The sequence below is a fragment of the Dyella sp. Tek66A03 genome, from assembly GCF_052567735.1.
The window spans coordinates 1823135-2745880 of the sequence record NZ_CP199584.1; the positions used below are offsets into that span (position 1 = coordinate 1823135).

General features: G+C 61.0%; 767 protein-coding genes, 14 tRNA genes, 18 pseudogenes and 1 riboswitch (2 of these 800 only partly in view). Of the genes and pseudogenes, 464 read left to right on the top strand and 335 right to left on the bottom strand.

Annotated features, from left to right (window positions below):
• The 3 genes from ispD to truD form a co-directional block, all read left to right on the top strand.
• Positions 1–65: the 3' portion of a 2-C-methyl-D-erythritol 4-phosphate cytidylyltransferase gene (gene ispD / locus ACT01B_RS08120; RefSeq protein ID WP_445146856.1), read on the top strand. The gene continues 628 nt to the left of window position 1, outside the view; only the last 65 of its 693 coding nucleotides appear in the window; its start codon lies off the left edge, out of view; the stop codon is at positions 63–65.
• Between the two features lie 14 nt (positions 66–79).
• Positions 80–553 (top strand): 2-C-methyl-D-erythritol 2,4-cyclodiphosphate synthase, encoded by a 474-nt coding sequence (ispF, locus tag ACT01B_RS08125; RefSeq protein ID WP_445147453.1) that lies wholly within the window; start codon positions 80–82, stop codon positions 551–553.
• Between the two features lie 146 nt (positions 554–699).
• The gene (truD, locus tag ACT01B_RS08130; protein WP_445146857.1) at positions 700–1716 is read left to right on the top strand and encodes a tRNA pseudouridine(13) synthase TruD; all 1017 of its coding nucleotides are present in this window, start codon (positions 700–702) and stop codon (positions 1714–1716) included.
• 48 nt (positions 1717–1764) lie between these two features.
• Here truD and ACT01B_RS08135 read toward each other — a convergent pair whose 3' ends face one another.
• Positions 1765–2310, bottom strand: coding sequence for a Smr/MutS family protein (locus tag ACT01B_RS08135; RefSeq protein WP_445146858.1), 546 nt, complete (start codon positions 2308–2310; stop codon positions 1765–1767).
• Between the two features lie 213 nt (positions 2311–2523).
• Here ACT01B_RS08135 and surE point away from each other — a divergent pair, with 213 nt between their 5' ends.
• From surE to ACT01B_RS08155, 4 genes are all read left to right on the top strand, one after another.
• Positions 2524–3321 (top strand): 5'/3'-nucleotidase SurE, encoded by a 798-nt coding sequence (gene surE / locus ACT01B_RS08140; protein ID WP_445146859.1) that lies wholly within the window; start codon positions 2524–2526, stop codon positions 3319–3321.
• Positions 3322–3367: 46 nt separating this feature from the next.
• Positions 3368–4003, top strand: coding sequence for a protein-L-isoaspartate(D-aspartate) O-methyltransferase (locus ACT01B_RS08145; protein WP_445146860.1), 636 nt, complete (start codon positions 3368–3370; stop codon positions 4001–4003).
• Positions 4004–4023: 20 nt separating this feature from the next.
• Positions 4024–4632: a YqaA family protein gene (locus tag ACT01B_RS08150; protein WP_445146861.1), complete on the top strand. Its 609-nt coding sequence runs from the start codon at positions 4024–4026 to the stop codon at positions 4630–4632.
• A gap of 65 nt (positions 4633–4697) precedes the next feature.
• Entirely contained in the window at positions 4698–5669 is a 972-nt protein-coding gene (locus ACT01B_RS08155) for a peptidoglycan DD-metalloendopeptidase family protein (RefSeq protein ID WP_445147454.1), read from the top strand.
• A gap of 81 nt (positions 5670–5750) precedes the next feature.
• Here ACT01B_RS08155 and ACT01B_RS08160 read toward each other — a convergent pair whose 3' ends face one another.
• Both ACT01B_RS08160 and yhbY read right to left on the bottom strand, forming a co-directional pair.
• Positions 5751–6128, bottom strand: a complete 378-nt coding sequence (locus ACT01B_RS08160; protein ID WP_445146862.1) for an Mth938-like domain-containing protein — start codon at positions 6126–6128, stop codon at positions 5751–5753.
• 43 nt (positions 6129–6171) lie between these two features.
• Positions 6172–6468 carry a ribosome assembly RNA-binding protein YhbY gene (gene yhbY, locus ACT01B_RS08165; protein WP_445146863.1) on the bottom strand — a complete coding sequence of 99 codons (297 nt, stop codon included), beginning with the start codon at positions 6466–6468 and terminating at the stop codon, positions 6172–6174.
• A gap of 84 nt (positions 6469–6552) precedes the next feature.
• On the opposite strand from yhbY, the pseudogene rlmE reads away from it, so the two are divergent.
• The 7 genes and pseudogenes from rlmE to ACT01B_RS08200 all read left to right on the top strand — a co-directional run bounded on the left by rlmE (position 6553) and on the right by ACT01B_RS08200 (position 10075).
• A pseudogene (gene rlmE, locus ACT01B_RS08170) lies at positions 6553–7202 on the top strand (23S rRNA (uridine(2552)-2'-O)-methyltransferase RlmE).
• Positions 7199–9148: an ATP-dependent zinc metalloprotease FtsH gene (gene ftsH, locus ACT01B_RS08175; RefSeq protein WP_445146864.1), complete on the top strand. Its 1950-nt coding sequence runs from the start codon at positions 7199–7201 to the stop codon at positions 9146–9148. The pseudogene rlmE and the gene ftsH overlap by 4 nt, the downstream one beginning before the upstream one ends.
• A gap of 314 nt (positions 9149–9462) precedes the next feature.
• Positions 9463–9539 (top strand) — tRNA-Arg (locus tag ACT01B_RS08180).
• Between the two features lie 174 nt (positions 9540–9713).
• Positions 9714–9790, top strand: a tRNA-Pro gene (locus ACT01B_RS08185).
• Between the two features lie 26 nt (positions 9791–9816).
• A tRNA-Arg gene (locus ACT01B_RS08190) sits at positions 9817–9893 on the top strand.
• A gap of 13 nt (positions 9894–9906) precedes the next feature.
• Positions 9907–9983: transfer RNA gene (locus ACT01B_RS08195), tRNA-His, on the top strand.
• Between the two features lie 16 nt (positions 9984–9999).
• Positions 10000–10075 (top strand) — tRNA-Lys (locus tag ACT01B_RS08200).
• Between the two features lie 87 nt (positions 10076–10162).
• Here ACT01B_RS08200 and ACT01B_RS08205 read toward each other — a convergent pair.
• The 5 genes from ACT01B_RS08205 to ACT01B_RS08225 are packed head-to-tail and all read right to left on the bottom strand — an operon-like array spanning position 10163 to position 16598.
• On the bottom strand, positions 10163–11023 hold the full coding sequence (locus ACT01B_RS08205) for a 3-keto-5-aminohexanoate cleavage protein (protein WP_445146865.1): 861 nt from the start codon (positions 11021–11023) through the stop codon (positions 10163–10165).
• Between the two features lie 15 nt (positions 11024–11038).
• Complete coding sequence (locus ACT01B_RS08210) at positions 11039–13009, bottom strand: acetyl/propionyl/methylcrotonyl-CoA carboxylase subunit alpha (RefSeq protein ID WP_445146866.1); 1971 nt, start codon at positions 13007–13009, stop codon at positions 11039–11041.
• Between the two features lie 9 nt (positions 13010–13018).
• Positions 13019–13807 carry an enoyl-CoA hydratase/isomerase family protein gene (locus tag ACT01B_RS08215; RefSeq protein ID WP_445146867.1) on the bottom strand — a complete coding sequence of 263 codons (789 nt, stop codon included), beginning with the start codon at positions 13805–13807 and terminating at the stop codon, positions 13019–13021.
• Entirely contained in the window at positions 13807–14961 is a 1155-nt protein-coding gene (locus ACT01B_RS08220) for an acyl-CoA dehydrogenase family protein (RefSeq protein WP_445146868.1), read from the bottom strand. The genes ACT01B_RS08215 and ACT01B_RS08220 overlap by 1 nt, the downstream gene beginning before the upstream one ends.
• 26 nt (positions 14962–14987) lie before the next feature.
• Complete coding sequence (locus tag ACT01B_RS08225; protein WP_445146869.1) at positions 14988–16598, bottom strand: acyl-CoA carboxylase subunit beta; 1611 nt, start codon at positions 16596–16598, stop codon at positions 14988–14990.
• A gap of 216 nt (positions 16599–16814) precedes the next feature.
• On the opposite strand from ACT01B_RS08225, the gene ACT01B_RS08230 reads away from it, so the two are divergent.
• Both ACT01B_RS08230 and ACT01B_RS08235 read left to right on the top strand, forming a co-directional pair.
• Complete coding sequence (locus ACT01B_RS08230; protein WP_445146870.1) at positions 16815–17123, top strand: SCP2 sterol-binding domain-containing protein; 309 nt, start codon at positions 16815–16817, stop codon at positions 17121–17123.
• Positions 17124–17452: 329 nt separating this feature from the next.
• A complete protein-coding gene (locus ACT01B_RS08235) occupies positions 17453–17920 on the top strand; it encodes a MerR family transcriptional regulator (protein WP_445146871.1) in 468 nt (155 codons plus the stop codon).
• Between the two features lie 63 nt (positions 17921–17983).
• On the opposite strand, the gene ACT01B_RS08240 is transcribed toward ACT01B_RS08235, so the two are convergent.
• Positions 17984–18784 (bottom strand): SDR family oxidoreductase, encoded by an 801-nt coding sequence (locus tag ACT01B_RS08240; RefSeq protein ID WP_445146872.1) that lies wholly within the window; start codon positions 18782–18784, stop codon positions 17984–17986.
• Positions 18785–19202: 418 nt separating this feature from the next.
• Between ACT01B_RS08240 and ACT01B_RS08245 the strand changes: the two genes are divergently transcribed.
• From ACT01B_RS08245 to ACT01B_RS08285, 9 genes are all read left to right on the top strand, one after another.
• The gene (locus tag ACT01B_RS08245) at positions 19203–19826 is read left to right on the top strand and encodes an XrtA/PEP-CTERM system exopolysaccharide export protein (RefSeq protein WP_445146873.1); all 624 of its coding nucleotides are present in this window, start codon (positions 19203–19205) and stop codon (positions 19824–19826) included.
• A 50-nt stretch (positions 19827–19876) separates the two neighbouring features.
• On the top strand, positions 19877–21409 hold the full coding sequence (locus ACT01B_RS08250; protein ID WP_445146874.1) for an XrtA system polysaccharide chain length determinant: 1533 nt from the start codon (positions 19877–19879) through the stop codon (positions 21407–21409).
• Positions 21406–22191 (top strand): polysaccharide biosynthesis protein, encoded by a 786-nt coding sequence (locus ACT01B_RS08255; protein ID WP_445146875.1) that lies wholly within the window; start codon positions 21406–21408, stop codon positions 22189–22191. Before ACT01B_RS08250 ends, ACT01B_RS08255 begins: the two co-directional genes overlap by 4 nt.
• Positions 22192–22261: 70 nt before the next feature.
• Complete coding sequence (locus tag ACT01B_RS08260) at positions 22262–23608, top strand: hypothetical protein (protein WP_445146876.1); 1347 nt, start codon at positions 22262–22264, stop codon at positions 23606–23608.
• Between the two features lie 95 nt (positions 23609–23703).
• Positions 23704–24390: an alpha/beta fold hydrolase gene (locus ACT01B_RS08265; RefSeq protein ID WP_445146877.1), complete on the top strand. Its 687-nt coding sequence runs from the start codon at positions 23704–23706 to the stop codon at positions 24388–24390.
• Positions 24387–25214, top strand: a complete 828-nt coding sequence (locus tag ACT01B_RS08270; RefSeq protein ID WP_445146878.1) for an alpha/beta hydrolase — start codon at positions 24387–24389, stop codon at positions 25212–25214. Before ACT01B_RS08265 ends, ACT01B_RS08270 begins: the two co-directional genes overlap by 4 nt.
• On the top strand, positions 25211–26206 hold the full coding sequence (galE, locus tag ACT01B_RS08275) for a UDP-glucose 4-epimerase GalE (RefSeq protein ID WP_445146879.1): 996 nt from the start codon (positions 25211–25213) through the stop codon (positions 26204–26206). The genes ACT01B_RS08270 and galE (ACT01B_RS08275) overlap by 4 nt, the downstream gene beginning before the upstream one ends.
• Before the next feature lie 7 nt (positions 26207–26213).
• On the top strand, positions 26214–27947 hold the full coding sequence (locus tag ACT01B_RS08280) for a hypothetical protein (protein ID WP_445146880.1): 1734 nt from the start codon (positions 26214–26216) through the stop codon (positions 27945–27947).
• Between the two features lie 52 nt (positions 27948–27999).
• Entirely contained in the window at positions 28000–29538 is a 1539-nt protein-coding gene (locus ACT01B_RS08285) for an oligosaccharide flippase family protein (RefSeq protein ID WP_445146881.1), read from the top strand.
• Between the two features lie 888 nt (positions 29539–30426).
• Here the strand turns inward: ACT01B_RS08285 and ACT01B_RS08290 are convergent.
• From ACT01B_RS08290 to ACT01B_RS08370, 17 genes are all read right to left on the bottom strand, one after another.
• Entirely contained in the window at positions 30427–31176 is a 750-nt protein-coding gene (locus ACT01B_RS08290) for a glycosyltransferase family 2 protein (protein ID WP_445146882.1), read from the bottom strand.
• Positions 31177–31180: 4 nt separating this feature from the next.
• On the bottom strand, positions 31181–32116 hold the full coding sequence (locus ACT01B_RS08295; RefSeq protein WP_445146883.1) for a class I SAM-dependent methyltransferase: 936 nt from the start codon (positions 32114–32116) through the stop codon (positions 31181–31183).
• A 2-nt stretch (positions 32117–32118) separates the two neighbouring features.
• On the bottom strand, positions 32119–33351 hold the full coding sequence (locus ACT01B_RS08300) for a hypothetical protein (protein WP_445146884.1): 1233 nt from the start codon (positions 33349–33351) through the stop codon (positions 32119–32121).
• On the bottom strand, positions 33348–34526 hold the full coding sequence (locus ACT01B_RS08305; protein WP_445146885.1) for a glycosyltransferase: 1179 nt from the start codon (positions 34524–34526) through the stop codon (positions 33348–33350). The genes ACT01B_RS08300 and ACT01B_RS08305 overlap by 4 nt, the downstream gene beginning before the upstream one ends.
• On the bottom strand, positions 34523–35164 hold the full coding sequence (locus ACT01B_RS08310) for a polysaccharide deacetylase family protein (protein WP_445146886.1): 642 nt from the start codon (positions 35162–35164) through the stop codon (positions 34523–34525). The genes ACT01B_RS08305 and ACT01B_RS08310 overlap by 4 nt, the downstream gene beginning before the upstream one ends.
• Positions 35161–36339, bottom strand: a complete 1179-nt coding sequence (locus tag ACT01B_RS08315; protein WP_445146887.1) for a glycosyltransferase family 4 protein — start codon at positions 36337–36339, stop codon at positions 35161–35163. Before ACT01B_RS08315 ends, ACT01B_RS08310 begins: the two co-directional genes overlap by 4 nt.
• 3 nt (positions 36340–36342) lie before the next feature.
• Positions 36343–37452 carry a glycosyltransferase gene (locus ACT01B_RS08320; RefSeq protein ID WP_445146888.1) on the bottom strand — a complete coding sequence of 370 codons (1110 nt, stop codon included), beginning with the start codon at positions 37450–37452 and terminating at the stop codon, positions 36343–36345.
• The gene (locus ACT01B_RS08325) at positions 37449–38744 is read right to left on the bottom strand and encodes a phenylacetate--CoA ligase family protein (protein ID WP_445146889.1); all 1296 of its coding nucleotides are present in this window, start codon (positions 38742–38744) and stop codon (positions 37449–37451) included. The genes ACT01B_RS08320 and ACT01B_RS08325 overlap by 4 nt, the downstream gene beginning before the upstream one ends.
• A gap of 133 nt (positions 38745–38877) precedes the next feature.
• Positions 38878–40236 carry a phenylacetate--CoA ligase family protein gene (locus ACT01B_RS08330; RefSeq protein WP_445146890.1) on the bottom strand — a complete coding sequence of 453 codons (1359 nt, stop codon included), beginning with the start codon at positions 40234–40236 and terminating at the stop codon, positions 38878–38880.
• A gap of 76 nt (positions 40237–40312) precedes the next feature.
• Positions 40313–41578, bottom strand: coding sequence for an O-antigen ligase family protein (locus tag ACT01B_RS08335; RefSeq protein ID WP_445146891.1), 1266 nt, complete (start codon positions 41576–41578; stop codon positions 40313–40315).
• Complete coding sequence (locus ACT01B_RS08340; RefSeq protein ID WP_445146892.1) at positions 41566–42675, bottom strand: polysaccharide deacetylase family protein; 1110 nt, start codon at positions 42673–42675, stop codon at positions 41566–41568. The genes ACT01B_RS08335 and ACT01B_RS08340 overlap by 13 nt, the downstream gene beginning before the upstream one ends.
• Complete coding sequence (locus ACT01B_RS08345) at positions 42669–43799, bottom strand: glycosyltransferase family 2 protein (RefSeq protein WP_445146893.1); 1131 nt, start codon at positions 43797–43799, stop codon at positions 42669–42671. Before ACT01B_RS08345 ends, ACT01B_RS08340 begins: the two co-directional genes overlap by 7 nt.
• A 30-nt stretch (positions 43800–43829) precedes the next feature.
• The gene (locus tag ACT01B_RS08350; protein ID WP_445146894.1) at positions 43830–50264 is read right to left on the bottom strand and encodes an amino acid adenylation domain-containing protein; all 6435 of its coding nucleotides are present in this window, start codon (positions 50262–50264) and stop codon (positions 43830–43832) included.
• A complete protein-coding gene (locus ACT01B_RS08355) occupies positions 50261–57544 on the bottom strand; it encodes a hybrid non-ribosomal peptide synthetase/type I polyketide synthase (protein ID WP_445146895.1) in 7284 nt (2427 codons plus the stop codon). The genes ACT01B_RS08350 and ACT01B_RS08355 overlap by 4 nt, the downstream gene beginning before the upstream one ends.
• 51 nt (positions 57545–57595) lie before the next feature.
• Positions 57596–58513 carry a cupin-like domain-containing protein gene (locus ACT01B_RS08360; protein WP_445146896.1) on the bottom strand — a complete coding sequence of 306 codons (918 nt, stop codon included), beginning with the start codon at positions 58511–58513 and terminating at the stop codon, positions 57596–57598.
• Between the two features lie 1035 nt (positions 58514–59548).
• Entirely contained in the window at positions 59549–60487 is a 939-nt protein-coding gene (locus ACT01B_RS08365) for a cupin-like domain-containing protein (protein ID WP_445146897.1), read from the bottom strand.
• Positions 60488–60565: 78 nt separating this feature from the next.
• A complete protein-coding gene (locus ACT01B_RS08370) occupies positions 60566–61285 on the bottom strand; it encodes a hypothetical protein (protein WP_445146898.1) in 720 nt (239 codons plus the stop codon).
• A 203-nt stretch (positions 61286–61488) separates the two neighbouring features.
• On the opposite strand from ACT01B_RS08370, the gene ACT01B_RS08375 reads away from it, so the two are divergent.
• Complete coding sequence (locus ACT01B_RS08375) at positions 61489–62163, top strand: hypothetical protein (protein WP_445146899.1); 675 nt, start codon at positions 61489–61491, stop codon at positions 62161–62163.
• Between the two features lie 19 nt (positions 62164–62182).
• Here the strand turns inward: ACT01B_RS08375 and ACT01B_RS08380 are convergent, their stop codons facing one another.
• The 11 genes from ACT01B_RS08380 to rnd form a co-directional block, all read right to left on the bottom strand.
• The gene (locus tag ACT01B_RS08380) at positions 62183–63583 is read right to left on the bottom strand and encodes a TIGR03013 family XrtA/PEP-CTERM system glycosyltransferase (protein WP_445146900.1); all 1401 of its coding nucleotides are present in this window, start codon (positions 63581–63583) and stop codon (positions 62183–62185) included.
• A 183-nt stretch (positions 63584–63766) separates the two neighbouring features.
• Positions 63767–64522, bottom strand: coding sequence for a 4'-phosphopantetheinyl transferase family protein (locus tag ACT01B_RS08385; RefSeq protein WP_445146901.1), 756 nt, complete (start codon positions 64520–64522; stop codon positions 63767–63769).
• A 5-nt stretch (positions 64523–64527) separates the two neighbouring features.
• Positions 64528–66204 (bottom strand): GMC oxidoreductase, encoded by a 1677-nt coding sequence (locus ACT01B_RS08390; RefSeq protein ID WP_445146902.1) that lies wholly within the window; start codon positions 66202–66204, stop codon positions 64528–64530.
• 111 nt (positions 66205–66315) lie between these two features.
• On the bottom strand, positions 66316–67326 hold the full coding sequence (locus ACT01B_RS08395) for an NAD-dependent epimerase (RefSeq protein WP_445146903.1): 1011 nt from the start codon (positions 67324–67326) through the stop codon (positions 66316–66318).
• Between the two features lie 20 nt (positions 67327–67346).
• On the bottom strand, positions 67347–68624 hold the full coding sequence (gene tviB / locus ACT01B_RS08400) for a Vi polysaccharide biosynthesis UDP-N-acetylglucosamine C-6 dehydrogenase TviB (RefSeq protein WP_445146904.1): 1278 nt from the start codon (positions 68622–68624) through the stop codon (positions 67347–67349).
• A gap of 404 nt (positions 68625–69028) precedes the next feature.
• Positions 69029–69679, bottom strand: coding sequence for a DUF2076 domain-containing protein (locus ACT01B_RS08405; RefSeq protein ID WP_445146905.1), 651 nt, complete (start codon positions 69677–69679; stop codon positions 69029–69031).
• Positions 69680–69877: 198 nt separating this feature from the next.
• Positions 69878–70711, bottom strand: a complete 834-nt coding sequence (gene ppk2, locus ACT01B_RS08410) for a polyphosphate kinase 2 (RefSeq protein WP_445146906.1) — start codon at positions 70709–70711, stop codon at positions 69878–69880.
• A gap of 23 nt (positions 70712–70734) precedes the next feature.
• Complete coding sequence (locus ACT01B_RS08415) at positions 70735–72429, bottom strand: Na/Pi cotransporter family protein (RefSeq protein WP_445146907.1); 1695 nt, start codon at positions 72427–72429, stop codon at positions 70735–70737.
• A gap of 69 nt (positions 72430–72498) precedes the next feature.
• On the bottom strand, positions 72499–75231 hold the full coding sequence (locus ACT01B_RS08420) for a cation-translocating P-type ATPase (RefSeq protein ID WP_445146908.1): 2733 nt from the start codon (positions 75229–75231) through the stop codon (positions 72499–72501).
• A gap of 382 nt (positions 75232–75613) precedes the next feature.
• Positions 75614–75689: transfer RNA gene (locus ACT01B_RS08425), tRNA-Ala, on the bottom strand.
• 63 nt (positions 75690–75752) lie between these two features.
• The gene (rnd, locus tag ACT01B_RS08430) at positions 75753–76871 is read right to left on the bottom strand and encodes a ribonuclease D (RefSeq protein ID WP_445146909.1); all 1119 of its coding nucleotides are present in this window, start codon (positions 76869–76871) and stop codon (positions 75753–75755) included.
• Between the two features lie 105 nt (positions 76872–76976).
• Between rnd and ACT01B_RS08435 the strand changes: the two genes are divergently transcribed.
• From ACT01B_RS08435 to ACT01B_RS08480, 10 genes are all read left to right on the top strand, one after another.
• Positions 76977–78923 (top strand): SUMF1/EgtB/PvdO family nonheme iron enzyme, encoded by a 1947-nt coding sequence (locus tag ACT01B_RS08435; protein WP_445146910.1) that lies wholly within the window; start codon positions 76977–76979, stop codon positions 78921–78923.
• A gap of 252 nt (positions 78924–79175) precedes the next feature.
• Positions 79176–79260, top strand: a tRNA-Leu gene (locus ACT01B_RS08440).
• A gap of 78 nt (positions 79261–79338) precedes the next feature.
• Entirely contained in the window at positions 79339–80631 is a 1293-nt protein-coding gene (tig, locus tag ACT01B_RS08445) for a trigger factor (RefSeq protein ID WP_445146911.1), read from the top strand.
• A gap of 37 nt (positions 80632–80668) precedes the next feature.
• A complete protein-coding gene (clpP, locus tag ACT01B_RS08450) occupies positions 80669–81298 on the top strand; it encodes an ATP-dependent Clp endopeptidase proteolytic subunit ClpP (protein WP_445146912.1) in 630 nt (209 codons plus the stop codon).
• 106 nt (positions 81299–81404) lie between these two features.
• Positions 81405–82700, top strand: a complete 1296-nt coding sequence (gene clpX, locus ACT01B_RS08455) for an ATP-dependent Clp protease ATP-binding subunit ClpX (protein WP_445146913.1) — start codon at positions 81405–81407, stop codon at positions 82698–82700.
• Between the two features lie 178 nt (positions 82701–82878).
• A complete protein-coding gene (gene lon / locus ACT01B_RS08460; RefSeq protein WP_445146914.1) occupies positions 82879–85407 on the top strand; it encodes an endopeptidase La in 2529 nt (842 codons plus the stop codon).
• Positions 85408–85741: 334 nt separating this feature from the next.
• Positions 85742–86014, top strand: coding sequence for an HU family DNA-binding protein (locus tag ACT01B_RS08465; protein ID WP_019465590.1), 273 nt, complete (start codon positions 85742–85744; stop codon positions 86012–86014).
• 21 nt (positions 86015–86035) lie between these two features.
• A tRNA-Val gene (locus ACT01B_RS08470) sits at positions 86036–86110 on the top strand.
• A 9-nt stretch (positions 86111–86119) separates the two neighbouring features.
• Positions 86120–86196 (top strand) — tRNA-Asp (locus tag ACT01B_RS08475).
• A gap of 87 nt (positions 86197–86283) precedes the next feature.
• Positions 86284–88188 (top strand): SurA N-terminal domain-containing protein, encoded by a 1905-nt coding sequence (locus ACT01B_RS08480; protein WP_445146915.1) that lies wholly within the window; start codon positions 86284–86286, stop codon positions 88186–88188.
• 78 nt (positions 88189–88266) lie between these two features.
• Here ACT01B_RS08480 and ACT01B_RS08485 read toward each other — a convergent pair whose 3' ends face one another.
• The 3 genes from ACT01B_RS08485 to gloB form a co-directional block, all read right to left on the bottom strand.
• A complete protein-coding gene (locus tag ACT01B_RS08485) occupies positions 88267–89049 on the bottom strand; it encodes an enoyl-ACP reductase FabI (RefSeq protein WP_445146916.1) in 783 nt (260 codons plus the stop codon).
• Positions 89050–89146: 97 nt separating this feature from the next.
• A complete protein-coding gene (locus ACT01B_RS08490; protein WP_445146917.1) occupies positions 89147–90286 on the bottom strand; it encodes a LysM peptidoglycan-binding domain-containing protein in 1140 nt (379 codons plus the stop codon).
• A 116-nt stretch (positions 90287–90402) separates the two neighbouring features.
• Entirely contained in the window at positions 90403–91167 is a 765-nt protein-coding gene (gloB, locus tag ACT01B_RS08495) for a hydroxyacylglutathione hydrolase (RefSeq protein ID WP_445146918.1), read from the bottom strand.
• Positions 91168–91390: 223 nt separating this feature from the next.
• On the opposite strand from gloB, the gene ACT01B_RS08500 reads away from it, so the two are divergent.
• Genes ACT01B_RS08500 through dnaQ form a run of 3 tightly spaced genes read left to right on the top strand, consistent with a single transcriptional unit; the run spans position 91391 to position 93264 of the window.
• Positions 91391–92074: a methyltransferase domain-containing protein gene (locus ACT01B_RS08500; protein ID WP_445146919.1), complete on the top strand. Its 684-nt coding sequence runs from the start codon at positions 91391–91393 to the stop codon at positions 92072–92074.
• A gap of 27 nt (positions 92075–92101) precedes the next feature.
• Entirely contained in the window at positions 92102–92545 is a 444-nt protein-coding gene (rnhA, locus tag ACT01B_RS08505) for a ribonuclease HI (protein ID WP_445146920.1), read from the top strand.
• Positions 92542–93264: a DNA polymerase III subunit epsilon gene (gene dnaQ, locus ACT01B_RS08510; RefSeq protein ID WP_445146921.1), complete on the top strand. Its 723-nt coding sequence runs from the start codon at positions 92542–92544 to the stop codon at positions 93262–93264. The genes rnhA and dnaQ overlap by 4 nt, the downstream gene beginning before the upstream one ends.
• A 57-nt stretch (positions 93265–93321) precedes the next feature.
• On the opposite strand, the gene ACT01B_RS08515 is transcribed toward dnaQ, so the two are convergent.
• The 4 genes from ACT01B_RS08515 to ppsA form a co-directional block, all read right to left on the bottom strand.
• Positions 93322–94023, bottom strand: coding sequence for a PP2C family protein-serine/threonine phosphatase (locus tag ACT01B_RS08515; protein ID WP_445146922.1), 702 nt, complete (start codon positions 94021–94023; stop codon positions 93322–93324).
• Between the two features lie 450 nt (positions 94024–94473).
• Positions 94474–94563, bottom strand: a tRNA-Ser gene (locus ACT01B_RS08520).
• A gap of 91 nt (positions 94564–94654) precedes the next feature.
• Positions 94655–95488 (bottom strand): signal peptidase I, encoded by an 834-nt coding sequence (gene lepB / locus ACT01B_RS08525; protein WP_445146923.1) that lies wholly within the window; start codon positions 95486–95488, stop codon positions 94655–94657.
• 26 nt (positions 95489–95514) lie between these two features.
• Complete coding sequence (gene ppsA, locus ACT01B_RS08530) at positions 95515–97890, bottom strand: phosphoenolpyruvate synthase (protein ID WP_445146924.1); 2376 nt, start codon at positions 97888–97890, stop codon at positions 95515–95517.
• A gap of 234 nt (positions 97891–98124) precedes the next feature.
• On the opposite strand from ppsA, the gene ppsR reads away from it, so the two are divergent.
• Both ppsR and ACT01B_RS08540 read left to right on the top strand, forming a co-directional pair.
• Entirely contained in the window at positions 98125–98940 is an 816-nt protein-coding gene (gene ppsR, locus ACT01B_RS08535) for a posphoenolpyruvate synthetase regulatory kinase/phosphorylase PpsR (protein WP_445146925.1), read from the top strand.
• A 23-nt stretch (positions 98941–98963) separates the two neighbouring features.
• Entirely contained in the window at positions 98964–99455 is a 492-nt protein-coding gene (locus ACT01B_RS08540; protein WP_445146926.1) for a DUF1249 domain-containing protein, read from the top strand.
• A 145-nt stretch (positions 99456–99600) separates the two neighbouring features.
• On the opposite strand, the gene ACT01B_RS08545 is transcribed toward ACT01B_RS08540, so the two are convergent.
• The 3 genes from ACT01B_RS08545 to ACT01B_RS08555 all read right to left on the bottom strand — a co-directional run bounded on the left by ACT01B_RS08545 (position 99601) and on the right by ACT01B_RS08555 (position 99876).
• Positions 99601–99677, bottom strand: a tRNA-Asp gene (locus ACT01B_RS08545).
• A 34-nt stretch (positions 99678–99711) separates the two neighbouring features.
• A tRNA-Glu gene (locus ACT01B_RS08550) sits at positions 99712–99787 on the bottom strand.
• 13 nt (positions 99788–99800) lie between these two features.
• Positions 99801–99876 (bottom strand) — tRNA-Ala (locus tag ACT01B_RS08555).
• 216 nt (positions 99877–100092) lie between these two features.
• Between ACT01B_RS08555 and ACT01B_RS08560 the strand changes: the two genes are divergently transcribed.
• The 5 genes from ACT01B_RS08560 to ACT01B_RS08580 all read left to right on the top strand — a co-directional run bounded on the left by ACT01B_RS08560 (position 100093) and on the right by ACT01B_RS08580 (position 105262).
• Positions 100093–101862, top strand: coding sequence for a cation:proton antiporter (locus ACT01B_RS08560; protein ID WP_445146927.1), 1770 nt, complete (start codon positions 100093–100095; stop codon positions 101860–101862).
• A gap of 221 nt (positions 101863–102083) precedes the next feature.
• Complete coding sequence (locus ACT01B_RS08565; RefSeq protein ID WP_445146928.1) at positions 102084–102866, top strand: FKBP-type peptidyl-prolyl cis-trans isomerase N-terminal domain-containing protein; 783 nt, start codon at positions 102084–102086, stop codon at positions 102864–102866.
• 195 nt (positions 102867–103061) lie between these two features.
• Positions 103062–104399 (top strand): UDP-glucose dehydrogenase family protein, encoded by a 1338-nt coding sequence (locus ACT01B_RS08570; RefSeq protein ID WP_445146929.1) that lies wholly within the window; start codon positions 103062–103064, stop codon positions 104397–104399.
• A gap of 2 nt (positions 104400–104401) precedes the next feature.
• Positions 104402–104620, top strand: coding sequence for a SlyX family protein (locus tag ACT01B_RS08575; RefSeq protein ID WP_445146930.1), 219 nt, complete (start codon positions 104402–104404; stop codon positions 104618–104620).
• A 45-nt stretch (positions 104621–104665) separates the two neighbouring features.
• On the top strand, positions 104666–105262 hold the full coding sequence (locus ACT01B_RS08580) for a DUF2058 domain-containing protein (RefSeq protein WP_445146931.1): 597 nt from the start codon (positions 104666–104668) through the stop codon (positions 105260–105262).
• An 82-nt stretch (positions 105263–105344) separates the two neighbouring features.
• On the opposite strand, the gene ACT01B_RS08585 is transcribed toward ACT01B_RS08580, so the two are convergent.
• Positions 105345–107444, bottom strand: a complete 2100-nt coding sequence (locus ACT01B_RS08585; protein ID WP_445146932.1) for a 3-hydroxyacyl-CoA dehydrogenase NAD-binding domain-containing protein — start codon at positions 107442–107444, stop codon at positions 105345–105347.
• Between the two features lie 204 nt (positions 107445–107648).
• Between ACT01B_RS08585 and ACT01B_RS08590 the strand changes: the two genes are divergently transcribed.
• From ACT01B_RS08590 to recO, 11 genes are all read left to right on the top strand, one after another.
• Positions 107649–108143, top strand: coding sequence for a hypothetical protein (locus ACT01B_RS08590; RefSeq protein WP_445146933.1), 495 nt, complete (start codon positions 107649–107651; stop codon positions 108141–108143).
• Between the two features lies 1 nt (position 108144).
• Positions 108145–110712: a putative bifunctional diguanylate cyclase/phosphodiesterase gene (locus tag ACT01B_RS08595; protein WP_445146934.1), complete on the top strand. Its 2568-nt coding sequence runs from the start codon at positions 108145–108147 to the stop codon at positions 110710–110712.
• Between the two features lie 284 nt (positions 110713–110996).
• Positions 110997–111596, top strand: coding sequence for an RNA polymerase sigma factor RpoE (rpoE, locus tag ACT01B_RS08600; protein WP_445146935.1), 600 nt, complete (start codon positions 110997–110999; stop codon positions 111594–111596).
• Entirely contained in the window at positions 111589–112242 is a 654-nt protein-coding gene (locus ACT01B_RS08605; protein ID WP_445146936.1) for a sigma-E factor negative regulatory protein, read from the top strand. The genes rpoE and ACT01B_RS08605 overlap by 8 nt, the downstream gene beginning before the upstream one ends.
• A gap of 120 nt (positions 112243–112362) precedes the next feature.
• Positions 112363–113847, top strand: coding sequence for a DegQ family serine endoprotease (locus ACT01B_RS08610; protein ID WP_445146937.1), 1485 nt, complete (start codon positions 112363–112365; stop codon positions 113845–113847).
• 173 nt (positions 113848–114020) lie between these two features.
• A complete protein-coding gene (gene lepA / locus ACT01B_RS08615) occupies positions 114021–115811 on the top strand; it encodes a translation elongation factor 4 (RefSeq protein ID WP_445146938.1) in 1791 nt (596 codons plus the stop codon).
• Between the two features lie 50 nt (positions 115812–115861).
• The gene (gene lepB, locus ACT01B_RS08620; protein WP_445146939.1) at positions 115862–116752 is read left to right on the top strand and encodes a signal peptidase I; all 891 of its coding nucleotides are present in this window, start codon (positions 115862–115864) and stop codon (positions 116750–116752) included.
• A gap of 137 nt (positions 116753–116889) precedes the next feature.
• A complete protein-coding gene (locus tag ACT01B_RS08625; RefSeq protein ID WP_445146940.1) occupies positions 116890–117270 on the top strand; it encodes a DUF4845 domain-containing protein in 381 nt (126 codons plus the stop codon).
• 15 nt (positions 117271–117285) lie between these two features.
• Positions 117286–117942 (top strand): ribonuclease III, encoded by a 657-nt coding sequence (gene rnc / locus ACT01B_RS08630; RefSeq protein WP_445146941.1) that lies wholly within the window; start codon positions 117286–117288, stop codon positions 117940–117942.
• Between the two features lie 207 nt (positions 117943–118149).
• Positions 118150–119091, top strand: a complete 942-nt coding sequence (era, locus tag ACT01B_RS08635) for a GTPase Era (RefSeq protein ID WP_445146942.1) — start codon at positions 118150–118152, stop codon at positions 119089–119091.
• Positions 119092–119185: 94 nt separating this feature from the next.
• On the top strand, positions 119186–119896 hold the full coding sequence (recO, locus tag ACT01B_RS08640; protein WP_445146943.1) for a DNA repair protein RecO: 711 nt from the start codon (positions 119186–119188) through the stop codon (positions 119894–119896).
• Here recO and ACT01B_RS08645 read toward each other — a convergent pair.
• Entirely contained in the window at positions 119893–120645 is a 753-nt protein-coding gene (locus tag ACT01B_RS08645) for a response regulator (RefSeq protein WP_445146944.1), read from the bottom strand. The genes recO and ACT01B_RS08645 overlap by 4 nt on opposite strands.
• A gap of 44 nt (positions 120646–120689) precedes the next feature.
• Here ACT01B_RS08645 and ACT01B_RS08650 point away from each other — a divergent pair, with 44 nt between their 5' ends.
• The 11 genes from ACT01B_RS08650 (at position 120690) to ACT01B_RS08700 (ending at position 130529) form a co-directional block, all read left to right on the top strand.
• A complete protein-coding gene (locus ACT01B_RS08650; protein WP_445146945.1) occupies positions 120690–122711 on the top strand; it encodes a hypothetical protein in 2022 nt (673 codons plus the stop codon).
• Between the two features lie 26 nt (positions 122712–122737).
• A complete protein-coding gene (locus ACT01B_RS08655; protein ID WP_445146946.1) occupies positions 122738–123340 on the top strand; it encodes a YdbL family protein in 603 nt (200 codons plus the stop codon).
• 91 nt (positions 123341–123431) lie between these two features.
• A complete protein-coding gene (rlmD, locus tag ACT01B_RS08660) occupies positions 123432–124745 on the top strand; it encodes a 23S rRNA (uracil(1939)-C(5))-methyltransferase RlmD (protein WP_445146947.1) in 1314 nt (437 codons plus the stop codon).
• 80 nt (positions 124746–124825) lie between these two features.
• Complete coding sequence (locus tag ACT01B_RS08665; RefSeq protein WP_445146948.1) at positions 124826–125353, top strand: CYTH domain-containing protein; 528 nt, start codon at positions 124826–124828, stop codon at positions 125351–125353.
• Positions 125347–126378, top strand: a complete 1032-nt coding sequence (nagZ, locus tag ACT01B_RS08670; protein WP_445146949.1) for a beta-N-acetylhexosaminidase — start codon at positions 125347–125349, stop codon at positions 126376–126378. Before ACT01B_RS08665 ends, nagZ begins: the two co-directional genes overlap by 7 nt.
• Positions 126375–126923, top strand: coding sequence for a hypoxanthine-guanine phosphoribosyltransferase (locus ACT01B_RS08675; RefSeq protein WP_445146950.1), 549 nt, complete (start codon positions 126375–126377; stop codon positions 126921–126923). The genes nagZ and ACT01B_RS08675 overlap by 4 nt, the downstream gene beginning before the upstream one ends.
• A 48-nt stretch (positions 126924–126971) precedes the next feature.
• Positions 126972–127526 carry an NADPH-dependent FMN reductase gene (locus ACT01B_RS08680; RefSeq protein WP_445146951.1) on the top strand — a complete coding sequence of 185 codons (555 nt, stop codon included), beginning with the start codon at positions 126972–126974 and terminating at the stop codon, positions 127524–127526.
• Positions 127527–127551: 25 nt separating this feature from the next.
• The gene (locus ACT01B_RS08685; RefSeq protein ID WP_445146952.1) at positions 127552–128295 is read left to right on the top strand and encodes an S-methyl-5'-thioinosine phosphorylase; all 744 of its coding nucleotides are present in this window, start codon (positions 127552–127554) and stop codon (positions 128293–128295) included.
• Positions 128296–128455: 160 nt separating this feature from the next.
• A complete protein-coding gene (locus tag ACT01B_RS08690; protein ID WP_026633225.1) occupies positions 128456–128662 on the top strand; it encodes a cold-shock protein in 207 nt (68 codons plus the stop codon).
• 114 nt (positions 128663–128776) lie between these two features.
• The gene (locus ACT01B_RS08695; protein WP_445146953.1) at positions 128777–129796 is read left to right on the top strand and encodes a N(4)-(beta-N-acetylglucosaminyl)-L-asparaginase; all 1020 of its coding nucleotides are present in this window, start codon (positions 128777–128779) and stop codon (positions 129794–129796) included.
• A gap of 1 nt (position 129797) precedes the next feature.
• Positions 129798–130529 carry a copper homeostasis protein CutC gene (locus ACT01B_RS08700; RefSeq protein ID WP_445146954.1) on the top strand — a complete coding sequence of 244 codons (732 nt, stop codon included), beginning with the start codon at positions 129798–129800 and terminating at the stop codon, positions 130527–130529.
• A gap of 84 nt (positions 130530–130613) precedes the next feature.
• Here ACT01B_RS08700 and ACT01B_RS08705 read toward each other — a convergent pair whose 3' ends face one another.
• The 5 genes from ACT01B_RS08705 to ACT01B_RS08725 form a co-directional block, all read right to left on the bottom strand.
• Entirely contained in the window at positions 130614–132383 is a 1770-nt protein-coding gene (locus tag ACT01B_RS08705) for an ABC transporter transmembrane domain-containing protein (RefSeq protein ID WP_445146955.1), read from the bottom strand.
• A gap of 82 nt (positions 132384–132465) precedes the next feature.
• Positions 132466–133062: an IMPACT family protein gene (locus tag ACT01B_RS08710; protein ID WP_445146956.1), complete on the bottom strand. Its 597-nt coding sequence runs from the start codon at positions 133060–133062 to the stop codon at positions 132466–132468.
• Positions 133055–133891, bottom strand: a complete 837-nt coding sequence (locus tag ACT01B_RS08715) for a hypothetical protein (protein WP_445146957.1) — start codon at positions 133889–133891, stop codon at positions 133055–133057. The genes ACT01B_RS08710 and ACT01B_RS08715 overlap by 8 nt, the downstream gene beginning before the upstream one ends.
• Positions 133888–134442: an RNA polymerase sigma factor gene (locus ACT01B_RS08720; protein ID WP_445147455.1), complete on the bottom strand. Its 555-nt coding sequence runs from the start codon at positions 134440–134442 to the stop codon at positions 133888–133890. Before ACT01B_RS08720 ends, ACT01B_RS08715 begins: the two co-directional genes overlap by 4 nt.
• Before the next feature lie 155 nt (positions 134443–134597).
• Complete coding sequence (locus tag ACT01B_RS08725) at positions 134598–136031, bottom strand: phospholipase (protein ID WP_445146958.1); 1434 nt, start codon at positions 136029–136031, stop codon at positions 134598–134600.
• 143 nt (positions 136032–136174) lie between these two features.
• Between ACT01B_RS08725 and ACT01B_RS08730 the strand changes: the two genes are divergently transcribed.
• Both ACT01B_RS08730 and ACT01B_RS08735 read left to right on the top strand, forming a co-directional pair.
• Positions 136175–136930, top strand: a complete 756-nt coding sequence (locus tag ACT01B_RS08730) for a YdcF family protein (RefSeq protein WP_445146959.1) — start codon at positions 136175–136177, stop codon at positions 136928–136930.
• A gap of 187 nt (positions 136931–137117) precedes the next feature.
• Complete coding sequence (locus ACT01B_RS08735; RefSeq protein ID WP_445147456.1) at positions 137118–138881, top strand: chloride channel protein; 1764 nt, start codon at positions 137118–137120, stop codon at positions 138879–138881.
• 23 nt (positions 138882–138904) lie between these two features.
• Here ACT01B_RS08735 and ACT01B_RS08740 read toward each other — a convergent pair whose 3' ends face one another.
• Entirely contained in the window at positions 138905–139966 is a 1062-nt protein-coding gene (locus tag ACT01B_RS08740) for an NAD(P)-dependent alcohol dehydrogenase (protein WP_445146960.1), read from the bottom strand.
• Between the two features lie 177 nt (positions 139967–140143).
• On the opposite strand from ACT01B_RS08740, the gene ACT01B_RS08745 reads away from it, so the two are divergent.
• Positions 140144–141082 (top strand): AraC family transcriptional regulator N-terminal domain-containing protein, encoded by a 939-nt coding sequence (locus tag ACT01B_RS08745; RefSeq protein ID WP_445146961.1) that lies wholly within the window; start codon positions 140144–140146, stop codon positions 141080–141082.
• A 245-nt stretch (positions 141083–141327) separates the two neighbouring features.
• The gene (locus tag ACT01B_RS08750) at positions 141328–142860 is read left to right on the top strand and encodes a S10 family peptidase (protein WP_445146962.1); all 1533 of its coding nucleotides are present in this window, start codon (positions 141328–141330) and stop codon (positions 142858–142860) included.
• A 92-nt stretch (positions 142861–142952) separates the two neighbouring features.
• Here the strand turns inward: ACT01B_RS08750 and ACT01B_RS08755 are convergent, their stop codons facing one another.
• Entirely contained in the window at positions 142953–143321 is a 369-nt protein-coding gene (locus tag ACT01B_RS08755; RefSeq protein WP_445146963.1) for a hypothetical protein, read from the bottom strand.
• A gap of 91 nt (positions 143322–143412) precedes the next feature.
• Between ACT01B_RS08755 and ACT01B_RS08760 the strand changes: the two genes are divergently transcribed.
• Positions 143413–144576 (top strand): acyltransferase family protein, encoded by a 1164-nt coding sequence (locus tag ACT01B_RS08760; protein ID WP_445147457.1) that lies wholly within the window; start codon positions 143413–143415, stop codon positions 144574–144576.
• 71 nt (positions 144577–144647) lie between these two features.
• Here the strand turns inward: ACT01B_RS08760 and ACT01B_RS08765 are convergent, their stop codons facing one another.
• Positions 144648–145682, bottom strand: a complete 1035-nt coding sequence (locus ACT01B_RS08765; RefSeq protein WP_445146964.1) for a TraB/GumN family protein — start codon at positions 145680–145682, stop codon at positions 144648–144650.
• Between the two features lie 381 nt (positions 145683–146063).
• Here ACT01B_RS08765 and ACT01B_RS08770 point away from each other — a divergent pair, with 381 nt between their 5' ends.
• Complete coding sequence (locus ACT01B_RS08770; protein WP_445146965.1) at positions 146064–147197, top strand: DUF2252 family protein; 1134 nt, start codon at positions 146064–146066, stop codon at positions 147195–147197.
• A gap of 391 nt (positions 147198–147588) precedes the next feature.
• On the opposite strand, the gene ACT01B_RS08775 is transcribed toward ACT01B_RS08770, so the two are convergent.
• Entirely contained in the window at positions 147589–148299 is a 711-nt protein-coding gene (locus tag ACT01B_RS08775; RefSeq protein WP_445146966.1) for an rRNA pseudouridine synthase, read from the bottom strand.
• A gap of 206 nt (positions 148300–148505) precedes the next feature.
• On the opposite strand from ACT01B_RS08775, the gene ACT01B_RS08780 reads away from it, so the two are divergent.
• On the top strand, positions 148506–148937 hold the full coding sequence (locus tag ACT01B_RS08780) for a GFA family protein (RefSeq protein WP_445146967.1): 432 nt from the start codon (positions 148506–148508) through the stop codon (positions 148935–148937).
• Between the two features lie 94 nt (positions 148938–149031).
• Here ACT01B_RS08780 and ACT01B_RS08785 read toward each other — a convergent pair whose 3' ends face one another.
• The 6 genes from ACT01B_RS08785 to ACT01B_RS08810 form a co-directional block, all read right to left on the bottom strand.
• Complete coding sequence (locus ACT01B_RS08785) at positions 149032–150480, bottom strand: alkaline phosphatase family protein (protein WP_445146968.1); 1449 nt, start codon at positions 150478–150480, stop codon at positions 149032–149034.
• A gap of 216 nt (positions 150481–150696) precedes the next feature.
• Complete coding sequence (locus ACT01B_RS08790; protein WP_445146969.1) at positions 150697–151350, bottom strand: ribonuclease H-like domain-containing protein; 654 nt, start codon at positions 151348–151350, stop codon at positions 150697–150699.
• A gap of 191 nt (positions 151351–151541) precedes the next feature.
• Positions 151542–153962 carry a DEAD/DEAH box helicase gene (locus ACT01B_RS08795; RefSeq protein ID WP_445146970.1) on the bottom strand — a complete coding sequence of 807 codons (2421 nt, stop codon included), beginning with the start codon at positions 153960–153962 and terminating at the stop codon, positions 151542–151544.
• Between the two features lie 239 nt (positions 153963–154201).
• A complete protein-coding gene (locus tag ACT01B_RS08800; RefSeq protein ID WP_445146971.1) occupies positions 154202–155632 on the bottom strand; it encodes an aldehyde dehydrogenase family protein in 1431 nt (476 codons plus the stop codon).
• 290 nt (positions 155633–155922) lie between these two features.
• Positions 155923–157317 (bottom strand): exodeoxyribonuclease VII large subunit, encoded by a 1395-nt coding sequence (gene xseA, locus ACT01B_RS08805; RefSeq protein ID WP_445146972.1) that lies wholly within the window; start codon positions 157315–157317, stop codon positions 155923–155925.
• Positions 157318–157444: 127 nt separating this feature from the next.
• Complete coding sequence (locus tag ACT01B_RS08810; protein ID WP_445146973.1) at positions 157445–158923, bottom strand: phospholipase D-like domain-containing protein; 1479 nt, start codon at positions 158921–158923, stop codon at positions 157445–157447.
• 102 nt (positions 158924–159025) lie between these two features.
• Here ACT01B_RS08810 and ACT01B_RS08815 point away from each other — a divergent pair, with 102 nt between their 5' ends.
• On the top strand, positions 159026–160981 hold the full coding sequence (locus ACT01B_RS08815) for an acetyl-CoA hydrolase/transferase C-terminal domain-containing protein (protein ID WP_445146974.1): 1956 nt from the start codon (positions 159026–159028) through the stop codon (positions 160979–160981).
• 82 nt (positions 160982–161063) lie between these two features.
• Here the strand turns inward: ACT01B_RS08815 and ACT01B_RS08820 are convergent, their stop codons facing one another.
• On the bottom strand, positions 161064–161804 hold the full coding sequence (locus ACT01B_RS08820) for a helix-turn-helix domain-containing protein (protein WP_445146975.1): 741 nt from the start codon (positions 161802–161804) through the stop codon (positions 161064–161066).
• 208 nt (positions 161805–162012) lie between these two features.
• Between ACT01B_RS08820 and ispG the strand changes: the two genes are divergently transcribed.
• The 4 genes from ispG to ACT01B_RS08840 all read left to right on the top strand — a co-directional run bounded on the left by ispG (position 162013) and on the right by ACT01B_RS08840 (position 165453).
• Positions 162013–163260, top strand: coding sequence for a flavodoxin-dependent (E)-4-hydroxy-3-methylbut-2-enyl-diphosphate synthase (ispG, locus tag ACT01B_RS08825; protein ID WP_445146976.1), 1248 nt, complete (start codon positions 162013–162015; stop codon positions 163258–163260).
• A complete protein-coding gene (locus tag ACT01B_RS08830) occupies positions 163261–163941 on the top strand; it encodes a class I SAM-dependent methyltransferase (protein WP_445146977.1) in 681 nt (226 codons plus the stop codon).
• A gap of 286 nt (positions 163942–164227) precedes the next feature.
• On the top strand, positions 164228–164521 hold the full coding sequence (locus tag ACT01B_RS08835) for a DUF1905 domain-containing protein (protein ID WP_445146978.1): 294 nt from the start codon (positions 164228–164230) through the stop codon (positions 164519–164521).
• 113 nt (positions 164522–164634) lie between these two features.
• Positions 164635–165453: an HD-GYP domain-containing protein gene (locus ACT01B_RS08840; protein ID WP_445146979.1), complete on the top strand. Its 819-nt coding sequence runs from the start codon at positions 164635–164637 to the stop codon at positions 165451–165453.
• A gap of 9 nt (positions 165454–165462) precedes the next feature.
• Here the strand turns inward: ACT01B_RS08840 and ACT01B_RS08845 are convergent, their stop codons facing one another.
• The 3 genes from ACT01B_RS08845 to ACT01B_RS08855 all read right to left on the bottom strand — a co-directional run bounded on the left by ACT01B_RS08845 (position 165463) and on the right by ACT01B_RS08855 (position 178350).
• Positions 165463–166017 (bottom strand): hypothetical protein, encoded by a 555-nt coding sequence (locus ACT01B_RS08845; protein ID WP_445146980.1) that lies wholly within the window; start codon positions 166015–166017, stop codon positions 165463–165465.
• A 193-nt stretch (positions 166018–166210) separates the two neighbouring features.
• Positions 166211–167869, bottom strand: coding sequence for a ShlB/FhaC/HecB family hemolysin secretion/activation protein (locus ACT01B_RS08850; RefSeq protein WP_445146981.1), 1659 nt, complete (start codon positions 167867–167869; stop codon positions 166211–166213).
• Between the two features lie 92 nt (positions 167870–167961).
• Complete coding sequence (locus ACT01B_RS08855) at positions 167962–178350, bottom strand: YDG domain-containing protein (protein WP_445146982.1); 10389 nt, start codon at positions 178348–178350, stop codon at positions 167962–167964.
• Positions 178351–178615: 265 nt separating this feature from the next.
• Here ACT01B_RS08855 and ACT01B_RS08860 point away from each other — a divergent pair, with 265 nt between their 5' ends.
• Both ACT01B_RS08860 and ACT01B_RS08865 read left to right on the top strand, forming a co-directional pair.
• On the top strand, positions 178616–178789 hold the full coding sequence (locus ACT01B_RS08860) for a hypothetical protein (RefSeq protein ID WP_445146983.1): 174 nt from the start codon (positions 178616–178618) through the stop codon (positions 178787–178789).
• A gap of 251 nt (positions 178790–179040) precedes the next feature.
• Complete coding sequence (locus ACT01B_RS08865; RefSeq protein WP_445146984.1) at positions 179041–179715, top strand: MarC family NAAT transporter; 675 nt, start codon at positions 179041–179043, stop codon at positions 179713–179715.
• A 109-nt stretch (positions 179716–179824) separates the two neighbouring features.
• Here the strand turns inward: ACT01B_RS08865 and aat are convergent, their stop codons facing one another.
• The gene (aat, locus tag ACT01B_RS08870) at positions 179825–180538 is read right to left on the bottom strand and encodes a leucyl/phenylalanyl-tRNA--protein transferase (protein WP_445146985.1); all 714 of its coding nucleotides are present in this window, start codon (positions 180536–180538) and stop codon (positions 179825–179827) included.
• 108 nt (positions 180539–180646) lie between these two features.
• Here aat and ACT01B_RS08875 point away from each other — a divergent pair, with 108 nt between their 5' ends.
• Positions 180647–182053 carry a serine hydrolase domain-containing protein gene (locus ACT01B_RS08875; RefSeq protein WP_445146986.1) on the top strand — a complete coding sequence of 469 codons (1407 nt, stop codon included), beginning with the start codon at positions 180647–180649 and terminating at the stop codon, positions 182051–182053.
• Between the two features lie 23 nt (positions 182054–182076).
• On the opposite strand, the gene ACT01B_RS08880 is transcribed toward ACT01B_RS08875, so the two are convergent.
• Genes ACT01B_RS08880 through trxB form a run of 3 tightly spaced genes read right to left on the bottom strand, consistent with a single transcriptional unit; the run spans position 182077 to position 184874 of the window.
• Positions 182077–183210, bottom strand: a complete 1134-nt coding sequence (locus tag ACT01B_RS08880; RefSeq protein WP_445146987.1) for a GNAT family N-acetyltransferase — start codon at positions 183208–183210, stop codon at positions 182077–182079.
• A 44-nt stretch (positions 183211–183254) separates the two neighbouring features.
• Complete coding sequence (locus ACT01B_RS08885) at positions 183255–183908, bottom strand: DsbA family protein (RefSeq protein WP_445146988.1); 654 nt, start codon at positions 183906–183908, stop codon at positions 183255–183257.
• Positions 183909–184874 carry a thioredoxin-disulfide reductase gene (gene trxB / locus ACT01B_RS08890; RefSeq protein WP_445146989.1) on the bottom strand — a complete coding sequence of 322 codons (966 nt, stop codon included), beginning with the start codon at positions 184872–184874 and terminating at the stop codon, positions 183909–183911.
• A gap of 233 nt (positions 184875–185107) precedes the next feature.
• Between trxB and ACT01B_RS08895 the strand changes: the two genes are divergently transcribed.
• The 4 genes from ACT01B_RS08895 (at position 185108) to ACT01B_RS08910 (ending at position 189364) form a co-directional block, all read left to right on the top strand.
• The gene (locus tag ACT01B_RS08895) at positions 185108–185470 is read left to right on the top strand and encodes a hypothetical protein (RefSeq protein WP_445146990.1); all 363 of its coding nucleotides are present in this window, start codon (positions 185108–185110) and stop codon (positions 185468–185470) included.
• A gap of 91 nt (positions 185471–185561) precedes the next feature.
• A complete protein-coding gene (locus ACT01B_RS08900; RefSeq protein WP_445146991.1) occupies positions 185562–187889 on the top strand; it encodes a DNA translocase FtsK in 2328 nt (775 codons plus the stop codon).
• A gap of 135 nt (positions 187890–188024) precedes the next feature.
• Positions 188025–188687 (top strand): outer membrane lipoprotein chaperone LolA, encoded by a 663-nt coding sequence (gene lolA, locus ACT01B_RS08905; RefSeq protein ID WP_445146992.1) that lies wholly within the window; start codon positions 188025–188027, stop codon positions 188685–188687.
• Positions 188688–188695: 8 nt separating this feature from the next.
• The gene (locus ACT01B_RS08910; RefSeq protein ID WP_445146993.1) at positions 188696–189364 is read left to right on the top strand and encodes a YoaK family protein; all 669 of its coding nucleotides are present in this window, start codon (positions 188696–188698) and stop codon (positions 189362–189364) included.
• Positions 189365–189377: 13 nt separating this feature from the next.
• On the opposite strand, the gene ACT01B_RS08915 is transcribed toward ACT01B_RS08910, so the two are convergent.
• Entirely contained in the window at positions 189378–192503 is a 3126-nt protein-coding gene (locus ACT01B_RS08915) for a ligand-binding sensor domain-containing diguanylate cyclase (protein WP_445146994.1), read from the bottom strand.
• Positions 192504–192729: 226 nt separating this feature from the next.
• Between ACT01B_RS08915 and ACT01B_RS08920 the strand changes: the two genes are divergently transcribed.
• The gene (locus tag ACT01B_RS08920; protein WP_445146995.1) at positions 192730–193287 is read left to right on the top strand and encodes a cytochrome b; all 558 of its coding nucleotides are present in this window, start codon (positions 192730–192732) and stop codon (positions 193285–193287) included.
• A 218-nt stretch (positions 193288–193505) separates the two neighbouring features.
• On the opposite strand, the gene ACT01B_RS08925 is transcribed toward ACT01B_RS08920, so the two are convergent.
• Entirely contained in the window at positions 193506–194204 is a 699-nt protein-coding gene (locus ACT01B_RS08925) for an acid phosphatase (RefSeq protein ID WP_445146996.1), read from the bottom strand.
• An 11-nt stretch (positions 194205–194215) separates the two neighbouring features.
• Positions 194216–196339, bottom strand: a complete 2124-nt coding sequence (locus ACT01B_RS08930; protein WP_445146997.1) for a TonB-dependent receptor — start codon at positions 196337–196339, stop codon at positions 194216–194218.
• Positions 196340–196728: 389 nt separating this feature from the next.
• Here ACT01B_RS08930 and ACT01B_RS08935 point away from each other — a divergent pair, with 389 nt between their 5' ends.
• The 6 genes from ACT01B_RS08935 to ACT01B_RS08960 all read left to right on the top strand — a co-directional run bounded on the left by ACT01B_RS08935 (position 196729) and on the right by ACT01B_RS08960 (position 201703).
• Complete coding sequence (locus tag ACT01B_RS08935) at positions 196729–198066, top strand: replication-associated recombination protein A (protein WP_445146998.1); 1338 nt, start codon at positions 196729–196731, stop codon at positions 198064–198066.
• Between the two features lie 202 nt (positions 198067–198268).
• Positions 198269–198898 (top strand): 2-hydroxychromene-2-carboxylate isomerase, encoded by a 630-nt coding sequence (locus ACT01B_RS08940; RefSeq protein WP_445146999.1) that lies wholly within the window; start codon positions 198269–198271, stop codon positions 198896–198898.
• Between the two features lie 117 nt (positions 198899–199015).
• On the top strand, positions 199016–199588 hold the full coding sequence (locus tag ACT01B_RS08945; protein ID WP_445147000.1) for a hypothetical protein: 573 nt from the start codon (positions 199016–199018) through the stop codon (positions 199586–199588).
• Between the two features lie 261 nt (positions 199589–199849).
• Positions 199850–201130, top strand: coding sequence for a serine--tRNA ligase (serS, locus tag ACT01B_RS08950; protein ID WP_445147001.1), 1281 nt, complete (start codon positions 199850–199852; stop codon positions 201128–201130).
• Positions 201131–201137: 7 nt separating this feature from the next.
• Positions 201138–201500: an LrgA gene (locus tag ACT01B_RS08955; protein WP_445147002.1), complete on the top strand. Its 363-nt coding sequence runs from the start codon at positions 201138–201140 to the stop codon at positions 201498–201500.
• A gap of 113 nt (positions 201501–201613) precedes the next feature.
• A tRNA-Ser gene (locus ACT01B_RS08960) sits at positions 201614–201703 on the top strand.
• Between the two features lie 109 nt (positions 201704–201812).
• Here the strand turns inward: ACT01B_RS08960 and ACT01B_RS08965 are convergent.
• Positions 201813–202742 (bottom strand): hypothetical protein, encoded by a 930-nt coding sequence (locus ACT01B_RS08965; RefSeq protein WP_445147003.1) that lies wholly within the window; start codon positions 202740–202742, stop codon positions 201813–201815.
• A 425-nt stretch (positions 202743–203167) separates the two neighbouring features.
• Here ACT01B_RS08965 and ACT01B_RS08970 point away from each other — a divergent pair, with 425 nt between their 5' ends.
• Positions 203168–203494, top strand: coding sequence for a hypothetical protein (locus tag ACT01B_RS08970; RefSeq protein ID WP_445147004.1), 327 nt, complete (start codon positions 203168–203170; stop codon positions 203492–203494).
• Between the two features lie 150 nt (positions 203495–203644).
• Positions 203645–203947 (top strand): hypothetical protein, encoded by a 303-nt coding sequence (locus ACT01B_RS08975; protein WP_445147005.1) that lies wholly within the window; start codon positions 203645–203647, stop codon positions 203945–203947.
• A gap of 29 nt (positions 203948–203976) precedes the next feature.
• Here the strand turns inward: ACT01B_RS08975 and ACT01B_RS08980 are convergent, their stop codons facing one another.
• The gene (locus tag ACT01B_RS08980; protein ID WP_445147006.1) at positions 203977–204153 is read right to left on the bottom strand and encodes a hypothetical protein; all 177 of its coding nucleotides are present in this window, start codon (positions 204151–204153) and stop codon (positions 203977–203979) included.
• 156 nt (positions 204154–204309) lie between these two features.
• Between ACT01B_RS08980 and ACT01B_RS08985 the strand changes: the two genes are divergently transcribed.
• Positions 204310–205029 carry a transposase gene (locus ACT01B_RS08985; RefSeq protein ID WP_445147007.1) on the top strand — a complete coding sequence of 240 codons (720 nt, stop codon included), beginning with the start codon at positions 204310–204312 and terminating at the stop codon, positions 205027–205029.
• A 66-nt stretch (positions 205030–205095) separates the two neighbouring features.
• Entirely contained in the window at positions 205096–205851 is a 756-nt protein-coding gene (locus tag ACT01B_RS08990; protein WP_445147008.1) for a Bax inhibitor-1/YccA family protein, read from the top strand.
• A 71-nt stretch (positions 205852–205922) separates the two neighbouring features.
• Here ACT01B_RS08990 and ACT01B_RS08995 read toward each other — a convergent pair.
• Positions 205923–206216, bottom strand: a pseudogene (locus tag ACT01B_RS08995) (hypothetical protein); the annotation flags it as partial.
• A gap of 274 nt (positions 206217–206490) precedes the next feature.
• Between ACT01B_RS08995 and ACT01B_RS09000 the strand changes: the two are divergent.
• Entirely contained in the window at positions 206491–207399 is a 909-nt protein-coding gene (locus ACT01B_RS09000; protein WP_445147009.1) for a hypothetical protein, read from the top strand.
• 307 nt (positions 207400–207706) lie between these two features.
• On the top strand, positions 207707–208042 hold the full coding sequence (locus ACT01B_RS09005; protein ID WP_445147010.1) for a hypothetical protein: 336 nt from the start codon (positions 207707–207709) through the stop codon (positions 208040–208042).
• Positions 208043–208344: 302 nt separating this feature from the next.
• Here ACT01B_RS09005 and ACT01B_RS09010 read toward each other — a convergent pair.
• Positions 208345–208829: pseudogene (locus tag ACT01B_RS09010) on the bottom strand (transposase); the annotation flags it as partial.
• Positions 208830–208975: 146 nt separating this feature from the next.
• On the opposite strand from ACT01B_RS09010, the gene ACT01B_RS09015 reads away from it, so the two are divergent.
• Both ACT01B_RS09015 and ACT01B_RS09020 read left to right on the top strand, forming a co-directional pair.
• A complete protein-coding gene (locus ACT01B_RS09015) occupies positions 208976–209500 on the top strand; it encodes a hypothetical protein (protein ID WP_445147011.1) in 525 nt (174 codons plus the stop codon).
• Positions 209501–209568: 68 nt separating this feature from the next.
• A complete protein-coding gene (locus ACT01B_RS09020) occupies positions 209569–209946 on the top strand; it encodes a hypothetical protein (RefSeq protein WP_445147012.1) in 378 nt (125 codons plus the stop codon).
• Between the two features lie 143 nt (positions 209947–210089).
• Here ACT01B_RS09020 and ACT01B_RS09025 read toward each other — a convergent pair whose 3' ends face one another.
• The 6 genes from ACT01B_RS09025 to ACT01B_RS09050 form a co-directional block, all read right to left on the bottom strand.
• Positions 210090–211526 (bottom strand): IS1182 family transposase, encoded by a 1437-nt coding sequence (locus ACT01B_RS09025; protein ID WP_445145085.1) that lies wholly within the window; start codon positions 211524–211526, stop codon positions 210090–210092.
• 141 nt (positions 211527–211667) lie between these two features.
• Positions 211668–212156: a hypothetical protein gene (locus ACT01B_RS09030; protein WP_445147013.1), complete on the bottom strand. Its 489-nt coding sequence runs from the start codon at positions 212154–212156 to the stop codon at positions 211668–211670.
• Positions 212153–213019, bottom strand: coding sequence for an FAD:protein FMN transferase (locus tag ACT01B_RS09035; protein WP_445147014.1), 867 nt, complete (start codon positions 213017–213019; stop codon positions 212153–212155). The genes ACT01B_RS09030 and ACT01B_RS09035 overlap by 4 nt, the downstream gene beginning before the upstream one ends.
• Positions 213000–213530 carry an FMN-binding protein gene (locus ACT01B_RS09040; RefSeq protein ID WP_445147015.1) on the bottom strand — a complete coding sequence of 177 codons (531 nt, stop codon included), beginning with the start codon at positions 213528–213530 and terminating at the stop codon, positions 213000–213002. Before ACT01B_RS09040 ends, ACT01B_RS09035 begins: the two co-directional genes overlap by 20 nt.
• Positions 213531–213539: 9 nt before the next feature.
• Positions 213540–214472, bottom strand: coding sequence for a DUF6662 family protein (locus ACT01B_RS09045; RefSeq protein WP_445147016.1), 933 nt, complete (start codon positions 214470–214472; stop codon positions 213540–213542).
• Positions 214473–214836: 364 nt separating this feature from the next.
• Positions 214837–215202 (bottom strand): hypothetical protein, encoded by a 366-nt coding sequence (locus ACT01B_RS09050; protein WP_445147017.1) that lies wholly within the window; start codon positions 215200–215202, stop codon positions 214837–214839.
• 218 nt (positions 215203–215420) lie between these two features.
• On the opposite strand from ACT01B_RS09050, the gene ACT01B_RS09055 reads away from it, so the two are divergent.
• From ACT01B_RS09055 to ACT01B_RS09070, 4 genes are all read left to right on the top strand, one after another.
• Positions 215421–216581, top strand: a complete 1161-nt coding sequence (locus ACT01B_RS09055; RefSeq protein ID WP_445147018.1) for an IS30 family transposase — start codon at positions 215421–215423, stop codon at positions 216579–216581.
• Positions 216582–217214: 633 nt separating this feature from the next.
• Entirely contained in the window at positions 217215–217841 is a 627-nt protein-coding gene (locus ACT01B_RS09060; protein ID WP_445147019.1) for a hypothetical protein, read from the top strand.
• Positions 217842–218036: 195 nt separating this feature from the next.
• Positions 218037–219068 carry an IS110 family transposase gene (locus tag ACT01B_RS09065; RefSeq protein WP_445147020.1) on the top strand — a complete coding sequence of 344 codons (1032 nt, stop codon included), beginning with the start codon at positions 218037–218039 and terminating at the stop codon, positions 219066–219068.
• Positions 219069–219396: 328 nt separating this feature from the next.
• The gene (locus ACT01B_RS09070) at positions 219397–220107 is read left to right on the top strand and encodes an alpha/beta fold hydrolase (protein ID WP_445147021.1); all 711 of its coding nucleotides are present in this window, start codon (positions 219397–219399) and stop codon (positions 220105–220107) included.
• A gap of 101 nt (positions 220108–220208) precedes the next feature.
• On the opposite strand, the gene ACT01B_RS09075 is transcribed toward ACT01B_RS09070, so the two are convergent.
• Entirely contained in the window at positions 220209–221369 is a 1161-nt protein-coding gene (locus tag ACT01B_RS09075) for an IS30 family transposase (protein WP_445145236.1), read from the bottom strand.
• 126 nt (positions 221370–221495) lie between these two features.
• On the opposite strand from ACT01B_RS09075, the gene ACT01B_RS09080 reads away from it, so the two are divergent.
• On the top strand, positions 221496–221813 hold the full coding sequence (locus tag ACT01B_RS09080) for an EthD family reductase (protein WP_445147022.1): 318 nt from the start codon (positions 221496–221498) through the stop codon (positions 221811–221813).
• 247 nt (positions 221814–222060) lie between these two features.
• On the opposite strand, the gene ACT01B_RS09085 is transcribed toward ACT01B_RS09080, so the two are convergent.
• Entirely contained in the window at positions 222061–223002 is a 942-nt protein-coding gene (locus ACT01B_RS09085) for an alpha/beta fold hydrolase (protein WP_445147023.1), read from the bottom strand.
• A 209-nt stretch (positions 223003–223211) separates the two neighbouring features.
• On the opposite strand from ACT01B_RS09085, the gene ACT01B_RS09090 reads away from it, so the two are divergent.
• From ACT01B_RS09090 to ACT01B_RS09105, 4 genes are all read left to right on the top strand, one after another.
• Positions 223212–224066 carry a LysR substrate-binding domain-containing protein gene (locus ACT01B_RS09090; protein WP_445147024.1) on the top strand — a complete coding sequence of 285 codons (855 nt, stop codon included), beginning with the start codon at positions 223212–223214 and terminating at the stop codon, positions 224064–224066.
• Between the two features lie 433 nt (positions 224067–224499).
• Positions 224500–224907 carry an MAPEG family protein gene (locus tag ACT01B_RS09095; protein ID WP_445147025.1) on the top strand — a complete coding sequence of 136 codons (408 nt, stop codon included), beginning with the start codon at positions 224500–224502 and terminating at the stop codon, positions 224905–224907.
• A gap of 188 nt (positions 224908–225095) precedes the next feature.
• Positions 225096–225380: a contact-dependent growth inhibition system immunity protein gene (locus tag ACT01B_RS09100; RefSeq protein WP_445147026.1), complete on the top strand. Its 285-nt coding sequence runs from the start codon at positions 225096–225098 to the stop codon at positions 225378–225380.
• Positions 225381–225873: 493 nt separating this feature from the next.
• A complete protein-coding gene (locus tag ACT01B_RS09105; protein ID WP_445147027.1) occupies positions 225874–226350 on the top strand; it encodes a hypothetical protein in 477 nt (158 codons plus the stop codon).
• 80 nt (positions 226351–226430) lie between these two features.
• Here ACT01B_RS09105 and ACT01B_RS09110 read toward each other — a convergent pair whose 3' ends face one another.
• A complete protein-coding gene (locus ACT01B_RS09110; protein WP_445147028.1) occupies positions 226431–226883 on the bottom strand; it encodes a fasciclin domain-containing protein in 453 nt (150 codons plus the stop codon).
• Between the two features lie 933 nt (positions 226884–227816).
• Between ACT01B_RS09110 and ACT01B_RS09115 the strand changes: the two genes are divergently transcribed.
• Positions 227817–228551: a hypothetical protein gene (locus ACT01B_RS09115; protein WP_445147029.1), complete on the top strand. Its 735-nt coding sequence runs from the start codon at positions 227817–227819 to the stop codon at positions 228549–228551.
• An 88-nt stretch (positions 228552–228639) separates the two neighbouring features.
• Entirely contained in the window at positions 228640–229377 is a 738-nt protein-coding gene (locus ACT01B_RS09120; protein WP_445147030.1) for an alpha/beta fold hydrolase, read from the top strand.
• 214 nt (positions 229378–229591) lie between these two features.
• Here the strand turns inward: ACT01B_RS09120 and ACT01B_RS09125 are convergent, their stop codons facing one another.
• A complete protein-coding gene (locus tag ACT01B_RS09125; RefSeq protein ID WP_445147031.1) occupies positions 229592–231103 on the bottom strand; it encodes a M20/M25/M40 family metallo-hydrolase in 1512 nt (503 codons plus the stop codon).
• Between the two features lie 390 nt (positions 231104–231493).
• On the opposite strand from ACT01B_RS09125, the gene ACT01B_RS09130 reads away from it, so the two are divergent.
• The 7 genes from ACT01B_RS09130 (at position 231494) to ACT01B_RS09160 (ending at position 238552) form a co-directional block, all read left to right on the top strand.
• Positions 231494–232951 carry an alpha/beta fold hydrolase gene (locus tag ACT01B_RS09130; protein WP_445147032.1) on the top strand — a complete coding sequence of 486 codons (1458 nt, stop codon included), beginning with the start codon at positions 231494–231496 and terminating at the stop codon, positions 232949–232951.
• 256 nt (positions 232952–233207) lie between these two features.
• Positions 233208–233678 (top strand): RidA family protein, encoded by a 471-nt coding sequence (locus tag ACT01B_RS09135; protein WP_445147033.1) that lies wholly within the window; start codon positions 233208–233210, stop codon positions 233676–233678.
• A gap of 258 nt (positions 233679–233936) precedes the next feature.
• Positions 233937–234398 carry a hypothetical protein gene (locus ACT01B_RS09140; RefSeq protein WP_445147034.1) on the top strand — a complete coding sequence of 154 codons (462 nt, stop codon included), beginning with the start codon at positions 233937–233939 and terminating at the stop codon, positions 234396–234398.
• A gap of 302 nt (positions 234399–234700) precedes the next feature.
• A complete protein-coding gene (locus ACT01B_RS09145; protein WP_445147035.1) occupies positions 234701–235846 on the top strand; it encodes a M24 family metallopeptidase in 1146 nt (381 codons plus the stop codon).
• 56 nt (positions 235847–235902) lie between these two features.
• Complete coding sequence (locus ACT01B_RS09150; protein WP_445147036.1) at positions 235903–236247, top strand: hypothetical protein; 345 nt, start codon at positions 235903–235905, stop codon at positions 236245–236247.
• Between the two features lie 304 nt (positions 236248–236551).
• Positions 236552–237841 (top strand): glycosyl hydrolase family 8, encoded by a 1290-nt coding sequence (locus ACT01B_RS09155; protein WP_445147037.1) that lies wholly within the window; start codon positions 236552–236554, stop codon positions 237839–237841.
• 72 nt (positions 237842–237913) lie between these two features.
• Complete coding sequence (locus ACT01B_RS09160) at positions 237914–238552, top strand: dihydrofolate reductase family protein (protein WP_445147038.1); 639 nt, start codon at positions 237914–237916, stop codon at positions 238550–238552.
• A 153-nt stretch (positions 238553–238705) separates the two neighbouring features.
• Here the strand turns inward: ACT01B_RS09160 and ACT01B_RS09165 are convergent, their stop codons facing one another.
• Positions 238706–238936, bottom strand: coding sequence for a DUF6429 family protein (locus tag ACT01B_RS09165; RefSeq protein WP_445147039.1), 231 nt, complete (start codon positions 238934–238936; stop codon positions 238706–238708).
• A gap of 94 nt (positions 238937–239030) precedes the next feature.
• On the opposite strand from ACT01B_RS09165, the gene ACT01B_RS09170 reads away from it, so the two are divergent.
• The gene (locus ACT01B_RS09170) at positions 239031–239423 is read left to right on the top strand and encodes a VOC family protein (RefSeq protein ID WP_445147040.1); all 393 of its coding nucleotides are present in this window, start codon (positions 239031–239033) and stop codon (positions 239421–239423) included.
• Between the two features lie 113 nt (positions 239424–239536).
• Here the strand turns inward: ACT01B_RS09170 and ACT01B_RS09175 are convergent, their stop codons facing one another.
• A complete protein-coding gene (locus tag ACT01B_RS09175) occupies positions 239537–240433 on the bottom strand; it encodes a LysR family transcriptional regulator (RefSeq protein WP_445147041.1) in 897 nt (298 codons plus the stop codon).
• 109 nt (positions 240434–240542) lie between these two features.
• Here ACT01B_RS09175 and ACT01B_RS09180 point away from each other — a divergent pair, with 109 nt between their 5' ends.
• Complete coding sequence (locus ACT01B_RS09180) at positions 240543–241418, top strand: aldo/keto reductase family oxidoreductase (protein WP_445147042.1); 876 nt, start codon at positions 240543–240545, stop codon at positions 241416–241418.
• Between the two features lie 154 nt (positions 241419–241572).
• Here ACT01B_RS09180 and ACT01B_RS09185 read toward each other — a convergent pair whose 3' ends face one another.
• On the bottom strand, positions 241573–243096 hold the full coding sequence (locus tag ACT01B_RS09185; RefSeq protein WP_445147043.1) for a glycosyltransferase family 39 protein: 1524 nt from the start codon (positions 243094–243096) through the stop codon (positions 241573–241575).
• Between the two features lie 233 nt (positions 243097–243329).
• Between ACT01B_RS09185 and ACT01B_RS09190 the strand changes: the two genes are divergently transcribed.
• Both ACT01B_RS09190 and ACT01B_RS09195 read left to right on the top strand, forming a co-directional pair.
• The gene (locus tag ACT01B_RS09190) at positions 243330–245063 is read left to right on the top strand and encodes a carboxylesterase/lipase family protein (RefSeq protein ID WP_445147044.1); all 1734 of its coding nucleotides are present in this window, start codon (positions 243330–243332) and stop codon (positions 245061–245063) included.
• Positions 245064–245662: 599 nt separating this feature from the next.
• Positions 245663–247300 (top strand): hypothetical protein, encoded by a 1638-nt coding sequence (locus tag ACT01B_RS09195; protein WP_445147045.1) that lies wholly within the window; start codon positions 245663–245665, stop codon positions 247298–247300.
• Positions 247301–247565: 265 nt separating this feature from the next.
• Here ACT01B_RS09195 and ACT01B_RS09200 read toward each other — a convergent pair whose 3' ends face one another.
• Positions 247566–248096 carry a dihydrofolate reductase family protein gene (locus ACT01B_RS09200; protein ID WP_445147046.1) on the bottom strand — a complete coding sequence of 177 codons (531 nt, stop codon included), beginning with the start codon at positions 248094–248096 and terminating at the stop codon, positions 247566–247568.
• A 210-nt stretch (positions 248097–248306) separates the two neighbouring features.
• Between ACT01B_RS09200 and ACT01B_RS09205 the strand changes: the two genes are divergently transcribed.
• The 4 genes from ACT01B_RS09205 to ACT01B_RS09220 all read left to right on the top strand — a co-directional run bounded on the left by ACT01B_RS09205 (position 248307) and on the right by ACT01B_RS09220 (position 251208).
• On the top strand, positions 248307–248897 hold the full coding sequence (locus tag ACT01B_RS09205) for a DUF2975 domain-containing protein (RefSeq protein ID WP_445147047.1): 591 nt from the start codon (positions 248307–248309) through the stop codon (positions 248895–248897).
• A complete protein-coding gene (locus ACT01B_RS09210; protein ID WP_445147048.1) occupies positions 248897–249118 on the top strand; it encodes a helix-turn-helix domain-containing protein in 222 nt (73 codons plus the stop codon). Before ACT01B_RS09205 ends, ACT01B_RS09210 begins: the two co-directional genes overlap by 1 nt.
• Before the next feature lie 43 nt (positions 249119–249161).
• Positions 249162–250094, top strand: a complete 933-nt coding sequence (locus ACT01B_RS09215; protein WP_445147049.1) for a retroviral-like aspartic protease family protein — start codon at positions 249162–249164, stop codon at positions 250092–250094.
• A gap of 118 nt (positions 250095–250212) precedes the next feature.
• Positions 250213–251208, top strand: a complete 996-nt coding sequence (locus ACT01B_RS09220; RefSeq protein WP_445147050.1) for an aldo/keto reductase — start codon at positions 250213–250215, stop codon at positions 251206–251208.
• Positions 251209–251333: 125 nt separating this feature from the next.
• Here ACT01B_RS09220 and ACT01B_RS09225 read toward each other — a convergent pair whose 3' ends face one another.
• Positions 251334–251888: a lipocalin-like domain-containing protein gene (locus ACT01B_RS09225; RefSeq protein ID WP_445147051.1), complete on the bottom strand. Its 555-nt coding sequence runs from the start codon at positions 251886–251888 to the stop codon at positions 251334–251336.
• A gap of 144 nt (positions 251889–252032) precedes the next feature.
• On the opposite strand from ACT01B_RS09225, the gene ACT01B_RS09230 reads away from it, so the two are divergent.
• Complete coding sequence (locus ACT01B_RS09230; RefSeq protein WP_445147052.1) at positions 252033–252956, top strand: LysR family transcriptional regulator; 924 nt, start codon at positions 252033–252035, stop codon at positions 252954–252956.
• A gap of 139 nt (positions 252957–253095) precedes the next feature.
• Here the strand turns inward: ACT01B_RS09230 and ACT01B_RS09235 are convergent, their stop codons facing one another.
• Both ACT01B_RS09235 and ACT01B_RS09240 read right to left on the bottom strand, forming a co-directional pair.
• Positions 253096–253362: a hypothetical protein gene (locus tag ACT01B_RS09235; RefSeq protein ID WP_445147053.1), complete on the bottom strand. Its 267-nt coding sequence runs from the start codon at positions 253360–253362 to the stop codon at positions 253096–253098.
• A gap of 196 nt (positions 253363–253558) precedes the next feature.
• Positions 253559–253912 (bottom strand): YciI family protein, encoded by a 354-nt coding sequence (locus tag ACT01B_RS09240; protein ID WP_445147054.1) that lies wholly within the window; start codon positions 253910–253912, stop codon positions 253559–253561.
• Between the two features lie 145 nt (positions 253913–254057).
• On the opposite strand from ACT01B_RS09240, the gene ACT01B_RS09245 reads away from it, so the two are divergent.
• Positions 254058–254930 carry a bifunctional helix-turn-helix transcriptional regulator/GNAT family N-acetyltransferase gene (locus tag ACT01B_RS09245; protein WP_445147055.1) on the top strand — a complete coding sequence of 291 codons (873 nt, stop codon included), beginning with the start codon at positions 254058–254060 and terminating at the stop codon, positions 254928–254930.
• Positions 254931–255305: 375 nt separating this feature from the next.
• Here ACT01B_RS09245 and ACT01B_RS09250 read toward each other — a convergent pair whose 3' ends face one another.
• Positions 255306–256001: a MarC family NAAT transporter gene (locus ACT01B_RS09250; RefSeq protein WP_445147056.1), complete on the bottom strand. Its 696-nt coding sequence runs from the start codon at positions 255999–256001 to the stop codon at positions 255306–255308.
• Between the two features lie 402 nt (positions 256002–256403).
• Here ACT01B_RS09250 and ACT01B_RS09255 point away from each other — a divergent pair, with 402 nt between their 5' ends.
• From ACT01B_RS09255 to ACT01B_RS09285, 7 genes are all read left to right on the top strand, one after another.
• Entirely contained in the window at positions 256404–256985 is a 582-nt protein-coding gene (locus ACT01B_RS09255) for an OmpA family protein (RefSeq protein WP_445147057.1), read from the top strand.
• A 354-nt stretch (positions 256986–257339) separates the two neighbouring features.
• Positions 257340–258053, top strand: coding sequence for a hypothetical protein (locus tag ACT01B_RS09260; RefSeq protein WP_445147058.1), 714 nt, complete (start codon positions 257340–257342; stop codon positions 258051–258053).
• Positions 258054–258290: 237 nt separating this feature from the next.
• On the top strand, positions 258291–260549 hold the full coding sequence (locus ACT01B_RS09265; protein WP_445147059.1) for a winged helix-turn-helix domain-containing protein: 2259 nt from the start codon (positions 258291–258293) through the stop codon (positions 260547–260549).
• Between the two features lie 186 nt (positions 260550–260735).
• On the top strand, positions 260736–261353 hold the full coding sequence (locus tag ACT01B_RS09270) for a dihydrofolate reductase family protein (RefSeq protein ID WP_445147060.1): 618 nt from the start codon (positions 260736–260738) through the stop codon (positions 261351–261353).
• Positions 261354–261553: 200 nt separating this feature from the next.
• Entirely contained in the window at positions 261554–262843 is a 1290-nt protein-coding gene (locus ACT01B_RS09275) for an alpha/beta hydrolase (RefSeq protein ID WP_445147061.1), read from the top strand.
• A 485-nt stretch (positions 262844–263328) separates the two neighbouring features.
• Complete coding sequence (locus ACT01B_RS09280) at positions 263329–264174, top strand: GAF domain-containing protein (RefSeq protein WP_445147062.1); 846 nt, start codon at positions 263329–263331, stop codon at positions 264172–264174.
• 543 nt (positions 264175–264717) lie between these two features.
• Entirely contained in the window at positions 264718–266139 is a 1422-nt protein-coding gene (locus ACT01B_RS09285; protein ID WP_445147063.1) for a DUF2252 domain-containing protein, read from the top strand.
• Between the two features lie 75 nt (positions 266140–266214).
• Here the strand turns inward: ACT01B_RS09285 and ACT01B_RS09290 are convergent, their stop codons facing one another.
• Positions 266215–266907 carry a CDGSH iron-sulfur domain-containing protein gene (locus ACT01B_RS09290; protein ID WP_445147064.1) on the bottom strand — a complete coding sequence of 231 codons (693 nt, stop codon included), beginning with the start codon at positions 266905–266907 and terminating at the stop codon, positions 266215–266217.
• Between the two features lie 691 nt (positions 266908–267598).
• Between ACT01B_RS09290 and ACT01B_RS09295 the strand changes: the two genes are divergently transcribed.
• The 5 genes from ACT01B_RS09295 to ACT01B_RS09315 all read left to right on the top strand — a co-directional run bounded on the left by ACT01B_RS09295 (position 267599) and on the right by ACT01B_RS09315 (position 277972).
• Complete coding sequence (locus ACT01B_RS09295; protein WP_445147065.1) at positions 267599–269965, top strand: GH92 family glycosyl hydrolase; 2367 nt, start codon at positions 267599–267601, stop codon at positions 269963–269965.
• A gap of 238 nt (positions 269966–270203) precedes the next feature.
• Positions 270204–273167: a TonB-dependent receptor plug domain-containing protein gene (locus ACT01B_RS09300; protein ID WP_445147066.1), complete on the top strand. Its 2964-nt coding sequence runs from the start codon at positions 270204–270206 to the stop codon at positions 273165–273167.
• 165 nt (positions 273168–273332) lie between these two features.
• Complete coding sequence (locus tag ACT01B_RS09305; protein ID WP_445147067.1) at positions 273333–276764, top strand: GH92 family glycosyl hydrolase; 3432 nt, start codon at positions 273333–273335, stop codon at positions 276762–276764.
• Between the two features lie 69 nt (positions 276765–276833).
• Positions 276834–277163, top strand: a complete 330-nt coding sequence (locus ACT01B_RS09310; RefSeq protein ID WP_445147068.1) for a transposase — start codon at positions 276834–276836, stop codon at positions 277161–277163.
• Complete coding sequence (locus tag ACT01B_RS09315) at positions 277160–277972, top strand: IS3 family transposase (protein WP_445147069.1); 813 nt, start codon at positions 277160–277162, stop codon at positions 277970–277972. Before ACT01B_RS09310 ends, ACT01B_RS09315 begins: the two co-directional genes overlap by 4 nt.
• A 114-nt stretch (positions 277973–278086) precedes the next feature.
• Here the strand turns inward: ACT01B_RS09315 and ACT01B_RS09320 are convergent, their stop codons facing one another.
• The gene (locus tag ACT01B_RS09320) at positions 278087–278743 is read right to left on the bottom strand and encodes a TetR/AcrR family transcriptional regulator (protein ID WP_445147070.1); all 657 of its coding nucleotides are present in this window, start codon (positions 278741–278743) and stop codon (positions 278087–278089) included.
• 168 nt (positions 278744–278911) lie between these two features.
• On the opposite strand from ACT01B_RS09320, the gene ACT01B_RS09325 reads away from it, so the two are divergent.
• Complete coding sequence (locus ACT01B_RS09325; RefSeq protein WP_445147071.1) at positions 278912–279469, top strand: hypothetical protein; 558 nt, start codon at positions 278912–278914, stop codon at positions 279467–279469.
• On the opposite strand, the gene ACT01B_RS09330 is transcribed toward ACT01B_RS09325, so the two are convergent.
• The 11 genes from ACT01B_RS09330 to ACT01B_RS09380 form a co-directional block, all read right to left on the bottom strand.
• On the bottom strand, positions 279466–281559 hold the full coding sequence (locus tag ACT01B_RS09330; protein ID WP_445147072.1) for an oxidoreductase: 2094 nt from the start codon (positions 281557–281559) through the stop codon (positions 279466–279468). The two genes, ACT01B_RS09325 and ACT01B_RS09330, sit on opposite strands and share 4 nt — an antisense overlap.
• Positions 281560–281694: 135 nt before the next feature.
• Entirely contained in the window at positions 281695–283008 is a 1314-nt protein-coding gene (locus ACT01B_RS09335) for an amino acid permease (RefSeq protein ID WP_445147073.1), read from the bottom strand.
• Between the two features lie 18 nt (positions 283009–283026).
• The gene (locus tag ACT01B_RS09340) at positions 283027–284325 is read right to left on the bottom strand and encodes a Xaa-Pro dipeptidase (RefSeq protein WP_445147074.1); all 1299 of its coding nucleotides are present in this window, start codon (positions 284323–284325) and stop codon (positions 283027–283029) included.
• Positions 284322–285392, bottom strand: coding sequence for an aromatic ring-hydroxylating oxygenase subunit alpha (locus tag ACT01B_RS09345; RefSeq protein WP_445147075.1), 1071 nt, complete (start codon positions 285390–285392; stop codon positions 284322–284324). The genes ACT01B_RS09340 and ACT01B_RS09345 overlap by 4 nt, the downstream gene beginning before the upstream one ends.
• Before the next feature lie 202 nt (positions 285393–285594).
• Positions 285595–287631 carry a prolyl oligopeptidase family serine peptidase gene (locus ACT01B_RS09350; protein ID WP_445147076.1) on the bottom strand — a complete coding sequence of 679 codons (2037 nt, stop codon included), beginning with the start codon at positions 287629–287631 and terminating at the stop codon, positions 285595–285597.
• Positions 287628–290177, bottom strand: coding sequence for a CehA/McbA family metallohydrolase (locus ACT01B_RS09355; protein WP_445147077.1), 2550 nt, complete (start codon positions 290175–290177; stop codon positions 287628–287630). Before ACT01B_RS09355 ends, ACT01B_RS09350 begins: the two co-directional genes overlap by 4 nt.
• 4 nt (positions 290178–290181) lie before the next feature.
• Entirely contained in the window at positions 290182–291531 is a 1350-nt protein-coding gene (locus ACT01B_RS09360) for an acetyl ornithine aminotransferase family protein (RefSeq protein ID WP_445147078.1), read from the bottom strand.
• Entirely contained in the window at positions 291528–292331 is an 804-nt protein-coding gene (locus ACT01B_RS09365; RefSeq protein ID WP_445147079.1) for a CoA-transferase subunit beta, read from the bottom strand. Before ACT01B_RS09365 ends, ACT01B_RS09360 begins: the two co-directional genes overlap by 4 nt.
• Positions 292328–293173, bottom strand: coding sequence for a CoA transferase subunit A (locus ACT01B_RS09370; RefSeq protein WP_445147080.1), 846 nt, complete (start codon positions 293171–293173; stop codon positions 292328–292330). Before ACT01B_RS09370 ends, ACT01B_RS09365 begins: the two co-directional genes overlap by 4 nt.
• Positions 293174–293275: 102 nt before the next feature.
• Positions 293276–294859, bottom strand: a complete 1584-nt coding sequence (locus tag ACT01B_RS09375) for an aldehyde dehydrogenase family protein (RefSeq protein WP_445147081.1) — start codon at positions 294857–294859, stop codon at positions 293276–293278.
• Positions 294860–294869: 10 nt separating this feature from the next.
• On the bottom strand, positions 294870–296189 hold the full coding sequence (locus ACT01B_RS09380) for an aminotransferase family protein (RefSeq protein WP_445147082.1): 1320 nt from the start codon (positions 296187–296189) through the stop codon (positions 294870–294872).
• Positions 296190–296294: 105 nt separating this feature from the next.
• Here ACT01B_RS09380 and ACT01B_RS09385 point away from each other — a divergent pair, with 105 nt between their 5' ends.
• The 5 genes from ACT01B_RS09385 (at position 296295) to ACT01B_RS09405 (ending at position 304385) form a co-directional block, all read left to right on the top strand.
• The gene (locus ACT01B_RS09385; protein ID WP_445147083.1) at positions 296295–297113 is read left to right on the top strand and encodes an IclR family transcriptional regulator domain-containing protein; all 819 of its coding nucleotides are present in this window, start codon (positions 296295–296297) and stop codon (positions 297111–297113) included.
• Positions 297106–298308, top strand: a complete 1203-nt coding sequence (gene pcaF, locus ACT01B_RS09390) for a 3-oxoadipyl-CoA thiolase (RefSeq protein WP_445147084.1) — start codon at positions 297106–297108, stop codon at positions 298306–298308. Before ACT01B_RS09385 ends, pcaF begins: the two co-directional genes overlap by 8 nt.
• Positions 298305–299702, top strand: a complete 1398-nt coding sequence (locus ACT01B_RS09395; RefSeq protein ID WP_445147085.1) for a M20/M25/M40 family metallo-hydrolase — start codon at positions 298305–298307, stop codon at positions 299700–299702. Before pcaF ends, ACT01B_RS09395 begins: the two co-directional genes overlap by 4 nt.
• Positions 299703–299795: 93 nt before the next feature.
• Entirely contained in the window at positions 299796–301817 is a 2022-nt protein-coding gene (locus tag ACT01B_RS09400; RefSeq protein ID WP_445147086.1) for a tetratricopeptide repeat-containing sulfotransferase family protein, read from the top strand.
• 45 nt (positions 301818–301862) lie between these two features.
• Entirely contained in the window at positions 301863–304385 is a 2523-nt protein-coding gene (locus ACT01B_RS09405; protein ID WP_445147087.1) for a TonB-dependent receptor, read from the top strand.
• Between the two features lie 78 nt (positions 304386–304463).
• Here the strand turns inward: ACT01B_RS09405 and ACT01B_RS09410 are convergent, their stop codons facing one another.
• On the bottom strand, positions 304464–305348 hold the full coding sequence (locus ACT01B_RS09410; RefSeq protein WP_445147088.1) for an alpha/beta hydrolase family protein: 885 nt from the start codon (positions 305346–305348) through the stop codon (positions 304464–304466).
• Between the two features lie 791 nt (positions 305349–306139).
• Here ACT01B_RS09410 and ACT01B_RS09415 point away from each other — a divergent pair.
• Both ACT01B_RS09415 and ACT01B_RS09420 read left to right on the top strand, forming a co-directional pair.
• Positions 306140–306721: an OmpA family protein gene (locus ACT01B_RS09415; RefSeq protein ID WP_445147089.1), complete on the top strand. Its 582-nt coding sequence runs from the start codon at positions 306140–306142 to the stop codon at positions 306719–306721.
• A gap of 299 nt (positions 306722–307020) precedes the next feature.
• Positions 307021–308898: a potassium transporter Kup gene (locus tag ACT01B_RS09420; RefSeq protein ID WP_445147090.1), complete on the top strand. Its 1878-nt coding sequence runs from the start codon at positions 307021–307023 to the stop codon at positions 308896–308898.
• Positions 308899–308989: 91 nt separating this feature from the next.
• Here ACT01B_RS09420 and ACT01B_RS09425 read toward each other — a convergent pair whose 3' ends face one another.
• Positions 308990–309850, bottom strand: coding sequence for a DUF4377 domain-containing protein (locus tag ACT01B_RS09425; RefSeq protein ID WP_445147091.1), 861 nt, complete (start codon positions 309848–309850; stop codon positions 308990–308992).
• A gap of 286 nt (positions 309851–310136) precedes the next feature.
• On the opposite strand from ACT01B_RS09425, the gene ACT01B_RS09430 reads away from it, so the two are divergent.
• Positions 310137–311075 (top strand): hypothetical protein, encoded by a 939-nt coding sequence (locus tag ACT01B_RS09430; protein WP_445147092.1) that lies wholly within the window; start codon positions 310137–310139, stop codon positions 311073–311075.
• Positions 311076–311207: 132 nt separating this feature from the next.
• Here the strand turns inward: ACT01B_RS09430 and ACT01B_RS09435 are convergent, their stop codons facing one another.
• Genes ACT01B_RS09435 through coxB form a run of 4 tightly spaced genes read right to left on the bottom strand, consistent with a single transcriptional unit; the run spans position 311208 to position 316164 of the window.
• Positions 311208–312533, bottom strand: coding sequence for a ferredoxin reductase family protein (locus ACT01B_RS09435; protein WP_445147093.1), 1326 nt, complete (start codon positions 312531–312533; stop codon positions 311208–311210).
• A gap of 33 nt (positions 312534–312566) precedes the next feature.
• Complete coding sequence (locus ACT01B_RS09440; RefSeq protein WP_445147094.1) at positions 312567–312905, bottom strand: hypothetical protein; 339 nt, start codon at positions 312903–312905, stop codon at positions 312567–312569.
• The gene (gene ctaD / locus ACT01B_RS09445) at positions 312902–315439 is read right to left on the bottom strand and encodes a cytochrome c oxidase subunit I (protein ID WP_445147095.1); all 2538 of its coding nucleotides are present in this window, start codon (positions 315437–315439) and stop codon (positions 312902–312904) included. Before ctaD ends, ACT01B_RS09440 begins: the two co-directional genes overlap by 4 nt.
• Positions 315436–316164 carry a cytochrome c oxidase subunit II gene (gene coxB, locus ACT01B_RS09450; RefSeq protein ID WP_445147096.1) on the bottom strand — a complete coding sequence of 243 codons (729 nt, stop codon included), beginning with the start codon at positions 316162–316164 and terminating at the stop codon, positions 315436–315438. Before coxB ends, ctaD begins: the two co-directional genes overlap by 4 nt.
• Before the next feature lie 12 nt (positions 316165–316176).
• On the opposite strand from coxB, the gene ACT01B_RS09455 reads away from it, so the two are divergent.
• Positions 316177–316689 carry a DUF2231 domain-containing protein gene (locus tag ACT01B_RS09455; RefSeq protein WP_445147097.1) on the top strand — a complete coding sequence of 171 codons (513 nt, stop codon included), beginning with the start codon at positions 316177–316179 and terminating at the stop codon, positions 316687–316689.
• Here the strand turns inward: ACT01B_RS09455 and ACT01B_RS09460 are convergent.
• The 4 genes from ACT01B_RS09460 to ACT01B_RS09475 form a co-directional block, all read right to left on the bottom strand.
• The gene (locus tag ACT01B_RS09460; protein ID WP_445147098.1) at positions 316653–317165 is read right to left on the bottom strand and encodes a CopD family protein; all 513 of its coding nucleotides are present in this window, start codon (positions 317163–317165) and stop codon (positions 316653–316655) included. The two genes, ACT01B_RS09455 and ACT01B_RS09460, sit on opposite strands and share 37 nt — an antisense overlap.
• Entirely contained in the window at positions 317162–317887 is a 726-nt protein-coding gene (locus ACT01B_RS09465; protein WP_445147099.1) for a cytochrome c oxidase assembly protein, read from the bottom strand. The genes ACT01B_RS09460 and ACT01B_RS09465 overlap by 4 nt, the downstream gene beginning before the upstream one ends.
• 191 nt (positions 317888–318078) lie before the next feature.
• Entirely contained in the window at positions 318079–319596 is a 1518-nt protein-coding gene (locus ACT01B_RS09470; protein WP_445147100.1) for a Na+/H+ antiporter NhaC family protein, read from the bottom strand.
• A gap of 109 nt (positions 319597–319705) precedes the next feature.
• A complete protein-coding gene (locus ACT01B_RS09475) occupies positions 319706–321097 on the bottom strand; it encodes a tetratricopeptide repeat protein (RefSeq protein ID WP_445147101.1) in 1392 nt (463 codons plus the stop codon).
• 560 nt (positions 321098–321657) lie between these two features.
• Between ACT01B_RS09475 and ACT01B_RS09480 the strand changes: the two genes are divergently transcribed.
• The 16 genes from ACT01B_RS09480 (at position 321658) to asnB (ACT01B_RS09555) (ending at position 338905) form a co-directional block, all read left to right on the top strand.
• Positions 321658–323082 (top strand): basic amino acid/polyamine antiporter, encoded by a 1425-nt coding sequence (locus ACT01B_RS09480; RefSeq protein ID WP_445147102.1) that lies wholly within the window; start codon positions 321658–321660, stop codon positions 323080–323082.
• Positions 323083–323112: 30 nt separating this feature from the next.
• Complete coding sequence (gene arcA, locus ACT01B_RS09485; protein WP_445147103.1) at positions 323113–324366, top strand: arginine deiminase; 1254 nt, start codon at positions 323113–323115, stop codon at positions 324364–324366.
• 200 nt (positions 324367–324566) lie between these two features.
• A complete protein-coding gene (locus tag ACT01B_RS09490; protein ID WP_445147104.1) occupies positions 324567–325679 on the top strand; it encodes an efflux RND transporter periplasmic adaptor subunit in 1113 nt (370 codons plus the stop codon).
• Positions 325676–328750, top strand: a complete 3075-nt coding sequence (locus ACT01B_RS09495) for an efflux RND transporter permease subunit (RefSeq protein WP_445147105.1) — start codon at positions 325676–325678, stop codon at positions 328748–328750. The genes ACT01B_RS09490 and ACT01B_RS09495 overlap by 4 nt, the downstream gene beginning before the upstream one ends.
• Before the next feature lie 17 nt (positions 328751–328767).
• Complete coding sequence (locus ACT01B_RS09500; RefSeq protein ID WP_445147106.1) at positions 328768–329385, top strand: hypothetical protein; 618 nt, start codon at positions 328768–328770, stop codon at positions 329383–329385.
• Positions 329382–329909 (top strand): Na+/H+ antiporter subunit E, encoded by a 528-nt coding sequence (locus ACT01B_RS09505; RefSeq protein ID WP_445147107.1) that lies wholly within the window; start codon positions 329382–329384, stop codon positions 329907–329909. The genes ACT01B_RS09500 and ACT01B_RS09505 overlap by 4 nt, the downstream gene beginning before the upstream one ends.
• Positions 329902–330189 carry a monovalent cation/H+ antiporter complex subunit F gene (locus ACT01B_RS09510; RefSeq protein WP_445147108.1) on the top strand — a complete coding sequence of 96 codons (288 nt, stop codon included), beginning with the start codon at positions 329902–329904 and terminating at the stop codon, positions 330187–330189. Before ACT01B_RS09505 ends, ACT01B_RS09510 begins: the two co-directional genes overlap by 8 nt.
• On the top strand, positions 330186–330479 hold the full coding sequence (locus ACT01B_RS09515; protein ID WP_445147109.1) for a cation:proton antiporter: 294 nt from the start codon (positions 330186–330188) through the stop codon (positions 330477–330479). Before ACT01B_RS09510 ends, ACT01B_RS09515 begins: the two co-directional genes overlap by 4 nt.
• Positions 330476–331420, top strand: coding sequence for a hydrogenase subunit MbhD domain-containing protein (locus tag ACT01B_RS09520; RefSeq protein ID WP_445147110.1), 945 nt, complete (start codon positions 330476–330478; stop codon positions 331418–331420). Before ACT01B_RS09515 ends, ACT01B_RS09520 begins: the two co-directional genes overlap by 4 nt.
• Positions 331417–331764 (top strand): NADH-quinone oxidoreductase subunit K, encoded by a 348-nt coding sequence (locus ACT01B_RS09525; RefSeq protein ID WP_445147111.1) that lies wholly within the window; start codon positions 331417–331419, stop codon positions 331762–331764. The genes ACT01B_RS09520 and ACT01B_RS09525 overlap by 4 nt, the downstream gene beginning before the upstream one ends.
• Complete coding sequence (locus ACT01B_RS09530; RefSeq protein WP_445147112.1) at positions 331765–333294, top strand: complex I subunit 5 family protein; 1530 nt, start codon at positions 331765–331767, stop codon at positions 333292–333294.
• The gene (locus ACT01B_RS09535) at positions 333291–334925 is read left to right on the top strand and encodes a proton-conducting transporter transmembrane domain-containing protein (RefSeq protein ID WP_445147113.1); all 1635 of its coding nucleotides are present in this window, start codon (positions 333291–333293) and stop codon (positions 334923–334925) included. Before ACT01B_RS09530 ends, ACT01B_RS09535 begins: the two co-directional genes overlap by 4 nt.
• Before the next feature lie 89 nt (positions 334926–335014).
• Positions 335015–336463, top strand: a complete 1449-nt coding sequence (locus tag ACT01B_RS09540; RefSeq protein WP_445147114.1) for an efflux transporter outer membrane subunit — start codon at positions 335015–335017, stop codon at positions 336461–336463.
• A 97-nt stretch (positions 336464–336560) separates the two neighbouring features.
• The gene (locus tag ACT01B_RS09545; RefSeq protein ID WP_445147115.1) at positions 336561–336953 is read left to right on the top strand and encodes an STAS/SEC14 domain-containing protein; all 393 of its coding nucleotides are present in this window, start codon (positions 336561–336563) and stop codon (positions 336951–336953) included.
• Positions 336950–337138, top strand: a complete 189-nt coding sequence (locus tag ACT01B_RS09550; RefSeq protein WP_445147116.1) for a hypothetical protein — start codon at positions 336950–336952, stop codon at positions 337136–337138. The genes ACT01B_RS09545 and ACT01B_RS09550 overlap by 4 nt, the downstream gene beginning before the upstream one ends.
• Positions 337139–337231: 93 nt before the next feature.
• A complete protein-coding gene (asnB, locus tag ACT01B_RS09555) occupies positions 337232–338905 on the top strand; it encodes an asparagine synthase B (RefSeq protein WP_445147117.1) in 1674 nt (557 codons plus the stop codon).
• Positions 338906–339104: 199 nt separating this feature from the next.
• Here the strand turns inward: asnB (ACT01B_RS09555) and ACT01B_RS09560 are convergent, their stop codons facing one another.
• Positions 339105–340160: an AI-2E family transporter gene (locus ACT01B_RS09560; RefSeq protein ID WP_445147118.1), complete on the bottom strand. Its 1056-nt coding sequence runs from the start codon at positions 340158–340160 to the stop codon at positions 339105–339107.
• Positions 340161–340376: 216 nt separating this feature from the next.
• On the opposite strand from ACT01B_RS09560, the gene prfB reads away from it, so the two are divergent.
• The 8 genes from prfB (at position 340377) to ACT01B_RS09600 (ending at position 350619) form a co-directional block, all read left to right on the top strand.
• Positions 340377–341502 (top strand): peptide chain release factor 2 gene (gene prfB, locus ACT01B_RS09565; RefSeq protein WP_445147119.1). Its coding sequence is split into 2 segments (ribosomal slippage): positions 340377–340451 and positions 340453–341502, totalling 1125 coding nucleotides; the frame shifts between segments, so codons are not numbered across the junction.
• A gap of 43 nt (positions 341503–341545) precedes the next feature.
• Positions 341546–341839: a hypothetical protein gene (locus ACT01B_RS09570; protein WP_445147120.1), complete on the top strand. Its 294-nt coding sequence runs from the start codon at positions 341546–341548 to the stop codon at positions 341837–341839.
• 105 nt (positions 341840–341944) lie between these two features.
• Positions 341945–343465, top strand: coding sequence for a lysine--tRNA ligase (gene lysS, locus ACT01B_RS09575; RefSeq protein WP_445147121.1), 1521 nt, complete (start codon positions 341945–341947; stop codon positions 343463–343465).
• 3 nt (positions 343466–343468) lie between these two features.
• A complete protein-coding gene (locus ACT01B_RS09580; RefSeq protein ID WP_445147122.1) occupies positions 343469–343774 on the top strand; it encodes a YciI family protein in 306 nt (101 codons plus the stop codon).
• The gene (locus tag ACT01B_RS09585; protein ID WP_445147123.1) at positions 343771–344034 is read left to right on the top strand and encodes a BolA family protein; all 264 of its coding nucleotides are present in this window, start codon (positions 343771–343773) and stop codon (positions 344032–344034) included. The genes ACT01B_RS09580 and ACT01B_RS09585 overlap by 4 nt, the downstream gene beginning before the upstream one ends.
• 267 nt (positions 344035–344301) lie before the next feature.
• Positions 344302–347811, top strand: a complete 3510-nt coding sequence (smc, locus tag ACT01B_RS09590; RefSeq protein WP_445147124.1) for a chromosome segregation protein SMC — start codon at positions 344302–344304, stop codon at positions 347809–347811.
• Positions 347812–347822: 11 nt separating this feature from the next.
• On the top strand, positions 347823–348821 hold the full coding sequence (zipA, locus tag ACT01B_RS09595) for a cell division protein ZipA (RefSeq protein ID WP_445147125.1): 999 nt from the start codon (positions 347823–347825) through the stop codon (positions 348819–348821).
• Between the two features lie 223 nt (positions 348822–349044).
• Entirely contained in the window at positions 349045–350619 is a 1575-nt protein-coding gene (locus ACT01B_RS09600) for a phospholipase D family protein (RefSeq protein ID WP_445147126.1), read from the top strand.
• A gap of 141 nt (positions 350620–350760) precedes the next feature.
• Here the strand turns inward: ACT01B_RS09600 and ACT01B_RS09605 are convergent, their stop codons facing one another.
• Entirely contained in the window at positions 350761–356781 is a 6021-nt protein-coding gene (locus ACT01B_RS09605; protein WP_445147127.1) for an autotransporter outer membrane beta-barrel domain-containing protein, read from the bottom strand.
• Between the two features lie 529 nt (positions 356782–357310).
• Positions 357311–357691 (bottom strand): hypothetical protein, encoded by a 381-nt coding sequence (locus ACT01B_RS09610; RefSeq protein WP_445147128.1) that lies wholly within the window; start codon positions 357689–357691, stop codon positions 357311–357313.
• A gap of 137 nt (positions 357692–357828) precedes the next feature.
• Between ACT01B_RS09610 and ACT01B_RS09615 the strand changes: the two are divergent.
• The 6 genes and pseudogenes from ACT01B_RS09615 to lptG all read left to right on the top strand — a co-directional run.
• Positions 357829–357927 (top strand): annotated as a pseudogene (locus tag ACT01B_RS09615) (IS5/IS1182 family transposase); the annotation flags it as partial.
• Between the two features lie 450 nt (positions 357928–358377).
• Positions 358378–359832 carry an esterase/lipase family protein gene (locus ACT01B_RS09620; RefSeq protein WP_445147129.1) on the top strand — a complete coding sequence of 485 codons (1455 nt, stop codon included), beginning with the start codon at positions 358378–358380 and terminating at the stop codon, positions 359830–359832.
• A gap of 35 nt (positions 359833–359867) precedes the next feature.
• Positions 359868–360401 (top strand): hypothetical protein, encoded by a 534-nt coding sequence (locus ACT01B_RS09625; RefSeq protein ID WP_445147130.1) that lies wholly within the window; start codon positions 359868–359870, stop codon positions 360399–360401.
• 284 nt (positions 360402–360685) lie between these two features.
• A complete protein-coding gene (locus ACT01B_RS09630; protein ID WP_445147131.1) occupies positions 360686–361003 on the top strand; it encodes an antitoxin Xre/MbcA/ParS toxin-binding domain-containing protein in 318 nt (105 codons plus the stop codon).
• Between the two features lie 399 nt (positions 361004–361402).
• Positions 361403–362986 (top strand): ArnT family glycosyltransferase, encoded by a 1584-nt coding sequence (locus ACT01B_RS09635; protein ID WP_445147132.1) that lies wholly within the window; start codon positions 361403–361405, stop codon positions 362984–362986.
• Positions 362899–364095: an LPS export ABC transporter permease LptG gene (gene lptG, locus ACT01B_RS09640; RefSeq protein ID WP_445147133.1), complete on the top strand. Its 1197-nt coding sequence runs from the start codon at positions 362899–362901 to the stop codon at positions 364093–364095. Before ACT01B_RS09635 ends, lptG begins: the two co-directional genes overlap by 88 nt.
• Positions 364096–364132: 37 nt before the next feature.
• Here lptG and ACT01B_RS09645 read toward each other — a convergent pair whose 3' ends face one another.
• Genes ACT01B_RS09645 through ACT01B_RS09655 form a run of 3 tightly spaced genes read right to left on the bottom strand, consistent with a single transcriptional unit; the run spans position 364133 to position 366236 of the window.
• Positions 364133–365692, bottom strand: coding sequence for a PepSY-associated TM helix domain-containing protein (locus ACT01B_RS09645; RefSeq protein ID WP_445147134.1), 1560 nt, complete (start codon positions 365690–365692; stop codon positions 364133–364135).
• A 14-nt stretch (positions 365693–365706) separates the two neighbouring features.
• Positions 365707–365964 carry a hypothetical protein gene (locus ACT01B_RS09650; protein WP_445147135.1) on the bottom strand — a complete coding sequence of 86 codons (258 nt, stop codon included), beginning with the start codon at positions 365962–365964 and terminating at the stop codon, positions 365707–365709.
• The gene (locus ACT01B_RS09655) at positions 365961–366236 is read right to left on the bottom strand and encodes a hypothetical protein (RefSeq protein WP_445147136.1); all 276 of its coding nucleotides are present in this window, start codon (positions 366234–366236) and stop codon (positions 365961–365963) included. Before ACT01B_RS09655 ends, ACT01B_RS09650 begins: the two co-directional genes overlap by 4 nt.
• Positions 366237–366431: 195 nt before the next feature.
• Between ACT01B_RS09655 and ACT01B_RS09660 the strand changes: the two genes are divergently transcribed.
• The 6 genes from ACT01B_RS09660 (at position 366432) to ACT01B_RS09685 (ending at position 375138) form a co-directional block, all read left to right on the top strand.
• Positions 366432–367001: a LexA family protein gene (locus tag ACT01B_RS09660; protein WP_445147137.1), complete on the top strand. Its 570-nt coding sequence runs from the start codon at positions 366432–366434 to the stop codon at positions 366999–367001.
• A 4-nt stretch (positions 367002–367005) separates the two neighbouring features.
• Positions 367006–367629, top strand: a complete 624-nt coding sequence (gene imuA, locus ACT01B_RS09665; RefSeq protein WP_445147138.1) for a translesion DNA synthesis-associated protein ImuA — start codon at positions 367006–367008, stop codon at positions 367627–367629.
• A gap of 12 nt (positions 367630–367641) precedes the next feature.
• Positions 367642–369051: a Y-family DNA polymerase gene (locus tag ACT01B_RS09670; protein WP_445147139.1), complete on the top strand. Its 1410-nt coding sequence runs from the start codon at positions 367642–367644 to the stop codon at positions 369049–369051.
• Positions 369048–372125, top strand: coding sequence for an error-prone DNA polymerase (locus ACT01B_RS09675; protein ID WP_445147140.1), 3078 nt, complete (start codon positions 369048–369050; stop codon positions 372123–372125). The genes ACT01B_RS09670 and ACT01B_RS09675 overlap by 4 nt, the downstream gene beginning before the upstream one ends.
• 196 nt (positions 372126–372321) lie before the next feature.
• Positions 372322–372660 carry a DUF2946 domain-containing protein gene (locus ACT01B_RS09680; protein ID WP_445147141.1) on the top strand — a complete coding sequence of 113 codons (339 nt, stop codon included), beginning with the start codon at positions 372322–372324 and terminating at the stop codon, positions 372658–372660.
• A 180-nt stretch (positions 372661–372840) separates the two neighbouring features.
• Positions 372841–375138: a TonB-dependent receptor gene (locus tag ACT01B_RS09685; RefSeq protein ID WP_445147142.1), complete on the top strand. Its 2298-nt coding sequence runs from the start codon at positions 372841–372843 to the stop codon at positions 375136–375138.
• A gap of 72 nt (positions 375139–375210) precedes the next feature.
• On the opposite strand, the gene ACT01B_RS09690 is transcribed toward ACT01B_RS09685, so the two are convergent.
• Both ACT01B_RS09690 and ACT01B_RS09695 read right to left on the bottom strand, forming a co-directional pair.
• The gene (locus ACT01B_RS09690; protein WP_445147143.1) at positions 375211–375792 is read right to left on the bottom strand and encodes a GNAT family N-acetyltransferase; all 582 of its coding nucleotides are present in this window, start codon (positions 375790–375792) and stop codon (positions 375211–375213) included.
• Between the two features lie 144 nt (positions 375793–375936).
• Positions 375937–376032 (bottom strand): annotated as a pseudogene (locus ACT01B_RS09695) (universal stress protein); the annotation flags it as partial.
• Positions 376033–376289: 257 nt separating this feature from the next.
• On the opposite strand from ACT01B_RS09695, the gene ACT01B_RS09700 reads away from it, so the two are divergent.
• The gene (locus ACT01B_RS09700) at positions 376290–376724 is read left to right on the top strand and encodes a universal stress protein (protein ID WP_445147144.1); all 435 of its coding nucleotides are present in this window, start codon (positions 376290–376292) and stop codon (positions 376722–376724) included.
• Positions 376725–376731: 7 nt separating this feature from the next.
• Here ACT01B_RS09700 and ACT01B_RS09705 read toward each other — a convergent pair whose 3' ends face one another.
• Entirely contained in the window at positions 376732–376959 is a 228-nt protein-coding gene (locus ACT01B_RS09705; RefSeq protein ID WP_445147145.1) for a hypothetical protein, read from the bottom strand.
• Between the two features lie 120 nt (positions 376960–377079).
• Here ACT01B_RS09705 and ACT01B_RS09710 point away from each other — a divergent pair, with 120 nt between their 5' ends.
• The gene (locus ACT01B_RS09710; protein ID WP_445147146.1) at positions 377080–377310 is read left to right on the top strand and encodes a hypothetical protein; all 231 of its coding nucleotides are present in this window, start codon (positions 377080–377082) and stop codon (positions 377308–377310) included.
• 64 nt (positions 377311–377374) lie between these two features.
• On the opposite strand, the gene ACT01B_RS09715 is transcribed toward ACT01B_RS09710, so the two are convergent.
• Complete coding sequence (locus ACT01B_RS09715) at positions 377375–378382, bottom strand: NAD(P)H-quinone oxidoreductase (protein ID WP_445147147.1); 1008 nt, start codon at positions 378380–378382, stop codon at positions 377375–377377.
• A gap of 40 nt (positions 378383–378422) precedes the next feature.
• Positions 378423–379418: an MBL fold metallo-hydrolase gene (locus tag ACT01B_RS09720; RefSeq protein ID WP_445147148.1), complete on the bottom strand. Its 996-nt coding sequence runs from the start codon at positions 379416–379418 to the stop codon at positions 378423–378425.
• A gap of 462 nt (positions 379419–379880) precedes the next feature.
• Here ACT01B_RS09720 and ACT01B_RS09725 point away from each other — a divergent pair, with 462 nt between their 5' ends.
• On the top strand, positions 379881–380345 hold the full coding sequence (locus ACT01B_RS09725; RefSeq protein ID WP_445147149.1) for a hypothetical protein: 465 nt from the start codon (positions 379881–379883) through the stop codon (positions 380343–380345).
• A gap of 20 nt (positions 380346–380365) precedes the next feature.
• On the opposite strand, the gene ACT01B_RS09730 is transcribed toward ACT01B_RS09725, so the two are convergent.
• Together ACT01B_RS09730 and ACT01B_RS09735 are read right to left on the bottom strand one after the other, a co-directional pair.
• Positions 380366–382000, bottom strand: coding sequence for an MASE1 domain-containing protein (locus tag ACT01B_RS09730; RefSeq protein WP_445147150.1), 1635 nt, complete (start codon positions 381998–382000; stop codon positions 380366–380368).
• Between the two features lie 479 nt (positions 382001–382479).
• Positions 382480–382887 carry an OsmC family protein gene (locus ACT01B_RS09735; RefSeq protein WP_445147151.1) on the bottom strand — a complete coding sequence of 136 codons (408 nt, stop codon included), beginning with the start codon at positions 382885–382887 and terminating at the stop codon, positions 382480–382482.
• A 448-nt stretch (positions 382888–383335) separates the two neighbouring features.
• Here ACT01B_RS09735 and ACT01B_RS09740 point away from each other — a divergent pair, with 448 nt between their 5' ends.
• Positions 383336–384832: an efflux transporter outer membrane subunit gene (locus ACT01B_RS09740; protein WP_445147152.1), complete on the top strand. Its 1497-nt coding sequence runs from the start codon at positions 383336–383338 to the stop codon at positions 384830–384832.
• Positions 384833–384893: 61 nt separating this feature from the next.
• Here the strand turns inward: ACT01B_RS09740 and ACT01B_RS09745 are convergent, their stop codons facing one another.
• Positions 384894–386480 (bottom strand): MFS transporter, encoded by a 1587-nt coding sequence (locus ACT01B_RS09745; RefSeq protein WP_445147153.1) that lies wholly within the window; start codon positions 386478–386480, stop codon positions 384894–384896.
• Between the two features lie 12 nt (positions 386481–386492).
• Positions 386493–387122 carry a hydrolase gene (locus tag ACT01B_RS09750; RefSeq protein WP_445147154.1) on the bottom strand — a complete coding sequence of 210 codons (630 nt, stop codon included), beginning with the start codon at positions 387120–387122 and terminating at the stop codon, positions 386493–386495.
• A gap of 249 nt (positions 387123–387371) precedes the next feature.
• Here ACT01B_RS09750 and ACT01B_RS09755 point away from each other — a divergent pair, with 249 nt between their 5' ends.
• From ACT01B_RS09755 to pgm, 3 genes are all read left to right on the top strand, one after another.
• Positions 387372–387794 carry a GNAT family N-acetyltransferase gene (locus ACT01B_RS09755; RefSeq protein ID WP_445147155.1) on the top strand — a complete coding sequence of 141 codons (423 nt, stop codon included), beginning with the start codon at positions 387372–387374 and terminating at the stop codon, positions 387792–387794.
• A gap of 171 nt (positions 387795–387965) precedes the next feature.
• The gene (locus ACT01B_RS09760) at positions 387966–388232 is read left to right on the top strand and encodes a DksA/TraR family C4-type zinc finger protein (protein WP_445147156.1); all 267 of its coding nucleotides are present in this window, start codon (positions 387966–387968) and stop codon (positions 388230–388232) included.
• Between the two features lie 194 nt (positions 388233–388426).
• Positions 388427–390079, top strand: a complete 1653-nt coding sequence (gene pgm, locus ACT01B_RS09765) for a phosphoglucomutase (alpha-D-glucose-1,6-bisphosphate-dependent) (RefSeq protein ID WP_445147157.1) — start codon at positions 388427–388429, stop codon at positions 390077–390079.
• Between the two features lie 20 nt (positions 390080–390099).
• On the opposite strand, the gene ACT01B_RS09770 is transcribed toward pgm, so the two are convergent.
• The 7 genes from ACT01B_RS09770 to phbB all read right to left on the bottom strand — a co-directional run bounded on the left by ACT01B_RS09770 (position 390100) and on the right by phbB (position 398399).
• Positions 390100–391125, bottom strand: a complete 1026-nt coding sequence (locus ACT01B_RS09770) for an aldo/keto reductase (RefSeq protein WP_445147458.1) — start codon at positions 391123–391125, stop codon at positions 390100–390102.
• Positions 391126–391259: 134 nt separating this feature from the next.
• Entirely contained in the window at positions 391260–392930 is a 1671-nt protein-coding gene (locus tag ACT01B_RS09775) for an ArnT family glycosyltransferase (RefSeq protein ID WP_445147158.1), read from the bottom strand.
• A 106-nt stretch (positions 392931–393036) separates the two neighbouring features.
• Positions 393037–394803, bottom strand: coding sequence for an ArnT family glycosyltransferase (locus tag ACT01B_RS09780; protein ID WP_445147159.1), 1767 nt, complete (start codon positions 394801–394803; stop codon positions 393037–393039).
• Between the two features lie 79 nt (positions 394804–394882).
• Entirely contained in the window at positions 394883–395884 is a 1002-nt protein-coding gene (locus tag ACT01B_RS09785; protein ID WP_445147160.1) for a glycosyltransferase family 9 protein, read from the bottom strand.
• A 445-nt stretch (positions 395885–396329) separates the two neighbouring features.
• The gene (locus tag ACT01B_RS09790) at positions 396330–396806 is read right to left on the bottom strand and encodes a host attachment protein (RefSeq protein ID WP_445147161.1); all 477 of its coding nucleotides are present in this window, start codon (positions 396804–396806) and stop codon (positions 396330–396332) included.
• 134 nt (positions 396807–396940) lie between these two features.
• Entirely contained in the window at positions 396941–397492 is a 552-nt protein-coding gene (locus tag ACT01B_RS09795) for a GNAT family N-acetyltransferase (protein ID WP_445147162.1), read from the bottom strand.
• A 184-nt stretch (positions 397493–397676) separates the two neighbouring features.
• Positions 397677–398399: an acetoacetyl-CoA reductase gene (gene phbB / locus ACT01B_RS09800; RefSeq protein ID WP_445147163.1), complete on the bottom strand. Its 723-nt coding sequence runs from the start codon at positions 398397–398399 to the stop codon at positions 397677–397679.
• A gap of 233 nt (positions 398400–398632) precedes the next feature.
• Here phbB and ACT01B_RS09805 point away from each other — a divergent pair, with 233 nt between their 5' ends.
• The 3 genes from ACT01B_RS09805 to ACT01B_RS09815 all read left to right on the top strand — a co-directional run bounded on the left by ACT01B_RS09805 (position 398633) and on the right by ACT01B_RS09815 (position 402080).
• Complete coding sequence (locus ACT01B_RS09805; protein WP_445147164.1) at positions 398633–398755, top strand: hypothetical protein; 123 nt, start codon at positions 398633–398635, stop codon at positions 398753–398755.
• 276 nt (positions 398756–399031) lie between these two features.
• Positions 399032–400753: a ubiquinone-dependent pyruvate dehydrogenase gene (gene poxB, locus ACT01B_RS09810; RefSeq protein WP_445147165.1), complete on the top strand. Its 1722-nt coding sequence runs from the start codon at positions 399032–399034 to the stop codon at positions 400751–400753.
• 67 nt (positions 400754–400820) lie between these two features.
• Positions 400821–402080 carry an MFS transporter gene (locus ACT01B_RS09815; RefSeq protein WP_445147166.1) on the top strand — a complete coding sequence of 420 codons (1260 nt, stop codon included), beginning with the start codon at positions 400821–400823 and terminating at the stop codon, positions 402078–402080.
• An 89-nt stretch (positions 402081–402169) separates the two neighbouring features.
• Here ACT01B_RS09815 and ahpF read toward each other — a convergent pair whose 3' ends face one another.
• The 4 genes from ahpF to ACT01B_RS09835 all read right to left on the bottom strand — a co-directional run bounded on the left by ahpF (position 402170) and on the right by ACT01B_RS09835 (position 408801).
• Complete coding sequence (ahpF, locus tag ACT01B_RS09820; protein WP_445147167.1) at positions 402170–403750, bottom strand: alkyl hydroperoxide reductase subunit F; 1581 nt, start codon at positions 403748–403750, stop codon at positions 402170–402172.
• Between the two features lie 164 nt (positions 403751–403914).
• Entirely contained in the window at positions 403915–404478 is a 564-nt protein-coding gene (gene ahpC, locus ACT01B_RS09825; RefSeq protein WP_445147168.1) for an alkyl hydroperoxide reductase subunit C, read from the bottom strand.
• Between the two features lie 355 nt (positions 404479–404833).
• Positions 404834–407095, bottom strand: a complete 2262-nt coding sequence (gene katG, locus ACT01B_RS09830) for a catalase/peroxidase HPI (protein ID WP_445147169.1) — start codon at positions 407093–407095, stop codon at positions 404834–404836.
• Between the two features lie 1067 nt (positions 407096–408162).
• On the bottom strand, positions 408163–408801 hold the full coding sequence (locus tag ACT01B_RS09835) for an HD domain-containing protein (protein WP_445147170.1): 639 nt from the start codon (positions 408799–408801) through the stop codon (positions 408163–408165).
• A gap of 158 nt (positions 408802–408959) precedes the next feature.
• On the opposite strand from ACT01B_RS09835, the gene ACT01B_RS09840 reads away from it, so the two are divergent.
• The 3 genes from ACT01B_RS09840 to ACT01B_RS09850 all read left to right on the top strand — a co-directional run bounded on the left by ACT01B_RS09840 (position 408960) and on the right by ACT01B_RS09850 (position 411887).
• Positions 408960–409928: a GlxA family transcriptional regulator gene (locus ACT01B_RS09840; RefSeq protein WP_445147171.1), complete on the top strand. Its 969-nt coding sequence runs from the start codon at positions 408960–408962 to the stop codon at positions 409926–409928.
• A 382-nt stretch (positions 409929–410310) separates the two neighbouring features.
• The gene (locus ACT01B_RS09845; RefSeq protein ID WP_445147172.1) at positions 410311–410778 is read left to right on the top strand and encodes a cupin domain-containing protein; all 468 of its coding nucleotides are present in this window, start codon (positions 410311–410313) and stop codon (positions 410776–410778) included.
• 140 nt (positions 410779–410918) lie between these two features.
• Positions 410919–411887, top strand: coding sequence for an SOS response-associated peptidase family protein (locus ACT01B_RS09850; RefSeq protein ID WP_445147173.1), 969 nt, complete (start codon positions 410919–410921; stop codon positions 411885–411887).
• 60 nt (positions 411888–411947) lie between these two features.
• Here the strand turns inward: ACT01B_RS09850 and ACT01B_RS09855 are convergent, their stop codons facing one another.
• The 9 genes from ACT01B_RS09855 to ACT01B_RS09895 all read right to left on the bottom strand — a co-directional run bounded on the left by ACT01B_RS09855 (position 411948) and on the right by ACT01B_RS09895 (position 422978).
• The gene (locus ACT01B_RS09855) at positions 411948–413591 is read right to left on the bottom strand and encodes a 3-(methylthio)propionyl-CoA ligase (protein ID WP_445147174.1); all 1644 of its coding nucleotides are present in this window, start codon (positions 413589–413591) and stop codon (positions 411948–411950) included.
• Positions 413592–413779: 188 nt separating this feature from the next.
• Positions 413780–415582: a DUF1302 domain-containing protein gene (locus tag ACT01B_RS09860; RefSeq protein WP_445147175.1), complete on the bottom strand. Its 1803-nt coding sequence runs from the start codon at positions 415580–415582 to the stop codon at positions 413780–413782.
• 541 nt (positions 415583–416123) lie between these two features.
• Positions 416124–416816 carry a DsbA family oxidoreductase gene (locus ACT01B_RS09865; protein WP_445147176.1) on the bottom strand — a complete coding sequence of 231 codons (693 nt, stop codon included), beginning with the start codon at positions 416814–416816 and terminating at the stop codon, positions 416124–416126.
• Positions 416813–417364 carry an RBBP9/YdeN family alpha/beta hydrolase gene (locus tag ACT01B_RS09870; protein ID WP_445147177.1) on the bottom strand — a complete coding sequence of 184 codons (552 nt, stop codon included), beginning with the start codon at positions 417362–417364 and terminating at the stop codon, positions 416813–416815. Before ACT01B_RS09870 ends, ACT01B_RS09865 begins: the two co-directional genes overlap by 4 nt.
• Before the next feature lie 33 nt (positions 417365–417397).
• Positions 417398–418714, bottom strand: coding sequence for an MFS transporter (locus ACT01B_RS09875; protein ID WP_445147459.1), 1317 nt, complete (start codon positions 418712–418714; stop codon positions 417398–417400).
• Positions 418715–418903: 189 nt separating this feature from the next.
• The gene (locus ACT01B_RS09880; RefSeq protein ID WP_445147178.1) at positions 418904–419992 is read right to left on the bottom strand and encodes a 3-keto-5-aminohexanoate cleavage protein; all 1089 of its coding nucleotides are present in this window, start codon (positions 419990–419992) and stop codon (positions 418904–418906) included.
• Positions 419993–420063: 71 nt separating this feature from the next.
• On the bottom strand, positions 420064–420912 hold the full coding sequence (locus tag ACT01B_RS09885; protein ID WP_445147179.1) for a TauD/TfdA dioxygenase family protein: 849 nt from the start codon (positions 420910–420912) through the stop codon (positions 420064–420066).
• A 9-nt stretch (positions 420913–420921) separates the two neighbouring features.
• The gene (locus ACT01B_RS09890) at positions 420922–421902 is read right to left on the bottom strand and encodes a quinone oxidoreductase family protein (RefSeq protein ID WP_445147180.1); all 981 of its coding nucleotides are present in this window, start codon (positions 421900–421902) and stop codon (positions 420922–420924) included.
• A 68-nt stretch (positions 421903–421970) separates the two neighbouring features.
• Entirely contained in the window at positions 421971–422978 is a 1008-nt protein-coding gene (locus tag ACT01B_RS09895; RefSeq protein WP_445147181.1) for a universal stress protein, read from the bottom strand.
• 472 nt (positions 422979–423450) lie between these two features.
• Between ACT01B_RS09895 and ACT01B_RS09900 the strand changes: the two genes are divergently transcribed.
• From ACT01B_RS09900 to ACT01B_RS09915, 4 genes are all read left to right on the top strand, one after another.
• Entirely contained in the window at positions 423451–426138 is a 2688-nt protein-coding gene (locus tag ACT01B_RS09900) for a LuxR C-terminal-related transcriptional regulator (RefSeq protein ID WP_445147182.1), read from the top strand.
• 501 nt (positions 426139–426639) lie between these two features.
• The gene (locus tag ACT01B_RS09905; protein ID WP_445147183.1) at positions 426640–427989 is read left to right on the top strand and encodes a DUF1329 domain-containing protein; all 1350 of its coding nucleotides are present in this window, start codon (positions 426640–426642) and stop codon (positions 427987–427989) included.
• Between the two features lie 304 nt (positions 427990–428293).
• The gene (locus ACT01B_RS09910; protein WP_445147184.1) at positions 428294–429361 is read left to right on the top strand and encodes a YCF48-related protein; all 1068 of its coding nucleotides are present in this window, start codon (positions 428294–428296) and stop codon (positions 429359–429361) included.
• 19 nt (positions 429362–429380) lie between these two features.
• Positions 429381–431828, top strand: a complete 2448-nt coding sequence (locus ACT01B_RS09915) for an efflux RND transporter permease subunit (protein ID WP_445147185.1) — start codon at positions 429381–429383, stop codon at positions 431826–431828.
• Between the two features lie 4 nt (positions 431829–431832).
• Here ACT01B_RS09915 and arcC read toward each other — a convergent pair whose 3' ends face one another.
• The 4 genes from arcC to ACT01B_RS09935 form a co-directional block, all read right to left on the bottom strand.
• The gene (arcC, locus tag ACT01B_RS09920; RefSeq protein ID WP_445147186.1) at positions 431833–432765 is read right to left on the bottom strand and encodes a carbamate kinase; all 933 of its coding nucleotides are present in this window, start codon (positions 432763–432765) and stop codon (positions 431833–431835) included.
• Between the two features lie 61 nt (positions 432766–432826).
• Positions 432827–433837, bottom strand: a complete 1011-nt coding sequence (locus ACT01B_RS09925; RefSeq protein WP_445147187.1) for an ornithine carbamoyltransferase — start codon at positions 433835–433837, stop codon at positions 432827–432829.
• Positions 433838–433897: 60 nt separating this feature from the next.
• Complete coding sequence (gene arcA, locus ACT01B_RS09930) at positions 433898–435139, bottom strand: arginine deiminase (RefSeq protein ID WP_445147188.1); 1242 nt, start codon at positions 435137–435139, stop codon at positions 433898–433900.
• Positions 435140–435479: 340 nt separating this feature from the next.
• Positions 435480–435689 carry a dodecin gene (locus ACT01B_RS09935; RefSeq protein ID WP_445147189.1) on the bottom strand — a complete coding sequence of 70 codons (210 nt, stop codon included), beginning with the start codon at positions 435687–435689 and terminating at the stop codon, positions 435480–435482.
• Between the two features lie 438 nt (positions 435690–436127).
• On the opposite strand from ACT01B_RS09935, the gene ACT01B_RS09940 reads away from it, so the two are divergent.
• The 12 genes from ACT01B_RS09940 to ACT01B_RS09995 all read left to right on the top strand — a co-directional run bounded on the left by ACT01B_RS09940 (position 436128) and on the right by ACT01B_RS09995 (position 451657).
• Positions 436128–438464 carry a DUF3141 domain-containing protein gene (locus tag ACT01B_RS09940; protein WP_445147190.1) on the top strand — a complete coding sequence of 779 codons (2337 nt, stop codon included), beginning with the start codon at positions 436128–436130 and terminating at the stop codon, positions 438462–438464.
• 37 nt (positions 438465–438501) lie between these two features.
• Positions 438502–439440, top strand: a complete 939-nt coding sequence (locus ACT01B_RS09945; RefSeq protein WP_445147191.1) for a phosphate acetyltransferase — start codon at positions 438502–438504, stop codon at positions 439438–439440.
• A gap of 4 nt (positions 439441–439444) precedes the next feature.
• The gene (locus ACT01B_RS09950) at positions 439445–440629 is read left to right on the top strand and encodes an acetate/propionate family kinase (protein ID WP_445147192.1); all 1185 of its coding nucleotides are present in this window, start codon (positions 439445–439447) and stop codon (positions 440627–440629) included.
• A gap of 81 nt (positions 440630–440710) precedes the next feature.
• Positions 440711–441493, top strand: a complete 783-nt coding sequence (gene fabI / locus ACT01B_RS09955) for an enoyl-ACP reductase FabI (RefSeq protein WP_445147193.1) — start codon at positions 440711–440713, stop codon at positions 441491–441493.
• Between the two features lie 740 nt (positions 441494–442233).
• Positions 442234–442668, top strand: a complete 435-nt coding sequence (locus ACT01B_RS09960; RefSeq protein WP_445147194.1) for a low molecular weight protein-tyrosine-phosphatase — start codon at positions 442234–442236, stop codon at positions 442666–442668.
• Positions 442669–442701: 33 nt separating this feature from the next.
• Positions 442702–444912, top strand: a complete 2211-nt coding sequence (locus ACT01B_RS09965) for a polysaccharide biosynthesis tyrosine autokinase (RefSeq protein WP_445147195.1) — start codon at positions 442702–442704, stop codon at positions 444910–444912.
• Between the two features lie 206 nt (positions 444913–445118).
• On the top strand, positions 445119–446075 hold the full coding sequence (locus tag ACT01B_RS09970; RefSeq protein ID WP_445147196.1) for a Gfo/Idh/MocA family oxidoreductase: 957 nt from the start codon (positions 445119–445121) through the stop codon (positions 446073–446075).
• Positions 446072–446659 (top strand): UDP-2-acetamido-3-amino-2,3-dideoxy-D-glucuronate N-acetyltransferase, encoded by a 588-nt coding sequence (wbpD, locus tag ACT01B_RS09975; RefSeq protein ID WP_445147197.1) that lies wholly within the window; start codon positions 446072–446074, stop codon positions 446657–446659. The genes ACT01B_RS09970 and wbpD overlap by 4 nt, the downstream gene beginning before the upstream one ends.
• Positions 446656–447750, top strand: a complete 1095-nt coding sequence (locus ACT01B_RS09980; RefSeq protein ID WP_445147198.1) for a DegT/DnrJ/EryC1/StrS family aminotransferase — start codon at positions 446656–446658, stop codon at positions 447748–447750. The genes wbpD and ACT01B_RS09980 overlap by 4 nt, the downstream gene beginning before the upstream one ends.
• Positions 447751–447770: 20 nt before the next feature.
• Positions 447771–448877, top strand: a complete 1107-nt coding sequence (locus tag ACT01B_RS09985; protein WP_445147199.1) for a hypothetical protein — start codon at positions 447771–447773, stop codon at positions 448875–448877.
• Positions 448874–450124, top strand: coding sequence for a glycosyltransferase (locus tag ACT01B_RS09990; RefSeq protein WP_445147200.1), 1251 nt, complete (start codon positions 448874–448876; stop codon positions 450122–450124). The genes ACT01B_RS09985 and ACT01B_RS09990 overlap by 4 nt, the downstream gene beginning before the upstream one ends.
• A 93-nt stretch (positions 450125–450217) precedes the next feature.
• A complete protein-coding gene (locus tag ACT01B_RS09995; protein ID WP_445147201.1) occupies positions 450218–451657 on the top strand; it encodes a lipopolysaccharide biosynthesis protein in 1440 nt (479 codons plus the stop codon).
• A 320-nt stretch (positions 451658–451977) separates the two neighbouring features.
• On the opposite strand, the gene ACT01B_RS10000 is transcribed toward ACT01B_RS09995, so the two are convergent.
• Entirely contained in the window at positions 451978–453153 is a 1176-nt protein-coding gene (locus tag ACT01B_RS10000) for an undecaprenyl/decaprenyl-phosphate alpha-N-acetylglucosaminyl 1-phosphate transferase (protein ID WP_445147202.1), read from the bottom strand.
• 774 nt (positions 453154–453927) lie between these two features.
• Positions 453928–454956 (bottom strand): polysaccharide biosynthesis/export family protein, encoded by a 1029-nt coding sequence (locus ACT01B_RS10005; protein WP_445147460.1) that lies wholly within the window; start codon positions 454954–454956, stop codon positions 453928–453930.
• A gap of 670 nt (positions 454957–455626) precedes the next feature.
• Here ACT01B_RS10005 and galE (ACT01B_RS10010) point away from each other — a divergent pair.
• The gene (galE, locus tag ACT01B_RS10010) at positions 455627–456634 is read left to right on the top strand and encodes a UDP-glucose 4-epimerase GalE (protein ID WP_445147203.1); all 1008 of its coding nucleotides are present in this window, start codon (positions 455627–455629) and stop codon (positions 456632–456634) included.
• A 130-nt stretch (positions 456635–456764) separates the two neighbouring features.
• Here the strand turns inward: galE (ACT01B_RS10010) and ACT01B_RS10015 are convergent, their stop codons facing one another.
• The 4 genes from ACT01B_RS10015 to ACT01B_RS10030 all read right to left on the bottom strand — a co-directional run bounded on the left by ACT01B_RS10015 (position 456765) and on the right by ACT01B_RS10030 (position 460295).
• Positions 456765–457985, bottom strand: coding sequence for an alkaline phosphatase family protein (locus ACT01B_RS10015; protein ID WP_445147204.1), 1221 nt, complete (start codon positions 457983–457985; stop codon positions 456765–456767).
• 87 nt (positions 457986–458072) lie between these two features.
• The gene (locus tag ACT01B_RS10020) at positions 458073–458378 is read right to left on the bottom strand and encodes a DUF2252 family protein (protein ID WP_445147461.1); all 306 of its coding nucleotides are present in this window, start codon (positions 458376–458378) and stop codon (positions 458073–458075) included.
• Positions 458379–458484: 106 nt separating this feature from the next.
• Complete coding sequence (locus ACT01B_RS10025) at positions 458485–458892, bottom strand: hypothetical protein (RefSeq protein ID WP_445147205.1); 408 nt, start codon at positions 458890–458892, stop codon at positions 458485–458487.
• A gap of 371 nt (positions 458893–459263) precedes the next feature.
• On the bottom strand, positions 459264–460295 hold the full coding sequence (locus ACT01B_RS10030) for an NAD(P)H-quinone oxidoreductase (RefSeq protein ID WP_445147206.1): 1032 nt from the start codon (positions 460293–460295) through the stop codon (positions 459264–459266).
• Between the two features lie 120 nt (positions 460296–460415).
• Here ACT01B_RS10030 and ACT01B_RS10035 point away from each other — a divergent pair, with 120 nt between their 5' ends.
• The 4 genes from ACT01B_RS10035 to ACT01B_RS10050 all read left to right on the top strand — a co-directional run bounded on the left by ACT01B_RS10035 (position 460416) and on the right by ACT01B_RS10050 (position 463502).
• Positions 460416–460796, top strand: a complete 381-nt coding sequence (locus ACT01B_RS10035; protein WP_445147207.1) for a LysR family transcriptional regulator — start codon at positions 460416–460418, stop codon at positions 460794–460796.
• A 42-nt stretch (positions 460797–460838) separates the two neighbouring features.
• A complete protein-coding gene (locus ACT01B_RS10040) occupies positions 460839–461309 on the top strand; it encodes a LysR substrate-binding domain-containing protein (RefSeq protein ID WP_445147208.1) in 471 nt (156 codons plus the stop codon).
• 323 nt (positions 461310–461632) lie between these two features.
• Entirely contained in the window at positions 461633–462484 is an 852-nt protein-coding gene (locus ACT01B_RS10045) for a fumarylacetoacetate hydrolase family protein (protein ID WP_445147209.1), read from the top strand.
• A gap of 154 nt (positions 462485–462638) precedes the next feature.
• A complete protein-coding gene (locus ACT01B_RS10050) occupies positions 462639–463502 on the top strand; it encodes an enoyl-CoA hydratase/isomerase family protein (protein WP_445147210.1) in 864 nt (287 codons plus the stop codon).
• Positions 463503–463747: 245 nt separating this feature from the next.
• Here ACT01B_RS10050 and ACT01B_RS10055 read toward each other — a convergent pair whose 3' ends face one another.
• Both ACT01B_RS10055 and ACT01B_RS10060 read right to left on the bottom strand, forming a co-directional pair.
• Complete coding sequence (locus ACT01B_RS10055; RefSeq protein WP_445147211.1) at positions 463748–466258, bottom strand: TIM-barrel domain-containing protein; 2511 nt, start codon at positions 466256–466258, stop codon at positions 463748–463750.
• A 562-nt stretch (positions 466259–466820) separates the two neighbouring features.
• A complete protein-coding gene (locus tag ACT01B_RS10060) occupies positions 466821–466967 on the bottom strand; it encodes a hypothetical protein (protein ID WP_445147212.1) in 147 nt (48 codons plus the stop codon).
• 113 nt (positions 466968–467080) lie between these two features.
• Between ACT01B_RS10060 and ACT01B_RS10065 the strand changes: the two genes are divergently transcribed.
• From ACT01B_RS10065 to ACT01B_RS10095, 7 genes are all read left to right on the top strand, one after another.
• Positions 467081–467464 (top strand): VOC family protein, encoded by a 384-nt coding sequence (locus tag ACT01B_RS10065; protein ID WP_445147213.1) that lies wholly within the window; start codon positions 467081–467083, stop codon positions 467462–467464.
• A gap of 200 nt (positions 467465–467664) precedes the next feature.
• The gene (locus tag ACT01B_RS10070; RefSeq protein ID WP_445147462.1) at positions 467665–468276 is read left to right on the top strand and encodes a response regulator transcription factor; all 612 of its coding nucleotides are present in this window, start codon (positions 467665–467667) and stop codon (positions 468274–468276) included.
• A gap of 210 nt (positions 468277–468486) precedes the next feature.
• The gene (locus tag ACT01B_RS10075; protein ID WP_445147463.1) at positions 468487–468822 is read left to right on the top strand and encodes a response regulator transcription factor; all 336 of its coding nucleotides are present in this window, start codon (positions 468487–468489) and stop codon (positions 468820–468822) included.
• Positions 468819–474326, top strand: a complete 5508-nt coding sequence (locus tag ACT01B_RS10080) for a trifunctional serine/threonine-protein kinase/ATP-binding protein/sensor histidine kinase (protein ID WP_445147214.1) — start codon at positions 468819–468821, stop codon at positions 474324–474326. Before ACT01B_RS10075 ends, ACT01B_RS10080 begins: the two co-directional genes overlap by 4 nt.
• A gap of 192 nt (positions 474327–474518) precedes the next feature.
• Entirely contained in the window at positions 474519–475883 is a 1365-nt protein-coding gene (locus ACT01B_RS10085) for an epoxide hydrolase family protein (RefSeq protein ID WP_445147215.1), read from the top strand.
• 71 nt (positions 475884–475954) lie between these two features.
• Positions 475955–477109 (top strand): epoxide hydrolase family protein, encoded by a 1155-nt coding sequence (locus tag ACT01B_RS10090; RefSeq protein ID WP_445147216.1) that lies wholly within the window; start codon positions 475955–475957, stop codon positions 477107–477109.
• A gap of 64 nt (positions 477110–477173) precedes the next feature.
• A complete protein-coding gene (locus ACT01B_RS10095) occupies positions 477174–477554 on the top strand; it encodes a cupin domain-containing protein (protein WP_445147217.1) in 381 nt (126 codons plus the stop codon).
• A gap of 41 nt (positions 477555–477595) precedes the next feature.
• Here ACT01B_RS10095 and ACT01B_RS10100 read toward each other — a convergent pair whose 3' ends face one another.
• A complete protein-coding gene (locus tag ACT01B_RS10100; protein ID WP_445147218.1) occupies positions 477596–478324 on the bottom strand; it encodes a helix-turn-helix transcriptional regulator in 729 nt (242 codons plus the stop codon).
• A 55-nt stretch (positions 478325–478379) separates the two neighbouring features.
• On the opposite strand from ACT01B_RS10100, the gene ACT01B_RS10105 reads away from it, so the two are divergent.
• The 4 genes from ACT01B_RS10105 to ACT01B_RS10120 all read left to right on the top strand — a co-directional run bounded on the left by ACT01B_RS10105 (position 478380) and on the right by ACT01B_RS10120 (position 484896).
• Positions 478380–480278 (top strand): aspartyl protease family protein, encoded by a 1899-nt coding sequence (locus ACT01B_RS10105; RefSeq protein WP_445147219.1) that lies wholly within the window; start codon positions 478380–478382, stop codon positions 480276–480278.
• A gap of 595 nt (positions 480279–480873) precedes the next feature.
• Complete coding sequence (locus tag ACT01B_RS10110; RefSeq protein ID WP_445147220.1) at positions 480874–481329, top strand: hypothetical protein; 456 nt, start codon at positions 480874–480876, stop codon at positions 481327–481329.
• A gap of 93 nt (positions 481330–481422) precedes the next feature.
• Positions 481423–481839, top strand: coding sequence for an organic hydroperoxide resistance protein (locus ACT01B_RS10115; protein WP_445147221.1), 417 nt, complete (start codon positions 481423–481425; stop codon positions 481837–481839).
• Between the two features lie 192 nt (positions 481840–482031).
• Complete coding sequence (locus ACT01B_RS10120; RefSeq protein ID WP_445147222.1) at positions 482032–484896, top strand: ATP-binding protein; 2865 nt, start codon at positions 482032–482034, stop codon at positions 484894–484896.
• Between the two features lie 44 nt (positions 484897–484940).
• On the opposite strand, the gene ACT01B_RS10125 is transcribed toward ACT01B_RS10120, so the two are convergent.
• The 3 genes from ACT01B_RS10125 to ACT01B_RS10135 all read right to left on the bottom strand — a co-directional run bounded on the left by ACT01B_RS10125 (position 484941) and on the right by ACT01B_RS10135 (position 489366).
• Positions 484941–485540, bottom strand: coding sequence for a response regulator transcription factor (locus ACT01B_RS10125; RefSeq protein ID WP_445147223.1), 600 nt, complete (start codon positions 485538–485540; stop codon positions 484941–484943).
• 107 nt (positions 485541–485647) lie between these two features.
• A complete protein-coding gene (locus ACT01B_RS10130) occupies positions 485648–486019 on the bottom strand; it encodes a response regulator (RefSeq protein ID WP_445147224.1) in 372 nt (123 codons plus the stop codon).
• Entirely contained in the window at positions 486019–489366 is a 3348-nt protein-coding gene (locus ACT01B_RS10135) for a PAS domain-containing protein (RefSeq protein ID WP_445147225.1), read from the bottom strand. The genes ACT01B_RS10130 and ACT01B_RS10135 overlap by 1 nt, the downstream gene beginning before the upstream one ends.
• A 343-nt stretch (positions 489367–489709) precedes the next feature.
• Here ACT01B_RS10135 and ACT01B_RS10140 point away from each other — a divergent pair, with 343 nt between their 5' ends.
• From ACT01B_RS10140 to ACT01B_RS10175, 8 genes are all read left to right on the top strand, one after another.
• Positions 489710–490036 (top strand): SDR family NAD(P)-dependent oxidoreductase, encoded by a 327-nt coding sequence (locus ACT01B_RS10140; protein ID WP_445147226.1) that lies wholly within the window; start codon positions 489710–489712, stop codon positions 490034–490036.
• Between the two features lie 17 nt (positions 490037–490053).
• Positions 490054–490578 (top strand): nuclear transport factor 2 family protein, encoded by a 525-nt coding sequence (locus tag ACT01B_RS10145; RefSeq protein WP_445147227.1) that lies wholly within the window; start codon positions 490054–490056, stop codon positions 490576–490578.
• Between the two features lie 20 nt (positions 490579–490598).
• Entirely contained in the window at positions 490599–491828 is a 1230-nt protein-coding gene (locus tag ACT01B_RS10150) for an epoxide hydrolase family protein (RefSeq protein ID WP_445147228.1), read from the top strand.
• A gap of 92 nt (positions 491829–491920) precedes the next feature.
• Positions 491921–492625 carry a cytochrome c biogenesis CcdA family protein gene (locus ACT01B_RS10155; protein ID WP_445147229.1) on the top strand — a complete coding sequence of 235 codons (705 nt, stop codon included), beginning with the start codon at positions 491921–491923 and terminating at the stop codon, positions 492623–492625.
• 3 nt (positions 492626–492628) lie between these two features.
• Entirely contained in the window at positions 492629–493192 is a 564-nt protein-coding gene (locus ACT01B_RS10160) for a thioredoxin family protein (protein ID WP_445147230.1), read from the top strand.
• A gap of 60 nt (positions 493193–493252) precedes the next feature.
• On the top strand, positions 493253–494074 hold the full coding sequence (locus ACT01B_RS10165) for an alpha/beta fold hydrolase (RefSeq protein WP_445147231.1): 822 nt from the start codon (positions 493253–493255) through the stop codon (positions 494072–494074).
• Between the two features lie 228 nt (positions 494075–494302).
• Positions 494303–494680 carry a hypothetical protein gene (locus ACT01B_RS10170; protein ID WP_445147232.1) on the top strand — a complete coding sequence of 126 codons (378 nt, stop codon included), beginning with the start codon at positions 494303–494305 and terminating at the stop codon, positions 494678–494680.
• Between the two features lie 22 nt (positions 494681–494702).
• Positions 494703–495536 carry an alpha/beta fold hydrolase gene (locus tag ACT01B_RS10175; protein WP_445147233.1) on the top strand — a complete coding sequence of 278 codons (834 nt, stop codon included), beginning with the start codon at positions 494703–494705 and terminating at the stop codon, positions 495534–495536.
• Between the two features lie 261 nt (positions 495537–495797).
• On the opposite strand, the pseudogene ACT01B_RS10180 reads toward ACT01B_RS10175, so the two are convergent.
• Positions 495798–496391 (bottom strand): annotated as a pseudogene (locus ACT01B_RS10180) (thiamine pyrophosphate-dependent enzyme); the annotation flags it as partial.
• 126 nt (positions 496392–496517) lie between these two features.
• Between ACT01B_RS10180 and ACT01B_RS10185 the strand changes: the two are divergent.
• The 10 genes from ACT01B_RS10185 (at position 496518) to ACT01B_RS10230 (ending at position 505729) form a co-directional block, all read left to right on the top strand.
• Complete coding sequence (locus ACT01B_RS10185) at positions 496518–497882, top strand: epoxide hydrolase family protein (RefSeq protein ID WP_445147234.1); 1365 nt, start codon at positions 496518–496520, stop codon at positions 497880–497882.
• Positions 497883–497943: 61 nt separating this feature from the next.
• Positions 497944–498549, top strand: a complete 606-nt coding sequence (locus ACT01B_RS10190) for a DUF308 domain-containing protein (RefSeq protein WP_445147235.1) — start codon at positions 497944–497946, stop codon at positions 498547–498549.
• Between the two features lie 82 nt (positions 498550–498631).
• Positions 498632–499693: an alpha/beta fold hydrolase gene (locus ACT01B_RS10195; RefSeq protein ID WP_445147236.1), complete on the top strand. Its 1062-nt coding sequence runs from the start codon at positions 498632–498634 to the stop codon at positions 499691–499693.
• 24 nt (positions 499694–499717) lie between these two features.
• A complete protein-coding gene (locus tag ACT01B_RS10200) occupies positions 499718–500224 on the top strand; it encodes a cytochrome P460 family protein (RefSeq protein ID WP_445147237.1) in 507 nt (168 codons plus the stop codon).
• Positions 500225–500259: 35 nt separating this feature from the next.
• On the top strand, positions 500260–501093 hold the full coding sequence (locus ACT01B_RS10205; RefSeq protein WP_445147238.1) for an oxidoreductase: 834 nt from the start codon (positions 500260–500262) through the stop codon (positions 501091–501093).
• Positions 501094–501280: 187 nt separating this feature from the next.
• On the top strand, positions 501281–502909 hold the full coding sequence (locus ACT01B_RS10210; RefSeq protein ID WP_445147239.1) for an ABC-F family ATP-binding cassette domain-containing protein: 1629 nt from the start codon (positions 501281–501283) through the stop codon (positions 502907–502909).
• 214 nt (positions 502910–503123) lie between these two features.
• A complete protein-coding gene (locus tag ACT01B_RS10215; protein WP_445147240.1) occupies positions 503124–503549 on the top strand; it encodes an organic hydroperoxide resistance protein in 426 nt (141 codons plus the stop codon).
• Positions 503550–503602: 53 nt separating this feature from the next.
• Complete coding sequence (locus tag ACT01B_RS10220) at positions 503603–504415, top strand: alpha/beta fold hydrolase (RefSeq protein ID WP_445147241.1); 813 nt, start codon at positions 503603–503605, stop codon at positions 504413–504415.
• 73 nt (positions 504416–504488) lie between these two features.
• Positions 504489–505151, top strand: a complete 663-nt coding sequence (locus tag ACT01B_RS10225) for a class I SAM-dependent methyltransferase (protein ID WP_445147242.1) — start codon at positions 504489–504491, stop codon at positions 505149–505151.
• Between the two features lie 188 nt (positions 505152–505339).
• Positions 505340–505729, top strand: coding sequence for a hypothetical protein (locus ACT01B_RS10230; RefSeq protein ID WP_445147243.1), 390 nt, complete (start codon positions 505340–505342; stop codon positions 505727–505729).
• A gap of 428 nt (positions 505730–506157) precedes the next feature.
• Here the strand turns inward: ACT01B_RS10230 and ACT01B_RS10235 are convergent, their stop codons facing one another.
• The 3 genes from ACT01B_RS10235 to ACT01B_RS10245 all read right to left on the bottom strand — a co-directional run bounded on the left by ACT01B_RS10235 (position 506158) and on the right by ACT01B_RS10245 (position 507872).
• On the bottom strand, positions 506158–506670 hold the full coding sequence (locus tag ACT01B_RS10235; RefSeq protein WP_445147464.1) for an Hsp20/alpha crystallin family protein: 513 nt from the start codon (positions 506668–506670) through the stop codon (positions 506158–506160).
• Positions 506671–506790: 120 nt separating this feature from the next.
• Complete coding sequence (locus tag ACT01B_RS10240) at positions 506791–507276, bottom strand: Hsp20/alpha crystallin family protein (protein ID WP_445147244.1); 486 nt, start codon at positions 507274–507276, stop codon at positions 506791–506793.
• A gap of 125 nt (positions 507277–507401) precedes the next feature.
• On the bottom strand, positions 507402–507872 hold the full coding sequence (locus tag ACT01B_RS10245) for an Hsp20 family protein (RefSeq protein WP_445147245.1): 471 nt from the start codon (positions 507870–507872) through the stop codon (positions 507402–507404).
• Between the two features lie 245 nt (positions 507873–508117).
• On the opposite strand from ACT01B_RS10245, the pseudogene ACT01B_RS10250 reads away from it, so the two are divergent.
• A pseudogene (locus ACT01B_RS10250) lies at positions 508118–508603 on the top strand (transposase); the annotation flags it as partial.
• Between the two features lie 290 nt (positions 508604–508893).
• Here ACT01B_RS10250 and ACT01B_RS10255 read toward each other — a convergent pair.
• Positions 508894–509352, bottom strand: coding sequence for a dienelactone hydrolase family protein (locus tag ACT01B_RS10255; protein ID WP_445147246.1), 459 nt, complete (start codon positions 509350–509352; stop codon positions 508894–508896).
• Positions 509315–509575 carry a dienelactone hydrolase family protein gene (locus ACT01B_RS10260; protein WP_445147247.1) on the bottom strand — a complete coding sequence of 87 codons (261 nt, stop codon included), beginning with the start codon at positions 509573–509575 and terminating at the stop codon, positions 509315–509317. Before ACT01B_RS10260 ends, ACT01B_RS10255 begins: the two co-directional genes overlap by 38 nt.
• 587 nt (positions 509576–510162) lie before the next feature.
• On the opposite strand from ACT01B_RS10260, the gene ACT01B_RS10265 reads away from it, so the two are divergent.
• The 9 genes from ACT01B_RS10265 to ACT01B_RS10305 all read left to right on the top strand — a co-directional run bounded on the left by ACT01B_RS10265 (position 510163) and on the right by ACT01B_RS10305 (position 524398).
• Positions 510163–514779 (top strand): RHS repeat-associated core domain-containing protein, encoded by a 4617-nt coding sequence (locus tag ACT01B_RS10265; RefSeq protein WP_445147248.1) that lies wholly within the window; start codon positions 510163–510165, stop codon positions 514777–514779.
• Positions 514776–515189 (top strand): hypothetical protein, encoded by a 414-nt coding sequence (locus ACT01B_RS10270; RefSeq protein ID WP_445147249.1) that lies wholly within the window; start codon positions 514776–514778, stop codon positions 515187–515189. Before ACT01B_RS10265 ends, ACT01B_RS10270 begins: the two co-directional genes overlap by 4 nt.
• Positions 515190–515938: 749 nt before the next feature.
• On the top strand, positions 515939–516973 hold the full coding sequence (locus ACT01B_RS10275; RefSeq protein ID WP_445147250.1) for a ligand-binding sensor domain-containing protein: 1035 nt from the start codon (positions 515939–515941) through the stop codon (positions 516971–516973).
• Between the two features lie 88 nt (positions 516974–517061).
• Complete coding sequence (locus ACT01B_RS10280) at positions 517062–518786, top strand: ATP-dependent nuclease (protein WP_445147251.1); 1725 nt, start codon at positions 517062–517064, stop codon at positions 518784–518786.
• 229 nt (positions 518787–519015) lie between these two features.
• On the top strand, positions 519016–519279 hold the full coding sequence (locus ACT01B_RS10285) for a hypothetical protein (protein ID WP_445147252.1): 264 nt from the start codon (positions 519016–519018) through the stop codon (positions 519277–519279).
• 607 nt (positions 519280–519886) lie between these two features.
• Positions 519887–520171, top strand: coding sequence for a hypothetical protein (locus tag ACT01B_RS10290; protein WP_445147253.1), 285 nt, complete (start codon positions 519887–519889; stop codon positions 520169–520171).
• A gap of 393 nt (positions 520172–520564) precedes the next feature.
• The gene (locus ACT01B_RS10295) at positions 520565–522415 is read left to right on the top strand and encodes a Mu transposase C-terminal domain-containing protein (RefSeq protein ID WP_445147254.1); all 1851 of its coding nucleotides are present in this window, start codon (positions 520565–520567) and stop codon (positions 522413–522415) included.
• Positions 522412–523368: a TniB family NTP-binding protein gene (locus ACT01B_RS10300; RefSeq protein ID WP_445147255.1), complete on the top strand. Its 957-nt coding sequence runs from the start codon at positions 522412–522414 to the stop codon at positions 523366–523368. Before ACT01B_RS10295 ends, ACT01B_RS10300 begins: the two co-directional genes overlap by 4 nt.
• Positions 523355–524398 (top strand): TniQ family protein, encoded by a 1044-nt coding sequence (locus ACT01B_RS10305; protein ID WP_445147256.1) that lies wholly within the window; start codon positions 523355–523357, stop codon positions 524396–524398. The genes ACT01B_RS10300 and ACT01B_RS10305 overlap by 14 nt, the downstream gene beginning before the upstream one ends.
• Positions 524399–524949: 551 nt before the next feature.
• Here the strand turns inward: ACT01B_RS10305 and ACT01B_RS10310 are convergent.
• Complete coding sequence (locus ACT01B_RS10310; RefSeq protein ID WP_445147257.1) at positions 524950–525270, bottom strand: hypothetical protein; 321 nt, start codon at positions 525268–525270, stop codon at positions 524950–524952.
• Between the two features lie 105 nt (positions 525271–525375).
• On the opposite strand from ACT01B_RS10310, the gene ACT01B_RS10315 reads away from it, so the two are divergent.
• The 5 genes from ACT01B_RS10315 to ACT01B_RS10335 all read left to right on the top strand — a co-directional run bounded on the left by ACT01B_RS10315 (position 525376) and on the right by ACT01B_RS10335 (position 527699).
• Positions 525376–525657 (top strand): helix-turn-helix domain-containing protein, encoded by a 282-nt coding sequence (locus ACT01B_RS10315; RefSeq protein WP_445147258.1) that lies wholly within the window; start codon positions 525376–525378, stop codon positions 525655–525657.
• Between the two features lie 150 nt (positions 525658–525807).
• Positions 525808–526014 (top strand): hypothetical protein, encoded by a 207-nt coding sequence (locus ACT01B_RS10320; protein ID WP_445147259.1) that lies wholly within the window; start codon positions 525808–525810, stop codon positions 526012–526014.
• Positions 526015–526262: 248 nt separating this feature from the next.
• A complete protein-coding gene (locus tag ACT01B_RS10325; protein WP_445147260.1) occupies positions 526263–526670 on the top strand; it encodes a hypothetical protein in 408 nt (135 codons plus the stop codon).
• Positions 526670–527161, top strand: coding sequence for a hypothetical protein (locus ACT01B_RS10330; RefSeq protein WP_445147261.1), 492 nt, complete (start codon positions 526670–526672; stop codon positions 527159–527161). The genes ACT01B_RS10325 and ACT01B_RS10330 overlap by 1 nt, the downstream gene beginning before the upstream one ends.
• 13 nt (positions 527162–527174) lie before the next feature.
• Positions 527175–527699, top strand: coding sequence for an HAD domain-containing protein (locus ACT01B_RS10335; protein WP_445147262.1), 525 nt, complete (start codon positions 527175–527177; stop codon positions 527697–527699).
• Positions 527700–528026: 327 nt separating this feature from the next.
• On the opposite strand, the gene ACT01B_RS10340 is transcribed toward ACT01B_RS10335, so the two are convergent.
• From ACT01B_RS10340 to ACT01B_RS10350, 3 genes are all read right to left on the bottom strand, one after another.
• Positions 528027–529499: an efflux transporter outer membrane subunit gene (locus tag ACT01B_RS10340; protein WP_445147263.1), complete on the bottom strand. Its 1473-nt coding sequence runs from the start codon at positions 529497–529499 to the stop codon at positions 528027–528029.
• Positions 529496–532597: an efflux RND transporter permease subunit gene (locus ACT01B_RS10345; protein WP_445147465.1), complete on the bottom strand. Its 3102-nt coding sequence runs from the start codon at positions 532595–532597 to the stop codon at positions 529496–529498. The genes ACT01B_RS10340 and ACT01B_RS10345 overlap by 4 nt, the downstream gene beginning before the upstream one ends.
• A gap of 65 nt (positions 532598–532662) precedes the next feature.
• Positions 532663–533790 (bottom strand): efflux RND transporter periplasmic adaptor subunit, encoded by a 1128-nt coding sequence (locus ACT01B_RS10350; protein WP_445147264.1) that lies wholly within the window; start codon positions 533788–533790, stop codon positions 532663–532665.
• 122 nt (positions 533791–533912) lie between these two features.
• Here ACT01B_RS10350 and ACT01B_RS10355 point away from each other — a divergent pair, with 122 nt between their 5' ends.
• Entirely contained in the window at positions 533913–534521 is a 609-nt protein-coding gene (locus ACT01B_RS10355; protein ID WP_445147265.1) for a TetR/AcrR family transcriptional regulator, read from the top strand.
• 141 nt (positions 534522–534662) lie between these two features.
• Here the strand turns inward: ACT01B_RS10355 and ACT01B_RS10360 are convergent, their stop codons facing one another.
• Positions 534663–534959: a YciI family protein gene (locus ACT01B_RS10360; RefSeq protein ID WP_445147266.1), complete on the bottom strand. Its 297-nt coding sequence runs from the start codon at positions 534957–534959 to the stop codon at positions 534663–534665.
• Positions 534960–535017: 58 nt separating this feature from the next.
• Positions 535018–535476: a GFA family protein gene (locus ACT01B_RS10365; RefSeq protein WP_445147267.1), complete on the bottom strand. Its 459-nt coding sequence runs from the start codon at positions 535474–535476 to the stop codon at positions 535018–535020.
• A 75-nt stretch (positions 535477–535551) separates the two neighbouring features.
• On the opposite strand from ACT01B_RS10365, the pseudogene ACT01B_RS10370 reads away from it, so the two are divergent.
• A pseudogene (locus tag ACT01B_RS10370) lies at positions 535552–535908 on the top strand (ATP-binding protein); the annotation flags it as partial.
• A 371-nt stretch (positions 535909–536279) separates the two neighbouring features.
• Here the strand turns inward: ACT01B_RS10370 and ACT01B_RS10375 are convergent.
• The 5 genes from ACT01B_RS10375 to ACT01B_RS10395 are packed head-to-tail and all read right to left on the bottom strand — an operon-like array spanning position 536280 to position 540681.
• Complete coding sequence (locus tag ACT01B_RS10375; RefSeq protein WP_445147268.1) at positions 536280–537137, bottom strand: cyclic nucleotide-binding domain-containing protein; 858 nt, start codon at positions 537135–537137, stop codon at positions 536280–536282.
• Complete coding sequence (locus ACT01B_RS10380) at positions 537134–537763, bottom strand: PqiC family protein (protein WP_445147466.1); 630 nt, start codon at positions 537761–537763, stop codon at positions 537134–537136. The genes ACT01B_RS10375 and ACT01B_RS10380 overlap by 4 nt, the downstream gene beginning before the upstream one ends.
• The gene (locus ACT01B_RS10385) at positions 537763–539439 is read right to left on the bottom strand and encodes a PqiB family protein (RefSeq protein WP_445147269.1); all 1677 of its coding nucleotides are present in this window, start codon (positions 539437–539439) and stop codon (positions 537763–537765) included. Before ACT01B_RS10385 ends, ACT01B_RS10380 begins: the two co-directional genes overlap by 1 nt.
• Positions 539417–540058 (bottom strand): paraquat-inducible protein A, encoded by a 642-nt coding sequence (locus tag ACT01B_RS10390; protein ID WP_445147270.1) that lies wholly within the window; start codon positions 540056–540058, stop codon positions 539417–539419. The genes ACT01B_RS10385 and ACT01B_RS10390 overlap by 23 nt, the downstream gene beginning before the upstream one ends.
• The gene (locus ACT01B_RS10395) at positions 540055–540681 is read right to left on the bottom strand and encodes a paraquat-inducible protein A (RefSeq protein WP_445147271.1); all 627 of its coding nucleotides are present in this window, start codon (positions 540679–540681) and stop codon (positions 540055–540057) included. The genes ACT01B_RS10390 and ACT01B_RS10395 overlap by 4 nt, the downstream gene beginning before the upstream one ends.
• A 163-nt stretch (positions 540682–540844) precedes the next feature.
• Between ACT01B_RS10395 and ACT01B_RS10400 the strand changes: the two genes are divergently transcribed.
• The 5 genes from ACT01B_RS10400 (at position 540845) to ACT01B_RS10420 (ending at position 544675) form a co-directional block, all read left to right on the top strand.
• The gene (locus tag ACT01B_RS10400) at positions 540845–541549 is read left to right on the top strand and encodes a TetR/AcrR family transcriptional regulator (RefSeq protein WP_445147272.1); all 705 of its coding nucleotides are present in this window, start codon (positions 540845–540847) and stop codon (positions 541547–541549) included.
• Between the two features lie 264 nt (positions 541550–541813).
• Positions 541814–542395 carry an HdeD family acid-resistance protein gene (locus ACT01B_RS10405; protein WP_445147273.1) on the top strand — a complete coding sequence of 194 codons (582 nt, stop codon included), beginning with the start codon at positions 541814–541816 and terminating at the stop codon, positions 542393–542395.
• Positions 542396–542481: 86 nt separating this feature from the next.
• Positions 542482–543339 carry an alpha/beta fold hydrolase gene (locus ACT01B_RS10410; protein ID WP_445147274.1) on the top strand — a complete coding sequence of 286 codons (858 nt, stop codon included), beginning with the start codon at positions 542482–542484 and terminating at the stop codon, positions 543337–543339.
• Positions 543336–543620 (top strand): hypothetical protein, encoded by a 285-nt coding sequence (locus tag ACT01B_RS10415; protein WP_445147275.1) that lies wholly within the window; start codon positions 543336–543338, stop codon positions 543618–543620. The genes ACT01B_RS10410 and ACT01B_RS10415 overlap by 4 nt, the downstream gene beginning before the upstream one ends.
• Before the next feature lie 158 nt (positions 543621–543778).
• A complete protein-coding gene (locus tag ACT01B_RS10420) occupies positions 543779–544675 on the top strand; it encodes an alpha/beta hydrolase (RefSeq protein WP_445147276.1) in 897 nt (298 codons plus the stop codon).
• A gap of 308 nt (positions 544676–544983) precedes the next feature.
• Here ACT01B_RS10420 and ACT01B_RS10425 read toward each other — a convergent pair whose 3' ends face one another.
• On the bottom strand, positions 544984–546588 hold the full coding sequence (locus tag ACT01B_RS10425) for a GMC oxidoreductase (protein ID WP_445147277.1): 1605 nt from the start codon (positions 546586–546588) through the stop codon (positions 544984–544986).
• A 182-nt stretch (positions 546589–546770) separates the two neighbouring features.
• Between ACT01B_RS10425 and ACT01B_RS10430 the strand changes: the two genes are divergently transcribed.
• From ACT01B_RS10430 to ACT01B_RS10445, 4 genes are all read left to right on the top strand, one after another.
• Positions 546771–547616 carry an alpha/beta fold hydrolase gene (locus ACT01B_RS10430; RefSeq protein WP_445147278.1) on the top strand — a complete coding sequence of 282 codons (846 nt, stop codon included), beginning with the start codon at positions 546771–546773 and terminating at the stop codon, positions 547614–547616.
• 78 nt (positions 547617–547694) lie between these two features.
• A complete protein-coding gene (locus tag ACT01B_RS10435) occupies positions 547695–548093 on the top strand; it encodes a hypothetical protein (RefSeq protein ID WP_445147279.1) in 399 nt (132 codons plus the stop codon).
• 51 nt (positions 548094–548144) lie between these two features.
• A complete protein-coding gene (locus ACT01B_RS10440; protein WP_445147280.1) occupies positions 548145–548759 on the top strand; it encodes a winged helix-turn-helix transcriptional regulator in 615 nt (204 codons plus the stop codon).
• 103 nt (positions 548760–548862) lie between these two features.
• Complete coding sequence (locus tag ACT01B_RS10445; protein WP_445147281.1) at positions 548863–550128, top strand: NADH:flavin oxidoreductase/NADH oxidase family protein; 1266 nt, start codon at positions 548863–548865, stop codon at positions 550126–550128.
• 145 nt (positions 550129–550273) lie between these two features.
• On the opposite strand, the gene ACT01B_RS10450 is transcribed toward ACT01B_RS10445, so the two are convergent.
• The 5 genes from ACT01B_RS10450 to ACT01B_RS10470 are packed head-to-tail and all read right to left on the bottom strand — an operon-like array spanning position 550274 to position 556219.
• Positions 550274–551929: an FAD-dependent oxidoreductase gene (locus ACT01B_RS10450; protein WP_445147282.1), complete on the bottom strand. Its 1656-nt coding sequence runs from the start codon at positions 551927–551929 to the stop codon at positions 550274–550276.
• Positions 551926–552777, bottom strand: a complete 852-nt coding sequence (locus tag ACT01B_RS10455; RefSeq protein WP_445147283.1) for an SDR family oxidoreductase — start codon at positions 552775–552777, stop codon at positions 551926–551928. The genes ACT01B_RS10450 and ACT01B_RS10455 overlap by 4 nt, the downstream gene beginning before the upstream one ends.
• A 40-nt stretch (positions 552778–552817) precedes the next feature.
• Positions 552818–554278, bottom strand: a complete 1461-nt coding sequence (locus tag ACT01B_RS10460; RefSeq protein ID WP_445147284.1) for a class I adenylate-forming enzyme family protein — start codon at positions 554276–554278, stop codon at positions 552818–552820.
• A 40-nt stretch (positions 554279–554318) separates the two neighbouring features.
• Positions 554319–555245 (bottom strand): alpha/beta hydrolase, encoded by a 927-nt coding sequence (locus ACT01B_RS10465; RefSeq protein ID WP_445147285.1) that lies wholly within the window; start codon positions 555243–555245, stop codon positions 554319–554321.
• Positions 555242–556219 (bottom strand): enoyl-CoA hydratase/isomerase family protein, encoded by a 978-nt coding sequence (locus tag ACT01B_RS10470; protein WP_445147286.1) that lies wholly within the window; start codon positions 556217–556219, stop codon positions 555242–555244. The genes ACT01B_RS10465 and ACT01B_RS10470 overlap by 4 nt, the downstream gene beginning before the upstream one ends.
• Before the next feature lie 130 nt (positions 556220–556349).
• On the opposite strand from ACT01B_RS10470, the gene ACT01B_RS10475 reads away from it, so the two are divergent.
• Positions 556350–557081, top strand: a complete 732-nt coding sequence (locus ACT01B_RS10475) for a TetR/AcrR family transcriptional regulator (protein ID WP_445147287.1) — start codon at positions 556350–556352, stop codon at positions 557079–557081.
• Positions 557082–557098: 17 nt separating this feature from the next.
• Here the strand turns inward: ACT01B_RS10475 and ACT01B_RS10480 are convergent, their stop codons facing one another.
• From ACT01B_RS10480 to ACT01B_RS10515, 8 genes are all read right to left on the bottom strand, one after another.
• Complete coding sequence (locus ACT01B_RS10480) at positions 557099–557527, bottom strand: EamA family transporter (RefSeq protein WP_445147288.1); 429 nt, start codon at positions 557525–557527, stop codon at positions 557099–557101.
• Between the two features lie 91 nt (positions 557528–557618).
• The gene (locus ACT01B_RS10485) at positions 557619–558038 is read right to left on the bottom strand and encodes a PaaI family thioesterase (RefSeq protein WP_445147289.1); all 420 of its coding nucleotides are present in this window, start codon (positions 558036–558038) and stop codon (positions 557619–557621) included.
• Between the two features lie 176 nt (positions 558039–558214).
• Positions 558215–559072, bottom strand: coding sequence for an alpha/beta fold hydrolase (locus ACT01B_RS10490; RefSeq protein WP_445147290.1), 858 nt, complete (start codon positions 559070–559072; stop codon positions 558215–558217).
• A gap of 87 nt (positions 559073–559159) precedes the next feature.
• Positions 559160–560236, bottom strand: a complete 1077-nt coding sequence (locus ACT01B_RS10495; protein WP_445147291.1) for an alkene reductase — start codon at positions 560234–560236, stop codon at positions 559160–559162.
• Between the two features lie 61 nt (positions 560237–560297).
• Entirely contained in the window at positions 560298–561002 is a 705-nt protein-coding gene (locus ACT01B_RS10500) for an SDR family oxidoreductase (protein WP_445147292.1), read from the bottom strand.
• Between the two features lie 27 nt (positions 561003–561029).
• A complete protein-coding gene (locus ACT01B_RS10505; protein WP_445147293.1) occupies positions 561030–562031 on the bottom strand; it encodes an NADP-dependent oxidoreductase in 1002 nt (333 codons plus the stop codon).
• 183 nt (positions 562032–562214) lie between these two features.
• Positions 562215–563045, bottom strand: coding sequence for an oxidoreductase (locus ACT01B_RS10510; RefSeq protein ID WP_445147294.1), 831 nt, complete (start codon positions 563043–563045; stop codon positions 562215–562217).
• Positions 563046–563182: 137 nt separating this feature from the next.
• Entirely contained in the window at positions 563183–563764 is a 582-nt protein-coding gene (locus ACT01B_RS10515; protein ID WP_445147295.1) for a TetR/AcrR family transcriptional regulator, read from the bottom strand.
• Between the two features lie 326 nt (positions 563765–564090).
• Between ACT01B_RS10515 and ACT01B_RS10520 the strand changes: the two genes are divergently transcribed.
• From ACT01B_RS10520 to ACT01B_RS10550, 7 genes are all read left to right on the top strand, one after another.
• Positions 564091–564696 carry a hypothetical protein gene (locus ACT01B_RS10520; protein WP_445147296.1) on the top strand — a complete coding sequence of 202 codons (606 nt, stop codon included), beginning with the start codon at positions 564091–564093 and terminating at the stop codon, positions 564694–564696.
• A gap of 143 nt (positions 564697–564839) precedes the next feature.
• Positions 564840–564914: riboswitch (Fluoride riboswitch) on the bottom strand.
• Positions 564915–565226: 312 nt separating this feature from the next.
• Entirely contained in the window at positions 565227–565673 is a 447-nt protein-coding gene (locus ACT01B_RS10525; protein WP_445147297.1) for a TIR domain-containing protein, read from the top strand.
• A 106-nt stretch (positions 565674–565779) separates the two neighbouring features.
• On the top strand, positions 565780–566343 hold the full coding sequence (locus ACT01B_RS10530; protein WP_445147298.1) for a toll/interleukin-1 receptor domain-containing protein: 564 nt from the start codon (positions 565780–565782) through the stop codon (positions 566341–566343).
• 37 nt (positions 566344–566380) lie between these two features.
• On the top strand, positions 566381–566980 hold the full coding sequence (locus ACT01B_RS10535) for a TIR domain-containing protein (RefSeq protein WP_445147299.1): 600 nt from the start codon (positions 566381–566383) through the stop codon (positions 566978–566980).
• Positions 566981–567075: 95 nt separating this feature from the next.
• On the top strand, positions 567076–568503 hold the full coding sequence (locus tag ACT01B_RS10540; RefSeq protein WP_445147300.1) for an SIR2 family protein: 1428 nt from the start codon (positions 567076–567078) through the stop codon (positions 568501–568503).
• A gap of 63 nt (positions 568504–568566) precedes the next feature.
• Complete coding sequence (locus ACT01B_RS10545) at positions 568567–568920, top strand: hypothetical protein (protein WP_445147301.1); 354 nt, start codon at positions 568567–568569, stop codon at positions 568918–568920.
• A 300-nt stretch (positions 568921–569220) separates the two neighbouring features.
• Entirely contained in the window at positions 569221–572292 is a 3072-nt protein-coding gene (locus tag ACT01B_RS10550) for an HD domain-containing protein (protein WP_445147302.1), read from the top strand.
• Between the two features lie 31 nt (positions 572293–572323).
• On the opposite strand, the gene ACT01B_RS10555 is transcribed toward ACT01B_RS10550, so the two are convergent.
• Complete coding sequence (locus ACT01B_RS10555) at positions 572324–573445, bottom strand: tyrosine-type recombinase/integrase (protein ID WP_445147303.1); 1122 nt, start codon at positions 573443–573445, stop codon at positions 572324–572326.
• A gap of 298 nt (positions 573446–573743) precedes the next feature.
• Between ACT01B_RS10555 and ACT01B_RS10560 the strand changes: the two genes are divergently transcribed.
• Together ACT01B_RS10560 and ACT01B_RS10565 are read left to right on the top strand one after the other, a co-directional pair.
• On the top strand, positions 573744–574082 hold the full coding sequence (locus ACT01B_RS10560) for a hypothetical protein (protein ID WP_445147304.1): 339 nt from the start codon (positions 573744–573746) through the stop codon (positions 574080–574082).
• A gap of 10 nt (positions 574083–574092) precedes the next feature.
• Entirely contained in the window at positions 574093–574323 is a 231-nt protein-coding gene (locus tag ACT01B_RS10565; RefSeq protein WP_445147305.1) for a hypothetical protein, read from the top strand.
• 40 nt (positions 574324–574363) lie between these two features.
• Here the strand turns inward: ACT01B_RS10565 and ACT01B_RS10570 are convergent, their stop codons facing one another.
• Positions 574364–574900, bottom strand: a complete 537-nt coding sequence (locus ACT01B_RS10570) for a hypothetical protein (RefSeq protein WP_445147306.1) — start codon at positions 574898–574900, stop codon at positions 574364–574366.
• Between the two features lie 161 nt (positions 574901–575061).
• On the opposite strand from ACT01B_RS10570, the gene ACT01B_RS10575 reads away from it, so the two are divergent.
• The 17 genes and pseudogenes from ACT01B_RS10575 (at position 575062) to ACT01B_RS10655 (ending at position 593041) form a co-directional block, all read left to right on the top strand.
• Entirely contained in the window at positions 575062–577143 is a 2082-nt protein-coding gene (locus ACT01B_RS10575; protein WP_445147307.1) for a P-loop ATPase, Sll1717 family, read from the top strand.
• 129 nt (positions 577144–577272) lie between these two features.
• Positions 577273–578118: a hypothetical protein gene (locus ACT01B_RS10580; RefSeq protein ID WP_445147308.1), complete on the top strand. Its 846-nt coding sequence runs from the start codon at positions 577273–577275 to the stop codon at positions 578116–578118.
• A 766-nt stretch (positions 578119–578884) separates the two neighbouring features.
• Positions 578885–579211, top strand: coding sequence for an autotransporter domain-containing protein (locus ACT01B_RS10585; RefSeq protein WP_445147309.1), 327 nt, complete (start codon positions 578885–578887; stop codon positions 579209–579211).
• Positions 579212–579852: 641 nt separating this feature from the next.
• A complete protein-coding gene (locus ACT01B_RS10590) occupies positions 579853–580362 on the top strand; it encodes a hypothetical protein (RefSeq protein WP_445147310.1) in 510 nt (169 codons plus the stop codon).
• A gap of 44 nt (positions 580363–580406) precedes the next feature.
• The gene (locus ACT01B_RS10595; RefSeq protein ID WP_445147311.1) at positions 580407–580673 is read left to right on the top strand and encodes a transposase; all 267 of its coding nucleotides are present in this window, start codon (positions 580407–580409) and stop codon (positions 580671–580673) included.
• Between the two features lie 32 nt (positions 580674–580705).
• Complete coding sequence (locus ACT01B_RS10600; protein ID WP_445147312.1) at positions 580706–581125, top strand: IS3 family transposase; 420 nt, start codon at positions 580706–580708, stop codon at positions 581123–581125.
• Between the two features lie 48 nt (positions 581126–581173).
• Positions 581174–581628, top strand: a pseudogene (locus ACT01B_RS10605) (transposase); the annotation flags it as partial.
• Positions 581629–582193: 565 nt separating this feature from the next.
• A complete protein-coding gene (locus tag ACT01B_RS10610; RefSeq protein ID WP_445147313.1) occupies positions 582194–582652 on the top strand; it encodes a hypothetical protein in 459 nt (152 codons plus the stop codon).
• A gap of 602 nt (positions 582653–583254) precedes the next feature.
• Positions 583255–584448, top strand: coding sequence for a PrgH/EprH family type III secretion apparatus protein (locus ACT01B_RS10615; protein WP_445147314.1), 1194 nt, complete (start codon positions 583255–583257; stop codon positions 584446–584448).
• A gap of 34 nt (positions 584449–584482) precedes the next feature.
• A complete protein-coding gene (locus ACT01B_RS10620) occupies positions 584483–584815 on the top strand; it encodes an EscF/YscF/HrpA family type III secretion system needle major subunit (protein ID WP_445147315.1) in 333 nt (110 codons plus the stop codon).
• Between the two features lie 83 nt (positions 584816–584898).
• Positions 584899–585171, top strand: coding sequence for a type III secretion system inner rod subunit SctI (sctI, locus tag ACT01B_RS10625; protein WP_445147316.1), 273 nt, complete (start codon positions 584899–584901; stop codon positions 585169–585171).
• A gap of 129 nt (positions 585172–585300) precedes the next feature.
• Positions 585301–586011: a type III secretion system inner membrane ring lipoprotein SctJ gene (gene sctJ / locus ACT01B_RS10630; RefSeq protein ID WP_445147317.1), complete on the top strand. Its 711-nt coding sequence runs from the start codon at positions 585301–585303 to the stop codon at positions 586009–586011.
• Positions 586001–586567 (top strand): hypothetical protein, encoded by a 567-nt coding sequence (locus ACT01B_RS10635; protein ID WP_445147318.1) that lies wholly within the window; start codon positions 586001–586003, stop codon positions 586565–586567. Before sctJ ends, ACT01B_RS10635 begins: the two co-directional genes overlap by 11 nt.
• Complete coding sequence (locus ACT01B_RS10640) at positions 586482–587210, top strand: hypothetical protein (RefSeq protein WP_445147553.1); 729 nt, start codon at positions 586482–586484, stop codon at positions 587208–587210. Before ACT01B_RS10635 ends, ACT01B_RS10640 begins: the two co-directional genes overlap by 86 nt.
• Positions 587207–587500, top strand: a complete 294-nt coding sequence (locus ACT01B_RS10645) for a hypothetical protein (RefSeq protein ID WP_445147319.1) — start codon at positions 587207–587209, stop codon at positions 587498–587500. Before ACT01B_RS10640 ends, ACT01B_RS10645 begins: the two co-directional genes overlap by 4 nt.
• Positions 587501–587815: 315 nt before the next feature.
• Positions 587816–588924, top strand: a protein-coding gene (locus ACT01B_RS10650) for an IS3 family transposase (RefSeq protein WP_445147320.1) whose coding sequence is annotated in 2 segments (ribosomal slippage) — positions 587816–588077 and positions 588077–588924 — 1110 coding nt in all. Because the reading frame shifts where the segments join, the coding sequence is not laid out codon by codon here.
• A gap of 487 nt (positions 588925–589411) precedes the next feature.
• Positions 589412–593041, top strand: coding sequence for an ATP-binding protein (locus ACT01B_RS10655; protein ID WP_445147321.1), 3630 nt, complete (start codon positions 589412–589414; stop codon positions 593039–593041).
• Between the two features lie 190 nt (positions 593042–593231).
• On the opposite strand, the gene ACT01B_RS10660 is transcribed toward ACT01B_RS10655, so the two are convergent.
• A complete protein-coding gene (locus ACT01B_RS10660) occupies positions 593232–593876 on the bottom strand; it encodes a response regulator (RefSeq protein ID WP_445147322.1) in 645 nt (214 codons plus the stop codon).
• Positions 593877–594436: 560 nt separating this feature from the next.
• Between ACT01B_RS10660 and ACT01B_RS10665 the strand changes: the two genes are divergently transcribed.
• From ACT01B_RS10665 to ACT01B_RS10685, 5 genes and pseudogenes are all read left to right on the top strand, one after another.
• The gene (locus ACT01B_RS10665; RefSeq protein WP_445147323.1) at positions 594437–594703 is read left to right on the top strand and encodes a transposase; all 267 of its coding nucleotides are present in this window, start codon (positions 594437–594439) and stop codon (positions 594701–594703) included.
• A gap of 140 nt (positions 594704–594843) precedes the next feature.
• Positions 594844–595374: a DDE-type integrase/transposase/recombinase gene (locus ACT01B_RS10670; RefSeq protein ID WP_445147324.1), complete on the top strand. Its 531-nt coding sequence runs from the start codon at positions 594844–594846 to the stop codon at positions 595372–595374.
• 17 nt (positions 595375–595391) lie between these two features.
• A protein-coding gene (locus ACT01B_RS10675; protein ID WP_445147325.1) for an IS3 family transposase occupies positions 595392–596500 on the top strand; the annotation gives its coding sequence in 2 pieces (ribosomal slippage) (positions 595392–595653 and positions 595653–596500; 1110 coding nt in all).
• A 17-nt stretch (positions 596501–596517) separates the two neighbouring features.
• Positions 596518–596757: pseudogene (locus tag ACT01B_RS10680) on the top strand (integrase core domain-containing protein); the annotation flags it as partial.
• Positions 596758–596925, top strand: a complete 168-nt coding sequence (locus tag ACT01B_RS10685; protein WP_445147326.1) for an integrase core domain-containing protein — start codon at positions 596758–596760, stop codon at positions 596923–596925.
• A 165-nt stretch (positions 596926–597090) separates the two neighbouring features.
• Here ACT01B_RS10685 and ACT01B_RS10690 read toward each other — a convergent pair whose 3' ends face one another.
• Positions 597091–598086, bottom strand: a complete 996-nt coding sequence (locus ACT01B_RS10690; RefSeq protein WP_445147327.1) for a hypothetical protein — start codon at positions 598084–598086, stop codon at positions 597091–597093.
• Positions 598087–598204: 118 nt separating this feature from the next.
• Positions 598205–599428: pseudogene (locus tag ACT01B_RS10695) on the bottom strand (IS256 family transposase); the annotation flags it as partial.
• A gap of 812 nt (positions 599429–600240) precedes the next feature.
• On the opposite strand from ACT01B_RS10695, the gene ACT01B_RS10700 reads away from it, so the two are divergent.
• The 3 genes and pseudogenes from ACT01B_RS10700 to ACT01B_RS10710 all read left to right on the top strand — a co-directional run bounded on the left by ACT01B_RS10700 (position 600241) and on the right by ACT01B_RS10710 (position 602814).
• Positions 600241–600396, top strand: a complete 156-nt coding sequence (locus ACT01B_RS10700; protein ID WP_445147328.1) for a hypothetical protein — start codon at positions 600241–600243, stop codon at positions 600394–600396.
• Positions 600397–600486: 90 nt separating this feature from the next.
• Positions 600487–600603 (top strand): annotated as a pseudogene (locus tag ACT01B_RS10705) (transposase); the annotation flags it as partial.
• Between the two features lie 426 nt (positions 600604–601029).
• The gene (locus ACT01B_RS10710) at positions 601030–602814 is read left to right on the top strand and encodes a hypothetical protein (RefSeq protein ID WP_445147329.1); all 1785 of its coding nucleotides are present in this window, start codon (positions 601030–601032) and stop codon (positions 602812–602814) included.
• Between the two features lie 110 nt (positions 602815–602924).
• Here ACT01B_RS10710 and ACT01B_RS10715 read toward each other — a convergent pair whose 3' ends face one another.
• A complete protein-coding gene (locus tag ACT01B_RS10715; protein WP_445147330.1) occupies positions 602925–603374 on the bottom strand; it encodes a phage major tail tube protein in 450 nt (149 codons plus the stop codon).
• Between the two features lie 395 nt (positions 603375–603769).
• Between ACT01B_RS10715 and ACT01B_RS10720 the strand changes: the two genes are divergently transcribed.
• The 27 genes and pseudogenes from ACT01B_RS10720 (at position 603770) to blaOXA (ending at position 634586) form a co-directional block, all read left to right on the top strand.
• On the top strand, positions 603770–604465 hold the full coding sequence (locus ACT01B_RS10720) for a helix-turn-helix domain-containing protein (protein ID WP_445147331.1): 696 nt from the start codon (positions 603770–603772) through the stop codon (positions 604463–604465).
• Positions 604462–606207: a type III secretion system outer membrane ring subunit SctC gene (gene sctC, locus ACT01B_RS10725; RefSeq protein ID WP_445147332.1), complete on the top strand. Its 1746-nt coding sequence runs from the start codon at positions 604462–604464 to the stop codon at positions 606205–606207. The genes ACT01B_RS10720 and sctC overlap by 4 nt, the downstream gene beginning before the upstream one ends.
• On the top strand, positions 606200–607324 hold the full coding sequence (sctW, locus tag ACT01B_RS10730; RefSeq protein ID WP_445147333.1) for a type III secretion system gatekeeper subunit SctW: 1125 nt from the start codon (positions 606200–606202) through the stop codon (positions 607322–607324). Before sctC ends, sctW begins: the two co-directional genes overlap by 8 nt.
• Positions 607324–609378 (top strand): EscV/YscV/HrcV family type III secretion system export apparatus protein, encoded by a 2055-nt coding sequence (locus ACT01B_RS10735; protein WP_445147334.1) that lies wholly within the window; start codon positions 607324–607326, stop codon positions 609376–609378. Before sctW ends, ACT01B_RS10735 begins: the two co-directional genes overlap by 1 nt.
• The gene (locus ACT01B_RS10740) at positions 609375–609779 is read left to right on the top strand and encodes an InvB/SpaK family type III secretion system chaperone (RefSeq protein ID WP_445147335.1); all 405 of its coding nucleotides are present in this window, start codon (positions 609375–609377) and stop codon (positions 609777–609779) included. Before ACT01B_RS10735 ends, ACT01B_RS10740 begins: the two co-directional genes overlap by 4 nt.
• Complete coding sequence (locus tag ACT01B_RS10745; RefSeq protein ID WP_445147336.1) at positions 609776–611074, top strand: FliI/YscN family ATPase; 1299 nt, start codon at positions 609776–609778, stop codon at positions 611072–611074. The genes ACT01B_RS10740 and ACT01B_RS10745 overlap by 4 nt, the downstream gene beginning before the upstream one ends.
• 483 nt (positions 611075–611557) lie before the next feature.
• Complete coding sequence (locus tag ACT01B_RS10750) at positions 611558–612526, top strand: SpaN/EivJ family type III secretion system needle length determinant (RefSeq protein ID WP_445147337.1); 969 nt, start codon at positions 611558–611560, stop codon at positions 612524–612526.
• Positions 612523–613461, top strand: a complete 939-nt coding sequence (gene sctQ / locus ACT01B_RS10755) for a type III secretion system cytoplasmic ring protein SctQ (protein WP_445147338.1) — start codon at positions 612523–612525, stop codon at positions 613459–613461. Before ACT01B_RS10750 ends, sctQ begins: the two co-directional genes overlap by 4 nt.
• Positions 613458–614120: an EscR/YscR/HrcR family type III secretion system export apparatus protein gene (locus ACT01B_RS10760; RefSeq protein ID WP_445147339.1), complete on the top strand. Its 663-nt coding sequence runs from the start codon at positions 613458–613460 to the stop codon at positions 614118–614120. Before sctQ ends, ACT01B_RS10760 begins: the two co-directional genes overlap by 4 nt.
• A gap of 4 nt (positions 614121–614124) precedes the next feature.
• Positions 614125–614382 carry a type III secretion system export apparatus subunit SctS gene (sctS, locus tag ACT01B_RS10765; RefSeq protein WP_445147340.1) on the top strand — a complete coding sequence of 86 codons (258 nt, stop codon included), beginning with the start codon at positions 614125–614127 and terminating at the stop codon, positions 614380–614382.
• 25 nt (positions 614383–614407) lie between these two features.
• A complete protein-coding gene (sctT, locus tag ACT01B_RS10770) occupies positions 614408–615193 on the top strand; it encodes a type III secretion system export apparatus subunit SctT (RefSeq protein WP_445147341.1) in 786 nt (261 codons plus the stop codon).
• Positions 615190–616272: an EscU/YscU/HrcU family type III secretion system export apparatus switch protein gene (locus ACT01B_RS10775; RefSeq protein ID WP_445147342.1), complete on the top strand. Its 1083-nt coding sequence runs from the start codon at positions 615190–615192 to the stop codon at positions 616270–616272. Before sctT ends, ACT01B_RS10775 begins: the two co-directional genes overlap by 4 nt.
• A 428-nt stretch (positions 616273–616700) precedes the next feature.
• A complete protein-coding gene (locus ACT01B_RS10780) occupies positions 616701–617366 on the top strand; it encodes a DUF1120 domain-containing protein (RefSeq protein ID WP_445147343.1) in 666 nt (221 codons plus the stop codon).
• 347 nt (positions 617367–617713) lie between these two features.
• Entirely contained in the window at positions 617714–617956 is a 243-nt protein-coding gene (locus tag ACT01B_RS10785) for a transposase (protein ID WP_445147344.1), read from the top strand.
• A gap of 829 nt (positions 617957–618785) precedes the next feature.
• Positions 618786–619289, top strand: coding sequence for a type III secretion system translocator chaperone SicA (sicA, locus tag ACT01B_RS10790; RefSeq protein ID WP_445147345.1), 504 nt, complete (start codon positions 618786–618788; stop codon positions 619287–619289).
• Complete coding sequence (gene sctE / locus ACT01B_RS10795; RefSeq protein WP_445147346.1) at positions 619277–621064, top strand: type III secretion system translocon subunit SctE; 1788 nt, start codon at positions 619277–619279, stop codon at positions 621062–621064. Before sicA ends, sctE begins: the two co-directional genes overlap by 13 nt.
• A 32-nt stretch (positions 621065–621096) precedes the next feature.
• Entirely contained in the window at positions 621097–622272 is a 1176-nt protein-coding gene (locus tag ACT01B_RS10800; RefSeq protein ID WP_445147347.1) for an IpaC/SipC family type III secretion system effector, read from the top strand.
• Positions 622273–622285: 13 nt separating this feature from the next.
• Positions 622286–623290 (top strand): IpaD/SipD/SspD family type III secretion system needle tip protein, encoded by a 1005-nt coding sequence (locus ACT01B_RS10805; RefSeq protein ID WP_445147348.1) that lies wholly within the window; start codon positions 622286–622288, stop codon positions 623288–623290.
• A 189-nt stretch (positions 623291–623479) separates the two neighbouring features.
• Complete coding sequence (locus ACT01B_RS10810; protein WP_445147349.1) at positions 623480–625813, top strand: hypothetical protein; 2334 nt, start codon at positions 623480–623482, stop codon at positions 625811–625813.
• A gap of 128 nt (positions 625814–625941) precedes the next feature.
• Entirely contained in the window at positions 625942–626175 is a 234-nt protein-coding gene (locus tag ACT01B_RS10815; RefSeq protein WP_445147467.1) for a phosphopantetheine-binding protein, read from the top strand.
• Positions 626176–626390: 215 nt separating this feature from the next.
• Positions 626391–626786 (top strand): annotated as a pseudogene (locus ACT01B_RS10820) (lytic transglycosylase domain-containing protein); the annotation flags it as partial.
• A 176-nt stretch (positions 626787–626962) separates the two neighbouring features.
• Entirely contained in the window at positions 626963–627595 is a 633-nt protein-coding gene (locus ACT01B_RS10825) for a DUF1120 domain-containing protein (RefSeq protein ID WP_445147350.1), read from the top strand.
• Positions 627596–628059: 464 nt separating this feature from the next.
• A complete protein-coding gene (locus tag ACT01B_RS10830) occupies positions 628060–628707 on the top strand; it encodes a DUF1120 domain-containing protein (protein WP_445147351.1) in 648 nt (215 codons plus the stop codon).
• Between the two features lie 510 nt (positions 628708–629217).
• Entirely contained in the window at positions 629218–629937 is a 720-nt protein-coding gene (locus ACT01B_RS10835; protein ID WP_445147352.1) for a fimbria/pilus chaperone family protein, read from the top strand.
• A 79-nt stretch (positions 629938–630016) separates the two neighbouring features.
• Complete coding sequence (locus ACT01B_RS10840; protein WP_445147353.1) at positions 630017–632506, top strand: fimbria/pilus outer membrane usher protein; 2490 nt, start codon at positions 630017–630019, stop codon at positions 632504–632506.
• 133 nt (positions 632507–632639) lie between these two features.
• Positions 632640–633701 carry a DUF1120 domain-containing protein gene (locus tag ACT01B_RS10845; RefSeq protein ID WP_445147354.1) on the top strand — a complete coding sequence of 354 codons (1062 nt, stop codon included), beginning with the start codon at positions 632640–632642 and terminating at the stop codon, positions 633699–633701.
• Positions 633702–633767: 66 nt separating this feature from the next.
• A complete protein-coding gene (blaOXA, locus tag ACT01B_RS10850) occupies positions 633768–634586 on the top strand; it encodes a class D beta-lactamase (protein WP_445147355.1) in 819 nt (272 codons plus the stop codon).
• Positions 634587–634639: 53 nt separating this feature from the next.
• Here the strand turns inward: blaOXA and ACT01B_RS10855 are convergent.
• Positions 634640–635757, bottom strand: a protein-coding gene (locus ACT01B_RS10855) for an IS3 family transposase (RefSeq protein ID WP_445147356.1) whose coding sequence is annotated in 2 segments (ribosomal slippage) — positions 634640–635496 and positions 635496–635757 — 1119 coding nt in all. Because the reading frame shifts where the segments join, the coding sequence is not laid out codon by codon here.
• A gap of 136 nt (positions 635758–635893) precedes the next feature.
• Here ACT01B_RS10855 and ACT01B_RS10860 point away from each other — a divergent pair.
• Positions 635894–636263, top strand: a pseudogene (locus ACT01B_RS10860) (integrase core domain-containing protein); the annotation flags it as partial.
• Between the two features lie 150 nt (positions 636264–636413).
• Here the strand turns inward: ACT01B_RS10860 and ACT01B_RS10865 are convergent.
• The 3 genes from ACT01B_RS10865 to ACT01B_RS10875 form a co-directional block, all read right to left on the bottom strand.
• Positions 636414–637829, bottom strand: a complete 1416-nt coding sequence (locus tag ACT01B_RS10865; protein ID WP_445147357.1) for an amidohydrolase family protein — start codon at positions 637827–637829, stop codon at positions 636414–636416.
• 199 nt (positions 637830–638028) lie between these two features.
• The gene (locus tag ACT01B_RS10870; RefSeq protein WP_445147358.1) at positions 638029–638904 is read right to left on the bottom strand and encodes a hypothetical protein; all 876 of its coding nucleotides are present in this window, start codon (positions 638902–638904) and stop codon (positions 638029–638031) included.
• A 253-nt stretch (positions 638905–639157) separates the two neighbouring features.
• A complete protein-coding gene (locus tag ACT01B_RS10875; RefSeq protein ID WP_445147359.1) occupies positions 639158–639445 on the bottom strand; it encodes a hypothetical protein in 288 nt (95 codons plus the stop codon).
• Positions 639446–640389: 944 nt separating this feature from the next.
• Between ACT01B_RS10875 and ACT01B_RS10880 the strand changes: the two genes are divergently transcribed.
• Positions 640390–640557 (top strand): hypothetical protein, encoded by a 168-nt coding sequence (locus ACT01B_RS10880; RefSeq protein ID WP_445147360.1) that lies wholly within the window; start codon positions 640390–640392, stop codon positions 640555–640557.
• Between the two features lie 169 nt (positions 640558–640726).
• On the opposite strand, the gene ACT01B_RS10885 is transcribed toward ACT01B_RS10880, so the two are convergent.
• From ACT01B_RS10885 to ampC, 3 genes are all read right to left on the bottom strand, one after another.
• Positions 640727–641835, bottom strand: a protein-coding gene (locus tag ACT01B_RS10885; protein WP_445147325.1) for an IS3 family transposase whose coding sequence is annotated in 2 segments (ribosomal slippage) — positions 640727–641574 and positions 641574–641835 — 1110 coding nt in all. Because the reading frame shifts where the segments join, the coding sequence is not laid out codon by codon here.
• 95 nt (positions 641836–641930) lie between these two features.
• Positions 641931–642578: a DUF1120 domain-containing protein gene (locus ACT01B_RS10890; RefSeq protein WP_445147361.1), complete on the bottom strand. Its 648-nt coding sequence runs from the start codon at positions 642576–642578 to the stop codon at positions 641931–641933.
• Between the two features lie 554 nt (positions 642579–643132).
• Positions 643133–644278 carry a class C beta-lactamase gene (gene ampC / locus ACT01B_RS10895; RefSeq protein ID WP_445147362.1) on the bottom strand — a complete coding sequence of 382 codons (1146 nt, stop codon included), beginning with the start codon at positions 644276–644278 and terminating at the stop codon, positions 643133–643135.
• A 1106-nt stretch (positions 644279–645384) separates the two neighbouring features.
• On the opposite strand from ampC, the gene ACT01B_RS10900 reads away from it, so the two are divergent.
• From ACT01B_RS10900 to ACT01B_RS10915, 4 genes are all read left to right on the top strand, one after another.
• Positions 645385–645861 (top strand): LysR family transcriptional regulator, encoded by a 477-nt coding sequence (locus tag ACT01B_RS10900; protein ID WP_445147363.1) that lies wholly within the window; start codon positions 645385–645387, stop codon positions 645859–645861.
• Positions 645862–646005: 144 nt separating this feature from the next.
• A complete protein-coding gene (locus tag ACT01B_RS10905) occupies positions 646006–646302 on the top strand; it encodes a hypothetical protein (protein ID WP_445147364.1) in 297 nt (98 codons plus the stop codon).
• A 419-nt stretch (positions 646303–646721) separates the two neighbouring features.
• Complete coding sequence (locus ACT01B_RS10910; protein WP_445147365.1) at positions 646722–650879, top strand: autotransporter outer membrane beta-barrel domain-containing protein; 4158 nt, start codon at positions 646722–646724, stop codon at positions 650877–650879.
• Between the two features lie 440 nt (positions 650880–651319).
• Complete coding sequence (locus ACT01B_RS10915) at positions 651320–652960, top strand: DUF6119 family protein (RefSeq protein ID WP_445147366.1); 1641 nt, start codon at positions 651320–651322, stop codon at positions 652958–652960.
• Between the two features lie 181 nt (positions 652961–653141).
• Here the strand turns inward: ACT01B_RS10915 and ACT01B_RS10920 are convergent, their stop codons facing one another.
• Entirely contained in the window at positions 653142–654992 is a 1851-nt protein-coding gene (locus ACT01B_RS10920) for an ATP-dependent nuclease (protein WP_445147367.1), read from the bottom strand.
• A 318-nt stretch (positions 654993–655310) separates the two neighbouring features.
• On the opposite strand from ACT01B_RS10920, the gene rmuC reads away from it, so the two are divergent.
• Positions 655311–657095 carry a DNA recombination protein RmuC gene (rmuC, locus tag ACT01B_RS10925; RefSeq protein WP_445147368.1) on the top strand — a complete coding sequence of 595 codons (1785 nt, stop codon included), beginning with the start codon at positions 655311–655313 and terminating at the stop codon, positions 657093–657095.
• Positions 657096–657526: 431 nt separating this feature from the next.
• Here rmuC and ACT01B_RS10930 read toward each other — a convergent pair whose 3' ends face one another.
• Positions 657527–657757 carry an antitoxin Xre/MbcA/ParS toxin-binding domain-containing protein gene (locus ACT01B_RS10930; RefSeq protein WP_445147369.1) on the bottom strand — a complete coding sequence of 77 codons (231 nt, stop codon included), beginning with the start codon at positions 657755–657757 and terminating at the stop codon, positions 657527–657529.
• Positions 657758–657938: 181 nt separating this feature from the next.
• Here ACT01B_RS10930 and ACT01B_RS10935 point away from each other — a divergent pair, with 181 nt between their 5' ends.
• From ACT01B_RS10935 to ACT01B_RS10945, 3 genes are read left to right on the top strand one after another with little or no spacing between them, the layout of a single operon-like run.
• Entirely contained in the window at positions 657939–658613 is a 675-nt protein-coding gene (locus tag ACT01B_RS10935; RefSeq protein WP_445147370.1) for a hypothetical protein, read from the top strand.
• Positions 658610–660493, top strand: a complete 1884-nt coding sequence (locus ACT01B_RS10940) for a hypothetical protein (protein ID WP_445147371.1) — start codon at positions 658610–658612, stop codon at positions 660491–660493. The genes ACT01B_RS10935 and ACT01B_RS10940 overlap by 4 nt, the downstream gene beginning before the upstream one ends.
• Positions 660494–660504: 11 nt before the next feature.
• Complete coding sequence (locus ACT01B_RS10945) at positions 660505–661446, top strand: AAA family ATPase (protein WP_445147372.1); 942 nt, start codon at positions 660505–660507, stop codon at positions 661444–661446.
• A 311-nt stretch (positions 661447–661757) separates the two neighbouring features.
• Here the strand turns inward: ACT01B_RS10945 and ACT01B_RS10950 are convergent, their stop codons facing one another.
• Together ACT01B_RS10950 and ACT01B_RS10955 are read right to left on the bottom strand one after the other, a co-directional pair.
• The gene (locus ACT01B_RS10950) at positions 661758–666539 is read right to left on the bottom strand and encodes an AAA domain-containing protein (protein ID WP_445147373.1); all 4782 of its coding nucleotides are present in this window, start codon (positions 666537–666539) and stop codon (positions 661758–661760) included.
• 296 nt (positions 666540–666835) lie between these two features.
• On the bottom strand, positions 666836–667969 hold the full coding sequence (locus ACT01B_RS10955) for a tyrosine-type recombinase/integrase (RefSeq protein WP_445147374.1): 1134 nt from the start codon (positions 667967–667969) through the stop codon (positions 666836–666838).
• 167 nt (positions 667970–668136) lie between these two features.
• Between ACT01B_RS10955 and ACT01B_RS10960 the strand changes: the two genes are divergently transcribed.
• The 10 genes from ACT01B_RS10960 (at position 668137) to ACT01B_RS11005 (ending at position 678889) form a co-directional block, all read left to right on the top strand.
• Entirely contained in the window at positions 668137–669126 is a 990-nt protein-coding gene (locus tag ACT01B_RS10960) for a DNA-binding protein (RefSeq protein ID WP_445147375.1), read from the top strand.
• Positions 669127–669182: 56 nt separating this feature from the next.
• Positions 669183–669707, top strand: a complete 525-nt coding sequence (locus ACT01B_RS10965; RefSeq protein ID WP_445147376.1) for a hypothetical protein — start codon at positions 669183–669185, stop codon at positions 669705–669707.
• A gap of 204 nt (positions 669708–669911) precedes the next feature.
• Positions 669912–670547 (top strand): hypothetical protein, encoded by a 636-nt coding sequence (locus tag ACT01B_RS10970; RefSeq protein ID WP_445147377.1) that lies wholly within the window; start codon positions 669912–669914, stop codon positions 670545–670547.
• A 64-nt stretch (positions 670548–670611) separates the two neighbouring features.
• A complete protein-coding gene (locus ACT01B_RS10975) occupies positions 670612–672117 on the top strand; it encodes a YaaC family protein (RefSeq protein ID WP_445147378.1) in 1506 nt (501 codons plus the stop codon).
• Positions 672118–672183: 66 nt separating this feature from the next.
• On the top strand, positions 672184–672318 hold the full coding sequence (locus ACT01B_RS10980) for a hypothetical protein (protein WP_445147379.1): 135 nt from the start codon (positions 672184–672186) through the stop codon (positions 672316–672318).
• Between the two features lie 705 nt (positions 672319–673023).
• Entirely contained in the window at positions 673024–673530 is a 507-nt protein-coding gene (locus ACT01B_RS10985; protein ID WP_445147380.1) for an IPT/TIG domain-containing protein, read from the top strand.
• A 2-nt stretch (positions 673531–673532) separates the two neighbouring features.
• On the top strand, positions 673533–674255 hold the full coding sequence (locus tag ACT01B_RS10990; RefSeq protein WP_445147381.1) for a hypothetical protein: 723 nt from the start codon (positions 673533–673535) through the stop codon (positions 674253–674255).
• A 3-nt stretch (positions 674256–674258) separates the two neighbouring features.
• Positions 674259–674609: a hypothetical protein gene (locus ACT01B_RS10995; protein WP_445147382.1), complete on the top strand. Its 351-nt coding sequence runs from the start codon at positions 674259–674261 to the stop codon at positions 674607–674609.
• A gap of 1 nt (position 674610) precedes the next feature.
• Positions 674611–677367 (top strand): hypothetical protein, encoded by a 2757-nt coding sequence (locus ACT01B_RS11000; RefSeq protein WP_445147383.1) that lies wholly within the window; start codon positions 674611–674613, stop codon positions 677365–677367.
• 325 nt (positions 677368–677692) lie between these two features.
• Positions 677693–678889, top strand: coding sequence for a hypothetical protein (locus ACT01B_RS11005; RefSeq protein WP_445147384.1), 1197 nt, complete (start codon positions 677693–677695; stop codon positions 678887–678889).
• Between the two features lie 61 nt (positions 678890–678950).
• On the opposite strand, the gene ACT01B_RS11010 is transcribed toward ACT01B_RS11005, so the two are convergent.
• Both ACT01B_RS11010 and ACT01B_RS11015 read right to left on the bottom strand, forming a co-directional pair.
• Positions 678951–679643 (bottom strand): hypothetical protein, encoded by a 693-nt coding sequence (locus ACT01B_RS11010; RefSeq protein WP_445147385.1) that lies wholly within the window; start codon positions 679641–679643, stop codon positions 678951–678953.
• Entirely contained in the window at positions 679630–679815 is a 186-nt protein-coding gene (locus ACT01B_RS11015) for a hypothetical protein (protein ID WP_445147386.1), read from the bottom strand. Before ACT01B_RS11015 ends, ACT01B_RS11010 begins: the two co-directional genes overlap by 14 nt.
• A 354-nt stretch (positions 679816–680169) precedes the next feature.
• On the opposite strand from ACT01B_RS11015, the gene ACT01B_RS11020 reads away from it, so the two are divergent.
• Genes ACT01B_RS11020 through ACT01B_RS11030 form a run of 3 tightly spaced genes read left to right on the top strand, consistent with a single transcriptional unit; the run spans position 680170 to position 684282 of the window.
• Entirely contained in the window at positions 680170–681294 is a 1125-nt protein-coding gene (locus ACT01B_RS11020; RefSeq protein WP_445147387.1) for an AAA family ATPase, read from the top strand.
• Positions 681294–683702, top strand: a complete 2409-nt coding sequence (locus tag ACT01B_RS11025) for a S8 family serine peptidase (RefSeq protein ID WP_445147388.1) — start codon at positions 681294–681296, stop codon at positions 683700–683702. The genes ACT01B_RS11020 and ACT01B_RS11025 overlap by 1 nt, the downstream gene beginning before the upstream one ends.
• 28 nt (positions 683703–683730) lie before the next feature.
• Positions 683731–684282 carry a hypothetical protein gene (locus ACT01B_RS11030; protein WP_445143306.1) on the top strand — a complete coding sequence of 184 codons (552 nt, stop codon included), beginning with the start codon at positions 683731–683733 and terminating at the stop codon, positions 684280–684282.
• A 335-nt stretch (positions 684283–684617) separates the two neighbouring features.
• Here the strand turns inward: ACT01B_RS11030 and ACT01B_RS11035 are convergent, their stop codons facing one another.
• Complete coding sequence (locus ACT01B_RS11035; protein ID WP_445143307.1) at positions 684618–684962, bottom strand: hypothetical protein; 345 nt, start codon at positions 684960–684962, stop codon at positions 684618–684620.
• Between the two features lie 118 nt (positions 684963–685080).
• Between ACT01B_RS11035 and ACT01B_RS11040 the strand changes: the two genes are divergently transcribed.
• Positions 685081–685398 (top strand): helix-turn-helix domain-containing protein, encoded by a 318-nt coding sequence (locus ACT01B_RS11040; RefSeq protein WP_445143308.1) that lies wholly within the window; start codon positions 685081–685083, stop codon positions 685396–685398.
• Between the two features lie 328 nt (positions 685399–685726).
• Entirely contained in the window at positions 685727–687007 is a 1281-nt protein-coding gene (locus tag ACT01B_RS11045) for a hypothetical protein (protein ID WP_445143309.1), read from the top strand.
• A gap of 845 nt (positions 687008–687852) precedes the next feature.
• On the opposite strand, the gene ACT01B_RS11050 is transcribed toward ACT01B_RS11045, so the two are convergent.
• Positions 687853–688305 carry a peptidyl-tRNA hydrolase gene (locus ACT01B_RS11050; RefSeq protein WP_445143310.1) on the bottom strand — a complete coding sequence of 151 codons (453 nt, stop codon included), beginning with the start codon at positions 688303–688305 and terminating at the stop codon, positions 687853–687855.
• Between the two features lie 163 nt (positions 688306–688468).
• Positions 688469–688669 (bottom strand): type II toxin-antitoxin system Phd/YefM family antitoxin, encoded by a 201-nt coding sequence (locus ACT01B_RS11055; protein WP_445143311.1) that lies wholly within the window; start codon positions 688667–688669, stop codon positions 688469–688471.
• Between the two features lie 298 nt (positions 688670–688967).
• Between ACT01B_RS11055 and ACT01B_RS11060 the strand changes: the two genes are divergently transcribed.
• Complete coding sequence (locus tag ACT01B_RS11060; RefSeq protein ID WP_445143312.1) at positions 688968–690260, top strand: type II toxin-antitoxin system HipA family toxin; 1293 nt, start codon at positions 688968–688970, stop codon at positions 690258–690260.
• Between the two features lie 11 nt (positions 690261–690271).
• On the opposite strand, the gene ACT01B_RS11065 is transcribed toward ACT01B_RS11060, so the two are convergent.
• On the bottom strand, positions 690272–691222 hold the full coding sequence (locus ACT01B_RS11065; protein ID WP_445143313.1) for a DNA-binding protein: 951 nt from the start codon (positions 691220–691222) through the stop codon (positions 690272–690274).
• A 104-nt stretch (positions 691223–691326) separates the two neighbouring features.
• Between ACT01B_RS11065 and ACT01B_RS11070 the strand changes: the two genes are divergently transcribed.
• The 6 genes from ACT01B_RS11070 to ACT01B_RS11095 all read left to right on the top strand — a co-directional run bounded on the left by ACT01B_RS11070 (position 691327) and on the right by ACT01B_RS11095 (position 702157).
• A complete protein-coding gene (locus tag ACT01B_RS11070; RefSeq protein ID WP_445143314.1) occupies positions 691327–692415 on the top strand; it encodes a site-specific integrase in 1089 nt (362 codons plus the stop codon).
• A 323-nt stretch (positions 692416–692738) separates the two neighbouring features.
• A complete protein-coding gene (locus ACT01B_RS11075; protein WP_445143315.1) occupies positions 692739–695036 on the top strand; it encodes an AAA family ATPase in 2298 nt (765 codons plus the stop codon).
• Positions 695033–696988 carry a UvrD-helicase domain-containing protein gene (locus ACT01B_RS11080; RefSeq protein WP_445143316.1) on the top strand — a complete coding sequence of 652 codons (1956 nt, stop codon included), beginning with the start codon at positions 695033–695035 and terminating at the stop codon, positions 696986–696988. Before ACT01B_RS11075 ends, ACT01B_RS11080 begins: the two co-directional genes overlap by 4 nt.
• 403 nt (positions 696989–697391) lie before the next feature.
• The gene (locus ACT01B_RS11085) at positions 697392–699056 is read left to right on the top strand and encodes a carbamoyltransferase C-terminal domain-containing protein (protein WP_445143317.1); all 1665 of its coding nucleotides are present in this window, start codon (positions 697392–697394) and stop codon (positions 699054–699056) included.
• A gap of 79 nt (positions 699057–699135) precedes the next feature.
• Positions 699136–699984: a glycosyltransferase family 32 protein gene (locus tag ACT01B_RS11090; RefSeq protein WP_445143318.1), complete on the top strand. Its 849-nt coding sequence runs from the start codon at positions 699136–699138 to the stop codon at positions 699982–699984.
• Between the two features lie 19 nt (positions 699985–700003).
• A complete protein-coding gene (locus ACT01B_RS11095) occupies positions 700004–702157 on the top strand; it encodes a family 16 glycosylhydrolase (protein WP_445143319.1) in 2154 nt (717 codons plus the stop codon).
• Between the two features lie 105 nt (positions 702158–702262).
• On the opposite strand, the gene ACT01B_RS11100 is transcribed toward ACT01B_RS11095, so the two are convergent.
• A complete protein-coding gene (locus ACT01B_RS11100) occupies positions 702263–703375 on the bottom strand; it encodes a toll/interleukin-1 receptor domain-containing protein (RefSeq protein ID WP_445143320.1) in 1113 nt (370 codons plus the stop codon).
• A 229-nt stretch (positions 703376–703604) separates the two neighbouring features.
• Positions 703605–705323: a hypothetical protein gene (locus tag ACT01B_RS11105; RefSeq protein ID WP_445143321.1), complete on the bottom strand. Its 1719-nt coding sequence runs from the start codon at positions 705321–705323 to the stop codon at positions 703605–703607.
• Positions 705324–705714: 391 nt separating this feature from the next.
• Here ACT01B_RS11105 and ACT01B_RS11110 point away from each other — a divergent pair, with 391 nt between their 5' ends.
• The 4 genes from ACT01B_RS11110 to ACT01B_RS11125 all read left to right on the top strand — a co-directional run bounded on the left by ACT01B_RS11110 (position 705715) and on the right by ACT01B_RS11125 (position 711108).
• Entirely contained in the window at positions 705715–706068 is a 354-nt protein-coding gene (locus ACT01B_RS11110; protein ID WP_445143322.1) for a hypothetical protein, read from the top strand.
• A gap of 594 nt (positions 706069–706662) precedes the next feature.
• Complete coding sequence (locus ACT01B_RS11115; RefSeq protein ID WP_445143323.1) at positions 706663–709782, top strand: type II secretion system protein GspG; 3120 nt, start codon at positions 706663–706665, stop codon at positions 709780–709782.
• Between the two features lie 21 nt (positions 709783–709803).
• Positions 709804–710856 (top strand): hypothetical protein, encoded by a 1053-nt coding sequence (locus ACT01B_RS11120; protein WP_445143324.1) that lies wholly within the window; start codon positions 709804–709806, stop codon positions 710854–710856.
• Positions 710857–710883: 27 nt separating this feature from the next.
• Positions 710884–711108, top strand: coding sequence for a hypothetical protein (locus ACT01B_RS11125; RefSeq protein ID WP_445143325.1), 225 nt, complete (start codon positions 710884–710886; stop codon positions 711106–711108).
• A 24-nt stretch (positions 711109–711132) separates the two neighbouring features.
• On the opposite strand, the pseudogene ACT01B_RS11130 reads toward ACT01B_RS11125, so the two are convergent.
• The 4 genes and pseudogenes from ACT01B_RS11130 to ACT01B_RS11145 form a co-directional block, all read right to left on the bottom strand.
• Positions 711133–711252, bottom strand: a pseudogene (locus tag ACT01B_RS11130) (transposase); the annotation flags it as partial.
• A 337-nt stretch (positions 711253–711589) separates the two neighbouring features.
• The gene (locus ACT01B_RS11135) at positions 711590–712564 is read right to left on the bottom strand and encodes an MBL fold metallo-hydrolase (protein ID WP_445143326.1); all 975 of its coding nucleotides are present in this window, start codon (positions 712562–712564) and stop codon (positions 711590–711592) included.
• A 303-nt stretch (positions 712565–712867) separates the two neighbouring features.
• Positions 712868–713347, bottom strand: coding sequence for a hypothetical protein (locus ACT01B_RS11140; protein ID WP_445143327.1), 480 nt, complete (start codon positions 713345–713347; stop codon positions 712868–712870).
• Between the two features lie 134 nt (positions 713348–713481).
• On the bottom strand, positions 713482–713772 hold the full coding sequence (locus ACT01B_RS11145) for a hypothetical protein (RefSeq protein ID WP_445143328.1): 291 nt from the start codon (positions 713770–713772) through the stop codon (positions 713482–713484).
• A gap of 493 nt (positions 713773–714265) precedes the next feature.
• On the opposite strand from ACT01B_RS11145, the gene ACT01B_RS11150 reads away from it, so the two are divergent.
• The 11 genes from ACT01B_RS11150 (at position 714266) to ACT01B_RS11200 (ending at position 724885) form a co-directional block, all read left to right on the top strand.
• Positions 714266–714697: a MarR family winged helix-turn-helix transcriptional regulator gene (locus ACT01B_RS11150; protein ID WP_445143329.1), complete on the top strand. Its 432-nt coding sequence runs from the start codon at positions 714266–714268 to the stop codon at positions 714695–714697.
• Between the two features lie 143 nt (positions 714698–714840).
• Positions 714841–715995 carry an HlyD family secretion protein gene (locus ACT01B_RS11155; protein ID WP_445143330.1) on the top strand — a complete coding sequence of 385 codons (1155 nt, stop codon included), beginning with the start codon at positions 714841–714843 and terminating at the stop codon, positions 715993–715995.
• Positions 715992–717575 carry a DHA2 family efflux MFS transporter permease subunit gene (locus tag ACT01B_RS11160; RefSeq protein WP_445143331.1) on the top strand — a complete coding sequence of 528 codons (1584 nt, stop codon included), beginning with the start codon at positions 715992–715994 and terminating at the stop codon, positions 717573–717575. Before ACT01B_RS11155 ends, ACT01B_RS11160 begins: the two co-directional genes overlap by 4 nt.
• A 55-nt stretch (positions 717576–717630) precedes the next feature.
• The gene (locus tag ACT01B_RS11165) at positions 717631–719169 is read left to right on the top strand and encodes an efflux transporter outer membrane subunit (protein ID WP_445143332.1); all 1539 of its coding nucleotides are present in this window, start codon (positions 717631–717633) and stop codon (positions 719167–719169) included.
• A 163-nt stretch (positions 719170–719332) separates the two neighbouring features.
• Positions 719333–719806 (top strand): MarR family winged helix-turn-helix transcriptional regulator, encoded by a 474-nt coding sequence (locus tag ACT01B_RS11170; RefSeq protein WP_445143333.1) that lies wholly within the window; start codon positions 719333–719335, stop codon positions 719804–719806.
• Between the two features lie 54 nt (positions 719807–719860).
• Positions 719861–720838, top strand: a complete 978-nt coding sequence (locus tag ACT01B_RS11175; RefSeq protein ID WP_445143334.1) for a carbon-nitrogen hydrolase family protein — start codon at positions 719861–719863, stop codon at positions 720836–720838.
• A 30-nt stretch (positions 720839–720868) separates the two neighbouring features.
• The gene (locus tag ACT01B_RS11180; protein WP_445143335.1) at positions 720869–721786 is read left to right on the top strand and encodes an NmrA family NAD(P)-binding protein; all 918 of its coding nucleotides are present in this window, start codon (positions 720869–720871) and stop codon (positions 721784–721786) included.
• A 139-nt stretch (positions 721787–721925) separates the two neighbouring features.
• The gene (locus ACT01B_RS11185) at positions 721926–722951 is read left to right on the top strand and encodes an alpha/beta fold hydrolase (RefSeq protein ID WP_445143336.1); all 1026 of its coding nucleotides are present in this window, start codon (positions 721926–721928) and stop codon (positions 722949–722951) included.
• 106 nt (positions 722952–723057) lie between these two features.
• Positions 723058–723459: a cupin domain-containing protein gene (locus ACT01B_RS11190; RefSeq protein WP_445143337.1), complete on the top strand. Its 402-nt coding sequence runs from the start codon at positions 723058–723060 to the stop codon at positions 723457–723459.
• Positions 723460–723470: 11 nt separating this feature from the next.
• Positions 723471–724190 carry a hypothetical protein gene (locus ACT01B_RS11195; protein ID WP_445143338.1) on the top strand — a complete coding sequence of 240 codons (720 nt, stop codon included), beginning with the start codon at positions 723471–723473 and terminating at the stop codon, positions 724188–724190.
• Between the two features lie 158 nt (positions 724191–724348).
• Positions 724349–724885 carry a carboxymuconolactone decarboxylase family protein gene (locus tag ACT01B_RS11200; protein ID WP_445143339.1) on the top strand — a complete coding sequence of 179 codons (537 nt, stop codon included), beginning with the start codon at positions 724349–724351 and terminating at the stop codon, positions 724883–724885.
• A 345-nt stretch (positions 724886–725230) separates the two neighbouring features.
• Here ACT01B_RS11200 and ACT01B_RS11205 read toward each other — a convergent pair whose 3' ends face one another.
• A complete protein-coding gene (locus ACT01B_RS11205; RefSeq protein ID WP_445143340.1) occupies positions 725231–725656 on the bottom strand; it encodes a phosphate-starvation-inducible protein PsiE in 426 nt (141 codons plus the stop codon).
• A 361-nt stretch (positions 725657–726017) separates the two neighbouring features.
• Between ACT01B_RS11205 and ACT01B_RS11210 the strand changes: the two genes are divergently transcribed.
• Both ACT01B_RS11210 and ACT01B_RS11215 read left to right on the top strand, forming a co-directional pair.
• A complete protein-coding gene (locus ACT01B_RS11210) occupies positions 726018–726431 on the top strand; it encodes a hypothetical protein (protein WP_445143341.1) in 414 nt (137 codons plus the stop codon).
• Positions 726432–727122: 691 nt separating this feature from the next.
• Positions 727123–728091 (top strand): cation diffusion facilitator family transporter, encoded by a 969-nt coding sequence (locus tag ACT01B_RS11215; protein WP_445143342.1) that lies wholly within the window; start codon positions 727123–727125, stop codon positions 728089–728091.
• A gap of 161 nt (positions 728092–728252) precedes the next feature.
• Here ACT01B_RS11215 and ACT01B_RS11220 read toward each other — a convergent pair whose 3' ends face one another.
• A complete protein-coding gene (locus ACT01B_RS11220) occupies positions 728253–728396 on the bottom strand; it encodes a hypothetical protein (RefSeq protein ID WP_445143343.1) in 144 nt (47 codons plus the stop codon).
• A 772-nt stretch (positions 728397–729168) separates the two neighbouring features.
• Here ACT01B_RS11220 and ACT01B_RS11225 point away from each other — a divergent pair.
• Genes ACT01B_RS11225 through ACT01B_RS11240 form a run of 4 tightly spaced genes read left to right on the top strand, consistent with a single transcriptional unit; the run spans position 729169 to position 733973 of the window.
• Entirely contained in the window at positions 729169–731340 is a 2172-nt protein-coding gene (locus tag ACT01B_RS11225) for an FUSC family protein (protein WP_445143344.1), read from the top strand.
• A complete protein-coding gene (locus ACT01B_RS11230; protein ID WP_445143345.1) occupies positions 731325–732779 on the top strand; it encodes an efflux transporter outer membrane subunit in 1455 nt (484 codons plus the stop codon). Before ACT01B_RS11225 ends, ACT01B_RS11230 begins: the two co-directional genes overlap by 16 nt.
• Positions 732760–732993, top strand: a complete 234-nt coding sequence (locus ACT01B_RS11235) for a DUF1656 domain-containing protein (RefSeq protein WP_445143346.1) — start codon at positions 732760–732762, stop codon at positions 732991–732993. Before ACT01B_RS11230 ends, ACT01B_RS11235 begins: the two co-directional genes overlap by 20 nt.
• Entirely contained in the window at positions 732987–733973 is a 987-nt protein-coding gene (locus ACT01B_RS11240) for an HlyD family efflux transporter periplasmic adaptor subunit (protein WP_445143347.1), read from the top strand. The genes ACT01B_RS11235 and ACT01B_RS11240 overlap by 7 nt, the downstream gene beginning before the upstream one ends.
• A 119-nt stretch (positions 733974–734092) precedes the next feature.
• Here ACT01B_RS11240 and ACT01B_RS11245 read toward each other — a convergent pair whose 3' ends face one another.
• From ACT01B_RS11245 to ACT01B_RS11265, 5 genes are all read right to left on the bottom strand, one after another.
• On the bottom strand, positions 734093–735208 hold the full coding sequence (locus ACT01B_RS11245; protein ID WP_445143348.1) for an NADH:flavin oxidoreductase/NADH oxidase: 1116 nt from the start codon (positions 735206–735208) through the stop codon (positions 734093–734095).
• A gap of 332 nt (positions 735209–735540) precedes the next feature.
• Positions 735541–735957, bottom strand: coding sequence for an SRPBCC family protein (locus ACT01B_RS11250; protein WP_445143349.1), 417 nt, complete (start codon positions 735955–735957; stop codon positions 735541–735543).
• A gap of 7 nt (positions 735958–735964) precedes the next feature.
• Positions 735965–736984 carry an aldo/keto reductase gene (locus ACT01B_RS11255; RefSeq protein WP_445143350.1) on the bottom strand — a complete coding sequence of 340 codons (1020 nt, stop codon included), beginning with the start codon at positions 736982–736984 and terminating at the stop codon, positions 735965–735967.
• A gap of 449 nt (positions 736985–737433) precedes the next feature.
• Entirely contained in the window at positions 737434–738450 is a 1017-nt protein-coding gene (gene cydB, locus ACT01B_RS11260) for a cytochrome d ubiquinol oxidase subunit II (RefSeq protein ID WP_445143351.1), read from the bottom strand.
• A 6-nt stretch (positions 738451–738456) separates the two neighbouring features.
• On the bottom strand, positions 738457–739854 hold the full coding sequence (locus ACT01B_RS11265; RefSeq protein ID WP_445143352.1) for a cytochrome ubiquinol oxidase subunit I: 1398 nt from the start codon (positions 739852–739854) through the stop codon (positions 738457–738459).
• A 384-nt stretch (positions 739855–740238) separates the two neighbouring features.
• Here ACT01B_RS11265 and ACT01B_RS11270 point away from each other — a divergent pair, with 384 nt between their 5' ends.
• Positions 740239–740643, top strand: coding sequence for a hypothetical protein (locus ACT01B_RS11270; protein WP_445143353.1), 405 nt, complete (start codon positions 740239–740241; stop codon positions 740641–740643).
• Between the two features lie 133 nt (positions 740644–740776).
• Here the strand turns inward: ACT01B_RS11270 and ACT01B_RS11275 are convergent, their stop codons facing one another.
• Both ACT01B_RS11275 and ACT01B_RS11280 read right to left on the bottom strand, forming a co-directional pair.
• Entirely contained in the window at positions 740777–741694 is a 918-nt protein-coding gene (locus tag ACT01B_RS11275; protein WP_445143354.1) for a helix-turn-helix domain-containing protein, read from the bottom strand.
• A 33-nt stretch (positions 741695–741727) separates the two neighbouring features.
• Positions 741728–742672 (bottom strand): helix-turn-helix domain-containing protein, encoded by a 945-nt coding sequence (locus ACT01B_RS11280; protein ID WP_445143355.1) that lies wholly within the window; start codon positions 742670–742672, stop codon positions 741728–741730.
• A gap of 669 nt (positions 742673–743341) precedes the next feature.
• On the opposite strand from ACT01B_RS11280, the gene ACT01B_RS11285 reads away from it, so the two are divergent.
• From ACT01B_RS11285 to ACT01B_RS11300, 4 genes are all read left to right on the top strand, one after another.
• Positions 743342–744100, top strand: coding sequence for an alpha/beta hydrolase (locus ACT01B_RS11285; RefSeq protein ID WP_445143356.1), 759 nt, complete (start codon positions 743342–743344; stop codon positions 744098–744100).
• A gap of 148 nt (positions 744101–744248) precedes the next feature.
• On the top strand, positions 744249–744926 hold the full coding sequence (locus tag ACT01B_RS11290; RefSeq protein WP_445143357.1) for a type 1 glutamine amidotransferase domain-containing protein: 678 nt from the start codon (positions 744249–744251) through the stop codon (positions 744924–744926).
• 34 nt (positions 744927–744960) lie between these two features.
• Positions 744961–745260 (top strand): putative quinol monooxygenase, encoded by a 300-nt coding sequence (locus ACT01B_RS11295; RefSeq protein WP_445143358.1) that lies wholly within the window; start codon positions 744961–744963, stop codon positions 745258–745260.
• Between the two features lie 588 nt (positions 745261–745848).
• On the top strand, positions 745849–746739 hold the full coding sequence (locus tag ACT01B_RS11300) for a helix-turn-helix domain-containing protein (protein WP_445143359.1): 891 nt from the start codon (positions 745849–745851) through the stop codon (positions 746737–746739).
• Between the two features lie 452 nt (positions 746740–747191).
• Here the strand turns inward: ACT01B_RS11300 and ACT01B_RS11305 are convergent, their stop codons facing one another.
• Together ACT01B_RS11305 and ACT01B_RS11310 are read right to left on the bottom strand one after the other, a co-directional pair.
• Positions 747192–748664: a mechanosensitive ion channel domain-containing protein gene (locus ACT01B_RS11305; protein ID WP_445143360.1), complete on the bottom strand. Its 1473-nt coding sequence runs from the start codon at positions 748662–748664 to the stop codon at positions 747192–747194.
• A gap of 99 nt (positions 748665–748763) precedes the next feature.
• A complete protein-coding gene (locus ACT01B_RS11310; protein WP_445143361.1) occupies positions 748764–748913 on the bottom strand; it encodes a nuclear transport factor 2 family protein in 150 nt (49 codons plus the stop codon).
• Positions 748914–749386: 473 nt separating this feature from the next.
• Between ACT01B_RS11310 and ACT01B_RS11315 the strand changes: the two genes are divergently transcribed.
• Together ACT01B_RS11315 and ACT01B_RS11320 are read left to right on the top strand one after the other, a co-directional pair.
• Entirely contained in the window at positions 749387–749725 is a 339-nt protein-coding gene (locus ACT01B_RS11315) for a hypothetical protein (RefSeq protein ID WP_445143362.1), read from the top strand.
• 515 nt (positions 749726–750240) lie between these two features.
• Positions 750241–750453 carry a hypothetical protein gene (locus ACT01B_RS11320; RefSeq protein WP_445147468.1) on the top strand — a complete coding sequence of 71 codons (213 nt, stop codon included), beginning with the start codon at positions 750241–750243 and terminating at the stop codon, positions 750451–750453.
• Positions 750454–750461: 8 nt separating this feature from the next.
• On the opposite strand, the gene ACT01B_RS11325 is transcribed toward ACT01B_RS11320, so the two are convergent.
• Entirely contained in the window at positions 750462–750779 is a 318-nt protein-coding gene (locus ACT01B_RS11325; RefSeq protein WP_445143363.1) for a helix-turn-helix domain-containing protein, read from the bottom strand.
• A 117-nt stretch (positions 750780–750896) separates the two neighbouring features.
• Here ACT01B_RS11325 and ACT01B_RS11330 point away from each other — a divergent pair, with 117 nt between their 5' ends.
• Entirely contained in the window at positions 750897–751253 is a 357-nt protein-coding gene (locus tag ACT01B_RS11330; protein ID WP_445143364.1) for a hypothetical protein, read from the top strand.
• 165 nt (positions 751254–751418) lie between these two features.
• Here ACT01B_RS11330 and ACT01B_RS11335 read toward each other — a convergent pair whose 3' ends face one another.
• From ACT01B_RS11335 to ACT01B_RS11350, 4 genes are all read right to left on the bottom strand, one after another.
• Positions 751419–753281, bottom strand: a complete 1863-nt coding sequence (locus tag ACT01B_RS11335; RefSeq protein ID WP_445143365.1) for a hypothetical protein — start codon at positions 753279–753281, stop codon at positions 751419–751421.
• Between the two features lie 84 nt (positions 753282–753365).
• Positions 753366–754310 carry an AAA family ATPase gene (locus tag ACT01B_RS11340; RefSeq protein ID WP_445143366.1) on the bottom strand — a complete coding sequence of 315 codons (945 nt, stop codon included), beginning with the start codon at positions 754308–754310 and terminating at the stop codon, positions 753366–753368.
• On the bottom strand, positions 754307–756343 hold the full coding sequence (locus tag ACT01B_RS11345) for a hypothetical protein (RefSeq protein WP_445143367.1): 2037 nt from the start codon (positions 756341–756343) through the stop codon (positions 754307–754309). Before ACT01B_RS11345 ends, ACT01B_RS11340 begins: the two co-directional genes overlap by 4 nt.
• Positions 756340–757014, bottom strand: a complete 675-nt coding sequence (locus ACT01B_RS11350; protein WP_445143368.1) for a hypothetical protein — start codon at positions 757012–757014, stop codon at positions 756340–756342. The genes ACT01B_RS11345 and ACT01B_RS11350 overlap by 4 nt, the downstream gene beginning before the upstream one ends.
• Positions 757015–757361: 347 nt before the next feature.
• Between ACT01B_RS11350 and ACT01B_RS11355 the strand changes: the two genes are divergently transcribed.
• From ACT01B_RS11355 to ACT01B_RS11380, 6 genes are all read left to right on the top strand, one after another.
• Positions 757362–758435, top strand: a complete 1074-nt coding sequence (locus tag ACT01B_RS11355) for a hypothetical protein (protein ID WP_445143369.1) — start codon at positions 757362–757364, stop codon at positions 758433–758435.
• A 158-nt stretch (positions 758436–758593) separates the two neighbouring features.
• Complete coding sequence (locus tag ACT01B_RS11360; RefSeq protein ID WP_445143370.1) at positions 758594–758956, top strand: AbrB/MazE/SpoVT family DNA-binding domain-containing protein; 363 nt, start codon at positions 758594–758596, stop codon at positions 758954–758956.
• Positions 758956–759288, top strand: a complete 333-nt coding sequence (gene mazF / locus ACT01B_RS11365; RefSeq protein ID WP_445143371.1) for an endoribonuclease MazF — start codon at positions 758956–758958, stop codon at positions 759286–759288. Before ACT01B_RS11360 ends, mazF begins: the two co-directional genes overlap by 1 nt.
• Before the next feature lie 671 nt (positions 759289–759959).
• Positions 759960–761060 carry a tyrosine-type recombinase/integrase gene (locus ACT01B_RS11370; RefSeq protein WP_445143372.1) on the top strand — a complete coding sequence of 367 codons (1101 nt, stop codon included), beginning with the start codon at positions 759960–759962 and terminating at the stop codon, positions 761058–761060.
• Between the two features lie 94 nt (positions 761061–761154).
• Complete coding sequence (locus tag ACT01B_RS11375; RefSeq protein WP_445143373.1) at positions 761155–762756, top strand: ATP-dependent nuclease; 1602 nt, start codon at positions 761155–761157, stop codon at positions 762754–762756.
• Entirely contained in the window at positions 762746–763786 is a 1041-nt protein-coding gene (locus tag ACT01B_RS11380; protein WP_445143374.1) for a UvrD-helicase domain-containing protein, read from the top strand. Before ACT01B_RS11375 ends, ACT01B_RS11380 begins: the two co-directional genes overlap by 11 nt.
• Positions 763787–764150: 364 nt before the next feature.
• Here ACT01B_RS11380 and ACT01B_RS11385 read toward each other — a convergent pair whose 3' ends face one another.
• The 4 genes from ACT01B_RS11385 to ACT01B_RS11400 all read right to left on the bottom strand — a co-directional run bounded on the left by ACT01B_RS11385 (position 764151) and on the right by ACT01B_RS11400 (position 770992).
• Positions 764151–767606: a P-loop NTPase fold protein gene (locus ACT01B_RS11385; protein ID WP_445143375.1), complete on the bottom strand. Its 3456-nt coding sequence runs from the start codon at positions 767604–767606 to the stop codon at positions 764151–764153.
• Positions 767607–767824: 218 nt separating this feature from the next.
• On the bottom strand, positions 767825–768448 hold the full coding sequence (locus tag ACT01B_RS11390) for a hypothetical protein (RefSeq protein WP_445143376.1): 624 nt from the start codon (positions 768446–768448) through the stop codon (positions 767825–767827).
• Between the two features lie 241 nt (positions 768449–768689).
• Complete coding sequence (locus ACT01B_RS11395) at positions 768690–769745, bottom strand: ImmA/IrrE family metallo-endopeptidase (protein ID WP_445143377.1); 1056 nt, start codon at positions 769743–769745, stop codon at positions 768690–768692.
• Between the two features lie 365 nt (positions 769746–770110).
• The gene (locus tag ACT01B_RS11400; RefSeq protein ID WP_445143378.1) at positions 770111–770992 is read right to left on the bottom strand and encodes a DNA-binding protein; all 882 of its coding nucleotides are present in this window, start codon (positions 770990–770992) and stop codon (positions 770111–770113) included.
• A gap of 88 nt (positions 770993–771080) precedes the next feature.
• On the opposite strand from ACT01B_RS11400, the gene ACT01B_RS11405 reads away from it, so the two are divergent.
• Positions 771081–772184, top strand: a complete 1104-nt coding sequence (locus tag ACT01B_RS11405; protein ID WP_445143379.1) for a tyrosine-type recombinase/integrase — start codon at positions 771081–771083, stop codon at positions 772182–772184.
• 189 nt (positions 772185–772373) lie between these two features.
• On the opposite strand, the pseudogene ACT01B_RS11410 reads toward ACT01B_RS11405, so the two are convergent.
• From ACT01B_RS11410 to ACT01B_RS11450, 9 genes and pseudogenes are all read right to left on the bottom strand, one after another.
• Positions 772374–772517: pseudogene (locus tag ACT01B_RS11410) on the bottom strand (DNA-binding protein); the annotation flags it as partial.
• A 449-nt stretch (positions 772518–772966) separates the two neighbouring features.
• Entirely contained in the window at positions 772967–773302 is a 336-nt protein-coding gene (locus ACT01B_RS11415; RefSeq protein WP_445143380.1) for a hypothetical protein, read from the bottom strand.
• A gap of 62 nt (positions 773303–773364) precedes the next feature.
• Positions 773365–774801, bottom strand: coding sequence for a catalase (locus ACT01B_RS11420; protein ID WP_445143381.1), 1437 nt, complete (start codon positions 774799–774801; stop codon positions 773365–773367).
• Between the two features lie 223 nt (positions 774802–775024).
• A complete protein-coding gene (locus ACT01B_RS11425; protein WP_445143382.1) occupies positions 775025–775972 on the bottom strand; it encodes an MBL fold metallo-hydrolase in 948 nt (315 codons plus the stop codon).
• Positions 775973–775997: 25 nt separating this feature from the next.
• Positions 775998–776786: an alpha/beta fold hydrolase gene (locus ACT01B_RS11430; protein ID WP_445143383.1), complete on the bottom strand. Its 789-nt coding sequence runs from the start codon at positions 776784–776786 to the stop codon at positions 775998–776000.
• Positions 776787–776990: 204 nt separating this feature from the next.
• On the bottom strand, positions 776991–777905 hold the full coding sequence (locus tag ACT01B_RS11435) for a heterodisulfide reductase-related iron-sulfur binding cluster (RefSeq protein WP_445143384.1): 915 nt from the start codon (positions 777903–777905) through the stop codon (positions 776991–776993).
• A gap of 160 nt (positions 777906–778065) precedes the next feature.
• The gene (locus tag ACT01B_RS11440; protein WP_445143385.1) at positions 778066–778890 is read right to left on the bottom strand and encodes an MBL fold metallo-hydrolase; all 825 of its coding nucleotides are present in this window, start codon (positions 778888–778890) and stop codon (positions 778066–778068) included.
• Positions 778891–779018: 128 nt separating this feature from the next.
• Positions 779019–779882, bottom strand: coding sequence for an alpha/beta fold hydrolase (locus ACT01B_RS11445; RefSeq protein WP_445143386.1), 864 nt, complete (start codon positions 779880–779882; stop codon positions 779019–779021).
• A 467-nt stretch (positions 779883–780349) separates the two neighbouring features.
• Positions 780350–780925 (bottom strand): carboxymuconolactone decarboxylase family protein, encoded by a 576-nt coding sequence (locus ACT01B_RS11450; RefSeq protein WP_445143387.1) that lies wholly within the window; start codon positions 780923–780925, stop codon positions 780350–780352.
• 414 nt (positions 780926–781339) lie between these two features.
• Here ACT01B_RS11450 and ACT01B_RS11455 point away from each other — a divergent pair, with 414 nt between their 5' ends.
• The gene (locus tag ACT01B_RS11455; protein ID WP_445143388.1) at positions 781340–784480 is read left to right on the top strand and encodes a two-component regulator propeller domain-containing protein; all 3141 of its coding nucleotides are present in this window, start codon (positions 781340–781342) and stop codon (positions 784478–784480) included.
• Positions 784481–784839: 359 nt separating this feature from the next.
• Here ACT01B_RS11455 and ACT01B_RS11460 read toward each other — a convergent pair whose 3' ends face one another.
• The 4 genes from ACT01B_RS11460 to ACT01B_RS11475 form a co-directional block, all read right to left on the bottom strand.
• Positions 784840–785460, bottom strand: coding sequence for a response regulator transcription factor (locus ACT01B_RS11460; protein ID WP_445147469.1), 621 nt, complete (start codon positions 785458–785460; stop codon positions 784840–784842).
• A gap of 355 nt (positions 785461–785815) precedes the next feature.
• A complete protein-coding gene (locus ACT01B_RS11465) occupies positions 785816–787498 on the bottom strand; it encodes an FAD-dependent oxidoreductase (protein WP_445143389.1) in 1683 nt (560 codons plus the stop codon).
• Between the two features lie 318 nt (positions 787499–787816).
• The gene (locus ACT01B_RS11470) at positions 787817–788428 is read right to left on the bottom strand and encodes a M17 family peptidase N-terminal domain-containing protein (protein WP_445143390.1); all 612 of its coding nucleotides are present in this window, start codon (positions 788426–788428) and stop codon (positions 787817–787819) included.
• Complete coding sequence (locus ACT01B_RS11475) at positions 788425–789333, bottom strand: SDR family NAD(P)-dependent oxidoreductase (protein WP_445143391.1); 909 nt, start codon at positions 789331–789333, stop codon at positions 788425–788427. Before ACT01B_RS11475 ends, ACT01B_RS11470 begins: the two co-directional genes overlap by 4 nt.
• A gap of 116 nt (positions 789334–789449) precedes the next feature.
• On the opposite strand from ACT01B_RS11475, the gene ACT01B_RS11480 reads away from it, so the two are divergent.
• From ACT01B_RS11480 to ACT01B_RS11490, 3 genes are all read left to right on the top strand, one after another.
• Positions 789450–789911 (top strand): MarR family transcriptional regulator, encoded by a 462-nt coding sequence (locus ACT01B_RS11480; RefSeq protein ID WP_445143392.1) that lies wholly within the window; start codon positions 789450–789452, stop codon positions 789909–789911.
• A 247-nt stretch (positions 789912–790158) separates the two neighbouring features.
• Complete coding sequence (locus ACT01B_RS11485) at positions 790159–791355, top strand: MFS transporter (RefSeq protein WP_445143393.1); 1197 nt, start codon at positions 790159–790161, stop codon at positions 791353–791355.
• A gap of 5 nt (positions 791356–791360) precedes the next feature.
• Complete coding sequence (locus ACT01B_RS11490) at positions 791361–792494, top strand: FAD binding domain-containing protein (protein WP_445143394.1); 1134 nt, start codon at positions 791361–791363, stop codon at positions 792492–792494.
• A 532-nt stretch (positions 792495–793026) separates the two neighbouring features.
• On the opposite strand, the gene ACT01B_RS11495 is transcribed toward ACT01B_RS11490, so the two are convergent.
• On the bottom strand, positions 793027–793380 hold the full coding sequence (locus ACT01B_RS11495; RefSeq protein ID WP_445143395.1) for a UBP-type zinc finger domain-containing protein: 354 nt from the start codon (positions 793378–793380) through the stop codon (positions 793027–793029).
• Positions 793377–793574: a hypothetical protein gene (locus ACT01B_RS11500; RefSeq protein ID WP_445143396.1), complete on the bottom strand. Its 198-nt coding sequence runs from the start codon at positions 793572–793574 to the stop codon at positions 793377–793379. Before ACT01B_RS11500 ends, ACT01B_RS11495 begins: the two co-directional genes overlap by 4 nt.
• Positions 793575–793837: 263 nt before the next feature.
• Here ACT01B_RS11500 and ACT01B_RS11505 point away from each other — a divergent pair, with 263 nt between their 5' ends.
• The 3 genes from ACT01B_RS11505 to ACT01B_RS11515 are packed head-to-tail and all read left to right on the top strand — an operon-like array spanning position 793838 to position 797873.
• Positions 793838–795103 carry a c-type cytochrome gene (locus ACT01B_RS11505; protein WP_445143397.1) on the top strand — a complete coding sequence of 422 codons (1266 nt, stop codon included), beginning with the start codon at positions 793838–793840 and terminating at the stop codon, positions 795101–795103.
• Positions 795100–795591 carry a (2Fe-2S)-binding protein gene (locus ACT01B_RS11510; protein ID WP_445143398.1) on the top strand — a complete coding sequence of 164 codons (492 nt, stop codon included), beginning with the start codon at positions 795100–795102 and terminating at the stop codon, positions 795589–795591. Before ACT01B_RS11505 ends, ACT01B_RS11510 begins: the two co-directional genes overlap by 4 nt.
• Positions 795588–797873 (top strand): molybdopterin cofactor-binding domain-containing protein, encoded by a 2286-nt coding sequence (locus tag ACT01B_RS11515; RefSeq protein WP_445143399.1) that lies wholly within the window; start codon positions 795588–795590, stop codon positions 797871–797873. Before ACT01B_RS11510 ends, ACT01B_RS11515 begins: the two co-directional genes overlap by 4 nt.
• 176 nt (positions 797874–798049) lie before the next feature.
• On the opposite strand, the gene ACT01B_RS11520 is transcribed toward ACT01B_RS11515, so the two are convergent.
• Both ACT01B_RS11520 and ACT01B_RS11525 read right to left on the bottom strand, forming a co-directional pair.
• Entirely contained in the window at positions 798050–799636 is a 1587-nt protein-coding gene (locus ACT01B_RS11520; protein ID WP_445143400.1) for a Na+/H+ antiporter, read from the bottom strand.
• A gap of 134 nt (positions 799637–799770) precedes the next feature.
• On the bottom strand, positions 799771–800157 hold the full coding sequence (locus ACT01B_RS11525) for a TraR/DksA family transcriptional regulator (RefSeq protein ID WP_445143401.1): 387 nt from the start codon (positions 800155–800157) through the stop codon (positions 799771–799773).
• 629 nt (positions 800158–800786) lie between these two features.
• Here ACT01B_RS11525 and ACT01B_RS11530 point away from each other — a divergent pair.
• Positions 800787–801077, top strand: a complete 291-nt coding sequence (locus ACT01B_RS11530) for a hypothetical protein (protein ID WP_445143402.1) — start codon at positions 800787–800789, stop codon at positions 801075–801077.
• Positions 801078–801479: 402 nt separating this feature from the next.
• Here the strand turns inward: ACT01B_RS11530 and ACT01B_RS11535 are convergent, their stop codons facing one another.
• A complete protein-coding gene (locus ACT01B_RS11535; protein WP_445143403.1) occupies positions 801480–802298 on the bottom strand; it encodes a helix-turn-helix domain-containing protein in 819 nt (272 codons plus the stop codon).
• Positions 802299–802593: 295 nt separating this feature from the next.
• Here ACT01B_RS11535 and ACT01B_RS11540 point away from each other — a divergent pair, with 295 nt between their 5' ends.
• Together ACT01B_RS11540 and ACT01B_RS11545 are read left to right on the top strand one after the other, a co-directional pair.
• Complete coding sequence (locus tag ACT01B_RS11540; RefSeq protein WP_445143404.1) at positions 802594–803112, top strand: Dps family protein; 519 nt, start codon at positions 802594–802596, stop codon at positions 803110–803112.
• Between the two features lie 145 nt (positions 803113–803257).
• Positions 803258–804028: an alpha/beta hydrolase gene (locus ACT01B_RS11545; protein WP_445143405.1), complete on the top strand. Its 771-nt coding sequence runs from the start codon at positions 803258–803260 to the stop codon at positions 804026–804028.
• Positions 804029–804709: 681 nt separating this feature from the next.
• Here the strand turns inward: ACT01B_RS11545 and ACT01B_RS11550 are convergent.
• Positions 804710–805693 (bottom strand): MBL fold metallo-hydrolase, encoded by a 984-nt coding sequence (locus tag ACT01B_RS11550; RefSeq protein ID WP_445143406.1) that lies wholly within the window; start codon positions 805691–805693, stop codon positions 804710–804712.
• Between the two features lie 213 nt (positions 805694–805906).
• On the opposite strand from ACT01B_RS11550, the gene ACT01B_RS11555 reads away from it, so the two are divergent.
• Positions 805907–806416: a TetR/AcrR family transcriptional regulator gene (locus tag ACT01B_RS11555; protein WP_445143407.1), complete on the top strand. Its 510-nt coding sequence runs from the start codon at positions 805907–805909 to the stop codon at positions 806414–806416.
• Between the two features lie 175 nt (positions 806417–806591).
• Complete coding sequence (locus tag ACT01B_RS11560; protein ID WP_445143408.1) at positions 806592–807272, top strand: class I SAM-dependent methyltransferase; 681 nt, start codon at positions 806592–806594, stop codon at positions 807270–807272.
• Between the two features lie 255 nt (positions 807273–807527).
• On the opposite strand, the gene ACT01B_RS11565 is transcribed toward ACT01B_RS11560, so the two are convergent.
• Positions 807528–808163, bottom strand: coding sequence for a response regulator (locus ACT01B_RS11565; RefSeq protein ID WP_445147470.1), 636 nt, complete (start codon positions 808161–808163; stop codon positions 807528–807530).
• 7 nt (positions 808164–808170) lie between these two features.
• Positions 808171–811230, bottom strand: a complete 3060-nt coding sequence (locus ACT01B_RS11570; RefSeq protein WP_445143409.1) for a sensor histidine kinase — start codon at positions 811228–811230, stop codon at positions 808171–808173.
• A 252-nt stretch (positions 811231–811482) separates the two neighbouring features.
• Between ACT01B_RS11570 and ACT01B_RS11575 the strand changes: the two genes are divergently transcribed.
• From ACT01B_RS11575 to ACT01B_RS11595, 5 genes are all read left to right on the top strand, one after another.
• Positions 811483–811875: a hypothetical protein gene (locus tag ACT01B_RS11575; RefSeq protein WP_445143410.1), complete on the top strand. Its 393-nt coding sequence runs from the start codon at positions 811483–811485 to the stop codon at positions 811873–811875.
• A gap of 69 nt (positions 811876–811944) precedes the next feature.
• Positions 811945–812445, top strand: a complete 501-nt coding sequence (locus ACT01B_RS11580; RefSeq protein WP_445143411.1) for a cytochrome P460 family protein — start codon at positions 811945–811947, stop codon at positions 812443–812445.
• A gap of 42 nt (positions 812446–812487) precedes the next feature.
• Positions 812488–813315, top strand: a complete 828-nt coding sequence (locus ACT01B_RS11585; protein ID WP_445143412.1) for an alpha/beta fold hydrolase — start codon at positions 812488–812490, stop codon at positions 813313–813315.
• A gap of 85 nt (positions 813316–813400) precedes the next feature.
• Positions 813401–814303: an alpha/beta fold hydrolase gene (locus ACT01B_RS11590; protein WP_445143413.1), complete on the top strand. Its 903-nt coding sequence runs from the start codon at positions 813401–813403 to the stop codon at positions 814301–814303.
• A 157-nt stretch (positions 814304–814460) separates the two neighbouring features.
• Positions 814461–814973 carry a DUF302 domain-containing protein gene (locus ACT01B_RS11595; protein ID WP_445143414.1) on the top strand — a complete coding sequence of 171 codons (513 nt, stop codon included), beginning with the start codon at positions 814461–814463 and terminating at the stop codon, positions 814971–814973.
• Between the two features lie 65 nt (positions 814974–815038).
• On the opposite strand, the pseudogene ACT01B_RS11600 reads toward ACT01B_RS11595, so the two are convergent.
• A pseudogene (locus ACT01B_RS11600) lies at positions 815039–815116 on the bottom strand (hypothetical protein); the annotation flags it as partial.
• A 156-nt stretch (positions 815117–815272) separates the two neighbouring features.
• Here ACT01B_RS11600 and ACT01B_RS11605 point away from each other — a divergent pair.
• The 4 genes from ACT01B_RS11605 to ACT01B_RS11620 all read left to right on the top strand — a co-directional run bounded on the left by ACT01B_RS11605 (position 815273) and on the right by ACT01B_RS11620 (position 817576).
• Complete coding sequence (locus ACT01B_RS11605) at positions 815273–816247, top strand: GlxA family transcriptional regulator (RefSeq protein ID WP_445143415.1); 975 nt, start codon at positions 815273–815275, stop codon at positions 816245–816247.
• Between the two features lie 74 nt (positions 816248–816321).
• Complete coding sequence (locus ACT01B_RS11610; RefSeq protein ID WP_445143416.1) at positions 816322–816546, top strand: helix-turn-helix domain-containing protein; 225 nt, start codon at positions 816322–816324, stop codon at positions 816544–816546.
• Positions 816547–816827: 281 nt separating this feature from the next.
• A complete protein-coding gene (locus ACT01B_RS11615) occupies positions 816828–817052 on the top strand; it encodes a hypothetical protein (RefSeq protein ID WP_445143417.1) in 225 nt (74 codons plus the stop codon).
• Between the two features lie 128 nt (positions 817053–817180).
• Positions 817181–817576, top strand: a complete 396-nt coding sequence (locus ACT01B_RS11620; RefSeq protein WP_445143418.1) for a LysR substrate-binding domain-containing protein — start codon at positions 817181–817183, stop codon at positions 817574–817576.
• A 146-nt stretch (positions 817577–817722) separates the two neighbouring features.
• Here ACT01B_RS11620 and ACT01B_RS11625 read toward each other — a convergent pair whose 3' ends face one another.
• The 4 genes from ACT01B_RS11625 to ACT01B_RS11640 form a co-directional block, all read right to left on the bottom strand.
• Positions 817723–818469, bottom strand: coding sequence for an SDR family NAD(P)-dependent oxidoreductase (locus tag ACT01B_RS11625; protein WP_445143419.1), 747 nt, complete (start codon positions 818467–818469; stop codon positions 817723–817725).
• 39 nt (positions 818470–818508) lie between these two features.
• On the bottom strand, positions 818509–818907 hold the full coding sequence (locus ACT01B_RS11630) for a DUF427 domain-containing protein (RefSeq protein WP_445143420.1): 399 nt from the start codon (positions 818905–818907) through the stop codon (positions 818509–818511).
• A gap of 91 nt (positions 818908–818998) precedes the next feature.
• The gene (locus ACT01B_RS11635; RefSeq protein ID WP_445143421.1) at positions 818999–819739 is read right to left on the bottom strand and encodes an SDR family NAD(P)-dependent oxidoreductase; all 741 of its coding nucleotides are present in this window, start codon (positions 819737–819739) and stop codon (positions 818999–819001) included.
• A 37-nt stretch (positions 819740–819776) separates the two neighbouring features.
• Complete coding sequence (locus ACT01B_RS11640; protein WP_445143422.1) at positions 819777–820676, bottom strand: alpha/beta fold hydrolase; 900 nt, start codon at positions 820674–820676, stop codon at positions 819777–819779.
• Positions 820677–820861: 185 nt separating this feature from the next.
• Here ACT01B_RS11640 and ACT01B_RS11645 point away from each other — a divergent pair, with 185 nt between their 5' ends.
• Positions 820862–821761: a LysR family transcriptional regulator gene (locus ACT01B_RS11645; protein WP_445143423.1), complete on the top strand. Its 900-nt coding sequence runs from the start codon at positions 820862–820864 to the stop codon at positions 821759–821761.
• Positions 821762–821801: 40 nt separating this feature from the next.
• Here the strand turns inward: ACT01B_RS11645 and ACT01B_RS11650 are convergent, their stop codons facing one another.
• Complete coding sequence (locus ACT01B_RS11650; protein WP_445143424.1) at positions 821802–822425, bottom strand: TetR/AcrR family transcriptional regulator; 624 nt, start codon at positions 822423–822425, stop codon at positions 821802–821804.
• 165 nt (positions 822426–822590) lie between these two features.
• Between ACT01B_RS11650 and ACT01B_RS11655 the strand changes: the two genes are divergently transcribed.
• Positions 822591–822992 carry a nuclear transport factor 2 family protein gene (locus ACT01B_RS11655; protein WP_445143425.1) on the top strand — a complete coding sequence of 134 codons (402 nt, stop codon included), beginning with the start codon at positions 822591–822593 and terminating at the stop codon, positions 822990–822992.
• A gap of 57 nt (positions 822993–823049) precedes the next feature.
• Here the strand turns inward: ACT01B_RS11655 and ACT01B_RS11660 are convergent, their stop codons facing one another.
• From ACT01B_RS11660 to ACT01B_RS11715, 12 genes are all read right to left on the bottom strand, one after another.
• Positions 823050–823730 carry a class I SAM-dependent methyltransferase gene (locus ACT01B_RS11660; RefSeq protein WP_445143426.1) on the bottom strand — a complete coding sequence of 227 codons (681 nt, stop codon included), beginning with the start codon at positions 823728–823730 and terminating at the stop codon, positions 823050–823052.
• Between the two features lie 73 nt (positions 823731–823803).
• Entirely contained in the window at positions 823804–825249 is a 1446-nt protein-coding gene (locus tag ACT01B_RS11665; RefSeq protein WP_445143427.1) for a right-handed parallel beta-helix repeat-containing protein, read from the bottom strand.
• A gap of 22 nt (positions 825250–825271) precedes the next feature.
• Positions 825272–826432 (bottom strand): glycosyltransferase family 4 protein, encoded by a 1161-nt coding sequence (locus ACT01B_RS11670; protein ID WP_445143428.1) that lies wholly within the window; start codon positions 826430–826432, stop codon positions 825272–825274.
• Between the two features lie 87 nt (positions 826433–826519).
• Positions 826520–828484 carry an asparagine synthase (glutamine-hydrolyzing) gene (gene asnB, locus ACT01B_RS11675; RefSeq protein WP_445143429.1) on the bottom strand — a complete coding sequence of 655 codons (1965 nt, stop codon included), beginning with the start codon at positions 828482–828484 and terminating at the stop codon, positions 826520–826522.
• The gene (locus ACT01B_RS11680) at positions 828484–829359 is read right to left on the bottom strand and encodes a glycosyltransferase family 4 protein (protein WP_445143430.1); all 876 of its coding nucleotides are present in this window, start codon (positions 829357–829359) and stop codon (positions 828484–828486) included. Before ACT01B_RS11680 ends, asnB (ACT01B_RS11675) begins: the two co-directional genes overlap by 1 nt.
• A gap of 206 nt (positions 829360–829565) precedes the next feature.
• Entirely contained in the window at positions 829566–830882 is a 1317-nt protein-coding gene (locus ACT01B_RS11685; protein WP_445143431.1) for a hypothetical protein, read from the bottom strand.
• On the bottom strand, positions 830879–832144 hold the full coding sequence (locus ACT01B_RS11690; RefSeq protein ID WP_445143432.1) for a glycosyltransferase: 1266 nt from the start codon (positions 832142–832144) through the stop codon (positions 830879–830881). Before ACT01B_RS11690 ends, ACT01B_RS11685 begins: the two co-directional genes overlap by 4 nt.
• 155 nt (positions 832145–832299) lie before the next feature.
• Entirely contained in the window at positions 832300–833052 is a 753-nt protein-coding gene (locus ACT01B_RS11695) for a hypothetical protein (protein WP_445143433.1), read from the bottom strand.
• Positions 833053–833124: 72 nt separating this feature from the next.
• Positions 833125–834363, bottom strand: coding sequence for a glycosyltransferase (locus tag ACT01B_RS11700; RefSeq protein WP_445143434.1), 1239 nt, complete (start codon positions 834361–834363; stop codon positions 833125–833127).
• Positions 834364–834504: 141 nt separating this feature from the next.
• Positions 834505–836715, bottom strand: coding sequence for a polysaccharide biosynthesis tyrosine autokinase (locus ACT01B_RS11705; protein WP_445143435.1), 2211 nt, complete (start codon positions 836713–836715; stop codon positions 834505–834507).
• Positions 836716–837415: 700 nt separating this feature from the next.
• A complete protein-coding gene (locus tag ACT01B_RS11710) occupies positions 837416–838186 on the bottom strand; it encodes a formyl transferase (protein ID WP_445143436.1) in 771 nt (256 codons plus the stop codon).
• Positions 838176–839156: a polysaccharide deacetylase family protein gene (locus ACT01B_RS11715; RefSeq protein ID WP_445143437.1), complete on the bottom strand. Its 981-nt coding sequence runs from the start codon at positions 839154–839156 to the stop codon at positions 838176–838178. The genes ACT01B_RS11710 and ACT01B_RS11715 overlap by 11 nt, the downstream gene beginning before the upstream one ends.
• A 362-nt stretch (positions 839157–839518) precedes the next feature.
• On the opposite strand from ACT01B_RS11715, the gene ACT01B_RS11720 reads away from it, so the two are divergent.
• Complete coding sequence (locus ACT01B_RS11720; RefSeq protein WP_445147471.1) at positions 839519–841624, top strand: catalase; 2106 nt, start codon at positions 839519–839521, stop codon at positions 841622–841624.
• A gap of 59 nt (positions 841625–841683) precedes the next feature.
• Here the strand turns inward: ACT01B_RS11720 and ACT01B_RS11725 are convergent, their stop codons facing one another.
• On the bottom strand, positions 841684–842661 hold the full coding sequence (locus tag ACT01B_RS11725) for an SDR family oxidoreductase (RefSeq protein ID WP_445143438.1): 978 nt from the start codon (positions 842659–842661) through the stop codon (positions 841684–841686).
• A 260-nt stretch (positions 842662–842921) separates the two neighbouring features.
• On the opposite strand from ACT01B_RS11725, the gene ACT01B_RS11730 reads away from it, so the two are divergent.
• The 5 genes from ACT01B_RS11730 (at position 842922) to ACT01B_RS11750 (ending at position 847433) form a co-directional block, all read left to right on the top strand.
• Positions 842922–844103: a glycosyltransferase gene (locus ACT01B_RS11730; RefSeq protein ID WP_445143439.1), complete on the top strand. Its 1182-nt coding sequence runs from the start codon at positions 842922–842924 to the stop codon at positions 844101–844103.
• Positions 844104–844186: 83 nt separating this feature from the next.
• Complete coding sequence (locus ACT01B_RS11735; RefSeq protein WP_445143440.1) at positions 844187–845224, top strand: hypothetical protein; 1038 nt, start codon at positions 844187–844189, stop codon at positions 845222–845224.
• Positions 845221–845922, top strand: coding sequence for a PIG-L deacetylase family protein (locus ACT01B_RS11740; protein ID WP_445143441.1), 702 nt, complete (start codon positions 845221–845223; stop codon positions 845920–845922). Before ACT01B_RS11735 ends, ACT01B_RS11740 begins: the two co-directional genes overlap by 4 nt.
• Positions 845879–846481 carry a class I SAM-dependent methyltransferase gene (locus tag ACT01B_RS11745; protein WP_445143442.1) on the top strand — a complete coding sequence of 201 codons (603 nt, stop codon included), beginning with the start codon at positions 845879–845881 and terminating at the stop codon, positions 846479–846481. The genes ACT01B_RS11740 and ACT01B_RS11745 overlap by 44 nt, the downstream gene beginning before the upstream one ends.
• A 208-nt stretch (positions 846482–846689) precedes the next feature.
• Positions 846690–847433 (top strand): hypothetical protein, encoded by a 744-nt coding sequence (locus tag ACT01B_RS11750; protein WP_445143443.1) that lies wholly within the window; start codon positions 846690–846692, stop codon positions 847431–847433.
• Between the two features lie 106 nt (positions 847434–847539).
• Here the strand turns inward: ACT01B_RS11750 and ACT01B_RS11755 are convergent, their stop codons facing one another.
• On the bottom strand, positions 847540–847833 hold the full coding sequence (locus ACT01B_RS11755) for a hypothetical protein (protein WP_445143444.1): 294 nt from the start codon (positions 847831–847833) through the stop codon (positions 847540–847542).
• A 75-nt stretch (positions 847834–847908) separates the two neighbouring features.
• Here ACT01B_RS11755 and ACT01B_RS11760 point away from each other — a divergent pair, with 75 nt between their 5' ends.
• The 3 genes from ACT01B_RS11760 (at position 847909) to ACT01B_RS11770 (ending at position 850151) form a co-directional block, all read left to right on the top strand.
• The gene (locus ACT01B_RS11760) at positions 847909–848355 is read left to right on the top strand and encodes a PA2169 family four-helix-bundle protein (RefSeq protein ID WP_445143445.1); all 447 of its coding nucleotides are present in this window, start codon (positions 847909–847911) and stop codon (positions 848353–848355) included.
• Positions 848356–848947: 592 nt separating this feature from the next.
• On the top strand, positions 848948–849451 hold the full coding sequence (locus tag ACT01B_RS11765; protein ID WP_445143446.1) for a hypothetical protein: 504 nt from the start codon (positions 848948–848950) through the stop codon (positions 849449–849451).
• A gap of 226 nt (positions 849452–849677) precedes the next feature.
• Entirely contained in the window at positions 849678–850151 is a 474-nt protein-coding gene (locus ACT01B_RS11770) for a DUF421 domain-containing protein (protein WP_445143447.1), read from the top strand.
• A 181-nt stretch (positions 850152–850332) separates the two neighbouring features.
• On the opposite strand, the gene ACT01B_RS11775 is transcribed toward ACT01B_RS11770, so the two are convergent.
• The 4 genes from ACT01B_RS11775 to ku all read right to left on the bottom strand — a co-directional run bounded on the left by ACT01B_RS11775 (position 850333) and on the right by ku (position 855115).
• Positions 850333–850569, bottom strand: coding sequence for a hypothetical protein (locus ACT01B_RS11775; protein ID WP_445143448.1), 237 nt, complete (start codon positions 850567–850569; stop codon positions 850333–850335).
• A 478-nt stretch (positions 850570–851047) separates the two neighbouring features.
• Complete coding sequence (locus ACT01B_RS11780; protein ID WP_445143449.1) at positions 851048–851383, bottom strand: hypothetical protein; 336 nt, start codon at positions 851381–851383, stop codon at positions 851048–851050.
• 288 nt (positions 851384–851671) lie between these two features.
• The gene (ligD, locus tag ACT01B_RS11785; RefSeq protein WP_445143450.1) at positions 851672–854194 is read right to left on the bottom strand and encodes a DNA ligase D; all 2523 of its coding nucleotides are present in this window, start codon (positions 854192–854194) and stop codon (positions 851672–851674) included.
• 9 nt (positions 854195–854203) lie between these two features.
• Positions 854204–855115 carry a non-homologous end joining protein Ku gene (gene ku / locus ACT01B_RS11790; RefSeq protein ID WP_445143451.1) on the bottom strand — a complete coding sequence of 304 codons (912 nt, stop codon included), beginning with the start codon at positions 855113–855115 and terminating at the stop codon, positions 854204–854206.
• 284 nt (positions 855116–855399) lie between these two features.
• Here ku and ACT01B_RS11795 point away from each other — a divergent pair, with 284 nt between their 5' ends.
• Positions 855400–855903 (top strand): PepSY domain-containing protein, encoded by a 504-nt coding sequence (locus ACT01B_RS11795; protein WP_445143452.1) that lies wholly within the window; start codon positions 855400–855402, stop codon positions 855901–855903.
• A gap of 87 nt (positions 855904–855990) precedes the next feature.
• Here ACT01B_RS11795 and ACT01B_RS11800 read toward each other — a convergent pair whose 3' ends face one another.
• The 10 genes from ACT01B_RS11800 to ACT01B_RS11845 all read right to left on the bottom strand — a co-directional run bounded on the left by ACT01B_RS11800 (position 855991) and on the right by ACT01B_RS11845 (position 864699).
• Positions 855991–856482, bottom strand: coding sequence for a DUF6496 domain-containing protein (locus tag ACT01B_RS11800; RefSeq protein WP_445147472.1), 492 nt, complete (start codon positions 856480–856482; stop codon positions 855991–855993).
• Positions 856483–856727: 245 nt separating this feature from the next.
• The gene (locus tag ACT01B_RS11805; protein ID WP_445143453.1) at positions 856728–856880 is read right to left on the bottom strand and encodes a DUF3309 family protein; all 153 of its coding nucleotides are present in this window, start codon (positions 856878–856880) and stop codon (positions 856728–856730) included.
• 276 nt (positions 856881–857156) lie between these two features.
• Positions 857157–857330 carry a CsbD family protein gene (locus tag ACT01B_RS11810; protein ID WP_445143454.1) on the bottom strand — a complete coding sequence of 58 codons (174 nt, stop codon included), beginning with the start codon at positions 857328–857330 and terminating at the stop codon, positions 857157–857159.
• 203 nt (positions 857331–857533) lie between these two features.
• Positions 857534–858319: a YihY/virulence factor BrkB family protein gene (locus ACT01B_RS11815; protein ID WP_445143455.1), complete on the bottom strand. Its 786-nt coding sequence runs from the start codon at positions 858317–858319 to the stop codon at positions 857534–857536.
• A gap of 156 nt (positions 858320–858475) precedes the next feature.
• Positions 858476–860620, bottom strand: coding sequence for a hypothetical protein (locus ACT01B_RS11820; protein ID WP_445143456.1), 2145 nt, complete (start codon positions 860618–860620; stop codon positions 858476–858478).
• A 247-nt stretch (positions 860621–860867) separates the two neighbouring features.
• Positions 860868–861410 carry a DUF4142 domain-containing protein gene (locus ACT01B_RS11825; protein ID WP_445143457.1) on the bottom strand — a complete coding sequence of 181 codons (543 nt, stop codon included), beginning with the start codon at positions 861408–861410 and terminating at the stop codon, positions 860868–860870.
• 169 nt (positions 861411–861579) lie between these two features.
• Entirely contained in the window at positions 861580–862122 is a 543-nt protein-coding gene (locus ACT01B_RS11830; RefSeq protein ID WP_445143458.1) for a type 1 glutamine amidotransferase domain-containing protein, read from the bottom strand.
• 125 nt (positions 862123–862247) lie between these two features.
• Positions 862248–862589, bottom strand: a complete 342-nt coding sequence (locus tag ACT01B_RS11835) for a response regulator (protein WP_445143459.1) — start codon at positions 862587–862589, stop codon at positions 862248–862250.
• 155 nt (positions 862590–862744) lie between these two features.
• Entirely contained in the window at positions 862745–864337 is a 1593-nt protein-coding gene (locus tag ACT01B_RS11840) for a PAS domain S-box protein (RefSeq protein ID WP_445143460.1), read from the bottom strand.
• Positions 864338–864342: 5 nt separating this feature from the next.
• Positions 864343–864699, bottom strand: coding sequence for a response regulator (locus ACT01B_RS11845; RefSeq protein ID WP_445143461.1), 357 nt, complete (start codon positions 864697–864699; stop codon positions 864343–864345).
• Positions 864700–865018: 319 nt separating this feature from the next.
• On the opposite strand from ACT01B_RS11845, the gene ACT01B_RS11850 reads away from it, so the two are divergent.
• Complete coding sequence (locus tag ACT01B_RS11850; protein ID WP_445143462.1) at positions 865019–867061, top strand: PAS domain S-box protein; 2043 nt, start codon at positions 865019–865021, stop codon at positions 867059–867061.
• 69 nt (positions 867062–867130) lie between these two features.
• A complete protein-coding gene (locus tag ACT01B_RS11855; RefSeq protein ID WP_445143463.1) occupies positions 867131–868183 on the top strand; it encodes a DNA topoisomerase IB in 1053 nt (350 codons plus the stop codon).
• A gap of 263 nt (positions 868184–868446) precedes the next feature.
• Here ACT01B_RS11855 and ACT01B_RS11860 read toward each other — a convergent pair whose 3' ends face one another.
• The 3 genes from ACT01B_RS11860 to ACT01B_RS11870 all read right to left on the bottom strand — a co-directional run bounded on the left by ACT01B_RS11860 (position 868447) and on the right by ACT01B_RS11870 (position 869878).
• The gene (locus ACT01B_RS11860; protein WP_445143464.1) at positions 868447–868833 is read right to left on the bottom strand and encodes a hypothetical protein; all 387 of its coding nucleotides are present in this window, start codon (positions 868831–868833) and stop codon (positions 868447–868449) included.
• Positions 868834–868976: 143 nt separating this feature from the next.
• Positions 868977–869324 carry a PRC-barrel domain-containing protein gene (locus ACT01B_RS11865; protein ID WP_445143465.1) on the bottom strand — a complete coding sequence of 116 codons (348 nt, stop codon included), beginning with the start codon at positions 869322–869324 and terminating at the stop codon, positions 868977–868979.
• A 209-nt stretch (positions 869325–869533) separates the two neighbouring features.
• Entirely contained in the window at positions 869534–869878 is a 345-nt protein-coding gene (locus tag ACT01B_RS11870) for a glycine zipper 2TM domain-containing protein (protein ID WP_445143466.1), read from the bottom strand.
• A gap of 229 nt (positions 869879–870107) precedes the next feature.
• On the opposite strand from ACT01B_RS11870, the gene ACT01B_RS11875 reads away from it, so the two are divergent.
• From ACT01B_RS11875 to ACT01B_RS11885, 3 genes are all read left to right on the top strand, one after another.
• A complete protein-coding gene (locus tag ACT01B_RS11875; protein WP_445143467.1) occupies positions 870108–870857 on the top strand; it encodes a response regulator transcription factor in 750 nt (249 codons plus the stop codon).
• Positions 870858–870949: 92 nt separating this feature from the next.
• Positions 870950–871468 carry a hypothetical protein gene (locus ACT01B_RS11880; RefSeq protein ID WP_445143468.1) on the top strand — a complete coding sequence of 173 codons (519 nt, stop codon included), beginning with the start codon at positions 870950–870952 and terminating at the stop codon, positions 871466–871468.
• 142 nt (positions 871469–871610) lie between these two features.
• Complete coding sequence (locus ACT01B_RS11885; RefSeq protein WP_445143469.1) at positions 871611–872222, top strand: GIY-YIG nuclease family protein; 612 nt, start codon at positions 871611–871613, stop codon at positions 872220–872222.
• A 43-nt stretch (positions 872223–872265) separates the two neighbouring features.
• Here ACT01B_RS11885 and ACT01B_RS11890 read toward each other — a convergent pair whose 3' ends face one another.
• The gene (locus ACT01B_RS11890) at positions 872266–873105 is read right to left on the bottom strand and encodes a hypothetical protein (RefSeq protein ID WP_445143470.1); all 840 of its coding nucleotides are present in this window, start codon (positions 873103–873105) and stop codon (positions 872266–872268) included.
• Between the two features lie 535 nt (positions 873106–873640).
• Here ACT01B_RS11890 and ACT01B_RS11895 point away from each other — a divergent pair.
• From ACT01B_RS11895 to ACT01B_RS11905, 3 genes are all read left to right on the top strand, one after another.
• Positions 873641–874336, top strand: coding sequence for a PIG-L deacetylase family protein (locus ACT01B_RS11895; RefSeq protein ID WP_445147473.1), 696 nt, complete (start codon positions 873641–873643; stop codon positions 874334–874336).
• On the top strand, positions 874320–874448 hold the full coding sequence (locus tag ACT01B_RS11900) for a hypothetical protein (protein WP_445143471.1): 129 nt from the start codon (positions 874320–874322) through the stop codon (positions 874446–874448). Before ACT01B_RS11895 ends, ACT01B_RS11900 begins: the two co-directional genes overlap by 17 nt.
• 80 nt (positions 874449–874528) lie before the next feature.
• Positions 874529–875761, top strand: coding sequence for an NRAMP family divalent metal transporter (locus ACT01B_RS11905; protein ID WP_445147474.1), 1233 nt, complete (start codon positions 874529–874531; stop codon positions 875759–875761).
• 193 nt (positions 875762–875954) lie between these two features.
• Here the strand turns inward: ACT01B_RS11905 and ACT01B_RS11910 are convergent, their stop codons facing one another.
• The 6 genes from ACT01B_RS11910 to pgaA all read right to left on the bottom strand — a co-directional run bounded on the left by ACT01B_RS11910 (position 875955) and on the right by pgaA (position 887560).
• Positions 875955–876710, bottom strand: coding sequence for a response regulator transcription factor (locus ACT01B_RS11910; RefSeq protein WP_445143472.1), 756 nt, complete (start codon positions 876708–876710; stop codon positions 875955–875957).
• Between the two features lie 309 nt (positions 876711–877019).
• Positions 877020–881144, bottom strand: coding sequence for an autotransporter domain-containing protein (locus ACT01B_RS11915; RefSeq protein ID WP_445143473.1), 4125 nt, complete (start codon positions 881142–881144; stop codon positions 877020–877022).
• A 1184-nt stretch (positions 881145–882328) separates the two neighbouring features.
• Positions 882329–882805, bottom strand: coding sequence for a poly-beta-1,6-N-acetyl-D-glucosamine biosynthesis protein PgaD (gene pgaD / locus ACT01B_RS11920; RefSeq protein WP_445143474.1), 477 nt, complete (start codon positions 882803–882805; stop codon positions 882329–882331).
• Positions 882802–884073, bottom strand: a complete 1272-nt coding sequence (gene pgaC, locus ACT01B_RS11925; RefSeq protein ID WP_445143475.1) for a poly-beta-1,6-N-acetyl-D-glucosamine synthase — start codon at positions 884071–884073, stop codon at positions 882802–882804. Before pgaC ends, pgaD begins: the two co-directional genes overlap by 4 nt.
• A complete protein-coding gene (gene pgaB / locus ACT01B_RS11930; RefSeq protein ID WP_445143476.1) occupies positions 884070–885629 on the bottom strand; it encodes a poly-beta-1,6-N-acetyl-D-glucosamine N-deacetylase PgaB in 1560 nt (519 codons plus the stop codon). Before pgaB ends, pgaC begins: the two co-directional genes overlap by 4 nt.
• Positions 885617–887560 carry a poly-beta-1,6 N-acetyl-D-glucosamine export porin PgaA gene (gene pgaA / locus ACT01B_RS11935; protein WP_445143477.1) on the bottom strand — a complete coding sequence of 648 codons (1944 nt, stop codon included), beginning with the start codon at positions 887558–887560 and terminating at the stop codon, positions 885617–885619. Before pgaA ends, pgaB begins: the two co-directional genes overlap by 13 nt.
• A gap of 408 nt (positions 887561–887968) precedes the next feature.
• Here pgaA and ACT01B_RS11940 point away from each other — a divergent pair, with 408 nt between their 5' ends.
• Positions 887969–888949, top strand: coding sequence for a cytochrome b/b6 domain-containing protein (locus ACT01B_RS11940; protein ID WP_445143478.1), 981 nt, complete (start codon positions 887969–887971; stop codon positions 888947–888949).
• On the top strand, positions 888942–889697 hold the full coding sequence (locus ACT01B_RS11945) for a molybdopterin-dependent oxidoreductase (protein WP_445143479.1): 756 nt from the start codon (positions 888942–888944) through the stop codon (positions 889695–889697). Before ACT01B_RS11940 ends, ACT01B_RS11945 begins: the two co-directional genes overlap by 8 nt.
• Before the next feature lie 101 nt (positions 889698–889798).
• Here the strand turns inward: ACT01B_RS11945 and ACT01B_RS11950 are convergent, their stop codons facing one another.
• The gene (locus ACT01B_RS11950) at positions 889799–890476 is read right to left on the bottom strand and encodes a hypothetical protein (protein WP_445143480.1); all 678 of its coding nucleotides are present in this window, start codon (positions 890474–890476) and stop codon (positions 889799–889801) included.
• Positions 890477–890572: 96 nt separating this feature from the next.
• Between ACT01B_RS11950 and ACT01B_RS11955 the strand changes: the two genes are divergently transcribed.
• Entirely contained in the window at positions 890573–890977 is a 405-nt protein-coding gene (locus ACT01B_RS11955) for an integrase core domain-containing protein (protein ID WP_445143481.1), read from the top strand.
• A 214-nt stretch (positions 890978–891191) separates the two neighbouring features.
• On the opposite strand, the gene ACT01B_RS11960 is transcribed toward ACT01B_RS11955, so the two are convergent.
• Entirely contained in the window at positions 891192–891881 is a 690-nt protein-coding gene (locus ACT01B_RS11960) for a nuclear transport factor 2 family protein (RefSeq protein WP_445143482.1), read from the bottom strand.
• Between ACT01B_RS11960 and ACT01B_RS11965 the strand changes: the two genes are divergently transcribed.
• The gene (locus ACT01B_RS11965; RefSeq protein WP_445143483.1) at positions 891783–892634 is read left to right on the top strand and encodes an AraC family transcriptional regulator; all 852 of its coding nucleotides are present in this window, start codon (positions 891783–891785) and stop codon (positions 892632–892634) included. The genes ACT01B_RS11960 and ACT01B_RS11965 overlap by 99 nt on opposite strands.
• A 216-nt stretch (positions 892635–892850) precedes the next feature.
• Here ACT01B_RS11965 and ACT01B_RS11970 read toward each other — a convergent pair whose 3' ends face one another.
• From ACT01B_RS11970 to ACT01B_RS11980, 3 genes are all read right to left on the bottom strand, one after another.
• Entirely contained in the window at positions 892851–894803 is a 1953-nt protein-coding gene (locus ACT01B_RS11970; RefSeq protein ID WP_445143484.1) for a M61 family metallopeptidase, read from the bottom strand.
• 288 nt (positions 894804–895091) lie between these two features.
• Positions 895092–895481, bottom strand: coding sequence for a DoxX family protein (locus tag ACT01B_RS11975; protein ID WP_445143485.1), 390 nt, complete (start codon positions 895479–895481; stop codon positions 895092–895094).
• Positions 895482–895571: 90 nt separating this feature from the next.
• Positions 895572–896444 (bottom strand): NmrA family NAD(P)-binding protein, encoded by an 873-nt coding sequence (locus ACT01B_RS11980; RefSeq protein ID WP_445143486.1) that lies wholly within the window; start codon positions 896442–896444, stop codon positions 895572–895574.
• Positions 896445–896574: 130 nt separating this feature from the next.
• Here ACT01B_RS11980 and ACT01B_RS11985 point away from each other — a divergent pair, with 130 nt between their 5' ends.
• Positions 896575–897489: a LysR family transcriptional regulator gene (locus ACT01B_RS11985; RefSeq protein WP_445143487.1), complete on the top strand. Its 915-nt coding sequence runs from the start codon at positions 896575–896577 to the stop codon at positions 897487–897489.
• Positions 897490–897645: 156 nt separating this feature from the next.
• Here the strand turns inward: ACT01B_RS11985 and ACT01B_RS11990 are convergent, their stop codons facing one another.
• Complete coding sequence (locus ACT01B_RS11990; RefSeq protein ID WP_445143488.1) at positions 897646–898578, bottom strand: NAD(P)H-binding protein; 933 nt, start codon at positions 898576–898578, stop codon at positions 897646–897648.
• 174 nt (positions 898579–898752) lie between these two features.
• Here ACT01B_RS11990 and ACT01B_RS11995 point away from each other — a divergent pair, with 174 nt between their 5' ends.
• Positions 898753–899691: a LysR family transcriptional regulator gene (locus ACT01B_RS11995; RefSeq protein ID WP_445143489.1), complete on the top strand. Its 939-nt coding sequence runs from the start codon at positions 898753–898755 to the stop codon at positions 899689–899691.
• Positions 899692–899792: 101 nt separating this feature from the next.
• Here the strand turns inward: ACT01B_RS11995 and ACT01B_RS12000 are convergent, their stop codons facing one another.
• Complete coding sequence (locus ACT01B_RS12000) at positions 899793–900752, bottom strand: GlxA family transcriptional regulator (RefSeq protein WP_445143490.1); 960 nt, start codon at positions 900750–900752, stop codon at positions 899793–899795.
• A gap of 157 nt (positions 900753–900909) precedes the next feature.
• Between ACT01B_RS12000 and ACT01B_RS12005 the strand changes: the two genes are divergently transcribed.
• Entirely contained in the window at positions 900910–901614 is a 705-nt protein-coding gene (locus ACT01B_RS12005; protein ID WP_445143491.1) for a hypothetical protein, read from the top strand.
• Between the two features lie 271 nt (positions 901615–901885).
• Here ACT01B_RS12005 and ACT01B_RS12010 read toward each other — a convergent pair whose 3' ends face one another.
• Complete coding sequence (locus tag ACT01B_RS12010; RefSeq protein WP_445143492.1) at positions 901886–902074, bottom strand: hypothetical protein; 189 nt, start codon at positions 902072–902074, stop codon at positions 901886–901888.
• A 552-nt stretch (positions 902075–902626) separates the two neighbouring features.
• On the opposite strand from ACT01B_RS12010, the gene ltrA reads away from it, so the two are divergent.
• Positions 902627–903868 (top strand): group II intron reverse transcriptase/maturase, encoded by a 1242-nt coding sequence (gene ltrA, locus ACT01B_RS12015; RefSeq protein WP_445143493.1) that lies wholly within the window; start codon positions 902627–902629, stop codon positions 903866–903868.
• 272 nt (positions 903869–904140) lie between these two features.
• Here ltrA and ACT01B_RS12020 read toward each other — a convergent pair whose 3' ends face one another.
• Complete coding sequence (locus ACT01B_RS12020; protein WP_445143494.1) at positions 904141–904476, bottom strand: hypothetical protein; 336 nt, start codon at positions 904474–904476, stop codon at positions 904141–904143.
• Positions 904477–905092: 616 nt separating this feature from the next.
• On the opposite strand from ACT01B_RS12020, the gene ACT01B_RS12025 reads away from it, so the two are divergent.
• The 4 genes from ACT01B_RS12025 (at position 905093) to ACT01B_RS12040 (ending at position 908457) form a co-directional block, all read left to right on the top strand.
• The gene (locus tag ACT01B_RS12025; protein ID WP_445143495.1) at positions 905093–905719 is read left to right on the top strand and encodes a cytochrome b; all 627 of its coding nucleotides are present in this window, start codon (positions 905093–905095) and stop codon (positions 905717–905719) included.
• Between the two features lie 127 nt (positions 905720–905846).
• Positions 905847–907118, top strand: a complete 1272-nt coding sequence (locus tag ACT01B_RS12030) for a cytochrome C (RefSeq protein ID WP_445147475.1) — start codon at positions 905847–905849, stop codon at positions 907116–907118.
• A gap of 58 nt (positions 907119–907176) precedes the next feature.
• Complete coding sequence (locus ACT01B_RS12035) at positions 907177–907542, top strand: c-type cytochrome (protein ID WP_445143496.1); 366 nt, start codon at positions 907177–907179, stop codon at positions 907540–907542.
• Between the two features lie 138 nt (positions 907543–907680).
• The gene (locus ACT01B_RS12040; RefSeq protein ID WP_445143497.1) at positions 907681–908457 is read left to right on the top strand and encodes a hypothetical protein; all 777 of its coding nucleotides are present in this window, start codon (positions 907681–907683) and stop codon (positions 908455–908457) included.
• A gap of 60 nt (positions 908458–908517) precedes the next feature.
• Here the strand turns inward: ACT01B_RS12040 and gfa are convergent, their stop codons facing one another.
• The 6 genes from gfa to ACT01B_RS12070 form a co-directional block, all read right to left on the bottom strand.
• Positions 908518–909096 carry an S-(hydroxymethyl)glutathione synthase gene (gfa, locus tag ACT01B_RS12045; protein ID WP_445143498.1) on the bottom strand — a complete coding sequence of 193 codons (579 nt, stop codon included), beginning with the start codon at positions 909094–909096 and terminating at the stop codon, positions 908518–908520.
• 69 nt (positions 909097–909165) lie between these two features.
• Entirely contained in the window at positions 909166–910275 is a 1110-nt protein-coding gene (locus ACT01B_RS12050; RefSeq protein ID WP_445143499.1) for an S-(hydroxymethyl)glutathione dehydrogenase/class III alcohol dehydrogenase, read from the bottom strand.
• A gap of 333 nt (positions 910276–910608) precedes the next feature.
• Complete coding sequence (locus ACT01B_RS12055; protein WP_445143500.1) at positions 910609–911481, bottom strand: NAD(P)-dependent oxidoreductase; 873 nt, start codon at positions 911479–911481, stop codon at positions 910609–910611.
• A gap of 66 nt (positions 911482–911547) precedes the next feature.
• Positions 911548–912774 (bottom strand): MFS transporter, encoded by a 1227-nt coding sequence (locus tag ACT01B_RS12060; RefSeq protein ID WP_445143501.1) that lies wholly within the window; start codon positions 912772–912774, stop codon positions 911548–911550.
• 120 nt (positions 912775–912894) lie between these two features.
• Positions 912895–913356, bottom strand: a complete 462-nt coding sequence (locus tag ACT01B_RS12065; RefSeq protein WP_445143502.1) for a cupin domain-containing protein — start codon at positions 913354–913356, stop codon at positions 912895–912897.
• Between the two features lie 175 nt (positions 913357–913531).
• Positions 913532–914575 carry an aldo/keto reductase gene (locus ACT01B_RS12070; RefSeq protein WP_445143503.1) on the bottom strand — a complete coding sequence of 348 codons (1044 nt, stop codon included), beginning with the start codon at positions 914573–914575 and terminating at the stop codon, positions 913532–913534.
• Here ACT01B_RS12070 and ACT01B_RS12075 point away from each other — a divergent pair.
• Entirely contained in the window at positions 914574–915611 is a 1038-nt protein-coding gene (locus ACT01B_RS12075; RefSeq protein WP_445143504.1) for a LysR family transcriptional regulator, read from the top strand. The genes ACT01B_RS12070 and ACT01B_RS12075 overlap by 2 nt on opposite strands.
• Positions 915612–915831: 220 nt before the next feature.
• On the opposite strand, the gene asnB (ACT01B_RS12080) is transcribed toward ACT01B_RS12075, so the two are convergent.
• From asnB (ACT01B_RS12080) to ACT01B_RS12095, 4 genes and pseudogenes are all read right to left on the bottom strand, one after another.
• Entirely contained in the window at positions 915832–917739 is a 1908-nt protein-coding gene (gene asnB, locus ACT01B_RS12080; RefSeq protein ID WP_445143505.1) for an asparagine synthase (glutamine-hydrolyzing), read from the bottom strand.
• Between the two features lie 220 nt (positions 917740–917959).
• Positions 917960–918244: a lipid-A-disaccharide synthase N-terminal domain-containing protein gene (locus ACT01B_RS12085; RefSeq protein WP_445143506.1), complete on the bottom strand. Its 285-nt coding sequence runs from the start codon at positions 918242–918244 to the stop codon at positions 917960–917962.
• Positions 918225–918305 (bottom strand): annotated as a pseudogene (locus ACT01B_RS12090) (hypothetical protein); the annotation flags it as partial. The gene ACT01B_RS12085 and the pseudogene ACT01B_RS12090, both read right to left, overlap by 20 nt.
• Entirely contained in the window at positions 918305–918595 is a 291-nt protein-coding gene (locus ACT01B_RS12095) for a lipid-A-disaccharide synthase N-terminal domain-containing protein (RefSeq protein WP_445143507.1), read from the bottom strand. The pseudogene ACT01B_RS12090 and the gene ACT01B_RS12095, both read right to left, overlap by 1 nt.
• A gap of 713 nt (positions 918596–919308) precedes the next feature.
• On the opposite strand from ACT01B_RS12095, the gene ACT01B_RS12100 reads away from it, so the two are divergent.
• The 3 genes from ACT01B_RS12100 to ACT01B_RS12110 all read left to right on the top strand — a co-directional run.
• Entirely contained in the window at positions 919309–921003 is a 1695-nt protein-coding gene (locus ACT01B_RS12100; RefSeq protein ID WP_445143508.1) for a PQQ-dependent sugar dehydrogenase, read from the top strand.
• A gap of 643 nt (positions 921004–921646) precedes the next feature.
• Positions 921647–922198, top strand: a complete 552-nt coding sequence (locus tag ACT01B_RS12105) for an NADPH-dependent FMN reductase (protein ID WP_445143509.1) — start codon at positions 921647–921649, stop codon at positions 922196–922198.
• Between the two features lie 12 nt (positions 922199–922210).
• Positions 922211–922746 carry the 5' portion of a TetR/AcrR family transcriptional regulator gene (locus ACT01B_RS12110; RefSeq protein ID WP_445143510.1) on the top strand. 88 nt of this gene lie beyond the right edge of the window, so 536 of the gene's 624 nt are visible here — the first part of the coding sequence; the start codon lies at positions 922211–922213; its stop codon lies beyond the right edge, outside the window.

A 922746-nucleotide genomic window follows, 5' to 3' on the forward strand; every position in this document is an offset into this window, starting at 1 on the left:
ACATCAAGGTAACCACGGCCGCCGACTTCGCGCTGGCCGAGTTTCTGCTGCCAAGAACTGTGTGAGGACCCGCGTCATGATGCGAATTGGCCAAGGCTTTGACGTGCACATCTTTGGCGAGGGTGACCATGTGATGCTCGGTGGCGTACGCGTGCCGCACGATCGCGGCCTGGTCGCCCATTCCGATGGCGATGTGGTGATACATGCGCTGTGCGATGCGATTTTTGGTGCGCTGGCCGTGGGCGATATCGGCCGGCACTTTCCACCCACGCAGGCGCAGTGGCGCAACGCGAACAGCCGGATCTTCCTGCAGCATGCGGCCAAGCTTATGCGCGAGCACGGCTATGCTCTGGGCAATGCCGATGTCACCGTGATCTGCGAGGCGCCCAAGGTAGGCCCGCACGCGCAGGCCATGCGCGAATGCGTGGCGGAAGAACTCGGTTGCGAGATCGGTCGCATCAGCATCAAGGCAACCACCACCGAAAAGCTGGGATTCACCGGGCGCGGCGAAGGTATTGCTGCACAGGCCTGCGTGTTGCTGGTCCTGGCGTGAGCTAGTTATTGCGTTGGCGTCTGGTGCCGCGAGCTGGCTTTGCCTTCTCGGTCCCGCCACGCCAACCCTGCTGTAATGCCCCTCTGGCGCGCGCCCAGGCGCTGCCGGTCCCCGTTTTCTGCAGCCGGCGTCCCCGGCGGAGTCCCATGTCCCATCTTGAATTGCCCTACGCCTATGGCAACCCGCCGCTTTCCGCCGTGCTGCGCAGCGAGCCCGAGGACTTCCAGGTAGAGGAAATCCTGGGCTACGACGCGGAGGGCGAGGGGGAGCACGCGCTGCTATGGGTCGAGAAGCGCGGCGCCAATACCGATTGGGTCGCGCGCGAGCTGGCACGCTACGCCGAGGTGCCGCCGTTGAACGTGGGCTATGCGGGCTTGAAGGATCGGCACGCGGTGACGCGCCAGACGTTTTCCGTGCAGCTTCCAGGACGCCCAGACCCGGACTGGTCTGCGTTCCCGCACGCGGAAGTGAAGGTGCTGGCCGCTACTCGTCATTCGCGCAAACTCAAGCGCGGCGCGTTGCGCGGCAATCGCTTCGTGCTGGTGCTGCGACAGGCGCAGGGCGAGGCCGCCGTCGCCGAACAGGTGCTGCAGCAGATCGCGCAGCGCGGCGTGCCCAACTACTTCGGTGAGCAGCGTTTTGGTCGCGAAGGTAGCAATGTGGCGCAGGCGCGGGCGATGTTCGCCGGGCGTCGCGTCGATCGCGATAAGCGCTCGTTCCTGTTGTCGGCGGCGCGCTCGCATATCTTCAATGCGGTCTTGGCGGCACGCGTGGAGCAGGGCGCGTGGGATTCGCCGATGGAAGGCGAGATCTGGTCGCTGGCGGGTTCGCGCTCCTGGTTTGGTCCCGAGCCGTTCGATGCCACGTTGTCGGAGCGGCTGGCGCGCGGCGATATCCATCCGTCGGGTCCGCTGTGGGGGCGCGGTGAAACGCCGGCCAAGGCGGACGCGGGTGCCCTGGAAGATGCTATCGCCGCGGCTCATGCAGACCTGGCCGAAGGGCTGGTCGGGGCAAAAATGGATCAGGAACGCCGGCCATTGCGGATGATTCCGCAGAACCTGGCGTGGCGCTGGCTGGATGGCGAAGCGCTGGAGCTGAGTTTCGAGTTGCCGGCGGGTGCTTATGCGACCACGGTGGTGCGCGAGTTGGCGACGACGGGCTAACGCGCGCTTTTCTTCCTCTCCCCTTCGGGGAGAGGGAGCTAAGGGCGGCTACCCCTTCAGCAACACCACCACTGCGCCCGTCCCGCCCTGCATCGGCCGCGCCGACGCAAACGCGATCACGTCATCGCGCCGACGCAACATGCGATCGGTGAGCGCCTTCAGCACCGGGCCGCTGGCGCGTGAGCGCAGTCCCTTGCCGTGCACGATGCGCACACAGCGAAATCCATGGTGTTTTGCCTCAGCCAGGAAGTCCACGATGGTCGCCTGAGCTGCCGCCGCATTCATCTGATGCAGGTCGATTTCGTCCTGGATGCTGTACTGGCCCCGCTTGAGCTGCCTCAGAAGCTTGGGCGGATAGCCATCGCGCAGGTAACTGAGCTCCTCGCCGACCTCCATCAGACCCGGGTCGAACGCCATGTCGAGCAGTTCGCCCGGGACGGCGGCCTCGTCGGCTTCCAGCATGTGTGGATGGGGTTTGGGCTTCGGTGCCGTTGGGGTGGGCGCCACCGGCTCGAAGGGGCGCACATCACCGATGGCGTCGCGGAACAGCTGGGCGTCGTCGTCGGAAACCTGGGCGGGAGGGCGGGGCTTCATCGTTCCCATCCTAATGCAGCCGCCGCAACCGGGTGTCGCGCGATCGCGTGAGCCGTCGGGTCGTCAGGGCCAGGTTGCCGAAGCTTGTGATGGATCGCATGGCGACACGCCTAACGATGTGAATCCGCCGTCTCGCTCCGGTAGACTTCAGGCTTCATTAGGTGTGCGCCGCCCTCAGTGCGGTGCCCTGCGATCGGCTCTGAACGGATCATCATGCGAGTTCTGGTAAGCAACGACGATGGCGTGGATGCACCGGGCATTCGCGTGCTCGCCGAGCGCCTTGGTGCGGTCGGCCAGGTGACGGTGGTAGCGCCAGACCGGGACCGCTCCGGCGCCAGCAATTCCCTCACCCTGGATGCACCGATCCGCGCCTCGCGCATGGACAACGGTTATTACCGTGTCGCCGGCACGCCGACCGACTGCGTGCATCTGGCGCTGGCCGGGATGCTCGACTACGAGCCGGACATCGTGGTGTCGGGTATCAACAACTCCGCCAATCTGGGCGATGACGTGATCTATTCCGGCACGGTGTCCGCCGCGATGGAAGGTCGTTTTCTCGGCCTGCCCGCGATCGCCGTATCGCTGGTGAGCAAGGATCACCATGGCCTTCACTACGACTCCGCTGCCAACGCCGTGTTGCTGTTGATGAAGCGGCTGCTGGTCGATCCGCTGCCGGCCGATACCATTCTCAACGTCAACGTGCCCGACCTGCCGTGGGACGACATCCGTGGTTTCGAGGTCACCCGGCTGGGCAAGCGCCATCGCTCGGAGCCCTGCATCAAGCAGACCGACCCGCGCGGCAAGACGATCTGGTGGATCGGTCCTGCGGGCGACGTGGACGACGCGGGACCGGGCACGGATTTCAACGCGGTACGTCGAGGCTATGTGTCGGTAACGCCGATCCATGTTGATCTCACCCGCTTCCAGGCGCTCGAAAAGGTCAGCAGCTGGGTGAGTTCGTTGACCGAAGGCATGGCCGGTGACAAACCGGTCGGCGACAAGGCAGCGTGAGGTGAACGTGCATCCATTGCCGCCATCAGCATTGAAAGGCGAGGGCATGACCTCGCAGCGTGCGCGCGATCGGCTGGTCGCCAAGTTGAAGGAAGAAGGGATTCGCGACCAGCGCGTGATCGACGTGATCCGCAACGTGCCGCGACATCACTTCATCGACCAGGCGCTGCATTCGCGCGCTTACGAGAACACCGCGCTGCCGATCGGCCACGGCCAGACGATTTCGCAGCCCTGGGTCGTCGCGCGCATGACCGAGGCCCTGCTCGAGTTTGGCGTGCCGCAGAAGGTGCTGGAGATCGGCACCGGCTCGGGTTACCAGGCGGTGGTACTCGCCTCGGTGGTGCCGCAGGTCTTTACCGTCGAGCGCATTGAAGAGCTGCTGCGCCAGGCGCGTCGCCGCTTTCGCCAGCTCGGCCTGGGGAATATCCGCTCACGTCATGACGACGGCAAGCTGGGCTGGGCTGACGAAGCTCCGTTCGACGCCATCATCCTCACGGCAGCGGGTGACGCCATTCCCACTGCCTTGCTCGACCAGCTCAGTCCCACCGGCGTGCTGGTCGCGCCGGTCGGTTCGCCCAGCAACCAGATGCTGATTCGCATGCGCGGAGACGGGCAGGGCGATTTTATCCAGGAGGAACTGGCTGCGGTCAGTTTCGTGCCACTACTCGGCGGCATCGGCTGATGCCACACGGAAGTTATTGAATGCGACTTTTCGGATCGCTGTATGCGCGCGCACTGACGTGGGCGCGCAACCCCAGGGCTGTCTACTACCTTAGCGGGCTGAGCTTCGTCGAGGCGTTCATTTTCCCGATCATGCCGGAAGTGATGCTGGCGCCGATGATGCTCGGCAAGCGTCACAGGGCGTTTTTCTACGCCAATATCAGCCTGCTGTTCTCGTTGCTCGGCTCGTTGGTGGGCTATGCGCTGGGTCACTGGGCGTTCCAGGCGCTGTCGCCGCTGCTCGAAAGCCTGCATCTGCTGGCGCCGATCAACATCGGCGTGGCGAACCTGCGTACACAGATGAACCAGCATTGGCTGGGCCTGCTGTTGGTGCTGGCACTGGCCGCCCTGCAGCCGGTGGTGCCGATGAAGTTTGTCACCTGGGCCTCAGGCATCGTTGGCGTGCCGGTCATCCCGTTCCTGGTCTGCATCGCCGTGGGTCGTGGCAAGCGCGTATGGCTGTTGGCGCTGCTGATTCGCCTGTTTGGCGAGCGCGCCGAGCGCATTCTGCACAAGCACATCGAATGGATTGGCTGGGCTGCGCTGCTGATCTTGGGCGCCCTGCTGGCATGGTGGCTCTGGTCGCACTGAACCGCAGCCGGCGGATCACCAGGCTTGACGTATTTATCCGAATGAAAATACCGCGACGCCTCGTTATGCTGGCGCCCATGAAAGGACATCTGCGGTCATACGCCCTGACATTGACGATCCTGGCCCTGGCCGCTTGCGCCTCGACCCGGCGTACGGTCGTGGTCGAGCCGCCGGCGGGAAGCGCTGGCGCACAGACGGTCACGCCGGAGCGCCCGGCGCCGGGTGGTACCTACAAGGTGAGCAAGGGCGACACGCTGTATTCGATCGCCTTCCGTAACAAGGTCGATTTCCGCGATCTCGCCGGCTGGAACAATATCGCCGCGCCCTACACGATCTGGCCTGGCCAGGAATTGAAGTTGGCGCCGCCCAATGGCAAGGCACCCACCAGCACGCCTGTGCACGCGACCTCCGTAGTGGTGGCGACCACTGCCAAGCCGGTTGCAGCGCATCCGGCGACCGCGGGTGGCCAGGCGCAGCAGCAGGGCTTCGCGCCAGTCACCGATGCGGCCGTCGTCGCTAACACCGCTACTTCGACGGCGTCGTCGCCGCCGGCTGCCGCCACCACGACAATCGTGCCAGTCGCAGGGGCGCCCGCCCAGGCCGCCAACGCGACACCACCTCCCGCACCGGTGGCCCCTGCTGCAGCGGGGGCCACACGCAATAACGGCGGCGTGAGCTGGCGTTGGCCGGCCGATGGCAGCCTGATCAAACGCTTCCAGTCAGGCGATGCGATTCCCGGCATCGAGATCGCCGGCAAGACCGGCGATCCGGTGCGCGCCACGGCCGATGGTGTGGTGGTCTATAGCGGCAATGGCCTGGTGGGCTACGGCGAGCTGGTCATCGTCAAGCACAACGACAGCTTCCTTTCCGCTTACGGCCACAACAGCAAGCGTCTGGTGAAGGAAGGCCAGCGCGTGAGCGCCGGGCAGCAGATTGCCGAGATGGGCGCCACGGGTGCTTCGCGGGATGAGTTGCAGTTCCAGATCCGCAAGGACGGCAATCCGGTCGACCCGATGGGTTATCTGCCGTCGCGCTAGTCGTGGATCGCGCGCAGGGTGCGCTCCTACACACAGCGGGCGCGGCTCCTGCAGGAGCGCACCCTGTGCGCGATAAGCCTTTCAGCTAGCCGGCAGAATAAACGCCGCCACCACGCGACGACTCTCAGCCGCCAGCAGGTCATAGGTACGCGCGGCGGCGCCGTTGTCCATCACTTCCACGCCAATGCCCTTGCGCAGCAGGCCGGCCATGAAGGCGGCCGCAGGAAACACCTGGCGTTCGCCGGTGCCCACGATGACCAGCTCCGGCTTCAACGCCAGGATGGCTTCGATATGACTGGCATCCAGCTCGCTGGACACCGCCACCGGCCAGTTCTCCACCGCACGATCCGGCGCCAGCAGGAAACTGTTGGTGAACTCGCGATCGACCACGGTAACGCTGCGCGCACCGACACGGCGCACGTACAGGTAATTGCCGGGGCGGTCGAGCGAGAGATCCATTAGAGGAGGCAACGCGGGCTACGGGGAGACATGGAGCAGGCTCTTAACGGGGCAGGGCGAGCTTGGGTTCGTCTTCGTTGCGGCGAAACAGCACCACGACGTGGCCGATCTGCTGCACGCTTTCCGCGCGGGTGCCTTCAGTGAGGAAGCTGATCTGGGCGTCGCGCTCTTCCTTGTCGCCACCGGAGAGCTTCACTTTCACCAGCTCGTGATGGGACAGGGCGAGGTCCAGTTCCTTGAGGACAGCCTCGGTCGCACCCTTGTTGCCAAGCAGGATGACGGGGTGAAGATCGTGGGCGAGGCTGCGCAGATAGCGGCGCTGCGAGGGGGAAAGAGCCATGCGTTCAGTCTCGGATTCGCGGCAATGAGACTGCAAAGGGTATCATGCAGGCCACTTCCCCCGTATTAGTGGCCCGCGCCGACCATGCCTCGTAGCAAAAGTAGTTCCCGCTGGTTACGGGAGCACTTCGATGATGTTTATGTGAAGAAGGCCCAGGCCGAAGGCCTGCGCTCCCGTGCGGCCTTCAAGCTGGAGGAGCTGATCGACCGTGATCGCCTGCTCAAGCCCGGCATGCGCATCGTCGACCTGGGTGCCGCCCCGGGCGGCTGGTCGCAGCTGGCGCGCAAGCGCCTGGGCGACAATGGCACCATCATCGCGCTGGATATCCTGCCCATGCAGGGTATTGGCGGGGTGGACTTCCTGCAGGGCGATTTCCGTGAAGAATCCGTGCTGCACCAGCTGGAGGAGCGCCTGGAGGGCAACAAGGTTGATCTTGTGCTGTCCGATATGGCCCCCAATATGAGTGGCGTGGCCTTGGCTGATCAGATCCGTGCCATGGATCTGGCCGACCTGGCGCTGGATTTCAGCCGTCAATGGCTGAAACCGGGCGGGTCGTTCCTGATCAAGCTGTTTCAGGGGACTGGCTTTGACGATTACGTACGCAGCTTGCGCGCAGACTTCACTCGCGTGACGATGCGTAAACCTAAGGCCTCCCGCGCACGTTCGCGGGAGGTGTACGCATTAGCCGTCGGCCGGAAGGTCTCCGGCGGGCAACCGGCGAGAACCGTGCATGAATGAAATGGCTAAAAACCTGCTGCTCTGGCTGATCATCGCGGTGGTCCTGCTCACTGTGTTCCAGAGCTTCAATCCGCGTGGCACGTCCTCCTCGGACCTTGCCTACAGCAGCTTCGTGCAGAGCGTGGACAACGGCAACGTGTCCACGGCCACGATCAGCGCCGATCAGCCAGCCTCCATCAGCGGCAAGCTGAAGGATGGCAGCTCGTTCCGCACGGTCGCGCCGGTGCTCGGCTGGTCCACCAACTCGGTGGTCAAGCAGATGCAGGACAAGGGCGTGGAAGTGCGCCAGGACCCGTCCAACAACGGCTTCTCTTTGCTTGGCCTGCTGCTCAACTGGCTGCCGATCATTCTTATCGTCGGCGTGTTCATCTGGTTTATGCGCCAGATGCAGGCCGGTGCCGGCGGTCGCGGTGCGATGAGCTTCGGTCGTTCACGCGCCAAGCTGCAGGGTGAGGACCAGGTCAAGGTCAACTTCAGCGACGTGGCTGGCTGCGACGAGGCCAAGGAAGAAGTGGGCGAGCTGGTCGAGTTCCTGCGCGACCCGAGCAAGTTCCAGAAGCTGGGCGGCAAGATTCCCCGCGGCGTGCTGATGGTGGGCCCGCCGGGTACCGGTAAGACCCTGCTGGCCAAGGCCATCGCGGGCGAGGCCAAGGTGCCGTTCTTCTCCATTTCCGGTTCCGACTTCGTCGAAATGTTCGTGGGTGTCGGCGCCAGCCGCGTGCGCGACATGTTCGAGCAGGCCAAGAAGCACGCGCCGTGCATCATCTTCATCGACGAAATCGACGCTGTTGGTCGCCATCGTGGCGCGGGCCTCGGTGGCGGTCATGACGAGCGCGAGCAGACCTTGAACCAGCTGCTGGTCGAGATGGACGGTTTCGAAGGCACCGAGGGCGTCATCGTCATCGCCGCCACCAACCGTCCGGACGTGCTCGACCCGGCCCTGCTGCGTCCAGGCCGCTTCGACCGCCAGGTCGTGGTGGGACTGCCGGACGTGCGAGGCCGCGAGCAGATTCTCAAGGTGCATATGCGCCGCGTGCCCACCGCAGCGGACGTCGATGCGATGGTGATCGCGCGTGGCACGCCTGGCTTCTCAGGTGCCGACCTGGCCAACTTGGTCAATGAGGCGGCGCTGTTCGCTGCGCGTGAAAACGCTCGCGACGTGCGCATGATTCATCTCGACAAGGCACGCGACAAGATCCTGATGGGTACCGAGCGTCGCTCGATGGCCATGAGCGAAGACGAGAAGAAACTCACCGCGTATCACGAGGCGGGCCACGCCATCGTCGGTCGCCTGGTGCCGGAGCACGATCCCGTCTACAAGGTCACGATCATTCCGCGCGGCCGCGCGCTGGGCGTCACCATGTACCTGCCGGAAGGCGACAAGTACAGCATCAATCGCGTGGCGATCCAGTCGCAGCTGTGCTCTCTCTACGGTGGTCGTGTGGCGGAAGCCTTGATCTTCGGTGAGGACAAGGTCACCACGGGTGCCTCCAACGACATCGAGCGCGCTACCAAGATGGCACGCAACATGGCGACCAAGTGGGGTCTGTCCGACAAGCTCGGCCCGATGACCTATGGCGAGGAAGAGGACGAGGTGTTCCTGGGGCGTGCCGTCACGCAGCACAAGAACGTCTCCAACGAGACCGCACGCAAGATCGATGAGGAAGTGCGTGCCATCCTGGATCGTGCCTACGAGCGTACCAAGCAGCTGCTGATGGACAACATCGACAAGCTGCATATGATGGCCGATGCGCTCCTGCAGTACGAGACGATCGACGCGCACCAGATCGACGACATCATGAATGGACGCGTGCCGGGCCCGCCGGCAGACTGGTCGAAGACCTCCTCGACGGGATCCACGCCACCGCCGCCGCCGCCGCGTGGTGATGCGGGTGCGAAGGTGGGCGATCCTGCCACGCAGAGTCGTATGGCTGATCTCTGATCGATCCGCTGCAGGCAAGAAAAAGGCGGCCACGTGCCGCCTTTTTTCTTTTGATAGGTGCATGTGATGCGGCTGCGCGCATCGTGCACATCATCGAAAGAAGTTGATGAAAAGGTATGGCCGAAACACGAACGGACGGCTAAAATCAGCGGTTCAGGTGAAGTGCTCTTGCCGTCGAAAGTGAAGGTTTGACGACGGTAATGAGAAAAAAATGAAAAAAAGAGTTGACGCACACGCCCCGAATCTGAATAATTCCGCTTCTGGCTTCGGCGCTTTCACTTCGGTGGTTGGCGACAGAGCTAAAGTTTAAAAACGCGCCCGTAGCTCAGTTGGATAGAGTACCAGGCTACGAACTTGGTGGTCGGGAGTTCGAATCTCTCCGGGCGCGCCATTTTAAACAGGTTGTAGTGCTCTGCATTACGGCTTGTATCGCAAGGCAGTGGATCGCCGGGCGAGCTGGACACGATGTTTGAAGTTCGGTGTGCTTATATACGGATTGACTAGGCTAGGCGTCACCCGTAGCATTTCTAAGCTTCAGCCCGCTTTATGGTTGAGGGTTTGAAATCGGGGTATAGCTCAGCCTGGTAGAGCGCCAGCTTTGGGAGCTGGATGTCGTGGGTTCGAATCCCTCTGCCCCGACCAGCAGATGCTATGTACGATAAGTACGGGCGCCTGTAGCTCAACCGGATAGAGCATCGGCCTTCTAAGCCGACGGTTGCAGGTTCGATTCCTGTCGGGCGCGCCAATTCGGTTTTGCGGTGGATGTAGCTCAGCTGGTTAGAGCATCGGATTGTGATTCCGAGGGTCGTGGGTTCGAGTCCCATCTTCCACCCCACTTACAACATGTTTTAGGGCCGTTAGCTCAGTTGGTAGAGCAGTTGACTCTTAATCAATTGGTCGAAAGTTCGAATCTTTCACGGCCCACCAACTGGAACAGGCGCTTAGGGAAACCTAGGCGCCTTTTCTTTTGCCCCGAGAGAGTGGCTTCGGCGGAGGGGTGTTTCGTGTCGCAGGCTACTCGGCTAGCCCAAGCATCTGACGGGCTTCCGCCGGCGATGCAATGCTTCTTCCTGCATGCTGCGCGCAGCGGGCCAAAGCCTCGATCAGTGGGCCGTTGCCGTTGGCGCGTGAGCCATCAGGGAGATAGAACGTATCTTCCAGGCCGGTGCGCAGCATGCCACCCAGCTCGGCGGTCTTCTGGTGCACTGGCCAGATGTCGGAACGGCCAATCAGGGTGGTCTGCCATGCGTTGCCGGGTTCGATCCAACGTAGCAACAACTGCAACAGGTCGTTGTCGGCGGGCATGCCGGAAGCCACGCCCATGACGAAGTTGTATTCGATGGTCTTGGTCATGCCCGATTTGAGGTACATGCCCACTGAGCGCACGATGCCGACATCGAAGCATTCGAATTCGGGATGGGTACCCGTTTCGTTCATGACATCGATGAAGCGCTGGATTTTTTCGACCGGGTTGTCGAACACCATGGGTGGCCACGCCCAGGTGCCATCCTCTTTGATCTTCAGATAATTCAAGGTGCCGGCATTGCAGGCGGCGATCTCAGGTCTGACGCGCCGGATGCAGGCTGCGGGGCCAGCAATGTCGGCTCCCAGCACGCCGGTGCTGAGATTGATGATGACGCCAGGGCAGGCTGCACGAATGGCATGGACGACGGTTTCAGCGACGTCGGGATCCCAGCAGGGCAGGTGTCCCATGCCGTCCTCCTGCTTGCGCAGGTGCACGTGCATGATGGATGCGCCGGCATTGAACGCATCGCGCGCCTCGCTGGCCATCTGCGCGGGGGTGACCGGCACCGGGTGCATCCTGGGATCGGTCAATACGCCGGTCAGCGCACAGGTCAGTACAGCTTTTTCCATGACGTCGACTCCGGATCAGGCAGCTTCACAAGAAGAGAGTTCCACCAGCAGTACACCGCTTTCGACCGGGTCTCCTGCCTGGACGTGTACGCCTGCCACCGTGCCATCGGTGGAGGCGCCGTACCACATCTCCATCTTCATGGCCTCGACGCAGACCAACGGCTGGTTTGCGGTGACACGATCGCCCTCGCGCACCGCCACTTGAACGACGACACCAGTGAGGCGGGCACGGACCTGGTTTTCATCGATGCCCTGGTCGCGCGAAGCAAGCGGCGAAGGTTCTTCAAAGGCAAAGCAGGCGGCATGCTGTGCCAGTTGCAGGGTGGTGCCGTCGTCCTGCAAGGCGCTGCGCTTGCGGATGCCGTCGATTTCATAGCTGATGTTTTCGCCGCCCAGATCCAGCACCCGAATCGCCTGAGTGGCTCGGCCCTGCATGATGTTGACCATTCCGTTCGCCAACACGCGTACTTGCAGGCTGCGTACCTCGTCGCCACAACGCAGATTCATGCCATAGCTGGATACGCTGTCCGGGCGCCACCCCGGCCCCTGGCGAAGCACTCTCGCGGCAGCGGCCAAGGCCCAGGTCGCATCGTCGGGCTGTGGCCGCGCAAAAAGTGGAGTTTTCTGTTCGCGCCAGGTATCGAGGAGCGTGGTGGTGATTTCAGCCTGTTTGAACGAGGGATGGTTGACGAGGTCGCGCAGGAAACGGCTGTTGGTCCTGATGCCAAGCAGTGGCGCGTCTTCCAGCGCGGCGGTCAGGCGGCGGATGGCCTCGTCGCGGTCGCGGCCGCAGGCGATGACCTTGGCCAGGAGTGGGTCGTAGAAGGTGCTGACGCTGTCGCCTTCGCGCACGCCGTCGTCAATCCTCACGCTGGGCTGGGCGCTGGCAAGGTGAGGCCGCCACCAGGAGATGCGGCCGGCTTGCGGGGCAAAGTCGTCATACGGGTCTTCCGCGTATAGACGTGCTTCGATCGCGTGGCCGCGAAGCACGACGTCTTCCTGCAACCCGGGAATCAATGCGGTCAGAGGCTGTCCTGCGGCGACCCGCAACTGCCATTCGACCAGGTCGAAACCGGTGATGCACTCGGTGACCGGATGCTCCACCTGCAAGCGCGTGTTCATTTCGAGGAAGTAATGCTTGAGCTCATCGTCGACGATGAATTCCACCGTGCCCGCGCCCTGGTAACCGACGGCGAGTGCCGCCGCGACAGCATCCTTGCCCATGGCTGCCCGCATGTCGGGGCTGACCATGGGCGAGGGGGCTTCCTCGATGACTTTCTGGCGCCGACGCTGGGTGCTGCAATCGCGTTCGCCGAGATGGACAGCGTTGCCATAACGGTCGGCAAACACCTGGATTTCGATGTGACGGCCGTTGGGGATCAGTCGCTCCAGCATGAGGCGGCCGTTGCCGAAGGTGCTCAGTGCCTCGCGCCGGGCGCTTGCCAGCGCCAGGGCAAGTTCGCCCCTTTCGTTCACCATGCGCATACCGCGTCCGCCGCCACCCGCCACGGCTTTGACCAAGAGCGGATAGCCGAGGCGATCGGCCTGCTGGGTAAGTTGTTCGTCGCTGGCGTTGTCTTCGAGGTAGCCGGGAGCGCAAGGCACGCCTGCGGCGAGCATGCGGCGCTTGGCGGCGGCCTTGTCGCCCATGGCCTCGATGGCCTCGGGCGGCGGTCCGATGAAGACGATGCCGGCCTCGGCGCATGCCTTGGCGAAGAGCGCATTTTCACTGAGGAAACCGTAGCCCGGATGCACCGCGTTCGCACCGGTGCGGCGGGCGGCATCGAGCAGGGCGTCGATGCGCAGGTAGGACTCGCTGGCGGGAGCCGGTCCGAGTCGCACAGCCTCGTCCGCCATGTCCACATGGGGCGCGTGGGCGTCGGCGTCGCTGTAGACGGCTACGGTGCGATAACCAAGCGCGCGTGCCGTGCGTATCACGCGGCAGGCGATCTCTCCACGATTGGCGATCAAGATCTTGTCAAACATGTCGGACCCTCATCGTGGTGCCCACATCGGCTTGCGCTTTTCAATAAACGCCATGCCGCCCTCACGACCCTCGTCGCCCTGCACGGCCTTGGCGAAAACGGCTGCGGCCTCATCGATCAAGGCCTGGGCAGGCACCAAGCGCGTGCGCCTGAGCAGTGCCTTGCTTGCCGCAATAGCTCCAGGCGCTCCCCGCATGAGTGTGTTGAGCACGCGCTGCAAGGCAGTGTCCAGCAGACCGGGTGGATGGACCTCATGTACGAGTCGCAGGCTCAGCGCCTCCTGCGCGTCGATCCTGGCCGCAGTAAGCGCCAGCCGTTTGGCTTCGGCAAAACCCAGGCGCTCCACCAGAAACGGTGCGATTTGGGCCGGCACGATACCGAGCGTGACCTCGGGCAGGCTGAAGACCGCGCTGTCGCCGGCGAGGGTGACATCGGCGACGCAGGCGAGGCCGAAACCGCCGCCCATTACGGTGCCTTCGACCATGGCCACGACGGCCTTGCTCGATTGTGCGTAGGCGGCACATAGCCGGCCAAATTCCTCGCTGAGGTTTGCAATGGCTTCCTTGCCGGCGCTACGCGCAGCGACCATGTCGTGGATATCCCCACCCGCGCAGAAGTGACCGCCGGCGCCGCGCAGCACGATGACGCGTACCTGAGGGTCGGTCTCCGCAACGTCCAGGGCCTCCTGCAGTTCTCGCACCATGGCACGGGACATGGCGTTGCGTACCTCAGGCCGGTTGAGTGTCAGGTGCAGCACGCCGGCATCGAAGCGTCGTTCGATGGACGCGAATGCGCTCATCAGGCGCTGGCCTTGGGCAGGGTGCCCTCGAGCTTGCAGATGATGCCGAGCATGATCTCGTCGGCGCCACCGCCGATCGACACCAGACGGCTATCGCGCCAGGCCGTGGATACCAGATTGTCCGCGGTATAGCCCATGCCACCCCAATACTGCATGCAGGAGTCGGTGACCTCGCGGGACAGGCGGCCGCACTTGAGCTTGGCCATTGAGGCCAGCCGGGTCACGTCCTTGCCCGCCACGTAGGACTCGACCGCGCTATAGGTCAACGCCCGCAGCGCCTCGATTTCGCAGCGAAGTTCGGCGAGACGGAAGTGCACCGACTGGTTGTCGATGATGGGGCGGCCGAAGGTGCTGCGTTCGCGGGTATAGGCGATCGTGGCATCAATCAGGCGGTCCAGGTTCTTCAACGACGATGCGGCAGCGTAGAGCCGCTCCTCCTGGAACTGCATCATCTGGAAGGTGAAGCCCATGCCTTCCTGGCCGATCAGGTTGCGCTTTGGCACGCGCACGTTGTCGAAGAAAAGCTGGGCCGTATCCGAGGAATGCATGCCCACCTTGTGGATCTTCTGGCGCGTGATGCCGGCTGCATCCATGGGTACGATGATCAGGCTCTTGTTCTTGTGCGCAGGACCATCGCTGGTGTTCGCCAACAGGCAGCACCAGTCGGCCTTGATGCCGTTGGTGATCCACATCTTGCTGCCGTTGATCAGGTAATCGTCACCGTCACTGGTGGCCGTCGTCCTGATGGCCGCCACGTCGGAGCCGCCACCTACTTCGCTCACGCCGATGCAGCCGACCAGGTCGCCGGCAATGGCGGGCGCGAGATAGGCATGCCGCAATTCATCGGAGCCAAAGCGTGCGAGGGCGGGCGTGCACATGTCGGTCTGCACGCCAATGGCCATCGGCACGCCGCCGCAATGGCAAAGCCCCAGTGACTCGGCCATCACCATGGAGTAGCTGAAATCCAGCCCGGAACCACCGAACTGTTCGGGATACTTCAGGCCGAGCAGGCCGAGATTGCCCAGCTTCTTGAACAGCTGGTGGCTGGGGAATTCCTCCGCCTTCTCCCAGGCCGCGACATGGGGATTGATTTCCTTCTCGATGAACTTCTCGACGGTATCTGCAAGTTGCCGGTGCTCGGTGCTGAACTGCATGCGCACATCTCCGAAGAAAAGAGGATTTAGAAGCGAGCAACGCCAAAGGTGTTGGGATGCAGTGAGCGTGCCGAGGCTTCGCGGGTGATATCGAGGCACAGGCCCAGGATGCGTCGGGTATCGCGCGGATCGATGATGCCGTCGTCCCACAGGCGCGCCGTGCCGAACAGCACATCGGCCTCGCGGTCCAGGCGCTGGCGCAACTGGTCGCTCATGGCCTTGAGCGCATCCTCGTCGACGGGTTGGCCGGCACGTTCCAGCTTGGCGCGTCCCACCATGTCCATGACCTTTGCTGCCTGTGCGCCACCCATCACGGCCGTGCGCGCCGTAGGCCAGCAGAAAATGAAGTCCGGATCGAAACCGCGGCCACACATGCCGTAGTTGCCGGCGCCGAAGGAGCCGCCAAGCACGAAGGTGAATTTCGGTACGCGTGAGGTGGCGACGGCCTGGATCATCTTTGCGCCGTGCTTGATGGCGCCGTTGCGTTCGGCCGTCGTGCCGACCATGTAGCCGGTGGTGTTTTGCAGGAATACCAGCGGGGTGTTGCTTTGGTCGCATAACTGGATGAACTGGGCTGCCTTGGTCGCGCCGTTGGGCTCGATGGGGCCGTTGTTGCCAAGGATGCCGACCAGATGTCCATGGACCCGTGCGTGGCCGCATACGGTCGCGGCGTCATAGGCCGCCTTGAATTCCAGAAAATCCGAATCGTCCACGATCCGCGCGATCGCCTCACGCACGTCGTACGGCTCGCGCTCGTCCGCCGGAACCACACCGAGCAATTCTTCGGCAGCGTAGCGAGGCTCGACCCGCTTGGCGGGCGCGTATGCCGACTCCCAGTTCAACTTGTCCATCACCTCGCGCGCCATGGCGATCGCATGCGCATCGTCTTCACACAGGTACTCGCCCAGGCCGGTGACCTGCGCATGCAATAGCGCCCCACCGAGTTCCTCGTCCGTTGCCTCTTCGCCAATGGCGGCCTTGACCAGCGGCGGCCCGGCCAGATAGATGCTCGAACGTCCGCGCACCAGGATCACGTAGTCGGCAAGCCCCGGCATGTACGCGCCGCCGGCGGTGGAGGAGCCATGCACGATCGCGATTTGCGGTATGCCTGCGGCGGATAGGCGAGCCTGGTTGGCGAAGGCGCGCCCGCCCTCGACAAAAAGCTCGCTCTGATACATCAGGTTCGCGCCGCCCGATTCGACCAGATGAAGCATGGGAAGCTTGTTCTGGCGGGCGAGTTCCTGGGCGCGCATGGTTTTCTTCATGCCCATGGGTGCAATGGTGCCGCCCTTGACCGCACTGTCGCTGGCCGAGATCACGCAACGCTTGCCGGCCACCACGCCGATGCCGACGATGCAGCCTCCGCCCAGCACGCTGAGCTTGCCGTCGTCATCATGCATGCCCAGGCCCGCCAGGGTGCTCAACTCAAGGAAGCTTGAACCCCGATCCAGCAGCCGGGCGATGCGCTCACGCGGCAGTAACTGGCCGCGCTGCTCGAAGCGGTCGCGCTTGGACTCCGCTTCCGCGACCACCTTCTGCTCAAGCGCGCGAATGGCTTCGAGCCGTTCGCTCATGCGCGCCGCGTTGGCGAGAAAGGCTGGTGATTTCGGTTTGATCTGCGATAGCAGAATGGGCATCACGGCTTACCTTTAGGGGGCTGCTGATACGAGCGCTCGATGAAATCCGTTGGATGGCGCGCCGATGTTCCAGCTGAAACCTGAATGTGGATTGCCTCATTAGGGACTTGCTTTACGTTAACGTCAAGCATGGCTATGCTCGGTCAAGCGAGGGCACCAAGCGCACCTACCCGGCATGAGCCTAACCTGCCGACCCTTCAACGCCATGGAGCGATCATGGATATCCTGACCTGCACCGAGCAGTTGCGGAAGAAAGCCGAGGCCAGCCCGAACGGTGACAGTGGCCTGAATGCGACGCTGAAATTCGATTGCGGTTCCGACGGCATCATCTTTCTCGACGGCGAGGTGGTGCCTAATACGGTGACCAACGATCCACGTGACGCGGAATGCACCGTGACCATTGCCTTGGTTGATCTCGGCGCGCTGCTGCAGGGACAGCTCAATCCGGCCAGTGCCTTCATGACGGGCAAGCTCAGGGTTACGGGCGATATGAGTGTGGCGATGCGGCTGCAGCGGCTGGTTTGAGTCGCCCGCTTTAAGGCGACGCTGATTAAGTATCGCCATCGTCACCGCCCCTGTCTGCGCGCAACTCGCAGGGGCGTCGGCGAAGGCAGCCCGGCCGGCTGTCGAGCCGGCGCACCGAAGAGATGCGGGCAGACAGGGGCGGCCCCAACGGGTTGAATTGAAGTGACGGGGTGATGCCTGGAAGGCCCGCAGGCCGCACCGCATGGCTTGGCAAGACGGCCAGTCTTCCCGGCGCCATGCACTGCAGCCTGCGGACCTTCCAGGCATCATGACGATGGCGATACTTAATCAGCGTCGCCTTAAGTCGCCCTCCCGAAGGAGGCATGAACTTGGGTACCAAGAAAAACGATGAGCAAGTGCGCGCGGAGGCCTTTGTCGCCTCCGTCCAGCATAGTGGCGATGGCGAGCTGTTTGGCATCGCCGACTTGTGCGAAGAGTTTGGCATTTCGCCGCGCGCCGTCCGCTTCTATGAGGACAAGGGACTGCTGAGTCCACGTCGAGTCAATGGCGCCCGCATCTATACCCGGCGCGACCGGGCCCGCCTTCTGCTGATACTCCGCGGCAAGGCGATCGGCTCCTCCCTGGCCGAGATCAAGCATTACCTGGAGCTGTATGGGCAGCACGGCGAGGGACGCGCGCAACAGCTGAAATATGCCATGGAGCGTACCGGTGAGGCGATCCGCGAACTGGAAGATCGCCGCGCCAATATTGACGTGATACTCGCGGAATTGCGTGTCATTAATGCCAGTGTGCAGCGACAGTTGGAGCAGCGGCAACGGTCCAAGACGGAGGACTAAAGGGCGCCCGTCGCGAGAATCCCGGTGGACCACGTCTCTGAGCCTCGGGTGATTGAGCTCGTTTTAGACGTACTGCATTTTCACCGTCATGCCGCCATCCACGACAAAGTGTTGGCCGGTGACAAAGCCGGATGCGTCGGAAAGCAAATAGATCGCCATGGCGCCGATATCTTCCGGCGTGCCGACGCGTCCGACGGGATGCTGGGCGTGGTCCAGACGGCTCAGTTTCGGTGCCTTGCGTGCTGACGGCTTCCGCCAGGCATCCGTAGCGATCCAACCTGGCAGGATCGCGTTGACCCGCACACGTGGGCCGGCGCTGACGGCCAGCGCATGGGTGAACGCCACGAGTCCGCCTTTGCTGGCCGCATAGGCTTCCGAATCGGGCTCGGACTGCAAGGCGCGTGTCGATGCGATGTTGACGATGGCGCCTTGGTGATCCGACAGGGCGGGCAGGGCGTACTTACTGCACAGGAACGCGCCGGTGAGGTTGGTCGCCAGATAGCTGTTCCAGCGGGCGAGCGACAACTCAGTGAGCGAGGCAACGTGCGGGTTGACGATGCCTGCGTTGTTTACCAGTCCATCGATGCGGCCGAAGCGCTTCAGTGCGGAGGCGATCCAGCGCTTTACGCTGGCTTCGCGCGACACATCCAGGCGACCGAACGCAGCGCGTTCGCTCGCCTGCCATTCCGCCATGCACGCCTGACCAGCCTCAGCGTCGAGGTCGCCGATCATGACGCTGCCGCCGGCCGCAAGGACGGCATGCGCAATACCGCGCCCAATCCCTTGCGCACCACCCGTGACCAGGATCACCTGGTCACGCAAGGGATGGGCGTCGTATTCGGCAATGGTTGGTGGGCGGGTCATGGCAATACCTTGCGGTGGGAATGAATCGGCGCGTGTATAGGCTAATGGCTATAGAGCCTCGGTGCATTTACGCGCTAGCGCCGGAATGATCGGTGACCAATGAGCGGAAACCAGCGGGCCACGCTGTCCGCAACCCAGGTTCGCCGTCGTCGCGGATCGCGTTTGTCGACGTGGCCGCTGATGGCGCCAAGGTACATCCGCTACGCGCTTCGGCCGTCTTGGCTATGACCTATGGCGAGCCTGCTGGGCGGCCGTGCGTGTTTCGCGATGCCGCTCGCCTCGCCCCGTGTTGCCCCGGCTCGAGGCGTCCGGAAAGTGGTCGGTAGCCATAGGCCGAATGGATTTGTCAAGCCAATTTTATTCCTGGATATAATCGAATCGTGACGGGTTTCACAGTTTCGTCGAACAGGGGAACCACATGAACACCGTACTGCGACTTCTCGCTTTGTGCTTCGTGCTCATCTTGACGGCATGCGCCAGCAACGGCGGATCGCACGATGCGCCCAAGATTGATCCCCACGCGCAGGCGGTCACCACGTATCGCATCGGCGTCGATGACCAGTTGCAGATTACGGTGTGGCACAACCCGGACCTCAGCGTAAATGTACCGGTGCGGCCCGACGGCATGATCACCGTGCCCTTGATTGGCGATGTCATCGCGGGCGGCAAGACGCCCGAGGAAGTCGCCGGCGAGATCAAGGACAAATTGCAGTCGTATGTGCGCGACCCGCAGGTGGCGGTGATCCTCACGGAATTGCGCAGCCATGAATACCTGTCGCGTGTCCGCGTTACGGGTGCTGTTCGTTCGCCGGTGTCGATTCCTTATCGCCAGGGCATGACGGTGCTCGACGCCGTTCTGGCCGCGGGAGGCACCACGGAATTTGCGGCACCGGACCGTACCGAGCTCTATCGCGAAGGTAGCGATGGCGTGACCAAGCCTTATGCAGTCCGCCTGGACAAGGTACTGAAGCAGGGCGACCTGGCGACCAATTATCCAGTGCAGCCGGGCGATGTTGTCACGGTGCCGATGCGCGCTTTCTGACGCAGGCCGACGCCTAGGCAAAAGGCGGGGGGAAGGGTATGAGCGGGGAAATGACATCGTTTGCCAGCGTGCTGCCGGCCATCGTGAGTGAGGCGCGGCGACACCGCCTGACCATGGGCACCGCGTTCGCGCTGATCGCCATGGCGGCGTTGGTCACGGGCATGCTGTGGCCGAAGAAGTATGAGGCGTCCACCACCATTCTTGCGCAGGAAAGCAGCATCATCTCGCCGTTGATGGAGGGGGCCGCGACGGCCACGGGCAACAAGAATCGCGCGAGTATCGCGCGTGACGTGATCTTCAGCCGCAAGGTGATGAGCGAGATTCTGGTGGCTGGCGGTTGGATGGCCACGCATCCGTCACCGGTGGAGCAAGACCGCATGATCGACGGGATCAAGGCCCGCACGAGAGTGGTCACCGCGCACGACAACCTGATCACGATCAGTTATTTCGATAGTGATCCCAAGCGCACTTACCTGGTCACTCGCCAGCTTGCCCAACTGTTCATCAGCGAAAGCCTGGCCTCGAAGCAGCGCGAAAGTCGCGATGCCTACGAGTTCATCAACAGTCAGGTCGAGGCTTACCGCAAGAAACTTACCGACGCCGAGGACAAGCTCAAGGCGTATCGCGACAGCAACGACGATGCGCGCCCCGGCAGTGAGGCCGACACCAATGCGCGCATCAGCCAGTTGCGCGGCCAGATCGAAACTGCACGCATGGACTTGATGGAGCGTCGCTCGCAGGAAGGTTCACTGGCGTCACAGCTGACCGGCGAATCGGAAGTGAACACGGTGCAGACCACCGGCGGCGTCTACGAGACCCAGATGGCCGAACTGCAGGGGCAACTGGACAAGTTGCTGCTGACCTATACCGACGAATATCCCGACGTCATCCGCGTTCGGCATCAGATGCAGGACCTGCGGCAGCAGATGGCGAAGGATGACCAGCGCGCGGCCGCGGCCCAGTTGTCCGGTACGCCGATCGCGCTGGACAGCCGCGTGCAGTTCAATCCCGCCTACCAACAGATCAAGACGCAGCTCGCGGCGACGCGGGCCTCCACGGCGGCAGCGGGGGCGCGCCTGGGCGCCAGCGAGTCGATGTTGCAGTCCGAACTGCAGCGCAGCGCGCGTATCGCCAATTCCGAGAATGTCACGTCGGAATTGACGCGTGACTACAACGTCAACCGCGATGTCTATCAGGATCTGCTCAAGCGCCGTGAGAACGCTCGCGTTTCGATGAACCTGGACGCGGAGCAACGCGGGCTCACCTTCCTGGTCCAGAATCCTGCCGTGATGCCGTTGATGCCTTCGGGCCTGCGCTTCATGCATTTCAGTCTGGCTGGCATCGCGCTATCGCTGGCGATACCGCTGGGTTTGCTGTTCTGCGCGGTGCGCTTCGACCCGCGCGTGCGCTCGGTCGAGCGGCTGGAACAGGCCACCGGGCTCGCTGTGCTGGCCTCCATACCTTTTTATCCAACGCCGAATGATCGTCGGCGCGATCGTCTGCACAACGTGATCCTGCTGTTGACGGTGGCCGGCGTGGGTGTGGTGTACCTGGCCATGTTCTGGCTGAGGCTAAAGCAATGAGCATGAAAGACGAGGACGACAAGGACCTGGCCGACAGCATCGAAGAAGTGCTGGAGAGCGCAGCCCGGAATCTGGAGCGGCACCCGACCCACGGCCATTCGATCGCACGCATGAATGATGGCATGGGCGGTCTGGCGCCGTTGCAGCTGGAGGAGCGCCGGCTGATCCACCGCGAGGAGTCCGTACGGCGGCAGTCCGATGCGTTCCGCGAGATCCGCACGCGCCTGCTTGGCATCGCTGGGCAACAGAATTTCGTCACGCTGGTGGTGTCGGTGAGCCCGCGCTCCGGTGCCAGCTTCGTCGCCCGCAACCTGGCGGCGGCGTTTGCATTCGACGAGGCCAAGACCAGCCTGCTGATCGACTGCAATCTGCGATACCCGAGTCAGCACAAGGCGCTCGCGGTCGAGCCGCTGGCGGGTGGCTTGATTGATTTTCTGGAGCAGCCGGCGCTTGGCATTGCGCCGGTGCTTTATCGCACGGGCATTCCGCGGGTGCGATTGATTCCGGCCGGCAAGGCGCGCGAGAACGGCGGCGAGTATTTCTCATCGCATCGCATGGGAACCCTGCTCGATTCGCTCAGCTCACGCTATCCGGATCGCTATTTGTTTCTCGACGGTCCAGCGATCAAGGGCTCGCCGGACGCACGCATCCTGTCCGATCTGGCGGATTTCGTGGTGGTGGTTGCCGGCTATGGCCGCGATACGCCGGCAGCCATCAGCCAGGCCGTGACCAATTTTGATCCGGAAAAGATGGCAGGCGTGGTGTTCAACCACTTGCCGTAAGCCGGCGACGTACTGACTGCGATGATTTTGGGGCGATTCCTGCCGCGACGTATCCACTGGAGGAAGGAACATGGCGGTTCGCACGATACTCGCCCGACTCATAGGGCTCGCACTGGCCGCCGCCTCGGGAAGCGCGTTGGCCGATCAATTTGACTACTCCCTGTATATGTCATTCGAACACAGCGACAACATCACCTTGAGCACGTCGGCACCGATCAGCCAGAACGTGATCATTCCAGGCGTCAATTTCGCCTATACGCAACAGGGATCGACCATACAGGCCACGGCCACCGGCAACCTCGAGTACCGCGATTATCCCGGCAACAATTTCGGCAATCAGACGGTAGGGGCGTTGGCCGCCCAGGCGAATTGGACCGTCGTGCCGCAACGATTGGATGTGTTCGCGCAGGACTATGCGGGCGTGGAGCCCGTCGACGCGCTAGCGCCCAACGCCCCCTCGAATCAGCAGCAGACCAATGTGCTGGCGGTTGGACCGACGCTGCACTTTCGGGTTGGCGAAGCGATGACAGGGCAGGCGGAGTTGCACTACATCAATAGTTACGCCTCGAAGCTGACGGAGTTCAATTCGTCGCGCGGGAACGCTGCCTTCCGTCTCTTCAGGGATCTCAATCCAACCGACCAGCTCTCGTTCAATGCCGAATACCAGCATGTCCACTTTACCGATAGCGCGCTGGCCGGTCCGGACTACGACCGTTACGAGGCCTATGGCAGCTACTCGACCCGACTCACCCACTTCGATGCGAACCTGACGGCGGGTTGGACCCAAATCGACTACAAGGGCAGCGGATCGTCCCTCAGTGACCCACTCGCGCGCGTGACCGTGGGATGGCGCCCAAGCCCACAAAGCACGTTTACGCTGTCCGGCGCCTACCAGTACGTCGATGCGGCTCAGAGCATCCTGCAACCGAACAGCGTCCAGATAGGTACGGACGTGGTGCCGTTGCAACCCGTAGCCCAGGTACTTAGCGACGTGCGTGGGGGCATCAACACGGGCACGGCCATCATCAGTTCGGATATCTACAAGGAGCAGCGGCTGGAGGCGTCGTACAACTATCGTGACGAGCGCCTTTCGCTGACCGCTGCACCAGCCTACGACAAGCTTGACTACGTCAATGCCACCACGCTCAACCAGACCAACCGCGGCGTCAGTTTTACCGCGTCCTACAAGCTGCGCCCGACCGTGACGTTATCGGGCTTCACCACGGTCGACCGGTTTGTCTACAACAACATCGATCGTACCGACAAGGACTATCGCTTCGGTATCGACTTTGGACATCAATGGACGCCGCACTGGAGCTGGCACGCCTCTTATGTGCGCCAGATTCGCAGTAGCAACGCCGCGGCCCAGAGCTATCACGAGAACGAGTATCTGCTGACGGTGGTATTCACGCGATGACGATGCGCACTGAAAGTGAACTTCCGTTTTTCTTCGGAGATCGACACGAGCTGTTTGGAATTTACCATCCGGCCACGCGAACCGCCGGGAAGGCTGTGCTTCTGTGTGCGCCGCTCGGCCAGGATCAGATCCGCTGCCACCGGCTGTATCGGCAACTGGCGCGTGCGCTGGCGGCGGAGGGGATTCCCGCGCTGCGCTTCGACTGCTACGGCTGCGGTGATTCGTTGGGCGCGAGCACGGAGGTGCGCTGGGATCGCTGTATCAGCGATGCGGTCACCGCCGCCAACGAGCTGCGCGCGCGCAGCGGCATCGATCACGTGGTGGCATTCGGCGCACGCCTGGGTGGAAGCCTGGCATTGGCGGCGGCGTCCGCCGCGAGACTGGCCGATGTGGTCGTGTGGGACCCGGTGGTCGATGGCCATGCCTATGTCGCCACGTTGGATGCCATGCAGGATGCGTTGCGCCAGGACACCAGCCGCTTTATCAAGCCTCGCCCGGCCGAACTGGCGGGCGGGCAGTGGCTTGGCTTTGCGGTGAATCCTCGGCTACGCGAGCAGATCGGCGGCCTGGTGGCGGATTGGAAGACGGCGCCGTCGCTACGGCTGGACTCGTTGCCGCCGACCTCCCCGCAGGCATGGCAGGCCCTTGCCGTCGATGATGCCAGCATCAAACTATTGGAGCCGCCGACGCCCTGGGATGACCTGGCAAGGCTGGAAGTGGCGATTCTTTCGCACTCGCTGGTGCAGACCGTGACAGCACACCTGCAAGGCGCGCTGCGATGACCGAGCAGGCATTCCGCTTTGGCCGGGCGCGGCACCTGATCGGGATCGCGGGATTGCCGGAAGTAACGCCGGACACCGTCGGCGTCATCGTGCTCAACTCGGGGATGGTCCATCGGATCGGACCCTTCCGCCTGGCCGTGGACATGACGCGGCGCCTGAATACGCTCGGCTACCCGACCCTGCGTTTCGACTTCTCCACGATTGGCGACAGCGGCGCCAGCGGTGAATCGCAGTCGCGCGTGCAACAGATTCATGCCGATGCGGATGACGCCATGGAGCTGCTGCGTCGACACGCCGGCTGCACGCGTTTCGTGTTGATCGGTCTATGCTCCGGCGCGCAGAACGCGCACGCCGTAGCGTGTCGGGATGAGAAGATCGCCGGCGCGGTCCTCATGGACGGCTACGCCTATCGCACGCTGGGCTTCAGGATTCGCCACTACCTGCCACGCGTTTTCAATCCGTCACGTTGGTGGCGGCGCTTGACCAAGGCGCGCGCAAGAACCGAGGGCGTCGTCAGCGAACCGCTATTCAGGGTGGCGCCCTTGCCGCAGGCGGTCGTGCGCGTCGATTTCGCCGGCATGATCAACCGGGGTATCAAGCTTTGCCTGATTTACAGCGGCGGCATCAACACGTATTTCAATCACGCCCGACAGTTCCGCGAGTGCTTTGGTCGCGTCATGAGCCATCCGGCGGTAAGCACCCGTTACCTGGAGGAGATGGACCACACCTTTGTGCTGGTGGATGACCGCAAGCGCCTCATCGACCACGTCGAAACATGGCTTTGCCGCAACTTTCCCGTCGCTCACGCAGGTGCCACACCATGAACAGAGTCCTCGTCACCGGCGGCGCCGGCTATATCGGCAGTCACGTTGTGCAGCAGCTGGTGGCGCGCGGCGAGCATGTGGTGGTTGTCGACAACCTTTCCACTGGCTTCAGGGACGCCGTGCACGGCGCCGAGCTGGTGGTTGGCGATGTCGGCGACCGGGGCCTGGTCGCGCGGGTGCTGGCCGAACATCGGGTGGACTCGGTGCTGCACTTTGCGGCGCACACGGTGGTGCCCGAATCGGTATGCGACCCCGTCAAGTACTACGGCAACAACACGTGCAACACCTGCAGTCTGCTGGCGTGCTGTTCGGAAGCGGAGGTGTCGAAGTTCATCTTTTCATCGACGGCGGCGGTTTACGGCATGACCGATGGTGGCGTGGCCGACGAGGAGACGCCGACCCGACCGATCAACCCCTATGGCATGTCGAAACTGATGTCGGAAACGATGGTGCGCGATCTCAGTGCGGCTGGCGCACTGCGGCATGTGATTCTTCGCTACTTCAATGTCGCAGGTTGCGATCCGGCGGGGCGTATCGGTCATTCGACGCCGCATGCCACCCTCCTGATCAAGGTGGCATGCCAGCATGCGGTGGGAAAATGCGCGAGTCTCGCGATCTATGGGACCGACTACAACACGCCAGACGGCACCGGCATTCGCGACTATATCCATGTGGAAGATCTGGCCGCGGCCCATTTGCGCGCGCTGGACCATCTTCGCTCAGGCGGCGAATCGCTCACCCTGAATTGTGGCTACGGCCATGGCTATAGCGTGCGCGAGGTGATCGACGCGGTCTCGCGGATCAGTGGCCGTTCCTTGAATGTGGTCGAGCTGCCCCGCCGCGTCGGCGACCTGCCGATGTTGATTGCATGCAGCGACCGCTTGCAGCGCGTGCTCGACTGGCATCCACGCTACGACGACCTCGACTTCATCGTGCGCACGGCCTTCCTGTGGGAGCAGAAACTGGCGCAGAGCGTGGACTATGTCAGCTAACTCGCCCATGTCGCGGCCACGCCTGGTTCGCGCCGTACTGTCGCTGCTGTTGCTGCTGGTGTTGAGCGCGTACCTGCTGGCCGCACACCCACTCAATGCCGCCCCGCGCAGTTCCGCGGCGCAGGCGACTGGTGCTTCCAAGCATGCCGGCGAGGCGCCGTCGACACCGTCGGACATCGTTGCCGAACAGAAGATCGTGCTTCACCGCAATGCCGGCAGCGGCTCGCCCGTGCTGGTTTCGCTGGGCATCCCGTTTCCACCCGGATCGCTCACCGATGCGAACCTGCTGCGCATCCTGGACGAAAAGGGCAGCGAGGTCGCCTCCGTAGCGAAAGTCACGCTGCGCTGGTATTTCAAGGACGGCAGCATTCGGGCCGTGCGCGTGCAGTTCCGTGCGCCTCTGGGCACCGACAAGGCGACGTATTACTTCTCCACTGGCAAGCCGCGGCAGGAGGAGATCGCCGGTTGGCCTTACGACACCGGACTGGTCGAAGGCGAGCAGGGGCTGCGAGTTCCCATGGTGCTAGCTACGCTGACGCCGGAATGGCTGACCGCGTCGTTGATCGCCGGGCCGCAGATACCAGTCGGCCCCAACGAGGCGTATGCCAAGTACGTGGCGCGTCAGTTCCAGTGGGCCCAGAAGTTGCCGGCGGACGATCCGACGGCCTGGTTGTTCGATCGCCCCTCCACGCTGTTCAAGGCCTATATCCGTACGGGCCGCTTCGACTATCTGCAGGCGGCCGATACCAGCTATCGCTTCTACATGAAGTACATCAAGCGCGATGGTCTACCCATGGGGCCATCGTGCGGTGGTGGCTGGACCCTGGGTGGCAAACCCTGTGACGCCAAATACGTCTATATCGAGCCGATCGTGCTGGCGCTCGCCTTGACCGGCAACGACACCACCCATGATGCCGACACCGTCAACAAGATGGTGACGCTGTGGGCGAATGGCGGCTGGAGTGGCGAACCGGGTCCGTATACCCATCCATCGGAATATTTCACCGAACGTCTGGTGGGGCTGGGCCTGCTGGCCACGGTGAGTGCCTACGAGCTCAGCGGAAATCCGCATGAGCTGGCCATGATCAAGCAACGCATCGGCTGGCTCTACGATCATCAGCGCGACAATCCGGACCACCTCGGTAACGACGGCTCCTGGCGTAATAGCTGGCAGCTGCATGAAAACGATACCTATAACCCCGCCACCGACGTGCGGGGCGCTTCGCCATGGATGAGCGAGAACATCATTGATGCGCTATGGCATGCGTGGCTGGTCACCGGCGACAGGCGCATCCCTGAGATGATCACCGGTTTTGGACGCTACCTGGAGAAGTACGGCTGGATCGATCGTAAGCTGATGTCGGGTTCGCACGACTGGCGCAACCCTTGCTCGGGACCGGATGGCCTGATTGCCTGGTATTGGTCTTCGGCACAGGCCAGCACCAAGGTCCTGTCCGACATCGAAGATTCCGATGGCTGGTACAGCGACGCCCACAACGTGGAGTTGGGCTTGCCGCTGGCGGCGGCGTATTACTTCGAAAGCGACCCCGCCCAGAGCGCCGCGCTCAAGCGCAGGCTGGAAGCACTGACCTCGTCCTACAACGTGGATTGCGCGGAGCGCAGCGACACGGCCCGCCGCTTCAACTGGAACAACCGCGGCAGCGGTGTCGTGCAATGGATGATCCATCAACCGGCAGGCAGCGGTGCTGCTGCGGTTGCCTCCAACCACGGCGGCCAGTGAACACGATGACGCCGTATCGCCAGGTCGCCACCGTTGCCGAGATGGAGTATTCATGAATCAGCGTCTAGCCGTCCTGCGCAGCGTCACGATCGTATCGGTATCAGCGTATATCGAGTACGGGCTGGGCCTGATCATCAGCGTGTGGGTGGCACGCGCCTTGGGGCCCGCGGATTTCGGCCGCTACGCGTTCACCGTGTGGCTGTGTCGTTGGTTGATCATCTGCAGCAACCATGCGCTGACCACGTCGTCGATGAAGTTCATCGCCGAGGCGGATGGGGCGGGCAGGGAGGACATCGCCTCGCACATCGCCTCTCGCCTGAATCGCGTGCAGCATCTCAGCCTTGGTTTGGTCTTGGGCGCGTTCGTGCTGATCAGCTTTATCGTCAAACCGGTCGAATGGCGGATGTTTCTCGGGCCGATGATCGTGCTGTCCATTGTGGCGGTAAGCGCCCGCGCGAATTTCGCCATGCGCGTGGCGATTGCCAAAGGGCAGGAGCATTTCGAGCCCGAGGCCATCGCCACCGTATTGAGCGGCGCGCTGACGGTCGCACTGGTGATCGCCGCGACCCTGGTGCACGCGGACCTGATCGGGTTTATCGCGATCTACGCGGTCTCCTCGCTATCGCTCAACCTGATCAATCGCATCGCCTATCGCCGCTATTGCCTCCCGACCGTGCCCGGCCCGATTCCGGCGGAGATGAGCCTGCGGCTGCGACGCCATTTGTGGCTGACGGCGACGCTGGTGTTGCTGACGTCGGTCAAGGGCGGCACGATCGAGATGTTCATGCTCAACACCTTCGCCACCACCACGGCGGTGGGTTTTTTCGCCATCGCCTCAACCTTGACACGGGGAGCGGTGGAGCTGTTCTCGGTCGGACTTACCGCCACGTTGTTGCCGTATATGGCGAAAGCATTCGGCCAGAAAGGCCAGGAACATGCGGCGCGCTTCCTGTCCGAGGCGACCCGCTTCTACTGGGCCGCAGGTATTGCCATTGCCGGCATGGGCCTGCTGACCACGTCGGGCATCGTCACCTTGATGTACGGCCACAAATACACCGAGGCGATTCCGAGCATCATGACGATCCTGGTGTTGGCGGGCCTGCTGCTTTTCGTCAACGGCATCGTGGCGTTCCAGACGGTGGTCGATCGCCAGGACGACCGTATCCGGCTCTCGGGGCGTGCCCTCATCGTCAACATCGTGCTCGGTGTCGCGCTGATACCCCGGTTCGGCCTGGCCGGTGCCGTACTGGCTTACAGCGGCACGCGAATCTCGGAACTGTTCCTGGCGGTCTATTACCTGCGGCGGGTGACCAGCGAAGGCATACCGTGGTCGCCCATGTTGCGCCTGCTCGCCGTGGGTGTGCTCGCCACTGCGGTGGGGTGGTTGGTGTTGGAGTGGGTGCCGGGCCGATATGCTTTTGTTCCCGCCGGCATCGCGTTCGTCTGCGTCTATGCGCCGGCCGGCGTGCTGGTGCGCTACTGGACGAATGAGGACTATGCCTTGCTGGGGGCGATTGCCGGGCGCTTGGGGATGCCAGGGAGGATGTTTATGCGCGGGTTGCAGTTGTTGAGGGTCAGGGTGGCGACCTGAAGGGAGTGGTTTTGTGTTGAAGCGCGTTCGCGCATGTCGCCTTTGGCCGTCAGCTTGATGTGAAGCCTCTCAATGCCCAGCAGGTCATGCAGTGCATTTCGCTATTGATTTAGCGTTTCCGCAACCTGGCTCGCCTGCGGCGGGCTTCCGCCCTCCTGCCGGAGGCCGGGTTACTTCTCTTTGTTTGGCCAAAGAGAAGTAACCAAGAGAAAGGCCACCCCGATGGCGCGCCTTCCGGGCTGCGCCCTCCAGGTGCGCGGGTGGGTTACGGAGGTTTGTCGACAGGGCATCCTGCCCTGACGACAAACTGGCTCGCATCCCTGCGAGCCACCCTATGGGCTTTTCCTCCACCCACCCGCCGCGCCATAGGGGCCCGAAGAGCAGAAGAGCCACCCCCAGAGCAAAGCGAACAGCCAAGAGCGATGAGCAGCGCTAGCGCTGCTCGAGCCTTCGGTCTTGCTTTTGACCTTCGGGGCCCCTGTGCGGCGGTGAGGGTCGGACGATCAGGCCCGCAGGGGGATCGGCAGGACGCCGATCCCTTTTCGTCAGGGCAGGATGCACTGTCGAAAAGCCCGGCCGGCCCTCACGGACTTGCCGAGCTTTGCTCGGCAAGCGCCAAGCGGGGTGCCTTTCTCTTTGGTTACTTTCTCTTGGGCAAGCAAGAGAAAGTGACCCGGCCTCCGGCAGGAGGGCGGAAGCCCGCCGCAGGCGAGCCAGATCGCTATAGCGATTAAGCAGAGCGAAATTCACTGGATCCGAGCGTGACCAGCCATTCGGCTGTTGAGAGCCGCTGGGATGACCGTTGAGAGGAGTTGGATGATCCGCTCCGATGTCGCAATACGCCGCCAAGCCTGCGCCGGTATACCGAGCGACTCTGGTACCCGGCGATTAATGACGCTTGCGCATCGCCTGCCAGGCGTAATGACACATATAGTGCGATGCCGCCGCCCAACCCAAGCGCTCGATATCCCGATAGATGTGCCACTGCCAGCGCGCGGCGCGCAGCTTGTCCGACGATAGCGAGCCGCCATGCACCAGATACCACGCCAACGCGTCGGCGTACGGTACGCAGCTGGCGCCGCCTGCCCGGCGTACGAGGTCGAGCCAGAACACATAGTCCTCATGACCTACGGCGAGAAAGCGCGCTTCACCGAGGCTGCGATGGTAGATGCCGGTGAGGTTGCCGATGTGGTTGCTGCGCAGCATGTCGTCATGGGTCACCATCGCAGGAGGGCGCACGCGTGACAGCACGTGGCCATCCTCGGCGACCCGGTCGTAAGCGGTATAGCTGACCAGCGCGCCGGTGCGGCGCATGTGGGTGATCTGCAGGTCAAGCTTGTGCGGATGCCAGCGATCGTCGCTGTCGAGGAACGCGATGTAACTGCCTTGGGCGGCGTCGATGCCGGCATTGCGTGCGGCGGCTACGCCGTTGTTGGACGGCTGGTAAAGCACGCGCAGACGATGGTCGGCTCGCGCCAGTTCGCAGATCAGGCCGGTGGTGCCGTCGCGCGAGCCATCGTCGACGATGATCAGCTCCAGCGAGGGATAAGTCTGTTCGCGGACGGACAGCACGGATGCACGCAACGTGCGCTGCGCGTTGTACGCGGGCATGATCACGCTGACCAGGTCTGGCGTCATCCGGTCAGCCCGCGTCGTGCTTGCGTGCGATGAAGTCGATCGAGGTGATGCACAGACGCTCCGCTGGGATATGCGCGAACTGTGGATGCACGTGCAGCGCGGCAAGCTCCTTCAAGCGATTCTCGCGCGCGGTCTCCGTGCTCATGGTGATGTCGAAGCCGGCGGCTTTGGCGCGGTCGATGAACTCGAAGGCGCGCAGGCGGTTTTGGTAGAGAAAGGCATTGTCCCAGCGCCGCCACTGGGCGTCGGAATACTGCAGATAATTGAGCTGGTTGATCTCGTGGTCGATGTAGGCGTAGTGATCGCCGCAGTTGACCGAGTGGAACATGATGCCGCCCGGGGCGAGGACGCGCATGGCCTCGCGGAAGATGCCGTCGACGGCAGCGGGAAGCACGTGCTCCAACACGCTGTTGGAAAAGACGCAGTCGACCTGACGCGGTTCCAGGCGAGTCTGTGCGGCGTCGGCGGGCGCGTCGTAGGTGACCACGCCATCGGTCGCCGCGTGGATGTCGGCACCCTCGCTCAGGCGTTGCACCAGGCGCTGCTGGCGCTCGCGCACGTCCCCCTCGGCGATGCCGCAGGCTTCGGCGATCAAGCCGGTGTAGCGGCCGAGATGGACTGCACACGCCCGCGCCAGCTCCGGCTTGAGATGACGGTTGAGGTCGACCGTTATCACGCTGCGCGCGCCACCAAGAAAGCAGGCGAACGGAAACGTGGGATACCACCCGCTGCCGATTTCAAACAGCCGCGCGCCGCCGATGGGCCGCCCGGCCTCGCGCAGATGGCCGGCCATCAGGCGCCAGTCGTTCATTTTTACGTCGAACTCGCGTCCAAAATCGCGCAGGCCACCGAAGCGCCGCTGCAAGACGTAATGCGCCTGTTCGCCGCCCGGCACATGGCCAAGCACTTTCTGCAACATACCTTTGGCACGCCAATGCATGATCATCCCTCCAGGTCGGCCCAGCCGGCCGCGGCCTCGACGTCGTGTCGTTGTTGCGCGTTCCGCCGCCAGGGAGCGTTTGCCAGCCCTGGTGGAGGTGGCAGTTCGTAGTCGCGATAGCGCGATGGATTGCCGGCGTGGCCGGCCTCCGCGGCTTTGACGATGTTGTACAGCTCGCGCGCCGTCACGTAGTGCAAAACGTGCCGGTGGCCGTCGTTGTAATGCTGCTCCAGGTGCGTGTACATGGCGTGCGCCGGCTCGCCCAGCAAGGTGTCCATGTCGCGTTCCTGGGTGCCGTGGGTGTGGATCTTCACGAAGATCCAGTCCGGGCGCCCTTCGACATGGATGGCGGTGCGAATCCAGGCATCGACACGCTCGGTGTCCGGAGGACAGGAGCGCCGCACGTCGGCATTCTCGATCCGTGGCACCAGGCCGAAACGGCGTCGGTGCCAGTTCAGGCCCAAGGGGCCCTGCACGATCATCAGGTCGCCAGAGGCTTGTCCACCGGCTTTTACGGTGACGCCAACGTCATGCGACTTCGGTCGCTGCGGGTCGTCGGTGGCGTAGTAGATCGTATTGATCGTGCGCGTCTGGGTGTCGCTGGGCGCCGAGGGAAAGGTGAAGTCGGCATAGCAACCCAATTCGCGCAGCAGGATCAATTCGTTGTTGAGGCCACACCAGCGGCCGTCCGGGCGCGAATTGTCCAGGCACCAGTTGCCGTGAATGAAGCCGAAGCGCAACGCGCCCGTATGGGGGTCGCGGGGCAAGGCGCCGTGGCGCGCATGCAGCAGCTCGTTGAAGCGCGTGATGGTGGTGCGGAAGTTGTCTTCGTTGTCGTTGTCGTGATGAAGATGGATCTCGATTTCGCCATAGCCGTCCGCGCATAGCGCGGCGATCTTGTCGAGGTGCTCCTCGAGATACTCTTCTTCGGGATAGAAGAAGGAGTGCTGGGGTGGCCGACCGTCCGCGTCCCGGTGAGCGGACGCCAGTACGCGATAGTCGTTGCACCAGCGATCGACGCGGGCGCGCTGCGTCGCCAGGTCGACCTTGCCCCAGGCCGGTTCGAAATGATCGACGAAGCAGAACATCACGTGCACCGGTTCCGGCCCGGGTGCGGGACGGCGACGGAACAGATAGCGGCCCAGCCAGATCTGCATGTGGCGGGCGTGGATGCCCCTGATCAAGACGCCGATCGCCAGTAGCGCGATGACGAGTAGCACTAAGCCCGCGATCATGCGCGTGCGCTCCCAGTCGGGATCAGGGTCAGCAGTTGCTCTGCGTTGTTGCGCCACTGGCGCTCGCGGACGATGTAGTCGCGTGCCGCCGCGCCCACCTGGTGGCATTCGTCGCTACGAGCCGTGAGATCAAGCACGCGTTGGACACAGCGCTCGGTTTCGCCGCGTGGGAACAACCAGCCCGTATGGCCGTCGCGGATGACTTCGGCGACCGGCTCATAGTCCGGTGCCACCACGGCCACGCCCATGGCCATCAGCTCGAACAGTTTCATCGGCGAGCCGTAGTGGTTGGAATCGGGCAGCACGGCGTAGTCCATGCAGGCGATCCAGCTGGCGATGTCTTCATGCGGTACGCGGCCGGGTGTCAGCACCCGGTCGGAGAGTCCGCGCGCTGCGATCATGTCGCGGATGGTCGGGAGCATGAGGCCATCGCCCACCAACACGAGGGCAAGCTCCGGCGCTTCGTTCAGGCGTTCGGCAATGTTCTCGACGAAACGTTCCACGCCATGCCATTGCGCGAACGCGCCCACGTGGCCGCAGACGATGCGATCGCGCAGGCCGCGGTCGGCGCGAAGCCGGATGCGATCGAAGCGGCTGGGATCGAACCGCGCAAGGTCGGCTGCATTGGGTGAAACCACCGACGGGGCCAGCTCGCCGTACGCTTGTTGGGCCTGCTCGCGAAAGAAATTGGAGATGAATACCAGGCCGCTGCAGTTGCGCATGCACCAGCCCTCGATCCGCCGTGCAAGCGCTTTCAGGTAGAGCGGGCGCACGCGTTGCACCAGGGCGGAATCGTTGATCTCGAGCACCAACGGGATGCCACGCTGCCGGGCCATCCACACGGTGGCGAACAGGAACAGCGAATACCTTTCATAGATAAGCTCGGGACGCATCCGGCGGAACGCACGGTGCAGGCGCACCAGGGTCACCAGGTTGTAGCCAAGCTCCAGGCATTCAAACAGCACGCCGGGCATGCGCGTGACCAGGTGCGGCAACCATCCACGCGAGGGCGCGGATGCTGACGTGCTCGCCTCGTGCTCATGCTCGGGATCGGCGCCGGGGAAGGACAGCACGCTGACCTCGTGCCCCAGGCTGCGCAGGGCATGCACGATGCCGCGTATGTGCACGCCTTCGACGTGGCGCCCGCGTGTGCGGTGATGGTAGAGGATCCTCACGCAGCATCCTCCGCCAGGGCGCGGAACGCGTGGCCTTCGCCGAGCCACTCCGGCAGCAGGGTGCGCAGGGCGTCGATGGCAAGGTCACTGTCGTCGTGCATCAGTACGATGTCGCCCGCGCGGGGTGGCTGCTCGCGCAGTCTTGCCACCAAGGCATCGTGGGACGGCTTCTGGTAGTCCAGGCTGTCGTAGGACCAGTAGACGATGCTGTGGCCGTGGCAAGCGCAGTACAGCAACAGGCGCGTATCCAGATAACCCTGCGGCGTGCGCACGCGGTGCCGCGGGCGTGCGTCGAACGATCGCAGCAGTTCATCCGTGCGACGAAATTCCTCGAGCTGCTCGCTCAAGGGCAGCGACTTGAATAATCGGTGGGTATAGGAGTGGTTACCGATCATGTGACCCTCCGCCACCATGCGTTCCACCACGGCGGGGTACTGCTCGATCCTCTCGCCGATCAGGAAGAAACTGGCATGCACGCGGTGCTCGGCCAGCAGGTCGAGCAGGCGCGGGGTGTATTCGGGCTCGGGACCATCATCGAAGGTGAGGTAGCGGGCGCCACCGTCGCTGGCTCCATGCGTTTGGACCAGCGCATCAGGCAACAGGCGTAGCAGCTCGTATTTTTTTGGTTTGAGGTTCATGCGGTAGCCCTCAAGGGTGAGGGGGAGGCACCGGCGACATCGCGCAGGATTCCGGCCAGTCGGCTTACATTGTCGTCCCATCGAAATGCGGCGGCCTGCCTGACGATGGCTTCGTGATCCCAGGTCCTGCCGGTGGCATCGATCAAGGCCGCAGACAAGGCATCGCCCTCGTGTGGCGGCACCAGCAGACCGGCCTGGCTCGGCAGCACTTCGGGGATACCGCCGACGCGCGTAGCGACGACCGGCGTGCCGCAGGACATCGCTTCCAGCACCACGTTCGGTACGCCTTCGTTGTGGCTGGGCAGGCATAGCAGGTCGGCGCTGCGGAACCAGTCCGGCAGCGCGTCGTGCGCGATGGGGCCGGCAAGGAAGACACGGTCGGCGCAGCCCAGCGCGCTTGCTCGCTCAAGCAAGGCGCTCTGGCAGGGGCCCGCGCCTACGTAGACCAGCTGTGCGTCGGGGCGCGCGGCAAGCAAGGCCGGAAACGCCTCAAGCAGGTCGAGGCAGCCCTTCGCCAGCTTGAGGTTGCCAACGTACAGCACCAGTGGCGATGCCAGCGACAGGTTGAGGCGCGTGCGTGCCTGGCTGCGCGAGCCGGGCGAGAACAAGCTCGGGTCGACACCGTTGTAAAGCACGTGCACATGCGCGGGATCGGCATCGAGGGCGACCGCCTTGGTGGCAAGCGCCTGGCTTACCGCGACCACCGCGTTGGCGTTACGCAGGGCGGAGCGTATTTGCGGGCGGCGCAGGGCATGTTCGGCCTGCACATTGAGATCGCTGCCATGCACCTTGACTACATAGGGAATGCCCAAGCGCCGCGCCAGCCAGCCGACGGCGACGGCATCGGGGTAGGCCCAGCTCACCAGCAGGCAATCGTAGTTGGCCGAGCGCAGCTGGCGGCCCCGCTGGAGCAGCAGTGACAGCAGCCAGCAAAGTGCGTGCAAGGTACGCCCGAAGCGAGGTGGATAGAAGAACGTGAAGTGATCAGTGCGCAAGCCGCTTACCTTCACCTCACCCTTCGTACCCGCCAGGCGTTCGCGAAAATCCACCGCCGTCAGTACGTCGACGTCGTGATATTGCCCAAGGCGCTCGAATTGCTGCCGGTTGAACGTGCCGCGCAGCGGGTCCCACGGTGTGGGGAACAGGTTAGTGAGGATAAGTACGCGCAGTCGCATGATTCAGTCCCTTGAGTCCTGGTATAGCCGTGCGTAGCGCCCGGCCATGGCTTCCAGCGAGCCGTTCTGCTCCACCCACTCGCGTGCGGCACGACCGCAGGCAGAGGCTTGCTGCGGTTCCTGCAACAAGGCGAGCATCGCATCGGCCAGCGCACGGGGATTGCCTGCAGGTACCAGTCGCCCGGTGCGGCCGTCATACACGATTTCACCGTTGCCGCCGACATCGGTCGCCACGATGGGCAGCGCCACCGCGCACGCCTCGAGCAAGGCCATCGAATAACCCTCGCTGCGCGAGGAGAGTACGAACAGGTCCAGTCCCTGCAGCAGTTCGTGTACGTCATTGCGGTCGCCGAGGAAATGCACGCTTTGCCGTACGCCTTCCTCCTGGGCGTATTGCTCGAGCCGTGCACGCAGTTCACCGTCGCCAATCAAGACCAGGGCGGTATCGGGGCGTAGTGCATGGATGCGGCGAAAGGCCTGGATCAGGCCAACCTGGTCCTTGGCCCAGTTGAGCCGCCCCACATTGCCGATCAGTTTGTTGTGCGGCGGTAGCTGCAGCGCCTGCAGCAGCCGCTCGCGCATGCCGGCCGAGGCCGGCGCAAACGTATCGACCGCGATGCCGTTGGGCACCACCATGGCCTTGAGCCTGGGCACGATGCCTCGCGCCACCGCATCGCGACGGGCGGCTTCGCATACCGTGACGACCGTGTCCGTGTGCGCGAGCGAACGCCGATAAAGCCACTCGCGGCGTCCCGTTCGCTGATTGATGCTCATGCCGTGCCGCGTGTTCACAACGCGGCGGACACCCAGCCCGCAACTCGCCAGCACGGCCTGGTAATGCGCCACCGCGTTGTGCGTATGCAGGACCTCGGTTTCGTGCCCGCGGATCGTGCGCCGCGCCTGTGCCAGTGCGCGCAAGTCCAGTCCTTGCCGCTTGTGACAGCCGGTGACCGGGATCCCCAAGGCGTCCAACTCATGCGCCTGCGATCCGGGTTCGAACAGGCATACGACCTGGCAGCGGTGGCCCTGCCGCTGTTGGATTTTCACCAGCTCCAACACCATGCGTTCCAGGCCGCCGCGATTGAGGTTCTCGACCACGTGAGTAATGTTCACGGCGGCAGCTCCGAAATGGTGAGCCGCGTCTTGCCGCTGCGCGTGGGCGGTATGTCGTCGACGAAGTGGTAATGCACTTCGATGTTGTCGCCGAGTACCTTATGGATCTCATGGCGGATCGTGGCCAGGGAATCGTCGTTGAACGCCTTGCCGCGTACCAGCGAGAGATCCAGGCGGTCGAGCTGGCGTTGCACGATCTGGTACTGGTTGACGCCGGGCACTTCCTTGAGCAGGTACGGGAAGAACATGCCGGGCAGGATGCGGCCGTCTGGCGTGCGGATCGCATCGAGCATGCGTCCCTCGACCTGGGTGATCAGGGGCAGGCCACGACCGCAGATGCATGGCTCAGCGGACGCCGTGATCAGGTCGCCGGTGGCGTAGCGGATGAAGGGCATGCCGTAGTTGTGGAGGTCGGTGATCACGGCCTCGCCGGTCTGCGCATGAAGATGAGGATGGCTCGGCGGCATGCGCTCGACCAGCAGATGATCGGCGTTGACATGCATGCCTTTGCGCTGCTCGCACTCGGCGGCGATGAGCATGAATTCGCGACAGCCGTAGGTATTGAAGGCGGGGCAGCCGAAGGCAGCCTCGATGATCTGGCGCTGGAACTCGTGCATCGCCTCACCACAGACGATGAATGCCTTTGGCCGGTGCACCTGCCTTCCGTTAGCGAGCATCCATTGCGCTAGCCGCAGCAGCGGACTGAAATAGCCAAGCAGGATCTCCGGGCGATAGCTGTCGATGAGGTCGGCGTAGTCGCCCATATTCGCTTCCGTCATCTGGAAGCTGCTGACGACGCGCCGCCCAAAAGCCGCGTGATAAAGGCGATCCTTCCAGCGCCGCTTCAGGCTGGGCGAGCCCAGCCCCGCGCCCCACAGCATCAGGCTACGCCGACCGGGGAACGCGTTGGCCCAGCCATAGCCGCGCCACATGACCGATTGGCGGCGCTCATTGCTCTCGCGCGTAAAGCCGAACTGCAAGGGTTCGCCGGTCGAGCCGCTGGTGCTTTTGTACAGCATGCGGTCGAGCCAAGAGCGGGATTTCAATTCGTCGGCATGGTCCCGAATGGTGGCCTTGGTCAGCAGGGGCAGGCGCGCATAGTCCTCAAGGCTGCGGATATCGTCGGGCGTAATGCCGAGTTCGCGCCATTGACGCTGATAGAACGGCACGTCGCGGTAGCAATGTTCAAGCAACCGCTTGAGTCGCGTCCATTGCAGTTCGGCGATCTGTTGCGCTGAGAACCACTGGACACGCTCGTACTCGGCCAGCCAGGACAGCGTGCGGCGGCGCATCACTCCCGTCTCGTAGGCCGGGTACAGTACCCGCCGAAAGGTCGTTTCATACCAACCACCCATCACGGAGCCCCCCTGGTTGTGCTGGATGAACCATCCCCAGCCGACTGCTTGGCGATAACGCGGGCGATGTTCACGGCGGCAGCTCCGAAATCGTCACGCGTGTCTTGCCGCTGCGGGTCAAGGGGATATCGTCGACGAAATGGCAGTCGAGCTCGATGCTGTCGCCCAGGACTTTCTTGACCTCCCGGCGGATCGTGATCAGCGAGTCTTCGTTGAAATCCTCGTCGCGCACGATCGACAGGTCGAGTCGTTCGAGCTGGCGTTGCACCAGTTGGAAGCGCGCGACACCGGGAACGTCCTTGAGCATATGCGGGAAGAATTCACCGGGAAGATAGCGGCCGTCCGCCGTGCGAATGGCATCCAGGACGCGACCGTCGATGCGCCGCAGCAGCGGCAAGCCACGCCCGCAGGCACAGCGTTCGGCGGAAGCGGTCGCCATGTCGCCATTGACGTAGCGGATGAATGGCATGCCGTAGTTGAACAGGTCGGTGATGGCTACCTCGCCGCGGCCCAAGCTGGACGGCACGCCGTTCGCATCGAGCAGTTCCAGCAGCAGATGGTCGGCATTGACGTGCAGGCCGCTGTGCTGATCGCACTCCGCGGCGATCAGCATGAATTCGCGACAGCCGTAGGTATTGAACACCGGGCAGCCAAACGCCTGCTCGATGGTCTTGCGCTGAAACTCGTGCAGCGCCTCGGCACCGCCGATCACCGCCTGCGCACGGTGCGGCGTACGTCCCGTGGCAAGCAACCATTGCGCCATGCGCATCAGCGGACCGACATAGCCCACAATGATGTCGGGGCGATAGCGGTCGATGGCGTCGGCGTAGGAGGCCATGTTCGCCTCCGTCATCTGAAAACTATTGAGCATGCGTCGCGCGAATGCCGCGTTGTACAGGCGATCCTTGAGCTGATGGGCGCGACTGGGTGAACCGACCGTGCCGCCCCACAGGAACAGCGTGCGTTTGCCCATGCGCGAGCCCGCCCAGGCGTAGCCGCGCCACATCACCGCCACGCGGCGTTCGTTGCTTTCGCGCGTATAGCCGAAGCGTAGCGGTTCGCCGGTGGAGCCACCGGTTGCCTTGTAGAGCAGACGCCCGCGCCAGCTTTCCGCCACCAGTTCATCGGCGTGTTCGCGGATGTCCGCCTTGGTCAGTGGCGGCAGCCGGGCGACATCATCGAGGTTGCGGATATCGCCCGGATGGATATCGAGTGCGCGCCAGCGCGTACGGTAATAAGGCACTTCCCGATAGCAGTGATCCAGCAGGCGCTTGAGCCGTTCGAACTGCAGCGCGGCCATCCGCTCCGGTGCCAGCCATTGGTCGCGCTCGTAGGCGGTGAGCCAGGCCAGCGTACCGCGGCGGCGCAGCCCGCTTTCATAAGCCGGGTACAACACGTGGCGGAAGGCTCGCTCGTACCAGCCACTCATCGCGCAGTCCCCAGAAGTTCATGAGCGATCCGCTCGCCCGTGCGTGCGCGACGCCGTTGGTTTGCGCCCAAGGCATTCATCCCGACGTCCTCAGCAGGATGGCGACCAGTACGAACAGGCCCACGATGCTGCCCATGGCTGCCGGCACCCAGCGCCACCAGTCCTTGCCCAGGGTGAAGCCGCGCAGGCCGGGAAGGCGTTGGCGAGCCCCCACGTAGTGGCCGGTGACCATGGCGATGATCAGGTACATCACGATCGTATAGCTGCGGCTGAGAAAGAAGGCGGCGGTGAACAAGCCGCACAGCGTGAGCAGCAGGGTGAGCGCGACGGAACGCTCACGCTGGAGCTGGGCGGGCTGTGTCTGATCGTCGGTATCGGCAGGCGTGTAGCGCAGCAGCGACAGCATCATCCAGAAGCTGTAGCAAACAAAGGCCAGCCACAAGGCGTAGCCGACGAAGCCGGTCTCGGCCAGTACCAGTACGAACGAATTGTGCGCGGTGAGATCGTTGTATTCGGTGAAATTGCCCGCGCCGACGCCGAAGATGGGGTGCGAGGTGAACAAGTGCATGCCGGTGTACCAGGCGTCCACGCGGCCGCTGGCAGACTCCTCGCCGGCATCGAGTTCCTGCATGCGCGAGGACAGCAGCTTCATGCCGGCCAGGCCGGCGGCGGCGAGCAGGCTTGCCAGCACCGCACCACGGCGGCGCCAGATATAGACGCCGGCCACCATCAGCACGGCAAGCAGCGCACCGCGCGAATTGGTCAGGTACACGCCGTACAGCAGCAAGGCGCTGCAACCCAGCCAGAACAGGCGCCCGATAAAACCGCCATGGCGGCTGAGCAGGACCGACATCGGCAGCGCCGTGACGAACAGCAGGCCAAGATCGTTGGGATCGTTGAAAATGCCCACGTACTGGATGCGACCATCCTCGCCGATCGGCACGCCGGTCCAGCCCATGCCGGTCCTCGCCTGCTCGATACCATGCAAGGCCAGCACGGCTGCACACAGCACGATGACCGCCATGGAAACCAACAGATGGCGGGGCTGGGTACAGGCCGCGGCGAAGACGAAGAAGGCAATCACGACGGGACCGAATTTCTGCAGCTGGTCCAGGGCGCCGCCGAACCAGCCGTTGACCGCCGTTGAAACCATTAACACGACCAGGAAGATGGGCAGTATCACGAACTGTGGCGCGGCAAAGGTCTTGGCGCTGGACGCAAGCCAGCTGGCGAAAGCCAGCACCAATACCACCGATAACACCGGTACGCCGACCAGCGCCGGCATATAGTCCTGTGGCCTGACGATGGTCAGGACCACGTAGAGCAGGATCAGTGGGAACATGCCGGCACCTCACCTCTCCCGCTCGGATAGTCGGGTGTGGGATAGCTCATCAGGTGGGGCATGGTGAGCATGGCGGCGAACCAACCCTTGCCCATATTGCGTTCGATGGCCAGGCGATTGAGCGCGTAGCGATTGGACAGGGGTTGCGGATTGGTTCCGCTTGTATAGCTGCAGGCTAACTGGAAGCCGGCGTCGCGGGTGATAGCGATCACGCGGTCGTCATACGCCCGCGTGCTGCCCACGGGATAGGACATCAGCAGCGGTACGCTGCCAAGTTCGCGCTCCAGCGCGGCCTTTGAGTCGCGTACTTCACTCTCCAATTCTGCCAGCGGGAGTTTGGACAACATCCAGTGATGGACGCCATGCGAGCCAATCTCGAAACCGGCCGCGTGCATTTCGCGAAGCTGCTCCCAGGACATGGGGCGGCAGTCAGGGGGAGCCGTGTCGGAGGGCATCTGCCACTCTTGCTCAAGACGCTGGATCATCGTCGTCTGTTCGAGCGCGCCAAGTTCCTTCATCCGGCATAGCACGTCGGTGGCGACGAGGCGGCGCGCGTGGCGATCGGACGACAGCGCCACATCCACGCCCAGCTCCGGCAGCACCATCTGTCGTGCATCGCTCACCAGGATCATGTGCACCAGCCAGTCGTAGGCGTAGGGCCGGCCGCTGTCGATATGCCCGGTGGAGACGAAAAACGTGGCCGGCACGCCGAGCTCGCGAAGAATGGGAAACGCGTTGCGGTAGTTGTCGTCGTAGCCATCGTCGAAAGTCACGACGACCGCATCGGCCGGCAGTGATTTGCCGTCGTTCAGGGCGGCGGCGACATCACTCAGGCGGATGGGGTTATAGCGCTGCTTCAGCAACAGCATTTGCTCGCGGAAACGTTCCGGCGGCGTACTGATCAGTTCCAGGTCGAACTCGTAGGTCGAGGGATCGGGCAAGGGCATGATGCGGTGGTAGGCGAGGATGCGCAGGTCCTTTTGCACCCACGAGCGCACGCGTTGCAGCGAATGCAACAGCCCGCTGCGGTAGCAGAGCTCGCCCACTTGCCCGCGCAAACCAACAGTCATGCCGCGGTCTTGCGACTGCATCACCATGGAAGCGATCCCCGATTGCGGGCGAAGGCCACCAGCGCCTGCGCGGAAAAGAGATTCAGATAGAAGAAGGTCACCGCCAGCCGCACCGGCAACCAGCGTGTCAAGGTCGGCTGCCACCGACCCGCCGCCACCAGGCAGGCGCCAGCCAGCAGCAAGGCCAGCGTGACGGCGCAAGCGGCGTGCCGCCGTACCAGCAAGGTGGACATCAAGGCGACCGTCAGCAGCAGCCAGGGTGTCGCCAGGCGCAATAGCTTATGGCTGACAAAACGTAGCCAAACCGGGTTTTCCTGCGGCGAAAGCAACCATGGCGCGAGGCGGATGAGCTGGCAATGGCCAACGAAATTGTGGATGCGGCGCTCACGATCTTCCTCAGGGTGCTGCACCGTGCGGTCCCAAGCCAGCGCCCGAGGTTCGAAAACCACTCGCCGGCCCCGCGCAATCACGCGCATGGGTATCAGCAGGTCATCCAGCATCGTCGCCGGCGGCAACGGTTCGTAGAGGTCGCGCCGGATGGCGTAAAGCGCATTGCTGACGCCGATGGTCGATCCCGACTGGCTTTCAGCCAGCCGTATCATTTTCTCGTAGCGCCAGTAGGCGTCGATGCCCTCGGCGAAGGCGGTTTCGTTGTTGGCCGGCAGCAATTCGCCACCAACGACCCCCACCTTGGGGTCGGCGAGGTTGGCGACAAGTTCGCGCAAGGCGATGGGCGCCAGCTTTTGTCGTACCTCGGTGAGCATCAGCACATCGCCGCGCGCACGCACGACGGCGCTGTTGAGACAGACGGCCTTGCCGCGCCGTGGCACAAAGTCGATCACGCGCACGCGCGGATCGCCATACTGGCGCGCCAAGGCGGCGGTGCCATCACGGCAACCGTCGCATACCACGATGATCTCCAGCAGATCTTGCGGATAGTTGAGCGTGTACAGGTTGGCGAGCTTGGACTGGATGTACGGCGCGCCGTTTTGAACCACCATGATCACGCTGACCGATGGCGTCACCGGCTGTTTGTCCACCCGCCGCGGGCTCAGGCGAGCGAGCAGGCGAATCCCTATCGGATAGCCTACGAAGACGTAGGCCAGCAACCAGCCAGAGGCGAGAAACGCGGCGTAAGCCAGCGAGCTCATATCGGTCTCCCCCGAACCGATGTGTACATATCAGCGTCGTCCAAACAAGTTGCGCAGACGCTGCCCCAGTGGTGCCGACTTTTCCGGATGCGCTGGTGCGTCGCCCAGCTCCGCCGCCAGCGTACCCAAGCTGCCGTTCGCAATATCCAGCAGATTCAGGCGCACGCCGGTCTCGCGTTGCACCCGCGCGGCCATTTCAACCGCCAGCAGCGAATGCCCGCCGATGTCGAAGAAGTTGTCGCTGGTGTGTATCTGGGTGAGATGCAGCAGCTCGCACCACAGGGCGGCGAGCCTCTGTTCGTCGGGCGTCTTCGGCTGGATGGCGAGCGTGGCGAGATCGTCGGAATGATGGTCCGGCAGCGGCAGTGCGGAAGTATCCACGTCACCGCGGGCCGTTAGCGGCAGCGCGTCGAGAATGTGCAGATGGCGCGGCATGGCGTAGCCAGGCAGCGTGTTGCCCAGCGCGATGCGCAGTCGGTCGCGATCGAGCGTGACGTTCGCGGCGGCGACCACGTAGGCGTCGATCTGGGGGCGGCCAGAAGCATCAGACCGCGTCACGGCGATGGCCTGCGCCACACCGGCAAAGGCCAGCAGACGCGCTTCGATCGCAGTCGGCTCCACATCCCATCCGTCGACGAGCAGGCGGCGATCGAGACGACCCATCGCCTGCAGATGTCCGTCGGCCAGCCAGCGCCCGCGGAAGCCTGTCCGCACGAGCGGCGATGGCGCCTGCGGCGTGGATATGAAGCCCGTGTTCGCGGCCTTGCTGCGACATCCGAACGGCTGGCTGAGTACGTCGCCGCCCAACACGATGTCGCCGATGGCGCCAACCGGGCAAGGACGCTGTTGGTGGTCTAGGACCCACACCTGGGCACCGGCCAGCGGACGTCCGCTGTGGACGCTGTCGCTCGCGCACTTGACGGCACCAGCGCTCGCCACCAGTGCGCCGTCGTCGGTACCAAACAGGGTCCAAAGCCCGGCACACCGCGCGACCAGCGTCGTGACGAGTTCTGGACTGGGCACGTCGCCAAAGCACACGGCCTTGAGCTGCGGGTTACCCGGCCAGCCCGTGGCGAGCAGCGACTGCCAGGTGATGGAGGTGGCGAACATCACATCGGCACTGCTGTCCTGCACCAGCTCGCCGAGAGCCGCGCCATCGATCGCGTCGTGCGGACTGCCAAGGACGAAGGTCGCGCCATGGCATAGCGGCAGCAGGCGCTCGATGATCGATAGGCCGGTGACCGAAGGAGCCGTGCCCAGCACGCGATCGCCAGCCATCATGCCCAACGCGTCCTTGAGTCCATTCAAGAGTCGGGCGAGCGCACCGTGGGTGATCGCCGTGCCCTGCGGCTGGCCGGTCGAACCTCGCCCATAGATGGCGAATGCCACGGCGTCCGGGGATAGGCCGGCCGCTTCGTTGCGTTCGCTGGACGCGGTGATGATTTCGCTGGTATCCGCATCGAGCCACAGCGCCTTCATGCGCGGCCAGCCCAGGGTTGCTTCCAGGGCAGCCTCACCCACCAGCAGATCGACCTCGGCGTCGATGATGATGTCGTGCAAGCGGGCGACCGGCTCCGTCGGGTCGAGCAACACGCAGCTACCGCCCGCCTTGAGGATGCCAAGCATGCTCGCCACGCGGTTGAGGCCCGGTTCCACGCAAAGTCCCACGGTAATACCAGCGCCGATACCGCGTTGACGAAGGCAGGCGGCGATGCGATTGGCGCGTTGTTCGAGCTCCGCATAGGGCGTACCCCAGCTACCGGCGTGCACGGCAGTCTGGTCCGGCGTGCGGTCTACTTGGGCCTCAAACAGTGCGACCACGTTGTCTGCCGCGGACGGCGATGCCGGTGCGGTGTTCCACTGCTGCAGCTGCTCCAGCTCGGCGGCGCTGATGGCGTTGAGTGAGTCGATCGACTGCACCGGGTCCTCGCTGACCCGGGCCATCAGCGCGAGATAGCGGTCTCGCAGGAGGCGCGCGGTATCGCCTTGCAGGATGTCGGCGTTGTAGGTGACGCCGCCGAGCATGCCTTGGTTGTTTTCCAGGAACCACAGGCCCAGGTCTTCGGTGGCACCGCTCTGGAACAGCAGGATCTGCTCGTGGCTGAGGCCGCCCCAGTCCACGATGCGCTGGCGCGCGTCCTGGAACGAGAACAGCGCCTGGTACATCACGGCGCCATTGCCATGACCGCTGCGCAATTCGCGCTGCAGATATTCCAGTGGCACATCGGGATAGCCGAAGCTTTCGATGGCCGTGCTACGCACCTTCCGCACGAAGTCGAGGAACGACAGCGACGGATCCACGGTGACGTGGAGCGGCAACAGGTTGTTGAAGTAACCCATGACCGACTCGACTTCCGTCTGGTTGCGGCCGCGCACCGGCGTGCCGATCACCAAATGCTGTTCACCCGTCATGCCGCTGAGCAAGACGTAGTACAGCGCCAGCAAGGTCATGTTGAGCGTGGCGTCGGCCTGGCGGGCGACGCCGTGCATGGCGTCGGTTGCCTCTCGTGGCACGCGTATCCATTCGGTACGGCCGACGCCGGACATGCCTGGGCGCCGGGCGTGGTCGGTGGGCAGCGCGCGGGTTTCCTCCACCCTGGTCAGGCGCTCGCGCCAGTAGGCGAGCTGCGACTGGAAGGGTTCGCTGTCCAGCCATTGTGCATGCCAGGCGGCGAAGTCGCCGTAGCTAACCGGCAGCGGCGCCAACGGCGAGGGGGAACCTTCCGCGAACGCTCGGTACAGCTGGGAAAGTTCTGCATACAGGATGTCGAACGACCAGCCGTCCCAGATGATGTGGTGCGGCATGAAGAAGAACACATGGTCGTCTTCGCCCAGCCGGAACATGCGCGCACTGAACAAGGGCGCGCGAGTGAGTTCGAAGGGAGTGTCGGTGAGCGTCTGCAGGCGCTGCATCAGCACGCGATCGCGCTCGTCGTCCGGCAGCGCGGAGAGATCCTCGGCGGGGAATAGGCGGGTATCGACGTGTGCTTCGACGATCTGCTCGAGGTCGGGGCCGCTGTGGCGAAAGGCCGTGCGCATGATCGGCTGGCGCTGCGTAAGCTCCTGCAGGGCCCGTTCAAACGCGGCCTCATCGAGACGCCCACGCAAGCGGTGTGCCGAAGGCGCGTTATAGGTGACGCGTCCAGGTTGCAGCTCTTCCAGTGCCCACAGGCGTTTTTGCATCAGGGACAGCGGTGCGCGGTCCTGTTCGGGGCGGCGTAGGATGGGCGCAACCGTCGTGGTAGCGCCGCTGGCGAGCTGGCTGTCGATGGCAGCGGCCACGCTCTCGATGGTAGGCGCGTCAAACAAGGTACGGAACGACAGCGCTATGCCGAAGTCGCGATTGAGCCGCGCGGTAAGCTGCGCGGCCAGCAGCGAATGACCGCCGAGTGCGAAGAAGTTGTCGCGCACGTCAAGTTCCGGCAACGCCAGTACGGTTTCCATGGCTATGGCGACGCGCTGCTCGGTGTCGTTGCGCGGGGCGACTCGCTCAGTACCCGCGGCGACCGATTGAACGGGCGGCGCGGGCAAGGCCTTGCGGTCGATCTTGCCGTTCGGCAGCAGCGGTACCGACTCCAGCTGCATGAGGTGCTGCGGCAGCATGTATTCGGGTAGGCGCCGCTTCATCGCGGCGCGCAAGTTGTCCTCGTCCAGCGTGGCACCATCCTGGGCGGCATCTCGGCGCGGCACTACGTAGGCCACCAGGCGCACATCACCCGGGCGGTCTTCGCGTGCCATCACGACGGCACGCGCGACATCGGGAACGTCGGCAAGCACGGCTTCAATTTCACCCAGTTCGATGCGGTAACCGCGCACCTTGACCTGGAAATCCAGTCGGCCCAGGTGTTCGAGCTGACCATGGGCCAGCCAGCGGCCGCGATCGCCGGTGCGGTACATGCGTGCTTCTGGCGCGCCTGCGAAGGGATCGGCAAGGAAGCGTTCCGCCGTGAGCTCCGGTCGGTTCAGATAGCCCAGTGCAACACCCGCGCCGCCGATATAGATCTCGCCCGGTACGCCCAGCGGGCAGGCCGCACCCAGCTCGTCGAGAATATGCACGCTGGTGTTGGCGATCGGCCGCCCGATATAGATCCCGTCACGTGGTTGGTCGACACGCCAATAGGTGGAATACACCGTAGTCTCGGTGGGGCCGTAGCCGTTCCACACTTCACCGCAGCGCGTCAGCAAGGCCTCGGCCAGATCGAGCGGTAATGGTTCGCCACCGGATACGGCGCGAAAATCCGCTCGACCATTCCAGCCCGATTCCACCAGGATGCGCCAACCCGCGGGCGTGGCCTGCATCATGGTCGCGTCGCTGCGTTCGACCAGGGTGCGCAAGGCGGCACCATCGCGTACATCGTCGTGGTCGGCCACGATGATTTCGGCGCCGACGCTCAGCGGCAGCATCAACTCCATAAACGCGATGTCGAACGACAGCGTGGTGACGGCGACGAGATGATCGTTCTCGCCGATGCCCGGCACACGCTGCATGCTGGTGAGGAAATTGGATGTGGTGCGATGGGGCACGCGCACGCCCTTGGGGCGGCCGGTCGAGCCGGAGGTGAAGATCAGGTAGGCGACGGAATCGGGCGTGGCGGCTTGATCATCGGGCTCAGGTCGCAGCGGACTCGCACTCTCGATCTCGGCGGCATCGGCCGTTAGCGACAGCACGCGCGAGGTGGGGAAATCGAAGGCGGCGGGTGCCGTGTTGTTCACCACCAGGGCGGCGAGCGCGGCATCGTCGGCCATAAAAGCCAGCCGGTCGGCGGGGAAACACGGGTCCAACGGCACATAGCCCGCACCCGACTTGAGTACGGCCAGCACGGCGGCGACCATGTCGGTGCCGCGCGTGAGGGAGAGCCCGACCAACGAACCGCGGCCCACGCCGCGTTTACGCAACGCATGCGCGATGCGGTTGGCGCGGGCTTCCAGTTCCGCATAGCTCAGCCGGGTGGTGCCATGCCTGACTGCCGAGCGTCCCGGTGCGCGATCCACCTGCGCCTCGAAATACTGATGCGCGAGCTGCGCCTCGGGGTAGGCTGTCGGTGCCGGCTGCAGCGCCACCAAGTCGAGCTGCGCGTGGGCGGAGATCAGCCCCAGGGAGCCTGCGGCAGCATCAGGTCCGGCGACTGCATGGCGTAACAGGCTTTCGTACGCATCGAGCCAGCCGTGAATGGTTTCGCCACGGAACAGGTCGCTGTTGTACTGGCATTCCAGTCGCACGCCGCCCGCCACCTGCACCGCATTGACGAACAGCTCGAAGTTCTCGAACGCGCGCGGGTTGCCGGAGAAGTCGAACTCGAGACCAGGAAACGACAGCGTCCGTTCGTCCAGCGCCTGATCCAGGTTGAACAGTACGCTGACCAGGGGCAGCCGACTGGGATCACGCGGGAGCGCTAGACGCGCAAGCAGGCTGCCGAGCGTGTATTGCTGGTGCTCGAAGGCATCCAGCAAATCACCGCGCACTTGACGCAGACCACTCGAAAACGGCGCCGCGCGATCCATCGCCACGCGCAGTGGCAGTACGTTGACGCAGTGGCCGACCAGGGCGTCGTGGCCACCCACCGCCTGTCCGGCCGATGGAATGCCGATCACCACGTCGTCCTGGCCGCTCAGCCGCTGCAGCAACAGGCCGAACCCCGCCAGCAGGGTGGCGTAGAGGCTGGCGCCGCGCTGCGCGCCCATGCGCTTGATGTCGGCGACCAGGGAAGCATCCAGCGTATAGTCCTCGCGCTTGGAAGCAAACGTGCGTCGACGTGGACGAGGGCGGTCGGTGGGCAGATCGAGTGACGAACTCGCAGCGCTGAATTGCTTCAGCCAATAGTGTTCGGCGGCCTGGCCTTCGTCGGTATTGGCGCGGCTCGCCTCGGCCAGCGCGAAATCGGTGAAGCCATCGACCGGACCTGCGCCGTCGCCTTGGCCGGTCTGTTGCGCATACAGCGCGGCGAGATCGCGCACGATCACGCCGAACGACCAGCCATCGCAGATGATGTGATGCGCCGTGAACACCAGCAGGTGCTCCTGCGGGCCGAGTCGCAGTAGCTCCGCCCGCACCAGGGGGCCGTTCTCAAGATCGAACGGGGTGGTGACGACGTTGTGCAAGGTGTTGGCAACGTCCGCCTCGCGCTCGGCGGCGGCAAGTCCGGACAGGTCGCGCAAAGGGCATGCGATGGCGAGCTGCGCGGCGATATAGAGCTCTTCGCCCTCGGCGCTCAGGGTGGCCCGCAGCGCCTCGTGGCGATCGACCAGGTGCTGCAGGGCAACCTGCAAGGCCGGCACGTCGAGCGTACCGCGAAGGCGCAGCGAGATGGACTCGTTGTAGGCCAGCGAGGCCTCGGCTTCGAGCTTGCTGGCCAGCCAGATTTCGCGCTGGCTTTCCAGCGTGGGTGTCACGCGCGCAAGCGCGGCGCCGGCAAACGGATCGTAGTCGACGGCGACCGGGGCGGCTGTCGTGTCGTTCGGACTCATGCGTTGACCCTCATGAACTTGCCTGGCGCGTCCGGATTGGGCACGAACCAGGCAGGGTTGCCGTCCGGGTCCTTGCCCAGGCGCGCGCCGCTGACCGGCGGCCGGCTGGCGTCGAAGGCCAACGCCTCGACGTTCTTGCGGCGCGGCAGGAACTCGGCTTCCTGCATCTCCAGCACGGATTCCTTGAAGGCCTTGGCGATGGCCACGAAGTCCTGTTCCGTATGCGCGGTGGTGAAGAAGCAGGGGAAGTTATCCAGCACGTGTACGCCGCGGCTGCGCATCATGGCGAACAGCAGATCCTGCAGCGGGTGGTCTTCGGTAAAGCCGGTCTTCCACACCGAGGCGAAATGCACCAGCTTGATCGGCGCACCCACGCCGGCGCAGAACGCGTTGAGCTCATCCATCAGCAAGCCCGTGCGGGCATTGAGCCGCTCCTGCAGCGCGGGCCCGGCGGTCTTGAGGTGATCGAGCACGGCATGCGCGGCAGCCAGGGCGAGCGGGTGGCGCACGAAGGTGCCGGCAAAATAGGTCACGCCCACGGTGGGAATCGAGGCGTCGCCGTACTGCCAGCCGCCACCGTCCAACGCATCCATGTAGCGACGCTTGCCGGCGATCACGCCGATCGGGAAGCCGCCGCCAACGACCTTGCCGTAGGAGGCCAGGTCCGCATCGATGCCGAGCACGGCCTGGGCGCCGCGCGGGTGTGCGCGAAAGCCGGTGACCACTTCATCGAAGATCAGCAAGGCGCCGGCATCGGCGGTGATGGCGCGCAGCTCCTTGAGGAAATCGCGCGGCTGGAAATCGGGACGGCGGCTCTGTACCGGCTCGACAAGCACGGCGGCGATAGTGGAAGCACGCTCGCGAATGATGGCCAGCGACTCGGGCGTGCCGTAGTCCAGCACCAGCACGTTCTCCGAGGTATTGCGCAGGATGCCCGGCGCGGCCGGCACCGAGCGCAGCTTCTTGGTGCCGCGCACGATCACTTCATCGAAGATGCCGTGGTAGGAGCCGGTAAAGATCACCAGCGTGTCGCGTCCGGTCACCGTACGCGCAATGCGCACCGTACCCATCACGGCTTCGGAGCCGGTGTTGCACAGCGCGGCGCGATCGAATCCGGTGATCTCGCAGATTTGCTCGGCGACTTCGCCGGCGAGCGGATGTTGCGGCCCTATCTCGTAACCGGCATCGAGCTGCCGGCGCACGGCATCGATCACGAACTCCGGCTGCCAGCCGAACAGATTCATGCCGAAGCCGTTGAGTGCATCGACGTACTCGTTGCCGTCGAGATCCCATACCTTGGATCCCTTGGAGCGGTTGACCACGATCTGGTAGATCATTTCCTTCAATAGCGGTCGGAAGCCGTTGACGACGCGCGGATCGGCGAGATGGTCGCGATGGCGCTGGGTGTATTCCTTGGACGCGCGGGTGCGGTCGATATAGCGGCGCATGAAGGCGTCGAGCCGGGCGCGCTGGCGCTCGGTCAGTTCCGTATGGGTGGAATGAATGCGCGCGATCGCGCCAAAGGCTTTCTTGACGTCGTAGGTGGTATGCGCGAGCGCAGCGTCTTCGTCCTGGACGGGTGCCACGGCCGGCCTGGTCTGCGCCGCTGGCGTGCCGGACGGTGCAACCGCCACCACGGTTTGCGCCGGCAGGGACGCGGGCAGGGGCGCGGCGACGGCTGCCGCCGCCATGGGTGCGCCAGAGGCGGCGGCAGCGAGCAGCGCGAGTTGCTGCTGCATGATCAGCATCTGCTGCTGTATCACGTCCTGCATCACGTTGCCGCTTGCCACTGCCTGGATGCCCATGGCGGCCGGTGTGGCGATGACGGTGGCGGCAGCTGCCGCAGGCAAGGGCACGGCCGGTGCGCTGGTATCCGGCGGCAACAATTGATCGATATGCATGGCGAGACGCTCGAAGGTGGAAAACGACTCCATCAATTCGCGGAACGTGATCTTGAGCGCGAAGGTTTTCTGCAATTGCAGAGCAACCTGGGTGAGAGCCAGCGAATCCAGACCGAGCTCGACAAAGCCTGAGGTCGGGTCGGCACCCTGCAGCTCGGTGCCCGACACGTCCTCGAACAACTCGGTGAGCTGGCCGATCAGGCGGGTGTGGCGTGCAGAGCCGGCCATCGCGCCGGTGAGGTTGACATCCATGGAACTCTCCGCGGCAGGTGCAAGTGGCGTGGTGAACAGTGGAATGACGTTCGCTACGGCAGGTTCGACGGCCACAGGTGTCGTCATGGCGGTCGCTGCGGCGGTCCCCACATCAACCCAATGGCGTTTGCGCTCAAACGGATAAGTCGGCAGGCGCACGCGCAGGCGGCGCTGTCGACGGTCGAGCTTTGCTACGTCGACGACGGCACCAGCGCACCACAGCTGGCCTATGGCATCGAGCCACGCGCTGCGCTCGTTGTCGGGCGCGTCGGCGAGCGAGGGCACGACCATATGCGCGCGGCTCTGCGGATGTTGCCGCGCGAGCGTGGTCAGCGCCGTGCGTGGCCCAATTTCGAGCAGCACCTGCTGCGGCTGTGCCAGCTGGGTCAGCAGGGCCGACGAGAAGCGCACCGTGCCGCGAAGATGCCGCGTCCAGTACTCGAACGACCTCGCGTCATCGTCGCCGAGTGCGTCGCCGGTCAGCGTGGAGACGATAGGGATGCGCGGTGCCGACAGCGACACTTTGGCCACTTCCTGCCGAAACGGTTCCAGCGCCTGTTCCATCATCGCCGAGTGGAAGGCGTGCGAGGTCTGCAGCAGGCGGCAGGCAATGCTGTCGGCTTCCAGCGCGGCGCGGAAGCGCTCGATGTCGTCGGAGTTGCCGCTGACCACGCAGGCGTTCGGCGCGTTTTCGGCGGCCATCTGCAAGGCGGCCGGCAGTCGCTGAACCAACTGTGCGGCATCCATGCGCACGGAAAGCATCGATCCAGGCGGCAGTGCCTGCATCAGTCGGCCGCGGCGCGCCACCAGGCGTGCGCCGTCGGCGAGGCTCATCACGTCGGCCAGCACCGCAGCCACGAATTCGCCGACGCTGTGGCCGATCATGGCGACCGGACGAACCTCCATGCTCATCCAGAGTTTCGCCAGCGCGTATTCGATGGCGAACGTCGCCGGCTGGGTCAGCGAGGTTTCGCGGAGCGCATCCGCATCATCGGCGAACAGCCGTTCGCGCAGATCAAACGGAAGCTCGTCACACAGCGCCTGCGCACATTCGTCGATGGCGACACGAAACGCCGGCTCGGTCTCGTACAGCGCGCGGCCCATGCCGGCGTATTGCGAGCCCTGGCCGGGGAACATGAAGATCACGCCAGGAGGCTGGCTGGATGCCGCGCGCGGGGAGGCGGAGGCCGCCTGTTGCAGCCGGGCGACGACGTCCTCGGCGGGGTTGGCGACGACGTGCAGGCGCTGCTGGAAAGCCTTGCGTCCGTGCAGCAAGGTGTGGGCGACATCGGCGAGGTTGGCGCCCGGATGCGTCGCGAGGTGTTCGCCCAGGCGGGTGGCGGCATGCGCGACCGCGGCGCCGGAACGCGCCGAAAGCAGCAGCAATTGCGGGCCATCGGCCTCTTCCGAGGGGGGCACGGGCGGTGCTTCTTCCAGGATCACATGCGCATTGGTGCCGCCCACGCCGAACGAACTGACGCCGGCACGCAGCGGTGCGCCGCTGCTTGGCCAGTTGCGCAGCGTGTCGTTCACCACGAACGGCGAGCCGGCGAAGTCGACCTTGGGATTGGTAGCGCGAAAATGTAGCGAAGGCGGCAAGACGCGCTCGTGCAGTGACAGCGCGGTCTTGATGACGCCGGTCGCGCCCGCGGCCATGACCAAGTGCCCCACGTTGCTCTTTACCGAGCCGATCGCACAGAAGCCGCGTTCGTCGGTGCTTTGGCGGAAGGCTGCGGTAAGCCCTTCGATCTCGATCGGGTCGCCCAGGGGTGTCGCCGTGCCATGGGCTTCCACATACGAGATCGAGCGCGCGTCGACACCGGCATCGGCCAGCGCCATGGTGATCACCGCGGCCTGACCGGCACTGCTGGGCGCGGTGAAGCTGGCCTTGAGGCCGCCATCGTTGTTGATGGCGATACCGCGCACCAGCGCGATGATGTCGTCGCCGTCACGCTCGGCGTCGCTAAGGCGCTTCAGCAGAAGGACCGCGGAGCCGTCGCTGAACACTGTGCCCTTGGCGTCCGCGTCGAACGTGCGGGTGTGCCCATCCGGCGACAACATCGAGCCTTCCTGCGAGAGATAGCCACTGCGCGGCGGACAGGTGATGGACGAGCCGCCGGCCAGCGCCATGTCGCATTGCCCTGCGCGCAGCGCAGCCGTGGCCTGGCAGATTGCCACCAGCGAGGTCGAGCAGGCGGTGTTCATGCTGATCGCCGGGCCGGTCAAGTTGAGCTTGTGCGCGACGCGCGTGGCCAGGTAGTCCTTCTCGTTGCCGAGCATCACCTGGAACGCACCCAGCTTCTCGATCAGGTCGGGCCGGCTGCTCAGATGGCGCTGGAAGTAGGTGGCGTTGTGCATGCCGCCAAACATGCCGACTGGCACCTCGTGCGCGTCGGGCACGTAACCGCCGCGCTCCATGCATTCCCAGCACAGTTCCAGGAAGATGCGCTGCTGCGGATCGGTCAGCTCGGCCTCGCGCGGCGACATGCCGAAGAAGGGCGCGTCGAAGTCCTCGACACCGTCGATCACGCCGCGCGCAGCGACGTAGGCGGGATCATTGCGATCGGCGGCAGGTACGCCGGGATCGAGCTGGTCGGCGCTGAAATAGGTGATCGACTCGCGGCCGTCGCAGAGGTTTTGCCAGAACGTCTCCACGTCGCCCGCACCGGGGAAACGACCGGCCATGGCGATGATGGCGATCGGTTCGCCACTGTCCGGATGACGGCCGCGAGCAATGCGCGAGGCGAGCGCAGAGCGGGTGTCGCGACCTTCGACCAGCGCAGCCAGGGCGGCGGGCGTGGGATCACCGAAGAAGGCGGCAACCGTGGGCCGATCCGAAAGTTCGGCGTGGATGCGCGCCAATGTACGTACGGCCAGCAGCGAATTGCCGCCGAGATCGAAGAAGTTGTCGTGGCGCCCGACCTGGTCCAGGCCAAGCAGGTCGGCAAAAAGCTGGCAAAGCTGTTGTTCCAGCGGACCGACAGCGGGCAGGTAGGCGTCGGCCAATTCGGGGCGGCTACCGTCGGGCGCTGGCAGCGCGCGGCGATCGAGCTTGCCATTCGGGGTTACGGGGAAGCGCTCCAGCCGCAGATAAATGGCCGGCACCATGAACTCGGGCAGGTTGCGCGCGAGTTGTTCGCGCAGGTGGCGCGCGGTAACGGCGGCGTCAGCGGCGACGTAGTACGCCACCAGGCGCTTCTGACCCGGCCGATCCTCGCGCGCCAGCACGGCGCCGGCACGCACACCTGGCGTGCGTTGCAAGGCGGCTTCGATCTCACCGAGCTCGATGCGGAAGCCGCGAATCTTGACCTGGTTGTCGGCACGGCCAAGGAATTCCACCACGCCTTGCGGCAACCAGCGCACCAGGTCGCCGGTGCGGTAGAGGCGATCACCGGGCGCACCAAACGGATCAGGCACGAAACGCTCCGCGGTCAGCTCCGGGCGTTCCAGATAGCCGCGCGCCAGTCCGATGCCGCCGATATACAACTCACCGGCGACGCCGACGGGAACGAGCTCGCCCTGCGCATTGAGCACGTGCAAGCTGGTATCGGCGATGGGGCTGCCGATGGGTACGGAGCGCGCCTGCGCATCGAACGCGCGGGGTATCGGGTAGGTGGCGGAAAACGTGGTGCATTCGGTGGGGCCGTAGCCGTTGATGATGGCCACGTCGGGCAGCGCGGCGTACGCCTTGAGTACATGCGGTACCGACAAGGCCTCGCCGCCAATCAGGAGTTGCCGCAGTCCACGCAGGCGGCTGGCATCGTCATCGACGATGGCGTTGAACAAGGCCGCGGTGAGCCACGCGATGTGCGCGTCATGCCGCTGGATGGTGCGGTTCAGGCCGCAGCCGGTAGGTATGCGCTCGGCGTGCACGATGCAGGTGCCGCCATTGAGCAGCGCACCCCATATTTCCAGCGTCGATGCATCGAAGCCGAGCGGGGCGGCATGCAGCAGCCGGGGCGCATCGCCGAATTGGACATAGCTCACGTCGCGCACCAGGCGGATGATCGAACGGTGCATGATTTGCGCACCCTTCGGGGTGCCGGTGGAGCCCGACGTGTACATCACATAGGCGAGCGATTCCCCATCCTGCGACGGCAGGGTAGTCGTCGATGTGCTTGCTTCAAGCTGCGCGGCCGTGACCGTTGCTGCGTCGATGCCGGGCAAGGCCGGCATGCCGGCCGGGGCGACGACCAGGGCCGCCTTCGCGTCGTTGATGGTGAACGCCAGGCGCTCCGCGGGATGACTTGCATCCAGCGGAAGGTACGCGGCGCCCGCTTTGAGGATGCCGAGAATGACGGCGATCGCTTCTGCCGAGCGATCCAGCAGGAGCGCGACGGTGGCCCCCGCCTTCACGCCGGCAGCGACCAGCCCGGCTGCCGCGCGATTCGCTCGCGCATCGAGATCGATGTAGGAGAGCGTAGCGTCGGCGGCCTCCACGGCGACCCGGTTTGGGTATTGCCTGGCCACGTCGGCGAACAGGCCAGGCACGGTATCTTCAGCGCGGCGCGGCCTGGCCGTTGCATTCCATTCGTGCACCAGACGATCGCGCTCGGCCGGGTCGATCACGTCGATGGATGCCAGGGGCACATCGTCCGCAGCAAGCAGCGCGGTCAGCGCACGCCTTACGCAGCCCGCAAACAGATCGATGGCGTTGCTGTCGAAGGGCGAACGGAACGCGACGTCCAAATGCGCCGAAGGGGTGCTCCGCAGGCGCCAGCGACTGAACGCGTTCGCTTCGGATTTCTCATCGATACCATCATCGTGAAGCACCTGCCAGGCAGCGGGAGCGGCGGGCAGGGAGGCGTCGGCCAGCGTATTGGCTACTTCTTCCATCCACGCATTTCGGCGCATATCGCGCGGAACCCTGATGCTTACCTGGTAAGCGCCATGGGCGGTGGATACGTTGCTGACGATGACGCCTGCACCGGTAAGACGCGACTCCGTCAACGCAAGCGCCGCGCACAACGCGACCACGGGACCGATCGGGGTCGGATAATCGTCACCCAAGGCATAAGTGCGGCGCAGCCAGTCGCTGGCTGCGCTGCCGTGCGGACAAGGAAGCACATCAAATAGCCGCATGGCGGCGATTCCGTCTTCCCCGGTGGCGTCCCTGTTGGTATCCATGGCATTCACTGTGTTGATGTCATCGGCGTGCGCTGGCGGCGGTGGGGCGACTCAATCGGCTACGGCAAAAGCGGTCTTGCGCGCCAACGATGGGCACGCGGGCGGTCGACTGCCCACGCCGCGCATAGCGATCAGGGCAGACGCACTCATGTAGGTGAGCTCGTCGAGGAGCTTGTGTTTACCTACGGCGGGTGGCGACACGCCATGGCGGCGCAGCAGATCGTGCAGCACATGCTCCATCGCGTTGTGGCGCGTGGCGCGGGTGCTGTAGGTGAGACTGATGGTGATGGACGGTTCGGTGCCGGTTTCCACCATGTGCGGGCTGGTGATGGGGATATACGCACCCATGCCGGGAGCGACTTCGAACACATGGGCACGTTCGCGAAATTCCTCTTGCCACTTGACCATGTCCAGGTTGTGACTGGAGTGGAATCTATCGCGGGCGCGCTCGCTGCATACCGCGATATCGTCCTGATCCCACACGTACACCTTCTTGGTGCCACGTATCTGCAGCAGGATGCCGTGGTTGCGGTCGATGTGGAAAGGCGTCGTCGTGTGTGGTGAAGCAACGAAAATCCAGCCGGCGCGGTAATACATGCCCGGGTCCATGCGTTCGATCGTGGGTTGGATCGGGTCCAGTGCGGTGTTGATCAGATCCCGATAGGCCGGGTCGGCCTGCACGTGGCGAAGCAGCATCCAGGCCTTGGCAGAGTTGATCTGCTGCAGCGTCTCGGTCACCGACCGGCGGTTCGGGTACATGCGTGCGACCTCGTCGAAGTTCGCGTCGGCGCCGGCATGGTTGTTGAAGGTGAACAGGTGGGTGGTGCCCTGGAAGCGCTTGCCCAAGGCCACCAGTTGATCGGGCTGCAGCAGGGGATGTTCAGTGAGCCGATGGCGCACCGCTTGCGGTCGCCATGGATCGAATGACGCCCAATCCATATCGATTAACGCAGTAGCGTTGGCGTACATGGATGACACCTCCCCAGCGCGGTGTGGTCGTTACTGGTGTCGGAGCGCGAGCCCCCTTGGCTTGGATACGCAGTGCCTGCGGCCCTGTGACACAGGCACGAAGCGCGGCCGACATCGTGGATTTCCTGTGATTGTCGGCCGAACGCGTGGGCTTTTCCCTAGCCCATCCCGGCTATTCCTGCTCCTATTCCCTACTGCCTATGCCTTGACTCGAAGCGGGAAGCCCCGGTGGCACGAAGCAGGCGTTTCGACCAGCTCGCGCTCCTGCTCCTTCTTCCCTTCGGGGAGAAGGTTGGGATGAGGGGCGGGTGCTCGCGACTAGGCGATGTTTGGGCGACAACCAGGTGTTGGCGCCAGCGTGCCGCCTACGCGGCGGGCGTTTCGATCGCCTGCCGGCGCTCGAGTCACTTTTCTTTGCTGGCCCAAAGAAAAGTAACCCAAAGAAATGGCCTTTGAAGCTCATAGCATTGCGTGGGATGCGAGCCTGACGGGTACGGCAAGCCGAACTAGTGGCGGCCCACGGCCTACACACAGCGGCTACACCGCAACGCGCCTTCGCGCAGAGGGCTTAAGGCCCGATCGGTTTGGTAGTCGTTTAGGTATAGATACGACCAACCTCTCGACCTTTGGCCAAGTCTGCTTTAAGTCCTCACCGCTGAGGCGCGTTGCGGGGTAGCGACTGTGTGTAACCTGAGGGTCGCTACTAATCAGGTCGAGCAGACCTGCAGACGCTTCTATCCCACGCAATGCTGCCAGCTCGTCAGGCGCTTTCTTTGGGTTACTTTTCTTTGAGCCAGCAAAGAAAAGTGACTCGGCCGCCGGCAGGCGGTCGAAACGCCCGCTGCGTAAGCGGCACGCTGGCGATAGCGCCCGATTGTCACGCGAAAGCAAGCACCCACCCGTCACCCCACCTTCTCTGCTGCAGGGACGACCTTCGGGTCGCCCAGACGGGAGTGAGCCCCAGTCTCCAGCAGGCGATCGACACGCCAGCTGCGTAGGCGGCAAGCTGCCCCAGCAATTTGAAAGAGCAGGCTCTCAGGCAGCATCGTGCTGCGTCGTCCCCAGCATGCGATGCAGCCGCTGCCCGGTACGGGCCAAGCCACATTTGGCGCGATCCAGCCAGGCATGGCGCCCCACCGGCGCAGGCCGCAGCCCCAACCCCCGCATGCGCGCGTTGAAGCGGTGCGCGTCGGTCCACATGTCCGATTGCCGCGTGCGGTAGGTCAGCGCCAGCGACACGGAGAGTTCCGCGCCGGTGTGCACGCGATGCGGTGCGATAAACGGATGGTGCACGCCGGTGCCGGGTCGCAGCTCGAAAGCCAGGGCCTTCGACTCGAACGACGGCTGGTAAGTCGGGCGATCACCGATGCGTGAGAGCAGACGATCCTTTTCCTCGGAGCTCATGATCTCATCGTCGTCCTGGTCCCACAGGTACACCGTCTTATGGCCGCGGATCTGCAACAGGAAGTTCATCTCGCGGTCCATGTGATACGGCGTCACCGAATCGCGGGCGGAAATGAAGATGTATGAGGAATACCAGCTCATGATCGGGTCGAGCGGATCGGTCTGTGCGGCGATTTCGCCCAGCAACCCTTCGATCAAGGGCTGGTAGGTGGCGTCGCGCTCGGGGTTGTTGATGCAGATATAGGCCTGTCTCTCCTCGAAATGCTGCAGCACGTCTTCGAGCGTGAGACCCTGCTTGTAATCGTCATACGATGAGTCAAGCGGCGTGTCGCCCGGGATCTTTCCGACGCGATAGAGAATCTGCTCCGCAGGCAGCCGACGGCAAAGCGCAAAGAGCGGGTCGAGGTCGAATAGCGATACCTCGAGCAGGTCATGTCCGACCAGGAATGGCTTGCGGTTGTAATCGGTGCGGAGCGTTTCGGGCGCCAGTGCCAGTAGCGGCATTTCTTTCGCGCGAGCACGGTCCAGGATGTCGGCATAGCCGGCTGGCGAGATGAATTGGCCCACCATGGTCGTCCCCTATGAAATCAACCAGCGTGTCGCTAAGTCACTATCCAGCGTCGACACCATCCACTCGGCGCCGCCGGCCTATTTGGCCTGGAATGCGAATAGCCAAAGTATGGCGCCCTGGATCGGCGAGCCAATCCAACTGACGTTATAGGTACCTGCCGATGCCACCTGCCGGTAGGCGACGGCGACTTGCACGCCGCTGTTGTCCGGCAGGGTCAGGTAGCTGTCGATCAGGGTGAATTCGTGGTCCGGACGCGTCGTCATGCGCTTGACGCCGGCATCCCCCCACCAGACGGCCACCAGGGTTGCCGGTCCCGTGGTGGTGACGTTGCCACTGGTGAGTACGAGACCTGGGGCAGGGTAGTTCTGCGCCATGTCCTGCAGCACGCCGGCATGCATGACCTCGATAAACGGCACCGAGATCTCGCCGGCGGGATTGGCGCGCTTGGCAATGCTGACCGTGTGTCCTGCGCCACCTTTGGCGGAGACTGCGGTGTAGGCAGAGACAGTGAACGCGCCGCTGTAACCGTTGTAGACCACGGTGTCGCCAACACGCTTCCAGCGATTGGCGTAGCTGTCGACGGGCTTGTCGGCGTTTCCCGCATAGCCGCCGTTGAGCACGATCAGCGAGCTGCCGGTGGATTGCGTGTCGATCGGTGAGGTGATGGCAGGTGACACCCCCATGCCCTCGGAATGGGTCAGCAGGGCATGGGCACCGAGCGATGGCACGGCTTGCACGGCGGGAGCAGTGTCTGACGCCTGGGTCGCGCCGGCACCCGCGATCAGCAGGGCTGCCATGGTGGCTTGCCGGCATGAGGCAGCAACGCGGTTTCGACGGCCGTGCATGATGCGCTCCCCTCCGTCTATTGGGAAAGAGATATTGCGAAGCACATCACACTATGTCAAGAATGTTTTGTGCTGAAGGGTCATTCGTCGCGGCTGGTTCTGCGTGAAGAAGCCGACCCTCTCTGGCATGGTGGAAACGCCGACAGGGGACCGGCTTGGCCAACGAGACCGACTTTCTCGATCTGTATCGGACGCTCGGGCTACGCCCGGGTTGTGGCTTGCTTGAGCTCAAGCAAGCCTACCGCCGTCATGTCGGACGACTGCATCCCGATCGCATGGGTGGCGCGCCGCATGATCCGGCGGTCGCGGACCGGCTGCAACGCATCACCGCGCTTTACGGCGCCGCCATGGAATTCCAGCGTCAGCACGGACGATTGCCCGGGGCCACCTTGCGCGTGCGCTTTTCAGTACCGGAGGCGCACGTGCAGACTGCGCGCGTGCCCTCGCCATCGAGGCGCCGTACATCCCGGCGCTTGGGCATCATCGCGTTGGCGGTGGCCCTGATCGTTGCGGTACTGGTATGGAATGGCGTCGCCTGGTCGCCGTCCACGCCGGATGCCTCCGTACGTACCCTGAACAGGCACGGTCTGCCGCTGGGAAATGTAGTGAATACGCCAGCGCTGGAGATCGGCATGTCATCCGACCAGGTGCGTTCGATTGAGGGCGAGCCGACCGGCATCCATGACGATCGCTGGGAATACGGCCCTTCCTGGATTCGCTTTGAGCATGACGAAGTCGTGGACTGGTACAGCTCACCGCTGCGCTCGCTGGCCACCGCCAAGCGCACGCCAGATGCCGCGCCCGTGGTGCCAACCGCATCGGATAACTAACGAGCCCCGCATCCGATAACTAGCGAGCCCCGCGGCCGAACAGCACGACCTCGACGGTCTGGATCAGGATCAGCAGGTCGAGCAGCAGGTTGTGGTTCTTTACATAGAACAGATCGTACTTGAGCTTCTCGGCGGCCTCTTCGACGGTGGCGCCATAGGGATAGCTCAGTTGAGCCCAGCCGGCGAGGCCAGGTTTCAGGCAATGCCGCAGACTGTAGTAGCGAATCTGCAGGGCCAGGTCGGCCACGAACTGGGGACGCTCAGGCCGCGGCCCCACAATGCTCATGTCGCCCTTGAGCACATTCCACAATTGCGGAAGTTCGTCGACACGCAGCTTGCGACTGATGCGTCCCACGCGAGTCACGCGGTCGTCGTTCTTGCTGGCCCAGCGGGCGATGCCGTCGCGTTCGGCGTCGGTACGCATGCTGCGGAACTTGAGCAACAGGAAGGTGCGACCGTGTTCGCCCACGCGCTCCTGACGATAGAGGATGGGTTGGCCCGGGCCCGACTCCAGCCAAATGGCCAAGGCCTCAAGCAGCATCAGTGGCCAAAGCGTCAGCAGCAGCACGGTGGCGGCGCCAAGATCGAAGCAGCGCTTGCTGAGCAGGCGCAAGGGCGTGGCATTGAAGCCACCCGAGAAGACCAGCCAGGAAGGATCGAGAATGGTGAGCTGCAGGCGTCCGGACTCGCGTTCGAAGAACGTGGTCAGGTCGGTGATCGTCACGCCCATCTGGCGACACTCGAGCAAGTCGTCCATCGGCAGGTGACCACGACGGTCGTCCACGCCAACGACAACCTCGTCGATCTGCTCGCGCTGCACGATGAGCTGCAGGGGCACGTTCAGCCGCATCAGTTGCTCGTTCGGCACCGCCACGGGTTCATCCATGCGGGGCACGTAACCCACGACGCAGAAACCGCGCCGATCGGTGCGACGGCGCATCTGATTGTGAATTTGTGCAGCTCTCAGGCCGGCACCAAGAATCAGTACCCGGCGCTTGAGCGCATTGACATCGACCAGGCGAAGAAAGGCGAGACGAAATGCCAGCACCAGGGCAAAGCCCAGCGACAGCGCCATGGCCAGCACGCCGCGGCCAACATAGGCCTGTGGTACCACGTAGTAGCCGATCACCAGCAGGGTGCCACCCAGTGCAAATGCCACGACCTGGCGCGCAAGCAAGCCAAAACGGCTGGTGCGCATATGCGACTGGTACTGGCCGAGCGCGACCATGCCAATGACGATGACGGTGCCGAATACCAGCGCACGTTCCGGCATGTGCACCGAAAACTCGGCGAGCTCATCCGGGCTGCGGAAATAGCGCAAGTACGTGGCCATGTTCAAGGACAGGGCGAGCAACAACAGCTCGCACAAGCCGAGCAGCAAGAGCCAACGTACGGATTGCCGACGCAGGAAACGAAGCATCCGACTTCCCCCCTTCCCCTAAGATGTGCGCTGTTTTCCCTCAGCAGGCGGAAAGAGTAGAGCCGCGCAATGAGCAGTGTCGATGTAACTTAGGTAAGAGTTTTGCCAGCAGTCATGCCTATGTTTCAGGCGTGAAACACCCATGTCGCCTAGGTGTGAGAAGCGCGAACTGGGCGGTTGTCGCTACGGCTGCGGCGGCCCAAGGACGTATAACGAACAGCGTGCCACGTTCACCGGAGCTGCCCATGCGCCGACCAGCCCGGCCGGTAGTTGGAGCGGGTGCACGCGACAGGCGGGTACATGGCCGGCGGACGCGGGCGGGGCAACCGCGCCCGTGCCAGTGAGTGACATGCCCGAAGGAGATTCCTTCAGGCCTACGCCAAATGCCTTGAGCAAGGCTTCTTTGCGCGTCCATAGCGCCAGCAGCCATGGTTCGTGCTCTGCAAGCGGAAGCGATGCCAGGTAGGCGGCTTCATCGGTGGAGCAAAGCACGTCGGCAAGGTCGCGCAAGGCGGCATGCGGCGGCGAGAGTTCAATGTCGACACCGATCGTTGCGGCATCTGCCATGGCGATGGCAACCTGTGTGCCGCTATGGCTCAGACTGGTGGCGTAGGCCGAGTCGGCGAGTATCGGTTGGCCTGACCGGGTATGGGATAGCGGGACCTGAGCGGCGTCTACCTCCAGCAACAGGCCAAGTACGTGGCGCCACATGGCATGCGCCAACACATACGTATGGCCATCTCGTTCGTGTCGGAAGCGGGCAGCCCGTTCGCGCTCGCGCTGATCCAGCGAAGCAAAAGCTGTTTCGCTGAAGCGCCGCCATGGCACGCTGTCGAAGAGCACGACGCATGCCTCGCCCGTGGCGGGGTGCATGAAGTCGCAACGATGCAAAACGTCGCTGGCGCTGTGCGTAAACACCTGCTTCAGTATGGCCGGCATGGCCGCTAGAGCATGCTCGTGCTTTCGCAGCTGGCGAGCACGCTACGCAACTGGTCCGCCAGCCGAAGACTCAGCGCGACGATGGTGAAGGTAGGGAAAGCCCAGCCGCCGGTGGGAAACACCGAGCTTCCGGCGATATGCAGATTCTGCATACCATGCACTCGGCAATGACGATCGACGACGCCCGAGCGCGGATCATCCGACATGCGCGTGGTGCCCAGGTGATGCGCCGTGCCGTGTACGTCGGGAGCGGCTCCATCATCATGTTCCAGCCAGGACTCGAGCTCGAAGCTGCCACCACTCGCACGCGCCAGTTCGTTGCCGAACAACGTGGCGGCCGCACGGTAAGTGTGTCGATCGAGTGGCGTAAGCCGCCACTCCACGCTTACCTTGCGTTGTCCCAGCGCATCGGTTTCGGAGCCGAGGATGACGCGGCTATGTGGATTGGGGGCCTGCTCAAAAAAACCCACCAGGTCGATATGGCTGCTGCTCACCGTGGGTTTGTCGGCGATCTTCTGCACGAACGCGCGGGCAATGTCGCCTACGCCAAGACCCAGCCTGAGCGCCATGGTGCCCAGGCTATCTGTGGGTGCGGCGACCGCCCCGGTAGCGGGGCCATTTCGAAGCGCATCGCACAGCCGCGCCTCCAGCAATGCGCCTTCATCCTGCACGGGGCGCCGCAAGGCGGCGCGCAGTTCGCGCAAGGCGCGAATGCCCTTGGGGAGCGGACCTTCTACGCCAAACGGATGGACGCGACCATTCAACAAGCGATGTTGACGTTGGACCTCAGGGGACAAGCCGATTTCCGAAAACGTGGGTGCCGTGCCCTTGCCGATACGACGATCGTACGGGCGAGTGACACGATGGGGTGCATCGGTGGAGAGCGTGCCCAGTTTTCCGCTGGGATGGTCCATGAAGTAGCGCCCGACCAGGTCGTGCTGGTTGCCCAGGCCATGCGGCACGACCGAGTCGGAAAGCAGCAGCAGGCGCGCGTTTTCGATCCCGCCGCAAGCCAGCACGTATTGCCTGGCGCGAATGATGCCGCGATAGCCGCCAAGCGTGCCGATGCGTGCCTCCTGCACGATGGCCCCATCGGGCGTCGGCAAAAGCTCGAGCAGATTGACGTGCAGTAGCACCTGGATATTGGGCGCCTGTTCCAGCTCGTCGCGGTACGCCTGGCCGAACAGAATGGGGCTTCGTGCAAAGATCTGGTTGACCAGCTTGGACTGTTCGAAATCCAGCGGCGGATGCGTCGTTGGCGTGACAAACGAGCCGTCGACAAAATCGTGGGCGTCGATCTGGCAATAGGCCCTGGCGCGATCGTAATACGGCTCAAGATCGCCAAAGTCTATGGGCCAGCCGCTGTGTGGCACCCAGTCGCGCTGGTCCAGATCATGTTGACTCAGCGGTATGCAGCCGCCACCCCACAAATTGCAGCTGCCGCCAAAAACGCGCATGCGGGAGCTGCCCGGGTCCAGGGCTACGGCACCTACCGAGCTGCCTTCATACAGCGCCTGAGTTTGCTGCTCGCCGGTTTTGCCGCCACTTTCGAGGAGGCATACCTTGACCGACGTGCCGATAAACGATCGCGCGATGGCGATGCCCGCCGCACCGGCGCCGATGATGCACAGATCCGCGTCCATGTCGGCCGCATGCGGCCCGATCCGGTAATCGATGATCACGCCATCCCCCTATCGCCAAGAACCCGCTGAAGCACGCCGTGGTGCCGCTTTGCGGAACTGATCCGTGGCGAATCGGGCAGGTGATCCCGGGCTACCTGGAGACCCTTTCAATCAAACACGGAAATACTCTCGGTACCAGCGTACAAAGTTTTCGACCCCGGTTTCTACCGACACCTGCGGCCTATAGCCAACGGTCTGTATCAGGTCTGTTACATCCGCTTCGGTGTCGGGAACGTCGCCGGGCTGCAGCGGGAGCAACTCCATCGTCGCCTTGCGGCCAAGGCACTGCTCCAGTACTTCGATGTAGTGCAGCAGCTCCACCGGACGTTCGTTGCCGATGTTGAAAAGACGGTAAGGTGCGACGCCGCTGTTCGCCGGATCGGGGGAGTTGCTGTTCCAATGCATATCGATGCCGGGCACTTGGTCGAGCGTGCGGATCACGCCTTCGACGATGTCGTCCACGTAGGTGAAGCTGCGCTTGTGCTTGCCGTGATTGAAGACCCGGATAGGCTCGCCAGCGAGAATGGCGCGGGTAAAAAGGAACAGCGCCATGTCGGGCCGGCCCCATGGGCCGTACACCGTGAAGAAGCGCAGCCCCGTACTCGGAATGCCGTAGAGATGCGCATAACTGTGCGCCATCTGCTCGTTGGCCTTCTTGGTGGCAGCATAGAGCGTGAGCGGATGCTCGGCCGACTTGTGTTCGGAGAACGGCATGGCCGTGTTGGCGCCGTACACCGAACTGGTGGAGGCAAATACGAGATGTTCGACGCCGTGATGACGGCAGCCTTCCAGCACATGCAGGAAACCCACCACGTTGCTGCTCACATACACATGTGGGTTTTCTGCGGCGTAGCGCACGCCAGCCTGCGCCGCGAGGTGGACGACGCGTTGTGGCCGGTGGTTGGCGAAAGCCTGCTCCATGGCGCCGCGGTCGGCCAGGTCCGCATGGATATGCGTGTAGCCGGGTCGGTTCGCGAAGCGCGCGAGGCGCGCCTTCTTCAAGGTGACGTCGTAGTAATCGTTGAGGTTGTCCAGACCAACGACTTCATCGCCCCGATCAAGCAATCGTTCCGCGACGTAAGATCCGATGAATCCGGCGGTGCCGGTGACCAACACTTTCATGAGACGATTCCGTTAGCGATTCAAAGGCGGCCGTCGACGTCGGCGCGCGGGAGTACATACTTCACGTCAAAGATCACCGACGTTGGTTTGCAGAAGGCCCGAATGCCGGTGGCGCCGAGCGCGACGAACTGGTGATGACCGACGGCCACGATCACCGCGTCATAGCTGCCGGTTTGCGGTTCCGCGATCGGCGTCAGTGCGTATTCGTGTTCGGCCTCTGCCGCGTTGATCCACGGATCGTGCACATCGATCTCGGCGTTGTAGCCGCGCAGGGCGTGCACGATGTCCACCACGCGCGTGTTGCGCAGGTCCGGACAGTTTTCCTTGAAGGCGAGGCCAAGTATCAGCACCTTCGCGCGCACCGGGTTGATTCCCTTGCGCACCATCAGGCGTATCACCTCGTTGGCGATATGCGGCCCCATGCCGTCGTTGGTACGGCGTCCCGCCAGGATCACGTCCGGGTGGTGCCCCACTTCCTGCGCCTTGTGGGTGAGGTAGTACGGGTCCACGCTGATGCAATGACCGCCAACGAGGCCTGGCCGGAACGGCAGGAAATTCCACTTGGTGCCGGCCGCCTGCAGCACTTCCAGCGTGTCGATGCCAAGTTTGTTGAACAGGATCGAGAGATCGTTGACGAGCGCGATGTTGAGATCGCGCTGGGTGTTCTCGATGACCTTGGCGGCCTCGGCCACTTTCAGCGAGCTGGCCTTGTGCGTGCCGGCCGTGATGATGGAGCCGTACAGGCGGTCGACGAAATCGGCCGCCTCGGGCGTCGAGCCGGAGGTGACCTTGAGGATGCTGGTGACGCGATGCAGCTTGTCACCCGGGTTGATTCGCTCGGGGCTGTAGCCGGCAAAGAAGTCGCGGTTGTAGACCAGGCCGGAACCTTGCTCGAGTATCGGCACGCACACTTCTTCCGTGCAGCCCGGATACACCGTGGATTCGTACACGACCACGTCACCGCGCTTAAGCACCTTGCCCAGCGTTTCGCTGGCGCGTATCAGCGGAGTCAGGTCCGGCCGCTTGGCCGAGTCGATCGGCGTGGGCACGGTCACGATGTAGACATTGCGGTCGGCCAGATCGGCCAGGTCGGAGCTGAAGCGCAGCTGTTCTACTTCAGCAAGCTCATCGGCGCTGACTTCCAGCGTATTGTCGCGTCCCTCGCGCAACTCGGCGATGCGCGCCCGGTTGATGTCGAAGCCGACGGTGTCATAGCGCTTGCCAAACTCCACCGCCAGGGGCAGCCCAACGTAGCCAAGGCCAATGATGGCGAGTTTGGTGCTTTCCAGATTCTGCATACCAACGTCCCGGTTGCTGGTTTGTATGGGCACGGATTTGGCCAGCAGGTTATCCGATGGATCACCCGAATGGGTTGCAAATTACCCCTGTGCGCCTGGCCGTGCCAAGTTCCGGTTAAGCGCAAACGCCCCTGTGGCATGACTGCCCGACAAGGCTAGCAGGGTACTCCACCGTTTCAGCTAGGCCATTGGTTGCCTGCCGGAAGGGGAGGCCGCTTCGATTCGCGCGCAACCCAAGACTCTGTTCAGAATCCTTCCGCGGCACCTACCGAGGGGCGTCGGGTGTTGTCGCCAGCGTGGCTGCGAAAGGTCTTGAACAGGGCCTTAAGACGAGAGCGAAACAGAGCGAGGCTTTGCGATGGCCCGCGCATACGATGGGAAGCGCACGCGCGGGCCAGCAAGGATCAAGACCAGCTGCTGTCGTCGAAGCCGCCGTCGTTGCTATCGTCAAAATCGGTGGACGCGAAGTCCTGATCGCTGACGTCGCGCGAGTTTTTGTCGCCCGAATTGTTGTCGTAGTAGTTGTTCTCAGTGACGTTCTCGATCACCGAAGGCTGACCGCCACCGCCGAAGAAGCCGCCACCGCCATGATGGCCGCCGAGCAGGTTCTCGATACCGTCGAACAAGAACATGCCGCCGGCAACGCCGGCTGCCGTGGTGGCTGCGCTCGCCAGGAAGCTCGGCGCCGCACTCGGCTGGGCGGGTGCGCCGCTGCCGAACAGACGATCCTTCCAGCTGGGCGCGGCGGGCTGCGGCTGGGCCTGCGGAGGTATCGGCGGTGGCGTGGCGCCCCAGGCGGACGGTTGTCCTCCCAGGAAACTGCCGCCACCTTGCTGCGCGGCCACCTGTGCCTGCAACTGGGTGATCTGCGCCTTGGCGTTGTCGAGCGCGTGCTGCTGCAACAGGCTGCGCTGCACCAGCAGGTAGAGCGCATCGGGTTGTCCGACAAGGCGCTGGTGAATCAACGCGTCCGCCTGAGGGTCCTTGGCGACGCCGCTGGCAGCAGCCAGGCGCAGAAGGAAATCATCGAGTAGCTGTTGTTCCTGCGGTGTCATGACGAGCGAATCTCCAGGGGACGGCGAATGACGCCCACACTGGCTGGCAGCACGCCAGGTGGGCAGTGCCGAAAGTGTGCCCGTTATGCGTGACACCAAGTGCGCAGGGATATCCGTTTGCCTGGCAGTCAGCCAATCGCAGGATCTTTCGAGGGCGACCCTGCCGGCTTGGCGGCCAGCCCGGGGGCGGGATGGCAGTCAGTATTTTGCGGGGACGAAGTGATAGTCGTACGCCGGCGCCCGGTATCCCTTGGCCTTTTGCCTGGGTGGCAGCTCGATCTTGGGGTGCTGGATTTCCTTGTAAGGGACCAGGCTCAAGAAATGCGAGATGCAGTTCAAGCGGGCCCGACGCTTGTCGTCGGCCTCGACCACATACCAAGGCGCAATCTTGGTGTCCGTGGCGGCGAACATGGCGTCGCGCGCCTCCGAGTATTCGTACCAGCGCCGATGCGATTCCAGGTCCATCGGGCTGAGCTTCCAGATTTTTCGGGGATCGCGAATGCGTTCGTTGAACCGCCGTGTCTGCTCTTCCTTGCTGATTTCGAACCAGTATTTGATCAGGGTGATGCCCGAATCGACGATGTCCTTCTCCCAGGCCGGGCACATTCTTAGAAAACGGTGATATTGGTCGTCCGTACAGAAGCCCATGACGCGCTCGACGCCGGCACGGTTGTACCAGCTGCGGTCGTAAATCACGATCTCTCCCCCTGACGGGAAGTGCTTGAAGAAGCGTTGGAAGTAGATCTGTGTGCGCTCCCGCTCGGATGGTGCGGGGAGCGCGATCACGCGGAAAACCCTGGGGCTGACACGCTCGGTCAGTCGCTTGATCACGCCGCCTTTGCCGGCCGCGTCCCGGCCTTCAAAAATGACGACAACTCTGGCGCCGGTATGCTTGGCCCAAAGCTGAAGCTTGACCAGTTCGCCGTGTAGCTCCGCGATTTTCGCTTCGTAATCCTGTCGGCTCAGCTTCGGCGTGGCGGCAGCTTGCGGGCTTTCCGCTGGCGAGGACTTCTTGGCTTTCTGTTTGCTCATGACGTCACCGTTGGCTGGGTGCACTAGTTGAAGTCTTCGGATCGCTTGGCTATCGCTCGGGAGAGCTGGGCGATTTGCCTGAACTGCTCGATCAGGTCGGTGGCCAGCCGGAAATTCTGCACATCGGCCATGTCGGCCAGTTGCAGCCGATTGAGCACGCTTTGCCGAGCAGCGGCAGCCAGCATGTCGATATCCGCTTTCGCGGCGCTGACCTGGGACGCTGCTTCACCGCTGGCGTGGCCTATCGTGGTGATGGCCAGCTCGAGGTTGCTAAGCACGGCATCGGCGAAGCGCCTGGTGGATTCATCGCGCAGTCGCGTCAGATCGATGCTTTGCGAAAGCCTTTGCTGGCCGACCGACACCAGGTTGGTGGCGATGATGCCGCTTACACCTTCCAGATTGGTGGTGACCTGCGCGAGGCCGACCATCTGTTGGCCTTCGTTGCTGGAATGTTCTACTTGGGACAACTGGCCGATGTAGTGGAGTATCGCGGACGCCAGCTGATCGCTGTCCCGGTCCTGGTCCAGCAACAAATTGATGTCCTCCATGCTGCCCTCGATGACGGCGACCGAGCCGTGTCGGACGACGCCAAGCACATGTTCACCCAGCCGTCTCAGCTCAAGGCAAACCCGCTCCAGTCCCAGCGAAGGTACCGTCAACGAGGATTCGTCCAGATAGACCGGTACGCCAGCCGGTTTCGTTTCCACGGGCCGTGATGGAACGATGCGTTGGGCGATCCTGCTGATCGGCCCGGTGAACCAGATCAGGATCAAGGTGCTGACCACGCTGAAAATCGTATGGACGTTCGCCACCTGGCGCGGGGTTTCGGCCGCCAGTCGCGCAACCCCTTCCAGCTCAGGGTGTGACGGCGAAATGTAGCGCGTCAGGTCAGCCATCTGCGGGATGAAGAACACCCAGAACAGGATACCCAGGGCATTGAAGATGACATGTACGATGCCGACCTGAAGCGCCTCGGGTGGTTTGCCGATGGCGGCCAGCAAAGCCGTTCCGCAGGTGCCGATGTTGGCACCGAGTATCAGCGAGATCCCGGCCTCCAACGGCATCAGTCCTTGGCCGCCGAGTGCAATCACGATGGCCATCGTCGCCGCCGAGCTTTGAACCACGGCGGTGAAGACAGCGCCCACGATGATGCCCAGCAAGGGGTTCTCCATGTCCTGCATGGCGTCGATGAACGGCTGAAACGTGCGAAGTGGGCGGGTGGCGTCGCCCATGAACTGGATGCCCAGGAACAACAGGCCCAGGCCCATGATGACGCCACCAAGCTGCCGTAGCAGCGCGCGTTTCGCGAAGGCGTGCAACAGATAACCGATCGCGAGCATGAAGGGTGTCAGGCGCGACACATCGAAAGCGATGATTTGCGCGGTGACCGTCGAGCCGATATTGGCACCCATGATCATGGGCACGGACTGACTCAAGCTCATCAAGCCGGCGGAAACAAAGCCAACCATCAGCACCGTAGTGATGGTCGACGAATTGAGCAGGGCGGTGATGACGGCGCCTCCCAGGACGCCGCGGAAGCGGTTGGCGGTCAGTGCGCTCAGCATCGCCTGCAGCCTCGATCCGGCAATGGCCTTGAGGGCGCCGGTCAAGAACTCCAGGCCGAGCAGGAAGAGGGCGAGACCGCCGACCAGCACGCCGAACATCTTGACCAGATTCAGGCTGCTCGGTTCGATCTCTGCGAGTGCGTTGATCATCATGGGCTGGCTTTCCTGGTGAAAGATATCGCCGTCGAAAACGAGCTCTCGTGCTCTGGAGGCGGCCCGAAGCTAGACGGAAGAGCGTTCCTTCGACGCGCGCGACATGCGAATGATCCACTTCTCGGCCTCGACCACGAGGAAGAACACAAAACCGCCAAGGAACAGCCATGGCCAGATCCGCAGTGGAATGGCCTCGGTGCCGAATAGTTCCTGCAGCGGCAAGGCATAGGTAAACAGAAGCTGGAGGATCACCACCGCGCCAATGCCCATCGGCAGATAGCGATTGCCCAGATGGGCCTTGAACGACAGCGACGAGTCGACCCGGTAACGCGTATTGAGCAGATAGAAGATCTGACCGATGGTGAGCGTGTTGACCGCAACGGTCCGGCCAAGCTCATCGGAGGCGTTTTGCGCCTTCATCCAGAAGAACGCGCACAAGGTCAGCGCAAGCAGGCTCAGGCCGACGAAAATGACCCGCCATATGCCGAACCCGGTAAGGATAGGACGCCCGGCCACAGCCGGTGGACGACGCATGACATCCTGCTCGTGCGGCTCGAACGAGATGACCAGGCCAAGCGCCACCGATGTCACCATATTGACCCAGAGCACCTGGGGCGCCGTGATAGGCATGGTAAAGCCGAGCAGGATCGCCACCATGATGACGGCTGCCTGGGCCACGTTCGTCGGCAGCATGAAGAGGATCGCTTTCTCGATGTTGTTGTAGACCGTTCGTCCCTCGCGGACGGCGGCTGTGATCGACGCAAAATTGTCGTCGGCGAGCACCATGGCCGCGGCTTCCTTGGTGACCTCGGTGCCCTTGATGCCCATCGCCACGCCGATATCCGCTTTCTTGAGCGCAGGCGCGTCGTTCACACCGTCGCCCGTCATCGCCACGATCTGGTTGTTCGCCTGGATCGCCTTGACCAGCCGCAGCTTATGCTCGGGGCTGGCGCGCGCGAACACGTCCACTTTCTCCACTTGCTCCTGCAGCGTCGCGTTATCCATCGCCTCGATCTCGACGCCGGTAAGCGCCGTCTTGCCGTCGCCGATGCCAAGCATCTTCGCGATGGCGGCGGCCGTGATCTTGTGGTCGCCGGTGATCATGGTCACGCGAATGCCGCCGGCGTGGCATTCCTTCACCGCTTCGATGGCTTCCTTGCGTGGCGGATCGAGCAGGCCGACCAGCCCCAGTAGGACGAGCGTCTTGGGCAAATCGGCGGGAGAGAGATTTCGATCGGCTAGACCGGGATGATCGAGCCAGGCGAGCGCCAGCACGCGCTCGCCCTGAGCCGCAAGTTCGTCTGAAGCAGCGAGGAAATGCGGCAGATTGATCGGCTGTGGACCGTCTTTCGCCTGCTGCCGATCGCAATGCTCAAGAATGACTTCGGGCGCGCCTTTGACGAGCAGAAACTGACCGCCATCCGCCGCTTCATTGAGCGTGGCCATGAAGCGATGTTCCGACTCGAAGGGAATCGCATCGACGCGGCGATAAGCCGCTTGCTGCGCCTGCCGTTCCAGGCCGATCTTGTTGGCAAACGGATAGAGCGCGCCCTCGGTCGGATCGCCCTCGACCTTCCATACGTCTTCTTCGAAGCGCAGTTCGGCGTCGTTGCACAGCATGGATACGCGGCCCATCAGATCGAGCACCGGATCCTGGCGCGCCGGCGCGCCGTCCCGCAGCACCGTTCCTTCCGGCGCATAGCCATCGCCTTCGATCTTGTAGGCGTTGTCCGCCGTCACGGCCGACACCACCATCATTTCCATCAAGGTCAGCGTGCCGGTTTTGTCGGAACAGATGCGCGACACCGAGCCCAGGGTCTCCACCGCGGGCAGCCGCCGGATGATGGCGTGGCGTTGGGCCATGCGTTGCACGCCGATCGCCAGCGTGATCGTGATGATCGCCGGCAGGCCTTCCGGAATCAGCGACACCGCGATGCCGACGACAGCCTGGAAGATTTCGACAAACGGCAAGCCTTCGACCCATCGGCCATAGGCAAACACCAGCGCGCCGACCACGAAGATGACGGCGGTAATGGCGTACCCGAATTTCTTGATCTGGCGAAGCAGCGGCGTCTCCAGCGCGTTAACGGCCGCCAGCATTTGATTGATGCGCCCGAGCTCGGTGTCGCTGCCCGTGGCAACCACCAGCCCGGTGCCGCGCCCTGACACGACCAGCGTTCCGGAGTAGGCCATGCTGTGGCGGTCGCCCACCGTCGCATTGCTGGCAACAGGGGCGACGGACTTGTCGCTTGGCACCGACTCGCCCGTAAGCGCCGCTTCCTCCATGCGCAGATTCTTCACCTCGATCAGGCGCAGATCGGCAGGCACTTTGTCGCCCGACTCGAGCAGCACGATGTCGCCAGGCACTAACTGTTCCGATGCGAGCATGCGCGTCTCACTCGCGCGCAAGGTTCTCGCCTCTGCGGAAAGCATGTTGCGGATCGAATCGAGCGCTTTCTCGGCCTTGCCTTCCTGCACAAACCCAAGCAAGGCATTGATGACGACCACGCCAAGAATGATGGATGCATCGATCCACAAGCCAAGCATCAGCTTGACGAAACCGGCGCCGAGCAACACGTAAACGAGAATATTGTTGAACTGGCCCAGAAACTTCATCAGCAGGCTTTGCTTGCCGGCTTCCGGCAGGCGGTTGGGGCCGAACTTCTGAAGCCGCTCAGTCGCCTGCCCAGCATCTAGCCCTGATGCAGGGTTTACTCCCAGCTTGTTCGCCGCGTCGTCCGCGCTCACGGCATGCCAGGCCGGGGCCTCTCGTTGACGTGCTGCGCCTGCCGATTCGTTCATCGCTCACTCCACAAAGGCGTTGCGGGTGCTGACTTCTGGAAACCGGGTGTTCGAGAGATGTTCTATCGCGGGTTCATCTGGCGAAGACGGCCAACGACCAGCGCGGCGGTGCGGGAAATCCCGCTTCGAACCTGAAGGCCGAAGTGCTGCGTTTTTGAATGCCGCCAAACGCATCGGTGCGAGGTACCCCCAGCCATCGGCATGGCCACTTGCCTACCCGTGCCGGCCTTGCTCAGTGTGTTGCGCGACGGCGTGTAGCCGACGTGAGGCAGGCGGCATGGCGTGCCGTCAGGCTTCCGTCCCTGGTGTACGCCATGGCACCCCCACAGCAAAACAGCGCTTCACACCGCGAGGCGTAAAGCGCTGTTCTGGCTGGAATGGATGGTGGAGCGGAGGAGGATCGAACTCCCGACCTCTGCATTGCGAACGCAGCGCTCTCCCAGCTGAGCTACCGCCCCACACGAGCCATCAATCTTACCAGTGGGTTCTGGCCTTCGCCAAGCCCCCGGCCAGGCCTGTTGTCAGGGCAACAGGCGCGTCAATCCGTCATGCAACACGTCGCGGCGCCAGCCGTCGAGAAACTCGGGCCATTGTGCCGTCACCACGTATTCCTCCAGCACCTTGCGCGGGCAGAGCAGGCCGCCGGGCAGGTCCAGTTCGGTGGCGCAACTATCGGTATAGGTCTTCATGGCGGCCAGCGCCTTCTTCGCTTCGCCCTGCGGGGACTCGGGGATAGGTTCGGCAGCGGCGATTTCGTCGGCGTCGAGCGGGCGACCAAGCAAGTCCAGCAGTTCCGCCCGCTGCGGTGAGCGCAAGGCTCGTTGTCCGCGCGTGCGCTGTTCCAGCGCGCTAGTCGATGCCGGTGGTTGCTGGGCCAGGCTCATGGCCAGCGCATCCTCGAGCATCCACGGGCGCGGGCGGTCGAGCGTGCGTGCGGCCTGGTCGCGCCAGCGCAAGACGCGACGAAGCAGTGCTCGCTGCTCCGGTCGCCATTCGGAAGCGCCGCGAAACGACCGCTGTGGCTGCGGGTCGCCTTCGCGGTGACAGGCGCGCTGCTTCAGGCGCTCGCAGTCTTCGGCATGCCAGGCCGTACGATCGCGTTCGGCCAGGCGCGCGGCGAGCTGTTCGTGCACGGGCTTGAGGTAGACCACATCCAGGGTGGCGTACGCACGCTGCGATTCGGTCAGCGGACGCTGCAGCCAGTCCGAGCGCGTTTCGCCCTTATCCAGCTCGGCACCGGTCAACTCGGCCACCAGGGCACGGTAGCTGATGCCCAGCCCCATGCCGACGAAGGCAGCAGCAATCTGTGTATCGAATAGCTGGCGCGGTCCATGCGGCAGCAATGGCGACAGCGCTTCGAGATCTTCGCTGGCGCTGTGCATGACCGTCGTGACGCCACCGTCGCCGATCAGCGGACGCAGTGCGTCGCCGATCTCGAAGGCCACCGGGTCGACCAGCGCGTAGCGTCCATGCCAGCCGAGCTGGATCAGGGCCAGCTGGGGATAGAACGTATTGCGGCGCATGAATTCGGTATCGAAACCGAGCACGGCATCGGCGGGCAACTCGCCCAGCCAGCTTTGCAAGGCGTCGCGGTGATCGATCCATGCTGCGTCGGGGGTTGGGGCGGAGAGTTGATGCATGCGTCTTCCTGGCGATGCAGAACGCGCACTCGCGCATTGTCCTGACATCGGTTTGTGCCTAAGGTTAAGCAATGCACCATAGCAGGCCGACCAGGGACGCCCAACATGCCGAGCAAGGAAACCGTACGTCGCCAGCGTGCCATGGGTGGAGCCTTGGGCGTTGCCGTACTTACCTTGGCCCTGGTTTATCACTTCTTTCCGCGCGTCTTTCATGTGGAGCCGTCGGTCATCGCCGCGAAGCGCGCCATGAATCTTGGTCCGATCCCGAGCATCGCCTCCGGCCCCCCCGCGTCGCCGGCGCGCAATGTCGCGGAGATCGATGCCGGTCCGCCGCTGACCTTGGCACCGACCGAGGTCATCGTGGCGCGGCTTGGGCATAAGGATGCGAATCTGCCCGAGCAGCTGAGTGCCGACACGCCTGAGGTCGAGGGGTTGCTGACGCGCGCTGGCAAGGCCCTGCGAACCGGTCAGCTGGCGGGTGACGAAGGTAGCGCGGTTGCGCTCTACCAGCGGGCGCTAAAGCTTAAGCCGGACAGCCGCCGGGCCGCGCAAGGCTTGTTCGAGGTGCGCGCCCGACTGGTCGCGGAAATCAACCAGGACCTTGCGGTTGGCGACGCAGAGTCGGCCGGCGACCTGCTCGGCACGCTCAAGGACATGCCTGATTCGAAAGACGATGCGGCCCAGCTTCAGGTGAAGTTGAAGACGCTGACGCAGGTACGACCCTTGCTAGCCAAGGCGGCCGCCTTGCTGCAGCAGGGCAGTCCGGACCAGCCCAAGGGCGCCAATGCACTGGAGCTCTATCGACAGGTGCAAGAGATGGACCCGGACAATGCCGTGGCGGAGCAAGGCGTGTTGCAGGTGCAGCGAGCCGTGCTTGACCGAGCGCTGGCTGCGGTGGCGCAAAACGACTTCAAGGGGGCGGATCAAGCGCTGGGCGAGGCGGCGCAAATCCTGCCCGATTCGCCGGCGCTGCGTGATGTGCATACGCGTGTCGATGGCATGCGCCAGGCGCGCGGGACGGGCATTCTCGCGCAGGCTCGTTCGGCCCTCGATGCCGGCAACCTGGGCCTGGCGCAGCAATTGGCCGATCAGGCCAAGGCGATCAGCCCCGACCTGGCTGGTCTGGGCGATTTCAGCGAGCGCCTGACCAACTCACGGCTCTATGCCAACTTCAAGCCGGGCCAAGTCTTCACTGACCGCTTTGCGGATATGCCCGGACAAGCACCTTCGATGGTGGTGATACCCACGGGGACCTTCCAGATGGGCGCCCCGGATGCCGAAGCGGGACGGCAGGATGCCGAGACTCCGCAGCACGAGGTCGTCATCGGCAAGGGCTTTGCGCTGTCACGCACCGCCATCACAGTAGGGCAGTTCCGCGAGTTCGTTCGAGCCAGCGGCTATCAACCGGATTCGGTAAGGCTCGGCGGTGCCAGCGTTTACGACGAAGGCACGGGCGCCATGCGTGATGACGTCAACGCGAGCTGGGAGACCGATTACGTCGGCCGCACGGCCGACGCTCGCCTGCCGGTGGTCAATGTTTCCTGGAACGATGCCAAGGCCTATGCGGAATGGCTCAGCCAGCGCACCGGCAAGACCTATCGCCTGCCCAGCGAGGCTGAATTCGAGTACGCCCTGCGCGGCGGCACCACCACGCGGTACTGGTGGGGCGACGGCGGGCCGACCTCAAAAGTGGAAAATCTCACCGGCGGCAACGATCGCTCGCCCAGCGGGCGTCGCTGGAGCAATGCCTTCCGTGGCTATACCGACGGCTATTGGGGGCCGGCGCCGGTGATGAGCTTTGCGCCCAATCCATTCGGCTTGTACGACATCAACGGCAATGTGTCCGAATGGGTCCAGGACTGCTGGCACGACAGCTACCTGCGCGCTCCCCGTGATGGCGGCGCCTGGGTCAACCCGGGTTGCAACGTGCGGGTGGTGCGCGGCGGTTCCTGGGGCAGTTCACCGGAACAGGTGCGCTCCGCCTACCGTCAGGGCGCCGACGCCGGCGTGCGCAGCGGTCGCGTTGGCTTCCGCGTATTGCGCGAACTCTAGGAAGAAGGCCGCACACCGTCGCAGCTACATCGAGACGGCTCGCACGGATGCGCTACGGAGTCTGGCGAAGCGCGCCACAGCGCTTGTGTTGTCGCCTGCCCGAACCGTAAAATGACCCGCTTTCGTGTAAGGGAATCATCGACTTAGGGCGGAGTGTCCGGAGGCTGACGGGGCGAGGTGCAAGAGTGGATTCGTCCAGCTATTCCCTTTGAAATCCGGTGCTTGTGGTAAGTTCCTCATAGTTGTTCTGATGCGAAAGTGGCGGAATTGGTAGACGCACTGGATTTAGGTTCCAGCGGGCTTGCTCGTGGGGGTTCGAGTCCCCCCTTTCGCACCATCCCTTACTCTTTTTACAGGCGGCCGGGGGCCGCCATGCGCCTGTGACGGGCGCACTACAGGTACTCCAGGAGACGTCATGCAGGTTTCGGTTGAAAACGTCGGCAAGCTCGAGCGCAAGCTCACGGTGAAGTTTCCCGCGGCGCGCTTCGAGTCGCAGGTGAGCGCACGCATTGCCGAGATGGGGCGCACCGTGCGCCTTAAGGGCTTCCGTCCGGGCAAGGTGCCGACTACGGTGATCCAGCAGCGCTTTGGCGACCAGGTGCGCGGCGAAGTCCTCTCCGACCTGATCGGCAGCACGCTGCGCGAAGCGGTCGAGCAGGAAAAGCTGCGCCCGATCGCCAATCCGGCCATCAACACGACGGGTAATCCGGTCGACGGCGAGATCGCCTACACGGCTACCTTCGAAGTGATGCCGGAGTTCCCGGAAGTCGACGTCGCCAAGCTGGAAATCTCCCGCCCGGTGGCGGAAGTGACCGATGCCGACATCGAAAAGATGATCGAGACACTGCGCGTGCAGCGCCGCAGCTTCGACCCGGTCGAGCGCGCCTCGGTCGAGGGCGATTTCGTGATGTTCGAATACTCGGCCCAGGCCGGCGACTACCGCTTCCCGACGGAAGGCCTGGAGCGTGCGGGCAGCGTGCTGGGTTCGGGCACCTTGTTCAAGGCGCTGGACGAGGCGCTGGTCAGCCGCCAGGCGGATGACGAATTCGATGCCGAGATCGCTTTCCCGGCCGATTTCCGCAACGAAAGCCTGGCCGGCAAGACCGCCCAGGTCCATTTCAAGATCATCAAGGTGCAGGAGCCAAAGCTGCCTGAAGTGGATGGCGAGTTCGCCAAGCTGTTCGGCATCGTCGACGGTGACCTGGAGAAGTTCCGCAAGGAAGTCCGCGCCAACCTCGAGCGCGAGCTCAAGGCCACCCTGATGGCCCGCCTCAAGTCCGAAGTGGCCGAGAAGCTGGCCAACGCGCATCCGGACCTGGATGTGCCGAACCTGATGGTGCAGTCCGAGGCGCAGAACCTGGCCCAGGGCAGCGTGCCGCGCGGCCAGCAGGTGCCGCCGCAGCTGCTCGAAGCCGCCTCGCCGATGGCCCGCAAGCGTGTCATTGCCGGTCTGCTGATGGGTGAGATCGCCCGCAAGCAGTCGCTGGTGATCGACCGCAGCCGTATTGCCGAGCAGCTCGCGGCCATCGCCTCGACCTACGAGGAGCCGGAGAAGGTCATTGAACTCTATAATCGTGACCCCCAACTGATGTCAGGGCTGCAGAATCGCGTGATGGAAGACCAGGTGGCAGAGTGGGTGGCAGATCACGCCAGCACCACCGTGCAGAACCTGGGCTTCGACGAGGTGATGCGCCCGGTCAGCGCCTGAGGCATCCTTCAGGCATATCAACCGGAGAGCGACAAGCATGGCCATGGACCCGATCCAGAACCTCAACCTGGTACCGATCGTCGTCGAGCAGACCGCCCGCGGCGAGCGCTCGTACGACATCTATTCGCGCCTCCTGAAGGAGCGCGTGATCTTCCTCGTGGGCGAGGTGAACGATCAGGTAGCGAACCTGCTGGTCGCGCAGATGCTGTTCCTTGAGTCGGAGAACCCGGACAAGGACATCCATCTGTACATCAACAGCCCGGGCGGCGCCGTCACCGCCGGGCTGGCGATTTACGACACCATGCAGTTCGTCAAGCCCGACGTCAGCACCATGTGCATCGGTCAGGCCTGCAGCGCTGCGTCGCTGCTGCTGATGGCTGGCGCCAAGGGTAAGCGTTATTCGCTGCCCAACTCACGCGTGATGATCCACCAGCCTTCCGGTGGCGCCCGCGGTCAGGCGACCGACATCGAAATCCAGGCCCAGGAAATCCTGTACCTGCGTCGCCGCCTGAACGACATCTACGTTCAGCACACCGGTCAGCCGCTGGACAAGATCGAGCGGGACATGGAGCGCGACCGCTTCATGAGCGCCGAGGCGGCCAAGGAATACGGCTTGATCGACTCGGTCCTAGACCGTCGCGCCGTCGATACGGTGAAATCGGCCTGATTTCAGGCGTCCGGCCCCGGTTCTGCCAGTCGTTCCGCGTCTCGCTGCAGACGCGGAACCCTGTGCTATTCTCAAACCGCAACCGATTTACCAGCAGGATCCAAGCATGAGCGACGAGCGGCAGGGCCGTTCCAACGACAGCGGCAAGATTCTCTATTGCTCTTTCTGCGGCAAGAGCCAGCATGAAGTGCGCAAGCTGATCGCGGGTCCATCCGTGTTCATTTGCGATGAGTGCGTAGAGCTTTGCAACGACATCATCCGCGAGGAACTCGAGGAGAAGGCCGCCTCCGGGCGTAGCCAGCTGCCCAAGCCCCGCGAGATCAGGGAGACGCTTGACCAGTATGTGGTCGGCCAGACTCGCGCCAAGAAGGCGCTGGCGGTGGCCGTGTACAACCACTACAAGCGCATGGAATCGCGCCAGAAGGCGGATGACGTCGAGCTGGGCAAGTCCAATATTCTCCTGATCGGCCCCACCGGTTCGGGCAAGACGCTGCTGGCTGAAACGCTGGCGCGCCTGCTCAACGTGCCGTTCACCATCGCCGACGCCACCACGCTCACCGAAGCGGGCTACGTGGGCGAGGATGTGGAAAACATCATCCAGAAGTTGCTGCAGAAGTGCGACTACGACGTCGAGAAGGCGCAGTCGGGCATCGTCTATATCGACGAAATCGACAAGATCTCTCGCAAGAGCGAGAACCCGTCGATTACCCGCGACGTGTCCGGCGAAGGCGTGCAGCAGGCACTGCTGAAGCTGATCGAGGGCACCCTGGCCTCGGTGCCGCCGCAGGGTGGTCGCAAGCATCCGCAGCAGGAATTCCTGCAGGTCGACACCAAGAACATCCTGTTCATTTGTGGCGGCGCGTTCGCGGGTCTGGAAAAAGTCATCCAGCAGCGCTCCGAAAACACCAGCATCGGCTTTTCGGCCGAGGTGCGCAGCAAGGAGCGCAGGGAAAACCTGGGCAAGGTGCTCGCTGATGTCGAGCCAGCCGACCTGGTGCGCTACGGCCTGATTCCGGAGTTCGTCGGTCGTCTGCCCGTGGTTGCCACCCTGGATGAGCTGGACGAGCCGGCCCTGGTGCAGATCCTCACCGAGCCGAGGAACGCCGTCACCAAGCAGTTCAAGAAACTGTTCGAGATGGAAGGCGTCGAGCTGGAGTTCCGTCCGGAAGCGTTGCAGGCGATTGCCCGCAAGGCATTGAAGCGCAAGACGGGCGCTCGCGGCCTGCGCACCATTCTCGAGGCCGTGCTGCTGGACACGATGTACGAGCTCCCATCGCTGGAGCACGTGAGCAAGGTCGTGGTCGATGATGCGGTGATCGATGGACAGGCCGAGCCCTATCTCATCTATCGCGGCAACCTCAAGCAGCCGCGTGCCGCAGGCGAGGGTGGCGACGCCGCCTGACCCGCCGCAATGTCGCTTTAGCTAGCGCGATGGCCTCGGCAAAACTGCCGGGGCCATTTCGTTTGTGTGGTTGGTCATGCACTTGTGTGCGTGGCCGTTTGCCACCACTTGACGTACAGAAGGCCCCGGCGCAGTGTCGGGGCGAACGACATAATTCATCCACGAGAGACTCTCTTCGATGGCAAAGAACGCCCCCAACCCTCAGGCCACCGGAGCCGTGCTGGAAGCCCTGCCAGTGCTGCCCCTGCGTGACGTGGTGGTCTATCCCCACATGGTCATTCCGTTGTTCGTTGGGCGTGACAAATCGATGCGTGCGTTGGAGCGCGCCATGGAGGGCGAGCGCCAGATCCTGCTGGTGGCGCAAAAGAGCCCTGACATCGATGATCCCGCTATCGATGACCTGCACGAGATCGGTACGCTGGCTGGCGTGCTGCAGTTGCTGAAGCTTCCCGATGGCACCGTCAAGGTGCTGGTCGAGGGACAGTCGCGCGTTGCGATCGAGAAATTCAACGAAGACGGCGGCATGCTTACCGCCACGTCGCGCGTCATCGAGCCGGTGTACAGCACCAAGGAGCGCGAGCTCGACGTGGTGTCGCGCACGCTCATCTCGTTGTTCGAGCAACTGGTCAAGCAGAGTCGCAAGCTGCCGCCGGAAGTGCTCGCTACGTTGTCGGGCATCGATGATCCGTCGCGCGTTGCCGATTCCATCGCTGCGCATCTCTCCGTTCGCATGGGCGACAAGCAAAAAGTGCTGGAGACGGCCGACGTCGGCCAGCGCCTTGAGCTGTTGATCGGACTGGTCGATGGTGAGATGGATTTGCAGCAGGTGGAGAAGCGCATCCGCGGCCGCGTCAAGTCGCAGATGGAGAAAAGCCAGCGCGAGTACTACCTCAACGAACAGATGAAGGCCATCCAGAAGGAGCTCGGCGAGAGCGAGGAAAGCCCGAACGAGATCGAGGAGCTGCAGAAGAAGATCGAGGCCGCCGGCATGCCCAAGGCCGTGCTGGCCAAGGCGCGCCAGGAATTCGGCAAGCTGCGCCAGATGTCGCCGATGTCAGCCGAGGCCACCGTGGTACGCAACTACCTGGACTGGCTGGTCGGCGCACCGTGGAAGAAGCGCAGCAAGGTGCGCAAGGATCTCCAGGCGGCGCAGGAAGTCCTCGATGCCGATCACTTCGGCCTGGAGAAGGTCAAGGAGCGCATCCTTGAATACCTCGCCGTGCAGCAGCGCGTGAATACCATGCGCGGCCCCATCCTGTGCCTGGTGGGTCCGCCGGGCGTGGGCAAAACGTCGCTGGGTCAGTCGATCGCCAAGGCGACGAACCGCAAGTTCGTCCGCATGAGCCTCGGCGGCGTGCGCGACGAGGCCGAAATTCGTGGCCATCGTCGTACCTATATCGGTTCGATGCCGGGTCGCATCGTGCAGAACCTCAACAAGGTAGGGACGAAAAACCCGCTGTTCGTGCTGGACGAGATCGACAAGATGTCGATGGATTTCCGCGGTGATCCGTCGTCGGCCCTGCTCGAGGTGCTCGATCCGGAGCAGAACCATGCGTTCAACGATCACTATCTGGAAGTCGACCTGGACCTCTCCGAGGTGATGTGGGTCGCCACGGCGAACTCGCTGAACATTCCAGGCCCCTTGCTGGACCGCATGGAAGTCATTCGTATTCCCGGTTACACCGAAGACGAGAAGTTGGGCATTGCGCTGAAGTACCTGCTGCCCAAGCAACTCAAGGCCAACGGTTTGAAGTCGGAGGAACTGACCGTCGACGCGGAGGCGTTGCGTGACATCGTGCGCTACTACACGCGCGAGTCGGGTGTGCGCAATCTCGAGCGCGAGATCTCCAAGATCTGCCGCAAGGTGGTGAAGGAACTGACGCTAGGTCAGGTCAAGAAGAGTGCAGGGGCGAAGCTTCCGGCGAAGAAGGCAGTTGCAGCCGTGAAGACGGCCAAATCCAAGTCAAAGGCGCCGGGTCACGCGGCAGTGAACTCGGACAATCTTGAGCATTACCTGGGCGTTCGTCGCTTCGATTTTGGGCGAAAAGAGCTCCAGAACGAAGTGGGTCTGGTGACTGGCCTGGCATGGACCCAGGTGGGTGGCGACCTGCTGAGCATCGAGTCGTCGATCGTGCCGGGCAAGGGGCGCCTGGTGAACACCGGGCAGCTTGGTGACGTCATGAAAGAGTCGATCCAGGCGGCACTGACGGTCGTTCGTGCCCGCGCCGACCGGCTCGGCATCGATCCGGAATTCCACCAGAAGCTCGATATCCATATCCACGTGCCCGAGGGCGCCACGCCCAAGGATGGCCCTAGCGCAGGTATCGCCATGTGCACAGCCCTGGTGTCCGCATTGACCAAGGTGCCGGTTCGCTCCGAAGTGGCCATGACCGGTGAGATCACCCTGCGTGGTCGCGTGCTGCCCATTGGTGGGCTCAAGGAGAAGCTGCTGGCGGCGCATCGCGGTGGCATCACCACGATCATCATTCCCGAAGAAAACAAGAAAGACCTTGCGGATATTCCGGATAACATCACCGGCTCGCTGGACATTCATCCCGTGCGCTGGATCGATGAGGTGCTCGATATTGCCCTTGAGCGCCCCCTGCAGCCGCTACAGGCCGTCGAAGGCGGCGGCAAGCCCAAGGTCGAGGCACCGATCGACGATGCCCAGGACGAGTCGCAGGAGTCGTATACGCGGCCTCACTGATTTGTGCCCTGTTTGATAGCGAAAAAAAACGGGCGGACTTCCGCCCGTTTTTTTTTGCCCCGGGCCAGGTGGTACCGATCGTGGTCGCTAGCGTTTCGGGCACCACTTTGCAAGCAATCTCAAATAACGCTGAACTGCGGGAAGCCTTGGTATTGCTTGTCATTGCGGACCCTGTAGGCCACTGGTATAAAGGCGGCACCGCAGCCTGACGCCGAGCACGATGCGCAGTGATGCGGGGTTGCTTGGCGGCGCCTCGATGGCCAGTCATCACGAGGGCGTCGTCTTGTCCCAGACTGACCACGCGGGCTGCATAACCGTTTAAGGGAGTGTCTCAATGAATAAAACCGATCTGATCAATGCCATTGCCGAGAAGGCCGAACTCACCAAGGCTGACGCCGGCCGTGCTCTCGAGGCTTTCTTCGAGACCGTGCAGAAGGCGCTGAAGAAGGGCGACGACGTGTCGGTGGTGGGTTTTGGCACCTTCACCGTGCGCAAGCGCGCTGCCCGCACCGGGCGCAACCCGCGCACCAATGAGACGATCAAGATCAAGGCCTCGAAGGTTCCGGCATTCAAGGCTGGCAAGACCCTCAAGGATGCCCTAAACTAAGCGGCTCTTATGCTTGGTTTCGGGTGCTTAGCTCAGCGGTAGAGCGTCGCCCTTACAAGGCGAGGGTCGTAGGTTCGATCCCTACAGCACCCACCAGAAAAATGCGGAGCGGTAGTTCAGTCGGTTAGAATGCTGGCCTGTCACGCCGGAGGTCGCGGGTTCGAGTCCCGTCCGCTCCGCCACAGTTCGCAAGGGCGCCCGAGTGGCGCCTTTGCCTTTTAAGCACCGCGCACATGGTGCGCCGAACAACGAATAGCCGGGAACAATCCATGCTGCAGGCAATACGTAACAAGCTACACGGATGGCCTTCGGTGGTCATTCTGGGCATTTGCGTTTTCGCTATCTCGTTCTTCGGTATCGAGTCGTATTTCAGCTCGCGGACCGATACCTACGTGGCGATGGTCGGCAAGCACGAGATCAGCCAGCAGCAGTATCAAGAGCGCATGAACCAGCTGCGCCAGCGCGCCATGGCCCAGCAGGGCGATCATTTCGATCCCACCCTCTTCGAGCAACCCGAGGCGAAGCGTCAGGTGCTCGAGCAGTTGATCGACGAGCAACTGCTGCTGCAGGCCAATGAGAAGCTGGGCATGCGGGTATCGGACATTGCCGTGCGTGACCTGATCAGCGGGATCCAGGCCTTCCAGGTCAATGGCCAGTTCGACGCCAATACCTATCGGGCTATTCTGGCCGCACAGAACAAGTCGCCGGGGACGTTCGAGAACGACGTGCGCGGGTCGCTGGAGACGTCGTTGCTTCCGGACGCCATTGCCGCCAGCACGTTCGTGACCGATACGGACATGGATCGTTACCTGGCCCTGCGCGCGCAGCGCCGTAACCTGCGCTGGTTCGCGTTGCCGCGACCGGCGCTGACCGACACGCAGGTGACCGATGCGCAGCTGGAGGCCTTCTACAAGGAGCACCAGGCTGACTTCATGAACCCCGAGCAGGTCTCGTTGAAGTTCATCGAAGTCAACGCTGCCGACCTCAAGATCGACGCACAGCCGAGCGAGGACGACCTCAAGAAGCGTTACGAAGACGAGAAGCAGCGCTTCGTGCAGCCTGAGCAGCGCCTGGTTTCGCACATCCTGATCAACGTGCCGAAGAACGCCACGCCGGATCAGCAGAAGGCCGCCTTGGCCCGGGCCGAAAAGATCGCCAGTGAAGCTACCCCGGATGATTTCGCCAAGCTCGCCGAGCAAAATTCGGACGACTTGGGTTCGAAGCGCTCCGGCGGCGATCTGGGCTGGCTGGAAAAGGGTGTCACCAACGCCGCCTTCGATAGCGCGCTGTTCTCGCTGCAGAAGGGCCAGGTGTCCAAGCCGGTGCTGTCCGACGAGGGTTATCACGTGCTCTGGCTGCGCGACGTGCGCAGCGGTGCGGCGAAGCCCTTTGCGGAAGTGCGCGATCAGATCGCCAAGGATTACCTGACTACCGAGCGCGACCGCAGGTTCAGCGAACTGGCGGGCAAGCTGACCGATCAGACCTATCAGAATCCTTCCTCGCTGGAACCGGCCGCGCAGGCTTTGACCCTGCCCATCCAGGCCACGGGGCTGTTCTCGCGCAAGGGTGGCGAAGGTCTTGCCGCGAATCCGAAGCTGGCCGAGGCAGCCTTCTCGGACGACGTGCTGACCCAGGGCAACAATTCGGGCCTGATCGACCTGGGCACCAATCACGCGGTGGTGATTCGCGTCGACAAGCACGTGCCGGCAGCGGCACGTCCGTTGACCGAAGTGCGTGATCAGGTGCGTCAGAAGATCCTGGATGAACGCATCGTCGCCGAGGCGCAGAAGCGTGCGGATGGCGTGCTCGCGCGTTTGCAGAAGGGCGAGGACATGCAGGCCGTCGCGGCTTCGCTGGGCGCTGCCGTACAGACTGTCCCGGAAGCCGTTCGGGTGCAGCAGGAACTGCCGGCAGAAGTGCTCGACCAGGCCTTCTTGTTGCCGCATCCGGCAGCGGGCAAGCCGCAGTTCGCCCGCGTCGGGATGCGTGATGGCAGCTTCGCCGTGGTGGCCGTCGACAAAGTGCAGGACGGCGATCTGAGCAAGGTGACGCCGGAGCAGCGCACCATGCTGCGCACCCAGATGGCCCAGGCCTACGGTGCCATCGCCACGCATGAGTTCATCGAAGCGCTGAAGGCGAAGACCGAGATCAAGATCGCTACGGAACGCATGTAAGCGAGCGCTGCCGTGGTGGCACAAGGAAAAGGGCGGCTGCATGGCCGCCCTTTTTTATGGGCAACGCCGTCGAAGGAGCTAGACGCCCGTCATGCCCAGGATGTTGTAGCCGGCATCGACATGGGTGATCTCGCCGGTGACGCCGGAGGCAAGGTCGGAACACAGGAAGGCGCCGACGTTGCCTACTTCATCGATGGTGACGCTGCGACGCAGCGGAGCGTGCTCGTCCACATGCTCGAGCATCCTGCGGAAGTTCGCGATACCGGCGGCAGCAAGCGTCTTGATCGGGCCTGCGGAGATCGCGTTGACGCGGGTGCCTTCCGGACCGAGATGGAAGGCGAGATAGCGCACGTTCGCGTCCAGACTGGCCTTGGCCAGGCCCATCACGTTGTAGCTGTCCATGGCACGCTCGGCGCCCAGGTAGCTGAGCGTGAGAATGGCGCCCCCGCGTCCAGCCATCATCGGCCGGGCGGCCTTGGCCAGTGCGGCCAGGCTATAGCTGGAAATATCGTGTGCGATGGCGAAGTTTTCGCGCGTCAGATGGTCCAGAAACTCGCCCTGCAGTGCCTCGCGCGGCGCGAACCCGACGGAGTGCACGAGGATGTCAAAGGACTCCCAGTGCTTGCCCAGCGCGGCGAACAACTGCTCGAGCTGTGCATCGACGGCCACATCGCAGGGCAACACGATATTGGAGCCGAACGTATTGGCGGCTTCGTCGACGCGGTCTTTCAGGCGATCGTTCTGATAGGTGAAGGCGAGTTGGGCGCCTTCACGATGCATCGCGTTGGCAATGCCCCAGGCAATCGAGCGCTGGCTCGCAATGCCGACGATAAGCGCGCGTTTGCCATGCAGGAATCCCATGCGTCCTCCCAGCCTTAAAAACGCGCCCAGGCGGCGTGGCCCGCCGAGTCTAGCAGTCGCTAGCGCGCGCCAGCAGAGGATGATGCTACGCAGCCTGTCAGCCAGGCGAGTTGATCTTCAGCACCTGGCCCGGCTTGACGCCAGGTCCCTGCAGGTGGTTCCACTGCTCCAGCTGGCTGATGTCGACCGAATAAAGGCGCGCGATGCTCCAAAGGCTCTCACCGGACTTGACCGTATGAGTCTTGGCCGCCGACGAGGAACGCCGCCCCTTCGCGGGTGACTCTGAAGCGTCGGAACGGTCATCGGTGGCCCCATTCAGGACTGCGGCCAGCGGCGGTAGCACCGCGGCGCCCGGCACGCTCTGCACGTCGCCACCACCTTCGTTGTCGGCAACCAGCGCGCTGCGGAATTGCTGCACGCGATTGCTCGGCATCAGCAGGTAAGACGCCGCGCGCGTATCGACCATGCCGTTGCGGAAGCCGGCATTGAGCTCCTTCAATTCGCTCGACGACATGCCGGCATGGCTGGCGGCGTGCTCGATCGGCATGGAGTTGCTTACGTTCACTGCGACCAGGCGTTGCTCGGAGGGCAGTAGTGGCAGGCTCACATTGAAACGGCCAGGCTCGCGAATGACGCAGGCGATGGCCAGTAGTTTGACCAGGTGCTCGCGGGTGACGCGTTTAACCGGCAGCTTCGGTACGACCGGCTCGGCGGCCGGCGCGCCATGCTGGTCGACCATTCGGCGCAAGCCGAACTCGCCGGCATTGAAGGCGTAGTCAACCAGGCGCCAGTCGCCGAGGTCGTCGTGATAGCGGCTCAGCAAGGTCATGATGGCATCGGTGGCCGCTGGGACGTCCATACGGCCATCGAAGTTTCGGTCGACCCGGATGCCCATCGCATTCGCAGTCGAGGGCATGATCTGCCACATGCCTGCCGGCATGTTCTTGCCGCCTGCCACGGGTCGATACTGACTTTCGACCCACGGCAACAGGGCAAACTCGCCGGCCACATTATGCTGGGCGGCAATCTGCTGCACGTAGGCGAGTCGAGGTGCGACCGTAGCCATCTGGTTTTCGAATTGTTGCGGGTTCTGCGTATAGCGGCGGGCCCATTCCATGATGCCAGGATCGGCATCGCAGTCCGCCATGGCGAAGCTGCCGCGCAGCTGCTCCCAGATATTGGCATTGCCGTCGCCGGGCGTCGCCGGGCCAGCAATCGTACGAGAGATATCATGCACGGGCTCAGGCTTTGGCGCCTGGACGACGGGTGCGGGCGGCCTCTGGGCCGGTGTCGTAGCGCAGGCGGCCAGCAAGATCGACATGGCCAGGGGAAGAGGGCGTAGGCGTCGGGTCATCATCCGCGAAATACGTCCTTGCTGGCGCGCATGGCGGCGAAACGTGCGACGCGGTCACCGTCCACGCCGTGGTCGCGACTCCATGCGATCACGGCGTCGTTGTCCGTGCGCAGAAATGGATTGGTCGCCCGCTCGGTATCCAGCGTGACAGGCAGGCTGGGGCGATCGTGCGCACGCAATGCCGCCACTTCCTGCTGGCGAGCGGCCAAGGCGACGTTATCGGGATCGATGGTTTGCGCGAAGCGGCCGTTTGCCGCCGTGTATTCGTGTGCGCAACAGACCAGCAAATCGCCAGGCAGGCTGGCGAGTCGATCGAGCGAAGCGAGCATCTGCGTCGGCGTGCCCTCGAATAGACGTCCGCAACCCATGCTGAAAAGCGTGTCGCCACACAACAGCACGCCTGCGCCGGCATAGGCGATATGCGTGGTGGTGTGTCCTGGCACGGCGATGACTTCAAAGTGCGCATAGGGGTGATCCAGCTTCACCTCGTCACCGTCACCGACCCGCAGCGTCGCGCTGGCGATGCGCTCATCGCGCGGCGCGTAAACGGGTACCGGATGCGTGGACAGCAAGGCCTCGGTGCCGCCGATGTGATCGTGGTGATGATGGGTTAGCAGGATCGCGCGCAGTTCGAGTCCGCGTTCCTTCAGGGCGGCCTCGACCGGAGCGGCTTCGCCCGGATCGACGACGATGGCTTGGCCCGCATCATCGTGGAGCAGCCAGATGTAATTGTCGGCGAGCGCCGGTAACGGTACGACTTGCAAGGAGATCGCCTCCGCGGTTTCGTATCGACTGACGCAGGCATCCGTGCTTGCGCGAAGTGGCCGACTATAGAGCGGGCGGGCGGCGCACTCGTTAGTGAGACGTTAATCGAGGCCCGGGTCGTTCAGACTCGTGGACCGGTCGTAGGTCCCTATGCAAACCAGGACACGTTATGGGTGGCTGCCGGTACACTGTGAGCATCGATACATAGCGGGCCGCCCAGGCATGTCGCAGCGCGATCAAGACATCTACACCAGCGCGCCCTTGCGCAGCCTGCTCGCCGAAGAGACGGTGGCCCTGATGCCGGAATTGCAGCGTTGCAGCGGCACGCATGCGCTTTTGCTCAGCGCCGCGCCAGACGACGTGCCGCCCGTCTTGCCTCTGCTCGGCAATTGGACCCGATTGAGCATGGACGCTGAACGCTACGGCGGCGACGTGCACGGGCGCAGTGACGAAGCGTTGCCGTTCCTGGACGACGCCTTCGATCTGGTGCTGTTGCGGCATGCGCTGGAAGTTTCCGATACGCCACAGGCGCTGTTGGAAGAGGCCTCGCGCGTGCTGGCGCCCGGAGGCATCCTCGCGCTCACTGGCTTGCATCCATTCAGTGCGTGGCTGCCGTGGATGCTGTGGCGTTCACGCGGACGTACGCCCGCACTGCGTTCGCCGCTGCTGCTGGAACGGTGGGCTCGGCGGATCGAGCTGGAGATTGAACGCGTGGAGCGGGTGGGCCGCCTGTGGCCCAGCAGCAGCGTTGGCCTCGATGCGGCGCATATGCTCGGCGGCGGGTACTTGCTGATCGCACGCAAGCGACGTCGCATGGCCACGCCCGTCCGCCTGAAGCCAAAGCCGGTGTCCGCGCCTGTGAATGTGGGCCTGGCACCCGGCGCGCGTCGCAACGCGGCGCCTTGATAAACAACGATTGATCGATGGGTAACGATGACTGACGTGCAAGCTTTTACGGATGGCGCTTGCCTGGGTAATCCTGGGCCAGGTGGATGGGCGGCCTTGTTGCGCGCCAAAGGAACCGAGCGGATGGTAGCCGGTGGCGATGCGGCCACCACCAACAATCGCATGGAACTGATGGCTGCCATCGGTGCGCTGGAAGCGTTGACGCGCCCATGCAAGGTCTCGCTGACCACCGACTCTCGCTATGTGATGCAGGGTATCGAGGAATGGGTGCCGAAGTGGCGCACCAACGGTTGGCGCACGGCCGACAAGAAGCCCGTGAAGAACCAGGACCTATGGGAGCGTTTGTCCGCAGCGACGCAGATGCATGAGGTGCGCTGGCAGTGGGTAAAAGGCCATAACGGCCATGCCGAGAACGAGCGTGTGGATCAGGCGGCGCGCGAGCAGGCCGAGCAGTTCAGGAGCCAGGCATGAGGCAGATCGTGCTCGACACCGAGACCACCGGTCTCGAAGTGCGGCTGGGCCATCGACTGATCGAGATCGCCTGCGTGGAAATGATCGGGCGTCGCCCGAGCGGTCGTCACTATCAGACCTATCTCAACCCGGACCGGGCGATCGACGAAGGCGCGCGTCAGGTCACGGGTATCGAAGATGCGTTCCTGCTCGACAAGCCGCATTTCATCGATGTCGTGGACGAGTTCCTCGGCTTCATCGATGGGGCAGAACTGATCATCCATAACGCCAGCTTCGACGTCGGCTTTCTGGATGCGGAACTGGCGCGCGCTGGTGAGCACTTGGGTCGCATCGCCGATCGCTGCAGCGTGCTGGATACACTGGTGATGGCGCGCGAGCGCTATCCGGGCCAGCGCAATAGTCTGGATGCGTTGTGCAAACGCCTGGGCGTGGACAATTCGGCGCGCGACCTCCACGGCGGCCTGATCGATGCGCAGCTGCTGGCCGAGGTGTATCTGGCGATGACCTCGGGTCAGGTCGGATTCGACCTCGGCTTTGAAGGGGCGCAAGAGCAGGGCGGGTCAGTCACGATGACGCCCTTGGTGCTCGATCGTCGCCCACGCGTATTGCGCGCGAGCGACGAGGAAATCGCCGTCCATGAGAGTCGCCTCGATGGGTTGGACAAGAGCGCCGGTGGTGTCAGCGTGTGGCGTCGCGAGGAAGCAGGAACAGGCAACTGAGCCTGCACCGGCGATGGGCACCAGTCCCTATCGCTTACACGAAGCTCGTGAAGATCCTCAGTTGATGCGTGCAAGGATCGCCGTGATGTTGTCGGTGCCGCCGCCGTCCAGGGCGGCGAGCAGCAGATGTTCGACGCACTCCTGAGCCGACAAGTCGTGGCGCGACACGATGCTGGCGATGGTGGTGTCGCCGACTTCTTCGGTCAGTCCGTCGCTGCACAACAAAAAGCAAATGCCTGGCTCCAGTCGGCCGCGCGCCATGCCGATATGTAGCTGATCGGCGGCCGTGATGCCGAGGGCCTGGGTGATCACGTTGCGCTGCGGATGACGTGCGGCCTGCGCCGCATCAAGCGTGCCCGCGGCGACCAGTTCCTGCACCAGCGAATGATCGTGACTGACCTGGCGCAGATGGCTCTGCCACAAATAGACGCGACTATCGCCAACCCAGACGACCTCGTAACTTTCGGCACCGAGTCGAAGCGCGGCAATGGTCGTGCCCATGGGACGAGGGTCGTCGAAGCTGCGACTGAACTGGATAAGCCGCTCGTCGGCGGCGCGTACCGCTTCGACCAGGCTGTGTCCGCGCGCTACCAGGTCGGCCACAGCGTCGCGTACCAGGGCAGACGCCACCTCGCCATGCTGATGTCCGCCCATGCCATCGGCCACGAGAAACAAGCCCAGCGAGGCGTCGGCGTAATAGGTGTCCTCGTTGCGCGTTCGACGCAGTCCAACGTGGGTTCCGTGTCCGAATTCAATCATGGGAGACCTGGATTGGCGGGTCGTTGGGAGCATGACGGATGTGATTGGAATGCGCAAAGAAGTGGGGGGGTGCAAAAGCTGATCAGCGCTCGGACGGTGAGGGTGGGATTGTCGGGTCCATCCATGGACCCGACCCCTCCGCGCTTGCGCGCTACGGGGCCAGCCTGCGGCTGTCCCATTTTGTTCCAGACAAAATGGTCGAACCCGCGTGGCTTCTCACCCACCCTCTCCGCCAGTAACGCAAAACGCCCCAACGAGCGTCTCGTTTCGTGAAGGGTGGGATTGTCGGGTCCATCCATGGACCCGACCCCTTCGCGCTTGCGCGCTGCGGGGCCAGCCTGCGGCTGTCCAAATTTGTTCCGGACAAATTTGTCGAACCGGGTGGGTTCGTCCACACCACCCTCTCCGCCAGTAACGCAAAACGCCCCACTAGGGGGCGTTTTGCGTTACTGGCGGAGAGGGTGGGATTCGAACCCACGGTACGCTTACACGTACGCCTGATTTCGAGTCAGGTACATTCGACCACTCTGCCACCTCTCCAAAAACGGTGCGTGTGGTCCACGCGAGCCGGCAATATTACGCGGTGCGGTGCGCGCTGACAACTGGTTTGGTGATGTCGGCGCTAACGAAGTTATTGCAGGGCCACGCCCCAGCGGTCGCTGCGGGGCAGGTAGTGGTTTGCGGGGTCGAGCGACACCGCGACGCGGGTGGCGCGGCCGGTGATCTCGTGGCGCGGGAAGAAGCCGAAGTAGCGCGAATCGGCGCTGTTGTCGCGGTTGTCGCCAAGCAGCAGGTATTGGCCGGCGGGAACGATGACGGGACCAAAATCCTTGCTATGACCCGTTTGGGCGATCGACCAGCGCACGGGGTGATGCATGGCGCCCACGTTTTCCATGGCGTACCGCGCAGGGTCCTCGCGATCGTCGCGAATGCCTTGAACCGCGATGGGTTCGTAGCTGGCGGGCTGGCCGTTGATGTACAGGTGGTTCTGCTGGAGCGTGATCTCGTCGCCGGGCACGCCAATCACCCGCTTGACTAGCCGTTCGTCGGCGCCGGCGGAGTCCAGCACCACAATGTCGCCACGTTGTGGGTCGGCACGATGGATTAGCGAGATGTGGGTGAGCGGCAGGCGCAGGTCATAGGCGGCTTTGTCGACCATGATGCGGTCGCCGATGCGGATGGTCGGTTGCATCGAGCCGGTGGGAACCACGTTCCAGTCGGCAATGGCGCTGCGGAAGATCACCATGCACAGCATGAAGGTGATGAAGCCCTTGTTGCGCGAGAGCAGACCCACGATGGCGCGCATGCTATTCCCTTTGGCAGTGACGGTACGGACGGGCGGCGGATCGATGGATGAGACTTTAGCGTTGCGCCAAAGTTTCCGCCGGGTGTCGTGATGGGCGTGTAGTCGCTGTGCGCCGTCCTTGTCCAGCGCGCTGGCCATAAAGAAGGGCGGTGTTGCCACCGCCCTCTCGAGTCACGACCTCAGCTTTAGGCTGATTTTTTGCGCTTGGCCAGGCGCAACCAGGTATCGACCACGGTGTCGGGGTTGAGCGACACCGACTCGATGCCCTGGTCCATCAGCCACTCGGCCAGATCCGGATGGTCGGACGGACCCTGGCCGCAGATACCGATGTACTTGCCCTTTTCGCGAGCGGTCTGGATAGCCATCGCCAGCAGCTTCTTCACGGCCGGGTCGCGCTCATCGAACAGGTTCGCCACGATGCTGGAATCGCGGTCCAGCCCCAGGGTGAGCTGGGTGAGATCGTTGGAGCCGATCGAGAAGCCGTCGAAGATCTCCAGGAACTCGGCGGCGAGCAGGGCGTTGGAGGGGACCTCGCACATCATGATGACCTTGAGGTCGTGCTCGCCCTGCTTGAGACCGTTCTTGGCCAGCACCTCGATCACTTTGCGGCCTTCGCCAAGCGTGCGCACGAAGGGGATCATCACCCAGATGTTGTCCAGGCCCATCACTTCGCGCACGCGCTTGACCGCCTTGCACTCCAGCCCGAACGACGCCGCGAAACCTGGATCGACGTAACGGCTGGCGCCGCGGTAGCCGATCATCGGGTTCTCTTCGTGCGGCTCATAGCGCGAGCCGCCGATCAGGCCGGCGTACTCGTTCGACTTGAAGTCGGACAGGCGCACGATCACCGGCTTCGGATACACCGAGGCGGCGATGGTGGCGATGCCCTCGGCCAGGCGGTCGACATAGAACGACACTGGGTCGGCATAGCCGGCCATGCGCTCGTCGATCTTCTTCTTGGTCTCGGCATCCTGCTTGGCGTATTCCAGTAGCGCCTTCGGATGCACGCCGATATGGCTGGCGATGATCATTTCCAGGCGGGCCAAGCCGATGCCGGCATTCGGCAGCATGGCGAAGTCGAAGGCGCGCTCCGGGTTCGCCACGTTCATCATGATCTTCAGCGGCGCTTCGGGCATGTCGCCCAGATCCGCGGTGACGCGATCGAACTTCAGCTTGCCCTGGTAAATCATGCCGGTGTCGCCTTCCGCGCAGGACACGGTGACTTCCGCGCCGTCGGGAATCACGTCCAGGCCATTACCGGTACCGACCACGGCCGGCACGCCCAGCTCGCGGGCGATGATCGCCGCGTGGCAAGTGCGGCCGCCGCGATTGGTGACAATGGCGGCAGCGCGCTTCATCACGGGCTCCCAATCGGGGTCGGTCATGTCAGCGATCAGCACGTCGCCCGGTTCCACCTTGCTCATGTCAGCGAGCGAGCGAATCACGCGGGCCCTGCCGGCGCCGATCTTCTGGCCGATGGCGCGGCCTTCGGCCAGCACCTTGCCCTTTTCGTTGAGGTGGAAGCGCTCGAGCTGGGTGGCCTGCGTACGCGACTTCACCGTTTCCGGGCGCGCCTGCACGATGTAGAGCTTGCCGGTGTTGCCGTCCTTCGCCCACTCGATGTCCATCGGGCGACCGTAGTGCTGCTCGATGATCAGCGACTGGCGAGCAAGCTCCTGCACGTCTTCATCATGGATGCAGAACTTGCTGCGCAGCTCGACCGGAGTATCTTCGATTTTCACGCGCTCGCCCGGTGCACTGGAATAGACCATGCGCAGCTGCTTGGCGCCGAGATTGCGGCGAAGCACGGCGGGTTTGCCCTGCCTGAGCGTGGGCTTGAACACGTAGAACTCATCGGGATTGACCGCGCCCTGCACGACCATCTCGCCCAGGCCGTAGCTGCCGGTGACGAAGACCACGTCACGGAAGCCGGACTCGGTGTCCAGCGTGAACAGCACACCGGAGGCGCCCACATCCGAGCGCACCATCAGCTGCACGCCGGCGGAAAGGAACACGTCCTCGTGCTTGAAGCCCTGATGCACGCGATAGGCGATGGCACGATCGTTGTACAGCGAGGCGAAGACTTCCTTCACCTTGTGCAGCACGTCCTCGATGCCGACCACGTTGAGGAAGGTCTCCTGCTGACCGGCAAACGACGCGTCCGGCAGATCTTCGGCGGTTGCGGAGGAACGCACGGCCACGGCGATATTGTCCGAGCCGGCGTCCTTGCACAGCTTGATGTAAGCATCGCGGACGGCCTGGTCGAGCTCCGTCGGCAGCGGCGTTTCGGTGACCCACTCACGAATTTCCTTGCCCGCTGCTGTCAGTGCTTCGACGTCGTCCACGTCCAGCGTCGCCAGGCGTGCCTGGATGCGCTTGGCCACGCCGCTCTTGTCGAGATACTGCTGGAACGCATCGGCGGTGGTGGCGAAACCACCAGGCACGGACACGCCGAGTTTGGCGAGATTACCGATCATCTCGCCGAGCGACGCATTCTTGCCGCCGACCTTAGCCAGGTCAGTCATGCGCAGCGTATCGAGCCAAAGCACCAGGTCGTTCAAAGGAGTCTCCTTAAAGAGCTCGTAGGTTTTCAAGGTCATCGGTGGCGCGGCTGGCCAGAAACCGGGCTACAAAGAACTGGTATTGTCCGCTGTTGATGGTGCGGAGCACAAGAAGACCATTACGGGCAAAACCCACGCCAACTGCATACCAGTCAGGCACGGCTCAAGCAAAGACAGGCTTTTGGCGTTGCGCTAAGGTGGACGCCAGGAACAGTCAGGGACTTCGGGTTACCTATGCAGCGCACGGTTTTTTACATCTCCGATTCCACTGGTATTACGGCCGAGACGATCGGTAACAGTATTTTGGCCCAGTTCGAAGGGGTTCAGTTCGAAAAGCACCGTTTGCCCTTTATCGATGACGCCCACAAGGCGGAGGCAGCGGCGCTACGAATCAAGACCCGCTACGCGCAGACCGGGCAACGGCCGATCGTGGTGAACACCATGGCGTCGCGCGATCTGTGCGAAATCGTGGGCGGAAGCGGCGCGCTCATGCTGGATGTGTTTGCGCCATTCATCGGGCCCCTCGAAGACGAATTGGGCGCCATGCGCTCCGGCATGGTCAACCGCTCGCATGGTCTGGTCGACTTCGACAAGTACGAGGCGCGCATCAATGCGACCAATTACGCGTTATCTCACGACGACGGCCTCGACGTGGACTATGCCCAGGCCGACCTGATCCTGGTCGGCGTGTCGCGTTCGGGCAAGACGCCCACTTGCCTTTATATGGCCTTGCATTACGGCGTCAGCGCCGCCAACTATCCGTTGACCGATGACGATCTGGACAAGCTTGAGCTTCCGGTGAGGCTGCGCCCCTACAAGGACCGCCTTTTCGGTCTCACCATCGATGCGCAGCGACTGGCGCAGATCCGCGAGCAGCGGCGCGCCAATAGTCGTTATGCCACGCTGGAGCAATGTCGCTGGGAGTTGTCGCAGGCCGACAAGCTGATGCGCCGCGAGGGGATTCCCAACCTCAACACGACGCACGTCTCCATCGAGGAGATTGCGAGCAAGATCTTCGACCGCTTCGGTATCGAGCGGACTATGTTCTAGAGCATGAGGAGTTCCTGTTGCCCATGAGTGCCGTACTGGATAGTCGCAACGCCTTGCTGCCTGGACGCTTCGGCTTCCTGATGGGGCTGTATGCGGAGAACTATCACCGGTTGGCCAAGCTGTTTGCACCGCAGGAGCTGCCGCCGGGTTTCTATGTGTCCAGCGTGGACGATGGACTCGACGTGCGCCTGCAGATCCAGGAGCGGCATCCCTATACCCTGGAACTCGAGCTCACCTACAGCTTTGTCGACGCCCATACGGGCCAGCCGTCGCCTTCGGCACAGCTGCGCATGTACACCGATGCGCACGTGGCTGAGGCGCTGCATTGCCATCCGGGACGGCATCTATGGCAGGTATTGGGACCCTTTCCACCGGCACACACGGTGCTGCAGCATCGCTTGCGCATGAACGGCTTCCTCTCGCGCTGGCTGGAGTACCTGGCGGAGCAGGGACATTCCAAGGGGACACTGGAGCGGCTGCAGGATCACCGCCCAGACGATGCGCCCTTACTGTAGGAGCGCACCCCGTGCGCGATCACGGCGTTACCGCTACGTAGGCTATCGCGCACAGGGTGCGCTCCTACAGGGAGGGAGATGGGCGGTTGCGGAAGGTTTCCTGCAGGCAACAAAAAACCCGCCAAAGGGCGGGCTCTTCGTAAAGTGGCGGAGCGGACGGGACTCGAACCCGCGACCTCCGGCGTGACAGGCCAGCATTCTAACCGACTGAACTACCGCTCCACATTTTTCTTCCAGACGCTTGCCAACTTCAACTTGGCGTCCCCACGGGGATTCGAACCCCGGTCGCCACCGTGAAAGGGTGATGTCCTAGGCCTCTAGACGATGGGGACGTGTCTAAGTTGTTGGTGGAGCCAGGCGGGATCGAACCGCCGACCTCCTGCATGCCATGCAGGCGCTCTCCCAGCTGAGCTATGGCCCCGTGCCTCTGGAAGCCCGAAAGAATAGGTCGGGATCGGGTTTTCGTCAAGCATTCGCTACGAAATATTTCAAAAAAATATCGCGAATGAATCGCAACAAGCAGTTACGCCAGATCATCATCCATGTTGGATGTGGGGAAGCGACGTTAATGACGTAAAAAGCTGCTGATCGTGTGCTCGATTGCTAGTCTTGCCTGACGTCCCCACGGGTTTCGTCGATGCACGATCTGCAATTCATCCAGGATCTTGCCACCGTCATGCTGATCGCTGGCCTGACGACGGTGATCTTCCAGCGTTTGCGTCAACCGGTGGTGCTCGGATACATCCTCGCCGGCGTGCTGGTGGGGCCGTATACGTTTCCCGTGGTCTTTATCCACGACGAGCAATCCATCCGCACGATGTCCGAGCTGGGCGTGATCCTGCTGCTGTTTGCCTTGGGTCTGGAGTTCAGCCTGAAAAAGTTGCGCGAGGTCGGTGGCGCGGCCCTGGTGGCGGCCGTATGCGAAATCGTGTTGATGCTTTGGCTGGGCTACGAAATTGGACGCTTCTTCGGCTGGAGCGCCATGGACGCATTGTTCCTTGGCGCCATGCTGTCGATGTCCTCGACCACGATCATCATGAAGGCGCTCGACGACCTGAAGTTGAAGCGCGAGCGATTCGCCCAGCTGATGTTCGGCATCCTTATCGTCGAGGATGTGCTTGCCATCGTCCTGATGGCCTTGCTTACCGGTATTGCCAGCACGGGTGGCCTGGAGGCAGGCGAGGCGATGAATGCGATCGGGCGGCTCACGTTGTTTATGGCGGTGTCGCTCGTAGTGGGGCTGTTGCTGGTGCCGCGCGTGGTCGACTACATCGCCGACGTGAGCCGTGACGACGTGCTGCTGGTCGCCGTGCTGGGCATCTGCTTCGGCTTCTGCCTGCTGGTGACCGAGATGGGTTACAGCGTTGCGCTAGGCGCTTTCATGATCGGCGCCATCGTGGGCGAATCGGCGAGCGTGGAGCGAGTCGAACGCATCATTGGTCCCGTGCGTGACATGTTCAGCGCGGTGTTTTTCGTGGCGATCGGCATGCTGATCGATCCCGCCATGCTGTCGCAGTACTGGTTGCCCATCCTCGTCGTCACCGTCGTGGTGGTGGTGGGAAAAGTGCTTACCTGCAGCTTCGGTACGTTTGTTGCGGGTAATGACGCCCGCACCTCATTGCGCGTCGGCATGGGCCTGGCGCAGATCGGTGAATTCTCGTTTGTGATCGCCTCGCTGGGGCTTAGCCTCAAGGTGACCAGCGGTTTTCTCTATCCCATCGCGGTGGCAGTGTCGGCGATCACCACGTTCCTGACGCCCTATCTCATACGCGCTGCCGACCCTCTGGCCAGCGTGCTGGGTCGGCGCTTGCCGTATCGTTTTACCAGCGTGTTTGGTGCCTATACCGACTGGATGGGCAGCCTCGGTCTGGGCGAGCAGGGTGCCGTGGTGATGAAGATGATCCGGCGTCTGGTATGGCATGTGATCATCAACATGATGCTGGTGGTGGCGGCGTTCCTGATCATGTCCTATCTGTATCGTCGCGGCGTTTTTCATTGGGATTTCCTCGCCGGCCGCCCGCAGATCAGGCGCAGCCTGGCGTGGTCGATCGCCGCACTGGTGTCATTGCCGATGATCGTCGCCGCCTACCGCAAGGCTTCCGCGCTGGGCATGTTGCTGGCGGAACTTGGCATTCCGGAGCGGGTCGGCGGCGCCTACAACATGCGCCTGCGCGCGCTGTTGGCGCGGGTGATTCCGCTGGCGACGATGTGGGTGTTGGGCCTGTTGGTGGCAGCACTCGCCTCGACCATCCTGCCGCCGCGTGAAGTGGCCGTGGTGCTGGTGCTGATTTTGCTGTTGCTGGTGTGGTTGCTCTGGCGCGGCCTGGTCAAGGTGCATGCGCGTTTGCAGGCGGCCTTGCGCGACACGCTGGACAAGTCGGGACGCTCGGACGACGGTCACGGTTGAGCCCTTATGTGATGACTATGTCGACGTCCAGCACGAAAGTTTCGTGCATGAATCGTAAAAAACCACGTTAGTGAGCCACGTCGTGAACTTTCGATCACAATCGGCGGTCATAGCCCGGCATCGTTGCCAAGACTCAACAAGCGCCGCACAATGCGGGGCCTGCCTCCATCGGGGGGGCTAGTCCGGTAGCGCCGGCATATCCAAATACGAGGGAGTTCCACATGAAGCATTTTCTGCGTCCCACGCTGACGGCGGCCGCGCTGGCTGTTGCTCTGGGCCTGACCGCTGGCGTGCACGCACAGGCTGCCAAGCCGGCTGCCGCTGCCCCCGCCGCTGCTCCGGCAGCCGGCACGGTCGACAAGACCAAGGCCAGCTACGTGGTCGGTTGGGATCTGGCGAGCTCGCTGCCGCCGCTGGTCCGTGAAGAAGTGGATCCGGCCACGGTCGCCCGTGCGCTGCAGTCCGCTCTGTCCGGCCAGAAGCCGACCATGAGCGAGGCGGAAGCCAAGCAGGTTCGCGACGCATTCGTGGCCAACCTGCAGGCCAAGGCCAAGGCTGAGTACACCCAGGTCGCCAGCAAGAACAAGACCGAAGGCGAAGCTTTCCTGGCCAAGAACAAGACCGCTCCCGGCGTGAAGACCACCGCTTCGGGTCTGCAGTACCAGGTGATCAGCCAGGGTACCGGTGCTCGTCCGGGCCCGAGCGACACCGTGCAGGTCACCTATGTCGGCAGCTTCGTCAGTGGCGAAGTGTTTGACGACTCGGCCAAGCACGAAGGTGGCGGTCCGGCTTCGATCCCGCTCGCTGGCGTGATTCCGGGCTTCCGTGAAGGCATCCAGATGATGCAGGTTGGCGGCCATTACAAGTTCTTCATCCCGGCCAACATTGCCTACGGTGCGCAGCCGCAGAACGGTTTCCCGCCGAATGCGACGATCGTCTTCGACGTGAACCTGGTCAAGACCGGTCCGACCCAGGGCGGCGAACAGCCGGCAGGCGCGAAGTAAGCGCTAGCTAGCTAAGCTTCACGATGTAACGACGGGGCGCGAAGCAATTCGCGCCCCGTTGCTTTTGTACGGCCATGACCTGTCATACGCGAATGGCATGCATCGCCGACCAACAGCGCAGACGGATGCGGTAAGTGAGGCTGACTGCGTGGCCTGCTAGAATCTGTGGTCTTGCTTCCTGGAGTTCTCGCGACAATGAAGGTCACCATTTTTGGCACCGGCTATGTGGGCTTGGTCACCGGCGCTTGTCTGGCTGAAATGGGTAATCACGTTGTGTGCGTCGATATCGATGCCGGCAAGGTCGAGCGCCTCAAGCGCGGCGAGATTCCGATCTACGAACCCGGCCTGGAGCCGATCGTCAAGCGCAACCATGCCAGCGGGCAGCTTGCTTTCACCACCGACCCGGAGCCGTCCATCGAGCATGGCCAGGTGGTCTTCATCGCGGTGGGTACGCCGCCCGACGAGGATGGCAGCGCCGACCTCAGGTATGTGCTGGGTGTGGCGCGAACCATTGGCCAACATCTGGAGCGCTACACGGTCGTCGTCAACAAATCGACCGTGCCGGTGGGCACCGCGGATCGCGTGCGCGAGGCGATTGCCGGCGAGTTGGCCGCGCGCGGCGTCTCGGTGGAGTTCGATGTCGTCTCCAATCCGGAGTTCTTGAAGGAAGGCGATGCGGTGGAGGATTGTCTGCGGCCCGATCGCATCATCATCGGCAGCTCCAGCGAGCGTGCCGTGAATGTGTTGCGCAAGCTCTACGCGCCGTTCAACCGCAACCACGAGCGCACCGTCGTCATGGACGAGCGCTCCGCCGAGCTGACCAAGTACGCGGCGAACGCCATGCTGGCTACCAAGATCAGCTTCATGAACGAGATCGCCAATATCGCCGAACGCGTGGGCGCCGATGTCGAGCTGGTGCGCCAAGGTATCGGCTCTGATCCGCGCATTGGCTACCACTTCATCTATCCGGGTGCCGGTTACGGCGGCTCGTGTTTTCCCAAGGACGTGCAGGCGCTGGAGCGCACGGCGCGCGGCGTCGGTTACGAAGCACGCCTGCTCGGTGCCGTCGAAGCGGTCAATCACGATCAGAAGAGCAAGCTGTTCGAGCTCATCTCGCGCCATTTCGATGGCCAGCTGGCTGGCAAGACGGTCGCGGTGTGGGGGCTGGCCTTCAAGCCGAACACCGACGACATGCGCGAGGCCTCCAGTCGCAACCTGATGGAAGCGTTGTGGGCGGCCGGCGCCAAGGTGCGTGCGTTCGACCCCGAAGCAGGCCGGGAAACCCATCGCATCTATGGTGATCGCGACGATCTGACCTTGTGTGACGGTGCCTACCAGGCGCTCGACGGTGCCGATGTGTTGGCCATCGTCACCGAATGGAAGGCGTTCCGCAGTCCGGATTTTCCGCGCATTCGCGCGGTGTTGGGCAGCCCGGCCATTTTTGATGGCCGCAATTTGTATGACCCCGTCGCCGTCGAGGAAGCCGGTCTGGCCTACTATGGCGTCGGCCGCGGCCGTAGCCTGAGGCACTGACTATGTCCGATGATTCGCTGCAACAGCGTTTGACCGAGCTCGAGGTGAGGCTCACCTTCATCGACGACACCGTGAATGCGCTGGCTTCGGCGGATGCGGAACAATCGGTGCGGATCGCCGCGCTGGAGCGGACCATTCGCGACCTGCGCAACGAACTGTCGACGGTGCGCCTGTCGCAAGGCCACGATCCGCACAGCGAGCCCCCGCCGCCGCATTATTGATGGCGCCACACATCTCTTTCAGTACCACGCAAGCGAGTCCCGATCATGGCCGAATCCCTGCGCGATCAGCTGCTCAAGAGCGGTATCGTCAAACAGGTCCGCGAAGAAAAGCGTCCGCTGCCGCCCCAGGGCGGCAAACCGCCTTTCCACAAGCACGCCGGCAAGCCGCCGCAGCACAAGCAGCAAGGCAAGTCGTCCCCATCGCACAAGTCGTCGCCGGGCAAGAGCCAGGAAGAGATCGATCTGGCCAAGGCCTATGCGATCCGCGCGCAGACCGAGGCGAACGAGCGCAAGCGTGCCGAGCAGGTGGCGGCCGAGGAGGCGCGCCTTCGTCGCGAGCGGAAGTTGAAGATCCAGCAGTTGCTGGAAGGCAAGACGCTCAACAAGGCTGACGTGGATCACGTGCGGCATTTCGAGTACGGCGGCAAGATCCGTCGCGTGCACGTGGACGCCGAACAACTGACTGCACTCAATCTGGGCGAGTTGGGCGTGGTGCAACAGCAGGGGCGCTATCTGCTGGTGACGCGCGAGATGGCCGAACAGGTGCGAGCGATTGATGCACATCTGGTGGCACTATTGGTTGAGCCGGGCAGCACGCCTGGGGTGGGCGAAGATGGCGTGCCTGATGACCTGATGTGGTGAGTTGCAGCGCTGACGAGCGCTGCTCCTCAATGAAAACGCCCGGCCATGGCCGGGCGTTTTGTTTTTGCCGAACGTGCTTCGCTCAGGCCTCGGCGGGTTCGGTCTGCGTCGCTGCGGTCGACAGATCGAAGCCTGTTTGACGCAGCGTGGGAAGATCCCAGCCACCCTTCGGGGAGAAGCGTTCGCCGTAGCGCTTGGCCAGTCGCTCCAGCTTGTTCTGCACTACCGGCGCGCCTTCGCTGCGCACGTACTGGATCGGGCCGCCACGGAAGGGTGCGAAGCCGGTGCCGAAGATCACGCCGGCGTCGAGCAAGTCGGCGTCGTCGACGACGCCCTCCGCCAGGCAGGCGACCGCTTCGTTGACCATGGGCAGGATCATGCGGTCCTGCAGGTCCGGTGGCAGCACATAGTCGGGATCGACTTCCGGCTTCTGCGGCTTGCCGTCCTGCCATACATACAGGCCCTGGCCGTCCTTCTTGCCGCGCTTGCCGGCTTCGAGTTTTTCTTCCAGTCCCGGCGGTAATTCGAGGCCGAGGAACGGTGCCAGCTCCCTGCCTACCGAAGCGCACACGTCCAGGCCTACCGTGTCGGCCAGTTCGATGGGCCCCATCGGCATGCCAAACTTCTTCGCTTCCTTGTCCAGCACCGGACCTGGCACGCCTTCGTTGTAGAGGCGCATGGCCTCAAGCAGATAAGGCATCAGGATGCGGTTGACGAGGAACCCGGGCGTACCCTTGACGGCCACCGGCAACTTGCCGATCGCCTTGCAGAAAGCGAGGGCGCGCTTCTCGGCGTCGGCATCGAGCTGGTCGTGGCGCACCACTTCCACCAGTGGCATCTGCGCGACGGGATTGAAGAAGTGCAGGCCAAGGAATCGCTGCGGTGCTTTCAATCCGACGCGGAGTTCATCCAACGGTATGCTCGAAGTGTTGGTGGCCAGCAGTTCGGCGGACTGGAATTGCGGTTCGATGATGGCGTAGAGCGCTCTTTTGGCGTCCGCGCTTTCGTAGATCGCTTCAATGGCAAGGTCGGCCGTGGCGACGCCCTTGCCGTCGACATCGGCGCGCAGTCGACGCGTGGTTGCCTCGATCTTGTCCGCCGTCTTGAGTTTCTTTTCGTAGAGCTGACGCGCGCGATCCAGCGCCGGCTGGATGTATTTCATCTCGCGGTCCTGCAGGGTCACATCGAAACCCTTGAACGCTGCCCACGCCGCGATATCGCCGCCCATCACGCCGGCACCCACGACATGCACGCGCTTGATGCCGTGTTCAGCGCCGCTGCCTTGGGCTTTCAAGCGTTCCTGCAGGAAGAAGATGCGGATCAGGTTTTGCGCGGTCGTCGTTTCCGCCAGCTTCGCCACCGAACGTGCCTCAAGCTTAAGGCGCTGCTGGATGCTCGAGCCGCCGCGCTTCCATACATCGATCAGGGCGAACGGTGCCGGATAATGCTCCTTGCGCACCTTGGCGGCCGTCTGCTTGATGACCATGGGTGCCAGTATCTGGCGGGCCAGCCAGGTATTACTGGCCCAGGCATTGGCGCGCAGCGCGAACGGGCGCGCATGCGGGCGACGGAGCAGGGCGCGGGCTTCGGCGAGCAACTCGGCGGGAGGAGCCACGCGGTCCACGATGCCCAGTGCCAGTGCCCGCCTGGCCGACAATGCCTTGCCGGTAAGCATGACCGGCAAGGCCTCGGTGGCGCCAATCAGGCGCGGCAGCCGGGCCGTACCGCCCCAGCCGGGATGGATACCCAACATCACTTCGGGCAGGCCGATGCGAGTCTTTTCATCATCCGCCGCGATGCGTTGGCCGCAGGCCAGGATCAGCTCGGTGCCGCCACCCATGCAGGCGCCGTGGATGGCGGCGACGGTCGGGCAGGGCAGGCGTGCCAGCGACTCGAATACGCGCTGGCCGTTCTCGATGTTCTCGAGCACGGTGCCATGCTGGGCATAGCTCACGAACTCCTTGATATCCGCGCCGACGGCGAAACCGAACGGCTTGGCCGAATGGATCAGCACGCCGGCCGGTCTTTCGATCGCCAGTCGTTCCACGATCTGGCCCAGCTCGTCCAGCACCTCGCGCGAGATGGCGTTGACGCTGCTACCCGCGCGATCGAGGGACAGGGTGACGATGCCGCTGTCATCCAGGTTCGTCTTCCAGTGATTGAAGCGCAAGCCTTCGAACATGGCGTATGGGGAGGGTGACCGGGAAGCCTTGCACGATACCTTCCCGTAGCGAGGAATGCGAGACGGCCCAAGGGCTGGCCAGGCAATCTGAAGATCCTGTAAACCCGCGACCTGTGCACTGCCGCATGGAATATCGAGCCGAATCCGGCGAGGCTTGCACGCCAGCCTTTGCTAAGGCCCTCAGACCCCGTAAGTTAGGCGCCGATGAGTACAGTCATTCCAAACCCCAGCATCCAGGCCGGCGCCGAGATCCTTGAGCGCATCCTGGCCGCGCGCGGCAACCTGATCGCGCTCGAGGGCGGGCAGGAGGTGGGGCTGATCGAGCAGATGCGTTTGTTGGTGCGCCGCAGCGGACAGGCAATCTATTTGTGGAACCCGGAAAACGGCCTGGGCAATTTGCGCGAAGAGCACAGCGGCCTGCCAGGTTCGCAGCGGTTGAACATCGCCCTGCGCTATGTCCAGCAGAGCAACCACTTCGGTATCTACCTGCTGCAGCGCCCGCCACTGCCCCTGGCCATGGGAGACGCCACCCTGCTGCGCCAGTTGGCGCGTGCCAACACCGGCCATGTGCGGAGAATCGTCTTGCTCGATCCGCCTCAGACCTTGGTTGCCAGCTTCAGCGACGTGATGGTACGCCTGAGCTGCCAGCCCGTGGCGGCCCAGCGCCCGCGTCTGCGTGACGGCCGTTGGTTGCTCTGACATGACCCAGCCTGCCGGCATCCTGGTCATCGCCGCCCAGCGCGAGTTGCGTCGCCTGTTGTTCGACACCTTCGATCGCGACGGGCACTTTGTGGTGCACTCGGCGCGGGACGCCACCCATGCGGGCATCCTGCTGGAGGGGCGGCCGGCGCTGGATCTCATCCTGATCGCGTTCGACGGCGACGGGCGCGATGCCCTGGCCGGCATCGAAGTGCTGCGTGGCCTGCCGGCTTGTGCGCAGGCGCCGTTGATCGCCGTACTCGACGATCAGGCCTTGCTCAAGCCTGCGGTGTTGCCCGCCGGCGTGGCCGACTGGCTGTACGCATCACAGGTTGAGCGCGAGTTGCTGGTGCGCTGGCAGCGGCAGCGGCTGCAACGGGCGTCGGCCGGGCCTGGCGCCACGCAAGGTTCCCGTGCGGACGTGGGCGAGGGTGACTACCGCTTTGCGTTCGACGAGGTCGACAGCGAGTGGTTGATCGTTGACCCGGTGCGCAGCCGGATCGTGGAATTCAGTCCTGCACTGGCCCGCCATAGCGGGCTTGCCGACCACGAACTGCGTGGCCGCCCCCTGCAGGAAGTGCTCACGTTTGCCGATGTCACGGCCGAACAAGTCATCGCCGAAGGGTCTCGACGCTGGTATCCCGGGCGTCGTCGCGGGGCGCGTGGCGTCGATAGTGGCGAGGCGAGTGCGCGTCCGGTGCGACACGCAGGGCACGATGCGGTAGCCCTGGTATTTCGCAGTGACCGCGCGAGCGTGCGCGCCGACGTGGCGCTGGGTCTGCTGACCCGCATGTTCGCTTCCGGTAGCGGTGACGAAGGCATCGTGGAGGCGGCACGCCTGCTCTATGAGGAAATGGGGCTGGACTATGTGGCGGTATGGTCGGGGCGACCGGATGACGGCAGCGCACCGATCCAGCTCGTGCAGTACTGGCGGGGCGAGGAGCAGGTTTGGCCCGGGCCGCACCTGCAGAGCTCGCTGCGCCTGGTCCTTGCGGGGCAGGCCATGCTGCATCAGTCCGATGCGGCGAGATTGGCTGCGGTGGATCCGTTGCTGGAGCAGCTGGGCCTGAGTGGGTTTGCCGGCTGGCCGCTGCAGGACGAGCGTCGCGCGGTGTTGGGCGCGTTGCTGGTGGGCACCCGTCAGCCGTTGCCGGCACTGCCCATCGTCCAGCCTGTATTGGCCTGTGCAGCGGTGCGCTTTGCCCACGCGCTGGAGCTGCGCCAAACCCGCGAACAAGGCCGTGCCGAGGGGCTGCTGGATGCGCTCACCGGGCTACCGAATCGATTGCTGTTCAACGACCGCCTCGACACGGTGATCCGTGAGGCCAATCGCACTGGCGAGTCGTTTGCGCTGCTGTTCGTGGACCTCGACCGTTTCAAGACCATCAACGACACCCTCGGTCATGCGATCGGCGACCAGGTGCTGGTGACCACTACGCAACGCCTGCGCGGCAGTGTGCGCGGCTCCGATACGGTGGCGCGTTATGCCGGTGATGAGTTTGTGGTGATTCTCCGCCACATCGTGAAGAGCGAGGACGTGCTGCGCATCGCCGAAAAGATCGTGCAGGTGATGGGCGCGCCGCTGCGGATCGACGATGGCACCGAGTTGCAGGTCACGGTGTCCATTGGCGTGAGTTTCTTCCCAGATGACGCCCCCGATGCCGAGACCTTGCTCAAGCATGCGGACGAGGCCATGTATGCGGCCAAGAGTCTGGGGCGCAACAACTATCAGATCTTCGAGGGCAGCGCCGAGCAGTCACAACAGCAGAACCTCGCGCTGAAATCCGGACTTCGCCACGCGGAGCACAAGGGCGAGTTGCGTGTGTTCTACCAACCGCAGGTGGATGCGGTGACCGAGGACATCGTCGGCATGGAGGCGCTGGTGCGCTGGGAGCACCCCGAGTTGGGTTTTATCGGACCGGGCTTCTTCATACCCTTGGCCGAGGAAACCGGCCTGATCGTATCGATCGGCGAGTGGGTGCTACGTACCGCTTGTCGTCATGCGCAGGAATGGGAGCGGCGCTTTGGCCTGCGCCTGCGCCTGGGTGTGAACCTGTCGGCGGTGCAATTGATGCAACCGAACCTGCTGGAGATCGTGGCGTCGGCGCTCGACGAGAGCGGGCTGGAGGCCAACCTGCTGGAGATGGAGGTGACCGAGAGCATCAGCATCAAGGCGGCTCCCAATCTGGTGGAGAACCTGCAAGGCCTGCATCGGCTGGGTTGTCGTATTGCCATCGACGACTTCGGTACCGGCGCCGCCTCGCTGGACTATCTGCGCAAGCTGCCGGCCGACCGCATCAAGATCGATCAGAGCTTTGTACGCAACATCGGCGTGGATCCCGATGACGAAGCCATCGTGCGCGCCACCATCGAAATGGCTCACCGTCTCAAGCGGGGCGTGGTGGCGGAAGGCGTGGAGCAGGAACAGCATAGGGAGTTCCTGCGTGCCAACCAGTGTGATGAACTGCAGGGCTTCCTGTTTTGCCGCCCGCTGCCCCAGCCGGCGTTCGAAAAGCTCTTGCTGGAGCGCCAGCACCTGCTTGCCGGTGTAAGCGGCACCGCCGCCTGACTTGCGCGAACGCGCCTCATCCCCATATCGATAGGCAATAGGCGCTAGTGCGCCCCGGTTGCCACGCCGGCGGGGACGGGGACATCCGGTAGCGGTGCGGTGCGCCCATGGCGTGCTCGCGCGTTTCAGGGTGATGCGACGCCTGAGGGCGTCTTTCCCCCGGCAGGGGTTGGTAATCATGTGCGGACATGCTGAACTAGGGCGCGTTGTTCTTGTCTGAGCAATTCACTCCTGTCCTGAGGCACCCCAAGCGCGTGGCAGCAACGACGAAGGAGATGGCCCGGATGGGCGAGAACGAACTGGACAGCGCGCTGGTCGAACGGGTCCAACAAGGGGACAAGCGGGCTTTTGACCTGCTGGTGCGCAAATACCAGCACAAGGTCATCGGGCTGGTTTCGCGTTACGTGAAGAACTATGCCGAGTGCGAGGACATTGCCCAGGAGGCGTTTATTCGCGCGTGGCGGGCTATTGGCTCGTTCCGCGGCGACAGTGCTTTCTATACTTGGCTGTACAAGATTGCCGTCAATACGGCGAAGAACCATCTGGTCGCCATGGGGCGTCGCCCGCCAGCGGACGATATTGCCATCGACGATGCAGCATTCGTGCCGGGTGCGGAGCGCATGCACGAAAGCGCCACGCCCGAGCGCGAGTTGATGCGACAGGAAATTGAACAAACCGTTTTTTCCACTGTCCAATCGCTGCCTGAGGAATTGCGGACCGCCATTACCCTGCGCGAAGTGGATGGTCTGAGCTACGAGGAAATCGCTGAGGCGATGGGTTGTCCAATCGGCACGGTACGTTCACGTATTTTTCGGGCGCGTGAAGCTATTGATGAAAAACTGCGGCCGCTCCTGTCAGACCGCGAGGATCGACACCATGAGTGATACCCAACGCGAAAACCTGTCTGCCGGTATGGACGGCGAGCTGTCGAGGGAGGAGCTGCGCTTTCTGTTGCGGCGGCTCGACCATGACGCCTCGTTGCAGCAGGCGTGGTCGCGCTTTCACGTCGCCCGCGACGGCTTGCGCCGCCAGCTCACGCCGCTGGCCGCGAGCGGCTTCGCGAGCAAGGTGATGCATGCGATCGAGCAGGAGGCCGTGGTGGTCCATGGCAAGCGTCGACACTGGTTGCACTGGTCGGCCGGTGGGGCGATCGCGGCCAGCGTGGCCGTTGCGGCATTGATGCTTGCCCAGCCTGCGGGCTCGGGGGCGGATCGGGCGATGCCCCAAACGGTGGCAGCGGCCCCGCACGACTCCACTTTCGACAGCGATTCGCGTCTGGCTCGTGCCGAAGCGCCAGCCACCGTGCCGCCCTGGGTTAGCGCCTATTCAGCCTCGCAGCTCAGTCAGCAGGCGTCGGCCACCCTGGACAGCGACAGCAATGGCAGTTTGCTGTACTCGCGCAACAACCTGACGCCGTATCAGTTGGATCGGTACCGTATTAACAACGGCGATGGCAGCTACCTGCTGCTGATCCATCCGGATCAGTCGATGCAGAAGTCGTCGACGCAGGCTCCTGCCACAGCTCAGTGACACCTGGCCGTGTGTCCGATGCCACGGCCTATCGCCTCGCCTTCCCAAGACTATCCGTCCCTGCCAGTCCGCCTAACGGGCTGGTAGGGGCACGCGCTTAAATCATCGATGGAGGAACCCATGAACCGTCTCACCCTGCGCACTCTTTCGTGTTGTGTCTTGATGAGCCTGGCACTGGCTGGTGGTGTGCAGGCACAGAGTGCGCCCGTTGCGCCGAGCCTGCCTGACTTCACCGGGATCGTGCAGAAGAATGCGCCGTCGGTCGTGCACGTCGAGGCGAAATACAACGGCAAGAAGACCAGCAAGAGCAAGTCGGCCGGCCGTAGTGGACCGGATGCGCCCGATGATAACGATCCGCAGATGGAGATGTTCCGGCGCTTCTTCGGCATGCCGTCGATGCCGTCTCCTGAAGAACAGCAACACACCTCGCTGGGTTCGGGATTCATCATCTCCAACGACGGTTACATCCTCACCAATAACCATGTGGTGGAAGACGCGGACACCGTCACGGTGCGCCTGCAGGATCGCCGCACGCTTACGGCCAAGGTGGTCGGTAGCGACCCGCAATACGACATCGCCCTGCTCAAGGTGGACGCGAAAGGCGGTTTGCCGGCCGTGAGCATCGGCGATTCGCGCGCGCTCAAGCCCGGTCAGTGGGTGCTTGCGATCGGGTCGCCGTTCGGTTTTGACTACACGGTGACGCAAGGCATTGTCAGTGCGGTGGGCCGCAACCTGGGCAGCCAGGACCAGCCCTACACCTCGTTTATCCAGACCGATGTGCCGATCAATCGTGGCAATTCCGGTGGGCCGTTGTTCGACCTGCAGGGGCGCGTGGTGGGCGTCAACTCGCAAATCTATTCGAATACCGGTGGCTACCAGGGTGTGGCGTTCTCCATCCCTATCGATGTGGCCATGAACGTGGTCAAGCAGATCAAGGAGAAGGGCTATGTCTCCCGCGGCGTCATGGGCGTGACGGTGCAGGCCGTGACCGACGATGTGGCAAAGGCCTTCAACCTGGACGCCGGCTCGGGCGCGGTCGTGACCCAGGTGATGCGGAGCAGCGGCGCGGAGAAGGCCGGTTTGCGTGCAGGAGACGTGATCCTCTCCTATAACGGCCAGAGCATCACGCAGAGTGCGGATCTACCGCCGCTGGTGGGTCAGACGACCCCTGGCAGCAAGGCAACGGTCGAGATTCTGCGTGACGGCAAAAAGCAGAATGTCAGTGTCATGGTGGGCGAAATGCCGCGGGACAAGAGTTCGCCCATGGCTGCCAATGACACCGACAAGCCGGCCGCGGGCCATGCTTCCAGTGCGCTCGGTCTGGCGGTCCAGGACCTGGATGGCGATGCCCGCCAGCAATTGGGGCTTGGCGCAGGTGAGGGCGTGGGCATCAGCGGCATTACCGGATCAGCGGCCGCCCGGGCGGGTTTGCAGCCAGGGGATGTGATCCTGATGGTCAACCAGAAAAAGGTTGGCAGCGCCGCCGCGTTCCGTGACGCCACCAAGGATGCCAAGCCGGGCGATACGGTACTGCTGCTGGTTCGTCACGGGGATCAGAGCGGTTTCATCGGCCTGACGGTCCCCGGGGGCAAACAGGATGAGTAAGACACGCTTCTGCCCCTTCTTCCTTCGGGTCGCCCGAAGGGGAGAAGGGGCCGAGCTGGCCATCACGCCCGGAAGACGCTTGTTCCATGCGATAATGCCGGGTTCGTATTGCCACTCCCGGCGATACGCTGCCTGCGCGCCGCGCAACGCAGTGAACGCAGCTAGCGTGCTCCATGGAACTGATTCGAAACTTCTCCATCATCGCCCATATCGATCACGGCAAATCCACGCTGGCCGATCGCATCATCCAGATCTGTGGCGGCTTGACTGAGCGCGAGATGGAGGCGCAAGTTCTCGACAATAATCCGATCGAGCGCGAGCGCGGCATCACCATCAAGGCGCAGTCCGTATCGCTGCCGTATACGGCACGCAACGGCAAGACCTATCAGCTCAACTTCATCGATACGCCCGGGCATGTGGACTTCAGCTATGAAGTCTCCCGCTCGCTGGCGGCCTGCGAGGGCGCATTGCTGGTGGTCGATGCCGCCCAGGGCGTGGAGGCGCAGTCGGTCGCCAACTGCTACACCGCCGTGGAAATGGGCCTGGAAGTCGTGCCGGTGCTCAACAAGATCGACCTGCCCACCGCCGACCCGGAGAAGGTGAAGGGCGAGATCGAGGCGGTGATCGGCATCGATGCCGACGATGCGGTGGCCGTCAGTGCCAAGACCGGCCAGAACGTGGTCGAGGTGCTGGAAGCCATCGTGGCGCGCATCCCGCCGCCGAAGCCTGGCGATACGGATCGCCTGCAGGCGTTGATCATCGACTCGTGGTTCGATAACTATCTTGGCGTGGTGTCGCTGGTGCGTGTGATCCAGGGCGAAATCCGCCCGGGCGACAAGCTGCTGGTGATGTCCACTGGCCGCACCCACGAAGTGGGTGAGGTGGGTGTATTCACACCCAAGCGCAAGAAGCTCGACAAGCTCTCGTCGGGCGAGGTGGGCTGGGTCAATGCATCGATCAAGGACGTGCATGGCGCCCCGGTAGGCGACACGCTGACCCAGGCCAGCAAGCCGGCGGACAAGCCGTTGCCGGGCTTCCAGACCATGCAGCCGCGCGTGTTCGCCGGCCTGTTTCCGGTCTCGGCGGACGATTACCCGGCCCTTCGCGAAGCGCTGGACAAGCTGCGCCTCAACGATGCGGCGATGTTCTTCGAGCCGGAAAGCTCCGAAGCCATGGGTTTCGGCTTCCGCTGCGGCTTTCTCGGCTTGCTGCACATGGAAATCGTGCAGGAACGCCTGGAGCGCGAATACGACCTGGACCTGGTCACCACGGCACCGACCGTGGTGTACGAGATCCTCAAGAGCGACGGCTCGGTGATGCTGCTGGACAACCCGGCCAAGCTGCCGGCGGCGCATCTGATGGAGGAGATCCGCGAGCCGATCATCGTCGCCAGTATCCTTACGCCGCCCGACTACATCGGCAACGTCATCACGCTATGCGAAGAAAAGCGCGGCGTGCAGCGTTCAATCCAGTACCTCGCCACCCAGGTGCAGATCAGCTACGAGATCCCGCTGGCCGAAGTGGTGCTGGATTTCTTCGATCGTCTGAAGTCCGTTTCGCGCGGTTACGCCTCGATGGACTACCACTTCGAGCGCTTCGAGGCCGGCCCGTTCGTGCGCGTGGACGTGCTGATCAACGGCGACCGCGTGGATGCGCTGAGCCTGATCTTGCATCGCGTGCATGCCGAACGTCGCGGTCGCGACCTGGTCGAGCGCATGAAGGAGCTGATCCCCCGGCAGCAGTTCGACGTGGCCATCCAGGCCGCGATCGGCGCCCAGGTGATTGCCCGTTCCACGGTGAAAGCCTTGCGCAAGAACGTGCTGGCCAAGTGCTACGGTGGTGACGTCAGTCGCAAGAAAAAGCTGCTCGAGAAGCAAAAAGAAGGCAAGAAGCGCATGAAGATGGTTGGCCGCGTGGAAATTCCACAGGAAGCCTTCCTTGCCGTACTGAAGGTGGACAAATAATAAAGCTGCGGATTCGGCGTCCCTCACGCCGAGCAACCTTGGAGTAGGGCATGGATTTCGATTTTTCGGCGATTTTGCTGGGCCTCACCGTCGTGTTTGGCGTGGTGTGGGGTCTGGACCGCCTGTTCTTCCACCAGCAGCGCAAGGCCAAGGCCGAAGCGGCGGGTGGAGAGGTGCGCGAGCCGGTGATAGTGGACTGGTCGCGCTCATTGTTTCCGGTCGTGCTGGTGGTGTTGCTGCTGCGTTCGTTCGTAGCCGAGCCGTTCCGCATTCCGTCCGGTTCGATGATGCCGACGCTCGACGTGGGTGACTTCATCCTGGTGAACAAGTTCGCCTACGGTCTGCGCATGCCGGCCTTCAACAATAAATTTCTGAGCCTCGGCGAGCCCAAGCGCGGCGATGTCGTGGTGTTCCGTTTCCCGGGGTATCTGTGCGAGGACGACGGCAAGCTGGTGCGCAGCGGCGACCAGAGCTGCACCGATCCGCATGCACCCGTACCCAGCCAGAACTGGATCAAGCGCATCATCGGCATGCCAGGCGATCGGGTGGAAATGCGCGGCGATCAGTTGCTGGTCAACGGCGAGCCGGTGGCGGCCGATCTTATTGGCCCCTACGAGGGTGATCCGAAGCGCCAGGAATCGCGCCTGATGCTCGAAATGGGCGCCACGGTGTGGAACGAGCACCTGCCGAACGGACAGGGCGGCGTGGTCAATCACCTGACCGCCCGCATGCCCAACTACGCCACCCCGCCGCCGCTGCCCAATGCCCGCGTGCCGCTGGTGGTGCCGCAGGGCTGCTACCTGGCGATGGGCGACAACCGCTATAACAGCACGGACAGCCGCTGGTGGGGTTGCATGCCAGAGCAGAACCTGGCCGGCAAGGCGTTCCTGATCTGGCTGAACTTCTACGACCTCAAGCGGATCGGTTCGATCATCCACTGAACGGCGTGATGCAGGTACGTGACCTGCGGGCGCGCTTAAGGGCAGAATCAGCGTCAACCGCCGTGGCCGGCGCACGGCGTTGCGCTGGCCGGGGCACGTTAGGGGTATCGCCGCAGCAGCGGCATAGCGAGGGGACTATGAAATCGAGGCAGTCGGGCATCACCCTGATCGGGTTTCTCGTGGTGTTGATCGTTGTGGGCTTCTTTGGCTTTATGGCCATGAAGCTGATACCGGCCTACACCGAGTTTATGGGTGTCAACAAAGCCATGAACGATATCGCCAGTGGCAGCCTGGAAGGCAGGTCGCTGGACGATGTCCGTCGCGATCTGATGAAGAAGATGGACTTCCAGTACGTGGACGATTCCACCATCAAGCCCAAGGACATCACGATCAAACGTGAGGGCAATGCGGCACATCTGAGCGTCGCGTACGACAAGCGCATTCCTTTTATGTACAACATCGACTTCCTGCTGCACTTCGAGAAGAGCGTGGCGTTGCAGGGCAATATCGGTGGTTAAGCACAGGCTAGTGATTTGACCAAACTCGCATACCGCTTTCGTGATCCGGCCCTCGGTCAGCTGGCCCTGACCCATCGGAGCGTGGGTAAGCCGAACAACGAGCGGATGGAATTTCTCGGCGACGCGCTACTTGGCGTGGTGGTGGCCGAGTTGCTTTACGAGGCTCACCCGAATGCCAGTGAAGGTGAGCTGTCGCGCTTGCGCGCCCAATTGGTCAATGGGCAGGCGCTGGCGGTCATTGCACGCGAGCTAGAGCTCGGCGACGAGCTCAAGCTCGGCTCGGGTGAACTCAAGAGTGGCGGTTTTCGGCGGGAATCGATTCTCGCCGATGCCTTCGAGGCACTCGTGGCAGCGGTCTATCTGGATGCCGGCTTCGCCGAATGCCGCGCCGTGGTCCGGGGGCTGTTCGAGCCCCTGGTGGCGGCCATTCCGCGTTCGTCCAAGGATGCCAAGACCCGCCTGCAGGAGCTGCTGCAGGCACGAGGCCGGCCGCTGCCGCATTACGAGCTGATCGACAGCCACGGCGAAGACCACGCCAAGACATTTGACGTATCCTGTGAAATCACCGAACCCGAGCCGATCCGGGCCGAGGGGCGCGGCAGCAGTCGCCGTGCCGCGGAACAGGATGCCGCAGAAGCCGTACTGCGCCGTTTGCAGGATATAACGGCCTGATTTCGGCCTACTCCAGGGCCTGCGCGGCCCTTGAAGGGCCCGCATAAGGCGTCGCCCCCGATAGGCGCGGATGCCGCGTCCCTTCAGCTGCACCGCTCGACGACCTTATCGCCCGGTCGCATAACGACTTACACTCTCTACCTCTCCCGTGTCTTGCGCGTAACCCACTCGCGCGGTCCACGAGGACACCCGAAGCAGGCTCTAACCATGAACGACAACAACGAATTCGACCTCGGCACACCGGCCGAACTTCCCCATGACGATTTCCGCTGTGGCCTGGTGGCCCTGGCGGGTCGACCCAACGTGGGCAAGTCCACCTTGCTCAACGCGTTGATCGGTTTTCGCCTGTCCATCGTCAGTCCGCGGCCACAGACCACCCGTCACCGCATCCTGGGCATCGCCACCAGCGAGGCCGGGCAGATCATGTACGTGGATACGCCGGGTCTCCATCGCGGCGCCAAGCGCGCGATGAACCGCAGCCTCAATCGGGCTGCGCGTTCGGCGATCAGTGAAGTCGACGTGGTCGTGCAGGTGATCGAGGCCGGGCGCTGGACGGACGAGGACGAGGCGCTTTATGACGCCCTTGTGGAACAGAAGGTGCCGCGTCTGCTGGTCATCAACAAGGTCGACCTGGCCAAGGAAAAGGCCACCATGTTGCCGTTCGTGGCTGATCTGATGGCGCGCCACAGCTTCGACGACGTGTATTACGTCAGCGCGCTCAAGGAGAAGGGCCTGACCGAGCTGCAGCAGGGCATTCTCAAGCGCTTGCCGGTGCAGCCACCCGTATACGGCGAGGACGAGGTCACGGATCGCAGTGAGCGATTCCTGGCCGCTGAAATGGTGCGCGAGCAGCTGATGTTGCGGTTGGACCAGGAGCTGCCCTATGCCACGACGGTGGAGATCGAGCAGTTCAGCGACCGTCCGGACGGCATAGCCGAAATCCATGCCGTGATCTGGGTCGAGCGCGATGGCCAGAAGGCGATCGTGATCGGCAACGGCGGCGCCCAGCTGAAGGCCATCGGAACTTCCGCGCGACGTCACATGGAGCGCACCTTTGAACGCAAGGTGTTCCTGCGCCTATGGGTCAAGGTTCGCGAGGGCTGGGTTGACGACGAGACCATGCTCAAGAAGTTCGGCTATACGGACTGAACGCGAGGCATGGTGAGCGCTGATTCGACGATCGGCGACGGCTGCCTGGGCGTTCACGAGACCTCGTCAACCGCATCTGGTCCCTAGACAATCCATGCGCATCGAGCAGCAGCCGGCCTACGTACTGCATTCGCGGCCTTACCGCGAGACGTCGATGCTGCTCGAATGCCTGACCCAGGATCATGGTCGCATCGGCGTCGTAGCGCGTGGTGTGCGGCGCGAACGTGCCCGTTTGCAGCGCGCCCAACTTGAGCCATTCCAGCCGCTGGTGCTCGATTTGTTGTTGCGTGGCGAACTGGCGACCTTGCAAGGCGCGGAAAATATCGGTGTGCCATTGCGCCTGGTCGGCGATGCGGGATTGGCCGGGCTCTATCTCAACGAGCTGGTGGTTCGCCTCACCGGTCGCCAGGATCCACAGCCTGAACTGTTCGATGCCTATGCTCGAACGTTGCCGCGCCTTGCGACGACGGAGCCCCTGGCGTGGGCACTGCGCCGCTTCGAACGCGATCTGCTGGAAGCGGTGGGTTACGGCCTGCAACTGGCGGCGGACGCCGAGTCAGGCGAGCCGCTGGAGCCGGCACAACTCTATCGCTACACCGCCGAAGTGGGACCGTCCCGATGTCGGCCAGGCACCGCCCATGCCCTGCGTGGCAGCGACTTGTTGGCCCTGGCACAGGATCAGATGCCCGACACGGCGGGTTTGTCCGCCTTGCGCGTGATGATGCGCGAGGTGATCCGCTTCCATCTCGGCGGTGGTGAGCTACGCGCCTGGCACGTGCTCGCTGCGGCCATGTCGCGACGCTAGGCGGCGATACCCGCCAAGGCCTCGATCGTGGCCAGCAAGGCCTTGCTGAAGCGCGACAGCGGTGCCAGTGAGCCGGAGTGGCCCAGCTTGAGATGTCGCTGCAACAAGGTGGCCTGCGTGGCGAGCGCCGCCGCACCGCAGAAGCCGCAGGACGAGCGCAGGCGATGCAGTCGCTCGGCAAACGCCTCAGGGTCACCGCGCAGCATGTCGAGATCCTGGTAGAGGCTCACCAGTTCGACACGCAGCAGCGTGCGCATGGCGTTGACGACATCGGCGTCCCCCATGGTGGCGATGGCCTGCGCGTCGTCAAGCAGCGGCAGCGCGGCAGCGCCTGCCTGCACCAGGCCCAGAATCCGCCGCAGATCAGCCAGGTTGCAGGGTTTCAGCAGCACTTCGCTGAACTCGGCCGCCAACAGGCGCTGTCGCTCGGCCAGATCCATTTCCGCGCTGGTCGCTACCGCCGTGCAATCGCTCGAGAGCGCATCTGGATCCTGGCGCAGGGCAGCCAAAACCTGCTCGGCCCCCGCCCCCGGCATGCGGCAGTCCAGCAACAGCAGATCAAAGGTCTCGTCGTGGGCCAGGGCGATGGCGGCCAAGCCGTCGTTGCAGGCGCGGGCCTCAAGACCGAGGCTGCGCAAGGCTTCGACGAGGAACAGCCGGCTGGCTGGATCGTCGTCGGCTACCAGGGCGCGCGCGGTTTCGGGGGCCGCGGAGGCACGTAAAACGTCGCTGGGAAGCGTGTTGAGCATGACTAGTCCGTGTCGTTCAGCTGATTTTGGCAGAATGGCGCCTCATGCGCCGCACATCAAGCCACCTGCTGCTCCGTTTCGGCATCCTTCTCTGGGTCGGTCTCGTGCTGCCTGCGCGGGCGGAAATCGCCCTGGGCGCCAAGACGGTGAGCCTGCCCGGGCTCAAGCTGCAGGAGGTTCAAGCCCTGGTCGGCGAGGACGGCGAGGGCGGTCTGAAGCTCAAACTGCGTGCCGCCAAGGTCGACGTGCCGAGCATGGGCTGGCGGCGCGTCGCGGCGGATCTGCAGGGGACCTTGCAGCGTGATGCGCATATGCGCTGGTTGTTCAACGGCACCATGCAACTGGTGGGAGCGCCGGGTGCTGCCTTGAGCAATGCCAAGGTCGCCATGGTGGTGGACGAGGCGGCGAACACGCTTGAAGTGGATATCAGCCAAGCCGCCGCGCAAGCGAGCATGGCCTTGCCGCTGGATCAGCCCACGCATGCGCAGATCAGCCTCAAGGGATTGCCGGCTGCGTGGCTGCAAGGCTTGTTGAGCACCCTTTGGTCAGGGCGTGCCACGGCCGGCAAGCTTGATGCCGACATGGCGCTGGACCTGGCGAACAAGGGTGTCCAGGCGTCAGGCCAATTTGCGCTCAGCGCGGCAGGCTTCGATACGGCCAGCGGCACGCTGGCAGGGCAAGGCATCAACGGCAATGGTCGTTTGAATATCGATACCACCAGTACGCCATCGCGTATCGATCTCGATGCCAGCATGCGTGGCGGCGAACTGCTGCTCGGACCGATCTTCGCACGACTACCCGATCATCCCGTCCAGGTGAGTCTGACGGCCACGACGCACAACGGAGCGGTGGACTTCACGCGTCTGCGCGTGGCGGATGCCGATGCACTGCAGTTCGATGGCGTGTTGGCGTTCAACGCCAAGGGTGAAGTGCAGAAGCTCAAGCTCGACAAACTGCAGGCGCGTTTCCCCGCGGCTTACCAGCGTTATGGACAGGCGTGGCTCACCACCCTGGGTATGCGCGACGTCCGCATCGATGGCCAGCTTGCCGGCAGCCTCGACCTCGACGCATCGGGACTGCGTAGTTTCGCCTTCGACACGGATGGGCTGGAGCTGGCCGATAGCGAAGGGCGCTTGTCGATCAAGGGCCTGCGTGGCGGTATCGATTGGGCCGCCGACGGCGAACGTCCCGCCACCACCTTGAACTGGCAGGGCCTGCAGGTTTACCGCATGGTCAATGGCCCTGCGCAGTCGCGCTGGCAGAGCCGGGCGGGCGCCTTGAGCCTGCAGCGCGCGCTGGAAGTGCCCGTGCTCAACGGCAAGGTTCGCGTCAGTGACCTCGAATGGCGCCCCGCCGCCGCGAAGGGGCGTCGACTGGAGACATCGCTCACCTTTGCCGGTATCGACATGGCCGCTTTCTCGCGTGCGATGGGTTGGCGCGAGTTCCAGGGCACCCTGGGTGGCGCCATTCCGGGACTGCGTTGGGTCGACGACCGATTTGAGATGGAGGGCGGCCTGACGATCAATGCATTCGACGGCTTCGTCAGTGTTACACGGATGTCGCTGCAAGGGCCGTTCGGCCCCAGCCCCGTGCTGTCGGGCGATATCCAGTTACGGCAGCTGGATATGGCGCTGATGACCAGTGTGTTCGATTTCGGCAGCATCACCGGTCGCATGGACGGCTCGATCGACGAGTTGCGCCTGGTCAACTGGAATCCGGTCGCCTTCAAGGCCAACTTGCTGGCGGGAAGCGGCGGCCGCATCAGCCAGCGTGCCGTGAACAACCTCACCACGTTCGGCGGCGGCGGTGTGGCCTCCGGGCTGCAGGGTGCCGTGTTGAAGCTGTTCAAGACTTTTGGCTATAAGCGGATCGGCCTAAGCTGCGTGTTGCAGGGTTCCGTATGTCGTATGGGCGGTCTCGACAATGATGCGGATGGCTACACTATTCTGGAAGGTAGCGGCTTGCCGCACCTGCGCATCGTCGGCCACCAGACCCAGGTGGACTGGCCCACCCTGGTAAGCCGCCTGAAGGCGGCTACGGAAGGCACCCCGCCGGAGGTTCGTTGAACACCCCATCCCCGAAGGAGTCGATCATGCGCAAGCTTGTCTATGGATTGCTGACCACCTTGCTGGTGGCCCTGGTGGGGTGCGTCACCATCAACGTCTATTTTCCGGAGGCGGCCGCGCAGAAGGCGGCGGATCAGTTCATTGGCACGGTGCTGGACAGCAATGCCCCGGCGCCGGCACCGGCTTCCACGAGCCCACAGCCAGCCAAGAACGACCATCAGCCGGCGGCCATGCTGCTCGACCTGCTGATTCCGGCGGCCTATGCGGCCGATACCCCGAATATCCGTATCGAGACGGCGACCACCGAGGCCATCCACGATCGCATGCAGCAGCGCTTTCGCGAGACCCTCTCACCCTTGTTGAACAGTGGCGCGGTCGGCTTCACCAAGGACGGTCTGGTCGCCGTGCGCGATGCGGCCAAGCTGCCGCTGGACCAGCGCGCTGCGGTGAATGCCACCGTGGCGGACGAGAATCGCGACCGCAACGCGCTCTACCGCGAGGTGGCCAATGCGAACAACCATCCGGAGTGGGAGGCGCAGATTCGCGCCACCTTCGCCAAGCGTTGGATCGAGCGCGCCCGCGCGGGCTGGTATTATCAGGATGCCTCGGGCGCCTGGAAGCAGAAATAGGCTTTCGCCCCCTCAAAACCCCCTTACCCGATGACCGCGCCCGGGTCCTTTCGATCCGGGCGCGTGCGTTTCCGGAAGACGCCAGATAACGATGAAAGAATTCCAAGCCACCATCACTGACCTCAGCCACGACGGCAAGGGCGTTACCCGCATCGACGGCAAGGCCGTCTTTGTCAGCGGTGCCTTGCTCGGCGAAGACGTCCTGCTGCGCATCCGCAAACGTCATCGCCATTACGACGAGGCCGAGGTCGTCGAATTGCTGCAACGGTCCCCGCATCGGGTCGAGCCGCGCTGTCGCCATTTCGGCCAGTGCGGCGGCTGTTCGCTACAGCACCTGGATGCCGCATCGCAGATTGAAGTGAAACAGCGTGTGCTGAAGGACAATTTCGAGCGCATCGGCAAGGTAAGTCCTGCGCTGTGGCTGCCGCCGCTGACCGACGAGGCCTGGGGCTATCGCCGCAAGGGCCGCCTGTCCGTGCGTCAGGTGGCCAAGAAGGGACGCGTGCTGGTGGGTTTCCGTGAGGAGAGCAACCCGCGTTTCGTGGCCGATATCAGTCAATGCGAAGTGGTGCATCCGGCGCTAGGGCCGAAGATCGGCTTGCTGGCCGACCTGGTCGGCGGCATGGATGCGGCCACCGAGATCCCGCAGATTGAGTTCGCGGCGGGCGACGACACCGTGGCGTTGGTGTTCCGCCACATGTCTGCGCTGAGCGAGCGCGATCAGGCTGCCCTGGTTGAGTTTGGCAAGCAGCATGGTTTTGCCATCTACCTGCAGCCGGGCGGCGTCAGCAGCGTGCACCCGCTGTGGCCGGAACACCCGCGACTGGCGTTTCGCATTCCCAGTGACGATGCGGCGTTCGACGATGTAGAGCTGGAATTCCGTCCGCTCGACTTCGTGCAGGTCAATGCCGGCATGAATCGACGCATGATGGCCCGCACCATGGAACTGCTCGATCCGCAACCGAATGACCGCGTGCTCGACCTGTTCTGCGGCCTGGGCAACTTCAGCTTGCCGATCGCGCGCCGCGTCGCCGAAGTCGTAGGCGTCGAAGGCGAACACGGCCTGGTCGAGCGCGCCGCGGAAAATGCCGCGCGCAACGGCATCACGCATGCCCGTTTCGAGGTCGCCAATCTGTTCGAGGATCAGCGCCACACGCCTTGGGCAAAACAATCGTGGGACAAACTGCTGCTCGATCCGCCGCGTGCGGGTGCCGACAAGGTGCTGGAATACTTGCCGCACAAGGACACCCACCGCATCGTCTACGTTTCATGTCACCCGGGCTCGCTGGCGCGTGATGCCGGCATCCTGGTGGAAAAACACGGTTTTCGCTTGAGTGCGGCGGGCGTGATGGATATGTTCCCGCATACCGCCCACGTGGAATCGATTGCACTGTTCGAGCGCTAGTCCGACCTCGAGGACGTGGCCTGCAGCTCGCGCCAGGTTTCGCCTCCATCTCCCTCAAACTCAGACAGGTGACGCACACCATGGGCATCGAGATCGAACGCAAATTCCTCCTCAGCGACGATAGCTGGCGTGTGGCCGCTGAACGCAGCGAACGCATCGCACAGGGTTATCTCGTCGGCGCGCAGGCATTGCGCGATGGCACCGCGAGGGCTTCGGTGCGTGTGCGCCGTTCTGGCGAACAGGCCTGGCTCAATATCAAGTCGGCGCAGCTGGGCATCGAACGTGCGGAATTCGAATACCCCATGCCGCTCGCCGATGCCGAAGAGATGCTGGCGACCTTATGCGATGGTGTACTGGAAAAAATCCGCCACCACGTCACCGTCGATGGCGCACTGTTCGAGATCGACGAGTTTTTCGGTGAAAACGCCGGCCTCGTGGTGGCGGAGATCGAACTCACCTCGCCCGATGCCGCGTTTCCACAGCCGTCATGGTTGGGGCGCGAGGTCAGTCATCTGGTCCGTTACTTCAACGTCAACCTGATTGCGCATCCGTATGCCCACTGGACGCAGGATGAGCGCGACGCAGCAAGGGAGCCGACCGCATGCTGATGATCGGCCTGGCCGGCACCATGCTGGCCGACTCCGAGCACGCCTGGCTGAAGGCATCCGGCGTATCGGGCGTGGTGCTGTTCTCACGCAATTTCAGCTCGCGCGACCAGTTGCTGTCGCTGGTCGATGCGATTCGCGACGTCGGTGGTGACGACATGCTGATCGCTGTCGATCAGGAAGGTGGTCCGGTACAGCGGTTTCGCGAGGGTTTTACGCGGTTGCCACCGCTATCGGCGATAGGCGCCGTGTACGACCGCGATCCACACGATGCCGTGCGACTGGCCGAGGAGCATGCCTGGGTCATGTCCAGCGAGCTGCGCGCCAGCGGCGTGGATTTCAGCTTTGCGCCCGTGGTCGATCTGGCGCGCGGCAACGCAGCCATCGGCCCGCGCGCGTTTCATGCCAACCCGGAAGCCGCCGCCGAGCTGGCGCAGGCTTACGTGCGCGGCATGCACCTGGGCGGCATGGCGGCGGTGCTCAAGCACTTTCCGGGGCATGGTTCGGTGGCTGTCGATACGCACAAGGCCGCTGCGATCGATCCGCGACCGCTCGAGCAGATCCGCCGTGATGATCTGCTGCCCTTCATGGAGGGTATCGATGCACATGCCGAGGCGGTCATGGTGGCTCATGTCATCTATCCCGCCGTCGACGACCGCCCGGCGGGTTTCTCCAGGCGCTGGATCGAGCAGGTCCTGCGCGGCGAGCTGGGCTTCAGTGGTGCCGTGATCAGCGATGACATCAGCATGGCCGCGGCCGGCGCTGCCGGCGGCGTCGCCGCACGCGTCCATGCCCACCTCGACGCCGGTTGCGACCTGGTGCTCGCCTGTTTCCCCGATGTGGTGGAGGAAGCCATCGGCGCCGTGCAGGGTCGCGCCGCTACCGCTCCCGAGCGACTGGCCGCGTTGCGCGGTGCCGTCGCATCGACCTGGGAAGGACTTACCGATAACCCGCAGCGCGACCGTTTCATCGCGCGCATCACGGCGCTCCATCCCGTGGCAGGACAACCCCTGGAAGGGCAGGCATGAACACCCAAACACCCTCGCTCAGCGCCGCACTGGCCGATGCCGATCTACTGTTCGATCGTGACGCGCTGGAATGCGTGATCGCCGATATGGGGCGTCGCATCGACGCGGCCCTCGACGGCGAACGCGCGGTCTTTCTCACGGTCATGAATGGCGCGCTGATCTTCGCCGGTCATCTGGCGTTGGCCATCCGCACCGATCTCGAATTCGATTACGTGCACGCCACCCGCTATCGCGGCGCCACCTCGGGCAGCGAGCTGCATTGGCTGCGCGAGCCGGCCGCGGACATGCAGGGGCGGACCGTGCTGCTGGTGGACGACATCCTGGACGAAGGCCATACGCTGAAGGCCGTGCGCGACGACTGCCTGCGCCGTGGCGCTCGGCGCGTGTTGATTGTCAGCCTGTGCACCAAGGACCACGACCGCCTGGTCGAGGGCGTTAGCGCGGATTTCAATGGCGTGGAACTGCCTGACCGCTACGTCTTCGGCTTCGGCATGGACTACTACGAGCAGGGGCGCAACCTGCCGGGTATCTACGCGCTGAAATGAGCATCATCGCGCCTTAAGTAACAGGCCAACGCACCGCGGAGCGGACGCATGAACATACTCGGCATCTCCGGCAGTCTGCGGCAGGCGTCCTTCAATACGGCCCTGCTGCTTGCGGCACAGGAGCTGGCGCCTGACGGCATGAACATCGCTATCCACCGCCTGCACGACCTGCCGTTGTTCGATCAGGACGTGGAAGAGCAGGGTGACCCCGCTCCCGTAACGGCACTGAAGCAGGCCATCGACGCGGCGGATGGCTTGCTCCTGGCCTGCCCGGAATACAACGGCGGTATCACCGGCGTGCTGAAGAACGCCGTGGACTGGGCCTCGCGTATCGGCAAGGCACGCAAGATCGCTGCACTCAGCGGCAAGACGGTGTGCATCATCGGCGCCAGCCCGGGCGCGACCGGCACGGTGCGCGCCCAGGACCAGCTGCGGCTTATCCTGCGTCGTGCCGGTGCCCGTACCGAGCCCCAGGGCGACGTGCTGGTGTTCCAGGCGCATACCAAGATCATCGATGGACGGCTCGCCGACGCGCGCACGCGCGAGGCCCTGGGCCGCCATCTCCAGGGATTCGCCGTGCGGCTGGCCGCGACGGCACCATGACTCACTACCCATCCAGGAACGACTCGTGACTATCGATCTTGCCGTGATTGGCGGCAGCGGCCTGTACAACTTCCCCGGCCTGGAGAACCCCGCGCGGCATAGCGTGGAGACACCCTTCGGCGTGGCCTCGGGCGATGTGGTGATCGGCGACTTCGCCGGGCGCCGCCTGGCTTTCCTGGCGCGTCACGGCGAGAGCCATACAGTGCCACCCCATCGTGTGAACTACCGCGCGAACCTGTGGGCACTGCATGCGCTGGGCGCGCGACGGATCATTGGCGTGAACGCAGTGGGCGGTATCCGCGCCGATATGGGGCCGCGTGTCATCGTGGTGCCGGATCAGGTGATCGACTACACCCACGGTCGCTACACCAGCTTCTGTGATGTCGAGGGCGCCGAGGTCAAACACATCGACTTCAGCGAGCCCTATACCGAATCGCTGCGACGTCAGCTGCTTGGGGCCGCGGCGACGGCTGGCATCGCGGCCATCGACGGCGGTTGCTACGGCGCCACCCAGGGGCCGCGTCTGGAAACCCGGGCGGAGATCGCTCGCATGAAGCGCGATGGCTGCGATCTGGTCGGCATGACCGGCATGCCCGAAGCCGTACTGGCTCGTGAACTGGAGCTGGAGTACGCCTGCCTGGCCCTGGTGGCTAATTTTGCAGCAGGTTGTGGCGACGAGGCGGAGATCAGCATCGAGGAAATCTTCGCCCATCTGGCCGCGGCGACCGCCGAAGTGCCCCGGATCCTCGCCAATTTGGTCAAAAGCTGAGCAACAGGTTCGATTTTGATCGTGTGAATGCGGTCACCATATTGCGCTTTGCTATGAAACATGTTGATACTTCGGCCGTGCCAGGGGCGGCCGACCAAGGGGTCAAGGTGGTTCAGCGCTAGCCGTGGTGCATCCAGTCCATGATTCAGAGGTTCACGCAATGCGTTTCGGTACGGTCAAGTGGTTCAACGACGCCAAGGGTTTCGGCTTCATCGCACCCGAGGACGGTGGGGAGGACGTGTTCGTCCACTTTTCGGCGATCAACTCCAAGGGCTTTCGTAGCCTGCAGGAAGGTCAGCGCGTGAAGTTCGAAGTCACCACGGGCCCGAAGGGCGCCCAGGCTTCGGGCGTCGAGATCGCTGGTTGATTTCGGCGTTCCGGCGCGCGCGCCGGTCATCGAGGTAAATGGAAGCCCCGCGTCGTAAGACGCGGGGTTTTTTGTTTTTGTGGATAAGCAACGTCAGCGTTGCTGGAGCAAGCCATGGCAGACCGTAGAGATTTCCTCAAAGCCTCCCTGCTGGGTGCCTCGGCACTCGCACTTGCCGGCAAGGCAGGGGCGGGCACCGCTGCGGCGGCCAAGAGCGTCACGGGCGCGCGCGTCGTTTCCACCTGGGACTTCGGCGTGGCGGCCAACCAGGCGGCCTGGTCCGTACTCGCCAAGGGCGGGCAGGCGCTGGATGCGGTAGAGACCGGCGTGATGGTCCCGGAAGCTGATCTGAAGAATCACAGTGTGGGCCGCGCCGGCTATCCGGACCGGGACGGCCACGTCTCGCTCGACGCCAGCATCATGGACGCCGATGGCAGTTGCGGTGCGGTGGCCGCGCTGGAGCATATCGCGCACCCCATCCAGGTGGCGCGCCGCGTCATGGAGCGCACGCCGCACGTGCTGCTGGCGGGCGACGGTGCGCTGCAGTTCGCACTCGAGCAGGGCTTCAAGAAAGAGGACCTGCTGACGCCCGAGTCCGAGCAGGCCTGGCGGGAGTGGCTGAAGACCGCGCATTACCAGCCGTCGGTCAATAGCGAAGTGCGCGACTACGGCAAGACCGGCATGCCAGGCGGTAGCGGCAACCACGACACCATCGGCATGCTGGCCATCGATGCGCAGGGTCGCCTGGCTGGCGCCTGCACCACCAGCGGCATGGCGTGGAAGATGCGCGGTCGCGTGGGCGACAGTCCGATCATCGGTGCGGGCCTGTACGTGGATGGCGACGTTGGCGCCGCGACTTCGACCGGCGTGGGCGAGGAAGTCATCCGCAACGTCGGCAGCTTTCTCGTGGTCGAACTGATGCGGCAGGGGCGTTCGCCGCAGGATGCCTGTCGCGAAGCCGTCATGCGTATCGTGAAGCGTCGGCCGCAAGCGTCGAAGGATTTGCAGGTGGGCTTTCTGGCGATGAACCGCGCGGGTGAAGTCGGTGCCTGGGCGATCCAGCCCGGCTTCTCCTATGCGGTATGCGATGCGCAGCGGCAGGACGGCCTGCTGCCGGCGAAAAGTGTCTACTGACGTGACCGGTGTCCTGCTTGAGGTGGCCGCCAACTCGGTGGCGTCGGCGCTGGCCGCACGGGCGGGCGGCGCTGGACGCATCGAGCTGTGCACGGCGCTGGAGCTGGGTGGGCTGACGCCCTCGCACGCCCAGATCGCCTTGGTGCGGGAGCGCGTGGCGCTGCCGCTGTATGTCTTGATCCGCCCCCGCGCCGGCGACTTCCTCTACGACGATCGCGAGATCGAAACGATGCGCTGCGATATCGAGGCCTGCGCCTCGCTCGGTTGCGACGGCGTGGTGATCGGCGTGCTCGATGCCGATGGAGACGTGGACATGGCGCGTTGCCGCGCGCTCGTGACGGTCGCCGGCGGCATGGGCGTGACCTTCCATCGCGCCTTCGATATGGCACGCGATCCATCGCGCGCGTTGGAGGATGTGATCGCGCTTGGAGCCGAGCGCATCCTGACGTCGGGTAGCGCGCGCTCGGCGATGGAAGGTGCCACTCGCATCCGTGCTCTGGTGGAGCAGGCGCATGATCGCTTGATCGTCATGCCCGGTGCGGGTATCGATCCGGGCAATATCACCGCGTTGAGGCGGTTGACCGGCGCACGGGAGTTTCATGCTTCGGCGAAAAGCGAGCTTCCGTCGGCGATGCGTTTCACGAATGCCGTGCTGCCCGAAATGGCCGGTGGCGAGATCCGCAGTGATGTCGACACGGTGCTGGCGCTGGTGGCGGCCTTGGGCGGAATTTGAAGGTGTGGGGCTAGGACAATCGCGCACAGGGTGCGCTCCCACAGTCGAACGTCCCTGTGTAGGAGTGCACCCTGTGCGCGATGCTTACGCGGTGAACTGCAACCGAGCCAGCTCCGCGTAAAGGCCGCCCTCAGCCAGCAGGCTTTCGTGCGTACCCTGGGCCACGATGCGGCCGCCATCCATCACCACGATGCGATCGGCGCGCTGTACCGTGGCGAGGCGATGGGCGATCACCAGGGTAGTGCGTCCCTTCTCCAGTCGCTCCAGGGCCTGCTGGATAGCCGCCTCCGATTGGGCGTCGAGTGCCGAGGTCGCCTCGTCGAGCAGTAGCAGCGGCGCGTCGCGCAGAATGGCCCGCGCGATGGCGATGCGCTGGCGCTGGCCGCCGGACAGGCGCACGCCGCGCTCGCCGAGCTCCTCGTCGTAGCCCTTGCCCAGCGCACTGATGAACTCGTGCGCTTCGGCCGCGCGCGCCGCCTCGCGCACTTCGTCATCGCCGGCATCCTGGCGGCCGAAGCGGATATTGTCGGCGGCACTGCCACCGAAGATCACGGTCTCCTGCGGCACCAGCGCGATCGCTCCGCGCAGCGCGGGCAGCGATAGCGCGCGCAGGTCGACGCCATCGAGGCTGATGCGCCCCGTCTGCGGATCGTAGAAGCGCAGCAGCAGGGCGAACACGGTGCTCTTGCCGGCGCCCGACGGACCCACCAGGGCGACTGTTTCGCCCGGGCGGATCGTCAGATCGAAGTCATACAGCGCCGGCGCATCGGGCCGTGTCGGATAATGGAAGGCGACACGGTCGAAACGCAGCGCGCCCTGCATCGGCTTGGGCAGCGGTGTCGGCTGCTCCGGGCTGGTGATCTCGGCCTGTTCTTCGAACAGCTCGCCGATGCGTTCCATGGCCCCTGCGGCACGCAGCACGTCGCCCCACACTTCGGAAAGTCCCGCCAGCGAGCCGGCGGCAAAAATGGCATACAGCACGAACTGCCCCAGCACACCTGCGTTCAACGTCCCTGCCAGCACGTCGCGTGCGCCTGCCCACAGCACCAGCGTGATGGCGCCGAAGAACAACACGATCACCGCAGCGGTCAGCGCCGAGCGCATGCCGATGCGTTTGCGCGCCGTGGCTAGTGCGCGGGTGATGGCGCTGCCGTAACGCGTGCTTTCGATGTCTTCGCGTGCGTACGCCTTGACTGCCGGCGCGGCATTGAGCGTTTCGTTGGCCACCGCGGCGGCGTCGGCCAGGCGGTCCTGGCTGGCGCGCGAAAGCTTCTGCACGCGTCGGCCAAACACCAGGATCGGCAGCACCACGGCCGGAATCACCAGCGCGGTAAGGCCGGCCAGATGCGTGCTGGTCCATACCATCATGCCGGTCGCGCCCAGCAGCATCACGACACTGCGCAATGCCACCGAAATGCCGGAGCCGATCAAGGCCTGGATAACTTCCGTATCCGTGCCCAGGCGAGAGATCAGTTCACCCACGCGACTGCGTTCGAAAAAGCTCACATCGAGCCGGATCACGTGCGCGTAGAGTTTGGCGCGCAGCGAAGCCAGCGCGCGCTCGCCGAGCAGGCTGATGCAGTAGTAGCGGGCCGCCGTGGCAAAGGCGAGCACCAGCGCCACGCCGAACAGGCCGAGGAAGGTGGTATTGATGGCAGCGGCATTGGAGTGGCCAAAGCCCTGGTCGATCATGTGGCGTACCGCCATCGGCAGCACCAAGGTGGCCGATGACGAGATGGCCAGAAACACCAGCCAGCCGATGGCGAGTGCGCGATGTGGCCGCAGGAACGGCCACAGCTGCAGCAGGGCGCCCAGGCGGCGGGTAGGGCGTGGCGTGTCGGCGGCGTCGCTCATGGGTGCTCGCAGGTGGAGGCGGGTCGAAGGAGGGGCACCGCAATGGTGCCTGTCTCCAAAGGTGGGGCGACTGGCTGGCGATTCAATCCAGCCGCCGCGCGCTATGGCGGCCCCTGTTGATATCGGTGATGCGCGTCTGGGCCTCGCCGACGCGGCTTTCCGGTAGCTGGATGTCGAGTTCGACGCCATCGGCATCGAAGGTCTCCCGCATCACGTCGGCATCGAGTTCACGCAGGCGCGCCTTCAGCAAGGCAAGTTCGGCAAAGTCGCAACGCAGGCCGAGTCGCGCCATCGCCACGATGAGGCTGCGTTCGGCCAGGCGCAGGCATTCCGCCGCCGTGCCGCCGTAGGCGCGAACCAGGCCACCCGCGCCGAGCTTGATGCCGCCGTACCAGCGCGTCACCACGACCACGGCGCGGTCAATACCCTGGCCTTCGATGGCCTGCAGGATCGGTCGACCTGCGGTGCCGCCAGGCTCGCCATCGTCGTTGAAGCGATAGTCCTGGCCGATGCGGTAGGCCCAGCAGTTGTGTGTGGCCGCCAGGTCACTGACCTGGCGCACGAAAGCCAACGCCTGCTCGGGTGACTGCACCGGGGCGGCTTGCGCGAGAAAGCGGCTCTTCTTGATGTCCTCGCTGTGTTGGCAGGCCGTGGCAAGCGTGTACAGCGTTTCAGTCATGGTCAGGCAATTGAGCGCGCAAGTCGTCAGGCAGGTGCATGTCCGGATGCGCCTGGCGGAAGGCGGCGAGTCGCTGCAATGCTTCGTCGCGGCGATGTTGGACGAACAGCAAGCGGATCTTGTCGAGCTCTTGCGCCGGCGTGTCGTTTGGATTGGCTGCCGCAGCGTCCACGGCCGGTGGTGATGCGGGCGCCGCAGCAGCAGGCATGGGAGACGCCATCGTCTTCATGGCCATCGAACGTGCTGCGGGCTCGGAGCGGTAGCCGGCGGTCGGCGGCGCCGATGCCAGCGGCGGTGGCGCTTGCGCTAGCGCTATCTCCGGGGCAGGTGCCGGTGGCGGCGGCGTGAAGGCCTGGTCGGCCATCGCGGAGGTGGCCGCGGGTGATTTCGCCAGCGGCTTGGCGGAAGAGTGCGTCCGGCGCAGGACCCGGGGGATCTCCGCAGGCGGTGCCTCCGCGACGCTTGGCGCTGCAGACCCGGATGTCTGCGCAAGCGGGGCGTTTGTGGCCGACATGGGCAACGGCGTCTTGACCGGCGGGTTGGCGTTGATGGCGTCCGCTGCCGGTGGGGGCGCCTGCAGGCGCGGGGACTGCTCGCGCATACGCAGCCCAAGCCCGACCGCAAGTACCAGCACGGCCGCGCTGGTGAAGGCTACGGGCCAGCCTGCCAGGCGCTTGCGCGCCTGCGGACGTATCGCCTTGGCAGCGGCTTGCCGCACCGCCTGGTCGAGCGCCGGCGACGGCTCCCTGCGTGGCAGGCTGCGATAGAGCGCCTGCAGCTCGTCTTCGCCGGGCAGCGATGTGTCGTCGTGGTGATCGTGCGTATTCATTCGGCCAACTGTTCGCGCAATCGGTTCATGGCATAGCGTAGGCGCGATTTCGCCGTTTCGCGTCCGACACCGGTCACTTCGGCAATATCCTCCACACTCAGGTCATTCTCCAGGCGTAGCAGCACCACCGTGCGCTGCTCATCGGGCAAGTGTTCAATCGCACGCTGCAGCCGACGTCGACGTTCGAACTCGGACAACACATGGTCCGGTTGTTCGTGCTCGGGCGTGGCCAGGCTGGCCAGTGCGCTTTCGGCCTCCTCGCCGGTGGCTACCGGGCGTCGGCGTCGATGTTGGTCAATCAGCAGGTTGTGGGCGATCTGCAGCAGCCAGGTGGTGAACTTGGCCTGTGGCGTATAGCGCTCGCGCGCGGCAATGACGCGGCTCCAGGTTTCCTGGAACAACTCCTCCGCCAGTCGCGGGTCGCGTGCGGTGCGCAACAGGAATCGGTACAAGGTGCCCCGATGCCGCGCATATAACGCGTCAAACGCAGCCAGCTCGCCCCGTGCATAGGCCAGCATCAGCGTTGCGTCGTCATCCACGGCAGCATCCATGGGCGGCGAGGTTAAGCCAAATCGTCGGCTTGGGTAAGCATGGATCGCGGCGACGATGGGGTCGGTCATGAATAGCAGGGTCTCGCGGCGCTCCGGGCACTATCGATGAAACGTGGCAGTCGTGGTGATGGGGTTATCGACCAGGGAACTTCGGATTAGGGAATGACCGCGCCGATCACCGGGTTGCTGAAATCCTCTGGCGCCCGCTTTTGGGTCAGGCGGAACACGCCCTCATGGACCAGGCGTGGCAATACGACATCCAGCAGGGTGGTCTGGTGAGGGCCGATGGCGTCGAACAGATCCTGGCTCGCCGCGCTGCGGGCCAGTGCATGGTGCACCAGCTCGCTCAAGTCGGCGGGTTGCAGCATGGCGCCATAGGGGCGATGGGCATCGGTGGCGGGGCGTAGCGTTCTTCGACTGCTCGCTGGATCGGCCACGCGCTGGTCGCCCGCGAGCAGGGTGTGATTGAGGAACAGGGAGATCACGTTGGCGCTGCGGCGGTTCGCCTGGCGGTCGAGCATGAAGCCTTGCGGCATCCAGTCCGGATTCGCTGGCGCGCCCGCCGTGAGCAGGAACCGGCTGCCGATCAAGGCCTCGCCGCTCTCGTCGGTGAGGCGGACGATCAGCAGGCTGCGCGGGTCATGGATGTGCACACGCGCAGGGAAGGGGCCGACTTTTTCCCGTTCGATCTTGTCGGCGTCGCGTTCGGCATTCTCCTGCTCGAAGGCATCGCACAGCTGCGCGTAGCGCCCGGCATCCGTCACGCGCAGGCAGCGCAGCAGGGTATCGACGGTGACGTGGGGGGCCGCGGCCATGATCCCTTGTGCCGTGCCCGAATGGGATGCGCCCGCGATCAACTTGAACGCCGTGCGCGGTGCCTTGGTCAAGTGCAGGGACAGCGTATCGTAGGCAGCGCTCGTGCCCCGTGCGAGCACGGCATGATGCGCATTGAGGTTGGCGGCGGCGATGCGCACCACGCCATCCGAGCCGTCCTCGCCGGTATAGCTGTTGGCATGGTCGTACAAGCCGCGATCCGGACGATCACCGGTCAGCACAAACAGAAATTGCTCATACCCGGCCGGGTCCTCGCCATGGATGTGATCGAGATTGAGCGACCATGACTCGGCGCTGCCCAGCTCCAGCCAGTCGAGCACGCGCTGGCCCGGTTCGATACCGTCCCACCACGCTTTCAGTCTGCCAAGGACACCCTTGCCCAGCTGTGCCAGGGCGGAACCGAAGTTCGCGGGCGCCAGCATCATCAGGTGGGTAAGCCGGATGGTGCTGTGGACGCCGGGGCGTTCGCGCTGCGCGCGCAACCATTCGCGCACCACCGGGCCGCCGGCCGAGTGGGTAATGCAGGCAAAGCTGGCACTCACCAGGTGCAGGTCGCGCAACGCGTGGTCGAACGCGCGCACCAGGTCCGGCATGGTGACGGCATCGTCGAAACTCACGTATTCGGAGAGCCAGATGTCGGCGATGTCGAGCGCGATGCCGTGGGCGGCAGCTTGTTGTTGCAGGCGTTGGGGCAGGGCGCCGTAGGTCGAGGTATGGGTGACACTCCAGCCGTGCACGAAGACGAGGGTGGTCATGACCGTAATCCATGGTTTGTTCGTGTCTCGCCATCCGGTTGGCACGGTGTCGGGCGGCCGGCCATGGCCATGGGCGCCTGCTATCACATCGCGTAACGCTCAGGTCCTAAGATGCCACGACCTTCCACGGTCTGGGTGACCTCATGATTTTTGTGCTCTTCCTCATGCTGTTGGTGACCCTGTTGCTGTATCGCCTGCGCTGGCGTCGGCTCGGACACGTACTGAGCTGGCTCACCGTGTTGCTGTTCCTGGGCATTGGGTGCGGGCCCGTGCCGCGCTTTCTGACGCGCAGCCTGCAGGGGGCCTACTACGTCGACCCCGTGATCGAGTGGGCGCCACGCAATGTCATCGTGCTGCTTAGCGGCGGTACGGTACACCCGGGCGACGAGCCGTTGCAGCCGCAGTACGACGCGAACGGGCGCATCCTGCGTGCGGTTCAGCTGTATAACGCCTGCAAACGCGCCGGCCAGGCTTGTCGCCTGCTGGTGACCGGCGGCGATGCGCAGACGCATGGCGAGCCCGAATCGGTGGTGTATGCGCGTGCACTGCGCCGGCTCGGCGTGCCCGAGGCCGACCTCACGCTGGAGACGCGCAGCATGTCGACCTGGCAAAACGCACAGTTCAGCCGACCTTTGCTGGCGTCCTATGCTCCGCAGCATGTGGTGCTGGTGACCTCGGGCATCCATTTGCAGCGCAGCCTGCTGTACTTCGCTCATTTCGGTATCACGCCACAGCCGGTGGCGGGTGACTGGGTACGGGCCAATAGCCTGTTTGTCCCGGTGGCCTGGAACTTCACCCTGGCCGATCTGACCCTGCATGAGTACCTGGGCATCCTGCGTTACCGCGTCTACAACATGCTTGGCTGGAACGCACCGAAGGCGCCCCCGCTGGCGCCGTGACCGGCACGGCAGGCAACCCGCACAGCTGTTCATTTTCCAGCCAGCTATCGAGCCTACTTCCGCGTAACCTTGCGCGGTCTTTCTGCCATTCCGGCTGCCGATGCTCACCGATAAAACGCCCGAACTGCACTCGCGTGCGGCGCTTCCGCTTGCCCCGTCGATGGACGCCACGCTGGCCGCGGCGCATATGCCGCGGCAATTCCGCCCGTTGGGGCGGCGGGTGCTGTGGATAGCCGGTCTGGCGATGATCCTGGGTGCCGTGGTGGCGCTGGTGGCACGCGCGCTTACCGCCTTGATCGGCCTGGTGACCAATCTCGCCTTTCACGGGCGCTGGAGTACCGACTTCAGCAGCCCGGCGGGCAACCATCTCGGCTTGTGGGTCATCGCCGTGCCGGTGCTCGGCGGCCTGGTCGTGGGGGCGATGGCGCGCTGGGGTTCGCGAGCCATCCGCGGGCATGGCATTCCCGAGGCGATGGAGCAGGTGCTGCTCAACGAGAGCCGCATTCCGGCGCGAATGACCTGGCTCAAGCCAGTGTCGTCGGCAATCGCCATTGGTACCGGCGGGCCGTTCGGCGCGGAGGGTCCCATCATCGCCACGGGTGGCGCGCTGGGCTCGCTGCTTGGCCAGTTCCTGCACGTGACGGCGGACGAGCGCAAGACCTTGTTAGCGGCGGGTGCGGCTGCCGGTATGGCGGCAGTGTTTTCCGCGCCGATTTCATCGGTGTTGCTGACCATTGAACTGCTGCTGTTCGAGCGCCGTGCGCGTTCGTTGATCCCGGTGGCCTTGGCTGCGGTCATCGGCACGGGCGTGCGCTATGTGCTGGAAGGCAATGCGCCGATGTTTCCGATGCCGGAAATCGCCACGCCGACGCTTACCGCCGTGTTCGCCTATATGGTGATGGGACTGCTGACGGGTGTCGCCAGTGTAGGCATCACGCGCCTGACTTATGCGATCGAGGACGGCTTCGAAAAGCTGCCGATCCACTGGATGTGGTGGCCGGCCATTGGTGGCGTGGTCGTGGGTGTGGTGGGTTACGTGATGCCGGCCACCCTGGGTGTGGGCTACAGCAATATCGCCGCTGTGGTGGCAGGGCAGATCGGGCTGAGCAGCATGCTCGCCCTGTGTTTGTTGAAGCTGCTGTCGTGGTCGGTTGCGCTGGGCAGCGGCACCTCGGGCGGCACGTTGGCGCCGTTGTTCACCATTGGTGGTGCGCTGGGAGGTGTCTTGGGTATCGCCTGCGTCATGTGGCTGCCGTGGTTGCAGGTGGATCCGCGCGTGGCGGCCCTCGTCTGCATGGCGGCGATCTTCGCCGGTGCGTCACGCGCCTTTCTTACCTCGGTGGTGTTTGCCTTCGAGACGACCCAGCAACCGCACGGCCTGCTGCCCTTGCTGGGTGCATGCGCCATGGCTTATCTGGTCTCCGGCCTGATGATGCGCAACACCATCATGACCGAGAAGATCGCGCGCCGCGGCGTGCGTGTTCCCGCCGAATACAGCGCCGACTATCTGGAGCGAATCAGCGTGGGCGAAGCTTGCAGCCGCAAGGTGATCAGCCTGCGTGCATCGCAGCGTCTGGCCGCCGTGCGTGGATGGCTCGAGGCGGAAAGTGCCGTGGCCCGGCACCAGGGTTTTCCGGTGCTCGGCGATGAGGGGCAACTGCTGGGCGTGGTGACGCGGCGCGACCTGCTCGCTGCTGGTCTCGCGGACGACGTGACGGTGGGTAGCTTGGTTCGGCGGCCGCCGCTGGTGGTGCGGGAAGACCATAGCTTGCGCGATGCCGCCGACCATATGGTCGAGGCGGATGTGGGCCGCCTGGTCGTGGTGGGAGGTGAGGGAGGCAAGCAGGTGGTGGGCATCATTACCCGTGGCGATCTGCTAGCCGCACACGCGCGTCGATTGCGCGAGGCGCATCAGGCCAGTCGATACCGCGGCTACAAGGGCGCGTTGTAGCCGCGCCCTTGTAGCCTGCTGTCTCAGGCGCTCTGCTTGAGCGAGGCGATGTCGATGACGAAGCGGTACTTCACGTCGCTCTTCAAGATGCGCTCATAGGCATGATTGATATCCTTGATATCGATCATCTCGATTTCGCTGACGATGCCGTGTTCGGCGCAGAAATCGAGCATTTCCTGCGTCTCGGCGATGCCGCCGATGGCCGAGCCCGAGATCGAGCGACGGCCCAGCACCACCATGCCAGCCTGCACCGGCGGCTCGATCGCTTCGAGCAGGCCCACCAGGCACAGCACGCCATTGAGCGCGAGCGTGTTGAGGTAGGGATTGAGGTCGTGCTGCGATGGCACCGTGTCCAGGATGAAATCGAACCGGCGCGTCACCGCCGCCATCTGGGCCGGGTCGGTCGACAGCACGACGTGGTCGGCACCGAGCTTGCGGGCTTCGCCTTCCTTGCCGGGTGAGCGGGTAAACAAGGTCACCTCGGCGCCCAACGCCTTGGCGAACTTCAGGCCCATGTGGCCCAGTCCGCCGAGGCCGACCACGGCCACCTTGCTGCCCTTGCCGATCTTCCAGTGGCGCAACGGCGACCAGGTGGTGATGCCGGCACACAGCAAGGGCGCGGCGGCCCGCGGGTCGAGCTTGTCGGAGATACTGACCACGAACTTGTCCGCCACCACGATGCGCTCGGAATAACCACCGTAGGTGGGCAGGCCGTCGTGGCGATCCGTTCCGTTATAGGTCCAGGTGGGGCCTTCCTCGCAATATGGCTCCAGTCCGGCCGCGCACGCCGCGCAGTGCTGGCAGGAATCGACGATGCAGCCGACGCCGACCATGTCGCCGACCTTGAACTTACCGACCTTGTCGCCGACGGCGCTGACACGGCCGACGATCTCGTGGCCGGGCACCATCGGGTAAACGCTGCCATGCCATTCGTTGCGGGCCTGGTGAATATCCGTGTGGCACACGCCGCAATAGAGGATGTCGATCACCACGTCGTCGGGACGCGGGTCGCGGCGCTGGAAGTGGTGGGAGGCCAGTGGCGTGGTCGCCGACTGGGCGGCGTAACCGAGGATGGAGAGGGCCATGCATAACTCCTGGGAGGGCGGGGACGGCTAAGCACGGCAGTATGCGAGCCGCGGCCCGGCCACGGGTAGCCGGATCCTGCGAGATCCTTGCCTGATCCTACGGCGCTGCCTGGCGTACCCTCGCCACGGGACAGAGGAACAGGCAATCTAGCCCGATCCGGATTTCCAGCAAGGTCAATGAATAACAAGCTTTCTTCCAACGCCATGGATTCGCGCCTGGAGCAGGGGCGCGAGGAATTGACAGCAGTCGTTGAACGATTGACGCCGGGCGAGGGCGTGCATGCCACGCGCTGGCCGGCCTTGAGCCTGTTCCGCGCCGACTCGCCCGGCGTGCCGACCTGTGCCATGTACGGGCCGGGCCTGGGCCTGGCCCTGCAGGGTGCCAAGCAGATCCTGCTGGGGCAGCAGGTGTTCGTGCATGAGCCGGCTTCGTACCTGGTCACCTCGGTCGATGTGCCGGTGTCATCGCAGGTGCTGCGTGCGAGCGCGGAGGAGCCATGCCTGTGCCTGACGTTTCAGCTGGACCTGCAACGTATTCGCGGATTGCTGCCTGAGGTGAAGGCACTCCGTGCCGCGCCCGCGTCGTCACGCGGCCTGGCCTTCAGTCCCCTCGATGGGGGCCTGCTCGAGCCGCTGCTGCGACTGGCACGCCTGCTTGATGCACCGGACGACCTGGCCGTGCTGGGACCGCTGATCGAGCATGAGCTGCTTTATCGCCTGCTGGCCGGCGAGCAAGGCGCGCATCTCGCGCAGATCGCCACGTCAGGGAGTCAGGGGGACCAGGTATCGCGCGCCATCGAATGGCTGCGACGGCACTACGACGAGCCGCTGCGCATTGAAGACCTGGCGGGACGCGTGAACATGAGCGCATCGTCGCTGCATCATCACTTTCGCGCGATCACGGCGATGAGTCCGCTGCAATACCAGAAGCAATTGCGCTTGCACGAAGCACGCCGCCTATTGCTGGCCGACCAGTGCGACGTCGCCACGGCGGCGCATCGCGTGGGTTACGAGAGCCCATCGCAATTCAGTCGCGAATACAGCCGTCATTTCGGTGCGCCGCCGCTGCGCGACGTGGCGCGACTGCGCGTGGCCGATGCAGATGCAGTGGCTTGAGCCGATGGCGAACAGGAAAATCGGCGGGCGGTTCCGATCTCTTGCTGCGCACCCCTGCCTTACGGCACTGGTGAGATCCCCCCGGCTTGCCGCATCAATAACGGTTCGCACATGGCGCGTATCCGGCCGCTTTCATCGATAGCGGCAGTCGGGGAGCGTGTACCTGGCGAGATTGCCGCTACCCCTTGAAACGCTTCCGTGTGAGACGCCCAATGATTCGTGATTTGCCTGTCCGTGTAACTCGTATGGGGCGACGCGCCGCCTGGTGTGCCTGTGTGCTGGCAGCCGGCCTGGCGCTGGCGCCGTGGACGGCCGCCGCCGCCGCGGATGCCAAGCCTGATGCCAAGCCGGCCGCTGCCGATGCGGGCGCCGGCGACAAGAAAGCCGATGTCGACCTGCCGCCGTTGCCGGCGGACAAGACCATTCGCCAGAGCATCAAAGTGGGCGGTCGCACTTTGTCCTACGAGGCGACGGTCGGCGTGATCCCGGTGCGCAACGCCAAGGGCAAGAAAATCGCCGAGGTGGTCTACACCGCGTATACCGTTCCGGGCAACGATCCGCATCGACCGGTGACGTTCGCCTTCAACGGTGGTCCAGGCGCTTCGTCGGTCTACCTCAACATGGGCGCGATCGGTCCCAAGCGCATCCAGTTTGGCGTGGATGGCGATGCGCCGTCGGATGCCGCCATCACCAAGGACAACCCCAACACCTGGCTCGACATGAGCGACCTGGTGTTTATCGATCCGGTCGGTACCGGCTTCTCGCGTTCGCTGCAAGACGAAGACGCGACCAAGAAGGACTTCTATTCGACCGAGGCCGACATCAAGTATCTGTCGCGCGTGGTCTACGACTGGCTGGTCAAGCACGGCCGCCTGCGCGCGCCCAAGTACGTGATGGGTGAGAGCTACGGCGGCTACCGCGCGCCGCGCATCGCCTATGCCTTGCAGACGCAGATGGGCGTGGGCGTGAATGGCCTGGTGATGGTGTCGCCTTATCTCGATCCGGCCGCTATCGGTGATGGCGATGCGCTGTCGCCGCTACCGTGGATGATCAACCTGCCGTCGATGACCGCCGCCCATCTGGAAAGCCAGGGCAGGCTGACGCCAGCGGCGATGAGCGATGTCGAAACGTATGTGCGCACGCAGTACGTCACCGATTTCCTGGCCGGCCGTTCGGACCCGGGCGCGATCAGCCGCATGGTGCAAAAGGTCTCGGCCTATACCGGTCTGGATCCGTCGGTGGTGGCCAAGCTTGACGGTCGCGTGGATATCGGCACGTACTTGCGTGAAGTGCATCGCAACGACAAGAAGATCGGCAGCGTATACGACTCCAACGTGACCGCGTTCGATCCGTTCCCCGGTTCCGCCGAACGCCAGTCGGGCGATCCGATCCTGGAAGCGCTGCTCGCGCCGACCACCAGCGCCATGGTGGACTTCGTCACGCGCGAAGTGGGCTGGAAGACGGATGCCCATTACGAGGCGCTCTCCTATGCCGTGAACAAGGCCTGGGATCGCGGCGACGCGAACGACAAGCCGGTGGCTGACCTGCGCAAGGCGATCGGCAACGATCCGAACATGAAGGCGCTGATCGTGCACGGCTACAACGACTTGTCCTGCCCGTTCTATACCTCGCAGCTGATCCTCAACCAGATGCCCGGTTTTGGCCAGACGCAGCGCGTGAAGTTGTCGGTTTATCCGGGTGGCCACATGTTCTATAGCCGTCCCGCCAGCGCAGCGTCGTTCAAGGCGGACGCTGCGGCGATGTACAACGCCAAATAAGACGCCTCAGTCTCTGGCCACCACGTGCTTCAAGTAGGGGTCAAGACCCTGCGGGGAGCGCGCTGGCCAGGGGCTGCAGCGACGCTTGGCAGTCATCGTAAGTTGTCGATGGCGTAGTCGTTTTTGTCGCAGCCGCGACGCCGCGGGCGCAGGCAGAAACCAAGGTAGAGCGACGTCATGGCCAGTCCTCGCCATAGCTCGACACGGTCCTGGATGCCACTCGGCTGACGAGCGCACGCCGTCTTGGCGATATGTCCGCAGGCTTCGTCCGCGGTATCCGCAGCTGTGGCCGATAGCTTGTTCAGTCGCAGAACCGAAATCAGGAAGAGCACGCTTATCGCGACTAAGCCGACGGTTCGAATTCGGAGGGCCTGGGATTTCATGGCGACATGGTCTGCCTTTGCGGCATAAAAATGCGATATCGCCCGCTGGCTTCGCCATATAAATTCCATAAAAATCACAGCCACGCTCCACGGTGCCATTCTAAAGTCCGCTCGGAGTGACTCGAATGGCCGGCACGATCGCCGGCCAGCTGCGCATCAAGGGAACATGATGAATCGCCTGCCAGGCCTGGATCTTCTGCGCGCCATAGCGATTGTTTGGGTAATGATTTTCCACTCCTACTTCGTCGGAGGCTGGGGACATTTCGGTGGCGTGGAAGAGTACGGCTGGATGGGTGTCGACCTGTTCTTCGTGCTTAGCGGCTACCTGATCGGTTCGCAGTGGCTCAGGCCGCTGGCCGACAACGAGGCGCCGTCGCTGGTCGACTTCTATGTGCGAAGGGCTTTTCGCATCCTGCCGGCCTACCTGGTAGTGGTGGCTGTCTACTTCGCGCTGCCAGCCTCTCGCGAAGCGCCTGGTATCCAGCCACTGTGGCAGTTTCTGACCTTCACCGTGAACTTGTTGATCGATGCCCAGCACAACCTTGCGTTCTCGCACGTGTGGTCGCTATGTGTTGAAGAACATTTCTATCTGTTGTTCCCCTTGCTGGCGTGGTGGCTGGCGCGCAGACCTTCCGCGCCGAGGTTCATCGCCGCATGCGTGGCTGTCGTTGCCGTCGGCATGCTGATTCGTGGCTATGTTTGGCTGCACGAGCTGGCGCCTGCCATAGCCACCGGGGATGGAGCGGAAGTGCAGCGGCATTTCCTGGAAGGCATCTACTACCCGTCGTGGTCGCGCCTGGATGGTTTGCTGGCAGGTGTGGTGCTGGCGACGATCAAAACGTATCGCAAGCCGCTATGGGCGCGATTGCAGCATCGTGCGAACACCACGCTGCTTATAGGCTTGGCCGTGGCGGGCGTAGCGATTTGGTTGTTTCGCGATCGCACGGGGCTTATTCCGTCGCTGTTGGGATACCCGCTGCTGTCGTTGGGCCTGGGGTTTATCGTGCTGGCGGGTACTAGTGCGCAGGGCTTGCTGGGGAGGCTGAGGATTCCCGGGGCGAGCTGGCTCGCGCTGACCTCGTACAGCCTTTATCTCACGCACAAAGCAGTGTTTCATCTCACCCGGGCGACGCTGGGCAAGCAGATGGACGGTCATGGCTTTGCCGTCTTCGTCGTTTACGCCGTGGCGGTGCTGCTGGTCGGTTCGCTTCTGCACTACGTGGTGGAACGCCCCTTCCTTCGTTGGCGTGAGCGTTTTTGGAAGCCAACCAGTGACGCCTTGCCTGCATCGACTGCGCCCGCCTCACCGGTCATGGCTACGGACGTAGCGTAGCCGCCGATCAGACGTGCGAAGGCACAGCTGCGTATCGTCCGCCAGCTTGGCGCGGGGTAGGGGCGATCAGGTCAATTCTGCTCGTCCGGGGCCTGCACGATATAGCCCCGGGCCTTGAGCTTAGCGAGGAAGCCGTCGGGCGCGAGTATCTGTTCCATCGACAGCAGCGCCACGGAACGATTGTTTCGCACGAGCGAGGATTCGGCCGCCTCCATCCACGCCTTTTCGATGCGTTGCGGCAGGTCGGGAATGTTCAGCTGCTGCGCAAAATCACCGTTGATCGCGGCTACCACGCATGACTCGTAGGCTGTCCCTTGCGACAGGTTCTGCAGTGTCCGCATGTCACCCGTAGCCCAGGCATTGGCGCGTTTGGTGAGCGTGCCCATATCGTGCTCGACGAGGTGCATGGTCTGGTCCAGGCAGGCAATGCCTTGCTGCTTGCTCTGGTCGATCGTTTGGGTGAGCGGAGGAGCGTGGCGGATCATCAGCTGATACGTCACCGGAATGACGCGGACGCCGTGCTTGAGTGCGAGTTTCCGGACGATGGCAGCGACATCGGTTTCGTTGGTGAGGCCCGCCGATTCCAGCGCCATCGCATAGAGCTGCTGGGCCACGACGATCGGGCGCAAGTATTCCAGGGCATCGTCGTTGCCAAGGTATTGTCGCCTGAGCACCAGCCAGCGATCGTACATCTCCGGTGTCAGCAGCTTTTGTAGCGTGGCGCCGTCGGGGTTCAGGCGGGCGGATGGCTCCAGGGCTAATCGGTTGAAGAGGCTGGTCGGCATCTTCAGCTCGGCGGAGGGCGGCTCAAGCAGTTCCTTGGCGTTCGCCAGCACTTTTTCGATCTGCGTCGTTTGCCACTGCGCGTGCTTGGGCAGGGGCGACAGTGTGCCTAGCACCCATAACACGTGATCCCCTCGGCGCACCCGCCACAGCGCTGGACCGGGCTGTTCGCCGGTCACGGTGACGGCCTGCAGGCTGACGACGCCTTCGGGCGTTGGTGGCTTGATCGCGCTGGCGGCGGCCGCAGGCGGCATGGCTGACTGCGCTCCGACGGGCATCGCCATGATCAGGGCGGCCAAGAAAAATGCGATCTTCCCTTGCATCGTGAGGCTCCTCGCGGTGACACGACGGCCCATAGGCGCCTGAACGACATCGCCAATGGCCATACCTGCACGGTACGCCAGTTGGCCTCCGCTGGCAGGGTGATCCGGCATGGATGATTGAACACCACTCGCGTTCGTGGCGCCATATCTGCAACGACTGCGGCCTCGATTCCGATGACAGGGCGGCGGTGGCCCGTGGAATGCCGGGAGCCGGCGCGCCACGATTACTTGCGTGTGGAGCTGGCGGGCGCGACAAATTCTTCATCGGCGGTGGCTGACGATGCTGGCCTGGACCGAGGGCATCCGATGTCACACGCGAACAAAAACACGATATCGCCCCGCCGCAGGGCGGCTGCGCTAAAGACACGACGCCATCGCAAGATGGCGCGATCCGCCCACGCCTATGTGCGTGGCAATACGGGGCAGTTCTACGCCTGGCTTGCGGACGAGGGCGCAAGCCTCCTGCCCGATGGGCCGGCGATCTGGATTTGCGGTGACTGCCACGTCGGCAACATGGGGCCGGTGGCCGACGATCAAGGCCGCGTACACATACAGCTACGCGATTTCGATCAAAGCGTCATCAGCAACCCCGCCTACGACCTGATCCGGCTCTCGTTGTCGCTGGCGATGTCGGCGCGCGGTTCAGACCTTCCCGGGATTACCACCGCCGAAATGATGGAAGCCATGCTGGATGGTTATGAGGCCGCGTTTCCGGAAGTGGATGAGCCCGAACCCGTCATGCCAAGCACCATCAAACTGGTGATGAAGCGCGCGGCGCAGCGAAACTGGAAGGCCCTGGCGCACGAACGCATCCGGGGTATCGAAACGCAATTCCCCCTGGGTTCGCAGTTTTGGCCGATTACAGGCAAGGAGCGCAAAGCGATTGATAAGCTGTTCCTCGCACCTGAGCTGGCGGAACTGGCGACCCAGTTGCGCCACCGCGATACGCAGGGCGAAGTGGCAGTGCTCGACTCCGCCTATTGGCGCAAGGGCTGCAGTTCGCTGGGTCGCCTGCGCTATGCCAGCTTGCTCGATGTCGATGGCGGTACGGTCGAGGGCGACGACCTCTGTCTTGTCGATATCAAGGAAGCCACCTCATCCGTTGCACCGCGAGCGGCGGGCGTGCGGATGCCCAGAGACCACGCCGAGCGGGTTGTCCTGGCCGCCCGGCATCTATGCCCGGCCTTGGGCGAGCGCATGCGTGCAACCCATCTGCTTGGCAAGCCAGTCTTTGTGCGGGAGTTGCTGCCGCAGGATCTCAAGCTGGATATCGTGCGCATCAAGCGCAAGCAAGCTGTCCGGTCGGCGGCGTTTCTTGCCCACGTGCTTGGTCGTGCCCACTCGACACAGATGGATGCCGACACCCGACGTTCCTGGCGCAACGAGCTTCACCGTAATCACACGCGTACGCTGGCCGCTCCTTCATGGCTTTGGCAAGCCGTTACCGGCTTGCTGGCCTTCCATGAACGCGGGTATTTGAATCATTGCAGGGCGTATATCGGCGGCCGCACCTAGGGATGCTCTGATTAACTCTGCGCAGGCGGCATGATGTCCAGAAGGCCCGCCAGCTGTGTTGTGCGGCGCCGGGAAGACTGGCCGTCTTGCCAAGCCGTGCGGCGCAGCTGGCGGGCCTTCTGGACATCACCCCATCGCTTTGAATTCAATACGTTGGGGCCGGCTCTGTCTGTCCGCATCCCTTCGGTGCGCCGGCTCGACACACGTCAAGTCTGCCGTCGCCGTCACCCCTGTGGTCTGCGAACAGACAGAGCCGGTGACGCCTGCGCAGAGTTAATCAGAGCATCCGTAGCGGCCGGAGCGTGGCGATGAGCGGTGGTGATACCGCGCTTGCGCGCAGGCAAGGTCACGCTGACGGGCAGGGGCATCCCGACGTTCTCGATCGGAGAATTCAGAACCGGTCGGTGCTGGCGAGATAACGCCATTGACCCGGCTGCAGGCGTGACATCGGGATACGGCCCACGCGGATGCGCTTGATCGCCAGCACCTTCAGCCCGACGGCGTTGCACATGCGTTCGACCAGGTTGGGCGAGATGCGCTTCAGCGCAAAACGCAGGTGGCTTTCGTTCTGCCAACTCACCTTGATCGGCGGTAACGCGTAGTTGTTGAAGCTGAGCCCGTGATTGAGCTGGGCCAGACCATTGGGTGCGAGCGTGCCAGCCACTTCAACAATGATTTCATGTTCGATGCGATCGCCGTCTTCTTGCAGGCGACGCTTGACCCGCCAGTCCTGCGTGAACACCAGCAGGCCGCTGGCGTTGTCGGGCAAGGGCAGGGGCGATTCCAATCGGGCGAAGTGGCGCTTGAGCAGGCGTACGCCGGAGGCATCGTCGTCGGCGTGGCTCTCGATGCTGATCAGGGCGCGCGCCTGGTCGGCGCTCACCCCAGCAGGTTTGTGCAAGACCAGGGTGGCCGGTTCGACGGCTACGAGCTGCGCATGGGGATCGATCTCGATGAGCTCGTCCAGCACCTTGAACTGCGGCTCTTCCACCGTCTCGCCATTGACGCTTACCCAGCCGCCTTCGATGTACATCTCGGCCTCGCGGCGAGAGCACCGGGCCATGGCGGCGATGCGTTTGGCGAGGCGAACAGGTTCGGTCATCAGGGGCGGCCAGGAAGCGAGTAGGGCTATTGTATGCGGTGTCACTCCGGCAACCATGAAAAGTTGCCGATAACACTATCTTCAACGCTTCGGGCCAGTAGTAGCTTTGGGCTGACGTAGTCGCTGGCGGCACTGGATGGGTATGCTGCAGCGCAAGCGAGCCTGGAACGGGCTCGGTCGCCAGGTCCACGCACGGAACTCCAAACATGCTCATCCACGGCCAATGCCATTGCGGGAACATCGCCTTTTTCCTGACCTGGGAGCCCGACCCCTCGGAGATCCCCGCACGCGCCTGCGACTGCTCCTTCTGCACCAAGCACGGCGGCGTATGGACTTCCTGTCCGAGTGGCTCGTTGAAGGTCGTGGTAAGGGAACCGTTGTTCGTATCGCCTTACACGTTTGGCACCGAGACGGCCGTCTTCCACACCTGTACCCGCTGCGGCGTCGTGCCGGTCGTTACCAGCCAGATCGATGGCCGCCTGTACGCGGTGGTCAGTGTCAACGCGTTCGAGCATGTCGACCCGTCACTCATTCGTCGTGTAACGGGAAGCTTCGGTGATGAAAACAAGGCCTCACGACTCGCCCGCCGACAGCGCCATTGGATAGCGGATGTCGAGTTTGTTGAGGGTGCCCTCTGAGGAAGGTCTGAATCCTCGTAGGCTGCGAACGTCGTGTCTGCAGGCGGCGCGTGCCCTGAGTCGGCGAGCTATGCCCAGATCGGAGGCTCCTCGGTCACGGCGTCGTTTTGTTACGGGCCACCTTCCAGGCCGCCAGACGGCCCTCGATATAGCGGGAATAATCGTCTTCTGAACGAAGTGTGGGGAGCACGCCGTGGGCTTGCCCTGATGCTTCGGCAACGGGCAGGCGCGATACCAGGTCGGCATACACCTCCTGCAGATGCGAAGGGAGGCCGGCCGCCGGATTGGCGCCACGTGACCTGGGTACGACGACACCAGTCAGAGGATCATCGGTACGCGCCTGAGTGAGCGAAAGCACGCTGCCAACGTCAGGGGCAGCCGCGTCGCGCGCCGTCAAGGACGGCAAACCCCAGCGTCGCTCGACCGTCTTGGGTATCGAGGTGTGATCGAACGGCGTGGAGCCGTCGGCGGCGCGAAAAACCGTGCCCGCCGGAATCCAGGGTGAAACCAGTACGGTCGGGACGCGAGGACCGAAGCGTCGAAAATCGAACCCGTATTCGCCAGCGGTCGAGTCCGGCGGAAGCGCGCCCAGCGGCGGTGGGACATGGTCGTAGCAACCACCGTGCTCATCGTAGGTAATGATCAACAACGTTTCGTTCCAGACGGGGCTGCTACGCAATGCGGTGTAGACGTCATGGATCAACTGTTCGCCCAGCGCGACATCGTAGTTCGGGTGCTGGCTATTGCCGCTCGAACCCCAGCTGGGTTCGAGGAACGTGTACGCGGCCAGTGAGCCCTTGGTCGCGGCTGCCTGAAAATCCGCGAACTTTCCGAAGTTGGCATCGGGCGCGCTGGTGGTATCGGGGAACGTCAAGCGCGTCAGCGGGTCCGCGTTGTAGCCGTAGATCATCCAGCTGATGTTTTGCTTGCTCAGTGCGGCATAGATGGTGGGCGATGTAAACGACTTGGTCTTATCGTCCATATGCCCTTGCGACGTCGCCGCATGTACAAAAGCACGATTGGGTAGCGTCTCGGTTGGCACCGAACAGAACCAGTGATCGCAGACGGCAAAGCCGCGTGCGAGTGCAGAGAGCACCGGCAGCGTCTCTGGCGTGTGCATACCCATGATGTCCGATGCCACGGTCCCCGCGAGAACGCCACCCTTCCGCTTAGACTCCCAACTCAACGTAGCGGAGAAGTTGCTGACAAAGCCCTGGTTCGTTGCTATCGGCGGAGTAGGTGCCGTGCTGCTGCCAAATAGCTGTGCATTGGTGGCCGCATAGCCTTCGCCTGGATCGGCACCTGGCATGTAATAGGTATTGGCAGCCCCTGCCTGGATCTTGAATACAGCGATGGGTTGGGACGTGGTCGCTGCCGGATTGGTTTCGGCGCCCGTCAGTCCTTCGAATGGCTGGCCCGCCGGCGACTTGTTGTTCGAGTCGGCATAGAGAAAGCCCAGCATGTGATCGAAAGACCGGTTCTCAAGCATGAGCACGACAATGTGGTTGATCGTCGTCAGTTGATTCGCGCTTGCCATGGGCATGGACCGTCGCTTTAGCCTCGAGACTTAGGAACCTATCATGCTGACGGTTGATTGCGTTTGATCGGACGGCGATGCGTTTGGATGTTGTTTACCGTTGTGAGGATGGCCTGCATTCAGTAGAAATCCGCTGTACGCGGATCGAGGCTGTCATCTGGCTGCCACACAAGCGGGCAGCCTGTGCGCCTCCATTTCCATAGGGTTGCAGCGAGTCGGCATTCAACCCAAGGCGCACGTTCCAGCGACGTCGGGCGCAAGCGGGTCGATCACCAGATGGTTGAGGACGCCGCCGAGGCTGCGCAGGTCCTGACTGTTGTGTTGCGCGACGCGGTGCAGCGGTGCAGCGGAGCCGCCACGCAGAAAGCCTAGCCAGGCGGCTGGTGCTTCGGCGCCGGGGAGGTCGTCCTCGCGCACGACCTGCAGCAGTTGCCGCTCGACGGTGGCGAGGCGACAGTTCTCCCATACACCGCGCCAGCGGCGCCGTACGGGGTGAAGCAGGTCGATATGCAATAGCCCGGTCAGCGGGCAGGATCGCTGGTGCAATCGAAAACGCGTTTTCAACAACGGGGAATCATAGGACTTGCCGTTGTAGCTAACGAGTACCGTGTCAGGTCGCAGCCAGGACGCGAAACAGTCCAGCATGGCGGTCTCGGCCGCCAAGGTCGTGATAAGCAGCTGGCGTTCACGAAACAGCCCTTGATGCCAGTCGGCCACGCCGATCATGAAGGCGCGCGTACCTGTGCCACCGGCCAGGCCGGTGGTTTCCGTGTCGAACAGCAGCAGCCGTTCCGGTTCGATTTTTTCGCTGATGCGTGCGAAGGATGCGTCGAAGGTGGCCGGCGAAGGTGGCCAGACGCCGCTTATTTCGCTCAATTGCAAACCCGGAGCGATGGTATGGCCGGGCAGGACTTGCGGTTCCGCGGGCCGACCTATCGACACGGGCTTGCGTTGCCGCACGGCTAGCAGTTGGCTCAAGCCGCCAGGAAGCGGGTCGGCGCGACGAGGCGGCGTTGGCGATACGCCGGCCTGCCGACGGAGCCCCCGCAGTTTGTCCGCGAGTGCGCTCATAGGGCGACGACTAGATGAAGCACGCGCATCGCCAGCATTTTCAGCGGCGTGTCGTTTTGCTCATCGGCGGCGAGCACCGGTCCCACGCAGGCCGGGCAGCCGGCGCGACAATCGCATCGCACCACCAACTCGTGCGCCAACCGCACCAGGTCCTCGCGGCGTTCGTACAGCGGCGCGCTCAGGCCGACACCGCCGGGGAAGGCGTCGTAGAGATAAAGCGTCGGAATAAAGGGTCCGTGCGCGCTCGCATCGAGCTCACCCATGCTGGAGCGCACTTGTGCGCGTCCGTTGGCATCAGGTGTGGCGAACCAGGCGCCGTCGCCGCTTCCTACCGCTTTTTGCAGGTCGCGCGCTTCGGCCATCACGGCCACGGTCGCGACAATGTGCAAGGCATGCGCCGCAGCGAGGAATCCATCCAGCGCCTGCTGGCGATGGTCGAAGGCCTGGTCGAGTGCGCGTTGCGACAGCTGCCACCAGACGGCGGTGGTGTGGAGTTCGAGATCCGGCAGGTTGACCGGGCCGTAACCTATATTTTCGTGGGTGTAATAGCGAATCTTCTTGAAGCCGGCCACGCGCCGCGCCACATGCACCTCGCCGTGATGCGCACTGCCCGCACCGGCCGGTGAGTTGTCGAAGGCCTCGAGTACCTTGAGCTTGGTGTAGTCGATGGCATCCGTGTAGTAATCGACATTGGTGCGGGTGACATAGGCCTTGCGCCCGGTCCAATCCAGGCGTTCCACCTGGTACGGCACGGACTGGATCATGTGGATGGCGCCCTCGTACAAGGTCAGCGCGGCCGCGCTGAAGTCGACCTCGGCCACGATGGTCTGCCTTCCATTCGTGCGGTCCACAACGACGAAGTTGCCATCCGCCACCGAGCGCAGGGAAACGGCGTTGGCCGGATAGCTGTCGGCAATCCATTCGAAGCGGGCATCCTCCTGATGCAGGACACCTTCTTCGGCCAGGACTTGCAGCCACGGCGTGGCGTCCTGGGGGCCGAAGCGTTCACCGCCATCGAAGGGGAGCTCGAACGCCGCGCAGCGAATATGGTCAAGCAGGATCAGCGGCTGGTCCGGCGCAATGCGCGCATGTTCCGGCGATGCGCCCTGGAAGAATTCGGGATGACGCACGAGGTATTGGTCCAGCGGGTCGCTGCTCGCTACCAGCACGCCGAGCGAAGCCTGTTGCCGCCGTCCGGCACGCCCGAAGCGCTGCCAGGTGGCGGCCACGCTGCCTGGGTAACCGTTGAGTACCACCACGTCAAGCGCGCCGATGTCCACGCCAAGCTCAAGCGCCGACGTGCTCACGATGCCGTCCACTTGACCGGCGCGCATCTCGCGTTCCGCCGCACGGCGTTCGGTGGGCAGATAGCCGCCTCGATACGCGCGAATGCGCGCCGGCTTGCGTGGGTCGCTATCGAAGACGTCCTTCAGATACTTCGTCAGCACCTCGACCATCAGGCGCGATTGCGCAAAGACCAGCGTTTTCAGTCCAGCGCGGATGGCCGTGCGGGCAATGCGGTTGGACTGCGATCGCGCCGAGGCGCGTAGACCGAGGTCCGCGTTCACCACCGGCGGATTCCACAGCAGGACATGTTTCTCGCCCACCGGCGCGCCGCTTTCGGTAATCGCGGTGACGGGCTGTTCGATCAGTGCGCTGGCGTGCTCGGCCGGATTGCCGATGGTGGCCGAGCACAGGATGAATTGCGGCGAGACGCCGTAGAACGCGCATACGCGCTGCAAACGCCGCAGCACATTGGCCACGTGGGAACCGAATACGCCGCGATAGGTATGCACCTCGTCGATCACCACGAAGCGCAGGTTCTCGAAGAACTGCGCCCATTTCGTGTGATGCGGCAGGATCGCCTGATGCAGCATGTCCGGATTGCTCACCACGATGTCGCCATGCAGGCGGATGGCCTGGCGCGCATCGCCGGGCGTGTCACCGTCGAAAGTGAAAGCCTTGACGCCCAGGGAACCTGCCTGGTTGAGCTCCAGCAGTTCGGCCACCTGATCCTGCGCCAGTGCCTTGGTCGGGAAGAGAAACAGCGCCTTGGATTGTTGCTGGATGGCGGCGCTGATCACCGGCAGCGTGTAGCACAGGGATTTGCCGGAGGCCGTGGGCGTGGCGACGACGACGTGCTCTCCCGCCGCGGTCGCCTGCCAGGCTTGGGCCTGGTGGGCGTAGAGCCGGTCGACGCCACGAGCGCGCAAGGCATCCATCAGCGGTGCCGGCATATCCGCCGGAAGCGGAGCGTAGTCTCCCTCCCTGCCTGGCAAAACGAAGGCGCCGGTGATGCGGTCGCCATATCGCCGCGCGAGCCGCCTGGCCAGTTGATCTCCTCCGCTGACTGGTGCGGCGAGCGCCCCGTCTTGTCGCAGAGCGCGTTGGGCCAGGGGGTTGGGCAAGGCATTCATCAGCAGGCTCCGTCGGAGCCCGCATTGCAACGGCCGGCTGTCTCAATAGTTGAGACAGTCGGCGATATATTCAAACCGTCCCCAATGAGGAGCCGCCAAAAGCCGGTTCTTTGGTGGGGGCGACTTCAGTCGCGACAGCGGCTATCGGTGCAGGTGGTTGTCGCGACTGAAGTCGCTCCCACCATGCGTCCCGTTCGTGCCATCACAACGACCCGGTGCGGAGGTTATTCGAGGCTCTCTCAAAGCTCCCGCATCACCATAAGACGCAGCTCGGTCATATCCTCGATGGCGTAGCGCACCCCTTCGCGACCTATGCCAGAAAGCTTGATGCCACCGTAGGGCATGTTGTCCACGCGAAAACTCGGCACGTCATTGACGATCACGCCACCTTGTTCCAGGTCATTCCAGGCGCGCATGGCGTGGTCCAGGCTGTCGGTAAAGATGCCAGCCTGCAGACCGAAGTCGGAATCGTTGACCATCGCGACCGCATCATCGAATTTGCGATAAGGCGCGAGCAGGGCAAATGGGCCGAACGCCTCCATGCGATTGGCCTTGGAATCGGTTGGCACGTCTTCCATCAAGGTGGCTTCCAGCATGGCGCCATTGCGCTTGCCTCCACACAGTACTTTTCCGCCGCCCTTGCGCGCGTCCTCGATCCAGCCGTGCAGGCGCTCGGCCGCTGCCTCGTCGATCATCGGGCCGAGGAAGGTGTCCTTTTTCTTTGGGTCGCCGGCTTTGAGTTTCTTGACAGCGGCGACCAGGCGCTTCTTCACTTCGTCGTAGATGGATTCGTGCACATAGATGCGCTGCACGCTGATGCAACTCTGGCCGGACTGATAGAGCGCTCCGAAGACCAGTCGCTCGATGACGTAGTCCAGCTTCGGCCCCTGATCCGAGTCGACGATGCACGCGGCGTTGCCGCCCAACTCCAGCGTGACCTTCTTGTGGCCTGCGCGGGTTTTCAGATCCCAGCCTAGCTGGCTGCCGGTAAAGGAAAGCAGTTTGAAACGCGGATCTTCCACCAGCGGGCCGGCATGTTTGCCGTCGAGGTTGAGCACGGAGAAAGCGCCTTTGGGCAGGTCCGTCTCGGCGAGTATTTCCCCAATGATCAGCGCGCCGATCGGTGTGCGCTCGGCGGGCTTGAGTACAAACGGGCAGCCCGCGGCGATCGCGGGAGCCACCTTGTGTGCCACCAGGTTCAGCGGGAAGTTGAATGGCGTGATGAAGGACACCGGCCCCAGCGGCACGCGCTTGGTATAGCCGTGATAGCCGTTCAAGCGTTGGGCGATCTCCATATTGAAGGTCTCGCCATTGACGCGCACCGCCTCTTCGGCGGCGATGCGAAACGTCTCGATCAGGCGCGTCACTTCACCGTCGGAATCGCGGATCGGCTTGCCCGCCTCCACGCACAAGGCATAGGCCAATTCCTCGCGGCGCTCCACAAAGCGATCGGCGCAATGCTGCAACACCTGCTGACGCGCCCACGGTTTGAAGTCACGCATGGGGCCCGTGGCCTTTGCCGCGGCGGCGATGGCTTTCTCCGTGGCCTTGGCATCCGGCACGGCCACGCGCGTGGCGACCTTGCCGGTGTACTTGTCCAACACGTCCATCATTTCCTTGGACGTTTGCGGCTGGTTGGCGAGGTAGTAAGGGTAGCTTTTGGCGAGCATGCTGAACTCCGGGCGATCACGCGGCGACACTAAGCCGGCGGATCTCTTCGTTGAGGATGGAGTGGTTGTCGGAATAGTCGGGCAAGTCCAGGTTTTCCTCGCCAGGCACGCGAACGATGCTGCGCACGCCCTCCGCTTCCAGCGCCTTGACGAACAGTACTGCTGCCTTCGTGCCGCGCTCCGTGGTTCGAGGCGCGCAGGATGCGATATGGATCGTTCAAATCGCGTGAGACGGATCACGGGCTGCCGTAGTACGAGCGCACCCTGTGCGCGACTAGGGCGTCACGGCGTCACGGCTCCGTCGGTTTGTCGCGCACAGGGTGCGCTCCTACAGAGAGTGGTAGTTCACCGTCAGCGAGGCGAGCGCGCAGTGGCGTGCCGGCGAGGACGTTCTTCGCCGAGCGAAGCACACGTCCCTCGGCATCGAACAGAATGGCGTAGCCGCGTTCCAGCGTGGCGAGCGGACTGACCGCATGCATCGCGCGGCCGGCCTGCTGCAGGGTCAGGCGATCGCGTTCCAGCCGGCGTTCCATTGATTGGCGCAGGCGCTGTCCCAGTTCGGCCACGCGACGTTGCAGCAGTTGGAGACGCAGGCGCGGATGCTGGGCCAGCAAGCGCGCATGCACGCGGTCCAGTGTCGCGCGGCGGCTCTGCGCCTGTTCACGCTGGATGCCGAGCAGGCGCCTTTGCAGGTGTTGCAATCGTTCGCGGTCGCGGGTCAGGCGCGCTTGCGGCCGTTGTGCCTGCAAGCGTGCGAACAGGTGATCGACGCGCTGAATGCGTGATTGCAGCCGGCGCTGCTCCAGCGTGATCAGGCGCTGTTGCAATTGCTGCAGATGGCGCTGCAATGCAAGTGCATCGGGTACCAGCAATTCGGCAGCAGCGGACGGCGTGGGGGCGCGCAAGTCGGCGACGAAATCGGCGATGCTGAAGTCGATCTCATGGCCGACCGCCGACACGATCGGAACGGCGCTGGCGTAAATGGCGCGCGCGACCTGCTCATCGTTGAAGGCCCACAAATCTTCCAGCGAACCACCGCCGCGGGTCAGCAGCAGCACATCGTAGCGGCCACTGGCCGAAGCCTTGCGCAGCATGTTGACGATGGCCGGCGGCGCCTCGCGCCCCTGGACCGGAACCGGCAACACATCCACCTCGGCCAACGGCCAGCGTCGCGACATCACGCTCAGCACGTCGCGGACGGCGGCGCCGGTGGCCGAGGTAATGACGCCAATGCGGCGTGCATAACGGGGCAGGGCACGCTTGCGGGCGGCGTCGAACAGGCCTTCGGCATCGAGCCGCGCCTTGAGCTGCTCGAACTCGCGCTGCAAGGCGCCTTCGCCTGCCAGTTCCATATGCTCGGCGACGAGCTGGAATTCCCCGCGCGGCTCATACAGGCCGACCCGTGCACGCACGAGGACGTGCAGGCCATCCACCGGACGAAACTTCAGCCAGCCGCTCTTGGGACGGAACATTGCGCAGCGCACCTGGGCGCCACTGTCCTTGAGCGTGAAATACAAATGCCCCGACGCCGGGCGTGCCACGTTGGACAACTCACCCTCGATCCAGATCAGGGGCAACGCGTCTTCCAGCAGATCGCGCACCAGCCGGTTGAGCGAGCTGGGGGTCAGGATGTGACGCGGCGGAGCGCCACCTTGATCAGCCGTGTAGTCGTCGGACGCGTGCATGGAGGGGCGAGACTAGCACGGACCACCAGGCAGGTATTGCTTGGATTACATCCGCTTGCCCGCTGATGCATAGTCTAGCCATGAGGCAATCATCATAATCCATTGAATATAAAGGATAGTGGTGGACTCAGGCGGTTTCGTCGGCATCGGCTGCGCGCTGCCGACGGCGTCGGCGCAGGCGCCAGGCACGCATGCCGAAATTGAGCGCAAACCAGGCACAGAGCAGACCGAGCGGCCAGCCGAGGATGGCGGGCCAGGCGATCTCGAGCACGGCCAGGAGGGTCAGGATCAGGGCGCCGGTGACGAGCGGGCCGGTCGAGGTGTCGCCCAGCACGCGCCGATCCGTCAGCGCCGCGCTCATCGTATTGGCAATGCGCAGGGCACCCGCGGCGGCGCGTCCGGAACTGCCGCCGGTGCGGCGTGGACGGGGCGGTCGCGCCGAGCTGCTCTGCACGTGATCGGAGCGAGGGTTCCAGCGACGTGGGGCCAGCATGATCTCGGTCGCGTTGCCCAGGTCCTGCTCGTACTGCCGGGCCATGCGCTGGGCGAAGCCGGCATCTTCAATCGCCACGTCGATCTCGCGGTTGCTCAGCCAGCTGGCGATATTGAGATTGGATGAGCCGACGCGCGCCCATTGGCCGTCGGCCACCGCGGTCTTGGCGTGCAGCATCGAGCCGTTCCATTCGAACACCCGGATACCCGCCTTGAGCAGCGGTCGATAACCCGAGCGCGACATGCTGGCCACCACCGGGATGTCGCTGCTGCCCGGCACCAGCAAGCGAACGTCCACGCCATCGCGGGCGGCCGCCGCAAGCGCCTGCACATACGGCGCCACGCCAATGAAATAGGCGTCGGTAAGCCACAGCGTCCTGCGCGCCATGGCGGCGATCAGCTGGTCGAGGTGATACATGCCGGCCGTGGTGGGCTGCGTGGCGATCACGCGCAAGGCCACCGAACCCGCCGGTGTCGCTGGGTCGGGTAGAGTGAGCTCGGGCAAGGGCGTACCGATACTGGACCAGCTTTCCGCGAAAGCATGTTCGAGTTCGGCCACCGCCGGCCCGCGCAGGGCGACGCCGGTATCCCGCCAGGGCGCTACTTTGCGCTGCACATTCCCCAGCCATTTCTGGCTGAGGCATACGCCGGAGAGAAAGCCCAGCGTGCCATCGACGACCAGCAGCTTGCGATGGTCGCGACTGACCCAGCCGAACGGATGGCCGAGTTGTAGCGGATTGAATGAGCGCACATGGCCGCCGGCGTTGCGCAGTGGCGTCCAGAAACTGGCGCGGGATTGTCCCTTGCAACCGAGCCAATCGTAGATCACCGCGACATACACGCCGCGTTGGGCACACTCGACCAGGGCATCACGGAAGGCGCGTCCCACCTCGTCGTCGCGGACGATGTAATTCTCCAGCAGCACCCGCTTCCTGGCGCTGCGGATGGCGGCGAGCCACGCCTCGAAGTGAGCGGCGGCGTCGATAAGCAGGTCCACCGAATTGCCGCCGATCAGGGGTGCGCCGGCGGCGCGGCTCAGCGCCTGTTCGGCGAGTAGACGGGCGGGTGCGGATGCAGGCGGCGTCGTCGAGGTCATGGGGCGAGTGTAGGCCATAGGCGGCGGCTGTCTTCAAATCATGTTCACTCGAACAGTGTCAGGAATAGACGCTACGACGCTGCCGTGTTGTTCCCCTAAACCTTCTGCCATGATCATTCCATGTCGCCAGAGCATCGCTACACCGACACCGAGGCCTGTGCGCACCACCTTGCCGAACGGCTGGGGCCCGATCTGCGCGTTGCCGCGCCGCTGGGCCTGGGCAAGCCACATGGTCTGCTCAATGCGCTTTACCGGCTGACCACGGCCGACACCTCACGTTCGCTAACGCTCTATACCGCGTTGTCGCTTATCCGACCGCACCCGGCGTCAGGCCTGGAGGGGCGCTTTAGCGGGCCTTTCATAGCGCGACATTTTGGTGCCGACGCGGTGGACCCGCAGTACGCCGTCGACCAGGCCCGCAACGCTTTGCCTACCAACGTGGCCGTGCATGAGTTCTACATGCAATCGGGCGCACTGCTTGGCTCGACGACGGCGCAGCGCAACTACATCAGCCAGAACTACACCCATGTCGCGCGTGATCTCGCTGTGCAGGACATCAACCTGCTGGTGCAGTTGGTGGCGCGACGGGAGACGGCAGAAGGCGTGCGTTACAGCCTTTCGTGCAACCCCGACCTGACGCTCGATTTCATCGACCGGGTGGTGCAGGCCGGCAAGCCACGGCCCGTGTGCGTGGCAGTGGTGCACCCGGACCTGCCGTATATGAGCGGGCATGCTGAGGTGACGCAGGACTATTTCGACCTTGAGCTTTGTCCCGAAACATCGCCACCGCTGTTCGCCGTGCCACGCCAGCCGGTCGACCTCACCGAGTACGCCTTGGGCTTGCATGCCAGCGCGTTGGTAAAGGATGGCGGTTGCCTGCAGATCGGCATTGGCGTGCTGTCGGATGCGCTGGTCTACGCGTTGCGCCTGCGGCAGCAGGACAATACGCAATGGCGCCGCGCGCTGGTTGCGCTCGATCCGCGTGGTGGCACCCATGCGCTGGCCGCACGCATGGGTGGACTCGCGCCGTTTCGGGCCGGCTTGTATGGCGCCAGCGAGATGGTGATGGATGGCTTCATGCACCTGCAGCGCGCCGGCATTCTGAAGCGACGCGCCTGGGACAACATCGCGCTTGAGCGTGCCGCTTCCTGTGGCCGGCTGTCGCCTGAAACACCGGGCGGCCACTACCTCCGGGGCGCGTTTTTCCTGGGCTCGCACGAACTCTACGCCTGGTTGGCAACGATTGAATCGGAAGATCCCGATGCCATCGACATGTGCCGCGTCTCCAACGTCAACCAGCTGTATGGCGATCATCAGGCGCTCGCCTCCATGCAACGCCGTGGCGCGCGCTTCTTCAATATTTGCATGATGGCCACCTTGTTGGGCTCCGCGGTTTCCGACGGACTGGAAAATGGCGAGGTCGTAAGTGGCGTCGGCGGTCAATACAACTTCGTGGCCATGGCGCACGAACTATCCGATGGCCGCTCGGTGCTGTTGTTGCGTTCCACGCGACACGGTCGCGGTGGCGTCGAGACGAATATCCGCTGGAATTACGCGCACACCACCATTCCGCGCCACCTGCGCGACATGTATGTCACCGAGTACGGTGTGGCCGATCTGCGCGGCAAGACCGATAGCGAATGCATCGAGGCGATGCTGGCGATCAGCGATGCGCGCTTTCTCGATGCGCTTTGTGCGGAGGCCAAGTCGCACGGCAAGCTGGCAGCGGACTTCCAGATTCCCGAACGCTGGCGCAACAACCGACCTGAATTTCTGCGCGAGGCCTTGGCGCCATGGCAGCGCAAGGGCCTGCTGCCGGCGTTCCCGTTCGGCAGTGACTTTACCGAGGTGGAGCAACGCTTGTTGCCTGCGCTCAAGTGGCTGCAGGCGGCAAGCGGAACCTGGCGCGGCAAGCTCGGCATCGTGGGGGCGCTGATGCGGCCAGGCGCTGCGGTCGATGGCGAGAACGAAGCGCTGGAACGCATGAGCCTGGCCCAGCCCAGTGGCCTGCGTGAACGCCTGCTCCGACGTCTGATGGCGGCCGCGTTGCGGCGTGTCCACCCGGCGTCGGGTTAGCGCTGTTCGGCTGTTTTTTCTCGTCATCCCAGCGTTCGCTGGAATGACGGGCTATTCGGGCCGTTGCTGGGTCAGGCCTCCCTCAATGTAGCAACAGCGACTGACCAAGCTCGCGCAGGCCTGGCAGGTCGAGCAGGTTCAGGCCGTGCCGGTCGAGCTGGATCAGGCCGCGCTGGCGGAATCGGCCCAGCAGGCGACTTACCGTTTCGGTGGTCAGGCGCAGATGATTGCCGATATCGGCGCGTGACATTGGTAGCGGCAAGTGGTCCGTGGATAGACCCAAGGTGGCGCGGCGATCGCGCATGTCGGCCAGGAAGGCGGCGAAGCGCTCTTCCGCCAGGTAGTTGCCGCCGCTCAGCTGCAAATGCGAGATGCGGTGGCTGGCCGCGTGCATCAGGTGCCAGGGCACATCGGTCTGTTCCGCGGCGATCTGGCGTATGGCGTTGAAGGGGAAGCGACAGAATTGGGTCTTGCCGAGCGCTACCACCGCATTGTCGTGCAGCTCGCGGTCCACCGCGTCCAGCCCGATCAATTCGCCAGGCAGATGGAACGCCAGCACCTGTTCACGCCCCGACACATCCACCGCCACCGTCTTGGCCATGCCTGTCTGCACGGCGTAGATGGCGCGGAAGGGCGACAGCGGTCGGTACAGGTACTCGCCCGTACGCAACGGGCCGATGCGCTCGGCAATATGGCGCAGTCCGGATAGCTCCGGCCGGTCGTAGCCGCTGGCTTGGCAGACGGGGGCATGACCACAGCCGGCGCACGAGGGGGAGGGCGTCATACGGGTGACGGGGTTCTGGGGGGAGTATGTATGGAACATGACAGTTCAGGCTTCCTTTTCCGGGCTGGTTTCCAGGCTTCCATCATCCACGTTGACGATGGGAACGGAGCCTTGTGCGCGGTTTTGCCGCACGATTTGACGGGGTTTCGAGGTTTTTCATGAACCCTAGGGTGTGTGTTGCCGTTCGGGTATCCTCTAGCGGTCGCCGCATCATGCTTGCGGCCTTGGTGCCTGATCGACCTATTTCATGAGTGACACATCTTCCTCTCCGCGTACCGCCCAGCGTCGACCCAGCGTGGGCGTCAAGATTGGCAAGATCACCGTTGGCGGCGGCGCACCCATCGTGGTGCAGTCGATGACCAACACCGATACCGAGGACCCGACCAGCACGGCCAAGCAGATTGCCGAGCTGGCGCGCGCCGGTTCGGAGCTGGTGCGCATCACGGTGAACACGCCGGCGGCCGCCGCGGCGGTGCCGCGTATCCGCGAGAAGCTGGAGATGATGGGCGTGGATGTGCCGATCATCGGCGACTTCCACTACAACGGCCATCAGCTGCTGGAAGCGGAGCCGGCCTGCGCCGAGGCGCTGGCGAAGTACCGCATCAATCCCGGCAATGTCGGTTTCGGCAAGAAGAAGGACAGCCAGTTCGCCTCGATCATCGAGATGGCGCTGCGCTACGACAAGCCGGTGCGCATCGGCGCCAACTGGGGTTCGCTCGACCAGAGCATGGTGGCCATGCTGATGGACGAGAATCACCAGCGCGCCGAGCCCTGGGACGCCTCGCACGTGGCCCGTGAAGCCTTGATTCGTTCGGCGCTGGACTCGGCGCACCGCGCGGAAGAGATCGGCCTGCCACGCGAGCGCATCATTCTCTCGTGCAAGGTGTCCGGCGTGCAGGAGTTGATCGCGGTGTATCGCGATATCGCCGGTCGCTGCGACTACGCCTTGCACCTGGGCCTTACCGAGGCTGGCATGGGCTCGAAGGGTATTACCGCATCGTCCGCCGCGCTGGCGGTGCTGTTGCAGGAAGGTATCGGCGACACCATCCGCATCTCGTTGACGCCGGAGCCTGGCGCCTCGCGCACCGGCGAAGTGATCGTGGCGCAGGAGCTGTTGCAGACCATGGGCTTGCGCGCGTTCACGCCACTGGTCACCGCTTGCCCGGGTTGCGGACGCACCACCAGCGAATTCTTCCAGGTGCTGGCGCGTACCGTGCAGACGCATGTGCGTGAGCAGATGCCCTTGTGGCGCGTGCAGTACGACGGCGTGGAGAATCTGACGCTGGCCGTGATGGGCTGCGTGGTCAACGGTCCAGGCGAGTCCAAGCACGCCAACATCGGTATTTCCTTGCCTGGCAATGGCGAGGCACCGTCCGCCCCGGTGTTTATCGATGGCGAAAAGGCCATGACCTTGCGCGGCGACAACATCGCCAGCGAATTCATCGGCATTCTCGACCGCTACGTCGCCAACAAATACACCAGCCGCGCCGGCTGAGTGCCAGCCATCACGACCACGTCGAACGAACTGCAAATCCTCGACGCCTGGGAGATGAATGCGCCGGCGTGGGAACGCGCCGTGCGCGACCGGCGCATCGAGAGCCGTCGGCTCGTCACCGACCAGGCCATCGTGGATGCGGTGCTGTCGCGCTCGCCGCGCAAGGTCATCGACCTGGGCTGCGGCGAGGGCTGGTTGGCGCGTGCCCTGGTAGGCGCGGGTGTGGCGGTGGTCGGTGTGGACGCGGTGCCATCCCTGGTCGAGGCTGCCCGGTCACAAGGTGGCGGCGACTTTCGCCTGCTGTCCTACGCAGAAGTGACTGGCGGCGCGCTGCAAGAACGCGCCGATGTGGTCGTATGCAATTTCTCCCTGCTGGGCGAGGCGTCCGTAGGCGATCTGCTGGCGGCCGTGCCAACCTTGCTCGAAACTGGCGGCGTCTTGCTGGTGCAAACCCTGCATCCTCTGGCGCTCGCAGCCGCGGAGCCCTATAGCGATGGCTGGCGCGATGGCTCCTGGGACGGTTGCGGTGAGGGTTTCGGTAAGCCGGCACCCTGGTACTTCCGCACGCTAGGCGGCTGGCTGACTGCGTTCAGGACGGCCGGCCTGGAACTCATCCGTATCGATGAGCCGCTACACCCTCGCACTGGACGCCCCGCCTCCGTTATCTTCATGGCGGGGTAGCTAAGAGCCTGTCTAAAGTCTCTGCCTGGCCCGCGCCGGGAGCTGTTTGCTCGCCAGTCAAGGAAGAACGAGAGAGTGTATGTCGATACATGATCGAGTGATGACGCAGAATGGTGGGCAAACAGACCCGGCCCGGAGGGTTGAGTGGGTGTGCCCACCAGGAAGCGGTGCGCGGCTGGACCTGACGGCCAGTCAGGCGCTGCGCCACGCCCCACTCCCTGGCGGGCACACCCACTCAACGCGGGCCAGGCAGAGACTTTAGACAGGCTCTAAAGGGAGACAGGGGATGGGCAGGCATCGCGCCGTGGCATTTCGTGCCGCCGTGCACAGTGATCCAAACCAACGGCTTGTGCCTTTGCCGTTCGATCCGGTGAGCCAGTGGTCCACGCCGGCGCGGCCGCTGTGGAAATGCGGCCATGGCCACCGTGTCCGCGGCAGCCTCAATGGACAGAGCTTCCAGGGCGCCGTGGTCGAGCGTGCCGGCGCGTTCTGGCTGTTGCTGGACGAAGCGTTGTTTGCCGCGGCAGGCCTGGGCGCCGGGCAACTGGTCGACGTGCTAATCGAGCCCGAAGAGATTTGATGTGACGTACAACACGCTACCCAAGCTGCCAAAGCGCATGCTCAAGGGTATGCTCGCCCCGGCATCCAGAGTCTGAGGTGATGCGTCAGGACGTTAGTCGGCGCGAGTTAAAGATGACGATCAAGCCACAAATTCGCACCGTACTCATCTACGTGGTGGCCGCATGGTTGTGGATCGTGTTTTCCGATCGCGTGCTCTATGCGCTGGTGCATGACCCGCACATGTTGAGCGTGTTGCACAGCGTCAAGGCCTGCCTTTTTGTACTGGGTACCGGCATGCTCCTGTACTGGTTGATCGGGCGCGATATGCGGCGCCTGGACAGCCTCAATCACATGCTGCTCAACGGCAATGAGCAATCGTTGCGCGCCCTAGTGTCGGCGATGGACATCCGCCACAAGGAAACCAGCGATCATTCCGAGCGCGTGATGCGCATGACGGTGGCGTTGGCGCGTCGCGTAGGCCTCGAGGGCGATGCGTTACGCCACGTGCGGTTCGGTGCCTTGCTGCATGACATCGGCAAGCTGGCCCTGCCTGACGCGATCCTGATCAAGCCTGGCCCGCTGGACGCGGACGAGACGACGCTTATGCGTACGCACACCACGCTGGGGCGGGACTTGCTGATGCGTACGGCATTCCTGCGCCCAGCCGTCGACATTCCCTATTCACACCATGAGCGCTGGGACGGCACCGGCTATCCGCGTGGCCTGAGTGGTGAAGAGATCCCTTTGGCGGCGCGCATCTTCAGCGTGGTCGACGTCTGGGATGCATTGAGCTATCCGCGCGTCTACAAGGCCGCCTGGCCCGAGCACGAAGTACTGGACTACCTGCGCAATGTCGCCGGCAGTCAGCTCGATCCCCAGATCGTGGGCTTGTTTCTGGAGCATTACGACGACATGAAGGCCATCGGCGTTGAAGGCGCAGCACTGAGCTGACAACGGTGGCTACAGGCGCGCAATGGTCACGGTCGTGTGGTCCAGTGCGATGCTGTGCGTGTCGCCGATCCTGAAGTCTTTCGAGCCGGAGACTTCGCCGTCACGGCTGAAGCGAAATCCAACCAGGGCGCCGCCGTCGTCCTCGACTTGCGTCTTGAGCGAGAAATGCATGGCGCCTATGGCGTCCGCGATATCGGTGCTCGTGGCGGCGAGCACGGTCGTGTCAGTGACGGCGCCGGTCACATCATCCTTCACGCTGATCTTGAACGCGGCCACCGCTGCCGGCTTGTTGGGGTCGCGTCGGACGACGTTGGGAGCTGCGCTGGCAAGGCAGCGGCTGAAAGACGCACTGTGGAGATCGCAATGCACGAACCGGGCATCGGCGGTTGATCCCTCCGCCTGAATCTCCCTCGCGCCGCATCCGCCTGCGTGGGCGGACATGCAAAGAGACCCTTGATCAGGCTGCGCGTCGGCTGCTGTCGCTGGGGCGGTATCGGATGCCGCGGCCCTAAGGGGGAGCACGCATAGCGCAATCAGAAGGACGACGGGCAGGCGAATACTCATGCGGCGCTCGATTCAGTGGAGTGCGCGGGAGGGATCCTGGCGACGTCGCCAGGATCTGATCCCACGTGCACTGCATCGGCCGGGGCCGGAAGGCCTTGAGTAGGGGCGTGCGAAGGAGGGGCTTTGGCGGACGGGCTAGCCCTGGGCGGAAAAACTAGCGGGTGCGCGAGCCTTGGCGCTTCGGCGCGAGCGCTCAGTAGAACCCCTTGCGCAGCTCGACCCAGACATGTGCCGACGTGCTTGCGTTCGGACCCAGCAGCTCGGGCTTGTTGCCGATCGGGTCCGCCACGCTTGCGCTGATCAGCCAGCTGTTCGGCCCCGACCAGTGGACGCCGAGGCCGGCGCTGCTCATTCGCGCGCTGTTGGGCCCTGGTAAGAACGTGTCCTTGTAGGGCTGGACGCGACCGCTGTCGACGAAGATGGCAAATTGCCAGGCGCCGGGAATGAGGGCGAACGTCGTGTCGTGGCGGAACTCGATCGTGCCAAGGTTACCTTGCGCGCCGGCAAGCACACCAACGTCGTAGCCGCGCACGCTGTCCGGCCCACCCAGGTAGAGCTGTTCGGACGTGTCGAGGTTCTTGTTCGTACCCTGGGCCGAAAAGCCAAAATAGAACGCATTCGTCGGGTTGATTTGCTGCAGGCGCGATAGCGAAAGAGTGGCCTTGGTAAAGCTTCCTGCGGTGCGAGCACCGATCGCATCGATGAATTCAGTCTGCAGGTTGTCCGTGTATAGGTGACCATAGGTGACGGCCAGGCGTAGATTGCTGACGCCCGTTGAATCCACTTGGTCGCCGGCAAGCGTCGCGGTCCAATTGTTGGTATGGCGACGGTTCTCGATGCCTACGATATCGATGTCGTCGTTAAGCCTGCGATGATCGAATTCGACCTGGACATAGAGGTTGCCCCTGGTGTTTCGAATCAGCGGTTGTGCCAGCACCACGCTGGCGACCTGGGCATTACCATGCCCATCCAGGTCGGAGAGGTCGCCCTTGAGACGATAGTCGAGGCCGGAAACTGCCACGCCGAGCGTGGTGCCCTGGCCGTTTAGCGTATAGCGATAGTCGATACGACCGTAGCGCATCCCGCTGCCCGAGGTCACCGCACTCAGGTTGAGCAGGTCGCCCTGATGAAACAGTCCGTTGACGGAGAAGGCGCCATTGGCTCGCACCGCGTCAGTGTATTTGTTGCCAAAGTTGTCCAGCCCGACCTCGCCCGTGTAGCGAGGTTGCGCAGTGACATCGACCAGCAAGTCGGACGTACCCACCTGCTCTCCCGGCCGAAGGGTGGAGTTCGCAAGCGCGCCCGGAATGTCATTTAGCAACAGCAGGCTTCGTTCGAGCGTGAACTGGGTGACGGGCTGGCCCGACTGCAACGGAGACAGCGTGGCATAGAGAAGACGATTGGACACCGTGCTCTGGTTATTCAGCGTAATCGCGCCGTACCGCGCCTCGGCCACATCGATGCGCACCACGCCATTCTTGATCGTCTGGGCCGGCACATAAGCGGTCGCCAGGGGATAGCCGTGCCTGTGGTAGGCATCGCTAATGCGTTCGGCCAGCGTGTTGAGATCCCTGAGCGTCAAGTTCTTCCCTTCGCCCGATGCGACCAACGCGTGCAGCGTGTCAGTGGGAAGCTCGGTGTTGCCGGTAATCTCGATCGTGCTGACGGTAAATGTCGTCGTGTTGTCGGCGTTGCTCGGCTTCGCTTGCTCGACGGTCAATCCCAGCGTCGACGGAGGCGCCTGGGTCTTGGGCCTGGGTATTTCCTGCAGGATCTGGCCGCTGTTGGGTGGCGGAGTGACTCGAACCTGTGCATGCGCCGCGCCTACGCTTGCGGCGAATGATAAGGCCATGCACAACTGCGTAATGCGTGTAGTCGTAGGGCGCATCGGGGGCATGATCGCGAGCCTGATGATGTCGTTGGACGCACGACGGCGCGTACTTGTTAGCCAGATGAGGGAGAGGCGTTGGGTGGCAGTTTGACGCCGCCGCCAACCACGGTGACCGGCAGCACGGCATGGAAATCCGACCGCGTACGGTTGCGTTCCAGGGGGTGCACTTCTTCTTGCTTCTGGTTGCCGGTGTAACTGCCCACGGCCGAGGATGACGCCGTGCCAAAAGGCGTAGCCACGTCAGTCGTCCCCATCAAGGTCTGCACATTGGCCAGCAGGCCTTGGGGCAGGGAAATCGGCGGGGCGATGGCGCCTGTGATGTCCGCCGTGAGGTCGGCAGGTTGCAGCAGGATGTAGTTGCCCGCATCGATGCCACTGATGGTCATGCTGGTCGTTACCGGCTTGTCGTTGCCGATATTCGGATCGTTGAACAAGCCGGTGGAGTCATTGCCGAGCGTCACGCTGTCGCTACCAAGAACGCCGGAAAGCGATGCGCCCGATAGCGAGGCAAGTGTTGTTCCATCGTAGGGTCGGCTTGCTGCCGTCGTGCCAATGATGTCGAGTGTTGCCGGGGTGATGGTTACCCAGTCAAAGCCTCCGGCTAGCGCATAGTTGCTGGCCAGCACCGCACCATTGCCGCTCAGCGTGAAGCCGTTGAGGCCGCCAGGCGCAAATGCCAGCTCCGTTCCGACATTCTTGGTGGACAGCGTGCCGATACCGCCCAGCGTGAGTGTTTGGCCATCCACGCCATTGATCACGCCGTCGCTGCCAAACAGGGTGGCCGCCGCATTCGTGGTGGCGTCATAGACGCGGATGCCGGTCAGATTGAGGATGACCGGCGTGATGTTGGCATAGGTGGATGCCGTGCGATTGAAAATGTAGTTTCCCGCATCCGCCCCGCTGCCACTGATGCTGTTGACCGCGATGGGGACGGCGGTGCCGGCATTGGGTGTTGTGAAGTTGGCGCTAGTCGGTTGGAACGCCACGACATCACCAGGCAGGACTCCCGCGCTTGCCAGCGTCACCTTGGCGGCCGTCGTACCGTCATAGGTCTTGTCTTGTCCGGTCGCCGTGACGGAAATCGACAGCGGAAGGATGGTCACCCAGTCAACGCCACCGTTGAACGTGTAGTTGCTGGCTAGCGCCGCACCGTTGCCTGCAAGCGTGAATCCGCCCAGTCCGCCCGGCGCAAACGGCTGCTGCAATCCGGCGTTCTTTGTCACCAGCGTGCCTGCGCCACTTAGCGTGAGCGTTTGGCCGTTGTTGCCCGCTAGCACACCGCCGCTACCGAACAAGCTTGCCGCCGCCTGATTGCTGCCGTCGTAGGTACGTATGCCTGTGAGGTTCAGGATGACCGGATCGATATTGCCGTGAGTCGTGGCGACATTGCTGAATGTGTAGTTGCCCAGATCAGCGCCGCTGCCGGTGATGGACGTGATCAGCACCGGAATGTTGTTGCCGGCGTTTGGCGTGACAAAGTTGGCCGCACCGTAGGTGAAGGTGCCAGTCTCGCCAGGCAGGAAGCCGCTGACGGTCAGTCCATTGATCTGTGCCGTGGTAGTAGTGTCATACGTCTTCGTTTGTACCGTCGTGCTGAAGACCAGTGAAAGCGGGGTGATCGTTACCCAGTCGGTACCGCCCGAGAACGTGTAGTTACTGGCCTGGGCCGTTCCGTTGGCGACGAGGGTGAATCCATCAAGCCCCTTCGTCGCAAAGGGAATCTCGGTTCCGACATTCTTGGACACCAGTGTTCCCGTGCCGGTCAACGTAAGCGTTTGGCCATCCACGCCAGTGATGACGCCGTTGTTTCCGAACAGGCCGGCCACCGCGGTCGCCATGCCGTCATAGGGTCGGGTGCCGGTCAGGCTGAGTAAGAATGGCGTGATATTCGCGCTCGTGGTGGCGCTGGTATTGAAGCTGTAGTTCCCCGCGTCGACACCGCTATCGGTAATGCCGGTGACCTGGATCGGTATGCCGAGACCGACGTTGGACGTATGGAAGTTGGCTGCCGCGTAATTGAAGTTGACGCTGTCGCCGGGTAGCAAGCCGCTATCGCTGAGTGTCACCTGTGCGTTCGTCGTGCCGTCATAGATCTTGTTTTGTCCGATGGCGCTGATGGTGATGGCGAGCGGGGTGATGGTGACCCAGTCGATGCCGCCGGCTAATGTGTAATTGCTCGCCAGGGCGGTACCATCGCCTGTCAGCGTGAAGCCGCTGAGTCCATTCGCGGCAAAAGGCTGCTCGATGCCGGCGTTCCTGGTGGACAAGGTACCGGTACCGCTCAGCGTCAGCGTTTCACCATTCACGCCAGTCAGCACGCCGTTGGTGCCGAACAGGCTGGGGGCGGCGTTGGTGGTGCCATCGTAAACGCGTATGCCCGTGAGGTTGAGGATGGCGGGGTTGATGTCGGCGCTGGTCATGGTGGTGCCAGCGAACGTGTAGTTGGCGATATCCGCGCCGCTGCCGCTGATGCCCGTCACGGTGACGGGAATGGCGGTGCCGACATTGGGCGTGCCGAAATTGGCGGCACCGAACGTGAACGATGCGCTGTCACCCGCCACGGCACCACTGACGTCAAGGCTGCTGAGTTGTGCGTTCGTCGTGCCGTCGTAGGTCTTGTCCTGTCCGACGGCGGTGACCGTAAGGGCCTTGCGCGTAATGTCCACCCATGATCTGCCGCCGACAATCGTATAGTTGCTGGCCAGCGCCGTACCGTCGCCCGTCAACGTGAATCCGCTCATACCATTCGGTGCGAACAGCCGAGCCGTGCTCACATCCTTGCTATCCAAAGTGCCGACGCCACTTAGCGTCAGCGTTTGACCAGCGACGCCGGTGAGCACGCCATCTTGGCCAAACAGGCTCGCATCCGCGTTGGTAGTGCCGTCGTAGACGCGCGTTCCGCGCAAGTGAAGAATCGCGGGCAGGATGTTGGCGTCGGCCGTCGCCGTCGTATTGATGGTGTAGTTGCCGGCATCCGCACCGCTATCGCTGATGCCGCTCACGGCGATCGGAATGGCCGTGCCAGCGTTGGGCGTGTTGAAGTTGGCCGACGTGTAAGTAAAGGTGAGCGCGTCTCCGGCGATGATACCGCTGCTGCCCAGCGTCACCGTCGCGGCCGTGGTGGCGTCATACGTCTTGTTCTCACCTGTTGCGTTGACGGTGATGGGCAATGGGGTGATGGTGACCCAGTCGATGCCACCGGTCAGCGTGTAGTTGCTGGCCAATGCCGTTCCCACCCCGGTCAGCGTGAAGCCATTGAGTCCATTCACCGCGAACGGCTGTTGGAGCCCTACGTTCTTGGTCGACAGTATGCCGCTGCCGCCTAGGGTGAGCGTCTGGCCGTCAACGCCGGTGAGCACGCCGTTGTTGCCAATAATGTTCGCGGCGGCGTTGGTGCTGCCGTCATACACGCGTACGCCGGTGAGATTGAGCACGGCCGGCGTGATATTGGCGTTCGTCATAGCAGTGTTGTTAAAGGTGTAGTTGCCCGAGTCAGTGCCGCTACCGCCGATGCCGTTCACTTGAACCCCAATGCCGGTACCCACGTTGGGTGTGTTGAAACTTGCCGACGTGTAGTTGAAGGTCACGGTGTCGCCCGCGAGAATGCCGTTGCTGGCAAGCGTTGCCGTGGCCGACGTCGTGCCGTCATAGACTTTGTTCTGACCGGTGGCATTGACCACGATGGGGCGCGCAGTAATCGTTCCTGTCAGGCCGGTGGGCTGAACCAGGGTGTAGTTGGCCGCGTCGGCGCCGCTGATCGTCATGGTGCCAGGCGCGACCGCCTTGTTCGTACCGACGTTTTTGTTGTTGAACGTACCGCTGGTGTCGTTGCCCAGCGTCACCGAGTCAGCGAGGAGTACACCCGAGAGCGTCGCGCCGCTCAGCGTGGCGGCGGTGGTGGCGTCGTAGACCTTTGTGTTCACCGTCGTTCCGGTGACCAGGAGTTGCGCCGGTGTGATGGTGACCCAGTCGATTCCGCCGGCAAGCGTGTAGTTGGAAGCGAGGGCTGCGCCATTGCCGGTTAGCGTGAAACCGTTGAGGCCGCCGGCCGCGAACGGTTGCTGTGTGCCGACGTTCTTGGTCGAAAGCGTGCCTATGCCGCTCAAGGTGAGCGTTTCACCGTGCACACCGGTGAGGACGCCATTCGTGCCGAAAAGGTTGGCGGCAGCATCGGTCAGTGCGTCGTAGACGCGCGTGCCCTGGAGACTAAGGACGGCTGGCGTGATGTTGGCACTGGTGCTGGCCGTGGTGTTGTTGAGGACATAATTCCCACTATCCGTTCCCATGGACGAAATGCCGCCGACGGCAATGGCTATGTTGTTGCCGGCGTTGGGTGTCGCGAAATTCGCGGATGTGTCGGTAAACGTGACGTTGTCCCCCGCGACGACACCGTTGCTGGAAAGGAGCACGTTTGCTGTCGTCGTGGAGTCATACACCTTGTTGACGCCGGTCGCGCTTACCGTGATGCCCAGCGCCGTGATGCTCGCCACGATGCCCTGCGGCTGGATGATCGTGTAGTTGCCCGCATCCAGTCCCGTCACCGTCAGGCTGGTGGCGACGGGTTTATTGGTGCCAACGTTCTTGTTGTTGAACTGCCCGACGGTGTCGTTGCTCAACGTCACCGAGTCGGAGCCAAGTACGCCGTTCAGCACGGAACCACTGAGCGCTGCATTGGTATTGCCGTCGTAGACCTTGTCCGCGGCCGACGTGCCCGTCACGGTCAAAGTGGCTGGGGTGATGGTGACCCAGTCCGTCCCCCCGGTGAAACTGTAGTTGCTGGCCAGGGCCGAGCCGTTCCCTATCAAGGTGAATCCACTCAGTCCGTTCGTGGCAAACGGCTTTTGTACGCCTACGTTCTTGTCGACGAGTTGCCCCGTACCGGAAAGCGTGAGTGTCTCGCCGTTGGCGCCGGTCAAGACCCCATTCGAACCAAAGAGGGTCGCCGCCGCATTCGTGGTGGTGTCGTAGACGCGTGTTCCCGTGAGGTTGAGGATGAACGGCGTGATATTCGCGCTCGTATTGGCGGTACTGTTGAGGAGCGTGTAGTTACCAGCATCACTGCCTGTCGCGCCGATGCCCAGCACTGAGATGGGAATGCCATTGCCGACATTGGCCTGGGCAAAATTCGCTGACGTGTCGGTAAAGCTCACGTTATCGCCAGCAACCACGCCGGGGCTGCTCAGGGTGACGCGAGCCGTCGTGGTGCCGTCATAGGCCTTGTTGATGCCGACGGCACCTACCGTGATGCCAAGGGCGGTGATGTCAGCCATGACGCCGCTGGGTTGAATGAGAACGTAGTTGCCGGCGTCCGTCCCAGCTACCGTCATCTGCGTGGAAACCGGTTTGTTCGTACCGACATTCTTGTTGTTGAACGTGCCGGTCGTGTCATTACCAAGGATGACGTTGTCGGTGCCAATGACACCGGTCAGCAGGGCGCTGTTCAAGGTGGCGACCGTGGTGCCGTCGTAAACCTTGTTGTCCGCGACCGTGTTGACGACACGCAGCGTTGCCGGCGTGATCGTGACCCAATCGGTGCCGCCAGCCAGGGTGTAATTGCTGGCCAGGCCCGTACCATCGGATAGCGCCAGCGTGCCCAGGCTGCTGAGGGGGATCATGCGGCCAACATTCTTGCTTGGCAGTACGCCGTCGCCGGTCAGCGTGAGTGTCTCGCCATTGACGCCATCGACGAAGGCTCCGTTGGCGAAGACGCTAGCGTCAGCAATGGCGGTAGCGTCGTAAACACGAAAGCCGGTCAGGTTGATGACTTCGGGCGTGATCTGGCCGTGTATGCCGCTGACCATTTCGGGCAGCTGATAGTTGGAGAGATTAGTGCCGGGGCCCGCTACATAGTCTGAAGATTCCAGGGTCGCCTGCAGGCCTATGTTGGTGCCGACATTGGGCGAGAGGTAATTACTTGACGCTGCCTGCGGGATGGTGGCGCTCTGGCTGCCGATAAAGCCGGTGATGGTGTAGTCGGACGAGCCGAGCGTCACCGCGGTGCCGCCGTCGTATTCCTTGATCGGGTTGCCGCTGATGACCACCGACAAAAGTGCCGGCGTGATATTGGCGATGAGGTTACCCGGCTGTTGCACGGTGTAGTTGCCGAGCTGCGCGCCGCCCAGGGTGAATCCACTGGCGATCACTTGCAGGCTGGTGCCGACGTTGGCGGTGATGAATCGTCCGGTGGCGCCGGTGGTCGTCAGGGTGACGTTGTCGGTACCAAGCACACCGGACAGCGTGGCCCCGCTGGCATTGATGGTTGCGGTGGTGGTGCCGTCGTAGGCCTTGTTGTTGGCCACGGCGCCCAGCACCAGGAGCTCGGCGGGCGTGATATTGGCGGCGAGCCCGCCGATCGGTTGCAGGAGGTAGTTGGCGGCCGCGCTGCCGGAAATGCTGAAGCCGCTCGCCGTCACCGGGATGTTGTTGCCCACGTTGGCCTGGGCGAACGTGCCCGTCGTGGACGTGTTCAGCGTGACATTGCCGATGTCGGTATCCACTAGCCCGGCCAGCGAGGCGGTGCTGGGATCGATGGTAGCCGCCGTGGTCGTGTCATAGACCTTGCTGAGCGCATAGGCGTTGATGATGAACAACGGTGCTTGAGTGATGGTGCCGGGGCCGGCGGCCGTGGTTGCCAGGGTGTAGTTGCTGAGCAAAGTGCTGTTATTGGGCACGTAGTTGCTCGGCACCAGTTCGCCGTTGATGATCCAGCTTCCCGCATTGGCGCTGGCATAGTTGAACTGAGTGGTCGGCGTGATCTGTGCACCTTCGCCAGGGACGAAGCCATCGATCTGGAAGTTCGAGCTGTTCAAGCGTGCGCTCGTGACGGCGTTGTAGACCTTGGTGGGATTGTTGATGATCGTGACGATCAACGGTGCCGGAATGATCGTGCCGGTGCCGAAGGCGTTGACCGGGAACGTGTAGTTATTGAGGTCCGTGCCCGGGCCGGGCGTGAAATCGGCCTCGACCATGGTGGCCGAGACGGGCTGCAAGCCGACGTTCTTGGTCGCGTATTGCCCGGTAATCGTATGGGCAACGGTGGCACTGTCGGTTCCCTGGAAGCCGGAGAGCGAGAAGTCGGCGGGTGCGATGGTGGCGACGGTCGTGCCGTCGTAGACCTTGGAGGGGTTGTTGATGATGGATACGCTGAAACCGCCTGTTAGCGGCATCGGCACGATGGTGCCCAGGCCGGTTGCCATCGTTGGCAGCAGATAGTTCGAAAGCAGGGTCCCGGGGCCGGCCGAGAAGTTGCCCGGAGCCAGGGTGGCACTCACTCCCTGAAAGCCCGAGTTCGGCGATGCGTAATTCCCCGTGGTGGGGGCGGGGCTCAGGTTGATCGTTTCGCCGGGGACCACGCCAAGGACGCCGTAGTTATCCGGGGCGAGCGACGCGGTCGTGGTGGCGTCGTAGACCTTGGTCGGGTTGTTGATGATATCGACCTGGATGGGCGCTGGATCGATGATGCCATTGGGGCTAGTCAGGCTGGCCGGGAATGAATAGTTGGACATCGCCGTGCCCGGCCCGGGCGTGAAATCGGAAGGGACCAGGGTCGCGGTGACCGGAATACCCGTCCCTGCATTGGGCGTCGCGTAGGTCGCGGAGGTCTCGGCAATGGTGGCGTTCTGGCCGGCCACGAAACCGCTAATGGTGTAATTCGCCTGGGTGAGCGTGGCAGTGTTGCTGCCGTCGTAGATTTTTTCCGGGTTGCCGAGAAACAGGATGGTCAGCGGGGCAGGGGTGATGTTGGCGGTGACCCCAGCCAGTGCTGCGACGGAATAATTGCCCGCGGCCGATCCGGTCAGGGTGAAACCGCTGCCCGACACGCGCAGATTGTTGCCCACATCAGGCTGGCTGAAGTTTCCTGTGGCGCCCGTCGTCGACAAGGTGACATTGCCGGCATCCGACGCAATGACACCCGAGAGACTGGCGCTGCCGACGTTGAGGGATGCCGCGGTGGTGGCGTCGTACACCTTGTTATTGGCGGTCACGCCGGCAATGGTGAGCAACTTTGGCGTGATATCGGCGGTGAGATACAGCGGCGGCTCGATTTGGTAATTGGCTGCCTTGGTGCCGGTCAAGCTGAAGCCGGTGGTGAGGACGGAAATATTGGTGCCCACATTGGGCGTAACAAAGATCCCGGCCGCCGACGACGAATTCAGCGCGACCTGTCCGACGTCCGCGCTGATCACGCCAAACAACGCTGCCCCACTGGTGATCAGGGTGCCGGCCGTGGTGCCGTCGTACACCTTGTCGTTGGCAAGCAGGCCACTGATCAGGAGTGGCGCCTGCAGGATCGTGCCCGGTCCGGTCGCCGACGTCGGGAGTATGTAATTGGCGAGATTCGTGCCGCTGTTGGGGAGAAAATTGGTGGCGGAGAGAACCGCATTGATCGGGATGTCCGTACCCGCGCTCGCGCTGGTGAAGGCGACGGAGCTGGCCTGGTTGACCGTGGCACCTTGTCCGCCGACAAAGCCGGTGAAGCTGTAGTTGACGGGTCTCAGCGGGGCCGCGGTACTGCCGTCGTAGACCTTGGTCGGGTTGTTGACGATGGTTGCCGCCAGCGGCGCGGGTGTGATCGTGCCAATGGGGGAACTCGTTGGCGTGCCAGTCGCCTGGTAGCCATACACCGGAATGGTGCCCGTCGCATCCATTATGGTGACTTGTGCAATGGAGGTCGGCGAATTCACCACGAGATTGGTGCCGGCATTCGGTGTCGCGAACGAGCCTGTCGCCGCCGTGATCTTGTTGCCGTTGACGAGTCCCGATCCCAGCAAATTGGCACCCGTGAGTACAGCGTCCGTCGTGCCGTCATAGACCTTGCTGACTGTACCGGTCAGTCCGGTGTAGGTCAGGACCGGCGCCAGGCTATAGATGAAACCGTTGCCCGGGGCTACCGGCACGTCAGGGTAGACGGTGTTGTACTGGATGAAGGATGGCGTCAATCCACCGGTCGTATCGAGCGTGGGATTGGTGGAATAGATCAGCCAGGGCGCTGTTGTCCCGGTGCTGACGGCCGTGCTGCCCGAGTTGTTCACGAAATTGACGGCGGTGGCCAGGATGACGCCCGTGCCACCGCTCACCAAGGCGCCTGATGCAATCGTGAGGTTGGCACCACTCGCCTGCATGGTCACCATGCCCGCGCCGGTCACCGATGCGTTGACGTTGATCGCATTGAGCGCAAGCAGCGTCAGGTTGGCGGCAGGATTGGTCCAGCTGATCGGTGCGTTGACGTTGATGTCGCCAGCGCCTGGTGACTGAGTGCCGAAGCCTGAAGCTCCACTTGCCGTGGTCTGCTCCGTTACGTTGGTGCCGCCCTGCAGCGTGGTGGAAATCTCGTTGGCAGCCACCGTATCTATGTTGAGGTCGGTGGGGTCGACCAGCCAGGTACCGGCGCGACCATGGGGCGCGGCCGCGGTGATCCGGGTACCAGGCGCCAGGTTGAAGTGCGCTGCCGACGTCTCGATGGAGCCGCCGTCGCCACCCGCAGGGGCGCTCGCATCCAGCGTGCCGCCCACATTTACCTGCCCGGCCTCCATGCCGCCCACCAAGGTGATCGTGCCGTTATGGTTTTCAACGGTTTGTGCGCGCACCTTGCCGGTGTTGTTCACGACGCTGGCCAACAGCGCATCTTTCGCGCCCGCCGTCATGATGACCTGGCCACCATCGGCTACCAGCAACTGGCGGTTTTCCGCGAGGGTGTTGAGCGTGCTGCGATCCACCTGCAAATGCAGCAATTGGGCGCCATCAAACGTCAATGTAACGGCGCTGCCACCAGCCAGCGCAACCGTGCCGAGCCGGGCACTGATAGCGCCCTGGTTGGATACCTGATTGCCCACCATGGCGACATAGCCACCATCGGCCGCCGTGATCGCGCCCTGGTTGACCACGCTGCCCTTGCCCTGGCCGCTGAACGTTCGAGCGGTGCTATTGAGGCTGTTGTCGTCCAGGTCAAGCGTGGTTGCCACCAGGCCGCCCACATTCACTTGCGCAGTGCGACCGAACAGAATCCCACTGGGGTTGATCAGCCAGACCTGCCCATTCGCGTTGAGGTGGCCGAAGATGTCGCTCGGCGTACTGCTGAATACGCGGTTGACTGCAACGGCGCTTCGGCCGGGCTGCAGAAAATCGACGGTCTGGTTAGGGCTGAGATTGAAGCTTTGCCAGTTCAGCTGAAGTGTCTGGCTGCTTTGTTGAATGGTGGTGGTGGCACCTGACTGCTGGATGTGGCCGACGCCGGCCATGATCTGCCCGCCGCTGGGGCCGGTTGCCGCATGCGCCCATCCAGCCAGGGCGAGTGACGCCGCCAAAAGTGAAAGCGCAAAGACGCGCTTGCCCAAGTGCCGAATGCGCCGGACCGTGCCGATCGACTTGCGGCTGGCCAGCTCGGACGCAGCAACCCACTGGCTGATCGTCCGATTCCAGCACAGGCGGTAGATATGGTTCATGGCGCTGCCCACCTTCTTACCTCGGGTGATTCAGAAACGCATGAGATGTCAGGTAACCATTCCCGGCAGTGCTTCGTTACCGGGCTACAAAAGGATCGATGACGATCCCAACTGGGCGCTTTGCAATCTTGGTTAATGGAATGTGGACGCGCCGCGAATGGGGCTTCTCGTAGGGGGTAAATCAGGCCGGAAAATTCGTTCATCTTCGAACGATCGGCGTCGTTCCCATTCGTCGCGACTTCTCATTTAGTCTCAGGCGATAGTGATGTCAACCGAGATCGTTGGCATCGACAATGCCTCGCTTTGCCGCGGTACCGTGTATCAAGGCAACGCCGAATTCGGCATAACGACATTCACCACGGCGGCGGTCACTTCCATCGCGGCGAAGATGGAGCAGTTGCTAATCCCGCCACGATCAACGTGGATATCGACATGGTGATGCACGCCGACGTCCATGCTGCTGTTGACGTCTGTATTTCGATGGACTTTTCACCGGGAACATCAGCGGCTTCGTGCGCCTGCGGTTCGAAGTGGCCATCGCGGCGGCTTTGGTCTGGCGGCGTTTCTCTGGCCCGGTCGCGTCTTCACGAATTCTTGTCGTGAGCCGTGTGTATTTGGTCTGGTATCTCTGGATCGCCGCCGGTGATACAACGCGCCAGGCGAGCGCCAAGCCCAAGGAAGCAGACCTCTATGCTCACGTTGCTCGACAATGTCGCGCTGGGATTGCTGGGACTATTACCGATCGCCAATCCACTGACGAGTGCCACCGTGCTGCTGGCGCTCACGGGTCGCTATCCGGAAGCCGAGCGAAACCGGCAGATCAACCGGGCTACGATCTATGTCGTGATCATGCTGCTGCTTTGCTTTTACGCGGGGCACGCGATCATCAGCGGCTTCGGCATCTCGATTCCCGGGCTGCGCGTTGCCGGCGGACTGATCGTGTCCTATATCGGCTTCGGCATGTTGTTTCCGCCCGCGCGCGTGGCGGAAGACGATGTGCAGGTGGAGATGGCCTCCAATGCGACCTCGGCCAAATTAAAAGACATCGCCTTCATCCCGCTCACCATGCCGTGCACCACCGGCCCCGGCACCATCGCTTTCATCATCAGTGCCTCGTCGGGCACTCCCGGCGGCCTGATGTCGCCCATGGTGCATGCATCGGCGATTATCACGGCCTTGCTGTTTGCGCTGGTGTTCTGGTTGTGCCTGCGTGGTGCCACCAAAATCATGCGATTCATGGGTGAGACGGGCATTGATGCCATGGCGCGCCTGATGGGCTTTCTATTGGTATGTATTGGCGTGCAATTCATCATCAACGGAATATCTGATCTGTTGCGGGGCTGGGGCATCATCGCGATCTCGTAGAGCGCCAGGCCGAGCGCACGACCTTAGTCCATGGTCCATCGGCGGCGAGCTTCAACCGCAGACGGCTCAGGCAAGGCCCGTAGGGGCGCAGGTGCGCTGGGCGCTCAAGCTACAGCTGTGCCAGTGGCGTGAACTCCGCCCAGCTGCCCGGTTGTCCGGGCAGGTGGGTGATTTGAGCGACCATGCGCAAGAACTGCGCGCGCGGGTATTCCAGGGCACCCAGCTGCAAAAGATGCGCGTTGGTGACCTGCGCATCGATCAGCGGAAAATCCCAGCACTGCAGCAACTTGGCGAGCGCCATCAAGGCCACGCGCGAGCCGCCGCTTTGGGCGCTGAACATGGACTCGCCGCAGAACATGCGGCCCACGGCGATGCCGTAGATGCCGCCGACCAGGCGTTCGCCTTCCCACACCTCGACGCTGTGCGCGTGGCCCAGGTCGTAGAGGTGCGCATAGGCGTCGATCATGGCGGGCACGATCCAGGTGCCGCTCTGGCCCGGCCTTGGCGCGGCGCAAGCCTCCACCACGTCGCGGAAGGCGTGATCGATGGTGATGTGCCAGGACACCTGCGCCAGGCGTCGACGAAGGCTCCGATTGGGCTTGAGCGCGAGGGTGTGGAATACGCAGCGTGGATCGGGCGACCACCACAACAGCGGCTCGTCCTCATTGAACCAGGGGAAGATGCCCTGGGCATAGGCGGCCAGCAGGCGTCGCGGCGACAAATCGCCACCAAAGGCCAGCAGGCCGTTCGGTTCGTTCAGGGCCTTGCGCGGATCGGGAAAGTGCTCCGGCCTGGCTGAATCGAGCAGGGGCAAGCGGATCATCGTGGCCCATCGGGTGAATGCGGGTGGTCGTCGTGTAGCGCCTGACAGATGCTAACCGGATGACGGTGCGATTAGCATGAGCGATTCCCGTCAACCAAAGAAATGCCGATGCAGCGACTTCCCTGGATGTTGTGCCTGTGCTCCGTCTCGCTGGCCGCAGCGGCCGCGCCTGTCGCGACTGAGGTCGACAAGCGCATCGACGCCGATGTCCACGCGGTGCTGCGGCATACGGATACACCAGGCGCGGCCATTGCAGTGTTCAAGGACGGACGCCTGGTCTATCGCCAGGCGTATGGACTGCGTAACCGCGAAAGTCATCTCCCCGCCAGCGTGGACACCTGGTTCGAAATCGGTTCGATCACCAAGCAGTTCACCGCGGCAGCGATCCTGCAGTTGCAGGAAGCCGGCAAGCTCGGTATCGACGCCAAGCTCGCCACCTACCTGCCGGACGCCCCTCACGCCAGCGAAGTCACCTTGCGCCAGCTGCTGTCGCATACCAGCGGCCTGCCGGAGTACCTGGACGGGCCGGATATCGAGCACGTGGCCACCAGGCCGGCCACGTTCGATCAGCTGGTGGCGCGCATCAAGGACAAGCCGCTCGATTTCGCGCCAGGCAGTCGCTGGTCGTACAGCAATACGGGCTATCTCATGTTGGGTCGCGTCATCGAAATGGTGTCGCATGAACCCTATCGGCAGTACGTGCGCACGCACCTGCTCGAGCCAGCCGGGATGACGGATACCTTCACGGTGGCGGACGAAGGCCGTCATCCGACCATGGCGGTGGGTTATCGGCACGCGCAGGGCAAGCTCGAGCGAGCGCCCACCATCCACGACACGTTTGGCGGGGCGGCGGGCAACCTCGTGTCGACGCTGGACGATCTGGAGCGATGGAACCGGGCCTTGATGGGCGGCAAGATCGTCAGCCCCGCAGACTACGCCTTGATGGCCACGTCGGTGATGACGACGGAGAAGGGCAGTGCCGAATACGGCCTTGGCCTGTTCGTCGACTCGGTAGAGGGACAGCCGCGTGTGGGACACACGGGTGGTTCGTTCGGCTTCACCACGGCGAACGAGTATTTCCCGAAACAGGGCGTGCGCGTCATCGCGTTCACCAATAACGGCGATAACCCCGAACCGGGTGAAATGCTCACGACGGCGATCTTCAACGAGCTGTATCCGGAGATCTACGCCGCCACGCGCAAGCCGGCGGCGGGCGAGGACGTGAAGATGACGACGGCCGCCAGGACGACGTTCATGCAACTGCAGAGCGGCAACGAAGACGACTCGCGCTTCGGCAGCAAGCTCGACGCCAAGATGAAAGCCGGCCTCTCGGCACGGCTGGCCAAGCAGTTCTCCGCCTTCGGCGTGCCAACGGCGTTTATCTTCAAAGGCCAGCGCGCGGATGGTTCAGTGAAGTGGTTTGACTACCTGATCCAGTTCGGGCCAGGCAGCATGCTGAAGTTCGGCCTGGGCTTCGACGAAGCCGGCAAGGTGGTCTCGCTTTCCTTCGGGTAAGACGATGGCGCGGTGTGGTGAGCTCAGCGCCTTGCGTAGGGGCTATGCAGATGCAGGTGCTGGGCATACTCGCAGACCGCCGCGTCCTCCTGGACTAGCGCTGCCCGTACGGCGGCGCGGAAATCCTCGTTCACCAGGTAATGGCGCGAATGCGTGCGCACCGGCAGGAAGCCGCGCGCGAGCTTGTGTTCGCCCTGCGCGCCAGGTTCGAAGCGCTGCAGCCCATGGCGTATGGCGTACTCGATGCCCTGGTAGTAGCAGAGCTCGAAGTGCAGTCCCGGCACGTCCACCTCACCACCCCAATAGCGTCCATACAAGGTGTCGCGGCTTTGCAGGAACAGCGCCATGGCGACGATGTCATTGCCGTCATGCGCCATGGCCACCTGCACTGAATCGCCCAGCGTCTCACCGAGCGTCAGGAAAAACGCGCGCGTCAGGGCGGCGTGGTTACCCTTGGCGTCGAAGGTGGACTCGTAGAGTTCGTGTATCCGGCGCCATTCATCCACGCTGAGCCCGCTGCCGCAGCGCATTTCGATGGCGAGGCCGCTGCTGGACACCTGCGTGCGTTCCTGGCGGATGTTTTTGCGCTTCTTGTGGTTGAGCGCGCCGAGGAAGTCCGCAAAGTCAGTGTGGCCGTGATTTTGCCAATGGAACTGTACGTCCGAGCGCGCAAGCCATTCGTTGCCGAACGCGGCGAGTTCGTCGTCGCGCAGAAAATTGGCATGTACGGACGAGATATTCATGCGCTGGGCAAACGTTGACATCGCCGATGCGAGTGCCTGCCGTCTCGCGCCGGCGTGCGGTCCGGTGCCAGCCAGCAGGCGTGGGCCCGGCACAGGCGAGTAGGGCGCCGCGTTGAGCAGCTTGGGGTAGTAGTCGCCACCGGCGCGCTCCCAGGCGCTGGCCCAGCTCCAGTCGAACACAAACTCGCCGTGCGAATTGCCCTTGAGATAGAGCGGCGCGGCGGCGATGAGCTGGCCGTCTTCGTAGAGGCCCAAATGATGTGCCTGCCAGCCCCAATTGGCGCGGATGCAGCCCGTACGCTCCAGGGCGGCGAGAAACGCGTGCGCAACGAACGGATTGTCGTCCGGCCGCAAGGCGTCCCACGCCTGCGCCGGGATATCTTCGATACGGGAATGGAAGCGCGCGTCGATCATGGGGTTAAGCGTGGCAGCCGTGCTCGTCGTCTGCCGCGTTCCATTCAATGTACCGCCGGCAGCAGCGCGGCGACGCGGTTGACGAAGGCCGTCGGTCGGCCGTAATCGTAATGATGCGGCAACATCTGGCGCTTGCCGTGGACTTCCAGTGCAAGCGTGGGAAAGCCTTGCCCGCCCAGTTCACCCAATAGACGGCGGCTGTCCTGGACGTGCTCCAGCGTTGGCGTGCCCTGGAGCTTGGCGAAGGACTGCTGGAAAGCCTCGCCATCCAGGCCCAGCGTCTCGGCCAGTTCGGCCAGCACCGACGGTTCCACCACGCGCAAGCCTTGCTGGTAGTGCGCGTTCTGGATCGCCACCAGCATCGGATACGCCTTGCTGGCATCGAGTGCCTGGGCGGCCAGCACCCCGGCAATCGGCGGCAACGAGAACAGCACCGTGCCCTGTTCGGCCAGCAGGCCTTCCTGGTACGCCTTGCCGAACGGCTGGCCGCTGAGCGAGCCGATGCGTTCGTCCGAATGCACGATGTGCTCGGCCAGTTCCGGCTCCAGCGTCCGTGGCTCGTCAAACAGGCCGCCGCCATGAAGCTTCAGCGCAACGCGGTCGCCGAGCGTGTCGACCACTGCGCTGACCAGCGGCTGTGCGGCATAGCACCAGCCGCACAGCGGGTCATGGATGTAGTGCAGTGTGGCAACCGTCATTCAGGAGGCCGGGCCCTGCTGATCGAGCCAGCGCTCAGCATCCAGTGCAGCCATGCAGCCGAACCCGGCCGAGGTGACGGCCTGGCGATACACATGGTCGGCTACATCGCCGGCGGCGAATACGCCTGCCACCGAGGTCATCGTCGCCATGCCGTTCAGGCCGGTGCGGATCTTGATGTAGCCGTCGTGCATGTCGAGCTGGCCATCAAAGATGCCGGTGTTCGGCGTATGGCCGATGGCGACGAAGAAGCCGGTGGCGGCGATATCACGCGTCTCGCCATTATTGAGGTCCTTGACGCGCACGCCGGTGACGCCGGAGTTGTCCCCCAGTACCTCGTCGACCGTGCTGTTCCAGACCAGATCGATCTTGCCGTGGGCGGCTTTCTCAAACAGCTTGTCCTGCATGATCTTTTCGGCGCGCAGCTTGTCGCGGCGGTGCACCAGGGTGACCTTGCTGGCGATGTTGGACAGGTACAGCGCTTCCTCGACGGCGGTATTGCCGCCACCGATCACCACCACTTCCTGCTCGCGGAAGAAGAAGCCGTCGCAGGTCGCGCAGGCGGATACGCCACGACCCTTGAAATGCTCTTCACTGGCGATGCCCAGGTACTTGGCGGTAGCGCCGGTGGCGATGATCAGCGCGTCACAGGTGTACTCGCCGGAGTCGCCCTTGAGGCGGAACGGACGCTGCTTGAGATCCACCGTGTGGATATGGTCGAACACCATCTCGGTATGGAAGCGCTCGGCATGCTCAGCCATGCGCTGCATCAGCGCCGGACCCTGCAGTCCCTCGACATCACCCGGCCAGTTGTCCACGTCGGTGGTCGTCATCAGCTGGCCACCCTGTTGCAGGCCGGTGATCATCGTCGGCTTGAGGTTGGCGCGGGCAGCGTAGACGGCGGCGGTGTAGCCGGCGGGACCGCTGCCCAGGATCAGCAGGCGGCTGTGCTTGGTGACTGTGTTCATGCTTTCCTTCTATCCGCGTGGTGAGGCGGTAATGATCGGTGGTTTGGGTGGCGAAACCCAGCATGTCGCAACGTGAACATGCCCGGGTGATTGGCTGGCGGGGGAGACGTTTTCCGTGCGGGCTGCTCGGCCAGGCTTACGCCTTGCCATTCCTATCCCTTTGACTTTCCTCGACATCCGCCCGGTGGCTCGGCGGCGCAAGGTGACGAAATGGTGAAAATGGCCTCCGGGCCATGGCTATCATCCTTTGGCTTGGCTGGCGACCTGTTTTGTCATTCGCTCCAGCCGCCGCAGCGGTTTCTTCTGACCGCATCGCCAAGACCGCGCGATGCGTCCGAACCCGCAAGGATGGGGAAGACGGCGAGTCTATTCAAGGCTGCGCAGCCCCGGCTTGGGTCGCGCTGTTTCCCGGCTCGGCGCGAAGCTCGTGCCGGGTTCGTGCGGCAGACCTCGTCGGTAACTCGTTCTCCCGCTATTCTTCCCACGTGCAGCGTCTAGCCGCCGGCAACGAATGGCGTCAGTTCGAACCGCTGCCTTGGGGGATCGACCTGGGCGGTGATGGGCTGGTTCATCCGGCGGTCAAGGGCATGGCGTAAGTTTTGTCAGCCCGTCCGGGGACATGGAAAGACCGGCCATGCCTGACATGGCTGGACACTCGTAGAAACAGGCATCAGGAAAAGGAATACGGTGGCGCGTAGCGCGAACGTCAAGAAGGAAAAGGAGCGCGAGGGTCTCAGCGAGGAGCTGAAGCGCCGTCTGCGCGAGGCTGGGGCACTGTTGTTGCTGCCGTTAGCCTTGTACCTGTTGGTCTGCCTGTTCAGTTACAACGACCAGGACCCCAGCTGGGGACATGTCGGCACGGCCGAGCACGCCAGGAATTTTGGCGGCTCGGTGGGTGCGAACATCGCCAACGTCTTGCGCTACATCTTCGGGCTGGTGGCCTACTGCTTCCCGTTGCTGCTGCTGGTGCTCGGCGTGCAGGTGCTGCGTAATCGCGGCGCAAACAACGTGCAGCCGTGGGAGCCTTCGCTGCGGCTGATCGGTTCCGTGTTCTTCTTCATCACGGCGCCCGCCCTGCTGTATCTCAATTTCCATGATGAGCCCGTGCTGCCTCAGGGCGTGGGCGGCATCATCGGCATGTGGGTGGGCCGTGGCCTGATGCATGCGCTGGGCGAAAAGGGCGCACCGCTGCTGTTGCTGGCCTTGTTCCTCGTCGCCGTGACCCTTGCGACCGGCCTGTCCTGGTTCCGGGTGATGGACGTGACCGGGCAGGGCGTACTCAGGCTCGCCGGCTGGTTTGGCGGCAAGTTGCGTGAAGCGCCGGACATGTTGGCCGCTCGCCAGGCACGCGCCGAGCGCGAGGTGGTCAAGAAGGTCGAGGCCGTCAAACAGGCCAAGCGCGAACCCGTACGCATCGAAGTGGCGCCGGCGCCGGTGACAAAGAGCGAACGCGCCAAACTGGAAACGCAGATTCCGCTGTTCACCGGTGCCGCGGCGCCGGGCGAATTGCCGCCGCTTTCGTTGCTGGACGAAGCGCCGGAGCAGGGACCGGGTTATTCCGAAGAAACCCTGGAAGTGCTGTCGCGCCAGGTCGAGCTGAAGCTCAAGGACTTCCGCATCGAGGCCAAGGTGGTCGGCGTCTACCCAGGCCCGGTGATTACCCGTTTCGAGCTGGAGCCCGCCGCTGGCGTGCGTGGCTCGCAGGTGTCGAGCCTGGACAAGGACATCGCCCGCGGCCTCTCGGTGGTCAGCGTGCGCGTGGTCGACGTGATTCCGGGCAAGAACGTGATCGGCCTGGAAATTCCCAATACCCGCAAACAGATCGTCTATCTCTCCGAGATCCTGCGCTCGGACAAGTACGACGCCATGAAGTCGCCGGTGGCGCTGGCGCTGGGCAAGGACATCGCCGGTCGCCCGGTGGTGGCCGACCTGGCCAAGATGCCGCACTTGCTGGTGGCCGGCACCACCGGTTCGGGCAAGTCCGTGGCGGTCAACGCGATGGTGCTGAGCCTGCTGTACAAGGCCAGCGCCAAAGACGTGCGCATGATCATGATCGACCCGAAGATGCTGGAGCTTTCGGTCTACGAAGGCATCCCACATCTGCTCGCGCCGGTCGTCACCGACATGAAGGAAGCCGCCAACGCGCTGCGCTGGTGCGTGGCCGAGATGGAGCGCCGCTACAAGCTGATGGCCGCGGTAGGCGTGCGCAACCTCGCCGGCTTCAACAAGAAGGTGAAGGACGCCGAGAACGCCGGTCAGCCGCTGCTCGATCCGTTGTTCCGCCCGAACCCCGAGATGCCGAACCTGGCGGCCGAGCCGCTGGAGCCGCTGCCGTACATCGTGATCATCATCGACGAGTTCGCCGACATGATGATGATCGTCGGCAAGAAGGTCGAAGAGCTGATCGCCCGCCTGGCGCAGAAGGCGCGTGCCGCTGGCGTGCATCTGGTGCTCGCCACGCAGCGCCCGTCGGTGGACGTGATCACCGGCCTGATCAAGGCCAATATTCCCACCCGCATCGCGTTCCAGGTGTCGAGCAAGATCGACTCGCGCACGATTCTCGATCAGTCCGGCGCGGAAGCCTTGCTCGGCCATGGCGACATGCTTTACCTGCCGCCAGGCACGGCCACGCCGGAGCGCGTGCATGGTGCCTTCGTGGACGATCACGAAGTGCACAACGTGGTGAAATGGCTCAGGTCGCAAGGCTCGCCACAATACATCGAAGGTGTGCTGGAAGAAGTGCAGGCCACCAGCGACGGCAAGTTCATCAACGACTCCGGCCTGCCACAGGATGGCGATGAAGGTGGCGACGTCGAGGCGCAGCTGTACGACCGCGCCGTGCGCATCGTCACCGAGTCGCGCCGCGCTTCGATTTCTGGCGTCCAGCGCCATCTGCGCATCGGCTACAACCGTGCGGCCCGCCTGATCGAACAGATGGAGCAGGACGGTGTGGTGAGCGCACCCCAGCACAACGGCAATCGCGAAGTGTTGGCACCGCCGCCGCCGAAGAACTGACGGGCGTTCCGCGTTCTTGCCCGTCATCCCAGCGAACGCTGGGATGACGGTGAGGAAAGGGGGGCTCCATAGGCCCAGTCGCCATTAAGCTATAGCCCCGCAGACTTCGCGCATCGCTCCACCCACAGGGTCCCCATGAAACGCTCGTTTGTTCTCGTCGCCTCCGCGCTCCTGTTTTCGATGGCCGGTCTCGCCCAGGCCGCCGCCGGCCCGGCACGCGCGAAGCTCGATGCCTTCGCCACCGGCCTGCATTCGCTCACCGGCAAGTTCACCCAGTCGCTGACCGACGCGAACGGCAGTGCCTCAAAGTCGAGTTCCGGCACCTTGGCGCTTGAGGCGCCGCGCCAGTTCCGCTGGGAGACGCTGACGCCGTACAAACAGACCATCGTTGCCGACGGCAGCCGCGTATGGCTGTACGACCCGGACCTGGAGCAGGTCACCGTGCGCGTGCAGAGTTCCGAGGAATCGCATAGCCCGCTCACCGTGCTGACCGACCTCAAGCAGATGGACAAGGACTTCAAGGTCGCCGAGCAGGGTGAGCACGATGGCCTGAGCTGGCTGCGCCTCACCTCGACCGCGAAGGATCCGCAGTTCGACTATGCCGACCTCGGTTTCGATGCGAACGGCCTGGCCCGCATGGTGTTCCGCGACCAGCTCGGCGCCACCACGGACATTCGTTTCTCCGGCTGGCAGCGCAACGTGCGGATTGCACCGGCGACCTTCAATTTCGTTCCACCGCCGGGCGCCGACGTCATCGGCGACGCGCCGGTGCTCAGCACGCAGCCGATCAGAAACTGATCGCGGCAATGCTGCGTCAACTGCCGCGCTGGGCCTGGATCGGCGGCGGTTTGCTGGCGCTGATAGCCGGCTGCATCAATGCCGTCGGCTATCTCTGTTTTCGGCATCAGCCGATCACCCATCTCACCGGTACCAGCACCGAACTGGGTCTGGCGCTGGCACGCTTCGATACGACCGAGATTGCGCACTGGGCCCTGGCCATCACCTCGTTCCTGGCCGGTGCGGTGCTGAGCGGTTTTATCGTGCAGCAGAGCACGTTGCAGTTGGGGCGACGCTACGGCGTCGTGCTGATGATCGAGTCAGTGCTGCTGTTCGCCGCGATTCCCCTGATTCACGCTCAGCGCGATTTGGGCCTGTATCTGGCATCAGCCGCCTGTGGCTTGCAGAACGCCATGGTCAGCACCTATAGCGGCGCGACGTTTCGCACCACCCATCTTTCCGGCATCTTCACCGACCTCGGCATCTACCTGGGTCAGCGCTTGCGTGGTTTGCCGGTGGACATGCTGCGCGTGCAGGTGTGCTTGCTGGTGGCCAGCCACTTCATCGTCGGCGCCACCCTGGGTGCGCTCGGTTTCCTGGCCTGGCAGGAGCGCGTGTTGCTAGTGCCGGCGGTGCTCACCGGCGTGGTGGGTCTGGGCTATGCGATTTATCGTCATCGCCTGATCGCGACGCGGTGAACGTGGTCCCGCTTCAAGACGCCGCCACGCATCGATTGCGACCGGCGTGCTTGGCCTGATACAGCGCCTCGTCCGCTCTCGATAGCCACTGCGAGAGGGTCTCGCCTGCGCGATAGGCCGCTACGCCAATGCTGGCCGTCACCTCAATCGCGCGGCCCTCGTAGATGGCGTGCTGCTCGGCTATCGCCTGGCGAATACGTTCCGCCACGGCCATGCCATGCTCCAGGCTGATGCCTGGCAGGCATATCACCAGTTCTTCGCCGCCGTAACGACCGACCAGGTCGACCTCGCGGCACTGTTGCAGGATCGCCGCGCAGGCGCCGCGAATCACCGCATCGCCTGCCAGATGCCCGTAACTGTCGTTGATCTGCTTGAAGTGATCCAGGTCGAGCAAGGCGATGCAGGCGCCGCCGTCCGGCGCAGCCGCGCGTACTGCCTCGGCCAGCGCGAAAAAACGTCGGCGATTGCAGGCGCCGGTGAGCTCATCGGTATTGGCCAGTTCGTCCAGGCGCAGGTTGGCCGCGCGCAGCTCGCGGGTATGCGTATCGATCTGCTGTTGCAGCAGGCGGGCTTTTCGCTGCAGGTATAGCGTGCGTAGATGGATCAGTCCGATGACCAGGGCAAGCAACAGCAGGCCCGCCCCGATCCTGGCGATCGTGGTTTCGTACCAGCGTGGTTCGGCCAGCACCTGCAACGTGGTCTCGATCCGGCGCGGCTGCATGCCTCGCGTCGTTGCACGCAGGCGCAAGATGTATTCACCATGAGGCAGGTTGGTGTACATGGCCGATGGCAGGCTGCCACGGGGAACGTCAATCCAGCCCTCGTCGAAGCCCTCCATGCGGTAGCTGTAACTCGTCTCCGTCGGCGCCTGGTAATCCAGCAGGGCGAAATCGACGCGCAGGCTGCGGTTATGCGTGCCGAGCCCTAGTGTTTCGCTCGTGCGCGGGAGTTTGCCGAAAGGCACGGGCACGCCATTGAGCTCGGCCTGGGTGACGATCAGTGGGGGATCGGGCGTATTCGGCGGCCGCCAGTCCGGTCGGATCACCGTGAGTCCTCCAAGCCCGCCAAACAGCAGCTCGCCAGTGGGCGCGCGTGCGGCGGCCGCGTAGATGTAACTGGCGATGCGCAGGCCATCGCGAATGCCAAGATTGCGCACGATATGGGTGGAGCCGTCGATCATGGCCACGCCGTTGGGCAGGCTTACCCACGGGTTGCCGTTGCCGTCGGACAACACGGCATTGACGTTGTCGCTGGCCAGTCCATCCGCGCTGCCGATCGTGCGGAAGTGAAACGCACCGTTACTGTCCTGTTGTTCCAGCAGGCTCAGGCCGCCAGCCGTGCCAATCCATTGCTGCCCTTCGGGATCGGTCGCCATCGAGGTGACCAGGTCGTTAGGCAGGCTGGACGGATCGCCCGGGCGATTCAGTACGTGCGTGAAGTCGTGGGTTTGCAGCGTATTGGGGGCAATCGAAATGCCGTAAGCCGTGAGGTACCAGACGGTGTGATCGACAGCGGCGATGTGCCGCACGGTGTCGCTGGAGAGGCTGCCGGCATCATCCGCAGCGTGTCGGAAGTGCACCAAGGCGTGCGTGTGCGTGTTGTAACGATAGACGCCGTCGTAGGTGGCGATCAGCAGTTGTTCGCCATCGCTGAGCAGGCTCAGCACGGGTTTTTCGTCGAGGTCGGCGAGCAGGGAGTCCTGCAGCACGAGCGTGTCCGGATCAACCCGCGCCAGCCCCTGGGTGCCTACCCAGATGGTGCCGTCCGGCGCTTCGGCGAAAGCCTGCACGTCGCGTCGAGCCTGGTTGCCGCCCAGTTGCAGATGGCGGATCTGGCCTTTGCCGAGATCGATGACGTCGATGCGTCCGGAGTTCATGCCCAGCCAGATGCGCTCGCGCTTGTCGACGTAGACGCCGCGCACATTGGTGCTGGCAATCGCGCGGTCTTCGCGCGTCGATGGCAGCAGGGCAAAGGCGGTGCGCGCATTTGGATCGTGCCGTGCGAGGCCGAGGTCGGTCGCCACCCAGACATTGCCGGAACGGTCCTGCATCAGCGCGCGCACCGCATCGCCGGGCAACGACGACGGCACGGCGGTGTCGTGCGCAATGGTGCGAACACCGGAGGCCCCGGGCGAGTAGGCGAACACGCCGGTACCGTCCGTGCCGATCCAGATGGTGTCCGTCGAGATCTCCAGGAAATCGCGCACGGTGGCGCGTCGGGCGTGATCCTTCTGGTAGCCACTGAAGCCGGCTACGGCTTGCCAGTGACCGTCGGTATCCCGGTAAACAGCGCCTGCCTTGCTGCTGCCGACCCAGAGCCGGCCCTCGCGATCCTCGTGGATGGACCAGATGCCGTCGCCGAGCACGGTATCGATGCTGCCATCAGGGCGGGGCGGGCGTACGAAGGTGTGCGAGCCGGCGCGGCGGAAGAACAGGCCGCTGCTGGTGCCCAGCCACAGATTGCCGGCGCGATCCTCCAGCACGCTGAAGCTGCGCGGCGAGATGGCGGCGCCGGTGGCTACCGGCACAATCCGGTTGGTGTGCAGGTCCAGGTAATCCAGGCCGTGGTCGGTAGCGATCCAGACACCGTTGTTGGCGTCGTGCGCCAGCGCATAGATCTTCCGATCCGAGGTGCCGCCCCGGCCGATGGGATAGTTGCGCAGCGTGTTGGTGACGGGATCGAAGCGGCTCAGTCCGCCCGCATTGGTGCCTATCAGTACACCGCCATCTGGCAGGGCGAGCAGGCTGCGCACATACGCGTCGGGCAGGCCCGATCTGCCTCCGGCCGCCAAGGCGAACACCTGCATGCGATAGCCGTCGTAGCGGACCAGCCCGCCAATGGTGCCGACCCATAGCAGCCCGCGCTGGTCCTGCACGATCGCCGTGGTGATCGAATGCGGTAGCCCATCGTTGATGCCCAAGCGGTCGAACCATGGTGCGTCGAAGGGCGCCCAGGGATCGTCGGCGCGCGCTGTGCCGAAGGGCAGCAGCAGGACAAGGACGAACGTCAGCCAAGCGCGCAGGCGATGAAGGCGACGATTGTCTTCACGCGACGCAGACGCAGGCGAAGCTCGCCACAGCGTGACAACGCCGCCATGCGCCGGTGGGTCAGGGGAGAACCTAACTTGTCGCTGTGACATCTCGCCTCACTGCGGCCTGGATGCCACATGTGAGACCGCATGATAGCCGCAGCGGGTTCCCCGCTGACATGTCCTGTCGCTGGGAGACGACACTCCACCCAATTGGGGGGCTTGATGGAACAGAGTTCACACGTGGACTCTAAGCAAGATCAAAGCAGGCTTCGGCCATATTGAGCGCGAGGCCGGCTTGCATGGTCGCCCCATTCCTGAATCCATCGAGGTTGCCGTGTCCACCATTCGATATGCGCCGTGGTTGCGCCGTCTGCATTGGCTGATCGCTTCGTTTGTGGTCTGCGCACTTGTGCTGATCGAGATCAAGGGCTGGTTTCCGCGTGGCTCCGCATTGCGCGGAGGCGTCAAATGGGCCCATATGCAATTCGGTATGGCGGTGTTGTTGCTGATGGTGCCGCGCCTGCTCGTGCGTGCGCGCACGGCCGTGCCGCCGATTTCGCCGCGGCCACCACGCTGGCAGGGCATGCTCAGCAAGCTCGTCCATCTGGCCGTATACCTGCTCGCCTTTGCCGTGCCTGTGCTGGGCATCAGCATGATGTTTGCCGCAGGTAAACCCTGGAACCTGCTTGGCGTGCCGCTGCCCGTGCTGGGCACCGCCGACTCCGATCTTGCACATCGCATCGGCGACATCCACGAAACAGTCGGCGACGTGCTTATGTGGCTGGCCATCGCCCACGCCGCCGCCGCGTTGTTTCACCACTACGTGCAGCGTGACGATACCTTGCACAGGATGTTGCCCGGCCGCCGCAACGAACCTAGCGAACGCGCCTAGATAGCCACCGGGTCGAATCGTTGTGATGGCGCTCACGCGATTCTTGGTGGGAGCGACTTCAGTCGCGACAAACGCTTGCCTCGGTTGCCATGGTCGCGACTGACTGAAGTCGCTCCCACCGAAAGGGCGGCTATTTCGAGGTCCTAGCCGGCGTCCATCGTTCAAGCAAGCCTTGTTGGCGGCACCGGTGTTCCAGGCCGATGCCGCCGTACGGGCGATCAGCCCGGTCCGTCCTTGGGAGGGGTGGTTGGCAGTTTCAGCGAGGCGCGCAACTCTGTTTGTGCCGCCTCGTAGTCTGCTCGCCAATCCGGGTCATGCAGCAGCTCGGCACCGATCACGGTGCCTGCCAGTCGACCGGCTTCGACATCGCTGGGGTAGTGCACACCCATGACCACGCGGTGCAGGCCATACAGATCGGCGCGGGCAAAAATCTCCGCACGCTTCTCCGGCACCATGTTCGACAGCAACACGGCTTCGCTATAGCCCAGGGTCGCGTGGCCGCTTGGATAGCCCCAGTCGTCCGCCTTTTCTTGTGCCAGTGGCTTTACCTGCGCCGATATGACGGGCGGCCGCGCACGGTGCCAGTAGTTCTTCACCGGCTTGACCCTGGCCTTGTCGTATTTGGCCAGCCGAACGAAGAACGCCGCCATATGAGGCAACTTCGCTGGGTCGAAGCCGCTGCCGAAGACGTCGGCGAAGCGGAACACCGAATGTTCGGTGTCCGCAAGAGCGGCGGCTTCGTCCGTTGGCGTGCGGTTCGCTTGCACGCCAAGCACCGTCTGCAGTTCATGCTGCTCCGCCAGCGAGCCAGACGCAGGCGGCGGTGGCAGTACCGCCACCAGGTCCAGGGTGGAGCCGCCGCTGCCTAAGGCAGCGGCGGGGAGGGCCAGCGACAGTGCCAGCCCGAGCATCGTCATGCGCATCATCGTCAGAACTTCGCCGAGAACGTGACCATGTAGCTGCGTTCCGGGATGGTGAAGTACAGCGGTGTACCGAGCTGCGCGGTGTAGCCGGCCAACGCATTGATGCTTTTGTTGTCGAACAGGTTGGAAACCTGCAGCCCAACGCGGATTTCCTTCAGGTCGGCCATGTCCGTAAACGCATAGTTGGCAGCGAAATTGGTGATGGCGTAACCGCCCAACGGCTGGGTCTGTCCGGTGTCGCCGTAGCGGTAGCCGACGAACTTGTCGATCAACGACAAGTACAGCGGGCCCTGGTTGTAGATCACGCCAAGCGCGGCGGTCTTGCTCGGCGCGTTGGGCAGCCACTGGTTGGTGGTGGAGTCGGTGGCGCGGTTGAGCGAACCGTTGGCATAGACGCTGAAGCCGGCGCCAAGCAGGTAGCTGCCTTCCATCTCGAAGCCCTTGTAGATGGCGCCGCCCTGATTGAAGAAGGTTGTAATGCCACCGACCTTGCGGCTTTCGATCTTGTTGTTGAAGTTGATGTAGTAGACATCGGCCGACAAGGTCAGGCGATCGTCGTTCCAGTTGGTACCGAGCTGGCGGTTGATCGTCTGCTGCGGCTGGAGGCCGCCACTTTCCTGCGGCGCCGTGGTGTAGAAGGTATTGAGGTTGGGTGCCAGGAAGCCCTTGGCCCATTGCACGTAAGCCGTCCAGTTCGAGGTGAACTGCCAGTGCAGCGCCGCTGAGGGCAGGACCTTGCTCCAGTCCTTGGAGTAGTTCAGCGGATCAAGCGTCTTCTGGTTCACCGTGGCATCAATGGTGCGCTTGAAGTCGACATACTTCACGTCGCCGACCAGGTAGCCCGCGTCGGTGATGTTCCACTGGTATTCCAGGTAGGGCTGGAAGGTTTTCAGCGTGTCGGTCATGTTGCGGTCGACCGCGGCCGAAGCCGGCACCGCATTGGGCGCGCCGTTCAGCGTGGCATCCACTTCATTCAGCCAGCGCAGGTTGTCCTGGTCGTCGTACCAGAAGCCGGTGTGAATCTCGCCCGGGCCCAGGTCCTTGGTCAGGCGGAAAATATCGCCCCAGGAGCGGTACCAGTTGCGCATGCGCTGGCCCGGCACGTTGTCCGGCCCGTAGACCGTGCCATTCGGCGTCTCGCCGTTGGGGTCTTCACCGTTGTAGCCGAAGTGGTTGTACGCGAGGGTATAAACCTTGTTGTCGATGGTCCAGCCGCTGAACTCGGAGTGCAGACCCAGATAACCCAGGTAGGTGTTGATATCGTCCTTGTTGTAGCGGTAGTAGTTCTGGCTCGTCGGATCATCGCTGAGTGCGTAGTTCCGGCCGTGCTGCTGAATCTGCGCCGCCGTGGCGCCGAACGGCACGTACTGGGTGAGGTTGTTGTACATGCCGCCGAACGTCAGCGTGGTGTTCTCGCCGAGGGGTTGCTCGACTTTCGCGAACACGGTCTGTCGGCGCTGGCCGGCGAAGGTGAGGTAACCGTCCGAGTCGCTGTTCTGCACATTGATCACGGCGGTGGTGCCGCCGGTCTGGTCGATGCGTCCCGTATTGAACGTCGCGCCTTGCACCTCGGTGCTCCAGCTGCCGAAACTGAGGTAGGGCTCGATGCTGAAATGATCCGACGGCGTCAGCGTGTTGACCCCGACCGTGCCGCCAAAGGTGGCGTTGCCCAGGGTGCTGGCCGTGCCCGGACCGCGATCGATCACGATGCTGCCGGTGGTCTCGTTGGTGATGTACGAGGTGGAGTGATGCGTAAAGTCGTTCGGATCACCCCAGGGAATACCGTCAAAGGTGACGTTGTATTCGCCGTCCTGAAAGCCGCGCATGGAGACAACAGGAGCCTCCATCAGGCCCGGGCCGTTCGGCGCCACGGTGGAGACGCTGGGCGAGATCGAGATGGCATCGGTGTAGTCGCCGGTCGGCGGCACATTCTTGCGCAGAAAGAGACTGCTGATGGTCGTCTGCGGCTGCGTGGCGATGGCCGAGCCCTGGGTCGGCGCGATATTGCCGATGGTGTCGGTGCCAGTGACCTGGACGGCATCAAGGCTCTTGGCCGTTGCCGACGAAGCGCTGTTGTCAGTCGTGGTGGTGTCGCCGGCCCAGACGGGAGATGCGAGAGCCGCGGCCAAGCAAAGAGCAATAGTCGTCCGAGAGCGCAAATGAAGCGCCGAAGTCTGCCGTGTCATGGGGTGCCCGTTGGAGTGTTATTGAGGTGTGAAGCAGAGCGCAACCGTAGAGGGGCTAGATGACAATTTGGCAACGGAATGATTATTGGAAGGTTAGTTGAATAATCGAAATATAATGCGCTAAGACAATACTAAGATTGGTGTAGCTAATTGCCATGAGCTAATTATAAAAAAGCCCTAAGTCTGGTAATAAATGATCATTAGTGGACTAATGATCGAGGCTGTTTTCGTGGGTCAGTTCATGTCGTCATCCACGCCCATCGGGAACAGCGCAGGCGTGGCTCGCGCTGACTTTGCGGCTCCTGGCGCGTCGATGTCCTATCATTCAAGGCATGTCACGCAGCGATATGTACGACGCCCCGGGCCTGTTCGCCGAGTCCGATGATCTGAAGCCCCTGGCCGAACGCATGCGCCCGCGCACGCTCGACGAAATCGTTGGCCAGCAACGTGTTCTTGCCCCCGGCAAGGCGCTGCGGCGCGCGCTGGAAGCCGGCCACGTGCACTCGATGGTGTTGTGGGGGCCGCCTGGTTGCGGCAAGACCACGATCGCGCTGCTGGTGGCGCGCTATGCGGATGCAGACTTCCGCGCGATCTCCGCGGTGCTGTCGGGTCTGCCCGATGTACGCAAGGCGCTCGCCGAAGCGGAGGCCAACTTCGCCCAGGGGCGCCGCACCGTGCTGTTCGTGGACGAGGTGCACCGCTTCAACAAGGCGCAGCAGGATGCGTTCCTGCCACATATCGAGCGCGGCGTCATCATCTTCATCGGCGCCACCACCGAGAACCCGTCGTTCGAGCTGAACTCCGCACTGCTTTCGCGCTGCCGCGTGCATGTGCTGGAATCGGTGACGATCGAGGACATCGTCACCGCACTCAAGCGCGCCTTGAGCGACCGCGAGCGCGGCCTCGGCGAGATGGCGCTGGAAGTGTCCGACGAATCGCTGCGCCTGATCGCCCACGCGGCCGATGGCGATGTGCGCCGTGGCCTGACGCTGTTAGAGATCGCTGCCGAGCTGGCCGAGAACCACCATATCGACGACACCACGCTGACCCAGGTGCTGGCCGATCGCACGCGTCGTTTCGACAAGGGCGGCGAGCAGTTCTACGACCAGATCTCGGCGCTGCATAAATCCATACGCTCATCGGATCCCGACGCGGCCGTGTACTGGCTATGCCGCATGCTGGATGGCGGCGTGGATCCGCTTTATCTCGCCCGCCGCATGACCCGCATGGCCGTGGAAGACGTCGGCCTGGCCGAGCCCCGTGCCTGGCGCATGGCGCTGGATGCCTGGGACACCTACGAACGCCTGGGCAGCCCGGAAGGCGAGCTGGGCCTGGCCCAGCTCGCCATCTGGCTGGCCATCGCACCCAAGAGCAATGCCGCCTACAAGGCCTATAACCAGGCCCGCGCCCTGATCCGCGAAACCGGCACGCTCGACGTGCCCATGCATTTGCGCAATGCGCCGACTAAGCTGATGAAGGGCCTCGGCTATGGCACGGGTTACCAGTACGACCATGATGCCGAAGGTGGTGTGGCACTGGATCAGCAATGCTTGCCTGACAAGCTCGATGGCACTGTGTTCTATGAGCCTGTGGAGCGAGGCTTGGAATTGAAGCTGCGCGAGAAGCTGTTGAGTTTGCGCGAGGCGAGGCGTCAGGCCCGCACAAAATGACGCTCAGCAACGGTTCGAGCTCTTTTTTTGCTCGTCATTCCAGCGAAAGCTGGAATCCAGCGCCTCTGCTTTGCTTGGGCCCGGAAGGCACTGGATCCCAGCATTCGCTGGGATGACGATTCGGTGGGTCCATCCTTTGCCTTAGACGGGCCATGGTTCTGTAATTGATGGACGAACCCCAACGATTCACCCGAGGTATGCGATGTCCATCGTCTGGTATTTCGACTTCATCTCCCCGTTCGCCTGGCTGCAATGGCCCAAGGTAAAGACACTCGCCGCCACACATCCAGTAACCCTGCGCCCCATCCTGTTCGCCGGCGTACTCGATCGCCGCGGCCAGAAAGGCCCGGCGGAAATTCCGTTCAAGCGCGAATTCACCTATCGCCACGCCCTGTGGCGTGCCCGGCAAGCCGGTCAACCGCTGCGCTTTCCGCCCGCCCATCCGTTCAACCCGCTGACCTCACTGCGCCTATGCATTGCCGCCGGCAGCACCGTGGAAGCAACCGACGCGATTTTCGACTGGATCTGGGGGCAAGGCCACGCGGGCGATAGCGTGGAAGCCCTGGCACCGGTGGCGGCGCGCCTGGGCATCGCCGATCCAGCGGCGGCTATCGCCGACCCTGCGGTCAAGGCGCAACTCAAGGCGAATTTCGATGCCGCCATGGAAGACGGCGTATTTGGCGTTCCCACACTCTCGCTGGACGGCCGTCTGTTCTGGGGCGACGACGCCCACGATTTCGCACTGGCCTGCTTGCACGATCCCTCGTTGTGGGACGAGCCCGAGATGCAACGCGTGGCGACCTTGCCGATTGGCGTAGCGCGCTCCACCTGAGCGCACAGCGCCCTCCAAAGCCGGGCAGGTCCGAGCCGCCTTGCTGCGACACAGCTTGCGGCTGTTCGCACTAGGGGCATAGATTCGGCGCACCGAAGGTTTCGTGGGGAGCGGACCATGCGTGTACTCGTAGCAGCACTGATGGGCGGCATCGTGATGTTTCTGTGGGGTGCCATCGCACATATGGCGCTGGGCCTGGGTGAGCCTGGCCTGCATCAGCCGGTGAACGAAGACGTAGTGCTCAGTACCCTGCATCAGGGCCTGGGTAGCGAGCCGGGCGTGTACATCCTGCCCTCGGTCGATCCCTCCAAGATGGGCGACAAGGCCGCCATGGCGGCGTATTCCGCCAAGTCCCAGGCGTCGCCTTATGCATGGGTGGTCTATATGCCGCAGGGCGAAGACCTCTCCAATATGAGCCGGCAACTGCCGCGGCAGTGGGCCTCGGACACCTTGGCCGCGCTCGCGCTGGCTTTTGTGATGGCCCTGGCACCGTTCGGCTTTATCAAACGCCTGTACATCGCGTTGGCCGCAGCCGTCTTCGCCTGGCTCAGCGAACTGGTGCCGTATTGGACCTGGTATCGCTTTCCCTTTCCGTTGGCCAGTGCGGCCCTGGTGGAGCAGGTGATCGGTTGGCTGCTGGCTGGTGCGGTAATGGCTTGGTGGCTGGGGCGTCGGCGGAAGACGTTCTGAAGAGGGGCCTGGCTGTTGCCAGGAAGCCATGAGCTCGTTCTGAAATAGTCTGTCATTCCAGCGAAAGCTGGAATCCAGCGCCTTTGCTCTAGTCAGGGGCTGAAGGCACTGGATCCCAGCTTTCGCTGGGATGACGGTGTCGGGGGGCCAACCGGGGCTCTCGTCACTAAGGGCATCGTTGCCCCCCAAAACCCCCAACATTGCGGCCATCCCAACCTCACAGCGATAATCCCAGGTTCCGAGTCATTACCTGGATCGATCATGCTGGACCCCGCACTGCTGCGTTCGCGCCTGGCCGAAACCGCCGAGCGCCTCAAGGAAACCCGTGGTTTCACGCTCGACGTGGCCGCCATCGAGGCCTTGGAGAGTCAGCGCAAGCAGCTGTCCACCGAGACCCAGGAACTGCAGAACCTGCGTAACACGCGGTCCAAGGCTATCGGCCAGGCCAAGGGCAAGGGCGAGGACGTCGCCCCGCTGATGGCCGAAGTCGCCGGCATCGGCGACAAGCTCAAGGCCAACGAACAGGCGCTGGCCGAGGTACAGGCCAAGCTTGCCGAGATTTCGCTGGGCCTGCCCAATATCCCGCATGCGTCCGTGCCGCTGGGCCAGGACGAGAACCACAACCAGGAAATCCTGCGCTGGGGCACGCCGCGCCAGTTCGATTTCCCGGTCAAGGATCACGTCGACCTCGGCGAACGTCACGGCTGGCTGGACGGCGAGGCCGGCGCCAAGCTTTCCGGCTCGCGCTTCACCGTAATGCGTGGCCAACTGGCCCACCTGCATCGCGCGCTCGCCCAGTTCATGCTCGACCTGCAGACCGGCGAGCACGGCTACCTGGAATGCAACGTGCCGGTGATCGTCAACGCGGACAGCATGTTGGGTACCGGGCAGTTGCCGAAGTTCGAGGAAGACCTGTTCGCCACCCAGGTGGGCGACAGCAAGCGTTACCTGATTCCCACCGCCGAAGTGCCGCTGACCAACCTGGTGCGCGACACCATCCAGGAAGCCGATGCACTGCCGCTGCGCATGACCGCGCACACGCTGTGCTTCCGCGCCGAAGCGGGCAGCTACGGTCGCGACGTGCGCGGCATGATCCGCCAGCACCAGTTCGAGAAGATCGAGATGGTGCAGGTCACGCGCGCTGGCGATTCCTACGCCCAGCTCGAAGAAATGGTTAGCCACGCCGAAAAGGTGCTGCAGCTGCTCGGCCTGCCGTATCGCAAGGTGCTGTTGTGCACCGGCGACATGGGCTTCGGCTCGGCCAAGACCTACGACCTGGAAGTGTGGCTGCCCAGCCAGAACACCTACCGCGAAATCTCCAGCTGCTCCAACTTCGAAGACTTCCAGGCGCGCCGCCTGCAGGCCCGCGTGCGCAACCCGGAAACCGGCAAGCCTGAACTGGTGCACACGCTCAACGGATCCGGCCTCGCCGTCGGCCGCACCCTGGTCGCCGTGATGGAAAACTATCAGAACACCGACGGTTCGATCACCGTGCCCGAGGCGCTGCGCCCGTACATGCGCGGCATGGACAAGGTCGCCTGAGATCGCCATGAGCAGCCAACGCTGGGACAAGGTCGAACTCACCGCCAGCTATACCTTGCTGACGATCCTCGCCACGGAACTGATAACCCGCCTCGGGCTGTTCACCATGTTCCCGCTGCCCCCGGTCGACATGGTGCTGTCCATCATCGCCACCGTGCTGGTGATCGGCGCCTTCTGGTTCGCCCGCACCAGCCGCAAGGCCCGCTTCTGGATCATCGGCTTCGCCAGCGCCACGCAGCTCGTACCCATGGTGGTCCGCCAACCCATCCTGCTACTGCCCCTGGTCGGCGCCGCCATCCCCATCGCCATCATGCTGTGGGCGATGATCGCCTTGTCGAAAAAAGGGCAGGGCACCGCCGGCCATTCCTGATACGATGTCGCCCCTGCAAGACGAGCGGAAAAGCCCCAAAGCACCCGCCCGTCATTCCAGCAAAAGCTGGAATCCAGCGCCTTCGACGGACTAACGAAGCGCCGAAAAAAATAGGAGAGATGGCCGAGCGGTTTAAGGCAGCAGTCTTGAAAACTGCCGTAGGTGTGAGCCTACCGTGGGTTCGAATCCCACTCTCTCCGCCAGTTTTGATGATAAACCCCTGATTTTCAGGGGTTTTTTCGTTTCTGTAGTTATGACCCCGCGGCTGTACTCACGACCTGAATTTCAGGCAGTTCGGCGCGCGTAGACCGGCTAAGCCGTCGCACTCCGTTCCGGTGCCTGCAGAAGTCCGTCGAGGAAGTGCGCTACCTGCTCGCGCTCCTGTTTGCTCGTGGCGTAGGTCAAAAGCTGGCCTATGTTCGCGCGCGTCAGGAGCTTCCTTCCGTACGCGGCTACGTCCTCGGCCTGAGCCAGCGTTGGGTCGATGTCTTCGGCCCATTTGCTCAGCCGGCGAAGCTCTCTATCGTCCAAGGTTTCGACCTCGACCACGGCCAGCTCGTCGAGATGCCCGCGCAATTTGGTCACGAGAAGCTCCCTTAAATTGTTCTCGGCGTAAAGTGCCGCTGCGCCATCCAGTTGCCCGATCACGTTTTCGACATATGCCTCGCCGCTTAGACGTTGCCCGGCCGCCACCATCCGGTCCCGTTCCTCCTGCGTAGCCACCCTCTGCTTGGTTAACGCTGGATTTCGCGATCGGGCGATTTGGGTTGTAACTCTCACGACCGAGTCGGGAAGTCCGCGGCCTCGCTCGGTCAATACTTGGACCTGCTTGTAGATCCAGGTGCCGCCGTTCGGGCCATCCTTGATTTGTGCGAGACGGGCTTCGATGGCCGGAAGACGAAGTTGCGTCGAAGTCAGTATTTCCCGGCGCTCTTGTGCGCGCACATCCCGATCGAAGCGGCGTGCCATGTCCTCGAAGTCGACCGAGAAGTACTTCTTGCCGCAATCATGGCCAATGTTGGTTTCGCGACCGTCCATCGTTACTACTAGGTACCCGCGACCGTGGGGCTGGTGACACGTGGACAAACCGCAGGGGACGAAATCGGCGAACGAGTAGCTGCCGATGATGCTTTGCAGCTTGACCGCGTTGGGGTCGATGTTCGGCGTGAATCCAGGTCGAGAAGTGATTTCTTCCCAGTTCTCGACCCGGACAAATCCCTTATCTGTATTCAGGGTAATCATCGGTGTACCCACCCAATGGAAGAGGTCAGCCTACCAGCAGGATCGCGCTGATCGCTCTCAAAGGACGAGACTCCTAATGCGTAGCCTCGCCGGTATGCGCGAACGGATAGTCATCGAGTGGGAGCAATCGCGGATGGGCGCGACGACGCTTGATGTTTGGTTCGGGTGGCGTCACCGGTGAGGACGGAGGTCTTCGCGTCGATCGGCAAGTCGCTCTAGGGCCAATGGCATGCCACGGTGCCCGTCTGGGTGCCGCCAGAGCACCGCGGCGCCTGGTAGGGGTATTCCAGCGTTGGCGGGCCTCAATGGCCTGCAAGTGTGACCTGCGTCACGCCGTGTAACGTGGTGCCCCGTCCAACCCTAAAGATTTAAGAAGACCTGACGACAACCGTTATAGGGGGCACTTAATCTTAGGAGACTTTTGCATGACTGATTTCTTTCAATCTGTCCAAGATGGCGCCGTTTTGTTCTTCGGTGTTGTGGTGTTCGCGTGGCTCGCCGTGTTTATTCACGGGGTGATTCGCGATGACAGCTCGTTCCTGGAATACGTGATCCTGATTGCGGGAGTGGTTCTGGTCGTGACCGCATATCCGGCGTGGAATCTGATGTTCCCGAGTGATGTCTACGCAGCGCCGCCGTCCGTTGCCTACGGCACTCAGCTGCAGCTCTGTCTTGTCGGAGCTGGCGTAGGTTTCATCGCGGCGATGGTTTGGCCGGACGTGTGGCGGCGCCTCACCGGAGGCGGGTTCTGAGGAACTGCGGCCAGTGCACCTTCGGGTGCATTGGCATTTCTGGGCCGGAGAGCCGCCCGAAGTGTTGGTCGCACGGTGTGTTGGGCACAATAGTAAGTTCAAATACACTCCGTTAAGCCGCGTTTCGTCGGCGCAGGGGGGGGGCAACAGATGACTATTGAACATGGCATCATCAAGGGCGACTTTTCGCTAGATGGCAGACTTGAACTACAAGGCATCGCGACGGGATCTATTGTCGTGCTAGCCGGCGGGCACTTGGTGCTAGGGGGGATTTGCTCGCGCAATGTAACCGTTGAGGAAGGTGGCACGGCGATCATCCGAGGCATTGTTTCCGGGGACGTCGTTAATCATGGCACGCTCGAAATCAGCGGGATCATCAGCGGCAATTTGTCTTCGCAAGCAGGTAAGACTCTTGTTGCATCCGGCGCAGTGATAAACGGAGTCACGGCCTAGTCACCTAGATGCCGTCGAACGGGGTCGTGCTAGGCCCCGCTCGAAATAAAGCACGCGGCCGCAACTTCGTGGGCATCGGCGATTCTCCCCATCTCGGCATGTTCCTGGGCCATATTGGCCAAGGCTTGGCGGCCCGAAATTTCGCTGCCGTCGGCCTGACGGAAGAACAGCTCATCCATCATCGGATTCTTGGCGAGTGCGTCCATTCGCAGCTGCAGCATCCTGTCCATCGGCGCAGCTAACCGGGTCAGAGCCCCTTACGCGTGTGATTTGGGAGGGCTGACGCGGTGATGGGCGGAGCCCGATAGCCGGAGCGGACGCGGCTTGGCAGGTTGGGACGGTGTCTGCAGGGAGACATCCGGATGCCACGCCAACCCAGGCCAGATCTCGCTGGCGTACCGCAGCATGTAGTGCAGCGGGGCAACGATCGACAGCCTTGTTTCTACGTGGCGGATGACTATCGTCGTTATCTTGCCGGGCTGCGCGAGTCCGCCATCCGCTACGGCTGCATGGTGCATGCGTACGTGCTGATGACGAATCACGTGCATATGCTGGTCACGCCTTCATCGGTTGGCGCGGTGTCCCGGATGATGCAGTGGCTGGGACGACAGTACGTGGGTTACATCAACGGGCGGTATCGGCGCACCGGTACGCTGTGGGAAGGACGCTACAAGTCCTGCCTGGTCGATAGCGAGTGCTATCTGCTGACCTGCTATCGCTATATCGAGCTGAACCCTCTGCGGGCAGCCATGGTGGCCGATCCGGCCGACTATGTTTGGTCGAGCTATCGCGCCAATGCGCAGGTGTTGTCAGGCGCGGTAGTGGTGCCGCACGCCGAGTATCTGAGTCTTGGTGTCGATGCGTCTGAACGCTGCGTTGCCTACGGGCAACTGTTCAAGCAGGGATTGGACGATGATCGTCTGACCGAGATTCGCGCGTATGTGCAACAGCAACGCGCGCTTGGCACGCCGCGATTCCAGCGCGAGATCGAAGCGATGATCGGCCGTTGCGCTGGCGTCCTTGCCGCCCACCGCCCGCGACGGGACCAGGGCGCTATCGTAATGGGCTCTGACCCGCTTTGATTGCGCTCGTTTGCGTCGAGAACCGTGGCAGGCATACGATGGGTCCGATACTAGGGGAGTAAATACATGCAAAGCGGCAATCCGGCACTCAACAAGAATGCCTTCCTCGACGCCGCCAGCGGCGCGCTGTTGTCGCACGACAGCGAGGCCATGACGCTCAATGGCACGGTCAACAAGACCGGACTGCTGCTGGTACTAGTCTTGGTCGGCGCGATGTTCAGCTGGAGCCACTACACCGGGCCGGCCAGCCTGCCGGCGCTGCTGCCGTTTGTGCTTGGCGGCGCCATCTTGGGGCTGATACTCGCCTTGGTCACTGCGTTCAAGAAGACCTGGTCGCCGGTCACCGCCCCGATATACGCGCTAGCCGAGGGTGTGTTCATCGGCGCGTTGTCGGCGATGTTCGAGACGCGCTATCCCGGCATCGTGATCCAGGCGGTGGGACTCACGTTCGGCACCATGGCCGCGCTGTTGTTGGCCTACCGCAGCGGGCTGATCCGTGTCACCGAGAAGTTCAAGCTCGGGGTCGTCGCGGCCACCGGCGGTGTGATGCTGCTGTACCTAGCCAGTTTCGTGATGGGCTTCTTCGGTCACTCGATCAGCTTCATCAACGGCCACAATAGCATCGGCATTCTGTTTAGCCTGGCGGTGGTGGCGATCGCCGCGCTGAACTTGGTGCTGGACTTTGACATGATCGAATCCGGCGTCAACGCCGGAGCGCCGAAGTACATGGAGTGGTACGGTGCGTTCGCACTGGTAGTCACCCTGGTGTGGCTGTACTTGGAACTGCTGCGCCTCCTGTCGAAGCTGCAATCGCGCAACTGAGTTAGTTCCGGGCCGGGCGGTGACGCGCGTTCCTGCTCGTAGCCACCCACCTCGGTCAGATCCCGGTAGAACTCCAGGATCTCGGCGGGCTGCACGACTTTGTAGCGAATAGACACCACTGGCAGCGGCGCCTTCGTGTCCGAAAATAGAAACGGTACCCAGAAACGGTACCAGGTTGAGTTACGAACAAGAACGGTACCAGGTTGAGTTTCAAGCCGCTTTTGGTTCTTGCTGCACCAGATTCGTCGCGCTAGACCCGCCCGTTCCCCGCTATCCGCCGCGTTGTTGGTAAGGCAACCTGGTACCGTTTCTCCTCGTTTCCCCCAGGCTTTCCAGCCAGCCGACCCAGGCCGGGGTATGAGCATTCCTCAGAGCTTCCCATCAGGGGAACCCTGAACGAAACATCCTGTCTATCGACATTGGCCGAAACACGCGCGGGCAATATGCGCAAGTTTTTGTGTGGGTAGTGGGCTCGAATAAGGCTGTGTCATCGAACGTTCCGAGCAAGACCGACATCCACAAGAGCAAGATCGTGCGCGCGGTCTTGCATTACTCAACAGCGAAACTCGCGAGGCTCTGGGGCAGCGGCGCTGGCGTCCGCAGCCGCTAACGCGCCAGGCGCAAGCGCTTGCGCTGACCTTGGTCTTGGTACTTCATGCGCTGTTCGTGCTGATGCTGTGGCACGAGATGCAATCCAGGCCGAAGCATCAGACGATCGCGTCAGTCGATAAAGATCAGGCGCTGGTCGTGCGTCTGTTGGGTCATCCCAGCAAGCCACGCCCCACGCAGCCGACCGCGCCACCCACGACCACTCCACCCGAGGTAGTGCCGCCGCGGCAGGCGGTGGCACCACGCGTTCGCCCGGTGATACAAGAAAAGCCAAGTCGTGACGCGATGGTCGTGCAGGATCATCAAGCACCACCTGCACCGGCGGCTTCCGCGGCCACCCCAGCCTCCATCAATTTGCGCCTAGCGCCCTCGACGTCGGGCGTTGCGGCGGCAACAAGCGTCGCGCCCAAACCGGACAAGCCCGCGGACGATCGTCAGATCATGCAGCACGACAGCAACCGCGCGCAGTACAAGGCCACCCGTTTCGAAAAATATTTCCCGCCACCGAACGAGACAGCCGGTGGCGCGGTGGGTCGCCATATAGGCGATACGATGAAGGAGATGGCCAAAAGCATCTGCGATCCCGCCAAGAAAAGTACGGCTTTCAACCCGCTGTGCGCCGCGCCACCCCCACCAGCGTCTTCCAAGGATCGCGACGAGCGCCTCAACTTGCCGCCGGCACAGCTGGCGGCCGATCCGAATCCGCCCAAAGGGCCGCCACTGTCGGACTGCATCGCCGAATACAAGGACGGCGAGCCGCTGTCTTACGGCTGCCCCATAGACACGCCTGATCTGGCTTTCAAGGCCGAGATGCGTGAATGCATCGATCTGTTCCGTGCGGGCAAGCGCCTCAAGACGTGGTGCCCAGCCGACACGCCCAAGCGCGCCGCCGCCGAGTCGTCCGCGCCAGCCGCTTCCTCGAGTGCGGGTCCGCACTGAGCCCTTTATTCAACTTCCTCCGGAAACGGTACCTGATTGAGATACGGGGGCGCGGCGGCACTCGCCGACCATCAGGGAATCCCGAAGTCCAAGGACCACACCAGCCATGTCACGCGATCGGATATGCCGCAACGGCAATCCCTGACAGGCAGCAAAGTTGGCCTTTGCTACTTTCAGACCGTCACTCGCGGCGTTCATTCCATGGGGCAACGCGAGTGACCATGGCAGCAATGTCATGAGGCGCGGGCCGCAGGTGCTGAGAACACCCACGACCCGCTAACCATCACCAACTTGAATGGAGTTGATCATGGCTGTCCACGATCATACGGCACCCGCACGCCTGGCTTTTCTCTCCTTGGGTGATCCGTTCATCGCTCCGCCCGCCGCCAATCCACCGGCGCATGGCCCCCAGGCACACTCGCCACGCCGCACGACCTTCGACGACGTCGCACTGGCGCACTACGCGCTTTCGCGACTGTGGTTTGAGGACGAGCAGTATCGAAAGGCGAAGGCAAAACACCCCGGCGCCGCGCCTTTGACATGGCCACTCCCAACGCTTTTCAAGGACGGAGTAGCCGTGGCGATCTGGTGCCTGGAGCAGTACGCCAAGCAGCTTAGCGACGAGCGAGCGAAGAACGGGTAAGCGCGTCCTTGTGATCGTCCCCGCGGTGCACCGGCCGGTTGGGCGGTGCACCGCACCTTGGTGACGACTTACCCCGAAACAGGGTTTTGACCTACACGGATCGCCGCCAGCGCTTATCCGTCGATCGGCTGTGCCTTACTCAGATGCTCCTGCCTGGTCACGCCTACGGCACGCCAACCATCACCCACGGCAACGGAGTTGATCATGGCTCAGACCGATCACACGCAAAGCGCTCGCGTGGATGACGGTCGCGGCCCCTGCCGCCCGACTTGTCGGCATCCCATTGAATCGTTATTTACGGTGCCCGGGTACGCACGCTTGAGCCAGCCTGTGATCTGCTCCGGCGCCCATCGCCCTCGCAGCTTCTTCGCCACGCGGGTCGCGAGCATCCGGTGCTTGGCCAGCTTGCAGATCTTGGGGCGGCGGGCGCGATCCCAGGCTTGCTGGTCGGCCTGGTTGGCGCGGTAACCGTCCCGACCACCGCTACGGCGGATCTCGCGGCCGATGGTCGACGGTGCTCGGTGCAGTTGCAAGGCGATGGCGCGGATCGAACGGCCCGTCACCAGGGCTCGCGAGATCTCTTCGCGCTCGGCGAGCGTCAACGTGCGCGCGGCACGGCGGCGGGGCATCGGTCGTATGCCGCCGGTCTCGGCAAGTATCCGACGCACCGCCGAGTGGTGCCGATCAAACAGCCTGGCGATCTCATGCAACGACTCGCCACGCTGCCAGCGGTTCCCATCAGGGCCTTCTGGGTGTCTGTGTAATGGATCCGGGGTCGTTGGGCCATTGGCAACACACCTCCTGCTGTCGCAGTCTATGGGTGTTGCAACGACCGGTTGAATCCGCAACCCACAGCGGACCTTTTGGGAGGTGCTCCAAACCGGGATATACATGGACGCTTTTGGACACCTGTGGCGTGTATCGAGGTCATCAATGCGCGTGGGTCTTTTCGCAATCTTCCTGGCATTGCTGATGAATGGCTCGTGGGCTTCATCGCCTTCGCCGAGCGCGACCGATGCTGTGAAAAAGCTGTACCGGGACTACTCATGGGAGGCGACCATGATTGGTGGGCCAGGCCCCTGGATCGGTGACGCGCCAAAGATGGTGCTAGAGCAATATTTAGACAAGGACTTGGCCGCCATCTGGCTTAAATCAAGGACCTGCACAGGCAGTGACTGTGCCGTTGACTGGATTGGCTACGATCCGCTCCGGGACAGCATGGACCCCTCCGGGTTTTACAACGTGACCGTCGAAGCGACGAATGACCAGCATGTCGTGAAGGTCGAGATGAGTGGACCGTACGTGCCCGGGCAGATATGCAAGACTGAGGAAGACCGACGGGTTCGCCTGACCTATTCCTTGCAACTGACAGCGCTGGGCTGGCGCATTTCGGATATTCAGAGCGCAGAGCATGGATCGTTGAAAGCTGCTCTTCTGAAAGCATTGAGCGAGCATTAGCGGGTCCGATTTTGACCCGGAGCAGACCTAATCGTTAAGGGTCATACACGTGATGGCTTGAGGGTGGAATGAGCAGGGAGTGGCCTTTTTACTTGGTGATTGCCCTAGCGGCCTTTCCGGCGCCTTTGGGGATTTTTTTCGTCGTAGCCTTCAACGCGAAAACGTACGTGTTGGTGCGCAATGTCCAGAAAGCCTATGGCCAAATAGGACGGCGGTGGCCCTTTTGGTCCAGCACAGAAAGGCAGATTGCATTCGTCCTATCTCCCGATCAGATCGTGCAAGACGAACCCGAAGTGGCACCGGCCGAGAAGGCTATGCTGTTGCAGCACCGCCGGGGAATGAAAAGGCATTTGCTGAGGATGTTTGCAGGCATGTTCGGCAGCTTTGCGCTGGCAATCCTTCTCCTTTTGACACTTGCGGCGCTCAACCACATTGCGAGCAAGTAGTTACTTGCGTGGTGCTGCCTTTGAATATATTAAGGTCCGCATTCGACCGAGGCTGTGTGAAAACACAAAAACTCGAGTAAAGCGTCACGCTGTTTCACTTCGCGTGATCGTCTCAAAGATCGAGCGCAAGTATCAACGCCTAGTCAGGCCATGATGGCCTGCATCAGCGGCTTCACCCCCATGATCTTCATGACCCGCTTCATGTTGTAGGCCAGCACGTGCAAGCTCATCTCCGTGGCGACTTTCGGCATAGTGCGCGTGAGGAAGTGTGTCGCCCCCATCCACGCTTTTAGTGTGCCGAACACGTGCTCGACGGTTTGTCGTCGCACGCGCATGGCGTCGGGACGTGCATTGAGCTGGTCCTGCATGGTTTCCAGCACCGTCTCGTGCTCCCAGCGTCGGATGCGTCGATAGCGACTGGTGGTGCACTGCGATCGTAGTGGGCATGTCGGGCAGGCCGACGACCAGTAGACGTGCACCGACTTGCCACCTTCATCGCACGTCATGCGCCGAGGTGCATCTTCACCCGCGGGGCATTGATACACGTCGCGGTCAGCCAGGTAGCGAAAATCACGCTTGTCGAAACGCCCCGCCGCCTTGCTGCTGGAGGTCAGCGGCTTGGGCACCAATGGCGTGATACCCGCCTGCTCGCAGGCCAGGATTTCCTCGCCCTTGAAGTAACCGCGGTCGGCCAGGGCAGTGAGCGTATCGCGTTGCATCGCATCGCGAGCACGCGTGGCCATGGCCGTCAGCTGGTGACGGTCATGGCCTTCGTTCGTGACCTCATGGGCCACGATGAGGTGATGGGTGGCCTCCACGGCCGCTTGCACGTTATAGCCGACGATGCCTGAGCCTCGACCGCTGGTCGCCATGGCGCGCGCGTCGGGATCGGTCTGCGAGATTTGCTGATCGGGTACCTCTCGCATCGCGTTACCGAGCGTGGCCAGTTGCTGCATCTGTTCGCGCACCGTGGCGATCTTCTGTCCCAGGTGTTTCACCCGAACTTCCGGCAAGCTTCCAGGCTCGCGATCGGCGCGATCGAGTTCGGCCAGATACCGAGCCACGCTGGATTCGAGCTGTTCTTGTCGAGCTTTGAGCTTGGCTTGGGTGAGGTTCTTGTCCCGGCCGTTGACCGCCTTGAACTTGCTGCCATCGATGGCAACCACCGCATCGGTGAACAGCTTCATTCGCCGGCACAGCATCACGAACTGGCTGCACACGCGCCGGATGGCCAAGCCGTTGTCTTTACGGAAATCGGCGATCGTCTTGAAGTCCGGCATGCAGCGGCCGGTCAGCCAGATCAGTTCGACATTGCGCTGGGCTTCGCGCTCCAGGCGGCGGCTGGACTGCACGCGATTGAGGTAGCCGTAGATGTAGATCTTGAGCAGCGTGCCGGGGTGATAGCTGGGGCGACCGGTGGCGGCAGGCTCGACACCTGAAAAGCCCAGGTCGCCAAGGTTCAGCTCGTCGACGAAGACATCGACAATCCGCACGGGATTGTCGTCATCGATGTAGTCATCCAGTCGCTCGGGAAACAGCACGCTCTGCGACCGATCGGCACCTTCAACGAATCGCTTCATGAGGCACACCCACGCTAGGATGTGCCTAGCGTAGCAAGGCTGAGTGGTTAGGTGTTTTCACACAGCCTCGACCCGGAGCAGACATTGGACGAACCGGAGTTAGGATCCTGCCACTGGTCACGGCGCAGTAATTAGAAGGGGTTATCGCGGATGCCGCGTGGCCCGTTGGCGCCCCAGCATGATATGGATGGCCAGCATTATGGGCAACGCAAGCCCCATGGCCCAATGAGCGATGGCGCCGATACTGCGCCAGCGATCGTCGGTGAGGTAGTACAACAAGTAGCCTGTGACGATGAGCCAGAGCAGCAGCGCTACGGCGAATCCACCTGAGAGACGCTGTCGCCGGGTGTGCCAGCCCGTCACGATATGCACGCCCCATACGAGGCCAAAGCTCCATATCGCCGCAAACGCCATGGCGGCATGCAGGCGCAACCACCACGGCTCCAACGGATGGGGCTCGTCGCCAAAAGGGCCTTTGCGCATCAGCGCATAGTGGAATATCAACCACAGTGCACCGCTGAGCCAAAGCGTCCAGCCGATGCCGTACACCAGATAGCGACGTTGGCGTGACAGACGCAACGGCGTCCGATGGTGACCGACGACATTGGGCATATGCGGATGCACTTTCATACCGACGTTCCCACCTGGGTCCAGTGACCCGTCGCGTCCTGCACATGAGCCACAGCGTTGAACTGTCCGAGGATATCGACGCTTCGCTCCCCCATCGCCATCACCACCTTGGTCAGAGCATCGGCATGCATGCAATGTGCGGCCACGACCGTGACACTCGCAGTCAAGCCCATGCCCGTACGCCGCTTGCCGTTGACGTGCGGTCCGGTCCCCGTCGCCTGAAACGCACGGCCGCTGCTGGTGGCCACCGACGCCTCGCCGATCTCAAGGACAGCGCGATGCGATGGTTCCACTTCGTCGGAAGCGATCGCAACGAAATGCGGCCCATCACCCAAGGTTCGCAGGTCGCCGCCGGCATTGACGCAGGCGTGTTGAACGTCGTGCGATTGCAATGCGTCGATGGCTCGATCCACCGCGTAGCCCTTGGCGATGCCGCCCAGATCGATCCACAGCGGGCGGCGCAGGCGAACCCCGCATCCCTCGTCAAGGGCAATGTCTTTCCAGCATGCCCCAACACTGGGCATCGCCTGGCCCGATGGTGCGGGAAGCAGGCCCCAAGCAACCAATTCGGCAGCCACGGTCACGTCGAATGCGCCGTCCGTCATCTCGGCGAGTGCCAGGGCTTCGCCGAGCACGTAGGCGGTTTGTGCATCGACGATCACGCGTTCGCCTGGCGGCGCCGAATGGAGGCGGGACAAGTCGCTGCCCGCCTCATGGAAGCTCATCAGCGCGTGGACGCGACTAACCGCAGCGAACGCGGCATCGATGGCGCGATGCGCGTCTTCTTCTGTGGCGCAGTCGACGCGAATGCTCACCGTGGTGCCGAGCAGTGGCCGGGCACGCTCAATGGCTCTGGTTGGCAAGCACAAGGGCATAGGTTGCGAGTAGGCGCTTGACGCCGTCGGTGATGTGCCTGCTCGACAGCGTGGCACCAGAGATGTTTTTGATATCGCCGCCAAGTTTCAACGGCGCGTCCTTGGTCTTGCCCGTGAATTGGGCACGCCAGGACTCGTTGCGGACCTGGTCGCCATAGGTCTCCCGGTACTCAAGAATCTCCACCGACTTGACGGCACCTTGAGCATCAATAGCCAGGGCAAACGGAATGAACTCATGCTTGCCCACGACCTGATCGGCGATGAACCAGCCACCCGTCGATACACGCCACGCCTTGAGGCTTGGGGAGAGCACGTTGACGTCGGTGGCCTTCTCGATGGCCTTCATCTGTTCCGGCGTCAGCGTGACGAAATCAGGCGTGAGCGTGGCGCCCGGAAACATCACCGCCTGGGCTTGTTCGACGCTGAGATACACAGTGGCCTGCACCGGTGCACTTATCACCAGTGCGTAGGCGGGGATCAACAAAAATCGTGATTTCATGAGATCACCTTAGAAGTACCAGCCGGCTCTGATGCGTACTCGATATTTCTCGAAATCGTTGTCATAGACGCGGCGACCGACAATGGCGCCCGGCACGGTGTCAGCATGCTCGGTTGCCCAGGGTAATTGCTCGAGGAAGGTTGCGGTCAGGAAGAATTTCTTGCCGCCGTAGTGGATCACCGGGCCGAAGAAATAACCATTATTCGTTTCCTTGCTGAAGGTGTAGCTGTTGTACTCGTGCTCGTTGACTAGCTCGAAACCCGCCGACCAGTTGGGCGCAAAGCGATACGAGGCGGCGACATTCGCATTGACGTCCGTTTCGTAGCCCCATGCCTTTCGCGAGGGATCGCCATCGACGATGTCATAACGCCATTCCGGCGCATAGGTGAGGTTGAAGGCCGTCACCAACCGGTCGTCCATGAAGTTCTTCTGCAAAATCAGTTTGGTCTCGAGCTCGCGAAATTGCGGGCCGACCGTGGGCTCAACGTAAACAGCAACCCCCAAGGGATCCGTGTACGGGCTCAACAACCGATAGATGACCTCGCCGGAGAAGCCGACAAAGCGCCTGGCGTTGTAATGGTCGTCCGGCCCCGGTCGATCATAGGAAAGTGGTTCCGGCGACGTGGTCTCCTCAAAGGGGCCGTTATGAAAGGCCCTGGACCACACATAGTTCGCGTAAAACGCCACCTGGAGCCTGTCAGTCAGACCGTACTCGATGGAGGTTCGCCCATCGATCTGGTCAAAGTAACCGGCGACTTTCTGATGCCGCCACGTCGCCCACTGCTCGATCTCCTTGGCGCCCTGGGGCAACAGATCGGTGGTGTAGACGTAGCCAAACTGGCTCTCCTCAGCTTTGACACTCGGCTGGTAGCCCAGGCTCATTCCAACGAACGCAAATAGAGCGAGCAGGCCGCCCGAGCGGCGAGCAGAAACGTGCGACATAAAACTCCCTGAGATGGCGCAATGATCAGTGAGTTATTATGAGTGATAGTGATTCGCATCTGCAATTCGAACAACAAACGCAATATATTGCGGCGCACGGTCCGTCGCGCTTCACTCTTGGTTCCATCGTGCGCGACGCTCCATTTCGCTTTCCGGGCGGCGGCCAGTTGCGCCCGCGTCCATCTCGCAGGCCTTAGACCTTGATGGCGTGCAGGGCTACTCTTGAAGAGGCAGCTACGCTGAGCAACCAGATCCGTAGCTTATGCTGCGGACGTCCGCTTCCGACCCGGAGCGGGCGTTGAACAAACCGGGTCAGGTCACTTTAAGCCGAACGAAAGTGAAACCGACCCCGTTTCGGAAGCCGTCAGGGAGCCTTTCTAGGGCTCGAGCTGGCTGTGTGAAAGTGGTTTGCCGCGAACGACGTTTGAGGGTGCTTGCGCAGTGCCGCCGAAGCGATGGCACGGCTAAGTTCAGCCTCCGTCAGAGAGACGGCCGGCGACTGGCGGATTGCAACGGCCTTCATCGATTGCGGTTTAAGCATCAGATGACGCTGAAGTTCCCAGGTGTTCGCCAGACGTTGCGCCTGGGCGACTTCGGCAGGTGTGGCTCCGACGAAACCCACGACCGCATAACCATTCAGATTAATGGTGTAGGTTCTCACGGCGGCGTTAGCCTGTCCGACGCAAGCGAAGCCGAGGGCAACTACCATGGGAAACATTAAACGTTTCATGAGATGGCCTCCATGTGCCCGAAAAAGGAGTCAGAACCAATTCGGATGGTGCGCGCATAGATGGGAACTGAAGCTGACCATCATTGCGGTTTTTACGGGCTTTAACGGAAAGCTGTGGATTCAACAGCTCAACCAGTTCGCTAGAGTCCGCTTTCGACTGCGACTTCAGGCGGTGAACGCAACACACTATAAACGCGCAAGCGGAAGGAGTGTTGCCCATGACGACGGTACCCCGGAAGCATTTCACGGACACCCAGAAGGCGCTGATGTTCGATCGCTGGCAGCGAGGCGAGTCGCTGCATCAGATCGCCAAGCTATTTGATACCCGCCATTCCTCGATACGCAACGTACTGGCCCGGACCGGCGGTATTCGACCTGCCCCACGCCATCGTGCCCTGCGTGCCCTCACGCTGGCGGAGCGGGAGGAGGTATCTCGCTCAGTGGCGCTGGGATGCTCGCTCCGGTCTGTCGCCCTGCAGCTTCATCGGGCGCCATCCACGATTAGTCGGGAGATCCGACGTAATGGTGGTCGGGATGACTATCGAGCCAACCAGGCCGATCAGCGTGCCTGGGACCGGGGGCGCCGCCCTAAGGTCTGCAAGCTGAAGAAGCATCGCGTGCTGGCCAAACTCGTGGCCGCCAAGTTGCAGCTAGAGTGGTCGCCGGTGCAGATTGCGGGGTGGCTCAAGCACCGATCAGGTGGCCAGGAGGAGCAGCAGGTGTCGCACGAGACCATCTATTGCAGCCTCTTCATCCAGGCCCGTGGTGCCCTGAAAAAGGAGCTTCTGGTGCATTTACGGCGCACCCGCGCGATGCGCCGATCGCGCCACCACACGCAGAAGACGGACAACCATGGCCAGCTCGCCGGCATGGTCTCCATCTGTGAGCGTCCGGCCGAAGTCGAGGATCGCGCCGTGCCCGGCCACTGGGAGGGCGATCTGATCATGGGGAGCCACAACACCCAGATTGCCACGCTCGTCGAACGTCACACACGTTTAGTCATGCTGGTGAAGGTTGACGGCAGAGATACGCAAACGGTCATCGATGCGCTCATCAAGCACGCGCACAAGCTCCCCCGGGAGCTTTACAAATCACTGACCTGGGATCGTGGCAAGGAGATGGCCGATCACCAGCGCTTTACGCTGGCGACCGATATCCAGGTTTACTTCTGCGACCCGCAACATCCCTGGCAGCGTGGCTCGAACGAGAATACCAACGGGTTACTGCGGCAGTATTTTCCCAAGGGCACTGATCTGTCGATCTACTCTCAGGCTAAACTCGATGCCGTAGCTAGGCGATTGAATGGACGTCCGCGACAAACACTGAACTTCGAAACACCGGCCGAACGATTCCAGCAATGTGTTGCATCGACCGCCTGAAGTCGCAACCCAAAGCCGACATCATCTAAGTAGAAGTACTGAGCAAAAGGGTCAGAGTGCTTTTCCAAGATCGGAAAAGTTCTTTGACCCATTTTTTCGTTTCGTTTTGGCCGATCTTTACGCCGGCGATTAATGCACGTCATCCGAGCTGCTATTGCAGTTCGAATAATTCGTGTTTGCCATGGTTTGAGTATACGAGCCAGCCACATTCATTGGGGGAACCGTTACACAACGTACACGCCGTGTATTGGTCGTATTTGTCTTTGCCTGCACATCCTTATGCGTTGGCTGTGCTGTACAAGCAGCTACCAGGGGCAAGGACAAGGCGAGTAGTACAAACTTGTTCTGCGACATATGATGCACCCCGAATGTCCGTTAGGGATTACATAACTTCACTGTTTCAGGCACCTTGCCGCGCGATGATAGTCGCACCGGCCAAAGTTTGGTAGACACTCATGAGCCGCTTTGCGCTTAGCGCGAGAACGGGGCCTGGTTCACTTCTGGACCACTGGACGAAACGCTAGGGCGCTTAAAGGAGACGGGGTCAGTTAAACCGGTGGAGAGTCGTTGACTTAACTACCTCCGTCCCCTTTTTCTCCCCATATTTACCGGGAATTCAATGGTGATGAACGGATGAATTCACTTGCCTTTCGATGCCTGGCCGGATGCGCGCTGTTGGCGGTCGGCCAAACGTATGCAGCCGTTCCCGGTAGCCAATTCACTTCCTTTGCCGGCTTCGAGTTGGGAACCCTCACGCTGAGTCAAGTAGCGGAGAAACTTGGGGCGGCCAAGCTTGTGGAGGTGGGAGATGGTGGCGAGTACGAGGCATCAATCTGCTATCGCACGCCGTTCGGCCTGATCTACTTCCTAAGTGGCGAAATGGGTCGGTCCGAGCACGATTTGCTTGGGTTTGGCCTCGGTGAATCTGACTCGACAAGGGCAAAATCTTGTGCGAGTTGGCCATCCTCTCGGGCCGTCCCTGACCTGTCCTTAGGAGGTATTAACCTCGGAATGTCAAAAGCCGCCTTCGCCAGTGCAGTACGCGCTAACGTCCGCTGGGAAAACGAGATTGCTTATGTGGCCTTCGAAGGCAAGCGTTTAATGACGCAATCTGAGGTGACCAGTCCGCCCAAGGAAGTGCGGCAAGGAATTCGACGCGGCGAGACGCAAAGCTACTTTGACGTAGACGTCTCGCTCATGGCCACATTCCAGGATGGAAGGCTGACTGAGCTCCACTCCTGGAAGATCGAATCGCAGTAGGCGTTTGAGCAAGTTGCAATAGGAAAAGTGGCGGCCGTTCCAGAATGCAGGCATCCCGTCCGAGAAGCTGACCAGCGGGCTCGGTGTCCGCTCCCGACCCGGAGCAATGAGATGGACTCCTCCTCACCATCGGCATCGTTGAGTGCCAGACTGGAGTTGCGAAACAACCAGTCAACGGCGAGAAGGAGTCCACTCATGAAGCTTATGCGCATTGGGGTCGACTTGGCCAAGAATGTCTTCCAGGTCCACGGTGTCGATCGTCGGGAGAAGGCGGTGTGGCGCAAGAGGCTGCCGCGAGATCGATGGTTGCAGGCAGTGAGTGAAGCCGCCGAACCGGGCTGCGAGGTCGGCATGGAGGCCTGTGCCGGTGCTCACCATTGGGCCAGGCAACTACAGGCGCGAGGTTTTCGAGTGAAGCTGATCGCGCCCCAGTACGTGAAGCCGTACGTGCCGCGCAACAAGAGCGATGCCAAAGATGCGGAGGGCATCTGCGAAGCAATGAGTCGGCCCAGCATGCGCTTCGTTCCGATCAAGACGGTGGAGCAGCAAGACATCCAGGCCGTGCATCGCATTCGCACCAGGTTGGTGGATGATCGGACGGCCAAAGGCAATCAGATCCGTGGCCTGGTGGCCGAGTATGGCCTGGTCGCTCCCAAAGAGTTGTCTTCGTTGCGTCAGGCGATCCCGTGTTGGTTGGAACGCGCCGACAACGGCTTAAGCGCACGCTTTCGCCATCTGCTTCATGACCTGTGGCAAGACCTGCTCACGCTCGATGCACGTGTGATGGAACTGGAGGACGAGATTCGAGCGCTGGCGAAGTCCGATCCCGACGCGGTTCGTCTGCAACAGTTGCGTGGCGTCGGCCCGATCATCGCCACTGCACTGGTAGCGGCGATAGGCGACGCCAAACAGTATGCCAATGGCCGCCAACTGTCGGCCTCGCTAGGCCTGACGCCGGCGCAACACAGCTCGGGCGGCAAGGAGCGGTTGCTGGGCATCAGTAAACGCGGCAACGCCTACGTGCGCTCGCTGTTGGTGCATGGCGCCCGAGCGATGCTGCGTACGGCGGCCACCAAGGACGATGCCTTAAGCCGATGGGTGATCCAGTTGGCGGCACGATCCCATCCCAACGTGGCCTGCGTGGCGCTGGCCAACAAGACGGCGCGCATGGCCTGGGCCATGTTGCGTCATGGCACGGATTACCAGCCGGCGTTGGCGGCTGCCTAAACGAGTGACGTCTGGAACTATCCTATCCACGATTGCGAAGCACCCTGCACGATGACGAACCGGTCGGACCGGCGTCGGCAAAACCCTGAAATGTCCACGTGCCACGAGCACGACGGAGCGATTGGGAGCCGATGCGCGACTAGCTCATCAAGGCCCAGCACCCTCCGGGAGTGAGGTTGGCGGAGGCCGGATATACGTTTGCAGTCGACACGGACGCCAGAGCGCGGGATGCTTGCAACAGGGGAGGAGTCCATATACGGACCTTGCCGAAAGGACAGCCAAACCGGAATGCTCCAACTGACTTTATCGTTTGGCGAATGGGGATCAAATGAATCGACAGACGACGGTCACCCTAGTTCTCCTACCCGGAATGGATGGAACCGGCGAACTGTTCGAACCTATCGTCGCCGCGGTTGGCCAAAGATTCCCTGTAAAGATCATCAGGTATCCGGCATCGGAACCGCTCGGCTATCCAGAGCTGGAATCGGTCGTTAGATCGTCCCTGCCAACGGACGGACCATTCGTAGTTCTTGGGGAGTCGTTCTCTGGGCCAATAGCCGTTGCCGTTGCTGCATCCCATCCGAATGGTTTGATAGGACTGGTCCTGTGCTGCACGTTTGTGCGCAATCCGCGTCCCCGGCTTCGCCCACTGAGTTTTCTAATTGACGCGTTACCGACAGGTTCGCTCTTCGCTCGCGGTGCTGGCGTTGCCTTGCTCGGGAGGTTCTCGACCCCAGAACTGCGCCAGATGTTCCTACGCGCGGTCGCCAAGGTGGCTCCGGCAACATTCCGGGCGCGGCTGCGATCAGTGCTGGAGGTAGACGTTACTAACGAGCTCGCCGCAGTGCAGGTGCCGATCCTGTATGTACGTGCCGTAGCCGATAGCGTAGTGCCAGCCGGGGCGGCCGAACTCGTCAAGAGCATTCAGCCTAAGCTGAAGCTTGTCGACGTCAGGGCTCCGCATTTTTTGCTTCAAGTGGAACCGGGGAAGGCAGCGGACCTGATCGGAGAGTTTGTCGACGCCATTTGTCACCCGTAACCAATGACTCGAAGCCGGAAAAGACTTCTCTAGACGTAACCGGACCTTGCGACTGGCGCGCCGGCTAGGCTAGCTTTGATCGTCCGCTTCCGACTGCGGATTCAGCCGGTCGTTGCAACAGTTTGATGAAATCGCTCGGCCGGCGTTTCGTAGTTTAAGGTTTTCCTGGGTCGCTCGTTCAGGCGCCTTGCCACGGCATCGAGTTGCGCTTGTGAGAACCCGGATAGATCCATCCCCTTGGGGAAATACTGCCTCAGAAGTCCATTGGTATTTTCGTTCGATCCACGTTGCCAAGGGTTGTACGGATCACAGAAGTAGACCTTGATGTCCGTCGCCAACGTAAAGCGCTGATGTTGAGCCATCTCCGATCCTCGATCCCAGGTCAGCGATCGATACAGCTCGCGCGGAAGTTTCCCTGCGTGTTTGATCAACGCATTGACCACCGTCTCACTGTCCTTGCCGTCCAACCTGACCAGCACGACATAGCGTGACCACCTCTCGACCAGCGTGGCGATCTGGCTGTTCCTGCCGCCAAACAAGAGATCGCCCTCCCAATGGCCTGGCACGGCTCGGTCTTCGATATCGGCGGGACGTTCGCGGATCGAGATGGCGCCGGTGATCTGAGCATGATCATCGGTTTTTTGCGTGTGATGTCGCGACCGGCGCATGGCTCGCGTGCGCCGAAGGTGCGCCAAGAGCTCTTTTTTCAGGGCTCCGCGCGCCTGGATGAAGAGGCTGCGATAGATCGTTTCGTGCGACACCTGAAGCGCCTCATTCCCCGGGTACGTCCGTTTGAGCCAGCCGGCAATCTGCTCCGGCGCCCATTGTTGCTGGAGCTTAGCGGCTACCAAGCGCGCCAGGGTCCGGTGCTGGGCAAGCTTGCAGGGCTTGGGGCGACGGGCGCGATCCAACGCGCGTTGGTCGGCGCAGCTGGCCCGGTAGCGGTCCTGTCCGCCATTGCGTCGAATTTCCCGGCTGATCGTCGATGGCGCCCGGCTCAACCGCACCGCCACGGAGCGTATCGATTGTCCTGCCATCAGCGCCCGTGAAATCTCTTCGCGCTCGGCTAGGGTCAGTGCTCGATCAGGCCGGCAGCGCACCGCGGGCCGGATACCGCCGGTCTCGGCCAGAACCCGGCGGACCGAGGAATGATGCCGATCAAAGAGCCTGGCAATCTGGTGAAGAGACTCGCCACGCTGCCAGCGGTCCCACATCAGCCCAATCTGCGTGTGGGTGTAATGAATCGGAGGTCGATGGGACATCTTGCAACACTCCCGCTGCTCGCGCAGTCTTTAGTGTGTTGCAACGACCGGCTGAATCCGCAACCCGAAGCGGACATCGCCGGATGTGGGTATCTTTGCCTGAATGGTCCACTGCTAGGAGTCAGCATGATTCGTGTGATCGGGTTCTATCGATGGAAAGACGGCGCAACTTTTGATCACGACTACTACAACTCGGCTCATATGCGCTTAACGAAGCAGGCCCTCTCGCCTCATGGGTTGCTTCGCTTAGAAAGCGATCGCTATGTATCCGCAAAGTCTCCCGTTGCGGGCGACATAATCGCCGCATCCAACGCCTACTTCCCTTCGATTGAAGTTGCGCAATCGGCACTTGCGGCGGCCGGCGCCGCGCTTACGGCGGATTTGTCGAATTACACAAACCTGACCCCCGAGTTACGGCTAAGCGTCGTCACCGATCATCCGTAAGTCGTTACCCACTTTAGGGGGGGCTCTGACCGTCCGCTTCCGACCGAGGCTGTGTGAAAACGCTGGCACGCTTTTTCAGCTGGTCAATACTTGATCAAATTGGTGCGCGTGGGTTGAGTTCCGGGCACTTCGTGCTCGACAACCCGGCCAGAAATCGCGTACGTGGCACATGTTCGAGAGCGACCCAACGTTTTCACACAGCCTGGACCCGGAGCAGACCCTTCCGGCTCTAACTAACCGCAGAGGCTCACCGCAACGCTTCCATGTGTCTGGCCAGAAAGTCACCGACAAAGGCGACGATAGTGTCGGGCGCGTCGAGCGTGGCGAAATGGGTGGATTCGAGGATGTCGATCTCTGCCTCCGGTGCGTCTCGTCTATAGGCGAAGGCGCCTGGAGTCGTGAAAAACCTGTCCTTGTTTCCCCAGAGGATCAGAACAGGCACGTTCAAGCGATGGAGTAGCGATTGCCATTCCGGGTAATGCTTCACGTTGGTTCCATAGTTGAACCAGAGATCGTTTCGCGCATCGATGATTCCCGGTCGTTGTGCAGCGGCAATCATCTGCATCACGGCGTCCGGGCCTGCATGGTCTTCGTCGTCCCAGTCGGCAGACTTTGGATAGCCAAGGGACCGCAGGTAGGCTGCCCGTCGGTTATCCACCGAGGGGTTTCGGTGGTCCCAGTGTTGCCTTAGTTCCCCATTGGGATCCTTGGCAGAGGGGAATCCATCGAGGTGAATGACGCCGTTTTGCACCACGATGGAGGCGATGGCCTCTGGGTGAAGGGTCATTAGGCGGAAACCGACAGGTACGCCGTAATCCTGCATGTACAGGCTGTACCGGGATATACCGCGCGCCTTCAGAAAGTCATCCACCGTTTGCGCCAGATGGTCGAAAGTGTAGGCATAGGTGAGATGGTCCGGCGCGTCTGAATAGCCGAAAGAGGGATAGTCCATGGCAATGACGTGCAGATGCCTGCCGCTTGCAAGTGACTCCATGACCTTCACGTACATCAGCGACGAGAGTGGATTGCCGTGGAGAAATACGATGGTTGGATCGTTGGGATCGCCGCCCTCGCGGTAGAAGATCTGCAATCCGTCAACGGATTGCCAACCCTCGCGCAGGGACTCGGCGTGTGCCGGTCGCGCAAGTGCACATAGCAACAACAGGGACAGAAAGGCGACAAGTCGCATATATTCTTCACTCAAAATATTGGGGAAGCGTTGACCGCGAACGCCAAGGTTGCCAGGCTGGTTCGCGGCAATGTGGTTTGATCGGCGATCGCATCCCGGGCGCGGCTTTAGTATTCGCCCATCGCGAGTCGGCGTGAATCGATATTTCTTCAAGCGCAGTTGAACGCACTTCAACCCAGGGAATAGCCATGCCTTACGTCTTGCCGCCCATGCACACGCTGAGGACGTTCGAAAGCGTCAGTCGGCTGCGGAGCTTCACCGAGGCGGCGGAGGAACTGCATCTCACGGTCAGTGCGGTCAGTCACCAGATTCGAGCTATAGAAACGTTTTACGGGACCAAGCTGTTCCAGCGCAGCCATCGCGATGTCGCGCTGACCAAGGCGGGCGAGTCGCTGCGAGACGTGGTCGAAGCGTTTCTTGACAGGCTCGCGGCGGTCGGGCGATCGCTGCGCTGCCAACAGGCCAATCGTCTTTCGCTCAGTGCACCGCCATCCTTCGTCAGCCGATGGTTGATGCCTCGACTAGGTGAATTTCTCGGCACCCACCCGGATGTGGACTTCAAGCTACGCGCGACGACGGAGCTGATCGACCTGGAAGCGGACGAGGTCGATTTCGCGATCCGCTACGGCAATGGAAGCTGGCCGGGCCTGCTTTGCGAAAAGCTGTTCGACGAAGACGTGTTTCCGGTGGCGTCCCCCGCATGTCTGGAAAAGTCAAATATTCGCGGCCTAAAAGATCTTGGAAATGGCGTACTACTTCGCGATGACTTCCTCTGCTGGAGTGACTGGCTGGGCCGAATAGCCGAGCCCAACGTGTCCAAAGCCTCAGGCCCGGTCTATGGCGATTCGTCGCTGCTGCTACAGGCCGCCGAAGCGGGTCAAGGCATCGCACTTGGTCGGAGCCTGCTTGTCGAGGATGCATTGGCTACGGGGCGGCTTGTCCGAATCGGATCGCGATCATTGAAGACCGACGGAAGTTACTATTTGGTGTACTCGTCAACGACACCGGGCACGCCCGCGGTGGAATCCTTTCGAGCGTGGTTGATGTCGGTTGCGAAGAGATAGTTGGTTTATGTCCGCCTCCGACCCCAAGCGGACATGTGGCTTTTGGTTGCTCATGGGCCCATGTGACCGACGACAGATTTGACACAGTTTGCTCACGACACGATCAGTGTATGGCCCATGCAGGCGGGCGTTCGCTGGTGCTACACCCTGTGTGCGCTGGACAACTGCTCGCAAACTGGAAAAGTCCGCTTCCGACCCATACCGGACGTTTCACGTGTAGTGAAACTTGGCAACGCTAGGCGCCAGCGTGGTCAGTCGTTTGGCTCGTTGGGTGGTCATGCAGGCTCCGCCTGGGTAACGATTCTGCGTCGTACGCGTGCAGCGACCCGGATTTCCCGAGAACGCTAACCGCTGGGCTTAAGTCGACAAAACACGTCCGATGAGATTGAGTTAGGACATTTTCATTCGCTTCGACACATGGGAGGGCTGATCGATGAGCACATCTGCCTTGATGCTGACGCTTTTCACCGCATGGACACTCTTACTACTCATTCTCATGGAGGTCATCCGCTCTTCCCTGGTTGTCTCGGGACGTGCCAAATCCAGTGAATTCAGGCCGGACAACGCGAACCATTCACCATTTTTGCAACGACTGGCACGCGCGCATGCCAACTGCATCGAGAGCTTTCCCATAGTTGGCGGTCTTCTTCTTGTAGCCATCACCACCGGCCGTATTGGCGTCACTGATGGGCTCGCCCCATGGCTTCTGATGGCTCGATTTGCCCAATCAATCATTCATCTCTGCTCCTTGAGCGTCATCGCGGTCAACGCTCGTTTCTTCTTTTTTGCGGTGCAGATTGCGATCGCGGTCTACTGGACATGGGCCCTGATTGCACGATAATTCGGGAATTCGTTATCTGCGACACAAGCATTCCAGCGAGACGCGATAGATCAGAATCGCTTTTAGCCGATGACGATAGTTGTCGGAAGCACAGTCGGCAGGCGAGCTGGTAATGTCCGATTCCGAACTGGAGCGGACTCTTCTGGTCTGACGTTAGAATCGGTTCTATAGGTTAAGTTGGAGGGCGCATGGAGCTGCTTGACCACTTTTTCGGTGCCTACTTTCATCGAGATTGGGCGTCCGATGCATCGTCCTGGCAGGACGTTGTTCGCCGATTCCGGGCCGACGAAGGCAGCGCCGTCTCCAAACGATTGGCAAAAGAGATTGGTCTGTTGCTTGCCGAACATCCCACGGATGTAGAACTGGCATCTGCAATGAGTCGACTTGGCTGTTACTACTGGCCCGGGTCGTCGGACCAATGTCGCATGTGGTTGGGTGAAGTCGTAGACATGCTGCGAGCGCGGGTGAACTGACCGTTTTCGACCCGAGGCGGACACAAGAACATGGCGTCTGGCGCCAAGATCTTGATTACAGGAGGGGCCATGTTTCGGGATAAGGTCGAGTGCTATCAAGCCATAGGTACGCACTTGCGGCGGCGTCAAAAGGCCCATGGAACTCGATCAGGGTAGAAATAGCCCTTGCAGAATAGCCAAGTGAATGCAGTCGTCTGCTACGTTCACGCCGAATTATCTGCGACGGACTATCTAACGGGTGCTCCCATGCTGGCCCGCTACTCTACGAGCGGGCTCGCTTAGTGAGCACCGAGGATAAAGGGCTATTCAAGGGCTGCGTGTTCACCCTGGAGCGCAACGGGCGTTACGACGCAAGGTTCCTTTACGAGTAGCGGACATCCGCGTTGCATTGTCAGGTATTGCATATGGCTGCCTCCATAAGGAACTCCTAACGGAACGATTCCAAGCGGCGGCTTAATATGTATTGCGGGTCACCATTGAGGGAGCTGGGAGCATGCCCAACCTCATCGTCGCCAAGTTTGATAGCCAGTTCGCAGCTGCCTCTGTCGTGGACAAGCTGCTATCACGAGGTCTGCAGCGCGCACATGTGGTGACTTGTGTGGATGAAAGCGTTGGCAATTCAGCCGCAAGTGCGAGCGCGCCGACGTCTGTGGTCTCCCGCATCAGCCATCAGGGCCATCGAGAGAATCAGAAGCTATTGGAACTGCGTTCGCCAAGCAGCCTTCCCGGACCGGCGCAGATGGGTCGTGCTGTGGTCACCGTGGAACTCGACGATGAAATGACTGCCGATGAAGTGCGTCATCTCATCGAGCACGTTGGTGCGACGTCCATCGAGCTTCTGAATATGCAGGCACCCATAGAGAGTCAGCTCATGTGGCCTGATCACGGTACTAGCTCTTCGGTGGATGTAGAGCGAGCCATTTGCGCTACTCGGGGTAGCGAGCCCTTGGGGCCACATTCTCGGCACTAGCCGCATAGGGGCGGCCAGGATAGCCATTATTCGACCGAGGTGTCGTGGTGGGGGCACCCCCACCACAAGGCCCGTGCCGATTAGTGCTTAGTAGGCACGATAACCGTATCGATCGCATGGATGACGCCGTTGCTCGATGCGATATCACGCTGCGTTATGTTGGCACCGCCGATGCTGAGCTTGTCGCCGTCTTTCCTGACGGACGCGGCTTGGCCCTGCATCATCGTCGGCGCGGTCAATTTCTCGACCTCGACGGCCGATGTCCGCCCAGGTAGCACGTGGTACTTCAGCACCGAGATCAATTCCGCCTTGTTCTCAGGCTTCAGCCAGTTCTCCAGCGTGCCCATAGGGAGTTTCTCGAACGCCGCATTGGTTGGCGCGAAAACTGTGTAGGGGCCTGAGCCTTTCAGCACGTGTGTTAGCTCGGCTGCTTCGAGGGCTTTTCCTAACGTTTGGAAGGAATCGTTACTCGCTACTGTATCGATGAGATTCTTGGGAGAAACGGGTGGGCTATTGGAATCATGATTGGACATGGGGTTGCCTTGAGTGATGATCCGCATGGCGGATTTTGGGCGGACGGATCCGCGACTCCGAAGTAGATCGAAGAAGTACTCAGATGGCGTTAGGGAGAGGACCGCGTGGCTGAGACGCCTGCCGAGGAGGAGACTTTCTTTCCCGGCGCCTCCGCAGCATGCGCTTGCAGTTGTTAGCTAAGGGTAAGTCGGCCAAGTGCAGACAGGGCCGCCGCAGTTCCCGCGAAGGACTATGCTGGGTTGGACCAAGCCAAGAAGGCAGCAGTCATGACTACCATCTCTGGGACGACCATAAATGGCCTTACGTACGAAGGTCACTACGAGCACGCAACCTCGGGTCGCGTCACATGGAGCGCAACGTACAGGCGAAGCGGCATTTTGTTCGGTATGCGGCACGGGGGCATTAGCGAACTTCAAGGCGTTCCCGTTCCAGAGGTCGATACAGCCGTGATGTACGATATTGAGCATACGTGGACTCCATCAAACTAGTTGCAGTCCTGGTGGCACGTCGAACGCTGCCGAAAGCTGATGCGAATCCCCTGTCGGCAATGGGGCATTAGAGCGCAGCAGAGTTTCGCAAACACGGTCAGGCTGCGTTTCTTCCGCCAACGTCACCGTGAAAGACTTCTCAGCGCGCTGCGCACGTGATCATCCATCCGCTGCCGACGCACCACGCATTGCGCCTCGAGGCGCAATGCGTCTTCCGTTCGCGACACCGGGGCTTGGCCATGCGAGGCCGCTGCGGCGGCCTATTGGCATTGCTGCGCGCGGGGCAGACGCAGCTGCGCCCCCGCGCGGACGTCATCGGAAAGTCGTTGAGGTCCGAAGCGAGTTCGGGAAAAAGCACCGCCGTGAGTTCGGCGTGGTGGCGCTCCCAAGTTGGCGTAATGGCCTCGAGTTGAAGCGATACAGCAGCTCACTGCCGCAGGGCGCATGGAGGGCTCTGCCAAGGGAAGTTTGCTGATGGGCGTGGGAGGAGTGAAATCCAGAGACCTCCCGGTGTCGGCTCGCCGGATCGTGGCAATGGTTGTGGCGATCGGCTGCCATCTCGTCCTGCTGATGGCGCTGCTGCGACCGGCGGCCCCTCGCACTGACATGGCCCCGGAAGTGGAAAACGACGAAGCGGCGCTCAAAGTGCGATTCATCTCGCCGCGGGCGTTACCCGCGCCTCGGCTGGTCGCACCCCCTCTGGACGTCTCTCCGGAGGCAGCGGTGAAACAAAGGATGCCGCGGTCGGTTCAACGCGTCGCGCAAGTTGGGGTACGGTTACCCGAGGCAGATTCCTCAGACGCGTCGCCCGCGTCTATCGCTCCCAACACGCCTTCCGCACCCGATCAGTACACGAACAATCAAACCCCCACGGGAGACGGAGGATTTCGGGATCGAGTGCTCAACTCCCAACACTCCCAAGGCATTCCTGGGGTGCCTGGCTCCGATCGGCGTGTCGCGCCAGACCTTGAGTTGACCAACCCCAAGGACCAAGGCGTCGGTTCGGTGGTGCGCAGCACGCAACGTCTGTTTGGCATTACGGATCGCCACTGTATCGACGTTGAAGTCTGGCAACACCTCACCGCGGACGAATTGAAAGTGCGATATCTCTCGGCTGCTGACGTCGAAAAAGAATCGGAAAGATACAACTGCAACCGGCCGCTGGGACTCAGCTTCTAGGGCCGTTTGACCGACATGGTCTGGCCGCTGGATGAGGAGGCACGCAAACGCGACCTGATATTCTCGATGGCATACCTAGCACTTGAGCATGCCACGTATGGGCCAGCGGCCTCCGGTTATCTTCATCCACGGTTTCATCGGCGCGCTGGTTCCCGACTTCCCCTTTCCGCATGCGTCGCCGGACATGTACGGCTATGGCAAGCACCGGAACGCCCCCGTTGATGTCATCACGCTCCCGCATCAGGTCGACTATCTTCGGACCTTCGTGGACGAGCACTTCCATGGCGGTCCTGTGGATCTCGTGGGCCACTCGGTCGGCGGCGCGATTGCCATGCTTTTTGCACACGCTTACCCGGACCATGTGCGCCGTATCGTCAACATCGAGGGCAACTTCACGTTGGCGGACGCTTTTTGGTCCGCGTCGGTGGGCCGAATGAGCCAAAGCGAAGCGGAAGCGCTACTCGACGGCTTTAGGGCTGACCCCGCTGCTTGGATAGGTCGCTCTGTTATCACGCCGAAGCCTGAGTCCGAGGCGGTGGCCGCGCAGTGGCTGGATTTTCAACCCGCATCTACGCTCCGGGCCATGGGGCAGTCCGTGGTCTCCGTCACAGGTGACGGTAGCTATCTCGAAGCACTGGCCAAGGTCTTTGAGGAGCGCCCCGTGTATCTCCTGTCGGGAGAGCGCTCGCATGATGGATGGCATGTGCCGGACTGGGCTCTGCAAAAGTGCGCTGGTCGTTTGACGCTGGCTGGCTGCGGGCATCTGATGATGCTCGACAATCCGCCGGCGTTCTCGGCGGCCCTGGCATCGTTCTTGACCGGGTAAGCGGCCGAAGCTGACGCGGGGCGAGGTTGTCTTTCTACACTGTCGTTCACCGGACTGCGGATTCCGGTCTGGGGCGAACAGGCATTCCTGAAACATCTGTCCACCGCGCTGCCGGCTCCGATACGGCCGAAAGGGTGCCTGGCATTCCGGTATTCGCGGGCGCCCGCTCACCCGGCGTAGGCGACTCGGCAGCAGCGGGCTCCGCGCTCGGGTGCTACCAGTTGAGCTCGCCGAGCATGGCGGCGTATGTCTCTATGCCGTCCCATAGATTCTGCAATCGGGCGTTCTCTTCGGCGGCGTGCTGGTTGTTGTCGTGGTTGGCGATGGGTAAGCCGATCACCGGAACGTCCAGTATCTTGGCGAAGAGATAGATCGGAACACTTCCGCCCATCATGGGCAGCACGGCCACCGGGCCTGGGGCGGTGCGCTCCGCCGTAGCCAGCACGGCGCGCGAAGCGGGACTGCTCATATCTGCGCGGTAGCCGGGATAACCGTGGCCCCAGTCGAGCCTTACCAGTTTGGAGTTCATGCTGCGTGTCGCCTCATCAGGCTCAACACGAAGCACGGTCCAGCCGAGGTCTTGCAGCCTTTTCTCCACCAGTTCGCGCACTCGTTCCGGCGTCTGATCGGGAACGAGGCGGAAATCCAACGCCACCTCGGCGGTCGCGGGGATCGCCCGGGCGGGGCCGCCAGCCTGGAGGCCGACCACATTGAGCGCGGGGCGCATGGTGCTCGCGGTCAGGCCGTCGTCGCCCTCACCATGGGCGATACCGAATTCCCGCTTCAGTGACGCCTCCACCGGCGGCAGCGCCGCGATGGACTCTCGCTCGGCCGCTGTCAGCGGACGCACCTCGCGATCAAAGCCGGGGATGCGGATGCTACCGTCGGGCGCGCGTAGATCCATGACCAGCTCCGCTGCCTGGTAGGCCGGGTTGGGCACCCAGTTGCCGTAGTGGCCACTGTGTAGCGGCCTGAGCGGCCCATAGACGGTAGCCTTCAGGTCAAGCGAGCCCCGTGCGCCGAAGTAGAGCGTGCGCCGCCGTGACTGGTGCATGGGCCCGTCGCCGATCAACCACAGATCGGCAGCGAGCAGTGACTGGTGCTGACGAAGTATGTCGGCCAGATGCGGTGATCCTTGCTCTTCCTCACCTTCCCAGAACACCTTGACATTGACGGACGGCGCTCGCCCTACAGCCTTCAGTGCGTCGAACGCTTCCAGGAAAGCGACGATCGAGGATTTGTCGTCGCTGACAGCGCGACCGAACAATCGCCATTCCGGATTGAACGGTGGGCGCAGATGACCCCAGTCCAGCGATGGCGCCTTCGGGCTCGGTCCGCTGCGCAGTACCGGTGCAAAGGGGTCCACCGCCCACTCGGCGCGGTTGACGGGCTGGCCGTCGTAATGAGCGTAGAACACCACCGTCCGCTTGGCGCCGGGCGTGGTGAGTTCGCCATAGACGACGGCCGGCACACCTGGGCCACCCTGCAATAGCTGAGCCTGAAATCCGCGCTGCGAGAGCTCCGCCTGCAAGCGATGGGCCATGGTTTCCAGGCCGGAGGCTTCCTCGGCGACGCTGGGGATCGCGGTGAATTCAGAGAGCTGCCGCACGACGACCGGCTCATGTCCCTGGCGCCATTGACGGACCTGTCCCACCAGCTCGTCGCCAGCGGTTGCAGTCGTACATGCGATGCCGCAAACGACGGCAAGTACCATTTCTTTCATCATTGCCATGCCTCCTGCCAGGCGGAAACATCTCATGGTTTCGACCAGTCCACGGAGCCGCCGTCACCAAGCGGCGCGTATGAACACGCCAGATTGCAAGTGATCAGTTGCCCCGGACGACTTGATGGAGCCGTCCCCGCAATGCCGGAGGCTCAATGGTATGCATTGAGCCGCCATCGCAGTCCAAGCCTTTGTAGATCATAAACGTCCTGAGCTACTGCGAGAGGTCGCTGGTCGACAAAAAAGGGGAGGGGTCATTTGCGCCAATGACTTCCTTACCAGAGCCTGGGGGGCAGGTCAGATGGGCGCCACTTGCTCGAAACACGCTACGTGGCATCTGATAACGGGCAGGGGCATCATGTGGCGTGTAAATCGAGCCAGAGGTCTCTTGTCATGCGCGAAGACAGCCCCGCTCCAGGACATCGCTTGTCGCTGGACGAATGGAGCCAAGCCGGACGCATGATGGACTATCGAGGGCATGCCATCTTCGTGCGGGATGCCGGAGCGCCGGGGGCTGAGCCACTCTTGTTGCTTCATGGTTTTCCCACGGCCTCCTGGGATTGGGAGGCGCTGTGGCCGAGCCTGGCCCGACAGTTTCGGGTCTACACACTGGACATGATCGGCTTTGGCCTTTCGGCGAAGCCCGCGGACTATTCGTATTCATTGATGGATCAAGCGACGCTCGTTGAGTCGTTCCTGTCCATGGAAGACCTGGGGAAGTACCACTTGCTAGCCCACGACTATGGCGACTCCGTGGCGCAAGAGTTATTGGCGCGCCAGCAAGAGCCAGGTCCTCGTCCCAGGCTGCTCAGTGTTGCATTCTTGAATGGTGGATTGTTTCCGGAGACCCAGCGACCGGTGCTCGTCCAGAAACTGTTGCTTTCTCCGCTTGGCCCCTTGGTGGCCCGGCTGACAACGCGTGCCACCGTGGCCAAAAGCATGCGCAAGATCTTTGGGCCGGCGACGCAACCAGATCAAGCACTCATTGATGCCTTCTGGCGCTTGATCACGCGCAATAACGGTCTCGCCGTTGCGCCCAAGCTGATTCGCTACATCATCGAACGTGGCGAGCATCGCGAGCGTTGGGTTGGCGCCATGCAGCATGCTCGAATTCCACTCAAGCTCATCAACGGCATGGCTGATCCCGTATCCGGTCAACACATGGCGGCTCGCTATGAGGAGTTGATTCCCCAAGCTGACGTCACGCTATTGGAGAACGTCGGCCACTACCCTCAAATCGAAGCGCCAGATGCCGTATTGGCCGCTTATTTGGAGTTCCGACACCGCACCGCCCTAAATGCCATCGCCACTGATCATAAAATTCTGACTTTGCGAGATGGCCGAACCGTCATCGTGCGCACGCTACGGTCCGAGGACAAGGACATGCTTGACGCGGCCTTTGAAAGGCTTTGCAAGGAGGCGCGTTATTCACGCTTCTTTTCCACGGTTCGCGCCGTGCCGGATGACATCCTGCATCCTACTGCGCCCGGTCCCCAGGGGCACGCGGTGGCCCTGGTCGCGCTTAGCGGAGACGGATCCGACCAGGTCCTGACCGGCGGCGCGCGCTACATCACCGATGCAGTAGGCGGGACTTGCGAGTTTGCCGTCACGATAGCCGATGACTGGCGCAGTCTTGGACTGGCGCGGCAGCTCATGGAGACGCTTATTGGCATTGCGCGTACGCGGAGCGTTCGGCGCATGGAAGGCTGCGTCCTGTCGACCAATACGGGCATGCGCAGGCTGGCCACTAGGCTCGGCTTCAAGGACCTGCCGTACCCGGACGATTACTCCCTTCGCTTGGTTCGCCTAGACTTGGATGAGTCAACGCACCGTCCAGTAGGCATCTCCTAGCTTGCCGTGTAATGTCCGCAACTCATGGCTGACACCATGGGCTGACCCGAAAAAGGTTTGTTCCTAGGGGTCTTTATGTGGAACCAGCGCGGCTCTGCGCCCACCACCGGTTACCCGTCTACTCCTAGCGGAACAAGCCCAGTTTTATCCATCGGTACGGGGCACACCTGCCAACGACCGACTGAAGCTGCAACCGAAAGAGACTTCCGTCGACACAACGTTCGATATGACGCCCCTTCACTAAGGAGACCGTTCCATGCCCCGTCCCGTAGTTCGAATGCTAGCTGTTGCAACCGTAGCCCTGGCGAGTGCGTTTGGGGTCCACGCCGCACCTGCACAAGAGGGCGTCATTCACTACACCACCGGAGAGAGCAAATACCCCTTCTCGCCGGCCGTACGTGCCGGCAACACCGTCTATCTTTCTGGGCAAATCGGTCTCGATGCCTCGGGCCTTGGCAAAGACTTCGAAACCCAGGCGCGCCTCGCCATGGACAACATCATGTCTGCAGCCAAGCTCGCGGGGATGGGGCCTGAGAACATTGCCAAATGCACCGTCATGCTGGGTGACATGAAGAATTGGGAGGCCTTTAACACGATCTATCGCACCTATTTCCAGGCCGGGAAGTTCCCTGCGCGTAGCGCCTTTGGTGTGACGGGCTTGGCTCTAGGGGCCGCCCTGGAAGTGGAGTGCATCGGCTACGTCACGACGCCAGCAACCTCGCACTAATCAAGACATCGACTGCCCACGCTTTTCGTGCCACAGGTTCCTAGGCGACCGTGTTAGTCAGCACGGGAGATGTTCGCTTCCCACCCGAGGCTGACGCTTTCAGTCGGGCGTTAGCGTGCGATTTGCCATGGACAGTTAACCTGGCGATGGGCAGATAGTGCTTATAAGGGTGGGTGATTCAGGGCTGCGCTCAGCAAGTGGGCGCAGACCTACCGTTGGACGTACAAGTGCGTCTATTGGCATATAAGGGGAATGTCAGTGATCAAAATGTTGGCGTTTGTATTGATCGGAATATCTTCGATCGCGTCCGCCACCGACGTGGTTTCAATCCCTCGAGTCACACCTTACGAGGGTGGTGTCGGAACGGATGATGTCCGGCAGAAATGTGATTGGAATGCAAAATTAAGTGAAAACATCGCTCACTTTGCAGAGGGTGGAGCGACCGTTACGGACACGGACGTGTCGAGGTTAAGCGGGAAGGTTCTCACCATGAGAATCACCCAGGTACATGCGATTGGCGGCGGCGGCTTGACCGGCCCCAAGTGGGCAGCAGTTCACGGTGAGCTCCATGATGGCAGCAAGCTGGTGGGTTCCTTTGACGCGCATCAGCACACTTCGGTTGGCTTGACTACATGCGGCTCGCTTAATCATCTCGGCAAGGAGCTTGGCGAAGATATCGCGGACTGGTTAAAGACCCCAACATTGGATGCGAAGCTGTAGAGGCGTATCAGAAGAGGGGTGGGTTTACTTTAAGCGCGATCAGACTAAAGAGCAGGGATGAGGCGGGAATTTCGCGACACCCGAACGCGATTCGACACCAAGCCAGACAGTAGTCGCGTCACCGACTCCGGCCTCATACTGCGAAGCATCCTTAGCATCGGTCCGGAGTCTCCATGCGTCGTCGCGATTTTCTCACTGCAGCGGTAGCCACCACCGCCGCCGCGTCCACTGCCCTTATGCTGAGTAGCCGGTCGGCGCAGGCTGCGCCTGCCACGCCTACCGCACTGGCCGGATTGGCCCCCATGACCGCCGGCGCCAAGCCGATTTCGGTGGAGGAGCGCCAGGCGCGGATCGCCAAGCTGCAACGGCTGATGGTCGACCAGAAGATTGGCGCCTTGATCCTGGAGTCGGGTTCGAGCCTGGACTACTTCACCGGCATCCAGTGGCATCGCTCGGAGCGCACGACGGCCGCCGTGATCCCGGCCCGGGGTGACATCGTCGTCGTGACCCCGGCCTTCGAAGAGCCGTCGATCCGCGAGACGCTGGCGGTGGGCGGCGATGTGCAGCCCTGGAATGAGCATGAGAGCCCATTCGCCCGCCTTGTTGGCGCGCTTCGCGACCGCGGCGTTAGCTCCGGCCCGATCGCCTTCGAAGCCACCACGCGCCTGTTCATCGTCGACGGGGTGCGTGACGCAAGCGCCGGGGCCTATCGGGTGGTTTCCGGCGACGCCCTGGTGAAAGCCGTCCGGCTGATCAAGTCCCCGGCCGAACTCGCGCTGATGCAAACCGCCAATGACGTCACCCTGGCGGCGCTACGCTACGTTCATGGCAACGTCCGCGCCGGCATGCGCCCCGACGAGATCGCCGCCATGATGAACGCCGCCACCGTGGCCCTGGGCGGGGCGCCGGAGTTCGCCCTGGTGTTGATCAACGAGGCCAGCGCCTATCCGCACGGCTCGCACCAGCCGCAGACCCTGCACGAGGGTTCGGTCATCCTGATGGACGTGGGTTGCACCGTGCATGGCTATCAATCGGACATCTCGCGCAGCTGGGTGATGGGCCAGCCGACCGCGAAACAGCGAAAGGTCTGGGACACCGTCAAGCGGGGCCAGGAGCTCGCGTTAGCCACTGCCAAGCTGGGCACTCCGGTGGGCGCCATCGACGATGCCGTGCGCGCCTACTACGAGAAGGAGGGCTGGGGCCCCGGCTACCACCTGCCTGGTCTTCCCCACCGCACGGGTCACGGCATCGGTCTGGACGGCCACGAGCCGCCCTATCTCGTACATGGCGACGCCACGCCGCTGGCAGCCGGCATGTGTTTTTCCGACGAGCCGGGGATCTACATTCCCGGCGAATTCGGCATCCGGCTGGAAGACTGCTGGCACATGACCGAGGCCGGCCCGAAACTTTTTACCGCGCTCGCCAAGTCGATCGATGATCCGATCTGATCGGGTCTGAAGGACGGGCATGCGTCCCATATCACTCTCGTTGCGAAGAGCTTCCCATGAAGATTGACGCAGTCCGAAAGTACGCGATGGGGTTGGCGGCCGTCACCGAGGAACCACACCACCAGTCGTCGTCGTTTCGAGTGCGAGGAAAGATTTTCGTCACGATTCCGCCTCCAGCTGACTTCATCCACGTTTTCATAGGTGAAGAAGACCGGGAGACTGCCCTGGCGCTATATCCAGAGTTTCTCGAAAAACTGCTTTGGGGCGGGAAGGTTGTCGGTCTGCGAGTAGCACTAGCGTCGGCCAAACCTAACGCAGTGAAGTCATTGGTTAACAAGGCCTACGAGACGCGATCGTTGAAGGATGGGGGTGCAAAATCCACCAGAGCGGGCCTTAGTTGACGATGGCAATGAGCGTGATACACCGTGGATAAAAGTGGCAAATGTCGGCCTTCGATTAGGAATATCCTTTTGAAGGGACTGACGCGGAGACAGCGATGAGCGATATACCTGAGGCGTTGTGGGATCCGCACGAAGCGACGCTGAACTCTGAATTCGAGTGGAGACAGCGACGCTGCATGCTTCGATTTCATGGAGCCCTATGACGATCAGCAACAATGCCAACCCACGGCCAAAGCGGCCTGACTAAGTCTCCCTAGCTTCCGAGCCACCCGGGGTGGTTCACCATCGCCCGGAATTCGAACCTATGCCCAAATCCGCCTCTATCTTCTGTCTCTTGCTGCTCGCTACGTCGCTGAGTTCTCTGGCACAGGGCAGTCAGGGGCAGGGGGCTGGGCCGGCCGGTGCCGTCGCTAGCGGCCGTTACCCCAATCTGTTCGCCGAAGCTGGCCACACCCGCCCTGACGTGGAAGAAAAGATTCAGGCAGCCTTCCAGCAACTGTTCCACGGCGACCCTGCCACGCAGGCGGTCTACCACGAGGCTGGCAGCAACGCAGACGGGCCACTGGCTTACATCCACGATGTCAACAACGATGATGTGCGCTCGGAGGGTATCTCGTACGGAATGATGATTGCCGTACAACTGAACCGCAAACGTGAATTTGATGCGCTCTGGAACTGGGCGATGACCCACATGTACCAGCGCGATCCGTCGCATCCGGCGTACGGCTATTTCGCTTGGTCCGTCCGTACCGATGGCATGGTCAATGACCCGATGCCCGCGCCCGATGGGGAGGAGTACCTGATCACTGCGCTGTACTTCGCCGCCGCGCGCTGGGGTAACGGCCAGAACCCGTACGACTACCGCGCCCAGGCCGATCGCCTGCTCCGCAACGTGCTGCACCGGGAGGCCATCACCGGCCAGACCATCCACGGTCGAATGACGGCACTCGGCCTGTTCGATCCCAAGACGAAGATGGTCCGTTTTACGCCTGACGTTACGAACGCGGCGCACACCGATGCGTCCTATCATTTGCCGGCCTTCTATGAGGTCTGGGCGCGGGTTGGGCCGCAGGCCGACCGGGCGTTCTGGCACGAGGCTGCGCAGGTCAGTCGCGACTATCTGGCCACCGCCGCGCACCCAACGACTGCTCTTACTCCCGACTACGGCAACTTCGATGGCACGCCGTGGGCGGCACCATGGCGGCCGGATTCAGCGGATTTCCGTTACGACGCCTGGCGCAGCGCGATGAACTGGTCAGTGGATGGGTCGTGGTGGGCACGGGACCACCGCGAAGTCGAGATGAGCAACCGCCTGCAGGCATTCTTCGCTTCGCAAGGCATGGACGCCTATCAGAGCCTGTACAAGCTGGACGGCGCGCCCCTGGGCGGCGGCAGCGTCACCGGCCTGATCGCCACCAACGCCGTCGCGAGCCTGATTGCTACCGATCCGCGCAGGTTGGCCTTCGTGCAGACATTATGGGAGCGTCCGGTGCCTAGTGGACCGCAGCGCTACTACAACGGCATGCTTTATCTGATGGCCTTGCTCCATTGCAGCGGCGATTTCCGCGCATGGCTGCCGCACCCATCGCCCTGAGATGTATATCCGGACGTGCGCGTCCATCTATGAAGTAGTTAGGCCGACATCCAAAATCGTGAGAGAGCCATCATGAGCAAGGTATTCGTAAACATCGGACTAAGTCTTGACGGCTACATGGCGCCGGAAGGGATGAATATCGAGCATTGGGATAGACCTGAGTACAAGAACTGGGGCGCCAAGTGGGGGGCGCTGATGAGTTGGATCCTCAAACAGCAATATTTTCGCGAGAGCCTCCAGTTCGGTCAGGGAGGAGAGACCGGTCCGGTCAACGATATGCTCCGTAACACCATGGAGCGCAGCGGCGCCAACATCATGGGCAAGCGAATGTTTGACGCAGGCGAGCGAAGTTGGCCAGAGGAAGCTCCGTTTCACACCCCTGTATATGTGCTCACCCACGAGAAGCGCGAACCGTGGGTCCGGCCGGGCGGAACGACGTTCTATTTCTTCAACGATGGACCAGCGAGTGCCCTTGAGCAAGCCCGGGAGTCTGCCGGCGATCGTGACATTCGCATCTCCGGCGGAGCGGATGTGATACAGCAGTACTTGAACATGGGCGTCATTGACGAGCTGGAAATTGCCCTGGCTCCCATACTTTTTGGCAGTGGAAGGCGCCTGTTCGAAAACCTGCACGAGCCCGTGCCGCAGTTTCGAATCGATAGGGTGCTCAATACGCCAGATGCTACGCACCTGCGCTATGTGCGTGCGTAAAAGCGTCCTGACAACACGATGCAGGTGACGGATTTCATAGAAAGCGGCGGCCCAAGCCCCTTGGCATCGTCTGAGCGGGGCGTGGCTTACATGGACCACAGAACATGAGGACGTAAGGTCCGCTTACGACCAGGACAATGCGCACCGCTGCGCTCATTTGCGCAGTCCGAACATCCTGTCGCATGCCTCTTCAGCGACCCTTAGCCCGTCCTCGGTGAAATGTACCGACTTGGCTTTGTTCGCTGGGTCGTAAATCAAACCTTTGGCGTGCAAGCGGTCGGAAATTTCCCAGTCGATGCCTTTCCAGGCACGGTCATGGTCATGCAATGTGAGGTAAAGAAGCGCCATGGCCGCTTCATCAATTTTTTCCGGGTCAAGGTCCATGATCGCCTCCGGTCTAGGTAGCTGAGATTACGCCGGCGTCCTAAAGCTGTCCAAACACAGAGCCACTTCGATCTCAAGATCAGGAGGCGACAACATGGCCGATCCCAAAACAGCAAGCGGCACGGTGCCTGAAGGTTGGCACGCCGTAACGCCACGATTGGTAGCTCATAACGCCGAAGAGCTGGTCAGCTTTGTCACCTACGTGTTCGAGGCGGTTGGTGAGTACGCGGTTGCCACGCCTTCCATACTTCGCATCGGTGACTCCAATCTCATGGTTAGCGAAGCCGGTGAGCGCGAGCCCGCACGTGCTTTTCTCTACGTCTATGTACTTGATGTCGATTCCGTTTATCGCCGCGCGCTTGAACGCGGTGCGCGGTCGATTGAGCTTCCCTTTGAGACGCCCTATGGAGATCGTCGCTGTATGGTCGAGGATCCGTGGGGAAATACGTGGCAGGCGGCTGTCGCAAGACAGCCCGATCATCGCTAGATGGCAATGAGGGCTGTGGCGCCGCCTTTCGACTCGATGCAGACACCACGCGTCAGGCGCATGAGAGGGCGGTTCCGTCTCGGATGCAGACGGCCGGCAATCGCGAACCCGCGTCATGGAGATCTGATGAAGTCGATAAAGGCCCTAAGCGGCGAGGGGAGATGCCGACGGCCGGGGTAGTAGAGAAACGGACCGGTAAACGTCTGCCACCAGGGTTCCAGTACAGGCTCGAGCGCACCGTTGTCGAGGTGAGGTCGCAACCAGTCTTCGAAAAGGTGGATGACGCCCAAGCCATCCACGGCGGCTTCAACGGCCAAGTCCACCGCCGAACCCAGGCGCACCAGCAGCGGGCCGGCGGGGTCGACACGAACGATCTCTCCGTTACGTTCAAACTCCCAGGTTGGGATGGCGCCGCTGGCAAACTGCCCGCGCAGGCAGGCATGGGTGAGCAGGTCGCGCGGGTGCTCCGGTCGACCCCTCGCGTCTAGATAAGCCGGTGATGCGGCGGTCGCGAAACGCTGAAAGCGGGGGCCGATGGGCACCGCGATCATGTCTTGCTCAAGCCGGTCGTCGTAGCGGATGCCCGCGTCGCAACCTGCCGCGAGCATGTCAACGAAGCTGTCCTCCACGATGACTTCCAGCTTGATCTCGGGATAGGTCTTGAGGAACGGCGTGATGATCGACGGAAGCACCAGACGGGAAACATTGGCAGGGACGTTTAGTCGGAGCGTTCCGGTCGGCCGGTCTCGAAAACTGTTGACGACGTCCAGCGCGGCCTCCACCTCACCCAGGGCGGGCACGAGCCGTTCGACCAGGCGAGCGCCCGCCTCGGTCGGCACGACGCTGCGGGTCGTGCGGTTAAGCAGCCGAACGCCCAGGCGAGTTTCCAGGCGACGCACGGCCTCACTCAGGCTCGACGCGGATGTCCCGCTTGCGCGAGCCCCTTCGCGGAAGCCTCCCGCCTGCACGACGGCCAGGAATGCAAAGAGGTCCTGAAGATCTGTCGCCATTGTTCGAAATTCCGCACAACCCGTACCGATTTCACAGGATTATCGCGCAAGTGGTCAATGCCTATAGTCGTACTGCAGCGACATTCCAATCGCATTACTTGGAGGCAACATGACTAACCTCACGAAATCTGGGAGCTTTTTACTGGGTGATCGCCGAGTGACCCGCATGGGCTACGGCGCGATGCAACTCGCCGGGCCTGGCGTATTTGGACCGCCTAAAGACCGCGAAACGGCGCTTGCGGTGCTTCGCGAGGCGGTGGCGTCTGGTGTGAATCACATCGACACCAGCGACTTCTACGGGCCCCACATTACCAACCAACTGATCCGTGACGCCTTGCACCCGTATGCACAAGCGCTGGTGATCGTAACCAAGGTCGGTGCGCTGCGCGGCGCCGACGCGTCATGGCAGCCGGCACAGAGCCCGGCTGAGTTGACTCACGCAGTGCACGACAATCTTCGCAATCTTGGTGTCGATGTACTGGACGTCGTGAACCTGCGCGTCATGGGCAATGTGCATGAGCCCAGCGAAGCCTCGATCGAGGAACAGTTCACCGCGCTGGCCGAGCTTCAGCGCCAGGGTCTGATCCGGCACCTTGGCTTGAGCAATGTCACTTCTGCTCAAGTGGCGCAAGCGTTACGCATCGCGGAGGTGGTATGCGTGCAGAACCACTACAACCTCGCGCATCGCGATGACGATCCGCTCATCGATGAGCTCAGCCAGCAGGGCGTCGCTTACGTTCCCTTCTTTCCGCTCGGTGGCTTCACGCCGCTCCAGTCCGAGACGTTGTCGTCCGTTGCCGAGAGGTTGGGAGCGACGCCGATGCAGGTGGCGCTTGCCTGGCTGCTGGCGCGTGCACCCAACATCGTTCTCATCCCGGGTACGTCGTCACTGAAACATCTGCGAGAGAACCTGGCGGCGGTCGAGCTTGTGCTGACGGACGACGTTATTTCCGAACTCGAAGAGATCGGAAAAGGTCGTGGCTAGGCAGCCAGCCCTATTCTCAGCACACCATCAGTCGCTCGCGGTTCCGGAACGTCACGAGTGGTAATAACAGCGATGTCCGCTTGAATCCGCAACCCGATGCGGACATCGCTAACCGCGCGCATCCCTTCAGGCGTCTGCCAGCTTGTACAACAACTCACCCAAATTCAGGCCCGTGCTTCCAAAGCTCGCTCCATGGCTTGCGCGTGTGGCCGCAAACAAAGATATCGGGATGATCCCGGCTTTCGTCATTGACGACGCCCCAGGCGTTTGTTGTGTGGCCAGCAAGGCGGCAATCGGTGAAAAGCTCATCGGCGCGCTCGCGCGAATTTCCCAGCACGATAAGCGTGGTGGGTGGCGTCGGCGGATAGCCGCGTAGCCATCCAGAGTTGATCGTAGTGATCGGTGTGGGTAGGTGATAGTGCTGGCCCAGTAGGGCGATGGCGCCGTACTCGCCATAGTTGCCCACGGCGATGCCAAGATTCGCTTGCTGTTCGGCGGGCAAGGCATCACGAATGGCCGCCACTTGTGCGACGAGTTCGTCCCAGCCGACCTCCTCGCGGAGGTCGTAGTTGTTTTGCAGCGCAAAGTCTCGCAACGGACCGCTTGATGCGATGGGTACGATACGAAGCGTTGCATAGGTGCCGACGGCGAGGACACCGGTAAATACCAGTGTGGTGATGCCAACGCGCCAGGCGGGACGCAGGGTGCGCAACCATCGTTCGCCCACCACGGATCCCATGGCCAGCAGCATGGGGTAAGCGCCGCAGGTGTAATAGAAGCGCCCCCGCGCAAACAGGAACACCAGCAGTGGCACCACATACATCCAGGCAAGGATGCGATAGCGCCGGTCCTTGAAGAAGGCGAACAAACCCGCCAGCCAGACAGGCGCGGCGAACAGGTTCGCATTCAGCAGGAACTGGTCGCGCAGGAAGCCGTCCGCGCGCCCCTGATGTACGTCGCGCGCATGGATGCCTTGCAGAAAATGGTAGGAAACGAAGTTGTGGCGGATGAGCCAGGCGAGGTTGGGGGCAAATATAACTAGCGCGATGGAGCCGCCGGCCCAGAACCAGCCGTTCGTGACATATCGCCGTGCGTCGGTGAACAGCACCCCCGCCAGCACGCCAGTGAGCTCGAACGCGATCGAATACTTGGTCTGCAGGCCGAGGCCGGCGAGTATGCCGATCGCCACCCACCAGCGTGGCTCATCGTCACGCATCAGACGAATCACGCACCAGGCGATAAGCACCCACCACAGCAGGTCAAGTGAGGAATACTGGAATTCCGTTGCCTGGAACATCGGCAATGGCGACAGTGCCACCGCGATGGCCGTAAAGCTCTGCGCCAGCCGCCCACCCCCCAGATCACGAGCCATAAGGCCGCTGGCGAGAATCACCAGGACTTGCGCGAGTACTGAAAACAGTCGCAGGCCCACGAGTGACAGGCCAAACATCTTGAGGCCCAGGTGTTCCAGCGCGGCGGTCAGGGGTGGGTAAGGCACGAAGCCCCAATCCAGATGCTGTGCATCACTCAGGAATTGCCATTCGTCCCGATGAAACCCGTACTGCCCGTTGGTCAACAGGTGGGCTGCGCCGAAGAGCAGGGCAATGACCAGCACCGGCGTGACACCTCCCCGGGTGCCCGATGTTACGCTCTGAACTGAAGTGCCCGTCACGGTCATGGATGCATCCTTGAGGCGGATCGACTGTTCGCCCCATGCCTATGCGGACACCGGGCGGCGATTCATGTTCTTCCCTAAGCTAGCCAATGTCCGCGTTCGCCCCGGAGCAGACATCACGCATCGCTTCATCGTCGGGCAAGGCCAGGATCTGGCATGCAGGGGCGGTCAGGCAACTGAAATATTCCTCAATTCGGTAGATTTAAGAAGTCGCGCGACCGATCGTATGGCATCCGTTGCCATCGGCCGCATTGGGTGATTCAACCATTCCGGGGACAGGAATGATCGCAGTGACGTTCAATGGGCGGGGTTGGACAAGGCGACGCATGACTTGGGGCCTGGTACGAGTCCTTGCTCTTTTCATGCTCGCAACGGGCGCTAGGGCGATACCCGTGCACCTGGATACCGGGCTGATCGAAGGTGTGCAGGAGCACGGTCTGCTCATTTACAAAGGCATTCCCTTTGCTCAACCCCCGGTAGGTGAACTTCGCTGGCGTGCACCGCTGCGCGCGCTCCCCTGGCAAGGCATTCGCGAGGCGGATCAGTTCTCGCCGGTATGCATGCAGAGCGGCACCTATCCCCCTGATGCACCCGCCGAGCCTACCAGCGAAGACTGTCTCTACCTGAATGTATGGCAGCCCGCCGATAGTGGCCACGAGAAGCTGCCCGTCATGGTCTGGATCTACGGTGGCGGCCTGGAAAATGGTAGCGCGTCCACACCGCTTTACGCCGGCGACAAACTGGCGCTAAAGGGCGTGATCGTGGTGACGTTGAACTATCGACTCGGAGTTTTCGGGTTTCTGTCGCATCCCGAACTTACCAGCGAGGCTACCTATCACAGCTCCGGCAATTATGGTTTGCTGGATCAGATCGCTGCGCTGGAGTGGGTCCATCGGAACATCGCCGCATTTGGTGGTGACCCGGATCGAGTGACGGTCTTTGGTCAGTCGTCCGGTGCGATTTCGATAAGCGCACTTGTGACCTCGCCGCTGGCCAAGGGTCTGTTTCAACGAGCGATCGGCCAGAGTGGCGGCCTATTCGAACCGATGGATCTCGCGCCAAACTTCAAGCTGGCCGGCGCCGAGCAGGACGGAAAGGATTTTGTCGCCGAAGCCAAGGCTCCTTCGATATCAGCACTGCGAAAGATGCCGGCTGCTGACCTGATGAAGGTCTCGTTTGATCCACACCTCATCATCGATGGTTACGCGCTGCCGCAATCGCCCTACGAGGCGTATCAGAAGGGGCAGGAGAACCAAGCTTCAGTTCTAATTGGCTCCAATGCGGACGAGGGGGAGGCCTTCATTGCGGGTCGCACCATCAATCGCGCCAACTTCAGGCAGGAACTCGACCGAAGTTTTCCAGATATCCTCGTGCGATTGATTGGCCCCGAGCCGGGTGCCACCGACGAGCAGGCCAGGGCATCCGCCGCGGCGTTTCAGCGTGACATGCGTTTTCGCTGGGACATGTGGACTTGGGCAAGGCTCGGCGCGAATGCCGGAAGAGGCAAGGTCTTTTTGTATCGATTCTCACGAGTTCCTCCGTTCCGCTCAGGGGACAAGTACTTCGGCTGGGGTGCGAGCCACGGCATGGAAATGCCGTATGTCTTCGATCACCTGGAGCAGCAACCGTTGCCGTGGACCGAGCAGGATTTCCGACTCACCGCGGCCATGACCTCCTACTGGACGAATTTTGCCAAGACCGGTGACCCTAACGGTCCGGGGCTACCGCTATGGCCTCGATTCGACCCATCAAGCGCCTCCGTAATGCAACTAAGTGATCGAATGGAATCCGCGCCGCTGGAGGACACCGATGCATTGCAGCGCATCGATCGGGTCTACACCACTGCGCGCTTCGTGCTGAGGCATATCCATGTCATTGGCGCGGCGATCATCGCGTTGATGCTAGCGATTATTGTGGCCATCGCCAGACGCTTCGGGCGGAGGCGGCGTAGGGCGGCCATGAACGCCTGAACCGTGAAGGTGCTTGATGAGCGTAACTTGCCTCCATGGTGGTGAATCGGCCAGCAATGCGTGGAAGATCGGCGTAGTCGCCGGCCTGTCCCATGCGGGCGAGAGCTCTCCGACGATCTAAAACCTCTATTTTCGGGGCTTCTTCGGCGGCTTTCGATTCGATAATTGCGACTCATTTCGATCTGGCAGGTTTAGCTATCACGTCCTTTTTGGGGGAAGACCCCCCGATCCTTTGGTCGATGGCGACCTTTTGCGAATGCGCGTATGGTCGCCGAGCGCATATGTCAATTATGCGTACTTGCGCGAACGCTGATCGGCGCGGCCGATATCGGCGTTCAATAGGGGGCGCGGTCACCTAACGAAAGAAACGGGAGACCAGTTATATGAAGACTCGACTGCTCATCGCAGTGGTTGCCATGGCGTTCGCTACGTGCGCCTTGGGTGCGTCCCCAGTCACCCTCACTCTGCAACGAGGGGGCACCACGGTACCAACGACTACGCCTCTCGGGGGCGCTCCGCTGACAAGCCTGGAACTGGATCCGGCGATGACCGCCGGGAATGCCGATTCTGGCGATGGCGATGTCCTCGCATCACATTCTATGGTGAATCGCAGCATTGCCAGCGGGCACGCTGGCAGCAACAGGATGGGAAATGGCGCGCGCGCCAAGTCGAGCCCCGAACTCCTCGGTGGCTTCGATGGCCTCAATTTCCACGACCAGCGCTACGCCAATGGCGGTAATCAGTTTTCGGTGGAGCCGCCCGATCAAGGGTTGTGCACCGGCAACGGATACGTCATGGAAAGCGTCAACGACGTATTGGCGATCTATGGCAACTCCGGCAACAAACTTGTCGGGCCGGTCGATCTCAACACGTTCTACGGCTACCCTGCGGCGATCAATCGCAGCACCGGCGCGTACGGACCCAGTCTCACCGATCCTTCCTGTTACTACGACGCAGGCACGCAGCGTTGGTTCCAGATCGTATTGACGCTCGATCGCGTTGGCACGACGTCGGCCCTGGCCGGCACCAATCACCTGGATATCGCCGTCAGTCAGACGTCCAACCCCACCGGTGCCTGGAACATCTACCACTTGCCGGTGCAGAACAACGGCACCCAAGGCACCCCGGATCACGGCTGTGCGGGCGGGTTCTGTCTGGGCGACTATCCTCACATCGGCGCTGACGCCAATGCGATTTTCCTGACCACCAACGAGTTCTCGTTGTTCGGCCCCGGCTTTTACGGCTCGCAGATTTACGTCATCTCCAAGCAGGCACTGGCATCGGGCGCCGCGTCACCGAATGTGGTGCTGTTCAACGGCGGCGATCCGAGCATTCCCGCGCCCGCGTTCACGGTCATTCCGGCCATCTCGTCCGGTGGGCAGTACGACGGTGCGCATGGTGGAACCGAATACCTCCTCAGTTCGGACGCCGTGTTCTTCAACTCGGGTACGTCGACCGACCTTTGGCTGTGGTCGGTGTCAAACACGCGGGCCATCGACACGACGCCCGCGGCCGTGACGCTGAACGTCTCGCTATTGAACGTGCAGCAATATGCGGTGCCGAGCAGTCTGGCCCACCAGAAGCCAGGCAGTACGCCTTTGCTTGACTGTTTTGCCACGCCCACCTGTGCAGCGCTCCTCGGCTACCCGAGTATCGTGTACCCCGGGCCGCGCGACTTGGCGGTGAATGACTCGCGCATGGAGCAGGTTAGCTACGCCAATGGCAAGCTCTGGGGTACGCTGGATACCGATGTCTTGCTCGGCGACGGCAGCCATGGCTCGGGCATCAACTACTTCGCCATCAATCCGCACTCCGGCGGCACCTTTGTCAACGGCACACTGGCGCTGCCCGATGCGAATCTGACCTACGGCGCGGCGGCCGTCACGCAAAGCGGGCGCGGCGTCATCGCGTTCACCGTGGTTGGCTCCAACGACTATCCAAGCGCCGGCTACGCCAGCCTGGATGCGAAGATTGGTGCGGGCGATGTCCATATCGCGATGGCGGGTGCAGGTCCGTGGGACGGCTTCACCGGCATCCCCTACCTTGGCGGTGGTCGGCCGCGTTGGGGCGACTATGGCGCGGCCTCGGCCGACGGCAACACGATCTGGATCGCATCTGAGTACATCGCGCAGACGTGTACCCTGGCCCAATACTTGACCGCTCCGCGGTTCCAGTGCGGTGGTACACGCGGTGCCTTAGGCAACTGGGCGACGCGTATCTCGGCTCTCAAACTCTGAGCCCTCGGTAAAGCACCAGGCAACGGGCGCGGTGGGAAGTCTTCCATCGCGCCCGTTTTATTCTTGAAACGGAAGCATGGTGTGAAAGATCTATAAGGAACCATCGAGCACCGCATGGCGGACGAACCGATAGACTCGGACCGCGCTCGAATGTCGATCGCCAAGGCAGAGAGGCGTTCGTGAGGCCGAGTTGTCGCACTGATCAGCGTCCGCAACCCAACCCGGACCTGATGCGTCGGCGTCGTCCGTCGGGCGCGTCGCGCGATCAAGCAGGAACGTACGTCAACCTAATCACATCTTCGCCCATTAATTCGCTGGCCACGAGACGAAGCGGCGGCCGAGGGCCCGCGAAGAATGGCTTGCCGCGACCAAGCACGACGGGGTGCAGGTAAAGTCGATACTCATCGATGAGACCAAGGTCGGTCAGGCTTCGCGCCAGCTCGGGTCCGGCGACTTCGATCTCCCCAGGGAGCTCGACCTTCAGCCGCCGTATCACCGCCTCGATGTCATCGGCGACCAGGGTGGCGTTCGGGCCGACTGACTTCAGCGAGTGCGACACGACCCACTTCGGCTGGCTCCGCCACGCCGCCGCGAAGTCGCGTTCTTCGGCGCTCCACTCAGGAGAGTCTTCGTCCCAATAGCGCATGACGTCGTACATACGGCGACCGTACACGCTGCCCGTCAGGTCGCGCACTTGCTCGATGAAGTGACGAAAGAGCAACGGACCCGGTGCAAATTCCTGATGGTCGATGTAGCCATCCAGGGACTGGTTCAATCCAAAGACAAGCTTCGCCATGGAAAATCTCCGCTCCAGGGTCTTCAGGATAGATTGAGCCACCGCTGTGCAGAAGTCGGGTTGGATACCATCTGCGAATTCAGGGCGCTTGCGATGTCTCGCAGGCTGCGACGGAACGGAGGCGCGTTGCATAAATTATCAATGTATCTACAGTAATTATCGTAAAGCGATAATTTAGTGCTAGGCTCCTCTCACTACAGGAGCCTGTCGATGCCGTCCGAATCCACTCTGTCGCCCAGTCCGCGCTTGATCCGCGATGGCAAAATATTCTCCTGGCTGGCGGGTCTAGGCCTGCTGGCGACCCTGGCGATTGACCTGCTGGGAGTAGGCGCACTGGCCTTTCGGTCGCATCGTGCCGGCCTCATGCATGGCAGCTTTGCCTTCAATGTGGATCTGCCGTGGCTGGGCATGATCGAAGCGCCGGACCCGGCCTTTGTGCCGATCAACCATTTCAGCGTAAGCCAGTCTCTCCTATGCGCGGCTCTACTGGCGCTGCGATTGCTGCCCGGCTTGGCGATCCTGTGGAGTCTGATGCAGCTGTTTGGCATGTATGGCCATGGTGAGGTATTCACGGCGCGCAATACTCGCCACATCCGCAACGTCGCATGGGCCTTGGTGGCCTATGCGGCCGTGCCGCTCATCACGCACGCCAGCTTGTTCGCCGCCGGTTTGAGTGCGGTGGCCATCAGGCTTGAAGTGCGGCAGTTGGATGCGCTCGTGGCGGGGCTGATCGTGTTGGCATTGGCACGAGTCGTGTCGTTCGGTTGCGCTATCGATGAAGACCGCAAGGGCTTTGTCTGATGGCCATCGTCGTTCGGCTGGACGTGATGCTGGCGCTTCGCAAAGTTCGCTCCACCGAGCTGGCGCGCGCCATCGGCATCACTGAAGCCAATCTCTCGTTGCTGAAGTCCGGCAAGGTCAAAGGCGTGCGCTTCGAAACGCTGGAAGCCATCTGCAGACATTTGCATTGCCAACCCGGCGATCTCCTCGAATACGTCCCCGACGGCGAAAGTCAGTCGTAGTACCGAGAAATATCCCCGCACACTCCCTGACAGGAAGATCGTCATGCGTCCTCACCGGACAGCCGTACTCGCCTCCACGCTGCTTGTTGCCTTGAACTATGCCTCTGCCACGATGGCGACCGAAGCCACCGCCGGATCGCAGGTTCCCCTGACGCTTGGCAAGGACGGTCACGACACGGTGCCCGTCTACGTGAACGGTCAGGGGCCGTACCCCTTCATCCTTGATAGCGGTGCCGACGGGTCGGCGGTGTACCAATGGTTCGCTGACCAGGCCAGGCTCCCGAGACTGGAAGGAAAGGACCAGGACCTGTCCGGGCAGACCGGCTCTTCCAAGGTGGCCATGTATCACGTCGATAGCTTGTCCCTGGGTGGCGTGCCCATCGACGGCGTCGAGGTGTTTGGACTTCCAAACCGTCTCGATGCCGGACATCAGGCGGGCGTGCTTGGCAACGACTTCATGGACAAGGCGGTCATCGCCTTTGATTTCCAGTGCCGCCGCGTGGAGGTTTATCCAAAGCCGGTCGACATGACTACGGTGGTCAGGCGAAACGCCCAGCCCATCAAGGCCGGCATCGACGCGGGCACCACGCTGCTTACCTTGCCGGTCACGGTGAATGGCGTGACGGGCGTGGCACTGCTGGACACGGGATCAAGGCGCACGCGCCTCATGCCAAGCTTTGCCAAGGACGCCGGTATCGACACAGCGCTGCCGCCATTCCACGACGACGAGCCTATCTACGGCACCAGCTTGACCAAGCGGGTACCACGTACGGGACCGATTGATGAAGTGCGCGTCGCCAACACGGTATTCGCCCATGCCACCGGCCAGGTGGTCGATCTACCCGTGCTGACACAGGACTTCGGTGGCAAGCCCGCGATGATTCTCGGTGCCGATCTGATCGGCCGCTACCGGCTCGTCTACGACCACGCGGCCCAAACCGTCTGGTTTGAACCGTCGCGTTGTTCGACGAATTGAGCAGCGAGGCACGAAGTTCAACAGGAGGAGGGTGCTCAGGCCGGGCCGGAACACCGTTCGGTCATCACCGGAATTCGCACCAACGATATACTTCGGAAAACAAAGGAAGAACACCTGAATGACGCTTTCGAAGAGAAAATTTGGTCGTACCGGCTGGGATGTGTCGGAAGTCGGCTTTGGGGCATGGGCGATCGGCGGCTCATGGGGCGCTGTCGCCGACGATGACGCCAAAGCCGCGCTAAACGCCGCGCTCGACCGTGGTGTTACGTTCATTGACACGGCAGACGTCTACGGCGACGGCCGCTCGGAACGGATCATCCGGGACGTGTTGCGGCAGCGAGGCGGCGCGCGCCCGATCGTGGCCACCAAGCTCGGGCGTCGGCTCGATCCGCATGTGACGAGCGGATATACGAACAAGCGTGAGCTCGCCGGTTTCATCGACCGGAGCCTCTCGAACCTGGGCGTCGATACGCTCGACCTGGTGCAATTGCACTGCCCGCCGACGGAGGTTTATTACCGTCCCGAGGTGTTCGACGCGATGGACGAGTTTGTCGCTGCCGGCAAGATTCGCTTCTATGGTGTGTCGGTCGAAAAAGTCGAGGAAGCGCTGAAGGCAATCGAGTATCCCCATGTGGTCTCGGTGCAGATTATCTACAACATGTTCCGCCAACGCCCTGCTGACCTGTTCTTCAGACAGGCACAGGAGAAAAACGTTGCGGTGATTGCGCGAGTACCCCTGGCGAGCGGCATGCTGACGGGCAAGATGTCCGCGGATTCAGTTTTTCCGTCCGACGACCATCGCGCCTTCAATCGCCATGGCGAGGCGTTCGACGTCGGCGAAACGTTCTCCGGCGTGCCTTATGACATCGCGCTGACAGCGGTCGACGAACTGCGCGGCCTTGTGCCGGTGGATGCTTCCATGGCGCAACTGGCTCTTCGCTGGATTCTCATGGAGGATGCGGTCTCCGTCATCATCCCGGGCAGTAAAAACGCGGTCCAGGCAGCGTCGAACGTCTCGGCTGCGAGCCTCGCGCCGCTGTCCGATGAGGCAATGCAACACGTCCGTGAAGTCTATGAGCGCCATGTCGCGCCTCACGTTCACCAGCGCTGGTAAGGGGTTCCAAACCATTGGACCATCAAGGCGCACTTGTTGTTTGCTCACGATGAGAAATGAGGCGACGCGAAAACCGCCATGCTCAACGTGAGCAAGGTCGCCCTCGCGGTCTTCCTTGGGTCTTCCTACGAGTGAACGCGCCGCCACACGACCTCACCATGCGCGCCTTCGGCGGCACCGCTCGAGGGCTTGGCCACGCTATAGGTCAGCAGGTCGCCGTTGATGGTGTAACTGGAGTTGCCGCTCTTGCCGTCCCAGTTCGGGAACGACGCGTGCAGGATCTCGCTGTGCATGACCTTGGCGTCGGCACTGACGTGACCGAAATGGGCGTTGCTATCCATGGAGGCGGCACGGTACTCGTCCGGCGTACCCTTGGATTTGTCGCCCGCCGCGAACGGCATACGCGTGGCCCGAACCATCTGCATCATGTAGTCGCCCTGGGCATCGATAAGCCACATGCCTTCCGGGTGGGGGCCGTAAAGTTCCACGCGGTGACCATCGGGATAGACGTTGTCGCAGCTCACAAGCGTCCAGGCGCCGACGAGCTCCTTCGGCACCGACGTGTGATTGCTGGAGGTGTCGCTGTGTTTCATCGCCCCATCCTGGGCGCCAGCCACGATGGGCGACGCGAGCATCAGTGCAAGGCATGCGGCAAGCAAGGCGGGTTTCGTGCGAGACATGGGGGTCACCTTGAGATCAATGGGCCGTGGCTGACATCGTCTCCCCGCTGGTCCGATTTGATAATTGGTCTCCCTCTTGATTGACCTTCAAATAGAATTTGAAGATGATTCGGGGCGCGTCTCCCGCATTCAGGACCGGACCTCATGAACCGCCTTAGCGACATGCAGCTCCTCATCGATGCGGCCGACCTCAGCAGCCTGTCGGCTGCCGGGCGCCGGGCCGGGCTCTCGCCTGCGGCAGCCAGCGCCTGCGTCCAACGTGTCGAGACCATGCTTGGCGCGCGGCTGTTCGAACGCACGACTCGTCAATTGCGCCTCACCGATGAGGGGCGCATCTACATCGCGTCCTGCCGGATTGCCATCGAGACCATGCAGGAGGCCGAGCGTGCCGTTCGCAGCGGCACCGACGGCGTGAGTGGAACGTTGCGTGTCTCAGCACCTTCCGATCTGGGACGAAACCTGCTGGTGTACATCCTGGACGGTTTCATGAAACTTCACCCGCAAGTGCGCATTGTTCTCACGCTATCGGATTCGCTTTCGCGTTTCGTACCCGATGACATCGATATCGCCATTCGCGTCGGGCCACTGGAGAGCAGCGATCTTGTCGCGCGTCACCTTGCCGATAGCTGGCGTGTCGTCTGCGCTTCGCCCACGTGTATCGAAACCTACGGGTTGCCCGAGCGTCGTGAGGACCTTGCCGAATTGCCGGCGCTCGTTCTCACCACCAACGCTGGGCCGCGCAATGAGTGGCGCCTCGGAGACGTCATCGTGCGGATGCGGCGATACCACGAATGCACCGACAGTGAGGTCATACGCAACTGGGCCGTGCTCGGGCGTGGCTTCGCATACCGACAATTCTGGTCCGTGGCATCGGATGTACGCGAAGGTCGGCTGAAGCTCATAAACCCATCCACCTGGTTCGCCCCTGCGCCCATCCATGCGATGTATCACCCGAATACCTACCAGCCTCCGCGCGTACGCCACTTCGTCGACTACCTGTACGCCGAGGTGGCGCGGCGGCTTCCCAAAAATGTTGAAGAAGGGATGTCGCCATCGTCTCCGCGGTGACCAGGGCCGCCAGTTCAATTTCTGCTTTCGACCCGGAGCGCACCTCTCAATACGAACGGATACGTACCAGGAAAGGCGTGTTGGACTTGCGGTCCAGCCAACGGCGCACCGTGGCTGCGGGCTTAGCCAGCGTCGCCGGCTAAGCCTCTTCAGGAGGCGGCTGCAGCGATACCGCCAGTTCTTCAAGCGTGGCGATCTCCTCGTTCAGCGCGTCGTGCAATTCGCTTTGGCGCGTCATCAGCGTCTCGATCGGCCCGGCTCGCTTTAGCTTCTTCAACTCGCCATCGAACAGCAGCCACTGCGCCGTCAGGGTTTCGACGTTGTTCTTCGCGTAGTGACGCATCTCTTTGAGTTGCGCAAGAACGTCGTTGACATGTTCGAACGGAGTCTTCGCATCCACGGACATGGTGGCATCTCCAGTCTCATCCGTTCGTTAGGATAGCCAAGCAAAGCTGGCTGTTCTCGAAACGAGGAAATGGAAGCGTGGATGAATGTTGAGCCGGTTCCCGGCTTCGTTCGTCGGGCCCTGGCGCAGCCGCCTTTAGCCGGTAGTCAGCCGGCATCGCATGTCTGCTTCTGACCGAAGCGGACATCGTTGCTATTTAGCGCCGGTTCGACCGATGAAACGCTCGCACCTCGACCGGTGCACGGCAGGCGACTACGGCCTTGCGCCCCCACGCCAGTGCCTCATCCATATCAGCGGCTTCCAGTATCCAGAAACCGCCAACGTGCTCCTTGGCCTCAATGTAAGGTCCGTCGGTAACGACCACCTGGCCATCCGACTGCTTGCGCAGCGATTTGGCCTTGTTGGCCGACTCCAAGCCGCCGGCGAAGAAGCGAGCGCCTGAGGCCTGCATCTCTTCGTTGAGGGCGTGGATTTCACTGACCATCGCTTCGCCCTCGAGGGAGGGGTCGTAGTCGTCAGGGTGATGAATTGCGACCAGATATTGCTGCATGTCGGCTCCCGTAGATCATCTCAAGACGGCCTGATTGCCCGTCCTCAGTATCACGACGAACGGCCAGGCTCGAATTCGACCATCCGTCCTCAATGAACCAGCTCACTGCTTGACTTTGAAAATACCTATCGTAAGTTAGGTATTTATGGATGATGCCATCAGACGGGTACGACGGTTCAATCGCGCCGTGACAACAGGCGTCGGGGCACTCGATGCGTCCTTTCTGGGGCGTGGCCGCCCCCTGGGGGCCGCCCGGGTCATCAACGCGATCGGACAGGGACGCTCCGACGTGGCGGTTTTGCGGGAATATCTTGGGCTCGAGACAAGTCTGATGAGCCGATTTTTGCGTGGCCTTGAGGCGGAGGGCCTGGTCGAGACTCTCCCTAGTCTTCATGATGCGCGTCGCCGGGTCGTAAGCTTGACCAAGGCCGGCAAGACCGAATATCGGGCATACGAAACTCTCTCCAATGCCCAGGCAAAATCCATGCTTGCCAACCACAGTCGACCGGAAGAGTTATTGGCTGCGATGGATCTTGTTGCTTCCGTACTTGGCCGCGAACGCATTGCGATCGAAGAGGCGGACCCGCGGTCCGAAGCTGCGAGCTATTGTCTTGACGCTTATTACGCCGAGCTCTCGCAGCGCTTCGAACAGGGCTTCGAGGTGTCGCGTTCGCGCAACCCGGCCGCCGAACAGATGATTCGTCCGCATGGAGCATTTCTGGTCGCCATGTCCGATGGGCTAGCCATCGGATGCGTGGGGCTGAAGGGTGTCAGTGCGGGGCTGGCGGAGATCAAGCGGCTGTGGGTCGCTCCACCGGCGCGCGGTCTTGGACTGTCCAAACGCCTTATGGAAAGCGTTGAAGATGTTGCGCGTGATTTGTCTATAAAGACACTGCGCCTGGATACCAATCGCGCGTTGCCGGAAGCAAAGAATCTGTATCTGAAGACCGGTTGGAACGAAATCGGTCGCTTCAACGACGATCCCTACGCAGACTGGTTCTTTGAGAAGCGGCTCTGAGGGCGGCAGGCTGAAGTTCGTCAAGACGCCGAGCTCCGGCAGCGACGGTCACGGTCTTTTCTTTGACACCGACGGCTCTAAGATTTGGGGGCGCTGGTTCAAAGCTATTTGTCCGATGACAACAGACAGGCGGCTTTACCAGCGAGGTAGGTCGCCGTATCAGAACGCCGCATCAATCTTACGGCTCGTCGATCAAGTAGCTCGGGCGGATGGGCATCCGGCGCGTGGTCTGAGTACAACCCATTAGGTCAACTTCCGACCGATAACGGATATTGTGACCCCGCTCCTTAGCCGCCCAGGCTGGCTTCGCGCTTGGACCAGTGGATGCAGGTCTGCCGGTTGGGCTTGGAGTGGGCTCCAGCGCTTTCGTCAGCATTAGGCAGTAAAGCTGCCCCAGAGCTTCAGCAAGTCGTGAATGCCGTTGATGGCAAATTGCACGCCGATGCAGACGAGCAGGAATCCCATCACGCGCGCCAGTGCGTCAACGCCTTTTTCCCCGAGCAACCGCATGATGGGGGTCGCCCCGCGCAGGCATAGCCAGAACACCAGTGCAAAGAGCAACGCAATGGTGACCACGGCGAAATGCACATTGTAAGAATAGTTTCGCTCGGGGATGCTGGAGGCGGCGCTGATGATGAAGGCAATGGTGCCCGGCCCCGTCGTGCAGGGCATGGTCAATGGGATGAAGGAAATATCGGGCAACTGCTCGGTCGGCGCGTTGGCGGCCATTTCGGCCTGCGCTTCGTCTTCGGCAACCCTGGCGGGTGGAAACAGCATGCCGAATCCGATGTAGGAAACGATCAGCCCGCCGGCGAGTCGCAGTCCGGGTAGGGAGATGCCGAAGACTCTCATGACGGCGCTGCCGGCATAGAAACAGATCAGCAGAACGACCGTCACGTAAATGGTGGCCCGGAAGATCTGCCGGTTACGTTCCATTTCGGGATAGCGTCCCGTGAGCGCCAGTAGCACGGTGGCGCTCGTGATCGGATTGGCGATCGTCGTCAGGCCAAGCAGCCCCACGAAGACATCATTGAGAAATCCGTGCATAGGCGTCGATTTCAGGTGGCCCAAGATCCATCGTGCTTTTTATGTACCAAGCTGGATGACCAAACCGTGTTCGCTTCGCTCGGCTCAAGCGCAAACTTTGGGCGGCTGCTGGGCTCGCCGATGGGGTTTTGATTGACTGACCGAGGAACAACATGAGGCCGGTCACGCTCGCCACAGACGTGCCGATACGAATGGTAACTAGGAGTCATTTCGCACATGAGATGGAAACCGGCACTGCAATTGTGGGTGTTTAGATCACGCCCAGAAGAACTACCTAGTGATAACCAGTAATTCTACTTATCGGCAAGGCGATTTCTTTTTTATTTTGTTCACAGTGTGCGGACGAAAATTATCGCGACCAATGGCGATCATTGTTCAGGGGCCAAGATCGAAACCGCACAACTTCTCGGAGAGAGGGGAAGCCCAATGACGAAGTTTTCGACAACATGCGTACTAGGTGCAGCGCTGCTGATGGCGGGCTGCGTGTCGCAGCAGAAATATGATGAGTCGCAGCAAAAGAATGCTGAGCTCGAAGCGCAGTACCAGCAACTCAACCAGACCATGGGCACCGAGATCAATGCTCGCGAGATGCATATCGAGCGGATGCAAAACGCGATCAAGGTTTCGGTCAACAGCCAGTTACTGTTCCCCTCCGGTGGTTGGGAAATGTCGCCTGAAGCCAGGACGAGCATTGCCAAGATAGCCGCGGTGCTGGCGCCTCATCAGAGAAACAAGATCATGGTGAACGGCTACACGGATAGCACGCCGATAGGTGCGCAACTGGCGAGTCAGGGCGTCTCGACCAATCTCATCCTGTCGCAAAAGCGGGCTGACAACGTGATGCAGTTCATGATCTCGCAAGGTGTCAGGCCCGATATGGTCTCGGCTCACGGCTTCGGCGAGGCCGATCCGGTGGCGTCCAACGATACGCCCGAGGGCAAGGCGCAAAATCGCCGCGTGGAACTGACCATAGCGACCCCCGGCGCCACGGCGAGCCCCAGCAAGTAACGTCGCGAAACGGGGAGAGGCAGCGGACACATTGAGCAAGACCGCAAGACGCCACCCCCAATAGGGAATCGCCCGGCAAGTGATTGCCGGGCGGTTTTGTTTGCGGGGCTGCTATGGCAGCTCCCGAGGAACCGATGTAGGTGCTTCCAACTGGGCAGAAATAGGTCAACCGGCTCCGTTTCTTCGCATCTCCCTCATGTGACGTCGGCACGGCGGGAGGAGGGATGTCGATTTGCCAGTCTCAAGTTCGTCGTTCCTATGGAGGGCTCTAGTTGAGCCGGGCGCACCGTCAGGCCCAGCGGCTTGAGCGCGCCTCAAACACCTTGCATGGGAACGGCATAAGGGAGCAAGGAGATGAAGAGAAAAGCCCGTACTTTCAGCGACTTGGTCACGATATATGTGCTCGCCTCGTTGCTTGTCGGGGCAGTCGCCGCGACTGAGCAGGCGCGGCCAAGTTACCCGCGCATGGCTCCGCTTTCCGAATACCTGATGCCCAACCGTGCCGCGGAAGTAGCGTTGGCGCGAAGCGCTGCGCCTGCGGCAATTTCCGACGGTGCCACCGTCCTGGTCCTTGAACCGCACGGCTATGTAACAGCCGTCGAAGGCAAGAACGGCTTTGTGTGTGTCGTTGAGCGGGGATGGATGTCTCCATTCGATGCTCCCCAGTTTTGGAATCCGAAATTACGTGGGCCGATCTGCTTCAATCCCGAGGCGGCCAGATCGATCCTGCCCATGACGTATAAAAGGACCACCTTGGTGCTGGCCGGGCAATCCAGAGAAGACATCAAAAAGGACATCGAGGCTGCGCTCGCCGCCAGGCAACTGCCGCCCCTGGAGCCTGGGGCCATGTCTTACATGATGTCCAAGCAAGGGTATCTGGACGACCAGGCAGGCCACTGGATTCCACACCTGATGTTTTATACGGCGACCCAGGTGGATTGGGGTGCCGATCAGGCAGGCTCTCCCGTCATGTTGAACCCCCAGTTTCGTGGCTCACCTGAGCCGGTAAACGTGTTCATGATGCCTGCCGGCAAATGGTCCGACGGCAGCGCTGCGCCGAGCATGTAAGCGCAGCGGTGCCGAAGGCGCCGGAGGCCAGCAGGCTGGGTTGTCCGCTTTAGCCCATGGCGGACGCCACCGATGTTTGTGCAGCCAGCGTGAAGATGGGCAACGCCGGCGCGTGGTTCAGAGGGCACTGGAATGCTGTTCAGTCAACAACGGAATCCACACCTGGGCCACACCGAGGCTTGCGACACACTTGGTGTAACCTGAACGGGAACCGGAGCGGCGATGGAGGTCCAATCAATGGCTGCAGAGTCCGCCTCTGCTGCGTGGATTGCGTTCGGTGCGGTCGAGATCGACACCTTGGGTCATCGTCTGTTTGTCGATGGCGAGGAAGTCGGGCTCGAGCGCAAGGCCTTCGCCGTACTCGTCCTGTTGGCGCGCGATCCCGGCCGCGTATTGAGCCGCGACGAAATTCTCGACGAGGTGTGGGGGCATACCCACGTCACGCCTGGCGTACTCAGTCGCGTGATCGCGATGTTGCGTCATGCGCTCGGCGAGAGCGGTGAAGAAAACCACTATCTGCATACCGTGCATGGCATCGGCTTTCGCCTCGATGCCGAGGTGCGATCCGCCGCGTCGCGTGAGGAGTTGATGGCGGACAGCGCATCACCGGCCAAGGAACTTGCTTTCGTTGCGGCCCTCACGAGCCATGGCGCCGCGCCACCGACCGAGATGGCCGCGAGTCCGGCAACGCCCTCGCGGCCTGGCAAGACAGGTCGGCTCAAAAAGCGACTCGTCGTCGTGATGACGAGCCTTTTCGTGGTGGCAGCCGTACTACTCGGCTGGCACCAATTCGCACGTCACCCTGCGGGCACGGCGCCGGTGGCCGATTTGAAGTCGGTCGCGGTGTTGCCGTTCGAGAATCTCAGTACCGACCAGGGCAACGCGTATTTTGCCAGCGGCATGCAGGACATGATCCTGACCCAGTTGGTGGGTATTGGCGGACTCAAGGTGATCTCGCGCACTTCGACAGAGAAGTACCCGAGCCATCCGGAAGACGTCAAAACCATAGCGCGACAATTGGACGTGGCGACGCTGCTCGAGGGCACGGTACAGAAGGTCGGCAATCAGGTGCTGATCAACGTGCAGTTGATCGATGCGAACAGCGGCAACCATCTCTGGGCGAAAGCGTACACGCGCACGCTGGAGAACGTTTTCAATGTGGAAGGCGAGGTCGCGCAGAACGTGGCCGAGGCGCTGAAGGTGCGGCTGACGTCCGCCGAGGCGGCGCGTATCGACCGAGTGCCGACCTTGAACGCCGAAGCCTACGATCTGTACTTGCGAGCCGACACGCATGCCAACCGCGCCTACGATGACCCCACGCTTACATCGTCCGAGTTGCCGTTGGCTATCTCACTGTATCAACAGGCACTGGCCAAGGATCCGAACTTCGCGCTTGCCTCGGCCGCGTTGGCGCGCGCCCATATGCAGGTGTATTTTTTTGGGCCCGATCGCACGAACGCGCGACTGGTTGAGGCGAAGACCGCCGCCGATCGCGCCCTGGCGCTGCAGCCGAATCTGGGCCAGGCGCATTACGCGCTGGGCTTGTATGACTATTGGGGGCATCGGGATTACGCCGCTGCCACTACCCAGTTGGAGTTGGCCCGGCAGGCCTTGCCCAACAGTGCCACGGTCGAACTCCTGATCGCCTCGATCGCCCGGCGTCAGGGTCGTTGGGATGAGGCGGTGGCGCTGTTTCACACGGCCACCGAACTTGATCCCCATAGTGAGTTTGCGTTCAACCAACTCGGCGTGACTTATCAGAGCATGCGTCGTTACGCCGATGCCGAGCGAGCCTATTCCACTGCCCTCGCAGTAAGTCAGAATCCCGTTGGCGAACGTATGTCGCTGGCCTTCAATGAGCTGATGTGGAAGGGCGATCCGACACCGCTGCGCACTGAGCTTGCGGCGATCGCGCCGGGTAGCGATGCCTACGCCGGCAATGTCATGGCCATCTATTTCGAGCGCTCGATGATGCGCGACTATGCCGGAGTCATCAAGGTTGTCGAGGCGAACAAGGCGGAGAACTGGGACGACGCGGACAACATTGTCTTGCCTCGACACCTGTATCTGGCGTGGGCCTTGGAGGCGGCGGGAGACACGGCCAAGGCGACCGCGGCGTATACCGAGGTTGCGGCGCGTGCGCGCGCCGCCCTCGTCGAGCGGCCGGACGATGCGGACCTGCATCTCACGCTGGGTTATGCCTATGCCGGACTCGGGCGTAAGCCCGAGGCCGTCGCTGAAGGCGAGCGTGCCGTCGCCCTGATGCCGGTCACTGAGGATGCCCTCACCGGAGCGGATATGCTCGCGCACCAGGCGCAGCTCTATATGCGGGTCGGCCAGCCCGAGCAGGCCATCGCCCTGATCGGGCGCGTGCTGTCCATGCCTGCTGGCGCCATCCTGTCGAGCGCAGTGCTTCGGATCGACCCGGTATGGGATCCGCTGCGCGACGATCCACGCTTCAAGGCGCTGCTGCAGAAGTACCCCAGCGGCGTCTAGAAGGATGCAGGTTGGATTCAATCTCCACCAGCCCCTATACCGCGTACTGATGACCCGTAGAGGCCATGTTTTGGTTGGCGGATCATGCTTGGGTGAATCTCTGCTTTCGTCCGGAAGCGGACACGATGGGGGTAGACCAGGGATAGCGCACAGGGAATGGTGGTGTATGACGTGAGGGGCGACACCATGGCACAGGCTGATTCTCGCGTAACCATCCACATGGCGGCGAGCCTTGACGGCTTCATCGCTCGGACCGACGGCCGCGTCGACTGGCTCGAAACGTCGGACGAATTTGCCAGCGGAGAAACCATGGATCCAGGCTTCGTCGAGGCTTTCCTCAAGACGATCGACTGCTATGTGATGGGGTCGCGGACCTATGAAACAGCGTTGAGTTTTGAAGCCAAGGGCTTCGGGTGGTCGTATGGCGACAAACCCCTTTTCGTGCTCACCAGCCGCAAACTGCCGCGGACGCGCGACACGGTCGAGTTCTACTCAGGTGATCTTGCCCAGTTCGTGAACGGACGTCTGCGGCCGTCCTTCCGTAGCATCTGGTTTGTCGGGGGCGGTTTCGTTTCCGGCGAATGCCTTCGTCTCGGGCTGGCCGATGAAGTTCGTTACTCGGTGCTGCCCATCATGATTGGTAGCGGGATTCCATTCGCCGACAAGCTTGACCGAGATATCCCCCTCCATCTGGCTGAGGTCAAAGCCTTCAAGAGCGGCATCGTGGGGCTTTGCTACGAGGTTCGACGACTTCATGGAAACTCACCGCCTGAGACCGCAACCCAAAGCGGACGCGATCAATGACCGTTGGATCAAGCCTCGACGGCCCAGGGTGGCGTGCGGTAGCTCAACTACCGGGTCTGCTCGTCGTGATGGTCGTGTCGGCCTTCTGCGCCAGCGCCGCCGTAGCGGCGCCATCGCAGGAGGCGCCATCGAGGCGTGTGGATGCCATCGAACTTTCCCCGTGCGAGTTGCCTGATGCAGCGCGACCCGTGCGGTGCGGCGTGCTTCATGTACCCGAGAATCCACATATCCCGGCAGGGCGCCAGCTCCCGATCAGCGTGGCGGTTATCCCGGCCCGCGGCGAGCGGACGCATGCAGACCCGATTGTCGTGTTGATGGGCGGGCCGGGAGAGGCCGCGATCAGCGCGGCTTCGATCTATGTGAGGCAGTTCGCGCCGCTACTGGAGGACCGCGACTTGCTGCTGGTGGATCAGCGGGGAGCCGGGCGATCCGGAGCTTTGCCATGTGATCTCGCTTCGATGGATGACCCCGCGCCGCGCCTTCGTGATCTCTTTCCACCCGCCGCCATCAAGAAGTGCGAAGAGCGGTTGCGCGTTCATGCCGATCTGACCCAATACACCTACACGCATTTTGCGGACGATCTTGAGCACGTTCGCCTAGCCCTCAAGTATGGGCCGCTCAATCTGTTCGGCGGGTCCTACGGAACGCGGGCCGAGCAGGTCTACCTGCGTGCTTACCCTCAGAGCGTGCGCACAGCGTACTTCGGCAGCGTGGTACCCGTGGACGAGGCGACACCACTTGCCATGGCCAGGACAGCGCAAGCAGCTCTCGATCAACTCTTGGACGCGTGCGCCAGCGACGCCGCTTGCAGCACAGCGTTCCCGAACTTGAAGGAAGAGTTCCATGCGGTGTTCGCAAGGCTGGAATCGGGTGCCGTGCGCGTTGCCGTTCCCGGTCACGCGGGGAGCTGGCCGCTGACCAAGGGACGAGTCGCAGAGTGGATACGCACGAAACTCTATAGGCCAAGTAGCGCCTCGATACTGCCCTGGGCAATTCACCGCGCCTACGCGGGAGACTGGAGCCCGATTGCCGAGGACGTGCTGGCAAATGACGACGACTCGGATTTCAGTTTTGGACTGTTCTTTGCCATCACCTGCAACGATGACGTTGCATTTCTACGCAATCAGGACATCATGGCCCAAACGCAAGGCACCTTCCTGGGCAGCGATCGAGTGCGCCAACAACAGGCCGCCTGCAAGTATTGGCCGAAAGTAGCGTTGCCAAGGGGCTATCGTGAGCCAGTGCACTCGTCCGTGCCCGCACTATTCGTCACTGGCGATGCGGATGGTGGTACACCGCTCTGGTACACCCGACATGTCGTTGAAGGCTTTTCCAACGCCGTCGAAATCGTGATTCGTGGCCAGGGACATACGGAGTGGAACGACTGTGTCAGCCAGTTGTACCAAGGGCTGGTGCGCAGCGGCTCGGTGAGTGGGCTCAAGGCATCGAAATGCGAGCCGATAGCTCGCCCGCCTTTCAAGACAGACTGACTTTCACGTATTTTGGCCGCGAGGTTGGCTTCCTGTGAGCCGGAGAACTGCGTCTAGCCCTGGCCGGAGAAGCCCTTTCCTCCACCATCGATGGATCTGCCATCCGCCGATAAGTCAACCTGGTACTGTTTTCCTCCTTGCCAGCTTCAGTGACGTATTGCGGGACCGCCAAGGTAGCGTCGAATTCAGGAGTGTCGAATTGTCAGGGAGGGCGGATATCGACCTTAAGGGGAACCCTTTTATTCGCACCATGGCGGCCCAGTTGACTCACCCAGAGCGTCTGCTTGGCCAATGACAATTCGATGTTCCGACCCCCTCCTTTTGTCGGTATTGCAGAATTGCCCGTGCTTTGGGACAACTATGCAAACCTAGGGGTAGCGCATTTATTCAGAAGAGACGCCGGTGGTGTCGTACGCGCGCATGGTGGCGCGTGCCTAGGCACATCTACCGCATGCAACGTGTGGCTTAGGGGGAGAGCAATCGTCATGTCCTCGCAAAACCCTACGTGTGAGTTCGCCTGGCCCCCTTCTGTTGTGGGCTTCGATATGCCGTCGCCGTCTATGACGGGCTGTGACAGCCCGGGGCCGGCGATGATCGCATTCTTGAGTACGCGTCCCGATCACTACTGGATCGAAGCCTTTGTCTCCCAGGTTGGTGAATTCAAGTCGCAGAACAACCTGATGGACGTGCGAATTGATCCTCGTGGTCTGGTCGTGACGGGTCCCACTTCCCAGTTGCGAGGCCTGGGCCTCTACGTGCGCAGCTTTGTGCATCGGGTGTCGCGTATCAGCTTGGAGAAGCGTGTCATTGAGCGACTGACACCCGCAGACGGCTCCGCACCAGATGCAGCGGAGAATGCCGCGGCGAATCGTGATGTCGGTCTCGTGCTGCACATGCCGGGCGTTGCGTCGATCCTGCAGGAAGTTTCGCGCGTGAGCGGCATGCGATTCGTCACCATCGCGAGAGTGACCGACACGCGGTGGACTGCTTGCGCCGTCTACGACACGATTAATTTCGGACTGCGGCCAGGGCAGGACCTGCTACTGGAAACCACCATCTGCAACGAAATCCGTACGCACGGCAAGACGGTGATGTTCAGCCATGCGAGCACCCATCCTTTGTTTTCAAGACACCCAACGCCGCCGCTGTACGGCTTCGAAAGTTATATCGCCCTACCTATCTACCGAGCGCATGGGCAGTTCTTCGGGACGCTATGTGCCGTGGATCCACAGCCCCGCCACCTTGATGAAGCCACGGTAAAAGTCCTGGAGAAGTTGGCGAGAGGCGTTGGCGAAGAAATTGACAGAGCAGCGTCGTGCGCTGTGTTGTGACGCGGCGGGTCCGGAACACCGGAATGTCCGCAACCCGAATCGGACATTTCAAATGTGAGTGGGTTACGGACGTGGCGGCATACGGGCCGCCATGAAATCCTTGGGGATGAGCCAAAGAATGCACGACTGAATCGCCGCTTGATCGTATGCGATCTGTTCGCCTCGACCCATACGTATGCAAGTGCCCCTGGGAGGCCGCTCACTTCTATTGCAGGTTGGACTGTCATCGGTGCCAAGCTGCCGATCTGCCCCTTCGTTAGGCCGGCCCGAGCCCTACTTCCCGGGGCAGTCCATTTCACCCCCCCTCTACGACCTCAGTCACAAGATCGATGAACCAGAGCAGAGCGTTTTGGCACGCCAACGGCACTGGCTAAAGCGCCGACAAGTCACCGGGCCGGTGATCGGACAAGGGGCTGGAGCGGATTTCCGACCGCTGAAATGCTTGCGTTACCCCAGGGGTTTCGAGGGGTACGGCAATGTCCGTCAAGAAAGCCTCTCGCAATTTTTCCATTGTCGTGCCAGCAATGACAGAAGGGAATGGCCATGGCCAAATCCGATACGCGTCGACACAAGAATGGTGCATCTCAAGCCACGTCCCCTTACCTCACCGCCGACGAACGTATCGCCCTAGGGCGGGAGCTGCGGAACACCGTGCCGCGTATGTCGCAGGCGGGGTGGACGCCGCCCAAGGATCGCCGCGACCCGGTCGAGCTCCTGAGCGATTCCAACGAGGGCCGCATCCTGAGCCTGATCCCGATCCGCTTCGGGCGCATGTCCGAATCGCCGTTTGCGTTCTATCGTGGTTCGGCGGCGCTGATGGCGGCCGACCTGGCGACGGCGCCAACGAGCGGGATCCGGGTGCAGGCGTGCGGCGACGCGCACCTGATGAACTTCGGTGGCTTCGCGACGCCCGAGCGCAACGTGATCTTCGACATCAACGATCTCGACGAGACGCTGCCAGCCCCGTTTGAGTGGGACCTCAAACGGCTTGCTGCGAGTGTGGTGATCGCAGCGCAACACCTGGAGCTCCGCCGCAGCGACATCGCACAGGTGGCCTCCGATCTCGTCCGCGCGTACCGCGAACAGATGGTCGATTACGCAGGGATGCGCGCGCTCGATGTCTGGTACGACAGAATCGACCTGCAGAAGTATGAGGACCGGTCGGGCGACCCGGCTGTCGTGGCCGTGGCGCGCAAACGGATGGCGGAGCGGATCGAAGCGGCAAGGCGCAAGACGGTGCCTGACCATCTTTATCCGAAGCTCGTCTCGCAGGAAGGCGTGGCACCCAGAATCAAGGACGACCCGCCGCTGATCTTCCATCCGACGGAAGAACTGGCTCCCGGCCTCACGTCCGGGTACGCCGAAGCGATAGCGTCGTATCGCGAGAGCATGCCCGAGCATGTCCGCACGCTGTTCGACCGTTTCCACCTGTTCGATATGGCGATCAAGGTCGTCGGCGTCGGAAGCGTCGGTACCATGTGCGCCGTGGGTCTGTTCATGGCGGCGGACAACGACCCGCTATTCCTGCAGGTGAAGGAGGCGCGCGCCTCGGTGCTCGAGCCGTATGCGGGGAAGAGCCTGCATCCCAATCAGGGCCAGCGTGTCATCGCGGGCCAGCGCATCATGCAGGCGGCGAGCGACGTGTTTCTCGGCTGGACTCGGGGCAACAACGGTCGCGATTTCTATATCCGTCAGCTTCGCGACATGAAGATGTCCGTGGTTATCGAAGACTGGGATGTAGGGTTGTTGCGGCAATATGGGCGGATGTGCGCACATGCACTGGCGCGCGCACATGCCCGTTCCGGCGATGCGGCGATGATGGCAGGATATATGGGCGCCGGGCAGACCTTCGACGAGGCAATCATGGAATTCGCGACCGAGTACAGTGCCCAGAATCGCAGGGACTATCGGGCGTTCGTCAGCGCGATCAGAGAAGGGCGGATCCAGAGCACGGTCGGAAATTAGGCAGGGAGGCAGCCAAGCCTCTTCAGGGCGAGGCGCCGCCGTTTCCACATGGGTCGCCAGCTCGCATTCGCTTGCTCAATGATCCTGAAAATGAATCGTGGCGTGTGAGCCATCGCAGAATGGTTTGTTCTTCGATTGGCCGCATCGACACAGCGTGACCCGATTGCGCACTTCGTAGGCGAATCCGTCGGCCGCGATGACGGGGATGTTGCCGCGCAACCATAGCGGGCCGCTGCAATGTTCCGGTGGGTCTTCGATCAAGCCGATGGAAACGGGCAGGGCAGTCTCCACCGGTTGCCCCGTCGCCTTGTCCCACGCGACCAGGCGTCCGGAAGGACAATGGTTTACCTGGCGAGCGAACTGGGCACGCACTTGCGGGTTGTCGGTCTGAGAAACCTGGGCCCAGACTTGCCCGTGGGGATCGCAGAACCGCGCGAACGCGCAGAGTGGTTCCGCGTCGGTGAGAGCGAGCGTGGGTCCGTCAAACATCTTCGCCTGCTTGAGGTAGGGCTCCCGGCTCGCGGTCTCGGTGCCATCAAATCCGTTTTTCAGATGAGAGCCGTCGCAGAACGGCTTCGACTGCGAACCACCACAACGGCAAAGCGCATATTTGGGCCGGTGATCGATGAGCTCACCCTCCTGCCACGTCTCAGAGCCACCCTCGGCATCAGCGACGATGGTCTGTCGCGCGAGCGGAATGTCGCCGACGACCAGGTAGGGGCCATTTTCTGAAACAGTCACTTGGATTTTCGCTTTCACCGGTTCCATTCGATTCACCCTTCTGGCTGATGTTCATCGATGTTTGTCACCGCGTGACACATGGACTTGGAAGCTGTTCGCCGTACGAAGCGCGGGCGTCCGAAGGGAGGTATGGATGTAAAGCGGATACGCCGCGGACCTTTTTTAAGACTAATCCCATGCCCATTGCATGGATACCCGGATGGACCATGGCGCTTATCCGTGGATCTGTTGTGGCTTACGCAGAGGGTGCTTCTTGATGGAGCGTGTGTGGTGCAGGCGACAAAGGAAAGTTAGAGGGCGAGGAGAGAAGGAGATCGGATTGATCGGCCGCGTGGGTAGGTAGCCAGGGGGTGTGTGATCAGGCGATGCGGTCGAGGGCGGCTAATTTTTCATGCATTGCAGCAAGCTTTGTGGGGCGGAGTCGATATAGAGTCCGTGCCCATGCGTAACGCGGCGGTCATGTTGGCGTTGCGTGTTTCTCCAGTCCTTGGCTAATCCCCAAGGGCTCGATAACCACGTGCAACCGCGTCCGCCATTTTTTTTGATGTCAATTTAGATCGATCTAAATCTAATGGGTGGGGCTGGGCTTGTGGCCAGCCAACCGCCGGGCCCAACGAATACCAGTGAAGCCTTTCCTATGAATCTGCCGTCGTCTGCCAAGAATCGTTCGGGATGCAGGGTTAACCGCAGGGGGCGCTCGTGGGCCCGTGGCCTCGCCATGGCGCTGGCTGGGCTCTTCACTTCGGTGGCGGGGCAGGCGATGGCGCAGGAAACAGGGCGGACTGCCGATCTGGTGAATCCGCTGATCGGCAGTCGCCATGGCGGAAACACTTTTCCAGGCGTGTCGATGCCCCTGGGCATGTTGCAGTGGAGCCCGGAGAACACTCGCGGCAAGCATGCGCATACGGCGTCGCCCAGTGGCTACCAGTACGACGCCACCCGCATTCGCGGCTTCAGTCTTACCCACCTTTCCGGCGCTGGCTGCGCCGGTGCCAGTGGCGACATGCCCTTCATGCCGATCACCGTGCCGGTGGTCAGCTCGCCGTCTGCCGACCTCACCGACAGTGTCTATGCCAGCGACTTCGCCCACGCGGACGAAGTGGCGAAGGTCGGCGATTATCGCGTGCGCCTGTCCAATGGCGTCAGCGTGGCGTTGGCCGCAGCGATGCGCAGCGGCATGGCGAGCTTTGCGTTTCCGGCCGGCAAGCCGGCAAACCTGTTGATCCGCGCGTCGGATTCGGAAGTCGGCAGCAGCGATGCCAGCGTAAAGATCGACACGGCGAGGCGCACCGTCAGCGGCTCCGTGACCAGCGGCAACTTCTGCGGCTATCTGGCGCAGGCGGATCAGCGCAGCTACTACACGCTGTATTTCGTGGCGAAGTTCGACCAGCCATTCACCGGCAAGGGCGCCTGGCACGACGGCGCGGTAGAGCCTGGCAAGAACAAGGCGCGGGGTGGCACCGGCTATGGCGACAAGGGCTACCCGGAAGCGCGCAAGGGCTCAGGCGTGTGGCTAGGCTTTGCGCCGAACGGTGGCGACGTGCAGGTGCGCGTCGGTATTTCCTATGTGAGCGTGGCCAATGCGCAGGCCAACCTCGACGCGGAGATCCCCAAGGGCACCACGCTGGCACAGCTGCGTGAGCGCACGCGCGGCGCCTGGAGCGAGACTCTGGATAAAATCGCCATCGAGGGCGGTACCGACGATCAGCGCACCACGTTCTACACCGCGCTGTATCACTCGCTGATCCATCCCAATGTATTCAGCGATAGCAACGGCGAATACCGTGGTTTCGACCAGCAGGTGCATCGCATCTCCGGCACGCAGCGCGCGCAATACGCCAATTTCTCCGGCTGGGATGTGTATCGCTCGCAGCTGCAATTGCTCACCTGGCTCGATCCCGCGGTGGGCAGCGATATGGCCCAGTCGCTGTACAACCAGGCCACGCAGAATGGCGGCGAGTGGGATCGCTGGACGCACAATAGCGGCGGCACCCATGTGATGAGCGGCGATCCCGCCGTGCCTGCGCTCGCGGCGATCGATGCGTTCGGCGGGCGCAACTTCGACCTCAAGAATGCTTATGCCTCCTTGGTCAAGGCGGCCATCGAACCCACCGCGCATGACCTATCTGACGATGGCTGCAATGTGGAATGCGTGGGTCAGCGGCCGTCGCTGGACCAGTGGCTGCACCTGCACTACATCGCCACCACCTCGCATGCCTGGGCCGGTGCCGCGGAAACGCTGGAAGATGCCACGGCCGATTTCGCACTGGCTCAACTGGCCGCGCGCGTGGGTGATAGCGAGGGTGAGCGCCGCTTTCTCACCCGCGCAGGCTACTGGCGCAATCTGTTCAATCCCAAGGCCACGCCGCAAGGCGGCTACATCCAGAATCGCAACGTCAACGGTAGCTGGCCGGCATTTGCCCCGGAGACTGAGGACGGCTTTGTGGAAGGGAGCGCCTCGGTCTATTTATGGATGGTGCCGTTCGACGTGCACGGGCTGTTCGACCAACTGGGCGGCAACGCCAAGGCAGTCGAGCGACTCGATCGCTTCTTCCATGACGACAAGGGCCAGTGGGCGTTGACTCGATCCGGTCCGCTGCACGCGGAACTCGACAACGAACCTTCGATCGGCACGCCCTGGCTTTACGCGTTTGCGGGCCAACCCGCCAAGACGCAGGAGGCCGTGCGCATCGTGCTCAACACGTTGTGGCAGAACACGCCAGAGGGCATTCCGGGCAATGACGATCTGGGTGAGATGTCATCGTGGTACGTGTGGTCGGCGCTTGGCCTCTATCCGGCTATTCCGGGGCGCGCCGAGCTGGTCATCGGCAGTCCGTTGTTCCCGCGCGCCGTGATCCATCGCGCAGGTGGCGACGTGACGATTGAAGCGTCCGGCGCGGCCACCGATGCACCGTTCGTGCATGCGCTCACGCTGAATGGCCAGCCGCATGACAGCCCGTGGCTACCCGCCAGCTTCGCGACCAACGGCGGGCACCTCAACTTTACCTTGCATGCCACGCCTGACCTGCTTTGGGGTAGCGATATCGCCAAGGCACCGCCGTCGTTCTCACCACCGAAGACCTAAGCGGGCGGCACCGAGCGGGCAGGCTTTGTTTCAATTTTAGATCGATACAAATAGGGCGGGGAGGGCGGGGATGAACAACGCAATGTCAGCACGCATGCGCTTGGCGGGCGGATAGCTGCGGGTGCTTTACACGCTGGGTGGCCGATTTCGGAGGGGCTGTCTTCCATCAGGAGTTCTTTACGCAATCGCCCATGCATTTTTTAGAAGTCATTGAACACGTCGAAAAAAAAGGTGCTTCATGAAGATCGGAGAGAACAAACTATGCACGTCGGTGCGTCTTGCTCTGTCGCTGGGTATGCTCGCGGCGAGCACGTACGGTACCGCTGCCTTCGCGCAAGACGCGCAGGCCACGAATAACGCGGCGCCGGAACAGGCCAAGAGCAAGACACTCGACACGGTCACTGTCACCGGTTCGCTGATTCGCCGTGTAGACGTCGAGACGGCCAGCCCGATCGTGACCATCGATCGCGCGAAGATCCAGGCGACCGGCAAGCAGACCCTGGGTGAGCTGGTGCAGCAGCTGCCGGCGATGACCGGAGGTAACGTCAACCCGCAGGTCAACAACGGCGGCGGCACCGGCAGTTCGAGCATCAACCTGCGCGGCCTGGGTTCCAATCGCACGCTGATCCTGGTGGATGGCCAGCGCCTGCTGAGCAAGGATCCGAACGCCATTCCGGCCGATGCGATCGAACGCATCGAAGTGCTGCCGACCGGCGCCTCGGCGACCTACGGTTCGGACGCCATCGGCGGCGTCGTGAACTTCATCCTGCGCAAGAACTACCAGGGTGCCACCTTCACGGCCAACGTCGGCCAGTCCGATCGCAACGATGGCGACCAGAGCGGCTATACCTTCACTTTCGGACAGTCGTCCGACAAGGGAAGCATCATGGCCGGCTTGAACTACAACAAGCAGGATGGCGTGCTGGCAGCCAACCGCGACTTCTCCAAGCATGCGCTGACGCTGTCCGGCAGCAACGTGGTCGTCGGTGGCTCGTCATCCACACCGGTCGGCCGCATCCAGCTCCCCGGCACCGTGGCGGACCCCGTGAAGGGCATTGCCGGCAGCGGCCTTGCCGGCCAGTTCGGTTGCGGATACGTATCGTTGAGTGCTGGCGGCAATAGCCAGGTGGTCAACAACGCGAACTACCATTGCTACGGCAACGGCGACAAGTACAACTACGCTGCGGTCAACCTGATCATGACGCCGCAGGAGCGCACAGGCGGCTTCCTCAATGGCGACTACCATCTCGGCGAGCATGTCACCGCCTACGTGGATGCCATCTACCAGAAGACCTCCTCCAGCGCCCAGTTGGCGCCGACGGTGTACGGCACCGCGTCGACGGGTGCGGTGATTGATCAGAACAACGCGTTCAACCCATTCGGCGTGGGTTTTGGCGCTAGCGGGAATACCTTGTCTTCGCGCCTGACCTCGAATGGCAACCGTACGGCGCTGAACGGCAGCACGGACGCGCAGATCAATACCGGTTTCCGCGGCGACTTCGTCGCCTGGGGCAAGAACTGGAACTGGGACGCGGGCTTTAACTACGGTCACCAGAGCGTGGTCAAAACCGTCGGCGGCCTGGTTGACGGAACCCAGTTGTATACGGGTGCCTCCACCATGGGTGCGGACGGCGTGGCGACGGGCACCGGTTGCCCCAGCGTCGTGGCCTGCCAGTTCAATCCGTTCGATATCAATACGCCAGGTTCCGTGGCAGCGATCAGGGCGGCCAGCGTCACGGCCCCGTCGAATCTCTATACGATCCAAAAGACCTGGCACGCGGGCCTTAGCGGCGAGTTGTTCAGCCTGCCTGCCGGTGGCGTGCAGCTCGCGGTTGGCGCCGAGTACCGCACGGATTACGAGCGCTCCATTCCTGCACCGCAGTTGTTGCTCGATCCCAGTACCGGCAACTGTATCCTGGGCAGCCAGTGTCTCAGCGCCGTGCAGGGTGGCTACAACACCAAGGACATCTACGCCGAAGCGCTCATTCCGCTATTGGCGGGGCTGCCTGGCGTGCAGTCGCTGAACCTCACCATCGGCGACCGCTATTCGCGTATCCAGACCTTCGGCAGCACCAACAACTTCAAGTTCGCCCTGGAATACAAGCCGTTCGACGACCTGCTGTTGCGCGGCACGATGGAAGATGTGTTCCGCGCGCCGAACCTGACCGAGCTCTACAGCTCGGGCTCCGATTCACCGATGATCCATACCGATCCATGTACGGGTTTCACCGGTGCACCGGCGGGCTCGCCGATGGCCCTGGCGTGCCAGTACGTGCCCACCAATGGCACCTTCACGAACAACTCCGTAACCTCGCAGACGCAGGCGGGCACGGTCACGCAAGGCGCGCGAGTTGCCGGCTTCCCGGTCAAGCCGGAGCACGGTACCTCGTATGATTTTGGTGCGGTGTACAGCCCGTCCTATGTGCCCGGTCTCTCCACCACCGTCGATGCGTGGCGCGTGACCTTGAACGACACCATCACCAGCGTGGGTCTGCAGAGCCTGCTCAATCTCTGCGCGGCAGGTTCGACCATCTACTGTCAGTACATTCAGCGCAATCCCAGCGGTCCAAACGTGGGCCAGTTGTTGCAGTCCACGGTGGAACCCACGGGTAACCTGGGTAGCATCAGCACCAGCGGCATCGACTGGTCGGCGAACTACAAGCTGCCGCAGTTCTCCTTCGGCCAGTTCAACGTTGGCATCAATGCCACCTACCTGCGTTACTACACCCAGAACACGGCGCCGGGCGTGGCCGGCAATATCACCTACCAGAATGCCGGTCGCTATCTGCCGGGCGGTTCCGCGCAGGCGGCGGCATGCCCGGACAACATCGGCGGTTGCCTGTTTCCGCGTTGGCGCGCACAGGGCTACGTGGATTGGCAGCAGGGCGGCTGGAGCGCCCAGTGGCGCATGCGCTGGATCAGCGGCTTCACCAACGGTGGCGCCGCGGGTTCGGTCAATGACACCCAGCCGAACTTCGAGGCGGGCACGATCCTGCACTACGGTTCGACGATGTACAGCGATGTATCGCTTGGCTACAACATCGCCCCGATCAATACGCGCGTGGACTTCGGCGTGAACAACCTGTTCGACAAGCAGCCGCCTATGCTGTACGCGAACAACACGATCAATGCCAACACCGACCCAAGTGACTTCGACCTGATGGGCCGCTACTTCTGGGCGCGCGTGACGGTCAAGTTCTAACGCTTTGTAGAGAGCAGCGATGGCCTTGGAGGGCTGCGCGCATGCATGCGCAGCCCTCCTGCAGATCATGAGGACAGTCAGGTTGTGGGCCGGGGCCTGACTTGCAAGAAGGCGGCAGATGTCGTCTCGGACCTAAATCGATCAAAGCAAGACTGGAGTGCAGGGATGAACAACGCATCGTCCGAACGCGGCGGTTTGCCCTATCGATGGGAGCATCTGGCATGCCTGTTGGTGGCCTTGTTCCTGGTGGCTGGCGCATACGCTTCGGCTCGCAACGAGCGCGCCACGTTTACGAGTTCGTTCGAAGCGGGCGATCCGGCACTCCTGACGGCCAGCACGAAGCGTTGGCATCTGAGCGTAGTACCCGGCCCCGGCAAGGAGGAGCCTCCCACCTCCAAGCCGGGCGTCGGCTTTTCGGGTACGCATGCATTGCGCTATGACGCCGATGCGATCAGCGGACGCCAGTCTCGACGTGCGACGCTTTTCCGGGTTCACCAGAACGCGGGGGCGAACACCCGGCTGTCATACATGGTGTTTCCAGTCAGGCAGGGCGAGGGCGCCCAAAGCCCGGCGCAATACGTTGCGGTCGATCTGCTTTTCGCCGATGGATCGCGCCTGTCCGCGCTGAAGGCGCAGGACCAGCATCACGTGCCTGCCAGCGCCAGCGCGCAGGGAGATGCGCGAGTGTTGTACGACAACCAATGGAATGCGCTGGTAGTCGATGTAGGTGCAGTCGCCGCTGGACGCACCGTCGTCGCGATTGAACTGGCCGAGGATGCACCGACGGGTAGCCCGGCCTTCCATGGCTATATCGACGACATACGCCTGGGTGATGCACCGCTGGCGGACGCGATGGCCACGCCCCATACTTACGTCGATACGCGGCGCGGCAGCTATGCCAATGGACACTACTCTCGCGGTAATACGTTTCCCGCCGTAGCCATGCCGCACGGCTTCAACTTCTGGACGCCGAGCACCAACGCCGGTTCGGACTGGATTTACCAGTACCAGGAGCGCAACGACGCGAACAATCATCCGCGTATCGAAGCGTTCGCGCTGAGCCATGAGCCCAGCCCGTGGATGGGTGATCGCCAAACCTTCCAGGTGATGCCAGCGCAGGTATCCAGCGGCGCACCGCCGCTCGATCGCACTGCGCGCGCGTTGAGTTTCACCCACGACCACGAAATCGCTCGCGCCGACCTGTACCAGGTGCGCTTCGATAACGGCATGGTGGCGGCGATGACGCCGACCAGCCATGCGGCGATATTCCGCTTCACCTTTACGGGTGACCGCGCGCAGCTGGTGTTCGACAACCGCAATGATCGCGGCGAGATCGTGCTGGAGCCGTCGCAACAAAGCATCAGCGGCTATTCGGATGTGGCCAGTCGACTGTCCACCGGGGCGACGCGGCTGTTCTTCTACGCCAGCATCGACCGCCCGGTCACGGAAAGCGGCCGACTGAGCGGGGCCGGACGTGACCATGTCGCCGCCTGGTTCGGCGTCGACACGCGCACGGACAAGACGGTGACGATGCGCATCGCCACTTCGCTGATCAGCGTGGACCAGGCCAAGCGCAACCTGGCCCAGGAAATTGCCTCGAACGACACGTTTGACACGGTGCAGGCACGCGCGGCCGCGCGCTGGGACCAGCTGCTCGGCCGCGTCGAGCTGCCTGAGGCCAAGCCAGCGGACAAGGTGCTGCTCTATTCCAACCTGTATCGCCTGTTCCTTTATCCCAACGAAGCGTTCGAGAACGTCGGCACCGCGGCCCAGCCGGATTACCGTTACGCCAGTCCATTCTCGCCGCCAGTCGGCGTTAACACGCCGACGCAGACCGGCGCACGCGTGCTGACCGGCCGGCCGTACGTCAACAACGGCTTGTGGGATACCTATCGCACGGCATGGCCGGCGTACACGCTGCTCACGCCCACGCAGGCCGGCGAGATGATTGACGGCTTCGTGCAGCAGTATCGCGATGGCGGCTGGATAGCGCGCTGGTCCTCTCCGGGCTATGCCGACCTGATGGTGGGCACGAGCGCCGACATTGCTTTTGCCGATGCGTGGAACAAGGGCGTGCACAATTTCGATGTGCGCTCGTTCTACCAGGCGGCATTGAAAGACGCGACCGTGGTCAGCGATATCGCCGGCGCGGGTCGCAAGGGCTTGAGCCGTTCCGTCTTTAACGGCTATGTGGACAATAGTGTCGACGAGGGCCTGTCCTGGTCGATGGCCGGCTATCTCAACGACTTCGGCATTGGTGAACTGGCGCAAAGTCTCGCCGCCGCGCACGACGCGATCGACCCGTATGCCGATCACTACGCCGATGATGCGCGCTACTTCCACAGTCGCGCCAAGAACTACGCGAAGTTGTTCGATCCCAAGGTTGGATTTTTTGTGGGCCGCACGCCGGACGGCGCATGGCGCACCGATGCCGCACATTTCGATCCCCTGTCCTGGGGCGGTGACTACACCGAAACGAATGCCTGGAACATGGCCTTTGAGGGCGTGCAGGACGGCCAGGGGCTGGCCAACCTCTACGGCGGCCGCGAAGGCCTGGCCAGGAAGCTGGACGCATTCTTCGATGCGGGTACCGACTTTCATGTCGGCGCGTACGGCGACGTCATCCACGAGATGCTCGAAGCGCGCGATGTGCGCATGGGCCAGTACGGCCACAGCAACCAGCCATCGCACCACATCCTCTATATGTACGACCTGGTTGGCGAGCCGTGGAAGACGCAGGACAAGGTGCGCGATGCCTTGTCGCGGCTGTACGTGGGTAGCGAGATCGGCCAGGGCTATCCCGGCGACGAGGACAATGGTGAGATGTCGGGCTGGTGGTTGTTCAGTGCAGCCGGCTTCTATCCGCTGCGCATGGGCACGCCGACCTATGCGATTGGCGCGCCGTACTTTCCACACATGATCATCCATCTGGAAAATGGCCGCACCATCGATATCCGCGCACCCGAGGTAAGCGACCGCAATCGCTATGTCCAAAGCGTCTCGCTCAATGGCCAGCCGTACGAAAAGACCTGGCTCAATCACGCCGACCTCGCCAACGGCGCCGAGCTGGTATTCCAAATGGGGCCGCAGCCATCGCGCTGGGGCACGATGGGCGACGATGCCCGGCTGCCGTCGCTGACGCAGGGCGATAAACCGCCTTCGCCGTTGGTCGATCTCGTGGACGCGGTGAAGTCACAGGTAACGGTCGAAGGCGACGACCCTGCCGCCCGGGCGGTCAGCGACAACACATCGGAGACCGAGGCAGTGTTGAAGGGTGCGAAGCCCGCCGTACAGGTGCGCTTCGACACCGTGCAGCGGGTGCTGATGTATACGATCACGTCCGCGGCGAAGGAGAGTCAAGATCCTCGCAGCTGGACGCTGGAAGGCTCGTCCGATGGCGCGTACTGGACCACGCTGGATCAGCGTCGTGACGAATCGTTCGGCTGGCGTCGGCAGACGCGTGTTTTTGGGGTGACCCATCCAGGGGATTTCACCTACTACCGCTGGCGCATCAAGAAAAACGCGGCGACGCATGGCATCGCCGTGTCCGAGATTGAGTGGCTGGGGTATCCACCCGTGAGCCTCCCGCCGCTGTAGGAGCGCACCTGAAGTGGCCGGGTATTTCTGGACCACCGGATAGGAGCAAAATCTCCTACGAGGTGAACCATGGGTCATAGAAAGTTTGCCGCTGCGGTGAAGGCAGAGGCCATTCGGTTGGTCGTTGAGGCGGGCTATTCCCCGCCCCAGGCCGCGCAACTGACGGGGGTGGGGCCGACGGCGCTGCGTCGCTGGGTTCAAGCGTGGCGCGCGCATCAAGCGCAAATTCCCAGCGGCGTCGCCGATCAGCAGCGCCTCATTCGGGAGCTGCAGGAGCAGCAGCTGAAGGCTTCGGAAGAAGCGCGCGAGGCCCTGGCACAAGAGCGCGATACCCTAAAAAAATCGTTGCCCTCTCACCTCGCCGTGCTCTTTCAACGGCGCAGGCGCTCGACAAGGTGAGAGGGGAGGTATCCATCCGGCACATCCATCGGCTGCTGGGTTGGTCGCGCAGTAGCTATTACGCCGCACCGCGCCCGGCACCGGTCCTGGATGAAGCCATCGCCCAGAAAGTTCGCCACCTCCACGCCAGAAGCAAGCGCAGCTGCGGCGCCCGCACCCTGGCGCACGGGTTGCGCCGGGCCGGCATTCCGACCGGGCGGGAACGGGCCGCCACGATCATGCGTCTGATGAACATCACGGCCAAGACGAAGCGTTTTCAGCACTACCGTCGCAACACCAAGCCGGCGCCCGCGGAAAACCTTCTCGCGCGCCAGTTCGATCCGGGCCGCCCTAACCAGTCCTGGGCCAGTGACATCACCTACATCCCGACCCGTCAGGGCTGGCTTTACCTGGCCATCGTGGTCGACCTGTTTTCCCGGCGCATCATCGGTTGGGCGACCGCGCAGGTGGCTGATGCGCGGCTGGCTCTTGCGGCCAGCGAACTGGCGTTCGCCATCCGCCAGCCCGGACCCGGGCTCATCGTGCACTCCGATCAAGGGTGCCAGTACACCGCGGACCTTTATGTCACTCATTTGCAGCAACACGGTGCCGTGCAAAGCATGAGTCGTAAAGGTAATTGTTGGGACAACGCGGTGGTCGAGCGCGTCTTCCGCAGCCTAAAACAGGAATGGATCGACGGAACCTACCCAACGCGCGAACACGCGCGTCATGCCGTGATCGACTACGTCGCACGCTACTACAATCACGAACGTCTACACTCCACGCTCGATTACCGGCCGCCCGCCGAGTTTGAGGCACTGGCGGCTTAACGCTCCTATCTCTTGGTCCAAAAAAAGCCGGCCACTACAACCCTGTGCGCGAAAAACCTACCGGGCCTCGCGAGTCCCCAAGGGTCTGAGGCCTGACAGGCGTGGGCGTGCCATTCACTCTCTTGGCGCGCGCTGATGGGTTCGGCCTTTCGGCTCGGGGTAGAGACGAAGAAAATCTTCGGCGGCCTTTGCGACGCGGCGATCAATCTCAGTCTTGCCTGGTGCCTCTCGTATGCGCAACAGGATGCTCACCATCAGATCACCCCAGAGTAGCGAGAGGTACCGGCTAGCCATTTCGCCCGGGGCATCCGCGCCGATCAGTCCCGCAGACTGCGCCTGTACCAGGATGCTTTGCACGGCGGTTCGTATCGACTGGCGAGCGGTCTCGAGCGTGCCGGCTACCTCCGGCGCACGTTGGGCCTCCATGATCGCGAGCCGAAACACGGCCATCACGGCAGGATGGCTGACCTCGCGCAGTACCATCGCGCCGAGCTTGGAAAGCATGGCCGCCAGCTCTTCACGATGGGACGGCGGCGGCAGCTGGCTCGGCAAGTGCATGCGTCCTGCTCGATCGGCGATGCACGCAGCGAGCATCGCCTGTTTGTTGCCGAACAGGGCGTACAGCTCCCGCTTCGATGCTTGAGCACGCGTTGCGATCTTCAGTGTGCTCGCCTCGGCGTAGCCGAGCTCCATGAACGTCTCCATCGCGGCGTGCAAGATTCGCTCGCGCAACGGCTGCGGGCCCGATTCGACGTTTGCCTGCTTCTTCACAAAAAATCCCTTGCGTTGGTACCGGATGGTACCGTAGCATACGCTCACTGGTACCGCTCGGTACCAGCCCCATCCAGTGCATCTGGGATGAGGCGTTGGACAGCGCGCGGCCGCGATCGCGCTGCGGTGTTCGAGGCAGCGGCAACTAACAGCTGATGGGAGTCCAACATGTCTCCGGCCAACGTCTTTACCGTGCATCTTGTTCTTGGCTACGTCGCCTGGCTGCTCTGCTATCGCGTCTACATCTGGCCGCGACTCAACTCAATGGACCGGGTCGATGCGCAGCGTGCCATCGCGACCTTGCATAGCTTCCGATTTTTCGGTCTCGTCTTCGTGGTTCCCGGCGTCGTCGGATCCCATCTACCGTCTGGCTTTGCTGCATTCGCGGCATACGCCGACTTGGCAACCGGGTTGCTGGCCATGCTCGCGCTACTCACGGTTAGGGTGCGGCCGCTCTTTTGGCTGTTCGTCGTCGCTTTCAATATCGTCGGGATGGTCGATTTAGTCCTCGACTACTACCACGCCATTCAAGCCAATCTTCCCGCGGTGGCCGGGGAGCTGGGCGCGGCCTATGCGATTCCGATCATCTATGTGCCCTTGCTGATGATCACGCATATCGCCGCGTTCTACATGCTGGTGCGTCCTTCGACTCGCCACGCACCGGTGCAGGCCGTGGCTAAGGCAGATGTTGCTGCCCTTGAAGTATTTCGTCGAGTTGAGCCCTAGCTCATCCCGTCGGGGATGCGCCGCAAATCGTCGGCGTCCACAGTGTGGAAATGGCGCCTGAAGGCGACTTCGCCTGACGGCGCCTCCTCCAGTTCGCGTGCATAGCGATGGCCGGCGTAGATCGCGTGGGCGATCAGGCCGGGCGCTTCGGCGTCGCCGATGCCGCGTAGCGAGCGGATGCCGGCATCCGCCCAGTCTGCTTCGCGTTGCAGCAGCTCCTGGTACAACGCGTCGTGGGGCAGGCGCGAGGTGACCAGGACGATGGCGTCGCAGGCGCGTTCATGCCGCTGGCCGTCCCAGCCGTTTTCCAAGGTCAGGGTGGTGTCGTCGAAGGCGGTGATGTTGTGCGACACAATCACCTCGATACCCTGTTTGGCCATGCGCTTGCGGATATGGCGATAATCGAGCGTGTTCACGCTCCAGGGTGCAACGCTGTCTTCCGGCGTCACGTAGGCGACATCACAACCTTGCTGGTGCAGCAGGTCGGCCGCGATGCTCGCGTGGTAGAAGCCGTCGTCGTCGAACACGACGACGCGCCCACTCGGCATGCGGCCATCCAGCAAGTCGTCCGGCGTATACACGCGCGGGTTGTTGGCGAGATTTTCGATGCCCAGGCCGTTGCTGCGCCCGAAGCCGTCGCGGCGCCAATGGCAGCCGGTGGCGAGCACGACATGTTCGGCGCCGAAGTCCAGCACGTCCTGTGCGCTGAGCACTGAGTCGAGATAGAGCGATACGTTGGTGAGCTTGCCGATCTGGCCGACACGCCAGTCGCGCACGCGCGCCCATTCGGCCAGGCCCGGCAGGCGCGCTTCGCGGGTGACGCGACCGCCCAGTTCGCGGCGTGCCTCGGCGAGGCTGACCTCGTAGCCGCGCTGGCCAAGTGCACGTGCCGCCTCGAGGCCAGCGGGGCCGCCACCGACCACCAGCACGCGACTCGCCGTGCGACGGGGTTGGATGCGCTCGGGATGCCAGCCCTTGCGCCACTCTTCGCCCATGGTCGGATTTTGCGTACAGCGGATCGGTGAGATGGTCATGTCGCCGGATACGCAGATGTTGCAGCCGATGCATTCGCGGATGTCGTCGGCGCGTCCTTCCTCGATCTTGCGGGGCAGGAACGGATCGGCGATGGACGGGCGGGCGGCGCCAATCATGTCGATCACGCCACGGCGGATCTGCGACACCATGGTGTCCGGCGAGGTGAAGCGGCCGACGCCGACGACCGGTTTGGTAGTGGTTTTCTTGACGAAATCGATGAAGGGTTCCTGCGCGCCTTCGGCGGCGAAGCGCGAGGGCACCGAGTCGTTGTACCAGGCGGCGAGATTGACGTCCCACAGGTCGGGCAGCTCAGCCAGCAGGCCGACGATGTCTTGTGCCTCGGCCAGTTCGACGCCGCTGGGACCGAGCAGTTCGTCGGTAGCGAAGCGCAGGGCGACGGCACAGGTATCGCCGACGGCGTCGCGCGTGTCGGCAAGCACTTCGCGCAGCAGGCGCACGCGATTCTCCAGCGAGCCGCCGTATTCGTCGCTGCGCTGGTTACGGCGGCGCTGCAGGAAGTGCATCGGCAGCGAGAGGTCGTGCGCGGCATACACGTAGATGATGTCCATGCCCGCACGCTTGCCGCGCAGGGCGGCTTCGCGATGCCAACGCCGGTATTCGCGGATGTCATGTCGAGTCATCGCCCGCGCCTGCGACGGGTAGCCGTATTTCGACACCTGATGCGAGGGGGCCAGCAGCACTTCGCGCGAGTACAGGTTCGACGCGGTGGGGCCGTTGTGCGACAGCTCCACCGCGGCCAGCGCGCCGTGCGCGTGCACCTTGTCGCACATCAGCGCCAGTGCGGGGATGTCGCGGTCATCCCACAGTCGCGCCTCCACGTACGGCGTGAGGTCGCTGCTGGGATGGATCTCGCACTCCTCGGTCGAGACCACGGCCCAGCCGCCCTCGGCCTTGATCTCGCGCATCGCCGCATGGGCCAGCGGCATCGCGTGACCCATGCCATTGCAATGCGGCACCTGGAAGAAGCGGTTCTTGGCGGTTACCGGGCCGATCTTCACCGGGGTGAAGAGGATGTCGTAGCGGGGATCGCGCATGGTGAGAGCCTGTTCAATTGCGGCACGTGGGCCGCGCCGGGGTCTGTTGGCGCGCCAGCCAGGGAAGTACGAAGCAGTGTATGTCGATACGCGCCCGAGTGATGACGCAGGAGGGCGGGCCAACAGGCCCGGCCCTTAGACCTTGATAGGGGCGACGGCGTGACGCCGCAGGCGCATATACGCATACAGCGGCAAACCCGCAGCCATCAGGGCGAGGGCGAGCAGGAACGGTTCCTCGCCGCTGCCGATAAAAGCGAAGACCACATATAGCGCGCCAGTGATGGCGACCAGTAGCGCACGCCTTCCAATCTCAGGTGCCGCGCCGCGACGCCACAGCACGACGAGCGCGAGCGAGCAGCACAGATAGAGCGGCAGGTTGGCGGCGGTCACGACCCGGGTGAGGAAGGTGAAGGCGGCCACCAACGAGCTGCTGTAGCTCATCCAGATCATGATCGAGGCGAGCACGCCGGTGACGATCAAGGCGATGGCCGGTGCCCCCTGGCGATTGTTGCGCGCGAACATGGCGGGCAGCACGCCGTTGATGGCCATGGTGCGCGTGAGTTCGCCTACCAGCAAGGTCCAGCCATTCAGCGCGCCGAGTCCACTGACCACCACGAACAGGGACAGCCAGCGTCCGACGCCGGCGCCGACATAGCGGTCCATCAGCATGGCGAACGGCGCGCCCGAGTCCGCCAGTTCCGCTTGCTTGATCAGCAGGATCGGCACGGTGGAGACGACGATGTAGACCAAGGCGGTCAGCACGGTTCCGGTCATGGTGGCCCGCGGAATCGTGCGTCCCGGGTTGTCGACGCGACCCGCCGGAATGCTGGCCGATTCGATGCCCAGCATCGCGTACAGGGCGATGGTCGATGCCGCCATCACACCGCTGAGGGTGACCGGTGTCACCGGCGGATGCGCGACGAAGGTGGCTGGCGTGGTCAGCAGGATCCAGCCGCCGAGCACGGCAATGGCGACCATCGGCAGCAGCTTCAGCACCGTGGTGACGATTTGCACGCTACCGCCCGCCCGCACGCCCAACAGGTTGACGGCCACGAACGACCACAGCAGGCCCAGTGCGAACAGCGCCGGCTGGATCCTGCCCAGGTCCGGCATCACCACCGTGATGTAGCCGACCACGCCGGTGGCCAGGGCGGCATTGGTAAGCCACAGCGACACCCAGTACGCCCACAGCGCCATGTACGCCGGCAGCTCGCCCAGCGTGCTGCGGATATAGCCGTAGGGGCCGTCGGCGCCTGGCAGCGCGTGCGAGAGATGCGCGAACACGCGCGCCAGGACCAGGCAGCCGGCCAGGGTGACCACCCAGCCGATCAGCGCATTGAAGCCATACGGTGCGAGCGACGCGGGCAGGATGAAAATGCCCATGCCGATGACATTGCCTACGACCAGGGCAGTGCAGGTCCAGAAACCGATTTTCTTGCCGTCGCTCATGTCTGCACTCATCAGGGGTTAGTCGAGGGAAACTGACTTGCCATCCTTGACCACGCCTTGCACCTGGCGCAGACATTCGACGTTTTGCAGCGGATCGCAGGCCACGGCCACCAGGTCGGCGGCCTTGTTCGGTGCGATCGAGCCCAGTTCCTTCTCCTTGCCCAGCAGGCGCGCCGCATCGATGGTGGCTGCGCGGATCGCCTGGAGCGGTGTCATCCCGTAACGAACCATGTACGCGAACTGGCGCGCGTTGTCACCGTGCGGATAGACGCCGGCATCCGTGCCAAACGCGATGTGCACGCCGGCCTTGACGGCCTTGCGGAAGCCGTCGCGCTGGGCCTGGGTGGTTTCGGTATTTTTGCGCAGCTTCTCGGCGGACCAGCCCTCGCTGCGGCCGACACTGTCGATGTAGTCGCCGTTGTAGACGTCCGCAACCAGCCAGGTGCCGTGCTGCTTCATCAGCGCGATGCCTTCGTCGTCGATCAACGAGCCATGCTCGATCGAGCGCACGCCCGCGCGCACCGCCCGCTTGATGCCCTCGGCGCCATGCGCGTGCGCGGCCACGAACTTGCCGCGCTTGGCGGCTTCCTCCACGGCAGCGTGGATCTCCGCTTCGGTGTATTCCGATTGCCCCGGTTCGGTGCCGTCGGTGAGCACGGCGCCGGTGGCGATGACCTTGATGAGGTCGGCGCCATGGTCGAGGATGATGTCCACGTGCCGACGTACGTCGTCGACGCCTTTGGAGACGCCGCGGCGAAACTCCATCGGCACCTCGGTGCCAGGCGGCAATCCGGTGATCTCGCCGCCGCCGCCGGGGATGGTGATGTAGGCGCCGGCGACAAACATCCGTGGCCCCGGCACGTCGCCGGCATTGATGGCATCGCGCAGGGCGATATCGGCGAAGCCGCGATAGACGCCGACGTCGCGCACCGTGGTGAAACCGGCTCGCAGGGTGTCGCGCGCGTTCTTGGCACCGATGAAGGCATCGCGTGCCGGGCTGCTCTTCAGCGCCGCGCCGGGATCGGCGGTCTCGGTTTCATCGGCAATATGGGTATGCATATCCATCAGGCCGGGCACCACGGTGTAGCCGGTCCAGTCGAGGACGATCGCGCCCTTGGCGGCGCTCGCGGACCAGGGCTGTACGCTGACAACGCGGCCGGCCTGCAGCGTCACGGCCTGGTCGGCCAGCATCTTGCCCGAGTCGACGTCGAGCAGGTGGCCGGCGTGCACCACCGTGCGCTCCGCGCCCAGGGCGGCGGCAGGCACGGATGCCATCACCACGATGGCGCAGAACAGGCTGGACAGCTTTATCCTCATGCAGAATCTCCGGCGTCACGGGCGTAGGCCGCGCGCAATAGGTTGTGGAAATGCCAGACGCCGCCTTCGCGCCTGGGGCAGAGCCTTCCTGGCTCGTAGTAACCGGACGCCAAACCCTTTTGTACGGCCTGGCAGATGTCGATGTCTTCTTGCTGCACTTCGTCGCTGAAACTCTGGTCGGCCGCGATGCGCGCCTGGGCGGCATCGTCCTGCGCGTAGTAGTAATCAAACTCCACGCGGCAGCGCCCCGGTCCCAGCGGCAGGATGCGGTTGGTCTGCAGGCGGCCCGGCATGATGTTGAGCATCACGTTCGGATACATGAAGTAATAAAACGCCTGGCCATCGCCATAGATATCCGCGCTATTGCGCAGCGGCGAGGACTGCAGCGAGTACCAGGGGGAAAGCGCGGTGTCGTAGGCGCGGTAATCGAGCACCCGTGACAGGCCCGGATGCACATGGGGCAGGTGATAGCCTTCCAGGAAGTTGTCGATGTAGACCTTCCAGTTGCACTCGATGTCGTAGCTGTCGCGGCGCAGGTAGCGCATGGCGGCGAGGTCGATCGGCGCGATGCGCTCGGTAATGCCCGCATACACCTCTTCGAACGGGGGTACGTCAGGGTCCAGTGCGACGAAGACCAGGCCCTGCCACTCGTGCACGCGCAGCGGCGGCAGGCGAATGTCATCGACCTTGAAATCGGAGGCGCTCTGCATCTCCGGCGCGCTGCGCAGCTGGCCTTCCAGCGTGTAGGTCCAGCCGTGGTACTTGCATTGCAGCGAGCGCGCGCCCTTGCCGTTGCACAATGCCAACGGACCGGCGCGATGCCGGCAGACGTTGGGGAAGGCACGCAACGCGCCGTCGTGGCCGCGCACCAGCAGCACCGGTACGCCGCCCACGTGTTCGACCACGTGATCTCCCGGCTCCGACAGCAGTCCCTGGTGCGCGACCAGCTGCCAGCTGCGCGCGAATACCGCGCGGTTTTCCATCGCCAGCATGTCGTCGCCGAAGTAGTAGCGAGGCGACAGGGCGCGGGCGTGATCGAGGCTCGTGATGGTCGTGTCAGCTGGCATACGTGGTTTCACTCTCGGGATGGGCTGGCGGCACGAAGGACGGCTCGGCGGCGACGCCATGCCCCCGCCTTCGCCCCGCACTTAGGTTGTGTGTGGTGCATCTGGTGTTGACTGCCGCGCCGTGCGCAGGACGACCGGACGAGCCTATTAAAGGCACGCCTTGGCCGCAGCGTCACGCCGCACTGCATTGACACTACATCCTTCATGGCGCGCCGCTTCCGTCCTTGAGGAAGCTGTCGTACCAGGCCAGGTTGCGCTCCATGCGGTCGCGCAGGTAACTCGGCACGGTGAGGCCATGATGCTGGCCCGGATAGACCACCAATTCGGTGGGTATGCGCAATGAGCGCAGGGCCTGGTACATCTGCTCGGCGCCGATGCAGGGCACGTTGAAGTCGCGCTCGCCGCACTGGAACAGCGTGGGCGTCTTGATCTGGTTGGCATGCAGGAATGGGTAGCTGGCGCGGTCCCAGGCGGTGCGGTGGTCCCACGGCGTGCCGAGTTCGAGTTCGTACTCGCGCGCATATTCGTCGTCGCCGTACATGCCATACATGTTGCCGGAGCCCGCGCCGACGATGGCCGCCTTGAAGCGCGTGTCGCGCGCGATCAGCTCATCGGTGAGGATGGCGCCGTAGCTCCAGCCGCCGACGCCCAGGCGCTCCGCGTCGGCAACGCCGAGTTGCACCGCGTGATCGACGCCGGCCAGTACGTCCTGCGCGTCCTTGTTGCCCCAGTCGGCGTAAATGGCCTTGGCAAATTCGAAACCTCGGCCGGAGCTGCCGCGTGGGTTCACCGCGAGCACGGCATACCCATGGGCGGCGTAGACCTGCCAGTCCGGCATGAAGTCGTGGCTGAACTGGTACACCGGACCGCCGTGGACTCTCACGATGGTGGGATAGCGATGGCCAGGCACATAGTCGATCGGCTTGGTCAGCAGGGCATCGAGGGCGGCGCCGTCGGCGCCGGTGAAATGCACTGTCTCGGCCGCAGCGAGCCGCTTGCCGCCCAGCCAGCTGTTGTGATCGCTAAGTGCGCGCAGACCACCGCGCTCCACCGCCGCCAGCTCATTGGGATGTGTGTCGTCCGCGCCAAGCACCACGATGCGGCCGTTGCTGGAGACGTCCAGGTCGGAGTCGAAGCGATCGCCGAGGGTCAGTGCGGTGACCTTGCCCGTGGCAAGGTCGATGCGCGACAGGTGGGTGACTTCGGCCTGCTCGACCAGCGCATACACGCTGCGTCCATCCGGCGACCAGTGCGGCTTGGTGAAGCAGCGGTCGATCGGCGCCGGCAGGGTGGCCTTGCCGCTCGCCACGTCGATCACCGCCAGCTGCCAGGGTGCGTAGTAGATCCAGTGGTCCTCGCCGCTTTGCAGGTAGGCGATATGCGTGCTGTCGGGACTCCACGCCGGGCGCGTTTCCCAATAGGGATCCAGGTCGGAACCGGGGAACGTGGTGAGTTGGCGTTCCGTGGCGCCGGCCTGCGGCGCGATCACGTAGATGTCGTAGTTCAAATGACGATCGGGATCGTCCCCGCGCTTGGAGACATAGGCGACCAGCTTGCCGTCGGGCGACCAGGCCGGCAGTTGTTCATCATGCTTGCCGGGGGTGAGCAGGGTGGCTTTGCCGCTGTCGCTGTCGACGACATACAAGTGCTTATGGCGACCGTCGAGCCAGCCGCTGTCATCGTCTTTGAACTGGAAGCGATCGGTGACGATCGGCGGCGGGTTCTTTGGCTTCTTCACGCCAGCGGGTCGCTCGGGATCGAACGCGATCACCGCGAGCTGTTTGCCGTCGGGTGCGAGCACGAAATCCTCCACGCCGCTGGGCAGGTCAGTGAGCCGGCGCGGCTCGCCGCCATCGGCGGGCATCATCCACACCTGCGCCTTGCTGTCATCGTCCCTGGCGTCGCCGTCCACCTTGCGATCGGACAGGAAGGCGATGAACTTGCCATCTGCCGTCCACTGCGGCCGCGATTCATTGCTGTCGGGCGTGCGGGTGAGTTGGGTGCGCGCGCTGCCGTCATAGCGCACGCGCCACAGGTCCGACTGCGGTTGGTCACGCTCGGGGTTGGCGGTGGTGACCGTATAGACGATGAAGTTGCCGTCACGCGACAGCGCCGGCTCGCCCACGTCGGCGAGGCGGTTGACGTCCGCCGCAGTAAAGTGTGAGTCGTCGGCGTGGACGGATGCGGCGCTGGCCAGCAGCACCAGCAGGCATGGGGCCAGAGTCGAGAATCGCTTCATGGGGTGCCTTGCACGGATCGGGTGGACGCTTCGCTGCCTGCCATGGAGCGATAGGCATCGCGGGCCTGGCTGAGATAGTCGAGCGTCGTGCGCTTCTCCTCGGGCGTGTTGTAGTCGTCGCGTGCGGCGGCGGCCTCGATGGTGCGTGACAGCCAGCTGGCGAACCAGGCCGCGTCGTCGCGTGCGCTCGGCGCCAGCACATGGTCGCCCAGCCAGACGGGATTGGTAGTGGCGTAGGGATAAAGGTCGAGCACCTGCGGATCGGCGTGGTCGTTCCAGGCGCGCAACAGCACCCAGCCGCCATTGAGATCGATGTCGCCGGCAGTGTCGAACTGTCGATGATCGCCGGTCAGCGTGAAGGTCTTCACGACCTGGCCGTTGTGGACCAGCTCCAGGTGTTGGACCTCCACCGGCGAGCGCAAGGCCACGCGGTAGTGGTGGTGGCCGGTCTTTGTCAGCGTGTCGCCGGGCTTCGCCTCGTCGAGCAGCAGCCCAAGCAGCGGGCCGTTGCTGGCGAAACCATGGCCGGCTTTCAGTGCGTCCATGGCCGCTTCAACATCGCGCTTGCCGCCGGTATCCAGGAATACACGGTTCAGTCCCACCGGGCCACGCAGCGAGGCGTAGTTGGCCATGGCGTCGGTGCCCGCGCCGGTGGGCAAGTGGAAGCCGAGATTGAGCAGTCGATACCACACCTGCGCCGTGGCCTGGTGGTCCGAGAAGCCCATCACCTCGATGTAATCGACCTTGTGTTCGATCACGTCGGCAGGCAGCTCGTCGCTGAGCACGGCGTCGTGCGCCGGGTCGGGCAACGCATCGAACGGATGGACGTAGCCGACGAGTCCGCCCTGGGCGTGGGCCAAATCGGCAATCGCGCCATTGGTGGGGTAGGGACTGGCAAACGCAGTGTGCCGGTAGGCCGAAAAATCCGGGGTCAGGAAGTGATCGCCCAGATGAAGCAGGCCCAGATGTCCCCAGAAGCTGGTGTGAAATTCCTGGCCGTGCTGGACCAGGCTGCGCGGCGTGCTGGCCGGATCGGCATCAGTGCGGAACGAGGCGACATCGGGGACGCGTTCTTCCTTGTTGACCACCAGATCATAGGCGAGGTCCAGGTCCTCTGCGCGCGCTTGCCGGGCGAGGTTGACGGGAGTGTTGCGGTAGTGGCCGCCGTAGTTCATATGGATGTGCAGGTCGGCGCTGATCCAGTCGCCAAACGCGGCAGGCAGGGGCTGTGCCTGCAGTGCCGCGCGCAGCGAGGTCGTGCGCCCCGCCGGCGCTTGCAGGGTCTTGCGCCATGGCGCATAGGCGAAGCCGTGCTGCACCCATAGCTGCACCTGCCCCGCGGGCACGTCGAGCGCGCATGGCGAGCTGCAATGGAAGTAATGCGTCTCGGTGGCTTGCAGCTTGCGGTCGAAACCGTCGTCGGCATGCATCCAGGCGTCGCGGGGCGCATAGGCGCGGGCGTCGTTGCCCAGCACGGCGACACGCGCCGGCGTGCGCTCGCCACGCTCATCCACGATGTCGAGCACCAGGTGTGCCATCGCCGTCTTGTACTGCCGCGTGGTGGCAACGATGGCGTGCGTGGCGCCACCGAGCGTGTCCATCACATGCAGCGAGGTATTGCCTGATTCGTTATCGATGTAGGCAATTCGTTGGCCATCGGGCGACCAGCGTGCATTTCGGCGATCGAAGTCGCCGAACGTCAGCGGCAGGGGTGCGGCGCCACCCGGTGTGGTGAGCCAGAGCTGCTGCCACTGCCGGCCGCGATAGCTTGCGTAGAGCAGCCGTTTACCGTCCGGTGCGAGCTCCGGGCGCGCATTCCAGTTGGTCTCCTCGCTGAGGACCTTCCGGCGCTGTGCGGGATCGGCGACCGGCACCGCCCACAGGTCGCCGGTGCCCCAGGCGATTTCCGGGTTGCTGACGACATAAAGCGTCTTGCCGTCGGGTGACCATGAGGGATTGATCGCGTGATCGAACGCCGAATAGTAGTAACGGTCGAGCGTGCTCTTGCGCTCGCCGAGCAGGTTGCGCACATGGTGCAAGCCGGTCGCGTCGATATCGGCGACAAACAGGTTGAAGTGGCCCGTACCTTGCGTCGACACCCAGGCCAGCTGCCGTCCGTCGGGCGACAGGCGCGGCTCGACGTTGACCGCGCCAGCCGTGGTTAGTGGCTTCTCGCGGCCGCTCGCCAGATCGAGTCGCCACAATTCGATCGCCTTGCCGTCGTAGCGGGTGAAAACCACGCTGCGGCCGTCACGCGCCACATCGGGCTGGTCGTCATAGGCGTGCGCGGCACGGGTCAGCTCGGTCGCGGTGTCGCCATCGACAGGTTGCCGCCACAGCGAGCCGGCCATGCTGTAGACCAGCGTGTCGCCGTCGGGCAGGAAGCTCACCGAGCCGGGCCCGGTGGTGAGCTGCGGCAGGTACAGCTCGCGCCAGTAGTAGCTGTGCGGAAGGTCGACCTGCTTTAGCACGGGCTCACGTGCGGCATGCGCCGCACCCATGCATGACAGCAGGGCGAGCAGAAGGGCCGAGTGGCGGCGAAGCATCGCGTCAGAGCCCCGCGAGTGCCTGGTCGAGGCTGGCGCGCACCAGCACCATCGCCTCGTCCACCTCGCCCGAGCTCACGTTCAGCGGCGGCATGAAACGTACCGTACTGGTGCCGCAGGAAAGCAGCAGCAGACCGTTGTGGAAGGCGCGGGTCACCACGTCGTCACACAGCGCGCGCGCGGGGCTGCGTTCGGCGTCGCTCTCGACCAGTTCCATGCCGATCATCAGTCCCTTGCCGCGTACTTCGCCGATGCAGGGATAGTCGCGCGCCAGCTCCCGCAGGCGCGCGATGAAATGCTCGCCGACCGTGGCGGCGTTGTCGGCGAATCCACCGGCGACGAGGTCGAGCGTGGCATTGGCCGCGGCGCAGGCCAACGGGTTGCCGCCGTAGGTGTTGCCATGTGCGCCGCGTTTCCATTGCGACATCAGCGATTTCTTCGCCACCACCGCGCCGATCGGCAGGCCCGAACCGAGACCCTTCGCCAAGGTCATGATGTCGGGGGCGACGTTCCAGTGCTCGCAGGCAAACATCTTGCCGCTGCGACCTACGCCCGACTGCACTTCGTCGAAGATCAGCAGGATGCCGTGCTGGTCGCACAGTGCGCGCAGCCCGGCCAGGAAACCGTCCGGCGGGACCAAATAACCGCCTTCGCCCTGGATCGGTTCGACCAGGATCGCCGCGACCTCGGCGGCGGGCACGCTGCGCTCGAACAGCATGCGGATGTAGTCGAGCACGGCCTGGCCCTGGTCGGCGCCGGCGAACAGCGGCCGGTACGGGTTCGGAAACGGCACGTGGGTGACGCCGGGCATGGTCGGCGCGAAACCGAGCTGCTGTGTGTACTTGCTTGAGGTGAACGACAGCGAGCCCATGGTGCGGCCATGAAAGCCACCCAGGAAGCCGAGATAGCGCGGCCGCCGCGTGACATAGCGTGCCAGCTTCAGCGCACCTTCCACCGCTTCGGTGCCGGACTGGCACAGGAAGCTCATCGCCGGCTCGCCAGCAAGCGTGGTCATGGGATTCACGCGCGCGAGTCGCTCGCCAAGACTGGTCATCTCTTCATGCCAGTAGTCACTGGAGATGTGCAGGAACTGATCGGCTGCCGCCTTGACCGCCGCGACCACCTGCGGATGCGCGTGACCGGTCGAGCACACGGCGATGCCGGCTGCGAAGTCGAGGAAGCGATTGCCGTCGACATCCCAGACCTCGGTGCCACGGCCGTGCGACATCACGAACGGATAGTCGCGTGGATACGAAGGAGAGATCACCTCGGCGTCGCGGGCGAGCATGGCGCGAGCATTCGGGCCAGGCAGGGCGGTCCGGATGTGGTTCGAATGGGGTGCGGTGGTGTTCACGGCAGTCCTTCGGGTTGCAGCGGCAGGTGGACAGGGCGTGCGTGCGTTTCACGGGTGCGGGCGCGCAGTGCGCGCAAGGTGTCGAGCTCGTCCGGTGTGGGCGGGGCGATCGTGTCGATATCGTCGGCCAGCTCGAGTGGCCAGCCCACCGCGGCGCGCGCCTCCTCGACGCTGGCATCGGCGAACAGCGCGACCAGTTGCAGCTCGTCGGTTTCCCGATGCGGCGCCAACATGCCGAAATCGGTGATGACCGCACGCGGTCCGCCGCCAGGCGCACGACTACGTGCGCGCGCGCCGTGCCCATCGAGGTAGCCCGCGCTGGTGCAGAAATCCAGGCGCTCGACAAAGCTGCGCTTGGTTGCCTTGGCCATCACGAACACCTGCCTGGCGTGCATGGCAATCTCAGGCGCGCCGCCGGCGCCCGGCAGACGTGTCGTCGGCTGCTCGTAGGGGCCGATCACGGTGCTGTTGAGGTTGCCGTAGCGATCGATCTGCGCGGCACCGAGAAAACCAATATCGACGCGCCCGGCCTGCAGGTAGTAGCTGAATACCTCCGGCAGCGGCACCACATAGGCTGCCGTCTGGGCCAGTTCGCCGTCGCCGATGGACAATGGCAAGACGTCCGGTCGTGTGCCGATGGTGCCCGATTCATAGATCAGCACGATGCCCGGTGCATGCGTGAGGCGGGCCAGGTTGCAGGCCGCACTCGGCAGGCCGATGCCGACAAAGCACACGCTCTTGTTGGGCAGCAGGCGCGCGGCGGCGACCGTCATCCATTCATGGCGCGAACATGCGCTCATGCATCGGCCTGTTTCAGGCCGGCGAGAAACGCCTGGTGATCATGGCTACGAACCACATGCCGATCCATCCAGGCGAGGAAGTCGTCGCGTTCGCGCGCGACCGAGTCCCAGTGTTGATAGAAGGCGTTGTCGCGGGTGTAATGCCCCTGCGCATAGGACGGATACGCGCCGCCCGGGCAATGCACCACCGCCGTGACGATCCAGTGCGGCAACACGATGGCATTCATGGCCGGCGGAAGCTCGTCAACGATCTCCTCGACGGTCACGATCAGCGTATGTGCCGCCAGCGCCGCTTCACGGGCCGCACCGAGTATGCCTTCGATGGCGACATTGCCCTCGCGGTCGGCGCGCTGCGCGTGCAGGATGGTGACGTCGGGATTGATCGCCGCTACGGCGGCCAGTGACTCGCCGGTGAAGGGGCAGGTGATGCTGCGGATATTCGGGTTGCATGCTGGCAGGTCAGTACCGGCATACCCGCGCAGCGTGCCAAAGGGCAGCCGCGCCGCACCCGCGCAGAACGCGGCGGCCATGCCCGCGTGGCTGTGCTCGTCCAGTTCGAGCCGGTTCGGCCACTGGTGTTCCACCGCATCGCGCAGGCGATGCAGCGAGCCGACGCCGGGATTGCCGCCCCAGGAGAAGGTGAGCTTGCGTGCGCAGCCCATGCCGATCATCTGGTCGTAGACCAGGTCTGGCGTCATGCGTATCAAATGAAGCTGGCGTTTGCGCTGGCGAATGATTTCGTGGCCGGCGGCAAACGGGATCAGATGCGTGAAGCCTTCCAGGGCCACGCTGGCGCCGTTGGGGATGTAGTCGTGAATCGCATCGGCTAGGGAGAAGAACATGCGCGAGCCTCTTGATGGTCTGCACGTGGCCCGCGCCGCCCTCGGCATGCGCGCAGGACGAGGGTGAGCGAGGAAAGGTCGGTCACTACACGCAAGCAGCATTCACTCCACGACCGTGCGCGACTGCTCGCGCAGGTATTGCGCGAGGTAATAGAACGAGGCGATCGCCTTGCCGGTGGAGCCCGAACCCTTCCAGCCGCCGAACGGCTGGTAGCCAGGCCATGCACCCGTGGTGGCGCCCTGCGGGCGATTGGCATAGGTAACGCCGGCCTCGATGTGGTCGTGGAACCAGGCCACTTCATCCTCGCCACCGAAGAAGCCTGCGGTGAGGCCCATCGACGTATCGTTCGCCAGCCGCATCGCCTCGTCGCGATCGTCATAGCGATGCAGCATCAGAATCGGCAGGAACATCTCCTGCTGCCATAGCGGATGCGCAAGCGGAGCCTCCGCCAACAGCGGCTCGACGTAGTAGCCGCGCGCGAACGCCGGGTCGCCACCGCTGGCCACGCCAAGGCGGGCGCCGCCGCTGAGCAGGCGCGCACCCGCAGCGCGCAGGTCAGCGGCGTAGCGCAAGTAGTTGGCGTAGGCGGATGCGTTGACGACCGGCCCCAGCCAATGCTCGCGCCGGCGCGGATCGCCAATGCGGATGGCGGCGATTTGTGCTTGCAGGCGCTCGATCAGCGCATCAGCGATGCTCTCATGCACGTATACGCGCGAGAGCGCCGAACACTTCTGTCCGGTCATGCCGTAGGCGGAGCGTGCAATGCCAGCGGCCGCGCGGTCGAGGTCAGCCTTGGCGGTGACGATGCAGGGGTTCTTGCCGCCCATCTCGGCGATGCACGGGCGTGGAAAGGTACCACCCACCATGTGCTGCATGAGTTGCCGGCCCACCGGCACCGAGCCGGTAAAGGTGATGCCCGCGGTGTGCGGATGCCGCACCAGGGCTTCGCCAATCTCGCGCCCCGAGCCGGACAGATAATTGAACACGCCGGCCGGCAGGCCCGCGTCGCGAATGCAATCGGCCAGCAGGCGACCGGCCCACGGGGTGTCGCTGGCGCCCTTGAGTACCACCGTATTGCCGGTGACCAGGGCGGCGGCGGTCGGGCCGCCGGCCAGTGCGAGCGGGAAGTTGAACGGTGCGATCACCACCCACACGCCGTAGGGCCGCATCACGCTGGCATTATGCGAAGCGATGCCATCGATGGGGTCGTCCGGGAGCGGGTTGGCGTAGCCGGCGTGGCTTTCGAAATCGTTGGCGTAATGGTGGAAGAAATCGACCGTCTCCTGCGCTTCGCCCAGCGCCTCCATGCGGTTCTTGCCGACTTCCAGCGTGAGCGCGGCGGCGATGTCGTAGACCCGCTGTTCCATCAGGTCGCCGACACGTCGCACCAGCCGCGCACGCTCGGCCACTGGCGTCGCGCGCCAGGCCGGAAAAGCCGCTTGCGCCGCGGCCATGGCTTCGTCGGCGTCGGCCGGACACGCCAGGGCGAACTCGCCAAGCCGAAGCTCGCTGTCGAACGGCGCGCGGCGATCGGCGTACTCCGCGGCATAGCAGTCGGCGCCATTGACGAACAAGGGATGGCGGCCGCCCAGGCCAGCCTCGACGCGGGCCATGGCGGCCTCGAAGCGCTCGTGCATCGCCTCCGGCGGGTTGTGCATGGTGGCGTAGGTAAGACGAAAACTCATGGAGGAGTCCTCAGCACGGTGCGGGAAAGAAGCGCGCCAGCAGGCGATCGAGCAGGGCCAGCGCATCGGCCAGCGCATGCTCGTCGACGACCAGTGGCGGCGCCAGCAGGATCAGGTTGCCGCGACATGCGAACGAAACGCCCTCGTCCATTGCCGCTTCGACCAGCGCGTTGAGCGCGGCGGGCATCGTCGGCCACGCTGCCAGCGGCTCGCGGGTGACGCGGTCGGCGACCAGCTCGATGACGGCGAACAGGCCATGGCCTCCACGCACATCGCCGATGACAGGGTGGCGGGACTGCATGGTCTGCAACTCGGCGAACATGCGCGCGCCCAAGGTGCGCGAGCGGGTGATCAGGTCTTCGTTCTCGTAGGCGCGTAGCGCCGCGAGTCCGGCGGCGCAGGACAAGGGGTGTCCGCAATAGGTGAGCCCGGTATAAAGCATGTCGTGCTGCAGCCGCGCCGCGATGTCGGCCGAAAGCACCACCGCACCGAGCGGCAGATGGGCGCCGGTGAGGCCTTTCGCCAAGGTCATCAAATCCGGCTTGCCGATATCGCCGTAGCGTTGCCAGGCAAACCATTCGCCGCAGCGGCCGAAGCCGCTCATCACTTCGTCGGCGATCAGGTAGACCCCGCGCGAGCGGGTGGCCTGGCGCAGGTTCGGCCAATAGTTGTCCGGCGCCACGATGCCATTGGTGCCGGCGTTGGGCTCCATGAGTACGGCGGCGATGCTGTCCGCGCCGAGGCGCTCGATCGTTTCGGCTATCGCCACCACGGCACGCTCGCCGCAGGTCGCTGGGTCATGGCTGCCGAAGGCGCCGCGATAAGCATACGGCGGCGGTACATGGAGCACGCCGAGCGCTTCTGGATCGACCTGGTCGCGCGTACGCACATCGCCCGAGAAGGCCATGCAGGCGTAGCTCGCGCCGTGGTAGGAGCGCTCGCGCGTAATGATGTGGCCATGCGGCTTGCCGCTGGCCTGGCGCGCAAACTTCACCGCGTTCTCGTTCGCGTCTGCCCCGGCCAGGGTGAAGAACACCCGGCCGCCTTCGAAGCCGGCCTTCTGCAGCAGGGCTTCGGCCAGCGCAGTGCGTGGCTCGGCGCCCCAGGCCGAGGTGACGAAGCACAACTGCTCGGCCTGGCGGCGGATTGCCTCGACCACGGCGGGATGCTGGTGGCCGAGGTTACTGCATTCGGCCAGGCTGCTCATGTCCAGGATACGACGGCCGTCGGCCAGCTCGAGGTATGCGCCGCTGCCGCCGACTACCGTCGGCGCTCGCCATTGAGACTGCACGCACCAGCTGTGCAGGACGCTATCGCCTTCGTATGCCAAGCCTCTCCCCCCGGATCGACCTTGTTCGATTACCGAACACTAATTCGTATTGCGAACTCATTGGAATCCTTCTAGGCTCGATCTGTCAATGGACCTTCGTGGCGTATGGCATCGAACTCTTTCGAAGACAGTGCGGACTACGTACAGTCGCTGGCGCGCGGGCTTCAGGTACTGCGTGCCTTTGATCGCGGACTGGCCAATCCCAACCTGACCCAGGTCGCCGAACGCACCGGTCTGTCGCGTGCGGTGACGCGTCGCCTGCTGTTGACGTTTCAGCACCTGGGCTATGTCGGCAGCCAAGGTCGCAGCTTCTATCTCACGCCGCGCGTGCTCGAGCTTGGCTACAGCTACCTCAGTTCGTTGGACCTGACCGAGCTGGCGCAGCAGAGCATGGCCTTGCTCTCTGAGCGTGTCGGCGAGTCCTGTTCGATGGCCGTGCTGGACGGCAGCGACATCGTGTATGTGTTGCGCGTGCCGGTGCGCCGCGTGATGAGCGTGGCGCTTGGCATTGGCGCGCGCCTGCCGGCGTTCGCCACGTCGATGGGGCGCGCGATACTGTCCGGCCTTCCCGAGGCCGAGCTGGCCGGCTGGCTGCGCGGCCAGAAGTTCCGGCCCCTTACGGCATTCACGCTGCGCACGGCGACAGCACTCAAGGCTGAGATCAGGCACGTTCGTGAACAAGGCTATGCGCTGGTGTCACGCGAGCTCGAAATCGGGCTGTTTTCGATTGCCGTGCCGATCCGCGCGGGTGACGGTCGCATCGTCGCGGCACTGAACGTCGGCATGCCCTACAGCGATGACGCCCCGGCGCGCGCGGCGAAACTGATCCTCCCGGCGCTGCAGGATGCGCAACGTTCGATCGAACACACCATCCAACGTGGTGGCTGGCAACCGCACATGGCCATGCAAGGGGTCTATGACTAGCGCCTACCTCGTCGACGCGACCCGCACGCCGTTTGGCCGCCACGCCGGAGCGTTGGCCAGCGTGCGCGCCGACGACCTGGCGGCACTGCCGATCGCCGCGCTGATGAAGCGCCACCCAAGGCTTGACTGGGCGGCGCTGGACGAGGTGATCCTCGGCTGCGCGAACCAGGCGGGCGAGGACAACCGCAACGTGGCACGCATGGCGGGGCTGCTGTCGGGCCTGCCGGACAGCGTGCCCGCGGTCACCGTCAACCGGCTGTGCGCCTCGGGGCTGGAAGCGATTGGCCAGGCGGCGCGCTCGATCGCCTGCGGCGAGGCGGATCTGGTGATCGCCGGTGGTGTCGAGAGCATGTCGCGCGCGCCCTATGTGATGGCCAAGGCGGCGGGCGCTTACACGCGCGAGCAGAAACTCGAAGACACGACCTTGGGCTGGCGCCTGGTGAATTCGCGCATGCAGGACACCTACGGCATCGATTCGATGGCCCAGACGGCGGAGAACCTCGCGCGCGAACATGCGATCGACCGCGCCGACCAGGATGCGTATGCGCTGCGCAGCCAACAGCGGGCCGCGCATGCGCAGCAGCAGGGTTGGCTCGCCGAAGAGATCACTGCCGTTGATGCGCCGCGAGGCAAACAGACGGTGGCCGTCCAGGCGGACGAGCATCTGCGCCCGGACACCACGGCCGCCCAGCTCGCCGCGCTCACGCCCCTGCTTGGCACGAACACCAGCATCACCGCAGGCAATGCCTCCGGTCTCAACGACGGCGCGGGCGCCGTGCTGCTGGCATCGGAAGCGGCGCTACGCAAGTACGGTCTGCAGCCGCTGGCGCGCATCGTTGGCATGGCCTCGGCCGGTGTCGCACCGCGTGTGATGGGTATCGGACCGATTTCAGCGATGCGCAAGTTGTTCGCACGTACCGGCCTGGGTCTGCACGACTTCGATCGCATCGAGATCAACGAAGCGTTTGCCGCGCAGGTACTGGCCTGCTCGCGCACGCTTGGTTTGCCGGACGATGCCGAACATCTCAACGCCAACGGTGGCGCGATCGCGCTCGGCCATCCGCTCGGTGCCAGCGGTGCACGCCTGGCGATGACCGCGGCCTATGCGCTGCGCCGGCACGGGCAGCAGCGCGCGCTGGTCAGTCTTTGTGTCGGCGTCGGGCAGGGCTTGGCCCTGGCCCTGGAGCGAGCATGAAACGCGTGCTGAATCTACGTCTCGTCACCGCCCTGGCGGCGTTGCTACCACTGGCGGCTCACGCAGCGCAGGACGTGGCCACCAGCCAGAACGCGCTCGGTCGCGAGCTGTTGAGCGAATTGATCGCCATCGACTCGACCTCGGAACACGGCAGCACCACCGTGGCGGCGGAAAAGCTGGCGCAGCGGTTTCTCGCCGCGGGCTTCGCCCCGACCGATGTGCAGGTGGTCGGTGACGACCCGAAACGGCGCAACCTGGTAGTGCGGCTGCATGGCCGCGGCGAACGCGAGCCGGTGCTGCTGCTGGCGCATCTGGACGTGGTCGAGGCGCGGCGCGAGGACTGGCACGTCGACCCCTTCACCCTGACCGAACGCGATGGCTACTTCTACGGTCGCGGCACCATGGACATCAAGGGCGGCGGGGCAGGGCTGGTCAGTGCGCTATTGCGTCTACATCGCGAAGGCATCAAGCCCAAGGGCGACTACATACTCGCGCTTACCGCCGGCGAGGAGGATGGTGTTTCCAACGGAGTGGAGTGGCTGCTCGCGCATCGCCCCGAACTGATCCGCTCGGCGTATTCGATCAATGTCGACGGCGGTGGACCGGAGACCCGTGCCGGCAGGCCCGCTGTGCTGTCGGTGGAAACCGCGGAAAAGGTCTTCCTGAGCTACACGCTCACCGTACACAACGCCGGCGGCCACAGCTCCCTGCCGACCGCCGACAACGCCATTTATCGGCTCGCCAAGGCGCTGGATCGGCTGTCGTCGTTGCAGTTCCCGTTGCGCTCCAACGCGGCGACGCGCGGCTATTACGGCGGACTGGCAACGTTTTACAGCGGCCAGACCGCCGGCGACATGCGCGCCGTGGCGCATGAGCCGTCTGATCCTGCTGCGCTTGCACGACTCGCGGCAAGCTCCGCGTACAACAACTCCCAGCTGCGCAGCACGTGCGTGCCGACCCTGCTGCAAGGCGGGCATGCCGAGAACGCGTTGCCGCAGATGGCGCGCGCCACCATCAACTGCCGCCTGTTGCCGGACGAAGACCTCGACCAGGTGAATGTCGCGCTGAAGCGCGCCGTGGCCGACCCGGTGGTCGAGATCGCACGGGTCGCCCCGCCCAAACCGAGTCCGCCAAGCCCGGTGGACAAGGCGCTGTTCGCGCAGGTCGCCAGCACAGCCAAGAGCATGTGGGGGTCGATCCTGGTGGCGCCGTATATGGCCGCCGGCGCATCCGACAGCGTGTTCCTGCGCGCGGCCGGCATGCCGTCGTATGTGTTCAACGGCCTTCCCTATGACGTCGACGACGACCGTTCGCATGGGCAGGACGAACGCATCCTGGTCGATGCCTACTACCAGTCGCTGGAATTCAACTACCGCTTGCTCAAAGACCTGTAAGGAGCTGCATCGTCCTATGCACCGCACCGTGTCCCAAACCAAGCGCCCCGCCTGCTGTTCGGATCAATGTGCCGAGCGGTGTGGGGCATACGAATGATGACCGAACATGCCACCGGTACGCTGGAGCAGGCGCTGGCCCATGCGGAGCGACTGCTTGCGCGAGATCCCGTGCTGGCCGGTGAGCAGGCCGCGGAAATCTTAAAGATCGTTGCGGGCCACCCGGTGGCCGTGCGCGTGATGGCGGTGGCGCGGGCGGCGCAGGACGACCTGCCGGGCGCGCTCGACCTTCTGGTGCCGCTGGCGCGGGCGCAGCCGACGTGGGCGCTGGTCCATCTCGACCTGGGTGTTGCGCTAGGCCGTAGCGGCCAGGGACACGCGGCGATCAACGCGCTGCGCCGGGCCGTGGCATTGAAACCCGACCTGCCGCAAGCGTGGCGCGAGCTTGGCGATCACCTGATGGCCGCGGGCGAGCACGACGCTGCCGATGCCGCGTATGCCGAGCATGTTCGCCATTCCACCCGCGACCCGGGCCTGCTTGCCGCCGCCACCGCGCTGGTCGAGAACCGCATCCCGCAAGCGGAGACACTACTGGGCGAGCACTTGCGCCAGGCGCCGACCGACGTCGCCGCGATGCGCATGTTCGCCGAAGTTGCCGCACGCACGGGGCGCAACGAGGAGGCCCTGAGCCTGCTTGCACGATGCCTGGAGCTGGCGCCCGGCTTCGATGCCGCGCGCCAGAACTACGCGCTGCTATTGCACCGTTGCAACCAGCCTGAGCTGGCCTTGGCCGAACTCGAGCGCTTGCTCGCGGTAGCGCCGGGTCACCCGGGCCACCGCAACCTCAAGGCGGCGGTGCTGTGCCGGATCGGCGACTACGAGCCCGCGATCGGCATCTACGCCGACCTGCTCGAGCAGTATCCAGGCAATCCGAAGGTGTGGATGAGCTACGGCCACGCGCTGAAGACGGCGGGTTCCGGCGACCGTGCGATTGCCGCCTATCGGCGCAGCCTGGCACTGGAACCGTCCTTCGGCGAGGTTTGGTGGAGTCTGGCCAACCTCAAGACCTTCCGCTTCAGCACCGATGATCTGGCGACCATGCGCGCGCAACTGGCGCGCACCGAGCTGGACGAGGCCGATCGCCTGCATCTGGAGTTCGCCATCGGCAAGGCGCTGGAAGATGAGGGCGAGTACGCATCTTCATTCCGGCATTACGCGCAGGGCAATGCGATCCGCCGCGCGCAATTGCACTACAGCGCCGACGAGACCAGCGCGCGCGTGCGCCATATTCGCGAACGCTATACGCGCGAGTTCTTCGCCGAGCGCGCCGAGATGGGTTGCCAGGCCGCCGATCCGATCTTCATCGTCGGCCTGCCGCGCGCAGGTTCCACCCTGATCGAGCAGATCCTGTCCAGCCACAGCCAGGTCGAAGGCACCATGGAGCTGCCGGAGATCACTTCGATCACGCGCACGTTGCGCGCACAGGGGGAAGCCACCAGCGCCATGCCTTATCACGAAGCGCTGGCGACTCTCGATGGAGACGCGCTGTGCGAGCTGGGCAAGCGCTACCTCGCCCACACCAGCATCCAGCGCAAGACCACGGCTCCGTTCTTCATCGACAAGATGCCGAACAACTTCATGCATCTGGGACTGATTCACCTGATCCTGCCGAACGCGAAGATTATCGATGCACGTCGGCATCCCTTGGCGTGCTGCTTTTCCGCTTTCAAGCAGCACTTCGCCAGGGGCCAGAGTTTCAGCTACAGCCAGGAAGACCTGGGGCGCTACTACCGCGACTACGTCGGCCTGATGAGTCATTTTGACGAGGTGATGCCTGGGCGCATCCACCGCGTCATCTACGAGCACATGGTCGAGGACACCGAGGGAGAGGTTCGGCGTCTTCTCGACTATTGCGGTCTGCCGTTCGAGCCATCGTGTCTCCGTTTCTTCGAGAACGCCCGGCCGGTGCGCACGGCGAGTTCCGAACAGGTACGCAGACCGATTTACCGCGAGGGTGTGGATCACTGGCGGCATTACGCGGCGTGGTTGGCGCCGTTGGAACAAGCACTGGGGCCGGTGCTCGGGCGATATCCCGATCCGCCGGAAATGAAGACGTAAGAGGCGCCGAAGGGTCGCCATCATCAACATAAGGGGAGGAAGTCGATGCATAGGGGCAGGCTCAGACGACCAATAAACAGGCAGCCGGTGAGATTGGTACGATTGCCGCTTGCCGCGGCGATCTGTATCGCGGTTGCTTCACCGGTGATCGCGCAGGACGCTGGCCAAAGCCAGGGGCCGGCTGCGGCGCCGACCACGGCGACAGCCGCCAAGACGCTCAACGCCGTGACGGTGACGGCACAGAAGCGTGAGGAAAACCTGCAGAAGGTCCCCATCAGCATGGTTGTGCTGGGGCAGGACCGGCTGGAGGAACTTCACGTCAAGAGTTTCGACGACTACGTAAAGTACCTGCCGAGCGTTTCCTACCAGACCTTTGGCCCGGGCTTCGCGCTGATCTACATGCGAGGCGTGGCCAGTGGCGGCGACGGCAACCACTCCGGTTCACAGCCGAGCGTGGGCGTGTATCTGGACGAGCAGCCGGTCACCACGATCCAGGGGCCGCTCGATATCCATATGTACGATATCTCCCGCGTGGAGGCGCTGGCCGGGCCGCAAGGCACGCTGTATGGCGCCAGCGCGGAAGCGGGTGCGTTGCGCATCATCACCAACAAGCCCGATCCCAGCGGTTTCGCTGCCAGCTACAGTGCTGGCGTCGATTCAGTGGATCACGGCGGCGTCGGCTATACCGCCGAGGGTATGGTCAACATCCCCATGTCCACCAGTTCGGCGATTCGCCTGGTTGGCTGGCACGAGCACGACGCTGGCTACATCGACAATAACGTTGGTCAACGTACGTTCCCGACCTCCGGCATCACGGTCAGCAATGCACATGGTTGCACGCAGACCCCGACCCTGGTGTGCACCGGCGCCGCCAAGAAGAACTACAACGATGTCGATATCAGCGGCGGTCGCATGGCGCTGAAATTCGGCATTACCGATGACTGGACCATCAGTCCCACCATCATGGGCCAGCAGACGGTCGCCAACGGCAACGTCGCTTCCGACCCGCAGGTCGGCAGCCTGGCGATCACGCATTTCTACCCGGAGCACTCCGACGATCGCTGGATCCAGGCGGCGTTGACAGTCGAGGGCAAGATCGGCAACTTCGACCTGACCTATGCGTACGCGCATCTCAAGCGCAATCAGGAAGAGCATAGCGACTACAGCGACTACTCGTTCTGGTACGACACCCTGGCCGGCTACGGCGCGTACATCGTCGACAATGCCGGCAACACGATTAATCCGTCGCAGTACATCATTGGCAAGGACCGCTACACGATGAACAGCCACGAGCTGCGCATCGCCTCGCCGAAGGACGATCGTCTGCGTGTGGTCGGCGGCCTGTTCTGGCAAAAGCAGGTGCACGACATCGAACAGCGTTACATGATCAACGGCTTCGCCGACAGCCTTTCCGTGACCGGGTGGCCCAACACGCTGTGGCTGACCGAGCAGCGGCGTATCGACCAGGACGAAGCGATCTTCGGCGAAGTGTCGTACGACTTCATCCCGGAAACCCTCACCGGCACGGTGGGTGGGCGTTATTTCCACACCAACAACAGCCTGGGCGGCTTCTACGGCTTCAGTGCAGGCTATGCACCCGGCTCCAGTTACGGCGAGGCGGGCTGCCTTTCGCCCACGCCATACCGTGGCGCGCCGTGCCAGGACTTCGCCAAACAGACCAAGGAGAACGGCTCGCTCGGCAAGGCCAACCTGACCTGGCAGATCACGCCCAGCAAGATGATCTATGGCACGTGGTCCGAAGGTTTCCGTCCCGGTGGCATCAATCGCCGTGGCAGCCTGCCGCCTTACCAGTCGGACTGGCTCACCAACTACGAGCTTGGCTGGAAGACCACCTGGTTTGACAACCGGCTGTCGTGGAACGGGGCGGTGTTTCGCGAAAAGTGGAAGGACTTCCAGTTCAGCATTCTTGGCGCCAACGGCCTCACTGAAATCAAGAACGCTGGCCAGGCCCAGATCGACGGCCTGGAATCGGATTTGAATTGGGCTGCGACCTATAACCTGCAACTCGGTGCAGGCTTCGCTCTGTACAACGCCAAGCTCACGGAGAACTACTGCGGATTCACCGATACCAATGGCCACCCGATCACTTATTGTCCGGCAGGTACGGTCAATCCACTGACCGGCAACACGGTCACCGGCCCCCAGGCGCCCTCGGGCACCCAGTTGCCGGTAACGCCAAAGTTCAAGGGCAACCTCACCGCACGCTATACGTGGGACATCGGCGGCAAGGACGCCTATGTGCAGGCGGCCGTGGTGCATGTCGGCGAGCGACAATCCGATCTGCGCGCGTACGAACGGGGGCTGCTGGGTCCCATGCCGGCTTACACCACCGTGGACTTCTCGACGGGCATCAAGAAGCACGGCATGTCGCTGGATTTCTATGTCACCAACGTGTTTGACAAGCGTGGGCAGCTCTACCGCTTTGCCGAATGCGCGGAAGCGGTGTGTGCGGCCCACAACGTGGTGCCGGCGTATCCCAACGGACAGGTCTATACCGTGATGACGCAGCCGCGGACGTTCGGGCTTCGGTTTTCGCAGGAGTTCTAGGCTAGAGCGGTAGTGAGAAGGTACGAGAGCCCCGATGCGAGTCGGGGCTCTTTCTTTAAGGGGCGGGCGGCGCGCTGGCTACGGGTAGCGATTGAACCAGGCGGCGACCTGTCGGCGTACCTCGGCCTGCCCGGGCTGATTGACCCATTGATGGGGTAGGCCTTCCACAACGCTGTCCTTGAAGCGCTCCGACGCCTTGTCCTGCGCGTAGCGAGGCCTCAGCGCATCACCGAGCTTGCGCAGGTCGTCATTTGCGATGACCACGTCCGCGCTCCCCTGAAGCACGAGCAGCGCTGGCGGTGGCGCGCCGGCGGCGATATCCGCAGCGCGACCAGCGACATCGGAACGAGCAGCCAGTGCGCGACTCTCCGGGCTCCACGCGTAACGCTGCCCCGTTGCATGCTCAAACGCTGCAACGGAGGCACTCAGTCCCGCGGATGGATTGAGCACCACCGCGGAACTGACCGGCACGACGCGCTCTGCAAGTGACATCAATGCCGCCGCTCCACCAGCGGAAAATCCAAACAGCCCGATCTTGTCGCCCGCCTTCATGCAGCCACGCTGCTCAAGCTCCCGGACCACGGCAGGCAACTCGTCGACGGCTCCCACCACAATCGGTTTGAAGACAAGCAGACCTACGTCCTCCTTCTGCCGGCGCACCAACTCGGTCTTGCCTGCCGCAGGAGCCCGCCTTCCGAACAGCGGAAGCCCCAGGTAAATCTTGATCGCCGGCACGTCGTCCAACGGAAGCGCCGCCATCAGCGCCTCTTCGCTATCCGGCGGACCAAAGCCGTGCCATAGCACGATCGGGGGCCTGCTTATCCTCACGGGAAAACGGACCATGGCCGGAACGCCCGCCAGTTCCGTTATCGCCGTCCTGGCCTCAGGCGTATCGCCAAAGCATCGCAGTTCCGGGTCGCCGGGCACATGCTGGGACGCGATTGCCGCGCGAATCGAAAGCACGCAGAGCGCCAGTAAGATCAAATGACTCACTAACTTGGAGCGACACATCTGCATTTGCTTCTCGGCATGTCGTGAACGAACCGGTTAACAGCTAATGATTGCTTCGTCGCACCGATGCATCCGCGACGCTTTTCGCGATGTGCAGGCCAATGGTCAAAGCACAGGGCCCGATACTGGCCGTTGAACGAGCACGTCACCGAGGACATGTTTACCGCCTCACCGGTGCTGAGCGAACGTGCCGAAGGGCGTGGTCGATCGTTACCGGATGCGTCGCGCCCCTCGTGATCCAGCAGGGTGGTAAAGGGCGGCGCGGTGCTCATGGGAAAAGCAGTGAGCTTCATGCTCCCTCACGCATGGCTTTGCACGCCGCAGCCCAGAGCCCGCGGAACCACGGTAGGGCACAAGCGGATAGTTCAGAAATGGCGTATTAACGGCGCGCCACTGCCGTCATTCACCCTCCGTCAAACGGCCTACATATTCACGCCAGCTTCCCGTCTCATGGCGCATGTTTTGCCCGACGTATTCCCGACGAGTCACGCTTTGTGAGCGTCGCAAGTTCATGCGGCCAGGGGTTGGTTCAGGTCGCTGCGATTTGCTGCATGTTCCGGCGGGCCGCGCTTCGTGAGCGTCGCAGCGTTGTAGAGGCATAGCGCGTGGGTGGATTTCGTTCCTGAGCCACTTTGCCGCGTTTCTGATACCGGCATGCCTGTGAGCATGCCGCCCAAGAGAGGAGATCGATCATGGTACGCGTGAGCTCTCGAATCGGTTACGGGTTCGTGTGTGTATGCGCTATGGCGCTCGGCGGCTGCTCAGATTTCGTCAAGAAGGCCGAGTTCGATTCCGCCATTACGGAATTGCGAAACAACGATCAAAGGCAGCAACAGGAAATCGACGCGATCAAGCAGGAGATGCAACAGAGATTCGCCAAGTACGATGCGGCGATCGCCGAGATGCAGGGTCGTATTCGCGTTGACACGATTGCGCTTTTCGACACCGACAAAGCGGATTTGCGCGATCAGGACAAGGCTATGCTCGATGACTACGCGAAAGTGTTGAAAGAGCATCACACCAGCGCATTGGTCACCGTCGAGGGTTTCACTGATCCATCCGGTTCGGCTGCCCACAACTACAGGCTGGGCATGCGGCGTGCCCAAGCGGTGCGCAACTATCTCGTCCAGACCGGCGGGCTCCCCGACAGCCAGGTGCGGGCAGTGAGCTATGGCCAGGCGAAGAATCGACAAGTGGTAGCCGGAGCCTATGGCGATAAAGGATTACCCAATCGTCGCGTGGCACTGGTCGTTGATTTCAACGGCGGTGCAGAGGGTGCACCCGCTACACCCACTACAACCGATACCGGCAATAGCAGTGGCTGAGTAGTTCTTCTTGCACCTGCCTATGGTGTCGGTGCTGCGATACTCGTCTTGACGACAAAGGCCGCCATGGAGGCGGCCTTAGTTTGTCCATGAGGCGAATCGATACCTTGCTGCGCCGAATGATGGAGCCAGGGCGCTTCTCCTGAGCGTATCCCAGCAAGCCTTGAAAGCCCGTGCTTCAAGCTCTGGATTTGTTTTGACCAACAATATGTCTTTGGCGCGTCCCGGCCTGACCTTGATTGTCATCGGCCGACGGTAGGCTACATGTCTTTCCGACTCGGCTGTCGAACAGGTGTTCCGTGAGCCAGGAATCCACATCGAGTCCTTGGAAGAAGCCCACGACCCTGGTGGCTGGTGTCGGGGCTTTGGGTGTGGTTTTTGGCGACATCGGCACCAGTCCGCTTTACACCTTCAAGACGGTGCTGGATCTGACCGGCAGTCACGCGCCGCAGACCATCTTCGGCGTGATTTCCCTGCTGATCTGGACGCTGATCATCGTAACGACGGTGAAGTACGCCGGCTTTGCCATGCGCATCGACAACGACGGCGAGGGTGGCATCTTGGCCCTGATGGCCTTGCTGGGCGTCAAGCGAAACAAACGTCCTGCGATCGTGGCAGCTGGCTTGTTCGGTGCTGCGCTGATTTATGGCGACGGGGCGATTACTCCGGCGATCTCGGTATTGTCGGCGTTGGAAGGTTTGAATATCGCGACACCATCGCTGCAGCCGTATGTGCTGCCACTGACGGTGGTGATTCTGCTGGCGCTGTTCGCGCTGCAGCCCATGGGTACGGCGAAGATCGGCCGCGCTTTCGGCCCCATCATGGCGGCCTGGTTTTTGATCATGGCGGTGCTCGGAGTATGGGGTATCGTGCGGCACCCCGGGATACTGTGGGCGCTCAATCCGTACTACGCGCTGAGCTATCTGGTGCATGGCGGTAGTGGTGCGTTTCTAGTGCTGGGCGGCGTATTTCTGTGCGTGACGGGTGCGGAAGCCTTGTACGCGGATATGGGGCACTTCGGCGCGGGACCGATCAAGCTGGCCTGGTCGGCGCTGGTGTTTCCGAGCCTGGTGCTGAATTACGCAGGGCAGGGCGCTATCGTCCTGGAAGGTGCGCCGACGCAGGGGAATATCTTCTATCGCCTGTGCCCACCTTCGCTGACCTTGCCGCTGATTATTCTCTCGACGATCGCCACGATCATCGCGAGCCAGGCGATCATCACCGGCGCGTTTTCGATGACGCGCCAGGCGATTCAGCTTGGCTGGATGCCACGCCTGAGAATTCGGCAGACCTCGAAGGAAGGCTACGGCCAGATCTACGTCGGCGCCGTCAACTGGATCCTGATGCTGGTAACGATCGGTTTGGCGTTGGGATTCCGCAAGTCAGACAACCTTGCCGGCGCCTATGGTATTGCGGTGTCCGCCACGATGTTGATGACCACGGCGTTGTTGTTCATCGCCATGCGCGAAATCTGGAAATGGAACCTGGCCGCGAGCGGCGCTGTCGCCGGTGTGTTCTTCGTAGTCGACGCCGCGTTCTTCTCATCGAACATGATGAAGCTGCTGGAGGGAGGCTACGTACCGTTGCTGCTCGCCGCCCTGGTCTATCTCATCATGTTCGTGTGGCACAAAGGCATCAAGGCCGTGGCCAACCGGCTTGGCGAGAACCCTGTGCCTATCGATGCCTTCATTAGCGACATCACTGAGTCCAAGGTGGCTCGCGTACCCGGCACGGCCGTGTTCCTCACTCGCGCTCGGGCCACCACGCCGCCCGTGATGATCTGGTACGTCAAGCATAGCCACGCCCTGCACGAGCGCGTGCTTGCCGTCACGTTGGATGTCGCGTCGACGCCTTACATCGCAGCGAAGAGCCGCCTCGTGATGGCGGAATTGGCACCCAATTTCTGGTCGATCACGGCGAGCTACGGCTTCATGCAAAAGCCCGACCTGCCTTCCCTGATGTCGCAGATCGCGACCGGAGGCTGCCCCATCGATACGCACGAACTCACCTATTTCACAGGCATGGAAAAAATCGTGCCGCGAGTGGATGGCCGTGGTCTGCCGCACTGGATGGTGTCCTTGTTCGGCGTGCTGCTGCGCAATAGCACGCGCCTTACCGACTACCTGCAAGTGCCGCCCAGCCAGGTGGTGGATATAGGCAGGCAGGTGTCGATCTAGGCGACCATGATGTGGTGGCAAGGAAGGGGCTAGGGGCCCTGCCCTCGCTTCATTCCCGTCTGGGCGTGCCGCGACACGCAGCGCAGCCCACTCACTGCTTAATCTTCTCCGACTCCACTACGAGATCCAGCACGTAAGCGTTCGACGGCGTATCAGCCGGCGGATTCTTGATGGCGTAGCGCTTTACGCGCACTACATTGCGGATGCCCGGTTCGTGGGTATAGCCCTCGATGTCCTGATTCAGCGGGTGCCATGCGCCAGGCGTGCCGCTTGGCAGGCCGTGCTCGTCGAAGAAGCGGTCACGCACTTGCAGGCATTGCTGGTTGCCGAGCACGGGGTGGTTGGCCAGCACAGGGTGGTTACACGGCACGGTTTGCGCGGCTACTTCAAGGAAGGCCGTCTCGCCTGGACCGCCAAAACGCGTCTCTGCCGTGGGCACACCCGTGAAGCTCAAGGTGTCGCCGCCGTCGGTGATCAACTGCAAGCGTGGGGCACTACTGTCGGCTTGCAGGCTCAGTTTCGGGGCGCCTTGGAGGCGCTGGCTGATGGCACTGTCGAGCGCGGACAGGCCGGGATCGGCGCAGGCCATCCTGCTCTGCATCATCGGACCAATCTGCAGTCGCCCATTTTCGACCCTGAAGCCGCCACCCAAGACGTTGCAGCTATTGATGACATTGACCCGGCTGTCGTTGAAATCCAGTTGCACCAGCTTGTCGGCACGGACGAACAGTGCGTCGATGCGCTTGCCCGCGCTGTCAGTGGCGTCGTTGAGTTGCCAGTGATACTGGCCGAGCAGGTTGCTGTCGGATGGCGCTGATGTATTTGCGACGGGTGGCACCGCGGCGGCCGTAGCCGCGCTGGCGGTGGTGGTCGAGGAAGCAGGGGCCGTCGACTGTGGTGATGGCGAACAGGCGGCAAGTGCGAGCGGAAGTAAGAGCAGGCGGTATTTCATGGGGATACCTCCGTTGAAGCGGCCTGAGTTGCCAGGATTGCGTAGGCATGTCGCCGACAGGGACGTCGAATCCAGCGATTCCAGGGTGAAAGATCGAGGTGTCGTCGTCTTCGAATAGTGAAGAGCGAGGGCTGCCAGCTTGTGCGTCTTAATCAAGTGTTTCCATGACCATCGACAGGGTCAGCCTTTCTCCATGAATCCAGCCGGTATGCTTCGCCGTGACCGAGTGGCATGAGCGCTCGCTCGGTGGTGTTGCTTTCCCTCTCCGGTTAGCCAAGGACGCCGTATGCTCTGCAACCTGTTGGTTGGTTTGCTTGTCCTTAGTGGTACCTCGGCCTGGGCCGCCGATCCAGCACCCACCGTATTTGCGCCCGGAGTGATTTCTGGCCCTTTGCACGACAGTGCGCCGGCCTTCACGCCCGATGGCACCACGGTCTACTTCTCGCGCAGCGATGGACCGCACTCAAGCATTCTGGTTAGTCATCTCGAACAGGGGCGCTGGTCGCAACCATTGACGGCAACGTTCTCCGGGCAGTGGAGCGATATGGAGCCGAGCATGTCGCCGGATGGGCGTACTTTGGTGTTTATCTCCAATCGGCCGAAGTTGGCGGGTGGCAAGCCGCTGGATGGTTTCTTCATGGGACGCAGTTTCCCCGGCGCCGGCGGGAATCTTTGGATGGTGACGCGCCAGGCTGATGGCTGGAGCATGCCGGTACGGTTACCCAAGATGGTCAATCGCAGCGACTCCACTTTTGCACCCAGCGTAGCGGCCGACGGCAGCTTGTATTTCATGCGTCCGGCGGACGATCCGAAGCACTTCCGGCTCTATCGTGCCGCGTATGTGCATGGCGCTTACCAGGAGCCGCAGCCGTTGCCTTTCAGTGATGGCAGCACGACCGATGTCGACCCGGCGGTGGCGCCGGATGAGTCGTTTGTGGTGTTTGGTTCCAGTCGCGCGCCGGCACGCCAGATCGACCTGTTCATCGTGTTTCGCGATAAGCGGCAATGGGGCACGCCGATACATCTGGGCGATGTAGTGAACAGCGCCGGCTCTGATGCCGAGGCACGACTGAGTCCCGATCATCGCACGCTGTATTTCGCCAGCGATCGGCTTAGCGATTTACCGCCGGGTGCGACGCGGGCGGATTGGGATAACGGCAAGTACAACATCTGGCAGGTGTCGTTGGCGCCGTGGCTGGAGGCGCACGCTCACGTCACGAAGTGAGAGCAACCGGTTGATCGTGGCCAGCGCCTAGGCGTTTACGCGCACGAAGGCGAACACGAAGGCGAGCAGCACGACGATGACGCCGGTGGCAACGACCAGGCGATCGGCAAACAAGCGGCGCATGGGAACCTCCTAGACGAAGCTGTAGCGCTCCGAGTGGTATTTGGCGAGCGGTACTTTCATCTCGCCCAGGGCCTTTTCGATGGCGTCCATCATCACGTTCGGTCCGCAGATGAAATACTCGTGATCGGCGTAGCCCGGTGGCAAGTGGCGCTTGAACAGATCGGCATTGATGTAGCCGCTTTCGCCGGTCCAGCCTTCGGGTGGCTGCGAAAGCACGTGGACCACGGTCAGCTCGAGGCGGGACTGCATCGTTTCCAGTTCTTCGCGGAAGCTGATCGATTCCCAGTCCTTGCTGCCGTACAGCAGGATCAGCGGGCGTTTGTCGCCGCGATCGGCCAGGGTGCGGATCATGCTCATCATCGGCGTGATGCCGATGCCGCCTGCGATCAGCACATGCATATCTGCCGGGTTGCCGATGGTGAAGGCGCCATACGGGCCGTCAAGATAGACGCGTTGCCCGATGACGGCGGTCGGTACGACGCTGGTGAAGTCGCCTAGTTTGCGGATCGACATCTCGACGCGCCCGTCGGTGGCCTCGGCGCTCGACGAAAATGAGAACGGGTGGCCGGTGATCTTGAACGGACTGCCCCACAGCGTCAGCCAGCCAAACTGGCCGGGGCGGAAACGAAAGCCGGCATGGCCGTCGGGCCGCATGACCAGGGTGGTGGTGTCGCCGCGTTCCTGCCGCACTTCGGCGATGCGGTACGGCCGCCGCAGCATGAACAGGGGTTTGATGATGCGCACGTAGAGCAGCAGTGCGATCCAGAAAATGGCCAGGCCGATCCACAGGCTGCGTTTCCAGGGATCGACCTGGTAGTAGCCCCAGGCCAGCATGTGCGCCATGCCCGCGGCAACGGCGGTCAGCGCGAGCGCGATGTGGGTGGCGTGCCAGGTTTCGTAGCTGATCTTGAGCTGCGTGCGCCACAGCGCCATCACCACCAGCAGGATCAGCGAGCCGATCGACAGTCCCGCAAAGATCGCACCCAAGGGCAGCTGCCCGATGGACTCGGGCAGGACCATCGCCTCTGAGCGCACCGCAAGCAGAATGATGGGATGCGCTACCACCAGGCTGACGGCGATAAGCGAGACGCGACGGTGAAAGTGGTAGATGACGTCTTCGCCCCAGGGCTCGGTCACGTACCGAAAGCGCGCGGTGAGACCGAACTGCAAGCCCATGATCGCCAGGCCCGAGTAGCCGAGCGCAATCGAGAACTCCGTGCCGAAACCCCGGCTGGGCGGTAATGCACGGGTCAGCAAGGCAAACAGCGGGGCGAGGATAAACAACAGGTAGATCGCCGACCAGATGGCCTTGTGCAAGAGATCGCGTAGCTGCATCGATGTCATCCCTCGGCCGCGGTGGCGAATTGATCAGATGCAGGTCTTGAGCACCAGTGAAGGCGCGAACGTAATCACGGTGGCAACCAGGGCCGCGATCAGGGTCCAGACCACGATCGTCTGCAGGAATACCGCGCCCTGGCCGAGTGCGGGGTCGGGCGTGGCCGTTGCCAGATGGCGCCACATCCACGCAATGACGACCAGATGCACGAGTAGCACGATGGCGAGGCTCCAGCGCAGCGGGCCGGCCGACCAGCCGAATGCACATCCGATGGCGTGCAGCGCGTAGAGCACGACCAGCGCGCTGCACCAGACGATAAAGCCTGCCGTAAGCCACCACAGCCGCCGGGGAGGAAGCTGACGCTCGCTCATGGCCGCCCCCCCAGCATGGCCACCAGGGCCGGCAGCGAGAGCAGGAGACCCAGCGCGATCACGCCGGTTATCGTCGTGTAGTCGAGCCACAGGCGCGTCAAACGCAGGTCGGTCAAACGTCTTGGCGCAATAAAGCCGGCATTGATGCGCAGCAGATTGCTGATCAGGAACAGCAGGCCGATGCCGGCGTGCACGAACACATAGGCAATCAACGCGGCGGCGGTGGCCCCGAGTGCATGTTGCTGCGGATGCGGGGTGACGCTGCCGATCAGCCCCGCAGCTGCTGCCATGGCAGCAAGCCCCGCAGTAGCTGCCATGGCGATCCATCCCTGCGCCTTGCCGCCAGCGGCCGCCGAGCGCAGCGAGCCGCGAGCCGCGGCCGCCGCAACGACGAGCGCCACGATGACCGCGAGCGCCAGCATGCGATTGGCCTGGGGTGCCAAGCTTGCCGGCCAGTTCGGCGCGGCGATCCAGAGATAGAAGGTGCCGAACACGAGTGAGGTGAACAGCGTACCGTCGGCGATCAGCGTGCAGATCAACGCTAGCCATGCCGGTGGACTGGCCGCTTCGGTATGCGGCGGCACGCTGACGCCGTGGCCGATGGGTAACGGGCCGTAGTCGCGCGCAAGGCCGGCGCGCTGCCCCGCGAACACGAACAGCCCCATGACCACCAGCGCAATGGCGAGTGTCAGCAGGTAGAACTTGAACAACATGGCCAGCACCGCTGCGCCGGTGGCCAGCGCGGTGATCAGCGGCAGGTAGGTAGGTTGCGGCAGCACGATCACCTGTTCCGGCTCACCGGAGGTGACGTGCACGCCGAGTGCCTCCTGCCAGCCATTGCGTGCGAAGCCGAGATAGCCTTCGCCGCGTGCCAGCGACAGCGCGAGCTTGCCGGGGTCGACGTGCTCGGTGCCGGCGCCGACCCGGGGAATCGATGCGAAAGCGTAAGCTACCGGCGGAATCGGCATGGCCCATTCCAAAGTCGTCGCATTCCACGGGTTGCGTCGAACGCGACGCCCGAAACGCAACTGCACGATCATGTCGATCACCACCATGCCGAAGCCGATGGTCATCACGAAGCTGCCTACGGAGGACAGCAGGTTCAGCCAGTTCCAGCCTTCGTCGCCGCTATAGGTGAATACGCGCCGCGGCATGCCCAGCAGGCCGGTGAGGTGCATCATGAAGAAGGTCAGGTTGAAGCCGATGAAGACCAGCCAGAAGGCGGGCACCGAGAGCCGGTATGCGGCAGTACGTCCGGTCAGCAGCGGCAGCCAGTAATAGAACCCCGCAAGCATCGGGAAGGCCAGCGCGCCGCCGACCACGTAGTGCATATGCGCGACGATGAAATAGGTGTCGTGGACCTGCCAGTCGAACGGCACGATGGCGAGCATCACGCCGGTCAGGCCGCCTGCCGTGAAGACGAAGAAGAAGCCGAAAATATAGAGCATCGGCACGTCCCAGCGGGGCCGCCCATGCGCCAGCGTGGCAAGCCATGCAAAGAACTGGATCGCCGTCGGCACGGCCACGATCGCCGAGCCGGCTGAAAAGAAAGCGAGTGCGAGATGCGGAATGCCCACGGTGAACATGTGGTGCACCCAGATGCCAAAGCTGAGGAACGCGAGCGCGATGATCGCGACCACGATGGCCCGGTAGCCGACCAGTGGCCGGTTGGCGAACACCGGAATCATGGTCGACAGGGCGCCGGCCATGGGCAGGAAGATGATGTAAACGTCCGGATGGCCGAACAGCCAGAACAGGTGTTGCCATAACAGCGAGTCGCCACCCCGCGTCGGATCGAAGAAGGGCAGGCCAAAGGCGCGTTCGGTCTCGAGCAGGATCGATCCCAGGATCAGGGGCGGAAAGGCCACGATCATCATCAGGGCCGTGACCAGGATGTACCAGCCGAAGATCGGCATGCGGTCCAGCGACATGCCCGGCGCGCGCATTTTCAGTACCGATACGATGATCTCCACCGCCAGCGACAGCGCCGAGATTTCCACGAAGGTCACGCCAAGCAGCCACACATCGGCGTTGATGCCCGGCGTGTAGACGTTGGAGCTCAGCGGCGTATACATGAACCAGCCGGTATCCGGCGCCACCCGCGCGATCAGCGATACGGTCAGGATCGTACCGCCCAGCAGGTAGCACCAGTAGCCGTAGGCGGTGAGCCGGGGAAAGGCGAAATCGCGTGTGCCGAGAATCTTCGGGGTCAGGTAGACCGCGAAGCTCTCCACCATCGGGATGGCGAACAAGAACAGCATCATGGAGCCGTGCATGGTGAAGACCTGGTTGTAGGTCTCCGCGTCCATGAAGTCGCCGTTCGGCGTTGCGAGCTGCACGCGGGTCAGCATGCCGAGCACGCCGGCGATGGCGAAGAACAGGAACGACGTGATCATCATGCGCATGCCGATCACGGAATGGTTGACCGCAGCAAGCCGCTGCAGACCCGGTCCCGTGGCCCATATCCTGGCCAGCTGACGATGCAGACGCAGTGCCGTAGCGCCCCTGGGTGGCTGTTCGACGCTTGCGCTCATGGCTCCGCCTTCGTGGTTGCCACCGCGCCGGCAAGAGCGGCGGGGTAGTCTTCGGGACGATCGACGATGACAGTGAAGTGCATCCTGGCGTGGCCGACGCCGCAAAACTCGTTGCATTGGCCTTCGTAGCGGCCGGGCGTATCGGCCTGGATGCGCAGACGGGTCACCTGTCCGGGCACAGCATCGATCTTGCCGGCGAGGCGCGGCACCCAGAAGGCGTGGATGACGTCCTCGCTGCTGACATCGATGTCGACCGGCGTGCCCGCGGGCAGATGCAGGACGTTGGTGGTTTCCACGTTGCCCTGGTCGGGATAACGGAAGGTCCAGACCCATTGGCGGGCTATGGCCTCGATGCGCGGCGGCGAGTGTCCGGGCAGCGGCAGGAGTCGCTCGCCGGCCAGCAGTCCGTAGCAGATGAGGGGCAGCAGGATGACGGCAGGAAGCGCCAGTCCACCCAGCACGATCCAGCGCGAAGACGGCACCCGCGAGCCCCAGCCGGGGCGACGGATCACCAGCAGAAAGAGCGTGATGACCAACGTAAAGAGCACGGCGGCACCGGCCAGCATCACCCACCACAGCGAGGCTATGGATGCGGCGGACGGCCCGGAGGGATCAAGCGTCGACAGCGGACCGCTGCAGCCGCAGAGCGCCGCGATCAGTCCGGCCTGGACCATCACGTGCGGAAGACGACGATGCTGCGAAAACAGGCGACGTACCCGCTGCAAAGGACCACGGCCATGGCAAAGCAAGGCGATTCCGAAGCTCAGCCCACGAGCCGGGTCCTGCTGGAAATGAAGCGGCTCGACGTGGGCTCCGCGGTGGCCCTGGTCGGGCACCCGCTCCACGTGATGATGGTGCATTTTCCGGTCGCCTTCGTGGTGGCGACGTTCGGCATCGACATACTGTACTGGTGGTCGGGTGACGAATTCTGGGTACGAGCCGGCGTGTGGTCGGCTGGCATGGCGTTCTGGAGTGGCGTGGCCGCCAGCATCGTCGGTACTGGCGAGCTGCTGCTGGTGCGCGGCATCCGCATGCTGGAAGCCAGTTGGTCGCATGCCGTGGCCGCAATGACCCTGGTCGGCATCGCCGGTGCGAACTGGGGCATTCGCCTGGCCAATCCGGCCGACGTCCTGCCGCATGGACTGGTCGTCTCGGCCATCGCCACGGTGATGGTCGGCTTTGCCGGCTGGCACGGAGGCAAACTGGTGTTCGATCATGGCGTCGGCATCTTGGTTTCACCGAAGGACTGATGCAGCCAGCGGGCGAGTCCGCCGGGCTCGAACAGATGCGCGGCGATCTGGTTGGCATCGATATGCGGCTTGGCCAGCACGACCCAGAGAATGCCTGCGATCACCAGCATGTAGGCGCCGGACAGGGTGACGTAAGCGAGCCGGCTGAAGCGCCCGTTGGGCAGGAATAGTTGGTGCATCACGAGACCGGCGAGGACATGCAGCATCGCCATGATCCCCACCAGCACCATCTTCAGCGAGAACCATTCCTGAAATGTGCGCTGCAAAAAGATCAGCACGGTGCCGCTGGCGATGGCGATGAAGGCGGCGGGCGAGGTCAGTTCGACGAAGACCAGCCGGGTCACGCGATGCAGCCGCTCGAGCTCGTCGCCCGGTTTGAGCAGGCGACGCTGCCAGAACAGGAACGGCAGGGCGATCAAGCCACCCGACCACAGGGCAATCGCCGCCAGATGGATGAACTTGAGTGCCGTCGTCATAAGGCGGACTCGCTGGGGCGCAAGCTGGACCAGGCGAGCCAGAGGCCCACGCCAAGATAGGGCAGCATCGCCGGCACCCACATCAGTAGTCCTGCAAGTTGCTGGTCGGCGATGGGCGACAGGCCCCAGGCCGCCGTGCTGATCAGATGCACCAGGTAGAGCGGCTGGCGTGCGAACACGATGACCGCGCCGAGCAGGCCCATTTGTCCGATGGTGGTGGCCAGGGCCAGCAGGGCCGGCCCGGTCTGCAGCGATGGCGCCAGAATGGCGCGCCACATCAGCCACGCGCTACCCAGCAGCGACAGCTGCATCAGCCAATACGCCGGTACGCTGGCGAGACCCCAGGTATACGGCCCTGGCGCATGCCACAGCCACAGGATCACGGCATGCGCGGTGACCAGCACCGCAAGCGGCACCGGGTTCGCGCGCCGTTGCGGAAAGGCGCGCGCCAGCAACGGCGCCACGCCAGCGACCAGCAGCATGTGATGCAGTACGCGCGCCGAGAACAACGCCGATGACAGCGCACACAGCGGCGACACGAAGATGAACAGCATCAGCGCGATCGCGCCCCAGCCCGCACGGGCATGCGCCGAGCGGCCAAGCGTAATCACCAGCGCCAGGATGCCAAGCGCGGCGATGACCACGGGGTCGGTATTCCAGCGCGCCCACACATCGCCTGGGACGGCGGCGGGGCCACAGTAAGCGATCAATGAACCTGGCATGACACGATGTCCTTTCAGGGTTTGCGGCCCCGCGGCAATCAGCAGTCAATCCCACGCTTGAGCAACCATACTACCGGATGCGTTTGGCCGAATAGTGACCGTACCTTTTGTCACCGGATGGCTTTGGAATGGCCATCCAAACCGATACGCGTCGGGTGGCTCTGGTGTACTGCCGATTTCGGTGAGCCACGCTATTCCCGCGTTATCGGTGTGTCGTCCGCGTGAACGCCGCCTGTTGCAGTGGTCGGTTCGATCGGAATGTGACGAACCTTGAAGCCGGTGATGCCGAGCAGCAAGGTGCAGATCGGTGCGGCGATATTGAAGATCGCGAATGGCATGTAGGCCAGCGTCGATACGCCTAGCACTGCCGCCATGTACGCGCCGCAGGAATTCCATGGCACCAGGGGGGAGGTCACGATGCCGGCGTCGCCTACCGAGCGCGACAGATTTTCAGGCGCCAGTCCGCGCTTGGCGAACTCGGCCTTGAACAACCGGCTCGGCAGCAACAGCGCGATGTACTGGTCACCGGCGACGATGTTGAGCCCTATAGCCGTGGCGACGACGGTAAGGAATAGTCGACCCACGGTCTTGGCACGTAGCAGCACGGGCGTCACCAGTTTGCCGAGCATGCCGAAATCGTCCACCAGGATGCCGAAGGTCACCGCACCGATGATCAGCCAGATGGTCAGCAGCATGCTGTCCATGCCACCGCGCGAGAGCAGTGCGTCCACCTGGGGAATGCCGGAATTCGCCTTGAAACCATTGGCCATGGCGAGCCAGATGCCTTTAATCGCGACGATCGGTGCAGGCGTGTCCGGCTCGGCAATGAAGCGTGTGATTGCCTGTGGCTGCATGAAGGCGGCCATGACGCCGGCCAGCAAGGCTGCGCCCATGATTGCCAGTGTTGCGGGCACCTTGCGTATCGACAATCCCAGCAGAAACAGCAGCGGGATAAGGTTCCAGGGGGTAATGTTAAACAGCGCGTCGAGCCTGGCCAGTTCCCCATCGGTAACCGCGCTGTCGAAGCTGCCGCCCCGATTGAGGCCGAACACGGCAAAAGCGACCAGGGCAAGCAGGCCGGCGGGTATCGTGGTCCACACTTGCGAGCGGATATGCACATAGAGATCCACGCCAGCCAACTGGGCCGCGAGCACGGTGCTTTCCGATAGCGGTGAGACCTTGTCGCCGACATAGGCGCCGGAAATGATCGCGCCCGCGGTGATGGCCGGTGACAGGCCGATCATATGGGCCAGTCCGACCAGGCCAACCCCCAAGGTGCCGGCTGTGGTCCATGAACTGCCGATGCTCAGCGATGTGCCGGCGCAGATCAGGAAGGCAATCGGGTAGAACCACGCCGGCGTGATCAGCTTGATGCCGTAGTAGACCAGGGTGGGAATCGTGCCTGACATGTTCCAGGTGCCGATCAAGGCACCCACGGCAAGCAGGATAAAGATCGCGCCAACCACGGTGGCGATGCCCTTGCGGCCCGATTCCGCAATTTCTTCCCAGACATGTCCATTCTTGAAGATGATGAGGATCGCGACCATCGTGCTCAGGATGATCGCCACCTGCAGCGGGCCGTCGACCGCCTTGAGACCGAATAGCGCCACGGAAGCGCCCACCAACCCGATCAGCGCCAACAGCGGGATAACAGCATCCAGATAGGAAGGCGGCCTAGGCGTGCGGGGAGTTGGGGGCGCGTCGTTCATGAGTGTCTCGACGGACGGTGTGGAGCAGCGAATGACAGGTTCGCTGTCAGGCTAAGTGGGCGGCATCACGCGACCGCCGGTACCCTTGGCGAAGGAGTTGCCTGATGTATCAGAAACTCTTTCGCACGTTGACGAAGATCTCAGTCGAGCTGTAGTTGAAGCCGATGTCGGCATTGCTCTTGTCGTGGAGCCACAATACCTGGGGCCGCAACGTCCAGCTCGGCGCGAACTCCCAGGTCAGATAGGTGCCCGCCTCGTGCAGGTTGTCGTTACGCTGAGCCAGGATCGTGTTGTCGAGCGCTTCAGGATGAAAATGAAGCGCCTCCATGTCGTAGGCATTGTGCTCCCACCAGTAATAGATACCCCAGTCCACCGTATCGCTGAACGCGAAATCCAGAGTTGCCGACGCGCCGTAAAGATCGGAGTTTCCATCTGGAAGGGTCGTCGAGACGTAGCGGCCGAAGCGTCCGTCGATGGTGAGGCTGGCCCGGCCGTCCATGAATGAATGGATCCAGCCGGCGGTGCCCTGGGCGGTCGTGCGGGTCCAGGTAACGACCGGCTCCCCCGGAAACCAGCGTCGGGAGTAGAGCAGCTCGAAGCTGAGCTGATTGGCGGCATCGAGACGATGAAGGTAGTCGCCATAAATACCGGCATCGTTACGATAATTGCCGTTGCCGCGATAGCTGACGCGGCCTCTGAAGCCTACCGCCAGATTGTTGTCGCCGAACGAACGGCTGCCCGCCATGTTCCAGCGGAGATCGGAGTTGTCCCGGCTGTCGTTGTTATCGAAGTAGCGGAAGCGATAGTCCAGCGTGCCGCTGAGCGCGTAACCATTGTCGAGCTCGTAGTTGAGTCCGCCTCCCACGCGGAGGTTGTAGAACGTGTCGCGACGATCACTGCCGCCAAACGTTTGTGTACCGATGGTGTCATGCACGTTGTACTCGCCAATGCCAGTTTCCAGGTAGCCGAAACTGGTCAGGCGCCTGCCTCCCTCCACGGACTGCATGGCAGCATCGTTGTAGATCTTGACCTGGCTGAGCAAGTCGGGCGGCAGGTTGTCGAAACGCAGCACCGTCTCGAATTCGATCTTGGCCTCGGCGTAGCGCCCGAGGGCGTAGTAAGCGCGGCCAAGCGCCAGATGCCCGGGTGGTGAATCGGGTTGTGCAGCAAGACTTGCCTGCAACAGTTCCTTAGCCTGTTCGGCGTGCCCGGAGCCAAGTGCGGCGCGACCGAATACGTAGTCGAAGGCGGGATCGCCGCGATTGGCATCAGCCATGGGCGAAAGCAGGTCGTACGCCTCGGCGTACTTGCCATCGTGCAGCAACTGTCGTGCCTGCGTGAGTTCAGTGCTGGAGGCGGGGCCTGTCGCCGGTGCGGGGCGGGCGTATGCGGTATCGATGGGCAGCGCTGCCAGGGTGGCGATGAAGAGCATGAGCGCGACTAACCATTTCAGACGCAGGTGACCGCCACAAACGGTACCGATGGAAGTCAACCCATTCATGGTTTTCCTTGATTTTGACGTGGCTTGACGATGCTCAGTCGCGGGTGGATTTATGTGCAAAAAAAGATTTATTTCACTCGTATAGAAACGTGGCTGACTCAATGCCATTCGTCGAATTATTTGCCCATTTTTATCTACGAAATCCCCAGCCATTCAGGCCGCGCTTGCCGCGCATGAATGACAACTCATCTTCTGTGGTTTTAGCCGCTAGGGCCATGAAGAGAGCGTGATGGCGCGTGTTGGCGACGCTTGTGGAGGTGGCGTGATGGTTTCAGCTGCGATGGTTTCAATCGCGCACGAGTCGTGGCATCCACATGCGTGCCGCGAGACCGATACATTTGATTGTTTGGAAAAGGTGACTATTTGATGACTTGAGGCAAGTCGCCCAACCGTCTCAAGACGAGTATTTTTACTGATACTTATTGCTGGCGAATGTACTTACCATCCCAGTGCGTGGCGATGAAAAAGACGCTGGTCGAATGACTGCCCAGTAGTCAATGGGGTCGTAATTTCCGGGGCGTATCTGAAATTTCGATCTACATGAGAGATAGGGAGCAGGCATGGCTACGACCGAAAAGAAAATGTCGCGGACGCAGCTCACGGCGATGGTGGTGGGCGGGATGGTCGGCGCAGGCATTTTTTCGCTGCCACGCACGTTCGCCAATGCCACCGGCCCCCTCGGCGCCGTCATCGCCTGGCTGATCGCCGGCACCGGCATGTACATGCTGGCGCGGGTGTTCCAGTCGCTGGCCGAGCGCAAGCCCGATCTGGACGCAGGCGTATATGCCTATGCGAAAGCAGGCTTTGGCGACTATCCGGGTTTCCTCTCGGCCTTCGGCTACTGGATCGGCAGTTGCATCGGCAACGTTTCGTACTGGGTACTGATCAAATCAACCCTTGGCGCATTCTTTCCCGTCTTCGGCGATGGCAACACGGTCACTGCCATCGTCGTCGCGTCCGTCGGCATCTGGTTGTTCCACTTCATGATACTGCGGGGCATCCAGCAGGCCGCGTTCATCAACAGCGTCGTTACGGTGGCCAAGGTCATTCCGATCCTGACCTTCATCGTGATCCTGATTTTTGCCTTCAGGTTCAACATTTTCAGCGGGAACTTCTACGGTGGCGGCCTGGAGGGCGGCATCTTCGAGCAGGTGCGCGCCACCATGCTGGTGACGGTGTTCGTCTTTCTCGGTATCGAGGGCGCGAGCGTGTATTCACGCTACGCGAAGGAACGTTCCGATGTAGGTACGGCCACGATCACCGGCTTTGTCATGGTGACCACGCTGATGGTGCTGGTGACCTTGCTTCCTTATGCCGTGCTGCAACGGGTCGACGTCGCCGGCATGCGCCAGCCATCCATGGCCGCGGTGCTCGAGGCGGTGGTCGGTCACTGGGGTGCGGTCCTCGTCAGCATCGGCTTGCTGGTCTCGGTGTTGGGCGCCTATCTCGCCTGGTCGCTGATCTGCGCCGAGGTGTTGTTCACCGCCGCAAAGACCAAGGACATGCCCTCGGTGTTCGCCAGGGAGAACAAGAACAAGGTGCCGGTAGCGGCTTTGTGGCTGACCAATATCGTCGTCCAGCTGATCGTCATCACCACTTATTGGTCGCGCGATGCGTTCTCGCTGATGCTGAACCTGACCAGCGCGATGGCCCTGATTCCTTTCCTGCTGGTGGCGGGCTATGGCCTGCAGCTGACGAAGCGTGGCGAGACCTATGAGGTGCGCCCGGGTGAGCGCAACCGTGACCTCGTCATCGCGATCGTCGCCACCATCTACACGGCCTTCCTGCTCTACGCCGGAGGCATCAAGTTCATCGTCCTGTCGGCCGTGCTCTATGCGCCCGGTACGGCGCTGTATTTCTGGAGCCAGCGCGAACAGGGCAAGCCCGTCTTCGCCAAGGCATCGGACTGGGTCATTTTCGTGCTTGCGGTTATTGGCGCGCTGGTCGGCATCTATTGGATCGCCACGGGCTACATCCAGATTTAGACGTTCACTAGTTTGAGATCGGAGAACATCATGGCGAGTGGGAAGGCGGGCGAATTTGGTGTGTATTCGGAAGTCGGGCAGTTGCGCAAGGTGATGGTATGTGCGCCAGGTCTCGCGCATTCGCGCCTGACGCCAAGCAACTGCGATGATCTGCTGTTTGACGACGTGCTGTGGGTGGATAACGCCAAGCGCGATCATTTTGATTTCGTCAACAAGATGCGCGACCGCGGCGTCGACGTGGTCGAGATGCACAACTTGCTGGCGGAGACCGTCGCGGTTCCGGAAGGCAAGAAGTGGATTCTGGACAATCAGGTCATACCTAACCAGGTTGGCCTCGGCTTCATCGACGAGCTCAGGAGTTATCTCGAGGGGCTGGAGCATCGCAAGCTCGCCGAAACCTTGCTGGGCGGTTTGTCGACGCACGATTTTCCGGAGGAGGTGGGTGGCAAAGCGCTTGCCGTTGCCCGCGAGGCCGCTGGCGTCACCGAATACCTGCTGCCGCCGCTGCCGAATACCTTGTACACGCGCGACACGACTTGCTGGATTTACGGTGGTGTGACGTTGAATCCGCTGTATTGGCCCGCACGCCACGAAGAGACCATCCTCACCACCGCGATCTACAAGTTCCACCCGGATTTTGCCGGCAAGGTCAACGTGTGGTGGGGCGACCCGACCGAGGACCATGGGCTGGCCACGCTGGAAGGCGGCGACGTGATGCCGATCGGCAAGGGCATCGTGCTGATCGGCATGAGCGAGCGCACTTCGCGCCAGGCCATCAGCCAGCTCGCGGCGACCCTGTTCAAGAAGGGAGCGGCCGAGCGCGTGATCGTGGCGGCGATGCCGAAGATTCGCGCGGCGATGCACCTCGACACGGTGTTCACCTTCGCCGACCGCGATTGCGTGCTGCTTGCGCCGGACTTCCTCGCCCAGACGCGCACGTTCTCCTATCGCCCGAGCAGCCATCCGAGCGGCGTCGAGCTGCACAAGGAAGAAAAGCCATTCGTTGACGTGGTGGCGGAAGGACTGGGACTGAAGAAGTTGCGTGTCATCGAGGCAGGTGGCAGTGACTATCAGCGCGAGCGCACGCAGTGGGACAGCGGCGCCAATCTTGTCTGCGCCTCTCCCGGTGTCGTCTACGCCTACGATCGCAACACCTATACGAACACCTTGCTACGCAAGGCCGGCATCGAAGTGATCACGATCGTCGGCGCGGAATTGGGCCGCGGACGCGGCGGTGGTCATTGCATGACTTGCCCGATTATCCGTGACTCGGTGGACTACTGATGGCTTAACCGCATGGTGGGAGCGACTTCAGTCGCGATGAGACCGTTGCCTCGACCGCTGCTTTCGCGACTGAAGTCGCTCCCACTAAAGAAAAACCACTGGTTCTTCGAGGTGCCCAAGACTACATAGCTCCAATGCCGCTGCCGGATTGTTCTTGGATACGCCCGGGCGGCCACCAAGCCACTTTCAGGAAGACGCCCGTGTCTGCGAACTCCGCGATCAGTCGAGTTGTTCATATTCCTACGGCCCTGGTGCTATGCGCGCTTGCAGTAACTGTGTTGCTGTCGGGGTGTCAGCGCGCCGGGGAAGAGCAGGCCGCTGAAGTCAGGCCGGTGAGAGTCATCACCATCGAACGGCAGATGGTCGGCGACAGCATCTCCTTGACCGGACGCTTGCAGGCGCAGGCCGAAGTCAACGAATCGTTCCGCATCGACGGCCGGCTGATCGAGCGCAACGTCGACGTCGGCGATCGGGTCAGGCCCGGCCAGGTGCTGGCACGGCTGGACCAGATGAATGAGCAGAGCAACCTGCAGTCCGCCAGGGCCCAACTGGCCGCGGCTCAGGCGCAAGGTCTGGAGGCGCGCACCAGTTATACCCGCATGCGCGATCTGCTGGCCGAGCATGCCGTGTCCCGCGCCTCGTTCGAGCAGGCCGAGGCGATGCAGAAGATTACCCAGTCGCAGATCGATTCGGCGCAATCGCTGGTGGAGATCGCCGGGAACCGGCTGAGCTATACCAACCTGATCTCCGATGCCGCCGGCATCGTCACCGCGCGCGGCCCGGAGGCCGGCGAAGTGGTGGCTGCAGGGCGCATGATCGTCCAGGTGGCGCGCGAGGGCGCGGTCGACGCGGTGTTCGATGTGCCGGCAGCGGTCAAGGATGTCGCTCCCGCCAATCCTGACATCCTTGTTTCGCTCGGTGGCGATCCGAAGGTTACAGCCGTCGGCAAGGTGCGGGAGGTGTCGCCCCGCGCCGACCCGGTCACCGGCACGTTCACGGTGCGCGTGCGCCTGATCAATCCGCCGGCGGCGATGCGCCTGGGTAGCACGGTCACGGGGCGGATGAAACTCGACACCGTCCCCGCCCTCGATATTCCGGCCAGCGCCCTGATGCGGCCTGGCGGCAAGCCGGCCGTGTGGATTGTCGATACCAAGACGGGAACGGTGTCCGAGCGCAACGTCGAGCTTCGGGCCTATGACGCCGAGCGCGTCCAGGTTTCGCAAGGGCTGGCCCCTGGGGATGTCATCGTCACCGCCGGTGTGCAGGCGTTGCGGCCAGGACAGAAGGTCCGCTGGACCGAGGCGACAAAATGATCGGCCCGAACCTGTCGGAGTGGGCGCTCGCCAAGCGTTCGCTAGTGGTGTTCCTGATGATCATCTCGGTGATCGCGGGCACCATGGCCTTCCTGAAGCTGGGGCGCGCCGAGGACCCGGTGTTCACTTTCCGCACCATGGTCGTGGTGGCGGCCTGGCCCGGCGCGACGGTCGACGAGACGACCTCGCAGGTCACTGAGCGACTCGAGCGCACGCTGCAGGAAACCAGCCATCTCGACCGCGTGCGCAGCTACACGACGGCCGGGCAGACGACGATCTTCGTGGATCTGAAGCAATCCACGCCACCGGCCGCGGTCCCGGACATCTGGTACCAGGTGCGCAAGAACATTGGGGATATGCGGCAAACGCTGCCGGCCGGCGTGGTCGGGCCATTCTTCAACGACGATTTCGGTGACACCTTCGGCATTATTTACGCGTTTACCGCGGACGGTTATAGCTTCCGCGAATTGCGCGACCGGGTCGAAGGGATCCGCTCGCGCCTGTTGCTGGTGCCGGACGTCTCGAAGATCGAGGTACTGGGCGCGCAGGACGAGCAGATCTTTATCGAGTTCTCGACCGAACGGCTGGCAGGGCTGCGCCTGGACTACCCGACGATCATCGCAGCCTTGCAGGCGCAGAACGTGATCCGGCCTGCTGGCGTACTCCACACCAACCAGGAACGGGTGTTCATGCGGGTCAGTGGCTCCTTCGATTCGGAGCAGGATATTGCCAACGTCAACCTCGTGCTCAGCGGACGCATCATCCGCCTTGGTGATATTGCGACCGTGCGACGTGGCTACACCGATCCGCCGCAGCCGATGTTCAGAGTCAATGGCAAGCCGGCGATCGGACTGGCCATCGCGATGCGCGACGCTGGCGACATCCTCGCGCTCGGACACAATATCAAGGCGGTCATGGCCGACGTCACGGCCAACCTCCCGCACGGCATCGAGCCGACCCTGGTGGCCGACCAGGCGGTGACGGTCGATGTGGCCATCAACGATTTCATGGCCTCGCTGTGGCAGGCCATCATCATCATCCTGGTGTGCAGCTTCGTGAGCCTGGGCGTGCGTCCGGGCATGGTGGTGGCGCTGTCGATCCCGCTGACCTTGGCGATCGTGTTCGCCATCATGGACATCGTGCATATCGACTTGCACCGGGTGTCGCTCGGCGCCTTGATCATTGCGCTGACCCTGCTGGTCGACGATGCGATGACCACGGTCGACGCCATGATCAACCGGCTCGCCGCCGGCGACAGCAAGGATCAGGCGGCCACCTTTGCATACCGGACGCTCGCGGCGCCCATGCTGATCGGCACCCTGGTGACGATTTCCAGCTTCGTGCCGATCGGCTTCGCCCGGAGCTCGGCGGGCGAGTACACGTTCTCGATCTTCGCGGTGGTGGCGATCGCCCTGATCGTGTCCTGGATCGGCGCCGTGATCTTCGCGCCCTTGGTCGGCAAGGCGATCCTGAAGGCGCCCAAGGCGGATGCCCAGGCCAAGCCGAGCAAGTTGACGAATGCCTATGGTGGCTTCCTGAAGGGCGCGATCCGCGCGCGGTGGCTGACCATCGGGCTCACGCTCGCGGCGTTCGTGGTCTCGATGTTCCTGGTCCGCTTCGTCCCGCAGCAGTTCTTCCCGGCCTCGGATCGACCCGAGCTCACCGTCGACCTGACCCTGCGCCAAAACGCTTCGATCTATGCGACCGAGGCCGAGGCCGAGCGTTTCGAAGCGCTGCTGAAGGATGATCCCGACGTCGATCACTTCAGCACCTACGTCGGCCGTGGTGCGGTGCGCTTCATTCTCACGCTCAACGTCCAGCTGGCCAATCCGTTCTTCGCCCAGGTGGTTGTCGTGGCTAAGAATCTGGAGGCGCGCGATCGGCTGCAGCTGAAGCTGGAGAAGGCGCTGGCCGAGCAGTTCCCCGATATTGTCGCGCGCATCTCTCCGCTCGAACTGGGCCCACCGGTGGGATGGCCTTTGCAGTATCGCGTCTCGGGTCCGGACAAGGACGAGGTGCGCAAGATTGCGCTCGACTTCGCCGGCATCCTGGGCTCGGATCCGCGCTCTCGTCACGTGAACTTCGACTGGATGGAACCCGCTCGCCAGATCCAGATCCGCATCAACCAGGATGAGGCACGTCAGCTCGGCATCAGCAGTGCGGCGCTGGCCAGCATCATGAATGCCACCGTCACCGGCACGACGATCACCCAGGTGCGCGACGACATCTATCTGGTCAATGTGGTCGCCCGTGCCAGCGAAGAGCAACGCTTGTCGATCCGGACCCTGAGCACACTGCAGGTGCCCACGCCAAGCGGCAGGATGGTCCCGCTCAGCCAGTTCGCCACCTTTGCGGAAGAGCAGGAGACACCACTGATCTGGCGGCGTAATCGCGTGCCGACACTTACCGTACGCGCGGATGTGCAGCATGGCGTGTTGCCCGATGACGTGGTCGAAGCGCTGGCGCCGAAGATCAACGAGTTCAACACCAAGCTGCCGAAGGACTACAAGGTCGAGACCGGTGGCTTGTACGAGGAGAGTGCGGAATCGAGCGCCTCGGTGTTCGCCGTGGTGCCGTTGATGATCCTGTTGATGCTTATCGTCATGATGGTGCTGCTGGTCAGCTTCAGGCGGCTGGCGATGGTGGTCAGCGTGATGCCGCTGGGCATGATTGGCGTGGTGCTGGCGTTGCTGATCTTCAACCGGCCGCTCGGCTTCGTGGCGATCCTGGGCATCCTGGCCCTGATCGGCATGATTGCCAAGAACGGCGTGATCCTGATCGTGCAGATCGAAACCTATCGCAACGAAGGCATGAGTGTGCTGGATGCGGTGGTGGCGTCGGGCACGTCGCGCATGCGGCCGATGATGCTGACCTCGATCTCGACCGTGTTCGGCCTGATTCCGATCGCGCCGACGGTGTTCTGGGGTTCGATGGCGATTGCCATCATGGGCGGCCTGCTGGTGGCCACGGTGCTGACCCTGATCTTCCTGCCCGCCTTGTACATGGTGGTATTCGGCAAGGAGGAGCGGACACCTGCGCTATCGGGCACAGCGAACGACTCCTCGACGTGAGGGATGAGGGGGACGCCATGAGCCTCATGCGTACATTTGCAGCAATCACGGGGCTAGGCGGCGGAGCGCGCTCCGAACCAGCGCAAGGCGCCGTACTCGATCTCTACGTGGTGGAGCTGGCACATCTGTTCGACGCCATGGATCTGGCGCCGTTGCGCGAACGCGACCTCGACCCAAAAACCGATGCTTTCATTGTCGAATGGGCCCAGGAGCTACCGACGGAACAGTCATTGCACCTGGTCATCCATCTCGGCCATCCGTCCGCCATGGGGCAAGACGCGGACTTGGTGGCAGAGGCCGTGCACGCTTATTACGGTCAACGTGCGCATGTCACCCGGCGAGGATTGAAGAAGCTGTTCCGCGTGGGGCGCATCAGTCTGCTGATCGGTGTTCTGTTCGTCGGCACGGCCACCGTCATCGGCGAAGCACTCATCGCCCTGATGAGCAGGGAGCGCTCTGCAACGCTGATCCAGGACAGCCTGGTGATTGGCGCCTGGGTAGCGCTATGGCGACCGATGGAGATCTTCCTCTATGACTGGTGGCCGATTCGTGCCGAGGCGCGCCTGTTTGAGCGCCTGAGCAAGCTGGATGTCCGCGTGGTGGCCATGACGAGGGAAGGCGGGGTGGCGCCATGAGGCCCGCTGCGGACCAGCGCAAACGGGTGCCGTCGCCGTCGGTCGCCTTCACCGTGCTCGAGCGCGGCCTATTGTTCTTCCTGGTCTGGCTGGTGTTGATGCCTAGTGCGAAGGTGGCCGACCTGGCGGTTGGGCTACTCGCAACGGCACTGGCGACCTGGACCAGCCTGCGCCTGCTGCCACCGGCGTCAGGTCATCTGCGGCTTGGCGCCTTGCTGGCCTTCGTACCGCATTTCATGTGGCAGTCGGTGCTCGCGGGTGTGGACGTCGCCCGTCGGGCCTTCGACCCGCGCATGCCATTGCGACCGGGATTCGTGGTTTACCGCGTGGGTTTTCCGCCAGGCTTGGCGCGCAATGAGTACACGGTGATCACCAGCCTATTGCCGGGCTCGGTGCCCGCCGGCGACGTCGAAGGAGCGATTATTTATCACGCCCTGGACACCAGCCAGCCCGTCGTCGAACAGTTGGCGGAAGAGGAAAGGCGGCTGAGCACGGCCCTGATCAGCGGTGACCACCATGACTGAATTCCTGCTTGCCATGACGTTCTTCGTGGTGGTGATGGTCGCCGTGGGACTGTTTTGCGTATTGCGCGGCGCGAGCAATGCCGACCGCATGATGGCCGTGCAATTGTTCGGCACCGGCGGTATCGCGGCCCTGCTGTTGGTGGGCGTGGCGAATGGCACGGAGGGCGTGATCGACGTGGTGCTGACGTTGGCGGTGCTGGCGGCATTCGCGGCGGTGGCCTTCGTCAAGGCCGATGAGTCGTCGGCGAAAGACGAAAACCGAACGGAGCAGGGGCCATGAAGATCGCCGCCGACATCTTCACGATCGTCGCCATCCTCACCGGCGGCTTCTTTTTTCTCGCCGGCACGGTCGGCCTGTTGCGTTTTCCGGACACGCTCACGCGACTGCACGCGCTGACCAAGGCCGACAATCTCGGACTAGGCCTGGTGGTGCTGGGGCTGGCGCCACAGACCGGCAGTGTGCTCGCTGGGCTGAAAATGATCCTGGTCTGGCTGCTGGTCCTGCTCGCGTCCGCCACGGTCTCTCAACTCATTGCGCGTTCCGCGCGCCGTCATGGGCCGCATCCATGAACATCGCGCTCAACCTCGCCCTGATCTTGCTGCTGCTGGCGCTCGCCTTCTGGACGGTTGTCGCCCGTGAGACGTTCGCGGCCGTGGCGGGTTTCGTTTCCTATGGCTTGCTGCTGACCCTGGCCTGGGTGGCGCTCTCGGCGGTCGACGTCGCGTTGACCGAAGCGGCCATCGGTGCGGGCCTTACCGGCGCGCTGTTGATCGGCGCGGCATCGCGCTTGCGCAAAACCGAGGCGGCCGCCCGTGCCGAACGGCCTGACCCGGCAACGCGTGTGCTGGCGGCCATCGTCGCCACCGCGGTTGCCGCGGCCATCGCTGCCTGCGTTCTGCTGCTGCCGGATCCCGCGCCGACTTTGGTGCCGGAAGTGGCGCGCAACATTGCCTCGACCGGCGTGGGCAACCCGATCACCGCGGTGCTGATGTCATTCCGTGCCATGGATACCTTGCTCGAAGCGATCGTGCTGTTGTTTGGATTGCTCGGCATCTGGTCACTCGGGTCCGACCGCTACTGGGGCGGCCGGCCGGGACTGGCACCCGTGGCCGAACCCAATGGCATCCTGGCCTATATGGCGCGCGTGCTGCCGCCGATCGGTATCGTGGTTGGCATCTACATTCTTTGGGTGGGCGCGGACTATCCGGGCGGTAAGTTTCAAGGCGGCACCGTGCTTGCCGCGATGTGGTTGCTGCTGATGATGTCCGGGCTGCTCGATGCGCCCGCGGTGAGCCAGCGCTGGGTACGGCTGGCGCTGATTGCGGGGCCGGCCGCTTTCATTCTGGTGGGCTTGCTCGGCGTATTCGTGGCGAACGCTTTTCTGGCCTATCCCGAAGGCCTCGCCAAGCCCCTGATCATTGTCATCGAGGTGGCGCTGCTGCCATCGCTGGCCGTCACCTTGACCCTGCTGCTGATCGGTCCGCCACAACGAGCGGGATCGCCCCCATGAGCGCACCGACGCTGTTTGGACTGTGCGCCGCCGTGCTGGTGGGCTTTGGGCTGTACGGCCTGATGGTTCATCCGCAGCCGCTGCGCAAAGTGCTGTCCTTCAACTTGATTGGCAACGGCGTGTTCCTCGTCTGTGCGGTCATTGCACGGCGCGGCGCGAGCGCTGGTTTCGGCGGCGATCCGGTGCCGCAGGCGTTGCTGATCACGGCCATCGTGGTGGCTTTCGCGGCCTCCGCGCTCGCCGTCGCGCTGATGTTGCGCCAGTTCGACGAGACCGGATCGAGCTCGCTCTCGTCCGAGGTGGCTCCCGCGCCGGCGAAGTCTCCTGCCAAGGGCGAGGCCTGAGTGTCACCCACAGCGCCAGCGAACCTGACGACGCCGGGCGGCCTGCTGCTGGTGCTGGCGGTGCTGCTGCCTTTCGTCGGCGTGCTGCTCGGCTTGCTGTTCGGCGGCCGGCATGCACAACGGGTGGCCTGGCTGACGATACTGGTTGGCATCGGCATCGTGTTTGCGATGGTGCAGGCCTTGCTGAAATCGGGTGCGTCGCTGGTCTATCTGTTGGGTGGTTGGACGCCACCCTTAGGTGTTGCCTTGCGCGCGGATGGCCTCTCGGTGTGCATGATGCTGGTGGTCGCCATCGTCGTTGGCGTCGTGGGCATCTACGCGAATGGTGATTTCGGCACGCCCGATGGTCAGCGCGAAGCGCGCGGCCCGCTCGCGTTCTGGCTGTTATTGCTCGCGGTATGGGGCTCGCTCAACCTGATCTTCGTAAGCGGCGACATATTCACACTGTACGTCGCACTCGAACTGCTGACCTTTGCCGGCGTGCCGCTGGTCGCTCTCGATGGCCGCGCCGAAACCTTGCAGGCGGCACTGCGCTATTTGCTTTACGCCTTGCTCGGCTCGATGTTCTACCTGTTGGGTTGTTTCTTGCTCTACGGCGCGTACGGCACGCTCGATATGGCCTTGCTGGCCGCACGGATCGGGCCGCATCCCATCGCATGGATAGCGGTGGCGTTGATGACCGCTGGCCTGCTGGCCAAGACCGCCCTGTTCCCGCTGCATTTGTGGCTGCCGCCCGCGCATGCGGGCGCGCCGGCGGCGGCCAGCGCGCTGCTTTCCGCGCTGGTGATCAAGGGCGCCTGGTTCCTGGTGGTGCGGCTGTGGGTCGACGTGTTCCCAGGCATCGTGAGCCTGCCTGCGGCGCAGCTGCTTGCAGCGCTTGGCGCCTCGGCGATCATCGTCGGCAATGTGGTGGCGCTGCGGCAAGCGCGGCTAAAGCTACTTATTGCCTATTCGACGGTAGCCCAGATCGGCTATCTGTTCCTGATGTTTCCGCTGGTGGCGGCGCTCAATGCAGCGCGGCTCGACAGTGCATCGGCGGTCACGGGCGGCTTGCTGCAGGCCATCTCGCACGCGACCGCGAAGGCGGCCATGTTCATGGCGGCAGGGCTGATCTACAGCACGCTTGGTCACGACCGCGTGGCCGACCTGCGTGGCGCCGGACGAGCCTTGCCGATGACCATGACCGCGTTCGCGCTGGCGGGCGCATCGCTGATTGGCTTGCCGCCCTCGGGTGGCTTCCTGGCCAAGTGGTTGCTGCTGTCGGCCGCCATCGCCACGGCGCAATGGTGGTGGGTGTTGGTGATGCTGGTAGGTGGTCTGCTCACCAGTGCCTATGTTTTCATGGTGGTGGTTCGCGCCATGGCGCCCGCTGCGCCTGGCTGGTCGCCGAAGAAGCAGGTGCCGGGTTATCAGCAGGCGGCCGTGTTGGGGTTGGCGTTGTGTTCCTTCTTGCTGGGGCTGGCGGCGTTGTTGCCTGTCGATATCGCGCAGATTGGCCGCACGGTCGTGCCGCTGGTGGGTTCGCCATGAACACCACCGAGTTCCTTCTCGCCGCCAGCATGGGCCTGCCGCTGTTACTGCTCTTGGCCTGTGTATGGCCAAGCCTGCGCCGCCGCATGCCGGCCTGGTTCGTGCTTGCTCCGCTGCCGGCCCTTGCCGCTGCCGTGTACGCCGACCATGCATCCATGCTGGTGCTCGGTAATGGGCGCTTCGCCCTGCGTTTTGCGCTCGACCTGCCGGGCGCGATGCTGCTCGGTTGCGCCGCCGTGCTGTGGTCGCTCGCGGGCATGTTTGCCCAACGCTGTCTGCGTGGGCGAACGGACGGCGATGGTCTGGTGGTGTGCTGGCTGATGAGTTTGACCGGTTGCATTGGGGTCTTCCTGGCCGCCGATATGATCGGCTTCTATTTCCTGCTCGCCGTGCTCAGCGTGGGCGCCAGCGGATTGGTGCTGCAGGGCGAAGGTCCGCAAGCGGTCCGCGCCAGTGCGATCTATCTCGGACTCGCCTTGCTGGCCGAGGCGTTTCTGCTGGCGGGACTGATCCTGCTGGCGCAGGTCACGCCGGACGGCAGCCTGTTGATCCGCGACGCGGCAGCGGCCTTGCCGCACTCGCCGTGGCGTGACGCAACCTTGTTGTTGCTGCTGATCGGCCTGGGCATGAAGGCCGGCCTGGTACCGCTGCATTTCTGGATGCCGCTGGCCTACGGCGAAGCGCCGATACCTGCAGCGGCGGTGATGAGTGGCGCCGTGGTCAAGGCCAGCATCCTTGCCTTGATCCGTTTCCTGCCATGGGGCGTGGCACTGCCCGAGGTCGGGCACGCGTTGGCGGTGATCGGCCTGTTCGGCGCTATCTACGGCGTGATCATCGGCCTGACCCAGTCGCACCCCAAAGTCATCCTGGCCTATTCGAGCGTCAGCCAGATGGGCTTCCTGGTGGCGGTGATCGGCATGGGGCTGGCAGCGGGCGATACCGGCACGGCATGGGCGGCGGCCTTCTATGCCGCGCATCACTTGCTGGTGAAGGGCGCACTCTTCCTTGCCGTTGGCGTCGTAATGCTGACCGGCCAGCGACATCGTTGGCCGATGCTGGTGCCCGCGGCCGTCATCGCCCTGGGACTGGGCGGTCTGCCGCTGACCGGCGGTGCGCTCACCAAATACGCGGCCAAGGACTTGCTGGGCAATGACCTTGCCGGCTCGGTGGCGGTGGTGTCGTCGGTGGCCACGACGATGCTGATGATCCATTTCCTGCGCCGCCTCAGCAGCATGACGGCCGCCGAACCCGATGCTCGCGCTCCCGCAGCGATGACGGGATCGTGGCTGGCCATGGCGCTGGCCTCGCTGGTCATTCCATGGGCGCTTTATCTGGCGATTCCCATCGACACGCTGCCGAAAGCCGTTGCGCCAGCTGCCCTGTGGGCCGCGCTATGGCCGGTGCTGGTCGGTGCGCTGCTGGCGTTCGGACTGGATCGGCTTCGGACGCGGATACCCAGGGTGCCCGCGGGCGATGTGGGCGAGGTCTTGTATCCACTGGAAGACGCCAGCGTGGCGACAGGGGGTCTGCTCGAGCGCGTGGATGCGTTCGCGCGCCGCTGGGTCGTGTCATGTATTGCCTTGTTGCTGGTGTCGCTGTTGTTCGGCTGGACGCTGATGGTGGTGGGTTGATGCGTTCGCGCGAATTCATCACACGCCAGCGCGCACATTAGACGCGGTAAAGCCTGTACGGATCCGTTTGTTTGAACGGGGAATACGCCATGAGAAGGTTGACCTTAATGATGCTCGCCGCCGCCTCGGTTGCCGTTACCGGCTGCATCATGGTGGGGCCGAATTACCAGCGACCTGCGGTGCAGGCGCCGGAGCAGTGGCGCATCGACCTGCCCAAGGCCGAGGAAGTCGTCAACACGAAATGGTGGGAGCAGTTCGGCGATCCGGTGCTGAACCAGCTCATCGAAACGGCGCTGCGCGACAACCTGGATGTGCGCGTCGCGGCCGCGCGGGTGGATCAATTCATCGGCTTGCTGCGCTCATCGCGGGCGCAGGCCTTGCCGCAGATCGGTTACGGTGCCGATGTCAGTCGCAGCAGGGCCAGCCAGGTCGGGCAGCCGCCACTCCCATCCGGCGTCAATCCGGAGTTCAATCTTTATCAGGGAACGCTGTCCGCCGCCTGGCAAATCGATTTGTTCGGGCGCGTAAGACGCCTCAACGAGGCGGCGCAGGCGCAGGTGTATGCCAGCGAACAGGCCCAGCGAGGCGTCGTGCTGTCGCTGGTGTCGGGCGTCGCCAATAGCTATATCACCCTGCGTGGACTGGATCGCCAGCGTGAAATCGCGGTGGCGACGGCGGCCAACTTTGGCGAGACCATGCGCATCTTTGAGTTGCGCTACAAGTCGGGACTGGTGTCCGAAACGGAAGTATCGCAAGTGCGCTCGCAGTTCAAACTGGCGCAAACAGCGATACCGGCCATCGAGCAGCAAATCGCCATCCTGGAAAACGGCCTCTCCATCCTGCTGGGGCACGATCCGGGCCCGATCCCACGCGGCAAGTCGATCGACGAGCTGATGCTTCCGGTCATCCCGGCCGATATACCCTCGGTCGTGTTGGAACGGCGTCCGGATATCCTGCAGGCCGAGCAGAATCTGGTCGCCGCCAATGCCAATGTCGGCGCCACGCGTGCGCTTTACTACCCGAACATCTCGCTGACCGGCGTGCTCGGCTCGATAAGCACAGCCTTCGGCGACTTCCTGACCGGTCCGGCCCAGGCGTGGTCGGTGGGCGCGGGGCTGGCCGGGCCGATTTTCACCTCGGGAGCGATCCGTGGGCAGGTGCGGTCCGCCGAAGCACAGAAGCAACAGGCTGAGCTGTTCTACCAGCAAGCCATACTGAACGCGTTTGGCGATACCAACAATGCGCTGATCGGCGCGCAGAAGACGATCGAGCAGGTCGGTTTGCAGCAGCAGCGCGTGGATTCGTTGCGGGAATATGCACGGCTCTCGCGCCTCAAGTTCGAGAACGGGCTGATCGGTTATATCGACGTGCTGGTTTCCGAGAATGACCTGTTCGCCGCCGAGCTGTCGCTGGCTAGCCTGAGTGCGCAACGCTATACGCAGGTGGTGAGCGTGTACCAGGCGATGGGCGGGGGATGGGTGGATATCGCCGATTCCATGACGCCCGTGCCGCTGGGTTCGGTTCAGGGGCGCAAGTAGCCGACCATGCCTGGTCGGTCGCGGGAATAGCCGGCCGATGACGCACTCATAACACTGGTTTTGCGATACAAATGGCAGGTCTACAGGGATACGAGCCATGATCGAACAGATTCAAGGATTGCCGCCGGGCACACTGGGATTTCGCGCCAGTGGGCAGGTGACGGCGGCTGATTACGAGCGGGTACTGGTGCCGGACATCGAGGCGGCGTTTGCGTTGAATCGCAAATTGCGGCTGCTTTATCACGTGGGCCCCGATTTCACCGGCTTCGATCCGGGTGCGATGTGGGACGACGTCATGCTCGGTTTTCGGCATTTCAGCGGCTGGGAGCGCGTGGCCCTGGTCACCGATGTGGGCTGGCTGCGCATAGCGGCGACGGCCATGGGCTTTGCTGTGCCGGCCGAGTTCCGGCTCTTCAGCAATGCCGAACTGGTGCTTGCCATCGACTGGATACGTGAGCCGAAGCCAGCGACGGAAGAAGAGAACAAATGAAACTGTTTGCAGGGTGCTTGTCACCGACCACGGCTTGTGTTGAAGTCGGCCTCATGTCCTGCATTCGCGCCTGTTTCCTTTCCATGATGGCTACCGCCGCTTCTGCGACGGCAAGCGCTCAAGCGTGTGCGCTGAATAACAACGCCAATAATAATACCCGCATCGACGGGTGGGCCGGCGTGTAAGCAGAAACTGCAAACATTCACGCAAAAAGGCCCGCTCCCAGCGGGCCTTTTTGTTTTTCCGCCACACGAAAAAACAATCAAGGGATCTGTGTCATGTGTTCGATCTTCGGCATGTTCGACCTGCAGCCAGGCGATGACCTGGCGGCGCTGCGCCAGCAGGCGCTGGAACTCTCGCAACGCCAGCGTCATCGCGGCCCGGACTGGAGCGGCGTGTTCGTCGACGCTGGCGTGATCCTGGTGCACGAGCGTCTGGCGATCGTCGATCCGGCCAGTGGCGCGCAGCCGCTGCGCTCACGCGATGGTGCGCTGGCCTTGGCGGTGAACGGCGAGATCTACAACCACCGCGATGTGCGCGCCGCCAGCGGCTATGACTTCACCACAGGCTCGGATTGCGAAGTCATCAATGCGTTGTATCGCGAGCAGGCCGATGCGGCTGAATGGGTATCCAGACTCAACGGCATCTTTGCGTTTGCATTGTGGGATAGCGAGGCGGCCCGCTACGTCATCGCCCGCGATCCAATCGGTGTCTGCCCGTTGTACTGGGGGCACGATGGCGAAGGGCGGCTTTGCGTGGCCTCGGAGATGAAGGCGCTATCAAGCCTTTGCGCCGACGTGGCGCCGTTTCCGCCTGGCCATGTCTATGACAGCGCCGATGGCGAACTGCGCCGCTACTACCACAAGCCTTGGCGCGACTATGCCCATACGAAGGGTCAGGATGTTTCATTAGGTGATTTGCGCGAGGCATTCGAGCAGGCCGTGCATCGCCAGCTGATGACGGACGTGCCCTACGGCGTGCTGCTTTCCGGTGGGCTGGATTCCTCGCTGGTCGCTGCCTGCGCTGCGCGTTTCGCGCGTCACCGCGTCGAGGATGACGACCGCGCCGAGGCGTGGTGGCCGCGCCTGCATTCGTTTGCTATCGGCCTGGAAGGCTCGCCCGACCTGGCTGCCGCACAAGTCGCCGCGGATGCGCTGGGCACGGTGCATCACGGCTTCATCTATACGTTCTGGGAAGGGCTGGATGCGCTGCCCGAAGTGATCCGCCATATCGAGACCTACGACGTCACCACCATTCGCGCGTCCACGCCGATGTATCTGCTTGCGCGCAGGATCAAGGCAATGGGCGTGAAGATGGTGCTGTCCGGCGAAGGTTCGGACGAGATCTTTGGCGGCTACCTGTATTTCCACAAGGCGCCATCGGCTGAAGCCTTCCACGAGGAAACCGTGCGCAAGCTCGACGCGTTGCACAGCTACGACTGCCTGCGCGCCAACAAATCGATGATGGCCTGGGGCGTGGAGGCGCGTGTGCCGTTTCTCGACCTGGAGTTTCTCGATGTGGCGATGGGCATGGATGCGTGTCACAAGATGGCGGGCAAGGGGCGCATCGAGAAAGCGGTTTTGCGCGAGGCGTTCCAAGGTGCGCTGCCGGACGAGATTCTGTGGCGCCAGAAGGAACAGTTCAGCGATGGCGTAGGCTACGGCTGGATCGATGGCCTCAAGGCGCATGCGGAGCAGGCAGTGAGCGATCGGGAGTTTGCGGCGGCCGCCACGCGCTTCCCGCACAACACGCCCGCGACCAAGGAGGCCTATTTGTACCGCCGTATCTTCGAGCGTTTCTATCCGGGGCAGGCGTGCGCGGCAACGGTGCCGGGTGGCAAGTCCATCGCCTGTTCGTCGCCAGCGGCGCTGGCATGGGATCCGGCGTTTGCGAATGCGGCGGACCCGTCTGGGCGCGCAGTCCGCGACGTGCATCAGCAGGCGTTGGTGTAGCGCACTAACTTCCTCTCCCCCCCCGGGGCACGCGGGGAGGGGCCATGGATGGCCCCGGCTTTGAGGAGCGAGGAGAGGATTGAGGTGAGGGGCGGGTGCTCGCGATGACGTAGCTACGAAGCAGGCTTCGGATAGGGGTTATCGCAAGATTGGCCCCTCACCCCAGCCCTCTCCCCGGAGGGGAGAGGGAGCCAGGGCATCAGCTCTCGTCCAAGTCCCCACTGCGCGAAAGCAACACGGCAATCGGTCTCGTGCCGGGGAATTCCGAGAACACCATAGCCAGGCAGGCTGTGATCGGCACCGCGAGAAAAGCGCCGGGGATGCCCCATAGTGCGCTCCAAACCGTGAGACTGATCAGGATGGCGAATGGGCTGAGATTCAGCGAATTCCCCATCAGGTACGGGTCGAGGAAATTCCCGATGAAGAACTGCGGCACGGCGAGCGCAAGCGCCAGCATCAGCACCGTGTCCGTATCGCCATACTGGACGACGGCGAAGGCCACCGGCAGGAACACGCTAAGAAACGAGCCGATATACGGTACGTAATTCAGCAGCGTGATCAACACCGCCCAGAACGCGGCCAGCTCCAGTCCGAAGAACGCCATGATCGCCCAGCTGACCAGGCCGATCAGCAGGCTGAGCAGGGTCTTCAGCGCCAGGTAGGTGCCCACGCGCTGGTTGATATGCACGATGATTTTTTCGAGTTGCGCCACGTTGTGCGGTTGATCCGAGAGATGCGCCAGCTTGTTGGGCAGGTTGCCCTTCTCGACCAGCAGGAAGGCGACGTAGAGGAACACCACGATCAGGCTGGCGGCGATCGAGGTGACGGACATCACGGTGGAGCCGATCAGGCGTTGCATATTGACCTGGCCAAGCAGGTCGCGACGCAAGGTGGCCCAGGTGGGCTCGGACTCGAAGCCGAATCTGGCGGCGCCTTTCTGGATCATGTTCAGCAAGGTGGCCTGGTACTGCGGGGCCAGGGTCGCGACTCGGGTGAGGTTGGTCATGATCAGGGACGCCATGGCCATCAAGGCCAGCGCGATCACCACGATCGACAGCGCGTAGTTCACCTGCATGGGGATGCGCGGGCCGACTACCGGGATGCGGTAGAGCAGGCGGGTCAGGCCGACGATCACGTAGACCACCAGGATGCTCAGCACCACGGGCTCGAAGATCTTCTTGCCGACATGCAGCACCCACCCCACGGCCATCGCGAATACAACGCCATAGACCAGGGACTGGAATCGCTCGTTCATGCGGGCATGGGTCCGGGCAAAGGGGGCGCCTGGTGCGGGCCGGGCTGCATCTAGCCTTGCCGTCGGTGACCGACCGTGTCGGAGCCTTACCGGTCCCGCGACTTTTTTATGTGAAATTGCCAGCAGGCCGAGGCCCGCCCGGCCGCGCCGCGCCTTAGCGGCACATCGGGGACCTCTGTTATCCTAAAGGGCTGCTGATACGGAAGCTCAACCCAAATGATCGAAATCAATCCGATCCTTGCGCAGATCGCGGACCTCAAGGGCCGCGTCGAGTCGCTTAGGGGGTATCTTTGACTACGCCACCAAGCGTGAGCGCCTCGAAGAAGTAAGCCGCGAACTGGAAAGCCCCACGGTGTGGGACGATCCGCCGCGCGCGCAGGAGCTGGGCCGCGAACGCGCCCGCCTGGAAACCGTCGTCAGTGGCATCGACACCATGACCGCAGCCCTGATCGACGCCGGCGAGTTGCTGGAAATGGCGGCCGCCGACAACGACGAAGACACCGCCAACTCGGTAGTCGCTGACCTGCGCGGCCTCGATGCCAAGGTGAGCAAGCTGGAATTCCAGCGCATGTTCTCCGGCAAGATGGACGCCAACAACGCCTTCGTGGACATCCAGGCCGGCGCCGGTGGCACCGAAGCGCAGGACTGGGCCGAAATATTGCTGCGCATGTACCTGCGCTGGTGCGAATCGCGCGGCTGGAAGACCGAGTTGATGGAAGTCAGTGGTGGCGAAGTGGCCGGCATCAAGTCCGCCACCTTCCGTGTGGAAGGCGACTACGCCTACGGCTGGCTGAAGACCGAGATCGGCGTGCACCGCCTGGTGCGCAAGAGCCCGTTCGATTCGGACAACCGCCGCCACACCAGCTTTACCTCGGTGTTCGTGTCGCCGGAAGTCGATGACGATATCGACATCGATATCAATCCGGCCGATCTGCGCACCGATGTGTACCGTTCGTCCGGTGCCGGTGGCCAGCACGTGAACAAGACCGAGTCGGCCGTGCGTATCACGCACATACCGACCAATACGGTGGTGGCCTGCCAGACCCAGCGCAGCCAGCACGCCAATCGCGACCACGCCATGAAGATGCTCGCGGCCAAGCTGTACGAGCTTGAACTGCAAAAGCGCAATGCCGAGAAGGACGCGCTGGAAGCGAGCAAGTCAGACATCGGCTGGGGCAGCCAGATCCGTAACTACGTGCTCGACCAGAGCCGTATCAAGGACCTGCGCACCGGCATCGAGCGCTCGGATACGCAGAAAGTGCTCGATGGCGACCTGGATGAATTTATCGAGGCCAGCCTCAAGTCTGGCCTGGATGCGGGTGCCAAGCGAGTGGACGCATAATCGCCAAGTCATTGAACAATCCGATCATCGACGAGGTGGCAGCATGACCAGCGGGAAGCTCTTGCGGATCCTGATCGCATGCGCAGCGCTTGCAGCATTCAGTGGCGTGGCAAGCGCGCAGCAGGACGGCTCCGGCCAGGGCGTCAAGCAGGATGCGAAGGCCGCGGGCCATGACATCGGCAACGGCGCCCGCGACGTTGGGCACGCGACCAAGGGTGCGGCTATCTCGGTGGGGCATGGTGCGAAGGAGGCTGGCCATGGCATCGCGCATGGTGCGCGCGAGGGCTGGGACGCCACCAAGCACGCGGTCAAACAGGTGTTCGGCAAGAGCGATTGACGGACGACGCTGTTGCGGGGAGAACCGTCTCGCGCGTCCCACAATCTGACGACCAACGAATTGCGCCCGCCAACCGACGCGGGCTCCTGCAGCTACGGAAAACCCATGAGTGAACCGACCGATACCCTGCCCATCGACGAGAACAAGCTGATCGCCGAACGTCGCGAGAAACTGAAAGCGTTGCGCGTGCAGGGCGTGGCCTTCCCGAATGACTTCAAGGTCGATGCCTTTACCGGCGATCTGCAGGCCGAGTTCGCGGATGTCGAGCGCTGGACCGCCGAGGCCATCGAGGGCGTTGCCCGCCGCGTGAAGGTCGCCGGTCGCATCATGCTCAAGCGCGACCAGGGCAAGGTCGCCTTCGTGCAGATGCAAGACTTCAGCGGCCGCATCCAGTTGTTCATCCACCAGGGCACGGTGGGCGAGGACACCTTCAAGGCATTCAAGGGCTGGGACCTGGGCGACATCGTGGGCGCCGAGGGCGTACTGATGCGCACCAAGACCGGCGAGCTGTCGGTGAAGGTGGATGTGTTGCGCTTGTTGACCAAGAGCCTGCGTCCCTTGCCCGACAAGCGCCACGGCCTGGCTGACGTGGAGCAGCGCTATCGCCAGCGCTATGTCGACCTGATCGTTACCGAAGAGGCGCGCCGCACCTTTGCGCAGCGCTCCAAGATCATCGGCTTTATCCGCAAGTGGCTCGAGGCCGAGCCGCGCCGCTTCATGGAAGTGGAGACGCCGATGATGCACGTGATTCCGGGCGGCGCCACCGCCCGTCCGTTCGTCACCCACCACAACGCCTTGGACATGGATCTGTACCTGCGCGTGGCACCGGAGCTGTACCTCAAGCGCCTGGTGGTCGGCGGCTTCGATCGCGTGTACGAGATCAACCGCAACTTCCGCAACGAGGGCGTGTCCACGCGGCACAACCCCGAATTCACCATGCTGGAGCTGTACCAGGCCTACGCCACCCATACCGAGATCATGGATATCACCGAAGAGGTGATCCGCGAGTCGGCCAAGGCGGTGATCGGCACCACCAAGCTCACCTGGGACGGCGTTGAGATCGACGTCGGCCCGGCCTTCCGTCGCTGGAGCATGGAAGACGCGGTGCTGGAACTGAATCCGGAAATTCGCCGCGAAGAACTGCGCGACCGTGATGCGCTGACGGCCCACTGCAAGCGCCTCGGCATTTCGCTCAAGGGTGAGTTCGGCTGGGGTCGCTTGTTGCTCGAGATCTTCGAGAAGACGGTGGAGCACACCCTGATCCAGCCGACCTTTATTACCGATCATCCGGTGGAGGTCTCGCCGCTGGCCCGCGAAAGCGATACCAAGCCGGGCATCACCGACCGCTTCGAGCTGTTCGTCAACGCCAAGGAGCTGGCCAACGGCTTCTCCGAGTTGAACGACCCGGAAGATCAGGCCGCGCGCTTCCAGGCTCAGGTGGATGCCAAGGCCTCCGGCGACGACGAGGCCATGCACTTCGATGCGGACTACATCCGTGCGCTGGAAGTGGGCCTGCCGCCGACCGGCGGCCTCGGCATCGGCATCGACCGCCTGGTCATGCTGCTGACCAACGCATCGTCGATCCGCGACGTGTTGCTGTTCCCCTATATGCGTCCTGAGGCCTAATTCATGTGGTTTGCCATCATTGGCACGGATGTGCCTGATTCTCTTGAGAAACGTAAGTCGGCTCGACCGGCTCACGTTGCCCGTCTTCAGCAGCTGCTGGACGAGGGGCGCTTGCTGGTTGCGGGTCCGTTTCCGGCCATTGATGCGCCGGATCCGGGTCCGGCCGGCTTTACCGGCAGCCTGATTCTGGCGGACTTCCCGTCGCAGGCCGAAGCGGAAGCCTGGGCCAAGGTCGATCCCTATGTGGACGCCGGCGTTTACGCCAGCGTCAGCGTCAAGCCGTTTCTCCAGGCGCTGCCGCGGGCATGAACGCGCCGATGGTCGAGCAGATCCGCGAACGCCTGCAGCAGGCGCTCGCTCCCGTGGCCTTGGAAGTGCTGGACGAGGGGTACAAGCACGCGGGTCATGCCAACGCGGGCAAAGGGCACTACCACGTGCGTATCGTCAGCGCGGCCTTTGCCGGACAGCTGTCGATCAAGCGCCATCGGTTGGTCTATGCGGCGCTCGAAGGCCTGATGGACAACGGTATCCATGCCTTGTCGATCGAGGCCAAGGCGCCTGGGGAGTAGCCCCTGCCACTCGCACCTCACCGTCATTCCAGCGAAAGCTGGAATCCAGTGCCTTTGGCGCTCTGACGTATAAGCAAAGTCACTGGATCCCAGCTTTCGCTGGGATGACGGTTGAGGCGTTGCAAGTAAGTCGTTTAATAACATTGATATAGCCATCAATGTTAAAGTGAAACATCCCGCCGAAACGCATTGCGACTACGGCCTGCGTTTGGCACAGTGACCCATCGCCCGAAAGCCTCGGGCATCTCTCCTAGCGTTGATGCCCGAATGCGCCTGACCACGATCAAACTCGCCGGTTTCAAGTCCTTTGTGGACCCGACCACGCTGCACCTGCCGACCAATATGACGGGTGTGGTGGGGCCTAATGGCTGCGGCAAATCCAATATCATCGACGCCATCCGCTGGGTGATGGGCGAAAGCGCGGCCAGTCGCCTGCGCGGCGACTCGCTCACCGACGTGATCTTCTCCGGCTCCAATGCGCGCAAGCCGGTGGGCCAGGCCACGGTCGAGCTGATCTTCGACAACGCCGACGGCACCATCCAGGGCGAATACGGCCAGTACGCCGAGATCTCGGTGAAGCGCCAGGTCACCCGCGACGGCCAGTCGGCCTACTTCCTCAATGGCGCGCGCTGCCGTCGTCGTGACATCACGGATTTGTTCCTGGGCACCGGCCTGGGTCCGCGCAGCTATTCGATCATCGAGCAGGGCATGATCAGCCAGATCGTCGAGGCCGCGCCCGACGAGCTGCGCATGCATCTGGAAGAGGCGGCAGGTATCTCCAAGTACAAGGAGCGCCGCAAGGAAACCGAGAGCCGCATCAAGGCCACCCGCGAGAACCTCGACCGCGTGCGCGACGTGCGCGACGAAGTGGACAAGCAGCTCGAACACCTCAATCGGCAGGCCCGTGCCGCCGAGCGCTGGAAAGCCCTGAAGGACGAGCAGACGCGCAAGGAAGCCGAACTGCGTGCGCTCGAATACCGCGGGCTCAAGGGCCAGCACGACGGCGAAGGCGCCGGCCTGTCCGCCGCCGAAATCGAGATCGAGCGCCAGCTGGCCGGCCAGCGCCATGTCGAGGCGCAGCTGGAAAGCGTGCGCGAGCGCCACAGCGGTGCCTCCGAGCATCTGAATGTAGTGCAGGCCGAGGTTTATAAGGTCGGCGCCGAGATCGCCAGAGTCGAACAGCAGGTGCGCTACAGCCGCGAGACCGCCGATCGCCTGCTGCGGTCGCAGGGCGAGACCGAGCGCGAGCACGCCGAACTGGCCGAGCACATCGCCAACGACCGCACCCAGGTCGAAACGCTGCGCATGGCGCTGGCCGAGGGCGAGCCGCGGCTGGAAGCCCTGCAGCAGATGCAGGACGACACCGCCGATTCGCTGCGCGACACCGAAACCAAGCTGGCCGACTGGCAGCAGCGCTGGGACTCGCATACGCGTACCGCGGGCGAGTCCAGCCGTGCCGCCGAAGTGGAGCGCACCAAGCTCAATTATCTCGACCGCCAGGCGGTCGACCTGTCGCGTCGGCGCGAGGCGCTGGAAACCGAGCAAAAGGCCACCGACGTGGCCGCGCTCGATGCCGCTGCCGAGCAGCTACAGGTCGAGCACGAAACCCAGCACGAGCGGGTGGAGTCGTTGGGCAGCCTGCTCGACCAGTACAAGACCGGCTACGAGAAAGTGCTGGACGAAGAGCGCCAGGTGCAGTCCTCGCTCAACGAAGCTCGCCAGCAGTTGCAATCCGCCCGCGGCCGTCAGTCGTCGCTGGAAGCCTTGCAGCACGCCGCGCTGGGCCAGGAAGAAAGCGCTGCCAGTGGCTGGTTGGCCCGCCTGGGCCTGGACAAGTCGCGGCGCCTGGGCGAATCGCTACAGGTCGAAGCCGGCTGGGAAACCGCCGTCGAAACCGCCTTGGCGGGATTCCTCGACAGTGTGCTGGTGGACGAATCGCATACGCTGGCGTCCGAGTTCGGTTCGCTGGAAAACGCCGACGTCGCGTTGGTCAATGCCACTGAAGGTGGCGCCCATACCGCCGGCACCTTAGCCGCACATGTGCGTGGTCCGGCTGCCGCGGTGTCCATCCTCAGCCATGTGCTGACCGCCGACTCGATCGAGCATGCGCATGAGCGCGTGGCCCAGCTTTCCGCCTTGGCCCCGTACCAGTCGGTGATGACGCGCAACGGCGAATGGCTGGGTCCTGGCTGGGCGCGCGTACGCCGGGCGCAGGGCAATCAGGTCGGCGTGCTGGCACGCGAACGCGAGATGCGTACCCTGGCCGAGCAGATCATGGTGCTGGAAGAGCGTATCGAAGAAGCAACCAGCACGCTCGACGACCTGCGCACGCGCAAGTTCGAGGCCGAGCGCGCCCGCGACGACGCCCAGCGCGAGCTATACAACGCGCACCGCCGCCAGTCCGAGCTGGCCGGCCAGCTGCAAAGCCATCGCGGCAAGATGGAAACGGCGCGTGCGCGCGCCGAGAAGGTGGCCGGCGAACTGTCGGACTTGCTCAGCCAGCTCGACGAGTTGCAGACGCAGACCCGCGATGCCCGTGCGCGCCTGGACGAATCGGTCGGCCACATGGGCGACCTGGAAGACCAGCGCCGCGAGCTGGAAAACGAACGCCGCGCCTTGCTCGAGTCGCGCGAAGAAGCGCGCATGAACGCCCGCGAGGCGGCCGACCAGTCGCATGCGCTGGCGCTGGCGATGGAGTCCAAGCGTTCCTCGCTAGCCTCGCTGGAACAGGCGCTGTCGCGCATGGACACGCAGCTGCGCCAGATCGAGGCGCGCCGCGCCGAGATCGCCCAACAGCTCGCCGCAGGCTCCGACCCCATCGCCGAGCTGGAGGCCGAGCGCCAGACCTATCTCGATCAGCGTCTCTTGGTCGACAAGCAGTTGGTCGAGGCTCGCCGCGCCCTGGAAGACTGCGATGCCGAGTTCCGCCGGCTGGAGCAGGAGCGCCACCGTATCGAACAGGGCCTCAACGGCTTGCGTGAGAACCTTTCGCAGAAGCGCCTTGCCGCGCAAGCCCTGCAGTTGCGAGCCGAGCAGCTGGCCGAAGCGATCACGGCTTCCGGCCTGGAGCTCGAGCCGCTGCTGGCCGAGCTTGCCGAAGATGCCGACGCCAGCCAGTGGCGCACCCAGCTGGTCGAGATCGGCCAGAAGATCGTACGCCTGGAGCCGGTGAACCTCGCCGCGATCCAAGAGCACGCCGAGCAGAGCGAGCGCAAGACGTATCTCGACAACCAGCTCGCCGATCTGGTGAGCGCCATGGAAACGCTGGAGGCGGCGATCAAGAAGATCGATCGCGAAACGCGCCAGCGCTTCAAGGAAACCTTCGACCGCGTGAATGCCGGCGTGCAGGAGCTGTTCCCGCGCCTGTTCGGCGGCGGCCACGCCTATCTCGAACTCACTGGCGACGACTTGCTCGATACTGGCGTGGCGATCATGGCGCGTCCGCCGGGCAAGCGCGTGTCCAATATCACCTTGCTGTCCGGCGGCGAAAAGGCCTTGACCGCGGTATCGCTGGTGTTCGCCATTTTCGGCCTGAACCCCGCGCCGTTCTGCCTGCTCGACGAGGTGGATGCTCCGCTCGACGAGGCCAACGTAGGCCGCTTCTCCAGCTTGGTGAGGGAGATGAGCGAAAAGGTGCAGTTCATCTTTGTCAGCCATAACAAGGCCACTATGGAGGCGGCCACGCAGCTGTGCGGCGTGACCATGCGCGAAGCCGGCGTGTCACGCCTGGTGCAGGTGGATCTTGCCGAAGCGGCTAAACTTGTGGGTGCTGCTTGAGGAGTTCGATCATGACCGTACAACCCGTGCTTGCGTTCGCCTGGAATCCCGCCGTCGGCATTCCGTTGCTGATCGTCGGCCTGATCGTGCTCGCGCTGATCTGGTTGTTCGGTCAGCCGAAGAAGGAGCAGGGCAGGCGGCGTCTCGTGCCCGGCCAGTCCGGCGAGCGACGCGAGCCGACGTTCGGTGCGGAGGGCGAGTCGCTCGACGAGCCGTCGTTCAGCGCACGCGACGACTTCCACCTGGATCCACTGGACGCGCGCCAACCACACCAGGGCGAGCTGGACATGGGACTGCGCGAGGAGCTGGAACGGCTTGGCGCGACCCTGGCCGGGGGCAGGGACCGCATCGAGCCCGCACCGCTGACCAAACCGAGCGGCATTGCCGCATCGATCGTCGACGCGCTGCGCGCGCCGCCGGAACAGTTCGAGCATAGCCTTGCTGCAGCGACATCCGCTGAAGCCGTGTCGCCGCCGCGCGCCGCGGCTGCCGAGCCGGTGCCGGCTCCGGCCGCACCGCGCGTACCACCACGCTCGGATCTTGGCCGCCGCCCGGAGCGTTTGCCGGTGGAGCGCATCGTCACCTTGTTCGTGGTCGCGCGCGAAGGCAGCGTGTTCAACGGCGCCGATTTGATCGTGGCGGCCGAGAAGGCGGGCCTCGAGTTCGGCGACATGGGCATTTATCACCGTCTGGTGGACGGCAAGCGCGAGCTGGGGCCGATCTTCAGCGTGGCGAACATGCTCAAGCCGGGCAATTTCGACCTGACCCGGCTGGATGCCTTGCTCACGCCCGGCCTCAGCTTCTTCATGACCTTGCCGGCACCGATTCCCGCGCTGGATGCCTGGGACACCATGCTGCCGACCGCCCAGCGACTAGCCGAGCTCCTGGATGGCCAAGTGCTGGATGAGGAGCGCAACGCGCTCGGTCGCCAGCGCGTCGCGCATATCCGTGACGAACTACGCGGCTGGGATCGCGACCACGAAGGCAAGGAAATCACCTTCGGTCGCTGAGAATCCCCCAACGGGCTACCTTTGTGTATATGTGTAGGAGCGCACCCTGTGCGCGATCCAGCGTGACGAGGTACTGAGTTCATCGCCTTGTAGGCTTTCACTCGGGCCATCCCTGGCCCTCGCCCTGCGGGCAGCTTACGCTGTGCAAACCGGCAGTCCTGCCGGTTTGTCGCGCACAGGGTGCGCTCCTGCAAGGGGAGGCGGTCACCCAAAGGGGGAAGGCATGGGCTGGAAATCGCTGCGTCAGCTTGCGTGGCTGGGACTGTTCGCGCTCGTCGCATGCACGCGCTCCGACCTGCGTCCCGACTATCCGCGTCTTCCCAGCCAGATGCTGCCGGCGCCGGCCGATGCGCCGCTTGCTGCCTACGCGACGCGCCTCACCGCGAAGCACAACAGCGAATCCGGGGTGCGCCTGATCAGCGATGCCAGCGAAGCGCTGTTGGCGCGCATTGCCCTGGCCGATCGCGCCGAACACTCGATCGATCTGCAGTACTACGCCTTCCACAGCGACGCGACGGGTGAGTTGCTGGCCGACCATCTGCTAGCGGCGGCTGATCGTGGCGTACGCGTGCGAGTATTGCTCGACGACCTGCACGTGGCTGGCAACGACAAAGTGTTGCGGGCACTGGATGGTCACCCGCACATCGAAATTCGCCTGTTTAATCCCTTTCTCGAACGCAAGTCGTCGCTATGGAGCATGGGCAAGCAGTTCGCCGGCGATTTCTCCCGACTCAATCGCCGCATGCACAACAAGGCGTTTATCGCCGACAGCTCGATGGCCATCGTGGGTGGCCGCAATATCGGTGACGAGTATTTCGACGCCAGCGGCAACGTCAACTTCCGCGATCTCGACGTGCTGGTGGTCGGCCCGGTCGTCCCGCAGATCGGCACCGCCTTCGACGCCTATTGGAATAGCCCCCTGTCGTTTCCCGTTGGCGCGTTTCATCACAAGGCGTTGAACCCTGCCGAAGCGGCGAACATCCGGGAAGACATAAAGGCCAACGCACGCCTTTTCAGCCAGAGCAACTATGCGCAGAACCTGGTCACCCGTGCAGGTGACCTCACGCGCGAAGTACCTGCCACCGACTGGGCCTGGGGGCCAACCAGCTATCTGGCGGATGATCCCGAGAAGGCGAACCCCACGACGGGCAACGAAGGCCTGAACATCGTGCCGGCGATCAAGGCCTGGACGGATTCGGCGCAGCACCAGCTCACCCTCATCAATCCTTATTTCCTGCCCGGCAAGCGAGGTATCACGTATCTGCAGACCTTGCGCGATCGCGGCGTGGAGGTCCACGTACTGACCAATTCGCTGGCCTCGACCGACGCGGGCGATGTCTATAACGCGTATGCCTCGTACCGGCCGCCTTTGTTGAAGATGGGCGTGAGCCTTTATGAGCTGAAGCCGGACGCCGGGAGTGGCCATGGCGGCAGTCATTTCTTTGGCTCCAGTGCGGGATCCAACAGCCTGCATGCCAAAGCGATCGTGGTGGATGACTCGCACGCGTTCGTCGGATCGATGAACCTCGACCCACGCTCCTTCGACCTCAACACGGAAGATGGCGTGATCATCGATTCACCTGTGCTGGCCAAGGCCTTGCTCGCCATCTTCGCGGACGCCACCAAGCCGACACGCAGTTATAGCGTTCTGCTGGATTCGTCGACAGGCCGCGTCTACTGGGCGGCGCAGCAACCCGATGGCCAACTGATCCGCTATGACCACGCCCCAGAAACGACTTGGTGGCGACGTTTCAAGGTGGGATTGGGCGACCTGTTGCCGATCGAGCACCTGCTTTAGAACCTGTTCGCCGTTGCCGCGGGATCGGAGGCTCCACCCTTACTCGTCAGCTGACGTCGGTTCGCTTTTCGACACTGGTGAGGAACGGCAGCCATGACCAGAAGTCTCCGGGCAGGCTTGCGCCAAGGGGCGCGAATCGGCCTACCAGCTGTATTTAAGGCCTAACCGTGCGGTCACCGCGTTGTAGTGACGCTCACCGGCCTGGACGCCGATGTCGCCACTCAGCAACCAATACTTGCCCAGGCTCCCGATCGCGCCGACCTTCACCTCGCCAAACGAGCGTGGTGCGCCGCCGGGTACCAGATCGTTATTCAAGCTCAACTGACCGCCACGCTGGTTGTACCAGTAGTTCGCCTCCAGATAGGGCCGGAACATATGCTGCTTGTTCTGCGCATAGTCTCCATACAAGCGCGCGCCTACGCGTGCCACCACGCCGCTGGCCTGGCCGAAGCGCACTTGCGTGCCGCCTGCTTCGGTATGGTTGTCCGCCGAGTAGCCGACGTAGGCCACTTGCAGCTGCGGTTCCAGGTACAGCTTTGTCGCGCTGTTTTGACGCAGCAGGAAGCCGTAGCCCGTCTCGACCGAGGCGGTGAAGCCATCGGCGTCGTAGCGCTCCTGCGGCAAGCCACTGCCGTTCACCTTGTTGGTCGACCACTGGTACTGACCCCAGGTGTCCACGTAGGCGCCCCCCAGACCACGGTCCCTCTGATACCAGGTGCCATAGACGCCCGCGGCGTAACCATCGACGGAGCCAGTGGCACTGCCACCCGGGAGACCGTCGATCGTCGTCTGCCGGCTGATCGCCTCAGTCGACAAATGGCCCCAACTACCCATCACGCCGGCATACACGGTGCCCTGGCCGACGCTGCCGCGCCACAGGTCCGACCCCAGCTGCACGAGCGCGGTGTCGGCCGAGGTCGACAAGGCGTTTTCTGCCGCTCGACCATTCCTGGCACCACCCACGACGCGACCCCAGCTCCCGGACCCGTCCGTGCCGCCGACACTGCCGTCGGGCTGAGCGTAACCCTCGCGATCGCGCAGGGTCATCATGAACATCAGCCGCGCCGACTCGTTGTTGGCCAGGTACACGCCGGCCTCCGGCCGCACCAGCGGCTGTTCCGGAGTGCTGGATTGCGTGGTCAGATACCAGCTGTTGGCGTCGCCGCTATGGCCGCCGCGCGCCAGGCTGTAGTCGTACGCACCTACCGCCAAGGTCTGCGTGCTCGTGCTGTAGCCGCTCGACTGAGGGCTGAGCCTGAAGGCGTCAGTCGTCGTGGTCGCGCCGTTGGTCGCCACGACCAGCGGGATACCGATCGTGGTCTGCGCACCGGTACCGCCGTGGTTGTGCACCAGCAGGCTGGTGGTGCCACTGGCCGAACCGCCGTTGAGGATGAGCTGATCGGTCTTGGAGCTATCGTCACCCAATACGGTGTACAGACCGATGGTGCCGCCTTGGCCGATCAAGTTGGTCAGGGTGAGCGTGCGCCCGACGGCGGCGGCCGAGGCAGGTGCCACAAAGTTCGCCTGGCCGGCCAGGGTCAAGGTGTCGACGGTCGAGTTGCCGGTGAGGTTCCAGGTGCTGGCCGCATCGATGCTCACGTTGGTCGGGTCGATGGTGCCGGTGAGCGTGGCGCCATGCAGCAGCGACAACCGCGTGCCGCTTTGTCCCACGACATCGCTGGTGAGTTGCGCGCCGCCCGCACTGCCATCCAACACCAGGGTACCGCCATTGATTTGCGTCTGCCCGGTGTAGCCAGTCTGGCCGGACAAGGTCAGGGAACCTGCGCCGGCCTTGACCAGGCCACCGTTGCTGGTATCGATAACACCGGCAAAGGTGGTATCTGCGCTATTGGTGACGGTGAGTTGCTTGCCGACCAAGAGCAGCTGACTGCCACTGACGCCGGATAGATTCTGCACGCCCGCGCCCGCGCCACTCACTGCCCCGATCGATAGTGTGGCGCCGCTCTGGGTCAGGCTCGTCGATGCGCTCATGGAGAGATCGGCGACCCCACTCAAGGCCAGTGTGCCGCCCTCAATGTTGGTGCTGCCGGTGTAGGTTGTGCTGCCGCCCAGGGTCAGGGTGCCCGCACCCGTCTTGACGAGCGCGCCACCGGCAGCGGTGCCATCCGTGATCGCGCCGGCGTACACGGTGTCGTCCGCGGTTGTGGCGTTGTTGGCAGTCAGGGTGGCGCCGTTGAGCAAGATCTCGCCGCCGCCGGTGAGATCATGAGCGAGCTGGTTGTTGCCATTGAGGTCGAGCGTGCCGCTATTGACGACGATACTCGAGCTGTTGGCAAAGGTATTGGCGATGTCGGTTTGCAGCGTGCCGCCGTTGACCGTGGTCGAGCCGGTATATGTGTTGGCGGCCGACAGTACAAGCAAACCATCGCCGTTCTTGATCAGACTTTGGCCGTCCCAACCGCTGGCGAACGGACCGTTCTGGTTGCTCAGGGGGACGTCGACGTTGAAGGCTGTATTCGCATTCACGGTAAAGGTGCCGGTGCCTTGCGCCGCGCCGCCCTGGGTCCAGGCCAGCCGGAAGCCCAGGTTGTAGTCCAAACCATTGGCGGAAATAAACCCCTGGTGCAACAGGTAGTCCGGGCTCGAAGGCTGCAGCGGGTTGTTGACGAAGTTGCCCGTAATGCCACCCGTGGTGCGCAGCATCGTATAGATCTGGCCGTTGATGATATTGCTGGCCTTGACCGGTGCCGGATCGTCACTGAAGCCGTTGATGACCAGGCTGCCGCCCAGGACCGCGCTTTGTGCCGCGATGTCCGGCGATGCCCCCAGGGTGGCGTCGAGCGTCGAGCCCGCGACCTGGGTGAACACGCCGCCGATGTGCAAGGTGGAGTCGAGTTGGCCGATATTGGTGGTAGCGCCCGCGAGCGTGGTGTAGTCACCCGTGGTGCTGAAGGCGCCTGTTTGCAGGTATTGCAAGGTGCCTTGCTGCACCGTCACGCTGCCTTGGCTAGAACCGGTGCCGTCCAGGGTCAGCATCCCGCCGCCTTGTTTGCTCAGGCTGCCGGCCCCCGACAACACGCCGCTATAGGTGACATCGTCGCTGCGGTTGAAGATCAATGCACCCTGATTGGCGATGTCGCTGACCACGCTGCCGCTGGTGCCGCCATCGCCGATCTGCAGACTGCCAGCGCTGATCCTGGTGAGCTGGGCAAATATGCTGGAGCCGGTCAGTGTCAGCTGGCCTGTTCCGGTCTTGACCAGGCTTCCGCCGCCGGTGCTACCGTCGCCGATGACGCCGGCAAACGTCGTGTTGTCGGCCATGGTGGCGTTGTCGGCCGTGAGCGTGGCGCCGTTGAGCAGGATCGTGCCGCCGCTGCCGGCGAGACGATTCGCGAGCTGGTTTTGGCCATCCAAATCGAGCGTGCCGCCATTAACCACGACATTCGAGCTGTCGGCAAACGTGTTGGCGATGCCGGTTTGCAATGTGCCGGCATTGATGGTCGTCGTACCCCTATAGGTATTGGCGCCCGAGAGCACAAGCAAGCCATCGCCATTCTTGATCAAGCTTTGGCCGTCCCAGCCACTGGCGAACGGACCCGTCTGGTTACCCAGGGCGATATCCACATTGAACGCGGTCCCAGCTCCCAACGTGAAGGTGCCGGTGCCCTGGGCTGCGCCGCCCTGGGTCCAGGCCAGCCGGAAGCCCAAGTTGTAATCCAGGCCATTGGCCGAGACATAGCCGTCGTGCAGCAGGTAGTCCAGGCCGGTGGGCGCCAGGGGATTGTTGATGAAGCTGCCGCTGATGCCACCGGTAGTGTGGATGACCGTATAGGCATGGCTGGTCGCGGCGCTGGCCGTGACTGGGGTGGGGCCGTCGGCAAAGCCGTTGATGGTGAGCTGGCCATCCAGATGCGCGCTGGCCGCGGTGATGTCCGGCGAGGCGCCTACGGTGACGCTGAGGTTGGCGCCGCTGGCCTGGGTGAACGCGCCGCCGATGTTGAGGGTTGCATTGGCCAGCCCGACATCGGTGGTCGCGCCGGCCTGCGTGGTGACATTGCCGGTGGTCGTGAAAGCGCCGGCCTGCTGGAAGGACAGCGTGCCGCCGCTCACATCCACGCTGCCCAGACTGGAACCCAAACCGGTGAGCGTCAGCGTACCGACGCCGGTCTTGGTGAGCGTGCCGACGCCCTGGATGGGCACGCCGAGCGTGGGACTGAAGCCGGCCGTATCGATGGTGCCCCCGCCCGCGACGACATCGATTGGGTTCGTCACGCTGAGCGTGGTCGCGGCGCCGTATCGCAGGATGCCGGCATCGAGCGTGAAGCTGGTCAGCGCGGAAGGGCCGCTCATGATCCAGGCCGAGCCGCTGGCCAAGTTGAGCTGGGACGTGTTGCCGGTCGTCGTCTGCACCGCTCCGGTGAGCGTGGACCCGTTGCTTGCTGCAAGGCTGACCGTGCTGCTGCTGGTGCCGGTATTGGTCAGAAGCGTGCCGTTGCCGCGAATGATGGTGTTCATTGCGGTGATGTTGGTGGTGCCCATGTTGATGGCGAGCGCGGCCGCCTGCGTGCTGGCAAGCGCGCTGTCGCTAAAGCTTGCCGTAGTGGTACCGCTCGTGGTCAGCAGCGCATTGGACGATGCCCCGCTGACGTTTACGCTGGAGCCGTTCACGGTCAGCGCGCCGCTATTGGCCAGCAAGATGCCGGGCGCCCCCGTGCCACTCGTGACGACGCTGCTGTTGGCGGATACGGTCATGCTGGAGCCGGCGCCGCTGATGAAGAGGCCGGCGCCGTTGTTGCCCGAGGTGCTTATGGCCGACGTCGTCAGTGTCGCCTTGGCCGTCGAGTCAGCCTTGACGCCGTACGTGCCGGTGCCGCCGACCGAGACGGTGGAATTGGTCAGCGATACCGAGCTTCCCGTGCCGGTGGCCCAAGCGCCGGAGGAGATATAGCCAACGCTGCTGCCTGCACTGGGAACGGACACGCTGCTGCCAGCGGTCAAACTGATCACGCCACCGTTCGTGGCGTACGCGCCGGTTTGATTGTCGCGGTTATTGCCGGTGACCAACGACACGCCGTTCCCTGTCGCGATCGAATTGGCGCCACTGACGTACAGGGCATAAACCCCGGTGGTGTTGTTGGGCGATTGGGCATTGGGCAGGCTGACGACGGTACCGGTCATATAGGCCTTCCCTCCGCCGGCCACGTAGACCGCCTGCGCGCCGGCGTTGGCTCCCGTCATCGTGACGCTGCCCCCGGTAAGAGTCAGGGTGGCGGAGTTGGCGACACTCGCTGCGAGGGCACCCGTAGCCTGGATATTGGTGGCGGTCAGCTGCGAGCTGTTGTTGGAGTTATAGATGCTCGATGCCGATTGCAGCGTTCCGCCATTCAAGCTGACCGAGGCCCCCGATAGTGCATAGGCGCCGCCCACAAAGGCACCCGTCCCTGTGATGGCCACGTTCGACAAGTTGATGGTGGCGCCGGTACCGATCGCTTCGAGCGCTGCACTGCCCTGGTTGGAGCTATTGCGCGTGGCGTTGAGGGTGACGCCGTCGCCGGTGACCGAGCCGCCGTTCTGGACCAGCAAGGCATAGACTTGATCGAGGCTGGCGGCGGCAGTAATCGAGTCATTGATCGTGACGTTGGACAGATTCGCATGACTGCCCGTGTCATCGACTTCAAGGCCTGCCACCGCACTACCCGTGCCGATGGTGGTGCGTGTCGAGGTGGTGGTCACGGTCGTATTGGTAAGCGAGAGGCCGCCGCTGGCTCGCACCAGCACGGCAGCGGTTGGGTTTCCCGCGACATTGGCGACGTTGAGATTGACGCTGCCGCCGGTCAGCGAGATCAGGCTGTTGACGCCCGTCGAGTACACGGCGTTCAGGGCGTTGGTGCTCGTCAGGTTGAAGACAGGTGTCGACGTTCCGCCCAGCGTGATGACGCCGCCGGCCTGGGCGACGGCGGCCTGTGAATTAGCGGATTGGACGCTCAGGTTCGGAGTGTCGGCGGTGATCTGCCCGCCGGCATTCTGCGCCCAGAGTCCGTAGCCTGCCGTACCGGTTGCCGAGGTCGTGACCGAATAGGAAACGGGGTCGCTCAGCACCATCGGCACGCCGTTGGCGTTCACGGTGGTCGTTACCGTGGTCTGGGCGTGCGCGGGCGCCAGTCCGGTGACGCAAAGCCCGAAGGTGACGGCGCGCGCCATGGGTCCGAAGCGCCATTTTGCCACTCGTATCGATATGCACTTCACTCCATGGGCCCGGAAGTCATGCTTCTGAGGAGTTTCAGCGGCTGGGCTCGATGCTCTTTGGGACATCATGAACATCACTTCTTGCATAAGACGCGTAGACACGCGGTGACAACCCCTGTTTCTCTTTGACGGAACGACTTTGTGGAAGGGCAGGGCCATGGATACTTTCACGCCTCGTCGGTAGCTGCCATCGAGCGCTCGATGAATCCGTTTTTCATGGAGCGACCCGCGAAAGCACCGCTCATCCCACAAGGCGTCGAACACGTGGTCGACCGAGCCATGGCTATCGACTTGTTCGCCAGCCATCGGCGGCCGGCGTGTGGTTCGCCATCGCCGCCCGGCATACATGTGTGCTTGGGCGAGTTGTGCCTCGCTGCTAGATCACCAAGCCGCTGAGCATCGGCCATCTCTTTATCGCAAATCGAGACACTTGCTCAGGCCATCTCTAAAGGAATCTCCGATCTATTCGGTGTAATCGCGGCGGTCAATTGAGGCAGAGAACCAGGACTAATGCTGTGGCCAAGGCGGCTTCCACCATGATGGCCAGCCAGATCCCGGCGCCTGCAGCTCTCCTACTTCGTTCTAAGAAGCCAAGAATGGCAAGCAGCGTGCAAGACACGGCCATTCCTGCGCAGAGTGCGTGACGCAGCGTTTCGTCATGAGATTTCCCGGCTATGGCGAATGTGGCGCCGATTCCGAGGAACAAGGCCGCACCACGGCGCGCCACGATGATCGCTGAATCCGGATAGGCGATACCGAAGATATTCAAGATCAGCTTTGGCGCCCACATCCATCCCATGGCCAAAATGAGACAGATGCCAGCCGTGATAGGGGCGACGAATTGAAAGATACCTTCGGCAGTCATGGAGGGCTCCTCGCTTACCCTGATTTATCGCGATCGAGTCTACGCTCGGATTTGTGCGGCACAATCAGACGTGTCTGAAAGACGCCATTGGCCTTTCGAAGACATGCTTGACGCCTCCCTTCCGGTGGCGTGACCTCATGAAGCAGCGCTCGTTCGCGTCGTTGAGTTTTGAAGAAAAAAAGAAGCCGACACGCTGCGAGCGGTTCCCGGCTGAGATGGAGCGGGTCGTGAACTGGTCCCGTTGATCGAGCCGCACTACCCCGTGAAGGCCGGAGCGTTCGTCGACCGATAGCGTGCGCAGATCGCGTATCAGGACAGATGCATGCCGATCGCGAAAAGCGTAAGTTGACGGCGGGTTGGGGTGCATGCAGGGCTGTCGATGCGTGCGAAGTACAGCTTCTTCTGGTGACGAGGGCCGCATGCGCCGTCTCAATGCTTGTGACAAGTCAACCTTCGCGGCGTGCCTGCACGAATCTCGTTGCTTGCCTGCGCTGATCATGCGCGACGGGCGTATGTGGAAGCTACTTGGGCTGTGGGTGCTCTGCCAACTGATGTCCTCGTGCGGATCGCTGCCCCATCAAGGGGGGGCGTCGGCGGCGTCTACGCCGGACCCTTTGCTCGACGCAAGACGACTATGGCGCGAGCTGCCGCATCAGTCGAACCCGGAGTCGTCCGCGCGGATCGCCATGCATTGCGCCTCGGCCGCTTATCTGGTGCTGGGCAGTGCCGATACCGGCCGGCAACGCGAGGCCGAGGCAATCAGTAACAGCTGTAGCGGACTGCTGGTGGACTTTCTGCTTAGCCACCAGCCGTTGCGATGGACATCCGAAACGCTGAGCGTCGGTGAGGCGAAGCTCGTGGTCGAATTCCGTGGGATGTCGAGCAACCTGTCGGGAACGATGGCCCTGGTCCGCGCGGATACCGTGTTCATCCCTCCGGTGTTCGGCGCGCGTTATGCGACGCCGGGCCTGGGCATTTCGCTGGTGGCCATCCAGCCGCGTTGTACCGATCGCCCGGTTTGCCGCCTGCTGCCGCAGGAAGGCGTCAGTCGTCCCTTGACGGCATGGGTGGAGCAGGACGGCGACGGCTCGCCTCGTCTGGTCATGAGCGATCCCGTACTGCATCCGGATATCGTGGTGGTTGATCGCCATATCGCGCTCGCCAGTGACGTCACGGCGCCCTTGGTCGCGTTGTACGACAAATCGCGACTTGATCGATTGGCCGTGTGGGATCTGCTCGGGGGTACCGAGCTGACGGCTCACGAAGGACTCTACTTGCTGGAGGACTACGATCCGAACAAGACGCCCATCATCATGCTGCATGGCCTGGGGCGCAGTCCGCTGATCTGGGCCCGGCTGACCAATATGATCTTTGGCTCACCGGAGTTGCATGCGCGCTACCAGATCTGGCACGTGGTGTATCCGACCAGCACGCCGATACTGCTCGATCGCCTTCGCGTGCAGCAATTTCTCGACATGGGGTGGCGCATGCTGGACCCGTCGGGCACATCGCCGGCGAGACAGGACATCGTGCTGATCGGGCACAGCCTGGGGGGCGTGGTATCGCGCCTGCTCACTGCCAATAGCGGCGAGGTGGTCTGGAATGCGGTGTTCGACGAACCGGTTACCACGCTTAGCGGCAAGCCTGCCGATATCGTCACGGTGAACGATATCTTCCACTTCACCGCCTATCCCGGTGTGGGTCGGGCCATTTTCCTGGCGGCTCCGCACAAAGGTAGTCCAGTGGCCGACCAGTTCATTGGCCATCTTGCCCAGCATCTGCTCCGGGTGAGCGCGCCCGAGTTGGATTCGCTTACCCGGGTCACCAAGGCCAATCGCAGCCATGAGTCGGTGGTGTTGGCGGCGGACTATCAAAAGGAAGGCCTGAGCAGTATCAGCACGCTGCGCTCGGAGCAGCCGGTGAGCCATGCCTCGCAGGCGCTCATGCCCGTTGCGAGCGTTCGCTATTACACGTTCGCCGGCAAGCTCCCCGGTGCGCGGCCGCCCGGCGATGGTTTCGTGCCGCTCGACAGCGCGATTCTGCCCGGCGCCACGTCTACCACCATCGTCAAGGACGGACATCAGCTGTATCTCAATGACAAGGTGCTGACGAAGATTCTGGAGATTCTTCGTCAGCCCTGACATGACTCGGGCTAAGGCATCACCCGAAAGGGCTGATGCGCGCATCGGACGAATGCAGCGGCAAGGTGGCCTACGTCGGCAGCTTCTCCAAGACAATCTTTCCCGAGTTGCGCACGGGCTACGTGATACCGCCCGAAGCGCTCGCCGCCGACTTCCTCAAGGCCAAGCAGGTCAACGACTGGCACGGCGACAGCCTGACCCAGGCCGCGCTGGCGCGTTTCATGCTCGACGGCGATTTCGGCAAGCATGTGCGGCGCGTGCACCGTTACTACGCAGAGCGCCGAGAGGCCTTGCTCGGGCACTTGGCGGGAGCGATGTCGCCCTGGCTGGAACCCATCGGGCCGGTCGCTGGCATCCACCTTGCGGCCATGCTGCGCAAGGGACTAGGCGAGGATGTGGTGATCGCCAGGGCGCGGAAGGAGTCGATCGGGCTTTGTGGCATCTCAGGTTTTTATGCCGGTCGGCGGCCGAGGCAGGGACTCATGTTCGGCTATGGCGACATTTCGGTGGCTGCCATTCATGCGTCCATGTCCCAGCTCAAAACACTGCTGGCCAGTCTGTCGCGCTGAATCTGGAGCAAGGTAACGCGCTGCCACAACGCAACCAAGTTAACCAAAAGTCGTAACTGATCAGCCTAGAGAATTCACGCGAATTCAGCATAACCTTCAGCATGATCCAGTCGCATGAGCGGTATCGCCGTCATCGCCGGACGCAGCGTGTTTTTTGGCAGAACGGCGGGTGGCGCAGGGAGGGCAGGCTTGGTCATCGCGCTGATCCGATCGATCGGGGAGGCCGGGAGCGGCCGATGACACGGACGAGAGGCGTGTGGATGCGGGCATAAAGGAGCAAACGTATGCGCAAAGTTACCATCAGATTTCAGGACGTCGCCACGGAGCTTGCTCAGATCAACATCTTGCGGGATGAGGTCATGGAGCGTGCCTTCGGCGCGCTGGAAAAGCAGCATGCCTCGCTCGCCACCATGCTGGTGCAGAGCCTGCGCGACCGGGATCGCGCCGTGCGCTGGATGTGTCGGCACCAGCATGCGTTTGGTGGGCGCACGGCTTACGAGTTGCTGGCTGATGGCGAAGCGGACACGGTATGGGACGAAGTCGCCCTGGTGGGCGATGCGCCCGCCGTCGCACGTTTGAACGCGGTGCGCCTGGCGTATTGACCCGTGACGGAGCAGGGGGCGCGCCGGTGCCCAGGATGGTGCCGGTAGTGTCCACACGCTATGGGTGAGGCGCACAAACGGCATCAGGTGGCGCACGTTGTCATGAGAGAACAGGCGTTGCGGAACTGGCACGGATTTGGCTTAGAATCCTGGCCACGCCCATTTCGCAAGCATGCATCTTATGCCGCCTTCACTTGACGCTCGCAGTCCCAATTCCTGTATGTTCGAGGCGGGGCGAGCATTGTCCTTCGAACGGCCCCATTCCTTGCAAACAGGGTGGATGCAGCACGCGGAACGCAGGGCGGCTGAAGCCTTCATTGGCGTGCAACCATCCAATATGGTCGATCGTGCGCTGCGCAAGGCCGTCCCCGCGCAGATCGACTCCGCGCGCGCCACTGCATGAACATCGCTGCGTTGCACACTCAAGGCAGTGCCAAAGCAATTGTTGATGAACCCAGCGGTCGTCGGCCTCGAGGATGGTCGATATGCCGAGGTAAGCTTGTCTATGTCTGGCTTAGTCTGTTGCTGCTGACGCTGGGATTCTCGTTCCAGGGCACGCGTGGATTATGGAATACCGACGAAGGTCGGTATGTCGACAATGCTTTGCAGATGGTGGACTCGGGCGATTACTCGGTACCCGCCTACAGCGCCGATCATGAAAACTTCACCAAGCCACCGCTGACGCTCTGGGCCATCGCGGCCGCTGTCCGTGTGATGGGGCGCAACACGTGGGCCGTGCGCACCCCGTCCGCGCTGGCTTTCGTGCTGACCGCGTTGCTACTGTGCGCGATGGGCGCGCGCCTGCTGCCAGGCAAAGCCTGGCTACCGGGATTGGTTTACGGTTGCACGGTGGCGCCGTTCATCGCAGGCAACGTAGTGAGCACCGATGATCTGCTGGCGCTGTGCGTGGCGCTTGCGATGTGGGGGTTTGTCCAGGCGGCATTCGGCACCACCGAGGAGGATCGACGTCTTCCTGTGCTAGCGATGTGGCTGGGTTTCGGGCTGGCGTTCCTGGCCAAGGGGCCGCCCGGCCTGCTGCCACTGCTGGCCATTGTCGTTTTCATTGCCCGGCGCGATGGTATGCGCGGGTTGCGTCGCTTCTTTCCGTTGCTAGGGGTGGCGTTGTTCGTCGTAGTCGGGTTTGCTTGGTACGCCATCGTCATTCTGCGCTATCCACAGTTGCTGGATTACTTCCTGAAATATGAGGTGTTCGACCGGGTGTTCACCTCGGAACACGGTCGCAATCCGCAGTGGTACGGCTGGCTGGTGGCCTTCGGCCCGGTATTCGTGTTTGGGACGTTACCTTGGTGGCCCATGCTCGGGCCCGAATTGAAGGCTGCACTCTTACCGCGAAACTGGCGCTGCTGGTGGCACGAGGGGTCGCCAGCGCTTTTTCTGGCATTGTGGCTGGCACTTCCGTTACTTGTCTTGTGCATCGCGCGCTCCAGGCTGCCGGTGTATGCACTGCCGCTGTTTCAGCCGATGGCGTTGATGATCGCGCTGGCCTTGCGCGATCGGATCAATCTTGTCTCGTGGCGCCAGCGCTTGATGCTTGGCATGTGGGTTGTGCTGCTGCTCGCGATAAAGGGCGGCGTGGCGCTGTATGCACATCCTCTCAGGGACGACCGGGTATTCGCCCGGCAGCTCGCGTCCACGGTTGGCGAGAGGGATTACTCGGCCATAGCGTTCGTTGCGGCCGCCGACAACACGGTGACATCGGTAGAACATACTCCCTGGGGTATGCGCCTGTATCTGGACAAACCAGTCTATGACATCGCATGGCGAATCACGGGCTCGGCCCAGCAGATCTGCCGGCTGTCCGACCGACATCCATCGTTGTTGCTGGTCGTGGAAGGTTCCATAGACCGCGCCGTCATGCCAGCCGTGCTGGCGCAGTGTCCGCAACGCCAACAGGTGGAACTCGGTTCATTGTTGACGAAAAACGTGGTGCTGCTGCAGCGGGAAGCGGCGCCGGTGCCATGAGCACCTACCGAATGAAGCGCTTGTGGATCAAACGTGTCGATCTACTGGTGGGGCTAACGGTGCTTGGCTGGGTGCTGGTGGCGTGGATCGTGCTGGTGGGGTTGGATGCGGCCCTGCAGTTCATGCGTCAGCTTCGCTTTGTCGGGCAGAACGGTTTCACCGTGAGCAATGCAGCATTCTATGTTTTCGTCACCATCCCGCGCCGGATGTACGAGACGTATGCTTCCGCCGTCCTCATTGGCGGCTTGCTTGGGCTAGGCGGGCTGGCCTCTACAGGTGAGCTGACGGCTCTGCGTGCCGCCGGCATGTCCCGCGTGCGCATCGCCGTGTCGGCGGTAGGGGTGGTGGCGGTGCTGATCGTTGGTGTCGTCATCATGGGCGAGACCCTCGGTCCATGGGGCGACCAACTGGATCAGGAGATCCAGATGCGCTTGCGGACGGGAATCATGGACGTCGGCCAAAGCGGGATCTGGGCACGTGATGGTGATCGCATCATCAATGCCAGGCGAAGTGTCCTGCTCAGCAACGATGGTCATGCGCGGGTTCAACTGGTCAACGTCAAAGTATTCACCCTGACGCCGGACGGTGAGCTGAGCCGGTTCGATTACGCCGACACCGCCCAGCACATCGGCAATAGCTGGATACTCGGCCACGTGCGCAGCAGCATCATCGACGGCAGCGGTGTCCACAGCACCACCCTCGCCAGCAATCAATGGCAATCGCAGCTCGATCCAAACGTACTCGAAAAATCCATGATCGTGCCGCAGTACCTGTCGATGCGCGATCAATTGCGCAACATCCGCTATCTCGAACACAACCACGAAAATTCCATCGCCTATGCAACACCGTTTTGGGGGCGCGTGGTTTATCCCCTGAACGTGCTGGTGCTTATGTTGAGCGCGATGCCGTTTGCCTTCGGTACATTCCGTTCGGGCGGCACCGGCAGGCGCATTTTTTTTGGCCTGCTAATGGCGCTCATCTGGTACTTCGGCCAACAGGTCGTGGTGTCCTTCGGCGTGTTATACGGGTTGCCTCCGTTGCCTGCGAACTTGCTGCCGGTGACGCTGACGGCGATGCTCGCGTGGATTTATTTCCGGCGGCATGCTTGAGTTCTCCCGTCGAAGGCTTGACAGGGGGCGCGCTTGCTCAGGAGGCGGTTGACCGTGCCCACACACTATGGGCATTACCTGCACGGGCGCGTCGAGCCGTTGCGCGCGCAAAGCCGGCAAAGACGATGCCAAGGGCGATGCCGGTAAGGTCGACGCCGAGCACGCTCCGGGTCAACGGTGTCCACGCCTGGGCGAATGCGCCGGCGTTGCCGATCAGGTCGGCGACCGCCACGACGAGCGTGAGTGCGGCGGTGGCGATGAGCAGTTCCACCGTTGCCTTCGCGATGGGACGGATGCCGGCGTACGCGCACGCCGCAAGGAACAGGCCATAACAGGCGATGCGCTGCGGCAGGCCGGCATCGGCACCAAGCCGGACGGCCATCCATGTCGCGGCGAAGGCGCCCGAAATGCCCAGGCAGGTGCCGAGAAAGACCCCGATGGTGGCGCGCGCCATCACTCGCGTACGTTGCGGCTGATCGAGATGGCGCCGTTTGCGACGCGATTCGATCCATAACAGGTTGCCGGAATAGAACAGGAAAGCGCCGGCCAGCCCAAGGATGAAATACAGCCACTGCACGGTGCGTCCGCCGAAACTGCCGAAGTGCAGGCCATAGAGCGCGGCGTAACTGATGCCATTGAGGCTGTAGGCATTACCGGCAAACGTGCTCAGCACGCGGCCGTCGCGCGCGGACAGCACGATCGTGCCGAAGGTGCCCAGTGTGTGTTGCGAAAGCCCGCGCACCTCGGCCACGGCGTTGTGATCGCCGTAATGCACGAAGTGCATGTAATCGGGCTCGAACGTGGTGACTCCCAAGGTCATTGCCGTGGCACGGGCGCGTTCAATCAACGCCTCGGGCGACAGCATGGCGGCCGGCGTGCCGCTGGCGATGACCGCGGGCGTGGTCTGCGTGGCCTGGGCAAACGCGCTGTACAGCTTGCCGTCGAACGCGACCGTATTGAGTGCGGCCAAGGTGATGCCCAGCAGGCAGAACAGTGCGCCGGTGATCGAGAAAATGATATGGAACGGCAGGCTGATGACGCCGATGGCGTTGTGCGCGTCCTGCCATAGCCGCTTGAGATTGCGGCCCGCGCGCAGGGCGAACAGGTTGCCCAGCAGTTGCGGCAGGTGAATCAGGACGCCCGACACCAGCGCCAGGCCGTACAGCACGCTGACGATCCCCATCAGGTACAGGCCGATCACCGGCAGGCCGAGTGAATCGTGCAAGGCGTAGACGAAGTCGGCGAGTTCGTTTTCGCCGGCTTCCGCGCGTGGTTCATGCAGCTGGCTGGCGGTGGCAAAGCGCTCGTCGTTCTGGTCCTGCCAGAACGCATAGGCCGCATGCGAGGCATCGGTGGGCAGCACGATGCCGAAGTCGTTCTTCGCCGCCGGCTGGGTCGCGACAAGGCGATCGATCAGCGTATGCACCGGTACATCGGCGTCTGCCGCGCTGCGCCACGGTGGGTTCTGCCAGGCGGCGATGTCGTTGTGGAACACGGTCAGTGCGCCGGCGTAGAACGCCACGAACAGCGCGAAGCCGGCCAGCAGGCCAGACCAGGTGTGCACCGTCTGATAGGTGCGAAGGGTGGCGGCTTTCATCGTGACATCCGTGGCTAGAAGCCCGCCGAGCGCGTGGCCCACAGCGTGAGGAAGGCCGCCGCATTGGCGATGCCGAGCACGATCCAGGCACGGGCACCGCTGCGGAACATGTAGCTACCGGCCATCAAGGCGATCCATAGCGGAAAGAACAGGATCAGGGCCGGGATAAGCAACGCCGCGCCGCCCTGGGGCAGCAATCGCAATGGCAACGCGATCAGTGCCGCGGCAAGCGGGAGGCCTAGCAGGGTGCCGGCAAGGCAGCGCGCCATCATGGCGTGTCGGTCTCGGTCGCGTCGGGGCTGCGCCACCAGGCGAGATAGGGCAGGATCACCCAGGCCAGCATCAAGGTGGTCAAAGCCGCGGAAATGCCGGCGCCAGTGCCCGCGACGATCAGCCAGCAGATCGTGCCCGCGATGATCAGCACCCAGCCCGCCAGACGTGCCGTGACACGCAGCGGATTTTTCAACAGGTTCTGCTGCGCGCTCGCCAGATAAACGAGAGCGGCGCCTGCCAGATTCAGCAGCAGCGCGCTGAGGGTTATCACGTAGGGTATTCCTTGTTGGAGCGGAAAGACGGCGCATCGCCTTTAATGCGAATTATTCTTATTTCGAAGCGGCGCCGTGTCAACCTTGCCAGGACTAGTTTGACGGGAAAATGCCGACCATACGCGATGTATCTCAGGCGGTGAGATGCAGATGGTGGTATCTTGATTATCGGTCCATTATTCAAGATTACCCCCATGTCTCCTCCCGATCACGGTGGTAGTCGCCCCGGCGCCGGTCGTCCTGCCGGTGAGCCCAGCCAGCGTGTCCGCGTGCCGGAAAGCCAGGTGCCGTCGGTGCTGGCCTATCTGGAGGCGTACCGGGGAACCGCTTCACTGGAAGCGCCGCGACCGCTGTCGCTGACACCCACGACGGTAGGGCTCACCGCCTTCCTGAGTCGCGTGCCGGCAGGTGTGCCGTCGGTGGTGGATGATGACGTCGAGGAGGTGGTCGATCTCAACGAGCATCTGGTCCTGCCTGGGCATGAGCCGAGCACCTTCATCATCCGGGTGTCGGGTTGGTCGATGATTGGCGCGGGCATTTTTGACCGCGACGAAGTGCTGGTGGATCGCGCGCTCGCACCGCGCCAGGGCGACATCGTGGTGGCGGTGGTCAATGGCGAGCTGACCATCAAGCGGCTGGGCAAGGTGGATGGTCACGTCGCCTTGTTGCCGGAGAACGCCCACTTCAAACCCATCGTGTTTCGGGAAGGTGAGACGCTCGAACTCTGGGGTGTCGTGACCCGTTGCCTGCGCACATTGCGCTGACGTCATGGGCCAAGTGGTCGCACTGGATTCATTGCTTCACGCCCGCCAGGTCTGGAGAGGGCGAGCGGCGCCATTGCTCGACAGCAGCCAGCCAACGGGTTGGCCTGCTCTCGATGCGGCACTGCCAAGCGGTGGCTGGCCCGAACACGCGATGACCGAAATCCTGCTACCCGTCGATGGCGTGGGAGAACTGCAACTGGTGTTGCCTACCTTGGCGCGACTTACACGAGAGGCACGCAGCGTCATGCTGATTGCGCCGCCGTATCTGCCCTATGTACCTGGCTGGGAAGCGCGCGGCGTCGTGATGGCACGCGTGGATATCGTGCAGGCGGGAGAGCGCGACGTACTGTGGGCCGCCGAGCAATGCCTGCGCTCGGGCAGTTGTGCGGCGGTGCTTGCGTGGCCGGTACACGCTGACGATCGCGCCTTGCGTCGCCTGCAGGTAGCCGCCGATACGGGCAAGGCGCTGGCCTTCGTATTTCGCGATCAGCGTCATGCGGTGCAGGCATCACCGGCTGCGTTGCGACTCGAACTGGAAAGCGAGCCTTCGTTGCAGGTGCGTATACGCAAATGTCGTGGCGGCCAACCACCGACCGGCCTGCTGCCGCTCGCTGCCGGCTGGTCGTGAGGAGGGCACGACATGCTATGGGCCTGTGTCTTGCTGCCGCAGCTGGCGCTGGATGGTGTCCTCCGGCGGCAGCCGCCTACGGATGCGCCACTGGTGCTGGTCAGCGGGCCGGCACAAGCGCGTGTCGTGCACGCGGCCAATCGCTCCGCGCGCGCCGCCGGCCTATATCGTGGGCAGCGTCTTGCCGCAGCTCAAGCGTTGCTAAGCCAATTCGCGATGGTCGAGTACGACCCCGAGGACGAGGCGCGCTGGCATCGCCTGCTGGCGGCCTGGGCCTATCGCTATAGCGGCGAGGTCGGCCTGCTGGCGCATGCCGTGGTGCTGGAGGTGAGTCGCAGCCTGAATCTGTTCGGGCCGTGGCCGCGCTTCGAATCGCTGCTGCGTGATGATCTCAAGGAACTGGGTTTTCGCCACCGCATCGCACTCGCGCCCACGCCGCATGCCGCACATGTGCTGACGGGTGTTCACGATGGCATGGCGGTGATGACACCCGATACGCTGCGGCACGCGCTGTCGCCCATTCCCATGGCGCGTGCGCGCCTGTCTGGCGAGGTGGCGCAGGCCTTGTCGTCGATGGGCATCCGCACCTTGGGGCAATTGTTCGCGCTGCCACGCGCCGGCTTGCAGCGGCGCTTCGGTAGCGACCTGGTCGCACAACTCGATCGACTTAGCGGCGACGAGCCTTCGCCGATGGAAAACTATCGACCGCCCGATACGTTCGAGCAACGCATGGAATGGACGCACGAGATCGAGCATGTCGAAGCCCTGGTATTTCCGTTACGTCGCCTGACCGGCGATCTGTCGGCCTACCTGGCCGGGCGCGATGGTGGTGTGCAGCGTTTCGAGCTTGAGCTGGAGCACCGCAGCGGAGCGCCTACGCGAGTGACGGTGGGCATGCTGTCCGCCGGTCGCGATGCGACGCTGTTGTTCGAGTGCGCGCGTGGCCGCATGGAGCGACTGGAGCTGTCGCAGCCGGTGGTCGCGATGCGTCTGGTGGCGCGCGACCTGCCGCCTTTCGTGCCGGCAGGTCGCGACCTGTTCGATACGCGCCCCACCAACGCGGTGCCGCTGGAGCAGTTGCGTGAACGCCTGCGCGCGCGCCTGGGCGAGGCGTCTATCCAGCATCTTCGCCGCACGGTGGATCCGCGCCCCGAGTTTGCGCAGACCACCATCGCAGGAGTCGGTGCCACCCCTATGGCATCGCTGCCACGACCCACCTGGTTGCTGGAACATCCGCGGCCGTTGCGTGGTCCGCAACCGACCATCCTGGCCGGTCCCGAGCGCATCGAAACCGGCTGGTGGGATGGCGGCGACCTGCGCCGCGACTACTACGTGGTGCGCACCGCGCAAGGCCAGTGCGCCTGGGTGTTCTGTGCGCCGGGCGAGCAGGGCGGGTGGATGCTGCATGGGTGGTTCGCATGAACGCTTATGCTGAACTGCATTGCCTGTCGAACTTCTCGTTTCAGCGCGGCGCATCGAGTGCGCGCGAGTTGTTCGAGCGGGCTAGGGATTGCGGCTATCGCGCGCTGGCCATCACCGACGAGTGTTCGCTCGCCGGCATCGTGCGCGCCTTCGAAGCGTCGCGCGACACCGGCGTAGCGCTGATCGTCGGTGCTGAGTTCCAGCTGGACGATGGGCCCAAGCTGGTCCTGTTGTGCGAGAACCTTGCCGGCTATACCGCGCTGTGCGCGCTGATCACCCGGGGGCGGCGCGCGGCGAAGAAGGGCAGTTATCGCTTGACGCGACAGGATATGGCCGATGGACTGCCCGGCACCTTGGCGCTGTGGCTGCCGGCCAGCCAACCCGATTGCGAACATGGCATTTGGCTACGCTCGATGTTTCATGAGCGATTGTGGCTGGCGGTCGAATTGCATCGCGGTCCCGACGATGTGCGTCGCTTGGCGCAGCTGGAGACGCTGGCCGACTCGCTAGGCATACCGGTGGTGGCTACCGGCGACGTGCATATGCATGTGCGCCGTCGGCGCACCTTGCAGGACGTGATGACCGCGCTGCGCCATCACCGCACGGTGGCCGAGGCCGGTGACCTGCTATTTGCCAATGGCGAACGGCATCTGCGCACGCGCGAGGCATTGGCGGACATCTATCCGTCACGCTTGATGGAAGAAAGCGTGCGTATTGCCGAGCGCTGCTGTTTTGCCATGACCGACCTGAAGTATCGCTACCCGGCCGAACTGGTGCCCGAAGGGTATACGGCGACCGCGTGGTTGCGGCACCTGACCGAGCAAGGTGTGCGCTGGCGCTGGCCACAGGGCGCTCCGGCCAAGGTGCGCAAGCAGATCGAGCATGAACTGGCCCTGGTCGAGCAGCTCAAATACGAATCGTATTTCCTCACCGTGCAGGACATCGTCAGCTACGCCCGCAGTGTGGGCATTCTCTGCCAGGGGCGTGGTTCGGCCGCCAACTCGGCCGTCTGCTATGCCCTGGGTGTGACGGCAGTGGACCCGGAGTACACCACCCTGCTGGTCGAGCGTTTCATTTCCGCCGAACGCGACGAGCCGCCGGATATCGATATCGACTTCGAGCACGAACGGCGCGAAGAAGTCATCCAGTACATCTATAACAAATACGGTCGCGATCGTGCCGCGCTGGCGGCCACCGTGATTTGCTATCGCGGCCGCAGCGCCGTGCGTGACGTGGCACGCGCGCTTGGTCTGCCCATGGATCAGATTGACCTGCTGTCCCGCGTGTTTGCCTGGCAGGATGGCGATGATCCGCTGGATGGCCGGCTGCGTGAGCGCGGCTTCGACCCGGATAGTCCGGTATTGCGACGTGTATTGGCGCTTACCGCTGAGCTGCGGGATTTTCCCCGCCACCTGTCCCAGCATGTCGGTGGCTTTGTCATTTCCGATGAGCCGTTGTCGCATCTGGTGCCGGTGGAAAACGCGTCCATGCCGGACCGCACCATCATCCAGTGGGACAAGGACGATCTGGACACGATGCGCTTGCTCAAGGTCGATTGCCTGGCGCTGGGCATGCTGACCTGCATCCGCAAATGCCTGGATCTGTTGAAGACGCATCACGGCCGCGAAGTGACTCTGGCCAGCATGCCCAAGGAAGACCCCAAGACCTACGAGATGATCCGCAACGCCGACACCATCGGCGTGTTCCAGATCGAATCGCGCGCGCAGATGGCGATGCTGCCGCGACACCGGCCGGAGAATTTCTACGACTTGGTGATCCAGGTGGCGATCGTGCGACCCGGCCCGATCCAGGGCGACATGGTGCATCCGTATCTGCGCCGCAAGCGTGGCGAGGAGCCGGTGACTTATCCATCGGAGGCCTTGCGCGACGTATTCGAGCGCACGCTCGGCGTACCGCTGTTCCAGGAGCAGGTGATGAAGCTCGCCATCGTCACGGCCGAATACTCGCCCGGCGAGGCCGACCAGCTGCGCCGCTCGATGGCGGCATGGCGGCGCAATGGCGATATGGAAATTCATCGCGAAAAGCTCATGCGCGGCATGCTCAAGAACGGATTCACCCAAGAGTTCGCGGCGCGCCTGTTCGAGCAGATCAAGGGCTTCGGCTCGTACGGTTTCCCCGAAAGCCACGCCGCCAGCTTCGCCTTGCTGGTCTACGCCAGCAGCTGGCTCAAATGCCATTATCGGGCGGAGTTTTTGTGCGCCTTGCTCAACGCGCAACCCATGGGCTTTTATTCGGCCAGCCAGCTGGTGCAGGACGCGCAGCGCCATAGCGTCAACGTCCGTCCCGTCGACGTGCGCTACAGCGCATGGGACAACATGCTGGAGGACGACACGGCGTCAGTCGGCGGCTTCGCGATTCGACTTGGCTTTCGCCAGATTCGAGGATGCCGCCAGGACATGGCGGATCGGCTTGCTGCGGAACGGACACGTCGCCCGTTTGACGATGTGGCTGACCTGTGCGCGCGCACAGGCATGAATCGACAGCAGCAGGAAGCGCTGGCCGAGGCGGACGCGCTGCGTGGCCTCGCGGGTCATCGTCATCGCGCACGCTGGGCCATCGCCGGCATCGAGGCGCAACTCCCCTTGTTCGGTCACGCCAGTCCGGAGGAGCAGGCTGTCGCGCTGCCGCCGCCGTCGCAGGCTGAAAATACGCTGGCCGACTATGCGCGCGTGGGCCTGACGCTGGGCCCACATCCCTTGCGGCAGCTGCGCACGCGACTGCGTGCACTGCATTGCCTGGACGGGCGGGCGCTAAGCCATCAGCCGCATGCCAGTCATGTGCGCGCGGCTGGCCTGGTCACGCAACGGCAACGGCCGCAGACCGCCAGTGGCGTCACCTTCATCACCATGGAAGACGAGTTCGGTCCGATCAACGTAGTGGTCTGGAGCCATGTGGCCGAGCGGCAGCGGCGCATCTACCTGGAGGCGAGCCTGCTGGGCGTGGAGGGGCGCTGGGAGCATGTGGATGGTGTCAGTCATCTCATCGCGCACCGGCTGATCGATTTCAGCTCATTGCTGGGCTCGCTCGATAGCCGCTCGCGTGACTTCCATTGAAAGGGCCATGTGGGGGGCGGCGGGCGCGTCGGTTATTTGCTCAGTGTCGGCAGGTGACACTATGTCGCACTGGCGCGATGCTGCTCGAATCCCGTGCCTCGTGCAATCATGTCTGGAGCCTACTCAAGGCTTTGGCGAACAGGGAAAGCGGTTGAGCAGGAGCAACACACGTCGGCGTTTCGTTACATGGTTGGCTATGGCCGCCCTGTGGCTGCTCGTGGTTGCACCTACGGTTTCGCAAACCCTGTCGTCGCTGTCGTCGTGGCCGGATCTTGGTGCCTGGTGCACTGGGCACGGACTTAGCGATCAGCACTCTTCGCCGTCGACTCCGGACCATCCTGGCCCGCATACCGACAAGTGCGGTTATTGCGTATTGCTGGGACACAGCCCGCTGCTTGGCGGCGGTGGCTTGGCAATCTCCATCGTCGCACCTGTTCCAGCGGCGAGACCCACTGCGGGCACCGTCCATCGCTGGTACGCGCTGCCCCTGCTAAGTGCCCATCCGCGAGGCCCGCCGTCCATCCCTGTCGGATGACGATTATGGGCGTGCGTGCTGCATAACGAGCGCGCGCGGCCCCTCATCGACCACTTCTGACGGAGGCATCACCGCGCCGCGCATGGGATTGCGCGAGTGCCAGTCGTGCCCCGCAGCTTATCGGTCCGGGCTTTCCTGGGCGCCGCACGTCGGTGCCTGGCAATCAATGGATGCATTGCCATGTGTTGTACTTTTCTTCGCGGAGCGCTTGTTGGCGTGCCGCTGTCCCTGCTTGCCTCTTCCATCGCATTGGCCCAGGGCGTGGCCAGTGTCGATCAGCAAACACCTCTAAATGCTGACAAGCGGGTCACCAGTCTTGGCGCCGTGAAAGTCACGGCACCCACGCAGACGCCGATGGCACCCGGCTACCCCGCCACCCTGGCAAGCGTGCCGGTGGAGCGCGTAGTGGCAACCATCAATGCGGTCGATGTCGAGGACGCCGCCAAGTATCTGCCCAGCATCTTCATCCGCAAGCGCAACTACGGCGACACCCAGCCGGTGCTGGCTACGCGCACCTGCGGCGTGAACTCCAGCGCGCGGACCCTGGTGTATATCGACGACATTCCAATCTCGGCCTTGATCGCCAACAACAACACCATCGGCGCGCCGCGCTGGGGCATGACTTCGCCCGAGGCGATCGACCATATCGATATGCTCTACGGCCCGTTCTCGGCGGCCTATGCCGGCAATGCCATGGGGGGCGTCATGCGCATCGTCACGCGCATGCCGGACAAGACCGAGGTCACCATCAAGCAGACGCAGGCCGTGCAGTCGTTCGACTTGTACGGCACGCATGGCAACTACAGCAGCAGCCAGACCAACCTGACGGCGGGTGGTCGCAGCGGCGACCTGGGCTGGTTCTTTGGCGCCAGTGCGACCAACAGCTTCAGCCAGCCGTTGTCGATGATCACAGGTTCGAGTTTGCCGACTGGAACCAGCGGCACCATTCCGGCGCTGAACAAGCTGGGGCAGGTGGCCAATGTGTATGGCGCGGGCGGCCTACTGCACACGCGCATGCTCGATCTGAACGGCAAGCTCAGCTATGACATCACGCCCCAATGGCGTGCTTCTTACCTGGTGGGTTACTGGAGCAATGATGGGCAATCGCGCACGGACACTTATCTCTCCGATGCTGCAGGCCTTCCGAGCTTTGGCAAGGTTGCGGGCTTTGCCAGCAACACCTATGAGCTGAGTGCGCATCACTTGATGCAGGCGCTATCGCTCAAGTCGGACAGCAGGGGTGACTACGACGCCTCCTTGGTCATTACGCACTACGATTTCATCAAGGACGACCAGTGGTCGCCCGCCGGTGTCACCAGCAGTACCGGGCTCACCGGCAATGGACGCCTGGCAAGCTATGGCGGCACCCAGTGGTCAAGCGTCGATGCCACTGGCATTTGGCGTCCGCAGGGTTTTGGCGGTGCACACGAAGTATCGCTGGGCGCCCATGCTGATCGGTACGAGTTGAACAATCCCACCCACAACCTGGCCAGCTGGCAAGATCCGTCCAGCGTCACCGCGCTGTATTCGGCCGGTAGCGGCAGAACCCAGACCCAGGCCCTGTGGTTGCAGGATGTCTGGCGGCTTGCGCCGGCCTGGTTGCTGACGATTGGCGGCCGCTATGAAGGGTGGAAGGCCAGCAACGGCTTCAACTTCAGCGGCAAGACCGCAGTCACCCAGCCGATGGAGAAGGACGATGCGTTTTCGCCCAAGGCGACACTACAGTGGAACCTGGCACTGGACTGGCGCATGACTGGCTCGCTGGCCAGGGCGGTGCGCTTTCCCACCGTGGGCGAGTTGTATCAGCTGGTATCCACGGGCCTGACGTATGCGGTGCCCAATCCCGACTTGAAGCCGGAAACGGTACGCAGCGGCGAGTTGGCGATCGAACACCCCATCGATCAGGGCTTGCTACGGCTATCCCTGTTCCAGGAGAACACCAGGCAGGCACTGGTCTCGCAAACGGCCACACTACCCAGCGTAGCGGTGCCAGTGACCTACGTGATGAACGTGGGCGAGTTGCGCAATCGAGGCATCGAACTGATAGCGCAGAAAGACCATGTACTGATACCTGGGCTCGAGTTATCGGGCAGTGTCACCTTCGTCGACTCCACCATTCTTTCCAACGACAATTTTGCCAGCACGACGGGAACCACCTCGGAAGGAAAGCGCGCACCGTACGTGCCGCGCTGGCGGGCCACGGCCGTGGCAACCTACCGCCCCAATGCAGCTTGGGCGTTCACCTTGGCCGGACGTTACAGCGGGCGCCAATACTCGACGCTCGACAACACCGACAACACGCCTCAGGTGTTCGGCGCTTTCGACAGCTTCCGGGTATTCGATGCGCGCGCGCATTACCAGATCAATGATCATCTATCGGCGTCGTTCGGCGTGGACAACTTCACCAACGAGAAGTACTACCTTTACCACCCGTTCCCGCAGCGTACGTACATGGCCGATCTCAAGCTCAGCCTCTGAGCGTGACGGCGAACCCTCCCCTGCTTGTGCAGAGGGAGGGTTGCGGTCCCGTAGATCTTGGCGGCGTGCGAGTCACAGCTCAAGCGTATGAATGGCCTGGGACGGATCGGCGGGGTCCAGGCGGCGTTCAAAGCCGAGATGCCTGGCAAGACCACTCATCGGTTGGTTGGCAGCCGAGTCCATCGAGACCATGCGATGGAATCCGTGCTTGCGCGCCGCGTCGATAAGGTGGCGCATCAGCAAGGCGCCGAGCCCGCGATTGAGCCAGTCATCAGCCACCGTAACAGCGCTCTCGCAAATGTGGTCTTCCGTGGTGGCGCAATAGCGGCTCACGCCGATCTCTCGCAGCTCGCCCTTGTCGTGGATCAGCGCGATGAAGGCCATGCGCTTCTGGTAATCGAGATTCATGAGCTGGTCGATGAGCGCTTCGCTGGGTTGCTTAAAGTTGCACAGGAAGCGCAGGCGCCGCGATTGGGGCGACAAGTCGCGAATGAAGTTCGTTTCCAGATCACGATCCCCAGCCAGCAGGGGACGGATCAGAACGGGCGTGCCATCGCGCAGATGATCGATCCAGTGATCGTCCCCGAGTGTCTCGGCAATATAGGTGATACCCGATTCGAGTGAGGGCTCGAGGGAGCGAATGGAAATGGACATGGCGTCCTCCGGACAGGTGAGGAATCGATGACGGCGTTCATGGGAAACTTGTACGCGCCGGCTGCTCTGCCCAGGTTGATATGAGTCAACTCGCATCGGTCACGAAGGGGGACGCGGAAGCATCGCCTCGTGACGTGAATGCCTTCAGTGGTACACCAGCACCGGTACGTCGGTGCTCAGCAAGACCTTCTGGGTTTCACTGCCCAGCAACAGGCGGGTCATGCCGCGCCAGCCATGCGCGTGGTGGCGCCTAGCGTCGTGCAACGGTCGTCGAGCGCCTGTTATGAGATTAGGCGCGCCACCCGGCAGGGTCTTGACCGGGGTCAATCGACTGGCGGCGGAGAGTCCCGGGACCCGCGTGCCTTGGTTCGGGCGTTCTTCACGCGCCATGACCGGGGTCAGTGCGATAGATCACCTGCCTGCCAGGCCGCTGCGTGCTCGCGCCAAGCGTCCATCGGCTTACACTGATACCGGCTCCGCCAAAGGGAGGTTCCGACATGTTTCAGCACATACTTCTTCCCGTCGATGGTTCCCCACATGCGCTCAATGCCGTGGATGTCGGCATCGAACTGGCGAGCAGACTCGGGGCCCGCGTGCATACCGTCCATGTGCTTCCACCGCTGCCCGCGGTTTCGTACGTCGCCGAACTGCTCCAGTCGCGAAGCTCCTACACCGAACTCGCCAAAGTGCGAGCTGAAGGCTACCTGGGTGAGGTTTGCAAGCGCGCCGCCGCCGCCGGGGTGCCCTGTGAAACCGAGTATGTCTTCGATCTGCGACCCTATGTGGCCATCGTGGCGGCTGCGGCGAAACATCACTGCGACCTGATCGTGATGTCATCGCGGGGCGCGCAGGGGCTGGAGCGCGTGTTGCTGGGCAGCGTGACGCATAAGGTGATGCTGTGCTGCGACCTTCCTGTGCTGGTTTGTCACTAGATGTCGATCAGATCTGATCGGCGGGCGGCACCAGGTGATGTTTTACCTGGATAGCGTCAAGGCGATCGCAGATCCAGCCCTGGTCGTCGGGCCCGGCATGGGCCTGGACGGCGTCCGCCAGCTGCTTGAAGGTGGACCAGAAATCGTTGGCATTCGACTTGCTCTGGGCCAGTCCGGGGATGAATTCATCCAGGGCATCCAGCATTTGGGCGAGTTCGGCATGAGACTTGGCCATGTTGCCAAGCCTACACCGGGCCACCGTCAACCCTGCGCGAAATCTTTATCCAAAGGGTCACATTGGTTTAACGGCGAGAGCGGCAGCTTGAATACCTCAGGGCAACGAGGCGAGGCGATCATGGAATCGGAACGCGAAAACGACTTGCTTTCCCGTGCATGCGATGAGCTGCTCGAACAGAACTCCCTGTTGCAACAGGAGGTAGAGCTGCTATGCGCGCAGCTGAGGCGGCATCCATCGGGCGAGATGCAGATCCGTGAAGCCAGGCGCCAGATGGAAGAACTGGTGGAGACGACCCGAGGACATACGCCGTTTCCATGCATGACGCACTACGAGGCATCGTTGATTTGACTCGTTTGACGCGACCAGGGGCGCGCGGATGGGGAGCGAAGGTTCGGCGCGAACCTGTCGCTACTCAGTGACTGATCTCAAGCACGAGCTTGCCGATATGTTGCCCGGCTTCCATCGCGCGATGCGCATCCGCGGCACGCTCGAGCGGGTAGACCGCATGAATGATCGGCAGGCAACGACCCTCCGCCAACACCGGCCAGACGTGGGTCCGCAATAAATCGGCAATCGCGGCCTTTTCCGCGGCCGTGCGTCGGCGCATGGTCGAACCCGTGACGTGGGCACGCTTATGCGCGATGGCGGCCAGGTTGGCCTCCCTGGCGACGGCTCCACCCAGAAAGCCAATGATCAGCAAACGTCCATCGAGAGCCAGCGCAGCCAGGTTGTCGTTGAAATAGCTGCCACCCATGATGTCGAGGATGACATCCACACCGCGCCCGTCCGTCTGTTCCAGCACGCTCTCGACGAACGACGTTTCGCGATAATTGATCGGATAGCCGCCCAGTGCACGAATGGCGTCACATTTCTCCGCGTTGCCCGCGGTAGCGAACGCGCGGATACCGAATTCGCGACACAGCATGAGCGCCGTCGTGCCGATGCCACTGCTGCCGCCATGGATCAGTACGGTGTCACGCTTGCCGGCGTGCCCCATATCGAACAGGTTGGCCCATACCGTGAAGAAGGTTTCGGGGATGGCGGCCGCTTGTCGCCAGCTCAGTCCCTTCGGCACCGGCAGCACCTGACCCGCCGGAATCACGCAGTACTGCGCGTAGCCACCACCATTGGTGAGCCCGCAAACGGCATCGCCGAGGGCAAATCCGCGCACGCCTTGGCCGAGTGCGGCAACCGTGCCGGCCACTTCCAGCCCGGGTATGGGGCTGGCGCCCGGCGGTACCGGGTAGTGCCCGGCACGCTGCAGTACGTCGGGCCGGTTGACGCCCGCGGCCTCGACGCGAACCAGCAGTTCTCCCGGTCCCGCTTGCGGCGTCGGCGTGCTGTGAGGCTGCAATACGTCCGGTCCACCAGGTGCTGTGATCTGGATCTCGATCATGCTGCTCGGCGGTACCTGGCGCATCGTTATGCTCCCGCTGTCTGGTGTGCTGGGTCGGGGCTCGCTATGCCTTTGCTGGCGAAACCCGCTGACGCCTGCGGCGTCGGACGAACCAGCGTATACCGAAGCCGATGCCGATAAGAAGCACCACGGCTGCGCCCGCCAGGCATTGCAGCACGCGCCTCTGGCTGTACATCACGAACATGCCGCTGTGCCCGTAAAAGCCGTTATAGCTTGCCAGGACGGATGGCAGCTTCATCAACGCTTCTTTGTCCAGAGGCAACGCCCGCTCGTTCGGGTGATGGGTGGAGCCCATTTCCAGGGTCTGGTCATTGCGGTCCATCTCAATATGCCCGCCCAGTACGTAGGTCACGGGACGCGTACGGATGAACTCAGTCATGCGCGCGGCACTGGCCCGGTCGGCGTCGGCGTCGTCGATGATGAGTCGGCCCGGCAGGAAGAAGTCGCCGGTGAAAACGAGTCCCGTCGCGCGATCGTAGTAGGAGACATGCGATGCGTAGTGCCCTGGTGTGGGTATGACATCGACGATGCGGCCGCCGAGATCGACCTGGGCGATGCCATCGGGCCAACGGGAGAAGCCGAAGTACTCGGTGACGTGCGCGAGATCGGTGCCAACGATCGTCGCTTGAGGCATCGAAGTGAACTGGGCATCGCCGGATCGATGATCGAGGTGGCCATGGGTGTGCACGACGATGAGCGGCATTTTCGAGCCGCCAACGGACGGCAGCAACGACATGACCGTGGATGCCAGCGGTACCTTTTGCGCCTCTGTCACATCACCGGTGTCGATCAGCAAGGCCTTGGCGTCGCCGATCAACAGATACATGAAGGGGGCCTCGTAGGTGGTGCAGAGGCTCTCGCGCAAAATATAAGTATTTTCGTTATAGCGATGGACCTGCAAAGGCTGCGGCGGGTTTACCTTGCAATCCGCCGCGCCACTATTCCATTGCACGTCCATCGAACCGGCGGCCAGTTGCGCCGACGCCGAGTCAGCGAGCAAAAAGCCGAAAGCCAGCAATCCATACAGCATCCGTTTCATCGTGCTTCGCCGGTCATGAGGGGTGCGCCATCATGGCGCAGGACGATCCTCGGCGTCGGATGCAGGTGGGCGGGACAAGGTTTAAAGCCGTTTGTCCGAAGGGCGTTCTCGTGCGCCGAAACGATGCCGTTCCGCCGCGCATACATGGCAACGCTGGGCGTCGTAAAGCAGTGCTCAAGCCATGCGCGTCCAGCGAATTCACGTCGGCTACACGCCGATTGAAGGGCTATAGGGCGTATCCAGCCAAGCGCGTCACCACCTTGCCCGGCGAGAGTGTCGTTGCCGTTGGATAGCTCTGGCCTTACTGCCGCGCATGCATCCGGGGTTTCTAGTGCATATCGGGGGCAAGGCGAATTCAGTGGATCGGCGACATCTCCACGAGACGTCGTGCCGATCCGAAAACCAATCGGTAGATGCCAGGCGGCATCTAGCAATCAGGGGTCGGCTATGAAGGGAAAGCATATGCATCATGCATCGAACGGGTTTGCGCGCGTGGCCGCGGTTGGCTTGTTGGCCATGGCGTTGTCTCCAACCAGCGCCCTGGCGGCCGGCGGCCCGCCAGTCACGGGGCTCGGGCAGGCATGGCCCAATACCACCGACGTCAGCGCCAGCCCGCACTGGCATGTCTACCTGTTTCAGCGCGGTGGTATCCGCTATTTCCAGATCAATGATCTGAATGGCCATGTGCGGGCTGCTTTTGCCGCGGCGCAAGGTAGTTTCCTCGGCCTGCCGGTAGGAGTGGACGCGGCTGGCCTGGCGACTCCGCAGGAGCCATTGCCTGCGCCTGCCAGCAAGAAAGGCGAAATCGTCTATCAGAACGCCGACGTCAAGGTGTTGGTGGCCCCGCAGGCGGATGGCACGCTGCGTCTGTTCGCGGCGAACGGCGATTGCACGGATCCGATCGAGTGCACCTCGCGGATCCAGTGACCGGAGGGTCGAGGCGCCTCCTAGGCGGAGGCGCCTCGATGGAGCGGAAAGGCCCGTAGCGAGTCGCGCAGCAGCAGCGTCACGCTCAAGCCATCGGCTAGATCGCGCAGATGCACGTAGCCGCCATAGATCTGCGCGCGGTCGCGAATGCTGGCGATGCCAAGCCCGCTCGCTCCCAATAACGTCATGGCCTGCTTCCAGGACTCCGCTGTAGGTGCCGTTGCGTCGCCGTCAGGTGCCCCGCGCCTACCGACCAGGCGCATGACGACCCAGCGCTGGCCACCCGTATGGCCGCCACGTACTTGCAAGTGGATGTGCTGCGACTGGCCGCGCGAAAGGACGTAGACCAGCACTTCGCACGCCAGGCGATAGAGCGCCATATGGACATCCGGTGCCAACTGGCTCAGCCTGCGCCCCGACAGATCGCAGCGATAGGTGGCGCCTGCCATGGCGACGGCCTGGGCAAACGGTCCTTCGCGCAACGTGGCAGGCACGCCCCGCTCACGCCAGCCACGAGGGTAGAGCGCGTTAGCCAGTCGATGCATTTCGTGTTGGGTGAGCGCGGCCTGTCGGGAATAGGCGCGCTCCTCGTTCGCCGGCAACACATGTCGAAGGCGATCCAGCAAGCGATTGTGGTTCTCGCGAATGCTCTGGCCGATATGTTCGAGCGTATCGGCAGCCTGGCGCAGTCGCAGTTCTTCGAGATAAAGACCTTGTTGCGCCAGCTGGAATCCGCGCAAGGTATCGGCCTGGCTGGAATGCGCGGAATGTGTCTGATGCGCGATGCGCGAGCCGAGCATGAGCAGGGTGGTGATGGCGAAGGCCATCAACGCCTGTGCCTGGATGACTTCCGGGTCGCGAACCATGGTCGACGTAGTCGCCACGGCCATGCTTGCCAACATGCCACCCAGGGCTGCACCTTGCCAGCCGTGGCGAGAGGTGAGCCACACCACCGGCAGAAACATAGCGATACGAAATACCTGCATGCCGTCGCCATGACTGCTGAGGACCAGGCCCATGAAGGCAAACAGGGGCAGCAGCACGCCGATCACGCAGTCCCTGGCCAGATGGCTTTGCCAAAGCGTCGCCTCTGAGCTTGCGCCCGGGCTCTCGGTCAACCAGAGATAGAGGGCAAGGACGGCGGGCACCAGCGTAAGCGCACCCAGATAATTGCCGAGGAAGTAGCCGAATACGACTTGAGCGCTAACTGCGGGTGCGACCACCTGACTGGCCATCCGCACGGTAGTCAGAATGGCAGCGTTGCAGATGGCGGTAAGCAACCCGGCCGACATCGTCACGCCAAGCAACATGATCATGTTGATCTGGTGGTTGCCGCGAAACAGGCGGGAGCGGCGCTGACACCACGCGACCACGATGGCCAGCGGGGCCACCGGGGGGATGGCCGTCAGCAGTGCCCAATGCCACCCGAACTCTTCCCGGCAAATCCATGCGTGATAGCCGACAGGAATGAATTCGCCGACGATCAGTGCGGGCCAGTAACGGCGAGGAACCAGCAGCAGGCACGCCAGGCGTAGTCCGGCCGGCAGGTTCCAGTGCGAGGTGGATACGCTGCGCAGCAATAGGTAACAGGCCGCATACGTGCCGGCGATGGCAAGCTGGCGGCTCCAGTAAAATCGCCTTGTTGTTTCCCCCATCGCTTGCATCCCCTTGATTGCCACTTTCCCAGGGTTCACCCGGGCACGAGGTAATGCGATACACCGGGCGACAGCGAAGCAGCGCCCTTGAAGACCTGTGATGCCCCGAGTCACGCGCGTTGTTTGGACGGCCTGGTTCTGCGCGTGAAGTCACTCGGACTGCCCTGAAAGTAGTCCTTCTTGCGTAGCGTGTCGTGAGTCAGGTGGCATGCCACCCGGCGACGTGTCTCGCATGGGATTCCCCATGCGGACTTTTGCACGTCCCCGGGTGATTTCTTGGTGAAGGGGGTCGCAGGATGGGCATCGCATCCTGTCGCGAGTATTTGCGACGTCGGCAAGATGGCGCCCATGGATGGTGTGCATGGCCGCGTGATTTGCGGCCAAGACCCTGGCCGGCAAGGAAGTATGCCGCGCTTGAATAGCGTCGGGACAGGCCAAGGCGCGACCTTGTCCCTGGTGGCAGATGGCGGCTTAGCCCCTTACAGCGCGTCACCGCGCGCGCTGGTTATGACGGCACCCTCGCGCATGGCCTTGGTCACCGGTGTGTTGGCGACGATCTCAAGCAGGCGCTGCCATTGCTCATCGGATAACGGCTGGTCCGAGCGCAGGACACGATGCACATGCATGCGCCCTTCATCGTCACGAGTCAATTCAAGCTCGGCGCGAAATTGGCCCAGCTCCCAACCCTTGTGTTGTGCGTACATGCGCAGCGTGATAGCCGTGCACGCCGCGAGCGAGGCGAGGTAATAGTCGAAGGGCGCCGGTCCGACACCTTGCCCGCCGAGCTGGGTGGGCTCATCGGTATCGAGTGCGAAGTGGCCCGCCTTGATGTGGTGAAGATAGTTGGAGCCGGTGGACTCAATGGTGGCGAGCGAAACGCGTGACATGTTGTAAAACTCCGATTGATGTTGTTATGCCGCGCACCTGAGCTACTCGGTTCAGGCCAGCCTCGACTTCGCGCTACCAGCGTAGGCGGCGGGACTCGCACCGCCAGGTGCATGGCAAGCGCAATCACGCGCGACTATGCAATTCGACCAAGGTAGCGGTGCTTGGATGGGCTTGCGCGCCGCGTTTTCGACCCTGGCGGCTCGGCTACCCGGAGCATGTCGTTTTTGCGATGCATACATCAAGTGTCGGCGATATAATTGCGACACTCGGGCGTCCCTAGTATTTGCTGAGCGAGATTTGGCGTTGATCGACCATGACGACTCGCCATGACGTCGAAACCGCCGGCTAGCACGTCGGCAGCGGTCGCCTCGCGCGGCTTCGCGACCTTGGCAATGAGCGGCTTCGCCGTGCGCCCCTGTTGCTTTCCTTCCCCGGATGATCTTCCCCATGCGCTCACCTGTTCTTTCCACCGCTTTGGCGCTTTGCATCACGCTAGCTGGCTGTGCCACCAGTCGTGGCCTGCATACCACCGGTACGCTGACCGAATCAGACAAGCTCGCGTCCGAGCGCAGCCTCGCGGATGTCAGACTCAGTGCAACGGCGTGGCCGGCGCAGGACTGGTGGGTGGGTTTTGGCGATCCTCAATTGACCTCGCTGATCGATGAGGCACTCAAGAACAATCCCAGCCTGGATGAGGCCGAGGCGCGCGCCCGACAGGCGCAAGCCGTGGCAGATAGCTACAACGCCGGCCGCAAGCCGCAAGGAGAGCTGGATGCCTCGATCACCGGCGCCCGTCTTTCCAGCAAGAATCCGATCTACCCGCCATACGTGCTGGGCACGTTTGGCTGGAGCAAGTCGATTACGGCCGGATTCTCGTGGGACCTTGATCTGTGGGGCGGCAAGCGCGACGCGTGGGAAGCGGCCCTCGGTCGAAGTCGCGCCGCTCAAATCGACGCTTATGCCGCGCGCATCCAGCTTTCCGTCAATGTGGCGCGCGCCTATGTGCGGCTCGGCTACGCTTTCGCCCAGAAGGATGTTGCCGAGGCCGAGCTGCAGCGCACCACGCAGGCACTGGACGTGACCCGGCGCCTGGTGACGGGTGGCCTTGAGGCGCCGCAACAACAGCATCTGGCCGACGCCCAGGTTGCCGGTGCCGAGCAGCAGAAAGTGGCCGCTGAACGCGCCATCGATGCGGCACGCAGCAGTCTTTCGATCCTGTTGGGGCAGGGGCCGGATCGTGGGCTTGCCATCGATCGACCGCATCTGGTCGATCTCGGGCCCGCGGTCTTGCCCGATAAGCTACCGGTGGACCTGATCGGCCGTCGCGCCGATCTCGTCGCCGCACGCTGGCAGGTCGAGGCGGCCGGAAAAGACGTCAAATCCACCAAGACCGAATTCCTGCCCAATATCAGCCTGAGCGCGATGGCCGGCTTTGTTGCCCTCGGTGGCAGCACCAATCTGTTCCAGTTGCCTGCGCGAACCTACGCCTTTGGTCCGGCGCTGAGCCTGCCACTCTTTGATGGCGGTCGCCGACGCGCCCAGCTTGCGGCTGCCGATGCCGGCTATGACGCCTTGGTGGCGCGATACAACGGCCTACTCGTCAACGCCTTGAACGACGTATCCGACCAGGTGTCCGCGTTGACCTCGGTGCGCGCCCAGATCGTGCTGGAGAAGCGCGCCGAGGAAGACGCGCAGAAGAGCTGGGATGACGCGATCAAGGCGTACCGTGGCGGCCTGAAGGGGCCGCTGACGCCACTGACGAGTCGTCAGGAATTGCTGCTGGCACAGCAAAGGCTGGCCCTGCTGGAAAGCCAGCAGACGGATATTTCCGTGCGTCTGATCGAGGCATTGGGCGGCGGCTTTGACGGTACGGCGGAGGTGGCCGAGGTCAATGCGGAGCATCCGCAGCAGGCCTCGTCGGCCAGCAACAAGCCAAGTCGCTGAGCGAGCGATGTCGCAGCGCGCTGGTGGTGCGACGTGCGCGCGCGGCCCTTGATCGACGTCGTCATGCGCCTTTCAGGGCGAGGAAATGACTCACCTTCGGTGGTGCGGTCCCGGTGTGATAACGCAGGACGATGTCTTGTAGATCCGCGTCGGCACGGGACACGCGCTGGTGCTGGCGCAAATGCTCCGCCCAGGATTCCACGAAGAACCACTCCACGATGCGCCGCGGATCGGCGGCGTCTTCGCTGACGCCGCAATTGTAGGCGCCATCGCGCATGCGCTCATTGCCAAGCGCCTGCAGTGCGCGCAGGAAGCCCTCTCGATCGCCGTGGCGAATGTGGTATTCCACCAGAACCAGCACGGGGCCACGATCTCCCGGCACCGGCGCGGCGACCAGGGGCTCAGGCCAATGACTGGATGCGGAAAGGTCAGCCTCGCCCGGCGGCAACGGGATGCGTTCCAGCAGGACGGCGGCAAGCGCGAGACCGCCCGCGCTCAGCAACAGCGCATTGGCCAGCCCCAGCCCGTCGGCCACCAGGCCCCAGCCAAAACTGCCTGCCGCCATCGCTCCGCTAAACACCGTGAGATAGATGGCCAGGCCACGTCCGCGCACCCAATTGGGCAGAATGGCCTGGGTCACCCCGCTCAGGCTGGTCAGCGCAGCAATCCACGCGCCGCCCAACACCAGCAGTGCTGGTAGCGCCAGCCAGCGATGAGGCACCAGGGCGATCAAGGCCATGATCACGGCGGTGACCGCCGATGCGAAGAGCATCAATCGATCCGTATTGGTCCGAGCACGCACTCTTGGTAGCAGCAAGGCGCCCAGGATCGCACCAAGGCCGACGGCGCCGAGCAGGACACCATAGAGTCCGGCACTCCCGCCCAGCAAGCGGCGCGCAATCAACGGGAGCAGCGCCCAAATGGCGCTTGAGAATAGAAAATAGACGGCCGCGCGAAGCAGGATCCGCTGCAGTTCGCGACTGGCCAGTCCAAACCGGATGCCTGCGCGAAATGCCCCGCCGAATCGCTCGGGAAGCGTGTAGTCGGCCGATGGTTCCCGATGCCATCGCAATAGCGCACCCACCACAATGAGGTCGCTGGTCGCATCGATGGCGTAGGCATACGGAGCCCCCAATGCCACCAGCAGCAGGCCCGCAACAGCCGGGCCAACGGCACGCGCGATGTTGACGCCAAGGGAGTTCAGCGCGATCGCCGATTTCAGCTGATCACGCGACACCAGTTCGGGCACGATCGCTTGCCAGCTGGGCGCCATCAATGCAGCGCCGGTGCCGCTGGCAAAGGTGAGGGCGGTGAGCAACTGCACCGTCAATGCGTTGGCGCGGGCGAGCAACATCAAGGTGACGCTGACCAGGGCCAACACGAGCTGGATGATGATCAGCAGGCGCCGGCGATCGAGGATATCGGAGAGCACGCCAGCGAAGATGGCGAGCAGGAAACCAGGCAGCACACTCATCGCCTGGATGGTCGCCACGGCGGATGGCGAGGTGGATAAATCGGTGACCAGCCAGCTGCTCGCCGCGTCACGGATAAAGCTGCCGGTATTGCCCAGGATGGTGGCAAACCAAAGCATCCCGAATACGGGAATACGCAATGGGGCGAGACTTTCGCCGAAGCCCGGCGTCTTCATGCGCGAGGCACCTCAGACTGGATGAATCATGTCCCTCGAATACGCCAGGCCAATGCCGTAGCCGCCACCGTGGGCTTCAACGATCGCGCGCGCGGCGTCGTAGGTTTCGTGGCGTGTCCAGTCGCGCTGAAGCTCCAGCAGTACCTGAATCCACGACGTGAGCTTCGCGCCCGCAGCTTCCAGTCGGCGCAGCGCCAGTTCGTGGCTGGTCGTGGTCAGGCCACCGCAGGCATCGGCGACCACCAGCACGTCATAACCATCCGCCAGCGCCGACAGGGCGCAGAAGGTGACACAGGCCTCGCTGAGCAAGCCGGAAATCAGCAGTCGCCGGCGCCCGGTGGCCACCACGGCAGCCTGGGCCGTGGCATCTTCCCAGACATTCATATTGCGCCGTTCAATCGGCTGCACGCCTGGAATGACGGCATGGATCGGCGGCATCAAGGGGCCGCTATACACCTTGGAGGCCGAGGTGGATACGACGATGGGCAGGCTGAAGGCGACGGCGGTGCGGGTCAGCGCCACCGTATTGGCGACCAAGGTCTGGCGATCGATCGAGCCCACGCCAAAAGCCAGTCCAGCCTGTTGATCGATGAGTATGAGCGCACAGTCAGTCGGCGTAAGCAACGTGGTGGCGGGTGTCATGACGCATTCCTCAATACTTTCCGAAGTGACGGGCCGGCACAGTGATGACTGCACGGCACAAGCGGCCGTGCGAGGCACCCGACCCCAATACCATTGGCGTGTGGTCTTTTAATCCTAGTGGCGTCAACGGCTCGTCGGGAATGCCCATTCGAGTGTTTTTGCCCGACCAGTTACGACATGGAGCCCGCAGGAGCACGCCATGCAGAAGGCCCGGATAGACTGATTTCCTACCTCGTCCCGAAGACCGCCATGACGCATCGATTGCTCAGTCTCGAAAAGCCGACCCTCGATGACCGGGAGGCGATCGCGGCCCCGCTTCGTGCCTACAACCATGAGCACGCACCGCCGATGCGGATGCTCCCCGTCGCCATCCTTCTCCAGGACGAGCACGGTCAAACGGTGGGCGGCCTATGGGGCAAAACCATGTTCGACTGGCTCTATGTCGAGCTGCTGGCGGTACCCGAGTCCATGCGCGGCCACGACGTGGGGACGGCACTTATGCGCAAGGCCGAGCAAGTCGCCCAGGATCGCGGTTGCGTAGGTGCGTGGCTCGATACCTTTGCGTTCCAGGCGCGCGGCTTCTACGAGCGGCTTGGCTATGACGTGTTCGGCGAGATCCCGGATCACCCCGTGGGCAGCGCGCGATACTTCCTGAGCAAGCGCTTCGGCTGAACAATCCGTCCCGTCTGGGGGAGCCACCGGCTCCGATCGCTGGAAATTTGTCGTGTCGCCCTTATCTATGGGTTTCTGCTCGTAGCGACAGCAGCCAGGAACGGGCTGGCATCGCAAACACGCATCGCGCCTTGTCGAATGGCGCACCGCCGCGGCTATTCGGAGGCGATCATGGCAACAGGCTGGGCCGGTGACGGCGCCGTACAAGATCAGATCGACGCCACCGTGGAAGACGCGGTGAAGCGCGCTCGCAGCCGTCTCAACAAGGGCCCGAGCCTGACCCACTGCGAAGACTGCGACTCGCCGATTCCCGTCGCGCGACGCGAAGCCGTGCCGGGCGTGCGCCTGTGCATTGCCTGCCAGGAGACGCATGACCGGGAGCAGGCGGCTGGGGGTGGCTACAACCGTCGCGGCAGCAAGGACAGTCAGCTGCGTTGATGGCCGAATGGCCGCACACGGCCAGACCCTTCAGCGACGGGCTTTCAGGGGCGAAGGAGGGCGCGGTATTGACACTGGTCAGCGAAGCGCGGGTCAATAGCACTCTTCTCTGCCGCGTATAGAGTGCGTAGCCGCATGACGATGTCCTTTGCCACCGCTGGATTCCATACCTCGATCCGCCGCGAGGTGCGCGCATGAGCGCCAAGATCAGTCCGCTGGCCGGAAAGCCGGCGCCCGCGTCGCTGCTTGTCGATGTAGCCCGCCTGCGCGATGCCTACGTCGACCTGCGCCCGGATCCGGGCGTGCCGACCCAGCGGGTGGCGTTTGGTACGTCGGGGCATCGCGGCAGTTCGTTCGAGCGCAGCTTCAACGAATGGCATGTGCTGGCGATCACCCAGGCGATTTGCGAATACCGTCAGCACAAGGGCATCGATGGCCCGCTCTATATCGGTATCGACAGCCACGCGTTGTCCCAGCCGGCCTTTGAAAGCGCGCTGGAGGTGTTGGCGGCCAACGGTGTACCAACGATGATCGCCAAGGGCGGCGAGTACACGCCGACGCCCGCCATCTCGCACGCGATCCTGACCGCCAATCGCGACCGCAGCACGGGTCTTGCCGATGGCATCGTGGTGACGCCGTCGCATAATCCGCCCGACAGTGGCGGCTTCAAGTACAACCCACCCAATGGCGGTCCGGCCGACACCGACGTCACCGGCTGGATCCAGAAGCGCGCGAACACGCTGCTGGCAAACGAACTCGGGGGCGTGCGTCGCATGCCGTTCGCACAGGCGCTGCGCGCATCGACCACGCATGAGCATGACTTTATCGATGCCTATGTGCGTGACCTGGGCAACGTCATCGACTTCGATGTCGTGCGTGGCAGCGGGGTCCACCTCGGCGTGGACCCGCTCGGCGGCGCAGGCGTGCATTACTGGGCGCCGATTGCCGAGCGCTACAAGATTGATCTCACCGTGGTCAGTGAAGAAGTGGACCTCACGTTCGGCTTCATGACGGTGGACTGGGACGGCAAGATCCGCATGGATCCTTCCTCGTCCTACGCGATGCAGCGATTGATCGACCTGAGGGATCGTTACGACGTCGCCTTTGCCTGCGATACGGATCATGATCGTCACGGTGTCGTGACGCGTAGTAGCGGGTTACTGCTGCCGAACCATTACCTGTCCGTGCTGGTCGATTATCTGTATCAACATCGGCCGGACTGGCGACCTGACGCTGCCGTGGGCAAGACCCTGGTGAGCACGGCTCTGATCGATCGCGTGGCAAAGCGCCTGGGTCGCCAGCTCTACGAAGTGCCGGTCGGTTTCAAGTGGTTTGTCGACGGCTTGTTCGATGGCACGCTCGGCTTCGGTGGCGAGGAAAGCGCGGGCGCATCGTTCCTGCGCCGGGACGGCGGCGTGTGGAGCACCGACAAGGACGGCATTGCCGCTGCGCTGATGTCGGCGGAGATCACGGCACGCACCGGTCGCGATCCGGGCGAACTGTATCGCCAGCTGACGGCCGAGCTGGGCAGCCCGCTTTCCGAACGTGTCGACGCGCCCGCCCATGCGGAACAGAAAGCGCGGCTTGCCAAACTCTCGCCAGAACAGGTGAAGAGCACCGAACTGGCGGGCGAGAAGATCGTGAGCGTGCTCGATCGCGCGCCTGCCAATGGCGCATCGATTGGCGGGATCAAGGTCGTCTCCGAAAGCGGCTGGTTCGCTGCGCGCCCCTCGGGCACCGAGGATATCTACAAGATCTACGCGGAGAGCTTCAAGGACGATGCGCACCTGCAACTGCTGTTGCAGGAAGCGCAAACTATTGTCGACGCCGCGCTAAGCGCGGCGTGACGGGCAAAACGCGCAGGCGCTCAGACTGGCGACGGAATGAGCTCGGCGAAGCCGCCTTGATGCCAATAGGGGTAGGCCGGCGTGAACGCGCTGGCCGCATCCAGTTTGGCGACCTGTTCCGCCGTGAGGCTCCAGCCCACGGCGCCCAGGTTCTGGCGCAGTTGTTCCTCATTGCGCGCACCGATCACCACCGTCGCTACCGTGGGTCGCTGCAATAGCCAGTTCAGGGCGATCTGCGGCACGCTCTTGCCGGTCTCTGCCGCCATGACGTCCAGCGCATCGAGCACCCGATAGAGATATTCGTCATCCATCTGCGGCCCCTTGTCGCCGGTCGCGTGCAAGCGACTTTGCGCGGGCAGGACAGCGCCCCGACGCAACTTGCCGGTCAGTCGGCCCCAACCAAGCGGGCTCCATACGACGGCGCCTACGCCCTGGTCCAGGCCCAATGGCATCAACTCCGACTCATAGTCGCGACCGATCAGCGAGTAGTAGGCCTGATGGGCGATATAGCGCGGATAACCGTAACGGTCCGCCACGGCGAGCGATTTCATCAGATGCCAGCCGGAAAAGTTGGACGCGCCCACGTAGCGAATCTTGCCCGCGCGCACCAGGTCATCCAGCGTGGAAAGCGTTTCCTCGACCGGCGTCTTGGCGTCGAATCCATGCAACTGGAACAGGTCGATGTAGTCCGTACCCAGGCGCTTCAACGCGGCGTCGACGGCCTTCAGCAGATGAAAGCGCGAGGAGCCGACATCGTTCGCGTCGTCACCCGAGCGGAAGGTGGCCTTGGTGGAAATCAGCACGCGATCGCGTCGCCCTCTGATCGCCTCGCCTAGGATGGACTCGGCGGCGCCATCGGAATAGACGTCCGCGCTGTCGAACATGGTCAGGCCCGCATCGAGGCAGATGTCGACCAGTCGCCGGGCTTCTGCAATATCCGTCTTGCCCCAGGCGCCGAAGAACTCGCCTTTGCCGCCAAACGTGCCCGTGCCAAAGCTAAGCAGCGGGACCTTGAAGCCCGATGCGCCCAATTGCCGGTATTCCATGAAGGAACCTCGATGGGTGATGGAGCTTATCGTCATGGGGGCGGATGCCGGCGATCCAAGGCATGGCATTTCGCGTGCGATGACGCGCACGGCGCAACTACTACGGCGATCTCCTGGCTTGATTCAAGCGTGGCTCAGTCCGAAACCTGCTGTTTTTCCAACGCTTCCGCATACGCTGGCGCGGGCCACACGGCCAGCCAGATGCCGCGGAACGGCTGGGTATAGACGGCGTGCGCCCGATCAGCGTCGGACAAACGCTTCGGGTAGGTAACGATCAGCCCATCCGGATGCGCGGCCGCCCATGCCTTGGTGGCGTCGAGTCCATGCACCAGGTCCACGGGGCGGGTCAGGCGACCGAGAAAGGTGTACTGGCCATCGTTCGTATCGACGCTGGCGACCGACTGACCGGTGGCCTCGGCCTTCGCAAGCAGCGCCGCCACCGGAGCGAAGTCGTAGGCGGGCCATAGCGTCAGGCTGAACAAGCCATTGGCGGCGACGGTGGCGATGAGGCCAACGCACGCCACGCGATACAACTCGCCCTTGCGAATGGCGACCAAGGCCACCGCGAGCAACAGGTACAGGACACCGAAGGGCACGCTATAAGGCACGACGGTCACAAACTGCGGGTCGGCTGCGATGCCATGACGCACGAGCGCGCCTAGCGAGATCAGGGCGACGCCCATGACCCCGCTCACCAGCGCCATGGGCCACGGACCGAGCCAACGACTGCCCGCGCCTTGACGCTCCTGCAGGCGCAACAGCGCCACCGCCATCAACATGGCGAAGCCGGCATATTCGGGCAGCAGGTAATACGGCTGCTTGCCACTGACCAGCGAAAAGCCCAGCAAGACCGGGCCGATCCATGCGAGCAGGAAACGCAGCCCCGATTCGAACGGACGGCGCAAGCTTGCCAACGCCACCCACACGCGCGGCCACAGCACGACCGGAAACACCAGCATCGGAATCACCGGCACATACCACCAGAACGGCTCGGCATGGGCAAAGGCATCGACCACGCGACCGGCGGTCTGGTGGACCAGCAACTTCTGTCGATACGTTTCACCACCGGCCCATGCGGCCAGCAGCGCCCACGTCAGCAGCACAGCGAGACCCAGCAGAATGGCGCTGCCGCCGCGCACGTACCACTGGCGCCGCTCACGCCGCGCCCACTGACTCCACAGCGGGCCCAGCAGCCAGGGGAAGGCCACATGCAGCAACATCACCGGCCCCTTGGCCAGCAAACCCAGCCCGACCGCCAGGGCAAACCAGGCAAAGCGAGGCGCTTCGTTACGTGGCGTCGGCACGAGGCACAACAGCGCGGCAAGCACGCAGTTCGCCAACAGCACCTCGTACATCACCTGCAGGCCGAACAGGAAACCATAGGAGAACGCGAGCAGGATCCACGGCGTGACGTGGGCGACCAGCGGCCGCGCAGGAAACAGCCGGCGCGCGAGCCTGGAGACCAGGATCAGCTGCAGGCCGCCCAGCATCACTTCGAGCAGACGCGGCCAGACATCGCCAACGCCGCCGATCGCCCAGCCCAGGTGGATCAGCCACAGCAGTAACGGCGGCTTGTCGCTGTACGGCACGCCGTTGAGGTAGGGAACCAGAAAGCTGTGATGAATCCACATTTCCCACGCTACCGACAGGGTCCGTGTGGAGTACATCGGCATCGGGCCGTGCTGAAACATGGCGATCAGCGCCGCCGGCGCCCAAAACAGCAGCCATGACCACGGCAGGGCCCATGCGAGCGGCGAGCGCGGCGTAGCGGGCAAGGGCTGGTTCGGGCTGTTTGATGGCGTCACGGGGATGACTCAGGCTCGCTGTGGGGCTGCTGCGGTTTGCCAGCAGCCGACGGTAGGGAAGGATCGATGCCGCTGGGCTGCATCGTCATGCGGCGCGGACGCAACATCAGCGATGGCTGTCGACACCACCCCAATCCTCGACCTTACCCTCAGGCACGTCGCCGCCGCGACACGCCGGTGCAATGGCATCGACTCGGTAGAGCCGCCAGTCGCGTCCGCTCGTCACGCCCATATCGATGGAAGCGTCGCGATTGACGCACGGTGCCATCACGTCCGACAGGATCAGCACCCAGCGCTGAGCCGGCTCCTGTTCCTGCCACCGGATGGCGTCGGACAACTGGCGATGCCACGGCGTGACAAAGCCAAAATCGGTGACCTTGCGCTCGAAGGCCAGGGGCAATTCTTCTTTCCAGGCGACCAGTGCCAGCTCCCCGTCCGGTCCGATCGTCTGCTCGACCCGTTGCACCAGGCCGGCCGGTGAGCTCGCCTTGGCCAACAACGGCGCGCCCCACAGGCTCCATAGCAGCCAGAAGCCAGCGAGGCCGGCGAGCAAGGCCACACCAGCGCGCCGCACCCGGAACACCAGCACGCACAGCAAGAGCCACACGCCCGCCGCGACAAACATCCACCAGATCGACGCGGCCTGGTCGCCGAGTTGCCTTGCCGTCGCAAAGCGCGTGGCGAACGCCGAATGGAACAGCAACGAGTGTGCCCCCAGACCCAGCGCCGGCAGCGCGAGCAGCAGCAGGAAGCCGATCGCGGTCCACTGCGCCCAGCGTCGCTGCATGATGGATTCGAGGAAGGGGCCCGCACACAGCGCAAGCAGCGGCAGCGCCGGCATGATGTAGACGTCGCGCTTGGCCCGGGTCAGGCTGAAGAACAGGATCAGCAACACCACCCACACCATCGGCAACAGAAAGCGCGCGTCGCGCTCCCGCACCTGTTGCCGCCACGCCGGCAGCAGCCCTGGCAGGGCCAGTGTCAGCGGCAGCCACGAGGTGACGATCACCTCGAGGTAGAACCACGGCGGCTGAAAACTGTTCCACGGGTGAACATAACGATTCACCGTCTGGTTGAAGAAGATGTCGTGGAGATAGTCCCGTGCGGTCACGCTGTCGTGCGTATGCACGTAGAGCAGCAGCGGCACCAGCCATAGGGCGATGGCCGCGACAAACGCCACGGCACCACCCAGCCAGAGCAGCGCATGTCCCTTGATCGATGGCAGCTGGTTCCAGCCTTGCCGGCGTGCGAACAGCCAGGGCAGGAACATCAGGAAGGCCAGCACGCCAACACCCTTGGTGATGACGCCGAGTCCTGCTGCGAAGCAGCCGAGCCAGAACGCGCGCCAGTCCGGTCCCCGCAGGAAATGACGCAGCAACCCATAGTTGGCCAAGGTCACGAAGAAGGTCACCGTGGGGTCGATCTGGCCGCGCTTGGCCTGGAACACGAACTGCACCGTACACAGCAAGGCGAGCCCGGCCCACACGCCGGCGCGATGCCCCCAAAGCCGCCGGCCCAGGTCGTAGACCAACCACAGCGTGCCGAGCGAGCAGAGCAGGGAAGGCAGCAGGAAGGCCACCCACCATTGACCGGTCAGGCTGTACGACAGCGCCTGCATGGCCATGAAGGTGGGCGGTTTATCGGAGTACCAGTCCGCTCCCCGATGGGGGATCAGCCAGTTGCCGGAGGCCACCATTTGATGCGCCACCAGGGCGAAGCGCGGCTCGTCCGAAGGCGTCGGGCCGCGCAAGCCCATGCCCGCCGCCAGCAGCAGGAGCGCGCCGAGCATCAGCAGCCATCGCTGGATTCGTTCGCGCCGCAGGGCCATCTCCGCCGGTACGGGCGGAATCGGCAATGCTTGTTCAGCCGCCATGGAAAGTCATCGTGTGTGCCTTAAGGACGCGCAGGGTGCCAGATACGCGTCCCCATGTCTCGGGGGCAGCAAGCCGCGCTTACCGTCCAGCCGGGCTGACGATGGCCTCGATCGGCTGGCCTGACGCTATCGATTCGCGCGGCGCCGGTGCTGACGGACCCTTGCCCAACAGGCCCGCGAACGACTCGACCACCTGGTTGGCGGTTTCCCGGGCCGACAGGTCCTTGGTGACCAGGGCGCAGCTGCCCAGACCGTAAGGCTCATAAACCGATGCGTCGGTAACGCTGAACAAGCCCACGGTCGGCACGCGAGAGGCGACCGCAAGGTGCATGACGCCGCAATCGGCGCTGATCATCAGGTCGACGCCCGCCATCACCGCACTCATGCGGCGGATATCGGTGGAGAAGTAGCCGGGCCAGGCCGAATCGAGCATTGAGCGCCCATGCATGGGCACGATTTCGACGAGGTTCGACGACGGACTCAGCTCCTTGAAGGTGGTCAGGAACTCCTGCCACCACTCCCGCGGATACCGCTTCGCACCGGTGGCATTGGCAAAAACGCCGACTACCAGCGGGGTCATGGCCTGCTGCGGAACCGCAAGCATGTCACGAATGACTTTGCGCCCCTGCGCACGCTCGGCATCCGTCAGGCGCATATCCAGGGTGGGGTAGTCGATGGATACGCCACTGGCGTGGGACGGATCCCAGTGCAGCAGATCGATCGATCGCTTTGCCATATGCGGCGCGGCCGCCGCATGCGGCACGTTCTGTGTCAGCCCCGATTTTTCCGGTGTATCGCTGAAGCCAAGCTTGAATCGGCCCTTGCTGAATTTCACCAGTGCGCGACTGAAACCCGATCCCAGGATGGGGTCGATGATCAGGTCGTACTGCGTCTTTCTGACCTGAAACAGCATGCGCAGGAAGCGTACAGGGCGCTTGAAGCCACGCTTGGGCAGGCAATAAATGTTCTTCACGCTGAAAAACGTGCTGAAAACTTCCTTCGCGATATCGCCTTCCGCAAGGATGTCGATCTCGACGCCCTTATAAAGACGCTCTAGTTCAGTAATGAGCGGCGTAAGCAAGACCATATTGCCCAGCCGATGATTGGGCCGACACACAAGGACCCGATAAATTCCTTTTCGTGGGATGGGCTCCTGCCTTTGATTCACGAAGGTTTTGTTCAAGCGGCACCGATAGTGACTGTTCGTTGAGTGGAGTTAATCAGAAGTCGAGCCAAACCGTTGCTGGAAAAGGATTTTTCCTCTGCCAAATAACGAAGTATCGGCTCAAGCGGCTTTCATGAAGCTTAGATTCGGGCTGGTCGCCTAGGGCGTCCCCAGCCCCCTGAAGCGTTATAGCGCCATCGACACATGATGCTTGCGCACGCCCGTGATGCCCCGCGCACTGCCAGTTATCTGCGCAGCCGGGTGTGCTGGCCAACGCCCCTCACGCCTACGCACACATGCGTGCTCCGCCTCTTGACCAAGGGTGCTCGAAGCAGCGCGCACTTTGCAATAGGCACGCCTGCTACATCGCGGCATGCGCCGGATGTGCTCGAAAATCATGCGGAAAGGCCACATGCAGGCGATCGAGCAGGTCGTTGGGTCGCAGCGCAATGAGATCGTTCCCTATCTCGCCAGCCACGCGTGAGGCGAGGTGATCATCGAGGCTCTCATGAAGCACGCCGAGGAAGCGGGGCGGGGCGACCAGGAAGAGGCGCTCAAACTGGTGATGTACCTGCCCATTGATCAAGGCCTTTTTCAATGATTTCGCAAATTGCAGCGCATGCTTCTCCCGCCACGTCTTACGCGGCTCGATGGCATGTCGGGCCGGCCCGAGGCTGACCTCCGCGCGCGGCAACCTGCGACCGAGGCTGTTGCGGTTGGCGCCGCGACCATCGAGATTGGTGAAGCAGGCAATCTCGACCAAGGCCTGGGAGGGCCTGGCCATCTCGAAGAGCCGCGCCTTCGCCGCGTCCGACACCAGAATCCACGCATTCGCCATAAGTCCTCCCCATGACACCGAGCATGTTTTCGATGCTCGCGGCCTGCGAAGCCGCTGGAGCCGCGTCCTACCGACGTGGCTTGCACAAGTCGAGACGCCTCAACGGAAGTGCAGGGCAGGCGTTGGGCGTACTGTTAGTCGTTCAGCTCAAGCTCGAAGGTGACCGAAGCGGGATCTTCCGGGTCCGGGCGGCTGTGAAAACCAAGGTGCCGCGCCAGTGCGTGCGTGCCGGCACTGCGAACGGCGTCTACCGCGTACATCCGCCGAATGCCGCGCAACCGCGCCATCCCGATGAGATGCTGCATGAGGATGCCGCCCACGCCGCATTTCTGCCACGCCGGATCCACCGTCACGGCACAGTCGCAACGCGTGCCATCGTCGCTGGTGCAGTAACAGGCCACGCCAACCTCCACCTCGTTGCCGTCCTCATCCGCAAGGGCGGCCAGCGCAAATTCGCATGGATCAAAATGGGTCAGGTCGCGGGCGGCTTCCTCGCTGTTGTCCTTGATAAGCCCCAGGAAGCGATACGACAGACCTTCCGGGGTCAGTCGCGACAGGAAATCACGTTCCAGCGAGACATCCGCCGAATCGATGGGGCGGATATGAATCAGGCGACCGTCGCGCAGTCGTCCTTTCCATGACGCCGGGTTCGCTGCGGCCAAAAAGTGGGTGGAAATCTGTTGCATGGCGCGGCCCTCGTCGGAGGTAACAGGCCGATATTTCATCCTGGCTGACCAGGCACTTCCCTGGACTCAACCTTTTGCGGGTCGTCCGCTGACTCCTGCAACGATACGCCGAATTGAAAGGCAGTTCCTCTAGCTATAGCGGCCCGAAGCCCTGCCGAACAGGTCACGCGAATTCTCCATGAATTCAGCTCATCCATTGCCCGCCATTGACACTGAAGGTGGCGCCGGTAATGAAGCCGGCGCCCTCGCCGACGAGCAGGGAGACGAGTTGCGCCACATCCTGGGGCCGACCCAGACGGCCGCAGGGGATGCCCGCCACGATCGCCTTCAACAGCTCCGGCCGAATGGCCTCCATCATTTCGGTTTCGCAATAGCCCGGCGCCACGGCATTGACCGTAATGCCCTTGCAGGCGCTTTCCAGGGCGAGCGCGCGGGTGAAGCCCAGTACACCGGCCTTTGAGGCCGCGTAATTGACCTGGCCCACCTGTCCTTTCTGTCCGTTGATCGAGCTGATATTCACAATGCGGCCATAGCCGCGCTCGCGCATGCCCTCGATCACCTGCCGGCACATGTTGAACATCGAGTCGAGATTGGTGCACATCACCTCACTCCACTGCTGCGCGCTCATTCGGTGCAGCATGGCATCGCGGGTAATTCCGGCATTGTTGACCAGCACGTCGATCGGCCCGACCTCCGCTTCCACGCGCTTCACCCCCTCGGCGCAATCCTCAAATCGGGACACGTTCCATGCGTAGACGGGGATGGAGGTTTCCTCGCGAAACAGTTCCGCTGCCTCGTGCTGGCCGCAATACAAGGCGACGACCTGGAAGCCATCCAATTTCAGTGCAATGGCTATGGCGCGGCCCAAACCGCGCGTCCCGCCGGTGACTACGGCAATGCGACTCATGACCGACTCCCGCCTCGTTCCGAATCAGGTTGCGCCAGCGGGCGTAAATGTTTGTTGAAGGTTTAGCGGTGAAATGGGGCCCACCAGGCCTGAACAGGCCGCTGTGTACCAGAGGCGGTGAGATCAGTGCGCAACAAAGCCGCAACATGGCCATGCTGTAGTCATCACCATCGGCGCTGTTGCCAGTCCGGATCGGCGCCGATCTTGACGCTCTCTCAATAAGGAGGACACCCATGTCGTCCGTGCTGGTTGGATCATTCGCGATGTCGGCGCTGCTTATCGAAATCGCCATCATGCGCACACTCGAAAGGCGCTGGATTGTCGCAAGAGACGCTCAGCGCGAGGCGCAAGCCTAGGCTCCCGCATGGAATAGCTGGGAAAGGGTACGCGAATGGCACGGCGGGCGTGCACCAGCCAGCGGTTGAGGGGCCATCTCGTCTACTCACGCTATCGGCACCTCAAAGGGCGGTGTCGATTACCCGAAAGAGGGGTCTCGCTAGCTCATCACTCACCCACACTCATCCCGCGCCTTGACGGTTTGTTGGCGAGGTGTGCGGCACGCTCGCACTTTCCGGCACCCCGGGTCGGGAGTGCGAAGAGGTGCCGCTCATAGCCCACGGGAGAGATGCATCATGACAACGGTAGCCGAGCGGCTGGTCGAGACCTTGGAAGCGGCAGGAGTGACGGGTATCTACGGGCTTGTGGGTGACTCGCTCAACGGGATCACGGATGCGCTGCGAGGCCACAAGAGTATTCCATGGATACCGGTTCGCCATGAAGAAGTTGCAGCGTTCGCCGCCGGCGCGGAAGCACAGCTCACGGGCAAGCTGGCCGTTTGCGCAGGAAGTTGCGGCCCTGGCAATTTGCATCTGATCAACGGCTTGTTCGACTGTCACCGCACTCGCGTTCCGGTGCTGGCGATTGCCGCGCATATTCCAAGTACGGAGGTGGGTTCGGGCTATTTCCAGGAGACCCATCCGCAGATCCTGTTCAAGGAGTGCAGTCACTACGCCGAACTCATTACCGACGCCAGCCAGGTGCCGCGCATTGTCGAAACGGCCATACGCGAAGCGGTGACCAAGCAGGGCGTTGCCGTCATCGTGATCTCCGGCGACACCGCCATGCGCGACGCTGGTCCACAGAAGCCATCACCGCGGCCGGTACCACGGCTGCCCAACGTGGTGCCCGCCGATGCTGACGTAGACGCACTCGCAGCGCTGATCAATGAAGGCAAGCGCGTCACCCTGATGTGCGGTGCCGGTTGCGCGGGCGCCCATGATGAAGTGGTGGCGTTGGCCGCCAAACTGCAAGCGCCCGTCGTGCATGCCTTGCGCGGCAAGGAACATGTCGAATGGGATAATCCCTTCGACGTCGGCATGACCGGACTGATCGGCTTCTCCTCCGGCTACTACGCCATGATGGCCTGCGACACGTTGCTCCTGCTGGGCACCGACTTTCCCTATCGCCAGTTCTATCCGGAAAAAGCGCGCATCGCGCAGATCGATATCCGTGGCGAAAGCCTGGGCAAGCGCTGCCGGCTGGAGCTTGGTGTCATCGGTGATGTGCGCGAAACGCTCAAGCGGTTGGACGGCAAGCTCAAGCAAAAAACCGATGCCGCCCATCTCGATCAGGCGAGGACGCACTACAAGAAGGCGCGTGCCGATCTCGATGACCTGGCCGTAGGCCATGCGGGGCGCACGCCGATTCACCCGCAATTTCTGGCCAAGGTCATTAGTGACGCGGCGAGCGAAGATGCGGTGGTCACCTGCGATGTCGGCGAGCCCACGGTGTGGGCCGCGCGTTATCTACGGGTCAACGGCAAGCGCCGATTGATCGGTTCCTTCCTGCATGGATCCATGGCCAATGCCATGCCTCAGGCGATCGGTGCGCAAGTCTCCCATCCCGGTCGGCAGGTGATTTCCATGTCGGGCGACGGCGGCTTCACCATGCTGATGGGTGACCTGCTGACGGTGCGGCATTTGAAGCTGCCGGTGAAGATCGTGATCTTCAACAACAGCCTGCTCGGCTTCGTCGATATCGAAATGAAGGCGGCCGGCTTCCTGCCTACAGGCACGCATCTGGACAATCCCAACTTTGCCAAGATGGCCGAGGCAATCGGCATCTACGGTGTGCGTGTGGAAGATCCTGCCGATCTCGTCGATGCCGTAAAGCAGGCCTTCGCACACGACGGCCCTGCGGTGATCGATGTGGTCACCGACCCGATCGAGTTGGTCATGCCGCCCAAGATCACGGTCGAGCAGGCCAAGGGCTTCAGTATCTGGATGATGAAGTCGGTGCTCAACGGACAGGGCAACGAAATCGTGGAGCTGGCACGCACGGCATTCGGTCGCTGAGCGTTCGATCACTTAATCAGGCGAAGCAACGACGGTTCACGCCCGCTTCGCTGTACAACGAGAGGACATGCCTGTGAGCGCTGTATCCGCACCGTTCGACGCCTCTCGACCACAAACCCGCGCGTTCGCCATCGCGTGGGCGTGTGCCCTTGCTTTCTATTTCCTCGAATACGCGGCGCGGTCTGCACCCGCCGTGATGATCCCGGAGTTGTCGCAGAGCTTCGGCGTTTCGCCGCTTGGGGTGAGCTCGATCCTGGGGATGTATTACTACACGTACTCCACGACGAGTCTGATCGCGGGTGTTCTATTGGATCGGCTCGGGGCGAAATACGTTGTTCCCGCCGGCATGGCCATCTTGGGCGTTGGCTGTCTCGTGTTTACGCTGCCGGCTCCCGCCATGGGTGATATCGGCCGTCTATTGCAGGGAGCGGGATCGGCCTTTGCGTTTACCGGTGCGGTCTACCTCGCCGCCCACGGCTTCTCCGCGCAGCGCCTGGCCACCGCTATCGGTGTCACGCAATGTCTGGGCATGCTGGGTGGCACGGCCGGACAGTTGGGGGTAGGGCCGCTGATCCATGGGCCGCTTTCGGTCACGGGCTTCTGGACGATGCTTGGCGTGGTGGTGCTGCTGGTCAGTGCGTTGCTGCTTACGTTGACGCCGAAGGAACCTCGCGCCGCGGCGCAGGGCAGTGGCCTGTCAGGCATGCTGGCGACCTACAAGATCGTCCTTTCGAATCCGCAGTCGTACCTATGCGGATTGGTGGCGGGTTTGCTGTTTGTGCCGACCACGATAGGCGACATGGTCTGGGGCGTGCGCTTTTTCCAGGAGGACAAGCTGTTCAGCTACCAGAGCGCCGTCTTCGCAGCCTCAATGGTGCCCTTGGGCTGGGTGTTTGGTTGTCCGTTGCTGGGTTGGCTGGCCGATACCTTGCACCGGCGCAAGCTGGCGTTGGCCAGTGGCGTGATCGTGATGTTGTTGTGCGCCATCCAGCTGGCCTATACGCCGCTACCGATGCCGCCGTGGCTGACCTTGTTGCTGTTCGGCATCGCCTCAGGCTCGGCGATGATTCCCTACACCATCATCAAGGAAGTGAACCCTGATAGCGTCAAGGGCAGTGCCACCGGCGCCATCAACTTCCTGACGTTCAGCGTGACGGCCCTGGTGGGTCCCATTTTCGCCTCCCGGTTCGGCAAAACACTGGGGTCGAGCGAGGATATCGCCACGCACTTTCGCCAGGCCGGCTTATTCTGGGTCGTGCTTATCGCACTCGCCCTGGTGGCGAGCCTGCTGCTCAAGGAAACGGGACGGCCCAAGACCGGCGGCTGAGCGATGCGAGATGCATCGCTCCAACGTGAGCCTAGATGGCGTAGGAATGCGCTGCATCGGAATTCAGCGCATCCCTTGCCGGCAAGCCATCAGGCGGCGAGCGCGTCTTCCGGGATGGGCAGGCGGATCAGATAATCGAAGGCACTCAGCGAAGCCTTGGAACCTTCACCCATGGCGATCACGATCTGCTTGTAAGGCACGGTGGTGACGTCGCCGGCAGCAAACACGCCCGGCAGTGAGGTTTCGCCGCGTGCGTCCACTTCGATCTCGCCGCGCGGCGACAGTTTCAGCGTGCCCTTGAGCCACTCGGTGTTCGGCAGCAGACCGATCTGCACGAAGACACCTTCCAGCGCCACCTGGCGGCAATCGCCACTGCTGCGGTCGGTGTAGACCAAGCCGCTGACCTTCCGGCCATCACCTTGGACTTCGGTGGTCTGGGCGCTGACGATCACGTCCACATTCGGCAGGCTGCGCAGCTTGCGCTGCAAGACTTCGTCCGCGCGCAGCTTGCTGTCGAATTCCAGCAGGGTGACGTGACCGACGATGCCAGCCAGATCGATCGCCGCTTCCACACCGGAGTTGCCGCCACCGATCACCGCCACGCGCTTGCCCTTGAACAGCGGGCCATCGCAATGCGGGCAGTAGGTGACGCCCTTGTTGCGGTATTCCTGCTCGCCCGGCACGTTCATATTGCGCCAGCGCGCGCCGGTCGAAAGGATTACGGTTTTCGATTTCAGCGTGGCGCCATTGGCCAGGCGCACTTCGTGCAGACCGCCCGGCTCATCGGCAGGAATCAATTGTTCGGCGCGCTGCAGGTTCATCACGTCCACGTCGTATTCGTGCACGTGCTGCTCCAGCGCAGCAGCCAGCTTGGGACCTTCGGTATAGGTCACCGAGATGAAATTCTCGATCGCCATGGTGTCCAGCACCTGGCCGCCGAAGCGCTCCGCGGCCACGCCAGTTCGAATGCCTTTGCGCGCGGCATAGATCGCCGCTGCAGCGCCGGCCGGGCCACCGCCAATCACCAGTACATCGAACGCCGGCTTGGACTTGATTCGTTCGGCGGCACGATCGCCAGCGCCGCTATCCAGGCGAGCGGCGATCTGCTCGATGCTCATACGACCCGTGTCGAACGGTTCGCCATTGAGGAAGACGGTGGGGACTGCCATCACCTGGCGCTCGTTCACCTCGTCCTGGAACAACGAGCCGTCAATCGCCACATGCTTGATGTTGGGATTGAGCACGCTCATCAGGTTCAGCGCCTGCACGGTGTCAGGGCAGCTATGGCAGGACAGCGACATGAAGGTCTCGAAGCGATATTCGCCGTCGAGATTGCGCACCTGTTCGATGACTTCCTGCGTAGCCTTGGACGGATGCCCGCCCACCTGCAGCAGAGCCAGCACCAGCGAGGTGAACTCATGTCCGAGCGGGATGCCGGCGAAACTGACACTGACGTCCGTGCCCAGGCGATTGATCGCGAAGGATGGCTTGCGCGCATCGGTACCGTCGGGGCTCAGCGAGATCTTGTCAGAGAGGGACGCGACGTCCTGCAGCAGGCCCAGTAGTTCCTGCGACTTGGCGCTTTCGTCGAGCGAGGCCACCAGCTCGATCGGGTGCACGACCTTTTCGAGATAAGCCTGCAATTGGGACTTTAGATCGGCATCCAGCATGGTGACTCCTCGGGTTTCTTCGGGGTGCATCCCATCATCACCCGGCGGCGCCGGGCGTCATGGAAGCAGGGAATTCGGAGGTCGGACCTGGCGATGCGCCAGATCCGGGGGCGGCTCGATGCAGCGAGCCGCCAAACAGAACACTTACTTGGATCTTGGGTGGCTTAGATCTTGCCAACCAGGTGCAGCGACGGCTTCAGGGTGCTCTCGCCTTCCTTCCACTTGGCCGGGCACACTTCACCCGGGTGGGAGGCCACGTACTGGGCGGCCTTGACCTTGCGCAGCAGCTCGGACGCGTCGCGGCCGATGCCGTTGTCATGGATCTCGCACAGCTTGATCTGGCCTTCCGGATTGATCAGGAAGGTGCCGCGCAGCGCCAGGCCTTCTTCCTCGATCATAACTTCGAAGTTGCGGGTGATCGCGCCGGTCGGGTCGCCGATCATCGTGTACTGCACCTTCTTGATCGAGTCGGAGGTGTCGTGCCAAGCCTTGTGCGCGAAGTGGGTGTCGGTCGAAACCGAGTAAACGTCAACGCCCAGCTTCTGGAATTGGGGATAGAAATCAGCCAGGTCTTCCAGCTCGGTTGGGCACACGAAGGTGAAGTCGGCCGGATAGAACACCACCACCGACCACTTGCCCTTCAGCGTGGCGTCGGAAACTTCGATGAACTGGCCTTCCTTGTAAGCATGGGCCTTGAACGGTTTGATTTCGGTATTGATCAACGACATCGTGATTTCGTCCGCAGTGGTTAGTGGAGGCTGCAGGTTAACGGCCTTGACACGATTGAGCCAATTGATTGTTGCCATGAACACGATTGACTGGGGCTATGGCTGCGCCTGGCTCGGCCGTTCGTGGCGACGCGAGCCGACGCAGAGATTGAGCGTGGGTAAGGCTTTCGGGGACAGCCCGCCGACGGGCGGCTTCCTGCGAGGAGCCGAGGGTGGGTCGCCAGCGCGAAACCCGTTGCAGGCCATCACCGATGGTGAAGCCGCTTCAGTGGCATCCGGCCTCGAGCGGGTTCGGGGTAGCCCGAACCCGCTCGAGGTTGCCAGTTACTAGCCTTCTAGGACCTGGGCGCTGAAATCACGCCAGGTCGAAACGATCAAGGTTCATCACCTTGGTCCAGGCGGCCACGAAGTCCTTGACGAACTTCTCCTGCGCGTCCGAGCTTCCGTAGACCTCCGCTACGGCCCGAAGCTGGGAGTTCGAGCCGAAGATGAGGTCGACACGCGTGCCGGTCCACTTGGCCTTACCGGTGGCGCGATCAAACCCCTCGAAGACGTCGTCGTCTTTCGACTTCGACTTCCACTCCGTGCCCATGTCGAGCAGGTTGACGAAGAAGTCGTTGGTCAACGTTTCCGGTCGCGTGGTAAAGACGCCGTGCTTGCTCTGGTCGACATTGGTATTGAGGACCCTCATGCCGCCGACGAGCACCGTCATTTCGGGTGCGGACAAGGTCAGCAGTTGCGCCTTGTCTACCAGCAAGGCTTCGGCCGATACGCTGTATTGCTTCTTCTGATAGTTGCGGAAGCCATCGGCGATCGGTTCGAGCACGGCGAAGGCCTCCACATCGGTCTGCTCCTGCGAGGCGTCCGCGCGTCCCGGGTTGAAGGGAACCGTTACAGCGTGCCCGGCATTCTTCGCGGCCTGCTCGACGCCTGCGCAACCCGCCAGCACAATCAGGTCGGCCAGCGATACCTTCTTGCCGCCAGACTGCGCGCCGTTGAACTCGCCCTGGATCTGCTCAAGGGTCTTCAGGACTTTCGCCTGATCGCCATGCTGGTTGCTCGCCCAATCCTTCTGCGGGGCGAGACGAAGGCGCGCACCGTTCGCGCCACCACGCTTGTCGGAGCCGCGGAAGGTCGACGCCGAGGCCCAGGCGGTCGACACCAGTTGCGAGACGGACAAGCCCGACGCCAGGATCTTGCCCTTGAGCGAGGCGATGTCCTTGTCATCGATCAAGGGATGGTTGACCGCGGGAATGGGGTCCTGCCAGATGAGCTCTTCCTTGGGGACCTCCGGGCCGAGATAGCGCGCGATGGGGCCCATGTCGCGGTGAGTCAGCTTGAACCACGCCCGCGCGAACGCGTTGGCAAGCTGGTCCGGATGCTCAAGAAAGCGCCTCGAAATCTTTTCGTAGATGGGGTCGACCCTGAGCGAAAGGTCGGTGGTCAGCATGGTCGGCGCGTGGCGCTTGGCCGGGTCGTGGGCGTCTGGAATCGTGCCGGCACCGGCGCCGTTCTTCGCGGTCCACTGGTTGGCGCCGGCCGGACTCTTGATCAGCTCCCATTCGTAGCCGAACAGGATTTCGAAGAAGCTGTTGTCCCACTTGGTTGGCGTGTTGGTCCAGGTCACTTCCAGGCCGCTGGAAATCGTGTCACCGCCTTTGCCCGTGCGGAAGTCGCTCTTCCAGCCGAGGCCTTGCTCTTCGAGGCCGGCGGCTTCGGGCTCGGGTCCCACATGCGTCGCCGGACCGGCGCCATGGGTTTTGCCGAAGGTGTGGCCGCCCGCGATGAGTGCCACGGTCTCTTCGTCATCCATGGCCATGCGTGCGAACGTCTCGCGGATATCGTGCGCGGCGGCCACCGGGTCTGGATGGCCATCGGGGCCTTCCGGGTTGACGTAGATCAGGCCCATCTGCACGGCGCCCAGCGGATTCTCCAGATGGCGCCCATGGTCGGTGCGGCTGGTCTCGCTGCCGTGCAGCTCTTTCTCAGCCACGATCACGCCTTCACCTTCGCCCGTGGGGCCCTTGCCGTAGCGGATGTCGCCGCCCAGCCAGGTTTTCTCATTGCCCCAATAGACGTCTTCCTCGGGCTCCCAGACGTCCTCGCGGCCGCCACCAAAACCAAAGGTCTTGAAGCCCATCGATTCCAGCGCGACGTTGCCTGTCAGGACGATCAGGTCGGCCCAGGAAATCTTGGCGCCATATTTCTGCTTGATCGGCCAGATCAGCCGGCGTGCCTTGTCGAGGCTGACGTTGTCGGGCCAGCTATTGAGTGGCGCGAAGCGTTGCTGGCCGGCTCCTGCGCCGCCGCGACCGTCACCGATGCGGTAGGTGCCGGCACTGTGCCAGGCCATGCGTATGAACAAGCCTCCGTAGTGGCCGAAGTCCGCCGGCCACCAACTCTGCGAGTCGGTCATCAGCGCCAGCAGATCCTTTTTTACGGCCGCGTAGTCGAGGGTCTTGAACGCTTCGGCGTAGTTGAAGCCCGTGCCCATGGGGTCGGACGAGGACGAACGCTGGTGCAGGATCTTCAAGTTCAACTGGTTCGGCCACCAGTCTCTGTTCGACGTACCGCTGCCAGCGGTGTGAGTGAACGGGCACTTCGTTTCGGTTGACATGTAGTCGCTACCTTTGGTCGTTTGCTTACAACCACTCGGCCCGATTAGGAGCCCGAGTACCGATAATAAATAGGTGTCGCCAGGGTCAATGCGATCTTGGTGATGCGAGCGTTTCCACGGGTTGCCCGTTCAGCACACCACAACGAGCGCATGCATCGCGTCAGTGGGCACTGGCGGTCGGCAACTCGTATTGCGGCGTCCGGTGATCAAATATTTCGACTTGCGCTTGGCGTCCTTTGCAGTGGCAGGAAGAGACGTGCGTCTAGCGCTGCGGCAGCTTCGTGGCGAAGCGCTACCGCTGGGAGTCTAGGTCAGCGTTTCCATCGATGGAAATCGTTTATTCCGATGCGAACCATAGTCGCAGGCTATGGATTGGCGGCGATCGTTGGCGCTGGCCCGGGCAGCCGACGATGGCTGCTTCTGCAGACTGGTTCATCGCAGCCGTGCTCGCTAGTTCACGAGGTGCGCCTCACTTCGAACCCACCCTGGCGCCGCAGCCCCAGCAGGGTGGCGTATATATAATATCAATATAATACATTATATTACATAATAAACATCATGTTGATACTCACCAAAAACCCAGCATATCACGCGCTGCCTTGATCAACCGGCAGGTTTCTTTGGATCGACCTTGGTCGGCGTAGGAGCGCACCCGGTGCGCGATCACGGCGGTACCGCTACGTAGGTTTTCACTCGGGCCATCCTTGGCCCTCGCCCTCCGGGCAGCTTGCGCTGTGCAAACCGGCAGTCCTGCCGGTTTGTCACTCGGGCCATCCTTGGCCCTCGCCCTCCGGGCAGCTTGCGCTGTGCAAACCGGCAGTCCTGCCGGTTTGTCACTCGGGCCATCCTTGGCCCTCGCCCTGCGGGCAGATGGTGCTGTGCAAAGCGGCAGTCCTGCCGCTTTGTCGCGCACAGGGTGCGCTCCTACGCTCGAGCGATCCTTGGTCATCGCCCGGCGGGATGACCAAGTGCCCCGGCCAACACTCAAGCCACGTCATGCATGATGACGCCCATACAGCCTTTCGCCCGCGGGGTCAGGCGATAGGGCGACTGAGAAAGTCGAAGGATCAATGTGGCCATGCCGAAGCCATGATGATGCTGCAGAAATTGCCGCGATGGAAATGCGGCTCCTTGAGCGCCATCACGTCGGCCTTGACGTTGCCGAAGGTCGTGTCCGGCTTGCGCTTGATGCCCTGATAGAAGGCCTCGATGATGTCTTGCTTGAATTGCGTGCCACGCGGGTGCGCTTCGACGATCGACGCACGATCGCTGTCCGCGACATGGGGGAACCCTAGGCCCAACACGTCCATCTCGACGCCCGCCGTGAGCAGCGCCACTTCGGGCTTCATGAATTCTGGAATGCCTGGCGTTGTATGCAGCGCGATGCTGGTCCAGACCAGGTCGATGGTATTTTCGGCAATGCCGTGACGACGCAGAAAATCCGCAGCTGCATTGGCGCCGTCCACCTCGAAACGCTTGTCGGGGCTGCTATACCCAGGCATGAGCCCCATGTCGTGGAACATCGCGCCGATGTAGAGAAGCTCGGGATCGAATACCCGCTGCTTGTTCTTGCCGGTCAGCGCTCCGAACAGAAAGACCCGGCGCGAGTGATGGAACAGGAGATCGGTTTCGGTATCCCTCACCACGTCGGTGACTTCACGGGCCAGCTGGCTGTCCGGAATGTGGATTCCTGCAATGGTGGTCATGGGTGTACTCCAGGTCTGGGCAATCGCGGATACGAAAGTGCACCGGCTTTGCCTGACTCATTGGAGCTCCAAATTCCCATGGCATGGATTGGCGCAATGTGCAAAACCATGCCATTGTGTGCCGGAACCAGACACGCGCGTGCAGCGGCGCCAAGTACATGCTCAAGACGATTGCCATCCTCGCCTGTCCGGGTGTCCAGCTACTGGATGTCTCAGGCCCCCTGGACGTGTTCGCCGAGGCCAACCGGCAGGCCGGACACACGGTCTACCAGCTACGGGTGATCGGAACTTCCGGGCGCGCCATCGAAAGTTCGTCGGGCGTCCGACTGTTGCCCGACGCGACCCTTCGCGATCCGCTGGGCCGGCTTGATACCGTGCTGGTGGCCGGTGCGCCCAATCTGCCCGAGGCACCGGTCAACCTGAGCGTGCTCGAGTGGCTTCGAAGCGTGGCCGCAAAGAGTCGGCGCTTTGGTTCCATATGCAATGGCGCACTCGTCCTGGCCGCCAGCGGTCTGGTCGAAGGGCGTCGGATCACGACCCACTGGGGTGTGGTCGAGGCCCTGCGACTGCGGCACCCCGACGTGATCGTCGAGGCTGATGCGCTATATGTCCGCGATGGCCGCGTGTGCACGGCCGCCGGCGTTACCGCGGGAATGGATCTGGCCCTGGCCATGGTCGAGGAGGATCTCGGCCGCGACCTGGCCATGCGGGTCGCCAGCCAGTTGGTGATGTTCTTCAAGAGGCCGGGCGGGCAGCTGCAATTCAGTCGCCACGGCGAGGCCGAGTTGGCAGGTCACTCGGCCATACAAGCGTTGCAACGCTGGATCGGCGCCAATCCCGCGGAGGATCATTCGGTGGCTGCGCTTGCGCACCGCGCCGGTCTCAGTCCGCGCCACTTTGCCCGCGTATTCCATCAGGAAGTTGGCGTGCCGCCTGCGGCGTACGTCGAACACGTCCGCGTGGAAGCGGCGCGCCGATTGCTTGAGATCGGCAACGACGCGCCCAAGAAGGTGGCCGGTCTATGTGGCTATGCTGACGTCAACGGCCTGCGACGTGCCTTCGTGCGCAGGCTGGGCGTGACACCCGCCGACTATCGGCGCCAGAACCGCTCAGCCGACATGCGCTAGCGCGATGAGGTTGGCGCGACCAGGGGCTCATGTCGGGTCATCGGCGTCCGGTCGGTGCGAGAAGCACGGCGTATGCGTTGGGCATGGAACAAACCAAGGTCCATCGCGCCGGTCGTTTGAAAGTCGAATCACGATCAGAATCGGCGATCCACGCCACGTAGCTCTCCTCTAAAGAGGACGCTGCAGTGGCGTTAAACACCTCCGGACAAGACCGTTAAGATGCCTGCTCACTACGACATGTGGATCAGGGTCGAAGAGATAGCGTTATTGCACCATGGTGGCGTCGATACCATCGTTCGATGGAACTGCTGCTGCGCTTTTGCTCCGATAACGCCGCTATTCAGTACTTGGCAACTGTCTCTCACGTCGAAGGAGGGTCGTCATGGTGCATGCGTCAGAAACCAGTCAATCCAAGGTTGCGCCCCCAGCCCACCAGCCTGACCAGGACCGATTTCACGCGATCCGGCCCGAGGACGTGCAGTGGATAACGTTTCCGGCCTACCCGCCCGCGGTTCGTTTGGCCATCGTCGTGGGGGACCCGACCAAGCCTGGACCTTATACGATCCGCGTAAAGGTGCCAGGTGGCAACAAATTCATGCCGCACAAGCATCCGGAAGACCGCGTCTACACGGTGCTGTCGGGCGTGTTCTACATCGGACTGGGCGAGCAATTCGATGAGAGCAAGCTCACCGCGTACGCCCCGGGCAGCATCGTGGTGCTGCCAGGCAACCAGCCACACTTCCACTGGGCCAAATCGGGTGAATACATTACCCAGATCACCGCGATAGGACCCTTGGGTCTGGACTATATTGACCCGAACAATGATCCGCGCACTGCGAAACATCCCTAGTCGAACGTCGTCTCCCGTCATGCCCGTGTTGAGTGCACATGACGCTAGCACCGGCAGGCAAGCATTCGTGTCGATGGCACGTCCGCACTTCGAACGTCGCTTGCCATGGGCCCGCTATCCCGCCAGCCGAGCACCTGACCATGTGCTACTCCGCCCAGATCGAGGCCGACTACGACAAGTTCGTGCGTGAATGGGGGGCTGTCATCAGCCTCAAGCGCTTCGTGGAGTTGTTTTGGGAGAAGCGCAAGGATGGCCAGTGGGTAAAAATCCCCAAGGCGATGCGCGAGGCGTTCCGAAAGCCCCGCGGTGAGGATGAATTCGAACTTGCAACCTTGGTCGCCGAGGGTGATCGCGAGCAGATCGAAAAGTATGCGGCCGAACTGCGGGCGCAGAACGAGCGTTTGGCCAAGGCCGAGGCCATCCTCGCGGGAGCGAAGCCTACGAAGGCGGCCGCCAAGGATCAGGAGGTGGCCAGCCGAAAGATCACGGCAGCGCAGCACAATCTGGATGACATGCAGCGCAAGCAGCCGCTGGACAAGGACTCGCGCATCTACCCCGGCCAATACGCGCCGGTCATGATCGAGAAGGACGGCAAACGCATCGTGGTTCCGATGCGCTATCAGTGCCGCCTGCCTGGTTGGACCGAGGCGATGGAGCGGCAGAAGCCAGGCACCTATAACGCCCGGCGGGACAATCTGGAACGGGTCTGGGGAAAACTGTTTGGTCACCGTCACGGCATCATGATCGTGAGCCGGTTCTACGAGAACGTATCCCGCCACAAGATGGAGGGCAGGGAGTTGCGGCCGAGCGAGAAGGAAGAGAACGTGGTGCTTGCGTTCGATCCGCAGCCGCCACAGGAGATGCTGGTGGCGTGCCTGTGGAACATGTCGCCAGGTGGCGACCATGACATCGACCTGTTCTCGTTTGCCGCGATCACCGACGAGCCGCCGCCCGAAGTGCTGGCCGCCGGTCATGACCGTTGCATCATTCCCATCAAGCCGGACTACGTGGACTCTTGGCTCAGGCCCGACCCAAACAACTTGCAAGCCCTGTACGGCATCCTCGATGACCGGGAGCGCCCTTATTACGAGCATCGGCTAGCGGCTTGAGCCGCGGCCACCCGCATCGATCTACGGTGCTGGGCGCTGCCCAGCACGGCAGCGCTTGAATTAGCCCGGTTTCGTCGTCGAACTGGCTGCGTAGTGGTCGCCGAACTGCTCCCTAAGCGTGTTCTTGAGTACTTTTCCGGTGGCGCCAAGGGGAAGACTGTCGAGGAAGACGACGTCGTCAGGTTTCCACCACTTCGCCAGCTTGCCTTCGAAGAAGGAGAGCAGCTCCTCCTTTTCGAGCGCGCTGCCCGGTGTTTTCGTGATCAGCAGCAAGGGGCGTTCGTCCCACTTCGGATGGCGCACGCCGATGCATGCGGCGCTCGCGACGCAAGGGTGAAGGCAGGCGACGTTTTCAATGTCGATCGAACTGATCCACTCGCCGCCGGATTTGATGACATCCTTGCTCCGATCGGTAATCTGCATGAAACCGTCGCTGTCGATCTTGGCCATGTCCCCGGTCGGAAACCAGCCATCACGGAGCGGCTGGCCGGTTGGGGCACCGAAATAAGCGCTGGCAACCCACGGGCCTCGGACCATTAGATCGCCAACGGCCTCGCCGTCCCACGGCAGCGCCTTACCATCAGGATCGACGATCTTCATGTCGATGCCGAACACCGCTCGTCCCTGCTTGGCCTGGATGGCGTAACGCGCGTCGTCAGCGAGTGAGAGCTGGTGTGGCTTGAAGCTGCAAACCGTGCCTAGCGGACTGAGTTCGGTCATGCCCCATGCGTGCAGTACGTCGACCCCGTGCACTTTCTGGAACTGCGCGGCCATCGACGTAGGGCAGGGCGCGCCGCCAATCACGGTACGCTGCATGGACGAAAAGGCCTTGGCTTGTCCGGAAACATGCGAGAGCAGGCCTTGCCAGATGGTGGGTACACCGGCGGATACGGTGACTTGCTCAGCTTCGATCAACTCATAGAGCGATCGGCCATCAAGTGCTGGCCCGGGAAGCACAAGTTTCGCGCCGACCATGCAGGCGATGAACGGCAGACCCCACGCGTTCACGTGGAACATCGGCACTACCGGCAACAGGGTATCGCGTGCGGAGCAATTGAATGCATCCGGCAACGCGCCGGCATACGAATGCAGTACGGTGGAGCGGTGACTGTACAGAACGCCTTTCGGGTTGCCTGTCGTCCCCGATGTGTAACAGAGCGATGAGGCGGTGTTCTCGTCCATCGACGGCCACGTGTAGTCGTCGTCGTTGGCGTCGATCAGGTCTTCGTAGCAGAGCAAGGCGCCGATCGATGTCGCGGCCGGCATGCGATCGGAGTCGCACATGGCCACGAAAAGACGTTGCGTGGTCAGGCGCGCCTGCAGTGCTTCCATGATGGGCAGGAAGGTCAGGTCGAAGAAGATCGCCTGATCGTCCGCGTGATCGACGATATAGGCGATGTGGTCAAGATGGAGCCGCGGGTTGATGGTATGCAGGACGGCTCCCGAGCCCGACACGGCGAAGTTGAGCTCCACGTGGCGATAACCGTTCCATGCGAGCGTAGCCACGCGATCGCCAGCTCGGATGCCGAGACCGGCCAGTGCATTTGCCATGCGTCGGGATCGCGTAGCAAGGTCGACGAAGCGATAGCGATGAAGGTCGCCTTCGACTCGCCGTGACACGATCTCCTGGTCGCCATGGTGTCGTGCGGCGTGGGTCAACAGGGACGCGACAAGCAGCGGCTGCTGCATCATCAAACCATTCATTGTCGGGTTCCGCGTTTACGTGTGAGTAACGGTGCAAGGCGCGCCGCGGACGCATGCGTCCCCCGTCTGCCTCTCAGCTTGAGACGAGGGTTGCATGGGTTGTCGCGTGATGGTGCCAAGGGCTTCAATCGATATAGGTGTCACCCGGCATGCCCGCTTGTCGCGCGACGATGCCGGGTGGACTCCGGTCAGAACGTGGTCTGGAATGTGAGGTCGATGTAGTTGCGATCCCGCAGTAGCGAAGCAAGACCCGCACTGGAAGTCACCACGCCGGCGGAGTTGGTCGCGATGCGGCCAAGGTAGCCGATGTACTTCAGGTCAAAGCGGTAGCGCGAGTGCACATCCGCGCCGATGCCGTAGGAGTAGCTGCCGTTGCCCTTGTTGCCACCGAAGGTGACGGCAGAATTTCCCGATAAGCCCATGGCATAGGTCACCGGCGCCAGCAGGTCCACGCCTGGATAGACCTGGAACCAGGTCGGCGTGAAGTTCACCTGGGTACCGAAGAAGGTGCGCGTAGGCTTGTCGATGCCGGTGTAGGTGCGGGCTCCTGTGAACGCGGCTGCGTTCTGGGTCACCTTGTCCCAACCGTTGCCGACGAACTCGACCACGTAGTTGGCGGTATTGAACAGCGGGGTCTGCGGAACCACGCCGGCAAAGTCGGTGACCATATGCCAGGTGTCACCGCGGGCACCCGCAGTCTGCCCGGAGTCGGGCAGGCTGGTAATGGCGCCCACTACCTTGCGGGCCAGCGGCGCCGGCAACACCTGCACCGGGATACTGGTGAGGGGCATATTGTGGCGATAGCTCAGCTCCGTACTCACGCTGACGCCGAGGATCTGCTTGGCGAAGCTGAAGCCATAGACGTCGATGTCGCTGCCGTAGCTGGCCATGTACTGGCCGATATTGCCCTGCTTGATGTTGCTTAGGCTCGCCGCCGATGGGTTGATGTAGCAAGCTGCGCCGAGTGATTTGTCGCCGAGTGCGCGGCATGTGGCGGCGGGTAAAGCAGCCACGGCCGGGAGCACGATAAGCTGCGGCTGGATGTCCGACGTGCGGCGATAATAGAGGCCGAACGTGGCATCCAGCGCGTCCGGCGACCAATGTGAGGCGATGCCCCAGTCGCCCGTCTGATTAGGCGTAATGTCCTGGCCGCGGAGTGCGCGCTGTGTCGCATTGATGTACAGCGATTGACCGCCCTGGAGGACGGCATCGTTCGGATTCATGTAGGAGCCCGACTCCGGGTAGTGCACCTGTTCCCAGCTGAGGTAGTACTGAGCCTCGAATGACAGGCTGGTGGTCGCCTGAATCTGCGTGGATACCTGCGTGCGTGGGCGGAACAACTCCTTGGCCGACACGCCGGGGTTCGTTAGCAGCTTGCCAATATCCAACGAGGCTTGGCCGTAGCTGATGGCGTTGATCGGATTGAGCAACGCCTCACCCCAGAAGACGTCGTAGCGGCCGGCCTTGGCGTTGACGTTGACATCGTCAATCGTCCAGCCGCCGAACACGAACGCATCCAGCAGCTCGCCTGAGGGGCCGTGGAAGTAGCGGTCGGTGTAATTGGGAAGACCCAATGCCGGCGCGCCGTTCACGATGTGATTGGACGATGACACGTGCGTATTGTCGAGCGAGTTATAGGCCGCGTCATACCAGCCCGTGCCGCTCACCCGGAAGCCATAATGCTTCTTCCACACCAGATCGAATTCGCTGATCAAATCGACGCGATTGGTCACAATGCTGTGGTCGGCAAAATTGCGGTCACCGTCGTCGTTGTTCGGACTCCTGAGAATCGACGCCGATTGCGGACTCGCGCGGTGACCGAGGTTGTAGCGAACGGTGTTGTCCCAACGTATGTCAAGGTCAGGGTTACCCGTGTTGAATTCCGTTGCGTGCGCCGCTCCTACAGAGCCGAGCGCAGCTGCCACGGCCCATGCCATCAAACGAATGGCTGGAGCGCCGCGGCGCTCGATCTCCCCTTTCAACTTCTTCATGCAATTCTCCTCCCCCAGTGTCTGTGCAGTGTCCGCAACCCCGGCGGGCGTCCGGTCACCACAAACAACGCTTCGCGGTCCTGGCAGTGCCGGCCTTGATCACGTTGTCGTTCGGTGGTCGGAACATCACTCGCGGGTACATCTCGCCAAGCCGCCCAATGAAGCTCTCCCCGGTGGCGCGGCAAATCTTTCAGGAGTGGTCACTACTGCCGGAGCTGCGTGATCGCTGGTCGCGCGCCATGCCATCGGCACGCCTGGGATGTCTCTCCCCTCTCCAGCGAGGCCGCCAGTGGTGGCTTCTGCTTTGACGAGATTCATGGCGATGGTTGCCGAAGGCCCCCCCCACTCCGGTGGGGGCACGGGGAGGGGTGTCGGCAGACGTCGCGCCGAACACTCGCGATGAAGTTCGCTTCGATGACAGACAGGTATCTCGCCCGCTGCGACGCGATGGATCGAGCGCCGGCAGATAGCATCTGACTGGCCGTCACGATTCCAGCACGACCGAAGTGCGGCCTTTGTTGCCGTTTAGGTTGAGTGCCCCTCAGGGCATCAAGGATTCCAGCATGGTTCTGGCGAGCAGTTCCGGCGGCTGCGCGCCAGCCAGCGCCATGCGGTCGCCAAACAGGAAGCCGGGTACGCCTGAGAAGCCCGCGCGTCGGGATTCAATCAGCCATTGATCGGGTGGAGTCGTGCTTCCGGGTGCGCTCATAAGATCGAGACTGGCTGTTCGCGCGATGCCGCATGTCTCGCTGAGATCAGCGAGCACCTGTGCATCGCCGATATCCAGGCCTCGCAGAAAGTAGGCGTCGAACAGCTGATCGATGAATAGCGACTGGAGTGTCGCTCCACCCGCACGAGCCGCGTGTTCGACCAGCCGATGCGCCGCAATCGTGTTGGGCATCCGTTCGATGCGCTCCAAGTCGAAGCGGATGCCGTTCGTGTGACCCGCGTCCCGGATCTGGCGGCGCCGGGACTCGACGGCGTTTACGCTGCCCAGCCGCTTCAGATAGAACTGCTGGAACGGCACGCCTTCACGCGGCATGTCCGGCAGCAGAGGCAGCGATTTCCAGCGCACGGAAACTTCGATGTCCGGATAGCCGAGCGCGATCAAGTCGATGGCGCGCTCCAGTTGCCGCTTGCCGATCATGCACCATGGGCAAATCAGGTCGAAATAGAAATCGACCTGGATCCGCCTGCGCTCGAGCCGTGCGACAGCACCCGCTTCGGGGTTCATCGCAGCGAGTCGATCAAGGTCTCGGCCATCGGCCACGGGCCATACCCGGCGAGCGGGTTGAGATGGCCGACGTCGCCCAGTTCAACGAGGCGGCTGCCCCAGCATGCGCCCAGCTGGGCAGCGCGTTGTGCGCTGCATAGAGGATCGTTGTTGCTGAACGCGAGGATGCTGGGGAACGGCAAGCGAGCACATGGAATGGGCAGCCAGCCGTGATCGCGCAGCGCGTCCATGGTCGGATACCCAGGCGGAAACGGCGTCTCCAGATCGGCTGGGGTGGCCAGCAACGCACCGTGGATCGGGCGGTGGTGGGTCTGCGCCCAGTGCGCGGTGATCATGACACCCGCACTGTGCCCAACCAGAATCACGGGGCCTTCGATGTCGGCGAGCGTCTCGTCCAGTGCGGCCACTCTTGCGGCACGACTGAGCTTGTCGTGTTCCAGCGGCGGCACCGAGCGAGTAGCGGGAAGCTTCGCTTCAAGCAGCGTTTGCCAATGATCGGCGACATGGTCACGCAGACCGGGAACCAGCAGGATCGTTGGGTTAGTCACGGAATGCTTCTGTCAGGTGTCGGCGACAAAGGGTTACGCCGCAGCGGCAAGCGCCTGCGCCTGGACGCGGGCGATGTCCTGCTTGTAGTGCAGGCGACCGATCCAGAAAGCCACGGCGGCGAACAGCGCCACGCACGGGACCAGTTTGAACGCGTCCAGCAAGCCGATGTGGTCGGCCAGCACGCCCGTCAACAGGGGGCCGGGGGCAAGACCGAGCAGGTTGTTGGCGAGCGTGAGCGTGGCAAACGCCGTCGCGTGAATCGGCGTGGGCGTGAGGTTGGCGACCATGGCACCCGCGGGGCCAGCCGTACCGGCGACAAGGAACATGCCCATGCCGATTACGCTGAGCTGAGTCACGCCCGGTGTCAGCTGGAACGCCACGCCGAGGATGACGGCGGTGGTCAGGCAATAGACGATCGCCATCGCCATCTTGCGCGGTGGCGAGTGGCGGCACACGCGATCCGTGACAGCACCGCAGATGACCATGCCGATCGCCCCGATCAACACGAAAGCAGCAGCGGTGACACCGGCTTTGTCGGGTGTCATCGCGTAGTAGCGATTGAGGTAACTCGGCATCCAGGCAATGACCGCGGCCATGATGAATAGCTGCAGTCCACTTCCGATATAAGCGCAGATCACCGAGGTCGTGGAAAAGAGGCCGGCGAACAGGTTGCGCAGGGACATGCTGAAACCCGGGCGGCTCTGACGCAACTGCGTTGCCGCGGCGGCGCTACCGCGCACGCGGCGCTCATTGACGGTCAGTGCATACGTTACGACGAGGGCCGCGCCGAAGATCGCCATGACGATAAAGGCGGAGCGCCAACCGAACCGCGCAGCGAATACACCGCCGAGGCCCATACCAACCACGGAACCGAAAGCGCCTCCAGCCATGAAGGCGCCCGTCAAGGTGGAGCGCAGGTGGGCCGGGAAGATACTGATAATCAGCGCAATCCCCACACTGCCGTACGCCGCCTCACCGAGCCCGACGAAAAACCGGGCGGTGAGCATTTGGCCGTAGTTGGTGGCGACACCACAGGCGAGCGTAGCGAGACTCCAGAGCGTTCCCATCAGGATGATGCTGCGCACGCGCCCCCAACGATCGGCAAGCACCGAGAGCGGAAAGGTGAGTACGCCTACCAGCAGCGCAACAATGCCGGAAAGCGAGCCTAGCTGCGTATCCGACAAGCCCCATTCGGCCTTGAGCAACGGAAAGACGGCATTAAGCACCTGCCGGGACATGTAGTCGGACAGCAGCAGTGCAAAGGTGAGTGCAAACACCACCCATGCGTAAGCTCTTGGCGTGACAGACGGTGCCGACACGATGGTCGGTGACGCCTCAGCATATTGCATTCCCACTTCAGACTCCTCGTTGCTGGCCAAGGATTGGCCACGCGTGGCGAGACAGGTCAAACAACCTGTACGTTCACGAAGGGCAGGGCGGTCATTCCCGTACCCTTCGTGGCGATGACGGGATCGTCCCTTCCCAAAGCGAACTTCTCGTTGGCATCTACGCCGGCTTGGATGTCGCTACCGCGCGCGTCACGCGGTGGCCCGTTCGGCCGTTACGGTTGAGGCGGCGAGGTTGGCAGGACCAGGCTTGGCTGGCTTGCGATTCGGCGCAAGGCCGTTGGCGGCCAGGGTCTCCTCGATGGTGTCGTAGAACACACCGATCTGCAGGATCTCGCGCGCCTCCTTGCCCGTGGCGATGTCACGACCGAACTCGCGCGAAATGCGCACCAACTGTTCGATCTGCTGCACCGTCGTCATCTTGGCGGTGCGCGACTGGTTCCACAGGTTGTCCTCGATACCGCAGCGTACGTGCAGGCCCATGGCGATACCCATCATGTTGACGGGCAGCACGTTGCGCATGCTGCTTTCCACCGTCAGCATGGAGCCGTCGGGAATGGCGCGCAGGAAGTTCGCCAGATTGTAGATGTTGGGCGCATCCATGCCGCCGCCGATCGCCACCCAATTCATCACCAGCGGCCCCTTGTAGACGCCGCGGCGGACCAGCCGCTCCACCGTCTCGTAGCTATTGATGTTGTAGAACTGGAAGGCGCTCTGAATGCCGGCGGCAGTCAGGCGCTTGACGTGTTCCTCGATGAAGCCGGGGCCCGAGGGCACGATCATTTCGCGATAGGCCTGGTAGGTCTGCGGCTCGGCCAGGGACGTGCCGGCGAGGTCCTCCATCTCCATCTGCTCGACCACATTCATCTGGGTCGTATTGACGGTGACCGTCACCTGGTCCGGCTTGGGGTCGAGCTCGGCCAGCATGTGGCGGGTGTCGTCCTTCAGCCACTGGGCGGCCGAGCCGTCGGACTCGGGCGCGAAGGAGATCGAACCGCCGACCTGAATGACCATGTCCGGCACCGCCTTGCGCACGCCGGCGATCAGTTCATTGAATTTGGAAAGGCGCTTGGAGCCCTTGCCGTCCAACTCGCGCACATGCAGGTGCAGCACGGAGGCGCCGGCGTTGTAGCAGTCGACCGCCTTCTGGATCTGCGCTTCCATGGTGACGGGGATGTCTTCCGGAAAATCCGAAGGGATCCACTCGGGACCATAAGGCGCCGCCGTGATGACGAGCTTTTGCTGGTATTCGGGGATGAGCGAACCGTCAAGGAAGTTCATGGTCTGTCTCCTCTTGCAATGGCAATGATGCTTTGGGTGTCCGGGTCGGACAGGGGCGGTGTCGCATGCGGTCAGTACGGCTTGTCACCAACGATCCCTGCGCGTTCCATCTTGCGATGACAGGGCGGGTAGTCCATGACGGCGTAATGCTGGGTGGAGCGGTTGTCCCAGATCGCGATGCTGTTCTTGCTCCAGCGCCAGCGCACCTGGAATTCGGGGATGTAGGCTTGGCTGATCAGGTAATTGAGAAGGAGGCCTGCGCCCGGATTCGCATCCTGGCCGAAGCAGACGTTGTCCTTCGTATGGAAATTGGTGAAGTGCGTGGTGAAGGCGTTGACGAACAGCACCTTCTCGCCCGTTTCGGGATGCGTCCGCACCACCGGGTGTTCGGCATCCGGGAATTGGGCCTTGAGTGCGTAGCGTTTCTCGATCGGCATCGCGGCGCCAAACGAGGCCTCGATGCTGTGGCGCGCGCGCAGATTGGCGATCTGCGTTTTTACATGGGCGGGCAGCATCTGGTAGGCAGCCACCATGTTGACCCACATGGTGTCGCCGCCTACCGGCGGGCATTCCACGCAGCGCAGCACGCAACCCATCGGCGGCGACTCGCGCCAGGTGGCGTCGGTGTGCCAGGCGTTCTCGTAGCGATCGATCGGGGTTTCGGGGGTCTTGTAGATCTGCACCAGCCCAGGCGCATCGGGATGGCTGGGCACCACCGGATGATCCTCCAGCTCGCCGAAGCGGCGCGCGAAGGCGACGTGGTCCTGGCGACTGATGTCCTGGTCACGCAGAAACAGCACCTTGCGCGTGAGCAACGCGGCCTTGATCTCGGCGAACAAGCCGTCATCGTGGACGGCGTCGGCAAGATTGACGTCAAACAGTTCGGCGCCAATATTGCAGGTCAGTGGTTCGATGCGCATGGCGTTGCCTCAGATAACGAAGATCGACGATCCAGTGGTCTTGCGTCCCTCGAGGTCGCGATGCGCCTGCACCGCATCCTCAAGCGCATACCGCTGGTTTATCTCGATCTTGATGCGGCCCGACGAGACGTGGCCGAACAGCTCGTAGGCGAGCGCGGACTTGTCGGCCGGGTCGGCGATGTAGTCGGCCAAGGCCGGGCGCGTCAGGTACAGCGAGCCCTTCATGGCCAGGATCTGCGGGTCGAATGGCGGAATGGTGCCGGAGGCCGTGCCGACGCAGACCATCAGTCCGCGGCGACGCAGCGAATCGAGAGAGCCCATGAAGGTGGTCTTGCCCACCGAATCGAACACCACCGACACGCCCTTGCCGTCGGTCAGTTCGCGCGCGCGCGCAGCGATGTTCTCGTGGCTGTAGTTGATGACGGCGTCACAGCCGTGGGCGAGTGCAACCGCCGCTTTTTCCTCGGTCGATACCGTGCCGATGACGCGCAGACCGAGCAGCTTGGCCCATTGCGAGACGATCAGGCCAACACCACCCGCGGCGGCGTGCAACAGGATCGTTTCACCGGACTGGAACGGATAGATGCGGCGCATCAGGTAGGCCGCGGTGAGTCCGCGCATGGTCATTGCCGCGGCGGTTTCGCAGTCGATTGCTTCCGGCAGCCGGATCAGGGGCGCAGCGGGCACCAGCCGGGCTGTGCTGTAGGCACCGAGCGTGTTCATAAAGCCCGTATAGGTCACGCGGTCGCCCACGGCGACGTTGATGACATCCGGGCCGATGGCCTCGATTACGCCGGCAGCTTCAACACCCATGCCGTTCGGTAACGGAATGGGGTAGGTGCCGTTGCGGAAATAGGTGTCGGCAAAATTGAGGCCTACCGCCTGGTGGCGCAGCCGGACCTCGCCCGGTCCGGGCGCACCGACCTGGGTTGTTTCGTAGCGCAGCACATCAGGGCTGCCGGCTTCATAAAAGCGGATGGCGTGTTCCAAGCGATTCTCCTTGACTCAAAGCGCCGGCGACGAGCGCCGGTTACTGCTGACAACTGGGCTGCATAGATTCATGGCGACGCCAGGTGGGCAATGCGGGAAAAGAGTTGCCGCCAGACCGCCTGGGTTTCTCCACGGGGGAGAGAGCCATGGGGGGGGATGGCCGCCGACTGGATGTCGTTCCAATCGGCTTCGGTGAGATAGCGCTGGGCCGCCGGCAGGATCACACCTTCGACCCGCCCCATGTGTTCCCACATGAAGCGCGCGTAGGTTTCGACAACGCCGCGCAGCTGCGCGAGGGTGACTTGGCCGCGGTCGTAGCGCTCGACCATGTCGCCCAGAGCCTCGGCCATGGCGCGTTCGCGTTCGTGCTGACGCTCGAGTTCGTCCAGTTCGGCATGCACCGAGGCGGTACGCCCGCGCAACACCAGGAACAGGTAGTCGTGTTCCCTTGGCTGATGCAATGCCAAAGGAACTTCCGTGATGTAGTGAGCCATGGCGCGCATCAGATCAGTGTCCGCCGCCGCGCCATGTCGGTCGCATTGGTCGAGCAGGCGCAGCCACGCGTGCAGAACGGTGGCCAGCGAACGGTGCTCGTCGCGAATGACGTCAACCATCGGATGGGTGTGGCCGGCATCCCGCGTAGAGGATACCAGCACCGGTAGTTCGCCCGTCGTCAACACCTTGAGCGTCTGCGAACCGAGCGGCGTGTCCACGGCAGTTCGGCGGCTGTGCGAGGCCATGAAGATGAGGTCGCAACCGGCCTTGCGCGCCGTGTCGAGGATGGCCTCGTGCGGCATGTCGCTCACGCGGATGCTGGAGTCGCATGGCACACCTAGAGCGCGGGCCGCTGCCTCGGCCTTGGTCAGCAGTGTGCTGGCGCGCTCCTGATAAGCATCGGCGTAGGCGGCCGGCGCGGCAAGATCGAGCGCCTCATGGTCGCCGTCGGCGGCATGGCTGTCTTGCACATGCAGAAAACTGACCCGTGCCCCCAGCGCGCGCGCCAGATTCACGGCCCTGCTGACCGTTTCGATCGAAAGATCACTGCCATCGAGCGGAACGAGGAGATGACGGTACATGCAGACTCCAGACAGGTGTGCTACCCGTGACTCCGGGCGGCGAACCCACCACACCCTGCGGTGGCCGCCGGAACATTTGTGCTTGCGTGGGTAGCGATGAAATCCGCCAGTACGCTTTCTCGGAGGCGCAGCCACGCGGCAAGTAAAGCCCTTCGCGCTACGCACCATCTCCGGGACTCCACCCCTGCCGAATTGGCACTCCCTCCAACTCGACCGCAGTCGCAACGCGACCAGAACGCCAGACCTGTTTTGTCACAGGACCAAGGCTAGGTATCGCTGGCCGCACACACCCCCCCCGGCAAGGAGGGGGAGTGCCGTGAAGGCGGGGTGATGAGTGGCCACGCCAGAGCTTGCGTGTCTACAATGATCTTGCGACGCAGGTCGTTGATAGGAATCGCACAGTGCAACGCACGGTCGACATGGCGTCATCCGCTGGGGAAATCCGCGCCACCAGCTTAACTGGATCCGTTTGATGGCCATCTCGCCCGGCGGGGCCGCGCCCGCCATCGCCGAACTTGTTCTGAAGACCACGCCGCCACGGGCGCCGCGGTACCTGCTGGTACGGCCACGGCTGGGCTTGGACGACGAACAGTTCCGCGATCGCTCGGTCATCCTGGTCCAGGCGCCGGCAGGATTCGGCAAGACCTCGCTGTTGGCGCAGTGGCGCCATGAATATCTCGCCCGAGGCTGGGCCGTGGCGTGGATCTCGGCCGACGGCAGCCCCGATCCCCAACGCATGCTGCATAGTCTCGTGCTGGCGGTACGCATGGGATGCGGCCGCCCTCAGTTTGGCGCCACGCTGATCGAGAGTGCATCGGTGGCGTTGGGCGAGTACGAAGGCGTCACGGCCTGGTTGAGCGAAATCGCGCAGGCGTCGCTATCGATGGTGCTCATGATCGACGAAGCCGAACGCTTGCATCCAAGCAGCCAGGCGGCACTGAACTATTTGCTGCACAACGCGCCGCCCAACCTGCGCGTAGTTGCGGCGGGGCGCGGCGAACTGGATCCGATGGTGGCCGACTTGCGCGCCTATGGGCAATGCACGTCCGTGGGCGTCGAGACACTGCGCTTCACGCTCGAGGAGACCATCACCCTCGTGCGCAACCGCATCGGCGCCAAGGCCGATCCGGACACCTGCGCACGGCTCCACGAGATGACCGAGGGCTGGCCGCTCGGCTTGCAACTCGTGCTGGCGGCAATGGAGCGGGGAAGCGACCTGCGCAGCGTGGTGGGGGCGCACTCACCGGAGTCACGCAATCAGCTGGTGGAGGCGCTCACGGCAAAGCTGGCGGCGGAGGACGTCGCGTTCCTCACCCGCGTTGCCGTGGTTGACCAGCTGCATCCGGACCTGTGCATCGCACTCACCGGTGACGAGGAGGCGCCGCAACGGCTGGCGCGATTGGCGCGGGAGACGCCAATCTTCGTCGTCGGCGAGGATTCGGACTGGTATCGGCTGCATATGCTGGCGTGCGACGCACTGCGCTTGCGCCTGGCGGAATTGCCGGAGCAGGAGCGGGCGGATTTGCACAGCCGCGCGCAGGACTGGTTCGCCGCACACGGCATGCTCACCCAGGCAGCGCGCCATGCGCGGGAAGCGGGCAGGGAAGGCGTGGCCGTCGAGCTGGCCCAGAAAGGCCTTTACGAGGCCGTGATCCAGGGTCACATGGGCACCATGCGCGAATGGCTCGACGTGTTGCCCGAATCGGTGCTCGATCAGCATCCGCAGTTGCGCCTGGCCGCCGCCTGGTCGCTGGCGGTGAGCGAACGCCACGAGGAGGCGGAGCGGATGGTCGGACTCATCCTCTCGCGGCCGGACGTCAACCTTGCCTTGCGCTATGAGTGCGTACTGATCGCAAGCGGCGCGGCTTACTACGCGGATGATCCCGACCGATGCGTCGGCATGCTGGCGCCGTGGAAGGACGCTGCACCCGGTACCGAACACAAGTTCCGCAGTATGCACGTCAATCGCCTCGCCATGGTGGCGCTGCTGCAAGGGGACCCGGCCGGCGCGCGCCGCCTGTGCAGTGCGCCGGACACGGAGTTGCCGCGGGAGCTGGACTATTCGGCGCGGTGGCGGGAATTCATCATCGGGCTGAGTTTTCTGTGGGAGGGGCAGATCCGCCTCGCCGAAGACGGCTTGCGCTCGGCGCTCGGTTCCATGGACGCCAAGTTCGGTCGCCGGCACCCGCTGTCATGCATGTTCGCCGCGCTGCTCGCATCGATTGCCTACGAATGCGACCGCCTGGATGAGGCAGTGGCGCTGCTTGCCAACCGGCTGGATGTGCTTGAGCGGGTGGCAGCGCCAGAAGCCATCCTGGTCGGCTACCGCACAGCTACCCGCCTGGCCGCGGCGCAGGGCGAGGAGCATCGCGCGCTCGACATGCTCGAGGCGACGTTTGCCATTGGCGTCGCGCGGCGACTTCCCCGCCTATGCATCGCCAGCCTGGGCGAGCAGGTGCGCATGCATGCAAGCCGTTTCCGCCGCGAAACCTGCAGCGCGCTGATCGCCAGGATTGACGAACTGGTTGCCAGCGAAAGCCCCCGACGTGGGCCGTTGTGGCGGCGCAACGTGGAGATGTTGAGTGCCATGGCCCATGCGTATGCCGCGATGGCCTCGCAGGACTGGCCAGGCGTGCTCGAGGCGGTCTCGCGTGCAGCCCCCCTGGCCGAGCAGGCGAAGCTGGGTCGCTTCCACATCGAATGCATGGCGCTGCGCGCCTTTGCGCTGGATCGCAATGGCGAGGACGGCCGCACACTCATGATCGAAGCCATGAGCCTGGCCAAGACCTACGGCTTCGTGCGCCTGTTCGCCGACACCCATCCGGTGCTTACCGATTGGGCTTACCGCGTAATGGAGGACGCGAGTGGCGAATCCGCGGCTGGCACGGCGTCGCCCTCGCGGGTGATTCCGCCACCGGCGGAACAGCGGCAGGGCGGGCCGCGCGTCATGCCCAGCATGGTGTTGACGCCGAAGGAGCGCGAGGTGCTCGAGTTTCTGGCGCGCAATCTGTCGAACAAGGAAATCGCCCAGGCCATGGCCGTCGGTGAAGCCACAGTTAAATGGCATCTCAAGAACCTGTTCGGCAAGCTGGGCGTGGGCACGCGCCGGCATGTCGTGCATCGTGCGCAATTGCTGGGGCTGATCCAAGGGCTGGAATAAGAGCGCCTGACTCCTTCTCCCCTTGGGGGAGAAGGTTGGGATGAGGGGCAGGTGCTCGCGATGGCGTGGCTACGAGCCGTATCGCCAGCTTGCAGCTTCAAGCAAGCCCCACTGGGACGCAGCGAGCGTAATCGCTCGATTGTCGCTTTATGGCGAGCACCCGCCCCTCACCCCAGCCCTCTCCCCAAAGGGGAGAGGGCGCAGAAGCCGGTGCTCGAGCGGCCCACCCTCAACTAGTTCTTCCCCCCCCCAGCGTTTTGGGGGGGGTGTGATTCGCCGCGTTCCGAACAATGGCTATGGACCGCTTTCGCGTGTCCCGGGTCGAAAGACCGGGCCACGGATACCGGCAACAAGAGCAAGGCAACGTGGTGCGCCAACACGCACCCCTGTCCCGGCAAGGCGACGCCGGTCGGTGCGAGACGGGGCCTGTGCTTATGCCAGGGGACGGTGATGCAACGGCCGGACCTCGACACTGGAATCACAATTGTGGGGAGTATGCGCATGCAATTCCGAAAAGCCCTGATAGCCGGGACCATCGCCGTTCTGATATCTGGCGTGGGTCACGCCGGCGTTTCGTCCGAACAGGCGAACAAGCTCGGCACCACGCTTACCGGCGTCGGCGCAGAAATGGCCGGCAGCAGCGACGGTACCATTCCCGCCTACAGCGGCGGCCTCACCACGGCGCCGGCCGGATTCAAGGCGGGCAGCGGTATCCGTGTGGATCCGTTTACCGCTGAAAAGCCGGTGCTCGTCATCGATGCGAAGAACATGGACAAGTACTCGGCCGAATTGACCGAGGGCACCAAGGCCCTGATGAAGAAGTATCCGGGCTACCACATCGACGTTTATCCGACGCACCGTACCGCGGCTTTCCCGAAGTTTGTCGTGGAAAATACCGCCAAGTGCGCCGTGGAAGCCAAGACGGCTGCCAATGGCCGCTCGATGAGCGGCTGCCATGCCGGCTTTCCGTTCCCGATTCCGCAGACCGGCTTCGAAGCGATGTGGAACCACCTCGTCCGTTTCAACGGCGTGGCGTATGTCAGCAAGTATCGCAACTACAACGTCGACTCCTCGGGACACGCGACGCTGACCACCGAAGGTAATGCCATCGAGGAATATCCCTACTGGGACGTCAACAAGCCAACGGCTAACGTCTTCTGGGAGCAGCGCTTGAACTACACCGGTCCGGCCCGCCGCGCGGGCGAGGGGCTGCAGATCGCCGATCCGCTCAACTACAGCGACGAGGGTCGCAAGGCCTGGCAGTACCTCCCGGGCCAGCGCCGCGTGAAGGTGGCACCGGATCTCGCATTCGATACGCCCAACCCGGGTTCGGGCGGTGCATCCACGTTCGATGACGTGTTCCTCTTCAACGGCTCGATGGAACGCTACGACTTCAAGCTCGTGGGCAAGAAGGAAATGTACGTTCCGTACAACGATTACAAGATGGCCTACGAGTCGAAGGCCGGTGACCTGATGACGCCGAACTTCCTCAATCCCAACAACGTGCGCTGGGAACTGCATCGCGTGTGGGTGGTCGAGGCCACACTGGCTGCAGGCAAGCGCCACATCTATAGCAAGCGCACGTTCTATCTCGATGAGGACAGCTGGGCAGCCGTGGCGTCCGATGCCTACGACGCGCGCGGCCAGCTGTTCCGCGCGGGCTTCGCCTATATCACGCCGGCTTATGACATGCCCGCGCCAGTGGCCGACCTGCACGGTATCTACGACATCATCGCAGGCTCGTACTCGCTGACCGCCTTCTCCGCTGAAACGGGTGGCATTCGTTATACGAAGCCGTTGTCGGAGCGTGATTGGTCACCGGAGACACTGGCCGGCTCGGGAGTTCGTTGATTGCCCGCGTAGGGCAGTCATGAGGCTTGTCGCGGGGCGGTGAATCACCGTTCCGCGACTCAACCGCATGGCGATGGTGGTGGTGACGCAGGTGTCTCATGCCTGCGGTGCCCAGGGGGACTTCTCGGGGGAGAAAAGGCACGCGCTGTTGTCCAGCAAGGACCGCGCCCCACCGCCATCGGCCACGCACCTCGGCTATTCGCTCGCACATCAGCCCCTGCGATACATGACGTCGGGTCTGGCAGCGCGCTGGAGTCGGCGATTCGAGATTCAAGAGCAGGTCGTACGATCTTTGGGGCATTCCATGTTTCTGCAATCAATCCGTTGCGCATTGGTCGCGCTTGCACTTGCGCTTCCAGCCGTGGCGGCCGCGGACTTCACCGATGTGATGAATACGCCGGCCAGCATGAGCCCCCTTGCCTCCAAGGGACTGCTCAACGGCCTGGCCTTGGCCGGCAAACGCATCGTCGCTGTCGGCCAACGCGGTCACATCGTCTACTCGGATGACAATGGCGCCCATTGGCAACAGGCCAAGGTGCCCGTTTCGTCCGATCTGGTGGCGGTAAGTTTCCCGACCCCTGAGCAAGGCTGGGCGGTCGGACACGACGGTATGGTGCTGCACACCACCGATGGTGGTGCGAACTGGGCAACCCAACTGGATGGCCATCGCATGGGTCCGCTGATGATGGAGCAGCTTCGCGCGCAGGCGGCGAAAGGGCAGCTTGGTAGCGCGGAAGACGCCAGTCGGTTGCTCGACGAGGCAGGGCGCGTTGCGGCGCAGGGCGCCGAAAACCCCTTCCTCGATGTGTGGTTCGCCGATGCCCGCCATGGCTACATCGTTGGCGCATTCAATCTTATTTTCGAGACCTCGGACGGTGGCCAGACCTGGACGTCCTGTTTCGCGCAGACCGAGAATCCCGAGCGCCTGCACTTGTATGCGGTGCATGGCTTGGGTCAGGACGTCTACATCACCGGCGAGCAGGGTCTCGTGCTCAAGCTCGATCGGGAAGCCGGGCGCTTCCGCGCGCTGAGCACACCCTACAAGGGCACGTATTTTGGTGTTGTGGGCACGGGCCCGGTCGTCATCGTCTATGGGCTGCGCGGCAATGCCTATCGCAGCACCGACAACGGTGCGCATTGGGAGCCGATCGATACCGGCATCCAGGAAGGCATGACGGGCGCCACGACTTTCGGCTCAAATGGCATCGCCCTCGTCAGCCAGGCCGGCAGTGTGTTGCTCAGCCGCGACGGCGGCCAGCACTTTGCCCCCTATCGGCTGACCAAGCCGACACCGACGTCGGCCGTGGCCGTTTCCGGTGACGTGATCGTGACTGCCGGCGTGCTCGGCGTGAAAGCCCAGGCACTGCATTGAGCCGGCAAGGAGACACCCCATGAACGCTTCCACTGAACAGCTCGACCGCATGCCCGTGGTGCGCGCTATTGAAGATTTCGATAGCCGCTCGGGCAATCTGCTGGAGCGTCTGGTGTTCAACCACCGTTTCATCATGGTCATGGCATGCATCGTCGCGACCGCGCTGTTCGGCTGGCTGGCAGTAACGAGGCTTAGCTTCAACGCCAGTTTCGAGAAGATGATACCGAGCCACCATCCCTATATCCGCAATTACCTGGACAACGCCGGCGAGTTGCGTGGTCTGGGCAATTCATTGCGCGTGGTGGTCGAAAACCAGGACGGCAACATCTTTGATCCGAAGTACCAGGAGGTGCTGAAAAAGATCAATGACGAACTGTTCCTGACCAGTGGTGTCGATCGCGCCTGGGTCAAGTCATTGTGGACGCCGTCGGTGCGCTGGACCGAAGTGACGGAGGAGGGCTTCCGCGGTGGCCCGGTGATGCCGGACAACTACGACGGCTCCCCGCAAAGCAGCTCGCAGCTCAAGCTGAACATTGCACGCTCGGGCATCGTCGGCCGCTTCGTCGGCAACGACTTCAAGTCCAGCATGATCTTCGTGCCGCTGCTCGAGAAAAACTCGGACACCGGTGCGCCGATCGACTACCGCACACTGTCGCACTCGCTGGAGGACATGCGGGCCCGCTATGAGGCCACGTCGGGCGTGAAGATTCGCCTGCACGTCATCGGCTTCGCCAAGCTCGTAGGCGACCTGATCGACGGTCTGGTCAAGGTGATGAGCTTCTTCGGCATCGCCGCACTGATCGCGACCCTGGTGATCTTCGGCTACACGCGCTGCGTGCGAAGCACGGCGCTGGTCATCCTTTGTTCCGCCGTCGCCGTGGTATGGCAGCTCGGCCTGGTGGCCGCGCTCGGCTTCGCCCTCGATCCGTACTCGATCCTGGTGCCGTTCCTGATCTTTGCGATTGGCGTCTCGCATGGCGCGCAGAAAATGAACGGCATCATGCAGGACATCGGGCGCGGCACGCACCGCCTGGTTGCTGCGCGCTATACCTTCCGTCGCCTGTTCCTGGCCGGCGTCACGGCCCTGCTGGCGGACGCCGTGGGCTTTGGCGTGCTGATGGCGATCGACATTCCGGTGATCAAGGATCTCGCCCTGACCGCAAGCGTCGGCGTGGCCGTGTTGATCTTCACCAATCTGCTGTTGCTGCCGGTGCTGCTCTCCTTCACCGGTGTCGACCCGGAGGCAGCCGAGCGAAGCCTGCGCACCGAGCGCGAAGAGGCGGCGGGGAAGGGTGGTGGCTCGGTGTGGCACGTCCTGGATCGATTTACCACACGCCGCTGGGCCGTGGCCGCGCTGAGCGTGGCGGCGGTACTGGCCGTGGCTGGCTTCGCGGTCAGCAGGCATCTGAAGATCGGCGACCTGGAGTCGGGAGCGCCCGAGTTGCGGGCCAGTTCACGCTACAACCGGGACAACGCCTATATCACCGGCAACTACTCGCTATCGAGCGATGTGTTCGCCGTGATCGTAAAGACACCGGCCGAGGGATGCCTCAAGTATCAAACCCTGGTCGAAGCCGACCGGCTGGCCTGGGCCTTGCGGCAGGTGCCCGGCGTGCAGACTACGGTCTTTCTTGGCGATGCGGTGCGCCAGATCACGGCGGGCTCCTACGAGGGCAGTCCCAAGTGGCTCACCATCTCGCGCAATCAGGACGTACTGAACTACGGTGCGCAGCAGGCATCGGTGAACAATCCGGACCTGTTCAACAACGCCTGCTCGGTCATGCCGGTGATCGCCTATCTGTCCGACCATCGCGCCGAAACGCTGGATCGCGTGGTCGCAGCCGCCGCGGCATTCGCCACCGCGCACGGCGCGCCGGAGCGTCACTATCTGTTGGCCGCAGGCAGCGCGGGTATCGAGGCGGCGACGAATATTGTTGTGCGCCAGGCCGACCGCACGATGCTGTTCTACGTCTACGGCGCGGTCATCCTGCTTTGCTTCGTGACGTTCCGGTCGTGGCGCGCGGTGGTGGTTGCCGTCGTGCCGCTGATGCTCACGTCCATTCTGTGCGAAGCACTGATGGTCGGCCTTGGCATCGGCGTGAAAGTCGCCACCCTGCCGGTCATCGCGCTGGGCGTGGGTATCGGTGTGGACTATGCGTTGTATCTGCTGTCGATCCAACTCGCGCAGCAACGCGCGGGCGTGCCGCTTGCCCAGGCCTATCGAAATGCCGTGCAATTCACCGGCAAGGTTGTCGCCCTGGTCGGCATCACGCTGGCCGCCGGCGTGGTGACCTGGGCCTTCTCGCCGATCAAGTTCCAGGGTGATATGGGCATCCTGCTCACCTTCATGTTCCTGTGGAACATGGTGGGTGCGCTCGTGCTGATTCCTGCGCTGTCGCACTTTCTGTTGCGAGACGTTGCTTGGCGGGCGGAGCCAGCCACGGCGGCACTGCCGGAAGTCAAATGATCCCTTAGCTGTAGTAGCGGATGCCGGGCTCGCCGACACTCACGCGCGTGCCCGCGCGCGCCTCGGTGATCGCGATTATGTCCGCCAAGGCTCCGATGACGGCGTCCTTGCCGGTCTCGCGCGCGAATTCGCTCGCCGCCTGGACCTTGGGCCCCATGGATCCCGCGGCGAAACCCAGTTTCTCGAGTTCGTCCGGGTGGGCCTTGGCGATCGATCTTTGCGTCGGCTTGCCCCAGTCAACATAAGCCGCGTCAACGTCGGTGGCGATAATCAGCAGATCGGCTGCAAGCTCATGGGCCAGTAGTGACGAGCACAAATCCTTGTCGATGACGGCCTCCACGCCAACGAGTTTGTGATCCTTGTCATACATCGTGGGAATACCACCGCCGCCTGCACAAATAACGATGGTGCCGTGTTCGATCAGCCACTGGATCGGTCGAATCTCAAAGATGTGCAGCGGGCGCGGGCTGGCTACGACCCGGCGATACTTGTCGCCATCGGGTGCAATGCTCCAGCCCTTTTCCTTCGCGAAGCGTTCGGCATCTTCCTTTGTGTATACAGGCCCGATCGGTTTCGTCGGATGACCAAACGCCGGATCGTCCGCGTCCACCTTCACCTGGGTGAGAAGGGTCGCGAAGGGGACGTCGTAAGGCAGCAGATTGCCTAGTTCCTGCTCGATCATGTAGCCGATCATGCCCTCAGTCTGCGCACCCAGGACGTCAAGAGGATAGGGCGCGACGTCCTTGTATGCGGCGCCCTGCAGTGCCAGCAAGCCAACTTGCGGCCCGTTGCCGTGCGCGATCACCAATTCGTTGCCAGACGTGATCTGCGCAATCTGCTGCGCAGCAGTTCGCACATTGTCGCGCTGATTGTCCGCGGTCATGGGCTCGCCACGTCGCAACAGCGCATTGCCGCCTAGGGCTATCACAATTCGCATAATCGACCCTTATCCGTCCACCTTAATTTGGGACTGAGTGCCATGATGTCGTCCGCTCGCGTCAGAGGTCGGCGAGCGTCGAGACAAGGATTGCCTTGATGGTGTGCATTCTGTTCTCCGCCTGTTCAAAGGCGATATTCAGTGGAGATTCGAATACCTCTTCGGTAACCTCTACTCCGTTTGCGAGATTGGGATACTTCGCTGCCAATTCCTTACCGACCTCGGTCTCACTGTTGTGGAAGGCCGGCAGGCAATGCATGAACTTGGCCTGCGGATTCTGCGTTGCCTTCATGAGATCCATGTTGACCTGGTAGGGCAGGAGCTCCTTGATCCGCGGGCCCCAGGCCTCGATGGGTTCGCCCATCGACACCCAGACATCGGTATGCACGAAATCGACTCCCTTGACGGCGGCCTTGGCATCCTCCGTCAGTAGCATGCGTGCACCACTTTCCTCGGCGTATCCCCGGCACATCGCAACATGCTCGTCGTTTGGCCAGAGAGACTTTGGTGCCGCAATGCGCACATCCATGCCAAGCTTTGCGCCAATCAGCAGCAGAGAATTGCCCATGTTGTTTCGGGCATCGCCGAGATAGGCATAGCTGATGGACGTCAACGGCTTGTCGCAGTTCTCACGCATGGTCAGGACATCGGCGAGCATCTGTGTCGGATGGTATTCGTCGGTGAGGCCATTGAAGACCGGCACACCGGCAAAGCGCGCCAGCTCCTCGACGATTTCCTGTGCGTAACCGCGATATTCGATGGCGTCGTACATGCGTCCGAGCACGCGCGCCGTGTCCTTCATGCTCTCCTTGTGACCAATCTGCGACGAGTGCGGGTCGATGTAGGTGACATTGGCGCCCTGATCGTAGGCGGCCACTTCGAACGCGCAGCGGGTTCGGGTGGAGGTCTTTTCGAAAATGAGCGCGATGTTCACGCCTTTCAGGTGTTGCTGCTCGGTCCCGCTGTATTTCGCGCGCTTCAGGTCGCGCGACAGGTCGAGAAGGTAGCGAAGCTCGCGTGGTGTGTGATGCAGCAAACTGAGGAGGCTTCGATTGCGCAGGTTGAAAGCCATGTCGGTTCTCCATCGATGGTTATGGATATCTCGCTGGATGGTTAAGGCGCCGGGGCATCCCTAGTAGTCCACCGAGTCGCGGATGATGGGGCAGGTCATGCAGTGACCACCTCCGCGCCCGCGCCCCAGTTCGCCCGCCGTGATGGTAATGACCTCGACGCCGGCCTTGCGCAGCAGCGTGTTTGTATAGGTGTTGCGGTCGTAGCCGATGACCACGCCGGGCTCTAAACAGACGACATTATTGCCGTCGTCCCACTGCTCGCGTTCGGCAGCGAAACTGTTTCCCCCGGTTTCCACCACACGCAACCTGGGCAACCCAAGCGCCTCGGCGACCACATCCATAAATGGTTTTTCTTCACGTCGAAGGTCAACCTCGCCCGGGCTCGCCGCGTCGGGATGCACGGTAAAAGCGACGATTTCCTTGACGACGTCCGGGAAGATCGTGACCAGATCCCGGTCGCAGAAGGTGAACACGGTATCCAGGTGCATCGCGGCACGCGATTGCGGCAGGCCCGCGATGATGACGCGCTCGGCGGCCCCTTTGGCGAACAGCGCCTGCGCCAGCTCGCCGATCGCCTGGCGCGTGGTTCGCTCGCCCATGCCGATCAACACCACGCCCTTGCCGATGGGCATCACGTCGCCACCTTCCAGCGTCGACGAACCATGATCCCGGTCCGGGTCGCCATACCAGAATTCAAACTCGCTGTCGGCGAAGTCCGGATGGAATTTGTAGATCGAGGTGGTCAGCAAGGTTTCCTGGCGACGAGCTGGCCAGTGCATCGGATTCAGCGAGACACCGCCGTAGATCCAGCACGAGGTGTCGCGGGTGAACAGCATGTTGGGCAGCGGTGGCAGCACGAAGCTGGACTGCCCGAGATATTGACGGAACATTTTCAGGGGGTGGCTGTGGCTGGTCTCGGGGATGTCCTCCGGAACCACGCCGCCGACCAGGAACTCGGCGATCTTGCGTGGGTCCAGGCTTTCTATCCAACTTCGGACCTCGGCAGCAAGAGTGGGCCCGACCGTATTCGAGCGGATCTTTCGATCAAGTATCCATTTCAGCGCTTCGGGGTTTTGGACCGTCTCCATCAGCAGGTTGTGCAATTCCACGACCTCGACGCCACGCTCGCGCATCTTCGTGACGAAGTCGAAGTGATCACGCTTGGCCTGGCTGACCCAGATGACGTCGTCGAACAGCAGTTCATCGCAGTTGCTTGGCGTCAGGCGCTGGTGCGCAAGGCCCGGCGAGCACACCATGACCTTGCGCAGCTTGCCGACTTCGGAGTGCACACCCAGCTTCACCTTCTCCGGACTCATCGCGTTTCTCCTGCAATCAGAGAGCAGCCCTCGTAGGACTCCGCGGTCACGATGACCGCGACGATCACGACAGTAACAACGATCCCCTACGCGGCAAGCACATAGTCCGGCTGTCCAGTCCCGCGTTCCACACTCGCGCAACAGCGCCATTCCAGGCGCACCAAGAAGAACCGTCAGCAAAAGCCTTTGGGGCGGCCCGCGTGGGTCCGGAAACTTGAACGAATCGACGGGCTGGAGCCATGGACGATAGTCCAGCAAACGTAAATATGGCGTCGGCGAGCCGACCCCGTCCTGCTGTCAATGCCAAGCAGTGGGGAAGGCTGGATCACTCTTCAAGGGTGAAGCCAATTTTCACGGTGGCTTGCCAGTAAGCCACCTTGCCATCTTCAACATGGCCGCGCACATCAATGACATGGAACCAACGGATGTCGCGGATCGTCTTCGAAGCCCGCTCGATGGCGATCCTGATCGCTTCATCACTGCTTTGCTTTGAGGAGCCGGTAAGTTCCAGAGACTTGTAAACGTGATCGGACATGATCAAGACCTCAAGTAGCTACGGTTGAGTACCGGCAGGCCACGGGGAACCTGGCCTCGTCCTCGGCGGCATGGGGACCCGCGCCTACGGGGACACCCAACTCCATACCAGTGTTCGCTAACTTGGCGTGAAGGCAGCGGACCACGGTGGAATCCACCCCTGGGTCCGCCCAACGACGCCTGGCCACGAAGCGGCTATTCGCAGTGTCCATTTGTGCAAGGCCATCCTTCCGGTGAAGGAAATTTGCAGACGGACACGCAATCTACACACGACGCGGTGACAATCGGTTCAATCACCCGGTCACTGACTTCGTAGCGAGAAGCGCCGGTGCGGCCTGCGCGTCGTCGTATTTCGTTTGAGCCTGCGCGCGAAGGCCACAAGCGGAGCCGCTATCTCGTCCTCTGACTGCCCATCCATTCTGACTTCGAGGTCGACTTCATGGACGCGGGAACTCAGCTATTACGCAGCCGGGAAATCGGCGAAAAGATCGCCCAGGTCCTCCAAAAGCGCAGCAAGGGCGCGCAAGAGCACCTCACCGAGCGGGCGACGACCGCACTGATCGACGGCACGGGCGGCGCGGCGGGGCTTCCCGCACTGATGGCGTCGTTCACGCCGTGGAACGCCTGGAGCTATGCCGTCGACGCCGCGCAGCGCACGGTCCTGTTCTGGGACGCGCTGCGCCAGCGCGGCAACGGCTTCGTCGGGCGCGCCTCTGAAGGGTTCAAGCCGGTACTTCACTTTCACAACAACGTCGTTCTCGACGGCCGCAAGTTCGAGCGGCCGGTGAACTACGCGCTGCTGGAGATCACGCCGCCTGAAGGCGTCACGGTCGACACCAAGAAACGCCCCTATCTGATCATCGACCCGCGCGCGGGGCACGGCCCCGGCATTGGCGGCTTCAAGGACGACTCGCAGGTCGGCGTCGCGCTGCGGGCGGGGCATCCGGTGTACTTCGTCGTGTTTTTCCGCGATCCCGAGCCCGGGCAGACGCTTCTCGACGTCTGCGCAGCCGAGCAGCAATTCGTGAAGAAGGTCCGCTCGCTGCACCCGGAGAGCTCGAAGCCGGCCATCGTCGGCAACTGTCAGGGCGGCTGGGCTGCGATGATGGTCGCGACCTCCGACCCCGAAGACACCGGCCCGATCGTCATCAACGGCGCGCCGATGTCGTACTGGAGCGGCGCTTGGAGTGAGGGCGAGGGCGATAATCCGATGCGCTATTCCGGCGGCATCCTGGGCGGCACGTGGCTCGCCTCGCTGACGGCCGACCTCGGCCACGGCACGTTCGACGGCGCGTACCTGGTGGAGAACTTCGAGAATCTGAACCCCGCCAACACGTTCTGGGACAAGTACCGCCACCTGTACGCGAACATCGATACGGAACCACCGCGCTTTCTGGATTTCGAACGCTGGTGGGGCAGTTATTACCTGATGAACCGCGAGGAGATCGAGTGGATCACGCGCAACCTGTTCATCAGCAACAAGCTCTGGTCGGGAGAGGTCAAGGGACCGGGAGGGAAGGCATTCGACCTGCGCGAACTGCGCTCGCCCATGATCCTGTTCGCGTCGCTCGGCGACAACATCACGCCACCGCAACAGGCGTTCAACTGGGTCGCCGATATCTACGGCAGCACCGAGGAGATCAAGGCGCGCGGACAGGTCATCGTCGGCCTCATGCATCAGGACATCGGCCATCTGGGCATCTTCGTCTCGGGCAGGGTGGCGAAGAAGGAGCATGCGCAGATCGTCTCCGCCCTGGATGCGATCGAGGGGCTGCCGCCCGGCCTCTACGGCATGGAGATTACCGAGCGCAAGGTTGCAGACGGCACCGTCGCGTATGAAGTCGAGTTCCGCGAGCACCGTCTCGAAGACATCGCCGCGCATTTCAACCGTTTCAAACGCGAAGATGAGAAGCCCTTCGAGGCGGTCGCCGAGATTTCGGATTTCAATCAGCACGCCTATGAACTGTTCATACAGCCGTTCGTGCAGTCGATGTCCAACGAGATGACGGCGAAGGCGTTGCGCGCGTTTCATCCACTGCGCTTCCAGCGCTGGGCGTTTTCGGACCTCAACCCGTGGCTCGGCTGGCTGAAGCCAGCGGCCGAGGCGGTCAAGGCCAACCGGCACGCCGTCGACGCGGACGATCCCTGGCGCAAGATCGAGCAGACAGGGTCCGAGCTGGTGAGCGCGTCGCTCGACTACTACCGTGCGATGCGCGACGCGACAACGGAAGCGACGTTCTTCGGCATCTACGGGAACCTGTTCTCGATGTACCTCTCGGACCGGCACGGCGAGCGCGCGAGCGCGCCGCCGCAGACGGCGGATGGGCGCGCCCAGCCGTTCGTCCAGGAGGTGCTCGCATCGATTGCGCAAGGCGGCTATTTGGAAGCGCTTGCACGCGCCGCGTTCCTGCTTGCACGCCACGGCGAGCCGCTGCCGCTCGGGCGCCTCAAGCTGCGTGACGAACTGGTGAAGACCTACGCCGACTATCTGCCGAAGTCGCTGCCCGCTGACCAGTGGCGGCGCATTCGCGGCGAGCAGGAGATCATCGCGACCTATGAGCCGGAACAGGCCCTGGCAACGCTGCCGGCGCTGCTCGCCGACGGCGCCGACCGCCAGCGGCTGCTTGATCTACTCGAGAAGCTGCTGGCCGATGAGCGCGTTCAAAGCGCGAAGCCGACCGACGCGCAACTGGCGGTGCTCGCGCGGATCCGTACCGTTCTCGCGCCGAAGCCCGCTCGCGCGCAACCAGCGGCCGCGGCGCTGGCGCGCTCTTAGCCCCTGAACAGGCCTGATGCGTCGAAAGGAGACGCCGATGCAAGCGAAGCATGCGAAGTATCACCGCCTGATCGAGGCTTGCAAGGCGTTGCCACCGATGTCTACCGCCGTCGCGCACCCGTGCGACCCGAGCTCGCTTGCGGGCGCCATCGACGCCGCGAAGATGGGGCTGATCGCGCCGATCCTGGTCGGTCCGAGGGTGCGGATCGAGGCGGTGGCCGCGGAACACGGCATCGCGATCGCTGGCTATCCGATCGTCGATGCGCCTTACAGCGAGGCATCGGCGGCGGCGGCCGTGCAACTGGTGCGCGAAGGCAAGGCCGAGGCGCTGATGAAGGGCAGCCTGCACACCGACGAGCTGATGAGCGCGGTGGTGAAGCGCGACACAGGGCTGCGTACCGCGCGGCGCCTCTCGCACTGCTTCGTGATGGACGTGCCGGAACACGAGCAGGCGCTGATCATCACCGATGCCGCGATCAATATCGCGCCGACGCTGGAGGAGAAAGCAGACATTCTGCAGAATGCGATCGATCTCGGGCACGCGCTGGGGCTTGCCGAGGTGCGTGTGGCGATCCTGTCGGCGATGGAAACCGTCAATCCGAAGGTGCCGTCCACGGTTGAGGCCGCCGCGCTGTGCAAGATGGTGGACCGCCACCAGATCACCGGGGCGCTCGTCGACGGTCCGCTCGCGCTCGACAACGCGATCAACCTCGAGGCCGCGCATATCAAGCAGATCGATTCGCCCGTCGCCGGGCGCGCGAACGTGCTGCTGGTCCCCGACCTCGAGGCGGGCAATATGCTGGCGAAGAGCTTGTCGTTTCTCGCCGGGGCGGATGCGGCCGGCATCGTGCTCGGCGCGCGCGTGCCGATCATCCTGACGAGCCGCGCCGATCCGGTGATATCGCGGCTCGCGTCCTGCGCAGTGGCGGCGCTCGTCGCCCGTGCACGCCGCGAGAGCGGCAAGGCGATAGGCTGACGCGATGGCCGACGTGACCCTGGTATTGAACGCCGGTTCGTCCAGCCTCAAGTTCTGCGTGTTCGATGAAAAAGGCTCCGATCTGAACCTGCTCGTGCACGGACAGGTCGAGGGCCTCTACACCGCACCGCACTTCATCGCCACCAGCAACGGCGGGGAGAGCGCCTCGAAAGAGTGGGGCGAGGGCATCGCGCTCGGACACGAAGGCGCGATTGCGTATATCGGCGAGTTCCTGCGCAGCCACCGCGAGGGCCATCGACTCGTCGCGGTCGGCCATCGCGTCGTGCATGGCGGACAGGCCTTCCCGCAGTCCACGCTGGTGACGCCCGCCGTCCTCGACGAGCTCGAAAAGCTGGTCCCGCTCGCGCCGCTCCATCAGCCGCACAACCTGAAGCCGATCCGCATTCTTAGTGAGCAGCGCCCCGAGCTTCCGCAGGTCGCATGCTTTGATACGGCGTTTCACCGCACCCAGCCAGAGGTCGCGCAGGCTTATGCGCTGCCGCTCTCCATCACCGAGCGTGGCGTGCGCCGCTATGGCTTTCACGGCTTGTCGTACGAATACATCGCGAGCGTGTTGCCGCACTTCGACGTAGCCGCGGCTAATGGGCGCACCGTCGTCGCTCACCTCGGCAATGGGGCCAGCATGTGCGCGATCGTGGCGGGCAAGAGCGTCGCAAGCACGATGGGCTTCACGGCCGTCGACGGGCTGCCGATGGGCACGCGCTGCGGTAGTCTGGACCCTGGCGTGATCCTGTATCTGCTCGACGAGCTGAAGATGGACGCCCGCGAGATCGAGGACCTGATTTACCGGAAGTCGGGGCTGCTTGGCGTCTCGGGCGTGTCGAGCGACATGCGCGCGCTCCTGGCCAGCGATGACGCGCGCGCGCATCTCGCGATCGATCTCTATACGTACCGAATCGGCCGCGAGCTCGGCTCCCTCGCAGCGGCGATGCAGGGCATCGATGCGCTGGTCTTCACGGCCGGCATCGGCGAGCACGCGAGCCTGATCCGCGAGCGCGTCGTGCGCGGCGTGGCGTGGCTGGGCGCTGAACTCGACCCCGCCGCAAACGCGGCGGGTGGCCCGCGGATCAGCGCGGCGTCGAGCCGGTTGCCGGTTTGGGTGATCCCGACCGACGAGGAATGGATGATCGCGCACCACACGCGTGCTGTGATCGAGGCGGCGACCTGATGAGAGTATTGCTTGAAGAGGCGGTCGTGCAGCGCGCCTCACCATTCCGGTCGCTGCTGAATCCGTGGAAGGAGTGACACCATGACAGTCGAGCAGCCGATTCCGATCCTGGCGGGCGCGAAAGCGCTCGTCACCGGCATCGCCAACGAGCACTCAATCGCCTACGGCTGCGCGAAGGCGTTCCGGGAGGTCGGCGCGGATCTCGCCATCACCTACGCGAACGAGAAAGCGAAATCCTATGTCGAGCCGCTCGCAAGGCAGCTCGAAGCGCCGATCTTCATGCCATTCGACGCGGCTAGCGAGACTGAGCTCGAAGCACTGTTCGAGCGGATCGAAAAGGAGTGGGGCCGCCTTGACGTCATGCTCCACTCGATGGCGTGGGCGCCGAAGGAGGACCTGCAAGGCGGCCTGCTCAACTGCTCCAGCCAAGGCTTCGCCGCCGCGATGGACATCTCCTGCCACTCGTTCGTGCGGATGGCGCGCCTCGCCGCACCGCTGATGAAGGATGGCGGCACCATGCTGACGATGAGCTACTACGGCGCGAACAAAGTGGTGCCGAACTACAATGTGATGGGGCCGGTGAAGGCGGCACTTGAGGCCTGCGCACGCTATCTCGCGTACGAACTCGGGCCACAGCGCATCCGCGTGCACGCGATCTCGCCGGGGCCGTTGAAGACGCGCGCGGCCTCGGGCCTGAAAGACTTCGACCTCCTGCTCAATGAAGCGGCGCAGCGCGCGCCGCTTGGCGAGCTGGTGGACATCATGGATGTCGGCTACACCTGCGCGTTCCTGGCGACGCCGTACGCGCGACGCGTCTCGGGCGAGACGCTGTACATCGACGGAGGGGTCAACATCATGGCGTAGGGGGGGTATCGGCGTGAACAGGCCTATGGCGCCACGCGGGGGAGAGCAATCATCGCGGGTCCGTGGACGGCGATCCAGTCAGAAGGAGACATCGTCACGCGGCATGACAGGGCTGCTCGGTTCGGTGACTTGGCTAAGCGGCTGTCCGAAACGGCGAAGTACTGACGATCACCGGGCTTTCAAAATGGCTACTTACTGAAAGCGTCTAGATCATTACCGTCGATCCGCTGCCGGTAATGATTCATTCAACTCGTAGCGTGGCTTCGAGGAACCCATGGTCTTTCTTAGATCCGTGGCTAAGTCGTTGATCACTCGAAGAGATGTCTATCCGTGCCCATTGACTGGACGTGCCCTAATCCCCGGGCAATCTTGAGACTTTTGGGGGCTGCCAGCACGAGCGGGTCGCCAGGCTGGGCAAAAAGCGCTTCCAATCCACAGCTTTGGCTTATGCCGAGAAGACGAGCAATTCGATCTGGCGACGGTATGCATGGTCGAACCGCTAGGTCCCGTGACGGGATGCGATCGCTGGCGATAAGAATCGTTTGGCTATTGTTCACGGGCGAAATCGTACTACCTAGCAGATGCCAATCAGGCGCTAGACTTAGGCGGCCGGTATATTGCAAAACTCTCTGGTTCAATAATCCTTATTCTTCGCATTAAAGTCCAGAACGGGCAGGGGCCCTTAATTGCCAACGTCAGTGGAATGCTGGCTGGTCTTGCTCCGGGAGTTCCTCAGCACTGTGTTCAAGCGGATACTGATTGTCTGTACGGGCAATATCTGCCGAAGCCCCGTGGCCGAATATCTGTTTCGGAAGCGACTGGGTTCACGCGGCATTGAGGTGAGTAGCGCTGGACTCAGTGCGCTCGTGGGCAGCCCCATGGATGCGACGGCCTTGCAGCTGCTTCGCGACAGCGGTGTGGACGGCGCTTTACACCGCGCCCATCAACTCGTGCCCTCGATGCTATTTGCCGCGGACTTGGCGCTTGGTATGGAGAAGAACCATATTGAAGAGATGATCAAGCTCGCGCCCGAAGCTCGCGGCAAAGTCTATCTTCTCGGCAAATGGCTCGACGAAGGGGACATCCCCGATCCATATCGTAAACAGCGGGCCGCTTTCGAACATGTTCACGAGATGATCAGGCGAGGTGTGGATAGCTGGATGGGTTATCTGTAATTCCTTCTCAACCGCGGGATTCCAGGCAATGAAATGACTATCCAATTGCCCCCCATGCAAGACCCATTGCCGCGCGATGACGAAATCGATCTGCGCGAAGTGCTTGGCACGCTACGCGATCACAAATGGTTGATCGGCATTATCACGTTTGCATTCATCGTGATAAGCGTGGCCTACGCACTGCTTGCCACGCCAACCTATCAGGCCAGTTCGATCGTGCAAGTAGAGCAGAAGGTGCCTAGCCTGCCGGGCCTTAGCGCACTTAGCGAAACACTAAGTGCCTCCAGTCCGGAAGCCACCACTGAATCTGCGTTGATTACTTCGCGTATGGTGATAGGTGCGGCGGTCGAAAGGCTCAATCTCAAGATCGAATCCAGCCCACTTCACTTTCCGCTCATTGGCAACTTCATCGCGCGGCACTATGCCTCCAAGAACCCAGGCAAGTTGGCGCCAGTTCACCTGGGTATGGCCGGTTACGACTGGGGCGGTGCGCAGCTCAAGGTTTTCCAGCTGGACGTTCCCGACCACCTGCTGGATAGACCGCTGCAACTGATCGCCGGTGAGGGCGGCACTTATGTCCTCGAGGATGACGATGACAACATTCTCGTCATCGGCAGGGCCGGCCACTCTTTCCTCAGTCACGGCGTAACCATTCAGGTCAAAACGCTGGTGGCTAACCCAGGTACGCACTTTCGCGTCATTCGTCATCGCGATCTGACGGTGATCAACAAACTGCAGAAGGCAATCATTACCGCCGAGCAAGGCAAGGACTCGGGCATCATCCAGCTGACGTACAACAACACCGATCCCAAGCTCGCTGCCGAGTTTCTGAAACAGGTTGGCGAGCTCTATGTGCTGCAGGATGTCGAGAGAAACTCCGCTGAGGCGGCGAGCAGCCTAAAATTTGTCCGAGAACAGCTCCCCAACGTACGTCGCGATCTGGAGAGAGCGACGGCTGCACTGAACGCCTATCAGACACGGGCCCACTCGGTCGATATCAATATGCAGACGCAGAGCCTGCTGGATCAGTCGGTTTCGATAGAGGCCAACATTCAGCAACTTCGGCTGCAGCAAGCGGACATGCAGCGGCAGTACACGCCGGCACACCCGGCCTACAAGTCACTGGTACAGCAAATAGGGCAACTGGAGGGGCAGAAGAAATCGATCGAAAGGAAGGTCAACGACTTGCCCGACACCCAGCAAGAACTGTTGAAGCTGACCCGTGACGTACAAGTAAGCAACGACACCTATACCGGACTGCTCAATCAGGCGCAGCAGCTGGATATTGCGCGCGCGGGCACGGTCGGCAACGTTCGTATTATCGATCGCTCCGCGGTAGATGTGACTCAGCCGGTGTGGCCGAAGAAACTCATTGTGGTGCTCGGTGGCGCTCTGCTCGGCCTCTTCGTGGCCATCGCCTTTGTGTTCTTACGTGAGGCACTGAATCGTGGCATCGAAGACCCTGCTGTCATTGAGCGGGTCGGTTTGCCGGTGTACGCCACCATACCGATCAGCGCGAACGAGCGGTCCTTGCAAGGCAAGCGTGCCCGCGGCGATGGCAAACAACATCTGCTCGTAGTGGAAGCCCCCGCTGATATGGCTACCGAAGCCTTGCGCAGTCTCCGCACGAGCCTGCATTTTGCCCGACTGGAAGCAAAGAACAATGTGCTCATGATTTCGGGCTCCGGCCCAGGTGCCGGCAAAACGTTCGTCTCCGCCAATCTGGCCGCGGTTGTTTCCCAAAGCAATCAGCGAGTGTTGCTCATGGACGGCGATATGCGCATGGGCTCACTTCACAGGGTCGTCGGCGGGCGAGCGGAAATCGGCCTATCTGAACTGATTTCCGGCCAGGCAGAGTTGAAGGACGCGATACGTCCAGTCGCGTCGTTGGAAAACATGCACTTCATCGCTCGCGGAAAGATACCGCCGAACCCATCCGAGTTGCTTATGAATGCCAGATTCTCCGCCTTGATCAATCACCTGAAGCCGCTATACGACCTGATCATCATCGATACCCCGCCCATCCTGGTGGCGACGGATGCCGCCGTCATTGGGCATCACTCTGGCACGGGTTTGCTGGTCGTTCGCTTCGGCCTCAATCAAGTGCGTGAGCTTGCCCTGGCCAAGCAACGCTTCGAGCAGAATGGAGTCGTTATCAAAGGCGCCGTCTTCAACGCTGTCGAGAAGCGGAGTAGCGGCTATTACTCCTATGCCTACTATGGAGTGGACAAGGTCGCCTCATGAGATCAATCGCCTCCCTGGTGCGAATACAAGATCGTTCGTCGATGCGGGGTCGATATGGACGGAGCGATCAGCGAGCCAAGCCGCCATGACCTCAGGAGGCTTACCCCGTGTACCGCCGCGAGGGCGCCGAGGATGCACTCTATCAACGGGCGTGACATTGTGGGATTCGACACTTTTTCAGACTACGCTGAATCGGGATCAAAGCCATGAAGAACTTCGCGCTCATCGGCGCCGCTGGGTACATCGCTCCGCGTCACATGGAGGCCATCAAGGCGACGGGAAATCAGCTTCTGGCGGCTCTTGATCCAAGCGACTCGGTCGGGATCATCGATAGCCACTTTCCCGATGCCGACTTCTTCACCGAGTTTGAGCGTTTCGATAGATACGTCGATATGCGACGTCGTGCCAAAAATGGTGGACAGATAGATTACGTCTCCATTTGTTCGCCAAACTACCTGCATGACTCACACATGCGTTTCGCGCTTCGCTCCGGGGCCCACGCCATTTGCGAAAAGCCGCTGGTACTTAATCCATGGAACATAGAAGGGCTGCAGGAAATCGAGCGGGACACCGGAAAGAAGATCAATACCATTCTTCAGCTTCGGCTGCACCCGGCGATCACGAGACTTCGCAATCAAATTCGATCGGAAGTGGGTGCCAGGAAGCATGACGTCGATCTAGCCTACGTCACTTCGCGTGGGCGCTGGTATTTGCACAGTTGGAAGGGCGATACGAAGAAATCGGGTGGCATAGCCACCAACATTGGCGTCCACTTCTTTGACATGCTGCATTACATATTCGGCGACCTGCAGCTCAACATCGTGCATATGTCTAGTGAGACCAAGGCTTCCGGTTACCTGGAATACGAAAGGGCGCGTGTTCGTTGGTTCCTTTCTGTGGATATTGAGGATGTGCCGGCAGCGCAACGCGAAAGCGGTCAGCGAACCTACCGATCCATCACCGTTGACGGCGAAGAGATCGAGTTCTCGGGTGGCTTTTCCGACCTGCATAGTCGCAGTTATGAGGAAATTCTTGCCGGTCGTGGCTTTGGCGTGGCCGACTGCAGGACAGCCATCGAGACCGTCGCGTCGATCCGTACAAGCAAGACAGTCTCCTTTGGGGATAGTGGCCACCCTTTCCTGACCAAGAAGCGAGCAACATGAGCCATTACCAGCATCCCTCTGCTGTCGTCGACGATGGCGCCAAGATCGGTGAAGGATCTCGCGTGTGGCACTTCGTGCATGTCTGCAGTGGGGCCCGCATCGGCAAGAATGTCTCGTTGGGACAAAACGTATTTGTTGGCAACAAAGTCATTATCGGAAATGACTGCAAGATCCAGAACAACGTATCGGTCTACGACAATGTGACATTGAAAGAGGGCGTCTTCTGCGGCCCAAGCATGGTCTTTACCAATGTCTACAATCCGCGTTCGTTGATTGATCGCAAGGATGAATACCGCAACACCATGGTCAACAAGGGGGCGACTCTCGGTGCGAACTGCACGATCATCTGCGGCATCACCATTGGTGAATTTGCCTTCGTTGGAGCTGGCGCCGTCGTCAACCGAGATGTCCCGGCCTACGCTCTGATGGTCGGTGTTCCAGCCAGGCAGATTGGTTGGATGAGCGAGTTCGGAGAGCAACTGAGATTACCGCTGGAAGGGGAGGCGGAAGATGTCTGTGCGCATTCCGGTGCGCGCTACGTGTTGCGGGGGCACACTTTGCAGCGTAAGGAGCCCGAAGCATGATGGACTTTATTGACCTCAGAATGCAGCAAGCCCGGATCAAGGCTCGCATCGATGCAGGTATTGCCCGTGTATTGGCCCACGGTCAATACATACTCGGTCCCGAGGTCGCCGAGCTGGAGGCGAAACTGGCTGCCTATGCAGGGGTGACCTATTGCATTGCGGTAGCCAATGGCACCGATGCCCTGCAGATTTCCCTGATGTCGCTCGGCATCGGGCCGGGCGATGAGGTGGTGATGCCAGGGTTCTCGCATATATCCACTGCTGAGCCGGTCGTATTGCTCGGTGCCAGGCCAAGGTACGTGGACATCGATGCACAAACCTTCAATCTTGATGCGGCCCTGTTGGAGGCGGCCATTACGCCACGCACCAAGGCCATCATCCCGGTGTCGCTCTACGGCCAGTGCGCCGACTTTGACACTATCAACGCGATTGCCGCAAAGTACGGCATTCCGGTCATCGAGGATGCTGCGCAGAGTTTCGGTGCCACCTATAAGGGGCGCAAAAGCTGCAGTCTCAGCACCATGGCTTGTACCAGCTTCTTTCCCAGCAAGCCGCTGGGCTGCTACGGCGATGGCGGCGCGATCTTTACCAGCGATGCGGGACTGGCCGATGCCGCTCGCCAAATTGCTCGCCATGGCCAGGATCGTCGCTACCACCACACGCGACTTGGCGTAAATAGCCGCCTGGATACTTTGCAGGCTGCTGTCCTCCTGCCAAAGCTGGAAATTCTTGACGATGAAATGGTCAGGCGCGAGCGGTTGGCATCCCGCTACGACGAGCTGCTTGCCGAGGCGGACTTTGTTGAAAGCCCCAGGATCGAGTCATACAACCATAGCGCCTGGGCTCAATACACCGTGCGAGTAAAAGAGCGTGATGCCGTTCGAGCGCGGCTCGGCGAGGCCGGCGTTCCGACCGCCGTGCATTACCCGCTGCCTCTTAGCAGGCAGCCGGCGGTGGGTGACCCGCATACGCAACTGACGGCGAGTGAGACTGCGGCGAGGCATGTTCTAAGTTTGCCCATGTCGCCGTATCTGCTCGCAAGTCAGCAGGACTTCGTTATCGCCGCATTGGCTTCCAGTGTGTCTGCCTGAGGTTTTTATCGAGTTCCCGCATGAAGAAGCTCATCTTTGGACGATGCTATTCATTTTACGGAGACGCTGACCATCAGGTCTGGCTTGCCGAATGCCTGGCACTGTATGCGGACGCAGGCGATCTCGACCCCCAAGTAGAGGTATGCATCGTAAGAGCAAGCTCCGCAGGTACACCTTGTGCAATCAACCCCAGGGCGCACCGTAAGTTCAAGCATGGGATGCTGACGTCATTTCCCTCGCTGGATGTCTACTGGGCGTGGCTCGGCAACGGCCGTCTGAAGGTTGAGGTGGTCTTTAGGGTCCGGCGGGGCTTCAAGGATCGCATCAAGAAATTGCTGTCCATGGAGTATGCCAGCGACGTCGAATACTTCGAGCAGTTGTTGCACGAATTCGTGCTGGTTCCATCGACGTACTTCTTCAAGGATGTCGCGCTGATGCACGCGGCTTGCATGACGGTGGACGGTGGCGCCTTCCTGCTGGCAGGTACAGGTGGGGCCGGCAAGTCGGCCGCGATGCTGGCATTGAGGCGTCACGACCGCATCGGCTTCGTCTGTGATGATATCGCCGTCATATCTGCAGCGACGCCCAGCGTCTACGCAAATCTGGCTTGGCCGAAAATCTATGGCTACGATTGTGTCGGCAATGCGCTCAAGAGCGAGCTTCTGGCAGGTCGCGGGTGGGTCGATAGAGCACACTTTCATATCAAGAACTGGATCAATCCGTCGAGTACACGAAGGAAAATTCGGCCGGACCACCTGTATCAGCAAATCGAATCCGTATCGGCGCCGATTACGTGCTTGTACTACGTGGTTCGAGAGAACGTTCCCAATATCAGCATGTCTTGCCTCGATCCGGCAGATTCCGTCGAGATGATGGTTGCCGTCATGAGCGCCGAGTACAGCATATTTCACGATCATCTCTACTGGGAGAGATACAACGCATTGGCGACGGCGCGAACGGCCATGTTGACGATGGATGAGGTCGTCACAAACTGGCGTAACGTCTTGTCGGTAAGCCTCGCCAGCGTCCGCTGTATCAAGCTCAGCGTCCCGTTCGACATGGATCACATCGCCTACCGAAGTCGCATGGCCGAAATACTCATCGCGGCGGCGGAGCCAAGGGTATGAGGGTTGCCATTCTTACCAATGCCTACCCGTACCATCCTGGCGAGCAGTTCATCGAGGATGAAATCGAATACTGGGCGAATCATGCTGGAATTGACGTAACCCTCTTGCCGGCCAACGCCACCGTCACTGGCGACCGCCGAGTCGTGCCGGCTGGCATTGTCGTCGACATGACTTTGGCGGTTGGTGCCACCGCGGGGCGGCTGTGGTTCATGCTGATGGCTTTATTTTCAGGGTTGTTTCGAAACGAACTACGCCATCTTCGGCGATCCAAAAAGATGGGAGCCAGCACAGTTATGCGGGGTTTGCTCCACACCTCCAAGGTCATGCAGCAGGCAGAGCGCATAACGCAGTACACCGTGACTTACGGCGAGATCGATATAGCGTATTGCTATTGGAACGAAACGTTGTCCTATGCCGCGATCTTGGCCAAGACCAGGGGGAAAGTGCGAAAGGTCGTGTCTCGGGCGCACGGGGCGGACCTGTATGAGATGCGCCGGGAACATGAATACATGCCCCTCAAGCGGCAGTTTATTCAAGGCTACGACCAGATATTTGTGTTGTCTCAGGAAGCCAAGGCTTATATGCAGGACGTCTACGGTGCCTCGCCTGGACACGTTCAGGTCAGTCCTCTGGGAGTGCCGTTGCCTCGTTCGTTGTCGCCGCCAAGTCCATCGGGCCACCTGCACATTATTTCAGTCTCTTTCTGTGTAGGGGTTAAACGCCTGGACAGAATCATTGAGGCGCTGGATGTCTTCGCCACTCAGCATCGCGAAGTAGCGATTTCATGGACCCACATTGGCGCGGGTCCACTGTTCGAGCAGATCAAGGCCCTCGCCGAGACTCGACTGGTTGGCCATAACAACCTGACGTTCCGATTCGCCGGCGATCTGCCAAATAAGGCGATTAAAGACTACTACCTGGAGACACCCGTCGATGTCCTGGTGAACACCAGTGAGTCGGAGGGGATGCCGGTTTCCATCATGGAGGCGATGAGTGCAGGTGTTCCCGCCATCGCTCCTGATGTCGGTGGAATGTCGAGCCTGGTATCCAATCAGTGTGGCGCCTTGTTGTCGCAGCGTCCTAGCGCTCAGGAGATTGCCGATGCCATCCAGCGGGTTGCACTGGGGAAGGCGAGGGGCGCGCTACGCATCAACGCCCGGCGCGTGATCGAGCAGCGCTTCAACTCGATTACGAACTATACCAAGTTCATTTCGGACGTGCTGGCCATCGGCAGGAATTTGCCATGATCCATGCCAGCAAGGTTTGGGTTCACATTGATATGAAACGGTGCGTGACCAGATAAACCCCTGAAAGGCTGGACGGTGAATATAAGAACGGTGATGGCGTTTGCCTTGGGCCCGATTGCTACTGCCGCCATCGGTTTGATAACGGTGCCAGCCATTGCATGGGTATTTCCACCTGCAGATGTCGGGCGACTAAACGTCGTCCAGGTCGCCGTATCTTTTGGGGTGCTACTGTTCAATCTTGGTCTTGATCGTGCCTACGTGCGTGAATATCACGAATGGTCTGACCGCGGAGCGTTGCTCAAGGCCTGTTTTGCGCCCGGGTTCGGGTTGATGCTGTTGGCGATGCTTTTTAGTTTTCCATTCGACCAACGTATTGCTACGTGGTTATTCGGCCTGGGTCACATGGTGTACTACTGGATCCTTGTGGCTTGCGTACTCGTAAGCTTTATTTCGCGATTTCTATCGCTGATCCTACGAATGCAGGACCGGGGCTTGGCTTTTTCCCTGAGCCAGATGTTGCCCAAGATCATTCTTTTGCTGGTGGTTGGCGTGCTCTTTTTGCCAATGTTCTCCAGGTCATTTGGGCAATTGGAAGTGGCGTATCTTGTTTCGCTGCTATCGGTTTTGTTCATCTACAGTTGGAACACCTGGCGGGACTGGGTTCCCGCATTGAAGGCATCCGTTTCGCGCAAGCAAGTTCGGCGGCTACTTGGCTACGGGGTGCCACTAATTTTCGCGGGTATCGCCTATTGGGGGTTGGATGCCACCAGCACACTCACCTTGCGAAGTTTGTCCACCCTGTCTGAGTTGGCCGTCTATTCGGTTTCGATGAGCTTCGCTGGCGTAGGCATCGTGTTCCAGACGATTTTCACCGTGTTATGGGCGCCCATGGTCTACAAATGGGTGGCGAACGGCGTGGATATGCGGCGAGTCGACCATATTGCCCAGCAGGCACTCGCTGTGGTTTGTGTCCTCTGGGTTTTGAGCGGCACGTTTTCCTGGTTGGCGGACTTCGTGCTCCCCGCTCGCTACGCCCAGGTGAAGTATTTGATGCTTTGCTGTATCGGGCAGCCGTTGCTGTACACGCTTTCAGAGGTTACCTGCGTAGGCATCGGCATAACGCGCCGAACCATGTTGTCGCTGTGGTCCACCGTCATCGCACTGATAGTCAATGTTGCTGGGAGCATTTGGCTAGTCCCAGCGCACGGTGCTGCTGGAGCCGTGGTGGCCAACGCGGTGGCTTTCCTGGTGTTTTTTGTGGCCCGTACGGAAGCATCGGCACACGTCTGGCGTCCTTTCCCCAGGGCCCGACTCTATGCGTTCGTCATCGCTGCCGTTGCGCTGTCCATCGCGACGCTGGTATGGGGGCCTTCCCTGCCTATCCATTTCAGCTTCGTCTGGCTAGGCATGTTGCCCGTTGTCGTCTGGTGTTTTCGTGCCGAATGGGTCGGCATGTATGGAGCATTTCGTTCAGCCATTAAAGCCGAACTATTGTCCTCGGAGCCTAGCGGAGGATCGGGAACCATTCCTTAGTTGCCATGGTTGGCCTACCCATCAATCGCGCGCAGTCCTTGCTGTTGAACTTTCTTGGCAATGCAAAGTAGTCATCTGCGGAAACGTGGCAAGGCGCGGCCTAGTGTCGACGTCGAGTGGTTCAGCCTCGATGTCTTTCCTCATTGCAAGCGATCTGATGCGCACTAGCAGCCAATGGCGGGCAACCTCAAGTCGTAGGTTGCTTCCCTGGCGCAGCTTTTGCCCTGGATTGGGATTCGATCCGTCATCTTAAAGAAACGCTTTCGCTTGCGGGATATATGGTCATCGACCAACGGAAACCGGCATCGAGTTTGCCTAAGTCACTTCGCTTCATCAACAGGTCTGAAACTCATCCGTTGTCGCTCTTCGGCCGTTTGCATGCGTAGCGCAGTAGATTTCGTTGCGGTCGACGCGACCACGGATGACCAGGCTTCTTCCCGAAGAGACGATGCTTGAGTTCGACGTGCTTCATCTTGCCGTCGCCATGCTCGAGTGACGATCACGTCATACGCGACCATGATGATGATGAACGCAAAAAGGCTAAGGCCTGCCGAGGAAGTCGCGCGACTAATGATTGCACCGATGAAAGCGAAGCCCGTTGCCAGGGCGATGAGTGCGGTCAATGTGGCCCGCGGCCCCAGGCCGGCACTCATGAGGATGTGGTGAATGTGACCGCGATCTGGCTTGAACGGGGACGCGCCTTGCTGCAGGCGCCGCCGCATCACGGCGAGAGTGTCAAAGACCGGTAGGGCCACGCACCACAGCACGTCGACCGGCGGCAAACGCGCATAGGGTGTTTGACTCATGCGGATAAGAGCCCATGCAAGCATGTAACCGATAAGCGTGCTTCCGGCGTCGCCGAGAAATACTTTCTTGCCCATGAGGGCCAGGTTGGCGAATAGGTAGGGCAGGGAGGCGGCAGCGAGAAGGGCCAGCAGTACGAGCATGCCGCTCAGTGCGTTGGGGTCGGCAAACAACGCGATGGCGGCAATGCATACAAGCTCAAGGCTACCTGCAAGACCATCGATGCCGTCCATCATATTGAAAGCATTCACCAGTCCGATCACGGCAATCACCGTTAGCGGTGGGCCGAGCCAGCCTAGCGTCACCTCATGGCCAAAGATACGACCTAACGTATGAATATAGACACCGGTGCTGGCGACCACCGCAAGGACGGAGACAACCTGGATGGCCAAGCGATCACGAACACTTAGATCGAAGCGGTCATCCAGCGCGCCAAGAAGCGTGAGCAGTAGCGCGGTGTCGATCAGGGCCTTCTCAAACCAATGGAAATGGCCATAGCAGGCTGCTCCCACCGTGACGCCCATGAAAATAGCGATACCTCCCACCAGCGGAACATCACCAATGTGCTGCTTACGCTGGCTAGGATGGTCCACGAGGCCGAACCATATGGCGTAACGGCGTAGTACAACAATGGCGATGGCCGAAGTAGCTGTACCAACCAGGCAATCCACAAGCATGCTTGGTTCCTGCATGTTGCCTTCCCTCCCACGCTTTCTTCGATGGGTCCCCCTGGTACTTGCGATTTCGACGGTAGACGGTAGGGCGGACGGAGGCTCATCAGGAGCGTTTCCGAAGCCGCGAGCTACCAATCATCGTTCTATAAATCGCGATAATTTTCATTCATTTCTGAACTGGTGCCGTGATCGACTGATCGTGCGCGATGTCACTGGCCCATACACGACACGCTACCTAGACCAGGTTAGGAAGCTAGCATTTTTTTCCTGGCTTTATCGCGAAATGAGAGCGCTTCGTTCAGCGCATTCGTGCCTTGGTGGCGCGCCCGTCAATCAGTAGTTCAATTTTCGTTGCGCGATTTTCGCGCGACATCAGAGACCGTTCAGGGCATATTTCACATCCATGAATGGACGTCTAATCAAATGAGCGGGTGACGGCATCGCGGGGCTACTTCGCGTGCCAGCAAGTCTGCTTGGCATGAATGACGCTTGCGAAGATCTGAATAAGCCGTCATCCAAGTGAAGGCTTGGCCCCCAATTTTTTGCAAACTTATGAAGGTAATGAATTCCAGTTTGACCAGCCATTCGGCTGTTGAGATCCACTGGAGTGGCGAGAAATAGTTATTCAGACTTTTGGCAGACTAGGGGCGCAGATGTGCTGCCAAGAAAGCCTGGCGTAAGCCATCGGACGAAGTCACGATGGCTTATTCCATTCAGCGTAGCGCGCGAAAGGCGCACTCGACGATCAACGATCAAGTTGGCGTGAGGTGCAACTTGACCACCATGGAAAATCTAGTGGGTCGCGCTGTAATTGGCGGCGGCCGCAGTGCTGATAATCGAGGCCGAAGGTAGCAGTTGGCTCAAGAAACGATTCCAACGCGTGATGCCGGCGGCGCCGACAAAGACGACATCGCCTGGCCTTACCCGGAATTCGTCACCCAAGGCAAACGCCTCCGGTGAGCGGGCATCGAGCTGAAAGACCTTGGCCCGAGTGTTTTCGAGGTTCCTCGCACCACGAATCACATAGACCTCCCTGCCACTGGACGTAACGGGATTAAGTCCACCAACACGACCCAAGGCCTGCGTCAGCGAGAGGTCCGCGACCGTCCTGAAGCTCACCGCCGATGGACGCACCACTTCGCCCATGACATAGACTTCCTTGGTGTCGTTATAGGGCAGGAACAGGCGATCTCCGGGCTTCAGGTAGATGTCTTTGGCGATGCTCTGCCCGTTGCCAAAGGTCGACAGGTCGAGGTGGTAATCATGCCCATCGCGACTCAGGATCAGATCCGACAAGTTGGCCTGATCCGGGTTGACTGTTGCGAAGCCCATCGCCTGCCCAAGGGTTAGCGGAACCGCCGTGATCGTTTGGGGATCAGTCTTCATGAACGCGCCCTGGAACAGCACGTGCTGGCTGTTGAAGCCCACTACGTTGACGTCAACCTGTGGTCTCTCGACGAACTTGGCGAGCTTGGACGTAATCATCTCGCGGAGTTCCTCGAGCGTGAGTCCGCTCACCTTGAGGATGCCGATATAGGGGTAGAACAGTGTCCCGTCCGAGCGGACCAATCGGCCATTGGCCTGCGTCTGTTGCTGCATGCCAGCCGGCGATGTCAGCTCTGGATGCTCCCACACGGTGATGTAAAGCGAGTCACCGGGGCCAATACGATAGGGCTCCGGTTGAAACGTAAGAAGAGCATCGGGCACTCCGGCATTCAACGTCGCCGCTTGGCCCGTCGCCAGCAGCTCCGGAGTAATCGTTACGAGCTCGACATGGCTGTTGTCTGTCGGTGTTCCGCGGACAAGTCGGTCGCTGGACATGTTTTGTCCTGGAGACCACACGCACCCGTGAACAAGTAGTGCGGAAGCAAAAATGATCAAAGCTGATTTTGTTTTCACGATCAGTGGCCCCTTATTCAAGAAGGCTAACCACGGAGAGGGCAATTCACATGTCAATTGCGTGAATTGCTACCAGAGTCGCGAGCTCAACGATTCCCTGGTTTCGTGTGCTACGCACCCTATTCGAGACGCCACGAAAACGCGGCGACGACTTCTTCTTGATTGATCTTGCTTTGCGTGTCTCCCTTGCCGGTTTTGAAAGCCGTAAGGGGATGTGACAAATGACATAGATCGCGTGAACAGGACATAACAATGAATCGGCGAAGCTGAATGTCCGCTGCATAGCCGTATATGCGTCCCAACTTTCTCCCGCAATTGAAGCAAGAGCGAACATGCTCGATGAATGAGAATGAAACGATGTCGCTCTGTAGATGATCGGAGGTTCGCGATTCTTTCTAGACTTGGGAAATGCCTACATTGCAAGTCGCTTGAACATCGTCAGTCACCCGCCGACCAACGATAGAGTACGGGAATAGTCGGCTTCGAAACGTGGCCGCTTCGCGGAGGATCGCGAGTGGAAAGTTAGCTCAGGTGGTGACCAAGGGACTGTTGTCCGTTTCGAAGGTCCGCGTGAGAGGGTCGGGAAGGGCGCATGAAAGTACTTGTTTGCGGCGGAGCGGGGTATATCGGGAGTCACACTTGCGTGACTCTTCTTGAGCACGGCCATGACGTGGTTATCTTCGACAATTTTTCCAACAGCTCACAAGTTGTCGTGGATCGCATCGGTGAATTGAGCGGCGCAAGCGTGCGCTTCGTGCGCGGTGACGTTCGCGACCAGGACGCGTTGGAAACGCTTCTGGCGGACGGGGTTGACGCCGTAATCCACTTTGCGGCACTGAAAGATGTAAGTGGTAGTTGCCAGCAGCCGCTGGTCTACTTTGAAAACAATATTGTCGGCACAATCGCGCTTCTGCACGCCATGCAGTCCGCGGGAGTGAAAAATCTGGTGTTCAGTTCATCGGCTACGGTCTATGGCGAGCCAGAGGCTGTACCTATCACGGAAAGCGCACCACTGAGGGCAACCAATCCCTACGGCCTCACGAAGCTTGTGATGGAGCAGGTCATCGGTGAGTTGTGCAAAACAGATCCGGAGTTCAGTGCGATTTTGCTGCGCTACTTCAATCCAGCGGGCGCACATCCAAGTGGTCATATCGGAGAGGATCCCAATGGCGCACCCAGCAATCTTCTTCCCTACGTGGCGCAGGTGGCGGTGGGCCTGCGCGATCGCCTCGACATATTCGGCAACGACTATCCCACCCGCGATGGCACAGGCGTTCGCGACTATATTCATGTCATGGATTTGGCTGACGCACACGTGAAAGCGTTGCAGAAGCTGGGTCAAGGGGGCTGCGTCACACTTAACCTGGGTGCCGGGCGGGGTCATAGCGTGCTTGAGGTGGTGTCTGCGTTTGAATGCGCTTCGGGTCGAAGGGTGCCCTATCAGTTTGTCGCGCGTCGCCATGGTGACGTCGCTGAGGCGTGGGCTGATCCCTCCCGAGCGGAAAAGATACTGGGCTGGCACGCTCAATATAACTTGCGGCGCATGTGCGAGGATGCTTGGCGCTGGCAATCGGGTCACCCCAATGGCTATCGGTCGTGACGCATGCTGAGTAGCGGAGGGAGTAGGGCATACGCCCCCTGTGACAGCACTGCCGTAGGTTCGAGATCGCGCGGGTCAACACGCGTGTGCGCTGGGCTGATGGCCGCTTAGCAGTTTCTGTGTCATCTCTTTAGTGGGGCGCCCCGGCAGTGCTGTTTGTCTGGCCGGGCTTGTTGGGCTGAGTGAAGATGTCGGCTCCAAAAACGTGAAGTTCAGAGCGGCCGGCATAGCCCAGATAGCTCAGCCCAAACCACCATTCCATACTTCGCAACGCGGCGTAATGGTTGTACGGCGCATGGGATATGGTGCCAGGCCTGATGAACGGTGAGAGGAGGACTGCACCGATTCGGCCACCACCAGGGCCATACTTGCCGGGCTGGGGACCGCCAGGCAAAGCACGTTCTCCGCAACATGCCCTGGCATCGGTGCCCTCGTCAAAGGTGATCATGAGTAAGCCGTCTTGTTGGAAGGCTTGCGATGCGACGATACGAGGGACCCAAGCGCGGAGGAAGGCGTCTGCCGATACCGGGCCGCCTTTCTCTCCGTTCAAACACGGAGCATCGTGGCCGTCGTGACATAGATCGGGTGTGATGAACGCCAGGTTGGGGGTGGTGTTTACCTGTGCCAGATCGGTAGCCAACGCATTCAAAGGCACGACGTGCAGGTTGCAATAGGTCCGATCGTCGATAATCGAGTGAAAGTAAATAAAAGGATTGTGTTTATCGGCGTAACGATCTGAGACAGTTTCGCGATTGGTATTGTCGTGCGTGCCGATAACGGCATGACCACAGCGTGCGGCTTCACGCGAAGGATCACTACCCATGCCCTCCATGTATGCCTTCCAGTCAAGGCCTGCATGACGCAGCTGATCAGCGATAGTTCTTACCTGAGCGGGATAGATGCATCCCTGACCTGCAAGCTGGCCATTGGCATCAAGTTTTTCATCGCTTGGGTTGAACTCGGCAAATTCGGGACAGTCCTCCTGCGTCGCTGGATTTGGACCTTGGCCGCTGATAAGCGAGATGTAGTTATCGAGGCTGTTGTGGCCGATGCCGTAATACTGGGTCAGCAGCGCACCCTGGCGGGTCAGATCGTGCGCCAGGTAAGGGGAAAGGGATTCCTGGCCGAAAGTAAACTCGTACGCTTCGTTCTCGAGCATGATAACGAAGACATGGTGGATCGGCTCAGGTACTGCGGCAACTTGCGCACGGACCGGTGTGGCGATGGACATGTAGCCGATCGATCCCAGCGCCAAGATGACGGCAGGGACTGGGTGCTTGACGCGAGCTATCCAACGCCACATCTTTGTCAGGCCATTCCAGATATGAAGATCGTACTTAGATGCAAGCATGATCTTGGGTGGGACGACTGACCTCATCGCAGCCCCGAGTCGAGCGGGAGCCAAATGATCTCACGACCGGGAATGACTGGACACACGCTACAGCCTCCAATATTGCTGGAGGTTAACTGGGACTGGGAGAGCGGACCCTCGTGCCGACATGGCCAATGACAGACCCAGGCGAACTAAATCATTGGCAGGGTTGCCTATGGTCGTTTGGTCGAGATCGCGGATTTGTACATCGATATCGCCGTTGGTATCAGCAATCGGTCCGATGTTACTCACGTGGCAATCACCGCAGATCCATATCCTGGGCCCCTGCGGCAAATGGCTCTCGGCCGTCGCCAGCCACTCGAAGAACTGGACTGCGTCGCCGCGCGCATTAGCATGTGCGGATTTGACCATTTGAGGATCACGCAGTTGGGTCAACAGCGGGCCACGTTGCGCAGGGGATGGATATCTCTTTGCCACTTTTTTGTCATTCTGTTCAGTTGATCCTCACTAAGTCGTGTTAGCGCCGTAGACGCTTCACATTGCTACGCGATCGCTGATGAAACGGTTTCAGTCCCGCAGCCATTAATCCCGCTGAAGCGGTCGTCAGACCGATCATCGAGTTGATAGCGCTACGATTGGAGCCTAGCGGCAGGGGATGAAACAGCATGCGCTGCCAGAGCTCGAGCGACCTGAATGACATGGCCATGATCGAATCGGTTGACGCTTCAACTTTTTCCTCGATCATGCGCTGAACCTCTCGCTCTTGTCTTCGCTTTGGAGTCGTTGCCGAACCCAGCTGGTAACTTCGACGCGCGATCACCTCAGCAGAGGCCCAGAGCATTTCGCTGGAGCGCATTGCCAGGCCCATCCATGCGCTCAAGGCGTCTGCAGGAGCGCTGCTTCGGGGATTTTGATGGATTGCCATGAGGTATTCCTTTGTTTGATTCCGACTTCTATAGCGCTGCCCGGGTGAGTCAGACGTGCATTTAGGCGAAGCCGCTTTCCCGCTAGGGTCCCAAGGCATGCTTTTCACCCTCCACGAAGTGGCCGAAGGCCGCGAGCGAGCGGACGCGGTCACAGTGAGGTGGCCCGGCTTTTTCGGACACGTGAATTAAGCACCCGCAGCCTCGTGGTCCACAACCACGGGCGTGCGGTATGGCGTGGAGGGCAATTTGCGCACCTGCGGCGTAAGACTCGGAAATACAGGGACATCGAACGCTCTCCAATGCAGTTTGAACTATGCGCTGATCCTAAGTGGTGCCCCTTGGCATGGCGGCGGTTTCGCAAGTCGACTTATCAAGCTCTGATAAGTGCCGGGGTCGTTAAGACTATCTTGCCGAAGTGCGCGCCCGAGTCGATCAACGCGTGTGCTTCGCGCGCATTTTCGAGGGAGAAAGTCTGATAGACCTGCGGTCTAAAGGCCCCCGCGTCGATGAGCGGCCAAACCTGTGTCTCCAGCTCAAAAATAATCGCAGCCTTGTCTTCGTAGGTGCGCGAGCGCAGCGTCGACCCAGTGAGCGTAAGACGTTTGGACATTAACGGGAACAGGTCCAGATCCTTGGCCGGGCCCTTGAGCACGCTTACTTGAACAATGCGACCGTTCATCGCTGCGGCCTTGAAGTTTCGTGCCACATAATCTCCTGCAATGATGTCGAGGATCACGTCCACGCCCTTGCCACCCGTGAACTCATCAACCTTTGTTACGAAATCCTCTTCAAGGTATCGGATCGCGTGGTCGGCTCCCAGACGCAGGCTCGCTTCACGATGCGCCTCAGTGCCGACGGTTGTGATGATTTGCGATGCGCCCATCGCCTTGGCAATCATGGTCGCGGTGGTGCCAATGCCGGAGGCTCCGCCGTGAATCAGCACCGATTCGCCGGCCTGCAACTTGCCGCGCTGAATCAGGTTTAGCCACACTGTCATGAGTGTCTCTGGCATCGCCGCGGCCTCCGTCATGTGAAGACCGATCGGCAGCTTCATGGTGAGATTGTGGTTAGCCACTGCATACTCTGCATAGCCGCCGCCCGTCACGAGCGCGCAGACCAGGTCGCCGCTCTTGAAGCGATGCACATCAGCGCCCGCAGCGACGACTTCGCCTGCGATCTCTAGCCCCGGGATATCGGACGCGCCAGGCGGGGGAGCGTACTGGCCCTTGCGTTGGAATACGTCAGGTCCGTTGACGCCTGCGGCATGGATTCGGATCAACACCTCGTTGGCCTTCGGTTGCGGCACGGGACGCTGCGCCGGGACCAGCACCTCAGGGCCGCCTGGCCTGCTGATTTCTATCGCCGTCATGGTTTCGGGCACGGATGGAAGTGATTCGAACATGGGAGCCTCGCAACGAGCGGATGATTGTTGGACGGCGAAAGCATATGCTTGGCGAGTGATGAATTCGCGCAGCGATTTTCACGTCCATGGATGCATAAATGCATCAATGTGGAGGCGGCCTTGAACTGGGACGACACTCGAATCTTTTTGGCGATCCAGCGAGAACGCAGCTTGCGCGGCGCGGCCCGATCGGTTGCTCTCGATCAGGCCACAGTCGGCAGACGTCTCGCGGCGCTTGAGCGGGCGCTCGGCGCGACGCTGTTTTTGCGCACATCGAACGGCTATGTGCTGACCCCGGTGGGTGAGATCGCACTGCGTGCCGCAGAAAAAATGGAGCAATCGGCGAATGATCTCGTCCGACAGACCCAAGGCGTTGATGAGCGCCTCGCTGGTGAAGTGCGCGTGACCACGACCGATACGATCGCGCTCGAATTCGTCATGTCCGCCATCCGCAGCCTGCACGCAGAACATCCAAACGTTCGTGTTTTGCTCGACACGTGAACACACGTGCAAAATCTCGCGAAACGCGAAGCTGATCTTGCCGTGCGTACCATCAGGCCCGAGAACCCGGACCTTCTCGCCCGTAAGCTGGCCGCCTGGCCGATGGGGCTCTATGCGTCAGCAAACTATCTTGAACAGCACGGCGAGCCCGTTCCAGGTACAGCCTTCGAAGGCCATGACATTGTGTGCTACCTGCCGTACATGCAAACACGCCAGCGACCTACGCTGGTAGGCGAGCCGATTCATGCAGGGCGGATCGTCAGTGGACTAAATTCGAGTCTGACGTTACGCGCGGCAGTGCGCGGAGGACTTGGCCTTGGCGAATTACCGGTGCTGATCGCCGAGCGCGATGGTCTCGTCCGTATCTGGCCGGAACGCATCAGTGCCTCGGCTTATGAGGTGTGGATGGTCACGCACAAGGACCTGCGGCACACGGCGCGCGTGATCGCCATGATTGATCACATTGCGCGGGTGTTCGAAGCAGCGCCGCCCACGAATCTTTCGCGACACTGACGGCGGCAAGGGCGAGGTCGGCTACATCGTCCACTTGAACACCGCTCTTTGGCTGCGGGTCCAACGCGGCTGACGCACGAAGCTGCGTTTCTAAACTGGTATCGATGCCCACCGCGGCATTCCGACAAACGGATCGGGCGGCAGAACAAAAACCGTCCATGGCCATCGTTCTCCTTCACAAGACCTAGCATCGGTTGTTGGGATCATCGCCATGCCGCGTCGGCACAGCAGCGGGCTGTAACGCCGACACGACGCCCATCGAGTAGTCGTCCTGCCAGGCATGTTTGCACCCAGGCTCGTATCCAACCTCACGGGAGGAACCCATGCGCATCGCCAACTTCGAGCGGGAGGGTCTCGCGGGGATCGCTGGGGATGACGGACTTGGCTGGCGTGGCTTCAGCGAAAACGAGGCCGGATTTCCAGGCACCCTGGTGGAACTGATCCAGGGAGGCGCGGATCTGTTGCAGGTTGGCAGGAGCCTCCTGGCCGCCAATGCGCTGGAACTCGATGTAGCCCGGTTCCTTCCTCCGGTACCTAATCCAGCCAAGATCCTCTGCGTTGGCCTCAACTACAGCGACCATTTGAAGGAGACCGGGCTCGATAAGCCGGCCTATCCCGAGATCTTCGCGCGCTTCGCCACCAGCTTGATCGGTCATCACGAGCCCATCAGGCGGCCACGCGAATCGTCTGCGCTCGATTTTGAAGCCGAGCTCGCCGTGGTGATCGGCCGGGGAGGGCGGCGTATCCATCGCGACAAGGCCCTTGAACATATAGCGGGGTACTCGCTGTTCAACGATGCGACGCTTCGCGATTTCCAGTTCCGCACGCCGCAGTGGACGCTGGGGAAGAACTTTGATGGCACCGGTGCGTTCGGCCCATGGCTGGTCACCCCGGATGCGTTGCCGGCGGGCGCGAGTGGCTTGCGCATCCAGGGCCGCCTCAACGGTCGGGTGATGCAGCAGTCCAGTACTGACCTACTTATCTTTGACGTGCCTGTGCTGATTGAGACGATCAGCACGGCCATAAGTCTGGAGCCTGGTGACGTGATCATCACGGGAACCCCTGGCGGCGTCGGCGCAGCGCGTAAGCCGCCAGTCTTCATGCAGCCAGGCGATGTGTTCGAAGTAGAGATCGAGAAGATCGGCATCTTGAGCAATCCCGTCCAGGATGAATGAGCGGAGCGATCGGCTCCCACCTTTCGTTTTACCTGGCCTGGGCCACGCGGACCCGTCTCGCGCTCACTTCTGAACTTGTTGCAAGACTTCGCCTTGCTTATACGGGCGACGCTCAAGCGCCCCTTGTCATGACCATCGATTTGGAGCCGCACCCATGCCTTATTCCGACTACAAGTGTTTCCAATTGTCCTTCGATGATGGCATAGCCTTCGTCAGCATCAACCATCCGCCAATCAATCTTTTGGATGAAGTGCTTTCGCCGGAATTTGACCGGCTCGCCCGGGAGCTTGAAGTTGATGACAGTGTCCGCGTTGTCATCTTGCAGAGTGCCTTGCCGGAATTTTTCATCGCCCACTCGGGACTAGGTCGAGTCGGGGCCGCCTCCAAGACGGTGTCGCACACGCGCAGCTTCCGCCTTACGCAGATGATCGGCGAGCGCTTAAGAAACATGCCCAAAGTGACCATCGCCAAAATCGAGGGGCGGGCCCGAGGTGGCGGAAGCGAGATCGCGTTGGCTGCCGACATGTGCTTCGCCGCGATCGGCAAGGCGATCTTCAGTCAGCCAGAGGCCGCGATCGGACTCGTTCCGGGTGGTGGTTCCACACAAAGGCTACCGCGGCTTGTCGGGCGCGGTCGTGCGCTGGAGGTGCTGCTGGGTTGCAACGACTTCCCAGCGGAATTGGCCGAGCGCTACGGTTACATCAATCGAGCCTTGCCAGCTAATGAACTATCTACCTTCGTGGAAGCACTGGCACGCCGCATCGCCTCGTTTCCTGCGCATGCCATAGCCCATGTCAAGGCGGCCGTCGATGCGGGAGCATTTGGGTCCCTGGCGGAGGGACTTCTGATAGAGGCCCACGAATCCGACCTCAGCGTCGCTAGCGAGGTGACGCAGGCCCGGGTCAGGGAAGTCATGGCGGCCGGCGCCGAAACATATGACAGCGAGTTGGAGATGGATTTCTTGTCGAAACTGGGACGCGCGTCCACAGACGGGCTGAAACTTAGAACAAATACTTAAGTCTCGGTACAAATCCCCGGCACCGGTTCCTTAGACGGCCACCCCGTTTGCGGCTTGCTGCCGCAAACGGATCAACAGGGTGCAGCCGCCCTCGGAATCTAGGAACTCGACAGGCCGCCTCCCGCCAAGGGCCGGAAGGGGTGTGGCAATCGATTCTTTCACCCAGCCTGACGCATCCCAACCCAGAGGGTTCGCCGCGCTCCTGGACGAGGATTTACGCAGCCGCGATTAGCCTCTCTTGATGATCAATGTCGACTGCCATCGTCACGGAGGCTGGTGACTGCGGACTGGGCTGCGGGCAGGATTTCATGAAGGTGTGCGATCTCCTCGGCGGCGTGCTCGGGGTGGTAACCGATGCGATCACCGGTCTGCATGGCATCGATGAGCGGATCGGGCGGAGAGGTGCGCGGCAAGGTTCGTTGCAGTGAATCGTAGGTACGACGCAGGCTGGCCATGATGCCGGCGAAACCATCAAGCTCGGCGCGACGGGCGGTTGATCCGTCGGAGCGGCGAACTTCAATGATCAGCTTGGTGGCGGTGCTCTGCGCGGGGACGGGGATGACGGTGGTGAGGGTGTTGCCGACAAAGCTCCAACCCTTGGAGCCGGGCTCGGCGTGGGCAATGGGCTTGCCATTGACAGTGACGGACGTGGGTGGCCAGTCAGCGGGCAGGCGCAGTTCGTAGGCGCGAGTCTTCAACATGCCGGGGTATTGGCCCTCGACGGGACCGATCTCGACGCGAAGGGTGTCGCCGGTTTCGGTTGACTTGATGGGCGTGCGGGCGAAGACACCACTCTGATAGAGGACGGACACACCAGAGTCCTCATATACGGAATAGTCGGACGACGTGCCCGAGGCGAGTGGCCAGATGTTGACGATGAGCGGATCGACTGGCTTTTGACCGGTGTACTCCATAGGCGGTTGCATGGGGACGATCGCCCCGGCCTTGAGGTAGACGGGCACCTGATCGATGGAGAAGCTGCGCTCGACCGTGGTGGGGCCGGTGAAGTGCTTGCCCGTGGGCCACTCGATCCACTCGCCCTCGGGAATCCAGACCGACTCAGTGGCCAGGCCGGAGACTGCATCTACAGGCGTGGTGACGGGCTCGACGAGCATCTGGCTGCCGAAGGCGTACTCATCTTTATGGGTATAGGCGGCGCTGGCGTTTGGCCAGTCGTAATAGAGCGGATGCACGAAGGCTACGCCGGTGTCGTAGGTGCTGCGTGCCTCGGTGTAGATGTAGGGCTCGAGCGCAGAGCGGAGCTGAAAGGCGGAGCGCATGATGGCCGCATACGGCTCGGGATAGGCCCAGATGCGGCGCTCGGCGTCAGGGTTCTTGGTAGTGTGGGTGCGCAAAATGGGACTGAAGGCACCGAACTGTACCCAGCGAGTGTAGAGCTCGGGGGTGACTATGCCGGGCATGTGGCCGCCGATGTCGTGGCTCCAGTAGGCGTAGCCCACGTTGGCAGCGGTGGCGGTGAACCAGGGCTGGAAGGCGAGCGAGGGCCAAGAGGTAATGACATCGCCGGAGAAGCCGATCTGGTAACGATGGTTGCCAAGACCGCCCCAGCGATGGAAGAGCAGCGGGCGCTTGCCCTCACGCTGCTGATCAGTGAAGTGGAGGTAGTTCAGCCACCAGGTGTTGTTTACCCCGGGCAGTTTGGTGTTCGGCTCTTGCTGCCAGTCAAGCCACCAGAAGTCGATGCCCTGCTTCTCCAGCGGACGAAGAACCAGGTTGAAGTAGTTGCTGGCCCAGAGTTTGTTGGTGGGGTCGAAGGGCACGTACTTCTTGGAGGCGGGGTCGATGCCCATGGCCCGAGCCATGTCGGCGTAGTGCGCCTCCCAGGGCTGAATGCCGGAGGCTGGGTGGAGATTGAGGGTGACCTTCAGACCTTCCTCGTGGATCTTCTTGAGGAAGGAGGATGGATCGGGAAAGAGCACCTTATTCCAGGTGTAGCCGGACCAGCCAAGATTCTCTCCGGACTGATCCTTCTCACCCACTGCCTCGAGCTGGTCGTGGCTGATGTGCCAACCCATATCGATCACCAGGACGTCGAGCGGAGTGGAGTTCTGGCGGAAGCCTTTCACCAGGTCGTCGAGCTCCTGATCGGTGTAGTCCCAGTAGCGCGACCACCAAGTGCCGAAGGCGAAGCGCGGTGGCAGTGGAATACGGCCTGCGACGCGGACGTAATCGCCCAGAGCCTTGCGGTAGTCGTGACCGTAGCCGAAGAAGTACCAGTCTGAGTAGGAACTGTGATGCTCGCTGGCAGGGCGCTCCATGACCCAGGGCCAGGGGCTCTCTTCGCCCCGGAGGAAGCGGAAATCAGAGGAGTCGAAGAGAGGGCGTGTGGAGTCATCGACGAGTGCCCAGCCAGAACGGGAGATGAGACCTTCTCCGATGGGTTCGCGCGTCTTGTCGCCCCGCGCTTCGTCGAGGGTTCGAGTGGTTCCCTGAAGATTTTCCGGGTCGTCCATGCCGGGATGCCAAGCGACAGCGTGGCCGTCAACGCTCAGGTCGATGGAGAGATTATCGGGCGTGAAGTGGCCATCGCCGGTTGGCGTGTAAGCGAGAGTGAGGGCACCGGTCTTGAGCGTGAGCTGCTGGCCACTGATTTCTTTTTTGAACTGCGGCACGGGCAGGTCGCGATTGAGAAAGACCAAGGAGGCGTGGTCTTCGAATTTGCCGTCGGCAGACCACTCCATGCGGATGAGTTGCGGAGTGAGCACGGTAAAGCGAGCGTGATCGAAAATCACCACGGCCCTGGGATCGGCGATCGGATTGTCGGCAGGCGGAATCTGCTCGGTATGGGATACGAATGCGGCCGGCTCCGGCGCAGCAGCGCGCGACGGCTGGGCAATAAGAAAGGACGTGAAACCAAGAGCAAGAACGAGCAGAACAAGGCGCCTCACGAAATTCGACACAGATCCCCCCGAGAATGGTCGCCGGTAAGCTTGGCCGGCTGTTGAAAAAGTCTCGCCACGCGCGGCGATGATAGTCGCAGTGGCAGAGAGTACAACCTGATGCCCAGTCCCGACGTCCAGCAGCTTGGCATGTTCTTACCGGTGCCGGTGGGCGGTATGCGCCTGCCCACGGCATCTTGGTTCACACGGCGCCCCGCATGCCGTCTGCGAGGAACAGTGCCGCCCACGAAGCACCAATCACTCCGCCTCCGATCACGGCGACCGTTCGACCGGAAACGTTCAAGGTTGGGCTTTGTGGAATCGACTTGGCCATTCTCCCGAGTGCCGGGGCAGGGTGATTAGCCCGTGTTATCGAGGGTAAGTCAATTCGCTGCTCCTAGCCGCACTAGACCAAGGTTTAGTGCACCCAACCATCGCACAGCCAGCCTGCCAGTCGATTGTAGGCCGCGCGAGTTTCGCGTACTGCGATCGTGCGGGTCGACACCCAGAGATTGATGCGATCGACCACGGCGCAATACAAGCCAACGGCGGTTTCTTGCATCATCGACGTCGCCATGAATTTCGTCGCTGCTTGATGGGTCGCGCAGCCGACTTGCTTACTCACTGCTCGCCTAGGTGGCCTTCGACCAGACCAGGGAAATAAAGTAGGAGCAACCCATGTTCAGTCATGTTGTGGTCGGCACGAACGACCTGGAAAGAGCCAAGCGTTTCTACGATGCAATCCTGGGTACGCTGGGCCATGGCGAGGGCCTGAGCCGGGCTCAGGGCGACTACATCTATCTCTCTGAAGGAGCCTCGTTCGTCATCACGCGGCCGATCAACGGACAACCAGCCTCACGCGCCAATGGCGGCACGATCGGTTTCGTCTGCCAGTCGAGCGACCAGGTAGAGCTCTGGCATGCCGCCGGGATCGCCAACGGTGGCGAATCGATCGAGGACCCACCCGGAGTGCGGAATACCGAGGCTGGTCCGCTGTATCTCGCTTATATGCGCGATCCGGACGGCAACAAGCTCTGCGGACTGCATCGCCTTGTAGGTTGACGCGAGGGCCAACAGGCCAGCGCGGGGAGGGTAGTCGGCGTGATTTGTTTCATTCAGACGAATGAAACGGCGCCCTGCCGGGCAGGAAAGTTGACCGAACACCGCGGCGGAGTATCATTTCGACACTTGCACAGCGATGGAGCACTTCGGTGGATCTTCAATCGCTAACGAAAGCGATTCCGGACTCAAATACCTGCGTTGTGGTCATTGACGACGACACGGAATTTCGCGAATCACTCGAACGACTGCTGCGGTCGGCCGGTCTACATGCTCGCATTTTTGCGTCGATAGCCGAGTTTGCGAGATCGGAGCCGCCTAACAGCCCTACGTGTCTAGTTCTCGACGTGAGAATGCCAGGACGGAGCGGGCTAGAGTTTCAGCGCGATCTTGCGGAGGCGGGCATGGCGCTCCCCATAGTCTTCATTACCGGACACGGCGACATCCCGATGACCGTGCAAGCAATGAAGGCTGGTGCCATCGAGTTTCTAACGAAGCCGTTCCGAGATCAGGATCTTCTGGACGCCGTGAATGTGGGGCTCGCGCGCGACCGCGCACGCCGCGAGAACGAAGAGTCACTCAGCACGCTTAGGGATCGATTTGAAGAACTGACGCCGCGTGAGCGGGCGATTCTGATTCAAGTTGTCCTGGGCCGGCTGAACAAGCAGATTGCCAGTGACTTGGGTATCACCGAAACCACGGTGAAGGTTCATCGCAGCAATATGATGCATAAGGTCAAGGCCGCTTCGCTCCCAGAACTCTGCCGAATGGCGCAAAAACTCGGCCTGCTGCCGAAGAATCTCGAAGACGCGTAGTTGCTAAGGCGTAAGGTCGACGCGTCATGGGGCGTCAATGCGCTTGCACCTAAACCAAGGCTCTAAAGGCGAAGTACTCTCGGCAATGGCGTGGCGCTCGTCCCGGCTGTCGAGAGGGATGTTGCGGCAGCGATTGACGCATCAGAGGATGTCATGTCCGAGCCACACTTGATCTCCATCGTCGATGACGACGAGTCCTTTCTCGACTCTATGCGAAGACTACTCAAGTCGCACGGCTACATCGTTGCGGGGTTTCCGTCCGCAGCCGAATTTCTCGCGTCAACTCAACTGTCCCTGACTGCGTGCTTAGTCGCAGACATTCAAATGCCTGCAATGACCGGTGTCGAGCTCTACAAGCATCTGATCGGGGAGGGGTGCGTTATTCCTACGATCCTCATCACGGCCTATCCGGATGATGGCGTTCGTCGACACATGTTGAGGTTGGGAGTCTGTTGCTACCTTCACAAACCACTGGACGAGGCCGCCCTGATCGATTGCCTTCGTTGTGCTCTCGCGCGGGACAAAACGCCTAGAGCTGCGCCATGACCGCACCCGCCGCAGGACGGGATGAAGGATCTCCAGAAGTGCTATGGGAGGCCGCCGAGCAAGTCTTCTGCAGACTTCGGTACGACGGTGTTGAGGGTGATCGATACGCCTTCATGCGGACGCACTCTGGCACCGAGCATCCCATGTTTCAGGGTGCCCGTCGCCTGATGCACGAATACGAACTCAAAGACTACCTCGATGCTGCCTGGGCGTTGCGGCCCGTCGAACTCGTGAGCGAGGACGGGCAGACCACGCTATTTGTCGAGTTTTCGGGAGGCGTCCCCCTCGATAGCCTCATCAGCCAGCCTATGGAGATGGGACGATTTCTACCCTTGGCCATTGCCATGGCCTCCGCAGTCGGCCGGCTTCACGGGCGTTGCCTCATACACAAGGACATTAAGCCTGCCAACGTGATCGTGGACCCGGCCAAGGGGCACGTCTGGCTCACCGGCTTCGGCATTGCATCTCGCCTCCCACGCGAGCGCCAATCGTTGGAGCCCCTCGAGTTTGTCGCAGGAACGCTCGCCTATATGTCGCCCGAGCAAACCGGGCGCGTAAACCGCTCCATCGATTCCCGTAGTGACCTTTACTCGTTGGGCGTGACCTTCTACGAGATGCTGACAGGCAGTCTCCCGTTCACCGCCTCCGATTCGATGGAGCTGGTGCACTGTCATATCGCAAGACAGCCCATAAGTCCCAGCGCGCGCGCTAGTACGGTGCCGGGTCCGGTCTGCGCGATCACGATGAAGCTCCTGAGCAAGATTGTCGAGGCGCGATATCAGACGGCAGCTGGCGTCGAAAGCGATCTCCGCCGCTGCCTCTCGGATTGGGACGTACATGGACGAATCCGGGACTTCGATCCGGGCGATGGCGACACGCCGGATCGGCTGATGATCCCCGAAAAGCTGTACGGGAGAGACCGCGAGATCGACGCCCTTCTCACCGCGTTCGATCGGATAGTCGCCGGTGGCAGACCGGAGATGGTAATCGTTTCTGGTTACTCTGGCATCGGCAAGTCCGCCGTAGTGAACGAACTTCACAGGCCACTCGTTCCCCCAAGAGGCCTGTTCGCATCAGGGAAATTCGACCAGTACAAACGCGACATCCCGTACGCCACGCTGGCCCAGGCCTTTCAAAGCCTTGTCAGGCCCCTTCTGAGCAAGAAGGAGGAAGATTTGGCCAAGTGGCGCGATGCGCTGTGCGACGCACTGAATCCGAACGGACTTCTCATTGTCGAACTCGTGCCTGAGCTCAAACACGTCATCGGCGAGCAGCCACCCGTTCCCGAGCTCCCGCCGCAGGAAGCGCAACGGCGCTTTCAGTGGGTTTTCGCACGGTTCATCGGTGTATTCGCGCGACCGGAACATCCGCTCGCGCTGTTTCTTGACGACCTACAGTGGCTCGACGCGGCAACGCTGGACTTGCTCGAGCACTTGTTGACGAATGCCGACCTGAAGTATTTGCTGCTGATCGGCGCGTATCGTGACAACGAGGTCAGCGCCACCCACCCCTTGATCCGCAAACTCGATGCGATCCGTCAGGCCGGGGCTGCGTTGCAGGACATCGTTCTCACGCCGCTCGGACGCGACGACCTGTGTCAGCTGCTGACGGACTCCCTTCACTGCAGACCGGAACACGCCGGCCCGCTGGCGAATTTGATTCACGATAAGACGGCAGGCAATCCATTCTTCGCGATCCAGTTTCTCTCTACCTTGGCCGACGAGGAGCTCCTCACATTCAACTATGGCACGAGAAGTTGGGCCTGGGACCTTCGCCGCATTCAAGCAAAGGGCTTTGCGGAAAGTGTGGTCGAGCTGATGGTCGGGAAGCTCAACCGCTTGCCGAAAGAGACACAGAGTGCGCTTCAGCGGTTCGCATGCATAGGTAACCGTGCAGGGTTCGAGATGCTGCGAATGGTCTATCAGGGCTCGATCGAGAACATGCACAACTGCCTTTGGGAGGCTGTGCGGTCTGGCCTGATCTTCCGCTCAGATGACTCCTATCGATTCCTCCACGACCGCGTGCAGGAGGCGGCGTACCTGCAGATTCCCATAGAGAATCGGGCTGAGGCTCACCTCCGTATAGGCTGGATCCTCGTCGCGCACATGGATCCGGCCGATCGAGAGGAAGCCATCTTCGAAATTGTCAATCAACTGAATAGGGGGGCACACCTCATCACGTCGGTGGACGAGCGCGAGCAGGTGGCGGAGCTTAACCTGATGGCGGGTCGGCGCGCGAAGAGCTCGACAGCATACGAGTCGGCGCTGAAATACCTTCGAGCCGGCAGTGCCCTGTTGACGGAGGAGACCTGGAACCGCAACTACCCGCTCGCCTTCTGGACCGAATACCTGATAGCCGAGTGCGAGCTGCTGAGCGCGGAAAAGGTCTCGGCTGAAGATCGGCTTCTGCGACTGACGCGGCGCGCGAACAATCGCCACGATTTCTGCGTTGCTACGCGTTTGCGGCTTACGCTCTACACCGCCATGGATCGAATGGATCGGGCGGTGGACGTATTTCTAGATTGGCTCCGTCGCGAGGGTACGGTGTGGTCCAGCCGCCCGAGCCGCGACGATGTGCAGAGCGAATATCGGCGAATTTGGACTCTGCTCGGAAATCGAAGCATCGAAGATCTCGTGGACCTGCCCTTAATCGCGGATCCGGACGTCCTCGACACGATGGACGTGTTTACAGAGATCATGACGCCCGCACAGGCGTCCGACGAAAACTTGTCCTCCCTCGTTCTCTGCCGGATGGTCAATATCAGCCTCGAGCATGGCAACTGCGACGCCTCGTGTTTCGCCTACGTTTGGGTGGCCATGTTCGCGGGGCCGCGCTTCGGCAACTACCCGGACGGATTTCGGTTCGGCCAGCTGGGGTATGACTTGGTCGAGAAGCGTGGGCTGACACGTTATCAGGCCCGAATATGGATGAACATGGGGTCAACCGTTCTTCCATGGGCCAAGCACCCTGTGAGCGGGCGTGAGCTCGTGAGGCGCGCGTTCGATGCCGCATATCGAATCGGCGACTTGACCTTCGCTTCGTATAGCTGGGACCAACTGGTAACAATCTGCTTGGCCGTTGGGGATCCACTCGCGGAAGTCCAGGCGGAATGCGAGAACGGTAGAGCGTTTGCCGAGCGCATGCGGTTTGGATTTGTCGTCGAGTTGTGCGAGCCGCAACTCGGCCTCATCCTGACCTTGCGTGGACTGACGCCGACGTTTGGGCTCTTGGATCATCAGGGCTACAACGAGCACGACACGGAGCGGCGTCTCACAAGCAATCCGAATCTGGTGTTTGCCGAATGCTACTATTGGATTCGCAAGTTGCAAGCCCGCTTCTTGGCGGGCGAATTTGCCTCGGCAGTCGAAGCCTCACTGAATGCGGATCGACTGATCTGGACTTCCGCTGCGATGTTTGAAAGCGCGGAGCACCGGCTTTACGGTGCACTCGCGCACGCAGCGAGCTGGGATTCGGCATCTCCCGACCTGAAACTGAAGCATCTTTCCGCATTAAGGGAACACCACGCGCAGCTCGAGATCTGGACCGAGCACAATCCAGTGACTTTCGAGAACCGCACAGCGATCGTTGGTGCGGAGATCGCACGCATTGAAGGCCGCACGCTGGATGCGCAGGTCCTCTACGAGGAGGCCATCCGTTCGGCGCACGCACAAGGCTTTGTCCATAATGAAGCGCTCAACAGCGAGCTTGCGGGGCGCTTTTACGCAGCACGTGGATTCGAAAAGATCGCGAATGCATACTTGATAGATGCGCGCCACTGCTACCTGCGCTGGGGGGCGAATGGCAAGGTTCGACAACTTGAGCGGCTCTATCCGCACCTCAGGGCAGAGATCAATCCGATCTCTGAACCCACAACCACGATACACGCGCCAGTCGAGCACCTCGATCTGGCGACCGTGATAAGAGTGTCGGAAGCGGTCTCCGGCGAGATCGTTCTGGAGAAACTGATCGACATAATCATGCGCACGGCCATTGAGAACGCCGGCGCCGAGCGAGGCCTGCTGATTCTTCCGCGAGGCGACGAGCATCGAATAGAAGCAGAAGTCACGACCACTTCCGAGAACGTGAATGTCGATCAACCACAGGCGATCGTGACCGCAGCGGATCTGCCTGAATCCGTCTTTCGCTACGTCCTAAGGACCAGGGAAACCGTCGTGCTACATGACGCATCGAGCCAAGGTGAGTTCACGGCCGACGACTACATTCGCCAGCATCACTCACGGTCGGTGCTCTGCATGCCGATACTCAAGCAGAGCAGGTGGCTCGGGATGCTCTACCTGGAAAACAGCCTGACGATCGATGTCTTCACACCCGCCCGACTAGCCGTTCTCAAGCTGCTGGCATCGGAGGCCGCCATCTCGATGGAGAACGCGCACCTTTACCGCGATCTTGCCGAGCGCGAAGCCAGAATCCGACGCCTGGTGGATGCCAACATCATTGGAATCTTCTTTTGGGATCTCAACGGCAGGATTCTCGAAGCGAATAATGCGTTTCTCAATATGGTTGGATACGACCATGAGGATCTCGCATCAGGGTGCCTCCACTGGACCAACCTGACGCCGCCAGAATGGCGCGGTCGTGACAACAAAACGTCCGTGCCGGAACTAATGGCGACTGGTCGCGTGCAGCCTTACGAGAAGGAGTTCTTCAGGAAGGATGGCGGCCGCGTACCTGTCTTGATCGGTGCGGCAAATTTCAAGGAAGATGTGTACCAAGGTGTCGCATTCGTGCTCGACCTGACGGAGCGAAAGAGAGCGGCGGAGGCGATGCGCGAGGTGCAGATGGAGCTCACGCATGCGAACCGCCTGGCTACGATGGGGCAGTTCGCAGCGTCGATCGCGCATGAAGTCAACCAGCCGATCGGTGCGGCGCGCAACAACGCCAACGCGGCGCTGCGCTTTCTCGCTCGAGATCCCCCCGATCTGGCGGAGGTTCGTGAAGCGATCGCGTGCGTGGTCAACGATACCTACCGGGCGGGCGGGATCATCAGTCGGATTCGCGACCAGGTCAGGAAGGTGCCGCCCCTAAAGGAGAGCGTCGACCTGAACGATGCAATCAGAGACGTGATTGCGCTTGTGCGAGACGAGCTGTCGAAGCATCGCGTTTCGGTACAAACGCAGCTCGCGGAGGGTCTGCCACCGTTTCACGGGGATCGAGTTCAGCTGCAGCAGGTGATGCTAAACCTGATCCTAAACGCGATAGAGGCCATGGCCAGCGTCGACGCCTACTCTCGGACAATGGTGATCTACACCGAATCGAGCCCCTCGGTGGGCCTCCTTGTCACGGTCGCTGACTCGGGCCCCGGCATCGCTTCTGGGGACCACGAGCGGATCTTCGAATCCTTCTACACCACCAAGTCCGGTGGCGTGGGAATCGGCCTGTCGATCTGCCGATCCATCATCGATGCACACGGCGGAAAGCTGTGGGCGGACGCCCGCGAGCCGCACGGCGCCGCTTTCAGGTTCACGTTGCCAGCGCTTCACTGAGCCAAGGTTCAGTGCGCTCAACCATTTGCGCAAGCTCTCGGTTCGCTGCGTGAGGATCGTCCGCGCTTCGCGTGCGACAAGCCCGTACGTCGATACCAAAGAGTCGACCTGCTCGACCACAGCTCAATACAAGCCAACTGCGGCGCGCCGCATGCTCACTCCCAGGTTGCGAATATCTGAAGTCGCACCCTGATGCAACCGTCGGTTGCCAAAGAGTTCGTCGTGCAACAGACACCCGATTTAGGTCGCCGTATCTTTTGCGGAACTGCGGCGGTGGCCGCGGCGGCCGTAAGCACACTAGGTCTTCTCGGTCTTTCAGAAAGGTCTCAAGCCATGAATCAAGCCATGAATCAATCCACGAAAAAAAAGGGCACTGATGGAGCTGCCATTCGTCCGTTTCACGTCAACGTTCCGGAAGCGGATCTTACCGAGATGCGCAGACGCATCAAGGCGACAAAGTGGCCGAACAAGGAAACCGTCTCGGATGCAACGCAAGGTATTCAGCTCGCGACAGCTCAGGCAATTGCGGCGTACTGGGCCTCAGACTACGACTGGCGCAAGGTCGAAGCAAGGCTGAGCGCTTTGCCACAGTTCGTGACCGAAATCGATGGACTGGATATCCACTTTATTCACGTCAAGTCCAAACATGAGGATGCATTGCCGCTCATCGTGACGCACGGTTGGCCCGGCTCGATCATCGAGCAGATGAAGATCATCGAACCGCTGACCAACCCCACCGCGCATGGCGGGAGCGCATCGGATGCGTTCCATCTAGTGATCCCATCGATGCCAGGCTATGGCTATTCGGGCAAGCCGACCGCCCCAGGCTGGGATGCTCCCCATATTGCGCGCGCGTGGGGTGAGCTGATGAAGCGCTTGGGCTATACGAAGTACGTCGCACAAGGTGGCGATTGGGGTGCCGTCGTCACTGAACAGATGGCCTTACAGGCGGCCCCGGAACTGCTCGGAATCCACACCAACATGCCCGGCGCGATTCCCAACGACATTCACGCTATGGCGTTCTCCGGCGCACCAGCCCCAGCCGGACTCTCGACCGACGAAAAGGAATGCTACGACCGATTGCTCTTCGTATTTTCGAAGGGCATCGGCTATGCATTCCAGATGGGACTGCGCCCTCAGACCCTGTACGGGATTGCGGACTCGCCCGTTGGCCTGGCGACCTACTTGCTCGATCACGATGCGCGCAGCTACACCCTCATCGCGGGAGCGTTTGCCGGGAAGCCGAGCGGCATCACGCGTGACGACTTCCTCGACAACATAACGCTCACCTGGCTGACGAACACGGGCGTTTCCTCTGGCCGCTTGTACTGGGAGAACAAGCTCGGCTTCTTCAACGCGAAAGGGGTCAAGATCCCTGTCGCTGTTACCGTCTTCCCTGACGAGCTCTATCCGGCGCCGCGGAGCTGGACGGAGCAGGCGTTTCCTAAGCTGATCCACTACAACCAGGTCGAAAAAGGCGGGCACTTCGCGGCCTGGGAGCAACCGAAGATTTTCTCTGAAGAACTCCGCGCGGGCTTCAAGTCGCTGCGTACGTAGCCAGCTCGAGAAGGCTCCATCGACGAAGCACCGTCGGTGGAGCCTCAACTCCGATCAAGGGAGAAAGGCGGATGGAAACGTTCCGCATCGACGTATCCGACGAGGTGCTCGTCGATCTGCAGACCCGTCTCAAGCGGACGCGCTGGGTCGACGACTTCGCCAATGAAAGCTGGCAGTACGGAACCAATACGGCCTACCTCCAGGAGCTCGTCGACTACTGGATCGCGGGCTACGACTGGCGCCAGCATGAGAGCGCGATCAACGCGTACCCGCAGTTTCGCACCGAGATCGACGGTATGCCGATCCACTTCGTCCACGTGCGCGGCAAGGGCCCCCACCCGAAGCCGCTGATCCTGTCGCACGGGTGGCCCTGGACATTCTGGGAATATCGCAAAGTGATTGGACCCCTTAGCGATCCTGGTGCGCACGGCGGTAATCCGGCCGATGCCTTCGACTTGGTAGTGCCGTCTTTGCCGGGTTACGGATTCTCGACGCCGCTGCGCAAGACGGGCGTCAACTTCTGGCGCACCTCCGAGCTTTGGGTGAAGCTGATGGAGCGGCTGGGGTATTCACGCTTTGCTGCGCACGGTGCCGACTGGGGCGCACTGATCACGGCCGACCTAGGTCACCGCTATCCTCAGCGTGTGACGGGTGTGCACTTCTCCATGATGCTACCGCTGGACTTGTTCAGTGGCGGGTTGCCGGCGCCCGAAGACTACGACGCCGACGAAGCGCCGATGGCCGCACGTCTGCAAAACTTTTTCGCTACCGAGTCTGCCTATTCGGCGCTGCAAAGTACCAAGCCGCAGACGATCGCGTTGGCACTCAACGACTCACCAGTGGGACTGGCTGCGTGGATTGTCGAAAAACAGCGAAGCTGGAGCGATTGCAACGGCGACGTCGAAACCCGTTTCAGCAAGGACGATCTGCTGACCACGATCATGATCTACTGGGTGACACAGAGCTGCGGTACATCGGCGCGTTACTACTACGAGGCCGCACACCATCCATGGAAGCCGGTGCATGACCGCATGCCCGTAGTCGAGGCTCCAGTCGGCATTTCGGTCTTGCCAGAGGAAGTATGCAGCGCTCCGCGTCGCTGGGCTAAGCGCTACTACAACCTTCAGCAAAAACGGCATCACGCGAGCGGTGGTCACTTCACCGCGTGGGAAGAGCCGCAGGCCATCGTCACGGACATCCGCGATTTCTTCCGCCTTCGGAGCTAAGACTTTACGCGTACAGATTTTGATTCTTGAGAGGATACGCATATGAATGAAAGCGATTCGACTCATGACAGCGATGCTTGTGGTCGGATGCGCGCTGCCGTTTCAACTAGTGCAAGCACAGCAAGCAGCCATAGGTCGCACCGAGCTCACGCGTCGCGATATTGGTGATTCCGTGCGCGAGATCATTCAGACACGCGTCGACTTCAGCCCGGGGGCGGCGTTCCCTAGGCATTCCCACCCAGGTGTGGAAGTCGCTTACGTCCTGGAAGGTTCGCTGAAGTACCAGCTCGATGGCAATCCGTCAGTCACGCTCAAGGCTGGCGACTCCTTGTTCATCCCAGCCGGAACCATCCACTCGGCGAGGAACGTCGGCAGCGGCAACGCGTCGGAGCTCGCCACGTATGTGGTCGAGAAGGGCAAGCCTCTCGTCACAACGGCCCCGTAGGACGCCCAAGGCGTGCGTGCCGGGGCGATTAGGACATTTTTTTATCGAGGGTGCCAGCGCAGACGCGATGCAGTAGCGCCGGTCAGCGCCGTGACAGACCGGCTGAAATGGGCCTGATCGGCGAAGCCGCACATATGTGCGATGGCAGCGGCGGGCAGGGAGCTGGCGCGATACAGCTTGAGCGCAGCATGCGTACGTGCCTGCAACCGGAATGCCTTGGGGCTGACTGCGAATACCTGCTGGAATCCGCGGCTCACACTACCGGGATGCAGATTGTGGCTGCGCGCCCACTGCGTCAGTGAGAGGTTGGGGTCGGCCAGCATGGCGGCAGCCAGTTGTTGCGGCCAGTCGCCCGGGGGTTGAGGCATCGGCCGGGCGTCGCCGAGCAGGCAGGCTACGGCCGCGGGTACGTCACGCTCGGCCAGCTGCGCGATGGCGTCCGCATCGGACACTTGTGCGTGTGGTGTGCCGCTCCAGTCATCCGGTAGTGGCAAGACCAGTACTTCGGCGCCGTTGGCATGCATACGGTCGAGGTGGCGTTCGTGCATGCAGTGGAACAATACGTGACCGGCATGCACCCGGTGCAGGCCGCTGTCGCCAGCTTCCACGTAGCTGCCGCATAGCACGACGGCGGCAAAGGCATGTACGTGACGATGGCGTGCCAGCACTTCGCCGCGGGCGTGCTGCTGGCGACCTGTGGCGGCAACCCGCAGGCATTCAGTGCAGTGCCTCTGGTGTTTCGCCGTGCCTTTGGTGTGAAGTTCGTTCAAGACGTCGGTCGCCTCGGCTTGTAAAACTATACGTCCCCTGCGATCAGGATCCATTATGCGTTATCCCGTTCTTGCTATGCTCGCCTGCGGTTTCACGTTGCTCGCCACGTCCACGTTGGCCGTCGCCGGGGCCCACGACGACGCCGTGGATACGATTCTTGCCGCCAACCGCGCTGCGGTTGGCGGCAAGGTAACCACCGGCACGATGACGCGTCATTACAGCTACGCAGGGCAGGGACTCACAGGTACCACCGACGAAATATTCGATCTGGCCACGGGACGCCACATCGACCGCTATGACACTCCCCCCGTGCGAGGTGCATCAGGCTTTGATGGCCGCACGCCGTGGATGACGGACATCTCTGGCGCATCCACGCAACAGGAGGGTGGCGACCATCCCGCGCTGGCGATCAACGAGGCCTATCGTTACGCCAATCTTTGGTGGCGTCAGGACCGAGGCGGCGCACGTATCGAGTCGCTGGGCCGCGACGAGGACGGCGATCACTTGCGAGTGACGCCGCGTGGTGGCAAGACGTTCGATGCGTGGATCGATCCCGCTACGCATCAGCTGGTACATGTGCGCGAGGCGCAGGGGTTCCAGATCATCGACGAGCACTACAGCCATTTCGTGAAGATGGCAGGTGTGACCGCACCGCTCACCACGGTCATCGATGATGGCAGCGGTGCAGCGGGCGAGCAGACGTTAACCCTGGTCGATGCAGCGGTCGGTCCCGTGCGTCCCGCCGGTGATTTCTCGATGCCACGTGAGAAACCGCACGACTGGTCGATCGGCGGGAGCGCCGCGGCTACCGGTGAAGTGGTATTGCCATTCCGTTTGCTCAACAACCACATCTTCATCGATGTGATGGTCAATGGCAAAGGGCCGTATCCGTTCTTTGTCGACACCGGCGGGCACGACATCCTGACGCCATCGACCGCCGATGCGCTCGGTCTCAAGCCGATAGGCGCGACGATCTCCGGTGGCGCCGGCGAGAAGACGCAGACATCCGGCTACACAAAAGTGCATTCGCTTGCGATGGGTGCGGCCACCATGTCGGATCAGACCGTGTTGATCCTGGACATGAGCCCGACCGCGGTGGAAGGCTTCCAGCCGGGCGGCATGGTTGGCTTCGAAATGCTGCAGCGTTTTGTAGTGCGCGTCGACTACGGCACGAACCTGCTGACCTTGATCGATCCGGCGCGCTTCGATCCGCGTGATGCCGGCACACGCATTCCTTTTCATTTCTATGATCACATGCCGCAGTTGCCCGGGCAGATCGCCGGCTTGCCTGCGCGTTTCAATATCGATACGGGGTCGCGTTCTGAAGTGACGCTGACGTACCCCTACGTGGAAGCGAACCATCTGCGCGAACGGCTCCCACAAAGCATCATCGCCACCGATGGCTGGGGCGTGGGCGGCCCGTCACGCTCACAGGTAGCGCGGGTGGCGTCGCTGGAGATGGGTGGCGTCACCGTGCCGGACGTCATTGCCGGCCTCAACACGCAGACCAAGGGCGTGTTTTCCGATCCCAATTTCGACGGCAACGTCGGCAGTGGCTTTCTCAAGCGCTTCGTGGTGACGTTCGACTACGGTCATCAGGTGATGTACCTGAAGCCCCTAACGCAACCCGGCCCGGATGTCGGTACCTTCGATCGCGCGGGCATGTGGATCAATCTCGGCAGCGATGGTTACACCGTGATGGATGTCGCCCCGGGCGGTCCTGCAGCAACCGCCGGCCTGGCGGTTGGCGACGTGATCATCCGGCTCGATGGGCGGGGGCCGCACGAGTTATCCCTCGCCGACGCGCGCAAGCTACTGCGCGCCACTCCTGCCGGCACGAAGGTGAAGGTGAGCTTCCGTCGCGGCACGTCCACCCACCAAGCAGAGCTCGTACTGCGTGACCTTGTTCCGTCACACGCGCCTGCGTTGGCTTACGCGCATGGCGGCTTCTGAGACGGTCACAGCTGTTTCATCACCGCCATCTCCATCGATGTCGGTGATCGGAAGCCCTTACGCATGGAGATAGTCGACGTAGCGTTGCTCATGACGCGCGCCACGCTCCCACAGAACATCGAGGAGAGGATCCCAAGCAGCTGGCCGTTCTAGCTGTCTGTGGGACGTGCATATTCGGGTCGTATTGGGCATCGAGGCGATGGTCCCGCTCCCCCTGGTCGGGCGAGCGCTCAATTAGGCGACGGCAAGCCCGCATTGGCTCCCAATCCTGTCCGGAAGAGGGTGGAGCGCCAGGTGATAAGGGCGCGTAATCGGGGGTACCACAGAGGCGCTCCGTACCCGAGACGAACCGCGGCCAGGTCAATGGGACCACTCGGATAGACGATTTGAGACAGCAACGCCGTGATGTGGATCGCCAAGGGAGGCGTAGGTGCACGTCGGGTAGCGTTCACTAACAAGACCTAATAGTAGATAACGGGCAGTTCTACGTCGTTGCCATCAGCCTGTATCCAGGCTCAAGGAAGCCCGGCGATAAGTCCCGGGCAAGGTTGCCGGCGCACAGGTGGCCTGATGACGTAGTACGGAGGATCCGATCATGCAGAGTTATCGCAGCGTTTGCCTGAGCGATGTGGGGCGACTCGGAAACGAGGACTTCATCGTATTGATGGCCGATATGAGCAGATCCGAGTGGGATTCGGCGCAGCGTCTTTTCCAGGCCATCGCGCCGCTGCTCATTGCGTTCTACGGTGGCCAGGTACAGGCCGGGTGGGCCGAGGTGGACGACCTCGACATGCTGGTCCTGCAGGCGCTGGTGGCGGTCTATCGAGGTCGCGCTAGTTATGCACCGGAGCGACAGCCGTTTCGAGCGTGGTTGCTGGATGTTGCGCGTTCGGGCATGCGCCGCTACCGCGCCGGTCATCGGGGCCATCAGCTCACGCTGGGTGCGGTCGTTCGCGAGGTGCACATGGCCGAAGTCTGTGAGGCTGAAGGCGTCGATCCCGCTGCGCATCGCGACACGAACCCGCTGAAGAGATTCGCCGGGGCGGTTTGACGGTGTTTCGCTTTCGCCACCGGCAGGGGCGGCGAACCGCATGGGCGGTTATCTATTCGGCATGCACGACGGATGCTTTCGCAAGAAGGGTCAATGATCTCCATCGAAAAAATTCTCCACACTGGGCGGACTCGTACCTACGGTGGGCGCGAGGGCTCGGCGCACAGTGACGATGGCCGGCTGGACATCAAACTGTCGCCGCCCGGTGCCCCGGGAAGCGGCACGACCCCGGAGCAGCTTCTCGCGGCGGCCTGGTCGGCCTGCTTCATCGGCACGCTGCGTCAGGCGGCCAACGCGCGAAGGATCGACTTTCCCGCCGACGTGGCCGTAGTCACCGAGGTGGATCTCGGCCACGGCCAGGGTGGCTTCTTTCTGCGCGCCCGACTCGCCGTGACGTTACCGGGCATGGAGGCCGAGGTTGCGCAGCAGCTGATCGAGGCGGCGCACCACAATTGCCCGTACTCAAAGGCGACGCGCGGCAACGTCGACGTTACGATCGAGCTTTCCTGAGTCGCCAAGGGGTCAATCCCGTCGGGGAGTTGGTTGGCGATTTTCACGAGTTTTCTTGCGGAGTTCTCCGGTGAAAAACTATGATGTAAGAAATTTCGAGTCGCCTTTGCTGATCCGGCGAGAAATACCCCCTTGCCCGAGAGAGCGGTCTCCGTGGACTCCTTGCCCGACGATCCGCACGAATCGATCGCCATGCAAATTGCTTTTGGTCCCTTCTGCGTCGATCCTGCTGGTCGCCTGCTCACGAACAGCGGAGATCCGCGGGAGATCGGCGGCCGTGCACTGGACCTGCTGATCGCGCTGTTGGAACGGCCGGGCACGGTACTGTCCAAGCGCGAATTGCTGAAACAAGTCTGGCCCGATGCGGTCGTCGAGGAAGGCAGCCTGCGCTTTCACATGACCCAGTTGCGCCGCATCCTCGGCGATGGCGTGGATGGTGCGCGCTACATCGCGACCCAGGTCGGCGTGGGTTACGCCTTTGTCGCGCCCGTCAGCAAAACGCCGCGCGCGAGCAGCCCGCCGGATTCAGTCGTGCGAGCCGATGGCGGATTCGGCCATCCGGTCCGCAACGCCAGTCATCTGCCGCCGCGGCCCCGGCTGATCGGCCGCGATGAGGACGCCCGGCTGGTTGTCGATCGGCTCAGGCAGCCGGCGCTGTTCGCGATCGTCGGTCCCGGTGGCATGGGCAAGACCAGTCTGGCGGTCGAGGTGGCCCATCGAATCTCGGCTGAGCGCGACGGTCGCGTCGCCTTTGTCGACCTTGCGCAGGTCGAGGATGCCGCCCTGGTACTGTCGGCCGTCGCGGGTGTGCTGGGCATTCCGGTGCAGGCTGAGGATCCGCTGTTCGTGCTACTGGCGCATCTGCGTACCCAGACGCTGCTGCTGGTCATCGACAACTGCGAGCACGTGGTCGATACCGTCTCGGCACTGGCAGAGAGAATCAGGGATGAAGCGCCAGGGGTAAGTCTTCTGACGACCAGTCGCGAGCCGCTGCGCGCACGTGGCGAGCAGGTGCATTGGCTGAAGGCGCTGGACTTTCCCGCAGAAACGGCGGGCCTTTCCGTCGATCGGCTGCTGGCCTTTCCGGCGGTTCGGCTGTTTGTCGAGCGTGCATCGGCTGGCAACGCGTCGTTCGCCGTGGATGCCGCCGACGCCTATCTGATCGCCGACATGTGCCGGCGTCTCAACGGCATGGCGCTGGCGATCGAGCTGGCGGCGGTACGGGTGGCGACGCATGGCCTCCAGACGACCCACGCCATGCTGGGCGAACGCTTTTCTCTGGGATGGTTGGGGCGGCGCACCGCGTTGCCCCGGCAACAGACCCTGCGCGCCACGCTCGACTGGAGTTACGGCCTGCTGTCGCCCGTTGAATGTTTGATGTTCGATCGGCTGGCCATTTTCGTGGGGCCGTTTTCGCTTCAGGCGGCGTCGCAAGTGGCGGCCGATGCGCAGCTCGACACGATGACAGCCGCGGCGACACTGGACGAACTCGCCGCCAAGGGCCTGGTGTCGGTGGATCATTCGGACATGGCGGATTCGTACCGCCTGCTGGAAATGACTCGCGCCTATGCGAGGGAGAAACTCGCCATCCGTGGTGAAGCCGAAATGCACGCGCTGGCATTCCGGCATGCGGCCTTCCATACCGAACTGCTGGCTGGCCTCGGCAGTTCGCCCGTTGAAGTATTTGACGGCGTAGCCGGGCTGGCCAACCAGCTCGGCAACATTCGCAGCGCACTTGAATGGAGTTTCGGCCCGCGGGGTGATGCCGGCCTTGCCCTGCCGTTGGCTGCGGCCAGCGCGCCGCTGTTTCTGCATTTTTCGCTGCTGATCGAATGTCGAACCTGGTGTTCGCGCGCCACCGAATTGCTCGAACTGGGTTACCACGGCACGCCTGCCGAGCTGGAACTGCAGGCCGCACTGGGGTTCGTGCTGATGTTCACGCGCGGCAACAGCGCGGCGGCCGAGAAGGCGTTGCTGAGAGCCATGCAGATTGCCGTGGCATTGGGCGACCACTGGTCACAGTTGCGGTTGCTCGGACGCCTGCAGATCTTCTACGAGCGCATCGGTGATTTCGGTTCCTCACTGGCATGGGCCGAACAGGCGATCGATGTGGGCAATGCGATCGGCGAGGCCGAGGCGATCGGTGTTGCTGCGTCCCTGGCCGGCGTGTCGCATCACCTGCTGGGCAACCAGCAACTCGCACGCGAGGAACTGGAAAAGGCGCTCAGGCACAGCCTGCCTTCCCGCCGCAGTCGCACCATCCATTACGGTTTCGATCACCGCAATCGCACCGGGCTGGCACTGGCGCGAACACTCTGGCTGCAGGGCTTTCCAGATCAGGCCCGGCGCTGGGCAGATCAGGTCGAGAGCGAGGCCGCCGCGCTGGAGCATCCGGTCACCCATTGCATCGCGCTCGTATGGACCCTGTGCATCTACATCTGGACCGGCGACCTCGACAAGGCAGCCAAGAGCCTGCAGACCTTCGAAGACATCGCGCAAGCCAATGCCTTTGGCCCATACATCGCCGCATCACGCGGCATGAGAGGTGCCATAGCGATACGCGCGGGCGAGACCGGCGACGCGGTGAGCCTGCTCGAGGAGAGCCTGGCGCAGCTGCACGGCATGCGCTACGAACTGCTGAATACCTCGTTCGAGATCGCGCTGGCCGAAGGCCTGATTCTGGCGGGCGAGCACGCTCGCGCGCTGGCGGTGATGGAACGCACGATCGAACACAGCCGCAGCAGCGGCGATGCCTTCGCCCTGCCCGAACTGCTGCGCATCAAGGCGGTGACCCTCAAGGCGCTGCATCCCGCAGACACCGCCCCGGTGATCGCCATGCTCGGCGAATCGCTGGCGCTCAGCCGGCAGCAGGGCGCGCGGGCGTGGGAACGACGAACCACGATGGAGCTTGCCCGGCTGGCGCAGGAACAGGGCCGCGCGAGCGAAGCGAGGGAGCTGCTGCAGGCCTGTCGCGATGCGGTGTCGGAAGGCTTCGACACGATGGATCTGCGCCAGCTGGAGCGGTTGTTGCACCAGGCCGGCGTTGACGAAGCGTGAAGCTTTCCGCGTGCGTGACCAGCCCGGCGTGACGATGCAGGACTTCAGCTTTGCGAGGCGGAGACGGTTGGAAGCTGCGCCGCCATCTTCACCAGGTCCGGCAGCGAGCGCGCATGCATCTTGCGCATCACCTTGCCCCGGTGTGCCTTCACCGTGATCTCGCTGATGCTCAGGTCGGCGGCGATCTGCTTGTTCAGCCGGCCGGCCACTACCATCGCCAGCACTTCGCGCTCGCGCGGTGTCAGCGAGGCGTAGGCATTGCGCAGCACGTGCAGGCCTTGTTCCTGCGCCAGTGCGGCGCGACTGTGTTCCAGCGCGTCGACCATCGCGCGCAGCAGCACCTCGTCCTCGAACGGCTTGGTCAGGAACTCGGCGGCGCCGGCCTTCATCGCGCGTACGGTGAGCGGTATGTCGCCGTAGCCGGTGATGAAGATGATCGGCATCTCGGGCCGGTTCGTGCCGATGGAAGTCTGCAGGTCCAGCCCGTTGAGGTCCGGCAGATTCACGTCCAGAACCAGACAACTGGGCACCGTTGGTCGCGGCCGCGCCAGGAACGCCTGCGCGGATTCGAACAGCTCCGGCAGCCAGCCGGCGGAGCGGATCATCAGCTCCAGCGATTCGCGCACCGAGACGTCGTCGTCCACGACGAACACGATGGGCAGGGGCGAAGGCATCGGTGAAAACCTCGATTCGTCGATAAGTGCAAAGTCCGCGTTGAACATGCCACGACCTCCCGCTCGCGTCGAATGTTTCAGTTCACCGGCAGCGCGGCGCTCAGCGCCATGAGCAGGGCGGCCTCGCTGAACGGCTTGAACAGGCAATCCACCGCGCCCTGGCGAATCAGTCGCAGCCGCTCGGCCGGGTCGCCGTGGGCGGTGATGAAGATGACCGGGATCGCGTGCCCGCGCCGGATCAGTTCGCGCTGCAGGTCCGGTCCCGACATGCCCGGCATCGCGATGTCCAGGATCAGGCAGTCGGTCGTCTCGATGTGGCTTGAGGCCAGGAACGCCTCGGCCGATGCAAAGGCCTCGACCGCGAAGCCGAACTCGCGCAGCAGGTCCGGCAGCGACTCGCGCACGGATTCGTCGTCATCGACCACCGATACCAGTAACGGCCGGTCCATCAGCAACTCTCCACGGAAGAATCCGGAACGAAGTTCGACTCTGTACCAGTGGCAGCGGTATCACTGCCGCGCTCGCGGGCCGCGGGGCCAGGCAGGGAGAAAGCGAATGTCGCACCATGGTCATCATTCAGCGTGGCCCACAAGCGGCCACCGTGCCCTTCGATGATGGAGCGGCTGACCGACAGGCCGATGCCCATGCCTTTGCTCTTGGTGGTGTAAAACGCGTGGAACAAGCGCTCTGCATCGCACGGGTCGAAGCCGTTGCCACAGTCGGCCACCGCCAGGAAAATCTGACTGCTGGCGTCGCATCGGGTGCTGACGCGCATGTGACGCGGACGATCCGTCACGTCGCTCATCGCATCGCAGGCGTTCATGATCAGGTTGAGAATCACCTGCTGCAGCTGCACACGGTCGCCGCGGATCAGAGGCAGGTCTTCGGCGAAATCGGGGTGAAGGATCACGCCGTTGCGCTGCAGTTCGCCCAGCAACATCGCGATCACCTCGCGTGCAGACTCATTCAGGTCGACGCCCTGGGTCGTCACGTTCTTCTTGGAGAACAGCGCGCGCAGTCGCTTGATCACGTCGGAGGCACGATTCCCGTCGCGAATTGTTCGCCGCGCGGTTTCGCGCGCGCCATCGATGTTGGGCGGTTCGGCGCCCAGCATGCGCAGACAGGTGCTGGCGTTGGTGATGATGCCGGCCAGCGGCTGGTTGACCTCGTGCGCAATCGACGCGGTCAATGCTCCCAGTGTGGTTACCCGGGCTACGTGCGCGAGCTCCGACCGGAGCTTGCCGAGGGCCTCATCCGACAGCCGGCGCTGCGTCACATCCTGGACCGCCGCAATGTATTCCAGGTGACCTTCCTCATCGCGCGTCGCATGCGCAACGAGGTGCAGATACTTCACGCTGCCATCGGGCATCTGCAGTCGATGCTCGTGCTCGAAATCCTTCCCGTCGAGACGGTGCTGCCTGAAGGCCTTGTGGTAAGGCGCGATGTCTTCCGGATGGAGTCGCTGGTCGATGAGCTCGAACGACGCCGGTAAGGACGGGTCAAGTTCGTAGATGTTGTAGATCTCTTCGGACCAGGTGATGTCATCCGTCTCCACGCACCATGAAAGAGCCCCCGTCGAACTGAGTTGCTGGGCCTTGGCCAGGAAGGCCTCGCTCTGCTTCAGTGCCGCCATGGCGCGTGCGCGCTCGATGGCGATGCTTGCCAGATGGGTGAATTGCGCGATGAGGCTCTGTTGTGCAGACGTGGTCGACTTCGCCTGCCGGTGCAGGATGGAGAGAACGCCGATGACGGTGCCGCAACTGGATTTGATCGGGGTCGAATAGCTCGCACGGATGCCGTGCGACCGTGCCATGGCGCACCACGAACTCCAGCGATGCTCGCGTTCCAGATCCGATGAGAATGCCGGCTCGCCACCCGTCGCGGAGGACGCGACAGGGCTGCTGTCCGGCTCCAGCGGCCGACCATCGATTTCCTCCAGCAGACGCTCAGGAAAGTCGGGGGCGGCACCCGGAAGCAGGCGCGGCGATACCCCTTGCTGCAAACGCTCGTGCCTGGGATCGGTCAACACCACGCTGCAAAGGGCATCGTCGAAAGTCTCATGCACCAATTTGCAAAGCGCCTCCAGCACCTCGGAAAGCGGGGTGTTTCCCGCCATCAGCCCCAGCAGGTGCTTCTCGCCTTCGAGCACCATTTCGGCGCGCTTACGATCATCAATATCCGCGTTCTGCCCATACCATTTCACCACACGGCCGGTTTCGTCGAGCACCGGGACGGCGCGGATCAGGAACCAGCGGTAGCTGCCGTCGAAGCGGCGCAATCGCGCTTCGAAGGAGCCTGATGCGGTGGTTCCCAGCAGCGCTTGCCAGTAGGTAACAAGTGACAGGGCATCCTCTGGGTGGATGCGTGAAGTCCAGCCAGTGCCCAGCGATTTTTCCAGGCTGATGCCGGTGTAGTCGCACCAGCGCTGGTTGAGGAATTCCACGCCGCCGTCCGGCGCCGACCGCCAGACGAAACCCGGCACCGTGTCGATCATGGCGCGCAACCGGTCTTCCGACTGTCGGATCTCGTTCAGCGCCTCCGCCAGCGCCACCTGCGAATTCCAGCGCTCGATGTTGATGCTCCCCATGTGACCCATCCGCTTGATCAGCGGCATTTCGGGCAGGGTGGGCGACCGTGGATGGTCGCCATACAGCGACAGCACGCCGAGCGTCGTGCCAGAAGCGGTGGTGATCGGAATCGCCCAGCACGAGCGCAGTCCATGCGACATCGCCTGGTTGTGCCAGCGGTTCGCGGCCCAGCGGGTCTCCGTGGCGAGGTCGGCGACGATGATGTGCTGGTTCAGCCGGATGGCCATGGCGGATGGCTCGGTATCGGCATGAACCGGCACGTCGACGATGGTGTCGCGGAAGCCGGCTGGAAGATGTGGCGCCGCCGCCAGTTTCAGGTACGTGCCGCCCGCATCCATCACCGCGACGCTGGCGTAGCAGTCACCGACCGTATCCTCGGCCAGTTGGCACAGCGCATCGAGGATGTTCGAGGCGCAATCCTCGCGCACCACCATTTCGAGCAAGCGGTTTTCCCCGTCCTGCTGGATCTTGTGGCGCTTCTGTTCGTCGATGTCCATCTGGAGCACGCACCAGCGCATGATGCGGCCCGCGGAATTCTGCAGCGGCAGGCCACGGACCTGGAACCAGTGATAGGCGCCATCAGCGCGGCGGATGCGGTGCTCGATGTCATAGGGTTCGCCCGTGCGCACCGAGTGCATCCATCGGGCGATCACGTCGGGGAGATCCCTTGGATGAACCGTATCGCCCACCGGCCACGCCTTGAGCTCGTCCAACGTGGCGCCGAGGTACTCCACGACCTGCCGATTGACATGTTCCAACGCACCTTCGGGCGTCATCAGGCAGACCAGGGCAGGGAGGGCGTCGATGAACCTGAGCAGCCCTGCTTCGTCGACGTGCCCGTTGTGCTCCACGGGCTCGCAGTCTTCGATATCGGTGGCCACCCCGCACCACTTGCTGATCGTGCCGGTCGCTTCTTTCAGCGAACGTACGCGCAGCAGGAATCGGCGGTAGTCGCCATCGGCGCGACGCAAACGGGCATGCATGTCGCGCGGCACGCCGGATGCCAGGATCGCCTGCCAACGATCGAGCAGTCGGGGGTGGTCGTCCGGGTGAACCGAGTCCAGCCAGGCTTGGCCGTGGCAAGCGCCTGGCGCGTTGCCGGTGTAGTCGCACCAGCCCTGATTGACATAGTCGACGTGTCCATCGGGATGTGTCGTCCAGACCAGTCCGGGAAGCACATCGACGACGCGGCTGAGTTCATTGTCCATGCCGGCCCTCTCCAGGCGGTCGTCGTTGCGGAAGAATGCGCCAGCGATGCGCGCCTGCCCATCATACTTTGGTGTCGGTTGGCGGGCAGTCGCTGTGAGCTTGGGCGCGGGAGTGTATTCCGGGGGGGATATCGGGCCGCGTTCAGTGGGAGGTGCAATTGCCATTGCCGGTACGGGCGGTCCATCGCACCTTGGTGTTGACCGCCGTGCGTCCGGGGCGTGAAGCGTGCCGGTGCGCCGCAGGGGAATAGTCCAGACACATCGACCGACACCATCGTGCAATCGCGCGCGACTGCACGCTCTGGTCTGATCGGTTGCGTGATCATTTCCCGAGATCGACTCCATGAAAGACACCAAGAGTTTAGCCGGCAAGGCCGCCCTGGTCACCGGCGGTTCGCGTGGCATTGTCGCCGCCATCGTGCGTCGCCTGGCCAGCGAGGGCACCGATGTTGCCTTCACTTACGCGACTTCCTCCGCGGCCGCCGACGAACTGGTGGCGAGCATCACGGCCGAAAGCGGCAACGTCATCGCGATCAAGGCCGACAGCGCCGAGCCGGGCGAGGTGCAGGCGGCCGTGGCCCAGGCCGCACAGCGGTTTGGCCGTCTGGACATTCGACGTGCTTGTCTGCGGTGCGTACGCCCAATCCCGAGTTGGAGGACACCCACATGAACGATATCGAGCGACTGGTGGCGATCGAGGATCTTCGCTATCTGCAGGCGCGTTACGTCCGCTACGCGGACGCCGGTGACTGGCGGGCGCTGGCCGGCCTGTTCCTGCCCGAGGCGCCATTCATCCCGCACGGTGTGGACGGAGAGCCCCAGGTGGTGATGACCGGTCGCGGCGAGATCGAGCGTCGCGTGTCGGCCACGGTCGGTTCGGGCACGGCGCTGCATCATCTTTTTTCCTATGAAATCGACATCGACTCGCCAACGAAGGCGCGCGGATTGTGGGCCATGGAAGATTGGATCGATCGAAGCAAAGCCGTTCCGGCAGCCACGGCCTCGACCAAGGTGCGTGGTCTTTGGGCCGCAGAAGATCCGGACGGCCCCGGCCGCGCCGCTGCGTCAGCAGATGTCGTGGAGATAACTGACCGCCCATTCAGGACCATGCACGGATACGGCCATTACCACGCCGCCTACCAGAAAGTGGATGGCAGCTGGTTCATCGCCGAACTGAAGCTTTTCCGCATCAAGCTTGATTTCACTTACTGACAGCTGAGGAGGTTCTCCCCATGACGGTTTCGAACACAGTCGAACTGCCCCCGTTCGTCATCGACATCAGTGATGACGTTTTGAGTGATCTGAGAAATCGCCTGCGCACCGCGCGCTGGTCTGTCGATCTCGACAACGACGACGAGTCGTACGGCATCAGCACCCGCTATCTCAAGCGCCTGGTCGAATACTGGATTGAGGAGTTCGACTGGCGCGCGGCAGAACGCAGCATCAATGCCTTCACCCATCATCGGGTCGAGGTCGACGGCGTGCCGGTGCATTTCCTCCGCGAGCCGGGCAAGGGGCCGAGACCCATCCCCATCATCCTGTCGCACGGCTGGCCATGGACGTTCTGGGACTGGAGCAAGGTGATCCGGCCACTGGCCGATCCGGCGGCGTTCGGTGGCGATCCGGCCGATGCCTTCGACGTCATCGTGCCTTCGCTGGCGGGCTTCGGCTTCTCCACCCCGGTGGGTCGTGGCGACATGAACTTCTGGAAGATGGCGGAGCTGTGGCATTCGCTGATGACCGATACGCTCGGTTACGCCAAGTACGCGGCGGGTGGTGGCGACTACGGTGCGCTGGTGACCAGTCAGCTCGGCCACAAGTATGCCGATCATCTCTATGGCATCCATCTGAGTCACACCATCCCGCTGCACATTTTCCAGAGCGAGCGGCCGTGGGATCTGACCGAGGGCCATCTTGTGCCGGAGGAGGCGTCCGATGAACTGCGCGCGCAGATCCTCCTGTTCCAACGCACGTACGCCTCACATGTCGCGGTGCACATGCTCGATGCGCAGACGCTTACCCACGCTCTCAACGACTCACCGGTGGGCATGCTCGCCTGGGTGCTGCAACGCTGGAAGAAATGGAGCGACAAGCGCGGCGATTTCGACGCCGCGTTCCCACGCGACCACATCCTCACCAATGCGACCATTTTCTGGGCCAATCAGGCCATCGGATCATCCATTCGCTCTTACGCGAACGCAAACCGCCACCCTTGGCGTCCTTCGCACGACCGCATGCCGATGATCGAGGCGCCCACCGGCTTCACTTTCCTTACTGGTGACGCCGCGCCACCGGGCGTCGACGTGAACAACCGGGTCGATGCTTTCATGCATGGTCCGATGGGCGCCACGTACAACACGGTCTACGCCAGGGCTCACGAAAAAGGCGGTCACTTCGTCCCGTGGGAGAACCCGCAGGCGGTGATCGAGGATATCCGCGCGACGTTCCGAACCTTGCGCTGATGCAGTGACACGAATGATGGTGTCGAACGTCATCGCATGAATGCGGGTAGCGCCGTGCGCCGCCGCTTACCATCGAAGTCGAGGCTCTGACCATGCTCGCTTATCTCTTGGCGGCCGTCGCCGGCGTGGCGACCATCGCCTCGCCCTGCATCTTGCCGTTGTTGCCGATCGTGCTGGCGACCACGGCAGGGCGCAGTCGCGTGGAGCCGCCGTTGATCATCGCCGGATTCGTCGCCACGTTCGCGGCGGGCGGTATTCTCATCGGCGCCTTGTCGGCATCGTCGGGAGCACTGCAACAGGGCATCCGCACCGGCTCGATCCTGCTGCTGCTTGTCGCCGGCCTGGTCTGCCTGTGGCCCGCACCGTTTGACTGGCTGGTGCAGCGCGTGCGTGCGCTGATGGTGTCGCGAAACCCGGGCACGCCGCGCCGGATGCCCGCCATCGGCAAGGCCGGCGCACTGCTGGTGGGCATCTCGCTGGGCTTCGTGTGGGCGCCCTGCGCCGGACCGATCCTCGCCTCGGTACTCGCGCTTGCCGCCGGTTCGCAGGCGCCGGGCATGGCGACCGTCCTGCTGGGTGCCTACGCACTGGGAGCGGGATTGCCGATGCTGGCGATTGCGTACGGCGGCAGCTGGTTCTCGTCGCGCCTCGCCTTTTTCAATCGACGGGCGGATCTGTTTCGCAAGCTTTTCGGGGCCATCGCCATCGCCTTCGCCGTGTTGCAGCTGCTGCAGTACGACGGGCTGTTCACGGCATGGGCCACGCGCTGGCTTCCTTCCTTCTCTACCGGACTTTAGGCCATGTTCAAGCAAATGCTTTCCACACTGGGACTGTGCGTGCTGGTCGGGGCGTGCACGCCCTATGCCTCGGCAAATGGCAACCCTCCCGCGAACGCGGCCAAGCTCGCGCCCGAGTTCACCGGCATCAACCACTGGATCAACAGCGAGCCGCTGCAGATGGATGCGTTGCGCGGCAAGGTGGTGCTGGTGGAGTTCTGGACCTACTCCTGCATCAACTGCATCCACGTCATGCCCTACTTGAAACAGTGGCACGAGCGTTACCACGACCAGGGGCTGGTGGTAGTGGGCGTGCACACACCCGAGTATGGCTATGAAAAAATCACCTCGAACGTCGAAAGCGCGGTGCAGCGTTTTGGCATCAAATACGCGGTGGCCCAGGACAACGCCTACGCGACGTGGAACGCCTACGACAACCAGTACTGGCCCGCGCTGTACCTGGTCGACCGCAGCGGCCACGTTGTCTACCGGCACTTCGGGGAAGGCGACTACGACCGCACCGAAGCCACCATCCATCAGTTGCTAGGCGACGGCGACGCGAAGCCGTCGCCTGCAGGCGCGCCGTAGTCGGCAGCGACAAGCGGTCATCACGAACTCCCCACTACCTAAAGCCAACGAGGTGAACCCATGAGCACGATCACGACCCAAGACGGCACCCAAATCTTCTACAAGGACTGGGGCAACGGACAGCCGGTGCTGTTCTCCCACGGCTGGCCGCTGACCAGCGACGCCTGGGACAGCCAGATGCTGTTCCTGGGCATGCACGGCTATCGCGTGATCGCGCATGACCGGCGCAGCCACGGCCGCTCGGCGCAGACCTGGGATCACAACGACATGGACAGCTATGCCGACGATCTCGCCGCGCTGATCGAGGCGCTCGACCTGAAAGACATCGTGCTGGTCGGGCACTCCACCGGTGGGGGCGAAATCGCCCGCTACGTCGGTCGCCACGGCAGCCGGCGGGTGGCGAAGATGGTGCTGATCGGCGCGGTGCCGCCGCTGATGGCGAAGACCGCCAGCGCCCCGGGCGGGCTGCCGGTCGAAGTGTTCGACGGCATCCGCAAGGGCACCGCCGACAACCGCTCGACCTTCTTCAAGGAATTGGCCGTGCCGTTCTTCGGTTACAACCGCCCCGACGCGAAGGTGTCGCCGGCGGTGGTCGACGCGTTCTGGCTGCAGGGCATGGCTGGCGGGATCAAGGGCCAGTACGACTGCATCCGCGAATTCTCCGAAGTAGACTACACCGACGACCTGAAAAAGATCGACGTACCCACCCTGATCCTGCACGGCGACGACGACCAGATCGTGCCGATCGAAGCCTCCGGCATCGCAACGGCGAAGATTGTCAAGAACGCCACGCTGAAGATCTATCCGGGCGCGCCGCACGGCATGGCCATCACCCATCAGGACGAAGTGAACGCCGATCTGCTGGCGTTCTTGCGCAGCTGAACCGGCGCGGCCCTGCAGCTATCCGGAGGCGATGTGACGAGCTATGGAAAATATCGGCAAGCGACCTGGCCGAACTGGTGCGCACCCGAAAAGTGTCGGTGAGCGAAGTGGCCGATGACAGCCTGCAGCGGATGGATGCGGTGAATCCGCGCATCAACACCATCGTCGAATGCCGGCCGGAACAAGTACATGCGGGAGGCCTATCATCGTTAAAAAGGGAGAGCAACCATGAAGTTGAAAAACACCGTGTTACCTGCAGCAATGAACGCCACGTCAGCTGACCCTGTCGCAGCGCACGTTGCTGCAATCACCATGGGAGCGGATCCGGCCGTCGCGCTATCCGTGTGCGAGATGCCCGCACGTGAGGTCCATGCAGTGACGAATCCAGTCGACTCGGGCACCTTGATCTCCGCGACAGCCATTGATGATCTCGATCCGGTTTTGGCATCGGTTGCTGCGAAGGCAAATAGAATCACCTACCAGTCCTATTCGCTCGGTGGTAGCGCAATCGTTGTCAGCGGCGCCATCCTCGTCCCGAAAGGTAGGCCTCCGAAGGGGGGGGGGGCCGGTGGTCTCCTGGGCGCATGGTTCATCCGGAACCTGTGATCGCTGCGCGCCCTCGACTCATTTGAACAAGAACGGCGAGGTCGATCTCTATGGCTACGGTGGTTTCGTGGCGCGGCTGCTCAAGGCCGGCTACGCCGTGGTCGCCACGGACTACGAGGGTCTCGGCACTCCGGGCGTCCATCCCTACATCATCGCCGATAGCGAAGGCCGTGGCGTCATTGATGCGGTACGGGCAGGCATCCAGGCCGACCTGACGCTATCGACGTCCTGGTTCTCCGTTGGCCATTCGCAGGGTGGTCAGGCGGCTATCGCTGCGGGAGAACTTGCCGATTCCTGGGGCCGCGGCCTCGATTTCCGCGGCACAGTCGGCCTCGCGCCGTTGACCGATATCGGCCAAGCCTACAACTACGGTTCTCCGGGCCCCGTTGATCGAGGCTTTTATCTGTTGGCGCTGCAGGGACTGAAGACCCAGACGCCGAACTTGCGTTACGAGGACTACCTCGGCCCCCAAGCGTTGAAAATGATGGCCAAGACGGAAAACGATTGCACCTCGAAGATCTGGGAAGATTTCTCCGCGAATCTTGGTGACAAACTCAACGACTTTCAGTTCACACCGCAAACGCCCGCGGCCGCACTGGCCTTGCAGCCTTTGCTTGACGCACAGAGTGTGCCGCGCGGGAAGACCCCGGGTCCGATGCTCCTGCTTCAGGGTGACGAGGATCCGACAATCAAGGTGGCTGTGACGACCCAGGCGGTTCGTAACGCAAGGGCGGCGGGCACGGCAGCCGAATTCCGCCTGTATCCGGGCCAGGACCACTACTCCGTGCTGGCATCCGGTAGTGATGGTGGTGCGGCAACAGACGTAGTTGCCTGGCTCAACAGTCACAAACCGTAAGGGCGCCATGCCGGGTGTGGCCGCTTCGCAAGCTGCGCCTTGCTCCACGCGAGGAGCCGTTTCTGCGCGAATGGGATCAGGCTCACCCAATCCACGTCAATCACGCGATGAAGGAGGGGTAGGGCTTGGTGAGCGATCGACTTGGCGCGGACTTTCGACCCAGCCTCTCACGACCGGCCGCTTCTGGCGGCCGATGGTGGCCACAGGATCGATAGCCTTGCCAAGGTAGGGTCGCTGAACTTCACGATCTCCCGATCTACCTCACCGCCAGAAATTCCCCACTGCCAACTCCACAATCTCATCCGCTCGCCCATTCATCACCGCGCGCAGCATGTACAGCGAAAACCCTTTCGCCATTTCCGCGGTGATCGCCGGTGGCATCGCCAGTTCGTTGCGGCTGACCACGGCGTCGATCAGCACGGGGCCGTCGTGGGCGAGGGCTTCGGCGATGCCGTCGCGGATTCGATCTGGCCGTTCCAAGCGGATGCCGTGGATGCCGATGGCGCGGGCCATGGCGGCGAAGTCGGGATTGGTGAGGTCGGTGCCGACGCTGAGGATGCCGGAGGATTTCTGTTCCAGTTCGACGAAGCCGAGAGCGCAGTTGTTGAACACGACGACCTTCACCGGCAGCTTGAGTTGGGCCAGGGTGAGGAAGTCGCCCATCAGCATGGCGAAGCCGCCGTCGCCGGACAGCGAGATGACTTGCCGGTCGCGATACGTCGCCTGTGCGCCGAGGGCCTGGGCCATCGCGTTGGCCATGGAGCCGTGCACGAACGAACCCATCAGCCGGCGCTGGCCGTTCATGGCCAGGTGGCGCGCGGCGCGATTTCGCGGGCCCGCTTCGTCTTGCGCGAAGCAATTGATACCAAGGTATTGACCGACACCATCGTGCAATCGCGCGGCCGTGGGGCTTCTGGTGTGATCGGTTCTGCGAGTTGCCCCTTGGGCATCTCACCACCCCCCATTCCCCGGAGATCGGTCATGTCCTCAGTGTCCCCCGCAGTGTCCCGCCGACCCTCATTTGCCGTCTCGCTCTTTGCCATGGCCAGCGCGGTCGCCTTGTCGGTGCCTTGTCATTTCGCACAGGCCGCTTCAGTCGCCGGTGCGGAACCGACTTCCGGCAAGAGCGACGAGAGCATCCGTCCCTTCAAGATCCATGTGCCGGAATCCGAGCTGGTCGATCTGCGCAAGCGCATCGCCGATACCCGCTGGCCCGACAAGGAGCCGGCGAACGACACCTCGCAAGGCGTACCGCTGGCGACCATGCAGTCACTGCTGAAGTACTGGGGCAACGACTACGACTGGCGCAAGGTGGAAAAGACCTTGAACGCGCTGCCAGAGTTCGTCACCACGATTGATGGCGTCGACATCCAGTTCATTCATGTGCGTTCGCGCGAGCCGCATGCGATGCCGCTGATCCTCACCCACGGCTGGCCGGGTTCGCCGCTGGAGTTCATCAACACGATCGGCCCGCTGACTGATCCGGTCGCCTACGGTGGGCATGCCGAAGATGCGTTCGATGTGGTGATCCCAGCGATCCCCGGCTACGGCTTCTCGGGCAAGCCGACCGAGCTGGGCTGGAATCCCGATCGGGTGGCGAAGGCCTGGGATGTGTTGATGAAGCGCCTGGGCTACACGCATTACGTGTCGCAGGGCGGCGACCATGGCTCGGTCATTTTCGATGCGCTGGCACGCCAGGCGCCGAAGGGGCTGCTCGGTATCCACCTCAACATGCCGGCGACGATCCCGGCGAACCTGGTGACCGGGATCAATACCGGTGCGCCGGCACCAGCCAATCTCTCTGCCGACGAACGCCGCGCCTACAACCAGCTGAGCACCTTCTTCGGCCGCAATGCTGCCTACGGCGCGATGATGGTGACCCGGCCGCAGACCATCGGCTACTCGCTCGCTGATTCGCCCGCCGGCTTGGCCGCGTGGACGTACGAGAAGATCGCCGCGTGGACCGAAAGCGACGGTCACCCCGAGCGCGTGCTCAGCCGCGACCAGATCCTGGACGACCTGACCCTGTACTGGGTGACCAACACCGGCGCTGCGTCGTCGCGTTTCTACTGGGAAAACAACAACAACAATTTTAGTTCCGCGGCGCAGAAGACCACCACCATCAAGGTCCCGGTGGCAGTAACGGTGTTTCCCGGCGAGATCTATCGAGCGCCGAAGAGTTGGACCAAGCAGGCGTATCCGTCGCTGTACTACTTCCATGAAGCAGGCAAGGGCGGCCACTTCGCTGCCTGGGAGCAGCCGCAGGAGTTCAGCGAGGAATTGCGTGAGGCGTTCCGGCCGCTGCGCAAGGACGCTGCGAAAGTGACGGACCAACCTGGCGGCTGACGATCATGGCCGGCGTGGGACGCGTGCGCACGTCGGCCTTTCCATCGCAATGGAGCAAACCATGACAACCACCAGGTTGAACCCTATCGTCCTTGCCGCACCGATGTCCCTGCGTCCGGCGAACCGTTCCTCGCTGTTGCGGCTCTATTTGATCCGTGGCCTGGTGGCCGTGGCGTGGGCGGCAGCGTTCGCCAAGGTGCATGACCCGCTCGATGCGCTGGCGATCACGCTGCTGGTGATCTATCCGCTGATCGACGCGGTGTCGTCGCTGATCGATTACCGCACCATGCCGCGCGATGCGGAGCGCCGGATCACCGCGTTCAATGCGGTGCTGAGTACCGTCGCTGCGATCGCGATGGGTGCGGCGGGAAGCTTCGGCGTGGCGGCGGCGCTAGCTGTTTTCGGCGCTTGGGCCGCGATTGCCGGGGCGGCGCAGCTGGTGCTCGGCTTGCGGCGGCGCGGGTCCGAGCTGGGCAAGCAGTGGCCGATGCTGATCGCCGGTGGCTTGTCGTTCCTCGCCGGCATTTCTTATGGCATCCGGGCTTTTGGCGACAAGCCGTCGCTTGCGGTGCTGTCGGTCTACGCCACCGGTGGCGGCGTGTTCTTCATCGTCCAGGCGGGGTTGCTGGCCTGGCGTTCGCGCCAGTGGCGGCCTGCCGCGAACTGATCGTCGAAGGCGGCGAAAGGCGCCGCCCGTTCCATCACTTGAACCCGAACCGCGGGCGATGCGCCCGTTACGGAGATACCTCATGAACGTGAACGTGTTGAATGGAACATTCCGGCCGACCGGCCGCCGCTTCGTCGGTTCATCGGTGCTTGCGCTGGCGATGGCGCCACTCGGCGTGTTTGGCGCGGCCAACGCGCAGGCCATCAAGCCTGCGCCAGCGCAGAGCGCCACGGTCCTTGCCCACACCACATTGGGTCCGCTCAAGCACATCAAGGCCGGCGTGCTCGACGTGGCCTATGCCGAGCTCGGTCCGGCCAATGGCCCGGTAGTGATCCTGCTGCACGGCTGGCCGTACGACGTCGACAGCTTCGCCGAGGTGGCGCCGGCGCTGGCCGCGAAAGGCTACCGGGTGCTGGTGCCTTATGCGCGTGGCTATGGTGACACGCACTTCCTGTCGGCGAAGACCCTGCGCAATGCCGAGCCCGCGGCGCTGGCGCAGGATGTGATCGACTTCATGGACGCGCTGAAGATCGAGCGCGCCGAACTGGCCGGCTTTGACTGGGGCGCACGCTCGGCTGACATCGTCGCGGCGCTGTGGCCGCAGCGGGTCAAGGCACTGGTTTCGGTGAGCGGCTACCTGATCGGCAGCCAGGAGTCGGGCACGCAGCCGTTGCCACCCAAGGCCGAGTTGCAGTGGTGGTACCAGTACTACTTCGCGACCGAGCGTGGCCGGCTCGGCTATGAAAAGAATCGCCATGACTTTGCCAAACTGATCTGGCAGCTGGCCTCGCCGCAGTGGAAGTTCGACGACGCCACCTTCGAACGCAGCGCCGTGGCAATGGACAACCCGGACCACGTCGCGATCGTGATCCACAACTATCGCTGGCGGCTGGACCTGGCCAAGGGAGAGGCAAAGTACGCCGCACTGGAAAACAAGCTCGCGGCATTCCCGGAGATCAGCGTGCCGACCATCACCATGGAAGGCGATGCCAACGGTGCGCCGCATCCGCCGGCCGAGGCCTATCGCAAGCATTTCACCGGCAAGTACGAGTACCGCCTGATCACCGGCGGCATCGGCCACAACCTGCCGCAGGAAGCACCGCAGGCGTTCACCCAGGCGGTGATCGACGCGGACAAGCTCTGAACGCAGTCAGACGGGAGTGATCCGATGAAGCCGATGCAGCTCGTGCTGTTTCTCACCGCCGCCGTCTCAATGGCGCTGGCGGCAACAGGGATTGCCATGGATGGCAGCCGTGACAAGGCGGCGCCGATCTACGGCGTGACCATTCCAGAGGGCTATCGGCACTGGGAAATGATCGCGCCGGCCCAGGAAGCGGCGCCGCTGGACGAGCTGCGCGTGGTGCTGGGCAATGCGGTGGCAATGAAGGCGTATCGCGAGGGCACGCTGCCGTTTCCGGACGGCACCGTGCTGGCCAAACTTGCGTGGAAACACGTGCCATCGTCGGAGTTCGGGCCTGCCTCCATTCCTGGTGTGGCCACCACGGTGCAGTTCATGGTGAAGGACTCCAGGAAATACGCGGCGAGCGGTGGCTGGGGCTTCGGCCGCTTCATCAACGGCAAGCCCACCGACGAAGCGCAGCACCAAACCTGCCTTGCCTGCCACCAGGCGCAGGTGAAGAACCACGATCTGGTGTTCACCCGCTACGCGAAGTGAACTGTTCAGTAGCAGAATCCATCAGGAGAAAACCCATGTCACAACGTTGGCTCATCACGGGAAGCTCTCGTGGCATCGGTCGCGCGCTGGCCGAGGCGGTGCTGGATGCCGGTCACCGGCTGGTCGCCACCGCGCGTGACCCTTCCACGCTGGTCGAATTGAAGCAGCGTCATGCCGACGCGGTGCGGCTTGTCGCGCTCGACGTGACCGACCCTGTGGCAGCCAGCCGCGCCGTGGCGACGGCGCTGGATGATTTCGGTGGACTCGACGTGTTGGCCAATGTGGCCGGCTACGGCAATGTCGATTCGGTGGAAGACACGACGCTGGAAGACTTTCGGCGCGAGATCGACACGAACCTGTTCGGCACGATCATCATGACCAAGGCCGCGATCCCGCTGATGCGCGAACAGCGCAGCGGCCACATCATCCAGTTCTCGTCGGTCGGTGGACGGATCGGCGCGCCGGGACGCGCAGCATACTCCGCTGCCAAATGGGCGATCGAGGGATTTTCCGAATCGCTGGCGCGCGAAATGGCCCTGATCGGCGTGCGCATCAGCGTGGTCGAACCGGGTGGCTTTCGCACCGACTTCGCCGGCGCATCGACGCGGTTGAACGAGGGGCGCGCCGACTACGACGCGGTGGTCGGCGCGACCGCACGGGCGCAACGCGCCTATGACGGCAAGCAGCCGGGCGACCCGGCGCGCGCCGCGCAGGCGATCCTCAAGCTGGCCTCGCTGGAGCGGCCACCATTTCGCCTGCCGCTGGGCAGCGACGCGCTGCAGACCATCGAGCAAGCCGATCGCGCGAAGCTGGACGAGCTCGATCGATGGCGCGCGTTGAGTGCGTCGACGGACTTTCCGGCGGCATAACCCGCAGAAGGCGCCGACGTCATAGAATGCGTGTTCCTGCAGGAGACCGCGATCCACATGTGAGCCACGTGATTCATCCATAGCCACTCATGGAGTACGCGCGTTCCGAGTCACCGGAACAGCCCGCATTCCGTCTGTTTCCACGCGGCGTTCGCCAGGGCGGCCGCGCACTATGGGAGATTCCCGTATGTCGCATGCATACATTCGCGTTTCCAATCTCGTTTTCTCGTGGCCCGACGGCACGCCGGTGCTGGATGGTCTTTCCTTCGCGCTGGGTCCGGCTCGCACCGGCCTGGTCGCGCCCAACGGCGCGGGCAAGAGCAGCTTGCTGAAACTGCTGGCCGGCGAACAGTTGCCGCTGTCCGGGCAGGTGGTGATCGACGGTCTCGTGGGCTACCTGCCGCAGAACCTGCCGCTGGACGGCGAGGCGACGGTGGCCGAGGTGCTGGGCATCGCGAGCAGGCTGCATGCGCTGGATGCGATTGCCGCCGGTGATGGCGATCCCGCGCACTTCGAAGCGGTCGATGGCGGTTGGGATCTGCGCGAGCGCAGCATGGCCACGTTGGCACGACTGGGTCTGGCTGAAGTTGCGTTGGAGCGCAAGCTGTCCACCTTCAGCGGTGGCGAAGCAATGTCGCTGGGTCTGGTCGCGCAACTGCTGCGGCGACCGGATGTATTGCTGCTGGATGAGCCCACCAACAACCTGGATCACGCCGCGCGCCAGCGACTCTACGCGTTGCTGCAGGATTGGCAGGGCTGCCTGCTGGTGGCCAGCCATGATCGCGAACTGCTCGAGCGGATGGATCAGATCGCCGAATTGAGGTCGGCGGAGCTGCGACTGTACGGCGGCGGCTTCGCGTTCTATCGCGAGGCGGTGGAAACCGGGCAGCGCGCCGCCGAACAACAGGCACGCAACCTGCGCAGCGAATGGAAGCGCGAGAAACGCGAGATGCAACAGGCCCGCGAGCGCGCCGCGCGCCGGGCCGGCAATGCCTCGCGCAACCTGGCCGACGCCGGCTTGCCGCGGATCGTCGCTGGCAATCGCAAGAGCGCGGCACAGGCTTCCGCGGCAAAGACGGATGCCACCCATGCGGCGCGGGTGCAGCAGGTGCGCTCGCGCCTGCACGATGCCACACAGGCGCTGAGCGAGACTGCATCGCTGGATCTCTCGCTGCCGGCTACGCGGGTGCCGGCCGATCGCGTGCTGTTCTCCGTGGAGGGTTTGCGTGTGAAGCAGGGCGGACGCGATCTGTTTTGTGCGCGCGGTCTGACGCTGTCCATTCATGGCCCGCAGCGCATTGCCCTGCGTGGTGCCAACGGTGCGGGCAAAAGTACCTTGCTGCGCGTGATCGCCGGTGAGCCGCTGCCCTGCGAGGGCAGGGTGAAACATGGCGCGGGCCGTGTCGCCTATGTGTCGCAGCGGCTGGATCAGCTCGATCCCGCCCGCACGGTGGCCGAGAACTTCGCGCTTGCCGCACTCGACATGCCGGCGCAGGAGCGCGCAAACCTGCTCGCGCGACTACAGTTCCAGGGCGACCGCATGAATCTTCCCGCAGGTGTGCTGTCCGGTGGCGAGCGCCTGCGTGCCGTGCTGGCCTGTGTGTTGTACGCCACGCCGCCACCGCAGCTGCTGTTGCTGGATGAGCCGACCAACAACCTAGATCTGCCCAGCGTCGACTTGCTGGCACAGGCGCTGCGCGCGTACGAAGGTGCGCTGGTCGTCGTCAGCCACGACCCGGCTTTCCTGGCGGAAATCGAGATGCGTCGCTGGCTCGAACTGGTGGACGGCCAATTGGTCGAAGACATCCGGCGCTGACTGACGACCTCAAGCCGGTACTCTTCCATCCCGCGTTGAATTCCTGGTGGCGTGTTTCCCGACGGATTGTCGCAGGAGTGATGCTTTGGTATCGGTCGACACCTTCGTGCAATGGTGGCGAGCGGGCAGCTCTGGTGTGATTCCCTCCATGTCATCCGCGTCGCGTACTTTCGCGGTGCGGGTCCGAATAGTCCATTCCGCAAGAGGATTCAACATGGCCAGGAAGCTCGAAAAAGTCTTGTACACCGCGCATACCCACACCACCGGCGGACGCGATGGCGCGGGCAGATCCAGCGACGGCGCACTCGGTGTCAAGCTCAGCCCACCCGGTTCCGGCAAGCCGGGCACCAACCCGGAGCAGTTGTTCGGTGTTGGCTACTCGGCCTGTTTCATGGGCGCGATGCAGATTGTCGGCGCAGCGCAAAAGATCAAGCTGCCGGCGGATACGGCAGTGGATGCCAGCGTCTCGCTCGGGCGCACGGAGAACGACACGGCATATGGACTTGCCGTGACCCTGTCGGTTTCGCTACCTGGGCTGGATCGCGCGCAGGCGCAGCAGCTGGTCGATGGCGCGCATCAGGCCTGTCCGTACTCGCATGCCACGCGCGGCAACATCGAAGTGACGATCAGTCTGGTTTGACCACTTGCGCCATGCTCGTCTGGCGCCCCTTGTCCCCTGTCCGAAGGAAGATCATGAAATTCTTATCCAAACGTTTCTCCGCCACGCTTGCCGGATGGCTGGCGCTGGGCGTCTTCGCACTAGCGATGCCGCCGGTTGCCTCGGCGCAGAAATCTCCAGAGCCCAAGCCGACCGTGATACTCGTGCACGGTGCCTTTGCCGATTCGTCCAGCTGGAATGGCGTGATCCGGCGCCTGCGCGACAAGGGCTACATGGTGATTGCGGCGGCCAACGAATTGCGCAGCGTCAACGGGGATGCCGCGGCCATCAGCAGCCTGCTCAAGTCGATCCATGGCCCGGTGGTGCTAGTCGGTCACTCCTATGGCGGCCCGGTGATCAGCGAGGCGGCGACGGGTCAGGACAACGTCAAGGCATTGGTCTACGTCGCGGCGTTTGCGCCGGAAGTGGGCGAGAACGCAGCCGAACTGTCCGGACGTTTTCCGGGCAGTTCGCTCGGCTCGGCACTCGCTCCGCCGGTGGAGCTGGCCGATGGCGGCAAGGACCTGTACATCGAACAGGACAAGTTCCACGCCCAGTTCGCCGCGGATGTTTCCGCTTCGGAGGCGTCGTTAATGGCGGCTGGACAGCGCCCCGTTACCGACGCTGCGCTGCATGAGGCGAGCACGTCCGCAGCGTGGAAGACCATTCCCTCGTGGTTCGTGTATGGCAGTGCGGACCTCAACATCCCGCCTGCGGCGCAGGCCTTCATGGCCACGCGCGCCCACTCGCGCCAGACCGTGGTCATCAAGGGCGCGTCGCACGTTGTGATGGTGTCGCACCCGGAGGAAGTGGCAGCGCTGATCGAACAGGCGGCGCAGGCGAAGTAATCGGACCATGCAGTTTCGAGCAGGAGCCGACAACTTGCCGGCTCCTGAGCGTTGATCCTTACAGGTAATCCTCGTGAACTACGACACCGACCAGGGCGCAGCCATCTATTCCCCCCTCGTGCTCAAGCTGTACGACTGGTGGGTGCTCGGCATTTCCAATCGTTACGCGTGGCAGTGCTCCACCCGCGCGGTGCTGCTGCCGTTCTTTCGCCGTCACCTGGGAGATCGCCATCTGGATGTGGGCGTGGGCACCGGCTTCTATCCGGCCAGGGCCAGTCTTCCTCAGTCTGCCCGCCTGACCCTGCTGGATCTCAACCCCGTCAGCCTGCACGCGGCACAGCGACGGGTGATGCGCCGCTCCACCCAGGTGGTGAGGCATGACGTGATGAACCCGCTACCGGGACGGGTCGGCAAGAATATGGACTCCATCTCTTTGTTCTATCTTCTGCATTGCCTGCCCGGCACGATGACCGACAAGGGTAAAGTATTTGGCCATCTGAAAGCCCACCTCGCGCCCGATGGCGTGCTGTACGGGGCCACCATCCTTGGCGACGAGGCCGGTCACAATGCCTTCGGCCGCAAATTGATGGCTATCTACAACCGCAAGGGAATCTTCGGCAACCAACACGACACGCGCGAGGGGCTCGCGCTTGCGCTTAAACACCACTTCGCGAAGGTGGATATACGCGTCGAAGGCAAAGTGGCGTTGTTTGAGGCACGCGAACCTGTGGCATGAATGGTGACCTTTCCGCAATCCATCCACGCTGATTAGCTCGGTGAAACTGCTCGCTGCCCAATGCAGTCGCGATCAGCATTGCCTGTGCATTGAATAGGTCATCTTGCCATCGATGTTCAGACTTGCTCCTGGTGTGATGCCTTTGGATTTGCCAGTCGCATATGCTTCCTTACTGCAGGAGAATTGCCATGGCTTCATCTGCTGATCGTGCACCGGTCGAGTCGACTTCGTCGGATCCTGACGTGAGTCGCCAACCACGGCGATCGCCGTTCTGCAAGAGTGATGACCCGGCGCAAGAGAGAACTCCGCTAGCCATCGCGACAAGATCGTTCGATATGCCGGTTCCGGATTCTGCCCAGGGTGATTTCGACAGCCACTCCAGCTCAGCGCCCGAGGCTCGGTCAGTCCTCCAGGCAGCAATGCAGATCGAAGCCGATCCTGCCGAAACGGCATGCTGGTACTTGCATACCCCGATAGCGGAACTGGACAACCTTACGCCAGCCCAGCTCGTGTTAGTGGGGCGGTTCGAAGACGTACTGCGTTTCCTGAGTTCTATTCGGGACGGCAAGCGCGACTGAGCTCGATCCGCCCATGGATCAAATACCGTTCGTTGACTGGCCTGCGAGTAGCCACGACCCCTTGTCCATCATACGGAGCGTCGATACCTTCGTGCGGGAGGTCGCAATTGAAGTGCCGAAGACAGACTGGATAACAGGGGCGACGCACCGCCATGGTTGGAGCGCTGGAAGAACGGGTGGGCGGACTCGAGGCGCGCCTGGGCGCTCCGTTTTCATGGGGGTTTAAGAGCGTTGGGCAGGAAGTCACGGCAGAGGTGCTTCTCGGCCGGATAAAACGCACCGTGGCTGGGACTGGCGGAGCATTGCCCGATGCCTGCTTCAGGGTTGATCGTGTCGGGCTTGAAGTAACGGCACTGTTCACAAACGGCCATGCCTGCAGGTCCGGCGATGATCGGAAAGCACGGCAATGTTTTTCAGAAGGGGCCGCCTTACGCCATCCGCCACGGTGCGTCGAACGGGGTCGCTCCGTAAGCCGGCTCGTCCGCGCTCACCTTCGCAATTTGGATGTAACGAGACGCGTGGTCCGGGCGCTTACGAACAATGATGGTCAGGATGCCATCGCGAGCCGTGACCGTGATGCGGTGGGGATCGGCGCTGGCGGGGAGGGCAAAACATCGGTGAAAAGCGCCGTGCCGGCGCTCGACACGCGTGAACGATTCGCGGTTTTCCTGGGACTCGGTCTTGCGCTCGCCTTTGATGACCAGCGTGCCTTGGTCCATGTATACCTCGACCGCACGGGGCACGACGCCGGGCGCATCCACGTAGACAAGGAAGCGGTGCGCTTCTTCCTTGATATCCACAGCGGGAACCCACTGGCGAGTGACGGCCGTGGGGTCATCGCTTGAGGCATGGCGGGCTGGGCGCCTCTCAAACACCCGGTCGAAGAGTTGTTTGACCGGGTCTTGGGGCCCCATACGGTCAGGCCAATCAGACGGACGCATAGTTTTGTCTGTCATGGCAGGATCTCCAGGAACAAGAGCGTTGAACGCAATCGACCGGATGGGCGTGGTTCATATGCGCCCATCCGTCAGGTGGCATAGCGAGCGTCCGGCACATCAGTGTCAGTGTTCGCCGGCCCCCGTCTTGCTCACCCGGATACGGCGAGGGGTGGTTTCAGGACGCTTTGGGATGATGATCTGCAGCACACCATTGTGTCCCGAGGCGGTGATGGCCTCCGGGTTGGCGCTGTCGGGTAGGGCGAAGCGCCGGTGAAACGCGCCATATTGGCGCTCGATGCGCGTGAATTGCTCGGTGCCCTGTTCGATCTCGGCCTTGCGCTCTCCTTTGATGGTGAGCATGCCTTTATCCATCTGCACCTCGATCGCATCCATTTCGACGCCCGGAATATCTGCATACAGGACAAACCGGTGCGCCTCTTCCTTGATGTCGACGCGGGGAGCCCATTGGCTGGTGACCACCGACGAATCATCGGCCGAGGCGTTCTGGAACAGGCCGCCTTCGAAGACCCGGTCGAACAACTGCTGGATCGGATCTCGCGTCAGTGCTTGGCCCGGCCATTCAGACGTACGCATCAATTTGCTGTTCATGGCAAAGACCTCCGTGACAGCGTGTGTTCAAAAAAGCCTGCGCGAAATGACAGGGGTTCGCGCAGGCGAAAAAGTGCACACCTACGCCGCATCACGTCATGCAAAGCGGAACGGGGGTGGATAGGTTAAGCGGTGGCCTGCCAGATCTGCCGTACTTTTGTCCGCACCGCGTCGTCGGTGCTGATCTCGATCCGGCGTGGCTTCATCGCCTCGGGTAATTCACGCTTGAGGCTGACGTTCAACAGGCCGTCGGCGAGTTGGGCATCGCTGACCTGGACGTGTTCGGCCAGTTCAAAGCGGCGGATAAACGGACGGTAGGCGATGCCCCGATGCAGGTATTCGCCGTCCACGTTGATTTTGCGTTCGCCCTTGATGACCAGCAGGTTCTCCTGCAGGGAGATATCGATCTCGTCGCGCTTGAAACCGGCCACCGCCATCGTGATCTGGTAGCGGTCCTCGGAGAGCTTCATGGTGTCGAAGGGCGGCCAGTTGTCAGACGGCTGGGTCTGGGCGGCTTCAAGCAGACCGAAAATTCGTTCAAAGCCGATGCTTGAACGATGGAGGGGTGAAAAATCAAGAACAGTGCGCATGGCCATATCCTCAGTAAGAGCAACATGGAAAAGGGACTATTCGCCGCGCCGCTAGGGTCGTGGCAAGCTGGACCCGAAGCGTCCAGCGATCGAAATTGTATGCACCTAAAAGCAGTTTTCAAGCCCACGCATTCAGCATTTATTTAGCCATCTAAATGCGTGGTTGCTGCCGTCCATGAGCACAAAAAAATTGGACTGCCCCGGAGATGACGGCACTTCCAGCCTATGATTTGAGCATAGGAGGAAGCCCCATGAGCAGTCAGCGGTTTACCCCAGAATTCAAAGAAGAAGCGGTCCGACAAGTGGTCGGCCGTGGCGACTCGGTGGCTGAAGTGGCCGCCCGTCACGGCGCGTCGACCCACAGCTTGTATCAATGGGTCAAGTCGGTGAAGCCCGGCAAGACCGAGCAACAGGCCACTGAGTTGACCGACGCGAAGAGCGAGATTCTGCGCCCGCGTGCTTAACTGCGTCGCGTGGAAGAGGAGCGCGACATTTTAAAAGAAGGCCGCACGGTACTTCGCCAAAGAACCCGAGTGAAGTACCACTTCATCAACGACCACCGCCATGTGTTTCGCGTGGCGCCGATGTGTCGGATGCTGGAAGTGACGCGCGGCGGCTTCTATCGGTGGCCGGACAAACCCGAGTCCGATCGCGCTATCGAGGACCGACGGCTACTTGGCCTGATTCGCGATTCGTACGATGCCAGCGGCGGTGTCTACGGTGCGCGCCGCGTGTACGTGTAGACGCGTATGGGTTTATAGAAAGGTCTGCTTTCGAATGCGACTTCAACCGGTCAATGCAACACATCGCTGGAATCGTTCGGCCCACGCTTCAAAGCTCAGCGTTCGTCTTGACCCAAAGCAGGCTCGCCAACTATTGCTCAGCCACCGACGAGTGCCGGGGCACGGTGATTAGCAGACGTTATCGTCGGTACGGAGCAACTCCGCCTCGGGGCGTGCACCAAGGGTCACCCAATCGAATCTTGGCTGATCCTGCCGAGGTATAGGGCGAACGCGCGAGGCCAGGGCTATCTCAAATGCCGATGAAGAAAGCGGCGGCTGGATTGAAAGGCTGCTTGTGCGGCGCTTTCGTTAAAGCTCTCGCTTCCGCGTCGGGCGAAGGCGTGGCTGCAGCCGGCGTGGATGACAACATCAGCAGAGTCAGCCTGACCGAGTGCAAGCTGAAGAGCGGTACGCGTGCTGTCGGGAAGGATTTCATCGCTATCTCCCAGGTGGGCGAGCAATGGTGTGTGAGTCCGAGAGAGTTCTTCCAGAAATGGCTCGGTGCCGGCACCGCAGTAGGCCACTGCCGCGTCAATCCAAGTCCTTGCGGCCGAAAGGAAAGCCATGAGACCTCCGGCGCAGAACCCAACAACGCCCACTTTGCCGTTGGATTCGGGTATCCCTCGAGCGTATCGGATGACCTCCTCGAGATCGAGCAGGCTGAGGTTAGGGTCGAACGTTGAGGTGTGTTCGTGAGCCGGCACTTCGAGGGGGGTTATGACGCTCGCGCCAGAATAGGTCGGGAGCAACAGCAATGAAGCCCTCGGTGGACAGATCGCGGCAGACCTCGTGAATATAACTGTCCAGTCCATGCGCTGCAGGAAAAACGATGATCACAGGCGCGCCCGCTGGCGTTTGTTCGTCTGCTACCAACACAAAAGCGTCGAACATGCCATCGCCACTTGCCAGGCTGACGTACCGGCCCATTCTCGCTACTCCAGGGTTGCTGCGGACGCAAGGATGAGCCTATTCCGGACCAATCCGACTCGGGACTCTTGTTCAAAACCTCACAAATTGCCAAATTCCTCATGACCCACGGGCGCCGCTCCGGCGGGAACGCGATGAGTACTCGAGAAGGAATCTTCCATTTCGGCAAGTCCGTGCAATCAATTTGCTGGAGCGGATGCGATATTTGGCCTCCATGCACCGGTGCGATCGCCATGCAGCAACATCAATCACCCAGTGGCGGGTTTGCTTCCATTGCGTTCTCACTCGGAGAACAACACCAAATCGTTTTTTTGCGTGATCCCGTGAAATTCCTTGTGCCAGAGCGTGCTGCCTTGTGGCGTGTCGCGTTGGCCAGCGAGCACCGAGTCGGCTTGGTTCGGCCGCATTATTTTGCGTTCGTGAAAACAGCGTGAGCTTACAAATTACTGCGACCGACCGCACGGATTCTGCGGCAAGGCCGGGTTGAAACTTGCCGCCGCCACCAGGGAGCAGGGTGGCCCATTCCTCGTTAGCCGTGTCTTGTCGCTGCCACCGCGCTGGTGGCTTTCTCCATAGCTGGAGGCGGTATGAGTGTGCAGTCCGTAAGGAAGTGGGCTCTGGTGCTGTTGGTTTTCCTTATTTCTTCCGCCGTCCACGCGGAAACCTATTACCTGGACTCCAACCAGAATACGGCGCGACCGCATTACCGGACGTCGCAAGAAGCTTGCGTCACCGGCGAAATCGAGTCCCGTATCCAGGGCTACCGGGCCAGTGAGACGAACTCCAGCGTGAAGTACCGCGTCAGCGCACTTCAGGTCAGTGGCGATGATGGCTTGGGCGAATACGAGTGTGTGGCGGACATCGAGCGCACTTACGCCAATGTCTGGGTGACACTCGAGCTGGTCGACGTCTTTGTCTACGGACCGTTTGGTGGTGCCGACGCCTGCAACATTTCCGGCTACAGCGATTCGGAGACAGGGCAATGCGGCTCGCCGAAATGCACCGCCGGTGCTGCCAATTGTTGCACCTCATGCAATGGTACCAATCCTATTCACACCGCTAGCGGCAACAAGTACCAGCGGGAGACCGACTATGTCGGCATGGGCCCCTACCCATTGCGATTCGATCGCGCGTACTCCCACAACACGATCGTTGCAAACCTTCCCGTACCCATGGGCATCGGTTGGTCGCACACCTATTCGAGCCATCTCACCGCGTATCCCTCCACGCCCGGTGGGTCGATAGATCGCGTTCGCGCCTATCGTGCCGACGGACGCATGCTCACCTTCTCGCTGAGCGGTAGCACGTGGCAGGCGGACGCCGATGTCAGCGAGCGGCTCGTGGCGACGACGAGCGGTTGGCAGCTGACAACGCCGGCAGACGATGTCGAGAGCTACGACAACGAAGGTCGTCTCATCTCGATCACATCGCTGGGTGGGTTCACGCAAACCCTGAGCTATATCACCGCTGCCAACCATCCGGCCAACCCGGTGCAGAAGGTGACGGACTCGCAGGGACGCAGCCTGACCTTTGGTTACGACACCAGTGGTCGATTGAGCACGCTGACGGATGGCCTTGGCCAGGTCATCACCTACACCTACGACAGTGCCAACAATCTCGCGACGGCCGTCTATCCTACGACCGGCAGCGGCACCGTGACGCGCGCCTATTACTACAACGAAACCGGTCAGACGTCCGGCGCCAGTCAACCGAATGCCTTGACCGGTCTCGTCGATGAAAATACTGCACGCTACGCCAGCTGGGGCTACACATCCGCTGGTCGGGCCAACCTGAGCGTGCATGGCGCCTTCACCGGCGGCACCGTCGACCGCACGGCATTGCTGTTCAACAGCAATGGCACCACGACCGTCACGGATGCGTTGGGGCAGGCACGCACGTTCGGATTCAGCGTGACGTTGGGCGTGGCCCGTCAGGCTGGCCTGGATACCACCTGCCGCTACTGCGGGGAGCCGCCCAAGGCGCAGACCTACGATGCCAACGGGTTCCCCGCCACGGCGACCGACTTCAATAGTCATGCCACGAATTTCACCTTCGATGCGCGTGGGTTGGAAGACCAACGTGTCGAAGCCGTCGGCTTATCCGAGCAGCGTACGGTCGCAACAACGTGGAACAGTGCCTTTCATGTTCCTGTATTGCGAACGGTGGCCAATGGTCAGGGGGCGACCACGACAAAAACCGTGTGGGTCGACAATACGCGTGGTCAGCCGCTTGCCCGATGCGATATCGACCCCGCCCAGGCCGGCAGCTACACCTGCGCGGCCACCGGCACGCCGCCTGCGGGTGTTCGGCGCTGGATCTACACCTACTGCGATACGGTCAACGGCACCCAATGTCCGGAGGTCGGGCTGTTACTCAGCGTGACAGGCCCCCGTACCGACGTGACCAGCCTGACGCAATACAGCTATTACCTCGCCTCGGATGCGTCCGGTTGCGGTGTGGCCGGTGGTTCCTGTCACCAGGCAGGTGACCTTTACCAAGTCACCGATGCACTCGGTCACGTGATGACCTACGTGGCCTACGACAAGAACGGTCGCGTGGTGCGCCAGAAGGATGCCAATGGCGTCATCACTGACCTGACCTATCACCCGCGCGGCTGGCTCCTGAGCCGCATGGTGCGCGCCAACGCTGACGGCTCCGCCTCCGCCAATGATGCGGTGACCCAGGTCGGTTACGACGCCGTCGGCAACGTCACCAAGATTACCGATCCGGATGGCGTGTTCGTCTCCTACACCTATGACACCGCCCACCGGCTCACGGATATCACCGATGCCTTGGGTAACCATATTCACTACACGCTCGATGCGCTCGGCAACAAGACGCAGGAGCAGACGTTCGACACCAGCAGTACGGTACGCCGGTCCTTGTCGCGCACCTTTAGTACGTTGGATCAGCTGACCAAGGTGACCGATGGTCTGAGCCATGCCGTCTTCAATGCGAGCTATAGCGACAGCTATGACGGAAACAACAACTTGGTGCATTCCGTCGATGCGCTGAGCGTGCAGCGCAAACTGGGCTATGACGGACTGAACCGCCTGGTCAGCACCATCGATAACTACAACGGCACCGATACGCCCACTCAGAATACTCAGAGTGTCTTCGCCTACGATGAAAGAGACAATCTCGACGGTGTCAGTGATCCGACCAGTCTCAGCACGACGTACGACTATGACGGCTTGAGTAACGCCAAGGCGGTGCACAGCCCCGATACCGGCTCCACGACCTTACTCTATGACGCCGCCGGCAATCCTATCCAACGGACAGATGCCAAGAGTGTGGTCAGCACGCTGACATATGACGCGCTCAACCGGCGCACTGCCATGACCTACATCGACACCACGCTCAACGCGAGCTACACGTACGATGAATCCAACAGCGTCACCGGCTGCAGCAGCTCATATCCGGTCGGCCGTCTGACCCGGGTCATCGAAAATGCAGTGACCACGGTGTACTGCTACGACTTGCGTGGCAATGTCATCCGAAAACAGCAGACTCAAGGCACCCAGGCTGACGCCACCAGCTACAGCTACACGTTGGCGGATCGGCTGAGCACGATCGTGAACCCATCGCAGACGGCGACGCAGTACGGCCGCGATGCGGATGGCCGCATCAGCGCAGTGACTGTCACGCCTTCGGGAGGCTCCGGCCAGACAGCAGTGAGTGCCGTCAGCTATCTACCGTTTGGTCCGATCGCCGGCTACACCCTGGGCAACGGACAGACGCTCACGCGAACCTATGACGCCAACTATGCGTTCACGGATATCGTGAGTCCTGCATTCAATCTGCACCTCGCTCGCGACGCGATGGGCGACATCACGGCGTTGGGTGCTTCGCCCGGGGCTAACCCCGCCACGGAGAACTACATCTACGACCCGCTTTACCGTCTCACCGGGGTCAACAACGCCAGTGGCGGTACCGTCGAGGCGTATACCTATAACAAGACGGGTGACCGTCTCAGTAAGACTTCCAGCGGTCTGGCGACGGGTGCTTACAGTTACCAGAGCGGCACGCACTGGTTGACCAGCATCGGCAACGCCGCGCGCACCTATGACGCGAACGGCAACACGACCGGCAGTGTGGTCGGTGGCAACACGTATGGCTTCGGATACAACGGCCGCAATCGCATGACGGTAGCGCAGCTCAACGGCAGCACCGTGGGCACGTATACCTACAATGCCCTTGGCCAGCGCGTGGCTAAGTCGGCAACGTTTCCGCAAACGCTTAATGTTCGCTACGTCTATGATGAGAACAGCCGGCTGCTTGGTGAGTACGGGACAAGCACGCGCGACTATGTCTGGCTCGACAACCTGCCTGTCGCGGTGGTCGACACGCAAGGCACTATTAGCACGGTGAATTACGTATACGCGGATGGACTCAACACGCCGCGCGCTGTCGCCAATAGCACCGGAGTCGCACAGTGGCAGTTCGCGTATCAGAGCAATCCGTTGGGCGAACAGCAACCCACGTCAGCGACCGGTTACTCGTTGAACCTCCGATTCCCCGGTCAGTATTACGACGCCGAAAGCGGCCTTGCATACAATGTCAATCGGGACTTCGAAGCTGCGACTGGGCGATACGTACAGAGTGATCCCATTGGTCTCGGTGGCGGAATGAGCACCTATGGTTATGTGGGTGGCGGCCCGCTAGACAGTTACGATCTGCTCGGTTTGGCCTGTCCCACAGCCTTGAAGTCAACAGGCAAGTGCGTAGACGCCACCAACTACAATTCGGATACCGATGGCGATAAGACAGTGCAAGGCGACGACGGCTCTGATGCAGCCTTTCTGCAAAACATGTACCAGCTCGATACATCTACAACCGATGAGAATTACGGTGATATCCATCTCGACAATAGCTTTGGCCGCGTCCAAGGTTCGGGAGAGTCGACATCTAAGGGATACGTGGGGCATCTGCATTGGGCGCCAAGTGAGGTCGCAAAATTGAAGGCAATCTGCCACTCGCATCCAAACAACAAATACTACGGCCCTTACCCTGGATTCGGAGATGACGGTTACGTAAATCAGGGATTCCCGAATTACATAGTCCAAAACGGTTTTGCCGGTGTCCTGGAACAGGTGAACGGACAATTTCAATACCGGGCACTGAAAGGCCGCCTCGATGATAAGCAGCGGAAAGCGGCACAGTCAGCAGTGAATGGATTCCAGCATCCAGGTGCGACGCCATGACGATGAACCTAGCGAGCCTGGTGTTCGTGGTCACCATCGCGATGGCATGGGGTTCAGGTGTAGCAGCCGACGAGACTGAGGCAGCAAAGAATCCAGTGCCTCAGATTTTTCGAGACCCAAGGCCGATGCTCGGACAGCAACTCAGCGTCACGGGACTTTTACGCTGGGCTGGCGAAAACAGAAATTTGTTTCCCGTGGGAACTGATCCTAGCAATACGCCTGAGTCTCTTTGTCTTCCCGTTCTCATAAGACGATCAGATAATGCCCTGATTAAACGGGCACAGGAGTTCGATGCAGCGACGGTTGAAATTAAGGGGCGAATAGTAGATCCGGCGCCACCGGGTGAGGTTGACTTAGGATCTTGTAAGCCAGTTGGCATCGAAGTTCAGTCGATCGAGCGGGCTAAGTAACACGTTTCGCAATGTTATCGACAAAGCCGGAAAAGAGGCGCGGGTTGTGGCCACCACCTTGGTAGCGTGCGTCGATGATGTCGCCCCCATTGAGCTCACCCACTCATCACTGGACCTCTCCGGGCAAACCCGGCGACTTTTGGTTATTCGTGGCACTGATCTGAGAGGAGTCGACACGTAGTCATGCATGTCAGGCTGGCGCTGCAGTGCAGCCTGCCGCATGTGTGCGGCGAGTTTGGCGCCTGTGTGCAGTTCGACCGGCGTTTGTGCTCAGGATTGCTGGCGTTGGTGAGCAATTTCCTGGTGTTTTGCAGCCCAACCCTGCTGCATCGTTCCAGCCCTTCGCGGATGCTAACGTTGTCAACCGACTGGCTAGGGCCGGAGGTGGAGGGGCAGCGCGATTAGTTAGTGTTATCGCGGGTAGGGAAGGGCTGATCTCGATCCGGAGCAGCAACTGGCGCCGCGCCGAAGGCCCTTCGCGGCCTCCTAAATGCCCCTGATCTCGACAAGAGATACTTGTTGCCGGTTGTTGGTGTATCGGCAGTCGGTTGCTAAGCCCCCATAAAGGAGGTTTCGGCGCTGTGCAATCAGTCGCTCTTCCAGATTGGATCGGTTTGCGGCATATTCACTGCAGCCTTGATACTGGTCCATCTATGCCTTGGAAGCCATTGATTTGCGGGCTCTTCTACCTTCTGATTCTATTGTCTGGCGTGCTTTACGCACCAGTGAGCGCGGCACTCGAACGCCGCATGGCGGATTACTACGTCACTACTTGGACCACGGCGGATGGAGCTCCTTCTGTCGTTCGTACCATTTCCCAGACAGCCGATGGCTGGCTCTGGCTTGCAGCGACGGACGGCTTATATCGCTTCGACGGGAAGACATTCGAAAGCGTCTCCAATAGTCCCGACTTTCCTAGAGAGGCCAAGGGCGGCGTATCCGTAACCTTCGCCGGAGCCGACGGTAATCTCTGGATCGGTGTGCAAGGCGGCCGTACTGCCCGATTGCATGATGGTCGCTGGGAGCTCTTCGGCGCAGAGACCGATATGGGCAACGTCAGTATTATTGCGCGCGATACGGGCGGCACGATGTGGGCGGCCTGCTCATCCGGACTGTTTTGGCTCGACGGAAAAACATGGCGTAACGTCGGAGTGGCTCTAGGAATACGGCAGGCTGAACCCTTAGACAACTTGTATGCCGATGTGGATGGCTCTCTATGGATCGCGACGAGTAGCCGTGTTTATCACTTTGGAGCTGGCGCATCCGTGGTTGAAAGCACTGGGATTGAACTGGCAGACGGCGGGGACTTCGTGCCCTCTCCTGAGGGTGATCTCTATATCATTTCGTCTGACGGTCAGATCAAACAGATTCCATCGGCCGGACGTCATCCGTTGCGGCATCACGGTTCGAACGACGAGCCAAAGAATGGACATCTCTCAGAGTTCAACGGCGATGGGTCCCTCTGGTCGATTCAGTGCAGCAACCGCATTTGCAGCGTTCCCAAAGGCACCCAATTTCCCGAGGACAGCAGCGTAGCGGCATTGAAGACAGAGGAAGGCACGCCGGATGTCCGCGGCGGCATGACCGATCTTTTCTCATTCGCCGCGATCACCGATGAGCCGCCACCCGAAGTGCTTGCTGCTGGCCATGACCGCTGCATCGTTCCCATCAAGCCGCAATACGTAGATGCGTGGCTCCGCCCACTTCCGGGCGATCTTACCGCGCTGTACGCGATCCTCGACGATCGGGCACGCCCTTATTACGAACACCGGTTGGCCGCCTGATATCCTGCGGTCACATTAGCGAGCGGCCCAAGTACCGCCATGTCGCCCCAGGGCAAGTAATTGTTGAACGAAAATCAAAAGGAACTTTGTGTCGATTTCAAATCCTGAGAACGTAAAACCCACAATTTCGTTCGCCTCAATCACTTTCTCTAATCAAAATACCCTCGCGCTTGAAGACGACGAAATTGTTGTTTTCGTCGGACCTAATAATGCCGGAAAGAGCGCCGCTCTACGGGAGTTGCAGGCAGCTGTCGGAAGTAATGGATCGCACCAGGTCATAAAGAATACAACCCTGCGTAGAAAGGGAACCCAAAAGGAGTTCCTCGAATATCTCGAAAAACATGCGCAGCGAACTGGTGACGTTGGAAGCCATAGTTATGGCGGAATTGGATACAATATTCATAATACGCATTTACACTATTTTGATGACGATGCCAATCGTCACCTTATAGCTGGTTTTTTTTGCACCAGACTTGCCACGGAGTTGAGGATCGCATCTTCCAGCGCCGCCCCCTCAATTGCTCTCTATCATCAACCTCCATCTCATCCTATTCATTCCCTGTTGATGGATGATAAATTGGCCGCGAAGATGAGCAACTTGTTTCTCCATGCTTTTGGCGAAGACTTGACGGTATTCCGAGCCGGAGGCGGAAACTTCCCTCTCTATGTTGGAAAAAAGCCGGAGCTTCTCCCTGGCGAGGACGAACTTTCACGATCGTTCGTAGAAAGACTCCAAGCGTCATCTGTTCCGCTGGATCAGCAAGGCGACGGCATGCGTAGCTTTGTTTCGGTTCTACTGTTCGCGCTGGTGGCAGACCACCATTCAATCCAGTTTCTGGACGAGCCGGAGGCCTTCTTGCATCCACCGCAAGCCCGCTTGATCGGGGAGTTCATTGCTAAAGAGCGACGAGCGAAGTCTCAGCTCTTTATTGCAACGCATAGCACAGACATTCTAGATGGACTCATCGCGGGTGGCGCAAATAAGGTGCGGATAGTTCGCATTCAGCGCGACGGATCTAATAATCGAGTCAGGGAGTTAAGTAAGGAAAAGACGGCTGCTGTCGCCAAAGACACGCTTGCTCAATATTCCGGAGTATTCAACGGGATCTTCTATCAGCATGTAATAATTTGTGAGTCTGACGCTGACTGCTTATTTTACAGTTCGTTGTTGAACACAAAATGCATTTCAGGTGATCGGAGGGCGGATGTACTATTTATTCACGCTTCCGGAAAACACCGGATGGCGCAGCTTGCTGAGACTCTTCGCGAGTTGGACGTGCCCGTTTCAGTGATCGCCGATATCGACCTCCTTAGGGAGCAGAATACGTTTAAGGAACTCTTTGAAAAGCTCGGCGGGGATTGGGCGTTGGTGGAAAAACAGTTTAGGACCATCAAAACGTCGGTCGAAGAAAGGCGTCCCCCACTAAATTCGGAGCAGATTAAGAGTCTCGTTGCAAAGCAGTTGGAAGGTGCCGGAGGGGTTGGCGAGTTTCCAAAGAAGGTGGAAAGCGGAATCAAGGCCATATTCAAGATGGTTTCCCCGTGGGATGACGTGAAGCGGGCTGGTCGATCAGCGCTGCCCCCCGGGCAGGCAATTGCTCGTTTCGATGAGCTAGTGAAGGCGTGCTCGCACGTCGGTCTTTGGATCGTCCCGGTGGGTGAGCTGGAAGGCTTCTGCCGTAGCATCGAAGGCGGTCATGGCCCCGGGTTCGTAGCCAAGGTTTTAGAAGAGCGAATTCTGGAGACCGACCCGGAACTCCAGGACGCCCGGGACTTTGTTTCCGGGATATGGGGTCGCGCTCGGCCCGTGTAAGACGTCGACGCATGGGTTGCGTTTACGGGCCAAGGTGGGCCAGGTATAGATTCCCGCGACGCCTCTTTTAATGGGCTCGCAAGTAGACGAGCTGGAGTTGAGGGGAGTTATCCAATGGCTTGCGCGGACCGGTACCAATAGAGGGCTCATTGACCCAGCGGAGAAAGAGTTTCGCGTTCTGCGGCGTCAACCTTGGGCCGTTGCGGCCACTGAATGGCGGAATCAGGAAATGCCTACGCATTTTCCAGCCAGCCCAATCGCCGGCAAAGTTGTACTGACAGTCCCGGTGATCGGCCAGCATCTGCGCAATTTCGCGAACGGTGACCGACAGGCCGGACGGCGCGCGGAGTGTTTGCGTTGCGGGTCAAAGGTCCAGTTAAATGACATGGGCTGCTTCCTGCAGGGACGGACTCCTGAAGGAACCAAGCCACCGGCCAATCTGGACACAGGCTGGATCAGTGCGAAATTCTCGTTCCGAAAAATTGCATTATAAATCAGCCTGATGACAGGATTATCCTCACGCCAGATAATCGTAATATTTGTTCGTACCGAAAAGCCTGTGGGGCCTCAAGCTGCCAGCTGAGTAATTCCACCGAAAAAGCAGTGTTTGATGGCTTTCCCAATTTATTGACCTTTTTTTGCACGACGATGTTTGGATCGGCCGTCATCACGGAGACTATCTTTTCGCGGTCTTACCGTCCCTGTTGTCCCGTACCGCACGGGGAGCAGGGCTCGACGAACGGAAGGGTCGAGGTTCCAGGTCTATTTCTATTTGAAAACATGTGAGATGGCGACTTGAGTAAGAGGGCGCCCCGCCTTCCGTAAAAATGGGGCGGTCGATAATGAAGCCCTGGATCCTATCTTCTCGGCAGCCGGGCTTCAGTTCGTCACTTGATTTCGCCCACGGGCGTCGCCCACATACGAAAAAAATACTTCAGGATTTCAATGGCCTTGCGGGTAAGGCCGCGTCGCACCCCACCTAAACTCGCCTATGAATCCGCCTTGACTTTTGTTATACAAAAGCCAATAAAATCAATTACTTGACCTTCAGCTTGGGCGAGCGTACCGTCTGCGTCAACGCTCTGAGCGGATGTAACCGCATGTCGGCGGAAGTACACAACCTCCTCTTCACCGAAACAGGCCGGTGGCTCTTCGAGGAATACGGTGCCATTTTGGATTCTTCTACGACCGCCAAGGTCCTCGGATTCAAGAGCACCAGTGCCTTGCAGCAGGCGCGCCGGGGTAGCCGGCTTCCGATTCCCATGTTTCAGATCCCGGGTCGTCGCGGCTGGTATTCGCATACCAAGTCGGTGGGCGCGTGGCTCGACGAGCAATGCGCGCCAATTCCGTTGGATTCCGGTTTAGGGTCACCTGAAAGGCACTAATTACCGAGCGAAACGCCGGCGTGGGACGGGTCGTGCCCCGTAAGGGCGCCCCTAAATCTGCTGCAGCTTTTGGGCTAGCGCACTCGTTTCCGCACCAACCTGATCTCTGTCTCTGTTGCAAAACCCGATAAAGAAGGAGGGGCTGAAGAGGTCGAGCTGAGGCAATGTGTCTAGAACGTATCCAAGCCTTCCACTTAGATGGAGATACTTAAAAAGTGATCACCTGAAACGCAGCGGCCTCGGTGGTAGGACACCGAGGCCGCCAAACACGGTCAAGATTTGCTCCCTTGACGTTACGGATACTAGTTCACTCGGGCTTGCTGTCAAGCCCGACGACCGTCTGCGCCTTTCAGGTTGATTTCCCAAGGCATATACCCCTTTAGGAAAGCAGCCATGGCTAGTAATTCCACGAGAGTTCTTCGTCTTGACCCGGGAACGCAGGTTCTTTGGGACGGGAATTTGTACGCTATCGAAAGCGCTATCGCTGTCGACCGCGTGTTACTTAAGTGCGTCGCCGACGGAAACTTCTGTACCGCGCCGATTGGCGAAATAAGAGCAATCACAACGTCATTCAAAGACTCTGATGAAGAGGGCGACATCGAAGACATTCCGAAAGCGTTCCTTGATCAAGCATCGAGTCGAGAAACAGTGCTACGCCAAATAGTCCTCAATGGCACGCGGCTCAACAGAGAGCAGATGCAGGATCTGCAATTAAAATTGGGATTGGAACCTAGCCGTATCTACGAGCTCATTCGAGCTTTGAGGCTCGACAGCCGACCCAAGACGATCGTCTCGCGTAAACGGGGGCCAAAATCCGGTGGGCGAACGTTGGACCCGAAGAAAGAAGCAATCGTCGATTCGGTAATCGGTGCGCACCGAAGATCCAAGAAGCCTACACGTATCAATGCAGTTCACGACGCAATTCTGCTCGCATGCGCCAAGGCGAACGTTGTGCCGCCGTGTCTCGATACCGTAACTAAGCGCGTTCACGAGCAGGCCCGGGAGTTAACCCTCCGGACGAGGCTTGGCAGCAAACGAGCTCGCGAAGCGGTGAGTCCCAAGGCCGGCGTTATTCGAACAACGGCAGCTCTCGCGATGGTCGAGATTGATCATTCGCCTTTGGACGTCTTTTTGGTGGATAGTCGCCATAGACGACCCATTGGCCGGGCATTCTTGACGATCGTCGTTGACACACATACTCGTGTAGTTCTTGGCTTTCATGTGAGTCTTGAGGCGCCAAGTGTGCTCACTGTCGCGTTGGCCGTTACACATGCAATTCTTGCCAAAGACCTGTGGCTTGCGGAACGCGGCCTGTCCGATGTCTCCTGGCCCATATGGGGCGTGTTTGAGCAGTCGCGGACTGATAATGCTAATGAGTTTCATAGCGACGCTTATGCCGCCGGATGCCAAGCCTGGGGAATCCGTACTCCGACCTTTCGCGACATTGGCCAGAAAGAGCAGGGCGCCATCGTCGAGCGTGTGATAGGTACGTTCCAGCGTCGAATAGAGCGTCTTCCGGGATCAACTGGAAATGGCGTGAAACATCGCGCGGACTACAATCCTGAGCACGATGCACAGATGACCTTGGGAGAGGTCGAGATCTGGCTCGCACGACACATTTGCGAGGTTTATCACGTCCGCAAGCACCGCGGCATTGGCATGACGCCGCGTATGGCCTGGGAGCAGTCGCACATGACGCCGGATGGTCTCAGGTTGCCTCCGATCGTGACCGATCGTAGGCAGCTTTTGCTGGACTTCCTACCGATGGAGAAGCGCAAGGTGACTCCCACGGGAATCAGCTTCTTCGGTGATCGCTATTGGGCACCCGTCTTGCGGTCACTGGTGGGTCAAAGGGAACGTGTAGTCATTCGTTATGACCCCAGGAACATGGCGCTCATCTACGTTCGTATGGCGTCGGGCGCCTACATCGACATCCCCTACGCTGATCAGACGAAGCCCGCGCTACCCTTATGGGAAATTAGGGCCATGCGCAAAGAGCTGAGTAATGCAGTGGCAAGTCAACGCGACGTACCCGTAGAACTTAAGGCGGCTAAAAAACAAGAAGAGCTGCTAAAGGGGGCCAAAAAAAAGACACGTGAAGCGCTTCGTAGGCAAGAGCGCCTTGATCAGGCAATGAAAGAGGTAAGACCGACAGAGAAGAAAGACAACGGTAAGTTCTCCTCGTCTCCTCGGCTGGACTACAGCCAGCCCGTCGAAGTAGAGGACTGGGAGGGCGATGTATGAACGATCTGGATCACGTGCATCCCAAACTCTGGTGTCTCTTCGATTGCCCGGATCTCCAGCGCATTCGGTACATCGTCCGTGATCAGTATGTATCGTATCGACGAGCGAAAGAGTTGCTCGACGACATCGATGAGCTAGTTAACGGCGAGCGAAGCGACCGGCCTGATTGCACATTGGTCGTTGGTGAGCCAGGCATGGGAAAGACTACTTTGCTGGAGGTGGTTGAGAAGAAACATCCTCCATATGTCTGCGAACAGACGCTGGTAATCATGAGGCCTGTCGTTCGTATCAATGTATCTGGAGCTATCGACTTACGAATTTTCTATCAGCGAATACTGAGGGCACTTCAAATTCCTTACGGTGAGAGCGATCGACCTGGAACCTTAGAGGCAAACGCGCACCGAGGATTGACCGACGCGGACACCAGGTTGCTCGCTATCGATGAGCTTCACAATTTTTTTATCGCCGGGGCAAAGGCGTTGATCACGCACATGGCTGTGCTTAGAGATCTAACAAACACGCCGTCCGTGGCACTGCTATGTGCCGGAACATCGCCGGCTGAATATTGTATACAAGCCGATGCCCAGCTGGATGAGCGTTTTGACCGCTACAAGCTAGGACCCTGGACGGAATGCGTGGAACTGCGAAATTTCCTCGCTAACCTAGAACGCCGCCTCCCGTTGCGCTTGCCTTCAGGCCTTGCTGGCCCTGTTCTACTGCCACTTCTTCTAAGTCTCTCCGGCGGCCACATGAAACGTATGGTCCGAATCATACGACGAGCCGCCAAAATGGCAGTGGTAACCGGCGTGGAGAGTCTAGACATCGAAGGCCTAAGATTAGCTGCTCAGCGATTGGTAACGGGCTACGGTGGCGACACTGGCGGACAGTCGTTGGGAAATGCGGAAGGGATGCCGTTGGAAGTGGCAGAGGATCAGTTTGATGGAGACAAATAGCTGCGGTCCCGCATCGGTCATACCGCACCACGATGAGACCGTGTCTTCATGGCTAACACGATGGCTGGGCGAACATGCATGTCATCACAGCGAATTTCTGGCACGGTTATCCCGGGAGCGTGCCGAACTACCCTATGCACTTCGAGCTGAGCCTGACTATCCTAGAGTGCCTGGTTGGTCGCGCGCATTAGCTTCAAGTGCCGGCATCACGCCAGAGCTTCTCGATCGGATTGCATGGCCTCCTTCGCCCTGGGTGTTAATGCCCGTCGCGCGTCGCTCGGTGTGCGTTGCGTGCCTGGGAGAAGATGGGGCAATTACTAGTCAATATATGCGCCAGTCGTGGACGGACAGCTGGCGGACCATGTGCCGTACCCATTCCCTGCCTCTGATGTACGCCCCCGCGTTTGGCTGGGGATGGGGGCAAGTTTCAACAGAAGTACGCCGCGCGCATGGTGCACTTATGCGCAAACCCTACACGCTGGTAAAAGAGATCAAGGCTGGCTGGGCAAGGCTGCCTACTGGGTTGACTGAGGCGCCATTCGATGCGGAACTGGGCCTACTAGAGGCTTGGGGTGAGCACTATTCTCGCGTGAAACCCGAGGACACGGGCTCGAGTGGGAACTTGCGCATTTGGGAAGATCTTTTAGCACTTTGTACGTGCAACTGGGCGCCGTCGACTGACGAGATTCCAGCAACGGCATCATTGCCTGCGTTGTTGGTTGGTCGGAATAGGTTTTTTCGAGGGCTTAGGCTCCCTGCGTTCCAGGGGCGGTGCGATCTCGGGCGTTTTCGCTCAATTGAAGATCCAGCTGTCAGGCGTACCGCGTTGCTTTGCGTAGCCGACGCTATGCTGGACATCTCATCCAGACCGACAAACGAAAGGTCTCGCGGCGGGTCCAGCTGGGGATGGCGACGCGTTGCCGCAATATTGCCGCCCCTCGCATGGGAATGGCTCGATCGCCGGTCGAGGGAATGGCCACCGAGCTGGCGTCAGCGCGTTCAGGACTGGAGGGCTGTAGGTTCGGGCTAGCGAGCGCAGTCACCGCTGACATTGCTTGCTCAAATGCGAGGTGGTACGAGGCTATGGAATAACGGCTTCCGAGACTACAGGGCTAGCCTAGGTCGATACGTCGAGAGCGCCCCCCCCTTGGCTTGGACGCGGGGACCGACACTTATGCCTATGTCGGCAATAGCCCTCTGCGCAACATCGATGGTCTTGGGCTTGAGACTGGGGTGGCCTTCCATGCAATCTTCACTTCGGACGGCGGCGTCCCCAGTACAGCGTCGGTCAGGACACCCGATGTAGTCGTCATTGATGTGGCATACGGCCCCATTTCAGCCAGCGCGACCTATACAAAATACGGCGACACCTTCGTTGGCTTCAACTTCAATCCGTCAGCAGTAGTTACCGTGTCATACCGTATGGTATGACACGTAAGCTCACTGAGCGAAATAGCCTTTTTTTGTCGGTACGCAAACAGTGCTCTATCGGGTTTAACGGCCATCGGCTGCAGCAATCGCTGATATCGGCGCAAACATCTGCAGCACGATTCCTTTCACTGTCGTGCCGCCAATGTCCAGTCAGGCTTTGGTAGGCGCATGGTTTTCAGGCGTGGACGAAGGGGATGTGCTTATTCGTGCGAGAGCTGTGGTGAGCCGCTGCCGCGCCAGCTCCGTGAGCGCGCCAGAGGAGATGCTTTCGCACTCTGCGACCAGGAAGCCAATTGCCATTTGGGCTGCCAGAAGCTGGTCCCACCAGTTCGATAGTTCCGAGGCGTCGGGCCGAGTCTGGTGTTTGAGGTGCCGAAAGAATCCATAGCTTACCCAGGTCAATGCCTCTTCCACGTCCCACGAAGACGGTTCACCAAGACCACTGCCAGAGCTCTGTGCTTCGTCGTTCATAGCTGCCATCGAGGTGGTTGTGATGCGTTTTTGACGCCCATAAAAGCCGACTTTGGACTATTCCAATACGGACTCTAGCGTGCTTAGCCAACCACCGGCAAGCTTATGGCACGCTCAACTCATCACCACGACTACCGGATACTGCTCGGCCTCCTCCGTGAATTGCGGGAAGGCGCGGGTATCACTCAGCTCGCGCTGGCTGAGAGTCTGGGTAATACGCAGACGTTTATATCCAAGGTCGAGCGAGGCGAGCGTCGCATTGACGCGGTGGAGTTCGCCGAATTGTGCGAGGCCTTGGGCGAAGATCCGAAGGCCGTATTCCAATCGTTTCTTCAGCGCCGCGCGGGACAGAAGGGAAGAGGCGCTAAGCTGTCCAGCCGTTCTTGAAGGACCAAGGTCGTTGAATTCTCAATAGCCCTCCTGATCTAACAATCCCATAGACGTTCACCTTTGTGCGGTCTACGCTCCATTGGGAAAGGAGTGGGACCGGAGCGAGTCGACGTGATGTAGGCTAATGGGCGCCTACGGGAGAGCCCCATGAGCGACGAGACCCTGCTCCAAGAATGGCATAAGAGTATCGATGCTCTCGTTGCCCGCATGCAGACGCCGGAGGCCAAGCGGGGCATTGACGCGTTTTGGAAGATGACACCAAGCGAGCTTGGCGAGGCGGCTGCCGCCGCTGGCGGGCATTGCGCTTTGGCCGATCTTGCGACAGGTGAGTCGCGTCGACCTGGCGGCAACTGAACGATTTCTTCCATCCCATAGACATACACCCAAGCTCTTTATGGCTCTGATACGCTCAAGCCATGAGAGCCCTCTTGGCCCTACACGAACGAATATCTCGTTGCCGCTCTTGAGCTGCAACTGAGTTGTTTCGTCTGGGCCGGTGCCCGAGAGGTCAGGCGCCCGACTTATGCCCGGATGAAGGCAGTGTTGATAAGCCACGCGCGCAGGCTCGAGTCTTTTTTGGGGCACCAATCTATGGTGTTTATATGAATCCCGAGAATACCCAACGACTCCTGTCCGACTTTCCGGAGCTCTACCGGTCGCAACGGATTGATCCATTGCGTCAGCACACTCTGACGCTGGTTTCGTACTGGGGCTTCGAGTGCGGCGATGGCTGGATGGATCTGATCTATGGGCTCAGCCAGGCGATCGAACTGCACGCGAAGTCCGTCGGCATGGACATCGTTGCCACTCAGGTCAAAGAGAAATTCGGCACGCTGCGCTTCTATGTCGACGGCGGAGACGACGTGATCAGGCGTCTGATCGATGCTGCCGAGCACGAGTCGGAGTTCACTTGCGAATCGTGTGGTGCGCCCGGCACACTTGTTAGAAAGGGGCGGTTCTCAACGCTTTGCGAGTCATGCCGAAGTGTGAGCAGCCCGGAGGGGCGCTGATGGCACAGCTCAATTACCTCTTTCTGGATTGCGAGTGGGCAGATGTGCTTGCTTCTGACCTGGTATCCATCGCCCTTGTATCTATCGACGGACGCCATGAGTTCTATGCCGAGAGCCTCGTACTTCCATCCGACGCAACGCCTTGGGTTCAATCCGTGGTGTACCCGTTGCTGAATCGCGGCGACAGTGCGATGGATGCGCAGGCAATGTCAAAGGAACTATGCCGCTTTCTGTCAAAGTTCGATCATCCATGCGTCTACTACGACTTTCCTTCTGATCGCACGCTTTGCCAGCGCGTTATCGACGGACATCCAACGCCTCACGGCCGCCCGTCTGGGTTGATCGAGCCGTCGTGGCAATTGGTCACAGATGCCGGTCCGGCTCTGGAGCGGTGGTGGCGTGAGCATGCCGATGTGGACAGTCAGCGACATCATGCGCTGCACGATGCACGGGCCCTACGGGCGGCCTTCCTGTCATTATGGGGCATGTAGAGGACAGTAACCTTTGATTCTCTATCTCGACTTTGACGGCGTTCTACATCACTACGATGTCTACCTCGACCACCGCAATCGCGCGGTGCTCCGCGGCATGGGCACATTGTTTGAGTATGCCGAGTACCTTGAACAGGTCCTTGCACCTCATCCTGGCATTGAGATCGTGCTTTCCACCAGCTGGGTCCGCACCAAAGGCTTCGATCGTTCCCGAAAGAAGCTCCCTGTGAATCTACGCAGCCGCGTCATCGGTGCTACTTGGCATAGCCGATTTGAGGCAGACGACGAGCTGATGTATTGGTGGGTACATCACGCTAGTCGTTATGAGCAGATCACCCGTGATGTGGCAAGGCGCAAGCCAAGCGAGTGGATCGCGCTTGACGATGACGATGAGGGTTGGCCGGCGGAGGCGCGTAGCCATCTTATTGCCTGCAATCCTCTGATAGGACTCGGCGAACCCGGTGTGCGCCTTGCGCTGGAAGACCGCTTGATGCAATGGACTTCCAAGAGATCGGGTGGCGCGAGAGCTTCAATATAGTTGGGCGATCTCGCCTTGAGGCCCTTCAGATGTCTGGAAAGTCAACCGAGCCGCACTTACGATAAGGGCGCGTTATCGGGGGGGGCAGGTTGCGTCTGCGGATAGCTACGGCAACTCCGCTTGGTGTTCAACGCGCGGGAGAACGGTGAAGTGGCGCGGGTCGAAATGCTGATGCGTCAAAATGCGCAGATCGGCTTGCCCTACGACGGCTTGTTCAAGCCGATTGCGTCAGCATGAGAGAAGTGTAGAGAGCAGGGGAAGGGGGGTACGGAACGCCTGACAGGCGTTCCGGTGATCGTCGCCCAGATTTGTCGCGCGAATCGAGGCTCAAGGCGCCGCCACGCTCGACTCGCGGTTGTCATTTGCCGGTGGCTCGCCCATCGCCTGGTACAGCGCCGCACTGTCGACCAGTCGTGCCGCTGCGGCCTGGATCTCGGACTGTCTTGCGTCCTGCCAGCGTTGCTCGCTGGCGAGCGTGGCCGGATGGGAGGCGGCACCTAGCCGGTAGCGTGCCTGCGTATCCTCGAACGATTGTCGCGACGCCTCGGCCGCCGTCGCTGCGGCCTGCAACGCATCGGCATCCTGGTCGAGCGCGACCAGCGTGTCGGCGACATTGCGGAAGGCGTTGAGCACCGTCTGCCGATACTGCGCGACGCTGGCGTCGTAGTCGGCGATGGCTGCCTTGCGTTCGGCCCGCAGGGCACCGCCATGGAATATCGGTTGTGCCAGCGACAGCCCGGCACTCCATACCTTCGAACCGCTCGCAAACAAAGCTGCGTCCTTGAATGTCGCGGAGCCCAGCGAAGCAGAGAGCGAAACGTGCGGAAACAGATTGGCAGTGGCCACGCCGACTTGCGCCGATGCGGCACGCAGGTTGGCCTCGGCAGCGAGCACGTCCGGACGCTGCCGCAGCAGATCCGATGGCACGCTGACCGGCACTGTCGCGGGCAGATGGAACTCGGACAGCGCGGGCACCTCCGGTGCCTGGTCCGGTGTGCGTCCCATGTATACCGCCAGGGCATGGCGCGCCTGGATCGCCTGGGTGCGCAACGACGGCAGCGTGGCGGCCAGCACGGCTGCGTTCTGCCGTGCCGTCAGCACGTCCTCATGCGAGGCGGCGCCGAGCGCATAAGCTTTCTCGACCAGGTCAGCCTGTGTCTTCGCCAGCTCCACCGCACGGGTGGCCGCTTCGACTTGTTCGGCCATGGCGGAGGCCTGGATCGCCGCGATCACGATATTCGCCGCCAACGCCCGTCGCGCTGCAACCACCTGATACTTCTGCACGTCCACCTGCGCCGCCGCGTGCTTCACGCCATAGCGCGCCGAACCGAACAGGTCGAAGTCATAGTTGAGGCTCAGCTGCCCAGCGTAGACGTTATACAGATTGGTAGGGGGCCCCAGGCCAGGAATGCCCAGCGCCCGCTGGCGACTGGTCTGCCCCTGCGCATCCAGCGAAGGCAGCATGGTGTCACCCACCTGGGCGCGGTACTGCTGATGGACCGCTTCCAGCGTATGCCGTGCGGCCTCGAGCGAAGGGCTATTGTGCAGTCCTTCCTCGACCCACGCATCGAGCGTGGCCGAACCGTACTGGTGCCACCAGTCCGGGACGACCGCTGCGCCGCTTTCAAAACGCTGCACACCGCCCGCATCGACTGTCACCGATGGTGCAGGTGTTGCCGTATAGCGCGCCGGGCTCGGCGCCGCCGGCGGCCTGGTCGGTGGCGCAAACGCGCAGCCGGACAGGGCAATGGCCGCGGCCAGCAGACCGGTCCGAAGATGTCGCTGGATGGTGGTGTTCATGGCGCAACCTCCGGCGCGGGTTCGTCCGCGCGCACACGGAACCAGACGGCGTAGAGTGCTGGCAGATAGAACAAGGTCAACACGGTGGCGACGGTGATACCGCCCATCAGGGAGGTCGCCATCGGGCCGAAGAAGTTGCTGCGCAGCAGCGGGATCAGCGCTAGCACGGCAGCGGCCGCGGTCAACGTGATCGGTCGGAAACGCCGCACCGTGGCGCCGATGATTGCCTCCCAGCGCGGATGCCCGGCGCTGATGTCCTGCTCGATCTGATCGAGCAGGATTACCGAGTTGCGCATGATGATGCCGAACATCGCGATCGTGCCCAGCGTCGCCACGAAACCGAATGGCTGGCCGAACAGCAGCAGCGCACCGATCACGCCGATCAGTCCAAGCGGCGCAGTCAACACCACCATCATGGTGCGGCTGAAACTCTGCAGCTGGATCATCAGCAGGGTTAGTACGGCAATCAACATCACGGGCATCTGTGCGTTGATCGAATCCTGCGCCTTCTGGTTCGCCTCCACCGCACCGCCAACCTCGATGCGGTAACCCACTGGCAGATCACTGCGCAGTTTGGCCAGCCTGGCGTCGATCGCGTTGGTCACGTCCAGCGCCTGCGCATCGCCGCGCACGTCGGCCTGCACGGTGATCGATGGCTGCCGGTCGCGCTCCCAGATCACGCCGTACTCCAGCCCATAATGCACCGTGCCCAGCTGCGACAGCGGAATCGCCTTGCCGTCGGATGTGGGCATGGCCAGTTGCATGATCTGGTCCGGGTGCACGCGCTCGTCCTTCGGTGCGCGGAGGTCCACCGCGATCAATTTGTCGCGCTCGCGGTACTGCGTGACGGTGGTGCCGGAGAGCGACATCGCCAGAAAGTTCGCCAGATCCTGCGACGTGATGCCGAGCTGGCGTGCACGCGCTTGGTCGATCTCGAACCGCACCGAGCGTTCGCCAGGCTCGTCCCAGTCGAACTGCACATTGGTGGCGTGTGGGTCCGCCCGAACGATGGTGGCTACCTTGTCTGCAATGTCACGTACGGTGCCGATGTTGTCGCCGTTCACTCGGAACTGCACCGGAAAGCCCACCGGCGGCCCATTCTCCAGTCGACTGATGCGCGTGCGCACGGCAGTGAAATCCTGCTTGAGCACACCATCCAAATCGTGCGCCAGCTGCTCACGCGCTTCCACGCTCTTCGCGGTAATCACGAACTGCGCGAAGTTTGGCTGTGCCAGCTGCTGATCCAGCGGCAGGTAGAAGCGCGGTGCGCCGGCACCGACAAAATCCGCGTAATGGCTGATCTGCGGACGTCCCTTCAGCGCCGCCTCGAAGCGCTTCACCTGGGCCAGCGTGGCGTCGTACGACGCACCTTCGGGCAGGCGCAGGTCCACTATCAGTTCGGGGCGGTCGGAACTGGGAAAGAACTGCTTTGGTACCAGGCCGAAACCAGCCAGTGCCACCACGAACAGCGCCAAGGTCGCCCCCAGCACAACGAAACGGTGGCGCAAGCAGGCGTCCAGCCAGGAACGGAAGTGGCGGTAGAACGGCGTGTCATAGATCTCGATATCGACGTCGTGATGCACGATGACAGCGGCGCGTTCACGGCGACGTGCGTTCCAGCGCTTGGGCATCGCCCGGGCCCACCACTCCTCGCCTGGCTTGGTTCGCGCGTGGTGCTCGGGCAGTATGTGATAACCAAGCAGCGGAATCACGATCACCGCCGCCAGCCACGACAGCAGCAGCGCGATCGCCGAGACCTCGAAGATCGAACGGGTGTACTCACCGGTGCCGGACTTGGCCAGCGCAATCGGCAGGAACCCGGACACCGTCACCAGCGTGCCGGTCAGCATCGGGAACGCTGTGCTGGTATAGGCAAATGCCGCCGCGCGCATGCGGCTCCAGCCTTGCTCCAGCTTTACCGACATCATTTCCACGGCAATGATCGCATCGTCCACCAACAGGCCCAGTGCCAACACCAGAGTGCCGAGCGAGACCTTGTGCAGACCGATGTCGAACAGGTACATGCATAGCGCGGTAGCCGCGAGCACGAACGGGATCGAGATCACCACCACCATGCCGGTGCGAAAACCCAGGCTGAGCAGGCTTACCAACAGCACGATCGCCACTGCCTCGGCCACTGACTCCAGAAAGTCGTCGACCGACTTCGAGACCGCGTGCGGCATGCTCGTGACCGAACTCAGGGTGAGCCCGGCCGGCAGGCGTTTCTGCAGGTTTGCCGTGGCTGCGTCCAGTGCTTTGCCGAGCCGGATCACGTCGCCGCCCGGCTGCATGGTCACGCCGATGGCCAGCACCGGATGTGCCATGAAGCGCACCTGCTCTACCTGCGGATCGTCATAGCCACGCTTGATGGTGGCGATGTCGCCCAGCCGGAAGCTGCGGCCATTGATGCGCAGCAGGGTATCGGCCAGCGCACCGGTGTTGTCAAACGCTCCGCTGGGGCGTACGAAAACGCGATCGTCGGCCGTAGTGATCAGCCCGGTCGGGGCCACCGCATTCTGCTGGTTGATCGCCTGCGCAATCTGTTGCGGGCTGATGCCCAGCTTGGACAGCCGAGCGTTGGGAATCTCGATATAAATGTGCTGCTTCTGATCGCCGAAGTAGTCGATCTTGCCCACACCCGGTACGCGCAGCAGTTCGGTGCGCAACTGGTCGGCATAGTCGTGCAACTGCGCGGGCGTAAAGCCGTCACCCTGCAACGCGTAGATATTGGTGTAGACGTCGCCGAACTCGTCGTTGAAGAACGGCCCCTGCACGCCCTGCGGCAACTGTGCCGCGATGTCGCTGACCTTCTTGCGCACCTGGTACCAGGTTTCCGGCACCACCGAGGCCGGTGCTGAATCCTTCACGTTGAAGAAGATCAGCGACTCGCCCGGTCGCGAATAGCTGCGCAGAAAATTGGTGGACGGCGTTTCCTGCAGCTTGCGCGCGATGCGGTCGGTCACCTGCTCCTGCATCTGCTTGGCGTTCGCACCTGGCCAATAGGTCTGGATCACCATCACCTTGAAGGTGAACGGCGGATCCTCCGACTGCGACAGCCGGCTGTACGCCAGCGCACCGAACAGCGTCACCATCACCATCACGAAGAACACCAGGGGTCGATGCCGCAGGGTCCACGCCGAGAGGTTGAAACGGCCTTCGTCGCTCACGGCGCGTCCTCCGGATGCGGCGGTGCAATCAGCGTCACTTTCTCGCCCGCGCTCACCGTATGCACGCCCTGCATGACCACCATCTCGCCCGGTTTCAGGCCCGTGCCGATCAGCACGTCGCGCTCGTCGTAGCGCAGCACGGTCACCGGCCGCAGTTCGAGCGTGGCGTCGGCCCGAAGCACCCACACCGCCGGCTTCTCGCCTTGGTGGAATAGGGCGGTAGCCGGCAGCCGCACGCCGTGCACCGCCGTGCGGGCGGACAGCGCCACCTGGGCGGTCATGCCCAGCGGCAGGTTCTGTCCGGCAGCATCCAGTGCGAGCTTCACGCGGTAGGTGCGTGCCTGGGGATCCGCGGCCGGCGACAGATCACGCACCTGCGCGGCGTAGGTCTTGCCCGGCATCGCCGGCAGCGTCACGGTGGCCGTCTGCCCCACCGAAACATTCGCAATGCGATCTTCCGGCACGTCGATGTAGATGTCCCGCTCGCCCGACCAAGCAAAGCCGAACACCGGCTGGCCGGCCGAGAGCACCTGACCTACCTCGGCCTGTTCGCTGGTGATCCGGCCGTCGCGATCGGCAATCAGCTGGGTATAGCGCGACTGGTTCTGCGCCAGCGCCAGCTGCTCGCGGGCCTGGTCACGTGCCGCAAGTGCCGCGGCATAGGCGTCGTGTGTCTGGTCGAGCTGCAGCCGGCTGATCAGGTCGGCCTTCGCCTGCGCCTGGTCGCGGTCGCGCTGCTGGGTGGCGAACGTCAGCCGATGTTCGGCGGCCTGCAGCGCTGCATGGGCGGAGGCTTCGTTGCGGGTAGCGTCGGTGTCGTCCAGCTGCGCCAGTACCTGACCCTTCTTCACCACGTTGCCCAGATGCGCCTCGCGCGCCACCAGTTGCCCGGCCAGGCGGAACGACAGCGGCATCTCGTAACGGGCATGCACCTCGCCGGGAAAGCGCACCGGCTCGGCACTGCTGGCAGCCTGCGCCGTCATCGCGATGACCGGGCGTGCCACCTCGGCCGTGGGCGCCTGATGGGCGCAAGCGGACAGCAGCGCCAATGCCAGCGGCGCCATCAACAGCCGCGCCCAACGGCGCACCGGCCCGGCGGGCGAGGGGGAAAGTCGATCGTTCACAAACCACTCCTGCAACGGCGCACGCGCCTCATGAATACGTGCATGCATAGTAATACACATATGTATCGGCATTCAATATTGTATTCAGATGCGCAAGCCGAGAGCTGTGCTAGCATGCCGCCATGCCACGCAAACGAATGACCCGCGAAGAAAGCCGTGACCTGACCCGCGAGCGCCTGCTCGAGTCCGGGGCGGTGACCATTGCCAAGAAGGGTCTGGCCGGCAGCAGCGTGGAAGACATCGCGTCCCACGCCGGTTACACCCGTGGCGCGTTCTACTCGAACTTCGACAGCAAGAACGACCTGTTCATCGAGTTGCTCAAGCGCGACCACCAGGACATCCAGGCCAGCCTGCAGAACATCCTCGACGCGGACCTGCCAAAAGCGGACCTGCAGGCCCAGCTCTCGGCGTTCTATGCCCAGGCCTATTGCGGCGACACCAGTTTTGCGCTCTGGGCCGAGGCCCGCGTCTGCGCACTGCGCGACGCGAAGTTCCGCATTCGCTTCAACGCCCTGCTGCTGGAAAAGCGCGAGACCATCGGCTACTTCATCGAGCAGTTCTGCAGGTCGCTGGGCAAGGATCTTTCTATCCCGGCCCGCAATCTCGCCTTCGGCACCATGGCTCTGATCGACGGTGTGCGGTTCTTCAGCACCTGCCTGCCGAAAGACCTGCCGGATGAGCAGGCGCAGACGCTGCTGAGCACCATTTTCGCGTCCATCTTCTTCGACTGAAGCATCGACATTCGCGACGGCTCAGACTGCCCGGGACGCTGACCCGCCCCGGCTCGCAATTGCCAAGACCGATGGCGCTCGATGAGCAGGGCCCGGCCCACCAGGATGGGGGCCTGGACGTCGCGTCGTCGAGGCTTGCCGTCAGCCGCGCGCCTTCAGCTGGAGCATGGGGAAATGCTCGTAATGGCCATTGCCCGCCTGGACGATCGGGTCCTGTGCCGTCAGCGCGGTGATGTCCTGATCGTCCTGAATCTGCCAGATTGCCACGCCGTAGCTGCCGGCGGGATCCATTACCGGCCCGTGGGCAACGATCTGGCCTTGTTCCAGATGGTCGCTCAGCCAGGCGCTGTGCTGCTGCATCTGCTCGGCTTCCTGTGCTGTCATCGTAGGCAGGAAATCGGCACGCGGCGGTACCCACTTGGTAAGAAAAGCTTTCATCTTGATTCTCCTTGGATGGAAACGGGTGGCGGATGGTCGGGGTATCGGCAGCCGATGCCTAGAAGCCCATGATGGTTTTGGTGATGGCAAACTGGCTTGGCCAGTAGTGCGAATATTTGGGCAGGTTGTCCGCAACGTCGGTCACGCGACGGTTGTAGAAAACGTGTGCCTTCACCGGCGGAAGCAGAGCCTGTTCGACGAAGTTCTTCGACGGCACGAACACCAGCTTCAACGGTCCCGCACCCATCGTCTCCATCGCCGGCTTGCCGCATCTTGCGCAGCGAGTGCGGTTGAGATTCGGCGGGAGTCGGTACTTCTTGTGGATGAGCCCGTCGGTGCCCTTCATTTCAATCTGATGCGCCATCAGCACTGATACGTCGGAGAACGCCTCACCGGTAAAGTCCTGGCAGAACAGGCAGTGGCACACGAAGCGCGCGGCTGGTGCCTTGGTGGTTTCAAACGAGAAGGTGCCGCAGGAGCAACTGCCGTGGAGAGGTGTGTGGTTGTGCTGGGCCATGGTTTCCGCCTCTGAGTTGGGAAGCTGCCGCGCTCAGCGCAGCACGAAGCCGAGGATGCGTTCGGCCATCTTGCCGGACGGCTCGCGAACCAGTTGATGCACCTCGATCTGGTGATCCTCGATGAGCTGGGCTACCTGCCGTTCTCGCAAGCTGGTGGTGCCTTGCTGTTCCACCTTCTCTCCAGGCTCTACGAGCACACCAGCGTGATCATCACGACCAACCTGGTGTTCGCCGAGTGGGCCAACGTCTTCATCGACGCCAAGCTCACCACCGCGCTGCTCGACCGCCTCACGCATCACTGCCACATCGTCGAGACCGGCAACGACTCCTATCGGTTCCGCCAGAGCAGTCGCCAGGCCAAGGCACGCATCAAGTCACGGGAGCAGGCCAAGGAGCACACTAGCAAGGAGGGCATCGACCCGTCTCTCTGATTCGACCTCAACCAACGCTACACTCAGACCACGCCGGGGGAGCTTTCCCTCGGCCTCCATCCCTGGTCAATTTTCAACGCGCAGAGATGGTCAGTTTTCAGCGAGCGCCAACAGGGAGCCTCAATTCCGCGGGCTCGCAGTGAACAATAACTTGCGAAATCAGACCGCGGGGCCGCTGATCGACTGGTGCCAATCGTGGACAATTTGCGAAGTTTGGCACGAACGTCTGGATGGCTATACGCTCAAAGCTATAGCCTGTCATCGATCTCAACTACCGGATAGTCACTCCGACGTCCCCCCGCTACTGAAAGCGGGGGGACGTCGCACGGAGTCTCGACATGACTAAGGCCAACAAGAAGCGATGTGAAACCTCAAATCGCCTCGGCACCACGCGGCAATCGGCTATGACCGCTACTACACATAGACTCGAGAAGGTCGGGCCGAAGGACATGAATCGTTCTGCGGTTCACCGTGAGGATGCCGGCGGCTTCCATCCGGCTGAACAGGCGGCTGACGGTTTCGATGACCAGGCCGAGATAGCTGGCGATCTCGCTGCGAGTCATGGGGAGTGTGAGATTGGTCGGGTCCCGCGACAGACGTCCGTAGCGATCGGCAAGGCTGTGCAAGAAGATCGCCAGTCGCTCCTGGGCCTGCTGTTTGCCCATCATGACCAGATGGCGCTGCTCTGCCACCACCTCACGACTGATAATCCGCATCAATTGGCGATAGAGGGCGGGAACTTGCTGCACGACATGTTGGAGTTGCTCATAAGGCAGCTCGCAGATGCTGGTGCGCTCTAGCGCCTGCGCGCTGCAGAGGTGATGATCACCGGTGAGCGCGTCCATGCCGACAATCTCCCCCGGGAGATGGAATCCGAGCATCTGGAGATCGCCATCCTGGCTCTCGACAAAGGTCTTCAGCGACCCGGCGCGAACCACGTATAGGGCATGAAATGTGTCGCCCTGGCGAAACAATGTGTCGCCACGATGGATTGTGCGCCTATCGCGCACAGCGGCATCCAGCCGCATCAGGTCGCTATCGTCGATGCCCGTCGGCAGGCACAGCTCGTGCAGCGCGCAGTCGCCACAACTGCGCCGCAGCTGATTGAGATCGAGAACGGCAGTGCCATTCTTCGTCGGGACTAACGGCTTTGTATCGCGAAGAGGTGTCCGGCACAGGTGGGCTGACTTAACATCACTGACGTTTGACGGATGTGACCGCCGGCTCATCGATCAGTCTCCTGTATCGGGCAAACGGAGCGTCGCGAGGTGAACCAACCAGGTGCGGCGGTAGCCATCTGCGCGGCCAGTGCTGCAATGGCCTGCTGATGGCTGCGAACAAGACTCGCGTCGTCGTCACCGGCCACTGTCTCACGCAAGCGGCTACGACATAGCAGCCGCTTGCCGGCTGGGTCGCCGGCGATCCCCATACTCCAGTCCGCATCGATCAAGGCATATTGCCCCGGTACGGATTCGAATCGGCGCACTTCCATTTTTATCCGAAGCACTGGCTTGCCGATGGGGCTGACTATGCCGGCGACGTCTTGCGCACCGAGCCGCTCGACCAGCTCCGCGGACAGCGCTGCGCGCAGTTCGTCATTCAGAGGTGCGGCCCAGCGTTCGTGGTCGAGCATGGCGATGCCTTCCGTACCTTGGCGCACGACCAACTGTGGCTGGTCGACTTGGGCGGGGATGTCGATCGGCAACACGTCGACGAGGTAGGGCGCGTCCGGTTGCGCTGCGCCGTTGCGATCGTGCGGTGGCGCAAGCAGCGTGTAGTAGTGCGTTGGTGCGGAAGCGCATGCCGCCAGCGCTAGGCCAACGCTAGCCGTGAAGATTTGACGTTTCACGCGCATCATCGCGATGGCCCCTGTGGGCTTGTAGAGTTATTGGGAGCGGGCCTCGTGGCAGTCTTCGGGTCGGCTTGCAGACTGCGAATCAACGCTTCGGGATGCCGTCCGATCAGATCGGTGAGTGCGCGTAGCGACTGCATAGTGCGCCGCATTTCCTGCATGACTGGCCCCAGGCTCTGCTGTAGTGGCCCGTCCTCGGACAACGCACTGTTGGCCGTTCCGAAAGTTCGCCGCGCTTCCTGCATGGTGCGCTTGGACTCAGGTAGCAGATCGCCGTTGACCTGCTTGAGCGTCTTGTTTAATTCGACCAGGTCGCCGTCGAGGTTGCGGCCGATGGAGTCGAACGGAATCTTCTGCACCTTGTCGACGATGCTAGCCAACTGCTCCTGCAACTTGTCCAAGCTGCCGCCGACCGTAGGCATGATCAGCGGTCTTGCGTTGACGTCGAAATCGACTTTGGGTGTGTTAGGCACGATGTCGAGCGCGATGTAAAGCTGACCAGTCAGCAAGTTACCGGTGTGCGCCTGGGCACGAAGGCCCTGCGCAACCATCCCGTGCAGGAACTGGGCGGCTTGCTGTTGTTTGTCGCCGCTAAGTTGGGGGAGTTTTTCGAGAACGTGCCCGAGACGCTGCGGATAGACGACGGTCTCGACAATCACTGGGAAGCGCTGCTTGGCCGCATCGTAGTCGAGCTCGACTGAGATGACCTTGCCGATCGTGATGCCGAAGAACTCGACCGGTGCATCCACCGTCAGTCCGCGCAGCGATTGTTCGAAGCGCATCTGAATGTATTGTGGCGGTCCGTCCGGTGCGGCCATCGCTGTTTGCTGATCTTTGGTGAGGACAAACTGCGCGTGCTCCGGTGCCGGGGTGCTTTCGCTTCCATAGGGTGTGGCGAAAGCAATCCCGCCGGCGACGACGGTCGTCAGCGACTGGGTATGGAGCTTGAGGCCGTCGGCGCCCAGCGACACGTCGACGCCACTGGCATTCCAGAAGCGTGTGTCCTGGGTGACGAAACGATCAGTGGGCGCGTCGACGAACACTTGCAGGCTTACGCCGCGGCCGTCGTCATCGAGTTGGTACGACGCGACCCGGCCGACTTGGATGCGGCGGTAGTACACCGGCGAGCCGATATCGAGTGATCCGAGGTCATCGCTATGCAATACGAAGGTCCTCCCCGGGGTGCCGTTGATGACGGTGGGAGGAGCCTCCAGGCCACTGAAATGCTCACGCGCTTTGCGGGATTTTCCTGTATCCACGCCGATGTACGCGCCAGAGATCACGGTATCGATGCCTGACACGCCACCGAGACCAAAGCGCGGGCGCACCACCCAGAATCGTGTGTCGTCCCGGGCGAGGCTCTCCGCACTTTTATCGAGCGCGACCGTGGCGACGATGTGCGAATGATCGTCGCTCAAGGCAATTGCAGAGACGGTGCCGATCGCCACGTCTTTGTACTTGACCGGGGTCTTGCCGGCCTCAAGGCCCGCTGCAGTCAGAAAGCTGATGGTGATCTTCGGACCTGCCGATAATCGGGCTTGAATGAGCATGGATACGCCAATGAGGGCGGCGACCAGAGGGACGACCCAGACCAGCGAAACTCGCCAGCGTCGATACGTAATTAAAGGGTCGCGCGGCTCAAGGGCGCCATTTTTATCAGGCGTCTGATTCATCATCATCCTCGTTATCCCAGATCAGGCGGGGTTCGAAACTCATAGCGGACAGCATGGTGAGGATCACCGCCATGCCGAAGAAGAAAATACCCACACGCGGCTCGACGCTGCTCAGTGCCTTGAACTGCACTAGCGCGGCCACCAAAGCCACTACGAGTACGTCAAGCATCGACCAGTAGCCGATGATCTCGACCATGCGATAGAGGCGGGCGCGTTCGCGTCGAGCCCAACGGCTGCGTCGGTGGACGCTTACCAGAAGCACGCCGAGAACCAGAAACTTGGTACACGGCACGGCCACGCTGGCGATGAAAATGAGTAGGGCGATATCCCAAGCGCCGCTGTGCCAAAACTCCACGACGCCCGCCATGATGGTGCTGTCGCCGCCGCTGCCGAACATGTCGGTATGCATCACTGGCAACACATTGGCTGGTATGTAGAAGATCAGGCCCGCGAGTAATAGTGACCAGGCCCGCGCAAGGCTTTCTGGCTTGCGCCGATGCAGCGGCGATCCGCAGCGTGGGCAGACCGCATGTAGATCGCTGTCGTCCAGCACGTCTTCGCAGACGAGTCGACAGGTGTGGCAGCCAATCACGCTGAGCTGGCGCGCGCGCGGCGGCACGCTCACGGGCGTCCCGCGGTAATGCGCTCGTCGTCGTGCAGTTCCCACAACCCGTGGAGGTCGCGACTCGCGATGATCGCGATCAGCACCGTGAGCGCTGCCGTGGCCCAGATGCCGATACCGGGCATCACGTCGAGATAGCCGGACAACTTGACGATGGCCACCAGGGCGCCAAGCAGGCAGACCTCGACCATGCTCCACGGACGTAGCGCGTTGAGCGCCTTCATCGCCGTAGTAAAAGCCGGTGCACGCCGGCCCATCCGCGCGAATACCAGCACCCACCCCAGCAACGCGATCTGCAGGAAGGGCGCCACGATGATCGACAGCGCGGCAGGCACGGCGATCGGTGCTGCCGCGCCGTGCGCCAGCGCCACGACGGACTGCCACAGCGTAGCCTCGTTGTGCAGGCCCTGCAGACTGATCCGGATAATCGGATAGCTATTGGCCAGCGTAAACACGATGGCCGCCGCGACCGTCAACGCCAGCCACTGATCGATATTGAGCCGGCCGGCCCGGTACAGCACCGCCCCGCAGCATTCGCAGTGCGCTATGTCGCCCCGCACTAGTGCGCGCCGCAGGTACACGCCATCGCAGTGCTCGCAAACAATCCAGGTAGGAAAGGTCTTCATGCCGTCACTCGGTTTCGTGGCGTTCTGGGCCAAGCTGAGGCGAGTCCGGCTTCCTACCGTCACCCTCAAACTAGTGGATATGCTCCAATTATAGACTAGACGGGCGGCTCTATTTTGTACAGAATTCAGACATCGGAACTCAGCTGAAGAAGCAGAGATCGCCATGGCGACGGATCAACCATTAAAAGTAGTAGGTGAGAAAGTCGCCCCATCCAGTGAGGCGCTGCCCGCGCGCGAGCCGCAGCAGGCTCGTGGGCGCAGGCGTGTAGAGGCGATCCTGGATGCGGCAGCGGCAATCGTCATCACTGATGGGCTCGCGAGTCTGACGATGCACCGCATAACTCGCCGGGCGAAAACGTCCATTGGCTCGATGTATCACTTCTTTCCCGACCGCGAGAGCGTGTTGCGCGCGCTCATGGAACGGCACATCCATGCGATTCGAGCGATCACCGAGCGACTGGATGCCTTACCCCGCGACAGCTGGGAGCTGGCCACGCCGCAGGCCGTCATCGACCTTCTGTTGATGCCTTACCTGGAGTACCTGTGGAAGCACAAAGACTTCACACCGGTCTCATTTGCAGTGCAGATGTTTGAAGACACGGCAGACGTTACCAATCTTCTAAAGAAGATACTTGCCATCCGTTTACCGAGTACCTCAACCATCGCCCAGGAAGACTTTGCGTCAGTTCTTTACTCCATGGGAGCCGGCATGCTGCATATTGGGGCACACATTGATTCACCTAGGTCCGACGTGTTGATCAGGGAAACGCCTAGGGCGCTGGCGGCCTATCTGGCGCTCATTGAGGCAGACGAGAATCAGAGGTCAACCAGGAGTGGGCGGTCGTCTAGGCATCCACAGGTCAAGTAGATGGCTTCGGCATCTTCTGCATCTGTGTGGTTCTGTGCACAGCCGCAAGCAGTCAGTGATGCACTGCTGAAGTTCCTTCAATCTTTGAGAGCGATCATGCGGCGCGACTAGCCCTGGTGGGCGGACTCAGGCCTGCGCACGCAGCGGAGCGCTATCGTACTTCGGCGTAAACCGTCCGACATGTTGCGAGCCTAGGGAGAGGGCCACAACCCTCTCCCTTCTTCACAATACGACAGGAGTGGTCGCGACGCCTTTTCATCCTCCATGGGGAGAGATTCCATTAGCCATGAGGAACGTCCGACCCTATCCGGTGAATTGGTGGCGATCGGTCGCAGTTGGTGGGTGCTGCTGCCGTACGGCGTATTTGCCGTGGCCTTCGGCATCCTCGCCATCGCTTCGCCGCTCACCGCCGCCGCGTTGGCTTGGGCCGTCGGCGTCATGGCGCTGGCCGAAGGCATCATCGGTGTGTTCGCCTTGTTCGATCGATACGTTGCCGTCTCCGAGGGCTGGCTGGTGTTCTATGAGTTGGCGTCGATCGCGTTCGGTCTTCTGGCGATCATCAATCCGCTGGCCACTGCCAGCATGCTGCTGCTTCTCCTGGCGGCGTGGATGATCGCCGGCGGCATCTATCGCATCGTTTTCGCCATCCGCGTACGCAACGAGGTCCGGGGCGAATGGCTGATCATCCTCAGCGGTGCACTGGGCATTTTGCTGGGCATGCTGTTCGCGCTCAGCCCTTTGAGCGGGATCGTGGTCGCCACGCTGTGGATCGGTGTGGGCGCGCTGTTCTTCGGGGCATTGCAGATCGTGGCTGCATTCCGCATCCGCAAGTTCAAGCCCGTCTGAGCGAGCGGTTCATGTAGGCGCGCAGCAGGTTCATTTGACCATCAGTTAATACAACACCAACCAATGCACAGATTAGGAGTGCGTGTATGGGCAGCATTGCAGGACGCGCAGCAACTACGCCTACCAACTATGTCGAGGTGGGGAATGTTCGCTATGCATACAGAGCGCTCGGCCCCGCCGATCCCGTTGACAAAACACCTGTTCTGTTCCTCCAACGCTTCAGAGGCACGCTAGACGACTGGGATCCGGGCTTTGTCGATGCATTGGCCAAAACTCGCCACGTCATTCTGTTCAGCGATCAGGAAATCGGCACCTCGACTGGAACAGCCTCAAAGAGCGTGGATGAAAAGGCCCGCAATGCTGCAGATTTCGCGAGGGCACTGTGCCTTTCAGCCATCGATGTGCTCGGGTTTTCCATGGGGGGATTCATTGCACAGGCGATTGCGATCAATGAGCCAGCGCTCGTGCGCAAGGTGATCATTATCGGTGCGGCGGGAGGGGGCAATCCCGAAGCGGCACCGCCGACGGATATCGATTTCGAGATCGCCCTTCATCCTGAATATACGTTCGAAGATGTCCGCTACCTCTTTTTCACTGCAGGACGTGGTGAGGAAACGCAGGCCTATCTCGACCGGTGCGCCACGCGTACTTCTGACCAGGAACCGCCGGTAACGCCGGGCGTGATCGGCAAGTCAGTGGCACTGATCGGCGACTTCATAAATGGGAAGACCAGTCATTTCAAGAAGCTGAAGGACCTCCACCAACCCACGCTGATCGTTTCCGGCGACAAGGATCCGTTCATCCCCTTCAAGAATATCCGGACACTGTTTCGCGAACTCCCCAATGCTCAGTTGCTGACTTATCCCAATTCCGGACATGGGCCGCATCAGCAACACCCCGACGAGGTGGCCGAAAAGATCGAGTACTTCTTGTCCAGGTCATGATCCTCTCGCCCAAAGGCGTCTATGTCCAGGCCGTGCTCCGTGCGGCAACCCACACCGAGATCTGGGAGCGCGCGGGCATTGGCGTCAATACGCTGCCAGCGGTGATGGAAGTGGGCGAGCTGGTCGATGCTGCGCTGGTCGGCATCGATCGCCGTGAGCTCTTGACGATCCTCCCACTGCACGACGTCGCGCGCTGGGAAGCCCAGGAGACAGCGCGGTTAGGCCTGCTTTCGCGCATCAGGCAAGCACATGCTGCAGAGCGTTATCAGGTAGTCGCCTGAGAAACGCCATAAGAGCACCGTCGCCGACGACAACGCATGAGCGTCTGCGCGCGCTTGAGCCCGAACGGAGCCAGCAACTTCTTTGGCAGGGTTTTCGTTACGGATGCTGCGAGGCGAGATAATTTCTGGCGCGCGTCAGCTTATTTGAGAGAAGCTCCATGTTCGAAGACTTTGGATTGCATCGGATCGCCGTTGGGGAAGTGGAAATCGCCTGCATCGCAGCAGGCGAAGGCGAACCACTACTGCTGCTCCACGGTTTTCCACAGACCATGGCGCTCTGGGCACAAATTGCACCGGCACTGGTCACCCGGGGCTACCGGGTAGTCTGCGCCGATTTGCGCGGTTATGGCGCGTCGGACAAGCCGCCCGCCCGGCAAGACCTGACGAACTATGGCTTCCGCGCCATGGCGCGGGATCAGTTGGAACTCATGCGTGCGCTTGGGCACGAACGGTTCCATCTCGTCGGTCATGATCGTGGCGCACGGACCGCGCATCGGCTGGCACTCGACCATCCTGGTGCAGTGGCGAGCGTCACACTGATGGACATCGTGCCGACAGCGGTGATGCTGACCGATCTGCGCATGGAGGTCGCGCACAGCTACTGGCACTGGTTCTTCCTGGCCCAACCGGCCCCCTTTCCCGAGCGGATAATCCAGGCCGACCCCGATTTCTTTTTCGAGACCTGCCTCTTCGGATGGGGCGCGGCGGGGCCAGAAGATTTCGACGCACGGCAACTCGCGGCCTACCGTGAGTCCTGGCGCGATGCCGCGACGATCGCGGGGTTTTGCAACGACTATCGAGCGACGCTGGCCGTCGATCTGGCGGACGATCTGGCCGACCAGGGGCGGCGTATCGCAGCCCCCGTGCAGATCCTCTATGGCGCATCGGGAGTGATGGCACGGCACTACGACCTGCCCGCCACCTGGACGGACCGTTGTACGACCCTAGAGGCCGCGACGATTCCTGGCGGGCATTTCTTCCCCGATTCGGCACCGGGCGAAGTCGTTGAGCACGTGTCTGCGTTCCTGGCACGCCATCCAATGGGTTCGGCGTAGCGTTCCATTCGCACAGGTTGAGCAGCCCCGAAAAGCGGCACCGTTTTTTACTGGCCGTTCACGCCGAGGTTCGCCGGCGGTCGGCCCTGACTTCCCTACGGGGATCAAACTCAACTCAGCCAACTTCCAGCGCGGAGGATTCACCAGACCTGCAATGGCGCGACAGCCCTCAGAGCGACCGTCTGATCGAGACGGGCATCCCAATGGCTGTGGGCCGACGTCAAGGCAGTGTTGAAGATCGTTTGGGGAACATTTTGTACGCGGCGGATGCCCATGCGTGGGTGATGCTGATCGTAGGTAACCGGAGACTACGCGGGCTTCTCTGGAACATGCGACATCGCGCATTCGGCCAGCGCCGTGATGGTGAGGCTGGGGTTGACGCCCAAATTGGCGCTGAGCATGGAACCATCGCATATGAGCATGTTCTGGTATCCGAAAACGCGGTTTCGTACATCCATCACGCCGTGTTCGGGAGAGTCCGCCATGGCACAGCCACCCATGCAGTGCGCCGTCGTTGGAATGTTGAAGAGGATCTCGGTCAAAAAGGTGGTCGCGATGCCGCCCAGTGCCTTGGCCCCTTTTTCTGCGAACGCATTCGCCTCTGGGATGAACGTGGGGATGGGGCCGCCCTCCGTTATCAACCGCGTTCCAAACGGCCAATACCAACGACGCTTCATCCGCATATTGAGATGTTCATCCACCGTCTGCATGACCAGTAGCAACATGGTTTGACGTGCAAAGCCGAAGGGGTTGTGCACCCGCAAGGCTTGTAGCGGATGCCTGAGCAGCGTCAGTAGCCAGACAAGAATGCGGTTCCAGCCAGCACGGCCTCCACTCAGCACCGTCATCATCAGCCCGATGGCATCCGATCCTTCCGGGTAGCGCACGACGCCGATATGGGTGCGCTCATCTAGGTGAATGCTGGCACCGCCAGCCAGCCCGGGCGACATGCTCTTGTCTTTGGCTGGAAAACGCACGCCAATGAGAGATTCTGCGTTGGTGCGCACGCGCTGGCCCAAGTCGTTGCTGATCCGCGGCAATGAGCCCTTTTGCCTGAGTCTGAACAACAACTCCATGGTTCCAAGCGAAGAGGCCGCAAAGACAACACCACGGCTACGAAAGACATGTCGCTTCTTGTTGAACCAGGCCGTCGAACACTCCGTGTGGATTTCATAGCCATCGCTGCCGTCTGGTTTGCCGTTCAATGGACGGACGTCCACCACCCTGGTCTCCGCAAAGACTTTCGCCCCCCGCTTTTCCGCGAGGAAGAGATAGTTTTTGTCGAGCGTGTTCTTGGCATTGTGCCGGCACCCCATCATGCAACCTCCGCACCCCACGCAGGTTCCACGATCCGGGCCTTCACCGCCGAAATACGGGTCAGGATAGGTCTTGCCCCCCGTCTCGCCATCGGGCGCAAAAAAGGTCGCTACCGGCGGTGGACGAAAAGTATGTGCGGTGCCATGCAATTCCGCCATTTTCCTGAGCCGCAGATCCGCCTCACCCAAAATCCTTCCCTCGGTCACCCCCAGCATCTTCTCTGCCGTGGCGTAGTGCTGCGGCATGATTTGCTTCCAGTCGGCCAGGCCTGCCCAAGGGCCCTCGTCCCAGACTTTGTCTGCTGGCCTGAGCAGGGTGTTGGCGTAGGTGATGGAGCCGCCACCGACCGCATTGCCGCTGACAACCATCACGTGGCGAAACAGACGCATGTTGTAGAAGCCGAACATTTTCAGCCCGGGTCGCCACATCCAGCGACGCGCATCCCAATTGGTCGTGGGAAAGTCCTCCGCTTTCCAGCGGCGCCCCATCTCCATCACACCAACGGAATAGCCCTTTTCCGTCAGACGGTGGGCAGACACGCTCCCGCCGAAGCCGGAACCAATGACGATGTAATCGAAATCGTAAGTCGGTTTCATCTTGAGTTCCCGGATTTAGAAGCGGCATTGGAGGGTCTTGAACACTTGGTCCAATGCTTTGACTATACGTTTCATATTGCGTGCGAACAATATGAAGCGTATAGTTAAACGATGGCGTTGGTTTGAGCTGAAAGTTGACACGGCGCTGGCACGAGGAACCGATCCGCTTATGAGGCAAGCACATGACCGAACTTCATCAAACCGTCCAGACCCGATTCATTGATGTCGACGGAGAACACTTTGCCTATCGCCGATGGGGCAATACCAGCACCGACCAGCCGCCTTTGTTTTTCCTCCAGCACTTCCGCGGGGGCATGGATCACTGGGATCCCCTGATGACGGATGGCTTGGCCGAAAGCCGGGAAGTCATTCTCTACAACGGTCGCGGTGTCGCCTCGTCATCCGGCAAGCCTCGCAACCGGATTGAGGATATGGCGGATGACGCAGCTGCCTTCATCCGCACACTTGGCTTGGCGAAAGTTGATGTTCTAGGTTTTTCGCTGGGTGGCTTTCAGGCGCTGGATTTGACCTGGCGTCACCCCGAGCTTGTTCGCAAGCTCATGCTGCTGGGTACCGGCCCTCGTGGCGGCAACCCGGATATGGAGCCAGGTGTGCTGGCGGCCGCGCCACGACCGATACCTGTCTTCGAAGACTTCCAGTATCTGTTTTTCGGTCGATCAGAGGCCGCCGAACAGGCAGCCCGTGAATTCTGGCAGCGTCGTCACCAGCGTGCCGATCAAGACCCGCCTTCTTCACCGGAGGTCGCAAAGGCGCAAATCGAGGCGAACATGCTGTATCTGCCTAGGTTGTCGGAAGAGGATCCCTTTGCCTACCTGCGGGGTATCAAGCAACCCACCTTCATCCTGAACGGGGTGAATGACGTGATGGTCGCGACCGTCAATTCTTTCTATATGGCCAGAAACATTCCGAATGCCCAGTTGTTCATCTATCCGGATTGTGGTCATGCCGCGCAGTTCCAATGCCCACAGCGTTTCCTGGAGCACGCCGTTCAATTCCTGAGCGAGTGACAGATCTCACGAACTCCCAGGTCGGAATCTTCACTCGAAGAATCGGCTTCATGATCAGCCTCATAAAGGCCGCCCGCCATGCTCAAGTTCAAACTCCTGTTGTGGGTCTTCGCACAACTGCTGAAAAAGCAGATCAAAAAAAATCCAGTCTGCGCCAGGTACATCGAAGGCAAGGATCTGACTTTTCAAATCCGCACAAACGCCGGCACCGGCCGCTACTTTGTCATCCGGGGCGGAGCCATCCGATCCTTTGCCGGATTGACTGCGGACCCTCAATTCACCTTGAGTTTTCAAGATGCCGCCAAGGGGTTCGAGATCCTGTCGGCAAAAGATAGCCAAGCTGCCTTTCTGAGAGGCCTGGGCAGTAAAGACCTGGTCATCAGTGGTGACTTTCTGGAAGTGATGTGGTTCCAGGGGCTAACGGGTTTTTTGCAGCCCTCCAAAGTCATATGCGCCTATGATCGCACCGCCTTCTAAACGAGTGACTACGGCCTTATGCAGAACAAGACGTACGGTCAGCTTTGTCCGATGGCCCGGGCACTGGACATCTTGGGCGAGCGGTGGACGCTGCTCCTGATCCGTGAACTCCTGCTGGGGCCCAAGCGGTTCAAGGATCTGCTGACTGTCCTGCCCGCGATGGGTACCAATCGACTGTCCACACGCCTCGCTCTTCTGGTGGAGGGCGGTGTCGTGCAATCGACTTCGCAGCCGGCACCCGCTTACGAATTGACGGGTTTCGGCGAACAACTGCGAAAGCCGATGATTGCGCTTGGACTCTGGGGCCTGCATCTGCCGGAGGACGTGCGAGTCGATCCTGCCACAGCGCGCGCGGAGCTCATTGCGCTTTGTCTTGCAGGTTCGAGCAATCCGGCTGCAAGCACAGGCCTGCAGGCGTTGTACGAGTTCCATGTGGGAGCGGAAGTCTTCCACATCCAGGTCAGCGATGGAGAGGCGTTGGCGCGCTCCGGTCCGAGTGCAGCGCCCGCCGACGTCACCATTCAATGCGATATGGAAACGTTCATGGCCCTTGCACTGCGCCAGATCACGCCTGCATCTGCCCTCCGCGAAGGGCGGGCAACCCTGCTTCAAGGGCAGAGAAAGACATTCCTGCAAGTGTTCAAAGTACTCGAATACAGGCCTTGAACCGTGTCGCCTCGATTGCCTTCGGCGTCATGCGGGCAGGAGTCCGAGCGACATCGCCAGTATCCGCTTCAACTTCAAGCAAGCATCCCTCAGGGAATCCGTCATGCCCCAGCAATCTCTTGAAACAAACCTGTTGAATCAGCCCTTGCGGTTGTCCAACGGTAGCCTGCTCCGGAATCGCCTCGCCAAAGCGTCAATGAGCGAGACGTTGGGCACCTACGACAATCGCCCGACTTTGGAGCTCGTCGAGTTGTACCGCCGTTGGGCTGCCTCGGGCCTCGGACTCATATTCACAGGCAACGTCATGATCGACCGACGAGCGCTTGGCGAGCCGGGCAATGTGGTGATCGAGGATGAAGCAGATCTGCTTGTGTTGCAGAAGTGGGCGCGTGCGGCAACCAATGAGGGCGCGGCTATCTGGGTTCAGCTCAACCATCCTGGCAAGCAGTCGACCAAGGGCTTGAATGTCAGCAATCTCGCCCCGTCGGCCGTTCCATTCCGCGAGGATATGGCCGCGTTCTTCGAGACCCCGCGCGAAGCCACCACGGCCGAGATCCAGGACATTATCGAACGATTCGGGCGCAGTGCGGCCATCTGCAAGAAGGCCGGGTTCAGCGGCGTGGAAATCCACGGAGCGCATGGCTATTTGGTCAGTCAGTTTTTGTCGCCGCATCACAATCGGCGCAACGATGAATGGGGCGGAAGCCCCGAAAAGCGGCGCCGCTTCGTACTGGCCGTTTACGCCGAGATTCGCCGACAGGTTGGCCCCGACTTTCCGGTGGGGGTCAAGCTCAATTCCGCCGACTTCCAGCGCGGGGGATTCACTGAAGAGGAATCGCTGGCGACAATCCACGCCCTGGTTGACGCGGGCATCGATCTGATCGAGATCTCGGGAGGCACCTACGAAGCCCCGGCTATGAGCGGTACGCTCCAGGAATCGAAGAAGGCATCCACCGTGGCGCGCGAAGCCTACTTCCTCGAGTTTGCCGAGAAAGTGCGGGCTTCGGTGCGAGTGCCACTGATGGTCACCGGCGGTTTCCGCAGTGCCGCCGGCATGAACGCCGCATTGCGCTCCGGAGCGCTGGATGTCATTGGTCTCGCACGGTTGCTGGCGATCGATCCCGATGCGCCTGTCGCCCTGCTGCTAGGGCGCGACAGCAAGCAACAGGTACGCCCCATCACTACGGGCATTAAACCGGTTGACCGCATGGGGTTGATGGAAATCCTCTGGTACACGTCGCAACTCAAGCGAGTCGCGAAGGGTGGTGAGCCACGTCCCAACGAGAGTGGCCTTTCGGCATTCCTGAAGTCGGTAGTAAAGAGCGGCTGGGGCACCTATCGCACGCGACGCCTACGAGCGCGCGGTTAAATGCCGAAGGTTGTGGATGTGAAACGCGTTGCTGCGTTCCTGGCACACCGTCCACTCGGAACGGCGTGGCGGTGCATTCGCACAGGGTGAGCAAGATATGCCAATGCGCGACGAACAGTGAGATGGCAGGTGATGCCGCGTCGGATCAGCCGATGTCTGAGGTTGGCGAAAGCGCCACAGGCGACCAGTCGGCTGCGGGAATCTGCACCATAGCGTACTCGGCGAGCGCTGTGATGGTCAGCGCAGGATTGACCCCTGGATTGGCCGGCATGGCGGCACCGTCGCAGATCAACATGTTTTGGTAGCCAAACACCCGTAGATTCCGATCAATTACGCCGCTTGAGGCATCGGCGCCGATAACAGCACCGCCCAACACATGGGCAGTGGTTGGGATATCGGCTAGCGCTTCCATGACATTGCTTTGGGCGATGCCCCCCGTGCGCTGGGCCAGCCACCGAGTTGCCTGATTAGCCACTTCGATATATGTCGGGTTTGGCTTGTCGCGATTCTGCTCGGTGACCAGGCGGTAGCCGCGCCCCAACCAACGTCTCCTTGGTCGCAGCGCGATTGCGTTGTCCAGCGTCTGCATCACCAGCAAAGTCACCATGTGCCGACTCCAGCCCGCCGGCCACAACGTCCTGAGCCAATGCAACGGGTGCAATACGATGTTGGTCAGCCAATTCAATGGCCGTGTCAGGCGGCTCCCTTTTCCGACCAGAACGGTGTACATCAGGCCCATGAGGTCGGCGTTGCGGCCGTAGGTGAGAAACTCGATCTGAGTATTGTCGTCGACGCGCACGCTGCTGCTAGCCGTGACATCGTTCCAGGTCTTCAGATCCTCGGGCAGCCGCACATTCAGCACTGACTCGCTGTTGGTGCGCACCAGCTCACCAAGACGGTCGCTGACCCGGGGCAGCGAGCCGCCCAGCTTGCAGTTGGCCAGCAGCTCGTTGGTCCCCAGGGTCCCGCCCGCGAACACCACGCCGCGCGCGGTATGGACCTGGCGGTCCGGGCAGGCGAATAGGGCGCCGGGCCGCTGCGTGACCACGCGGTAGCCCTCGCTGCCATCGGCCGCGCCCAGCGGACGCACATCGACCACCTCGCGTTCAGCCATGATCTGCACGCCGAGCCGCTCTGCGAACCACAGGTAGTTCTTCACCAGCGAATTCACCGCTCCAACGCGGCAACCCACCATGCAGGCGCCGCAGCGGGTGCAGCCGGTGCGATCGGGGCCTTCGCCCCCGAAATAGGGATCCTTGACCGTCTCGCCCGGCTCGCCGAAGAAAACCCCGGTTGGAGAGAGAATAAAGCCGTGCTCCTTCCCGAAGTGCCGCGCCATTTCCCGCGCCAATCCCTGATTGGTCGAGTCGAACGGCACGGTCCGCGCACCCAGCATGCGCTCGGCCACCTCGTAGTGCGGCTGCAGCCGCCGCTCCCAGTCGCCGAGTTCACGCCACTGCGCGTGGTCGAAGAATCTTGGGCGGGCACGGTACAGCACGCCACCATAGACGGTGCTGCCACCACCGACTGCAGACTGGCTGGGGAAGAACACATGACGAAACACCCGCATGCGCATGACCCCCTTCAGGCCGAGCACGGGCGCCCACAGAAACTTGTGCAGTTGCCAGGCCGACTTGGGCAAATCTTCATCGCGGTAGCGCCGGCCGCGCTCGATCACCCCCACCCGGTATCCCTTCTCGGCTAGGCGCAGTGCTGAGACGCTGCCGCCGAAGCCCGAGCCGATCACCAGCCAATCAAAGTCGAATGCGCTGCTTATCAAAATGGAATCCCCCTTGCTCATTGCGCCAGATACCGGACGACCCAGCGGGTGAGTGCGGACGGTCCCAGACGCGCCCCGAGCGACAGCAGCCAGGCTTGCACGCCGACCGTCCAATGCGTCTTGTGGATGCGTTGCCTAGCCGTGGCGCAAGCCCACACGGTGGCGGCGACATCGGCCGGCGTGAGCCGGATGCCCAACGAGTGAGCGCTGGGAATACGCCCATAGTCATCGGCCATCGCGGTCTGCACGAAGCTAGGCCAGATATCGTTCACGCGAATACCGAATTTGCGCCATTCGAGATCGAGCCCTTCGGTGAATCCACGCACGGCGAACTTGGTCGCCGAGTAGGTCGCCAGCTGCGGCTGGCCATAGATCGCGGTGGCCGAGGCCATATTGATCACCTGGGAGCGCGGTGTGCGCGCCAGGTACGGGAAGGCGCTGTGGCAACCGGTGATCATCCCTCGAACGTTCACAGCAAGCATCGCATCGTGCCTGGCCAGAGGAACGGTTTCGAACGATCCGGTGAAGAGAATGCCCGCGTTGTTGAGCAGCAGGTCGAGCCGCTGGCCGCTTTGCGCCCAGAATTCCGCGAGTGCCCGCTGCCATGCCTCGGGATCGCTCACGTCGAGTACGCCAGCGATGGTGTGGCCTTCACCCAGACCCGCGCCGACCGCGGCGACACCGTCCACGTTGACATCGTAGAGGCCCACGAACCAACCGCGCCGTGCGAACAACTCGGCGCAGGCACGACCGATGCCCGACGCGGCGCCCGTAATGAAGATCGCTCGCCGCCCCGTGGGAGAGGCCGATCCATCCGGATTGGGGACGGTTGGACGAGCCTGCCTCTCAAGGATATGCGGTTTCATCATGAGGCTCACATGGATGCGGCTGAGGGATGGCGGCGCAGGCTCACGGACTCTGCAAAGTCCACAGGTCCCTTAGCTTCGGCTTGTCGATCTTGCCCACGGCGTTCTTCGGCAGGCTTTCGATGAGGTTGATCGTCGCCGGCCGTTTGTAACGCGTGAGCCGTTCGGCGCAGTGCTCTTCGAGTGCAACCGGCGTACCCGCAAAGCCGGGTCGCAACGCGACGTAGGCGATGACGATTTCGCCAAGCGTTTTGTGCGGAGCTCCGATCACGGCCGCTTCAAGCACCCCGGGGAACGCATACAACACATCCTCGATTTCCTTGGGATAGATGTTCTCGCCACCGCGGATGATCATCTCCTTCAGGCGCCCGACGATCGACAGATAGCCATCTTCGTCGATACGCCCCAAGTCGCCGGTGTGCAGCCAGCCGTCGATAAGGGTCTTCGCCGTTTCCTCAGGTTTGCGCAGGTAACCGCGCATGACGTTGGGCCCTTGCACCAGCACTTCACCCGTTGCTCCCTGGGGCAGATGCATGCCGTGCAGATCGGCGATCGCAATGCGCTGGCCCGCGAGAGGCAGGCCGACGGTGCCAGCCTTGCGCGGGCCGCCAATGGGATTAATGGTTGAACCGCAGGTGCCTTCGGACAACCCATAGGCTTCGACCAATGGAAAACCGTAGCGGGCTTCGAATTCCATAAGTAGCTCAGCCGACGCAGGCGCCGCGCCGCAGATGCCGTACCGCAGGCTGGACGTGTCGGGTTGGACTGCGACTGGCAAGGCGTTGAGCAGGACGTAGATCGTCGGCACGGCGGAAAAGTACGTCGGTCGAAGCTGCTTGACGTCGGCGAAGAATGTGTCGATGTCGAACCGCTTCCTGATCGTGACGCGCCCGCCAGCGGACAGTGGCGTCAGGATGCTGACAACAATGCCGTTGACGTGAAACAGCGGCAGCACCAGCAGGCAGTGGTCCGTGACTGTGACCTTGAGCGACTGCCGCCCCATGTCAATCATGGCCTCGATATTGGCGTGATCGAGCATCACGCCCTTGGGCAAGCCGGTGGTGCCGCTGGTGTAGATCAGCAGCGCCAACGCGGCCGGCTCATCGAACGGCGCATCGGCATGGTTCGGCCCCTCTTGCAGTGCGGCAACAGGCACGGTGCGTATGTCGGCGACCACGGTCTCGCCAAGGTCGTTGATGAGCAACTTCGATCCGGAGTCGATGATCTGATGACTGGCTTCCTTGCTGTTGAGGCCGGGATTGATCGGGGTCACCGCCGCCCCCAGACGCCAGGCGGCGAACATCGCCACTACGAACTCCACTTGGTTGGGCAGCATGATGGCCACGACATCTCCCGACCTGATACCCAGGTCCGCAAACGCGCCGGCCGCCGCGAGGACACGGGAGTGGAACTCTCTGTTGGACAAGGTGGTGGTGGCATCCGCAATGCATGGTGCATCCGGTGCCGCTACCGCGCGCATGTCTGGAAGCATGGAGAAGCGCATGGTTGTTCTCTATGAAAATACGGGTAAATGAACGCTCAGATCAGGTCACCGAGGATCCAAGCAGGTGCGTCGTCAGAAACCGGGTCTGATCCGACACAAGTTGTTCGAAGGCTTCACCCATGTAGAACTCGAAGTGTCCGGCGGCATAGCGCTTGATCTCGCCCAGCGGCGCCCGGCGCGCCATGGCGATGGTTTGCTCTGGCGGCGTCACCGAGTCCGTGTCGCTGACGCAGAACAGGATCGGCAACGTCACCTTGGCCGCAGCCCGCCCAGGTCGATACGCGACGATTTCCGGGAGCACCCGCGCCGCCACGTGATTGACGAATGTCATTCCGGGCGGCATCAGGGCCAGATAGCCGGGCAGGGCATCAGGGGCATTCATCAGGGCTGGCTGGCCCGGTGCTGCCGCAATGGGGACCATCACCGGTGGTCGTCCAAGCAGCTTGGCCATGAAGTCGCACAGGATGACCGGTGTGACCTGCAGCGTTCCCTTCATGCCCAGTGCAGCGGCAGAAGCCATGCCGTCGGTAAATGGGCATTGGCTGACGGCGGCCAGCAGCTCGGGGTGCCGGCTGGCCACCGTGATCGCATGGCCACCGCCAAACGAACTTCCCCAGACGGCGATGCGGCGGCCGTCCACCTCAGCGCAGCCTTTGACGAAGCCGAGTGCCGCGTCCCAGTCCGCCAACTGGCGCTTCACGGACATCAGCTGCCGGGGCTCACCACCACTGTCGCCGAAGTAGCGATAGGTAAATGCGAGGGTCGCCATGCCTGCGGCGGCGAATCGTTCCGAGAAGGCGTCCAGACGCATCTCGCGAATCGCGCCCAGGCCGTGACCAAGCACGACCACGGGCGGCTTTTCCACACCGACCGGCAAGTGGAGCCATGCCGAACAGTAGCTTTCGCCCGAGTCGAAGCGAACGTCGCGGCGGGTGATTGCATAGAAGGCTTGCGTCGTGCCGCTCATTTTTCAGCTTTCCGATTCTGCAAGGGAAAGGAACCGCGCTCGAGCGCTTCCGCATAAATGGCCGGGTCGTACAGCGGCAGATCGCCGTCGCGCGCAGTGCGCTCGAGGTATTCCAGCATCAGCGTCTGGGCCGTTTCGGTAGGCGAGATCTTGATGAACTCAGTGCGCTCCATGTGCAGGCCTTCATCGAGCGTCGCCGAACCACCGAAGTAGGCGGCGCGCTTGATCGCCTCCCTGGCGCCGCGGGGGCGGGAGCCCAGGTAGCGGGCCTGCTCGATGGCGCGTTCGAGCAGCTTCTCCGGTGCGACCACCTCGTCGATGTAGCCAATTTCCAACGCCCTTGCTGGCGATACAGGCCGTCCCTCAAGCATGAGTAAAAGGGCGCGGTGGGTACCGACCAGTCGCGTCAATCGCTGCGTGCCACCGCCGCCGGGATTGATGCCGAGAAGAATTTCCGGCTGCCCGATGAAGAAGTCACCATCGGCCATCAGGCGAACGTCGCAGGCCTGCGCGAACTCGCTGCCCAATCCGAGCGCAGATCCATTCAGGGCCGCCACGAAAATGACCCCGCAGCGGTTCATCCGCAAAAACGTGTCGTGAAGCTCGTCCAGCTGCATCCCCCCGTCTAGCGGCGTCAGGGAGGCAAGAGCCTCAAGCCCCGGTGTTCCACGAACCGCCTTCGAGATTCGGGCGACCGCAGATGCGGCCTTGCGACCGAGCTTCGGAATGCTCGCGCCACCTTCCTGCAGCCAACGCACGTCGGCATGACCGATGAACCGCCCAGAGTGAGTGCCGGTGAACACCACGGCATCGATGCTGGCATCGGACTCCACCTTGTCCAGCAGTGCTGCAAGCTCTTCGGCCATTGCTAGACCCATCAGTCCGTGCGGGCCTCCCTGCAGCCGCACGACTAGTATGGAGCCGTGGATTTCCACCTCAAGGCAGTGTTCGAGCGGCGCATGTGTCTTGGTCATCACTAGGGGCCTTTTGTGATGGGCGTGGAGAGCTGATCTGCGTCGTCCGCGTTTATGGTTGCTGGCGCCACGCCGATGGAAATAACAGTGTTATAGTGCGAACATAACGCTGTTATGAAAGGAATGCAAGATGCCGACTGAGAAGACTCCGCCCGACATCCGCTCCCGCCTGGTTGAGGCGACGATCCGTCTGCTGGCGACCCACGGGCCGTCCGAGGTCAAGGCCCGTTCGGTGTCGAGCGAAGCAGGCCTGTCGACGATGGGGGTCTACTCGTACTTTGGCGGGGTGCCCGAACTTCTTCACGCGGTGGCTGCCGAGGGATTCGAGCGGGAGGCTGCTGTCTTCGGGCAGATCGCCCACACCGAGGACCCGATGACCGATCTATGCGCGATGGCATTGGCATGCTGGGACTTCGCACGAAGTAATCCGCATCTGTACGACTTGATGTTCGGCCTTTCGATTTACGGCCGGTATAACCCCTCACGGGGCGAAGCCGCGCCGGACGTGCGTGAACGCTCGCTGGCGTTCGAGGCGGTCTATGCGTATCTGGTCCGGGAGTGCGCCCGCCTGGTGGATACCCGATGCGTCCGCAAGATCGATCCCGATCTCATCGCCGTCCAATTGTGGAGCGCCCTGCATGGATTCATCATGCTCGAACTGAGCAATTACTTTGGTGGAGCGGCTGACCCTTCATCCGACATCCTTATGCCGATGTGCGTGAACCTGGTCGTCGGGCTCGGTGCGAAGCGGGAAAAAGCGGAGGCTTCCGCAGCCAATGCCATGGCTGCATGGGCAGGATTACAGCAAGTTCGTCCGGCAGCGAAGCGAAGCAGGAAGCCAAGGAAAGCAGGCACGAAATAAGGGGCAGTATCAAATATTCACTTCGTCATCGAGAAAATGCTTGCGACGGCCATGCCGACACCCAGAACCTTGCGCGGCAATAGTGGCTCGGGCAGAAACATGACGCCGAGCATCGAACCACCGACGATAAACATACCGTAGATCGGTACTACGCTACTTGCAGGACCGAGAGACAATGCTCGAAATAGCGATGCCACCGCAATGGTGAGCGCCACGCCTGCCGCATAACTCCACAGGGCGCTGAGACTGAGGAAGTCACTTGCTGCCAGATTCCGGAAATCACCATGCAGTAGTGAAATCGATACAGCCGCAACTGCGACAATCACAGTCGCGATGGCCAAGACAAGATAATTTGGAAAGTTTCCACTTCGGGTTGCGAGCTTTGCAAAAAGCGTGACTGCGGAATAGCCAGTCATTCCGATCAGTGCCCAGGAGATGTAACCCATGACGGCTCGTTGCCTCTCTGAGTAAATCCAAAATACCTGGCGTTTCATCTATCTTGCGCATGATGGATCGTGCAGCCGCGCTGATAAGCTGTTACACGCTTTTCCTTACATAGAGCACGATTTGTGTGCATCGGAACAGCGCGATGGTTTTACCTGACTCGCGGTGGGTCACCGTGGCGTCCCACACTTGCGTCGTCTTTCCCAGGTGTGCGGCGGTGGCAATGCATTCGATCGTTCCCTCGGTCGCGGTGCCGAGGTGGTTGGACTTCAACTCCACCGTGGTGAAACCCGAGGCCCCCTCCGGTAGGTTCGCCACGCAACCGTAGCCTGCCGACGTATCGGCGAGCGCGATGACGCTTGCTGCGTGAAGGAAGCCGTTCGGCGCCATGAGCGACGAATGCACGGGCAGCTCCGAACGGACTTCGGACGGGCCGACGTGCGTAATGACGATGCCGAGGAGGCCGGGCAGGTGATCGACGCCGATCCGGTTGAAGTGGCTCGGTGTATACATGGATGGTCGACCTCGTAGGTGCGTTGTGCCGGGAGGCGGGAGGCGGGACGAACATTAGGAAGACCAGCGCCGCCGTGTATCAGACCGCGATGAAGGTGCTTAATCTGCTAGACACCGACTGCGTCGCGATATCCCGGCACGGGAACGTTCTGATCTTTAACGAGGAGAACACTCAATCAGCGCGAAAGAAACGAGAGTGCCCTTGGCACGAAGCTGGCATGGAACTGAAACACGGCGCCGTGTCCCGAATCGGGATAAATGATGAGTTCGCTCTTAGGAAGGCGCTGTGCAAGATTGCGCGTGTTCTTGCTTGGAACCATGCGATCACTGTCGCCATTCGCGACGAGCACGGGATGGTGCACCTTTGACAGGTCCGCGGGTTTCTTCGCGCCCCACCGGCGCAGCGCTTTCAACTGGGCCTGCAGCACTGCCACCGTGACCTCCTTGTCACGGTTCTCGGAGCGTTCTTTCAATCGCTCCAGAAACTCTTTGCCCGCACGGATTCCCACAGGCGTCCTGGTGAAGAACAGGAATTGCTTCGGGTCCTGGCGGGTGAGCCAGCCTCGGATCATGTCGATGTACGTCACGCGGGCTACCGTGCTGATGCCTTCGCCGCCAGCGGGGCCTGTCCCGGTGATGATCATTTTGCGCACGAGTTGAGGCTCCATCAGCACGATCTCCTGCGCAATCATCCCGCCCATCGAGAACCCGAAGAGATCGACCCGTTCCAGCCCCATGGCCTTGATGAAGGTGATGGCATCTTTGGCCATCTCCTCCATCGACGCCGCAGGCTTGCCAGTGGACGCGCCGACACCCCGGTTGTCGAACGTGACCACGCGATGCTTCGCCGCGAAACCGTCGACGACTCGGGGATCCCAGTTGTCCAACACGGCGGCTAGGTGGGCGAGGAACACCACCGGCGTGCCAGGATTGTCCGTCCCAAGTTCGCGGTAGGCGAACTGCACGCCACCTGCCGTGATCGTCGCCGTTGGTACGTTCTTCCAGGTCACTTTGGATTTCTGCGGCGCGTTCATGTGGCTCTACCTTCGTATTTTCATCTTGATCGTCTGGCCGGCTTCGTTTCGCCGCGCTGACTTAATCGCCAGCGCGGCTACTGCATGTCAGGCCACCAGGGCTGGATAGTCGGTGTAGCCCTTGGCGCCAGGGGTGTAGAACGTCGCCATGTCGATACCATTCAGCGCCGCATGGGTCCGCATGCGCTCCACCAGGTCGGGATTGGCGAGGAAGGGGCGGGCGAAGGCGATCAGGTCGGCCTGACCCGCCTTGAGCACAGCCTCGGCAGCGGCACGGTCGAAGCCGCCGGCCAGGATGAACAGGCCCTTGAAAGCGCCGCGCATCCGGGATTTCAACTCGGCAGGCACCGGCGGCGCGCCTATCGCCGAATGATCCAGCAGGTGGACGTATTGCAGACCCAGTTCCGATAGTGCCTGAGTGAGCGTCAGGTACTGGGCCTCGACCTCGGCGAAGGGGCCGGTGCTGTTGAATACACCATAAGGCGATAGCCGGATCCCGACGCGATCGGCGCCGATGGCGGCTACCGTGGCACGGGCGACCTCGAGCGCGAAGCGATTGCGGCCTTCGATGCTGCCGCCGTAGGCGTCGTTGCGCTGATTCACATTGGCGTTCAGGAACTGCTCGATCAGATAGCCGTTCGCGGCATGCAACTCGACACCGTCGAAACCCGCATCGATGGCGAGTTGCGCTGATCTGGCGTACTCGGCCACGGTGTGGGAGATGTCGGTCGCGGTCATCGCTCGTGGGGTGCTGTGCGGTTGCATGCCGTGTGCGTCGGTGTACATCTCGCCGGGGCACACATCGGCCATCGGTCCGAGTACCTCCGCGCCCGCAGGCAGGTTGGCCAGTTGGGTCACGCGCCCGGTGTGCATGAGTTGCACGAAGATCTTGCTGCCCCTGGCGTGGACCGCATCGGTGACTGCCTTCCATCCGCGCACTTGCGCATCATTGAAGAGCCCGGGGATGCGCGGGTAGCCCAGGCCGTTGGGGGAGGGCGACGTGCCCTCGGCGATGATCAGGCCCGCCGACGCGCGCTGACCGTAGTATTCGGCCATCAGCGCGTTCGGCGTGTTGGCCTCCACGGCGCGACTGCGCGTCATCGGTGCCATGACGACGCGGTTGGCAAGCTGGATTGAAGCGGTGACGAGAGGTTCGAAAAGCATGATGGTCCTTGAGTAAGTGATGGGCGTTCGAGACGCTGTCGTGGGTAGACGAGTGTCGGCTTCAGGAGGCCTGCGGCAGATAGCTGGGCCTGGCCGCCGTCATCCCATGCTTGACCTGCAGGGTCAGTTCATCGGCCAGTACCTCGTCCAGGCCGGATTCGAGTCCGTCCAGTGCGCGTCTGACGATGTCTTCAGGCGTGGATTTCGGCGCCTCGAGCCCGCGGGTGAGGTCGGTGTCGACGTAGGCCATGTGCAGTCCCAGTACCTGCGTCTTCTGCGCGGCCAGTTCATGGCGCAAGGCATTGGTGAGCGACCAGGCAGCGGACTTGCTGGCCGAGTAGGCGGCCAGCTCGCCGCCATTCACCCACGAGGCGACCGACAGCACATTGAGCAAGGCACCACCGCCGTTCGCCTTGAGGATCGGTGCGAACGCCTTGCTCATGCGCAACATGGCGAAGAAGTTGGTTTCGAAGATGCGTCGTGCGACCTCTTCGCTGTCGGGCGCAAGAAAGCCGCCAGGTTGGGCGATGCCGGCGTTGTTGATCACCAGCGTCACATCCGACGCCAGCGCGGCGGCGGCCGCCACGTCGTCGGGATGGTTGACGTTGAGCCGCAGTGCCTGAACACCGGACTGTGTGAGTGTCGCGGGGTCGCGCACGCCGGCATAGACCTTGCGTGCACCACGAGCGAGCAGCTCGCGGGCAAAAGCCAGGCCGATACCGCGATTGGCACCGGTGACGAGAGCAACAGCATTTTCAATTTTCACAGGGAACTCCAGGAATGGGGGGCAGACTCACTTGATCTTGATGACGACCTTGCCTTTAGCGCGTCCTTTCTCGACATAGGCCAAGGCCTCGTTGGTCGATGCGAACGGGAAGACCTTATCCACGACCGGGCGTATCACGCCGGCTTCTATCAGCGGAGTGATCTGGCGCAGCTGGCCGCCGCTGGCTTTCATGAAGAGGAACGAGTAGCCAACGCCGAGGCCTTTGGCTTTTCTGCGAGTGCCGGAGCTCAACAAGCGCAGGATCAGTTTCACGAAGCCAGGCGCGCCGATGTCCTTCGCAAACGCGGGATCGGGTGGGCCCGAGATGGAGATGAGCTGGCCACCGGGTTTCAGGATGCGCAGGGATTTTTCCAACGTCTTGCCGTCCTGGCTGTTCAAGACCACGTCGTAATCACGAAGGATGTTTTCGAAGTCGTCTTTCTTGTAGTCGATGACGACATCGGCGCCGAGGCGCTGCACCCAATCCACATTGGCCGTGCTGGTGGTCGTGGCCACGGTGGCGCCCAGATGCTTCGCCAACTGGATCGCAAAGGTACCGACGCCACCAGAGCCGGCCTGGATGAAGACTTTTTGACCCTTCTTCAGCTTCGCCTTTTCGACCAGAGCCTGCCAGACGGTCAGGCCGACTAGCGGGATCGAAGCGGCTTCTTCCATGCTGAGATTCTTTGGCTTGTGGGCGAGGGCGTCTTCCTTGATCGCGATGGATTCGGCGAAGGTGCCGATGTGGAAATCCGGCGCGCGCGCATAGACCTCGTCGCCCGCCTTGAATTGCCGCACGCGGGGTCCGACGCGAACCACGACACCGGCCAGGTCGTGACCGAGCACGAGTGGCATGGGGTAGGGCAGGATGAGCTTGAATTCACCGCTTTTGATCTTGGAGTCCAGCAGGTTCACGCCGGCAGCGTGGATCTGCACCAGCACCTCATCGTCTCCCGGCACGGGCTCGGGCAGGTTGCCCAGCCGCAAGCTGGCTCTTTTTGCATATCGGTCGAGCAGGTAGGCTTTCATGAGGGTTCTCGATGGAATCTTGCGTTGGTTGAGGTTATGCGAGGTTCGTGGATTCAAGTATTGACATCGAGGACGGTGCGGCCCTGAAATTTCTGCGATGCGTGACCAGGCACGGACGCAAAACTTCCCAGTGAATTCACGGAATCGGTGCCGGCCAGATCGATGTTGCACGGGATGAGGCGGCTACGACTTCCGCGCATCGAGTTGCAAGTCTTTTCGAATCCCGGCATCCATAACTCCAGCAGGGGCAAATCTGCGCAGCAGGCGCAGCTGGCTCGCAAGACCATTGGGCGTATACCGAACCTTGGGGTGAGCCGCGGTGGCCGCCTTGAGCACGGTGTCGGCTACAACACCCGGCCCTTGGGCAGTCTTCATAACCTCGTTCACCCTTCTCTCTACTGCCGCACGGGCCTCACGATAGGCTTCGATCTTCGCGTCGGGTTCGACGAAATTCGAGTCAAAAGGCGTCTTTGTGTAAGCCGGCTCGATGACAGAGACTCGAATACCTTTTGCGCGCAGTTCATGGTCCAGCGATTCCGAATAGCCTTCGATTGCGTGCTTGGTCGCGGCGTAGAGCGCTCCGTACGGCATTGGCAGGAAGCCAAGCACGGAGCCGATATTGATGATGCGCCCGCTTCCCTGCTTTCGCATGTGGGGCACCACGGCGCGGGTCATGCGAACGATGCCGAAGAAGTTCGTGTCGAAAATGGCTCTGGCCTGGTCGAGCGAGCTCTCTTCCGCAGCGCCGGGGGCGACGCCGAAACCGGCGTTGTTCACCAGCAGGTCGATACGGCCTTCCCGGCGGATCAGCTCGTCTACTGCCGCTTCGACCGATGGATCACTGGTCACGTCGAGGGACAGCATCTCGTATGGCAGCTGCTCGTGGCCTGGTTGCGCGCCGCGTCGGCTGGTGCCGTAGACCTTGTAACCCGCCTTGGCGAGTTGCGCGGCCGTCGCCTCGCCAATGCCTGATGAGGCGCCTGTAACGAGTGCGATGGGTTGCTTGGATTTCATGGGAATACCTGCTCGTGAGTTTTCATTGCCCGATTGGCAGCGATGGCGGCGCACTGGATGCCGGACCGGCTGGGGTCGTTTGCTCCTTAAATATGATAAGCATCATATTTTTGTATAAATAAGAACGACCAGCGCGCTCAGGCGTCAGCCACCAACAGATGCTTCAACGCCGCCTGCCGCAGCGCATCGGACAATTTGGGTTCGTCGACGGCGCGAGCCAGCAGCAGGGTGCCGACCATCGTCGCCACGAGAGCAAGCGCACGCTCATGCGCGCCTGGTTGTCCCCAATCGGGCGACTGGCGGGCGACGACGTCGATCATCTCTTTGATTCGCCGCGTGGCGGCACGACGCACCTCCGGTGCCTGGCGCGGCATCTCCGAACCGTTCGCAACGACCGGGCAGCCCAGTTCGGCATTTTCCAAGTGTTCCTTCGACAGATAAGCCTGAATCAGCGACTGTAGGGCCTGTTCCGGTGGTACTGCAGCAGCCACGCGGGACGAGACGGCGGTGGATTCGGCGCCGGCCCGATCGGCTGCTTCGGCCAGCATCGCCTCCCGTGAAGCGAAGTGCGCGTAGAAGCCGCCGTGGGTAAGGCCGGCCTCCTTCATGATGTCGGCGACGCTGGTGCCGTCGTAGCCCGTGCGCCGGATCGCGCGCGCAGCGGTTTCGACGATGCGCTCGTGCGTAGCTTCTTTGGAACGGGTGGCGGCTCTTTTCATATGACGTCTATCATATTTGCGGGCAACATAAAAGGCAAGAGCATTTCAGGCGAACCTCGCCCGGTCAGATGTGAGCCTCAAGAGGGGGCGGCGGGGGCGATTAGAAGGGGTTATCGCGGGTAGGGGCCGGCGGCGAACGCCACGCCCTTGGCGAAACGATGCTCCTCGTGCTGTTTCGTAGCGAACGGCACTTGGAGCGATACGCGAATGTGAGTGACAAACCACCGCATTTCGCAACGGATCGGATCGTCAAGTAGTCTAAAGTCTGGGCTGCTCCGGTCGATATCACCAGGATGGCCGCGCGCCGGCCCTAGAAAGGATGCACCATGGGTCTGACAGACTTCTTTTTCGGCGTATTGACGAGCATCACTGCGAATCGGCTCGATGAACCGCTAAGGCGTTTGCTTCACGCAGTGGACAGAGAGGCGCCGGAAGCGATCAATGCATTACCGGCCATGCCGTCCGTCGAGGCCATGACGACGGAAGATGACACGTTGCGCCGCTTCCGCACTTTCGACATCTTGCACGACCTCGACGCCGTTATTTCAGTGCTCCAGGATCCGAAGGTCCATATTCTGATCGAGGACATCCCGTCGACGGCCTACTGTCTGCCGGCCGTCGTATTGCAGTCGACAGCGACCGCCGAGTGGTACGTTTTTCGACGGGGACGTTTTGCCTTTCAGGGCACCGGTGGAGGGCTCGCCAATAGTCGGACCATCGTGGACAATCTGAAGAAGCGCGGCGTCCCCATCAGCGCCTGGGTCATTCGACGCAATGACCTTGATGCCGTGGAGGCGGGGAAGCTCACATGGCCCGTTGCATCGAGGGATACCGTGCCGATATTGGCTGCGCCTGGCACGGATTATATGTGGGACGAGATTGCACGAAACGTGAAAAAAATAGTCGCTTTGCCACACCCAGGAAGTTTGTAAGGGAGCGCCGAGAGCAGGGCGCTTATGCTTCGCGGAAGTTTGCGCAACGACGAACGATGTCGCAAAGACCCCTGCATTGAGGAGACGCGGGAACATGCAGGGTCTCACTGAGAGGCGGATACCTGCATACACCCTGGCCTCAGGGGTAAGCAGGCATCATCAGCCGTGGCGGCGGTTTGCCCCGGATGGGCCGGAGGAATGTCCTCTCCTTCGGATTACCTTAAAGCAAATGGCACCGATGGCAATCGGACCTCGCGACCTGCCAGAACTGCTGCCTGGGATCGCATGACATCCGGACTCCGGTGCATGCCATACGGTGGATGATAAAAAAACCCCGACGCAACAACCCGATGCCTGTTTCGGTGCCAAGGGTTGTTGACGGTTACGGACGTGGCCGATATGTTTTGGGATGGGGATCACAACTCACTCATCGAATACTCCGATAGTCGCCCCGAACTGGTCGCGGATAACGTGAGTGCTGCTGTACGCACCCGCAGGGGGGTGCCATCAATCGATCTAAGGAGAGACGAGTGGCAAGGCACGTATTCTTTAGCTTTCACTACCAGCGCGATATCTGGCGCGTAAATCAAATCCGTAACATCGGCGAAATCGTCGGCTCCGCGGCCGCGGGCTTTCACGATGCTTCCCTCTGGGAAGAAGCGAAGAAGAAAGGTGATGCTGCGATCAAGGCTCTTATTGATGAAGGGTTGAAGGGCACTTCGGTCACCGTGGTTTGCATCGGTTCCAAGACCGCTGGACGTAAGTACATCGACTATGAAATCAACCAATCGATCGCTCGCGGTAATGGCCTGATTGGCCTGCAGATTCACCACCTGAAGGACAGGGCAGGGCTTCCCGATCCTGCAGGGGGCACGCCGGCAGCACTCACCAAAGCGGGCACTCCCATCTTCAAGTATGCGAGCCATGAGGCCCTGAAGGCACGCATTGAAGAGGCCGCCAAAAAGGCCGGCAAGTAAGCGAAATCCGCACGGACGCTCTTCCTGCGCGCGCCGGGCAAGAAGCCTGTCGTGCTGGAGAGTCCCTGGCGGCGTGCGCCACATGTGTGTTCAAGGAAAGGCAACGATGGCTTTATTGACCGAATCTGAGGTTCGAGCGGCGGCGCGCAACGCAACGACGAGATTGCATGCGAGGACCGAGAGCCTTTTACGCGAAGCGCGCCAGACCGCCCACACGTCGTTCGATGTCTTTTTGTCGCACTCACGACTGGATAGTGAGCTTGTCCTCGGCATCAAGGTGATCTTGGAGAGCGCTGGACAGAGCGTCTATGTCGACTGGATTGATGATCCACTACTTGATCGCAGCCGCGTGACACCGACAACGGCAGAAACGCTGCGTGTGCGCATGCGTCAATCGCAGTCGCTTATTTATATTCACTCTGCCAATGCCAGCACCTCTCGCTGGATGCCCTGGGAGTTAGGCTACTTCGATGGCTATCGGGGGCACGTCGCCGTCCTGCCGGTGGTAAGCGGCGCCGACCAAACCACGTTTCGGGCTGAGGAGTACCTCGGGCTGTATCCATACGTCGACATGACGGGCCGCGCGCTCTACGTTCATCGAAACTACGCTGAATTCAAGTCGCTTCGTCGCTGGCAGACCGAAGCCGAGCTGTTTCGACCAACCTCGTAAGTTGATCGTCATTTCCGCGAAATAGGGCTATTCGCTGATGCCACGCAGAACGTTTTTCTCATTTCACTATGACCCCGATGTTTGGCGCGCCTGGAACGTCCGAAACAGCCGGGCTCTACAACCGGACAGCAAAGTGGACGAGGGCTTCTTCGATAGTAGCGTTTTTGAAGCAACCAAAAAGGAAGGCGACGAAAACCTGAAGCGTTTCCTTCGCGAGGGCCTCAAGTACTCATCGGTGACATGCGTCCTTGCAGGGACCGCGACGTGGGCCCGGCGCTGGGTGCGCTACGAAATTGTTCGCAGCATCCTCAAAGGCAACGGCCTGCTGACTGTCGACATCCACAATGTCAAGAACACGCAGGGCCATGCCTCAGCGAAGGGCGCGGATCCACTGGCACAGATCGGACTCTATCGATCGAATGGCGAACTCTATTTCGCGGAATGGAAGGACGGTAAGTGGGTGAAATACAGCGATTACACATTGGCCGCTCCTGAGGGCGACTTGTGGTTCACCCCTGCTGCCAATGGCGTTGATCAACTGTCAAACCACTGCTTGCGCTACGACTTTATCGCCCAGAACGGGCGCAGCAATTTAGCCGGGTGGATCGAGTCTGCGGCAGGAATGGCCGGCCGTTAGGTGGCTGTCGTCGATTAACACCTTCGAACAAGGAACGGTACGTCGCGCGACAGTGAATCCCTCGCAGACGGCCGCCAGAACAAGGGAGAGCATGTATGACCTTCAGTGCAGAGATCGAAACGTTCATCAAAGATTTCGTTAATGACTTGAGGGAAGACTGCGCCGCAGTCTTTGCCGGCGCAGGCATGTCCAAAGCGGTGGGTTACGTGGACTGGCCCGAACTCTTGCGGGATATCGCTGACGAACTTCAGCTCAAGGTCGAACTGGAACACGACCTGATTTCGCTGGCACAGTTCCATGTCAACAGCAAGAAGAACGCGGCCAAGCTGACCAAGAAGATCATCCAGGAATTTTCGGACCAAGCCGAGCTCAGCCCAACGCACCGGGTGCTAGCGCGTTTGCCGATCAAAACGTACTGGACCACCAACTACGACGCATTGATCGAAACAGCGCTTGCCAAGGCCTACAAGGTGGCAGACGTCAAGTTCAATATCGGCCAGCTCCATAACACGCGGCCCAAGCGCGATGCGGTGGTCTACAAGATGCACGGCGATGTGACCATGGCGCAGGATGCGGTGCTCTACAAGGAACAGTACGAGCAGTACCACCGTACGCACGAAGCTTTCATCACGGCCCTGAGCGGCGATCTAGTCTCCAAAACCTTTCTGTTCATCGGATTCAGCTTCACCGATCCGAATCTTGATTACGTGCTCAGTCGGCTTCACGCCAAGAATCATCGCAACCACTACTGCTTCATGCGCATAGAACACGGCGCAGCGGGCGATGACGCGGACACGATCGCTTACAAGCGGCGCAAACAAGCCCTGCGCGTCGAGGATCTCAAGCGCTTCGGCATCCAGACCCTCATGATCGACGACTACGAGGACATTCCTCGCATCCTTGAGGCAGTCGAAATCCGCTACCGCAAGAAGACAGTATTCATCTCGGGAAGCGCAGAGGTATTTGAGCCATGGTCCAAAGACGACGCGCAACAGCTCATCCATAAGCTCTCGGCTGCACTTGTCAAAAGAAATTACCAGGTCATTACGGGATTTGGCTGGGGTGTGGGGAGTGCCGTTATCAACGGCGCGCTCGAGGCGATCTATGAAGAGCCTGGCAAGCACTCTGAAGATCAGCTCATCATGCGCCCGTTCCCTCAAGTAGCCACCAACGACCGGCCGCTCGATGAGTTATGGAACGAGTACCGTCACCGCATGATCGCTCTGGCTGGTATCGCCATCTTTGTGTTTGGCAACAAACGCGACCGCGACGGCCAGATCGTTGCAGCCGAAGGCGTGCGCAAGGAGTTTCAGATCGCCCTTGAGCATCAGGTGGTACCGCTGCCTGTGGGCGCGACGGGCTTTATGGCCAAGGCGCTCGCCGACGACGTCCTGGCAAATGGCGAACGCGTCTATTTAGAACAATGGATGGTGGAGGAAGTACAAAAGCTCAACGTGTCGGATCGCACCATTTTGGAGCTAGTTGATCTCATTGTGAAATTTGCCGACAAGGTGAGTCGGTAGAGACCCTCCGAGCAGTGCTTACGACGCAAATCACTTTCCGGCCCAATCTTCGAGGAGTCGTCCATGGCGGTGTACTTTCTTACCCAGAACGCAAACGCGCTGCTCCAGCAATTCAATGCGCGTATCGAGCAGACCGCAACGGAAGGAAAGATCACAACCTGGGAACGCTCTAGCGATGGCAAGTACTACACGCACAAGGCGTCCCAGTGGTCAAAGAAAGCCTGGTTAAAGGCCACAGCGGATGCCGATAAGCTCCGTTTCAACGTCATCCGCCCCGCAGGCATCAACATTTCCAGTACCGTGTACGCCTACTATCACGGGCATCTGATCGAGACCTTTCTCAATCACTTTGACCGCGATTTCTCGCGCGGCGAGGCCACCGCGATGCCGAGTCAAAACGATGATGTCAGTGCATGACGACGGGGCGATGCGCCTCCTTAGGCCACCCAAAGTACGTTGCCGCACCACCGGCGCGCCCCGCTTTTTCCGCCCCACCACGGCACGAACGGCTCGAATGGCTGTGAGGTACCGTCAGCCCCAGCCCTTCAATCTGCGAGTTGTGAACTGCAGTTGATTCCGCCTGTCTCGCAGCTGCAAGCAAGAATCCCAGCATTCATTGATTCGCGCGGGCAGGGTCAGGCCACGCGAAACATTCCACGGGTGCAAGTCTGCACGCGTTGATAAACCACAACAAAAAGAGTGACGATAGGACTTCCCATGGCAGACATTTTGATTCGCCATCTCAACAAAAAGTCAGACGAGCACGCGGCGCTCAAAACGCTAACAAGCCAGTGGGACTTCGACTCCAAGATCATTCCAAAGGCGCTCCAGACTGTCGGGCATTTGTTTCCGCACTATAGCCGTCATGATGAGTCACACAGCCGCCAGATTTTGATCAACATTGAGCGGCTATTGGGCGATGCGGTGTCGTCACTGACCGCGACCGATACATGGCTTCTCCTCGAAGCGGCATATTGGCACGACATGGGGATGATCGTTCCCCAACAAGATATTGTCGACGAACTTCAAAGCGGAGATTTCCTCGACTACCTCGCGGATTTGAAGCGACAGCCTCAACACGAACTGTTTCGGTTCGCCTCCAGTTTCGATCCGTCCGATCTCTCTAAATGCTTTGTCGGCGCGGATACGCCGACCGATGCGCTGACGCGGTTCACTGAGCTGATGGCGGAGTGGTTCAGGCGCAAGCACCCGTCGAGGGCGGAGGCCATGGTGCGGTCACCGTGGGCCAGCGCAGGGATCTCATCGCCCCGGACTGAGCTCATGCCCGCGCGACTGTTTCGTGTGTTAGGTCGGATATGTCAAATGCACGGGGCCTCGTTTGACGCCGTCTTGTCTCCCGAGGGGCTGCCCTTCAAGGAGGCGGGCATGGCGAACGAGGACTGTCACCCACGCTTTGTTGCCTGCCTTTTGCGACTGGGCGATTTGCTCGACCTCGACGACAACAGGTTTTGTCCGGTTCTTCAACGAATCGCCGGTGAGGGGCGACCGGCAATCAGCAGGGCACACGAAGATAAGCATCAAGCTATCCGACACCTGCGCATAGATCGCAACCGAATTGAAGTGAGCGCTGAGTGTCAGACCATTCCTGGCTACTTAGAAGCGTTCAAATGGTTTGACTGGCTGAAGCAAGAAATGCACAGCCAGATGGCGCACTGGCAGGAAATCGCACCGAGCCGGGAGCTTGGCCTGCTGCCCACCCTTGGCGACCTCACAGTGACGCTGAGCGGCGAGCTGCAGATTCTGCAGGAAGGTCGACGCCCGCAATTCGGCGTCGATGAGAAGAGTGTCATGGGGCTTCTTCAGGGCAGCAATCTCTATAACAGCGCATTCCCCTGCATTCGAGAACTGCTGCAAAACGCTGTGGACGCGACGCTTCTGAGCATTTGGGCGAAAGAGTCGCCCAAGGTGACGGACGGTCAGTGGGTCTCACCGTCCCAGTGCAAACTATTGCAAGAGGCACCACTGGTAAGGGTGGAGCTCATTGAAACCAATGAATCGGCCAGTGAGGATGACAAGGCGGTCTGGCTCCTTAGAATCAGCGATGGCGGGACCGGCATCAGTAGCGCTGATTTACTACATATGCTTCGCGTTGGGGGATCGCAGACGAACCGCGCAAGGCAACGCCTTATCCGGAAGATGCCCGAGTGGATGAAGCCCTCCGGCGCGTTTGGTATCGGCCTCCAAAGCGCGTTCATGCTGAGCGAATCGATTGTCATTGAGACCAAGAGCATCTTCAGTAACGAGACGTTGAAGTTGGAGATGCATAGTCCCGTAGGACCGAATGAGGGATTGGTCCTAGTGCGCCGCTTGGCGAACGACGTCGCCCGTGAGTACGGAACCACGGTTGAAATCAAACTGAGACTGGATCGTTTTGCTCGGCGCTGGCAGATCCCAGCCTACAGGCGTGACACGCTAGCGGCATCGCTCGTGACCTCGATGGATCCTTTATTGGATGACACCTTTCCATACGACGCAGGAAGAATGGCCGACGAAGTCATGGCCTTTGGGGAGAAGTCTCCCATTCGCGTTTCGTGCCGGTTTGTCCCCCTAGCCAAAGAGGCTGTCGCTTTGTCATCCGACCTCGCGAACCTGTCCGATGGGCCGAGTGACTGGCACTTTGTGGCAGATGCTCACGGGCATTGCGTGGAGCTTCGGTATCGACCCACTCGGGACATCAACGTCAGTCATCAGTCTCGATTTCTCTACCGAGGGCAGCCCTTCGAGTGCAAGTCGGTTTACTTCCCGAACGTCCGATTTGACATCAACTTGCTCTCCGGAAGTGCGGGTACGTGGTTATCCGCCAATCGGGATGAGTTGGCCCCCAAAGCGGCCGAGGCGATCGAGGCAGTCGTTTTGAGCGCACTGACGCAAGTTGTCAACGCCAATATGGAGCAGTACCGCGCAAGTCCATCGGAACGACCCGGCTATTGGCCGGAGCTTTCCCTGTTTCTAAATACGATGGCTTTGGACGAAGGCGAGCCGTGGGCGCGTTTCGCCGCAGAAACCGGGGACGCGTGGAAGGATGTATCAGTGATGGGTGCCTCCATCAGGGAGTGTTTCAAGCGAGATGTTTGGCACTTGGGCACGGGCGCCGATCACACGAGTGGCCCCATTGAAGCTTGTGACGTTTCCACAGGCGACCCCGGGACGGATGTCTTGCCGACGCTTGCCTTGGTCAAATGGAAAGAAGAAACCAACGGATCGGTTAAAATCCTTGCCGTGGATGAGCTAGCGTCGCCAGTACTCGACGAGGTGGGCCCGGCGTCTGACGCCAACGAACAGTTCCAGAGGACCGTGAGGGAGCAGCGCAGGATGAGCCCCGTACTGCGTTTTTCGCGCGAAGCGCAGAATCTATACAGCGACACGGCCTTGGCGCAACATCTTATAAATGCAACCCGAGCCACGGGGAACAGGCGCTACTTGTTGGCATTCGACGAGCCACGGTGGAAGGGCCTCGTGCTCAAGAAAGACGTCAAGCTACACGCCTCTTGGCTCTTCAGGCCCAGTGATCGCTCGGCCTCAGTGATTCTTCTGCCATACCTTTTCGCAAGTTGGGGCATTCAAAGCGCAGCTCGCGTGCAGGCTAGCCCATCTCAATTGACGCAACTTTGCTTACGAATCCAGCCACTGCTTGCGGCAGAGTTGGCCGTTGATGAGGTCCGGCGCCTTTACGAGACCCTTATTGCATACATCGACACCGACTTTATGCAGAAATCGCCCTATGCCGCGCTTTGGTATGCCGCCCGCGAAGGAGCCTCCGCGTCCTAAGCGCGCTGACGACAGGTACATCGCGACCACGCTAATCCGCGGCGCGCTCTTTGCGTTGCCGGTTTCGCAAATCAGCGACGGCGTTGTCACCCGCCTGCGAGCGCCGGGTATACACGTGCACCATCTCGCTGCTGCGCCACCCGCCCGCATGCTGGATCTGCGCCGTGGTGGCGCCGGCATTGATCAGGTCGTTAGCGGTGCCCACACGAGTGGAGTGGCCACTGATACTCCACGCGTGCGGGAGGCCTGCGGCCACTGCTCGCCGACGAAAGATCCGCGCCACTTCGCGCGGCTGGAGGGCCACCATCGTCGCCTCAGCGCCGTTGGCGATCGCCGCCTTGACGACGTCGCGGCGCCGCCCGCCCACCGGCCGAAACAGCAAGCCGTCCTGGATCCCGGCGGCGCTCTGCCACGCACGAATGCGCGCCACGGTGGCCTCATCGACGTAACGGTAGTCGGCCTCGTCACCGAGGCGATTGGTCTTGGAGAAGGGTAGCCACAGCGTCCAGCGCCCCGTACTGCGATTGACCTGCAAATGCTCCACCGCCACGCGCACCAGTTCCGATTCGCGCGCCAACGTGTCCGAGGCCAGGCAGAGTAGGGCAGCATCGCGCAGGTCGCGCGGCGTGCGGCCCAGCGAGGCGAGGATGCGCGCAATATCGGTCGCGACCAGCTCACCCGCCTGACGGCTGGCGTTACCGTTGTCGGGACGACCATCGCTCGACGTGCGGCGCGCGAGCGCCTGACCGATAGCCGCCCATTTCGATTTCCAGCGCGCATCCTGCGCCGGCGACGGCAAGCCGGCCGCGGTGTGGATCAGACTGACTGTATAAACATAGCGCTTCAGCGTGCTGCGTTTGCGCCCGCGCGCCACCGCACCCATCAGGAAGGCGGCCAGTTGCTCGACGTCCGCCGGCAGTGGCGAACAGGGGGCCTGTTCGCACCAGGCGACGTACTGCTGCCAATCCGCGCGCACCGCCGCCACCGTGGCCGGCGCTTGCCCGGTGAGGAAATCCGTCTCCCACGCGCGTAGGCGCTGGAGCAGGGCGGTGATCGATGCCGCCACGGCCATCGGCTGCAGCGCCGTGGACGCCACCGGCGCAATACCGTCGAGCTGGTGTAGGCGATCGAGAATCAGGGGTGAGGCGGTCATGGGGAGGCCTCGAGGGTCTGGGCCGTCGTGCGCGGCTGACGGTGTCATTGGACAATAACTGAAATTATTGACCATTTACGCTAAAGATGTAAATGGCTATTTTTCAATGTGTTATAGAACATTAATCACAAGATAGTCCATAACTGATGCGCAACCCACGGCGGTACCGACAGTTGGGGTCGCCGCATCCGACCTATGTGCAGGCTATCGATAGCGTGCGATCGGTCGCCGGCGCTGTCGCGGGATCTGAGACCAGCGCCCGCGATGATGGCAGCGGGCCTATATGGAGGGGTTTCTCATGTCGTACGTTTCCCGCATGTGCGCACGCCTGTTAGCACCGAGCGTGCTGCCGCTGCTGGCAGCGCTGTTGGCGGCGACAATCGCCCAAACGCTGTCGGACCTCCCGGCGCAGCTGGGTGGCGCGCCAGCCTGGCCCAGGGTGCCCGGTACGCTGGTAGCGATCGGGGTAGGCGCCAGTGCGCTGTATTACCTGATCCAGATGGTGCGCTTGCTGCGCTGGCGCCAGGGTCGGACGGACTCGTGCTATGTATGTACCTGTTTGCTGGGCCGCGAACGTCAGGGGCGCTGGGGCGAGTATCGGCGCTGCCTGGGTTGCGGGAAAAACCACTCAACCTAAGGAACGATGTATGGCGACCAAGCTGCCGCGCGGACTGGATGGGCGTACCCGCGATCAAAATCCACCGAAGGCCGGTGAAATCCGTCAAAAGCGTAGCGACACGTTGGTGTCCACGTTGCGGCGCGAATACGGTGACGGCTTTGCACCAGGCATTCGCTCCGATGCCAAGCTCGGCACCGTTCGTGAGCGCACCGACAAGAGCCTGCATCAGCTCGTGAAGGATATACCCAAGAAAAAGTGATCGCTGGGTTGCGCGTTAGCCCGAAACAGCGGCGCGCGTTTTAGCTTGGCCGCCCGATCCTGGACCAGTCGCGGTACACCGACTGCAGTACCTGCGCGTCCACCAAGGCGTGGTGGCGGCGACGGGACAGGTCCGGGTTCCTCGCAAACGTGGTGCGGATAAGGTCGATCAGGCTTTCCGCAAACCGAAGTTCGGTCCGGTACACCGGCGTCTGGCAAGTTATGGACAGCATGTGGCGCAGTAGCTCGAAGTCGTTGACATGCGTGGCGATAATCACTGGCGGCTGACCCGAGTGTTGGCGATGAGCGCGTGCGATATACGCATTGAGATCGCGTGAAAACTGATCGTCCGATTTGGCATGCGCGCCGCGGTCAAGCAATGGATACACAATGTTTCTGACGTAAGCGTTGGGAGTGGGAAGTGGGTTGCGCTCGGCATAGAACGGGCCGGCCTCGGAGCCGGTGAACAGTCCGTATGGACCGCCTGGCACCAGGGCAAGCGACACTAGTTCGCGGCCATCATCGTCCGCCCACTCAGTGTCCAGGAACAGAGTCAGCGATTGATCGTCGTTGGTCATGCAAACACTGTCCTCGCTAGACCGGCAGGCACACTATCCGATTAGGGTGTAAGGAGGCCGGCAGGAGTGGGCGCCCAGGCATCACAACCCGCTCGATACTCTCGCAACAAGATAACGCCAGAATTGTGTTAGCGTGAATTCGCTTAGCTAGGGGAGGAACAATGATTAAAGCATTGTCGCTGGGAGATGTCCGCGCAGAGCAAGATCAGGCAATGCTCAATGTTGCCTTTTACGAATCGCCGGATTACCGCACCTTGATCGAGTCGGACGCGAAGGCCCTGGTGGTCGGCCGAAGAGGCACCGGCAAGAGCGCTCTTTTCTGGAAGCTAGCGCAGTATTACGGCTCCGACGACAAGACGGACGTCATCAAGGTGGCTCCCGACGAACACGACACTCTTGCCCTTCGTCCCCTTGCCGACGAACTTGGCGGGTCCTTTACGCTGATTCGCGCGACTCTTCGCCTTATCTTCCGCTATGCATTAATGATGGAGCTTGCGAACGCTCTATCGACGCGTTTCAAATTCCAGAAATCCAGCTATGCGGGCCTACTGCAGGAACACCTTCCCGAGTGGCGCTCCAAGTCCACTTTTTTTGGTCGTGTGCGGATGTGCATACAGCGCGTCATGGCGGCTGAATCGAACCCCGCCGCTCGCGTTGGCGCGGTAACGGAAGTTCTGCAGATATCTCAAGTGGAGGAGGCCCTCAAAGACGCGTTGCGGACTACGAACCGCCACGGCATTGTTCTGATCGATCGTACCGACGAGGGCTATGAGCCAGACGAAAAGGGAATCGGAATTGTTGACGGTTTAGCCCAAGCATCAATCGATATTCGGGACCGACTTCCCGGTGTGCGAAGCATTCTGTTTCTTCGGGACAACATCTATCGAGCCGTGGAACAGCGTGATCAGGATTTCTCCCGAAATCTGGAACAAGCCGTGCTGCGATTGCACTGGGATGAGACGGCACTCCTTAACCTCGCTGCAAATCGCCTGCGAATAGCCTTCCACCTCAAGGCTGAGAAGTCGATGCGCGTGTGGGACTCGGTCACACAAGGCGAGCTCCAGGGTGATCAGGGCTTTCAATTTTGCCTTCGACTCACGCTATATCGTCCGCGTGACCTTCTTCTCCTATTAAATGAAGCGTTTCGACACGCGGCATCGGAGCAGCGCCCGGCGATCCTGCCGACCGACATAGATATGTCCGCGCGCTCGATCTCGGAAAGCCGCCTGTCGGACTTGGTCAAGGAGTACAGCAACCAGCTGCCGGGACTGGGACGCTTGGTTCCGCTCTTTGCTCACCGGGATCCCGCCATTTCTCTGGAGGACGCGAGCGGACTCATCGAAGGCCCGCTGGCTGAGGATTCGTATGAGCCGATCGTCCAACAGCAGTTCGCACTCTTCAATGATCCCGTCGAGGCTGTTCGCGGCCTCTATAGCGTGGGATTTCTTGGGGTTCGCGATAGAACATCGGGCAATTACGTGTTTTGCCACGACGGGCGCAAGCCAGATAAAGATCTTCTGATTGGTGAATCCCTCATGGTCCATCCATGCTATTGGATGGCTCTGAATCTCAATCGATCCCACGCATCGGAATCCGAAATTTCGGAGATATACGACGAATACGACGTGTCGGTAGCGTCGGAGACTCCATCGCAACGAGCCAAGAGTATCGGTCAACTTGAGGCGGCGCTGCGAGAGATTGAGGAGGGGGAGGCCGGATGGTCCCAGTTCGAACAATGGTGCCTTAAAGTTATCCGCGTCTTGTTCGCTGCTGGACTTCGAAACATTCAGCTCAATTCAAATGGCGGCGGCCTGCAGCGACGGGATGTCATCGGCACCAATCACGGGGCAACGCCGTTCTGGAGGCGCGTGCTAGAAGAATACGATTCCCGCCAAGTGATGTTTGAATGCAAAAATTTCCGAGAACTGAAGCGCGAACAGTACTGGCAAATGAATAGTTACCTTTGCCAGGACTACGGGCGAATCGGTTTCTTTATAACCAGAGATGACGACATCAACCTTCGCAACGATAGAGAACTTGGTTGGGCTCGCGAGCTTAAACATCAACACGGGAAGGTGGTCGTCAAGCTCACGGCTGACTACTTGGTTCGGCTACTTGGGAAAGTTCGCAGTCCCTCTAAACACGACGCGGCAGACGATGCCCTGGATAGTCTCCTAGACACCTACGTCAGAAACTATTACGGCGAGCTGGTCATCCCAAGGAAAAAGCGCCGGTCCCAATGAGTGAAAAGGCGGCGACCGTAGAGGACATCATCAGGTGACACCTCGAAACCGAGACTGCCTAATGATGTGGGGCAGCGAAATTCGGCGCTGCTCGCGCCTGTGGTCAGGGTGTTAATCGGAGACCTGGGCATGCTTTCTAGCAAGCCCTGCATCCATCAATGTGGATTACTCGAGAACGAGTTTCGAATGTCGCAAAGCAAAAAACGCAACCATCAACCTGCATCGCAAGTGCCTCAGCAGAATTCCAATCGTCAAGATTTAGCTACTACCGAGTCAACATCCAAGCCGATATCTATCCGGCAACTTTTGGCATCATCAATCTTTCTTGCTGTACTCACCGGAATTGGGTACCTAAACGGCACTGCATTTCGGGAGGGCTATTACAGCTATTTCAACTTAGATCCTACGATGTTTCCGCTCGACAACGCAGGAACCATAACCATGGGGTTTAGGGCCTGGGGCGAGGGCCTGTCGGCAGTTTTGATGGCGCTCTTCTCGTCGGCTGGAAAACATTGGTCAGGAATCTTGCTGACTCTGGCGTTCGTCGGTTTCAGCTATGGCTCACTCGAATACCTCATCGTATGGCAGCGTCGACGTAAAGGACATGCAGCCGCGCCACCGGAGGACGAGCGCCCTCGGCTTTTCAAATGGATGCGTAAGTGTTTCGCGTGGACCGCACTGCTTGGAATGTTTAGCGCAACGCTACTTGCTTCACTCTTGGCAGTTACCTTGTCCATTGGTTTGTTGATCTCGCCTTTCGAGAAGCTTGGACGCTACGAGGCTAAGCATGAGGCTGGAGATCAATTCAAGCACCACGCGCTGGTGATTATTAAATCGCCTGGCGGCGTAAGTGGGGAGTATCGAAAAATCGCGTGCGGCCCACAGTTCTGCGCACTATGGGGGACTGGGCACGCCACGACTGTTCCCGTGACAGCGATTACATGGGCGGAATCGCCGCCGCCGGAAGCGAACTGACACTAACGTGAGTCGCTGTGCGACGACGCTGGCCGGCCTGACCGGGGGACCCGACGCGACGGAGAATTAGTTTCACCGAGTGCTAGGGCTGGACCGGTGAAACCCAAGGTGCTTAGCTGAGTGCCAAGGTCGCTAGCCCAGTTTGAGATGGCATTCGAAAGGCTCCAGTTAAATAGGTGGTTTTTAGCGGTCAATGGCCTGGCGAATCGCGATCAACTGCCAAGTTTTCCAGCAAACCTGTCTGATCAGGAAATCACTTGCCCACGACTGCCAAGATAAATCAATGAGTTACCCCCCACGGGATGCACGATTTCCTACAGCGCGGGCGACGCAATTGTGTATCCCATTCGGCGCCAGTGCCGGATACGCGCGACCTGATCTTCGGTCGGAAGGCTGATTGCCAAGATCAACATCCCGAGATTCTGGCAGCACGCCTCATCATCACCGGAGAGCTGAGCCGCTCAGGCGGCCTTGGGGCCGGAAGCAGCTGATGGGGCAGGGCGATTAGCGATCGTTATCGTGGGTACGGGCGCAGCTACCTGAGGAGGGCAGAGTACCCGCTTCAGTTGGTCAAGATGGCGTATTTTGGCAGGCTCAATTATTCCCTCAAGTGGCTCGCCTACACTTAGCGGCGAATGGAAATTATTGGCACCAGCGTTTTTCGAACGGCTCCAGCGACGACTATCATGTGGGCCTCTATACGTGCAACGGCCAGGGGCAGTGGCGTATCAACCGTGGCGTGCCCTAGACTCGCCCAGATGCCTCGATGACGTGTCGTCCGTCATACACCGGATACCAGGCGAGCCTGTCGTCGGACTTCAAAGCGGGCACCACCCAGGGCTGGGCCGAGATCGCCTATGACATGCAAGGCCATGACGCCGATATGCAACCGTTCTTCAAGGCAGCCTACGTTCGACTGCGCACGGACGGCTTCCAGGAACAGGGTGACGCCGCCACGGCGCTGTCAGGGCGCAGTGAGAGCAGCGGCAATACCTTCAGGGTTACCCGGCTCATCGTGCCACTGAACTTCACCGGCATGCTTCGGTCGAATAGCGCGCCAGCCCGGGTTGGCGGCACACATTTGGACAGATAACACCTTCGGCTGTATTGAGCTTCACGGGCCGAACGCCGTTCGATGTCGTGGGAACATCGCTGAATCGTGATGCGCTGACCGCTGACATCGGACTAGGCGGCCATCTCGTACGCGACATCGACGCAGCTATCAACTACTCGAGTTTGATTGGCAGCAATGGCGACGAACATGGGGTCAAGGCCTACGTGCGCCGGCGGTTCTAGACGCTAGCGCCACTCTGACGTGTCCGGAATCGCGATAGATGATGAGTTTGGAGGTTGTCGCCCAGGTCAGGGTGGCTGTCGACGCAAAGGTGACGGCCCAAAGTGACAATTGGATCGCGAGCGTACATAGGACGCCCAATCGAAAGTAGCATGGGGCTTACTGCGCCATCTGATCCATCTCCGCCAAGAATGGGCTGCGTCCCGTTTGCCTGCCTAGTTGAAGATGATTGAAATTTGAAAGCGCGAAAGCCATCCATGTCAGACATTTAGGCGTCACGATCGCCGCGCTTGGAAAAAGCGTTCCAGATCACATCGTCAGCTCTGATTTCATTGAACTACTAGAGAGTCCAATTCGTCAGATTGCTACTTGTTCAAAATAAATCAGCTGTGAGTAATGGCTTAAATTTACCTGTTGATATATTGCTTGTGGAGAAAAGGGTGCACATTTCGTCGATCAATTCTCGCCTAACGCGAAGCAGTTTGGCAGCTGTTGAACTTGTCAGAAAGACCGGTAGTGATGGAGACTTTAAATTCGCAGAGAATCTTCTTACTAAGAAAATTAAAAATGCGAATTTAGAACAAAGTCAGCTAATGGGTAAGGGGTCCGTAAAAAAATATTTGGAATACCGCGGAAAAATGACTTTGGCAGTCGCGCTCAAGAGTAGAGGAAATGACGGTGATAAAGCTGAAGCAAAAAAGCTTTTCCGTGAAGCAAACCGGGGAGCTCTTGAGAGCGGAAATTTAGGCGGTAATGGTTATCGCAAGTCTGCAAGTGTGGAAAAGTACGAGGGCTTGACCAAGTCGCTCAGTAAATACAAAAATCTATCTGATGAACTTTTCAAGATTCGCAATGAACAGGTGGAAAAATCGATGCCGCCTCGCTCTGGCAATGGATCGGCTTTAATAGGTGTGACGTCGTCCCGGAATTTCGTAGTCATTCAAAAGTAGAGGTAAGGTCGCTTTGAGGTATCCCGGAAGGGATCGGAGGAGCGATGAAAAAGTCGGGGTTCACCGAGGAGCAGATTGCTTACGCACTGCGGCTGGCGGAGTCCGGAACGATCGTTGCTGACGTATGCCGGCAGATGGGCATCGCCGAAGCGACGTTCTACGTCTGGAAGAAGAAGTACGCGAGCCTGGGCGTGGCCGAGCTGCGACAGATGCGCCAGATGCAGGAAGAAAACGCCAGGCTGAAACGTCTGGTGGCGGATCTGACGCTGGACAAGCAAATCCTTTCGGAGGTGATCCGAAAAAAGGTCTGAAGCCAACTCGACGCGTTGAGTTGGCGCACTGGATGCACGAGCACTTCCAGGTGAGCGTACGACGGGCCTGCCGGCTGGCCAGACTGCGCAATGCCACCTGGTACCGGAAGTCCCTGGCACGGGACACAGCGGCGCTGCGCATGCGGATCAGAGAGATCGCTCAGGCACGACCTCGGTTCGGCTATGAGCGGATCTGGATCATGCTCCGGCGGGAGGGTTGGAAAGATGGTCGCAACCGGATTCATCGGCTCTATCGCCTGGAAGGCCTGCAGGTCCGGATGCGCCGACGTCGGACCAAGCGGCTAAGTCTGCATCGCGGCGCCGTGCCCAAGCCCGTCGCGGCGAACCAGTACTGGTCGATGGATTTCGTGCACGATCAGCTGGCGACAGGCCGCAAGTTTCGGGTGCTCACCGTGATCGATCAGTGGAGTGGTAATCCCCCCTCAGGTTAGCTGACGCCAAAAGTGGAATTTTCTCGTAGGCTTTCCCGAGGAGGTTCCATGAAGAAGTCCCGTTTCACCGACAGCCAGATCATTGCCGTGCTCAAGCAAGCCGAAGCCGGCACGCCGGTCCCGGAGTTGTGCCGAGAGCACGGCATCAGCTCGGCGACGTTTTACAAGTGGCGAAGCAAGTTCGGCGGCATGGATGCATCGCTGATGTCCCAGCTCAAGGAGCTGCAGGACGAGAACCGGCGCCTGAAGAAGATGTACGCCGACGCCCAGCTCAGCGCGGAGCTGCTGAAGGAGGCGATGGCAAAAAAATGGTGAGGCCATCTCAACGCCGGGAGATGGCCCGATGGGCAGTTGAGGGCGGGCGCACGAACATCCGGCATGCCTGCAAGACCTTTGCACTGAGCGAGACTGGCTATCGCTATCAAGTCAGGGCGAGTGAAGAAAATGCACGGATCGCGGACTGGCTCGTGCGGCTAACGACCGCCTACACTTCGCGCCCTTGGACACCTCACGAGAATGCGTGTACGCCAGCATGCTGCGCTGGCTGCTGTATGGCGAACGGTCTGTGATCGTGATCGACTGGCCCCTTCGCAGTCGGTAGAGCTTCATGGTCGTCAACCAGTCATGCTGCAGGTGTGCCGCAAGCAAATCGAGTCGTCGTTCCGCAATCTCAAGTTGCACCGCTACGGCCAAAATGTCGAAGACTGCTGGATGTGCGTGAGTATCGGCTGGCAGGTCTGACCCGCGAGTCGACGGGTATCGGACGCCGGCTGTCACTCGTCCGCTGGGCCAAGGCATTATCAGCCACCTCTGCTTCCGGGCGACTCAAAAGTACGAGGACGCATCACATTGGCGCTGGCCAAATCGGCATGGCCCTGGATGCTGGCGTAAGCCGTCTGACGCTGCGCTGGGCTGAATCGGTTGTAAATTACCGGCCCATTCGACTCGAATTTCTAAAAATTTGCATTTATGTGTTTCATTGCAAATTGCAAGGTTACACTAACCTTGCGGCAGATTGACTTCTTTCGTCTATTGCAATTTTGAGCTTTATTGAAATGGGTGAAAATTATGTCGTCGAATAATCTCAACGAGATATCTACAGCTACAAGTTATAGGAGTACCCGTATTAAAGTCATTGTCGCGGACACTTCAGGTCTTGTCCTGCTAGGGGCGCGGCAAGTCTTGGGTCGGGCAGGTATAGAAATTGAAGGTGAAACAACTAGTTGTAGCGACTTGCTTTCGTTGCTTGATCATCGTCATTGCGACATGCTAATCCTTGATCCACTGATTTTTGCAACGTCGCTACCGCCGGCGCTTGCGTTAATTAAGCTGATTAACCGTAGATATCCATCCATGCGAATTCTTCTCTTTACCGACCTTCGGCCGGAAGTGAGCATGCCTTTTAACAAATTAGGCGTTGTGGCATTGCTTGATAAGGCGGCGCCATTGAGTGGTCTACCAGCGGCCATCTACTCGGTGGCGTCGGGTGGATATTATCAAAGTGAGGTGCTTTTGGCACTGTCGTAGCTCAAGTTGTCATTCGTCTTGTGAGCCGCCTGGCATTGGGCCGCCACCAAATAGGGCGCTCGTCGGCGTCATGATGAGATCTGCGCCCAAAGCCTAGGCGCTGACGCCACGCAGGTGGCCCCGGCGATCGCTCCGGCTATAGAGGGCGTCGAAGTAGTCCAGGACGTCCGCGCGGGCCTGGCGGAAGATTCCAGGCGCGCATCGCGGACACGCTTCTTCGGGCTGTTGAAGAATGTCGCCTCACAGATTTCCACTTTTCGAGAGAACTCAGCCACTGTGATACCAGTTTCGAATTGAGGCACTGCGAAGCGATCTTCTCTTCGGTGAATTTGGTCTTCTTCATGGCAAACCGCCTGGGTTCGGTTTCGCCGAAAAACCTATCTGGAAACGCTACCAATGGCAGGCATAAGGTCACTCTTTGATATGCATGGGTGTCAACTGGATTCGGCTAAAAAATGACGGGCTGTGGAGAGCAAACCTGGGAAGGACCGGTCGATTCAATCTTTCATATTTGTTGTATGGAGTGCACATCTCCGTCGCTGTAACGTGCATGAATCTGCCAAATATTCTGTCCGCTAGAGTTGTCTCGACAAGCCATGTCCATGAATTGCAAGATCAAATTGTTGTCTGGTGCTCTTAGCGGCGTCGAGTTCACTGTAGAGGGTGGCGATACCGTATTCCATGTTGGTCCCCACCGGGACTTGGTTGATGGCGTAGTTGCACGGACGATCGCCTTCGCCGATAACACTTTCTACATTTCCGATGAGCGCCAAGCCACGGCGTTCATGGTTCGCATTAGCGTGGATGAAACGGTATTGGGCCAAGGTGGCTCCATGAATATCGAGCTCGGCGAGCGATGTGACAATGATCAGTGGCGCTTTCGCATAATCCCCCGAAACACCGTGGATCTCGCTTGTGGCATCCATTTCGCGGTGCGCAACGAAGGTGAGGCTTGGTCGAAAAAGGTGCTTGACTTCCGCCCCATGGCGAAGACCGCCGCGGTGTCAATGCCGAAAAAGAGGGGTAATGCACGTTGGGCATCGTATGGCTTGGCATGTGCTGTGTTCCTTGGGATAGTTTTGGGTGGTTACGCGCTCTACCAGCACCATGTGCCTGAAATAGCCAAGGTGCAGGGGCTGGTCGAGGTGTTGAGAGGCTCGCCCGCTGACTATGACGTCGTGTACGGCAGTGATGGGCATTTGTACGCGTTCACCGATACGGCTCAAGGTGTGGCGTGGGGGCAGCGAGCCGGTCAACGCCTGCAGCGAGGTGACGCGGATGTATTCCTTCAACGCTCAAGCGAGGCCGAGCGACTCGGTCAGTTCCTGACACGCGCGGGGTTTGGTTACACCGTCATACGCCTGCAGGATCCACAGCACCCGGAGGTTGTGCTGAGTGGTGGGCAGGATGTCACTCCATCGCTCAAGGAGCGCGTATTGGCTGTGATCGCGGAACACATGCCCTACGCCCGCGCTATAAAAATTGAATCCATTAGTGATGCTCATTTGGTCGCATTAGCACGTGAAAGGCTGCGGTCACTCGGCATACCCACGCGAGTAGATTCCGTTGGTACGCGCGTCAGCATCTCTAACGACATCTTTTTGGATGACGCATCGTTGCATGCGATGGCGCGTTATATACAGGAGTTCGGTCGCTACTGGGGCGATCGACGAATCGCCATAAACATTAGGTTATGGGATGACCTGCTGAAAGGACGCTCCTATCAGTACTCCCCCGATCAGCTTCTCTCGGTGGGCGATGGTCGCTGGGAGTTTTCCAGGGCGGTCGAACATTGACATGTATTTTCTTTGAACACATTAGGTAATTATCGTGACAAGTACTCCTTTGACATATCGTGCTGTCGACTCGTGGGACGGTGGCCCCCAAAATCCAGGTGGTGGCGACAACTGGGATGGCTGGCTGGATCGCCACTCCTGGAGATTCGATACCGGCGTTGGGGAACTGAAGGCCAAGCTTGATGCAGCTTTTACAGCATTGGCTGGCGACGGCACCGCAAGCAATCCTGGCGATCCGTCAAACCCAGCCAAGCTAGCGGGTTACCAAACAGCGCTGGCCGAATACAACATGTTCCGCATGCTTCAATCCAACTCATCAAAGAACCTGGCCGACATGCAGAAGCAAAATGCGCGCAATCTGGGTTGACCACAGTGTGGCCATAGGATTGTAAGCCTACACTTTACCTATCGCCGCTGTCTGTTCTTACGACAAATTTCAAGAGATTCTTCATGAATATTTCCTCCTTGGCCATTGGCCTCCCTTCCAGTGATGGATTTCTAGGATCGACGTCATTGGCTGATCGTTTTGCTCACGCTTACGTTGATGCGGGCTGTGAATTGGCAGCGATAAAGCAAACGAGCAATGACCCTCGTGTCGCCAGCAACCCAGAAAGCCTGTTCGATCTGCAGTCGCGGCTGGAGCACTATACGAAGAACATGATTGTCACCGCCGGCTTGGCTAACAACGCGGCAAAAACCGTGGAAACTCTGTTGAAGTCGTAACCAATGGCTAGTTCCTCCTTGCCATCACGGCTGCGGCTACCCGAGAAACGCCTATTGCTTCGGTGTGGACTCGTACTGGCTCTGTCATTCTCATTGCTGTTACTCGCTGGTTGTCGCGAGTACAGCCTGTTGGAAGGCCTGGATGAGCGGCAAGCTAACGAAGTTCTAGCCGTATTGCTGCACAACAATATTTCGGCACAAAAGAAACACGAGGGTAAGGCTGGCTTCGTGGTACGGGTAGGGCAGGCGGATTTGCCAGAGGCCATCGAGCTGATGCAGCGCGAAAGTTTGCCCTCAGCGCCGCGTTCACAGATATCGTCTTCATTTCCTGCCGACAGCATGGTCAGTACACCGCTGAGTGAACGAGTACGCTTGTTATCCGCCATTGAGCGCCGCCTGGAGGAATCGCTGGCCGTGATCGCTGGGGTGAATAGCGCACGCGTACATGTAAGCTACGATTCGTTCAACCATAGCGGCACTCAAAACCTGCCGCAGGACGTGCATGTGGCGGCGGTGCTCGTGCATGGTCCCGGCCTGGACGAGCAAGCCCTGTTGCAGTCGGTCAAACGGCTTTTGCGCAACACCTTTGCTCATGTGGATTACGACAACGTATCAGTGCTCCTTACTGAGGCACCCCAGGCACGTACGCTTCGTGCTACGCCAGAGTCATCCGGCAGCACAAAGGGGCCGGTGGTTTGGTCTGCGTTGGCGGCAGTAGGCTTATTGGTCGCCGTTTTCTCCACTTTCATCCGGCGCATAGCAATCAAACTTCCCGAAAGGCTGCGGAGCGCAAGAGCATCCACGAGCCAAAATGAAAAGGGTCGTTCTGATGCAGATTGAAACCTTGCGAGTACTCTACGACCCGGCGTCTTATTATCGTCCCTGGCGCGAGGCGGAGGCCTCGCTTTCGCATGAACAGCGGTCAGGACTGAATGGACATTTGATCCGATCGCACAGGCTACCTAGCTATCGGCCACCCCACGCTACGCAATACATGCTAGTGCGGCGACTGGTGGGCGCATGGGCGCACTTGCCCGCGGCAGCTTACTTGATGGCTTGCGCCAAGTTTCGAAGTACCGTTGTGGCTGACAGAAGTTATCTTGCGCAACCATCGTCGGTACATGCATTCATGCAATTGAGGTTCAGAGAGCATGGCCATCAGCGGGCTAGTGTGACTTCTTCTGACGCGTTGTTGGGGTGGGGTGGCGGATACTTGCAAGCTCTGACGCCACATCTTCCGGCGTGGTTGGCGGCGCGAATGTGTTTGCATTTCTCTGGGTTGCGTTCCTCGCTAATAGGACCACGTCCTCGTGACGACTTTGATATCACATGCTTTTGGACCGCTCTCAACTATGCTGCGAACGATACCGAACTTAGCAACCGCATTCGCAAATGATGGGATACTTCCGGCATCAGCTATTGGATTGGCTGTACGTGCTGAATGCATAGAGGACTTTGCCCGAAAGCGTGCTCGCGTCATCGTGGATAAAGCTGAAGTAGACGCCAAGCGCCTTCGGGAGAAGGCTGGCGCCGAGGGCTTTACACAGGGATATAGCGATGCATTGGAGGTGTTGGTTCCTCAGGTGCGGATGCTCTTGTCCCAGGAGGCGCTGCTTCGCGACGCTATGATGCTGCACCTGCGTGATACGCTGGTTGCTACACTGCGATCTATGGATTTTGAAGACGCGCTTATTGTTCGCTGGTGCGAGATGCATCGATCGAACGCAACGGGTAGGCCAGTGCTATATATGCCAGCACAGTACGAAGAACTAGTTTGTCGCCTGCGAAGAAGTCCGGCGTTAGATGAGTGGGATATTCGGCGAGGTGAATGTGCCTTCCCGGTTCTCGAAGCTGGCCATCTTGTGTTGGAGTTCGATCCAAAGCGACAGCTGCTGCGTGAAGTTGAGCTGTCCCTAGCTGACGCGGGTGTTGTGCAAGGTGTAAAGCAGCGAGCTGATGATTATGTGAAGACCTTAATCGAGCATATCAACGCGAAAGCGATTCGGGTAAGCATCAAGGCCACGGATGGTGCTGCATGACACACCACGCCACTAGCGTCAGTGCACTACAATCCGTCGATGTCGATGTCGATGTCGATCGCGATCACGGCGTCACCGTTACGTTGGCCGATCGTCTGCTGATGGCTCATGATCTTGGGCTGAGTGCGACCGCGCTAAATCTTGGTCATCAGCTTCATGACGAGCATGACATTGACTCACTGGCCGAAGCTGAGCCCATTGCCAACCCTATGGCCCAGCAGTTCTTGGAATGGATGCTCTTTGGGGAACCGGAAGAAACCGGCGTCATTCCGATTGAAAGTTGGGCATAGAGGTTTTTTGGGTTTGCCCACCTTTGCAAGTTCAATACGCATGAAATCCTGGCGGATCTCTCAGGATTTGTGCTTTCCCACCTCATGAATGGTCAGGCATTCGGGGCGCTTGCGCCATGCACGAGCCGGGCGCGATGCTCTCTCATGCCTTGATTCTGCATAAGCTGCGTCAACACAGATCACGCTGGTGCGGCAACCACCCATTCTTCAAGGCTTTGCGAGTCGCCTCGTTTTGAAGCCTCTGTCGACTCCCCTTAAACTCGGTCCAGACATAACTGGAGGTCTCCGGGCAAACTAGCCCCAAGGAGACTGAAGATGCGCAAGAGCAAGTTCACCGAGAGTCAGATCGTCGCGACGCTGAAGCAGGTCGAAGGTGGCCGCCAGGTCAAAGACGTGTGCCGCGAGCTGGGCATTTCCGAGGCGACGTACTACACGTGGAAGTCCAAGTACGGCGGCATGGAAGCATCCGATGTGCAACGGCTAAGAGACGTCGAGGCTGAGCACGCCAAGCTCAAACGGATGTATGCCGAGCTGGCGATGGAGAACCATTCCCTGAAGGACCTCATTGCAAAAAAGTTGTAGACCCGGCGCATAAGCGCCCGCTCATCACGTGGCTGAAGGAGTGCCACGGATGGAGCGAGCGCCGGGCTTGTGTGGCGATAGGCGTGTCGCGGTCGACCATTCGTTATCGATCACGACCGGACCGGGATGAGGAGGTCATCGCGCTGTTGGCGGAGCTGGCTGAGCGCTTTCCCGAGCGCGGGTTCGACAAGCTGTTCCAGCTGATTCGGCGCCGTGGCCTGGTGTGGAACCATAAGAGGGTGTGGCGTGTGTATTGTCTGATGCAGCTCAATCGTCGTCGCCGGGGCAAGAAGCGTTTGCCAAACCGGCATCCGCTGCCCCTGGTGGCCGGCGAGCAGATCAACAGTAGCTGGTCAATCGGCTTCATGTCTGACGCCTTGTGGGATGGACGGCGTTTCCGCACGTTCAACGTCCTCGATGACTTCAGTCGCGAAGCACTCGCCATTGAGGTCGACTTGAACCTGCCGGCAGCCCGTGTGATCCGCACGTTGGAGCGTATTGCGGCCTGGCGTGGCTATCCGGCCAAACTGCGATTGGACAACGGCCCGGAGTTCATTGCTCTGGCGCTGGCGGAATGGGCCGAGCGCAAGGGCATCACGCTAGATTTCATTGAGCCGGGCCGCCCCATGCAGAACGGCTTCATCGAACGCTTCAATGGCAGCTACCGACGCGGCGTGCTCGACATGCACGTATTCCGCACGCTCAGCGAGGTCCGCGAACACACCGAGCGATGGCAAACCGACTACAACCGCGAGATTCCTCACGACAGCCTAGGCGGGCTTACGCCCGCCGAATTCCGTATCCAAAACGACCCGGCAACCTCTAGTTATTCGTGGCACTGAATTGCGGGGAGTCGACACCTCGATCAGGTCGGTTCCTCCTCGGCCTGGTGTTCTCCTCCCTCCGATCCTCAGGTGTCTGGCATCGGACGCCAGATGTGCCGGTGCTGACTACTGTATTCGTGAATGTGTCGAATGGGCCGTGGGTCAAGAGATCAGCGGTGGTTGGGCGACATGGATACTCGATCAAGCCGCCTGCCTTCGTGGCGATCCGCGGGCACGCCTGCATGAGTGCTTTTTTGGGAGATTCAAGGCCAAATTTCGGGCCCGGTGCGTCCACGGTCAGTACGCCCTAAAGATTAGCGGGTGTGCGCAGCATTTGGGGGCGGGTCTCTACTGCGTTACCATGCTCAAAGCTCAGGCAACCCAGCCTTGCAGGAACTGCTTAAAAAGATTCGAAGCCTGCTTGCGAGAATGGGCAGGTGCTTATCGGTCACGTATCCGGATCGGCAGTAAGTAATTCACCTGTCATGCCAATGGCCACAGATTTATGGGTTTTCCAATTAGAAAACGCTTAAGAGACATCGGGCTTCATTGCGTGATAGCGCTTGGTCTTTCTTGGCTAGCTACCACCTGCCATGCGAGGCAAGCCACGATTCAGCTTGATCAGGGAGAGCGCGACTGGTTACAGGCACATCCAACGCTGGTCGTTGGTGTGCAAAGTGGCACTGATTGGCCTCCATTCCTACAGGAGCGCCAGGGCCATCTTGAGGGTTACTCTTACGATCTGCTAACGCTGATTACGCAAGAGCTTGGCGTAGCGCTGACGTTGAGATTCTACCCAAGCCCGGATACTTTGAATGAGGCAGCATGCAAGGGGGAAATCAATCTCCTCATGGTCGCGAACATTACGGCGCCCGCAGAGCAATGCCTTATTTATAGTAACGCCTATTATCAAACCCCGCTCGCTCTGGTTGGTCGCACCGACCAAGGCGCTAGTACCGAGGTAGAAGAGAATAGTGTTCGACGCGTGGTGATCGAACGATCGCTCGTCTCTAGCGATGACGTTCGCGATGACGTTCGCGAGCTATACCACGAAGCTAGTATCATTGAGGCTGGAAACACGAGTGAAGCTCTACAGCTAATCGCCACGAATAAAGGCGACGTCTTCGTCGGAAATCCATATACGGTCAGGGCTATCGTTGAGCGAGAGCGGCTCCATAATATAGAAGTTATCGGCCGCGCGCCGATTCCGCCGACTACTTTTCATTATGCGGCTCCCTACGCCGACGCTCCACTCATCAGCGCTTTGAACGAGGCTTTACAGGCCGCTTCAGCGAAGGACATTGCAACCATCCGTGGGCGGTGGCTGCCGCCAATCAGGTGGCCCAAGGCCCAGGGGATCAAGGCCACGCCCGTAGAGCGAGCCTTCATGTCCAGACCGATAACACTGGGCGTGCGATCGAACTGGCCGCCGCTATCGTTTGAGACGGCTCAGGGAACACTTGAGGGGGTAGTGGGAGAGTATTTGGAGCGTTATCAGAAGCTAGGGGTTCCTATCGTAGTTAAGCCAATGGCGACATGGGGGCAATTGGAAGAGGCAATGCAGAACCACCAGGTGGACATGGTCCTTGGGCTTCCCGTGGGACACAGAGATCCAGTGCTCGGCTGGAACTACAGCAGGCCATTCTTGACCGTCCCAGTGGTTATAGTTGCGCGACGCGACGGCGCAGTTCTGTTGGATATTGCGGCGGTGAACGGCCGCCGAGTAGCTGTAGCAGATCCCTCGCGGCTGGGGCCGCTGATTCTCTCTCAGGCGCCCGGGGCCATTATTATTCCATTTGACTCGGCGGAAGACGGCCTGGAGGCGGTGTATCGACACGACGCAGATGTCTTCATCGGCAACCTAGCCGTCGTCGACCGTATCATCCGCGAACAGTATGCCGGTCAGCTGCAGGTTGTTGCGCCGACCAATATCAACGATAGCCTGATTCTTGCGGCACCGGAATCCTTCACGCCGTTGCTTGGGTTATTTGATCGCATGGTTGCTAGCATGCCCTCCGAAGAGCGAGAGGGAATCAAAAACCATTGGCTAAGCGTGTACTACGACTTGGGCGGTATTTCCTGGCGCATGTTGCTAAGCGTATTGGGGCCACTGGCTTTGATTCTGGTGTCCGCAGGAACCGCTTACGGAATAAGCTTTGTCAGGTTGCGACGCGAGGTGAACCAGCGACGTTCGGCTGAGCTTCGACTAGAAGAGGTGTCTGAGCACCTACCCGCCGTGGTGTATCAATACAGGCGTCACCCTGACGGAAAAATATCGTTCTCTTACGTCATTGGAAACACGAATGCATTACTAGGCTTGCCGCCGGATGCACTGATGGCGGATGGACAGCTAGCTCTTGCTCGCATGCATCCCGATGATCGGAGTGCGGCGATTGAGGCCGAGAAACGGGCAATCAAATTGTTTGATCCTGTCGACATTGAGTTTCGTTTCCTCTCGGACAATTGCTGGCACTGGGTTCATTCAAGAAACGTACCCAGTCGCACACGCAGTGGCGGCATAGTGTGGAACGGATATTGGGTTGATGTTACGAGGGTTCATGAGCAAGCCGCCATTCTGGCTCAAGCGAAGACGGCTGCTGAAAAAGCCACGGCCGCGAAGTCGGATTTTTTGGCGATGATGAGCCATGAAATACGCACTCCGATGAGTGGCGTTCTAGGCATGCTAGAAATGCTAAGTCATACCAAACTTGACGGTGAGCAGCGCGGCATCATTCACATGATGGAAGGCTCCGCGCATGTTCTTAGCCATCTGTTGGATGACATCTTGGATTACTCCAAGATCGAAGCGGGCGCCTTGTCACTTGAGCTGACGGAAATTGACCTAAGGCAAGTCATCGAAAACCTGTTGGCGACGGTAGAGCATCTGGCAATCAATAAGGGGCTTGAACTAAATAGTTATATCGACCCAATGTTGGCACCACTTCTCCGGGCTGACGGCCTTCGCCTACAGCAGGTTATGTTTAACCTATTGAGCAACTCAATCAAATTCACGGCAAACGGAGAGGTTGGTGCCGACATAGTTGTTGTTGCGAGTACAACCCAAACTCAGACTCTGCGTTTCGCAGTACATGACACGGGTATTGGCATTTCTCCAGATCAACAAGCCAAGCTTTTTCGTCCGTTCAGTCAGGCTGAAGCATCAACCACGCGACACTTTGGTGGTACTGGGCTGGGGTTGTCTATATGCAAGAGCCTGGTATCGCTGATGGGGGGCGACATTCAGATCGATAGTGACCTCGGCCAGGGCACGACAGTGGCTGTGCAGGTGACTCTCGATATCGCCGAAGCTTCGGCGGATGTGGCGACGGGCAAATACATGACAGCAAATACCAACCAGAGTCTACCCATCCCGCACGGCGCGTCGACGCGGTATCGGGTTTTGGTTGCAGAGGATCACCCGATTGGGCAGGTACTAATTAACTGGCGGCTGCGTCAGTTGGGTATCGCATGCCAGGTCGTCCGTAACGGGCAGGACGCTCTCGATGCACTCAAACGCGAAACATTCGATCTGCTTATCACAGACTGCCGTATGCCGATCATGGATGGATATACCTTGGCCCGCGAGTGGCGAGACTGGGAGCGCCGGGAAGGAGGCAGTCGTCTTCCCATTATTGCGCTGACTGCCAGTGCATTGCCCGATGAAGCCAAACGCTGTCATGACGCCGGCATGGACCGAGTGCTTGCCAAGCCGATACATCAAGTCGAGCTGCGCGATGCGTTAATTGCCGTGCTATTTCCTGAAGGTTTCGATGAGCCTGGACGAATCACCCCTTTGCCAGGGGGGCTTTCTCCATTGACGCACACGACGCGATCCGGAGATTCACCTTACGCTGGTATGGGCACGCAGCAAATGATCGCCTTCCTAACTGCAGACCTCCATGCACTGGATGAGGCCATGGTGCGTGCCGACGTGCAGGATATCCGGGACGCCGTCCATCGCCTTGGAGGAGGGTTGGGCACCATTGGAGCTGAGAATCTCCTTGATGCCGCAAGGAACCTCGAGCTGGCTTTTCTGGGAGAAGTTCATAGCGACGTGTCCGCCAAGCTGCAGGCGTATAGGCAAGATGTGAATGATTTTCTGCAGGCAATGGCGCAAGGACGCCCTTGGCCTTAGCACTTGAGATGTGGCAGGCAAGGACAATTTGAGCCGCTGCGGGAATCTGTGGGAAGCCTAGTGTGAGACATGGCAAGTAGTGCCATCAAGCTCCAAAGACTGCGCGCCACTTAATTCACAGAGGGTCCTGTTCTTCAACACTACGATTGTTTGAGTTTATGGTGTGCCGTAGCCTTCTGTTGGTTCGGCTTCAGGTGGGTAAGTTAAAGGATCGCATATAATCTAGGAGCTCAACATCATTTTGCACACCAAGCTTGCGCATGCCAGCTGTCTTCTGGCGACTTACTGTGGCAACGCTCTTGTGCAGGTCGTTAGCAATTTCCGTAACACTTCTACCCTCACAGAATTTGCGTATGACATCCATTTCCTTCGCCGACAGTGACAATTGAATCGCGCTTTTTGCTGATGGCTGCACCAATTCATCCATTATTGCTCGGATTTTTGGGCTGAAGTAACTTCGCCGGGCGAATGCCATGCGAGTGGCCTTGGGTAGCTCCGACATGCCCGCACCTTTGTCGACAACAGCTGTAACGCCTGCTTCCAGCGCCTTGGAAAGAAGCGCCACGTTGCTTGTCATCGTTAAAAGCACGATGGGGAGATTTGGGTACTGACGTCGCAGATGACGAATCATGCTGTCGCCGTCAGCGCGCACCCCTCCGGGCATTACGTAGTCGGTAACGAGTACATCACATGGTACTTCTCGCAACAATGCCATGAGCCCGTCAGCATTGGAGGCCTCAGCAACCACTCGAATATCCACGCTAGTCTCCAGACATTGTTTCGCCCCGGCGATCACTATGGGATGGTCATCTGCAAGAATTACACGAAGATGCATGATTTTTCCCAATATCCGTCAAGAGCGATCTGAGCTCGAATAGTTGGCAGATCAAAAGCGTGATGAATGTGCTTGAGAATCGCGCTTTGTTTCCAAAAGACGAGATGGTGATGCAACCATCCTGCAGGCACTAGTTAGCAATGCTAGGGCCACTTTGATCAAGGGGTAAGCTCAACTATCGGCCGCGCAAAATTCACTTCAGCTTAACTTTATGGCTCGAAATCACAAAAAATTGGCATTTTGCAGACGAATCGATAATTAACAACCCGTGAATCACGCCGCGCGACCCGAAGTTACCATTTTGGCCGGCACGATTGGCGTCGATCATTATGAACGACTTGAGCACCGCTGATGGCAGCCATCTCAGGCTGAAGCTTGAGGCTCGAACGAGAGCATGTACTAGGCCGGATACGCAATCTATGCAAATTATTGGAAAGTGACCTTAGGGTGTCTCGAGTTAGTGGCCCGGGATGCCAGTTGACGTCATCCCGGAATTTCGTAGTCGTTCAAAAGTAGAGGTAAGGTCGCTTTGAGGTATCCCGGAAGGGATCGGAGGAGCGATGAAAAAGTCGAGGTTCACCGAGGAGCAGATTGCTTACGCACTGCGGCTGGCAGAGTCCGGGACGATCGTTGCCGACGTGTGCCGGCAGCTGGGTATCGCCGAGGCGACGTTCTATGTCTGGAAGAAAAAGTACGCGAGCCTGGGCGTGGCGGAGCTGCGGCAGATGCGTCAGATGCAGGAAGAGAACGCCCGGCTAAAGCGCCTGGTGGCCGATCTGACGTTGGACAAGCAGATTCTTTCGGAGGTGATCCGAAAAAAGGTCTGAAGCCAACTCGACGCGTCGAGTTGGCGCACTGGATGCACGAACGTTTTCAGGTCAGCGTACGACGAGCCTGCCGACTGGCCAAGCTACGCAATGCCACTTGGTACCGGAAGTCCCAGGCACGGGACACGGCGGCATTGCGCATGAGGATCAGGGAGATCGCTCAAGCGCGACCCCGATTTGGCTATGAGCGGATCTGGATCATGCTCCGGCGGGAGGGTTGGAAAGACGGGCGTAACCGGATTCACCGGCTCTATCGCCTGGAAGGCCTGCAGGTCCGCATGCGCCGGCGTCGGACGAAGCGGCTAAGCCTGCATCGCGGTGTAGTGCCCAAGCCCGTCGCTGCGAATCAGTACTGGTCGATGGATTTCGTGCACGATCAGCTGGCGACAGGCCGCAAGTTTCGGGTGCTCACCGTGATCGATCAGTGGAGTCGCGAGAGTGTGCTGCTGGAGACCCAGTTTGCCCTGACCGGACAGAGCGTCGTCGATGCCTTGGAAACACTGTCCCGATCGCGACCGCTTCCCAAGGCCATCACGGTCGATCATGGGACCGAATTTACCTCGAAGGTACTCGATGCGTGGGCCTATCAGCGAGGCGTACAGTTGGACTTCATTCTGTCGACTCCCCTTAAACTCGGTCCAGACATAACTGGAGGTCTCCGGGCAAACTAGCCCCAAGGAGACTGAAGATGCGCAAGAGCAAGTTCACCGAGAGTCAGATCGTCGCGACGCTGAAGCAGGTCGAAGGTGGCCGCCAGGTCAAAGACGTGTGCCGCGAGCTGGGCATTTCCGAGGCGACGTACTACACGTGGAAGTCCAAGTACGGCGGCATGGAAGCATCCGATGTGCAACGGCTAAGAGACGTCGAGGCTGAGCACGCCAAGCTCAAACGGATGTATGCCGAGCTGGCGATGGAGAACCATTCCCTGAAGGACCTCATTGCAAAAAAGTTGTAGACCCGGCGCATAAGCGCCCGCTCATCACGTGGCTGAAGGAGTGCCACGGATGGAGCGAGCGCCAGGCTTGTGTGGCGATAGGCGTGTCGCGGTCGACCATTCGTTATCGATCACGACCGGACCGGGATGAGGAGGTCATCGCGCTGTTGGCGGAGCTGGCTGAGCGCTTTCCCGAGCGCGGGTTCGACAAGCTGTTCCAGCTGATTCGGCGCCGTGGCCTGGTGTGGAACCATAAGAGGGTGTGGCGTGTGTATTGTCTGATGCAGCTCAATCGTCGTCGCCGGGGCAAGAAGCGTTTGCCAAACCGGCATCCGCTGCCCCTGGTGGCCGGCGAGCAGATCAACAGTAGCTGGTCAATCGGCTTCATGTCTGACGCCTTGTGGGATGGACGGCGTTTCCGCACGTTCAACGTCCTCGATGACTTCAGTCGCGAAGCACTCGCCATTGAGGTCGACTTGAACCTGCCGGCAGCCCGTGTGATCCGCACGTTGGAGCGTATTGCGGCCTGGCGTGGCTATCCGGCCAAACTGCGATTGGACAACGGCCCGGAGTTCATTGCTCTGGCGCTGGCGGAATGGGCCGAGCGCAAGGGCATCACGCTAGATTTCATTGAGCCGGGCCGCCCCATGCAGAACGGCTTCATCGAACGCTTCAATGGCAGCTACCGACGCGGCGTGCTCGACATGCACGTATTCCGCACGCTCAGCGAGGTCCGCGAACACACCGAGCGATGGCAAACCGACTACAACCGCGAGATTCCTCACGACAGCCTAGGCGGGCTTACGCCCGCCGAATTCCGTATCCAAAACGACCCGGCAACCTCTAGTTATTCGTGGCACTGAATTGCGGGGAGTCGACAATTCGGCCTGGAAAGCCCACAGAAAACGCGTTTATCGAAAGCTTCAACGGTCGCCTGCGAGACGAATGCCTCAACGTCTTTGACTTCGTATCATTGGAAGATGCGCAGGCGCGAATCGAGCACTGGCGGCTGGACTACAATCACCATCGTCCGCATGGCGCACTCGGCAAACTGACCCCGAGTGAGTTCGCACGAAGAGGTCAGATCACTACCTCAGAAGTGGCCGAACTCCAGTTTTAAATGCTTCGAAAACCGGGACGACCTCAAGATGCGCAGGCGCGAATCGAGCACTGGCGGCTGGACTACAATCACCATCGTCCGCATGGCGCACTCGGCAAACTGACCCCGAGTGAGTTCGCACGAAGAGGTCAGATCACTACCTCAGAAGTGGCCGAACTCCAGTTTTAAATGCTTCGAAAACCGGGACGACCTCATGAGGGATTGGACTCCAAATAACTGCGCTACTCAAAACCGGGTGGCGTCGCACGCCAGCACAAGTTGCACTACGGTTAGGGGTGGAAGCTCGTCCTTGATTCGCGAACTCACGGTCTTGATGGTGCTCGGTGCCATCCGTCAGAACGCCATGCTCAGGGCCGCCTGAGGAGCGTAATCAGCCGGACTGTTGTGGCCGGCGATGCTGATTTGCGCGCCAACAATCAGGCCTATCGACGAGTTGAAATTGTATTCCACCGCAGGGGCCACGCTGTAATTCCAGCGCGGAGGATGGTGCTGCGCCAAGCTACGGCATGCCTCGGTAGGCAGGCATTGCTGGCCGTCCACCCTGGTGCCGCCCTGATGGTCCCAGGTCAGGTCAGCGGCCAGCACCCAGTGTCGGTCGAGTCCATATTCGAGTGATGTTGTTGCACCACGGGACGCGCCAAGTTTCGTCGAGCCATGGAAATGAACCGGGGTTCCGTGAGTGCTCTTGCCATTAATGGCCACTCGTGAAGGTGAAGGCGCCCAGGCCAACAAGGCACGGAGGCGCAATGGATGATCATTGGCGAGCCAGAACAATTGTTGCGCGAACACTGAGAGCCGATTTGTCGACGAACCTGTGCCTGTGCCATTGAGTGGGTTGTCGCCGAGATGGTCATAATAACCGGTCGGAAAAACATGGGTATAGCTCGCCGAGACGGCGGGCCCCGTACCGTCCGCGTTGGGTGCGACAAACATGTATTGCAGCGTCGCCGACGTATCAGTCATGCGCGCACCATCGCTGTGGTATCTACCTGAAACGTTGTACGCGCTGCCAGCGATCAGTCGGCCGTTGAGCCTATCGGTGATGCCAATCGTGGCAGGCATGAGCAGCAACCACTGATGCGACCCAGGATGATTTGCATGGCGGTTGCCCTGGTCGTCGTAGAGTGCGTGAGACTCTGTGTAAATGAGATAGGGCTCAATGACGGCCATGGCCGAGGGGATGGCCGAGGCATTTGGCGTCACCAGTGGGCCCGTGAAATTGGCCTTGCGCGTTTCAGCGATGGTACCAGAGGCAGTGCAAAGCACTAGCATCGTCGAGCCAACTTTGCGTATGAGCGGGTTTGTCCTCAAAAAGTTCGGGATGGGCAATTCGGGCTCCTCACTCGCAAACGTAGCGTGAGCCTAAGAACTTCTATCGCCGTGCTTCTATGCAAATAATTTCAAATTTGGAGGGTGTGCAGAATTTTGTGTAACCGGGATTTGAATTACGCTGAGGAAGTCGTTCCTCGAACTGGATAGTAAAGCGGTTGAGCGCGGCCTTCCAGTCGCGGATCGGCATCGTCCATTTCTTGCTGATGTTGCGCAGCGCCAAGTAGAAGAGTTTCAGCAACGCCTCGTCGCTCGGGAAGGAGCCAGGGTTCTTGGTGATCTTGGGCAGACTCATGTTGACCGACTCGATGGCGTTGGTGGTGTAAATCACCTTGCGGATCTCCGGTGGGTAATCGAAGAACGGGATCAGGCGCGGCCAGTTGCGCCGCCATGATTGTCCTATCGGCGGACACTCCTTGTCCCACTTCGCCTCGAACTCGGTGAGTCGTTGCTCGGCCTCCTCGACGGTGGCGCAGGCGTAGAAGCGCTTGAGATCGGCGGCCACCTCGGCGCGGCGTTTCCACGACACATAGTTCAAGCTGTGCCGCACCATGTGCACGATGCAAAGTTGCACGGTGGTGTGCGGGAACACCGCCTCGATCGCCTCAGGAAAGCCCTTCAGGCCGTCGACACAAGCGATGAAGATGTCCTGCACGCCGCGGTTGCGCAGCTCCGTCACTACCTGCAGCCAGAACTTGGCGCCCTCGGTCTGCGCCAGCCACAGGCCCAGTACCTCCTTCTCTCCAGTCATCGTGACGCCGATGGCCAGGTACACCGCCTTGATCCGCACCGCACCCTCACGCACCTTCACGTGGATGCAGTCGAGGTAGACGATCGGATACAGCGGGTCAAGCGGCCGAGCCTGCCAAGCCTTGACCTCGTCGACAACCGCGTCGGTGACCGAAGAAATCAGGCTGGGCGAGACCTCCGCTCCATACATCTCTTCCAGGTGTGCCTGGATCTCGCGCACCGTCATGCCGCGTGCATACAGCGACAGGATCTTGTCGTCGAAGCCGCTCCAGCGTGTCTGGTGCTTGGGGATCAGCTGCGGCTCGAAGCTGCCGTGGCGATCGCGCGGAATCTCGATTGGCAGCTCGCCGAACTCGCCCTTGAGCGTCTTGCGGCTGCGTCCGTTGCGCGTATTGCCAGCCGCGTTGGCGACCGGCTCGTGCTTGTCATGACCGAGGTGCTCGGTCATCTCCGCGTCCACCGCCCGCTCCACCAGCAGCTTGGTCAGCTGCTTGAGCAGGCCGTTCTCGCCGATCAAGTCTTCGGGCTTCTTGTAGTTGGCCAACAGGCGGCTAAGCAGCTCGTCGGGTACCTCGTGCTTGCGTGGGCTCATGGTGTCTCCGGGTCAGGTGGCAGTTTCCTGCCTGTGGCCCGGTTACACAAAATCTAGGACACGCCCCAAATTTGAGCGCTGTCCACTGGCAGCGCTGTCCACTGACCGATGAGCCTGGGCGCGTGTATTTCCAGCGGATGCTGCGCCTAACGTCGTGAGCCAGGGGCGACCTGCCGATTGGCGGCAGGCGATCGGGGTGGTCGATCATTCACCGGATGATGAGACACGTATACGCACCATCGCGCAGGTGCGCGGTGTTCTGGACGGCACACAGTCATTGACGTGCACCCCCGCGGCCGATCGCTATGCCCGTTGCGCTTGGATGAGCTCGGTGCTCGCACGCCTGAGTTGTCGCTCACTACTCGTCAACAACCAAGCCCTACTATCTGGCGAGACATGTTGGATTCTTGCAGCTAATTGCATTTCTTGACGCGGGTTCTAGCGTGATAGTCAGAACACGCAGACGGAGATCTGCCTGTAGTAGGGCCTGTTGTATGCACATGAAATGTCTTGGCGTGAAGCCAACGCCGTGCTGTGGTGGTCTGGAGGTTTCTCCCTGATCCTTCCATTAGCTCTTCTCTGTGAGCCCATCGCCCGCTGAGCCAGTCCCAGCCCCGCCCTCCCTCGGCGGGTTTTTTTTGCCTCCGAATTGGGATCGCTTGCCGCGAGGCGGCTACGGAGGCGAACCCCCTTCAAAACCCAGCCCCCGCCGGCTGAGTTTCTGTTTCGAAGAAGAAGCCAGCCAATGACCTACACGTTCAGCGTCCGCAGCAAGCCTGCACTGGCCGGCGTCAACCTAAGATCTCGTGCGCTTGGCAACGCTTCCGCTCAGTCGGTCCGAGGTCGATTTCACGGTGACCGCCGGCTATCGAACACACGCCGAACAGGACGCACTGTATGCCCAGGGCAGGACAAAGCCGGGCAATGTCGTGACCTGGACGCGCAATAGCCGCCACATTGGCGGCTAGGCGATCGACCTGGTGCCTTGGGTTAACGGCACGACGAAATGGGACAACGGCGGAAAGCTTGGCCTAGGTGTATGCCAAGGCCAACAGTGATATTTCGGCATGAAGGCGCACATCGGAGTGAATGTCGAATCGGGGCTGGTGCGCACCATCTACACCACGCCGGCGAACGTGTCTGACGTGGCCAAGATGGAGAAGCTGCTCAAGGGACTGGCGAAGAATACAGCACAGTTCTGGCGCTGTTTGCGTGGTCAAACCCATGAATGGTCCGGCGACGAATACTTGCAATGACTAAAGAGGTGCATCTGTCATCGAAAAAACTACCCCAAAACACTGCGGCAGCTTCGTTGACGAGGGGCTGTCTTCACGTTTGAAGACTGAATCTCAGGTTGTCGTCAACCGACCATTGGGATAGCTGTCCGCCAATGACTTGTTCAGAGCAACCCTAGGATGTCTAGTAGCACGCCAGCCGCGTGATATGGGCTAGATGACGCCAAAATTCGCCATCGACCTCGCCAGGCATGGCGTATGAAGGCGCAGCTAAGGCGCATTGTGGGCAATGAAGCAAGCGTTCTTTCCGCTATGTCGACTCATCGATAATCAGCATGCCACTGTACCAACCATGAGGAAAAGCATATGCCAATTGAACGAACAACTTCGCTCCCTAACATCAACACAGCCGTTGTCGTTAAGCCTCCGCGACATAGAACGCAATCGGCTCCGGATCTGGGTGAAATTTCCGCACTTTCTGAGGATCTACACAAACTTTCGCACGATCTAGATGGGCAGAGCGAGTACCGCTGGAAGGAGGTGTTACCGATATTCGATAAACTTGCTACGGCACTTGATGAGTACGGCGCGACGGTGAGAGGAGGGTGGTCGGATTACGGTGGCGGCGTGAACGCAGTCATCGCGGATATTGTCGACCGAGCCTTGGACGGGGGCGAACAACTGCAGGTACGCTCGTTGCCGAACCCAGAGGCCCGCTGCCTGGTGACAGCGTTGCATGGCCATCTCGATGAACAGGCCGCTGTGGCCGGGCACCAGCTGAGCTCGCACGAACGAGCCCTCGCGGTGTTCCATTTCCTCGGTAACGGTGTTCGAGCGATCACCAATAACGATTTTGAGGACCCGAGGGCCCGATGGGCGGCCAACTTCACGAATGTCGTCAGTCGAACTGGCCTCATTGTTGGTGTCACGACAACTGCTCGCCAATTAATCGGATTTGGCATCGAAAAAGCGGTCCAGCTCGGTGAAGTTTCGATGACGAAGCGAGAGGTGCTAGGCGCGTCGGCCATGATGCTAGGGATGGGACTTAACATCGCAGGATTCATCAGGGACGAGGTCTATCACACAGGCAACGAGCAATCGCGAGCCGCCCGCCTAGTGATGTTCGCTATGTCTGTCGGTGCCCTCACTGCTTCAAGTGTAGTCAGTGCTGGCACATCGGCGGCGGGGGCGGAGACAGTTCTGAGCGGCCTGATGCGATCATTCGGCCCTCAGATGGCAACATACACGCTGGCGCGGGATATGGTGCAAGCATTCTTTCCACTTCGGGACAATGCTCCAATCAATGTACGGGGAACAGCGGCGGAAGCGATGATGTACGGAACGGTGCAATACAGCGTGGGCGAAGCAATGGATCATTGGGCATCAAACTCAGGCGCCGGATTCGCGATGAAACTGGCTTCCGGAACTTCGAGCGATCCCGTTACTACACGGGTATCGGACGAGGTCACGAACAGCGTGTTCAACTGGGCAATGTCGACAGCGGCACCAGGAACTGAAGCAAGTCATGAAAGCCGTACAAACGAAGCTTTGAAAGCCATTGCGCCGGAATTGAGCCATGACTTTCGCATAGGATTTCTCAATGCAGCAGCTGAGATATTTGACGATATAGTCAGGCCGCTTGTCGCTCGCGACATCCGGGTGCGCGATACGGTACAAGCTACCGAACGCGAGGCAATTGCGAACGGCGAGGATCCTCGCGCCGCCGTTGCAAGACTTCCTGCACGGGATATCGAAGGCCTGAGAATCGGCGCTGGCGCGCGATTCCCGAATGCCAGCGAAGTTGCAGACCAATTTCTGACCACTAGTGCAATGCGAACGTCGTCTCTTCAAGTAATTGTTCACGGTGCGATGACCGTAACCACGCTACTTGCGGGAACGAATTTGTCTAATGAGGCTCAAGGTCGAATTACGCGTGTCGTCGTTGGAGTGCTGGCCGCCGCGATCTATGTGCCATTCCTCCACGCGCACGTTCAGCGCGCGCCAGCACCCGAACAGGCCCCGATTGCCGAGTACCGGCGAGTACAGGATCAGCCTGAAATGCAGTTGCGGAACAGGAGGGTGACAAATCAGCCAAATTCGTCTACGGACGAAAGCGAGGGCTTGAACGGGCGTGGCGGTTCCTTGGTTTAGCGGCCGGGCAGGTGACGCGGGGTAGGACGACTTTCAGCGCGGAGACGTCCATACGCAGCAGGTTGACTAGCTGAGTGCCGCGCAGCTCGCCGGGCTTCGGCTTTCGTACGTCAACAGAAGTGACGAGGCTTTCGCAGCGCTTGATCGAATCTTCGAGATCGACGGTTTCGGTCGTGCGTTCGGTCATGGCGAGTTCCTAAGGGAAAAGAGGAAGCGATTGCCCCTGCGGACCGGGGCAATGTCGCGGGGATGGGTGCTACCAGCGGCCCATCGCGGCGTTCTGCGGCCAGGCGATCGACGCCGCTGACAGTGAAGACGCCGTTGAGAATGTCGATTTCAATTTCGACGCTGCCGTTGACGCTCAGCTTGCAGTACGTTGCGCGGAAGTTGTACTTGTGCCTGGTGTCCGCGCCGGTCTTGCTGTCGCCGAAGTCCAACTCGGTGTAGCGTCCGCGCACGACGCCTTCCACGGCGTCATAACTGCCGGTGCCTTCGGCCTGATACGCACCGGCAAAGCGGAACATCGCGCCGTTGACGGCCGCATTGCCGTACGTGCGCAAAGCGCTGAGCTCGTCGTCAGCGAGGGCGCGTCGGCGGGGGGCCTATCTAGTCCACGTTCAGGAAGTCACTTGGCTGGTGTCGCCAACAAGGCAACGTCCCCTCATCCAGATCTGGGCGGATTCGATAACGAGTCGTCGGCTGAGGCTGGCCGATCGCCATGCGGGCCTGGCGCTCACTCCAATCGTGTTGGCTCATCAGCCCAATCAGGAACGGGGGGCTTATGCACCGGATCCACGGGGATTTGCGAAGTTCGAACTATGGAGTGGGCCGGATTTGTCTGATTTGTTGCATAGCGTGCATCGCTCGCCTTTCGTATCGTTCGGGATCTCCTGAGGCTGAAGGCACGAAATCGAGAAGGGCCTCTATCGAGGACTTACGATTTGGAGCTCCGACAGTGCGTGAAGTGCAGGTAAAAATAGTCATCGCCATGGGTGATGGCGTCGCCATTGACTTGGCGGTACTCGGGGGGCAGCGCCGCCTAGCTCTTCGGAATGGAGAGCGTTTGTTGGTGAATGATGCGCCATCGCTGAATATTAGTGGTCCAGCGCGCTGTTGCATGCTCGATCTAGGTGAGGCGCTGCGGCTGATAGCATTCCTTGATCATGGGCGTGGCATCGAACGACGCGATCAACCCATCACGTCGAGCGGTGTAGCGCTGCGCGTGATCGAGCCCATTGAAAAACCGGCCATTGCCGTAGCCTGGCTGATACGTGGCTTGGCCCGAGCTGACCCTGGCGTTGAAGCGCTTGCCGCCAGTTTGATGCACAGTGAACGCTATCAGTTGATTCGCTTTGTTCTGGCGGAGAGTGGCACGCATGGCGTGGCTGAATTAGCTGCACGCTATGGGCTCTCACCGGCCCAGTTTTACCGAAAGTGCAAGCAAGTACTCGGACGGTCTCTGAAACGGGAACTCCGATTGCTCCGCGCTGGCCGAGCCCTGCTGAGCTATTCGGGTCGCAAGCACACCTTTACACGCGTAGCTGCTGACAACGGCTATGCATCTCCTTCTCATTTTTGCGCCGAGATCAAGGCATTGATCGGCGTCTCTCCACGCGAGGTATATCAGGCGATCGCACCTGATCTGGTATGAATATCGTTCGTAAGCTGTTCGTTCTTTTCCTGTTGATCGCATCCGGAGCGGCATTCGCGGAGCCGCCTTTGGAAGGCACGCATATCCAGCGTCATGGCGACTTGCCTCACCGGCAAGGCTTCGTTTCACGCGACGACAGTGTCACGCTATTGCTGAACGCGTTGGGATCGCAACTAAAACAGCCGGTGGTCGTCAGTGCCAAGGCACAGAAAAGGAAGGTCAGCGGAAGCTTTGACCTGGATCAGCCTGCCAAGGCTATCGGTAGGTTAAGTGGAGAGCTCGGTCTGATTTGGTATAGCGATGGCCAGTCGCTATACGTCTATGACGCTAGCGAAATACGCAATGCGATTGGTCACATGCGGCATGCATCCATCTCAAGCCTGGAAGACTTCTTGCGCAAGGCGAAGTTGATCGATCCTCGATATCCAGTACGCGGAGGTAGCGCCGATGGCACCTTCTATCTGTCTGGACCTCCGGTCTATGTGGATATCGTCCTCAATGCAGCGGTCTATCTCGACGAACTCTACTACGGTGCAGACGCAAGCACCCAGCACGTCGAGGTCATCAAACTCGAGCATAGTTTTGTCAACGGACGCCGCTACGGATTGCGAGGCAAAGAGTCGGTCCTGCCAGGCGTGGCCGACATCCTGCAAATGGCGCTCGGTAAAGCCAATATCGCTAACGTGGTTATGCGTCAGCCCTCGTCGGAAGTCATGGATATTTTAGATTCCAACTCGGCACAAACGCCCGGCGCAGTGGGTCAGGTGAATTCGCGCGCCCAGTCCTTGAACGCATCCTCCTCGTCCGGAGGCATGACCCATGGTGGGACGGCCCGAAACGAGGCTTCATCCGTGACCGTGGTACTTCCCTATCCTGAGACTAACAGCCTTCTGGTGCGTGGAACTCTTTCGCAGATTCAAAAGGTCAAGAATCTGGTCGCGGAGATCGACATCCCGCGGAAGCAGATCGAGATGTCGCTTTGGATCATTGACCTGAAGAAAAGCGAACTCGACAAGCTCGGCGCGACTTGGTCGGGCGAGGTGGGCATCGGTAACAAGCTGGGAGTAAGTTTCAACGAGGGTGGCGTCAGCACACTCGATGGCAGCCGCTTTCTTGCCTCGGTCGCCGCACTGAGCCAGAGCGGAAGTGCAACGATCGTCTCCCGTCCTGTTCTCCTTACTCAGGAGAACGTGATGGCTCACTTCGACAGCAATCACACCTTCTACAAGCCGTTGCTGGCCGAACGTACGGCGTCACTAGAGTCAGTGACGTATGGCACGTTGATTAGCGTGTTGCCTCGGATCTCATCGCGTTCCGAGATCGAGATGCAATTACAGATAGAAGATGGTTCGGCCACTGGCACTGGCGAGGTCGATGGCTTGCCCATCGTCGCTCGTACCTCCATTGATACGGTTGCACGCGTCCCCCACAACCTTAGCCTGCTAATTGGCGGTTACACCCGTAACGTACAGGAGCAGGGCAAGTCGCACGTTCCGGGCGTGAGTCGCATTCCTCTCATTGGTAGAGCGTTCCGCCAACGAAACGCGAGCGTTGACCACATGGTACGTGTGTTCTTGATTCAGCCGCGTGTATTGAGCGCAGGTGATGCACTTGAATCGCATGAAGCGACATCGCGCTTCGGTGCGGAGGTGGGTGTGCCGATGGATGAAGCATATCGCCGTTTGCGTATGTCTACTGAGCCTCAGGCCAACCCTGACAGTGGAGCGACTCCCCATGGCTAGTCCCGTCAATCTTCTTCCGATGCTTGTCACGCGCGCTCGGCCAGCGCTCAAGACGAAAAGTGCCGGCAAGGATGATTTCGATAAAGAGGAGAACGAGGTTGTCCGTGCTCCAACCAAGAAAGGGGAGCTTCATACGGCCCTTGAGATGCATGACGATCTATCCGCACTGATGCCAGCATTGCGTCTGCGCCGCGATGAACATCGTGGTGCTTATCAGCTTGGATGTTCCTGGGTTGATCACGTGATCGAGGAGAATGCCCCAGAAAAACTGGCCAGCTTGAAAACGTTATTGCTTGCTGGTCGAGCGGAAGCGGTCGACATTCGAGCTGCCCTGTCTGCATTATTCCCGGACCCTAGCGATGCGGTATCGGTACTGCGCGCGATGCTTTCGGATCACGAGCTTGAGGAATCGCGCGTAGAACTGCAGCGTGAATTAGATCGGTTCCTTGAGGAATTGCATCAGGGTAGTGGCGTCAAGTCTATGCTGGCCGGCATTAACGTCGCGCTCAAGGCCAAACTTCGCGCCAAGATGACAGGCATCAGTGCTCGCGATTTACGTGAGTCTTATCGAGACTTTCTTGGAACAGGCAGCGATACCTTGGGACAGTATGCGCTGTGGATCGAGTTGTACGGTTTCGATAAGCGATTCGAGGTCATTGATTTTATCGAACAGGCACTTGGCGCCGACATGTATGCACTGGATCCGAGTTGTTCACGCCTGGAATTTGGTCGCTTGCTCAAGGTCGTGCGCCGGTTGACTACGCTGCGATCGGCCGACCATGCGCTGATGAAGCATTGCTGGCGTGAAAAAATCATGGAACGCATTGGCGTTGACGAACCGACCCTGCTGCGGGGCTTACTCTCAATAGTTCGCAATGGCGGAGGTCTGCCCGTCCTGTTCGAGGGTGCGCTGTCGGGCGCCCGGTTTGGCCTGCGGCCTGCTGAAAAATCTCTTATGGCGCAAGGCCTGCGCAACGCGCTCAGGGCAATCCCGCATGATATTTGGCATGACGTGGCGTTTCAGTTGCAGGCGCTGGACGAAATTGAACAATTGGTAGTTCGAGCTATGGCCGTTGAAACGGCGGCTACGGCACCAGGCATGAAGGTAGATGCCTGATGCGAACTACCGAAACGCGCAATACTGCTCGCACCCGACTGAAGGACGTGTTGCGCCCCGAGCTTGCGCTGGTTGCGTTGATGGCCGTGATCGTGGGGATGCTTATCATTCCGCTACCGACGATCTTGGTCGACCTGCTTATCGGCCTGAATATGGCGGTGGCGATCATCATCTTCCTCAGTTCGTTCTACGTGGAGCGCATTCTCAATTTTTCCAGTTTCCCATCGGTGTTGTTATTCACTACGTTGCTGCGGTTAGCGCTGTCAGTCAGCACGAGCCGGCTTATCCTGGTCGATGCTGATGCCGGTCATATCGTGCAAGCCTTTGGTGAGTTCGTAGTTGCCGACAACCTAGTGGTCGGATTTGTAATTTTCGCGATTGTTACCTTGGTGCAATTTATCGTCATAACCAAGGGTTCCGAGCGTATCGGTGAGGTCGTCGCTCGCTTCTCGCTGGATGGCATGCCCGGAAAGCAGATGAGCATCGACGCGGACTTGCGTGCAGAAGCCATCACGGCGGAGGATGCGCAAAAACGTCGTCGTGAAGTTGAACGGGAAAGCCAGCTGTACGGTTCTTATGACGGTGCAATGAAGTTCGTCAAGGGCGATGCCATCGCTGGCATCGTGATCGTGTTTGTCAATCTGTTTGGCGGCATTTCCGTGGGCATGATGCAGCATGGTATGCCATTCAAAGAAGCGCTTAGCACGTTCACACTTTTGACCATCGGCGATGGTCTGGTGGCGCAGATCCCGGCGTTGCTTATCTGCATCAGCGCCGGTTTCGTGGTTACCCGCGTGAGCGGCGATACCCGGAATCTAGGTGCCAACATTATCAACGAGCTGTTCAAAAGCAATAACGTACTGTCCATCGCTGCACTATTGGTCTTACTTTTGGGTTTATTGCCCGGGTTTCCGTTCTTCATTTTTCTGGTCTTGTCGGCGACCCTGTCAGGCTTGTCCCTGTGGCGCTCGCATCGAGCCAGGCTCGGAACGGCCAAGGTATCCGGGACCGACCAGGTCGAAGGTGATGAGGGTGCCACGACCAGTAAAACGGACAAGCTGGCCAGCGAAACCGTGCCAGTGATTCTGCTGATGCCGCAGGATCATCTGCGTTATTGGGAGGGCCAGAACTTGGGCGAGCGCCTGAAGAGTGCCTTCCACACGCGAACGGGCATCCGGCTACCGCAGTTTGTTGCGCGCTCCTACGAGGCTGCCGACGAGCACGGCGTGACTGTGCTGATCAATGAGATACCGGCGGGACGGGGAAGAGTCGTTGAGGGGCATTCCCTTGTGCTTGGCGATAGTCAAGAGTTGCGCATGCTCAAACTCGGCTTGGAGCTTCCCGGCGAGGACAGCAGCCGTGCATTGTGGGTGCCGAGCGCAAACGTCGACAAGGCGAAGGCCATGGGTTGCGAGCTGCGCTCGGATTTCGAGGAAATGTTCCGCCTTGTGAGCGATTCAGTGTTGCACAACATCGGCGAGCTGTTTGGCATTCAAGAAACCAAACATCTGCTCGACGAGTTCGAGGGAAAGTTCCCAGAACTGGTCAAGGAAACCTATCGTCACATGCCAGTGCAGCGTGTTTCCGAAGTGTTGCAGCGGCTTCTTCGCGAAGAGGTATCTATCCGAAATATGAAGATCATTCTTGAGGCTTTGGCTCAATGGGGTCAGCGCGAGAAGGATGTCATTCTCCTGGTCGAGCACGTGCGTGGTGCGCTGGCTCGCTACATATCGGCGTGCTTTTCCCGTGGTGGACGCATCGCCGCCTTGGTGGCGGCGCCCGCTACCGAGGACCTGGTTCGCAGTGGGATCCGGCAGAGTCAGGGCGCGGCATTTTTGAATCTTGACCCCGCGCAAGGCACGGAGTTGCTGGATCGAATCGCCTGGCATGTGCAAGAGGTGGGGGCCGTGCGTTCGGATGCCGTGCTGCTCGTGGCCCCGGACATTCGTCGCTTCGTCAAGCGATTCATCGAAAATCGCCTGCCGTCCATTCACGTTATTTCATTCGCCGAAATATCCGACGCCGTAAGTATCGATGTCATGAGAACCATATGATCGACTTGAAGAACAATCTGTGCGAAGCCTTGTCTATTCTCGGCTGCAGCCCGTCCCAGTACGACTTCGATGACAAGTCCGCCATCGCGATGAGCTTTAATGATATCGGTGACGTTTTCATTGACTTCGATAAAGAAAATGATCAGGTGTGGATATGGGGTTGCTTGCCCGATATGCCGTCAGAAGCGCTGCGGAGCTGTGCCTTTTCCTTGCTACAGGAGGTCTCCGTGCCAGTGGAATACCTCGCTTCTGGTGGCCTTGTACTGCGTGCGAACGATGACCAGGTACGTCGCCTCGGTGGGCTGTTGCGTGGCGATTACGTAGCCGATCCTAAGCATCTTGCCGCCGCCATCGAAGGATTCTATTTGCGCATGGTGCAGATCCTGGAACTGGTGAAATGACGCCCGGCACAGTCCTCTGGCGAAGCTGCGCGCACCCGGACTCGATCGTTGGATCGATCATTCGTGTGCGGCTACCGCAAGTCGCTGTTGGCGAATTGTGCGAGGTGCGAAAAAGCGCCGCCTCGACGGAAAATATCTGCGAAGGGGTCGTGGTGGCCCTTGATGATGGCGTCGCTTCGGTCAGCCTGTTTGGCGATAGCCGTGGGCTCTCGTCCAACATCGTAGTTGTACCAACCGGAGGTCAGCAACGTGTGGAGATATCTTCTGCGCTGCTGGGTGGCGTGATGGATGGCTTCGGTCGATGCGTTGATCGCCTGTGTGAGCTTGTCAACGTTACCGTTGATGTCAACTCACGTCATGTGAATGCGTCGGCGGTGGACTACCGTAGTCGCTTGGCTGTGGACGAGCCGTTTAGTACGGGCATTCGCGCCATAGACGCTCTTTTGTCCACGGGCGTGGGGCAGCGCATGGGTATCTTCGCCGCAGCCGGTGCAGGAAAAACCACGCTATCGGAAATGCTGATCGATCACGCCAAGGCGGACGTCTACGTGATTGCACTCGTGGGCGAGCGTGGTCGCGAGGTTGCGTCATTCGTTGAGCGGGCACGCGCGTCTTCCAACGCTGCGCGCACCATCATTGTGCAGGCCGCTTCCGATACGGCGCCCGCAACGCGCTGTAACGCTGCCATGCTGGCCACTGCGGTGGCTGAGTACTTCCGTGATCAGGGCGCTCGCGTATTGCTGGTAATGGACTCCATGACACGTTATGCCCGCGCTTTGCGTGATGTTGCCCTGGCTGCCGGCGAGCCGCCGGCTCGGCGTGGTTATCCCGCATCGGTGTTCGAGGCGTTGCCCAAACTGGTCGAAAGGCCAGGTCGTACCCTTCTGGGAAGCGTCACGGCCTTCTATACGGTCTTGCTTGAGGATGAGGAAGATGCAGACCCGGTGGGCGAGGAGCTTAAGTCGCTATTGGATGGACACATTTATCTATCCGCGCGGCTGGCTGGGCGTGGTCACTTTCCGGCCATCGACCTGCTACGTAGCGGCAGCCGTCTATTCAATCAATTAGCTAACCCTGATCAGCAGAACAGGGCGCAGCGCTTGCGCTCGATCCTGGGTCTGCTGGCTGATATGCAATTGATGCGCGATTTGGGCGAGTACAAGCCGGGCAGTAACGCGCAGCATGACACTGCGGTGGAAAACGAAGAGTACATTCATGCCTTCCTCCGTCAGTCGCGCAATGACTACGTTGACTTCAATGCTGCCATGAGGTCCTTGAATGCACTCGCTATCTGAAGCTCGCCGCATAAGCGAACTCAGGCGACGCCAGGCCAAGTTGGCCATAGCTGACGCACGTGCTAAGGCCGACGCTGCGCGCGGATATCGTGAGGAGGCAGCTGTTCTTCTCCGAACCAGTCATGAAGCCTTGGCCGGTTCGGCACCGAGTGAAGAATTTGACCTGTCCCGCCAGGCCCTCTACGAGCGCCTCCGATTGCAAGCTGTAGCGAGGATGCGCGCGCTCGAAGACAGGCATCAGTCCGACACACTCGAAGCGCAAGCGATTAGTTGCGAACAAGAGGGGCTGCTCCTTCGCCAGCAAGCAGTGTTACACGAACGTAAGGGTCAGAAAATCGATGAGTGGGCCAAACGCGAAGCACTAGCGCGTCGCCAGCGTAAGCAACGAAACATTGAACGGGATACACAGGAGAATCACGCATGCCGACTGCGTCGCCTTTAGCCCCCATCGCGCCGACAGAAAGGTCTGATCTAGGGATGGTCATGCCGACCGTACCGCTAGCGCAACGAGTGCAAGATCATATGCTGCACGATTCCTTGCGCGAAAAACCCCGCGGGACAGAACGTAGGCGCGGCTCGCACACGCAAGACCTGGCGCCGCAGCTGGCTTCGTCTCAGTACACGCCAAGGGACGCTGGTGCCCGACTTTCGCTGGGCTTCGCTGCGGACAACGCCCTGCTAGCGAAGGGCGGCCCATCAAAGATCAAGCCTTCGTATGAAAGCCCCAGCGGACATGCCCCAGTGCCTTCTCGATTGCCCGGTGTCGGCAATGCCGTCACTGCGGACGTCCCCGTATCAGCCAACGGCACGGATATGGTGCGAAATCACGCTGAGGTACGAATCAGCACCACTACGCTGCCGCAGGATCGCACCGTCGACGCCTTTGAGCAGAGCAAACCCCAGGATATGGCGGGGCAGGTGGCCACAAGCATGGGCACGCCTGCGCAGGCGGCTACCAAGCGTGAAGGAAATGTGTCATTGGAGTCCGCTAGCCAGTCATCTTCCGCTCAAATCAAAGACGTACGTGCGATATCGGCCACTACGCGGCACTACCAGCGCGATACAAAACAAATTACGCCGTCCAGCAGATTCGTGGGACAGGCGTCACGCTCGGGCGCGGACAGCGCCCACTTAGCGCTACATGATCGCGTTGCCCAAAATAACACCGTCACACGGGCACGGCAGGCTGCCAAGGCCAACCTGGCTGAAGCTAAGACGGCCCAGACCGAGGTGACTTACCGGTTCCTGTCCTGGGGTGGTGGCCAAAGCGTGAAAGCATTCCTTACGCCGCAAAATGTGGTGTTCAGCCCGTCCACTGAGCGTGTCGGCACGGCCCTCGCCACGTCGGCCAAAAGCGGCCAAGCTGGTGGCGATAAGCAATGGATCGTAGAACGAGCTAAGACCACTGGCGACGAGGACAATCCGCGCAAGCGTGGTCGTAATCAGTCATGAATATGACGGTGTTCTCCATCCTGCCTCGAATGGGCGCCGAGCACGTAGCGGCTCAGGCCTTGTATCGGCAATGCCGAGCTCATGGTGTGGATGTGCATTGGCAGCAGTTACCCGTGGTGGGTTGCTACCTGCATTTCACCTTACGTCACGGAGGCGGGTCAATGTCCTGTCTGGTTGACGTTGCGGAATGGGCTTGTAAGCGCCTTCCAGGAGTGGCCGGTGTGGCCTGGGACGAGCTCGATACGCGTAGTGGCCACCTGCTGTTCGGTAGCTGCCCACAACCGCTGCACCTGGAGTCGCCTGCGCTGCAGTACGAGCAGGCAACCTATGACGGGTTGGTGCCGGGCACCCGTCTCGCCATGGCAGAAATCCCATGGCCTTGCGTGCCATCGAACGAGGGCACGATATGGATCGAATCGCTCGATAAATCGTATGCGCAAGCGCCCGTGTCGCCCAGCTTGCCTACAAAACTGGCTTTGTCAGTGCGCTACCGTATCGGCAACGTGCAGCTGCGGTCAGGTCAACTGCGCACGCTTCGTTGCAACGACGTGGTCCTTCTCGGCGAAATTGCCGGGCGAGCCATGGTTAATCGGCACTCTCTATTTTCCTTCAACTTCAACTTGGAAAACGTAGTGGTGAATGACACTTTCTCCCCTCCTTTCGATGATTCAGACGAACCCCTGGCACAGCCTCCGATTCAGCGAGACCTTGACCTGGCATCGTTGCCTATCAGTATCGATGTAGTCCTGTGCACGCTCTCCCAGACGCTGGCTGACCTGGGGCAGTTGGAGCAGGGAACCACCCTAAGCGTGCCCATCGATGCGCATCGTAATGTCGAATTGCAAGTCAATGGTCAGTGTGTTGCAGCGGGTGAATTGGTGCAGGTTGGCGATGTCCTGGGCGTACAAATTCAACGAATGCTCTTGAAGCCATGAACTTTGCCAACAACGACATCTCGCTGATTGCGGTGATGGCCACGGCGACGTTGATTCCATTTATCATCGCCGCCGGCACATGCTATATCAAGTTTTCAGTTGTTTTTACCTTGATACGGAATGGTTTGGGCCTGCAGCAGGTGCCGTCCAATATGGTCATCAATGCGCTGGCTCTGATGCTAGCGTTCTATGTGATGCAACCGATTATTCACGAGGTTTATACGAGTTATGCCGAGCTGCAGACGCCGTTGAACAGTGTGGCCTCTGTCGTAGATTTTCTCAACGACGGCCTGCGCGGCTACAAAGCTTACCTGGCGCGGTATGCCGACCCCGAATTGCTGACATTCTTCGGACGCGCACAAGCAATCGACGGTACTCCTCCTGCTGTCGTCGATCCACAGGACCATTCCTTATTCACGCTGCTTCCGGCCTACTCGCTGAGCGAGCTCAAGGATGCTTTTCGTATCGGCTTCTATCTGTATCTGCCGTTCGTTGTGATCGACCTCGTGGTGTCAAGTGTTTTGCTCTCGCTCGGCATGATGATGATGAGTCCAGTGACCATCTCCGCGCCGATCAAGCTGATTCTATTTGTCGTAATGAATGGCTGGAGCATGCTGTCAGAGGGTCTAGTGCGGCAGTACTTGGACGTACCGGTGTGATGCGATGGATGACTTGATAAATATCGGCAATAAGACCTTCCATCTGATTCTTCTTCTGTCAGCGGTACCCATTGGTGTGGCTACCGTGGTGGGCTTGTTGGTGGGCCTCTTCCAGACCGTGACGCAGATGCAGGATCAAACGCTGCCTTACGGCGCCAAGCTGGCGGCAGTCGTTATGAGCCTGATGGCACTCATGGGCTGGATGTCGTCACAGGTACTTGAATTTGCGCGCGAGGTCGTGCGGCAAGCCTTGACAGGCTAGCGCGCCGCCTATGCCTTTTTCGCCCTTGGACATTGAGCTGGCCGGCCTGTCCGCCAATTACGCATCACAAGCGATCCTTGGCATGGCGCGGATCGGAGCGTGCTTTGCGTGGCTACCTTACTTGTCCGCGGGCGCGATCCCCTCGAAGGTTCCGCGTTCAGTGCTAGCGCTAGTGACGCTGATCGGATTTTGGCCGGTCACGGCTACGGCTATCGTGCCGCAGGATATGCCCGGCATGTTGCTGGCCGTCGGCATGGAGGCACTGGTGGGCACCGCGATTGGTTTGATGGTGTCATTGCCGTTTCATACCTTTCATGCGCTGGGTGCCATCGTCGACAACCAGCGTGGTGCAAGTATTAGCAGCACCTTGGACCCGATCAGCGGTATCGAGGCCACCGAAACGGCCAACCTGTTGCAGATGTTCAGCGTGGTGATCTTCCTGACATCGGGCGGATTGCTGTCATTGCTCGAGGTCATCCAAGCCAGTTACAGCCTGTTGCCGATGGGAGGGCGCTTCGTGCCGAATCTCCACAGCATGCACATATTTATGGCCACGTTGTTGGCTGGTGCCGTACGCATGGCATTGCCCGTCCTGCTCTTGCTGTTCGTCGTGGAAGTATTTCTAGGGGTGTTGTCGCGTTTCGCCCAGCAGATGAATGCCTTTTCCGTATCGCTTGCATTGAAGTCCTTCTTGGCCTTCCTGGCTCTGCTTGTTTACCTCTCGCCTACTATGGTTGATCAGGTTCCATCGTTGTGGATGACCCATGGCGGACTGGACATGATTGACAGCCACAGTGGGCAATCTCCATGAAGACAGAAAAGCCCACACGCCAGCGTCTGTTCAAGGAGTCGCGCAAGGGCAAGAGCTTTAGCAGCCGCGACCTCATCGCGGCGGTAGTCATGCTTGCGGGCTTGTTTACACTTGCTTTCGGCACCTCGCTGCAGCCGGTGGCGGCGCTCTATAGCACGATTATCGAGCGCAAATTTGACCTCGCGCCAGCCGAGGTCGTCGGCATGGCCTTGTCCGCGTTCACGGGGGGCGTCGCACCGGTGGCTATCGTCAGCATTGCCTGTGTGGCTCTAGTATCACTCGCGAAGAGTAAGGGCGTGCTTGCGACTGAGGCCATTCGTATGGACTTTGCCCGCCTCAATCCGGTCAACGGCCTTCGTAACATGTTCTCGCTCAACCTAGTCAAGGACCTGGTCCGCTCCGTGCTCTACGCCTTGCTGACCGGTATGAGTGCGCTGATGGCATGGAAGCTGTTGGCGCCACAAGTTTTCATGCAGGTGCATGCTTCCGAAGCACAAGCCGTGGCCATCTGGCTAGATGTGGGCTTTCGCGCGGTCATTGGGCTGCTGCTGGCGCTCGCGCCGGTCTACCTGCTTGCTGGCTTCGTCGATCACCGACTCTACATTCGCGATCTGCGTATGGACAAGTCCGAGGTCAAGCAAGAACTCAAAGACAGCGAAGGAAGCCCCGAGATCAAGCAGCGTCGCCGCGACGTTGGCGCAGAGCTATCGGCTCAGGTTCAGGCCGATGTCGCCGGATCCAGCATGATCCTGGCCAACCCTACCCACGTTGCAGTGGGTATATACATACACGACTACGGCTTCCCGGTACCGCTCGTATCGATTCGCGAAAAAGGTGCGCGCGCCCGTGCCGTGATTGCACTCGCCGAAAAGCTCGGCATTCCAGTCGTGCGCGACATCCGCGTAGCTCGCGCCGTGTACGCGCGCAGTAAGCGCTATCAATTCGTCCATTCGGACCTGGTGGCCGCAGTGATGCGTATCTTGCTTTGGCTGCGAGATATCGAGCAGGCCGGCGCGGCATTGGAAGATGGCGATGCGCAGGTCGAATTTCCGGATGTTCATAGCTCCAGAACCGACTAGCGGGCTGTTGACATCCGCTGGCGTTGGCGGTCACAGGTTCCCTCAATCACGGACGCTGCGCCTCGATGCGTAGTTCCGACCCCAGCAACTTTGCACGTCCTCGTATGTACCCATGGAAGGGCGCGGAGCCACCGGTCCGCAAGATGCGCGTGCTGATGGGCGCGATTCTGGGCGAGATCGATAGCCTACTGGCTCAGCGCTACGCCTAGGGTAAATGCCCTTCTATCCCACCCGAGCGTATCTTGCGGGGCAGACAGCGACTTGTCTCACGCGCATGTGCGTAGAGCTAGTGAGAATTTCAAACTATTTGTATTTCGCGCGGAGTGAGACATGGGCGACCATACTTTCACCTGGGGGGCGAAATCCTCACCACCCGATTTTGGACGGGATTATTTCCATTTATCAATTCAATAAGAAGGCTAATCTCAATGCCAGAATTTATTAGGCAATTCAAAAGAGTTCTCGCAACGGTGCTGCTTAGTGGCGCTGCGACGGCCGCGTTTGCCGGCAACTCGGCCGACATCCGCGTGACTGGCACCATTACTCCGGGCAGTTGCTCGATCGATGTCGGCAACAATGGTCTATTTGATCTCGGTAAGATTCCTGCGAGCAGCTTAAATCGCGGTGCCAATACGACTCTCCCTGGAGTATCTGCGTCATTCAATGTGAGCTGTGATGCTCCCCTGCGGTTTGTCCTTCAAGCCATCGACAACCGGGCTGATTCCGTCTTCTTGATAGGTGGCGCTAATGTCAATTTCGGTGTCGGCTTCACGCCGGCCAACGAAAAAATTGGCGATTTCTATGCCCTGTTTAAAGGGCTTAGTGCTGACGGGCAGCCTGTTGGCGTCACCTTGTCGGGCGACGGCGGTCGAACTTGGAATGGCGCGGATTATACTGGTAGTAACGCGCTCAGTACGGGCAAGCTCCAAGGTTTCACGGTGGCGCCGGGCGGCGCCACAAGTGGCCCCAGTGCTATCCAGAATTTGTCCGGTACGTTCTTGGTTACGGGGCGTATTCAGGACGCCGACAATCTGACTTTGACCCAGGAAGTCTCGATAGATGGTTCGGCGACCATTGAACTTGTCTACCTGTAGGGCGTTGTAAGCCGAGCATCGCCCCTGCGGCTTGATGTGGTGCATGGATACTGCGATGCAGTAAGGCTAAGGGCGCCAAGGAAGGCCGGCGAGGTGTGTAAGTTCGCTTCTTTGCTTTTGTCCTTGCGGATCATAGCCATCCTCAATCGTTGATATTCCGCCCCAATGCGCAGCGCCGATGTTCAGCAGCTTGGCATGTTCTCGTATGTCTCCGTAGATCAACGCACGCCGGCGGACCATCCGATTCCCAAGCTGCGTGTGCTGGCTAACGCGATTATGGGCGAGAGCGGTGGCTGACCCAGCGCTACACTTAAGGCGGGCGCCCGTAGATCCCGCCGGAGCGCATCTTGCACGCCCCGCTGCTGCAGGAGGTCTACAGCGTATGCAGCGAGCGTCTGCTCATCGGGCAGCTTAACTACGACCTGCTGTCCCACTGGTTCGTGGGTCTCAACATTGACGATTCGGCCTGGGATTACTCGGCGTTGTCGTTCAATCGCCAGTGGTTTTTCGACGAGGCGATCGCCCAGTTTTTTTTAAAACAAGGAGCTACTGTCGGAACACGCGAGCTGGTGAACGGCGGCCACTTCTAGGTCGACGGCGCGCCGCTGGAGGCATGGGCCTCACACTACAGCGTCGGTCCTAAGGACGATGATGTTCGGAAAGCGTCGCAGCGAAACAACGATATGCCCGCCTCGACCATCGATCCCGATGTCCGGCTGGACCGCAAGGATAAGGATGCGAAGCTCAGCTATCTGGTCAATGCGTTGATGGAAAGCTACCAAGGCCTGTTGGTTGCCCTAAGCTGTCCGCTATGCCAGCAGCACCGACGAGCGCGACGGCGCGCTGAATCTGCTGACCGCCGCAGGCGTGAAATGCAGAGCCACGCTCGATGCCGACAATGTCTACGACACGCGAGGCTTAGTCGCCGCCCTCAGTGCAGGCCAAGTCAATCGCGCACACCCGGGGCTACGCTATCGGCCAGGAGTTCCGCAAACAGATAGAGCACGGCTTCGGCCGGACCAAGACCATCGGCGGACTGCGAAAGCTATCGCTGCCCAGTCTCTGCCGATCGTGCACGGCTGGATGACGTGGGCGTTCGCCGCATACAACCTGATCCGGCTTGGCCGTGTCGGCGAATGGTAGGTTTCCTCACGACGTGAGCGAACTCCGGAGACGTGCGTCTACCGGTGGCGAAACAGCCGATCTAACGGCATCTTGCTCGGCCTTTCATTGATCGATGCGATGTTCGCTGCACTTGCGAACGCATTCTCAATTGCTTGCTAGGACGTTCTATCGTCCGATTAAGTCGATCGACCAGGCCTGGCCGGCACGTGATCGAAACGCAAAAGTTTTGCCCCGAGCGTAGACACATACTGTGCAGGCGAAAGATGCCGGCTAGACATCTTAGGCAGTAAAACCATGAATGAAGCTCACGATCAACAATACGATGAACAAATTGCAAGGCTCCTCATGGATGGTATTCAGTCTGGAGCCGCAATAAAAGACCTGCATGGAATCAGTGATGACATGCTAGAAGGTGTTTACGCCTACGCGCACCGTTTCTATGTCAACGGGCAGCTGGATGAGGCTGAAACCTTCTTTCGGTTCCTCTATTTGTATGACTTCTACAATGGTGAATACGCGCTCGGCTTGGGCGCTGTTTTCCAGATGAAGCGCGAATACCAGAAGGCAATCGACATGTATGCGCTCGCCTTTGCGCTGACCAAGCGCGACTACCGACCGATGTTCCATGTTGGACAGTGCCAGCTTGCACTTAAGAAGCTGACGGTTGCCAAGGAGTGCTTTGGTACGGTGGCGGACAAGTCAGGGGACGAAAAGCTGGTGGCGCGCGCGCGCATCTATCTTGAAGCCATTGACACGTCGCAATCGAACGGCCCGGGAGAGCCCGAATGTCAGAAGTAATTGCCGTCGGTGGCACGCATGCGGCTCGATTGACCGGCCAGATGGATAAGGCAGGTCGGGTCGCCCAAACCTTTGGCAAGGCACCGGCTTCGTTGGTGCGGGAGATTGAAGGTTCGGTTGCGCGTCTGTTTAGTGCCGCTGCTGCGGCTAACGCGTCCATCGGTGAAAAAGCCCCACTGGATGCGAGCGCTCCCGAATTGCGCGCGCCGGATATGGCGCGTGTCCAAAACGCTATTACCAATGCTGGCGATCAGGCGTCAAAATTGCTGAGCCCGGAGGCCAAGCTGACCTTCCTGATGGCTATGCTCCAGGAAATCTTGGGCGAACTCTCATTGGACACGCTCAGGAACCGCCTGGAGCTTTTCACCCAACGCATGGCGCAGCTCAAGGCCTCCAACGAGGCGATGTCAGAACGCTACCAGTCGGCTCACGCTGCCGCGGAGGTCGCGCTAAATGATTCCGCGGAGGCAGGCGCTTATGCTGATGAAGTCACCGTCGCCGCTGAGGAGGCGCACCGCGAGGCAGATCGACTGAAGGCCGATCTTGATGCCACTTCACCTGATGACGCTGAACATGAAGTCCTGGCTTCGCGTTTGCGTGCCGCCGTGGTTCTCGCTGACAACTTGGCCAGTACGGCGCAGCGGGCCCTGGAGGCACTCGATCGGGCAATCGCCAGGCTCGATATCGCGCTAACCGAGCTTGAGCATCTAAACGGTGAACTGGAGCGGATCCAGCTCACGCCCATGCAAGGTGCCAACCCTTTGGCCGAGCTACACCGCACCAATGCGGCCAAGCTCAACGAGTTGTTGGCTGTGCTCCAGAAGGTGATCGCCACCAACAGCCAGCTCAAATTGCAGAGCGAGTCCGAATTCGCGATCAAGATGCTCAAGGCGCGCGAAGCGGAAAACCTGCGGCGCTCTGAGGAATATCAGGAGCAACTGGAAAAGGCCCGCGACGCCGAAAAGAAAATGGGTTGCATCGGTAAAATCATCGGCTGGGTAATTACCGTCATCTCGGTAGTGGCCGCCCCATTCACGGGTGGCGCAAGTTTGGCGCTAGCCGCCGTGGGCTTGGCATTGGCTATCACCGAAGAGATTACCGGCGAGTCGATCCTCGGCAAGGCTCTCGAACCCCTGATCACCCACGTGCTGCAGCCGTTGATCAATGCCATCAGCAAGGCTATTACCGGCGCACTCAAGGGTTTGGGCGTGGACGATGCCCTGGCCAAGAGAGTGGGTGCGATCCTTGGCGCCGTCGTGGGGGCCGTGGTGATGATTGTGGTCGTAGCCGCCGCTGTTGTGCTGGGTAAAGGCGCTGCTTCCAGGTTGGCAACCAAACTCGGTGATGTGTTGGCGAAAAACATCTCCAAGATCGTGCCGGAAGTGTTGAAGAACGCTTCCAAAGCGGTTGGCAGCACATCCAGTCGGCTTAGCGGCGCACTCACGCGCACGTTGGGTATGACGGCTGAAAACATGGCCTCCCGTACAAGTTTGGTGGTGACAGGCAGTCATGTGGCTCAGTTTGGCAATCAGACCGCACAGGGCGTGGGTGGCGTGATCGTTGCCGACATGAGAGTCACTGCGGCCAAGATCCTGGCCGCCCTGAAGTTAGGCCTGGCGCAATCCGACCTATTGCGCGACATGATGAGTCGCTCCTATGAGGACTTCACTCGAAGCAACGACGTTGCGCAATCGCTATACAAAAAAATAAGCGACGTCGCTGCCGAGGAGGCTCAGGCAGGACGTTTCATACTCAAGAACATTCGTCGCGCGTAAGCGTGCCACCTAAAGACATCTGGGACATACTCATGACCGCTCCACTCATTAGCGCTTCGCGCACTCATGCGTCGACGTCGCCGGTCCAGGCTACCCAAGTAGCAGTCGTAAGATACGACGGGATCGATGACGCACAGATCGAGAAGCTCAGCCAGGAAATCGCCAACGAGCTGTCCCACGAGCTGCGCAAGCAGGTCGAAGACAAAGCGATGCCTCAATTGCGGACGCCGAGCGAAAATCCCGTAGCCTTTACGGCCGAGCAAATTTCCTCCGCCATCCAGGCCGCTCTGCAGAACGATCGAGTCAGTGACCGATCCGCCGGGATAGACACGCTGGCCGCGAGTTTTGATCGGAATTTTGGCCCGGTCGATCAGGCGGTTCGAAGCGGCCAACCGGGAGAGACGCGCACGCCGAATGGTTCGGCTGAACTGATCAAGTCCGACCCAAAATTCGCCCTGCTTGTGGCGCTGATGCTGGCGATGATGGAGCTGACCAAAAGCGATCGTGAAACCAGTGTCGCCATGACCAAGATGAGCCTTGATGCAACCAAGGCTGCCGGCGATAAGGAAATCCGTATCGCTGAAACGCGCATGGGTGCTGCCATCAGCGCCATGGCAGTGCAGACGGCCGTAGGGGGGGCCGGTTTGGCCCGCAGCTTCAAGTCCAGCAATACCACCATCAAGAGCGTCAAGCACAACATCAATCCGGCAAACCAAAAGCAAACAGCCATGGCTAGCGCTCGTCATGCCGCGGCCAGTAAGCCTACTGAGGGTGTTCCGGGGGAGCACACGCTGACTACCAAGAACGGTAAGAGCGTGACCATTCCTGCCCATGACAAGGCCGAAACTCCAGCCATGCAGACGGTGCAGCGGGACGACGTGCGGCAACCGGAAATCGCCCAGAGCCAAGCCGCTCATACGCTGGCCAGCGCCAATGCGCAGAAGTTCCTCGCCCAGGCGACCCTGCTGAACGTGATGTCCCAATCCGTGAATGGCTTGGTCACATCCATCGGTGAGCTGAGTGCGGCGGCGTCCAAGGCTGAGCAGATGATGCTTGAGACCACCGCCGCCACCGCCAAAGAAATCGCCGGTGGGCAGCGCGAACAGGCGGTTCATAACCGCCAACAGCGCGATGCCGCCTTCCTGGTCATCGAAAGCCTTCACAAGCTTAACGCCGACGTCATGAATCACATTGTTTCCAAGGCTTGAAGGTAGACCATTTATGGCCGAGATACTCATCAATTCGACGGCTCAGTCGCCTCGTCTTTGGTACTTGCGCGAAGCGCCGTCAAGCGCGCCGCTAATGCCTGCCGCGGATGACCTGGGCGATGGCGCTGAGCTGGCTTGGCTGCAGATGGCGTTAGAGTGTGCTGAACAAAGCTCCGCGCAGTCCGAAGATATTCGTCGCCGCTACGACGAACAGCAAAGGAGGTCCGCGGATGCCGCAAGCAAAGGTCGACAACGCCCTTCTGCGCTAGGCGAGTTCGCGCCCGCATTGTTGCGGAGCAGCCAATCTAGTGCTGGGCTTTCTGGTGTATTACGTGGCCTGATAGCGCAGGCGGATACGTCGGAACAGAAATTAAGTGGCATTGATATAGCCCCCTCGTCGGATCAGGTCTCGCTGCGCTACTCCCATTCGGATTTCTACAGCGATCTTATCGATGCGATCGATTACCTGGATAGCGAGTGGCTAAGTAAATACTCGGATGCGCTCGCGCAATACATTGAATTTTTCCGTGAGTTCTCCAACATCATGGCACTTCTAAAGGATGCGATTGAAGCCAGCGGTGACAACGATGTCAATGTAAATTTCTCTGAGATGTCCAATCGGCTCAAGAGCCTCATCGACAACTACAGCCAGGCCAGTGAGGGCCTTGGGTCATTCCCTAGTCAAGCGGCAGCGGACGCATTCATACGTGATTTGGGGCTGAGCGGTTTGACGGTAGAGCGAGCGCTGGATGGGAGCTATGCGGTGATGATTGACCTGCAGCCGGTGCAGGATTTGCGAAAGAGTATGCCGGAGTCCCCGAGTAAGTGGGACATGGCCAAGTACAACGCCTGGTTGTCTTCTAAGGACACGTACACCGAGCAGCTACAGCACGTCAGCCAGGTGCTTGGTGAGAAATACTCGCGTAATACCCAGTTGTTCGACACGTTGATCAAGGTGCTCAGCTCCACCATCGAGTCTATTAGTGAGGCCGATAAAGCCTTCATCAACAATCTTTGACCCGCTACATCGAATCAAATCAGTAGATTTAAGGAGTGCGACCTCATGCCCCCCCTCATGCCCGGCTCAATAGGATCGATCAACCTACGCAACCTAGTTTCGGATGCCGCGCCGAGGGCCACTTCGTCTACGCTTTCTTCATTGTTTGACATTGGGAATTCTGCGACGGCTGGCTTGCATAGGCCATCGGTGAGCGTTCCCGGCCCAGACCGTCAAGCCATCCGTGACGCAGCGCTTTCCGCGGCACTAAATGTCATCGGCGATATCCCGTCAAGCGACCTGGGACATACTCTTGTTAACCGGTTTACCGTGTACGGCATGGTGCTACAAGCAGTGAAACAGGACGGGGCAGGGAAGGAGTGTAGGCAGGCACTGTCTAGTTTCGAGGATAGCCTCAGGGAGTTCGCCCCTAAGCTGAGCAACTCGGGCCAAGGCACGTTTGACGGAAGCCGGCAATCAGAGCAACTCGCTAAACAGTTGCAACGAACTGACAAAGCGATGCTCAGCCTAGCTAGGTTGATGGGGCTCGGTGTCTTGATGAAAAGCGTGTTCGAACGGCAGGTATTGCCGAGCGTGGTGGACCGTATCGGTCGCAACTTTCCTGAGTTGTTTCATCAAGGGCAATGGAATGCAAGCGGAGCTCTCGATCCAACGGTATTCCTTCAGAAAAACATCATGGATGAGACCAACGCGGCGATCGACAGCCAACTTCGCCTTGGCCATGCTGAGGGCTTGTGCGGCGTGTTGGAACAACTCGTCAAAGTACCCGAGTTCGTCATCGGGCCTCGGACTGACCAAGTTCCGAATATGTCGGGTTTCCCTGCGCAACCTCGGTATCAATCCCCACCGGGAATCGGCTCGTTCGCCGATGGTGGACATGGCCGGGTTTGGGTTCAGGCCAATCCCGTCATCAAGGTCGCGGTGCCGGGGCCAGATGCGACCCATGGGCTTGCGGAGAGGGCCCTTGGCCTCCTGGACAAGCTCGTGGACAAGTATGCGGCGTTAGCCCTCAACATGGGCACGCAGATGCGAAATGTTAGTAATCAGCCTGCTGCAGACAGTTCGCGAGCCCCTGTCGATTGGGTCGCTCGTTTCGTGTCCGATATCGACCCGGGTGCCATCGATACCATCGCCGAGGCGTCACCCTATGCAGCAGAGGAGTCACGAGCCTCGGTCTTTGGGCCAGCTCGAGACGAGTCAGATCATGCCGCTCAAGTAGCATCGATCAAAGAGTCTCGGCCCCCTTTCCGCCTTGTGAACGACAACGACCTGGTGGTCCCTCATGGCATTGACGGTTGGCAGTTCCATTCACCAATGGACGCTCAAGGTGGAGCGCGCAATCAAGGTGCCGATGACCGAGGGTACTTCTCTGATGGCGAGGTCGCACGGCCATTCGATAGCGATCGTTCCCACATCAGTCATGCGGTGAATGGCGGGTTCAATGCGTCCCTGCGTGGAAGTAACGCTACGTGGCCCGCCAGAGTAGATTCACAAGGCGATTCGGAGCAATTGGCCGGGAGTGAATTTCAAAATCACAGTCCGGTCTCTATGCAAAAGAATGATGTCGGCGACGCTGTAATGCGCGACCGCGCTGGGGCCGATAGCACTGCTCAGGTTCGGACGCCCGGCCGGAATGCCAATGAGGGGCGCGAGGGAGGGGATGATGAGCCTTTGGCTCTTCGCCTGCAGCGAGCGCGAGCGGAGCTAAGCGAACGCGGGTTGGCCGAGCTTCTGGCGCGAGATAGAAAGGACAGTTCGCAAGCCCCTGTCCATGAGGTCGCTCGTTTCGTGTCCGATATCGACCCGGATGAAATCGATACCATCGCCCGGGAGCCGCCCTATGCAGCAGAGGAGTCACGAGCCTCGGTCTACGGGCTAGCTCAAGACGTGTCAGATCATGCTGCTCAAGAGGCATCGATCAAGGCGTCTCGATCCCCTTTCCTCGCTGTGAACGACAACCACCTAGTGGTCCCTCATGGCATTGACGGTAGGCAGTTCCATGCGCCAATGGACGCTCAAGTTGGAGCGCGCAAACAAGGTGCCGATGACCGAGGGTACTTCTCTGATGGCGAGGTCGCACGGCCATTCGATAGCGATCGTTCCAGTCATGCGGTGAATGGCGGGTTCAGTGCGTCCCTGCGTGGAGGTAACGATACGCGGTCACCTACAGTAGATTCACAGGGCGATTTGGAGCAGTTGGCCGGGAGTGAAGTCCAAAATCACAATCCGGTCTCTATGCAAGAGAATGGTGTTGGCCTCGCAGCAACGCGCGGTCGCCCTAGGTCCGATAGCTCTGCTCAGTTTCGGACGCGCAACCAGAACGCCATTGACGGGCGCCAGGGCGGAGATGATGAACCTTTGGCTCTTCGCCTGCAGCGAGCGCGAGCGGAGCTAAGAGGAGGGGAGTTGGCCAAGCTTCTGGTGCGGGATGAGAAGCGTAGTCAGTCCGGGTATTCAGGGCCGGAAGTAACTAAGGGCGTGGTAGGGAGATTGGCACTGCCGGCAAATCATCACAGGCCATAGTCCTTCGGGCCGTCGGGAACGTCATGACAACAACGCAGCTTGATACTGGAAAGACGACAATTAAGTTGTTGCCGCAAACTTCACTTGCATATCCTACGCCCCTCTTGCCTCGGCCGAGCGTATTTGACATGGCTGCGTTGGTTGCAGAGCAGCAATGCTCTCCGTCCCAAACGGTTGGACCCCAGACGCGACTGGCAGAAGATCTGCATATGGATTCGTTGGAAATGCAGGGTCTTCTATTGACTATCGAGGAATGCTACGGAGTAGTTCCCAAGGAAGACCAGTTGGCTGACATCACTAACGTGGCCGATTTGCACGCGGCAACGCTGCGGTGGATCGCCAATGCGGGTAGGTCGTCATGAGAGCCTTGTGGGCGCCGCTGCTCATGTTGTGCAGCCTGGCATTGCCGGCGCATGGTGAGATTTATGCTGCAATCGGGCCAAATGGCGATTTGCAGGTATCCACGTTTCGCAAGGACGCGAGCTTCATCAGCTTCGACCCCTACCGTTCGCCGGTCCGTAAATCACGCATCCCGCCCAGCGCGCGACCGGTTGGGTCGGAAGCTTTGGACGGATTCATTGAGCTCGTGGCTGGCGAGACCGGTACGGATCCGAAGTTGTTGCATGCCATTATCCATGTGGAGTCAGCGTATGACGCGCGCGCCGTATCGCGCGCAGGCGCGATCGGTCTGATGCAAGTCATGCCGATGACCGGCAAGCGTTTTGGTGTGGCTGATCTGTACGATCCCGTACAGAATCTGCGAGCTGGCGCGAGCTATCTGAAGGTGCTCATGAAGCGCTTCTCCGGAGATCTGCATCTGGCGCTGGCAGCATACAACGCGGGGGAGGGCGCTGTGGAGCGCTACGGCAACCACCCCCCACCCTATGCTGAAACCCGCAACTACGTGCAGCAGGTGTTGGCGCGATATCGGGGTGAAGGTCGATTCACGTCAAACTTCCGCCAGGAGATGTGACCATTCCAAGTGGATTACGGTCTCCTCATTTTTCAGAATATTTGTATATCGCGCCGAGCGAGCCATAGCATGATAGTGGCGCTATCTAATTCACCTCGGATTTCGGCTCGGAACTACAAGGCTGACGCCGTTTTTTTTCGACGAAAGCCTTTTTCGTAAGCAAAATTAGGATTTGCATGAAGACTCTCAATTGCGTTCTCACGACGGCATTATTTGGTGGTGTTACTTCTGTCGCGTTTGCCGGCTCTACAGCCGACATCAGCGTCACTGGCACCATCACTCCGGGTAGTTGCTCGATAGACTTCGGCAACGATGGTAAGTTTGACTTCTGCACGATCCCCGCAAATGGCCTGCAACCCAATAGTGCGACGAGGCTTTCGCCAAAAGAAACTCCATTCAGTGTAGCCTGTGACGCTCCCGTGAGATTTGCCTTAGGGATCACTGACAACCGAGCCGACTCGGGTGGTTCTTCTTCGGTGCTTGGTCTCGGCTTCACTCCCAATGACGAACGAATTGGGGGATACAGTCTGGCGGTATCGGGACTCGATGTTGACGGAGATGCAGGGACGCAGATCTTCTCGAGTGATGGCGGTGCGACCTGGGATTCGATGACTAACACTATATTCAGCACCAGCCGTCTCGTGGGCTATGCCAGCCTGCCCGATGCGACGGGTGGACCTACTGCCATCATGAACCTGTCGGGTACTCTAACCGTCTCTGCTACCTACATTCAGCCCGCCAGCCAGCTGACTTTGACTAACGATGTTCCGCTGGATGGCTCAGCGACCATTGAGCTACTGTATCTGTAACACTTGCGCCTCGGTAGGCTGTGTGAGTGGCTCCCTTAGGCCCAGCTCCAATCGTACCGGCGTCCGCAAAAGAGTGTGCGTATTAGCAGGTAACGAAGTGCGTGGACGCTTGATTGCAGCGTCAAATATAAGGACTCCCAGCCAGAGCCCCCGGAACAGTCGGCCGGCACCGACCTGCTTCAGCATATTCCTGCTGTCCCTTCAGTATAGGTGCCACGTAACGCACCAATAACGAAGAAGTGTTGCCGCGACTTGCTTTTGATGCATGGATTTCGGGCGCCCCGTTTTTCAGAATACTTGTATGTCGCGCCGAGCGGCCCTACCCGATAATGACGCTTCTTACAAAGCGTGATGCGAATTTTCTGATTCCTTTTGGGCTCAAGTTTGAGCCTTGATGGACGACTCACGCTGTTATTGCGAAAGTCAGTCTTTATTTTGGTCAGATAGTTGGGATGGATATGAATATGAACATTATCAAGGCCGCTCTCGCGACGGCGTTGCTTGGTGGCGTTACAGGGGTTGCGTTCGCTGGCTCCACGGCTGATATCAGCGTCACTGGCACTATTACCCCTGGCAGTTGCTCAATCGATATCAGTAACGGTGGTAGATTTGACCTCGGCACGATTCCCGTGAGTAGTTTGAACGCCGACCGTTCAACGCAGCTCTCGCAAGCGGCGAATTCAATCAGTGTGACTTGTGATGCTCCCGTGAGGTTTGCCCTCAGGCCCGTCGACAACCGGGCTGACTCGAGCTCGGGTGGTGGCGGATTTGGTCTTGGTGTCACCCCCAGTAACGAAAAAATTGGGAGTTACAATTTGGCTATAGTGGACGCCACTATTGACGGAAATTCAGAATGGTCGGTTCTTTCGAATGACGGCGGCACGACTTGGAATAAGGGGTTTTCGTCTAATCTGCCTGCTATATGGAGTCCCAGTGTGCTCTTGGGCTATACGGTTGCGCCTGATTCTTCAGCGAGTGGACCTACTGCCATCCAGAATCTATCCGGTGATCTAACCATTCTGACTCCCCGTATTGTGGCCACCAGCAATCTGACTTTGACTGACGAAGTCCCGCTGGATGGCTCGGCGACCATCGAGCTCGTATATCTGTAACGCTTATTCCTCGGTAGGCCGAGCTAGGGGAGGGCACCCTTACGTGCGGCTTGAATCTTCCTGCGACCCGCAGACGGGTGTGCTTATTACCAGGAAACGAAGTGCGTGGACGTGTGAACGTGGCGTCAAAGATGAAGACGCCCACCTAAAAGTCCCTAGACCAGTCCATCGGCACCGGCCTGCTCTGGCATAGTTAGAGCAAGTCTTATTTGAAACGCTCCGATCAGACTACGGAAGATGCCTACTTCAGCTATGTCGCTTGGAATAGAATCGGCGATTAGGGCACCCCGCATTGACGCCAGTTGAAAATGTGACGGCCATGTATTCGGCCCAGACCGGCTAGCCGCCGATCCAGCACGCCATTGTCTATCCACAATGCTGGACAGATAGAGCACAGCTTTATTGATTAGCCTTCGTGCGCTCTATCTTCCGAATGCGCTGGATGCGATCGGTGTCGTGTTTGTACGCCATCGCCTTTTTTTTGTGAATTCCTCCCATTAGGAGAGCATCTTGAGCATCTTTTCTCGATTGGCTGGACGCTATGTGGTCTTGGGCGCGGGCCTGCTGTTCACGATAGCGTCACTGGCCACAGGCATGGTCCCGGAGACCTCCGTGGTCATTGTGAACGAAGCCGATGGCGAGGCCTCGCTGAAGCTCACCAATACCGACGCGTCAGTAGCACTGTTGACGGTAACTCTGGAAAACGTGCCGGAAGACCCTGAGCCGCTCCTGTTCGTGACACCTCCGTTGGCCAGGGTTGAGCCCGGCAAACAGCAATTGGTGCGCTTCGTCCTGCTCAACAAAACACCGCTTAAGACCGAGCGCCTGAAGCGAGTCATCTTTGAAGGGATTCCGCAGGGCCGAAGCGCTGCTCAGGCCGGTGAAGCTAGGGTGGGTGTGTCCGTGCGCCAGAATCTCCCGGTAATTATCCGTCCGAAGGGGTTGGCACCGAATCGGGAGCCGTGGAAGGGATTGCTGTGGTCGCAACACGGAGGAACGCTGCGGGTAAGTAACGATACCCCGTATGTGGTGCGCCTGGCACAAGAGGTTCGGTTACTGCCGGCCAACCAGGCGATGGAACTGCCGCGTTCTTATGTGCTCCCGGGTGAGCACCTGGATATTCCCCTGCCGACAGCCGCTGCGGCGCCTACGGCGATACGCTTGTTCCCGGCAAGCGCGTATGGTTTTGCCGTGGACGCTTATGAAGCCCCAGTTCAAGCTGCACATTGATTCAAGCCCAAATCTTCTAGATCAAGAAATCATCGCTGAATGTCGATACGCCCCTCCTGCACACGGATCGAGGCATGCTGTGAAAAAGGCATTTCGTCTATTCCCTGTGATGGTTATCGGCCAGCTGGGCTTGGCCGACCTGCACGCGCAATCGGTTCAGCAGGGCATTTCAGCCGAGGCGCCGGCCTTCGATGCCGAGATGCTCAAGCAGCGAGGCATTGACCCGGCCACTGTCGAATACCTGCGTGAACAGCCTCGATTTGCTTCGGGGACGCATACGGTCACGCTGAACGTCAACGGCCATTCGCGTGGCCGTGCAACGGTGCGCTTCGATAGCGACAACCAGCTCTGTTTTGATCGCTCTTTGCTGGACGTGGCGGGCCTGAAAGTTCCGGCGCCTGCCGACACGGCTTCGCCAGAGGGCTGCCTACCGTTTCTGTCCGCTTATCCCATGACCCAGGTTGAACCGGACCCGGCGAGCTTGGCGTTGAGCCTGGTGGTGCCGACGGATGCGTTGCGCTTCGAGCGCGCGAATTCGTCTGGGTACGTTACGGGCGGCACGGCGGGCGTATTCAACTACAGCTTGAATGCGCTGCGCAGCGACTACGCGAATGGCAGCTCGAACTATGTATCGCTCAATAGCGAACTGGGGTTCAACGCCGGCGACTGGATCGTACGCAACCGGCGGGTGGATACCGTTTCCAACGGCGTAGCCACGCATACGAATCTGGAAGCCTATGCGCAGCGCACGTTTGCCGATCAGCGACTGACCCTGCAGACAGGCGAGATCACCCTGATTAATCCGGTGGTACCCTTGGCTATGGTGACGGGCGTACAGGTTGCGACTGAGACGGCACTGTCCCCCAATACCTCCGGCGTGGTAGTCGAGGGTATTGCGCAAAGCCCTGCCCGGGTGGAGGTGCGCCAGGCCGGCGCGATCATTTATACGACGGTAGTGCCTGCCGGCCCATTTACCTTGCGCGACATCCGCCCGCTCAACCGGCAGTCGGATCTTGACGTTACCGTGATCGAGGCCGATGGTTCCGAGCGCACGTTTACGGTGCCCAGCGCTACGCTGAGCCTAACGCCCCCCTCGGCTGGGTTCTCTGCCGGCGTGGGTAAGGTTCGCGACTTCAATGGCGGGAATGTCGCCAACCCGTGGGTAGCCAACGTGGGCTGGAGTGGGGCATTGGGACGTCGCCTGACTGCCAGCGGTGGATTGGTTGCTGCTACTGAGTACCAGGCGCTCGGCGCGAGCCTGAACCAGACGCTGCCGTGGACTGGCGGCCAAATTCAAGGCCAGCTGATCGGTTCGAACGCTACGAGAGATGGGGTGCGGGGCCTTCAATCCCAGGTGGCGTTCGGGCAGCAATTGGTGGAGCGCCTGTCGCTTCAGACTGCCTTTTCGCACCAGACATCCGGGTATCGAACGCTGCTGGATACGATGGTCAGGCAGACCGGTTTTTCACCGCCGACGCCAGGCGATATGACGCCACCGGACTTGGCGGTTATACCATCGGAGCAGGCGAATCTTCTGGCGCGTTACCGTGATCAGTGGAGCATGAGCTTGGGTTGGTCCACGACGTCATGGGGTGGCTTGACGGCCAGCTATGCCAGATCCGTATTGTTTGACGGGCGCAATACCTCGCGCTGGGTGGCTTCATGGAACAAGAGCTGGCGTAAGGTCTCGGTGTCGGCCAACGCCGAGTGGAACCGAGGGACTGCCAGTAACCTGGGCAATGCTGTCTATGTGACTGCCAGTATCCCCTTGGGTCCATCCCGCTCTTTGCGAACGTCAGCAAGTGACCGTGCCGGCGACCATCGGCTTGCTGTCAACTATAGCGAGCGTGTGAACGACTATCTGAGCTATCAAGTCGGTGCCGAACGTGACACGCAGGCCCAGGTGAACACGAACCTGAGCGTGTCGGCGCTGCCGCTCTATACGCAGGTAGATCTGGGGTATACGCGCGATGGTGGCGGCGGTACGACCTACAGTGGCTTGATGCGCGGTGGTATCGCGCTACATAGCGATGGCGTGACCTTCTCACCCTATCCACTCGGCGACACCTTCGCTGTGGTGGCTGTGGGCGATCAGGCAGGTGTGCAAGTAAGCACGCCCAGCGGTCCGGTCTGGACTGATGCCAAGGGGCAGGCAGTCGTAGCCCAACTTGCGCCCTATGGTCAAAGTCCGGTGGAGGTTGTTACCAAGAGCCTGCCGCGTAATGCCGACCTGCTAAGTGGTTCGGCGACCATCATGGCTGGACGGGGCGCCGTTGAACACCTTCGATTCGATCTCACCACTACTCGACGTGCCTTGTTGACAGCGACGGAACCCGATGGCCAGGTATTGCCACCAGGAGCCTCGGTCGTGGACGAATCGGGACAGCTGGTCGCACAAGTGCAGGGCGACGGCCTAGTGTTCCTGCCTGAGTACGTGCCTGGGCGTCGGTTGTGGGTGGTTCGTCCCGACCAGCCGCGATGCGAGCTGCACTATGAATTGCCGGCCAACTCAGACCTCAATGTCTACTATGAAACCGCTTCGGCTGTATGCCAGCCCACCAAGGAATAGCATCATGGCGATATGGCGACTAGAAAGGCTTGGCCAGTCACATTGGATGCAGGCTCTATTCGCAGTAGCAGCTGTCATTCTAATGTTGACCGGGAGTGGCAATGCCTATGCTCAGGCGGCTACGGAGTGCCAATTGAATGTCAGCCAGCCTGTTGTCGACTACGGTCGCCTCAACCGCACGACGCTGACTGCCCAATATGGTCAACTACCGTTGGATACACGCAGCGTGATCGTGACGATGAGTTGCCCGGTGAATACGGATATGACCCTGTGGTTTCGAGCCCCTGCGGCGACGGCCGATAGGTTTTTGTGGAGTGGGGTGGTTCCAGGTAGCTATGCACTGAGCGTCAGCGATGCCGTGCTGGATGGCGAGGTAGTGGATTTAGGCGAAGTGACGACCAGTGGTACCACGCCATCGCCGATCGCGACGCGATTGGCGTGGCGACCGGACCGAGGAGTAGCCCCGGTGCACGAAGGGCGGGTGGTATCCGGACGCGTGTTCTCCATCCGGGTGAACGTAGAAGCGTCGCTGGACGAAAGGGCGATCAAGAACTTGCGTGACATAACGACATGGCGGAGCAGCGGCCTGATTGAACCCGCCGCGACGGAAACAAGTACTCGCGAGTTGGTCATTCAGGCCGAGGTGGTACCAGCAGCTTGCACGCCTATTCTCGCGGGCAGCGGGATAGTCAGTTTCGGGCGGATAAGCGCGCAACAACTCAACTCGGATCAGCCTACTTCCCTGGAGCCCAGGCCGCTGGCCCTAAATATTACCTGCGACGGTCCTACCCGGTTTGCACTGCAGATGCAGGACAATCGCGAAGGCACGGCGATCACCGATAGTGACGTTGACTTCGGCCTGGGGCGGGATGGCAAGGGAAACAAAATTGGATCGTTTAGGGTCAATGTGGATCCGGCTCAGACGCAAGCTGATATCACGGTTGCCAGGTTTGTTACCGACTCAAGCAACGGTGGTGTGGGTTGGGGTGCTGCAAGTAGCCAAGTGAGTAGCCTGAGCAGTCGCGCCTGGCTGGGCTTTACGGATGCCGATGGCAGCACTGCCGGCCCGGTCGCTCTTCGAACACTACAAAGCATCTTGTCCATTAAAGTTACGATCGCCCCCCGGCAGGCTCTGGACCAGAGTGCCGAAGTTGAGCTTGATGGTCACGCCACATTGGAAGTCAAATACCTTTAGTCCGCGCACCAGCGTTGACCTATCTTGATCATTGGGTATTTGGTCCGGTTGAAAATAGGAGATTCGATGTATTTGCGACGTGCGATACTGTGCTTGCTTCTTTCTGCATGGACAGCTTCGGCAGCTCAGGCCAGGACTGTCTGCACGGCAATCGCCGATGCGAAGACGGGAGAATTTTTGCAGCAACAGGGGAATTGTACCGAACGGGTGACCCCGGCTTCGACGTTCAAGATCGCGATCAGCCTGATGGGCTATGATTCGGGCTTTCTGAAAGACGAACACACGCCGACCTTACCGTATCGCGAAGGCTATATTGATTGGGGTGGCGAAATCTGGAAGCAACCGACCAATCCGACGCGATGGCTCAAGTATTCGGTCGTCTGGTTTTCTCAGCAAGTGACGCATGCCCTGGGGCCTGAGCGCTTCGCGCAATATGCGAGAAAGTTTAATTATGGGAATGCCGATGTGTCAGGCGACCCCGGCGAGCACAATGGTCTCGATCGCTCCTGGATCGCTTCGTCATTGAAGATTTCTCCTTTGGAGCAAATCATCTTCTTGGAGAAATTCGTTAACCATCAGCTGCCGGTGTCTCCGGCCGCATTTGAAATGACGAACCGGATCGTTGAGGCGCGATCGATCGCCGATGGCTGGACCGTGCACGGCAAAACTGGCATGGCTTATCCGCGCGAAGCCGATGGTAAATTTGACGAAGATCATCCCCACGGTTGGTTCGTCGGCTGGGCAACAAAAGGGAGCACTGTTCTGGTGTTCGCCCGCCTCATTCAGGACGACAAGAAGGAACTCGGTACCGCTGGAGTGCGGGCACGAGACGCATTCTTGAACGAACTGCCGTCACTGGTGCGACGTCACCCCGTGATTGAGTAGCGCAGATGCTTAGAGTCCAGTCCCCAATGAGGTCGTCCCGGTTTTCGAAGCATTTAAAACTGGAGTTCGGCCACTTCTGAGGTAGTGATCTGACCTCTTCGTGCGAACTCACTCGGGGTCAGTTTGCCGAGTGCGCCATGCGGACGATGGTGATTGTAGTCCAGCCGCCAGTGCTCGATTCGCGCCTGCGCATCTTCCAATGATACGAAGTCAAAGACGTTGAGGCATTCGTCTCGCAGGCGACCGTTGAAGCTTTCGATAAACGCGTTTTCTGTGGGCTTTCCAGGCCGAATGAAGTCCAACTGTACGCCTCGCTGATAGGCCCACGCATCGAGTACCTTCGAGGTAAATTCGGTCCCATGATCGACCGTGATGGCCTTGGGAAGCGGTCGCGATCGGGACAGTGTTTCCAAGGCATCGACGACGCTCTGTCCGGTCAGGGCAAACTGGGTCTCCAGCAGCACACTCTCGCGACTCCACTGATCGATCACGGTGAGCACCCGAAACTTGCGGTCTGTCGCCAGCTGATCGTGCACAAAGTCCATCGACCAGTACTGATTCGCAGCGACGGGCTTGGGCACTACACCGCGATGCAGGCTTAGCCGCTTCGTCCGACGCCGGCGCATGCGGACCTGCAGGCCTTCCAGGCGATAGAGCCGGTGAATCCGGTTACGCCCGTCTTTCCAACCCTCCCGCCGGAGCATGATCCAGATCCGCTCATAGCCAAATCGGGGTCGCGCTTGAGCGATCTCCCTGATCCTCATGCGCAATGCCGCCGTGTCCCGTGCCTGGGACTTCCGGTACCAAGTGGCATTGCGTAGCTTGGCCAGTCGGCAGGCTCGTCGTACGCTGACCTGAAAACGTTCGTGCATCCAGTGCGCCAACTCGACGCGTCGAGTTGGCTTCAGACCTTTTTTCGGATCACCTCCGAAAGAATCTGCTTGTCCAACGTCAGATCGGCCACCAGGCGCTTTAGCCGGGCGTTCTCTTCCTGCATCTGACGCATCTGCCGCAGCTCCGCCACGCCCAGGCTCGCGTACTTTTTCTTCCAGACATAGAACGTCGCCTCGGCGATACCCAGCTGCCGGCACACGTCGGCAACGATCGTCCCGGACTCTGCCAGCCGCAGTGCGTAAGCAATCTGCTCCTCGGTGAACCTCGACTTTTTCATCGCTCCTCCGATCCCTTCCGGGATACCTCAAAGCGACCTTACCTCTACTTTTGAACGACTACGAAATTCCGGGATGACGTCACCAAACGAGGAGATTGGATGTGAAGAAGTGGATATCGGAAGAACAGATCACTCGCTGAAGGAGCGCATTCTGGCGCTGGCCCATCGGCATCGGCGGTACGGCGCCGGTACGATCTACCTGAAGCTGCCCCGAGTGGGCTTTTGGCGGTCATCCGCTGACGCACATGCTTGATCGACTGCAGGCCGAACGCGGTCTGCCGCAGGTGATTCGCAAGGGAAACGGCAAGGAGCTCTGTGGTCACACCATACTGACTGACCTGGGTGCACGGTCGCGGCGTGGCGCTACGACTGATCGAGCCGGGCAAGCCGAAACAGAACGCCTACATCAAATCGTTCAACGGACGCCCCGCGATGAATCCTTCGATGAACATTGTCTCACCAGCCTGGTCCATGCGCGCACCGCGATCAAAACCGGGCGTCGGAAACAGCTTGCCTTGTCCAAACTGCGCCTTTAATGACGGAGTTCATCATGAGTAACCCCGATGGAGGGGTGTCCGAGAACGGCCAAAATCATGCGCTTTGCAATGCTCGCCATGAGGCGCCCATCTAAAGTTCCCTTTGGCACTACACCGATGTTACGGAGTCTTACCCGCCAGCATATCTTTGTAGACAACGCCGCCCTTCATGATCGCGAGGAAGGACTTGTCTGGTATTGCAATCAGATTGATGTTCTTGATCGGATTGCCGTCGACCAGCAGCAGATCGGCGAGCGCGCCTTCCGCGACCACACCCAGCTTGCCCCGGTAGGGACTGCGCTCCCCCGATGACGCGAGCAGTTCGCCATTGGCGCTCGTGGCCATGGCCAGCGCCTCGGCTGGCGTGTACCACTTGGTGAGGCTCGCCAGCAGCGATTCTTGGCGCTTGGCCAGTTCAGGCGAGAACAGGATGTCGGAGCCAAACGCTGTCTTGAGGTGATATTTCTTCGCGAGCTCGTAGGCGCGATCAGTGCCTTTCATCACCTCGAGCGCCTTCTCGCGTTCATCGGAGCCGGGCGGAAAGATTTGCTCCATCCCGTCTAGGAACGGCTGGATGCTGAGCCATGTGCCCTTTTCGGCCATGAGCTTCGCGGTCGCCTCGTCCATCAACTGTCCATGCTCGATGCACTGGACGCCCGCGAGAATGGCGCGCTGCATCGCCGCTGGGGTGTATGTGTGCGCAGCGACGTAGGTACCGCGGTCGTTGGCCGCTTGCACGGCGGCGCTCAGCTCGGCGGGGGTGAACGTGATAACGTCGATCGGGCTGTGTGGCGACGCCGCGCCGCCGCTAGCAGTCAGCTTGATCTGTGAAGCCCCCAGCATCAACTGCTCGCGAGCTCGTCGCGTCACCTCGTCGGGCGAATCGGTGACTTTGACCGCGTTGATCTGCTCCACGCGCGCCAGCGGCATTCCGTCGATCCGCGGTACCTCGAACAGCTGACGGAAGTCGCCGTGGCCGCCGGTGACCGCGAGTATGGACCCTGATGGAAAAATGCGCGGACCCGACAGCATACCTTCGTCGATGGCGCGCTTGAGCGAGAAGGTCGGGCCACCTAAGTCACGCACGGTGGTGAAGCCGCGCATAAGCGTGTCGTTGGCCTCGGCAGCGGCAATGAGCGTGATGTAGCCGATGTCGGCTGACAGCGCCTGCGTAGGGGTAGGGCGACCCAACATGGCGTGCCAGTGCGCATCGATGAGCCCCGGCATCAGTGTGCGACCACCGCCATCGATGACACGCGACCCTTCCACCGACAGGTTCCCTTGCGCAACGCGCTCGATTACATTGCCATGTACCAGAACGCTGCTCGGTGCTGACAACTCCATCGGCTTGCCGTTGAAGATCCGTACGTTCTCAAAAATTACTCGGGACGCGTTTGCCTCCACAGGTGGCGGCGTCGTACCCGACGGCTTCTTGTCATTGATGGGGGCGCCTGCGCTCATCCGGGCATGAACAACAAAAATAATTGCCAGGCAGGCTACAAAGTACAGACCCGCTTTCCTTACGATAGACGACAAGCGTATAGGTGCTCCCCATGAATACAAGACGAAACCCAGATGAGCAAATGTGTTATTTGAATTGATTGCAGACGACCCGTAGTTCTGCCTGAGGGATGCGATATTCAAAAAACACCCGCAACATACTTCGCCGAAAAACGAGCGAAGTATTACCTAAACAAAGATCGTCGAATGTAGTTTTGGTGTGCGCTTCCTTACCTCAGAAGATCATGGCGCCACCGCCATCAACGTGCCGCCGTGTTTCGCTGCGAAGAAGGCGGTCAGCGTCCAAGGCACTGCTAGCAGCAATGCCAGGCTGCTGTTCGCCGTCAGGTCTCCTCCACACAGCAAGCTCTCCATGGATCAACTTGAGTTCCAGTCCTGGTTCAATTTTTGAATTACCAAGCACGAAATCGGAGTCAATTCGCTTCAGATCGAAAGCTCCCCATTTCGAGCTATCCAAATTACCGGAGTATTCCATCACGCACCAACCGACCTCGCGAATGTACAATCGCATGTCGTTTCGGAATTCAATGTTTTCAAGCGCTGAACCCGTGGTACTCAGATTATTGATGACGTCGTTCGAACTCAATCCACCAACCTTACGAACATTAGAGATGTACTGCGCCTGTTTGGAAAGCGACTCCGATACCGCTGGGACCTGTTTTCTGGAAAGGCCTCCCAGAGCGGTCCCAACTGTGCGGAAATTTTTCAACGCGATCTTTGCATCGTTTTCCGTAGATGATCGCGTATCCAATTCGTTCAAAAGGGCGGTGAGAATCTTAGCAGCACCTCCTGGCACCTCATGTATCCCGCGCACCAATTCCTTCTCGAGATCTGTAGGAGGCTCGAGATCTGTAGGCGGCGACGTATTCGCGTCTACATTTGAATCCTTCACATGGACCAACTGTGCGGCCCGTTCCGAAGCAACGGCCTTGCCGACCGAAACGCTGCTGGTGAAAGCGTTGCGAATGTTGAGTAGAGCCGACGAAAACGCCGAACCAACTGCCGATCCAAGGCCCTCGAGCTGGACCCCAAGGCGGGAAAAGGCGGGCTGTAGGCATGAAATAAAGTAATGAGAAACGGGAGGCAACATTGGTTCACCCAACTGTTATGTTTCGCAATATTGAATGACTCGATGTTAGCGTCGTCAAACTTAAGAAAACTTGCAAATAACGGTCATGCGTCATTCGAGATGCGGGTTTGATGGCGAGCTGCGACCTGCCTTGGCGCTTGACGGCGTCATCATCGTCGCTATGGCCCATCAGACAAACTGATTCGCACGAAGTGCGCCACCGAATCCGGATGGATCGGCAAGATGACGAAAGAAATCATCTTAGGCGGATGTTTTACATGATGCGCGACAGACCGGCCGGCTTCGGTGTGTCGAACACCGCACGACGCTTCTCCACAGCCCGAGTGAGCGCATTCGCCAACTGCAGCGCCTGTTCGTCGCTCATGGATAGAATGGCCGGCCCCATCGCCAGTTGCACTGCCGAGTTTTGCGATGCCATGCTGGAGCCAATAACGGCAGCGTCAGCGCCGCGCATGTGCACGCTGAAGTGGCTGGAGGCACTCCTGTTCCAGGAGGGGTCTGGATTGATGTCGTAGTACCCGGATACGGGCGGAAGAGTCATCTTCCTGGCTGCCTGCGTGGCCATAAGTTCCGCGCATTCGGGGCAATGCGTCGTCGCATCACTTACACAGATTTCGCACCTGGGACACCTGATGAGCGCCATGGGCTCCTTTCCTTCTTGAGTAGCAACAGCCCGAGGCTATCCACCAAGCGTCGGCGAAGTAAATGAGAAAGGTTAGAATTGCTGGCCCCGATGAATGCCCTAGTCGGTGCGAGCTTCAAATGAAGACGCCGTGGTCTCCGATGCCCAGGAAGAACATTGTCAAAGCGAACAGCGGTCGCGGAAGCTGCCGCTGGAGGATTCAATGAGCGGGTTGTTAGCGGGTTTGCCGGGGCGCGAATCATGCCGCGCGAGGACAGTGGTTAACTCTAGGCTGATGGATGCAGCACCTGAAAAACAGCACGGTGGAGCGACGCGTCTCACGCGCATGCACGGGGCTCTGGCGCGAATTTTGCAACTATATGTGCATATCGCGCAGGGCGATTCATGGTGTTAAGTGTTTCACGATTGCCCTAAACAATGGAGTGCTCGCATGGGTCGACGCCTGGACTGCCCCTGGGATTGCGGCACTTCCAGCTTATGATCTGAGGGTATAAGAAGCCTCGTGATCAGTCAGCGGCTTACCTCGGAATTCAAGGAAGAAGCGATCCGGAAAGTGGTCGGCCGTAGCCACTCAGTTGCAGAAGTGGCCGCCCACCTTGGCGCATCGACCCACAGCTTGTAGCCCATGGGTCAAGGCGGTGAAGACCGACAAGACCGAGCAACAAGCCACTGTGCTGACCGACGCGAAGAGCGAGATTCTTCGCCTGCTTGCCGAGCCTCCTCGCCCGAGGAGCAACTCGACATTTTAAAATTGCCGCACCGTACTTCGCGAAAGAGCCCGAGTGAAGTACCGCCTCATCAACGATCACCGCCCTGGGTTTCGCGTGACCCCGATGTGTCGGATGTTGGAAGTAACGCGCGGTAATTTCTATCAGTGGTTAGGCCAGCGAGAGACCGATCGCGACATCGAAGATCGACGACTGTTTTGCCTGATTCGCGATTCCTGCGAGACCAGTCGCGGCGTGTATGGTGCGCGACGCGTGTTTGCCGACTGGCGCGAGGTCGGCTAGGCCAGTAATTAGCCTAACTGTGCGGGTGGTTGGCGTCCTAAATCCTATGGAAGCCCATTCAAAAATGGCTTGCAATCCGATTTGAATTTCAACTAGAGCCTATCTCAAGGGATATTTGTCTTGAAAATTTCATCGCCTAGCCCACCTCACACTATCGACTCCCCGCAATTCAGTGCCACGAATAACTAGAGGTTGCCGGGTCGTTTTGGATACGGAATTCGGCGGGCGTAAGCCCGCCTAGGCTGTCGTGAGGAATCTCGCGGTTGTAGTCGGTTTGCCATCGCTCGGTGTGTTCGCGGACCTCGCTGAGCGTGCGGAATACGTGCATGTCGAGCACGCCGCGTCGGTAGCTGCCATTGAAGCGTTCGATGAAGCCGTTCTGCATGGGGCGGCCCGGCTCAATGAAATCTAGCGTGATGCCCTTGCGCTCGGCCCATTCCGCCAGCGCCAGAGCAATGAACTCCGGGCCGTTGTCCAATCGCAGTTTGGCCGGATAGCCACGCCAGGCCGCAATACGCTCCAACGTGCGGATCACACGGGCTGCCGGCAGGTTCAAGTCGACCTCAATGGCGAGTGCTTCGCGACTGAAGTCATCGAGGACGTTGAACGTGCGGAAACGCCGTCCATCCCACAAGGCGTCAGACATGAAGCCGATTGACCAGCTACTGTTGATCTGCTCGCCGGCCACCAGGGGCAGCGGATGCCGGTTTGGCAAACGCTTCTTGCCCCGGCGACGACGATTGAGCTGCATCAGACAATACACACGCCACACCCTCTTATGGTTCCACACCAGGCCACGGCGCCGAATCAGCTGGAACAGCTTGTCGAACCCGCGCTCGGGAAAGCGCTCAGCCAGCTCCGCCAACAGCGCGATGACCTCCTCATCCCGGTCCGGTCGTGATCGATAACGAATGGTCGACCGCGACACGCCTATCGCCACACAAGCCTGGCGCTCGCTCCATCCGTGGCACTCCTTCAGCCACGTGATGAGCGGGCGCTTATGCGCCGGGTCTACAACTTTTTTGCAATGAGGTCCTTCAGGGAATGGTTCTCCATCGCCAGCTCGGCATACATCCGTTTGAGCTTGGCGTGCTCAGCCTCGACGTCTCTTAGCCGTTGCACATCGGATGCTTCCATGCCGCCGTACTTGGACTTCCACGTGTAGTACGTCGCCTCGGAAATGCCCAGCTCGCGGCACACGTCTTTGACCTGGCGGCCACCTTCGACCTGCTTCAGCGTCGCGACGATCTGACTCTCGGTGAACTTGCTCTTGCGCATCTTCAGTCTCCTTGGGGCTAGTTTGCCCGGAGACCTCCAGTTATGTCTGGACCGAGTTTAAGGGGAGTCGACACAGCAGGCTGGTGATCTTGGGATTACAAGTACACGAGCTCGATCGTTGCCGATCCATCGATCGGGACAGCCTCAGTCAAGGTCAGGGCGTCGGCATCCCTAATGGTCGTATTCGCCCGCAATTGGCCCGTCAAATCCTGGATAGCCATAGGTCCATTGCTCCCAGTCTCCGTCGTGAAGCCTACTAAGGTTCCGTCGGTATACACGTAGGGCGCGCCGCTGCTGATGCCCACCGAAGATGTGCCACCGTCCGATGATTCTGTAGAACCCACCACCGAACCGTCCGCGCTCATAGCGCCCAACGAAAGGTAGAAACTGCCAATTTTTTCGTTGGCCGAAGTAACACCAAGACCAAATTCTTGACCGCCAACCATCCACTTGTCGACCGAATCAGCCCTATTGTCCGTGCCTTTCAAAGCAAACCTTAGAGGGGCCTCACAATTCACACTAAACGAATTATGTGCGGGAGGGAGACTTGTACGGGCGCCCCGGTTTAAGCTACTGGCAGGGATCGTACCGACATCGAAGTTGCCGCCATTGCCAATATTAATCGTACAGCTGCCCGGAGTGATTGTGCCGGTGACGCTGATATCGGCCGTAGTGCCGGCGAAGGCTGCGGTGGCACTACCGGCCAGCATGGCTGATGCGAGGACACTTTTAAGCAACTTCATTGCAGTTAGTCTCAGATCGTTGAGGGGGCGTCAAATTTTGCAGGTGCTGACCGGAACCCAAGAATTACTTCGGCCCAAACCAGGACAGGGGCTTGGCCATGAACGCTATTCTCCTCAAGGTTCGCTCGGAGCGATATACGAGAATTACGATTTGGCCACTCAGCTGCCCTGAGACTCATCGGGCCCTTCGGCGGTGCGGGTGATTTTTCGTTTCGAGCTATAAGCTTCATCACATCCGACTATGTTGTACGCGCAGATCAGATCCTTGCGCTTGCCGAGTTCGGGGGCAATCTGATTCGCGCGCGCAACCAGGATGGTTGCGCGCGCTCGCGGTCACAATGGCGGCCTCAAGAAGCGACTCAAGCTGGAGCGCGAACGCCTAGCCCTATAGCTTCGACCCATCTAACGATCTGTCCCCCTCGATTGGGAGCCGTTGCAAACGGTATCCTTGGCCGCCGAGGCTTTCTCGGTCGGCTCGATTGGCTTAGCGCTCTTCAGAGCCAGCAGGATAAGACAAAGATAGCGAAAGTTTCTCCATCGGAGGGTATTCTGATTCATTGCCTCCCGTTGGCCAGCGACGTAAGAACCTGATATGCGGCCACAACTCGTTGATCAATCGGGAAGTTCTTATTGGCGAGGATCACGATCCCCAACCGTTTCTGCGGAATAAATGCGACGTAAGCACCGAAGCCATTAGTCGAGCCGGTTTTGTTGATCCACACGTTGTCTTGTGGATTCTGCGGCGGTTTGATTTCAGCGACTGGTGATGCGTCGAGGATCATCATTGATGAGTTGCCGTCCAGAAGCGCTTTCAATGTGACGGGATACGGATATTGTTCCCATATCAGATCCTGAGTCATCGGTCCCGCCTTGAAGTAACCTGTATGGGTGTCGGCGATCGCGCGCTGAAGCTTCTCGTCCACCTGGATCAGATTCATGTTGGCTTCCACGAAGCGGATCATGTCCGCGATGGACGTCTTGACACCGTAGGCTTCAGACGACAGTACGCCTGGCACCACCCTGATCGGCAAGCCTTCTTTTGTGTAGCCTTGTGCGTAGTCAGGCAGCTTCGTGGCCGGCACATTGATGTAAGTGCTTTTCATGCCGAGTGCGGGAAACAGTTGATGTTCCATCAGCCAGTCAAAATCCCGCCCCATGCTCTTCGCCGTGATCAGGCCGAGCGTTCCGATGCCGATATTGGAGTACGTTCGATGGGTCCCCGGCGCATAAGTCGGCTGCCATTGCTTAAGATATTGCATCAGCTGATCGTCGTTGCTGATGTTGCCAGGCACCTGCAATGGGAGGCTGCCGGGCGTGTGCGTGCCTAGATGGAGGAGACTCACGTTGCCAAACGGACTCTTCTGGAGAAGGGGGAGAAATTTACTAGTCGGATCCGACAGAGACAGGTAGCCGCTAACCTGCGCATACGACGCCAGCGTCGCCGTCAATGTCTTGCTAACGGAACCGACTTCGAACAGGGTGTCGCGTGTGACGGGCTTTCCTGTTTCCGTCGACGCCAGGCCATAGTTGAATACGTAGTGCTTCTCCCCGTCGATGATGCCGACCGCCATGCCAAGAATGCCGTTGTTCGCGATAACCGGCTGTATGGCGCGATCTACTACACTCCTGATTCTGTCTTGCTGACTGTCCTCAGCGCGGCTGATGAGTGTGATCGTGCATGCTAGGGCGGTCATCACCATAAGGCTCGCGGCTCTAAAATTCATCCGGCTGGTCCTTCAATTTCTATCGTTGATCGTTGACTATATTTGCTTACCCCGATGCGAACAAACCTTGCGGTTTCGGGAACTACGTATCCACACGGCGCCGCGCTTGCTTCATAAATCGGGGGCTGTTCGGTCAGATCAGCCGCATGGGTGATAAAGCAGGACGCAGCACAAAATGATTTCTATGGACATGTCCTGAGTTCGAAGGTTCGCTGCGACCGAGCGGGACACTGAGGATGGAGTTGACGTCCTCTTCGGCTTCTCGACTATCGAGGAAATCTTGCCCGAAACAAAAAAGATCTTTCAAGTGTGGAGCACTGATTGACTTCCACCTGCGGCACCCTCGGGGCGCCGCACTGAAGCTGGACCAACTCAGCCAAGGAAACTCAGCCCGAATGTCCCGATTCTTGCGCCATACGTCTAGCGCTCATGCCTAACCCGTTTCCCGCATCACTGTGCCTCAAACCCCATCATGCAGGCGACGCACGCCTCGCGCTCAGCCGGGTAGGGCAAGACGAATATCGATTTCGATGGGCTTGCATTCCACCACAACAGTGCGGGACGTTGGCCCAATCACCGAAGCTTTGACGGCCGTGGCCGTGATGCAGCTGAAAGTGAAGGCAGGCTTGCTTCTTGCGATAGATCGGAAAGTATGTAGAGAATCTCCCGCAGAGTTGGCAGCGTGTCACGCTCAAGCAGCTGATTCAGCATGGTTCAGACATTCCGGACGAGAGCTCGCGTGGGTCGATGCGTAGCGAATTATTGAGAACGCTCTGTCGATCTGGGGGCCATGCCGGAATGATCGACTCTGCCATCCTGAAATAGTGCGGATGGATTTGCCGCGTCAGTTAGGCTTGCGCTTCCCACCGATTTGAGGTGAGCCGAAGCGTTCGATTGATGAACTTTGCAATTAGGGCAAGTTATCGTGCGTACGTTGTGCGTCATCCTAGGCTCGGCAGCGCGACGCGCCACCACGCCCCGACGGATTGATCGCTCCCCCTTGCTCACGGAAAGCGTGTCCACTATCGACTACTAAAGACCACCAGTCGCGACGAGTTCCTAGCCGGGAACGGGAGCGCAGCTTGCGCGGCGCGGCACGAGCGGTTGGGCTCGACCAGGCGACGGTCAGCCGGCGCCTCGCGATGCTCGAGCGAGCGCTCGGCGCGACGCTGTTTTTACGCACGTCCAACGGCTACGTGCTCACCCCGGTGGGTGAGATCGCGTTGCGTTCGGCAGAAGAAATGGAGCAATCAGCAAACGATATTTTTACACAGACCCTAGGCGTTGACGAGCGCCTCGCCGGCGAAGTCCGCGTGACAACGACGGACACGATCGGACTCGACTTCGTGATGCCCGCCATTCGACGTCTTCACGAAGCACATCCCGATGTGCGCGTACTGCTCGACACCTCGACGCAGCTGCAAAGCCTCGCAAAGCGCGAAGCTGACATAGCGATACGCACCATAAAACCGGAGAACCCCAACCTTCTCGCCCGCAAGCTGGCCGCATGGCCGATGGGGCTCTACGCGTCGGTCGACTATATTGAACGGCATGGCTAGCTCGTTGCTGGCACCGCGTTCGAGGGGCACGACAGTGTGTGCTATTGCTGCTTACTTGCGAATCTCTGCAGCCGCCGCCTGTTCTTTTCGCAGCTTGTTGCTCGGTCACTAAGTCTGCTGTTTTGGCATCGCATCGATCTACCCATGGCCATCGACGTGGCTGTGCATGTCTGCCACTTTCACTTAGCTCTCACAAAGTATCTCGCTTCATTCCGTAGTTATACGGAAGACGAAAAAGGTTGCCTCGTGATATTCATGCACTCGCGCTTTTTCGTGCAGGGTGGTGCAGCGTTTTCCGGGAAAGCTGTCTTTTGGATCGATGCTGCGCGACGTTCTTTGGTCGCTGCTGTAGTCATTGCCGTTGGTTTTCTTTTGAAGGTAAGCGGCGAGTTGCGCGTTATTGCTGGATGCGTGGCTTGCGTCTGGATGCCGGGAACCTAGCCAGTTGTGACGCATTGGTTGGCTGATTCGGCGACCAAGCTTGCCCGTTCCCTGCAGCCCAACGCGGTGCTGTCGCTGAAGGCGTTTTCCCAAACATTCCATGCGGGTGTGTATCCATCGGCAAGTACGACGGCTGTGACTTGTATGCAAATTGGGATCGAGTGAATCCCGAAGCTTGTGGTAGCTCCACTGAAAATTGGCATTGGCTTCGCTGCACACTCCTCGAGCGAAGCATCCGATCCGGCATTGCCGTGTACGTGCCGGCAACGGCGCCAGCAATATTGAGGCGTCGAAGGCTTGCGTAAGAAAGGGAGGCATGCGTCATGCGGACAACCACAGCAGGGCAAGGGGCGGAAGGGCTTTCGCGTCATCGGCAGGCGTCACTTCGATGGCCGAGGCACACGACGCTCCATCGCCTGATGTTGCTACATGTCGTCTGGATGACTGCGCTATTGCCATTGCCACTGTGTGCCCAAGTCGTGGACTTCCAGCCCGACCTGTCGGGCAACGGCACCGTCAACACGCCCGCCAATGGTTCCACCATCGTGGGGATCGACGCGACCGGCACGCAGAGCTTCAGTAGCAGTTTTTCGGGCACGATCAATATCAATCCTACCAACAGCGCTTTGGCAAAGGCCGGTAGCGGCATATTCACGATTAGCGGTGCGACGATCACCGGCGGGGAATTTCACATACTCGATGGTGCCGTCGCGCAGACCAGCGGCACGACCAACGTAACCTTTCTCTCGGTAGGCAGCGGTAGCAATCCTTTTACGGGGAACGCGCCTTCGGTTGGCGCCCTCAATGTCAGCGGCGGGACACTCGCCCTCGGTACGACTTTTCAGGTTGGCGACTTTGGCGGCATCGGGACGGTGAACCAGTCGGGCGGCAACGTGATGATGGGCGGGAATGGCAATGGCGCATCGCTCAATATCGGCAATCAGGGCGGCCAGGGTACCTATAATCTTTCCGGCGGCACGCTGTCCTTCGATGGCACCGGTACCACCAGCTTCATCGTGATCGGTCGTAACGGCGCGAGCTCGAGCGCTTCTGCCCAGCGCTCCAGTACGGGCGTCCTGAACCTGAGCGGCAGCGGCAGCGTGGTGCTGACTAACGCGACACTGTTCATCGGCAGCAATGGCTCGGCCACGGACCCCAGCGTCACGCCGGGCAGCGGCACGATCAACCAGACCGGCGGCACGCTCACCATCGATGGCGGCTCCCGCCTGTTCCTGGCCGCCACCGGCAACGGCACCTACAACCTCAACGGCGGTACGCTTCAGATTGGCGGCAGCTCGCTAAATGGGGACTTCAACAACACGGGTGGAACCTATGCGTTCAACCTCGGCGGCGGCACGATTCAGGCGATCGGTTCGGCATTGAACGGAACCGTCAACGCGACTCTCGTCGCAGGAACCACATCGACGATTGACACCAACGGCCTCGGTGTGAACTGGTCCGGCGTGTTGTCAGGCGGAGGTGCGCTTGCCAAGACCGGCGCCGGCACACTGGCGCTGAGCGCAGCCGATACGTTCACCGGCGAGACGGATGTGAATGGGGGCGTATTGGCATTGGTAGGGTCAGGCAGTGTTGCTTCCTCCAGTCGCGTGGTCGCCAATGGCACGTTCGACATTTCCGCCGTCGATCCGGTGGCAAACATCACCAGTCTGGCAGGAAGCGGCGTGGTCAACCTCGGTGCAAACACACTGAACGTGACCGCCGCCAACGACACGTTTAGCGGCGCATTGACTGGCACGGGTGCGCTGGCGATGGCGGGTGGCACTGAGACGCTTTCGGGCAATAGCGCCGCCTTCGCCGGTCCGATCCAGATCAACGGCGGCACCTTGTGGGTTAACGGCCCGCTGGGCACAGCAAGCAGTGCGACCACCGTGGCCAGTGGTGCTCAGCTTGGCGGCAATGGAACGCTAGGCGGCAATGTCACGGTGGCCAACGGCGGTATCGTCGCGCCGGGTCCCGCGACGCAACAGGTCGGCACGCTTGCGATCAATGGAGACCTAGCCCTGAGTAGCGGCTCGATCCTCAATTACGAGTTTGGGCAAGCGAGCACCGGCGGTTCCCACCTCAATGACCTTGTGACGGTGGGTGGCAATTTGACCTTGGGCGGCACACTCAACGTCACCGAGGCAGCGGGTGGCCAGTTTGAAAGCGGCGTGTATCGCCTCATCGACTACAAGGGATCGCTGACGAATCTGGGCTTGACGCTGGGCACCGTGCCGGTCACGGGACTGTCTGTGCAGACGGCCGTGCCCCAGCAGGTCAACCTGATATACCCGCCGAATGAGGGAGCGCCGACCCTGCCGGGATTGGTCTTCTGGAACGGGAAGGCGAGCGCTACCAGCGGCGGCGTGATTCATGGCGGAGACGGCACGTGGCAGAGCTCCGCCGGCAATCACAACTGGACCGATGAGAACGCCAGCGCGAATACGCCGTTCGTCGACGGTTCGTTTGCGATTTTTACCAGTACGCCAGGCCACGTGACTGTCGACAACAGTCTCGGCGCCGTGACGGTGTCCGGCATGCAGTTCGCTGTCGATGGATACCAGGTCTCGGGCGATCCAATCACCTTGGATGGCACCCAGGCACTGATACGTGTGGGCGACGGCTCGCAAGATAGCCTCGGCTTCACCGCCGCCATCAGCGCGCCACTGGCAGGCGGCGCCATGCTCGTCAAGGATGACGCGGGAACCCTGGTGTTGTCGGGTACCAATACCTATACCGGCGGCACCCGTATCCAGGGGGGAACAGTGCGAGTGTCCGCCGATGACAATCTCGGCGATGCTTCGGGGGCTCTAACCCTGGCAGGTGGCGTGCTGGAGAACACCGCGAGCTTCAGGTCGGCGCGCAACGTGTCGGTGGAGAACACGGGCGGGATCACTACCGACACGGGTACCCAGCTGACCCTATCGGGTCCGTTGAGCGGCAGCGGTACCTTGACAAAGTACGGCACCGGCACGCTCGCACTCACTGGCAATGGCACGTTCAGCGGGCAGGCGCAGATCACGGCTGGCACCTTGTCGGTGGACGGAAGCGTACCCGGTGCGACCGTAACCATGGTCAGTGGCACCACGCTGATCGGCAACGGCACGATGGGCGCCACCACGATGCAGTCCGGCTCGACGATTGCTCCGGGCCATTCGATCGGTACGCTGACGGTGCAGGGCAACTATGTGCAGAACGCAGGCGCGATCTACCAGGTACAACTCGACCCTGCCTCTACCCAGTCTGATCTCATCCACGCAAGCGGCACGGCGACGTTGGCCCCTGGTGCGGTCCTGCAGGTTTCGCCCATCGCGAATACGCCGTACTCGCTGGGCACTCGCTATACGGTGCTCGACGCCGATGGCGGGCTCACTGGCAGCTTCGGTATCAGCGGCGACACCGCGGTCTCGCCGTTCGCAACACTGCAGGCCAGCTATGACGCCAACCACGCCTACCTGCAGGTCAATCAGACACGCTCGCTGAGCGATGCCGCCTGCCGGCGTAATCCCCACGCTGCTGCGGTCGGGCTGCAATCGGCGGGCGGCAACAATGCCGCGCTCACGGCCATCGTGATGGATTCGCAAAGCGATGCTGACGCCTGCCATGACCTGGGTGAGCTTTCCGGCGAAGCCTACGCCTCGGTACGCGGCGCCTTCATCGACGACAGCCGTTTCCTTCGTGAGGCGGTGAGCTACCGCATGCACGGCGATAGCGACTCGCTGTCCCCGACGACCGACGGCAACGCGGGCGCCAATGGCCTGTGGGGCCATGCATTTGGTTCCTGGGGTGATTACAACAGCCATAACGACACCGCCACCTTCGATCGCGACATCGGCGGCTTCTTCATGGGCGCCGATCGCGAACTCGGCGCGGCATGGCGGCTGGGCGTCGTGGGTGGCTATAGCCACACCACGTTCAACGTCGACAGCCTCAACTCGTCAGGCTCCAGCGACGACTATCACGTGGGTCTCTATACGGGCAACGACCAGGGGCAGTGGCGTTTCAACGGCGGCGTGGCCTACACCTGGCACGATGTAACCATGACGCGACATCCGTCGTACGCCGGCTACCAGGCGACGCTGTCCTCTGACTATAAAGCAGGTACCACGCAGGGCTGGGGCGAGATCGCCTATGACATGCAAGGTCACGACGCAGACCTGCTGCCGTTCCTCAACGCCGCCTATGTCCGGCTGCGCTCGAATGGCTTCCAGGAACAGGGTGACCCTGCCACGGCGCTGTCTGGCCATGGCGACAGCAACAGCAACACGTTCACCACGCTGGGCACGCGGCTCATCGTGCCATTGAACTTCACCGGGCATGCCTCTCTGGAATTGCGCGCCAGCGTGGGTTGGCGGCACACTTTTGGGCAGCTCACGCCCTTGGCTGCGCTGAGCTTCACGGGCGGAACGCCGTTCGGTGTCGTGGGGGCGTCACTGGATAGGGACGCACTGGCAGCGGATGTCGGACTCGGTGGCAATCTCGCACGCGATATCGATGCCGGCATCACTTACTCCGGACTGATTGGCAGCAATAGCAGCGATCACGGAGTCAAGGCCTATTTGCGCTGGCAGTTCTAGATGCCAGCGCCCCGTCGAGCAACGATATCGCTGCTGGCAGTCCCGCACGCCCTACGATGAGTCGCGCTACCTAAGGGCCTGCAACACCGTGGATCACCTTTGCTCGCCGGACTGGCTTCGTCACATAGTTGACGGAACGGCTCAGGGCGAGAAGCGGACATTTACAGGGCCGGAGCTGGGAGACCGTGGCGGCCGTCGGGGCAGGGCGATTAGGTCAAGTTATCGAGGGTAGAACCGGGCTCCTGTCCCCTCATGTCATGCCTCTTTGCCTCTGGTTTTTTTCAGGGCGGGGCCCATCCTTTTCACCCCTGCCGTAGGGCTTCCCCTACAGATTTCGGTGGGCCCCTGGGCCAAACTGTCCGAGCCCATGATTCTTGACGGAGTAGGGCAGCGACAGATTGCCAGCATGGGCGACACATCATCCTCGGGGGGAGGACCGGATGGCGACGTTCACCATTTACTTGTTGCGCGAGAGCGTGGTGACCGCAGAGGATGCGGTCGTCACCGGGGCCAAGCCGCACATCATCGCCGATGGACCTTCCGACTACGGAAAGTTGTTCGTCAAGCCGACGCACCCCAAGCCGCCCAAGTGGGCCGACCTCTTTGAAAGTTATGTGGACAAGACGCTGCTGGGCACCGTCCAGTCGTCCTCAGCGGCATTCATTGTCCCCGTAGACGACCGCCTGTTCGCCCTCACGTTTGGGCAAGGACGCTTCCTGCTTCATCCTGACGCCTATGAGGAACGGTTCGGCCTGGTCGTGACGCTGAATTCCATTGGTTCGGATGCTCTCCGCAGCATTGATAAAAGAACCTTTGTGGACGATCAGAACAGCCGCGTTCAAACCAGTCAGGCCTCGTCCGCGCTGAGCTTCGGTGTGGATATTGAACGCGACCTCATTCGCGGGATTGTGGGGCGACCACTCAGCGAAAAGTTGGGGCGTCGCCTTGCCGGCGCAGATGCGTTGACGGTCACCACAGATGCTGCCGTGCCCGATCTCCGCCGGCTGTTGCGGCGCTATCTGAAAAAATTTCAGTCAAAGGATTATCAGGCGAACTTTCCCTGGGTGGATCAGGTTTGCCAGTTAAATCCCAAAGGCCAGAAGGCCACACGACTGGATGCGCTCCTCGTTGAAAAGCTTAAAGATGCCTGGAGCAAGAACGGCTTGATTGAAGGTTGTTGGCTCGCCGTCCCGGACATTGTTGATTGGTCACTCGTGGATGGCTTCAAGTTCACCCAATGGGCCGGGGAGGGGGTCTCCAATGACTTGCACCTCCCGGGGCTCGTGCAGGCTTTTCCAAATGAAGAGCCGACTTTGAGGTTCCTTCGGAAGCACTATGCAATGCCGGTGGATGACGAGGAGAAGGCGCTGGACCGGTGGCCCATCTACCGTTGCATCCATTGCGAGATTGATGAGGGTGACAAGTCCTTCATCCTCTCCGCAGGGCGCTGGTTCGAAATCGACAAAGACTTCGTGACCGACGTTGACACCGCGTTCAAGAACATCCCCCGATACACCAAGCCGCTGCCCACCTATGAGCAGGCCCACACCGATGAGGATGGCTACAACAAGGCCGCGGTGGTGGGAAGCCAAGGGCAGTGGTGTTTGATGGACAAAAAGTTGCTCCCCGTTGGCGGGGTCTACGACAAGGTTGAGTTCTGTGACATCTATGGTCGCGGGGAACTCATCCACATCAAGCACTATGGAAGTTCCAGCGTTCTGGGACACCTGTTCAATCAGGGATTGGTCTCAGGAGAGCTTCTGAAATCCCACGCGGGCTACGTGGACCTGGCCAACGCGGCACTCACCCCGACCCATCAGCTCACTCCCGACATCAAGGGTGCCAAGATGCCCCGCAATGTGTCTGGCTACATCATCGTCTTCGGCATCATCAGCCAATCGGATAAGCCGGATCTCCATCTGCCATTTTTTGCCAAGGTGGTTTTAAAGAGCGTCTACACCAGGCTCTCCGAACTTGGTTATGGAAGCATCATGCTCGCCAAGATCTCATGCGATCCGATGGTCAAACTGATGAAGGCCGTTAAGCCCAAGAAACGGATAAAGAAGCAAACAAAGAAGTAGTGCAGGGTGGCTTGCCTTGGCATAGAGCGGATTTCGATAACGCGTACTGAGCGACCGACAGGAGCCCCGAAGGGCGATTAGCCCGTGTTATCGCGGGTAGGGCAGGGAGCTCGCCGTATGAATGTATGGTCTGTCGGTAGCCCGGAAACTGTACGCATCAAGTGGGCAGATATAGACAAAATCAGAGCAGCGGTAGAGGTTCTGCTGCTTGGCCAAAGTACGCCATGCAGACGGCCTGCTGGAATGCAGCTGGTAGCTGGCCTTGGGCGTGGAGATTCTCCACGGTGCTGACAGCGGCATAGGGCTTGCTTTTGCTCGGCGGCTGATATCCCAGGAGGCCCTCTAGGTCTGGCGCAATTAGGTGCAGCTGATTGGCGCCATCAGGCAACAACAAAAGAATTTTTTGGTTGTTCGCCTGTTCGGCCGGATTGCCAGGGTCTTCGTCGTGGAGTACGCGATACGGAATGTTGAAAGCGTTCAGCACTCGCTGAAACGCTGGAATGTTCGACTTTCCGTTGCAATCCACAAAGGACACCTCGCGCCGAAGCCGTTGATGTCGTTCGAACAGCCCCATTACCTCGGCGCCCCGCTCAAAGGCGGCGATGGCACTGAACTCCTCCATCAACACCACCCGTTTGGCAAAGAAAAGTTCGTTCACTGTGGGATCGAAGCGCGCCACTGTGTTCAATCGCTGCCTGTCGGCCTGGAGAGGCTGTCCGGGAAAGAGGTCTTCGGTCACCTGATGCGAGGCCGCGTCACCTTGCGGCGTCTTGAGCATCCGGACAATCGCTCGATAATGCGAGGCAATGTCAAGGAAGATAGGCGAATGAGTGCAACACGCCACCTGGGTACCTTCTTGCGCAGCCAGACGATGCAGAACATCGCGCATCAGTCGCTCCATTTGAGGATGAAGATAGAGTTCTGGCTCTTCGATCAACAGAAGGGTAGCCCTCCCGGACACTCGGACCGCACCGGGTGCGAGCTGACCTTGTGCATCTGCCAGCAGCTGAAGCAGGGTGATGACCAACGTCCTTTGAAGGCCATGGCCTTGGTGCCCGACGTCGGTGTCGATGCCCGCTTGCGCATCATGGATGACTAAGGAGGTCGATGGCAGCACCATCGAACTAATGTCCGGCGCCTCCGTACGAATTAGCGCTTGGCCACCGATGACTTCGTTGAGGCTCCGGTTGATTCGGTCTTGGAGGTCTCTGACCTCTTGGGCTTGGCGATTCGGGTTGGCCTCATCAGGACGGAACAAGGCCAACACCTCGTCCAACGCCTGCTGCAGTCGGGTCATCTCCGGTCGCTGTGCCAAATTACGCTCGATAATAAGGTTCAGCAACTTGCCGTAGGTCGACGCATCCTTCGAGTTGGTCTCGTTGCTGGCCTCTTGCACCGCCCGCACTAGGATAGGGCGCGGCAGAATGGAGTTTGCATTGCTCTTCCAGTTTCCACCGCCGCCGGGGTTAGGCACCCAGTCGGGCGCATCAAAGGTCACGAGGTCAGGTCGCTGCAGTCGTAGCGCCTCGCGAAGCGCATCCCTCGTCGCGTTCGTTGGGCGAACTCCCCGGTTTGGAAGCGCGGCAATCAGCGGTTCATATGCCGCAGGGAACGCTCCCCAGGTTCCGTCGACTTCTGGCCAGCCGACAAGTCGCTCCGCGCCAGAAAAGGAGTACAGAAGTTCCTTCCATCCCCCTGATTCGCCGTCGTCTCCAGCCTCGAACCAGTAGCGCTTCTTCAAGACCCAGCGGTCACCATTCATGCGGGAGCGAACGGCCACCTGGGATCTCTCCTCGTCGCTGAGGCTATCAAAGTGCCCGATGAGCTCGATGGCGTTTGCCGTGTCGGTAAGGTGTCGCCGAAACAGCGAAGGGTCTTTGATGGCGCTGCCGCCCAGGAAAGCTGCGATAGCCGACAAGATGGTGGATTTGCCAGCGTTGTTCTCACCGATCAGGACAAGCAAGTCCCCCCACTCCAGGCTCGCGTACTCGACGCACTTGAAATTCCTGACCTCGAAACGGCATAGGCGCATGGCAACCCTCCTCGCTTGCGTACTTCGGGCAACATGTTACCGGCTGAGCCGCTTGATTTGCCGTCGATCGGTGACATCGTCGTGATCGACTAAAGCCGGTCTTAACCGGTCGGCGAACAGATAATCCTGACTGACTGCTCTTGGCCGCGGCCAGACGCAAGAGCAGGGTGGTTAGCCCTTGTTGCCGGGGGTGGGGTCCGCCGCATCGGCCGAAAATTGCCCGATCTTAGATCGGACCGAGTTTGGCCGTACCGTGATCCCGGCGTTGTCCCCGACGTATCATGCGATGGGGCACACGCCAATACCGAGGAAGGAATCATGGAGAGCATGCCGATTTGGGGATGGACAATCGCTCTGCTGACGGTCGTTTTCGCAGCCGTCGTAGTCGGCCTGATCTTGTGGCAGGCCGGAGCGAAGGCACGGGGTCAGCAGGCAAGGATTGACGCGCTTTCCAGGGAGGCCGCGCGCTTGCCCGATGCTATCGAACGAAGTGGGCGGGCTGAAAAGCAGGTCGGCGAATTGACGGAATCGGTCAGGGCGGCGACGGCGAGGGAAGCTGCGCTCGGTGCACAGAATGAAGAAGCCAGGCTATCCGTGGAGAAGCTGACCGGCACAGTTGCCGAGCGCGACCGGGTACTGGCAGAGGTGCGCGAGACTCTCGAGGCCTTGCAGCGGAACACGGCAACGACGACGGCCAACCTCGCTGGAAAATTTGCCGAAGCCGACCAACACCGACTTGAGCGTAACGGTGCGCGAGAGAGCCTTGAGCAGTCGCGCCAGGCCTTGGAAGAGTTGCAGCGGTCGGCTGCGGTTATCGACGCTAATCTCACCGGCCAAACCGCAGAATGCAACGAGCTCCGTCGTGAACGGGATGACCTCCGTCAAAGCCTCGATGCTGCCAACATTGCCCTACGAGACCTTAGCGCCGAGCACGCAACCGCTGTGGCCGTTCGAGATGCGGCGCTCCAAGCGGTTGAGCAAACCAAAGCGTTTCTCGCCACGGCCGAAACCCAGATGCGCACCGCGTTTACCGAAGCGGCGAGCCGCGTCTTTGATGAGAAGTCTGTCGTTCTCGACCAGCGCATCAAGGCAAGCGCAGATGCATCGAAGGAGCGGCTCGAAACGACCCTCAAGCCATTTGCAGAGAAGGTCGCCACTTTCCAGGCAAAGGTGGAACAACTCGGGTCGGAACAGGCCAGGGAGCATGCCACCCTTGTCGGAACCATCGGCGAGTTGAAAGGCCTGAACCAGAACATGGCGACCGCGACTGAGGCCCTGACCCGTGCACTTAAAGGCAACTCGAAAACCCGGGGTGATTGGGGTGAACTCATTCTCGATACGGTGCTTAAAGCGTCGGGGCTGGTAGAGGGCCGCAACTACATCTCGCAGGGTCACGCTATCGATGAGGACAGCGGCCAGCGCGTGCGACCGGACGTGGTGGTGACCTTGCCAGACAAGCGGAAGATTGTGGTCGATTCCAAGGTCAATCTCATTGCCTGGAGCGATGCGCAAAATGCCGATTCCTTCGAGGACCAACAGGAAGCATTGATCCGCCATACGGCTGCACTCCGAGCCCATGTGCGTGATCTCGCGGACAAGAACTACCCCCGCGCCATGGGGCCCGAGACTCTGGACCTGACAGTCCTTTTTGTACCCATTGAGGGCGCGTTGTCGTCAGCGTTGTCGATCAGTCCGGACATGCAGACAGAAGCGTTCAACAAGCGCGTGGTGTTTGCATCCCCGAACACCCTGATGGCGATGCTCCGTGTGGTTGAGCGGCTGTGGACGCGCGACAAGCTACAGCAGCAGATCAGCACCATAGGCGAAGAGGCAGCAAAGCTGCTGGACTCGCTCACTGGGTTTATCGAGGACTTTGAGTCTATCGATGATCGCCTGAAGAAGGCTGGAGACGCTTACCTCAAGGCGAAGAATCGACTTAATGATTCACCGCAGTCCGTCGTTGCTCGCGCCCGCCGATTGGTCGGAGCGGGAGCCAAAGGGAAGAAGGCACTTCACGAATCACTGAAGCCGCTCCCTGGAGAGGATGAGTCGCCACTTTCACTCGCGGGCGACACAAACGCGCTAATGGCCACGGATCCCTAGCATCCGTGGATATCGGACAATCAAACGTGTACGTCCGAGACTGCCTTCAGTACGGAATCGCGTCGACGCCGACCCATACGCGGTCCGCATGTCGAAGAGAAAAGGGGTCGAGGGTCCGCCACTGGCCTCCATGGCGCTAAGGCCCGATCTTAATAGAGGACGCGCGTTGAATTCAGCAAGTGCGTTCGCAGGGCGAATCGCGCGTCAACGCCGCCGGTCGCGCATTGCGCGCGGCCCGGTGACGCGTTCAAATGGCTGCTCGACGGGTCAGTTGGGGGGGGGCGCTAACGGGTCTGGTCCAATAGAACCTTCGGACCGTCGCGCCACCTATGTTCAGGGAGATGCTTGATGGAACGGCAGTGGTTACTGGAGCTCGGTCCCAGGCTCATAGGCAGATTTTTTGTCGCGCATCGAGACATGTGACAACAATGTTAGGCGACGACACCATTGGCGGATTGCTCGAGCAGTCGGACCAATAGCGCGTATCCGGCGTCGGAAGCGAGAAACTCAGCGGGCCGCTTTCCCCCCAGAGCGGGTAGGGGCTGTGCGATCCACTCGGTCACCCATGCCGCGGCGTCGAAACCGGCTAGCTCGCCTCGCGTCTTGACGAGCAGCTCGACTGCCTCGACTAATCCCACCTGGCGTTTCATTTCGGCTGACATAACCGTCATCCTAAGTCACGTGGTTGGCCAAGGAATTAACCCAACCAGCAGGCGAACAGAATGCTTGCCTTTAGGCTCCCAGAGCAAGCAGTCAGGTGTACTTGAGGTACAGATTTCCGGTTGACGCAACGGAAAATATCGTGTATCCCATCCGGCCAATGCATCAGCCGTGTCGAGTCGCATGTCGGTGCCTGGTCAGCAGAAAGCGAGCTCACAGAAGCTTGTTCCCCTGAAGATCGGTCAGGCCGAGTTCCTGCGCTCCAATGTCTTTGTGGCTTGGTCGCCCAAGATGGGGCGTGAGATCCGCCTAGTCGGGCCCGGCCTATTCGACGCATGGCTGCTCCTAGAATTTGACCCGGATGTAATTGAATTCTGCGAGCGACCTGCGCTCGCCATTGGCCTTTCAGTGAATGAAGAGCGATCCAGGTCACTCGATTTCTGGGTGCGACGACGCTCAGGGCTGCAGCACGGCGTCGTCGTGCATGACGCCGTTTTGTCGAGAGACGCCTCTATTCCGCTAGAGCTCTTGCAGCGCTCCGTTGAGCGCGCAGACTTCGCGTGCCGTATCTGGCTCGCTGCGGACATCGGGCGACGCCGTATCTACCTACGCAACCTGAAGCAGTTGTTGCCGTATCTCGCTCAACAGCTGTCGCCGGACATTGAACTTGAGGAGCTACTGCTGGCCCACGTCAATGTGGGCGGTGGGGCCAGTTGGATGGATCTCGTATCGTTTGCAAGCTTCAGGTCGATTGAGCTAGTACACGTCGCGATAGCATCCCTAATCCATGCAGGAAAGCTTCGCGCCGACTTGTCTGAGCCTCCCCTCTCGAACAGCACGCTCTTGGAGGGGCAATGAATATCGCCGAGCGACTCGCGACGACGCCTGAGCTTCGGGATACGAGCACGTGGCCGATGCCGTCGGAGCACCTCATGGACGATGAGGGTCTCGCCACGTTCCATGTTCGCGTTGGCGCTATCAGTGCGTACTTGGATGGGACTTCGTTTTCGCGAATCTCGACTCGTTTTGGCCTGTCAAAATCGCAAATTTACCGAATGCTCGATCGATGCCTCACTGTCAAAAAAGATGGTGACATACATGGCTTCTTTGCGCTCATGCCAGGCTACCCAATATCTCGCTATTCGCGCAGAGCCCCAATAACCGAGAACGGCGGCGGCAGCGGAAAAGCCGGCGCCTTTCGACAGCTTCTTGAACAGCACGAGGAGCTAAAGGCGTACGTCGAGCGGATGGCGATCCGTCTGAGCGCAAGACCGGCTCGTGCCATCGTCAAGGCGATACGGACTGAATTCCTGAAAAAATGTGCCAAGCTGAAGGCGCCAAACGAATACCCGTTTACGACTGAGGACCAATGCGCCAAGTCGCTGGGGACCTACGTGAAGGGGTTCTTAGAATCCTACTTTCTTGCTCAGCCGCGAATTGATGGCGACGGTGGTTCGCCAAGACAAGGGCTTACCGCGCAACCTTCGCTTGCACCACATCTTCGACCATACGAAGAAGCTGAGCACGATGGACACAATGCCGATTTCTATTTTGTCATAAAAGCACTTGGCCTCAGAGATGAGTGGATCTATTCAACGCCCATGCGGCTCTGGCTACTGCTTCTCGTTGATAGGGCCAGCCGTGCCATTCTTGGCTATAGCTATCGCTTGGGTGGTACGAACTACAGTGCTATCGCGGTAATGCGGTCGTTCTCCCATGCGCTGACCAAGTGGACACCTAAAGAACTAACCGTCCCCCATCTCGCATATAAGGTCGGTGCAGGCTTTCCCTCTGGGGTATGTGCTCTTGGTCATGGCCGTCTGGTCGACCTTGTCTGCTTTGACAACGGACTGGCCAATCGAGCGGGCATCACCACTCGGACGCTGGTGCGGCACCTGGGCGCGACGTTGAACTTCGGTCGCGCAGGGGAGCCCATCGCACGTCCTTTCGTGGAGCGGCTCAATCAGACACTGGAGACACTTGGATTCCGCCGTTTACCTAGCGGTTTCGATCCGAGGGGTCCAGCTGAAGAGCGCGAGCGCGCAATCAAGGCGGCCTCAGCGCACGCCATGACCATCGACGAACTTGAGCAGGTGATCGACGTCGTGCTGGCGAATTACAACTCGGACCCGCACTCGGCACTTGTAAATCGTAGCCCCAACCAATTCATCAGCATGTGGGACGAGCGCAACGTGGCACCGATTCGGCGCGCGAGTGATCCTGATGCGATTGCAAGGCGGATGCTCCGCCTGGAAGTCATCAAGGTCATTCGAGGTGGCGGGAAGACGCACCGCGCTCCTTACGTGGAATACAGCTACGCTCGATATACCAATGACATTCTTAGCAAGATGACGGTGTGGAATGGGCTAAGAATTCGACTCACAATGGATATTGATGGAGATATCCGCCTCATCCGTGGACATGTGATCAACGGGTTGCAGGAAATTGACATTGGGATTCTCCATGCGGAACCGCCGTGGCACTTGACGCCGCACACGCTCCAGCAGCGCCAACTGATCTATCGAGAAGCCAAAATCAGCAAGATTGTAGTGCCGCCTGGCAGCGATCTCGTGCAGGCATTCAAGGCACTCAAAACCCGCGAAGCGGTTGCGCGCAAATCGGCTGCCAATCAACTGGTGAAGGCTGGCTCGCTGAAGCCGCCCACAAAAGCGCCAGGACCGCAGCGTGACGCTCGCGCTCGCGTTCCCACGAAGGACTGGATCAAGCTCAAGCCGTGAGGGGCGAATGCATGCATCCCGTTGAAACCGACAGCTACGTCCTACCGACCAACGCGCTTGAGGCCTTCATCAACGTATGTTGCGCCTGGACCAATAGCAACGTGCTTGGCGCCTTGGTTCCTGGTCTTCAGCGAGTGGGCAAGAGCTTTGCCATTCAATACTTCATGGACAATCATCGAAAGTGGCTTGGTCATTCGGTAGGTGTCGTCTCAGTGGAGGTTCTTTTCCACAAACAAACGTCCGAAGGAGTGTTTTTCGGCGACCTGCTGACTTCCATGAGGTGCCCCACGACGAAACGTAGACCTGAGGATCGCCGCGCTCTATTCATTGGTCGGTTGGTTGAGTCTGCGGCGCGATCTGAGTCAAAGAAGGTGGTGATCTTCATTGATGAAGCGCAGATCCTTGATGGCTATATGTTTCGCTTCCTGACGGGCGTCCACAACGAGCTGTGGCGCCTGTACAAGATCAAGGCACTCTGGATATTGGTCGGACAGCCGGAGCTCGAGACAACAGTATCCACGTATCTAGCTGAAGGAAAGCGTCAGATTGTCGGCCGCTTCATGACGGATGTATACGTGTTTCAGCCTCTGTCCACGATTAGCGATTTCAAGGCCACACTGGAGTGCTATGACCGGCACCTGTTCCACCCATCGGGAGGGCCCTCGTTCACCGCACATTTTGCTCCCGGGCCATGCGCAGCGGGCTGGGGAATAGCCGACGACTCCGATATCATTTGGGCCGGTGTTGAGCGCGCGCGCGCCTCATGCGGGCTGCCGACGAGTTCGGGAATGACGATGCAAGGATTCACCACTTTGATGAATCACGTCATTCGACACGGACTCCCGAACCTTAGGGCTGGTGAGCGCTTGACCGCTGCCATGGTAGACCAAGCCGTCATTGCTACAAATTGCATGATCTTTGAGCAGCAAGAGGCACTCTTGGCTACCGGATAGCCACGCGCGAAAGCGCCTAATGCGAAATGGCGTGTGTAGCTAACGCTGGATCCTCGCGGCCATTCGGTGTCTTCGTCATTCCGGCCGAGGATCTGAGCTGCCTCTGAAACATCGCCTACGCCACTGAGAAGGTGCTTGGATATGCGGTCCGTTCGATCGATGCCATGGTGCTTCGTCATGTTGATGCGGCCGAGCAACTCTCGACAAAGATAAACGCGACCGGCGGGATGGCGAAAGCTTCTTTTTCCGGTCGAACGCATTCAGCGGGTTACCAGCCGCCATCTGCAGGCGAAATCGGAAGTCTTCGATCTTCAAAGCAAAGTGATGATTCCGCGATTGATCGCAACCGTTCCCTTGCGGGCAAGCAAATTTAACTCCGCCTCCAGCCCTTTTCGCACGTTCTGGCCAAGCCGCTGAAATCCCTTTGACTTAGCAAAAGCACGCAAGAATGTCTCGAGCGGCGCGCTTCCACCGAGCTTACCAAGCACCGCCTCGACCTGCCCATGATCGGAGTCGGCCAGCCCAACAAAGGCGTCCTCTCCCTCTTTGTCCGCAAGTACAGTCACCATCGCCTCGCTTACCGGTTCGTCTGGCTGCGGACCGAAACCCTTCCGGATCAGATTGTCCAGTTCGTGGATCAAGGTCATGTCCGACGCTGTGGACTCGTCGGGATTCGCCTCCGGCGGAATCTCCAGCTCGCCGAGGCGATCAAAGATCGGCCGCATTGCAAGCTCCGGGTTGCGGTAGAACGCGCTGCCTCGAATCCGGATGAACTGCCACCCCAGACGTTCAAGGATGGCCTGTCGCTCCATATCGTCTGCCAACTTCTCCATCGGGTGGTAGCGATCGCCGTCGCACTCGATCGCCAGACGCCTGCCTGCACCCTCAACCACCATGTCGATCCGGTAATACCCCACCTGCCATTGCGACTTGACGCGGTAACCGGCGCCGGTGAGGCGCTTGAGCACCTCGCGTTCGAAGGGTGACTCGGTCTTGCCGACCTCCTGGTCGAAGGCCCGGACGGACGCGAGCGGGTCACGGATATGATGGAGAAGCTTAAGCCGAAGGTCGCTGCTCTTGAGATGTAGATCAGGGTCGAACGAATGCACGACCCACATCTGGTCGCGGGCACGGCTGGCCGCGACGTTGTAGCGCTTTTTGATCAGTTCGAAGGCACCTTCGCCGGTGGCGCGAAGCGGACCCTCGTCCGAGGAGCTATCGACCATCGACAGGAACATGACGTCGCGCTCATCGCCCTGAAACTCTCCGGAGTTGCCCGCCTGAATTCGACGCTTCTCGATCTCAATGCCGGGGATCTCCTTGTGCAGCATAGGCTGGATCAGCAAGGCCTGTGCGTCGCCGAGCATGGAGATGACACCGATGGTCTTGCCCACGTACCGCGGGTGCCTAATCATTGCCTTGATGGTATCGATGATGCGCCGTGCCTCCATCTTGTTCGTGTCGCCCTCACGAACGCCGTCCACTCGCCACCCGACACAGGCCGGCTTGATGTCCGTCGAGTTCGACTCGCGCAGCGGTTTGATCTTTCCTTCATAAGAAAGCTTGTTGCTGAAGGCGATGATCTCCGGCACGCAGCGGAAATGTTCGACGAGGCGGATCGCATCGCCGAACGACTGCCGCGCGATGTCGTAGATCGAGGACAGGTTATCGAAAAGGTGAGAATTCGGAATATCCCGAAGCATCGATTTGCGCAGGTTCTCCAGGATCGTCTGCCCCTTACCGACACCCAATGGTGTCACCTGCTCGTGGTCGCCGACGACGATGACCTGTTTGCCGAGGTAGAGCGGAATCAGGGCATTGAGGTCGGCCTGGCTGGCCTCGTCTATGATCACCACGTCGAAACGCGTCATCCGTGGATCGAAGCTCTCGGCCACGATCGAAATCGGCATGATCCAGACGGGCACCGCATCGGCGCACTTCTTCATTAGCTTCCGCGCTTCGGAGAGGAGCGTCTGCCGCTTGTCGAGCTGCCGCGTCGAGATGAGGCGTTTAGTTGTATCGAGCCAGCCCACTAGCGCCTGTCGGATCGAGTGATCGCCTTGCAACCGTTCTAGCTGCTTGCCCCAGGCCTTGGCGTCGATCAGCCACTCGGTCATCTGCCGCAGCGTATCGCGCGTCCGGTCGATCTGCCGTTGCAGTTCGGTGGCATCGAGCTTGTCGCGGTCGACGAGCGTGTCGTGCAGTTGCCGCCAAGTCCATGCCATCGCGAAATCGCCCGGAACGGTCCCTTCGTGGTGCGGCGTAACCCGGTGGGTAATCTGTTCCGCCCAGCCTGACGCGACGAGGCCGAGCTTGCCGGCCAAGGCGTCTCGTTCGGCAACCAGCGGCTTCACGGCATGCAGGCGGCGGACATACTCCAATGCGGCCGCGTAGGACTCAGGATTGCGCGACCTGACGGCGGCGATGATTCGCCCGATACAGCCATGGTCGGACGAGGTCGGATCCACCTGTGTCGCAAGATTGGCCAGCCGGCTGAAGCCGGCCTCACACTCACGCAACTTGCGTCGCCCCGCTTCGCTGCTCAGAAGCGCGGGCAGGATCGAGGACGCCAGCCGCTCGATGACCAGGTATTCCGAAATTTGGCTCGCTTCGCGCGGGAACGAGACGATCAGATCGTTCAGCTTGAGCCCCTCGGCTTTCAGCTTGGTGGCCAGCGGCACCCAGACCGACACGTGCCAGTAAAGGCAGCGAAGTATCTCTGGAATCAGGGCGCGACAAGCTTGCTCCGGTGCCGAACCCAGACTGTTGAACGGCTGCTGGATGTGTTGCCCGATCATCGAATTCCAAGGCAGCTCCAAACTAACGCGCAGGTGCTGAAGCTCGGCAAGGTGCCCAAGGGCCTCGAAGTGATCGCGATGACTCGGCTGTCCCGCCGTGACCGATGTCGTCTTGATGAACTCCCGCCATTCGGAGCGCGTCGCCAGTTGCAAGAAGCCCAGCTTCCCGCCGCCATCGATGTGCTCGCAAATTTCAATGGAAAGTTGTCGCTGCTTATGTACTGGCAGCGCCTCCGAGAGTCGCGGGCGGTGGTGAAGCACGAGCGCGTATTTCGAGTTGGCTTCCGCTGCTTCCTCGATGTTGGCAATTAGCCGCTCCCACACCTCGCGCTCGGTGCCGCCATGAATTCCGGCGACGATGGCGTAGGGGCGCCATGCTTGACGGCGCAAAACATCGGAAAATTCGGCTGTAACTTCGTTGGCCAGCTTCTCCAGCGGTTCGCTGGCATGATCGGTCGGTTGCCAACGATCGGTGCCGGGCGTCAGATCAGTCGTCGTGAGATGCTGATACACCGATTCCATGACCTGGAACTGTCGCTCTGAGGGCAACGCTGCCAGTCCCGGTAGGGGATGGCGCGCATCCTGTTCTTCTTCCGCGGTATAGGAGGTGCTGAGGGCATACAACCTCACCAGTTCCTGCTCGGTCAAGTTCAGGTCGGTTCCGAGCTTGACGGGTGCTGGCATCCAACCGTGCGCTTCGCGGTTGGCCAAGACGAACCGAGCGGCGTCCGATGGGGTGAAGTGCCGCCCGCCGACCACGATTTCGCGGTACTCGTTTTCGAGCACCGCGCGCAGCAGGTGGGTCAGCTGCTTCGTCTGGCTCAGCACCTTCCGGCGCTCGGCCTCGTACTGCTGAGCCTTCTGGAGCAGACTGTCTGCGGTGTCTCCGGTAAGGCGCTCAGTGATGGAGCTGATGGAGGATTCAAGCTGACGCCTTGCGTCCTGGTCGCTGCCGAGGACCGAGACAGCCAGCGGCTTTAACATGTCCGGCACCTTGTCGCGCACGACGCGCAGCGCTTTCGCAGTCTGCGCAGTGACAAGGATGGATTTGCCCTGCGCAAGCAAGTGACCGATCAGGTTGCCGATCGTGTGCGTCTTGCCGGTACCGGGTGGCCCCTGGACGATCACTGAACCGCGATGCTCGAGCCGGCGAATGATCTGCAACTGCTCCTCGTTGGCTTCCTTGGCGAGGAGGATGTTGTCGTCACTGAAACGCTCTTTGGGCGCTTCGTCAGCGCCAGAACCGGCGCCGAATTCGTCACCCAGACCAGCGCTCTCCCATTCGGCCATCGTGCCGGTGATTTGCGCTAACGCAGGCGGGAAGGCCTCCCGGTGATCAAGGTCGTCGATGATGGCATCGACGGCGTTGGCGATGCCGGTAATCCGCTTTCGGAGGACCAATACCATGTCCCGATACAGTCGCGGCGTGGTGGTGGCACCGTCGCGCGGCAGCTCGTCCAGGTACTCGCCCTTGAGCGGCGAAACAGTCTGGATGAAGGCGCGCAAGAAAGCCTCAGTGTCATCCCAGCCTAGGGGGTGATAGCCCGCAGTCTCCAGCTCATTCTTCCGGTTGCGGATCGCGGCTGGTGCAATGCCTTCCAGATCGACGAACAGGCTGCCGTAGAGTTCGGGCTCTCGGTCGGTTTCGTGGATCGTGAATTCCGGGACGTTAGGATCGAACCGAAGCTCCACGCGCTTGAGCAGGATCGGATGATGTACCGTGACCGGGCCATCGATGCCCGATGTCGTCTGCCACAAGAAATGTCCATCAGCGGCGAGAAGTTCCAGTTCCTCACCGTCCTTCTCGATGGCGGAGTAAATGTCGTAGAACACCTCGAAGAAAAACATCGCCCTGCGGGCCGAGAGCTCGGGCTCCACCCAAGCCGTGCGCTGTTCCGACCATTCCTTAAAGTCGGCCACGCGCAGCCGGTCGCCATCGAACCGGACGGTGATGGTTTTGCCTTCATCGTCGGTGGCGTTCTGGCTTTCGGCGACGGAGACCGGCTTAGACGGATCATCCCAGTTCGGCAGCAACCATGAGGTAATCGATGCCGGCGGCGCGGGACACCTGGTCAACGGAGGGCGCTTCACACGCAGGAGCGCATCCGGCACCTCCTGAATGCTCTCCGTGCGCACCGGCCGGAAAAGTTGCGTGGCAGGGTGGTTTGGCATGTCGGCCAGACGCACCATTTTCGGTTGGTCTGCAAGTATCCGGACAGGCCGAAATCGAAGCTGGTTCGCTTCTTTCAGGAACTGGTAGAGCTGGCGAATCTTGCTCTTGACGGCATTGCTCACAGCCAGAACTCCTTCCACTCAAATGCGGGCGCGTAAGCCCATTAACGCCGAAAATTCCGTCACAACAATCCGGCCGCCGAATGCTTTGCGAACTTGGATCAGCACCGTTTGGGCTTCTTCCCACCGGGAGCCACACTTTGCCGAAACTACCTTCCGTTGTGGCTCGGCACATATAATAAAAGCCGCTGCGTAGTTAAACTCGTACAGGTAGTGGCGCCATGGTCGTCGATGGCCGGTTAGGCGCCCCGTACACTATAACGCCCGCTCACTAGCTCACCCCATGCCGATTCTCTTGATTAGCGACGAGCCCCCTGAGTCGTCGTTGCATGCCGCGCATCGTCTTCAGCATGTAAATAGATCGAGGTTGTCGCGATCGAACTATGTCGGAGATTTTGCTGAATGTGGTGGACGGGATTACCTGCCTCAGCTTGATGCGAGGCCGCCGTGTGTCGCAGCCAGTGCGTCGAGGCTCGCAACAAGCGGCTTGCTCGTGAGGGGTCAGAGCTTTCACAGGCGTCTGCCACCCGTCCGAAGGTGTCCTTGACGAGCAGGTACACGGCGGTGGGTGTCAGTGGGCTATCACGCCCCGCGATGCCCAGGATGAGGGGGCGCACGCCGCTTGCATTTGGGGTCGTCGGCAGCCCCAAAAAGCGCCGATAGCGCGCAAAGTCATCCATCAATACGTCACTCAGTGGGACCTGGCCCTCCACGCCGCCTTTGCCGACCACGCGCAGCCACCAGCGTCCCCGTAAGAGCAGCATGTCGCCTTCATGGGCCTGAGCGGCTTCAGACGCGCGCAACGCGGTCCCATAGAGAAAGCGCAAGACCCAGCGTGCGCGTTCGTAACGCTGGCACTCTCGATCTGTCGATTGTGGCCACTCCTCCACGCGGCGAAGCACGTCGTCCCAGAGGGCTCGGTCCAGATAGCGCTCGATCGTACGACGCATCCCGCGTCGCGGCCGACGCCGCTGCAACACGAACGGACTGCCAGCGAGATAGCCGGCGCGCACGAGATAATTGAACAACCCAGAGAGGATGCCCAAGGCCTGACGTCGACTGCGTTCGGCCAATGGCCCGGCAAATAAGCGTCGATGCTCGCCGCGACGGGCCAGGCTGTCGTCCCACCACGCGGCAGGCGGCTGCGCGAGAAAATCCTCGTAAGCGATCACATCCTCGCGGGTCAGGCTGGATACCGGTTTGCCACGCACTTGCGTCGCCCAGATTAAAAGCCGTTCCGCCTCCTTGCGGTAACTGCGAAAGGTATGGGGTGAGTCGTGGTATTCGGCGAGCCACAAGCCAATCGCCGCCACATCGTCGTTCGCTGCGATTTGCCGGACAACACCGGGCGGCGCGCGGTTACTGCCGGCGCATCCCGATAGGGTGGGCGGCAGGGTTTGAGGAGCGACAAGGCTCAATACGTGGTCCGTCATGGCTTTTCGGTGTTCCATTGCGCGGAAACTGCAGCGTACAGCCGAAAAACTTTCGATTATAGGAGTTATCGTAAATTTACCGGATTAATCATTACCAATATAACGTAATACTGTGATATACTTGTATCTAAAGTCCCCAATCGACCCTTCCAGCGACTGGAGCCGCCATGAGCCGTGTCAGCGATACCCGTCAGCGTACGCGCGAAGCCGCCACTGCCTTGGTTACCGCCGGCAAACGTCCGCACGAGCTCACCGTCGATCTCATCTATGCCGCCATCCAGCAGGGCAGCCGCACGACGATCAACGACGAGTTGAAGCAGTGGAAAGACGAGCGAACCAAGGCCGATGCCCTGGGCGCCGATCTGCCGCCGACGGTGGCGGAGGCCATGCGCTCGCTATGGGTGACGGCCGTCGAGCATGGCGAGCAGGTCTTCGGCGAGCATCGCCAAGCCCTGGAATCCGACCTGGCAGAGCGGCAACAGGCACTCGATGACGCCACCATCGGGCGCGATACTGCGCTCGCCGCCGCCCAGCAGGGGGAGCGCGAGGTCACGCAACTGCGCGAGCAACACGACCAGCTGCGGCAGCAACTCGCCTTGGAGATCGAAGCCAAGCGCGATGCACTCAGCCAGATCCACGCGCTGCAGCAGGAAGTGGCGACCGTCCGCGCCGATAGCGCGCAGCAATTGGAGGCAGCACGGCAAACCCAGGAGCGCCTGACCTCGGAGTTCCAGGCCACCATCGCCGCCCGTGATACTGCCTTTCAAGCCGAGCGAGATAAAGCCAATGAGCGCGTCGAGGCGGCCCAGGCGCGAATGCTGCAAGGAACGGATGCCGCCCGCGAAAGTCAGCGGCATGCCGAGCAGCAGCTGGTCAAAGCGCGGCAGCGAAGCGAAGAGCAGCAAACCAACCTCACGGAGCTGCGCCTGGAAGTCGCCCGCCAACGGCGCGAACTGGCCGAGAGTGACGGCCGCCTGACGACGCTGGCCGGTGTCGCCGCGGAACGCGATCAATTGACCCTCGAACTGGCCAGCGCACGAGGGCAGCTGGCTGGCATGTCGACGGCAGTGCAGTCGGCCGAAGCCCGGGCCGTTGCGGCGGAAACCCAGTTGGCCGCTGGGCAGCCAGTCTCGCGGAAACGGCGGCGACTCGAGTGATATGCGAGACAATCCACCGGCAGTGCGCGATATAAGTGCGCGACGAAGGAGAGGCCATGAAACTTGCAGATTTTCATATTGGCCTGGAATTCGTGGCCAGCGCCGGATTTCGGTGGCGTTGCACGGACGTGGGCACCCGAACCATCCTGGCTGTCCAACTCGATCGCGACAATCCGGATTGGTACCAAGGGCCGCCATACATCGCGAAAGAAGTCGTGTTCGATGAAAAGGACATCGAGCGCTGTCACCTCACGAACGCGGATGCGCTGGAGGCTGCCATCGATAAGCACAAGACGGCCGGACATTCCGGTTACCCTGCGGAAGCGGTCCGGCGGATGATGGAGGCACGGCATGCTCACCGCTATCCGCATGAAGGTGTGCTTCGGTTCGATCGGCGCCGACCGGACGGGGAAATCCTCCATCCTTATGCCGGTCGAAAAGAAGGGAGTGCCTGGATAGTCGACCTCTACCTACCGTTCCAGAACACCTACGACGTCATGGCAGAGCAAGATTTCATTGCGCTACCGAGGGCATCGGATCAAGACATTCGGTGGCGAGCAGCCCAACTGCGAAGCGCATAAACTAATGAACAGTCCAGAAATTCCGCCGACCCAGCGTCTGTGCCCAGCAAATCACTGTATCTACTGTGGAGCGGCAAATGCCCCGCTGACTGATGAGCATATCGTTCCTCGTGCGCTAAACGGAACTCTGCTGCTCCCGAAAGCCACCTGCAAAGAGCATCAGGATCTTACCAGCGAGATCGAGTTAGCCCTGCAGAAAAAGGTATGTTCCTGCACCCTCGTCTTCTCCTGGGCATGCGGTCTTACAACAAGAAAGCCCAACCTACGCACATCAAGGTCGAATTTGTAGGCGCCAGAAATCGGACCTTCAAGAAGAATGTCCCCGTCCGCGAAGCGGTTTCTGTACTCATCATGCCCATGTTCCTGCCAGCGCGTGCGCTGACTCAGCCACCACCATTGCCTGATAGTAACGCGCTGGAAATGCAAGCTATTGACTCGGCTTCGATTGGCGCAGAGATCCAGTCATTTGTTCTTCGCCACAGGGCGATTGGCATTCGTGGAAAGCAGACGATCGATATCGGGTACTTTTTGCGCTACTTGTGCAAGATCGCCTACGGTTTCCATGTGGGGATGCGCGGTGAGTTTGCGCGCGAGGAAAGTCCTGCGTTAGCACTGCTTCTAGGGCAACGCGAAGATTTCGGAAATTGGGTCGGTTGCGCGCCCCTGGAGGAGCCCGCTCGACGGGGAGGTGATTGGCACGAGATAGACATCGTGGACACAGAGATGCATTTGGGAAGAGCATGCACTGTCGTGTATATCAGCCTGTTCAACTTCCTAATTCCATGCACGTACACTGTCGTTACTCATTGTCATGGGTATCAAACAATGGTGGCGCAGTAGCTCGATCTGGATTCCGGTAATGCCGACACCTCGGAGGTAGTACGTGCGAGATAATGGGCTGCAGATGAGATTGAATATCCTTCGACAGGATGCGGAAAATACCGTACTCGCACCCTTGCGCACGCACGGATGGGACGCCACTATCGAGCGCGAAGATCAGGAGGGCGATGGCCAACTGGTGATTGTCGCCGCCCGGCGGGATGCCACGCGTCGCGCTGCGTTGCTCTATTCATCGGGTACCGATAACCGGATCTACAAGCGACTTGAAACCGAGGTCGATGTCATTCTGTTTCGGGGCCAGCCCTACATGGTGCAATCCTTCACCGCCGGCGTGACCAAGCCAGTCAAAGCACTGGACGACTTTCACCTCATTCTGGTGGACTGGAATCGAGAGACCTCGGATACATTAGGCATCGCGCAGGTGCTGAATGAGGGCCCCACCGAAGCAATCCTTGAACCGCGCCGCTTTCTCTCGGAAACGCCAATTGACGCCATCTGGGCGCGCCTATCGCAATTGCGAAGTGCCACACTCGCTCGAAAGATGATTGCGCAACGCGCACTTGTCGAGCGCGTCACGCTTGATGCCAACGATATCGCGAGTAAAGGAGAGGGCGTGGCTTTTGCGGTGCGCAATGCGATCGATTATTTCGCACCCAAAGAGACGCACAACGTTAGCCAGCGCGTGCTAAATCTTTACTATGGCAGCCTGTCGTTTGCCTTCGCCGAACTCCTGGCATCGCCGAAGGGATCGCGAACCCTGGCGGAGCTCGAGGGCGCGACTAAGCAAGGTCACGGCTTGTACACCTTGGACGGGCTCAAGGAAGGCGTTGCGGATTTTACCGTAGGCGCCCTCAAATCGGGCTTCTTCGCTCGCTGGGCAAAAGCGCTGTCGGCGGACCCGATTGTCGCCGTGGATCAAAAGCCGAAAAAGCCCGAAGACTTGGCCGCGCTGCCCGCCCACAGCTGGTTCACCTTGGAGCAACTATTCGCCCGCATTCCCGAGTTGGCGGATATCTACGTCGATGTCTTCGATGGTTCGCCCGCATGGCTGCGCGCTGTCTACCATCAGGCCTCCAACGCTCGCCCTGGTCTGCACGCCAGTGGCCAAAAGCCGACGGCTTCGTACGTTTTGCTGATCGATGGTTCAGGACGTTTGAAGGCCGAGGACGTGCAGGCATTTCCCGGCCCCCTTCGGGAGATAACGCAGGTCGCCTCGGGAAGCAACGCCAATCATTTCAGGGTCGCTGTCGATCATCCTGACGCATCATTTTGGTACGAAGTCTTGCCGCTGCATCGCAGTCCCTTCGAACGCAGCGCGCTCACGTTGCCACTCTATGGAACGCTACAGGACTACCGCGCCACTTGCGTAGTGATCCTGTACGCGCTGTCTATCCTAGTTCGTTACCGGCCAGGCTTGTGGCGGCGTATCCAAGAAGGTGATCTGGACCATTTCCGGGCATTGATCGAGACGTTTCTCACGATCGTCGAGCGAATGTTGCCACAGCAGTTTCTCGAAACCATCATCGGGCAGCCGATATCTGTGCATCAGCCCGGTAGCTTCTTCTCATAAGTTAAATGAGGTTTGGATGGGGAAATCCTCCATCCCTACGCGGGCCGGAAGGAGGGGGAGGCCTGGATGGTCGAGCTGTATCTGCCGTTCCAGCAAACCTACGACACCATGGGAGAGCGTGATTTCATAGCGCTGCCCAAGGCGTCGGCTCAGGACATTCGCGCTCGAGCACATCATCTGCAGCAGCTTGACGCGAAATAAGTCAGCAAGCTGCTGACCAACTAATTGGGCTATGACCCAATTTTACCTCTATCCGGGCACGCCCCCATTCACGGCGGGCAAGGTCCAGCTGCTCCAGCCGGTACTGGCGAAGCCTTAGGGTCTGTGCGCTTGGCCGACCTCGTCCCGAGGGGACGGGATAGGACGCAAGTTCGACGGCGGCCTGGGCGTCAAGTCCCTGAGTGACTGGCTGCCTGGATTGGCCCCCGAGGGCTCGAAGTTCTTCCTGGAATTGGCGGAAGGTGTATTCGGAGTTGGACATCGATAGACCCTGGTGTGACCGGCGTCATTTTCGCACGAGGTCGGGAGTTAAGCGCTGGCGAATTTCCGACCTGACTGAGTGATAGCCGTCCGAGGTATGGACCTCGGCTGGAATCACGTGCATTCCCGTGGTGCACGACCCAATGCGCATGGTCCTGGACTTAGGTTCTCGCCCTAAGAGATCAGCACTGAAAAGTAGCGTGCATGGTTCAAACCTGGCAGGTGAATGCCCTCTGAGCCCACAGATGTCCTTAGATGCCGATCAAAGCGCAATCACTTGGCTCAGAAGTCGATGAAAGATTACCAGTATCCAGATGGTGGATAGCCAGATGGTGGATAGCCAGAAGATGGCGAAAAACTACTACTACGGAATACCCGGTATTCCATCGGGTTGTGATGGACAACGGACATTCAGAGGAGCGAGACATGCCTTGCGAAGTAGACAAATTTGATCCGAGCCACGCTATGCCTGGCGAGCGAATCTCCATCGAAGGCGCAGGTTTCGTCAGACCCACCACGGTTATGTTTTGGGGTGACGCCGCGGGAATTGCCGTCCAGGTAGAGGACGATAGCGAATTGACTGTAACCGTGCCCGAAGGTGCGAAAACGGGAATTGTTACTGCCAAGAACATCAACGGCGAAGGCCGCAGCTCGGTGTCATTTACGGTCGACGACCCAGGTCCTGTGCGAGTCCAGCGCTTCGAGCCGATCCATGGCCAGACCGGCGAGCAAATTAAGATATTCGGTAAAGGATTCACCAACGGCAGATCGGTGAAGTTCGGCCCCTATCAAGCCACACAAATTCGATGGATGTCTGATGCAATTCTAATTGCGTCAGTGCCCTTGAATGCCCCAAAGAATAGCCGCTTGAAAATCGAGGTGACTACCGCGGACGGCAGCGGAAAGAGCCCAACCGACTTCCTCGTAGATTAAGGGTGAAGACGATGCTTCCAACCGACGATTGGCAGACCGTCATTAATGACGCGTGGAACAGTATCAGGGCGAAGGTGGCTCTTGAGCTCCCGCCCGCAGTGATGAAAAAGGCGCTCACGGATCAAAGTTATACCGACTCTCTCGGCGTCTGCTCGACGTTGAATTCGCCATACAATCGTGGGAGTGCGATCTGGGGTGACGACGGCAAGGGCACGATCCGACTCACGTCGCTGCAGGTGAGCGATTTCACGAGCGTTACAGCCCTGCCTGCGGTGTTTAACAATTTCGACGTCCGGTTGCCGCTACCGTTCTCGCTACTCCAAGCGAGCGGTCGGTATGGTTACGAGCAGACGTGCGCCCTCTACAGTTTGGGTAAGAAGGGTAACGAGACGAAGGTGAAGGGCGCCGGTTCGATGAGTTCGAAGTCGGAGGGCGGCACCCTCATATATCAGATCAAAGTCGTCGATCCCGACAAAGCCCTTCGCCTACAGTTGACAGGGGCAACTGTAGACGGCAAACGATCCGTCGTCGTGAAGTCGGACAGCGAGCCCGATAACGCAGTTCTTCGTTGGCTGGTCGATGTGTTTGGCCGCGGATTACAGGAAAAGATGCGCATCAGCGCGGCACTCGATTCCTTCTTCGCACACGGTCAATTCGGCCTGGACATGGTGGCAGAGCTCAACCGGATCATTGGCGTAACTCTCGCAGCGCGCGAACAAAGGTGACGCATGGCTTCCAATGAAGGTATCTACAAGGCGACGATTCAGATCGGTGAGACCGAGAGTTCCGTTCTGTTTCTTCTCAAGGGCGGTCGGTTCGATGGGTTTGACCTGGACGACCGGCGATTCCGTGGCACTTACCGCGAAGATCCGAATACGCTCGACCTCCTTCTAACTGCAGAGCTGTCGTACTTGACGCCGGTCCTCGCGGGGCAGCCACGCACGCGACAGATACATCCGTTTACAGTTCGCGTCCCAGCCCCACCCGATGAGGTCGGCGTGCCGATCGCCGCCGACCTGAGTCTCGACGAGGCTCAAGGCAGCGTAATTATCGAACGTCTAAGCCTCATCGAGCTCTGACATGGAGGATACGAGCCCACTACCCAATACCCGGGTGTACCGGATGTTCGAGGGCTACATGCTCAGGCCGGACCGCGATGGTGTGGGTTCGCGTTTTTCTCGCATCGCGTTTCGGCTACCGAATGTCCAGGCCGTCGCCCGCCAAGCCGAACGGGTAAGCGATGTCCCCACCGTGCAAATTGCAATCTCGGACAGCCTGCCTTTCTCGCCTTTCGACGAAGTGATCACATCTAGCTGTGTCGATGATGCCGCTTCGGGCTGTCAACAGGTCTGGTTCGTGCGAATTGTCGCCGGTAGCGTATTTCTGGATCGCCTGTCGCTCAACAGATCCTTAGGCGCAGACGCGGATCAGTCCCTTGAGCGAACGACATATCAGTTAGGCGCTACCTCGGTGCGATTCATAGCCGGAGAGGTCTTACTTCCTTCCGGGAATCGCGCGCTCTTGCTCGCGGGAACAACCCAGGAGAGCGTTGTCATCAGCGCTTTCGACACCTCGTCGGGCACGATTGCTGGCACGTGGACGTTGACGGGTTCCCAGTCAGGGACGCTCGTCGGCAGTTGGACCCTCACTCAGGACTTCGATATCTGGTTGTTCGTGACAGTTCGCAAAGCCTCCTCTCTATCAACTGTCGCCCTCAACGTGCGGTCCCTTTCTGGCACACCGATTCCACCAGAGGATATCCACTACCTGCCGGTCGTTCCCATTGCCCAAGGTTCCGATGTAAACGGGACACTGGGGAGAATGCTGCCCGCCACGTCAGCGCAGCAGCTCTTTCTCGCCGCCACCGATCCGACTGGTGGCGCATTCATCGTTATGCAGGGATTCGAATCCGCGAAGCCAGCACAGATTGCCACCTGCAGCGTCGACACGTCGTTTGCGAAACCTCGGTCTCCGCAGTATCGGCTGACATGCGCTGACCTGGACAATAACGGCCAGGAGGAGCTTGTGATTGCTTACTCCACCGATTACGGCGGAGTGTCCGGTGCTGGCGCCTTCGTGCTCATCCGCTACGAATCTGTGCTTAAGAAATTAGAAGTGACCAGCTCCTACGTTGCTACCGCTCCCAACGGGACCCCGCTCGCAAGCAAGGACCTGAGATTGGGCTCAGGCATTCTCGGCGATGCCGTCACCAGCGGTGTGCTCGTGCTTGGCGCCGGCGGCGATTTCTCGCACATCATGAAGGGGGAACTTCAGATCTTTGCGGGCATCGTGCCTGTGAACCCGGTCACGCTACGGTTTCCGCCGTATACGGAAGTCCCCGCCACACTGCCGGCCGTGACCCAGATCGATGTCACGGGATTGAAGGCGGCTGGCATCCTTGGCTCAGTCGCGGACCTGATCGGACTGAGTGTCACACTGGGCGCACCGGTCTTCACACAACTCTCTTCTCGTGAACAGCTTCTCGCAATCCTTCAAGTACCGCCGTTCGATCGCGATGCTGCGGCAATTAGGCCAACCCTCAGCTTTTCGCAGTCGGACACTCGCGTCAAAGGACTATCTGTCTCCTCGTCGAAAGACTGGATGACGTCGGTAGACTCTGGTATTGCGCTCGGAATCGACAATTCGACCCTTAACTTTCAAGCGAACAACTCGTACGGCCGTGGTTTCTCCAAGATGGACGACAACACGGTGTCCATGGGTGTACAGATAACTCGGACGCCAACGCAGCTCGATAGGCTGGTGACGATCGCGATCGACTATTCCGTGTGGAAATACCCGATTCTGCGTCGATCGCGGGGCGAGGAATCGGGTGGAACAATGCTGGTCATCTTTCCAGGATCGGCGATTCCTGTGCAGGCCACCCCCATCGCCTACGACCGCCAGTTCGGATACCGGGTGTTGTACGAGCCCGGCGCGCTACTGACATACATGAATGTCGAACTCGACGGATGGGATGACACAAAACAGGCCGAGTTGTTGCTTTTCACTCCTGTGGTAAGCCTTGAAGTCACGAACGATTTGCCTGATCAGAATACATACGACTACAGCGACGCCAATCAAAATACTATCGGTGAAAACTATTACGTGGCATCGACCACGAGCACTAGCGCTCACCTGCTCGCCAGTACCACCTTGTTCTCTTATTTGCCGGTGTCCTTCGGCTTCAATCTCAGTAAGACGGAGAGCTATACCGATAACGAAATGGAGATGACGTCGCTTCAGCGAACTGAAGCGCTGACAATCAGCGTCGACGGCGGAACCGTCACCGACGCGAGCTTGAGATATACGGTGACGCCTTACATCTACCAGCATGCGAAGCTCGGTGCGACAGTCGTCGCGTTCAAGGTCAGCAATCTTGGCCCGGGTTGGCGGAGGCGCTACGCAGGCTCCAATCCGATGTTGATCCTTCCGTTCCGCTCCATGAGTAATGATCCGATGGAGCGCATTTTCAGCCGCAGCATTAGCTTCGAACCGCAGCCCGATGGAACGGTTCATATCGTGGTTGAAGTATTCAACCACGGCTTTACCGATGCCGAGATTGTCAACGCGAAACTCTTCCTTGGCGCGCCGAAGTTTAAGGGAACGGACCCGATTATCCCGCCGGTGGCCGACCTGATTGGGGAGGTCAACGGTCGCGTGGTGGCGCTCGGTCGTCAGCGGCTGCGCGTGATCTGGACACCGACCGAAAAGCCGTCATACGTCACTGCTGTCGTATGGGGAGGCGAACGTCCTTACGAAACGGCTGAAGTCGCATGGAATATCTTCCCCGAAAACTCATTCAGTTCGTTGGAGTTGCCTGGCGTCACGGATGAGTAGTTTGTCAGCGCTCCCTGCAATCGTCGATTACGCCTGGGCAGAAGCTAGCGCGGGCTTATCAAATGAGACGATTAATACCGAGTACGGACCGTCGATAGCGGACCACGACATCGCGAAGCAACGAGCTCTTCGCTCTGCACGTGGTCGCCGACTGTTTCCAGCTCTGCACGCCGCCACCCTCGCATGCTCGCGTGTGACACTGCCGTCGTCAGCGCATCGCATAGGGATTGTTCTCGCGACGTCGATGTCAGACCGACATGTCGCCGCCAATCACCCTGATGTTTTTTTGACACCACTCGGGGAAGCATCTCCATGTGGACGCCGTTTGGACGTGCTTGTCGCGGTTTCGCGCTTCGTGTCGGGAGGCCTATTGCAGGACATTGCCTCGATGCTTGGGATCGATGGCCCCGAGCTGTGTTTGCCAGGTGACTGCGGGGTTGCGCCGCTGGCCGCAGCACGGCTCTTTATCGAGACCGGTCGAGCGGATGCGATGGTCGTAGTGGCCGTCGAGCCGCGAACGGACGACGCGGCTCGGTGTGAGGCGGTGGCCATCGTCATCGGGCGCCCGATGACCGCAGATCGCACGATATCGCTTCCTTCGGTGTCGACGATGACCACCGATGTCACCGCATGCGTGCCCGCCATATCGGAATACCTTGCGCGTGTTTCAGCGCCTCTCCAGGCGGTAGCGGCCGCCCACGAGACAGATTGCGTCCTGAGTTGGGCTGGGCAGGCAACATCGAACGACCCGCGGAGTTGGCTCGATGCCAGCTGCGGATTACTGGACGATTGCTTTCGAGTCGCCGGCACGACCGAGCTCGGCGTGGTCGCCGCCAGCTTTCTGGACCTTTCTCCCGAGAATGCACTTCAAGCGATCGAACGTGGCGCCTCACCGACCGAGGTGGCTCGCGCGGCAGGCCAGACAACTTTCGGAAACGAGCTGAGGCGCCACACTGTGCACCGAGGACTGCGCGGCCCGTATCTGAGCGTGACAGGTATCCCGGGCGCTTCGCTCCTTGCACTGGCGATCGCAGAAGATCTCATCCATCAGGCCATCGTGCCTGCCGTTGCCGTGGTCGCCGGAGACTGGGTAGGGGAGGGGGTCGCTCGTGCACTCGGCGTGCTGGAATGCCCTGACAGACCGCACCTGCGAACATCTGCGTCGGCTGTACTTCTCCAACGCGCATCGGATCGCCCGGATTCGCGACGCTTGCGGGGTTTCGTCGCTCGCCGCGAAGTCAGCGCTCAGTTCGGCGCCGACTTCCGGACGCACGCGCCTTCCCACATCAAAGCCAGCGGATGCACAGGAGAAGACTTGGCCGCAGCCGAGCGCTTTATCGAGCAGTCGTGCGTGCCGGCCGCTTGCGCACAGCAACCTCCCATGCGTCGCGATGCACGCTTCCTCGGCGCCGATGCGCTGGCCTGCCTAGCCAGTCTGTCAGAGTGGCCCGGGCGCGCGGGCCTGTCGATTCGAAACGATCTAGGCGGCTCTGGAGTCGTGCTCCTGGATGCTGCTCGCTAAACCTTGGCGAGCAGACCTACCAGTCGTCTATCGCGTGACAACGGGCGCACCGAATTTGTGCTCAGTAGATTCCCAGGGGAGCCGGCTCTCCAACGTCACGCAAGTCACCCACGAGCGACATGCGACCGCGCCATAGGGCTCTTATCACGACGTCCCGGCCTTCCGCGCTGCTCAGATGCAGGGCATGGTCAACTTCCCAGTCATCATGGCGGAATACCGGCTGATAGAGAAGGGCTACGCGGTCCGATTTCAGTTGGCGCGTGCTCCATTGAAAACCGGGCAGGGTGATACCCCGGCTGGAACACTGCTCATCGACATCACATGCTGCCCGCCATGTCCGTTCATATCTCACCGCCGTCACATGGCGCTGCCACCCCATGTCCTCTCGGCTACCCGGATCAAGCACTTCGCTGCGATAGGGTTGATCCAAAGCAATGGCGTCGGTATCCCTGATGAGTCGAACGACTGCCACACCGAACGGCTCGAGCAGGCCTGGTGGCAGCGCAACACCGCCGCCGAAATGGGGACTCAGGTCGCGAAGGATCCATTCCCAAATTGCCGCCTCCAGCGACCAGGCAATCCCAAAGGCCCCGCGGTCCGTCGGCGTGCCTCGTGCCCCGCGCGCCAGCGTGAAGCGTCCGCCCCGCGATGTGCTGGCGGCCAAAGGGCCATCGATCAGACGGTAGACGTGCCAGTACCGTCCTGCAGGGATGGTCTGGAACGCGATTCGGTGGAGGAGGTTAGACGCGGACATTGGCCACCTCCGCGTCATCCAGGGCTAGCGCGATGACATCGTCTGGATGATCGACGAAGACCTCCGCCGGCGTACGCGCACGCTCGTCATGCAACCGCAGCCCCAAGAACATGCCGTCGTCGGGATGCGCCTCTGCCAGGCCGCGATCGCTCAGCGCAGCCCGAGGTTGCATAAGCCAGTTGACCCGGCCCCAGCCAGACCGGTCTAGCTTCGGGGTGTATCCGTCCATGAGGGATAGGGCCGCGCCTCCACGCCATTGACGCGTCAATAGTGTGTTGCGTTCACCCGTTGAATCCGCGACCGATGGGCCTGCTCCAGTCCCAAGGATGTCGCCGGGGTAGGGCGCCCAAGCAAGCTCGTGGATCCGATTAGCGCTTTGGACGAGCTTCACTTTGGAATTTTATTGTTGTAAGGTGCATAACCAAGGCGGTATGCCGCATATTTAGGTAAGAATGTAGCATATATGGAACATTTTTCGATCATCTTGGCCTTGCTTCGGACCGCACTGAAAGAGCCTAGCCCGGCCGTGCTGGGGCATGCCAACCGCTTGCTGGCAGCCTTGCGTAAGGACGGCGAGGACCAGCAGGCTGCGCAGCTGGCCAAGCTGCTGGAGGGCGGTGAGCAGTCGGGACGTATGCAACCCAGTCGCGTAGTGCTTTCGCGAGCGGCACTGCCTGGCGAAGCGATCACACCCAACGTCCGCCCACCGGTCGACAAGGAGACTGGTGCCTCGCTGGCCGATATCACGCTGCCCGCCATGCTGGAGGTGGCTCAGGCCCCCGTGCTTAACAGCGCCTTGCGTGGATCGGTCGACGCGATGGTAGAAGAGTGGCGTCACCTGGACCGATTGCGCGCCATGGGCATCCGCCCGCCCTTGAATTGCCTGCTGTTTGGTGCGCCAGGCACGGGCAAAACCAAGCTGGCCCAAATCGTCAGTCGCGAGATAGGCTTGCCCCTGGTTACGGCGCGACTTGACGGTTTGATTTCCTCGTACTTGGGCACCACAGCGCGAAATATTTCCGCGTTGTTTTCATTCGCAAATCGCTACCAGTGCGTGCTTCTTCTGGACGAGTTTGATGCCATCGCCAAGGTGCGCGACGACCCCCACGAAGTGGGTGAGATCAAGCGCGTCGTGAACACACTCCTACAGTGTATCGACCAGCGCAGTCAGCTCGGCATCACAATCGCCATCACCAATCATGAGCAGCTGTTGGACAGCGCCATTTGGCGCCGTTTTGATACTCGTGTGTCGGTGCCGAAGCCTGATCTGGAGTCGAGGCTGGACATCGTCAATAGGTACGTCACACCGCTGGATCTGTCGCAACCGGAGCGGCGATTCCTAGCTTGGCTGACCGAGGGGCTCACCGGCAGCGAGATTGAGACCTTGGCAAATGCCATCAAACGCTCATTCGCCATGAATTCAGGCAGCGACTTTTCGGCCTTGGAAGCGCTCAGGGTGCACGCCATGCTCAGCTCCAACCACCACCAGCACCCGCGGTGGAAACAGTTACTGGGTCCGATCGAGACGCTCGCTGCGGCGCTGGGATCCGATCGGGATTTGGCCTTTACCCAAGACGATCTGGCGCGCTTCTTCGGGAAGGATCAATCCACCATTAGCCGCTGGAAACGCAAACATCGCGAGGTGTCCTAGTGCCCAACAATCCTCTCCAGGTTGTTCTCAACGCCAACGACTACCAGCACATTCCGGCGCGAACCGTCGGGGGCGCCGTCAAGGACTTCTTCCAGGGGCGCGACGACGAGTTCGTCGCACACCAGGAACGGTTGCTGACTGACCTGGATCAGATTGGTCGCGCGATGTTGCGCGGGGGACGCGCGGCAGTGACTTACATGCATGTCACGCTGAACGAGGAAGCGTGGGCCAAGACCAAGCGTCCGACGACGAAAGTGCTGCCGCCGAGCAAAGTGCCTTTGGTCGGCGGCACCAACTTGGGCGACATGATCGTTGAGCTCACCCCTGAGAATCTCGAGGCAATCCGGGGCAGTATCAGTGCAGCGGAAAAAGACGTGGCGATGGTGCCCGACAAAGAGACAAACGAGCTGAAACCCAAGCCTTCACGGGCGCGTGGAGAGGTCGGCGCAATTCGGGCTCTCCGGGCTCATCATGCGGCAGACCGCCGGACGTTTTCCGCGCAAGAGGCGATCAAGTGGTTGGCCGATCCGCGCACCGGCGGCATGTACTTGGTGGAGACCTTTGTCGATCCTCGCCCTAACGACTCCAACGAGATTCGCCGACTGCGTCAGCGCGCCGTTGAAGCCTTTGCCCAGTTGAAGCAGGGGTTGACGCAATTGTCGTTGCCACTTGAGGTCGAGGATACGCAAGATCGCTGGCAAAGCGTGCGCCTACTCCTGCTGCGGCTCAGCAGTAACCAACAAGCGGATCACGAAGCCTTGCTTCGGTACCTCGATGAACACCCCATCGTGCGTCGCGTGTCGTTGCCGCCCATTCTAGCAGTCGAGCACAGTGTCCCGGGTCCTACGGGTGCGGTAGCACCGGTGACGGCACCGCAAGCGGCCGGGGCCTATCCCGTGCTTGGCATTATCGACACTGGCGTCGCCGCTGTTTCGGCTTTGGAGCCTTGGTGCATCGGTCGCACTGACTTGGTGCCTGGCACCGTCCAAGACCGCTCGCACGGAACCTTCATTGCCGGGTTGTCCGCTGCGGCGCAAGCCCTCAATCCGCACCCGGTGTTCGGTGAGGTGCCATGCAAGTTTTTTGATTTAGGGCTGCACCCCACTCAAGCCGACGTCTATGACGACGTGTATCCGCGTGGATTCATCGATTTCCTTGAGCAGCTGGACGCTGAACTGCCAGCGGCGATCCTGGCAGGGGCGCGTATTTTCAACATGAGCCTGTCGATCGAGCGTCAAGTCTCAGACGCCGGCTACAGCGACTACGCCACAATCCTGGATGAAATCGCCGACAAGCACGACGTCATCTTCGTTTTGCCTGCAGGCAATCTGGAAGCCGCTATTTGGCGGCCGGCCTGGCCCAACGATCCGGCGGACGTTGCACAAATGCTCGCGGGCTACCGACATGCAGGACAAGATCGCTTGTTCCAACCTGCCGAGAGCGTCCGCGCGATTTCTGTTGGCGCGGTGGATCCGCCCGATGCCAATGGCCATATGCGTCCAACGGTCTATACGCGGCGAGGTCCCAGCACGGCGCTAGGCTTGAAGCCGGACGTGGCGCACGTGGGCGGGCAGGGTGGACGCACGCCAAATCTGTTCTCGTTAACCGCTACCGGCCAGCTTACCAGCGGAAGCGGCACCAGCTACGCCGCGCCGATTGCCGCCAAGACGCTCGCGGCCCTCAATCATTTGATTGAAGGCGATCTGCAGCGCGAGACTCTGATCGGCTTGCTTATTCACCACGCTACGCTCCCGTCGCCAGTGGGCCATGCCCACGTGTCAAAGTTCGCCGCCGATTTTGTGGGTCATGGGTTGCCGGCGCACGCCCTGGACATGCTGGTCACCGACGACCACAGCATAACGCTGGCCTTCATTGGAACCTTGCAGGGGTCCCACGAGCTAGCCTTCCCCTTCACATGGCCCGCCAGCCTTGTCTCCGCTAAAGGCGCCTGTCGTGGTCGTGCCCGCTTGACGCTCGCCTATCGCACGCCAACCCATCGCCAATTCGGCGCTGAGTACGTACGTGTCAACATGGACGCCTACCTGCGCCAAGAACAGATCGATACAACCACGGGCGAGGTCAGCTGGAAGGGGCGGCTCAAGTCCGAAGGCAAGATCTATGAGCGTCACCTGATTGAGCACGGCCACAAGTGGTGGCCGATCAAGCGTTATGAGCAGGTTATGCCCAAGGGGCAGGGCAATTCATCACAGTGGCGATTGGTGGTTGACTCGTTGTGCCGCACGGACGTTGAGTTTCCAGTCGAGGGCATTCCTTTCGCAGCGATCCTCTCGCTCGATGATCCCCGCGGGGAAGCCCCAGTGTTCGATGAGTTACGCCAGACATTGCGCAACAGCGGTGCGAAGATTGCCGATATTCGGACCGCGCAGCGCGTTGTGCCGCGCGCATGATCAAGACAACGCAAAATTAGGAAATGCAATGGCGCGGGATGCTGGTTGGACGCTCGAGAAGGCGATCGAGAAAATGGACGCCGGCGCCGCCTGGGTTGCCGAGACGAAGAATGGTAGCGATGCAGCGGAACTGCGCAAGCTCGTGCGTACTCTATGGACGAGCGAAACGCTCCTCGCCAAACATCCAGAATATCGGTTTACCGAACGCCGTACCGAGTTCATCAATGAAATCGCGGTGCGCCTCGATCCGTACGAATCCAATCTCGCGAATGGGATTCGCATGCTGCTTCCTGCCCTCGCGCAGACCGATGACGGCTACGCGAAAATCCTTGCACGCACTAGGCAGTGCGAGGGATCCGCACTTCTCCCATTGGTGCAAGTATCGGCTGTGCTCTCTTTGGCGGAAAAGCACGCCACTCGACTGGAAGCGGCTCATCGCGATGCGCTTCTCGCCGGCCCAGATGTTCGATTTCAGCATACTGTTGAAGTCGATGGTCAACGTGTGGATCCGGATGTGGAATCGTTCGGCATGCTCAAATCGTCGGTCACGACCATTGTCATGCTCGCGTACCCTAACTGACCTCGACGGGGTCCGATCGTCCACTTTGGATGGCGGTCTGTCTACAGCAGACTCGCAGCTGACATATCGCCCAGCGAACTGATCACGCCGGATCGTTGGACCTCAATACAGCAGAGGGCTTCGTCCACCTCAACGCATTGAGCCTGCCAGGTTGTGGGCCGATGAAATAATAAGCACAACCATTTGAAAGTTAATCACAATATCGATTGTACTTATCAAAATTACATGCGTCTCGGCTCAACCCCGATTTGACTGCACAGTGATCGCTGAAGAAGTTGATGCGGAGTACTGGATTCGAAAGGCGGTCGGTTACTACCACCGCTCCCTCTACGAATTCAATCCTTTCGCAAGTACGAGCGGCGCTTCTGACCCAGCGCCTCCGCAAAACGTTCAATAAATTCGGTCATGGCGCCGCGGAATCGCAGCGCTTCGGAAGGCAGCGCAATCCCCAGCTCTCGGGCGATGGCAGTGGCATAGCGCATTTGTACTGCTGTGGGCGGCTGAAGATCCGAGTCCAGGCACTCAACCAAGCTGTTAGCGAAGCATACCGCGAGGCGCTCGCGGAACTGATCGATGGCGCCAGTGTGATGGGCGCGGTCGTATTGAAGAGTCCAGGCCTCCCGGATGCAATCGTCCAGAGGGATAGGGATGGCATCCTCGTCGTTCAGCACGAGCTGCATACCGTGAACCCAATGGCCCAGGTCGGGGCCGCTTGCGCCCGATATTACGAAACTCGTAGTATCGGGCGCAAGGCAAAGTTACGAATCTCGTAGGCATTCTCCTGCGAAGGTTTGTGAAATGCCTAGGCGAACCGACATCAGGTTGGTGTTTCAGCGGCGCCTCAAGGAGGCTCGCATAAAGCGTCAACTCTCGCAAAAAGAGCTTGGCATCCAGGCAGGTTTGGATCAGTTTGTGGCCAGCACTCGCATCAATCGCTATGAGCAGGGCGTCCATGAGCCAGATATGGCAATGATCGCTCGGCTGGCAGATGCTCTGAACGTGCCGACTGCCTATCTGTTTGCCGACGACGAGCGACTGGCTCGGATGATTCTCGCGTTTGAGCAGCTCCCGGCGACGGAAAAGGATCGCCTGCTGAAATCGATCGAGTCCAAGTAGTTCTCTAAAGTAGGGCAGGGTGGCGTGACTGCTGCGCGCCCTGAAACGAGCTCGCACACCAGCGGCGAGTCATCGTCCTAATGCTGCGCGCCCTTCATTCCAAATCAGCGGTCAGAACCTGCTCCAGTCCGCGAGACGTGGAATCAGGTACAGATTTCCGGTGCAGGGAAGGAGAAGGGGAGTCTCATTTGCATACTTCAGTTGATCAGGTACAGATTTCCGGTTGAGCAGAGGGGCACTCCTGCTCAATCATGAGCGCGCGGAAAGAGGCTGGTCACAGCACTCGAGATGAGATTGTCTTTGAACACATGATGAGGACACTCATGCAATGGACAATGATGCCAGCTCACTGGAAAAGCTGATTGGATTCGACACGATCTCTCGGCGCTACGAATCTCTTTATGCGTTCGTTGCGCGACTGATCCGTAGCAACCTATTGAGCGACGGGGAGGCGCGACGCTTCATTCCCAAGTCCTGGGTCATCAAAATTTTCGCCCCGGACGATGAAGCCTCGCCAGACCCGGGGCCTGACTTCAGAAAGTATGTCGACTCGAGGTTCAGTGCGCTTACCAAGCTGGATATAGAGCCATGGGCACCGTTTCCTACCTTGACCAGCGTCTCACAGAGATGCCTCCGGGGCTGCCAGACCTGCCTTGAACTAGGTCATCACAGCTATGCTTATCAAGGGGATTTGATTGCTCGATGCCCGATTCATGATGAGCCATTGACCCATCGCTGCCCACACTGCCAAACGCCACTGTGGTGGAGGCACAGCACAATCTCCGAAAGTGCATTCAGATGTCCTCGCGGGTGCGATCTCCTGGGAGGTCTCCACATGGGTTTGGAGGCGACGACATTGAACGATCTCGCATTTTTCTTCAGGCGGCATCTGGCGTTGATTCGACGAATCAGATCGACTTTGCGTTTCGCGTCCAGTCCTATCTATGTCGCGTATCCACCACGGCTGATTGATTTACCTATCGAGGAGCAGGGCCTACCATCGCTTGGCTTGCTACCAGCCATCGTTGATGCGCTGCGCCCCTATGGCCCTGAGCTGCCGACATTTGAAAAACACCACGGACAATCGCATGGTGCGTGGCGCATCAAAGTGACCCCGTTCCCCCTGACGAATGACGCTCCGGCGTCAGCCACGGAATCTTTGAACTTGCTTCAAGCGTTTAAACGAGGAGCGTTTCGTACCGAACTCCCCGCGCCAAGCCCGTTGGCCCCGGCGCTGCTGCGGAAGCTAAAAGACTACGTCATGTTGATCGAGGGCAATCCGGTACCGCGAATTTCTGTGGCCTCATATTTGGTCACAACTGGAGAAGTCGCCGCGCTTCAAAGGCTGCTGGCAAAGGACAACGACCAGGGGCAGACGCAGATGCATTACGAGCTGCTACTTCATGACATCTTGGGACGAGGTCTAAAGCGCCAAGAGGAGCGGCAGCGCCCCGAATCACGCCCCAGGGCTCTTGGAGTTGCCGAGTCAGTTAGCGCCGTGATGCGCCTCGCATCGGGCCTTTTCCGAGTCCAGGGGTACACGGCTACCGATATAGTCCGTGCCCGGGACTCATGGAAAGATTTCGCAGAGTCTGTGGACTACCTATGAGCCGCGTTAGACGCCCGCCACAAAGCCCACCGAAAGGGACACACGGTTACTGCGGAAAAGGAACGGATTTACTGCGGAAAGGGATACAGAATTGTTGTGGTAGGACAAAACCGATCGACGCCGAGAGCCAAGCCGCAAGAGCCGCCTGACATAATTTGACATAATATACATTATGCGAAATTCTATGGTCGGGCGGATCGTTGGCACGGCGCTCGCTTGGAGCCGAAGCAACTGTTTTTGTTACGCCCCGCCAAGTGTTTATGTTACTCGGGCGCTATCTAGCCTCAACCCGGCGGAATAACGTTTACAGTTGTGGGCGGTCTCGAGGTCGATGCCCCGCACGAACGCCAAGCTTTAGTTCGCGGCTGCCCATGGCCAACAAACTTGAGCAGAACGCGCCGAAGTTTTGGGCCAACGCGGCCATGTAATCTGCGCCAGCGTTGTCATGCAGCCATGTTCTTTGGGCCACTGACAATCTTGCGCCTACATTTCTGGGCCGCTGAGCAGATCTCTCCAATTCAATTCCTCCAGGCCTCTATAGCCACCTGATCGGCTTGATCGGCGGTTAATTAGATTGAGCCGCCGCGCGGAGCGCGCCATGAAACATGAGCCAGCGGTCTGGCGCGGCCAACATGTTTGGTCCATGAGTAAGTCAGCTGCCAAGTGATTTGAGCCATTGATCGTTTAGGTCGCCACTGCTTCCCATATTCAGTCGACCATTTTGCCCAAGGGATAGACACGTAGCTGTTGACTCGAATTCTATAGACTGCCAGGTTCCTGGTCATTTAGTCGACCACTCACGCGGCGTTCTTTCGTTGAGTGTCCGTATCCATCATCCGAATGCATCACGTGGCCAACCTATAACGTTTCATCGTGGTCTCGACTTCATTGCGGTATACAGGGCCAACCCCCAGTGCGGTGATGATTGGCTCTCCGGTGAAATGAGGCAGCATCCGGTGGCCACGATCAATGACTAAGTGATGTGGCAGTCCTGACGCCTGCATGTCCCGGTATGCACGCACAAGCGAACCTAGGCTCTTTGCATACATGACGATCTTTGTTCCCTCACCCGTGCCCTTGTAAGTTGAGGTGATGCCGGGGCGCTCTTGGACGGCTTTCTCATAGGCATTAACGAAGGCATGCCCGCATTGCGCGGCCAATTTGCTGGCGCTCATGTGCAAGTCGGCGCGATAGATGACGTACATGTTCAACGGCCGGTAGTCGGCGCTGAACTCGGCCATGGTGCGCTTTCGCTCATTTAGGGTCGTAACGAGGTCTTCGTCCAGGAGGTACTCCATATCTAGGAGTCTCGTTTGGATCTGCTGGAAAGCGGGGCCTCATCTCGCGGCCTGCGGGTTCCTAACATAGGTCTGGAACCTAACGTTATGGGTGTTAAGTAGCGAACCCATGTTAGATGCAAGATATTGGTGAAGCTAAGAACTCGCGAGTTCGGCGAATTGATCATGGCGGTTTCGACGGATCTGCTTGAACATCCTCACTTTGACGAGCCGCCGCGGCAAGCCTTTCGTAGTCGTCGATCGAAAGCAATACAAACGCTGGCGTACCCCGCTTCGTCACGATGACCGGTCCGTGCTTAGTGGCAGCCAGCACGCGACCGGTATGCCGCCTTAGTTCACTTGCCGTGATGAAGGTCTCTATCATGACAAAGCGCCAGTCATCTGACTTCGGTTCGGATTCTAGATGAGATTTCGGCGCAGTTCTTTAGTCAACGGCTCACGCCTGTCTTCTGATCTAGTCAATCACTCACGCCCGTGCATTCGCTAGGTACGTGCACCATCGATACGAGTTTGCGCGCCACACTACTTGCGCTCGGCGGGATTGCTGCCATCCTGCCGCTCAGAATCGGCTAGCGAGACAAGCATGTTTCCCGCGTGATCGGGGAAAACGGTTGGTAGCCTTCTGCTGAAATCGATCCGATGTCCGGAGCTGAGCGTGCAACATGACTTCTGTTGAAAGGGTCACGCATACCGGGGAGCGTTCGCCGAAGGAGGCCTTTGTATGGATCTGGCTCCCTGGTGCGATGGAGCCGGTGGTCGCAGGCCGGGTGGATGCCGAGGGCCCTACCCGTGCGTTCACCTACCATCAGTCCTATTTGGAACGTGTCGACGCGATCCCGATTTTCTGTCCGGAGCTGCTGCTGCAGCGTGGTGTGTTCACGCCAACGCTTCCGCTCGATTTAGCAGGATGCCTGCGTGACGGCTTACCGGATGCGTGGGGACGCCGAGTCATCGTCAACCACCTCACCGGCTTGGTGGGTGACGCTGCTCGCGACGTTGAATTTGACGAACTGACTTTCATGCTTCATTCCAACTCCTGCCGCATCGGGGCTTTGGACTTCCAGGCATCCGCAAAACACTACCAGTCACGCGGGCTTAAGGGCGCGCCGCTTGATGCGCTACTGGAGGCGGCCGAAGGCCTGGAGAAGGGAGAGCCTATTCCGCCATCGCTCGCGGATGCACTTCATCAGGGAAGCTCAGTTGGCGGCGCGCGCCCGAAGGCGTTGATCCAGGATAGCAGCGGACACTTCATCGCCAAATTTTCTGCGCCAGGGGATGTTCAACCCGTGGTCAAAGCGGAGTACGTCGCCATGCGGCTGGCTAAAGAAGCCGCGCACTTATCGGTTGCCCGGGTGCAATTGCAGCAGGCACACGGGAGGGACGTTCTCCTGGTCCGGCGCTTTGATCGCGAGCACAACGATCATGGTTGGACACGACGCGCGATGGTGTCTGGGCTGACCATCTTTGGACTTAGCGAAATGGAGGCGCGTTACGCCAGTTATAGCGAGCTCGCGAAGATTGTCCAAGCCCGGTTCATCGACCCTGCAGCAACGCTTCGCGAGCTCTTCGGGCGCATGGTGTTCAACGTGTTGACGGGCAACACGGACGATCATGCCCGAAACCATGCGGCATTCTGGGATGGCACCCGCTTAACGCTGACTCCGGCGTATGACATTTGCCCGCAATCTCGTCTTGGACGTGAAGCCAATCAAGCCATGTTCATTGGCGTCGACGATCGACGCAGCCTGCTCGAGAGCTGCCGACGCGTGGCGCCCCATTTCCTGCTCACCGACGACGAGGCTCGGGCGCTTATCGCCGCTCAAGTGGCCGGCATTCGCTACCAGTGGGAAGGTATCTGCGACGAGGCAGGCCTAAGTCAGGTGCAGCGAGGATTCTTCTGGAAGCGTCAGTTTCTCAACGACTACGTCTTCGAAGACTATCCCGACGGGCTTTGAGCCGGGCGGCGTTACTTGCCGGGCCGCGCCTTTGGAAGCTGCTTGGAAATGCGTGGCTGTGCCGGTGCGCTCTTTCGTTGGCCGCGCTTCGCAACAGCCTTGGAAGCCGCTGAAGAATCCTTTGCCTTCGCCGCCGTGGCGGAGTAAGCCTCGGAGAGCGCCTTTTCCAAGGCGGCGACTTGGCCGGCTTGGCGGGCCACTTCCTGTTCGAGGCGACGCATCTGCTCCACGGCCGAGTCATGTTGCTTTTGAAGCGCCGTGACCGCGTCTCGATGCGCTCGCTCGGCCGCCTCGTGTCGCTGCTGCCATTGCCGGGCATCCTGTCGGGCCCGATCGACTTCCTGGTGAGCACGGTCCTCAACTGCCCGAATGTGCGTTTCTCTGCGCTCATGCTCTGCCTGCAGGGCGGCCTGATGCTCGTCTAGCTGAGCCCGCAGCGTCTGGATTTGCACCGATTGGTCGTTGCACTGGTCTTGCAGGCGGTCACGCTGCTGCAGGAGATCGGTACGAAGCGCATGGCTGTCCTGCAATTGGCCATCTAGAGTATTGCAGGCGTGCTCGGCCAGATCCCGGGCTGTCCGGGCCCGAGCCACACTGGTTTCGGCCTCCTGCAGGCGGGCTTCCCAGTTTTCACGCTCCCGAGTCAGTTGGGCTTGAGCGGCTTCGAGCGTGGCACGCTCGTTCGCGAAGCGGCCTTCCAGTGCGCGTTCGGCGTGTTCGGTGGCTAGACGCCACAGCTCGATCATCGCCTGCCCCACGGAGCTAGGTACCTGCGGCAAGGCGCTGAGCTGCCGCAATCGTTCCCCGAGCTGACCACGCCACGCGTCGAGCATGCGGGTGATCGTGTTGGGTGAGCCGGTCCCAAGCTCGGCCCGCAACTTCTCCACGGTCGGATTGTCGCCGGCTCCCAGGATGGCGTCCGCGGCCCCATTGACCTGCGTTTGGGTGATGCCTCGTGCCATACATCGGTCTCCTCGATCGGCGCCCTGCCCGCTTGGATTCGTACTCGCGATAAGTGATGATTATCGTGGGTAGATGCCCTGTTTCGTAGTATACATTACATATTATGAAAGATATTTCCACGATTCCGACCCTCGCGGAGCCGGCTTCCAGCCTGGCGCTGCCGATCCAGTTGGCGCAGCAAGCTGCCGATGCCGTGCGCGAACTGCTCGCCGAGGCGGCGGCCGCGAACACCACGCGCAGCTACGCGAGCGCCCTGCGCTACTGGGCCGGCTGGCACGCGACGCGCTACGGCATCGAAATGACGCTGCCGGTGTCAGAATCCACCGTTCTGCAGTTTGTGGTCGACCACGTGGTGCGGCGCTCGGCCGACGGCGAACTGGCCTGGGAACTGCCACCAGTCGTCGATCAGGCCTTGGTGGCCGCAGGCCTCAAGGCCAAGTCGGGCCCGTGGACGCTGGCGACCGTCCGTCATCGGGTCGCCGTGCTGTCGACGGCACACCGGCTCAAGCATGTAACTAATCCGTGCGAACAGCCGGCCATTCGCACCGTGCTGAGTCGCGCCGCGCGTGCTGCTGTCAAACGCGGCGTACGGCCGCGCAAAAAGACGGCTATCACGTTGACTGAGCTCGAGGCGATGCTGGCGACCTGTGACGACACCTTGGAAGGCCTCCGCGATCGCGCCCTACTCTGCTTTGGTTTTGCCAGCGGTGGCCGGCGACGCAGCGAAGTGGCGGCGGCCGATTTGCGCGATTTGCGCCGGATCGGCCCACAGGGTTTCATTTACCGGCTGGAGCACAGTAAGACGCAGCAAGCGGGCGTGACCGCGTCGTCGACACCCGATAAGCCCGTCCTCGATCGGGCGGCTCACGCGCTGGAGGCGTGGCTGGCCGCGGCCAGGATCACCGAGGGGGCGATTTTTCGGCGGCTGTGGAAGCATCGGGTGGGCCCTGCCCTTTCCCCCGCCGCGGTGGGCGAGATCGTGCAGCGGCGCGCCAAACTTGCGGGTCTCGAGGGGGACTTCGGCGGGCATAGCCTGCGCTCGGGCTTCGTGACCGAGGCCAGCCGTCAGGGCGTGCCGCTGCCGGCGATTATGGCGATGACCGAGCACCGCGCGGTGGCCAGTGTCATGGGGTACTTCCAGTCTGGAGGCGCAGCTGGCAACCCTGCGGCGCGTCTGCTCGAGGGCATCTAGACAATTGGCGAGGAGAGAGGAGCTAACCAATGCCTTGGTCCGCTTAGGGTGCCAACCTCAGCTAGCTAGCGAGCAATTCTTTCCTCCACATTTATTGAAATGCCCCGAGGGCCGTGACAACGGTGCGGTGAGTCCTAATGCTGCCCGCGTTCAAACCGACGGTGACTAGGCAACTGCGCGACCAATGAACTCCCACGCAACGCGGGAGGCATTCGTTGACCAGCGTGGACTACGCTCTTTGCCCTATCCCACTGGATTGCTAGCAGGGCGTCGCGTAAATTCCATGGAGGAACCACGGCCAATCAGAATGGACGCGCTAGGCAATGACCGAATCTGCAGCAGTCGCCCTGAGCTCAGACAGCATCACCCTTCAGTGCCTTGAAATTTGCAAGTTCCGCCGACTGGGCAGGGTTCAAGTCGAGATTGACGAGAAGACCACGATCCTCGTTGGCGCCAATAACAGCGGCAAGACCTCGATACTTGCCGCGCTGCGGCATTTTCTTTCCGATGGCTCGGCATTTGGCGCCTTCGATGTCAGCCTTTCCGAGTGGGCGAAGCTCCGGGAATTGGGCAAGGCGTGGGAATCGCTCACGGAAGATCCGGCGACGACCGGTGGTGCCGACGAAGCCGCGTGGACTAAGCAGTGCGCCACGCTGCTGGCCGCCATGCCGACGCTCGATTTGTGGTTCAGCGCCGAGGCGGGCATGTACCACTATGTTGCGCCCTTTCTGTCCAAGTTCGCCTGGAAAGGCGGCGCGGTCGGAGTTCGTCTACGGCTTGAGCCGGCGACCGACGTGGCCTCGCTAAAAGAACTGGCCTGGGCGTATCACACCGCACGGCTCCCGGTGAAGGACATGGGCAATGACTCGCTGGCGTGGCCCATCGACTTGCTTGATTACTGGCTACACGAATCGCAGAAGATGGGTCAGGTCAAAGCCTACAAGCTCGACGCCGACAACAACCCGTTGGAAGGCAATGCAACCTACGTGCCTCAGGTCCTGGCGGCTGGCGCGGCGCCGATCGAGCGCAAGCATCTGGCCAAGCTGCTTCGTGTCGACTTCGTGGCGGCACAGCGCGGGCTGGGTAGCGAGGAGGCGGCCTCGCGGTCGGCATCTGGTCCTCACCGCGTCGGCATGTTTTCGAATCAGCTTCTGCAATTCGCACGGCAACATCTGAACGTGGCCGCGACCGGCCATGGTCACCGAGCCGACCTGGTTAAGGCCGTTGCCGAGGCACAGAAGGAACTGGATCTAAAAATACACGACGCCATCGCACCTTCCGTGGCGGAGGTGAAGGAGCTTGGGTACCCAGGGCTGCACGACCCTCAGGAAATCCGCTTTCGGACACGCATTCAAACGGCAGACCTGCTCGACCATGGCACCGCAGTGCAGTACAGCATGAAGAAGGACTCGGCCGAGGACCTGCTGCCCGAGTACTCCATCGGCCTGGGCTACCAGAATCTGCAGTCACTGAGTTACCAGCTCGTTTCCTTCAAAACCGCACGCTTCAACGCCGAGAAAGGCTCGCCGGCGCCCGTGCATCTGGTGATGATCGAGGAGCCCGAGGCCCACCTGCATGTGCAAGTGCAGCGCATCTTCCCGGATAAGGCACACAAACTCATCAGCCCAACCGAGAAAGAGGCCACGCCGCTGAGGAGCCAGCTGCTCATCAGCACCCATTCGAGCCACCTTGCACACGCTGAGGACTTCGATCGGCTTCGTTATGTGCGGCGTATCGCCAAGTCCAAAGGTCACTCCATGCCGACCAGCGAGGTCGTCAACCTGGGACGGGTCTTCGGTAGTGATGACGCGACTCGCCAATTCGCCGAACGCTACTTCCGCGTCCAACACACCGACTTGCTGTTTGCCAACGCGGCCATCTTCGTGGAGGGGGTCGCCGAACGCATGCTGGTGCCCCTGTTCATGGAACGCGACTATGAGGCACTGAACAGTCGTTACGTCTCGTTCCTGGACATCGGAGGCAGCCACGCGCACCGACTGAAGCCCTTAGTCGAGCAGTTGCGCATCCCGACCATCGTCATCACCGACATCGATCCTGTGGAAGTGAAGACGGGCGCTAAAGGCCAAACTATCCGCGTAGCAGTGGCAAACACTGGGCAGGCAGGTTTGGAGTGCGGCAATGCCACCCTGCGCACGTGGCACCCGAAGTTCGTGCAACTGGACGACTTCAAGGCGCCCAAGTCCGATGACCTGACGTGGGCCCAGGAGCCGGAATGCCGAGTTCGCTTCGCCTGGCAGCTGCCGGTCGCAGAAGCTGGTGGCGCGTGGCCAAGCTCGTTCGAGGACTCGCTGATCCTGAGCAACATCGAGTGGTTCAGAGCGCTGTCGGAAGAGAAAGTCGACAAGAATGGCAAGAAGATCAAACCCCCGACCGGCACTCTGGGTACAGCGGTGACGACTGTCGCCGAGGCCAAAACACACGGCGACTTGGCAGCTGCGCTGCATGCGCTCATGCGCGCATCGTTCAGCAAGGGCGATTTTGCTGCGAGCATTTTCGAGAACGTGGCGGTCGGCGAGAACATCGCGTGTCCCAAGTACATCGCAGACGCCCTCACCTGGCTGCAGGCGCAACTCGAGCCCAACATGGACGTAGTGCTGTGAGCGGCGCGGCGGTTCGCGAAGGCAATGACCGGGATGCTGGCGTTGTCGACGAGATCTGTGGGTACTTGACCGAACAGCCCCCACGCAGCTTTTTCCTGTTTGCCGGTGCCGGCTCGGGGAAAACTCGCACGCTCGTCGAGGTTTTGCGTCGATTGACCGGAGTCGTTGCCCACGAGGCCGGCGGTTTCCTCGGTCGGCGTCTTCGCCTCTGCGGCCGTTCCATCCGCGTCGTCACATTCACGAAAAACGCGGTCGCGGTCATCCATGGTCGCCTAGGAAATAACGACCTCGTAAGCGTCTCCACCATTCACTCCTTTTGCTGGGAGCTTATTGACGGCTTTAACGACGACATTCGCGAAGCGCTGGTGGCTGTCAAGACGATCCAGCTTGAGAAAGAACGCGTGAAGGCAGAAGGCAAGAAGCGAGGAGTCAGCGCCGCCGACCGCGAGACCTTCGCCGAGATCGAACAGGAGATCGATGAAATTCGGGCGACTGACAAGTTCATCTATCACCCGGACCGTAACACCTATGGGCCCGGCGCCATCCAGCACCGGCACGTGCTCGATACAACGGCATGGCTGTTGCTGAACAAACCGGCGCTCAGGACGATCCTCCAGGACCGTCATCCGATCATCCTGATCGACGAATCCCAGGACACGATGAAAGGCGTGCTGGACGCGCTCATGGTGCTCGCGGAGCCCCAGGGCAGCGGGCTCACGCTCGGCCTCCTTGGCGACCATCGGCAGCGCATCTATTCCGACGGTCATTCCGACCTCCCGGGTTTGGTACCCGATGGCTGGGCGAAACCAGAGCTGCAGATGAACCACCGGAGCCAGTTACGGATTGTCACGCTCATCAACCAAATTTGGGAATCCGAGATGCTGGGGCGTACGCAGCCGCCGACAGGAGTCAAGCAGCATGCACGCACCGAGAACACGAGAGGCGTGGTGCGCTTGTTTATCGGAAATGCATCGCTGTCTGCCGAGGAAAAGCGCGTTCGTGAGCAATGGTGTGCCACCCAAATGAGGGATCCGGCGCAGACCGACGCGTGGACCAGTGGGGGCTACCAACTCTTGGCGCTCGAGCACAAGCTCGTTGCGGCTCGCGGTGGCTTTCTGGGCGTCTACGAAGCGATGGACCTGATTGATCCCAACGCCGCCGCGCCAGTCGGTAGCGGTGAGAACAAAGGGCCGTCTGCCGTCCGCCTGCTTCTGGACGAACTCGCCCAGCTCGAGGCCTGCGTTAACCATGACGGTACGGTCAATGAGTCTTTGGCCACCGATGTACTGAGGCACAGCAACAGCCTTGACCAAATGCCCGTCGATGCAGCTGAGCGACAAGCGCGAGCAGACGAGATGCTCAAGGCAATATCCGCCTTTGCGGCCGCGTGTGTTGATGAGGGGTCAACCGTGGCTAATGTGATCGCGCCTGTCCTGGCCGCCAACCTCTTTGATGTGGACTCCCGCCTGGTGGAGGCCTTCGCCGACACGTCGGAGCCACCTCCCCCGCCGGTTCCTCGTAAGAACACTGAGACGGCGCAAGCCAGAATGCGGCGAGGTTGGTGTGCCCTGTTCGCCGCTCCCTGGGTGGAGCTGGGAAGGTATCGACGCTACCTCGTCGGCCAATCGGAGCTGGCAACCCATCAAGTCGTAAAGGGCTCTGAGTTCGACCACGTCATGGTTGTGATGGACGACAGTCAGGCGGGTGGTTTTCTGATTTCGTACGACAAACTCTTCGGCGGCAAAGAGCTGAGTGCGAACGACCAAACCAATGTGCAGGACGGCAAAGAGACCACCATCGACCGGAGCCTGCGACTCCTATACGTCACCTGCAGCCGCGCCCGCGAGTCGTTAGCGCTCGTTTTATGGTCGACGCAGCCAGGAGCGGCAATCGCATACATCAAGGACAAGAGCGGCTGGTTTGCCTCAGATGAAATTTTGGCGATCCCGTGATGCTCCGCCAAAGGCGCCCCTTTCCTCCGTGAGCCGGCTATGCCGCAACGAGGCCATCGGACGATTGAGCGCCTTCGGGTTACGGGTTGTTTAGTAGACCGTCCCTCGCGGGATTTAATAAATGTCGCAACCAGCCGATACCGCTAACGAAATCTGGGCACGAGGTGACCCGCCGCCCCTGTCCTGAGACAGAGGCTACCTCACGGTCGGATTGACCTGCGCAACTAAGGGGTAAAGCCGTCCAAAACATGACTCGCCCAAGATAATCTGAGTATCCACTTTGGAAACGTGCGGCATGAGGGGCGCGACTGCTTGCCTCGTTTTGGAGACGTACCATCCTGGCTTTAATAACGAGCTGGCGTCGACTTGTACCCCGCGCCGCGGGTAACCCTCGGCGCTCACCATGCCGAAGACAATCTCCGAAGGGAGCTACGTGAAAATCTTCTCCTATAATCCCGGTCACGATGGCGCCGTCGTAATTCTTGAAGACGCTCGTTTGGTAATGTCAATCGAAGCAGAGAAGGATTCGAACTATCGATACTCGTCCGTCTCTAGTCCCGATATATTGAATGCGATCGGCGAAATGGATGCAACGCCTGACGTCATCTGCGTGGGTGGGTGGTGGCCGCGAGACCATGACGAATTCCTCCGTGGATCGAATGACAACGCCGGGTATCGGGGAATTTCGGAGTGCGGCATTATCGTTGGACAAAAACGCTTTCTGAAAAAGAAGGTCGAATATTTTTCGTCCTCTCACGAGCGCTCGCATGTTCTCTGCGCTTTCGGAATGTCACCTCTGCCGAAAGGCACGCCCTGCTACGCGTTGGTATGGGAGGGATCTATCGGTGCCTTTTATGAGATTGATGCCGAGCTAAACATCACGCTCATCGCAGACGTTTTAAACCAGCCGGGAAACCGTTATGGCCTGCTATACGGTCTAGCCGACCCAACATTTCCCAAGAACGGACCCTATCCGCGTGTTTCGGACGCAGGAAAGCTCATGGCATTAGCGTCATTTTCGACGCGGACTACGCCTTCGGCCGAAGAAAAGAGATTGCTTGGCTTTCTGTTGGACGGACCATTCCGGGAGTTGACCGCATACGAAGATCTCGAGAACGCCCCCCACCTTGATGTGGGCCTGGATGATCCAGAGTTTCGTAACTTCGCGGGTATCTACAGCGACGCTATCTTCGACACCTTTTATCGGTTCGCGCAGGCGAATTTGAAGAAGGGACGCCCCTTGGTCATCGCAGGGGGCTGTGGGCTAAACTGCGACTGGAACAGTCGATGGAAACAGACCGGCTTCTTTTCTGAGGTGTTCGTGCCTCCCGTCGCCAACGATTCAGGATCCCCCATCGGCACGGCGATCGATGCTCAGTTTCGCTTCACCGGAAATCCGAAGATCGAATGGGATGTCTATTCCGGGCTACCGTTCCGAGAGGAAGGGTCGGTCGATACTGGGCGATACGAAATCCACTCCGCGGACCCCGATGAGATCGCCGACCTGCTGGCGAACGATCTCATCCTCGGATGGGTAAGCGGCCGATATGAGATTGGTCCGCGCGCGCTGGGCAACAGGTCCATCCTCGCTGCGCCGTTCCGAGATAGCACCAGGGTGCGCCTGAACGAGATAAAGCAACGCGAACAGTTCCGTCCGATCGCGCCTGTCTGTCTTCAGGACGAAGCCGAAAAGTGGTTCGGTTGCGATCACGAAAGCCCGTACATGCTATTCACCCATCGGGCGACAACCGACGCTCTTGGGGCCGTGACGCATGTGAACGGCACCGCCCGCATCCAAACGGTCACAACCGCAACCAACAGACGTCTGAACGACCTGCTTGTTGCCTTCAAAGCGCGCACAGGCTACGGCGTCCTGTGTAATACCTCCCTAAATTTCAACGGGAAGGGCTTCATCAACAACATCGGCGATCTCGATGCTTATGCCTCGGAGCATGGCCTGGACGGATTTGTGGTCGAAGGGCGAGCCTACCTGATGAAATCATCCGAGCAATATCAATGCTATTTGAAGAGGTCAGATCCTTCGGCGAGGCAGGACGGTCTGCTCTGATGCGTGGTGCACCGAGTTTCAGGTACGGAAAGCCGCACGGGCTGAAGCGGCTCAGCTGTCGATCCGGAGACACAGGGAAATGCTGAAGTTGGATGCCTACCCGCAGGGGTTCGAGGAGGATGATCGCCTACGCTCCGCCTTTACGCGGAACCTCACGCTGCATTTTTCAGATCGCCCAGCGCCTCCTAGTGTCGATGGAGCGATTCGATCAGCCGGCGTGCCGAAGACGCTGATCAGGTACTGGCATGACCCGCACGATGTTCCCGATGACGTGAGGGCCTGCCTGGCCAGCTGGGATCGACTACATAACGAGGGCTTCGAATTCCGGACGTTCAACGACGCATCAGCGACCGCTTACATCGCGGAGCGATACGGCGCGCAGCAGCTCAAAGCCTTCGCGCGCTGCCGACACCCGGCGATGCGAAGCGACTATCTGAGACTGTGCTTTGTGCTGGCGGAGGGAGGATTCTACGTTGACGCGGACGATGTTCTGTTAGGCGACGGTTGGAGAACCATATTCCTGAATGGCACACTGAAGCTTCAGCCGTTGTGCTACGACATTTTTTCAAGCGGGATGGTCCCCGCCGCCGAGATTTGGCGCCACGACCTACCGACCGAAGGCCGCATCTTCTACGTCAACAACGATCCGATCGCGGCGCCCGCAGGCCATCCCGTTTTACGGCGCGCGCTCGGGCGTGCGACCGAGAAGCTACTCGGTAACGACCCGCGCCCTGAAATACAAGCGACGACCGGTCCCGGAAATCTAACTGCTGCTTTGGTCGCACACGCGCGTGACCTCGCGTTCGCGGGCGCGCCGTTCGACTTCGAGCTGCTACACGACTGGGATGCCATTGCGGAAACGCGCTGGGACCTCACCTATCGCGGCGACGCTCGCAACTGGCGCAACATGGATGCCTTGGGGATTTGAAGCGGAGTGGAATGACGCCATGAACCTCAATGACGCCTCAGGAGCATTGCGCGGACTGACCTTTCGCGTTGCGCGTGCTGTATTGGGCCTTCTTCCCCACGGCCGCATCTCGGCGTTCGGCACTGGCGACGGCAAGATCGGGGCAATCTTGGTCGTGAACCTCGATCGGCAACCGCAGCGATGGCGCCGAGTCCGCCGCGAACTAGGTCGCTTCCGGACATCTGACGGCGCCTCTCTGCTGTCGATCACACGACGGTTGGCGGCAGTGGACGCTCGCGACGGTCGTGCCGTGGCGGCGACCGCCGACGTGGACGCGACGTACCGCGTTGGCGACCAATTGCATGTTCAGCCGGACGCCAGGCTCGAGGCATGCTTTGGCGCTGACGTGCCTGTCAGGATGACGCGTCAGGAGATAGCCGTCGCGAGATCGCATGTGGAAGCCTGGAAGGCCGTCATGACAGGCTCTGAAGATCACGTGCTGGTGCTTGAAGATGACGTCTGGTTCAGGCGTGGTGCCGCGGCGATGATCGACCGCGGCTGGAGCGCCGCCATCAAACGTTGCAGCAATGAAGGCGGCCCGGAGCTGCTCTACCTATCCTATGCAGACGCTGGAGGCACAGCGGAGCGGATCGAACTGGGAGATGGACTGTTCCGGCCTCTGCGAGGTCTCTGGTTTCTCTCTGGATATGTCCTGTCCCGTAAGGGTGCAGCGTCACTATTGCGGGCGATGCCCGTGATTGGGCCAGTCGATCTGTGGATGAACTATCGCTTCGAGGCGCTTGGCGCGCTTGCTCTGTCTTCGCCGGCGATCCTGCAAAGGCAGGACGCCGGCTCGGACAATTCCTATTCCATCCTTCCTTACCTGGCGCGGGCGGGGACCGTTGACGCGAGCTCGGGTCCGGTGCCACCCGATCGGACGCGCGTGGGAACGGTGCTCGCGTGGACCGCAGGGGGCAAACAAGAAAGCCTCGCAATGGCTCTATCGATGCTAGGGCTACGCGTTAGGGCGTTTGACGGCGACGAGGATGAGATCCATGCGCGGGATCTCCCCTCCCTCTTAGGAACTTTCGACGCTATCGTAGATCCTCCGCTGGCCCCAAGCGCGCTATCTGCCGCGATCGTCAGTACGGACACCAAATTCCTCATGGAAGAGGCGATGCCTCCATTGGTGAGTGGGCCGGGACCCCTACCGTCCGCGCGGACATTAGTATTCCCGCACGACATGCCGGATAACGAACGGTGGAGGCCTCTTTGTGTTTTTCTCGGCCTCGACGAGCCTGCTCAGGCGTTTCCTGCTGGAGCGGCACGAGGCTTCAGGATTTTCAGGGACGATCGTCCGGACACTGCGCGGCGAGCCGTTGCCCCTCTGTTCCGACGAAATGCTTGCCAACTGGACGATTCTCCCTGGGTCTTACCTGCCCGGAACGACTGGCGTCCGTCGATTCCTATGGCAGGACCTGCGCTGTTCGCAGAAAGGAACTTGGTGCACGCGATGATGACGACGGCACCTTCCTCGTTTCGCGCGCTTGTCGAAACCTTCCCCGGCAATTTAGCGTCCTTTGAAAGAGAGGGTCTCTTGCACGATGAAGAAGGTGTGCGTCTCGTAGTGAACAAGGCTGGTGCCGATAGCAGACCTTATCGTTCCGGCGCCTTCGCCTCGGTTCAGGCCTTTGGGCATGGGCGCTTTGAGGCGGAGATAAAGGCAGCTTCCGGCAGAGGCCTGGTTACCGGATTTTTCCTACATCGAGACGCGCCACGACAGGAGATCGATGTCGAACTCGTGGGCGGTGATCCCACACGCATGCTAGTCAATGTGTATTTCAATCCTGGCGACGACGGGGCGACGATGGCCTTCGGCTATCGGGGCTCACCCTGCCGCATCGACCTTGGCTTTGATGCCACTCTGGATTTCCACTGCTACGCGATCGACTGGCAGCCGGGCTACATCGCGTGGTTGGTGGACGGAAGAATCGTCCATGAGCGGGTGGGATGGGATCCCACACCGCTTCCTCATCTGCCAATGCACTTGCATGCCAACCTGTGGGTTCCCCGCTCCGAAGAGCTCGCTGGGAAAATCGATGACGAAACCCTGCCTGCCATGGCGATCTTCAGAAATGTATCCGTGAAGGCCACATCCATGACCGCGGCATTCAAAGCAGCTCAACCTGCCTAGCCGGCATCGGGAAGTCTGTTCATCCGCGATACTTCCTCCTTAATCGCTCCGCAGCTCTCGGCCGTCACATGCAACCGATGTTCGGATCGGTCGCCACCTCGCTCATCAGGCTATCCGAAGGCGCCGCAGGAGCTTGCCGATGACGGACTCGTAGTTTTCGGGCTTCGAAAAGTCAGCGTAAAGCTTGCCCTTCAAAAATTCCGGCAGCTCGCACTCCTCATACAGCAGCGGCAACACGACCACCTCTCCTGTGGTGATCTCTCGGTTCATGGCTACGTCGAGTTCTTTTTTAACCCACGGCGCATTGATGGACTTCTTGGAGAGGACGACCGCAACATAGCGACTAAGCTTCATACCCTCGTCGATCTTGGCAATGAGCGAGTCCCCTATGTCGATCTCTGCCTCATCCAACCATACGTGCTCCACGCCGTGAGCCATTAGATCGTTGCGCAACTGACGCACGAAGGGTTTGTCGACGCCGGTGTGACTAAGGAAGATGCCGTGGTATTTCTCATGCGCAGCATCGTCCTTCTCCAGCGCCAGGGTGTCGCGGACAAGCTGGTTTTGGGCTTCCTGTGAAGTTGGCGGCGTTATCAGCCAGCCTGTCGTAGTCCCAAGCACAACGCGGCCGCCTAGGCTGTAGCCCTCAGGTGTTGCGGCAATCGAGGTATAGCCTTCACCGGGATCAGAGAGGCAGAGCGTCCAACCCCCGGTTCGCGAGAGCACCTGGAAGTAGCGCACGAAGGGGCTATCCGGGTCCACTTGCCCCATTTTGCGCCCCTTCTTTACGAGAAGCTCTGAGCGCTGCACGAGCCTCGTCACCTTGGATGCCACGTATCCTAGATGAGTTTCACGATAGCCAAAGAAGTTCATGCGCTTTGGCTCGGAGAGGCACCAGACCACGGTTGCGCCATCGGCAATCGCCGCTGCCATCTCCTTGCGCCGATCCTCGCCATCGAACGCAGAGTCGATATCGTAGCGATCGTTCTGCCCTTTCAGTTTGCCCAATTCGTACGGGTCGCTTGAGAAGGTCCCCGCTTGACCAAACAGGAAATGCGTATAGCTTTCCGGATTGATGATAATTGTGTCGTATTCGTAGAGGGGGTAGGCGGCCCGATCGCGATCCACTTCCGGCAGGCAGAGGCCAAGGTTGTCGATTTCAACCCCCTCGATCGGCTCACCGGTATACGTCAAACCGACTGTCAGCATCCTTCTCATTCAGTCTCCTCAATCGCATTGCAAAGGCTACCAGAATAACGTGACGTGACGCCTCGGCGGATATCGGTGCAGCGCTTCTGGGCTCAGTTGCCATCACACACTCCACACACTCGCCTACCTCCGATAACTTGCCCGAATCGCCGCGCGCGCCTAGGAGTCCGCGCTTTTCGATCAATAAACCCATCGGTGCACGCACTCTTGAAGGTATGTGATCTCGCGAACCTGTCATCTAAGCGCGAACGGGAACATCTATCGATTTCTTCTTCCCGTCGTTTGTCCAAGCGGTAATCCGGAGCGAGATCCCCGGGAAGGCTGGGCCGAGAGTAAATGCAAAGTAGCCAGCTACCGAGCCCGCGTGAATCCTGAACGGCTGCGGTGGCAACACCTCGGGTCCGAAGCTAATTGTGCCGGTGATGTCGGACAAGGTTGGCAACCCGTCAATTGTGATTTGTCCGCTAACGGGCTCTTGGAGGCGAATGGGTGATGGTGTCAACAAAGCTATTTCCGCAACGTCAAAGTCGCCAGTGACTGGGGTTAGCGTCGGCATCGTCGTCTGCGGTACCAGTGTCGGCGGCTGCTCCGGCCTTATGGCTAGTGGAGCCGTTAGCGTCTGACCTTGTAACGAGGCTTGCACGGTGCAGTCGATGGTTTGGCTAGACATAGCCTGGCCGGCAACAGGAGAGGCCGTGAACTGCCCTGCTGAACAGTTTTCTGCAATCAGCAGCCCTTCTGGACTGACGACCACGAGATCGGGCCTGTCACTCGACAACAAGATTGTCACGCCGCCAGCAGGAGCGTGATCGCTGAGCGCAACACTTCCCACCGCTCCTTTGGGATTGCTTGTTCCGATTAAGCTCGGTTGGATAGTTAGGGACTTCAAACTCACCGATACTACTGGCGCGGCCGGAACGAACGCAGAGAGCACAGTGCCAAATGCGCCAAGAACCGGCGTGCAAGTAATGGAATCCTTTTCGAACGCTACTGATCTTAAAGAGAGTACGCACGCCGAAGGCAGGGCCGGCAGTCCAAGGGTCTCTGCAACTTGGCGCGCGATCAGCGTGTTTAAGAGCGAAAGCATTGGGCGCACGCCTTGAGCCAAAAGAGCGTTGGACAGCATCGGCGTGATGAGCTGAAGGACGCTTCCAAGCAGCCCGGGCATTGTCAGGACAGGAGCAGTTCCAGTAAGCACATCGACGATCATGCTCGGCGTTAGGCTAAATGCGGGTGCGACGTGCAGGCTGTTTGTGAACGTGAATGGTGACGAACTTGGCGAAGGAGCCGTGAGGGTGGCGGTTCCACGTGCCGAGAACGAGACGTCGCCGTTGACGATCACGATATCCAACGTTGCGACAGAGATGCCTATGCTTCCAAGCGCGGGGGCTGGGAATGAAAGCTGTATTGGCAATGGAGGAGCACCCTGACTCAGTGAACTGCCGGTAATCGCGATCGGCGGAAGGATCACAAGCTCGATGCGTGAGGCAGGGTCGGGCTGATCTCCGGCAGAGGCGGTTGGCAATGGCCCTGAGCGAAAGTCCGGCCCGTTCACTGCCGCATCATCGGTCCCTTCGACTGTGATCCCGAAGGATTGCCGATCTGTCCCGATGATCTCGTTAAATGTGGCGACATTGTCCTTGATTGTGACGGTCTGCTTGACCGCTTGGCCGTCGGGAGTCAATTTCCAGACCCGGGCGATACGGCTTTGACTGCTATTTCCGGGAAGATCGAACACCGCTATCGTCGTCTCGATATCGGCTGCGTGCTGCTTTTGGCACGCGCTGAGCAGTGCATTTTGATCAGCAAGCTGCTGCCTGACCTTCCCCAGTTCAAGCATCTTCTTCCAGCGATCGGCCCCGCCCAGGCCGGGGATGGCCTCCCGAACGGTTTGTTCTTGCCCAGACAGGTTCGCGACAAGGTCGGCAAAGGGCTGACATTCCGGCGGCACAGGCATGGTGACATGCTCCAAGGCAACGGATGGAACCGGGACCCCCTGAACTTCCGGGATTATAGCTCTGGCTCTTTGCGGTTCCCATCTCATCCTGCATAAGTGCCAGGCGCACCCGGTCTGGAACGTAGTTCTGCCGCGACCGGAATCGTCACCTGCCCTATGTTGCAGACGATGGCGGACACTCGCCCTACCCTCGATACTCCTTCCTAATCAGCCTTCTCTCCATCGAACAATAGTCCCTCACTCCTCGGCGGGCCGGACGCCTCGTCAAGGCGCCCAAGAACTGTGCAAATCTCAATCGTCCAACAAAACAGTCGGCCCCTACACGCGTGCGCTGGCTTGAGAAAAATCACCTCGCCCCCAGTAACTTCATCCCAGGGGCGGAGTCGGTCTAGTGAGCGTGGAAGCGATTGAGAAACTGCTGTTGTCGTGTCCCTCCGTGGCGGCGAAGGAATCGTGGGTTCGCGCCCAGGCCGGACAGGTCGCGCTGGGAAAATCGTCACGAGGCGATATCGACCGGATTCACGACCTCCTCAAGCAAAACCGGCGACACGAAGCGGCGGCCGCGACGCTGGCGGTCGCGATGGCGGACGATGGCATTGCGCTGATCGCCAACTTACGTCGTCGTGGTGTTCTGCGCGCCTCGCGCTACGGCTTCAAAGCTGGCGCACCGCGCGAGCTCGTCCGATTGCTGGGCCGCCTGCATGATCTGCGCGTCACGCTGCCAGCGACCGAGACCTATCAATAGCCCGGACACGAGCGTTGTAGCGTCGGGGCGCGACCTGCCGCAATCTTTGTAGGAGAAGGCACTCGGCTCTTTCGTTTGGGCTAACTCAAGGCTTGCTGAGTCGCAACCCGATGCCTGGATTTGAAGCCGAGTCCAAACAGCCTAATCGCAGAAGTCGTTTTCGTCATAACGGCATTCCTTACAACCTTTTTACTATATCGTCCGTCATATATTCCCGGCTATGTCCCGTGATTACTGTCGCCACACTTCAGCGTAGACACTTAGTTACGAGCTGAGCACTCTCCCCAAGTAGCGACCGATGCAATGCCGTCGTACTGCGATGCGCCGCTCAATCCCGACTGGATGCATTTTGATGGCGACGGTGCATATCCGTTATGCGGCTTGGCTCTCTCGCACCCGCCGGCACCACGGCAGCAGCGTGGCAGATATCATCGCTCCGCTAACGAAAGCGGTGAGTTCACCCGAAACATATCTTGCAGGATATGCCGCTCTTCCATCCCTTAAGCAAGGGGTGCGGCTATCTACATAAGTTCAACCGCGTGCAGGCCTGCCGGTTGAGTCGATGATCATCACGATCTGGAGGGAGATCTCGCCATGACTGATCTCAAGAACTCGCAGCGTATCAGCTACAAAGCGACCTACGCGCAGATCAGCTCGACCGCTTTGCCAAACGCCAATGGATTGCACAGAATAAAACTCAACCGAGCGGTCGAGAAAGCGGCATTCGTCCAGTCGCTGCGAGTACAGGACCGCGAATTGGCTGCTCTTCGGAGGGGTGTTGCCGGCGCTGTGAATGGCGAGGCAGCCGACCCGGAACTGGCTAGCGCGATAAACGCTATCGCCAAGCTGGTGGGCGACAAGACTGCCAATTCGACCATGAATAATGCCGCCGCCTTTGCGGCGATCGACCCCGAGAAGTTGGCCATTTTCGGCCGGATGCTGGCGAATCAGCGTAAAGAGATCTCTAACCAGGCGTCCACACTTCTCGCTCACGTCACCACTCAATACCGCAATGCGCTGAGCGTACCTAAGGCCGCTGCTGCCGCTGCCGCTGCGCGTCCCGCCGAACCAGCGGCAGCGATGGCCGGCGCGAAAACTGTAACAAGCATGAACGATGCCGGCATAGCGCTTCGCGTCACGACCTATTCCGCCGCGCCGCCTAAAACGGTAGGCAAACAGGAATCCGTGTCGTTCAAGGCAAGCATCACCATCGACTCCGCAGCGGAACCTGCACCTCAGGGCCCGACTGGCGCCACTCTCGACGATTACCAGCCTTCCGCACGTCATGCTATCGCCTGGGCTCAGAAGAACAAGCCAGAACTTTTCAACGAAGCTCTGAACTTCGTGCAGCCGTATCTGCCACTCTCGGAAAGTGAAGCCGAAAACATGGGGCAGTCCAAAGCTGTGGTTGATTTCATGAGCGCTGGTTACACGCGCTACTTCGACACAGCCAAGTTGCTCGGCAGCATCAATGGCTTTATCGAGAGGATGCAGGTGGAACCGGTTGGGAACCTGCACCTCGAGCGCGTTGAGATGTATCCAGCCGGGATCGAGCGCGGTGAGCTCATCCATTCCGTGCCCATGGCCCCGAGCGAGACCGTCAACATCAGCCACAAAGAGTGGTCTGTCAGCGAACGGGAATTCGAGGATTTCGTCCAGGATTACTTCGAGGGCTACAGCGAAGAAGGCGTCGCCGACAAAACTGACATTGCGATGACCAATGAGTCGCAGTCAAAGCATGCAACTGCGCTTAACGTGGGTGCGTCGCTGTCGGCGAGCTATGCCTCCGTAACGCTCAGCACCAACTTTGGGTACAACGCGACATCTGACGACTCGCAATCGAAGAAGGACAGCCGCAACCACAGCATGGCGATCACCAAGAAGGCATCGTCCCGGACGAAGAAAGATCACAAGGTCACATTCAAGGTCACCTCCGTGACGGGCAGCGAAGATCAGTCAGTGCGGGTGATTTCTAACCCGAGCAACACCGACGCCATGCGCATCGACTACTTTCAGCTCGCGCGAAAGTGGAAGGTAGACCTGCTTCGCTACGGTTTGCGCATGACCTACGACATCGTCCTTCCCAACCCCGGCTCGGGGATCGTGACGCTGGTCGAACAAGTGCAGGCACTTGATGCGGAGATCAACGTGCCATTCGGGTTCCCTCTGCCCCTGAGCGCAGTACAAGTAAGCAACTACGATCTGCTGGCCGCTCAATACAACGCTGCAGTGACGGCACCTCCGGAATCCGATAAGTACGTCAGCATCCATAAGGAGACTACGCCGGTCAGCGACTACGACAAGATCCATTTCGACTCGCTCGAATTCGACGCAGACGAGTCGTACAACATCAACAGCTCAACCGTGCAACTCAACTGGTCGCACGACCAGGGTGACAACCGGAGTTATTTTGAGATGTTGTCCACGGAGTCGTTGTATGCAGGCATTGGCAATCTAAATGGCAAATCAGGGCACTTGGCGCTGGATTTCATGTACCAGTATGTCTACGCCTACGGACTCGAAATCACGTTCAAGTGCATTCCGAAGCTAGAAGTAATCCAGGAATGGAGACTTCAGGCCTGGAACCAGATTCGACAAGGCGCCGAGGACGAGTACAACAAGAACCTGCAGGGGCTGAAGGATCAGCGCGCCAAGTTGATCGAGCAGATCAACCAGTTCGATGCACTTACGCTGCGGCGGATGGAGCAGGAAGAAATCATGAAGGGGGTGCTGCGCTGGCTACTTGGCCCCGACTTCTATCTGGTGCCGTTCAATATCGCCTCGCTATATGGCTCAGACAGCAACGACCCGCAAGTCTCGGATGTTCTCGATCCCAACCAGTTGTCGTTGGCGGAGTGGAGCAACGTCATGGAGCATGGCGAGTTCATCAAGTACCTCCACAACGCGATCGAATGGGAGAACGTTCTCTATTTCACCTACCCCTATTTCTGGGATGACAATAGTTTGTGGGACTTCAAGAAGTTCCTGTTCCATCCCGACTCGACGCATCGCGTGTTCCTGCGCTCGGGAGCCGCACGCGTAGTTCTGACCATTCGGCCGGGCTTCGAAGCAAGCTTCACCCAGCTGGTCGAGACAGGTGCTTTCAATTCGCTCCCCGGACCGCATCCCTACGTCACGATTGCCCAGGAGATCCAGAATTTCGCGAAGACGAACTACCCTGGTTTTCCACCGGCGAATCCGGAACAGAACGCGAGACCGTTGCTCTACCTAGAGCAGCGACGCGTCTGGAAAGAGATGCAATATCTGATCCAGCTGCTATACGCCTATCACGACGCGCCTGGCAACAGCGGCACCTTTCCCATCACCGGGGCAGGACTCGCTGCGCTTCAACCCTATGTGGCGCAGACCAACAACGACAATCATGTCGCTAACCAGCAGCAGCTTGCGCTCGATCCGAGCACGCCCGTTGAAGCACTACTGCCGGAAAACTACGTAAACGTTCCCGCCATGGACTACTGGGGGAACCCCTATTTTTATCAATGCCCCGGCACCACTGGCGACTACGATCTGATCTCTTACGGTGCTGACGGCGTGCCGGGCGGCACCGATAAGGACGCGGACATATCCGCCAACGCGGAGGCCTCGCTGATCGCCACCTGGTACGAATACACCCCGACCAACGCCCTGGACATCGGCATCACGATGAACAAGCCGAACGTGACGCCGCCGGACGTGAAGGGAGACATCGCCTAGTTCCTGGATTGCGAGCCACCCATGTTCAAGAAACAGGTCGCCCTTGTTGCCGGCTTCGACTACGAGTTCAACGGACTGGACTTCGCTACGATCTGTAAGAACCGGATACAGCGACTGATCGCGAAGTATCCAAAGGACCAGCTCCGGTTCACGCTGTTTGATGTTGGTGCAGGTACAGTCACGCAGAACGAACTGAGTGCACCGAATAAGCGGAGTTGGTCGACACTGAAAACGTTCACTGCCACTTCGCGCGGTAACTACAGCGCGGTCGTTGTCGGCAAGGAGAATCACTTCGACCAAAATCCAGCGGGCATCATGTCCATCACTGATGCCTACGAGTTCATTCAGAAGATTGGAGCGGGTTCAGAGGCCGGCACACTGAAGGAGTTCAGCGTTTTCGCCCATGGTTGGGTAGGAGGGCCTATTCTAGTCAATAGCTCCGACCTGGCATCAGGTGCTACGCGCGACCCTGGCGACAAAGATGCGCGCGCGCGAAAAGATTTCAACACGCCCAACATGACCGCGGCGATGCTGACCAATTTCCAGAAAGCATTCGATGGTTCCGGCATTGTGTGGACCTGGGGCTGCAGCTTTGCACGAGCGTATAACCTTATCCTCGCTGCGCTTTTCAAGCACAAGAAGTACAAGTCCATTCCAAGGGGAAAGGTCAAACCCACAGACATGTTCGACATGGAATTCGAGGAGGACCTGAGTAAAACCGACGGACCCGCCCGCTTTGATGATATCCGGGGCATGCTGCCTGGCGGCGCACTCAAGGCCGGTCCGCCAAGGAACTACAAGATTACCGTGGCGTTCTTGACCATCACCAACTTGCTCAAGACGGACTTGAGCGACGCCTATTCCGCCAAGGTCGCAACCGCTTCAGGAAAGACGGCTTTCGGTGCATTGCTTGGCACGTATGCCGATTTCGAGAAAGGTGGCAAGAACCCGCTGATGCTCATTCCGCGAAAGCACCCGCCCTATGCAGATGACTTCACTCGAGTCATCAACTTCTACAAGCACTATGTGCATATCGCCATCGACCCGGAAAACCGTGGCTACGGCAAGTTCTGAGCATATTCAGATATAGCGAGTGACATCATGATTATGACGATCGATCAGCTCAAACAGGTTCTGGCGTCGGGCGGCAATCTCATGCTCGACGGCACTTCGATGACATTGAGTCAAATCAAGGATTTGGCGTCGCAAGCCAAGCCAAGTGGCGCGAAGATCACCATCAAGCGAGTAGGCGACTATACGCCGGTTCAACTTGAACAGGTCGCGGCGCTAGCTCCGGGTCTCATCACGTTTGACCTGACTTCGTGAACCATCCGCCCTCTTGGGCTTGACGATGTCTTGCAGACCACGATCGCGAAGCTCAGTTACCACCTGCGGCCAAAACTTCGCCCCTTCCGTCTGCGCGAGCCATAGACCTCACACCTCCTTCTGGCCGCTAATGGCGATTCCTATAGGCACGCTTTCTTCAACGAGCCCCCATGGATGGCTTAGCCGGCACTACCGTAACGGGCAACGCCCTAGCTTTGACAGGGAGACGCGTGTGGCACGTCAAGAGGTCGAGGCACTCGTACCCTTGATAACCACCCCTAATCACTTTGCCCCACTCCTTCTCCCTAGCAGGATGGGGCGCCAGCGCTGGCTTGCAATCGACGCAATTCCACGTCAGCTAGATCATGAGAGCGGACTCATCGCTTCGACTTCCAATGCGACGCGAATGTAGAGGGTGGCAGCGTGCCGGCGTCGACGGCGCAGACCATTCAGGAGCCCAGTGACCAGTTTCACTTTCCCGTCAAAGAAAGAAACGCTTCCCTACCGCCGATGCTACGACGCGATCCTTGAACCGTGTTGCCAGTGCGCCCGTTGCCCGCCAACCGGTGCAATGCGCGGCGGCGATCAGGCTAAGATTGAACGGTTCCAGCGCTTCGACAGTGTCTGGAATGATGCTCTCTGTTGCACCCGACAAATGGAAGCCGCCTAGTACCCCGTAGATCGGGACGTCAGGGAAGCGATGGCTTGCATGAGTCAATACGTTGATGAGACCTGCGTGCGAACAGGCGGTAAAAACAAACAAACCCTTGTTAGCGATATGCACGGCAACAAATCGTTCATCCACGAGGAGTTCGTCCAACTCCCATTCGCCGTCAGGGCCAAGCCTGTGCTGGCCAGGCATGCCGCGCTCAAAGCTTGTCACGCGCGGGATTTCGCCGCTCACGTAGAATGATTTCGACAGAACCGACTGTTCATCTCTCGTAATAATGAGTTCTGCCCCGTTACCGGCAAGCACCTTCGGGCTTGGAATATCCTCCATCGGCATCATGCGGCCCTGCGGATTCTTGACCGCTCGCGATGCGAACATGTCTGGATGCAGATAGGTTGGGACGGGCTTTCCACCGTTTGCCAACGTGATCATCTGCAGTGCCCGTGGCATCGCTGCTGCATGATCCCAATGTCCATGGGAAAGCACCATCGCGCCGACCTGGCCGAGGTCGAGGCCGAGGCCGAGCCGGACGATGTTACGTTCGAATACCCACGCGTCAGGCCCCGTATCAAACAGAAGTGAGTGCGACGTGTCGCCAATGCGGGCTGTAATCAGGCAAGACAAGCCGTGAGCGGCGCAACAAAGGCATGTTCCGCCAAGCGATTGCATTCCGCGCCGCCAGGCCCCGGAAAACTCTGTTTCCACAAACTTGGGATTTGATGAAAGGCTATCGGTCACGTTATCGACGATGACCGCAATCTCCAGGCTGTCGATCGGCGCAATCATGGCCGCCTCCTCAGTGCCGCGGTTTCCCCAGTGGATTCTAAGCTCGAAATAAGCGACTGGTGCGGGTGGCGATCCGACCGGGCCGAGACGGCCCCGTCGCAGGATCCTGATCCGATTCAATTCTCGGAGGACCGAGACCTCGCGTGGGCACAGTGCGCCCTCACGGATCAGGTTGTCACGCCCGTTTTCCCAGTATCCGCAGTCCTAACGGGCGATGCGGAGCTTGCTTCGCTGACCGCACATCGGGGGTTGCTAGACCAAGGGCACGGAAAGTGGAACCTTGACCAGCCGTTAGCCGGGCAGCTACTGCGAAAGCCGGGGCTGCAGGAGCGTCCCGAGTGGCTGTAATGGCCCGAGAGGTATGAACTCAAAGGTCATCAAGTTTGCTTTGACCAAGGGCAGCACAGAGAGCCACTGTTTCGCCTCATCGACCGTGGTGGCGTTCAGGACGAAAACGACACCACTTTGGTCTTGCCGCGCATACCACTGGTCGATCTTTCCATCCAAGTAGAGCCAGCCCGTTTCAGACATCTCGCCTGGAAGGATGGCCTTGAGCTGGTCGTTGGTCGGTCGCCGTTGAAAGGAGCCGATGGCCATGACCTTGATGATGGGAACCTTCACAAGACCACCCGAGGGAGCGGCGTGTCGTTCAAGAGCCCGCGGCGTCGCTTCACGGTTGCTCACTGCTGGGTTTGTTGAATCTTGCCCGGCAGGAGCGGCTATTCCCACCGAGCCAACGGCGGCAATGCAGGCTGCGACGAGCAACCGATGAATCTGATTCATGTCGGCATCCTTCTTCAAGTGAGTTGCGCCCTACCTTTCTGAGGCCGGCATGCCGAAGATCCGGCTGCCGGCGCCGACTGGCTCCAGGCTGTCATCGATACTCGCCGTTCGATTCCGCTTCCGAGGATCGAACGTCACTTGCCTTGGATGAGGCGGGCGAGCGGCGCAAGCGGGGCAAGGGGCATGAGCTCATAAGTGTGCAGTCCTTCCGAGACAAACGGCAGCGTATTCAGCGTCGCTCTAGCGTCATCAAGGGACTCCACGTTCATCAGAAAGATGGGCCCCACCTTGTCGCGAAACCAGAACTGCTCGATCTTGCCTTCGAGATACAGCTGCAGCGTGTGCGGTGCTTCATGCGGTATGAGCTTTTCAAACTGCTCCGGCGTCCAGGCAGCGGTTTTGGTGGCAATAGCCATGACTTTCATTTGGTTCTCTCCAGATAGGTAGCTTGCAGAATCCAGCGGTGCGGTTCGGAAACCCAGGTGACAAGATTGGCCGCGCTAGCGGTCTCATGTGACCGTCACATCTCTCAATATAGTGCATATACACCATAATATCAAGTGGCCGCTGATCAGCGTCGACCCTCAGCGGAAAATTCGTAGCTGTCGAGCAAATGGATGGGGCCTGGCAGGAAAGGACAAGCTCGTCTTGCACGACGGGTGATATTCACTCTCGGCAAAGAGCCTCGATAGCGAACGGCTACATAGCACGAAGAAGGAGCCGTGAAGTCCAAGTGCGCGGTTTCTCGTGTACAGCGCCAGCTCGGCCCTGCGCAGGCACTCGCCGAAAACGACCCAGCCCTACCCTCACGCGCGGCCGCACACCTAAGGCCCGGGGGTGTTGACAATGTAGTGTATATGCACTATTGTCCAAGCCATGAAGACTGAATCGACCCAAAAGAAAGAGACCGTCGCCGGCATGGTGAATGAAGTCACTCGACTTTGTCTGATGACCAGAAGCCGTCGTATCTCGCGGGTGGTAACCAATCTCTACGACCAGGAACTTCGCCCGTTCGGCCTGAGCTCTTCGCAGTTTTCTCTACTGGTGCTGATCGCCCGCATGGATGGCGCAAGCCGCGCTGAGATCGGTCGTGCCAACCACCAGGAGCGCTCCACCTCGACCCGCAATCTTCAGCTGGTATTGGACCAGGGTTGGGCCGAAGAAATCATTCCCGAGAAAGGACGCAGCCGCCCGATCATGATCTCCAAGGCAGGTCGCGACCTGCTGGCCGAGGCCATGCCCGCGTGGCGCGCCGCTCAAGCCAAGGCCACCCAATTGTTGGGCGGTGATGGCGCCGCTGCCGTCGTGCAGCTCTCGGCTAACCTCCCCGTTGAGGAGCTGGCCGGGTAATTTTTTTATCTACGATGGTGTATATGCACCACAAGAATTCCACGGCTCGTCACGGCCAAAGCGCGAATCCAGTTGAGTAGAAAGCGCTGCAAAGACGCGCTCGCCAAAGTTCTTTCCCCCTACCCATCCTCGGAGTTCTTGTCATGAGCAGTGTTGCAGTCACCAAGCTGGTGGACGTTCCCATCGCCGAAAAGGCGCAGCCGCGCAGCAAGCGAAAGCGCCTTTTGAGTCTGGCCGTTGGTGTTGCCCTGGTCGCGGGTGTCGTCTATGGCGGCCACTGGTGGACCAACGGTCGGTTCATCGAAGACACCGACGATGCCTATGTTGGCGCCGATGTCACCGTGATCGGCCCCAAGGTGGCCGGTTACATCACCGAGCTGCATGTGCAGGACAACCAGTTCGTGCACGCCGGTGATCTGCTGGTGAAAATCGACGACCGTGACTACCGTGCCGCGCTAGCCAAGACTCAGGGTGCCGTCGCGGCCGAAGAGGCTCTGCTCGCCAATCTCGATGCCAATGAGCAGCTGCAGCAGGCGGTGATCGGCCAAGCCAAGGCGGGTGTGGCGGCGGCGGATGCCGAGACCACGCGCTCTCACCAAGACGAAACACGCTATCGGGACTTGTCCAGTCGTTCGGCCGTGTCGGTCGAAAGCGCCCAGGGCGCCGATGCCAGCTACAAAACGGCCGCTGCCAACTCCGACAAGGCGGCTGCCGTGCTGGTCGCCGCCCAACGCCAGCTCGACGTCATCGCGACGCAGAAGCAGCAGGCGCGGGCCTCACTGCAACAGGCCACGGCCGAGCGTGATCTCGCCCAGTTGAACGTCGGCTACACGGAACTACGTGCGCCGGTGGACGGTGTCATCGGCAATCGCCATGCGCGCGTCGGTGCCTTCGCCGCCGCAGGTACGCAGTTGCTATCCGTAGTGCCGGCACACGGTCTGTGGGTGGATGCCAACTTCAAGGAAGATCAGCTGGCTCGTATGCGCGAAGGCGACTCGGTGGAAATCCGTGCGGACGTGCTGCCGGGAAAGGTCTTCCACGGGCGCCTGGCCAGCCTGGCACCGGCTACGGGCGCGCAGTTCAGCGTCCTGCCGCCGGAAAACGCGACCGGCAACTTCACCAAGATCGTGCAGCGCGTTCCAGTGCGTGTGGTGCTGGACAAGCAGGACGATGCGCTAGGCATTCTCCGCCCAGGCCTCTCCGTAGTGGCCAATGTCGACACCCGTGAAAACAGCCGCACGAACGCGACGGCAGCTGAAACGCAAGCTCGTAACGAGCGCAGTGCGAGCGCGCCATGAACGCCAGCAAATTGGCGCCGATGAATCCGGGCACGATGAGTCTTCCGTACAAGATCTTTGCCTTCAGCTTCATGTCCCTGGGCATGTTCATCGCGCTGCTGGACATCCAGATCGTATCGGCCTCGTTGCGCGATATCGGTGGCGGCCTCTCGGCTGGCACGGACGAAACCGCGTGGGTGCAGACCAGCTATCTGATCGCCGAAATCGTGGTGATCCCGCTATCTGGCTGGCTTTCTCGCGTGTTCTCCACACGCTGGCTGTTCGCCGCGTCGGCGGCGGGCTTCACCCTAGCAAGCATGCTGTGCGGGGTTGCATGGAACATCCAGAGCATGATCGCGTTTCGCGCGCTCCAGGGCTTCCTGGGTGGTTCGATGATCCCCATGGTGTTTACCACCGCTTTCGTGTTCTTCACTGGCAAGCAGCGCGTGGCCGGTGCGGCGGCCATCGGCGCACTCGCCTCACTGGCGCCCACGCTGGGGCCCACGCTGGGCGGCTGGATCACCGATCACTCGTCATGGCATTGGTTGTTCTTCGTCAACCTGTTGCCGGGTCTGTTGGTTACCTTCACCGTGCCGATCATGGTGAACATCGACTCACCGGATCTCTCGTTGCTGCGTCGCGCCGATTACCTGGGCATGGCCTTGCTTGCGGTGTTCCTGGGCTGCCTGGAATACACGCTGGAGGAAGGCCCGCGCTGGAACTGGCTGAGCGACAGCACCATCACCGCCACCGCCTGGATCTCGGGCATCTCGGGCATCGCCTTCATCATTCGCAGCCTCACCTATGATCATCCCGTGGTCGATCTGCGCGCGCTGAAGGACAGCAACTTTGCGCTGGGCTGCTTCTTTTCCTTCGTCACCGGCATCGGCCTGTTTGCCACCATCTACCTCACGCCACTGTTCCTCGGCACGGTGCGTGGCTATAGCGCACTGCAGATCGGCGAAGCAATCTTCTCCACCGGCGTGTTTCAGGTCCTCACCATCCCGCTTTATACCTACCTCGCCAGCCGTGTCGATCTGCGTTGGCTCCTGATGATTGGCCTGTCGCTCTTTGCAGTCTCCATGTGGAATTTCTCGCCCATCACGCACGACTGGGGCGCGCACGAACTGCTGTTGCCCCAGGCTCTCCGTGGCATGGCCCAACAGTTTTCAGCGGCGCCCGTGGTGACGCTTACGCTGGGTGGCTTGCCGCCTGCGCGTTTGAAGCTGGCCTCGGGTCTGTTCAATCTGATGCGCAACCTGGGAGGCGCCATTGGCATCGCCGTGTGCGCGACGATTCTCAACAATCGCACCAATCTCCATTTCTATCGTCTGGCCGAGCATCTCAATTCAACCAATGACGCGATGAACGACTGGCTTGCTCAGGCCGGCAGTCATATCGCCGAGCTGGGGCGCGCCCCGGCCGAGGCGGGCAATACGGCGCTGTACCAGCTATGGCAGATGACCTATCGCGAAGCAGCGACCTTGTCCTACGCCGATGCCTTCCTCGCCATCATGGTCTGTTTCGTTATCGCCACAGTGATGGTGCCGCTGATGCGCAAGGTGGTGCCCCCCGCTGCGCCGTCCGCCGACGCCCACTAATCGACTTTGATCCGCCCTTCCCTTTCAGCGAGCCCCAAGGGCTCAGGACATTACGATGAACATCAAGCCTCTTTTTGCCGATGCCCAGCGCTCGTCACGCAAGCGCGCTGCACATCGTTTCACCATGCGAATGGCGGCCATAGCCGCCACCCTGATCGGGCTCGCCGGCTGCACGGTCGGTCCCAACTACGTGCGGCCCGACATCAAGACCAACCCCGAGTACGCCAGCCAGTCCATCCTCGGTCAGCGTGACGCAACCCTTCCTGCGCCGACACTGGACACCTGGTGGACCGGCTTCGACGATCCCGAACTTACCCGCATCGTCTCGCGCGTGCTCGAGCAGAACCTGGACCTCGCTGCGGCAATGGCTCGCGTCGACCAAGCCGGTGCTGCCGCCCGTGAAGCCGGTGCGCAACTGGCACCCCAGGGTAGCCTCGACGCCTCGGTGCAGCAGCAGAGCCAGTCGCTGAAGAGTCCATTGGGCAAAATTGGCAGCGCATTTCCCGGCTACTCGCGTTCGCAGACGCTAGAGAACATCGGCGTTGGCGCGAGCTGGGAACTTGATCTCTTCGGTGGCCTGCACCGTGGCGCCCAAGCAGCCGATGCCGAAGCCCAGGCTGCCGAGGCAAGTCAGGCCGGCGTGCGTATCACGGTGGCGGCCGAGGCGGCCGACGCGTACTTCCAGGTGCGCGGCGGCCAGGAACGCATCGCCCTCGCACAGCAGCAGATCGATACCCAGCAGCAGTTGGTCAATCTGGTCGAGGAGCGTCTCAAGGGTGGGCTGGCCACCTCGCTCGAGGAAGCACAGGCGCGTGCCCTGCTGCTCGAGGCTCGCGCCACCCTGCCCCCGCTGCACGTCACGCTGGCGCAGCAGCTAAACCGCCTCGACGTGCTGATGGGCGCCGTGCCCGGCACCTATGCGGCGGAATTGCAGAGCAGCTCGCAACAGTTCGACGTTCCGGCAATCGGCACGGCTGGCGGTCCCGATATGCTGCTGCGTCGCCGCCCAGACGTGGTCGCCGCAGAGCGCAAGCTGGCTGCATCCAGTGCACGGATCGGCGTAGCTACGGCCGAGTATTACCCCAAGGTATCGCTGGGTGCGCTACTGGGCTTCGAAGGACTAAACAGCGGGTCGCTGTTGTCCTCGGCCGCCTTCCAACCCCAGGCGATGTTGGGTTTGCACTGGCGTCTGTTCGACTTCGGTCGTATCGATGCCGAAGTGGCCCAGGCGAATGGCGCGAATGCCGAAGCGTTAGCACAGTACCGCCAGTCCATGCTGCGCGCCACCGAGGACGTAGAAGATGCCATCGTCAACCTGGCCGAGCTGGAGAACCAGCACCGTGAACTTACCCAGGAGGTTGCTGCCCACCAACAGGCACGCGCGGCTGCCGAAGATGCCTATAAGGGCGGTGCGGTCAGCCTGTTTGAAGTCCTCGATGAGGATCGCCAGCTGCTCGCTGCCCGCGATCAGCTGGCCCGTGTGCACGCCGACGACGCACGCGCCGCTGTGGCGACGTTTCGCTCCCTTGGTGGTGGTTGGTCTGGCAGCAACGCTGTCTCGATGACCGACAAGGTGGTCAGCGTTGATCACTGAGCCTCTTCCGGCGACAGGGAGCCGCCTCGTCGCTGACTGCCTCTACACGTCGAAGACGAGTCGCAGACATCGCGGCCCGCATTCGCTTGTTGATCGCAGGACATCACCCTCCCGAATTGGGCGCGGGTTGACATCATGGTGTATCTGCATCATAGTGAGTCACATGAACACCAAAGCCATGCAAACGCCCGATTCCCTTGCCTCCATCGTCAACGAGGTAACGCGCGACTGCCTGATAACGCCGAGCCGTCGTATCTCGCGCGTCGTAACCAAGCTCTTCGACCAGGAACTTCGTCCGTTCGGCCTGAGCTCGTCGCAGTTTTCCCTGCTGGTGCTGATCGCCCGACTGGATGGCGCAAGCCGCGCCGACATTGGTCGCGCCAACCACCAGGAACGCTCCACCTCGACCCGCAATCTCCAACTTGTGCTGGATCAGGGCTGGGCTGAGGAAATCATTCCCGTGAAAGGACGCACCCGTCCCGTCGTAATCTCCCAGGCCGGTCGCGACTTGCTGGCCAAGGCCATGTCAGCCTGGCGAGCAGCGCAGGCCCAGGCCAGGCACTTACTCGGCGTTGACGGCGCCTCTGCCATCGTCCAGGTATCGACTGGCCTCCCCGTTGAGGAGCTGGCTGGGTAACTCTTTTTTTAACCACTATGTTGCATATACATCACATAATTTGAGGAACAACGCATGACCATCATCAAAGCCGCCGCCGTACAGATCAGCCCCGTGCTCTACAGCCGTGAGGCCACCGTCGAAAAGGTCGTTCAGAAGATCCACGAGCTCGGCCAGAAGGGCGTGCAATTCGCCACCTTCCCCGAGACCGTGGTGCCGTACTACCCGTACTTTTCTGCCGTCCAGACCCCCTTGGCGCAGCTGTTCGGCGACGAGTATCTGCGGCTGCTCGATCAGTCCGTGACGGTGCCGTCCCCGGCGACCGACGCGATCGGCGAGGCTGCTCGGAAAGCAGGCATGGTGGTGTCCATCGGCGTCAACGAGCGTGACGGCGGCACCATCTACAACACGCAGTTGCTCTTCGACGCCGATGGCACCTTGATCCAGCGCCGCCGCAAGATCACCCCCACCCATTTCGAGCGCATGATCTGGGGCCAGGGTGACGGGTCGGGCCTGCGCGCCGTCGACAGCAAGGTCGGGCGCATTGGCCAGCTGGCATGCTTTGAGCACAACAACCCGCTGGCGCGCTACGCGTTGATGGCCGACGGCGAGCAGATCCATTCGGCCATGTATCCGGGCTCCGCCTTCGGCGACGGCTTTGCCATGCGGATGGAAATCAATATTCGCCAGCACGCGCTGGAGTCAGGCGCCTTCGTGGTGAACGCGACCGCCTGGCTGGATGCCGACCAGCAGGCGCAGATCATGAAGGACACCGGTTGTCAGATCGGTCCGATCTCGGGCGGTTGCTTCACCGCGATCATTGCACCCGATGGCACGATTTTGGGCGAACCCCTCCGCTCGGGCGAAGGTGAGGTCATCGCCGACCTCGATTTCTCGCTGATCTATCGCCGTAAGCAGCAGATGGATTCGCGCGGTCATTACAACCGCCCGGAATTGCTCAGCCTGCTGATCGACCGCACGCCGACGGCGAATATCCGTGAGCGCGCAACGCACCCGGCTCTCGATGCCGCACGCGGCTTTGAAGTCCTCTGACCGCGCATAGCCCACTGAAGCGAGATACCCATGAATACCTCAAACGACAGCCCCATCCTAGTCACCGGTGCAGCCGGCGATATCGGCGCCATCGGTCGCAATGTCACGGCCATGCTGCTTGCCAAGGGGCACAAAGTGCGCGCCCTCGTCCGCCGTGAGGACGAACGCGCTGAAAGCTTGCGCAAGCTCGGCGCCGAAGTGGTCGTCGGCGACCTGACCGATCTCCGGTCGGTGCATCGCGCCATCGAGGGCTGCAAGCGCATCTACTTCGGCATGTCGATTTCGGCCGCCTATCTGGAGGCGACGGCAAATGTGGCCGCGGCCGCCCGCCACCATGGCGTCGAAGTCATCGTAAACATGTCCCAGATGACTGTCTCGCAGATGAGCATCACCGAAACCACGGACAGCCCCCAGCATAAGCTCCATTGGCTGGCCGAACAGGTGTTGGCGTGGTCGGGGCTGCCGGTGGTTAATGTGCGGCCGACTGTCTTCATTGAAGGATTTTTCCTGCGCCTTGGCGCGATGGGCGTTCGCGATAACGATGAGCTCGCGTTGCCGTTGGGAAACGCCAAGACCTCTCCCATCGCCGCTTATGACGTGGCGCGCGTCGTCGCCACGATCCTCGACAATCCCGCGCCACATATCGGACAGATCTACAACTTGACTGGCCCCGAATCGGTCGACATGGAGAAGCACGCACGCGCGTTCTCCGAGGCCCTCGGCCGCACCATCCGCTATCGCGATGTGCCGGTGGCGCCGTGGACCGAAAAACTCCGGGAGTTCGGCGTTCCGCCGCACCTGATCGGACACTTGGCCGTCATGGCTGATCTGCACGCGCAGGGTCGGTACGACCGAACGACGGACGATGTCTTCAAGCTCACGGGCCAGAAACCGATGAGCACCGGCGAATTCGTGAAGCTGCACGCCGCTGAATTCACGCGTGTCTGATATTGCGGCGTGACGTGCTTCGAGTAAGACCCAGCCACCACCCATCGGGTGGCCGAAGCGACCAACAAATACCGGCCACCCCCCATGGGCGTGCCCGCCAATACTCACCCACTACTCAATCAATTTTGGTATTAGAAACATGAAACTCATCTCAATGATCGCCACCACCGCGATGGCGCTCGCCATCACCGTGTCGACGGCTAACGCAGCAGGGCACGCGCCACAAAGTACCTCCCTCAGCGCTGTCACCAACGTGTCGGATGTCGCCCTGGTGAAGTCGCTACCTGGATTCAAGAACGGCTACGCCGAGGTTAATGGCGTGCGGCTGCACTACGTTGTGGGCGGCAAGGGCGAGCCGCTGGTGTTGCTCCCGGGCTGGCCTGAAACCTGGTGGACGTTCCACAAGATCATGCCGGCGCTCGCCCAGCATTACACCGTCATCACGGTGGATCTGCGCGGCATGGGGGCATCGTCCAAGCCGGCCGACGGCTATGACAAGAAGACCATGGCCAAGGATATCTACGAATTGGTCAAATCGTTGGGCTATGACAAAGCCACCATTGCGGGCCACGACGTCGGCTCGGCGGTAGCGTTCGCCTATGCGGCCAACTACCCGCAGGCCACCGACAAGCTGGTGATGATCGAGTTTCCGCATCCCGATGAAAGCCTGATGTCGTTCCCACTGCTGCCCGCGCAAGGCCCGGTCGGCGAGAAGGTGGGCTCGTCACGCCCGTACCTGTGGTGGTTCGCGTTCAACCAGGTCAACGGGCTGCCGGAAAAGTTGCTGGCTGGCCGCATCCGGGTGGAGCAGGACTGGCTGTTCAAGTACTTCCTGATCAACGAAGACGCGGTGGATGCGCGAGATCGTGCCGTGTATGAGCACGCCTACAACACGGCCGAAGCGATACGCGCAAGCAACGCGTGGTATCAGGCGTTTGGACAAGACGTGGCCGACAACAAAGGCTACGGCAAGTTGGACACGCCAACGCTGGTGCTGGCCGGCCCGGCCTATCAGTGGATGAAGAAGGTGGTGGGGAAGAAGGCGACGAATCTTACCGCCGTGAGCGTTGAGAACAGTGGGCACTTTGTGCAAGAAGAGCAGCCTGAGTTCGTCACCAGAACAATGGTCGACTTCCTGCAAGGCAACCGATCGCCAAACAACTAAAGCCCATTGAATCTCGCCAGGGTTGCTGTGGCGACCCCAGCATGAATGCTCCATGCCTGACACTTCTTACTAACGATTTTGAACACAGACTAACGAGGAAAATCACATGAAAACGTTCAACATAGCCGCTGCAATTCTCCTGGCGCTCACCGGTGCGATGGGTCTGCCAGCACAGGCGCAGGATCTGAGTGGCATCCATCGCCAAGAACTATCCCGGCATGACCTCAGCATTCCAGGCTGGGAGGAGCATCAGCAGCGCCTCGAGATCGATCCGGGTCGGACCGCGCCGAAGCACAAACATCCTGGCGAAGAGATCATCTATGTCATCGAAGGCACGATTGAGTACCAACTCGAAGGCCAGCCACCGGTAGCGCTCAAGGCAGGTGACGTTCTGTTCGTCCCCGCTGGCGTCGTCCACAGCGCCAAGAATGTTGGCCAAACCAACGCAGCGGAGCTTGGTACGTACGTGGTACCCAAAGGAAAGCCCCTGATCGAATGGATCAAGTGAGGAATTCGAACATGAGCAATCTCTTGGATACCGCCATTGCGGCACACGGTGGTTTGGAGCGCTGGCAGCAAATTAAGAAGCTAACGGCACACGCCGCCATCGGCGGCGGCACGTGGCACCTGAAGGGCTGGCCGGACGTCTTCGCCGACGTTCAGGTTTCGATCGATCCTCATCGACAGCACACCGAGTTCTCCCCCTTTGTCACCATGGGCCGCCACACCTTCTTTGAACCCGGTCGGGTTGCGATCATGACCGATGATGGCAAGGCGATCGAGCAGCGTGAATCGCCCAGGCAGGCCTTCGAGGGGCACGTACTAACCACGCCCTGGGACGCACTGCATCTCGCCTATTTCAGCGGTTACGCGATGTGGACGTACCTGACCACGCCGTTCCTGTTCAAGCTCCCCGGATTTCAGACCGAGGAAATCGAACCTTGGGAAGAGAGCGGTGAGGTTTGGCGGCGATTGAAGGTCATCTTCCCCGCTGACATCCATAGCCACAGTCGCGAGCAGGTCTTCTATTTCGATGCCTCGGGCTTGCTTCGGCGGCACGACTACAGCGTGGATGTCATTGGCGGAACGACCAGCGCGAACTATGCGCTTGAACCCAAAACCTTTGGCGGAATCGTCTACCCCTCCAAGCGTCGCGTATACACCGCGGGCCCTGACAACCGACCACTGCGCGATCGCGTGGTTCTCTCCATCGATATTCACAACATCGACATAGCCTGAGCGGCCGAGATATTTCGGCTACCTCATCTGCGCTTTTCTCTCTCACTGAGATCGGTGCCTTCACGTGCCAGCAAAGCGCGATGATGGCGCCCTTAACCGCGTGCGCTTAGCTCGCTCACGCCACACACCCTCCCCCACTGGAAACCCAAGAGTCAACCATGAATCGTCTACATACCATCAACATCGCCGATGCCACCGGAGAAACAGCCGACCTCTTCGCTGCCATCAAGAAAGCCGTCGGCATGGTTCCCAATGCCTACGCCACCATCGGCAGCAGCTCCCCGCATGTGCTGGCAAACGTTCTGCAAACCGGCGCGGTGCTTAAGCAGGGCCAACTGTCCGGCCGTGAGCTGGAGGCGATTAACCTAGCCGTTAGCGACGCCTCCCAGTGTGACTACTGCCTGGCCGCACACACGATGACTGGCAAGATGGCCGGTTACACGTCCGAAGAGATTCTCGAGTTGCGGAAAGGCGGATTTGGGAACGACGCAAAAATCGATGCGCTCGTGAAATTTGCCGTCACCCTGGTGACCACGTCCAACACGCTGTCAGCGGAGGCGGTGGATAACGTGAAGAAGGCGGGCTATAGCGATGGCCAGATCGTTGAGAGCATCCTCGCCGTGAGCGCGATCCTGTTCACCAACATGTTCAATCGCGTCAACGATACCGTGCTTGATTTTCCGAAAGCCGCGTGAGCGATTGAAACAGGGCTGAGACGGAAAGCGCCTCAGCCCTGTAGCTCCTCGATGCGGGCTCGCCGACGCCGACACAGATCGGCGCGACGGGTTTCGTGGCTGCGGGCCAGCGGTCTGACTGCGGGTGCGACCTTTTTCCTCGCGTGGAAGGATCGAATCAGCGGGCCGTCGTTGTTGTCATTCATCGAAGACATCGTGAAAGCGCATTGCCATAGATGACGATCTAGTCATCGTCCATACCCCCGATAACCCCCTGTAATGACCGTCGCCGTGGATTCGAGGCTCGGAAGACGCCAAGCAACGCGAACACCGCTCAGTCCGGACTAGACCTGTCGCTGGAGGAATTCAGCTCACCCGTCTCGCATCCCCTTCATCGGTATACGGCATGCGCACATGGCCATAGCGCACCGCTATCACAGCAAGGGCCAGTATTAGGATGGCAGCGGATTCGGCCAGGACGGTCCACGGTGAGGCTTCGTTGGTATCCAAGATCAGATGCCGCGACAAAGCAACCATGGCGATATAGAGCGGTATGCGGACTGGGAGTCGGCCGACCCGCCAGTACACCGAACTCATGGTGACCACCTCGAGATAGATAAACAGCAGCAACAGATCTGCCAACGCCACGTGCCCGGAATGCCACATCGTGACGATCTCTTGTGCGGCCGCAATCAACACAGCCCCGAGCACGATCAGCAGACCAATATGCTCGATGATCAGGATGACTTTGCTACCAAGGCGTTTCACGCCCAGCGCTATCGAATCAGCCATCGCAACCTCCGCATACCAAGTAAGGACTAGGAGCGTACGCTTGAGCTATAGCATGATTTGACGCCAGCGGGCGGACTTGGTAGCCGCGATGGCGCGGGCTAATCACCCTGCCCGAGCACTTGCCAGTGGCATAGCACGGGTCAGCGAGATTCACTTTGAGTCAAGGCGCACGTTGCGATGCGGACCGGTCACATCTCTCTCGCTGTCGATGCAAGTCTCTGCTTCAGGTCGCTCGCGCCTCGAACGCCCGCAGGGTCTTGGCGGCGCCTCGATATTTAATGCGATTGAATGAGGATTCACCGCGGGACAACGCCGTCGTCGGCTATTCTCCTTACCATCGCAAAGACCGTGGAGACACGCTATGCCGAAGATGTTCCTCCATGCGCCGAAAGGCGCGTTCACACCCGAGGCCCGCGCCAGGGTCGCCGCTGAGTTGACCGAACTCGGTATGGCCTGCGAACGCCTCATCGACACGCCGCAAATCCGCGCTGGTATTTGGGTCTACTTTGTCGAACATGCGCCCGACACGGTGTTCCGTGCCGGGAGGCAGGCTGCTGAGCCGATTATGAGCCTCAAGGTCTACGCCCTGAAGGGTGGCTTCAACGCGGAGACCAAGACGCGCATGGTCGTCGAGGCGACGGCGATCCTCGGCAAATATTCCAAGACCGACGACGGCCAGGTACCGGCCTATGTCGGCATCCTCGAGGTCCCCGAAGAGAACTGGGGCATGTACGGCCAACAGGTTCACTTGGCGGCTATGCAGATCAAGGCTTGATCTGAGGCGCCCCCGGGGCGCATGTGCGGGAACGCTTGCAGGAAAACAACCAGTTGAGGATAGCCATCTGTTTTTCCGGACGGGCGGCGCCAATTACCGGCACCCGGGAACCGGCAATGTCCGCTCCGGAATGCGGTCTCAACCGGTCGATGCAACACACTATAGACGCGCAAGCGAAAGGAGTTGCCCATCGCACCCGTACCCCGGAAGCATTTCACGGGCAGCCAGAAGACGCTGATGTGGCATCGCTGGCAGCAAAGCGAGTCGCTGCACCAGATCGCCCGGCTGCTTGATTGAGGGCACTCATCGATACGGCGAGCGCTGGGGCAACAACGCTGAGCTCATGGAAGTCATAGCGCTAGCGGCCCAGAACAAGGTTCGACACGCGATCAAGCTCATCAAGTTTGAAGAGCTCAACAAGCATATCGATCTGTTGCGGGTGGGTGACCTAGTCGGTTGCGCAGTGATGAGGCTCTAGCACCCGGGTTCTGTGGCGCCGTGGTAGCGATGTCTACGGCGCCCTGCCTTACTGCATCGACGTTTTCGCGGGTGGTAGACCTTGGTTGCCTAGCGCGAGAATATGTCACCGGCGCGCAATGGCGAACCCGCCGGATGCCCACCAACTGGACTGGCGGTACATGGCGACCGATTGGCGAAGTGCGTGCAGCTTTGATCGGGTTTTGGAGGAAAAATGGCGCGATCCTGCTCCACCTCGAAGCAAATTGTCTACCTAGCCTTGCTGGGTGATCTTTTGGTGGCGGGTACCAAGGTGACCGCGGCCATTCTGAGCGGTAGTGCAGCCATGGTGAGCGAGGCCATTCATTCTCTGGTGGACTCCGCCAACGAAGGGCTTCTGCTCCACGGATACAAACTAGCGCTGCGGCGACCCGACGCCATTCATCCCCTCGGATATGGGCGAGAGCTGTACTTCTGGAGCTTTATCGTCGCCCTTATGCTTTTCGGGCTAGGCGCGGGAGCTTCGCTGTATCACGGCGTTCGACACATCCTAGAGCCAACCCCCATCGATCATGTCCTCATCAATTACGTGGTGCTGGCCTGCGCGTTTGTCTTCGAAGGCGTGTCATGGGTGGCGGCATTTCGCAAGCTCCGGTCTACCCGCGGCGATCTCACCTATTGGCAGGCGATTCACCGGAGCAAGGATCCACCCTCGTTCATGGTGTTGTTCGAAGACAGTGCCGCTCTCGCAGGCAACGTGATCGCCGCGCTGGGCATCTATCTCTCTGAGGCACTCAATCTGCCTGTATTGGATGGCGTAGCATCCGTGTTGATCGGGCTCATCCTGGCCATCGTGGCGGCCATCCTGGTTCGCGAAAGCAAAAGCTTACTGATTGGCGAAAGGGCTGCTCCGTCGCTGGTCGCCGCGGCTGTGGGGTTGGCACAGGCGACACCTGGCGTCAGCAAGGCCAATGGCGCACTCACCGTGCACCTGTCCCCGGACCAGATTCTTGCAGCCCTGAGCATTGAATTCGCCGAGGGTCTGCAATCGCGGGAGGTTGAACAGTGCGTAGAGGCGATCGAGCAACGGATCCGGGGCGTTTACCCGGAGATCGTCACGCTCTTCATCAAGCCACAGACAAATGCACGCTTCCAGGAGTGGAGGCAGGAGCAATTCGGCCCCGCCGACCTTCGGACTGCATGAGCATTCGGAATACCGAGACGGGAGAAGCGATAGATCTCCGACCTCATCGGTATGAGTGCGTGCCTGGCAACAACCAAAGCATGACTGGAGTCGCGCCGCTCCATTCATGACGGGCGATGCGCGTCGCGGCTGGCCACATTCTGCCGCCCGCCCGTCACTGATCAACGCTTGAGGTTCACGCTCGCCAGGTCGACCAGCTCCGCGCTACGGCTATCGAGCTCGGCCTTTATCAAGAGGAGCCCGAATTTGTACGCCTCCTCGAGCGTCGTTTTGGGTGGCATCGCCATTTGCTGGCGTGCGCTCATCACCTCGACCAGTCCGGGGCCAGCTTGCGAGAACGGGTTCTGTCTTCCAAGCGCTGACCTGCGACTCAGGCAATGGGTGGGCACCGGACGGCCCATAACCGTCGAGACCTGCAAGACGGAGCATCGCGAGCGCGGCCCACGGATTTTGCGTTTTTTGGATAAAAAGAGACTTTCCGTGCAATCCGTTTGGTGCGCTGGCCGACATGCTTAGTCTTACCGAGAAAATCCAAGAATCGACGGTGCACCATGCAGGCCCCTGTCACCCACTTGGCATCGCTGAAGCGTCGGTCGCAATACCCCGTCGCTGGGGTTGCAATGGACAGCGCCTCCCGCAAGTCCCTGTCTTCGCGGGAGAGCCCCTTCGGCCAAATGGCGGTCATCAGGGTGGCCCTGCGTGTTGAACCCAATATCAACGAGGTGATGCAATGGTTCAGAGAAGACGCCATCGCTGACTTGGGATCCCGAACGGCGGAGGAGCTTCTCAGGGCCGGGAGAGGATCGGAGCTAATCGAATACCTCGAGGAGGTAATTTGCCACGATCGGGAATGACTGCACGCGGCAGGAAGGAGCAGCAGCGCCCCGTGGCCTCACGCGAAATGTCTTTGGCGCGGATATGGACCTGCACTGAGCGTCCTTCCTCGATTGCATGGCACGGCGCGTTTGTGCCCTACCTTCGAGGCATGCATGTAAACACGCCACGCAGGGGACTCCCCGCCTGGTCTAGCCCGCCTTTCTGCCACCCAGGTGGCTCAAGACAAGAGCGATAGGCGCCATGAGCCCCCAGACTGAAGTGTTATTGGACAACGGCGCGCTTCGGGCACTCAGGGATTTCTGGCAGTCGGATCGGTTGCGTGTGATCCATGCTTGCAAGACGGCAATTGCCGTGGCGATCGGTACAGGCATATGCATGCGTCTTGAGCTCGCCCGTCCCCGCACGACGATGGTTTCCATCGTCATCGTCATGATGCATCAACAGGTGGGAATGACCATCGCCCGTGGCATATATCGCTTGTTGGGCATGCTGGCCGGCTGCATGGTCGCGCTCTTCATGGTGGTGTATCTATCCCAATCTTTTGCTGCGTTCTATGTCGTGCTGGCGTGCTGGACGGCCTGTTGCGTGTGGGGAGCGTTTTTCTACAGGAACTATCAGTCTTACGGGTTCGTGCTGGCCGGCTATGCAACGGCAATTGTGGCTGTGCCCGCCTGGACCGATCCCTACGGTATCGTGGACGGCGTCATCTACACGATCAGCGACGTGGTCATCGCCGTGGTCACTGCCAGTGCGGTCAATGCGCTGATATTTCCGCAAAGTGTTGGCGCGGCTTTCTTTGCCGCGGGGCAACGCCATTGCAGCCACCTAATTGGCGCGCTTCGTACCGTTCTGGCGTTCTCGCAGACTCCGTCCGATTTGGACGCCCTTCATTTCGCGTTGAACAAGGAGCGCACCGAGGTCGAGGCGCTGCGCAGCGCCGCAGTCTTCGAGGATCCGGAGCTGCGTGCGCGCACACCCATGTTGCGTGAGATTGGATCGGAGTTCCTGGATGTCACCACGACATTGCATGCCGTCAAACAGATTCGGACGCGAGCGCAGATGCACCACGACGCGACGGAACTTGCATCGATTTGTCGCCTCTCGCAGGAGGTCATGAAGTCACTGCCGGGCGTTTCCGACGCGGGCGACCTGTCTCTCCCGGACATAGCGCGGACAGAGACGGCCCTCAACGAGTGCCTCCAGGCCTGCTCGGACCACGACCAAGCATCACTTTCCCTGCCTACCGACGATGGTCATCGTCCGTCGACTCTCCATGAGACGTTCGCAAGGGTGTTAAGGGAAGCGATTGAGGATCTGGTCCTTTATCTTCGGCTCTTCGTTGCTATTCGCGAGCCAGTGACCAAGGGGACAAACGCTACGCTCCGCCTATCATCGGGGGCGCGCTACGTCAGCACGGCCAATCGATGGGCGGCTACGGCCGCAGCGGCGCGGGCACTGATTGTCGTAGCGGTAGTGGCGAGTGCCTGGTACATCTCGGGGTGGGACGATGGGTCCACCGCAGTAATAGGTGCTGCCATTACATCAGCGTTGTTTGCTGTCTTTCCCAACCCGTCTATGGCCAGTCGGCAGCTGCTGATCGGCGCGCTATTGGGAAGCTTGGTCGCCAGCTTGTTCGGATTCCTGGTCCTTCCCCACCTGGACGGCTTTCTCATGCTCGCAGCTGCGCTGGCGCCGATCATCATGTTTGGCAGCTACGTTGGCAGCTTCCCTAGCCTCGGGCCGACCGGCATTAGCTTCAACATCTACTTCAGCTACGTCGTGAATATCACAAACCCGGGCACGTACGAGCCAACAGCGCTACTGGACGCCGGATTCGCCTTCTGCACGGGCATTGGCGTCGCGGTCCTCGCCTTTGGGGTGCTTCTTCCGCCCAGCAGCGCCTGGGTGACCAGGTTCTACGTGCGTCAGATGCGTCGGATGGTGTCGGCGGATGCCTGTCGTTCGGTGATCGATCATCAGTCCCTGCGCCGTTTTGAGAGTGGTGTCCGGGATTATATGGTTCAGGTCAGCGCACCCTCGGCACCCGACCTGGCGCGGCAATGGGGGTTTGCCGTGCTGGATGTCGGAAGCGCCGTGCTCAAGGTACGCGACGCCTCTCTTGCAGAGGCCGGTATCTTGCCGTCGCATTGGCAAGTCATTCTTAATCACTGGCGAGAGTCCATTTCGCTGCTATTTGAAGCCGTGACGGTGGAACGCTACGGCTATGCGCTGGAGGCGACTTGCCAGGCTCTTCGCATCTTGAGCGAAATGCCCGAGGGACCTTCCCTTGCCAGCCGCGCATGGATCGACAGCCTTCGCGCGTACGTTCATTTCGTCAAGATCGAGCTCGTGAATCCAGCTTCGCCGCTTCACCCGGCTACGCCAGGAGAGGGAACATGCGACGAGGGATGACATGCGGGCTCAGTGGCCTTGCCGTGGTTCTGGCGGGTTGCGCAAACACAGGCGGCATTCATCCCACGGCCGCCCTGGTTGATCCAGCGAACTTGCAGTCCGGCGCATCAATCGCCTCCCTGGGACACGATGCCGATTGGCCGCAGGCCGATTGGTGGGGTGCTCTCAATGATCCCCAGCTCGACCAACTGATCCAGCTGGCTGTAGAGATTCGGCCGGACCTCCAGGCAGCCCGAGCGCGTCTTGATTTGGCGCAGTACCAGGCCCGAATCGCCGGCGCCACACTGCAACCGCAACTGGAAACGCATCTGGATCTGAGCCGCGAACGCTTTGCTCGTTACACGACGCCGTCACCACCGGGTGGATATACGGTCTGGAGCAATGAGGTGGGCGTCGATCTCAGCTACGACCTCGATCTCTGGGGGCGCAACCGCGCCGAGCTGGCCGGTGCCATCGATGCGGTGAAGGAAAACGCAGCCGAGCTGCAGGCGGTCAAGATTGCTCTGGAAGTCGCGGTTGTACGCGCATACGTGCAGTTATGGGCGCAATACCGGTTACTTGACGCATTCGACAGCCTCCATGACGAGGCCGTCAGCTCCCGCGATATCGTTGCCGCTCGACTGCATGCCGGCCTCAGCAGTCCGCTGGAGCTGACCCAGGCAGAGACTGTGGTCGCGACCAGCGCAAATCATGTGGAGCAGGCCCGACATGACATAGCGTTGCTCAAGAATGAGCTTGGAGCCCTTTCTGGGCGCGGACCCGGCGCCGGCGATGGACTGACGCGCCCTGCGCTAACGTTCAACCCGTCCGCGATTCTCCCGAGCGCGCTTCCCGCCGATCTGTTGGGCCGCCGGCCCGACATTGTTGCCCAGCGTTGGCGGGTCGAGACGGCGAGCCAGGGCATCAAGGTCGCTCACGCTGCGTTCTATCCCAACATTGATCTGGTGGCCTTGGCCAGCCTTGGCTCGGTCACTAGGTTCGGCGGCTTTTTCAACTTTCTCGACAAGAATGGCGGCGGCCACAAGGTCGGCGCGGCGCTGTCGCTTCCGCTGTTCGATGGCGGTCGCCTGCAAGGGCAATACGGTGTCGCGGTGGCGACCTATGATGGTGCTGTCGACGCCTACAACCAGTCCGTCCTTGATGCCCTGCGTGAAGTCGCTGACGAAGTGACCGCATTGAAGTCGCTCGATGCGCAGAGCCATCAGGCAAGGCTTGCCACGAGCTCGGCAGATCGCGCCTATGCATTGGCTACGCAGGGCTATCGCGGTGGCATCACCGAATTCCTGGACGTGCTTGTTACCCAGGACACGCAGGTCAGGCAACAGCAAGTCCTAATCATTACGGAAGCCCAGGAGCTTGATGCGTGGGTGCTCCTGATGCGTGCGCTCGGAGGCGGTTACCTGCCGTCAACGAGTACCCATGACGCTCCTGCCGCCTGAGGGTCGGATCATGTACGAGGAGATCAATATCTTTACCTTTCTCGTCCCTGGCCTGCTATTCGTGCTGCTTGGTTGTGTTCCGCTCTTTGTCGGTTTGGACCTGGCGTTAGCGCGTACAGGCGTGTATCGACATGTGTGGCACCCCGCTCTGTTCCGGGCAAGCCTCTTTGTCGCGCTTTTCTGTGGCGCCAGCTGGTTGACGCATGCATGGTGACGAACTTGGAGCGTATGAACGTTACTCCCATTATTCGTCTGATGGTCACGCTTCTTCTGTTGACCCTGGCTTCGGCGATGGCCTACGGTCTTTGGCGCGATTACATGTACTCGCCTTGGACGCGAGATGGGCGTGTGCGAGCGAAAGTTGTCCAAATTGCGCCGGACGTATCGGGCATTGTCTCGGAGGTCAGAGTCAGGGACAACCAACTGGTACGGCGCGGCGATGTGCTATTCGTGATTGATCCGGTGCGCTTCAGTGTTGCCTTGAAGCGCGCCGACGCGGACATTGCCCGGGCTCAGGCGCAAATGGCCGTCTCAGATGCCCATATCGCGCAACGCGCGTCCGAGCGCACCATGCGTCGGGCTGAGGCTGCGCGACGCACAGGACTTGCCGAGGAGGTCGTGTCGAGCGAAGCGAAAACAGACTTTGGCGCTCAGGCAGAACAGGCGAATGCCGCCTATCTCGCCGCCCAGGCTGAATTGAAGGCCAGCCAGGCCGCACTGGAGGCCGCGATGGCTGCTAGGCAAGCGGCTCAGATCGACCTTGACCGTAGTGTCGTTCGCGCTCCGTCCGATGGATCGATTGTCAATCTCAATTTGTATGCCGGCGGCTACGCCATCGCAGGTTCTCCGCGGCTAGTGTTGGTGGAGTCGCATTCCTTTTGGGTGTACGGCTACTTCGAAGAAACCAAGTTGCCGGAGGTTCGCCTGGGCGCACCGGTCAAGATTGAACTACTGTCAGGACGTGTATCCATGAAGGGCCACGTGGAAAGCATTGCCACAGGCATCACCGATCGCGACAACCCGTCGGGTGACTATCTTCTAGCCGACGTCAATCCCGTCTTCACTTGGATTCGGCTGGCTCAGCGTGTGCCGGTCCGCATCGCCATCGATGAAATCCCCCAGGGCGCCCATATCGCTGCGGGCATGACCTGCACGGTCTTCGTCGATCCGAGACCGGCGCAACGGACTCGATGATGTCGTCAGGACAAGAATCAGGGGCAACGCAGGTCGCGCCATTGCCGAGGGCCGAGACGCGCCTTGGTGCCGATCGCGCCTGGTACAGACGTGCAGTCTGCCACCAGGCTGCAGGCGGATCAGCGCGACGCATTCTCGTAAAACAGGTGCTTGTACCGACGGGGTTGGCACCGCAGGTACTGGTCGGGCGCCCTCACCTGCGCGCCAAGATGGGCGGCGGCATGCCAAGGCCAGCGGGGGTCATAAAGGATGGCGCGGGCTAGTGCAATCATATGGGCGTCGCCTGTTGCGACAATCGTTTCGGCTTGCTCGTAGCTGGTGATCAAGCCCACAGCCACCACGGGAATATTGATGGCGTTCCTCACGCCACGCGCCAAGGGGACCTGATAGCTTGGCCCCACGGGAATCGACTGTGCGGGATGCAAGCCACCGCTGGAGACATGGACTGCACTGCAACCACGTCGCTCAAGCTCCTGCGCGAAAACCGACGTTTCGGCCAGAGTCCAGCCTCCCTCGACCCAGTCGGTTCCAGACACCCGGACGGACACGGGTCGCTCGGACGGAAAAGCGTTTCGGATCGTGTCGAACACTTCGAGGGGAAAGCGCATGCGTCCTTCCAGTGATCCGCCGTACTCGTCGTCGCGCCGGTTTGTCAGCGGCGACAGGAACTGGTGCAGCAGATAACCGTGAGCGGAATGCAGTTGGATCAGGTCGATACCCAGGCTTGCTGCTCTGGTGGCTGCCTTGCCGAATGCCTCGCGAATGTCACGCATATCGTGATGGCTCAGCGCCGTTGGCGTTGGAGCATCTTCGCTGTAAGGCACAGCAGATGGCGCAACCGTCTGCCATCCGCGCGGATCCGAAGGCAGAAATTGTCCGCCGCCCTTCCAGGGAACCTCCGAGGATGCCTTCCGTCCAGCATGGTTCAACTGAATGCCGATACGAACGTCCGACCAACGTCGGATGCCGTCTAAAATGATGCGCATGGCGGCTTCGGTGGCGTCATTCCAAAGGCCCACGTCGGCGTAAGTAATTCGCCCTTCAGGCAGGACGGCGGTCGCTTCTATCGTGAGGAGAGCGGCACCAGAAAGAGCCAGCTGCCCGAGATGCATGAGATGCCAGCTATTCATGCATCCATCTTCAGCGGAATATTGGCACATCGGCGCGATTAGGATTCGGTTGGGCAAGTAAAGATTGCCTATGTGAATCGACTTAAAAAGCACTGGCTTGGACATGGCAGGCTCTCCCGGCGTAATCGGAACGATCAAGGCTTGGGTGTTCTCGGGCAGATGCCCGATGAGCTATTTTCGCCCGGCCGTGATAGGCGGCAGTTACTTGCACTGATTCATGCTCGGGTGCGCGACGTCAGCAAAAACACCAACAGACCCAGCAACGTCTGCGCGAATCCAGCCCAGGCGGCGGAGAGCAGTCCATGACTCTCTTTCGGACCGTAGCTGTATATTCCACTCACTCAGTCACCATCGATTGAACCGTCAGGCCCCTTTTGCGGCGACAGACGGTCGCTTGCCGCCTCGCGCCAAGTCGGCAAATGCGTCATCGCCGATGGCTAGACCTTCAGTGCTTGAACCAGACTTTTCAGTCCTTGGTCATAGATGTCCTGGAATATTCCCGAAGCGTCTTTATCCGTTACCCCGACCGGCGTGAATTCGCCAAACCACTCCACGCGCGACGACTTGCCAGCACCCGTGCTAGATACTTTGATGGTCGAGTAGTACGAGGCGACGGGAAACGGGGCTTGCAGGATATGGTAGGTGTAGTGACGCTCCTGCTCATCGAAAGCCATCAGTCGCTCGATGATGGTCTCGCCATCTTGCGTTACAAGGTGCCTGACCCGACCACCCTCCTTGAGCTCCGATGTCGGAATGAAGGGGAGCCAATCAGGCAACGAGCCAAACCCTCCGATGACGCCCCACACGCGGTCCGGGTCGACCGGCAGGTCAATGCTGGAAGCTGCCCTGGCCATAGCTCACCTACCTTTGATCGATCGGCAATGGGGCGACCTGCGAGACCAGTCGCTGCTCACGCAGTTCACGCCAGAAGTCGGCGGGAATGGCGGCCTTGATCGCCGCGTGATCTTCCTTGATTCGCTCAGGCTTGCTTGCGCCAGGGATCACCGCGGCAGAGGCGGGATGAGCTAGCGAAAACTGGAGCGCGGCGGCCTTGATCGGAACGTGGTGCCTGGCGCAAAGCGCCTTGATCTTCTCCACCTTATCGGCGATATCTTGGGGAACCTTGCCGTACTCGAAATGGGCGCCGCCAGCGAGCACGCCAGAACTGTACGGGCCGCCGACTACGATGTCGATTCCCCTCGCGGCAGCGGCTGGCATAAGCCGCTGCAAAGCGAGTTCGTGATCCAGTAACGAATAGCGGCCCGCAAGGAGCGTTGCGTCGGGCTGCACTTCCGACAGATCGAAAAGCATCTCAACCGGCTGCACCTTGTTGACACCGAGTCCCCATCCCTTGATCACGCCTTGGTCGCGTAATCGGCTTAGGGCGACGAAGGCACCCTTGCGGGCGATGTCGAATATGCTGATCCAATCGTCCCCGTAAAAATCCTGTGCGACGTCGTGTACCCAGACAAAGTCGATGCGGTCTACATTCATCCGCTTGAGACTGTCTTCGATGGACTTGTGAGTGCCGTCGGCCGTGTAATCGTATGCGATCTTGTTGGCTCGGCCATACTTGAATATGTCTCCCTTCTCACCGAATTCGCGCGAGTCGGCATCCTCGGTCTCCTCGAGGATCAGTCGACCGACCTTCGTGCTCAGTACGTACTCTTCACGCCGGTGTTTCGACAACTCTTCGCCTAGCCGAATTTCCGATAGACCCGCACCATAGAACGGCGCAGTGTCGAAGAACCTTGTGCCCTCCTCCCAGGCTGCATTAACAGTAGCTGCCGCCTCGGCATCGGAAATATTGCGGAACATATTACCCAGCGGCGCAGCCCCAAAGCCAAGTGGTCCTCTTGGCAGCGTGTCTCGAAGCTTCATGACAACCTCCAGATCCAAATAGAAAATGAATCGTTCCAGGGCAAGCTGACCTTTGAACCAATGGGTCCAAACCAGGGGCTTCGAAAGCGTTCTTTGGTACGCAGCTTCAACGGCACAGCCGATCGAACGCGGTGAGGGCCCCGGAAGCCAGTTGTATCTGGTCCTCTACGGCCCGCCAATTCACTTCCTGATGCGCGTGCCTTTTTCCAGAACGAAGAATTGCTTGTCGAGATTGTCAAACTGGCGATGAAGTTCTTGTCGTGTGCGAGACACTGCTATCACTCCTACGCCCATATCTATTCGAGTTAGGGCGCTATGGATGCTTTACCACGCCAAGAATGAGCAACTTGAAAATGCTGCTAATCAACACGGTCGTCAGAACACCGCATATCCAGAGCAACAGGAACCATCCCGATCTTCGCCACACGGAATGGTGGGTATCGTCGCCATCATGATTCATCGGTATAGCCTTTTCGTTCATCCCGCACTTTGCCGCGGAAAACCCGGTACTGCATGAAGCTGTAGCAAAGGACCACGGGAAGTATGATGAGCACGCCAATCAATGCGAAGAGTTGGCTGGATTGATTTGAAGAAGCCTCCCAGATCGTTAGCGACGGGGGAACGATATAGGGCCAAATGCTGATCACCAACCCGCTATACCCAAGGAACAGGAGTACCAGTGACAAGACGAACGGAACGCGATCCTGCTGGCGGTCCACCGCGCGGCGGATGCCAAATACGCTCAGAAGCACGAGTAATGGCACCGGTGCGAAGTAGATGAAGTTGTGCCCCTCAAACCACCGCCGGGCCACCCCAGGCTGAGCAAGGACCGTCCATGCGCTAACCGCCAGGATCACCACCAATAGAACGGTACTAAGGGGTTTCATCAGTGCATACATCCGTGCTTGTAGTTGACCCTCGGTACGCCAAATCAGCCAGCCACAGCCAAGAGTTGCATAGGTCACAAGCAAGCCGAGGCCACAGAACACGCTGAACGGTGAAAGCCAATCGAATGCATTTCCCGTAAAACGTCCGCTAGTGATCTTCACGCCCTGAAGAAGCGATCCGAGCACGACGCCTTGGCAGAAGCTCGCCTGTACGGACCCCGCTATGAACGCCAGTCCCCAAATGTGCTTGGTTCGTGTCGCTTTGGCACGTAGTTCGAAAGCCGCGCCTCTGAAAATGAGGCCGACGAGCATGAGAACGAGCGGCAGATAGTTCGCAGGAAGAAGCGTCGAATACACCACAGGAAACGCGGCATAGAGCGCCGCCCCGCCTAGGACCAGAAAGGTCTCGTTTCCATCCCAGACGGGAGCAACCGTGCTCAGCATCACATGATGGTCTTCGGCCCTCTCGAAAAAGGGCAAGAGCAGTCCAACGCCCAGGTCAAACCCGTCGAGCATCACGTAGAGAAAGATTCCCGTCGCGATGACCACAGACCAGATGGTTGGCAGATCGAACACCATGGCGCATCACCTGTCGATGGCTTCGTTGGCGCGAGACATCGCGTTGTGTTCAAGCGCGGGATGCGGAGCGTTGCTCGGAATAACCGCGTCTCCGGGGGAAGGCCCCTGCTTCATCAGCTTGACCATGTAGAAGATGCCTGTTCCAAATACCAGGAGGTAGACGATCACGAATGTCAGCAGTGAGGTGCCTACCTGTTGCACATCGAGCGGTGATGCCGAATCTTCCGTCCTGAGCACGCCGTATACAGTCCATGGCTGACGGCCCACCTCGGTCGTCACCCATCCAGCAATAAGGGCAACAAGGCCCGATGGCCCCATACAAAAAACCCAATAGTGGAACCAGCGTGCTTCGTAGATGCGACCACCCTTGCGCAGCGCGAGCCCGGCAACCGACATCAACAGCATGAGCACGCCAAGGCCTGCCATGAGACGAAACGACCAGAAAATGATGGGCGAATACGGCCTGTCACGAGCCGGGAAACTCTTCAGTCCTTCTATCTCTCCACTCCAGGAGTGGGTCAGGATGACGCTGCCAAGATGAGGCACTTGGATGGCGTAACGGGTGGTCTCCGCTGCCATGTCAGGAAACCCGACGAGGTTCAACGACGTGCCGCCGTGCTCCGTCTCCCACAAGCCCTCAATTCCCGCGATTTTCGCCGGCTGATACTTCCGTGTATTCAAGCCGTGGGCATCGCCAATGAATATCTGAATCGGCGTAAGGATGACGAGGATCCACAACGCCATGGAAAAACTGCGCTTGACGGTTTCATCGCGACGCCCTTTCAATAGTTGATACGCACCACAGGACCCAACGAGAAACGCAGCCACGATGTATGAGGCCACGGTCATATGGGCCAACCTGAAGGGGAACGACGGGTTGAAGATCACCTTGAGCCAGTCCAGCGGGACGATCCTTCCATCGACGATGGCAAACCCCTGCGGGGTCTGCATAAAGCTGTTGGATGCGAGTATCCAGAATGTGGACATCAGCGTGCCGAAGGCCACCATGAGCGTGGCAAAGAAATGTGCACGCTCACCCACTCTGTCCCATCCAAACAGCATCACACCGAGAAATCCCGCCTCCAGGAAGAACGCCGTGAGCACCTCATAAGTGAGCAGTGGGCCAGTGATCGATCCGGCGATGCGGGAGAATTCGCTCCAATTCGTCCCGAACTCATAGGCCATCACCACCCCGGAAACCACCCCAAGGCCAAAACCAACCGCGAAGATCTTCGACCAGAAGAGGTACATCGACTTGTAAGTCTCGTCTCTGGTCTTAAGCCAAGCGCCTTCGAGCACCGCCAAGAAACCCGCCAGGCCAATGCTGATCGCCGGGAAGATGATGTGCACTGCCACAGTAAATGCAAACTGCAATCGTGCCAGGTGTATGGCATCTAGAGTCATCAGCGTGTCTCTTCACTGATCCGTCGATCCAAGCGCGCCGGAGGTGACGGCGCGACGTCACGGGCGTTGTCAGGGCTGTCGCACGCGACATCCGGATGGCGGATACATTAGGTCCGCGGGCGATCGGCGGATAGCACAGGTTGCTCACTTTTCTCTTCAGGAATCGCTCGACATCCGATCCCGACCGCGACGTGGACGAAAAGTGAGACGTGGATCAAATGCGGTGTGAAGATTTCCGGCAAAAACGGCTAACCGTTTCAATCCGGATTGTGGCGGGCGCGGGAGGATGGCCCGGCGCAACACGTTTGTCTCATCGTCTTTACCTCGGCTCGTTAATCGGAGCGGCAGCATGGATTACCCGTTCCCGCCGCAGGGGGTGTACCTATGAAACGGGAAATGGGACGCAACGCTGGCGATGCGTGGTTTCATGTCATGGACGCCAAAGATTCTGGACGTCTACGCTCTGTGTTCAGCGACACCGTACAGCTCGATACGTCCATGCTGAGCGATCGTCTTCATGGCGCTCCAGCTGTTGGCGCGTTCTTCGACGCGTTCACCGAGCTCTGCGAGACGCTGACCATCCAGGACGAGACCGAGGGAGACATGGCTACCTATCTTGCCTGGCATGGTGTCGCATTCAGCGGGCGCTCGTTCGACGGCATCATGAGCCTCACGCGCGATGAACACGGCCATATCCACCGGATCAACTTACTCTGCGAGCCATTTGGCATGCTGCTCAGATTTTCTGCAGCACTGACTCCACGTCTGCAAAGCTATCTGCCCAACTGAGGCAGTCGTGCTGATCCGATAACTGCATGTTGCTTGCAGCCTGACACTCATCGCACGCTGCGTCACGCCGAAGCGTGACCGCCGGGGTCACGGTTCCCGATGACTCCGGCGCTGCCGAGGCTTCCGCCCAGGTTCAAGATGCCATAGGCTGATCAGCCGACACAGGGGCCATCGTCGAATGGGCGCGCTTCCATCTGGCCGGAGTCATGCCAAGTATGGCTGCGAAAGTCCTTGTAAGGTGACTTTGGTCAGAGAAGCCCCATCGAAGCGCGATCTCCGCCGTGGGCAACGAAGTGGCAAGAAGGTCGCCACACGCCTGGTCGATGCGCTGGCGAACAACCCAGCGATGAAGGCTCTGTCCTGTGCTGGCGAAGAAGGCACGTCGCAAATGCGACGTCGAGATACCGCACATTTCCGCCAATTCCCTAGCGTCAACCTTGCTGTCGAGGCGAGTCAGCATTGCCTGCTTTACCGACTGAAGTTGCCATGGAGCAAGCGTTCCGGCAACTTCGGTCCGCGTGGCACTCCGATCGCCATACGTTCTCAAGATGTGATACTGGATGGCTGTTCCAATTGCATGGCAAAACTCTGCGTTGCTTCCCCTGCCCGGCAGTGAAGCAAAGACGTGCTCACAAAGGGCATCCATTAAGTGCTCCAGCACTGTATCGGGCGGATATTCGCTGATCATTGGGAACGAGGTGATTCGCACCTCGCAACCTGTGGCCAGGCATTCCAGAGCGCTCAAGGCAATTTTGAGAGCACTGTATTTGGCTCCGCCGGCGCCTATCAGGCTAGCGCCACGCTCTAGGTTGACAAGCCATGTGGAGCAGCCCGAGGCTGTCGTGGCCGAGCGTCCGTCATCAAGCTCCAGAAATATCGTTCCGCCATGGGGAATCAGCAGAAGGATCGCCAGCTCCGAAGCATAGCTGCGGCGCGACTCCCGTTCTGGATCAGCGTGGACCCGAAGAAAGTGCAGGCCTGAGCCGCAGTCTAGCTCGCATCCGCCATGTCTCGGGGCATTCTCTGAATGGAAATTATCGTGCATCAGCATGCGTCGAACGCCGACAAAGATGGGAACACTGCTCTACCTGCGGATTTGCTGTGGCCCGAGCAAGATGTGCGCGCGATGGCTCATATACCGACGCCATGCACCCGGCGAAGCGCCAACGATGGTTGTAAAGACCCTAGTAAAATGACTTTGGCTCGTGAAACCGCACGCTTCGGCGATGTTACTCAAGGACATCTCATTCATTCGAAGCAGCTGCTGGGCCCGGTCGACACGCCGCTCCTGCAGCCATTGGTAAGGCGGCACACCAAAGGTGCGTCGAAAGGCCCTGGCAAAATGCTTAGGTGAAAGGCAACACTCCCGGGAAATCTCACCGATAGTTAGATCGGTGGCCATATTTGCCTCGATCATCTCAGTGGTTCGTCGGATCTGCCAGCACGTCAGCCCACTTCGCAACGGCCGCGGATCAACGCATGGACCGGCATAGGTGCTTATCAGGTGTGAGTGCAGCGCGAGGGCGACCTGATCGAAGAAGAGGCTGTCCACTTCGTCGGCCCGCCCAAAACTCGGAACAAGGGCGCGCGCCATATGAAAGAGGATTGGATCTTTCTGGCCGAATGGCGGCCGCTTGAGTCCAGTCACGGGCTTCTCGTCCGAGGCACTGCAAAGCGCATCGATGGCGGCTTGAGAGACCTCGAACCTGACCAATTCGAACGACGAGTGAAACGTCTTAACTGGATTGCTCTCCAGGTTAAAAAGAAAAATGCCTCCCTGGGGCATTGGGTCCGAAGTAGCCAACCGACCGAGCAGTCGAATCTCCAGAGAATCAATTGCCCGGAGGGCTATTTGGATGGTGTAGGCGTCCACGCGCGGCGGAGGATCGGCGGTGCCGTGATCGGGCACTTCGCAACGTAACCAGGACGCCAGTATGGGTGACACCCCCGCCACGCCGGAGACAAGCGTCGGCGTCGACGGCAAATGAAAGCGTTTAGCGATCTGCTTGACGTAATACGCTGATTGCATGGCACCTGACCGCGCACGCTCAACCAACGAGCCCGCCGCCGGCGACCGGCAGCCGTAGGTTCGGCTCCGGTCAGGTGAGTCTCCTTCTCAGCGCGACGGGAAATGATCCATGTTACGGCGAGCAAAGGCATCTACCGCACGCGTTTCTTGCGCATCGAAGGAGCAATCTTGCGCAAAAGTGCTCGGATCGGGCACGTCCCCTCTAGAAAGCGGGAGTCACAGCCAGACAATGGCACCGCTCGTTGGATACGCATTTGCGACATCCGAGCGTTGCGTGAACGGTTCCGGGGCGAGCGGTGCCTTTTTGGCAGACGTTGAGTGCATATCCTGCAAAAACAGACTGGGGGTGCAAGTCAACACGCCACTACTCTCTGACAATGGCGTCCAGCTGCGCAGCCCCGCGGCGCATGCGGCGTCTCTGAGAACGGAAGGCCCGGAATTGATCGATCTGGCGATGGGCCCCTTCCCGCTCAGGACACAATGGCAAGACGGGCCACACTTCGCCGCGGCATCGAGCATCGTGGCGCTGATGGCAGCCGCCAGCACCTCGGAATGCAGGTCTGTCTCACAAGGGACATTTCCCGGCAGTTCAACCGTCAGGGAGGTCCAGATAGCCAGGACTCGGTACCCGTGCCGACGTACGGCACTCCCACAGAGAAGGAATGCACCATGAAAATGTCACTGACCCTGCTTTCCCTCGCGCTGGCCGCAGTTGCGGGAAACGCGCTCGCAACGCCGCCTGGCCCCGTCAAGAGCGTGGTCCTCGTCCATGGAGCCTTTGCTGATGGCTCCGGCTGGGCCGATGTTACGAAAATACTCGAGAAAGATGGATACACCGTGTCGGTCGTGCAACAACCGGAAACATCTTTCGGCGAAGACGTCAAAGCCACCCAGAGAGCCATCGATAGTTTCGATGGGCCGGTTGTGCTGGTCGGTCACAGTTACGGTGGATCGATCATTACCGAGGCAGGCAACGACCCGAAGGTCGCAGCACTGGTGTACATCGCGGCATTTCTGCCGGACAAAGGCGAGACGACGTTGAACCTGATTGACAAGATGCCGCCCGCGTCAAAGGGCATCAAGAAGACGCCGGACGGCTATTTGTATCTGGACCCGGCGGTGTTTGCGGCCGATTTCGCCGCGGAGCTTCCCAAGGAGCAAGCTCACTTCATGGCTCAATCCCAAGTCCTCACGGCGGCAGAAGCCTTCGGCACCCCGATCACCACGCCAGCGTGGCGGAATAAGCCCAGTTGGGCCATGGTTGCTGGTAGCGATCGGTCTATCAATCCTGACCTTGAGCGCTGGATGTACAAGCGTGCCAACAGCCACGTGACCGAGGTGAAGGGGGCCAATCACGCGGTTTACATGTCTCATCCTAAGGAAGTCGCACAACTCATTGAACAGGCCTCTAAGGGCGTCAAACCGTAGCCCCTTGGCATTCGCCCGCACTAACGCGGGCGGATGCACGCAACGCGAGATCGGCGCTAGGGACGGGCGACATCGTGGGACGCGCGGTCATGACGTTTTGATCCCAGCCTTCCTGTCCTCCCTCTACGACTTCAATGGAGCTAAAACCATGCGCGTGAAGCACGTTCTCTGCATCGCCACCAACACCGCGGTCATCGGTCCCTTCGAGCGCACCACCGGGTTCTTCTTTCCCGAGATCGCCCATCCCTTCGAGGTACTTGAGGAGGCGGGGATCGCCGTGGAATTCGCATCGCCCCTCGGCGGCATCGTTCCCGACGATGGTTACGACCCGAAGGACCACGCACAAAAGACGTTCCGCGATAGCGCGGCTTACCGCCGGCTTCAGCGCAGCCGCAAGCTCTCCGAGGTCGATGTGCTCGACTACGACGCCATCTTCTTCCCCGGCGGCCTTGGCCCGATGGAAGACATCTCGAAGGACCGCTACGTGAAGCAGGCCGTGCTCCGCGCCTGGAACGGCGGCAAGATCGTCTCCGCCGTGTGCCACGGCCCGGTGGCCTTCCTGGGCGTCCGCCTCGACGATGGCACGCCCTTCGTCAAAGGCCACAAACTCACCTCGTTCTCCAAGGCGGAGGAAGATGGTTACGCTGCACGGGATGTCTCGTTCGACCTCGAAGGTGTGCTTCGTGAAGCGGGCGCTGACTTCTCCTGCGTGGATCCCTGGAAGCCGTACCACGTCGTGGATGGGCGCCTGATCACCGGTCAGAATCCGGCTTCGGGGACGGCCGTAGGCAAGGCGATCGTCGAGGCACTGGCCAACGTCGACTAACCTCTCAGCCCCATGTACTGAAGGAGCACCCGGCATGGCTTCGAAACAAGTGAAAGTGATGGCTATCCTGACCGCGAAAGACGGCCAGGAACGCGAACTGGAAGCGCTACTCCGAGGCATGACCAAGCCCTCCCGCGGGGAGCCTGGAAATGTCCACTACAACGTCTGGCGAGCCCGCGAGAAACCCGGTGATTTCGTCATCGACGAGATGTACGTCGATGCGGACGCCGCGGCGGCCCACCGGGCGAGCCCGCACTACCAGCACTACCTGACACGCATTAACGACCTGGCGACGCGTAACGCCATCGCGCTTGAAGCGGTGGACGCTATCTGACGGATCAGGTTACCGAGCCAACCCAACGCAAGAACCATGTGCCATCAAGCCATGTGGGTGCCGATGTCGTGGACGGCCGCGCCTCGGCACGCCGTTCCACCGTGGCGAGTAAATCATTCTCCGCGCTGACGATGTCGCATGAGGCGTGTGCTGTGCATCGCGCGGTCCGCGAGGCATTTCTCCGGGTACGACCTCCTGTTCCAGGCTCTGGGCTATCAGTAGTTCGAGCCGGTGTTCGTCATTGACGAAGGCAGCCTCATGCAAAAGGGCAATCCACTGGGCAAGCCGTGACTTCATTGATGCTTAAGATGAAACGGCGTGTCGCTTGACGGCCAAAAGGATCCCGATAGATCAAGGGGATCGTTGCGGGCGAGAGAAGGTAGTACAGGGCGCCCCGAACATCCCGATTATCCTGCGCCGCTTGCAGCTCGCAATCAATATGACGTTTAGTGCATATCTTGAGCGCCTTCAAGGGGTTTGGTTTTCCCTAAGGGAGGGGTACTCTGTAAAAAAGTGCACCCAAGGAGACCACCTGGCCTCGGCGCTTGCAATGCGGCTCTTTAACTCGGCCGCCCCGCGGAGACAGTTATGAAACTGGATGACCGGGGAAACGGAAGATTCGCAGTGGGCTCCCGAATGCTCAATTCGGTTGACTTCCCGAGTCTTCATGTCGAGCACTGGCATCTGGAGCCTGGTCGCATCGGCCCAAGAGTGTACGAGCTCAACGAAGTCCATTTCGTAACATCGGGCCGTTCCTTTGCGACACGCATCAGAAGTATTGGCACGCAAAAGGCCTTCATTCAGCCTGGAGTAGCCTGCATCGGTCCCGTGGGGGTGTCCGAGATCGGCGCCACGGTCAACGCACCCATCGACATACTTAGTATCTACCTGCCTCAATCTTTGATAGACCGTAGCGCATTGACGGACTACGACGTTGACCCTGCAAAAATCGAGCTAGTCTATGCCGGAGGGTTGCGAGACCCTATGCTCTACCAGATCGCTGTGGCCCTTGGCGAATCAATGGAGCGCGGATTTTCGCCAGCGGATCGCCTGTTTGTGGATGGCATGCAGGCGGCGCTTGCGGGCCACCTACTCGGCAACTATTCCATTGATCGATGGCACCCACCGTCGACAGCCCCTGACCTTGATCCGAAGAAGCTCAAGCGCGTACTTGACCTAATTGAAATACGTTTCACCGAGCAACTGCCGCTCTGCGATCTTGCGGCGGAAGCTTGCCTGAGCGAGTTTCATTTTTCGCGGCTATTTCATTTAGCCACGGGACTCTCGCCTCACCGTTACGTCACCCGACGGCGCGTGCAAGCAGCGGAAAGATTGTTGGCCCATACCCGTGCCTCGCTGCTGCAAATAGCACTGGAAACGGGATTTGGCTCTCAAGCCAACTTCATTCGTGCCTTCCGCAAATCCACGGGCCTCACTCCGGGCCAGTATCGAGCAATACAATTCCACTGGACCTCATGATGAGCCATCCCCACTCTCCGCAAAAACCGCAACGTCCTTCGCAGAACTTGGCATGTCCCAAGCCTTGAGGTACATCAGCTAGAACCAACGCTTTGCCTATTCGAGACCCCCGGGCGACTCTAGCGACCAAGGCCGTTACCACCATCGGACCGACACTGCCCAACTGCTGAAGTCGCCCGGCATCAAGATCGGCACGCGCTATCTCTGCGATCTCGCCATCCAACTCGAAGATGCGTGTGTCGAGCGTATGAAGATCACGCCATAGATCCTCGAGCAGCTGCCCAAAGCGCAGAGTCAAATCACGCTTTGTCTCCAGTCGAATGCGCTCAATGTCTGGCTGATGGCCAGCTATGACGATGTCGCGACTTCTAGCGATCTTGGAGCGTGGATTGACCAGGGTGAACACCACTCGTGGTATCTGTTCGAATCTGGTCGTGGCCAATGATTAAAAACTATCTGCGAACGATCCCATGTAGCCGACGCAAGCCTTCCATCAATCGCTGGAAGACCCCTCCTCTCTCAGTCTCTTGTGACGGGATCTCTCTAAGAATCTCGGCCTCTCGCGCCTGACACTCGAGTAGGTCGCTAAGCATTTCCTTCGCGAGCTCCGGAAACTGCCGAAGAAGTGGAGTGATCGCATCCTTATTAAGGCGAAAGACCGATACATTGCTCAGTGCCCGGAGCTTAATTCCGTTGCTGACGCCAGTAAGAACGCCCGACCGGCCTACCGCATCTCCGGGCGCCAGTCTTTGGAGCTCGATGTCTTTGCCGTCATGTGGAGCCAGCAAGATGGCAACCCCTTCTGCCACGATGCAGAGGGCCCTATGCTCGTCGGGGCAATCGGGTTTAACGTTATAGATCAACTCACCTGCCGAAAACCTCTGACTTACCGATGCGCTAGCTAACTGGGCTATTTGCGCGTCATTTAAGCACTTGAACATGTCGATATTGCGGAGAAGTCGCTCCACCCCTTCCCTGGACCCACCCTCTGGCTGCTCCCGCCCCAAATAAATGCCGCGCGCATTCAATTGTAAGTGCGCCTGATCGATAATCTCATTTTGGGTGCCATTTTGTTTGTCGGCCGACGCGACATAGGCGAGGATCTCGTACTCGATGAAATTCCGATGTATCACCAAGGCGGTAATCGATGGTTTGGGATCCGCTAATACGTCGGCAGTACCACTAATCGCATCTTCAAGGCCGGAGATCACCAGTGCGGGCCGAATGGTCGGCGATATGCGAACCCGCACAGTAATGCCGTGGAGCTGCGGTGGTCGACTCAAGTTGACGATGCTGGCCTTGGCAGCTGCGCTATTCGGGACCAGCACAAAATTTCCACGATTATTCAGTAAAGTCGTAGCTCGCCAGGTTCTCTCGACGACATCTCCTTGGATGTCGCCGATCGCCACAGTGTCGCCCACGTGAAATGGCTGAGTGGCGTTGAGCACCAAGCCAGAAAACACATCGCTGAGCGTACTCTGGACGGCAAGGCCAAGGATGATCGCCATTGCACCCGATGTCGCAAGCAACCCGCCAAGCGGAAGTTCCAGGACATACGACACGGCAGCGACAGCTGCAGCTAGAAAAACGATCGCGCGAAATATGTCCTGAAACAGTCGCTCTCGACGCAACTCTGAAGGAAGAGCGATCCTTCCAAGGATCGTGGCCGAGATCTGCGCAGCTTGTAGCCACCAGAGAAATCCTAGTCCCTGCGCAAGTAGATGACGTATGGGTTGGTCTGCCCAAGGCGCCACATGAAACGGACTAATCTGTATGGTCCACAACACATAGCTGAGTATCAGGAAAAGCGAAGATCGAATTCCAAAGCGAGCCCATTCACGATCGAGCGTTAAAAAGCGCCATGCGAGGAAGTCTAAGAGGAAGACTCCAAAGCCGAACAGCATTCCGCGGTCAGTGGGATTCATGGCAGCCTAGATCTAGAAAGATTAGCTTGCGCCGTCGCCTCCCGTCACCGCTCTGACACCCGACGATTCCGCCAGGTATTTTGCGACCTTAAAGGGGCTCTAGCGGGAGGCAACCAACAGCATGTATACGTCGGCCGAGCGGGAGCGAAACGCACCCGCCGTCACGTCTTCAACTCGGGCATTGGGATGAAAGACATCTCGGAGACCTTCGGCATTCCATTCGTCGATGCGTCTGACATACTTTCGCATGAGGTCGTGCAAGGCCTAGTGGCTGCTCATGACTGTGCCACTCCCTCGGGTAGCTTCCCGATGATGCTGTAGCGAGCTGGCCAGATACCGCCAAGCGTAGCGCTGGTTTGTGGGCTAAACCATTGGCCAGAGCGTATAGGTCATCGTCGACGACGCGCTAACATAAGTGACTCGTCGGGGGAGTTACGATGAGTTCCTATCTCCGCGGAGGTCCGGACGGCAACGGTTGGATGTTGCAGGAGACGACGGCGCGACTATCCGGAGCCGTCAAGGTGATAGCAACTGCGATGTCAGCGCCGCCTGTTGCGTGATTGCCTTGAGTATCGGAGGCGAGGACGGCGCGGGTATGGCGGCGCCATCTTGTTCCCCGCTTCTTGGCGGGCGCACAGTGTACCCACGATAACGGGCCCTAATCGCTATTGCGATTGGGGCTGCTTATCCCGACTACGGCACGTCTCCGCTACGCTTGGCCGATGCCTTCGCCTGACCTCACGCTGCTGCTCGCCCTTTTGCGGGTTTTGGATCCAGCCACGCTGGACGCGAGCGCCGCTGCCTCAGTGCGTGAGTTCCTGGTCGAGGCCGCCTCGGCCGACACCACGCGTAGTTACGCCAGTGCCCTGCGCTACCGGGCGCCCTGGTTCAAGGGTCGCTACCGGGCGCCGTTCACCTCGCCGGTCAGCGAAGCGGTGGTGATGCAATCTGCGGTGGATTGTTGGGCTGGCCGTGGCAAGACGGGACTCACTTGGGAGCTGCTGTCCGCACCGGACGCCACCCTGGTGGACGGCGGCTATAAACAGAAGCTGGGTGCGTAATAGCTCGCCACAATGGTCCATCGTATCGCCGAACTGTCCAAGGTCCATCAAGCGCGCCAGCTGACGAATCCGTGCGAGGATTCTGACGTGCGCCAGTTGCTCGCGCGTGCGCGTCGCGCGGCCACCAAACACGGTGATCGGCCCGCGAAGAGGACGGAGATCACGCGCACAAAACTGGAAGTCCCGTTGGCCTCTTGCGGCGACACGCTGGAAGGACGGCGTGACCGCGCTCTGCTTTGTTTTGCGTTCGCCAGCGGCAGCCGTCGAAGTGCACTGGCCGCGGCAGACCTCGCCGATTTGAAGGCCCTTGGTCCGGGGATACGTGTAACACCTGCCGCAAAACCCGCTAATCCGGGCCGCAAACCGGCGATGCGCCGGACAAGCCGCCGCTAGGCAGTGCCGGTGCCGCAATCGCGGCGTGGCTGGCCACCATCGGCCTGACCGAGGGCGCGATATTCCGGCGACTATGGAAGAACCATCTCGGCGGCCCGCTCTCTCCAGCCGCCGTCGAGGCGATCGTCAAGCGCCGCGCGCAGCGCGCCGGCTTAACAGGGGACTTTGCCGGTCATCGTCTCCGCTGCGGCTTTTTCACCGAAGGCGCGCGCCAGGGCATCTCCTTGCCCGCGTGGATGACCATTACTGAGCATCGAGCGGTCGCCAGCGTGATGGGGTATTTCCTGACGGGCGGCACGACGAACAATCCGGCCGCCCACGTGCTGGATGACTAAGCGCGCGCTTACGCCTTTTCGATCTCCTTCAACAGGCGTTCTTTCTCCGCTGATGAGAGCTGATCAAAGGCCAGGATGAGGCGCGCGAGTCGGTCGTCGTCGGCAAACAGATAAGCCGTCGGCACCCCAAGGGCCTCCGCCAGGCGGGCCACCGTAGTCATGTCCGGCTCGTGGACGCCCTGCTCGTAGCGATTGATGCGCGTACTGGCCACAAATTGGTCCAGCCCGGCCCGCAGACCTAGCTCTTTTTGTGAAAGCTGGCTCGCTTCTCGCGCCTCCTTCAGGCGGCGCCGGAAGACCACGCGAAGATCCAGACGTCGAGGCATGTCACAAATCCACATAGGACAGGCCTACGAGATTCGTAACTTCCACTTGCCCTGGATACTACGAGTTCCGTAGTATTCAGGGCAAGTCTTGGCCTCGAGCTCACGGAAGCTCACCGCATGCCAGTTCAACTCCTCCTTGATGACGATGGCGGCATTCCCATCCCCCTGGACGACTGCACCCAGGAAGCGTGGATGCTCCAGTTTGAGCGCGCTTGTCAGTCCGGAGCGGTGGATGGATTCCGCGAGCGACTAGCCCACTGCTTTGCAACGAGCCTCGTCGAGTGCCTAGATGCGGACCTCAAGCCTCCCACTGAGGCACAGCTTAAGTACGCCACCGCCATTGCTCGCGAGCTCGGGATTGCCCTGCCCTCCGAAACACTCCGATTTCGCGGCCCCATGGCCGAATTCATCGATCGCTTCGCAGACGCGATGAAACAGAAGCGACGAAGTTACTTAAGGCAAGAGACACCTTGACATCAACCGGCCACGCGCGGCTGGCTAGTTGATCATCTTCCTGCTACGCAACGGAGACAAATAGCTCAGGCAACCATGGGCTGTGTCAAGCTTGAGAGGAACCGCCCTCTCGCGAACGGCCCATGAAAGGGAGCACGTCAAACTGGCACCCGTAAAGCTAGAGCGTTATCCGTCGCCCGCCGAACGCGCTCGCGCGATCGATCCGACGCCAGCCCCCCGAGACTGGCGAAAAAGCTCCGCTGCTTTAGCGCGTGAATCAATGGCACTATCGACACAGCGGAATGAATGCGATCCTTTTGGGACGATATTGAGCATTGCGAAGAAGGCGCGCGGAGTGCAATCGCGCCCCCAGCTTTTCAATTCGATGCGCGGATTTTTATGGCTAAGGTAGTCCAGCGCGCGTTCTTGCCACGTGTCCTCCATGTTCCACTGCTCGATCTGGCCAGTCTTTCGATTAAAGACGGGAACCGATCGCAGCCGCTGTCGTACGACGTTTTGATACGGCTCTAATCCTGGGCAACGTGTGGTTGCCATCAGATGAGAGGCATCAATTCGAAGAAACGTCCACCCTGAATTCTCGGCATCAAAATCAAGCGACTGCCTCGATATGGAGTAGCTGCTTAGCCGCCAACCCTCCCAGATCGACAGCATCTCCAGCGCAGCCAAATCGTCACCGCTGTCTTCTTGATGCTTCACGCATTCCATAGCAACCATGATGCAAGCGTGGAGATCGCTTCGCGCAAGGGCGTAGAACAGAAGATCGGTGCCTGCACCGACGTGGGTTTTACCATCGCGCTCAAAGTAGCAATCCGAAAAGGCTGACATCCAGAGGGAGAATGCACTGCCCCGGCGACGCCAAAGCCAAAAACCAAGTGCCACCGGACAACAACGCAACATCGCGGGAGTTAGGTCATGCTCATCGCCCCCAGCAAGGCGGGCAACAAGAGGCGCCGCGTCGAGGCATTCGCGATGCCGGCCTTGAATCGACAACATGAACTTTGCCGCGACGCGTCGCAGGGCCTGAAGGTACCGATCTTCCAACTCGATATCGGGTGCCTCCACCGGCACCTCGTCGTAGTCCTCATCCGGCTGGTCCGCCGAATCACACACCTTCGTCACCCAATGCTCAACGTCTATTCCTTGCCGCATGGCCCCCGAAAGCGACGTTGCCAAAGGATCAATTCGCGTGATTGAGACCGCGGCCTTGCCACAGATCGGGTTTTGCATCCAAACAGGGACGGACCGCGATGAACGCCGAAAACCGTCAATAAATAGCGCGCGCACACGAAGGTGGGAGAGTGGGTTATCTTCGTTCGCCCAGCCCCCTCCCTGGCACCCGTTTTGTTTCAGTTGAAGGTCTGAATTAATGGGGCGAAGCCATGCTAGTACACTCTCAATGACCGTCGCAGCCTTCTTCCGAAGCGAAAGTGGAATGGCCACCTTTACGAGGCCTTTGTCCAGAAAGCAGTGTCCGCACCTGACGCAGCTAAAGGCGCGATGCTGTTCGGAATGAAAATCGAGCGCATGCCCGCATGCTCCACACGTGGACCGAAGCGGAACGTTATGCAACGGACAACGCTCCACTACCAAGTGCTGATGGATTCGAAGATGGATGCCCATCGATATGCAATGCTCGCAGACACGCAACCGCTGTGAGCGCCATTTTTCAGGAACTTCTAAGTCCATGGCCGCGGCATAGGCTTTGACGGCCTCGGCCGTACTTATTCCTTGAATGGTCGGAAGTTTCTCGGGACTCTCAAGATAGCGAGCCCAATCTGCGTGGCGGTAATGGATCCACTTCGGGGCGGCAAGCCCGACGCGCGGCAAGCGACAGCCTCGCACCAGCGCCGCTGGAGAAATGCCTACAAACCAAGCAAACTTGTTCCAAAGCGCGTATAGCGACTCACCTTCAAGGAGGGCGTCGTCGCGCCAGGGCACAAAGGCTCTAATTTGACGTTCCATCGTTTGGTCACCGTGTATTGGTTTGAAGACATCAGTGGCGAGGTAGATGCCAACGAACGTCGGCACAAGCGAGCCAAGGCAGTCTTAGCCAGCCGATCTACCGAGACGTCGCCCCGAGACGGGGCCGACGGACAATAAGCCGGGGTGTCTTTAGATTCCGTCCAACGCGGCACCGAGCGCCTTGGAGATATCGTTCGGACTGAACGTCATCCCGGGTCCATCGTTATCTGCACGTGCCATACAAAGATGGGCGAAGAAGGACGAGATCACCTGCATCGGAAGCCCTTTCTTAAGGATCACGGGCGGGACTATCTCTCGGATCTTCTCCCAACACAGTGGCGCCACCGATACAAAGCGAAAGCCGCTGTCGAAAGCCCTCGGAAATAGAAATCTCGCATACGTCCATCCAGATCCTTCCGGGTATTCGGAGAGCCGATCGATCGCGTCACAGACCACGGTGAAATCGCGCTCCTTTCTGACCCCCCTGAATTCCAGCAGAACCTTCATGAAGCGCTCGCACAGGTCAGAACGCCCATGCGTCTTTAAATCATTCTTTCGACCCTGGAGTTCACGTTGTCCAAAAAGGATCGTAGTGACTCTAACTCCCGCCTCGGAGACTTCATTGACGACAGCCTTGAGCCAGGCGAATTCCTTGTTCGACAGCTCTTGGGCCTCATCGATAATGATGAATATTCTTCTTAAATCGCCCGAAAGGGCGATCAACGCATGTTTCACTTGATCACGTTTATCAGCCAAGTCACGCGCTATCTTGTGCGAGAACCCGATGGCTCGAAGGATGGTGATTAAAAGGCGGCCCTCTGCCTGCTGCTGATCTTCCACCGCTTGAAAGTGGACAATCCCGGCGCCGGTAAAATCCCTCTCGAGGACCTTCTTAATGGCGCGAATGCAGTACGATTTCCCCGTTACCGGATCCGCCCACCACGCAATCGATCCTCGGGCTTTGCGCGATAGCCGTGTAATTCGCGCGGACGCGTCCCTAACAGGTCGTGTCGGCAGGATCGCCGATTCCGTGATGACAGGATGTTCAAGCCAACGGCGCTCCCGCTCGGCTAGCAAAAGCTCGATGTCACTCATCTGATTGCTTCCTCAAACGCGGTGAGCCCCTCGTAGTCGAGAAGGTCATCTTCTTCGGCTTCGTCGGGAATGGAATGTCCATCTGGAATTTGCGCGCCTCCGCGCTTTGCACGATCGATTTGCCGTGAATCTGCTTCGCCGTCGCAGGGAGGCGAGTCATCAATCGCGGGCGCAGTGGAGACAGTGCGTTGCCGCGTCGTCTGTTCTTCGGCGGCGATTCTAATATCCTTGCGAAAAGTCGATGGAGTCGCCCGAGAAGCGATGGACTGCTTCAGCGTTTCCAGGAATCTATGGACAGGGTCTTCCATGTAGCCGACCTCAAGGCGACCAGTTTCGACGAGCGCATTGATATGTTTGCGGATGTCGCGCGAGTGTTCTGACTGTGCCCAACGTCCCATAACCTTGGCCTTGTCAACGAACGCCCCGTTCTGCGTGAAGATCAGAATTTCGCGAATCGCGCTGCGCTTGACGTGGCCAAAGACCGGGGTCTCGACCCACCGGAAGTCCTTGGCAACACTGATTGCCGTATAGGACTCTCCTTCAAAGGTGAAGTATGGCCTTCGCCCGCTCCTCTCGTCCCCACGGATTGTGAGAGGAAGGATTGACACATCCAGACTTGCAACGCCCGGTGCAAGACGAGGCAATACGGGAAAGATCACCCCCGTGCCATCCACATCGCGCCACGCGGCCTCCAGGCGCGCGATGGGCTTTGATCCAAAGTTGGACTTGGATACACGACCATTGTGGTCGCGGATGACGCTTTCGACCAGATCCACGACCTGCTGCGCAGTCAATTGCATTTGTTCTGCCGCTTTTTCCGCCGCTTGCCGCATGGGGTCTTGCGTCGACGTTCCGACGGTGGATGGGAGCCGGCGGAACCCGAGACGCTCAAGGCCACCGAAGACGTTCTCGACCGTTGCTCTGCGCTCGAATCGCCGTATCGGGCCGAAGTTGAGGTCGCAACCGACCAGACCGCGGGCTCGTTCACTCACTTCAGTCGCGAGATGGATCAGTGCATTATCGACCAACAGCTGGTTCCAACCGCACCACGCGAATGGCCCGCCCAGCTCACCAGGCAAGCCAATCCCCGATTGCGCTTCGAAACCCTCGCAGAACGTTCTTGGCTCGCCGTTGCCCATTGCGCTGTTCAGCGCATCAAGCACGTCGTCCGCATTCGCTTCCCGCCTAAATATAACCTTATAGCCTAGGATGACCCTCAGCCAACGTTCCACAACGAGGATAATCGTGACTCGTTCAACCGGGAACCAGCGCATTCCTTCTGGCGTGGGGATACCGATGGAGCCTATGAATCCGCATTTATGCTCGTCCATTTCGACGATGTCGAACGGGCGGCATGCCATTAGGCGGCTGTCATGGCCCGTACCCGTATGCGATCGAGCCTTTGCCCGGCTGCCAAACTGGGTCGCGACGATATCGTCGTAGCGGACCCTCAGGAAGTTATGGAGAAACCGGCGAATCGATTCGCGGCCACGCTTGCGCGTGCAAAACGGCCACTCACCGCTCGTCACGCCGCCATTTTCACAAAGTTCAATGAACTTCTGATGGGCAGACTTCTCACGCAGGCGAGCTTCATGGCCTTCTGCGCGCTTGGCACTTTTTAAGAGGTAGGACTCGAAATCGCCAGCGATATCACGGCGGTGCCGCAAGAAGAGCATAAGTGCGCCGCTCAAGCCGCCCCGCTTGTTACGTCCACTGGCAATCAGCGGCTTGTGCCGTTCCGGCGGACGAATACGAAGCCGGGGAATAAGCCCACGCCACCCCAAAAGGTCACCGCTACCGTCTGGTGAGATGCATCTATTGAAGGCGCGCAAGAGCGTTTGTCGGTAGATGCCGTCCTTGTGCCGGCTTTCGTCAAACGAGCGTCCTTCGATGTAATCGATGATGGCTTCACACAGTGAGGAGAATTTCAACTTAGGCAGCTCTGCCCAACTTTCGGTGCTAACCGTCGCCCACTCGCGATAGTTCAGCCAATCTGGTGGTGCGGTGTCACGAGTATGGGTCGACACCGTCATGCCTCTGCACTCCAGACACATGTGTGCATCGACCAAGGGCGCGTATCAAGGTCAGAGCACAGTTCTCGCTTTCGAAGGAGCATTGCGATCGCACCAAAAAAGATGCCGGCATTGTCGTCGCCAAAGTTGGCGTACAGGCTGCGCAGAGTCGCGCGCTCGACCCTGTGGAGCATGACCAAGATTTGGCGCTCGATTGCCGCTGTCCCATGGAGTCGTGCGCGTCGGATGCACGGAATGACCCTGCGCCAGTTCTCCACACGCTGGATGTACTTATTTAGGACGTGCAAATTGACGACGACGATGCCGACATTGGGCGCTATGGGCGCCGCAAATCCTCCGGCGGGGGACGGTGAGTCAAACGCCAGGTCGACTCGAAGCTCGTGCCCATCAAGCGTTGTCACCACTGCAAAGGGCTTAGTAGGCTGCCATGGGAGGCCCTCGGCCTGAACCTCATACCACTGAGGGAGGTAGTTGACCTCGCGGAACGAGGGCTCGCCCTCAAGCAGGTAGAAGGCCTCAAATTGCGGATCACTATTAAGAATGAGGTCCTTACTTTGAAAAGGCGGCCGGACCACCCAAATATTTGTACCCTGTTCCCCACGGGCACGGATCGCCACCATTAACTTGCTTCGCTGTGCTTGAGCCGGCGTTTTCTGTTTATCGCGCGCCATCCGTAACACCTCCTCTTGAAGGGGGTAGCGGTGCGCGTGTTGCGAGCCAGCGACGGGCAGCAACTCCCCTTGACGCCCGTGTCGGGGCGCCCTACGCTTGGCGTGCAATACACGGGACCGCATACCCGTGCCGATAGCCAGTCCCTGACCGGACTGGCTATTTTTTTGTGCGTCGCAGCATTTTGACGATTTAACCCGCAAGTGGGCTTGTGAAACGGTAGTGCAATCGCCGACCATCTGTCTTAGACGGATATATTTTTATCCGTCGCCTACGGGTCTCATTGCATATGGGAAGACTTTCGAAAGGCGGTGCACTGCGAATCGGTCCGATGCTTTGGGCGCGATTTTTGAAGCGCCACTTCGGCTGCAGCCGCATGGCGCCGCTAAATGCGCAGCTGTTGTTCCCCTTGACGCCGTTTGAGGCTTTCGAATTTGGTGAGAACCCGCCACCACTCCCTCTTCGAATTGCTCCGAGAGTCTTCGAGCAAGCCCACAATCTGGGGAGAAATCCCGATGGCGCATTCACGATAGAGATTCATGGCCCAGCTGCAGGCGCTTCCTCTAACGGGGTCCCGCGCTTCAACCTCTATCAAAGGGTTACGCAGCGAGTGCCGGAGTCCAAATACTGGCTGCTGAAAGAGTTCGAGCCATACCTTCGCGTTGAGCCGCCGCCCATTGGTGTTTCAATAGGAATCCTGCAGCAGCTTCTGAAGGAGCTGGGATTAGTCCTAGTCGATGTTAGGGCCATCGCTGCGTGGGAATACATATGCCAAGCGTGGCCTCAGTTAGCAGATTTTTATTTGGTTGACGAACTTATGGAAGGCTCTATCCCGGAGTATCTAATTCTAATCTTCACCCTTTGCCACTTGGCCGTCTGGCATTTAACTCCAAGGGCCGATGATTTGCTGGCACGAAAACTCGTGAAGCTGTGCGCAGACGGGGTCGCGAACTTCGTGAATTCACTCGAAGGCTATGGGTTGAGCATTGACGTGGAGCGTGATCAGATTTTGTTGTCTGGCCTACTAGACGCCAAGGATGCCATTGCTAAACACGGCGCTCGTTCGTTGAGTGCCATCAAGGAAGACGACCTACCCCGTCTCTCGACATATCTAATCTTGGTTCCGGATACGGAAGCAAATCATCGCGCAATCCAGTGCCTAAATGCGGCGGTGCATCTGCAGGGAGGGGGCGAATTTGTTTGGCCGGAAGACCTGCGCGACCGGGCAGCGCAAAGAGAAATTGAATTCGAGAATAGGATTGGCATGAAGCCAAGGGACGCCGCCGAACAACTAACTTCCGCTGCGTTTTTGGTGCCTCAGCTCCTGCGATCCTATGCCGACAAAACGCTAGCTGGTTATGAACCACCCCAAGCGGGCACCCAGAAGCGCGGCCAAATGAGGGTTGGTTCCCTGGGAAAATGAAGATCAAGTGCGGATTCCGGTAATCGGTGAACACCTTTCCGGCAACGACTGAACATGCCGCTGATGTCGAACACTCAGCGCCAGTTTCAGTGGCTTTTCAGCTGCTGCCGGTTGGTCGCAAATAGTCAATTCAGTGGTTGCATGCGGATGTATCGACAATGTTGCTACGTTTGCCTTTCAATGCTAGTATCGACAATGTAGATACCGAATGCCGCACGCTATGGCCCGGCCTATGCGGGACGGAAACTGATGGCGATCTACAGGCAGGAGAACGAATTGTGCAAGTGATCGTGAAGAAATGGGGCAACAGCGCAGCGGTACGCATTCCATCGGCCGTACTGGCCGCTGCGAAATTGCAAGTGGACGCCAAGGTCGATGTGCGAGAGGAAGGCGGACGTATCGTCATCGAGCCGATCGTCCCTTCCGAGATTGACCTAGACGTACTGCTTTCCTGCATCACGCCGGACAATATCCACGGCGAGGTCAGCTTTGGGACGCCGGTCGGCAGGGAAGCGCTCTAGTGGTGCGTTACGTCCCCGAGGCAGGCGACATTGTGTGGTTGCACTTCGACCCGCAGGCAGGGCACGAACAGGCGGGGCACCGCCCGGCCCTCGTGCTCAGCCCGGCGTCCTACAACGGACGCCTTGGGTTGATGCTGTGTTGCCCTATGACCACACAGGTCAAGGACTACCCTTTCGAGGTCACCGTGCCGGGCAAGGTGCCTAGCGTGGTGTTGGCCGATCAAATCAAAAGTCTCGACTGGACCGTGAGAAAGGCCAAACGAAAGGGCATGGTGGAACCGCATGTGCTGGCCGAAGTGAGGGCCAAGGCGCGTGCCCTCATTGGTCACTAAACGGCACGCATTAGCCAAACCGTTTCATCGATCTGAATCCGCCGAACCTCGCCAGGAGGTCATAGTCAAAGATCCGATCTTCGTTCTAGCCTGTCTTCTCCAGTGGGCCGCCCTGGTCGCCTTCTGCCTCCATCCAGAGCAGTGGCGATCCATTATTCCGGCGGCATCGCTTTGACTCTTACGTTGTGCGCTGCTGATCTATTGGGTAGGAGGCTCCGCCGAGGGCGCCTCGTCCGAGAGGCCTATCAGCGCAGGTTATTCGGTACTGGCCGTAAAGCCCATCAAGGCGTTGGTCAAGAGCAGCGCCGCGTTCAACACCAGCGGCATGTTCAGTCGTTGCCGGAACAGATGTTCAGTCCTCCCGGAATCCGCGATCAAGCAAAATCGACGGAGGGATCCGACTGCGACCGCCCTGTCTGGTGGCCTCCCACTAGCCTCACCTTTCTTAAACTACAGCATGGGCCGCCAAGCATTGCTCCCCCACTCGCGCGAAGAAAATTTGAATCAACGACCAAGTAACGAATTCAGTTGCAATAGCGGCCAAGTAACAATTTCAGTCGTTTTGAGAGACAACTGTTTTTGTTATGCAGGTGCCTCACATGCTACGTAACGCATTGATTTTTCGGTCGTAACAGAGTCACATTTTCAGTTGCACCGGCTATGACCTCGCCATGATCGAGCCGACCACCCTTCCCCTTCGCGTTGTCGACGCGCTGCAGGACCTCACCACCGTGCCGCCGGTGGCCGCAGAAATACATGCGCCGCGTCCCGCGTTGGCCGCTTCCGTCGAAGCCGTGCTCGAGCGACTCGCCAGCTGGTCGGCCGACTTTGCCGCTGGCAGTGCGCCGGCGACGGTGAAGGCCGTGCGGTCGGATTGGACGCAGTATCTGGCCTGGTGCGAAGCGAGCAGGGCGACTCCCCTGCCCGCCTCCGTCGCCCAAGTCGAATCCTTTCTGTCGGCGACGATCGACAAAGGGCGAAAACGCGCCACGGTGGATCGCTATCTCTATACGGTCGGTTTGGTACACGTCGCCGCCGGTTTACCGAGCCCGTCGAAAGATCCGGACTGGCCGGTGAAATGGAAGAAGCTGATCCGTCGGCTGAAGACGACGGGCGGCCACGCGCGCAAGCAAGCCGGCGAGCTCGACATGGCGGGCATTGAAACGATCCTTGCCACGCTGGGCGACAGCCCGCGCGATCTGCGCGATGCGGCGTTGTTGTCGATGGCATCCGACACGCTCTGTCGGGAGTCGGAGCTCGTGGCCATTCGGGTGGAACACCTGCATCACAATCGTCGGCGGAATACCTGGTCGTTGCATGTGCCGTTCTCCAAGACCAATCAGGATGGCGCGGCGCCCGACTATCGCTTTGTCAGTGCGGCGACAATCGAGCGTGTTCGCGCGTGGCAGGCAGCAGCCAACTTCACCGAAGGCGCTCTCTTCCGCCCTTTGGGCGGTCGACCAAAGGCAGGTGCTCCACAAGTCGACGAGGCCCTACTTCCGCAGGAGGTGGCGCGGATCTTTCGGCGGCGCGCGAAGGCGGCGGGTCTAGAGAACGCCGGGAGCATTAGTGGGCATTCGACGCGGATTGGATCGGCCAATGACCTCGCCGAACACGGGGCGACGGGGACGCAGATCCAGCAAGCGGGCGGGTGGAAGACCGATCGCATGGTCACGTACTACACCCGTCGGTCCCAGGCTGGGAGCAGCGCGATGGCTACGTTGCGTGCGCGATACTCAGCGCCACCTACCGATCACGATCCATCCGTATGACGCCGGGCGAAGCATCCAATTGCTAGTCGGTGCCGTGTGTGAGAATGGCTGCTGCCGGGCTGTACGGTCGCCACGAGCGCCGCAGGGAGAAGCAGTGATTCGCAAAGTCGCCATTCGGAACTATCGGTCTCTTCGTCACTTCGATCTGACCCTCACGCCGGGGCTAAATATCGTTGTCGGCGCTAATGACACGGGCAAATCGACACTGCTCGAAGCCATCGGTCTCGGCCTGACCTTCCGTATCAACGGACGCAACTTCGCTCAGGAATTGAATCCGTTCTACGTCAATATGGCGGCGACCAAGGAGTACATCCAGCAACTGATGACGGGAAAGAAGGCGCCGCCGCCGACCCTCACCATCGATATCTTTCTCGAAGAGGACGCTGAAGCGGAGATTCTCCGCGGCAGTAACAACGCCCTCGCCGAAGATGCCTGCGGCGTCCGCGTTCAGGCGCAGCTCTCGCCAGACTTTGCCGAAGAATATAGGGCCTTTATCGAGGATCCTTCATCGATTCGTCTGGCGCCGACCGAGTACTACCGCGTCGACTGGTTCGGCTTCTCAGGCAATGCCGTGACGGCGCGAAGTGTACCCGCCACGGCGTCGGTAGTGGATCCCTCCTCCCTTCGCCTGCAGGCGGGCGTCGATCACCATCTGCAGCAGATCTTGCGCACGCATCTGGAGCCGAAAGAGCGGGTCGAGCTGTCACGGCAATACCGAAGCGTTCGCGAGTCCTTCAGTGCCCAGGAGCAAGTGAAAGCGATCAATGCCCGACTGCAGGCGGACAGTCAAAGCCTCACGAGTCGGACGCTCTCTTTGGGGATCGATATATCCCAGCGCTTTACCTGGGAGAACAACCTCACGGCCCATCTGGATGAGCTGCCCTACCCATTCGCTAGCAAAGGCGAACAGAGCGCCCTCAAGACTCTTCTGGCGTTAGGTCGCAAAGCCAACGGTGCCGAGGTGATTCTCATAGAAGAACCGGAAGCCCACCTTTCCTTCGCGCACTTGCAATTGCTGCTGACCCGCATTCAGCAACAATGCGAGGGCAAGCAGGTGGTATTGGCGACGCATAGCAACTTCGTACTGAACAAGCTGGGCTTGGAGAGCATGATCCTTCTCGGCGCTCAGCAGACCGCCATGCGGTTTGCCGCGTTGCCCAATGAGACCGTGCGCTACTTCCAGAAGCTGCCCGGCTTTGACACCCTCCGCCTAGTGCTCGCGCACGCCGCGATTCTCGTGGAGGGGCCGTCGGATGAATTGGTCATCCAACGCGCCTACCTTGACGCGAAGGGTAAGCTGCCGATTGAGGATGGCATCGACGTGATCAGCGTGGGCTTGGCGCACAAGCGTTTTCTCGATATCGCCAAGCGACTTCACAAGCGTATTTGGGTAGTGACGGACAACGATGGAAAACCGCTAGCGCACCATCAGACGCGCTTTGCGGACTATCTGGAGGATGCCAACGTGAGCCTCCACGTTGGCGAGAACATCGAGTACCCGACACTTGAGCCCCAGATCGTGGCGGCCAATGACCTGGCTTCGCTGAATAACGTCCTGGGGACCACCCACCGGAGCAAGGACGACGTGCTCAAGGCCATGCTGGCCGAGAAGACGGATGCGGCGTTCGCCATCTTTGAGTCGACGACGCGTATCATCATGCCTGCATACATTCGGGACGTCGTCGATGGGGCGTAACATCGCCATTCTCGCGGCCGCGGGCTCTCGAAAAACCGACTACGTCGTCGAACAAGCCCTTGCCGCCGACGGCCCTGTGCTGATCACCACCTTCACGAACGAGAATCAGCGAGAGATTGCACGTCGCTTGGAGGAGAAAGCCGGGACGATTCCTCCCAATATAGCCGTCATGGGGTGGTTCGCCTTCCTGATCGCACAGTGTGCCAAGCCCTACCAACGAATCCTGACCGGCGACCCGTTGACCATCTCCGGACTTAACTTCAAAGGGCGGCGCCACGAACGAGCAAAGAAGACCGACATTGCGTACTACCTCGATCGACACGGCGGGATGTTTCGCGATGGCGTTTCTGATTTCGTAGTGAATATCAATCAGCAGGCAGGCGGTGTGGTGGTTCGTCGCCTAGAGCGCGTCTACCGGCACATTTTTGTGGATGAGGTGCAAGATCTCGTCGGCTTTGACCTCGACGTGCTTGATCTACTGATGAAATCGGAGATCAATGTCACTCTGGTTGGTGATCCGCGACAGCATACTTTTTCTACCAGCATTGGACCGAGAAACAAGAAGTATCGTGGCAGCGGCATGCATGCATGGCTGTCAGGACGCACCGCCATTTGCGAAGTGCTCACTCGCGATGAAAGCTATCGGTGCAATCAGTCGATTTGCAGTTTCGCCGATGCTCTGTACCCAAGCCTGCCTATCACAAGGTCCCTCAATGCGGACACAACGTCCCATGATGGCGTGTTCTTCGTCACTCGCGACGAAGTGGCCGACTATGTCAGAACGTACGCGCCTGTCACCGTGCTGCGCAATGACAAGAATGTCGACACCCTTGAGCTGGCGGCGATGAATATCGGTATGTCCAAAGGTCGAACATTTGATCGCGTGTTGATATTCCCTACCCAGCCGATGCTGAACTACTTGCGGGATCGAGATCAAACCAAACTCAAGGCCCCTGAACGACTGTATGTCGCAGTCACTCGGGCGCGCTACAGCGTTACCTTCGTCGTGCCGAAGGGATGGTCAACGTGATGGTTTCGCTGCCAACTTCGGCGGAAGCCACGCGTCGGTGTCAGTCCATCGGTATGGACGATAGCTTAGGTGGCGCCTTGCCCATGCGCTAAGCTATTAGTGCTGGCGGTCACTCGGACAATACTTAGCTTGCTGCCCCTTCATCCTAGCGTGCGGACGATGACACGGCGATACTCGGTATCTATTTGGATGGGCGCACGGCGTACATATGATTCGGCCTGTCCGAGTGTGCGGCCGCGATCGGCGAACATTTAGAGCCACCTGAAGTTCCCGGTTTAGGGGGCGACGCCCAACATGTCCTGTCGGGCGTCCCATGGGTCAGTGACAACGCCCCGAATCCGTGTCATTCCTCTCCAGGCTGCAATTATCGATTGGTAGATGAGGACTCCCCAGTGCTCGCTCCAAGGCGCCAAGCCGCAAGAAGCTGATTTCGTACTTCGACGGCATCAGGTTCTTCCATGTGAATTGTATTGAGTCGACTTCCAACGAAGTCTCTGATGTCGCTTTCGCTATTTTCGATACTCGGCGAAAGCGCCGCACTTAGGCGGGCGAGGATGCCCCGCCCTTCTGTATTCTCAAGTAAAGGCACGACGACATTGCGAACGGAATCGTCCGCGCGCTCAACGAACTCGCCAACTTCAATGAAAGGCGGGCCACCCTTGTCCATCAATGTTGCAAGGCTTGTGACTGAAGATCCGGAGACAATCCGGTCACGGAGTTTTTTGAACACGATGATCCTCGCCCCTGCATCGACGAGGTCGGCCGCTGCAAACCATCGACCGATAGCAGCTGCATCTTTTGATGCGAGAGTCAAAGGAATGGTCTTGTTGAGTGCCTCATAGAGAGCCGGCCTGACTCCGCTGCCGTCTTTTATCGAAGTGGCCAGCATGAATCCTTTACCACCATTTGCGATCCATGCTTCCCAGACTTCCGTTGATTCTTTGGCCATATGCTCATCGAGCACTTCTTGCGCGCGCTTCATCGTCACCGGTGCGGCGAGAAGCGTCTCAAATGCGTCGGCGACGTCACCTTCTAGCTTTCGGGACAGCATCTCATCCCAAAATGTTTCATAGCCTGGGAGGGCGATGATAAACGCTCTCTTGAGTTCGTCAGTGTTCAGCAGATCCAGGTATGCCGGCAGTCGATCCAGCACGTCCTTGACAACTAGGGGGCACCAGCTTCCATCGGTGCCCCACCTCGAAGCGATGTTGATGGCAATGTCGCGCATAGCCGGAGTCGAGCGTACGGCACCGACTAGCTGTGTAAGTGGACCCAACTTCGGCCCAACAGATTGCATGAGCCGGTCCAGCTCCTGTTGAAGCGGTGCGCGTGTGTCAAGCATGGCCGGCCACAACTGTTGATCCGGAACCGCCATTGGCTGAGCACCAAGAAGGAGCAGGCCAAGGACGCGCGCCATCAAGACGTCGTTCTTTATGTTGTATGCCTCGTTAAGGCGATTGGCTAACGATCCATCCGTCAATAGCGCTTTGACGTCGTTCATAGACCAACCATTCTGTTCGATCATGATTCCAATCACGAAGAGAGCGCACCGCATTTGCTCTGGTTCGTTGGTTGGATTCCGCACGATGGCAGTGATTTGAGGGGCGTTATGCGACCACTCGAATTTTCGATACGTGGAGGCCAGAGCGTTGATGCGCTCTTCTGTAACCGCGCCGCTCTTTGTTTCGCGGACGAGCGAAACGATATGGCCAGTAATCGCGGTGTCGTCGCTCAGCGAATCGAGCCGGCGACGAAGGCTGTCCACCTTTCCGCATTCCAAGGCAACGTTTGTCAGCGAAGCCGCATCGCCAGGAACGATAATCTTCGCTGGCAACAGGCTCTTGTCATTGAGTTGTACGCTTTTCCAGAACCCAGCGAATGCGCTAGCGAAGCCCGGGGCAACTGTTGTGGGAGAGGAGATGCTGGCGATGAGATTTGCACATGCCGCCAGGAAGTTCTCCCTTTTCTGAGCGGGGCAGCTTTCGAATAGCTTAAGGAGGCCGTCCGCCTCCTGTTTTCCAAAGACGGCAGGAGGCTGGCTCGCTGCGAGTGACGAGCGAAGCAGAGTCCATGTCTCGATAAAGTGATCTGGCGAAGTAGAGGGCGGAAGATCTCCAAGTAGCATGGCCGTATGCATGATTGTCGCGGCGTCTGGGTTAATGCGACCGTCCTCAACGATCCGGTGAATGATCAGCGGGAAGCCCGCGACGCCGGCGACTTTTTCAAATTCTTTTCTATCTCGCTGAGCGATGGCTTGGCGAAGCGGTGGCTCGAGAAGAACGCTTGCCGCTTCTGTACGAGGCACTCCGTAATACATAGCCGCGATTGAGGCTTGCCAATCGTCGTCGAATTCCTTGATGACGGCCGTATTGTCCGACACAGCCTCAAGAACATTTTTCTCAATGGCCGCTCTGTAAATGCAATAGTAAGCGACGGACGCAAATGGAACCTGATCCTTCCACAGGAGCCACTGAGCCGCTGTTGCATTGATCAAGGTATTGACCCCTCGCGGCGTTACTGGCGGCGCGTCTGGGGTATTACTGAAGCGATCGTAAAGCCGGCTCGCAATGAATGCCCAAGACGGATTCATTTCCTCGCCAAAAACAGCCTGCATCTGCTTGTTTAGATATTCATTCCACTTCGTTAAGACCGGACGACTGACATGAAACGTCAGGTCAAACGTCTTATCCATAAAAGATCGAGCCAGTGACAATCCATCTCCGCCAGCATTCTGATAAACGCGCGCCAGTGCATCCTCAGCAATGGGCAAAATCACGATGGGCTGATAGCGTGACTTGCGCACTTTCACGCCACTGTCGGCGCCAAGAAAGAAGCTGCGAATCGTAGCCCACATTGCCAGAGCTTCCTCAGCTGGCAGTCTGTCCAGATTGTCAATGATGAGGATGAGTCGCTTCTTGGCGTTGATCGTTTTACTGACGATGCCTCGGAACGTGTCTTGAAATTCGATTGTCGATGGCTCTGGCTCGCGAATAATGCGGTTGTAGTCCGTCTTGGTTTCCTTATTCATATAGAGCGCGAGAATGGAATCATCCTCGTGGCCCGCGCGATGTTCAAAAAAATTTGACCGCGTCCAAAAGGAGCGTTTCCAGAGGCGCCGCTCTGGTCGCCAAAGGAAATAGAACGTAGCTCCTAGAAAAGCTGGAGCGAGACAAAGAAGAAGCCCAAACAAAAAAATAGGTGCCGCAAAAGGAACGGTGGGCTGGGAGGACGGGCCGTTGATTATCTCGCCGTACCACTCCCCTGCACTGCTCGTTCCGTGTTGCAGAGCGCCGACGCTTGCGGCCGTCGAAGCGAAAGCGGCTTTGTACCACTCTAGGGAAGCAAACTTGGCGCCGAACACCGTGAGAAGCAAAGACAAGACCATCAGTGTTCCGGGCCACCGTAGCCTTGGCACCGACGTGGTTGTGTTCTCTTCAATCCTGCGGTTAAGCCTATCCAACTCTTCAGCCCAATCTTTGTCCTCATCGGCATGGTCTTTCGTTGACAAAAAATGGAGGAGATTTTCGAGAAAGGATCTGCGAGGAGGGTCGCTTTGATGCAGCCAGGCGTCGTACGTAAAGACCAAATCTCCGCCGCTATCCTGAGCTTCCAGTTCGTCGCAAAACATTTTGACGACAGTAGATTTGCCACTTCCCCACGTGCCCAGTAGACCTATGATCTTTACGTCTTCGTTGGTTCGGATGACTTTGGCCATCGCTGTGGCCAATCGTCGGTGTGACCCGAAAAAATCGTCACTTGCCGCTGCGTCATGTATGAATTTTGGCGTCCACTCGACGCCACTCTCGACCTTGATGTCCATATCTCCCCCTGGAATTGACTACCAATTTCGTAGATTTCTTTCAATTGTTAAATGTCTGACGACTAGGGTGTCATCCCCAAAGCCATGACCTTTCCGATAAATCGAGCACGCGCCGAGCTAAAGGCCCCTGGCCATAATGGGTGATTCTAACGAGCATTAGGACTCCCTTACTCGACGCTCCCGAGGGTGGTGTCAAGCAATTGGAGCATCGCCGCTCGTCAGCTCGGTTTCAATTCGACGACGTTAGAAAGGTCGGGTTCCAGCTGTGCAGTGCCAAGGTCTGTGGGCGCGGCTTGCGGTGGTTTGGCTGCCTCAAAATCGAGTTGCTTTTCCAGCTCCATGATCCGGCGCTCTCCGTCCTTGGTGCTTGCCAGGAACGTGGCGACCACTTGAGGCCGCCGCAGCATGCCTATAACGACGGAACGGAACATGGATTTGCGGGCCAAATGGAGATCCAGTGCATCTTCCACAAACGCCGCGCGCCAGGCGTTCAATACTTCGTTGTCTTCCCTGTTCTCTTTACTCAACGGCGCGCACGTGGCCACCAGCTGGTTGTAGAGGGTGGCGAGGTAGTTCCATTGTGCGGCGAAGCGCGAGTAGAAAGCCGCGTAGACGCCGGCGAATATAGCTCCAAGCCATGGTAGGGTCTCGCCAATTTCCTTCTTGAGCTGATGTGCCGAAAACTGAAATATCGCGTGGTCTCCGCAATACGATTTGATCGGAATCACCAGCGCATAGATTAGCGCGGTCACCCAAACGGAACGCAGCAACACCGCCGTTCCACCGTTGGGTCGGTGGTTAAGAAAAAATTCTCCGGACAACACACTGATCACTTTATCCATGACTCCCCCCTGCAATGGATCGACCTGCGATATGCGTGCAGGTTTTCTGGCGTGCAGTCCAACGGACGGTTCGCCATCAGTCCCCACTTCATTCCGTGACGAGGGGGCTGCTGGCGACAACCGACAGAAGCATATCGGCATTCCAATGGCATCCTTGACTCGGCGCCCAGTCCTTGCCGGAAGCACGCCTTCGCCGCGGCTGAGCTGCCGTTGAGGGCGTGTCGACGAGGTGTCTGGGCGCTCAGGGCTCGATCAGATCAAGCTCTTCCAGCCGAATGGCCATCGCGCCCTCAGAGACCCTGAAGATTGTCGCGAGCGATCGGAACGTTCGGCCGTTGTACCGCTCGGTCGAGGCAAGCCACCGCGACAAGTGGCGTCGCGTGGGCAGGCGCGCCTGAACTTCGTCCAACGTTGACGTGCACAGCGCGAACGCCGTGTCGTCGTTCAAAGCAAAGGCGTCTGTGAGGAATGAAGAGCGGAAGACATCGCGCACGAGGCGTTCGGGCATGAGAAAGGCTGCACCGAATTTATCGGCGGCGCGTTCTACCGGATCTCGTGAGATCGCAGCGCCGCTAAGTGCACGATCTCGGTGTGCAACGGCACTCACATTGCCCAGGACTATGTGTCCCAGTTCGTGAGCCAAGGTGAAGGTTTGCTCTGTCACAGACGGTAGCGTGGAGATGTCGACGGTGCGCGCGACCGGATCTAAAAGCCCAGCCACCTCGACGCGCTGGCGCCCCCACTGCATCTGCCCCAGCCCACTTGACCGGTAGTGGACCCGGTACCCCAACCACTGCAGAGCCTTGGCCGGATCCAACACTTGCAGCGGATCGTTTAGTGCATCGGCCTCCCAGATATCATGGCGGTGCTGCCATAGTGCCAACTGAAGCTGTCGCGCCTCAACGCTGATTTGTTCATCGGTGGGATGGCTGCGACGCGACGAACGTCGGCTGCCCAATGGGTGAGCCCAGGTCCGTTCGGAAGATCGCGTACGCCTCGGGACGCGATCCTCCATATCTATCGCGCCACTCCCTGTGGAGGGTGATGCCTCGGCGTCTTGATCGATGTGGGCGTAGGGATTGCCGGACGAGGCGTGGCCGAGGAGTTGCTCCAAGGGCGTTTCCGACGAAGGGCGCGCCAAATCAGGCGCGTTTTGGCGGGAAGGCGACGGATGCCCTGGTGCCGCGGCGCGTGTCGTCCACGGCATGACACCTCCCGCCGCGTAGTACGGTTGCCCGTCCTCGTCGGCGTCGTCGATATACGCATAGGGGTTTTGCAATTGCGACGCGTCGTCCACTGCTCACCTCGTCATCGATAATCACGGCGGTGCGTGCTCGCCGCTCAAAAAACCGCACGGCCAACCTCCTGGGAAGCATACTCCTGCCCTCAATGTGGCGCGATAAAACGGGCGTTGGATCGATCCATGTAAACTTCGCCGCGCCGGTTGCACGTATGCATGATCTTTTCCATGAAAGATTACTGGAGGCTTTTCAGAGCATGCCCGTGCAACAACGGTTAATGGTTGAATACGCAACCATGCTTAAGTGTCGGTCGCGGGATCTCGCTTCCGCAAACGCAGACGTGGAAACCAGGATGCCCACTGCGCTGGATCAAACCGCCGAGCCATAAGCAGAAACTACCGCGGCGCCGTCGTGCAGAGCGTTATGGCGAAATCTTCTTCCGTGGGCGTCGCGACTTGTTCGTCGATGCCGGCGGTGTTTTGCGCGGCGCGCGTTTCGGGCCGGCGGCTTGAGCCCTTCGCCATTGGGCGATGGTCGCTTCCAGCGCCGCGACCTTCCCCGCCTGATGGGCAACGGTTTGTTCGCCCGCCCGTGCGGTCGCCTGCAGGGCGTCCCGCTGCGTCGTGAGCTCGGTGACCTGCTTCGCGTGCTCGCGTCGCGCCCGCTCTTGCTGCTGTCCCAACGCCTTGATCTCTTGGCGCGCCTGATCCACCTGTTGGTGCGCGCGGTCTTCCACAGCGCGGATATGCGCCTGCGCGGCCGCGTGTTCCGCTCGCAACGCCTCGAGCTCCGACTGCCGGTGCTCGAGCTGCCCAGTGAAGTGATCACGCTGTTGCCGCACATCAGTAACCTGGGCGGCGAGTTGGTCGACCAAACCTTGGCGTTCGGCGAGTTGCAGCTCGACCTGAGCCAGCTTGCTCGTGCCCTCAGCAAGATCGGCTTGGGCCGCGGCGAGCGCGATCTCCCACAGCTTGCGTTCCTGGGTCAGCGCCGTTTGCGCCGCGAACAGGCTGTTGCGTTCCTCAGTGAGTGCGGCCTGGCTGGCCGTGTCCGCGTGCGCGAGCGCCACGCGCCACGCCTCCGCGAACACCTGGGCGACCTCCCCCGGTAAATCGGGCAGCAACGTATGCCCCTTTAGACGCTGCGCCAACTGCTCCCACCACTGATCGAGCAACTGGCCCACCCGTGCGGGGCTGCCGCGGCCGAGCTCGATGCGCACGCGCTCGACGGTCGGCCGTTCGCCACGGGCCAGCACCGCGTCTGCAGCGTTGAAAACGTCTGTTTCCGGCACCCCGATGGCCATGCCCTGCCCCTCAGGTTGATTAGGTACGATAAGGGCAGTTTATCCGACCTTAGTCGCGACAAGCGGCCTTTTAAATACGGTGCACGTAATGAATGCTACGCCTCTGCGTTTGAACGGACCACTCCCGCCGCTGGAGCTGGCCACGCTGGACGCGACCAGTCAGGCCGCCGCGGCCGCGTTTGTCGCCGCCGGCACGGCCGCTAACACCGTGCGCAGTTACCGTAGCGCCCTCACCTACTGGGCCGCGTGGTTGCAGGGCCGCTATGGGGCACGCCTGGGCGACGGGCCGTTGCCGGTGGCCGTCGCCGTGCAATTCGTGCTCGATCATCTGGCGCGCCCGACCGAAGCGGGCGACTGGGTGCACACCCTGCCCGTGCCGTTGGATGCCGCGCTGGTCACGGCGGGCGTCAAGGCGCGCGCGGGCGCGCTTGCCTTCAATACGGTCAGTCATCGCCTGGCGGTGGTCGCCAGTTGGCATCGGGTGCATGGCTGGGACGCGCCCACCGACAGCGCGGCGGTGAAAACCCTACTGCGCCAGGCGCGCAAGGCGCAGGTGCGCCACGGGGTGCGCGTGCACCAAAAGACCGCGCTGGTGGCCGAGCCGCTGCAGGCGCTGCTCGCCACCTGCAACGACGGCCTGCGCGGCGTGCGCGATCGCGCCCTGCTGCTGGTGGCCTGGAGCAGTGGAGGTCGTCGTCGCTCGGAAGTGGTGGGCCTGGCAGTCACCGACGTACGCCCACTCGATGTCGACACGTGGCTGGTAGCGCTGGGCGCGACCAAGACGGAGACCGGGGGGCTACGGCGCGAGAAGCCCTTGCGCGGCGATGCCGCGCACGCGCTGGCCGCGTGGCTGGCCGCGGCACCGGCGACCACCGGCCCGCTCTTTCGTCGCCTGCATCGGGGTGGCGCGGTCGGCACGACGGCGCTGACCGGCGATCATGTCGCGCGGATGGTGCGGCGTCGCGCCACCCTGGCCGGGCTGGATGGCGACTGGGCCGCGCACAGCTTGCGCTCGGGCTTCGTCACGGAAGCGGGCCGGCAAGGTGTGCCGCTCGGCGAGGTGATGGCGATGACGGAGCACCGGGGCGTGGGTACCGTGATGGGCTACTTCCAGGCGGGCAGCTTGTTGAGCAGTCGTGCCAGCGACCTGCTTGCCGCCTCGCCCGGGGACGCGAAGCCCGCTTCCGCCTGAGCGGCGCGAAGGCGAGCCATCGGGGTCGCTCCGCGAGGAGCGACCGTTCGGCCGCAAGGGCGCAGCAGGCGCGGCAGCCGCGGCAGGCGCGGCAATTTGAAGTAACGCGAGCCGCATTGCCGATAGGTCCGGCGGCGATAACTCCGACCACAGGCGTCTCTCTTGCCGCCGGCGCCCGACCTCAATGCGCCATGCAACAAGCATCCTGGGCGCTGCGTTTAGTGAGCCCGGGCCGAGGGCTGCCCAGATCTTCTTGGCGGTCGGATTCGCGCCACTAGCTACGGGATCGTCCGCGGCGACGTCGAGTGGTCCTTGGGTGATACCGCTAGGCATGGCGGTAGCTTTATTTTACAGCGGCGAGGTCAGTGGAGCACGTACCCGCGATAACACGGGCTAATCGCCCTGCCCCGGCACTCGCCGGTGGCTAAGCTCGGGCCGACGAAGTCCGCTAGGCCCAAGCCTGTGGTTTTGCCTGCAGGGTGCAAGCATGCGGAGCAACGCGCGACCGGAAGCGCATTCGTCTTGCCCGAGTGCCGCGCTGAACCGGTCCGGTCCGGCGAGCGCCTTTTTCGTGGATACCTGGACGTTCACGGCGCAAGCGGTTGTGCCCCACGACCTGCGCGAACGCTCACCGTCGGTGGAACCCACGCGTTGAATCGAGGAAATGAGCCGTTTACCTACCATCGCGTGATGGTGACCTACCAGTTTCGGGCACTTCCTTCAGGACAGGCATTCCTGCTGCGGCGAACGGCACAAGCCGCTTCAGGCCGTCACTTCCGGCCTTAGCGTTCGACGCAGCGAGGTTCGGCGGCGAGGACCCACTCGCGACGCCCTTCGATAATGTCGCGAAGAAAATGGTCCAGCTGATCCTTCATGCCCTTACACAGCATGTCGTAGGCGGTAAGGTCGCCGAACTCAGCAATTGCTTCGTTGGCGAACCAAGCCATGGCGACGGTTGGATCAGGCTCGACGGCGAGGACGAGTTCCACCGTTTGCGCCCACCCAAAAATGGACACCGGCGATCGCACGTGATGGAGTCGCAAAGACACGCCTTTGTTCGGCCGAAGTTGACCTTGCATAGCGGGGTCGCAACTACTTTGTCGAAGCTGGATTGTCATGGTGAACCTCTAACCGAAACTGTCAGGGCGACGCCACCGGCCAAGAGCGGCGTCCAATCCCCTTAAAGCGATAACGCCTTGGCCACACCCTCACCGTACGCCGGATCGGCCTTGCTGAAGTGGGCTAGCTGGCGTCGGATGATCTGCTCCGGCACGCCCTTCATGGCGGCAGCGATGTTGTTGAACAACTGCTGCTTCTGATCCGTACTCATCAGGCGGAACAGATCGCCTGCCTGACTGTAATCATCGTTGCCATCGCGATGGTCGTAGCGATCAGCGTCGCCAACGATTGCCAGCGGCGGCTCCTTGACAGACTTGTCCTCGACCGGCCCACCGAACGAGTTGGGCTCATAGTTCACGCTGCCCCCACCGTTACCGTCAAAGCGCATTTCGCCATCGCGGTAGTAGTTGTGGACCGGACAGCGCGGCCGATTGATCTCCAGCGAGTCATGGTTGGTACCCAGGCGATAACGGGCCGCATCGGCGTAGGAAAAGATGCGGAACTGAAGCATCTTGTCCGGGCTATGGCCAATGCCGGGAACCACGTTAGCAGGCGAGAAACTGGCCTGTTCCACCTCGGCGAAGTAATTGTCCGGGTTTCTATTGAGCTCCAGCACGCCTACCTCGATCAGGGGGTAGCCCTGGTGTGGCCATACCTTCGTGAGGTCGAACGGGTTATATGCAGTGTTCGCAATATCCTTCTCCGGCATGACCTGCACGTACATGGTCCATCGCGGAAAATCCTTGCGCTCGATCGCCTCGTACAGGTCGCGCTGGTGGGATTCTCGATCCCATCCAATCACCTTTGCGGCTTCCTCGTTGGTCCAATTGCGGATGCCTTGCTGGGTCTTGAAGTGAAACTTGACCCAATATCGTTCGCCCATATCGTTCCAGAAACTGTAGGCGTGGCTGCCGAAGCCATGCATGTGGCGCAACGTGGCTGGCAAGCCGCGATCACTCATCAGGATGGTCACCTGGTGTAGCGACTCCGGACTCAAAGACCAGAAGTCCCACATGGCAGTGGCACTACGCAGGTTGCTGCGTGGATCGCGCTTCTGCGTCCGAATAAAGTCGGGGAATTTGTACGGGTCACGCACGAAGAACACCGGCGTGTTGTTGCCCACCAGGTCCCAGTTCCCCTCTTCCGTGTAGAACTTGATGGCGAAACCTCGCACATCGCGCTCAGCATTCGCCGCGCCACGCTCGCCCGCCACGGTAGAAAAGCGCAGGAACAATGGCGTCTGACTTCCGGTCCTGAACACCTTCGCACGCGTATATCGGGTGATATCGTGCGTAATGGTGAGCACCCCATGCGCGGCCGATCCCACCGCGTGAACAACGCGTTCAGGAATACGCTCACGATTGAAGTGAGCGTGTTTCTCAAACAACTGATGATCCTGTACCAACAGCGGGCCACGCGGGCCGGCTGTCAAGCTGTTCTGATTGTCAGGAACGGGGGCTCCCGAGCTCGACGTGAGCGTACCCTGCTTCGTATTCATGGCAAGAATCCATTTCGTAGGTGAACGGCAAGCCTGGCCGACCCGGTACACGAGTTGGATGTCCGAGGCTTAGTCAGCGTCGTATTGGCACTGCTGGCGACGGCAAGGGCCACCAGTCCCTGGCGAGCCCGTGCTTGCGATTGGTTTTACGTCGGGTATGCCGCTTGCACCTGCGGCATCATGGAGTGGGTTCGTGATCGCCCACGGTGCAATGCAACCTATCTCACGGCTCGCCGACCGCTTCCCATACAAAGGTGTCCCCGTGCTTCTTCACGTGCCCTATGCCAGGAAAGGCAATGTGTGCACCGGCGATCCAATATCCGCTGGATGCCGCCTGCGCCAGAGCCTTGTTGCGCTCCCGGGCCGCCTGAGCTTGATCGAAGTCGAAGCGGATGGTGATGGCGGGCGCGGGAAACTGGACATCGCCCACATGGATCACGTCACCCCAGAACACCAGTTGTTGCCCCCGGCTCTTAAGTACAAACGACGTGTGTCCCGGCGTGTGCCCTATCGCTTCCGTCGCCACGATGTCCGGAGCAACTCTCGTACCCGAGGTGAATGTCTTGAGCCTGCCCTGGTCGCGATACGGCGACAGTACGTCTTTCACAACATCGAACGTACCGTTCAACACCGGGTCGATCTTGGGTGCATTGGATGGATCGGTCCAGAAAGCCAGTTCCCTCGCATCCACCCAGACGGTTGCGTTGGGAAACGCCGGCTTGCCATCGAGCAGCAGCCCCGAGACATGATCGATGTGCAGGTGGGTCAGCAGCACCTCGTCGATGCTCGATGGCGACACCCCAGCCCGAGCCAAGCTGTTCTCTAGCTTGCCCAACGTGCTTCCCAGCCGGTCGGAAGCACCTGTGTCGATCAGCACCAGTTTACCGCCGGTCCTTACAAGATAGGCGTTGACCGATGTCGTCACCACCGGGCCGTCGTGGGCGGATTGCAGCAGCGTGGGCAGGTCCGCATCCCTGGGGGTAACCAGGAGTTGTGTCGTGTCGAGACCAAAATTGCCATCTGCCAGGGCGATGACCTCATCCTTGCCCACCGTCAGACGATAACTGGCGCCGCCAGCAGCAGATGCAGGCGCCACATCGGTGCTGGCGGCAGGTAGAGCCAGCATCATGGTGAGCGCAGGCAGGATCAATGAAGTGCATAGAGAACGCATACGCCTGATTCCTTGGTAGGGCTAATTACTTGGAGGCCATCGGCGATGCGTCGACCGACTTCACTGCATCCTCGATGACGGCGGCCACCTCCTTCGGATGCGACAGCAGCGATACGTGACTCGAGTTGAGTACCGTGGTCTTGGCCTTCATCAGCTTGGCGGAGTCGCGCTCGAGATCGGGGCTGATAACGCGGTCGTTGGCTGAGACGATGTACCAAGACGGCTTGGTCTTCCATGCCGCGTCGGTGACCTTGTCGTTGAAGGTGCTCGCAGCTAGCGGGCCCTGCGTGACTACCATGACGGCAGACTCGGAGGCTGGTAGATCAGCGGCAAAATCCTTCTGTACACCCTCGGCCGATAAGTAGAGGAAGCCGTGGCCGTCATCGCGAACCTGGGCAAGCGCGGGCGGCTTGGGATAAGCGTTCACGAGTTCGCCGCCCGTTTGGCCATCCTTGTTGGCGAATGCCGCCACATACACCAGGGCCGCCACCTTCGGGTCCGTGCCGGCTTCGGTGATCACCGTGCCAGCCCAGCTGTGGCCCACCAGAACCACCTTGCCTGGCGCCGAGGCCAACGTGCGCTTGGTCGCAGCCACGTCGTCTGCCAGCGAGGTCAACGGATTCTGGACGACCAGCATGTGCAAGCCTTTGGCCTGGAGCAGCGGGATCACCTTGCTCCAGCTCGAACCGTCGGCCCAGGCACCATGGACCAGCACGACCGTGGTCTCGCTAACCGGTTTACCGGCCGCGAGCGACGTCAGTGAGGTGCTTGCGAGCAGAAGGCTGGCGAGCGAGCAGCGAAGAAAATGGCGCATGGTCAATCCTCTATTGGAACGTCGGAAATGTTGCAGCGGTGTGTTCATGACTACCCGGTCATGACGGCATCTTTCGCTTGCCAATATCGCCAAAAGAGGCCCGTGCAGCCCAGCCCAGATGGGGCAAATTTCGCCCACCTATTCGGGTAAAGGTCCGCGCAGGCCATGGACTTGTGTGAGTGAGGCACTACAGGCACGGTTTCGTTACTGCAATAGCCGTCCACGCAATGGCTTTGGCGTGGGACCGCCTGTGGCCCAATCAAGTAACTCGACGGTGTGGACGAATGGAAGCTCCAGTTCGCCTTCCAGCTGGGTCATGCATCCGATGTTGCCGCTGGCGATTACATCCGCGGTGAGCTTTTGAATCTGGGCAATCTTTCGGCGTTTCAAACTTTGGGGAAGGTTCGGCTGCAAAAGGTTGTAGACACCAGCCGAACCGCAGCACATGTAACTCTCCGGCACTTCCACCACCTCGAAGCCAGCTGATCGAAGCAGCTCCACCGGCTGTCGCGTAATGCGCTGTCCATGCTGCATTGAACACGCAGAGTGGTAGATCACCCGGAGCCCGCTGCGATTCACTGGTTTTCGGAGACCAAGCTCCGCCACGTACTCCGTAATGTCCTTGGCCAGGCCGCTTACCTTGGCCGCCTGGTGCCCCCATTCATCGTCCATGCGCAATGCGTGGCCATACGCCTTCACCGAAGTGCCGCAGCCAGACGCATTGATCACGATGGCATCGATGGGGGAGCGAGTGTCTTCCCGCAACCAGGCAGCAATATTCGCTTTGACAAACGGTTCCGCCTGCTCTTTCAATCCCATATGCTCGGCAGGCGCTCCGCAACAATCAGCCCCCTTCGCAATCACGACTTCCACGCCGTGACGTTGCAGAAGTTGAACGGTCGTTTCATTGATGCGCGTATTGAGAACCGTCTGCACGCACCCGGTGAGTAAGCAAACTCGGGCTCTGAGTGGCTGCATCGCAGGGAATGTCTGCGGCGTATCGTAAGAGCTCGGCTCTGGCAACTTGCCGCGCAGCATCGCCGCGCCAACATCGGCCAAATCCCGCCCCTCACGAACGAGGGTATCCAGATCGCCAGGGAATCCTTCCTGGCCCTGCATGAAACCTTTGAAGCCCCCCGCCGCCTCGACGGCAATGCCCTTGGTTCCGGCATCAACAAAGACGATGAATTTCGCTATCCTTTCCTCGGATCGATGTGCTTCGAAAATCCGGCTTCATGCTTCATCGAAGATGCTGCGGACAGAACGGCTCGCCAACGGGTCAGGGAGTGCGGGTGTAGTTGGCGGGAACCCAGGCATATCCCTGTCCTTCCCGGCGAACGTGGCCCAGCCCCGGGAACGAGATGTGTGCCGCCGCCACCCAATAGCCCTGGCTAGCCGCCTCGGCGAGCGCCCGTTGGCGCGCCGCTGCGGCAGAAGCCTGGTCAACGTCATACTTGATGCCAGCCCGGGGCTCGGCCAGCTGAACCGCAGCGACGTGCACCGTATCTCCCCACGCAAGAAGGTGATCCTTGCCACTCGTCAGAAGAAACCAGGAGTGACCTGGCGTATGGCCCGGAGCGGCGATCGCCTTGATGTCCTTGACCACATCCTGGCCGGGCTCGAATGGCTGGACTTTTCCCTTGGCAAGATAAGGACCGAGCGAATTTCGGGCTCCGGCAAACATGGGTTGCAATAGCAGTGGCGCCATGGACTCGTTGGCCGGATCCAACCAGAAGTCCAGGTCTGCCTTGGCGACATGCACGGTCGCATTCGGAAAGGCCATCACGCCATTTCGCATGAGGCCACCTTCGTGATCGAGATGAAGATGCGTGATGAGGATGTCGTCAACTTCTTCAGGACGATAGCCCGCAGCGATCAGGTTATCGGCCAAGTAGCCGCCATCCTTGCCGTAGAGCGGCCCCGCACCCGCGTCGATCAGTATCAAACGTGAGCCCGTGTCGATGAGGAAGGCATTAATGGAACCCTCCACGGGTGACTGCACAAAGCTATTGGCAAGAAGGGAGTCAGCCTGTGCGCGACCGATCCCTCTCAGCAGTTCATCCGCCCGAAAGGGATGCGTGCCGTCGAGCAAAGCGGTGACCATATCGTCACCGACACGCAGGCGATAGAAACCGCTGCCCTGAGTGTCGCGAAGTGGCGAAGCGGCTTGGACCGTCAAAGGGGCCATGCCCAAGGTCATGGCGACAACCAGCAATGAAGCGAACAAGCGCATTACGAACCCTCCCACCCATCAAGAAAATCCATTAGCAACCGGTTGACGATCTCGGGCTGCTCTTCCTGTGGCAGATGGCCACATTGGGCAATGGGTTCGGCGCGCAGATGCTCGACCATGCTCCCCCAAACTTTGGCCATGTCGAAACTGCCGCCGACCGCTTCGAAGTCTTTGCCCCAGATCGACATGGTGGGACACTGAATCTTCACATCAGCATCCTCCTCATCCTGGAGCACATCCTCAGGTGAGGCGCGATAGTCAGCCATGGCGCCACGAACTGCGCCCGGCGCCCTGTAGGCCTGCAGGTAGGTGTCGAAATCCTGGTCGCGGATGGTATGCGGGTCGTAGCACCAATCCGTGAAGAAGTGCCTTAGCCACACGTCCTCGCGCCCCGCAATAAGCGCTTCCGGTAAATCCAGCACCTGATGGAAGAGGAAAAACCAGTACGACCTGGCGATGCGAGCGTTCATCGAGTGGGCGACGATCCGCGTCGGCACGTTGTCCATGACAACGAGGCGATTGACCCGACCGGAGTTGTCCTTGGTAAAGCGCGTGGCGACGCGGGCGCCCCTGTCGTGCCCCACCAGGGCGATACGGTCGATGCCAAGCGAGTCCAGCAGGCCCGCGAGGTCGGCTGCCATGGTCCGCTTGTCGTATCCCGTTACCGGTTTGTCGCTTTTTCCGTAACCCCGAAGATCAGGGGCGATGACACGGTAGCGTTCTGCAAGCACTGGAATCTGGTGTCGCCAGGCATAGTTTGTTTCTGGGAACCCATGCAATAGCACGACTGCCGGCCCCGAACCCGCATCGATGTAATGTTGCCGAATGCCATTGGCTTTCAGGGTGTGCCGCTGTACAACCATGATCGCTCCCTCCACAGGGCTACGCGTAACGCAGGGGTTTTCTCTTTCGAATCAATGCGAAGTCACCGTGGGCGATGCGAATGCGGTAAACATGCCTGCTCCATACCGCATTGACGTGCGTGGCGCACTCAACGCAGCGACAATGTCCGTCATGAAGCGTTCGGCGCCCAGACCGATCCGGGCTTGCACACCTACTCTTTCAGGTACGAATGTCGCCGAGCGGGCAAACGGGGCATAGACCTTGGTCGAATGCCGCGCGTCAGGTTGCCTGGGGCTGGCTGCTGGATCACGCGGTTGCGTAGCCAGATCGGGGTGTATCACGGAGATCGACGGCGTTGCCGGACGGCGTCTGCTCTCGCCTATGGCGCATGCTCAATCCGATCGCACGCCTGCAACTGCCCACGGCCGCCTGCGCAACGCAAGTAGCTCAGGGGCAGCGCCCCGCGACATCCATCGTCGGCACCGGATCAGCTCGTTGCATCTACCGGAACGGGGACATCGTACGCATTGAGGGTGATTGCCAGCATCGAGTAGTAACCCACGAGGTAAATCAACTCGTTGAGCCCAGGCTGGCCGAAGTGTTGCTGCCCTGTCTGGTACCCTAGATCCGACAGCTTCTTGCCTTGGCATAAGGTGCTGGCTAGATCGTAGGCCAGCCTTTCATCCGCGCTGAGCGAGTGGGGTGCCAGGCCTGCGGACAGACTCACCATATCCTCGTCACTCACGCCATGCCTGGTCCGCGCTACGGCCTCGTGCGCGTATAACTCATAGCCGGCTGCATAGTGCGCACCAACCACCAGGATAATAATCTGCCGAATGTTGTCGGGCAGACGCGACGCGGCCGTGAGTGCCTTCGACAGTCCCCATACGCCCTCGCCAATAGCGGGATCGTGCAACCAGACGTTCCATGGGCCCAGAAGCGCTCCATCATCGCAGCTGGTACGGAAGCTGCCGTACTTCGAACTGCTTCCACGACGCATGTCTTCATACAGCTGGCGCTGGTCACTGGTTAGATCTGCAGGCGCAATCGGAGGAAGTCTCATGAGCAGCTCTCGATATCTTGAAGGTCCAACGACTCTTTTTCCTGCATGGACGGCAGATCGACGAAGTTATGCCCAGGCGTGCTTCGCTGTCGATACGCGATCGGGTATTTGGTCGCAATCGATATAGAGGAGCGAAGCAGTCTGAGGCTCAATCTGTTTATTTGGCTAATATGCCTATGACTGCTGCCCCATCGCGGCGACAATCACCCCTTCACCGCGCACTTCAGCAGCTTTTCGTCAGCATACCGAAAGTTCCGAGGCGATCCTCCCCAGACTCGATTGTCCGTTCGCTCATCAAACCACGAACGACGCCGGTGGTTCGACGCACCAAGAATGGCAAACCCGAGCTCAACGGGTTCGAATCAACGGCCTTCCGCGTAGTCCATTGGTCGATATGGGTGCCGCGTGTAGTAAATGGCACTCGATATTTTCTACAATTTGCCGCAACTGGGCTCTTCAGGTAGCACTGCTCAATCTTTCGGCCACCCGTGCATGGAGCTCTTGACCTGTATGACCCACGCTTATACGAAGCGAGTGGCAGGCATCGCGCTTGGCATCGTTCTGCTGGTGACAAGTCCTCTTGGATGGGCTCAAGGCTTGGCCGATCGGTCCATCGGCCAGCTTTACCACACGGCGTGGACAGTGAAAGAGCACAGTCCGGGCCAAGTCTCGGCGATCGTTCAAACGCCCGACGGCTACTTGTGGCTTGGCACGGATGCCGGCCTGTTCCGCTTCGATGGCATTCGCTTCGAGCGATTTGAGGACGTCACTGGGAAGAATCTGCCCTCCATAACGGTACAGTCGCTCCATGTCGCAACCGATGGAGCGCTTTGGATTGGATTCCAACGCGAGGGCATCAGCGTGTGGAATCACGACAAACTGGTCAACTATGGCGGCGGCGATGGACTGCCGGTAGGCACCGTGCTTGCGGTACAGATCGACCTGGATGGCGTGGTTTGGGCATCTTTGTCAAAAGGGCTATACCGATTGCATCAACGGCGCTGGGAACGCGTGGATGTGCCAAACGCCGACGCGCGCAATGGCTCGCCAATATTTATCGACCGAAAAGGCACTCTCTGGTACTACGGCGGGAAAACAGTCCTGAAACTGCCGTGGCACGCATCAGCCTTTGTCGATACCGGCGATAATCCAGGCGTCGTGGGTTTCTTTGCCGAAGATGCAAATGGCACCGTGTGGGTGTCCACAATCAGTGGAACGGGAGGTGTTCGACCGGTACGCGGCCAAGGCCCTGCCTACGACGACATGAAGGGCATACCGGTACGTTCCGCAGGTTTGCTGTTTGATAGGAACGGCCATGTGTGGGTGACCACGCTTGGCCACGGCGTGCTGTGGTACCGCTCCTCCGCAACGGCGCTTGCCAGCGCGCGCGCGGGTATTGCGGCTGTGGCGGACGACAGCTTCAGCCATGATGAGGGGTTGAGCAGCGACTACACATGGCCGATATTTCAGGGACGCGAAAGCAATGTATGGATTGGCAGCGGCGCAGGACTGGACCGTTTTCGTCCCAGTGCGGCCGTGCCTGCTGCCTTTCCTCGTGCCATGCACGACCTGGCGATGGCCGTCGATGCGGACGGCTCCATCTGGGCCGGTTCGACCACTCACCCATTGATGCGACTCAAGGACGATACGCTTCAAACGTTCGACAACCTGCCACCGGAACTGACTTGCGCATACAAGGACACTGACGGCAGTCTCTGGTTTGGCGGTGACAAAGGCATCTGGCATATCGAACACGGGCGACCGCAGCTGATCGTGTCCAGGCTTCCTTCAGAGATCGCCACCCAGATGCAGGCGATGACACGCGACCGTAGCGGCGCGCTTTGGGCGTCTGGCTTTGGCTATCCGCTGAGCAAATACGAACACGGCGCCTGGCACGCCGTCGACAACATACCCGGCTTGCCTGCTGGGGAGCGAGCACACGCCATGACCACTGATACCAGGGGGCGCGTTTGGCTTGGGTATGCTAATGGCTCGCTCTATGCCATCGACGGCGACAGCGTTAGCGCATACGGCTCAAACCAAGGAATCAGCCTCGGCAGCATTGCCCAAATCCTGGATACAGGCCGCCATTTATGGATCGCTGGCGACCAGGGATTGGCCGCCTTCGACGGCACTCGCCTGCATCGCATGCAAACCGATCATGTCAGCGATCTCAAAGGCATTGCTGGCGTCGTCGAGGCTCCCGCCGGCGACTTGTGGATCCACACCATCAAAGGTCTGGCGCACATCTCTGCCGATCAGGTCAACGGCTTCCTGCGGAACGATCGGATGACCGTGCAGCTTGAATGGTTCGATTATCTCGACGGCCTGCCGGGACCACCCACGCAACTGCGTCCGCTGCCAAGCATGGTGCGCGGCAATGATGGCCGTCTGTGGCTTGCCACCAGTGCCGGGGGTGTGTGGCTCGATCCGAACAACATCCCGCATAATCCTCTGCCCCCACCAGTGCAGGTAACGTCGGTCATTGCCGATAGCCGAGCCTATGATCTTCACGGGGAGCTGACCCTGCCCAAGGGCACGATCAACTTGCAGATCGACTATACCGCGCTCAGCCTCACCCTCCCCGAGCGCATGCAGTTCCGCTACCGCCTCGAAGGCATCGACAAGAATTGGCGTGAAGCCGGCCATCTGCGGCAGGCCATCTATACCAATCTCGCGCCTGGCCACTATCGCTTCTTCGTTACGGCCTCCAACAACGACGGCGTCTGGAATGCGCATGGCACTGACATCGATTTCAATATCGCGCCATGGTTCTATCAGACGTTATGGTTCCAGTCGCTCTGTACCGTGCTTGCGTTTTTGATGGCGGCCCTCCTCTACTTATGGCGAATGCGTGCGGTGGCAAGTCACGTGCTCCTTCGTCTGCAAGAGCGAACCAGCGAGCGCGAACGCATTGCGCGAGAGCTGCACGACACACTACTGCAAGGCGTACAAGGCCTGTTGCTTCGCCTGCAGGCTACGACGGCCGAATTGGACAGCGACAATCCCATCCGCAAAAGCCTCGATAGCGCTGTTCATCGCGCGCGCTGCGCCGTGATTGAGGCTCGCGACAAAATTATTGCCCTACGCGAACAGGGTGAGCCTGAGAACCTGTTGCCTACCCTGCGCAGCCTTGGCGACGAACTGGCCGCCACCCATGGACCGGCTTTCCTACTCACCATTTTCGGCGTGGAAGCGCCACTGCACGCTGTCACCGCCAAACAGGTGCTCGACATCAGCCGAGAAGCACTGCGCAACGCATTCCTCCATGCCAATGCTGATGTGATTCAAGTGGAGGTAGATTACGGCCAGCAACTACTGCGCGTGTTGATTCACGATGATGGTATTGGCGTCCCACCTGATCCGCTGAACCATGCACGCGAGACAGGGCGCTGGGGACTCATCGGTATGTACGAGCGTGCGAGGACCATCGGTGCCACGCTGGCTGTCTACCAGCGTGAATCACGGGGAACGTCCGTCTCTCTTTCTATCCCCGGGTACACTGCCTACCGCTGCGGTCGCGTGAATATGATTCGTCGACAGTTCTTTCGCTGAGTGGAAATACGGTCCAGCCCAATTTAGCTCCCGACGGAGGTATTTCGACCGCAGCTGAACGCACTCGAGTCGCTCGGTGCTGGTGCTTTCGTTACTTCGCGCCCGCCCTTCATACTCATGAACAAGGCTGTCAATAGCGTTGGCTTCCCAGCCTTTCTGATGCTCATCAAGTCTCCTCAGTTCAGCCAGGGTTGCTCGGCCCTCCCCCTCGCTTCGAATTCGGACATGATCGCCGCACCGTGCACCACGCGCAGCTTCAGCTATCCCTATCGCGGCAGATCTTGCCTACTAGATCAGGTAGGCCTTATACACGCGTGCGTGGCGCCGGCAGCGTGTCTCGCTGACGACCCATGACAATATCAGCTATCGAGAAAACCGCGATTGCGCGCCAATGTGACCGCATGCGTCCGGTCGAGCGCGTCGAGCTTGGCCATGATGTTCTTCAGCCGTGCTTTCACAGCGTCTTCCGATACACAAAGAACGTCAGCAATGCGCTTATTGGTATAGCCAATGGCAACTAGCCGAAGCACGCTCACTTCGCGATCGCTAAGCATCTCCGACCATGCGTGAGAGGCGATATCACCAGCCAGTTCCGAGGCAAGGACGCGTTTTCCGCCAGTCACCGAGCGTACGGCCATCAAAATTTCTTCCCGTGCCGCGCTCTTGAGCAAGTAGGCACTAGCACCGCGCGAGAGTGCTTCCTTCACCCGAGCATCGCCTGGATACGATGTCAGCACTACAACGCGCGCTTCTGGAAATTCACTTTTGACCGAAGTAATGGCCTGCAGCCCATCCACTCCAGGCATCTGCAGGTCGATTAAGGTTACGTCCGGGCGAAGTTCGCGGTAGCGAACGATGGCCTCCGCGCCGTCAACTGCCTGCCCGACAACTGTCATGTCTGCCGCACTTTCAATAAGCGCTGCCAAGCCATCACGCATGATGGGGTGGTCATCTGCAATAAGCACCCTAATAGTGGCCATATGACCCGTCACCTTTTCACTCTTACCACGACTGAAGGGCTGATTCACACGAGCCCTTCAGTTAGCGTCTCACAATTACGCAGAACATGACGCTGTTCAATGCTCAATCGAGTAGATCCGACGTCCCCTCCGGTTTTGAGTAGCAGTGCGATTTGGGGGCAATCCAAGGTGACGTCGTCCCGGATAGCTGTACACGTTCGCGTTTGGCTTTTTGGAAAGTGCCTCTCTGATAGCGGTCTGCGCTGTCTTTGGAACGAACTCGTGTTCCTCACCAAGATGCATGATCAGAGGTACGCCCTGTGGCAATCGACACGGAGTCGAGACACGATGCTTGCGGCGTGGAGACTATCGGTATTCAACCCGCCTCGGGATTCAGGAAGTTATGTACAGCCTGGATCACTACCGACCCTTCGCCGACACCGGAGGCCACCCGCTTGACTGAACCGCTGCGCACATCCCCCACGGCGAAGATGCCGCGCTTACTGGTAGCAAACGGTACGGAGGTAGGCGTGCCATCGTCATCGACGCCTGTCATGACAAACCCCTTTGCATCCAGTGCGAGACAACCATTGAGCCAGTCTGTGTTCGGCTCGGCGCCGACCATGACGAACACATTGGTGACTGCGCGGGTTACACGTGAGCCATCGCTCCGTCCGGACCACGTCACCTGTTGCAGCCGGTCGTCTCCCTCAAAGCCCACGATGTGCGTTTCGGTATGCAGGGTAATGCGTGGCGATTGGTGGATACGCCGAATGAGGTAATCGGACATGGTGGCTGCCAAGCCGGTCCCGCGCACCAGCATATGGACATGCGCAGCGATGCGCGACAGAAACACCGCGGCCTGTCCTGCGGAATTTCCTCCACCCACCACAACCACTTCCTCGCCAGCGCAAAGCTTCCCCTCCATGGGTGTGGCGGCGTAATGAATACCCTGCCCTTCATACCGGTCGTAGTTGGGTACATCGAGTTTGCGATAGCGCGCGCCCGTCGCGACCACGACGGCGCGCGCTGTCACCCGCTGTCCATCGTCCAGTTCCAGCTCGTAAGGCTGCGACGCACAGTGGAGGCGCGTTACGTTGCGGGAGATGGCCAGGCGGGCGCCAAACTTTTGCGCCTGAATTTGCGCGCGCCCCGCCAATGCCTGCCCGGAAATGCCAGTGGGGAACCCTAGATAGTTCTCAATTTTCGACGATGTACCTGCCTGGCCTCCCGGCGCCATGCCCTCGATCACGATGGTGTCCAGGCCCTCAGAAGCGCCATACACCGCCGCAGCCAGGCCGGCCGGCCCCGCCCCCACCACGGCGACATCGTGGACGTGGCCGGGCTCGAACGATTCGGTCAAGCCCAGGCTGTCGGCAAGTTCCGCCGTCGATGGGTTCATCAACATTTGATGGTCTGGTGAAATCACCACGGGAAACAGATGTGGACGAACATCGAACGTATCGAGCAGGCCGGCGGCCTTCGGGTCGATATCGGTATCGATAAGCCTATGCGGGTAACCGTTCCTAACCAGAAATCGCTGCAGCCGCAGTATGTCAGCGCCATGGCCCGGCCCTATCAAAACAACGCCGCCAATGCCCTGCTCGATTATGTTCAGACGGCGGAGAATGAACGCACGCATGATGATTTCGCCGATGTCCGGCTCTCCGCTGACCAGTCTGCGGAAGTTATCGCGCGTGATACGGATCAAGCGACTTTCAACCATCGCGATCCCTGATACCAGAATCATTCGTTGATTGAAGTGGTCCAGCTCGCCAGTGAATTGATGGCGTGTATGCGTAGTGACTATTTGCGGCTGGCCTTCATTGTCGACATCGATGATTTCGATGCCACCTTCCAGCACGAAAAAGAAATCCGCGCCGCGTTGACCGCGCTCGAACAGTGTCGTGCCGGCCGGCACCTGCTCGACCTCGCCATAAGGCGCGATACGCCCGGCCATCTCGTCGGCCAGACGGGGGAATCGCTGTGCACCGCGTGTGTCAGGGTCGGGCTCAAGCTCAGGCGCGATGTAGGTCGTGTTGCGCGACTCGTCTTGCATGATGCATCTCGCTGTCAAGGATGAGATGAATAAGGTTCGTTAGCGTCGAGGGCATAGGCACGCCTCACGCGAAGCCCATCGCCCGGCAAACCATCCCCTCAAGATAGCGCAGCACGCAAGGATGAATATCCCCGATTGGGTAGATCGTGCCGATGCTTACATCACCAGCTGACCAAGGTCAGCGATTCCAGCCGACTCAACCCGTTGAACTGCCGATGCGTTACCCCTGCAAGCCGCTAGGTGACCAAGAGGGTCAACAAGCCGCCACCCTGCGACGGGAGTAAGGGAAGTGACGGTTGGCCGTCCAAACCGCCGCCATTAGGCGGCAGGATCGAGTCTCTCTAGTGCCAGCCGGAACTGTTCGGCCACCGTGTCAAAATGTGCCGCGCCGACATCGAATACCCATTGGCGAAGTGACAGCGGCGGGGCCAGGCCGATGGCGGCTATCCGCACCTGTGCTGCAATCGCACCGGCCACCGCCGCCAGCATCACGGCCGCGACACCGCTCGTAGCGCTTGGCGCCAACCCCGCGTCAAGCAGGCTTGGGGCAAATGCCGCGCTCAGTGCCTTTTGCTGAACGGCGGCCCGAGCCGCTGTCGCCGCCGCCGCCGCGGTAACCGCAGGTGACCAAACGGATGGGTCACCGAGGCCCACCACCATGACAGCCCGAGCGACGACAGGCGCCGGCGGTCTACTGACAAGAAGCGTCTCCATGGGGTTCGCCCGAAAGTATCCGGCGCGACGAAGCTCAGTCAGTGCGCCACCGAGCGCGTCGTCCAGATGGCGCAGTCCGCCCGTCGGACCGGTACCGGTGATTTCGCGCTCAAACATGCAGGCAAAAGACAAGTCGACAGCCGCTCCAGCGCCGTCCCAGGCGGCGACGGCGATGGACACATCATGGAAGACCCCAATTGTTCGCTGCTCAGTCATGGGCATGACCTGCAATGCGATAGATTCCTTGTCCAAGTTGCCAGCAACTGCTCCGTCTGCACCCAAAGCCTTGCCTGGAGCTCCTGATCTCCACCGGGCCATGCTGGCGTGAGCGGCTTGCCTCCCTTGACGGAGAAGTATCCTCCGCTGGTTCTACGAAACTCGGGATCGACGGCAGGGCGAACTATGATGCCAGCTCCCTTTGCCGGATCACCGATACGAAGCGTGCGAAGCAAGCGCTCCAGTGGCGCGGAAAAACGAAGTTCGCGACCTAACCCAGTGGCGTTGAAGCCGGGGCACAGCGCATTGGCGCTTACCCCGGTGCCCTCCAGGCGTCGCGCGAGCTCCTGGGAGAACATGACATCGAGCAGCTTGGTCTTTCCATAGAGCGGTGAGGACCCGAGGGCGGTGAACGGCGATGTGTCGGTCAGATCCCCTGGCAAAGCGAGCCTGCCGTGGCGACGAGCGGCCTCCGACGCCACGGTCACCACGCGCGCTTCCCCTCGCGAGCTGGCCGCCGCGATCAATGCAGGACGCAGGAACTGGGTGAGCAACCAAGGGGCGAGATAGTTGACGGCCACCATGATCGGGAAGCCATCAACGGTGATCCTCTGCTCGAAAGCATGTAGGCCCGCATTGTTGACGAGTACGTCAACCGTTGGGTGTGCCGCAGCGATTTCGGTGCCAACACGACGCACGTCGCTCATGCTCGATAGATCGGCGAGGAATATTTCCACCGTGGATTGTGGCGCTGTTGCCACTATGAGCGCCCGAACACCTTCAGCCTTTGCCTTGTCGCGAGCTATCAGTATCAGGTGCGCGCCGCGCCGTGCGAGTTCGACCGCGGCAAGCTGTCCCAGCCCGCCCGTGGCTCCGGTCAAGACAATAGTCGGCAGCTCCATCATTTCTTGTCTCCTACAATGGACGTGGGTAGTATGCCATTTAATGGATATTAATCCATCATATACCCGTGTAAGAATAGATAACTACCACCATGGCGCTGCTTGGCTGGAGAATGTGCGTGAAAGCCACACCATCACCGATACCCAAAACCCGTCGCGCACTGGAGCTTGATCTCGGCGAGCAGCTCAATATCTTGCTTACCGCCGCTCACGCACTGGCCAATCAAGCCGCCGCCTGCTTCAACGAAGATTTGCAACCTGCGGCGTTTCACGTCGCCCGTTGGCTGCATGCACACGGCCCTGCGGCGTCGAGCACCATTGCTGCCAACGTGGGGATGGATCGAAGCGCAACAAGCCGCTTGCTAGTCCAGCTTCAGCGACTTGGTTTTGTCGAGCGCGAAGCCAGTTCCGAGGACCGGCGCAGCGCCATTTTCTCGCTAACTCGTGAGGGTCGATCCCGGCTTAATTTGGCCCTTAAGCAGCGAGGACTCGCCTTCTATGAGCGTACCAAGCGGTGGAACGATAGTGAGTTGCGACGGTTCACGGGAATGCTTCGCCAATTCAATGTGATGGGCGAGTAACTGATACAAGTAAAGAGTGCGCGATAGGAGGATCGGCTTCGGGGCGAGGCGGATATCGGCAACTACAACGAACGGCCAAATTCCCAGCTTTGAGTTGAACGACAAGCGGTGTGTCGCGCCAACCGCTCGACCGGACAGCGACATCTCACCCATTTGGGTACTGCCAAGCTTGCCACTGGATGGTAAACCTTGGCCATGCCGCCTCGCGCTTGCATCCCACCAACTATTTTGCACGGGACGTTCCACCATGGCTGATCACAGCGTATCGTCGCCGCACCTTCCCAAGCGCACGCTCTTTGCCATGGCCCTGGCTGCCGGCCTGGCCGTGGCGAACATCTACTACAACCAGCCCATGCTGGACCTCATGAGTCACAGCCTGGGCGATGCCCGCGTCAGCGGTTGGATCCCGACGCTTACACAGCTGGGATACGCAGCGGGCCTTCTGCTCCTCTTGCCGTTGGGCGATATGTTTGAACGTCGCCGGCTTATCGTCGTGCAGTTCCTTCTCCTGGCGGTTGCCTTGATGCTCGCGGCCGTGGCGCCGGGGCTCACAGCGCTGGCCTTGGCATCGATGCTGGTGGGAGCGACCGCTACGGTTGCGCAGCAGATCGTGCCCTTTGCTGCCATCCTCGCGGCGCCGGAGAAGCGCGGCGCGGCCATTGGTAGCGTCATGAGCGGCCTGCTGACCGGCATTCTGCTCAGCCGAACGCTGGCAGGCCTGATCTCCAGCATCTCGGGATGGCGATCGATGTTCTGGATGGCGGCGCCCGTCGCCGTCCTCGGAGCCATCCTCATGCAGCGTTCGCTGCCCGCGCACCATCCCCGACACCCGCTGCGCTACGGCGAACTCATGGCCTCGCTTGGCAAGCTCTGGACTGGCGAGCCCGCGCTCAGGCGAGCCGCCATGACGCAGGCATTGCTGTTTGCATCGTTCTCCGCATTCTGGACCATGCTTGCGCTTCGCCTGGCACAGCCTTCGCTGAACCTAGGTGCCGCCGTGGCTGGCCTGTTCGGCATCGTAGGGGCTGTTGGCGTGGCGATGGCTCCGATTGCCGGACGCGTCGCTGATCGCAAGGGGCCTGCGCCGGTCATCGCCCTGGGTGCCGCCACCACCATCTTTGCCTGGATCATCTTCGCTTTCATGCCGGGCCTGTGGGGCTTGGTCGTCGGCGTGATCGTGTTGGATTTCGGCGTGCAGATCGCGCTGGTTTCCAACCAGCATCTGATCTATGGCATCCACCCCGAGTACAAGAGTCGCCTCAATACACTCTTCATGACGACCATGTTTGTCGGTGGCGCCCTCGGCTCATTGGTCGCATCGTGGGCGTGGAGTCGATACGGCTGGACAGGCGTATGTGTGTTTGGCGGCGTGCTACCCCTAGGCGCGCTGGCCACGAGCCTGCTGCACTGGCGCCCGCGACGCGTCGCTGGTGTGGTGGAGTGAGCGCCATGTCCACGCATCTGCGCATCGGCATCGTCGGAGGTTCGGTCGGAGGGCTCTTCGCAGGCGTCCTTCTCCATCGGCAAGGACACCAGGTCACGGTCATGGAGCGCGCACGCCACGGCCTTGCCCGGCGAGGCGCCGGGCTGGTGGTGCAGGAGCAGGTCACGCGGATTCTTGGCCAGGTCGGGCGTGCTCACCTGGCGGAGCTGGGCGTCTGGGCCAACGAGCGCATCGTCCTCGACACCGGCGGCGAGGTGATCAGTCGCGAAAATCGACCGCAGATGCAGATGTCCTGGGACCTTCTCTATGACGGCTTCCGACAGTTGCTTCCAGAACAGCTGTACTTGACGGGGACCGCGGTCGAATCCGTAACACCTTCCGCACAGAGTGCCCAGGTCTCGTTGGCCGATGGCCGCGCCCTGACGTTCGACGTACTGATCGGGGCCGACGGGCAAGGCTCGACCGTACGCAACTATGTCAATGGCGACGGTTCGCAGGGCATTCTCCCGGACTACGCCGGCTACGTCGCCTGGCGAGGCCTGGTACCAGAGGAAGCGATGCCGGAACAGGCGAAGGTGCAGTTGTTCGAACGCATGGCCTTTCATTTTGGCGAAGGCATGCATGCGCTCGGCTATCTCATCCCTGGCTCGGAAGGTCAGACGACGCCCGGAGAGCGGCGCTATAACTGGGTTTGGTATCGGACAATGCCTTCTGGGCACCTGCACGATCTACTGGAACGCGCCGGCCGTAGCAGCGCCTTGTCACTTGGGCCTGGCGAGTTGCCCGGAGCGATTCGCGATCAGTTGCGTGCCGACGCAAGCGCCCTGCTCCCCTCCTCGTTTGCGGCTGCGGTTGCCGCGGAAGCGCAGCCTTTCGTGCAACCCATCTACGATTACGAAACGCCTCGCATGATCAACCAGCGCCTGGTGCTACTCGGAGATGCGGCGTTCATTGCCCGGCCTCACACGGCCATGGGCATTGCGAAAGCGGCGGGTGACGCCATGACCCTCGCCGCGGCGATGACCGGTTGCCCCATCGACGAGGCGTTAGCCGCTTATGAGAAGGCTCGCATGACCCAAGGATATGCCATCGTCGACTACGGCCGCCGCCTTGGGCGAAATCTGTCGCTGGCTCGTTGAGCGGGAAATGCATCCTCTCGCGTCATTTCCTCAACACTTGCCGCACCAGCAACCGTACTCAGTCGGCGGACGTAATGAGTGGCAAAGGATGGGTCATCTTGGCTTCCTCGATTCGTGGTTGAGATCGTCGTCGCGCGTCATATGGCCGCGCACCCAACCCTCCCCAAGAAGATGCGTCTCGCACCTACGACAAGTCTAGGGATGCTCTGATTAACTCTGCGCAGGCGTCACCGGCTCTGTCTGTTCGCAGACCACAGGGGTGACGGCGCACGCAGGGAGAGGACATGGATGTCCTCGGCCTTGAGGAGCGAGGAAGGCAGACTGGACGTCTGTCGAGCCGGCGCACCGAAGGGATGCGGACAGACAGAGCCGGCCCCAACGTAGTGAATTCAAAGCGATGGGGTGATGTCCAGAAGGCCCGCAGGCTGCGCCGCGCGGCTTGGCAAGACGACCAGTCTTCCCGGCGCCGCGCAACACACCCTGCGGGCCTTCTGGACATCATGCCGCCTGCGCAGAGTTAATCAGAGCATCCCTAGGGGTTGAGCAGCTGTTCCCAGTTCTCTGGAACTTTCCCGCGCGGCCCGGGGGCCGGCTGATTCAAAGGATGGGACAAGGGCGGATGCAAGGGCGGGCCGTCGAAGAAATCGTCATTGCGATAGTCATAGAACCATACCTCGCCGGGCTCAAAGCTGCGAATGACGGGATGGTCGGTCGCATGAAAATGCTTCGTCGCATGTCGGGCCGGCGAATTATCACAGCACCCTATGTGGCCACACAGAGCGCAGCGGCGCAGGTGCAACCACCAGCCTCCGGTCCGCAGGCATTCTACGCAGCCGTCACCACTCGGCGCGGCGCTGGCGTTGATTCCGGTCTCGTCGGTCTTCATGCCTCAACTCCCCTGACATCTGAAATGCTACTGAGATCCCGTAGAAGGTCCCCATACGTTTGAATGGACAGCGTGAAGCCTTCCCGCATGACGGGATGGTCTTCCACAATCAGGACACGAAGGCTTCCTTTATCGCGGGCCACAGCCGCTCCTTCAACCTGCAGGTTCAAGGCGCCTTCGTTGATCGCAGTCATTTGTGCACCCTCCCAAAGACACCCACCCAAAAGCTATCCGCTTGGCAAGGGGCCGCTCAATGCCCAATCGGGTGAAATAGCGCGAGGTCGCCCCGGCCGTTCGCCAGACGCTACCGATGGCAGCGGGAACGCAACCATTTCGAGTATCGCAAATTGCCTGTATGGGTATTCTCTTCGACGTGCGCTAACGAGTTTACTAACCTGTCTTGGAGGTTTCTGTCACGACGCCATCTCACCCGCAATCTCTGCCGCAGGAGATGAGCATGAAGAAGCAAGGTAAGGCATTGGCGACGGTCGTCGCTGTGCTGACGATCGGGGCAGGCCTGTTTGCCGCCCTGGCGTTCAAGCCGTCCCTTGATCCGGTGGACAAGCCCGATGTGGCTTTGATGTCAACGCTAGTAGCCCAAGGCTCGCGTGTCGTCGCGCTGGGCGACTGCATCGTGTGTCACACGTCGCCGGGCGGTGCCGACTACGCTGGCGGCCTGCCACTGAAGACGCCCTTCGGCGTCCTCTACACGACCAACATCACACCGGACCGCGCGACTGGCATTGGCACCTGGTCGTTCGAAGCTTTCCGCCGCGCCCTGCGTCAAGGTGTCTCGCGCGATGGACATCTGCTCTACCCCGCATTCCCCTATATCCACTACACCAAGGTTACGGACGATGACATCAAGGCGGCGTACGCCTTTCTCATGACGCATCCGGCGGTTTACGCTCCTGCCAAGACCAATGAGTTGCTCCTGCCCTTGCGCTTCCGGCCCTCGCTGGCCTTCTGGAACCTGCTGTATCTGCGGGAAGGCCCGCAACCGGCAGCGAGCGACTCGCCCGCTGATCGCGGCAAATACCTGGTGGAAGGTCTTGGCCACTGTTCCTCCTGCCATACCCCGATGGGCATCATTGGCGGTGAGAGACACCGCGCGTACATGCAAGGCGGCGTTGTCGATCAATGGTCGGCACCTGCTCTCGACCAACTGGCTGCTTCGCCCCACCCATGGGCGGGCCAGCAAATTGTCGATTACCTGGGCACCGGTCTTGCCAGTGCGCACGGTGCCGCCGCTGGACCTATGCGCCCGGTCACCGAGAATCTGGGACGGGTGCCGCGCGAGGATGTCGAAGCCATCGCAGCTTACCTGCTGTCCATTCAACGACCATGGCGTGTCGAAAAATTCCGGGTGACGCCTGGCGATCTGGCGGCACGCATCGATCGCGGCAAGCAAGTGTTCACAGGCGCCTGTGCCGAGTGTCATGGCGAAGGCTCACCGATGCGAGACACCATGGGACGCCCGGCCCTGACCATGAGTTCGGCGCTCTATGCCGCTACCCCGAGAAATCTCGTGATGACGATACGCGAGGGCCTGGCCTGGCCGGCGCAGCCTGATCGCACTGCGTACATGCCCCCATTCGCCGATGTGCTGACGGATCAGCAAGTCGCCGATTTGGCCGCCTATTTGCGATCAACCTCACCCCAATCCGCACCATGGCCAGAGCTGGACAAGCATGTTCCAGAGCTTCGGGAGCAGAACCCATGATCCATCTCAACGTCAACGGCCAGGTGCAACCGCTGGAGGTTACCCCGGACACCCCGCTGCTCTATGTGCTTCGAGATCACCTAAAGCTCAACGGTGCGAAATTCGGCTGCGGCATGGGGCAATGCGGGGCGTGTACGGTACTGGTGGATGGTCGCCCCGTCTTCTCTTGTCTGTTCCCCGTGTCGTCCGTGGGATCAAGGGAAGTGCGCACTCTTGAAAGCCTTGGCACGGCAGAGCGTCCCGGCCCGCTCCAGCAGGCCTTCATTGACCACCAGGCTGTGCAGTGCGGTTACTGTATCGCTGGCATGATCATGCGTGCGCAGGCCCTGCTCGAACAGATCGCCCATCCGACCGAACAGGAGATTCGCGAGCACATGGCCCCCAATCTTTGCCGCTGCGGCACGCATATGCGCATCCTCGCCGCGATCCGCCAGGTGGCCGCACAAGGAAAGCTTCTCGCTGCGAACCCCGTCAGGGAGCACGCATGAACAGCACCGAAGCTCCGGTCAACAAGAGTCGCCGAGCGTTCCTTGCAGGCAGCGGAATCATGGTCAGCTTTGCGGTGTTCGGCGCGTGGCGCGCATTCGCGGGGGAGGCGAACACGCTGGGCGCGACCGTTCTGGCGCCCGACCTTCCCGGCGACCTCAAGCTCGACCCTGTGCTTGATTCGTGGATCAAGATCGATGCGCAAGGTGTGACGGTTTGCAGTGGCAAGGTGGAACTCGGCACGGGCATACGCACGGCGCTTTGGCAGATTGCTGCCGATCAATTGGCCATGCCCCTGGAAAAGTTCAAGTTCGTCACGGCCGACACGGCGCTGACGCCGGACGAGGGATACACCGCCGGCAGCCATTCCATCGCCGATGGAGGCACCGCGATCTATCACGCGGCGATCCAGGTGCGGGAACTGTTGCTCGAGGCGGCAGCAGCCAAGCTCGGCGTGGCGACCAAGGACCTCATGCTTCGCGACGGCGTCATCCGCTCCGCCGATGGGCGCCAGATGACGTACGAGGAGGCGGCGCAGGGAGTCAACCTCCACCAGCGGGCCAAACCTGTTTCGCCGACCAGCGATCCCACGAGCTACCGCTACATCGGTCACTCCATTCCGCGGGTCGATATTCTCGCCAAGGTGATGGGCGGCGCGGCCTACGTGCAGGACTTGCGGCTCGAGGGCATGCTTCATGCGCGCGTCATTCGGCCACCCAACGCCGATGCCCAGCTGGAGGAGATCGACACCCGCACTGTCGAAGGCATGCCGGGCGTGGTCAAGGTCGTGCGCGACGGCAATTTCCTTGCCGTTCTCGCCGAGCGGGAATGGGAGGCGATCAAGGCCATGAGGGCGTTGCGCGAGCACACCAAATGGCGAATGACGCGAACGTATCCGACCAACGACAGCATTCACGCGACACTGAAAGCGCTGCCCGCGCGCGTTTACGTAACAACGCGCGACAACAGCGGACCGGTCAAGCAGATCCAGACCACCGACTCCGCCGCACAGCAAGGCGCACCGCTTGCATCCACGCGCAGCCTGGGCATGACCAAGCAGTATGTGATTCATGGATCCATCGGCCCCTCCTGTGCGGTGGCGGTCTATCGGGATGACATGCTGACCGTGTGGACGCATTCCCAGGGCGTCTTCCCCTTGCGGGCCGGCATCGCCGAACTGCTGGGGCTGCCCAAGGAAAAAGTGCGCTGCATCCACACCGAAGGCGCCGGCTGCTATGGCCACAACGGCGCCGACGATGCCGCTTGCGATGCCGCGATCCTGGCTTATCGCACGCCCAACCGCCCGGTGAGGGTCCAGTGGATGCGCGACCAAGAAGCGGGATGGGAACCGCTGGGGCCCGCCATGCTTACGGAGATCAACGCCACCACGGACGCCCAGGGGCAACTCCAGTCCTGGCATCACGCGCTGTGGAGCACGGCGCACAACTCGCGCATCGTCAATGCGGGACGCCTGATGCCAGCGACCTTGTTGGCCAAGCCCATCGAACCCAACCCGCCTGCGCCTATTCCGCAACCTGAAGGCGATGCCGACCGGAATGCCATGCCGCTCTATCGCATTCCATCCGTGCGGGTGGACATGCACTTCATTACAGACATGCCGTTTCGCACCTCGGCGATGCGATCGCTCGGCGCGCACATCAACGTCACCACGATTGAAGGCTTGATGGACGACCTTGCCGAACAGTTCGGCAAGGACCCCGTGGCGTACCGGCTTCAGCATCTGGATGACCCGCGCGCGCGCGACGTCATCCAGCGTGCCGTGAGCCGTTTCGACTGGAGCCTGGCCAGGCCTTTGCCTGCGGGGCACGGCATAGGATTCGCCTTCTCCCAGTACAAGAATCTGATGGGCTACTGCGCCATCGCCATGGAGATCAAGCTCGACAAGGCGGCGCGCTCCGTGCAGATCATCCGCGTGGTCGCTGCCGTCGATTGCGGCCAGATCGTCAACCCCGATGGACTCAAGAACCAGATCGAGGGCGGCATCGTGCAGTCATCGAGTTGGACGCTCTATGAGCAGGTGATGATCGGCGAGGCCGGCGTGCAGAGCGTCGATTGGTCGAGCTATCCGATCACCCGCTTTCCACAGGCCCCTCAAACCATCGAGGTCGAAATGATCGACCGCCCCGGCGCTCCATTTCTCGGTGCCGCGGAAATTGCTCAGGCGCCGACGGCCGCGGCCCTGATCAATGCCCTCAAGCGCATCACCGGGCGACGGCCAGTGCACTTGCCCGTGGCTCGTCCCGACTCGCCTATTTTTGCCTGACCTGTTTCATCCAGGCATTGGGGCGACGAACGAGCGCCGTATCTCCTGGAAGAGCGACGAGGAACTCAGCGGCGAGGCCGATGGATCTTTGCAGAAGACGGCGCAGTCCGCGCCACCCTCGGCGAGATCCCCGGCCGGCACCCAGCTGTGGCTCCCGCCCGGTTTCACGAGAGCCATCACTCCAGCAGCCGATGCAGCCTGAGCTCCTCCAGATCCAGTTCGGCCTCCAGCCGATGAAGGGCCTTGTTGGGAATTCGCCCTTCGTGATGCAACTTCAGGAGCTCGCCACGTGACCTGCCCACCAGGTCGAGCTCGAGGCGCAGGTACTTCGACCGCCGCTGTACGTACTCGGGGCCCTTGGTGCCCGAGTTCTCGTTGCTTTGCACCCGCCCCTCATACTCTTGGACAAGGCTGTCGATGATGCCTGCGTCCCACTCTCTCCCGCGCTCGCGAATGCTCTTCAGCTCAGCCAGAGCCGCCCGGAACGCCCTCGCTCTCGCCTCGAATTCGGACAGGATCGCTCCACCGTGCGTCGCACGCAGCTTCAGCACGCGCAGGAGCAAGGGAAGGCTAAGTCCTTGCACGACCAGCGTGGCAAAGATAAGGATGAAGGTGCTGAAAACGACGATGTCGCGACCGGCAAAGGCCATCGGCAAGGCCAGCGCGGCGGCCAGGCTGACGACACCGCGCATGCCCGCCCAACCCAGGACGATCGCCTCCCCCAGGGGCCAGGGGCGAACCGATGGATTCATGCGCGAGGCCAGCCGGGATGGCAGCCAGATGGCCACGGCTACCCACAGGAACCGGGCAAGGATGACGGCGCCCGTGGCGGCCAGGGCCACCATCACGCCGTTCCTCAGCGTCGCCGTCGTGCCATCCATTCGGCCCAGGATGCCATGCAGCGCCAGCCCGATCAGAATGAACACCAGCGCATCGAGGACGAAGACCATGGTTTCCCAGGTGGCCTCCGCCTTGATGCGCGTCTGGGCGTTGAACGCCTGGTGTTGACTGACGCCAAGGACGAGGCCGCACATGACCACCGAAAGTACGCCCGACCCGCCTACGTGCTCCGCGAAGCCATAACTGGACCAGGCCATCAGGAAGGTCAGCACGATGCTATAGGTTGGATTACTCAATCGCCGGATCAGCCAGACCAGAACCTGCCCACAAGCCACGCCAACCGCAGTACCGAGCAGCACGAGCCCCGCGAACGTGACGGCGGCGCCACCGAGCGTGAATTGACCGGCCATCGCGGCAGCGATCGCCATTTGGTAGAGCACCAAACCCGAGGCATCGTTGATAAGGCTTTCCCCTTCCAGCACGGTCACCAGCCGCGTGGGAAGCAAGAAACGCTGAAGCATGGTCTTGGCGGCCACCGCGTCGGGAGGAGAGACGATGGCGCCGAGCGCGAAGCAGGCGGGCCAAGGCAGTGCCGGCGAGGCAAGGCGCGCGGCCACGGCCACGGCCGCCGTGGTAAAGGCCACGGCGCCCAGGGCGAGTGACATGATGGGTATCAGTTCGCGCCGGAAGTCCTTCCACGCGGTATAGAAAGAACTGGACATCAGCAGCGGCGGAAGCATCGCCACCATGACCAGGCCCGGGTCCATGTCCACCCCCGGATACTTGCCGATCAACGCGACCGCTGAGCCTCCCAGCAACAGCACGACCGCCGGCGCCAATGCCATGCGGTCGGCAAGCCAGGTCAGCACTCCCGCTCCAAAGACAAGGGCCAGCAGGTAGTGAAAGAGTGCGACTTTATCCATCAGCTCTCGCCTCCCAATCCATCGAGCCTCCGGGCGAGGCGACCCCTCCGGCAAAAGCGGTGGCGGTCCACTCATCTCTGCGCAACAGCGTGCGCGCCGGGAAATGCCCAGCGGAAGAGCAACGGCTGACTTCGTCAGCCTCGACGATTCTCTTCATCCAGGGTCACCGTTGCCTCCGGTATGGCGAGCAGTCGATCCCTGGGGATGGATTTGCCGCTCTTTTCCGACAAGCCATAAGTGCCCTGCTCCAGCCGATCGAGCGCACGCTGCACCTTTTCAAGCCGCTGAAGGTTGCGGCGAAAGATGGCTTCGTCATTCTCCTGGATCGCCATGCCTTCGGCGCCGTCAGCGTCGTCGCGGGCTTCGCCGCCGGCTTCGAATTGAACGGTTTCCTCCTCCCGGCCAGCGACATCCGCCACCTTCACCAGTTCATCGCGCAGCTTGAGCAAGCGCGCCCGCTGCGCTTCCAGGAAATGCTCATCCAACTGCCCTTGCTTCTGCGCCTGTTCACGCTCACTCATTGCCGCCTCTCCTGTCCCAAAAACAACGTTCCAACGTTAGGTCGATCCATGCTCGCGCCAAAGGTCGCTTAACCGCACGAGCCCCGTTCAACGGGCAGTCCTTCAACAATTCTTGGCGGCCAACTGCCTGCCGCATGACGGCGACAGACGACGCTGTGAACCCGATCGCGCGCTACGCCCGTGCAGGCGAAGCCACCGGTCAAGCGGACGCGAAAGCCGGCGCGGATCGCCGACTGCGATGATTTCTCATCAAGCCAGGAATAGGTATCCCCGTCGCGGCAAAACTTGTCTACCCGATCAGGTAGGCCCGCTGGGGACAGAACACACGGCGCGGCGCAGGAAGATCTCGCCTAAACCGTCGAAGGTCTTCCTTGCGATGCACTTGTAGGAAGGCGCGCCACGTACCTGCGTTAACTATCCCTAATCGACCGGGCCAGCAACTCCATGCAAGAGCCCCCATTAATCGCCACACCAGGTACCAGGTGCCTGACCGCTGCGAATTCGACGCACATTGAAAAGACGTCATTATGACGATCTTGGTGCACGCGGTTCATCTTGGCGCAAGGAATCGAAAGGCACACTCGCTCTGGCAACGACTCCGGCCTGGTGCCGATCAAGGAGATAAACCCATGCGTAATTCTTCCCTGCTCTTGGCCGCTTCCCTCGGGCTTGTGCTGATCTCGAACGCCATTGCTTCCGACCGACCCGATCCCGGCAAACTGACGACCCACTGCCTGGATGCTGCAGCTAAAAAATTCGACGTGAAGAATGACTACATCCAGCTACAGCCGATTCAGCCCGCCGACGCCGGCTACACGATCGCTGGTACCGCCGACGCAGGCATGGATGGCAAGAAAAATTTCACCTGCCAGTTCGACAAGAAAGGCAAGCTGGCCAACCTCGTTCCCGAGGGCAAGTAAGCGTAGGAAAGGCTTAGGTGCCGCGCGTAAGGCGCGGCACCTATCAAGCAAGCCGAAAATTAATAGACGTACCCGCGATAACCTCCTCTGATCGCTCTTCCCCAGATTGGACTCCAAATCGCAGTACTGCTCAAAACTGGGGGAACGTCGCTTTCATCTCAATGGATACACATGCGTTGCGCGTTACCACCAGGTGACGGGTGCCGGATGTGACACGCGACAGCCTGGCGTACTTGAGCCTGCTCGCCAGTGGAGTGCCCATGATGTCTAAGACTGTGGCCCCGCCAAAGAGGACAACCCTACGGGCCGCTGCTGGTACGACTCAGCGCCCTGACATGCCGGCGGACATTACGCCGCCCGGGAATCCACAGGAACGGTCCCTGCCCTGATGTACTCGTCGGGCTACTTTCCACCAAATCGCATGCGTCGCCACGCCCCTGGCGTAGTGCCAATAGATGCGCGGAACACACGGGTGAAGTGACTTTGGTCGGCAAAGCCACATGCCAGTGCGATATCGAGCAAGGACAACGAGCTTCGCTCAAGCAAATCCTTAGCGCGCTCTACTCTCCGCTTCAGTAAGTATCGATAGGGTGGCACGCCGAGCGACTGCTGAAATGCTCGCGCGAAATGTCGCGCAGACAAGCCACATTCCACGGCAAGCCGACTGAGCGAAATATCGCCATCGATGGAGGCATCGAGAAATTCGCGCGCCTTGCGTTCTTGCCAAGCCGCGAGGCCGCCGCGCGGCGCCTTGGAACGGTCGCGGATGCCGCCGTACTTGTGCGCAATGTGCGCGGTCAATGCGAGCGTCACGTGGCTGATGAAAAGGGTGCTCACTTCCTCAGGCTTGTTCAGCACCGGGCGAAGCGCAAGAAACAAACTCCGCAACACGGTGTCACGAACGCTTTGGCTAGGACTGAGCTGCAACTCGTCAATCGGCAGCGAGTGCATGTCATCTGCGACCGCACTCAACGCACGCAGAGGTATACGGATGTGCAGGACATGGAACGGGTCGTTCAGGACGGCTACCGGATTGCGCCGAAGGTCGTGGAATTGGATGACCCCAGAGCTTCGATCAATACCTTCGAGATGCTTTCCCTCGGAAAAGTACTCAACACCCTGGCACGCCATCATCCGCAATTGCACGAGGAAGGCGTCATCGTAGGGAATCGAGGTCGTCAGCCCAAGCTGAGCCGGCGATCGCACCTCGGTGAGCGCCATGGACGCCTTCTGAAAATCCTTGAGCACGAGGCGAGGAGCCTCGGGAAGTTCGAACGTTTTCAGCGAGCTGCCGTCACTGGGTCCACTCCCCATAACGTCCCCTCCAACGCGGTATGTCAAGGATCATAGGCTGGCGTCTAGGACGTCAATCTTTGCCGCAACACCATGGCGTAAACCATCCAAGCCCGTCCGAAATCTGCCAAACGGCAGCACCGGAGAATACGACACTGGCCTTCCCGAGCGAGCACCAAAGGCGAGAGCCGTGGCCAGGATGTCCCAAGAAGGGTCTGCCCCTGTGGGCCAGCACGTCAATCCAGACTTCAGTCCGCTGGCGATCAGTGAACTGACGAGTGCATTAAACGCACTGCTCGCGGACTATTTTGCGCTCTTTGTCAAAACAAAAGGGTTTCACTGGCACGTGCCAGGCCCCAATTTTCGTGAGCACCACGCTTTGCTCGACGAACACGGCGCTGCCATGGCGGCGGTCCTCGAACCACTTGCCGAGCGCATGCGCAAACTTGGTGGTAAGACGATTACCTCGGTCGGCGACATCGCTCGCCGGCAGCGCATTGTCGACTGCAACGATGCGGATCTGCAGGCTCTTCGGATATTCGAAATCCTGCAGGAAGACAACCAGCAGCTGCTGACTTGTCTACGTGAGTCACATGGTCTGTGTGATGAGTACGGGGATACGGCGACCAGCGGCTTGCTGGACACCTGGATCGACCAGGCCGAAGAACGTCTTTGGCACCTCTACGAGGCTCGCCGCCCGGCCGAATCCGCCCCGATTGCGACAAGAGAACAAAGCTCGTGACGCATCGCTGCGCTCCGATGAGCGCTCACTGGTCGCCGCGCTTTATGGCCTAGGAGGTTCCTAAACCAGTGTTGCCGTATCCCTGGTCGATCCGCGGAAGCATGTCCGCCATGTCGTTCATCTAACCACTGCCTGGAGAATTCCTATGAACCTCAAGTTTCTTGCCCTCGCCACTGCCGTCGCCATGGCCGTGACGCCCGCTTCCAACGCCGCCAGCGTGAATCCGGCCCCGGCCGCCAAGAACGTTGTCCTCGTGCACGGCGGCTTCGTCGATGGTTCCGGCTGGCAGAAGGTGTACGACATCCTCAAAAAGGACGGCTACAACGTCACCATCGTGCAGAACCCGACCACCTCGCTTGCCGATGACGTCGCGTTCACCAGGCGTGCTATCGCCCAGCAGGATGGCCCCGTCGTTCTCGTCGGTCACTCCTACGGTGGTGCTGTGATCTCCGAAGCCGGTACTGACCCCAAGGTCAAGAGCCTGGTCTACATCACGGCGTTCGCCCTGGATAAGGGCGAATCGGTGCAATCGATGATCTCTCACCCTGCGCCAGGCGCGCCGCAGCCGCCGATTCTGCCACCGCAGGACGGCTTTTTGCTCCTTGATCGCGCTAAGTTCGCAGCCGCTTTTGCGGGCGATGTCCCGGCCGACGAAGCGGAATTCATGGCCGCATCACAAGTTCCGTGGGGTGTAAACGCATTGGGCGGCATGGTGACGGATCCGGCATGGAAGACCAAGCCGAGCTGGTACATGGTGACCACCGAAGACCACATGATCCCGCCCCCGGCACAACAGATGATGGCCAAGCGCGCGGGTGCGACAGTCGTTGAGGTTGCAGGGAGTCACGCGATCTATGTCTCGCAACCAAAAGCGGTCGCCAAGCTGATTGAGCAGGCGGCCCTCGGCAAGAAGTGAGTGCCTGACGGAGCGGAGCGAATCGTCGCTCCGCTCTGCCCGTCGCCATGTTGCAGCCGCCACTTGGAGGTCGGATACGGGTGTCGGCGAGCCGGATGCGAGCCTCGCGGCCGAGGCCGCCATCGCCGTCTTTCGGGTCGCGTTTGCACAATGGGTTGGCGAATCCGAGGGGCGCAGCTACGGGAGGATCGTGAAGGAATCGCTTGCGCGACTGAGAACGATTGTGGCCTGCTGACGTTGAATCGCCGGCCGACACGAAGGCATACCTGACGGCGAACGCGAGTTACTTCCCTGAGTTAGTGAAAGCGCAAGCCAGCAAGAAATCCATCAGGGATCAGCAGAGTCTTACCCGCGGTCCCGCGCGCATCTAGATCGAGATGCACCTTGGCCGCTTCAGCGACAGTGCGCTGTACCCACGACAACCCTCTCTAATCACCCTGCCCCGAGGTACGCGCGGGAGGTTAACGGGCATCTTGAGATCTCCTCCTCTGAAAGCGCTGTTTCCAAAACAGTGACTTGCTTCGTTTGGCGCACAACTTCCGCCACCTTGCCTCAATGCCGTCGACTCAAGGCGTGATTGCAACGATTCGTCCCATCCGATGGCCCGCCTGCGCAGCAAGGTGCGTCTCGTTGAAGCCCGGGGCAACAAGTATTGCCCCGGGCTCTTCGTGCTGTTCGCGCTTAGTGGATAGCGCTGTAGTTGGCCGGAATCCAGGTATAGCTGTTGTTGCCGTTGGCGCGGATGTGGCCCACGCCGGGGAACGACAAGTGGGCGCCGGCGATCCAGTATCCCTGTTTGGCGGCATCGGCCATCAGCTTCAGACGGGCGGCCTCCGCGGACTTGCTGTCGGCGTCGAAACGGATGGTGACGCTGGGTTGTGCGAATTGCACCGCACCCACGTGAATCACGTCGCCCCAGGCCAGCAGCTTCTGTCCTTCACTCTCCACCAGATAACCTGCGTGACCAGGCGTATGACCGGGCAGCGGCATGGACTTGATGCCAGGCACCAGCTCCGTGGCGCCATCGAACGGCTTGTACCTGCCGGAGTCTACATACGGCTTGAGCGCAGCCTGGGCACCCTGGAAGAAGCCCTTTTCATCCTTCCCGGCCTTGTCCAAATTGGCCTGGCTCAACCAGAAGTCACCCTCGCGCTTGTCGGCGCGCACGATGGCATTGGGGAACACGGCCTTGCCGTCAGCCACCAGGCCGCCGACGTGATCGGGATGCATGTGGGTGATGTAGATTTCGTCCACCTGCGCAGGGGTGTAGCCGGAAGCCTTTAGCGCATCGATCATTTTGCCCAAGTTAGGACCAAACAGTGCGCCTGCACCGGTATCGATCAGCACGAGCTTGTCGCCGGTATTGATCAGAAAAGCGTTGAAGTTCATCTCGTAAGGCGAGCTGATGTAGTTTGCCGCAAGGACCTTCTTCACCTGCTCAGGTGTGGTCTGGGTCAGCAGTTGGTCGACTGGCAACGGCGTCGTGCCATCGAAAAGCGCTGTGACTTCGAACTTCCCGAGCATGAATCGGTAGTACGCCGCATCGGACTTCCTGACCTGCGCTGCCGCCGCTTGGACCTGCTGCACTGGCGCTGCCACGGCGCCCAAGCCAAGGATCACGGCCATTGCAAGGCTGGCACGCATCAACACACCCGAAGATTTCATTCTCGTGACCTTATTGTCTGTAGGGAAGCAACGTTGCACCTCGCGGCGTTGCACCAGCGAGGCATGGGAGAAAGCGGGGTTTCACATTTGGGACTAGATAGTCCAGAATATGCCCATACGCTGTCAAGATGTGCGCTCATGTCAAAAGCTGTATCTCGCGCCGGTCGACCTCGATCGTTTGACCCACAGGTGGCTCTAAGCGATGCCTTGGATGTGTTTTGGCGCAAAGGCTACGAAGCCACTTCGCTGGACGACCTCACCGAGGCGACCCATCTCAGTCGATCAAGTTTCTACGCAGCTTTTGGCTCCAAGCGTGAACTTCTTCTTCATGCCTATCGTCGGTACGCCAATGCGTTCTATGCGGATATGAAGACTCTGGCGGATGAGCATGAGGACACCGACACCGCCCTGCGTGCCGTCGTGAAGGCCTTGGTGGACGCCCGGCCCGATGATCGCGGCTGCTTTTGCGTGAATGCCATCGTGGAACTAGCTCCCAGCGACCCAGAGTTGGCCGAACTCGGGCGCGACCACATCCAGCGTATGTGCACGCTGCTCGAGCAACTCATCACACGACGCGGCACGCGGCGACCGTTGGCACGTGCGCTGGCAGCCACGCTGATGACATTGACCATGGGTAGTGCGGTATTTCGTAAGGCCAGTGTCGCCGAAGGCACCCTAAAATCCGTGCAGCGGCAGGCCCTGGGGTTGCTCGGCCTGGCCTAAGTCCACCCAGCGTTGCGGCGCGCGATACTGCGTGACGTGCTTGCGCAAGCAAAACATTGGATGCCTCTCACGCATGTCGGCAACATGCGATCGCGTTCCGAAAGCGCGCGCTTGGAGCCATGTACCATGTGCTTACCAATGCGCAATATTTTCGTCGATCCCAGCGGTCCCACTCATGAGCAAGCAGTCTTATCACGTCAACACCCAGGATGGCGCGGCCGTCTATTCCGATCGCGTACTGAAGATCTACGACTGGTGGGTTCTAGGATTCTCCAACCGCCTGGCATGGAAATGCCCAACCCATACCGTGCTGTTGCCATTTTTTCGGCAATACCTGAGTTCAAACCATCTGGACGTGGGCGTCGGCTCGGGGTTTTACCTGGCCAATAGTCCAGACCATCCGGGGCAAAAGCTCACACTGCTGGATCTCAACGACAACAGCCTGAAAGCCGCCGGCGCTCGGATTGCCCATTTGCAGCCGACGCTTGTCCGCGACGATGTCCTCCAACCCGGTGGCGCTATAGGTGACAACCGGTTCGACTCCATTTCCCTGTTCTACCTGCTGCATTGTCTGCCAGGAAACATGGCCGGGAAGGCGCCGACGGTGTTCGCCACGCTAGGCAGTCACCTCACTGCGGATGGTGTGCTGTACGGCGCTACCATTCTCGGCGACGAGGCGAACCACAATTGGCTCGGCCGCAGGCTTATGAACCTGTACAACCGGAAAGGCATTTTCGGAAACAACCGAGATACGCTCACGAGCTTGCAATCGGCGCTCTCGGAGCGTTTTGCCAAAGTCGCTGTGTGGCAGACAGGAAAGGTTGCGCTGTTCAGGGCGCAGATGCCGTTGCCCTAGCTCGAAACTTCCCTTCCCTCGAATCTCCGGTTGGCGTCGGCAGTTATCAAACAGGCACGGCGCATACCCAGCGAGGTAAGGCGCACGACCATTGACGGCGAATTGGCCTTTGTTTATACCCTCGATAACACGGGCTAATCGCCCTGCCCCAGCCTTATGACAGGTGGGTTTCTGACGGAACAGAAGCTTCATCTCAATTCACAGGTCACCGCCGAGCCCTGGCCAGATCGCTAGAAAACGAAGGTCTCCTGAGCCCTATATCTGGATGATGCCGCGCTTTAAAGCGGTTACAACGGCGTGCGTGCGGTCCTTTGCACCTAGCTTCGACAAAATGTTCTTCATATGTGACTTGACGGTGTCTTCGCTAATGCCGAACTCAGAGGCAATCTGCTTATTTCCGTAGCCTCGAGCAACTCTGCCAAGGACTTGTAGTTCGCGCTCGGAAAGCATGTCCCCACCCATGTATTCGGCGAGATCGGATGCCACATCGGGGGAAATCACGCGGCGTCCTGCTTTCACTGAGCGAATGGCATCGCGCAACTCTTTGCGAAGAGACGCCTTGAGTAGAAACCCGCTGGCGCCCTTCCTTAACGCGTTGGCCACCTGCACGTCGCCACGATACGTCGTCAGGACGAGAATGCATGCGCTCGGAAACTCTGAGCGTATGGCGCACATTGCATCGACTCCGCTCATGTCAGGCAATTGCAGGTCCATCAACGTGACGTCCGGTCGGTGCGCGCGAAACGCTTCAATGGCCGATCTGCCATTCGCCGCATTCGCCACGATGCGCATGTCCGTTTCGTCAGAAAGTGCGAAGGCAACGCCGTCGCGAAGAAGCGGATGGTCATCGACAACAAGCACGGTAATCACTTGGGAGTTGCTGGGTGACATTGGCATTTCACTCGTCCTGGCCGTCGAATGATCGCGCTTTCGATCCGCGCCCTGGGAACACCAAGCGAACAAGCTCCAGCCGGCGACGCCATCTATTTAGCGGTCGGCGAAACGCAATGGAGGCCGGCACGGCCAACTCCAGCGCAGTGCCGATACCTGGCCGGCTGGAAAGAGTGAGTCGCGCGCGGAGGCTCGCCGCGCGTTCATGCAAGCCTTTCATGCCCCAGTGCCCAGCAGGGCCGTATCTGGCGACCGCGTCTGCATCAAAACCGATGCCATCATCGACAATGCTTAGCGTCAGATGCTTTCGCCCGTACGCCAGGCTTACGTCAATGCGGCTGGCTTGCGCATGGCGAAAGGCATTCGCCATGACCTCTTGGGCCACGCGCAGCACTTCATCGCCGGCGGCCGGGTCGAGTGAGCGGGGCATTCCCTCAACCGTAAGCCTGAAAGTGATGCGGGTATCGCGCGCGAATTCCTCGCCCATCTGCTGCAGGGATCTTTCCAGATTGGCCTCTTGCTGCTCCAAGGTCCGCAGGTTTGTAAGGCGATCACGGCCTTCGATGATCACCTCATCCGCGTGATCGAGGGCTCTTTCCATAAGGTCCCGCGCTGGCTGTGTCGCGGGTATGCGTTCCATTGCTGATTGAAAGCGTAGCATCAACCCCTGCACCGCTTGCAGAAACGTGTCGTGGAGTTCCCGTGCAATGCGTTCCCGCTCGGCATGTCTCTCTTCAAAAATCGTGCGCATCTGAGCCTTGATATAAGCGAGCCGCCAGGCAAACAGCATCCAGAGCGCCAACGCGACCAAGGCCACGACAAGCAGCATGAAGAGGCCGGTCTGGTAGAACGCCGCTTTCACGCTGAAGACCAAGGGCGTCGGCGTCTCTTCCCAGCCGCCGTTGCCTGTGCTTGCCGCGACGCGGAAGCGGTAGGTTCCTGGCGGCAAGTCCGTATAGAACGCCTGGCGTCGCTGGCCCGCCTCCACCCAATCCTGGTCGCGTCCATCAAGGCGGTATCGGAAGCGGAGATGTTGTGGCACTGCCAGCCCTGTCGCGGTGTAATCGAATTGCACGTCATGGGTCAGGGCCGGAAGGGCTAGATCATCGGCAACAGGGTACAGCTTTCGGTCCGCTGTCAGACTTTCGATGTGGATCGGCAGCGCGCCGCCCGTCGCCACGTTTGCCTGCGGATCGAATGACTGCAGGACGACACCATTGGCAAACCACAGCGACCCATTGGGCGCGCGCGCGGCCTTCCTTTGAAAGGGCGCCAAGCCGGGACGCACGCCATCAAGTACATCGAAAACGTCGACGCCTATGGTATGAGCGGGATGGCGAAGCGCTTCCTCGACATCCGCAAGCTTGACCTCCGCCAAGCCGCAGCTCATGGATAGCCACAGCGAGCCATCCTCACCATCGACAAGTCCGTGTACCGCATCGCAGGGAAGTCCATCCTTGGCTGAAAGTATGCGCAGCGCGCCGTTCTTGAACACAATCAGGCCCTTGCCTGTTGCTCCAAGCACAAGTCCGTCATTGGCCACCACGATATCGAGCACGGGTGTGTCCAAGTGCGTCGACACTTGCTGTCCCGATGCGCCAGGACGTGCCAGGTCACCGTGCTGAAGCCCAAGCCATATGCCGCCGTCGCGGTCCGATGCAAGCGACCGCACCTGCGGGAATTGGGGCGCGTCAAATTCTTCAACGACATGTTCATTGCGAATGCGTAACAGCTTTGATGGATGACCGCGCAACTGCGTCCATACATCTCCCTCAGCATCTTGTGCCAAGGCGAATGCCATCCCTTTCAACGCTTTTCCATGCTGGTCGAGCACCACGGAAAATTTTCCGGCCGCGTAAACCCATAGGCCCTCGTCAATGCCAACCCAAACGCGTCCCGCAAGGTCTTCGAACAGCGCGGTCACCTGGGTGCCCGGCAATTCCTTGCCGGAGCGGAGCGAATGGAATTTCCCATGATCGAGGACATCCAGGCCACTGGCAGTTCCCGCCCAAATCCTGCCGTCGCGGCCGGCCAGGACCGAGTCGACTTCATCCACCGCCAGGCCTTCCTGGGTCGTGTAGCTCCAGACCCTGAAGTCTCGAAATCGGTCCAGCCCGGCCGAGGTTGTCACCCACATGTTCCCTTCCCGGTCTTCAAAGAAGGAATAAATATTGTCGCTGGTCAGCCCATCCTTGCGGTCAAAGTGATCCACCCTTCCTGAATCAATGCGGTAAATGCCGTGATCGATGGTGCCTATCCATAGCGCACCCGCATGATCTCGGAACATGGATTGCACGGCGAGAGAGCTTCCTGCCAATGCAGGAGTCTGGAATGGCTGCCATTGGCCGCCAACGAGACGCTGCAAGCCCAGGCCCGTCCCCGTCATCGGCAAGCCCGCCCAAATCTCACCCGTGGGTTCCCGCGCGAGAACCAGAGCACCGGGGGTACCCGCCTTGATTTTCGCTTCGATGGGAAATGACTTTGACAGTGCGTGTTGGTGCCATTCGACCACCGACGTGTCGGTTCCCATCCAGAAGGTTCCCTTGCCGTCGGTGATCATCCGATCGCAAAAAATGCCTAGAGCTTCCAGTCCATCTTCCTTGCCATGGCAAGTCACACCGGAACCGGCGACCTCGCACAATGGTTTGGAGTCCTTGCCGATGGTCAGGAGCCAGACCTTCCCGTTGTCGTCCTCGGCGAGCGAAAACACGCTACCGTCCACTCCGCCATAGTCGGTGAGCTTGCCGTTCTTCCATCGGCTTAAGCCAGCCGGCGTGCCAATCCACAAGCTGCCATCCTTCGCGCCAAGCAGCGCCAGGATGAAGGGATTACGCAATCGGCTTTTGGTCAAAGTATCGAGCGGCACGAAACGCGCGCCGTCGTACCGCACCACGCCTGCCTGCGTACCTATCCACAAATAACCGTCCGCTGTCTGCGCCAGGGGATAGGCGGGAGCGGGAAGTTCGCCGTCCTGCAGTCGCCACCCCGTATGCCCGTACTGCGAAAGCAGGCGACTAGGGTCAACCGCACGGGCGACACCGCCGGCCCCGAGCATGGCAAAGAGCATGAACGCGGTAGCGCGCCGAAGCCATGCAAGCCTATGGTGATGTGAGGATGAAAGCCTGTCTGCACAGTGCACCAATGCCTTCTCTCCTACTCGTCTCTTGTCTCGTCGATCTTCGCCCATGCCAACCGGATTGCAAATCCCGCCGTCCATGGCTGCCGCCACAGACTTTATTAGGCAATGCCTCAAAAGGGTGAGTCCACCGCTCCACCATGTGGGGGTGTTGCCGGCAAGAATGGAGCCTAGCCTACCTCCATGCAGCGCTTATTTTCCATGTTCCCTGTCGGTCTGCCGGGTGTCGGCTTGCTTTGTCTGCGCCTCACGGCAGCCCTTTCGCTCTGTCTGGCGACACAGTCGACGCGAATCAGGTTTCCTGCGCTTGCGTGGCTACTGGAGATCCTTTGCTTCTTGTTGATCATCGGCTTGGCGACGCCCGTACTTGCCTCGTGTTGTGTCGTGGCCGGGGCGTACGCGTTGATCAGCACCGATGGCGCGGCGTGGCGGTGCGCGGGAATTGCCATTCCGGTTGCCATCGCGCTCGCGCTCCTGGGTCCGGGTGGCTACTCCGTCGATGCCCGGATGTTCGGCCGCAGGAGTGTTGTGCTCAACGACCCGAACGCGCCTCCCGAGCGCCGGGATCGAACATAGAGGCGTGCAAGCCATTCCGTCACGCAACTGGTCAGAAATCCCGGCCAGGGTGACGGCACGAGTAGCGATATGACGCATCCCATCGGCTTCAGCGACGCAGGCTCAGCCATGAAACGTAAGAGAACGCTCTGGATTGCGGGAACCCTCTTAATGGTGGCAACGCTTGGGAGCGTCGCCTACGCCGTGTCCGCGCAGGACAAGTACGCCTTGAAGGTTCCGGGCGGCCTCGCCTTCTCCGAGCTCTGGGGTTATGAAAAGTGGCAGGTCGTTTCCGTCAGCGAAGACGGAGGTCTCCTCGCGGTGGTGGTTGCCAACCAGGCCATGATCGACGCGTACTGGTCCGGTATTCCAGGTAATGGCAAGCCGTTCCCGGACGGCTCGAAGATGGCCACGGTTCACTGGGACACGAAAAAGCTCGAAACCTTCCCGGCGGCGACCGTGCCTGCCACGCAGCACGATGTCGACTTCATGGTCAAAGACAGCAAGCGGTTTGCGGACATTCGACGCCGATCACCTCTGATCCGGCATGAGCGGAAGCTATGGCCATGGTTACCACTTTGCCACCGGTGATGGCCTTTGCAATCGGGTGGCTCAATCGAAAGGAACGTAGTCATGACTTTTGAACATGCACCTACCAAAGCGCTCAACGTGAATGGCACATCCTTCGTATACCGGGAAGTGGGGGATAAAGGCAGTGTGCCGGTGGTCTTGCTCCATCACCTGACGGCCGTGCTCGACGACTGGGATCCCAGAGTGGTCGACGGCCTTGCAGCCAAGCACCACGTCATCGCATTCGACAATCGCGGGGTGGGTAAGTCGGGCGGCTCTACGCCTAGCTCCATCGAGGAGATGGCGCGCGACGCGGTCGCCTTCATCCGTGCCCTCGGATTGAGCAAAGTTGATCTGCTGGGCTTCTCGCTGGGCGGATTCATCGCTCAAGCCATTGCGCAGGAACAGCCCGACCTCGTTCGCAAGATCATTATCGCCGGCTCGGGTCCTGCGGGCGGTGAAGGCATCTCGAACATGGGCGCGGTTCTACAGGATGCCCTCGCCAAGGCTGGTGCCTCGGGCAAACATCCGAAGCACTTCTTGTTCTTCTCTCAGACCAGCAACGGGCAAGCTGCAGCCAACGCTTTCCTCGCCCGCCTGAATGAGCGCAAGGAAGACCGCGACGCTCCGATAAGTAACGAAACCATTCATGCCCAACTGACTGCGATTCATGCCTGGGGACAAGGCGACGCCTCCAAGCTAGGCGAGATTCATCATCCCGTTCTCGTTGCCAACGGCGACAACGACGTCATGGCGCCGACGATCAATTCATTTGGGTTGGCGCGTCGACTCCCCAATGCGCAGCTCAGCATTTTTCCGGATGCCAGCCACGGCGGCATCTTCCAATACCACACGGCATTCGTTCAGCAGGCTCTCGACTTTCTTCGCTGACCGGAGAAGTCGGACGCTAGCCCGACCGAGGACTGCAAGCCGTACACATCAATGCGGCCGTCTGAAAAGATTTTTCTCAAACCGTGTGGGCACCACCGGCAGCGAAATATTGTTGGATCAGTACCCGTGGCAACCCGCCTGGGATCCATCGACAAGTTTCGTATCCATTTCACAAAACCTCCAGGAACTCGCGAAAATGAAACTGCTCCTCTCTGCTCTCGCCACTTCTATCCTCGCTTTCAGTACAAGCGCCATGGCTGTAGAAAAGCCGCCCATCGTTTTGGTCCATGGGGCCTTCGAGAACGCCTCGGTCTGGGGCCACGTGACCGCCAAACTTGAAGCCGATGGCTATAAGGTCGTGGCCGTCGATCTGCCGGGTCGTCCGGGAAACCCCGCTGCACCCGACAAGGTCAGCCTGAGCCTCTACGGCGACACGGTCGTGGAGGCGCTGACGAAGCTCAACCGTCCTGCGGTAGTCGTGGGCCACAGCTTCGGCGGCATCGTCATCGCCGACGCGGCTGAAAAGGCACCGGCGAAGATCAAGACACTCGTGTTCGCGGCCGCCTATTTGCCGCACGATGGCGATTCACTGGTGTCGATGGCCAATAAGGACGCCGATGCCAAGATTGGCCCCCACCTGCAGATCGACAAGGACAAGGGCATCGCGTCGATTGAGTACTCCGCGCGCGCCGACCTGTTCGCAAATGGCGGCCCTGAAGGCTTGCGCAAAGCGATCCCCGACTTGATCCTGGACGAGCCGCTCGCCCCGCTGGGCACGCCTGTGCACGTCACCGCTGGCAAGTTCGGCCAGGTCGACAAGGTCTATATTCATACCGCCAATGACCGGGTGATCAGCCCGTCCTTCCAGGCACAGATGGTCGCCAGCACACCGGTGCGTCGCGAGTTCACCCTGCAAACCGGCCACACGCCGTTCCTTACGGTCCCCGATGAACTTGCCGCCGCTATCGAAGCCGCCGCTGCCCGTTGATACAGCCGATCCACTCAGCAAGCACTCGGCACGTGCAGGGCGACAAGACGTATCGCCTTGCACGTGTCCACACTCTCGTCCCAGCAACTGCACGAATGGGACAACCGCCTGCAATCCCACGATTCCATATTGTTTGCTCATCTCGCAGGGGCCGCTCATGATCCACGATGTTGAACAGAAGCCTTTCAAAGGTGTGCGTACCGAAGTTACCAGCTCGGTGGGCTTTGACGAGGTACTGACACGCCTTCGCTCCCTGATGGGACGCGTCAATCCATCGGAGATCGTGACCCTGGCGCAATCGGGCATCCCTGAAGCGGAATTCGTCCGCGTCGTGCAAGAACGGTTCGAAAGGGAAAGCGGCTTCATGCTGTTTGCCGAGATCGATCATGGCGGCTGGCTATCTAGATTTCGGATCCACCGGCGCACGGTTCGCTGGATTCTTGGAAACCCGCTGATCGCCGTCACGATGATCCGGCACGACATGACCGCTGGTCTTTTCGCGCCCGTCGAGATCCTGGTCACCGAGGCCGAGGATGGTCATGGCACGCTGGTGACCTACGTCCGCCCTTCTTCGCTGATGGTGATCGAGGAGAACCCGCCGCTCCTTGCCATGGCAACGCTACTGGACGCCAAATTCGATGCTCTTATCGAGCGCGCCACTAAATCCTAGGCGGATAGAGTCTGAAAAAGCTCCGGATAGCTCTCCGGCGAGAGCGCTATTGGGTTGGAGATTGGTCAAACCGCCGTTTGCTGGATCTTCGCCTCACTTGGCGCGTATCCGAAGTGGTTCTTGAACGCTCGGCTAAATGCAGCGTCGGAGGCGTAGCCAGTCTTGTAGGCGGCCTCTGTGACCTTGAGCGCCTAGACAGCTTTCGACAGGCGGCATCCGAGGTGACAGAATTCGCGGCTTACGAAAGTTCGCAGAAATAAGCCAGGTCACCCCCAGAACTTTGCATCGGGAATTGCCAAATGCAGACGAAGTCGGTCCTGTTTCCCGCTTACGACGGAATGGCAGTGCTGGGCACGGGCGGGCCCATCACGGTATTCTGGTGGGCCTCGCATTACCTCCGTTTGCGCGGTAGCGCGGGCTATGCGACCCACATCGTGAGCCCCGATGCTGGTGTTGTCGTCAGCAACGAGGGTGTCCCCATCCAGACCGAACTGTTGTCTGACTTCGATGATGTCGCGATTGACACCATCTTCGTGCCGGGGTCGAGCAATATCGAGCGGATGCTCCAGAGCAGCCGCATCGTGGCGTGGCTGAAAGACTCATCAGCCAGGGCGCATCGTACGGCGTCGGAGTGTACTGGTGCCTTTCTTCTGGCCGAGGCCGGCCTCCTGCAAAATCGTCGCGTGGTCACCCATTGGGCGTCTTGCGACTTGCTTGCTTCGTCGTATCCAGCGCTGAACGTGGAAAGAGAAGCCATCTTCGTTCGCGACGATCCGTTCTGGACATCCGCAGGATTCACCTCCTGTATCGATATGGCCCTGGCCCTGGTCGAAGACGATTATGGCCACGAACTTGCCATGCAAGTTTCGCGAAAACTCATCGTCTACCTTAAGCGGACGGGCGGGCAGCCGCAGTTCAGTCAGCCCCTGCAGACACAGGCCATGAACACCACGGCGTTCGACGCCTTGCATTTTTGGTTGGTCGAACATTTTGCCAAGGAGGATCTGAACATCGAGGCATTGGCCAAGCGCGTACACATGAGTCCACGGAATTTTGCACGAAGTTACAAGCAGAGAACTGGCAGAAGTCCAGGGAAGACCATCGAGCTTTTCCGGCTCGAGGCGGCTCAACGACTTCTCGACGAAACTGACGACGGAATCGAATCGGTCGCGAGACGTTGCGGTTTCGGTGACCAGCAACGGATGCTGGCGACCTTCAAGCGAAACCTTGGCATCACGCCGCGGGAATACCGGCAACGGCGGACGCGTACCTGATATTTGTGTGTGACGGACTCTTTGCCGACCGCGTGGGATGGCTGGGAGGCCTGGCTGAGGAGCGAATCGGACGCGTGCTGGTAGCGATGCACGCTGATCCCTTCAAACGATGGACGGTCGAGATGCTTGCCGCCGTGGCGTCGATGTCTCGTTCGATATTTGCCGAACGTTTTACCTCAGCCGTCGGTGAGCCGCCGCTGCGCTATCTTTCACTGTGGCGCCTGACCATTGCAGCAGACATGCTTCGGAGTGGTGGGCTCAAGGTCACAGAGGCCGCATTACAAAACTGTAATCCATAGCAATAAAACAAGGTTTTTTGTCGTTGTCAGACACCTTCCGCGTCCTCAACATTCGCTCCGGCCGTGGTGCATCGCATCAGGCCTCCGGACCGAGTGACACCCTGTGACAGCACGGTCGCCGACAGATCGTGCCGACCAGGGCCACAGCGTCCCACCATTGCATCTGTCTTACGGCAATCCAGGCCATGGCGGAGGTGTGAGTGTGCGCGGCGTTCCGCTCCGGATCCTGCATCCGCATTCTGGGGGGGGTGCCCGGTAAGTACGTTTTTGGAGAAGGTTGTATGACGATGAAAAGTATGTTCCCGGAACAGACCAACGACTCTGCACAGTTTCGACATGACGAGCAGTCGATCAGCGACATCGAAGCACTTCTTGAACAGGATATTTATGGCAACACGTCGCCGCAGTCACTTCTCGTGAAAGTGGCGGCGCGAAGACGGCGCACGAACGCTGCAGAAGCGCGAAAAAGGTCCGGCTGGCCGGAACCGTTGTTCCGGATCTACTAAGTCCGCAATTAACACCGGACTTCGCAGCCCTGCCCATAAGGAACACGCGCATCTCAGATGCGCGGGGCAGGTTTACATCACCAACCAAGGAGCGTTTTAGATGGAAGGCGGCGACGGCGAAATCAAGCGTGGAACCTAAGCATCCCAAGGAGGTGGAACAGCACGAGTGCATCGATTTCTACGATGCCGCACATGGACGCCCATACGAGTGGGAGGTCAAACAAAAGAAAGAAGTGATTCCGTTGCGCGTCAAGGCGCGACTACTGGTATCGGATTCTGGAACACTGCTCGGCGCATGCGAAGCCGGCGCCGGCATAGCCCAGATACTGGAAATCGGGTGCGAGCACCTTCTGAAAAGCGGGAGACTGGTGGAACTATTTCCTGGATGGTCGGACGAGCGCTTTCCGCTCCATGCCATCTACCCTTCACGCCTACACCGCGCGGCCAAGGTGCGGGCGTTTATCGATTTTGTTGTCGACATACTGGGCGCCCCCCGGATTGACGTGAGACCGCCACAATCGTGAAGTGACTGGCGTTCCGGCGGCGCATCGGGAACGAGGCGCGAGGCGAACATCAATCGATACCGCTAAACGTTCTGCTCTCCGAATTGGAGATACGCGACGGCCATCCGCTTAACGTTGCCGTCTACGTCTCCCGACTCCGTCGCAACTTACAGCTTCGAACCGCCATCCACTTGCAGGGTGTCGCCAGTGATCCAGCGCGCCTCATCTGAGGCAAGAAACGCGACGGCACCCGCGATGTCATCGGGCTGTGCGAGGCGCTTGAGCGCCTGCATGCCTAGCGTCACGTTGCGACCTTCCTCGGTCTTGGTGAAATTGGACATATCCGTTTCCACCACCCCCGGTGCGACGGCGTTGACACGGATGCCACGGGAGCCTAACGACGCCGCGAAATGCTTGACCAGTGTGTCAACGGCACCCTTGGTCGCCGCATAAGCCGACATGTTGCCTACCGCAGCGCGTGCGGCGAGCGAAGAGGTAAAGATGATGTTGCTACCCGTGCACATGGTAGGTAGCAATTGCTGGATCAGGAAATACGGTGCACGCACGTTGACGGCAAACAGCTGGTCGAAGTCCTCGACCGTAGTGTCTTCGATGGTCGCTGCCTTCGAGACGCCTGCATTGGCGACGAGGATGTCCAGGCGGTCGCCAAGGATGCTGCGAACCTGCTTGGCCAATTCATGCGGACCATTCGGCGTGCTTAGATCGGCGCCCAATTTCTCCGCGCGACCGCCGGCCTTGCGGATCTCATCCACCACGGCGTCGGCTTCTTTGTGCGCGCTGCTGTAGTGGACCAGGACCTGGGCGCCGGATCTGGCGAGGGCAAACGCGGCGGCGCGGCCGATGCCGCGCGAGGCGCCCGTGACCAGCGCCGTTTTACCCGTGAGATTACTCATGACATGTCTCCTTTCGTATAGGAAGTTGGGTAGAGGGAATTAGCCGTCGATCTGCTCGATCGCATCAACGCGATCGGGATAGAACGCAACGTGATCCTTGATGGGCGCGACCGATTCGTAGGGGTGTTCGTACGTCCACACCGCATTGATGGCGCGTTCGCCGCCGGTCGGAATGCTGAAGTAGGAGCATTCGCCCTTGTACGGGCAATAAGTGCTGTGATCGGTACGCTCCAGCAACTTCATATCCACATCCTCGCGCGGGATGTACTGGACAGCCGGATAACTCGCTTCTTTCAACGTGAGCGCATGACGCGTATCCGCAACCACGTGATCTGCGATCTTGACGATCACGCGATGCGTGTTGCGCTCGATCGCGATGGGATGATTCGGTCCAGGTATCTTGATCGGCTTGGCGGAGGCTTGGTCGTTGTTGGTCACGGTGATATCTCCTTTAGGGAATGATGCATCGTCCGTTCCGCGCCGCCTTGAAGAAGAGGCGGCGCAGAGGGACTTGCCAACACATGCTCCATCAGGCGTTGGTGCCGCCGTCAACCGTCAGGCTGGCACCGGTGATGTAACCCGCCTCGGGGCCGGCGACAAAGGCCACCATCGCGGCGATGTCCGCAACCTGGCCGTAGCGCTTCAGCGCTGTGTTGGCGATCTGCGGCGTCGCCCAGTCGCCTTCGGCGGGATTCAGCTCGGTGTCGATCGGGCCGGGCTGGACATTGTTGACCGTAATGCCGCGAGAGCCGACCTCACGCGACAGTCCTTGCGTAAACATCTTCACCGCGCCCTTGGTCGCGGCGTATGCCGCCAGGCCGGGCGTCATATTCCGCTCGCCAACGCAGGAGCCAATGCTGATGATGCGGCCACCATCCGGCAGGTGCTTGAGCGCGGCTTGCGTAGCGATGAACACGCCGCGCAGGTTGATGTTGATCACCGTGTCCAGCTCTTCCAGGGTGGCCTCTTCGAAGGGCTTGGGGATGGCGGTGCCCGCGTTGTTCACCAGGATGTCGAGCCGGCCAAAGGTCTTGACGACCTGCTCCACCGCGGCGTTGACAGCCTTGGCATCGGTCGCATCCGCCTGGATCGCAAGGGCCTTGCCGCCGGCGCCTTCGATGTCCTTCACTACCTGGGCGGCGGCAGCGGCGCCCCTGCTATAGGTGATTGCCACGCTGGCGCCGTCGGCAGCCAGCCGCTTGGCGATGGCCGCGCCGATGCCACGGGAGGCGCCGGTAACGAGAGCTGTCTTGTTGGTCAGGTTTGCCACGGGAGTTGTCCTTTCAATGGAGTGGGATGATGGGGGATCAGTGGGAAGACGGAACTGAGGGGAAGGACGGCCTTTCGGAGGCGCCGTCGGGCGTCTTGAATCCCGCGTCGAGGAACTGGGTGGCCTGCGCCACGAACAGCTCCGGGTACTGGTAGAACGAGCCGTGATTCGCGTCCGGGTAGACGATCAGCTCGGCGCTGGGAAGGTTCTGCTGGAGGACGTAGGAGTTGTGTGTAGGGATGATCATGTCGTTGCTACCCTGCACCACCAGGATTGGCTGCCGGATGCCCTTCAGATAATCGAGCACGCCTTCGTGCTGGGCGATGTACTTGCCGATGGCCTCGCCCTGATGAGCGACGGCTTCCGCGCTCACCTCCGGATCACGATCCTTGCGCTCCCACTTGCGCTTGAGGAAGGCCAGGCCCGCCTCGCGGCTGGAGGCCGACGGTGAGAAGTGAACGGCCAGCCACAGGTGCTCGGGTGGATCGTAGATGCCGGAAAAGATCGCATGCGACTGGCTGGCGGCCATGTCGGCCCCGCGCGGACCGGTGCCGACCAGGATCACCCGGCGTACCAGATCGCTGCCCTGCAGGGCGATTTCCTGAGCGACCATGCCGCCGATGGAGAAGCCCAGCACGTCGACTTTGGAAAGACCGAGCGCCTTGATGAAGGCGATGGCGTTGGCGCCCATCTCCGGGAAGCTGGCGGGGACTTCACCGGAGCTCGAGGAGACGCCGGCGTTGTTGAAGAGAATGACCTCACGGGTCTTGGCCAGACCGTTGGTCACCGCCGGATCCCAGTAGTCCATCGTGCCGGTGTAGTGCTGGTTGAATACCAGCGGCACACCGCCAGCCTTGCCGAAGCGGCGATAGGCGAAGCGGGTGCCGTTGGCTTCCGCATACTGGGTCGGGGCGGTCTGATGGGTATGGGTGGTCATGTCGAAACTCCTCGCAAAGGATTGAGATCGCTAACTTGGGCAGGGGCGGCCGGAGAAGCCTTTTGGGTATCTCCGTTAAGCCGGGCCGAGCCGCCACAGTGCGAAATCTAGGCTTGGCTAGCGCGTTTTAGAAAGACTTTGTAAGCTGACACCCATGCCTTAAAGGCATGGCATGGGAGGAGCCCTTGGAGCTGCGCCATCTCCGCTACTTCGTCGCGGTCGCCGAAACGGGCAGCCTGACGGTGGCCGCCGAACGTAGGCTGCACACATCGCAGCCCTCGTTGAGTCGGCAGATCAAGGATCTTGAAGATCAGATCGGTGCGGATCTGCTGATCCGCAGCGCGCGCGGCATCACCCTTACCGAAGCAGGCAAGGTGTTCTTCGATCACGCGCGGTTGGTGTTAAGCCAGGTAGACATCGCCATCGAAGCGACACGCAAGGCCGCGCAACCGAGTAAGCAACGTTTTTCGCTCGGTTTTCTCACCGGGCAGGAAATGACCTGGTTGCCGGAAGCCATGCACATTCTTCGCGCCGAGCTGCCGAACATCGATGTCACCGTTTCCAGCGATTATTCGCCGGACCTGGCTGAAGCGTTGGTGCGCGGCAAACTCGATCTCGCGTTCCTGCGCGCGGAGCCCGACTACGATCTCGCGTATCACCCAGTCGCACACGAGTCGCTGATCGTATTGATGCCCAGTGATCATCGCCTGGCATCCCGCGAAACGATTCACCCCAAGGATCTGATCGGCGAACCTTTCATCGGCATCGGAAAAAAAGCGACCGTGTTGCGCGCAGTGATCGATGACTACCTGGCGCACTCAGGGGTAAAGGTGACGCCCGAGCAGGTGGTGGACAACCCGGCGATGGTGATGTCGCTGGTGGCTTCAACGCGTGGCGTGACGCTCATTCCCGAGTATGTAAAGAACCTGATGCCGTGGTCTGTAGTTAGCCGTCCGCTGGCCGGCGAAGCACCCACCATCGACCTGGCGGTGGGTTACAACAAATCGAACAACTCACCCATCCTGAAGATGTTTCTGTCGCATTTGGACGACTTGATCGCGCGGGTGTCAAAACTGCAGCGGTGAGTTAAGCCAACACTGATCAAGTATCGCTTTAAAGCGAAAGTCAGGCATCGATGCCACGCAGCAACTGCTCGCGTCCTTCCTGCAGTATTTCATCGGCAAGCGTCGGATCAGCGTCGGCGACGGCGCGCGAAAGCAGCAGCGACCCGACCATCTGGCCAAAGAGCGCGATTGCCTTTTTTCTTTTCTCCTGCGGCGTGTCGCCGTCGATCACACTCGCAAGCTGATCGAAGTTCCATGCCAGCCCCTTGGCATAGGCCTCTCGTGCCTCGTCGCTGAGTCGCCGAACGTCGCCGGCAAACGCCGTCAACGGACAACCCTTTTCGATATCGGTCCGGTGGTCGGTGGACAGATACCACTCGACCTGGCGCTTCATGGGGTCGAGCGCCTTCGCCTTGGATGCTTCGATGGCTGCGACGAGTTCGGCGGCGCCATCGGCGATAGCCTTGTCCATAACGGCCGCGACCAAGGCGTCCTTCGATTTGAAATGGTTGTAGAAGCCGCCCTGGGTGAATCCGGCGGCCTTGGTTAGCTCCGCCAGCCCTACGGCAGCCACCCCGCGCTCGCGAAAGAGTCTCGCTGCGGCGGCAACAATAGCCTCTTTATTTTCAATGGCTTGCTGCTTTGAAACGCCCATATACCCGCTCCTGTCCGACGCCCCGCTCACGGTTTTCCTCAATCACAATGTCGATCACCATTGACAATGGCTTGCGACGGGGCCAGTCTACGCCATGTCAATTGTGATCACCATTGTGATTTCGTCGTAGCGCCAAGCGGCCAAACGCCGAGCGCATCGTCACTTGAGCTATCAGCCATCGAAGAGGAACCGACCATGTCAAAGACTTCGCCCGAACAGAACAAGGCCCTTGTCATCGAGGCATTCGACACACTGTTCAACAAGCGTGACTACGATGCTGCCGAGCGCTTTTGGTCCAACAAGTACATTCAGCACAGCTCGCATATCGAGCCGGGCCGCGAAGGCCTGTTCAATCTCATTCGCAGTGCTCCCGCCACTTTGCGTTACGAGCATGGCCTGATCTTGGCCGAAGGAGATAACGTCATCGTGCACGGACGTTTCTCCGGTCTTGGCCGTCCAGCGGCATGGATCGCCGCGGATGTGGTTCGTATCGAAGACGGCAAGCTCGCCGAGCACTGGGATGTATTGCAAGACGAAGCGACACACGCCGAATCCAAAAGCGGCTTGCCCATGTTTGGCAATCGCTTCCCCGCTTGAAGTCATACCAAGAGAACGCCCATGAAACTCACCATGCCGGGCAACCCGACTAGCCGCTCAGGCCAGGCGCCCGCTTCCATAGATAAAGAAATCAGCGAGTGAACCCGTATCGTTGTCCCCGGTATAGGGATAACGATTGGGTATATGCCGCAGCAGGCGCCAGTCCGGCGCATTCGCGTATACCCATCGACTGAATTGGCGGTGGCGCACATGCGCGGTCTGCGCCTCGTCTTTGTCGGACGCATAGATCACCACATAATCCCGCGCCGCGCCAAACAAGGTCCGCATGTACGTCTCATACACCTCGTTCTCTGTCAGGTGGTAGATCACATCCAGCGATAGCGCGAGCTGGGCTGTCTGCCCCGTGTAGTCGCGTACGAGCATGAACGACTTGCTGGCATCACGGGCGAAGCGGCGGGCACAGCCTTCGATCGCATGCGGGCTTACGTCGAAGCCGAGATAGGACGGATAACTGGCCAGGGTCAATTGGTTGCCATCGCCGCAGCCGAACTCGATCACGTCGCGAATATGGTGATGGGCGACAAAGTCGTTCAGCACTTCCGCCTTGAATTCAGCGAGACGGTTATATGAACCCGCGCCGGAGTTACCGCCTTCGCGATATCGCGCGATCCAATAATCCTCCGAACCGTGGAAGGGCTTGGGTGGATTGAGCCATCGCCGGTATACGCTGCGGGCAACGGGACCGATGACGGGAATTCGCTTGATGAGATCTTTCATTTCAGCGCTCCTGTAACGTGAAGCCCTGCGCGGGAAACCGCAGGGAAGTCAGCCTCCGCGTCTCGATGATTCATCATGAAGTTGGTCCGACTCCGAGAAACTGGGTTACTGCGCCATCGGCAATTTTCGTCACGCCGCTTTGGACGTCGTTGTCGTATTCGAAGGATTTATCGAACGCGAGATCACCCTTGGTGATGCGTAGCCGATTGCTCGTGCTCAAGAACGACATGGGAATAGCCCTGGTCAGCGTCGCCGAGCTCAATCGGGCGACGTTGCCGGATATGACGATTTGAGCGATTTTCCGTTCGCCGTCCGGCGAGGCATCCTCAGCGAAATTGATGCACGAGCCATAGATGTCCACGAAGACGTTACCCGCACAAACCAGACCTATGGCTCCGAGTATGCCGATGGCGCCTATCTGCGGTCGAATACCCACGAAATGATTACCCGTTATGATCGGTTTGATGGCGTTTCGACTGGTCTTCGCCGCAATGGCTCCCAGGCGTATGGCGTCTCCACCCGGCCCCGATCCGGGCGGCGTTCGCGCAAATATGCAGCCGCTTACCTGCGCCATGCTCAGCCCGCCTACCGAGATATCGACGCGCACGGAGTTGGTGAATCGACAGTTCAGCACGGTGAGATAGTCGGGCTCGCTCGACTCGGTCTTTGGCTTGGCTGAGGTATCGATGCCCCAATAGCAGTTGTCAAACTCACAATCGCTTACGACCCAAGTGTGGATGTTGCCGTTCTTTTGATGGCCGTTGAAGAACGTGATGCCCGCAGTATTGACGGAGTCGATATCGATGAATATGCAACGCGTGATGCTGATATTTCGGTAAATACCCCAGTCGTGGTCGGGCTCGAAGTCGATAGCACCTACCGATGATGACAACTTGGCATTGCCGATATTCTTGAAGACGCAATCATCGACGCTAAGATGGTCGCAATCGATGATGGATAGTCCATTTCTGTTGTCCTTCACCGCACCGTCGAACGTGCACCCTCTCACGACAATGCGTTCATTGTGACGTTCCGTGTCATGCAGGGTACCGGAACCGACATACATGCCATCTCCGCGAAAGCCGTAGAAAACCATCCGCTCGACGGTGAGGTCCGATGTCGCGTTGACCGCCAACAGATAGAAATACTGCATGTAGCCAAACTCGGCGACACGTCCGTTGAGCTTGAAGTCGTGAAGATGAATGTTTCGCATGTTGTCTGCCGGGTTGCTCGTCCCTCCATCCCTTACATACGTGACAAGCATGAACTCGCATGCCAGCGATTGATCGTAGGCAGTCAGCTCACTTGAGGCACCTTCACCATAAAGTTCAACATCCGATTTCAGGTTTATCTGCGTGACTGGATAAGTCCCGGCGGGCAGCCATACGCGGTCGCCGGCATCTATCGCCGCCTGGATGCCCTTTGTGCAATCGTACGAACTCTTACCGCTACGAATAGCGGCGTGCTCGGCCTTTGGAATGAAGTCCAGTACGTTCAGTGCCTGCGATGAAGACGACATGGAAGCGCTCCAGTAGTGTTAGTCAGCCGTAACGCCGTACCCTACCCACCTGGCATGGCCCACACAATTCGGCGTAGACCGCGAGTGTGCGTTCGATGACGATCCGTTCGTCGAAATAGGTCTGGGCCTTGATGCGCGCAGCCTCTCCCAGGCGGCGCGCCAACGCCGGATCATCCAGAAGTCGCCGGATCGCCTGTGCGATCGCCTCGCTGTCTCGCACGGGCACGAGCAAGCCATCGATGCCGTCGGAAACCACCTCGCGACATCCAGGAACATCCGTCGTGACTAGCGGCAGGCCACAAGCAGCGGCTTCGACCAGGCTCTTTGGCAGACCCTCGCGATAGCTCGGCAGTACGACGATATCCACCGATCCAAGCAGGGCCATCATGTCGTCGACATGACCCAGCCAAGTGACGAGTCCTTCGTCCACCCAGCCTTGAATGATTTGCTCGGGAACGGCGGCAGGGTTGCCTGGATCTGGAGCACCGGCAAGCATGGCATGCACGGTATACCCCTGCGCGCGCAATTGCCGCAGCGCGGCGACATACTCGCCGACACCCTTATCCCAGAGTATGCGGCTCGCCAGGAGGACGCGCGTGCTGCCATCGCGTGGCTGCCTGGCAGAAGCTACGGCGAAACTCGTGCAATCCACACCTGACCCCCTGATCAGGCGAATGTGCGACGGATCGACGAGAGCGGCTTGCCGAAACAACTTGACGTCGTCCGAGTTCTGCAGAATGAGTCTGGCCTGCTCTCCTCCTAGCGCCAAGCGAAGCAGTCCACGCACCACAGGGCGCAACATCCGGGCCTTCAGCTGCCTACTGGTGAACACATACCCCATTCCCGCCACGGCGTTGATCCGCGCGGGAATGCTGGCCATTTTCGCCGCCAACGAGCCGTACACCGCGCACTTGATCGTAAACCCGTGAACCAGCGCTGGCTGCTCGCGCTGGAGCAGGCGAAAAAGATGCATCAATAAGGTCAGCTCGCGTAGGACGTTGAGGCTGCGCCGCTGCATCGGCAGCGACTCCCAACGCAAGCCAAGGTCGCGCAACTTGCTGCCATAAGGCCCGTCCGGAGAAATCATCAACACGTCGTAGCCGGCTCTAAGAAGGGACATGGCCAGGGTTCGACGAAAGTTATAGAGGTACCAGTCGGTGTTGGCGAAGAGAATGACTTTCATCGGTGCTGCACCTCGCACCCGCCTCCCGGCGAGCCGTTGAAGGCAGCGAACAGCCACTGGTAGTGCAATGGAAATGACTGATCACTGTCACGAAGCCCCCCGATTTTCTTCCAGCCATCCTTGGAACATAAGAACGGTCCACAACTGCCGTTGCCAATTCCTTCGCCCGCTCAAGTGCTCCTTCCACTTCTTGCGGATCGGCATGGGGTCGAAATAGCCCTCTTCCCGCAACCGCCTTTCGCCCAGCAGCGCTTCGGCCCAATCACGCAGAGGTCCACGCAGCCACTGGTCCATCGGCAAGGCGAATCCCATCTTCGGTCGCTCGATCAGTTCTCTTGGAACATACCGATGCAAGACCTGCCGCAGAATCCACTTACCCTGCCCGTCGCGGATCTTCATGTGCAGTGGCATGCGCAAGGCAAACTCGACGACGCGGTGGTCCAGCATGGGCACCCGAGTTTCCAGGCTGTTGGCCATGGCGGAACGGTCGACCTTCACGAGAATGTCGTCCGGCAGATAGCTCTGCGCGTCCATCGCCATCATCCACTGCGCCAGATCGTTGGTGCGCGGCCATGCCGCCGGATCCGTCAATACGGTGGCCGGTTCATGCGCATCCGCTACGACGCGCGCGGGGTCCTGCCAACAGCTGGCGAGTCTGAGCAGGTAGGCGTGGCCGGATGACAAGGTGAGCACTTCAGATAACTTGTGCGCCTTGTCGCCCGCCGAGGCGAGATGCCACTTCTGTGGAAGCAAGGGCTCGACTCCCTGCATGAGGTTGTCCCATACGTCGGGCTTGACGGCACGCAACACGCCAGCCAGGGCGCGCCGCACCGAAAGAGGGAGCCACTGCACCCTTCCCCAGGTCGTGCGAGCGGCAAGATAGCGGTTGTAACCACCGAACAGTTCGTCGCCGCCATCGCCGCTAAGTGCCACCGTGACGTCTCGACGCGCCAACTGGCTTATCAGAAAGGTGGGTATCTGGGAGCTGTCCGCGAAGGGCTCACAGAAAATCGAGGGCAATTTCGGAATGATGGCCAGCGCATCCTCAGGTCGAACATAGAGTTCGGTATGCTCCGTGCCCAGATGAGCGGCCACCGCCCGTGCGTGCTCTGCTTCGTCATAGGCGTTTTCTGCGAACCCGATAGTGAACGTCTTGACCGGGCGGTGACTGCGCGCCTGCATCAAGGCCACCACGGTGCTGCTGTCGATGCCACCGCTCAGAAACGCACCGAGGGGCACGTCGGACAGAAGCTGCGCGCCGATACTTTCGCCAAGCCGGACTTCGAGCGCGTCCACGGCTTCTTTATCGGTACCACCGAACGGGCTGGCGCAACCCGACGTGACGGCGTCGTTGTAACGCCAATAGGCCCGCTGTTGCGCGTCTTGCCGGGCCCCGAAGACCATACGCAGAAGATGACCGGGGCGCAGCTTGAAGAAGCCGCGATATATCGTATGGGGAGCCGGTATGCAATCGTGCCTTAGAAAAAGCGCCAATGCATTCCGGTCTATGGAGGCGCTGAACGCGGGATATGCTTTCAATGCCTTTAGTTCCGAACCGAAGAGCAAGGTCTCGCCCTGCCAGCCGTAGTACAACGGCTTCTCGCCCATACGGTCGCGCGCCAGGGTCAACTCCCGCTGCTGGCGATCCCAGAGCGCGAACGCAAACATGCCGACACATGATCGCAGGGTTTCCTCAACCCCCCAGGCTACGAAGCACGCGATCAATGTCTCGGTATCGGAGTGACCTCGCCACGCAATCGCGCCACCCTGCCCCTCGAGGCGATCACGCAGATCGAGGTGGTTGTAGATCTCGCCATTGAACACGGCGACGTATCGCCCGCAGGCGGAATGCATGGGCTGATGCCCCGCCGCGGACAGATCCAGCACCGAAAGGCGCTGCTGCGCCAGCGCAATACCTGCATCTTCGTCGCACCAGAAGCCATCATCGTCGGGGCCTCGATGCCTCAAGCGCATCGACATGGCCTCGACCTGCTCCCGAGAGCTCCCTGCGCCCCCGCCATGCATCCGCCAGAAGCCGGTGATGCCGCACATCAGCCGCACCCAGCGCTGCGAAGCAAGGCCGCGAGTCGAGGCGCTTGCTTCCTGATGTTGTAATGGTCTTCGACGCACCTGCGCCCTACTCCTCCCATACGATGGCGCAAAGGCGGGTCGTCGATCAATCGTTGCAGGCAGTCTTTCCACTCAAGATCGTTCGAGGCAAGAAACCCATTCTCGCCATGACGCACGATGTCGACATTGGCTCCGACCGATGACGCGACCACCGGCAACCCGCACGCCATGTACTGAACGATCTTGTAGCCGCATTTGCCTCGCTCCCATGGGCTGTCACGAAGCGGCATGATGCCGATGTCCATCCTGGCGATCGCTTCGGCCTCGGTGTCCTCAGACCACGCAACCACCTCAGGCGCCATGGTGACGAAACGACCGGCCGAGGAGTCCTGGGCGCCCACCAGCAACAGACGAGCTTGGCTGTCGATGCAAATCTCTTCCAGAAGCCCTTGGAAATCCAACACGTATTGCTCGGTAGCGGGCGACCCAATCCAACCGATGACCGGTTGCCTGGCACCGTCGTAATTCGCCACGCTATAGCGGTCGACGTCGACAGCCGTGGGGATGATCTCGATACGCTTGGCGCCCGCACTTGATGCACGCTCCGCCAGATACGCGTTGCCGACCATCACGCAAGCGGCTCCGCCCATGACTTCATCGATCTTGCGTCCCAGCAGGCGCCTGACCAACACGCTCGACGACAGGTCGTACCGATGAAAGAGCGCATCGTCATAGTCCACCACGTACGGCCTGCGAGTTCGCAGAAGAGCGGATTCAATCCAGCTTGGCAAATACGGAAACAGCTCCCCTTCGATCCAGGTGAGGTCAAAGTCCTCCTCTCCAAGCAGGTGCATCATGCGCTTGCTGCCATACCACAGCGCGCTATACCGAGCGGCCTTCGCATTGCCGCGATAGAGCGAATCGAGATAGGCATCCGGAAATAGCGCGTGCACCTCTACGTCGATACCTTGATCGCTAAGGAGCGGGATGTATTGCAGGCTACGCAGCCTGGAGCTCGGCCCTTGCCTTGAATATTTGGAGAACAGGCGCACCTTGATCCGCTTCATTTCGGCAGTCGCTTCAGGATCATCGGGTAGTCGACAAACATCGACACCAGCGGAATGACGTACATCCATTGCAGCGAGAATGCTTCGATGTATGGATTTGTATTAGTCCCCAGGAAAGCACAGAGGAAGCCGCAAAACATGAACTTGTGACTGGATGTCAAGCGACAGGAGATCGCCAACCTGACGACCCATGCTATATAGAGGAAGAAAGGCAGTACATAGATGATCGTCCCCAATAAGCCCACCCGATAGAGCGTGGCAAGCCATACCAGTTCGTAGCGCCAGGGATGGATTTGATCGCTGATGAATGGCACCCCGATGCCGTGACCAGACCCCAGGCCTCCGTTGTCGAGCACGCCTGTATACAGCGAGGCCGCCATCTGGGACCTCGCGTCGCCGCCGCCCGAAGCGAGCTTAGTCGATACGGCATTGAGCACCACCGACAGGCTTATCTTGGTGTATGCCTGCAGAAGGAAGAGCACGGCGACGACCGCTATAACCAATGGCAGACCATAACGCACCGTGCGCGTTATCACTGAACTACGCGAATGTCCTACAGTCCGCGATGAAAGAATCCAGCCAAGCACGAATCCGGTGGGGACCGACAGAATCAACGCGGATCGCCCTGAAGTCATCGCGCAGACGAACAACATTGCCAGAAGTGCGAAGCGCATCATCCTGTTCTTGATGAGTTCCGGCGAGCTGAAGAAGCCTCCGCACAAGAAGATCATCGAACCGTAGACATGCATGGTCGCGCCTGAGAATCCCTCATTGAGATTGACGTTCGCCCCCTCGAAGAAAAAAGAGACGGCAGCAGCGCCATGTCGGAGGTATAGGTAGAAGAACAGGGCCACGCTCACGGCGCATAGCAGGCTAAGAACGGCGAACCAGTCGACCAGACTCTCCATGTCTAGGTACCTGCACAGGCCATCGGCGACGATCACCCATAGCAACGGCGAAAGAATGTAGACGGCCGCAATCTGGACCATGGAGGTCGCCGTCGCATCGTGTAGCCCGCCGACGATCAGGTAGATGATGGTAACGATGACGCTATAGATGTATAGGTTGAGCAAGTTCTTGAGGCCTTGACCAAAGCGCATTCCCGGAAACGACAACAAGGCGGTGACCCCCAACATGACCGCGGTGGGTACGGGCAGCGAATTGGGTATCACCACGGCCAGTAGAAGCAGTACAAAAGCTGCCCCCAGGAAGAGGTGCCGTACCGTCAGCCTGTACGTTCCCGCCATCGGAAGCTGTGGCGGCGGTGCCGGCTTCGCCACGGTGTGCATCACGGGACCATCTCCGGCGCTCATGCCAGCACCGCCTGTGAGAGCCACTGGTCAAGCATTCGAGCCTGCTCAACCTTGCTGTAGACGCCAATGTCGCGGCGGTCAATGGCGCTGGACGATGCAAACGCGCCGCGCAATCTCAGCGCACCCTGCGCACCCTGGTTTGTCAGGATCGTCTGGCCCGCCTTCGTTTCAGCGAGAATGGCGGTGGCGGCATTGCGTACTCCGGAGACACAGACAACATCCACGCCAGCGGCAAGATATTCGAACAGCTTGCCGGTGGCGCAACTGGCGCGTGAACCGGTAAGTAGAAGCAACCTATCGCAACGCTTCATCAGCTGCAGCGCCAAGCGGCGCTCCACCTGACCCAGTATGGCCACCGGGAAGCGCGCGCGATCGAGCAACGTTCGTTCGATCGCCGTCAGCTCGCCCGCGAAGATCACCATTTTCTTGCGGTAAGTCGCTTCGTCTTCGCCATTCATCGCTTCGACGAAGTACTCAAGGCTCTTCGATGCCGAGCCATCGCTGGCCCCGATACGGCCGAAGTGACCAATCAGCAGCGATCCCGCCGGAACGGTTGCAGTCAGTAGAGCATCTGCCTGCCCTGCGCGTTCGGCATCGTGGTCGAGCGCGGCGAAGTCGGCAGGATCATAGCCATTGGGAAGAATCGCCACGGGTTTGTTCGGGTAACGACGCCTGAAGTCGTCCACCAGGGGACGACTCACCGACGTTATCAAACCGCGAGTACCCAGCACTCGCCTTTCGATCAGTTCACGCGCACGCCTGCGCAACCATCCGGGTCGCCCCAGGGATTCAAAGACCAAACCGTCCCTGAAATCCTGGACACAAGCAATGCCATACCTGGCGGATAGACTCGCTGCGGCGATCAAGGAGTCAACGGGCGAGTAAGTCCCGATGACCACGCATCTTTCACCAGCCTCCAGCTTCTCACGGCACAATCGATCCGCTTCGGACAGCGCCGTCACCAGCCACTGCTGTGACTGCGTTGAGCCACGTGCAAGCGCAAAAGGCAGCGATCGAATGAATGCGGCCACAAGAATGGGCATCGCAACTGCCGCAGAGGACTCACCACCTACGCAGTAACCCGGAAGCGCATAGACTCCGACGCCGTCGTCTGCGGACCGTCGAACGTCGGGCGTCACCTTTTCCGCGCCCCGGGCGAAGACGAATACCCGGTACTTTCCTGGATCCAGATACTTCAGCAGTCCCTTGAAGCGCTGGGATGCGACATTGTTGGATAAGTGATGTGCGGCGAAGACGAACAAATTGATCTTGCTCACATGCTTGCCCTCAATCTGGCAGCAGCGTCACCCTCGTTGGCATCAAAGCACGGAGGCAACACCACTCTGGCACGCATTGCCACGCAAGACCCTATGCGCTTGGCAAGACGTGTCGCTGATGGCTAGGCCAGCCATGGCGATCATGAAACCGCTCCGAGTCCCTTACCGGGCTCAGCACTGAGGAATTTCGATGGGACAGCTACGTAGCATGGGCGATACATGCCCATCCATTCGGCACGGAAGCACCAGGCGCCGACTGGCAATAGAACGAACCAGATCAAGTGAGCATGAGGGCGACTGCCAGGACCGAATCCCAACGTTGCGATGGACAGCCACATCGCCATGGTGACGAGGATCTGGAGGCGCAACCTCGGAAACAGTCGCCAAACGTAAGCCGAAGCCTCGGTTCGAACCACGAAGGACGCGAGAAAACTTATCGCATTCGCGGCCGAAGAACTTAACGCCGGAATCCATTCACGCCATGCATTCTGACCATATATAAACAATACTGAGAGGAGCGAAATAAGATACGCCACCTCTAATAAACCCAATGATCGTTCAAAGTGGACCACGCCAAATAGCCACTCGGCAATTTGTTTGGCGAACGCTACGCTGACCAGCATGGCTATCAACATGAATGCGACGCCTATTGCAAAGCGTGCTTCGAATAGGGCGCCGCGATCGCTCCCCTCCTGATGCTCGCGCACATAAGCGCGAGCAATACCGAGCTTGGATGATATTCCGTCAAGAGAAACCGCCACCTGAACCAGCTCAAATCGACCCATGTCATTCGGCGAAAATAGGCACGCGATGGCGGTAACCGTCATCAGGCCGATGCCGGCGATGGCGATCGTACCAACGGCAAATGCAAAGATGACTTCTATATTCACCATCCTGCTCTTCCCAATTGATTGAACGTCATCTTTTCAAATCTATTTCAATGACGAGTGGATCGTGAGAACCGACTAACTCGCTCCAACCGCCAATACATTCGCAATGAAATCTCGATAGTTTCTAGAGGCACTGAACTTCTGTTCGATCACGCCGCGGGCATTCGCCCGCAAGGCATCCCTCTCCGTTCCAAAGACGACTCGTACGATGGCGTCGGCGATCTCCTGGCCGTCTGGACTTCCGCGCAACAGGGCGCCACACCGATTCGATACCGCGCAGGAAATGCCACCTACGTCGGGCGCCACCACGGGAACGCCGGTGCTCATGGCCTCCTGGATGGCAACCGGGGTTCCTTCCGATTCGCTTGCGTTGACCAGGACATCAACCGGCGTATCAAGATAAAAACGCCTGACTTCTTCATGCGGAACATCGCCGGTGAACTCGAAGCTCATGTTGGCCATGTCCCCCAGCCTGTTTTGCGCCAACGCCTTGGTACCTTCGAGCAGGGGACCACCGCCGATATGGGTCCATCTCGCCTTCACCTCCTGGTGCTGACGAGCGAACAGAACTAGGGCATCGACGATTTTGTCGAGGCGCTTCACACGATGGCAATAGGACACTGAAACGATATGAACGGCTCCGGCAGGGCTCGGCGATGCAAGCGCTCCATCCAATGGCACACCCAGCGGGCTCACGTGTACCTTGTCAGGCGATGCGCCATAGGTCGCCTGAAGATAGGCCGCCGCCCTCGCAGACGTCACGAATATCCTGTCGTAGCCATGAATGAATTGCCGCTTTAGGGGCATGTATTCCCGGTACCTGCGAAACTCGTGAAAATCTATCCCATGCGCGCGAGACACGACCTTTCGCACCCGTCCCTTGGTCTTTGCCAAGAGGGCGGCGTACGACTGTGTCTCGTTCCAGTAGCAGTACGCCAAGTCGATCTCCCCGTGGGCAGCTGCGTACCGCATCAATCGATGGGCCTGTTGCACGACCTTCGAACTGTGAAGCAAGGCACGCAAGGCAGTCCGCGGTCCCAGCTTCCTGGTTCGCCACAGATGCCCTATCTCGCCGCGGAACATGTCGCCGAATAGCGCCACAAATATCGCCACCAATCGGCCAACCAGCCTGCCGGAAGCCAGCGCGGTATCGACCGCAATCCCCGGCGGGAGCGCGCGTGGCTCGCCGGTGGCGACAGCGGGCAACAGTGTGACGCTAGCCTCGGCACGCTCTGCCCAGAACGCGATCTCGTCTTCGAAGAATTGCTCGCCGGGGAAGTACGGGTAAGTGTTGGTGAGAATGACGATCCTCATGGCCTCAGCACCCTTCTCCGCGACTGGCTTCGTCGTCGGCTAGCCATTGGTCTCGGCAGTGATCCATAAAATGGACCGACTGTCGCGAAGAGGCATGCATCGAAAGCCTCGTTCGCTCCCGTGAGTGGCGGGCGACTTCGCTCATGACGCCGCCCCGCCAAGCTCGTAGTAAGCGTAGGAGTAATAGCCACTGCTACGTTTCTCGACGGCGTTGAAGATCGCCCCTTTGATCGCAACGCCGTTCTGTTCAAAACGCTGCTTGGCCAGGGCGAGCTCGCGCAGCTGGTTAATACCGAAGCGAACAACCAATAAACTCGTACCACAATGGTGACCTATCACCGAGGCATCCGTTGCTACCAAGATCGGCGGGGAGTCGATGATGACCAGGTCGTAACGCGACTTAAGGTGATTGATCAGAGCCGAGAACCTGGCGTTCATCAGAAGCTCGGAGGGATTGGGAGGAACTTTTCCTCGAGCTATAAAATGAAGATTGTCGATGGATGCAACATTGCGCACCGCCTCGGCCAGCTCGACCTGTCCGGATATGATCTCTGAAAGACCTGCGTTCGCCATGCCGCCAACGACTCTGTGCAGCGATCCCATGCGCATGTCGCCATCGATCAGGAGCACCCTCTGACCACTCTGGGCTACCAGAGCAGCGAGGTTGGCCGCGACAAAGGTTTTCCCGACATCCGGGCTGGCGCCTGAGATCATGAGTACGTTGTTTTTTGCTTCGAGTCGGGCAAAGTGCAAGCTCGTTCGGAGGCTGCGCAACGCCTCGGTGGCCAGGTCCTTGGGTGCATCCATCACCAGCATATGCTGCTTCCTGTCGCCCTTAGCCCTCTTGCCTTGCAGTGAGCGTTCGCGGACGCTGACCGGGATAGTGGCGTATACCGGCAATCCGATCCGTTCAATGACCGCCGGGTCCTCGATGCCTCGATTCAGCGCTTCGCGCATGAACACATAGACAAGCGCCACAAACACGCCGAACAAGGTGCCACCGAATATCACGAGAATCTTCTTTGGCCACACCGGGTTGGTCACGTCGACCGCAGACCGATCAATAATACGAACGTTGCCCACGGTGCCTGCGCGGGCGATATCGAGCTGCTGGGCCTGGTTGAGAAGGCCGGTGTAGGTATCGTTGTTTACCTGCACGTCGCGGTTCAGTCTCAACAACTCTTGCTGAGTATCTGGAAGTGCATTCACTTTCTTATCGATCGCGCCCTTCTGGCCTTGCAACTGACCAATCTGTTGCACCAGCGACTTGTACGCCGGGTGCTCCGGCGTGAACTGACGTTGCATGTCCGCCTGTTGCAGCTGCAATTGCTGGATGTTCGCCTCAATCTTGACCGACTGGTCCAGCAAGCTTTGCGTCTGCATGCTGACGTCAACGGAATGTGCATGGTTCTGATAGGCATTGAGCGCAGCGGTCGCCCGTTCCAGATCGCGGCGGACGTTGGGCAGCTGCTCTTTCACGAACTTCAGGCTGCTCGCCGCCTCAGCGGAGTTGCGATCAATGTCCTGTCTTACGTAGAGCTCGCCGATCTGTTGAAGGAACCCGGCTGCCAGTGCCGCGTTCGTATTGTTGTAGGTCAGCTGAATGATGCCGGAGTCCTTGCCAAGCTCACTAGTAGTGATCGCCTTCTGCAATTTGTTGATCACGGTCAGATCGCGGTGGCGCACAACTCGAAAGTCCGTCCCCGGATTTGCCACGAGTGTCTTTACTTGGGCAGTCACGCCATGATTTTGCGAGGACTGTCCGACCTTGCCGATAAGCAGGACGTTATCGTCAGCGTCCTGTAAGACATAGATGCCGCTCTCCCCAGCCGTCATTCGCAATGGCTTGTCCAACAGGGCGTCAGGAACATCCAGCTGGAACAGCTCCAATTGCGTGCCACCCCAGTCATAGCGCGACATGCCAAACATGGGCGAAGCCAACTTCCCGGGGTTTCTGGAGGCGAAACGGCGGGCGATCAAGTTGCCGATCAAAGGAAAGCGCTTGGGCTCCGCCTCGATCTTGAGATTGAGCTTGTCGACCGCCGCACCGACGACCATGCGCGACGTAATCAGCGCAGATTCTGTCGTGGACTGGGAGTCAGCTGCACCAAGGGTTTGAGTCAGTGCGCTCAGGCCCGGAAGGCTTGGCACCTTCTGCTCGACCTGCACGATCGAGGTCGCCTGATAGATGGGCGCTGCCAGCACCACGTACGCGATGCTCAACGCGATGAATACGAGGGTGATAAAGGCGATTCGCCACTTATGATCGCGCAATGTCCCCAACACTTCGCGCAAGTCGATCTCGTCTTCGCGCGATAGAGGTTCTTGAATGGTGGCTATTTGGACTGTCATTTCACTGCCATAACTCTCACCACGAAAGAAATCGATTCAGAGATAGCGCATTCCGCTTTCGACACCACGAGCGATTATTTCGTGAATATGTCCGCACACCGGGCACTGCTTGGGACCGTGGCAAATGTTGCCTGTGCATACGATGAATAATTGTCTAAACACAGTATTTTTTGCTCCCATCCAAGTCGACCGACGCCCACGACGCCAGCCAGAAGCCCCTGTGTGATGTCGCAATAGCTATCTCGCAGAGTCCAGCATCTCACCAACATCCGGTTAGCGGGATACGACTACTGACCGGGCTAACCATCCGTCGAGAAGACCTACTTAACTACGGCCCCTACCGTGAACCTTTGCCGAACAGATCGGGAAAATTGGCATTATTCTGCGCCATCCCAACGTATGGCCGGCTTTCCGCCTTTCCGCCGGTTCAGCTCGCTAATGACAACTTGAAGGCACCGCGCAAAAGACGTGAGCGCCGTGTCTATCTAATAGCGGGTTTCTTGCTTCACTCAGACTCAAGATCGTCACATACAGCAAGGCACCTCACTCGTACCAAGGTCTCCGCATGAAGGAATTGTGGAGACCTTGCGAGATCGAGGCATAACGCCAGTGCGACAAGGTTTTTTGTGAAGCATTCGAAGGTTTGGCGTAAGGAATAACCGAGCTTCAAAGCGAATCGGAGCCAGCGCTCTACACGGCGTCACTTGATTCCCTTCAACAGCCGCTGCCTGAGATAGAACCACAACGTGGGGTGGTACCACTGGCGCGAAGCCCCGTTCGTGGTGAGTGGCGCGAGTCGTCTTTCCGCGGCCTCGTGTACCGCCGCTTGCATCAGAGGAATCGCCTTGGCGATCTGGTGGATGGGATAGGTAGAAAAATTGTCGGTGTCTTCGATATCGATGGTGGCCTGATAAAGAATGCCGCCCGTGTCCACGCCTTCGTCGACCATGTGCACAGTGACGCCGCTATGCGCGCCATCGTCCATGGCCAACGCCCAATAGCCGCCATGTACGCCACGATAAGCAGGCGTGATGCCCATATGGGTGTTGATGAAGGGCGCAGCGACGGAGCCAAGCAACTTCCTGGACAAAATGCGCGTGCCATTGACGACAACGGCATCAGGCGCCAAGGCCTTCAGTATGCTGATCACCTCACGTCGGTTGGCGCTGGCTACCCAGGTGACGACCTCGACAGGAATTGGTGTGTCATCCAGGCCGTAGCGCTGCAAAAGCTGCCGTTTCCGTCCCCGTGAGGCCCAGCCCAGCCATCGGCTGTAGGCGATGAAGGCGACCTGCCCGAGAGTCGTGCCCCAGCCCAGTTTCTTCATCCGGTGCCTGAGCATCGCGATGGACGACGGCTTTTCCTCCAGCACCACGGCGGCAATATCGCAGCTGCCGCGCAGCCCGTTGTACATGAGGCCGGTCGAAAGCCCTGAGCCCGCCAGCATCACGATACGCGGCCTAGCTGGCATGCAGGCGTTCCAGCAACAGGGAGACTTCGCCCATGTTCAACGACTGCATACCGTAGCGTCGACGCAGTTGCTCGTAGTAGGCCAGGATCCGTCCGAGGAAGCGCTGGTTTTCGGCCACGTGTGCGCCGAAGTTGTGCGGATGCCACCACAAATGGAACAGGCGGTTGTTGACCGCCGCGTGACGCATGGCTTGCTTGATACGGCGAAAACGAAACTCCTCGATCCATGCGAAGGACGGTGAATACGGTCGAAGGAAGCGACTGGACGGAATATTGAACGGGCGGCTCCGCGCATACTCCTCGATGCTGTAGGTATTGTGCCCGGTCACATTGATGTAGGCGTCAAGCAGGCGCAGTCCGCGAACCCACGCATTTTGCTGTTCCTGGTTTCGTGGTTTGTAAGCCAGTGCGTTTTCGTTTCCGCGATAGCAGCGGATGCCGAGCTCATGCAGCAACGAAAGGTACGCCGGATTGGCCTGATTCCGTGGAAATACCAGACTGTGGATTTCGATGCCGCACGCCTTGGCCGTATCGATAGCCGCGGTCAGGTCGGCCCGAAAGGCATCGGCGGTCTGTCCGGGTTCCAGGCAGTAATAGTGCGAGAACGTATGCGAGCCGATTTCCTGCCCTGGGTGACGACGAATCAGCTCGATCAGCTCAGGCGCGAAATGGTATTGATCGTCAGCTCCCCACTCGTGCTCCTGGATATAGGGATAAGGCGACAGCCCGCTATTGCTGTAGGCCGGCGTATCGCGTGGCAACTGCGCGCGAAGTTCGGCGATATCGGCAAAAAAAATGAAACCCAGCGTGGCCCAGGTGGCATGCACGCCATAGGCGTCGAAGATGGCGAGCATCTCCTGTATGGCTTGGCGTTCACCACGCAAGTTCTCTTCGTAGTCCTGGATGCTACGCTTGTCGCGTACCCCCCAGTACAACTCAAGATCCAATGAGACGGTAAATATGCCTGGCATGAGGTGCACCCATCCGTCGATCCGGCGCCAACGCCTTGCGGCCGTCCAGCCGACGTCCGGCACCGAGCTCTATCCCGTCCAAGTCCACCGCTTGCAACTGAACGGGAGGATTGTTCTTGGGGCATGGTGAAGGCTGACTGAAGCGCTCCCGGGGCCGCGCCCATGCTCGTCGATGACGTGGCGCGAACAACCGGACGGTCACGCCAAACCCCCATGGAGGAGCGCTAGACGCGACCCGCCTCTACACATTCTACGTGTACAAAATTGACATGCCCGTTATCCGGGGGCGCCGAAGCTCCTCTTTCGGGAGTCGTCCGCGGACGAGTTGCCGTTTCCTGTCGATTTACAGTGGAGGCATTACCGTGGCTTCTAAAAAAAAGTCCCCGCGTGAGTCCCAAAAGGCTGCTCCGTCAGCAACGAAACTGGCAGGCGACCGCGGTTCAGGCGATGAGCTCCACGAGCGCGCCGGCGGAAAACACACTGCGCTCACCACCAACCAGGGCATCCCGGTCACGGATAACCAGAATTCGCTGCGGGCGTCAGAGCGCGGCCCAACCTTACTCGAAGACTTTGTCCTGCGGGAAAAGATTACGCACTTCGACCATGAACGCATTCCCGAACGCATCGTCCATGCGCGAGGTAGTGCAGCCCATGGATATTTCGAGCTGACAAAATCCCTGGCGCAATACACCAAGGCAAAGATACTCAGCGAAGTCGGCGTCAAGACACCGGTCTTCACGCGCTTCTCGACCGTTGCCGGGGGTGCGGGTTCTGTGGATACCCCGCGGGACGTTCGTGGTTTCGCGGTGAAGTTCTATACCAAGGAAGGCAACTGGGATCTTGTTGGCAACAATATTCCGGTGTTCTTTATCCAGGACGCCATCAAGTTTCCCGACCTCATCCACTCGGTAAAAATGGAGCCCGATCGCGCCTTCCCCCAGGCCGGTTCGGCGCACGACACGTTCTGGGACTTCATATCCCTCATGCCCGAAGCGATGCACATGATCATGTGGGCGATGAGCGATCGTGCCATCCCCCGCTCGTTAAGGATGATGGAAGGCTTCGGCATCCACAGCTTCCGCCTGGTGGGTGCCGATGGTGCATCTACCTTCGTCAAGTTCCATTGGCGACCGAAGCTCGGCATTCAGTCCACGGTATGGGACGAAGCCGTCAAGCTGCAGGCAGCGGACAACGACTTTCACCGACGTGACCTGTTCGAAGCCATCGAGAAGGGCCAATACCCGTCGTGGGATCTGGCGGTGCAACTGTTTACGGACGAGGACGCGGCCGAATTTCCGTTTGATCACCTCGACTCCACCAAGCTGATTCCCGAAGAACTCGTCCCACTGACCGTGATCGGACGAATGGTGTTGGACCGCTGGCCTGACAACTTCTTCGCAGAAACCGAGCAAGTGGCCTATTGCCCGGCCAACGTCCCGCCGGGCATCGACTTCTCCAATGACCCGCTCTTGCAAGGTCGTTTGTTCTCGTACTTGGATACACAGCTTTCGCGCTTGGGCTCACCCAACTTCAACCAGATTCCCATCAATGCGCCGAAGTGCCCCTTTGCCAATTTGCAGCGCGACGGCCATATGCAAATGCATACCCAGAAGGGCCGGGTAAACTACGAGCCAAGTTCGCTGCAGGACGATTCACCGCGGGAGGCGCGCGCGGGCTTCAGCAGCGCGCAAGTACCTGGCGACGATGGTGTGAAGGGCCGCATTCGCGCCGAGAGTTTTGCCGATCACTACAGCCAGGCCAGACTGTTCTTTCGCAGCCAGACCAAGCCCGAGCAGGCCCACATCGCGTCGGCGATCACCTTTGAGCTGTCCAAGGTCGGCACCGCGCACGTGCGGGAAGCCATTGTCGGCCATTTGCGCCACATCGATCCCGATCTGGCCCAACGAGTCGCGACCGGGCTTGGATTGGCCACGCTCCCGCAGGCGCCCCCTGCCGCCGTACAACCCATAGACATGCCTCCGTCCCCGGCATTGCAGATCATCGGCAAGATGAAAGACACACTGGTGGGACGCGCCGTCGGAATCCTCGTGGACGATGGATCCGATGCGGGTACGGTCAAGTTGATACGCAAGGCGGCAGAGGACGCCGGCGCTACCGTGAAGCTGGTCGCACCCAGGATCGCCGTGACCTTTGATGCCGGCAAACCGGTGAGCGCCGATGGCCAGCTCGCGGGCACGCCGTCCACCGTGTTTGATGCGGTGGCTATTGTCTTGTCCGAGCCGGCAGGCAAACGCCTCTCGAACAATGCATCGGCCGTGGATTTTGTGCGCGATGCCTTCGCTCATCTGAAAGCCATCGCAGCGGATGCGGGCGGTCAACTTGTCCTGAAAGCGGGCAAAGTGGAGAAGGATGCTGGCGTGCTGGATGCGACAAACATGAAATCCTTCATCAAAGCCGCAAAGACACGCCAATGGGATCGAGAGCCAGCGGTACGGCTGCTTGCCTGAAGCTGAGTCCGGCGCCATGGCAGGGTCGCCACTCGCTCGCGGTTCGCCATCCGAATCATCTAGCCGGTTGGACCGCCCATGACCGGCACGATGGCTCCCGTGATATAGCTCGCGCAGCTCGGTGCAGCCAGAAACACATAGGCAGGAGCGATTTCTTCGGGCTGCGCCGGTCTTCCCATCGGATTCTTGGCGCCAAATTTTTCGACGTCTTGCGCGGGCCTGTCAGCGGGATTCAAGGGGGTCCATACAGGACCGGGGGCGACTGCGTTTACACGAATACCCTTTTCGACCAGATTGCTCGCCAGGGATTTGGTGAATGCGTGAATCGCCCCTTTGGTCGCGGAGTAGTCGAGCAACTGACCGTTACCGAATAAGCCCGTCTCAGAACCCGTGTTGATAATGCACGAGCCTTCCTTGAGATGCGGAAGCACGGCCCGCGCCATATGCATATATCCAAAGATGTTCGTCCGGAAAGTCATCTCGATCTGCGCGTCCTCAATGTCCGCGAGTGATTCGGCGTGCTCCTGAAAGGCGGCGTTGTTCACAAGAACATCCAGTCTTCCGAATGCTTCGACCGTTTTCTGAACAGCCTTCTCACAGAACCCGCTGTCGCCAACGTCACCCGCGATAAGCAGACAACGCCGCCCTTCCCTCTCGACGGCTCGTGCCGTCTCTTTGGCGTCCTTGTGTTCGTCGAGATACACGATGGCCACGTCGGCTCCCTCGCGAGCAAATAGAACGGCAACGGCACGGCCGATACCCGAATCACCGCCGGTAATGATGGCGACTCGTTCGTCAAGCTTCTGGCTGCCCTTGTAGTCGGGGGCCTTGAATTGCGGACGTGGTCTCAGCTTGGCTTCGGAACCTGGCTTCTTTTGATGCTGGGCGGGCAAGGGATTCACCGGATGCCGCCGCGCTCCGGCCTGCGAGGACTTTTTCTCGGGCGTTTTTTTCGGTGCGGTCTTGATTGCGTCCTGCTCATCGCGCTTGTTCTGAATCGATCGCTGCCTGGATGCACTCGCGGGTTTCGTGGCCATGCGACTCTCCTATGGGTGGGATGCGTAGGCTGCGCGACCAGGAATAAGAAATGCGTCAAAAACAAAGCGATTTCCAGTGCATGGAGCCACGCTTTGGCTCTTGTGGCGAGGGATGAGAGCACCTTCTAGCGTGAGGTGCAGGTATTCATTTCTAGTTCTCAACGGTTCGACAGAGCATTCACTGCGCGGACAGCAGGATCGCTGCCAGGGTGTCGCCTGGCGACATTGATGGGATCGTCCGACGTATCGATGAGGCGTACATGGCAGTCAAATTTACGCTTGCAGAAGAAACCCCGGGAATCGTCGTTCGCCGCAGCTGGAGTAACGACGCCTGGCACCGCCAGGACCTTAGTTGCGTGGTCGCCGTTCCCGCACGAAATGAGGCAAGCCGCGTGGGACGTTGTCTGGAAGGACTCGCGCGGCAGGAAGGCGCGAAACCTTTCGGCGTGCTCGTGCTTATCAACGGAACGACCGACACAACGTTTTCGAAAGTTGTCGCTCAAGGTCGCAACGAGGGTTTGCCCATGATGGCCGTTGAGGCTGATCTCCCCATACAGCGTTGCAATGCGGGCGCTGCACGTTGCATCGCCGTTCAAATGGCGATTCGTCGAATAGCCACCAAAGAAGGATCCGTCTTCATCACCGATGCCGACAGCATCGCGCCTCGCCGCTGGATCGCGGAATACAGCGTCATGCTGGATGCGAGCTACGACGCAGTGGCCGGACAGTCGCGGTTACTTTCCGACGATATGCAGGATATTCCTCGCTCCCTTCTGCAAAGGGGACTCCTGGAGGAGAGGTACGAGACATGCCTGGACGCGCTGGAGACCTGGCTTGATCCCGTTCCCCACGATCCCTGGCCACGCCACTATCAGGCTAGCGGCGCAAATCTCGCTTTGCGTGTCGGCGCGCTTCACAAGATAGGCAACGAGCCCTGGCCTGCCTGCGGAGAAGACGCATCCTTAGTCCGATCACTCCAGGCGAATGACTGCCGAGTTCGCCACGACACCGCCCATCAGGTCATGACGTCGGGGCGGCTGTTTGGACGTGCGCGCGGAGGCAAGGCTGACACCATGCGGAAGCGAATACTGGAACCCGACTCGGCTTGTGACGAGCGGCTCGAGGCGTTGGACAGGGCGTACTTTCGTGCACGGACTCGCCGGTTATGTCGCGAACTTCACGCCTCCGGCTATTGGGCCGAGCAAATGGTGACGTTGGCCGAACGAGTCCGCTTGCCAAGGACGATGCTTAGAGAGGCGTTCGCCCATCGAGGTTTTGGCGCGACATGGCAAGCGATTGAAATGGCTTCACCGCCTTTGCGAAGGTCGCCCCTCAGACCCTCTCAGCTTTCCGCCGAGTGCGCGCGTGGCGAGGCGCTATTGGCGCAATGGAATATTCCCTTCATGCAAGGCAATGACGCCTCTACGGCCGGCCTCTTATGAATGCTTCCCCGACCATGTCTGCGTTGGTAAGGCGTAACTTTGCGAGGGCGATTCCGTCGGATCTGCAGTCTACGCTTGACCCAATGGCGACCGAAGACGATCGCACGGGCAACGCGCCCGTCGTGGCTTTGCAATATCTCTTCAACTGCGGAGCGACCACCGCCGTGTTGCCTGCCTCTTTAGGAGGTGCTGAGTTCGGCTGGTCGCGTCACGCGTCGGCCGCTCTTTGTAACTGGCTGCGGCGACTGGGTGCATCGCACCTGTCCGTGGCCAGGCTTTACGAGGGCCATGTCAATGCTTTTCAGCTTATCTGGACTTACGGCGATCCCAAGCAACGTCAGGCCCTATGCCGCTACGTTATGGATGGAGGCTGGCTCGGTGTATGGAATGCCCCTCATTCGCGCGGGCCACTCATGCTGACGGGTGGCGGCGACACGTTCGAGCTGGACGGGCAGAAGGCCTACGCGTCGGGCGCGGGATTGATCCAATGCCCGCTGGTTACCGCGCAACACCACCTTTTGGGCCATGTGATGGTCTGGCCATCCGCCAGTTACCTGGTAGGGCCCAGCGATGAATGGAACATGCGCGGCATGCAGGCTTCGGTCACGCTTCCGATCCGCTACCATCATGCGCTCGTCGCCCCCTCGGAGATTATCGGGAGTGACAACGACTACCACCGGGAACCTCTCTTTACCTCCGGCGCCTGGCGATTTCTCGCCGCTCAACTTGGCGCAGGTGAGCGCCTGGGGCGCTTGACGGCTCAGTCCCTGATCCGTGCCGGCCGCCAGGCCGATCCGAATCAACGGGCCCGTCTGGCGGAAATCGCGATAGCTCTGGAAACGGCGGCCTTGTGGGTCGAGCGCGCGCGGTTGGCCGCTGAGGGAGAACTCGATGGCCACGAACCCACCCATTCGGTGCGCATGGCGCGTCTCGCCGTAGAGCAGCAGCTGATGGTGGTCATTCAGTTGGTTCATCGCTCGATTGGCCTGTCAGCGTTCCGCCGCGACAACCCGATAGAGCGCATGACGCGTGACCTCGAAACCTATCTCAGGCAGCCGGCTCCGGACCTGATCAGAGATCAGGTTGGAGAGCAGTTCGCCACTTTGATGCAGCCGCCATGACCTATGCCCGGGCCATGCAGGACCTTCCTTTGATCTCACCAGGGGAGCTTCTGGGAGAACGAGGACTCGTTGTCATCGCGCCGCACCCGGATGACGAGACCTTGGGCTGCGGCGGACTCCTGACATGGGCGAGCCGAAGCAATCGATCAAGGCACGTGGTGTTCCTGACCAGTGGCGAGCGCTCCCACCCTACGCTCGACTTGGCCCCGATCAGGCGTCTGGAGGCAACCATCGCGGCCGCGAATTTGGGCTTGAGGCCAGCGCATTTGAACTTCCTGGGTCTGCCTGATGGTGGTCTTCTCAGCTTGGACGACGAAGCGCGACTTTGCGCAACCCAATGGCTGCGCTGTTTCGCGGTGCAGCGCAGCCCTTGCCTTATCGTGGTTACGGCCGACACGGATGCGCACTGCGACCATCAGGGCGCCTACGCCTTGATTAGCGAGGCCACTCAAGGTCTGCCGGGAGTGGAGATCATGACCTACCCGGTATGGAGCTGGCTCTTGCCCGATAAGCCGCTACGGGTTCGCGGCGTTCGTGTTGACATCACCGAACAACGCGCACGCAAGGCCTTGGCGATCGAGGCCTATACCAGCCAGTTAGGACGCCTGGCGCTGGATGTCGAAGGATTCACGCTACCGGAGGAATTATTGCGCCATGTCCAGTCCGACACCGAAGTTTTCCTATGCCCCGCTCTATGACCACGAGTTCTTCGAGCTCCTATACGCCGATCAAGTCGATCCCTGGTCAGTACTCACAAGTAGCTACGAGCGAGATAAATACGAGGCAACCCTTCGCTGCCTTGGTCAAAGCCGATACCGTCACGCGCTGGAACTGGGCTGCTCGATCGGGGGGCTTACCCGCCTGCTGGCTGAGCGGTGCGACGCAGTGACGGCTATCGATACGAGTGCCATCGCCTTGCAGCGCGCCAGGGAACTCTGTCACTGCACCAACGTCAGGTTCATGCAGGCGCATCTACCGGATGGCGACTGGAACGGCTCATATGATCTCGTGGTCCTTTCCGAGATCTTGTATTACTTCTCTGTCCCGGCGCTGGTTCGACTAGCCGACCAGCTTTCCCGTGTCGTTAGCAAGCGCACCGAATTCGTTGTCGTCCACTGGACTGGTGAAACCGACTACCCGCTCACTGGGGACCGCGCAACCGAGCTATTCCAATGCCTCATGCGAGCCGAACTTCGTCATCGCGAGCGTCATTCCCAATACCGCCTGGAAGTGTGGACAGGCGTGCAAAAGGAATGAGTCGAAGCGATCCCGTGGGTGAACGAAGCTCAATGAAACGCTGATGACCCTTGATCCGAAGCATACAAAGGTTCGACGCTCGGTTCACCGCGACTTGCTACCCTCACCCGGGACAGCAACAGCACCTGCCAGAGCTACCTCTATAGCCATCAAGCAGATGACATCGCCGCCCCCTCATTGGCCAAGGCTGCCTCCGCGGGGTAAAAACATGAATCGTCTTCATGTCGAACTCAAACTTCGTGGCCTCCGCGCCCAGCTAGGCGATGCGTTACGTCGTGGTGCGCCGGTGGTAGCGATGCTTCGCGGGGCGATCGCCGACCTCGAATACCAAACCCGCCTATCGGATCTCGAATTCCTGAGGAGAGGGCTGCGTCTGCTGTATCGCGATCTTTACTTCAGCCTTCTGTTGAGACTCCATCCCTGGTTGATTCTGCCAAGGGACTTTTTTTGCCACGCCGCTCATGTGGTGGCACCGGGCTTACTGGGCAAAATCATTGTCACGGCCGATGGTCGCGCGGGACGGATCGCCGAGGTGGTGGTTGGGGAGGTCGATCGGAATACCGATCTGAGCAAGGACATTCACCCTGAAGATCTTGCGGGAAGATTGGCTCTGTCGGGAAATGCACCGGAAGGGTGCGCCTCGGTTTTCTGCGTCTCCGACCATCGGGTTTCACGTATCGCCATCACGGCCATCACGCCCCTGGACGGAGTGAATGTGATGGAAGCGCAAGCAGGCACCCCTCCCGATAGCGACGGACAATTCCGTGGTCCGGCGGTGATGAATGCCCTGGGCCTGGTGCGACGCAATCAGGGAAATGATGTGACCCGGCACCAAAGCGCCATTCGCATCGCTACTGATCTTCAGGCGTCGCCGCTCGTCGTCGGGCGGCCCTGGCGACCGCGGCTCGGTCGCACGACAGGGCTATGGCGTTGGACCGTCCCTCGTCGATAGCGCGTAGTGGGGGTTGGTGTCGCTGAAAGGTGCATGGCTCAAACAGTGCGAAGGAACTCATGCATGTGTTGGTTAGACATGCCAGGGCGAAGGGCGACCGTCGTGCCTAGTGGGACGGGTTTGTCGAAGTCGACGCCGCCGGGGCGGTGTCAGGGCGCGCCTCCTCGTGCATGACGGCGCGATAGAACCCTACCGCCAGAACGATCAGCAAGGCAACAATGAACGCGATTAATGCGATGCGTCGTGAAAGATTCATGATCTCAGCGAATTGAAAACGTGGCGCGCAGATTGCGCTCCATGGTGTGTTGGCCACGTCGACACTGCAGAAACGACTACCCTGGTTTGCCTGGGCTTCGGTCACTTCATTAATCGCCGGCAACACTCCACGTGCATCTCGCATGGTCTTCACGTAGTCGAAGCGCGGCGACTACGCTAGCTACGCATGGTTCAACTGACGCCCTGAGGTGGTAGTGCCATGAATGAACGCGCGTACGATATCAAGGTCCTTAACTGTCTCATTGAGTCCACGTTGGATAGCAGCGAGGGTTACCGCGAGGCCGCTGATCAGACCAAGGATGTGATGATTGCCGAGCTTTTCAAGCGGTGGTCCGTTGAGCGCCGTCGAGTCGTGGCCGAACTGCGTAACGCCGTGCGCGAACTGGGAGGCGAGCCGGAGGACGACGGCACCGTGCTCGCTTCCGCTCACCGGGTCTTTCTGGATCTTCGCGCGCACATGGACAAAACCGACAAGGCTGTCGTCGATGAAGTGGGACGAGGAGAGGACCACCTCAAGAGTAAGTATGAAGAAGCGCTCAGGGACGAAAGGCTTGGGCCGCACGCGCTATCGGTCGCCAGGAAGGCGTTTGTTTCCGTGACGACCGGCCAGGACGAAATACGCGAACTGCAGAAGGCATACGAGTAAACGTCATCATCGACGCCAAGCGGTTGGCCGCGGCGCGTTAACTCAGTGATGCGAGGCATCCACATTCACTGAGGTCGAGAGCCAGCCGGAGATTGTGGTTAGGCCACAGATGGGCGTAAAGCTGACGTCTTTAGCGCACTGGCGAAATCGACCTGCTTCACGGCACTACGACGCAAAAAGCGCGCGGCATTTCACACTGCGCCCGGCAGGATGCAGGCACAGACACTTCGGGCACTTCGATGACCGGGCAAACCGGCGATTCGCAAACGACGCCGTTGTGGAAACGTCTGGACGCAGCGTTTGCAACCGGCGCGGCCAACGACGACCCGGTGGCACCGCTACCCACTCGCAATGGGCATTGGGTTGGCTGGCTACCCTGGTGATGGGCGCGGCAACGATCGTGAAATTTCTCACGATGGGAAGAAGCTAGATGAAGCCCAGGTCTTCCACGTGGTTGGTGGCGTCCGGAGGCTTGATCATCTCTGCGATAGCCCATGCGGGCGCCGGCGCTTATCTGGTTGACGATGCTTCCATAACGCCCAAGGGACGCTGTCAGGTACAGAGTTGGACGCAACTCCTAACGGGAGGCCAGATGACCCTCGATGCCCTACCTGCCTGCACGACTGGTGCGGTCGAATGGTCCTTGGGACTGGCGGTACAAAATCACCCGTATGAACATCAGGAAAGCCCGGCCGTCAAATGGATGATCCGTGACCCGGATCACTACCATCTAGGTCTCGCAGTGAATGTAGGACTCAGCTTGGCCAATGGGCACATTCTCAGTCGCAACAGCTATGTGGCGGCGACGCTGACACCTGACGATGCACGCAGATGGGCCATCAATGCCGACCTTGGTGAGATTTATGCCCGCGGAACGTCGTGGCGAACCTTCGAGGGCCTGGGCGTCAAATACAAGCTTCGCGAGCAGCTCGCGGTCGTTATCGAACGCATCCAACCCTGGAACGGCGATGCGATCAATCAGCTCGGGATGCGCTGGACCTTTCATAACAAGGACAGCTTCGATGTCATCGTCGGCAAGAGCGACGCACACGTCCATGATCGCTGGCTGACCTTCGGTCTGAACTGGGCGCTTTGAGTCAATGCTTCGCATGGATCGCAGGTGGAGTCGTTCCTGGCCTCAAGGAGTTCTCTCGTTCGCCGCACGCGAGGTGGTCTCCGTCAACACTTCGACTGGACCCTTCACGGTTTTGTGATCGGATTTGAGCATTTGGTTCGCGTCCATAAGGATTACGCTCGCTTTGAGAGGACGGCGTACGCTCGTGCGAGCCGTCCCTGAAGCGCCTGCGCGGAGGATGAGACCTATGTCGACATTCGCTCTGACTGAGCCGTGGTGGCACTACGCGGGCCGTGGCGCGTTGACGTATCTCGGCCTGTTGGTGCTGATGCGGCTGTGTGGCAAACGGGCCTTTGGCGAGATGTCTGCCTTTGACGTGATTGTTCTCGTACTCGTGGGCGGCACGCTGCGCTCGGCGATCACGGGCGGTGACACGTCGGTCACGGCCCCGTTTATCGGCGTCGCCGCCATTCTCGCGACAGATAAAGCGGTGGGTTGGGCCTGCACGCGTTGGCCGAGGCTCAATCGCTGGATCGAGGGCCGACCGACGACCCTGGTCAGGAATGGCCGTCGTGACGACGAAGCGTTGCGTCGAGAGAACGTTCCCGGTGCGGCTCTGGACCGCGCCTTGCACTACCACGGCATGGAAACGGAGGGCGACGTGGCGCTGGCTCGCCTGGAGCCCAATGGAAAAATGACCTTTATACGAAAGCGCTCGTGAAACACTTCCCGATCGAACACGCGGCGCGCACGCGCCGCGTGGCGACCCCTACGGAACGATCGTTGTCCCGCAAGCTTGCGAGATGCCAGCTTCTGGTCGAGCCTCACTTGCGCGAAAAGGCGGGCGAAGCCACAGCGGAGACCTCACCATCGTGAGGCCTCCGGGTGGAAAGCGCGCAGATTCACTTCTTGCCGGTATTTCCGTTGCCGTGATCCTGAACGTGCCGCTTCGCCGCTTCTTCGTAATGGTGAGTCGCGTTCAAGTGGTGCCCGTGCGCCAGATGGGCGTGCTCAGCGGACTTGGAATGATCGCCCTTGTCGTGATGTTCTGCGGCGAGTTTGTGGTGCTTGGCGGCTTGCTCGTGGTGCTTGGCCGCTTCCTTATGGTGCTCGGAAATGGTGTGTGACTGATTTGCCATGATACGAATCCTGTGGGTGAGTACGTGCTGCCCACGCTATTGGCGTCATGGTTATTTCGTAGTGAATCCAGGATCAGTCAAGTGCATGGAACGCTGCGAATTTTGGTCGGCACGTGATCGACGGCGGTGCTCCAAACGCCTCCCTTTGCGCTCCGACGGGCACCAAAACCAACCTAGTCATGAGTTGCCGAAGCAACGTTCCGCGCCGCACTTGTAGTGCATGGCGAGTGTCGCCTCTGCGCGTGCCCGGGCGACTCGGCTTTCGGAGACCATCCAGTGGATGCGGCCCAGGTGATTGAGGCGCTTGTACCCGATGGTGGTGACTGCAGGAACTTCTGCGTAGGCCACAGCGGATCGACGGATCAGCGCAGTCGGCGATCCGTGTAGGGCAAAGCCCTGCTTCGAGGTAAGTCGTCACCAAGGCGCGGTGCACCGCCGAACCGGCCGGTGCACCGCGGGGACGATCACAAGGACGCGCTTACCCGTTCATCGCTCGCTCGTCGCTAAGCTGCTTGGCGTACTGCTCCAGGCACTGGATCGCCACGGCTACTCCGTCCATGAAAAGCGTTGGGAGTGGCCATGTTAGAGGCTCGGTGCTGGGGTGCTTTGCCTTCGCCCTTCGATACAGCTCGTCCTCGAACCACAGTCGCGAAAGCGCGTAATGCGCAAGCGCAACGTCGTCGAAGGTCGTGCCGCGTGGCGAGGGTGCCTGTGGACGATGAGCCGGTACACCGGCGGCGGGCGAAGCGATGAACGGGTCACCCAGGGAGAGAAAAGCCAGGCGTGCGGGTGCCGTATGATCGTGGACAGCCATGATCAACTTCCAGATAGTTGGTGATGGTTAGCGGGTCGTGGGTGTTGCAAGCACCTGCGGCCCGCGCCTCATGACATTGCTGTCATGGTCACTCGCGTTGCCCCAAATCAAAGAACGCCGCGAGTGACGGGCCGAAAGTAGCAAAGGAAAATTTTTCTGCCTGTCAGGGATTGCCGTTGCCGCGCCTCCGTTCTCGTGACATGGCTGCTGTGGTCCTCGGACTTCGGACTTCGCTGATCACCAGGCGCATCACCAGGCGCAAGGCATGACTCGCCGGTTTCGCATGACTTATCCGATCTTCGCCAGACGCTCGGCCACTTCATCCAGGTCCTGGCGCGTGGCGTCAAATGCTTCCCATGGGTCACCGCGCAAGCGAGCCAGACGCTTGGGCGTAGTGCGCAGATCGAATGCAGCGCCGCTGCCGAGTCGGCCGAGCTCCTCCCATCGCAACGGCACCGCGACCGGCGCCCCTGGGCGAGCGCGCAGCGAATAGGAGGCGACGCTGGTCGCGCCCCGACTATTGCGCAGGTAGTCGATATAGATGCGTCCGGGTCGTTTGGCTTTGCCTGCCACGGCGACGAACTGCTCGGGATGCATTTGCGCCAAGGTGTCGGCAAAACCGCGAGAGAAGTCCTTGGCGACGTCCCACGGTGCAGCGGGATGAAGCGGCAGCACGACGTGCAGTCCCTTCCCTCCCGTCGTCCGTACGAAGGACGTCAGCGACAACTGAGCCAGCAGCTTCCTGACCCGTTGCGCCGCCGAAACGATTTGCGACCATGCCACCCCATCGCCGGGGTCCAGGTCAAAGACCACCTGAGTCGCATGATCCGGATCGTCGATGGTGGCGCCCCAGGGATGAAACTCGAGGCTGCCAAACTGGACGAGCTCAATGATCGAATCAGCGTCGCTGGGATAGAGGTAGGCCTGCTTGCGGCCCGAGCCTTCCTTCAGCGAGATGGTGCCTACGTGACTGAGGCCACGGGTCAGGTGCTTCTGGAAAAAGCACTCCGATACCAGCCCTTCAGGACAACGCAATACCGATAGCGGCCGCTCGACCACGCCAGGAAGAAACCAATCCATGATGGATGCGTAATATTCAGCCACCTCCAGCTTGGTGATGCCCTGGTCCGGAAAAACCTTTCTATCGGGGTGAGTGATGGCAACGGCGGAGGTAAAATCAGGCATGGCATGGCTCGATGGCGCGGCTTTCGGCGCAGGGGCGGCGCGATCGGCGTCGCGCAAATCGTCTACCGACTTGTCAGGTCGCAAGGTCTTCAGGCTTGGTTGACGTAGCAGCCCATTGCCACCCAGTCCGCGGTAGTAGACCTCGGCAACCACGTTCGGAGTGACCCAGTGAGCACCACGCAGGAGCGGGTCGATGGTAGGCGCGTGCACCGTCGGAGTTTTGCGTACGTGACCGACCAGCTGCTTGGCAATCTGGCTAAGTTGCGCGTCGGTAAAGCCGGTGCCGACTCTACCGGCGAAATCCCAGCCGCCGCCTGCCGATGGCCGCCCCAGCAGGAGCGAGCCGAAGCCCTGGCGCTGCCCCTTGGCCGTCGTATAACCCACCACGGCAAATTCATCGCTGTCGAGCCGCTTGATCTTTAGCCAATCGCCGGTGCGCCCTGGGCGATAAGGTGAAGCCGTCCGCTTGGACACCACGCCCTCAAGTCGGGACGTATGCACCATGTCCAGCATGGCCTCCGCATTGCCGACCACGTGCGCGCTATAGCGAAGATGCTGGGCCGTCCCTTTGGGCGCCCGCTCCAGGATCTGCTCCAGTAGCCTCTTGCGCTCCAGCAACGGCAAGGCGCTGAGGTCGTGCCCATGGAGGTGGATCAGGTCGAACAGGACATAGGTGAGAGACGCCTGAGCCTGTCCGGAAAGCGTTTTTTGCAGCGCGCCGAAATCGCTTCGCCCATCGACGAGCACGACCAGCTCCCCGTCCAGTCGAGCGGACTTCAGTCCTAGCTGGCGTACGGCGGCCACGACGTCGGGAATCCGATCGCTCCACGGCAGGGCATTACGTGACCACGCTTTCACTTCGCCGTCGGCCACCGCAGTGAGAATGCGGTAGCCGTCCCATTTGATCTCGTGCAACCAGTCGTCGCCTTTGGGCACCTCTGCGCGCCACTGGGTCAGTTCGGGCGCGAAGAATCCCGCGTCAATGGTCTCCTTGGGCTGTCGCTTTACTAGCGCTGGCGATGGCCTGCTGTTCGATCCAGCCGCCGTCTTCTTGCGTCCTGCTGGCGTCTTTGCCTTGGTTTTTACCGGCGCTCGCTTGTGTTGCTGGGGAGAAGATCCCTCCAGCATATCGTCGGCCTCGAAGTCGCCGGCAAAAGCGTCCTTGCCCTTGATCAGAAACCAGGACGGTTGTCGCTCCTTTCGATGACTGCGCACCAGGTGCCAGTGACCCTTGAGGCGATCGCCATCGAGCGTGAAATCCAGATGACCTTTGCGCAACTGCGCTTGAGGGTCCGTCTCGGTGGACCAGAGCCCGCGGTCGAAGCACTCGACATGACCGGCACCGTAGTTTCCTTCAGGGATGTCGCCTTCAAAATCGGCGTAGTCCAACGGATGGTCTTCGACCTCCACGGCCAGCCGCTTCACGGACGGATCCATGCTGGGCCCCTTCGGCACTGCCCAACTCTTCAGCACGTTACCCACCTGCAGCCGGAAATCGAAATGACGCTGCCGCGCGTGATGCAGCTGCACCACGAAGATGGGGCGCTTGCTGCGGCCGCGCGGCGCGCCGGAGGGTTCGCGCGTTCGCTCGAAATCACGTTTATTGCGATAGGCCTTCAGGCTCATACGGCAGCCTTATGCCGACTTGCGCCGCGCCGCAGGCCGCTTGCCTGCCTTCTTGGCAGCGGCCTTCTTGGCGGGCTTGCGCTTGGCGGAGGCTGTCGGCGCGCGACTGCTGGCTGGCGTGCGTTTCTTCGAGGCCAGGCTCTTCTGTAGCAGGCTCATAAAGTCCACGACGTTCGTCGTCGCGTTCTCGACCTCGCCGGACTCCTCCTCGACGGGTGTTATCACGCCCTTGGACTTCATGCGCTTCTCGATCACCTTGCGCAGGCGCTCGCGGAACTCGTCGCGGAAGTCTCCCGGACGCCACTCACCGGTCATCGACTCGATAAGCTGCTCGGCCATGTCGATCTCCTTAGCCGTTATGCGATAGCTCGATAGCTTCCCCTCGGGAATCTTGTAGTCACTGGTGTCCACCATCTCCTGCGGGTAGCGAAGTAGGATAAGCATCAGGCTATCGCCTCTGGGCGTCACCGCCGACAAGTACTCCCGCGTGCGTATGACCACGCGCGCAATACCGACCTTACCGGTGCGCTTGAGCGTCTCCCGCAGTAACACGTAGCCTTTTTCCGCCTTCTTGCCAGGCACCAGCACGTAGGGCTTTTCGTAGTACTCCGGACCGATCGACGACGCGTCGACAAATGCCTCGACTTCGACGGCCTCCCTGCCCTCGGAAGCGGCTGACTTGACGTCTTCCGGTCGCAGCACCACATAGCTTCCCTTCTTGTATTCATAGGCGCGAACGATGTCCTTCCAGGGGACTTCATCACCTGTTTCGGCATTGACGCGTTCGTATCGGATCGGCGTATTGCTACGACTGTCGAGCATGCGAAAGTGAAGATCGATGCTGCGCTCACCGGCCATCAGGGAGACCGGTACGTTCAACAAGCCAAACGACAAAGTTCCGCTCCAGATCGGCCGTGCCATGACGTCATCCTTTCGAAGTAGGGAATGCGACGGCGACTCGTAGAGGGTCGCGTCCACTTCGGTAACGTGCGTCCGACCGCGTTATTGGCATGTGACGGCAAGGGTGTGCCGACGTCATCTCCTTGAATCGATCGCAACGGCGCGAATGAGCGCAGTTACGCTTCGTTTGGCGGGTTCGCGCCTGTCTGAATCAGCGGCAACGCGAGCAACCGAGGTTCACATCGGATTGAAGGACGCCTGCACAAGCTGGCGCGGTCACCACACCGACCATCGAAGGAGGCTCCATGATCAAGCGCATACTTCCCTTGTTGATTGGATTGCTGGTTTTTGATGTCGCTGTTGCCCAAGATCAGCCTGCTACCGCACGCTCGGTCACCAGCACCATGCAGACCACGACCACGGTTACGACGTGGACGTCCGAGCCGCCCTCGGGCGCGCTGACGGAGGACGCCATCAAGGCTGCGATTGCCGGCGCCGGCTACAAGGAAGTCAAGGATCTTCGGTTCAAGGACGGCGTGTGGCGGAGCCAGGCTCGCGGCGGCAACAAGCAGTGGGTGAAGCTCGCGGTCGGTCCGCTCAGTGGCAAAGTCTATCCGGCCGATTCACCGTCCCGGCTCAACGAGAATGAGGTCAGTGCCAAATTGGCCGGGGCTGGCTATCAGAACGTCAAACACGTGAAATTCGAAGAAGGCCTGTGGGACGCCGACGCGAAGACGCCGCGAGGCACCGACGTCGCTCTGCTGGTCGATCCGACCGATGGCAGCGTAGTGGCCAAGTCGCGTGATTGATGCCTGATGCTTGTGATGCCCATGAAAGGGCGATCATCCACGTTCTCCGTCGCCACGTGCTCCGTGGGTGATCGCCCGGCCCGAAACTCAAGCCTTACGTTTGCGAGTGCTTGCGGCCTTCTTTGCCGCCGCTGATCGTCCTGCCGCACCCTTCGTGCGCGCGGCTTTCTTGGCCGCTGCCGAGCGAGACGTGGCGGTACGCTTTCGAGCGCTGCTGGTGGCCTGCTTGGATAGCGAGGCATGCGATGCGGCGGCGTGCCCTTCCTTCTTCAAGGCGCGCTTGCTCGCGTGTGAACGCTTCGAAGCTGCCTTCTTGCGATGCCCGGATGCCGCCTTCTCGTCCTGAGCCGCCTTCTGCTTGGTCGACTTCTTAGCCGTCTTGCTTACCGGTGCCTTGACGCCCGCGCGTCGCGCCTTGGAGAGGCCGATCGCAATGGCTTGCTTAGCCGACCTGGCCCCATGCTTGCCTTTACGCACATGCTCTATTTCTTCGTGTACATACTCGCCAGCCTGCGTGCTTGTGGACTTTCCTTGACGCTTGTCGCGCGCCGCGGCTTTCTTGGTCTTTGCTTCTGGCATAACGGACCTCCCATCGTGTGACGCCACAGATGTATGCGAAACGCGGTCCATTGTTCGTCAAAATAACGAGGGCTTGTGATGAAGATTCAGCCCTCGTGCGGGGCATGCTTACGGGACCTGGATGGTTTTTTTAAGACATGTTGATGCCTTCGGCGTAAATCCGAGGCCGACGAAGATTGCGGATCAGGCGATCGAACCGCAGTCGTTCTTGCGGGTAGAGCCTGCTCCCATGCTTGGGCGATAGATCAGATACGCCCCATCAAGAGAAGTATCAGCAGGATCAGCAGGATCAGGCCCAGGCCACCACTGGGGTAGTAGCCCCAGCCTCGGCTATAAGGCCATGACGGAAGTGCGCCGATGACGATGATGACCAGCACGATTAGAAGTATGAGTGACATCGCGTTTTCCTTTCTGCTGTCGTGTTGCCGGGTAACCCCCATGGTGATCCGGGGCGCAGCGCGCCCGAGCTCAGTCGATAGTGCGTCGCGCAGCCCGCGCGCGATCAGATAACGAGCATGTGAGCCACGTGAACGTTTCACGGACGACATCCACGTGAACACTGGTGCCGCACGCTTTGGCGCAAGTTCCGCCTCGGCGAGACCATCCAGCGCAACGCCATGACCATGAAGTCCGAAGAGTCACGGCGTCGCGTGCATCCACAGCCGTAGCAACGCTTAGTGCTTGCGCCGGTCGTCTCTTTCCTTGCCGATTTCTTTCTGGATCTTGCCGGCGTTCTTCTCTATCTGGCCGGCGGCTTCCCTGGCCTTGTTGCCCGTGACCTTGCCTGCCACCTCCTTCATGGCGCCCTTGATTTCATGCTTGGTGCCTTCAGTGCGATTCTTGTCCATGACTGTCTCCTGTCGCTGAATTGCGACAGCTCAGCTATAAAAGCTCAAACATCGGGGCGATGTGAAGTATCCGGACGGCGTCAGGTTTCTGTTCATTTCCGCCGTAGAACGCGGCCCCTGACCACGCACCTGAGCACGCGATCGCCTTCCTGCGCAGCCAATGCACGGTGCTATGCCCCGCCCGCCCGCCATGCAGCGGGCCGCTACTCGGGTTTTGCGAATGCCTTGGGTGGCGTTCGCTCGCCACGCGCGGACGAGAGGCCGTGGGTCAACTCGGCGCCCACCAGGACGATCGTCGAGGCGTAGTAGACCCACATCAGCAAGACCATGAGAGCGCTGGCGGGGCCATAGGCGCCACTCACGCTGGAGTGCACGACATAGAGGCTGATGACGAATTTTCCGGTCATGAAAAGCAGGGTGGTGAGCAGTGCGCCGCGCACGGCGTCCGCCCAGGCAATCGAGGCGTCGGGCAGGATGCGATACATCGCCCCGAACGCAACCACCAGCAGGAAGGCACCCACCACGTCCTCGACGATGTTCCAGCCGATGGAGCCGCTGGGAATCAGTGCGTTGACGAGAGCAGTGGCCGCGAACGACACGATCATGAGGAAGGCAATGCCGACCAAAAGCGCAAAAGCGCGAGCTCTGGCCAATAGCCACCCCGCAACCGCCTTTTCGGGCGCGGGTTTGATGTTCCAGACATGGTTGAGGCTCTGCTGCATCTGCGTGAATACGGCGAGCGCGCTGAACAGCGTCACCACCAATCCGATACCGCCATAGAGATGACGCAGCCGCGGGTTAGTCTGGGCGCTGCGGATGACCAGCTCGGCGATCGAGGATGCCCCGCTCCCCATGATGTTGGTCAGGGTGACGACCAACTGGTTATTCCAATCCGGCCTGATGACGGACACCAGCCACAGCACGAGAAGCAAGACGGGAGCAAATGAAAACGCCGAGTAAAAAGCCAGCGCGGCGGCGCGGGTCAGCAATTCGTGGTCGCTGAACCCGTGAAAGACCTCATGCAAGACTTTGGGTACGCGCGTCTTCATGACGATGGCTGATCGACCGCGTCAGACCGCAAGCTTCGCCCTGTCTTGGGAAGACCACGATCCCGGGCGATGACGGGCAGGAACCTGTGCCGCGAATCAGTGCGCCACTACCTCCGTTGTGGTTAGAAGGTCAGGCTGCGCCTCATACCAGCGCGCGGCATGCAGCAGATGAAATTGGCGTTCGCCATTGGCCATCGCTACGCCGACGTCCAAGATGCCCCAGCGGGCGTAGATATCCCCTGCGGGCTTACCGTCGGCAATGCGCAAGCGCGCCATGACCAAAGCTCGCTGGTTGGTCGCGACCAGGTGGTCCAGCACGAATTCGCCTTTCCGGGCCTGCACGTTGGCGCGCACCTGGGCTTCACCGGCATCGATGAGGTGGGCGACCCACTTGGGAAACGCCCCCCGGTCGGCGAACAGCGTGAGCAGAACACTCACGTCTTTCATACGCATCGTGGCCGTGCCGTTGAGCTGCATGGGCCGATCCCAGTCGAGCGTGCCCCGCTCCAATGTGGCCGTCGTCCACCAAGGCGGATCGTTCGAGCCTTCGACGCGTACACCGTTCATCGACAAGTTGAAATCGTGCACGTCGAAGGCGTGCCCGGCGCGCTTGGCCATCGTAAGCCGCGTATCCAGATCTATGTTGCCATTAAGCCGTGAAGGCCCGATGGCCAGCCGCGCGCCGTCGCTGTGCAGCTGCATCCGACCGTCACTCACGTCACCCTTCCCGTCAACGGTCAGATCACTGGCCATGCTGCCGTGGCCGCTGATAAAGAACAGGCTCTTGCCTGGCAGGTAGCGATTGTAGGCGCGCAAGTCGGGCACCTCAGCGTGGGCGAAGTGCAGGCGCGTCACAGCGGTGTCGCGAAAGTTCAGCAGGTCAGCCGAGGAACGCATGGCCACCTGCAGCGCCTGCCCCTGAAGGTAGGGCTCGCCCGCGGGGATGTCTGGTGCGACGACGAAGTGTTTGACCATCAGGTTCATCGAGCTGTGCGCGCCCCGAGGGTCGGCCTCGACGAGGCCGTCGGCACTGGCCGAACCGGTAAAGATATTGCCCAGAATACGCGCGGTGAATGCCAGCCGGGGAATCGTCAAGCGCGACCCGGGCATGAGTTGCCCATGGGCAAGACGCAAGGCCGCATCGACTTCACCCGCGCCGTTCCACCGCAGCCATGGCTTGACGGCGGTCAGTGGCTGCAGCCAGGCCAGGGATTCAAACTGCCAATGCCCCTCGGCGTTCACCGAAAGGAGTGCCAGCGCGGCCTTGGATGAGGGCAACGGCAGCAGACGGCGACTGTCGAGGCGCGCATCAATAAGCATGTGGTTGGCGATGTTCGCGCCGGTACCGGTGACGGCGGGGGACGCCGAAAAGTGGCCGTCCGTTTTATCGTCCGTGACGCTAATGGTGGCTTGGCCGCCCAGGTATTGCGGGGAGCCGCCTGCGCTCGCGGTTTCCACCGGACCGTTCCAGCTCGCGTGTCCGCCCGCCGCCAGGACACCGTGATCGAGCAAAAGGTCGACCGCGACGTGTCCGTCGTGTGGCGCGGCTGAAGGGCCACTGACGTTCGCGCCTGAATTCACGCCGAGGTTGATGATGGGAGTGGCCCCATCGGCCACCAGATGAATGCGCGCACGCTCCAACTTGTGCCAGCCAGGCGGGTCGTCGTAGGAGTAGCGGTCGAACGCGAACTGCAGCTTGAAGGACAGCGCCCGCAGCCAAGGTTGCGAGCGGTAGCGAAGCGCGGCCTGGCTGGCTGTCAGTACGGAAGGGAATATCTGGGTCGTGCCACCACGCAGCTGATGGGTAAAACCCACTACGCCTGCGGCGTTGCCCTCCATGACAAGCTCGCCCCACTGCAGCTTTCGTAGGGAGGTGGTCTCGATCCCCTCGAACGTGAGCCACCAGGCGTCGGGACGCCAGGGCGGTGGTTTGTGATCGCTGCTTGCAGGTTGCACATGGATGTCCACGTCCGTGATTTGGACGCGGCCAAAGCGAAGCTCGCGCCGGAACAAGGCCCAAAGCAGCAACCGCCCCCTCGCTTGCCCGGCTTCGACACTCCAGAGCAACTTGCGCGCGTGCCCCTGGACGCGAAGACGCTCAAGCCGCACTTGTCCTGGCCACCACGTTTCCGCACGCGCCCAATGCGCCTCGAGCGTCTCAGGCTGTCGATTGACAAGACGCGGTGCCAGCGGGCTATTGAGGAAGATGTTTCCCGCAAAGAGATAAACGACATAAAGCACGCCAATCACCCAAACAACTCGACGAGCGATAAGGGTTACGCGGCTTCCTGGCGGGTGTTCATTTGGCATCGCGCCCGAGAATGGCCGTCACTCTGTGATGCCGTAGTGGAACAGGGATGAGATCATCTTGACCTTGGCGACAGGTCCCTGAACGCCAGGCTGGCTCCAGGCAAACACCTTCTCTGTTCCACAGCCGCGCAAGCTTCGGGCCAGCTCACAGGGTGAGCAGTCGCCTTCTTCGCTCAGCTTATGGGCCGCCAATAGCAAGCCTCTCGGCGGGCGCGAGCGACGTCAATGACTTCGCTACGGCATGGCTCGGCAGGCTCTTGACCATATCGAGATGGTGTTTCAGCGTCGGCAGGGTCTTGGCCGCGAACGCACGCAGATCGGCATCTTGCCCCGTCGAGGCTTCTTGCTCGAACAAAGCAACGGCTTGCGTGTGGTCGTTCAGGGCCATTTTTGCATAGGCCTGATCAAAAGCCGCCCCATGCATACTCTTTAGCGAGTCGATGGATGCCTGTTGGTCGGCGGAAGGACTGGTCGCGACGGCCATGCCCTTGGTTTCCGCCAGTTTCTGAAGGGCCACGTTTGCCTTGGAGTGGTCGGCAACCATGGTCTGTCCGAATGATTTGACGGCCGCAGCCTGCCCTTGCGTCATTGCCACGTTGCCCGACGCGACCTCCGCCAGGCCGGCGGCACTCGCTTCACTCACGAACGTGCTGTCCGAAGCAGACACATTCGCAGCCTTGCCTGATGGCGCGCTTTGCGCGTGGAGCGAACCAAACGCCATCGCTGCCGCCAGACAACCCGAAATGATAAGAGTCGTTTTCATAGCTATCCCTCCCAGGCGATGACTGGAAAATAGGCTGATATTCGTTCAATGGACGTGGAAAGCGCATCAGGGTGCGCTACTTTTCCTGCGCCACTTCATCGCCGGCAAGCAAGATCAAGCGTACGTTTCAAGCCGCCAGTGCTTCGATGACTGTTCGTGCAAAGGCAGGGATATCGTCTGGTTTGCGACTGGTGATCAACTGGCCGTCCTGCACCACCTCACGGTCCTCCCAGTACGCCCCGGCGTTTTCCAGGTCCTTGCGCAACGACGGCCAAGAGGTGACTTTTCGTCCTTTCACCAAACCGGCGTCAATAAGCGTCCACGGTCCGTGACAAATGGCGGCCAGCGGCTTGCCCGATTTTGCAAATGCCTTGATCAGCTCGATGGCCGCCGGCTCCAGGCGAAGCCTGTCGGGATTCATTACGCCGCCGGGCAATACCAGGGCGTCATAGCTGCCAGCCTTCGCCCGATCCAGGGCGATATCGACAAAGACCGTTTCGCCCCAGTCCTTGTTGTGCCAGGCCCTGATCTCGGTTGCTCCACCGGGTGCGACCACGCTGACTTCTGCACCGGCGGCCTCCAGCAAGCGCCTGGGTTCAAGCAGTTCGGATTGCTCGAAGCCATCGGTGGCGAGCATCGCAATCTTACGGCCCTTGAGTGATGTGCCCATCTCATTCTCCTGCGTGAATGAGCAGCCATGGTGGTCCGGTCAACATGGAAAATCCGTCGCCACGATGTCGTCATGTCGTGACGTGAGGGCAGCCATGACGCGAGCGGTCGGACATCCTCAGGCAGTCAGCCGAGAAGATGCGACAGTGCACCCAGAATCGTGTTTCTGTCGTACGGCTTGGGTACAAAGGTCACGGACTCCGGGTAGTCCCCGTAGCGATTGGGAAGATCACCAGACGTCAAGATCACTGGCATATGCAGCCCCGCCTGACGGAGCCGGAGAACCAACTGGATACCGTCAATGCCCCCTTTGGTATGGATGTCGCTTATCACGGCGATGATATGACGCTCACGGGCGAGCAAGAGCAGAGCCTCGGTGCCATTCATTGCAGTAATGACGCGATAGCCGTCTTCTTCAAGTATCAGCCGAGTCGTCTCCTGTGCTTCCAGATCGTCCTCGACCAGCAAGATGGTCCTGCTATCAGACCCCATAAATCGCCCCCCGCATGTCTGCGTGGCCGAATGATTTGCCACGGCTTCACCTTACACGGCTAGCATCGTAAAAAAGCGTCTTTGCGACGCCAGTGCGGCGAGAAGGCCCCGATGCGGCGCCTCGTCAGAGATTAGTCGCGTGGCGTGGGCGGTTCGCAAAGCGGCAGATTCATATCCACCCGGGTGCCTACACCGAGCTTGGAATCCAGATGCACCATGCCTTGCGATTGCTGCACGAAACCGTGGATCATCGACAAGCCCAGGCCGGTGCCCTGCCCCAGCGGTTTGGTCGTAAAAAACGGGTCGAATACCCGCGCAATCATCTCGTTGGGTATGCCCACGCCGTTGTCGGCGACGCTCACACTCCCAAACTGCTGCCCGTTTGGCCCAGGCGGCCCGGGCTGTGTGGTAATGCGAAGGTATCCGCCATTGGGCATGGCGTCCCGCCCGTTAATGGCCAGGTTGAGAAGCGCCGTCTCAAGTTGATTGGCATCACAAAACACGTAGAGCACGGACGGATTGAGCTTGATGTCAACGCTCACGCGCGCCCCAACCGTTCGTTCGAGCATTTCGGTCATGGATGAGACGAGCTGATTCAGATTAAGGCAGGTCGGCATCAACGGTTGGCGACGGGCAAACGCCAGCAAGCGCCGTGTCAGGTGCATGGCGCGCTCCACCGAACGCGCGGCGCCATCCAGGTAGTACTGCGCCTGCGCATTGTCACCCTTGGCGAGACGCAGGGAGGCCACTTCGAGCCCTCCGGTAATGGCCTGCAAGATGTTGTTGAAGTCGTGTGCCACGCCTCCGGTCAATTGCCCCAGTGCATCGAGTTTCTGGGATTGCACGAGCAGTTCGCGAGTAGCCTCAAGCTCCTGTTCGGCAGCACGCTGCTCGCTCATATCCCGGATGATATGTGCGTAGCCGCGCAATATATGATCCTCGTCTTTCAGCGCGCGCAACGATATGTGCGCGAGAAATCGGGTTCCATCCTTGCGAAAATTCCAATACTCCGCCTCGCAGCTGTCACGTTCCAGGGCTTCCTTTAGCAGTCGCCCCATAACGCCCGACAGTCGATCCTCTTCTGAAAAAAGCGTGGCGATCGGCATGCCCAGCATGTCGAGGCTATCGTAACCGCTGATGCTGCGCGCGCCTGCATTCCAGTGGCGCACACTACCGCGTTCGTCCAGCATGCAGATAGCGTAGTCAGGCACACCTTGGACAAATAGCCGAAAGCGCCGTTCGCTCTCCTCCAGCCTGGCGACGGCCTCCCAATGTTCCGTGACATCGCGCGTTACCTTGGCAAAACCTATGAGTTCGCCATCGCTATCGCGAATGGCATCAATGGCCACCAGTGCTCGGAACCGACTGCCATCGCGGCGAACGCGCCAAGCCTCCCCATTGAATCGCCCCTGCTCTCTGGCGATCGCCAACGCCTTGCCGGGCATGCCGTTGGCCCGATCTTCCGGGGTATAGAACATGGAGAAATTCTTGCCTAGCGCCTCTGCGGCACTATAGCCCTTGATCTGCTGCGCCCCGCTGTTCCAGCTGGTGATGTAGCCGTCCGGGTCCAGCATATAGATCGCGTAGTCCACCACCGACTGCACGAGCAACTGAAACCGCTCCTCCGTCGCTGAGGGCCTTTGAAATTCTCCCGTAGAAAACTCTTCCCGGTGACTCACAAATCCGCCTTGACTATGCCGCACAGGGGTTCTTTCGCCCCACATGAGTATTACCTGTCGTCGGTTCTATCGCATGCCTCAGCTACGACGGAAAGCAGGGTCTTTCGCCCATAGGGCTTGGCAAGAAAACGCATATCTGGATCGAGTGGCGTGTCTGACCAACCAAGATCACCCGACACAACGACCATGGCCGCGTGGCTGCCACGTGCCTTCAAGACCCGAGCAAGCTCAATGCCGTTCAGGCCTTCGCGCAGGTTGACATCGGTGAAGACGACATCGATGTCGGGCCGCTCTTCCGCCGCCCGCAGCGCCTGCTCGACACCCTGGGCAGGCAGCACTTCGTATCCTGCGTCTTCCAGCAGCAAGCTGGTCACTTCCATAACAGTCGTGTCGTCCTCGACGATCAATACAACGCTCACTGGACTCTCGGATCGGCCATCACGCTATTAGTGCAACGCACAACCGGTATGGAAATTGTGACGGCGCCGTGGAGATGGAGTCGGAGGCGTGCCTACCGTTCATGATCCATGAGCGATGGATACAGACACAACAACGCACGGCGAAGATGAGCCGACCGCGCATGAAGACTGAGGTCATACACCTTATATAAACGCCATTGACACATCCCGCATACACTATTGCGCAGATCTTCGAGGGTATAACTCGGGAGATGCTAAGTGGTTCACCGGTCATCGTCAGCCCTCGATTCAATCCGAAAGCCATCTCATGAGTAGGCCTGCGGATCGTGCGCGCGTCCTGGATGGCGAGGCATCCATCCACGTCCTCCGCGCGGATGGGGCCGAAGCAGAAGGTTCGCCGGATCCAGCCGCACGGGCCGCCTTTGAGCAGGGACCGAGACCGTCGGGCTCGCTTTCGACGGACTGCGCGGTGTTTGCACTGGATCGCAGAGGGCGCATTACGGCCTGCAATATAGAAGGCGAGCTGTTCAGCACACACCGCCCCGACGAAATGCTGGGCCGACACGTGCTGTCGCTGTTTGTCCGTGACCGGGCAAACCGTTGTCTGTTGAGAGAAGCCCTGAAGACGGTGAGGGCACGCCGCCGCGTACAGGGGGAAGCGAACATGCTGCGCCGGGGCAGCGAAGCTTTCGTCGCCCATGTTTCCGTCGACTCCATGGTCGGTGATGACGGGGTCGTGATCGGTTTCGTACTGATCGCCTGCGACAAAACCCAGCGACGCCAGGCCGAAGAGCGATTACGCGAAAGCGAGCGGCGCTTTCGCTTGTTTGCCAGCGGTGTGGCCGACGCTGCCATCTGCCTGATCGATCCGGATGGTCTGATTATCGATTGGAATAGTGGCGCGCAGCGGATGACCGGTTTTCAGTCTCGGGACGTTTGCGGCAAATCCTGCCAGCTGCTCTTCGATCAGGGTAATCGCGCGCGCGGCATGTTGCCTCGACTCCTGGCTCGTTCGGCCGAGGCCGGGCGCATTGAAGTGGAATGCATGATGATGCGCTCTGACGGCCGGGACTTTCCCGCCGAGCTGGTCGTCGACGCCGTCCATCATTGCGATGGATCCCTGCTCGGCTTCGCCCTGGTCCTGCGTGACATCTCCAGCCGCCGAACGCTGGAGCAGCGCCTGCGCGAAGCGCACGAAAAAATCCACCACGGTCAAAAGATCGAAGCCGTAGGCCAACTCGCTGGCGGCATTGCCCATGACTTCAACAATAGCCTGCAGGGCATTGTGAGCTCCCTGGAAATGGCCTCGTTTCATATGGAACGCGGCGCGGCGGACCGGGCCCAGCCTTGCGTGGAAACGGCCCTCGATGCAGCCGTACGCGCCGGTGGACTTACCCAGCGCCTGCTCGGGCTGGTGCGACGGCAGGCCCCGGCGAGCCATGGTGCCTCGGTCAGCCAGGTTCTGTCATCGCTGCGCGAACTGCTTCCACGCGTGCTAGGCGACGGCATCCAGCTCGAGGTGGCGGTGGCTCAAGACGTGCCGCCCGTACCCTGTGACGGCGGTCAACTCGAAGCCGCCCTGCTCAATTTGGCGATTAACGCCCGCGATGCCATGTCCGGACGTGGAGTACTCAGGATTTCAAGCGTGCTTTGTACGAGTGAAACACTGGTCGAACGTGCCGTGACGGTGGGGCGAAAGGTTGACGCCTATGCTGAAATCGCCGTATCCGACGACGGCCCGGGCATGAGCGAACATGTGCGCCTGCATGCACTGGAGCCCTTCTTTACGACCAAACCGAAGGGGCACGGTACCGGTCTTGGACTGGCCATGGTGCATGACCTCGTGACCCAGTACGGAGGCGCGATCGATATCCAGAGCGAACTCGGCCACGGGACCGCCGTACGGCTGTTCCTTCCATGCGGCGTCGCGACGGCGGAGGACGATCGCGATGGCCATGTGGTTCCCGTACCAGACCTTGCCGGTATCCGCATGCTGGTCGTGGAGAACGACGACATCATTCGACGGACGATCGCCGCGCGACTGCGCCAGCTCGACTGTCAGGTCTACGAGTCGCCCTCGGGCCGCGATGCCTTGCTGACGCTCTCGACCTGCCATGCGCTGGATCTGCTGCTATCGGATATCGATCTGCCCGGATTGGACGGTTACGAGTTATGCCGTGAGGCACGGCTGATATTTCCCTCGCTCCCCGTCATCTTGATGACCGGATATGCAGATGCGGAATTACTTGCCCGCCAAAGTCTGGACAATGCCGCGGAAACCCTGTTGAAGCCGTTCGATATGGGGGCCCTGCTCGCCAAGATCCACGTGCTGCTTGATACAGCGCATTAGGCCCGCAGGTTTTGCCGCGCGCGTGCGTGCACCCGGACACCCGGTCCGTACCCCACGTCGTTTTTTCCCATGACTGCAAATGTCGGATCGGCGCACCCGGCTTCGGCTTCTGCGGTACGAGGCCTGATCTACACCAGCGACAGCCTGCCAGGCATTCGTCGACACCGACGCGGCAAGGGCTTTGTGTATCGCGACGCCAAGGGTAAGCCGGTGCGGCAGGAAAAGACGCTTGCGCGAATTCGCTCGCTGGCCATACCGCCGGCCTATAACGACGTGTGGATCTGCGCGGATGCGCGAGGCCATCTCCAAGCCACCGGGCGCGATGCCAAGGGGCGAAAGCAGTATCGCTACCATCCGCGCTGGCGTCAGTTGCGCGATAGAGGGAAATTCTCACATATCACCGAGTTCGGCTCCGCCTTGCCTAGACTTCGACGGCGCGCGCGAAGAGACCTGACGCTTCCGGGCATGCCCCAGGACAAAGTCCTCGCCCTGCTGGTTCGTCTGCTGGATGAGACGCTGATCCGCATCGGCAACGAAGCTTATGCCTCAGAAAACGGCAGCTACGGCTTGACCACCTTGCGCAATAGACACATCCAATTCGAACCTGGGCGGCTGTACTTTTCGTTTCGGGCGAAGAGCGGCAAGCCAAGCCGAATCGCCCTGGACAACCAACGGTTGACCCGACTGGTGCGCCGCCTGCACCAACTTCCAGGACAGCGCTTGTTCCAGTATGTCGATGAACTTGGCGCCCATCGCCCTATCGACTCGGCCATGGTCAACCAATACATACACGAAGCAAGCGGTGGCGACTTTACCGCCAAAGATTTCAGGACATGGAAGGGCACCACCGCCGCGCTCGCCCTGCTGGCGTGCACTCGCCGCTCCAAGACCGCCGACGACCACGCCGTGCGTGCCCAGATCGCCGATGTCGTCCAGAAAGTTTCAACCTTACTCAGGAATACGCCGGCGGTCTGCCGAGCTTCCTATATTCATCCCGCCGCATTTACCGGGTGGCTGGATGGCAGTTTGCAGAAGGCAGTGTCGCGCACGACGGCAAGGAATCCTCGTCAACTGGAGCGAGCGGCCTTGCGTTTTCTTCAGCGCCACAAGGCCGCCAGGTGACCCATAGAGCTTGGTCGTCGGCCACGACCCCGGCTCGGTGCAGCCCTCACCTGCCGTCGCACGGGAATCATGGCCAACGGACTCGTGCAGGCAGCCCCACCCGAGGGCTACCCATGCATCTTGAATCTACTTCTTGTTGCCATTGCCATTGCCATTGCCTTAGTCGTGCATATGCCGCTTGGTGGCTCCCGCCAGTTCGTTCCTGCTCGACCCATCGTTGAACGACGCGCCGATATTTTCCAGTCTCGGCATCGTCGTCGCCGCTACGCGCCCAACGGTGCCTGCCGCAAACGTATGCCGTGCATCTCCAGAATCGCCCCCAGGCGCGCCGTAATCCACTCATCGTCCGCCGGTCTCGCACGTCCCAGAGATTCGAATACCAACTCTGAAAGCGCCAACCAAAAGCCTGCCTGGTCCTCGCCCTGGCCCATTAATGCGGGAATGGATTCCTCGATACGGCCGAGCGCGCGTTCGATCTGGAGCCGATCTGGCGGCGTCCGCTTCAGCACCGTGCGCGATCGCGCCGAAGGCATCGGGGCAAGTGCCATATCGATGGCCCCGGCAAAGATCCCACCCGTCTTCGATGGAAAAACGTCGTCCACTTGTGGCACGCAAAGGGGCCAGGCAGAAGCCATTTCGTTATCGGTCATCACGACCCCTCCCGGCATGCCCTAGGATTCGGCCCTTGAACGGGCCGGCGCATCGCTTCACACAGATCGAGTACCCCTGGCACTCGCTGTTATGGGCCGTGACCCTATCGATACGGTGACGGCCCATAACGCTGCCGAACCAGTCAGCGGATGTAGTAGTCCCGCACCTGGGTCGCGAAGGTCGTATCCGCAAAGTTGGGCCAGTGATCCTTATCAAACCCCGGTGCGTCCTTCAGACGGTCCTTCGCCACATCAAGCAGTAGCTGCTTGTTCTGACCGTCGACCTCGATGGCACTCCAGGGAACGGCGAATAGCTTCTCGCCCATGCCGAGCAGGCCACCGAACGACAACACGCCATAGGCGATGGAGCCGGTAGTCGTGTCAATCATGATGTCCTTCAGGTCGCCCAGCGATTCGCCCTGCAGGTTCTTCACCGAGTCGCCGGTCAAGGTCGATGCCGATAGGTATTGGGGAGCGGTAGTCATGGTCATGGAATGATTTCCTCAATCAAAAGCGCCGCCGATGCCAGCTGCTCGGCGATCCACGGCAGATTGCTCTTGCCGTCGTGATACCGATGACTTGTAGAAGTGACGAATAAAACCCTTCCGTCTTTAAAAAAAAATCACCGAACCGTGACGCAACACATCGGCCTCGTCACGAGCAAACATGCATACGGTCAAGTACAGCCCGCACTGTCACATCAATCGTTGACGTCATGGCAGCGACGCTCTGTTGTGTAGGTTGCGTTGTTGTTCTGATGACTCTTCTGCACCTGATTTCCCACTACACCGCCCGCCACTGCACCGCCAACCGTGGCCAGGGTCTTGCCCCTACCACCGCCCACCTGATTTCCCAACACGCCACCGGCTACGGCGCCGATAGCCGTGCCGGCAACGCGATGGGTATCGCTTGAATTAACGTGCTTGACTTGCACGTCTTCGCACACCACATGCGTGTGATGGCCTGTGTCGTTCTGCGCCTTTACCGACGCCACGTGGCCTGTTGTCATCAGTGCCACGGCTACTGCGATCGCCAGCCTTTTCATAAATACCTCCTGCCAAACCTTGGCTTTTGGAGTACGCGCCACCTCGTGACAGGAAGGTTAACTTTCACCCTGGCGCTCAGGATTCGTTTGGCTTGACGAGCGTCTACAACTCGGCCAGCCGAGAAGATCCAACCCAATCTAAATACCAGAATTCAGATTCACATCTATCTCACTACGCGAGTCGTCTTCTCTCCTCCGCAAAGTTTCTATAGGTGTTTGGAGGTTGGCCATGCGAAGCCGCGTTCCGCAATCCGCAGTGATCCTGATGATCGAAGACAATCGTGAGATTGCCGAGATGGTGGGCGAGTTTCTTGAGCGTCGCGGCTATTCGATAGACTATGCCGCAGACGGCTTGAGCGGCCTGCACCTGGCCGTCGCCAATAGCTACAACGCGGTCGTGATCGACCTGACACTTCCCGGCATGGACGGACTCGACGTCTGCAGAAACCTGCGACGCGAAGCAAAGAAGTCGACGCCTATTCTCATGCTTACCGGTCGCGATACTCTGGACGACAAGCTCGTCGGTCTCGAGGCCGGCGCCGACGACTACCTCGTCAAGCCGTTTGAATTACGCGAACTCGAAGCACGCTTGCGAGCATTGATTCGTCGAGACCGACATCAGGTTTCTACCCGGACGCTAAGCGTCGGCGACCTGACGCTAGACACCGCGACACTCCGCCTTGAGCGCGCGGGACGCGAATTGGTGGTGTCTCCCATCGGCTTGAAAGTGCTCGCCATCCTGATGCGGGAATCGCCCCGCGTCGTCAGTCGCCAGGACATCGAGCGCGAGATATGGGGTGACACCCTGCCAGACTCAGACACGCTGCGATCGCATCTCTATAACTTGCGTCGCATCGTCGACAAGCCGTTCGGTTACCCACTTCTGCATACCATTCACTCTGCCGGGTATCGATTGGGTGATGTGCCGCAGGACGATGTGCTGGCGCCATCCATGGCGAGCGGCTCGGTCGCCCGCTGATCTGACTGTTAACCCATGCATTCGCTTCGGCGGCTGGCCAAGATCGCCTTTGATGTCCGGGTCGCTCGCCATCACTCCATGAGGACCTCCGCATGAACGCTTCTGTTTACTGCACCGCCAAAACCGTCGAGCAGGCGGAAAGCATTGTGCTTCAGCTGAAGCAGAGCGGTTTCACGAATAATGATGTCTCCGTCTTGCTTCCCGACAAACGCGGCACCATGGACTTCGCCCACGAGCACAATACCAAGGCGCCCGAGGGCGCTACCGCGGGCGGCATCGCTGGACTCGGGGTAGGCGCAGCCCTGGGCTGGCTTGCCGGCATCGGCGTGCTGGCCATCCCGGGCATTGGCCCCTTCATCGCGGCAGGTCCGATCATGACGGCGCTCAGCGCTGCGGCGGTCGGCACTGCCGCCGGTGGCATCATTGGCGCTTTGGTGGGCATGGGTATCCCGGAGTTCGAGGCAAAGCGTTACGACGCGAAGATTCGCGAGGGAAATATTCTTATCTCCGTGCATACCGAAGATGGCAAGCAACGCGATATCGCCAAGAACGTGTTCAAAGACAACTACGCGGACGATATTGCGAGCGCCACCGAAGCAAGGGCCAAGTAGCCGCGCACCCGGTGCAGTTGGCTAACCTTTCGCGCTTTACGGATACCGTGCTTCCGCAAGGCGGCTGGGTTCGATCCTCTTACGGATTGAGACTGTAGGGCCCGACACTTCGTTGCTGCCATGGCCACTGCACCTTCCCAGCATGATTGATGAGCTACCTTCCCGCTGCGCAACGTCTGGTTCCAGGACCTATGTCTACCTGCTTCCTTGCCGGCATGAAGATCTGCTTAAGATTGGACTGACGCAAACGCCCTTGAAGCGGATGCGTAGTTTTCACAGGCGCTATTTCGACCTGTTTGACTTGCACAGAGGCTGGTTGCTCGAACTGGATCGACTCGGCCAAGCCAGAACCGTTGAACGACATCTGCTTCGCACCCTGGTCGAGCAGCGCAGCCTGCCGCCCTTGGTGGTGGCGCGTGCGGCGGGTGGCTACACCGAGTGGCACAGGGGCGCATACGAGGAGGCAACGGCGCTCATGCAACAGGCGTCGACGGCTGGCGGCCACGCACTATTCGCGCTCGACCAATGGCTCTACAGCTACTTCCTCCAACGCGCAGACTTACTCCACGATTGGTCTCTTGGCATGCTGGACCAGATCGAATATCAGACGCATAACGTGCCACGCGAATTGTGGTGCTTGGGGCCTTCCCGTGCGCTGCGCGACACCTTGTCGGCTTGCATCGCGACGGGTTTAGAGCCTTGGCGCTGGGTGCCGCCAGCGGTCAAGGACTGGTACGAAGCGTGGGATACCTAATCCTTGACCCTTCGAAACCCGGCGCGTCCTTATGACGATCGCCTTACTCGATAGCGAATGGTCGCCCTGGGTAACGACGCAGGTGGTAAACCCTATGCACGTTGCCACCACCCAACCATCCCCCTATCGAAGCCGCAATCAGCGCCAGTACTCCGCTCAGGAACGTGATCCAGCCCGCCATCGACAAGTAGTGCGCCGCATGCGCAGCCTTCACTCTCAATTCCGTTTGGGCAGCGTCGACCAGCCCCGACCAACGGTTCATGGCCAGGTCGATGGCTTCGGGACTATTGGTGGTGTAGGCGAGCAGGAGCGCCTTGGCCGTACCACCGTGCCCCGCCAGCAGCGATCCGACCACGGCATCGTCTACCGATGGCTCGACGGCGCCTGCCGGCGCGCTGTTGATCAAGCGGTGCACATTCGCGCGCAGCATGAGTACCGCGTCGTCACCCGAGGCGGTCGCCATAGGGGATGGCGTGCTCGCCCTAGCGGTGCCCGGCTTGTCGTGATGAAGCGCAGCACCCATACCTAAAGCTAGCCAAAGGGCGGTCGCCGTAAGGGACACTCCCCACACGGCGATGCCATGCATGGCGCCCATGGTTTCATCGCCATTGCCGTCAAACCAACTGGCGAACATGCCGCCCACAAAGAGGCCGGCGGCCCAACTGACCACGACCCATACGGCGGTGCCGATACCGATACCCTTGGCCACCGTAGCGACATCATGCGAGTTGAACGCCGCAAATCCGAGCGCCAGGCCGGCGACGTAGAGAAGGCCCGCAACGCCGGTCGCGACGAACCAGCCGGCAAAAATAGCCCCCCAGTTCATTCGGGGATAGCTGGGACTGCCTTCAGCCAGTCCTGAAGTACTAATAACCTGTGCCATGACGTCACCCTCCGGCGTTTGATGAGCGATGCACCTTGAAAGAATAGTCAGGCACAACCTCGTAGCAGTGCGATGAGGATGAGCACGGGAATTGGCACACCCAAGATCCAAAGCAATACATAGCCGATACCGCCACGCTCTCTTTCGTGCGCGCGAATCGGCTCGCCCCTTTGAGAAATTTCTACGCGGTCTGACATTACGGTTTCTCCTTGAACGCCAAGAGTGACCAAGGCCTGCCTCGATAAGCTGAGGTCGACGGCGTTATTCGTATGTGATGTTTTGTGCTCGACGTCGTGATCATCTTGAGCCGCACTGCATGACGACGGTTCGAACACTATGGGATCACTACGTATTGACGAAGCTCCGTGCATCGTCAAGCAAGCTTCGCCGCATCGTCGAGGGCAAAGTCAATCGCCGATGGATTCATCCAAGGTGAGGTTGATGGCAATCACTTGCAGGCCGAAGGATTGGGCTTGCTCCAAGGGTCCCCATGAATGGCGAACGCTCATTTGCTGAAACAGTACGCGACTTGCCAGTGCTCTCCGCCGACATCGCTCTCGGCGAATGTAGTCTGCTGATCGTTGCGCCTCATCCAGACGAAGAGGCACTCGGTTGCGGCGGCCTGCTGTCCTGGGCGTCGCACCGCAATCGCAGGATTCGTATCCTCTTCCTCACCGACGGTGAGGCCTCACATCCTGGCTCGCTCACCCATCCTCCCGCACGGCTCGCCAGCGTACGCCGGGACGAAGCACGCGCGGCGGCCGCATGCCTTGGCCTGCATGAAGAGCAACTCGCCTTTCTTGGATTGCCCGACGGCGCGCTGGAAACACTCAATGCCGCGCAAACCCAGGCTGCGCTAAATCGCATAAGCGGCTGTGCGCTCGAACTGGCCCCCGCACTTACCTTGGTCACGGCGTGGACCGATCCACACGGCGACTATCAAGCTGCGTATCGGCTGGTTCGACGCGCACTGGAAACGGTCCGCGACGCGCAGTTGCGTACCTATCCGGTATGGAGCTGGCTGCTGGAGGCAGGGCAATTCGGCGGCCGTCTCAAGGGTTGTCGCGTCGACGTCGCCGCGCACTCCCACATCAAACGGCAGGCGATTCAGGCTCATGCCAGCCAGCTCGGACGGGTCGTCCATGACAGCACGATCGGCACCGTGCTCACCGAGCAATTGCTTAGCCATGCCAATGCCGATTACGAGGTGCTCCTTGAACCCACACTATGATCACCACTTTCTCAAGGCGCTACACCTCGCCCATGCCGATCCATGGAATGTACGCATGAGCGCCTATGCGAAGGCCAAAGCCAAGATGACGTACGCACAAGTGCAGCCATGAACGTCTCCGTAGAAGCACTGCCCCCGCCCGTACCAGAAGATGCGACATCCAAGTCTGACGCCCTTCCATGGTGGCGGCGCATGGGCGCAGGCCTGGTCACGGGAGCCGCCGACGATGATCCGAGCGGCATTGCCACTTATTCCCAGGTGGGTGCGCGCTTCGGCTACGCCACGCTGTGGACGATGCTGTTGGCCATGCCCTTGATGATCGCCATTCAGATGGTGAGCGCACGCATTGGTCGCGTCACCGGCAGAGGACTGGCCGACAATATGCTCCGGTACTACCCGAAAGCGCTCGTACAAGGATTGGTGCTGCTTCTTCTGGTAGCCAATGTCATCAACCTTGGGGCTGATATCGCGGCCATGGGCGCGGCGCTGCAACTGCTTATCGGCGGCCCGGCACTGGCTTATGCGATGGGGTTTGCCGTGCTTTCACTGGCGCTGCAGGTTTTCATCCCGTTCTCACGCTACTCGGCATTTTTAAAAGTATTGACGCTTAGCCTGTTCGCCTACGTGGCCACGATATTCGTGGTCAAGATTCCCTGGGCCGAAGTGCTCAAGCAGACCATTCTTCCGAGTATTCATCCGAGCAGCCAATTCGCCATCGCCATTGTCGCCATTCTCGGAACGACCATCAGTCCCTACCTGTTTTGTTGGCAAGCCGCACAGGAGGTGGAAGAGGTAAAGCAGAGCGACGAACGCGAGCCACTCAAACACGCCCCCGCCCAGGCACCCGATGCCCTGAAACGGATTCAGATCGACACGACAAGTGGCATGGTGTTTTCCAATATCGTGGCCTATTTCATCATCCTGACCGCCGCTGCGGTGCTGCATGCTCACGGAAAAACCGAGATCCAATCCTCGGCGGAAGCGGCAGCGGCATTGAAACCTGTCGCCGGCCGTTTTGCTTTCTGGTTGTTCGCTGCAGGCATCATCGGCACCGGCCTGCTAGCGCTCCCAGTGCTCGCCGGCGCTACGGCCTACGCGACGGCGGGTGCATGGAAGCAACCCTACGGCCTGGAACGAAAACCACGCGAGGCTCGATGGTTCTACGGTGTCCTGATCGGCGCCATGACGCTTGGATCCTTGTTGAACCTGACGCCCATCGACCCGATCAAGGCACTTTTTTGGAGTGCGGTGATCAACGGCGTAGCGGCCGTACCCATGATGGTGGTCATCTTGCTGCTCGCGCGAAATCAGGCAGCGATGGGGAAATTCGTCATCGGCGGCTGGTTATGGGGCTTGGCATGGCTGGCGACAGCCGTCATGGCTGTGGCTGCCGTCGTCATGTTCGTCACCTGGGGCAAGGGATGAGCCGTTCGCTGCCCGCTGCGCCGGACGAACCAAGGGGACCTTGCAACCGCATTCATCCATCGGCAACCCCCAGCATGAGTCGGGCCGTCCATGTGGCGGCATTGACGGCGCCTGGTTCACAAGGTGGCGTTCAAACGGCGATAGCCGCGATCCGGCTCCCTACCCGAGACACGATTAAATCGTCTGCACGGAACTACGGGTGGCTATGCGCAACATTCGTCTGAACTTCCGAATAAGACGGCGCCAGCGGCCCGATATCTCCAAGCCGGTAGCCGGACGAATGAATGGTGTGCAGCAAGGGCCGCTCGAACGGCTTGTCCATCACACGGCGGAGATTGTAGAGGTGGGAACGAAGCGTGTCGGAATCCGGCAACGCGTCGCCCCAGATCTCCCTCTCCAGAGCGCGACGAGTAACCACGCGCGGCGACTCCCGCATAAGGATCGCGAGCAATTTCAGACCGATCGGGGAGACGATCAGCTCCCGGCCTGCTCTCGTCAAGCGCAACGTCGCCGTGTCAAGCGCCAGGTCCTCCACCTGTAGTACCTGGGTCGACACTTGCTGCCGATCGCGCCGGATCAGTGCACGCAAACGCGCCTCAAGTTCGCGCAGAGCGAAAGGCTTGACCAGATAATCGTCCGCGCCAGCCTCAAGGCCGGACACCTTGTCTTCCAGCGAACCCTTGCCGGTCAGCAGCAGGACGGGCGTCGAGTTCTTTGCATCGCGGCGCAGCTTTCTACAGACATCCAAGCCATCCATGCCGGGCAAAGTGACGTCGAAAACCAGCGCGTCATAGCTATTCGTCACCGCCAGATGAAGGCCGGTAACGCCGTCGGCGGCGTAGTCCACCGAATACCCCCGATGGTCGAGGAACTCGCCGGCCATTTCGGCGACTGTGCGATCGTCGTCAACCAGAAGAATGAGGCCGGATTGTTGATTATGGGTACGCATGGCCGTTCTCCAGCCCAAGGGTTACTGAGGCCTTGAGCAAACGATTCATGCCGTGAGATGGATGTGAAACTACCGAGTAACATTTAGATTGCATTGAGGGCGACGTGGACAAATGCGCCAATGCAATACGTGGCTCCCCGACGGACCCCTCGCCGTGGGCAGGTCGGAGATTTGTCCAGAGGCCCCCGCATGCTCGGCGGTGCATGCTGCGGCACGCGTCGCCCCAACCCTGAGACGATCGGAAGGTTGCCACCCCTCTTAGTTGAGCCTCTGACCTTGCTCATCGTTGCCCGACGGGGGCGCTGGCATCTAGAACTGCCAGCGCAAATAGGCCTTGACCCCATGATCGCTGCTATTGCTGCCAATCAGTCCGGAGTAAGTGATGCCGGCATCGATATCGCGTGCGAGATTGCCACCGAGTCCGACATCCGCAGCCAGTGCGTCCCTATCCAGTGATGCCCCCACGACGCCGAACGGCGTTCCGCCCGTGAAGCTCAACGCAGCCGATGGCGTAAGTTGCCCAAAGGTGTGCCGCCAACCCACGCTGGCGCGCAATTCCAGCGAAGCATGCCCGGTGAAGTTCAGCGGCACGATGAGCCGGGTGCCCAGGGTGGTGAAGGTGTTGCTGTTGCTGTCGCCATGGCCAGACAGCGCGGTGGCAGGGTCACCCTGTTCCTGGAAGCCATTCGAGCGTAGCCGGACATAGGCGGCGTTGAGGAACGGCAGCAGGTCTGCGTCGTGACCTTGCATGTCATAGGCGATCTCGCCCCAGCCCTGCGTGGTACCTGCTTTATAGTCAGAGGACAGCGTCGCCTGGTAGCCGGCGTACGACGGATGTCGCGTCATGGTTACGTCGTGCCAGGTGTAGGCCACGCCGCCGTTGAAACGCCACTGCCCCTGGTCGTTGCCCGTATAGAGACCCACGTGATAGTCGTCGCTGGAACCGGACGAGTTGAGGCTGTCGACGTTGAACGTGGTGTGGCTATAGCCACCCACGACGCCCAGCCGCCATGCCGCGCCGAGTTCGCGATCGGCGCCCATGAAGAAGCCGCCGATGTCGCGATCGAAGGTGGCGGTGTCGTTATGGCTGTTGTAATCACCCCAGGAACCAAATGCATGGCCCCAAAGGCCATTGGCGCCCGCGTTGCCGTCGGTCGTCGGGGACAGGGAGTCGCTATCGCCGTGCATGCGGTAGCTCACCGCCTCACGAAGGAAACGGCTGTCGTCGATGAAGGCGCCGCGTACCGAGGCGTAGGCTTCGCCGGAAAGCTCACCCAGGTCATGGCAGGCGTCAGCATCGCTTTGCGAATCCATCACGATGGCCGTGAGCGCGGCATTGTTGCCGCCCGCCGATTGCAACCCGACCGCAGCGGCGTGGGGATTACGCCGACAGGCGGCATCGCTCAGCGAGCGTGTCTGATTGACCTGCAGGTAGGCGTGGTTGGCGTCATAGCTGGCCTGCAGTGTTGCGAACGGGGAGACCGCGGTGTCGCCGCTGATACCGAAGCTGCCAGTGAGCCCGCCATCGGCGTCGAGCACGGTGTAGCGAGTGCCCAGCGAGTACGGCGTATTCACGATGGGCGAAACCTGCAGGACCGCACCAGGGGCCAGCGTCGCCGTGCCGCTTGCGTGGATGAGATCAGACTGGGTAGAGGCAGGGTCGAGTTGTACCTGGTAGATCGCGCCGGCGTTCTGCACATAGTTGCCCTGCACCGTCAGCGTACCGATCGAATGACCCGGAGCGATCGTCGAGCCGGACTGCATCGTGGTGGCGCCCATCGTGCCGTTGCCGATCAGCGTGGTGCCGCTGGCCATGGTTACGGTCGCACCGGGTACGCTTCCGTCCACCGACAAGGTGCCAGCCGTGATCTGCGCCTGCCCGCTGAACGTGCCATTGCCAGTGAGTGCGAGCGTGCCGGTGCCGTACTTGGTCAAGGTACCGCTGCCGCCCAACGGGCCCGATAGGGTCAGCTGGGTACCCGTGTCGGTAGCGATCCCGCCCGTGTTCTCCACCGACACGTTGCGCGCCGAACTGAAGCTCGCGGTGTTCTCCAGCACGCCACCTGCCAGGGTTAGAGCCCCCGAAGCATCGCCGAGATTGCCATCCGAGGACACCCGCACTGTTCCCCCCTCGATACGGGTTCCGCCGGTATAGGTATTGCTGCCCGACAACACCAGGGTTCCCGCATCGTCCTTGACTAGCATGGCGCCGCCAGCCAGTGGCGCGCTGATGGTGGCGGTGAAGCCGAGGCTATCTTGCGAGCCATCGCCCACGCGTATCAGTGCCTGCGTGCCAACCAAGGTAAGCGGATCGCCCGAAACCTGGTATCCATCGACAGCGAACTGCATGCCGTACGCGCTCACGGCGCCGAGACTGTTGTCGACGGTCACATGGCCCGGCGTACTCGTAAAGACCGCAAACGAACCGTCGACGAACGGCGTGTTCGCACTGGCATTCTCGTCGGTCCAGTTGTGGTTGCCGGCAGAACTCTGCCACGAGCCGGCTCCGCCATGAATCACGCCGTCGCTGGCAGCGCTTGCCGCCCCGTTCCAGAAGACCAACCCCGGCAAGGTCGGCGCTTCCGCGCTCGGCGGGTATACCAGGTTGACCTCGTTGGGTACGGCCGTCTGCACGGATAGTCCCGTGACCGGCGCGGTGCCCAGCCTCAAGCCCAGATTCGTCAGCGATCCGCTGTAGTCGATGATGCGATAGACGCCGCTTTCAAACTCGTGACCCGCCGCCTCGGCGACGTTGAGTGTGCCCCCCAAGGTCAAATTGCCACCCACCGTCACAAGGTCATTGAAGTGGGAACCGCCGTTGCTCGCTTGCCCAAAATCGTAATTGAGGATCGAGCCGCTACTCAGGGCAAGGTCTCCATTGATCGCAAGCGTGCCGACCTGTTGCGTGGCGGGACCCGGCGCGAGGATACCGCCGCTAGCCACCGCGACATTGCCGCCTAGCGTTCCATTGCCGCCAAGCTGAGCACCACTGGCCACGGTGGTCGCAGTGCTTGCCGTACCAAGCGGGCCGTTAACCCACAAGGTGCCACCGTTGACCTGGACCGGACCGGCGAAGGTGCTGCTGTTGCCCGAAAGCGTCTCGCTGCCGCCCGCCATCGCCAGCGCACCCGTGCCAGTCAATGCGCCGCTAAACGTGTCGTTGGCGGCGGTCACGTTCAGTGTGTTTGCGCCGAGGTTGACCACACCGCTTCCTGCCAGACTGGTGATGTTTGCCACCGGATCGACCGCGGAAATATCGAACGTGCCGTTGGCGACCACGCGACTGGAGGAGGCAACGCTGCCTGACCCTACCAATGCCAATACGCCCCCATTCACATCCGTCTCGCCGGTGAACGTATCGACTGCGCTCAGCGCCAGTGTGCCGGCGCCGGTCTTGGCAAGCGCACCTCCGCCTGACAACACGCCGGACCAGTTCACACCAAGGCCGTTGGTGTCAATCGTCGATGTGGTTCCTGCGACGAGAGTCGCGTTGACGGTTCCGTTCAATGCCGAACCGATCGCCTGAATCGTGCCGCCACCGAGGTTGAATACATAGGTTCCGCCCGTGTTGTTGAAGTCCCCGTTTAGCGAGCTGCCGCCGATTTGCAGCGTGCCGCCGTTGAGGTTGTAGGTCCCGTTGCCGGTGGCGGCCAGGAACAGGCGGGAGCCGCCATCGATGGTGAGCGTCCCGCCGGTCTGGTTGATCGTACCGCTGCCTGGCGTGACGCTGGGATCCGTGGCCGAGCCATTGCTGCCGATGAACAGTGTCGCGTTAGTCAGCACCATGCTGCCGCTGCCGCTCAGGTTCAGGACGCCCGTACTGGAGCGCTGGGCAGAAGCGCTCGAGCTCGCGCCGTTACGACCGATCACGATGAAGTTGGTGGTACCGGTGCCGTCGAAGGACAGCGTGCCGCCGGAAAGATTGTAGGTACCCTGGCCGCCCTGATTGCCGATATTGAGCGATGCGGCGTTGCCATTCCCGCCCATCATCACGTTGCCGCCGGACTGGTTCACCGTCCCGATGCCGCCGAAGTCGCCAACCTGAAAAGTCGTACCCACGGCCAGTGTCCCGCCGCTGACATTGAGGGCGCCAACCGAAGGCGCATTCCCCGTAAAAGGATTACTACCGCTGCCTACCGAGAGAAAGGTTACATTGGTCGTGCCGCTGGTCTGCGCGACGGCACCATCGAGTATGTGAAATTCGCCGCCAGTGATCGTCGCACCGCTAATCGTGAATATGCCGCTACCGGCCTTTGCCAGGGCGCTGTTGGTGGGATTGATATTGATCGTTCCCGAGAAACTGCTGCTGAAGCTCTGCGTGCCGGTCGCGTCGATCCCGACGATGGTGGAGCCATTGGCGGGCGTGTTGACGGTCCCGTTGCCCGACAGGTCGGGCTGAAAGTCCACGACTTGGGCACGCAGTGGCAATGGCAATAGCGCTGTCATCCAAAGGACATTTAGCATCATCAGTCGGTAGAGCGTCGTATGCCGCGGCCATCCAAGTGACGCCACTCGATGGCGCAAAAGCCCCTCCGCTCCCTGCCCTGCTGTGGTTGTCCGCATGACGCAGCCTCCCTTTCTTACGCAAGCCCTCGACGCCGCAATATTGCTGGCGCCGTTGCCGGCACGTACACGGCCATGCCGGATCGGATGCTTCGCTCGGGGAATGTGCAGCGAAGCCAATGCCAACTTTCAGTGTGGCTACAAACTTCGGGATTCACTCGATCCGAATTTGCATACAAGTCACAGCCGTCGTACTTGGCGATGGATAGACACCCGCATGGAACGTCTGGGAAAACGCCTTCAGCGACAGCACAGCGCTCGGCTGCAGGGAACGGGCAAGCTTGGTCGCCGAATCAGCCAACCAATGCGTCCCAACCGGCTACGTTGCCAGCATCCGGACGCAAGCCACGCACCCGCTAACGATGTGCACGCGCAACTCGCCGCTTACCTTCGATAGAAAGTCAACGGCAATGACCACAACCAGCGATTAAAGAACGTCGCGAAGCTTCGATCTCGGAAAACGCTGCACCACCCTGCACGAAAAAGCGCGGGTGCATGAATATCACGAGGCAACCTTTTTCGTCTTCCGTAGAACTACGGAATGCAGCGAGATATTTTGTGAGAGCCAAGTGAAAGCGCTGCCATGTACATCTACGTTAGCCAATGTAGATCATTGCGATAGCCAGTCGCACCGCTTCAAGTATGTCTTCCCGACGTTTGTCTGGAATAGCGGATTCCTGGTGACAACGCACGCGCCCTGCCGCCCAGCGTGCCGAAGCGCGCAAGGATGCGCACGCATTCAAAGTCGTGGTGGACAAGGAAGCCCTCGACGCGTTGTATCCTCAGAACGCCCGTCTGAAATAGACGCGTATTCCTCGCCCGCGAGTGCAAGCGAAAAACCAGAATAGGGGCGGAGCTGGCCCCCGCCATTGAATCATTCACTGAACGCAAGTGCGCTTGCGGCAACCATGGCCATGGCCGGGGCACTCCCCGCCATGGCCAGCCGAGGTCCTGAGCCATGGCGAGCACTCCATGTCGCCGAACTCATGTTCGTAATGATGATCGCGACCCGAGATCCTCTTCCAAACGCGCCATCGAATCTTGTTCAGTCCAGCCTACGGGGATGAGGACTCACTATCTGAAGGAGGGGCACTGAGGATTCGAACGATTTCGCCATGATCATCATGCGCAACATACAGCACTTTTTCCGCCTGCCAATTCCGCAGACAGTCTTCGGTCATCGAAGCCTTGGTTGCCAGCTGACTCATATCGAGTGGCTTTGAACGTTGTTCGGAAATTTTCTTTGTGGGTCCGAACATCTCCCACAGTTGCCGAGCAATGATGATCAGCGCGGAAATCAAGATCATGGCCAGGCCAGCGCGGCTGGCGATAGGAAAGGCGCTGAGAATCGCGCCTCGTCTCATGACAGGTACAGCAACGTGATATCCGGCTGACGCGAGCAAATTGCGCAGCAAAGGTACCCAAGTGAGCAACAAGAGAAGCCAACCGATCATCGTTAGCAAGACTGCGAGTAGCCGCTTGACCCGTGAGGTGGACTCGGGCCTCTCAATAATGAGTGGTCGAACGTTCACCCGCCCACCCCTCGATCGGGACTGTGCCAGCGAGCCCGCTCGCTTCCCCCCCTCCAGATCGACGTGGGGATCGCTGCCACGGTAGCTGCAGCATTGAGCATCCAGAAGATGGCCGGATACCAAATGGCCCAGACATAGTTCCGCAGAAGGTCCCGGTCGTAGGGACGATCAAGAAAGAAACCGAGCAGGACCTGTGCCAGGCAAATCGAGGTCAAGACGAGACCCAGCTGTCCTGGCAAAAGCACTTGGGCGCTTCCCAGGTCAATCCGGGTAGCGATGAGATCAACCGTGCGATAACCAAGCAGTAGGGCCAATAACCAGGCCCAGGTGAGCCCCAGGAAGTACTCGATATAAAGAAGCCAGAGATGGGCAGATCGCCATGTAAGGACTTGCCGCCAGTGACCAAACATTACTTGGGCGCCGCCCATGGCCCATCGTAACCGCTGTCTCCATAAGCCGCGAAGCGTCTCAGGCATCAGAATCCAGCACAGTGCGCGTGGCTCAAAGCGAATTTCCCATCCCGTCACCTGGAGCTTCCAGGAAATATCGACGTCCTCGGTCAGTCGATGAGGCGTCCAGTACCCTACCTCATGCAAAGCGCTGCGGCGAAACGCGGTCACGACTCCCGAAACCGTAAACATGGCACTTTTTGCACGCTGCGCGCGCTTGATCATGCCTACCATGGAGGAAAACTCGCCTATCTGAATTCGCCCCAGCAGGGTGGATCGATTGCGCATACGCGGATTGCCCGTGACTGCCGCGACATAGGGACGTTCAAAATGTCGAACGAGCCAATGTACGGCCCAAGGATCGAGGCAGGCATCGCCATCGATACCCAGCAAGATGTCTGCCCGCGTGAGCAAGGCCGCGGTGTTCAGCCCAACCGCCTTCCCCTGGTTCTTAAGCTGATGGATGACTCTGAGTTTCGGATACTGCATGGCCAAGGCATCAAGTATTTCAGCCGTGCGATCGGTGCTTCCATCATTGATGGCAATGACTTCAAATTCGGGATAAACGAGCGCCATGAGTGAGCCGATCGTTTCCTCGATGTTGTGCTCCTCGTTGTGGCACGGAACGAGGACGGCCACAAACGGATAGTCCGCCAGCACGGGTGGTTGGCTGACGATGCGATGAGGGCGTACTTCGTTGCGCAAATAGAAAATGCAGGCGCCAAGGATCCAGATGCAGGACATGGTTAATGGGTAAATGAGGAGATAGGCCATCGCGATGTGAACGGCCACCATCCAGGCATGGCTGAACCCGTTCATGGTTGCGGCTCGTCTCGTAGTGAAAATGCCTGCCTCACGCCAACTGAAATATCCTGAGGTGCGCCATCAATGGCGAAGTCTCCGAATCCCTCGGCCGCCAGAGCCCGCATCCGGCTGATGGTGGAGGATGGCGATTCCATGGGTTCGAACTCCAGGATCACATGGCCCCTGGCAGCGCTGGGAAGTCGCGCGAGGATGTCGCTACGCGCAGGCAACCGGATCCAATCTCCGGCCGGAAGCTGGCCCCATATGTCGGCATCGGGAAGGGACTTCATCGCGTACACCAGATGCATCGGCCATCGCCAGCGTTCTGCCGCGTGACGCATGGCTTCCGCTTGGGCGCTTCTCGGTCGTGCGGGTACGCTTAAGCCACTAAAACTGACGTGCCGCGCCAGATCGGCCACCAACATCGGCGTGTCGAGCCAATCCTCTGGTATCTCAACATAAACGGCCGCGCCGCCTCGGGACTCGATCTGCCAACTGATGCGATTTAGCGAGTCGTGCTTTACCGGCAAACGAGTCGTGGGAAACAGGGCCAACTGCCCTGAGGCGCCTGCTTCGTTCGGACTGAGAAAGATCATGTTCGGGTCGATGGCATCGATGCCGTCCACGACCACGGAAAGTTGATTTTCACTGTCGGCAGGCCAATGACCGGGGGCGATGCGCAGGGCCCGGCGCGGGGGTGGCGGCCACGTATGGCGCAGCACTTCAGCGAGATTCGTCGGCGTACTGGGGTTTTGTATGAGGTAGCGGCGTATGGTCGCCAGCGACTCCGAGGGACTGTTGGCACCATCCTCGAGCGTAAACCCGACCGGCATGGCCAGACTCGCGGCGATGTCCTGCGATGTGCGGTTGCTTCGCCCGTAGGGCCAGACAACGATCCGAGGGGCGCGTCCTGTATGGGCCTTGATCTGCTCGCGCGCCTTGCTCAGATCTTCGCGCAGTCGTTGCTCGTAGCTGTCATCGGTCTCGTAGTGTCCCCCAGCGTAGATGCGCGTGACGGCAGCCGGTTCCAGGCTACCCATGGGATTGCCGACGAGACCGAGGTGGAGTTGGTACGTGTGCGTGGCGATCTCGACCAGACCGGACTGCTGCATTTCCCTCAGTTGATCCCATGTCGCGAATTCCGACCGGGATACCTGGCGATCGCCATAGCTCACCTTTTCATCCGGGCGCAGGTCCATCCACGCTCCGACCGGGGCAACGACCGCGGGGTACTTGAACAGCCTCAGCAACGGAAAGGCGCGGGTATAGACACTGGCCAGGCCGTCGTCGAAAGTGAGCAAGATGGCCTGATCGGGCAACGGTGGGCCACCGCGCCGCGCCGCCAGGATCGCGTCAACACTCACCGGATGGTAGCCATTGGCCTGCAGCCAGGCGAACTCGGCAGCCAGCTCGCGAGTGCTGATGGCCGTCGGTGAATAGGCCTCCGGGCGATCACCGGTTACCTCGTGATAGCACAAGGCAACGAAGTCTCCCGGCTCGCCCGCCACGAGCGGCTGGCAGAGGGCAGCCGCAAGCATGCACGAGAAAATCTGGCGTATCAGAATCGCCATAACAGATGCATGTCCGCGCGAATCTGTGTTTCACGCACGCCGTCGTAAGGACGCCTCAATACGGCGATGCCGTAGTGCCACTCGATAGCGCGACCCAGTTGCCACGCATGGGCGTAGCGCAAGTAAGTGATGTCCCCTGCGGGATAGCCCTGCTGCCCATAGCGACCAACGCCGGCTTCAAGCCTCTGCGTGAAGAGGTAGTCGTAATTCCTCCAGGTGACGTAATCGCCAATGCCCGTCAGCATCACCTCATGGTCTCGACGCGGATTGAAGTAGTTGACTGGTTCACTAAGCGAATTGCTGGAGCCGCTCGTTCCCAGCAGTGTCTCTATATGCCATCGATCGTTGCTGACCCAGCGTTGTGCCCACTGCACGGATAACGCCGTGCGTTGATTGCCGTCGGTGAAATGGGCTCGCGTCGCCCTCGCGGAAATGCCGAGAGACTCATTGAGCCGCCATTCGGCACCCAACGTCGCATCGTTGGCGTATATGCCATCGTGCACCGCTTTTAGAGGAATCTCGTTGGTTCGATACGCACCCTCGGCATCAAAGGTCCAATGATCATTCGGAGCCCAGCCGACCGATACGATCCCGCCGGCGCCCCCCACATTGCCTCCATTGACCTCAGCGGCCAGATGCCAGTTGAGCAAGCGCCAATCGACCCCTGCGCCATCTCGGACCCAGCGAGTCCATGACCCCGAGAAATCGGCCAGCGCAGTGTAATTGTGTAAGAACAAACGCCAGCGATCGTCCAGCGGTGGGCTGTACAGAATGGTATTGGCATTCCAATCATCGTTTCCGAAATAGCTAGACGCATTCGAGCTGTTCGTAGGTGAATGCTGGAAATTGACGTCGGTGGAAAGTTCAAAACGGTCGTGTAGATCCATCGAAGTCTCAGCGCGCCGCACCGCGGCGTTGTCGCGGTCCAATGCCTCGGCCGTGCGCAACGCAGCGCGCCCCTGTGTCCAGTCTTGCGCCGTCAATGCGGTTTCGCTCAAATCAGCAAAAGCACTGGCGTCGCAGGGCGCCGTCATCGTCACACCTGCCTCCATTTGTAGAGCGGTCCGCGGCCAACCTCGCGTGAGCGCCAAACTCGCCATCGCCTGGCGGACCTCCATGTTGTAAGGGGACTGAGAGAGTCGATAGGAAAGACGACGCTGCGCTTCATCAAGCTGGTCAGAATAGATGCGCGCGCGATCCGCCAGGACGTCCGCGCTCAGCCGCTCGCCGTTGTACTTGTTGTCCAGGTGTCGACGAAGCGGGAGCGCGGCGGCGTAAGCATCAATGGAGCGAGTGGCCTCCGGGTAGTCGCCCATGTCAGACAGCGCATAGAAAAGCCCCACGTGAGCGTCGAAATCGTCAGGCGACTGAACCAGGGCCTGCCGATAGAGATCTACCGCCGCGGAGGCCTTCCGCTGGTCAAGATAACTTCCAGCGACGTTACGAAGCGCATAGGCTGGAACATCCAGGCCACGTTGTTTCATGGCTTCATACAGTTGAATGGCCTCCGCATAGCGACGCCTGGCAGCCAACGCCACGATGCGGTCGCTAAGGCGACGCGGGTCATCCTGGCCTGGCGCGCGCCCATCCAGGAATTGTCTGCCGAGGAGATCAGTGGCGGCGATGGCCGCGTCCAGGCGGTCAAAGCGATGTGACCCACACAGAGTGTCCCGATCGATGATGCCGTTGCGAATCTGGAGTGCGATCAGATCGCCCTCAAGCTGACGATCTGTTTGTGGCTTCCCTAAAGGAAGCAGTGGGATTGTTTGCTCGAACAATCCAAGTTCCTGCATGGCCTTGATGATGTCTTCGCGAGCTTGCGGGTTATTGGGATAGCGCTCGAGAATGCGCAGACTATCGTTGATCCGCTGGAGTTCTTCATCACTCCGGTCATCAGCGAATGCATGCATCGAACACAGCAAATTGAGCATAGCGATCAGTGCGCATGTCCGAGGTTTGAGAGGCATGATTTGCTATTTCGCGCCCCTTGAATTCAACGGGACGTGAAATTGTCCATGGGACCGATCAGCCCTTCGCAGACGGCCCATGGCCATCCTTTCTGGCAGCCGTGGAGGTCTGCCTGAGTGGCGATCGGGACCCCAAAGATTTCGAGGTCGCGGCTGTAAACGACAACGCGCTTGATGAGTTCGTATGAAATATCCACCAGCCGGCCATGGCCACGATCAGGCTGACGCAGAAGCCAAGCACCACAAATCGTTGAACAAGGATGGCAATCCACAATGTCGCGAGCCAAGTGGGTAGCCAAGTACCCCGAGAAACTTGTCGCGAGTACACTGTGTTGACACTGGCCTGTCACCGCTACTCCGGAGTGCACCGCCATGAACGCCCAAAGCGCCGTCGAAACCGGCAGCATTTCCGTAACACCCAGGCCTTCGACGACATCTTCGCGGCTGATTTATCGTCATACGCTGCCGATCCGGATCATGCACTGGATCAACGTGATCGCACTGACGCTGATGCTGTTCAGCGGCCTGCAGATCTTCAACGCGCATCCGAATCTTTATTGGGGCAATCGATCCGATCAGGGCAAGGAATGGCTAGCCCTGGATGCGCAAGAGGATGCAGCGGGAAATCTGATCGGCACCGCGCGCATCGGCCAGCATCAATTCACCACCACCGGCGTACTCGGCGTTTCCAAAGGTAGCGATGGCACACCGGTGGCGCGCGGCTTTCCATCCTGGCTCACGGTTCCTAGCGCTGCTTGGCTGGCCATGGGCCGGCGTTGGCACTTCTTCTTTGCATGGGTGTTTGTGCTCAACGGCCTTTGCTATATCAGCTACTCGTTCGCCAAAAAGCATCTGCAACGCGATATGTGGCCGACGCGCGCTGATTGGCGTGGGATTGGCCGCTCCATCCTCGATCACCTCCGTTTCAAGCATCCCCATGGAGACGAGGCGCTGCGCTATAACATCCTGCAACGGCTCGCCTACCTGACCGTGATTTTCATCTTCGGCGTCGGCATAGTACTGATGGGTCTGGCGATGTCACCGCGCTTGGATGCCGTACTATCGCCCTTGGTGGAAGCCGTGGGTGGACGCCAGTCGGCAAGGTCGATTCATTTCATCATCGCCTGGGCGTTTGTCGCCTTCGTGTTGATTCACCTCTTCGAAGTATTGATAAGCGGAGTCTTCAATCAGCTGCGCGGAATGATTACTGGATACTACAAAGTCGATTCAGTCACGCCCGAGCCAGGGGCGCCCGCCGATGTCATGTCCGATCCGGTGCCGCCTGCTGAAGTCGCTCCCGACCGTGTCATCGCCGAACAAACGCCCATCGTGGAGGAACCCCGCCATGAGTGATCGCCGATCGTTTCTGCGCATGGCCGTCATGGGTGCAGCGGGGATCGCCCTCGCCGGCTGCGACCGTATTTCCCAGAGCGGCTGGGGAACCAGGGTATTGGGCAGTGCCGAAGGATTGAATCGTCGCGTGCAGGCGCTGCTGTCACCTTCCAGCGCCATGGCAAAAGAATATTCCGAAGCCGAGATCTCCTCGGTGTTTCATCCCAATGGCACGACCATGCCCGGCACGCCCGCCTATCAGGCATTGATGGCGAACCAGTTTCGCGATTACCAATTACAAGTCGACGGGCTGGTCAGCCGATCGGCGATGCTATCGATCGACGAGCTAAAAAGGCTGGACGACCGCACGCAGATCACTAGGCACGATTGCGTGGAGGGCTGGAGCGCCATCGGCAAGTGGCGAGGCACCTTGCTCTCGGCCGTGCTCGACCATGTGGGCGTAAGCCCTCAGGCAGAATTCGTCGTCTTCCATTGCTTCGACGAAATGGACGTGGATACGCCCTATTACGAGAGCGTGGACATCCGCGAAGCGAGACATCCACAGACTTTGCTGGCCTTCGCATTGAACAACCAACCGTTACCGATACCGAACGGCGCGCCATTGCGCCTGCGCCTTGGCCGACAGCTTGGATACAAACAGGCCAAGTACATCAGCCGCATCGAGCTGGTGAGCTCTTTCAAGAACATTGGTGACGGCAAAGGTGGCTATTGGGAAGACCAGGGCTACGAGTGGTATGCCGGCATCTGATCCGAGGTCGGCAAGCTGACCCTGCAAAATGGTCCGATCCGAACTTGTCCATTGCGCATGGACAAGTTCGGATCGCTACGATGGCTTCAACGCATCGAGTGTTACATCGGCGGCGCGGTACCGTTCAGCCCGACGGCGACGAATCCGGCAGCAACCGGGTTGCCCGGCTTGCCCGCCACGAACACGCGCGCGCCTTTGACGATGGCGCTCTTGTCAGCCGGCGCGAATGTCACTACCGGCGTAGTCGCTGACACTTCGATCGTCTTCTCGCCCGAGCCGTAATCGACGACCAGCGTGCGTGCACCACTGCCCGTAGCCGTCTTCACCGTGCCGTTGGTCATCGCCGAATGCATGGCCGAACCGGCGCCAGCCTTGCTGCTCTTGACGGTGCCGTTGGTCATGGCCGACCCACCGCCACCATGGGCGGGCAGATCCCAGGCGTAATCACCCAGGCCCGTGCCCTTCATCGCCGGCGGAAACACCACCACTTCCAGTGCGTTGGCAGACGCCCCATGCGGCACGTTCGCCGAACCAATGAACGAACCTGGCTGAATCGCGTCGAGACTGCTCGGCACCACACCAGCGATATGTGTGTCGGTACCTATCGCGACGTTCTGCGTGCCTGTCGCCGTTTGCACGGTGAAGCCAGCGGCCGTCACATCCGTCACGGTTCCGCGCACATGCACCGCCGGTTCCGCTGCGATCGCGGGTACGGCGGCCGACATCGCGATGGCCATACCGGCAAACCATAGTTTTTGTTTCAAATAGCTAGCTTTCATGATTAACAACCTCCAGTAGAGATAACGGATCAGGCGGGGATCACGGTTGTTTCGCCCGAAAGTGCTTGATGGTTACTCAGAGGACGTTGGAACGGCATGAAAATGCAGGACGTGGAGGAGGCTGAGGACACCAAAGGCGTATACCCAATCGGGTCAAAAGCGCCCATCGCCCCCCATGAGCCTCTATACACGGCAGCGGTGGCAATGGGGTCCGCTCTGGGTTGCGACGTCAGGCGGCACACCAGCCAGCTTTATCAGGACGAACTGGCCCGTCACGGCATGCAGGCCAGCATGAGCCGGCGCGGAAGCTGGGACAACGCTGTGGCCGAGAGCTTCTTCAGCACTTTGAAGTGCCAGATCGGCGTGCTGCGTCGGTACGCCTGCATCGCGGACGCTCGCCACGTGCTCTTCGAGTACATCGAGGTCTTTTACAATCGCCAGCGCCTTCACTCGTCCAACGGCTATCGATCGCCAGCAGCGGCTGAGGCTGAAGCCGCTTAACTTAAGGTGTCCACGAAACCGGCCGCGGTCCATCAGGCCACTTCTCACTCGCGGACGGACCTACTTGAGCGCCAAGTAAGTCACTGCAACGCAGGCAGGGCGGGCGAAATACCAGTTCAACCGCCAGGAAGACCAGATAGCGTGCTCGGAGATGGGTCGGAAGATGGTGAACAAAAAATGGTACAGGCATGGTTAGTAGAGCAAACTGCCTTGGCTACGGCGTCTTTCGATCGTAGTAGGTTGAGTCACTCACCACCAAGTGATCCTTGACCGTGTAAACCGACATGATTCGGACGTTGATGGATTTGTTTTCCGCACCTTTCAGATGGCCGGACAGGACGAACTGAACGTAAACATGGTTCGCCGTACTTTCGATGGTGACGATGCTGTCTTTGGCGTCAGGTATGGCGTCGAAAATCCAACGGTAGGTATCGGCGATCCTCGAGTTGCCAAGAAGCTCAGGGTAGTCGGGGCTACGCAGGATGGCATTGCTGGCATAGAGGGTGTCGATAGCAGCGGCGTCGTGTCGATTGAATGCTGCAAATTTCAACTCTACCGTCCTTTTTGGCTCAACTTCCGACGTGCCGGGGGCTGAAGCAACCGGACTTGCCACTGCTAGTAATGACGGCCTGGTTACGCCACATACCAGGCAGGAAAGAAGAAGCATCGTGACTATTTTCATAAGCATGAGTTCTCGGTTCGCGCGGTAGTAGGATGAGCGCCATGAAGGGTTCGCATCGCTGAACAACGTAATCCTTGCGCCCCGGCGGAGCCGCCTTCTTATTCCATCGCGAATCACACGAAGATGATTGGAAAAAGCCGACATCTGAATACGCGACAGGATGCCCCCGGCAGCCTGCTTGACCGGGGTGCATTTGGACAGGGCTGTGGTGTATTGCACCATTCGCCTTCGCCGGGCACTTACCAGCACAGGCGCCATGCGCCACCGGATGAACTGGCCGGCTGGGTCGAACATTTCTGGCTGGAAAAGTGGAATCTTCGGGGGTGCTCACCGCAGACGAGGGTCGTGCTTCCGCATCCAAACGTACATCTCGTTTTTGCACCCGGCCGTTCGAAGATCTACGGCGTGCAGTTGCGTCGCTTTGCGCGTGAATTGAAAGATCAGGACAGCATTCTTGGCATCAAATTTCGGGCCGGCGCATTCTATCCTTTCTTCGGCAAGCCGATCAGTACGATCGCCAATTCGTCTGTGCTCGCAGAACACGTTTTCCCCGATGCGGTATCGGCTGAGCAACGCGTACTGACATGCAACGATGATCACGCCATGGTGGAGGCTGCCGCCAATTTCCTGATCGCCCACTTGCCCGCACGTGACCCTAACGTGGGAGTCGCATGCAGTATCGTTGAGGCCATAGCGAACGATGGCGCGATTACACGCGTGGAGCATCTCGTCGCCCGTCTTGGTCTGCCAGAGCGGAAACTCCAGCGACTATTCCATCGATATATAGGCGCAAGCCCGCGCTGGGTCATCAAGCGCTATCGCGTCTATGACGTACTCACTCAACTCACGGCAGGCGAGCCCGTAGCGGGTGCGACACTCGCACAGAACATGGGTTACTTCGATCAGGCGCACTTGTACAACGACTTCCGAAAAATGATCGGTTGCTCTCCTGGCGAATATCTAGACTCAAAGTAGTGCATGGCCCAACGAACTCTGCCGCACCGATTCTGTGCAGGTCGCGAAAGATGCGCCAGGCCTTTGCGAAAAAGAAGTGTCGACGACGTCTGCCGCATTAATTGCTGCTTTCCAGGCTTTTGGCTGTAGCACCCGCAGCTCGGGGCCTTCCGCCGAGGAAGCACTGTCTTGCGATCATCAGGTTGAAGCTTGTCGTCTGTCGAGGCGTGGGCTGGTTCACGGCCTGGGCTGCAGAATGTCGTCGAGCAAGTCCGGTGTTCCTGGCACCCGTTCCAGATGTGGGTAGCGCAAACCACCTTTCCACGTCAGCGAAAGCGAGTGCTCCGTCTGACCTCGTGCGATCCGCAATTCGATCGGACGATCGGCGCGCGACGCCGAAATGGCTGACTTGATCACGGATGCCTGATAGGGCTGGCCGTCGACCGAGAGGACCTTCGCGCCGACGACCAAGCCTGCGCGCCAAGCTGCGCTGCCCCAGACGACGCTTGTCACCTCGCCGTCCTTGTTCAGATCGACGCCCACCGAGAAGCTGAGGCTGGCCCCACCGCTCTTGGTCTCGCTGGCTTGCAGGGCGCCTGACGGTTGGTCGCTCCAAGTCAGCCGGTAGCCGGCGCGCGTGATGCCGTCGAGATCCGTGTCGATGCCGACGCTGTCTACCCGCGCGCGCAGGAAGGATGCCCAGTCGTACGGCGTGACGGCGTTCAGCGCGGCGACGAGGTCCTCGAACGTGTAAGGCGCGGGGACTCGGCTGCCGTTGCGGATCCCGAAGAAGCCACGCCCGAAGTCATCCAACGATTTGCGGCCGTTGCTGCGTTCGCGGATCAGCGTGTCGATGTCCAGCCAGATCAACTGGCCCTGCAAATACGCGTCGAGGGTGTTGAGTTGCCAATCTGGCCAAGGCTGAAGGCGCCCCTCCGGATAAATAATGCTGTTGCCGTGCTGGATGAGCACCTGCTCGGACGCGTCCTGCAGTGTCCGCCACTGCAGTCCAGGCCGGTTTGCATATGCCGATGCGGTGGACTCCCAGCTCCTGAGCGCATCCTCCCGGCTGGCGACGCCCGAGCGTGCGTTGAGCACGCCATTCCAGTACATCGTCAAGCCTTCGAACACCCAGAGCAACGAGTCCTGAGGTGCGACGTTCAGATTCGCCGTCCACATCGTCGCAGGAACGCGGAAGATGCCATTCCACGCATGGACGAAGCCGTGAAACGGGACGCCAAGCGATCGACCACTGAAGAACGCTGCAGGAAAGCCGTTCTCCCCTGAGCGACTCTGCTCGAAGTAGGCTGGGCCGAAGTCGTTCGCCAGCCAGACCAGCATGTCGTAATGATCGTAGTGTTGGCCGCCGAATAATTTGTAGGCCTGTGCGACCTCGCGACGGTACTTGCCGAGAACCTCGGGCGGCACGACGAGGTCGGACTCCGTATCGGCCGCGACGTCCAGTCGTACCGGCACCGGGTCGTCACTGAGGACGTACTGCCTCATCCAGCGCGCTGCCATGACGGGAGAATCTACCAGCACATCGAGCGACACGGGAGAGAACCGCACGACATCGCCGACACGAGTGGCGCCCTCGAGCGACGAAGCGAACTGCCAGCCATGAGGCAGCGTCACGGCGGGGGCGACCTGGATGCGGCGCGAGTAATAGCCGGCCGGATAGAGTACATGGCTCTGCCACTGCAGATCCACCATCGTCGGTGTTGATAACACCGGCCCGATCGCACTGCTGGCGGGGAAGAGGAACTCGAAATCGACGTCCACTTCCTGTGCCCCCTGAGGCAAATCGACATGGAACGCCGCTTGTTCCACCGGATCGCGTCGCCATGGCAGGCGCTTCCCGCCCAGATTGAACACGAGCCCTGCGACCTGGTCGAGCACCTTGGGCGGCACCGGATCGCCCGGAACCCATTGGGGGAACAGCAGCGTCAGCTGCTTCATTCCGCGTACGGGAATGGTTTCGTGAATGCGGTGGATGCCACGCATAGCGTCGGTGGCGTCCACTTCGAGGCGAAGGGTGCCGGGATAGGCGACATCCTGTGGGGGCGCGATCGGCACGGGTGCCGGTGTCGCCTGCGGAAGCGGCCAACCACCGGCCGCCTCGTTTGCAGCGACGCGATCGGCCGCGACGAGCGACGCCACCAGCGCCATCGTTGTCATCAAGAATTTCACGCATGTTCTCCCTGGTCACAGTCGACATGGCAGGTGCGACCGGACTCGTAGGTGTGGATGGGCTTCATGCGCTGAGGCGCTCTCCATGAGGAAAGGCGAGAAGCGCGGTATTCGAGAATGCCGTATCGGCCATGCCAGGTTCGATTTAGTGAAATGATTCGAAATGGATTAACGTTGTTTCAACGCGCCGGCCCGTGAGGCCGTACGCCGCGTTACGCGACCGCCGTCCCATAAGATTTGGACAGAAGGTGTGACGTCTCGGGCAGTCCGGTTGAAGAGCGCCGTGACCTAGATGCCCGTGTGCCGCTTGTACTGATCGATGGCTGGTAATGCCACCCGTTTGCGCCAACTTATCCAACCGACCACCAGTGAGAAAGTCGCCACAACGAGCGGCGGTACAGCGTGCCCGTAGTCGCCGTGGATGATGACGGTCGCGATGGCGGCCAACATGACAGTGCAGCCAAGCGCGGAGCCCAACAGGCGACTCGGCGCCCAAATAATCAGCATGGCAGCGGTTAGTTCCAGCGATCCGGTCACGAAATGGAACCAGCGCGGGTACCCCCATTTCAGGTATTCCTGGTAGATCGATCCCGGAGCGAAGATGTTGCTGAGGGAGCCGACGACGAAGAAAACGGCAAGGGCTAAGGGTAAGACTTGGCGCCAGGAGGTTTTGGACATTTGACTAACCATAGATGATGGGTTTGCTGCCGTTGGAATGCGGATTTCGGCGTAGATTCTGAAAGTCGCATCGATGGCGGATCCGCGGGTCTACGCAGCAGTTGCCTTCTTGGCCGCCGCAAAAACATCGCGAGCGGACGTGGCGCCCGCGACGTGCTCCGTACCTTCGACCCCGAGGTCCATCCCTCCGGCGTTGACGGCCTCATACATGGCTTCGGCCGGGCCAGACTGACCCCTTGGAATGCCGAACTGCTCGAATGCACCCGGCCAACCGGCCCGCGGAACGGCGACGGCTTTAACGTCGAGCTTCATCACTTCACCTAGTTGCGCCGCGACTTCATCTGCGCTCACCATCGAACCGAGTTCGATGAACCGATGCGCCGACCAAGCCGGTCCGCTCAGAAGCGTTGCGATCTTGGCGCCGATGTCGTCAGTCGCGACCATGGTCGATTTCCGATTTGTCGGGTTGTAGAAGACGGGCAGCGTGCCGCCACCGGCGACGTGCAAGCCGTAAAGGAAGTTTTCGAAAAACCCGCCGGCTCGCACATAGGCGATCGGCAATGTCAGGTCGCGAAAACCCTGCTCCAGAAGCGACAGTGCCGTGATCAGTCCCATCCCGCTGGTTCTGTTCGCGCCCATCGACGAAAGCGCGACGACCCGGGGCACCGGCGCCTTTGTGAGGGCCTCCACATAGTTCGCCACGACGCCCTTGGCTTCCCTGAAATCCGGCGAGGGAGCCCAGATCGGAGGCAACATGACAAACGCGCCGTCAACGTCCTTGAGTGCCCGCTCGATGGAGAGCGCATCGTTCCAGTCGCCGTCTACCAGTTCGACGCCTTGGTCAGCCCAGCTTGCCGCCTTCGCGCGGTCACGGACCAGAGCACGCACCTTCTTGCCCTGCGCCAGCAAATGAGTTGCCGTCGCGCCGCCAACTTTTCCCGTAATTCCCATAACCAAAAACATGAGTGTTCGCCTTAATTAGTTCGACCGCCCCACGGTAGCTCCTGCGCTATTATTCGAATACGGGGTACATTCGGAACGGGCTGTGTAGATGAACTTAACAATCGACCGCACCCATCTGGATGGGCTTGTCATGTTTCTGACCGTGGCGGAGTGCCAAGGCTTCCGCGCTGCGGCACGGCATCTCGGTATCACGCCGTCCGCCGTCAGCCAGGGGATACGCAACCTGGAGGGACGGGTTGGCGCGCCCCTCTTTTCCCGTACGACGCGAAGCGTCAGGCTGACCGAAGCGGGCGAACGCCTGCTGGCTCACGCGCGCCCGGCAGTTGACATGCTCACGGCTGGGCTGGACGCCGCGAGTGGCTTGGGCGGCGAGATCACCGGCCGACTACGCATCAATGTGCCCAGGCCAACCTTGCCGCTGCTGGTGAATCGCTTGCTGCCCGACTTTCTCGACGCTCACCCAAACGTCGAACTCGAACTGGTGGGCGAGGATCGTCCGATCGATATCGTCGAAGAAGGTTTCGATGCGGGAATACGTCTCGGAAATTTCGTCCAGATCGATATGGTCGCGGTGTGGCTGACGCCACCCGAGCGCTTCGTTGTCGTTGGCGCCCCGGCCTTGTTTCAGAAGCATGGCCGACCGTCGTCTCCGTATGATCTGCAAAACTTCCGTTGCATCCTGCTCCGTCAGTCCGTGCGAGCCCTCGATCATTGGCAATTTGTCGTCGATGGTGAGCGCATCATGGTGGGAGTCGCGGGGCCTCTTGTGATCAACGACATCGAGGCCTGCATTCGCTCAGCACTGAGAGGCGTTGGGCTCTTCCAATTGCCGCACTCGCTCGTGATGTCGCATCTTGAAAGTGGAGATCTGCAGACTGTGCTTGAACCTTATTGTGTCGAGGTTCCCGGACTTTCCCTTTACTATCCAAGCCGAAGTCAGTCATTGCCGAAACTTCGCGCCTTTGTCGATTTCGCTACCCAGCGAATGCGAAGGGAGTTCAAGCCGGAGGACTACCTGCCGAATCCCGTGCCCCACCCACGATAACTATCCCTAATCGCTCTTCCCCGTGGCCGCTACGGAATGAACGGTGCGGTTTGGCGACCGTCTGAAGTTGCAGTCGAAAGCGGGCCTTAGCATCGTTCACTTTGGCTGCCCCGCCATCCCTCGTTGAGAAACGGATCGGCAGCGAGCTACCCGAACTCAGACCGCGTCTGTCGGCTGCTTAAATTCCTCGGCGTGCGCCTGGATAAACTCGCGCATGCTGCTCGGTAAATGGCCGGTCAGTCTGATGAAGTCATCCGTCATGCGGTCGTAGCGGCCGTGTTGGTGGAGGTACGCCATCGCGGCGAGATGGGCCAGCAGATGCGCCGGAAGGCCGAGCTCGCGCAGCTTTGATGTCCAGGTGGCGACCGGTACATCGCGGTAGGTAATGGTCCGCCCGAGTACCTCGGAAAAGATCATGGCAAAGCGTGTCATGTCCGCCGACTCAGGTCCCGTGAGGTTGTAAATGCGACCGATGTGCCCGGCGGGCTCGTGCAACACCACGGCGACAGCCCGCGCGACATCAACCGCCGAGATGGGCGCGGTGCGACCTCCGCCGAGCGGGAGCACGAGCGCATCGTTGTCGCGCACGGCCGCCGCAGTGGTCTTCAGGAAGAAGCCGTCCATGAACACCGTTGGCCGCATCGTGACAACCGGCAGGCCAGACCACGACAGCACCTGCTCGGCAAGCCAGTGCAGCTTATGTTGAGGGCTCTCAGTGGTTTCGGTGATGCTCATCTCCGAGACCGTCATCTGCGACATGTTCACGAAGGCCTCGACGCCATGGTGGCGCGCGACCGCGGCGATGTTGACGGTGGCCTCGAGATAGGCGTCCGAGACCGACATGCCGAAGTAGATGCGCTTGCATCCCTGTACAGCGTGATGCACCGAATCAAGGTCGGTCAGATCACCCACGATCACTTCGGCGCCGAGGCGACGCAGGTCTTCCGCTCGCGCGTCCTCTCGTCGAACCATAGCGCGCACTTTGTGGCCCTGCGCCAGCAATATCTCGGTGACGTGGCGTCCGATGGCGCCGACCGCACCGGCGGCGCCAGTGACGAGAATGGGGAAGTCGTGTTCTGAAGAGGTCATGGCGTTACCAGGAGTCTGGGGGACGAATGCATTGGGTTGAACGCCGTACCGCGCGCTGGTCTTGCGACACAAGTCGAAAGATCTCGGGTCGCGCCGCGTCCTGACGATGGCATTAGCCTGGGCCCGCCGAACCCACTTGAACAGTGCAATCTTTTGAAGCGTATATTGCACCGCATGAAAACATACGACCTGAACCTGCTACGGACGCTGGATGCGCTGCTAGCAGCGGGTAGCGTTACCGGCGCCGCCGAGCGCCTTCACCTCAGCGTTCCGGCAACTAGCCATGCACTCGCACGCCTGCGCGAACTGACCGGCGACCCGCTTCTGGTGCGCGCTGGCCGTCGTTTGGTGCCTACGCCGCGCGCCGTAGCGCTGCGCGAGCCTGTAGCGCAGTGGATAGCTCAGGCCGCCGGGCTGGTAGAGGCGCCACGCGAAAATGATCTAGCAGCTACCGAGCGCACCTTCGTCGTGCGCGCACCGGACGGCTTTGCCATCGCTTTCGGCGCGGCTCTCGGCGCCGCCCTGGCAGTAGAGATGCCGCGCGCTCAGTTGCTCTTCGTGACCGAGACACATGATGACCTTGGTGCCCTACGCGACGGTCGCATCGATCTGGACATCGGTACATTCAAACCACGCGATCCAGAGATTGAGATCATTGACCTGTACCCGCAAGCGCTGATCGCAGTTGTGCGCGCGGGCCACCCATTCGCCGCTCGTCCCGCGACCCCGCGCCGGTACGTCGCGCAGACACACGTCGATGTGCAGCGGCGCCCCGGGGCGCCCTCGCCAGTCGACGACGCATTGGCTGCGCTCGGTCTGGCGCGTCGCGTTGTGGTTACCGTGGCGAACGCTAGTGCGGCGCCCGTCATTGCCGCACGCAGTGATTTCGTCGCCACTCTGAGCGAACGTCTGGCGCGAGCGATGGCGCCCGGCCTTGGCCTCGTCGTGGTACCGCTGCCGTTTCTGCCGCGCGGCGAGACGGTGGTAATGGCATGGCATCCGCGCCACACAGCCGACCCCGCGCACGCTTGGCTGCGCCGGCAAGTGCCCGCCGCGATCAAGGCCACTGGCGCTGGTCTAGGTCACCGCTTAACGCCGCGGCCTTCGACCTGACCCTAGAAGTCACGCCCTCGTTGGGCTCTCCGATGTCAATCGAGCCGAGTTCAACGAGATGAAGGGCCCACCGGCGTGCGGCCCGCCGAAGCAGCGCCTGCTCACATCGACATCGAATCCGCGATGTGACGTGAACGCGCGGCTCGTTTGAGGGCTTGTGGCGGCTCGCCGAAGACCCGAAGGAACGCGCGTCGCATGCGCTCGGGGTCGGAGAACCCAGTCTTGCTGGCAATACGCTCGATAGTGAACTTATCGGCCTCGACGAGGATGCGGGCGGTTTCCGCGCGCAACCGTTCGACGGCACGGGCAGGCGATTGGCCAGTGTTCTTCAGGAACTCGCGACTGAAGTGTCGGGGGCTCATGTGTGCGGCCTCGGCAAGCATCTCCACGGACAAGTCCTGCTCCAAGTGATTCTTGGCGTAGGTCAATGCCGTTTGGATGCGGTCCGACTGCGATTCGAGTTCCGATAGCATCGAGAATTGAGACTGCCCACCAGCCCGCCGATGGTGAACCACCAGTTTCTTCGCGACCGCTCGAGAGATGTCAGCCCCGAGGTCATCCTCGACGAGTGCCAGCGCAAGATCGATACATGCGGTCATACCGGCGGATGTCCATACTCCGCCGTCGCGCACGAAGATGCGGTCCTCTTCGACGCGAACCGCTGGAAAGCGGCGCTGCAGTTCTCTCGCCCGATTCCAATGCGTCGTCACTCGCCGGCCATCCAGGATGCCGGCTTCTGCCAGGACGAACGCCCCAGTGCAAGTGCTTGTCATGCGCCGCGTGGTCTTCAGCGCGCGCCCGAGCAAGCGCATGAGCTTTGGCGAAGACGGTTGCGAGACGGTATGCCCCACAACTATCAACGTGTCGTACGCGCGCGGGTTCAACGTGACCGTCTGGACCTCGACACCCATTGAGCTCTTCGCGGCACCACCGCCTTCGGAGACAACGTGGATCTCATAGGCCGGCGCCGCTACCGCGAGATTGGCGATCTCGAAGACCGAAGCGACGGCCAAGTCGAGTATCTGAAAACCGGGAAAAACCACGAGTCCGATGCGCTTCATGCTGGCCACCAGCTTTTGGCTGTAAACGAGGGAAGTTCGTCATTTACGCCATAAGTTGGGCCTCTATATTGGAGATGTCAATCATCTCGCGATGAAGAATTCCAAAAGAGAGCTTCAGGCGGCGGGCTTCCGAAATCATTTTCAGTAGGAGATATACATGAGCGCTTACCCCACATCCTCCACCAGCGTGAGCACGCCCGTATTCTGGGAACGCTTGTGGCACATGAGCGGCGTCAACTTCATCGTTTTCTTCGTCATCGCGTACGCGATCTACGGCACTCAGCCGCAGGTCGGTGCGGCGCCTGACGCACTCGTCGCGTTCTACGACGGTGATCGCACCCGGATTCTGATCTCAGCAATGTTCTGCGGCCCGGCGATCCTTAACCTCATGTGGTTTGTGGCGGCACTAAGGACCACGTTGGCGAATGCGGGGCAAGGCGGTTGGGGGGCGGCGGCGACCGCAGCCAGCGCGATGGTCGGAGGGCTATTTTTCCTGCTCATCACGGTTGGCGCGGCCCTCGCCCACTCGGTTGCAGGCTCTGAAAATCAGGCGCTCACCGCGGGACTGAACGACTTCGCGTGGTCCTGCGTCGTTGTGAGTTCGTTCCCGCGCGCGATGCTGATCATGGCCGGGACCTTCGGACTTTGGCGGGCCGGACTTATCTCGAAGTCTCTCTTTGTGGCTGGGATCGCAGCAGTCGTCCTTGTCTTGCTGGGCGGCACCACGTGGCTGAGTAGTGGGTTCTGGGCCCCGGATGGTGTCTATGCTCGATTCGTGTCGCCGCTCATCGGCCTCGTTTGGGTCGCGGTAGTCAGCCGCGTTCTCTTGGCCCGCAGTTCTGCCAGGAGTTCAGGATGGTGACGCTCAAGCCAGCGTTGATTCCTGCGCGCTTTCGATCAGCCGCACGAAGCCTTATACGTGCAGCCACCATGTAGGCGACCAAGAATCTACTAGTGAGCAATAGTGCAGACCCGGCCACTCCCCTCCCCCGGCAACCCTCTCTAATCGACTCGTTGGCACACTTCCAGTGATTCCGTGCGCGAAAGTGAAGTGCGCTGTAAACCTGGTCATATAGTTTGATGGTTGCCGATTACGCTTCATTGCCGTTGCAATGAAGCGTCAGGAAGCAGGTCTACGCTATCGATGTTTTGATATCCGACAGGGTCAAGCGCCAAGCCGCTGCCTTAAACGTGGAACGGCGAAATCTAGAAAAGCTCGCAATTTTGACGGACATCCAGTGGATGCGGCCTAAGGGATTGAGACGCTTGTCGTCGATGGGCTCGAACTCGCGCGCGCTTTGCGTGTGATTGGTCTGAGCCATGATCAACTCGTGTGCCAAGAACGCGTAGCTCTGTAAGAGCTAGCGATGCTTTATCGAAGATGAGGGAAGGCCCCTCGCGGTCAACGTACAGGCGTGGATCGCAAACCCCTCCAAGCTGCGCGAGTCAAGAGCTCGGGTGGTGAGCGTTGGAGTTAAAGGCGTGGACAACCACGTCAGGTGTGGATTACCGAGACGAACGCAAGTGAATCGCTGTCGACGTGTCGAAAAATGGTTAGACGTTGCCGAAACCGTGCTGATGAGTTGCAGCGCGCGACCCAAGATCAGGGGGCGACCTGCCTACCGCCTGATTGGCAACCGGCATGAAGGCGACGTGACGGTAATCCAGGCTTTGATAAGGAACTTGGGAACCTGTCGTGCCGATGCGAAGGGAGAACCTCAAGGGGAAGGCCTCCCCAAGAGGGTGAGTACCGATGCGGCGCACAGGGGCGGAAATGCCCGTAGTAGGGAGGAAGGTGCCGTAATGGCACTGGACCGAAGGGGCATTGTTATCCCGGTTGGACTTAGCGAACAACTCGCAAGAGGAGGATTTGCATGAGCCTGGCCAAACCCTTTGTTATTTCCAAGCGGGAAGTGTGGGAGGCATACCAGCAGGTCAAGGCGAACCAGGGTGCGGCCGGTGTGGACGGCCAAACGTTGAAACAGTTTGCGCAGAATGAGAACAATCATCTGTACAAGCTGTGGAACCGAATGAGCTCGGGAAGCTACCGACCGCAACCGGTGCGACGAGTGGACATACCCAAGAAGGGCGGGACAACGCGTCCCCTAGGCATACCCACCGTCGTGGACCGGATTGCTCAAACGGTGGTCAAACGGGCTCTGGAACCCACGTTCGAAGCCATCTTCGATCGTGATTCCTTTGGCTATCGCCCCGGTCGCTCAGCCCATCAAGCGTTAGCGGTGGCGCGTCGGCGCTGCTGGGAACGCGACTGGGTCCTGGACCTGGACATCCGGGGGTTCTTCGACACCATTGACCATCGATTACTGATACATGCAGTACGCAAGCACACCCAGTGTGCCTGGGTGCTGTTATATATCGAGCGATGGTTGGCCATGCCGGTCCAGATGCCCGATGGCAATCAGGTCGTCAGTACGGGTCGGGGAACACCGCAAGGGGCGGTTATCAGCCCACTGCTAGCTAACCTGTTTCTGCACTATGTGTTTGATCGGTGGATGCGGGAGTCTCATCCAGGCATCACCTTCGAACGCTATGCCGATGACATCGTTTGTCACTGCCGAAGCGAGCAGGAAGCGAAAGCACTCAGGCAGTCCATTGAGGATCGGCTGGCCCGCTGCAAGTTGGCACTGCACCCGGAGAAGACGAAGGTTGTCTATTGCAAAGATGCCAATCGGAAGAGCATCTATGTCAGCTGCTCTTTTGATTTTCTTGGCTACGAGTTTCGGCCAAGAGAAGCGCGGAATCGGCGAGGGCAATTTTTCACCAACTTCACACCCGCGATCAGTGCCAAGGCCGCACGTGCGATGCGGCAGACCGTCCGCGGATGGGCGATACATCGACGCAGCGATTTGGGCTTCCAACAAATCGTGGACTGGCTAAGTCCTGTGTTACGGGGATGGGTGCAGTATTACGGCCACTTCCACCGCTCTGCACTAAACAAAGCCATGTTCACCATCGATCGCTATCTCGTGCGTTGGGCGTTACGGAAATACAAACGACTGAAGAGACACTGGAGCCGTGGGTGGCAATGGTTGAATGGCATCAAGCAACGTCAACCCAACCTCCTGCCACACTGGATCTTCGGTGAGGGTGGATGACAAGAGCCGGATGACGGGAGACTGTCACGTCCGGTTCCGTGAGAGCCTGTGGGGGAAGTTCCCGTGGGCTACTCGACCGTTGAAATGGGTGGTGGTTGGCGGGCCGTAGGCGTTGCCAAGTAGGAACTTCTGCGTAGGGCACAGCGGATCCGCGGATAAGCGCCGGCGGCGATCCGTGTAAGGCAAATACCTCTAGGAGGGTAAGTCGTCACCAAGGTGCGGTGCACCGCCCAACCGGCCGGTGCACCGCGGGAACGATCACAAGGACGCGCTTACCCGTTCATCGGTCGGTTGTTGCTTAGCTGCTTGGCGTACTGCTCCAGGCACTGGATCGCCACGGCTACTCCGTCCTTGAAAAGCGTTGGGAGCGGCCATGTTAGGGGCTGGGCATTGGGGTGCTTTGCCTTCGCCTTTCGATACAGCTCGTCCTCAAACCACAGTCGCGAAAGCGCGTAGTGCGCCAACGCAACGTCGTCGAAGATCGTGCCGCGTGGCGAGGGTGCCTGTGGACGATGAGCCGATAGACCGGCAGCGGGCGAGTCGGTGAACGGGTCACCCAAGGCGAGAAACGACTGGCGTGCGGGTACCGTATGATCGTGGACAGCCATGATCAACTTCCAGTTAGTTGGTGATGGTTAGCGGGTCGTGGGTGCTCGAACACCTGCGGCCCGCGCCTCATGACATTGCTGCCATGGTCACTCGCGTAGCCCCATACCAAAGAACGCCGCGAGTGACGGTCTGAAAGTAGCAAAGGCCAACTTTGCTGCCTGTCAGCGATTGCCGTTGCAGCGCCTCCGTTCCCGTGACATGGCTGCTGTGGTCCTCGGACTTCGGGGTACCCCGATGGCTGACAGGTACCTGCGGCGTCTCTATCGGTACCGCAGCATCAGAAAGCAAGGAGGCCGGTGAGCCGATGCGCGGACTCGACGCCCAGCAACTTCTCACGATGCCCTATGAGCGGGCCAGCGCCTCGCCCATCACGGCGTCGACGCCGCCGTCAAGAAGGACGCACTGATCTCTTCCGCGTTCGCGCGCTGCGCGCATGAATCACATCGCCGGATGCAACCTTTCTGCACTCGACTGTGCACTTATGCAGCACTTAGCCGGTAGATATCCCCCACCCGTCGACCGCCCTCAGTACAGAAACACCGGTCCAGGAATGCGCAGGTTTGGCGCAGGGGCCGTGTTTGTGCGAACGCTTTCCAAGGCAAGGAACACGACACGATGACTCCGGCACATGGCAACGATGACGCAACACGGATCACCGATGATCGTGGCTTCCTGAAAGCATCTCAGCCTCCAACCCTCAGCGAAGGCGCCGACACGCGGCCAAGAAGGTGGGTGGTCCTGCACTGGCTGACGGTGCTGTGCCTGGCGCTGGCCGCCCTGCTGATCCTGACACGGGACGAAGTCGACGGACGCGCAGCGCGCGCGTGGCTGCTGGAAGGCCATCGCCATTTCGGCCTGTTCGTCCTCATGCTGTTCTTCGCCCGCGTCGCGCTGCGTCCACGACTTGGCAAGAGCCCCCCGCAAGGACGTGCGACATGGATCATGCGCGGCGCGGCAGCGGCTACGCACATGGCGCTGTATGCCACGTTGCTCGCACTGCCCTTACTTGGTTGGTCGTTGAGCAATGCCGAAGGCAAGCCCGTGCACTTGTTTGGATTGACCTTGCCAGCGCTCGTGGGGGCTGATGAAGACTTCGCCGATACGCTGCTGGTGTGGCACCAGGATGTCGCCTGGCTGCTGATAGGCCTGGTGTCGCTGCATGTTGGGGCGGCCCTTTGGCACCACTTCGTCCTACGCGATGAAGCGCTCCGAGTGTTGCTACCAAGGCGACGTCGCGAATAAGCGTACTGCCCACACGATTACCGCATCTTGCTGAAACCGAGGAGATTCAATGGCGTTGTTGATGATTCGATGCGGCGGTCGCCGCACCAGGCGTGTCTTTGTCTGGTACGCACTGCTGGCTTGGCTGATGTTGGTCAGCACCAGCGCTCAGGCCATCCCCGCCTATGCGCGTCAAACTGGATCTGCGTGCGCCGATTGTCACGCGGGTTCCTATGGCCCAGCCCTCACCCCCTACGGCATGCGCTTCAAACTCAATGGCTATACCGATACCGACGGCAATGGCGTCAAGATTCCCGTGGCCGGCCAGGTCACGGAATCGCACAACGTTCCGGCGCGTGGCGAGAGCTCCTCGGCGCTCACAGAGGCCGATCTCTATGTGGCCGGGCGTGTTTCCGATCAGTTCGGCGGCTACGCAAAAATCGAGGCCGACAATATCGGTCATGACAAATACAACACGAGGCTGAGCAACCTTGACCTGCGCTTCGTCGCCAAGGATCAGAAACTTGCCGGCAAGGACCTGACCATCGGCGTCAGCGTCAACAACAGCCCCGGCTTTGAGGACCCGATCGCGGCATTGCCGAGCGCATCACTGCTTGGACCACCGGGCGTCACCGGAACCTTGCTTAATCCTTCCAGCCCCAATGCGCCCGCGAACCGCGTCATTGGCGCCACCGTCTATGGCCTGCTGGATTCCAGTTGGTATGGCGAAATCGGAACCTACAACGCCTTGCCCACCTCCGTGCAAGATCGTCTAGGTTATGCGCAGTCGGGCGACCCTGGCAGGCTGAGCGATACGGGCTATTTTCGTTTCGCGTACATGAAAGACCTCAAGCGCCAGTTCTTCTCTGCGGGTGTGGTCGCGTTGACGACGAAACGCCAGCTGCCGCGCACGGCGTCCAAAGACGACCTCACCGACCTGGGCTATGACTTGAGCTACCAGTTTCTCGGCAATCGCCAGCACATCGTGCAAGTGAGCTACGTGAACATCCTTGAGCAGCGCCGATATGGCAATGAACTGGTCATTCCCAATACACCCGACCTCGTCGCGTCTGATCGCGCCAACGTCCGCGATCAGACGCTCAGCGTCACCTACACCTTCATGCAGAGCTACGGCGTCACCGTCTCTCATCTGGTGAACACCGGCTCGCACGATCCGGTGCGCTACCCGCCCTATGGCGACCCCGACACCACCAGTAACCTCATGAGTCTGTACTGGACGCCGTTCGGCAGGGACGACTCCTGGACCTCGCGAGCCAACCTGAAGCTCGCCGCCACCTGGTTTCGCTTCACCAAGTTCAACGGGCGCGCCAACAACATCTTCGGTGCACCGCCCGGAACCCTTGTGACCAATGCGGGCGATCTGAACGCCTTTACGCTCTCCGCCAGCGCTGCTTTCTAAAGACAAGTACAGGAGTAAACGCGTGACTACATCATTCTTGCGACCGAATCCTTGTCGCATGGCGGCAGCGACCATTTTCGTCGGTTGTTTGCTGGTTTCTTCGCTGGTTCGCGCCGGTGATGCGGCCGCCGGCGCTGATGTCTTCAAGACCGAGTGCGCTGAGTGCCACACCGTCAAGCAGGGCCGCAACAAAAAAGGCCCCAGCCTATTTGGTATTGTGGGGCGCACGACCGCTTCCGTGACGGACTACAGCTACTCCGATGCTTTGCAGCAGGCCCATTGGGTCTGGACGACGGACAAGTTGCATGGCTATCTGTCGCAGCCAGCCAAGCAGGCAAACCCTGGCACGAAGATGAAATACAGCGGTTTGACTGATGCCAAGCAGTTGGACGACCTCATCACTTACCTGGACACCCTGCACTGATGACATGCGCCTTACGCCCTCCGATGGCCTGGAGGCCATGAAAGCCACTGACGCGACCTCATCGCCCCCGTTGGCGAGGCCCCGAATACCGCACGTCACAGAATGACGCACCGCTCCCCCCAGGTCTTCGAGCACGGGATGTTGCTCGTTGCGGCGGTAGCGTTGCGGGTTGCCCTGCGACCGGCCTCAAGGGTCACGGGCGCGCATGTCAGCATTTTGGCCCTGGCCATCGCGGCAGGCATGGTCGTGCCTGGCGCTGCTCAGTCGGAAGACCTGAGCGGCGAGGTCGCGCTCGCTTCACAGTTGGTGGATCGTGGCCTGGCCATCACACCTGCCACGCCCACCGTGCAGGCGGCGCTGTTCTGGTCCTCCCCCAACGGGTGGTCAGTGGGCGTGTCGGCGGGCAGCGAGGCGAAGACGCTGGCAAAGCCTGCCGAGACACAGGCGCAGCTGTCCCGTCACGTGGCGCTTTCCGATGACTGGCAGATGCAAGGCAGCTTGCTCTACTACCACGTCGCCGCCGCCCCACAGGTCCGCACGTACGATCGCACCGAGGCGGGGATCGACTGGATTTACCGAGATATCCTGACGCTTGGCGTGTCCGCCATTGCCTACCCGGGAGCAAAGAGCGCCGACCCTCGCCCGGCCGCCGACTTGAACGTGCGCTGGCCCCTGCCATGGAACTTTTCCATTTCTGCAGGAGCGGGGGTGGCCCAATACGTCATTGCGCCCTACCACTCCAGCTACCACTACGACCACACAGGCACCTACTACTATGGCCAAGCGGGACTACGTTGGAGCCGAAGGGCCTGGCGCGTAGAAGTGAACCGCATCGCCACCGACCCCGTGATCCGACAAAAGTTGAAGGGCTTGGCCGCCTCACCCTGGCTTGCGAGCCTGTCGTGGTCTTTTTGATCCTGGAGCAGCCGATGCTTGCCACCAAAGCTCTCCTTCAATCATGCAGTCGGCGTGCGATCACGCTTCCCGATAAGTGCCTTTCTGCTTTGCCGCATGCGTGGACAGCGCATCCATCAACGCCGGCGACAGGCAATCGTAGGGAGTGAGGCCAAGCTCTTGCAGGCGCCCACGGATGGCGGACATCCGCGACGGTGACGTTCCGCTCTCGATCACCGAAGACACGAACGCAGCGAAGCCCGGTGCCGACCAGCCACGTTGCGGCGACAGCTCGGTATGGACGAAGTCCAGGCCATAGAACGCATGCTCCTTGTTCTCGATGCGGCCGAAGAGGTGCGCGCCGCAGTCCTTGCAGGCATGTCGCTGGATAGTCGCGCTATCGTCGATGATCTTCAGCTTTTCGCCGTGGGCGACGACACTGACTTTGTTGCTCGGTACAACGGCAATCACGGCGAATAACGCACCGTCAGGCTTCCAGCACTGGCTGCAACCGCAGGCGTGATTGTGCAAGGTCTGGGCCTCGATCTTGACTTCGACCTTGTCGTGCTGGCAAAGGCATTGCAAGGTGCCGCCAGCGAAACCGGCTTGCTCGGGCGCGATGCCGTTGTCCACGGCAGGATGGATGCTGACTGTACTCATGATGGTTCCCTCAGTGGCCCATGGGGTTTGGTGCGGCGGGCGCCGCGCCATCGTGTGATAGACGATCACTCAGTAGTGGATCACCGTGCGGATCGACTTGCCCTCGTGCATGAGGTCGAAGGCTTCGTTGATCTGCTCCAGGGTGCGCGTATGGGTGACGAAGGGCGCAAGATCAATGGTGCCCTTCATCGCGTCCTCGACCATGCCGGGCAACTGGCTGCGTCCCTTGACGCCGCCGAAAGCTGAGCCCAGCCAGCGACGCCCGGTAACGAGCTGGAACGGCCGGGTGCTGATTTCCTGGCCCGCGCCCGCCACCCCGATGACAATGGATTGACCCCAGCCACGGTGCGCGCTCTCCAGCGCCGCACGCATGACGTTGACATTGCCGATGCACTCGAAAGAGTGGTCCACTCCCCAGCCCGTCATCTCGACGATGACCTGCTGGATCGGCTTTTCGTAGTCCTTGGGATTGATGCAGTCGGTTGCACCGAAGGCGCGCGCGAGATCGAACTTCGATGGATTCGTGTCAATCGCGATAATGCGACCAGCCTTGGCCTGACGCGCGCCCTGAATAACGGCAAGGCCAATACCACCCAGGCCGAACACGGCCACCGAATCTCCTGGCTGTACCTTGGCCGTGTTGTGTACTGCGCCAATACCCGTGGTGACGCCACAACCCAGAAGGCAGACATGCTCGTGGTTGGCTTGTGGGTTGACCTTCGCCAGCGATACCTCGGCTACGACCGTGTATTCGCTGAACGTCGAGCAGCCCATGTAATGGTAGATGGGCTGGCCGTTATAGGAGAACCGAGTCGTCCCGTCAGGCATCAAGCCCTTGCCTTGCGTGGCTCGCACGGCCACGCACAAATTCGTCTTGCCCGATTTGCAGAACAGGCACTCACCACACTCTGCCGTATAGAGCGGGATGACATGGTCGCCCGGCTTGACGCTGGTAACACCCTCACCCACTTCAATCACTGCCCCGGCGCCTTCGTGGCCCAGTACAGCCGGGAATACGCCTTCAGGATCGTCACCCGACAACGTGAAGGCATCGGTATGGCAGACGCCGGTATGGGTGATTTTCACCAGCACCTCGCCTTTTCTTGGCGGGGCAACATCGATTTCGACGATCTCCAAGGGCTGGCCTGGTCCGAATGCAACAGCAGCGCGAGATTTCATGACAGTCCTCTTGTACACGATGGATTAGTTGGTTAAGTCGCAACCGAGATAGGGTCGCACTAGAGAGATGGCGCCATCTGTGGCCCTTTTCTGCGTCGCATTCGCTGCCGAGAGACGCGTGAACACTTCTCGCAAATGGCTCAGCACACCGGCCCAGGTGATGTATGCCAGGACGGGGCGTGCCCGATCGTAGTCGGTCAGCAACAAGAGGCTAGATGCCAGCCCATCGCTCTTCACGCCAATGAGGACGTTACGTTCGGCATCCTACGCCTACCCTGTAGCTCCGTCCGTTTACCTGGGAGTGATGCTCAGATGCTTCATGCCCTGTTCTTGTCATGCGCTCTTGCCCAAGTGACGATAGACAGCGGCAATATCCAGTTCGCCGAGCCCTTCCTCCACTGCATCGGCCCACACCTCGTGGATACGTTCAAGCGCTGGCATCTGCTTGTCTTTGGCGACATCCAGCGCCAGGCCGGCGTCCTTCAGGCCCCAGGCAAGCGCCATCTGTGCTTCGAAACGGCCGCTCTTGATCATGTCCAGCTTGGCCTTGGCATACGGCGTTCCAAGCGGGCCGCCCTCCAGCGCCGACCAGAACTCGTCCGTGGTGAAGCCGAGTGTCTCGGCCAGGCGGGTGGCTTCGGCCACCCCCTGCATCATGGTGATCAGCCACGCATTGACGACGAGTTTCATGCGTGAGCCGTTGCCCACCTCACCCAACCATTGCGTCTTGTTGGAAATCGCCGAAAAGACCGGCCCGATCGCGCTCGCGGCTTCATCGTCACCACTGGCCAATATTCTTATCCTTGCCTCCTCGGCGGGCCCTTTCGTGCCGGATACCGGCGCATCGATAAATACGATGTCAGGGCGGACTGAATGGATCGTGCGCGCCAGATGCAGGGTCGACTCGACGCCGATGGTGCCCATCTGTGCGATGACGGCCCCAAAGGGCAAGCCTGCAAGCGCACCATGCGCACCGACCAGGACGTCTCCAGTGATCTTGCCGTCGGGCAACATCGTGATCGCCACGCCAGCACCTTCTGCGGCCTGGCGTGGCGTGTCGCAGATCTGCGCTCCTGGCAAACCTTCGGCGCGGGTTCGGTTGCGGTTCCACACACGCGTGGGAAAACCATGCTTGAGGAGATTGCTTGCAAAGGCGTGTCCCATGGCACCCAGGCCCAGGACTGCAACGGTAGATTTTTCTGTCATGTGCATATGCTCTCGATCATGTTGACTTGCGTACGCTTGCTCTCGCACTGGCGGCGTGCCCAGCGCCTAGCAGGATCCGGCAACAATCACTGTCTCGCTGCGCGTCTCCACGGCAGTGGAAATAAAGCACAGCAGCAACCCACCCAACGCAAGACCACTGCCCACCCAACCCGGCGATGTCCAGCCGTAACCGTGTGAGATGGCGAGGCCTCCGAGAAACGGCCCCAGTGCATTGGCCGTGTTGAAGGCAGAGTGGTTCAGCGAGGCGGCGAGACCTTGCGCATCGCCAGCGACATCCATCAGCCGCGTCTGCAGGACGGTGGCCAACGCGCCGCCGATGCCGATCAGGAAGACGGCGGCACTGAGTGCCAGCACGTTGCCTGCAGTCGACGGAAAGATCGCCAGGATCACCATGCTCCACAGCAGCAGGCCAGCGGCGGTGCGCAGGAGTGCGCGATCCGCAAAGACTGGAATGATCATCGTGCCCAACGTCATGCCTATGCCGAACACGCCCATCACCCAAGGCACGGCGTCCAGTGACATGTGCGTCACGTGCAGCAGAATGTCAGCGAGATAGGTATAGACAGCAAACATGCCGCCAAAGCCGATGGCGCCGATGCCAAGCGTGATCCACACCTGCGGACGTTGCAGCGCGCCCAGTTCACGCAGCGGGCTGGTGTTGGCATCGGCCGGTGTGTCCGGCGCAAATGCGAATACGGCGCACATGGTTGCCGTGCCCAAGAGCGCAACCAGCGCGAAACTCCAGCGCCATCCCACGGCCTGGCCGAGCCAACTGGCCAGCGGCACGCCGACGATGGTGGCGCAGGTGAGGCCAAGGAACATTTGACCAACGGCGCGGGTTCGCCGATTCGCGGGCACCAGCGAACTGGCTACCAAGGCAGCAACGCCAAAGTACGCACCGTGCGGGAGACCGCTGAGAAAACGGCACAGCAGCATCCAGTGGTAACTGGGCGCGAGACCGGTGAGTCCGTTGAACACGGTAAACATCGCCATCAGCATCAACAGCAGGCGTCGACGTGGCAAACGCGCACCGAGCACCGTGATCACCGGCGCACCCACCACCACACCCAGGGCGTAGGCACTGATGGCATGGCCGGCAGTTGGCGCATCGATGCCGAGTCCCTGCGCGAACAGCGGCAACATGCTCATCGACGCAAATTCGGTCGTGCCGATGGCAAAACCGCCAACGGCGAGCGCAAGGATGGCGAGGCCGACACGCGGAACCGGGACTGGCGGCGCGCCTAAATCAAGAACTGAGGGGGAGATAGACATCGGAATAACTCAACACGCGCATGTGCGGACGCAAGGTCGGCGAACCAAAACTACGGTCAAAGGTCGCCAACAGCCGCTAAATCCGGGCAGGCTCTGGTTAGCCCTGCCATGGGTCAAACATCAGGGCGACGACTCATATTCCGGCTTTTCCCCTTTGACAGGCACAAAGGTAGGAACGCCGGGCGTGCCGGAATAGGTGATGATCAGCACGGTGGGCTGGTTGCCGCTGACGCCACGATGGACGTCATTGACCGACTCAGTGAACGCCTGCCCCGCCTGGAACGTCTGCTTTTTTCCGCTGGCCCTGTCCTCAATGGTCAACTGACCGGAAAGCACGTAACCCGCATTCGGCACAGGGTGCGTGTGCCAGGGCAAGGCGGTATGGGCCGGAATCGTCATCTTCAATACGGTCAGTTGCGGTTGACCCTTGGGGTACGACTGATATTTCACGCCGTTCCATGAGCTATCGCTCTTTGCCAGCACATCAACGTTGGCGGATGAGACGGACTGCGCGTGCAGCGTGCTCGCCAACAACGAGAGGATGGCCATTGGCGGAATGATCCACCGGGATGTCTTGTTCATTTCGTTCTCCTGATGGCATCGCAGAGACCCAAGGTTGGCGACGCCCTGTCACTGCTGAGGTAGGCCTGGTGGAGTCGCCGACTCATGTCGACGGTGTGGGGGGTACACACGCCATTGGCTTCACCGGGGGCATGTCCGCGTGAAGCCCGTGGCTGAGTGAAATGCCCTCTTTCAATTAAGCAGAAGGCAAGGCCGGACCATTACCCGCACCCGTCGATAAAATCTCGACGTAGATGCTAAGCATTTCATCGGGCGTCAGTTCCAAGGTGGCCGCGTCGAGCCAGCCATCCACTTGAGCGGGACTGCGCGCGCCGACGATGGCGCCGGTCACACCGCGCCAGGCCAACGTCCACGCGACGGCGACGGCGGCAACGGTCGTGCCATGGTTCTCGGCGATGGGTCGGAAGGCGTCAGCGAGCTTGAGGTTCGCGATGAGTTTGTCGCCGGTGAACTCTGCATTGCGCGAACGCCAGTCATCCTTCGGCAAAGCCTCGGCGCGTTCGATGTTAAAGCTGCCGGTAAGCAGACCCGACTGCATCGGGCTGTAGACGATGACGCCGGTCTGATGGGCGTTGCACCAAGGCAGTTCGGCCGCCCCTGCGCCGCGACGAATCGCCGAAAAAGGCGGTTGCAGCGTATCGACGTGACCGAGTGCTTCCGCCGCGGCAAGCTGTTCGGCGTTGTGGTTGGACAGGCCAACCGCACGCACCTTGCCTTCCTTTTTCAGATCCAGCAGCGTCTGCCAATAGGCTTCCAATGGAGTGCCATCTTCGGCTGGCCAGTGCATCTGGTAAAGATCGATGCGTTCGACGCCCAAACGTTGCAACGAGGCTTCGACTTCCCTGCGAATGCTGGCCGGTGCGCCGACCTGTCGTGGCGCCGCATGACGGTTGTCTTCATCCCAGACCAAGCCGCATTTGGTAAACACGTAGGGCCGCTGATCGGATGGCAGCTCAGCCAGCGCGCGACGCACGACTTCCTCGGAATGACCCAGGCCGTAAATCGCCGCCGTATCGATCCAATTGATGCCGCGCTCGACGGCATGACGGATGGCTGCGATGGAATCACGGTCGTCCTGGGTGCCCCAACCAACGGCCCAGTCCGAGCCGCCAATCGCCCAGGCACCGAAGCCAACGCGGGTCACGTACATGTCGGTCAGTCCGAGCCGACGAGTGGGAAGTGTTGCTGCCAACGGAACAGCCAGAGATGGGATTGCCATGGGGAGGCTCTCTTTAAGTCAGGGGAGTTTGGAAAGTAGTCCCGCTCCAGTCATCATTCAAATGGAATATTTTGATACAATTCATCTACACAATGAATTAAACCTCTCCCCTGGAGGAGTCGGCATGGAACTACGCCAACTGCAGCATTTCGTGGCGCTCGCCGAGGAGCAACATTTCACGCGCGCGGCGCGACGCGTGAACATCGTGCAGTCGGCACTGTCGACGTCGATCCGTCTCCTCGAAACCGAACTCGATGCGCAACTCGTCCTGCGCAGCACCAGACAGGTGCGCTTGACCGCCGCCGGCCAGGCTTTTCTCAGCAAGGCCAAACAGGCGCTCGATGCCGTGGGCGACGCGCGCGACGCGGTGGCCGCGGTACAGGGCCTTAAGCAGGGAACGTTGAGCATCGGCACGTTGCAGAGCCTGCCGGCCTTTCTTGATCTTCCCTCGCTGATCGAACAATTTCATGCGCAGCATCCGGGCATCGAAGTACGACTGTGCCAGGGCGGCTCATCGTCTTTGTTGGACAAGGTGCGCAGCGGCCGGGTGGATCTCGCCTTCCTTCCCTTGTCCGAACCATCCGAGGATGTCGCAACGGTAATGATTGCTTGCGACGTGCTGGTCGTCGCCTGCGCCAACAACCATCCCTTGGCCGGTCAAGTCGACGTGCCCTTCAGCGCACTGAAGAACGAGCCGTTCGTTGATTTCGAGCTGGACTGGGGCACTCGCAAACTCGTTGATCGCGGTTTCGCGGAAGCCGGCATCGATCGCCATATCGCCTTCGAAGTGAACGATCTGGACACGTTGCTTGAGTTGGTAAGACGCGGGCTGGGCATCGCGCTGCTTCCGCAAGCGGTGGTCGAGGCACGGCGGCCGGCCATGGGCATGGCGGAACTCGCCGGGCCCGAATTGTGCTGGGAACTCGTGGTGGCTTATGCGGGGGGCAATGGAACGGAGTCGGCGCCGGCCGATCACGCACCGAGGGCTTTCTTCGAATTGTTACGCGATACAAGTACAGAGTTCTCGGTGATGTGAGCTTTGCCGGGGTTGAAAACACGTCACCCCGGCAAATCGTGAAGAGTTTTTTTGGCGAGCGAGGTGCGCCAGAAGCTTGATTCGCCGGTCAAGGCAAGCGCTCCACCCCCATGAAAGCGCTGGGTCGATCCATCATCCTTCAAACACTTTGACCTTCGCATCGAACTGCGCTTGGCAGCCCCCTAATGGAAGGGCTGTCCGTCTACGAAAGCGGCGGTGATCAAGCTTGAGCGACTATGGGGTGAACCATTGGCTGAATGTCCGCCGCATAGCTGTAGGCGTTGCGTGATCGTGCGAGCCATTCCAGCCATTCACTGAGCACAATCAGCGTCCAAATCGCCCTTGAGTGATCCCGCGCGCGTAGACGGAGTTCAGCCAGAAGCATTTGGGCAGCCTCGATGCTGATGCCCGCATCAACGAGTGCTCCGCTGGTCAGTCGCGCACTGGCCCAGTCGAACAGGGGACCGCGAAGCCATTGCGAGAGTGGCACGGATAGCCCTCGCTTGCGCCTCGTTATCACGGATCGGGGCAGGTAACGCCTGGCGTAATCCTTGAGGAACACTTTCGTAGTGATGCCGCGAATGCGAGCATTCAACGGTAGCGTCGCGGCGAATTCGATCACCGTCTGGTCAAGAAATGGCGCCCTGATCTCAACGCCATGGCTCATGCCTCCGCGATCCGCTTTGGCCATCAGGGCGTCCGGGAGCGAATGTCCAAAGTCATAGTTCTGGATGGCGTCGATCAAGGCGCGCGGATCGTGATCCGTGCGGTCGAAGGGCGGCGCAACGCCAAGGCGTCGTAGCCAGTCCGGCGAAATGCCTGCTGTCCAAAGCATATGGCGCGTCATTCCATCAAGCTCCTGACCGGAGACGAAACGCTTCAGAAGAAATGAGGTCGAGACCTTCTTGTCACTGACAGGTAGTCTGTCGACAAGTTGCCGAATGCCCAATCGCAATGCTGTGGGAAGGCGCGCATAACGGCTCGCCAGATGCGCACCGAGATAAGTGGGATAACCACCGAAAAGTTCGTCTGCGCCTTCGCCACCCAACAGAACGCGCACCTCTTGTGATGCCCGTTTAGTCACAAGTGAAAGTGGCAGCCATGCGGGGTCTGCGAGTGGCTCTCCGGTCATTGACACCAACTGGCGAATGCCGTCGGGCACGTCCTCGGGCGCGATGGTCACAGGGACAAAATCGCAACCTAGATGATGAGCAATTTGCGCGGCGTCGCGTCCCTCGTCGAAAGATGCTTCGGCAAAGCGGATGCAATACGCGGGGAGCCTTTTCTCCGGCCGCAAGCTTCGTGCCACCGCGGTGATCAATGCAGAGTCGATGCCGCCACTCAGAAGCACGCCATAGTCGACATCAATATCACTCTGTCGTCGAACGGCATTTCGAAAGATGGGGTCGAAGGCATCTGGAGATGGAACGGATTTCTTGGCGGTACCGATGGGCGAGCTCCAGTAGCGTACGTGCCGTTTCCCCGCCGGCTCGATGACGATCATTTCACCGGGTCGAACCTTGTGGTAGCCCTCAAGAAGGCTGCGCGGGGATGGGCAATATCCGGAGCGGAGATAGTGAGCAAGTGAAACTTGATCTATCCGGGCGATAGAAGGTTGAGCGGCAACCAACGCGGAAAGCTCCGATGCAAAGTGCACTGCACGGTCACGTGTCGAATAGTAGAGGTGGCGTTCCCCAGCACGATCCCTGGCCAGGATGAGTCGCTGTTTTCGCGCATCCCACAGGGCAATGGCGAACGCGCCATGCAAGTGCAGTAGGAAGTCGAGTCCCTTTTGCAGATAGAGCGGGGCGATGACCGCCACGTCGGTGCTTTGAGGTATCGCGTATCCGCTTTGCGCGAGCGCAAGCCTGAGCTCCCGATGATTGTCGATCTCGCCGTTGCAAGCAACGACGATGCCGTCGCCATATTCGATCAATGGTGGTTGCAGTTCGTCGACGCCGCGGATGGCCAGACGATTGACGGCCATCACTACCTCGTCTCGGGAATACATCGCGCTTCCATTTGGGCCGCGGTGAGCCATCGCCTGGAGCATGACACGAGCTTTTGGCTCCATGACGCGAGCCGTGAGGCCCGAATTCCGATCCAATATGCCGCAAATTCCGCACATCGTTGAAAGCCTTTACGCAAGAATATGAGAAGAAAATTTCAGTTTTAAGCCCGCAGCGGCGCATTGCCACGCCACGTACAAGACTAGTCCTCCGCATGAGCATGACAACCCGACAAGGCTGGCTGAATGGCGCACGGATCCATGAAGTGATCGATGCTCAAAGGCGCCGAACGCTGCCCACCCGGCGCTGGGCGATGCGCCGTTACGCCGCCGTCCATCTCTATGGATAACGCTGCCGAGGATGATCAGATTCCTGGATGCGCTTCACCACTTGTTTGCCACGACTGAGATCACCGCCGTGGAGCCCTCTTTTGAGGAGATGCAAGTTGCGCAGGAAGACCAGCAGGGTCACCGATTCCCCGATGAAGAAAACCGGTTCCCGTCGATGGATGGCGTAACAAAGGATGATTGATCCTCCCGCGACACTCAGGTACCAGAACGCGCCGGGGATGACGCTTTTTTTGCCGAAACTCGCTATAGATCCACTGCACCAGGAATCGAGCACCGAATAGTCCTTGGCCCACCCAGCCTGCGGCAATCCACATCCTTTGAAGGTCGATATGCATCAGCTCGCGACCGCACTTTGCTTTTTCCTGCTTTCGCGCATACGAAGCTGGAGGTTTCTCAGATAGATGAGCAGACCGCCCGATTGCCCGACCATGAACACAGGATCTTGCTTGTGGATGGCGTACCGGAGGAGAGTTGTGCCTCCAAGGAGGCTGGCATACCAAAAGACCATTGGGACCGTGCTCTGGCGCTTGTATTCGCTATATATCCACTGCAGAACGAAGCGCATGGAGAAGATTGTCTGACCCAGCAGGCCAATGGCCAGCCAGCTATCACTAACGCCGTCCACGCAGATTCCCCGAGCTATGGTTTTTTAAAGGGCACGAGCCATGTGGCGATGTTGATCTCGCCTGCATAGTCGCTCCGATGTTTGGTCATCCCGCAGGCCAGCCCGCGGTGAAATGATTCGGGTCACATGACAGGCAACGTTGGCCCGCGGCCTTCGCCGGTGGCCACAATGGCCTCGGAGGTGAAAGCAACGAGCTCCACTGGCGTGATGTGCATGCCGGTGGAGCCGAACGGGCACGTGGAAAGCGAGGAACCGGCGGGCGCGATATGGGCGGGGACAGCCGTTGAGGGTCTCTTGGTAAGCACTGCACGACGTTAGTCGTTGGCCATGCATCGTTCAAATTGAATATTTTGATGCGATTAATCTATTTCTAGAATATCGAGTGCACGGAGGCCTCTTGTGGGACGGCAGCGGTTGCGACACGAGACCAAACGACCCGACCCGGATGCGGCCCGAGTGACCATCGAAGCCGCCAGCCATGGGCTACGGCCGCCATAAGTCGCTACGGAGCCGTTCTTGGAGGCACTTCAGCGTGCCAGATATCTTCAAAATAGATAGCTTCTATCGAAATATTCAATTTTGAAGATGACCTCCCAGTGACTACATTTGGCGGCACTCTCCAAAATATCGTTATGGTCAACCGCGTCCGCAGCGCATCATCGGGGGTGCGCATGGCGCATACCCTCTCCTTCTGGCGTCCATAGGGGAACAACATGACACGCCACTCGCTCACGCCTATCCGGCGCCACATGACACCCAAGCTGGCCACGCGCCTGATGGTGCTTGGTGCCTTGATCTGTGGATGCTGGTCCTTGTGTGCACTCGCACAGGATGACGCCACCCGTTTTCATCACGCGCCCCTCTCCGTCGACGACGTGCGCAATCCCTATGCAACTCAGGCCGGTGCCGCCGATGCAGGCAAGGCGCTATACGCCGAGCATTGTGCTGGTTGCCACGGTGCATCCGCACAGGGCAACGGCAACGTACCGCCGCTCGCGAGCGTCAAGGTAAAGAAGGCATCCCCTGGCGCGCTTTTCTGGTTTATCAGCAAAGGGGATATCAACGATGGCATGCCGGCATGGGACAGCTTGCCTGAGCAGCAGCGCTGGAACCTGGTGAGCTTCGTACAATCGCTGGATGTCGCATCCAACAAAGCGAGTGCTCCGACTGCGACGGCATCGATGTCGGCCGGCAACTGGCCGACATCCAAGGCGCCGTTCACCGACTTCCGTTACGAGTCACCAGGAGTGACGCGCAAGATCACCGTGGCCGACCTGCCCGCGCCCTACGCCACCGCTTCAGCCGGCAATGCGCCGCAACTGGTAGCCCGACCACCCGACGTATGGCCCAAGGCACCGCCAGGCTTCAAGGTGGAACTGTTCGCCACCGGCCTCGACAACCCGCGTTTGCTGCGCACGGCGCCCAACGGCGATGTGTTCGTCGCCGAAACGCGAGCTGGGCGAATCACCGTGTTCCGCGGTATCACCGCGGATGGACACCCGAAGGAAACCCGCGTCTTCGCCACCGGCCTCAACCAGCCGTTTGGTATAGCCTTCTATCCGTCCAAGCATCCGCAGTGGATCTACATTGGCGATACGGATGCGGTCTTGCGTCTTCCTTACAAGGATGGGGACCTGCAAGCCACCGCCAAGCCCCAGCACATCGCCGACCTGCCACATGGCCAAGGCGGACATTCCACCCGCGATATAGCGTTCTCTCCCGATGGCGGGCGCATGTACGTGTCGGTGGGCTCCGTCTCTAATGTCGACGATCCGGACACAACGCCGGAGGAGAAGCATCGCGCCGACATCCTGGCGTTTCGTCCGGACGGCTCGGACATGCAGGTCTATGCCTATGGCATACGCAATGCCGTCGGGCTCGCCATTGACCCCAAAGCGGGCCAGCTCTGGTGCTCCGTGAACGAGCGCGATGGACTCGGCGACAACCTCGTGCCCGACTACATCACGCACGTACAGGAAGGCGGCTTCTACGGTTGGCCGTGGTGGTACATGGGAGCACACCAGGACCCGCGCCACGGCGGCAGGCATCCGGAGCTGGCGAATAAGACCATCGTGCCCGACGTGCTTCTCCACCCCCACAACGCATCGCTCCAGCTCATGTTCTACACGGGCGAGCAATTCCCCAGCGAATATCACGGAGACATCTTCGCGGCGGAGCATGGCTCGTGGAACCGCTCGGTGCGCGTAGGCTACGAAGTGATTCGCGTGCCTCGTCACGGCACCAGTCGCGCGACCGGCGAATACCAGGATTTCCTCACGGGTTTCGTCCTACCTAATGGCCAGGCCTGGGGCCGCCCTGCCGGTGTCACCACTGCTAACGATGGCTCCCTTCTTGTGAGTGACGATGGTTCAAATGCCATCTGGCGTGTGAGCTACCAGAGGCCGTGAGCGCCCGCGTTTGGCAGAAAGCGTCATTTTTCCGGCTTGTGCCGAGGGGGGTTCTACGACAACACCTGCGTTGAGCCCCCCGTCTCCGCCGTCGGTCAGCAATGCCGATTATTTCAGATGGCGGCAACGTCCCGATGATTCGATGGGCCGACCTGGACTCAATGATTCCGCGCGCGATTCATTAAGGCCAGAGATCAGACCATCTCGCGAAAACACGGCGGCCATAACGCTCGCCAGGTTAGCGCTTCGTTGGTTGGTTGCTACACGTTCCGGAGGATCCATGCTTTTCGAGTTGTTCGTAAACGGCGCGGTGATCGTCGTCGTTCTCATGCTGGCACATCGCTCAGCGCGGGATCACAGCAAATGCCGTGGTCGACGCTTGAGGGAAAAGTAACAGGGTGGCACGCAGTGAGCATGCAATATCTGACGCTTTTCGCACCAATTTTTGCTCAGCTGCTGATGGTCTTACGCGCGTACTCGCTGGCGGCTAGGTGATGATTGCTCTCCATTGCACGATCCAGCCCCATCGCCTCCGAAATTCTATCGATCATGCGTTGAAGTGAACTGTACCGTATGGTATCATTTCTTCGCACTCCACTACCGAAGTAGCACCATGATGTCCCAGTCACGCCCAGTTCCCCGCTTGCTCGGCCTCTCCGGCAGCTTGCGCCGCGCCTCCTATTGCACCGCCATCCTGCGCACTCTGGGCGAAGGTCTCGGCAATCGCGCCACGCTCGATATCTTCGACCTCAAATCGGTCCCGCTGTACAACCAAGATGAGGATGACGAACTGCAGCCAGAATCCGTCAAGGCGCTCAAACGGGCCGTCACTGATTGCGACGGCGTGCTGTTGATCTCGCCAGAGTTCAATCACGGAATGACTGGCGTGCTAAAGAATGCCCTGGACTGGGCCTCCCGCCCCACCTTTGCCTCGCCCTTCAGAAACAAGCCCGTGCTGATCATGAGTGCCTCGCCGGCGTTCACCGGGGGCGTGCGGGCACAAGCACAGATGCTCGAAACCCTGGCAGCGATGCTGGCGCGGGTAGTCAGCACACCACAGGTCGTGATCGGCTCGGTGCACGACAAGATCAACGACGGGCGCCTGGTGGACGAAGCGTCGCTGCGTTTTGCGTCGGAGGCCATCGACGACTTGCTGCGAGAAATTGTCGGCACGCAGATCGCCCGGGCCGCCTGAGTGATCCATCCGATGCCAGCCAAGCACGATCGCCTCAGGCCAAGTTCACACAACAAGCGGGCACTGCTGCTGAGCATGGCGAGTGAGCTGTTGCTTGCGCGCGGGTACGCGGCGATGAGCCTGGATGAGCTGGTGCGTAACGCAGGCCAGTCCAAGACCAACGTGTACTCCTGGTTTGGTGGCAAGGAAGGTCTGTTCCTGGCAACCATCGACGACCTGTTGACCGAGATCCTGAATCCGCTGCTCGACAACGACTTCCTTGCCCTGCCCCTCGAGGATGGCCTACGCCGACTGGCCGACGGAGTGCTGACAGCCGTACTCGGCACGCGTGCGCTGGCGTTGCATCGGTTGGTAATCGCCGAATCACCCAACTTTCCGGAAGTCGCCGAAGCATGGTTCAAAGCAGGGCCAGAACGCACTTACGCGATCTGCACTTCATTCATCGCCGGACACCAGAAGGCCGGCCGACTGCGCAAAGGGGATGCGAAACGCGCAGCCGTGCATTTTCACGACATGCTCACCGCCGACCTCGAGCATCGCCTGCTACT

Coding starts and splice junctions, on each gene's coding strand:
- ispF (WP_445147453.1), top strand. CDS start 80: ATGCGAATTGGCCAAGGCTTTGACGTGCACATCTTTGGCGAGGGTGAC.
- truD (WP_445146857.1), top strand. CDS start 700: ATGTCCCATCTTGAATTGCCCTACGCCTATGGCAACCCGCCGCTTTCC.
- ACT01B_RS08135 (WP_445146858.1), bottom strand. CDS start 2,310: ATGAAGCCCCGCCCTCCCGCCCAGGTTTCCGACGACGACGCCCAGCTG.
- surE (WP_445146859.1), top strand. CDS start 2,524: ATGCGAGTTCTGGTAAGCAACGACGATGGCGTGGATGCACCGGGCATT.
- ACT01B_RS08145 (WP_445146860.1), top strand. CDS start 3,368: ATGACCTCGCAGCGTGCGCGCGATCGGCTGGTCGCCAAGTTGAAGGAA.
- ACT01B_RS08150 (WP_445146861.1), top strand. CDS start 4,024: ATGCGACTTTTCGGATCGCTGTATGCGCGCGCACTGACGTGGGCGCGC.
- ACT01B_RS08155 (WP_445147454.1), top strand. CDS start 4,698: ATGCTGGCGCCCATGAAAGGACATCTGCGGTCATACGCCCTGACATTG.
- ACT01B_RS08160 (WP_445146862.1), bottom strand. CDS start 6,128: ATGGATCTCTCGCTCGACCGCCCCGGCAATTACCTGTACGTGCGCCGT.
- yhbY (WP_445146863.1), bottom strand. CDS start 6,468: ATGGCTCTTTCCCCCTCGCAGCGCCGCTATCTGCGCAGCCTCGCCCAC.
- ftsH (WP_445146864.1), top strand. CDS start 7,199: ATGAATGAAATGGCTAAAAACCTGCTGCTCTGGCTGATCATCGCGGTG.
- ACT01B_RS08205 (WP_445146865.1), bottom strand. CDS start 11,023: ATGGAAAAAGCTGTACTGACCTGTGCGCTGACCGGCGTATTGACCGAT.
- ACT01B_RS08210 (WP_445146866.1), bottom strand. CDS start 13,009: ATGTTTGACAAGATCTTGATCGCCAATCGTGGAGAGATCGCCTGCCGC.
- ACT01B_RS08215 (WP_445146867.1), bottom strand. CDS start 13,807: ATGAGCGCATTCGCGTCCATCGAACGACGCTTCGATGCCGGCGTGCTG.
- ACT01B_RS08220 (WP_445146868.1), bottom strand. CDS start 14,961: ATGCAGTTCAGCACCGAGCACCGGCAACTTGCAGATACCGTCGAGAAG.
- ACT01B_RS08225 (WP_445146869.1), bottom strand. CDS start 16,598: ATGCCCATTCTGCTATCGCAGATCAAACCGAAATCACCAGCCTTTCTC.
- ACT01B_RS08230 (WP_445146870.1), top strand. CDS start 16,815: ATGGATATCCTGACCTGCACCGAGCAGTTGCGGAAGAAAGCCGAGGCC.
- ACT01B_RS08240 (WP_445146872.1), bottom strand. CDS start 18,784: ATGACCCGCCCACCAACCATTGCCGAATACGACGCCCATCCCTTGCGT.
- ACT01B_RS08245 (WP_445146873.1), top strand. CDS start 19,203: ATGAACACCGTACTGCGACTTCTCGCTTTGTGCTTCGTGCTCATCTTG.
- ACT01B_RS08250 (WP_445146874.1), top strand. CDS start 19,877: ATGACATCGTTTGCCAGCGTGCTGCCGGCCATCGTGAGTGAGGCGCGG.
- ACT01B_RS08255 (WP_445146875.1), top strand. CDS start 21,406: ATGAGCATGAAAGACGAGGACGACAAGGACCTGGCCGACAGCATCGAA.
- ACT01B_RS08260 (WP_445146876.1), top strand. CDS start 22,262: ATGGCGGTTCGCACGATACTCGCCCGACTCATAGGGCTCGCACTGGCC.
- ACT01B_RS08270 (WP_445146878.1), top strand. CDS start 24,387: ATGACCGAGCAGGCATTCCGCTTTGGCCGGGCGCGGCACCTGATCGGG.
- galE (WP_445146879.1), top strand. CDS start 25,211: ATGAACAGAGTCCTCGTCACCGGCGGCGCCGGCTATATCGGCAGTCAC.
- ACT01B_RS08280 (WP_445146880.1), top strand. CDS start 26,214: ATGTCGCGGCCACGCCTGGTTCGCGCCGTACTGTCGCTGCTGTTGCTG.
- ACT01B_RS08285 (WP_445146881.1), top strand. CDS start 28,000: ATGAATCAGCGTCTAGCCGTCCTGCGCAGCGTCACGATCGTATCGGTA.
- ACT01B_RS08290 (WP_445146882.1), bottom strand. CDS start 31,176: ATGACGCCAGACCTGGTCAGCGTGATCATGCCCGCGTACAACGCGCAG.
- ACT01B_RS08295 (WP_445146883.1), bottom strand. CDS start 32,116: ATGCATTGGCGTGCCAAAGGTATGTTGCAGAAAGTGCTTGGCCATGTG.
- ACT01B_RS08300 (WP_445146884.1), bottom strand. CDS start 33,351: ATGATCGCGGGCTTAGTGCTACTCGTCATCGCGCTACTGGCGATCGGC.
- ACT01B_RS08310 (WP_445146886.1), bottom strand. CDS start 35,164: ATGAACCTCAAACCAAAAAAATACGAGCTGCTACGCCTGTTGCCTGAT.
- ACT01B_RS08315 (WP_445146887.1), bottom strand. CDS start 36,339: ATGCGACTGCGCGTACTTATCCTCACTAACCTGTTCCCCACACCGTGG.
- ACT01B_RS08325 (WP_445146889.1), bottom strand. CDS start 38,744: ATGCGCCGCCGCACGCTGTCCTGGCTGGCCGAGTACGAGCGTGTCCAG.
- ACT01B_RS08330 (WP_445146890.1), bottom strand. CDS start 40,236: ATGAGTGGCTGGTACGAGCGAGCCTTCCGCCACGTGTTGTACCCGGCT.
- ACT01B_RS08335 (WP_445146891.1), bottom strand. CDS start 41,578: ATGTTCCCACTGATCCTGCTCTACGTGGTCCTGACCATCGTCAGGCCA.
- ACT01B_RS08340 (WP_445146892.1), bottom strand. CDS start 42,675: ATGGTGATGCAGTCGCAAGACCGCGGCATGACTGTTGGTTTGCGCGGG.
- ACT01B_RS08345 (WP_445146893.1), bottom strand. CDS start 43,799: ATGAGCTCGCTGGCTTACGCCGCGTTTCTCGCCTCTGGCTGGTTGCTG.
- ACT01B_RS08350 (WP_445146894.1), bottom strand. CDS start 50,264: ATGAGTCCGAACGACACGACAGCCGCCCCGGTCGCCGTCGACTACGAT.
- ACT01B_RS08355 (WP_445146895.1), bottom strand. CDS start 57,544: ATGGATACCAACAGGGACGCCACCGGGGAAGACGGAATCGCCGCCATG.
- ACT01B_RS08360 (WP_445146896.1), bottom strand. CDS start 58,513: ATGTACGCCAACGCTACTGCGTTAATCGATATGGATTGGGCGTCATTC.
- ACT01B_RS08365 (WP_445146897.1), bottom strand. CDS start 60,487: ATGGTGGGCCAATTCATCTCGCCAGCCGGCTATGCCGACATCCTGGAC.
- ACT01B_RS08370 (WP_445146898.1), bottom strand. CDS start 61,285: ATGGCAGCCCTGCTGATCGCGGGTGCCGGCGCGACCCAGGCGTCAGAC.
- ACT01B_RS08380 (WP_445146900.1), bottom strand. CDS start 63,583: ATGCTTCGTTTCCTGCGTCGGCAATCCGTACGTTGGCTCTTGCTGCTC.
- ACT01B_RS08385 (WP_445146901.1), bottom strand. CDS start 64,522: ATGCCGGCCATACTGAAGCAGGTGTTTACGCACAGCGCCAGCGACGTT.
- ACT01B_RS08395 (WP_445146903.1), bottom strand. CDS start 67,326: ATGAAAGTGTTGGTCACCGGCACCGCCGGATTCATCGGATCTTACGTC.
- tviB (WP_445146904.1), bottom strand. CDS start 68,624: ATGCAGAATCTGGAAAGCACCAAACTCGCCATCATTGGCCTTGGCTAC.
- ACT01B_RS08405 (WP_445146905.1), bottom strand. CDS start 69,679: ATGACACCGCAGGAACAACAGCTACTCGATGATTTCCTTCTGCGCCTG.
- ppk2 (WP_445146906.1), bottom strand. CDS start 70,711: ATGAGCAAACAGAAAGCCAAGAAGTCCTCGCCAGCGGAAAGCCCGCAA.
- ACT01B_RS08415 (WP_445146907.1), bottom strand. CDS start 72,429: ATGATGATCAACGCACTCGCAGAGATCGAACCGAGCAGCCTGAATCTG.
- ACT01B_RS08420 (WP_445146908.1), bottom strand. CDS start 75,231: ATGAACGAATCGGCAGGCGCAGCACGTCAACGAGAGGCCCCGGCCTGG.
- rnd (WP_445146909.1), bottom strand. CDS start 76,871: ATGCATCAACTCTCCGCCCCAACCCCCGACGCAGCATGGATCGATCAC.
- ACT01B_RS08435 (WP_445146910.1), top strand. CDS start 76,977: ATGCCGAGCAAGGAAACCGTACGTCGCCAGCGTGCCATGGGTGGAGCC.
- tig (WP_445146911.1), top strand. CDS start 79,339: ATGCAGGTTTCGGTTGAAAACGTCGGCAAGCTCGAGCGCAAGCTCACG.
- clpP (WP_445146912.1), top strand. CDS start 80,669: ATGGCCATGGACCCGATCCAGAACCTCAACCTGGTACCGATCGTCGTC.
- clpX (WP_445146913.1), top strand. CDS start 81,405: ATGAGCGACGAGCGGCAGGGCCGTTCCAACGACAGCGGCAAGATTCTC.
- lon (WP_445146914.1), top strand. CDS start 82,879: ATGGCAAAGAACGCCCCCAACCCTCAGGCCACCGGAGCCGTGCTGGAA.
- ACT01B_RS08465 (WP_019465590.1), top strand. CDS start 85,742: ATGAATAAAACCGATCTGATCAATGCCATTGCCGAGAAGGCCGAACTC.
- ACT01B_RS08480 (WP_445146915.1), top strand. CDS start 86,284: ATGCTGCAGGCAATACGTAACAAGCTACACGGATGGCCTTCGGTGGTC.
- ACT01B_RS08485 (WP_445146916.1), bottom strand. CDS start 89,049: ATGGGATTCCTGCATGGCAAACGCGCGCTTATCGTCGGCATTGCGAGC.
- ACT01B_RS08500 (WP_445146919.1), top strand. CDS start 91,391: ATGTCGCAGCGCGATCAAGACATCTACACCAGCGCGCCCTTGCGCAGC.
- rnhA (WP_445146920.1), top strand. CDS start 92,102: ATGACTGACGTGCAAGCTTTTACGGATGGCGCTTGCCTGGGTAATCCT.
- dnaQ (WP_445146921.1), top strand. CDS start 92,542: ATGAGGCAGATCGTGCTCGACACCGAGACCACCGGTCTCGAAGTGCGG.
- ACT01B_RS08515 (WP_445146922.1), bottom strand. CDS start 94,023: ATGATTGAATTCGGACACGGAACCCACGTTGGACTGCGTCGAACGCGC.
- ppsR (WP_445146925.1), top strand. CDS start 98,125: ATGCAGCGCACGGTTTTTTACATCTCCGATTCCACTGGTATTACGGCC.
- ACT01B_RS08540 (WP_445146926.1), top strand. CDS start 98,964: ATGAGTGCCGTACTGGATAGTCGCAACGCCTTGCTGCCTGGACGCTTC.
- ACT01B_RS08560 (WP_445146927.1), top strand. CDS start 100,093: ATGCACGATCTGCAATTCATCCAGGATCTTGCCACCGTCATGCTGATC.
- ACT01B_RS08565 (WP_445146928.1), top strand. CDS start 102,084: ATGAAGCATTTTCTGCGTCCCACGCTGACGGCGGCCGCGCTGGCTGTT.
- ACT01B_RS08570 (WP_445146929.1), top strand. CDS start 103,062: ATGAAGGTCACCATTTTTGGCACCGGCTATGTGGGCTTGGTCACCGGC.
- ACT01B_RS08575 (WP_445146930.1), top strand. CDS start 104,402: ATGTCCGATGATTCGCTGCAACAGCGTTTGACCGAGCTCGAGGTGAGG.
- ACT01B_RS08580 (WP_445146931.1), top strand. CDS start 104,666: ATGGCCGAATCCCTGCGCGATCAGCTGCTCAAGAGCGGTATCGTCAAA.
- ACT01B_RS08585 (WP_445146932.1), bottom strand. CDS start 107,444: ATGTTCGAAGGCTTGCGCTTCAATCACTGGAAGACGAACCTGGATGAC.
- ACT01B_RS08590 (WP_445146933.1), top strand. CDS start 107,649: ATGAGTACAGTCATTCCAAACCCCAGCATCCAGGCCGGCGCCGAGATC.
- ACT01B_RS08595 (WP_445146934.1), top strand. CDS start 108,145: ATGACCCAGCCTGCCGGCATCCTGGTCATCGCCGCCCAGCGCGAGTTG.
- rpoE (WP_445146935.1), top strand. CDS start 110,997: ATGGGCGAGAACGAACTGGACAGCGCGCTGGTCGAACGGGTCCAACAA.
- ACT01B_RS08605 (WP_445146936.1), top strand. CDS start 111,589: ATGAGTGATACCCAACGCGAAAACCTGTCTGCCGGTATGGACGGCGAG.
- ACT01B_RS08610 (WP_445146937.1), top strand. CDS start 112,363: ATGAACCGTCTCACCCTGCGCACTCTTTCGTGTTGTGTCTTGATGAGC.
- lepA (WP_445146938.1), top strand. CDS start 114,021: ATGGAACTGATTCGAAACTTCTCCATCATCGCCCATATCGATCACGGC.
- lepB (WP_445146939.1), top strand. CDS start 115,862: ATGGATTTCGATTTTTCGGCGATTTTGCTGGGCCTCACCGTCGTGTTT.
- ACT01B_RS08625 (WP_445146940.1), top strand. CDS start 116,890: ATGAAATCGAGGCAGTCGGGCATCACCCTGATCGGGTTTCTCGTGGTG.
- era (WP_445146942.1), top strand. CDS start 118,150: ATGAACGACAACAACGAATTCGACCTCGGCACACCGGCCGAACTTCCC.
- recO (WP_445146943.1), top strand. CDS start 119,186: ATGCGCATCGAGCAGCAGCCGGCCTACGTACTGCATTCGCGGCCTTAC.
- ACT01B_RS08645 (WP_445146944.1), bottom strand. CDS start 120,645: ATGCTCAACACGCTTCCCAGCGACGTTTTACGTGCCTCCGCGGCCCCC.
- ACT01B_RS08650 (WP_445146945.1), top strand. CDS start 120,690: ATGCGCCGCACATCAAGCCACCTGCTGCTCCGTTTCGGCATCCTTCTC.
- ACT01B_RS08655 (WP_445146946.1), top strand. CDS start 122,738: ATGCGCAAGCTTGTCTATGGATTGCTGACCACCTTGCTGGTGGCCCTG.
- rlmD (WP_445146947.1), top strand. CDS start 123,432: ATGAAAGAATTCCAAGCCACCATCACTGACCTCAGCCACGACGGCAAG.
- ACT01B_RS08665 (WP_445146948.1), top strand. CDS start 124,826: ATGGGCATCGAGATCGAACGCAAATTCCTCCTCAGCGACGATAGCTGG.
- nagZ (WP_445146949.1), top strand. CDS start 125,347: ATGCTGATGATCGGCCTGGCCGGCACCATGCTGGCCGACTCCGAGCAC.
- ACT01B_RS08675 (WP_445146950.1), top strand. CDS start 126,375: ATGAACACCCAAACACCCTCGCTCAGCGCCGCACTGGCCGATGCCGAT.
- ACT01B_RS08680 (WP_445146951.1), top strand. CDS start 126,972: ATGAACATACTCGGCATCTCCGGCAGTCTGCGGCAGGCGTCCTTCAAT.
- ACT01B_RS08690 (WP_026633225.1), top strand. CDS start 128,456: ATGCGTTTCGGTACGGTCAAGTGGTTCAACGACGCCAAGGGTTTCGGC.
- ACT01B_RS08695 (WP_445146953.1), top strand. CDS start 128,777: ATGGCAGACCGTAGAGATTTCCTCAAAGCCTCCCTGCTGGGTGCCTCG.
- ACT01B_RS08705 (WP_445146955.1), bottom strand. CDS start 132,383: ATGAGCGACGCCGCCGACACGCCACGCCCTACCCGCCGCCTGGGCGCC.
- ACT01B_RS08710 (WP_445146956.1), bottom strand. CDS start 133,062: ATGACTGAAACGCTGTACACGCTTGCCACGGCCTGCCAACACAGCGAG.
- ACT01B_RS08715 (WP_445146957.1), bottom strand. CDS start 133,891: ATGAATACGCACGATCACCACGACGACACATCGCTGCCCGGCGAAGAC.
- ACT01B_RS08720 (WP_445147455.1), bottom strand. CDS start 134,442: ATGGATGCTGCCGTGGATGACGACGCAACGCTGATGCTGGCCTATGCA.
- ACT01B_RS08725 (WP_445146958.1), bottom strand. CDS start 136,031: ATGACCACCCTCGTCTTCGTGCACGGCTGGAGTGTCACCCATACCTCG.
- ACT01B_RS08730 (WP_445146959.1), top strand. CDS start 136,175: ATGATTTTTGTGCTCTTCCTCATGCTGTTGGTGACCCTGTTGCTGTAT.
- ACT01B_RS08735 (WP_445147456.1), top strand. CDS start 137,118: ATGCCGCGGCAATTCCGCCCGTTGGGGCGGCGGGTGCTGTGGATAGCC.
- ACT01B_RS08740 (WP_445146960.1), bottom strand. CDS start 139,966: ATGGCCCTCTCCATCCTCGGTTACGCCGCCCAGTCGGCGACCACGCCA.
- ACT01B_RS08745 (WP_445146961.1), top strand. CDS start 140,144: ATGAATAACAAGCTTTCTTCCAACGCCATGGATTCGCGCCTGGAGCAG.
- ACT01B_RS08750 (WP_445146962.1), top strand. CDS start 141,328: ATGGGGCGACGCGCCGCCTGGTGTGCCTGTGTGCTGGCAGCCGGCCTG.
- ACT01B_RS08760 (WP_445147457.1), top strand. CDS start 143,413: ATGAATCGCCTGCCAGGCCTGGATCTTCTGCGCGCCATAGCGATTGTT.
- ACT01B_RS08765 (WP_445146964.1), bottom strand. CDS start 145,682: ATGCAAGGGAAGATCGCATTTTTCTTGGCCGCCCTGATCATGGCGATG.
- ACT01B_RS08770 (WP_445146965.1), top strand. CDS start 146,064: ATGGCGCGATCCGCCCACGCCTATGTGCGTGGCAATACGGGGCAGTTC.
- ACT01B_RS08775 (WP_445146966.1), bottom strand. CDS start 148,299: ATGACCGAACCTGTTCGCCTCGCCAAACGCATCGCCGCCATGGCCCGG.
- ACT01B_RS08780 (WP_445146967.1), top strand. CDS start 148,506: ATGCTCATCCACGGCCAATGCCATTGCGGGAACATCGCCTTTTTCCTG.
- ACT01B_RS08785 (WP_445146968.1), bottom strand. CDS start 150,480: ATGCCCATGGCAAGCGCGAATCAACTGACGACGATCAACCACATTGTC.
- ACT01B_RS08795 (WP_445146970.1), bottom strand. CDS start 153,962: ATGAATGCCTTGCCCAACCCCCTGGCCCAACGCGCTCTGCGACAAGAC.
- ACT01B_RS08800 (WP_445146971.1), bottom strand. CDS start 155,632: ATGCTCGCCAAAAGCTACCCTTACTACCTCGCCAACCAGCCGCAAACG.
- xseA (WP_445146972.1), bottom strand. CDS start 157,317: ATGCACGCGTCCGACGACTACACGGCTGATCAAGGTGGCGCTCCGCCG.
- ACT01B_RS08810 (WP_445146973.1), bottom strand. CDS start 158,923: ATGGCCTACACTCGCCCCATGACCTCGACGACGCCGCCTGCATCCGCA.
- ACT01B_RS08815 (WP_445146974.1), top strand. CDS start 159,026: ATGTCGCCAGAGCATCGCTACACCGACACCGAGGCCTGTGCGCACCAC.
- ACT01B_RS08820 (WP_445146975.1), bottom strand. CDS start 161,804: ATGTTCCATACATACTCCCCCCAGAACCCCGTCACCCGTATGACGCCC.
- ispG (WP_445146976.1), top strand. CDS start 162,013: ATGAGTGACACATCTTCCTCTCCGCGTACCGCCCAGCGTCGACCCAGC.
- ACT01B_RS08835 (WP_445146978.1), top strand. CDS start 164,228: ATGGGCAGGCATCGCGCCGTGGCATTTCGTGCCGCCGTGCACAGTGAT.
- ACT01B_RS08840 (WP_445146979.1), top strand. CDS start 164,635: ATGACGATCAAGCCACAAATTCGCACCGTACTCATCTACGTGGTGGCC.
- ACT01B_RS08845 (WP_445146980.1), bottom strand. CDS start 166,017: ATGAGTATTCGCCTGCCCGTCGTCCTTCTGATTGCGCTATGCGTGCTC.
- ACT01B_RS08850 (WP_445146981.1), bottom strand. CDS start 167,869: ATGGCCTTATCATTCGCCGCAAGCGTAGGCGCGGCGCATGCACAGGTT.
- ACT01B_RS08855 (WP_445146982.1), bottom strand. CDS start 178,350: ATGAACCATATCTACCGCCTGTGCTGGAATCGGACGATCAGCCAGTGG.
- ACT01B_RS08860 (WP_445146983.1), top strand. CDS start 178,616: ATGTCAACCGAGATCGTTGGCATCGACAATGCCTCGCTTTGCCGCGGT.
- ACT01B_RS08865 (WP_445146984.1), top strand. CDS start 179,041: ATGCTCACGTTGCTCGACAATGTCGCGCTGGGATTGCTGGGACTATTA.
- aat (WP_445146985.1), bottom strand. CDS start 180,538: ATGATCCGCTTGCCCCTGCTCGATTCAGCCAGGCCGGAGCACTTTCCC.
- ACT01B_RS08875 (WP_445146986.1), top strand. CDS start 180,647: ATGCAGCGACTTCCCTGGATGTTGTGCCTGTGCTCCGTCTCGCTGGCC.
- ACT01B_RS08880 (WP_445146987.1), bottom strand. CDS start 183,210: ATGATCGACGCGCGCTTCCATTCCCGTATCGAAGATATCCCGGCGCAG.
- ACT01B_RS08885 (WP_445146988.1), bottom strand. CDS start 183,908: ATGACGGTTGCCACACTGCACTACATCCATGACCCGCTGTGCGGCTGG.
- trxB (WP_445146989.1), bottom strand. CDS start 184,874: ATGAACACAGTCACCAAGCACAGCCGCCTGCTGATCCTGGGCAGCGGT.
- ACT01B_RS08895 (WP_445146990.1), top strand. CDS start 185,108: ATGGCTATCATCCTTTGGCTTGGCTGGCGACCTGTTTTGTCATTCGCT.
- lolA (WP_445146992.1), top strand. CDS start 188,025: ATGAAACGCTCGTTTGTTCTCGTCGCCTCCGCGCTCCTGTTTTCGATG.
- ACT01B_RS08910 (WP_445146993.1), top strand. CDS start 188,696: ATGCTGCGTCAACTGCCGCGCTGGGCCTGGATCGGCGGCGGTTTGCTG.
- ACT01B_RS08915 (WP_445146994.1), bottom strand. CDS start 192,503: ATGTCACAGCGACAAGTTAGGTTCTCCCCTGACCCACCGGCGCATGGC.
- ACT01B_RS08925 (WP_445146996.1), bottom strand. CDS start 194,204: ATGACGATGCTCGGGCTGGCACTGTCGCTGGCCCTCCCCGCCGCTGCC.
- ACT01B_RS08935 (WP_445146998.1), top strand. CDS start 196,729: ATGTCACGCAGCGATATGTACGACGCCCCGGGCCTGTTCGCCGAGTCC.
- ACT01B_RS08940 (WP_445146999.1), top strand. CDS start 198,269: ATGTCCATCGTCTGGTATTTCGACTTCATCTCCCCGTTCGCCTGGCTG.
- ACT01B_RS08945 (WP_445147000.1), top strand. CDS start 199,016: ATGCGTGTACTCGTAGCAGCACTGATGGGCGGCATCGTGATGTTTCTG.
- serS (WP_445147001.1), top strand. CDS start 199,850: ATGCTGGACCCCGCACTGCTGCGTTCGCGCCTGGCCGAAACCGCCGAG.
- ACT01B_RS08955 (WP_445147002.1), top strand. CDS start 201,138: ATGAGCAGCCAACGCTGGGACAAGGTCGAACTCACCGCCAGCTATACC.
- ACT01B_RS08965 (WP_445147003.1), bottom strand. CDS start 202,742: ATGATTACCCTGAATACAGATAAGGGATTTGTCCGGGTCGAGAACTGG.
- ACT01B_RS08970 (WP_445147004.1), top strand. CDS start 203,168: ATGACTGATTTCTTTCAATCTGTCCAAGATGGCGCCGTTTTGTTCTTC.
- ACT01B_RS08975 (WP_445147005.1), top strand. CDS start 203,645: ATGACTATTGAACATGGCATCATCAAGGGCGACTTTTCGCTAGATGGC.
- ACT01B_RS08980 (WP_445147006.1), bottom strand. CDS start 204,153: ATGGACGCACTCGCCAAGAATCCGATGATGGATGAGCTGTTCTTCCGT.
- ACT01B_RS08985 (WP_445147007.1), top strand. CDS start 204,310: ATGCCACGCCAACCCAGGCCAGATCTCGCTGGCGTACCGCAGCATGTA.
- ACT01B_RS08990 (WP_445147008.1), top strand. CDS start 205,096: ATGCAAAGCGGCAATCCGGCACTCAACAAGAATGCCTTCCTCGACGCC.
- ACT01B_RS09005 (WP_445147010.1), top strand. CDS start 207,707: ATGGCTGTCCACGATCATACGGCACCCGCACGCCTGGCTTTTCTCTCC.
- ACT01B_RS09015 (WP_445147011.1), top strand. CDS start 208,976: ATGCGCGTGGGTCTTTTCGCAATCTTCCTGGCATTGCTGATGAATGGC.
- ACT01B_RS09020 (WP_445147012.1), top strand. CDS start 209,569: ATGAGCAGGGAGTGGCCTTTTTACTTGGTGATTGCCCTAGCGGCCTTT.
- ACT01B_RS09025 (WP_445145085.1), bottom strand. CDS start 211,526: ATGAAGCGATTCGTTGAAGGTGCCGATCGGTCGCAGAGCGTGCTGTTT.
- ACT01B_RS09030 (WP_445147013.1), bottom strand. CDS start 212,156: ATGAAAGTGCATCCGCATATGCCCAATGTCGTCGGTCACCATCGGACG.
- ACT01B_RS09040 (WP_445147015.1), bottom strand. CDS start 213,530: ATGAAATCACGATTTTTGTTGATCCCCGCCTACGCACTGGTGATAAGT.
- ACT01B_RS09045 (WP_445147016.1), bottom strand. CDS start 214,472: ATGTCGCACGTTTCTGCTCGCCGCTCGGGCGGCCTGCTCGCTCTATTT.
- ACT01B_RS09050 (WP_445147017.1), bottom strand. CDS start 215,202: ATGAAACGTTTAATGTTTCCCATGGTAGTTGCCCTCGGCTTCGCTTGC.
- ACT01B_RS09055 (WP_445147018.1), top strand. CDS start 215,421: ATGACGACGGTACCCCGGAAGCATTTCACGGACACCCAGAAGGCGCTG.
- ACT01B_RS09060 (WP_445147019.1), top strand. CDS start 217,215: ATGAATTCACTTGCCTTTCGATGCCTGGCCGGATGCGCGCTGTTGGCG.
- ACT01B_RS09065 (WP_445147020.1), top strand. CDS start 218,037: ATGAAGCTTATGCGCATTGGGGTCGACTTGGCCAAGAATGTCTTCCAG.
- ACT01B_RS09070 (WP_445147021.1), top strand. CDS start 219,397: ATGAATCGACAGACGACGGTCACCCTAGTTCTCCTACCCGGAATGGAT.
- ACT01B_RS09075 (WP_445145236.1), bottom strand. CDS start 221,369: ATGTCCCATCGACCTCCGATTCATTACACCCACACGCAGATTGGGCTG.
- ACT01B_RS09080 (WP_445147022.1), top strand. CDS start 221,496: ATGATTCGTGTGATCGGGTTCTATCGATGGAAAGACGGCGCAACTTTT.
- ACT01B_RS09085 (WP_445147023.1), bottom strand. CDS start 223,002: ATGCGACTTGTCGCCTTTCTGTCCCTGTTGTTGCTATGTGCACTTGCG.
- ACT01B_RS09090 (WP_445147024.1), top strand. CDS start 223,212: ATGCACACGCTGAGGACGTTCGAAAGCGTCAGTCGGCTGCGGAGCTTC.
- ACT01B_RS09095 (WP_445147025.1), top strand. CDS start 224,500: ATGAGCACATCTGCCTTGATGCTGACGCTTTTCACCGCATGGACACTC.
- ACT01B_RS09100 (WP_445147026.1), top strand. CDS start 225,096: ATGGAGCTGCTTGACCACTTTTTCGGTGCCTACTTTCATCGAGATTGG.
- ACT01B_RS09105 (WP_445147027.1), top strand. CDS start 225,874: ATGCCCAACCTCATCGTCGCCAAGTTTGATAGCCAGTTCGCAGCTGCC.
- ACT01B_RS09110 (WP_445147028.1), bottom strand. CDS start 226,883: ATGTCCAATCATGATTCCAATAGCCCACCCGTTTCTCCCAAGAATCTC.
- ACT01B_RS09115 (WP_445147029.1), top strand. CDS start 227,817: ATGGAGGGCTCTGCCAAGGGAAGTTTGCTGATGGGCGTGGGAGGAGTG.
- ACT01B_RS09120 (WP_445147030.1), top strand. CDS start 228,640: ATGCCACGTATGGGCCAGCGGCCTCCGGTTATCTTCATCCACGGTTTC.
- ACT01B_RS09125 (WP_445147031.1), bottom strand. CDS start 231,103: ATGATGAAAGAAATGGTACTTGCCGTCGTTTGCGGCATCGCATGTACG.
- ACT01B_RS09130 (WP_445147032.1), top strand. CDS start 231,494: ATGCGCGAAGACAGCCCCGCTCCAGGACATCGCTTGTCGCTGGACGAA.
- ACT01B_RS09135 (WP_445147033.1), top strand. CDS start 233,208: ATGCCCCGTCCCGTAGTTCGAATGCTAGCTGTTGCAACCGTAGCCCTG.
- ACT01B_RS09145 (WP_445147035.1), top strand. CDS start 234,701: ATGACCGCCGGCGCCAAGCCGATTTCGGTGGAGGAGCGCCAGGCGCGG.
- ACT01B_RS09150 (WP_445147036.1), top strand. CDS start 235,903: ATGAAGATTGACGCAGTCCGAAAGTACGCGATGGGGTTGGCGGCCGTC.
- ACT01B_RS09155 (WP_445147037.1), top strand. CDS start 236,552: ATGCCCAAATCCGCCTCTATCTTCTGTCTCTTGCTGCTCGCTACGTCG.
- ACT01B_RS09160 (WP_445147038.1), top strand. CDS start 237,914: ATGAGCAAGGTATTCGTAAACATCGGACTAAGTCTTGACGGCTACATG.
- ACT01B_RS09165 (WP_445147039.1), bottom strand. CDS start 238,936: ATGGACCTTGACCCGGAAAAAATTGATGAAGCGGCCATGGCGCTTCTT.
- ACT01B_RS09170 (WP_445147040.1), top strand. CDS start 239,031: ATGGCCGATCCCAAAACAGCAAGCGGCACGGTGCCTGAAGGTTGGCAC.
- ACT01B_RS09175 (WP_445147041.1), bottom strand. CDS start 240,433: ATGGCGACAGATCTTCAGGACCTCTTTGCATTCCTGGCCGTCGTGCAG.
- ACT01B_RS09180 (WP_445147042.1), top strand. CDS start 240,543: ATGACTAACCTCACGAAATCTGGGAGCTTTTTACTGGGTGATCGCCGA.
- ACT01B_RS09185 (WP_445147043.1), bottom strand. CDS start 243,096: ATGACCGTGACGGGCACTTCAGTTCAGAGCGTAACATCGGGCACCCGG.
- ACT01B_RS09195 (WP_445147045.1), top strand. CDS start 245,663: ATGGTGAATCGCAGCATTGCCAGCGGGCACGCTGGCAGCAACAGGATG.
- ACT01B_RS09200 (WP_445147046.1), bottom strand. CDS start 248,096: ATGGCGAAGCTTGTCTTTGGATTGAACCAGTCCCTGGATGGCTACATC.
- ACT01B_RS09205 (WP_445147047.1), top strand. CDS start 248,307: ATGCCGTCCGAATCCACTCTGTCGCCCAGTCCGCGCTTGATCCGCGAT.
- ACT01B_RS09210 (WP_445147048.1), top strand. CDS start 248,897: ATGGCCATCGTCGTTCGGCTGGACGTGATGCTGGCGCTTCGCAAAGTT.
- ACT01B_RS09215 (WP_445147049.1), top strand. CDS start 249,162: ATGCGTCCTCACCGGACAGCCGTACTCGCCTCCACGCTGCTTGTTGCC.
- ACT01B_RS09220 (WP_445147050.1), top strand. CDS start 250,213: ATGACGCTTTCGAAGAGAAAATTTGGTCGTACCGGCTGGGATGTGTCG.
- ACT01B_RS09225 (WP_445147051.1), bottom strand. CDS start 251,888: ATGTCTCGCACGAAACCCGCCTTGCTTGCCGCATGCCTTGCACTGATG.
- ACT01B_RS09230 (WP_445147052.1), top strand. CDS start 252,033: ATGAACCGCCTTAGCGACATGCAGCTCCTCATCGATGCGGCCGACCTC.
- ACT01B_RS09235 (WP_445147053.1), bottom strand. CDS start 253,362: ATGTCCGTGGATGCGAAGACTCCGTTCGAACATGTCAACGACGTTCTT.
- ACT01B_RS09240 (WP_445147054.1), bottom strand. CDS start 253,912: ATGCAGCAATATCTGGTCGCAATTCATCACCCTGACGACTACGACCCC.
- ACT01B_RS09245 (WP_445147055.1), top strand. CDS start 254,058: ATGGATGATGCCATCAGACGGGTACGACGGTTCAATCGCGCCGTGACA.
- ACT01B_RS09255 (WP_445147057.1), top strand. CDS start 256,404: ATGACGAAGTTTTCGACAACATGCGTACTAGGTGCAGCGCTGCTGATG.
- ACT01B_RS09260 (WP_445147058.1), top strand. CDS start 257,340: ATGAAGAGAAAAGCCCGTACTTTCAGCGACTTGGTCACGATATATGTG.
- ACT01B_RS09265 (WP_445147059.1), top strand. CDS start 258,291: ATGGCTGCAGAGTCCGCCTCTGCTGCGTGGATTGCGTTCGGTGCGGTC.
- ACT01B_RS09270 (WP_445147060.1), top strand. CDS start 260,736: ATGGCACAGGCTGATTCTCGCGTAACCATCCACATGGCGGCGAGCCTT.
- ACT01B_RS09280 (WP_445147062.1), top strand. CDS start 263,329: ATGTCCTCGCAAAACCCTACGTGTGAGTTCGCCTGGCCCCCTTCTGTT.
- ACT01B_RS09285 (WP_445147063.1), top strand. CDS start 264,718: ATGGCCAAATCCGATACGCGTCGACACAAGAATGGTGCATCTCAAGCC.
- ACT01B_RS09290 (WP_445147064.1), bottom strand. CDS start 266,907: ATGGAACCGGTGAAAGCGAAAATCCAAGTGACTGTTTCAGAAAATGGC.
- ACT01B_RS09295 (WP_445147065.1), top strand. CDS start 267,599: ATGGCGCTGGCTGGGCTCTTCACTTCGGTGGCGGGGCAGGCGATGGCG.
- ACT01B_RS09300 (WP_445147066.1), top strand. CDS start 270,204: ATGAAGATCGGAGAGAACAAACTATGCACGTCGGTGCGTCTTGCTCTG.
- ACT01B_RS09305 (WP_445147067.1), top strand. CDS start 273,333: ATGAACAACGCATCGTCCGAACGCGGCGGTTTGCCCTATCGATGGGAG.
- ACT01B_RS09310 (WP_445147068.1), top strand. CDS start 276,834: ATGGGTCATAGAAAGTTTGCCGCTGCGGTGAAGGCAGAGGCCATTCGG.
- ACT01B_RS09325 (WP_445147071.1), top strand. CDS start 278,912: ATGTCTCCGGCCAACGTCTTTACCGTGCATCTTGTTCTTGGCTACGTC.
- ACT01B_RS09330 (WP_445147072.1), bottom strand. CDS start 281,559: ATGCGCGATCCCCGCTACGACATCCTCTTCACCCCGGTGAAGATCGGC.
- ACT01B_RS09335 (WP_445147073.1), bottom strand. CDS start 283,008: ATGAGCGACGGCAAGAAAATCGGTTTCTGGACCTGCACTGCCCTGGTC.
- ACT01B_RS09340 (WP_445147074.1), bottom strand. CDS start 284,325: ATGAGGATAAAGCTGTCCAGCCTGTTCTGCGCCATCGTGGTGATGGCA.
- ACT01B_RS09345 (WP_445147075.1), bottom strand. CDS start 285,392: ATGCCAGCTGACACGACCATCACGAGCCTCGATCACGCCCGCGCCCTG.
- ACT01B_RS09350 (WP_445147076.1), bottom strand. CDS start 287,631: ATGAAGCGATTCTCGACTCTGGCCCCATGCCTGCTGGTGCTGCTGGCC.
- ACT01B_RS09355 (WP_445147077.1), bottom strand. CDS start 290,177: ATGCTTCGCCGCCACTCGGCCCTTCTGCTCGCCCTGCTGTCATGCATG.
- ACT01B_RS09365 (WP_445147079.1), bottom strand. CDS start 292,331: ATGAGCGCATGTTCGCGCCATGAATGGATGACGGTCGCCGCCGCGCGC.
- ACT01B_RS09370 (WP_445147080.1), bottom strand. CDS start 293,173: ATGTTCTTCTCCCTAGCCGATGCGATTCACGACTACATCCCCAACGGC.
- ACT01B_RS09375 (WP_445147081.1), bottom strand. CDS start 294,859: ATGAGTTTTCGTCTTACCTACGCCACCATGCACAACCCGCCGGAGGCG.
- ACT01B_RS09385 (WP_445147083.1), top strand. CDS start 296,295: ATGGCATCGAACTCTTTCGAAGACAGTGCGGACTACGTACAGTCGCTG.
- pcaF (WP_445147084.1), top strand. CDS start 297,106: ATGACTAGCGCCTACCTCGTCGACGCGACCCGCACGCCGTTTGGCCGC.
- ACT01B_RS09395 (WP_445147085.1), top strand. CDS start 298,305: ATGAAACGCGTGCTGAATCTACGTCTCGTCACCGCCCTGGCGGCGTTG.
- ACT01B_RS09400 (WP_445147086.1), top strand. CDS start 299,796: ATGATGACCGAACATGCCACCGGTACGCTGGAGCAGGCGCTGGCCCAT.
- ACT01B_RS09405 (WP_445147087.1), top strand. CDS start 301,863: ATGCATAGGGGCAGGCTCAGACGACCAATAAACAGGCAGCCGGTGAGA.
- ACT01B_RS09415 (WP_445147089.1), top strand. CDS start 306,140: ATGGCGCTCGGCGGCTGCTCAGATTTCGTCAAGAAGGCCGAGTTCGAT.
- ACT01B_RS09425 (WP_445147091.1), bottom strand. CDS start 309,850: ATGAAATACCGCCTGCTCTTACTTCCGCTCGCACTTGCCGCCTGTTCG.
- ACT01B_RS09430 (WP_445147092.1), top strand. CDS start 310,137: ATGCTCTGCAACCTGTTGGTTGGTTTGCTTGTCCTTAGTGGTACCTCG.
- ACT01B_RS09435 (WP_445147093.1), bottom strand. CDS start 312,533: ATGCAGCTACGCGATCTCTTGCACAAGGCCATCTGGTCGGCGATCTAC.
- ACT01B_RS09440 (WP_445147094.1), bottom strand. CDS start 312,905: ATGAGCGAGCGTCAGCTTCCTCCCCGGCGGCTGTGGTGGCTTACGGCA.
- ctaD (WP_445147095.1), bottom strand. CDS start 315,439: ATGAGCGCAAGCGTCGAACAGCCACCCAGGGGCGCTACGGCACTGCGT.
- ACT01B_RS09455 (WP_445147097.1), top strand. CDS start 316,177: ATGGCAAAGCAAGGCGATTCCGAAGCTCAGCCCACGAGCCGGGTCCTG.
- ACT01B_RS09460 (WP_445147098.1), bottom strand. CDS start 317,165: ATGACGACGGCACTCAAGTTCATCCATCTGGCGGCGATTGCCCTGTGG.
- ACT01B_RS09465 (WP_445147099.1), bottom strand. CDS start 317,887: ATGCCAGGTTCATTGATCGCTTACTGTGGCCCCGCCGCCGTCCCAGGC.
- ACT01B_RS09470 (WP_445147100.1), bottom strand. CDS start 319,596: ATGAACGACGCGCCCCCAACTCCCCGCACGCCTAGGCCGCCTTCCTAT.
- ACT01B_RS09475 (WP_445147101.1), bottom strand. CDS start 321,097: ATGAATGGGTTGACTTCCATCGGTACCGTTTGTGGCGGTCACCTGCGT.
- ACT01B_RS09480 (WP_445147102.1), top strand. CDS start 321,658: ATGGCTACGACCGAAAAGAAAATGTCGCGGACGCAGCTCACGGCGATG.
- arcA (WP_445147103.1), top strand. CDS start 323,113: ATGGCGAGTGGGAAGGCGGGCGAATTTGGTGTGTATTCGGAAGTCGGG.
- ACT01B_RS09495 (WP_445147105.1), top strand. CDS start 325,676: ATGATCGGCCCGAACCTGTCGGAGTGGGCGCTCGCCAAGCGTTCGCTA.
- ACT01B_RS09500 (WP_445147106.1), top strand. CDS start 328,768: ATGAGCCTCATGCGTACATTTGCAGCAATCACGGGGCTAGGCGGCGGA.
- ACT01B_RS09505 (WP_445147107.1), top strand. CDS start 329,382: ATGAGGCCCGCTGCGGACCAGCGCAAACGGGTGCCGTCGCCGTCGGTC.
- ACT01B_RS09510 (WP_445147108.1), top strand. CDS start 329,902: ATGACTGAATTCCTGCTTGCCATGACGTTCTTCGTGGTGGTGATGGTC.
- ACT01B_RS09515 (WP_445147109.1), top strand. CDS start 330,186: ATGAAGATCGCCGCCGACATCTTCACGATCGTCGCCATCCTCACCGGC.
- ACT01B_RS09520 (WP_445147110.1), top strand. CDS start 330,476: ATGAACATCGCGCTCAACCTCGCCCTGATCTTGCTGCTGCTGGCGCTC.
- ACT01B_RS09525 (WP_445147111.1), top strand. CDS start 331,417: ATGAGCGCACCGACGCTGTTTGGACTGTGCGCCGCCGTGCTGGTGGGC.
- ACT01B_RS09535 (WP_445147113.1), top strand. CDS start 333,291: ATGAACACCACCGAGTTCCTTCTCGCCGCCAGCATGGGCCTGCCGCTG.
- ACT01B_RS09540 (WP_445147114.1), top strand. CDS start 335,015: ATGAGAAGGTTGACCTTAATGATGCTCGCCGCCGCCTCGGTTGCCGTT.
- ACT01B_RS09545 (WP_445147115.1), top strand. CDS start 336,561: ATGATCGAACAGATTCAAGGATTGCCGCCGGGCACACTGGGATTTCGC.
- ACT01B_RS09550 (WP_445147116.1), top strand. CDS start 336,950: ATGAAACTGTTTGCAGGGTGCTTGTCACCGACCACGGCTTGTGTTGAA.
- asnB (WP_445147117.1), top strand. CDS start 337,232: ATGTGTTCGATCTTCGGCATGTTCGACCTGCAGCCAGGCGATGACCTG.
- ACT01B_RS09560 (WP_445147118.1), bottom strand. CDS start 340,160: ATGAACGAGCGATTCCAGTCCCTGGTCTATGGCGTTGTATTCGCGATG.
- ACT01B_RS09570 (WP_445147120.1), top strand. CDS start 341,546: ATGACCAGCGGGAAGCTCTTGCGGATCCTGATCGCATGCGCAGCGCTT.
- lysS (WP_445147121.1), top strand. CDS start 341,945: ATGAGTGAACCGACCGATACCCTGCCCATCGACGAGAACAAGCTGATC.
- ACT01B_RS09580 (WP_445147122.1), top strand. CDS start 343,469: ATGTGGTTTGCCATCATTGGCACGGATGTGCCTGATTCTCTTGAGAAA.
- ACT01B_RS09585 (WP_445147123.1), top strand. CDS start 343,771: ATGAACGCGCCGATGGTCGAGCAGATCCGCGAACGCCTGCAGCAGGCG.
- smc (WP_445147124.1), top strand. CDS start 344,302: ATGCGCCTGACCACGATCAAACTCGCCGGTTTCAAGTCCTTTGTGGAC.
- zipA (WP_445147125.1), top strand. CDS start 347,823: ATGACCGTACAACCCGTGCTTGCGTTCGCCTGGAATCCCGCCGTCGGC.
- ACT01B_RS09600 (WP_445147126.1), top strand. CDS start 349,045: ATGGGCTGGAAATCGCTGCGTCAGCTTGCGTGGCTGGGACTGTTCGCG.
- ACT01B_RS09605 (WP_445147127.1), bottom strand. CDS start 356,781: ATGGCGCGCGCCGTCACCTTCGGGCTTTGCGTCACCGGACTGGCGCCC.
- ACT01B_RS09610 (WP_445147128.1), bottom strand. CDS start 357,691: ATGACTGCCGAAGGTATCTTTCAATTCGTCGCCCCTATCACGGCTGGC.
- ACT01B_RS09620 (WP_445147129.1), top strand. CDS start 358,378: ATGCATTGCGCCTCGGCCGCTTATCTGGTGCTGGGCAGTGCCGATACC.
- ACT01B_RS09625 (WP_445147130.1), top strand. CDS start 359,868: ATGCGCGCATCGGACGAATGCAGCGGCAAGGTGGCCTACGTCGGCAGC.
- ACT01B_RS09630 (WP_445147131.1), top strand. CDS start 360,686: ATGCGCAAAGTTACCATCAGATTTCAGGACGTCGCCACGGAGCTTGCT.
- ACT01B_RS09635 (WP_445147132.1), top strand. CDS start 361,403: ATGAACATCGCTGCGTTGCACACTCAAGGCAGTGCCAAAGCAATTGTT.
- ACT01B_RS09645 (WP_445147134.1), bottom strand. CDS start 365,692: ATGAAAGCCGCCACCCTTCGCACCTATCAGACGGTGCACACCTGGTCT.
- ACT01B_RS09650 (WP_445147135.1), bottom strand. CDS start 365,964: ATGATGGCGCGCTGCCTTGCCGGCACCCTGCTAGGCCTCCCGCTTGCC.
- ACT01B_RS09660 (WP_445147137.1), top strand. CDS start 366,432: ATGTCTCCTCCCGATCACGGTGGTAGTCGCCCCGGCGCCGGTCGTCCT.
- imuA (WP_445147138.1), top strand. CDS start 367,006: ATGGGCCAAGTGGTCGCACTGGATTCATTGCTTCACGCCCGCCAGGTC.
- ACT01B_RS09670 (WP_445147139.1), top strand. CDS start 367,642: ATGCTATGGGCCTGTGTCTTGCTGCCGCAGCTGGCGCTGGATGGTGTC.
- ACT01B_RS09675 (WP_445147140.1), top strand. CDS start 369,048: ATGAACGCTTATGCTGAACTGCATTGCCTGTCGAACTTCTCGTTTCAG.
- ACT01B_RS09680 (WP_445147141.1), top strand. CDS start 372,322: ATGGCCGCCCTGTGGCTGCTCGTGGTTGCACCTACGGTTTCGCAAACC.
- ACT01B_RS09685 (WP_445147142.1), top strand. CDS start 372,841: ATGTGTTGTACTTTTCTTCGCGGAGCGCTTGTTGGCGTGCCGCTGTCC.
- ACT01B_RS09690 (WP_445147143.1), bottom strand. CDS start 375,792: ATGTCCATTTCCATTCGCTCCCTCGAGCCCTCACTCGAATCGGGTATC.
- ACT01B_RS09700 (WP_445147144.1), top strand. CDS start 376,290: ATGTTTCAGCACATACTTCTTCCCGTCGATGGTTCCCCACATGCGCTC.
- ACT01B_RS09705 (WP_445147145.1), bottom strand. CDS start 376,959: ATGGCCAAGTCTCATGCCGAACTCGCCCAAATGCTGGATGCCCTGGAT.
- ACT01B_RS09710 (WP_445147146.1), top strand. CDS start 377,080: ATGGAATCGGAACGCGAAAACGACTTGCTTTCCCGTGCATGCGATGAG.
- ACT01B_RS09715 (WP_445147147.1), bottom strand. CDS start 378,382: ATGCGCCAGGTACCGCCGAGCAGCATGATCGAGATCCAGATCACAGCA.
- ACT01B_RS09720 (WP_445147148.1), bottom strand. CDS start 379,418: ATGAAACGGATGCTGTATGGATTGCTGGCTTTCGGCTTTTTGCTCGCT.
- ACT01B_RS09725 (WP_445147149.1), top strand. CDS start 379,881: ATGCATCATGCATCGAACGGGTTTGCGCGCGTGGCCGCGGTTGGCTTG.
- ACT01B_RS09730 (WP_445147150.1), bottom strand. CDS start 382,000: ATGGGGGAAACAACAAGGCGATTTTACTGGAGCCGCCAGCTTGCCATC.
- ACT01B_RS09735 (WP_445147151.1), bottom strand. CDS start 382,887: ATGTCACGCGTTTCGCTCGCCACCATTGAGTCCACCGGCTCCAACTAT.
- ACT01B_RS09740 (WP_445147152.1), top strand. CDS start 383,336: ATGCGCTCACCTGTTCTTTCCACCGCTTTGGCGCTTTGCATCACGCTA.
- ACT01B_RS09745 (WP_445147153.1), bottom strand. CDS start 386,480: ATGAAGACGCCGGGCTTCGGCGAAAGTCTCGCCCCATTGCGTATTCCC.
- ACT01B_RS09750 (WP_445147154.1), bottom strand. CDS start 387,122: ATGACACCCGCCACCACGTTGCTTACGCCGACTGACTGTGCGCTCATA.
- ACT01B_RS09755 (WP_445147155.1), top strand. CDS start 387,372: ATGACGCATCGATTGCTCAGTCTCGAAAAGCCGACCCTCGATGACCGG.
- ACT01B_RS09760 (WP_445147156.1), top strand. CDS start 387,966: ATGGCAACAGGCTGGGCCGGTGACGGCGCCGTACAAGATCAGATCGAC.
- pgm (WP_445147157.1), top strand. CDS start 388,427: ATGAGCGCCAAGATCAGTCCGCTGGCCGGAAAGCCGGCGCCCGCGTCG.
- ACT01B_RS09770 (WP_445147458.1), bottom strand. CDS start 391,125: ATGGAATACCGGCAATTGGGCGCATCGGGCTTCAAGGTCCCGCTGCTT.
- ACT01B_RS09780 (WP_445147159.1), bottom strand. CDS start 394,803: ATGGCGGCTGAACAAGCATTGCCGATTCCGCCCGTACCGGCGGAGATG.
- ACT01B_RS09790 (WP_445147161.1), bottom strand. CDS start 396,806: ATGGCGAATGCGTGGATTCTGGTGTCGGACGCGGCGAAGGCGCGGCTC.
- ACT01B_RS09795 (WP_445147162.1), bottom strand. CDS start 397,492: ATGCAACAGATTTCCACCCACTTTTTGGCCGCAGCGAACCCGGCGTCA.
- phbB (WP_445147163.1), bottom strand. CDS start 398,399: ATGAGTCGCATTGCCGTAGTCACCGGCGGGACGCGCGGTTTGGGCCGC.
- ACT01B_RS09805 (WP_445147164.1), top strand. CDS start 398,633: ATGTCGTCCGTGCTGGTTGGATCATTCGCGATGTCGGCGCTGCTTATC.
- poxB (WP_445147165.1), top strand. CDS start 399,032: ATGACAACGGTAGCCGAGCGGCTGGTCGAGACCTTGGAAGCGGCAGGA.
- ACT01B_RS09815 (WP_445147166.1), top strand. CDS start 400,821: ATGCCTGTGAGCGCTGTATCCGCACCGTTCGACGCCTCTCGACCACAA.
- ahpF (WP_445147167.1), bottom strand. CDS start 403,750: ATGCTGGATGCCGATCTAAAGTCCCAATTGCAGGCTTATCTCGAAAAG.
- ahpC (WP_445147168.1), bottom strand. CDS start 404,478: ATGTCGTTGATCAATACCGAAATCAAACCGTTCAAGGCCCATGCTTAC.
- katG (WP_445147169.1), bottom strand. CDS start 407,095: ATGTCAACCGAAACGAAGTGCCCGTTCACTCACACCGCTGGCAGCGGT.
- ACT01B_RS09835 (WP_445147170.1), bottom strand. CDS start 408,801: ATGACCACCATTGCAGGAATCCACATTCCGGACAGCCAGCTGGCCCGT.
- ACT01B_RS09840 (WP_445147171.1), top strand. CDS start 408,960: ATGCTCAAGACGATTGCCATCCTCGCCTGTCCGGGTGTCCAGCTACTG.
- ACT01B_RS09845 (WP_445147172.1), top strand. CDS start 410,311: ATGGTGCATGCGTCAGAAACCAGTCAATCCAAGGTTGCGCCCCCAGCC.
- ACT01B_RS09850 (WP_445147173.1), top strand. CDS start 410,919: ATGTGCTACTCCGCCCAGATCGAGGCCGACTACGACAAGTTCGTGCGT.
- ACT01B_RS09855 (WP_445147174.1), bottom strand. CDS start 413,591: ATGAATGGTTTGATGATGCAGCAGCCGCTGCTTGTCGCGTCCCTGTTG.
- ACT01B_RS09860 (WP_445147175.1), bottom strand. CDS start 415,582: ATGAAGAAGTTGAAAGGGGAGATCGAGCGCCGCGGCGCTCCAGCCATT.
- ACT01B_RS09865 (WP_445147176.1), bottom strand. CDS start 416,816: ATGAACCCCGAAGCGGGTGCTGTCGCACGGCTCGAGCGCAGGCGGATC.
- ACT01B_RS09875 (WP_445147459.1), bottom strand. CDS start 418,714: ATGCAATATGCTGAGGCGTCACCGACCATCGTGTCGGCACCGTCTGTC.
- ACT01B_RS09880 (WP_445147178.1), bottom strand. CDS start 419,992: ATGAACTTCCTTGACGGTTCGCTCATCCCCGAATACCAGCAAAAGCTC.
- ACT01B_RS09885 (WP_445147179.1), bottom strand. CDS start 420,912: ATGCGCATCGAACCACTGACCTGCAATATTGGCGCCGAACTGTTTGAC.
- ACT01B_RS09895 (WP_445147181.1), bottom strand. CDS start 422,978: ATGTACCGTCATCTCCTCGTTCCGCTCGATGGCAGTGATCTTTCGATC.
- ACT01B_RS09900 (WP_445147182.1), top strand. CDS start 423,451: ATGGCCATCTCGCCCGGCGGGGCCGCGCCCGCCATCGCCGAACTTGTT.
- ACT01B_RS09905 (WP_445147183.1), top strand. CDS start 426,640: ATGCAATTCCGAAAAGCCCTGATAGCCGGGACCATCGCCGTTCTGATA.
- ACT01B_RS09910 (WP_445147184.1), top strand. CDS start 428,294: ATGTTTCTGCAATCAATCCGTTGCGCATTGGTCGCGCTTGCACTTGCG.
- ACT01B_RS09915 (WP_445147185.1), top strand. CDS start 429,381: ATGAACGCTTCCACTGAACAGCTCGACCGCATGCCCGTGGTGCGCGCT.
- arcC (WP_445147186.1), bottom strand. CDS start 432,765: ATGCGAATTGTGATAGCCCTAGGCGGCAATGCGCTGTTGCGACGTGGC.
- ACT01B_RS09925 (WP_445147187.1), bottom strand. CDS start 433,837: ATGGCTTTCAACCTGCGCAATCGAAGCCTCCTCAGTTTGCTGCATCAC.
- ACT01B_RS09935 (WP_445147189.1), bottom strand. CDS start 435,689: ATGTCCGATCACGTTTACAAGTCTCTGGAACTTACCGGCTCCTCAAAG.
- ACT01B_RS09940 (WP_445147190.1), top strand. CDS start 436,128: ATGGACGCGGGAACTCAGCTATTACGCAGCCGGGAAATCGGCGAAAAG.
- ACT01B_RS09945 (WP_445147191.1), top strand. CDS start 438,502: ATGCAAGCGAAGCATGCGAAGTATCACCGCCTGATCGAGGCTTGCAAG.
- ACT01B_RS09950 (WP_445147192.1), top strand. CDS start 439,445: ATGGCCGACGTGACCCTGGTATTGAACGCCGGTTCGTCCAGCCTCAAG.
- fabI (WP_445147193.1), top strand. CDS start 440,711: ATGACAGTCGAGCAGCCGATTCCGATCCTGGCGGGCGCGAAAGCGCTC.
- ACT01B_RS09965 (WP_445147195.1), top strand. CDS start 442,702: ATGACTATCCAATTGCCCCCCATGCAAGACCCATTGCCGCGCGATGAC.
- ACT01B_RS09970 (WP_445147196.1), top strand. CDS start 445,119: ATGAAGAACTTCGCGCTCATCGGCGCCGCTGGGTACATCGCTCCGCGT.
- wbpD (WP_445147197.1), top strand. CDS start 446,072: ATGAGCCATTACCAGCATCCCTCTGCTGTCGTCGACGATGGCGCCAAG.
- ACT01B_RS09980 (WP_445147198.1), top strand. CDS start 446,656: ATGATGGACTTTATTGACCTCAGAATGCAGCAAGCCCGGATCAAGGCT.
- ACT01B_RS09985 (WP_445147199.1), top strand. CDS start 447,771: ATGAAGAAGCTCATCTTTGGACGATGCTATTCATTTTACGGAGACGCT.
- ACT01B_RS09990 (WP_445147200.1), top strand. CDS start 448,874: ATGAGGGTTGCCATTCTTACCAATGCCTACCCGTACCATCCTGGCGAG.
- ACT01B_RS09995 (WP_445147201.1), top strand. CDS start 450,218: ATGGCGTTTGCCTTGGGCCCGATTGCTACTGCCGCCATCGGTTTGATA.
- ACT01B_RS10000 (WP_445147202.1), bottom strand. CDS start 453,153: ATGCAGGAACCAAGCATGCTTGTGGATTGCCTGGTTGGTACAGCTACT.
- ACT01B_RS10005 (WP_445147460.1), bottom strand. CDS start 454,956: ATGTCCAGCGACCGACTTGTCCGCGGAACACCGACAGACAACAGCCAT.
- galE (WP_445147203.1), top strand. CDS start 455,627: ATGAAAGTACTTGTTTGCGGCGGAGCGGGGTATATCGGGAGTCACACT.
- ACT01B_RS10015 (WP_445147204.1), bottom strand. CDS start 457,985: ATGCTTGCATCTAAGTACGATCTTCATATCTGGAATGGCCTGACAAAG.
- ACT01B_RS10020 (WP_445147461.1), bottom strand. CDS start 458,378: ATGGTCAAATCCGCACATGCTAATGCGCGCGGCGACGCAGTCCAGTTC.
- ACT01B_RS10025 (WP_445147205.1), bottom strand. CDS start 458,892: ATGGCAATCCATCAAAATCCCCGAAGCAGCGCTCCTGCAGACGCCTTG.
- ACT01B_RS10030 (WP_445147206.1), bottom strand. CDS start 460,295: ATGTTCGAATCACTTCCATCCGTGCCCGAAACCATGACGGCGATAGAA.
- ACT01B_RS10045 (WP_445147209.1), top strand. CDS start 461,633: ATGCGCATCGCCAACTTCGAGCGGGAGGGTCTCGCGGGGATCGCTGGG.
- ACT01B_RS10050 (WP_445147210.1), top strand. CDS start 462,639: ATGCCTTATTCCGACTACAAGTGTTTCCAATTGTCCTTCGATGATGGC.
- ACT01B_RS10060 (WP_445147212.1), bottom strand. CDS start 466,967: ATGATGCAAGAAACCGCCGTTGGCTTGTATTGCGCCGTGGTCGATCGC.
- ACT01B_RS10065 (WP_445147213.1), top strand. CDS start 467,081: ATGTTCAGTCATGTTGTGGTCGGCACGAACGACCTGGAAAGAGCCAAG.
- ACT01B_RS10075 (WP_445147463.1), top strand. CDS start 468,487: ATGCGAAGACTACTCAAGTCGCACGGCTACATCGTTGCGGGGTTTCCG.
- ACT01B_RS10080 (WP_445147214.1), top strand. CDS start 468,819: ATGACCGCACCCGCCGCAGGACGGGATGAAGGATCTCCAGAAGTGCTA.
- ACT01B_RS10085 (WP_445147215.1), top strand. CDS start 474,519: ATGCAACCGTCGGTTGCCAAAGAGTTCGTCGTGCAACAGACACCCGAT.
- ACT01B_RS10090 (WP_445147216.1), top strand. CDS start 475,955: ATGGAAACGTTCCGCATCGACGTATCCGACGAGGTGCTCGTCGATCTG.
- ACT01B_RS10095 (WP_445147217.1), top strand. CDS start 477,174: ATGACAGCGATGCTTGTGGTCGGATGCGCGCTGCCGTTTCAACTAGTG.
- ACT01B_RS10105 (WP_445147219.1), top strand. CDS start 478,380: ATGCGTTATCCCGTTCTTGCTATGCTCGCCTGCGGTTTCACGTTGCTC.
- ACT01B_RS10110 (WP_445147220.1), top strand. CDS start 480,874: ATGCAGAGTTATCGCAGCGTTTGCCTGAGCGATGTGGGGCGACTCGGA.
- ACT01B_RS10115 (WP_445147221.1), top strand. CDS start 481,423: ATGATCTCCATCGAAAAAATTCTCCACACTGGGCGGACTCGTACCTAC.
- ACT01B_RS10120 (WP_445147222.1), top strand. CDS start 482,032: ATGCAAATTGCTTTTGGTCCCTTCTGCGTCGATCCTGCTGGTCGCCTG.
- ACT01B_RS10130 (WP_445147224.1), bottom strand. CDS start 486,019: ATGGACCGGCCGTTACTGGTATCGGTGGTCGATGACGACGAATCCGTG.
- ACT01B_RS10135 (WP_445147225.1), bottom strand. CDS start 489,366: ATGGACAATGAACTCAGCCGCGTCGTCGATGTGCTTCCCGGACTGGTC.
- ACT01B_RS10140 (WP_445147226.1), top strand. CDS start 489,710: ATGAAAGACACCAAGAGTTTAGCCGGCAAGGCCGCCCTGGTCACCGGC.
- ACT01B_RS10150 (WP_445147228.1), top strand. CDS start 490,599: ATGACGGTTTCGAACACAGTCGAACTGCCCCCGTTCGTCATCGACATC.
- ACT01B_RS10155 (WP_445147229.1), top strand. CDS start 491,921: ATGCTCGCTTATCTCTTGGCGGCCGTCGCCGGCGTGGCGACCATCGCC.
- ACT01B_RS10160 (WP_445147230.1), top strand. CDS start 492,629: ATGTTCAAGCAAATGCTTTCCACACTGGGACTGTGCGTGCTGGTCGGG.
- ACT01B_RS10165 (WP_445147231.1), top strand. CDS start 493,253: ATGAGCACGATCACGACCCAAGACGGCACCCAAATCTTCTACAAGGAC.
- ACT01B_RS10170 (WP_445147232.1), top strand. CDS start 494,303: ATGAAGTTGAAAAACACCGTGTTACCTGCAGCAATGAACGCCACGTCA.
- ACT01B_RS10185 (WP_445147234.1), top strand. CDS start 496,518: ATGTCCTCAGTGTCCCCCGCAGTGTCCCGCCGACCCTCATTTGCCGTC.
- ACT01B_RS10190 (WP_445147235.1), top strand. CDS start 497,944: ATGACAACCACCAGGTTGAACCCTATCGTCCTTGCCGCACCGATGTCC.
- ACT01B_RS10195 (WP_445147236.1), top strand. CDS start 498,632: ATGAACGTGAACGTGTTGAATGGAACATTCCGGCCGACCGGCCGCCGC.
- ACT01B_RS10200 (WP_445147237.1), top strand. CDS start 499,718: ATGAAGCCGATGCAGCTCGTGCTGTTTCTCACCGCCGCCGTCTCAATG.
- ACT01B_RS10205 (WP_445147238.1), top strand. CDS start 500,260: ATGTCACAACGTTGGCTCATCACGGGAAGCTCTCGTGGCATCGGTCGC.
- ACT01B_RS10210 (WP_445147239.1), top strand. CDS start 501,281: ATGTCGCATGCATACATTCGCGTTTCCAATCTCGTTTTCTCGTGGCCC.
- ACT01B_RS10215 (WP_445147240.1), top strand. CDS start 503,124: ATGGCCAGGAAGCTCGAAAAAGTCTTGTACACCGCGCATACCCACACC.
- ACT01B_RS10220 (WP_445147241.1), top strand. CDS start 503,603: ATGAAATTCTTATCCAAACGTTTCTCCGCCACGCTTGCCGGATGGCTG.
- ACT01B_RS10230 (WP_445147243.1), top strand. CDS start 505,340: ATGGCTTCATCTGCTGATCGTGCACCGGTCGAGTCGACTTCGTCGGAT.
- ACT01B_RS10235 (WP_445147464.1), bottom strand. CDS start 506,670: ATGCGTCCGTCTGATTGGCCTGACCGTATGGGGCCCCAAGACCCGGTC.
- ACT01B_RS10240 (WP_445147244.1), bottom strand. CDS start 507,276: ATGAACAGCAAATTGATGCGTACGTCTGAATGGCCGGGCCAAGCACTG.
- ACT01B_RS10245 (WP_445147245.1), bottom strand. CDS start 507,872: ATGGCCATGCGCACTGTTCTTGATTTTTCACCCCTCCATCGTTCAAGC.
- ACT01B_RS10260 (WP_445147247.1), bottom strand. CDS start 509,575: ATGGGCCGGTACGTCAGCCTGGCAAGTGGCGATGGCATGTTCGACGCT.
- ACT01B_RS10265 (WP_445147248.1), top strand. CDS start 510,163: ATGAGTGTGCAGTCCGTAAGGAAGTGGGCTCTGGTGCTGTTGGTTTTC.
- ACT01B_RS10270 (WP_445147249.1), top strand. CDS start 514,776: ATGACGATGAACCTAGCGAGCCTGGTGTTCGTGGTCACCATCGCGATG.
- ACT01B_RS10275 (WP_445147250.1), top strand. CDS start 515,939: ATGGCGGATTACTACGTCACTACTTGGACCACGGCGGATGGAGCTCCT.
- ACT01B_RS10285 (WP_445147252.1), top strand. CDS start 519,016: ATGCCTACGCATTTTCCAGCCAGCCCAATCGCCGGCAAAGTTGTACTG.
- ACT01B_RS10290 (WP_445147253.1), top strand. CDS start 519,887: ATGTCGGCGGAAGTACACAACCTCCTCTTCACCGAAACAGGCCGGTGG.
- ACT01B_RS10295 (WP_445147254.1), top strand. CDS start 520,565: ATGGCTAGTAATTCCACGAGAGTTCTTCGTCTTGACCCGGGAACGCAG.
- ACT01B_RS10300 (WP_445147255.1), top strand. CDS start 522,412: ATGAACGATCTGGATCACGTGCATCCCAAACTCTGGTGTCTCTTCGAT.
- ACT01B_RS10305 (WP_445147256.1), top strand. CDS start 523,355: ATGGAGACAAATAGCTGCGGTCCCGCATCGGTCATACCGCACCACGAT.
- ACT01B_RS10310 (WP_445147257.1), bottom strand. CDS start 525,270: ATGAACGACGAAGCACAGAGCTCTGGCAGTGGTCTTGGTGAACCGTCT.
- ACT01B_RS10315 (WP_445147258.1), top strand. CDS start 525,376: ATGGCACGCTCAACTCATCACCACGACTACCGGATACTGCTCGGCCTC.
- ACT01B_RS10320 (WP_445147259.1), top strand. CDS start 525,808: ATGAGCGACGAGACCCTGCTCCAAGAATGGCATAAGAGTATCGATGCT.
- ACT01B_RS10325 (WP_445147260.1), top strand. CDS start 526,263: ATGAATCCCGAGAATACCCAACGACTCCTGTCCGACTTTCCGGAGCTC.
- ACT01B_RS10330 (WP_445147261.1), top strand. CDS start 526,670: ATGGCACAGCTCAATTACCTCTTTCTGGATTGCGAGTGGGCAGATGTG.
- ACT01B_RS10340 (WP_445147263.1), bottom strand. CDS start 529,499: ATGAACACCACCATCCAGCGACATCTTCGGACCGGTCTGCTGGCCGCG.
- ACT01B_RS10345 (WP_445147465.1), bottom strand. CDS start 532,597: ATGGTGATGGTGACGCTGTTCGGTGCGCTGGCGTACAGCCGGCTGTCG.
- ACT01B_RS10355 (WP_445147265.1), top strand. CDS start 533,913: ATGCCACGCAAACGAATGACCCGCGAAGAAAGCCGTGACCTGACCCGC.
- ACT01B_RS10360 (WP_445147266.1), bottom strand. CDS start 534,959: ATGAAAGCTTTTCTTACCAAGTGGGTACCGCCGCGTGCCGATTTCCTG.
- ACT01B_RS10365 (WP_445147267.1), bottom strand. CDS start 535,476: ATGGCCCAGCACAACCACACACCTCTCCACGGCAGTTGCTCCTGCGGC.
- ACT01B_RS10375 (WP_445147268.1), bottom strand. CDS start 537,137: ATGAGCCGGCGGTCACATCCGTCAAACGTCAGTGATGTTAAGTCAGCC.
- ACT01B_RS10380 (WP_445147466.1), bottom strand. CDS start 537,763: ATGCGCGTGAAACGTCAAATCTTCACGGCTAGCGTTGGCCTAGCGCTG.
- ACT01B_RS10385 (WP_445147269.1), bottom strand. CDS start 539,439: ATGATGATGAATCAGACGCCTGATAAAAATGGCGCCCTTGAGCCGCGC.
- ACT01B_RS10395 (WP_445147271.1), bottom strand. CDS start 540,681: ATGAAGACCTTTCCTACCTGGATTGTTTGCGAGCACTGCGATGGCGTG.
- ACT01B_RS10400 (WP_445147272.1), top strand. CDS start 540,845: ATGGCGACGGATCAACCATTAAAAGTAGTAGGTGAGAAAGTCGCCCCA.
- ACT01B_RS10405 (WP_445147273.1), top strand. CDS start 541,814: ATGGGGAGAGATTCCATTAGCCATGAGGAACGTCCGACCCTATCCGGT.
- ACT01B_RS10410 (WP_445147274.1), top strand. CDS start 542,482: ATGGGCAGCATTGCAGGACGCGCAGCAACTACGCCTACCAACTATGTC.
- ACT01B_RS10415 (WP_445147275.1), top strand. CDS start 543,336: ATGATCCTCTCGCCCAAAGGCGTCTATGTCCAGGCCGTGCTCCGTGCG.
- ACT01B_RS10420 (WP_445147276.1), top strand. CDS start 543,779: ATGTTCGAAGACTTTGGATTGCATCGGATCGCCGTTGGGGAAGTGGAA.
- ACT01B_RS10425 (WP_445147277.1), bottom strand. CDS start 546,588: ATGAAACCGACTTACGATTTCGATTACATCGTCATTGGTTCCGGCTTC.
- ACT01B_RS10430 (WP_445147278.1), top strand. CDS start 546,771: ATGACCGAACTTCATCAAACCGTCCAGACCCGATTCATTGATGTCGAC.
- ACT01B_RS10435 (WP_445147279.1), top strand. CDS start 547,695: ATGCTCAAGTTCAAACTCCTGTTGTGGGTCTTCGCACAACTGCTGAAA.
- ACT01B_RS10440 (WP_445147280.1), top strand. CDS start 548,145: ATGGCCCGGGCACTGGACATCTTGGGCGAGCGGTGGACGCTGCTCCTG.
- ACT01B_RS10445 (WP_445147281.1), top strand. CDS start 548,863: ATGCCCCAGCAATCTCTTGAAACAAACCTGTTGAATCAGCCCTTGCGG.
- ACT01B_RS10450 (WP_445147282.1), bottom strand. CDS start 551,929: ATGAGCAAGGGGGATTCCATTTTGATAAGCAGCGCATTCGACTTTGAT.
- ACT01B_RS10455 (WP_445147283.1), bottom strand. CDS start 552,777: ATGATGAAACCGCATATCCTTGAGAGGCAGGCTCGTCCAACCGTCCCC.
- ACT01B_RS10460 (WP_445147284.1), bottom strand. CDS start 554,278: ATGCGCTTCTCCATGCTTCCAGACATGCGCGCGGTAGCGGCACCGGAT.
- ACT01B_RS10465 (WP_445147285.1), bottom strand. CDS start 555,245: ATGAGCGGCACGACGCAAGCCTTCTATGCAATCACCCGCCGCGACGTT.
- ACT01B_RS10470 (WP_445147286.1), bottom strand. CDS start 556,219: ATGACCAAGACACATGCGCCGCTCGAACACTGCCTTGAGGTGGAAATC.
- ACT01B_RS10475 (WP_445147287.1), top strand. CDS start 556,350: ATGCCGACTGAGAAGACTCCGCCCGACATCCGCTCCCGCCTGGTTGAG.
- ACT01B_RS10480 (WP_445147288.1), bottom strand. CDS start 557,527: ATGGGTTACATCTCCTGGGCACTGATCGGAATGACTGGCTATTCCGCA.
- ACT01B_RS10485 (WP_445147289.1), bottom strand. CDS start 558,038: ATGTATACACCGAGCCACTTCAACCGGATCGGCGTCGATCACCTGCCC.
- ACT01B_RS10490 (WP_445147290.1), bottom strand. CDS start 559,072: ATGAACGCGCCGCAGAAATCCAAAGTGACCTGGAAGAACGTACCAACG.
- ACT01B_RS10495 (WP_445147291.1), bottom strand. CDS start 560,236: ATGCTTTTCGAACCTCTCGTCACCGCTTCAATCCAGCTTGCCAACCGC.
- ACT01B_RS10505 (WP_445147293.1), bottom strand. CDS start 562,031: ATGAAAGCCTACCTGCTCGACCGATATGCAAAAAGAGCCAGCTTGCGG.
- ACT01B_RS10510 (WP_445147294.1), bottom strand. CDS start 563,045: ATGAAATCCAAGCAACCCATCGCACTCGTTACAGGCGCCTCATCAGGC.
- ACT01B_RS10515 (WP_445147295.1), bottom strand. CDS start 563,764: ATGAAAAGAGCCGCCACCCGTTCCAAAGAAGCTACGCACGAGCGCATC.
- ACT01B_RS10520 (WP_445147296.1), top strand. CDS start 564,091: ATGGGTCTGACAGACTTCTTTTTCGGCGTATTGACGAGCATCACTGCG.
- ACT01B_RS10530 (WP_445147298.1), top strand. CDS start 565,780: ATGGCTTTATTGACCGAATCTGAGGTTCGAGCGGCGGCGCGCAACGCA.
- ACT01B_RS10535 (WP_445147299.1), top strand. CDS start 566,381: ATGCCACGCAGAACGTTTTTCTCATTTCACTATGACCCCGATGTTTGG.
- ACT01B_RS10540 (WP_445147300.1), top strand. CDS start 567,076: ATGACCTTCAGTGCAGAGATCGAAACGTTCATCAAAGATTTCGTTAAT.
- ACT01B_RS10545 (WP_445147301.1), top strand. CDS start 568,567: ATGGCGGTGTACTTTCTTACCCAGAACGCAAACGCGCTGCTCCAGCAA.
- ACT01B_RS10550 (WP_445147302.1), top strand. CDS start 569,221: ATGGCAGACATTTTGATTCGCCATCTCAACAAAAAGTCAGACGAGCAC.
- ACT01B_RS10555 (WP_445147303.1), bottom strand. CDS start 573,445: ATGACCGCCTCACCCCTGATTCTCGATCGCCTACACCAGCTCGACGGT.
- ACT01B_RS10560 (WP_445147304.1), top strand. CDS start 573,744: ATGTCGTACGTTTCCCGCATGTGCGCACGCCTGTTAGCACCGAGCGTG.
- ACT01B_RS10565 (WP_445147305.1), top strand. CDS start 574,093: ATGGCGACCAAGCTGCCGCGCGGACTGGATGGGCGTACCCGCGATCAA.
- ACT01B_RS10570 (WP_445147306.1), bottom strand. CDS start 574,900: ATGACCAACGACGATCAATCGCTGACTCTGTTCCTGGACACTGAGTGG.
- ACT01B_RS10575 (WP_445147307.1), top strand. CDS start 575,062: ATGATTAAAGCATTGTCGCTGGGAGATGTCCGCGCAGAGCAAGATCAG.
- ACT01B_RS10580 (WP_445147308.1), top strand. CDS start 577,273: ATGCTTTCTAGCAAGCCCTGCATCCATCAATGTGGATTACTCGAGAAC.
- ACT01B_RS10585 (WP_445147309.1), top strand. CDS start 578,885: ATGACGTGTCGTCCGTCATACACCGGATACCAGGCGAGCCTGTCGTCG.
- ACT01B_RS10595 (WP_445147311.1), top strand. CDS start 580,407: ATGAAAAAGTCGGGGTTCACCGAGGAGCAGATTGCTTACGCACTGCGG.
- ACT01B_RS10600 (WP_445147312.1), top strand. CDS start 580,706: ATGCACGAGCACTTCCAGGTGAGCGTACGACGGGCCTGCCGGCTGGCC.
- ACT01B_RS10610 (WP_445147313.1), top strand. CDS start 582,194: ATGTCGTCGAATAATCTCAACGAGATATCTACAGCTACAAGTTATAGG.
- ACT01B_RS10615 (WP_445147314.1), top strand. CDS start 583,255: ATGAATTGCAAGATCAAATTGTTGTCTGGTGCTCTTAGCGGCGTCGAG.
- sctI (WP_445147316.1), top strand. CDS start 584,899: ATGAATATTTCCTCCTTGGCCATTGGCCTCCCTTCCAGTGATGGATTT.
- ACT01B_RS10635 (WP_445147318.1), top strand. CDS start 586,001: ATGCAGATTGAAACCTTGCGAGTACTCTACGACCCGGCGTCTTATTAT.
- ACT01B_RS10645 (WP_445147319.1), top strand. CDS start 587,207: ATGACACACCACGCCACTAGCGTCAGTGCACTACAATCCGTCGATGTC.
- ACT01B_RS10655 (WP_445147321.1), top strand. CDS start 589,412: ATGGGTTTTCCAATTAGAAAACGCTTAAGAGACATCGGGCTTCATTGC.
- ACT01B_RS10660 (WP_445147322.1), bottom strand. CDS start 593,876: ATGCATCTTCGTGTAATTCTTGCAGATGACCATCCCATAGTGATCGCC.
- ACT01B_RS10665 (WP_445147323.1), top strand. CDS start 594,437: ATGAAAAAGTCGAGGTTCACCGAGGAGCAGATTGCTTACGCACTGCGG.
- ACT01B_RS10670 (WP_445147324.1), top strand. CDS start 594,844: ATGAGGATCAGGGAGATCGCTCAAGCGCGACCCCGATTTGGCTATGAG.
- ACT01B_RS10685 (WP_445147326.1), top strand. CDS start 596,758: ATGCTTCGAAAACCGGGACGACCTCAAGATGCGCAGGCGCGAATCGAG.
- ACT01B_RS10710 (WP_445147329.1), top strand. CDS start 601,030: ATGCCAATTGAACGAACAACTTCGCTCCCTAACATCAACACAGCCGTT.
- sctC (WP_445147332.1), top strand. CDS start 604,462: ATGAATATCGTTCGTAAGCTGTTCGTTCTTTTCCTGTTGATCGCATCC.
- sctW (WP_445147333.1), top strand. CDS start 606,200: ATGGCTAGTCCCGTCAATCTTCTTCCGATGCTTGTCACGCGCGCTCGG.
- ACT01B_RS10735 (WP_445147334.1), top strand. CDS start 607,324: ATGCGAACTACCGAAACGCGCAATACTGCTCGCACCCGACTGAAGGAC.
- ACT01B_RS10740 (WP_445147335.1), top strand. CDS start 609,375: ATGATCGACTTGAAGAACAATCTGTGCGAAGCCTTGTCTATTCTCGGC.
- ACT01B_RS10745 (WP_445147336.1), top strand. CDS start 609,776: ATGACGCCCGGCACAGTCCTCTGGCGAAGCTGCGCGCACCCGGACTCG.
- ACT01B_RS10750 (WP_445147337.1), top strand. CDS start 611,558: ATGCCGACCGTACCGCTAGCGCAACGAGTGCAAGATCATATGCTGCAC.
- sctQ (WP_445147338.1), top strand. CDS start 612,523: ATGAATATGACGGTGTTCTCCATCCTGCCTCGAATGGGCGCCGAGCAC.
- ACT01B_RS10760 (WP_445147339.1), top strand. CDS start 613,458: ATGAACTTTGCCAACAACGACATCTCGCTGATTGCGGTGATGGCCACG.
- sctS (WP_445147340.1), top strand. CDS start 614,125: ATGGATGACTTGATAAATATCGGCAATAAGACCTTCCATCTGATTCTT.
- ACT01B_RS10775 (WP_445147342.1), top strand. CDS start 615,190: ATGAAGACAGAAAAGCCCACACGCCAGCGTCTGTTCAAGGAGTCGCGC.
- ACT01B_RS10780 (WP_445147343.1), top strand. CDS start 616,701: ATGCCAGAATTTATTAGGCAATTCAAAAGAGTTCTCGCAACGGTGCTG.
- sicA (WP_445147345.1), top strand. CDS start 618,786: ATGAATGAAGCTCACGATCAACAATACGATGAACAAATTGCAAGGCTC.
- sctE (WP_445147346.1), top strand. CDS start 619,277: ATGTCAGAAGTAATTGCCGTCGGTGGCACGCATGCGGCTCGATTGACC.
- ACT01B_RS10800 (WP_445147347.1), top strand. CDS start 621,097: ATGACCGCTCCACTCATTAGCGCTTCGCGCACTCATGCGTCGACGTCG.
- ACT01B_RS10805 (WP_445147348.1), top strand. CDS start 622,286: ATGGCCGAGATACTCATCAATTCGACGGCTCAGTCGCCTCGTCTTTGG.
- ACT01B_RS10815 (WP_445147467.1), top strand. CDS start 625,942: ATGGCTGCGTTGGTTGCAGAGCAGCAATGCTCTCCGTCCCAAACGGTT.
- ACT01B_RS10825 (WP_445147350.1), top strand. CDS start 626,963: ATGAAGACTCTCAATTGCGTTCTCACGACGGCATTATTTGGTGGTGTT.
- ACT01B_RS10830 (WP_445147351.1), top strand. CDS start 628,060: ATGAACATTATCAAGGCCGCTCTCGCGACGGCGTTGCTTGGTGGCGTT.
- blaOXA (WP_445147355.1), top strand. CDS start 633,768: ATGTATTTGCGACGTGCGATACTGTGCTTGCTTCTTTCTGCATGGACA.
- ACT01B_RS10870 (WP_445147358.1), bottom strand. CDS start 638,904: ATGTTGCCTCCCGTTTCTCATTACTTTATTTCATGCCTACAGCCCGCC.
- ACT01B_RS10875 (WP_445147359.1), bottom strand. CDS start 639,445: ATGACTCTTCCGCCCGTATCCGGGTACTACGACATCAATCCAGACCCC.
- ACT01B_RS10880 (WP_445147360.1), top strand. CDS start 640,390: ATGTTGGAAGTAACGCGCGGTAATTTCTATCAGTGGTTAGGCCAGCGA.
- ACT01B_RS10890 (WP_445147361.1), bottom strand. CDS start 642,578: ATGAAGTTGCTTAAAAGTGTCCTCGCATCAGCCATGCTGGCCGGTAGT.
- ampC (WP_445147362.1), bottom strand. CDS start 644,278: ATGGTGATGACCGCCCTAGCATGCACGATCACACTCATCAGCCGCGCT.
- ACT01B_RS10905 (WP_445147364.1), top strand. CDS start 646,006: ATGGCCATCGACGTGGCTGTGCATGTCTGCCACTTTCACTTAGCTCTC.
- ACT01B_RS10910 (WP_445147365.1), top strand. CDS start 646,722: ATGTTGCTACATGTCGTCTGGATGACTGCGCTATTGCCATTGCCACTG.
- ACT01B_RS10915 (WP_445147366.1), top strand. CDS start 651,320: ATGGCGACGTTCACCATTTACTTGTTGCGCGAGAGCGTGGTGACCGCA.
- ACT01B_RS10920 (WP_445147367.1), bottom strand. CDS start 654,992: ATGCGCCTATGCCGTTTCGAGGTCAGGAATTTCAAGTGCGTCGAGTAC.
- rmuC (WP_445147368.1), top strand. CDS start 655,311: ATGGAGAGCATGCCGATTTGGGGATGGACAATCGCTCTGCTGACGGTC.
- ACT01B_RS10930 (WP_445147369.1), bottom strand. CDS start 657,757: ATGTCAGCCGAAATGAAACGCCAGGTGGGATTAGTCGAGGCAGTCGAG.
- ACT01B_RS10935 (WP_445147370.1), top strand. CDS start 657,939: ATGTCGGTGCCTGGTCAGCAGAAAGCGAGCTCACAGAAGCTTGTTCCC.
- ACT01B_RS10940 (WP_445147371.1), top strand. CDS start 658,610: ATGAATATCGCCGAGCGACTCGCGACGACGCCTGAGCTTCGGGATACG.
- ACT01B_RS10945 (WP_445147372.1), top strand. CDS start 660,505: ATGCATCCCGTTGAAACCGACAGCTACGTCCTACCGACCAACGCGCTT.
- ACT01B_RS10955 (WP_445147374.1), bottom strand. CDS start 667,969: ATGACGGACCACGTATTGAGCCTTGTCGCTCCTCAAACCCTGCCGCCC.
- ACT01B_RS10960 (WP_445147375.1), top strand. CDS start 668,137: ATGAGCCGTGTCAGCGATACCCGTCAGCGTACGCGCGAAGCCGCCACT.
- ACT01B_RS10965 (WP_445147376.1), top strand. CDS start 669,183: ATGAAACTTGCAGATTTTCATATTGGCCTGGAATTCGTGGCCAGCGCC.
- ACT01B_RS10970 (WP_445147377.1), top strand. CDS start 669,912: ATGTTCCTGCACCCTCGTCTTCTCCTGGGCATGCGGTCTTACAACAAG.
- ACT01B_RS10975 (WP_445147378.1), top strand. CDS start 670,612: ATGAGATTGAATATCCTTCGACAGGATGCGGAAAATACCGTACTCGCA.
- ACT01B_RS10980 (WP_445147379.1), top strand. CDS start 672,184: ATGGTCGAGCTGTATCTGCCGTTCCAGCAAACCTACGACACCATGGGA.
- ACT01B_RS10985 (WP_445147380.1), top strand. CDS start 673,024: ATGCCTTGCGAAGTAGACAAATTTGATCCGAGCCACGCTATGCCTGGC.
- ACT01B_RS10995 (WP_445147382.1), top strand. CDS start 674,259: ATGGCTTCCAATGAAGGTATCTACAAGGCGACGATTCAGATCGGTGAG.
- ACT01B_RS11000 (WP_445147383.1), top strand. CDS start 674,611: ATGGAGGATACGAGCCCACTACCCAATACCCGGGTGTACCGGATGTTC.
- ACT01B_RS11010 (WP_445147385.1), bottom strand. CDS start 679,643: ATGTCCGCGTCTAACCTCCTCCACCGAATCGCGTTCCAGACCATCCCT.
- ACT01B_RS11015 (WP_445147386.1), bottom strand. CDS start 679,815: ATGCAACCTCGGGCTGCGCTGAGCGATCGCGGCCTGGCAGAGGCGCAT.
- ACT01B_RS11030 (WP_445143306.1), top strand. CDS start 683,731: ATGGCGCGGGATGCTGGTTGGACGCTCGAGAAGGCGATCGAGAAAATG.
- ACT01B_RS11035 (WP_445143307.1), bottom strand. CDS start 684,962: ATGCAGCTCGTGCTGAACGACGAGGATGCCATCCCTATCCCTCTGGAC.
- ACT01B_RS11040 (WP_445143308.1), top strand. CDS start 685,081: ATGCCTAGGCGAACCGACATCAGGTTGGTGTTTCAGCGGCGCCTCAAG.
- ACT01B_RS11045 (WP_445143309.1), top strand. CDS start 685,727: ATGGACAATGATGCCAGCTCACTGGAAAAGCTGATTGGATTCGACACG.
- ACT01B_RS11050 (WP_445143310.1), bottom strand. CDS start 688,305: ATGGAGTACCTCCTGGACGAAGACCTCGTTACGACCCTAAATGAGCGA.
- ACT01B_RS11055 (WP_445143311.1), bottom strand. CDS start 688,669: ATGATAGAGACCTTCATCACGGCAAGTGAACTAAGGCGGCATACCGGT.
- ACT01B_RS11060 (WP_445143312.1), top strand. CDS start 688,968: ATGACTTCTGTTGAAAGGGTCACGCATACCGGGGAGCGTTCGCCGAAG.
- ACT01B_RS11065 (WP_445143313.1), bottom strand. CDS start 691,222: ATGGCACGAGGCATCACCCAAACGCAGGTCAATGGGGCCGCGGACGCC.
- ACT01B_RS11070 (WP_445143314.1), top strand. CDS start 691,327: ATGAAAGATATTTCCACGATTCCGACCCTCGCGGAGCCGGCTTCCAGC.
- ACT01B_RS11075 (WP_445143315.1), top strand. CDS start 692,739: ATGACCGAATCTGCAGCAGTCGCCCTGAGCTCAGACAGCATCACCCTT.
- ACT01B_RS11085 (WP_445143317.1), top strand. CDS start 697,392: ATGCCGAAGACAATCTCCGAAGGGAGCTACGTGAAAATCTTCTCCTAT.
- ACT01B_RS11090 (WP_445143318.1), top strand. CDS start 699,136: ATGCTGAAGTTGGATGCCTACCCGCAGGGGTTCGAGGAGGATGATCGC.
- ACT01B_RS11095 (WP_445143319.1), top strand. CDS start 700,004: ATGAACCTCAATGACGCCTCAGGAGCATTGCGCGGACTGACCTTTCGC.
- ACT01B_RS11100 (WP_445143320.1), bottom strand. CDS start 703,375: ATGAGAAGGATGCTGACAGTCGGTTTGACGTATACCGGTGAGCCGATC.
- ACT01B_RS11105 (WP_445143321.1), bottom strand. CDS start 705,323: ATGCCTGTGCCGCCGGAATGTCAGCCCTTTGCCGACCTTGTCGCGAAC.
- ACT01B_RS11115 (WP_445143323.1), top strand. CDS start 706,663: ATGACTGATCTCAAGAACTCGCAGCGTATCAGCTACAAAGCGACCTAC.
- ACT01B_RS11120 (WP_445143324.1), top strand. CDS start 709,804: ATGTTCAAGAAACAGGTCGCCCTTGTTGCCGGCTTCGACTACGAGTTC.
- ACT01B_RS11125 (WP_445143325.1), top strand. CDS start 710,884: ATGATTATGACGATCGATCAGCTCAAACAGGTTCTGGCGTCGGGCGGC.
- ACT01B_RS11135 (WP_445143326.1), bottom strand. CDS start 712,564: ATGATTGCGCCGATCGACAGCCTGGAGATTGCGGTCATCGTCGATAAC.
- ACT01B_RS11140 (WP_445143327.1), bottom strand. CDS start 713,347: ATGAATCAGATTCATCGGTTGCTCGTCGCAGCCTGCATTGCCGCCGTT.
- ACT01B_RS11145 (WP_445143328.1), bottom strand. CDS start 713,772: ATGAAAGTCATGGCTATTGCCACCAAAACCGCTGCCTGGACGCCGGAG.
- ACT01B_RS11150 (WP_445143329.1), top strand. CDS start 714,266: ATGGTGAATGAAGTCACTCGACTTTGTCTGATGACCAGAAGCCGTCGT.
- ACT01B_RS11155 (WP_445143330.1), top strand. CDS start 714,841: ATGAGCAGTGTTGCAGTCACCAAGCTGGTGGACGTTCCCATCGCCGAA.
- ACT01B_RS11160 (WP_445143331.1), top strand. CDS start 715,992: ATGAACGCCAGCAAATTGGCGCCGATGAATCCGGGCACGATGAGTCTT.
- ACT01B_RS11165 (WP_445143332.1), top strand. CDS start 717,631: ATGAACATCAAGCCTCTTTTTGCCGATGCCCAGCGCTCGTCACGCAAG.
- ACT01B_RS11170 (WP_445143333.1), top strand. CDS start 719,333: ATGAACACCAAAGCCATGCAAACGCCCGATTCCCTTGCCTCCATCGTC.
- ACT01B_RS11175 (WP_445143334.1), top strand. CDS start 719,861: ATGACCATCATCAAAGCCGCCGCCGTACAGATCAGCCCCGTGCTCTAC.
- ACT01B_RS11180 (WP_445143335.1), top strand. CDS start 720,869: ATGAATACCTCAAACGACAGCCCCATCCTAGTCACCGGTGCAGCCGGC.
- ACT01B_RS11185 (WP_445143336.1), top strand. CDS start 721,926: ATGAAACTCATCTCAATGATCGCCACCACCGCGATGGCGCTCGCCATC.
- ACT01B_RS11190 (WP_445143337.1), top strand. CDS start 723,058: ATGAAAACGTTCAACATAGCCGCTGCAATTCTCCTGGCGCTCACCGGT.
- ACT01B_RS11195 (WP_445143338.1), top strand. CDS start 723,471: ATGAGCAATCTCTTGGATACCGCCATTGCGGCACACGGTGGTTTGGAG.
- ACT01B_RS11200 (WP_445143339.1), top strand. CDS start 724,349: ATGAATCGTCTACATACCATCAACATCGCCGATGCCACCGGAGAAACA.
- ACT01B_RS11205 (WP_445143340.1), bottom strand. CDS start 725,656: ATGGCTGATTCGATAGCGCTGGGCGTGAAACGCCTTGGTAGCAAAGTC.
- ACT01B_RS11210 (WP_445143341.1), top strand. CDS start 726,018: ATGCCGAAGATGTTCCTCCATGCGCCGAAAGGCGCGTTCACACCCGAG.
- ACT01B_RS11215 (WP_445143342.1), top strand. CDS start 727,123: ATGGCGCGATCCTGCTCCACCTCGAAGCAAATTGTCTACCTAGCCTTG.
- ACT01B_RS11220 (WP_445143343.1), bottom strand. CDS start 728,396: ATGAGCGCACGCCAGCAAATGGCGATGCCACCCAAAACGACGCTCGAG.
- ACT01B_RS11225 (WP_445143344.1), top strand. CDS start 729,169: ATGAGCCCCCAGACTGAAGTGTTATTGGACAACGGCGCGCTTCGGGCA.
- ACT01B_RS11230 (WP_445143345.1), top strand. CDS start 731,325: ATGCGACGAGGGATGACATGCGGGCTCAGTGGCCTTGCCGTGGTTCTG.
- ACT01B_RS11235 (WP_445143346.1), top strand. CDS start 732,760: ATGACGCTCCTGCCGCCTGAGGGTCGGATCATGTACGAGGAGATCAAT.
- ACT01B_RS11240 (WP_445143347.1), top strand. CDS start 732,987: ATGGTGACGAACTTGGAGCGTATGAACGTTACTCCCATTATTCGTCTG.
- ACT01B_RS11245 (WP_445143348.1), bottom strand. CDS start 735,208: ATGTCCAAGCCAGTGCTTTTTAAGTCGATTCACATAGGCAATCTTTAC.
- ACT01B_RS11250 (WP_445143349.1), bottom strand. CDS start 735,957: ATGGCCAGGGCAGCTTCCAGCATTGACCTGCCGGTCGACCCGGACCGC.
- ACT01B_RS11255 (WP_445143350.1), bottom strand. CDS start 736,984: ATGAAGCTTCGAGACACGCTGCCAAGAGGACCACTTGGCTTTGGGGCT.
- cydB (WP_445143351.1), bottom strand. CDS start 738,450: ATGGTGTTCGATCTGCCAACCATCTGGTCTGTGGTCATCGCGACGGGA.
- ACT01B_RS11265 (WP_445143352.1), bottom strand. CDS start 739,854: ATGACTCTAGATGCCATACACCTGGCACGATTGCAGTTTGCATTTACT.
- ACT01B_RS11270 (WP_445143353.1), top strand. CDS start 740,239: ATGAAACGGGAAATGGGACGCAACGCTGGCGATGCGTGGTTTCATGTC.
- ACT01B_RS11275 (WP_445143354.1), bottom strand. CDS start 741,694: ATGCTGATGCACGATAATTTCCATTCAGAGAATGCCCCGAGACATGGC.
- ACT01B_RS11280 (WP_445143355.1), bottom strand. CDS start 742,672: ATGCAATCAGCGTATTACGTCAAGCAGATCGCTAAACGCTTTCATTTG.
- ACT01B_RS11285 (WP_445143356.1), top strand. CDS start 743,342: ATGAAAATGTCACTGACCCTGCTTTCCCTCGCGCTGGCCGCAGTTGCG.
- ACT01B_RS11290 (WP_445143357.1), top strand. CDS start 744,249: ATGCGCGTGAAGCACGTTCTCTGCATCGCCACCAACACCGCGGTCATC.
- ACT01B_RS11295 (WP_445143358.1), top strand. CDS start 744,961: ATGGCTTCGAAACAAGTGAAAGTGATGGCTATCCTGACCGCGAAAGAC.
- ACT01B_RS11300 (WP_445143359.1), top strand. CDS start 745,849: ATGAAACTGGATGACCGGGGAAACGGAAGATTCGCAGTGGGCTCCCGA.
- ACT01B_RS11305 (WP_445143360.1), bottom strand. CDS start 748,664: ATGAATCCCACTGACCGCGGAATGCTGTTCGGCTTTGGAGTCTTCCTC.
- ACT01B_RS11310 (WP_445143361.1), bottom strand. CDS start 748,913: ATGCGAAAGTATGTCAGACGCATCGACGAATGGAATGCCGAAGGTCTC.
- ACT01B_RS11315 (WP_445143362.1), top strand. CDS start 749,387: ATGCCTTCGCCTGACCTCACGCTGCTGCTCGCCCTTTTGCGGGTTTTG.
- ACT01B_RS11325 (WP_445143363.1), bottom strand. CDS start 750,779: ATGCCTCGACGTCTGGATCTTCGCGTGGTCTTCCGGCGCCGCCTGAAG.
- ACT01B_RS11330 (WP_445143364.1), top strand. CDS start 750,897: ATGCCAGTTCAACTCCTCCTTGATGACGATGGCGGCATTCCCATCCCC.
- ACT01B_RS11340 (WP_445143366.1), bottom strand. CDS start 754,310: ATGAGTGACATCGAGCTTTTGCTAGCCGAGCGGGAGCGCCGTTGGCTT.
- ACT01B_RS11345 (WP_445143367.1), bottom strand. CDS start 756,343: ATGACGGTGTCGACCCATACTCGTGACACCGCACCACCAGATTGGCTG.
- ACT01B_RS11350 (WP_445143368.1), bottom strand. CDS start 757,014: ATGGCGCGCGATAAACAGAAAACGCCGGCTCAAGCACAGCGAAGCAAG.
- ACT01B_RS11360 (WP_445143370.1), top strand. CDS start 758,594: ATGTTGCTACGTTTGCCTTTCAATGCTAGTATCGACAATGTAGATACC.
- ACT01B_RS11370 (WP_445143372.1), top strand. CDS start 759,960: ATGATCGAGCCGACCACCCTTCCCCTTCGCGTTGTCGACGCGCTGCAG.
- ACT01B_RS11380 (WP_445143374.1), top strand. CDS start 762,746: ATGGGGCGTAACATCGCCATTCTCGCGGCCGCGGGCTCTCGAAAAACC.
- ACT01B_RS11385 (WP_445143375.1), bottom strand. CDS start 767,606: ATGGACATCAAGGTCGAGAGTGGCGTCGAGTGGACGCCAAAATTCATA.
- ACT01B_RS11390 (WP_445143376.1), bottom strand. CDS start 768,448: ATGGATAAAGTGATCAGTGTGTTGTCCGGAGAATTTTTTCTTAACCAC.
- ACT01B_RS11400 (WP_445143378.1), bottom strand. CDS start 770,992: ATGGCCATCGGGGTGCCGGAAACAGACGTTTTCAACGCTGCAGACGCG.
- ACT01B_RS11405 (WP_445143379.1), top strand. CDS start 771,081: ATGAATGCTACGCCTCTGCGTTTGAACGGACCACTCCCGCCGCTGGAG.
- ACT01B_RS11415 (WP_445143380.1), bottom strand. CDS start 773,302: ATGACAATCCAGCTTCGACAAAGTAGTTGCGACCCCGCTATGCAAGGT.
- ACT01B_RS11420 (WP_445143381.1), bottom strand. CDS start 774,801: ATGAATACGAAGCAGGGTACGCTCACGTCGAGCTCGGGAGCCCCCGTT.
- ACT01B_RS11425 (WP_445143382.1), bottom strand. CDS start 775,972: ATGCGTTCTCTATGCACTTCATTGATCCTGCCTGCGCTCACCATGATG.
- ACT01B_RS11430 (WP_445143383.1), bottom strand. CDS start 776,786: ATGCGCCATTTTCTTCGCTGCTCGCTCGCCAGCCTTCTGCTCGCAAGC.
- ACT01B_RS11435 (WP_445143384.1), bottom strand. CDS start 777,905: ATGCAGGGCCAGGAAGGATTCCCTGGCGATCTGGATACCCTCGTTCGT.
- ACT01B_RS11440 (WP_445143385.1), bottom strand. CDS start 778,890: ATGGTCACCGCTTTGCTCGACGGCACGCATCCCTTTCGGGCGGATGAA.
- ACT01B_RS11445 (WP_445143386.1), bottom strand. CDS start 779,882: ATGGTTGTACAGCGGCACACCCTGAAAGCCAATGGCATTCGGCAACAT.
- ACT01B_RS11450 (WP_445143387.1), bottom strand. CDS start 780,925: ATGAGACTTCCTCCGATTGCGCCTGCAGATCTAACCAGTGACCAGCGC.
- ACT01B_RS11455 (WP_445143388.1), top strand. CDS start 781,340: ATGGCACTCGATATTTTCTACAATTTGCCGCAACTGGGCTCTTCAGGT.
- ACT01B_RS11460 (WP_445147469.1), bottom strand. CDS start 785,460: ATGGCCACTATTAGGGTGCTTATTGCAGATGACCACCCCATCATGCGT.
- ACT01B_RS11465 (WP_445143389.1), bottom strand. CDS start 787,498: ATGCAAGACGAGTCGCGCAACACGACCTACATCGCGCCTGAGCTTGAG.
- ACT01B_RS11470 (WP_445143390.1), bottom strand. CDS start 788,428: ATGACTGAGCAGCGAACAATTGGGGTCTTCCATGATGTGTCCATCGCC.
- ACT01B_RS11475 (WP_445143391.1), bottom strand. CDS start 789,333: ATGATGGAGCTGCCGACTATTGTCTTGACCGGAGCCACGGGCGGGCTG.
- ACT01B_RS11485 (WP_445143393.1), top strand. CDS start 790,159: ATGGCTGATCACAGCGTATCGTCGCCGCACCTTCCCAAGCGCACGCTC.
- ACT01B_RS11490 (WP_445143394.1), top strand. CDS start 791,361: ATGTCCACGCATCTGCGCATCGGCATCGTCGGAGGTTCGGTCGGAGGG.
- ACT01B_RS11495 (WP_445143395.1), bottom strand. CDS start 793,380: ATGAAGACCGACGAGACCGGAATCAACGCCAGCGCCGCGCCGAGTGGT.
- ACT01B_RS11500 (WP_445143396.1), bottom strand. CDS start 793,574: ATGACTGCGATCAACGAAGGCGCCTTGAACCTGCAGGTTGAAGGAGCG.
- ACT01B_RS11505 (WP_445143397.1), top strand. CDS start 793,838: ATGAAGAAGCAAGGTAAGGCATTGGCGACGGTCGTCGCTGTGCTGACG.
- ACT01B_RS11510 (WP_445143398.1), top strand. CDS start 795,100: ATGATCCATCTCAACGTCAACGGCCAGGTGCAACCGCTGGAGGTTACC.
- ACT01B_RS11515 (WP_445143399.1), top strand. CDS start 795,588: ATGAACAGCACCGAAGCTCCGGTCAACAAGAGTCGCCGAGCGTTCCTT.
- ACT01B_RS11520 (WP_445143400.1), bottom strand. CDS start 799,636: ATGGATAAAGTCGCACTCTTTCACTACCTGCTGGCCCTTGTCTTTGGA.
- ACT01B_RS11525 (WP_445143401.1), bottom strand. CDS start 800,157: ATGAGTGAGCGTGAACAGGCGCAGAAGCAAGGGCAGTTGGATGAGCAT.
- ACT01B_RS11530 (WP_445143402.1), top strand. CDS start 800,787: ATGCGTAATTCTTCCCTGCTCTTGGCCGCTTCCCTCGGGCTTGTGCTG.
- ACT01B_RS11535 (WP_445143403.1), bottom strand. CDS start 802,298: ATGGCGCTCACCGAGGTGCGATCGCCGGCTCAGCTTGGGCTGACGACC.
- ACT01B_RS11545 (WP_445143405.1), top strand. CDS start 803,258: ATGAACCTCAAGTTTCTTGCCCTCGCCACTGCCGTCGCCATGGCCGTG.
- ACT01B_RS11550 (WP_445143406.1), bottom strand. CDS start 805,693: ATGAAATCTTCGGGTGTGTTGATGCGTGCCAGCCTTGCAATGGCCGTG.
- ACT01B_RS11560 (WP_445143408.1), top strand. CDS start 806,592: ATGAGCAAGCAGTCTTATCACGTCAACACCCAGGATGGCGCGGCCGTC.
- ACT01B_RS11565 (WP_445147470.1), bottom strand. CDS start 808,163: ATGTCACCCAGCAACTCCCAAGTGATTACCGTGCTTGTTGTCGATGAC.
- ACT01B_RS11570 (WP_445143409.1), bottom strand. CDS start 811,230: ATGCTCTTTGCCATGCTCGGGGCCGGCGGTGTCGCCCGTGCGGTTGAC.
- ACT01B_RS11575 (WP_445143410.1), top strand. CDS start 811,483: ATGCAGCGCTTATTTTCCATGTTCCCTGTCGGTCTGCCGGGTGTCGGC.
- ACT01B_RS11580 (WP_445143411.1), top strand. CDS start 811,945: ATGACGCATCCCATCGGCTTCAGCGACGCAGGCTCAGCCATGAAACGT.
- ACT01B_RS11585 (WP_445143412.1), top strand. CDS start 812,488: ATGACTTTTGAACATGCACCTACCAAAGCGCTCAACGTGAATGGCACA.
- ACT01B_RS11595 (WP_445143414.1), top strand. CDS start 814,461: ATGATCCACGATGTTGAACAGAAGCCTTTCAAAGGTGTGCGTACCGAA.
- ACT01B_RS11605 (WP_445143415.1), top strand. CDS start 815,273: ATGCAGACGAAGTCGGTCCTGTTTCCCGCTTACGACGGAATGGCAGTG.
- ACT01B_RS11615 (WP_445143417.1), top strand. CDS start 816,828: ATGACGATGAAAAGTATGTTCCCGGAACAGACCAACGACTCTGCACAG.
- ACT01B_RS11625 (WP_445143419.1), bottom strand. CDS start 818,469: ATGAGTAATCTCACGGGTAAAACGGCGCTGGTCACGGGCGCCTCGCGC.
- ACT01B_RS11640 (WP_445143422.1), bottom strand. CDS start 820,676: ATGACCACCCATACCCATCAGACCGCCCCGACCCAGTATGCGGAAGCC.
- ACT01B_RS11655 (WP_445143425.1), top strand. CDS start 822,591: ATGTCAAAGACTTCGCCCGAACAGAACAAGGCCCTTGTCATCGAGGCA.
- ACT01B_RS11660 (WP_445143426.1), bottom strand. CDS start 823,730: ATGAAAGATCTCATCAAGCGAATTCCCGTCATCGGTCCCGTTGCCCGC.
- ACT01B_RS11665 (WP_445143427.1), bottom strand. CDS start 825,249: ATGTCGTCTTCATCGCAGGCACTGAACGTACTGGACTTCATTCCAAAG.
- ACT01B_RS11670 (WP_445143428.1), bottom strand. CDS start 826,432: ATGAAAGTCATTCTCTTCGCCAACACCGACTGGTACCTCTATAACTTT.
- asnB (WP_445143429.1), bottom strand. CDS start 828,484: ATGTGCGGCATCACCGGCTTCTGGCGGATGCATGGCGGGGGCGCAGGG.
- ACT01B_RS11680 (WP_445143430.1), bottom strand. CDS start 829,359: ATGATGCACCTGCTTGGAGAGGAGGACTTTGACCTCACCTGGATCGAA.
- ACT01B_RS11685 (WP_445143431.1), bottom strand. CDS start 830,882: ATGAGCGCCGGAGATGGTCCCGTGATGCACACCGTGGCGAAGCCGGCA.
- ACT01B_RS11695 (WP_445143433.1), bottom strand. CDS start 833,052: ATGGTGAATATAGAAGTCATCTTTGCATTTGCCGTTGGTACGATCGCC.
- ACT01B_RS11700 (WP_445143434.1), bottom strand. CDS start 834,363: ATGAGGATCGTCATTCTCACCAACACTTACCCGTACTTCCCCGGCGAG.
- ACT01B_RS11705 (WP_445143435.1), bottom strand. CDS start 836,715: ATGACAGTCCAAATAGCCACCATTCAAGAACCTCTATCGCGCGAAGAC.
- ACT01B_RS11710 (WP_445143436.1), bottom strand. CDS start 838,186: ATGCCAGCTAGGCCGCGTATCGTGATGCTGGCGGGCTCAGGGCTTTCG.
- ACT01B_RS11715 (WP_445143437.1), bottom strand. CDS start 839,156: ATGCCAGGCATATTTACCGTCTCATTGGATCTTGAGTTGTACTGGGGG.
- ACT01B_RS11725 (WP_445143438.1), bottom strand. CDS start 842,661: ATGGCCACGAAACCCGCGAGTGCATCCAGGCAGCGATCGATTCAGAAC.
- ACT01B_RS11730 (WP_445143439.1), top strand. CDS start 842,922: ATGGCAGTCAAATTTACGCTTGCAGAAGAAACCCCGGGAATCGTCGTT.
- ACT01B_RS11735 (WP_445143440.1), top strand. CDS start 844,187: ATGGCGACCGAAGACGATCGCACGGGCAACGCGCCCGTCGTGGCTTTG.
- ACT01B_RS11740 (WP_445143441.1), top strand. CDS start 845,221: ATGACCTATGCCCGGGCCATGCAGGACCTTCCTTTGATCTCACCAGGG.
- ACT01B_RS11745 (WP_445143442.1), top strand. CDS start 845,879: ATGTCCAGTCCGACACCGAAGTTTTCCTATGCCCCGCTCTATGACCAC.
- ACT01B_RS11750 (WP_445143443.1), top strand. CDS start 846,690: ATGAATCGTCTTCATGTCGAACTCAAACTTCGTGGCCTCCGCGCCCAG.
- ACT01B_RS11755 (WP_445143444.1), bottom strand. CDS start 847,833: ATGCGAGATGCACGTGGAGTGTTGCCGGCGATTAATGAAGTGACCGAA.
- ACT01B_RS11760 (WP_445143445.1), top strand. CDS start 847,909: ATGAATGAACGCGCGTACGATATCAAGGTCCTTAACTGTCTCATTGAG.
- ACT01B_RS11765 (WP_445143446.1), top strand. CDS start 848,948: ATGACCCTCGATGCCCTACCTGCCTGCACGACTGGTGCGGTCGAATGG.
- ACT01B_RS11770 (WP_445143447.1), top strand. CDS start 849,678: ATGTCGACATTCGCTCTGACTGAGCCGTGGTGGCACTACGCGGGCCGT.
- ACT01B_RS11775 (WP_445143448.1), bottom strand. CDS start 850,569: ATGGCAAATCAGTCACACACCATTTCCGAGCACCATAAGGAAGCGGCC.
- ACT01B_RS11780 (WP_445143449.1), bottom strand. CDS start 851,383: ATGGCTGTCCACGATCATACGGCACCCGCACGCCTGGCTTTTCTCTCC.
- ligD (WP_445143450.1), bottom strand. CDS start 854,194: ATGAGCCTGAAGGCCTATCGCAATAAACGTGATTTCGAGCGAACGCGC.
- ku (WP_445143451.1), bottom strand. CDS start 855,115: ATGGCACGGCCGATCTGGAGCGGAACTTTGTCGTTTGGCTTGTTGAAC.
- ACT01B_RS11795 (WP_445143452.1), top strand. CDS start 855,400: ATGATCAAGCGCATACTTCCCTTGTTGATTGGATTGCTGGTTTTTGAT.
- ACT01B_RS11800 (WP_445147472.1), bottom strand. CDS start 856,482: ATGCCAGAAGCAAAGACCAAGAAAGCCGCGGCGCGCGACAAGCGTCAA.
- ACT01B_RS11805 (WP_445143453.1), bottom strand. CDS start 856,880: ATGTCACTCATACTTCTAATCGTGCTGGTCATCATCGTCATCGGCGCA.
- ACT01B_RS11810 (WP_445143454.1), bottom strand. CDS start 857,330: ATGGACAAGAATCGCACTGAAGGCACCAAGCATGAAATCAAGGGCGCC.
- ACT01B_RS11825 (WP_445143457.1), bottom strand. CDS start 861,410: ATGGCGTTTGGTTCGCTCCACGCGCAAAGCGCGCCATCAGGCAAGGCT.
- ACT01B_RS11830 (WP_445143458.1), bottom strand. CDS start 862,122: ATGGGCACATCACTCAAGGGCCGTAAGATTGCGATGCTCGCCACCGAT.
- ACT01B_RS11840 (WP_445143460.1), bottom strand. CDS start 864,337: ATGTGGGGCGAAAGAACCCCTGTGCGGCATAGTCAAGGCGGATTTGTG.
- ACT01B_RS11850 (WP_445143462.1), top strand. CDS start 865,019: ATGAGTAGGCCTGCGGATCGTGCGCGCGTCCTGGATGGCGAGGCATCC.
- ACT01B_RS11855 (WP_445143463.1), top strand. CDS start 867,131: ATGACTGCAAATGTCGGATCGGCGCACCCGGCTTCGGCTTCTGCGGTA.
- ACT01B_RS11860 (WP_445143464.1), bottom strand. CDS start 868,833: ATGACCGATAACGAAATGGCTTCTGCCTGGCCCCTTTGCGTGCCACAA.
- ACT01B_RS11865 (WP_445143465.1), bottom strand. CDS start 869,324: ATGACCATGACTACCGCTCCCCAATACCTATCGGCATCGACCTTGACC.
- ACT01B_RS11870 (WP_445143466.1), bottom strand. CDS start 869,878: ATGAAAAGGCTGGCGATCGCAGTAGCCGTGGCACTGATGACAACAGGC.
- ACT01B_RS11875 (WP_445143467.1), top strand. CDS start 870,108: ATGCGAAGCCGCGTTCCGCAATCCGCAGTGATCCTGATGATCGAAGAC.
- ACT01B_RS11880 (WP_445143468.1), top strand. CDS start 870,950: ATGAACGCTTCTGTTTACTGCACCGCCAAAACCGTCGAGCAGGCGGAA.
- ACT01B_RS11885 (WP_445143469.1), top strand. CDS start 871,611: ATGATTGATGAGCTACCTTCCCGCTGCGCAACGTCTGGTTCCAGGACC.
- ACT01B_RS11890 (WP_445143470.1), bottom strand. CDS start 873,105: ATGGCACAGGTTATTAGTACTTCAGGACTGGCTGAAGGCAGTCCCAGC.
- ACT01B_RS11905 (WP_445147474.1), top strand. CDS start 874,529: ATGGGCGCAGGCCTGGTCACGGGAGCCGCCGACGATGATCCGAGCGGC.
- ACT01B_RS11910 (WP_445143472.1), bottom strand. CDS start 876,710: ATGCGTACCCATAATCAACAATCCGGCCTCATTCTTCTGGTTGACGAC.
- pgaC (WP_445143475.1), bottom strand. CDS start 884,073: ATGAACGGGTTCAGCCATGCCTGGATGGTGGCCGTTCACATCGCGATG.
- pgaB (WP_445143476.1), bottom strand. CDS start 885,629: ATGGCGATTCTGATACGCCAGATTTTCTCGTGCATGCTTGCGGCTGCC.
- pgaA (WP_445143477.1), bottom strand. CDS start 887,560: ATGCTCAATTTGCTGTGTTCGATGCATGCATTCGCTGATGACCGGAGT.
- ACT01B_RS11940 (WP_445143478.1), top strand. CDS start 887,969: ATGAACGCCCAAAGCGCCGTCGAAACCGGCAGCATTTCCGTAACACCC.
- ACT01B_RS11945 (WP_445143479.1), top strand. CDS start 888,942: ATGAGTGATCGCCGATCGTTTCTGCGCATGGCCGTCATGGGTGCAGCG.
- ACT01B_RS11950 (WP_445143480.1), bottom strand. CDS start 890,476: ATGAAAGCTAGCTATTTGAAACAAAAACTATGGTTTGCCGGTATGGCC.
- ACT01B_RS11955 (WP_445143481.1), top strand. CDS start 890,573: ATGAAAATGCAGGACGTGGAGGAGGCTGAGGACACCAAAGGCGTATAC.
- ACT01B_RS11965 (WP_445143483.1), top strand. CDS start 891,783: ATGATTGGAAAAAGCCGACATCTGAATACGCGACAGGATGCCCCCGGC.
- ACT01B_RS11960 (WP_445143482.1), bottom strand. CDS start 891,881: ATGGTGCAATACACCACAGCCCTGTCCAAATGCACCCCGGTCAAGCAG.
- ACT01B_RS11975 (WP_445143485.1), bottom strand. CDS start 895,481: ATGTCCAAAACCTCCTGGCGCCAAGTCTTACCCTTAGCCCTTGCCGTT.
- ACT01B_RS11980 (WP_445143486.1), bottom strand. CDS start 896,444: ATGTTTTTGGTTATGGGAATTACGGGAAAAGTTGGCGGCGCGACGGCA.
- ACT01B_RS11985 (WP_445143487.1), top strand. CDS start 896,575: ATGTTTCTGACCGTGGCGGAGTGCCAAGGCTTCCGCGCTGCGGCACGG.
- ACT01B_RS11990 (WP_445143488.1), bottom strand. CDS start 898,578: ATGACCTCTTCAGAACACGACTTCCCCATTCTCGTCACTGGCGCCGCC.
- ACT01B_RS11995 (WP_445143489.1), top strand. CDS start 898,753: ATGAAAACATACGACCTGAACCTGCTACGGACGCTGGATGCGCTGCTA.
- ACT01B_RS12000 (WP_445143490.1), bottom strand. CDS start 900,752: ATGAAGCGCATCGGACTCGTGGTTTTTCCCGGTTTTCAGATACTCGAC.
- ACT01B_RS12005 (WP_445143491.1), top strand. CDS start 900,910: ATGAGCGCTTACCCCACATCCTCCACCAGCGTGAGCACGCCCGTATTC.
- ACT01B_RS12010 (WP_445143492.1), bottom strand. CDS start 902,074: ATGGCTCAGACCAATCACACGCAAAGCGCGCGCGAGTTCGAGCCCATC.
- ltrA (WP_445143493.1), top strand. CDS start 902,627: ATGAGCCTGGCCAAACCCTTTGTTATTTCCAAGCGGGAAGTGTGGGAG.
- ACT01B_RS12020 (WP_445143494.1), bottom strand. CDS start 904,476: ATGGCTGTCCACGATCATACGGTACCCGCACGCCAGTCGTTTCTCGCC.
- ACT01B_RS12025 (WP_445143495.1), top strand. CDS start 905,093: ATGACTCCGGCACATGGCAACGATGACGCAACACGGATCACCGATGAT.
- ACT01B_RS12030 (WP_445147475.1), top strand. CDS start 905,847: ATGTTGGTCAGCACCAGCGCTCAGGCCATCCCCGCCTATGCGCGTCAA.
- ACT01B_RS12035 (WP_445143496.1), top strand. CDS start 907,177: ATGGCGGCAGCGACCATTTTCGTCGGTTGTTTGCTGGTTTCTTCGCTG.
- ACT01B_RS12040 (WP_445143497.1), top strand. CDS start 907,681: ATGTTGCTCGTTGCGGCGGTAGCGTTGCGGGTTGCCCTGCGACCGGCC.
- gfa (WP_445143498.1), bottom strand. CDS start 909,096: ATGAGTACAGTCAGCATCCATCCTGCCGTGGACAACGGCATCGCGCCC.
- ACT01B_RS12050 (WP_445143499.1), bottom strand. CDS start 910,275: ATGAAATCTCGCGCTGCTGTTGCATTCGGACCAGGCCAGCCCTTGGAG.
- ACT01B_RS12055 (WP_445143500.1), bottom strand. CDS start 911,481: ATGACAGAAAAATCTACCGTTGCAGTCCTGGGCCTGGGTGCCATGGGA.
- ACT01B_RS12060 (WP_445143501.1), bottom strand. CDS start 912,774: ATGTCTATCTCCCCCTCAGTTCTTGATTTAGGCGCGCCGCCAGTCCCG.
- ACT01B_RS12065 (WP_445143502.1), bottom strand. CDS start 913,356: ATGAACAAGACATCCCGGTGGATCATTCCGCCAATGGCCATCCTCTCG.
- ACT01B_RS12075 (WP_445143504.1), top strand. CDS start 914,574: ATGGGGAGGCTCTCTTTAAGTCAGGGGAGTTTGGAAAGTAGTCCCGCT.
- ACT01B_RS12070 (WP_445143503.1), bottom strand. CDS start 914,575: ATGGCAATCCCATCTCTGGCTGTTCCGTTGGCAGCAACACTTCCCACT.
- asnB (WP_445143505.1), bottom strand. CDS start 917,739: ATGTGCGGAATTTGCGGCATATTGGATCGGAATTCGGGCCTCACGGCT.
- ACT01B_RS12100 (WP_445143508.1), top strand. CDS start 919,309: ATGACACGCCACTCGCTCACGCCTATCCGGCGCCACATGACACCCAAG.